854 protein-coding genes, 16 tRNA genes, 6 rRNA genes, 2 other RNA genes, 5 pseudogenes and 2 riboswitches (2 of these 885 cut by a window edge) are annotated in these 920,465 nt (G+C 60.2%); of the genes and pseudogenes, 397 read left to right on the plus strand and 486 right to left on the minus strand.

Going from position 1 to position 920,465, the window contains the following annotated elements; translation table 11 throughout:
* The 11 genes from ndk to trmJ form a co-directional block, all read right to left on the minus strand.
* Positions 1-319 carry the 5' portion of a nucleoside-diphosphate kinase gene (gene ndk, locus AB9L16_RS20760; protein WP_024014216.1) on the minus strand. The gene continues 107 nt to the left of window position 1, outside the view, so only the first 319 of its 426 coding nucleotides appear in the window; the start codon lies at positions 317-319; the stop codon falls past the left edge of the window.
* An 88-nt stretch (positions 320-407) separates the two neighbouring features.
* Positions 408-608 carry a Fe-S cluster assembly protein IscX gene (gene iscX, locus AB9L16_RS20765; protein WP_027619659.1) on the minus strand — a complete coding sequence of 67 codons (201 nt, stop codon included), beginning with the start codon at positions 606-608 and terminating at the stop codon, positions 408-410.
* Positions 609-622: 14 nt separating this feature from the next.
* A complete protein-coding gene (gene fdx, locus AB9L16_RS20770; protein ID WP_076564048.1) occupies positions 623-964 on the minus strand; it encodes an ISC system 2Fe-2S type ferredoxin in 342 nt (113 codons plus the stop codon).
* The gene (hscA, locus tag AB9L16_RS20775; protein WP_375122645.1) at positions 964-2,829 is read right to left on the minus strand and encodes a Fe-S protein assembly chaperone HscA; all 1,866 of its coding nucleotides are present in this window, start codon (positions 2,827-2,829) and stop codon (positions 964-966) included. The genes fdx and hscA overlap by 1 nt, the downstream gene beginning before the upstream one ends.
* Positions 2,830-2,879: 50 nt before the next feature.
* Positions 2,880-3,401 carry a co-chaperone HscB gene (gene hscB, locus AB9L16_RS20780; RefSeq protein ID WP_056790165.1) on the minus strand — a complete coding sequence of 174 codons (522 nt, stop codon included), beginning with the start codon at positions 3,399-3,401 and terminating at the stop codon, positions 2,880-2,882.
* 8 nt (positions 3,402-3,409) lie between these two features.
* The gene (gene iscA, locus AB9L16_RS20785) at positions 3,410-3,733 is read right to left on the minus strand and encodes an iron-sulfur cluster assembly protein IscA (protein WP_003227904.1); all 324 of its coding nucleotides are present in this window, start codon (positions 3,731-3,733) and stop codon (positions 3,410-3,412) included.
* 34 nt (positions 3,734-3,767) lie between these two features.
* A complete protein-coding gene (iscU, locus tag AB9L16_RS20790) occupies positions 3,768-4,154 on the minus strand; it encodes a Fe-S cluster assembly scaffold IscU (RefSeq protein ID WP_003227907.1) in 387 nt (128 codons plus the stop codon).
* Between the two features lie 100 nt (positions 4,155-4,254).
* Entirely contained in the window at positions 4,255-5,469 is a 1,215-nt protein-coding gene (locus tag AB9L16_RS20795; RefSeq protein WP_016773324.1) for an IscS subfamily cysteine desulfurase, read from the minus strand.
* 50 nt (positions 5,470-5,519) lie between these two features.
* Positions 5,520-6,011 (minus strand): Fe-S cluster assembly transcriptional regulator IscR, encoded by a 492-nt coding sequence (gene iscR / locus AB9L16_RS20800; protein WP_016773323.1) that lies wholly within the window; start codon positions 6,009-6,011, stop codon positions 5,520-5,522.
* A gap of 240 nt (positions 6,012-6,251) precedes the next feature.
* Positions 6,252-7,028, minus strand: a complete 777-nt coding sequence (cysE, locus tag AB9L16_RS20805) for a serine O-acetyltransferase (RefSeq protein ID WP_024014221.1) — start codon at positions 7,026-7,028, stop codon at positions 6,252-6,254.
* A gap of 3 nt (positions 7,029-7,031) precedes the next feature.
* The gene (gene trmJ, locus AB9L16_RS20810) at positions 7,032-7,802 is read right to left on the minus strand and encodes a tRNA (cytosine(32)/uridine(32)-2'-O)-methyltransferase TrmJ (protein WP_041479930.1); all 771 of its coding nucleotides are present in this window, start codon (positions 7,800-7,802) and stop codon (positions 7,032-7,034) included.
* Positions 7,803-7,947: 145 nt separating this feature from the next.
* On the opposite strand from trmJ, the gene suhB reads away from it, so the two are divergent.
* On the plus strand, positions 7,948-8,766 hold the full coding sequence (gene suhB / locus AB9L16_RS20815; RefSeq protein ID WP_016773320.1) for an inositol-phosphate phosphatase: 819 nt from the start codon (positions 7,948-7,950) through the stop codon (positions 8,764-8,766).
* Between the two features lie 249 nt (positions 8,767-9,015).
* Here the strand turns inward: suhB and AB9L16_RS20820 are convergent, their stop codons facing one another.
* From AB9L16_RS20820 to queA, 6 genes are all read right to left on the minus strand, one after another.
* A complete protein-coding gene (locus tag AB9L16_RS20820; protein WP_041479931.1) occupies positions 9,016-9,564 on the minus strand; it encodes a glycine zipper 2TM domain-containing protein in 549 nt (182 codons plus the stop codon).
* Positions 9,565-9,685: 121 nt separating this feature from the next.
* Complete coding sequence (gene secF, locus AB9L16_RS20825) at positions 9,686-10,600, minus strand: protein translocase subunit SecF (RefSeq protein ID WP_252868239.1); 915 nt, start codon at positions 10,598-10,600, stop codon at positions 9,686-9,688.
* A gap of 9 nt (positions 10,601-10,609) precedes the next feature.
* On the minus strand, positions 10,610-12,478 hold the full coding sequence (secD, locus tag AB9L16_RS20830; protein ID WP_016773318.1) for a protein translocase subunit SecD: 1,869 nt from the start codon (positions 12,476-12,478) through the stop codon (positions 10,610-10,612).
* Between the two features lie 65 nt (positions 12,479-12,543).
* Entirely contained in the window at positions 12,544-12,882 is a 339-nt protein-coding gene (gene yajC, locus AB9L16_RS20835; protein WP_016773317.1) for a preprotein translocase subunit YajC, read from the minus strand.
* Positions 12,883-12,925: 43 nt separating this feature from the next.
* Positions 12,926-14,041: a tRNA guanosine(34) transglycosylase Tgt gene (gene tgt, locus AB9L16_RS20840; protein WP_160768392.1), complete on the minus strand. Its 1,116-nt coding sequence runs from the start codon at positions 14,039-14,041 to the stop codon at positions 12,926-12,928.
* 14 nt (positions 14,042-14,055) lie between these two features.
* Complete coding sequence (queA, locus tag AB9L16_RS20845) at positions 14,056-15,120, minus strand: tRNA preQ1(34) S-adenosylmethionine ribosyltransferase-isomerase QueA (RefSeq protein WP_095181702.1); 1,065 nt, start codon at positions 15,118-15,120, stop codon at positions 14,056-14,058.
* 108 nt (positions 15,121-15,228) lie between these two features.
* Here queA and AB9L16_RS20850 point away from each other — a divergent pair.
* The 12 genes from AB9L16_RS20850 (at position 15,229) to AB9L16_RS20905 (ending at position 24,882) form a co-directional block, all read left to right on the plus strand.
* Positions 15,229-15,313, plus strand: a tRNA-Leu gene (locus AB9L16_RS20850).
* Between the two features lie 165 nt (positions 15,314-15,478).
* Positions 15,479-16,720 carry a tyrosine-type recombinase/integrase gene (locus tag AB9L16_RS20855; protein WP_375122646.1) on the plus strand — a complete coding sequence of 414 codons (1,242 nt, stop codon included), beginning with the start codon at positions 15,479-15,481 and terminating at the stop codon, positions 16,718-16,720.
* Positions 16,721-16,966: 246 nt separating this feature from the next.
* Complete coding sequence (locus AB9L16_RS20860; protein ID WP_375122647.1) at positions 16,967-17,905, plus strand: hypothetical protein; 939 nt, start codon at positions 16,967-16,969, stop codon at positions 17,903-17,905.
* Positions 17,906-17,987: 82 nt separating this feature from the next.
* Positions 17,988-18,242, plus strand: coding sequence for a helix-turn-helix transcriptional regulator (locus AB9L16_RS20865; protein WP_375122648.1), 255 nt, complete (start codon positions 17,988-17,990; stop codon positions 18,240-18,242).
* Positions 18,239-18,847: a hypothetical protein gene (locus AB9L16_RS20870; RefSeq protein WP_375122649.1), complete on the plus strand. Its 609-nt coding sequence runs from the start codon at positions 18,239-18,241 to the stop codon at positions 18,845-18,847. The genes AB9L16_RS20865 and AB9L16_RS20870 overlap by 4 nt, the downstream gene beginning before the upstream one ends.
* Positions 18,844-19,149, plus strand: coding sequence for a hypothetical protein (locus AB9L16_RS20875; RefSeq protein ID WP_375122650.1), 306 nt, complete (start codon positions 18,844-18,846; stop codon positions 19,147-19,149). The genes AB9L16_RS20870 and AB9L16_RS20875 overlap by 4 nt, the downstream gene beginning before the upstream one ends.
* 376 nt (positions 19,150-19,525) lie before the next feature.
* Positions 19,526-19,687, plus strand: coding sequence for a hypothetical protein (locus AB9L16_RS20880; RefSeq protein ID WP_172791593.1), 162 nt, complete (start codon positions 19,526-19,528; stop codon positions 19,685-19,687).
* Entirely contained in the window at positions 19,684-19,968 is a 285-nt protein-coding gene (locus AB9L16_RS20885) for a hypothetical protein (protein ID WP_083354188.1), read from the plus strand. The genes AB9L16_RS20880 and AB9L16_RS20885 overlap by 4 nt, the downstream gene beginning before the upstream one ends.
* On the plus strand, positions 19,965-20,237 hold the full coding sequence (locus AB9L16_RS20890; protein ID WP_083354187.1) for a DUF3077 domain-containing protein: 273 nt from the start codon (positions 19,965-19,967) through the stop codon (positions 20,235-20,237). Before AB9L16_RS20885 ends, AB9L16_RS20890 begins: the two co-directional genes overlap by 4 nt.
* Entirely contained in the window at positions 20,234-23,140 is a 2,907-nt protein-coding gene (locus tag AB9L16_RS20895; RefSeq protein ID WP_375122651.1) for a DUF927 domain-containing protein, read from the plus strand. Before AB9L16_RS20890 ends, AB9L16_RS20895 begins: the two co-directional genes overlap by 4 nt.
* 219 nt (positions 23,141-23,359) lie before the next feature.
* Complete coding sequence (locus AB9L16_RS20900) at positions 23,360-24,202, plus strand: chromosome segregation protein SMC (protein WP_375123780.1); 843 nt, start codon at positions 23,360-23,362, stop codon at positions 24,200-24,202.
* 314 nt (positions 24,203-24,516) lie between these two features.
* Positions 24,517-24,882: a histone-like nucleoid-structuring protein, MvaT/MvaU family gene (locus AB9L16_RS20905; RefSeq protein WP_375122652.1), complete on the plus strand. Its 366-nt coding sequence runs from the start codon at positions 24,517-24,519 to the stop codon at positions 24,880-24,882.
* Positions 24,883-25,112: 230 nt separating this feature from the next.
* Here AB9L16_RS20905 and AB9L16_RS20910 read toward each other — a convergent pair whose 3' ends face one another.
* Positions 25,113-25,898 (minus strand): HEPN domain-containing protein, encoded by a 786-nt coding sequence (locus AB9L16_RS20910; RefSeq protein WP_375122653.1) that lies wholly within the window; start codon positions 25,896-25,898, stop codon positions 25,113-25,115.
* Positions 25,898-26,986, minus strand: coding sequence for a DUF262 domain-containing protein (locus tag AB9L16_RS20915; protein WP_375122654.1), 1,089 nt, complete (start codon positions 26,984-26,986; stop codon positions 25,898-25,900). Before AB9L16_RS20915 ends, AB9L16_RS20910 begins: the two co-directional genes overlap by 1 nt.
* Positions 26,987-27,140: 154 nt before the next feature.
* Here AB9L16_RS20915 and AB9L16_RS20920 point away from each other — a divergent pair, with 154 nt between their 5' ends.
* A complete protein-coding gene (locus AB9L16_RS20920; RefSeq protein WP_375122656.1) occupies positions 27,141-30,281 on the plus strand; it encodes a hypothetical protein in 3,141 nt (1,046 codons plus the stop codon).
* Between the two features lie 759 nt (positions 30,282-31,040).
* The gene (locus tag AB9L16_RS20925) at positions 31,041-32,720 is read left to right on the plus strand and encodes an ATP-dependent endonuclease (RefSeq protein ID WP_375122657.1); all 1,680 of its coding nucleotides are present in this window, start codon (positions 31,041-31,043) and stop codon (positions 32,718-32,720) included.
* 339 nt (positions 32,721-33,059) lie between these two features.
* On the opposite strand, the gene AB9L16_RS20930 is transcribed toward AB9L16_RS20925, so the two are convergent.
* On the minus strand, positions 33,060-33,416 hold the full coding sequence (locus AB9L16_RS20930; protein ID WP_236249004.1) for a hypothetical protein: 357 nt from the start codon (positions 33,414-33,416) through the stop codon (positions 33,060-33,062).
* Positions 33,417-33,587: 171 nt separating this feature from the next.
* A complete protein-coding gene (locus AB9L16_RS20935) occupies positions 33,588-33,806 on the minus strand; it encodes a DUF6429 family protein (protein ID WP_236708192.1) in 219 nt (72 codons plus the stop codon).
* Positions 33,807-34,027: 221 nt separating this feature from the next.
* Between AB9L16_RS20935 and AB9L16_RS20940 the strand changes: the two genes are divergently transcribed.
* Positions 34,028-34,357: a hypothetical protein gene (locus AB9L16_RS20940; RefSeq protein ID WP_016773313.1), complete on the plus strand. Its 330-nt coding sequence runs from the start codon at positions 34,028-34,030 to the stop codon at positions 34,355-34,357.
* 35 nt (positions 34,358-34,392) lie between these two features.
* On the opposite strand, the gene AB9L16_RS20945 is transcribed toward AB9L16_RS20940, so the two are convergent.
* Positions 34,393-35,142, minus strand: coding sequence for a hypothetical protein (locus AB9L16_RS20945; RefSeq protein ID WP_056790170.1), 750 nt, complete (start codon positions 35,140-35,142; stop codon positions 34,393-34,395).
* A 115-nt stretch (positions 35,143-35,257) separates the two neighbouring features.
* On the opposite strand from AB9L16_RS20945, the gene AB9L16_RS20950 reads away from it, so the two are divergent.
* The 3 genes from AB9L16_RS20950 to AB9L16_RS20960 all read left to right on the plus strand — a co-directional run bounded on the left by AB9L16_RS20950 (position 35,258) and on the right by AB9L16_RS20960 (position 38,449).
* Positions 35,258-35,623, plus strand: coding sequence for a hypothetical protein (locus AB9L16_RS20950; RefSeq protein WP_016773311.1), 366 nt, complete (start codon positions 35,258-35,260; stop codon positions 35,621-35,623).
* Positions 35,624-35,723: 100 nt separating this feature from the next.
* Entirely contained in the window at positions 35,724-36,458 is a 735-nt protein-coding gene (locus AB9L16_RS20955; RefSeq protein WP_056790172.1) for a hypothetical protein, read from the plus strand.
* 71 nt (positions 36,459-36,529) lie between these two features.
* On the plus strand, positions 36,530-38,449 hold the full coding sequence (locus tag AB9L16_RS20960; protein ID WP_375122659.1) for an alkaline phosphatase D family protein: 1,920 nt from the start codon (positions 36,530-36,532) through the stop codon (positions 38,447-38,449).
* A 123-nt stretch (positions 38,450-38,572) separates the two neighbouring features.
* Here the strand turns inward: AB9L16_RS20960 and AB9L16_RS20965 are convergent, their stop codons facing one another.
* Positions 38,573-39,745: an aspartate aminotransferase family protein gene (locus tag AB9L16_RS20965; RefSeq protein WP_375122660.1), complete on the minus strand. Its 1,173-nt coding sequence runs from the start codon at positions 39,743-39,745 to the stop codon at positions 38,573-38,575.
* Between the two features lie 102 nt (positions 39,746-39,847).
* Between AB9L16_RS20965 and AB9L16_RS20970 the strand changes: the two genes are divergently transcribed.
* Together AB9L16_RS20970 and AB9L16_RS20975 are read left to right on the plus strand one after the other, a co-directional pair.
* The gene (locus AB9L16_RS20970; protein ID WP_122507822.1) at positions 39,848-40,774 is read left to right on the plus strand and encodes a LysR family transcriptional regulator; all 927 of its coding nucleotides are present in this window, start codon (positions 39,848-39,850) and stop codon (positions 40,772-40,774) included.
* A 134-nt stretch (positions 40,775-40,908) separates the two neighbouring features.
* Positions 40,909-41,610, plus strand: a complete 702-nt coding sequence (locus tag AB9L16_RS20975) for a hypothetical protein (RefSeq protein WP_016773307.1) — start codon at positions 40,909-40,911, stop codon at positions 41,608-41,610.
* Between the two features lie 263 nt (positions 41,611-41,873).
* Here the strand turns inward: AB9L16_RS20975 and AB9L16_RS20980 are convergent, their stop codons facing one another.
* From AB9L16_RS20980 to cyoA, 8 genes and pseudogenes are all read right to left on the minus strand, one after another.
* A complete protein-coding gene (locus AB9L16_RS20980; RefSeq protein WP_016773306.1) occupies positions 41,874-42,365 on the minus strand; it encodes a RidA family protein in 492 nt (163 codons plus the stop codon).
* Positions 42,366-42,552: 187 nt separating this feature from the next.
* Entirely contained in the window at positions 42,553-42,867 is a 315-nt protein-coding gene (locus tag AB9L16_RS20985; RefSeq protein ID WP_041479944.1) for a DNA-binding transcriptional regulator, read from the minus strand.
* Positions 42,864-43,208, minus strand: a pseudogene (locus tag AB9L16_RS20990) (toxin). The gene AB9L16_RS20985 and the pseudogene AB9L16_RS20990 overlap by 4 nt, the downstream one beginning before the upstream one ends.
* Before the next feature lie 115 nt (positions 43,209-43,323).
* Complete coding sequence (gene cyoE / locus AB9L16_RS20995) at positions 43,324-44,211, minus strand: heme o synthase (protein WP_016773305.1); 888 nt, start codon at positions 44,209-44,211, stop codon at positions 43,324-43,326.
* A gap of 10 nt (positions 44,212-44,221) precedes the next feature.
* On the minus strand, positions 44,222-44,557 hold the full coding sequence (gene cyoD / locus AB9L16_RS21000; protein ID WP_011335842.1) for a cytochrome o ubiquinol oxidase subunit IV: 336 nt from the start codon (positions 44,555-44,557) through the stop codon (positions 44,222-44,224).
* On the minus strand, positions 44,557-45,180 hold the full coding sequence (gene cyoC, locus AB9L16_RS21005) for a cytochrome o ubiquinol oxidase subunit III (RefSeq protein ID WP_016773303.1): 624 nt from the start codon (positions 45,178-45,180) through the stop codon (positions 44,557-44,559). Before cyoC ends, cyoD begins: the two co-directional genes overlap by 1 nt.
* A gap of 3 nt (positions 45,181-45,183) precedes the next feature.
* Complete coding sequence (cyoB, locus tag AB9L16_RS21010) at positions 45,184-47,214, minus strand: cytochrome o ubiquinol oxidase subunit I (protein WP_016773302.1); 2,031 nt, start codon at positions 47,212-47,214, stop codon at positions 45,184-45,186.
* Between the two features lie 3 nt (positions 47,215-47,217).
* Positions 47,218-48,159: a ubiquinol oxidase subunit II gene (gene cyoA / locus AB9L16_RS21015; RefSeq protein WP_024014231.1), complete on the minus strand. Its 942-nt coding sequence runs from the start codon at positions 48,157-48,159 to the stop codon at positions 47,218-47,220.
* Between the two features lie 350 nt (positions 48,160-48,509).
* Here cyoA and AB9L16_RS21020 point away from each other — a divergent pair, with 350 nt between their 5' ends.
* The gene (locus tag AB9L16_RS21020) at positions 48,510-48,845 is read left to right on the plus strand and encodes a hypothetical protein (RefSeq protein WP_156089191.1); all 336 of its coding nucleotides are present in this window, start codon (positions 48,510-48,512) and stop codon (positions 48,843-48,845) included.
* A gap of 141 nt (positions 48,846-48,986) precedes the next feature.
* Here AB9L16_RS21020 and AB9L16_RS21025 read toward each other — a convergent pair whose 3' ends face one another.
* Both AB9L16_RS21025 and hmpA read right to left on the minus strand, forming a co-directional pair.
* Positions 48,987-49,496 carry a disulfide bond formation protein B gene (locus tag AB9L16_RS21025; protein WP_041479949.1) on the minus strand — a complete coding sequence of 170 codons (510 nt, stop codon included), beginning with the start codon at positions 49,494-49,496 and terminating at the stop codon, positions 48,987-48,989.
* A gap of 223 nt (positions 49,497-49,719) precedes the next feature.
* Positions 49,720-50,901, minus strand: a complete 1,182-nt coding sequence (hmpA, locus tag AB9L16_RS21030; RefSeq protein ID WP_375122663.1) for an NO-inducible flavohemoprotein — start codon at positions 50,899-50,901, stop codon at positions 49,720-49,722.
* 163 nt (positions 50,902-51,064) lie between these two features.
* Here hmpA and norR point away from each other — a divergent pair, with 163 nt between their 5' ends.
* The 5 genes from norR to AB9L16_RS21055 all read left to right on the plus strand — a co-directional run bounded on the left by norR (position 51,065) and on the right by AB9L16_RS21055 (position 55,897).
* Entirely contained in the window at positions 51,065-52,627 is a 1,563-nt protein-coding gene (gene norR / locus AB9L16_RS21035; RefSeq protein ID WP_056790187.1) for a nitric oxide reductase transcriptional regulator NorR, read from the plus strand.
* Between the two features lie 577 nt (positions 52,628-53,204).
* Entirely contained in the window at positions 53,205-54,107 is a 903-nt protein-coding gene (locus tag AB9L16_RS21040; protein ID WP_016773296.1) for a chemotaxis protein CheV, read from the plus strand.
* 3 nt (positions 54,108-54,110) lie between these two features.
* Positions 54,111-54,593 (plus strand): GNAT family N-acetyltransferase, encoded by a 483-nt coding sequence (locus AB9L16_RS21045; RefSeq protein ID WP_236168920.1) that lies wholly within the window; start codon positions 54,111-54,113, stop codon positions 54,591-54,593.
* A 144-nt stretch (positions 54,594-54,737) separates the two neighbouring features.
* Positions 54,738-55,064 carry a hypothetical protein gene (locus AB9L16_RS21050; RefSeq protein WP_056790191.1) on the plus strand — a complete coding sequence of 109 codons (327 nt, stop codon included), beginning with the start codon at positions 54,738-54,740 and terminating at the stop codon, positions 55,062-55,064.
* Between the two features lie 83 nt (positions 55,065-55,147).
* Complete coding sequence (locus AB9L16_RS21055) at positions 55,148-55,897, plus strand: YkgJ family cysteine cluster protein (protein ID WP_252886781.1); 750 nt, start codon at positions 55,148-55,150, stop codon at positions 55,895-55,897.
* A 135-nt stretch (positions 55,898-56,032) separates the two neighbouring features.
* Here AB9L16_RS21055 and AB9L16_RS21060 read toward each other — a convergent pair whose 3' ends face one another.
* Positions 56,033-56,272 carry a hypothetical protein gene (locus AB9L16_RS21060; RefSeq protein WP_016773292.1) on the minus strand — a complete coding sequence of 80 codons (240 nt, stop codon included), beginning with the start codon at positions 56,270-56,272 and terminating at the stop codon, positions 56,033-56,035.
* A gap of 406 nt (positions 56,273-56,678) precedes the next feature.
* On the opposite strand from AB9L16_RS21060, the gene AB9L16_RS21065 reads away from it, so the two are divergent.
* The 7 genes from AB9L16_RS21065 to AB9L16_RS21095 all read left to right on the plus strand — a co-directional run bounded on the left by AB9L16_RS21065 (position 56,679) and on the right by AB9L16_RS21095 (position 66,714).
* Positions 56,679-57,839, plus strand: a complete 1,161-nt coding sequence (locus tag AB9L16_RS21065; protein ID WP_252886782.1) for an efflux RND transporter periplasmic adaptor subunit — start codon at positions 56,679-56,681, stop codon at positions 57,837-57,839.
* A complete protein-coding gene (locus AB9L16_RS21070; RefSeq protein ID WP_375122664.1) occupies positions 57,836-60,949 on the plus strand; it encodes a multidrug efflux RND transporter permease subunit in 3,114 nt (1,037 codons plus the stop codon). Before AB9L16_RS21065 ends, AB9L16_RS21070 begins: the two co-directional genes overlap by 4 nt.
* Positions 60,950-60,956: 7 nt before the next feature.
* Positions 60,957-61,634 carry a heavy metal response regulator transcription factor gene (locus AB9L16_RS21075; protein ID WP_016773287.1) on the plus strand — a complete coding sequence of 226 codons (678 nt, stop codon included), beginning with the start codon at positions 60,957-60,959 and terminating at the stop codon, positions 61,632-61,634.
* Complete coding sequence (locus AB9L16_RS21080) at positions 61,624-62,988, plus strand: heavy metal sensor histidine kinase (protein ID WP_375122665.1); 1,365 nt, start codon at positions 61,624-61,626, stop codon at positions 62,986-62,988. Before AB9L16_RS21075 ends, AB9L16_RS21080 begins: the two co-directional genes overlap by 11 nt.
* Positions 62,989-63,287: 299 nt before the next feature.
* The gene (locus AB9L16_RS21085) at positions 63,288-63,509 is read left to right on the plus strand and encodes a hypothetical protein (protein WP_016773285.1); all 222 of its coding nucleotides are present in this window, start codon (positions 63,288-63,290) and stop codon (positions 63,507-63,509) included.
* Positions 63,510-63,703: 194 nt separating this feature from the next.
* Positions 63,704-65,020 (plus strand): OprD family porin, encoded by a 1,317-nt coding sequence (locus AB9L16_RS21090; protein WP_375122666.1) that lies wholly within the window; start codon positions 63,704-63,706, stop codon positions 65,018-65,020.
* A gap of 185 nt (positions 65,021-65,205) precedes the next feature.
* Entirely contained in the window at positions 65,206-66,714 is a 1,509-nt protein-coding gene (locus tag AB9L16_RS21095) for a sensor domain-containing diguanylate cyclase (protein ID WP_375122667.1), read from the plus strand.
* 179 nt (positions 66,715-66,893) lie between these two features.
* Here AB9L16_RS21095 and lpxC read toward each other — a convergent pair whose 3' ends face one another.
* From lpxC to rsmI, 18 genes are all read right to left on the minus strand, one after another.
* Positions 66,894-67,805: a UDP-3-O-acyl-N-acetylglucosamine deacetylase gene (gene lpxC, locus AB9L16_RS21100; protein WP_007916984.1), complete on the minus strand. Its 912-nt coding sequence runs from the start codon at positions 67,803-67,805 to the stop codon at positions 66,894-66,896.
* A gap of 112 nt (positions 67,806-67,917) precedes the next feature.
* Positions 67,918-69,114, minus strand: coding sequence for a cell division protein FtsZ (ftsZ, locus tag AB9L16_RS21105; protein ID WP_016773283.1), 1,197 nt, complete (start codon positions 69,112-69,114; stop codon positions 67,918-67,920).
* Between the two features lie 68 nt (positions 69,115-69,182).
* Positions 69,183-70,442 carry a cell division protein FtsA gene (gene ftsA, locus AB9L16_RS21110; protein ID WP_016773282.1) on the minus strand — a complete coding sequence of 420 codons (1,260 nt, stop codon included), beginning with the start codon at positions 70,440-70,442 and terminating at the stop codon, positions 69,183-69,185.
* A gap of 15 nt (positions 70,443-70,457) precedes the next feature.
* Positions 70,458-71,324 carry a cell division protein FtsQ/DivIB gene (locus AB9L16_RS21115; protein WP_039761388.1) on the minus strand — a complete coding sequence of 289 codons (867 nt, stop codon included), beginning with the start codon at positions 71,322-71,324 and terminating at the stop codon, positions 70,458-70,460.
* Positions 71,325-71,328: 4 nt separating this feature from the next.
* A complete protein-coding gene (locus tag AB9L16_RS21120; protein WP_016773280.1) occupies positions 71,329-72,303 on the minus strand; it encodes a D-alanine--D-alanine ligase in 975 nt (324 codons plus the stop codon).
* Complete coding sequence (murC, locus tag AB9L16_RS21125; RefSeq protein WP_024014243.1) at positions 72,300-73,760, minus strand: UDP-N-acetylmuramate--L-alanine ligase; 1,461 nt, start codon at positions 73,758-73,760, stop codon at positions 72,300-72,302. The genes AB9L16_RS21120 and murC overlap by 4 nt, the downstream gene beginning before the upstream one ends.
* A complete protein-coding gene (gene murG / locus AB9L16_RS21130) occupies positions 73,753-74,823 on the minus strand; it encodes an undecaprenyldiphospho-muramoylpentapeptide beta-N-acetylglucosaminyltransferase (RefSeq protein ID WP_016773277.1) in 1,071 nt (356 codons plus the stop codon). Before murG ends, murC begins: the two co-directional genes overlap by 8 nt.
* Positions 74,813-76,030: a putative lipid II flippase FtsW gene (gene ftsW, locus AB9L16_RS21135; protein WP_016773276.1), complete on the minus strand. Its 1,218-nt coding sequence runs from the start codon at positions 76,028-76,030 to the stop codon at positions 74,813-74,815. The genes murG and ftsW overlap by 11 nt, the downstream gene beginning before the upstream one ends.
* On the minus strand, positions 76,027-77,373 hold the full coding sequence (gene murD / locus AB9L16_RS21140) for a UDP-N-acetylmuramoyl-L-alanine--D-glutamate ligase (RefSeq protein ID WP_375122668.1): 1,347 nt from the start codon (positions 77,371-77,373) through the stop codon (positions 76,027-76,029). The genes ftsW and murD overlap by 4 nt, the downstream gene beginning before the upstream one ends.
* A 5-nt stretch (positions 77,374-77,378) precedes the next feature.
* On the minus strand, positions 77,379-78,461 hold the full coding sequence (gene mraY / locus AB9L16_RS21145) for a phospho-N-acetylmuramoyl-pentapeptide-transferase (protein ID WP_046026697.1): 1,083 nt from the start codon (positions 78,459-78,461) through the stop codon (positions 77,379-77,381).
* Complete coding sequence (gene murF / locus AB9L16_RS21150; RefSeq protein ID WP_024014246.1) at positions 78,461-79,828, minus strand: UDP-N-acetylmuramoyl-tripeptide--D-alanyl-D-alanine ligase; 1,368 nt, start codon at positions 79,826-79,828, stop codon at positions 78,461-78,463. The genes mraY and murF overlap by 1 nt, the downstream gene beginning before the upstream one ends.
* Positions 79,821-81,284 carry a UDP-N-acetylmuramoyl-L-alanyl-D-glutamate--2,6-diaminopimelate ligase gene (locus AB9L16_RS21155; RefSeq protein ID WP_375122669.1) on the minus strand — a complete coding sequence of 488 codons (1,464 nt, stop codon included), beginning with the start codon at positions 81,282-81,284 and terminating at the stop codon, positions 79,821-79,823. Before AB9L16_RS21155 ends, murF begins: the two co-directional genes overlap by 8 nt.
* Positions 81,284-83,023 (minus strand): penicillin-binding protein 2, encoded by a 1,740-nt coding sequence (locus AB9L16_RS21160; protein WP_174823877.1) that lies wholly within the window; start codon positions 83,021-83,023, stop codon positions 81,284-81,286. The genes AB9L16_RS21155 and AB9L16_RS21160 overlap by 1 nt, the downstream gene beginning before the upstream one ends.
* Entirely contained in the window at positions 83,023-83,316 is a 294-nt protein-coding gene (gene ftsL, locus AB9L16_RS21165) for a cell division protein FtsL (protein WP_016773269.1), read from the minus strand. Before ftsL ends, AB9L16_RS21160 begins: the two co-directional genes overlap by 1 nt.
* Entirely contained in the window at positions 83,313-84,260 is a 948-nt protein-coding gene (rsmH, locus tag AB9L16_RS21170) for a 16S rRNA (cytosine(1402)-N(4))-methyltransferase RsmH (protein ID WP_024014247.1), read from the minus strand. Before rsmH ends, ftsL begins: the two co-directional genes overlap by 4 nt.
* Positions 84,257-84,712 (minus strand): division/cell wall cluster transcriptional repressor MraZ, encoded by a 456-nt coding sequence (gene mraZ, locus AB9L16_RS21175; protein ID WP_007917012.1) that lies wholly within the window; start codon positions 84,710-84,712, stop codon positions 84,257-84,259. Before mraZ ends, rsmH begins: the two co-directional genes overlap by 4 nt.
* Positions 84,713-85,114: 402 nt before the next feature.
* Positions 85,115-85,468, minus strand: an RNA gene (gene rnpB, locus AB9L16_RS21180) — RNase P RNA component class A.
* Positions 85,469-85,541: 73 nt separating this feature from the next.
* Complete coding sequence (gene rsmI / locus AB9L16_RS21185; RefSeq protein ID WP_016773267.1) at positions 85,542-86,447, minus strand: 16S rRNA (cytidine(1402)-2'-O)-methyltransferase; 906 nt, start codon at positions 86,445-86,447, stop codon at positions 85,542-85,544.
* 177 nt (positions 86,448-86,624) lie between these two features.
* Here rsmI and AB9L16_RS21190 point away from each other — a divergent pair, with 177 nt between their 5' ends.
* From AB9L16_RS21190 to AB9L16_RS21205, 4 genes are all read left to right on the plus strand, one after another.
* A complete protein-coding gene (locus AB9L16_RS21190; RefSeq protein WP_375122670.1) occupies positions 86,625-88,436 on the plus strand; it encodes a penicillin-binding protein activator in 1,812 nt (603 codons plus the stop codon).
* A complete protein-coding gene (locus AB9L16_RS21195; RefSeq protein ID WP_016773265.1) occupies positions 88,436-88,798 on the plus strand; it encodes a YraN family protein in 363 nt (120 codons plus the stop codon). Before AB9L16_RS21190 ends, AB9L16_RS21195 begins: the two co-directional genes overlap by 1 nt.
* A 101-nt stretch (positions 88,799-88,899) precedes the next feature.
* Positions 88,900-89,493, plus strand: a complete 594-nt coding sequence (locus AB9L16_RS21200; RefSeq protein ID WP_008082788.1) for a phosphoheptose isomerase — start codon at positions 88,900-88,902, stop codon at positions 89,491-89,493.
* Positions 89,490-90,068: a BON domain-containing protein gene (locus tag AB9L16_RS21205; protein ID WP_024014250.1), complete on the plus strand. Its 579-nt coding sequence runs from the start codon at positions 89,490-89,492 to the stop codon at positions 90,066-90,068. Before AB9L16_RS21200 ends, AB9L16_RS21205 begins: the two co-directional genes overlap by 4 nt.
* Before the next feature lie 153 nt (positions 90,069-90,221).
* On the opposite strand, the gene AB9L16_RS21210 is transcribed toward AB9L16_RS21205, so the two are convergent.
* The 7 genes from AB9L16_RS21210 to rplM form a co-directional block, all read right to left on the minus strand.
* Positions 90,222-90,635 carry a ClpXP protease specificity-enhancing factor gene (locus AB9L16_RS21210; RefSeq protein WP_016773263.1) on the minus strand — a complete coding sequence of 138 codons (414 nt, stop codon included), beginning with the start codon at positions 90,633-90,635 and terminating at the stop codon, positions 90,222-90,224.
* Positions 90,636-90,651: 16 nt separating this feature from the next.
* On the minus strand, positions 90,652-91,269 hold the full coding sequence (locus AB9L16_RS21215; RefSeq protein WP_007961620.1) for a glutathione S-transferase N-terminal domain-containing protein: 618 nt from the start codon (positions 91,267-91,269) through the stop codon (positions 90,652-90,654).
* Between the two features lie 146 nt (positions 91,270-91,415).
* Positions 91,416-92,198, minus strand: a complete 783-nt coding sequence (locus tag AB9L16_RS21220) for a cytochrome c1 (RefSeq protein WP_016773262.1) — start codon at positions 92,196-92,198, stop codon at positions 91,416-91,418.
* Positions 92,198-93,409 carry a cytochrome bc complex cytochrome b subunit gene (locus AB9L16_RS21225; RefSeq protein ID WP_016773261.1) on the minus strand — a complete coding sequence of 404 codons (1,212 nt, stop codon included), beginning with the start codon at positions 93,407-93,409 and terminating at the stop codon, positions 92,198-92,200. The genes AB9L16_RS21220 and AB9L16_RS21225 overlap by 1 nt, the downstream gene beginning before the upstream one ends.
* Positions 93,409-94,002, minus strand: a complete 594-nt coding sequence (gene petA / locus AB9L16_RS21230; RefSeq protein WP_041479967.1) for a ubiquinol-cytochrome c reductase iron-sulfur subunit — start codon at positions 94,000-94,002, stop codon at positions 93,409-93,411. Before petA ends, AB9L16_RS21225 begins: the two co-directional genes overlap by 1 nt.
* A gap of 273 nt (positions 94,003-94,275) precedes the next feature.
* On the minus strand, positions 94,276-94,668 hold the full coding sequence (gene rpsI / locus AB9L16_RS21235; RefSeq protein WP_003228056.1) for a 30S ribosomal protein S9: 393 nt from the start codon (positions 94,666-94,668) through the stop codon (positions 94,276-94,278).
* 14 nt (positions 94,669-94,682) lie between these two features.
* Positions 94,683-95,111, minus strand: a complete 429-nt coding sequence (gene rplM, locus AB9L16_RS21240) for a 50S ribosomal protein L13 (RefSeq protein ID WP_003228062.1) — start codon at positions 95,109-95,111, stop codon at positions 94,683-94,685.
* Positions 95,112-95,355: 244 nt separating this feature from the next.
* Here rplM and AB9L16_RS21245 point away from each other — a divergent pair, with 244 nt between their 5' ends.
* Positions 95,356-96,396, plus strand: a complete 1,041-nt coding sequence (locus AB9L16_RS21245; RefSeq protein ID WP_039761359.1) for an NADP(H)-dependent aldo-keto reductase — start codon at positions 95,356-95,358, stop codon at positions 96,394-96,396.
* Between the two features lie 156 nt (positions 96,397-96,552).
* Here the strand turns inward: AB9L16_RS21245 and AB9L16_RS21250 are convergent, their stop codons facing one another.
* On the minus strand, positions 96,553-97,689 hold the full coding sequence (locus tag AB9L16_RS21250; protein WP_056790227.1) for an acyl-CoA dehydrogenase family protein: 1,137 nt from the start codon (positions 97,687-97,689) through the stop codon (positions 96,553-96,555).
* 250 nt (positions 97,690-97,939) lie between these two features.
* On the opposite strand from AB9L16_RS21250, the gene AB9L16_RS21255 reads away from it, so the two are divergent.
* Entirely contained in the window at positions 97,940-98,836 is an 897-nt protein-coding gene (locus tag AB9L16_RS21255; RefSeq protein ID WP_163012735.1) for a GlxA family transcriptional regulator, read from the plus strand.
* A 173-nt stretch (positions 98,837-99,009) separates the two neighbouring features.
* Here AB9L16_RS21255 and zapE read toward each other — a convergent pair whose 3' ends face one another.
* From zapE to AB9L16_RS21270, 3 genes are all read right to left on the minus strand, one after another.
* Complete coding sequence (gene zapE / locus AB9L16_RS21260) at positions 99,010-100,104, minus strand: cell division protein ZapE (RefSeq protein WP_016773254.1); 1,095 nt, start codon at positions 100,102-100,104, stop codon at positions 99,010-99,012.
* Positions 100,105-100,194: 90 nt separating this feature from the next.
* Positions 100,195-101,550 (minus strand): tryptophan--tRNA ligase, encoded by a 1,356-nt coding sequence (locus AB9L16_RS21265; protein ID WP_252882668.1) that lies wholly within the window; start codon positions 101,548-101,550, stop codon positions 100,195-100,197.
* A 24-nt stretch (positions 101,551-101,574) separates the two neighbouring features.
* Positions 101,575-102,204 carry an alpha/beta hydrolase gene (locus AB9L16_RS21270; RefSeq protein ID WP_375122672.1) on the minus strand — a complete coding sequence of 210 codons (630 nt, stop codon included), beginning with the start codon at positions 102,202-102,204 and terminating at the stop codon, positions 101,575-101,577.
* A 144-nt stretch (positions 102,205-102,348) separates the two neighbouring features.
* On the opposite strand from AB9L16_RS21270, the gene AB9L16_RS21275 reads away from it, so the two are divergent.
* Entirely contained in the window at positions 102,349-102,783 is a 435-nt protein-coding gene (locus AB9L16_RS21275; RefSeq protein ID WP_042609742.1) for a YhcB family protein, read from the plus strand.
* 254 nt (positions 102,784-103,037) lie between these two features.
* On the opposite strand, the gene AB9L16_RS21280 is transcribed toward AB9L16_RS21275, so the two are convergent.
* The 7 genes from AB9L16_RS21280 to AB9L16_RS21310 form a co-directional block, all read right to left on the minus strand.
* A complete protein-coding gene (locus tag AB9L16_RS21280) occupies positions 103,038-103,772 on the minus strand; it encodes an OmpA family protein (protein WP_041479972.1) in 735 nt (244 codons plus the stop codon).
* Between the two features lie 120 nt (positions 103,773-103,892).
* Positions 103,893-104,537, minus strand: coding sequence for an MBL fold metallo-hydrolase (locus tag AB9L16_RS21285; RefSeq protein ID WP_041479973.1), 645 nt, complete (start codon positions 104,535-104,537; stop codon positions 103,893-103,895).
* A 60-nt stretch (positions 104,538-104,597) separates the two neighbouring features.
* Positions 104,598-107,333 carry a LuxR C-terminal-related transcriptional regulator gene (locus AB9L16_RS21290; protein WP_375122673.1) on the minus strand — a complete coding sequence of 912 codons (2,736 nt, stop codon included), beginning with the start codon at positions 107,331-107,333 and terminating at the stop codon, positions 104,598-104,600.
* Between the two features lie 253 nt (positions 107,334-107,586).
* Positions 107,587-108,951, minus strand: a complete 1,365-nt coding sequence (locus tag AB9L16_RS21295; protein WP_024014265.1) for a DUF1329 domain-containing protein — start codon at positions 108,949-108,951, stop codon at positions 107,587-107,589.
* A 27-nt stretch (positions 108,952-108,978) separates the two neighbouring features.
* Positions 108,979-110,868 (minus strand): DUF1302 domain-containing protein, encoded by a 1,890-nt coding sequence (locus tag AB9L16_RS21300; RefSeq protein WP_056790239.1) that lies wholly within the window; start codon positions 110,866-110,868, stop codon positions 108,979-108,981.
* Positions 110,869-111,205: 337 nt separating this feature from the next.
* On the minus strand, positions 111,206-112,888 hold the full coding sequence (locus tag AB9L16_RS21305) for a fatty acid--CoA ligase (protein WP_039761335.1): 1,683 nt from the start codon (positions 112,886-112,888) through the stop codon (positions 111,206-111,208).
* A 268-nt stretch (positions 112,889-113,156) separates the two neighbouring features.
* Entirely contained in the window at positions 113,157-113,786 is a 630-nt protein-coding gene (locus AB9L16_RS21310; protein WP_056790244.1) for a LysE family translocator, read from the minus strand.
* A 240-nt stretch (positions 113,787-114,026) separates the two neighbouring features.
* On the opposite strand from AB9L16_RS21310, the gene AB9L16_RS21315 reads away from it, so the two are divergent.
* From AB9L16_RS21315 to AB9L16_RS21325, 3 genes are all read left to right on the plus strand, one after another.
* On the plus strand, positions 114,027-114,992 hold the full coding sequence (locus AB9L16_RS21315) for a 2-hydroxyacid dehydrogenase (protein WP_375122674.1): 966 nt from the start codon (positions 114,027-114,029) through the stop codon (positions 114,990-114,992).
* 33 nt (positions 114,993-115,025) lie between these two features.
* A complete protein-coding gene (locus tag AB9L16_RS21320; protein ID WP_375122675.1) occupies positions 115,026-116,024 on the plus strand; it encodes a methyltransferase in 999 nt (332 codons plus the stop codon).
* A 40-nt stretch (positions 116,025-116,064) separates the two neighbouring features.
* Positions 116,065-116,187: riboswitch (yybP-ykoY riboswitch) on the plus strand.
* An 89-nt stretch (positions 116,188-116,276) separates the two neighbouring features.
* On the plus strand, positions 116,277-116,861 hold the full coding sequence (locus tag AB9L16_RS21325) for a TMEM165/GDT1 family protein (protein WP_041479980.1): 585 nt from the start codon (positions 116,277-116,279) through the stop codon (positions 116,859-116,861).
* A 157-nt stretch (positions 116,862-117,018) separates the two neighbouring features.
* Here the strand turns inward: AB9L16_RS21325 and AB9L16_RS21330 are convergent, their stop codons facing one another.
* Positions 117,019-117,837, minus strand: a complete 819-nt coding sequence (locus AB9L16_RS21330) for a M48 family metallopeptidase (RefSeq protein ID WP_016773242.1) — start codon at positions 117,835-117,837, stop codon at positions 117,019-117,021.
* A 1,340-nt stretch (positions 117,838-119,177) separates the two neighbouring features.
* Between AB9L16_RS21330 and AB9L16_RS21335 the strand changes: the two are divergent.
* Positions 119,178-119,375: pseudogene (locus tag AB9L16_RS21335) on the plus strand (HAMP domain-containing protein); the annotation flags it as partial.
* Positions 119,376-119,486: 111 nt separating this feature from the next.
* Entirely contained in the window at positions 119,487-120,230 is a 744-nt protein-coding gene (locus AB9L16_RS21340) for a methyl-accepting chemotaxis protein (RefSeq protein ID WP_371915155.1), read from the plus strand.
* A gap of 205 nt (positions 120,231-120,435) precedes the next feature.
* Here AB9L16_RS21340 and AB9L16_RS21345 read toward each other — a convergent pair whose 3' ends face one another.
* The 3 genes from AB9L16_RS21345 to AB9L16_RS21355 are packed head-to-tail and all read right to left on the minus strand — an operon-like array spanning position 120,436 to position 121,547.
* On the minus strand, positions 120,436-121,059 hold the full coding sequence (locus AB9L16_RS21345; protein WP_256809611.1) for an SOS response-associated peptidase: 624 nt from the start codon (positions 121,057-121,059) through the stop codon (positions 120,436-120,438).
* 35 nt (positions 121,060-121,094) lie between these two features.
* A complete protein-coding gene (locus AB9L16_RS21350; RefSeq protein ID WP_041479982.1) occupies positions 121,095-121,355 on the minus strand; it encodes a putative signal transducing protein in 261 nt (86 codons plus the stop codon).
* Between the two features lie 9 nt (positions 121,356-121,364).
* On the minus strand, positions 121,365-121,547 hold the full coding sequence (locus tag AB9L16_RS21355; protein WP_041479983.1) for a CPXCG motif-containing cysteine-rich protein: 183 nt from the start codon (positions 121,545-121,547) through the stop codon (positions 121,365-121,367).
* Positions 121,548-121,685: 138 nt separating this feature from the next.
* Here AB9L16_RS21355 and AB9L16_RS21360 point away from each other — a divergent pair, with 138 nt between their 5' ends.
* The gene (locus AB9L16_RS21360) at positions 121,686-122,852 is read left to right on the plus strand and encodes a 1-acyl-sn-glycerol-3-phosphate acyltransferase (RefSeq protein WP_041479984.1); all 1,167 of its coding nucleotides are present in this window, start codon (positions 121,686-121,688) and stop codon (positions 122,850-122,852) included.
* A gap of 132 nt (positions 122,853-122,984) precedes the next feature.
* Here AB9L16_RS21360 and AB9L16_RS21365 read toward each other — a convergent pair whose 3' ends face one another.
* A complete protein-coding gene (locus tag AB9L16_RS21365; protein WP_016770663.1) occupies positions 122,985-123,263 on the minus strand; it encodes a hypothetical protein in 279 nt (92 codons plus the stop codon).
* 193 nt (positions 123,264-123,456) lie between these two features.
* Between AB9L16_RS21365 and AB9L16_RS21370 the strand changes: the two genes are divergently transcribed.
* On the plus strand, positions 123,457-123,663 hold the full coding sequence (locus AB9L16_RS21370) for a hypothetical protein (protein WP_095181665.1): 207 nt from the start codon (positions 123,457-123,459) through the stop codon (positions 123,661-123,663).
* 349 nt (positions 123,664-124,012) lie between these two features.
* Here AB9L16_RS21370 and AB9L16_RS21375 read toward each other — a convergent pair whose 3' ends face one another.
* Positions 124,013-124,597: a YajG family lipoprotein gene (locus AB9L16_RS21375; RefSeq protein WP_039761315.1), complete on the minus strand. Its 585-nt coding sequence runs from the start codon at positions 124,595-124,597 to the stop codon at positions 124,013-124,015.
* Between the two features lie 205 nt (positions 124,598-124,802).
* On the opposite strand from AB9L16_RS21375, the gene AB9L16_RS21380 reads away from it, so the two are divergent.
* Together AB9L16_RS21380 and mqo are read left to right on the plus strand one after the other, a co-directional pair.
* Complete coding sequence (locus AB9L16_RS21380) at positions 124,803-125,036, plus strand: hypothetical protein (protein WP_039761314.1); 234 nt, start codon at positions 124,803-124,805, stop codon at positions 125,034-125,036.
* 704 nt (positions 125,037-125,740) lie between these two features.
* Positions 125,741-127,249, plus strand: a complete 1,509-nt coding sequence (gene mqo, locus AB9L16_RS21385; RefSeq protein WP_024014277.1) for a malate dehydrogenase (quinone) — start codon at positions 125,741-125,743, stop codon at positions 127,247-127,249.
* A gap of 138 nt (positions 127,250-127,387) precedes the next feature.
* Here mqo and AB9L16_RS21390 read toward each other — a convergent pair whose 3' ends face one another.
* The 3 genes from AB9L16_RS21390 to AB9L16_RS21400 all read right to left on the minus strand — a co-directional run bounded on the left by AB9L16_RS21390 (position 127,388) and on the right by AB9L16_RS21400 (position 128,956).
* Positions 127,388-127,675 carry a PA4642 family protein gene (locus AB9L16_RS21390; protein ID WP_041479985.1) on the minus strand — a complete coding sequence of 96 codons (288 nt, stop codon included), beginning with the start codon at positions 127,673-127,675 and terminating at the stop codon, positions 127,388-127,390.
* Between the two features lie 63 nt (positions 127,676-127,738).
* Positions 127,739-128,218 (minus strand): hypothetical protein, encoded by a 480-nt coding sequence (locus AB9L16_RS21395; protein ID WP_056790257.1) that lies wholly within the window; start codon positions 128,216-128,218, stop codon positions 127,739-127,741.
* Positions 128,219-128,398: 180 nt separating this feature from the next.
* Complete coding sequence (locus tag AB9L16_RS21400; RefSeq protein WP_016773231.1) at positions 128,399-128,956, minus strand: hypoxanthine-guanine phosphoribosyltransferase; 558 nt, start codon at positions 128,954-128,956, stop codon at positions 128,399-128,401.
* Positions 128,957-129,120: 164 nt separating this feature from the next.
* Here AB9L16_RS21400 and upp point away from each other — a divergent pair, with 164 nt between their 5' ends.
* The gene (gene upp, locus AB9L16_RS21405) at positions 129,121-129,759 is read left to right on the plus strand and encodes a uracil phosphoribosyltransferase (RefSeq protein WP_024014279.1); all 639 of its coding nucleotides are present in this window, start codon (positions 129,121-129,123) and stop codon (positions 129,757-129,759) included.
* A gap of 2 nt (positions 129,760-129,761) precedes the next feature.
* Positions 129,762-131,036 (plus strand): uracil-xanthine permease family protein, encoded by a 1,275-nt coding sequence (locus AB9L16_RS21410; RefSeq protein ID WP_071173568.1) that lies wholly within the window; start codon positions 129,762-129,764, stop codon positions 131,034-131,036.
* 104 nt (positions 131,037-131,140) lie between these two features.
* Here the strand turns inward: AB9L16_RS21410 and hemH are convergent, their stop codons facing one another.
* Together hemH and AB9L16_RS21420 are read right to left on the minus strand one after the other, a co-directional pair.
* A complete protein-coding gene (gene hemH / locus AB9L16_RS21415) occupies positions 131,141-132,166 on the minus strand; it encodes a ferrochelatase (protein ID WP_375122676.1) in 1,026 nt (341 codons plus the stop codon).
* Between the two features lie 13 nt (positions 132,167-132,179).
* Positions 132,180-133,082 (minus strand): TIGR01777 family oxidoreductase, encoded by a 903-nt coding sequence (locus AB9L16_RS21420; RefSeq protein ID WP_056790263.1) that lies wholly within the window; start codon positions 133,080-133,082, stop codon positions 132,180-132,182.
* A gap of 197 nt (positions 133,083-133,279) precedes the next feature.
* Between AB9L16_RS21420 and AB9L16_RS21425 the strand changes: the two genes are divergently transcribed.
* From AB9L16_RS21425 to AB9L16_RS21480, 12 genes are all read left to right on the plus strand, one after another.
* Positions 133,280-134,266 (plus strand): NAD(P)/FAD-dependent oxidoreductase, encoded by a 987-nt coding sequence (locus AB9L16_RS21425; protein ID WP_375122677.1) that lies wholly within the window; start codon positions 133,280-133,282, stop codon positions 134,264-134,266.
* Complete coding sequence (locus AB9L16_RS21430) at positions 134,263-134,478, plus strand: TIGR02450 family Trp-rich protein (RefSeq protein ID WP_076564097.1); 216 nt, start codon at positions 134,263-134,265, stop codon at positions 134,476-134,478. Before AB9L16_RS21425 ends, AB9L16_RS21430 begins: the two co-directional genes overlap by 4 nt.
* A gap of 214 nt (positions 134,479-134,692) precedes the next feature.
* Positions 134,693-135,655, plus strand: a complete 963-nt coding sequence (locus AB9L16_RS21435; RefSeq protein WP_041479992.1) for a DUF523 and DUF1722 domain-containing protein — start codon at positions 134,693-134,695, stop codon at positions 135,653-135,655.
* On the plus strand, positions 135,655-136,596 hold the full coding sequence (locus tag AB9L16_RS21440; protein ID WP_056790272.1) for a MerR family transcriptional regulator: 942 nt from the start codon (positions 135,655-135,657) through the stop codon (positions 136,594-136,596). The genes AB9L16_RS21435 and AB9L16_RS21440 overlap by 1 nt, the downstream gene beginning before the upstream one ends.
* A 16-nt stretch (positions 136,597-136,612) precedes the next feature.
* On the plus strand, positions 136,613-138,058 hold the full coding sequence (gene phrB, locus AB9L16_RS21445) for a deoxyribodipyrimidine photo-lyase (RefSeq protein WP_375122678.1): 1,446 nt from the start codon (positions 136,613-136,615) through the stop codon (positions 138,056-138,058).
* A complete protein-coding gene (locus tag AB9L16_RS21450) occupies positions 138,051-138,473 on the plus strand; it encodes a nuclear transport factor 2 family protein (protein ID WP_071173575.1) in 423 nt (140 codons plus the stop codon). Before phrB ends, AB9L16_RS21450 begins: the two co-directional genes overlap by 8 nt.
* Entirely contained in the window at positions 138,470-139,252 is a 783-nt protein-coding gene (locus AB9L16_RS21455; RefSeq protein ID WP_041479996.1) for an SDR family oxidoreductase, read from the plus strand. The genes AB9L16_RS21450 and AB9L16_RS21455 overlap by 4 nt, the downstream gene beginning before the upstream one ends.
* Positions 139,249-140,496, plus strand: a complete 1,248-nt coding sequence (locus AB9L16_RS21460) for an NAD(P)/FAD-dependent oxidoreductase (RefSeq protein ID WP_095181658.1) — start codon at positions 139,249-139,251, stop codon at positions 140,494-140,496. Before AB9L16_RS21455 ends, AB9L16_RS21460 begins: the two co-directional genes overlap by 4 nt.
* Positions 140,493-141,308: a DUF1365 domain-containing protein gene (locus AB9L16_RS21465; RefSeq protein ID WP_375122679.1), complete on the plus strand. Its 816-nt coding sequence runs from the start codon at positions 140,493-140,495 to the stop codon at positions 141,306-141,308. The genes AB9L16_RS21460 and AB9L16_RS21465 overlap by 4 nt, the downstream gene beginning before the upstream one ends.
* Complete coding sequence (locus tag AB9L16_RS21470) at positions 141,295-142,560, plus strand: cyclopropane-fatty-acyl-phospholipid synthase family protein (RefSeq protein WP_236168897.1); 1,266 nt, start codon at positions 141,295-141,297, stop codon at positions 142,558-142,560. The genes AB9L16_RS21465 and AB9L16_RS21470 overlap by 14 nt, the downstream gene beginning before the upstream one ends.
* Positions 142,553-143,044, plus strand: a complete 492-nt coding sequence (locus AB9L16_RS21475) for a DUF2878 domain-containing protein (RefSeq protein WP_151551149.1) — start codon at positions 142,553-142,555, stop codon at positions 143,042-143,044. Before AB9L16_RS21470 ends, AB9L16_RS21475 begins: the two co-directional genes overlap by 8 nt.
* A gap of 52 nt (positions 143,045-143,096) precedes the next feature.
* Positions 143,097-143,402 carry a YkgJ family cysteine cluster protein gene (locus AB9L16_RS21480; protein WP_024014290.1) on the plus strand — a complete coding sequence of 102 codons (306 nt, stop codon included), beginning with the start codon at positions 143,097-143,099 and terminating at the stop codon, positions 143,400-143,402.
* Between the two features lie 133 nt (positions 143,403-143,535).
* Here AB9L16_RS21480 and AB9L16_RS21485 read toward each other — a convergent pair whose 3' ends face one another.
* The 6 genes from AB9L16_RS21485 to hemA form a co-directional block, all read right to left on the minus strand.
* Entirely contained in the window at positions 143,536-144,054 is a 519-nt protein-coding gene (locus AB9L16_RS21485; protein ID WP_041480001.1) for an acyloxyacyl hydrolase, read from the minus strand.
* Between the two features lie 111 nt (positions 144,055-144,165).
* Positions 144,166-144,957 carry a glutamate racemase gene (gene murI, locus AB9L16_RS21490; RefSeq protein WP_375122680.1) on the minus strand — a complete coding sequence of 264 codons (792 nt, stop codon included), beginning with the start codon at positions 144,955-144,957 and terminating at the stop codon, positions 144,166-144,168.
* A complete protein-coding gene (locus AB9L16_RS21495) occupies positions 144,950-145,705 on the minus strand; it encodes a molybdopterin-synthase adenylyltransferase MoeB (RefSeq protein ID WP_375122681.1) in 756 nt (251 codons plus the stop codon). Before AB9L16_RS21495 ends, murI begins: the two co-directional genes overlap by 8 nt.
* Entirely contained in the window at positions 145,699-146,529 is an 831-nt protein-coding gene (gene prmC / locus AB9L16_RS21500; RefSeq protein WP_375122682.1) for a peptide chain release factor N(5)-glutamine methyltransferase, read from the minus strand. The genes AB9L16_RS21495 and prmC overlap by 7 nt, the downstream gene beginning before the upstream one ends.
* A complete protein-coding gene (gene prfA / locus AB9L16_RS21505) occupies positions 146,530-147,612 on the minus strand; it encodes a peptide chain release factor 1 (RefSeq protein ID WP_016773210.1) in 1,083 nt (360 codons plus the stop codon).
* Positions 147,609-148,895, minus strand: a complete 1,287-nt coding sequence (gene hemA / locus AB9L16_RS21510; protein ID WP_016773209.1) for a glutamyl-tRNA reductase — start codon at positions 148,893-148,895, stop codon at positions 147,609-147,611. Before hemA ends, prfA begins: the two co-directional genes overlap by 4 nt.
* Positions 148,896-149,077: 182 nt before the next feature.
* Between hemA and AB9L16_RS21515 the strand changes: the two genes are divergently transcribed.
* From AB9L16_RS21515 to ychF, 8 genes are all read left to right on the plus strand, one after another.
* Complete coding sequence (locus AB9L16_RS21515) at positions 149,078-150,802, plus strand: tetratricopeptide repeat protein (protein ID WP_252876892.1); 1,725 nt, start codon at positions 149,078-149,080, stop codon at positions 150,800-150,802.
* Between the two features lie 3 nt (positions 150,803-150,805).
* Positions 150,806-151,423: a lipoprotein insertase outer membrane protein LolB gene (lolB, locus tag AB9L16_RS21520; protein ID WP_016773207.1), complete on the plus strand. Its 618-nt coding sequence runs from the start codon at positions 150,806-150,808 to the stop codon at positions 151,421-151,423.
* 3 nt (positions 151,424-151,426) lie between these two features.
* Positions 151,427-152,278, plus strand: coding sequence for a 4-(cytidine 5'-diphospho)-2-C-methyl-D-erythritol kinase (gene ispE, locus AB9L16_RS21525; protein WP_136492711.1), 852 nt, complete (start codon positions 151,427-151,429; stop codon positions 152,276-152,278).
* Between the two features lie 37 nt (positions 152,279-152,315).
* Positions 152,316-152,390 (plus strand) — tRNA-Gln (locus tag AB9L16_RS21530).
* 45 nt (positions 152,391-152,435) lie between these two features.
* The gene (locus AB9L16_RS21535) at positions 152,436-153,377 is read left to right on the plus strand and encodes a ribose-phosphate pyrophosphokinase (RefSeq protein WP_003171603.1); all 942 of its coding nucleotides are present in this window, start codon (positions 152,436-152,438) and stop codon (positions 153,375-153,377) included.
* 141 nt (positions 153,378-153,518) lie between these two features.
* Positions 153,519-154,121, plus strand: a complete 603-nt coding sequence (locus AB9L16_RS21540; protein ID WP_056790308.1) for a 50S ribosomal protein L25/general stress protein Ctc — start codon at positions 153,519-153,521, stop codon at positions 154,119-154,121.
* Positions 154,122-154,292: 171 nt separating this feature from the next.
* Positions 154,293-154,877 carry an aminoacyl-tRNA hydrolase gene (gene pth, locus AB9L16_RS21545; RefSeq protein WP_016773203.1) on the plus strand — a complete coding sequence of 195 codons (585 nt, stop codon included), beginning with the start codon at positions 154,293-154,295 and terminating at the stop codon, positions 154,875-154,877.
* Positions 154,878-154,899: 22 nt separating this feature from the next.
* Positions 154,900-156,000, plus strand: coding sequence for a redox-regulated ATPase YchF (gene ychF / locus AB9L16_RS21550; protein ID WP_016773202.1), 1,101 nt, complete (start codon positions 154,900-154,902; stop codon positions 155,998-156,000).
* Between the two features lie 182 nt (positions 156,001-156,182).
* Here the strand turns inward: ychF and AB9L16_RS21555 are convergent, their stop codons facing one another.
* Positions 156,183-157,400, minus strand: coding sequence for an MFS transporter (locus AB9L16_RS21555; RefSeq protein ID WP_375122683.1), 1,218 nt, complete (start codon positions 157,398-157,400; stop codon positions 156,183-156,185).
* 432 nt (positions 157,401-157,832) lie between these two features.
* On the opposite strand from AB9L16_RS21555, the gene AB9L16_RS21560 reads away from it, so the two are divergent.
* The 9 genes from AB9L16_RS21560 to ggt all read left to right on the plus strand — a co-directional run bounded on the left by AB9L16_RS21560 (position 157,833) and on the right by ggt (position 164,816).
* Positions 157,833-159,890 (plus strand): methyl-accepting chemotaxis protein, encoded by a 2,058-nt coding sequence (locus tag AB9L16_RS21560; RefSeq protein ID WP_095181651.1) that lies wholly within the window; start codon positions 157,833-157,835, stop codon positions 159,888-159,890.
* A gap of 115 nt (positions 159,891-160,005) precedes the next feature.
* A tRNA-Met gene (locus AB9L16_RS21565) sits at positions 160,006-160,082 on the plus strand.
* Between the two features lie 226 nt (positions 160,083-160,308).
* Positions 160,309-161,364: an S-type pyocin domain-containing protein gene (locus tag AB9L16_RS21570; RefSeq protein WP_375122684.1), complete on the plus strand. Its 1,056-nt coding sequence runs from the start codon at positions 160,309-160,311 to the stop codon at positions 161,362-161,364.
* Between the two features lie 20 nt (positions 161,365-161,384).
* Complete coding sequence (locus tag AB9L16_RS21575; RefSeq protein WP_330221322.1) at positions 161,385-161,555, plus strand: hypothetical protein; 171 nt, start codon at positions 161,385-161,387, stop codon at positions 161,553-161,555.
* A 6-nt stretch (positions 161,556-161,561) separates the two neighbouring features.
* The gene (locus AB9L16_RS21580; protein ID WP_076564112.1) at positions 161,562-161,837 is read left to right on the plus strand and encodes a bacteriocin immunity protein; all 276 of its coding nucleotides are present in this window, start codon (positions 161,562-161,564) and stop codon (positions 161,835-161,837) included.
* A 97-nt stretch (positions 161,838-161,934) separates the two neighbouring features.
* Positions 161,935-162,201 (plus strand): bacteriocin immunity protein, encoded by a 267-nt coding sequence (locus tag AB9L16_RS21585; protein WP_252876894.1) that lies wholly within the window; start codon positions 161,935-161,937, stop codon positions 162,199-162,201.
* Positions 162,198-162,467, plus strand: coding sequence for a bacteriocin immunity protein (locus tag AB9L16_RS21590; RefSeq protein WP_076564114.1), 270 nt, complete (start codon positions 162,198-162,200; stop codon positions 162,465-162,467). Before AB9L16_RS21585 ends, AB9L16_RS21590 begins: the two co-directional genes overlap by 4 nt.
* A 51-nt stretch (positions 162,468-162,518) precedes the next feature.
* Positions 162,519-162,767 carry a bacteriocin immunity protein gene (locus AB9L16_RS21595; protein WP_150638764.1) on the plus strand — a complete coding sequence of 83 codons (249 nt, stop codon included), beginning with the start codon at positions 162,519-162,521 and terminating at the stop codon, positions 162,765-162,767.
* A gap of 216 nt (positions 162,768-162,983) precedes the next feature.
* Positions 162,984-164,816 (plus strand): gamma-glutamyltransferase, encoded by a 1,833-nt coding sequence (ggt, locus tag AB9L16_RS21600; protein ID WP_375122685.1) that lies wholly within the window; start codon positions 162,984-162,986, stop codon positions 164,814-164,816.
* A gap of 54 nt (positions 164,817-164,870) precedes the next feature.
* Here ggt and AB9L16_RS21605 read toward each other — a convergent pair whose 3' ends face one another.
* The 4 genes and pseudogenes from AB9L16_RS21605 to AB9L16_RS21620 form a co-directional block, all read right to left on the minus strand.
* Positions 164,871-165,470, minus strand: a complete 600-nt coding sequence (locus AB9L16_RS21605; RefSeq protein WP_375122686.1) for a flavin reductase family protein — start codon at positions 165,468-165,470, stop codon at positions 164,871-164,873.
* A gap of 217 nt (positions 165,471-165,687) precedes the next feature.
* Positions 165,688-166,248 (minus strand): methyl-accepting chemotaxis protein, encoded by a 561-nt coding sequence (locus AB9L16_RS21610; protein WP_241663599.1) that lies wholly within the window; start codon positions 166,246-166,248, stop codon positions 165,688-165,690.
* Positions 166,228-167,004, minus strand: a pseudogene (locus AB9L16_RS21615) (PAS domain-containing protein); the annotation flags it as partial. The pseudogene AB9L16_RS21615 and the gene AB9L16_RS21610, both read right to left, overlap by 21 nt.
* A 114-nt stretch (positions 167,005-167,118) precedes the next feature.
* A complete protein-coding gene (locus AB9L16_RS21620) occupies positions 167,119-168,432 on the minus strand; it encodes an MFS transporter (RefSeq protein ID WP_375122687.1) in 1,314 nt (437 codons plus the stop codon).
* Between the two features lie 342 nt (positions 168,433-168,774).
* Here AB9L16_RS21620 and AB9L16_RS21625 point away from each other — a divergent pair, with 342 nt between their 5' ends.
* Positions 168,775-170,193 carry a short-chain fatty acid transporter gene (locus tag AB9L16_RS21625; RefSeq protein WP_375122688.1) on the plus strand — a complete coding sequence of 473 codons (1,419 nt, stop codon included), beginning with the start codon at positions 168,775-168,777 and terminating at the stop codon, positions 170,191-170,193.
* A gap of 60 nt (positions 170,194-170,253) precedes the next feature.
* On the opposite strand, the gene AB9L16_RS21630 is transcribed toward AB9L16_RS21625, so the two are convergent.
* Positions 170,254-170,544, minus strand: coding sequence for a nucleotidyltransferase family protein (locus AB9L16_RS21630; protein WP_042609686.1), 291 nt, complete (start codon positions 170,542-170,544; stop codon positions 170,254-170,256).
* A 217-nt stretch (positions 170,545-170,761) separates the two neighbouring features.
* On the opposite strand from AB9L16_RS21630, the gene AB9L16_RS21635 reads away from it, so the two are divergent.
* Both AB9L16_RS21635 and AB9L16_RS21640 read left to right on the plus strand, forming a co-directional pair.
* Positions 170,762-171,934, plus strand: coding sequence for a hypothetical protein (locus AB9L16_RS21635; RefSeq protein ID WP_252886802.1), 1,173 nt, complete (start codon positions 170,762-170,764; stop codon positions 171,932-171,934).
* Positions 171,935-172,108: 174 nt separating this feature from the next.
* Positions 172,109-172,633, plus strand: a complete 525-nt coding sequence (locus AB9L16_RS21640) for a lysine methyltransferase (protein WP_375122689.1) — start codon at positions 172,109-172,111, stop codon at positions 172,631-172,633.
* 9 nt (positions 172,634-172,642) lie between these two features.
* On the opposite strand, the gene can is transcribed toward AB9L16_RS21640, so the two are convergent.
* A complete protein-coding gene (gene can, locus AB9L16_RS21645; protein WP_039761245.1) occupies positions 172,643-173,287 on the minus strand; it encodes a carbonate dehydratase in 645 nt (214 codons plus the stop codon).
* A 140-nt stretch (positions 173,288-173,427) separates the two neighbouring features.
* Between can and AB9L16_RS21650 the strand changes: the two genes are divergently transcribed.
* On the plus strand, positions 173,428-173,832 hold the full coding sequence (locus tag AB9L16_RS21650; protein ID WP_315435707.1) for a serine kinase/phosphatase: 405 nt from the start codon (positions 173,428-173,430) through the stop codon (positions 173,830-173,832).
* A 120-nt stretch (positions 173,833-173,952) separates the two neighbouring features.
* Here AB9L16_RS21650 and rimI read toward each other — a convergent pair whose 3' ends face one another.
* Both rimI and AB9L16_RS21660 read right to left on the minus strand, forming a co-directional pair.
* Positions 173,953-174,405 carry a ribosomal protein S18-alanine N-acetyltransferase gene (gene rimI / locus AB9L16_RS21655; protein ID WP_375122692.1) on the minus strand — a complete coding sequence of 151 codons (453 nt, stop codon included), beginning with the start codon at positions 174,403-174,405 and terminating at the stop codon, positions 173,953-173,955.
* The gene (locus AB9L16_RS21660) at positions 174,398-175,144 is read right to left on the minus strand and encodes an energy transducer TonB (protein ID WP_375123781.1); all 747 of its coding nucleotides are present in this window, start codon (positions 175,142-175,144) and stop codon (positions 174,398-174,400) included. Before AB9L16_RS21660 ends, rimI begins: the two co-directional genes overlap by 8 nt.
* A 242-nt stretch (positions 175,145-175,386) precedes the next feature.
* On the opposite strand from AB9L16_RS21660, the gene mksB reads away from it, so the two are divergent.
* Genes mksB through mksF form a run of 3 tightly spaced genes read left to right on the plus strand, consistent with a single transcriptional unit; the run spans position 175,387 to position 180,195 of the window.
* Complete coding sequence (mksB, locus tag AB9L16_RS21665) at positions 175,387-176,667, plus strand: Mks condensin complex protein MksB (protein ID WP_252884839.1); 1,281 nt, start codon at positions 175,387-175,389, stop codon at positions 176,665-176,667.
* Complete coding sequence (gene mksE, locus AB9L16_RS21670; protein WP_016773189.1) at positions 176,657-177,358, plus strand: Mks condensin complex protein MksE; 702 nt, start codon at positions 176,657-176,659, stop codon at positions 177,356-177,358. Before mksB ends, mksE begins: the two co-directional genes overlap by 11 nt.
* Positions 177,355-180,195, plus strand: a complete 2,841-nt coding sequence (gene mksF / locus AB9L16_RS21675; RefSeq protein WP_041480021.1) for an Mks condensin complex protein MksF — start codon at positions 177,355-177,357, stop codon at positions 180,193-180,195. The genes mksE and mksF overlap by 4 nt, the downstream gene beginning before the upstream one ends.
* A gap of 175 nt (positions 180,196-180,370) precedes the next feature.
* Here mksF and AB9L16_RS21680 read toward each other — a convergent pair whose 3' ends face one another.
* From AB9L16_RS21680 to AB9L16_RS21745, 14 genes are all read right to left on the minus strand, one after another.
* A complete protein-coding gene (locus AB9L16_RS21680) occupies positions 180,371-182,674 on the minus strand; it encodes an intermembrane transport protein PqiB (RefSeq protein WP_375122693.1) in 2,304 nt (767 codons plus the stop codon).
* Positions 182,667-183,290 (minus strand): paraquat-inducible protein A, encoded by a 624-nt coding sequence (locus AB9L16_RS21685; protein WP_056790346.1) that lies wholly within the window; start codon positions 183,288-183,290, stop codon positions 182,667-182,669. The genes AB9L16_RS21680 and AB9L16_RS21685 overlap by 8 nt, the downstream gene beginning before the upstream one ends.
* Entirely contained in the window at positions 183,277-183,936 is a 660-nt protein-coding gene (locus tag AB9L16_RS21690) for a paraquat-inducible protein A (RefSeq protein ID WP_056790348.1), read from the minus strand. The genes AB9L16_RS21685 and AB9L16_RS21690 overlap by 14 nt, the downstream gene beginning before the upstream one ends.
* Positions 183,937-184,082: 146 nt before the next feature.
* Positions 184,083-184,198: ribosomal RNA gene (gene rrf / locus AB9L16_RS21695) — 5S ribosomal RNA — on the minus strand.
* Positions 184,199-184,352: 154 nt separating this feature from the next.
* Positions 184,353-187,246, minus strand: a 23S ribosomal RNA gene (locus AB9L16_RS21700).
* 238 nt (positions 187,247-187,484) lie between these two features.
* Positions 187,485-187,560: transfer RNA gene (locus tag AB9L16_RS21705), tRNA-Ala, on the minus strand.
* Between the two features lie 10 nt (positions 187,561-187,570).
* Positions 187,571-187,647: transfer RNA gene (locus AB9L16_RS21710), tRNA-Ile, on the minus strand.
* A gap of 123 nt (positions 187,648-187,770) precedes the next feature.
* Positions 187,771-189,307, minus strand: a 16S ribosomal RNA gene (locus AB9L16_RS21715).
* The 16S, 23S and 5S rRNA genes sit together here with 2 tRNA genes alongside, the layout of an rRNA operon.
* Before the next feature lie 540 nt (positions 189,308-189,847).
* Entirely contained in the window at positions 189,848-190,471 is a 624-nt protein-coding gene (gene msrQ / locus AB9L16_RS21720) for a protein-methionine-sulfoxide reductase heme-binding subunit MsrQ (RefSeq protein ID WP_095181813.1), read from the minus strand.
* A complete protein-coding gene (msrP, locus tag AB9L16_RS21725; protein WP_056790377.1) occupies positions 190,471-191,484 on the minus strand; it encodes a protein-methionine-sulfoxide reductase catalytic subunit MsrP in 1,014 nt (337 codons plus the stop codon). Before msrP ends, msrQ begins: the two co-directional genes overlap by 1 nt.
* 63 nt (positions 191,485-191,547) lie before the next feature.
* Positions 191,548-192,405 carry a CDP-diacylglycerol--serine O-phosphatidyltransferase gene (pssA, locus tag AB9L16_RS21730; RefSeq protein ID WP_016773182.1) on the minus strand — a complete coding sequence of 286 codons (858 nt, stop codon included), beginning with the start codon at positions 192,403-192,405 and terminating at the stop codon, positions 191,548-191,550.
* A 148-nt stretch (positions 192,406-192,553) separates the two neighbouring features.
* Positions 192,554-193,570, minus strand: a complete 1,017-nt coding sequence (gene ilvC, locus AB9L16_RS21735; RefSeq protein WP_003228216.1) for a ketol-acid reductoisomerase — start codon at positions 193,568-193,570, stop codon at positions 192,554-192,556.
* 46 nt (positions 193,571-193,616) lie between these two features.
* On the minus strand, positions 193,617-194,108 hold the full coding sequence (ilvN, locus tag AB9L16_RS21740) for an acetolactate synthase small subunit (protein ID WP_003176102.1): 492 nt from the start codon (positions 194,106-194,108) through the stop codon (positions 193,617-193,619).
* A 2-nt stretch (positions 194,109-194,110) separates the two neighbouring features.
* Positions 194,111-195,835: an acetolactate synthase 3 large subunit gene (locus AB9L16_RS21745; protein ID WP_039761986.1), complete on the minus strand. Its 1,725-nt coding sequence runs from the start codon at positions 195,833-195,835 to the stop codon at positions 194,111-194,113.
* 399 nt (positions 195,836-196,234) lie between these two features.
* Between AB9L16_RS21745 and AB9L16_RS21750 the strand changes: the two genes are divergently transcribed.
* Entirely contained in the window at positions 196,235-196,651 is a 417-nt protein-coding gene (locus tag AB9L16_RS21750; protein WP_150638534.1) for a DUF4124 domain-containing protein, read from the plus strand.
* A gap of 115 nt (positions 196,652-196,766) precedes the next feature.
* Here the strand turns inward: AB9L16_RS21750 and AB9L16_RS21755 are convergent, their stop codons facing one another.
* From AB9L16_RS21755 to mrcB, 3 genes are read right to left on the minus strand one after another with little or no spacing between them, the layout of a single operon-like run.
* Positions 196,767-197,102: a YqcC family protein gene (locus tag AB9L16_RS21755; RefSeq protein ID WP_150742225.1), complete on the minus strand. Its 336-nt coding sequence runs from the start codon at positions 197,100-197,102 to the stop codon at positions 196,767-196,769.
* Complete coding sequence (locus tag AB9L16_RS21760; protein WP_041477844.1) at positions 197,102-197,851, minus strand: M48 family metallopeptidase; 750 nt, start codon at positions 197,849-197,851, stop codon at positions 197,102-197,104. Before AB9L16_RS21760 ends, AB9L16_RS21755 begins: the two co-directional genes overlap by 1 nt.
* 16 nt (positions 197,852-197,867) lie before the next feature.
* Positions 197,868-200,192 (minus strand): penicillin-binding protein 1B, encoded by a 2,325-nt coding sequence (gene mrcB / locus AB9L16_RS21765; RefSeq protein ID WP_095181816.1) that lies wholly within the window; start codon positions 200,190-200,192, stop codon positions 197,868-197,870.
* Between the two features lie 116 nt (positions 200,193-200,308).
* Between mrcB and AB9L16_RS21770 the strand changes: the two genes are divergently transcribed.
* The 4 genes from AB9L16_RS21770 to AB9L16_RS21785 all read left to right on the plus strand — a co-directional run bounded on the left by AB9L16_RS21770 (position 200,309) and on the right by AB9L16_RS21785 (position 203,673).
* Positions 200,309-201,865: an AAA family ATPase gene (locus tag AB9L16_RS21770; RefSeq protein ID WP_375122694.1), complete on the plus strand. Its 1,557-nt coding sequence runs from the start codon at positions 200,309-200,311 to the stop codon at positions 201,863-201,865.
* A 91-nt stretch (positions 201,866-201,956) separates the two neighbouring features.
* Positions 201,957-202,301 (plus strand): pentapeptide repeat-containing protein, encoded by a 345-nt coding sequence (locus AB9L16_RS21775; protein WP_375122695.1) that lies wholly within the window; start codon positions 201,957-201,959, stop codon positions 202,299-202,301.
* Positions 202,302-202,590: 289 nt separating this feature from the next.
* Entirely contained in the window at positions 202,591-202,863 is a 273-nt protein-coding gene (locus AB9L16_RS21780; RefSeq protein ID WP_016773175.1) for a TfoX/Sxy family protein, read from the plus strand.
* Between the two features lie 15 nt (positions 202,864-202,878).
* Positions 202,879-203,673, plus strand: a complete 795-nt coding sequence (locus AB9L16_RS21785; RefSeq protein ID WP_375122696.1) for a Crp/Fnr family transcriptional regulator — start codon at positions 202,879-202,881, stop codon at positions 203,671-203,673.
* Between the two features lie 232 nt (positions 203,674-203,905).
* Here the strand turns inward: AB9L16_RS21785 and AB9L16_RS21790 are convergent, their stop codons facing one another.
* Genes AB9L16_RS21790 through AB9L16_RS21805 form a run of 4 tightly spaced genes read right to left on the minus strand, consistent with a single transcriptional unit; the run spans position 203,906 to position 207,447 of the window.
* Complete coding sequence (locus tag AB9L16_RS21790; RefSeq protein WP_375122697.1) at positions 203,906-204,754, minus strand: ChaN family lipoprotein; 849 nt, start codon at positions 204,752-204,754, stop codon at positions 203,906-203,908.
* Positions 204,755-204,773: 19 nt separating this feature from the next.
* Positions 204,774-205,541, minus strand: a complete 768-nt coding sequence (locus AB9L16_RS21795; RefSeq protein ID WP_150742230.1) for a heme ABC transporter ATP-binding protein — start codon at positions 205,539-205,541, stop codon at positions 204,774-204,776.
* A complete protein-coding gene (locus AB9L16_RS21800; protein WP_375123782.1) occupies positions 205,541-206,524 on the minus strand; it encodes a FecCD family ABC transporter permease in 984 nt (327 codons plus the stop codon). The genes AB9L16_RS21795 and AB9L16_RS21800 overlap by 1 nt, the downstream gene beginning before the upstream one ends.
* Positions 206,525-206,574: 50 nt before the next feature.
* Positions 206,575-207,447, minus strand: a complete 873-nt coding sequence (locus AB9L16_RS21805; RefSeq protein WP_150742232.1) for a hemin ABC transporter substrate-binding protein — start codon at positions 207,445-207,447, stop codon at positions 206,575-206,577.
* Between the two features lie 164 nt (positions 207,448-207,611).
* Between AB9L16_RS21805 and AB9L16_RS21810 the strand changes: the two genes are divergently transcribed.
* Complete coding sequence (locus AB9L16_RS21810) at positions 207,612-207,929, plus strand: Rieske (2Fe-2S) protein (RefSeq protein WP_315435458.1); 318 nt, start codon at positions 207,612-207,614, stop codon at positions 207,927-207,929.
* Here AB9L16_RS21810 and sfsA read toward each other — a convergent pair.
* A complete protein-coding gene (gene sfsA / locus AB9L16_RS21815) occupies positions 207,926-208,639 on the minus strand; it encodes a DNA/RNA nuclease SfsA (protein WP_024014329.1) in 714 nt (237 codons plus the stop codon). The two genes, AB9L16_RS21810 and sfsA, sit on opposite strands and share 4 nt — an antisense overlap.
* A complete protein-coding gene (locus tag AB9L16_RS21820; protein ID WP_056790414.1) occupies positions 208,639-209,808 on the minus strand; it encodes a pyridoxal phosphate-dependent aminotransferase in 1,170 nt (389 codons plus the stop codon). The genes sfsA and AB9L16_RS21820 overlap by 1 nt, the downstream gene beginning before the upstream one ends.
* A 332-nt stretch (positions 209,809-210,140) precedes the next feature.
* On the opposite strand from AB9L16_RS21820, the gene dksA reads away from it, so the two are divergent.
* From dksA to AB9L16_RS21890, 14 genes are all read left to right on the plus strand, one after another.
* Positions 210,141-210,584: an RNA polymerase-binding protein DksA gene (gene dksA / locus AB9L16_RS21825; RefSeq protein ID WP_041477831.1), complete on the plus strand. Its 444-nt coding sequence runs from the start codon at positions 210,141-210,143 to the stop codon at positions 210,582-210,584.
* A 209-nt stretch (positions 210,585-210,793) separates the two neighbouring features.
* A complete protein-coding gene (gene gluQRS / locus AB9L16_RS21830) occupies positions 210,794-211,687 on the plus strand; it encodes a tRNA glutamyl-Q(34) synthetase GluQRS (RefSeq protein ID WP_375122698.1) in 894 nt (297 codons plus the stop codon).
* Positions 211,688-211,764: 77 nt separating this feature from the next.
* The gene (locus AB9L16_RS21835) at positions 211,765-211,941 is read left to right on the plus strand and encodes a hypothetical protein (RefSeq protein WP_003176118.1); all 177 of its coding nucleotides are present in this window, start codon (positions 211,765-211,767) and stop codon (positions 211,939-211,941) included.
* Positions 211,925-214,879, plus strand: coding sequence for a sensor histidine kinase (locus AB9L16_RS21840; protein WP_024014332.1), 2,955 nt, complete (start codon positions 211,925-211,927; stop codon positions 214,877-214,879). Before AB9L16_RS21835 ends, AB9L16_RS21840 begins: the two co-directional genes overlap by 17 nt.
* Positions 214,880-214,901: 22 nt before the next feature.
* Positions 214,902-216,338 (plus strand): sigma-54 dependent transcriptional regulator, encoded by a 1,437-nt coding sequence (locus AB9L16_RS21845; RefSeq protein ID WP_039761623.1) that lies wholly within the window; start codon positions 214,902-214,904, stop codon positions 216,336-216,338.
* A gap of 733 nt (positions 216,339-217,071) precedes the next feature.
* Entirely contained in the window at positions 217,072-218,472 is a 1,401-nt protein-coding gene (locus tag AB9L16_RS21850) for a polynucleotide adenylyltransferase PcnB (protein ID WP_375122699.1), read from the plus strand.
* A gap of 3 nt (positions 218,473-218,475) precedes the next feature.
* A complete protein-coding gene (gene folK / locus AB9L16_RS21855) occupies positions 218,476-218,961 on the plus strand; it encodes a 2-amino-4-hydroxy-6-hydroxymethyldihydropteridine diphosphokinase (RefSeq protein ID WP_375122700.1) in 486 nt (161 codons plus the stop codon).
* A gap of 436 nt (positions 218,962-219,397) precedes the next feature.
* Positions 219,398-220,198: a 3-methyl-2-oxobutanoate hydroxymethyltransferase gene (gene panB, locus AB9L16_RS21860; RefSeq protein WP_150638516.1), complete on the plus strand. Its 801-nt coding sequence runs from the start codon at positions 219,398-219,400 to the stop codon at positions 220,196-220,198.
* Entirely contained in the window at positions 220,195-221,055 is an 861-nt protein-coding gene (gene panC, locus AB9L16_RS21865; RefSeq protein WP_252878905.1) for a pantoate--beta-alanine ligase, read from the plus strand. Before panB ends, panC begins: the two co-directional genes overlap by 4 nt.
* Positions 221,056-221,413: 358 nt before the next feature.
* Entirely contained in the window at positions 221,414-223,078 is a 1,665-nt protein-coding gene (gene pgi / locus AB9L16_RS21870) for a glucose-6-phosphate isomerase (RefSeq protein ID WP_016773160.1), read from the plus strand.
* Positions 223,079-223,279: 201 nt separating this feature from the next.
* A complete protein-coding gene (gene acs, locus AB9L16_RS21875) occupies positions 223,280-225,217 on the plus strand; it encodes an acetate--CoA ligase (RefSeq protein WP_150638513.1) in 1,938 nt (645 codons plus the stop codon).
* A gap of 136 nt (positions 225,218-225,353) precedes the next feature.
* Positions 225,354-226,370 carry a class I SAM-dependent rRNA methyltransferase gene (locus tag AB9L16_RS21880; RefSeq protein ID WP_252868295.1) on the plus strand — a complete coding sequence of 339 codons (1,017 nt, stop codon included), beginning with the start codon at positions 225,354-225,356 and terminating at the stop codon, positions 226,368-226,370.
* 222 nt (positions 226,371-226,592) lie between these two features.
* Positions 226,593-229,544: a DUF748 domain-containing protein gene (locus AB9L16_RS21885; RefSeq protein WP_252868296.1), complete on the plus strand. Its 2,952-nt coding sequence runs from the start codon at positions 226,593-226,595 to the stop codon at positions 229,542-229,544.
* The gene (locus AB9L16_RS21890) at positions 229,541-229,840 is read left to right on the plus strand and encodes a DUF2845 domain-containing protein (RefSeq protein ID WP_095181833.1); all 300 of its coding nucleotides are present in this window, start codon (positions 229,541-229,543) and stop codon (positions 229,838-229,840) included. The genes AB9L16_RS21885 and AB9L16_RS21890 overlap by 4 nt, the downstream gene beginning before the upstream one ends.
* 264 nt (positions 229,841-230,104) lie before the next feature.
* On the opposite strand, the gene AB9L16_RS21895 is transcribed toward AB9L16_RS21890, so the two are convergent.
* Together AB9L16_RS21895 and AB9L16_RS21900 are read right to left on the minus strand one after the other, a co-directional pair.
* Positions 230,105-230,458, minus strand: coding sequence for a BON domain-containing protein (locus tag AB9L16_RS21895; protein ID WP_071173629.1), 354 nt, complete (start codon positions 230,456-230,458; stop codon positions 230,105-230,107).
* 295 nt (positions 230,459-230,753) lie between these two features.
* Complete coding sequence (locus tag AB9L16_RS21900; RefSeq protein WP_252876912.1) at positions 230,754-231,176, minus strand: pilin; 423 nt, start codon at positions 231,174-231,176, stop codon at positions 230,754-230,756.
* Positions 231,177-231,402: 226 nt separating this feature from the next.
* Here AB9L16_RS21900 and pilB point away from each other — a divergent pair, with 226 nt between their 5' ends.
* The 5 genes from pilB to yacG are packed head-to-tail and all read left to right on the plus strand — an operon-like array spanning position 231,403 to position 236,014.
* Positions 231,403-233,103: a type IV-A pilus assembly ATPase PilB gene (gene pilB / locus AB9L16_RS21905; protein ID WP_056790439.1), complete on the plus strand. Its 1,701-nt coding sequence runs from the start codon at positions 231,403-231,405 to the stop codon at positions 233,101-233,103.
* Positions 233,104-233,105: 2 nt separating this feature from the next.
* Positions 233,106-234,323 carry a type II secretion system F family protein gene (locus AB9L16_RS21910; RefSeq protein ID WP_150638505.1) on the plus strand — a complete coding sequence of 406 codons (1,218 nt, stop codon included), beginning with the start codon at positions 233,106-233,108 and terminating at the stop codon, positions 234,321-234,323.
* A gap of 1 nt (position 234,324) precedes the next feature.
* A complete protein-coding gene (locus AB9L16_RS21915; protein ID WP_252876914.1) occupies positions 234,325-235,197 on the plus strand; it encodes an A24 family peptidase in 873 nt (290 codons plus the stop codon).
* Complete coding sequence (gene coaE, locus AB9L16_RS21920) at positions 235,194-235,817, plus strand: dephospho-CoA kinase (protein ID WP_252876915.1); 624 nt, start codon at positions 235,194-235,196, stop codon at positions 235,815-235,817. The genes AB9L16_RS21915 and coaE overlap by 4 nt, the downstream gene beginning before the upstream one ends.
* Positions 235,814-236,014, plus strand: coding sequence for a DNA gyrase inhibitor YacG (gene yacG / locus AB9L16_RS21925; protein WP_016773149.1), 201 nt, complete (start codon positions 235,814-235,816; stop codon positions 236,012-236,014). Before coaE ends, yacG begins: the two co-directional genes overlap by 4 nt.
* Before the next feature lie 7 nt (positions 236,015-236,021).
* Here yacG and AB9L16_RS21930 read toward each other — a convergent pair whose 3' ends face one another.
* On the minus strand, positions 236,022-236,237 hold the full coding sequence (locus AB9L16_RS21930; RefSeq protein ID WP_016773148.1) for a hypothetical protein: 216 nt from the start codon (positions 236,235-236,237) through the stop codon (positions 236,022-236,024).
* Positions 236,238-236,302: 65 nt separating this feature from the next.
* Positions 236,303-236,992, minus strand: a complete 690-nt coding sequence (locus AB9L16_RS21935; RefSeq protein WP_041477814.1) for an energy-coupling factor ABC transporter permease — start codon at positions 236,990-236,992, stop codon at positions 236,303-236,305.
* Between the two features lie 190 nt (positions 236,993-237,182).
* On the opposite strand from AB9L16_RS21935, the gene AB9L16_RS21940 reads away from it, so the two are divergent.
* The 4 genes from AB9L16_RS21940 to AB9L16_RS21955 all read left to right on the plus strand — a co-directional run bounded on the left by AB9L16_RS21940 (position 237,183) and on the right by AB9L16_RS21955 (position 239,920).
* Positions 237,183-237,809, plus strand: coding sequence for a DUF1780 domain-containing protein (locus AB9L16_RS21940; RefSeq protein WP_007909887.1), 627 nt, complete (start codon positions 237,183-237,185; stop codon positions 237,807-237,809).
* The gene (locus AB9L16_RS21945; protein ID WP_095181837.1) at positions 237,806-238,333 is read left to right on the plus strand and encodes an MOSC domain-containing protein; all 528 of its coding nucleotides are present in this window, start codon (positions 237,806-237,808) and stop codon (positions 238,331-238,333) included. The genes AB9L16_RS21940 and AB9L16_RS21945 overlap by 4 nt, the downstream gene beginning before the upstream one ends.
* Before the next feature lie 51 nt (positions 238,334-238,384).
* Positions 238,385-238,558, plus strand: a complete 174-nt coding sequence (locus AB9L16_RS21950) for a DUF3094 domain-containing protein (RefSeq protein ID WP_007909875.1) — start codon at positions 238,385-238,387, stop codon at positions 238,556-238,558.
* Between the two features lie 63 nt (positions 238,559-238,621).
* On the plus strand, positions 238,622-239,920 hold the full coding sequence (locus tag AB9L16_RS21955; RefSeq protein ID WP_016773144.1) for an NAD(P)/FAD-dependent oxidoreductase: 1,299 nt from the start codon (positions 238,622-238,624) through the stop codon (positions 239,918-239,920).
* A 156-nt stretch (positions 239,921-240,076) separates the two neighbouring features.
* Here AB9L16_RS21955 and AB9L16_RS21960 read toward each other — a convergent pair whose 3' ends face one another.
* From AB9L16_RS21960 to rluD, 8 genes are all read right to left on the minus strand, one after another.
* Positions 240,077-241,702, minus strand: a complete 1,626-nt coding sequence (locus AB9L16_RS21960; RefSeq protein ID WP_041477812.1) for a methyl-accepting chemotaxis protein — start codon at positions 241,700-241,702, stop codon at positions 240,077-240,079.
* 161 nt (positions 241,703-241,863) lie between these two features.
* Positions 241,864-241,940 (minus strand) — tRNA-Pro (locus AB9L16_RS21965).
* Positions 241,941-242,037: 97 nt separating this feature from the next.
* Positions 242,038-242,113: transfer RNA gene (locus AB9L16_RS21970), tRNA-Lys, on the minus strand.
* 5 nt (positions 242,114-242,118) lie between these two features.
* Positions 242,119-242,195: transfer RNA gene (locus tag AB9L16_RS21975), tRNA-Pro, on the minus strand.
* Positions 242,196-242,204: 9 nt separating this feature from the next.
* Positions 242,205-242,280: transfer RNA gene (locus tag AB9L16_RS21980), tRNA-Asn, on the minus strand.
* Positions 242,281-242,577: 297 nt separating this feature from the next.
* The gene (gene clpB, locus AB9L16_RS21985; protein ID WP_056790458.1) at positions 242,578-245,142 is read right to left on the minus strand and encodes an ATP-dependent chaperone ClpB; all 2,565 of its coding nucleotides are present in this window, start codon (positions 245,140-245,142) and stop codon (positions 242,578-242,580) included.
* Positions 245,143-245,272: 130 nt separating this feature from the next.
* Entirely contained in the window at positions 245,273-245,995 is a 723-nt protein-coding gene (pgeF, locus tag AB9L16_RS21990) for a peptidoglycan editing factor PgeF (RefSeq protein WP_095181838.1), read from the minus strand.
* Positions 245,992-246,954 (minus strand): 23S rRNA pseudouridine(1911/1915/1917) synthase RluD, encoded by a 963-nt coding sequence (gene rluD, locus AB9L16_RS21995; protein WP_016773140.1) that lies wholly within the window; start codon positions 246,952-246,954, stop codon positions 245,992-245,994. Before rluD ends, pgeF begins: the two co-directional genes overlap by 4 nt.
* 151 nt (positions 246,955-247,105) lie before the next feature.
* Here rluD and AB9L16_RS22000 point away from each other — a divergent pair, with 151 nt between their 5' ends.
* From AB9L16_RS22000 to AB9L16_RS22015, 4 genes are all read left to right on the plus strand, one after another.
* Complete coding sequence (locus AB9L16_RS22000) at positions 247,106-248,122, plus strand: outer membrane protein assembly factor BamD (protein WP_375122702.1); 1,017 nt, start codon at positions 247,106-247,108, stop codon at positions 248,120-248,122.
* A 127-nt stretch (positions 248,123-248,249) separates the two neighbouring features.
* Positions 248,250-248,483 (plus strand): PP0621 family protein, encoded by a 234-nt coding sequence (locus tag AB9L16_RS22005; protein WP_056790465.1) that lies wholly within the window; start codon positions 248,250-248,252, stop codon positions 248,481-248,483.
* Positions 248,473-250,062: a PAS domain-containing sensor histidine kinase gene (locus AB9L16_RS22010; RefSeq protein WP_305381549.1), complete on the plus strand. Its 1,590-nt coding sequence runs from the start codon at positions 248,473-248,475 to the stop codon at positions 250,060-250,062. The genes AB9L16_RS22005 and AB9L16_RS22010 overlap by 11 nt, the downstream gene beginning before the upstream one ends.
* Positions 250,059-251,405, plus strand: a complete 1,347-nt coding sequence (locus AB9L16_RS22015) for a sigma-54-dependent transcriptional regulator (RefSeq protein ID WP_375122703.1) — start codon at positions 250,059-250,061, stop codon at positions 251,403-251,405. Before AB9L16_RS22010 ends, AB9L16_RS22015 begins: the two co-directional genes overlap by 4 nt.
* Before the next feature lie 92 nt (positions 251,406-251,497).
* On the opposite strand, the gene thiO is transcribed toward AB9L16_RS22015, so the two are convergent.
* The 7 genes from thiO to AB9L16_RS22050 are packed head-to-tail and all read right to left on the minus strand — an operon-like array spanning position 251,498 to position 258,268.
* Positions 251,498-252,598, minus strand: coding sequence for a glycine oxidase ThiO (gene thiO, locus AB9L16_RS22020; protein WP_252878916.1), 1,101 nt, complete (start codon positions 252,596-252,598; stop codon positions 251,498-251,500).
* A gap of 57 nt (positions 252,599-252,655) precedes the next feature.
* Entirely contained in the window at positions 252,656-253,057 is a 402-nt protein-coding gene (locus tag AB9L16_RS22025) for a type IV pilin protein (RefSeq protein WP_375122704.1), read from the minus strand.
* 15 nt (positions 253,058-253,072) lie between these two features.
* Complete coding sequence (locus tag AB9L16_RS22030) at positions 253,073-256,162, minus strand: pilus assembly protein (RefSeq protein WP_375122705.1); 3,090 nt, start codon at positions 256,160-256,162, stop codon at positions 253,073-253,075.
* Positions 256,149-256,628, minus strand: a complete 480-nt coding sequence (locus AB9L16_RS22035) for a PilX N-terminal domain-containing pilus assembly protein (RefSeq protein ID WP_095181844.1) — start codon at positions 256,626-256,628, stop codon at positions 256,149-256,151. Before AB9L16_RS22035 ends, AB9L16_RS22030 begins: the two co-directional genes overlap by 14 nt.
* Positions 256,629-256,638: 10 nt before the next feature.
* Entirely contained in the window at positions 256,639-257,352 is a 714-nt protein-coding gene (locus AB9L16_RS22040; protein WP_281120872.1) for a PilW family protein, read from the minus strand.
* Complete coding sequence (gene pilV, locus AB9L16_RS22045; protein WP_024014356.1) at positions 257,349-257,798, minus strand: type IV pilus modification protein PilV; 450 nt, start codon at positions 257,796-257,798, stop codon at positions 257,349-257,351. The genes AB9L16_RS22040 and pilV overlap by 4 nt, the downstream gene beginning before the upstream one ends.
* Positions 257,795-258,268: a GspH/FimT family pseudopilin gene (locus AB9L16_RS22050; RefSeq protein ID WP_041477800.1), complete on the minus strand. Its 474-nt coding sequence runs from the start codon at positions 258,266-258,268 to the stop codon at positions 257,795-257,797. The genes pilV and AB9L16_RS22050 overlap by 4 nt, the downstream gene beginning before the upstream one ends.
* Before the next feature lie 130 nt (positions 258,269-258,398).
* On the opposite strand from AB9L16_RS22050, the gene AB9L16_RS22055 reads away from it, so the two are divergent.
* Positions 258,399-258,968, plus strand: a complete 570-nt coding sequence (locus tag AB9L16_RS22055) for a GspH/FimT family pseudopilin (protein WP_375122706.1) — start codon at positions 258,399-258,401, stop codon at positions 258,966-258,968.
* Here the strand turns inward: AB9L16_RS22055 and ispH are convergent.
* The 6 genes from ispH to murJ all read right to left on the minus strand — a co-directional run bounded on the left by ispH (position 258,925) and on the right by murJ (position 266,478).
* The gene (gene ispH, locus AB9L16_RS22060) at positions 258,925-259,869 is read right to left on the minus strand and encodes a 4-hydroxy-3-methylbut-2-enyl diphosphate reductase (protein WP_016773129.1); all 945 of its coding nucleotides are present in this window, start codon (positions 259,867-259,869) and stop codon (positions 258,925-258,927) included. The two genes, AB9L16_RS22055 and ispH, sit on opposite strands and share 44 nt — an antisense overlap.
* A gap of 207 nt (positions 259,870-260,076) precedes the next feature.
* Entirely contained in the window at positions 260,077-260,529 is a 453-nt protein-coding gene (gene fkpB / locus AB9L16_RS22065; RefSeq protein WP_122698534.1) for an FKBP-type peptidyl-prolyl cis-trans isomerase, read from the minus strand.
* On the minus strand, positions 260,522-261,034 hold the full coding sequence (gene lspA, locus AB9L16_RS22070) for a signal peptidase II (protein ID WP_150742253.1): 513 nt from the start codon (positions 261,032-261,034) through the stop codon (positions 260,522-260,524). The genes fkpB and lspA overlap by 8 nt, the downstream gene beginning before the upstream one ends.
* Positions 261,027-263,858 (minus strand): isoleucine--tRNA ligase, encoded by a 2,832-nt coding sequence (gene ileS / locus AB9L16_RS22075; protein WP_095181847.1) that lies wholly within the window; start codon positions 263,856-263,858, stop codon positions 261,027-261,029. The genes lspA and ileS overlap by 8 nt, the downstream gene beginning before the upstream one ends.
* Before the next feature lie 13 nt (positions 263,859-263,871).
* Positions 263,872-264,810 (minus strand): bifunctional riboflavin kinase/FAD synthetase, encoded by a 939-nt coding sequence (gene ribF / locus AB9L16_RS22080; protein WP_016773125.1) that lies wholly within the window; start codon positions 264,808-264,810, stop codon positions 263,872-263,874.
* A gap of 129 nt (positions 264,811-264,939) precedes the next feature.
* Positions 264,940-266,478, minus strand: coding sequence for a murein biosynthesis integral membrane protein MurJ (murJ, locus tag AB9L16_RS22085; RefSeq protein WP_016773124.1), 1,539 nt, complete (start codon positions 266,476-266,478; stop codon positions 264,940-264,942).
* A 252-nt stretch (positions 266,479-266,730) separates the two neighbouring features.
* Between murJ and rpsT the strand changes: the two genes are divergently transcribed.
* A complete protein-coding gene (gene rpsT, locus AB9L16_RS22090; protein ID WP_003228351.1) occupies positions 266,731-267,003 on the plus strand; it encodes a 30S ribosomal protein S20 in 273 nt (90 codons plus the stop codon).
* Positions 267,004-267,188: 185 nt separating this feature from the next.
* Here the strand turns inward: rpsT and AB9L16_RS22095 are convergent, their stop codons facing one another.
* The 5 genes from AB9L16_RS22095 to rplU form a co-directional block, all read right to left on the minus strand.
* Complete coding sequence (locus tag AB9L16_RS22095) at positions 267,189-267,656, minus strand: CreA family protein (protein ID WP_041477794.1); 468 nt, start codon at positions 267,654-267,656, stop codon at positions 267,189-267,191.
* 10 nt (positions 267,657-267,666) lie between these two features.
* Entirely contained in the window at positions 267,667-268,785 is a 1,119-nt protein-coding gene (gene proB / locus AB9L16_RS22100; protein WP_039761700.1) for a glutamate 5-kinase, read from the minus strand.
* Positions 268,786-268,922: 137 nt separating this feature from the next.
* On the minus strand, positions 268,923-270,146 hold the full coding sequence (cgtA, locus tag AB9L16_RS22105; protein WP_016773122.1) for an Obg family GTPase CgtA: 1,224 nt from the start codon (positions 270,144-270,146) through the stop codon (positions 268,923-268,925).
* Between the two features lie 193 nt (positions 270,147-270,339).
* On the minus strand, positions 270,340-270,597 hold the full coding sequence (gene rpmA, locus AB9L16_RS22110) for a 50S ribosomal protein L27 (protein ID WP_016773121.1): 258 nt from the start codon (positions 270,595-270,597) through the stop codon (positions 270,340-270,342).
* 35 nt (positions 270,598-270,632) lie between these two features.
* Positions 270,633-270,944, minus strand: coding sequence for a 50S ribosomal protein L21 (rplU, locus tag AB9L16_RS22115; protein ID WP_007924746.1), 312 nt, complete (start codon positions 270,942-270,944; stop codon positions 270,633-270,635).
* A gap of 241 nt (positions 270,945-271,185) precedes the next feature.
* On the opposite strand from rplU, the gene AB9L16_RS22120 reads away from it, so the two are divergent.
* From AB9L16_RS22120 to AB9L16_RS22130, 3 genes are all read left to right on the plus strand, one after another.
* Positions 271,186-272,154 (plus strand): polyprenyl synthetase family protein, encoded by a 969-nt coding sequence (locus tag AB9L16_RS22120; RefSeq protein ID WP_016773120.1) that lies wholly within the window; start codon positions 271,186-271,188, stop codon positions 272,152-272,154.
* Positions 272,155-272,335: 181 nt separating this feature from the next.
* A complete protein-coding gene (locus AB9L16_RS22125; protein ID WP_016773119.1) occupies positions 272,336-272,677 on the plus strand; it encodes a zinc ribbon domain-containing protein YjdM in 342 nt (113 codons plus the stop codon).
* Between the two features lie 204 nt (positions 272,678-272,881).
* Complete coding sequence (locus AB9L16_RS22130; protein ID WP_016773118.1) at positions 272,882-273,139, plus strand: hypothetical protein; 258 nt, start codon at positions 272,882-272,884, stop codon at positions 273,137-273,139.
* Positions 273,140-273,278: 139 nt separating this feature from the next.
* On the opposite strand, the gene AB9L16_RS22135 is transcribed toward AB9L16_RS22130, so the two are convergent.
* The 3 genes from AB9L16_RS22135 to AB9L16_RS22145 form a co-directional block, all read right to left on the minus strand.
* Entirely contained in the window at positions 273,279-273,896 is a 618-nt protein-coding gene (locus AB9L16_RS22135; protein ID WP_016773117.1) for an FKBP-type peptidyl-prolyl cis-trans isomerase, read from the minus strand.
* Positions 273,897-274,016: 120 nt separating this feature from the next.
* Complete coding sequence (locus AB9L16_RS22140) at positions 274,017-274,322, minus strand: DUF6482 family protein (RefSeq protein ID WP_150638478.1); 306 nt, start codon at positions 274,320-274,322, stop codon at positions 274,017-274,019.
* Positions 274,323-274,453: 131 nt separating this feature from the next.
* On the minus strand, positions 274,454-274,942 hold the full coding sequence (locus AB9L16_RS22145) for a TIGR00645 family protein (protein ID WP_016773116.1): 489 nt from the start codon (positions 274,940-274,942) through the stop codon (positions 274,454-274,456).
* A 160-nt stretch (positions 274,943-275,102) separates the two neighbouring features.
* On the opposite strand from AB9L16_RS22145, the gene AB9L16_RS22150 reads away from it, so the two are divergent.
* Positions 275,103-276,932: a hypothetical protein gene (locus tag AB9L16_RS22150; protein WP_150742257.1), complete on the plus strand. Its 1,830-nt coding sequence runs from the start codon at positions 275,103-275,105 to the stop codon at positions 276,930-276,932.
* Here the strand turns inward: AB9L16_RS22150 and AB9L16_RS22155 are convergent.
* Complete coding sequence (locus tag AB9L16_RS22155; protein WP_016773114.1) at positions 276,929-277,249, minus strand: hypothetical protein; 321 nt, start codon at positions 277,247-277,249, stop codon at positions 276,929-276,931. The two genes, AB9L16_RS22150 and AB9L16_RS22155, sit on opposite strands and share 4 nt — an antisense overlap.
* Before the next feature lie 324 nt (positions 277,250-277,573).
* Positions 277,574-280,012, minus strand: a complete 2,439-nt coding sequence (locus tag AB9L16_RS22160; protein WP_056790505.1) for a Lon protease family protein — start codon at positions 280,010-280,012, stop codon at positions 277,574-277,576.
* Positions 280,013-280,314: 302 nt separating this feature from the next.
* On the opposite strand from AB9L16_RS22160, the gene AB9L16_RS22165 reads away from it, so the two are divergent.
* The 4 genes from AB9L16_RS22165 (at position 280,315) to AB9L16_RS22180 (ending at position 283,895) form a co-directional block, all read left to right on the plus strand.
* On the plus strand, positions 280,315-280,803 hold the full coding sequence (locus AB9L16_RS22165; protein ID WP_016773112.1) for a DUF3015 domain-containing protein: 489 nt from the start codon (positions 280,315-280,317) through the stop codon (positions 280,801-280,803).
* 97 nt (positions 280,804-280,900) lie between these two features.
* A complete protein-coding gene (locus tag AB9L16_RS22170; protein WP_375122708.1) occupies positions 280,901-282,754 on the plus strand; it encodes a DUF4105 domain-containing protein in 1,854 nt (617 codons plus the stop codon).
* A 219-nt stretch (positions 282,755-282,973) separates the two neighbouring features.
* On the plus strand, positions 282,974-283,330 hold the full coding sequence (locus AB9L16_RS22175) for a hypothetical protein (protein ID WP_056790510.1): 357 nt from the start codon (positions 282,974-282,976) through the stop codon (positions 283,328-283,330).
* A 70-nt stretch (positions 283,331-283,400) separates the two neighbouring features.
* Complete coding sequence (locus tag AB9L16_RS22180) at positions 283,401-283,895, plus strand: GreA/GreB family elongation factor (protein WP_110646711.1); 495 nt, start codon at positions 283,401-283,403, stop codon at positions 283,893-283,895.
* Here the strand turns inward: AB9L16_RS22180 and gdhA are convergent.
* Together gdhA and ettA are read right to left on the minus strand one after the other, a co-directional pair.
* Entirely contained in the window at positions 283,892-285,229 is a 1,338-nt protein-coding gene (gene gdhA, locus AB9L16_RS22185; protein ID WP_236168705.1) for an NADP-specific glutamate dehydrogenase, read from the minus strand. The two genes, AB9L16_RS22180 and gdhA, sit on opposite strands and share 4 nt — an antisense overlap.
* A gap of 349 nt (positions 285,230-285,578) precedes the next feature.
* The gene (gene ettA / locus AB9L16_RS22190) at positions 285,579-287,243 is read right to left on the minus strand and encodes an energy-dependent translational throttle protein EttA (RefSeq protein WP_016773108.1); all 1,665 of its coding nucleotides are present in this window, start codon (positions 287,241-287,243) and stop codon (positions 285,579-285,581) included.
* A 287-nt stretch (positions 287,244-287,530) separates the two neighbouring features.
* Here ettA and morA point away from each other — a divergent pair, with 287 nt between their 5' ends.
* From morA to AB9L16_RS22215, 5 genes are all read left to right on the plus strand, one after another.
* Positions 287,531-291,379, plus strand: coding sequence for a cyclic di-GMP receptor MorA (morA, locus tag AB9L16_RS22195; RefSeq protein ID WP_353188926.1), 3,849 nt, complete (start codon positions 287,531-287,533; stop codon positions 291,377-291,379).
* A gap of 231 nt (positions 291,380-291,610) precedes the next feature.
* Positions 291,611-292,864, plus strand: a complete 1,254-nt coding sequence (glyA, locus tag AB9L16_RS22200) for a serine hydroxymethyltransferase (RefSeq protein ID WP_375122709.1) — start codon at positions 291,611-291,613, stop codon at positions 292,862-292,864.
* 336 nt (positions 292,865-293,200) lie between these two features.
* Positions 293,201-294,514 carry a C4-dicarboxylate transporter DctA gene (locus AB9L16_RS22205; RefSeq protein ID WP_150742265.1) on the plus strand — a complete coding sequence of 438 codons (1,314 nt, stop codon included), beginning with the start codon at positions 293,201-293,203 and terminating at the stop codon, positions 294,512-294,514.
* 49 nt (positions 294,515-294,563) lie between these two features.
* Positions 294,564-295,268, plus strand: a complete 705-nt coding sequence (locus tag AB9L16_RS22210; protein WP_252868310.1) for a FadR/GntR family transcriptional regulator — start codon at positions 294,564-294,566, stop codon at positions 295,266-295,268.
* An 18-nt stretch (positions 295,269-295,286) separates the two neighbouring features.
* Positions 295,287-295,991, plus strand: a complete 705-nt coding sequence (locus AB9L16_RS22215) for a GntR family transcriptional regulator (RefSeq protein WP_375122710.1) — start codon at positions 295,287-295,289, stop codon at positions 295,989-295,991.
* Positions 295,992-296,104: 113 nt separating this feature from the next.
* On the opposite strand, the gene yjiA is transcribed toward AB9L16_RS22215, so the two are convergent.
* The 3 genes from yjiA to AB9L16_RS22230 form a co-directional block, all read right to left on the minus strand.
* Positions 296,105-297,082, minus strand: coding sequence for a GTPase (yjiA, locus tag AB9L16_RS22220; RefSeq protein WP_375122711.1), 978 nt, complete (start codon positions 297,080-297,082; stop codon positions 296,105-296,107).
* A 152-nt stretch (positions 297,083-297,234) separates the two neighbouring features.
* Positions 297,235-297,432, minus strand: coding sequence for a YbdD/YjiX family protein (locus AB9L16_RS22225; RefSeq protein WP_003228401.1), 198 nt, complete (start codon positions 297,430-297,432; stop codon positions 297,235-297,237).
* A gap of 15 nt (positions 297,433-297,447) precedes the next feature.
* Positions 297,448-299,514: a carbon starvation CstA family protein gene (locus tag AB9L16_RS22230; protein ID WP_041477781.1), complete on the minus strand. Its 2,067-nt coding sequence runs from the start codon at positions 299,512-299,514 to the stop codon at positions 297,448-297,450.
* A 159-nt stretch (positions 299,515-299,673) separates the two neighbouring features.
* Here AB9L16_RS22230 and AB9L16_RS22235 point away from each other — a divergent pair, with 159 nt between their 5' ends.
* Entirely contained in the window at positions 299,674-300,042 is a 369-nt protein-coding gene (locus AB9L16_RS22235; RefSeq protein WP_252868313.1) for a PilZ domain-containing protein, read from the plus strand.
* Between the two features lie 172 nt (positions 300,043-300,214).
* Here AB9L16_RS22235 and radA read toward each other — a convergent pair whose 3' ends face one another.
* Genes radA through katB form a run of 3 tightly spaced genes read right to left on the minus strand, consistent with a single transcriptional unit; the run spans position 300,215 to position 303,777 of the window.
* Entirely contained in the window at positions 300,215-301,582 is a 1,368-nt protein-coding gene (radA, locus tag AB9L16_RS22240) for a DNA repair protein RadA (protein WP_095181861.1), read from the minus strand.
* A gap of 47 nt (positions 301,583-301,629) precedes the next feature.
* Positions 301,630-302,175: an ankyrin repeat domain-containing protein gene (locus AB9L16_RS22245; protein ID WP_150638460.1), complete on the minus strand. Its 546-nt coding sequence runs from the start codon at positions 302,173-302,175 to the stop codon at positions 301,630-301,632.
* A gap of 60 nt (positions 302,176-302,235) precedes the next feature.
* On the minus strand, positions 302,236-303,777 hold the full coding sequence (gene katB / locus AB9L16_RS22250; protein ID WP_310220159.1) for a catalase KatB: 1,542 nt from the start codon (positions 303,775-303,777) through the stop codon (positions 302,236-302,238).
* Positions 303,778-304,062: 285 nt separating this feature from the next.
* Between katB and mscL the strand changes: the two genes are divergently transcribed.
* Positions 304,063-304,476, plus strand: coding sequence for a large-conductance mechanosensitive channel protein MscL (gene mscL, locus AB9L16_RS22255; protein ID WP_024014404.1), 414 nt, complete (start codon positions 304,063-304,065; stop codon positions 304,474-304,476).
* A gap of 45 nt (positions 304,477-304,521) precedes the next feature.
* Here mscL and AB9L16_RS22260 read toward each other — a convergent pair whose 3' ends face one another.
* Positions 304,522-305,298 carry a ferredoxin--NADP reductase gene (locus AB9L16_RS22260; protein WP_375122712.1) on the minus strand — a complete coding sequence of 259 codons (777 nt, stop codon included), beginning with the start codon at positions 305,296-305,298 and terminating at the stop codon, positions 304,522-304,524.
* A gap of 313 nt (positions 305,299-305,611) precedes the next feature.
* Here AB9L16_RS22260 and AB9L16_RS22265 point away from each other — a divergent pair, with 313 nt between their 5' ends.
* Together AB9L16_RS22265 and AB9L16_RS22270 are read left to right on the plus strand one after the other, a co-directional pair.
* Complete coding sequence (locus AB9L16_RS22265) at positions 305,612-306,322, plus strand: autoinducer binding domain-containing protein (RefSeq protein ID WP_041477771.1); 711 nt, start codon at positions 305,612-305,614, stop codon at positions 306,320-306,322.
* A 174-nt stretch (positions 306,323-306,496) separates the two neighbouring features.
* Positions 306,497-307,621, plus strand: coding sequence for a methyltransferase (locus tag AB9L16_RS22270; protein ID WP_375122713.1), 1,125 nt, complete (start codon positions 306,497-306,499; stop codon positions 307,619-307,621).
* Positions 307,622-307,693: 72 nt separating this feature from the next.
* On the opposite strand, the gene AB9L16_RS22275 is transcribed toward AB9L16_RS22270, so the two are convergent.
* From AB9L16_RS22275 to AB9L16_RS22285, 3 genes are all read right to left on the minus strand, one after another.
* Complete coding sequence (locus AB9L16_RS22275) at positions 307,694-307,861, minus strand: DUF2474 domain-containing protein (RefSeq protein ID WP_016773090.1); 168 nt, start codon at positions 307,859-307,861, stop codon at positions 307,694-307,696.
* A gap of 85 nt (positions 307,862-307,946) precedes the next feature.
* Complete coding sequence (gene cydB / locus AB9L16_RS22280; protein ID WP_016773089.1) at positions 307,947-308,954, minus strand: cytochrome d ubiquinol oxidase subunit II; 1,008 nt, start codon at positions 308,952-308,954, stop codon at positions 307,947-307,949.
* Between the two features lie 3 nt (positions 308,955-308,957).
* Positions 308,958-310,403 (minus strand): cytochrome ubiquinol oxidase subunit I, encoded by a 1,446-nt coding sequence (locus tag AB9L16_RS22285; protein WP_375122714.1) that lies wholly within the window; start codon positions 310,401-310,403, stop codon positions 308,958-308,960.
* A gap of 470 nt (positions 310,404-310,873) precedes the next feature.
* On the opposite strand from AB9L16_RS22285, the gene AB9L16_RS22290 reads away from it, so the two are divergent.
* From AB9L16_RS22290 to AB9L16_RS22300, 3 genes are all read left to right on the plus strand, one after another.
* Positions 310,874-312,109: an MFS transporter gene (locus tag AB9L16_RS22290; RefSeq protein WP_375122715.1), complete on the plus strand. Its 1,236-nt coding sequence runs from the start codon at positions 310,874-310,876 to the stop codon at positions 312,107-312,109.
* 99 nt (positions 312,110-312,208) lie between these two features.
* Positions 312,209-312,487, plus strand: coding sequence for a type II toxin-antitoxin system RelE/ParE family toxin (locus AB9L16_RS22295; protein WP_041477766.1), 279 nt, complete (start codon positions 312,209-312,211; stop codon positions 312,485-312,487).
* 14 nt (positions 312,488-312,501) lie between these two features.
* Entirely contained in the window at positions 312,502-312,789 is a 288-nt protein-coding gene (locus AB9L16_RS22300) for a HigA family addiction module antitoxin (protein ID WP_016773085.1), read from the plus strand.
* 4 nt (positions 312,790-312,793) lie between these two features.
* On the opposite strand, the gene AB9L16_RS22305 is transcribed toward AB9L16_RS22300, so the two are convergent.
* Both AB9L16_RS22305 and AB9L16_RS22310 read right to left on the minus strand, forming a co-directional pair.
* Entirely contained in the window at positions 312,794-313,345 is a 552-nt protein-coding gene (locus AB9L16_RS22305) for a DJ-1 family glyoxalase III (protein ID WP_375122716.1), read from the minus strand.
* 67 nt (positions 313,346-313,412) lie between these two features.
* Positions 313,413-313,859 carry a DUF4879 domain-containing protein gene (locus AB9L16_RS22310; protein WP_256811783.1) on the minus strand — a complete coding sequence of 149 codons (447 nt, stop codon included), beginning with the start codon at positions 313,857-313,859 and terminating at the stop codon, positions 313,413-313,415.
* A 220-nt stretch (positions 313,860-314,079) separates the two neighbouring features.
* On the opposite strand from AB9L16_RS22310, the gene AB9L16_RS22315 reads away from it, so the two are divergent.
* Complete coding sequence (locus AB9L16_RS22315; protein ID WP_016773083.1) at positions 314,080-315,375, plus strand: NCS2 family permease; 1,296 nt, start codon at positions 314,080-314,082, stop codon at positions 315,373-315,375.
* Positions 315,372-316,451 (plus strand): tRNA (uridine(54)-C5)-methyltransferase TrmA, encoded by a 1,080-nt coding sequence (gene trmA, locus AB9L16_RS22320; RefSeq protein WP_256811781.1) that lies wholly within the window; start codon positions 315,372-315,374, stop codon positions 316,449-316,451. The genes AB9L16_RS22315 and trmA overlap by 4 nt, the downstream gene beginning before the upstream one ends.
* Before the next feature lie 54 nt (positions 316,452-316,505).
* Here trmA and AB9L16_RS22325 read toward each other — a convergent pair whose 3' ends face one another.
* Together AB9L16_RS22325 and AB9L16_RS22330 are read right to left on the minus strand one after the other, a co-directional pair.
* Complete coding sequence (locus AB9L16_RS22325) at positions 316,506-316,952, minus strand: DUF2442 domain-containing protein (RefSeq protein ID WP_236168712.1); 447 nt, start codon at positions 316,950-316,952, stop codon at positions 316,506-316,508.
* Positions 316,949-317,377, minus strand: a complete 429-nt coding sequence (locus tag AB9L16_RS22330) for a DUF4160 domain-containing protein (RefSeq protein WP_375122717.1) — start codon at positions 317,375-317,377, stop codon at positions 316,949-316,951. The genes AB9L16_RS22325 and AB9L16_RS22330 overlap by 4 nt, the downstream gene beginning before the upstream one ends.
* A 326-nt stretch (positions 317,378-317,703) precedes the next feature.
* Here AB9L16_RS22330 and aroQ point away from each other — a divergent pair, with 326 nt between their 5' ends.
* Positions 317,704-318,144, plus strand: coding sequence for a type II 3-dehydroquinate dehydratase (aroQ, locus tag AB9L16_RS22335; protein ID WP_137215639.1), 441 nt, complete (start codon positions 317,704-317,706; stop codon positions 318,142-318,144).
* 5 nt (positions 318,145-318,149) lie between these two features.
* Positions 318,150-319,004 carry a shikimate dehydrogenase gene (locus AB9L16_RS22340; protein ID WP_375122718.1) on the plus strand — a complete coding sequence of 285 codons (855 nt, stop codon included), beginning with the start codon at positions 318,150-318,152 and terminating at the stop codon, positions 319,002-319,004.
* Between the two features lie 117 nt (positions 319,005-319,121).
* Here AB9L16_RS22340 and AB9L16_RS22345 read toward each other — a convergent pair whose 3' ends face one another.
* Together AB9L16_RS22345 and quiC are read right to left on the minus strand one after the other, a co-directional pair.
* Positions 319,122-319,799, minus strand: a complete 678-nt coding sequence (locus AB9L16_RS22345; protein WP_016773079.1) for a TetR/AcrR family transcriptional regulator — start codon at positions 319,797-319,799, stop codon at positions 319,122-319,124.
* Positions 319,800-319,901: 102 nt separating this feature from the next.
* Positions 319,902-321,803 (minus strand): 3-dehydroshikimate dehydratase QuiC, encoded by a 1,902-nt coding sequence (gene quiC / locus AB9L16_RS22350; RefSeq protein WP_375122719.1) that lies wholly within the window; start codon positions 321,801-321,803, stop codon positions 319,902-319,904.
* 361 nt (positions 321,804-322,164) lie between these two features.
* Between quiC and AB9L16_RS22355 the strand changes: the two genes are divergently transcribed.
* Positions 322,165-323,502 (plus strand): MFS transporter, encoded by a 1,338-nt coding sequence (locus tag AB9L16_RS22355; RefSeq protein WP_056790566.1) that lies wholly within the window; start codon positions 322,165-322,167, stop codon positions 323,500-323,502.
* A 132-nt stretch (positions 323,503-323,634) separates the two neighbouring features.
* On the opposite strand, the gene AB9L16_RS22360 is transcribed toward AB9L16_RS22355, so the two are convergent.
* Positions 323,635-324,513, minus strand: coding sequence for a DMT family transporter (locus AB9L16_RS22360; RefSeq protein WP_041477756.1), 879 nt, complete (start codon positions 324,511-324,513; stop codon positions 323,635-323,637).
* A gap of 391 nt (positions 324,514-324,904) precedes the next feature.
* Between AB9L16_RS22360 and AB9L16_RS22365 the strand changes: the two genes are divergently transcribed.
* Both AB9L16_RS22365 and AB9L16_RS22370 read left to right on the plus strand, forming a co-directional pair.
* Entirely contained in the window at positions 324,905-325,789 is an 885-nt protein-coding gene (locus AB9L16_RS22365; RefSeq protein ID WP_095181874.1) for a neutral zinc metallopeptidase, read from the plus strand.
* Complete coding sequence (locus AB9L16_RS22370; RefSeq protein ID WP_252878939.1) at positions 325,790-326,743, plus strand: alpha/beta hydrolase; 954 nt, start codon at positions 325,790-325,792, stop codon at positions 326,741-326,743. It begins immediately after the preceding gene.
* Positions 326,744-326,876: 133 nt separating this feature from the next.
* Here AB9L16_RS22370 and AB9L16_RS22375 read toward each other — a convergent pair whose 3' ends face one another.
* From AB9L16_RS22375 to AB9L16_RS22385, 3 genes are all read right to left on the minus strand, one after another.
* On the minus strand, positions 326,877-327,470 hold the full coding sequence (locus AB9L16_RS22375; RefSeq protein WP_150742282.1) for an HAD family hydrolase: 594 nt from the start codon (positions 327,468-327,470) through the stop codon (positions 326,877-326,879).
* Complete coding sequence (tesB, locus tag AB9L16_RS22380) at positions 327,467-328,336, minus strand: acyl-CoA thioesterase II (protein ID WP_056790579.1); 870 nt, start codon at positions 328,334-328,336, stop codon at positions 327,467-327,469. Before tesB ends, AB9L16_RS22375 begins: the two co-directional genes overlap by 4 nt.
* A 111-nt stretch (positions 328,337-328,447) precedes the next feature.
* Entirely contained in the window at positions 328,448-329,017 is a 570-nt protein-coding gene (locus AB9L16_RS22385; RefSeq protein ID WP_024014420.1) for a GNAT family N-acetyltransferase, read from the minus strand.
* Positions 329,018-329,099: 82 nt separating this feature from the next.
* Here AB9L16_RS22385 and AB9L16_RS22390 point away from each other — a divergent pair, with 82 nt between their 5' ends.
* Both AB9L16_RS22390 and AB9L16_RS22395 read left to right on the plus strand, forming a co-directional pair.
* Positions 329,100-330,020, plus strand: a complete 921-nt coding sequence (locus tag AB9L16_RS22390; RefSeq protein ID WP_056790583.1) for a histone deacetylase — start codon at positions 329,100-329,102, stop codon at positions 330,018-330,020.
* A gap of 293 nt (positions 330,021-330,313) precedes the next feature.
* Positions 330,314-331,558, plus strand: coding sequence for a TIGR03862 family flavoprotein (locus tag AB9L16_RS22395; protein WP_375122720.1), 1,245 nt, complete (start codon positions 330,314-330,316; stop codon positions 331,556-331,558).
* A 156-nt stretch (positions 331,559-331,714) separates the two neighbouring features.
* On the opposite strand, the gene AB9L16_RS22400 is transcribed toward AB9L16_RS22395, so the two are convergent.
* The 5 genes from AB9L16_RS22400 to AB9L16_RS22420 form a co-directional block, all read right to left on the minus strand.
* Entirely contained in the window at positions 331,715-333,055 is a 1,341-nt protein-coding gene (locus AB9L16_RS22400; protein ID WP_041477749.1) for a DEAD/DEAH box helicase, read from the minus strand.
* Positions 333,056-333,107: 52 nt separating this feature from the next.
* Positions 333,108-334,043, minus strand: coding sequence for a drug/metabolite exporter YedA (yedA, locus tag AB9L16_RS22405; RefSeq protein WP_375122721.1), 936 nt, complete (start codon positions 334,041-334,043; stop codon positions 333,108-333,110).
* A gap of 324 nt (positions 334,044-334,367) precedes the next feature.
* A complete protein-coding gene (locus tag AB9L16_RS22410; protein WP_095181881.1) occupies positions 334,368-334,973 on the minus strand; it encodes a PolC-type DNA polymerase III in 606 nt (201 codons plus the stop codon).
* A 35-nt stretch (positions 334,974-335,008) separates the two neighbouring features.
* Complete coding sequence (locus tag AB9L16_RS22415; RefSeq protein WP_095181882.1) at positions 335,009-335,488, minus strand: NYN domain-containing protein; 480 nt, start codon at positions 335,486-335,488, stop codon at positions 335,009-335,011.
* Positions 335,489-335,775: 287 nt separating this feature from the next.
* A complete protein-coding gene (locus AB9L16_RS22420; RefSeq protein WP_375122722.1) occupies positions 335,776-336,537 on the minus strand; it encodes a DUF2076 domain-containing protein in 762 nt (253 codons plus the stop codon).
* A 177-nt stretch (positions 336,538-336,714) separates the two neighbouring features.
* Here AB9L16_RS22420 and AB9L16_RS22425 point away from each other — a divergent pair, with 177 nt between their 5' ends.
* Complete coding sequence (locus tag AB9L16_RS22425; RefSeq protein WP_375122723.1) at positions 336,715-337,389, plus strand: YciC family protein; 675 nt, start codon at positions 336,715-336,717, stop codon at positions 337,387-337,389.
* 75 nt (positions 337,390-337,464) lie between these two features.
* Positions 337,465-338,544, plus strand: a complete 1,080-nt coding sequence (locus AB9L16_RS22430) for an endonuclease/exonuclease/phosphatase family protein (protein WP_375122724.1) — start codon at positions 337,465-337,467, stop codon at positions 338,542-338,544.
* A gap of 11 nt (positions 338,545-338,555) precedes the next feature.
* On the opposite strand, the gene AB9L16_RS22435 is transcribed toward AB9L16_RS22430, so the two are convergent.
* From AB9L16_RS22435 to hrpB, 3 genes are all read right to left on the minus strand, one after another.
* Positions 338,556-338,981: a hypothetical protein gene (locus AB9L16_RS22435; protein WP_095181885.1), complete on the minus strand. Its 426-nt coding sequence runs from the start codon at positions 338,979-338,981 to the stop codon at positions 338,556-338,558.
* A 13-nt stretch (positions 338,982-338,994) separates the two neighbouring features.
* Positions 338,995-339,567, minus strand: coding sequence for a hypothetical protein (locus AB9L16_RS22440; RefSeq protein WP_375122725.1), 573 nt, complete (start codon positions 339,565-339,567; stop codon positions 338,995-338,997).
* 129 nt (positions 339,568-339,696) lie between these two features.
* On the minus strand, positions 339,697-342,216 hold the full coding sequence (gene hrpB / locus AB9L16_RS22445; RefSeq protein ID WP_375122726.1) for an ATP-dependent helicase HrpB: 2,520 nt from the start codon (positions 342,214-342,216) through the stop codon (positions 339,697-339,699).
* A gap of 110 nt (positions 342,217-342,326) precedes the next feature.
* Between hrpB and AB9L16_RS22450 the strand changes: the two genes are divergently transcribed.
* A complete protein-coding gene (locus AB9L16_RS22450) occupies positions 342,327-342,746 on the plus strand; it encodes a polyribonucleotide nucleotidyltransferase (protein WP_252868336.1) in 420 nt (139 codons plus the stop codon).
* Between the two features lie 13 nt (positions 342,747-342,759).
* Positions 342,760-343,656: a cation diffusion facilitator family transporter gene (locus AB9L16_RS22455; RefSeq protein ID WP_056790613.1), complete on the plus strand. Its 897-nt coding sequence runs from the start codon at positions 342,760-342,762 to the stop codon at positions 343,654-343,656.
* On the opposite strand, the gene AB9L16_RS22460 is transcribed toward AB9L16_RS22455, so the two are convergent.
* On the minus strand, positions 343,650-344,588 hold the full coding sequence (locus AB9L16_RS22460; protein ID WP_375122727.1) for a DUF6515 family protein: 939 nt from the start codon (positions 344,586-344,588) through the stop codon (positions 343,650-343,652). The genes AB9L16_RS22455 and AB9L16_RS22460 overlap by 7 nt on opposite strands.
* Before the next feature lie 450 nt (positions 344,589-345,038).
* Between AB9L16_RS22460 and AB9L16_RS22465 the strand changes: the two genes are divergently transcribed.
* Together AB9L16_RS22465 and AB9L16_RS22470 are read left to right on the plus strand one after the other, a co-directional pair.
* The gene (locus AB9L16_RS22465; RefSeq protein ID WP_007909658.1) at positions 345,039-345,518 is read left to right on the plus strand and encodes an Lrp/AsnC family transcriptional regulator; all 480 of its coding nucleotides are present in this window, start codon (positions 345,039-345,041) and stop codon (positions 345,516-345,518) included.
* Between the two features lie 804 nt (positions 345,519-346,322).
* The gene (locus tag AB9L16_RS22470) at positions 346,323-346,532 is read left to right on the plus strand and encodes a DUF2788 domain-containing protein (RefSeq protein ID WP_016773053.1); all 210 of its coding nucleotides are present in this window, start codon (positions 346,323-346,325) and stop codon (positions 346,530-346,532) included.
* Here AB9L16_RS22470 and AB9L16_RS22475 read toward each other — a convergent pair.
* The 4 genes from AB9L16_RS22475 to AB9L16_RS22490 form a co-directional block, all read right to left on the minus strand.
* Entirely contained in the window at positions 346,527-347,162 is a 636-nt protein-coding gene (locus AB9L16_RS22475) for a pseudouridine synthase (RefSeq protein WP_305381588.1), read from the minus strand. The two genes, AB9L16_RS22470 and AB9L16_RS22475, sit on opposite strands and share 6 nt — an antisense overlap.
* 72 nt (positions 347,163-347,234) lie before the next feature.
* Positions 347,235-348,734 (minus strand): AMP nucleosidase, encoded by a 1,500-nt coding sequence (amn, locus tag AB9L16_RS22480; RefSeq protein ID WP_016773051.1) that lies wholly within the window; start codon positions 348,732-348,734, stop codon positions 347,235-347,237.
* 182 nt (positions 348,735-348,916) lie between these two features.
* Positions 348,917-350,566 carry an acyl-CoA dehydrogenase family protein gene (locus AB9L16_RS22485; RefSeq protein ID WP_375122728.1) on the minus strand — a complete coding sequence of 550 codons (1,650 nt, stop codon included), beginning with the start codon at positions 350,564-350,566 and terminating at the stop codon, positions 348,917-348,919.
* 95 nt (positions 350,567-350,661) lie between these two features.
* A complete protein-coding gene (locus AB9L16_RS22490; protein WP_375122729.1) occupies positions 350,662-353,013 on the minus strand; it encodes a 7TM diverse intracellular signaling domain-containing protein in 2,352 nt (783 codons plus the stop codon).
* A gap of 475 nt (positions 353,014-353,488) precedes the next feature.
* Here AB9L16_RS22490 and AB9L16_RS22495 point away from each other — a divergent pair, with 475 nt between their 5' ends.
* The 4 genes from AB9L16_RS22495 (at position 353,489) to AB9L16_RS22510 (ending at position 357,006) form a co-directional block, all read left to right on the plus strand.
* Entirely contained in the window at positions 353,489-354,286 is a 798-nt protein-coding gene (locus tag AB9L16_RS22495) for a hydroxymethylpyrimidine/phosphomethylpyrimidine kinase (RefSeq protein WP_007909650.1), read from the plus strand.
* 18 nt (positions 354,287-354,304) lie between these two features.
* Complete coding sequence (gene thiE / locus AB9L16_RS22500; RefSeq protein WP_056790629.1) at positions 354,305-354,928, plus strand: thiamine phosphate synthase; 624 nt, start codon at positions 354,305-354,307, stop codon at positions 354,926-354,928.
* 15 nt (positions 354,929-354,943) lie between these two features.
* Entirely contained in the window at positions 354,944-356,227 is a 1,284-nt protein-coding gene (gene hemL, locus AB9L16_RS22505) for a glutamate-1-semialdehyde 2,1-aminomutase (RefSeq protein WP_258603764.1), read from the plus strand.
* A gap of 224 nt (positions 356,228-356,451) precedes the next feature.
* The gene (locus AB9L16_RS22510; protein WP_041477733.1) at positions 356,452-357,006 is read left to right on the plus strand and encodes a tetratricopeptide repeat protein; all 555 of its coding nucleotides are present in this window, start codon (positions 356,452-356,454) and stop codon (positions 357,004-357,006) included.
* A gap of 124 nt (positions 357,007-357,130) precedes the next feature.
* On the opposite strand, the gene AB9L16_RS22515 is transcribed toward AB9L16_RS22510, so the two are convergent.
* Positions 357,131-357,460, minus strand: a complete 330-nt coding sequence (locus AB9L16_RS22515) for a DUF1820 family protein (protein ID WP_016773045.1) — start codon at positions 357,458-357,460, stop codon at positions 357,131-357,133.
* Positions 357,461-357,592: 132 nt separating this feature from the next.
* Here AB9L16_RS22515 and miaB point away from each other — a divergent pair, with 132 nt between their 5' ends.
* From miaB to lnt, 5 genes are all read left to right on the plus strand, one after another.
* On the plus strand, positions 357,593-358,921 hold the full coding sequence (miaB, locus tag AB9L16_RS22520) for a tRNA (N6-isopentenyl adenosine(37)-C2)-methylthiotransferase MiaB (RefSeq protein WP_041477732.1): 1,329 nt from the start codon (positions 357,593-357,595) through the stop codon (positions 358,919-358,921).
* A gap of 284 nt (positions 358,922-359,205) precedes the next feature.
* Positions 359,206-360,198, plus strand: coding sequence for a PhoH family protein (locus AB9L16_RS22525; protein ID WP_016773043.1), 993 nt, complete (start codon positions 359,206-359,208; stop codon positions 360,196-360,198).
* Positions 360,191-360,685 carry an rRNA maturation RNase YbeY gene (gene ybeY, locus AB9L16_RS22530; protein WP_016773042.1) on the plus strand — a complete coding sequence of 165 codons (495 nt, stop codon included), beginning with the start codon at positions 360,191-360,193 and terminating at the stop codon, positions 360,683-360,685. The genes AB9L16_RS22525 and ybeY overlap by 8 nt, the downstream gene beginning before the upstream one ends.
* 5 nt (positions 360,686-360,690) lie before the next feature.
* The gene (locus AB9L16_RS22535) at positions 360,691-361,530 is read left to right on the plus strand and encodes an HlyC/CorC family transporter (RefSeq protein WP_024014438.1); all 840 of its coding nucleotides are present in this window, start codon (positions 360,691-360,693) and stop codon (positions 361,528-361,530) included.
* Between the two features lie 14 nt (positions 361,531-361,544).
* Positions 361,545-363,068, plus strand: coding sequence for an apolipoprotein N-acyltransferase (lnt, locus tag AB9L16_RS22540; RefSeq protein WP_150742305.1), 1,524 nt, complete (start codon positions 361,545-361,547; stop codon positions 363,066-363,068).
* A 116-nt stretch (positions 363,069-363,184) separates the two neighbouring features.
* On the opposite strand, the gene AB9L16_RS22545 is transcribed toward lnt, so the two are convergent.
* Both AB9L16_RS22545 and AB9L16_RS22550 read right to left on the minus strand, forming a co-directional pair.
* Positions 363,185-363,946 (minus strand): YdcF family protein, encoded by a 762-nt coding sequence (locus AB9L16_RS22545; RefSeq protein ID WP_236168734.1) that lies wholly within the window; start codon positions 363,944-363,946, stop codon positions 363,185-363,187.
* Positions 363,947-364,050: 104 nt separating this feature from the next.
* Positions 364,051-364,374, minus strand: a complete 324-nt coding sequence (locus AB9L16_RS22550; RefSeq protein WP_024014441.1) for a hypothetical protein — start codon at positions 364,372-364,374, stop codon at positions 364,051-364,053.
* A gap of 255 nt (positions 364,375-364,629) precedes the next feature.
* On the opposite strand from AB9L16_RS22550, the gene leuS reads away from it, so the two are divergent.
* The 5 genes from leuS (at position 364,630) to AB9L16_RS22575 (ending at position 370,738) form a co-directional block, all read left to right on the plus strand.
* Complete coding sequence (leuS, locus tag AB9L16_RS22555) at positions 364,630-367,236, plus strand: leucine--tRNA ligase (RefSeq protein ID WP_256810277.1); 2,607 nt, start codon at positions 364,630-364,632, stop codon at positions 367,234-367,236.
* Positions 367,237-367,324: 88 nt separating this feature from the next.
* Positions 367,325-367,930 (plus strand): LPS assembly lipoprotein LptE, encoded by a 606-nt coding sequence (lptE, locus tag AB9L16_RS22560; RefSeq protein ID WP_073475660.1) that lies wholly within the window; start codon positions 367,325-367,327, stop codon positions 367,928-367,930.
* Positions 367,931-367,969: 39 nt separating this feature from the next.
* On the plus strand, positions 367,970-369,007 hold the full coding sequence (gene holA, locus AB9L16_RS22565; RefSeq protein ID WP_150638412.1) for a DNA polymerase III subunit delta: 1,038 nt from the start codon (positions 367,970-367,972) through the stop codon (positions 369,005-369,007).
* 182 nt (positions 369,008-369,189) lie between these two features.
* Positions 369,190-369,354: an alternative ribosome rescue factor ArfA gene (arfA, locus tag AB9L16_RS22570; protein ID WP_016773035.1), complete on the plus strand. Its 165-nt coding sequence runs from the start codon at positions 369,190-369,192 to the stop codon at positions 369,352-369,354.
* A 61-nt stretch (positions 369,355-369,415) separates the two neighbouring features.
* On the plus strand, positions 369,416-370,738 hold the full coding sequence (locus AB9L16_RS22575) for a lytic murein transglycosylase (protein ID WP_375122730.1): 1,323 nt from the start codon (positions 369,416-369,418) through the stop codon (positions 370,736-370,738).
* Between the two features lie 100 nt (positions 370,739-370,838).
* Here the strand turns inward: AB9L16_RS22575 and AB9L16_RS22580 are convergent, their stop codons facing one another.
* The 13 genes from AB9L16_RS22580 to AB9L16_RS22640 form a co-directional block, all read right to left on the minus strand.
* Complete coding sequence (locus tag AB9L16_RS22580; protein WP_375122731.1) at positions 370,839-371,804, minus strand: LD-carboxypeptidase; 966 nt, start codon at positions 371,802-371,804, stop codon at positions 370,839-370,841.
* A gap of 132 nt (positions 371,805-371,936) precedes the next feature.
* Entirely contained in the window at positions 371,937-372,935 is a 999-nt protein-coding gene (lipA, locus tag AB9L16_RS22585) for a lipoyl synthase (protein WP_160768663.1), read from the minus strand.
* 25 nt (positions 372,936-372,960) lie between these two features.
* Positions 372,961-373,608: a lipoyl(octanoyl) transferase LipB gene (gene lipB / locus AB9L16_RS22590; protein WP_076564273.1), complete on the minus strand. Its 648-nt coding sequence runs from the start codon at positions 373,606-373,608 to the stop codon at positions 372,961-372,963.
* Positions 373,608-373,883 carry a DUF493 domain-containing protein gene (locus AB9L16_RS22595; protein ID WP_024014446.1) on the minus strand — a complete coding sequence of 92 codons (276 nt, stop codon included), beginning with the start codon at positions 373,881-373,883 and terminating at the stop codon, positions 373,608-373,610. Before AB9L16_RS22595 ends, lipB begins: the two co-directional genes overlap by 1 nt.
* Positions 373,884-373,969: 86 nt before the next feature.
* Positions 373,970-375,127: a D-alanyl-D-alanine carboxypeptidase family protein gene (locus AB9L16_RS22600; RefSeq protein ID WP_016773028.1), complete on the minus strand. Its 1,158-nt coding sequence runs from the start codon at positions 375,125-375,127 to the stop codon at positions 373,970-373,972.
* Positions 375,128-375,314: 187 nt separating this feature from the next.
* Positions 375,315-376,325, minus strand: a complete 1,011-nt coding sequence (locus AB9L16_RS22605; protein WP_016773027.1) for a septal ring lytic transglycosylase RlpA family protein — start codon at positions 376,323-376,325, stop codon at positions 375,315-375,317.
* On the minus strand, positions 376,325-377,335 hold the full coding sequence (gene mltB, locus AB9L16_RS22610; RefSeq protein WP_186532367.1) for a lytic murein transglycosylase B: 1,011 nt from the start codon (positions 377,333-377,335) through the stop codon (positions 376,325-376,327). The genes AB9L16_RS22605 and mltB overlap by 1 nt, the downstream gene beginning before the upstream one ends.
* Before the next feature lie 17 nt (positions 377,336-377,352).
* On the minus strand, positions 377,353-378,456 hold the full coding sequence (gene rodA / locus AB9L16_RS22615) for a rod shape-determining protein RodA (protein WP_050977864.1): 1,104 nt from the start codon (positions 378,454-378,456) through the stop codon (positions 377,353-377,355).
* Between the two features lie 31 nt (positions 378,457-378,487).
* Positions 378,488-380,383, minus strand: a complete 1,896-nt coding sequence (mrdA, locus tag AB9L16_RS22620) for a penicillin-binding protein 2 (RefSeq protein WP_041477721.1) — start codon at positions 380,381-380,383, stop codon at positions 378,488-378,490.
* 10 nt (positions 380,384-380,393) lie between these two features.
* Entirely contained in the window at positions 380,394-380,861 is a 468-nt protein-coding gene (rlmH, locus tag AB9L16_RS22625; protein WP_011063671.1) for a 23S rRNA (pseudouridine(1915)-N(3))-methyltransferase RlmH, read from the minus strand.
* Between the two features lie 9 nt (positions 380,862-380,870).
* The gene (rsfS, locus tag AB9L16_RS22630) at positions 380,871-381,365 is read right to left on the minus strand and encodes a ribosome silencing factor (RefSeq protein WP_016773024.1); all 495 of its coding nucleotides are present in this window, start codon (positions 381,363-381,365) and stop codon (positions 380,871-380,873) included.
* A 72-nt stretch (positions 381,366-381,437) separates the two neighbouring features.
* A complete protein-coding gene (gene nadD / locus AB9L16_RS22635) occupies positions 381,438-382,160 on the minus strand; it encodes a nicotinate-nucleotide adenylyltransferase (protein ID WP_375122732.1) in 723 nt (240 codons plus the stop codon).
* Positions 382,129-383,400, minus strand: a complete 1,272-nt coding sequence (locus tag AB9L16_RS22640; protein ID WP_375122733.1) for a glutamate-5-semialdehyde dehydrogenase — start codon at positions 383,398-383,400, stop codon at positions 382,129-382,131. Before AB9L16_RS22640 ends, nadD begins: the two co-directional genes overlap by 32 nt.
* 177 nt (positions 383,401-383,577) lie before the next feature.
* Between AB9L16_RS22640 and AB9L16_RS22645 the strand changes: the two genes are divergently transcribed.
* From AB9L16_RS22645 to AB9L16_RS22660, 4 genes are all read left to right on the plus strand, one after another.
* Complete coding sequence (locus tag AB9L16_RS22645; protein WP_076564277.1) at positions 383,578-384,303, plus strand: DNA-3-methyladenine glycosylase; 726 nt, start codon at positions 383,578-383,580, stop codon at positions 384,301-384,303.
* Between the two features lie 152 nt (positions 384,304-384,455).
* Positions 384,456-385,772, plus strand: a complete 1,317-nt coding sequence (locus tag AB9L16_RS22650) for a bifunctional DedA family/phosphatase PAP2 family protein (RefSeq protein ID WP_375122734.1) — start codon at positions 384,456-384,458, stop codon at positions 385,770-385,772.
* Positions 385,773-386,174: 402 nt separating this feature from the next.
* A complete protein-coding gene (locus tag AB9L16_RS22655) occupies positions 386,175-388,046 on the plus strand; it encodes a hypothetical protein (RefSeq protein WP_375122735.1) in 1,872 nt (623 codons plus the stop codon).
* A 69-nt stretch (positions 388,047-388,115) separates the two neighbouring features.
* Entirely contained in the window at positions 388,116-391,592 is a 3,477-nt protein-coding gene (locus AB9L16_RS22660; RefSeq protein WP_375122736.1) for a calcium-binding protein, read from the plus strand.
* A gap of 87 nt (positions 391,593-391,679) precedes the next feature.
* Here AB9L16_RS22660 and AB9L16_RS22665 read toward each other — a convergent pair whose 3' ends face one another.
* The 3 genes from AB9L16_RS22665 to AB9L16_RS22675 are packed head-to-tail and all read right to left on the minus strand — an operon-like array spanning position 391,680 to position 393,359.
* A complete protein-coding gene (locus AB9L16_RS22665; protein WP_041477716.1) occupies positions 391,680-392,270 on the minus strand; it encodes an LON peptidase substrate-binding domain-containing protein in 591 nt (196 codons plus the stop codon).
* A gap of 10 nt (positions 392,271-392,280) precedes the next feature.
* Positions 392,281-392,997 (minus strand): LrgB family protein, encoded by a 717-nt coding sequence (locus AB9L16_RS22670; protein ID WP_236168742.1) that lies wholly within the window; start codon positions 392,995-392,997, stop codon positions 392,281-392,283.
* Positions 392,997-393,359: a CidA/LrgA family protein gene (locus tag AB9L16_RS22675; RefSeq protein WP_016773012.1), complete on the minus strand. Its 363-nt coding sequence runs from the start codon at positions 393,357-393,359 to the stop codon at positions 392,997-392,999. The genes AB9L16_RS22670 and AB9L16_RS22675 overlap by 1 nt, the downstream gene beginning before the upstream one ends.
* 194 nt (positions 393,360-393,553) lie before the next feature.
* Between AB9L16_RS22675 and AB9L16_RS22680 the strand changes: the two genes are divergently transcribed.
* The 3 genes from AB9L16_RS22680 (at position 393,554) to AB9L16_RS22690 (ending at position 396,508) form a co-directional block, all read left to right on the plus strand.
* Entirely contained in the window at positions 393,554-394,009 is a 456-nt protein-coding gene (locus tag AB9L16_RS22680) for a MaoC family dehydratase (protein WP_016773011.1), read from the plus strand.
* A gap of 102 nt (positions 394,010-394,111) precedes the next feature.
* A complete protein-coding gene (locus tag AB9L16_RS22685) occupies positions 394,112-395,839 on the plus strand; it encodes a C13 family peptidase (protein ID WP_375122737.1) in 1,728 nt (575 codons plus the stop codon).
* 27 nt (positions 395,840-395,866) lie between these two features.
* Entirely contained in the window at positions 395,867-396,508 is a 642-nt protein-coding gene (locus AB9L16_RS22690) for an oxidoreductase (protein ID WP_016773010.1), read from the plus strand.
* A 129-nt stretch (positions 396,509-396,637) separates the two neighbouring features.
* Here the strand turns inward: AB9L16_RS22690 and AB9L16_RS22695 are convergent, their stop codons facing one another.
* The 4 genes from AB9L16_RS22695 to AB9L16_RS22710 form a co-directional block, all read right to left on the minus strand.
* Positions 396,638-396,922 carry a YceK/YidQ family lipoprotein gene (locus AB9L16_RS22695; protein ID WP_095181909.1) on the minus strand — a complete coding sequence of 95 codons (285 nt, stop codon included), beginning with the start codon at positions 396,920-396,922 and terminating at the stop codon, positions 396,638-396,640.
* Positions 396,915-397,562, minus strand: a complete 648-nt coding sequence (gene ubiX, locus AB9L16_RS22700; RefSeq protein WP_024014462.1) for a flavin prenyltransferase UbiX — start codon at positions 397,560-397,562, stop codon at positions 396,915-396,917. The genes AB9L16_RS22695 and ubiX overlap by 8 nt, the downstream gene beginning before the upstream one ends.
* On the minus strand, positions 397,559-398,908 hold the full coding sequence (gene mpl, locus AB9L16_RS22705) for a UDP-N-acetylmuramate:L-alanyl-gamma-D-glutamyl-meso-diaminopimelate ligase (RefSeq protein ID WP_016773007.1): 1,350 nt from the start codon (positions 398,906-398,908) through the stop codon (positions 397,559-397,561). Before mpl ends, ubiX begins: the two co-directional genes overlap by 4 nt.
* Positions 398,909-399,174: 266 nt before the next feature.
* Positions 399,175-401,088, minus strand: a complete 1,914-nt coding sequence (locus AB9L16_RS22710; RefSeq protein WP_375122738.1) for a sigma-54-dependent Fis family transcriptional regulator — start codon at positions 401,086-401,088, stop codon at positions 399,175-399,177.
* Positions 401,089-401,390: 302 nt separating this feature from the next.
* On the opposite strand from AB9L16_RS22710, the gene AB9L16_RS22715 reads away from it, so the two are divergent.
* The 10 genes from AB9L16_RS22715 (at position 401,391) to AB9L16_RS22760 (ending at position 411,380) form a co-directional block, all read left to right on the plus strand.
* Positions 401,391-402,911 carry an aldehyde dehydrogenase family protein gene (locus AB9L16_RS22715; protein ID WP_024014465.1) on the plus strand — a complete coding sequence of 507 codons (1,521 nt, stop codon included), beginning with the start codon at positions 401,391-401,393 and terminating at the stop codon, positions 402,909-402,911.
* A 172-nt stretch (positions 402,912-403,083) separates the two neighbouring features.
* Complete coding sequence (gene eat / locus AB9L16_RS22720; RefSeq protein WP_150638391.1) at positions 403,084-404,535, plus strand: ethanolamine permease; 1,452 nt, start codon at positions 403,084-403,086, stop codon at positions 404,533-404,535.
* Positions 404,536-404,587: 52 nt separating this feature from the next.
* Positions 404,588-405,982: an ethanolamine ammonia-lyase subunit EutB gene (locus AB9L16_RS22725; RefSeq protein ID WP_310220029.1), complete on the plus strand. Its 1,395-nt coding sequence runs from the start codon at positions 404,588-404,590 to the stop codon at positions 405,980-405,982.
* A gap of 5 nt (positions 405,983-405,987) precedes the next feature.
* Entirely contained in the window at positions 405,988-406,812 is an 825-nt protein-coding gene (gene eutC, locus AB9L16_RS22730) for an ethanolamine ammonia-lyase subunit EutC (RefSeq protein WP_375122739.1), read from the plus strand.
* Positions 406,813-406,927: 115 nt separating this feature from the next.
* Entirely contained in the window at positions 406,928-407,389 is a 462-nt protein-coding gene (locus AB9L16_RS22735) for an N-acetyltransferase (protein WP_016773002.1), read from the plus strand.
* Positions 407,390-407,617: 228 nt separating this feature from the next.
* Positions 407,618-408,268: a DedA family protein gene (locus AB9L16_RS22740; protein ID WP_095181915.1), complete on the plus strand. Its 651-nt coding sequence runs from the start codon at positions 407,618-407,620 to the stop codon at positions 408,266-408,268.
* Positions 408,269-408,272: 4 nt separating this feature from the next.
* Complete coding sequence (locus AB9L16_RS22745; protein ID WP_095181916.1) at positions 408,273-409,085, plus strand: zinc-dependent peptidase; 813 nt, start codon at positions 408,273-408,275, stop codon at positions 409,083-409,085.
* A 112-nt stretch (positions 409,086-409,197) separates the two neighbouring features.
* The gene (gene ppa, locus AB9L16_RS22750; RefSeq protein WP_003205933.1) at positions 409,198-409,725 is read left to right on the plus strand and encodes an inorganic diphosphatase; all 528 of its coding nucleotides are present in this window, start codon (positions 409,198-409,200) and stop codon (positions 409,723-409,725) included.
* A gap of 319 nt (positions 409,726-410,044) precedes the next feature.
* Positions 410,045-410,791 carry a S24 family peptidase gene (locus tag AB9L16_RS22755; protein ID WP_041477707.1) on the plus strand — a complete coding sequence of 249 codons (747 nt, stop codon included), beginning with the start codon at positions 410,045-410,047 and terminating at the stop codon, positions 410,789-410,791.
* A 418-nt stretch (positions 410,792-411,209) separates the two neighbouring features.
* Complete coding sequence (locus AB9L16_RS22760) at positions 411,210-411,380, plus strand: hypothetical protein (RefSeq protein ID WP_016772997.1); 171 nt, start codon at positions 411,210-411,212, stop codon at positions 411,378-411,380.
* 62 nt (positions 411,381-411,442) lie between these two features.
* Here AB9L16_RS22760 and AB9L16_RS22765 read toward each other — a convergent pair whose 3' ends face one another.
* Genes AB9L16_RS22765 through AB9L16_RS22790 form a run of 6 tightly spaced genes read right to left on the minus strand, consistent with a single transcriptional unit; the run spans position 411,443 to position 421,625 of the window.
* Positions 411,443-412,255 carry a YfaP family protein gene (locus tag AB9L16_RS22765; RefSeq protein WP_375122740.1) on the minus strand — a complete coding sequence of 271 codons (813 nt, stop codon included), beginning with the start codon at positions 412,253-412,255 and terminating at the stop codon, positions 411,443-411,445.
* Between the two features lie 3 nt (positions 412,256-412,258).
* Positions 412,259-413,878 carry a DUF2300 domain-containing protein gene (locus AB9L16_RS22770; RefSeq protein ID WP_375122741.1) on the minus strand — a complete coding sequence of 540 codons (1,620 nt, stop codon included), beginning with the start codon at positions 413,876-413,878 and terminating at the stop codon, positions 412,259-412,261.
* 1 nt (position 413,879) lies between these two features.
* A complete protein-coding gene (locus AB9L16_RS22775; RefSeq protein WP_375122742.1) occupies positions 413,880-418,454 on the minus strand; it encodes an alpha-2-macroglobulin in 4,575 nt (1,524 codons plus the stop codon).
* The gene (locus AB9L16_RS22780; RefSeq protein ID WP_375123783.1) at positions 418,451-419,101 is read right to left on the minus strand and encodes a DUF1175 domain-containing protein; all 651 of its coding nucleotides are present in this window, start codon (positions 419,099-419,101) and stop codon (positions 418,451-418,453) included. Before AB9L16_RS22780 ends, AB9L16_RS22775 begins: the two co-directional genes overlap by 4 nt.
* Positions 419,086-420,798: a DUF2138 domain-containing protein gene (locus AB9L16_RS22785; RefSeq protein WP_375122743.1), complete on the minus strand. Its 1,713-nt coding sequence runs from the start codon at positions 420,796-420,798 to the stop codon at positions 419,086-419,088. The genes AB9L16_RS22780 and AB9L16_RS22785 overlap by 16 nt, the downstream gene beginning before the upstream one ends.
* Positions 420,799-420,833: 35 nt before the next feature.
* Complete coding sequence (locus AB9L16_RS22790; RefSeq protein ID WP_375122744.1) at positions 420,834-421,625, minus strand: YfaP family protein; 792 nt, start codon at positions 421,623-421,625, stop codon at positions 420,834-420,836.
* A 494-nt stretch (positions 421,626-422,119) separates the two neighbouring features.
* On the opposite strand from AB9L16_RS22790, the gene AB9L16_RS22795 reads away from it, so the two are divergent.
* From AB9L16_RS22795 to AB9L16_RS22810, 4 genes are all read left to right on the plus strand, one after another.
* The gene (locus AB9L16_RS22795) at positions 422,120-422,362 is read left to right on the plus strand and encodes an exodeoxyribonuclease VII small subunit (protein ID WP_016772991.1); all 243 of its coding nucleotides are present in this window, start codon (positions 422,120-422,122) and stop codon (positions 422,360-422,362) included.
* Positions 422,359-423,246 (plus strand): (2E,6E)-farnesyl diphosphate synthase, encoded by an 888-nt coding sequence (gene ispA, locus AB9L16_RS22800; protein WP_375122745.1) that lies wholly within the window; start codon positions 422,359-422,361, stop codon positions 423,244-423,246. Before AB9L16_RS22795 ends, ispA begins: the two co-directional genes overlap by 4 nt.
* A gap of 91 nt (positions 423,247-423,337) precedes the next feature.
* Entirely contained in the window at positions 423,338-425,236 is a 1,899-nt protein-coding gene (gene dxs / locus AB9L16_RS22805; RefSeq protein WP_375122746.1) for a 1-deoxy-D-xylulose-5-phosphate synthase, read from the plus strand.
* 140 nt (positions 425,237-425,376) lie between these two features.
* A complete protein-coding gene (locus AB9L16_RS22810) occupies positions 425,377-427,236 on the plus strand; it encodes a TonB-dependent receptor domain-containing protein (RefSeq protein WP_375122747.1) in 1,860 nt (619 codons plus the stop codon).
* A gap of 137 nt (positions 427,237-427,373) precedes the next feature.
* Here AB9L16_RS22810 and AB9L16_RS22815 read toward each other — a convergent pair whose 3' ends face one another.
* From AB9L16_RS22815 to nrdR, 12 genes are all read right to left on the minus strand, one after another.
* Complete coding sequence (locus AB9L16_RS22815; RefSeq protein WP_375122748.1) at positions 427,374-428,174, minus strand: cobalamin-binding protein; 801 nt, start codon at positions 428,172-428,174, stop codon at positions 427,374-427,376.
* Positions 428,174-428,593 (minus strand): MFS transporter, encoded by a 420-nt coding sequence (locus tag AB9L16_RS22820; RefSeq protein ID WP_073475718.1) that lies wholly within the window; start codon positions 428,591-428,593, stop codon positions 428,174-428,176. The genes AB9L16_RS22815 and AB9L16_RS22820 overlap by 1 nt, the downstream gene beginning before the upstream one ends.
* Positions 428,590-429,207: a GTP cyclohydrolase II gene (gene ribA, locus AB9L16_RS22825; protein ID WP_041477692.1), complete on the minus strand. Its 618-nt coding sequence runs from the start codon at positions 429,205-429,207 to the stop codon at positions 428,590-428,592. The genes AB9L16_RS22820 and ribA overlap by 4 nt, the downstream gene beginning before the upstream one ends.
* A 245-nt stretch (positions 429,208-429,452) precedes the next feature.
* Positions 429,453-430,190: a substrate-binding periplasmic protein gene (locus tag AB9L16_RS22830; protein ID WP_375122749.1), complete on the minus strand. Its 738-nt coding sequence runs from the start codon at positions 430,188-430,190 to the stop codon at positions 429,453-429,455.
* A 25-nt stretch (positions 430,191-430,215) separates the two neighbouring features.
* A complete protein-coding gene (locus AB9L16_RS22835) occupies positions 430,216-430,719 on the minus strand; it encodes a phosphatidylglycerophosphatase A (protein ID WP_039761886.1) in 504 nt (167 codons plus the stop codon).
* Positions 430,716-431,681, minus strand: coding sequence for a thiamine-phosphate kinase (gene thiL, locus AB9L16_RS22840; protein WP_375122750.1), 966 nt, complete (start codon positions 431,679-431,681; stop codon positions 430,716-430,718). The genes AB9L16_RS22835 and thiL overlap by 4 nt, the downstream gene beginning before the upstream one ends.
* Before the next feature lie 27 nt (positions 431,682-431,708).
* Complete coding sequence (gene nusB / locus AB9L16_RS22845; RefSeq protein ID WP_150742333.1) at positions 431,709-432,209, minus strand: transcription antitermination factor NusB; 501 nt, start codon at positions 432,207-432,209, stop codon at positions 431,709-431,711.
* A complete protein-coding gene (ribE, locus tag AB9L16_RS22850) occupies positions 432,206-432,682 on the minus strand; it encodes a 6,7-dimethyl-8-ribityllumazine synthase (RefSeq protein ID WP_003228649.1) in 477 nt (158 codons plus the stop codon). Before ribE ends, nusB begins: the two co-directional genes overlap by 4 nt.
* Positions 432,683-432,772: 90 nt before the next feature.
* Positions 432,773-433,864, minus strand: a complete 1,092-nt coding sequence (gene ribBA, locus AB9L16_RS22855; protein ID WP_039761895.1) for a bifunctional 3,4-dihydroxy-2-butanone-4-phosphate synthase/GTP cyclohydrolase II — start codon at positions 433,862-433,864, stop codon at positions 432,773-432,775.
* A 21-nt stretch (positions 433,865-433,885) separates the two neighbouring features.
* Positions 433,886-434,548 (minus strand): riboflavin synthase, encoded by a 663-nt coding sequence (locus tag AB9L16_RS22860; protein WP_016772981.1) that lies wholly within the window; start codon positions 434,546-434,548, stop codon positions 433,886-433,888.
* Between the two features lie 47 nt (positions 434,549-434,595).
* Complete coding sequence (gene ribD / locus AB9L16_RS22865; RefSeq protein WP_375122751.1) at positions 434,596-435,729, minus strand: bifunctional diaminohydroxyphosphoribosylaminopyrimidine deaminase/5-amino-6-(5-phosphoribosylamino)uracil reductase RibD; 1,134 nt, start codon at positions 435,727-435,729, stop codon at positions 434,596-434,598.
* Positions 435,726-436,190 carry a transcriptional regulator NrdR gene (nrdR, locus tag AB9L16_RS22870; RefSeq protein WP_007910946.1) on the minus strand — a complete coding sequence of 155 codons (465 nt, stop codon included), beginning with the start codon at positions 436,188-436,190 and terminating at the stop codon, positions 435,726-435,728. The genes ribD and nrdR overlap by 4 nt, the downstream gene beginning before the upstream one ends.
* Positions 436,191-436,318: 128 nt before the next feature.
* Between nrdR and AB9L16_RS22875 the strand changes: the two genes are divergently transcribed.
* The 3 genes from AB9L16_RS22875 (at position 436,319) to trxA (AB9L16_RS22885) (ending at position 438,488) form a co-directional block, all read left to right on the plus strand.
* A complete protein-coding gene (locus AB9L16_RS22875; protein ID WP_024014493.1) occupies positions 436,319-436,783 on the plus strand; it encodes a YbaY family lipoprotein in 465 nt (154 codons plus the stop codon).
* Entirely contained in the window at positions 436,780-437,433 is a 654-nt protein-coding gene (locus AB9L16_RS22880; RefSeq protein WP_252882751.1) for a methyltransferase, read from the plus strand. Before AB9L16_RS22875 ends, AB9L16_RS22880 begins: the two co-directional genes overlap by 4 nt.
* A gap of 182 nt (positions 437,434-437,615) precedes the next feature.
* Positions 437,616-438,488 carry a thioredoxin gene (trxA, locus tag AB9L16_RS22885; RefSeq protein ID WP_256810196.1) on the plus strand — a complete coding sequence of 291 codons (873 nt, stop codon included), beginning with the start codon at positions 437,616-437,618 and terminating at the stop codon, positions 438,486-438,488.
* A 4-nt stretch (positions 438,489-438,492) separates the two neighbouring features.
* Here the strand turns inward: trxA (AB9L16_RS22885) and AB9L16_RS22890 are convergent, their stop codons facing one another.
* Positions 438,493-438,852, minus strand: a complete 360-nt coding sequence (locus AB9L16_RS22890) for a hypothetical protein (RefSeq protein WP_315435963.1) — start codon at positions 438,850-438,852, stop codon at positions 438,493-438,495.
* Between the two features lie 135 nt (positions 438,853-438,987).
* On the opposite strand from AB9L16_RS22890, the gene AB9L16_RS22895 reads away from it, so the two are divergent.
* From AB9L16_RS22895 to AB9L16_RS22930, 8 genes are all read left to right on the plus strand, one after another.
* Positions 438,988-439,569, plus strand: coding sequence for a PAAR domain-containing protein (locus AB9L16_RS22895; RefSeq protein ID WP_225930982.1), 582 nt, complete (start codon positions 438,988-438,990; stop codon positions 439,567-439,569).
* Positions 439,566-440,513, plus strand: coding sequence for a CHAP domain-containing protein (locus AB9L16_RS22900; RefSeq protein WP_056790741.1), 948 nt, complete (start codon positions 439,566-439,568; stop codon positions 440,511-440,513). Before AB9L16_RS22895 ends, AB9L16_RS22900 begins: the two co-directional genes overlap by 4 nt.
* On the plus strand, positions 440,510-441,076 hold the full coding sequence (locus AB9L16_RS22905) for a hypothetical protein (RefSeq protein ID WP_024014498.1): 567 nt from the start codon (positions 440,510-440,512) through the stop codon (positions 441,074-441,076). The genes AB9L16_RS22900 and AB9L16_RS22905 overlap by 4 nt, the downstream gene beginning before the upstream one ends.
* A 155-nt stretch (positions 441,077-441,231) precedes the next feature.
* Entirely contained in the window at positions 441,232-441,825 is a 594-nt protein-coding gene (locus AB9L16_RS22910) for a DUF2796 domain-containing protein (RefSeq protein WP_056790744.1), read from the plus strand.
* 126 nt (positions 441,826-441,951) lie between these two features.
* Complete coding sequence (locus AB9L16_RS22915; protein ID WP_375122752.1) at positions 441,952-442,662, plus strand: ABC transporter ATP-binding protein; 711 nt, start codon at positions 441,952-441,954, stop codon at positions 442,660-442,662.
* A 1-nt stretch (position 442,663) separates the two neighbouring features.
* Positions 442,664-443,929 carry an ABC transporter permease gene (locus AB9L16_RS22920; RefSeq protein WP_375122753.1) on the plus strand — a complete coding sequence of 422 codons (1,266 nt, stop codon included), beginning with the start codon at positions 442,664-442,666 and terminating at the stop codon, positions 443,927-443,929.
* 11 nt (positions 443,930-443,940) lie between these two features.
* Positions 443,941-444,459 (plus strand): DUF3299 domain-containing protein, encoded by a 519-nt coding sequence (locus AB9L16_RS22925; RefSeq protein WP_056790810.1) that lies wholly within the window; start codon positions 443,941-443,943, stop codon positions 444,457-444,459.
* Between the two features lie 220 nt (positions 444,460-444,679).
* Positions 444,680-445,378 (plus strand): OmpW family protein, encoded by a 699-nt coding sequence (locus AB9L16_RS22930; RefSeq protein WP_150638354.1) that lies wholly within the window; start codon positions 444,680-444,682, stop codon positions 445,376-445,378.
* Positions 445,379-445,736: 358 nt separating this feature from the next.
* Here the strand turns inward: AB9L16_RS22930 and AB9L16_RS22935 are convergent, their stop codons facing one another.
* Positions 445,737-446,669: an NAD-dependent epimerase/dehydratase family protein gene (locus tag AB9L16_RS22935; protein WP_375122755.1), complete on the minus strand. Its 933-nt coding sequence runs from the start codon at positions 446,667-446,669 to the stop codon at positions 445,737-445,739.
* Positions 446,662-447,546, minus strand: coding sequence for a sugar nucleotide-binding protein (locus AB9L16_RS22940; protein ID WP_130902598.1), 885 nt, complete (start codon positions 447,544-447,546; stop codon positions 446,662-446,664). The genes AB9L16_RS22935 and AB9L16_RS22940 overlap by 8 nt, the downstream gene beginning before the upstream one ends.
* Before the next feature lie 302 nt (positions 447,547-447,848).
* Between AB9L16_RS22940 and AB9L16_RS22945 the strand changes: the two genes are divergently transcribed.
* Positions 447,849-452,135: a DEAD/DEAH box helicase gene (locus AB9L16_RS22945; protein ID WP_375122756.1), complete on the plus strand. Its 4,287-nt coding sequence runs from the start codon at positions 447,849-447,851 to the stop codon at positions 452,133-452,135.
* A gap of 116 nt (positions 452,136-452,251) precedes the next feature.
* On the opposite strand, the gene AB9L16_RS22950 is transcribed toward AB9L16_RS22945, so the two are convergent.
* Positions 452,252-454,354: a mechanosensitive ion channel domain-containing protein gene (locus AB9L16_RS22950; RefSeq protein ID WP_375122757.1), complete on the minus strand. Its 2,103-nt coding sequence runs from the start codon at positions 454,352-454,354 to the stop codon at positions 452,252-452,254.
* 387 nt (positions 454,355-454,741) lie between these two features.
* On the opposite strand from AB9L16_RS22950, the gene AB9L16_RS22955 reads away from it, so the two are divergent.
* Genes AB9L16_RS22955 through AB9L16_RS22970 form a run of 4 tightly spaced genes read left to right on the plus strand, consistent with a single transcriptional unit; the run spans position 454,742 to position 458,719 of the window.
* Positions 454,742-455,668: a DUF72 domain-containing protein gene (locus AB9L16_RS22955; RefSeq protein WP_375122758.1), complete on the plus strand. Its 927-nt coding sequence runs from the start codon at positions 454,742-454,744 to the stop codon at positions 455,666-455,668.
* Positions 455,665-456,462 (plus strand): endonuclease/exonuclease/phosphatase family protein, encoded by a 798-nt coding sequence (locus AB9L16_RS22960; RefSeq protein ID WP_056790768.1) that lies wholly within the window; start codon positions 455,665-455,667, stop codon positions 456,460-456,462. Before AB9L16_RS22955 ends, AB9L16_RS22960 begins: the two co-directional genes overlap by 4 nt.
* Positions 456,459-457,733 (plus strand): cardiolipin synthase ClsB, encoded by a 1,275-nt coding sequence (clsB, locus tag AB9L16_RS22965; protein ID WP_375122759.1) that lies wholly within the window; start codon positions 456,459-456,461, stop codon positions 457,731-457,733. Before AB9L16_RS22960 ends, clsB begins: the two co-directional genes overlap by 4 nt.
* Positions 457,730-458,719: a lysylphosphatidylglycerol synthase domain-containing protein gene (locus AB9L16_RS22970; protein WP_041477676.1), complete on the plus strand. Its 990-nt coding sequence runs from the start codon at positions 457,730-457,732 to the stop codon at positions 458,717-458,719. Before clsB ends, AB9L16_RS22970 begins: the two co-directional genes overlap by 4 nt.
* Positions 458,720-458,822: 103 nt before the next feature.
* On the opposite strand, the gene AB9L16_RS22975 is transcribed toward AB9L16_RS22970, so the two are convergent.
* The 3 genes from AB9L16_RS22975 to AB9L16_RS22985 all read right to left on the minus strand — a co-directional run bounded on the left by AB9L16_RS22975 (position 458,823) and on the right by AB9L16_RS22985 (position 461,961).
* On the minus strand, positions 458,823-459,581 hold the full coding sequence (locus AB9L16_RS22975; RefSeq protein ID WP_041477675.1) for a S9 family peptidase: 759 nt from the start codon (positions 459,579-459,581) through the stop codon (positions 458,823-458,825).
* Positions 459,571-460,680 carry a DUF3182 family protein gene (locus tag AB9L16_RS22980; protein WP_375122760.1) on the minus strand — a complete coding sequence of 370 codons (1,110 nt, stop codon included), beginning with the start codon at positions 460,678-460,680 and terminating at the stop codon, positions 459,571-459,573. Before AB9L16_RS22980 ends, AB9L16_RS22975 begins: the two co-directional genes overlap by 11 nt.
* Before the next feature lie 279 nt (positions 460,681-460,959).
* Entirely contained in the window at positions 460,960-461,961 is a 1,002-nt protein-coding gene (locus AB9L16_RS22985; protein WP_310219985.1) for a GlxA family transcriptional regulator, read from the minus strand.
* A gap of 101 nt (positions 461,962-462,062) precedes the next feature.
* Here AB9L16_RS22985 and AB9L16_RS22990 point away from each other — a divergent pair, with 101 nt between their 5' ends.
* The 7 genes from AB9L16_RS22990 to AB9L16_RS23020 all read left to right on the plus strand — a co-directional run bounded on the left by AB9L16_RS22990 (position 462,063) and on the right by AB9L16_RS23020 (position 467,321).
* A complete protein-coding gene (locus tag AB9L16_RS22990) occupies positions 462,063-462,617 on the plus strand; it encodes a cysteine hydrolase family protein (protein WP_375122761.1) in 555 nt (184 codons plus the stop codon).
* A gap of 230 nt (positions 462,618-462,847) precedes the next feature.
* On the plus strand, positions 462,848-463,429 hold the full coding sequence (locus AB9L16_RS22995) for a YjfI family protein (RefSeq protein ID WP_225914461.1): 582 nt from the start codon (positions 462,848-462,850) through the stop codon (positions 463,427-463,429).
* Between the two features lie 17 nt (positions 463,430-463,446).
* Positions 463,447-464,145: a PspA/IM30 family protein gene (locus AB9L16_RS23000; protein WP_016772954.1), complete on the plus strand. Its 699-nt coding sequence runs from the start codon at positions 463,447-463,449 to the stop codon at positions 464,143-464,145.
* Between the two features lie 208 nt (positions 464,146-464,353).
* Positions 464,354-465,004 (plus strand): DUF2491 family protein, encoded by a 651-nt coding sequence (locus tag AB9L16_RS23005; RefSeq protein ID WP_375122762.1) that lies wholly within the window; start codon positions 464,354-464,356, stop codon positions 465,002-465,004.
* A 15-nt stretch (positions 465,005-465,019) separates the two neighbouring features.
* Complete coding sequence (locus AB9L16_RS23010; protein ID WP_016772952.1) at positions 465,020-465,445, plus strand: DUF350 domain-containing protein; 426 nt, start codon at positions 465,020-465,022, stop codon at positions 465,443-465,445.
* Positions 465,446-465,463: 18 nt separating this feature from the next.
* The gene (locus AB9L16_RS23015) at positions 465,464-466,162 is read left to right on the plus strand and encodes a DUF1190 domain-containing protein (protein WP_375122763.1); all 699 of its coding nucleotides are present in this window, start codon (positions 465,464-465,466) and stop codon (positions 466,160-466,162) included.
* Between the two features lies 1 nt (position 466,163).
* Positions 466,164-467,321, plus strand: a complete 1,158-nt coding sequence (locus AB9L16_RS23020) for a glutathionylspermidine synthase family protein (protein WP_252876986.1) — start codon at positions 466,164-466,166, stop codon at positions 467,319-467,321.
* 194 nt (positions 467,322-467,515) lie between these two features.
* On the opposite strand, the gene AB9L16_RS23025 is transcribed toward AB9L16_RS23020, so the two are convergent.
* Complete coding sequence (locus AB9L16_RS23025) at positions 467,516-468,037, minus strand: single-stranded DNA-binding protein (protein WP_041477666.1); 522 nt, start codon at positions 468,035-468,037, stop codon at positions 467,516-467,518.
* Positions 468,038-468,046: 9 nt separating this feature from the next.
* Positions 468,047-469,444, minus strand: a complete 1,398-nt coding sequence (locus tag AB9L16_RS23030; protein WP_041477665.1) for an MFS transporter — start codon at positions 469,442-469,444, stop codon at positions 468,047-468,049.
* A 191-nt stretch (positions 469,445-469,635) separates the two neighbouring features.
* On the opposite strand from AB9L16_RS23030, the gene uvrA reads away from it, so the two are divergent.
* Positions 469,636-472,470: an excinuclease ABC subunit UvrA gene (gene uvrA, locus AB9L16_RS23035; RefSeq protein WP_039761937.1), complete on the plus strand. Its 2,835-nt coding sequence runs from the start codon at positions 469,636-469,638 to the stop codon at positions 472,468-472,470.
* 65 nt (positions 472,471-472,535) lie between these two features.
* Here the strand turns inward: uvrA and bfr are convergent, their stop codons facing one another.
* The 56 genes from bfr to tyrS form a co-directional block, all read right to left on the minus strand.
* Complete coding sequence (bfr, locus tag AB9L16_RS23040) at positions 472,536-473,003, minus strand: bacterioferritin (protein ID WP_016772947.1); 468 nt, start codon at positions 473,001-473,003, stop codon at positions 472,536-472,538.
* 149 nt (positions 473,004-473,152) lie between these two features.
* A complete protein-coding gene (locus tag AB9L16_RS23045) occupies positions 473,153-474,607 on the minus strand; it encodes a catalase (protein WP_353189028.1) in 1,455 nt (484 codons plus the stop codon).
* Between the two features lie 239 nt (positions 474,608-474,846).
* Entirely contained in the window at positions 474,847-475,233 is a 387-nt protein-coding gene (gene rplQ, locus AB9L16_RS23050; RefSeq protein ID WP_003176402.1) for a 50S ribosomal protein L17, read from the minus strand.
* A gap of 42 nt (positions 475,234-475,275) precedes the next feature.
* On the minus strand, positions 475,276-476,277 hold the full coding sequence (locus tag AB9L16_RS23055) for a DNA-directed RNA polymerase subunit alpha (RefSeq protein WP_016772946.1): 1,002 nt from the start codon (positions 476,275-476,277) through the stop codon (positions 475,276-475,278).
* Positions 476,278-476,299: 22 nt separating this feature from the next.
* The gene (rpsD, locus tag AB9L16_RS23060; RefSeq protein WP_003176404.1) at positions 476,300-476,920 is read right to left on the minus strand and encodes a 30S ribosomal protein S4; all 621 of its coding nucleotides are present in this window, start codon (positions 476,918-476,920) and stop codon (positions 476,300-476,302) included.
* Between the two features lie 18 nt (positions 476,921-476,938).
* Entirely contained in the window at positions 476,939-477,328 is a 390-nt protein-coding gene (rpsK, locus tag AB9L16_RS23065; RefSeq protein WP_002555466.1) for a 30S ribosomal protein S11, read from the minus strand.
* A 30-nt stretch (positions 477,329-477,358) separates the two neighbouring features.
* On the minus strand, positions 477,359-477,715 hold the full coding sequence (gene rpsM, locus AB9L16_RS23070) for a 30S ribosomal protein S13 (protein WP_003186020.1): 357 nt from the start codon (positions 477,713-477,715) through the stop codon (positions 477,359-477,361).
* Positions 477,716-477,845: 130 nt separating this feature from the next.
* Entirely contained in the window at positions 477,846-477,962 is a 117-nt protein-coding gene (rpmJ, locus tag AB9L16_RS23075) for a 50S ribosomal protein L36 (RefSeq protein ID WP_002555468.1), read from the minus strand.
* A gap of 27 nt (positions 477,963-477,989) precedes the next feature.
* Positions 477,990-479,318 carry a preprotein translocase subunit SecY gene (gene secY / locus AB9L16_RS23080; protein WP_016772945.1) on the minus strand — a complete coding sequence of 443 codons (1,329 nt, stop codon included), beginning with the start codon at positions 479,316-479,318 and terminating at the stop codon, positions 477,990-477,992.
* On the minus strand, positions 479,319-479,756 hold the full coding sequence (rplO, locus tag AB9L16_RS23085; RefSeq protein ID WP_003228720.1) for a 50S ribosomal protein L15: 438 nt from the start codon (positions 479,754-479,756) through the stop codon (positions 479,319-479,321).
* Positions 479,757-479,759: 3 nt separating this feature from the next.
* Positions 479,760-479,936 (minus strand): 50S ribosomal protein L30, encoded by a 177-nt coding sequence (gene rpmD / locus AB9L16_RS23090; RefSeq protein ID WP_003176408.1) that lies wholly within the window; start codon positions 479,934-479,936, stop codon positions 479,760-479,762.
* Positions 479,937-479,938: 2 nt separating this feature from the next.
* Positions 479,939-480,439, minus strand: coding sequence for a 30S ribosomal protein S5 (gene rpsE / locus AB9L16_RS23095; protein ID WP_007955637.1), 501 nt, complete (start codon positions 480,437-480,439; stop codon positions 479,939-479,941).
* Between the two features lie 3 nt (positions 480,440-480,442).
* The gene (gene rplR, locus AB9L16_RS23100) at positions 480,443-480,793 is read right to left on the minus strand and encodes a 50S ribosomal protein L18 (RefSeq protein WP_003186037.1); all 351 of its coding nucleotides are present in this window, start codon (positions 480,791-480,793) and stop codon (positions 480,443-480,445) included.
* Between the two features lie 10 nt (positions 480,794-480,803).
* Positions 480,804-481,337 carry a 50S ribosomal protein L6 gene (gene rplF, locus AB9L16_RS23105; protein WP_003228722.1) on the minus strand — a complete coding sequence of 178 codons (534 nt, stop codon included), beginning with the start codon at positions 481,335-481,337 and terminating at the stop codon, positions 480,804-480,806.
* A gap of 12 nt (positions 481,338-481,349) precedes the next feature.
* A complete protein-coding gene (rpsH, locus tag AB9L16_RS23110; RefSeq protein WP_016772944.1) occupies positions 481,350-481,742 on the minus strand; it encodes a 30S ribosomal protein S8 in 393 nt (130 codons plus the stop codon).
* A 208-nt stretch (positions 481,743-481,950) separates the two neighbouring features.
* Positions 481,951-482,256, minus strand: coding sequence for a 30S ribosomal protein S14 (gene rpsN, locus AB9L16_RS23115; RefSeq protein ID WP_003186042.1), 306 nt, complete (start codon positions 482,254-482,256; stop codon positions 481,951-481,953).
* Between the two features lie 13 nt (positions 482,257-482,269).
* Complete coding sequence (rplE, locus tag AB9L16_RS23120) at positions 482,270-482,809, minus strand: 50S ribosomal protein L5 (RefSeq protein ID WP_003210069.1); 540 nt, start codon at positions 482,807-482,809, stop codon at positions 482,270-482,272.
* A 20-nt stretch (positions 482,810-482,829) separates the two neighbouring features.
* On the minus strand, positions 482,830-483,144 hold the full coding sequence (gene rplX / locus AB9L16_RS23125) for a 50S ribosomal protein L24 (RefSeq protein WP_003186046.1): 315 nt from the start codon (positions 483,142-483,144) through the stop codon (positions 482,830-482,832).
* Positions 483,145-483,155: 11 nt separating this feature from the next.
* Complete coding sequence (rplN, locus tag AB9L16_RS23130) at positions 483,156-483,524, minus strand: 50S ribosomal protein L14 (RefSeq protein WP_002555479.1); 369 nt, start codon at positions 483,522-483,524, stop codon at positions 483,156-483,158.
* A 23-nt stretch (positions 483,525-483,547) separates the two neighbouring features.
* Positions 483,548-483,814 (minus strand): 30S ribosomal protein S17, encoded by a 267-nt coding sequence (rpsQ, locus tag AB9L16_RS23135; RefSeq protein WP_003194644.1) that lies wholly within the window; start codon positions 483,812-483,814, stop codon positions 483,548-483,550.
* 2 nt (positions 483,815-483,816) lie between these two features.
* Positions 483,817-484,008, minus strand: a complete 192-nt coding sequence (rpmC, locus tag AB9L16_RS23140; protein ID WP_002555481.1) for a 50S ribosomal protein L29 — start codon at positions 484,006-484,008, stop codon at positions 483,817-483,819.
* Complete coding sequence (gene rplP, locus AB9L16_RS23145; protein ID WP_003228729.1) at positions 484,008-484,421, minus strand: 50S ribosomal protein L16; 414 nt, start codon at positions 484,419-484,421, stop codon at positions 484,008-484,010. Before rplP ends, rpmC begins: the two co-directional genes overlap by 1 nt.
* 12 nt (positions 484,422-484,433) lie before the next feature.
* Entirely contained in the window at positions 484,434-485,120 is a 687-nt protein-coding gene (gene rpsC, locus AB9L16_RS23150) for a 30S ribosomal protein S3 (RefSeq protein ID WP_003176422.1), read from the minus strand.
* A 13-nt stretch (positions 485,121-485,133) separates the two neighbouring features.
* On the minus strand, positions 485,134-485,466 hold the full coding sequence (gene rplV, locus AB9L16_RS23155) for a 50S ribosomal protein L22 (protein ID WP_003103908.1): 333 nt from the start codon (positions 485,464-485,466) through the stop codon (positions 485,134-485,136).
* Between the two features lie 11 nt (positions 485,467-485,477).
* Complete coding sequence (gene rpsS / locus AB9L16_RS23160; RefSeq protein ID WP_011336172.1) at positions 485,478-485,753, minus strand: 30S ribosomal protein S19; 276 nt, start codon at positions 485,751-485,753, stop codon at positions 485,478-485,480.
* 16 nt (positions 485,754-485,769) lie between these two features.
* On the minus strand, positions 485,770-486,594 hold the full coding sequence (gene rplB, locus AB9L16_RS23165) for a 50S ribosomal protein L2 (protein WP_016772943.1): 825 nt from the start codon (positions 486,592-486,594) through the stop codon (positions 485,770-485,772).
* A gap of 14 nt (positions 486,595-486,608) precedes the next feature.
* Entirely contained in the window at positions 486,609-486,908 is a 300-nt protein-coding gene (gene rplW / locus AB9L16_RS23170) for a 50S ribosomal protein L23 (RefSeq protein ID WP_002555488.1), read from the minus strand.
* Complete coding sequence (rplD, locus tag AB9L16_RS23175; RefSeq protein ID WP_003228735.1) at positions 486,905-487,507, minus strand: 50S ribosomal protein L4; 603 nt, start codon at positions 487,505-487,507, stop codon at positions 486,905-486,907. The genes rplW and rplD overlap by 4 nt, the downstream gene beginning before the upstream one ends.
* Positions 487,508-487,519: 12 nt before the next feature.
* Entirely contained in the window at positions 487,520-488,155 is a 636-nt protein-coding gene (rplC, locus tag AB9L16_RS23180; protein ID WP_003228738.1) for a 50S ribosomal protein L3, read from the minus strand.
* Between the two features lie 80 nt (positions 488,156-488,235).
* Positions 488,236-488,547 (minus strand): 30S ribosomal protein S10, encoded by a 312-nt coding sequence (gene rpsJ / locus AB9L16_RS23185; RefSeq protein WP_003186070.1) that lies wholly within the window; start codon positions 488,545-488,547, stop codon positions 488,236-488,238.
* A 154-nt stretch (positions 488,548-488,701) separates the two neighbouring features.
* Positions 488,702-489,895 carry an elongation factor Tu gene (tuf, locus tag AB9L16_RS23190; RefSeq protein ID WP_064361246.1) on the minus strand — a complete coding sequence of 398 codons (1,194 nt, stop codon included), beginning with the start codon at positions 489,893-489,895 and terminating at the stop codon, positions 488,702-488,704.
* Positions 489,896-489,926: 31 nt separating this feature from the next.
* Positions 489,927-492,032: an elongation factor G gene (gene fusA / locus AB9L16_RS23195; RefSeq protein ID WP_016772942.1), complete on the minus strand. Its 2,106-nt coding sequence runs from the start codon at positions 492,030-492,032 to the stop codon at positions 489,927-489,929.
* 30 nt (positions 492,033-492,062) lie between these two features.
* On the minus strand, positions 492,063-492,536 hold the full coding sequence (rpsG, locus tag AB9L16_RS23200) for a 30S ribosomal protein S7 (protein WP_016772941.1): 474 nt from the start codon (positions 492,534-492,536) through the stop codon (positions 492,063-492,065).
* Between the two features lie 107 nt (positions 492,537-492,643).
* Positions 492,644-493,015: a 30S ribosomal protein S12 gene (gene rpsL, locus AB9L16_RS23205; RefSeq protein WP_003186084.1), complete on the minus strand. Its 372-nt coding sequence runs from the start codon at positions 493,013-493,015 to the stop codon at positions 492,644-492,646.
* 216 nt (positions 493,016-493,231) lie between these two features.
* Positions 493,232-497,431: a DNA-directed RNA polymerase subunit beta' gene (rpoC, locus tag AB9L16_RS23210; RefSeq protein WP_016772940.1), complete on the minus strand. Its 4,200-nt coding sequence runs from the start codon at positions 497,429-497,431 to the stop codon at positions 493,232-493,234.
* Positions 497,432-497,495: 64 nt separating this feature from the next.
* Entirely contained in the window at positions 497,496-501,569 is a 4,074-nt protein-coding gene (rpoB, locus tag AB9L16_RS23215; RefSeq protein WP_016772939.1) for a DNA-directed RNA polymerase subunit beta, read from the minus strand.
* A 221-nt stretch (positions 501,570-501,790) separates the two neighbouring features.
* On the minus strand, positions 501,791-502,156 hold the full coding sequence (gene rplL, locus AB9L16_RS23220) for a 50S ribosomal protein L7/L12 (RefSeq protein ID WP_007962228.1): 366 nt from the start codon (positions 502,154-502,156) through the stop codon (positions 501,791-501,793).
* Positions 502,157-502,229: 73 nt separating this feature from the next.
* Positions 502,230-502,730, minus strand: a complete 501-nt coding sequence (gene rplJ / locus AB9L16_RS23225) for a 50S ribosomal protein L10 (RefSeq protein WP_008081912.1) — start codon at positions 502,728-502,730, stop codon at positions 502,230-502,232.
* Between the two features lie 198 nt (positions 502,731-502,928).
* On the minus strand, positions 502,929-503,624 hold the full coding sequence (gene rplA / locus AB9L16_RS23230; protein ID WP_024014523.1) for a 50S ribosomal protein L1: 696 nt from the start codon (positions 503,622-503,624) through the stop codon (positions 502,929-502,931).
* Positions 503,624-504,055 carry a 50S ribosomal protein L11 gene (rplK, locus tag AB9L16_RS23235; protein WP_003176435.1) on the minus strand — a complete coding sequence of 144 codons (432 nt, stop codon included), beginning with the start codon at positions 504,053-504,055 and terminating at the stop codon, positions 503,624-503,626. Before rplK ends, rplA begins: the two co-directional genes overlap by 1 nt.
* A gap of 118 nt (positions 504,056-504,173) precedes the next feature.
* Positions 504,174-504,707, minus strand: coding sequence for a transcription termination/antitermination protein NusG (gene nusG, locus AB9L16_RS23240; RefSeq protein WP_007957598.1), 534 nt, complete (start codon positions 504,705-504,707; stop codon positions 504,174-504,176).
* A 9-nt stretch (positions 504,708-504,716) separates the two neighbouring features.
* On the minus strand, positions 504,717-505,085 hold the full coding sequence (gene secE, locus AB9L16_RS23245) for a preprotein translocase subunit SecE (RefSeq protein ID WP_016772937.1): 369 nt from the start codon (positions 505,083-505,085) through the stop codon (positions 504,717-504,719).
* A gap of 45 nt (positions 505,086-505,130) precedes the next feature.
* Positions 505,131-505,206, minus strand: a tRNA-Trp gene (locus AB9L16_RS23250).
* A gap of 53 nt (positions 505,207-505,259) precedes the next feature.
* Complete coding sequence (gene tuf, locus AB9L16_RS23255) at positions 505,260-506,453, minus strand: elongation factor Tu (RefSeq protein WP_064361246.1); 1,194 nt, start codon at positions 506,451-506,453, stop codon at positions 505,260-505,262.
* A gap of 85 nt (positions 506,454-506,538) precedes the next feature.
* Positions 506,539-506,614: transfer RNA gene (locus tag AB9L16_RS23260), tRNA-Thr, on the minus strand.
* A gap of 27 nt (positions 506,615-506,641) precedes the next feature.
* Positions 506,642-506,715: transfer RNA gene (locus AB9L16_RS23265), tRNA-Gly, on the minus strand.
* A gap of 25 nt (positions 506,716-506,740) precedes the next feature.
* Positions 506,741-506,825, minus strand: a tRNA-Tyr gene (locus tag AB9L16_RS23270).
* 142 nt (positions 506,826-506,967) lie between these two features.
* Positions 506,968-507,399, minus strand: a complete 432-nt coding sequence (locus AB9L16_RS23275) for a hypothetical protein (RefSeq protein ID WP_095181969.1) — start codon at positions 507,397-507,399, stop codon at positions 506,968-506,970.
* A 7-nt stretch (positions 507,400-507,406) separates the two neighbouring features.
* Positions 507,407-508,159, minus strand: coding sequence for a pantothenate kinase (locus tag AB9L16_RS23280; RefSeq protein ID WP_095181970.1), 753 nt, complete (start codon positions 508,157-508,159; stop codon positions 507,407-507,409).
* A complete protein-coding gene (gene birA / locus AB9L16_RS23285; RefSeq protein WP_150638814.1) occupies positions 508,149-509,102 on the minus strand; it encodes a bifunctional biotin--[acetyl-CoA-carboxylase] ligase/biotin operon repressor BirA in 954 nt (317 codons plus the stop codon). Before birA ends, AB9L16_RS23280 begins: the two co-directional genes overlap by 11 nt.
* Positions 509,103-509,234: 132 nt before the next feature.
* Positions 509,235-509,350, minus strand: a 5S ribosomal RNA gene (rrf, locus tag AB9L16_RS23290).
* A gap of 154 nt (positions 509,351-509,504) precedes the next feature.
* Positions 509,505-512,398: ribosomal RNA gene (locus AB9L16_RS23295) — 23S ribosomal RNA — on the minus strand.
* A gap of 247 nt (positions 512,399-512,645) precedes the next feature.
* A tRNA-Ala gene (locus AB9L16_RS23300) sits at positions 512,646-512,721 on the minus strand.
* A 30-nt stretch (positions 512,722-512,751) separates the two neighbouring features.
* Positions 512,752-512,828 (minus strand) — tRNA-Ile (locus tag AB9L16_RS23305).
* Between the two features lie 81 nt (positions 512,829-512,909).
* Positions 512,910-514,446: ribosomal RNA gene (locus AB9L16_RS23310) — 16S ribosomal RNA — on the minus strand.
* 552 nt (positions 514,447-514,998) lie between these two features.
* Positions 514,999-516,198 (minus strand): tyrosine--tRNA ligase, encoded by a 1,200-nt coding sequence (gene tyrS, locus AB9L16_RS23315; protein WP_016772931.1) that lies wholly within the window; start codon positions 516,196-516,198, stop codon positions 514,999-515,001.
* A gap of 212 nt (positions 516,199-516,410) precedes the next feature.
* Here tyrS and AB9L16_RS23320 point away from each other — a divergent pair, with 212 nt between their 5' ends.
* Together AB9L16_RS23320 and AB9L16_RS23325 are read left to right on the plus strand one after the other, a co-directional pair.
* Entirely contained in the window at positions 516,411-517,835 is a 1,425-nt protein-coding gene (locus AB9L16_RS23320) for a peptidoglycan DD-metalloendopeptidase family protein (protein WP_041476672.1), read from the plus strand.
* Between the two features lie 3 nt (positions 517,836-517,838).
* Positions 517,839-518,930, plus strand: a complete 1,092-nt coding sequence (locus tag AB9L16_RS23325; protein WP_252876991.1) for an anhydro-N-acetylmuramic acid kinase — start codon at positions 517,839-517,841, stop codon at positions 518,928-518,930.
* Positions 518,931-518,999: 69 nt separating this feature from the next.
* Here the strand turns inward: AB9L16_RS23325 and erpA are convergent, their stop codons facing one another.
* Positions 519,000-519,350 (minus strand): iron-sulfur cluster insertion protein ErpA, encoded by a 351-nt coding sequence (gene erpA / locus AB9L16_RS23330; RefSeq protein WP_007918905.1) that lies wholly within the window; start codon positions 519,348-519,350, stop codon positions 519,000-519,002.
* A gap of 147 nt (positions 519,351-519,497) precedes the next feature.
* On the minus strand, positions 519,498-520,532 hold the full coding sequence (argC, locus tag AB9L16_RS23335; protein ID WP_375122764.1) for an N-acetyl-gamma-glutamyl-phosphate reductase: 1,035 nt from the start codon (positions 520,530-520,532) through the stop codon (positions 519,498-519,500).
* Positions 520,533-520,666: 134 nt separating this feature from the next.
* Here argC and hemJ point away from each other — a divergent pair, with 134 nt between their 5' ends.
* The 6 genes from hemJ (at position 520,667) to coq7 (ending at position 525,214) form a co-directional block, all read left to right on the plus strand.
* Positions 520,667-521,095: a protoporphyrinogen oxidase HemJ gene (hemJ, locus tag AB9L16_RS23340; RefSeq protein WP_039757756.1), complete on the plus strand. Its 429-nt coding sequence runs from the start codon at positions 520,667-520,669 to the stop codon at positions 521,093-521,095.
* Positions 521,096-521,128: 33 nt separating this feature from the next.
* The gene (locus tag AB9L16_RS23345) at positions 521,129-522,097 is read left to right on the plus strand and encodes a nitronate monooxygenase family protein (RefSeq protein WP_056786714.1); all 969 of its coding nucleotides are present in this window, start codon (positions 521,129-521,131) and stop codon (positions 522,095-522,097) included.
* Between the two features lie 80 nt (positions 522,098-522,177).
* Positions 522,178-523,125, plus strand: coding sequence for a DUF805 domain-containing protein (locus tag AB9L16_RS23350; protein ID WP_095181422.1), 948 nt, complete (start codon positions 522,178-522,180; stop codon positions 523,123-523,125).
* 61 nt (positions 523,126-523,186) lie between these two features.
* Positions 523,187-523,975 carry an SDR family oxidoreductase gene (locus tag AB9L16_RS23355; protein WP_041476677.1) on the plus strand — a complete coding sequence of 263 codons (789 nt, stop codon included), beginning with the start codon at positions 523,187-523,189 and terminating at the stop codon, positions 523,973-523,975.
* Positions 523,976-524,031: 56 nt separating this feature from the next.
* Positions 524,032-524,370, plus strand: coding sequence for a histidine triad nucleotide-binding protein (locus AB9L16_RS23360; RefSeq protein WP_017128660.1), 339 nt, complete (start codon positions 524,032-524,034; stop codon positions 524,368-524,370).
* 196 nt (positions 524,371-524,566) lie between these two features.
* Positions 524,567-525,214, plus strand: coding sequence for a 2-polyprenyl-3-methyl-6-methoxy-1,4-benzoquinone monooxygenase (coq7, locus tag AB9L16_RS23365; RefSeq protein WP_375122765.1), 648 nt, complete (start codon positions 524,567-524,569; stop codon positions 525,212-525,214).
* A gap of 111 nt (positions 525,215-525,325) precedes the next feature.
* Here the strand turns inward: coq7 and speD are convergent, their stop codons facing one another.
* A complete protein-coding gene (gene speD / locus AB9L16_RS23370) occupies positions 525,326-526,120 on the minus strand; it encodes an adenosylmethionine decarboxylase (RefSeq protein ID WP_024014530.1) in 795 nt (264 codons plus the stop codon).
* Between the two features lie 237 nt (positions 526,121-526,357).
* Positions 526,358-526,780 (minus strand): OsmC family protein, encoded by a 423-nt coding sequence (locus AB9L16_RS23375; protein WP_016772921.1) that lies wholly within the window; start codon positions 526,778-526,780, stop codon positions 526,358-526,360.
* A 235-nt stretch (positions 526,781-527,015) separates the two neighbouring features.
* Between AB9L16_RS23375 and crp the strand changes: the two genes are divergently transcribed.
* Positions 527,016-527,660 carry a cAMP-activated global transcriptional regulator CRP gene (gene crp / locus AB9L16_RS23380; protein WP_041476679.1) on the plus strand — a complete coding sequence of 215 codons (645 nt, stop codon included), beginning with the start codon at positions 527,016-527,018 and terminating at the stop codon, positions 527,658-527,660.
* On the opposite strand, the gene AB9L16_RS23385 is transcribed toward crp, so the two are convergent.
* From AB9L16_RS23385 to AB9L16_RS23400, 4 genes are all read right to left on the minus strand, one after another.
* Positions 527,657-528,355: a biotin/lipoate A/B protein ligase family protein gene (locus tag AB9L16_RS23385; RefSeq protein WP_375122766.1), complete on the minus strand. Its 699-nt coding sequence runs from the start codon at positions 528,353-528,355 to the stop codon at positions 527,657-527,659. The genes crp and AB9L16_RS23385 overlap by 4 nt on opposite strands.
* Positions 528,356-528,482: 127 nt before the next feature.
* Positions 528,483-529,319, minus strand: a complete 837-nt coding sequence (gene trpC / locus AB9L16_RS23390) for an indole-3-glycerol phosphate synthase TrpC (protein WP_041476681.1) — start codon at positions 529,317-529,319, stop codon at positions 528,483-528,485.
* On the minus strand, positions 529,316-530,365 hold the full coding sequence (trpD, locus tag AB9L16_RS23395) for an anthranilate phosphoribosyltransferase (protein WP_041476682.1): 1,050 nt from the start codon (positions 530,363-530,365) through the stop codon (positions 529,316-529,318). Before trpD ends, trpC begins: the two co-directional genes overlap by 4 nt.
* Before the next feature lie 9 nt (positions 530,366-530,374).
* Positions 530,375-530,968, minus strand: coding sequence for an aminodeoxychorismate/anthranilate synthase component II (locus tag AB9L16_RS23400; protein ID WP_041476683.1), 594 nt, complete (start codon positions 530,966-530,968; stop codon positions 530,375-530,377).
* A 407-nt stretch (positions 530,969-531,375) separates the two neighbouring features.
* Here AB9L16_RS23400 and estP point away from each other — a divergent pair, with 407 nt between their 5' ends.
* Positions 531,376-533,283, plus strand: coding sequence for an esterase EstP (gene estP, locus AB9L16_RS23405; protein WP_375122767.1), 1,908 nt, complete (start codon positions 531,376-531,378; stop codon positions 533,281-533,283).
* Positions 533,284-533,455: 172 nt separating this feature from the next.
* Here estP and trpE read toward each other — a convergent pair whose 3' ends face one another.
* The 10 genes from trpE to AB9L16_RS23455 all read right to left on the minus strand — a co-directional run bounded on the left by trpE (position 533,456) and on the right by AB9L16_RS23455 (position 546,056).
* Positions 533,456-534,937 (minus strand): anthranilate synthase component I, encoded by a 1,482-nt coding sequence (trpE, locus tag AB9L16_RS23410; protein ID WP_024014533.1) that lies wholly within the window; start codon positions 534,935-534,937, stop codon positions 533,456-533,458.
* Between the two features lie 70 nt (positions 534,938-535,007).
* Positions 535,008-535,826: a phosphoglycolate phosphatase gene (locus AB9L16_RS23415; RefSeq protein WP_375122768.1), complete on the minus strand. Its 819-nt coding sequence runs from the start codon at positions 535,824-535,826 to the stop codon at positions 535,008-535,010.
* Positions 535,823-536,497 carry a ribulose-phosphate 3-epimerase gene (gene rpe, locus AB9L16_RS23420; RefSeq protein WP_007918813.1) on the minus strand — a complete coding sequence of 225 codons (675 nt, stop codon included), beginning with the start codon at positions 536,495-536,497 and terminating at the stop codon, positions 535,823-535,825. The genes AB9L16_RS23415 and rpe overlap by 4 nt, the downstream gene beginning before the upstream one ends.
* A 114-nt stretch (positions 536,498-536,611) precedes the next feature.
* Positions 536,612-537,760 carry an iron-containing alcohol dehydrogenase gene (locus AB9L16_RS23425; protein ID WP_375122769.1) on the minus strand — a complete coding sequence of 383 codons (1,149 nt, stop codon included), beginning with the start codon at positions 537,758-537,760 and terminating at the stop codon, positions 536,612-536,614.
* 285 nt (positions 537,761-538,045) lie between these two features.
* A complete protein-coding gene (locus AB9L16_RS23430) occupies positions 538,046-538,870 on the minus strand; it encodes an ABC transporter permease (protein WP_016772909.1) in 825 nt (274 codons plus the stop codon).
* 12 nt (positions 538,871-538,882) lie between these two features.
* Complete coding sequence (locus AB9L16_RS23435) at positions 538,883-540,130, minus strand: ABC transporter permease (protein WP_375122770.1); 1,248 nt, start codon at positions 540,128-540,130, stop codon at positions 538,883-538,885.
* A gap of 276 nt (positions 540,131-540,406) precedes the next feature.
* Positions 540,407-541,450, minus strand: coding sequence for an ABC transporter substrate-binding protein (locus AB9L16_RS23440; protein ID WP_016772907.1), 1,044 nt, complete (start codon positions 541,448-541,450; stop codon positions 540,407-540,409).
* 48 nt (positions 541,451-541,498) lie between these two features.
* Positions 541,499-542,623 carry an ABC transporter ATP-binding protein gene (locus AB9L16_RS23445; protein WP_252868383.1) on the minus strand — a complete coding sequence of 375 codons (1,125 nt, stop codon included), beginning with the start codon at positions 542,621-542,623 and terminating at the stop codon, positions 541,499-541,501.
* Positions 542,624-542,945: 322 nt separating this feature from the next.
* Positions 542,946-543,575, minus strand: coding sequence for a response regulator transcription factor (locus AB9L16_RS23450; RefSeq protein WP_003228820.1), 630 nt, complete (start codon positions 543,573-543,575; stop codon positions 542,946-542,948).
* A gap of 84 nt (positions 543,576-543,659) precedes the next feature.
* Entirely contained in the window at positions 543,660-546,056 is a 2,397-nt protein-coding gene (locus AB9L16_RS23455; protein WP_375122771.1) for a PAS domain S-box protein, read from the minus strand.
* Positions 546,057-546,130: 74 nt separating this feature from the next.
* Between AB9L16_RS23455 and AB9L16_RS23460 the strand changes: the two genes are divergently transcribed.
* The gene (locus AB9L16_RS23460) at positions 546,131-547,117 is read left to right on the plus strand and encodes an alpha/beta hydrolase family protein (RefSeq protein WP_375122772.1); all 987 of its coding nucleotides are present in this window, start codon (positions 546,131-546,133) and stop codon (positions 547,115-547,117) included.
* Between the two features lie 123 nt (positions 547,118-547,240).
* On the opposite strand, the gene AB9L16_RS23465 is transcribed toward AB9L16_RS23460, so the two are convergent.
* From AB9L16_RS23465 to AB9L16_RS23475, 3 genes are read right to left on the minus strand one after another with little or no spacing between them, the layout of a single operon-like run.
* Entirely contained in the window at positions 547,241-548,008 is a 768-nt protein-coding gene (locus AB9L16_RS23465; protein WP_056786687.1) for a TerB family tellurite resistance protein, read from the minus strand.
* Between the two features lies 1 nt (position 548,009).
* Complete coding sequence (gene murU / locus AB9L16_RS23470; protein ID WP_375122774.1) at positions 548,010-548,681, minus strand: N-acetylmuramate alpha-1-phosphate uridylyltransferase MurU; 672 nt, start codon at positions 548,679-548,681, stop codon at positions 548,010-548,012.
* On the minus strand, positions 548,678-549,697 hold the full coding sequence (locus tag AB9L16_RS23475) for an aminoglycoside phosphotransferase family protein (RefSeq protein ID WP_236167648.1): 1,020 nt from the start codon (positions 549,695-549,697) through the stop codon (positions 548,678-548,680). The genes murU and AB9L16_RS23475 overlap by 4 nt, the downstream gene beginning before the upstream one ends.
* A gap of 130 nt (positions 549,698-549,827) precedes the next feature.
* Here AB9L16_RS23475 and AB9L16_RS23480 point away from each other — a divergent pair, with 130 nt between their 5' ends.
* The 11 genes from AB9L16_RS23480 (at position 549,828) to AB9L16_RS23530 (ending at position 563,925) form a co-directional block, all read left to right on the plus strand.
* Positions 549,828-552,626, plus strand: a complete 2,799-nt coding sequence (locus AB9L16_RS23480) for an LPS-assembly protein LptD (RefSeq protein WP_375122776.1) — start codon at positions 549,828-549,830, stop codon at positions 552,624-552,626.
* Positions 552,601-553,923: a peptidylprolyl isomerase SurA gene (gene surA, locus AB9L16_RS23485; protein WP_177434216.1), complete on the plus strand. Its 1,323-nt coding sequence runs from the start codon at positions 552,601-552,603 to the stop codon at positions 553,921-553,923. The genes AB9L16_RS23480 and surA overlap by 26 nt, the downstream gene beginning before the upstream one ends.
* The gene (gene pdxA / locus AB9L16_RS23490; RefSeq protein WP_016772897.1) at positions 553,920-554,909 is read left to right on the plus strand and encodes a 4-hydroxythreonine-4-phosphate dehydrogenase PdxA; all 990 of its coding nucleotides are present in this window, start codon (positions 553,920-553,922) and stop codon (positions 554,907-554,909) included. Before surA ends, pdxA begins: the two co-directional genes overlap by 4 nt.
* Entirely contained in the window at positions 554,906-555,724 is an 819-nt protein-coding gene (gene rsmA, locus AB9L16_RS23495; protein WP_041476699.1) for a 16S rRNA (adenine(1518)-N(6)/adenine(1519)-N(6))-dimethyltransferase RsmA, read from the plus strand. Before pdxA ends, rsmA begins: the two co-directional genes overlap by 4 nt.
* Positions 555,725-555,837: 113 nt before the next feature.
* Positions 555,838-556,218, plus strand: a complete 381-nt coding sequence (apaG, locus tag AB9L16_RS23500) for a Co2+/Mg2+ efflux protein ApaG (protein WP_056786669.1) — start codon at positions 555,838-555,840, stop codon at positions 556,216-556,218.
* Positions 556,218-557,099, plus strand: coding sequence for a symmetrical bis(5'-nucleosyl)-tetraphosphatase (locus tag AB9L16_RS23505; RefSeq protein WP_056786666.1), 882 nt, complete (start codon positions 556,218-556,220; stop codon positions 557,097-557,099). Before apaG ends, AB9L16_RS23505 begins: the two co-directional genes overlap by 1 nt.
* A 34-nt stretch (positions 557,100-557,133) precedes the next feature.
* Positions 557,134-557,463: a thiosulfate sulfurtransferase GlpE gene (gene glpE / locus AB9L16_RS23510; RefSeq protein ID WP_095181409.1), complete on the plus strand. Its 330-nt coding sequence runs from the start codon at positions 557,134-557,136 to the stop codon at positions 557,461-557,463.
* 296 nt (positions 557,464-557,759) lie between these two features.
* Positions 557,760-559,682, plus strand: a complete 1,923-nt coding sequence (locus tag AB9L16_RS23515) for a PrkA family serine protein kinase (protein WP_016772892.1) — start codon at positions 557,760-557,762, stop codon at positions 559,680-559,682.
* A 119-nt stretch (positions 559,683-559,801) separates the two neighbouring features.
* Entirely contained in the window at positions 559,802-561,073 is a 1,272-nt protein-coding gene (locus AB9L16_RS23520) for a YeaH/YhbH family protein (RefSeq protein ID WP_039757709.1), read from the plus strand.
* Entirely contained in the window at positions 561,070-562,632 is a 1,563-nt protein-coding gene (locus AB9L16_RS23525) for a SpoVR family protein (protein ID WP_375122777.1), read from the plus strand. The genes AB9L16_RS23520 and AB9L16_RS23525 overlap by 4 nt, the downstream gene beginning before the upstream one ends.
* A 63-nt stretch (positions 562,633-562,695) precedes the next feature.
* The gene (locus AB9L16_RS23530) at positions 562,696-563,925 is read left to right on the plus strand and encodes a multifunctional CCA addition/repair protein (RefSeq protein ID WP_375122778.1); all 1,230 of its coding nucleotides are present in this window, start codon (positions 562,696-562,698) and stop codon (positions 563,923-563,925) included.
* A gap of 85 nt (positions 563,926-564,010) precedes the next feature.
* Here the strand turns inward: AB9L16_RS23530 and folK (AB9L16_RS23535) are convergent, their stop codons facing one another.
* Positions 564,011-564,529, minus strand: a complete 519-nt coding sequence (folK, locus tag AB9L16_RS23535) for a 2-amino-4-hydroxy-6-hydroxymethyldihydropteridine diphosphokinase (protein WP_122699657.1) — start codon at positions 564,527-564,529, stop codon at positions 564,011-564,013.
* Positions 564,520-564,876 (minus strand): dihydroneopterin aldolase, encoded by a 357-nt coding sequence (gene folB / locus AB9L16_RS23540; protein ID WP_016772885.1) that lies wholly within the window; start codon positions 564,874-564,876, stop codon positions 564,520-564,522. The genes folK (AB9L16_RS23535) and folB overlap by 10 nt, the downstream gene beginning before the upstream one ends.
* 74 nt (positions 564,877-564,950) lie before the next feature.
* Here folB and plsY point away from each other — a divergent pair, with 74 nt between their 5' ends.
* Positions 564,951-565,520, plus strand: coding sequence for a glycerol-3-phosphate 1-O-acyltransferase PlsY (plsY, locus tag AB9L16_RS23545; RefSeq protein WP_041476705.1), 570 nt, complete (start codon positions 564,951-564,953; stop codon positions 565,518-565,520).
* A gap of 23 nt (positions 565,521-565,543) precedes the next feature.
* On the opposite strand, the gene tsaD is transcribed toward plsY, so the two are convergent.
* Positions 565,544-566,569: a tRNA (adenosine(37)-N6)-threonylcarbamoyltransferase complex transferase subunit TsaD gene (gene tsaD / locus AB9L16_RS23550; protein ID WP_039757706.1), complete on the minus strand. Its 1,026-nt coding sequence runs from the start codon at positions 566,567-566,569 to the stop codon at positions 565,544-565,546.
* A gap of 199 nt (positions 566,570-566,768) precedes the next feature.
* On the opposite strand from tsaD, the gene rpsU reads away from it, so the two are divergent.
* From rpsU to AB9L16_RS23630, 16 genes are all read left to right on the plus strand, one after another.
* A complete protein-coding gene (gene rpsU, locus AB9L16_RS23555) occupies positions 566,769-566,984 on the plus strand; it encodes a 30S ribosomal protein S21 (protein ID WP_002551877.1) in 216 nt (71 codons plus the stop codon).
* Between the two features lie 486 nt (positions 566,985-567,470).
* Positions 567,471-569,435: a DNA primase gene (gene dnaG / locus AB9L16_RS23560; protein ID WP_024014549.1), complete on the plus strand. Its 1,965-nt coding sequence runs from the start codon at positions 567,471-567,473 to the stop codon at positions 569,433-569,435.
* Between the two features lie 67 nt (positions 569,436-569,502).
* Positions 569,503-571,350: an RNA polymerase sigma factor RpoD gene (gene rpoD / locus AB9L16_RS23565; protein ID WP_024014550.1), complete on the plus strand. Its 1,848-nt coding sequence runs from the start codon at positions 569,503-569,505 to the stop codon at positions 571,348-571,350.
* 125 nt (positions 571,351-571,475) lie between these two features.
* Entirely contained in the window at positions 571,476-575,222 is a 3,747-nt protein-coding gene (locus AB9L16_RS23570; protein ID WP_252886891.1) for a bifunctional diguanylate cyclase/phosphodiesterase, read from the plus strand.
* Positions 575,223-575,237: 15 nt separating this feature from the next.
* A tRNA-Ile gene (locus AB9L16_RS23575) sits at positions 575,238-575,314 on the plus strand.
* Between the two features lie 279 nt (positions 575,315-575,593).
* Positions 575,594-576,034, plus strand: coding sequence for a hypothetical protein (locus tag AB9L16_RS23580; protein WP_309475383.1), 441 nt, complete (start codon positions 575,594-575,596; stop codon positions 576,032-576,034).
* Between the two features lie 306 nt (positions 576,035-576,340).
* On the plus strand, positions 576,341-576,802 hold the full coding sequence (locus AB9L16_RS23585; RefSeq protein WP_039757699.1) for an Lrp/AsnC family transcriptional regulator: 462 nt from the start codon (positions 576,341-576,343) through the stop codon (positions 576,800-576,802).
* 223 nt (positions 576,803-577,025) lie between these two features.
* A complete protein-coding gene (locus AB9L16_RS23590; RefSeq protein ID WP_024014552.1) occupies positions 577,026-578,708 on the plus strand; it encodes an NAD(P)/FAD-dependent oxidoreductase in 1,683 nt (560 codons plus the stop codon).
* Between the two features lie 12 nt (positions 578,709-578,720).
* Positions 578,721-579,515 (plus strand): carbon-nitrogen hydrolase family protein, encoded by a 795-nt coding sequence (locus tag AB9L16_RS23595; RefSeq protein ID WP_315435776.1) that lies wholly within the window; start codon positions 578,721-578,723, stop codon positions 579,513-579,515.
* Between the two features lie 38 nt (positions 579,516-579,553).
* Positions 579,554-581,965, plus strand: a complete 2,412-nt coding sequence (gene pqqF, locus AB9L16_RS23600) for a pyrroloquinoline quinone biosynthesis protein PqqF (RefSeq protein ID WP_375122779.1) — start codon at positions 579,554-579,556, stop codon at positions 581,963-581,965.
* Between the two features lie 156 nt (positions 581,966-582,121).
* Positions 582,122-582,196: a pyrroloquinoline quinone precursor peptide PqqA gene (gene pqqA / locus AB9L16_RS23605; protein WP_003444522.1), complete on the plus strand. Its 75-nt coding sequence runs from the start codon at positions 582,122-582,124 to the stop codon at positions 582,194-582,196.
* A gap of 81 nt (positions 582,197-582,277) precedes the next feature.
* Positions 582,278-583,189 (plus strand): pyrroloquinoline quinone biosynthesis protein PqqB, encoded by a 912-nt coding sequence (pqqB, locus tag AB9L16_RS23610; protein ID WP_375122780.1) that lies wholly within the window; start codon positions 582,278-582,280, stop codon positions 583,187-583,189.
* 136 nt (positions 583,190-583,325) lie between these two features.
* Positions 583,326-584,078, plus strand: a complete 753-nt coding sequence (gene pqqC / locus AB9L16_RS23615) for a pyrroloquinoline-quinone synthase PqqC (RefSeq protein WP_039757691.1) — start codon at positions 583,326-583,328, stop codon at positions 584,076-584,078.
* Positions 584,075-584,350 carry a pyrroloquinoline quinone biosynthesis peptide chaperone PqqD gene (gene pqqD / locus AB9L16_RS23620; RefSeq protein ID WP_056786642.1) on the plus strand — a complete coding sequence of 92 codons (276 nt, stop codon included), beginning with the start codon at positions 584,075-584,077 and terminating at the stop codon, positions 584,348-584,350. Before pqqC ends, pqqD begins: the two co-directional genes overlap by 4 nt.
* Positions 584,322-585,494, plus strand: coding sequence for a pyrroloquinoline quinone biosynthesis protein PqqE (pqqE, locus tag AB9L16_RS23625; RefSeq protein WP_095181401.1), 1,173 nt, complete (start codon positions 584,322-584,324; stop codon positions 585,492-585,494). Before pqqD ends, pqqE begins: the two co-directional genes overlap by 29 nt.
* Positions 585,460-587,259 carry a prolyl oligopeptidase family serine peptidase gene (locus AB9L16_RS23630; protein ID WP_375122781.1) on the plus strand — a complete coding sequence of 600 codons (1,800 nt, stop codon included), beginning with the start codon at positions 585,460-585,462 and terminating at the stop codon, positions 587,257-587,259. The genes pqqE and AB9L16_RS23630 overlap by 35 nt, the downstream gene beginning before the upstream one ends.
* A gap of 142 nt (positions 587,260-587,401) precedes the next feature.
* On the opposite strand, the gene AB9L16_RS23635 is transcribed toward AB9L16_RS23630, so the two are convergent.
* The gene (locus AB9L16_RS23635) at positions 587,402-587,560 is read right to left on the minus strand and encodes a YqaE/Pmp3 family membrane protein (protein WP_003228885.1); all 159 of its coding nucleotides are present in this window, start codon (positions 587,558-587,560) and stop codon (positions 587,402-587,404) included.
* Between the two features lie 192 nt (positions 587,561-587,752).
* A complete protein-coding gene (locus AB9L16_RS23640; protein ID WP_095181399.1) occupies positions 587,753-588,979 on the minus strand; it encodes an aspartate aminotransferase family protein in 1,227 nt (408 codons plus the stop codon).
* 169 nt (positions 588,980-589,148) lie between these two features.
* Between AB9L16_RS23640 and AB9L16_RS23645 the strand changes: the two genes are divergently transcribed.
* Complete coding sequence (locus AB9L16_RS23645; protein ID WP_056786630.1) at positions 589,149-590,063, plus strand: LysR family transcriptional regulator; 915 nt, start codon at positions 589,149-589,151, stop codon at positions 590,061-590,063.
* A 228-nt stretch (positions 590,064-590,291) separates the two neighbouring features.
* Here AB9L16_RS23645 and AB9L16_RS23650 read toward each other — a convergent pair whose 3' ends face one another.
* The 10 genes from AB9L16_RS23650 to bioB form a co-directional block, all read right to left on the minus strand.
* Positions 590,292-592,070 carry an acyl-CoA dehydrogenase C-terminal domain-containing protein gene (locus AB9L16_RS23650; protein ID WP_041476717.1) on the minus strand — a complete coding sequence of 593 codons (1,779 nt, stop codon included), beginning with the start codon at positions 592,068-592,070 and terminating at the stop codon, positions 590,292-590,294.
* Between the two features lie 157 nt (positions 592,071-592,227).
* Positions 592,228-594,024 (minus strand): acyl-CoA dehydrogenase C-terminal domain-containing protein, encoded by a 1,797-nt coding sequence (locus tag AB9L16_RS23655; protein WP_375122782.1) that lies wholly within the window; start codon positions 594,022-594,024, stop codon positions 592,228-592,230.
* A 90-nt stretch (positions 594,025-594,114) separates the two neighbouring features.
* Positions 594,115-595,404 carry a GGDEF domain-containing protein gene (locus tag AB9L16_RS23660; protein WP_041476719.1) on the minus strand — a complete coding sequence of 430 codons (1,290 nt, stop codon included), beginning with the start codon at positions 595,402-595,404 and terminating at the stop codon, positions 594,115-594,117.
* Between the two features lie 191 nt (positions 595,405-595,595).
* Entirely contained in the window at positions 595,596-597,401 is a 1,806-nt protein-coding gene (locus AB9L16_RS23665) for a phenylacyl-CoA dehydrogenase (protein WP_024014564.1), read from the minus strand.
* Positions 597,402-597,675: 274 nt separating this feature from the next.
* Positions 597,676-597,972 (minus strand): hypothetical protein, encoded by a 297-nt coding sequence (locus tag AB9L16_RS23670; protein ID WP_016772865.1) that lies wholly within the window; start codon positions 597,970-597,972, stop codon positions 597,676-597,678.
* 108 nt (positions 597,973-598,080) lie between these two features.
* Entirely contained in the window at positions 598,081-598,761 is a 681-nt protein-coding gene (gene bioD, locus AB9L16_RS23675) for a dethiobiotin synthase (RefSeq protein WP_041476721.1), read from the minus strand.
* The gene (gene bioC / locus AB9L16_RS23680) at positions 598,758-599,567 is read right to left on the minus strand and encodes a malonyl-ACP O-methyltransferase BioC (RefSeq protein WP_375122783.1); all 810 of its coding nucleotides are present in this window, start codon (positions 599,565-599,567) and stop codon (positions 598,758-598,760) included. The genes bioD and bioC overlap by 4 nt, the downstream gene beginning before the upstream one ends.
* Positions 599,560-600,279, minus strand: coding sequence for an alpha/beta fold hydrolase (locus AB9L16_RS23685; protein ID WP_375122784.1), 720 nt, complete (start codon positions 600,277-600,279; stop codon positions 599,560-599,562). The genes bioC and AB9L16_RS23685 overlap by 8 nt, the downstream gene beginning before the upstream one ends.
* On the minus strand, positions 600,272-601,450 hold the full coding sequence (bioF, locus tag AB9L16_RS23690; RefSeq protein WP_252879002.1) for an 8-amino-7-oxononanoate synthase: 1,179 nt from the start codon (positions 601,448-601,450) through the stop codon (positions 600,272-600,274). The genes AB9L16_RS23685 and bioF overlap by 8 nt, the downstream gene beginning before the upstream one ends.
* 159 nt (positions 601,451-601,609) lie before the next feature.
* Positions 601,610-602,665, minus strand: coding sequence for a biotin synthase BioB (gene bioB / locus AB9L16_RS23695; RefSeq protein WP_056786610.1), 1,056 nt, complete (start codon positions 602,663-602,665; stop codon positions 601,610-601,612).
* A 91-nt stretch (positions 602,666-602,756) separates the two neighbouring features.
* On the opposite strand from bioB, the gene AB9L16_RS23700 reads away from it, so the two are divergent.
* The 5 genes from AB9L16_RS23700 to rarD all read left to right on the plus strand — a co-directional run bounded on the left by AB9L16_RS23700 (position 602,757) and on the right by rarD (position 608,635).
* Entirely contained in the window at positions 602,757-603,491 is a 735-nt protein-coding gene (locus AB9L16_RS23700; RefSeq protein ID WP_375122785.1) for a ComF family protein, read from the plus strand.
* 186 nt (positions 603,492-603,677) lie between these two features.
* Positions 603,678-604,442 (plus strand): TOBE domain-containing protein, encoded by a 765-nt coding sequence (locus tag AB9L16_RS23705; protein WP_375122786.1) that lies wholly within the window; start codon positions 603,678-603,680, stop codon positions 604,440-604,442.
* A 69-nt stretch (positions 604,443-604,511) separates the two neighbouring features.
* A complete protein-coding gene (locus AB9L16_RS23710; protein WP_064361248.1) occupies positions 604,512-606,413 on the plus strand; it encodes a PhoX family phosphatase in 1,902 nt (633 codons plus the stop codon).
* A gap of 165 nt (positions 606,414-606,578) precedes the next feature.
* Entirely contained in the window at positions 606,579-607,553 is a 975-nt protein-coding gene (locus tag AB9L16_RS23715) for a serine/threonine protein kinase (protein WP_375122787.1), read from the plus strand.
* 194 nt (positions 607,554-607,747) lie between these two features.
* Positions 607,748-608,635: an EamA family transporter RarD gene (rarD, locus tag AB9L16_RS23720; RefSeq protein WP_041476730.1), complete on the plus strand. Its 888-nt coding sequence runs from the start codon at positions 607,748-607,750 to the stop codon at positions 608,633-608,635.
* Between the two features lie 223 nt (positions 608,636-608,858).
* On the opposite strand, the gene AB9L16_RS23725 is transcribed toward rarD, so the two are convergent.
* Complete coding sequence (locus AB9L16_RS23725) at positions 608,859-609,377, minus strand: glycine cleavage system protein R (RefSeq protein WP_016772854.1); 519 nt, start codon at positions 609,375-609,377, stop codon at positions 608,859-608,861.
* Positions 609,378-610,017: 640 nt separating this feature from the next.
* On the opposite strand from AB9L16_RS23725, the gene AB9L16_RS23730 reads away from it, so the two are divergent.
* Complete coding sequence (locus tag AB9L16_RS23730; RefSeq protein WP_056786595.1) at positions 610,018-612,195, plus strand: malate synthase G; 2,178 nt, start codon at positions 610,018-610,020, stop codon at positions 612,193-612,195.
* A gap of 263 nt (positions 612,196-612,458) precedes the next feature.
* Here AB9L16_RS23730 and AB9L16_RS23735 read toward each other — a convergent pair whose 3' ends face one another.
* Positions 612,459-612,905 carry a response regulator gene (locus tag AB9L16_RS23735; RefSeq protein ID WP_016772851.1) on the minus strand — a complete coding sequence of 149 codons (447 nt, stop codon included), beginning with the start codon at positions 612,903-612,905 and terminating at the stop codon, positions 612,459-612,461.
* Between the two features lie 255 nt (positions 612,906-613,160).
* Here AB9L16_RS23735 and AB9L16_RS23740 point away from each other — a divergent pair, with 255 nt between their 5' ends.
* The 8 genes from AB9L16_RS23740 (at position 613,161) to AB9L16_RS23775 (ending at position 622,256) form a co-directional block, all read left to right on the plus strand.
* Positions 613,161-615,095, plus strand: coding sequence for a putative nucleotidyltransferase substrate binding domain-containing protein (locus tag AB9L16_RS23740; RefSeq protein ID WP_375122788.1), 1,935 nt, complete (start codon positions 613,161-613,163; stop codon positions 615,093-615,095).
* The gene (locus tag AB9L16_RS23745) at positions 615,092-615,799 is read left to right on the plus strand and encodes a PolC-type DNA polymerase III (RefSeq protein ID WP_375122789.1); all 708 of its coding nucleotides are present in this window, start codon (positions 615,092-615,094) and stop codon (positions 615,797-615,799) included. The genes AB9L16_RS23740 and AB9L16_RS23745 overlap by 4 nt, the downstream gene beginning before the upstream one ends.
* A gap of 204 nt (positions 615,800-616,003) precedes the next feature.
* Positions 616,004-616,480 (plus strand): RNA polymerase sigma factor, encoded by a 477-nt coding sequence (locus AB9L16_RS23750; RefSeq protein ID WP_305383150.1) that lies wholly within the window; start codon positions 616,004-616,006, stop codon positions 616,478-616,480.
* Positions 616,477-617,451 (plus strand): FecR domain-containing protein, encoded by a 975-nt coding sequence (locus tag AB9L16_RS23755; protein ID WP_305381650.1) that lies wholly within the window; start codon positions 616,477-616,479, stop codon positions 617,449-617,451. Before AB9L16_RS23750 ends, AB9L16_RS23755 begins: the two co-directional genes overlap by 4 nt.
* 204 nt (positions 617,452-617,655) lie before the next feature.
* Positions 617,656-620,082 carry a TonB-dependent siderophore receptor gene (locus tag AB9L16_RS23760; RefSeq protein ID WP_056786580.1) on the plus strand — a complete coding sequence of 809 codons (2,427 nt, stop codon included), beginning with the start codon at positions 617,656-617,658 and terminating at the stop codon, positions 620,080-620,082.
* A 74-nt stretch (positions 620,083-620,156) separates the two neighbouring features.
* Complete coding sequence (locus AB9L16_RS23765) at positions 620,157-621,287, plus strand: PepSY domain-containing protein (protein ID WP_056786577.1); 1,131 nt, start codon at positions 620,157-620,159, stop codon at positions 621,285-621,287.
* A complete protein-coding gene (locus AB9L16_RS23770; RefSeq protein WP_041476738.1) occupies positions 621,284-621,463 on the plus strand; it encodes a hypothetical protein in 180 nt (59 codons plus the stop codon). Before AB9L16_RS23765 ends, AB9L16_RS23770 begins: the two co-directional genes overlap by 4 nt.
* A 163-nt stretch (positions 621,464-621,626) precedes the next feature.
* Positions 621,627-622,256, plus strand: a complete 630-nt coding sequence (locus tag AB9L16_RS23775) for a glutathione S-transferase (RefSeq protein ID WP_305381652.1) — start codon at positions 621,627-621,629, stop codon at positions 622,254-622,256.
* Positions 622,257-622,455: 199 nt separating this feature from the next.
* On the opposite strand, the gene creD is transcribed toward AB9L16_RS23775, so the two are convergent.
* From creD to AB9L16_RS23795, 4 genes are all read right to left on the minus strand, one after another.
* Positions 622,456-623,823 (minus strand): cell envelope integrity protein CreD, encoded by a 1,368-nt coding sequence (creD, locus tag AB9L16_RS23780; RefSeq protein WP_252884935.1) that lies wholly within the window; start codon positions 623,821-623,823, stop codon positions 622,456-622,458.
* A 132-nt stretch (positions 623,824-623,955) separates the two neighbouring features.
* Entirely contained in the window at positions 623,956-625,374 is a 1,419-nt protein-coding gene (gene creC, locus AB9L16_RS23785) for a two-component system sensor histidine kinase CreC (RefSeq protein WP_375122790.1), read from the minus strand.
* The gene (gene creB, locus AB9L16_RS23790) at positions 625,374-626,054 is read right to left on the minus strand and encodes a two-component system response regulator CreB (protein WP_252877021.1); all 681 of its coding nucleotides are present in this window, start codon (positions 626,052-626,054) and stop codon (positions 625,374-625,376) included. Before creB ends, creC begins: the two co-directional genes overlap by 1 nt.
* Positions 626,055-626,123: 69 nt before the next feature.
* Positions 626,124-626,630, minus strand: a complete 507-nt coding sequence (locus AB9L16_RS23795) for an ATP-dependent zinc protease (protein WP_041476742.1) — start codon at positions 626,628-626,630, stop codon at positions 626,124-626,126.
* Between the two features lie 279 nt (positions 626,631-626,909).
* On the opposite strand from AB9L16_RS23795, the gene AB9L16_RS23800 reads away from it, so the two are divergent.
* A complete protein-coding gene (locus tag AB9L16_RS23800; RefSeq protein WP_375122791.1) occupies positions 626,910-627,797 on the plus strand; it encodes an acyltransferase in 888 nt (295 codons plus the stop codon).
* A 1-nt stretch (position 627,798) separates the two neighbouring features.
* Here the strand turns inward: AB9L16_RS23800 and AB9L16_RS23805 are convergent, their stop codons facing one another.
* On the minus strand, positions 627,799-628,356 hold the full coding sequence (locus AB9L16_RS23805) for a DUF2780 domain-containing protein (protein WP_041476745.1): 558 nt from the start codon (positions 628,354-628,356) through the stop codon (positions 627,799-627,801).
* Positions 628,357-628,638: 282 nt separating this feature from the next.
* On the opposite strand from AB9L16_RS23805, the gene AB9L16_RS23810 reads away from it, so the two are divergent.
* Complete coding sequence (locus AB9L16_RS23810) at positions 628,639-628,947, plus strand: hypothetical protein (RefSeq protein ID WP_110646294.1); 309 nt, start codon at positions 628,639-628,641, stop codon at positions 628,945-628,947.
* A gap of 62 nt (positions 628,948-629,009) precedes the next feature.
* Here AB9L16_RS23810 and fdhA read toward each other — a convergent pair whose 3' ends face one another.
* The 8 genes from fdhA to AB9L16_RS23850 all read right to left on the minus strand — a co-directional run bounded on the left by fdhA (position 629,010) and on the right by AB9L16_RS23850 (position 639,116).
* Positions 629,010-630,209, minus strand: coding sequence for a formaldehyde dehydrogenase, glutathione-independent (fdhA, locus tag AB9L16_RS23815; RefSeq protein WP_016772834.1), 1,200 nt, complete (start codon positions 630,207-630,209; stop codon positions 629,010-629,012).
* 174 nt (positions 630,210-630,383) lie between these two features.
* Positions 630,384-631,241, minus strand: a complete 858-nt coding sequence (gene purU / locus AB9L16_RS23820; protein WP_039757644.1) for a formyltetrahydrofolate deformylase — start codon at positions 631,239-631,241, stop codon at positions 630,384-630,386.
* A 232-nt stretch (positions 631,242-631,473) separates the two neighbouring features.
* Entirely contained in the window at positions 631,474-632,106 is a 633-nt protein-coding gene (locus AB9L16_RS23825; protein ID WP_016772832.1) for a sarcosine oxidase subunit gamma, read from the minus strand.
* 142 nt (positions 632,107-632,248) lie between these two features.
* Positions 632,249-635,266: a sarcosine oxidase subunit alpha gene (locus AB9L16_RS23830; RefSeq protein ID WP_041476748.1), complete on the minus strand. Its 3,018-nt coding sequence runs from the start codon at positions 635,264-635,266 to the stop codon at positions 632,249-632,251.
* On the minus strand, positions 635,263-635,592 hold the full coding sequence (locus tag AB9L16_RS23835) for a sarcosine oxidase subunit delta (protein ID WP_041476749.1): 330 nt from the start codon (positions 635,590-635,592) through the stop codon (positions 635,263-635,265). Before AB9L16_RS23835 ends, AB9L16_RS23830 begins: the two co-directional genes overlap by 4 nt.
* 14 nt (positions 635,593-635,606) lie before the next feature.
* Positions 635,607-636,857 carry a sarcosine oxidase subunit beta gene (locus AB9L16_RS23840; protein ID WP_016772829.1) on the minus strand — a complete coding sequence of 417 codons (1,251 nt, stop codon included), beginning with the start codon at positions 636,855-636,857 and terminating at the stop codon, positions 635,607-635,609.
* Between the two features lie 21 nt (positions 636,858-636,878).
* Positions 636,879-638,132 (minus strand): serine hydroxymethyltransferase, encoded by a 1,254-nt coding sequence (gene glyA, locus AB9L16_RS23845; protein ID WP_024014589.1) that lies wholly within the window; start codon positions 638,130-638,132, stop codon positions 636,879-636,881.
* 273 nt (positions 638,133-638,405) lie between these two features.
* The gene (locus tag AB9L16_RS23850; RefSeq protein WP_375122792.1) at positions 638,406-639,116 is read right to left on the minus strand and encodes a TraX family protein; all 711 of its coding nucleotides are present in this window, start codon (positions 639,114-639,116) and stop codon (positions 638,406-638,408) included.
* 126 nt (positions 639,117-639,242) lie between these two features.
* On the opposite strand from AB9L16_RS23850, the gene AB9L16_RS23855 reads away from it, so the two are divergent.
* From AB9L16_RS23855 to AB9L16_RS23865, 3 genes are all read left to right on the plus strand, one after another.
* Positions 639,243-640,283 carry a low specificity L-threonine aldolase gene (locus AB9L16_RS23855; protein WP_016772826.1) on the plus strand — a complete coding sequence of 347 codons (1,041 nt, stop codon included), beginning with the start codon at positions 639,243-639,245 and terminating at the stop codon, positions 640,281-640,283.
* Positions 640,284-640,442: 159 nt separating this feature from the next.
* Positions 640,443-640,928 carry an Hcp family type VI secretion system effector gene (locus tag AB9L16_RS23860; RefSeq protein ID WP_095181378.1) on the plus strand — a complete coding sequence of 162 codons (486 nt, stop codon included), beginning with the start codon at positions 640,443-640,445 and terminating at the stop codon, positions 640,926-640,928.
* A gap of 104 nt (positions 640,929-641,032) precedes the next feature.
* On the plus strand, positions 641,033-642,391 hold the full coding sequence (locus tag AB9L16_RS23865; protein ID WP_305381657.1) for a hypothetical protein: 1,359 nt from the start codon (positions 641,033-641,035) through the stop codon (positions 642,389-642,391).
* A 305-nt stretch (positions 642,392-642,696) separates the two neighbouring features.
* Here AB9L16_RS23865 and AB9L16_RS23870 read toward each other — a convergent pair whose 3' ends face one another.
* Positions 642,697-642,864 (minus strand): hypothetical protein, encoded by a 168-nt coding sequence (locus AB9L16_RS23870; RefSeq protein WP_163018906.1) that lies wholly within the window; start codon positions 642,862-642,864, stop codon positions 642,697-642,699.
* A gap of 147 nt (positions 642,865-643,011) precedes the next feature.
* On the opposite strand from AB9L16_RS23870, the gene AB9L16_RS23875 reads away from it, so the two are divergent.
* The gene (locus tag AB9L16_RS23875) at positions 643,012-643,776 is read left to right on the plus strand and encodes a hypothetical protein (RefSeq protein ID WP_375122793.1); all 765 of its coding nucleotides are present in this window, start codon (positions 643,012-643,014) and stop codon (positions 643,774-643,776) included.
* A 58-nt stretch (positions 643,777-643,834) separates the two neighbouring features.
* Here AB9L16_RS23875 and gbcB read toward each other — a convergent pair whose 3' ends face one another.
* A complete protein-coding gene (gene gbcB / locus AB9L16_RS23880; RefSeq protein ID WP_016772824.1) occupies positions 643,835-644,935 on the minus strand; it encodes a glycine-betaine demethylase subunit GbcB in 1,101 nt (366 codons plus the stop codon).
* Between the two features lie 296 nt (positions 644,936-645,231).
* Here gbcB and gbcA point away from each other — a divergent pair, with 296 nt between their 5' ends.
* The gene (gene gbcA / locus AB9L16_RS23885; RefSeq protein ID WP_016772823.1) at positions 645,232-646,527 is read left to right on the plus strand and encodes a glycine-betaine demethylase subunit GbcA; all 1,296 of its coding nucleotides are present in this window, start codon (positions 645,232-645,234) and stop codon (positions 646,525-646,527) included.
* Positions 646,528-647,399: 872 nt separating this feature from the next.
* On the opposite strand, the gene AB9L16_RS23890 is transcribed toward gbcA, so the two are convergent.
* From AB9L16_RS23890 to AB9L16_RS23915, 6 genes are all read right to left on the minus strand, one after another.
* Entirely contained in the window at positions 647,400-648,170 is a 771-nt protein-coding gene (locus AB9L16_RS23890; protein ID WP_150636854.1) for an electron transfer flavoprotein subunit beta, read from the minus strand.
* A 9-nt stretch (positions 648,171-648,179) separates the two neighbouring features.
* The gene (locus tag AB9L16_RS23895; protein ID WP_305381660.1) at positions 648,180-649,400 is read right to left on the minus strand and encodes an electron transfer flavoprotein subunit alpha/FixB family protein; all 1,221 of its coding nucleotides are present in this window, start codon (positions 649,398-649,400) and stop codon (positions 648,180-648,182) included.
* The gene (gene dgcB / locus AB9L16_RS23900; protein ID WP_252886911.1) at positions 649,400-651,349 is read right to left on the minus strand and encodes a dimethylglycine demethylation protein DgcB; all 1,950 of its coding nucleotides are present in this window, start codon (positions 651,347-651,349) and stop codon (positions 649,400-649,402) included. Before dgcB ends, AB9L16_RS23895 begins: the two co-directional genes overlap by 1 nt.
* A 152-nt stretch (positions 651,350-651,501) precedes the next feature.
* Positions 651,502-653,562 carry a dimethylglycine demethylation protein DgcA gene (gene dgcA / locus AB9L16_RS23905; RefSeq protein ID WP_024014595.1) on the minus strand — a complete coding sequence of 687 codons (2,061 nt, stop codon included), beginning with the start codon at positions 653,560-653,562 and terminating at the stop codon, positions 651,502-651,504.
* Between the two features lie 15 nt (positions 653,563-653,577).
* Positions 653,578-654,108, minus strand: coding sequence for a 4-vinyl reductase (locus AB9L16_RS23910; RefSeq protein ID WP_039757633.1), 531 nt, complete (start codon positions 654,106-654,108; stop codon positions 653,578-653,580).
* Between the two features lie 106 nt (positions 654,109-654,214).
* Positions 654,215-655,192, minus strand: a complete 978-nt coding sequence (locus tag AB9L16_RS23915; RefSeq protein WP_007962626.1) for a dipeptidase — start codon at positions 655,190-655,192, stop codon at positions 654,215-654,217.
* A 231-nt stretch (positions 655,193-655,423) separates the two neighbouring features.
* Here AB9L16_RS23915 and AB9L16_RS23920 point away from each other — a divergent pair, with 231 nt between their 5' ends.
* A complete protein-coding gene (locus tag AB9L16_RS23920; RefSeq protein ID WP_095181435.1) occupies positions 655,424-655,825 on the plus strand; it encodes a lysozyme inhibitor LprI family protein in 402 nt (133 codons plus the stop codon).
* 48 nt (positions 655,826-655,873) lie between these two features.
* Entirely contained in the window at positions 655,874-656,290 is a 417-nt protein-coding gene (locus tag AB9L16_RS23925; RefSeq protein ID WP_016772815.1) for a DUF3010 family protein, read from the plus strand.
* A 135-nt stretch (positions 656,291-656,425) separates the two neighbouring features.
* Here the strand turns inward: AB9L16_RS23925 and AB9L16_RS23930 are convergent, their stop codons facing one another.
* Entirely contained in the window at positions 656,426-657,370 is a 945-nt protein-coding gene (locus AB9L16_RS23930) for a GlxA family transcriptional regulator (RefSeq protein WP_041476759.1), read from the minus strand.
* 191 nt (positions 657,371-657,561) lie between these two features.
* Between AB9L16_RS23930 and AB9L16_RS23935 the strand changes: the two genes are divergently transcribed.
* The 6 genes from AB9L16_RS23935 (at position 657,562) to AB9L16_RS23960 (ending at position 663,060) form a co-directional block, all read left to right on the plus strand.
* Positions 657,562-658,506: a choline ABC transporter substrate-binding protein gene (locus AB9L16_RS23935; protein ID WP_071173857.1), complete on the plus strand. Its 945-nt coding sequence runs from the start codon at positions 657,562-657,564 to the stop codon at positions 658,504-658,506.
* Positions 658,507-658,626: 120 nt separating this feature from the next.
* Positions 658,627-659,514 carry a 3-keto-5-aminohexanoate cleavage protein gene (locus AB9L16_RS23940; protein WP_056786525.1) on the plus strand — a complete coding sequence of 296 codons (888 nt, stop codon included), beginning with the start codon at positions 658,627-658,629 and terminating at the stop codon, positions 659,512-659,514.
* A 133-nt stretch (positions 659,515-659,647) separates the two neighbouring features.
* Positions 659,648-660,613 (plus strand): L-carnitine dehydrogenase, encoded by a 966-nt coding sequence (locus tag AB9L16_RS23945; protein WP_150636865.1) that lies wholly within the window; start codon positions 659,648-659,650, stop codon positions 660,611-660,613.
* Positions 660,614-660,740: 127 nt separating this feature from the next.
* On the plus strand, positions 660,741-661,217 hold the full coding sequence (locus AB9L16_RS23950) for a thioesterase family protein (RefSeq protein WP_056786520.1): 477 nt from the start codon (positions 660,741-660,743) through the stop codon (positions 661,215-661,217).
* Between the two features lie 26 nt (positions 661,218-661,243).
* On the plus strand, positions 661,244-662,407 hold the full coding sequence (locus AB9L16_RS23955; RefSeq protein WP_375122796.1) for a gamma-butyrobetaine dioxygenase: 1,164 nt from the start codon (positions 661,244-661,246) through the stop codon (positions 662,405-662,407).
* Between the two features lie 389 nt (positions 662,408-662,796).
* Positions 662,797-663,060, plus strand: coding sequence for a hypothetical protein (locus AB9L16_RS23960; protein ID WP_008083190.1), 264 nt, complete (start codon positions 662,797-662,799; stop codon positions 663,058-663,060).
* 73 nt (positions 663,061-663,133) lie between these two features.
* Here AB9L16_RS23960 and AB9L16_RS23965 read toward each other — a convergent pair whose 3' ends face one another.
* Positions 663,134-664,237, minus strand: a complete 1,104-nt coding sequence (locus AB9L16_RS23965; protein WP_007949927.1) for a GlxA family transcriptional regulator — start codon at positions 664,235-664,237, stop codon at positions 663,134-663,136.
* A gap of 546 nt (positions 664,238-664,783) precedes the next feature.
* Complete coding sequence (locus AB9L16_RS23970; RefSeq protein WP_375122797.1) at positions 664,784-666,160, minus strand: L-serine ammonia-lyase; 1,377 nt, start codon at positions 666,158-666,160, stop codon at positions 664,784-664,786.
* 435 nt (positions 666,161-666,595) lie between these two features.
* On the opposite strand from AB9L16_RS23970, the gene AB9L16_RS23975 reads away from it, so the two are divergent.
* The 3 genes from AB9L16_RS23975 (at position 666,596) to choV (ending at position 669,641) form a co-directional block, all read left to right on the plus strand.
* Positions 666,596-667,543, plus strand: coding sequence for a choline ABC transporter substrate-binding protein (locus tag AB9L16_RS23975; protein WP_016772806.1), 948 nt, complete (start codon positions 666,596-666,598; stop codon positions 667,541-667,543).
* 77 nt (positions 667,544-667,620) lie between these two features.
* Complete coding sequence (choW, locus tag AB9L16_RS23980) at positions 667,621-668,466, plus strand: choline ABC transporter permease subunit (RefSeq protein ID WP_016772805.1); 846 nt, start codon at positions 667,621-667,623, stop codon at positions 668,464-668,466.
* Positions 668,463-669,641 (plus strand): choline ABC transporter ATP-binding protein, encoded by a 1,179-nt coding sequence (gene choV, locus AB9L16_RS23985; RefSeq protein WP_016772804.1) that lies wholly within the window; start codon positions 668,463-668,465, stop codon positions 669,639-669,641. Before choW ends, choV begins: the two co-directional genes overlap by 4 nt.
* Positions 669,642-669,910: 269 nt before the next feature.
* On the opposite strand, the gene AB9L16_RS23990 is transcribed toward choV, so the two are convergent.
* Complete coding sequence (locus AB9L16_RS23990; protein WP_223630511.1) at positions 669,911-671,851, minus strand: BCCT family transporter; 1,941 nt, start codon at positions 671,849-671,851, stop codon at positions 669,911-669,913.
* Between the two features lie 486 nt (positions 671,852-672,337).
* On the opposite strand from AB9L16_RS23990, the gene betI reads away from it, so the two are divergent.
* From betI to yccS, 9 genes are all read left to right on the plus strand, one after another.
* Positions 672,338-672,931: a transcriptional regulator BetI gene (gene betI / locus AB9L16_RS23995; RefSeq protein ID WP_008085771.1), complete on the plus strand. Its 594-nt coding sequence runs from the start codon at positions 672,338-672,340 to the stop codon at positions 672,929-672,931.
* 88 nt (positions 672,932-673,019) lie between these two features.
* Entirely contained in the window at positions 673,020-674,492 is a 1,473-nt protein-coding gene (gene betB / locus AB9L16_RS24000) for a betaine-aldehyde dehydrogenase (RefSeq protein WP_039757620.1), read from the plus strand.
* A 180-nt stretch (positions 674,493-674,672) separates the two neighbouring features.
* Positions 674,673-676,376, plus strand: a complete 1,704-nt coding sequence (gene betA, locus AB9L16_RS24005; RefSeq protein WP_375122798.1) for a choline dehydrogenase — start codon at positions 674,673-674,675, stop codon at positions 676,374-676,376.
* Between the two features lie 261 nt (positions 676,377-676,637).
* A complete protein-coding gene (locus AB9L16_RS24010) occupies positions 676,638-678,080 on the plus strand; it encodes a TldD/PmbA family protein (RefSeq protein ID WP_375122799.1) in 1,443 nt (480 codons plus the stop codon).
* Complete coding sequence (locus AB9L16_RS24015) at positions 678,080-679,417, plus strand: TldD/PmbA family protein (protein ID WP_056786510.1); 1,338 nt, start codon at positions 678,080-678,082, stop codon at positions 679,415-679,417. The genes AB9L16_RS24010 and AB9L16_RS24015 overlap by 1 nt, the downstream gene beginning before the upstream one ends.
* Before the next feature lie 139 nt (positions 679,418-679,556).
* On the plus strand, positions 679,557-680,984 hold the full coding sequence (mdtD, locus tag AB9L16_RS24020) for a multidrug transporter subunit MdtD (protein WP_041476772.1): 1,428 nt from the start codon (positions 679,557-679,559) through the stop codon (positions 680,982-680,984).
* Positions 680,985-681,265: 281 nt separating this feature from the next.
* Positions 681,266-682,651: an ATP-dependent RNA helicase DbpA gene (dbpA, locus tag AB9L16_RS24025; RefSeq protein ID WP_024014613.1), complete on the plus strand. Its 1,386-nt coding sequence runs from the start codon at positions 681,266-681,268 to the stop codon at positions 682,649-682,651.
* Positions 682,652-682,804: 153 nt separating this feature from the next.
* Positions 682,805-683,983 carry an NAD(P)/FAD-dependent oxidoreductase gene (locus AB9L16_RS24030; protein WP_353189026.1) on the plus strand — a complete coding sequence of 393 codons (1,179 nt, stop codon included), beginning with the start codon at positions 682,805-682,807 and terminating at the stop codon, positions 683,981-683,983.
* Positions 683,984-684,213: 230 nt separating this feature from the next.
* Complete coding sequence (gene yccS / locus AB9L16_RS24035; protein ID WP_095181360.1) at positions 684,214-686,406, plus strand: YccS family putative transporter; 2,193 nt, start codon at positions 684,214-684,216, stop codon at positions 686,404-686,406.
* Between the two features lie 111 nt (positions 686,407-686,517).
* On the opposite strand, the gene AB9L16_RS24040 is transcribed toward yccS, so the two are convergent.
* Positions 686,518-687,255 (minus strand): substrate-binding periplasmic protein, encoded by a 738-nt coding sequence (locus AB9L16_RS24040; RefSeq protein ID WP_375122800.1) that lies wholly within the window; start codon positions 687,253-687,255, stop codon positions 686,518-686,520.
* Between the two features lie 255 nt (positions 687,256-687,510).
* On the opposite strand from AB9L16_RS24040, the gene AB9L16_RS24045 reads away from it, so the two are divergent.
* Entirely contained in the window at positions 687,511-687,963 is a 453-nt protein-coding gene (locus tag AB9L16_RS24045) for a GNAT family N-acetyltransferase (protein ID WP_041476776.1), read from the plus strand.
* Between the two features lie 52 nt (positions 687,964-688,015).
* Here the strand turns inward: AB9L16_RS24045 and AB9L16_RS24050 are convergent, their stop codons facing one another.
* Genes AB9L16_RS24050 through AB9L16_RS24060 form a run of 3 tightly spaced genes read right to left on the minus strand, consistent with a single transcriptional unit; the run spans position 688,016 to position 690,993 of the window.
* Positions 688,016-688,312, minus strand: coding sequence for a helix-turn-helix domain-containing protein (locus AB9L16_RS24050; protein WP_016772794.1), 297 nt, complete (start codon positions 688,310-688,312; stop codon positions 688,016-688,018).
* An 18-nt stretch (positions 688,313-688,330) separates the two neighbouring features.
* Positions 688,331-688,825 carry a YgjP-like metallopeptidase domain-containing protein gene (locus AB9L16_RS24055; RefSeq protein WP_375122801.1) on the minus strand — a complete coding sequence of 165 codons (495 nt, stop codon included), beginning with the start codon at positions 688,823-688,825 and terminating at the stop codon, positions 688,331-688,333.
* A 44-nt stretch (positions 688,826-688,869) separates the two neighbouring features.
* Positions 688,870-690,993, minus strand: coding sequence for a putative bifunctional diguanylate cyclase/phosphodiesterase (locus AB9L16_RS24060; protein WP_375122802.1), 2,124 nt, complete (start codon positions 690,991-690,993; stop codon positions 688,870-688,872).
* 312 nt (positions 690,994-691,305) lie between these two features.
* On the opposite strand from AB9L16_RS24060, the gene AB9L16_RS24065 reads away from it, so the two are divergent.
* A complete protein-coding gene (locus AB9L16_RS24065) occupies positions 691,306-691,974 on the plus strand; it encodes a polysaccharide lyase family 7 protein (RefSeq protein ID WP_016772792.1) in 669 nt (222 codons plus the stop codon).
* A 217-nt stretch (positions 691,975-692,191) separates the two neighbouring features.
* Here AB9L16_RS24065 and AB9L16_RS24070 read toward each other — a convergent pair whose 3' ends face one another.
* Entirely contained in the window at positions 692,192-692,350 is a 159-nt protein-coding gene (locus tag AB9L16_RS24070) for a ubiquitin-like protein (protein WP_375122803.1), read from the minus strand.
* 285 nt (positions 692,351-692,635) lie between these two features.
* Here AB9L16_RS24070 and AB9L16_RS24075 point away from each other — a divergent pair, with 285 nt between their 5' ends.
* Complete coding sequence (locus AB9L16_RS24075) at positions 692,636-692,983, plus strand: hypothetical protein (RefSeq protein ID WP_375122804.1); 348 nt, start codon at positions 692,636-692,638, stop codon at positions 692,981-692,983.
* Positions 692,984-693,197: 214 nt separating this feature from the next.
* Here the strand turns inward: AB9L16_RS24075 and fba are convergent, their stop codons facing one another.
* The 6 genes from fba to tkt all read right to left on the minus strand — a co-directional run bounded on the left by fba (position 693,198) and on the right by tkt (position 699,552).
* Positions 693,198-694,262 (minus strand): class II fructose-bisphosphate aldolase, encoded by a 1,065-nt coding sequence (fba, locus tag AB9L16_RS24080; protein WP_008081027.1) that lies wholly within the window; start codon positions 694,260-694,262, stop codon positions 693,198-693,200.
* 251 nt (positions 694,263-694,513) lie between these two features.
* Entirely contained in the window at positions 694,514-694,846 is a 333-nt protein-coding gene (locus tag AB9L16_RS24085) for an MliC family protein (RefSeq protein WP_083353737.1), read from the minus strand.
* Between the two features lie 57 nt (positions 694,847-694,903).
* The gene (locus AB9L16_RS24090) at positions 694,904-695,125 is read right to left on the minus strand and encodes a hypothetical protein (protein ID WP_016772786.1); all 222 of its coding nucleotides are present in this window, start codon (positions 695,123-695,125) and stop codon (positions 694,904-694,906) included.
* Between the two features lie 34 nt (positions 695,126-695,159).
* Positions 695,160-696,323 carry a phosphoglycerate kinase gene (locus tag AB9L16_RS24095; protein ID WP_375122805.1) on the minus strand — a complete coding sequence of 388 codons (1,164 nt, stop codon included), beginning with the start codon at positions 696,321-696,323 and terminating at the stop codon, positions 695,160-695,162.
* Between the two features lie 12 nt (positions 696,324-696,335).
* A complete protein-coding gene (gene epd / locus AB9L16_RS24100) occupies positions 696,336-697,388 on the minus strand; it encodes an erythrose-4-phosphate dehydrogenase (RefSeq protein ID WP_042606605.1) in 1,053 nt (350 codons plus the stop codon).
* Between the two features lie 166 nt (positions 697,389-697,554).
* Positions 697,555-699,552, minus strand: a complete 1,998-nt coding sequence (gene tkt / locus AB9L16_RS24105) for a transketolase (protein WP_375122806.1) — start codon at positions 699,550-699,552, stop codon at positions 697,555-697,557.
* Between the two features lie 259 nt (positions 699,553-699,811).
* Between tkt and AB9L16_RS24110 the strand changes: the two genes are divergently transcribed.
* From AB9L16_RS24110 to AB9L16_RS24125, 4 genes are all read left to right on the plus strand, one after another.
* Positions 699,812-700,807, plus strand: coding sequence for a metalloregulator ArsR/SmtB family transcription factor (locus AB9L16_RS24110; protein ID WP_056786470.1), 996 nt, complete (start codon positions 699,812-699,814; stop codon positions 700,805-700,807).
* 18 nt (positions 700,808-700,825) lie between these two features.
* A complete protein-coding gene (gene metK, locus AB9L16_RS24115; protein WP_024014624.1) occupies positions 700,826-702,016 on the plus strand; it encodes a methionine adenosyltransferase in 1,191 nt (396 codons plus the stop codon).
* A gap of 221 nt (positions 702,017-702,237) precedes the next feature.
* Positions 702,238-703,914, plus strand: a complete 1,677-nt coding sequence (gene ligB, locus AB9L16_RS24120) for an NAD-dependent DNA ligase LigB (protein ID WP_150636888.1) — start codon at positions 702,238-702,240, stop codon at positions 703,912-703,914.
* A gap of 97 nt (positions 703,915-704,011) precedes the next feature.
* Positions 704,012-704,407 carry a DUF1090 domain-containing protein gene (locus tag AB9L16_RS24125; RefSeq protein ID WP_016772779.1) on the plus strand — a complete coding sequence of 132 codons (396 nt, stop codon included), beginning with the start codon at positions 704,012-704,014 and terminating at the stop codon, positions 704,405-704,407.
* A gap of 165 nt (positions 704,408-704,572) precedes the next feature.
* Here the strand turns inward: AB9L16_RS24125 and AB9L16_RS24130 are convergent, their stop codons facing one another.
* Positions 704,573-705,022 (minus strand): cytochrome c, encoded by a 450-nt coding sequence (locus tag AB9L16_RS24130; RefSeq protein ID WP_095181353.1) that lies wholly within the window; start codon positions 705,020-705,022, stop codon positions 704,573-704,575.
* Between the two features lie 128 nt (positions 705,023-705,150).
* Between AB9L16_RS24130 and AB9L16_RS24135 the strand changes: the two genes are divergently transcribed.
* The gene (locus AB9L16_RS24135; protein WP_375122807.1) at positions 705,151-706,323 is read left to right on the plus strand and encodes a murein transglycosylase A; all 1,173 of its coding nucleotides are present in this window, start codon (positions 705,151-705,153) and stop codon (positions 706,321-706,323) included.
* A 90-nt stretch (positions 706,324-706,413) separates the two neighbouring features.
* Here AB9L16_RS24135 and AB9L16_RS24140 read toward each other — a convergent pair whose 3' ends face one another.
* Positions 706,414-706,797 carry an MAPEG family protein gene (locus tag AB9L16_RS24140; RefSeq protein ID WP_024014628.1) on the minus strand — a complete coding sequence of 128 codons (384 nt, stop codon included), beginning with the start codon at positions 706,795-706,797 and terminating at the stop codon, positions 706,414-706,416.
* A gap of 332 nt (positions 706,798-707,129) precedes the next feature.
* On the opposite strand from AB9L16_RS24140, the gene AB9L16_RS24145 reads away from it, so the two are divergent.
* A complete protein-coding gene (locus AB9L16_RS24145; RefSeq protein ID WP_150743445.1) occupies positions 707,130-708,299 on the plus strand; it encodes an MFS transporter in 1,170 nt (389 codons plus the stop codon).
* Between the two features lie 308 nt (positions 708,300-708,607).
* On the plus strand, positions 708,608-709,873 hold the full coding sequence (locus AB9L16_RS24150; protein ID WP_024014630.1) for a sodium:proton antiporter: 1,266 nt from the start codon (positions 708,608-708,610) through the stop codon (positions 709,871-709,873).
* Here the strand turns inward: AB9L16_RS24150 and AB9L16_RS24155 are convergent, their stop codons facing one another.
* Both AB9L16_RS24155 and AB9L16_RS24160 read right to left on the minus strand, forming a co-directional pair.
* Entirely contained in the window at positions 709,874-710,761 is an 888-nt protein-coding gene (locus AB9L16_RS24155) for a formate/nitrite transporter family protein (RefSeq protein ID WP_375122808.1), read from the minus strand.
* Between the two features lie 173 nt (positions 710,762-710,934).
* Positions 710,935-711,339 (minus strand): acyl-CoA thioesterase, encoded by a 405-nt coding sequence (locus AB9L16_RS24160; RefSeq protein WP_016772772.1) that lies wholly within the window; start codon positions 711,337-711,339, stop codon positions 710,935-710,937.
* A gap of 198 nt (positions 711,340-711,537) precedes the next feature.
* A riboswitch (S-adenosyl-L-homocysteine riboswitch) is annotated at positions 711,538-711,636 on the plus strand.
* Between the two features lie 23 nt (positions 711,637-711,659).
* Between AB9L16_RS24160 and ahcY the strand changes: the two genes are divergently transcribed.
* From ahcY to AB9L16_RS24185, 5 genes are all read left to right on the plus strand, one after another.
* Entirely contained in the window at positions 711,660-713,069 is a 1,410-nt protein-coding gene (ahcY, locus tag AB9L16_RS24165) for an adenosylhomocysteinase (protein WP_041476788.1), read from the plus strand.
* 159 nt (positions 713,070-713,228) lie between these two features.
* The gene (gene metF, locus AB9L16_RS24170; protein WP_056786871.1) at positions 713,229-714,074 is read left to right on the plus strand and encodes a methylenetetrahydrofolate reductase [NAD(P)H]; all 846 of its coding nucleotides are present in this window, start codon (positions 713,229-713,231) and stop codon (positions 714,072-714,074) included.
* Positions 714,075-714,147: 73 nt separating this feature from the next.
* Entirely contained in the window at positions 714,148-715,230 is a 1,083-nt protein-coding gene (locus tag AB9L16_RS24175) for a hypothetical protein (RefSeq protein ID WP_056786451.1), read from the plus strand.
* An 87-nt stretch (positions 715,231-715,317) separates the two neighbouring features.
* Positions 715,318-716,130, plus strand: coding sequence for an ABC transporter substrate-binding protein (locus AB9L16_RS24180; RefSeq protein WP_041476791.1), 813 nt, complete (start codon positions 715,318-715,320; stop codon positions 716,128-716,130).
* A gap of 221 nt (positions 716,131-716,351) precedes the next feature.
* Positions 716,352-718,214, plus strand: a complete 1,863-nt coding sequence (locus AB9L16_RS24185; RefSeq protein WP_016772767.1) for a DEAD/DEAH box helicase — start codon at positions 716,352-716,354, stop codon at positions 718,212-718,214.
* Positions 718,215-718,462: 248 nt separating this feature from the next.
* Here the strand turns inward: AB9L16_RS24185 and AB9L16_RS24190 are convergent, their stop codons facing one another.
* Both AB9L16_RS24190 and AB9L16_RS24195 read right to left on the minus strand, forming a co-directional pair.
* Positions 718,463-719,041 (minus strand): YceI family protein, encoded by a 579-nt coding sequence (locus AB9L16_RS24190; protein WP_039757580.1) that lies wholly within the window; start codon positions 719,039-719,041, stop codon positions 718,463-718,465.
* Positions 719,042-719,072: 31 nt separating this feature from the next.
* The gene (locus AB9L16_RS24195) at positions 719,073-719,624 is read right to left on the minus strand and encodes a cytochrome b (RefSeq protein ID WP_041476792.1); all 552 of its coding nucleotides are present in this window, start codon (positions 719,622-719,624) and stop codon (positions 719,073-719,075) included.
* 300 nt (positions 719,625-719,924) lie between these two features.
* Between AB9L16_RS24195 and AB9L16_RS24200 the strand changes: the two genes are divergently transcribed.
* Entirely contained in the window at positions 719,925-720,422 is a 498-nt protein-coding gene (locus AB9L16_RS24200) for a hypothetical protein (protein ID WP_252877040.1), read from the plus strand.
* 363 nt (positions 720,423-720,785) lie between these two features.
* Here AB9L16_RS24200 and AB9L16_RS24205 read toward each other — a convergent pair whose 3' ends face one another.
* On the minus strand, positions 720,786-722,555 hold the full coding sequence (locus AB9L16_RS24205; protein ID WP_236167701.1) for a flavin monoamine oxidase family protein: 1,770 nt from the start codon (positions 722,553-722,555) through the stop codon (positions 720,786-720,788).
* A 221-nt stretch (positions 722,556-722,776) separates the two neighbouring features.
* On the opposite strand from AB9L16_RS24205, the gene AB9L16_RS24210 reads away from it, so the two are divergent.
* Together AB9L16_RS24210 and AB9L16_RS24215 are read left to right on the plus strand one after the other, a co-directional pair.
* The gene (locus tag AB9L16_RS24210; RefSeq protein WP_375122809.1) at positions 722,777-724,183 is read left to right on the plus strand and encodes an adenosylmethionine--8-amino-7-oxononanoate transaminase; all 1,407 of its coding nucleotides are present in this window, start codon (positions 722,777-722,779) and stop codon (positions 724,181-724,183) included.
* Between the two features lie 208 nt (positions 724,184-724,391).
* Complete coding sequence (locus tag AB9L16_RS24215; RefSeq protein ID WP_071172238.1) at positions 724,392-725,111, plus strand: 16S rRNA (uracil(1498)-N(3))-methyltransferase; 720 nt, start codon at positions 724,392-724,394, stop codon at positions 725,109-725,111.
* A gap of 175 nt (positions 725,112-725,286) precedes the next feature.
* Here the strand turns inward: AB9L16_RS24215 and AB9L16_RS24220 are convergent, their stop codons facing one another.
* The gene (locus AB9L16_RS24220) at positions 725,287-725,904 is read right to left on the minus strand and encodes a hemolysin III family protein (protein ID WP_039757573.1); all 618 of its coding nucleotides are present in this window, start codon (positions 725,902-725,904) and stop codon (positions 725,287-725,289) included.
* A gap of 141 nt (positions 725,905-726,045) precedes the next feature.
* Here AB9L16_RS24220 and AB9L16_RS24225 point away from each other — a divergent pair, with 141 nt between their 5' ends.
* Positions 726,046-726,966 (plus strand): LysR substrate-binding domain-containing protein, encoded by a 921-nt coding sequence (locus AB9L16_RS24225; RefSeq protein WP_056786436.1) that lies wholly within the window; start codon positions 726,046-726,048, stop codon positions 726,964-726,966.
* Positions 726,967-727,163: 197 nt separating this feature from the next.
* Here AB9L16_RS24225 and madM read toward each other — a convergent pair whose 3' ends face one another.
* The 15 genes from madM to pilG form a co-directional block, all read right to left on the minus strand.
* Complete coding sequence (gene madM, locus AB9L16_RS24230; RefSeq protein WP_024014642.1) at positions 727,164-727,928, minus strand: malonate transporter subunit MadM; 765 nt, start codon at positions 727,926-727,928, stop codon at positions 727,164-727,166.
* A gap of 5 nt (positions 727,929-727,933) precedes the next feature.
* A complete protein-coding gene (gene madL, locus AB9L16_RS24235) occupies positions 727,934-728,326 on the minus strand; it encodes a malonate transporter subunit MadL (RefSeq protein WP_016772756.1) in 393 nt (130 codons plus the stop codon).
* Between the two features lie 67 nt (positions 728,327-728,393).
* Complete coding sequence (mdcH, locus tag AB9L16_RS24240) at positions 728,394-729,314, minus strand: malonate decarboxylase subunit epsilon (protein ID WP_375122810.1); 921 nt, start codon at positions 729,312-729,314, stop codon at positions 728,394-728,396.
* A complete protein-coding gene (locus tag AB9L16_RS24245; protein WP_375122811.1) occupies positions 729,311-729,931 on the minus strand; it encodes a malonate decarboxylase holo-ACP synthase in 621 nt (206 codons plus the stop codon). Before AB9L16_RS24245 ends, mdcH begins: the two co-directional genes overlap by 4 nt.
* Positions 729,925-730,710, minus strand: coding sequence for a biotin-independent malonate decarboxylase subunit gamma (mdcE, locus tag AB9L16_RS24250; RefSeq protein WP_375122813.1), 786 nt, complete (start codon positions 730,708-730,710; stop codon positions 729,925-729,927). The genes AB9L16_RS24245 and mdcE overlap by 7 nt, the downstream gene beginning before the upstream one ends.
* Entirely contained in the window at positions 730,707-731,558 is an 852-nt protein-coding gene (locus AB9L16_RS24255) for a biotin-independent malonate decarboxylase subunit beta (protein WP_353188103.1), read from the minus strand. The genes mdcE and AB9L16_RS24255 overlap by 4 nt, the downstream gene beginning before the upstream one ends.
* Positions 731,551-731,850 carry a malonate decarboxylase subunit delta gene (locus AB9L16_RS24260; protein WP_056786420.1) on the minus strand — a complete coding sequence of 100 codons (300 nt, stop codon included), beginning with the start codon at positions 731,848-731,850 and terminating at the stop codon, positions 731,551-731,553. Before AB9L16_RS24260 ends, AB9L16_RS24255 begins: the two co-directional genes overlap by 8 nt.
* Positions 731,850-732,707 carry a triphosphoribosyl-dephospho-CoA synthase gene (locus AB9L16_RS24265; RefSeq protein ID WP_375122814.1) on the minus strand — a complete coding sequence of 286 codons (858 nt, stop codon included), beginning with the start codon at positions 732,705-732,707 and terminating at the stop codon, positions 731,850-731,852. The genes AB9L16_RS24260 and AB9L16_RS24265 overlap by 1 nt, the downstream gene beginning before the upstream one ends.
* Complete coding sequence (gene mdcA, locus AB9L16_RS24270) at positions 732,707-734,377, minus strand: malonate decarboxylase subunit alpha (protein ID WP_016772750.1); 1,671 nt, start codon at positions 734,375-734,377, stop codon at positions 732,707-732,709. Before mdcA ends, AB9L16_RS24265 begins: the two co-directional genes overlap by 1 nt.
* Positions 734,378-734,793: 416 nt before the next feature.
* Complete coding sequence (locus AB9L16_RS24275) at positions 734,794-735,264, minus strand: chemotaxis protein CheW (RefSeq protein WP_071172230.1); 471 nt, start codon at positions 735,262-735,264, stop codon at positions 734,794-734,796.
* Entirely contained in the window at positions 735,257-741,166 is a 5,910-nt protein-coding gene (locus AB9L16_RS24280; RefSeq protein ID WP_375122815.1) for an Hpt domain-containing protein, read from the minus strand. The genes AB9L16_RS24275 and AB9L16_RS24280 overlap by 8 nt, the downstream gene beginning before the upstream one ends.
* Positions 741,167-741,177: 11 nt before the next feature.
* Positions 741,178-743,226: a methyl-accepting chemotaxis protein gene (locus tag AB9L16_RS24285; RefSeq protein WP_041476807.1), complete on the minus strand. Its 2,049-nt coding sequence runs from the start codon at positions 743,224-743,226 to the stop codon at positions 741,178-741,180.
* Between the two features lie 208 nt (positions 743,227-743,434).
* Entirely contained in the window at positions 743,435-743,974 is a 540-nt protein-coding gene (locus AB9L16_RS24290; RefSeq protein WP_016772745.1) for a chemotaxis protein CheW, read from the minus strand.
* 10 nt (positions 743,975-743,984) lie between these two features.
* The gene (pilH, locus tag AB9L16_RS24295; RefSeq protein ID WP_016772744.1) at positions 743,985-744,350 is read right to left on the minus strand and encodes a twitching motility response regulator PilH; all 366 of its coding nucleotides are present in this window, start codon (positions 744,348-744,350) and stop codon (positions 743,985-743,987) included.
* A 60-nt stretch (positions 744,351-744,410) separates the two neighbouring features.
* A complete protein-coding gene (gene pilG, locus AB9L16_RS24300; RefSeq protein WP_016772743.1) occupies positions 744,411-744,815 on the minus strand; it encodes a twitching motility response regulator PilG in 405 nt (134 codons plus the stop codon).
* A gap of 225 nt (positions 744,816-745,040) precedes the next feature.
* Between pilG and gshB the strand changes: the two genes are divergently transcribed.
* The 7 genes from gshB (at position 745,041) to AB9L16_RS24335 (ending at position 751,052) form a co-directional block, all read left to right on the plus strand.
* A complete protein-coding gene (gene gshB, locus AB9L16_RS24305; RefSeq protein ID WP_056786399.1) occupies positions 745,041-746,012 on the plus strand; it encodes a glutathione synthase in 972 nt (323 codons plus the stop codon).
* Between the two features lie 107 nt (positions 746,013-746,119).
* Positions 746,120-747,019, plus strand: coding sequence for an energy transducer TonB (locus tag AB9L16_RS24310; protein WP_039757551.1), 900 nt, complete (start codon positions 746,120-746,122; stop codon positions 747,017-747,019).
* A gap of 135 nt (positions 747,020-747,154) precedes the next feature.
* Positions 747,155-747,727, plus strand: coding sequence for a YqgE/AlgH family protein (locus AB9L16_RS24315; protein ID WP_016772739.1), 573 nt, complete (start codon positions 747,155-747,157; stop codon positions 747,725-747,727).
* Complete coding sequence (gene ruvX, locus AB9L16_RS24320; protein WP_041476809.1) at positions 747,727-748,164, plus strand: Holliday junction resolvase RuvX; 438 nt, start codon at positions 747,727-747,729, stop codon at positions 748,162-748,164. Before AB9L16_RS24315 ends, ruvX begins: the two co-directional genes overlap by 1 nt.
* Positions 748,165-748,245: 81 nt before the next feature.
* Positions 748,246-748,752 carry a bifunctional pyr operon transcriptional regulator/uracil phosphoribosyltransferase PyrR gene (pyrR, locus tag AB9L16_RS24325; RefSeq protein ID WP_016772737.1) on the plus strand — a complete coding sequence of 169 codons (507 nt, stop codon included), beginning with the start codon at positions 748,246-748,248 and terminating at the stop codon, positions 748,750-748,752.
* A gap of 27 nt (positions 748,753-748,779) precedes the next feature.
* Positions 748,780-749,784: an aspartate carbamoyltransferase catalytic subunit gene (locus AB9L16_RS24330; RefSeq protein WP_016772736.1), complete on the plus strand. Its 1,005-nt coding sequence runs from the start codon at positions 748,780-748,782 to the stop codon at positions 749,782-749,784.
* Entirely contained in the window at positions 749,781-751,052 is a 1,272-nt protein-coding gene (locus AB9L16_RS24335) for a dihydroorotase (RefSeq protein ID WP_024014656.1), read from the plus strand. Before AB9L16_RS24330 ends, AB9L16_RS24335 begins: the two co-directional genes overlap by 4 nt.
* A gap of 83 nt (positions 751,053-751,135) precedes the next feature.
* On the opposite strand, the gene AB9L16_RS24340 is transcribed toward AB9L16_RS24335, so the two are convergent.
* Complete coding sequence (locus AB9L16_RS24340) at positions 751,136-751,570, minus strand: TM2 domain-containing protein (protein ID WP_016772734.1); 435 nt, start codon at positions 751,568-751,570, stop codon at positions 751,136-751,138.
* A gap of 248 nt (positions 751,571-751,818) precedes the next feature.
* Between AB9L16_RS24340 and AB9L16_RS24345 the strand changes: the two genes are divergently transcribed.
* Positions 751,819-752,436 carry a C40 family peptidase gene (locus tag AB9L16_RS24345; protein ID WP_024014657.1) on the plus strand — a complete coding sequence of 206 codons (618 nt, stop codon included), beginning with the start codon at positions 751,819-751,821 and terminating at the stop codon, positions 752,434-752,436.
* 125 nt (positions 752,437-752,561) lie between these two features.
* Here AB9L16_RS24345 and AB9L16_RS24350 read toward each other — a convergent pair whose 3' ends face one another.
* A complete protein-coding gene (locus tag AB9L16_RS24350) occupies positions 752,562-753,596 on the minus strand; it encodes a type IV pilus twitching motility protein PilT (protein ID WP_016772732.1) in 1,035 nt (344 codons plus the stop codon).
* Between the two features lie 56 nt (positions 753,597-753,652).
* Between AB9L16_RS24350 and AB9L16_RS24355 the strand changes: the two genes are divergently transcribed.
* The 10 genes from AB9L16_RS24355 to AB9L16_RS24400 all read left to right on the plus strand — a co-directional run bounded on the left by AB9L16_RS24355 (position 753,653) and on the right by AB9L16_RS24400 (position 761,045).
* A complete protein-coding gene (locus tag AB9L16_RS24355; RefSeq protein ID WP_071172225.1) occupies positions 753,653-754,339 on the plus strand; it encodes a YggS family pyridoxal phosphate-dependent enzyme in 687 nt (228 codons plus the stop codon).
* Positions 754,340-754,362: 23 nt separating this feature from the next.
* Positions 754,363-755,181 carry a pyrroline-5-carboxylate reductase gene (gene proC, locus AB9L16_RS24360; RefSeq protein WP_150743565.1) on the plus strand — a complete coding sequence of 273 codons (819 nt, stop codon included), beginning with the start codon at positions 754,363-754,365 and terminating at the stop codon, positions 755,179-755,181.
* Positions 755,182-755,192: 11 nt separating this feature from the next.
* Positions 755,193-755,783 (plus strand): YggT family protein, encoded by a 591-nt coding sequence (locus AB9L16_RS24365; protein WP_039757546.1) that lies wholly within the window; start codon positions 755,193-755,195, stop codon positions 755,781-755,783.
* A gap of 205 nt (positions 755,784-755,988) precedes the next feature.
* Positions 755,989-757,128 carry a homoserine O-acetyltransferase gene (locus tag AB9L16_RS24370; RefSeq protein WP_071172223.1) on the plus strand — a complete coding sequence of 380 codons (1,140 nt, stop codon included), beginning with the start codon at positions 755,989-755,991 and terminating at the stop codon, positions 757,126-757,128.
* A gap of 7 nt (positions 757,129-757,135) precedes the next feature.
* Positions 757,136-757,756, plus strand: coding sequence for a methionine biosynthesis protein MetW (metW, locus tag AB9L16_RS24375; RefSeq protein ID WP_056786380.1), 621 nt, complete (start codon positions 757,136-757,138; stop codon positions 757,754-757,756).
* 26 nt (positions 757,757-757,782) lie between these two features.
* Positions 757,783-758,217: a DUF4426 domain-containing protein gene (locus AB9L16_RS24380; RefSeq protein WP_110644428.1), complete on the plus strand. Its 435-nt coding sequence runs from the start codon at positions 757,783-757,785 to the stop codon at positions 758,215-758,217.
* The gene (rdgB, locus tag AB9L16_RS24385; RefSeq protein WP_110644429.1) at positions 758,214-758,810 is read left to right on the plus strand and encodes an RdgB/HAM1 family non-canonical purine NTP pyrophosphatase; all 597 of its coding nucleotides are present in this window, start codon (positions 758,214-758,216) and stop codon (positions 758,808-758,810) included. Before AB9L16_RS24380 ends, rdgB begins: the two co-directional genes overlap by 4 nt.
* A complete protein-coding gene (gene hemW, locus AB9L16_RS24390) occupies positions 758,807-760,012 on the plus strand; it encodes a radical SAM family heme chaperone HemW (protein WP_236167714.1) in 1,206 nt (401 codons plus the stop codon). The genes rdgB and hemW overlap by 4 nt, the downstream gene beginning before the upstream one ends.
* Before the next feature lie 22 nt (positions 760,013-760,034).
* The gene (locus AB9L16_RS24395) at positions 760,035-760,358 is read left to right on the plus strand and encodes a DUF3392 domain-containing protein (RefSeq protein ID WP_008083808.1); all 324 of its coding nucleotides are present in this window, start codon (positions 760,035-760,037) and stop codon (positions 760,356-760,358) included.
* A gap of 138 nt (positions 760,359-760,496) precedes the next feature.
* Complete coding sequence (locus AB9L16_RS24400; protein WP_150636923.1) at positions 760,497-761,045, plus strand: RNA 2'-phosphotransferase; 549 nt, start codon at positions 760,497-760,499, stop codon at positions 761,043-761,045.
* A 129-nt stretch (positions 761,046-761,174) separates the two neighbouring features.
* Here AB9L16_RS24400 and trmB read toward each other — a convergent pair whose 3' ends face one another.
* The 4 genes from trmB to AB9L16_RS24420 all read right to left on the minus strand — a co-directional run bounded on the left by trmB (position 761,175) and on the right by AB9L16_RS24420 (position 763,418).
* Positions 761,175-761,900, minus strand: a complete 726-nt coding sequence (trmB, locus tag AB9L16_RS24405; RefSeq protein ID WP_024014663.1) for a tRNA (guanosine(46)-N7)-methyltransferase TrmB — start codon at positions 761,898-761,900, stop codon at positions 761,175-761,177.
* A 9-nt stretch (positions 761,901-761,909) separates the two neighbouring features.
* Positions 761,910-762,704 (minus strand): thiazole synthase, encoded by a 795-nt coding sequence (locus AB9L16_RS24410; protein WP_041476820.1) that lies wholly within the window; start codon positions 762,702-762,704, stop codon positions 761,910-761,912.
* A gap of 61 nt (positions 762,705-762,765) precedes the next feature.
* Positions 762,766-762,966, minus strand: a complete 201-nt coding sequence (gene thiS / locus AB9L16_RS24415; RefSeq protein ID WP_052392133.1) for a sulfur carrier protein ThiS — start codon at positions 762,964-762,966, stop codon at positions 762,766-762,768.
* Positions 762,967-763,037: 71 nt separating this feature from the next.
* Positions 763,038-763,418: a DUF423 domain-containing protein gene (locus AB9L16_RS24420; protein WP_056786365.1), complete on the minus strand. Its 381-nt coding sequence runs from the start codon at positions 763,416-763,418 to the stop codon at positions 763,038-763,040.
* 74 nt (positions 763,419-763,492) lie between these two features.
* On the opposite strand from AB9L16_RS24420, the gene mtgA reads away from it, so the two are divergent.
* A complete protein-coding gene (mtgA, locus tag AB9L16_RS24425; RefSeq protein ID WP_095181330.1) occupies positions 763,493-764,215 on the plus strand; it encodes a monofunctional biosynthetic peptidoglycan transglycosylase in 723 nt (240 codons plus the stop codon).
* Between the two features lie 178 nt (positions 764,216-764,393).
* On the opposite strand, the gene rpoH is transcribed toward mtgA, so the two are convergent.
* The 4 genes from rpoH to ftsY form a co-directional block, all read right to left on the minus strand.
* On the minus strand, positions 764,394-765,248 hold the full coding sequence (gene rpoH, locus AB9L16_RS24430) for an RNA polymerase sigma factor RpoH (RefSeq protein WP_016772717.1): 855 nt from the start codon (positions 765,246-765,248) through the stop codon (positions 764,394-764,396).
* A 115-nt stretch (positions 765,249-765,363) separates the two neighbouring features.
* Positions 765,364-766,389 carry a permease-like cell division protein FtsX gene (ftsX, locus tag AB9L16_RS24435; protein WP_016772716.1) on the minus strand — a complete coding sequence of 342 codons (1,026 nt, stop codon included), beginning with the start codon at positions 766,387-766,389 and terminating at the stop codon, positions 765,364-765,366.
* Positions 766,386-767,057, minus strand: a complete 672-nt coding sequence (gene ftsE / locus AB9L16_RS24440; protein WP_016772715.1) for a cell division ATP-binding protein FtsE — start codon at positions 767,055-767,057, stop codon at positions 766,386-766,388. Before ftsE ends, ftsX begins: the two co-directional genes overlap by 4 nt.
* Positions 767,054-768,541: a signal recognition particle-docking protein FtsY gene (gene ftsY / locus AB9L16_RS24445; protein ID WP_041476823.1), complete on the minus strand. Its 1,488-nt coding sequence runs from the start codon at positions 768,539-768,541 to the stop codon at positions 767,054-767,056. Before ftsY ends, ftsE begins: the two co-directional genes overlap by 4 nt.
* A gap of 608 nt (positions 768,542-769,149) precedes the next feature.
* Between ftsY and AB9L16_RS24450 the strand changes: the two genes are divergently transcribed.
* The 6 genes from AB9L16_RS24450 to AB9L16_RS24475 all read left to right on the plus strand — a co-directional run bounded on the left by AB9L16_RS24450 (position 769,150) and on the right by AB9L16_RS24475 (position 776,587).
* Positions 769,150-770,505, plus strand: a complete 1,356-nt coding sequence (locus AB9L16_RS24450) for a pitrilysin family protein (protein ID WP_041476824.1) — start codon at positions 769,150-769,152, stop codon at positions 770,503-770,505.
* Positions 770,498-771,988: a M16 family metallopeptidase gene (locus AB9L16_RS24455; RefSeq protein ID WP_375122816.1), complete on the plus strand. Its 1,491-nt coding sequence runs from the start codon at positions 770,498-770,500 to the stop codon at positions 771,986-771,988. Before AB9L16_RS24450 ends, AB9L16_RS24455 begins: the two co-directional genes overlap by 8 nt.
* On the plus strand, positions 771,988-772,590 hold the full coding sequence (gene rsmD / locus AB9L16_RS24460) for a 16S rRNA (guanine(966)-N(2))-methyltransferase RsmD (protein ID WP_375122817.1): 603 nt from the start codon (positions 771,988-771,990) through the stop codon (positions 772,588-772,590). Before AB9L16_RS24455 ends, rsmD begins: the two co-directional genes overlap by 1 nt.
* 108 nt (positions 772,591-772,698) lie before the next feature.
* Positions 772,699-774,039, plus strand: a complete 1,341-nt coding sequence (locus AB9L16_RS24465; protein ID WP_375122818.1) for a M16 family metallopeptidase — start codon at positions 772,699-772,701, stop codon at positions 774,037-774,039.
* A complete protein-coding gene (locus AB9L16_RS24470) occupies positions 774,036-775,508 on the plus strand; it encodes a M16 family metallopeptidase (RefSeq protein ID WP_375122819.1) in 1,473 nt (490 codons plus the stop codon). The genes AB9L16_RS24465 and AB9L16_RS24470 overlap by 4 nt, the downstream gene beginning before the upstream one ends.
* 71 nt (positions 775,509-775,579) lie before the next feature.
* A complete protein-coding gene (locus tag AB9L16_RS24475; protein ID WP_375122820.1) occupies positions 775,580-776,587 on the plus strand; it encodes a hydrolase in 1,008 nt (335 codons plus the stop codon).
* 252 nt (positions 776,588-776,839) lie between these two features.
* On the opposite strand, the gene AB9L16_RS24480 is transcribed toward AB9L16_RS24475, so the two are convergent.
* Together AB9L16_RS24480 and AB9L16_RS24485 are read right to left on the minus strand one after the other, a co-directional pair.
* The gene (locus AB9L16_RS24480) at positions 776,840-777,694 is read right to left on the minus strand and encodes a sulfurtransferase (protein WP_375122821.1); all 855 of its coding nucleotides are present in this window, start codon (positions 777,692-777,694) and stop codon (positions 776,840-776,842) included.
* Between the two features lie 31 nt (positions 777,695-777,725).
* Positions 777,726-778,397, minus strand: a complete 672-nt coding sequence (locus AB9L16_RS24485) for a TetR/AcrR family transcriptional regulator (RefSeq protein ID WP_016772708.1) — start codon at positions 778,395-778,397, stop codon at positions 777,726-777,728.
* A gap of 147 nt (positions 778,398-778,544) precedes the next feature.
* Here AB9L16_RS24485 and AB9L16_RS24490 point away from each other — a divergent pair, with 147 nt between their 5' ends.
* The 5 genes from AB9L16_RS24490 (at position 778,545) to AB9L16_RS24510 (ending at position 783,272) form a co-directional block, all read left to right on the plus strand.
* Positions 778,545-779,975 (plus strand): coniferyl aldehyde dehydrogenase, encoded by a 1,431-nt coding sequence (locus tag AB9L16_RS24490; RefSeq protein ID WP_375122823.1) that lies wholly within the window; start codon positions 778,545-778,547, stop codon positions 779,973-779,975.
* A 29-nt stretch (positions 779,976-780,004) separates the two neighbouring features.
* Positions 780,005-780,550: a twin-arginine translocation pathway signal protein gene (locus AB9L16_RS24495; RefSeq protein WP_375122824.1), complete on the plus strand. Its 546-nt coding sequence runs from the start codon at positions 780,005-780,007 to the stop codon at positions 780,548-780,550.
* A gap of 131 nt (positions 780,551-780,681) precedes the next feature.
* Positions 780,682-782,277, plus strand: coding sequence for a GMC family oxidoreductase N-terminal domain-containing protein (locus AB9L16_RS24500; RefSeq protein WP_375122825.1), 1,596 nt, complete (start codon positions 780,682-780,684; stop codon positions 782,275-782,277).
* Positions 782,278-782,392: 115 nt separating this feature from the next.
* Positions 782,393-782,872, plus strand: coding sequence for a pantetheine-phosphate adenylyltransferase (gene coaD, locus AB9L16_RS24505; RefSeq protein WP_003229157.1), 480 nt, complete (start codon positions 782,393-782,395; stop codon positions 782,870-782,872).
* A gap of 148 nt (positions 782,873-783,020) precedes the next feature.
* The gene (locus AB9L16_RS24510) at positions 783,021-783,272 is read left to right on the plus strand and encodes a YfhL family 4Fe-4S dicluster ferredoxin (RefSeq protein ID WP_003195146.1); all 252 of its coding nucleotides are present in this window, start codon (positions 783,021-783,023) and stop codon (positions 783,270-783,272) included.
* A 125-nt stretch (positions 783,273-783,397) separates the two neighbouring features.
* On the opposite strand, the gene AB9L16_RS24515 is transcribed toward AB9L16_RS24510, so the two are convergent.
* Genes AB9L16_RS24515 through AB9L16_RS24525 form a run of 3 tightly spaced genes read right to left on the minus strand, consistent with a single transcriptional unit; the run spans position 783,398 to position 785,415 of the window.
* The gene (locus AB9L16_RS24515; protein WP_252877061.1) at positions 783,398-783,721 is read right to left on the minus strand and encodes a multidrug transporter; all 324 of its coding nucleotides are present in this window, start codon (positions 783,719-783,721) and stop codon (positions 783,398-783,400) included.
* Positions 783,722-783,777: 56 nt separating this feature from the next.
* Positions 783,778-784,590, minus strand: coding sequence for a bifunctional DNA-formamidopyrimidine glycosylase/DNA-(apurinic or apyrimidinic site) lyase (mutM, locus tag AB9L16_RS24520; protein ID WP_150743578.1), 813 nt, complete (start codon positions 784,588-784,590; stop codon positions 783,778-783,780).
* Positions 784,591-784,602: 12 nt separating this feature from the next.
* The gene (locus tag AB9L16_RS24525; RefSeq protein WP_161984078.1) at positions 784,603-785,415 is read right to left on the minus strand and encodes an HDOD domain-containing protein; all 813 of its coding nucleotides are present in this window, start codon (positions 785,413-785,415) and stop codon (positions 784,603-784,605) included.
* A 228-nt stretch (positions 785,416-785,643) separates the two neighbouring features.
* Here AB9L16_RS24525 and AB9L16_RS24530 point away from each other — a divergent pair, with 228 nt between their 5' ends.
* The 6 genes from AB9L16_RS24530 (at position 785,644) to ilvD (ending at position 793,365) form a co-directional block, all read left to right on the plus strand.
* Positions 785,644-786,183, plus strand: a complete 540-nt coding sequence (locus AB9L16_RS24530; RefSeq protein ID WP_064364734.1) for a type 1 glutamine amidotransferase domain-containing protein — start codon at positions 785,644-785,646, stop codon at positions 786,181-786,183.
* Between the two features lie 162 nt (positions 786,184-786,345).
* Positions 786,346-787,542 carry a class I SAM-dependent rRNA methyltransferase gene (locus tag AB9L16_RS24535; RefSeq protein ID WP_016772700.1) on the plus strand — a complete coding sequence of 399 codons (1,197 nt, stop codon included), beginning with the start codon at positions 786,346-786,348 and terminating at the stop codon, positions 787,540-787,542.
* A 452-nt stretch (positions 787,543-787,994) separates the two neighbouring features.
* Positions 787,995-789,068 (plus strand): SagB family peptide dehydrogenase, encoded by a 1,074-nt coding sequence (locus AB9L16_RS24540; RefSeq protein WP_375122827.1) that lies wholly within the window; start codon positions 787,995-787,997, stop codon positions 789,066-789,068.
* Positions 789,065-790,042, plus strand: coding sequence for a diiron oxygenase (locus tag AB9L16_RS24545; RefSeq protein ID WP_150636946.1), 978 nt, complete (start codon positions 789,065-789,067; stop codon positions 790,040-790,042). The genes AB9L16_RS24540 and AB9L16_RS24545 overlap by 4 nt, the downstream gene beginning before the upstream one ends.
* Positions 790,035-791,267, plus strand: a complete 1,233-nt coding sequence (locus AB9L16_RS24550; protein WP_375122828.1) for an MFS transporter — start codon at positions 790,035-790,037, stop codon at positions 791,265-791,267. The genes AB9L16_RS24545 and AB9L16_RS24550 overlap by 8 nt, the downstream gene beginning before the upstream one ends.
* A gap of 256 nt (positions 791,268-791,523) precedes the next feature.
* Positions 791,524-793,365 carry a dihydroxy-acid dehydratase gene (ilvD, locus tag AB9L16_RS24555; protein ID WP_024014684.1) on the plus strand — a complete coding sequence of 614 codons (1,842 nt, stop codon included), beginning with the start codon at positions 791,524-791,526 and terminating at the stop codon, positions 793,363-793,365.
* A gap of 200 nt (positions 793,366-793,565) precedes the next feature.
* Here ilvD and AB9L16_RS24560 read toward each other — a convergent pair whose 3' ends face one another.
* Positions 793,566-794,621, minus strand: a complete 1,056-nt coding sequence (locus AB9L16_RS24560; RefSeq protein ID WP_095181319.1) for a phosphorylcholine phosphatase — start codon at positions 794,619-794,621, stop codon at positions 793,566-793,568.
* 239 nt (positions 794,622-794,860) lie between these two features.
* Here AB9L16_RS24560 and AB9L16_RS24565 point away from each other — a divergent pair, with 239 nt between their 5' ends.
* Positions 794,861-796,252 carry an L-cystine transporter gene (locus tag AB9L16_RS24565; protein ID WP_150636952.1) on the plus strand — a complete coding sequence of 464 codons (1,392 nt, stop codon included), beginning with the start codon at positions 794,861-794,863 and terminating at the stop codon, positions 796,250-796,252.
* A gap of 93 nt (positions 796,253-796,345) precedes the next feature.
* Here the strand turns inward: AB9L16_RS24565 and AB9L16_RS24570 are convergent, their stop codons facing one another.
* Complete coding sequence (locus tag AB9L16_RS24570; protein WP_122087905.1) at positions 796,346-796,858, minus strand: dihydrofolate reductase; 513 nt, start codon at positions 796,856-796,858, stop codon at positions 796,346-796,348.
* A gap of 85 nt (positions 796,859-796,943) precedes the next feature.
* Here AB9L16_RS24570 and AB9L16_RS24575 point away from each other — a divergent pair, with 85 nt between their 5' ends.
* Entirely contained in the window at positions 796,944-798,317 is a 1,374-nt protein-coding gene (locus tag AB9L16_RS24575) for a DUF2868 domain-containing protein (protein WP_375122829.1), read from the plus strand.
* Positions 798,310-799,695 carry a GTPase/DUF3482 domain-containing protein gene (locus AB9L16_RS24580; protein WP_375122830.1) on the plus strand — a complete coding sequence of 462 codons (1,386 nt, stop codon included), beginning with the start codon at positions 798,310-798,312 and terminating at the stop codon, positions 799,693-799,695. Before AB9L16_RS24575 ends, AB9L16_RS24580 begins: the two co-directional genes overlap by 8 nt.
* A gap of 162 nt (positions 799,696-799,857) precedes the next feature.
* Here AB9L16_RS24580 and AB9L16_RS24585 read toward each other — a convergent pair whose 3' ends face one another.
* From AB9L16_RS24585 to AB9L16_RS24615, 7 genes are all read right to left on the minus strand, one after another.
* Positions 799,858-800,415: a phosphonate degradation HD-domain oxygenase gene (locus tag AB9L16_RS24585; RefSeq protein ID WP_150742968.1), complete on the minus strand. Its 558-nt coding sequence runs from the start codon at positions 800,413-800,415 to the stop codon at positions 799,858-799,860.
* A complete protein-coding gene (locus tag AB9L16_RS24590) occupies positions 800,412-801,545 on the minus strand; it encodes a TIGR03364 family FAD-dependent oxidoreductase (RefSeq protein ID WP_375122831.1) in 1,134 nt (377 codons plus the stop codon). The genes AB9L16_RS24585 and AB9L16_RS24590 overlap by 4 nt, the downstream gene beginning before the upstream one ends.
* Positions 801,546-801,663: 118 nt before the next feature.
* Positions 801,664-802,689: a putative 2-aminoethylphosphonate ABC transporter substrate-binding protein gene (locus AB9L16_RS24595; RefSeq protein ID WP_375122832.1), complete on the minus strand. Its 1,026-nt coding sequence runs from the start codon at positions 802,687-802,689 to the stop codon at positions 801,664-801,666.
* 37 nt (positions 802,690-802,726) lie between these two features.
* On the minus strand, positions 802,727-804,451 hold the full coding sequence (locus tag AB9L16_RS24600; RefSeq protein ID WP_041476848.1) for a putative 2-aminoethylphosphonate ABC transporter permease subunit: 1,725 nt from the start codon (positions 804,449-804,451) through the stop codon (positions 802,727-802,729).
* Positions 804,451-805,527 carry a putative 2-aminoethylphosphonate ABC transporter ATP-binding protein gene (locus AB9L16_RS24605; RefSeq protein WP_375122833.1) on the minus strand — a complete coding sequence of 359 codons (1,077 nt, stop codon included), beginning with the start codon at positions 805,525-805,527 and terminating at the stop codon, positions 804,451-804,453. The genes AB9L16_RS24600 and AB9L16_RS24605 overlap by 1 nt, the downstream gene beginning before the upstream one ends.
* A gap of 234 nt (positions 805,528-805,761) precedes the next feature.
* On the minus strand, positions 805,762-806,625 hold the full coding sequence (locus tag AB9L16_RS24610; RefSeq protein WP_038861192.1) for a LysR family transcriptional regulator: 864 nt from the start codon (positions 806,623-806,625) through the stop codon (positions 805,762-805,764).
* A gap of 13 nt (positions 806,626-806,638) precedes the next feature.
* A complete protein-coding gene (locus tag AB9L16_RS24615; RefSeq protein WP_375122834.1) occupies positions 806,639-808,894 on the minus strand; it encodes a heavy metal translocating P-type ATPase in 2,256 nt (751 codons plus the stop codon).
* An 84-nt stretch (positions 808,895-808,978) separates the two neighbouring features.
* Here AB9L16_RS24615 and cadR point away from each other — a divergent pair, with 84 nt between their 5' ends.
* On the plus strand, positions 808,979-809,428 hold the full coding sequence (gene cadR, locus AB9L16_RS24620; RefSeq protein ID WP_016772685.1) for a Cd(II)/Pb(II)-responsive transcriptional regulator: 450 nt from the start codon (positions 808,979-808,981) through the stop codon (positions 809,426-809,428).
* 125 nt (positions 809,429-809,553) lie between these two features.
* On the opposite strand, the gene AB9L16_RS24625 is transcribed toward cadR, so the two are convergent.
* From AB9L16_RS24625 to AB9L16_RS24635, 3 genes are all read right to left on the minus strand, one after another.
* Positions 809,554-810,525 carry a thymidylate synthase gene (locus AB9L16_RS24625; protein ID WP_056786272.1) on the minus strand — a complete coding sequence of 324 codons (972 nt, stop codon included), beginning with the start codon at positions 810,523-810,525 and terminating at the stop codon, positions 809,554-809,556.
* Between the two features lie 50 nt (positions 810,526-810,575).
* A complete protein-coding gene (lgt, locus tag AB9L16_RS24630; protein WP_016772683.1) occupies positions 810,576-811,391 on the minus strand; it encodes a prolipoprotein diacylglyceryl transferase in 816 nt (271 codons plus the stop codon).
* A gap of 79 nt (positions 811,392-811,470) precedes the next feature.
* Complete coding sequence (locus AB9L16_RS24635) at positions 811,471-812,253, minus strand: sulfite exporter TauE/SafE family protein (protein ID WP_041476853.1); 783 nt, start codon at positions 812,251-812,253, stop codon at positions 811,471-811,473.
* A 130-nt stretch (positions 812,254-812,383) separates the two neighbouring features.
* Between AB9L16_RS24635 and AB9L16_RS24640 the strand changes: the two genes are divergently transcribed.
* Positions 812,384-813,130: an NRDE family protein gene (locus tag AB9L16_RS24640; protein ID WP_375122835.1), complete on the plus strand. Its 747-nt coding sequence runs from the start codon at positions 812,384-812,386 to the stop codon at positions 813,128-813,130.
* 209 nt (positions 813,131-813,339) lie between these two features.
* Here the strand turns inward: AB9L16_RS24640 and ptsP are convergent, their stop codons facing one another.
* Both ptsP and AB9L16_RS24650 read right to left on the minus strand, forming a co-directional pair.
* The gene (gene ptsP / locus AB9L16_RS24645) at positions 813,340-815,619 is read right to left on the minus strand and encodes a phosphoenolpyruvate--protein phosphotransferase (RefSeq protein ID WP_024014698.1); all 2,280 of its coding nucleotides are present in this window, start codon (positions 815,617-815,619) and stop codon (positions 813,340-813,342) included.
* Between the two features lie 22 nt (positions 815,620-815,641).
* Entirely contained in the window at positions 815,642-816,121 is a 480-nt protein-coding gene (locus AB9L16_RS24650; protein ID WP_003229203.1) for an RNA pyrophosphohydrolase, read from the minus strand.
* A gap of 143 nt (positions 816,122-816,264) precedes the next feature.
* Between AB9L16_RS24650 and AB9L16_RS24655 the strand changes: the two genes are divergently transcribed.
* Positions 816,265-816,921, plus strand: coding sequence for an HAD family hydrolase (locus AB9L16_RS24655; protein ID WP_375122837.1), 657 nt, complete (start codon positions 816,265-816,267; stop codon positions 816,919-816,921).
* Positions 816,922-816,971: 50 nt separating this feature from the next.
* Here the strand turns inward: AB9L16_RS24655 and AB9L16_RS24660 are convergent, their stop codons facing one another.
* Complete coding sequence (locus AB9L16_RS24660) at positions 816,972-817,385, minus strand: DUF2269 family protein (protein WP_375122838.1); 414 nt, start codon at positions 817,383-817,385, stop codon at positions 816,972-816,974.
* Positions 817,386-817,426: 41 nt separating this feature from the next.
* On the minus strand, positions 817,427-818,941 hold the full coding sequence (gene ilvA, locus AB9L16_RS24665; protein ID WP_016772678.1) for a threonine ammonia-lyase, biosynthetic: 1,515 nt from the start codon (positions 818,939-818,941) through the stop codon (positions 817,427-817,429).
* Positions 818,942-819,258: 317 nt separating this feature from the next.
* On the opposite strand from ilvA, the gene rpiA reads away from it, so the two are divergent.
* On the plus strand, positions 819,259-819,933 hold the full coding sequence (rpiA, locus tag AB9L16_RS24670) for a ribose-5-phosphate isomerase RpiA (RefSeq protein WP_007913886.1): 675 nt from the start codon (positions 819,259-819,261) through the stop codon (positions 819,931-819,933).
* Positions 819,934-820,076: 143 nt separating this feature from the next.
* Here rpiA and AB9L16_RS24675 read toward each other — a convergent pair whose 3' ends face one another.
* The 4 genes from AB9L16_RS24675 to AB9L16_RS24690 form a co-directional block, all read right to left on the minus strand.
* The gene (locus AB9L16_RS24675; RefSeq protein ID WP_056786260.1) at positions 820,077-820,994 is read right to left on the minus strand and encodes an SdiA-regulated domain-containing protein; all 918 of its coding nucleotides are present in this window, start codon (positions 820,992-820,994) and stop codon (positions 820,077-820,079) included.
* A gap of 117 nt (positions 820,995-821,111) precedes the next feature.
* A complete protein-coding gene (locus AB9L16_RS24680) occupies positions 821,112-822,035 on the minus strand; it encodes an SdiA-regulated domain-containing protein (protein ID WP_375122839.1) in 924 nt (307 codons plus the stop codon).
* A 204-nt stretch (positions 822,036-822,239) separates the two neighbouring features.
* Positions 822,240-822,905 carry a fumarylacetoacetate hydrolase family protein gene (locus AB9L16_RS24685; RefSeq protein ID WP_375122840.1) on the minus strand — a complete coding sequence of 222 codons (666 nt, stop codon included), beginning with the start codon at positions 822,903-822,905 and terminating at the stop codon, positions 822,240-822,242.
* Positions 822,906-822,946: 41 nt separating this feature from the next.
* Positions 822,947-824,341 carry an FAD-binding oxidoreductase gene (locus AB9L16_RS24690; RefSeq protein WP_375122841.1) on the minus strand — a complete coding sequence of 465 codons (1,395 nt, stop codon included), beginning with the start codon at positions 824,339-824,341 and terminating at the stop codon, positions 822,947-822,949.
* A gap of 205 nt (positions 824,342-824,546) precedes the next feature.
* Here AB9L16_RS24690 and serA point away from each other — a divergent pair, with 205 nt between their 5' ends.
* Positions 824,547-825,776: a phosphoglycerate dehydrogenase gene (serA, locus tag AB9L16_RS24695; protein ID WP_024014707.1), complete on the plus strand. Its 1,230-nt coding sequence runs from the start codon at positions 824,547-824,549 to the stop codon at positions 825,774-825,776.
* Positions 825,777-825,894: 118 nt separating this feature from the next.
* On the opposite strand, the gene AB9L16_RS24700 is transcribed toward serA, so the two are convergent.
* Entirely contained in the window at positions 825,895-826,320 is a 426-nt protein-coding gene (locus tag AB9L16_RS24700; RefSeq protein WP_252882838.1) for a DUF4399 domain-containing protein, read from the minus strand.
* Between the two features lie 135 nt (positions 826,321-826,455).
* Between AB9L16_RS24700 and AB9L16_RS24705 the strand changes: the two genes are divergently transcribed.
* The gene (locus AB9L16_RS24705) at positions 826,456-827,019 is read left to right on the plus strand and encodes a transporter substrate-binding domain-containing protein (protein WP_125925409.1); all 564 of its coding nucleotides are present in this window, start codon (positions 826,456-826,458) and stop codon (positions 827,017-827,019) included.
* 224 nt (positions 827,020-827,243) lie between these two features.
* Here AB9L16_RS24705 and AB9L16_RS24710 read toward each other — a convergent pair whose 3' ends face one another.
* Entirely contained in the window at positions 827,244-827,729 is a 486-nt protein-coding gene (locus AB9L16_RS24710; RefSeq protein WP_236167736.1) for a DUF523 domain-containing protein, read from the minus strand.
* 2 nt (positions 827,730-827,731) lie between these two features.
* A complete protein-coding gene (locus AB9L16_RS24715; protein WP_375122843.1) occupies positions 827,732-828,364 on the minus strand; it encodes a 2OG-Fe(II) oxygenase in 633 nt (210 codons plus the stop codon).
* Between the two features lie 108 nt (positions 828,365-828,472).
* Between AB9L16_RS24715 and AB9L16_RS24720 the strand changes: the two genes are divergently transcribed.
* Entirely contained in the window at positions 828,473-829,204 is a 732-nt protein-coding gene (locus AB9L16_RS24720; RefSeq protein WP_024014712.1) for a DUF2059 domain-containing protein, read from the plus strand.
* 132 nt (positions 829,205-829,336) lie between these two features.
* Here the strand turns inward: AB9L16_RS24720 and AB9L16_RS24725 are convergent, their stop codons facing one another.
* On the minus strand, positions 829,337-830,284 hold the full coding sequence (locus AB9L16_RS24725; RefSeq protein ID WP_150637043.1) for an alpha/beta hydrolase: 948 nt from the start codon (positions 830,282-830,284) through the stop codon (positions 829,337-829,339).
* 99 nt (positions 830,285-830,383) lie between these two features.
* Between AB9L16_RS24725 and AB9L16_RS24730 the strand changes: the two genes are divergently transcribed.
* Positions 830,384-830,962 (plus strand): DUF6436 domain-containing protein, encoded by a 579-nt coding sequence (locus tag AB9L16_RS24730; protein WP_150637045.1) that lies wholly within the window; start codon positions 830,384-830,386, stop codon positions 830,960-830,962.
* Positions 830,963-831,064: 102 nt separating this feature from the next.
* Positions 831,065-833,476 (plus strand): penicillin acylase family protein, encoded by a 2,412-nt coding sequence (locus AB9L16_RS24735; protein ID WP_375122844.1) that lies wholly within the window; start codon positions 831,065-831,067, stop codon positions 833,474-833,476.
* A gap of 200 nt (positions 833,477-833,676) precedes the next feature.
* On the opposite strand, the gene AB9L16_RS24740 is transcribed toward AB9L16_RS24735, so the two are convergent.
* The 8 genes from AB9L16_RS24740 to AB9L16_RS24775 all read right to left on the minus strand — a co-directional run bounded on the left by AB9L16_RS24740 (position 833,677) and on the right by AB9L16_RS24775 (position 842,484).
* On the minus strand, positions 833,677-834,567 hold the full coding sequence (locus AB9L16_RS24740) for an ABC transporter permease subunit (protein WP_056786237.1): 891 nt from the start codon (positions 834,565-834,567) through the stop codon (positions 833,677-833,679).
* Entirely contained in the window at positions 834,564-835,445 is an 882-nt protein-coding gene (locus AB9L16_RS24745; protein ID WP_177327003.1) for an ABC transporter permease subunit, read from the minus strand. Before AB9L16_RS24745 ends, AB9L16_RS24740 begins: the two co-directional genes overlap by 4 nt.
* Before the next feature lie 35 nt (positions 835,446-835,480).
* Positions 835,481-836,623 carry an ABC transporter ATP-binding protein gene (locus tag AB9L16_RS24750; protein ID WP_016772662.1) on the minus strand — a complete coding sequence of 381 codons (1,143 nt, stop codon included), beginning with the start codon at positions 836,621-836,623 and terminating at the stop codon, positions 835,481-835,483.
* A 63-nt stretch (positions 836,624-836,686) separates the two neighbouring features.
* On the minus strand, positions 836,687-837,784 hold the full coding sequence (locus AB9L16_RS24755; protein WP_038860901.1) for a polyamine ABC transporter substrate-binding protein: 1,098 nt from the start codon (positions 837,782-837,784) through the stop codon (positions 836,687-836,689).
* A gap of 186 nt (positions 837,785-837,970) precedes the next feature.
* Positions 837,971-839,083 carry a polyamine ABC transporter substrate-binding protein gene (locus AB9L16_RS24760; protein WP_039757472.1) on the minus strand — a complete coding sequence of 371 codons (1,113 nt, stop codon included), beginning with the start codon at positions 839,081-839,083 and terminating at the stop codon, positions 837,971-837,973.
* 171 nt (positions 839,084-839,254) lie between these two features.
* Complete coding sequence (locus AB9L16_RS24765) at positions 839,255-840,619, minus strand: aspartate aminotransferase family protein (RefSeq protein ID WP_150637053.1); 1,365 nt, start codon at positions 840,617-840,619, stop codon at positions 839,255-839,257.
* A gap of 56 nt (positions 840,620-840,675) precedes the next feature.
* Positions 840,676-842,034, minus strand: a complete 1,359-nt coding sequence (locus tag AB9L16_RS24770; RefSeq protein WP_016772658.1) for a glutamine synthetase family protein — start codon at positions 842,032-842,034, stop codon at positions 840,676-840,678.
* Positions 842,035-842,127: 93 nt separating this feature from the next.
* A complete protein-coding gene (locus tag AB9L16_RS24775; RefSeq protein WP_252877077.1) occupies positions 842,128-842,484 on the minus strand; it encodes a glutamine amidotransferase in 357 nt (118 codons plus the stop codon).
* Positions 842,485-842,762: 278 nt separating this feature from the next.
* On the opposite strand from AB9L16_RS24775, the gene AB9L16_RS24780 reads away from it, so the two are divergent.
* Complete coding sequence (locus AB9L16_RS24780) at positions 842,763-844,139, plus strand: glutamine synthetase family protein (protein ID WP_016772657.1); 1,377 nt, start codon at positions 842,763-842,765, stop codon at positions 844,137-844,139.
* A 284-nt stretch (positions 844,140-844,423) separates the two neighbouring features.
* Positions 844,424-845,056: a TetR/AcrR family transcriptional regulator gene (locus tag AB9L16_RS24785; protein ID WP_095181294.1), complete on the plus strand. Its 633-nt coding sequence runs from the start codon at positions 844,424-844,426 to the stop codon at positions 845,054-845,056.
* A 161-nt stretch (positions 845,057-845,217) separates the two neighbouring features.
* On the opposite strand, the gene AB9L16_RS24790 is transcribed toward AB9L16_RS24785, so the two are convergent.
* The 8 genes from AB9L16_RS24790 to AB9L16_RS24825 all read right to left on the minus strand — a co-directional run bounded on the left by AB9L16_RS24790 (position 845,218) and on the right by AB9L16_RS24825 (position 852,495).
* Positions 845,218-845,433 carry a molybdopterin-binding protein gene (locus AB9L16_RS24790; RefSeq protein WP_003229256.1) on the minus strand — a complete coding sequence of 72 codons (216 nt, stop codon included), beginning with the start codon at positions 845,431-845,433 and terminating at the stop codon, positions 845,218-845,220.
* A 29-nt stretch (positions 845,434-845,462) separates the two neighbouring features.
* Positions 845,463-846,269, minus strand: coding sequence for an aliphatic sulfonates ABC transporter ATP-binding protein (gene ssuB / locus AB9L16_RS24795; RefSeq protein WP_056786228.1), 807 nt, complete (start codon positions 846,267-846,269; stop codon positions 845,463-845,465).
* Complete coding sequence (gene ssuC, locus AB9L16_RS24800) at positions 846,266-847,048, minus strand: aliphatic sulfonate ABC transporter permease SsuC (protein WP_375122846.1); 783 nt, start codon at positions 847,046-847,048, stop codon at positions 846,266-846,268. Before ssuC ends, ssuB begins: the two co-directional genes overlap by 4 nt.
* A gap of 9 nt (positions 847,049-847,057) precedes the next feature.
* The gene (ssuD, locus tag AB9L16_RS24805) at positions 847,058-848,206 is read right to left on the minus strand and encodes an FMNH2-dependent alkanesulfonate monooxygenase (RefSeq protein ID WP_016772653.1); all 1,149 of its coding nucleotides are present in this window, start codon (positions 848,204-848,206) and stop codon (positions 847,058-847,060) included.
* 25 nt (positions 848,207-848,231) lie between these two features.
* On the minus strand, positions 848,232-849,206 hold the full coding sequence (locus AB9L16_RS24810) for a sulfonate ABC transporter substrate-binding protein (RefSeq protein ID WP_252877079.1): 975 nt from the start codon (positions 849,204-849,206) through the stop codon (positions 848,232-848,234).
* Positions 849,207-849,295: 89 nt separating this feature from the next.
* Positions 849,296-849,889 (minus strand): NADPH-dependent FMN reductase, encoded by a 594-nt coding sequence (gene ssuE / locus AB9L16_RS24815; RefSeq protein WP_041476877.1) that lies wholly within the window; start codon positions 849,887-849,889, stop codon positions 849,296-849,298.
* Positions 849,890-850,204: 315 nt separating this feature from the next.
* Entirely contained in the window at positions 850,205-850,843 is a 639-nt protein-coding gene (locus AB9L16_RS24820; protein ID WP_041476878.1) for a peroxiredoxin, read from the minus strand.
* A gap of 293 nt (positions 850,844-851,136) precedes the next feature.
* Positions 851,137-852,495 (minus strand): OprD family porin, encoded by a 1,359-nt coding sequence (locus tag AB9L16_RS24825; RefSeq protein WP_095181290.1) that lies wholly within the window; start codon positions 852,493-852,495, stop codon positions 851,137-851,139.
* Positions 852,496-852,859: 364 nt separating this feature from the next.
* Here AB9L16_RS24825 and tauA point away from each other — a divergent pair, with 364 nt between their 5' ends.
* Positions 852,860-853,849 (plus strand): taurine ABC transporter substrate-binding protein, encoded by a 990-nt coding sequence (gene tauA, locus AB9L16_RS24830; RefSeq protein WP_375123784.1) that lies wholly within the window; start codon positions 852,860-852,862, stop codon positions 853,847-853,849.
* Between the two features lie 133 nt (positions 853,850-853,982).
* Here the strand turns inward: tauA and argA are convergent, their stop codons facing one another.
* Together argA and argE are read right to left on the minus strand one after the other, a co-directional pair.
* On the minus strand, positions 853,983-855,284 hold the full coding sequence (gene argA / locus AB9L16_RS24835) for an amino-acid N-acetyltransferase (RefSeq protein ID WP_016772647.1): 1,302 nt from the start codon (positions 855,282-855,284) through the stop codon (positions 853,983-853,985).
* 262 nt (positions 855,285-855,546) lie between these two features.
* Positions 855,547-856,701, minus strand: coding sequence for an acetylornithine deacetylase (gene argE / locus AB9L16_RS24840; RefSeq protein ID WP_375122847.1), 1,155 nt, complete (start codon positions 856,699-856,701; stop codon positions 855,547-855,549).
* A 156-nt stretch (positions 856,702-856,857) separates the two neighbouring features.
* On the opposite strand from argE, the gene AB9L16_RS24845 reads away from it, so the two are divergent.
* The gene (locus tag AB9L16_RS24845) at positions 856,858-858,228 is read left to right on the plus strand and encodes an inorganic triphosphatase (protein WP_041476882.1); all 1,371 of its coding nucleotides are present in this window, start codon (positions 856,858-856,860) and stop codon (positions 858,226-858,228) included.
* 106 nt (positions 858,229-858,334) lie between these two features.
* Here AB9L16_RS24845 and AB9L16_RS24850 read toward each other — a convergent pair whose 3' ends face one another.
* Entirely contained in the window at positions 858,335-858,799 is a 465-nt protein-coding gene (locus AB9L16_RS24850; protein WP_375122848.1) for an Lrp/AsnC family transcriptional regulator, read from the minus strand.
* A 125-nt stretch (positions 858,800-858,924) separates the two neighbouring features.
* Between AB9L16_RS24850 and AB9L16_RS24855 the strand changes: the two genes are divergently transcribed.
* The 3 genes from AB9L16_RS24855 (at position 858,925) to AB9L16_RS24865 (ending at position 861,525) form a co-directional block, all read left to right on the plus strand.
* Positions 858,925-859,263, plus strand: a complete 339-nt coding sequence (locus AB9L16_RS24855; RefSeq protein WP_375122849.1) for a hypothetical protein — start codon at positions 858,925-858,927, stop codon at positions 859,261-859,263.
* Between the two features lie 92 nt (positions 859,264-859,355).
* Positions 859,356-861,140 carry a GspE/PulE family protein gene (locus tag AB9L16_RS24860; RefSeq protein ID WP_024014732.1) on the plus strand — a complete coding sequence of 595 codons (1,785 nt, stop codon included), beginning with the start codon at positions 859,356-859,358 and terminating at the stop codon, positions 861,138-861,140.
* 64 nt (positions 861,141-861,204) lie between these two features.
* Entirely contained in the window at positions 861,205-861,525 is a 321-nt protein-coding gene (locus tag AB9L16_RS24865) for a DUF2388 domain-containing protein (protein ID WP_172667868.1), read from the plus strand.
* Between the two features lie 186 nt (positions 861,526-861,711).
* Here the strand turns inward: AB9L16_RS24865 and gcvP are convergent, their stop codons facing one another.
* The 10 genes from gcvP to AB9L16_RS24915 form a co-directional block, all read right to left on the minus strand.
* Positions 861,712-864,585 (minus strand): aminomethyl-transferring glycine dehydrogenase, encoded by a 2,874-nt coding sequence (gcvP, locus tag AB9L16_RS24870; RefSeq protein WP_375122850.1) that lies wholly within the window; start codon positions 864,583-864,585, stop codon positions 861,712-861,714.
* 236 nt (positions 864,586-864,821) lie between these two features.
* Positions 864,822-865,205: a glycine cleavage system protein GcvH gene (gcvH, locus tag AB9L16_RS24875; protein WP_095181284.1), complete on the minus strand. Its 384-nt coding sequence runs from the start codon at positions 865,203-865,205 to the stop codon at positions 864,822-864,824.
* Positions 865,206-865,252: 47 nt separating this feature from the next.
* The gene (gene gcvT, locus AB9L16_RS24880) at positions 865,253-866,335 is read right to left on the minus strand and encodes a glycine cleavage system aminomethyltransferase GcvT (RefSeq protein ID WP_095181283.1); all 1,083 of its coding nucleotides are present in this window, start codon (positions 866,333-866,335) and stop codon (positions 865,253-865,255) included.
* A gap of 423 nt (positions 866,336-866,758) precedes the next feature.
* Positions 866,759-868,372, minus strand: a complete 1,614-nt coding sequence (locus AB9L16_RS24885) for an ABC transporter permease (RefSeq protein ID WP_375122851.1) — start codon at positions 868,370-868,372, stop codon at positions 866,759-866,761.
* Between the two features lie 243 nt (positions 868,373-868,615).
* Complete coding sequence (locus AB9L16_RS24890) at positions 868,616-869,620, minus strand: extracellular solute-binding protein (protein ID WP_110599906.1); 1,005 nt, start codon at positions 869,618-869,620, stop codon at positions 868,616-868,618.
* Positions 869,621-869,838: 218 nt separating this feature from the next.
* Positions 869,839-871,056: a 2-octaprenyl-3-methyl-6-methoxy-1,4-benzoquinol hydroxylase gene (locus AB9L16_RS24895; RefSeq protein WP_375123785.1), complete on the minus strand. Its 1,218-nt coding sequence runs from the start codon at positions 871,054-871,056 to the stop codon at positions 869,839-869,841.
* 9 nt (positions 871,057-871,065) lie between these two features.
* Positions 871,066-871,551, minus strand: a complete 486-nt coding sequence (locus tag AB9L16_RS24900; protein ID WP_041476891.1) for a DUF4442 domain-containing protein — start codon at positions 871,549-871,551, stop codon at positions 871,066-871,068.
* Positions 871,544-872,731: a 2-octaprenyl-6-methoxyphenyl hydroxylase gene (gene ubiH / locus AB9L16_RS24905; RefSeq protein WP_150637069.1), complete on the minus strand. Its 1,188-nt coding sequence runs from the start codon at positions 872,729-872,731 to the stop codon at positions 871,544-871,546. The genes AB9L16_RS24900 and ubiH overlap by 8 nt, the downstream gene beginning before the upstream one ends.
* Complete coding sequence (gene pepP / locus AB9L16_RS24910) at positions 872,728-874,062, minus strand: Xaa-Pro aminopeptidase (RefSeq protein ID WP_041476895.1); 1,335 nt, start codon at positions 874,060-874,062, stop codon at positions 872,728-872,730. Before pepP ends, ubiH begins: the two co-directional genes overlap by 4 nt.
* Positions 874,063-874,089: 27 nt before the next feature.
* Entirely contained in the window at positions 874,090-874,650 is a 561-nt protein-coding gene (locus AB9L16_RS24915; RefSeq protein WP_375122852.1) for a YecA family protein, read from the minus strand.
* A gap of 125 nt (positions 874,651-874,775) precedes the next feature.
* On the opposite strand from AB9L16_RS24915, the gene AB9L16_RS24920 reads away from it, so the two are divergent.
* From AB9L16_RS24920 to AB9L16_RS24935, 4 genes are all read left to right on the plus strand, one after another.
* Positions 874,776-874,985, plus strand: a complete 210-nt coding sequence (locus AB9L16_RS24920) for a TIGR02449 family protein (protein ID WP_007911197.1) — start codon at positions 874,776-874,778, stop codon at positions 874,983-874,985.
* Entirely contained in the window at positions 874,982-875,299 is a 318-nt protein-coding gene (locus tag AB9L16_RS24925; protein ID WP_016772632.1) for a cell division protein ZapA, read from the plus strand. Before AB9L16_RS24920 ends, AB9L16_RS24925 begins: the two co-directional genes overlap by 4 nt.
* Before the next feature lie 30 nt (positions 875,300-875,329).
* Positions 875,330-875,508: non-coding RNA, 6S RNA (ssrS, locus tag AB9L16_RS24930), on the plus strand.
* Between the two features lie 81 nt (positions 875,509-875,589).
* Positions 875,590-876,195 (plus strand): 5-formyltetrahydrofolate cyclo-ligase, encoded by a 606-nt coding sequence (locus tag AB9L16_RS24935; RefSeq protein WP_056791700.1) that lies wholly within the window; start codon positions 875,590-875,592, stop codon positions 876,193-876,195.
* Positions 876,196-876,230: 35 nt separating this feature from the next.
* Here the strand turns inward: AB9L16_RS24935 and AB9L16_RS24940 are convergent, their stop codons facing one another.
* The gene (locus AB9L16_RS24940) at positions 876,231-876,386 is read right to left on the minus strand and encodes a hypothetical protein (protein ID WP_024014743.1); all 156 of its coding nucleotides are present in this window, start codon (positions 876,384-876,386) and stop codon (positions 876,231-876,233) included.
* A 197-nt stretch (positions 876,387-876,583) separates the two neighbouring features.
* On the opposite strand from AB9L16_RS24940, the gene AB9L16_RS24945 reads away from it, so the two are divergent.
* On the plus strand, positions 876,584-877,036 hold the full coding sequence (locus AB9L16_RS24945) for an EVE domain-containing protein (RefSeq protein ID WP_375122853.1): 453 nt from the start codon (positions 876,584-876,586) through the stop codon (positions 877,034-877,036).
* Between the two features lie 141 nt (positions 877,037-877,177).
* Here the strand turns inward: AB9L16_RS24945 and AB9L16_RS24950 are convergent, their stop codons facing one another.
* Positions 877,178-877,585, minus strand: a complete 408-nt coding sequence (locus AB9L16_RS24950; protein ID WP_056791694.1) for a flagellar basal body-associated protein FliL — start codon at positions 877,583-877,585, stop codon at positions 877,178-877,180.
* Positions 877,586-877,735: 150 nt separating this feature from the next.
* Here AB9L16_RS24950 and AB9L16_RS24955 point away from each other — a divergent pair, with 150 nt between their 5' ends.
* On the plus strand, positions 877,736-878,713 hold the full coding sequence (locus tag AB9L16_RS24955; protein ID WP_236167745.1) for an NADPH:quinone oxidoreductase family protein: 978 nt from the start codon (positions 877,736-877,738) through the stop codon (positions 878,711-878,713).
* A 257-nt stretch (positions 878,714-878,970) separates the two neighbouring features.
* A complete protein-coding gene (gene glpT / locus AB9L16_RS24960; protein ID WP_024014747.1) occupies positions 878,971-880,320 on the plus strand; it encodes a glycerol-3-phosphate transporter in 1,350 nt (449 codons plus the stop codon).
* Here the strand turns inward: glpT and AB9L16_RS24965 are convergent.
* From AB9L16_RS24965 to AB9L16_RS24990, 6 genes are all read right to left on the minus strand, one after another.
* Positions 880,296-880,964, minus strand: coding sequence for a gamma-glutamylcyclotransferase (locus AB9L16_RS24965; RefSeq protein ID WP_024014748.1), 669 nt, complete (start codon positions 880,962-880,964; stop codon positions 880,296-880,298). The two genes, glpT and AB9L16_RS24965, sit on opposite strands and share 25 nt — an antisense overlap.
* A 184-nt stretch (positions 880,965-881,148) precedes the next feature.
* Entirely contained in the window at positions 881,149-882,117 is a 969-nt protein-coding gene (locus tag AB9L16_RS24970) for a CDP-6-deoxy-delta-3,4-glucoseen reductase (RefSeq protein WP_375122854.1), read from the minus strand.
* Positions 882,117-883,583: a 4-hydroxy-3-polyprenylbenzoate decarboxylase gene (gene ubiD / locus AB9L16_RS24975; RefSeq protein WP_039757427.1), complete on the minus strand. Its 1,467-nt coding sequence runs from the start codon at positions 883,581-883,583 to the stop codon at positions 882,117-882,119. The genes AB9L16_RS24970 and ubiD overlap by 1 nt, the downstream gene beginning before the upstream one ends.
* Positions 883,584-883,822: 239 nt before the next feature.
* Entirely contained in the window at positions 883,823-885,082 is a 1,260-nt protein-coding gene (rho, locus tag AB9L16_RS24980; protein ID WP_003229334.1) for a transcription termination factor Rho, read from the minus strand.
* A 248-nt stretch (positions 885,083-885,330) separates the two neighbouring features.
* Positions 885,331-885,660 (minus strand): thioredoxin TrxA, encoded by a 330-nt coding sequence (gene trxA / locus AB9L16_RS24985; RefSeq protein ID WP_003206727.1) that lies wholly within the window; start codon positions 885,658-885,660, stop codon positions 885,331-885,333.
* A 120-nt stretch (positions 885,661-885,780) separates the two neighbouring features.
* Entirely contained in the window at positions 885,781-886,488 is a 708-nt protein-coding gene (locus AB9L16_RS24990; protein ID WP_353188463.1) for an FCD domain-containing protein, read from the minus strand.
* A gap of 256 nt (positions 886,489-886,744) precedes the next feature.
* Between AB9L16_RS24990 and AB9L16_RS24995 the strand changes: the two genes are divergently transcribed.
* The 5 genes from AB9L16_RS24995 to ppx all read left to right on the plus strand — a co-directional run bounded on the left by AB9L16_RS24995 (position 886,745) and on the right by ppx (position 891,318).
* Entirely contained in the window at positions 886,745-887,530 is a 786-nt protein-coding gene (locus AB9L16_RS24995) for a transporter substrate-binding domain-containing protein (RefSeq protein ID WP_150637076.1), read from the plus strand.
* A gap of 21 nt (positions 887,531-887,551) precedes the next feature.
* The gene (locus AB9L16_RS25000) at positions 887,552-888,220 is read left to right on the plus strand and encodes an amino acid ABC transporter permease (protein WP_024014752.1); all 669 of its coding nucleotides are present in this window, start codon (positions 887,552-887,554) and stop codon (positions 888,218-888,220) included.
* Positions 888,217-888,867, plus strand: coding sequence for an amino acid ABC transporter permease (locus AB9L16_RS25005; protein ID WP_016772621.1), 651 nt, complete (start codon positions 888,217-888,219; stop codon positions 888,865-888,867). Before AB9L16_RS25000 ends, AB9L16_RS25005 begins: the two co-directional genes overlap by 4 nt.
* On the plus strand, positions 888,854-889,591 hold the full coding sequence (locus tag AB9L16_RS25010) for an amino acid ABC transporter ATP-binding protein (RefSeq protein WP_150637078.1): 738 nt from the start codon (positions 888,854-888,856) through the stop codon (positions 889,589-889,591). The genes AB9L16_RS25005 and AB9L16_RS25010 overlap by 14 nt, the downstream gene beginning before the upstream one ends.
* Before the next feature lie 224 nt (positions 889,592-889,815).
* The gene (gene ppx / locus AB9L16_RS25015; protein ID WP_041476907.1) at positions 889,816-891,318 is read left to right on the plus strand and encodes an exopolyphosphatase; all 1,503 of its coding nucleotides are present in this window, start codon (positions 889,816-889,818) and stop codon (positions 891,316-891,318) included.
* A gap of 245 nt (positions 891,319-891,563) precedes the next feature.
* On the opposite strand, the gene ppk1 is transcribed toward ppx, so the two are convergent.
* Both ppk1 and hemB read right to left on the minus strand, forming a co-directional pair.
* A complete protein-coding gene (ppk1, locus tag AB9L16_RS25020; protein ID WP_016772619.1) occupies positions 891,564-893,789 on the minus strand; it encodes a polyphosphate kinase 1 in 2,226 nt (741 codons plus the stop codon).
* An 18-nt stretch (positions 893,790-893,807) separates the two neighbouring features.
* The gene (hemB, locus tag AB9L16_RS25025; protein WP_041476908.1) at positions 893,808-894,821 is read right to left on the minus strand and encodes a porphobilinogen synthase; all 1,014 of its coding nucleotides are present in this window, start codon (positions 894,819-894,821) and stop codon (positions 893,808-893,810) included.
* Between the two features lie 207 nt (positions 894,822-895,028).
* On the opposite strand from hemB, the gene AB9L16_RS25030 reads away from it, so the two are divergent.
* Positions 895,029-895,688 carry a DedA family protein gene (locus AB9L16_RS25030; RefSeq protein WP_095181269.1) on the plus strand — a complete coding sequence of 220 codons (660 nt, stop codon included), beginning with the start codon at positions 895,029-895,031 and terminating at the stop codon, positions 895,686-895,688.
* 167 nt (positions 895,689-895,855) lie between these two features.
* Entirely contained in the window at positions 895,856-896,524 is a 669-nt protein-coding gene (gene elbB, locus AB9L16_RS25035; protein ID WP_016772616.1) for an isoprenoid biosynthesis glyoxalase ElbB, read from the plus strand.
* Between the two features lie 104 nt (positions 896,525-896,628).
* On the opposite strand, the gene AB9L16_RS25040 is transcribed toward elbB, so the two are convergent.
* Positions 896,629-897,084: a YaiI/YqxD family protein gene (locus AB9L16_RS25040; protein ID WP_041476910.1), complete on the minus strand. Its 456-nt coding sequence runs from the start codon at positions 897,082-897,084 to the stop codon at positions 896,629-896,631.
* Positions 897,085-897,186: 102 nt separating this feature from the next.
* Entirely contained in the window at positions 897,187-899,085 is a 1,899-nt protein-coding gene (locus AB9L16_RS25045; RefSeq protein WP_041476911.1) for an FTR1 family protein, read from the minus strand.
* A 242-nt stretch (positions 899,086-899,327) separates the two neighbouring features.
* Here AB9L16_RS25045 and AB9L16_RS25050 point away from each other — a divergent pair, with 242 nt between their 5' ends.
* The 5 genes from AB9L16_RS25050 to AB9L16_RS25070 all read left to right on the plus strand — a co-directional run bounded on the left by AB9L16_RS25050 (position 899,328) and on the right by AB9L16_RS25070 (position 904,097).
* Positions 899,328-900,734 (plus strand): hypothetical protein, encoded by a 1,407-nt coding sequence (locus AB9L16_RS25050; RefSeq protein ID WP_310218800.1) that lies wholly within the window; start codon positions 899,328-899,330, stop codon positions 900,732-900,734.
* A 206-nt stretch (positions 900,735-900,940) separates the two neighbouring features.
* Positions 900,941-902,335 carry a COG3014 family protein gene (locus AB9L16_RS25055; RefSeq protein WP_056791673.1) on the plus strand — a complete coding sequence of 465 codons (1,395 nt, stop codon included), beginning with the start codon at positions 900,941-900,943 and terminating at the stop codon, positions 902,333-902,335.
* Between the two features lie 16 nt (positions 902,336-902,351).
* Positions 902,352-902,723 (plus strand): YcfL family protein, encoded by a 372-nt coding sequence (locus AB9L16_RS25060; protein WP_016772611.1) that lies wholly within the window; start codon positions 902,352-902,354, stop codon positions 902,721-902,723.
* A 36-nt stretch (positions 902,724-902,759) separates the two neighbouring features.
* Positions 902,760-903,347, plus strand: coding sequence for a penicillin-binding protein activator LpoB (gene lpoB, locus AB9L16_RS25065; RefSeq protein ID WP_016772610.1), 588 nt, complete (start codon positions 902,760-902,762; stop codon positions 903,345-903,347).
* 3 nt (positions 903,348-903,350) lie between these two features.
* Entirely contained in the window at positions 903,351-904,097 is a 747-nt protein-coding gene (locus AB9L16_RS25070) for a hypothetical protein (protein WP_016772609.1), read from the plus strand.
* 217 nt (positions 904,098-904,314) lie between these two features.
* Here AB9L16_RS25070 and AB9L16_RS25075 read toward each other — a convergent pair whose 3' ends face one another.
* From AB9L16_RS25075 to AB9L16_RS25085, 3 genes are all read right to left on the minus strand, one after another.
* Positions 904,315-904,947: a LysE family transporter gene (locus AB9L16_RS25075; RefSeq protein ID WP_076564511.1), complete on the minus strand. Its 633-nt coding sequence runs from the start codon at positions 904,945-904,947 to the stop codon at positions 904,315-904,317.
* Between the two features lie 206 nt (positions 904,948-905,153).
* The gene (locus AB9L16_RS25080; RefSeq protein ID WP_056791670.1) at positions 905,154-905,735 is read right to left on the minus strand and encodes a mechanosensitive ion channel family protein; all 582 of its coding nucleotides are present in this window, start codon (positions 905,733-905,735) and stop codon (positions 905,154-905,156) included.
* The gene (locus AB9L16_RS25085) at positions 905,735-907,645 is read right to left on the minus strand and encodes an ATP-binding cassette domain-containing protein (protein ID WP_056791667.1); all 1,911 of its coding nucleotides are present in this window, start codon (positions 907,643-907,645) and stop codon (positions 905,735-905,737) included. Before AB9L16_RS25085 ends, AB9L16_RS25080 begins: the two co-directional genes overlap by 1 nt.
* 50 nt (positions 907,646-907,695) lie before the next feature.
* On the opposite strand from AB9L16_RS25085, the gene AB9L16_RS25090 reads away from it, so the two are divergent.
* Positions 907,696-908,157, plus strand: coding sequence for a TIGR02444 family protein (locus tag AB9L16_RS25090; protein ID WP_095181264.1), 462 nt, complete (start codon positions 907,696-907,698; stop codon positions 908,155-908,157).
* On the opposite strand, the gene AB9L16_RS25095 is transcribed toward AB9L16_RS25090, so the two are convergent.
* Positions 908,154-909,305 (minus strand): AlgP family protein, encoded by a 1,152-nt coding sequence (locus AB9L16_RS25095; RefSeq protein WP_375122856.1) that lies wholly within the window; start codon positions 909,303-909,305, stop codon positions 908,154-908,156. The two genes, AB9L16_RS25090 and AB9L16_RS25095, sit on opposite strands and share 4 nt — an antisense overlap.
* Positions 909,306-909,497: 192 nt before the next feature.
* Here AB9L16_RS25095 and AB9L16_RS25100 point away from each other — a divergent pair, with 192 nt between their 5' ends.
* Complete coding sequence (locus AB9L16_RS25100) at positions 909,498-910,163, plus strand: FKBP-type peptidyl-prolyl cis-trans isomerase (protein ID WP_016772603.1); 666 nt, start codon at positions 909,498-909,500, stop codon at positions 910,161-910,163.
* A 57-nt stretch (positions 910,164-910,220) separates the two neighbouring features.
* Here AB9L16_RS25100 and rsd read toward each other — a convergent pair whose 3' ends face one another.
* The 8 genes and pseudogenes from rsd to AB9L16_RS25140 form a co-directional block, all read right to left on the minus strand.
* Positions 910,221-910,679 carry a sigma D regulator gene (gene rsd, locus AB9L16_RS25105; protein ID WP_375122857.1) on the minus strand — a complete coding sequence of 153 codons (459 nt, stop codon included), beginning with the start codon at positions 910,677-910,679 and terminating at the stop codon, positions 910,221-910,223.
* A 181-nt stretch (positions 910,680-910,860) separates the two neighbouring features.
* On the minus strand, positions 910,861-911,412 hold the full coding sequence (locus tag AB9L16_RS25110) for a disulfide bond formation protein B (protein WP_016772601.1): 552 nt from the start codon (positions 911,410-911,412) through the stop codon (positions 910,861-910,863).
* A 216-nt stretch (positions 911,413-911,628) separates the two neighbouring features.
* Positions 911,629-912,867 carry a heme biosynthesis protein HemY gene (locus tag AB9L16_RS25115; RefSeq protein ID WP_041476923.1) on the minus strand — a complete coding sequence of 413 codons (1,239 nt, stop codon included), beginning with the start codon at positions 912,865-912,867 and terminating at the stop codon, positions 911,629-911,631.
* On the minus strand, positions 912,864-914,006 hold the full coding sequence (locus AB9L16_RS25120; RefSeq protein ID WP_056791721.1) for a uroporphyrinogen-III C-methyltransferase: 1,143 nt from the start codon (positions 914,004-914,006) through the stop codon (positions 912,864-912,866). The genes AB9L16_RS25115 and AB9L16_RS25120 overlap by 4 nt, the downstream gene beginning before the upstream one ends.
* Before the next feature lie 36 nt (positions 914,007-914,042).
* Positions 914,043-914,789 (minus strand): annotated as a pseudogene (locus tag AB9L16_RS25125) (uroporphyrinogen-III synthase); the annotation flags it as partial.
* Positions 914,786-915,727: a hydroxymethylbilane synthase gene (hemC, locus tag AB9L16_RS25130; RefSeq protein ID WP_095181260.1), complete on the minus strand. Its 942-nt coding sequence runs from the start codon at positions 915,725-915,727 to the stop codon at positions 914,786-914,788. The pseudogene AB9L16_RS25125 and the gene hemC, both read right to left, overlap by 4 nt.
* Positions 915,728-915,864: 137 nt before the next feature.
* Entirely contained in the window at positions 915,865-916,611 is a 747-nt protein-coding gene (locus AB9L16_RS25135; protein WP_016772598.1) for a LytTR family DNA-binding domain-containing protein, read from the minus strand.
* Positions 916,608-916,763, minus strand: a pseudogene (locus tag AB9L16_RS25140) (sensor histidine kinase); the annotation flags it as partial. The gene AB9L16_RS25135 and the pseudogene AB9L16_RS25140, both read right to left, overlap by 4 nt.
* 317 nt (positions 916,764-917,080) lie before the next feature.
* Between AB9L16_RS25140 and argH the strand changes: the two are divergent.
* Entirely contained in the window at positions 917,081-918,475 is a 1,395-nt protein-coding gene (gene argH, locus AB9L16_RS25145) for an argininosuccinate lyase (RefSeq protein WP_039757402.1), read from the plus strand.
* A 119-nt stretch (positions 918,476-918,594) separates the two neighbouring features.
* Here the strand turns inward: argH and AB9L16_RS25150 are convergent, their stop codons facing one another.
* Both AB9L16_RS25150 and AB9L16_RS25155 read right to left on the minus strand, forming a co-directional pair.
* Positions 918,595-919,254: a glutathione S-transferase gene (locus AB9L16_RS25150; RefSeq protein WP_150742927.1), complete on the minus strand. Its 660-nt coding sequence runs from the start codon at positions 919,252-919,254 to the stop codon at positions 918,595-918,597.
* Complete coding sequence (locus AB9L16_RS25155; protein ID WP_263596261.1) at positions 919,254-919,379, minus strand: hypothetical protein; 126 nt, start codon at positions 919,377-919,379, stop codon at positions 919,254-919,256. Before AB9L16_RS25155 ends, AB9L16_RS25150 begins: the two co-directional genes overlap by 1 nt.
* On the opposite strand from AB9L16_RS25155, the gene AB9L16_RS25160 reads away from it, so the two are divergent.
* The 3 genes from AB9L16_RS25160 to AB9L16_RS25170 form a co-directional block, all read left to right on the plus strand.
* On the plus strand, positions 919,378-919,668 hold the full coding sequence (locus AB9L16_RS25160; RefSeq protein WP_095181258.1) for a hypothetical protein: 291 nt from the start codon (positions 919,378-919,380) through the stop codon (positions 919,666-919,668). The genes AB9L16_RS25155 and AB9L16_RS25160 overlap by 2 nt on opposite strands.
* 197 nt (positions 919,669-919,865) lie before the next feature.
* A complete protein-coding gene (locus AB9L16_RS25165) occupies positions 919,866-920,111 on the plus strand; it encodes a TIGR02647 family protein (RefSeq protein WP_003229392.1) in 246 nt (81 codons plus the stop codon).
* A gap of 182 nt (positions 920,112-920,293) precedes the next feature.
* On the plus strand, positions 920,294-920,465 hold the 5' portion of the coding sequence (locus AB9L16_RS25170) for a class I adenylate cyclase (protein WP_375122860.1). It continues 2,672 nt past the right edge of the window; only the first 172 of its 2,844 coding nucleotides appear in the window; its start codon is at positions 920,294-920,296; its stop codon lies off the right edge, out of view.

Genomic DNA, 920,465 nt, shown 5'->3' on the forward strand with positions numbered 1-920,465 from the left:
AGTCAGCACGGATGGTGCCGGCAGCAGCTTCTTTAGGGTTGGTAGCGCCCATCAGCTCACGGTTGCGAGCGATAGCGTTTTCGCCTTCCAGAACCTGAACGACAACCGGACCGGAAGTCATGAAAGCAACCAGGTCACCGAAGAAACCGCGCTCGCTGTGCTCAGCGTAGAAGCCTTCGGCTTCGGCTTTGGACAGTTGCTTCAGTTTCGAAGCTACAACGCGCAGGCCAGCGTCTTCGAAGCGAGTGGTGATCTTGCCGATCACGTTTTTAGCAACGGCGTCAGGCTTGATGATGGAGAAAGTACGTTGAACAGCCATGGTGTAACTCCAGAAACGGTAATTTGCGAAAAATTAAACCCGCGAATTATACGCGGGTTCTTTGGTATTGCCTAACCTGCGAGGACGATCAGTCGACTTCTTCGATCCAGAGCGCCTGAACCGCTTCCAACACCTTCTCGCCGACACGGCCGGAGGTGTTGTCGAAGTCAGGCAGTTCCATGATCCATCGCTGCAGGTCGACGAAATTGACAGAAAGCGGATCTACATCCGGCTTGGCTTCCGCCAATTCTTCTGCAATGCGTTGAACATCATTCCAACCGTAGCTCATGACAGTCTTACCAGTCAGTGCGGCGCTTCGGCCGCATGGTTAAGCGAATATTTCGGAATCTCGACGGTGAGGTCTTCCTCACCGACGATGGCCTGGCAAGCCAGACGCGATTGCGCCTCAAGGCCCCAGGCACGATCAAGGAAATCCTCTTCCAGCTCGTCAGCCTCTTCCAGCGAGTTAAAACCCTCGCGGATGATGCAGTGGCAGGTGGTGCAGGCGCAGACGCCGCCGCACGCGCTTTCCATCTCGATATGGTGTTCGTGGGCCAGTTCGAGAATCGATGTGCCGGGCGCAGCCTCGACCACCATGCCTTCAGGGCAGAACTTCTCGTGGGGCAGAAAAATGACCTGCGGCATCAGATATCCTCGATTTCATTCAGGTTGCGCCCCGACAGAGCGGCTTTCACCGTCAGATCCATGCGGCGGGCAGCAAAAGCATCGGTCACTTGCGACAGACGCTTGGTCTGCTGCTCGATGGCGTAGCCATCGGTACCTTTCATCAGTTCGGCCAGTTCCTGCATTTGCAGTTCGATGACCATGCGCTCTTCGGCGTCGAGCAATCGCTCGCCATCGGCCTCCAGCGCGCCCTGCACCGCTTCGAGCAGGCGTTGGGCATCGACTTGCTGCTCACGCAGAACACGGGCGACCTTGTCGTCATTGGCGTGCTGGAACGAATCTTTGAGCATCTTGGCGATTTCGCCATCGGTCAGACCATAGGAAGGTTTGACCTGAATGCTCGCTTCAACGCCCGAGCCCAATTCACGGGCAGACACGCTGAGCAGACCGTCGGCATCGACCTGGAAGGTCACGCGAATTTTCGCCGCACCGGCCACCATCGCCGGAATGCCGCGCAATTCGAAACGTGCCAGAGAGCGGCAGTCGCTGATCAGCTCGCGCTCGCCCTGCAACACGTGGATCGCCATGGCCGACTGGCCGTCTTTATAAGTGGTGAAGTCCTGGGCGCGCGCGACGGGGATGGTGGTGTTGCGCGGAATCACCTTCTCCATCAGCCCGCCCATGGTTTCCAGCCCCAGGGACAGCGGAATCACGTCGAGCAGCAGCAGTTCGCCGCCATCGCGCTTGTTGCCAGCCAGGGTGTCGGCCTGGATCGCGGCCCCAATGGCCACCACTTGATCCGGGTCGATTTCCGTCAATGGCTGACGACCGAAGGCTTCGGCAACGGCTTCACGCACGCGCGGCACGCGGGTCGAACCGCCGACCATGACCACGGCGTGGACGTCTTCCAGTTCGATACCGGAATCGCGAACGGCGCGGCGGCAGGCTTTCAGGCTGCGCGCGACCATCGGTTCGATCAGCGCATCGAAGGCTTCGCGGGTCAGCTGTGCTTTCCAGTCGCCGTAAGCCACTTCCACACTGGCCGCATCGGTCAGGGCTTCTTTGGCCGCGCAGGCGGTTTGCAGCAGATTGCGTTGCGCGCCCGGGTCGAGATCGGCGGACAGGCCAGCACTATCGATGATCCAGCCGGCAATCGCATGATCGAAGTCATCGCCGCCCAGCGCGCTGTCGCCGCCAGTGGCCAGAACTTCGAAAACGCCGCCAGTCAGACGCAGAATGGAAATATCGAAGGTACCGCCACCAAGGTCATAAATTGCAACCAGGCCTTCAGCATGTTGATCCAGACCATACGCCACAGCAGCAGCGGTCGGCTCATTGAGCAGACGCAACACGTTCAGACCGGCGAGTTTGGCCGCATCTTTGGTGGCCTGACGCTGCGCATCGTCGAAGTAGGCAGGAACGGTGATTACCGCGCCAACCAGTTCGCCACCCAAGGTCGCTTCAGCGCGCTGACGCAGGACCTTGAGGATATCGGCGGAGACTTCAACTGGGCTTTTCGGGCCTTGCACGGTGTCGATGAACGGCATGTGCGATTCGCCGCCGACAAAGCGGTACGGCAGTTGCTCGCCCAATTGCTTGACGTCGGACAGACCACGACCCATCAAGCGCTTGACCGAGAGCACGGTGTTAAGAGGATCGGAGGATGCCGCCAGCTTGGCGGACTCACCGACTTCGACGCGGTCGGCGTGATAACGCACGGCGGACGGCAGGATGACCTGCCCGTTGGCGTCGGCCAGCGGTTCGGAAAGACCACTGCGCAGCGCAGCGACCAGCGAATTGGTAGTACCCAAGTCGATGCCCACAGCCAGACGGCGCTGGTGCGGTTGAGGACTTTGGCCGGGTTCGGCGATCTGCAGTAGAGCCATGGTGATCAGGTCTTGTCTGTCTGTCAGCGTGCAATCAGGGCAGCACTGGGTTAATCGTCGAGGCGCTCTTCCAGCTGGCGCACTTCGTAGGTGAGCTTGTCGAGGAACTGCATGCGCCGCATCAGGCGTTCGGCCTGTTCACGTTGCGCTGCATCATCCCAACAGGCTGCGAAGCTTTCGTTGAGCTGTTCCTGAGCCGTCTTCAAACGACGCTTGAATACCGCGACACCGTCGAGGTCGGCGCTGTCCTGCAGATCTTCGAGCTCTTCGCGCCATTGCATCTGCTGCAGAAGAAACTCGGGATCGTGGACGGTGACTTCCATCGGCACTTCATGCCCGCTGATTTTCAGCAGGTAGCGTGCGCGCTGGGCCGGGCTTTTGAGCGTCTGGTAGGCGTCGTTGAGCCGCGCCGATTGCTCGAGTGCCGAGCGCTGCTCGCGCTCGGAAGCGTCGGCAAAGCGGTCAGGATGGACACCGCGCGCCAACTCACGGTAGCGCGTGGCCAACTGCTCGAGGTCCAGGCGGAAGCTCGGTTGCAGCTCGAATAAAGCGAAATGACAAGGAATACCCACGACCAGCCTCAGATGTTGAAGCTTTCGCCGCAGCCACATTCACCGCGCACGTTGGGGTTGTTGAACTTGAAGCCTTCGTTCAACCCTTCCTTGACGAAGTCGAGCTCGGTGCCGTCCAGGTAGGCCAGGCTTTTCGGGTCGATGATCACTTTTTCGCCGTGACTCTCGAACACCTGATCCTCCGCCACTACCTCGTCGACAAACTCCAGCACGTAGGCAAGGCCGGAACAGCCTGTGGTGCGAACACCCAGACGAATCCCTTCACCTTTGCCGCGCCCATCGAGGGAGCGCCGCACGTGTCGAGCAGCCGCTTCTGTCATGCTGATAGCCATCGTTGACTCCTTACTCGTCGCCGAATCTTGAAATTCAGATCAAACCTTTCTTCTGCTTGTAATCGCGGACAGCCGCTTTGATAGCGTCTTCTGCGAGCACGGAGCAGTGGATTTTCACTGGCGGCAAAGCCAGTTCTTCGGCCAGCTGAGTGTTCTTGATGGTTTCGGCTTCGTCCAGGGTCTTGCCCTTCATCCACTCGGTGGCGAGGGAGCTGGAGGCGATTGCCGAACCGCAACCGTAGGTCTTGAACTTGGCGTCTTCGATAACGCCCTGATCGTTGACCTTGATCTGCAGACGCATCACGTCGCCGCACGCCGGAGCGCCGACCATGCCGGTGCCGACATCAGGATCTTCCGCGTTCATCTTGCCGACGTTGCGCGGGTTTTCGTAGTGGTCGATGACCTTTTCGCTGTAAGCCATGATTCTCAATCCTCACTCATCAGGGCCGCTCTTGAGACCCTGCAACTGCGCTGCGTTAACGCCGCGTCGCTACAGGATCTGTATCCGGCGGCTTCTATAGTTAGTGTGCCGCCCACTCGATTTTCGAGATATCGACGCCGTCTTTGTACATGTCCCACAGCGGCGACAGAGCGCGCAGCTTGGTAACGGCCTCGCAGACTTTCTGCGCGGCGTAGTCGATTTCTTCTTCGGTGGTGAAACGGCCGAAGGTAAAGCGGATCGAGCTGTGTGCCAGTTCGTCGTTGCGGCCCAGGGCGCGCAGTACGTACGAAGGCTCCAGCGACGCCGAGGTGCAGGCCGAACCGGACGATACCGCCAGATCCTTGAGTGCCATGATCAGCGACTCGCCTTCAACGTAGTTGAAGCTCAGGTTCAGGTTGTGCGGAACGCGGGCGGTCAGGCTGCCGTTGACGTACAGCTCTTCCAGATGCTCGACCTGCTTGTAGAAACGGTCGCTCAAGGCTTTGATACGGACGTTTTCGGCAGCCATGTCTTCTTTGGCCACACGGAACGCTTCGCCCATGCCGACGATCTGGTGGGTCGCCAGAGTGCCGGAACGCATGCCACGCTCGTGACCGCCGCCGTGCATGGTCGCTTCGATGCGCACACGCGGCTTGCGGCTGACGTACAGCGCGCCGATGCCTTTAGGGCCGTAGGTTTTGTGGGCGGAGAACGACATCATGTCGACTTTCAGCTTCTGCAGATCGATTTCGACCTTGCCGGTGGACTGAGCCGCGTCGACGTGGAAGAGCACGCCTTTGGCGCGCAGCATCTCGCCGATGGCAGCAATGTCGTTGATGGTGCCGATTTCGTTGTTGACGTGCATCACCGACACCAGAATGGTGTCTTCGCGCAGTGCGGCGTCAATCATTGCCGGGGTGATCAGACCGTCTTCGGTCGGCTCGAGGTAGGTGACTTCGAAGCCTTCACGCTCCAGCTGGCGCATGGTGTCGAGGACTGCCTTGTGCTCGATCTTGCTGGTGATCAGGTGCTTGCCCTTGGAGGCGTAGAAATGTGCCGCGCCCTTGATCGCCAGGTTGTCGGATTCGGTGGCGCCGGAGGTCCAGACGATTTCGCGCGGGTCGGCATTGACCAGATCGGCCACCTGACGACGAGCGTTTTCGACGGACTCTTCAGCCTTCCAGCCGAACACGTGGGAACGGGACGCCGGGTTACCGAAGTTTCCGTCGACCAGCAGGCATTCACTCATTTTCTGCGCAACGCGCGGATCAACCGGGGTGGTTGCAGAGTAATCAAGGTAAATCGGCAATTTCATGGACTATCTCCTAAATCAGGGCTGGCGTGCCGCGGGTAGCTCTTCGGCTGTCATTCGACGGCGGACGCTTCAATCTTGTCCAGGCGTGGCGCCTTGCTGCTGCAACGGCGCTGGTCCTGACGCTGGGCCACTTCTTGTACCTCACGGCGAGTCACAAGGTCGGCCAAGCTGATACCGCTCAGAAATTCGTGAATCTGCAGGCTCAAATCGCACCACAGATGATGGGTCAGGCAGGTATCGCCGGAATGGCAATCGCCCTGGCCCTGGCACTTGGTGGCATCGACCGATTCGTTCACCGCATCGATCACCTGGGCGACCTGGATGCCCTGCATGTCGCGGGACAACTGGTAGCCACCACCCGGACCGCGAACGCTGGAAACCAGGTTGCTGCGGCGCAGCTTGGCAAACAGCTGCTCGAGGTAGGACAGGGAGATGCCTTGGCGCTCGGAGATATCGGCCAGAGACACCGGCCCGTGCTGCGCGTGCAACGCCAGGTCAAGCATGGCGGTCACGGCGTATCGGCCTTTTGTAGTCAGTCGCATGGACAGTTACCACGGAGTTCGGAATGGGCGGGAGTATGCAATTCCCGAGCATTTAAGTCAACTATAAGACCTAGTGCTTTAGTCGGGTTTACCCGCAAAAGAGCGCGCGCACTATAGCAAAGACGGGCTGCGGACAGCCAGCGGAACCGCGTGATCGTTCTTCGCGAGCAGGCTCGCTCCCACATTGGAATGCATTGCTCTTGTGGGAGCGAGCCTGCTCGCGAAAAGCAGCGCCGCGGTTCAGCCGGCTTTCGATTCGTCCTTGCCTTTGACGCAAGCGAAGTCTTCTTCACGCAGTTCAGGAAGATCTTTCGCACAGTAATTGCTGCCCAGATCCTTCAGTGCGCCGCACATGCCTTCCAGGCGCCCGTCCACTGCTTGCAGATGATCGAGCAACTGGCCGATGGCGCGAGCCACCGGGTCAGGCATGTCTTCGCTGACACCGTAGGCGTCGAAACCGATCTTTTCCGCCATGGCTTTGCGCTTGGCGTCCTGCTCTTCATCGGTCTTGACGATGATCCGCCCCGGAATCCCCACCACCGTGGCGCCCGGCGGCACTTCCTTGGTGACCACAGCATTGGAACCGACTTTGGCGCCGGCACCCACAGTGAACGGGCCAAGCACCTTGGCGCCAGCGCCGACCACCACGCCATCACCCAGCGTCGGGTGGCGCTTGCCTTTGTTCCAGCTGGTGCCGCCAAGGGTCACACCCTGATAGATAGTCACGTCGTCGCCGATCTCGGCGGTTTCACCAATGACGATGCCCATGCCGTGGTCGATGAAGAAACGCCGACCGACCTTGGCGCCCGGATGAATCTCGATCCCGGTCAGCCAGCGACCGAAGTTCGACACCAGTCGCGCCAGCCACTTCAACTCATTGCGCCAGAGCATGCCGGCCAGACGATGAATCCAGATCGCATGCATGCCGGGGTAGCAGGTCAGGACTTCAAAAGCGTTACGCGCCGCCGGGTCTCGATGGAATACGCTCTGGATATCTTCACGCAAACGCTCAAACATCATTCAATCCTTCCGCTTTAGAAGCTCGCCACGGGCCGCTTTCTGGGTCTCCGTGAGGATGCCACGCAAAATATTCATTTCCGCCCGGCTGACCGAGCTGCGTCCGTACAACCGGCGCAGGCGCGCCATCAAGTGCCGAGGCTTTTCCGGGTCGAGGAATTCGATGGCAACCAGCGTCTGTTCCAGGTGCTCATAGAATCGCTCCAGCTCATCCATGGTCGCCAGCTCGGCGCTTTTCACCGAGGCCACTTCTTCTTTCTCGACCTTGCTCGGCTGACCCTGTGCGGCCAGCCAGGCCATGCGCACTTCATAACTCAACACCTGAACCGCCGCCCCGAGGTTCAGCGAACTGAACGTCGGGTCGGAAGGGATGTGCACGTGAAAATGACATCGCTGCAGCTCTTCATTGGTCAGGCCGGAATCTTCACGGCCGAACACCAAAGCAATCTCGGCGCCCTGCCCGGCTTCCTCGACCACCTTGTTGCCGCATTCGCGCGGATCGAGCAGCGGCCAGGGAATACGCCGGTCGCGGGCGCTGGTGCCGAGCACCAGATTGCAGCCGACCAGAGCATCTTCCAAGGTGGCGACGACTTGCGCGTTTTCAAGGATGTCACCGGCACCAGAGGCGCGGGCATCGGCCTCGTGGTGCGGGAAGACCCGCGGATCGACCAGCACCAGTCGCGACAGACCCATGTTTTTCATGGCGCGCGCGGCCCCGCCGATATTGCCGGGGTGGCTGGTGTTGACCAGGACGACACGAATGTTCTGCAGCAAGGGAGGCGCTCTCGGACACAGGAAAGGGGGGGAAATCTTACAGAACAGCCTACCGTTAAGCTATGAAAGCGAACAGCGTCCTTCACCTGAAGAAAAGTTCTGATAGAATGCGCGGCTTTCTTTAACAACCTTAGGTGACACATCCATGCAGCCCATGCTGAATATCGCGCTGCGCGCCGCCCGCAGCGCCAGTGAACTGATCTTCCGCTCCATCGAGCGCCTGGATACCATCAAGGTCGACGAAAAAGACGCCAAGGATTACGTATCCGAGGTCGATCGCGCCGCTGAACAGAAAATCATCGATGCCCTGCGCAAGGCTTACCCGAATCACTCGATTCAGGGTGAAGAAACCGGCCTGCACGCTGGCACCGGCATCGAAGGCGAAGAGTACCTGTGGATCATCGATCCGCTGGACGGCACCACCAACTTTCTCCGTGGCATTCCGCACTTTGCAGTGAGCATTGCCTGCAAATATCGTGGCCGCCTGGAGCACGCAGTGGTTCTGGACCCGGTTCGCCAGGAAGAATTCACCGCCAGCCGTGGTCGCGGCGCTCAACTGAACGGTCGTCGTCTGCGCGTCAGTGGTCGCACCAGCCTCGACGGCGCCCTGCTCGGCACTGGCTTCCCGTTCCGTGACGATCAGATGGACAACCTCGACAACTACCTGGGCATGTTCCGCGCCCTGGTTGGCCAGACTGCCGGCATCCGCCGTGCCGGTTCGGCGAGCCTGGACCTGGCTTACGTGGCTGCGGGTCGTTTCGATGCGTTCTGGGAGTCGGGCCTGTCCGAGTGGGACATGGCTGCAGGCGCCCTGCTGATTCAAGAAGCCGGCGGCCTGGTGAGCGACTTCACCGGCGGCCACGACTTCCTTGAGAAAGGCCACATCGTTGCCGGCAACACCAAATGCTTCAAGGCAGTGCTGACGGCGATCCAGCCGCACCTGCCGGCTTCGCTGAAGCGCTAAGCTTTCCGCGAAACCAAAAAGCACCCTCCGGGGTGCTTTTTTTATGCCTGCAATTCAACGCCGTTCCCTGTAGGAGCTGCCGAAGGCTGCGATCTTTTGATCTTGCTTTCAAAAAACAAAGTCAAAAGATCGCAGCCTTCGGCAGCTCCTACACTAATCAGGTGAATCAACAGGAGATCGACTGGCCGAAGAAATCGCGGGTACAAAAAAAGCACCCCGCAGGGTGCTTCTTTTCACAACCGTAAATCCTTACTGAGCCGGCTCATTCTGCGACAGGATCAGCTTGCCTTCCTTGTCGACCGGAATCTGGTTGCCCGGATCGCGATCCATCCGCACCTTGCCTTCCTTGCCATCGAGCGAGTAACGCACGTCGTAGCCGACGACCTTGTCGCTGATGTCATTGACCGTGTTGCAGCGAGTTTGCGTAGTGGTGTAGGTGTCGCGGTTCTGCATACCTTCCTGCACCTTGTTACCGGCATAACCGCCGCCAACTGCACCGGCCACGGTGGCAATCTTCTTGCCGGTACCGCCGCCCACCTGATTACCCAACAAACCACCGGCTACGGCACCGATCGCCGTGCCGAGAATCTGGTGTTGATCCTTGACCGGCGCCTGCCGGGTCACGGTTACATCCTTGCATACTTCACGTGGAGTCTTGATCTGTGTCTTGACCGGCTCAACGGCTAATACTTGCGCATACTCAGGGCCGCTTTTAACCAGGCTGTAGGTGGCAACAGCACCCCCGGCTGTGACACCGACAGCACCCAATACCGCACCAACCAGCAACGACTTGTTCACATGAACCTCCTGACCATCACATGCGGGACGCGCCCGCGCTTCTCCCAGCCTTGGAGCACAAAAAAAGGCGCGAGTTCAACTCGCGCCTTTTGTTGGCTGACAGCCGGGAAATCGCTGGCCGTTATGGACGGTCGTCGACTTCCTTCTCGGTGTTGGCCGGAGGAATCAGATCCTCGGTGGTCAGGTTCAGCCAGATCAGCACCACGTTGGCGATGTAGATCGACGAGTAGGTACCCGCCAGTACACCGATGAACAGCGCGATGGAGAAGCCGAACAGGTTGTCGCCGCCGAAGAACAACAGTGCCGCGATGGCCAGCAGGGTGGAGATCGACGTCGCCATGGTGCGCAGCAGGGTCTGGGTGGTCGAGATGTTGATGTTCTCGATCAGCGTCGCCTTACGCAGCACACGGAAGTTCTCACGTACCCGGTCGAAAACCACGATGGTGTCGTTCAGCGAATAACCGATGATCGCCAGCACCGCCGCCAGCACCGTCAGATCGAAGGTGATCTGGAAGTACGAGAGGATACCCACGGTCACGATCACGTCGTGGATCAGCGACACAATGGCGCCGACCGCAAACTTCCACTGAAAGCGGAACGCCAGGTAGATCAGGATGCCGCCGAGCGCCAGCAGCATGCCGAGGCCGCCCTGGTCGCGCAGTTCTTCACCAACCTGCGGGCCGACGAACTCGACTCGCTTGACCGTCGCCGGGTTGTCGCCGCCGACCTTCTGCAATGCGTCTGCGACCTGATGGCCCAGCTGCGGGTCTTCACCCGGCATGCGCACCAGCAAGTCAGTAGTGGCGCCGAAGTTCTGCACCACAGCTTCGTGATAACCGGAAGTCGCCAGTTGCTCGCGCACCTTGGTGACATCGGCCGGACGCTCGTAGGTCAGCTCGATGAGCGTACCGCCGGTGAAGTCCAGACCCCAGTTCATGCCCTTGGTGGCGACACTGAACAAGGCAATGACGGTAAGCAACACGGTGACGCCGAACGCGAAGTTGCGAACGCCCATGAAGTTGATTGTACGTAACATGGCAGCCCCTTAAATCCACAACTTCTTGAAGTCACGCCCGCCAAAGATCAGGTTGACCATTGCGCGGGTCACCATGATGGCCGTGAACATCGAGGTAAAGATCCCGAGGGACATGGTCACTGCGAAACCCTTCACCGGGCCGGTGCCCATGGCGAAGAGAATGCCGCCGACCAGCAAGGTGGTCAGGTTGGCATCGAGAATCGCAGTAAATGCCCGGCCGAAGCCTTCGTTGATTGCCCGCTGCACAGTCATGCCGGCGGCGATCTCTTCACGAATCCGCGAGAAGATCAGTACGTTGGCGTCGACCGCCATACCCATGGTCAGGACGATACCGGCGATACCCGGCAGGGTCAGCGTGGCGCCCAACAGCGACATCAATGCCAGCAGCAGCACCATGTTCACCGCCAGCGCGACGGTGGCGATGACGCCGAAGAAGCGGTAGATGGCGATGATGAACAGCGATACGAACAGCATGCCCCACAGGGAAGCGTCGATACCTTTGGTGATGTTGTCAGCACCCAGGCTCGGACCGATTGTGCGCTCTTCAGCGAAGTACATCGGTGCAGCCAGACCACCGGCACGCAGCAGCAGCGCCAGCTCGGACGACTCGCCCTGACCGTTCAGGCCAGTGATGCGGAACTGCGCACCCAGCGGCGACTGAATGGTCGCCAGGCTGATGATCTTCTTCTCTTCCTTGAACGTCTGCACCGCAACGTCTTTCTCGACGCCATCAACCACTTGCTTGGTGTAAGTGGTGACCGGACGCTGTTCGATGAAGATCACCGCCATGCTGCGACCGACGTTGGAACGGGTCGCGCGGCTCATCAGCTCGCCACCGTGGCCATCCAGACGGATGTTCACTTCAGGCGTGCCGTGCTCGCCGAAACCGGCCTTGGCGTCGGTGACCTGGTCACCGGTGATGATCAGACCACGCTCGATCTGCGCTGGCGGACGGTTGCCTTCGCGGAATTCGAACGATTCGGAAGTGGCTTTCGAAGCGCCCGGCTCGGCGGCCAGACGGAACTCGAGGTTGGCCGTCTTGCCGAGAATACGCTTGGCTTCGGCAGTGTCCTGCACGCCCGGCAGCTCAACCACGATGCGGTTGGCGCCCTGACGCTGCACGATCGGTTCGGCAACACCCAGCTCGTTGACGCGGTTACGTACCGTGGTCAGGTTCTGCTTGATGGAGTATTCACGGATTTCCGCCAGCTTGGCCGGGGTCATCGCCAGACGCAGCACCGGTTGACCGTTGAGATCGGCCGGAACAATGTCGAAATCGTTGAAGTTCTTGCGGATCAGCGCACGGGCCTGTTCGCGAGAATCTTCATCGCTGAAGCCCAACTGAATGGCACCGCCCAGTTGCGGCAGGCTGCGATAGCGCAGCTTCTCTTTGCGCAGCAGGCTCTTGACGTCGCCTTCGTAGACTTTCAGGCGCGCATCGAGGGCTTTGTCCATGTCCACTTCGAGCAGGAAGTGCACACCACCGGACAAGTCCAGACCCAGCTTCATCGGGTGCGCACCGAGGTTGCGCAACCATTGCGGAGTGGTCTGTGCCAGGTTCAGCGCGACGACGTAGTCATCACCCAATGCCTTGCGCACAACATCCTTGGCCGGCAGCTGGTCTTCAGCCTTGCTCAGACGGATCAGACCGCCCTTGCCGCCTGCCGTCAGCGTAGCCGCCTTGACGTTGATGCCGGACTCTTTCAGCGCTGTGCTGACGCGAGCCAGATCGGCGTCATTGACCTGCAGAGCCGTGCTGGCGCCGCTGATCTGAATGGCCGGGTCATCAGGATAAAGATTGGGAGCGGAATAAATCAGACCGATCGCCAGCACCGCCAGGATCAGAATGTATTTCCACAGAGGGTATTTGTTCAGCATCACGCCGCCCGTTATGAACGCGGGGCGCCTTGCGCGCCCCGTCGATTGAGTAGAAGTTGTTGCTCTTAGATCGCTTTCAGCGTGCCTTTTGGCAGCGTGGCGGCGATGGCGCCTTTCTGGAACTTCATTTCCACGGTGTCGGAAACTTCCAGAACCACGAAGTCATCGGCAACCTTGGTGATCTTGCCGGCGATGCCGCCAGTGGTCACGACTTCGTCGCCCTTCTGCAGGCTGCTCAGCAGGTTCTTCTGCTCTTTGGCGCGCTTGGCCTGTGGACGCCAGATCATCAGGTAGAAGATGACCAGGAAGCCGACCAGGAAAATCCACTCGAAGCCGCCGCCCATTGGGCTTGCAGCAGCCGGTGCAGCTGCGTCAGCCATGGCGTTAGAGATAAAAAAGCTCATTTAGCACTCCAGTTGCAAATGTTGAATCTTGGGGTCAGAAAACTCAGTCCAAAGGCGGGACGGGAAGTCCGCGTTTGGCGTAGAAGGCATCGACAAAGGCGGCCAATGTACCCTGTTGAATAGCCTCGCGCAAACCAGCCATGAGCACCTGATAATGGCGCAAGTTATGGATGGTATTGAGCATGCTGCCGAGCATTTCGCCGCACTTGTCCAGGTGATGCAGATAAGCGCGCGAGAAGTTCTGGCAGGTGTAGCAATCGCAGGTCGGATCCAGCGGCGATTCATCATGGCGATGGAACGCGTTACGGATCTTCAGCACACCGGTATCGATGAACAGATGCCCATTGCGGGCATTACGGGTTGGCATCACGCAATCGAACATGTCCACCCCGCGGCGCACACCCTCAACCAGATCTTCCGGTTTGCCAACGCCCATAAGGTAACGAGGTTTGTCAGCGGGCATCTGGCCCGGCAGATAATCCAGCACCTTGATCATTTCGTGCTTCGGTTCGCCCACCGACAGACCGCCGATGGCGAGGCCGTCGAAGCCGATCTTGTCGAGGCCTTCGAGCGAGCGCATGCGCAGGTTTTCATGCATGCCGCCCTGAACGATGCCGAACAGCGCTGCGGTGTTGTCACCGTGGGCATTCTTCGAACGCTGGGCCCAACGCAACGACAGCTCCATCGATACCCGCGCGACGTCTTCGTCAGCCGGATACGGCGTGCATTCGTCGAAGATCATCACAATGTCGGAACCGAGATCGCGCTGCACCTGCATCGATTCTTCCGGGCCCATGAACACTTTGGCGCCGTCGACCGGAGAAGCGAAGGTCACGCCCTCCTCCTTGATCTTGCGCATCGCGCCGAGGCTGAACACCTGGAAGCCGCCGGAGTCGGTGAGGATCGGGCCTTTCCACTGCATGAAATCGTGCAGGTCGCCATGTTCCTTGATCACTTGAGTGCCGGGACGCAACCACAGGTGAAAGGTGTTGCCCAGAATGATTTCCGCGCCAGTGGCGACGATGTCGCGCGGCAGCATGCCCTTGACCGTGCCGTAGGTGCCGACCGGCATGAACGCCGGGGTCTCGACGGTGCCACGGGGGAAGGTCAGGCGACCACGACGAGCCTTGCCATCGGTGGCCAGCAGCTCAAAGGACATTCGACATTCGCGACTCATTCTGTTTCCTCTGGGCCTGTCTGTTCAGGGGCAGTTGGAGCGGGATTGCGGGTGATGAACATCGCATCCCCGTAACTGAAAAAGCGGTAGCCGTTTTCCACGGCGGCCTTGTAGGCGGCCATGGTTTCGGGATAACCGGCAAACGCGGAAACCAGCATCAACAGCGTGGATTCCGGCAAATGGAAATTGGTCACCAGGGCATCGACCACATGAAACGGCCGGCCCGGATAGATAAAGATGTCGGTGTCGCCACTGAACGGCTTGAGCACACCATCGCGCGCCGCGCTTTCCAGCGAACGCACGCTGGTGGTGCCGACCGCAATCACCCGACCGCCACGCGCCCGGCACGCAGCGACCGCATCGACCACATCCTGGCCGACTTCCAGCCACTCGCTGTGCATGTGGTGATCTTCGATCTTCTCGACGCGCACCGGCTGGAACGTCCCCGCGCCGACGTGCAACGTCACGAACGCAGTCTCGACGCCCTTGGCAGCAATCGCCTGCATCAACAGCTCATCGAAATGCAGCCCCGCCGTCGGCGCCGCCACCGCACCCAGACGCTGGGCATACACGGTCTGATAACGCTCGCGATCCGAGCCTTCATCCGGGCGGTCTATATAAGGAGGCAACGGCATGTGCCCGACGCGATCGAGCAGCGGCAAGACTTCCTCGGCAAAACCCAGCTCGAACAGCGCATCATGACGCGCGAGCATCTCGGCTTCGCCACCGCCGTCGATAAGGATCTTCGAACCCGGTTTCGGCGACTTGCTGGAGCGCACATGGGCCAGCACGCGGTGCGCATCGAGCACGCGCTCGATGAGAATTTCCAGCTTGCCGCCGGACGCTTTCTGCCCGAACAGCCGCGCCGGAATCACCCGGGTATTGTTGAACACCATCAAATCGCCCGGGCGCAAATGCTCAAGCAAATCAGTGAATTGACGGTGTGCCAGGGCGCCGCTCGGCCCATCAAGGGTCAGCAGGCGACTACCGCGACGCTCGGCCAACGGATGGCGGGCGATCAGCGAATCAGGAAGCTCGAAAGTAAAGTCAGCAACGCGCATGATGGGGTTCGTCTAGCAGGGCCGGAAAGTCTAGCGGAAATATCGAAAATTGACCATGAAACGTGATTGACCAACGGTAATCACCTCTCTATACTTCGCCGCCATTGAGCCCTGATGGCGGAATTGGTAGACGCGGCGGATTCAAAATCCGTTTTCGAAAGGAGTGGGAGTTCGAGTCTCCCTCGGGGCACCATATAGCAGTATCTGAAAGTCTCTACCAGACTCTCAGACCCAGAGAAACCGGCCACTTGAGCCGGTTTTTTTGTGTCTGGCTATCTACTCCTGTATCCCTTTATCCGTTGTATCCCTGTATCCCTGCTTGTATCCTGAGAAAATTACCGAACTTTGGGATACAAGGATGAAGCGCGCAGACATCAAGCGCCGCCCTCTCGCTGACACGACACTCGCGGGATTGGAGCCGGAATCAAAGGAATACCGGGAGCTAGACGGAAACGGCCTCTATTTCAGGGTCAAACCTGATGGTGGCAAGTCTTGGCAGCTTCGCTACAAACGTCCGGCGGGCAATTGGGCATGGATGGGGCTCGGGGGTTACCCGGAAGTAAGCGGTGCACTTGCACGAGACAAAGCGGCCGATCTACGCAAGATCGTAAGTAGCGGTGCCGATCCTCTCGAACAGAAGAGATCTGCCAAAGCAGCCATTAACGCTGCCAAGACTAGAACCTTTCGAGCGGCTGCTGAAGCTTGGCTGAAGGCCAAAGAGGAAAAGGGCCTCGCCACCTCCACCCTTAACAAAATTCGCACCTACCTCGACAAAGACATACTCCCAGCATTGGGAGATAAGCCACTCGATGAAATAACCCGTACCGACTGCGCGAATCTTCAGGCATCCCTCGAAGCCCGAAACGCACACAACGTGGCGGAAAAGTGTCGCACCTGGGTCAACCAGATTTTCGGCCGTGCTATCGGATTAGGAGTGACTGAAAACGATCCGGGCAGCCGCCTTCGTGATATTGCAGCGCAGGCCCCTAAGACTCAGCAACACCCACACTTGCTTGAACCTGAGCTGGCTGAATTTCTTCACGCACTAAAAAACACTCCGAGCAGACTGACAGCCCGCACAGCTGCATGGCTTTGTTTATGGACAGCATCGCGTCCAGGCATGGTGCGCTTGGCCGAATGGAAAGAGTTCGACCTTGAGAAAGCCATCTGGACTACGCCCGCCGCCAAGATGAAGATGCGTCGGGATTTTGTGTGCCCTTTGCCCCAGCAAGCGGTTACCGCCCTTAAGGAACTGCACTGCCTAACAGGACGGAGTCGCTGGCTTTTTCCCGGCGTAGGAGCCAAGAACCCTACCATCAGCGAAAACACAATTAACAAAGTCTTCGCGACCATCGGCTACAAAGGTCGCCTCGTTGGGCACGGTACTCGACACACAGCGAGTACATTGCTTCGAGAACATGGCTGGCCGAAGGAGCATGTTGAAGCGCAGCTAGCACACAAGGAAGAAGGTATTTCAGGGGTCTACAACAAAGCTCAATACTTAGAGCAGCGCGTAACGATGATGCAGTGGTATGCCGATCATCTTGATGGACTTGCAGCTGGCAATGTAGTGCAAGGCCAGTTTGGAAAGGCAATATGACTTCCCTACCTATCACCCAGTGCAAAACCAGTGTAACGCGTGTTACAGGTGTAACTAAAAACGGCAACCAATTGATTTCATTGGTTTTATTTCCAGTTACACGCGGCAAAACATTGGCCCTTTCTATGTGTAACGTCCCTGAATCGTGTAACAAGACTCTACCCCCCTCAGCCATGCTGGCGGCCTATCCATTTGACGTGCGCCGCTGCGATAACACGCCGATTCCGGGGCGACGGGGGAGCCAGAATGGATATTGAACTGGACACTGACTTAGGGGAGCTGGAAATTGCAGGAGTCGACGTCGAATGCCTAATTAGGGACATGGACGATATCGAAACAGCTGTTCTAGAGTTAACGCTGTACCCGCAGTTCAACGACTATTTTCGAGAAACATTCGATCTTATCAATGCCGCCACTTCATTCTGGCTTGAGGATGGGGCCTACGCGCTCTGTGCCGAGCGCGTCACAGGAACCTTGTTTCGACTCCGTGATGTCATCGACGAACATGCTAGTGCCACGGAAGCCGGCTCTTTGCCAAATGTCATTCGACAGCTCCCAGGCTTCAATCATCAAGCAACGGACTCGCAACTGGTCGCGGCCTTCGCCCTAGTGCTCGGTACCCAAGCATTGGAGGTCCTCGCGAATTGGCTGTTCGAACTTGAGCTAGCGACTTACGACATCGATGCCGACCTGATAGAGCAACTGAGAAATGAATCGCCGCGCCAGTACCTCGCCCTCATTGAGAAAGAACGATATCGACGTAGCGGACTTGAAATTCGAGCACGAGAGCAATTTGCTGTTTTTATGGGAGAGGCTAATCAGACGCTGTTGATGGCAAATTTTTATCAACAAGTGGAGCGCATGGATGTATCCAAAAATGGTTTCAACACATCAAGTCTAATGCGCCGACTACTCGACGAAGCTTTCTCAGCGAAAGCAACGAGGCGTGGCCAAGAGGCAGGTAAAGGCAACCTAGACCCCAGCTCAAAAACACAAACGGAGGCCATGGATCGACGGTCAAAAATCAAGGCTGCCGCAGAAACGATTATTGAGGGACGCAAGATTGAGAAGCGAAGCCTTAGCGATGCGGAGCTAACCAACCTTCTTTTCGATCAAACAGTACATGGCACAAAAAAAACCATCCGAGAGCATTTGACCGCGCTAGGCCTTAGACCCTTGAAATAAAAAGGGGAACAGACACAGTCCGTTCCCTCTCCCCTCCGTAGCGTATGACCTGTTGTCTCTATTCACACAGGTTTGGATCGCTATGACTACCCAACTAAAAACCATCACCCCGCACGACCCCGCTACGACGCTCATTCGCATGCCGGAGGTCATTTCAATCGTAGGGCTCGCACGCCCGACTATCTACAAGCTCATGCGCCGACCTGAGAGCGGATTCCCGCTGCCAGTGAAGCTGAGTACCAGCAACGCCCGAAGTGCTCCCGTTGCATGGGTATTGGGAGAGGTACAGGCGTGGACACGAGCGCGTATCGCCGCCCGTGACCAGGTGGCCGCATGAAGCGCAATTACTGCCCTTTCAAGGGACCATTTCTAGACTCCTACAGCATCGGATTCCGCCTCTACCAGCCCGGGGCGATCAACTGGCGCCATCGCACTATTGCGGGTGTGAGCTGGAACGGCGAAGAGCAAAAAGCGTTCTTTTTCAGCCCTGACGGCCTCGCACTTCCACTCAAAGCCAATCCTTGGGAACTGCCCGAGCTGATCCGCAAAAATGCGGTGCGCAGGGAGTTTTCGAGCGTTCACGGCTCCGGCTTTTTTGCTATGAGCGAAAGCCGCCTCGCCTCGTTGAAATCGCGCGGCATGACCGACTGGGTTACCTACTGGCTCGTCGATCAATCAGCGGGATTCGCGAACGATCCGGCGGTATGGCAACGCATCATTGATGAGGATCTTGCCGTCGAGAAGACGACAAGCGAGCGCGCTCATCAAGATATGCGCTTGACCTCCGACCTGAACGGTTATGTCGAGGAGTGTGTTGCACAACGCCGTGAGCAGATGGTCGTTGTACACCGTCGCCGCTGTGTTGAAGACAGCAAGATCCTCGCCTGGCTCAAAGGTGAAACACCGCCGCCACTGTTCGCTAATGCGCAGGAGGCAGCATGAATCGCAAGATCGCTGATAACGCCTTGATGCATCCGTTCTCCGTGCTGCGCCGGATCGGATTCTCTACTCGCCTCATGCAGCGCATTGAACGCCACCGCAGCCAACAGGAAAAGCGAGGCCGCGTGGTCAGCGTACTGAGTTGGGCCGACGGTACCTGGTGCGCCCTCTCCCTTCACTGCGAAAAAACCGGCGCAGTGATCGTCGACGAAGGCCAGCAAGCCCAAGCCTATGAAGACGCCCGCTCGATGCTCAGCGGCGGCTTCCTACCGCTCCTATCCCTGCGCTGGGAAGCCCATGCCTGAAACGAAAACGCCTCCGGGGGCGATCCGGAGGCGTTGAGGTCAATCTACATGCACGAACAATTTATGCCGCACCTGAAAAAACCGCAAGCCATCAGCGCAGTTGCACTTTCGAAAAACGGACGTTACTCTCTGGCCGTCGCTGCAAATTCAGCGATTGGGCTTGGCGGCCCAAACAGTACAAGGCGCAACAGCGCCCCCATTACGATTGCAGGCGCTTTTTTTGTGCCCGCATTCCCGTGTTATGGCGGGTTGCGTAGGAGCACCCTCGGGTGCGCCGGTCTCCTTGTACGCCGGTCCGCCAATCCTGCGCAATCCGTCACCCTAATCTGCTTGGCGGCAGACGGTGGCGGTTCCTCAGTACAAGGAGCCTTCACAAATGCAATACGCCCTCAATCCGTCCAAAATTCGCGCCGCTGCACACCGTGCAATGGCTCTCGCCGCTTTACACGCCAACTCCAGCCTCGCTACACGCCTCTCCCGTTACAACGCTCACATGGCCAAAGCCCGCGCACTCGAAACCGCAGGCGGTGCCCAATGAACAACGCTTTGAGTTTCGCCCTGCCCGAAGACCTGCTCTGCGTGAATCCGACCGCAGAAGCCGGTGTGCCCATCGACGCCATCACCTGCGCCATTGCTCGCGCCGACTCGGTGCTGACGCTGCTTGAAGAACACTTCGAAAACGACTCCTCGCGCCTTGCTAATCACGTCATCGCAGCCGTCCTCTGGGACGTGCGCGGCACACTTGGCTTGATCAAGACGCTGACCTTGCACGGCGACTCCACCTCGATGCCTGCTGCGCAGAAAGGCGGTGCGCTATGACCACCTCCACCACCCTCGGGCATGCCACGTTCACTCGCGTGAACGCCTCCGATTTGAAGTTGTTCCGGGTCAATGCCGGAGTACCGGTCGAAGACGCACTGGAGATGGTTTCCCTGCTGCAGCATCACGCCAACCAACTTAATTTCGACGCCGCCATGAGTGACAGCGGTGAGCGTTTCAGTTGGCCTGCCATGTACCTAGGCGAGATGGCTAAAGCTCTGATCGATGACATCAACGACGCATTGTTTCTGCCGAGGGCTGACGCATGAGCCAACGCCCGAGCACCTCCGCAAAGCGTCCAAGCTTTGCCGACGTGAAAGCCGCTGCACTGAAAGACATTGATCGTGTCTTGTCGCACTGGCTGCCCAATGGCAAGCGCGTCGACGGCGGCAAGGAATACACCGCTCCGAATCCGACACGCAGCGATAAGCGCGCCGGTTCGCTCAAGATCAATCTGAGCAAGGGCACATGGGCCGACTTTGCTACCGGCGACAAGGGCGGTGACCTGATTGATCTGGTGCGCTATCTGGACGGCGGCACCGACGTCGAGGCCTGCAACAAACTCGCAGACCTACTGAATGTTGCGCCCGGCACCGCCCAGGCGAAGAACGCGCCTGCCAAGACGAAAACCCCTGAGTGGATTGCCATTCAGCCGATCCCAGCAGAGGCCATGAACAAGTGCCCTGCCAAGCATCGGCAGCACGGCGCACCGTCCAAGGTGTGGATCTACCGTGACACACAAGGCAATCCGCTTATGGCGCTCTACCGCTTCGACCTCTCGCCCGATGAGGACGGCAAGCCGAAGAAGGTATTTGCACCACTTACATGGTGCGAGCGCGCCGATGGCCAAACCAAACAATGGCGCTGGCAGGGTCTGCCCGATCCACGTCCGCTGTTGCGCCTTGATGAACTGGCTGAGCGCAGTGATGCACCGGTAGTTGTGTGCGAAGGCGAGAAAGCTGCCGACGCTGCCGCCGAACTGCTGCCGAGCCACGTGGCCACCTGCTGGCCGAACGGTTCCAACTCTTGGCACAAAGCCGACCTGGCACCGCTGAAAGGCCGAGATGTACTGCTGTGGCCTGACAACGACGACAGCGGTAAAGCTTGCATGGAAGCCGTCGCCGAGAAGGTGCGTGAAATCGGCGCCGCCTCGGTTCGGTTCATCGCTCTGGACTCGTTCAAACGAAAGCCCACGCTGAAGAGTGGCCGCGCCACCTTCTTCAAAGGTGGTCAATGGGATGACGGTGATGACGCTGCCGATGCGCTCATCAAGAATTGGACAGCCGCCCATTTCGCCGAGCTGCAAAACAGCGGCGAGCTGTATGGCTTGGTCGAGGAAAAACCATCCACGGAGCAGGCTGAAGCCAAGCCGGAAGCGAGGACGAAACCCGCAACCAAGCGCCCGACAAAATCGAAAAACGATCTGATGCCCGGTGGCTTTCGATTGACGTCCGAAGGTGTGTTTTATGCCGGTGACGACGGCGAAGCGCGTCCGGTTTGCTCGCCACTGGAGATCCTTGCCCGTACTCGCGACGACAAGGGGCAGAACTGGGGTTTGTTGGTTAAATTTGACGATCCCGACGGCGCCAAGAAGCGCTGGAACATTCCGGCGCGCACCATGACGGGTGACTTCGGCAAAGACGTACTCGGCCCTCTGGTAGACATGGGCCTGCGGCTTGCAGGCAGTCGTTCAGGACGCAATGCACGCAATGACCTGCAGAGCTATCTCGGCGGTTTCGACAGCGCCCAAAGGGCACGGTTGGTCACGCGCTTGGGTTGGCATGACACCGCCTTTCTACTGCCCGAGCAGCAAGTCGGCACGCACAGCGAACACCTGCACTTCTACGAAGCGGGTGCGCAGCTTCCGCCGATCAGCGAAGCAGGCACATTGGAACAATGGCAACAGCAGATCGGCGCGCTGTGCGTCGGCAACCATCGCTTGGCGTTTGTCGTCGGCGTGGCCTTCGCGGGTCCGCTTCTGCACATGCTCGGCCATGAGTCGGGTGGCTTTCACCTCTACGGCGACAGCTCTGGCGGCAAGACCACTCACCTGCAAGTCGCCGCATCGGTGTACGGCGGACCACGCTTGGTGCGTTCGTGGCGTTCTACCGATAACGCGCTGGAATCTATCGCAGCAGCACATTCGGACGGGCTCCTGGTACTCGATGAAATCGGCATGTGCGATCCGCGCATCATCGGCGAGACGGTTTACATGCTCGGCAATGGCACCGGTAAAGCTCGCGCTAATGATCGAGGCCAAGCAGGCCGACAGGTGCAGGAGTGGCGTTTGCTATTTCTCTCCACCGGCGAGAAGACGTTGGCCCAGCACATGGCCGAAGCGAACAAGGAACTGAAAGCGGGTATGGAAGTGCGCATGCTCGCTGTCCCGGCCGATGCCAGCAAAGGCCTTGGCATGTTCGATGTGCTTAACGGTTTTGAGGATGCGGCGGCACTGTCCGACGCGCTCAAGGCACGAGTAGCGAAATATTACGGTACTCCACTCACTGCATTCCTCACGGCGCTGTGCGAACCCGGCAAACGTCACGGTTGGTCCGCCATCCTGCGCCGCACGCTGGAAGGGTTTATCGCCCAGTCGCTCCCGGCCTCGGCCAGCGGACAGGCACACCGTGCAGCCGCTCGCTTCGGCCTCGCGGCCGCAGCGGGTGAGCTGGCCACCGCAATGGGTATCACCGGTTGGCCGGATGGGACTGCCACCACAGCCGCTCGCGTGTGTTTGAACGCATGGATGAACGAGCGAGGTGGAGCCGGGAACTTCGAGGGTGATGCGATCTTGGCGCGGCTGCGCCAGGTCATCGAGCGCTTCGGTGAAAGCCGCTTCACCCGGTGGGAATCGGCGGCGGCCAAGATCGACGAACACGGCCCGCGCACCATCGACCGCCTCGGCTTTCGCAAGACACTGGAACACGGCATGGGCGACACCATGCACACAACCAATACCTATTACGTACTACCCGAAGCGTGGCGCTCCGAGATTTTCCGGGGCATGAACATCAACGCCGTGAACAAGGAGTTGTTGCAGCGCGGCGTGCTGGAACCGGCCAGCGACGGCAAGGCGTCGAGTCTAGTCCGATTGCCCGGACTTGGGCCCCAGCGCTGCTACATCGTGAAGAGGATTCCGGGAACGGATGAGAGCGAGGCTCGGGCTGCCTGAAGGCACGTCTGCTGATCGAGGTAGCGCCGGCTTATTCCTGGCCTCGCCAGCCGCTCATTCAACCCAAACCCAATTTTTGAAGGAACAAGACAGATGAACGAATTCCAAGCTTCTACCGAACAACACGAACTGCTGGCCGGCCGAGAGACCGCCGGGCTAGCACATCCGGTTTCGGACAGCACTGCCGCGACCGGTCATTGCGAAAAGAAGCAACGGTTGATCGATGAGATCAACCAACTGACCGCCCAACGTGATAAACACCTGAACGACGCTGAACAGCACTACGCCAAGATGGCGCCTTTGGAGGAGCTATTGGAAGGCGATGGGATCATCGAGGAGGACCGGCTGACCGAAATCCGCAAGGAGCACAGCAGCCTGAAACTCCCATACGACTCCAATAAGCACCATGCCTGGCTGCTCGATGCGAAGATCACTCGCCGCGAGAAGCTGCTCAATCATGAAACCCTGATGGCGGGTTACACCGAGTCGATGGCGAACTGGAAAGCCGATGAGCTAGAGCTCAACGAAAAACGCGACAGCCTCAGCACCCGCTTGGCGCAAATCCAGCAGCAAGCGGAAGAGGACATGACCAAGGCCCGGCAAGCCGAAACCGATGCCGCCACCGCTTATGCGCAGGCAGTGGCTTGGGGCGATACCGAGGGCGAAAAGAACGCCAATGCCGATGCGCAGAAGGCCGCGAAAAACCTGGCGACGGCGACCGAACACAATCGTCGCCAACACCTGATCATCACTGCGTTGGAACAGGAGCTGGCCATCGTTGACCAGCACATTGCCGAAGCGCAAAGGGAATACAGTTCGACCCTAGAAACCGCGATGTACCTTGCCCGCACTGTGCTTGAAGAACAGTGGAACGAACAAGCGCAAGCGCTGATGGAGTTGGGCGGCAAGCTGTGGGCTACCGAAGGGATGCTTGGAGGCGAACACCTCAGCCTGATGAAGCTGGTACTTCCAAAAGAAGGCGAAGACTTCCACAGCTGGAACTGGCGCGAACTGTTGGAGCTATCCCGCCAGTACAGCGTGCAAGACATCCTTTCACTGTAGCTCGCTGATCCACCGAAACAGCCTACGCAGGTAGGCTGTTCAAACCTCCACAGGCTCCAAAATGATTATTCAAATAGACCTCAGAAATCATCCCAACTGGAAAGACCTACTGAAAGCACGGATAGGCTCCTTAAAGGAAATGCTGGAATTCGTGGACAAACCTCGCATAAAAACGAAAGTCGAGAATCTCACCGTAAAATTGATCAAGGCTGAAATCCTCAGCATTCGAGAGTATCTGAAATTGTCAGAATAGCGCTGAACTTGTTAGCCGCACGAACATTCAAAAGATCATCAAATAACCATAGGAAACAATCATGTCCAAACTTGCCGAATACCGTCAGCTGGAAAAACACCTCGCCGATCAACTCCAAGCACTGGAGACGATGAAGAGCGACGGCGCGCTGAAAAAAGAGATCGAGTTCGAGACCAAGCTGCGCGAGCTACTGAATCAGTACGGTTTCAGCCTCAAGCACATCATCAACCTGCTGGATCCACAGAGCACAAAGCGCGCCCCAATGCCGGCGGCGGCACCTGGCAAGCGCAAGCCTAGAGAGCTGAAGGTTTACAAGAACCCGCACAATGGTGAGGTGGTTGAAACTAAAGGCGGTAATCACAAAACCCTAAAAGAATGGAAAACCAAGCACGGAGCCGACGAGGTTGAAAGCTGGATGAAGAAGTAAGATCGCTTCATCTGAAAAAGGGCCCTATCGGGCTCTTTTTATGAACCATATCTTATTATGATACGAGTCAATACATAAAAACATCTACGGCAAGACTTCAGCGACGTGCTTTATTCGGAGTAACCATCTAAAAATTTGACAACAAACAAAAGCATCAGAAACAATATAAATTTCGCCGACCAATCAAGAAAAAAACACTCGACTATAGGCCAACACCATACAAAAAACCACTATCCATTCAAACTCTCAATCATTATTGCGATCAAGGCATACTGGAGAAGCTCCACTATGACCCGGCGCCTTTCAAGCTCAGATATATCATCGTTATTATCAAATTCATTACCATGCGCGACCAAATGTCTTTTAGCGTTTATCTGATCAACAAACTCCTCCCATAACGTTTTCTTCGAAGTTTTCTTTTTCTCTATTCCCAGCCCTAAACCCTCTATCTTATAAGGGTAAATTTCAGACCCCGTTACAACGAGATTTTTGAGGAGAGCAGACTTCTCCCTAGCCTCAGGAACTGAAGAAGAAAAAATGACGTCCAATTCCGACTCATGCAAATAATCAAATACTTTGGTAATACCAAAATTCTCAAAAGCAGTAATCAATACAGAAGATGATGGATTCTTATTTCGAGAATAGAAAAACGGCTCATGTGAAATTTTACTGTTCAAATCATCAAATTTAGAAATAAGGGTTTCTATTTTTTTATTATAAGACTTTGAATCTCCATCTACTGGAGCCCCTATATACTTAACGCAATACGTACGCTTAACAGCGTTAGGAAGCATCACAAAACTATCACTTCTGTTTAAGTCTGCAACGACATTTTTTATCAAATCTTTCGTAAAGCCCTCTAAGTGAGCCACAATCAGAACCGTAGTAGATCTGCAAATTGCATTATAGAATGCAGCATCTTCAGTTTTAAGTTCTTTTGCCCTACTAATTAACGTATCAATCTCGGCCCACTTGGAGTCGAGACTTAAAGTAAAGTCCTGTAAAAACGTTGACATTATGATAACGCGCCCAAGGTTTTTTGAATCCGGACATGAATTTTTGAAACATCGTTTACACTCCCTTCTACCGAATCAAAAAAACTGGCATCAGAGAACAGTTTTACGAATTTTTTATGGGACCCTGGCTTTATTTCTTTAACGCGAGAAAAATAATAACTCACCGCATCAAAAACGGCTGCATTGAAAGACGACATCTCTTGAGGAATGGCCTTGCCTGCCTGCAACCTGTATTTCGCGAAGGGCTTATCTCCAAAATGCTCATCAATATTTTTCATTGACGAAACGAAATTCGCCTTCATTTTTTTTAACTCAGAAACCCCTAACTTATTAAACTCCTCCATCTTCAGCGTTAAAAACCTTTTAAACTGCCCCTTATAGTCTTTATATCCATCCTGATAACTGATTGCAAAATATCGCAACACAAGCTCTTCATCTTCCATTTTTTCCAAACGCTTAGACTTTGCCGTTAGATTTGCAGCCTTAACAAAATGCTCATTTTTTGCTAATTCTTTGATCAGATCCTTAAAAGGCCCTCTGCAGGTAGCGTTGCGCAACTCTTGCGCCTCTAACTTTACCGAACCACTGTTCAAGCGTTCAAATATATCAAACTTGACCTGAGTATCTACCGTTGAGTCGATTCGAAGACAGCGAATTGTACGCTCCTCTAACCGCCTTGTGAGAAAAGGGGGCAAATCCTTATAAGACGCTCCATTTAGTTCAGAAAGCACCTCAAGCCCCTTGAGACTGTATTTAGCTTCAAAATAGTTGTAGATTGCTGTAAGACGCTGCTGCCCATCAATTACCGAATACCTTGCAGCCTCTTCTTCCACCTCATCATCAACATCGACGTCTTGAGATATATATATTATCGGAATCGGTATATTCAGAACCAAGCTCTCAATCAACCGTGACGAGTATTCGTCCGACCACCGATGGTTTCGTTGATAGTCGGGATTCAACTTGATAATTCCCTTCTTTATTTTCTTTACCAGCGTCTCTAAATCATACTCAATTGTTTGAGTTTTAACCGTTCGCTCTTTTGCTTTTTGTTGAATAGCATCGAGACTGGCTTTAAGTAGTGACATATAACTTCCATACCAACAATTATAGTAGGCGCCTTATCCCCTCAGCAGGCAGATAAGTCGCCAGTTGAATTCACAGATCGTAGCACATACGCGGTTCGAGCGAAGATTGTCCCAGCGCTTCAAAGGAGGTAGTGTTCGAGGCAAGACGAGCAGAATGGAAGTGGCGGTACTGATGGAGTTTATCGATAAGCAGATAGCGCCGCCAAAATCATGGGAAAAATTCGAGGACCTGATACGCGCCTTATACGCCGCTGCTTGGGAAGCACCTCTAACCCAAAAAAATGGGCGAACTGGCCAGAAGCAACAGGGCGTTGACGTCTTCGGAACACCCAGTACCAAGCCAGGTGAAGTCTTTGGCGTGCAGTGCAAAGGTAAAAACGGGGCGTATGGATCGAAGGCATCAATCGAGGAATTTGAATCAGAACTTGCCAAGGCAGAAAGCTTCAAGCCTCCGCTGTCACACTGGACGTTTGCTACCACTGCCCCAAACGATGGCCCTCTTCAGGAATACGCACGCATCCTTTCTGAGCGACGTCACAAAGCTGGGCGATTTCCAGTCGTTGCAATCGGCTGGGAGACCATCCAAGCGTTGATGTCCAGTCACCCAAAAGTGATAGAAGAGTTTTACCCGGAGCATGCGAATCATTTATCGCAAATAATCGCAATGTTGCGTGCAATGCTAGGCGTGGACCAGCTGGATCAATCCCGTCGGCACATTGGTTTCGATGTAGATCAAACAGTAGCTGCCGCGAGTACGACGGTTTGGTCCGAAGTACAATTTGAAACAGCACGGGATTTAGGTCCGGCGTTGATGGGCCGATCACTCGGTCCTGCGGATGTCGTCGCTTGCCCAGAGCTGCCTGAGGTTGGGAGTCTTATCGCAGATCTTGAACGTGCTGGTTCCGCTCGACTCTCAGGGGTGCCGGGAGCAGGAAAATCGATCTGCATTCTTCAAACTGCCCGAAAACTAAGAGCGCGCGGATGGCGGGTCCTACGATTGGCTGATCCCGCGAATAGCGTGAGGCTTTTTGATGATAGTAGCTCATTACCAACCTTGTATTTAATTGATGATGCCCATTTAACCCGTCCGGCGCTGTTACGCGAACTAGAAGAGCACGCAACGGCATCCCGATGGATACTTAGCGCGCACACTGTCTCGGACGATCAAGGAGGGTCTCCCGGTGCAATTCAACTCGATACTAAACGTGCCGTACGAGTAATTGCAGAGGGGCTAAAGTCAAATCCAGAAGCGACACTTTCAGCGGTACGCCGGGCTGATGATCGAGTGGGTGATCGACCAGGAGAGGAGCCGCTTAGCCAACGCCTTGAACATGCTGCGGAACAGTCACAATTTCCTTGGCAGTTCTGCTTCATATTGGGAGGAGGCTGGAGGCGTTCTAGTTCGATAGCGAGTTCAGCCCGTGCGGCCGGCGCGGATCTAATTCTTGCAGCATTAGCTATTCAACAGTTAGCCTCCCGAGATGCCCGATGCACTCATGATATGTTAATTACCCTGCTCGGCGACGAGAGTTCCAACCAAAATACCGTTGCTGCAGTTAAATGGTTGGTTTCCCAACGGGTGTTGATTGCTCACACTGATCTCCGGTGTCCCCATCAACGTCTCGCGAGCGTACTCCTTCAGCGTATTCTCGACGGCCAGTCGGATGAAGGCCGGAAAATCATTGCCAAAATACTTGAACGGGTGCTCCGCGACGAAGGAACGTCGATGGCAGGCATCAGTGTGTTACTCAGAGAATTGGCGCACTCTGGCGAATTCCGTCAGTGGACCAAGCTAGTCAAAGCCGAGTGGCTTTTGCCCATACTTAAGCGTTGCTGGACCGCCGCCACTCCTGTTGAAATTCTCCACGCCTGTTGGGTACTTAACAGCTTAAATGGATATTTGGCGAATGATATTTTTGACATTTCTGACCACAGAGCGATTTTAGCAGGTTGGATCGAGGCGGCCCCCAAAGGCGCCTGCTATGCGCTCGGCTGGGTGATTAATGATATCTTTAACACTCAGCCGAAACTTGGTGAAGAAATAGTCGAACTTGTTAACCCGTCTAAACTAGCCCTTTTGATGAATACCGCAGATGCTATGCATGCTGGTGAAATAGCCAATCTGATTTCTATGATACGGGCTGGGAACAATCACACATGGAAAACCAAATATCTAGAAAACATTGACCAAAATGCATGCCACCGTAAAGTCTCTTGTTGGCCTCAGAACGCTTATTTATCTGTAGCGGCAGATTTTTGTGAACACTTCTGCTATTTTGCTCCTGAGTTCGGTTTCACACTCATCGAATCTCTTATTCCCGCTATATCTGATCGACTCCGCGCTAACCCCCAACAAGAATTCCATGAAATAAATGATATTGTTTGGAATTCTTTACGACTTTACGACCCCTTATGCATATACATCGGCAAGCGCGCACCAACTAGACGAATGCGACAGGTAGGCAGAAAAATTTGCTCCTGTTGGCAACCGGTAGATTTAGCAGCCAAATTATCATGCACTACTGATCGATACTTTCAGTCCGCTGCGGGATTACTCAGCTTTTTGAAAGAAGCCGCACCGAAGCGTTTTGAGCAAACCGTACTGGCTCTAGACTGGCAATCGATCGACAAAAATATTGGTGCAAACTGGGCTCATGATATTGGTGATGCAAGAATGCTTTTGGGTATCGCTTACTCCGTACCGGCAGTTCGCCCAGCACTTGAATCGATGATAGAACGCAACGGGGCCAATATTATTACCATGTCGACCCAGGTAGCCGCATTAGCTCCAGCTAGCGCCGTGCGACACTTATCGGACGGTAAGCTTATTGCGCTCTGCCCGTGGGGCCATGTCGACTGGAAGTTGGGGTCACTATTATTAGCACGACTTGAAAAAAATAGTCCGACATTACTCAAGGCGCTGTTAGAGCCAAATTATGATGGCATCGCGAAAGCCCTATCGCAAGCCAGCCCCACCTTTTATAACGATGGGCTGCTGTTATTATGCTTAATAGCCCAAATAGGGCCCAACGGCCTGGAACCAGTGTTGGACCGAATTGATATCAATACCGCAGAACGCGGTTGGCAAAGCGCGTTACGAGGAATCGCGAACAATGGTGAGCGCGGAGCGAAGGCACAGGCGAGACAGGTGGTAAGTTTACTAATCCACTATGCGCTAAAGAGGAAGGACGCAGTCGGTGCTCTTGCTCAACGTTTGCGAGAGAGCTTTCCTCGTCAATCAGTTCCGTCAATCAGAACCCTTGAGCATATAGACCTTACAATTAGTGCTGACTAAATCGATAGCATTCTTCACTGAATCGACTAATAAATTAAAATTTCTGTAACACGGAAAACGCCTGTAACACTCGGCCGTGCAGTTAATAAAAATTGTGTTACGCAAAAAAACATCAATAAAATCAACAAGTTAACGCAACCTGTAACGTCCGTAACAGCTGTAACACGCCTAAATTGAAGACCCCGCTCCCCGTGGTAAGGCCACCATCAGCGATTGGTAGATAGTCTCGCAGCGATACTGCTTTCTTAAGCAGAAAACCACGGGGGCCCCTGTAGTGTTTGCCTGCACACGGGGTCGGAAACCCGCCGGACTTTGTTAGCGGACAGATGCCCAGCTTAGTGAACAGGTGAACCGGGTGAACACTCAGTTCACCAGTGCATTTGCATAAGAGGTTTGGAGGTCGCCGGGGACCCTGGGCATTTCTGAATGACACGGGGCATAAAACCCGCGGGATCTTGGTAGGGGCTGACTTTTTTACATTGGTTGACAGGTTGACTCGGTTGACGGCTCAGGGCGTGCGGAATCAGCAACACAAAAGACCATCGTTACCGAAGCAGTAACGATGGTCATTTTTCAACCAAATGCTTTCGATTTCAATGACTGAAATTTCAGTAAGCTGGGAGAACTCCCACTAACAAGAACCCGCGGGTTTCCGACCCCGTGTATGCTGATACCCTTCAGGGTCCCCGGCGCAATCTGTCGACACCAGATAACAAGCAACACAACTCACGCCTAATCGAGCTAATAAGGACATCAAGTATGGCAACTATTCATCTCAAAGAACTCGAATTTGAAGGGAACATAACAGTAACCTTAGATAACGATAGTATTTTGGTAATTATAGGACCTAACAACACTGGAAAAAGCGCAACACTGAACTCGATTAGAAGCCGCATTCGACAGGAAATTCCGCTCCCCTCAGCGTTAAGAACCTTGAAATTAAAGAGAGCCCCTGACTTAGAAGGGCTGAAAGAGGAACTATCAGCGCACAGAGATATGAATGGAAGCTACTCTGTTCCAGGCCTCGGCTTCCATGAAAACAACCTGTCTATTTGGTGGAATGAAAATAATGAATCGGTAGGTCCTTATTTTTCACAACAAGCGATTTCGGATCTCACAACTAGATCACGACTTGCCGATTGCGATCCTCAGCCGGCATTCGACAGCAGAGTTGAGAACAGCGCGAACCACCCGTTTCAACACATGTATAGAGATCCAGACCTTGAAGCGGCAGTTTCAGAGGTGTTTCATAGAGCATTCAAGCGTGACCTTATAGTTCATCGCGCGGCGGGCAACACTATCCCAGTTTATACTGGAGAACGTCCAACGATGGCCCCAGGAGAGGATAGGATTAGTAGAAGCTATTTAGAGCGCCTAGAGAAGCTTGACAGACTTGAAACCCAAGGCGATGGTGTTCGAAGCTTCGTATCTATAGTTGCGAGAGTAATGACAGAAAAGAGGATGATTCAACTAATTGATGAACCAGAAGCGTTTCTTCACCCACCCCAGGCAAAATTACTGTCTGAGAGCATTGCGGAATTGAGCGTCAGCCGCCAAACAATAATCGCGACACACAGCAGTCTGGTGCTGCAGGGGCTGTTGAATAGACACTCAGAGAGAGTTTCTGTAATCAGGCTTGCGCGTCCTAACAACAGTCCGATCGCTTCTTACTTAGAGTCTGCTCAAGTAGTTGAACTGTGGCGCGACCCAATTCTGCGCTTCAGCAATATTCTAGACGGCCTGTTTCACGAAGGAGTAATCATCACCGAGGCTGATGCAGACTGTCGCTTTTACGAAGCGTTGATAAATGCGTCAACAGAGAAGAAGTCTCGCCCTGATATTCATTATACCTACAGTGGGGGAAAGGACAGATTACCTACCGTAATCAGCGCCCTCATAAAACTAGATGTGCCAGTAGCGACAATTGTTGACTTTGATGCGCTAAACAACATCCAGCCACTACGCCGGATAGTTGAAGCACATCTGGGTGATTGGGCGACTATTGAGTACGACTGGAAAACTGTTAAAACAGCAGTTGAAGACAAAGCGGTATTTTTAAGTGGTGACAAATACAAAGGCGAAGTCACCGCCCAGTTGAAGAGGTATGGACCTGGAGAAGTCGTACCAAAGGAAGTTCTACGAGAGATAAAAAAACTCACACGCCAGGCATCACCTTGGGATCGCGTTAAAGACTCGGGGGTAGCCGCCATTTCCGCAGGTGAGCCGACGCTAGCGATTCAACGCTTGCTGAAATCGCTTAGCTCATTAGGAATATTCGTAGCTCCCAACGGTGAAATGGAAGGTTTCTGTCGATCAGTAGGTGGTCATGGACCACGCTGGGTCGAAGCGATCCTTCAGAGAGATGTCGCGACGGATGAGGAGTTGGCATCAGCTCGTGCATTTGTAGGGCAAATCATTACGTTCCTGAAGGCCGACTGATATTCCGTCTCTTGGCAGGGGAGATCGGACTTGGCAAACTATCCTTTGCCTAGAAGCAGTGACCACTATTCTGTATCCCTATTTGTATCCCTTGTACGGAAAACTCCTTGAACACCATGTAAAATATGGGAGAAGCGAGTCTCCCTCGGGGCACCAACACAGAGAAAAAGGTCTTGCGAAAGCAGGGCCTTTTTTTTCGTCTGGCGGAAAGTGGTTGGTGCAATGCCGGCCACTAAAGCCCCGCCCGACGATTGAGCTTGAAGCGACCTGAATCACCGCATAGGTGAAACAAAAGGTGACTTTTACCATCGAGGAATACCAAACCGCATGCAACCGTCCTCATAGCCTAGAGGCTATCTCCTTCCACATGTAGTCATAGTTGTACTCCAACCAACGCACCAACAATCTGTCGTACTGCCTGCGAAACCAATTGCGCCGTCGCGCCGCGAGCCTCTCCTCTATCTCGGTTCTGAGCCAATCAGGGTCAAACCCAGTCCATACAGTGGCCAGAACTGCAGCAATGTTTGTGAAACACACTGGTGCTACTTCTGAGTAAAAAATCTTGTAGAGCACCGCTGGATCAACGCCCTTGAGCTGACGAACGACGTAGTCGTAATCAGTGGGGAAATGATTGAAAGGCTCTGATAACGCATCTCTGACCCTAGTCAGTTGTGGTTCATTCAGAAGATGTCCCAATGCAAAAATCCTCCGATTCCTTATCCAGTAACTCGCTGCCGTTTCGCCTGCAGAACTGCGTGTAACCGCACCAACGACAATCGTATGCATATCCCCATGGCGAGCCATGGCCAAAACTGACGTCATCTTGCCGAGCAACAGCTCAAGTCCAGAATCGGGCGCTTGCCCAACCTATTCCTTAGCCCCAAACATCCGCTCAGCAATCTCCCGCCCCCGCTCCATCCCTTCCTTCGTCAACCATATCGACTTGTTCCTGTTCACCGGATTACTGATCAAACCCTGTTCGTGCAAGCGGTTCATGATTTCGAAGTCATAGCCCTTCCACGCATTGCCGTCGTCGGAGCTATAGGCAGCCAGGAGAGCAAGGACGGCGTCGTCGATCAGTTTCATGTCGTATTCCATGATGGTCACTCCGCTGATGTTCAGTGTTTGTAATCAAAGCGTCGTATCAAAGTGGATGTCAATGCTGCGCGAGCTTGTAGGTTTTAGATGCCCGATTGCTGGTTGCCTCGACTGCGATCCCCGCCCGTATAATCACGCCCGCACGGCAAACCTCCTCTGGCGTTTTGCGCATTGGTTTCAAGCCTTCCACTTCACTGACAGACATCCCCATGGAAACCTCACTGGAAACCGTCGCCCTCTTCTCCCTCAAACTTGCCTACGAAGAAGAGGGCCTGAGCCCGATCCTGCGCGATGACATGGTCATGGGCGATTATCAGAAAGACGTTTTCGAGTTACTGGTGAAACGCGGCGATGTCGAGGCCATTCAGTTCAAGATGAACGAATGCCTGAACCTGGCGCTGGATGCTTTGGGTGGGGTCGAGAAGCCCTTGGGGCGGGAGTTGCGCAAGTTGTCGGCGGAGTTGGCTCAGGCGCGGTCGGTGGAGCAGCTGGGGCAGCCGCTGCTCGCACTGAAGGGGTATCTGCGCGACATTCTTTGAGTGCCGCGCTACAGCCATGCCGGTATCTCTCCTGATCAGCGACGTGCTTTAAGCACTCGAATATCTGTTGGGAAGCCGTCAGCGCCCACCAGTTTTTTCCAGCCCATGTATTGAAATTCGCCATTGGGATCAATGTAGTCGCCCTTCTCTGGCTGCCCTCCGCCAACTATCGCAACACGCTTCACTTCGCCACAGCCGCCATCCGACGGTCGCACTGTGTAGATCACATACGGCTTCACGTATTGCGTGGCGCGGAAGTATTGGCCGCAGATTTCGTCGACGGTGATGAGCATGGTTTTCAGACGGGCTTCGCCGTCAGTGTCTTCGTGCAGTTTCAGGAAGGAGATGTCGCCGACGTCGCTGTAGCCGAGGGAACGGGCGCGTTGATAGGCGGGGGAGTTCTGGTGCGCAATTCGGCCCTCCTCCACACCGCGTTGCATTTGCGCGGCGAACTCGGCTTTGCCTTGGGCCAGGGTTGCCTCGGCATGGGCCGCGACGTTTTCGCAGTGGGCATACTCGCTGGAGTCGAGGTGTTGCGGTAGCAGGTTAAGGCGGCGCTCGTTCATGGAGGCGAGGCTGTCTTGCAGGCCGGACGTTAGTGCATAGGCAGCGGAGACGCGGCCGCTCTGGACGTCGGCGATTGTCTCCTGCATCCGCTGGCAATTGGCGAGGTAGTAATCCCAGCTGGCTTGCGGGTGTTCTTTCGCGAAGCAGAAGGCTGGGGTAATGGAGACGGCAAGGGTGAGAGCGCCGAGCAGTTGCAGCAAACGGGTTGTGGAAAACATGGGTAGTCCATTACAGAGAAGGCATGGCGCGACGCTACTATTTTGCTATCGTTCCGTCCACTCTCAACAGGCGAACAAGTTGTCGCCTCTGTCTCGTGGCAAGGAAAGAAATCCGATGGATGCTGTGTTGTGTTTAGTGGTCATGGCGGCAATGTGGTTCTGGGTGGTGCGACAGCGCGGGCACTGGAATCTGTTGTTGGCAAACCTTGCCGGAGCGGGCAGCGCTGTGGTGGCGGGCATTGTCTTCACACTGCTTTATGACGGGCTGTTCGGCACCACCATGGCAGCGCCGGGACTGCATAACAGCCTGGTGGTGTTCATGACCAGCGCGGGCGTTCTGGCGGGTGTGTGGTTGTGGATCGCCAAGCGTCGACAGCCGGCGCATCCGGTTGCACGTCAACTGCTCGCGGGCGCCTGTGGCGTTGCCGCCGGCATGGTCACGTTGATTTTTCTGGCGGCGAATTATTTTCCGCAACCGTAGCCGGACGGCGCGTCTATTTTGCTATCTTGCCGCGCATCGTCGGTGCTCGCTGATCGTCTCGCGCCGCGCTTGGATTGTTGAAAGGTAAGGAAAGGATCAAATGGAGTTTTTGCGTTTTCTGGCGTTCGTCGCTGTCTGGGGTTTCATGTGGCGCTGGGTGGTGAAGAACCGCGGCAGCTGGAATATTTTCTACGGCAACATCGTTGGCGCGGCGGGTGGGTTCATTGTCGGGCTGGTGATGTTGTCGATCACCTTTTCGCTGTTTCCTTCGTCGTTCGATCACGAGGCGCAGGCGCAAAACACGCCAGTCGTCGAGTCGACCTCTGTGTTGCCTGAAGCCGAGGCAGTCACGCCCGTCACCGAGCTGAAAGATGCGCCGGTTTTTGCTGCCATCGAAGCGGACGACAAGCCTTCCCCGCCGGACTCCGCACTGTTGCCGAATAACGTCAGCCGGGCGCCGAAATCAATGGCGGTACAAACGGTGCTGAATCAAAGCGACTACGAGGGTCGCATGGCCCTCGCCGCGCTGAACAAGAAGTTGCGCGGCGACACACAGGCCGACAAGTCGATGATCGCGTATGTCATGTGCAGCCCGTTTGTCACCAGCACCCTGCGTTATCCCGCTTCGGCGCGTTTTGCTGACAGCAAAGCGCTGGTCAGTCATCGCTACAAGGATCAGGTCTACAGCTTCAGCAACAGCGTCACTGCGCGCAACATGAATGGCGACGATGTCACCTACCGTTTCGATTGCTCCGTGCAGGAATTGCCACGGGTTGATGCGACGGCTGGGGAGTGGCGTCTGCTGGCGCTGAAACTGCAAAAAGCCGACTCTTAAGGCTGATTTAAGGGATCAGGGCGCCGGCTGCGCTATCATCGCCGGCCTGTGCGCCTTGAACTTTGCCCTCAATGTTTTCAACACCTGATGACCTGATCTCGCTGCCTCCTGTACTGGCCGGTCCGTTGCTGCGGCGGCTGGAGCCGACGCGCGTGGTGCTGTGGCTGGTGGGCTCGCGTGAACTGTCGCTGACCTTGCGCCTGCAAGGTGTAGGAGATATTCCGCTCGACTCGCAGAAATGCACGGTCATTGCCGTAGGCCGTCATGCGTTCGTGCATCTGATAGACGTTCAGCTTGAAAGCGCCCTGCCCTGCGACACGTTTATCGCTTACGACCTGCTGATCGACGACGCCATTGGTATGGCTGAGTGGGCGCCTCATCTGCTTTACCCTGGTGCCAGCTGCGCGAACCTCGTAGTGCGTTCGCGGATCGACCAATTGCTCCACGGCTCCTGCCGCAAGCCGCATCATCCGGCAACCGACGGTTTGCTCTGCGTCGATCAATTGCTGGCCGACGAAGCCGATGCTCAACACCGTCCGGCGCTGCTGATGATGAGCGGTGATCAGGTGTATGCCGACGACGTTGCCGGGCCGATGCTGCGGGCGATTCATGCCCTGATCGAGCGTCTGGGTCTGTTCGATGAGCACCTTGACGGTGCCGTGGTCAGCGACAGCGCCAAGCTCTACCAACACCCGGCCAGCTACTACCACCGTGCGGATTTGTTACCGGCGCTAGAGAGCAACGAGACCTTGCGCGAGCGATTTTTCGGTGGCGCGCGTAAGCCGATTTTCACCAGCAGCAGTGCCGACAATCACCTGGTGACGTTCGCCGAAGTCATGGCCATGTACATGCTGGTGTGGTCGCCGACGCCGTGGTCGCTGATCAATCCGAACGCGCCGACGCTGACGCCGGAACGCCGCAAGCGCTACCACCTTGAGCAGACGCGCATTGATGCCTTCAAGGCGGGCCTGGGCAATGTCGCGCGGGCGCTGGCGCATCTGCCGAGCCTGATGATTTTCGATGATCACGACATCACCGATGACTGGAATCTTTCTGCGCAGTGGGAGGAAACCGCCTACGGCCATCCGTTCTCCAAACGCATCATCGGCAACGCGCTGATTGCTTATCTGTTGTGTCAGGGCTGGGGCAACAATCCTGATGCCTTCAAGGACGTGCTGGAGCAGACCGCGCAACTGAGCGCCAGCGGTGACGACGGCTATCTGGACATGCCGGTGCAGGACGATCTGATTGATCAGTTGCTGCGTTTTCAGCAGTGGCATTTTGTGTTGCCGAGCAGTCCGGCACTGGTGGTGATAGATACGCGCACCCGGCGCTGGCGCAGCGAGATGGCCCTCAAGCAACCGTCGGGCCTGCTCGACTGGGAAGCCTTGAGCGAACTGCAACAGGAACTGCTCGATCACCCTTCGGCAATCATCGTGTCGCCGGCGCCGATCTTTGGCGTGAAGCTGATTGAAACCGTGCAGAAAGTGTTCAGCTGGTGCGGTTATCCGCTGCTGGTCGACGCGGAAAACTGGATGGCCCATCGCGGCGCGGCGCAGGTGATACTGAACATTTTCCGACACTCGCGCACACCGGGGAACTACGTGGTGCTGTCCGGCGATGTGCATTATTCCTTCGTCTACGAAGTCCTGATCCGCCACCGCAAGGCCGGCCCACGGATCTGGCAGATCACCAGCAGCGGCATCAAGAACGAATTCCCGCCAACGCTGCTGGAATGGTTCGACCGCCTCAACCGCTGGCTCTACTCACCACGCTCACCGTTGAACTGGTTCACCAAACGCCGCCTGATGCGCATCGTCCCGTACACGCCGGAACATGCCGAGGCCGGGGAACGGCTGTGGAATTCGGCAGGGATCGGACAGGTGTTTTTCAATGAACAGGGGCAGCCGAGCGAGATTGTTCAGCACAACTCGAATGGGGCGGAGAAGACGAGGATGCTGGCGCCGGAGTTTGCAAATGCGCCGGACTAAAGCCATGCGCTGATCTGTGGGAGCGAGCCTGCTCGCGAAGGCGCAATTTCAGTCGACACCTACTGTGAATAGTCGACCGCTTTCGCGAGCAGGCTCGCTCCCACAGGGTTTTGCGCAGACCAATCAATGTGCGGCCAGAGCCCGCCCAACCCCTCTGACAATCATCCCCACCTCGCGCTCATCAATCGTCAGCGGCGGGAGCAACCTGATGGTCTTGCCACGAGTCACGTTGATCAACAAGCCGTGATCCCGCGCAGCGATCAGCGTCAGGTCGCGCACCGGTTGTTTCAGTTCGATACCGATCATGAGGCCCTGCCCCCGGATTGCCAGCACGTTCGGGTTGTCTGCCAATTCGGCGCGCAAGCGTTCCAGCAGCCGTGCGCCCTGCACCCGCGCATTCGCCAGCAGGCCTTGTTCTTCGATGATGTCCAGCACCGTGCAGCCGACCCGGCAGGCCAGTGGATTGCCGCCGAAAGTGCTGCCATGGCTGCCCGGGGTGAACAGGTCGGCCGCGCGGCCACGGGCCAGGCAGGCGCCGATCGGCACGCCATTGCCCAAGCCTTTGGCCAGGGTCATGACATCGGGCACGATGCCTTCGTGCTGAAAGGCGAACCACTGCCCGGTGCGGCCGATGCCGGTCTGGATTTCATCGAGCATCAGCAGCCACGCGTGGCGATTGCACAGGTCGCGCAGGGCCTTGAGATAACCCGGCGGTGCGATTTGTACGCCGCTTTCGCCCTGGATCGGTTCGACCAGAATCGCCACGATGCGCGCGCCGTGTTTGCGCTGTATTTGCTCCAGCGCCGGGAGATCGCCGAACGGCACTTTGACGAAGTCCCCTGGCAGTTCGTTGAAGCCCAGCCGCACTGCCGGGCCATCGCTGGCGGACAAGGTGCCAAGGGTGCGGCCATGAAACGCGTTGGCCATGACCACCACCAGCGGCTGCTCGATGCCTTTGCGCCAGCCGTAAAGGCGCGCCAGTTTCAGTGCCGTCTCGTTCGCTTCGGCGCCGGAGTTGTTGAAGAACGCGCGCTCCATCCCCGACAACGCCGTCAGCCGTTTGGCCAGTTGTAGTTGCCAGTCGATGCTGTATAGGTTGGAGGTGTGCAACAGCAATCCCGCTTGCTCGCTGATCGCCGCAACGATGCGCGGATGCGAGTGGCCGACATTGGTCACTGCCACACCGGCAACGGCATCCAGATATTCGCGCCCCGCCTGATCCCACAGACGCGTGCCCAGGCCCTTGGTGAAACTCAGGGCCAGTGGTTGGTAGGTGTTCATCAGGGCGGCGGTCATGACGTGAAACTCCATTGCAGGTCGGTGTTTTTGCAGTATGGTTAGCCACCTGAGCTGGATAAACTCGGAAAAACTTCAATCATTTAAAAGCCGAGCTTGATAATGGACTTGTTTCAGTCGATGGGCGTCTACGTCAAAGTGGTCGAAACCGGGAGCATGACGGCCGCCGCTGCGAAGTGCGAAATGTCGACGACGATGGTGGGCAATCATCTGCGCGCGCTGGAGCAACGGCTCGGCGTGCAACTGCTGCAACGCACCACGCGCCGCCAGCGCCTGACCGAATTCGGCAGCGTCTATTATCAGCGCTGCCTGGAAGTGCTCGGCCTGGTGGCCGACTCCGAACGCCTTGCTGAACAAGCGTCGGACGAGCCGCGCGGTTTGCTTCGTATCACCGCGCCGCTGACCTTCGGCGTTGAACGACTCACCCCGGCTCTCAGCGAATATTCCTTGCTTTATCCACAGGTGAAGCTCGACGTGGTGCTGACCAACAGCCGCCCGGATCTGCTGGAGAACGGCCTCGATGTCGCATTCCGCCTGGGCAATTTCGACCAATCCAACCTGATCGCCCGGCCCTTGATCGACTACACCCTGACGGTCTGCGCCTCCCCCGAATACATCGCGCGGCGCGGCATGCCGCACACGCCACAGGATTTGCAGCAACACGATTGCCTGTCCTTCGCCTACCCGGCTGGGGATGACTGGCAATCGGTGGAAAAACGCTGGCGTCTGAGCGGCCCGGAAGGTGAAGTCCTCGTCGACGTCAGCGGGCCGATGCTGATCAACAGCTCCGCCGGTCTGCACCAGGCGGCGCGCAACGGCATGGGCATCATGATGCTGCCCGACGCGCTGGTGGAGCAGGATCTGCGCGACGGCAAACTGGTCAGGGTAATGACGGACTACCAACCGCCAAGCAGGCCGATGCATCTGTTGTATGCGCAGGATCGCTATCGATTGCCGAAGCTGAGACGCTTTGTCGAGTTTGCGATGCGTACGTGGGGGAAACCCGCTGACGCCATGCTCGGAAAATAACGCACGCCGGGAAAAATCCCGACCACCAGACCGTTGCTCCGTGACAACGCCGCCCCGCTCCCCTAAATTAGTCGGCCTGAAAAAGACCTCGTGCTTTCTCGCCTCAACTCAAGTTAAAAAGTAGTGAAATTTCAATGTCCGATTTCAACACCGCTGAATCCGTAGTCACCCAGTCGTCCAAAGCGGAATACGAAAACTCCATCAATCTTTCACAACACCTGCCTCAAGCCAAAATCATCAGCGAGATGGTCCTGGACGCGTTCCAGTCGACCCGCGAAAGCGACCAGATCCGCGAATTGCGTGCGGCGATCCGTCAGGCGCATGACAGTTTTGATGACGACAAGGCGTACGAGCTGATGGGCGAACTCAAGCGCCTGAAAGACGCTGAGGCAGCCGATATTGCCGCGCTGGAAGACCTGAGCAGCAAGTTCTCGATCGGACGCATTCTGTCCAGCTTCAAGGACGATCCGGCATTCCAGGAAATCGTTTATGGTCTGGCGCTGAAAGTGCTGAATCAGACCCATCAGGCGATCAGCAATCCGAGCGGCGGCAAGAGCAAAGCTGCGAAGAAGAAAGAAGTGGAAATCTTCACCATCAGCAAGGACGGCGCCAGCGTGACCCTGCCAATGCGCACGCCGCGTTCGCGCCTGAATGTTGACCGTGAGGCACTGGAATTCCTCGGTTTCACTTTCGTGGGTGAAGGCGATGAAGCCGAGCTGGAAAGCGAAACCTTCGTCGATAACGCCGGTACCGAACAGGCGGTGAACCGCAAGAACATCATCACCGCGCTGCAGCAGCAGACGGCGTTTGACGGGTACAGCATCGCGGCGCAGTAATAGCGCAGCCGCTGTACGAAAAAGCCCCGCACTGAGATTCAGGCGGGGCTTTTTGTTGTCCGGCTTGTGATTCGTGAGGAGGCGAAAATCCTCGCCCCTCACCCCAGCCCTCTCCCGAGGGAGAGGGAGCCGACTTGTGTGATTTTCAAACCTGAGTTCGGCTCGGTATTTCAGGTCGGCGTATATCTTGAGAGCCCCTCAGTCAGTCCCTTCTCCCTCCGGGAGAGGGTTAGGGTGAGGGCAAACCGCTACCCCCCCCCCCCTCAAGCCGAAGGATGCAACGCCGCAATCATGTCCACTTCAATCGCCGCATTCTTCGGCAACTGATACACGCCGATGGTCGTGCGCGTATGCCGTCCGGCATCGCCCAGCACATGGCTGAACACATCCGAAGCGCCGTTGGCCACTTCGCTCAGGTCGACGAAGTCGGCGGTCGATTTCACATACACCGTGACCCGCAACAACGCACGAATCTTGTCCAGTGAACCCACCGCATCGACGATCAGCGCCAGGCAACGCATCGCGCTGATGCTTGCGGCGGCTTGCGCATCCTTGAGGTTCAATTCCAGCCCCACGCGACCGGGATAGAGGATCTTGCCATTGACCCGCGGCACCATGCCGCTGATGTAGAGCTCGTCGTGATGACGGATCAGCGGCGCGTAATTGCCACCGGCGGTGTTCTCGCCATAGATGTCGTAGTTGAGTTCTTCGGCCAGGGCGATAAAACGCTCATCGCAGGTCATCCGTTCGGTCATTGCGCCCAGCCTTTTGATCAATGCACGGGTTAGGACAGTCGAGCACCGAAGGATGGCTTGGAGCTACTACTGTCGAGGTTGGATCCAAATCTATGGCGTTTGCCTAAGTTGTGCAACCAGCGTAGATGGAACAAAAGGCCCTAAACCTTTCGGATGCCCCGGACCACAAGCTGGTCTTCAGCGGCGCTCAAACAGTGTTCAAGCGCTCAACCATATCTGGAAATTTTTCAACCAGTCGTATCAATAAGGCTGCTTGAGCATTGGGCTTCGACTTTTCCTGCTCCCAATTTCGAAGGGTGTTTGGACTTGTCCTGATTCGACTGGCAAAAACAGCTTGAGACATATGCAGTTTTTCTCGAAGAGCAACAATTTCCTGTGCGCCCACTTCAGGTACAGGCTTGTCCTCAAGCACTGTATTGCGCAGTGTGATCTTGCCCTCGCGTTGAGCCGCCATCTCATCAACGCCCTGCATTAACTCTGCAAACAGGTCGCGTTTTTTCATGGGGTACCTCGTTTTTTCAACTCTTTATCAATGGCTGTCCTGAGTGCCCTCTCTTGCTCGGCAGTCAGCTTCTAAAGCTCATCTTTGTCGTAAATGGCGAACATCCAGAACTGACCATCATTCATAAGACAATAGTAGAGAACCCGCAAGCCGCCTCGTCTTCCCTTGCCACGGCGAGAGTCAGCCCAGCGCAGCTTACGGAAGCCACCCGTTCGAGGCATTACATCGCCCGCAAGCGGATTGCTCTGAAGGTAGTTCTGCAATGTTCGATATTCGTCGTCCGTCAGATAGCGGCCAACGCTTTTGGTAAATATCGTTGTTTCAAAAAAGATTGTTCGCATAGCCAAACTATAAGCAGCTTGACTATAGACAGCCTATCAACAAATCGCTGCTCGAATAAACAAAAAACCCCGCACATCTCTCAACGTGCGGGGTTTTTCCTGAAGCTTGCAAACCTTACGGCGCGTACGTCAGCAACAGCTCTGTCGGCACCTTGAAGTCCAGGGACATCATGACGCTCAACGCAGTGATGGTGAAGATCGAGAACACGAACAGCTTGCGTGCCCAGACGGTGTCATCGACTGCCTTGTAGCCGGTCCAGGCCATGTACAGCCAGTACATGCCCATGGCGGCGGCGACGGCTAGGTAGCTCATGCCGGCGTAGCCGCTGAAGGTCAGCATCAAGGTCGCCACGAGGAACGCCAGGATGTAGAGCAGGATGTGCTTCTTCGCCACTTGAATGCCGCGTTTCACTGGCAGCACCGGAATCGATGCGGCCAGGTAATCATTGAAACGGAAAATCGCGATGGCGTAGGAATGCGGCATCTGCCACAGGCTGAACATCACCAGCAGGGTCAGTGCGGCCATGTCGAAGCTGTTGGTCACGGCAACGTAACCGATCACTGGCGGCATGGCGCCCGACAGACTGCCCACCAGCGTGCCGTGAACCGACTTGCGCTTGAGGTACAGGCTGTAGAAGCCGACGTAGATGATGAAGCCGATTACTGCGAACAAGGCAGCCAACGGGTTGGCCACCTTGTACAACAAGGCAACGCCGAGAACACCCAGAATGGTCGCGTAAACCAGGGCCAGTTTCAGGGAGATGAGGCCCTGGACCAGCACACGGTTCTTGGTGCGTTCCATCTTCAGGTCGATGTCGCGGTCGATGCAGTTGTTGAACACGCAACCGGAGGCCACGACCAGGGAAGTACCGATCATGGCGGCCAGAAACACCGCCAGATCGACATGCCCTTTCGAGGCCAGGAAGAACCCGCCTGCCACAGAAAGCACGTTACCGAAAATGATCCCCGGTTTGGTGATTTGGATAAAGTGCTTGAGCGACATCGGGTCTACCTCACTTCGCCATCATGTACGTGTGGATGCTGAACATGATCCACAGCGACAGGCCAACCAGCAGCACGATCACAATCGCCGTAAAGACGAATGCGATCACGTTGTTACGCTGTGCAATGGAACGGTCCAGGTGCAGGAAGTAATACAGGTGAACGATTACCTGGATCACTGCGAACAGCAGAACGATTGCCAGCGTCGTCGACTTCGGCAGGGTCGGGTACATCACCAGACCGAACGGAATGACGGTCAGGATTACCGACAGGATGAAGCCGATGGCGTACGACTTGACGCTGCCGTGGCCAGCATCGTGGCTGTCATGGGAGTGTGCATTAGCCATTACAGAGTCCCCATCAGGTAAACAACGGTGAAGACGCAAATCCAGACCACGTCCAGGAAGTGCCAGAACAGGCTCAGGCAGCTCAGACGGGTCTTGTTGGTCGACGTCAGGCCATGCTTGTTGACCTGATACATCATGATGCCCATCCAGATCAGACCGGCCGAAACGTGCAGACCGTGGGTGCCGACCAGGGTGAAGAACGCCGACAGGAAGCCCGAACGGCTAGGACCGAAGCCCTCGGAGATCAGCAGGTGGAACTCGTTGATCTCCATGGCGATGAAGCCCGCGCCGAGCAGGAAGGTCATGAACAACCAGCCCAGGACCGCCTGCTTCTTGCCCTTGTACAACGCCAGCATGGCGAAGCCGTAGGTGATCGAACTGAACAACAGCAGAGCGGTTTCGCCCAGCACGTAAGGCAGTTCGAAGATGTCGTGGCCCGACGGGCCACCGGCAACGTTGTTTACCAGTACTGCGTACACCGCGAAGATCGACGCAAACAGAATGCAGTCGGTCATCAGGTAGAGCCAGAAACCGTATACGGTCATCTCGCCCGAGTCGTGGTGATGGTCATCGTGCCCATGGTCACCATGGGCGTGTCCAACATTGGTCACTAAGTTCGACATGGTTTAAGCCTGTTCCAACGAGGTTTCAACACGGGTGGCATTGGCCGGGATTTTCCCTGCCGCGACCAGACGCTTGTGCTGCTCGGCTTCGATACGCTCGATCGTTTCAACCGGAACCATATAGCCCTGGTCGTCACGTGCAGCGTGGATCACGAAGTAAACGACGGTGCCCACCAAGCTTGCGATCGCCAGCCACCAGATGTGCCAGATCATCGCGAAACCGAAGACGGTCAACAGCGCGCCCATCACCACGCCAGTGGCGGTGTTGTTCGGCATGTGGATCGGCTCGTACTTGGCCGGACGCTGGTACGCAGTACCGTTTTCCTTGGCTTCGGTGAACGGGTCGATGCAGTCAGCCTTAGGCAGCACAGCGAAGTTGTAGAACGGTGGTGGCGACGAGGTCGACCATTCCAGGGTGTGTGCATTCCACGGGTCACCGTGATCGCAAACGTTCTCTGGCTTGTTGCGGTCGCGCACACTGACGTACAGCTGGATCAGTTGGCAGGCGATACCCACAGCAATCATCACCGCACCGAACATGGCAACGTACAGGTACGGTACCCACTCAGGGTTGGTGGTGGCGTTCAGACGACGGGTCATGCCCATGAAGCCCAGTGCATAGAGCGGCATGAACGCGACGAAGAAGCCCGAGATCCAGAACCAGAACGCTGCTTTACCCCAGCCTTCGTGCAGCTTGAAGCCGAACGCTTTCGGGAAGTAGAACGCGAAGCCAGCGATGTAACCGAATACCGCACCGCCGATGATCACGTTGTGGAAGTGCGCGATCACGAACAGGCTGTTGTGCAGCACGAAGTCAGCACCCGGGATGGCCAGCAGTACGCCGGTCATGCCGCCGATGGCGAAGGTCACCATGAAGCCCAGTGTCCACATTACCTGGCTGGTGAAGCGCAGACGGCCTTGGTAGATGGTGAACAGCCAGTTGAACAGCTTCACACCCGTCGGGATGGAAATCAGCATCGTCGCCAGACCGAAGAAGGCGTTGACGCTTGCACCCGAACCCATGGTGAAGAAGTGGTGCAGCCAGACCATGAAGCCCAGTACCGAGATCGCGCCCGAGGCGTAGATCATCGAGTGGTGGCCGAACAGTTTCTTGCCGGTGAAGGCCGAGATCACTTCCGAGAAGATGCCGAAGGCCGGCAGGATCAGGATGTAAACCTCAGGGTGGCCCCACGCCCAGAACAGGTTGACGTACATCATCGGATTGCCACCAAGTTCATTGGTGAAAATGTGGAAATCCATGTAACGGTCAAGGGTCAGCAGTGCCAGGGTAGCGGTCAGGATCGGGAACGAAGCCACGATCAGAACGTTTGCCCAGGTGCAGGTCCAGGTGAAGATCGGCATGTCCATCAGTTTCATGCCAGGGGTACGCATTTTCAGTACGGTCGCGAGGAAGTTGACCCCGGTTAACGTCGTACCCAATCCGGATAGCTGTAGCGCCCAGATGTAGTAATCCATACCCACGCCAGGGCTGTATTGCAGACCCGACAGCGGCGGATACGCAACCCAACCGGTCTTGGCGAATTCACCGATACCCAGCGACAGGTTGATCAGCACAACGCCGGACACCAGCAGCCAGAAGCTCAGGGAGTTCAGGAACGGGAACGCAACGTCACGCGCGCCGATCTGCAGCGGCACTGCAAGGTTCATCAGGCCGGTGAAGAATGGCATCGCCATGAAGATGATCATGATCACACCGTGAGCGGTGAAGATCTGGTCATAGTGTTCAGGTGGCAGGTAGCCAGGCGAACCCTCGGTGGCCATGGCCAGCTGGGTACGCATCATGATCGCATCGGCAAAGCCGCGCAGCAGCATGACCATGGCGACGATGATGTACATCACGCCGATTTTCTTGTGGTCGACCGAAGTCAGCCACTCGGTCCACAGGTACGTCCACTTCTTGAAGTAAGTGATCGCAGCGAACAGCGCCAGACCACCGAGGGCGATCATGGCGATGGTCACCATCACGATCGGCTCGTGGAATGGGACTGCTTCCCAACTTAATTTACCAAACATCGTTTACTCCTCTGCCCCGGCAGCTGAATGCGAACCCGCGTCAATATCCGTGGCCGCCACTTCTTTCTCTTTCTTCTCGTGCTTCAGCGGCTTGCCCGGCTTCATACCTTCGTACTTGTCGACGATGATCTGGAACTGGTTCGGCGTGACCGACGAGTAGAGTTCGACTGGGTTGTTCTGGCTCGGTTTGGCCAGGGCCGCGTATTCAGCCTGATCAAGCTGTTTAGGCGACTTCTTGACTTCACTTACCCAGGCGTCGAAATCTTCCTGAGTGGTGGAGATAGCCTTGAATTTCATACCGGTGAAACCGGCACCGCTGTAGTTGGCGGAGATACCGTCCATTTCAGCGTTGCGGTCAGCGATCAGGTGCAGCTTGGTCTGCATGCCCGCCATCGCGTAGATCTGGCCGCCCAGGCCCGGGATGAAGAACGAGTTCATCACGGCGTCGGAGGTGATCTTGAAGTTGATTGGCGTGTGCGCCGGGAACACGATCTTGTTGACCGTGGCAATGCCTTGTTCCGGGTAGATGAACAGCCACTTCCAGTCCAGCGCGACGACTTCGATGGTCACCGGCTTGACGTCAGACTCGATCGGACGATACGGGTCCAGCTCGTGAGTGGAGATGTAAGTGATGTAGCCCAGGGCGATGATGATCAGCACCGGGATGGTCCATACGGCCACTTCGATCTTGGTCGAGTGCGACCACTTCGGCGTGTAGACGGCGTTCTTGTTCGAAGCGCGGTACTTCCAGGCAAACAGGAAGGTCATGACGATGACCGGCACGACGACCAACAGCATCAGCAGCGTGGCGGTGATGATCAGGTTGCGCTGTTCCAGGCCGACCTGGCCCGTTGGATTGAGCAAGGTCATGTTGCAGCCTCCCAGCAACAACGTGCCGAGCAGCGGCACTAGGCCTAGTAATCTGGGGTACCTGTTTTTACTCATCTCACGACCTCTAAAGCAGCTTGCGCAATGCAGTTGGGTTTTGATCGCCAACACTTCACCCTGCCAAGGGTTGGCATTTTCTTTGGATTGAATAAGGGCCGCCCGTCGCGCGTCTGACGCTCGACAAAACCTTGGGACAGCGTTCAGTTCTTATTCGAATTCGTGGTCAAAGGCCTTGTTACAGACCAATTCCATTTGGTGCGGAAAATTGGAAAGGCACCGACACCAGGGTGTCTCGAAAACCTCGCGGCTCGCTCGACACCCGACCTCCTGATCAGTTCCTTGATAAAGGCTGAACAGCGTCGGGAATTCAGTGCGGGCGATTGTAGATAGGTAGCGCCCTATACACCATGTCTTATCCCGAAATAATTTTTATCACTCAGAGCAACAATCCATCGCCATTTTTGCAAAAGTTGCGCAAGTTATCGAAAGCGTTTCTCAATAAAAGCGGCAAAATCTGCCAGCGTAACCGCCTCAAATCAGACAGCTCTGCACCCGATCTACAAACGCTGGAGCGGCGCAAAGCCCGATGTTCCAAGGGCTTCGCCCATCTGCCGGTGCCTGTTAAAACTGCCTGCTCTGGTACGTTCGTGCTGAAGCCCGAAAACGCTGAAACTGGCCAATGTTTTTATGTAACAGGCGGCCAATCCGCCGCATCCCGAGTCCCTGCGACAGCTCCTGTGTGACAACATGTCGCACATTTGCCGCACGCTTCATTGCCGTTCGTCACGGTGTTTTCACAAACGCTCTGAAATGCAAAACGCCCCGATTTTCATCAGCGAAAATCGGGGCGTTTTGTTTATCGGCAGCTCTGCCGAGAAGTTGACTCAGCGCAGTGCTTTTCGATTACGCGAGGTCAGCAGAGGCACCAGAATCACCACCAGCACGAACGCCACCAGCGCCCATTGCGCCAGCGACAGACCGAGGATCGGCGGATACGGCGTCGAGCAGAAACCGTCAACCTGGAAGCCCAGCGGGAAGATCTTTGCCAGCGGCAGGTCATCGACAATCGGCTGCAGCACATCGACGCCACAGCTCACCGCCGGATAGAACTGCGTATAGACGTGATGCCCGGCCACACCGGCTCCGGCAATCGCACAGATCACCACCAGCGTCTCGAACACGGTGATGCTGCGACGGCTGCGCATGCCCGCGCCAATGAAGGCGAACACTGCAATCAGCAACAGTGCATAGCGCTGCAGAATGCACAGCGGGCAAGGTGCTTCGCCGAGCACGACCTGCATGTAAAGTGCGCCGCCGATCAATGCCAGGCAGATGATCCCCAGCAACACCAGATAGCGCCGCTCACGCCCCAACCGCATCGTTTCCTCGCTCATTGCCTTTCCTTTGTAAGTCCATGGTCCAGCCGGCCGGCGGCTGAAATTGTCGCAAGTCTACACCGGGGCAATAAACGATAGAGCGGTTAAGGAATGATTAACCAACATGGCTTTTGCGGCGCGCAGAAGATTCGCGAGCAGGCTCGCTCCCACAATGGATCTGCGTCGAGCGCAAATCCGGTGGGAACGAGCCTGCTCGCGAACGAGACAAGGCGGTCTCGGATCACTCCAGAGCAGCAGCCGGCCCGAAGAACTCGTAACGGCTCTGCTTCTCCGGCACGCCCAACGCTTTCAGGTGCCGTTTGATCGCGCCCATGAACCCTTTCGGCCCGAGGAAGTACGCATCGACATCGCGCTGTGCCGGCAGCCACTGGCCGAGCAGTTCTTCGCTGAGCAGGCCAACCTTGTCCGCCGCCGGGCTGACGCCATCTTCTTCGGCGTAGCAATAGAAGCGTTTGAGCTGCGGATGACGCGCCGCCAGCCCATCGACCCAGTCGCGGAACGCGTGGACGCTGCCGTTGCGCGCGCAGTGGATAAAGTGCACCGGACGCTCGGTTGCCAGCGCTGCTTCCAGCATCGCCAGAGTCGGAGTGATGCCGACGCCGCCACTGATCAGCACCAGCGGCTTGTCGCTGGCCGCCAGGGTGAATTCGCCCGACGGCGGGAACAGTTGGATGCTCGAGCCGACGTGCAGTTGATCATGCAGATAGTTGGACGCGCGACCGTTCGGTTCACGCTTGACGCTGATGCGGTACTGACCGTTATTGGCCAGTGCCGACAGCGAATAGTTGCGACGGATTTCTTCGCCGTCGAGCATCAGCTTCATGCCGATGTACTGACCCGGTTCGGCCGCAAGAATCGGCCCTTTGTCCGCCGGTTCGAAGTAGAACGAGGTGATTTCCGCGCTCTCTTGCACTTTAGCCGCAACGATGAATTCCCGCGCACCGCGCCAGCCGCCGACGGCGTGTTCCTTCTGGTCATAGATCGCGGCTTCCGCGCCGATCAGGATGTCGGCCAGTTGCCCGTACGCAGCGCCCCAGGCACTCATCACCTCAGGCGTGGCGATCTCTTCGCCGAGCACCTCGGAGATGGCGCGCAGCAGGCAACTGCCGACGATCGGGTAATGCTCCGGCAGGATCTGCAGGGCGACGTGTTTGTTGATGATCTTGGCTACCAGATCGCCCAACTGGTCGAGCTGATCGATGTGCCGCGCGTACATCAGCACGCCGTTGGCCAAGGCACGCGGCTGATCGCCACTGGCCTGATGCGCCTGGTTGAACAGCGGGCGCACCTGCGGGTATTCGGAGAGCATCATGCGGTAGAAATGCGTGATCAACGCCTCGCCGCCGCTTTCCAGCAGAGGCACAGTGGATTTGATGATGGCACGATCCTGGACGCTAAGCATAAGGTGACTCCTGCGCTTTCTTGAAAGATTGGCTTAGGGATATCAGCTTTCATGCCAACTAATTAATCTTTTAAATTCAATAGCTTGAAACCTTCATAGTCATTTCGACACAAATGAACGTATAGTCATCTCGACTACACCTTGTCTCTTTGACTACATAACCATGACCGCCAAATCCCTGCTTACCGCCCTGCTGCCTCTGGTCGCTGACCTGTCCCGCGAACTGCCCGAGGGCGAGCGCTATCGGCGCCTGCTCGAAGCCATGCGCGCTTTGCTGCCTTGCGATGCCGCCGCGTTGTTGCGTCTGGATGGCGAATCATTGGTGCCGCTGGCGGTGGATGGTTTGAGTACGGATACCCTCGGCCGCCGCTTCAAGGTCAGCGAGCATCCGCGTTTCGAGATTCTGCTGGCCGGCGCCGGGCCGACGCGTTTTGCCGCCGACAGCGACTTGCCCGATCCTTATGACGGTTTGGTCGATGGCCTCGACGATCATCTTGAAGTTCACGACTGCCTCGGCTGTCCTTTATTCGTCGATGAAAAACTCTGGGGCCTGATCACCCTCGACGCGCTGGACCCGGAGCGTTTCGAGCCGATCGAACTCGACGCCCTGCAAGCCTTTGCCAGCCTCGCCTCGGCCACGGTCAATGCGGCCGAACGCATCGAACGTCTGGCCACCCGCGCCGAAGACGAGCATCAGCGCGCCGAGGTCTACCGCCAGGCCAGCGGCCAGCAGCACCGCGAAATGATCGGCCAGAGCAAGGCGCACAAACGTCTGGTGGAAGAAATCAATCTGGTCGGTGGCAGCGATCTGACTGTTCTTATCACCGGCGAAACCGGGGTCGGCAAAGAGTTGGTAGCCCAAGCCATCCACGCCGCCTCCGCGCGCGCCGACAAACCGATCATCAGCCTCAACTGCGCCGCCCTGCCCGACACGCTGGTCGAAAGCGAACTGTTCGGCCACGTGCGCGGCGCCTTCACCGGCGCCACCAGCGATCGGCGTGGCAAGTTCGAACTGGCCAATGGCGGCACGCTGTTTCTTGATGAAGTCGGCGAACTGTCGCTGACAGTTCAGGCCAAGTTGCTGCGCGTATTGCAGAGCGGTCAGTTGCAGCGCCTGGGTTCGGACAAGGAGCATCAGGTCGATGTGCGTCTGATTGCAGCGACCAATCGCGATCTGGCCGAGGAAGTGCGCAGCGGTCGCTACCGCGCCGACTTCTATCACCGTCTGAGCGTGTATCCGCTGCGAGTGCCGGCGCTACGCGATCGTGGGCGTGATGTGTTGCTGCTCAGTGGCTTCTTTTTGGAACAGAACCGCTCGCGCATGGGCCTCAACAGCCTGCGCTTGAACAGTGATGCTCAGGAGGCGCTGCTGGCCTACACCTGGCCGGGGAATGTCCGGGAGCTGGAGCATTTGATCGGGCGCAGTGCGCTGAAGGCGCTGGGTAACTGCAAAGTGCGGCCGAAGATTCTGAGTCTGAGCGCGGCGGATCTGGATTTGCCCCGTGAGGTTGTGGATAACGTGGTTGCGCCTGCCAATGCAGACTTGGTCAACGTGATGCCGATGATCGGTGGTGATTTGCGCAGTGCCACCGATGAGTTTCAGCGGCGGTTGATCGGTGCAGCGCTGGAGCGTCATCAGGATAACTGGGCAAGTGCGGCGCGGGAGTTGGGGGTGGATCGGGCGAATCTGGGGCGCATGGCCAAACGACTAGGCATGAAGAGCTAAAAGCACACCCTCACCCTAGCCCTCTCCCAGAGGGAGAGGGGACTGATCGGGGGATATTGAAGAATTCCACTGACGTGAAAGATTTCTGCCGAATCCATAATCGACTCGGTCGTTCAGGTCGGTGTAAAACGCCAGACACCTCCGTCGGCCCCCTCTCCTCTGGGAGAGGGGACTGATTGGGGGATACTGAAGAACTCCACTGACGTGAAAGATTTCTTCCGAATCCATAATCGACTCGATCGTTCAGGTCGGTGTAAAACGCCAGACACCTCCGTCGGCCCCCTCTACCTCTGGGAGAGGGGACTGATTGGGGGATACTGAAGAACTCCACTGACGTGAAAGATTTCTTCCGAATCCATAATCGACTCGATCGTTCAGGTCGGTGTAAAACGCCAGACACCTCCGTCGGCCCCCTCTACCTCTGGGAGAGGGCTGGGGTGAGGGGCAGTGATAGAGAGAACAGCGATCAACTCAAGCCGACTACCCGACAACTAACCTAAAGCCCACCCCTTTAACGCCGATAACACGGCATCAAAGTTTTCTGGCGATTTCCACTCTCGCCCCACAGAAGGTTCTTATGTCCTCCACCAAAGCCCGCGCAGATTCACTTTCGCTTCTGCTGTTTACCTTGCGCAGCGGCAAGCTGATGGCGATCAACCTGCTGAAAGTCAGTGAAATCATTCCCTGCCCGCCGCTGACCAAGCTGCCGGAGTCGCACCCGCACGTCAAAGGCATCGCCTCGCTGCGCGGTGCATCGCTGTCGGTGATCGACCTCAGCCGCGCGATCGGCGAGCGGCCGCTGGAAGATCCCAACGGTGGCTGCCTGATCGTCACCGATGTCAGCCGTTCCAAGCAGGGTTTGCATGTGCAGGCGGTGAGCAAGATCGTCCATTGCCTGACCACCGACATCAAGCCGCCACCGTTCGGCTCCGGCGGCTCGCGTGCCTACATCACCGGCGTGACCTCGGTGGACGGCACGCTGGTGCAGGTGCTGGATATCGAAAAAGTCATCCACAGCATCGCCCCGGCGCAGATCGAAATGGCGCCGACCGACCTGACCATGGAAGACGCCGAAGTGCTCGGCAACGCGCGCATTCTGGTGGTCGATGACAGCCAGGTGGCCCTGCAGCAATCGGTGCACACCCTGCGCAACCTCGGCCTGCAATGCCACACCGCGCGCAGTGCCAAGGAAGCCATCGACTGCCTGCTCGACCTGCAAGGCACCGCGCAGCAGATCAATCTGATCGTCTCCGACATCGAAATGTCGGAAATGGACGGCTACGCCTTCACCCGTACCCTGCGCGAAACCCCGGATTTCGCTCACTTGTACGTCTTGCTGCATACCTCGCTCGACAGCGCGATGAACAGTGAAAAAGCTCGCCTGGCCGGTGCCAACGCGGTGCTGACCAAGTTCTCCTCGCCGGAGCTGACCCAACGCCTGATCGAAGCCGCCAAGCACGTCGCGGCCAACGGGCACTGAGTCTTGGCCGAGACGTTTTGCTTTCTGCTGCGCCGCGACTTGAGTGGACCTCTGCCGGATGCTCAGTGGCCGGACGGGATTGAGCTGTCCGTCTACCGCGAGGAACTGGCGCCGGCAGTGCATCAGCTGATGCAGCTCGGACAGCTGGAAGGTGGCGGTCGAGTGCCGTCACTGGACGATTGGCAGCGGCGCTTTGCCAGCGACCCTGAATACGATCCAGCGCTGTGTTTCGTCGCCTGCGATGCCGAGGGTGTGGTGGGCGTGGCGCAGTGCTGGACCAGTGCGTATATCAAGAATCTGGTGGTGCACCCGCGAATGCAGGGCCGGGGGCTTGGACGCGCGTTGTTGCTGCATGCCTTCAGCGTCTTTCAACAGCGGCGCGAGGGGTTTGTCGATTTGCGGGTTCTGGAGGACAACCTGCGGGCGCGGCGGTTGTATGAAAATGCCGGGATGGTTGTGGTTCGGCGCGAGCCTGTGCCCGACTGATCTACCGCTTTCGCGAGCAGGCTCGCTCCCACAGGTGGATTGCATTTCAAACTGTGGGAGCGAGCCTGCTCGCGAAGGGCAGCACTGGCAACTTCCGCTATCCGACAGACTCCAACCTTGGCCATAACCAAGGATGCCCCAACCATGAAAGCCATCACCCTGGCGCTGCTCAGCCTCATCGCCCTCGCCTCCCAGGCCCATGCCTCCAGCCCCGACGCCTGGGCTGCCTATGACAAGACCGTCCTCGCCAGCTGCACCAAGGCCAGCGGCCTGAAAAACGTCAAACCGGTCGGCACACCGGCGCAATTCGACGACCGCGTCGGTTACACCGCCGTTCTGCTGCAAGGCCAATACCCGCAAAAACACATGAAAGGCCAGCAAGGCAGCGAGCTGTGCCTGTACAACAAACAGTCGAAAACCGCGTACGTCACCGAGTGGGATTCGATTCGCCCGACCGCCAAACCTCAGTGAATGGCGCACAACTTGCTTCGACCCGGCCCTGTGCGGTGGTTTTCCGCCACCGTTTCACACCCTGATTGAAGACAGATCGCTCAATGAATACGACGTTTTCCTGCGTAGGTTGCGGCAAATGCTGCACCGATCACCATGTCCCGCTGACGCTCGCCGAAGCCCGCATGTGGGCGGCGGATGGCGGTCAGGTGATCGTGCTGGCCGAGGCTTTTCTCGGCAATGGCCTGGGGCTGCCAGCGCAACAGCGCGAACATGCCGAGCGCCGTTCGGCGGTGGTCCGCAGTGGCACTACTGATGCTCACGTGGCGATCACCTTTGCCGCCTACAACGTCGGCCCCTGCCGGAATCTTGACGACGAAAAGCGCTGCCGGATCTACGAGCGTCGCCCGCTGGTGTGCCGGATTTACCCGGCGGAAATCAATCCGCACATCCCGCTCAATCCTGCTGCCAAGGATTGCCCACCGGAGTCCTGGGAACAGGGACCGGAGCTGATTGTGGGGGGCGAGTTGGTTGATCGGGAACTGGTTGAGTTGATTCAGCGTTCGCGTCAGGCGGATCGGGATGAGATCAAACTCAAGGATGCGATCTGCGCAACCCTGGGAATTCGCACCACGGCGCTCAAGGGCGACGGGTTCACCGCGTACTTGCCGAACATGGATGCCTTTGCGGCAGTGATCGACCAAGTGAGCGCGCAACCGCTAGCGGCGCAAACCAGTGAATGGCTGTTTCATTTGTCCGGCGATGACGTGGCCGGACAGGTGCTGGCTGCGGGTGGGCTGGTGGTGACTGAACCGGCGCAGACTTATGCGTTCATTTCATTGCGCGCGGCTTGATCTGACATTTGTGCTGTAGCGGCTGTCGCATTCGCGAGCAGGCTCGCTCCCACATTGGATCTGCGCCAAACACAAAACCTGTGGGAGCGAGCCTGCTCGCGAAGAGGCCAGCACAAGCACCATCACTTTCCGATGTCAGCGCTTACCCATCGACCGACGCGTCCCCGGCGGCGCCATGCCCGGGGTTTTGGTGTGGCCATTCTTCGCGCCATTCTTGTACCACGGCTGATTCGAGCCTTTCGCCGAGGCAAGCTCGCCCGGCTTGAACGGGAACTTGAACGCCGGGATCTCGGCCTTGGTTTCGCTGGCGTCAGCCACTTCAGCCGGGACGTCGCTCACAGCGTCGTCAACCGGCGGTTGGGTCGGGGAAGTCATAAAAGCTCCGGGAACATAAAGTCGGCCCGATCAGTGAGCCGCAAAGGCGCGCAGTATACCTGTGCGCTGTGGCTCGGCATCTGAAGATTTGCACGGTGCGCTGAATGGTTTCCCCTCACCGTAACCCTCGCCCTGGGGAGGGGACAGACCGAGGTGTTTACTCGAGGTTCGCCGACATGGGATACCGAGTCGAACTCAGGTTCGAAAAGCCCACAAATCGGCTCCCTCTCCTTGGGGAGAGGGCTGGGGTGAGGGGCGAATCCAACACAAGACCATCGCCGCACACTGCTACTCCCCATCTATACAAACGAAACTGACAATCCTGACAGCCAGCCGTCACCCTGCCGACCGCCTGAGCGGTTTATAACTGGTCAATCTGCCCAAACTCCAGACTTCGGCGCCGCGCATGTCCATCCAGAAAAACAAAATCCTGCTGGCCACTCTCCTGATTCTGCTGGCAGCCGCCGGCCTGTGGTTCGCGCTGAAACCGGCGCCGGCCAAACTGGCTACACCGACCGCCATCCCGGTACGCGTCGTAACGGTCAGCGCCAAAGACGTGCCGCGCTACACCAGCGGCATCGGCTCGGTGCTTTCGCTGCACAGCGTGGTGGTGCGTTCGCAGATCGACGGCATTCTGACGAAAATTCTGGTCAAGGAAGGCCAACGGGTCAAAGCAGGCGACCTGCTCGCGACCATTGACGACCGCTCGATCCGCGCCAGCCTCGACCAGGCCCGGGCGCAGTTGGGCGAGAGTCAGGCGCAGTTGCAGGTCGCGCTGGTCAATCTCAAGCGCTACAAACTGCTCAGCGTCGACGACGGCGTATCGAAACAGACCTTCGACCAGCAACAGGCCTTGGTCAATCAGCTCAAAGCCACTGCGCAAGGCAATCAGGCCTCGATCGATGCGGCGCAGGTGCAACTGTCCTACACGCAGATTCGCTCTCCGGTTACTGGGCGCGTCGGTATTCGTACGGTCGATGAAGGCAACTTCCTGCGCATGACCGACACCCAGGGCCTGTTCACCGTCACGCAGATCGACCCGATCGCCGTCGAGTTCTCCCTGCCGCAGCAGATGCTGCCGACCCTGCAAAGCCTGATCAGCGACCCGCAACGCGCCCCGGTCAAGGCTTACATCGGCGCCGACACCGATGGCGAAACCGGCAATTTGCTCGGCGAAGGTCAGCTGACCCTGATCGACAACCAGATCAACGCCAACACCGGCACCATCCGCGCCAAGGCCGAATTCGCCAATGCCAGCCAGAAGCTCTGGCCGGGTTTGCTGGTGACGGTAAAAATTCAGACCGCTGTGGATAAAGACGCGCTGGTGGTTCCGCCCACCGTCGTACAGCGAGGCCTCGAACAACACTTCGTTTACCGCGTGAAGGACGACAAGGTCGAGGCAGTGCCGGTGCAAATGGTTTATCAGGGCAGCGGCCAGGACATCATCAAAGGCGTCAACGCCGGTGACGTACTGGTGACCGACGGGCAGTCGCGGCTCAAGCCGGGGTCGAGCGTGCAAATCATGAGCGAGCCGCCGCAAGTGGTGCAGGCGGAGCCCAAGCCATGAACTCGCATAAAGGCATCTCGACCTGGTGCATCGATCACCCGGTAGCGACGATTTTGCTGACGTTCGCTCTGGTACTGGTCGGCGTAATTGCCTTCCCGCGTTTGCCGATTGCGCCACTGCCGGAAGCGGAGTTTCCTACAATTCAAGTGTCGGCGCAGTTGCCCGGCGCCAGCCCCGACACCATGGCTTCCTCGGTGGCGACGCCGCTGGAGGTGCAATTCAGCGCCATCCCCGGCATGACCCAGATGACCTCGAGCAGCGCGCTGGGCTCAACCCTGCTGACCTTGCAGTTCACTCTCGACAAAAGCATCGACACCGCCGCCCAGGAAGTGCAGGCGGCGATCAATACCGCCGCCGGCAAGTTGCCCAAAGACATGCCGACGCTGCCCACATGGAAAAAGGTCAACCCGGCCGATAGCCCGGTGCTGATCCTCAGCGTCAGCTCGACGCAAATGCCCGGCACCGAACTCAGCGACCTGGTGGAAACCCTGCTCTCGCGTCAGATCAGTCAGATCGACGGCGTCGGCCAGATCAACATCACCGGTCAGCAACGCCCGGCGATTCGCGTACAAGCTTCGGCGGACAAACTCGCGGCGATTGGCCTGACGCTGGCCGACATTCGGCTGGCGATTCAGCAGACCAGCCTCAACCTGGCCAAAGGTGCGTTGTACGGCGAATCGAGCATCTCGACGCTGTCGACCAACGATCAGTTGTTCCACCCCGAGGACTACAGCCAACTCATCGTTTCCTACAAGGATGGCGCCCCGGTTCACCTGCGCGATGTCGCCAAAGTCGTCAACGGTGCGGAAGATGCCTACGTGCAGGCCTGGGCCGGAGATCGACCTGGTGTGAATCTGGTGATTTTCCGCCAGCCCGGCGCCAACATCGTTGAAACCGTCGACCGCATTCAAGCCGCCCTGCCCGGCCTCGAAGCGATGCTGCCGGCCTCGGTGCAGGTGAAAACCCTGATCGACCGCACGCAGACCATTCGCGCCTCGCTGCATGAAGTGGAAATCACTTTGCTGATCGCGATCCTGCTGGTGGTCGCGGTCATGGCGCTGTTCCTGCGCCAGTTATCGGCGACGCTGATTGTCTCGGCGGTGCTCGGTGTCTCGCTGATCGCCAGTTTCGCCCTGATGTACGTCCTCGGCTTCAGCCTGAACAACCTGACGCTGGTGGCGATCGTCGTCGCGGTCGGCTTCGTTGTGGACGATGCGATCGTGGTGGTGGAAAATATTCATCGCCATCTCGAGGCCGGTGACGATATGCGCGAGGCGGCGATCAAGGGAGCCGGCGAGATTAGCTTCACCGTCGTTTCGATCAGTTTCTCGCTGGTGGCGGCATTCATTCCGCTGCTGTTCATGGGCGGTGTAGTCGGGCGGCTGTTCAAGGAATTCGCCCTGACCGCGACATCGACCATCATGATTTCGGTGGTGGTGTCGCTGACGCTGGCGCCAACCCTTGCTGCGCTGTACATGCGCAAACCGGTGCATCACGCCAGCGCCAAACCGGGTTTCAGCGAGCGCTTGCTCGGCTGGTACGAAAAAGGCCTGCGCCGCGCCCTCGATCATCAGAAATTGATGATTGGTGTGTTCGGTCTTTCGCTGGCGCTGGCTGTTGCCGGTTACATTTTCATTCCCAAGGGATTTTTCCCGGTGCAGGACACCGGTTTTGTCCTCGGCACCACCGAAGCCGCTGCGGATATTTCCTACGGCGACATGGTGAAAAAACACTTGGCGATGGCCGAAATCGTTGCAGCCGATCCGGCGGTGCAGGCGTTCTCGCACTCGGTCGGGGTTTCCGGCAGCAACCAGACTATCGCCAACGGGCGCTTCTGGATCGCCCTGAAAAAACGTGGCGATCGCGATGTCAGCGCCAGCCAGTTCATCGATCGCATCCGCCCGCAACTGATGAAAGTCCCCGGCATCGTCCTGTATCTCCGCGCCGGGCAGGACATCAACCTCAGCTCCGGCCCTAGCCGTGCGCAGTACCAATACGTACTCAAGAGCAACGACGGCGCGACCCTCGCCACCTGGACCCAGCGCCTGACCGAGAAACTGCGCAGCAATCCGGCATTCCGCGACATTTCCAACGATCTGCAACTGGGCGGCAGCATCACCCACATCAGCATCGATCGCAGCGCCGCCGCGCGTTTCGGCCTGACCGCCAGCGATGTCGACGAGGCGCTGTACGATGCGTTCGGCCAACGGCAGATCAATGAATTCCAGACCCAGGTCAATCAGTACAACGTGATTCTGGAACTGGATACCAAACAACGCGGCAAGGCCGAAAGCCTCAACTATTTTTACCTGCGCTCACCACTCAGTGGGGAAATGGTGCCGCTGTCGGCGCTGGCCCGATTCGACGCGCCGACCATCGGCCCGCTGTCGATTGCCCATGACGGCATGTTCCCCGCCGCCAACATGTCATTCAACCTCGCCCCCGGCGTGGCATTGGGCGATGCGGTGATTCAGCTCAATCAGGCCAAGGCCGAGATCGGCATGCCCACCGCGATCAGCGGCAATTTCCAGGGCGCGGCGCAGGCGTTCCAGAGTTCGCTGGCCAGCCAGCCATGGCTGATTCTCGCGGCGCTGGTGGCGGTGTACATCATTCTCGGCGTGCTTTATGAAAGCTTCGTGCATCCGCTGACGATCATTTCGACCCTGCCGGCAGCAGGCCTCGGCGCGGTGATCATGCTGTGGATCTGCGGCCAGGACTTTTCGATCATGGCGTTGATCGGTCTGGTGCTGCTGATCGGCATCGTCAAAAAGAACGGCATCCTGATGATCGACTTTGCGCTCGAGGCGCAGCGCCAGCGCGGCCTGGCGCCGCAGGAGGCGATTTTCGAAGCGTGCATCACCCGGTTCCGGCCAATCATCATGACCACCCTCGCCGCCCTGCTCGGCGCATTGCCGCTGATGCTCGGTTACGGCACCGGCGCCGAACTGCGCCAGCCGTTGGGCATTGCCGTGGTCGGTGGTTTGCTGGTCAGCCAGATGCTGACGCTGTTCACCACGCCGGTCATATACTTATGGCTCGAGCGGCTGTTTCACCGGCACTCACACCCACCAGCCCCAACGCCCGCAACGGCACTGGCGACCACAGACTGAGGCGGTCATGCGCGTTCTGATTATCGAAGACGAAGAAAAAACCGCGGACTATCTGCACCGGGGCCTGACCGAACAGGGCTATACCGTGGACCTTGCCCGCGACGGCGTCGAAGGCCTGCATCTGGCGCTGGAATGCGATTACGCCGTGATCGTCCTCGACGTCATGTTGCCGGGGCTCGATGGCTTCGGCGTACTGCGCGCATTGCGTGCGCGCAAGCAGACCCCGGTGATCATGCTCACCGCCCGCGAGCGCGTCGAAGATCGGATAAAGGGCCTGCGCGACGGCGCCGACGATTATCTCGGCAAACCGTTTTCCTTTCTCGAACTGGTCGCCCGCCTGCAAGCGCTGACCCGGCGCAGCGGCGGCCACGAACCGGTGCAAGTGACCATCGCCGACCTGTGGATCGATTTGATCAGCCGCAAGGCCACCCGCGCCGGCACGCGCCTGGACCTGACGGCGAAAGAATTTTCCCTGCTCAGTGTGCTCGCCCGGCGCCAAGGCGAAATTCTCTCGAAAACCGCCATCGCGGAAATGGTCTGGGACATCAATTTCGACAGTGACGCCAACGTCGTCGAAGTCGCGATCAAACGCCTGCGCGCCAAGCTCGACGGGCCGTTCAACGAAAAACTGCTGCACACCATTCGCGGCATGGGTTATGTGCTGGAGAGCCGTGGTGTCCAGTAACTCGATTGCCTTGCGCCTGAGCGGCATGTTCACGCTGGTGGCGCTGGTGGTGTTTCTGTTAATTGGCGGCGCGCTGTATCAACAGGTCGAAAAGGGCTTGGGATTGTTGCCCGAAGCCGAGCTGGATGCGCGGTACAGCGTGCTCGAATCCACCGTCGGGCGTTACGGCACGCCGGAGCATTGGGTGAAGATCAACAACAAGCTCAAACTGCTCGGCGAGGAAGACAAGCGCATCAGTTTCTGGATCAGCAGCGGTGATCCGCGCTACGAATACGGCAATCTCACCCCGCAGATTCGTGCCGCCATCAATGGCCCGTTGGGCATGCACGATCTGCAACTGCCCGATCAACCCTACCCACTGAAAGTGCTGGTCAGTCAGTTCCCGGCCAAGGATCAGCGCCCGCCGCTGCGCTTCATGATCGGCATCGACACCGAGACGCTGCATCAGACCCAGCATCACTTGCTCATCGCCCTGATCAGTCTGGCGATTGTCGGGGTGCTGCTGGCCTCGGCATTGGGCTATTGGGTCGCAAGAATCGGTCTGAAGCCGTTGATCAAACTGTCGCAGGAAGCCCAGCGTCTGGCACCACCACTGCGCGCCGGGCGCTTGCGTCTGTCGCCGCTGCCGCCGGAACTGGAGCAGTTTGTCGAATCGTTCAACTCAACTCTGGAACGGGTTGAACTGGCCTATTCGCGGCTGGAATCGTTCAACGCCGACGTCGCCCATGAACTGCGTTCGCCGCTGACCAACCTGATCGGCCAGACCCAGGTCGCACTGACTCGCGGGCGCTCCGCCGAACACTATTTCGAAGTGCTGCAATCCAATCTCGAAGAGCTTGAGCGACTGCGCTCGATCATCAACGACATGCTGTTTCTGGCCAGCGCCGATCAGGGCAACAAGGCGACCAAACTGACCTCGACGTCACTGGCTGATGAGGTGGCGACGACACTGGACTATCTGGATTTCATTCTTGAGGACGCGCAGGTTGAAGTGCAGGTCAGCGGCGATGCGCAAGTGCAAATCGAGGTCGCGCACCTGCGCCGGGCGTTGATCAACTTGCTCAGCAACGCGGTGCAGCATACCGATCCGGGCCAGGTGATCGAGGTGCGCATCGAGGTTGAAGAACACCAGGTGAGCATTGGCGTGGCCAATCCCGGGACGCCGATTGCCAGCGAGCATCTGCCGAGATTGTTCGAACGGTTTTATCGGGTCGATGCTTCGCGCAGCAACAGCGGCAATAACCACGGGCTGGGGCTGGCGATCGTCAGGGCGATCGCGCTGATGCATGGCGGGGATGTGTTTGTGCGCAGTGATCGGGGCATGAACACCTTTGGCATCCATCTCCCGGTCTGAATGCTCAGCCAAGCCCTGTGGCGAGGGGATTTATCCCCGCTCGGCTGCGCAGCAGTCGCAAATCCTGTGCACAAGCTCTAAGAATCTTTGAGGCTGGAATTCTTGGGGCCGCTTCGCAGCCCAACGGGGATAAATCCCCTCGCCACAGGCCACCATCACGCACAGACCGGGTTGTTACCCGTGCCGATCTTTGCTTTTGCTGTAACAGTCATTTATGAAAATCGCGCTGTTTCCCAACCCTCGGCAACCTTATCTTTGCCCGCACCAAACAGCACTCGCCAAGCGAGAAGGTTTTCAAGATGTCCAACAGTATGGGTATTGCCAGCGCATTCGTTTTGTCCTCATTGATCCTGTCGCCGATGGCGATGGCTGAAGAATCGCAAGCGTTCGTGGCGCACAACGTCGCGCGCGCACAGGCATTCGATCAGCATCAGGCCGAAGTGATGGCCAAGGCTCAAGACGCGACGCAATCCCCGCAAGCCGCTACTTCCCAGGCTCAAGCGCTCGAGAAAGACAGCTGAGTCTCACCGCGAAAGGTTTCCCTCGACGCGGTTGTTTGGCTCTTCCCGTTCAACCGTCGTCACTCCAGGCCGCTGCCATTCAGCGGCCTTTTTTCGTTGTGGTCTGAAAGCCGTCTGGCGCGTCTGAAAAAACAAGAAACATCAAGCCGCTCATGAACCAGAGCGGCCCGCTGACCCAAGGAGCTCCACCGCACGTGTTTTACCCTGCCTGCCTCACCCCGCTGTTCATTGCAATTGCCGCAACGATTGCCCCCGCTGTCCACGCCGACGAGCTCGCTGAACAAGGTTTCGTCGAAGGCTCAAGCCTCAGCCTCAATGCCCGCAACTACTACATGAATCGCAACCGCTTGCAGAAAGCGGACGACAACATTGAATGGGGGCAAGGTTTTCTCGGGGTTTTCGAATCGGGTTATACCGAAGGCACGGTCGGCTTCGGCGTCGATGCTCATGCCATGCTCGGCTTGAAACTCGATGGCGGAGGCGGTACCGACGGTTCGAGCATCCTGCCGATCAGCGACGGCAACGGCAAAGCGCCGGGCTCGTTTTCAACCGCCGGCGGGACCCTGAAGCTGCGAGCATTCGATACCGAACTGAAGGCCGGTGACCTGTTCCTCACCAACCCGGTGATTGCCGGCGGCGACACGCGGATGCTGCCGCAGACCTTTCGTGGCATCAGCCTGAGTAACCGCAGCTTCGACGGCTGGCTGATCGAAGGTGGCCAGGCCAGTTTCACCAAGCCGTATAACCAGAGCGGTCATACCCGAATCGGCACGTCCTACGGCACGCTCGCCGATGGCGATGACAGCCAACACTTGAACTGGGCCGGAGTGGCCTGGAGCGGCGTTGAAGGCCTGACGAGCAGCCTTTACGCGTCCGAGCTCAAGGACATCTGGAACCAGTACTACTACGACCTCGACTACACCTGGCACTTGAACGATGTGATAAGCCTCAACCCGGGCGTGCACTTCTATCACACGCAAGACACCGGTGATGCGCTGCTCGGCGATATCGACAACAACACCTGGAGCGCGCATCTCACCGTCGGCATCGGCAGCCACAGCGTCACTGCCGCCTATCAGCGGGTCAACGGCAACACGCCGTTCGACTACATCAGCCAGGGCGACAGCGTTTACCTCGACAACTCGCAGCAGTATTCGGACTTCAACGGCCCGAACGAACGCTCCTGGAAGCTCAAGTACGCTTACGACTTCACTGGCCTCGGCATGCCCGGATTGACCTCGGCGCTGTCCTATTCACGCGGCACGGTGGATCTGACCAAAGCCGACCCGAACAGCGCAGGCTATTCCAGCTGGTACAGCGCCGACGGCCATAACGCCAAGCATTGGGAACGCGACATCGATTTGCAGTACGTCGTGCAAAGCGGCCAGGCCAAGAACCTGGCGGTGCGCCTGCAATGGGCGACCAACCGTGGCGGCAACGGCTACGGCGCGATTGATTCGGATACAGATGAATACCGCGTGATCATCGACTACCCGGTCAACGTCTTCTAAGATCGGCGCTGCGTTTTTCAGATCCTGTGATCTACCCTGTGGGAGCGAGCCTGCTCGCGAAAGCTGATTGTCAGTCAACATCTGTGTTGAATGACACACCGCTTTCGCGAGCAGGCTCGCTCCCACAGGTTCGTCCGGCGTCAGCCCAACTAAGCTTATGAAACCACTTCAACCGGCTCCCCATCATGATCACCAGCCGCACGCCTTCCATCACAGGCCTTACCGGTCGCCCCGAGCGCCTGCTGATCCTCGGCAGCCTGCTGACGGTGATTGCGATGGTGTGCATCGTCACATTTCTGCTGATCCGCGAGTACGCCAGTGCGCAGGAAGTCGCCACGCGCCGCGCCACCACGATTGCGCAATTGATCGATGCCGATGTGCTGCGCACCGTCGAGCTGTACGACCTGACGCTGCAAGGCCTGATCGCCGCCGCTCAGCGTGACGACCTGCAGAACGTCTCGCCGCAGATCCGTCATCTGGCACTGTTCGATCGCTCTGCCACCGCGCGTTTCAAGGGCGACATCCTCCTGCTCGACAAGCATGGCGAGGTTATCGCCGACTCCTCGCGCATCGAACCGAAACCGGGCAATTTCGCCGACCGCGATTATTTCCTCGCCCATGCGTTCAACCGTGACATGGGCATGTTCATCAGCCGCCCGTTCAAGACCCGTTGCGATTGCGAAGAGGCCGATCAGTGGCGGATCAGCTTCAGCCGGCGCATCTCCTCGCAGACCGGTGAATTCCTCGGCGTAGCGGTGGCGTCGCTGAAACTCGACTACTTCGACGACCTGTTCAAAAGCCTCGACATCGGCACCGACAGCACACTGAACATCATCAACAGCGATGGCGTGCTGCTCGCGCAGAAGCCCTATTTGCAAAGCGATTCGGTCGGCAAGAGTTTCGGCAACCGGCCCAACGTCGTGCGGATTCTCAACGATCGCGATGGCAGCGGCAGTTTCACCAGTACCTCGAGCATGGATAAACAACGCCGGCTCTATACCTACTCGCGGGTGGGCAATCTGCCGTTGACGGTGATGGTCGCGCTGTCCAGCGAGGAGGTGTTCGGCACTTGGCGGCGCACGGCGATCCTGATCAGCGGCGCCACCGGCGTCTTGTGCCTGGGGCTGTTGTGGCTGACCTGGCTGCTCGCTCGGGAACTGCGTTTGCGCCATCGCGCCGAACGCGAACTGGCGCAACTGGCTGCCACCGATGATCTGACCGGCGTTGCCAACCGACGCATGCTCGACCAGACCCTGCGCCACGAATGGTTCCGCGCGCAGCGCTCCGGCCAGCCGCTGTCGGTGATGATGATCGATGCTGACCACTTCAAGGCCTTCAATGACCGCCATGGCCATCAGGCTGGGGATCAGGTGTTGCGCGAACTGGCCAAGGTAATCACCGCGAACGTGCGGCGCCCGGCGGATTTGGTCGCGCGGTATGGCGGTGAAGAATTTTCGGTGATTCTCGCCGAGACCGACAGCGCCGGGGCGCAGCAGATCGCCGAGCAGATTCGCCGGGCTGTGGAAAACTTGCCATGGGTTGAAGGCGCTGAGCGGGCGATGACCGTGAGTATCGGCATGGCCACATGGACGACGGCGAGCGAGATGACCCTGGAGCAGCTGCTGTTTGCAGCAGACAAGGCGCTGTATCAGGCCAAGGAAGGCGGGCGTAATCGCGTTGTGGTGTCAGCCTGATGTTTCCAGGGTGAAGGCACCGGCGCCTTCGCGAGCAGGCTCGCTCCCACGGTTGGAATGCTTTTCAAAGGTGGGAGCGAGCCTGCTCGCGAAGAGGCCTGATCAGGCACTAGAGAAACCACAGGCATAAAAAAAGGCCATCCGAGGATGGCCTTCAAAAAACTAGAGAGGTTTTTTACTTACACCGCCGCAACCGGGCGCATGTAAGAGATCGGTGCGGTGCTGGCGTCTTCGAACGTCACCACTTCCCACGCATCTGTCTGCTCAATCAATTTGCGCAGCAGCTGGTTGTTCAGTGCATGACCGGACTTGAAGCCTTTGAACTCACCAATCAGGCTGTTGCCCAGCAGGTACAGGTCGCCAATCGCGTCTAGGATCTTGTGTTTGACGAATTCGTCTTCATAACGAAGACCGTCTTCGTTCAACACGCCATCAGCGTCGACCACGATCGCGTTTTCCACGCTGCCGCCGAGTGCGAGGTTGTGCTTGCGCAGGTACTCGATGTCACTCATGAAACCAAAGGTACGGGCGCGGCTGACTTCTTTTACGAACGAAGTGCTGGAAAAATCCACGCTTGCACTCTGGGTGCGGTCCCGGAATACCGGGTGATCGAAATCGATCTCGAAGCTCACCTTGAAGCCTTCGAAAGGGACGAAAGTGGCGCGCTTGTCGCCGTCTTCCACTGTCACTTCACGCAGGATGCGGATGAATTTCTTGGCGGCGTCCTGTTCTTCCAGGCCTGCCGATTGAATCAGGAATACGAAGGGTCCAGCGCTGCCATCCATGATCGGGACTTCGGACGCGGAGAGCTCGACGTAGGCGTTATCGATGCCCAGGCCAGCCATGGCCGAGAGCAAGTGCTCTACCGTGTCCACTTTGACGTCGCCATTGATCAGCGTCGTCGACATAGTGGTTTCACCGACGTTTTCCGCGCGGGCAGGAATCTGCACCACAGGGTCGAGGTCAGCGCGACAAAACACAATGCCAGTGTCGACAGGCGCAGGCTTGAGGGTCAGATAGACCTTCTCGCCGGAATGCAGGCCTACACCTGTGGCACGGATAATATTTTTCAGTGTGCGTTGTTTAATCATGGCTTGGGCCGCTTCAGCGCAAATTGCGAACTGGTATCAACAAAGGCTGGCGATGATAGCAGACCATGCCTTTGCTGAACACCAATCACCTTCATAGCCCTGATACATTCCATCAATCGGCCTGACGACGCAGGAATGCCGGAATGTCCAGGTAATCCAGGTCATCCTGCGGATTCATCTTCGCGGCAGCCGCAGCACCGGCCTGAGCCTGGTTGCGCATGACGGTCGGACGGTCCAGATCACGGTAGTTCACCGCTGGCTGCTCCTGACGGGCCGGAGCCGGTTGTTGCACCTGCGCCGAAGCCATGGAGGTGTGAACGGTGTTGTCGATGACCTTTACAGGCTTCTCGATTTTCGCGCCCAGACCGGTGGCAACCACAGTCACGTGCAGCTCGTCGCGCATGTCCGGATCGATAACGGTACCGACCTTGACCATCGCGTGCTCGGAAGCGAAGGCTTCGATGATCGAACCAACGTCGGAGTACTCACCCAGGGACAGGTCAGGACCGGCGGTGATGTTCACCAGAATGCCGCGCGCGCCTTGCAGGTTGACGTCTTCCAGCAGCGGGTTGCGGATTGCCGCTTCGGTGGCTTCACGTGCACGGTTCGGACCGCTGGCGCAGCCAGTGCCCATCATCGCCATGCCCATTTCGCTCATCACGGTGCGCACGTCGGCGAAGTCGACGTTGATCATGCCCGGACGCTTGATGATGTCGGAGATACCGCGAACGGCACCGGCCAGTACATCGTCAGCCTTGGCGAAAGCCGACAAGAGGCTTGCGTCTTTGCCGAGGATGGTCAGCAGTTTTTCGTTCGGAATGGTGATCAGCGAGTCGACGCTTTCGGAAAGCATGCGAATGCCTTCGTCGGCGATCTGCATACGCTTGCGGCCTTCGAACGGGAACGGACGGGTCACGACCGCAACGGTCAGGATGCCCATTTCCTTGGCCACTTCGGCGATGATCGGCGCTGCACCGGTACCGGTACCGCCGCCCATGCCGGTGGTGATGAACACCATGTTGGTGCCGGCCAGCACTTCAGCGATGCGCTCACGGTCTTCCAGAGCGGCTTGACGGCCGACTTCAGGATTGGCGCCGGCACCCAGGCCCTTGGTCACGCCGGTGCCCAGTTGCAGGATGGTCCGCGCGCCGATGTTTTTCAGCGCTTGAGCATCGGTGTTGGCGCAGATGAACTCAACGCCTTCGATGTTGCTCTTGACCATGTGATTGACAGCGTTGCCGCCGCCACCGCCGACACCGATAACTTTGATTACCGGGCTTGCGGGGATGTTGTCTACGAGTTCGAACATTTTCCCTCTCCTTACATTCTCTAGTTTTTTCGCCTACTGCTGTTTGTAGCGGTGTTGCGGTAAAGCTTTTAAAAATTGCCCTGAACCCACTTTTTCAGTCGGTCCAGCAGCGGCGCCTGAGGCTCTTCGCTGCTGTAGCTGTCGCGGCTGCCGATGCCGGAGAACGAAACTCCATCGGACTGCTTTTGCAGGCCGTACATCAACAAGCCGACGCCAGTGGAATAAATCGGGTTGCGCACCACGTCATCCAGACCTTTCACGCCATGCGGTACACCGAGGCGCACCGGCATGTGGAAGATTTCTTCGGCCAGTTCAGTGGCGCCTTCCATTTTCGAAGTACCACCGGTGAGCACGATGCCCGCCGGGATCAGGTCTTCGTAGCCGCTGCGACGCAGCTCGGCCTGGATCAGGGTGAACAGTTCGTCGTAACGCGGCTCGACCACTTCGGCCAAGGCCTGACGCGACAGCTCACGCGGTGGACGGTCGCCAACGCTCGGCACCTTGATGGTTTCACCGGCACCGGCCAGTTTGGCCAGGGCGCAGGCGTAACGGATCTTGATCTCTTCGGCGTACTGGGTCGGGGTGCGCAACGCCATGGCGATGTCGTTGGTCACTTGATCACCGGCAATCGGGATCACCGCGGTGTGACGGATCGCGCCTTCGGTGAAGATCGCGATGTCGGTGGTGCCGCCGCCGATGTCGACCAGGCACACGCCCAGTTCTTTCTCGTCGTCGGTGAGGACCGAGTAGGCCGAGGCCAGTTGCTCAAGAATGATGTCGTCGATTTCCAGACCGCAGCGGCGCACGCATTTTTCAATGTTCTGTGCAGCGTTGACGGCGCAGGTGACCACGTGAACCTTGGCTTCCAGACGCACGCCGGACATGCCCAGAGGCTCGCGCACGCCTTCCTGGTTATCGATCACGTAATCCTGCGGCAGAGTGTGCAGCACGCGCTGGTCAGCCGGGATCGCCACGGCCTGAGCGGCGTCGAGCACACGCTCAAGGTCAGCCGAGCTGACTTCGCGATCACGGATCGCGACGATGCCGTGGGAGTTCAGGCTGCGGATGTGATTGCCCGCAACGCCGACGAACGCCGAGTGAATGCGGCAGCCGGCCATCAGTTGGGCTTCTTCGATCGCGCGCTGGATCGACTGCACGGTGGATTCGATGTTGACCACCACGCCCTTCTTCAAGCCGCGGGACGGATGCGTACCGATCCCGACGATTTCCAGCTGGCCGTCGTCCGCGACCTCGCCTACCAGCGCCACCACTTTGGAGGTGCCGATATCCAGACCGACGATCATTTTGCCGCTTTGCACGTTTGCCATGGGTCCTGCCTCTTCTTAATTCTTTGCGACAGCGGGTTGGGCTGTCGTCGGCGCTACGGGTTCCCGCCAGCCAACAGCGAGGCCGTTGGCGTAGCGCAGATCGATGCGCGCAATGTTCGTAATCTGCTCTTTCAGCGTCTTGTCATAGATGGCGATAAAGCGGCGCATCTTTTCCACCAGGTTGCCGCGTCCCAGCAGCAACTCTATGCCGGGGCCGGAACTGCCGGCACCGGTGGTCAGGAACCAGCTGCCGCGTTCACGCAATTCCAGGCGTGCAATCGAAAAACCCAGCGGGCGCAACATCTGGCTCAGCACCTGATACTGCTGCATCACCTGCTGCTGAGCCCGTTGTGGGCCGAACAGCTGCGGCAGGTGTTCGTAGTTCGCCAGTTCCTTGGGCGTGAACGCCTGGCCCTGGTTGTTGAGCAACGACTCGTCGCCCCAACGCGCCACCGGCAATTGCTCTTCGAGGCGGATCACCACCTGATCCGGCCACACCCGACGCACTTCGGCGTGGGCGATCCAGGGCATCTGCTCAAGCTCGGTACGCATACCGGCGAGGTCGATGGTGAAGAAGCTCGACGCCACGAACGGCGCGATCCGCTGCTGCACCGCCTGCTGGCTGATGTAGCTGAGGTCGCCCTGCACCGCGATCTTGCTGATCGGCCGGTCGGCGTACGGCAGCAAACGCTGCGCGCCTTCGTACGTACCAAAGCCCAGCGCCACCAGCAGCACCGGCCAGAACAGACTTTTCAGAAAGCTGAAATTGGCTTTCGGCAGGCGCGCGGACATCGGCTCTTTCGCCACCATTCGGCTGGCACCCCGCGGCACCGGCTTGCGGCCGGGTGCGGGTGGCTGATGTCTGAGATGAGCGCCTTGCATGGTCTTAACCTCGCGCCTCTGTTGCGCCTGCGTCTTCAACGCTGGCGGCCAGAATGGCCAGAACCAGTTGCTGGAAATCCAGACCGGCAGCCCGCGCCGCCATCGGCACCAGGCTGTGATCGGTCATGCCCGGTGCGGTATTGACTTCGAGGAACCAGAACTGCCCGTCGGCGTCCTGCATCACGTCCGCCCGACCCCAACCGGCGATACCCAGCGCCTCACAGGCCTTGGCCGTGAGTTCCATGAGTTCCTGTTCCTTGGCCGCGTCCAGCCCGCACGGAATGCGGTACTGGGTATCGTTGGCGATGTACTTGGCGTCGTAGTCGTAAAATGTGTGCGGTGTACCCAGGGCGATTGGAGGCAACACCTGGTCACGCAGGGTGGCGATGGTGAACTCCGGACCTTGAATCCATTGCTCAACCAAGACTTGCGAATCGTAGGTACTGGCCGCTTTCCATGCGTCGATCAACTCGGACGCAGAATTCACTTTGGCCATCCCGATACTTGAACCTTCATGCGCCGGTTTGACGATCAAAGGCAGGCCCAGTTCCGTCGCTGCGGAAATACAATCGGCTTCGCTGCACAGCACGGCGTGACGCGGCGTCGGAATCCCGAGACTGTGCCAGACCTGCTTGGTGCGCAGTTTGTCCATCGCCAGTGCGGAAGCAAGAATGCCGCTGCCGGTGTACGGGATGCCGGCGCACTCGAGCAGGCCCTGCATGCTGCCGTCTTCACCGCCGCGACCGTGGAGAATGATGAACGCGCGGTCGATCTTTTCGCTGAGCAGACGCTGCAGGAAGTCTTCGCCCACATCGATGCCGAACGCATCGACGCCAGCGCTTTGCAGCGCCTCGAGCACAGCATTGCCGGATTTCAGCGAAACCTCACGCTCGGCACTCAGGCCGCCGAAGAGCACGGCGACGCGGCCGAAGTCTTTCGGCGCGATGGTGGAGAACAGCTTGGCGTAGGCAGCAGTCATTTCAACTTCCCCTCGACCGGCGCCGCCACGGCGCCGGCGAACAATTCACTTTTCAACAGCTTCGGCGCGAGACCGCCGATATCACCAGCGCCCTGGCACAGCAGAATGTCGCCGGCGCGCAGCAGCGGCTTGACCAACGGCGCCAGGTCAACGCCCCGCTCGATGTAGATCGGGTCGAGCTGACCGCGCTGGCGGATGCTGTTGCACAGCTTGCGGCTGTCGGCGCCAGGGATCGGCTCTTCGCCGGCCGGATAGACTTCCATCAGCAGCAGCACGTTGGCGTCGGCCAGTACATTGACGAAGTCGTCGTACAGATCACGGGTGCGGCTGTAGCGGTGCGGCTGGTAGACCATCACCAGACGACGCTCCGGCCAGCCACCGCGCACGGCTTTGATCACGGCAGCAACTTCGGTCGGGTGGTGACCGTAGTCGTCGACCAGCATCACGTTGCCGCCGTCCACCGGCAGCTCGCCGTAGACCTGAAAGCGTCGACCGACGCCCTGGAAGCCTGACAGGCCCTGAACGATGGCTTCATCGCTGACGCCTTCGTCGGTGGCGATGCAGATGGTCGCCAGCGAGTTGAGCACGTTGTGGTTGCCGGGCATGTTCACCGACACATCCAGCGGCTCGCGATCCGGGCGCAAGACGGTGAAGAAGGTCTGCATGCCCTGCTGACGGACATTGATCGCGCGCACATCGGCGTCTTCGCTGAAGCCGTAGGTCACGGTCGGACGCTTGACCAGCGGCAGGATTTCGCGCACCACCGGATCGTCCAGGCACATCACCGCCAAACCGTAGAACGGCAGGTTGTGCAGGAACTCGACGAAGGTTTTCTTCAGTTTGTTGAAGTCACCGTCGTAGGTCGCCATGTGGTCGGCGTCGATGTTGGTGACCACGGCCACCAGCGGCTGCAGATGCAGGAAGCTCGCATCGCTTTCGTCGGCTTCGGCAATCAGGTAACGGCTGGTGCCGAGCTGGGCATTGGTGCCCGCTGCATTGAGGCGACCACCGATCACGAATGTCGGGTCCAGACCACCGGCCGCGAACACCGAAGCGATCAGGCTGGTGGTGGTGGTTTTGCCGTGGGTACCGGCGACGGCGATGCCGTGGCGATAGCGCATCAGCTCGGCGAGCATTTCTGCACGCGGCACCACTGGAATGCGGCGCTCAAGGGCAGTCGCCACTTCCGGGTTGGACGTGTTTACCGCGCTCGACACCACCAGCACGTCGGCGGTAGCGGCGTTCTCGGCACGGTGACCGATGAAGATCTGCGCGCCGAAGGTTTCCAGGCGCTCGGTGACCGGCGAGGCTTTCAGGTCGGAACCGGAGACTTGATAGCCCAGGTTCAACAACACTTCAGCGATACCGCACATGCCCACGCCGCCGATGCCGACGAAGTGGATGCGACGGATGCGGCGCATTTCCGGTTGTGGCATGGCTTTCTGATTCTCAACCATGGGCCACCTCCAGACAGGTATCGACCACGCTACGGGTGGCATCGGGTTTGGCCAGTCGGCGGGCCGCTTGGGCCATTGCTTCAAGTCGTTGCGGTTGCATCAAGACCTCTGTCAGGCGCGCGGCAAGATCCGCGGCACCAGTCGTTCTTTGCGGCATCAGGAAGGCAGCGCCTTCGCGGGCCAAATAATCGGCGTTGCGGGTCTGGTGATCGTCGATCGCGTGGGGCAAGGGCACCAGCATCGAGGGCAGACCGGCGGCCGCCAGCTCACTGATGGTCAACGCGCCAGCGCGGCACACCACCAGGTCAGCCCAGCCATAGGCCTGGGCCATGTCTTTGATGAACGGCTGCACCTGCGCTTCCACACCCACGGCGCGGTAACGCTCGGCAGTCACTTCATCGTGGTTTTTACCGGCCTGATGAAACACTTCCGGGCGCAGGTCGGCAGCGACTTGGGCCAGGGCTTCAGGCAGCAATTTGTTCAACGGTTCTGCGCCCAGGCTGCCACCAAGGATCAGCAAACGCGCTTTGCGCCCGGCCAGCGCCGGTCGCGATGTGTCGAGGAACAGCTCGCTGCGCACCGGATTACCGGTGGTACGGCGGCTGTCCGACAGAGTAAAGGTGTCGGGGAACGCTTCACACACTCGGGCGGCGAACGGCACCAGCAACCGATTGGCGGTGCCGGCGACAGCGTTCTGCTCGTGAACGATCACCGGCACGCCAGCCAGTTTCGCGGCAAGACCACCAGGGCCGGTCACATATCCGCCAAAGCCAACCACGCACACCGGTTTCAGGCGGCGCATGATCGCCCGCGCCTGCCACACCGATTTCAGCAGCATCAGCGGCGCCTTGAGCAGCGACAGCTTGCCCTTGCCGCGCAGACCGCTGGCGTTGATCCGGTGCAGTTCAAGCCCTGCCGCCGGAACCAGTTCGTTTTCGATCCCGCGTGGCGTGCCGAGCCAGTGCACGGTGTAGCCGCGCGCCTGAAACTCGCGGGCACAGGCCAGCGCCGGGAACACGTGGCCGCCGGTACCGCCGGCCATGATCAATACGTTAGCGCCCATGAGTCGGCTCCTCGGCGAAGTCGCTCTCTTGGAATTCCATCTCTTCGCTGCCCAGGTGGGTCCGACTCTCCCACTCGATGCGCAGCAACAGGCCCAGACAGGCGCAGCAGATCACCAGCGAGCTGCCGCCGTAACTGAGGAACGGCAAGGTCAGACCCTTGGTTGGCAGCAGGCCGACGTTCACACCGATGTTGATCAGGAACTGACCAATCCACAGGAACGACAAGCCGTAAGCCACGTAAGCGGCAAAGAACTGCTTGGCCTTCTCCGCCCACAGGCCGATGTACATGCCGCGAATACACACGAACACGAACAGCGCGACGGTGCACAGCGAACCGACTGCACCGAGTTCTTCGGCGAGCACCGAGAACACGAAGTCGGTATGCGCTTCCGGCAGATAAAACTGTTTCTGCACGCTGTTGCCCAGGCCGACGCCCAGCCACTCGCCGCGACCGAAAGCGATCAAGGCCTGCGACAGCTGATAACCGGCGCCGAACTGGTCGGCCCACGGGTCGGCGAAGTTGGTCAGACGCGCCATTCGATAGGGCTGCATCTGGATCAGCAAAACCACCGCGCCAACCGCCAGCACTACCATCAGCGAGAAGCGGAACAGTCCGACCCCGCCAAGAAACAGCATCGCCGCCGCCGCGCCCATCATGACTACGGTGGCACCGAAGTCCGGTTCCATCAGCAACAGACCCGCCATCGGCAGCAGCACGATGAACGGCTTGAAGAAGCCCATCCAGCTCTCGCGCACTTCTTTCTGCCGGCGCACCAGATAACCGGCGAGGTAGATCACCACGAACACCTTGGCGATTTCCGACGGCTGCACGTTGAAGAAGCTGAAACCGATCCAGCGCATCGAACCGTTCACTTCGCGGCCGATGCCGGGGATGATCACCATCACCAACAGGCCGAACGCACCGATCAGCATCATCCAGCCGAGGCGCTGCCAAGTGGCGATCGGGATCATCATGGTGACAATGCACGCGCCCAGACCCAGCACCACATAGATAAGGTGGCGAATCATGTAATACAGCGGACTGCCCGACTGCGCCGCCGCCACTTCGGTGGACGCCGAAGCGATCATGATCAGGCCCAGGCCGAGCAGCGCCAGGCAACCGGCGAGCATCGGGAAGTCGAGGTCGATGCCACGCCCGGTGATCAGCGGCGACGGGTACGGCTTGATGATGTTTCTCAAGTTCATGCCAGTTCCTCCACAGCGCGGACGAACTGGTGACCACGGTCTTCGTAATTCTTGAACATGTCGAAACTGGCGCAGGCCGGAGACAGCAGCACCACGTCACCCGGCTGGGCAGCTGCGCGGCATTGCGCGACGGCGTCGACCAGCGAGGTCGCGCGGATCAGCGGCACGGCATCGCCAATGGCCTCGCCGATCTTGTCGGAGTCACGCCCCATCAGCACCACGGCGCGGCAGTTGGCCGCCACCGGATCGCGCAGATCGTTGAATTCGGCGCCTTTGCCGTCACCGCCGGCGATCAGAATGACCTTGCCGTCGATGTCCGCACCGAGGCCTTCGATGGCCGCCAGAGCGGCGCCAACGTTGGTGGCTTTGGAATCGTTGTAATAGGCCACGCCATCGAGATCGCGCACCCACTGGCAGCGGTGTTCGAGCCCGGCAAACGTGCGCAGCGCCGCGAGCATGGCGTCGAACGGCAGACCCACAGCGTGACCCAGTGCCAATGCGGCGAGCGCGTTGGACTGGTTATGCGCACCGCGAATCTTCAGTTCACGCACGGGCATCAGGTTCTGGAATTCGAAGGAGAGGTACTTCTCGCCGTCTTCTTCGCGAATGCCGAACGCTTTGAAATCCGGTTTGCTCAGGCCAAAGGTCCAGCATGGCTGACCTTCACCGATCAATGGACGGCTCAGGGCATCCTGACGGTTGACCACAAACTGCTTCGCGCCCCGGAAGATCCGGTGCTTGGCCAGGTGATAGGCCGGCAGACCGCTGTAGCGATCCATGTGGTCTTCGCTGATGTTCAGTACGGTGGCGACTTCGGCGTTGAGCTGGTCGGTGGTTTCCAGCTGGAAACTCGACAACTCCATGACGTACAACTCGACATCGTCGCTGAGCAGATCCAGCGCCGGCGTGCCTAGGTTGCCGCCAACGGCGACGCGCTTGCCGGCCGCAGCCGCCATCTCGCCGACCAGAGTAGTGACGGTGCTTTTCGCGTTGGAACCGGTGATCGCGACGATCGGCGCCCGCGCGTTACGCGCGAACAACTCGATGTCGCCGGACATTTTCACGCCACGGGCTGCTGCGGCTTGCAGGGCCGGGGTCGCCAGCGCCAGGCCGGGGCTCACGTAGAGCTCGTCGGCACGGCAGAGGAATTCGACGTCCAGCTCGCCACAACGCACTTCCACGTGCGGATAGTCACGCTTGAGCGTGGCCAGTTCCGGTGGATTTTCCCGCGTGTCGGCCACAGCAAACGACGTGCCCCGGTTCGCCAGGAAGCGAACCAGGGACATGCCGCTCTTGCCGAGGCCGACAACGATGCGGAAGTGGTCAGAAGCGATCAGAGACACTCGTTCTACCTCAGCTTCAGGGTGGCAAGGCCGACCAGGACGAGAATCACGGTGATGATCCAGAAACGGACGATCACGCGCGGCTCGGGCCAGCCCTTGAGTTCAAAGTGGTGGTGGATCGGCGCCATGCGGAACACGCGGCGACCGGTCAGCTTAAAGGAGGCAACCTGAATGACCACTGACAGGGTTTCCATCACGAACACGCCGCCCATGATGAACAGGACGATTTCCTGACGGACGATCACGGCGATGGTGCCCAGTGCTGCGCCGAGTGCCAGGGCACCGACGTCGCCCATGAACACTTGCGCTGGATAAGTGTTGAACCAGAGGAAACCGAGGCCGGCACCGATCAGCGCGCCGCAGAACACGATCAGCTCGCCCGCGCCCGGCACGTAAGGAATCAGCAGATATTCGGCGAATTTCACGTTGCCCGACAGGTAGCAGAAAATCCCCAGGCCGCCGCCGACCATCACGGTTGGCATGATCGCCAGGCCGTCGAGGCCGTCAGTCAGGTTGACCGCGTTGCTCGAACCGACAATCACGAAGTAGGTCAGCACGATGAAACCGGCGCCCAGCGGAATGCTGTAGTCCTTGAGCATCGGCAGGATCAAGGTCGTTTCCACCGGCGTCGCGGCAGTCATATAAAGGAAGATCGCAGCGCCGAGGCCGAACACCGACTGCCAGAAATACTTCCAGCGGCTCGGCAGGCCACGGGAGTTCTTCTCGATCACTTTGCGGTAATCGTCGACCCAGCCGATGGCGCCGAACAACAGAGTCACCAACAAAACAGTCCAGACGTAGCGGTTGCTCAGGTCAGCCCAAAGCAAGGTGCTGACGCCGATCGACGACAGAATCAGCGCGCCACCCATGGTCGGCGTGCCGGATTTGGACAGGTGCGATTGCGGGCCGTCGTTGCGCACCGATTGGCCGATCTGACGGTTCTGCAGAGTACGGATCATCCACGGGCCATAGCACAGCGACAAGACCAGCGCGGTCAGCACACCGAGAATCCCGCGCAGGGTCAGGTACTGGAAGACCGCGAAGCCTTTGTAGAACTGTTGCAGATACTCCGCTAGCAGCAGCAGCATTAATGTTTCTCCAGACTGGACCCGCACAGAGCCGCAACGATGTTTTCCATCGCTGCACTGCGCGAACCCTTGATCAAAATGGTGGTGTTTGTGTCCTGCTCGGCGGCGAGGGCCTGGATCAGCTCGGCCTGTGTGCCGAAGTGCTGCGCCTGCTCACCGAAAGCGTTTACCGCGTGGACCATGTTCGGCCCGACCGCGTAAAGCGCGGAAACCTTGCCTCGGGCGTACTCGCCCACGTCGCGGTGCCCCTGCTCCGCCCAGTCGCCCAACTCGCCGATATCCCCGAGCACCAGGACGGTGCGGCCGGAAAAGCCGGCGAGTATATCAACGGCCGCGCACATCGAGGTGGGGTTTGCGTTGTAGGTGTCATCGATCACGCGCATGCCGTTTTTCGCCAGTTGCGCGACGGTGCGCCCCTTGACCGGTTGCACCGCGCCCAGCCCGGTGGCGATGCCGAACAGCGACACGCCCAAGGCGTGGGCAGCAGCGGCGGCAGCCAGGGCATTGGCGACGTTATGGGTACCGAGCAGGTTCAGTTGCACGCGCTCGCTACCTTCAGGGGTGTGCAGGTTGAACGCCGGGCAACCGCGGGCATCAGTGGCCAGATCGCTGGCGTGGAAATTCGCCTCGCTGTTGCTCAGGGCGAAGGTCAGCACCTGACGACCGGCAGCGCGGGTCTTCCAGATACCGAAAGCCTTGTCATCGAGGTTGAGCACGGCGATGCCATCGGCGGCCAGGCCTTCGATGATTTCACCTTTGGCTTCGACGATTTTTTCCGGACCGCCGAACTCACCGACGTGAGCGGTGCCGGCGTTGTTCAGGATCGCTACGTGCGGCTTGGTCAGGCCGACGGTGTAAGCGATCTCGCCCAGACGTGAAGCGCCCAGTTCGATGACAGCCGAGGTGTGTTCCGGCGCCAGTTCGATCAGGGTCAGCGGCACGCCGAGGTCGTTGTTCAGATTGCCACGGGTCGCCAGCACCGGACCGCGCGTGCGCAGGATGCTCGCGAGCATTTCCTTGACCGTGGTCTTGCCACTGGAACCGGTCACCGCCGCCACTGGCTGGGTGAACGCAGCACGGTTCAACGCGCCGAGTTGGCCCAGCGCCTGACGGGTGTCCTTGACCAGCAATTGCGGCAACGCGCTGTCGGCGACTTCACGCTCGACCAGTGCCGCTACGGCGCCTTTGCCGGCAACGTCGTTCAGATAATCATGACCGTCGAAACGCGGGCCGGTCAGGGCGATGAACAACTGGCCGGGCTGGATCGCACGACTGTCGATGCTGACGCCGTCGAAACTCGCGTCAGCGCCGATCAAACGGGCTTCGAGGGCGTTGGTCAGTTCACTGAGTGTCAGGGCCTTAAGCATGGGCCACCTCCCACGCGGTCAGAGCATGATCAGCCTCGACCAGATCGGAAAAGGCATGGCGCACGCCGTTGATTTCCTGATAGTCCTCGTGACCTTTGCCGGCGAGAACAATCACGTCGTCAGCGGTCGCGCCGGCGATAAGTTGCGCGATGGCCTGGCCGCGACCGGCGACGAAAGTGACTTTATCCACAGCGGTGAAACCGGCGCGGATGTCGTCGAAGATCACTGCCGGATCTTCAGTGCGCGGGTTGTCGTCGGTGACCAACACTTGGTCAGCCAGACGCTCGACCACTTCGGCCATCAACGGACGTTTGCCGCGATCGCGATCACCGCCGCAGCCGAACAGGCACAGCAATTGGCCTTTTACGTGCGGGCGCAGTGCTGTGAGAACTTTTTCCAGTGCATCCGGGGTGTGGGCGTAATCGACCACCACCAACGGCTGCGTGCCACCACCCAGACGCTGCATGCGACCGGCCGGGCCTTCGAGCTTCGGCAGCACCTTGAGAATTTCGTCGAGGGCGTAATCCAGACCGAGCAAGGCGCCGACTGCGGCCAGCACGTTACTCAGGTTGAAACGACCAAGCAGCGTACTGCGCAGGTGATGCTCGCCCTGCGGCGTGACCAGCGTGGCGCGTACACCATGGTCGTCGAACTGCGCTTCGCGGCAGAACAGGTAGGCACTGCTGTCGAGCAGGCTGTAGGTGATCAAACGCGACTCGCGCTTTTCCGCCGCCAGTTGCAGGCCGAAATCGTCGTCGAGGTTGACCACGCGGCACTTCAGGTCATTCCAGGCGAACAGCCGGGCCTTGGCCTCGGCGTACGCCTGCATGGTGCCGTGATAATCCAGGTGATCGCGGGACAGGTTGGTCATCACCGCCACATCGAACGCCAGCGCGGTGACCCGGCCCTGATCCAGACCGTGGGACGACACTTCCATGGCCACGGCTTTCGCGCCGGCCTTTTTCAGATCACCCAGGGTCGCTTGCACGGCAATCGGGTTCGGCGTGGTGTGCAGGCCGCTTTCCAGCGCGCCGTAGAAACCGGAACCCAGCGTACCGACGATGCCGCAATGCTGGCCGAGCAGATCAAGTGCCTGCGCAACCAGTTGGGTCACGCTGGTCTTGCCGTTGGTGCCAGTGACGCCGATCAGGTTCAGGTGATGACTCGGCTCACCGTAAAAACGCCCGGCAATGTCCGAAAGTTGCGCCGCCAGACCTTTGACCGGAATCAGCGGCACGTCAGTGATCGGCAGCACGGTGGCGCCTTCGACTTCATAAGCCACGGCAGCCGCGCCGCGTTGCAAGGCATCGGCGATATGCGCACGGCCATCGAAACGGCCGCCGGGCACGGCGAGAAACAAGTCGCCGGCGCGCACGTTGCGGCTGTCCAGCGCCAGTTCACGGATCAACAGATCGTGGCCGGCGTGGGGGAATATCTTGTTCAGACTTAATGACATCAGCCGCGCCCTCCATTGGCTTTCAGCGGAACGACCGGGGTGGCGTTGGCCTGTTGGGTGGTCGGCAGGTTGTCCGGGGTCACGTTCATCAGGCGCAGGGTGCCGGACATCACACGGCTGAACACTGGCGCCGACACCAGACCACCGAAGTAACCGGCCTTGGTTGGCTCATCAATCACCACAACAATGGCGTAACGCGGATCGCTCATCGGGCCGAAGCCGGCGAACAGCGAACGGTAGGAATTTTCTGCGTAGCCCTTGGTGCCGACCGAGGTCTTGCGCGCGGTACCCGACTTGCCGCCGACGTGATAAGCCGGCACCTGCGCACGGAACACGCCGCGCGGCGCTTCGATTACCTGCTGCAACATGCCCTGCATGGTTTTCGCCACGGCTTCCGGCAGCACTTGGGTGGTCTGCGGCATCTTGTCGGTTTTGATCAGGGTCAGTGGCGCGAGACGACCGTTGTTGGCCAGTGCCGAGAACGCGTGCACCAACTGGATCGCGGTCACGGAAATACCGTAGCCGTAAGACAAGGTTGCAGTTTCAGCCTTGCGCCATTCGCGGTAGTTGGGCAGATTGCCGACACGCTCGCCGGGGAAGCCCAGGCCGGTGTCCTGACCGAGGCCGACTTTCTGCGCGAGACGGAAAATGGTTTCGCCGCCGATATCGAAGGCGACCTTGCTCATGCCGACGTTACTGGAATTGATCAGGATGCCGGTCAGATCGAGCACTGGCCCTTCGGTCTTCGACACGTCTTTGATGGTGTATTTGCCGATCTGCAACGAGCCCGGATACACCTCGACGGTGTCGCTCGGTTTCCAGCGACCGGTTTCGATCGCCGCGCTCATGGAAATCGCTTTCATGGTCGAACCCGGCTCGAACACGTCGATCATGGCGCGGTTGCGCATCATCGCCGGTTGCAGGTTGCGACGGTTGTTCGGGTTGTAGGTCGGCTGGTTGACCATGGCCAGGATCTCGCCGGTCTTCACGTCCATGATCACCAGACTGCCGGCCTTGGCGCCGTTCTCGATGATCGCGTTGCGCAGTTCGCGGTTGGCCAGGTATTGCAGACGCAGGTCAATCGACAACGCCAAGGGCTTGCCGGCCTTGGCGTTCTTGGTGACTTGAACATCCTTGATCAACCGGCCACGGCGATCCTTGATGACTTGTCGTTTGCCCGGCACCCCGGCCAGCCATTCGTCATAGGCCAGCTCGACGCCTTCGCGACCGTGATCGTCGATGTCGGTAAAGCCGACCATGTGCGCGGTGACTTCACCGGCCGGGTAGAAGCGGCGGAATTCTTCGATGCCATAGACGCCCGGCACTTTCAGATCGAGCACAGCCTGACCCTGCTCGGGGGTCAGCCCGCGCACCAGATAAATGAATTCTTTGTTGGCCTGGGCTTCGAGGCGTTCGCTCAGGGCTTTCGGGTTCTGGCCCAGCGCAGCGGCGAGCGCCGGCCACTTCTCTTTGGCCGACTGCATTTCCTTGGCATTGGCCCACAGCGTAGTCACCGGCGTACTGACCGCCAGAGGCTCGCCATTACGGTCGGTGATCAGGCCACGGTGCGCCGGAATCGGAATATGCCGCAGGCTGCGCGCATCGCCCTGCCCTTTGAGGAAGTCACGGTCGACCACTTGCAGGTCGATGATGCGCCAGCAGATCGCCGCGACCATCAGACCGAGCAGCGCCACCATCAGGCGGAAGCGCCATGGGAACAGCGCGCCTTCGAGTTTCATCATGGCGCCACCATCTTCACGTCAGCCGCGCCAGGTATGTGCATCTTCAGTTGTTCGGTGGCCAGCACTTCGATGCGGCTGTGCGCAGTCCAGGTGCTCTGCTCGAGAATCAAGCGGCCCCACTCGGCCTGCGCCTTGTCGCGCACGCTCAGTTCGTTATAAAGGGTGTTGAGCAACTGCCGGTTCCAGTGCGCGCTGTACGACACGGCAATGGCCGAAAACAGCACGCCGATAAACAGCAGCAGCATCAGAAAGCTGCCGCCGGGCAGTGGTTTGGCGAAAAGCTTGCTCACCGCAACTTCTCCGCGACACGCATGACGGCGCTACGGGAACGTGGGTTGGCTTTGAGTTCGGCGTCGGAGGCCGTCTGCGCTTTGCCGTGGATTTTGATTTTCGGTTCGAAGGCGACGTGGCGAACCGGCAGGTTGCGCGGCAGGTTGTCGGCTTCGCCTTTCACCAGCTTGCGCATGAACAGTTTGACGATGCGGTCTTCCAGCGAGTGGAAGCTGATCACCACCAGACGGCCGCCAACTTCCAGCGCTTCCAGCGCGGCGTCGAGACCGGCTTCCAGATCGCCGAGTTCGTTATTGACGTGAATGCGCAACCCCTGGAACGCGCGGGTGGCCGGGTTCTTGCCCTTTTCCCACGCCGGGTTGGCGACTTTCAGCACTTCGGCCAGATCGGCGGTGCGCTCGAACGGCTTGATGTCACGACGCTCGGCAACGGCACGGGCCATACGCCCGGAGAAACGTTCTTCGCCGTATTCCTTGAACACCCGGGCGATTTCTTCCACAGGCGCGGTGTTGACGAATTCGGCAGCGCTGATGCCACGGGACGGGTCCATGCGCATGTCCAGCGGCCCGTCATTGAGGAAACTGAAGCCGCGCTCGGCGTCATCGAGCTGCGGCGAAGACACACCGAGGTCGAGCAGAATGCCGCTGACCTTGCCGGTCAGGCCTTGCTCGGCAACCACCGAACCGAGCTCGGCAAAGCTGCGCTGCACAACGACAAAGCGGCCGTCTTCGGCCGCTAGCGTTTGCCCGGTGGCAATCGCTTGAGGATCCTTGTCGAATCCGATGAGTCGACCGTCCGGCCCGAGCTGGCTGAGGATCAACCGACTGTGCCCGCCGCGCCCGAACGTGCCGTCCAGATAGCAGCCATCAGGACGTACGGCGAGAGCCTCGACGGCTTCGTCAAGCAGTACGGTGATGTGGTTAAAGCCGCTATCAATAGTCACAGGATCAAATCACGCAGTTCATCAGGCATCGCGCCCGGTTGTTGAATAGCAGCAAGGTCAGCGGCAGATACCGCATTCCATGCATCCTCGTCCCACAATTGGAACTTGTTCAGTTGGCCGACCAGCATCGCGCGCTTATCGAGCTTGGCGTATTCGCGCAAACGCGGCGGAACCAGGAAACGACCACTGCCATCGAGTTCGAGGTCGACGGCATTACCAATCAATAAACGTTGCAGGCGACGATTCTCTTCGCGAAGCGAAGGGAGTGCGCGCAACTTGGTTTCAATAATTTCCCACTCATCGAGCGGATAGACACACAGGCATGGATCAACGGCATCAATGGTCACGATCAATTGGCCGGAACTGCGCGAATCGAGCTCGTCACGGTACCGGCTCGGCATGGCGAGACGGCCCTTTGCATCGAGACTGATAGCGTTAGCTCCGCGAAACACGTCAGCGTTTCTCCAATTTTTATCGTTTTGAGCTCAAAAAACCCACTTCATGCCACTTTCCGCCACTTGCGCACACTATAGGAATGCGCCCACCACACCGTCAAGGCGCGGATTAAAGGAAAAGCCTTACAGAACGGAGATTTAGCGACGTAAAAGGAGGCTCAACGAGAATCTGACGTGAAGTTTTGGTCAATAACTTGATGCAGCACTGAAAGCTGCGCTCGAAAGTTAAAGTAGTTTGTTAAGAGTAAGATTTTTTCGGTATTACAAAGGCGCTTCGGCTGTTGATTGAAGCAGGGTGGGAAAAGGCTATTACCGCGTTTGCCGCTGCCGAAGTTTCAGACCAGGCCGGCTGATATTACACAGCCACGTCTTCTTTGTTTCAAGCAGGGAAAGAAAAAGGTGGAGAGTCGATCTGTAAGCCGGGTTCTGTCTTGAACAGTCATTCGTCTACGATGGCCATCACTGGACATCTTTAGCAACCTACCCGGTCCCAGCGCGGGCCACGCCTTGGGACCCTATTTGGTCTTGCTCCAAGTGGGGTTTACCTAGCCACGAACTGTTGCCAGACGTGCGGTGCGCTCTTACCGCACCTTTTCACCCTTACCGGCGCTTGCGCGCTTAGGCGGTTATTTTCTGTGGCACTTTCCGTAGGCTCACGCCTCCCAGGCATTACCTGGCACTTCGCCCTATGGAGCCCGGACTTTCCTCCCCCCCCTAATTTTCATAGAGGGCAGCGACTGTCCGATCGACTCTCCGCCGCGAAGGTTAACGGCAGAGCGCCGGAAGAACAAGCGCTAAAACCCTCCAGACCGCCATGGGCGACGGCTTACACGCCTTTCTGTTTATCCAGCGCGACCTGATACAGCACGTTTTTGCGCTCGCCGGTGATTTGCGCTGCCAGTGCGGCGGCGCGCTTGAGCGGCATTTCCTCCAATAGCAGATCGAGGATGCGCATGGCTTCGCTGCTGACCGCGTCCTCCGACTCCGGCGCGGTCCAGCCGGCCACCAGCACTACGCACTCACCGCGCTGCTGATTGCTGTCGGACTCGACGAACGCACGCAGCTCGCTGAGCGGCAGGCCTTTAAGGGTTTCGAAGGTTTTGGTGATTTCCCGCGCCAGCAGAGCCTGACGCTCGCCGCCAAACACTGCTTCCATATCCTGCAGGCATTCGAGAATGCGATGCGGCGCTTCATAGAAAATCAATGTGCGCGGCTCTTCTTTAACCGCTTCCAGACGCGCTTTGCGTCCGACCGACTTGGCCGGCAGGAAACCTTCGAAGATAAAACGGTCGGACGGCAATCCCGCCGCCGACAGCGCCGCGATCAAAGCGCAGGCACCCGGCACCGGCACCACGTTGATGCCGGCGGCACGGGCCTGACGCACCAGGTGATAACCCGGATCGGAGATAAGCGGCGTGCCGGCATCGGAGATCAGCGCGACGTTGTCGCCCGCCAGCAATCGGGTAATAAAGCGGCTACCCTCATCCCGTTCGTTGTGTTCGTGACATGCGGCCAGCGGCGTACCGATGCCGAAGTGCTGCATCAGGCGCGCCGAATGCCGGGTGTCTTCCGCTGCAATCAGCGCCACTTCACGCAGGATTTTCAAGGCCCGGGCGCTGATGTCGTCCAGGTTGCCGATGGGCGTCGCCACCACATAAAGCGAGCCAGCAGCGGAATTCAAAGGACCTGGAGCAGTCAAAGCGCACACCTCGTGATCGGTAAAAGCGGCCATTGTAGCGCGTCATGAGGCTTGCGATGCGCTCCCGCCGAGTGCGGTTTTTCGCCCGGTTGTGCGCTGCCGCAACATTTACTCCAGCTAAATTGACCGATTCACGCCAGTAACATCGCGCCCCGGCCAGTGCTTGGGTACAATTCCACGCTAATTTGATCGAGTATCAGGAACACTTACATGATCGCTTGCCTGCGGCTGTTCACTGCCCTCTGCCTCGCTGCCTTGTTGGCCGCGTGTGCCAGCTCCCCTTCCTCCAGCCTTGGCGAACTTCCACGGACTCCGGACGCCAGCATCGAGCAACTGCTCGAACAGGCTGCCCAGGCTAAAACCCCGGAACAAGCCGCCCTGCTGCGCCTGAGCGCAGCAGACCAGGCTTATCGCCAAGGCAATGCCGGCCAGTCCGCGCAAATCCTGCAACAAGTGCCGGTGGAGCAACTCAAGCCAGGCCAGCAGATTTTCGCCAATACGCTTTCCGCCGAACTGGCCATGACGCGCAATCAGCCGAAAGCTGCGCTGACCGCCCTGAGCCATCCTAGCTTCCAGAAGCTCGGGGAAATGCCGGAAGAGCAGCAAGTGCGCACTGGCACCGTTCACGCCCGCGCCCTTGAAGCCGATGGCCAGACGCTGGCCGCTGCCCGTGAGCGTGTGTTCATTGCACCGATGCTGGAAGGCGAAGCGGCGAGCAAGAACCACGAAGCGATCTGGACCCTGATCGCTTCGCTGCCAACCGATCAATTGCAACCGAACAACACCGACGATCTCGGCGGCTGGATGGCACTGGCGCAAGCGGTGAAAACCGCAGGCACGCTGGAACAGCAACAAGCCGCGATCGACAACTGGCGTGCGCAGAATCCAAAGCACCCGGCGGCGATCAACCTGCCGCTGCCGCTGACCAAGCTCAAGGAACTGGCCAGCCAGCCACTGAGCAAAATCGCCCTGCTGCTGCCACAGGACGGCCAGTTGGCGTCGGTCGGCAAAGCGCTGCGTGAAGGCTTCATGGCCGCGCATTATCAGGCGCAACAGGCCGGCCAGAACCCACCTGCCATCGAGTTCTACGACAGCTCGAAGCTGACCTCGATGGACGAGTTCTATCGCAAGGCTCAGGCTGACGGCGTGCAACTGGTAGTCGGCCCGCTGGAAAAACCACTGGTCAAGCAACTGAGCACTCGCCCGCAACTGCCGATCACCACCCTGGCGCTGAACTACAGCGAAGGCGAACAAGGTCCGGCGCAGTTGTTCCAGTTCGGTCTCGCTGCTGAAGACGAAGCTCGCGAAGTTTCCCGTCGCGCTCATGCCGACGGCCTGCATCGCGCCGCGATCATGGTGCCGAAGGGCGAATGGGGCGATCGCGTCCTGCGTGCCTTCAGCCAGGACTGGCAAGCCAATGGCGGCAGCATCGTTGCCACCGAGCGTGTCGATCAGCCGGTGCAACTGGCCCAGCAGATCGCCGACATGTTCCAGCTGCGTCAGAGCGAAGCTCGCGCCAAGAGCCTGCAGAATGTTGCCGGCACCAATGTCGCCGCGCAGCCTTCGCGTCGTCAGGACATCGAATTCATCTTCTTGGCCGCCACGCCGCAACAGGCCCAGCAGATCAAGCCGACCCTGAATTTCCAGTACGCCGGTGACGTGCCGGTCTACGCGACCTCCCACGTCTACAGCGCCAGCGGCGACGTCAATCAGTACAACGACATGAACGGCATTCGCTTCTGCGAAACCCCATGGCTGCTGGAAACCAGCGATCCGCTGCGCCAGCAAGTAGCTGCGCAATGGCCGCAAGCCAATGGCAGCCTCGGTCGCCTGTACGCCATGGGCGCCGATGCCTATCGCCTGGCACCGCGCCTGGGTCAACTCAAGGCCCTGCCGGACAGCCGCATCGAAGGTCAGTCGGGCAGCCTCGGCATGACCCAGACCCAGCGCGTTGTGCGCCAGTTGCCGTGGGCACAGTTCGTCAGCGGTCAGGTGCAGCGTCTGCCGGACACCCCGCGCTGATGCCCGACAGGTCACGCTCGCAAAGCGGCAAGGATGCCGAGCGCCAGGCGCTCGAACATCTGCAACAACAAGGGCTGCGCCTGCTGGCGCAGAACTGGTTATGCAAACGCGGCGAGCTTGATCTGGTCATGCTTGATGGCGATACAGTAGTATTCGTTGAAGTTCGCTACAGAAAAAACACTCAATGGGGTGGCGCGCTCGCCAGTATCGACGAGCGCAAGCAGCAGAAACTGATCTTTGCAGCACAGTATTTTCTTCAGCGCGAGTCGCGTTGGGCCAATTCCCCCTGCCGCTTCGATGTGGTGGCAATCGACAGCCACCCGAATCAGCTGAACTGGTTGCAGAATGCTTTCGACAGTTGATTGCCTGCACCCAGCCCCGTTTTCGTCCGACACATTTTGCTCTTTGCTTTGCCGGCTGCACATTCACGTGCCGAACAGCCGCGCCACTTAAGGTCACACAGATGGACATGCAATCCCGAATTCGCCAGCTATTTCAGGCCAGTATCGACACCAAGCAACAGGCGATGGACGTACTTGCACCGCACATCGAGCAAGCCAGCCAGATCATGGTCAACGCCCTGCTCAACGAAGGCAAAATGCTCTCGTGCGGCAACGGTGGTTCGGCCGGCGATGCCCAGCATTTTTCTTCGGAGCTGCTCAACCGCTTCGAGCGCGAGCGTCCGAGTCTGCCGGCAATAGCACTGACCACCGACACTTCGACGATCACTTCGATCGCCAACGATTACAGCTACAACGAAGTGTTCTCCAAGCAGATCCGCGCCCTCGGCCAGCCGGGCGATGTATTGCTGGCGATTTCGACCAGCGGCAACTCGGCGAACATTATTCAAGCGATCCAGGCCGCACATGATCGCGAAATGATTGTCGTAGCTTTGACCGGACGCGATGGCGGCGGCATGGCGTCGCTGCTGTTGCCCGAGGACGTCGAGATTCGCGTACCGGCCAACGTCACTGCACGTATTCAGGAAGTCCACTTGCTGGCGATCCATTGCCTTTGCGATCTGATCGACAGCCAACTGTTCGGGAGTGAAGAATGACCCCTAATCGCCTTGGCCTTCTGGCCTTGACCCTGTGCCTCGGCATCAGCGGCTGCACCTCGGTGGTGAATGCCAGCCGTGAAGCGCCGATCGAAGACGACCGTGGCACGCGCACCTTCGGCAGCAAGATCGACGACTCGCTGATCGAAACCAAAGCGGGCGTGAACATCGCCAAGGCCGATCCGGCACTGGACAACGACTCGCACATTGTCATCACCAGCTTCAACGGCGTGGTCCTGCTCGCCGGCCAGACTCCGCGCGAAGACCTCAAGGCCAAAGCCGAACAGGCCGCCGCCAACGTCCAGCGCGTGAAGAAGGTGCACAACGAACTGCAAGTGCTGCAACCGTCCTCCCTGCTCGCGCGCCAGAACGACGCGTGGCTGACCACCAAGATCAAGACCCAGATGCTCACCGACGCCAGCATTCCTGGCTCGCGCATCAAAGTCGTGACCGAGAACGGCATCGTCTATCTGCTGGGCCTGCTGACCAAACAGGAAGCCACTCAGGCAACCAATCTGGTTCAGGGTGTGTCCGGTGTGCAGAAGATCGTGAAGCTGTTCGAATACATCGACTGACCTGATTACGCAGGAGTTGTGCAGGAGCTGACGAGTGCATCGAGGCTGCGATCTTTTGATCTTGCTTTTAAAAATCAAAAGATCGCAGCCTCCGGCAGCTCCTACACGACCAATGCAGGCACAAAAAAGGCGATCCATCCGGATCGCCTTTTTTTATTTCACAACCTTCAAGCTTGGCCGGCCACTCGGACGTGGCGGCTCGCTGCCCGGTGGCGGCGAGTCGTCATCCGGATCAATGTCTTCCTCGTCGTCCATCGGCAACTCGAGGTCAAACACCATGCCCTGGCCGTTCTCCCGGGCGTAGATGCCCAGGATCGCGCTGATCGGCACGTAGAGACTGTGCGGAACACCGCCGAAGCGGCCTTCGAACGTCACCACGTCGTTGTCCATGTGCAGATGACGCACGGCACTCGGCGAGATGTTCAGGACGATCTGGCCGTCACTGGCAAAACCCTGTGGCACCTGCACCGCCGGGTACTCGGAGTTGACCAGCATGTGCGGGGTGCAATCGTTATCCACAATCCACTCGTAGAGCGCGCGGACCAGATAAGGTCGACTGGAGTTCATAGCGGCTCCTTAAGCCTTAGCGCATATCGCGTTCGACACCAGACAGACTCGCCTGGAAAGCCTCACGCGCAAACTGACGCTCCATATAATCAAGCAGCGGCTTGGCCGGCCGCGGCAGTTCAATACCCAGAATCGGCAAACGCCAGAGTATGGGTAATAGGCAGCAATCCACCAGACTTTGTTCCTCACTGAGGAAGAACGGTTTGTCGGCAAACAGCGGCGAAACGCCGGTCAGGCTTTCGCGCAGTTCCTTGCGCGCCACGACCCGTGCAGCCTCTTTGCTCTTGGGATCCAGAATCAGATCCACCAGCCCGCACCAGTCACGCTGGATCCTGTGGATCAGCAGACGACTGTTGGCCCGCGCCACCGGATAAACCGGCATCAGCGGCGGGTGCGGGTAACGCTCATCCAGATACTCCATCACCACGGTCGACTCCCACAACGCCAGGTCACGATCGACCAGCGTCGGCAGACTGCCGTAAGGGTTCACCTCAATCAGTTTAGGCGGCTGGCGGCCCGCTTCCACGTAGATGATTTCGGCGCTGACACCCTTCTCTGCAAGCACGATGCGCACTCGGTGGGAATAGTGGTCGGCGGGGTCGGAGTAACAGGCCAACCGATTGGTCACGCCCATGGCGATCCTCCTCGCTTGTTGAATTTGTCGGAACCGGAAAAACGCGCGCGCCCAGAGAGCACCTCCCGCAGGGTCTGACTGAGCAGACCCTGCTTTAGCGGAGGCGCCCTTGGGCGCGCGCGATTAACAGCAATGCTTGAAGCGTATCAGTGCACGTCTTTCCAGTATTCACGCTTGAGCAGGTAGGCGAACACAAAGAAGAACGCCAGGTACAGCAAGACATAAGTACCGATGCGCTGATGTTGCAGCTTAACCGGGTTAGCCGAGTAAGCCAGGAAGGTTACCAGATTCTTGACCTTCTCATCGAACTGCTCTTCGTTCAGAGCACCGGACTTCGGCACGATGGTCAACTGATCACACGCTTCATGAGTCAGCGGCGTGCCGGTCAGCGGATCGTATTGCTTCTTGCCGTCCTCGACGATCTGCACCTGCTTGCAGCCGACGACCTGCCGACCTTGCAGGCCGACCAGCACGTTAGGCATGCCGACGTTCGGGAAGACCTTGTTGTTCACGCCCCATGGACGCGCCGGGTCTTCGTAGAACGACTTCAGGTAACCGTACAGCCAGTCGGTGCCGCGTACCCGCGCTACCAGAGTCAGGTCCGGCGGCGCCGCGCCGAACCAGGTCTTGGCGTCGGCCGGCTGCATGCCGATGTTCATGTGGTCGCCAATCTTGGCACCGGTGAATACCAGCTTCTCCAGCATCAACTCGTGCGGAATGCCGAGGTCATCGGCAACGCGCTCGTAACGCTGGAACTTGGCGCTGTGGCACCCCATGCAATAGTTGGCAAAGGTCCGCGCACCATCCTGCAGGGCGGCTTTGTCGGAGACGTCGATATCGACACTTTCCAGTTCCGGACCATGGCCCCCGGCAGCAAAAGCCAGGGAAGGCAGCGCAGTAAAAATCAGAGCAAGAAATAACTTTTTCATCAGCCAGTCACCCTTTCCGGAACCGGTTTGGTCTTCTCGAGCCGGGTGTAGAACGGCATCAGAATGAAGTAGGCGAAATACAGGAAGGTGCAGACCTGCGACAGCAACGTGCGCCCCGGCGTCGGCGCAAGAACGCCGAGGATGCCGAGAATCACGAAAGAAATGCAGAACACCACCAGCCAGATTTTGCTCATCCAGCCCTTGTAGCGCATCGATCTCACCGGGCTGCGATCCAGCCATGGCAGCACGAACAGCACCGCAATCGCCGCACCCATGGCGATAACGCCCATTAGCTTGTCCGGCACCGCACGCAGGATTGCGTAGAACGGTGTGAAGTACCAGACCGGAGCAATATGTTCAGGCGTCTTGAACGGGTTAGCCGGCTCGAAGTTTGGTTTTTCGAGGAAGTAGCCGCCCATTTCCGGGAAGAAGAACACAATGAAGCAGAAGATGAACAGGAACACCACGACGCCGACAATGTCCTTCACCGTGTAGTACGGGTGGAACGCGATGCCGTCCAGCGGGATGCCGTTTTCGTCTTTGTGCTTCTTGATATCGACGCCGTCAGGGTTGTTCGAGCCCACTTCGTGCAGCGCCAGAATGTGCAACACCACCAGACCGAGAATCACGATCGGCAGCGCAACAACGTGCAAGGCGAAGAAGCGGTTCAGGGTGATTCCTGAGATCAGATAGTCACCACGAATCCACTGGGTCAGGTCATCGCCGATCAGCGGAATCGCACCGAACAGCGAGATGATCACCTGGGCGCCCCAGTACGACATCTGGCCCCACGGCAGCAGGTAACCCATGAACGCTTCGGCCATCAGCGCCAGGTAGATCAGCATGCCGAACACCCAGACCAGCTCGCGCGGCTTCTGGTACGAGCCGTAGAGCAGGCCGCGGAACATGTGCAGATAGACGACGATGAAAAACGCCGAAGCGCCGGTCGAGTGCAGCAGACGCAGGATCGAACCGTACTCGACGTCGCGCATGATGTATTCGACGGAAGCAAATGCCTCTTCTGCCGACGGCGTATAGCTCATCGTCAGCCAGACGCCGGTAACGATCTGGTTGACCAGCACCAGCAGCGCCAGCGAGCCGAAGAAATAGAAGAAGTTGAAGTTTTTTGGTGCGTAATATTTGCTGAGATGGTCTTCCCACATTTTGGTCGCGGGAAAGCGCGCATCAACCCAATCCATGAACTTGCTCATCACGCTTTCTCCGTATCGACGCCAATGACAATCAGCTCATCGGTCTCATAGGAATGCGGGGGAACTGGCAGGTTCAAAGGCGCAGGTTGCGACTTGTAGACGCGGCCAGCCAGATCGTAGTGGGAACCGTGGCACGGGCAGAAATAGCCGCCTACCCAGTCCTTGCCCAGATCCGCAGGTGCCACTTCGGGACGGAAGGTCGGTGAGCAACCCAGGTGCGTACAGATCCCGATCAGCAGGAGAATCTCCGGCTTGATCGAGCGTACTTCCGGGTCGACATAAGTGGGTTGCGTGGAGTTTTTGGAGGTCGGATCGGAGAGCTGACCCTCGATCTTCTTGAGATTCCCCAGGATTTCCTCGGTACGGCGGACAATGAACACCGGCTGGCCGCGCCATTCAGCAATCATCTGCTGGCCTGGCTCGATTTTGCTGACATTCACTTTCACCGGTGCACCGGCAGCTTTCGCCTTGGCACTGGGAAACCATGACCCCACGAACGGGACCGCAGCCCCCACCGCTCCTGCAGCACCCACCACGGATGTGGCTGCCACCAGGAAGCGACGCCGGCCTGCATTCACGCCGTCATTGCTCATTCAGTCCTCTCCCATCAGCTTTTTTGGCCTGTTAAATCAGGCGTCTACTAAATAAATCAAATGTTACTTATAAAAATTTTGCCCGAATGGTAATGAAAACCCCCAATTCTGACAAGGTTAATTCCCCGGGGATCAACCCCTCAAGCCTTGGAGTATAGGGGGTCTACGGCTGTGGCAAGTTGTCACAACGCAATTCTTTGATAAATCGCACGCATAAAAAAACGCCCGCTTCCGTGAGGAGGCGGGCGTTCTTTTTTGAACGTGGAAGCGGAATTAACGCTTCGAGTACTGCGGACGCTTACGCGCTTTACGCAGACCAACTTTCTTACGTTCAACTTCACGGGCGTCGCGGGTAACGAAGCCAGCTTTGCGCAGAGCGCTACGCAGGGTTTCGTCGTAGTCCATCAGAGCGCGGGTGATGCCGTGGCGGATTGCGCCAGCCTGACCACTTACACCACCGCCGATCACGGTGACGTAGATGTCGAACTTCTCGACAGTCTCGGTCAGCTCCAGCGGCTGACGAACTACCATGCGGGCAGTTTCGCGGCCGAAGAAGTTATCCAGCGAACGGTTGTTGATGGAGATGTTACCAGTACCCGGACGCAGGAAAACGCGTGCGGTTGCGGTCTTGCGACGGCCAGTGCCGTAATTTTGAGTCGCCGACATAATGAACTATTCCGTTAAATCTTCAGTTCTTGGGGCTGCTGAGCAGTATGAGGGTGTGCAGCGCCCGCATAGACTTTCAGCTTACGGTACATGTCGCGACCCAGTGGGTTTTTAGGCAGCATGCCTTTAACCGCGGTCTCGATCACGCGCTCAGGGGCTTTGGCGATCAGCTTTTCAAAGTTGATCGACTTGATGCCGCCCGGGAAACCGGAGTGGGAGTAGTACATTTTGTCAGTGGTTTTAGCGCCGGTAACACGGATCTGCTCGGCGTTGATGACGACGATGTAGTCGCCGGTGTCAACGTGAGGAGTGTACTCAGGCTTGTGCTTGCCACGCAGACGGCTCGCGATTTCGGTGGCCAGACGACCCAGGGTCTGACCAGCAGCGTCGACGACAAACCAGTCGCGCTTTACTGTTTCCGGTTTAGCAGTAAAAGTTTTCATTCTTTATAGCCTCAGGGGCCGCCTGTAAATAAGACGGCGGATCTTACTGAATAGTGCGTACTTTGACAAGTCAAAGGCAGCCGGATACAGACGCTTTCGGGGGCTCGGGTCGGCGCGTCCGTTCAACGGCAAGATTCTTCGGCGGCGGCGCATCACTTCCACTGCAGAAAGAGGTCGGCAATTATGCAGATTGCGAAAAATTTTTCAACCTGCTTTTATGATTGTTTTGCCCAAGGAGCACCCGATGGACTATCGCCAGCTAGGCCGTACCGATCTGAACGTGAGTGCAATCTGCCTCGGCACCATGACCTGGGGCGAGCAAAACACTGAAGCTGAAGCCTTCGCCCAGATCGAAAGGGCCAAGGAAGCCGGGATCAATTTCCTCGACACTGCCGAAATGTATCCGGTGCCGCCCAAAGCCGAAACCTACGCCACCACCGAGCGCTACATCGGCAATTACTTCAAGAGTCGCGGTGACCGTGCCGACTGGATCCTCGCCAGCAAGATCGCCGGCCCCGGCAACACCATCGACTACATCCGCGACAAGAACCTGCGCCACAACCGCCAGCACATCACCGAGGCGCTGGACGGCAGTCTCAAGCGCCTGCAGACCGATTACATCGATCTGTATCAACTGCACTGGCCGGAACGCAGCACCAACTTTTTCGGACAGCTGGGCTACAAGCACAAGATCGAAGCCAACCTGACGCCGCTGGAAGACACCCTCGAAGCCCTCGACGAACAGGTGAAGGCCGGCAAGATTCGCCACATCGGTCTGTCCAACGAGACGCCGTGGGGCACCATGCGCTTTCTGGCTTTGGCCGAAGCCCGTGGCTGGCCGCGTGCAGTGTCGATCCAGAACCCGTACAACCTGCTCAACCGCAGCTTCGAAGTCGGCTTGGCCGAGATCGCCATCCGCGAACAGTGCGGCCTGCTCGCCTATTCGCCACTGGCGTTCGGCTTCCTCTCCGGCAAGTACGAAGGCGGCGCCCGACCACCGAAAGGACGCCTGAGCCTCTACAGCCGCTTCAGCCGCTATTTCAACCCGCAATCCGAAGCGGCGTGCAGCCGTTACGTTGCATTGGCCCGTGAACACGGTCTGGACCCGGCGCAAATGGCACTGGCCTTCGTGACCCAGCAACCCTTCGTCACCAGCAACATCATTGGCGCAACGACGCTTGAGCAACTGGACAGCAACATTGCCAGTTTTGATCTGAAACTGTCCGATGAAGTGCTGGCCGGGATCGAGGCGATTCACAAGGATCATCCGAATCCCGCGCCGTAACTGACCGCCAAAGGCTTCGCGAGCAGGCTCGCTCCCACAGGTACGGTGATCCCCTGTGGGAGCGAGCCTGCTCGCGAAGAGGCCAGTCGGATTACCTCAACAGCGGAACGCGGAGCGTCCCCGGCGGCATTCCCACGCAGAGCGTAGGAACGATCATCAAAGCGACCGCGCAATAATCTCTTTCATGATTTCATTGGTGCCGGCATAAATCCGCTGCACCCGCGCATCCGCCCACGCCCGGGCCACCGGGTATTCCCACATGAAGCCGTAGCCGCCATGCAGTTGCACGCATTCGTCGAGCACTTTGCATTGCAGGTCGGTGCCCCAATATTTGGCCATCGCCGCCGTCGGCACATCGAGTTTGCCTTGCAGATGCAGCTCCAGGCAGCGGTCGACAAAAACCCGACCGATCTGGATCTCTGTAGCCATTTCGGCCAGTTTGAAGCGGGTGTTCTGGAAATCGGCAATCGCCTTGCCGAACGCCTTGCGATCGCGGGTGTAATCCAGCGTCCATTGCAACGCCGCCTCAGCCGAGGCCAGGCCGCCAATCGCCACGGTCAGGCGCTCTTGCGGTAACTCCTGCATCAGATAGGCAAATCCGGCCCCCGCCTGGCCGAGAAGGTTCTCCTTCGGCACGCGCACGTCCTGGAAGAACAATTCGGAGGTGTCCTGCGCTTTCATGCCGACCTTCTCCAGGCGCTTGCCTTTCTCGAAGCCCGGCGTATTCGCCTCCACCAGGAACAGGCTGGTGCCCTTGGCCCCGGCCTTCGGGTCGGTCTTGGCCACCACGATGACCAGATCAGCCAGAAAGCCGTTGGTGATAAAGGTTTTCGAGCCGTTGATCACATATTCGTCACCGTCGAGCACCGCCGTGGTTTTCACCCCTTGCAGGTCGGAACCGGCGCCAGGCTCGGTCATGGCGATCGCCGTGACCATTTCCCCTGAGACCAGTTTCGGCAGGTACTTGTGCTTCAGCGCTTCGCTGCCGTAATGCAGGATGTACGGCGCGACGATATCCGAGTGCAGGGAAAAGCCGATGCCGGTCAGTCCCAGGCGCCCGACTTCTTCAATCACCACGGTGCTGTAGAGGAAATCCGCGCCCAGCCCGCCGTACTCTTCCGGCAGATGCGAACAGAGCATCCCCGCCTCCCCCGCCTTGTTCCACAGTGCGCGATCGATGTGCCCCTGCTTCTCCCACTGCGCGTGATACGGCACGGCCTCTTTTTCGAGGAAAGTTCGCACGCTGTCGCGGAACAATTCGTGTTCGGGGCTGAACAGGGTTCTAGGGATCATGCGGCACCTTTCTTTGTTGTTGGAGGGATTCGGCTCTCAGAGACTAAGCCCCGCTTCCGCTACGGGACACTGGACACATCCGACAAAAAATAAGACGATCCAGCCGTCTGGTGACCACTTTCCCTTATAAAAACAAAACAAAAGTTGAATTATGTCTAAGCACGTCTCCCCGCCCTTGCGGCGCGTCAGCATCCTGGCCATCGACCGGGTCTTCGCTTACACCCTCATGCAAGCCAAGGATTTTTTCCATGTGGCCAGCCTGCGTTACGGCAAACAACTGGGCCACGGCCTGACACCGGCGTTTGAAACGCGCCTGGTCAGCCCGGATGGCAAACCGGTAAAAAGCTTCAGCGACGTGGTCATGCCGGTCGACGGTGGCCTGGAAAACGCCGATGTGATCATCCTCCCGGCGTTCTGGGACGACTTCGATACCCTGTGCGGCCGTTACCCGCAAATCCTGCCGTGGCTGCGCGAACAGCATGCGCGCGGCGCGGTGTTGTGTGGCGAAGCCACCGGGGTGTTCTGGCTCGCCGAAGCCGGGCTGCTCAACGGCAAGGAAGCGACCACCTACTGGCGCTTCTTCAATGCCTTCGCCGAGCGCTTCCCCAAGGTCTATCTGAATCAGGACAAGCACCTGACCGACGCCGACAATCTCTACTGCGCCGGCGGTACTACCTCGGCATGCGATCTCTATATCTATCTGATCGAACGCTTCTGCGGCGCGAACGTGGCGCAAGCCGTGGCCCGCGACATTCTCTACGAAGTGCAGCGCAGCTATTCGCCGGGACGTATCGGTTTTGGTGGGCAGAAGCTGCATCAGGACGTGATCATCCTGCAGATCCAGCAATGGCTCGAAGAACATTTCGCCGACAAATTCCGCTTCGAAGACGTCGCCCGCGAGCACGGCATGAGCATCCGCAACTTCATGCGCCGCTTCCAGACCGCCACCGGCGACAAACCGCTGCACTACTTGCAGCGCCTGCGCATCGAGACGGCCAAGGGCTTGCTTTCGGGCACGCGCAAGAGCATCAAGACCATCAGTTATGAGGTCGGTTACGACGATGCGAGCTTCTTCGCGCGACTGTTCCGCCAGCACACCGAACTGTCGCCTAACCAGTATCGGCAACAGTTTCAGCAGGCTGCGTAACTCAACTGCGCGATCCAATGTGGGAGCGAGCCTGCTCGCGAATACGTACTTACCTGCAACATTGACGTTGCTGACACTGCGCTTTCGCGAGCAGGCTCGCTCCCACAGGGAAAAACTTCAGCGCATAAAAAAGGCCTGCAATCGCAGGCCCTTTTTTGTCGCCGAGACTCCGCTTAAGGCTTGTGCGCCCGCGACAGAAACTCGTGGGATTGCATCTCCAGCAGTCGGCTCAGCGTGCGCTGAAACTCGAAGGTCAGGCGTCCGCCGGTGTACAGATCCTTCAACTCGACTTCAGCAGAAATGATCAGCTTGACGTTGCGATCGTAGAACTCGTCGACCATGTTGATGAAGCGCCGGGCGATGTCGTCGGTGGTGACGCTCATCTGCTCGACGCCGCTAAGCAGCACGGCGTGGAAGATCTTGCCCAGTTCGATGTAGTCGTTCTGGCTGCGCGGGCCGTCGCACAGTTCGCGGAAGTCGAACCAGGCCACGTCGTCGCAGGTGCGCAGAGCGCGGATTTCGCGGTTCTCGATGATCAGCACATCGTTTTCCACCGCTGCCGTGCACTCCGGCGTCAGTGCCTTGAAGCTCTTGCGCAGGCTTTCGTGGGCGGCTTCGTCGAGCGGATAGTGGAACAGCTCGGCTTGCTCGAGGTGACGCAGACGATAGTCAACACCGCTGTCGACGTTGACGATCTCGGTGTTCTGCTTGATCAACGCGATGGCTGGCAGGAAGCGCGCGCGTTGCAGGCCATCCTTGTACAGGCCGTCCGGCACGATGTTCGACGTCGCGACCAGGGTCACGCCGTTCTTGAACAGCTCTTCCATCAGCGTGCCGAGGATCATCGCGTCGGTGATGTCGGAGACGAAGAATTCATCGAAGCAGATCACCCGCGACTCGGCCGCGAAGCGCTTGGCGATGATGGTCAGCGGGTTTTTCTCGCCGCCCAGGGTCTTCATTTCTTCGTGCACACGCTTCATGAAGCGGTGGAAGTGCGTGCGGGTCTTTTCCTTGAACGGCAGCGCTTCGAAGAAGGTGTCGACCAAGTATGTCTTGCCGCGACCGACGCCGCCCCAGAAATACAGGCCCTTGACCGGTGCCTGATCCTTTTTGCCAAACAGCTTGCCGAGCAAACCCGGCTTGTTCTGGTCAGCGGCGATCAAGTCGTCGTACAGACGCTGCAAGTGACGCACAGCAGTTTCCTGCGCGGCGTCATGGAAGAAGTCCGGGCGTTTCAGATCAGCTTGATATCGTTCTAGGGGCGTCATAATTCGTTAGCAAGGCAACAAAAACGGGCCGTCACTGTAGCGACGGCCTGTGGGAATGGCAATCGGCCCTTGGTCGGGTCGTGCCGCCGATCAGTCTTGAGCTGGAGTCAGTGCGACGCGCAACGCCTCGATGGCGGCGTCTCGCGCGGCAGCATCGGCGAAGGCCGGGCTGTCGCCCACGCACTCACCGGCCAGCCAGACGCTGAAGCTCAGGTCATCAGTACGCACATCCAGCGACTCGCCGGACTGCAACTGTTTGGTCACCTGGCCGGCAGTCTTGCCGTCGGCGAAGTTGCGCGACAGCAGCAATTGCTCGCCATCGGCCGCCAGCAGACGGAAACGGAAGCTGCCGTCGTCCTCGCGGAAGCTGACGAAACGTGCGGCTTTCGCGGCTTTCTTCTTGGTGGTCGCGGCGACCTGAACCTGATTGACGAAAGAACGCAGGCCAACGGCTTCACGCAATTCATTGAGGAACGGCGTGGCCACGGCGCGGGCCTTCTTCGCACCAATCTGCAGAATGTCTTCCAGATCCGCAGGACGCTCGATCAACTGGTGATACTTCTCGCGCGCCTCGCCCAGCTCATTGTCGAGCAACTGGAACAGGCGATTCTTCGCCTCACCCCAGCCCAAACCACCGAGCAGTTCGCTGCGGAACTCGTCAGCCTGCGCCGGAGTGGCGAAGGCCTGGAACAGAGTGAACAGGTGCGAGTTGTCCGGATCTTTCGCTTCGCCCGGGGCCTTGGAGTCGGTGACGATCCGCGAGATCGCGTCCTTCATTTCTTTCGCGCTGCTGAACAACGGAATGGTGTTGTCGTAGCTCTTCGACATCTTGCGACCGTCGAGGCCCGGCAACGTCGCCACGCTTTCTTCGATCAGCGCTTCGGGCATGGTGAAGAACTCTTTGCCCTGGCCGAACAGATGGTTGAAACGCTGACCGATATCGCGGGCCATTTCCACGTGCTGAATCTGATCGCGACCGACCGGCACCTTGTGCGCGTTGAACATCAGGATGTCCGCCGCCATCAGCACCGGATAGCTGTAGAGGCCCATGGTGATGCCGGCATCCGGGTCTTCACCCGTCTCAACGTTTTTGTCCACCGACGCCTTGTAAGCGTGCGCACGGTTGAGCAGGCCCTTGGCGGCGACGCAAGTCAGCAGCCAGGTCAGCTCGGGGATTTCCGGGATGTCGGACTGGCGGTAGAACGTCACGCGGTCGACATCGAGGCCACCGGCCAGCCAGGTCGCGGCGATTTCCAGACGCGAGCGCTGGATGCGCAGCGGGTCATCGCATTTGATCAGGGCGTGGTAGTCGGCCAGGAAATAGAACGAATCGGCCTGGCTGTCGCGGCTGGCGAGGATTGCCGGGCGAATGGCCCCAGCGTAGTTGCCCAAGTGCGGCGTGCCAGTGGTGGTGATGCCGGTGAGAATGCGGGTACGGTTGGTCATGGGTAATCGCTTGTCAGACTGCAATCAATTCGAGAGACGCGGCAGCAGCAGATCCTTGAGATCGGTCAGCTTGCCGTGAAAAAAGTGTCCGCATTCTGCCACTTTCAGCAGCTCATGGGGGCGCTGGAGTTGTTCCGACCACTGGTAGACCAGTTGCGGATCGATGACTTCATCGGTTTCCGGCTGGATCACGGTCAACCCGCCGTGCTGCGGCAGTTGATCCTGTTCACCCAGACGCATCACCGCCGGGGCAACCATGAACAGGTGCTCAAGCTGCACGCTCTGGGCTTCGAGACGGCCGCCGAGACTTGCTGCAACAAATCCGCCGAAGGAGAAACCGAACAGGGTCAGCGGCAGATCCGGGTGTTTTTCCCGCAGCCATGTGGCGGCGGCCTGGGCGTCGTCGACTTCACCGGTGCCCATGTCGTGCGTGCCCTGGCTGGCGCCGACGCCGCGATAGTTGAAACGCAAGGTGATCAGGCCTGCATCGCGCGCGGTGCGCTGCAGGGTCGAGACAACCTTGTTGAGCATGGTGCCGCCCTGCACCGGGTTCGGATGGCAGATCAGCGCGATGCCGCGCGGCTGCTCGTTATCCAGGTAAAGGCTTTCCAATTGACCCACCGGGCCGTCAATCAATACAGGGGTTTCACGCATCAGCAAGGGAGGAACTCCGTGACCTCGAATCGGGTCGACTCGTCTAGCAAATTGTCTGTGCCAATCTATTGCGAGTGAATCGCGGTATACAGCGCAGGTTCGAGCCGTTAACGTAAAGCAAAGCCGTTTATAGAGGAAGGACTCGTGGAACACTCGCTCTTAGTTTGGTTGTTACCGACTCTTGCCCTGGTTGTGGGTGTCGCCATTGGATTCCTGATCGCGCGCGTTGCGCCGAACGCCGCACCGAGCCGCACGCAGCGTCAACTGGATGATATCCAGGAGCGTTTCGACAGTTATCAGAACGAAGTGGTCACCCACTTCAACAGCACCGCGATGCTGGTCAAGAAACTGACCCAGAGCTATCAGGAAGTGCAGGACCACCTCGCCGAGGGCGCCAATCGTCTGGCCCTGGACGAGCAGACCCGCCAGCGCCTGATCGCCGCCCTGCACGCCGACGCAGCGCAAGCACCTCGCGAACGCCTGACGCCACCGCGCGATCAGGAGCCACCGCGTGACTATGCACCGAAGAATCCAAACTCGCCGGGCATGCTCGATGAGCATTATGGTCTGAAGAAGTAATCGGGTTTCGCGCCCAACAAAAAGCCTCCGGACAATGCTGTTGTCCGGGGGCTTTTTGTATCGGCTGATTTTGCGGTGACAACACTGGCCTTTTCGCGGGCAAGCCCGCTCCCACAGGGGTCAGGTGTGGAACACAGATTTTGTGGCCACCGCCAATACCTGTGGGAGCGGGCTTGCCCGCGAAGAGGCCGGCACTGCCCAGACAAAAAAATACCCGATCACAGGATCGGGCATTTCTTCATTCAGGCAATCGCTTATGGATACTGCTGCACCGTACCCGGCTGTTGCTGCTGACCACCATACTGCTGGCCCGGAATCGCCTTCAGGTTGACTTCAACGCGGCGGTTCTGCGCGCGGCCGTTGACGTCGCCGTTGCTGGCAATCGGGTTATCCGGGCCGGCGCCACGGGCCGACAGGTTGGCACCGCTGACACCTTGCGAGGTCAGGTAGGTCGCCACGCTCTGCGCACGACGCTGTGACAGGTCCATGTTGTGCTGGCGGCTGCCGGTGCTGTCGGTGTAACCGACGATTTCGATCTGGTTCTGGTTGAACTCCTTCAGCGAGTTGGCCAGGTTGTTCAACGGCTGGTAGAAACTCGGGGCAATGTTCGCCGAATCGGTGGCGAAGGTGATGTTGCCCGGCATGATCAGCTTGATCTGATCGCCCTGCCGCTGCACTTCAACGCCAGTGTTGGCCATGCTCGCGCGCAGTTTCTTTTCCTGCTGGTCGGCGTAGTAGCCGTAGCCTGCTGCGGAGGCACCGACGACAGCAGCGCCGATCAAGGCGCCCTTGCCACGGTTGTCGTGACCGATGGCGGCACCGGCGAGTGCGCCGGCCAGTGCACCAAGGCCACCGTATTTGGCGGTTTTGCTCATGCCTTGCGAGCCACCGTCGGCCTGACCCTGATTGTCATACGGATTAGGCGAGGCGCAGCCGGACAGCACGGCCACGGCAGTAGCGACAATAATCAAACGACGCGTGGTGAACATGGAGAGCTCCTGGTTTTCTGCATTCTGTGGTGCAGCGGCCACTGATCAATCAATGGACCTGCGCGGGCGTTGGATCATGACAATGCCTAAAAATTCCGCCCGCTGCCCGTGACAAAAAATTCAGGCACGCACAAACGGGTTCTCGCGCATCTCATCACCCAGACGCGTGTCCGGGCCGTGCCCGGTGACAACCGTTGCGTCCTCGTCCAGCGTATACAGCCGCTGCTTGATTGAACGCACGATGGTCGCCTGATCGCCACCCCACAAATCCGTGCGCCCTACCCCGCGACGAAACAGCGTGTCGCCGGCTATCAACAGCTTAGCCTCGGAAAACCAGAAGCTCATGGAACCGGGTGTATGTCCCGGCGTGTGCAGGGCCACGCCGCAACCGCAGGCGAGTTCTTCGTCATCGCTCAGCCAACGATCCGGCGATGGAACCGGGGTGTAAGGCACGCCGAACATCTGGCATTGCATCTCCAGATTGTCCCAAAGGAACTGGTCTTCCTTGTGCAGATGCAGGGTCGCACCGGTTTTCTCCTTCATCTGCCCTGAAGCGAGAAAGTGGTCGAGATGCGCGTGAGTGTGGATGATGCTGACGACTTTCAGGCCATGGGCATCGAGACGCGCCATGATCAGGTCGGGGTTGCCACCCGGGTCGACGACGATGGCTTTTTTTGTGAGTGGGTCGCCGATGATCGTGCAGTTGCACTGGAGCGGGCCGACGGGGAAGGTTTCGCGGATAAGCGCAGGGCTGGGCGTGGTCATGGAAAAATCCTGGACAGGGTCAACGCCGTTGGCAACGGCCGATGGCGAATTTTACCGTCGCTAGAGCAATAACCCCAACGCCTTCGCCCGCGCCACTGCCTGCGTACGCCGCTCGACCCCCAGCTTGCTGTTGATATGGCTGGCGTGGGTTTTCACCGTGTGCAGGGAAATGAACAACTGCTCGCTGATTTCCTGATTGGAACAGCCTTGGGCGATCAGGCGCAGCACCGCCAGTTCGCGGCTGCTGAGTTGTTCGGTAGCGGAGCTTTCCACAGCCGGGCGTGGCGCGGCTGTTGGAAAATGCGTGAGCAATTGCTGGCCGACCGCGTTGCAAGTGAGCGCCTGCAATTGCCCGCGCAACCAGTCGGAATGGTTTTTCAGCAGCGCATCAAAGGGTTGGTAGACGCCGCCGGCCGCTGCTTCCAGTGCCTGACTCAACACCTTGCGCGCCTCGGGCTCGCGTCCACTCGACAGCAACAGCGCCACCTTCTGCGTCAACGCCATCACACTGAGCAACTGCCGCCCGGTCCGCTGGCCGTTTTCATGCAACACGTTCAACCGCCCTTCGGCGAGCATCGGTTGCCCCTGAATCACATCGAGCAGCGCCTGTTGCAGCTCCACATGCAGTGGCAGTTGCGGATGGAATTCAGGTGGTGCCGCAGCGTGTTCGCCGGTGTAGGTCTGGCCCAATCGTGCAAGCCACGCCTCGGCAAGATCAATGCGGCCCTGGGCCAGCCACAGCTCGCATTTGACCAGGGTGATCATCGCCAGGTAGTAGATCGGCGGCACGTCCCAGATGTGCATCAGGCGTTCGGCCTCGGCGAGTTCGGCGAAGGCCTTGGCGAACTCGCCGCTGGCGCCGTCGAGGCGGGCAATCACGCAGTGGCCGATCAGCACGCTGATGTCGCGACAGGCCCGCGCTTCGCCGATGCCGGCGAGTAGGCGTACGCGTGCAGCCTGCGGCTGCAAACGCATCGCCAGCAGGAAACCTTCATACAACGTCAGCCGCGCGCGCACGGCGTACAGGCGTTGCGGCGACAGACCGCGCAGCCGCTCCAGGCCCTGATGCACTTCATCCAGCGCACGCAGAATCTCGCCCCGCGATTGCAGAACCCGCGCCCTGTCGTAATGCGCCAGTGCTTCGAATAATGGATTGCCGACCCGTTGCGCCAGCTCGAGGGATTCACGGTTCAGCCCACGGGCGCGCCACAGATCGCCGTCGGCGATCGCCAGATTGGACAAGGTCGACAGGCACATCAGCCGCTGGCCATAACGCTTGGCCGGCAGGCTCTCCAGCGCTTCACTGCAATAGCGCAGAGTCAGTTCGCGATGGCCGCGTCCGCGAGCGATGATCCCGCTCAGCGCCAGCCATTGCGCCAGCATGGATTTCTGCGCAGTGGCCGAAGGCGCCGGCAGGAAACGGCTCAAATGGCTGGCCAGCTCTTCAGCGGCGTCGAGCTGACAGGCCAGCCCCAGCGCCCAGCTGTAGAGCACGATCAGCCGTGGCGTGCTGATCAGCAGGCTGTCGGGCAAGTCCATTTTCCAGCGCAGCAGCATGCCGACGTTCTGCTCGGCGAGCAGCTGTTCTTCGGACAGGTTCTGTACCAGATTCGCCGCGACGTCGAGATGCCCGGCACGCAACGCCTGCTCCACCGCTTCGTCGAGCAGGCCTTGCGCATTGAACCAGCGGCAGGCGCGCAAATGCAGGGTAGCGTTGGGCACCATCGCCTGGGCGATCGGCCGGCTGCGCAACAAGTCAGAAAACAAATGGTGATAGCGGTACCAGTGACCGTGCTCGTCCAGCGGCACCAGAAACACCTGATGGGCGAGCAGAAAGCGCAGGATTTCCGCGCTGTCATGGGCTTCGCGGACCGCGTCGCACAGCTCGCTGCAAAAGCGTTCCTGCGGTGCGGTTTCGTAGAGAAACGATTGCACTTCGGCCGGCAAGCAATCGATGACTTCTTCGAGCAGATAGTCGCGTATCAACCCCTCGCCGCCGTTCAGTGCTTGCGGCAGCGCGGCATCGTTGCCCGCCTCGGCCACCGCCAGCAGCCAGAAGCGCAGGCCGGCGACCCAGCCTTCGCTGCGCTGGATCAGGCTTTCCAGTGCTTCGCCGCGCAGTGAGCTGCTGTGGCGATCGAGCAAGGTCAGGGCCTCGTCGTGGGTCAGGCGCAAATCCTGTTCGTGCAGCTCGAGCAACTGCCGCGACAGGCGCAGACGCGCCAGATGCCAGTCCGGGCGCTGACGGCTGGTGACCATCACCAGCAAGCCATCGGGCAGATGATTGAGGAAGAATTGCAGGCAACGATCCAGCACCGGCCCTTGGGCGAGGTGGTAGTCGTCGAGCACCAGCAGCAGCGGTGCAGCAGGATCGAGATGCAGCGCCAGCTCATCAAGCAGACCGTCGAGCCATTCTTCAAAAGCGAATGGCTGATGACGCTGACGCATTTTCAGCAGACCAAGAGCGCCAGCGCCCAACGCAGGGAAGTAGTCCTGCAGACCTTCGAGCAAGCGCTCAAGAAAACGTCCGGGATCGCTGTCACGTGGACTCAAGCCCAGCCAGAGACTTTGCCAATGCGCCGGCAGGCTCTGACAGAACTCCACCGCCAGCGAGCTTTTGCCGAACCCGGCCGGGGCGCTGACCAGCAGCAAGCGACCTCCGAGCCCGGCCTGCAGACGCTGGCAAAGGCGCGGCCGCAAGACATAGCCATCAGGCAGCGGCGGGCGGAAAAAACGCCCGTCCAGTGCTGCGACGGTGATGCTTGCGGGACCCGGAAGTGGGGACAGATCAGTCATGGCCGGCTCTTGTTCGAAGGCGATTGGCGGCGTTGCAGATGTCCGCAGCCTAGCCTTAAACGAAGAGGTAATGAAGGTCACTGCTACAAATGGCTACAAAAAGCCTACACAGCGCCGCCAAAATCCGGCATCACCGACCAATCGCGACCACGATGAATCCGTGTAGGAGCTGCGGCGTGAAACCGCACGCAAAAAAACGCCCCGAACCGGTCGGGGCGTTTTCACGAGGATGCGGCCTCGGGTTTACGCAGGTTTAGCGAACACCATCCTGACGCAGAGCGGCCGGGGTGAAGTCGCTGGTGGTGGCGGTGAAGCCGAAGTCATACGCCTGCTTCTCTTCGTTCTTCATGCCCAGTGCCAGATAACGGCCGGACTGCAGGTCGTAGAGGGTTTCGAGGGCGTACCACGGCACTTGCTTGTCGTAGTAGTTCTCGGCATGTGCCTCGGCTACACGCCACAGTTGGCCACGACCGTCGTAGTGGTCGATGACCGCTGCCTGCCAGGTGTCCTCGTCGATGTAGAAGTCACGCTTGGCGTAGATGTGGCGCTGGCCTTCCTTCAGGGTCGCGACCACGTGCCAGACGCGGCGCAGCTCGTAGCGTGCCAGGTCCTGGTTGATGTGACCGGCCTTGATGATGTCCGAGTACTTCAGTTTCGGATCGTCGAGTTTGTAGCTGTCGGAGGCGATGTACATCTCTTTCTTGCCTTCGAGCTTCCAGTCGTAACGATCCGGCGCGCCGTTGTACATGTCCAGGTTGTCCGAGGTACGCAGGCCGTCGGCGGCAGTACCCGGGCCGTCATACGACACTTGCGGTGCACGGCGCACACGACGCTGCCCGGCGTTGTAGACCCACGCCGAGCGTGGCTCTTTGACCTGGTCGAGAGTCTCGTGCACCAGCAGTACGCCACCGGCCAGACGCGCCGGCGCGGTCACTTTCTGCTTGAAGTAGAACAGGATGTTGCCCGGGTTCGCCGGATCGTAATCCTTCATCTTGTCGCGGAACACGAACTGATCCTGGAAGTACACCAGGCTGTACGAGCCGTTCGGTTGCGGCGTGGCCTGGGTCACCAGACGGGTCACGCTCCCGCCGCGATAGCGGGTGATGTGGTTCCAGATCACTTCCACACCGGTTTTCGGGATCGGGAATGGTACGGCGGTATCGAAGTTTTCCAGACCGTTGCCGCCGGACACCAGGTTGGTGCTGGTGGCGTTCTTCTTGATCGCGGCGAACACGTCATCCGGCACGGTGGCGCCGCGATGGGACGGATAGACCGGCATCTTGAAGGTTTCCGGGTAGCGCTTGAACATCGCGTACTGGCCCGGCGCAAGCTTGTCCTTGTACTTGTCGACATCCTTGGCGGTGATGGTGAACAGCGGCTGCTCACTGGCGTAAGGGTTGGACAGGAAGCCCTTGCTGTCGACGCTGCCGGCATTTTTTGGCAGCGGTTTCCAGGCCGGGATCGAACCGTCGGCATTACCGGCCATTTCCGCGCCCATCGGCGTCAGGCTCTTGCCCAGTTTATCCGCTTCGGCAGCAGGCACCGCCGCCATGACACTGGTCGCCAGCAGCGACAGGCCCAGAACACCGGCGTGGAACAGACTCTTTGTTATTTTCATAAATTCGTTCGTCCTGAAATGCAGTGCTTAGAAGTTCACGCCGAAGCTGAGCGCCACGAAGTCGCGGTCATCCACGGTGGTGTACTTGCCGTCGAAGAAATTGGTGTAAGCCAGGCTCGCGGTGTAGGTGTTCTGGTATTCGGCGTCGACGCCCAGGCTGACCGCTTTGCGACCTTCCTCGAAGTTGCCGCCAGGGCCTGGCGAGTAACCGCTGACGTCGTGGGACCAGGCCACGTTCGGCTTCAGGTTCACGCCAGCGAACACGTCGTTGTATTCCCAGATCGCCCGACCACGGTAGCCCCACGACATCGACGTGGTGAAGCCGTCGTTTTCGCAATTGCGGCTGCGGTTGTTCTGCGGCGAACCGGGACCGGCGCCGTTGATCGTGCTGTTGTTGAGGATGTTGGCGCAGGTATCGACTGTGCCAGTAGCCGGCAACTCACCCGGACCGTAGACCGGATCACGGCCGTAACGCTTGTCGGAACGGCTTTCCAGGCCACCGACGTAGGTGGCGCCGACTTCACCGACGAGGGTCAGACGGCTGGCGCCCATGACCTGATCGAAGAAGTGCGTGAAGGTCGTCTGGATCTGGGTGATTTCCTTGCGCTCATAGCCGTGCAGATCCTGACCCGGCACGCCAGTGAGCAGCGAAGCGTTGGTCAGCGCGCCGCCCAGTGGACGCACGCCGGCAAACAGGATGTCGGTGGAGTTCAGTTGTACCGGCGCGTTCGGACGGTAGCTGATCTCACCGCTCCACGCCGTACCGGTAGGCAGGGTGGTGGAGAAACTCAGGCCGTAGAGACGAATGTCTTCCGGGTATTCGATGAAGTAATTCGAATTGCCCGCGACCAGCAGCGGTGCGAGTGCGGCGAACGGCCCCGGCAGCGCGGCGGCAGTGTTGTAGACCGACTGCGGTGCGCCGGTTGCACTGAAGATCGGCGCACGGCTGTGGTAGTTCATGAAGTAGGCGCCGAACTCGGTGTCGAGTGGCTCGAACATGTATTTGAGGGACGCGCCCCACTGCCCGCTGTCGCGCGCGTCACGGTCCGGCCCACGGCGCACCAGCACGCCTTCTTGGTCGACGTTCACACCGTTGGCGGCCAACGGCCCCAAAGCGATCGCCGGAATCTGCGAACGCTTGTTCAGTACGCGCAGATTGCTGTCGCAACCGTCAGCAACGATGTCCGGCTGGGAGAAGAAGGTGCCGCAGTTGTCGACGACGGTCTGGTCCCATTCCAGTTGGTAGAACGCTTCGGCCGAGAGGTTATCGGTGAGGCTCTGCGACACGTAGAACATGTTGACCGGAATCAGGCCTTCCTTGATCTCGGCGCCCGGACGACGGAACGCGGAGACGTCGATCGGGTTGATCGAGTTGATGCCGCCGCCGATGAAGGTACTTTCACCCCAGCTCACTACCTGCTTGCCCAGACGCACGGAGCCCGGCTGATCGGCAATCGCGTAGTTGTGGTAGACGAAGGCGTCGAGGATCTGCCCGCCGGAGGACTTGGCGCCCTCTTTGCGGTTGCTGTCGCTGATGTCCTTGAATTCGCGGCTCTCGTCCTTCAGTTCGAAGTCGTACCAGTATTTGCCACGGACGAACACGCCGGTGTCGCCGTATTTCAATTCAAGGTCATGGATGCCCTTGAAGATCTTCGAAAAGGTTTCGCCGCTCTTGAAGTTGGCGTGCCCGTCATCGGAAGTCTGCGACAGGCCACGGCCGCCGTTGTTGACGCCGATAAGGTTCTTGTTCGGGCTCTGAGTAGACCAACTGGCACCGATCGACAGGGACGAGTCGAACTGGCCTTCGATTTCACCGACGTTGAAACTGACGCCGAATGCAGGCCCGGCGAGCGAGGAGGCAAGACTGACCGCCAGAGGCAGTTTCGCCCGGCGCCAGAACTGGTTTACTGAGGTCATCGACGCTACTCCATGTGCATTATTGTTATGGCAGTGAGTACTTTTAAAAACGCTGTGGAGGACTGGGCGCCAAGGCTGCCCGAAATCGCTCCAGAGTTGCTCGCCCCGATCAGTGCGTGTGCTCCGTTTCTAAAAAGTCCTTGAGCGGACTATATCCAGCGGGTGGTAGTGCTTGATCCCTCTAAAGTGTGATTTGCAGCCGCCAACCACTCTGGAACAGTCCTTTCGCCAGTCCGACACACGTCGGCAGGGCAAGGATGGCTGATTTTTTCGATTTCACAAGCCAAGCGCTTGCTTGGTGGGTCTGGCGCGCCGGTTTCGGCGCGCCAGCAGGCACTCAAAGTGTGGAAAGGAAGGTGCTGTTGTTGGCTTGCCACTCGGTGATGTCGAGGCGAATGCGCTTCTTGTCGAGCTTGCCGACGCTGGTCTTGGGAATTTCGGTAACAAGGGCGATCTGACTGGGGATCGCCCACTTGCTCAAGTGTCCCAGCTCGACGAACGGCTTGAGGTGTTCCTTCAGTTCCCGTGCACCGATCACCTGCCCTTCGCGGACCACCAGCAAGGCAAACGGGCGCTCGCCCCACTGCGGATCGGCGATGCCCACCACTGCTACTTCGCGTACCGCCGCATGCCGGCTGATGAGGTCTTCGAGGTCAAGGGAGGAGATCCACTCGCCGCCGGTCTTGATCACGTCCTTGATGCGATCACGAATATCAATCACGCCCATGCTGTCGAGCGTGGCGACGTCGCCGGTGTGCAACCAGCCACCGGCCCAGAGCTCGGCGCCCTTCTGCGGTTCATTGAAATAGCCTTCGGTCAGCCACGGCGCGCGCAGCACCAGTTCGCCCTGGGTTTCACCGTCGGCGGGAAGGAAATTGCCGTCGCCGTCGACAATCGCCGCTTCGACCAACGGCCCCGGCACGCCAGCCTTGATCCGGTAAGTGGTGCGCTCGTCTTCGCTGCCGGCCATCAGTTCGTCGTTGAGGTGCGCGCAAGACACCAGCGGCCCGGTTTCCGACATGCCGTAAGCGGCTGTCAGCTGAATGCCACGGGCCTTGGCGTTTTCATAAAGACTGCGATTGAGTGCGCTGCCGCCGATGACGATCTTCCAGCCGCCGAAGTCGGCGCCCTGCGCGGCTTTGGCGTTGAGCAGCATCTGCAGGATGGTCGGCACGCAATGGGAAAAGGTGACCTTCTCTTTGCGCCACAACTCCACCAGATACTCCGGATCGTAGCGCCCCGGATAAACCTGCTTGAGCCCGAGCATGGTCGCCACGTACGGCAAACCCCAGGCGTGGACATGGAACATCGGCGTGATCGGCATGTACACATCGTTGGTGCCGAGCAGCCGTACGCTGTCGATCGAACCCATGATCGTCGCCACGCCGATGGTGTGCAGCACCAGTTGCCGATGGGTGAAATACACGCCTTTCGGATTGCCCGTGGTGCCGGTGGTGTAGAACGTGGTGGCGACCGAGTTTTCGTCGAAGTCCTGGAAATCGTATTGCGCGCTGGCAGCGGCCAGCAGTTGCTCGTATTCGCCGACGAGGTTCGGCAGCTCTGCGGTTTTCTCCGGCAGATCGGTCAGCAGCAGGGTTTTCTCCACCGTGGTCAACTGCGGCGCAATGGCCTGATACAGCCCGACGAACTCGCTGTTGACCAGCACGAAGCGGTCCTCGGCGTGGTTCATGGTGTAGAGGATCTGTTCTGGCGACAGACGCACATTGATGGTGTGAATCACCGCGCCGATCATCGGAATGGCGAACATGCATTCCAGATAACGGTGGCTGTCCCAGTCCATCACCGCCACGGTGTCACCAGCCTTGACCCCGGCAGCCGTCAGCACGTTGGCCAGCCGCGCAACCCGCTCGATCAGGGTCGGATAGCTGTAGCGCAACTGGTCGCGGTAGATGATTTCGCGGGTTTTCTCGTAACGGGCGCCGGACATCAGCAACCGTTTGATCAGCAATGGATACTGGTAGGCCCCATCGGCCGGCGGAATGACCCGAGTCTGCAACATAAGAATCCCTTTTCTGACTGCACGGTGTTGGCGGAGAGATTCGTACTCTAGTGCGCCTGCATGACAGTCAAATCAGCCAAAGGAATGATTTGCAGAGCCGTACAAATGCTAGCTTTGCGCCAGCACCCCAGGTATCGGGAAATTGGATATGGCCCCTGTAGGAGCTGCCGAAGGCTGCGATCTTTTGATTTGCTTATGAAAAGACAAGATCAAAAGATCGCAGCCTCGTTGCACTCGTCAGCTCCTACAAGAGAACAATGCGGCCCGGTCAGTGCATCTCGGTGAACGCGATTTTCACGCCGAGAGCGATCAGCACCGCGCCCATGGTGCGGTCGAACCAATGGCCCATGCGGGCGAAGCCGGCGCGCACGCGGTGTTGGCTGAACAGCATCGCCACCAGACAGAACCAGATCGCCGTCGCCACCGCCAGGTAAACGCCGTAACCGGCCTGCACGGCCAGCGGCGTGTGCGGATTGATCACCACGGTGAACAGCGAGAGGAAAAACAGCGTGGCTTTCGGGTTCAGACCGTTGGTGACGAAGCCCGAGGTAAACGCGCCCCGCGCGGTGCGTACGCCGGTTTCCCGGTGCAAATCATCGGTGACGGTTTTCGCCGGTTGCGCGCGCAAGGCCTTGAAGCCGATGTAAAGCAGATACGCGGCGGCGGCCCACTTCAGCGCGTTGAACAGCACGATCGATTGCGACACGATCAGACCGATGCCGAGCAACGAATAGCCGACATGCAGGAAAATCGCCGAGCCCACGCCCAGCGCGGTCCAGGTGCCGGCGCGACGCCCGTGGGTCACGCTCTCGCGCACGACCACGGCAAAGTCCGGGCCGGGGCTGGCAACGGCGAGCAGATGGATCAGGGCAACGGTCAAGAACTCGGTCCAGTACATGGGGGCTCCTCAGGATTCGAATGTTCACACTGGACTCATTGCCGAATGCTTTCCCTGTGGGAGCGAGCCTGCTCGCGAAAGCGCTGGGTAAGCCAACAGAGATGTTGACTGGGCCAGAGCTTTCGCGAGCAGGCTCGCTCCCACAAGAGTTCAAGGCATCTCGGTGTCGAGTAACCAATTGTTTCATCTGGTAGGCTCGGCAGGGTACGCCCTCCGCTCACAGCACAAAAGGTACAGTTGATGACGAACACGCGCCGCGCGGTATTCCTTGATCACCCTTCGCTGGATCTCGGCGATCTGGACCTCGGTCCGTTGCGCGAATGCTTCAGCGACTTGCAGCTGTTCGCCCAGACTCTGCCGGAACAGGTCAGCGAACGCCTGCACGGCGCCAGTGTGGCGATCACCAACAAAGTCGTGATCGACGCTGCTGCCATAGCCGCCAACCCGCAACTGAAACTGATCCTGATCAGCGCCACCGGCACCAACAACGTCGACCTCACTGCCGCCCGCACCCACGGCATCACCGTGTGCAATTGCCAGGCTTACGGCACGCCGTCGGTGGCGCAACACACGATCATGCTGCTGCTCAACCTCGCCACGCGCCTGGCCGACTATCAGAAAGCTGTGAGCGCAGGCCGCTGGCAGCAGGCGAAACAGTTCTGCCTGCTCGACTACCCGATCGTCGAACTGCAAGGCAAAACCCTCGGCCTGCTCGGGCATGGCGAGCTCGGTGGCGCCGTGGCGCGATTGGCCGAAGCGTTCGGCATGCGTGTGTTGCTCGGACAGATTCCGGGGCGCCCTGCTCGACCGGATCGCCTGCCGCTGGAAGAACTGCTGCCGCAGATCGACGCCCTGACCCTGCACTGCCCGCTCAACGAGCACACCCGGCATTTCATCGGCGCCCGCGAACTGGCCTCAATGAAGCCCGGCGCATTTGTGGTCAATACCGCCCGCGGCGGCCTGATTGATGAGCAGGCGCTGGCCGACGCTTTGCGCAGCGGTCATCTCGGCGGTGCGGCCACCGATGTGTTGAGTGTCGAGCCACCGACCCTGGGCAATCCGCTGCTCGCCGCCGATATCCCGCGCCTGATCGTCACCCCGCACAACGCCTGGGGCAGCCGCGAGGCGCGCCAGCGTATCGTCGGGCAACTGAGCGAAAACGCCCAGGCGTTCTTCAGCGGTGAGGCGCTGCGGGTCGTCAGTTGATAAACTGCGGCACTTTTTTTTCAAGGAGCAGTTATGGATCCGCGCAGTGAAGTACTGCTTCGTCAGGCCGAGTTATTCCAGGGTTCGCTGCTGTTGGCCGGCCTGCCCGCCGATGATTTGCTCGGACGCCTGCCCAACGCGTTCGGCTGGTGCTGGCACGCTGGCGATCAAGCCGCACTGAACGCGCGTTTCGAGGGCCGCAGCCAGTTCGGCGTGAATGTCCCGGAGCGCGAGTTCGACAGCGCTGTGGTGTTCCTGCCCAAATCCAAGGACCTGACCGATTACATCCTCAACGCCGTGGCGTCGCGTCTGGCCGGGCGTGAGGTGTTTCTGGTCGGGGAAAAACGCAGCGGCATCGAAGGCGCATCCAAGCAGCTCAATCCGTTTGGCAAGCCGCGCAAACTCGACAGCGCCCGTCACTGCCAGCTCTGGCAAGTCACCGTGGCCAATGCGCCTGAAGCGAAATCCCTGGAAAGTCTTGCGCAGACCTACGAACTGCCCCTGGCCGAAGGGCCGTTGAAAGTCATCAGTTTGCCGGGCGTGTTCAGCCACGGTCGACTGGATCGCGGCAGCGCCCTGCTGCTGGAGCATCTGGACAAACTGCCGAGCGGCCATCTGCTCGACTTCGGTTGCGGCGCCGGCGTGCTCGGGGCTGCGGTGAAACGTCGCTATCCGCACAATCAGGTGACGTTGCTGGATGTCGACGCGTTCGCCGCCGCCAGCAGCCGTCTGACCCTGGCCGCCAACGGCCTGGAGGCGGAAGTGCTGACCGGCGACGGCATCGATGCCGCGCCGATGGGTTTGAGCGCGATTCTGAGCAATCCGCCGTTCCATGTCGGCGTGCACACCGATTATTTCGCTACGGAGAACCTGCTGCGAAAAGCGGCCAAACATCTGAAAAACGGTGGCGAACTGCGCCTTGTGGCGAACAGCTTTCTCAAGTATCAGCCGTTGATCGAGGAGCACCTGGGCGTGTGTGCGATCAAGGCTGAAGGCAACGGTTTCCGGATTTACCGGGCCAAGCGCGGTTGAAAATTTGTTCTTGCCCAATCGGATTTGCCTAGGCAGAATCCGCTCCGTCCTAGGGGAGTAGTCTCCCACGAGCGCCAAGCTCGTCCGGCATACGTCAACATACTTGATCCCCAGATCATGGCGTATGCGACCCAAGCGTCCGCACCAGACGGATCGCAGGGTTTGACAAGACCTATGACACGCACACCTTACCCGGGGCGGGAAGGCTGTACGTGTCATAGCCGTGTCGACCCGCCCCTTAGGAAATCCCTGATGCTGGACTCGTTACTCGTTCCCACCGCTATCGTTGCCTTGGCCGAAATCGGCGACAAGACGCAACTGCTCGCGCTGATTCTCGCCGCTCGCTTTCGCAAACCCTGGCCGATCATCGCCGGGATTGTCGCCGCGACTTTGGCCAACCACGCAGCAGCCGGTGCGGTAGGTGCCTGGGTCGGCAGTTTCTTCTCCGACGCCGTTCTGCACTGGATCCTCGCCGCCAGCTTCGCCGCCACGGCACTGTGGACGCTGGTCCCGGACAAGATGGATGACGACGAGGCCAGCACGGCGCGCAAGTTCGGGCCGTTCCTGACCACACTGATCGCGTTCTTCCTCGCGGAAATCGGCGACAAGACCCAGATCGCCACGGTGATGCTCGCCGCGCAATATCCGGAACTTTGGCTGGTGATCATCGGCACCACCGTGGGCATGCTGATTGCCAACGTGCCGGTGGTACTGGCGGGTAACTTTGCCGCAGAGAAACTGCCGCTGACCCTGATCCGCCGCCTCGCGGCTTCGGCGTTCATGATTCTGGCGATTGTTGCGGTTTATAAAGCGATGCAGAGCAGTGGCTGGGTTTAACCCCGTCTACTGAACTACCCAAAACCTGTGGTGAGGGGATTTGAAGGATCGTTCCCACGCTCTGCGTGGGAATGCCTCAAGGGACGCTCCGCGTTCCAATGGGACGCAGAGCGTCCCGGGCTGCATTCCCACGCAGAGCGTGGGAACGATCATTGGCTCAGGACTTCGGGGCTTTTTCGTACAACGGCATCACCTTCGGAATCGCTGCCTGCAACGCAGCAATGCGGCTGCTGGATGCCGGGTGAGTGCTCATGAATTCCGGTGGCGCGCCTTCGGAAGCCTTGCTCATCTTGTCCCACAGGGTGATCGCCGCGTTCGGGTTGTAGCCGGCGCGGGCGGCCAGTTCCAGGCCGATCAGGTCAGCCTCGTTTTCGTTGGCGCGGCTGTTGGGCAAGGTCATGCCGTAGTTGGCCACGGTGTCGGCCAGCGCAAGGCTGTCCTGACCCAGACCAAACAAGGCACCGGCGCCTTGCTTGGCCATCTCCATCCCGTATGCCTTGGACATCGCTTCACGACCGTGCTCGCGCAGGGCGTGGGCGATTTCATGGCCCATGACCGCAGCGATCTCATCGTCGGTGAGTTTCAGGCTGTCGATCAGCCCGGTGTAGAAAATGATCTTGCCGCCGGGACCGCAGTTGGCGTTGAGCTCATCGCTCTTGATCAGATTGACTTCCCATTGCCACTGCGCCGCGTCCGGGCGGAAGGTCGGCGCCTGGGCGATCAAGCGGTTGGCGATGGTCTGCACGCGTTTGGCTTCCGGGCTGGTCTTGTCCAGCACACCTTTGCTCGACGCCTCGCCGACAGTCTTCTGATACGACTGCGCGTACATCTGATCGACCTCTTGCGAGGACAGCATGCTGAACATGTACTGCTTGCGCTCCACGCCCACGGCGCCGCCGCTGGTGGTGTTGACCGACTGACAACCGGCCAGCAACAGCGCTGCGCTCAAAGCACTTACCACTAATGTCTTGTTCATTCAAAAGCTCCCTGAAAACCTGAGGCGTATCCTAGGCGGCTAATTGTATTGGCGCCAGATACAACGGACGCATTGCGCGTACATCCACCTAAGGCCGCAAGACTGGCTGGAAATTCCTCAACGCGCATTGAATCCGCCGTGCACCGATCCATCAGCGACATCGCGCGGCGATTCCGACCAGCGTCTCTCATGGCCGCGCCCACCCCGCCGATAAATCCCTCGCAGATTGTCCTCTTGCGTGCGGAGCTCCCATGAAGTTCAAGTCGATCCAGTTTTCCGTCGCCGCTCTGGCCGGCGCCATCGTTCTCAGCGTGGTCGCGGCGCTGGTGCTGTACGCGCTGTTTTCCGGCGCCCGCACTCAAGAAATGGTGCAACAGCGCACCCAGGCGCAGTTCGAGCAAGTCATCGAACAGCGCCTGACTTCGCTGGCGCAGACCCAGGTCAGCCAGATCCAGCGCGAACTCGAAGCGCCGCTGCTGATTGCCGGCGGCCTGGTGCGCGTCAACGCCCTGCTCGGTACAACCGGCGCCGACGGCCAGCCGCGCCTGAGCGTCAGCCGCGAGCAACTGATCAGCCTGATCAAGGAAAACGTCGAAAAGAACCCGAAGATTCTCGGCACCTACATCGGCTGGGAAAAAAACGCACTGGACCACAATGACGCGGCCTACATCGGCAGCGCCGTGGTCGGTATCGATCCAGCCAATGGACGTTTCCTGCCGTGGTGGTTCCGCAATACCGACGGCAGTCTGGGCGTGGACAAACTGGCCGATGTCGACGATCAGAAAACCTTGTCCACCGGGGTGCGCGCCAGCGAGTACTACCTGTGCTCGAAAGAGACGAAGAAACCCTGCGTGATCGACCCGGCACCGTACAAGGTCGGCGACAAGATCGTCATGCTCGCCTCGTTCATTGAACCGATCATGGTCAACGGCGCGTTCCAAGGCATCGTCGGCGCCGACCTCTCGGTGAACTTCATTCAGGACATGCTCCTCGCCGCCAACCATAAGCTTTACAGCGGCGCCGGTGAAATGGCCCTGGTCGGCGGCAATGGGCGGATCGTTGCCTATACCAAGGATTCGAGCAAATTCGGCGAAAAAGTCAGCGACATCCTCGACGCCGAACAGGCCAGCAATCTCGCCAACCTCAAGCGCGACGAGGTCACCTATTCGGTGAATCAGGCCAAGGGCCGCATCGAACTGTACCTGCCGTTCGGCATCGGCCAGACCGACGCACGCTGGACACTGATGCTGCAATTGCCGCTCAACGCGGTCATGGCCGATCTGCAAAACCTCCAGGCTGATCTTGATGCCCAGCGCAAATCCGACACCTTCGGCATGGCCATGGTCGGCCTGATCATCGCCGGCATCGGCCTGCTGGTGATCTGGCTGGTGGGCCACGGCATTGCGCGGCCACTCAAACAAATGGTCGCCATGCTCGATGACATCGCTCAGGGCGAAGGCGATCTGACCCGGCGCTTGAGCAGCGACCGCAGCGATGAACTGGGCTCGATTGCCAAAGGCTTCAACACCTTCCTCGGCAAGTTGCAGGCGATGATCACCCAGGTGGTGACCTCGGTGCAGAGCGTCAGCGATTCCTCGGAACACACCGCCGACATCGCCATCCGCACCAACATCGGCGTGCAGAAACAAATGGCCGAAATCGATCAAGTGGCGACAGCGGTGCAGGAAATGACCGCTACCGCCCAGGACGTGGCGCGCAACGCCACCCAGGCAGCACAAGCGGCAAGCCACGCCGATCAGGCCGCCAGCCAGGGCATGCAGATCGTCCGCGACACCTCGAATTCGATTGGCGTACTGGCGGTGGAAATCGGCAAGGCTGTCGAGGTGGTGCAGACGCTGGCCAAGGACAGCGAAAACATCAACGCCATCCTCACTGCCATTCGCGGCATCGCTGAACAGACCAATCTGCTGGCACTGAACGCGGCGATCGAAGCCGCGCGCGCCGGCGAGCAGGGTCGCGGTTTTGCCGTGGTCGCCGACGAGGTGCGCAATCTGGCGCAGAAAACCCAGAAGGCCACCGAAGAAATCCAGAGCATGATCCAGCAGTTGCAACAGGGCACCCGCGATGTGGTGCGCGTCATGGAAGACAGCCAGAACCGCACCGACGAAAGCGTGCAACACGCGGCGAAAGCGGCCGAAGCGCTGGAAACGATCACCCAGGCCGTGTCGGTGATCAACGACATGAACACGCAGATCGCCAGTGCGGCAGAAGAGCAAAGCGCAGTGGCCGACGACATCAACCGCAATGTGATCAACATAGGTCAGGTGGCGAATGAAGTGGCCGGCGGTGCGGATGAATCGAGTTCGGCGAGCGCCGGGTTGACCAAACTGGCGGAACAGCAGCGGCGGTTGATCAATCAATTCAAGGTCTGAAAGATCAAGAGCCCCTCACCCTAGCCCTCTCCCGGAGGGAGAGGGGACCGACCGCGATGTCTTGCGCTATACATCGACCTGAAAAAAACAGTCGATTATGGATTCACAACAGATCGTTCAGGTCGGTGTACCTCTGAAGTATCCCCATTCGGCTCCCTCTCCCTCCGGGAGAGGGCTGGGGTGAGGGGCTTTTGATCCACGCAAATCAAGCCGGGGTCAAACACTCCGGCCCATTCAACTTCGGATCATTCACCAGATTCGCCAACACCCGCTCACGCAGCGCCGCCGGTTCACTGGCGAGCAAACCCTGCAACACATGAAGCGGCGTTTCGGGATCAAGCCAGGCAGCCTGCCCCGCTTCATCGAGAATCAACGGTCGCCGCTGACTCGCCGCCGATTGAGTGATCACTGCCGTGCTCAGCCAGACCTGTTCCTGCACCGGATACGCTTCCCAGATCGCGGCGAAAAACAACGATGAGCCCTCCCCCGGCGTCAACCAGTACGGTCGCTTGCGCTGGGTGCCGCGCCATTCGTAGAAACCGTTGGCCGGCAGCAGGCAACGCCGCAGACGCAGCGCCTCACGAAACATCGGCTGCTCGGCCACGGTTTCGGCGCGAGCATGGGCCGGGGTCTTCGACAGATCGGTCAGCCACGGCGGTGTCAGGCCCCAGCGCGCACGGGCCAACGTGCGCTGGCCGCCTTCGTCGGCACGCAGCATCAACACCGAATCATTGGGGGAAATGTTCCACTGCGCCTGTTGATCGGCGGGAAAACCTGGCAGGGCCGCAAAGTCGCGGTTCCAGCGAAACAGGGCATAACGTCCACACATGGGGCAACATAACTCTGAATAAAACCAGCGCCAGCCTAACAGACCAGCGTCCCGGGGAAGCTCTCCGGTTCGTCGCCGTGCAGCGGCAGCGCGGCATTGTACAAGTTGATCAGCTCGCGGGCGTATTCGGCCTGATCGTTATCCACCGACAGCCCGAGCAGGCCGAAGATCGGCAGTTCACCCGTACCGCCCACCAGATCACAGCCGATCAGGTGCGCCTCGATTCCTTCGTTGGCGAGCATGCCCTTGAGCATCTCCCCTTCCATCAGGTTCGCCGGTTCGTAGATGCGCTGCATACGCGGCCCTCACTCGTTTTCGCTGAAGACTTCCAGATGCCACTCGTCTTCATGGACTTGCAGGACAAAGGTGATCGGACGACAGCACACCTGGCAATCCTCGATATACGTTTGATCGCCGCCGGACAAATCCAGCGTGGTCTCGACTTCCTCACCGCAATACGGACATTCATACCGTGCATCTTCCAGCATCGCGGTCTCCCAAGTGACTTGTGCGTATAATCGCCGGTCTATTTGCAGGGCTATTTTTGTCTGGCTACTTTTCAGACCGTGCCCCGCGGGTTTTCGATCAAACCCTTTACTTACCCTAGCCGTTTCCAACAAGAGAGCATGATGGGCGAATTCGATGCCATCCGACCTTACGACGACAGCGAAGTACCTGCGGTACTGGCAAGGCTGCTCGGCGACAAGGCGTTTCTAGATATCCTCACCCACTTCCGCTTCCCGCGTTTTGCCGGTGCCTTCGGCTGGATGCTCAAACCTCTTATAGCCCATCGGCTGCGTCGTGAGTTTGCCGACGTGAATTCCGTGGCTACCTTACAGGACAAAGTCGAGTTCTACGTCGACCACACCATCGAGCGCGCCACCGACGGCGTGACCTATACCGGTGTCGAGCAGTTCAAGTCCGGCAGCGCCTACCTGTTCATCGCCAACCACCGGGATATCGTCATGGACCCGGCCTTCGTCAACTACGCGGTGTACCACGCCGGCCTGCCGACGCCGCGCATCGCGATTGGCGACAACCTGCTGCAGAAGCCGTTTGTCAGTGACCTGATGCGCTTGAACAAGAGCTTCATCGTCCACCGTTCGATCACCGGCCGTCGCGAAAAAATGGCGGCGTATCAATTGCTGTCGGCGTACATCAATCACTCGATCCGCAACGATTGCGCCTCGATCTGGATTGCTCAGGCTGAAGGTCGGGCGAAGGACGGCGACGACCGCACCGAGTCGGCGATCCTCAAGATGTTCCACATGAGCCGCAAGGACGAGCCGTTCGGCGAAGTGATCCGCTCGCTCAACGTGACGCCGGTGTCGATCAGCTATGAGTACGACCCCTGCGACCAGGCCAAGGCCCGCGAACTCTACATCCGCGCCACCACCGGCACCTACGCCAAGGCGCCGGGCGAGGATGACGTGAGCATTGCCAAGGGCATCACCGGCTACAAGGGCCGGGTCCACGTGAACTTTGCCGCGCCGATCACTGAGGTGTTCGAGGACACCAAGCAATTGGCGATCGAGATGGACAAGCAGATTCTCGGCGGCTACCGGTTGTTCCCGGTGCATTATCTGGCGTACGCGCAGTGGGCGGATGCCGATCCGCAACTGAATGTGCCGACGGCGGCCGAGGTGTTCCCGGCTGACGAACTGGCCAAGGCGCAGGATGAGTGGCAAAGCCGACTGGATGCGTGCCCCGCTGAGCATCGTCCGTACCTGGTGCTGCAATATGCGACGCCGGTGCGCAATCAGTATCGGGTCAAGGCTGGACTGCCGCTGTAGGCAACGGCTGTGGCGAGGGGATTTATCCCCGTTGGAGTGCGCAGCGCTCCCAAGTTTTTACCTGAGAAAAACGGGGCCTGCTACGCAGTCCAGCGGGGATAAATCCCCTCGCCACAGGGTTTGCTTTTGCTTTCAGAAGCGCGTGCTGATCCAGGAGACGATCAAAGCAAGCCCCAGGCAAGCAAATCCGAAGCGATAGAAAAACCGGTTCATGCGCAACGTCGCCCAATCGAGCATCGGCTCGGCATTGGGCTGCGCCTGGCGCTGTGCCGCCAGACTGGCCTGGGCGCGTTGCTCACGGCGGCGGGTCGCGTGCAGCAGCCAGCTGCCCGGAAAGGCCAGGAGCAAGGCCAGCAGGTTGATCAACTTGGCGGGATGGGCGGTAAACAGCGTCATCAAGTGCAGCGACATCACAGACCTCGAACTTAACCGGTGTGGCAGACGCCAGACCGACGACCGCGGCGCGAATTCTACCCAAACCCTGACGCCCTGCCCCAGCCTTTGCGACAAATAACCTGACAATCGACCGATGGCTGTCCTGTGTCATGGCATCGTCACGTGGATGCTTCACCCTGCGCGCCTCGAAACCCGAATGGAATGCGACATGCTGCACGCGGAAAACCAGGATCGTCTGTACCTCATCACTCCTTACGACGACCAGCAAAGCCTGATCGGCAGCCTTGCCTTCAACGTGCAGGATCGGCACTGGCTGGTGTATTGCGCGCTGGGCGGGCATCAGCATGCGGACCTGCCCGAGACCGATTTGTTGACTGGCGTGAGCGTGCTTGATTTCTATTCCCAGGCTGCCTGAACGTCAAAAGCACCCTCACCCTAGCCCTCTCCCCGAGGGAGAGGGGACTGACTGAGGTGTTTGCGGTAGATACGCCGACATGAGATACCGCGCCGAATTCAGGTTTTGAAGCACACGCGATCGGCTCCCTCTCCTTGGGGACAGGGTACTGACCTAGGTGTTTGCGGTAGATACGCCGACATGAGATACCGCGCCGAATTCAGGTTTTGAAGCACACGCGATCGGCTCCCTCTCCCTCGGGAGAGGGCTGGGGTGAGGGGAATCGATTTCCCATACGACACAAATCTCAGATCCACAAAAAAGCCCGGAACCATCACTGGCCCCGGGCTTTTTCACATCTACGGAAAACTTACTCAGCCAGAACCTGACCCACGGTCGGGTCCTTGAACAGACGCGTCAGTGCGTCACTCAATACATCGCTGACCAGTTTGGTATTGGTCTCCTGATTCGGCGCCATGCCGAAGCGCTGGTCCAGCGACGCACCGTAACGGCCGCTGTAACGGCGGTTGGCGTTCTGCACGTCGGAGCGGAAGGTCGCGCCGATGGTGGCTTCGGTCACGTACATGCCTTCTTTCGGCGACTGGTATTTCAGCTCGGCCAGGGTCACGGTCAGCTGCGGCGCGTTAGGTGCGCTGGTGGTCGGGGTGAAGCCGAGCAGACGTACGGCAGCTTCGGCCTGGGCCTGCAGCTTCGGCAGGATCTGCTCGCGCTGCACGGTGATGGCGCTGGTTTCCGGATACAGACCGCCACGGGTACCGAGGGTCGGCGACGGACGACCGTCGACCACACGCACGATGACAGGCTGGCCGCGACCGACCGCTGGCAGTTGCGTGGTCAGCTTCGGCTCCGGATTCAGTTGTTGCGGGCTGTGGGCGCAGCCGGCGAGGGTCAAACCGGCGACAGTGATCAAACCGAACAACAGGCGTTGCAACATGCTCTTCTCTCCAGAATCAGGCACAAACAGGCCGGCAGTATAGCGGTGGGCCACTGCGCGTAACCAGCGTCGCACAGTGAATACTGAAATGTCTGACAAACCCCGCCGAAAGCGGTTCCTGTCACACATTCTTCACCGTCCATACACCGCGACGTCACGGCCCACCGGCAAGCTTCACAGCAGTCCTCCTTCAAGGAACTCTGCCATGCGTTATCTGATCTCGCTGTTCGCCCCACGCCCGCTGCATCGCAGCTTTGCCCTGCTCGACCGCAACGGTCATTGCCAGGCCTTCAAGCAGTGCAGCCTGCAACCGATGGGCGACGGCTGGGTGGAAATCGAAGAAATCCGCCTGACCTGGCTGAACCAGCCGCTGCCCGCCAGCGCCCGGGTCGTACCGCGACAAATGCGCGCACGGGGTCAGGTGCAGTTGAGCATCTGACCGGATGCCTAATAAAAGTCATTAAACACGAGCAACTGCGCGCATTTCTTCGCTACAATCTCCCCCCGATTATAAGGACGTCTCCTGATCGGGCCCCGCAACAGCGTCAATGCGCATGCATCGACATCAAAATCGCCCACAGAGAGCCGCCCACACAGATCGAGTGAAGTTGGCGCGCTTGCCTGTTCTTCCGGCAAAAACCCGCTTTTCGCGAATCTGCAGAGCTGTCATTCGCTCGGCCACCGCGTTGTTTTGCCCTAGCGGGCAGGTGCCAGGCCAAGGCAGCCCTTTTTTGAGGTTCACGTCTTCAAAAGAGCGTGAAAAAAACGGGTTTTCACAACTTCACAAGAGTGTGGCGAGCAAATGAATAGTTTTGCGTCTGAACATGCACCATTAGCGTCTGAAACAGCCCAACGACACAGGACCGGGTATACCTCGAACATCGGAGCCTGAAGCCTGTCCGCTACGGATTTGGTTGCACGAAAACGGATGACTCGACCATAAGTCGAATTGCCAGCCCTGCGCGAAAATGCGTTCATTGAACGCTTGAAACCAGGCCGCACGCATCCGTCGAAGTTGCGAAAAATTGCGAAGATTCGGACATGGCCCACCTGACCACGGATAGCCCGGGCCCACTGACCTGCCCTGGAACGCCTGGCAGCCATGCCGACAATTTGGTGCTGCAGATTTGGGAGACGCGTTAAATGGCGCATAACGAAGCAGTCGACGTAGTTCTGGTAGGGGCCGGTATCATGAGTGCCACCCTGGCCGTACTGCTCAAAGAGCTCGACCCCGCGATCAAGCTGGAAGTCGTCGAGTTGATGGATTCCGGCGCCGCCGAGAGTTCCAATCCGTGGAACAACGCCGGTACCGGTCACGCCGGCCTGTGCGAGCTGAACTACACCCCGCAGGCTGCCGATGGCAGCGTCGACATCAAGAAAGCCGTGCACATCAACACCCAGTTCGAGGTGTCGAAGCAGTTCTGGTCGTACCTGACCAAGAAGGGCACGTTCGGCTCGTGCAAATCCTTCATCAGCCCGGTACCGCACCTGAGTTTCGTTCAGGGCGAAAGCGGTGTGTCGTTCCTCAAGGAGCGCTTCAATGTCCTGAGCAAGCACCACGCGTTTGCCGACATGGAGTACACCGAAGACAAAGGCAAGATGGCCGAGTGGATGCCGCTGATGATGCCGGGCCGCTCGCCCGACGAAGTCCTCGCCGCCACCCGTGTGATGAACGGCACCGACGTCAACTTCGGCGCCCTGACCAATCAGTTGCTCAAGCACCTGAGCAGCGCCCCGGACACTCAGGTCAAATACTGCAAGCGCGTGACCGGCCTCAAGCGTAACGGCGCCGGCTGGACCGTCAGCATCAAGGACGTCAACAACGGCAACACCCGCGAAGTCGACGCAAAGTTTGTCTTCCTCGGTGCCGGTGGCGCGGCCCTGCCGTTGCTGCAGGCGTCGGGCATCGAAGAAAGCAAAGGCTTCGGCGGCTTCCCGATCAGTGGCCAGTGGCTGCGTTGCGATAACCCGGAAGTGGTCAAGCACCACCAGGCCAAGGTCTACAGCCAGGCGGCCGTGGGTTCGCCACCGATGTCGGTGCCGCACCTCGACACTCGCGTCGTCGACGGCAAGAAATCCCTGCTGTTCGGGCCATACGCCGGTTTCACCACCAAGTTCCTCAAGCATGGCTCCTTCATGGACCTGCCAATGTCGGTGCGCGCTGGCAACATCGGGCCGATGCTGGCGGTGGCGAAAAACAACATGGACCTGACCAAGTACCTGGTCAGCGAAGTGATGCAGTCAATGGAACAGCGTCTGGAATCGCTGCGCCGTTTCTACCCGCAGGCGAAAGCCGAAGACTGGCGCCTGGAAGTGGCCGGCCAACGGGTGCAGATCATCAAGAAGGACCCGAAAAAGGGCGGCATCCTGCAGTTCGGTACCGAACTGGTCGCGGCGAAGGACGGCTCCCTCGCCGCCCTGCTCGGCGCTTCGCCAGGCGCGTCGGTGACCGTTTCGATCATGCTCGAACTGATCGAGAAGTGCTTCCCGGCCAAGGCGTCCGGCGAGTGGGCAAGCAAACTGGCCGAGATCTTCCCGGCCCGTGAAAAGGTTCTGGAAACCGATGCTGCGCTGTATCGCAAGATCAACACGCAGAACAACATCGCCCTGGAACTGGTTGAAGAAAGCAGCGAGACGCCAAGCTTCGCTTGATCTTGCGGCATGAAAAAACGCCCCGATCGGGGCGTTTTTTCATGGCCTTGAAAAGCAAAAGATCGCAGCCTTCGGCAGCTCCTACACGGGATTGATTTACACCCTGTAGGAGCTGCCGCAGGCTGCGATCTTTTGATCTTAAGAGCGGGACTTTTCGATCAGCTCGATGTAGTCCGGGGCGTTGCGCTGATCGGCGATCAGGTCAACAAAGGTCTTGCCCTGCTCATCCTTGCCATCAACGTCATAACCCGCCGCAACGAAGAAGCCCAGAAAGCGCTCGAAATCATCGATGCGCAAACCGCGATAGGCCTTGATCAGTTTGTGCAGCGACGGCGAAGTGGCGTCGACCGGCTCAAAATCGAGGAACAGCTTGATCTGCTCATCGCCGATCTCGTCACCAATCACTTGTTTCTTATCTTTACGCATTGCCGACTCCAGCTCGCAGACATGACACGGGGCGGGCAGTTTACCCTTGCCCGGCCGCCCGGCTCAACGCGGACGAATCGCCCCGGTATGAAGATCGGCCCAGATATGGCCATTGGCATAACTGAGGAACTGCACATACACCGTGTCGTTGCGCAGCAGATCCATCACCACGCGGTACTGAGCGAGCGGATAGAACAGCGTCAGGGTTTTGCTTTTGTCGTCGTAGGCCGGTTTTTTCAGGCTTTTGCTTTCGCCGTCGAAACTCACCAGCACCTGGTTGATGTTCGCGCCTTTGTTCAGAGACTTGCCCTTGAGGCGGATCAACAAGGATGAGGTGACCGGAATCGGCTGCTGATTGGACTGGCGCTGCGCACCGACCACCACCGAATACTCGCTGACTTGCAGCAGTTGCTGCTGCTCGGGTTCAGCGTCGCGCAGGGTCAGATCGTCCGGCGGCAGGAACTGGCTGTGCATCGGCGCGGCGGACAGCGGCAGGCTGAGGGACAGCAACAGGGCGGCGAGACTGCGGATCAAGAGGCGCATGACAGGCTCCGGGGGGCGGGGCCGAGCACTCTAGCATGGCTGTCGCGCAAGGATCAGCACACACAAAAACAACTGTGGGAGCGAGCCTGCTCGCGAAAGCGGTGTGTCAGTTTTCAATGATGCTGACTGACACGACGCCTTCGCGAGCAGGCTCGCTCCCACAGGGGGCAATGCAGGTTCTTACATGCCTTTAACGGCGTAAATCCCGTTGGCGTTGCGCCAGTAGCCTTTGTAGTCCATGCCATAACCGAAGATGTAGCGGTCGATGCACGGCAGGCCGACGAAATCGGCTTTCAGGTCAGGACGTGCCTTGCGGTCGTGGTCCTTGTCGATCAGCACGGCGGTGTGCACTTTGCGTGCGCCGGCGTGTTTGCAGAAGTCGATGATCGCGCCCAGGGTGTGACCTTCATCGAGGATGTCGTCGATGATCAGCACGTCGCGGTCGATGAACGAGACTTCCGGCTTGGCTTTCCAGAACAGGTCGCCGCCGCTGGTTTCGTTGCGATAACGGGTCGCGTGCAGGTAGGACGCTTCCAGCGGGAATTGCAGATGCGTCAGCAGTTTGCCGGAGAAGATCAGGCCGCCGTTCATCACGCAGAACACCACCGGATTGCTGTCAGCCAGTTGTTCGTTGATTTGTGCACCGACGCGAGCGATGGCCGCCTCGACTTCAGACTCGGTGTACAGGCAGTCAGCCTCTCGCATGATTTGACGGATATGCTCGAGATCAGCGGACATGGCGCTCTCCAGGGGTTGGCGGAATTGGAAAAGCGGGCAAAGGTACGCATCCCGCGAGGTCGAATCAAGCTCTTATGGACTAACGTACAGAATGTCCTATAGGACATCACCCTCGGATAGATTAATCTAGGCCGGTTTTTTTGCCCGCCGCCGGAGCCTTTCCCATGCCCATCCTCGAGATCCGCCATCCGCTGATCCGTCATAAACTCGGCCTGATGCGCCGCGCAGACATCAGCACCAAGAATTTCCGCGAGCTCGCTCAGGAAGTCGGCGCCCTGTTGACCTATGAAGCTACAAAAGATCTGCCGCTCGAATCCTACGACATTGCCGGTTGGTGCGGCACCGTGTCGGTGGAGAAAATCGCCGGCAAGAAGATCACCGTCGTGCCGATCCTGCGTGCCGGTATCGGCATGCTCGAAGGCGTGCTCAGCCTGATCCCGGGCGCCAAGGTCTCCGCTGTGGGCGTTGCCCGCAATGAAGAAACCCTGCAAGCGCACACCTATCTGGAAAAACTGGTACCGGAAATCGACGAGCGTCTGGCGATGATCATCGACCCGATGCTCGCCACCGGCAGCTCCATGGTTGCCACCATCGACCTGCTGAAAAAGGCCGGTTGCCGCGACATCCGCGCCATGGTCCTGGTGGCCGCGCCGGAAGGCATTGCTGCGGTCGAACAGGCGCACCCGGACGTGACCATCTACACCGCGTCCATCGATGAACGTTTGAACGAGCACGGCTACATCATTCCTGGGCTTGGCGACGCCGGTGACAAGATCTTCGGCACCAAGCAGAAGGACGCGTGACCATGCAGCAAGAGTTCAACGATCCGCTCTGGCGCACGGTGCTGTCCGGCGCGCAGATGCTGTTCGTGGCCTTCGGCGCCTTGGTGCTGATGCCGCTGATCACCGGCCTGGACCCCAACGTCGCACTGTTTACCGCGGGTCTGGGGACGATCCTGTTCCAGATCGTCACCGGACGTCAGGTGCCGGTGTTCCTGGCCTCGAGCTTCGCTTTCATCACGCCGATCATTCTCGCCAAGGGCCAGTTCGGCCTCGCCGCGACCATGGGCGGGGTGATGGCGGCCGGTTTCGTCTACACCTTCCTCGGCCTCGCCGTGAAGATCAAAGGCACCGGCTTCATTGACCGTTTGCTGCCGCCGGTAGTGATCGGTCCGGTGATCATCTCCATCGGCCTGGCCATGGCGCCGATTGCCGCGAACATGGCGATGGGCAAGGCCGGCGACGGCAGCGAGCTGATTCACTATCAGACGGCGATGATGATTTCCATGCCGGCGCTGCTGACCACGTTGATCGTGGCGGTGTTCGGCAAAGGCATCTTCCGTCTGGTGCCGATCATTTCCGGCGTGCTGGTGGGTTTTGCCATGTCGTTCTATTTCGGCGTGGTCGACACGGCGAAAATTGCTGCAGCGCCATGGTTCGCTCTGCCGCACTTCACCGCGCCGGAGTTCAACTGGCAGGCGATTCTGTTCATCGTTCCAGTGGCACTGGCCCCGGCGATCGAACACATCGGCGGCGTGATTGCCGTGGGTAGCGTGACCGGTCGCGACTATCTGAAGAAGCCGGGCCTGCATCGCACCCTGCTCGGTGACGGCATCGCCACCACGGCCGCCGGCCTGTTCGGTGGCCCGCCCAACACCACTTACGCCGAAGTGACCGGCGCGGTGATGCTGACCAAAAACTACAACCCGAAAATCATGACCTGGGCGGCGATCTTCGCCATCACCCTGGCGTTCATCGGCAAGTTCGGCGCGCTGCTGCAGAGCATTCCGGTGCCGGTGATGGGGGGGATTCTGTGCTTGCTGTTCGGTTCGATCGCAGCGGTGGGCATGAACACCCTGATCCGTCACAAGATCGACCTGGGCGAAGCGCGCAACCTGGTGATTGTTTCGGTGACGCTGGTGTTCGGTATCGGCGGCGTGCTGGTCGGCACCGGCACCGGTCCTGATGACTTCGGCCTCAAAGGCATCGCGCTGTGCGCGGTGGTGGCGATTGCGCTGAACCTGATCCTGCCGGGCAATGATGGCTGGAAGCAGAAGAAGGCGGATGAGCCGCTGATCTAAGGCTTTCAGATCTTCATCGCCTGACAGATAGCATTCGCGAGCAGGCTCGCTCCCACAGGTTGGAATGTATTTCCCCTGTGGGAGCGAGCCTGCTCGCGAAGTTTTTAAAGGGCCAGCGGCGCTCTTTCGCAGAGGGTCGCCAGCGCCTTGGCCCATTGCGGGTCGTCGTTCAGGCACGGCACCAGCACCAACTCCTCGCCCCCCGCTTCGCGGAACTGTTCCTTGCCGCGATCGCCGATCTCTTCCAGCGTCTCGATGCAATCGGCGACGAACGCCGGGCACATCACCAGAATCTTTTTCGTCCCGCTTTTGGCCAGTTCATCCAGCCGCGCTTCCGTGTACGGCTCGATCCATTTCGCCCGGCCCAGGCGCGACTGAAACGACACCGACCATTTGCCGTCCGCCAGCCCCATGCTTTTGGCGAAGGCGGCGGCGGTACGGAAACACTGCGCGCGATAACAGGTTGCCAATACCGCCGGCGAGGCGGTCTGGCAGCAATCGGCGCCTTTGAGACAGTGATTGCCCGTCGGATCGAGTTTGCTCAGATGGCGCTCAGGCAAACCGTGAAAGCTCAGCAGCAGATGATCGTAATCCTGCTGCAGATGCGGACGCGCGCTGGCGGCCAGTGCCTCGATGTATTCCGGCTGATCGTAGAACGGTTGCAGGATCGACAACTGCACGTCGAGTTTCTTCTCGCGCAGCACGCGGCGGGCTTCTTCGATCACCGTGGTCGTGGTGCTGTCGGCGAACTGTGGGTACAGCGGCGCCAGAGTGATCTTCTTATGTCCCGCTTTGACCAGACGCAGCAGACAGGTTTCGATCGACGGCTCGCCATAACGCATCGCCAGATCCACCGGGCCGTGTTTCCACGTCCGGGTCATCTGCTCCTGCAAGCGGCGGCTGAGCACCACCAGCGGCGAACCCTCTTCCCACCAGATCGAGGCATAGGCGTGTGCCGATTGCTCGGGACGCTTGATCAGGATCAGCGACACCAGCAGCCGCCGCAGCGGCCATGGCAGGTCGATCACGTAGGGGTCCATCAGAAATTGATTGAGATAGCTGCGCACATCGGCCACCGAGGTGGAGGCCGGAGAGCCCAGGTTGACCAGAAGCAAAGCGTGATCGGTCATGCAACGTCCTATTTCAGAGGCGGCTGGAGAGATCATCCAGAGCCGCGCGTAAATCCGTAAAGCGGAAGCTGAACCCCGCTTCCACCAGGCGTGCCGGCGTCGCACGCTGGCCGCCGAGCAATAACAGTGACAGCTCGCCGAGCATGACTTTCAGCGCCAGGGTCGGCATCGGCATGAACGCCGGGCGGTGCAACACACTGCCCAGGGTCTTGGCAAATTCGCGGTTGCGCACAGGTTTCGGCGCGCAGGCATTATAAGGACCGCTCGCCTGATTCCGGTGCAGAAGAAAATCAATCAGGGCGATTTGATCGTCGATGTGAATCCACGGCATCCACTGCCGACCATTGCCCAAAGGCCCGCCCAGCCCGAGCTTGAACGGCAGCAACAGCCGCGACAAAAAGCCGCCCTCAGCCGACAGCACCAGACCGGTTCGCACCAGTACCACGCGGATGCCGAGGTTTTCGGCGCGCAGGGCGGTTTCTTCCCAGGCGATGCACAACTGACTGGCGAAGTCGTCGATGCCCGGCGGTGATTCTTCAGTCAACTCGCGTTCGCCACCGTCGCCGTACCAGCCGATCGCCGAGCCGGAAATCAGCAGCGACGGTTTCTGCGCGCGAGTTTCCAGCCACGCCAGCAGCGTTTCCGTCAGGGTGATGCGGCTGCTCCACAGCAACGCCTTGCGACGATGGGTCCAGGGGCGGTCGGCAATCGGCGCGCCGGCGAGATTGACGATCGCATCCAGCGGCTCTTCGCCGAGGTCCTCCAGACGCGAAATTCCGCGCACCTGCGCGCCGCAGATCTGCGCGACTTTTTCCGCGCGGCGACTCCACACCGTCAGCCGATGGCCCTGCTCCAGCCAGTGCCGGCAGAGCTGACGTCCGATCAAACCAGTACCGCCGGTCAGCAATATGTGCATGACATCTTCCTCGCGTGGCGTTTAACCCGGATCACTAGTCTATTTTTATAGGCAGGGATCTTTTCGATCGGGCAGGCTCTATGGTTTAACAATAGGCCAAGCTGTCAGAACGAGAACGCTAGAAGTTATACCAAAAAACAGAATTGTACAGGTTTCATCGACGGCGTAGTCTGTACAGAAAGGTAAACGAGGCCCCTATGACTGTACCTATCGCAATCATCGGCACCGGCATCGCCGGGCTCTCCGCCGCTCAGGCTCTGACAGAGACCGGGCATACCGTCCAACTGTTCGATAAAAGCCGCGGCAGCGGCGGGCGCATGTCGAGCAAGCGTAGCGACGCCGGCTCGCTGGACTTGGGCGCTCAATACTTCACCGCGCGCGACCGGCGCTTCGTCACCGAAGTGCAGCGCTGGCAGAGCCGGGGCTGGGCCGCTGAGTGGACGCCGCAGCTGTACACCTTCCAGGGCGGCCAACTGAACATGTCGCCGGACGAGCAGACCCGCTGGGTCGGCACGCCGCGCATGAGCGCCATCACCCGTGGCCTGCTCGATGGCCTGGACGTGCAGTTTGCCTGCCGCATCACCGAGGTCTATCGCGGCGAAGAACACTGGCATCTGCAGGACGCCGACGGCTGCACCCACGGCCCCTTCAGCCATGTGGTGATCGCCACACCGGCACCGCAAGCCACCGCGCTGCTGGCCGCCGCACCGAAACTTGCCGGCGTCGCTGCCGGGGTGAAAATGGAGCCGACCTGGGCCGTCGCCCTCGCATTTGAAACCCCGCTGGATACGCCGATCGAAGGCTGCTTCGTACAGGACAGCCCGCTCGACTGGCTGGCGCGCAACCGCAGCAAACCCGGGCGCGACAGCACTCTCGACACTTGGGTGCTGCATGCAACCAGCGCCTGGAGCCGGCAACACATCGACCTCTCCAAGGAAGCAGTAATCGAACATCTGCACGGTGCGTTCGCCGAACTGCTGCACAGCGCCATGCCTGCGCCGACCTTCAGCCTCGCCCACCGCTGGCTCTACGCCCGCCCCGCTATCGGCCACGAGTGGACCACGCTGGCCGACGCCGACCTGGGCTTGTACGCCTGCGGCGACTGGTGCCTGTCGGGCCGCGTTGAAGGCGCTTGGCTGAGCGGTCAGGAGGCTGCACGTCGCTTGCACGAACACCTGCAATGAATCGCATCAATCCGCGCAAATTGCTGCTGTCGAAGTGGACAGCAGCCCACCCGCAAAATCGCGAAAAACATTTTCTGGTCACCGAACTGATCCGCGACGAGGAAGGTACGGTGCTGGAAGTTGAATTGCAGGCGGTGCTGACCCAGCGTAGCGAGCGACTGGATTGGCAGGTGCTGAAAGACAGCGAGCACTGGTTACTGGGCTGGAAATAGATTTCCCTTGTGAGAGCGAGCCTGCTCGCGAAAGCGCTGTATCGGATACGAAATCACTGACTGACCCACCGCTTTCGCGAGCAGGCTCGCTCCCACAGATTCAGCGCTGTAGAAAAATCTTATACAAATCATTTGACTTGTACATCCATCGATCTATGCTGAGGAAAAGTTGTACAGAGATAACTCTCTGTACAGGTATAGATTCGAGGTGCTCATGTCTACTGCTTCCCTGTCCAAGCCGAAGATCGCCATCAGCGCCTGCCTGTTGGGCGAAGAAGTGCGCTACAACGGTGGGCACAAGGAATCGCGGCTGTGCAGCCGTACCCTTACCGAATATTTCGATTTCGTCCCGCTGTGCCCGGAAGTTGCTATCGGCATGGGCATTCCCCGTGAGCCGATCCGGCTGGTCGGCGACCCTGAACAACCCGAGGCAGTCGGCACCGTTGACCGGACCATCAACGTCACCAGGCCGCTGGCCGAGTACGGCGAGAAAATGGCCGCCGAGTTGCAGGACCTGTCCGGCTACATCTTCATGCAACAGTCGCCCTCCTGCGGGCTGGAACGGGTCAAGGTCTATCACGACAACGGCGCGCCAGTGAACGGTGGCGGACGCGGGATCTATGCGCAGGCATTCTGTGCACAGCATCCGGATCTGCCGGTGGAAGAAGCCGGACGCCTCAACGATCCGGTGCTGCGGGAAAACTTCATCACCCGCGTCCTGGCCTACAGCGCCTGGCAACAAGTGCTCGCCGAGGGCCTGAGCCGCCGCGCCCTTACCGAGTTCCATTCGCGCTACAAGTACCTGCTGATGGCGCACAACCCGCTGCAATACAAAAACCTCGGCAAGATGCTCGGCAACATGGCCGACAGCGATCCCGCCGAACTCGGCCCGCGCTATTTCAGCGAGCTGATGGCCGCGCTGAAGAAATGCGCCACTCGCGGCACCCATTGCAACGTGCTGCTGCACCTCAGCGGTTATTTGAAACAATCGCTGAGCGCCGAAGACAAACAGGAAATGCAGCAGATCATCGGTCAGTACCGCCAGGGCATCGTGCCGCTCGTGGTGCCGTTGACGCTGCTCAAACACCATTTTCGACTCCATCCGGACCCGTACATCGCGCAGCAGGTTTACCTGCAGCCGCATCCGGAAAACCTCAGTCTGCGAAACGCGATCTAATGAACGATAAAACCGACAGCAGCGCCCAGGAAGACCTCGGCGCCGACTTCAAGAAAGCCCTCGACGAGGGCTGGTTGCCGATTCGCGAAGTCGCGCGGCAGACGGGCGTCAACGCCATCACCCTGCGCGCGTGGGAACGTCGCTACGGCCTGGTGGTGCCCCAGCGCACGCCCAAGGGCCATCGACTGTATAGCGCTGAACATGTGCAGCGAATCATGGCCATCCTCACCTGGCTCAACCGTGGCGTTGCGGTCAGCCAGGTCAAGCCACTGCTCGATGCGCCGCAGGCCTTCACGGAAACCGTGGAAAACGATTGGCAGCGTCTGCATCAGACGTTGCTGTCGGCGGTCACCTCGCTCAATGAGCGCGCGCTGGATGACAGCGTCAATCAGGCCATCGCCTTGTATCCGCCACGGACGTTGTGCGAGCAATTGCTGATGCCGCTGCTGGCCGAGCTCGAACAGCGCTGGCAGGGCCAGTTCGGTGCGCAGATGGAACGGACGTTTTTCTTTTCCTGGTTGCGCAGCAAATTCGGCGCACGCATCTACCATAACAACCGTCAGCTGCATTCGGCGCCGCTGTTGTTGATCAATCATTCCGACCTGCCGCTGGAGCCACATCTGTGGCTGTGCGCATGGCTGATCAGCAGTGCCGATTGCCCGGTGCAAGTGTTCGACTGGCCACTGCCGGCCGGTGAACTGGCGCTGACCGTCGAGCATCTGCAAGCCCGTGGCGTGCTGCTGTATTCGAGCAAAGCCATGCAACTGGCGCAGTTGCCCAAGCTGTTGGCAAACGTCAATTGCCCGACCTTGATTGCTGGCCCCACGGTGCACATTCACCACACCGAGTTGTCCGCACGCACCGCCCAGACTGCCGACCTGTTCCTGGCTGAAGATCCGCTTGCCGCACACCAGGCGCTGCTCGAGCGCGGATTGATTTGATGATGGGTTTAATCACATGCAACTGATCTGGCTGCGCAGCGACTTGCGCCAACGTGACAACACAGCCCTCGCGGCCGCCGCAGCTCGCGGCCCGACCGTGGCGGTGTATCTGTTGAGTCCGCAGCAATGGCTGGCGCACGACGATGCGCCGTGCAAAGTGGATTTCTGGCTGCGCAATTTGCGCGAACTGAGCCAGAGCCTCGGCGCGCTGAACATCCCGTTGTTGATTCGCAGCGCACCGCACTGGGATCAGGCACCGGCGGAGCTGCTCAAACTCTGCCGGCATTTGAAGATCGAGGCGGTGCACGTCAACGAGGAATACGGCGTTCACGAAAGCCGCCGTGATGAAGCCGTGGCCGAAACGTTGCGAGCCGAAGGCATCGAATTCCACAGTTACCTGGATCAGTTGCTGTTCAAACCCGGCACAGTGCTGACCAAGACCGGCACCTACTTCCAGGTGTTCAGTCAGTTTCGCAAAGTCTGCTACGAACGCCTGCATCGCTCGATGCCGGCACTGGTCAAGGCACCCGGCAAGCAGGCCGCGCTTGATATCGCCAGCGATGCAATTCCGGAGGCGGTAAAAGGCTTCGCCACGCCGAGAGAATCCCTGCGCGCCCTGTGGCCGGCCGGCGAGCATGAGGCGCAGCGCCGCCTCGACACCTTCACCGACGCGCAGATCGACTACTACCGCAGCGAACGCGACTTCCCGGCCAAACCTGGCACCAGCCAATTGTCGGCGTATCTCGCCGCCGGCGTGATCTCGCCACGCCAGTGCCTGCACGCTGCACTGCAAAGCAATCAGGGCGAGTTCGAAAGCGGCAAGGTCGGCGCAGTGACCTGGATCAACGAGCTGCTGTGGCGCGAGTTCTATAAACACATTCTGGTCGGCTACCCACGTGTCTCGCGGCATCGCGCCTTCCGCCCGGAAACCGAGGCGCTGGCCTGGCGCGATGCGCCGGAAGAACTCAAGGCCTGGCAGGAGGCACGCACCGGGCTGCCGATCATCGACGCGGCGATGCGTCAACTGCTGGAAACCGGCTGGATGCACAATCGCCTGCGCATGGTCGTGGCGATGTTCCTGACGAAAAACCTGCTGATCGACTGGCGCGAGGGCGAACGCTTTTTCATGCGCCACCTGATCGACGGCGACCTGGCGGCCAACAACGGTGGCTGGCAATGGAGCTCATCGACCGGCACCGACTCAGCGCCGTACTTCCGTATTTTCAACCCGCTGAGCCAGTCGGAAAAATTCGATGCCGAAGGCGTGTTCATCAAGCGCTGGTTGCCGGAACTGGCCGGGCTCAACAAGAAGGAAGTGCACAATCCGGCGGCAGCCGGAGGACTGTTCGGCGTGGCCGGTTATCCGGCGCCGATCGTCAACCTCAGCACTTCACGCGAGCGTGCGCTGACGGCGTTCAAGAACCTGCCGTCGCGCCAGCCTGTGGGCGGCAGCGATGAGTGAATTCCTGCGCAGCTTCGCCCGCGAGTTTTGCGGGTTGAACAAAGACAACCTGCATCGCCTCGGCGAGCTGTACAGCGACGACATTCATTTCACCGATCCGCTGCACGAAGTTCAGGGCCTGGCACAACTGCGGGATTACTTCAGTGAGCTGTACGCCAACGTCAGCGATCTGCGTTTCGATTTTCATGGTTTCGACCAGATCCGCGAAGGTGAGGGTTACCTGCGCTGGGTCATGAGTTATCGCCATCCGCGCCTGGCCAACGGTCGGGAAATCAGGGTCGGTGGCTGCTCGCACCTGCTCTGGCGCGACAAGGTTTATCGCCATCGGGATTATTTCGATGCCGGGGCGCTGCTGTATGAACACTTGCCAATATTGGGCCGGGTGATTGCCTGGCTGAAAAGGAGAATGGGATGAGTCGTACACCTCCACGGCGGTATTGGTTGACCGGCGCCAGCAGTGGCATCGGTGCAGCCTTGTGTGAGGACATTCTGAAAAGCGGCGCACACCTGGCGGTCAGCTCGCGCTCGGCCGCGCCGCTCAAGGTCTTGTCCCAGCGTTATCCGGGCCAGGTGCTGGTGGTGCCCGGCGATCTGACCAACAGTCAGACCGTGCGCGAAATCGGTGAGCAGATCACCGAGGCCTGGGGTTCGCTGGACAGCGTGATTCTCAACGCCGGCACCTGTGAATATGTCGACGCGCGCCAGTTCGATTCGTCGATCATCGAGCACGTGGTGCGCACCAATCTGCTCGCCAGCAGCTATTGCATCGAAGCCGCCCTGCCGCTGTTGCGCAAAGGCACCGCGCCGCATCTGGTCGGCATGGCCAGCTCGGTGACTTACCTGCCGCTGCCACGGGCCGAAGCCTATGGCGCATCGAAGGCCGGGCTGCGTTACCTGTTCGAATCGCTGCGCATCGATCTGGCGGATGAAGGTATTGAAGTCACCATCATCAGCCCGGGTTTTGTCGAAACGCCGCTGACCGAGAGGAACGATTTCCCGATGCCGCTGAGCTGGCCCGCAGATAAAGCGGCGCGGCACATCTTCGCCAAACTCAAGGACCGTCCGCTGGAAATTGCCTTCCCGGGGCTGTTCATGGCCGCGCTGTGGCCGCTGTCCAAGCTGCCCGCCCGCGCGCAACTGGCGATCGGCAAACGCATGGTGCGCAAGAACCCTCCGCAGCGGGACCCGATATGAAAATCGCCGTAATTGGCAGCGGTATCGCCGGGCTCACCTGCGCCTACCTGCTGAACCGCCGCCACGACATCACCGTGTTCGAAGCGAGTGACTGGGTCGGCGGCCACACCCACACCGTACCGGTCAGCGTGGCTGGGCAATCGTTCGCCATCGACACCGGTTTCATCGTGTTTAACGACTGGACCTACCCGAACTTCATTCGCTTGCTCAACCAGCTCGGCGTGGCGTTCAAGCCGACCGAAATGAGCTTTTCGGTAACCGACCCGGACACTGGCGTGGAGTACAACGGCAACAACCTCAACAGCCTGTTCGCCCAGCGCAGCAATCTGTTGTCGCCCGGGTTCTGGGGGATGCTGCGCGACATTCTGCGCTTCAACAAAGAAGCCCAGCGCGACCTGGTGGAACTGCGCATCGCCGCCGATACCACGCTCGATGATTACCTCAAGGCCGGCGGCTACGGCGAGCGCTTCATCCTGCACTACATCGTGCCGATGGGCGCGGCGATCTGGTCGATGCCAATGGCGGAAATGCTCAATTTCCCGCTGCAATTCTTCCTGCGTTTTTTCAAGAATCATGGCCTGTTGTCGGTCAGTGATCGGCCGCAGTGGCAGGTCATCGAAGGCGGTTCCAGTGCCTACGTCGCGCCGCTGACCGCTTCGTTCAGCGACAGGATTCGCCTGACCTGCCCGGTCAGCCGCGTCGAGCGCAATCAGCATGGTGTGGTTATCCACAGCCCGGCCGGCCTCGAACATTTCGACAAGGTGGTGTTCGCCTGTCACAGCGATCAGGCCCTGAGGCTGTTGGCCAACCCGAGCGACGCCGAGCGTTCGATTCTCGGTGCCCTGCTCTACGCCGACAACGACGTCGTGCTGCACACCGACACGCGCCTGCTGCCTACGCGCAAACTGGCCTGGGCCAGCTGGAACTATCGCCTCGGCGGCGCCGGCCATACCCGCGCGGCGGTCACCTACAACATGAACATCCTGCAGGGCATCGAGAGCGACACCACGTTCTGCGTCAGCCTCAACCAGACTGCCGGCATCAGCCCCGATAAAGTGCTGGCCCGCTATACCTACGCTCACCCGCAATACACCCTCGCCGCAGCGGCCGCGCAAAACCGCTGGGGCGAACTCGACGGCGAGCAGCACACGCATTATTGCGGCGCCTACTGGGCCAACGGCTTTCATGAAGATGGCGTGGTCAGCGGGCTGCGCGTAGCCGCCGCGTTCGGTGAAACCCTGTGAACAGCGCCCTCTACAGCGGCGTCATCGGCCACCGACGTTTTGCGCCGCGCCGCCACGAATTCCGCTACCGCATCGGTTTGCTCTACCTCGACCTGAGCGAACAGGACGCCGTGCTGGCCTTGTCGCCGCTGGCGGGGCGCAGTCGTTTCGCGCCGTTCTCGTTTCGCGAAACCGATTACCTCAAAGCCTTCACCGGCAAGGGCATACGCCTGATCGACGCGGTGCGCCAGCAGGTCGGTGCAGCCATCGGTCATGAACCACAAGGCGCGGTATGCCTGCTGACCCAGCCGCGCAGTTGGGGGCTGTCGTTCAATCCGGTGAGCTTCTTCTACTGCCATGAAGCCGACGGACAACTGGCGGCGATCGTTTGTGAAGTCACCAATACGCCATGGCGCGAGCGTTTTCATTACGTGTTGCCGGCGCAGACGCCGACCAGTCTGGTGGATTTCCACCAACATTTTGCTGTAGCCAAGGCGTTTCACGTTTCACCGTTTCTGCCCCGCGACCTCGAATACCGCATGAGCTTCAGCCCGGCTGCGCAAAGCCTTGGCGTGCACATGGCCGATTGGCAGGGCAACGAGAAACTGTTCGACGCCACACTGAATCTGCGCCGCGAACCGCTCGATCGTCGCAGCCTGCATCGCTATCTGCGGCGCTTCCCGTGGATGACCGCAAAAACCGCTTTGGCGATTTATTGGCAAGCACTGCGACTGCTGCTCAAGCGCGCGCCGATCTTCCCTCACCAGGCTGCCGACGGCAGCTTTAAAACCGCCACTGTGCCTCCGAAGGAGCCGCACCATGAAATCCTCTAGCCTGCCGCTCGGTCGCTTCAGCACCAACGGTTTGACCGGCTCGCTGCTGCGCCGTGGCGTGTTGCGCCAATTGGCCCAGCTCAAACACGGACAATTGATGGTCGTCGAGGATGGCGAACAAATGCTTTTCGGCACTCCGGGCAGCGCCCTGCTCGGCGAAGTCCATGTACTCGACCCGGCCCTGTGGGGCATGGTCGCCAGTAGCGGCTCGATCGGCGCCGGCGAAGCATTCATCCACGGCTATTGGAGTTCGCCGGACCTGACTGCTGTGGTGCGCGTGTTCGTCAGCAATCTCGATGTACTCGACGCCATGGAAGGTGGCCTGGCGCGTCTGGGCCGGCCCTTCGTACAAGGGCTGCACTGGCTCAATCGCAACACGCGCAAGGGTTCGCAGAAAAACATCGCCGCGCACTACGACCTCGGCAATGAACTGTTCGAACAGTTTCTCGACCCGACCATGATGTATTCCGCCGCCCAGTTCCTTTCGCCGAGCGACACCCTGGAACAGGCGCAACTGAACAAACTCGAGCGCATCTGCCAGAAACTCGCGCTCAAACCCAGCGACCACCTGCTGGAAATCGGCACCGGTTGGGGCAGCATGGCCCTTTACGCAGCGCAGCATTACGGTTGCCGCGTGACCACTACGACGCTGTCGAAAGAGCAGTTCGCGTTCACTGCCAAGCGCATCGAACAACTGGGCTTGCAGGATCGCGTCACCCTGCTGCTCAAGGACTACCGCGACCTCAGCGGCGAGTACGACAAACTGGTGTCGATCGAGATGATCGAAGCGGTCGGCCATCGGTTCCTGCCGACCTACTTTAAACAATGCGCGCAGTTGCTCAAAAGCAACGGCCTGATGCTGCTCCAGGCGATCACCATTCGCGAACAACGCTACGAACAGGCCAAGCGCAGCGTCGACTTCATCCAGCGCTACATCTTCCCCGGCGGCGCCCTGCCCTCGGTGCACAAGATGCTCGATGTGGTCGGCCGCGAAACCGACATGAACCTGCTGCACATGGAAGATTTCGGCCTGCATTACGCCAAGACACTGCGCCTGTGGCACGAGAACTTTCGCCTCGCCCATGGTCGCCTGAGCGAGCTGGGCTACGACGATTATTTCCTGCGTTTGTGGGAGTTTTACCTGTGCTATTGCGAGGGCGGGTTCCTCGAACGCACCATCGGCACCGCGCAATTGCTGCTGGCCAAACCGGCGGCGATGACCGCGCCGCTGCTCGGACGCTTCGATGCGTGAGCGAATCGCCAATGCCGTGCTGTTTCAGCTCGGCTGGCTGGCCTGCGTGCTCGGCGGCAACAGTTTATGGCTGTTGCTGGCACTGGCGGCGCTGGTGATTCATCTGCGCTGGATCAGCAGTTGGGCGGCAGAAGGTCGTTTGATACTGTGCGTGGTGATTGTCGGCACGGCGGTGGACAGTGTTCTGCGTTACCTCGACGTGTTCCGCTTTGCAGACGCGTCACCGCTGATTCCGTTGTGGCTGATGCTGCTATGGGCACTGCTCGCCACCACGTTGCGCCACTGCCTGGCCTGGAGCGCGCGGCCATGGTGGCTGGCCAGCGCACTTGGCGCGGTGGGCGGGGCGTTGTCGTACTACGGTGGCGGACGCCTGGCCGGCGTACATTTCCCTTACGGCGAAGTGTCGACGCTGATCGTTATCGGGCTGCTCTGGGCAGGGCTGTTCCCGCTGTTGCACTTGATGGCACGGCGTCTGGCGCCGTGAGCGTCCGTCAGCGCTTTCACACCCACCGCGATCACTGCCTTACACTGCCACGATGAAAACCATCCCTCACACACAAATCGCCGAACCGGCGGTCACCTGCTCGACCTGTGCGGCGTGCTGCTGCCAGCTCGAAGTGATGCTGATCACCGACACCGGCGTGCCTGATCGCTTTATCGATACCGATGAATGGGGCGGCGAAGTGATGCTGCGTCTGGACGACGGCTGGTGCGCGGCACTGGATCGCGACAGCATGATGTGCACGATCTATGAACGACGCCCGCTGATTTGCCGCGAGTTTGAAATGGGCGCGCCGGAGTGCATCGAAGAGCGCCGGGGAATTGCTACAGCCTACCGCTGATTTCTTTGACGGCGCAGAAACAACTGTGGGAGCGAGCCTGCTCGCGAAGGCGGTGTGTCAGCCACCATTTGAATTGGCTGACACTCTGCTTTCGCGAGCAGGCTCGCTCCCACGTTGGTTCCGCGTAGGCGGATTACAGCGGCATTGTGTAATGCAGCGCGTAGCTTTCTACACCATCGTTGTCGCTGGACAGGCCGGCGTTGGAGTAGTGCGTGGCGCGGATTCCGACTTCGTGGCCGCCGTTGAAACGCAGGCCGACACCGATGCGGTCTTCAAACTGGAAGGAGCCGCCCAGGTTGTTGCTTTCGTATTCGGTGTTGGAGAAGAACGCCACGCCGATACCCGCTTCCACGTATGGCTTGACCGACTGGCCGGCAAACTCGTAAACGAATACAGGTGAGAACGACAGGCTGTTGTTGCTGGAAGTCTTGTCACCTTCCCAGTACGTGTAGGCACCGCTCCAGTAGCCGGTCAGGCGACCCACGTCGCTCTGCAGCCAGCTCTTGTCCCAGTCGAAATTCATGCCTAAGCGATACGTCATTGTCGAATCGCTGGTACCGCCGACGGCGAATTCAACGCCAGCGGCTTGTGCAGTAATGCTTTGCCCCATCAGTGCGGCCGCAATCGCGGCCAAGCAGAATAGTCGCTTCACTTTGAAACTTCCTTTTCCGGAACGATCGTTTGGTTTTTAGTTGCTGCTGTCGCTATAGAAATCCGCGCTTGGTCAGAAGTTCAGCGTTTTTTTAGTTATTTCACATTTTTTTTACAAGTCGAAGTTTTGCACATTCGACGCAGTTTGGCCCAGCAACGGTAGGATTTTTCTGAGAGATTGCGGATCGCCGCTGGTCCAGAACTTCACCGGCTGGCTCGGACGTTGCGCCAGCAGATCACGCTCGGCGAGCAAGCGTTGCAACTGCCGGGCCACGGCATCTCCGGTATCGATCAGGCTGACATCGTCGGCGATCATCGACCTGAGTAGCGGCTTTAGGAAGGGATAATGGGTACAGCCAAGAATGATCGTGTCGCAGTTTTGCGCCAGCAATGGAGCGACGTAACCTTGCAATAAAGTGCGTAATTCGGCGCTGTGCAGATCACCCGTTTCGATCAGTTCGACCAGTCCCGGACAGGGCTGGGTGATGACTTTTATGTCAGCCGCGAAGCGATCGAGCAACGCGGCAAACTTCGCGCTCTGCAACGTGCCGGTCGTGGCCAGGACGCCAACCACGCCGCTTCGTGTGGCCGCTGCGGCCGGTTTGACCGCCGGTTCCATGCCGACAATCGGCCAGTCGGGGAAATCGCGACGCAGATCGGCAACCCCCGCCACGGTCGCGGTATTGCACGCCAGCACCAAAGCTTTGGCCCCCTGCTCGCGAAAAAACCTGGCCATCACGCTGCAACGCTCGCGGATGAATTCCGGGGTTTTCTCGCCGTAAGGAATGTTCCCGCAATCGGCGACATAAAGCAGCGATTCGTTGGGCAGCAAGCGCTGGATTTCGCCGAGGACCGACAAGCCGCCGACCCCGGAATCGAACACGCCGATCGGCGCTTCACGCATGGCGGGCGCCACAGACGCTGCAGCCCGGATCGCGCTTGACGCGAAGCTCACGGAATCGCGAGCCCAAGGCGTCGATCAACAACAGTCGCCCCACCAATGGTTCACCAAAGCCGACCAGAACCTTCAACGCTTCGAGCGCCTGCAAGCTGCCGACCAGACCGACCAATGGCCCGACCACGCCGGCCTCGCTGCAGGTCAGTTCGGCTTCACTGCCGTGACCGTACAGGCAGTGATAGCAAGGGCTGTCGGCACGTCGTGGATCGAACACCGACAACTGCCCTTCTAGACGAATCGCCGCGCCACTGACCAGTGGCTTGCACGCGGCAACACAGGCGGCGTTAACCGACTCGCGGGTAGAGAAGTTGTCCGAGCAATCGAGCACCAGATCCACCGCCGCCACCGCTGCACCGAGAGAATCCTCGTCCAGCGCCTGGCGATGGGCGACCAGTTGAATTTCCGGATTGATCGCGCCCAGGCGCTTGAGCGCCGAGTCGACCTTGGACATGCCGACACTGTCGGTGTCGTGAATGATCTGCCGTTGCAGATTGGTCAGATCGACCGTGTCGAAATCCGCCAGATGCAATTCGCCGACGCCCGCCGCTGCCAGATACAACGCCACTGGCGCGCCGAGGCCGCCGAGGCCGACGATCAGCACGCGGCTGGCCTTGAGCTTCAGCTGCCCGTCGATGTCGATGTGTTGCAGCAGAATCTGCCGGCTGTAGCGCAGCAATTCCTGATCATTCAGCACGGCAGGCGCCCCAGACTGATGCGTTGATGGCCGCCCAGATCGGTGCGGCTGTGGACTTCTTCAAAGCCACGAGTGAGCAGCAGATCACGCACGGCTTCGGCCTGATCATAGCCGTGTTCGAGCATCAGCCAGCCGCCGGTTTCAAGATAATCCGGCGCCTGCGCAACAATCAGACGCAGATCATCGAGACCATCTTCACCGGCGACCAGCGCACTGGCCGGTTCGAAGCGTACATCGCCCTCGACCAGATGCGGATCGGCGGCGGCAATGTACGGCGGGTTGCTGATGATCAGTTGAAAGCGCTGGCCTGCAAGTGCGCTGAACCAATGGCTGTTCAGCACCGTAGCGTTGTTCAGGTGCAGACGCTGGCGATTGCGTTCGGCCAAGGCCACGGCTTCAAGCACACGATCCACGGCAGTGACTTTCCACGCCGGGCGTTCGCTGGCCAAGGCCAAAGCAATCGCGCCACTGCCGGTGCCCAGATCAAGAACCTTGGCCGGAGTTGCCGGCAGCAGCTCAAGGGCTGCCTCCACCAGCAATTCGGTGTCAGGACGCGGAATCAGCGTGTGCGGCGCGACTTCCAGATCCAGCTTCCAAAAGCCCTGCTGGCCGAGAATGTAGGCCACCGGTTCACCGCTACGCCGCCGTTGCAAATACTCGGCAAAGGTCAGCGCCGCTTCACTCGGCACGATGCGCTCGGGCCAGGTATGCAGGAAGCTGCGCGACTTGCCCAGTGCGGCGGCGAGAAGCAATTCAGCGTCCAGACGCGCAGTCGGCGAGTCCGGCAACTCGGCGGCGCGCAACAGGCTGGCGATGATGGTCATTTATTCACCTATCGCTGCGAGTTGGTCAGCCTGATATTCGGCCAGCAAGGGCTCGATCACGGCTTCGACGCCACCGGCGAGAATTTCATCCAGCGAATACAGGGTCAGGTTGACGCGATGGTCGGTGACCCGGCCCTGGGCATAGTTGTAGGTGCGGATACGCTCGGAACGATCACCGGAGCCGACCAGCAACTTGCGCTCACTGGCAATCGCGTTGGCCGCCGCTGCGTTTTGCTGATCGTTGAGCTTGGCCGACAGCCACGCCATCGCCCGGGCACGGTTCTTGTGCTGGGAGCGCTCTTCCTGGCATTCGACGACAGTGCCGGTCGGGATGTGGGTAATGCGGATCGCCGAATCGGTGGTGTTGACGTGCTGACCACCGGCCCCGGAGGAACGGTAAGTGTCGACGCGCAGATCCGCCGGGTTGATCTCGATCGCTTCGCGCTCGTCCGGCTCCGGCAACACTGCCACGGTGCACGCCGAGGTGTGGATCCGGCCCTGGGATTCGGTGGCGGGTACGCGCTGAACGCGGTGCGCGCCGGACTCGAATTTCAGCTTGCCGTAAACGTTGTCGCCTTCAATGCGCGCGATGACTTCTTTATAGCCACCGTGTTCGCCTTCGTTTTCCGAGAGGATCTCGACGCGCCAGCCACGCCGCTCGGCATAACGCGAGTACATGCGGAACAGGTCGCCGGAGAAGATCGCCGCCTCGTCGCCACCGGTGCCGGCGCGGATTTCGAGGAAGACGTTGCGCCCGTCATTCGGATCTTTAGGCAGCAACATGCGCTGCAGATCGGATTCCAGCGTGACCAGCAACTCCTTGGCTTCGCGAACTTCTTCCACGGCCATTTCGCGCATGTCCGGGTCGTTATCCTTGAGCAGCGCCTGCGCGCCTTCAAGATCGCTTTGTACGCCGAGCAGCTTTTTATAGGCGGCCACTACCGGTTCGAGTTCGGCGTACTCCTTGGAATAGGCGCGGAATTTGGCCTGATCGGCAATGACTTCACCGTCGCCGAGCAGCGCGGTCAGTTCCTCGAAACGGTCCTGGAGAATGTCCAGCTTGTTGAGCAGTGACGCTTTCATTGCGGTTTTTTATCCGAAAAACTATCCGGTGAGCCCTCAAGGGCAAAGAGTTCCTGGGCCATGGCCAGCGCATCGAGGCGGCCTTCGGCAGACAGCTTTTTCAATTGCACGCTGGGCGCATGCAAGAGTTTGTTGGTCAGGCCACGGGCCAGTTGCCCGAGCACGTCTTCGGCGTTGCCGCCGTTGGCCAGCAGACGCAGGGCTTTTTGCAATTCCTCGTCACGCAAGCGTTCGCTCTGTTGACGATAGGCCTTGAGCACATCGACTGCCGCCAGTTCGCGCAGGCGCACCATGAAATCGTCGGCGCCGACCGAGACCATCTCCTCCGCCGCTTGCGCAGCGCCCTGACGGCTCTTGAGGTTCTCGGCGACCACTTCGTGGAGATCGTCGACGCTGTACAGATAAACGTCGTCGAGCTCGCCGACTTCCGGTTCGATATCCCGCGGTACGGCAATGTCGACCATGAAGATCGGCTTGTGCTTGCGCAGCTTCAGCGCACTTTCCACCGCACCCTTGCCGAGGATTGGCAACTGGCTGGCGGTCGAACTGATGACGATGTCGCTGCGCACCAGTTCCGCCGGAATGTCCGAGAGCAGCACCGCGTGAGCGCCGAACTGCTCGGCCAACTGACTGGCGCGCTCCAGCGTGCGGTTGGCGACGACGATGCGCTTGACCCCCAGCTCATGCAAATGGCGCGCGACCAGCGTAATCGTCTCGCCGGCACCGATCAGCAGCGCCTGGCTGCGTTGCAGATCGCTGAAAATCTGTTTCGCCAGGCTCACTGCGGCAAACGCCACCGACACCGGGTTCTCGCCGATCGCAGTATCGGTACGCACCTGCTTGGCGGCATTGAACGTCGCCTGAAACAACCGCCCCAGCAGCGGACCGATGGTGCCGGCCTCGCGGGCCACGGCGTAGGCCGATTTCATCTGACCGAGAATCTGCGGTTCGCCCAGCACCAGCGAGTCGAGCCCGGAGGCGACGCGCATCATGTGACGAACAGCCGCATCGTCTTCATGCACATAAGCACTGGCGCGCAGCTCGTCGAGGCTCAGATGGTGATAATCGGCCAGCCAGCGCAGCACGACATCGGCCGAGAGCTGATCCTGTTCTATATAAAGCTCACTGCGATTGCAGGTGGAGAGGATCGCGGCTTCGCGGCTGTCGGTCAGTCGGCAGAGCTGCTGCAAGGCCTCCACCAGCTGCTCAGGGGTAAAGGCCACGCGCTCGCGGACGTCTACTGAAGCAGTCTTGTGGTTAATACCGAGTGCAAGGAAGGCCATTCAAGGTCGCTGGTGGTGACGTGAAGCCGGCAATTGTCCTACTTCGAAAGATTCAGAACAACTACCGCTGACTATTGTCCCAATCGTCAGCCCCTATAATGGCCACAATTGAGTCTCGGTTATGTTTGGCCGAAGGCTTGTGTCATGATGATCCGACCGCAGGTTAGTCGTCCTCTTCCTATATGAATAGATCTTCCGCGTTGCTCCTCGCTTTTGTCTTCCTCAGCGGCTGCCAGGCCATGGCGCCCGTTGCGCCGGACGGCACCCCGCCGGTCGAAGACACCACGCCCGCACCTGAAAAGCCCAAGGTTTACGGCTCGTTCAGCGAGGAAACCGTGTTCAGTCTGCTGAGCGCCGAACTCGCTGGCCAGCGCAATCGTTTCGACATTGCCCTGGACAATTACGTGACCCAGGCCATCAACACCCAGGATCCGGGCGTTTCCGAGCGTGCGTTCCGCATCGCCGAATATCTGGGCGCCGATCAACCGGCCCTCGACACCGCGCTGATCTGGGCCCGCAATGCCCCGGACGATCTCGAAGCGCAACGCGCCGCTGCCGTGCAACTGGCCCGCGCCGGGCGTTACGACGACTCCATGGTCTACATGGAGAAAGTCCTGCAGGGCAAGGGCGACACCCATTTCGATTTCCTCGCGCTGTCGGCCGCCGACACCGATCAGGAAACCCGCAACGGCCTGATGAAAAGCTTCGACCGTTTGCTCCAGCGCCACCCGAACAACAATCAGCTGATTTTCGGCAAGGCTCTGCTGTTGCAGCAGGACGGCGACAATCAAGGCGCACTGACTCTGCTCGAAGACAACCCACCGGAAGATGGCGAGATCGCACCGATCCTGCTGCGCGCGCGCCTGCTTCAATTGCTCAACCGTGGCGACGAAGCGCTGCCGCTGTTGCAGAAAAGCATCAGGAAATACCCGGAAGACAAACGCCTGCGCCTGACTTACGCGCGCATGCTGGTCGAACAGGACCGCATGGACGACGCCAAGGCCGAATTCTCCACGCTCGTTCAGCAATACCCGGAAGACGATGAACTGCGTTACTCGCTGGCACTGGTGTGCCTGGAAGCCAAGGCGTGGGATGAAGCCAAGGGCTATCTGGAAGACCTGATCGCTCGCGAAAGCCACGTCGATTCAGCGCATCTGAATCTCGGCCGGATTGCCGAAGAACGCAATGACCCGCAAGGCGCGCTCATCGAATACGCCCAGGTCGGCCCGGGCAATGACTATCTGCCGGCACAGCTGCGTCAGGCCGATATCCTGATGAGCAACGGCAAAACCGTCGAAGCGCAGAGCAAGCTGGCGGCCGAGCGTGACGAGCAACCGGATTACGCGATCCAGCTGTATCTGATCGAGTCGGAAACCCTGTCGGCCAATAAACAGGACGACAAGGCCTGGAAAGTTCTGCAACAAGCGCTGCAGAAATACCCGGACGATCTCAATCTGCTCTACACCCGCGCCATGCTCGCGGAAAAACGCAATGATCTGGCGCAAATGGAGAAAGACCTGCGCCTGATCATCAAGCGCGACCCGGACAACGCCATGGCGCTGAATGCGCTGGGCTACACCTTGTCCGATCGCACCACCCGCTACGCTGAAGCAAAAACGCTGATCGAGCAGGCGCACCAGATCAACCCGGAAGACCCGGCAGTTCTCGACAGCCTCGGCTGGGTGAACTATCGCCTGGGCAATCTGGACGACGCGGAGAAATACCTGCGCCAGGCGCTCGAGCGTTTCCCTGACCACGAAGTCGCCGCGCACCTTGGCGAGGTTCTGTGGGCCAAGGGCAATCAGCGCGAAGCCAAACAAGTGTGGGGCAAGTTCCTCAAGGATCAGCCCGACAGCACCATTCTGCGCAGCACCATCAAGCGCCTGACCGGATCCGAGAATCTTTAAACCATGCTTTTGCGCCACGTTATTGTTTTCAGCTTCATCGCCCTCCTCGCCGGCTGCTCGGGCTTCGGCACTCGCGAATCGGTCGAGGGCCACGGCAGCCCGGCCCAGTGGGCGGCGAATAAACAGCAACTGACCGGCCTCGATGGCTGGCAGATCGACGGCAAGATCGGCATCCGCGCGCCGAAGGATTCCGGCAGCGGCACGCTGTTCTGGCTGCAGCGTCAGGACTACTACGACATTCGCCTGTCCGGCCCGCTGGGTCGTGGCGCGGCGCGCCTGACCGGGCGCCCGGGCAAGGTATCGCTGGAAGTCGCCAACCAGGGCCGCTACGAATCGCAATCTCCTGAAGCCTTGCTCGAAGAGCAACTGGGCTGGAAATTGCCGGTGTCGAATCTGGCCTGGTGGGTTCGCGGCCTGCCAGCGCCGGAAAGCAAGAGTCGCTTGAACCTGGACGCCGACAGTCGCCTGGCCAGCCTTGAGCAGGACGGCTGGAAAGTCGAATACACCGCCTACACCGAACAGAATGGTTATTGGCTGCCCGAGCGCATCAAGCTGCACGGCACCGATCTCGACGTGACGCTGGTGATCAAGACCTGGCAACCGCGCAAGTTGGGGCAATAAAGCATGACCGCTGCACGCCTGACCCTGCCCTCGCCGGCCAAACTCAACTTGATGCTGCACATTCTCGGTCGCCGTGAAGACGGTTATCACGAATTGCAGACGCTGTTTCAGTTCCTCGATTATGGCGATGAAATCACTTTCGCCGTGCGCGATGACGGCGTGATTCAGCTGCACACCGAGTTCGCCGGCGTGCCCCACGACAGCAACCTGATCGTGCGCGCGGCGAAGATGTTGCAGCAACAGTCCGCCTGCGCGCTCGGTATCGACATCTGGATCGACAAGGTGCTGCCCATGGGCGGCGGCATCGGTGGCGGCAGTTCGAATGCGGCGACGACTTTGCTCGGCCTCAACCATCTCTGGCAGTTGGGCTGGGATGAAGATCGTCTGGCGGAACTGGGCCTGTCACTCGGTGCCGACGTACCAGTGTTCGTCCGTGGCCATGCGGCATTTGCCGAGGGCGTCGGCGAGAAACTGACCCCGGTCGACCCCGAAGAACCGTGGTATCTGGTGCTCGTGCCGCAAGTCGCTGTTAGTACGGCAGAAATTTTTTCCGATCCTTTGTTGACACGTAACACACCGCCCATTAAAGTGCGCCCCGTTCCCGAGGGAAACAGTCGAAATGACTGCTTGCCGGTGGTAGCAAGGCGTTATCCAGAGGTACGTAACGCATTGGATTTGTTAGGTAAATTTACCGAAGCAAAGCTCACCGGAACTGGAAGTTGTGTGTTTGGGGGCTTCCCAAGCAAAGCTGAAGCTGATAAAGTCTCGGCCCTTCTGACAGAGACCCTTACAGGGTTTGTAGCGAAAGGAAGCAACGTTTCGATGTTGCATCGCAAGCTGCAAAGTCTGCTCTAAAGGAATCAAGTGCCCGGCACTTGAAAGCAACAGATACAGGGGCGTCGCCAAGCGGTAAGGCAGCAGGTTTTGATCCTGCCATGCGTTGGTTCGAATCCAGCCGCCCCTGCCATTTTCTCTACTCATCCAGGTTACCCTCAGCCTCTAGGTACTGCGCGTGTCCAAGATGATGGTCTTTACGGGGAATGCCAACCCCGATCTGGCTCGGCGTGTCGTACGTCAGCTGCATATCCCTCTCGGTGACATCTCTGTCGGCAAGTTTTCCGACGGCGAAATCACAGCCGAGATCAATGAAAACGTTCGCGGTAAAGACGTCTTCATTATTCAGCCGACCTGCGCTCCGACCAACGATAACCTGATGGAACTGGTAGTGATGGCTGATGCCTTCCGCCGCTCCTCAGCTACTCGTATCACTGCTGTTATTCCTTATTTTGGTTATGCCCGTCAGGATCGCCGTCCGCGTTCCGCACGTGTGGCTATCAGCGCGAAAGTCGTTGCTGACATGCTTACCGTAGTCGGCATCGACCGTGTTCTCACGGTTGATCTGCATGCTGACCAGATTCAGGGCTTCTTCGATATTCCGGTAGATAACATCTACGGCTCCCCGGTTCTGGTGGATGACATCGAAGATCAGCGCTTCGAAAACCTGATGATCGTGTCCCCGGACATTGGTGGCGTCGTGCGTGCACGGGCTGTTGCCAAGTCGCTGGGCGTCGATCTCGGGATCATCGACAAACGCCGTGAGAAAGCCAATCACTCTGAAGTGATGCATATCATCGGTGATGTCGAAGGGCGTACCTGTATTCTGGTCGATGACATGGTCGATACCGCCGGCACCCTGTGCCACGCGGCCAAGGCCCTGAAAGAGCATGGCGCAGCCAAGGTCTTTGCCTACTGCACACACCCTGTGCTGTCGGGCCGGGCCATCGAGAATATCGAAAATTCCGTGCTGGACGAGCTGGTGGTCACTAACACCATCCCGCTGTCCGCTGCAGCACAAGCCTGTGCACGTATCCGTCAACTGGATATCGCACCGGTTGTTGCCGAAGCGGTTCGCCGCATCAGCAATGAAGAATCGATCAGCGCGATGTTCCGTTAAGGGCCCTGCCCTTCGCGAAATGTCTCGTTGACGAAAAGCGCCCCGCCCCGGCATTCCTGTCGGGGCGGGGCTTTTTTGCCCATACCGTGTTCGGCGCTGGTCGCAAACGCCACTCGGTCATGGCTATTTTGGAGATACAAAATGAACGATTTTACTCTGAATGCTGAAGTGCGTTCCGACCTGGGGAAAGGTGCGAGCCGCCGCCTGCGTCGTCTCGCCGCTCTGGTTCCAGCTGTTGTTTACGGTGGCGACAAAGCCCCTGAATCCATCAGCATGCTGGCCAAAGAAGTTGCCAAACTGCTCGAAAACGAAGCGGCTTACAGCCACATCATCGAGCTGAACGTTGGTGGCACCAAGCAGAACGTCATCATCAAGGCGCTGCAGCGTCACCCGGCCAAAGGCCACGTGATGCACGCTGACTTCGTACGCGTTGTTGCCGGCCAGAAACTGACCGCCATCGTGCCTGTACACTTTGTTGGCGAAGAAGCTCCAGTGAAGAAAGGCGGCGAAGTTTCGCACGTTGTTGCTGAAATCGAAGTGACCTGCCTGCCAAAAGATCTGCCTGAGTTCATCGAAGTCGATCTGTCGAAAGCAGAAATCGGCACCATCATTCACCTGTCGGACCTCAAAGCTCCTAAAGGTGTTGAGTTCGTTGCTCTGGCACACGGCGATGACAAGGCTGTTGCCAACGTCCACGCTCCACGTGTTGCTGCAGAACCTGCCGAAGAAGGCGAAGCAGAGTAATTCACTCTGTCATGCCGGAGTGAGCAAGTAACATCGCGGACTGGAACGTAGCGAGAAAGCGGGCGAGAACGCGGAGTTTACATCCATGGTAAATGAGCATTTTTCGTCCACTTTCGCCGCTTTCCCCGATCGGGGCGATGTTATCCACCACTCCAAGGAAGGGCCCCTATCGTGACTGCCATCAAACTGATCGTTGGCCTGGGAAATCCAGGCGCTGAATACGAACAGACCCGGCATAACGCAGGGGCCCTTTTTGTTGAGCGCATCGCCCACGCACAGAATGTGAATCTTGTGGCCGATCGCAAATATTTCGGCCTGACCGGGCGCTACTCGCATCAGGGTCAGGATGTTCGTCTGCTGATTCCCACCACCTACATGAACCGCAGCGGCCAGGCCGTGGCGGCACTCGCCGGTTTCTTCCGCATCAAGCCTGAAGAAATCCTCGTGGCGCATGACGAACTCGACTTGCCTCCGGGCGTTGCCAAGCTCAAGCAGGGCGGCGGCCATGGCGGTCACAACGGGTTGCGCGACATCATTGCGCAACTGGGCAATCAGAATACGTTCTACCGTCTGCGGCTTGGCATCGGCCACCCGGGCGTTGCCAGTATGGTTTCAAATTTCGTCCTGGGTCGTGCGCCACGCGCCGAACAGGAAAAACTCGATGCCAGCATCGACTTTGCCCTCGGCGTGCTGCCGGATATCCTCGCCGGGGAATGGAACCGCGCGATGAAAAACCTGCACAGCCAGAAGGCCTGACTTTTACCCGAGGGGAAACACCATGGGATTCAATTGCGGCATCGTCGGCCTGCCTAACGTCGGCAAGTCCACCCTGTTCAACGCCCTGACCAAATCCGGTATCGCGGCGGAGAACTTCCCCTTCTGCACCATCGAGCCGAACAGCGGCATCGTGCCGATGCCGGATCCGCGCCTGGAAGCGCTGGCGGCCATCGTCAATCCCAAGCGCATCCTGCCGACCACCATGGAATTCGTCGACATCGCCGGCCTCGTCGCCGGTGCCTCGAAAGGTGAAGGCCTGGGCAACAAGTTCCTGGCCAACATCCGCGAAACCGACGCTATCGCTCACGTGGTGCGCTGCTTCGAAGACGACAACGTGATCCACGTGTCCAACAGCGTCGACCCGAAACGCGACATCGAAATCATCGACCTTGAACTGATCTTCGCCGACCTCGACAGCTGCGAGAAACAACTGCAGAAAGTCGCGCGCAACGCCAAGGGCGGTGACAAGGACGCCGTGGTTCAGAAGGCTCTGCTCGAGCAACTGATCGCGCACTTCACCGAAGCCAAACCGGCACGCAGCCTGATGAAGAACATGAGCGCGGATGAGAAAGCCGTGATCAAGGGCTTCCACCTGCTGACCACCAAGCCGGTCATGTACATCGCCAACGTTGCCGAAGACGGTTTCGAGAACAACCCGCACCTGGACGTGGTCAAGGCCATCGCCGAAGAAGAAGGCGCCATGGTCGTTCCGGTGTGCAACAAGATCGAAGCGGAAATCGCCGAGCTCGATGATGGCGAAGAGAAGGACATGTTCCTCGAGGCCCTGGGCCTGGAAGAGCCTGGCCTGAACCGCGTGATCCGCGCCGGTTACGAAATGCTGCACCTGCAGACCTACTTCACCGCCGGTGTCGAAGAAGTCCGCGCCTGGACCGTCAAGGTCGGTGCCACCGCACCACAGGCCGCCGGCGTGATCCACACCGACTTCGAAAAAGGCTTCATCCGTGCCGAAGTCATCGCCTACAACGACTTCATCCAGTACAAGGGCGAAGCCGGCGCCAAAGAAGCCGGCAAGTGGCGCCTGGAAGGCAAGGATTACATCGTCAAGGACGGCGACGTGATGCACTTCCGCTTCAACGTCTAAGCAACAGCCGCACAAGAAAAAGCCGCGTTTGATACGCGGCTTTTTTGTGCCTGAAATTCAGTGACTGAGTACATTTCCCTGTGGGAGAGAGCCTGCTCGCGAATGCGGCGTGTAAGCTAAGCATTCGTCAACTGACCCACCCATTCGCGAGCAGGCTCGCTCCCACAGTTCGATTCGTCTGTTCAGGCCTTTCTGGTACGCGGTAAAAAGACCGCCAACACACCAAACAACGGCAGGAATGAGCAAAGGAAATACACGTACTCAATCCCGTGCACATCCGCCAGATGCCCGAGCAGCGCCGCGCCAATCCCGCCGAAACCGAACATCAGGCCGAAGAAAATCCCGGCAATCATCCCGACATTACCCGGCACCAGTTCCTGCGCGTACACCACGATCGCCGAGAATGCCGACGCCAGAATGAAGCCGATCACCACGCTGAGAATGCTGGTCCAGAACAGATCGACATGCGGCAGGATCAGGGTGAATGGCGCCACCCCCAGGATGGAAAACCAGATCACTGCCTTGCGCCCGATCTTGTCGCCAATCGGTCCGCCGAAGAACGTCCCCGCCGCCACTGCGCCCAAAAACAGGAACAAGTGCAATTGTGAACTCGCCACCGACAGGTCGAACTTCTCGATCAGGTAGAAGGTGAAGTAGCTGGTGAAACTGGCCATGTAGAAATATTTGGAGAACACCAGCAGCCCCAGGACCACCAAAGCACTGGTCACCCTGCCCTTCGATAAGCCGTGCGTCGCGGCTTGGCCGGCCTTGAGCTTGAACAAGTTGAGGTGATTGGCGTACCAGCGGCTGATGCGGTACAGCACGAACAGCGCAAACACCGCGAACAGACCGAACCACGCCACATTGCCCTGGCCGAAGGGAATGATGATCGCCGCCGCCAGCAATGGGCCGAACGCGGAGCCGGCATTGCCGCCGACCTGAAAGGTCGATTGCGCCAGACCAAACCGGCCGCCCGAGGCCAGCCGCGCAACACGCGAGGCTTCCGGGTGAAAGGTCGACGAGCCGATACCAATCAGCGCCGCCGCCAGCAGAATCAATGGGAAGCTGCCGACCACCGACATCATCAGAATGCCGATCAAGGTACACACCGTGCCCGCCGGTAACAGCCACGGTTTGGGGTGGCGATCAGTGTGATACCCGACCCACGGCTGCAACAGAGACGCGGTCAACTGGAAGGTCAAGGTGATCAGGCCGACCTGGGTAAAGGTCAGGCCATAGTTGGCCTTGAGCATTGGGTAGATCGACGGCAGCACCGACTGGATCAGGTCATTGATCAGATGCGCCAGCGCCACCGCGCCAATGATGCGCATCACCAAGGGGCTGCTTTGCGGAGCAGCGGTCGCCGAGGCAGCGGCGGTCTGGACGTTGCTGATAGCCATGGAAAATTCCGGACAGCAGATGGGTGCCCGCAGGCAGGTGCGTCAATGTGCCATTTTTCGGTGCGCTCGCGCTATCCCCTTAGCCAGCTAACTAACCAACATTCCTATCTCGCGTAGGAGCTGCCGAAGGCTGCGATCTTTTGATCTTGCTTCTAAGCATCAAAGTCAAAAGATCGCAGCCTTCGGCAGCTCCTACAGGGGATCGCTGGTGGCGAAGGTGATAGCTCAACGCCATGGTCTGAATCTTGCCTTGCTTCTGCCCTTGAACACGATCGCCTTACAAAGGCGCTCGACAATGGGAAGTTTCGCTACAGAGCCGGCCTACAGAGCGGGCGAGGGTGAACTTTCGAGGCCTTTTAGAGGGCACGGGTCGTGAGCCAACAGCTCGCGATGCACGCCAATGGTGCGTGGTGTCCAGAGGAGTCATGAGGCATGCAGGCTTTCCTTTCGCCGGGGATCAAATTGCTGGGGCGGTTTGGCTTCGCAGGTAAATTCCAATTGTTGTTTCTGCTGTTCATTCTGCCGCTGGCCGGCAGCCTGTTGATGATAGGCCATGACTATCGCGAGAAGCTCAATCTGATCTCGGGCGAACGTGCCGGCGTGCGTCAGCTGCTCGCGCTGGATGCGCTGGACAACCTGCTCGCCGCTCAACGCGACCGCGCCGCCCGCTGGCGCGCCACCGAGACCAATCGTCAGCCGACACCGGCCACTCTCGCCGCCATGGCCGCCTTCGACGGCGTGCAACCGGCGGTGCTGCAAGCCACCACGGAGCTGGGCAATGCCCTGAACCAGCAAGGCGCCGACGGCGCAATCCTCGAGCGCTTTCAGGCGCTGCAAACCGCACTCAATGGCCTTGATTCGAAAAGCTTGAGCAGTGTCGGCTGGTGGCCGGACGGTTATGACCGCTTCACCAATGCCTTGGGCGCGCTGCAAGCCTTGCGCGAGCAGATCGTCATGGACAATCGCCTGACCCTTGCACCGTGGCTGGAAACCTACCTGCTGACGCAGATTTCCACGCAGCACGCGCCGGACCTGATCGAGCGGGTCGGCCGTCTCGCCGCAGTCGGCCAGGCTTCGGTCGTCTCCGGCCAGTTCACCCTGCAGAGCCGCTTGCAGTTGCGCGACCTGCGCAGCCGCATCGGGGACGCCCGCGAGCAACTGGTGAAAACCGCCGGCCTGCTGGAGGCGCGTCTGCCAGCCGAGCTGCAAGCCTGGGCCGGCCAGTATCACGACAGCCTGAAACACCTCGACAGCGGCCTGAAAGTCCTCGACGACGGTGTGTTTGGCGGCAGCATCAACCTAAAGCCAGAGGACTTCGAACGCAGCCTCGACGCGCTGCTCACCGACCTCGCTTCCCTGCGCCAGCAATCCCTGGTCGCGCTGGATCAGCGGCTCGATGCGTATTACAGCTCGGCGATCCGCCAGTTCATTGTTGTCGCCGCAATCTTCGGTTGCCTGCTGTTGGCCGCGTTATACCTGTTCGTTTGCCTGCAAGCCTCGATCCGCCGTAGCGCCAGCGGCATCACCTTGCTAGCCGAAGCCTTGCGCGACGGTAACCTGAGCCTGCAAGTGCCGGTGGTGGGGCGCGATGAGCTGGCAGCGATCAGCACCGCGCTCAACGTCGCTGTGGTGCAATTGCGCAGCAGCATGCTCGGCGTCGACCACGAGACCTCGCAGTTGAGCAACGCGGTGCGCAGCCTCAACCAACACTCCAGCGGCGCCCTGAGCGAAGTCGAAGCGCAGCAATTGCAGATCAGCCAGATCGCCGCTGCCGCCACGCAATTGGCCGCCACCTCGCAAGGCGTCGCGCAGAGTTGCGAACAGGCCTCCGGCAGCGCCCAGCAAACCCGGCGCATCGCCGCCGACAGCAGCCGCGACAGCCAGCGCACCACGGCGAGCATTCAGCAGCTCAATCAGCGCCTGAACGACACCGCCGCCGCGCTTGGCCGGGTCAGCGAGCAAGGCCAGCAGATTCAACTGGTCGTGGACACCATTCGCGGCGTCGCCGAGCAGACCAACCTGCTCGCGCTCAACGCCGCCATCGAAGCCGCCCGCGCCGGCGAACAGGGTCGCGGCTTTGCCGTGGTCGCCGACGAGGTGCGCAGCCTCTCGCAGCGCACGCAATCGTCCACCGCGCAGATCGCCGGCACCGTCGACAGCCTGCGCGCCACGGTCAACGAAGCGGTAAGCCTGATGGAAGCCGCCTGTGGTCAGGCGCAATCGGATGCCGAAGCGGTCACCGGACTCGGCGAACGCCTGGGAGAAATCGCCAGCGCCGTACAGAGTGTCACCGACACCCTGGCGCAAATCGCCACAGCGGTTGAAGAACAGGCCAGCACTGCCGACGAAGTCAGCGGCAATATCCAGCAGGTCGATCAAGCGGCGGTGCGTTTGCTTGAAGGTGCACGCGCCGTAAACCTCGCGGCGGACACCTTGAGCCAGGGTAGCGAGGCCCTGAGCGCCAATACCGCCAGATTCCAACTGCGCTGACGCCCTCCCCGGCCCCGATTTTCGGGGCTGGAGGATAAGCAGTTGAAAACAGGAAGAAATATTTTCGATTTACGCTTGACGCTTTGCCATTTCAGGGGAATAATGCGCGCCACTTGGCTACATAGCTCAGTTGGTTAGAGCATAGCATTCATAATGCTGGGGTCCGGGGTTCAAGTCCCTGTGTAGCCACCAAGTACTAAAAACGGCTTACCGAAAGGTAGGCCGTTTTTTTATGCCTCGAGAAAAGTCCTTTTCCTCCCGCTCCCTGCATGCAATTCAGATGCCTCCGTAAGAAAAAAGTAGATCTCTGGTACGAAACGGATCTTTCGTAGCATCAGCCACCTGTCGCTCTCTCCCCGAATCGCTCCTATACCGACAAGCTCCCCTGGCTCGATTCAGCGCCATACAGGGAGTTGGCATGCCTCAATACAAATACCTTCTCGACGATGACTGGTTATTAAATCCGTATAGCGGTGGCAGGGCCTGGTTTACTTTGCTTCCACCGAAAGCGCCGGAGCCGGTGTACATCGAGAAGGATGAGTGGCCTGCGCCCAAGCCACGCGAAGACAGGGTCTTTGCCAAGTCCTGCACGCCGGACAACTGGTGTCGCACGGACGCTGGCACTGCCGAGGAGCCAGCCAGCAACTTCGGCAAGATCATGGTCGCCGGCGCCATGCTCATGCCCTCCGCCAGTACCGCGGTCGCGACGGCGATAGGTGCTGACCTGGCTTTGGGGCGTCTGGCCGGCGGCGGGATTTTGCAACAGCGCCTGAACTGGGCCATCCGTGGCGCCGGCGGGCCGGCCAGCGTCTTTGTGCTGGGAATGCTGCCGAGCAAAATGGCCGACGGCACGCTTCACACCGACGAAGAACTACGCCGCATGAGCCGCGCCACCACGCGCGTGCGTTTCCAGTTTCGTCGTGATGCCGAAGGTGTTCTGCGGGTCTACGGCATCCACTCCGGCGCCTCTGGCGACGACGCCGTACGCACGGTGAACGTCAAGTGGAACGCCGACAAGACCGCCATGGAGGCCAAGCTCAACGGCATCACCATTCTCTGGACGCCGCAGCGCGGGCCGTTGGGGTCGATGCCTCCGCTGGTTTATCCCGACCACGGTGAGGCACTCGACCCGATCCTCGTCCACCCGATCCCGGACAACACCGATAGCCAGATTGAGGGTCTGCCGGGCGAGGATGTAACGGCCGAGGATTGTATTCTGGTGTTCCCGGCGGACACCGGGCTGAAGTCGTTGTATGTGGTTTATTCAAGGCCGGCGAGGCAGACGCCTGGGATCGTTACGGGGGTGGGTGAGGATGTGGCGGGGATATGGCTTGCGGGGGCTGATTCGGACGTGGGGGTTCCGATTCCAACAGACGTTGCCAACTCTCTACGAGGACGAGAATTCAAAAACTTCGACTCATTCAGAGCAACCTTTTGGAAAACTGTTGCAGAGTCAACATCGGGGGGGAGTTGATTGAACAGAATGTTGGTCGCATGCGTAAGGGTAAGGCGCCACGTGTGCGTAAAGCCGATAGAGTCGGCGGTAGAAAGTCTTATGAAATTCACCATCTCGAAAAAATATCCAAGGGTGGTGGCGTATATGACCTAGATAACCTTCGAGTAAATACTCCTCGGAACCATATCGATATACACCGGCGTGAATAGGCAAATATGAAAGACACCTTATTAAAAGCCAGCATTTCTGAATACACAGAGGCCGAATTCGTCGCGCTACTACAAGAGCTCGCGAAAGAGGATGAAGAAGCTGAAAACGATGATCGTGCTGATTTACTGTTGGCGCACTTCGAGACAATCAGCGAGCATCCAGCAGGATCGGACTTGATCTACTACCCGGAGCCTGGTGCTGATAACTCCCCTGTGGGGGTAATGCAAAGTGTCAGGGACTGGCGAGAAGCACAGGGATTGCCGGGGTTCAAAGGCTCTTGATAAATCGTGTCGTTGAGGGTTCGAGCCGTCGAGTTAACTTTGGCTGTCACGATTTATTGCGTCTCAACACATCCAAGATTCGTGCATGAGATAGGCAATGGCAACGGAATTCCTTATTAAAGACGATTTGTCAGATTACACCGAGCAAGAATTCATCAACATCCTTGAGGGCATTATCGGAAATGAGGGGAGCGAAGAAGAAGAAAGCAAGCTCGTTCTTCACTTCAATTTGATTTGTGGACACCCAACAGGATCCGATTTGATTTTTTACCCTGAAGATGGCGCCGATGACTCGGCACAGGGAATCATTGAGTCATTGAAGAAATGGCGTAGTGACCATGGGCTGTCGGGCTTCAAGCAATGATAAGAAAACGCACCAAGCAAAGCATAGCTGACTACACAGAATCAGAATTCATCTGTTTCGTGAAAAATATAAGAGCAGTCAACAGAAGTGGGTCTGACAAGGAGCTTGGCAGATTGCTGGCGGAATTCAGGGCTTTGACCGGCCACCCCGCTGGAACAGACCTGATCTTCTACCCCGAGCCCGGAGCAGATACAACATCTGCCGGAATAGCTCGTACAGTCATGGCATGGCGCGAAGCGAATCGACTACCTGGGTTCAAGACATGAATCCTGCCGCCCTTTTCATTTGTAACTGTGGAACTACAACTTGGGAGTGTCATGACTAACATATCCGACTACACCGAAGCAGAATTCTTGAAATTTGTGCAATCTGTTCTTGCAGCCAACACAAGCCCAGACGAGATTCTCGATCCGCTGTTGTTTGAATTTGTACGTCTGTGTGAGCACCCAGCGGGCACTGACCTTATCTATTGGCCCGAGGATATGAAACAACAAACAGCCGAGAGCATTACCGAAATCGTGAAAAAGTGGCGCTCTACCCATGGTCTGCCGGGCTTCAAGCAATAAGTTTCTGACTCACTAACCCTGCATCACTCTCAAGAAGATCGCACCACCCGAGCTACCGCTTTCGCGAGCAGGCTCGCTCCCACAAGGGCATCGTTTTCGGCCGATCGATTGGCGCGGCCGCTGAGCGGGAGGGCTGTAATCCCCACGCAGTTTGCACCCCGCCGGCCCACTCGATAAAGTCCCCGAAGACTTCTACCCCACGGACGGAGAGCCCGCGTGTTTCCAGCCCAGCCCTTGAAGCGCTTTCACCTGCCAGCCCTGACACTGCTTGTCAGCGCTCTGACCCTCACCGCATGCAACGCCCCGCCCTCTTCTTCGTTGCCGCTGGCACCGGAAGCCGCTTCCGGTTACCGCACTGATCTGCAAACCCGTCATGCCAATAAACACATGGCCGCTGCTGCCAATCCACTCGCGGCCGAAGCCGGGCGGGAGATGTTGCGTCAGGGTGGTTCGGCGATTGATGCGGCGATTGCGATGCAGGCGGTGTTGACGCTGGTTGAGCCGCAGTCTTCCGGGATCGGTGGCGGGGCGATGATTGTGTTGTGGGATGGCAAGCAGGTGCGCACCTATGACGGCCGCGAAACGGCGCCGGCCGGGGCCACCGAGAAGCTGTTCCTGAAGGCTGACGGTAAACCGATGGCCTTTACGCAAGCGCAGATCGGCGGGCGCTCGGTCGGTACGCCCGGGGTATTGCGGGCGCTGGAGCTGGCGCATCGACAACACGGTCGCTTGCCTTGGGCGAAGCTGTTTGAGCCAGCGATCAAACTGGCCGAGCAAGGCTTTGCGATTTCCCCGCGCCTGCATTCGCTGCTGACTGCCGATCCACTGATACGCCAGTCGCCAGACATGGCCGCGTACTTCCTCAATGACGATGGCAGCGTCAAAGCTGTCGGCACACGCCTGCAAAACCCGAAATTGGCTGCCGTGTTCAAACGTATCGCCAGCGAAGGTGCCGATGCGCTGTACAAAGGTCCGATCGCCGAAGAGATCGTCGCCAGGGTTCAACAGCACGCCAACCCCGGCAGCCTGTCGCTGAACGATTTGCAGCGTTATCAGGCCAAGGAGCGCGCGCCGCTGTGTACCGACTACAAGCGTTGGCAGGTCTGCGGCATGCCGCCACCGTCGTCGGGCGGGATCGCCGTGGCGCAGATTCTCGGCACGTTGCAGGCGCTGGAGACTCGCGACCCACGCCTGTCGCTGACCCCGCTCAAACCAACGAAAACCGATAAGCCGGCCGGCATCGAACCGGTGCCGCAAGCAGTGCACCTGATCGCCGAGGCTGAACGTCTGGCCTATGCCGATCGTGCGCAATACGTGGCCGACACCGACTTCGTCCCGGTACCGGTCAAAGGTCTGCTCGATCCGGCCTACCTGGCCAGCCGCGCCAGCCTGATCGGCGAGCGCAGCATGGGCAGCGCCAAACCGGGCACACCGCCGGGCGTGCAGGTTGCCTACGCACCGGACCGCTCGCCGTTGCGCATCTCGACCTCGCAAGTGGTGGCGGTGGATGATCTCGGCGGCGCAGTATCGATGACCACCACCATCGAAGCCGCGTTCGGCTCGCACCTGATGGTTCAGGGTTTTCTGCTGAACAACCAGATGACCGACTTCTCGTTCATCCCCGAAGAGAACGGGCAGAAAGTCGCCAACCGCGTCGAACCCGGAAAACGCCCACGTTCGTCGATGGCGCCGACGCTGATCTTTGATCGCAACACTGGTGAATTTGTCGCCACGGTCGGCTCGCCCGGCGGCTCGCAAATCATCGAATACGTGGCGAAAACCACCATCGGCCTGCTCGACTGGAACCCCGATGCACAAAGTGCAATCAACCTGCCCAACTTCGGCAGCCGCAACGGTCCCACCGAACTGGAACAGGGACAGTTCAGCCCGGTGCTGATTCAGGCGTTGAAAGACAAAGGGCACACGGTCAGTGAAATCGACATGACCAGCGGCACCCAAGCGATCGTGCGGGTGAAGGATGCGCAGGGCAAAGCGACCTTGACGGGGGGTGCCGATCCTCGGCGTGAGGGAGAAGCGTTGGGGGACTGAAACACTGCATTGAAAAAAGGCCTGTCGAGCAGCAGGCCTTCTCCCAGGAATAAATCAGACCGCCAACGTCTTGCCATCCACCCCGTCCCCAATCTTCAGGAAATGCCCCCCCGCCACGTGGTGCAAGGTACGCAATCCATCCTGCCCTTCGAAATGCCAGCGCCCATCGCTGAACACACGCTCATCGGCCTGGGCGGCGATGACTTCGGCGAGGAACAGGTCGTATTGCTCGTGATTGCGCGGCTCTGGCAGCAGGCGGCATTCGAGCCAGGCAACACAGCCCTCGAGCAGCGGCGCTTCAACCTGTTCGCCGGCAAAGGTGTGCAGGCCGTACGCCTGAAATTTGTCGTGCCCCTGGTTGCGGGTGATTTCCAGGCCGGACGTATTGCCGACGGTTTGCACGATATCGGCCTGATTGACGCAAGGCACGTTCAGCACAAAGGTGCCGGAGGCTTCAAGCAACTGGCGAGTCCAGGTGGATTTGTCGAGGACGACGGCGACTTTCGGCGGTTCGAAATCCAGCGGCATGGCCCAGGCGGCGGCCATGATGTTGCGCTGGCCATCATGGGCGGCGCTAACCAGCACGGTCGGCCCGTGATTGAGCAGGCGATAGGCTTTGTTCAGGGGTACCGGACGGCGGTGGGAGTCGCTCATGGGGATCTGCTCCGGGGGAAAAGGAGCCGATTGTAGCGCTGTCACTGGCGAATCACAGAACCTGTGGGAGCGAGCAGATGCGGCGCTGCCCCTCGGTGATCGTTCCCACGCTCTGCGCGGGAATGCATCCTGTGACGCTCTGCGTCACGCCAGCGAAGGAACGCGGAGCGTCCCGGGCGGCATTCCCACGCAGAGCGTGGGAACGATCAGTGCGGTATCAGTGAGAGAGCTGATTGGCAAACTGCCCCACCGCATCCACCACTTTCTGCGCACCGTCCTGAATCTCGACAATCACCGTGCCCGCCTCCGCCGCCAGCGCCAGGCCCTGTTCGGCCTGAAGCTTGCCGTCGGTCATCAGAGCCACGGCATTGCGGGCCATTTCCTGGTTCTGCCGTACCACGCCGACGATTTCGTCCGTCGCCTGGCTGGTGCGCGAGGCCAGTTGCCGGACCTCGTCCGCGACCACGGCAAAACCACGGCCCTGCTCGCCGGCCCGGGCGGCTTCGATCGCGGCGTTGAGCGCCAGCAGGTTGGTCTGTTCGGCAATGCCGCTGATGGTTTTGACGATCGTGCCGATCACCAGCGACTGCTCGTTGAGCGCCTCGATACCTTCGCCAGCGGCTTGCATGTGCCGCGACAAATCACGCATCACGTTCACCGCTTCGGTGACGACCGTGGTGCCCCGTTGCGCGGTGCTGTCGGTTTGTTGCGAGGTGCTGTAAGCGATGCTCGCTGCGTCGGCAACCGCCTGCTCGCGGTTGACCTGATCGGTGATCACCGTGGCGAACTTCACCACTTTGTACAGTCTGTCGTTGGCATCGACCACCGGGTTGTAGGACGCTTCCAGCCACACCGTACGACCATGGCTGTCGATACGCTTGAAGCGGCCTGCGACGAATTCGCCACTGTTCAAGCGCCGCCAGAAGTTCTGGTACTCGGCGCTGTTGTACTCTTCCGGGGCGCAAAACGTGCGGTGATGTTTACCCTTGATCTGCGCCAGGCTGTAACCCATGCCGTTGAGGAAGCGATCATTGGCGCTGAGCACATTGCCGTTGAGGTCGAATTCAATCACGGCGGTGGAACGCACCAGCGCACCGATCAGGTTCTCATGCTCGCGGGAGGCTTCGATGGTGCGGGTCAGGTCGCTGGCGTAGAAGGAGATGTGTCTGATCCGGCCATCGGACGAGCGCACCGGTTGCACGATGGAACGCAGCCACGCCTCGTCGCCATTGCCGCGCAACAGGCGCACGGCGCCGGCAAAATGCTCGCCACGGCTCATCGAGTTCTTGAAGCGCTGATGGAATTCGTCGGTTTTGACGTGGGCCGGGACGATGTCTTCGATTGCCCGGCCGATCAGGTCCTGGCTCTTGTAGAACATTTCATCGAGAAAATTCTGGTTGACCGAACGAATCCGCCCGTCGGGCTCAAGGGTCAGCGCGAGCATTTCGCTTTCCAGGCTTTCCTTCACTTGTACAAGGCTGGACAGTTCTTCGCGCAGAGCGGCCAGCTCTTGCTTCAAGCGTTTATTGAACATGGGAAAGCACCGATGGCAGGGTAGTTAGCGGATACAACCTTGCCATCGGCCTTGCGCAGCTTTTCTGAAGCCAGCTCCAGACCCGTCAGTCGAAAATAATCCGGCGCTTGCGGATCAGGCAGCGCCGGCCGCCTGACACGGTCCGGTACGTGGCATGCGCGCACCGAAATACGCCGCCGTCACACCCCCCACCGCGCCCATCACTGCACAGAAGATCACGCAGATCCATGGGCTCCACGGCATCAGACCAATCAGCAACAGCGGCGTGATACTTGCCCAGGCGGCGTAGGCAATGTTGTAGGTGAAAGAAATGCCCGACACGCGAATCCGCGCCGGAAACAACCCGACCATCACCGAAGGCACCGCGCCCACTACCCCACAAGCCAGGCCGGCGACCGCATAGGCCATGCCGATCCAACGGCCGCCGATGATCAGACAGCCATACAGCACGCCAATCCCCAGCGGCAGCAACAGGCTGTAGAGCATGACCGTGCGCCAGGCGCCGATGCGATCGACCAGCAGTCCGGCGATCACGCAGCCGATATTCAGAAAAACGATGCCCAAGGCACTGAGGCCGAAGGTGTGGCTGGCGGCCATGCCGAAGGTTTTCTGCATCATCGTCGGGGTGATGACCACGAACACCACCACCGCCGAGGTCAGCACACAGGTGAGCAACATGGCCGGCAGCATGGCCAGACGATGTTCACGCAGCACCGTGCGCAGCGGCAGCTCGACCCGCGCCTCGCGCTGCGCTTCCATGGCCATGAACACCGGGGTTTCGCTGAGCCAGCGGCGCAGATAAACGCCCACCACGCCGAACACGCCGCCGAGCAGAAACGGATAGCGCCAGGCGTAATCGAGAATTTCGGCAGGCGTGAAAACCTGCGCCAGGAAGGTCGCCGTGAGTGCGCCGATCAAGTAACCGAAGGTCAGGCCGGCCTGCAGAAATCCCAAGGCGTAACCACGATGGCCGACAGGCGCATGCTCGGCGACGAACACCCAGGCACTCGGCACCTCCCCCCCCACCGCTGCGCCTTGCAGGATGCGCAGCGCCAGCAACAGCAAGGGCGCGAAATAGCCGATCTGTGCGTAGGTCGGCATGATCCCGATCAGCAGGCACGGCAGGGCCATCATCAGGATGCTCAGGCTGAACACCTTTTTGCGGCCCAGACGGTCGGCGAAATGCGCCATCAGAATCCCGCCCAACGGCCGCGCCAGATAACCGGTGACGAAGATGCCGAAGCTTTGCAGCAAACGCAGCCACTCGGGCATTTCCGGGGGGAAGAACAACTGACTCAGGGTCAGCGCGAAGAATACGAAGATGATGAAATCGTAGATTTCCAGCGCCCCGCCAAGCGCAGCAAGGCCGAGGGTCTTGTAGTCGGCACGGCTGAACGGCGCCGGTCGGGCTGGAGAATTGGCAGTCATGACAAAGAACTCAGGCATCGGCAAAAACCAAGGCGCCCATGGTCTACGCAAAAGCACGGATCGACAACCCGTCAGACCATAGTCTCGGTTTGCGAAAACCTGCTCAACAAAAGGGCGGCGCTTGATTTACTGTTAGCGCCTGTCCAAGGGACCACGCCAACACCGACCAGCCGCCCATGTGGGAGCGAGCCTGCTCGCGAAAGCGTCAGTTCAGACAACCTGATGCTGAATGTGCCGACGTCTTCGCGAGCAGGCTCGCTCCCACAGGGTTCTCTGTGGCTGTCGAGCCGGGCGACTGCTCCCACGGATCAAAATAACCATAAAAAATCCGAGGTACTTCCTGTGGCCGTTGATATCGAAGATAGCCGCTCCGCGCGCTTTGCCCTGCGCTGTTCCAGTTTTGCCGAACGCTGGTTTCCCGATTCCTGGGTATTCGCCGCGTTGGCCGTGATCATCGTTGCGCTGGCCACTCTGGCCATGGGCGCCAAACCCACCGCTGCAGCGATGGCCTTCGGCGACGGCTTCTGGAGCCTGATCCCGTTCACCATGCAGATGGCCTTCGTGGTGATCGGCGGCTACGTCGTCGCCAGCTCTCCGCCCGCAGTCAAACTGATCGACAAACTGGCACGCATCCCGAAAAACGGCCGCTCCGCCGTGGCTTGGGTGGCGTTGATCTCGATGGTCGCCTCCCTGCTCAATTGGGGTCTGTCGCTGGTATTTGGCGGGCTGCTGGTACGCGCCCTCGCCCGCCGCACCGATCTGAAGATGGATTACCGCGCCGCCGGTGCCGCTGCTTACCTGGGCCTCGGCGCGGTGTGGGCGCTGGGCTTGTCATCGTCGGCCGCACAGTTGCAGGCCAACCCGGGCAGCCTGCCGCCGTCGATCCTGTCGATCACTGGCGTAATCCCGTTCACCGAAACCATTTTTCTCTGGCAATCCGGGGTCATGCTGCTGGCGCTGATCGTGATCTCGATCATCATCGCCTACGCCACCGCGCCCGGGCCGAACTCGGCACGCGACGCCAAGGCCTGCGGCATCGACCCGGCGTTCAACCTGCCGCCGCTGCAACCGCGCACTCGCCCCGGTGAATGGCTGGAACACAGCCCGTTGCTGATCATTGTGCTGGTGCTTCTGGCGGCGGGCTGGCTATTCCACGAGTTTTCGACCAAACCGGCGATCACTGCGATTTCCGGCCTGAACACCTATAACTTCCTGTTCATCATGCTCGGCGCGCTGCTGCACTGGCGCCCGCGCAGCTTCCTCGATGCGGTGGCCCGTGCGGTGCCGACCACCACTGGCGTGTTGATCCAGTTTCCGCTGTACGGCTCGATCGCCGCGCTGATGACCACGGTCAAAGGCGCCGACGCGCAAACCCTCGCGCATCACATCTCGACTTTCTTTGTCAGCATCGCCTCCCACGACACCTATGCGCTGCTGATGGGCGTGTATTCGGCGATTCTCGGTTTCTTCATCCCGTCCGGCGGCGGTAAATGGATCATCGAAGCGCCCTACGTGATGCAAGTCGCCAATGACCTGCAATACCACCTCGGCTGGGCAGTGCAGATCTACAACGCCGCCGAAGCCCTGCCGAACCTGATCAATCCGTTCTATATGCTGCCGCTGCTGGGCGTGCTCGGGTTGAAGGCGCGGGACTTGATAGGCTTCTCGTTCGTGCAACTGCTGGTGCACACGCCGCTGGTGCTGCTGTTGTTGTGGGCGCTGGGGACGACATTGGCGTATACGTCGCCGGTGATGCCGTAAGTCGATAAAAACGCACCTGCTCAAGGGCAGGTGCTCTCAAAACTTGGTTTGATCGCTGCTTTAGACGGGTCGCGCCTGATCAAGCACCTGCTGACGAAATTTCACTGGCAGGTCGCCGGGGGTCAGCACCTCGACCGCAACACCCAGCAGGTCTTCAAGCTCAACCTGAAGTCCGCCCAGATCAAAAAGCGTCGTGCCGGGCAGCGGGTCAACCAGCAGATCGAGATCGCTACCGTCCAGATCCGTCCCCAGCAATGCTGAACCAAATACACGCGGGTTGGCCACGCGAAAGCGCCCGATCACTTCGCGGACGGCGGACCTTTGCATGTCGAGAGCAGTAGAAGGCTTCATGACTCACCCTTGGAAAATTCGATGTCGCTGCAGTCTAGCAGTGCGGACGCGCACCAGGCAGCGTGCTTGTTGGCACAGCCGTAACAATATGTGCGCTGCTTGGGTAATACCGCATTCAGGCAAGAATCCACACTCAACCGCTTTTCTGTCAAACACCACTGATCCACTATGAAGCGCCCCCAAATCGAGGGGAACCCACGCTGAAAAGGATCTGAGCATGTTCAAACTCGCAGGACTTACCCTCGTTGCACTGACGCTAAGCGCCGCCGTCCACGCCGATGTCGACGTAAAACTGGGCAGCACCGAGCGCGTCACCCGCCTCTTCGCCTACCCCAACAATTGCAGCGTGATCTGCTTTCGCAACTGGACGCTGGAGCAGACCGTTGCTCACTACCTGAGCCAGAGCGTCCAGCGCGACGGTTACGCCGATGCCAAGGTGCTGGTGAAAACCGACAACGATCAGCTCTACGCCGAGATCACCGGAGTGCCGGACGGCTATGACAAGCCGCTGTCGGCGTTGCTCGACGCCGGCGACCTGGCTTATGCCGGCGCCAGCAAGCTGAATGCCGATGGCAAGTGGGCCTACAGCTGGTATCTGTTCCTGCCGCTGGGCATGGCCCTGGAAAATCGCAAGAGCGTCGAGTTGCTGCACTTCCCGCCTGACTACTCGCTGACCCAGGCGCAGGACTATCTGCGCTCGAACACCACCGATCGCTGGGCGACGTTGCTGACCGATAACGGCATCCCCGCCGGGCAGACGCCGGCTTACCAGACCATCATCGACATCGCGCCGATCGCCGCGCCGTCCAATGCCGGCGGGGATCTGGAGGATGTCTACGACTACTTCAAGGATTACCAGACCACGCTGGTCAAGCAGTTCAGCCAGACCGCCAGCGGCGCGACGCTGCCGATGGTTGCGTTCGGGGCGCCGGTGCGCAACTGGATCAAGGAACAATACGGGCCGACCTTGGGGGTGCTGGGGCTGGCGAGCATCAGTCCGGCCGAAGGAGTGAATGTGCCGGTGCTCGGCTCGAATCATCCGAGCTATATCTGGTACGCCGCCGATCCGAAAAGCTATACCGGCGACGATGCCCAGGCGAAGGCAGACGCGGCGGGCTTGAAAGTCATGGGCCAGGATTTGAGTGCTGCCTGCTGGCAGGCGGCAATGGGCAGCAAACCGGGCAGCGATGCGCAGGCCACGCTGAACAGTTGCACGCAAACATGGCAGGTGACGCAAAAGGTCAAAACCTGCGAGTTGTTCTATACCTCGATCCGCAACCTCAGCGCTGAACAAGCGGCTGCCAAGTGCGCCACGCCACGCATCAAGACACAGCTGCAACAGCTGAAAGCGCCACTGCCTGCGGCCGCCGTGCCCGCACCAACTCTGTAATCGCTACTGGAGTCCCCCGTGTCAGCCAATGCTGACGCGGGCCAGCGGTGATCGCGCCTGTCAGGTTTGACAGTAGACCGCTACCTTCAATTGCGCGACGCTTGGATCCAATCATGCCTCGCCTGGCGGGGCATGGGCACAACCCGGAGGCAACACTCAACAACAAGGATCGTTATGAACAATCAAGCCATGGGCCGGCACCTTCCACGCGATACAGAAGGCATCTATCCGTTCGCCGGACTTCCGGTGCGACTGGGCTTCCCATCCTGCCAGGACTTTCAGATTATCCACGACGAACGTGGCATGGCCACGGCGGTGGTCGCGCGCCGCGAGTTTCTGCGCATTAGCCGAATGTGCCGGATTTCCGGGCAATTGCTGCCCTATCGCTGTCGACAGACCCGTCAGTTGCAAACCGGCATCCACGTTTACGATCCGCGCTTTTGCGGTGTGCTGGAACACGCCTGCGATCCGAATGTATTTCTCGACATGAGCGAGTTGTGGCTGTGGGCCTTGAAAGATATCCATAGCGGCGAACATCTGAGCATTGATTACGCATCGACCGAAGACAAACTGCTACGCCAGTTCGCCTGCGATTGCGGCTCGTCGCGCTGCCGTGGCTGGATCACCGGTTACGACGAACCACCCACGCCTGAAGGCCAGCGCTTTTTACAGCGCTGGCGGCATCCAGGCCGTAACTGAACGCCGCGGTTACGGCGCGCCGACCGGACGCAAACGGTATTGCGGCGGCAACTGTTCGAAACCACTGATGGTGGTATTGAGACTTTTCCAGCGGCCGTCCTTGATCCCGTAGATGCAGCCGTGGATCGACAGCGGCTGTCCGCGATGCCAAGCGTTCTGGATGATGCTGGTATGCGCGACGTTGGCCACTTGCTGGATCACGTTGAGTTCGCACATGCGATCGACCTGCTCTTCTTCGGTCGCCAGCTTGGCCAGCTCTTCGCGCTTTTCGTAATAAAGATCGCGAATCGACCGCAGCCAGCCGTCGATCAGGCCGAACTGGCGATCCTGCATCGACGCGCGCACGCCGCCGCAGCCGTAGTGGCCGGTGACGAGGATGTGTTTGACCTTGAGCACATCCACCGCGTACTGGATCACCGAGAGGCAGTTGAGGTCGGTGTGCAGCACGACGTTGGCGACGTTGCGGTGTACGAACAGATCGCCCGGCAACATGCCGACGATTTCGTTGGCCGGTACGCGTGCGTCGGAGCAGCCGATCCATAGATATTCCGGGGTCTGCTGGCGCGCCAGTTTGGCGAAGAAGTCCGGGTCTTCCTTGGTGATCGCGTCAGCCCAACGCTCGTTGTTATCAATCAGGTCTTGTAGATCGTGCATGGATAAGGCCTCAAGAAAGATGCGCAGGTTTGATAGACGACCACCCGTCGAAGTCACGCCGCCAGCGCAAAGTGTTTTCGTTGGAATTCTCGCGCGCCCGGTGAGTCCACTCAGTAAGGCCCACAGTATGAGGAATTGCCATGACTGATTCACGACGCCCTTATGATGCGGTGCAACCGGAACCCATCGACGATAACGAAGACCGCATGGGCTCGGTGCACGAGCTGGATTTCGACGACGAAGAGCCCAGCGCGAAAATCGGAGATGAGCTGCCCGAGCGTGAACGCGAAAAATTGATGCCGGCTGAGCGAGTGCGTGAGGCGGGTATGACCGGGGCTTCGGTGGATGATCATCAGCCGACCGACGACGACCTGAGCCCGGAAACGTTGATTCGCGAGGACGGCGCGCGCGATGCCGATGAACTCGGCGAGGGCAATCCGGCGGATTGGGATTTGAGCGAGGTCAGTGAAAACGACATCGGCGGCGGCGACGGGCTGGATGAGGCGGAACTGGCGGACCTGGATCCGCTGGATGGCAAGCGCTGATCCGCTAACTTGAAATTCGCCCCCTGTAGGAGCTGCCGAAGGCTGCGATCTTTTGATTTTGCTTTGGATCTTACAAAACCAGGATCATAAGATCGCAGCCTTCGGCAGCTCCTACAGAGCCTAATCCACCAAGGTACAGGCCATCACCACCGCATCTTCACGCCCACCCACCGCCGGATAATAATCGCGACGCCGGCCGATCTCGTTGAAGCCATACCGCTCATACAACTTGAGAGCAGCAGTATTGCTGTCGCGCACTTCGAGAAAACACTCGCGAGCCTCAGCCGCGTACGCTCGCGACATCAGATGCTCGAGCAACGTCAGGCCCAACCCCCGCCCCTGATTTTCCGGTTTGACCGTGATATTGAGCAGGTGCGCCTCATCAAGAATGATCTGCACCACGCCATGGCCAACCTGTTGCTGGCCTTCGAACATCAGCCAGATCTGGTATTTGCCCAGGCCATCGAGAAAAATCCCCCGGGTCCACGGATGGCTGTACGCGGCGTATTCGATCTTCAACACAGCGTCCAGATCCGCCTCGGTCATCGGGCGAAAGGTTACAGCCTCACTCATCGGATTGTTTCCAGCGCGCCATCAGCCGACGCATGGCTTGCCACACAGCGGCCTTGCGCTGTGGCTCTTCCATTAACAGTTCCAGACCGGGAATCGCCCAGGCCAGGCCCAGATCTTCGATCTGCAATTCACTATTGAACGCTTCGGCGTCCGCTTCCCCGGCAAACTTCAGCGCCGGCAGGCCGATCAGCCACAGACAGGCGCAGGGCGCCGCTTCCATCTGCACCGAGAGGAAACCCTGCACGAAGTCGCGCGCCGCTTCCGGCCCCTGATCCAGCGTACCGCGATTGAGCCACGGCCAGCGCACCGGTTCGCCGACGATCTGCGGCGCATCCGGCAGACCGGCGGCGCGCAGCATGTCCTTGAGCAGCAGGTAGGCCGGATCGCGACTCTGAAACGCTTCGCCTGTGGGTAACTCGACCAGCAGCAGGCAGCGCCCGGCGCGCAGCAGTTGCAGGGCAAAACGCGGCGGCGGCACTGGCGCAGGCTTGACCACCACCGGCGTCTCGTCGATCTCTTCCACCGGTTTGGCGCCGTTGCGGGTACTGGCCAGCGACGGACGCGGCACCTCGATTTTCGGTCGCTCGGCCTGACGCGCGGCAGGCTGCGCCGGTGCTTCGGCCTGAGGCGCCGGAACAACCGGTACCTCAAGCTCAGGCTCGGGCATCTCCAGCAGCTCGGGCCGCGACGGTGCGGCGAAAGGCAGTTCGGTGCGCGGCAGCCAGTTGACCACCTGCATGGCGTTCAAATAGGCGCGGCGGCGGGACTCGATAAGCAAAGGTCGGCCACTTGTGGATAACGGAAAGTGCGCTGATTCTACCGCCCTTCGCACAAGATCGCTCGCTGTTGATCGATACCCCGCGCTGCGCTGCGCCGCTGCCCTTTGGCCAAAGAATGCGACAGCCCGTCCCGAGAGTGAATCGCCGCGCCTGTGATGCAGTACAATCGCCGCTTTTAATCGCCAACCAGCCGGCCATTCCGATGATCGAACCCAAGCGCGTCTTGCGCGCCCTCGCTGAACACTGGGCACTTCTGGAGCCACTGTGCGAGCACTTCGACCAAGGCACCCTGAGCCTCAACGAACTGCGCACGCAACTGGCCGCCCAACAACTCGACAGCACGCCACAGGACATCACCAGCCTGCTCGACGTGTGGATTCGCCTCGATATTCTGGTTCCGGTGGCGAAAAGCCCGAACCGTTTCGAGCTCAACGCGCAGATCCACGACTTCCTCGCCTACCTGCGCCGCGAACACCGCCTCGGTCTGTGCCTGGAAATCGAAGCCTACCTGCGTCACCTTGAGCGTCTGGCCGGTTATATACAGGACGCTTTCGACGTCCGTGACGGCAACGATCTGGCGCGCCAGTTGCGTTTGCTCGACATGCGCGTGCGCGACGTACTGAAGAAACTCGACAACGATGAACAGGCCCTGGTGGCAGTCGCCGAACGGGCGAAGACCAGCGACCGGCAGATTCCGCTGCGTCAGCGTTACGCCGAGGTCCTGGCGACGTGGGACGAATACGTCGAGCCGATGATTGATCTGGTCAACGCCGACGGCGCCTTCGAACAAGGCGTGCGCAAGGTCGAAACCGTGCTGCTGAAGATGCTCAGCGAACAGCAGCGCCTCGGCCATCTGGTCGATGACGACATGCTCCTGCGCACCCACGCGCGCATCCTCGAAATGCAGACCAGCGCGCAACTGACCCTGCGTCATGCCCGCGAACTGCTGCTGCCGTTGCGTGAAGAAGCGCGTCGGCACAACGCCGTGACCCGTGGCGCCGCACTGGCGCTGGCGGCGATCCGGCGTAAGGGCATCGACGCCGTGCCGCAAGCAGCGATGCCACTGTTCACCCGCCCGCAAAGCACCTTCCTCGGCAGCGCCAGTCAGGTCGAAGCCTACGTCTACGCGCTGGCGCGTTTCGAGCCGAAACCGGCGCGCTTCCCCAAGGCGCACAAAACCCAGAAGACTGGCGACGCTCCACGTGCCCCCCGCACCGTGCGCGAGATGGTCGATCGTTGCGAAGAGTCCCTGCCGATGCCGGATCTGATGACCTGGCTGCTGGAGCAGGAACCGGACGGCGCCACCGACGAATTGCTTTACTGGTTCTCGCGCCTGTCGCGGGAAAAACGCTTCAAGCGCGAGCGTCTGGAACGCCGCGAATACCACACTCACGAGCATCAGGTCAGCCTGCGCTCCTTCGCCCTGCTCTCGGCCAGCGACAATGCCGCCGAGGATTCTGCGAGCATCCCAAATGCATCTTGATCTTTCCGAACTGTCGCAACTGGCGCCGATCTTCCGCGAGTTGTTCAAGGGTTACCACGTCAGCCGCCGTGATCCTGAGCTGTACGCACAACTGTCAAACTTCCAGGATCAGTACCGCACGCTGTTCAAGGCGCTGGGCTTTGAACTGGTCTGCGACACCCGTGGCTTCTACTATTTCGTGCCGGACATGGCCGCCGCAGCGGTGAACAAGACCGCCCAGCGTCTGGCGCTGTTCACCTTCATCCTCGTCGAGCACCTGGCCGATCAGGGCCGCGACCCGATTGCCGTGCTCGACGGCGGCAGCCTCGGCCGCGAAGAATTGCCGTCGCTGCTGGACAAGTACCGCGACCTGTTCATTCAGGCCGAAGTGCAGACTGTTGAAGAACTCGAAGAAAAAATCATGCGCCGCATGACCCAGCTCGGTTTTGCCGGCGAAGAAAACGGTGTCTACCGCTTCCTGCCGCCGATGCACCGTTTCCTCGACGTGTGCCTGTCGGTACAGCAGGACCGCGACCTGGCAGCCAGCGTCCACAGCGTTCTGCCGCTGCCGGCGCCGGTGCTGATCGACGAAGAAGCCGAAGCGAAATTCCTCGAAACCGACGATCCGCTCGATCTTTCCGAATTTGAAGAAGAAAGCGAAGAAGACGCACTGGCCCGCGCCATTGCCGAAGAACAGGAGTCCGATGCATGAGCCAGGAACGCTACGGCATCCGCCGCTTTGCCCTTTTGAACACCGCCGGTTACAGCCTCGGTCTGTTCCCGCTGGAAGAACCGTTGTCGGTTTACGGCGCGAACAACCTCGGTAAATCAGCGTCGATCAACGCCTTGCAGTTCCCGATTCTGGCGCGCATGTCGGACATGAGTTTCGGCAAGTACAGCCTCGAACAATCGCGGCGCTTCTACTTCGCCTCCGACACCAGTTACATCCTCGTTGAAGTCAACCTGCCCCACGGCCCCCACGTGATCGGCGTGGTCGGTCGCGGCCCGGGCGGCGGTTTCGGGCACCAGTTCTTCGCCTACGCCGGCAAGCTCGACCTGGCGCATTACCAGAAAAACGACACCTGCCTGCGCCAGAAAGAACTGTTCAGCAATCTCGAAAAAGAAGGCCTGAAAGCCTACGAACTCAAGCCGGATGAACTGCGCCGCTTGCTGGTTGGCGGCCACACGTCAATCCCGCTCGACCTGACCCTGATCCCGCTGCGCTCCACCAGCGAGCAAAGCCTGAAGACCTTCCGCGCGTTGTTCATCAACCTGCTGCACATGCGCGAAATCACCGCGGCCAAGCTCAAGCAACTGTTCCTCGATGCCTTCGAACACAGCCTGCGTTCGGGCAGCGTCGATTACATCGCCGCGTGCGAAGAAGCCTTCCGCGATGTGCGGCGCATGGAGCAGGACTACAACTCGCTGGTCGCTGCCGGCCCGTTGGTTGAAGCGCTGGCCAACGGCGTGAAACAGCGCGATGTGCTGCGCGGCAAACTGCATCGCCTGTCGCCGCTGCTCGATTCCTTGCTCGGCACCTGGTCGGACTACGCCACGGCGCGCAAGGAAGAGCTGACCATCCAGGCCGAGCACTACCGTCGCGAGCAGGACGATCTGCAGAACGATCAACGCGGTGGTACTCAGGAACTGATGCGTCTGGAGCGGGAAATTTCCGGCATCCAGCGCTGGCTCGGCGAGCTGTCGGTGCTGAAGAACCGCTTTGCCCTGGTCGATGACGTCAAAGTGCTCGAGCAACAATTGCTCGCCGCCAAGGATGCACACGACGAACTGGCCGGTGCCTTGGCGCAGTCGCGTCAGTTCAGCGCCGAAGATCTCGAAGAGCGTCTGCGCGATCTGGAAAAACGCCTGAAGTCGGTGAAGCAACAACTCGATCACGCTGATAACAACAGCTATGCCCGCCTGCGCGAAGAGTTCTCGCAACAGGACGTCGAGCGCCTGATGCGTCTGTTCAACAGCGCGCTGTTCAGCCTGCCGCTGGGCGAACACGGCATCACCCTCGACGAGAACGGTGAGTGGGTGAAATCCGTGGAGCTGATTCTTGATGGCTTCAAGGGCGAGCGCTTCGAAGTGCCGGGCCTGTCGATCGACATCTCGCACATTGAGCCGCCGGCCTTGCAGGCTCTGGCTGACCGCGCCGCGTTGCGCGATCAGAAAGAGCGTCTGGAAAAAGAGCTCAAGCAACTGAAAACCCAGCAGGCCGTGGCCGCCGACCGCGCCGCGAGCAAGACCCAGACCGAAGCGCTGTACCAGCAGGTGCTGGACGCGCAGAAGGCGCTGGAAGATTTCCGTCGCACCCAGACCCTGAGCGCCGAAGAAAGTGACAAGCTCGAGCAACTGGCGCAGATGGAAGCCGCGCAGGACGAACTCAAGCGCTCCAGCGATGCGTTCACCGAGCGCGTCCAGCAACTGTCGGCCAAGCTGCAACTGGTCGGCCGGCAGATCGCCGATATGGAGGCCAAGCAACGCACGCTCGACGACGCGCTACGTCGTCGTCAGTTGCTGCCAGCGGATCTGCCGTTCGGCACGCCGTTCATGGATCCGGTCGATGATTCGATGGACAACCTGCTGCCGCTGCTCAACGATTATCAGGACAGCTGGCAGGGCCTCCTGCGTGCCGATGGCCAGATCGAAGCGCTGTATGCGCAGGTGCGTCTGAAAGGTGTGGCCAAGTTCGACAGCGAAGATGATATGGAGCGGCGTCTATCGCTGCTGATCAACGCTTACGCGCACCGCACCGATGAAGCCCTGACCCTCGGCAAGGCGCGGCGCGCGGCGGTCACCGACATCGCCCGCACTCTGCGCAACATCCGCAGCGATTACGACAGCCTCGAGCATCAACTGGCGCTGTTCAACCGCGAGATCAACAAGCGGCAGGTTTCCAACCTGCAGAGCTTCCGCATCGTCCTCGCGCCAAATAAGGAAGCACTCAAGCACATCGACCAGATCATCCACAGCGCCGGGCAGTACGAAGAAGGCGAAACCCTGTCGGTGTTCGACCTCAGCCAGAGCGCCGAGCAGGACAACAAGAACGAAGAGGCCAAGGAATATCTGGCGCGGCTGGTGGCAGCGAACCACAACCAGCTCGGCCTCAAGGACTTGTTCGAACTGGCTTTCGAGATCACCAAGGTCAACGGCCAACCGGTGATCCACACCGACATCGACGGCGCGGCCTCCAACGGTACGACCATGACCATCAAGGCGCTGACCAACATGTACTTGTTGCTGCACTTGATGGATCGCGATCTGGCCGGCCGCGTGCGTTTGCCGTACTACCTCGACGAGGCGGCGGACATCGACGAGAAGAACCAAGCGGCGCTGCTGGAAACCAGTCTGCAACTAGGCTTCGTGCCGATTCTGGCGAGTGTGAAGCCGCAGGTCTGCGCCAGTGTCGCAATCGACCTGGAAGGCGGCAGCGGCCCGGCCGGGATCTACATCGATGAAGCGGACTGGAAGTACATCCGCCGCCATGATGTGGTCAAGGCCACGCTGAATGTGCAGGCGGATGAGCCGGAGCTGGATGCGGTTTGATCGGCTTTAGCTGAAGGCAAAAAGGGCCGCGATCTGCTGGGATCGCGGCCCTTTTTTATGGTCTGGATTTTGTGTTGATGTGGCTGGCCCCTTCGCGAGCAGGCTCGCTCCCACAATTGGAATGCGTTCCCCTGTGGGAGCGAGCCTGCTCGCGAAGGCTATTCAATAGGCGCCACTACTTACCCAGCTGAATCTTCGGCGCCCAGGTCAGCCATTCATCCTCGAACTTGTCGAACAACGGGAACGTCTGCTCGGCCCGCGCCGGATTGCCCATGCGCTCGCCATCCGGTGTGGCGAAGGCAATGCCACCCTGAATCAGCGTCTCCAGCGATTCGGTGCGCACCGTCACGCCTTTGAACAAGCCGTAATCGAAGCCCACGCCGCTGGTATTCCAGAAACGGCTGCCGCTGCGCACCAGAGGCGCGTACTTCGGCTCGATCAGGATGTGGACCAACACACGGTCAGCTGTCTGGCCCAATTCATAACCGGTCACCTTTCCGACGGTGATCTCACGGTAAGTCACTGGTACGCCGGGCTTCAAGGAACCGCGACGTGCGGCGCTCAACACCAGACTCAGACCCGCTTCCTGCTTGGTGACTTCCGGCGCTTCGGCCAAGGCAACGAAGTTCTTCTGCGGACCGAGATTCTTCGCCGCCGGCTGGACTTCGATGTATTTGCCCGTGACCAGCGTTTCCAGATTCTGCGTCTTGATCAGACCCAGTTCCGGCTTGACCACCCAGAATTGACTGCCGACTCGCGCAATCTTCTCCGGCACTTCGGTGATGCGTGCGGTGAGGATTACCGACTGCATGTCATCGGTCAGATCGACGCTTTCAATCTTGCCTACGTCCAGCCCCTTGAAACGCACTGGCGTACCGCTGCTCAAACCGTCGGCGCGATCGACTTTGATGGTAATGACCGCACCTTTCTTGTTCGCCTCATCGTGATCGGCGAACAGACGGAAGCGCGGGATACGTTTCTTCAACGGCGCATTGGCTTGCGGCGTTTCGAACGCGATACCGCCGGCCATCAGCGTTTGCAAAGATTCACTCTTGACCTGAATGCCGCCGGTCAAGCCACCCGTGAGGGTAATGCCGCTGACGTTCCAGAAGCGCGTCGAGGCGTTGACCAGGTTTTCGTATTCCTTCTCGATGTGCACGCCGATGACCAGCTGCTTCTTGGTTCGGGAGAACTGGTAGCTCTGCACCGAACCGACCTTGACCTGCTTGTACAGAATCGGACTGCCGACATCGATCGAGCCCAGCGAATCGGTAAACAACACCAGATGCAGGCCTGGCGAACGCAGGTCCAGCGGTGGTGCTTTCGGTCGCGCCTCGAATTCGCGTTTCGGCGCAGCGCCTTTGTCGCCCGGACGCACGGCGATGTAGTTACCTTTCACCAGCGCTTCCAGGCCGGTAATACCGGCAAGGGATATCGACGGTTTGACCACCCAGAACTGCGTGCCCTCAACCAGATAGTCTTCGGCCAACGGATCCAGAGTCAGCTCGGCTGTGGCGCTGTTCAGGTCCGGATCGACCTTTAGCGCTTTCAGGTTGCCGACCTGAATGCCTTTGTACATCACCGGCGTGCGACCGGCTTGCAGGCCCTCGAAATCGCTGAGTTTGACCTTCACGCGAATGCCGGCAGCGGCAGCGTCGAAGTCTTCATAGAGACGGAATGGCAGGCTCGGATCGGTCGCCGGACTGTCCTTGCGATTCTCCGGCGTCGCGAACGCGATACCACCGGCGACGATGCTGGCCAGGGATTCGCTGCGCACTTTCACGCCGGAAAGGTTAGCGTCGATGCTGATGCCGCTGGCGTTCCAGAAACGAGTATGTTTGCGCACCAGTTTGGCGTAGGTCGGCTCAATGAACACCTTAAGTTCAACGGTGCTCTGATCCTCGGACAGCACGTAGCTTTTGACCTGACCGACCTTGATCTGTTTGTAGAACACCGGGCTGCCGCGATTCAACGAGCCGAGGCGATCGGCCTTGATGGTCAGGTGCAGACCGGGCTTGGCGTCGGACAGCGGCGGCTCTTCGGCCAAAGCCTTAAACTTGCGAACCGGCTCGCCTTCACCGGGACTGATGGCGACATAGTTACCCGAGACCAATGTCTCCAGACCAGTGATACCGGCCAGGGTCACGCTCGGTTTGACCAGCCAGAACCGCGTGCTGGTCTTCAGGTACTGCTCAACGTCCTTGTTCATTTCGATGGTGGCGATCACCCCTTTCGAGTTGCCCTCATCGTCGAGCTTGAGCGTCTTGACCTTGCCGACCGGCATGCCTTTGTAGACCACTTCAGTCTTGTTGGCCTGGATGCCTTCGCCGCTTTCAAAGCGCACCTGAATCTCGATACCGGTCTCGGAATAAGCACGCCAGCCGAGCCAGCCGCCGATGATCAGCGCGATCAGAGGCAGCACCCAAATGGCCGACCAGTTCGAAGCCGGTCGGGTTTTCGCTACAGGCAAATCAGTCATGGTCGTCGTCCGACTCCGTGTTATCCCAAATCAGTCGGGGATCGAAAGTAACTGCGGCGAGCATCGTCAGAATCACCACAGAGGCGAAGGCGACGGCGCCCAGATTGGCTTCGACACTGGCTATCCGGCCGAAGTTGACGACCGCCACGAGAATGGCGATCACAAAAATATCGAGCATCGACCAGCGGCCGATGAACTCGATGAATCGATACATCCAGATGCGCTGACGGGCCGACAATGGCTGCCGGCGCTGCACGGAAAACAGCAACAATGCGATGCCGACCAGTTTGAACGTGGGCACCAGAATGCTGGCGATGAACACCACGGTGGCGATCGGGATCATGCCGTGCTGAACCAGTTCAATCACCCCAGACATGATAGTGCTCGGTTCACCCTGGCCCAGAGAACTGACCGTCATGATCGGCAAGACATTCGCCGGAACATAGATAATGGCTGCCGTGATCAACAGCGCCCAGGTGCGGGTCAGGCTGTTGGGGCGGCGAGCGTGAACCTGCGCGCCGCAGCGGGTACAGCTCTGCTCATCGACGTCAGCTTCCTGCTTGTTCAGTTCGTGGCATTCGGTGCACACCAGAATGCCCGCATCAATCGCCCGCATGGGCATCCTCTCCTGATAATGCCTGCCAGATCTGATGCGGTGACATCACCACCTCCAGCCAGACTTGCACCAATAACAAGCCAATGAAACATGCCAGTCCGAGGCCGACGGTGATTGCTGCCATATCCGCCAGCTTCACGATCGCGACGAGGACGCCCATGAGGTAGACCTCGAGCATGCCCCAGTCCCTAAGGTGGTGGTAAATACGATAGAGCAGCAAACCGTAGCTTCGGCCGACATCGAAACGAATCGTCAGTAACACAAACAGCTGGCACAACAACTTGAGTAACGGTATGGCCATGCTGCAAAGGAAGACGACGATCGACACACCTTGCATGTCGGTGCTGAACAGGCCGACTACGCCACTCCAGACCGTATCCTGCGAGGATTGCCCGAGGATATTGAGTTGCATGATGGGTAAAAAGTTTGCCGGCACGTAAAGTAATAACGCGGCAATCACCAGGGCGAGGCTGCGCTGCACCACGTTATGGCGATGGGCGTACAACTCATAACCACAACGCGGGCAGAGTGCTTTCTCACCATGGGCAAGTGTCGGCTTGCGCATCAGCAGGTCGCACTCGTGGCAGGCTATCAAGTCTTCCAGCGGTAAATCTGACAGCCCGGGGGCGTCAACCGATTCTGACATACAGGCTCTGGCTCCGATAAAGATGGGGCTATTCTAGTGTTCTGCTTCGAAAATAACTGTGCAATTTTGTTCGCCATAGCGCTGAAACTTTCTCGCAGGCAAAACAAAACCCCAACTGCTTTCGCAATTGGGGTTTCGGAATTTAATCTTGACGATGACCTACTCTCACATGGGGAAACCCCACACTACCATCGGCGATGCATCGTTTCACTGCTGAGTTCGGGATGGGATCAGGTGGTTCCAACGCTCTATGGTCGTCAAGAAATTCGGGTACTGACTCGGGACCGGATGGCCTCGCTTCAGCAAATTGGGTATGTGACAGCTAGGTGTTTGTGCGTTTCGAACTTTCGGTTCGTTTCGTCTTCACACACCGCAATCTGGTGCCTTTTCAGGTCAGCAAATTGCTTGGGTGTTATATGGTCAAGCCTCACGGGCAATTAGTATTGGTTAGCTCAACGCCTCACAGCGCTTACACACCCAACCTATCAACGTCGTAGTCTTCGACGGCCCTTCAGGGAACTCAAGGTTCCAGTGAGATCTCATCTTGAGGCAAGTTTCCCGCTTAGATGCTTTCAGCGGTTATCTTTCCCGAACATAGCTACCCGGCAATGCCACTGGCGTGACAACCGGAACACCAGAGGTTCGTCCACTCCGGTCCTCTCGTACTAGGAGCAGCCCCTCTCAAATCTCAAACGTCCACGGCAGATAGGGACCGAACTGTCTCACGACGTTCTAAACCCAGCTCGCGTACCACTTTAAATGGCGAACAGCCATACCCTTGGGACCGGCTTCAGCCCCAGGATGTGATGAGCCGACATCGAGGTGCCAAACACCGCCGTCGATATGAACTCTTGGGCGGTATCAGCCTGTTATCCCCGGAGTACCTTTTATCCGTTGAGCGATGGCCCTTCCATACAGAACCACCGGATCACTAAGACCTACTTTCGTACCTGCTCGACGTGTCTGTCTCGCAGTCAAGCGCGCTTTTGCCTTTATACTCTACGACCGATTTCCGACCGGTCTGAGCGCACCTTCGTACTCCTCCGTTACTCTTTAGGAGGAGACCGCCCCAGTCAAACTACCCACCATACACTGTCCTCGATCCGGATAACGGACCTGAGTTAGAACCTCAAAGTTGCCAGGGTGGTATTTCAAGGATGGCTCCACGCGAACTGGCGTCCACGCTTCAAAGCCTCCCACCTATCCTACACAAGCAAATTCAAAGTCCAGTGCAAAGCTATAGTAAAGGTTCACGGGGTCTTTCCGTCTAGCCGCGGATACACTGCATCTTCACAGCGATTTCAATTTCACTGAGTCTCGGGTGGAGACAGCGCCGCCATCGTTACGCCATTCGTGCAGGTCGGAACTTACCCGACAAGGAATTTCGCTACCTTAGGACCGTTATAGTTACGGCCGCCGTTTACCGGGGCTTCGATCAAGAGCTTCGCGTTAGCTAACCCCATCAATTAACCTTCCGGCACCGGGCAGGCGTCACACCCTATACGTCCACTTTCGTGTTTGCAGAGTGCTGTGTTTTTAATAAACAGTCGCAGCGGCCTGGTATCTTCGACCGGCATGAGCTTACGGAGCAAGTCCTTCACCCTCACCGGCGCACCTTCTCCCGAAGTTACGGTGCCATTTTGCCTAGTTCCTTCACCCGAGTTCTCTCAAGCGCCTTGGTATTCTCTACCCAACCACCTGTGTCGGTTTGGGGTACGGTTCCTGGTTACCTGAAGCTTAGAAGCTTTTCTTGGAAGCATGGCATCAACCACTTCGTCACCCAAAGGGTAACTCGTCATCAGCTCTCGGCCTTAAGATCCCGGATTTACCTAAGATCTCAGCCTACCACCTTAAACTTGGACAACCAACGCCAAGCTGGCCTAGCCTTCTCCGTCCCTCCATCGCAATAACCAGAAGTACAGGAATATTAACCTGTTTTCCATCGACTACGCTTTTCAGCCTCGCCTTAGGGACCGACTAACCCTGCGTCGATTAACGTTGCGCAGGAAACCTTGGTCTTTCGGCGTGGGTGTTTTTCACACCCATTGTCGTTACTCATGTCAGCATTCGCACTTCTGATACCTCCAGCAAGCTTCTCAACTCACCTTCACAGGCTTACAGAACGCTCCTCTACCGCATCACCCGAAGGTGATACCCGTAGCTTCGGTGTATGGTTTGAGCCCCGTTACATCTTCCGCGCAGGCCGACTCGACTAGTGAGCTATTACGCTTTCTTTAAAGGGTGGCTGCTTCTAAGCCAACCTCCTAGCTGTCTAAGCCTTCCCACATCGTTTCCCACTTAACCATAACTTTGGGACCTTAGCTGACGGTCTGGGTTGTTTCCCTTTTCACGACGGACGTTAGCACCCGCCGTGTGTCTCCCATGCTCGGCACTTGTAGGTATTCGGAGTTTGCATCGGTTTGGTAAGTCGGGATGACCCCCTAGCCGAAACAGTGCTCTACCCCCTACAGTGATACATGAGGCGCTACCTAAATAGCTTTCGAGGAGAACCAGCTATCTCCGAGCTTGATTAGCCTTTCACTCCGATCCACAGGTCATCCGCTAACTTTTCAACGGTAGTCGGTTCGGTCCTCCAGTCAGTGTTACCTAACCTTCAACCTGCCCATGGATAGATCGCCCGGTTTCGGGTCTATTCCCAGCGACTAGACGCCCTATTAAGACTCGCTTTCGCTACGCCTCCCCTATTCGGTTAAGCTCGCCACTGAAAATAAGTCGCTGACCCATTATACAAAAGGTACGCAGTCACAGAACAAAGTCTGCTCCCACTGCTTGTACGCATACGGTTTCAGGATCTATTTCACTCCCCTCTCCGGGGTTCTTTTCGCCTTTCCCTCACGGTACTAGTTCACTATCGGTCAGTCAGTAGTATTTAGCCTTGGAGGATGGTCCCCCCATATTCAGACAAAGTTTCTCGTGCTCCGTCCTACTCGATTTCATGACTAAGAGATTTTCGCGTACAGGGCTATCACCCACTATGGCCGCACTTTCCAGAGCGTTCCGCTAATCTCAAAGCCACTTAAGGGCTAGTCCCCGTTCGCTCGCCACTACTAAGGGAATCTCGGTTGATTTCTTTTCCTCAGGGTACTTAGATGTTTCAGTTCCCCTGGTTCGCCTCTTGCACCTATGTATTCAGTACAAGATAACCATCTTATGATGGCTGGGTTCCCCCATTCAGACATCTCCGGATCAAAGTCTGTTTGCCGACTCCCCGAAGCTTTTCGCAGGCTACCACGTCTTTCATCGCCTCTGACTGCCAAGGCATCCACCGTATGCGCTTCTTCACTTGACCATATAACCCCAAGCAATCTGGTTATACTGTGAAGACGACATTCGCCGAAAATTCGAATTTCTCAATTAAGAGAACTCACAAATTTTACCTTAGCCTGATCCGTTACCAGTGAAAGTAACGTTCAGTCTATCTTTCTATCACATACCCAAATTTTTAAAGAACGATCTAATCAAAAGACTAGAAATCAATATTCAGCTCGAATATTCATTTCTAAACTCTCAAACTTCGAAGCAGTTTATGGTGGAGCCAAGCGGGATCGAACCGCTGACCTCCTGCGTGCAAGGCAGGCGCTCTCCCAGCTGAGCTATGGCCCCATAACAAAATTGGTGGGTCTGGGCAGATTCGAACTGCCGACCTCACCCTTATCAGGGGTGCGCTCTAACCAACTGAGCTACAGACCCAATTTCGAGCTTGTAACTGTTAGCTCAGAGCTATCAGCTTGGAGCTTAAAGCTGCTTCTATCGTCTTCTTCAATGAATCAAGCAATTCGTGTGGGAGCTCATGCAGCAGCTGATGTCGTCGATTAAGGAGGTGATCCAGCCGCAGGTTCCCCTACGGCTACCTTGTTACGACTTCACCCCAGTCATGAATCACACCGTGGTAACCGTCCTCCCGAAGGTTAGACTAGCTACTTCTGGTGCAACCCACTCCCATGGTGTGACGGGCGGTGTGTACAAGGCCCGGGAACGTATTCACCGCGACATTCTGATTCGCGATTACTAGCGATTCCGACTTCACGCAGTCGAGTTGCAGACTGCGATCCGGACTACGATCGGTTTTATGGGATTAGCTCCACCTCGCGGCTTGGCAACCCTTTGTACCGACCATTGTAGCACGTGTGTAGCCCAGGCCGTAAGGGCCATGATGACTTGACGTCATCCCCACCTTCCTCCGGTTTGTCACCGGCAGTCTCCTTAGAGTGCCCACCATTACGTGCTGGTAACTAAGGACAAGGGTTGCGCTCGTTACGGGACTTAACCCAACATCTCACGACACGAGCTGACGACAGCCATGCAGCACCTGTCTCAATGCTCCCGAAGGCACCAATCCATCTCTGGAAAGTTCATTGGATGTCAAGGCCTGGTAAGGTTCTTCGCGTTGCTTCGAATTAAACCACATGCTCCACCGCTTGTGCGGGCCCCCGTCAATTCATTTGAGTTTTAACCTTGCGGCCGTACTCCCCAGGCGGTCAACTTAATGCGTTAGCTGCGCCACTAAGAGCTCAAGGCTCCCAACGGCTAGTTGACATCGTTTACGGCGTGGACTACCAGGGTATCTAATCCTGTTTGCTCCCCACGCTTTCGCACCTCAGTGTCAGTATCAGTCCAGGTGGTCGCCTTCGCCACTGGTGTTCCTTCCTATATCTACGCATTTCACCGCTACACAGGAAATTCCACCACCCTCTACCATACTCTAGCTTGCCAGTTTTGGATGCAGTTCCCAGGTTGAGCCCGGGGATTTCACATCCAACTTAACAAACCACCTACGCGCGCTTTACGCCCAGTAATTCCGATTAACGCTTGCACCCTCTGTATTACCGCGGCTGCTGGCACAGAGTTAGCCGGTGCTTATTCTGTCGGTAACGTCAAAATTGCAGAGTATTAATCTACAACCCTTCCTCCCAACTTAAAGTGCTTTACAATCCGAAGACCTTCTTCACACACGCGGCATGGCTGGATCAGGCTTTCGCCCATTGTCCAATATTCCCCACTGCTGCCTCCCGTAGGAGTCTGGACCGTGTCTCAGTTCCAGTGTGACTGATCATCCTCTCAGACCAGTTACGGATCGTCGCCTTGGTGAGCCATTACCTCACCAACTAGCTAATCCGACCTAGGCTCATCTGATAGCGCAAGGCCCGAAGGTCCCCTGCTTTCTCCCGTAGGACGTATGCGGTATTAGCGTTCCTTTCGAAACGTTGTCCCCCACTACCAGGCAGATTCCTAGGCATTACTCACCCGTCCGCCGCTGAATCCAGGAGCAAGCTCCTCTCATCCGCTCGACTTGCATGTGTTAGGCCTGCCGCCAGCGTTCAATCTGAGCCATGATCAAACTCTTCAGTTCAAACATCTTTGGGTTTTTAAGAAACCCTAAACTTGGCTCAGCAATCGTTGGTTACATCTTTGATTTCTCGCGGAGTAACTTGTGATGCTGATAATCTTGTTGACTATCAGTCTGACTGCACAAGCACCCACACGAATTGCTTGATTCAGTTGTTAAAGAGCGTTTGGTTAAGATCTTTCGTCTCAACCGAGGCGCGCATTCTACAGCAGCCTCATTTGCTGTCAAGTGATTATTTTCAGAAGTTTTCGAAGAATTCTTCAACAACTTCAACCACTTGCGCTTCCGATCTCTCGTTAGCGGGAGGCGAATTCTACAGCGTTAATCGCTGCTGTCAACACCTCTTTTTTTCCGCTTTCGACCGAGAAGATCGAACCGTTAAAAGAACTACACATCACTGCCCTTTCAACTCCTTCCAGGCTTCGATGACCTGAAGCAAGCCGCTGTCGAAAACCGCATAACTCTTTGAATCTAAAGGAGTTTTCCGTTTCGACTGCGCCGGAAGTGGGCGAATTATAGACCTCTGGAATCTGCCGTCAACCGTTAATTTCGCTTTTCTTGCAGATTCTGCTTTTTAGCCATTAAACGCGGGATTCGCCTCATCACCGGCGGCACACGAAGCAGCAAGAGCACAGCGCCTATAAAGGCATAAATCGCCCACTCCTCTAGATCGGCCCGCACGATCCAGAGCATATGCAGCAAACCCAGCCCAAGTATCACGTAAACCAAGCGATGCAGCTTCTTCCAGCGAGCACCCAAACGACGCTGACTATAACGATTCGACGTCACTGCCAGTATCAGCAATCCGAGAAAGCCGAGTGCACCGACAATGATGTAAGGCCGCTTACGTAGCTCAACGCCCAACTGTGACCAGTCAAACCCGAGGATAAACGCCATATAGCTGAACAGATGTAGCGCTACATAAGCAAAACACCAAAGCCCTAACTGCCGGCGCACTGCAATCCACCCCGCCCAGCCGCTCAGCTTTTGCAACGGCGTCATGCTCAACGTAATCAACAGCAACACCAGCGTGCCAAGCCCGAGACGATCAACCAGCACCTTGCCTGGATCAGGCCCGAGCAGATCGGCGAACGCCTGATAGAACCACAGCAATGGCCAGATCGCTGCCGCAATGAACACGCCCACTCGCCAGAACGGATAACGCATCAGTAGTTCTTCCGCAGATCGAGCCCTGTATATAAAGAAGCGACTTCATCCGAGTAGCCGTTGAACATCTGGGTATCGCGCACATTCGGTTTGAACAGACTGTTCGGCAGGCGCCGCTCGCGCGCCTGGGTCCAGCGCGGATGATCGACCGTAGGGTTCACGTTCGCATAAAAGCCATACTCATCGGCAGCAATGCTTTGCCAAGTGGTCTTCGGCTGCTCGCTGACCAGACTGATGCGCACAATGGATTTCACGCTTTTGAAGCCGTACTTCCACGGCACCACCAGACGCAAAGGCGCGCCGTTCTGGTTCGGCAGTTCGCGTCCATACATGCCCACCGCGAGGATCGCCAAAGGATTCATCGCCTCATCCAGACGCAAACCTTCGACGTACGGCCAGTCGATCAAGGCAAAACCGGAACGCTGGCCGGGCATGCTCTTGGGATCCTGCAGGGTTTCGAAGCGGATGTACTTGGCCTTGGAAGTCGGCTCGACCTGCTTGAGCAAGGCCGAGATGGGAAAGCCGATCCAGGGAATGACCATCGACCACGCCTCGACGCAGCGCAGACGATAAATACGTTCCTCCAGTTGATACGGTTTCATGAAGTCTTCCAGCGCATAACGCCCCGGCTTACCCACCTCCCCGTCAATCACCACGCTCCAGGGTTCGGTTTTCAGGTCGCCAGCGTTCCTCGCGGGATCGCCCTTGCCGGTACCGAATTCATAAAAGTTGTTGTAGTTCGTGGCGTCTTTATAAGGCGTGATCGCCTCGTCCTTGACGTTGACCGCACCCCATTGAGTAGAAGGAAGCTTTTCGGCAAACCAGGCCGGAGCCTTGCCGGATTCAACATCAGAGTAGCGAGGGGTATCAGCGGCATTGGCCCAGCGCGGCAGGCTGCTCACGGCAATACCGGCAGCAGTGGCGCCGAGCAATTGGCGACGGGAGAGATAAATGGCTTCAGGCGTGACATCCGACTCATGGCAGTCGGATGCTTTGGGGATCTTGATCAACATGACAACTCCGCAGCTTTGGAGGACAGGTGCACCCATAGACTGCGGAGTATGCGGGAAATTACATCATTCGGCGTTTTTGTGACGACGAAGACGCAACAGATACTGCACCGGACCGGACGCCGCATAGGCGAGAAACACCAGCAGCAGAATGCGCGGCGGATCACTGAACACGACAGCGAATACCAGCACCACCGCGAGAATCGCCACGAACGGCACGCGACCTTTCAGATCCAGCTCCTTGAAGCTGTTGTACTTGATGTTGCTGACCATCAGCATGCCGGCCGCCGCCACCATCAACGCCACCAGGAACGACATCTTCGAACCCTGAATGCCGTAATCGCTGAACGCCCAGACAATGCCGGCCACAACGCCTGCCGCCGCCGGGCTGGCCAGACCGATGAAGTAACGTTTGTCCGCCGTGCCAACCTGGGTGTTGAACCGCGCCAGACGCAACGCCGCACCCGCTACATAAATGAAAGCGACCATCCAGCCGACCTTACCCATATCGCCCAGCGCCCAGCCGAAGGCCAGCAATGCCGGCGCGACACCGAAGGCGACCATGTCCGACAGCGAGTCATACTCGGCGCCGAAAGCACTTTGCGTATTGGTCATGCGTGCCACGCGACCATCGAGACCGTCGAGCACCATCGCCACGAAAATCGCGATCGCAGCGAAGGCGAAATACTTGCTCGCATTCACCGAGTCGCCGGCGCTCAACGCGGCCTGCGCGCTCATCGAGTTGATGATGGAATAGAAGCCTGCGAACAGGTTGGCAGTGGTGAACAGGTTCGGCAGCAGATAGATACCACGATGCCGGACTTTACGACCTTCAGCGTCGTGCCCTTCTTCGATGTGTTCATCGATGGGCAGCAGGCTTTCGGCGTCGGAAGCCTTGTTCGGCTCTTCGGGACGTTCGCTCATGGACATTACCTTGCAACGGTTTGGAAAAAATTCGACAGAGGCTTGAGGACGACAGTTCGGCCACAAACGATGCAGCTTTATACCAGAAGCACCGGCCCAAACGAAAAAACGCGGCCTAGGCCGCGTTTTTCGTACAAGGGACGACGACTTAGTTTTTGGCTTTGTCGACGATCTTGTTGGCACCGATCCACGGCATCATGGAGCGCAGTTGCTCGCCGATGATTTCGATACCGTGAGCGGCGTTGTTACGACGCTTGGCGGTCATCGAAGGGTAGCCGGTTGCGCCTTCGCTGATGAACATTTTGGCGTATTCGCCGTCCTGAATACGTTTCAGGGCGTTGCGCATGGCCTGACGGGATTCGGCGTTGATCACTTCCGGGCCGGTCACGTATTCGCCGTACTCGGCGTTGTTGGAGATCGAGTAGTTCATGTTGGCGATACCGCCTTCGTACATGAGGTCAACGATCAGCTTCAGTTCGTGCAGGCACTCGAAGTAGGCCATCTCCGGCGCGTAGCCAGCTTCAACCAGGGTTTCGAAACCGGCTTTTACCAGTTCAACGGTACCGCCGCACAGAACGGCTTGTTCGCCGAACAGGTCGGTTTCGGTCTCGTCCTTGAAGGTGGTTTCGATGATGCCGGTACGACCGCCACCGACGCCAGCGGCGTAGGACAGTGCAACGTTTTTGGCGTTGCCCGAGGCGTCCTGGTAGATCGCGATCAGGTCAGGGATACCGCCGCCTTTGACGAACTCGGAACGCACGGTGTGGCCCGGGGCTTTCGGCGCGATCATGATCACGTCGAGGTCAGCACGCGGAACAACCTGGTTGTAGTGAATCGCGAAGCCGTGGGAGAAGGCCAGGGTGGCGCCTTTCTTGATGTTCGGCTCGATTTCGTTCTTGTACAGCGAGGACTGGAACTCGTCCGGGGTCAGGATCATGACCAGGTCGGCAGCGGCAACAGCGGAAGCAACGTCGGTCACTTTCAGGCCGTGAGCTTCGGCTTTGGCAACGGTGGCCGAACCTTTACGCAGACCGACGGTAACGTCGACACCGGAGTCTTTCAGGTTGCACGCTTGAGCGTGGCCCTGGGAGCCGTAACCGATGATGGCAACTTTCTTGCCCTGGATGATCGACAGGTCGCAGTCTTTATCGTAGAAAACTTTCATGAATTTCCCCTTATATCCGGCCGTTCAGGCCATGCGCTAATTTGGTTTAGATGCTGAGAACTTTGTCGCCGCGAGCAATGCCGGTCACGCCGCTACGGACGGTTTCCAGAATCGATGCGGTGCCGATGGACTGAATGAAGCTGTCGAGCTTGTCGCTGGTACCGGTCAACTGAACGGTATACACGCTGGCGCTGACATCGACGATCTGCCCACGGTAGATATCGGTAGTGCGTTTGATCTCGGCGCGCTGGGCGCCAGTGGCCTTGACCTTGACCAGCATCAGTTCACGCTCGATGTGAGCGCTTTCCGACAGGTCCACCAGCTTGACCACTTCGATCAGCTTGTTCAGGTTTTTGGTGATCTGCTCGATCACTTCATCGTGGCCCACGGTGGTCAGCGTCAGACGCGACAGGGTCGGGTCTTCGGTCGGCGCCACGGTCAGGCTTTCGATGTTGTAGTTGCGCTGCGAGAACAGGCCGACTACACGAGACAGAGCGCCGGGTTCGTTTTCCAGAAGCAGGGAAATAATGTGCCGCATGATTAAGTACGCTCCGTCTTGCTCAGCCACATATCGCGCATGGAGCCGTCTTTGATCTGCATCGGGTAGACGTGCTCGCTGGTGTCGACCGCAACATCGATGATCACCAGGCGATCCTTCATGGCGAACGCTTCGGCCATCTTCGACTTCAAATCTTTCGATTCGGTGATGCGTACGCCAACGTGGCCGTAGGCTTCAGCCAGCTTGATGAAGTCGGGCAGCGATTCCATGTAGGAGTGCGAGTGACGGCTGCCGTAGCTCATGTCCTGCCACTGGCGAACCATGCCCAGCACACCGTTGTTGAGGATGACGATCTTTACCGGCAAGCCGTATTGCAGGCAGGTCGACAGCTCCTGGATATTCATCTGGATACTGCCTTCGCCGGTGACGCAGGCAACGTCGTCGTCCGGGAAGCTCAGTTTGATGCCCATCGCGGCTGGCAGACCGAAGCCCATCGTGCCCAGACCACCGGAGTTGATCCAGCGGTTCGGCTTGTTGAACGTGTAGTACTGCGCAGCGAACATCTGGTGCTGACCCACGTCGGAGGTCACAAAGGCGTCGCCCTTGGTCACTTCGCAGAGGGTTTCGATCACGGTCTGCGGTTTGATCTTGCTGCCGTCGCCCTTTTCATAAGGGAACAGGCCGCGATCGCCACGCCATTCATCGACCTGCTTCCACCAACTGGCCACGGACTCCTTGTTCGGGGTCTCGCCGATTTCCTTGAGGATCGCGACCATTTCGGTCAGGACGCTCTCGACCGGACCCACGATTGGCACGTCAGCCTTGATGGTCTTGGAGATCGACGCCGGGTCGATGTCGATGTGGATGATCTTGGCGTTCGGGCAGAATTTCGCCGGGCCGTTGATCACCCGATCGTCGAAGCGTGCGCCGACGGCGAGGATCACATCGGCATGGTGCATCGCCAGGTTCGCGGTGTAACTGCCGTGCATGCCGAGCATGCCGATGAACTGACGGTCAGTGCCAGGGAAAGCGCCCAGGCCCATCAAGGTGTTGGTCACCGGCAGGTTGAGCATTTTCGCCAGCTCGGTCAGTTGCGCGGAGCCATTGCCGAGAATCACGCCGCCGCCGGAGTACAGCACCGGGCGCTTGGCCGCCAACAACATTTCTGCCGCCTTGCGGATCTGCCCGGAGTGACCGCGAACGGCCGGGCTGTAGGAACGCAGCTTGGCTTTCTTCGGGAAAACGTATTCGAATTTCTCGGCCGGATTGGTCATGTCTTTCGGGATGTCGACCACGACCGGGCCCGGACGACCGGACTGCGCCAGGTAGAAGGCCTTCTTCATGACTTCCGGGATTTCCGAAGCGTGCTTGATCATGAAGCTGTGCTTCACGATCGGCCGGGAGATACCGATCATGTCGGTTTCCTGGAACGCGTCGGTGCCGACCATGGTGCTTGGCACCTGACCGGAAATGATCACCATCGGAATCGAGTCCATATAGGCGGTGGCGATACCGGTGATGGCGTTTGTGGCGCCTGGACCGGATGTCACCAATACCACGCCGGCTTTACCGGTGGCACGGGCGTAGCCGTCAGCCATATGGGTCGCCGCTTGTTCGTGACGAACCAGGATGTGGGTCACTTCCGGTTCTTTGAACAGGGCATCGTAAACATGCAGGAGAGCACCACCCGGGTACCCGTAGATATATTTGACGCCTTCGTCACGCAAAAAGCGGACGAGCATCTCACCGCCAGATAAAAGCTCCACGTTGTTCACCTCTAAAACGCCAGAATACCGTCCACAAAAAAGGGGCGGGTCTTAATAGGTTTACTTCTCGGCAGAGCATGAGCGACGGTGGTCGCCGACTACGTCAGCACTGACTGAGCAAGTATTGGGATCGTCCCAAGTGTTGCGGGCCTTTCCCACCCAGCGCGAGGTAACGCGTTGCGGGTGTAACAGGTCGGCGCGGATGTGCGCCTCATGATCTACCGAGTGGGTCTGCTTCTGGCAGTCCCTCTACAGCGGACTTTGGATTCTTCTGTTTCGCCCTCTGCAAGTCAAGTCGTCTGTGGGGTTAATTGTGGGTAAGCACATGAGAACGCAAGAAAAAACCTGAAAAGCGCTACTCTGTTAGCGTCAATTGCGCATTTTTGCCAAGGAATCAGCATGCGAACGCTCCTCCTCACTTTGCTGATCGGTCTCAGCCCATGGTGCTCGGCCGCTCAAATCTACAAATGGGTCGATGCCCAAGGCGTCACACATTTCGATGCACAACCGCCGCAGGGCCAACCGGCGACGACCGTGCAAACGCCCTCCTCACCCGCGCCGAAAGCCGCGCCGCTGCCGGGCGGCGGCGTACTCGGCGATCAGAAAGCCATTGATGCCAAGGTGAAGAAACAGGTCGCCGAGCAGCAGGCGCAGCTCAAGGCCTTTTGCGAACAGGCACGCACGAACCTGGCGCAACTGCAGAACAATCCGCGCTTGCGTGAGGAGGTTGAGGGGGATTTGCGCAGGCTCGACGATACACAGCGTCAGGAACGCATCGTCGAAGCGAAGAAGCAGATTGCCGAGAATTGCTCGTAATCGCTGCGAAGGAGCTGTGTAGGAGCTGCCGAAGGCTGCGATCTTTTGACTTGTTTCAAAGCAAGATCAAAAGATCGCGGCCTCGTTGCACTCGTCAGCTCCTACACAACCGCGCTCAGCGGGAGGCAGTGATCAGCAGGTCAAACTCTTTGAGCAGCACCTGCAACTGCCGATCCTTGCCGCCAAGGTTGCGCTGGGCGAAGACCATTTCCGCCATTTCCTGAATGCCCGAGGCGTTCGGCAAGGGCAGATCCTGTTCGAGGATCATCTTCATGCGCGGCAGGAAGATCCATTGCAGCCATTGCTCGAAGTCCAGCGTGTCGACCGAGAACGGCTCGACACTGCTCAGGGCTTCGACCGACGGCTCAACCTCATCCCACCAGCCCTGGGTGCGCAGCTCGCGTTCAATCAACAACAGCTGATCGGCGATTTTCGGGAAACGCACGTCCATCACAGGGAAACCTTGGCCTTCTGACGGGCCAGCGCGGCGCCGGCGGAATCGCCTTGTTTCTCACGAGATTGAGCGATGATTTCCCACAGGCTGGCTTGCAGATCCGGACGACCGTTGGCCATGGTCAACGCGCGACGGGCAAATTGCTCGGCTTGCGGCGCATCGCCCTGGGCCATGCGCACCTGCGCCAGACGGTAAAGCACTTGTGGCTCACGGGGGGCGACACGTTGCGCCCGCTCCAGGCTGGAAGAAGCACCGTTGAGGTCGCCGCCGGCCTGTTGCTGTTGCGCGGTGGTCAGCAAGGCGAGTACCGGACCGTCCAGTTGCTCATCCGCCGACAGCCCGCCACCGCTGCTGGCCGAAGGAATGCCACTTGGCGTCGACGGCATGCTGTAGCTGCCGGAGTTGATCGGTGCCGACTCAACCGCCGATGGGTTATACGGCCCCGACGTGATACCGCCAGATGCAGGCCCCGGGACGATCGGCGAAGAACTGATCGGTGTTGACACCGCAGCACCGCCGCCCGGCACCATCACCACCACGCCGGTATCGCCTTGCGGAATCGCCTGAGTCTGGCCCTGCGCCGGGCGCTTGACCGTGGTCTGACGGAAACCGCCATTGGCGCCGATGCGTTCGCTATTGGACACGGCCGTACCCGAATCCACTACCGGAATCGAACCACGCTGTACGGTGGAGCAGCCGCTGAGCAAAGCCACGGCGGTCACCGCTGGAATCAACCACTTGTTCACTTGAAACCCTCTTTGCTTAATTCATCCAGCCCTTGACCCAGTCCATCACCGATTCCGGCGAGGCAGGTGTTTCGCTTGCACACGCGGCGCCGGGTGGCGGCTCGCTGCCGCGAATATACGGCATCTGCACCGCGCCGGGGCAGTTGGCATCGGAACCCTGGCCGGTGCGCGAATCGACCCACGCTTGCACGACGTTGTCCGGCTGCGGCATGTCCAGCGGCAGCGGATCGGCCTTGCGCATGAAACTGGTCCAGACCTGCAGCGCACCGGTGGCCCCGGTGAACGGCGTCTTGCCGTTGTCGTCGCGACCCAGCCAGACCACTGCCAGCAGATCCTGACTGAAACCGGCAAACCAGCTGTCGCGCGAATCGTTACTGGTACCGGTCTTGCCCGCCAGTGTCAGGGTCTTGGGCAGCACGTTATAAACCGAACTGCCGGTACCTTCACGCATCACCCGCTGCATGGCGTTCTGGATCAGGTAAATCGAGGCAGGGTCGAAGCGCTGTTCGATCTGGAACGGATAACGCTTGAGCGGCTCGCCCTCGGCGGTCAGCACGCTGCGAATGCCGCGCATCGGCGTATTGAAACCACCGTTGGCCAGCGTCTGGTACATGGTCGCCACTTCGATCGGCGTCATGCCGCCAGCACCGAGCAGCATCGACGGGAACGCCGGGAATTCACGGGTAACGCCCAGGCGACCTACGGTCTTGAGCACGTTCGGCACGCCGACTTCCAGGCCCAGGCGCGAGGTCGACAGGTTGTAGGAATGCGCCAGGCCCTGATAGAGGAACACCGTACCGTGGGAGCGGCGATCGTAGTTCTGCGGCTTCCACACCTGACCGTTGGCGCCTTTGACTGACAGCGGATCGTCCGACAGCCAACTGGTCAGCGTGTACTGGCTCGGTTTCTCAAGCGCGGTCAGATACACCGCCGGTTTGATCAGCGAGCCGATCGGGCGTACCGCATCGAGTGCGCGGTTGAAACCGGCGTAACTGGCCTGACGGCTGCCGATCATCGCCTGGACTTCGCCGGTTTCCGGGTTGGTCACGACCATCGCCGCTTCGACGTCATCCGAGCCCTTGCGCCCGGCCAGACGCTTGAACGTGTCGTTGACCGAGGCTTCGGCTTTCATCTGCAGAATCGGGTCGAAACTGGTGAAGATGCGCAGGCCTTCTTCGGTCAAGTCTTCGTCGCGGTAGTCTTCGCGCAACTGGCGTTTGACCAAGTCGATAAAGCCCGGGAACGAGCTGTCGGCGAGCTTGCCGCGAGTCGTCACACCGAGCGGCATTTTCTTCGCCGCTTCGACTTGTTCGGGGGTTGCCACGCCTTGCTGCGCCAGCACGTCGAGGACCAGATTGCGCCGCTCCAGCGCGCGTTCCGGGTTGCGGCGCGGGTTGTAGTAGGACGGTCCCTTGACCATGCCGACCAGCATCGCAACCTGATGCAGTTTCAGCTCGGACAATGGCTGGCCGAAGAAGAACTGACTGGCCAGACCAAAACCGTGCACCGCACGCTGGCCGTCCTGACCGACGAAGACTTCGTTGAGGTAGGCCTCAAGAATTTCCTTCTTGTCGTAATGCAGTTCCAGCAGCAACGCCATCATCGCTTCGGTGAGCTTGCGGGTCAGGCTGCGTTCGCTGGTCAGGTAGAAGTTCTTCACCAACTGCTGGGTCAGCGTACTGCCGCCCTGGGTCATCTTGCCGCCGGAGGTGTTGATCCACACGGCGCGGGCGATCGATTTCGGCGACACGCCCCAATGGCTGTAGAAGTCGCGGTCTTCGACGGCGATCAGGGTTTCGAGCAGGTACGGCGGCACCTGATCGAGTTTGATCAGGATGCGGTCTTCGAGATTTTTCGGGTAAATGCCGCCGATCATCAGCGGCTCGAGGCGCACCACCGACAGTTTCGAACCGTTGGTCGAGGACAGTTCGGCGACGTAATCGCCGGAGAAGCGCACACGCACCGGCTGCGGCTTTTCCAGACCTTCATAGAACTGGAAGCCACGAGTGTTCAGGTCAACCGTATTGCCGCTGACGGCGGCGGCGCCGGGGCCATTGCTCACGGCTTCGCGGCGATAGCCGAGGGCATCGAGTTCGGTGAGGAAATCGTCCTTGCTGAGCTTCTGTCCGACGAACAGCTCAAGCGGGCGCGCGTACACCTTGGCCGGGATGGTCCAGCGCTTGCCGGAGAACTTCTCCTGCACCACGGCATCGAGGTAAACGGCAAAGCCGGCCAGCACTACAAGGCCGACCAGGCTGAGTTTAATGGCCCAGCTCAACCATGGGCTGAGGCCCTTGGCTGGTGGTTTTTTCTTGGTACGGGGGGATCGGGATCGAGTCATGGCGGCGGATTATACGCACTTTATCGATCCTCAACAGGCACGCGCGGAGGTTTGCGTCAGGCGGGCAAGCAGCCATAATGGCCACCTCGAATTCCCCCGCCTCTGAAGGATCGCCCGTGAGCCAGTCCCTGATCGCTGCCCTGCAAAACCCGGCCCTCTACCCGCATCCCGTCGAAGGGTTTCAGGTCATCGAAACCCACATCTCGTGGGTGATTCTCACCGGGCCCTTTGCCTATAAAGTGAAGAAGCCAGTGAATTTCGGCTTCCTTGATTTCACCAGCCTCGATGCGCGCGCGCATTTCTGCGCAGAAGAGCTGCGCCTGAACCAGCGTCTGACCGCTGATTTGTATCTCGACGTGTTGCCAATCACCGGCAGCGTCGAAGCACCACAACTGGGTGGCGACGGCCCGGCTATCGAATACGTGCTGAAAATGCGCCAGTTCCCGCAGAGCGGGTTGCTCAGCACCCTGCAAGCCAATGGCGAACTGACCACTCAGCACATCGACGCGTTGGCCGAGCAGATCGCCCATTTCCATCTCAACGCCCCGAAAGTCCCGGCCGAACACGATGCTGGTACACCGGACAGCGTGATGGCGCCGGTCGCGCAAAATTTCGAGCAGATCCTGCCGTTCCTCAGCGACAAGAACGATTTGCTGCAACTTGAGGCATTGAAAGCCTGGGCGGAAAGCAGCTTCGAGCGCCTCAAGCCCCTGTTCGCCCAGCGCAAGACACAAGGTTTCACCCGTGAATGCCACGGCGACATTCACCTGGGCAACGCCACGGTCATCGACGGCAATGTGGTGATCTTCGACTGCATCGAGTTCAACGAGCCATTCCGTTTCACTGATGTCTGGGCCGACACCGGTTTCCTCGCCATGGACCTGGAAGACCGTGGCCTGAAATCGTTGGCGCGTCGCCTCATCAGCCAGTACCTGGAACTGACCGGCGACTATGAGGGCCTGGAAGTGCTGAACTTCTATAAAGCCTACCGCGCGCTGGTGCGGGCCAAGGTGGCATTGTTCAGCATGCCGGCGGACGCGACTGCGGTGCAGCGCGCCACCACCCTGCGCCAGTACCGCAACTACGCCAACCTGGCGGAAAGCTACAGCACCATTCCTTCGCGCTTCATGGCCGTTACCCACGGTGTTTCCGCCGTCGGCAAGAGCCATGTGGCCATGCGCCTGGTCGAAGCGCTGGGCGCAATTCGCCTGCGTTCCGATGTCGAGCGCAAGCGCCTGTTCGGCGAGCAGACTGTTGCCAACGATGTGCAGGCCGGCATTTACAGCGCCGATGCCAGCACCGCGACCTACGCGCGCCTGCATGAAATCGCCGAGGTGATCCTGCACGCCGGCTTCCCGGTGGTGATCGACGCGACTTACCTCAAGCGTGAACAGCGCGATAACGCGGCGAAGATTGCCGAAGCCACCGGCACGCCGTTCCTGATCCTCGACTGCAACGCCCCGCAAGCGGTAATCGAGAGCTGGCTGGCGATGCGCCAGGCCGATCAGAAGGATCCGTCCGACGCCACCCTGGCAGTGATCGAAGCGCAGCAGGCCAACCGCGAAGCGCTGACCCCGGAGGAGATTCTGCGCAGCAAACGCGTGCAGACCAATGAATCCGGCACGCTGGACACTGTGGTCGCGCAGATCCGTCAGCGCCTGCCGGGCCTGTAAAAAACTATTTCGGCCGTGAAGCCCTCGCTCGCTTCACGGCCGGCAAATAGTGGCACTATACTGGCGTCATAAAACCAACAGGTGATCTGACATGAGCCAGCCTAAACTGCTCGACACTCCGCTTTACGCCCTGCTGCACAAAGATGACGTTGCAGGCTTCAACAAAGAACGTCCACAGGATGGTCTGATCGACATGGCCGGCGGCGATTTCCGTGGCCTCGACCTGCGTGAACTGAACGCCGACGGCGTGGATTTCCGCGATGCGTATTTCCGCTCCGCCGATTTGCGTGGCATCGATTTCCGCAAGGCTTCGCTCGAAGGCGCCAGCCTGGCCCATGCACAGATTTCCGGTGCGTACTTCCCGCCGGAGCTGAGTGCCGACGAGATCCTGATGTCGATGAATTTCGGTACACGGTTGCGCTATCGCACTCGCTGAAATCTGGAAATCTTCCTGACACCACGCCTTGCCCCTATGGGAGCGAGCCTGCTCGCGACGGCGTAGTGTCAGTCGATATTGATTGTGTCTGATACGCCCTCTTCGCGAGCAGACTCGCTCCCCCATTGATAATCGTTTACCTCCCTTCCCTCTGCGTTCGCAGGTCCTTTACCCCCCTTTCTTAGAAGCTTTTGCGTCGAATCCGACCAAACAACCACGCTTTTCCTACTGATGGCTACACTGCTGAGAAGCTCGCCCACGCACCATTCGGCCGTCGCAAGGAGGCTTGATGAATGATGAACTGCAACACCTGAAAAATCTTGGCAAGACATCGGCGCAATGGCTGCATGCCGTGGGCATCCACAGCGCCTCGGACTTGCGTCGCCTCGGTGCAGTGGATGCCTACCGGGCCGTGCGTACTCGAGGCTTTCGCGCTTCAAAGGTGTTGTTGTATGCGATCGAAGGGGCGTTGATGGACGTGCACTGGAACGACATCCCTGCCGAGCGCAAGGACGCCTTGAACAAGCAGCTCGAAGCCATTTCCGCGCGCCATAAAAACTGAACAGGCGCTGACGCCATGTATTTACTGGGGGAACAATCGGCCCACGCCGACGCATTGATCAATCGCTTGCAGAGTCTTCCCGGGCAGTGGCTACAGGATTTATCGCCATGCGCGACTGTTGTCGAACTGGAGGCCACGGATGATTTGTTTGCGCAGTTGCCGGACGATCAGCTGTTTTTGCTGAGCGAGGGCGTTGTGCATGGCTGCATCGCGGGCCGCCCTCTGTTCTATTGGCAGGAAGGTGATCTGCTCGGTCTGCAACGTGGCGAGCAATGGAGCGACTGTCGCGTATGCAGCGACAGCACTGTGCGCCTGCTGCCCTATGGTCGCGCAGAGGTTTTGCAGCATTTGTATGCCGACCCTGATCGAGCCGAGCAGCTTCTGAGCTATCTGCTCGGGCAAATGGCGCTGCTCGCCCACGCTGTGGCCGAGTTGAAACCCCGGGAGTTCCGCAGCACCAACGGCTTCAAACGGGTCGAGGCCGGCGCCGTGCTGATTCAACAGGGCGATGCAGCGGACCATGTTTTCGTGATTATCGATGGGCATGCTGAGGCATTTGTTGACGGGCACAAGGTCGGTGACGTGCCGAAGGACGAGATTTTCGGCGCCATGGCGTTGTTTACCGGCGAGCCGCGCAACGCCACGGTAGTGACTTCCGAGCCGAGCACGGTGATGTTGATTCCCGGTGATCAATTTTTGAGCATGACCCGCAGCAACCCGAAGATCGCCCATGGCCTGATTGAGGGTATGGCTCGGCGCATCGGACAGTTGAATCGCCAGATCACGCAGTTGACGACGCAGCGCACCTAGCGCATAGCCCTTTATTCACAGGGCCTCACCACCACTCGCAAAACTAAATTACAGATTTGCAAAAACAGCGGTTGACGCGGTAATGAGAATCGCTATGATTATCACAACTGGTCGCGAGATCAGTCGATATTCTGAAAAGCCCTTGGTTCGGACTCTCAGATTATCTCCTCATCAGGCTAATCACGGTTATTTGACCCGGTTTTTACCGGGTCTTTTTTTGCCTGCCGAAAAGTCATTTGGCGAATTGCTGACGCATCTGCTCGCAGTAATCCGGCGTCGGCGTGGCCGGCGTGTACCAGACGTAATCGGCCATCGCCGCCGTTACCGCAGCGCCCTGCTCGGCCAGCATCAATACGGTCGGCGCCCTGGTGGCGCCCAGATCGAGCAGATGCAGCGGCACGCCGACATCCTTGCGCGCATGCCAGGCACCGGCCAGCAGGATCGAAGGCGTCGCCGCCGCCAGCATGCGTTGGGCCATTCGCCGATCGCGCTGTTGCTGAATCGCCAGCATCGCCGGCATCTGTGATTCGGGCAGCAAGCCGCAGTGAGATTCACTGACTTGTCCAAGCAACGTGTTCTGCACGGACAACGCATTACTGCGAGGACCGTTCAGCGCAGGTGGATTTCGGTAAAACGCGCGGATTTCGCTGTCATCGAGATTGGCCGCCAGCAGCGGATATGGCTGTGTCAGAGCGAAGCGCACGATCGGCCCGTAAAGATTCCAGTCCCAGCCCTCCTGCCAGGCCAATGCCGCAGGCAAATCAGCCGCAACGGAATTCGACTGGCGCAACGCATCGACTTTCGCTTGTTGATCCGGCGTGAGCATTTCCAGCAGCAGACTGCCTTGCGCCCGGCGCTTGCCCAGCGACTGCAACAGCCATAATTGCGCAGCATGATGATCGGCATTGTCGTGCTGCTCACCGATGATCAAACGCTCAGGTTCAGCGAGACGCACCAGCAGTTGCTGCGCGGTGAGCATCTCGCCGCTGCGCAGATCGCGGATATCGCCGCCCACCGGTGGAGCCACCACGTGCTGACACCCCGCGAGCAACACCAGTGCCAACAACCACAATCCACGCATGCGACACCTCGATGATTGATCAGCGGGCGATGATCAGCGGATGCCCACGCTCCGGGTGCGGTTGCACCAAAACCTCCAGGCCGAACACCGCTTTTAGCGTTTCCGGACGCAGCACCTGCTGCGGGGTATCCAGCGCAACCGGGCGCCCCTCCTCCAGCAACAGCACGCGATCACAATAGCGCGCCGCAAGATTCAGATCATGCAGGATCACCAGCACCGACGCGCCGCGATCGGCGAACTCGCGCACCGCTTGCAAGGTGGTGTGCTGATGCAGCGGATCGAGCATCGATGTCGGTTCGTCGAGCAACAAGGTTTGCCCGGCCTGACCCGGCCAGAGTTGCGCCAGCACCCGCGCCAGATGCACGCGCTGACGCTCGCCACCTGACAACGCCAGATAGCTGCGCCCACTCAGGTGCCCGGCATCGGCGGCGGCCAGCGCTGCCGCGACGATTTCGTCATCACGTACGCGCCCGGTCTGGTACGGCAAACGGCCCATGCCGACGACCTCTTCGACGGCGAAGGCAAAATCCAGCGTCGACACCTGCGGCAACACCGCCAGTCGTTGTGCCCGCTGTGTTCCGCTCCAATAGCTCAATGCCTGACCATCGAGCGAAACGTTGCCGTCACTGGCGAGCAACTCCCCGCACAAGGCGCCAAGTAACGTGCTTTTCCCGGCGCCGTTCGGCCCCAGCACCCCAAGCACCTCGCCGGGTTCGAGCCCGAGCGTAACCCCACTGAGCACCGCTTTGCGGCCACGGCGGACATGCAGATCGTGCGCGGACAACATCAGGCACGCCCTCGCAGCAGCAGATAAAGGAAGAACGGCGCGCCGATAAACGCGGTGACAATGCCGATCGGCAACTCCGCCGGCGCCAGCGACAAGCGCGCCACCAGATCGGCGAGCAATAACAGGCTCGCACCCGCCAGCACCGAGGCTGGCAATAGCACTTTGTGATCCGGGCCGGCCAGCAGGCGCACCAGATGCGGCACCACCAGCCCGACAAAACCGATCATGCCCGCAGCGGCCACCGCCGCGCCGACACCCAGCGCGGTGCAGAACACCAGTTCGCGCTTGAGCCGTTCGACATCGATGCCCAGATGACCGGCCTCGGATTCACCGAGCAACAAGGCATTCAATGCCTTGGCCCGACGCGGCAGCCACAGCGCCACGCCGATGGTGATGATCAGCAAGGGCCACAGCCGCGCGTAACTGGCGCCGTTGAGGCTGCCCAGGTTCCAGAAGGTCAGGGTGCGCAGCGTCGCGTCATCGGCCAGATAAGTGAACAGACCGACCGCCGAACTGGCCAGCGCCGTCAGCGCGATACCGGCCAGCAACATGGTCGCCACGTGGGTCTGACCGTTGCGCCGGCCCAGCCGATAGACCAGCGCCGTCACCCCGAGACCACCAAGAAACGCACACACCGACAACAGATACGGCCCGAACCACTCCGGCAGGCCGCCGAATAAAGAACCGCCGACAATCGCAATCGCCGCGCCGAGTGCCGCGCCACTGGACACCCCCACCAGTCCCGGGTCCGCCAGCGGATTACGAAACAGACCCTGCATCGCCACGCCGGACAGCGCCAGCACGCCACCGACCGCCAAGCCGAGCAAGGTTCGCGGCAGGCGGATCTGGCCGAGAATCAGCTCGGCCTGCTCCAGACCTTCCGGCGCCAGCGGCACGCCGATCAGACGCAGCGCCGCGCGCAGGGTATCGAACAACGGCAGGCTCACCGGCCCCAATGCCAGCGACAGCCAGATCGCCAGCAGACACAGCAAGGTCAGGCCGATGAACAAGCCACGGGGTTTGACCAGTGTGGTCATTGGCCGCCCTTGGCCGGGTAGAAACCGTCCGTCAGGGTTTGCAAAGCAGCCGGCAACCGTGGCCCGAGACCGCCCACCAGCAGCGTCGGGTCCAGCTCCATCACCCGCCCGCTCTTGGCCGCGCGGCTGGAATTGAGGATGGGGTTTTCCTTGAACAACGCGGCTTTTGCCGCCTCGCCGGTCAATGCTCGGTCAGCGAACACCAGCACTTCGGGATCGAGGCTGGCGAGGGATTCGACAGAAAACGGTTTGTAGCCGGTATGAGTAGCAAGGTTGTGCCCGCCGGCCTGTTGCAGCAGCCAATCGGCTGCGGTGTCCTTGCCGGCGATCAACGGCTTGCCGCCGGCGTGCCCGAGCAGCAGCAACACACCGGGGGCTTTCTGTGTGGTTTGCACTTGGGCAACTCGCACTGTCTGCGCCTGGAGCTGCTGTTGATAATTCTCCAGCAACTGCGCAGCCTTCTCTTGCGCACCGAGCAACTGGCCCAGATGAGTGACATTCTTTTCCAGCGTCGGCAGATCAGGCTGGGCTGAAAACAACTCGACCTTTACCTTGGCTGCTTTGACTTGCGCCAGAACCGGCGGCGGCCCCATTTCTTCGGTACCGATCAGAATGTCCGGACGCAGGCTCAAGATGCCTTCGGCCGACAGGCTGCGCTGATAACCAATACTCGGCAGCGCCTGCAACGATTCGGGATGCTGGCTGGTGGTATCGACCCCCACCAGCTTCGACTCGCCGCCCAGTGCGCTGACCCATTCCGACAGCGCGCCACCGGCGCTGACCCAGCGTTGCGGTAAATCCGCCGCAGCCGCCTGATGGCAGAGCAAAAGGCCGGCGCACAGCACGGCAACGCGGGTTTTCAGGCGCATACACAGCTTCCTTGAACAAGGTTTCCCGGGCATCGGCGCAGCGAGCCAAGTATCCTCGGCAACGGCCAGACTCCCTGTGGGAGAAGGTCGCCATTTGATAATTGTTTGCATTTGAACGTCAAGCTCGGACATATCCAGACACGAGCGGACATTAGAGGATAGCCATGAAGTTTCTCTGCGCCGGCAGCGATCTGGCCGAAGCTGGCAGTCGCGGTTTCGAAATCGAAGGCAAAAAGCTTTTCGCCGTGCGTCGTGGCGGGCAGGTCTATGTCTACTTCAATCGCTGCCCGCACCGGGGTGTCGGGCTGGAATGGCAGCCCGACCAGTTTCTCGATCCGAGCAACAGCCTGATCCAGTGCGCCACCCATGGCGCACTGTTTCTGATCGAGAACGGCGAATGCGTCGCCGGCCCCTGCGCCGGGCAGTCGCTCACGGCAATTGAATGCCGGGAGGATACACAAGGCGTGTGGATCGACGTTTAACCGTTGAGCCGCACGTCGAGTCGGCGGTCGATGACCATCTCTTCATGGTCCAGGCGCACGCCATACGCCAACACCTCGACACCGCAAGCAACCGCTTCACGCAGCGCCTCGGCGTAAGCCCAATCGATTTCCTCGGCCGGGCGCACGGCATCGATGCCGGTGAGGTTCACGCAGTACAACTGCACCGCCCGAATGCCGTCGCGCGCCAGATGCGCCAGCTCGCGCAGATGTTTGGCGCCGCGCTGGGTCACCGCATCGGGAAACGCCGCCACCGCCGTGCCGTCGAAGCCGAGGGTGACGCTTTTGACTTCGACATACGCCGGTCCGCTGGGGTATTCGAGGCGGAAGTCGATGCGGCTTTTTTCCTGTCCGTAGGCAACCTCACGCTTTAACGCGGTAAAGCCGTTCAACTCGGTAATCACGCCAGCCTGCAAGGCTTCTTCAACCAGCCCATTCGCCCGCCCGGTGTTGACGCAAAACAGCCGGCCCTGCGGTGTTTCGCCAATTTCCCAAGTGCCGGGCAACTTGCGTTTAGGGTCGTTGGAGCGGCTGAACCAGACCTGCCCGCCCTCGACCTGGCAATTGAGCATCGAACCGGTATTCGGGCAGTGAATGGTCAGCAACTCGCCGCTAACGGTCTCGATATCAGCGAGAAAACGCTTGTAACGACGAATCAGCCGCGCTTCTTCCAGAGCAGGATAAAAGCGCATCAGCCTTGCCAGCTCTTCAAGCCGCGCGCGATGCGCTCCACCGCTTCCTGCAAACGTGCGAGGTTTTGTGTGTAAGCGAAGCGCACGTGATGACCGGCCTGATAACGACCGAAATCCAGTCCCGGCGTAAAGGCGACGTGCTCGGTTTCGAGGAAATGCCGGCAGAACGCGAAGGCATCGCCGCCGAAACGGCTGATATCGGCGTACAGATAAAACGCACCTTCAGGCTCAACGGCAATGTTGAAACCAAGTTCACGCAGCGCCGGCAGGAGAAAATCGCGACGGCGCGCAAACTCGGCGCGGCGCTCTTCGAGAATCGCAATGGTGGCGGGCTCGAAACAGGCCAGCGCAGCGTATTGCGCCATGCTCGGCGCGCTGATGTAGAGGTTCTGCGCAAGCTTTTCCAATTCGCTGACCGCCGCGTCTGGCGCCACCAGCCAGCCCAGGCGCCAACCGGTCATGCCGAAATACTTGGAGAAACTGTTGAGGACAAAAGCGCCGTCATCGACTTCCAGCACACTGGCAGCATCAGTGCCGTAGGTCAGGCCGTGGTAGATCTCATCCACCACCAAGTGCCCGTGTCGGGCCTTGATCGCTGTGGACAGTCCGCCCAGTTCATCACGGGTCAGCAGGGTTCCGGTCGGGTTGGCCGGCGAAGCGACGAGGGCGCCGACACTGTCGTGGTCCCAGTGCCGCGCCACCAGATCCGGGGTCAGTTGATAACGCACCTCCGGCCCGACCGGCACCAATTGCGCCGCGCCTTCGACCAGCCGCAAGAAATGCCGATTGCACGGGTAGCCCGGGTCGGCGAGCAGCCAGTGTTTACCCGGATCGACCAACAGGGCACTGGCCAGCAACAACGCGCCGGAGCCGCCCGGCGTGATCAGAATCCGCCGTGGGTCGATATTCAGGCCGTAACGCGATTGGTAGAAACCGGCGATCGCCTCGCGCAGTTCGGGAATGCCACGGGCGGCGGTGTAGCGGGTCTTGCCCGCCGTCAACGCAGCTTGTCCGGCGCGAATGATCGGCTCGGCGGTGGTGAAGTCCGGCTCACCGATTTCCAGATGGATCACGTCGTGGCCTTCGGCCTGCAATTCATTGGCCCGCGCCAGCAGCGCCATCACATGGAACGGTTCGATCGCACGACTGCGCGCACTGTAGGGGGCCATTGGAATGCCTTCGACGGAAAAAAGAGACGATTCTACCTGTCTGCCGGAACGAGCGAGAACCCGTGAAGGTCACAGCCTCAAGAACGCTGGACTGTAACGATCTGAACGTACGCTCCAGGATTGACTAAAATCAGTGATTGAACAGGTCTCCCTTCCCACAGACACGGCTTGTCAGACATCTGCAAGCGCCACCCGCCGGGGGCTCGACATCCGGGAGTAGCGCAGGCTGATTTGATCTGGTAAGTTCGCCCGCTTGCAGCCGCAGGGCCGGCAGGTGTCGGTGATGGAGCAATCCTGCGCAATGGATTACAAGAGTAGAGGCGGTCCATTTCATGCCCACCCAAGCAAAGCAACAGCAGCAAACGTCGATCAGCGGCTTCGAACCTTACGTTCAGAAGGCGGGTGAAGAGTACATGGGCGCTCCGATGCGCGCGCACTTCACCAAGATCCTGAACAAGTGGAAACTGGACTTGATGCAGGAAGTCGACCGTACGGTTGACCACATGAAAGACGAAGCGGCCAACTTCCCTGACCCGGCCGACCGTGCCAGCCAGGAAGAAGAGTTCTCCCTCGAACTGCGCGCCCGCGACCGCGAGCGCAAGCTGATCAAAAAAATCGACAAGACCCTGCAGTTGATCGAAGACGAAGAGTACGGCTGGTGCGAGTCCTGCGGCATCGAGATTGGCGTCAAGCGCCTCGAAGCCCGTCCGACCGCGGATCTGTGCATCGACTGCAAGACCCTGGCGGAAATCAAGGAAAAGCAGGTCGGCAAGTAATCTCGGCCTGAACGAAAAACGGAGCGTGTGAACGCTCCGTTTTTGTTTCTGTGTTTTGCCCGCGGAACCTGCGTCTGCCTCTGTGGGAGCGAGCCTGCTCGCGAAAGCGTCCTCTCAGATAACTCTTTCATGACTGACACAGCTTTCGCGAGCAGGCTCGCTCCCACAGAGGTAACTTGCTCAAATTCTGAATAGCCTTTATCGCCTCCATGACTGCCAAATCCCCCGCCTACATCGGCCGCTTCGCCCCTACCCCCAGTGGCCACCTGCACTTCGGTTCGCTGGTCGCTGCGTTGGCGTCTTACCTCGACGCCCGCTCCGTCGGTGGGCGCTGGCTGGTGCGCATGGAAGATCTCGATCCGCCGCGCGAAGAGCCCGGTGCGCAAGCGGCGATTCTCAAGGCGCTGGAAAGCTACGGTTTCGAATGGGACGGCGAAATGGTCCGCCAGAGCGATCGGCACGCTGCCTACGCCGAAGTGCTCGACAGCCTGTTCAACCATGGCCTTGCCTACGCCTGCACCTGCTCGCGCAAACAACTGGAGCCCTATCACGGGATTTATCCGGGGTTTTGCCGCAATGCCGGGCATGATCAGCACGACGCCGCGATCCGCCTGCGCGTGCCGGAGCTGGAATACCACTTCATCGATCGCGTGCAGGGCGAATACCATCAGCACCTGGGCCGCGACGTCGGCGACTTCGTCATTCGTCGGCGCGATGGTCTCTACGCTTATCAATTGGCGGTGGTGCTCGACGACGCCTGGCAAGGCATTACCGATATTGTGCGCGGCGCCGATCTGCTCGATTCGACGCCGCGTCAGCTGTACCTGCAAGAACTGCTCGGCCTGAAACAGCCGCGCTATCTGCACCTGCCACTGATCACCCAGCCGGACGGCAACAAACTCGGCAAGTCCTATCGTTCGCCGCCGCTTGAGGCTGATCAGGCCACGCCGTTGCTACTGCGCGCCTTGCGCGCGCTGGGGCAGCATCCCGGCACCGAACTGGCTCACGCTTCGCCGCGCGAACTGCTGGCCTGGGGCAGCGCACATTGGGATGCTGCCAAGATCCCGCGCACACTGACCCTGCCCGAAGCGCAACTGCAATGACGACACTTGCAGTCGCGCGCCCATCCGTTACCATCGCCGCACGTTTTCGGGCACGCGCATAAAAAAGAGAGGCCGGGATGTACATCTATCGCTTGGTCCTGCTTCTGGTCGTCGGGATCTACCTGTTCTCCCCCGCCATCATGGATTGGTGGATCGACGCGACGGGCGCCTGGTATCGCCCTTATCTGCTCTGGCTGATCCTGATTGTCGTGACCTTCATCCTGCAGAGCCAAAAAGATGCCGATGAGCTTTAGCCTGACCCAGATGATCCTGATCAGCGCCGCGTACCTGGCGGCGCTGTTCGGCGTTGCCTGGGTCAGCGAACGGGGCATGATCCCGCGCGCGATCATTCGCCACCCGTTGACCTACACCCTGTCGCTGGGGGTTTACGCCAGTGCCTGGGCGTTCTACGGCACGGTGGGCCTGGCCTATCAATACGGTTACGGCTTTCTGTCCAGCTATCTCGGCGTGTCCGGTGCGTTTCTGCTGGCGCCGGTGCTGCTCTATCCGATCCTGAAGATCACCCGCACCTATCAACTGTCGTCGCTGGCCGATCTGTTTGCCTTCCGCTTTCGCAGCACTTGGGCCGGCGCGCTGACCACGATTTTCATGCTGATTGGCGTCTTGCCATTGCTTGCCCTGCAGATTCAGGCAGTGGCCGACTCGATCGGCATCCTCACCGGCGAACGCGTGCAGAGCCGCGTGGCGCTGGCGTTCTGTGCGCTGATCATTCTGTTCACGATTTTCTTCGGTTCCCGGCATATCGCCACGCGCGAGAAACACGAAGGGCTGGTGTTCGCGATTGCCTTCGAATCGATCATCAAACTGATCGCCCTCGGCGGCGTTGGCCTGTATGCGCTGTATGGCGTATTCGACGGCCCGCAACAGCTCGAACTGTGGCTGCTGCAAAACCAGACCGCCCTCGCCGCCCTGCACACGCCGTTGCAGGAAGGCCCGTGGCGCACACTGTTGCTGGTGTTCTTCGCCTCGGCGATCGTGATGCCGCACATGTATCACATGACCTTTACGGAAAACCTCAACCCGCGCTCGCTGGTCAGCGCCAGTTGGGGCCTGCCGCTGTTTCTGCTGTTGATGAGTCTTGCCGTACCGCTGATTCTCTGGGCCGGGCTGAAACTCGGCGCCACCACCGACCCGGAATATTTCACCCTCGGCATCGGCATCGCCGCCAACAGCAAACCGTTGGCCTTGCTTGCCTACGTCGGTGGCCTGTCCGCCGCCAGTGGCCTGATCATCGTCACCACCCTGGCCTTGTCGGGCATGGCGCTGAACCATCTGGTGCTGCCGCTCTATCAGCCGCCGGCCGAGGGCAATATCTACCGCTGGCTGAAATGGACCCGTCGAGCGCTGATCGTGGCGATCATCATGGCCGGCTTCGGCTTCTACCTGATGCTGGGCGTCGAACAGGATCTGGCCAACCTCGGCATCGTCGCTTTTGTTGCGACCCTGCAATTTCTGCCCGGGGTGCTCTCGGTGCTGTACTGGCCGACCGCCAACCGCCGCGGCTTTATTGCCGGTCTGCTGGCGGGGATCACGGTCTGGGTGGTGACCATGCTGCTGCCGCTGGTCGGCAATCTGCAGGGTTTCTATATCCCGCTGCTGAACATGATCTACGTGCTCGACGACACCAGTTGGCACATGGCGGCCATCGCCTCGCTGGCGGCCAACGTGTTGATGTTCACCCTGATCTCACTGTTCACCAATGCCAGCCCGGAAGAAGCCAGTGCCGCCGAAGCCTGTGCGGTGGATAACGTGCGCCGCCCGCAACGCCGCGAACTGCACGCCGCCTCGCCGCAGGAGTTCGCCACGCAACTGGCCAAGCCGCTGGGTGCCAAGGCTGCGCAGAAAGAAGTCGAGCAAGCGCTGCGCGACTTGTATCTGCCCTTCGATGAACGCCGGCCGTATGCCTTGCGCCGGTTGCGCGACCGCATCGAGGCCAACCTGTCCGGCCTGATGGGCCCGAGCGTTGCGCAGGATATGGTGGAAACCTTCCTGCCCTATAAGGCTGGCGGCGAAAACTACGTCACCGAAGACATTCACTTCATTGAAAGCCGTCTCGAGGATTACCACTCGCGCCTCACCGGCCTGGCCGCCGAGCTCGACGCCCTGCGCCGCTACCACCGCCAGACCTTGCAGGAACTGCCGATGGGCGTCTGCTCTCTGGCCAAGGATCAGGAGATCCTGATGTGGAACAAGGCCATGGAAGAGCTGACCGGCATCGCCGCGCAGCGAGTGGTCGGTTCGCGTCTGAGTACCATCGCCAACCCGTGGAAAGAGTTGCTGCAAGGCTTCATCAACCTGCCCGACGAGCATTTGCACAAACAGCATCTGGCGCTCGATGGTCAGACCCGCTGGCTGAATCTGCACAAAGCGGCAATCGACGAGCCGTTGGCACCGGGTAACAGTGGCCTGGTGTTACTGGTCGAGGATTTGACCGAAACGCAGATGCTCGAAGATAAACTGGTGCATTCCGAACGGCTGGCCAGCATCGGTCGACTCGCAGCGGGGGTGGCCCACGAAATCGGCAACCCGATCACCGGCATCGCCTGCCTGGCGCAGAACCTGCGCGAAGAGCGCGAAGACGACGGCGAGCTGACGGAAATCAGCGGGCAGATTCTCGAGCAGACCAAACGCGTCTCGCGCATCGTCCAGTCGCTGATGAGCTTCGCCCATGCCGGCAGTCATCAGCACAACGACGAACCGGTGTGTCTGGCCGAAGTCGCGCAGGATGCCATCGGCCTGCTGGCGCTGAACCGGCGCAATTTCGAAGTGCAGTTCTACAACCTGTGCGATCCCGATCATTGGGTCGAAGGCGACCCGCAACGGCTTGCCCAGGTGCTGATCAATCTGCTCTCCAACGCCCGCGACGCCTCGCCGCCGCACAGTGCGGTACGGGTCAAGAGCGAAGCCGGCGAACACACGGTCGATCTGATCGTCGAAGACGAAGGCAGCGGTATTCCGTCGAGCATCATGGATCGATTGTTCGAACCTTTCTTCACCACCAAGGATCCGGGTGAAGGCACCGGTCTGGGCCTTGCACTGGTCTATTCCATCGTTGAAGAGCATTATGGACAAATCACCATCGACAGCCCGGCTGATGTACAAAGCCAACGCGGCACCCGTATCCGGGTGACCTTACCGCGTCATGTCGAAGCGACGTCCGCTGTGAACTGAGACCGTCGAGAGTATCGAATCAATGCCGCACATTTTGATCGTCGAAGACGAAACCATTATCCGCTCCGCCTTGCGCCGCCTGCTGGAACGCAACCAGTACCAGGTCAGCGAAGCCGGATCAGTGCAGGAAGCACAAGAACGCTTCACCATTCCTACGTTCGATCTGATCGTCAGCGACCTGCGCCTGCCGGGCGCTCCGGGCACCGAGCTGATCAAGCTCGGGCAAGGCACACCGGTGCTGATCATGACCAGTTACGCCAGCCTGCGCTCGGCGGTCGACTCGATGAAAATGGGCGCGGTCGATTACATCGCCAAGCCGTTCGACCACGATGAAATGCTCCAGGCGGTTGCGCGGATCCTGCGTGATCGTCAGTCGGCGCCAGCTGCCGGCGAAGCCACGGCGAGCAAGCCTGCCGCTGGCAATGGCAAAGCCGCTGTGGATAACAGCAATGGCGAAATCGGCATCATCGGCTCCTGCCCGCCGATGCAGGACCTGTACAGCAAGATCCGCAAAGTCGCGCCAACCGATTCCAACGTATTGATTCAGGGTGAGTCCGGCACCGGTAAAGAGCTGGTGGCCCGCGCCCTGCACAATCTGTCGAAACGCGCCAAGGCGCCGATGATCTCGGTGAACTGCGCGGCGATTCCGGAAAGCCTGATCGAGTCCGAACTGTTCGGCCACGAGAAAGGCGCGTTCACCGGCGCCAGCGCCGGTCGCGCCGGTCTGGTCGAAGCGGCGGACGGCGGCACCCTGTTCCTCGATGAGATCGGCGAACTGCCCCTCGAAGCCCAGGCTCGCTTGCTGCGGGTTCTGCAGGAGGGCGAGATCCGCCGCGTAGGTTCGGTACAGTCGCAGAAAGTCGATGTGCGCCTGATCGCTGCAACGCACCGCGATCTGAAGAGCCTGGCGAAAATCGGCCAGTTCCGTGAAGACCTTTATTACCGTCTGCACGTGATTGCCCTGAAGCTGCCGCCGCTGCGCGAGCGTGGCGCCGACGTCAACGAAATCGCCAATGCCTTCCTCGCTCGCCAGAGCGCGCGGATCAATCGCACCGACCTGAAATTCGCTGCCGACGCTGAACAGGCGATCCGGCACTATTCGTGGCCCGGTAACGTGCGTGAGCTGGAAAACGCGGTTGAGCGCGCGGTGATTCTCAGCGAAAGCCCGGAGATTTCGGCCGACCTGCTGGGCATCGACATCGAGCTGAGCGATCTGGAAGACGACGAGTTCATCGGTCTGCCGCCGCAAACCGGCGGTAACGCCAGCAACAGCAGCCATGAGCCGACCGAGGATCTGTCGCTGGAAGACTATTTCCAGCACTTCGTCCTCGAGCATCAGGACCACATGACCGAGACCGAACTGGCACGTAAACTCGGCGTCAGCCGCAAATGCCTGTGGGAACGCCGCCAGCGTCTGGGCATTCCACGACGCAAGACCGGGGTTGCCAGCGAGAGCTGAGCGTTACCCACCGCGTGCGCGGGTAACGCATGACAATGTGAAAAAACTGTTACCGCAGTCGATTCACGTAACAGAAGCCGGGGTTATCGGTAACGAAACCCCGGCTTTTTTTCGCCCCTGCAAAACGGTTATATCGACCTAACCCCTTGTTTTACTGGGCTTGGCAAAAGTTGGCACGCACCCTGCTATATGTTTGATACAAGAACAATAACAAGCAATGCACAAGACAATAAAAATAAGACGAATCGACTCACGCACAATAAAAACAAGACGGCGAGAGGCGCAGCTAACTGATTCTTTTGGAGAGGCGTTGTATTTGGGGCTTGCCCCACGACCAGGCCGAGAACAACAAAAACTGTCCTAAGACAGAGCCTGTACTGGTTGGATCGACAGATCACTGCAATTCAGCGACCAAAGCAATCCGTTTGCTCTTGGCTCCCGATTGGGAGGGTCACGAAGGAAACACTTCGTGGCGAGGGCACTCAACAAAAACAAGAAGCCCGAATCAATAATAAAAAGAGCACGCAACTACTTCTTGGGGAGCTTCGGCTCCCCTTGTAGTTTCTCCCTTCCGTGAAATTCCCCCGTTTTCCTCGCTGGACCCTTGTAGCTTGGGGCTTGCAGCTCATATCTGCCGCGTCCTACACCATCCCCCGACTAAATGCTAGAATCTGCGCCCATCATGCGGTCATTCTTTTGGTATGGCCGAACATTCCTTCAAACAGTGCATCCCATGCTGAAGAAGCTGTTCCAGTCATTCCGAACTCCCGTGCGTCGTACGCAACACATCCGCAGCACCCCTGAAGTGCTCAACAGCGGCCAACATTCGCTGCAGAAAACGCAGTTCAGCCGCTATGCGGTGAATATCGTCGAACGCCTGCAAGGTGCCGGTTACCAGGCTTATCTGGTCGGTGGTTGCGTGCGTGACATGCTGTTGGGCATCACGCCCAAGGATTTCGACGTCGCCACCAGCGCCACCCCCGAGCAGGTCCGTGCCGAATTCCGCAATGCGCGGATCATCGGTCGCCGGTTCAAACTGGTGCACATCCATTTCGGTCGCGAAATCATTGAAGTCGCGACCTTCCGCGCCAATCACCCGATCAACGAAGACGAGGAAGACAGCAACCAGTCTTCGCGCAACGAGAGCGGGCGGATTCTGCGCGACAACGTCTACGGCACCCTGGAAGAAGACGCGCAACGCCGCGACTTCACCATCAATGCTCTGTATTACGATCCGGTCAGCGAGCGCATTCTCGATTACGCCAATGGCGTGCACGACATTCGCAATCACCTGATCCGTCTGATCGGCGACCCGAAGCAGCGTTACCAGGAAGACCCGGTGCGCATGCTGCGGGCCGTGCGTTTCGCCGCCAAGCTCAACTTCGGCATCGAGAAGCACACCGTGCAGCCGATCCGTGAGCTGGCGCCGATGCTGCGCGAGATTCCTTCGGCGCGGCTGTTCGAAGAAGTGCTCAAGTTGTTCCTCTCCGGGCACGGCGCGATCACCTTTGAAATGTTGGTTGATCTGCAACTGTTCGCCCCGCTGTTCCCGGCCAGTGCCGAGGCGCTGGAATACAACCCGGAATACACCCACACGCTGATCAGCGAAGCGCTGACCAACACCGACCTGCGCATCAAGCAGAACAAACCGGTGACCCCGGCGTTCCTCTTTGCCGCCCTGCTCTGGCCTGCGCTGCCGGCGCGAGTGTTGCGTCTGCAGGAACGTGGCATGCCGCCGATTCCGGCGATGCAGGAAGCCGCTCACGAGCTGATCGCCGAACAGTGCCAGCGCATCGCGATTCCGAAGCGCTTCACCATGCCGATCCGCGAAATCTGGGACATGCAGGAACGCCTGCCACGGCGCAGTGGCAAACGCGCCGATCTGTTGCTGGACAACCCGCGTTTCCGCGCCGGTTACGATTTCCTCCTGCTGCGTGAAAGCGCCGGTGAGGAGACCGATGGCCTCGGCGAATGGTGGACCGATTATCAGGACGCCAACGACAGCGAGCGTCGCAACATGATCCGCGACCTCAGCGGCAAGGGTGACGATGCCAGCGGCGCGCCACGCAAACGTCGCCGCAGCGGCGGTTCCAAGCGCAAGCGCGCCGGCGCCTCGAGCGCGACGGGCGAGTAAGCGATGGAACGCATCTACATTGGTCTGGGCAGCAACCTCGCTGACCCGGACGACCAGTTGCGCAGCGCCATCGCGGCACTGGGGCAATTGCCGCAGACGAGTCTTGCCGGCGTTTCAGCCTTTTATCAAAGCGATTCACTGTTGCCGGGCCAGCCGCGCTACACCAACGCCGTCGCCGCCCTCGACAGCTCGCTCGCACCGATCGAGCTGCTCGACGCCTTGCAAGCGATCGAAAACGCTCAGGGCCGCGAGCGTCTTGAGCGCTGGGGGCCACGCACGCTGGATCTGGATATTCTGCTGTTCGGCGATCGCCTGATCGATGAGCCACGGCTGAAGATCCCGCATTACCAGATTCAGGAGCGGGCGTTTGTTCTCTATCCCTTGGCTGAGCTGGCGCCGCAGGATCTGCGTCTCGCCGATGGCCGCGCCCTTCCCGACCTGCTGGCCGCCTGCCCGTTTGTCGGCCTTGAACGCATCTCCCAGCCCTGACAAAAATCTTCTGTGAAATGTGGTTATGTGGCGAGGGGATTTATCCCCGCTGGACTGCGAAGCAGGCCCAAATCTGACCAAGCCGTATACAAACATGGGGCCGCTCCGCGACCCAACGGGGATAAATCCCCTCGCCACAGGTCACCTGCCAATCTCCAGTTTTTGTCAGACAAAAATCCCCCCAATCAGGCCCGCCAAGCCGCTGAATCGCATCAGTAACGCCGGTAACACCGCCCGCGTAACAAGGCGGTAACACACGCAATTGACTTCCTGTTGGCTCATCACGACTATAGGCGTCCCGCTGCCGCCAACCCGGCATGAACGGGCGCAATCCAGGCCTTTCAAAGCACGACACAAGACCGTGCGCCTGAGTAGATGAAGAATCACGCGCGTGACTCGCAGCAGTTTCCAGAGCGCCTGAACGAGGATTTTTTACATGCCAGCCATCACCCTGACCACGCTCCAGAGCCTCAAGCAGAAAGGTGAAAAAATCACCATGCTGACCTGCTATGACGCGACCTTCGCCCATGCCTGCAATGAGGCCGGTGTCGAAGTGCTGCTGGTCGGCGACTCCCTGGGCATGGTCCTGCAGGGGCACGACAGCACCCTGCCAGTGACCACGGCGGAAATGGCCTATCACGTCGCCAGCGTCAAGCGTGGCAATGGCGATGCCCTGATCCTCGCCGACCTGCCGTTCATGGCCAACGCCACCCTCGAACAGACCATGAACAACAGCGCCATGCTGATGCAGGCCGGCGCGCACATGGTCAAGGTTGAAGGTCAGCTATGGCTGGCGGAGTCGATACGCCTGCTCGCCGAGCGCGGTGTGCCGGTGTGTGCGCACATGGGCCTGACCCCGCAAGCGGTGAACATCCTTGGTGGCTATAAGGTGCAGGGCCGCAATGAGAACCAGGCGCGGCAGATGCGTGCCGATGCGATCGCGCTGGAGCAGGCCGGTGCGGCCATGCTCTTGCTTGAGTGCGTGCCGAGCGAACTGGCGGCAGAAATCAGCCAGGCCGTGGGCATTCCGGTGATCGGTATCGGTGCCGGCAACGCCACCGACGGCCAGGTACTGGTATTGCACGACATGCTCGGCCTGTCGATCAGCGGCCGCGTCCCCAAATTCGTCAAGAACTTCATGCAAGGTCAGGACAGCATCCAGGCCGCGCTGAAGGCTTACGTCAGTGAAGTCAAAGCCACCACGTTTCCCGGCATCGAACACGGATTCTCTGCATGAACACCGTCAAAACCGTACGCGAACTGCGTGCCGCCGTCGCTCGCGCGCGCAGTGAAGGCAAGCGCATCGGCTTCGTGCCGACCATGGGCAACCTGCACAGCGGCCACGTCGCATTGATCACCAAGGCTACGCAGCGAGTCGATTTCGTCGTCGCGAGTATTTTCGTCAACCCGCTGCAGTTCGGCGCCGGCGAAGACCTCGACAAATACCCGCGCACCCTCGCCGCCGATCAGGAAAAGCTCCTCGAAGCCGGTTGCGACCTGCTGTTCGCGCCGACGGTTGAAGAGATGTACCCGGACGGCATGGCCGGGCAAACCCGGGTCAGCGTGCCGCAATTGTCCGAAGGCCTGTGTGGTGCCAGCCGTCCGGGGCACTTCGAAGGTGTGGCGACCGTAGTCAGCAAGCTGTTCAACATGGTCCAACCGGACCTGGCGATCTTCGGCCAGAAGGATTACCAGCAACTGGCGGTGATCCGCGCACTGGTGCATGACCTGAACATGCCGATCCAGATCATCGGCGAGCCAACCGTACGTGCTGCGGACGGTCTAGCGCTGTCGTCGCGCAACGGCTTCCTCAGTGAAGACCAGCGCGCCGTGGCACCGGTGGTGTATCGCGTGCTGAGCAGCATCGCCGAATCGATCAAACAAGGTGAGCGTGATTACCCGGCGCTGATCGCTGCGCAGTTGCAGGTGCTGGAAGCGGCGGGGCTGCGTCCGGATTATCTGGAAATCCGTCATGGCCTGACCTTGCGTCCGGCGACGGCGGAGGATCGCGATCTGGTGATTCTCGCGGCGGCGTTCCTCGGCACCACGCGGTTGATCGACAACCTGCACCTGAATCTCGATAGCCCGATTTAAGCAGCAACGAATTTCCCTGTGGGAGCGAGCCTGCTCGCGAAGGCGGTGTATCAGCGACTTATAAGTTGCCTGACACCACGCCTTCGCGAGCAAGCTCGCTCCCACATGTGTTTCCGGTGCATGCCGGTTGGGCGAAAGTCTTCCGGGCACCTCCGTTTGTCGGCCAGATTCCTCTGCGGATGTTAAAAAAGTACAGGGATCTGGTCAGACAAAGTCAAGACAGAACGCAGCGCGAGGTTTACTGTATTCGCCCTGTGTCCAGATCTCGTGTCGACGCAGTTGATCCCATGCGCTAAAACCCGTGGTTGATCTGTACCGTGTTCAAAAGGCCGTTCAAGTAAAAAGGAAAACCGCAGCGATGGCGTACTACCGCACTCCTCACGACGTTACCGCTCTGCCCGCCTGGCAAGCGTTGAAAGACCACCGCCAAGCCATGCAGGATTTCAGCATGCGCGAAGCCTTCAACGCCGATCCGCAGCGTTTCAATCAGTTCACCCTCAGTAGCTGCGGTCTGTTTCTCGATTATTCGAAGAATTTGATCAACGCCGAGACCCGCAACCTGCTCGTGGGCCTGGCCAATGAAGTCGATCTGAAGGGCGCGATCAAAGCGCTGTTCGACGGCGAAATCGTCAATGCCTCCGAAGGCCGCCCGGCACTGCACACCGCCCTGCGCCGCCCGGTCGGCGACAAATTGTCGGTCAACGGCGTCAACGTGATGCCGGAAGTGCACAAGGTGCTGAACCAGATCACCGATCTGGTTGGCCGAATTCATGATGGCTTGTGGCGCGGTTACACCGAGAAGCCGATCACCGACGTGGTCAACATTGGCATCGGCGGCTCGTTCCTCGGCCCTGAGCTGGTCTCCGAAGCGCTGCTGTCCTACGCGCAGAAAGGCGTACGTTGCCACTATCTGGCAAACATCGACGGCAGCGAATTCCATGAGCTGACGCAGAAACTGCGCGCCGAGACCACGCTGTTCATCGTTTCGTCGAAGTCGTTCAACACCCTCGAAACCCTGAAGAACGCGCAGGCCGCACGCGCCTGGTACCTGGCGCAGGGCGGCTCGGAAGCCGAGCTGTATCGCCACTTCATCGCCGTATCGAGCAACAACGCCGCAGCGGTGGCCTTCGGTATCCGCGAAGAAAACATCTTCCCGATGTGGGACTGGGTCGGCGGGCGTTATTCGCTGTGGTCGGCGATCGGTTTGCCGATCGCCCTGGCCATCGGCATGTCCAACTTCAAGGAATTGCTGTCCGGTGCCTACACCATGGACCAGCATTTCCAGACCGCGCCGTTCGAACAGAACATGCCGGTGCTGCTGGCCCTGCTCGGCGTGTGGTACGGCAACTTCTGGGGTGCGCAGAGCCACGCGATCCTGCCGTACGACCACTACCTGCGCAACATCACCAAGCACTTGCAACAGCTGGACATGGAGTCCAATGGCAAGAGCGTGCGTCAGGACGGCACCTCGGTGTCGACCGATACCGGCCCGGTGATCTGGGGCGGCGTCGGCTGCAACGGTCAGCACGCTTATCACCAGTTGCTGCACCAGGGCACCCAACTGATCCCGGCCGACTTCATTGTGCCGATCGTCAGCTTCAACCCGGTTTCCGATCATCACCAGTGGCTGTACGCCAACTGCCTGTCGCAGAGCCAGGCGCTGATGCTCGGCAAGACCCTGCCGGAAGCCGAAGCCGAACTGCGCGACAAAGGCATGGGCGAAGACGACGTGCGCAAACTGGCGCCGCACAAGGTGATCCCGGGCAATCGCCCGAGCAACACCTTGGTAGTCGAACGCATCAGCCCGCGTCGCCTCGGCGCCCTGGTTGCGATGTACGAGCACAAAGTGTTCGTGCAAAGCGTGGTCTGGGGCATCAACGCCTTCGACCAGTGGGGTGTGGAACTGGGCAAGGAATTGGGCAAAGGCGTCTACAACCGCCTGGTCGGCAGCGACGAGACCGTGGCTGACGATGCCTCGACTCAAGGCCTGATCAACTACTTCCGCGGGCGCCATCGCGGCTGATAAAAGCCTTCGGGCACAACGCTGTTCCCCTGTGGGAGCGAGCCTTCTCGCGAAAGCGGTTCGTCATTCAACACCTTCGTTGACTGACATTCCGCCTTCGCGAGCAGGCTCGCTCCCACAGTTGTTTTGGCACATGACTTGAACCTGTGCAGCGCTCGGCGCATCTTTATTCGTGTCGCACCACAAGAATAAGGAACCGTCATGTTCGATATCAGCACGTTCCCCAAAGCCGATGCCGTGCGCCAGGCCGCTCAGTTGAGCCAGGACGAGTATCGGCGCCTGTACCGCGAATCGATTGAACACCCCAGCGCCTTCTGGGCCGAGCAGGCCACGCGTTTCCTCGACTGGAGCACGCCGTGGCAGACCGTTCAGCGCTATGACCTGAAAACCGGAGAAGCCGCCTGGTTTGCCGGCGGCAAGCTCAACGTCAGCTACAACTGCATCGACCGTCACCTCAAGCAACGCGGCGAGCAGACCGCCCTGCTCTGGGAAGGCGACGATCCTGCCGAGTCGGCGCAGATCACTTACAACAAACTCCATCACCACGTCTGCCGTTTGGCCAACGTGCTGAAAAGCCGTGGCGTAAAGAAAGGCGACCGGGTGTGCATCTACATGCCGATGATCCCCGAAGCCGCCTACGCCATGCTCGCCTGCGCGCGAATCGGCGCGATTCATTCGGTGGTGTTCGGCGGATTTTCCCCGGATTCCCTGCGTGATCGAATTCTCGACGCCGACTGCCGTACCGTGATCACCGCCGATGAGGGCGTACGTGGCGGCCGCTTCGTGCCACTGAAAAACAACGTCGACAAAGCCCTGCAAAGCTGCCCGAACGTCAGCACCGTGGTGGTCGTCGAGCGCACTCAGGGCCAAGTCGATTGGGTCGAAGGCCGTGACCTTTGGTATCACCAGGCCGTGCGCGAGGTCAGCGATGACTGCCCGCCGGAACCGATGGACGCCGAAGATCCGCTGTTCATCCTCTACACCTCCGGCAGCACCGGCAAACCCAAAGGCGTGCTGCACACTACCGGCGGCTATCTGCTGCAAGCGGCGATGACCTTCAAATATGTGCTCGACTACCGCGACGGCGAAGTGTTCTGGTGCACCGCCGACGTCGGCTGGGTCACCGGCCACAGTTACATCGTCTACGGGCCGCTGGCCAACGGTGCGACCACACTGATGTTCGAAGGCGTGCCGAGCTACCCGAGCAGTTCGCGCTTCTGGCAGGTCATCGACAAGCACAAGGTCAACATTTTCTACACCGCGCCCACCGCCCTGCGCGCGCTGATGCGCGAAGGCGCCGGACCATTGAAGGAAACTTCGCGCGCCAGCCTCAGATTGCTCGGCAGCGTCGGTGAGCCGATCAACCCGGAAGCGTGGGAATGGTATTTCAATGCTGTCGGTGAACAGCGCTGCCCGATCGTCGACACCTGGTGGCAGACCGAAACCGGCGGCATCATGCTCAGCCCGCTGGTCAGCGCCCAACGGATCAAACCCGGCTGCGCGACGCAACCGATGTTCGGCGTGCAACCGGTATTGCTTGACGAAGCCGGCAAGGAAATCAAAGGCGCCGGCAGCGGCGTGCTGGCGATCAAATCCAGCTGGCCGGCGCAGATTCGCAGCGTCTACGGCGATCCGCAGCGGATGATCGACACCTACTTCAAGCCCTACCCCGGCTATTACTTCACCGGCGACGGCGCCCGCCGTGACGAGGACGGCGATTACTGGATTACCGGACGCATCGACGATGTGATCAACGTCTCCGGCCACCGCATCGGCACCGCCGAAGTGGAGAGCGCCCTAGTGCTGCACGACAGCATCGCCGAAGCCGCCGTGGTCGGTTATCCCCACGACGTCAAAGGCCAGGGCATCTACGCATTCGTGACGCCAATGAACGGCACCGAGGCCAACGAAGAGCTGAAGAAAGACCTGCTGGCGCATGTCAGCAAGGAGATCGGCAGCTTCGCCAAACCTGACCTGATCCAGTGGGCGCCGGCATTGCCCAAGACCCGTTCGGGCAAGATCATGCGGCGGATTCTGCGCAAGATTGCCTGCAATGAGCTCGACAGCCTTGGCGATACTTCGACCCTGGCAGATCCGAGTGTGGTGCAGGACCTCGTTGATAAACGTTTGAATCAATAGCTTCGCGAGCAGGCTCGCTGCCACAGGTGATCGCATTGCACATGTGGCAGCGAGCTCGCTCGCGAAGGGCCATCACGCGATCCCCCGGCAAACTGTTAAACTCCCGCGCCCCAATTCCCCTCAGCAAGGCGCCCGCATGTCTTCCTTGAATCAGGCGCTGCGCGCCGCCCTCGATCAACGCCAGGACCTGCTCGCTGCGCTGCACAGCCAGGGCACCGATTGCTATCGGCTGTTCCACGGCAGCCAGGAAGGCGCCGGCGGCCTGACCATCGACCGCTACGGCCCGCAACTGCTGGTGCAGAGTTTTCACCAGACGCTCGAACGTGACGACCTGCTGCAACTGCACGCCATGGTCAACCAGACCCTGGGCTTCGACAGCCTGCTGGTCTACAACGACCGCTCCCGTGGCAACTCGCGGATTGATCGCGAGGACAGCGTCTATAAAGCCGATGACGCCGCACTGGCGGATCTGGTCGGTCATGAATGGGGCCTGAACTACCGCGTGCGCGGGCGTCATGCCGGACAGGATCCGCTACTGTTCCTCGACCTGCGCAACACCCGTGGCTGGGTCAAGGATCACGCGCAAGGCAAAAGCGTGCTCAACCTGTTCGCTTACACCTGTGGTGTTGGCCTCAGTGCAGCGGCCGGCGGTGCACGTGAGGTGTGCAACCTCGATTTTGCCGAGGGCAACCTGGCGGTCGGTCGCGAGAATGGTTTGCTCAACCCGCAACTGCCGCCGATGCAATTCATTCAGTCCGATTACTTCCCGGCGATCCGCCAGCTCGCTGGCCTGCCGATCAGCGTGCGGCGCGGGCAGAAGCTGCCGAGCTATCAGCGCCTCGAACAGCGCCAATACGATCTGGTCCTGCTCGATCCGCCGGCGTGGGCCAAAAGCGCATTCGGCACCGTCGACCTGCTACGCGATTATCAGAGCCTGCTCAAACCCGCGCTGCTGGCCACCGCCGACAACGGCGTACTGATCTGCTGCAACAACCTGGCGAAAGTCAGCATGGACGACTGGCGCGAACAAGTGCTGCGCTGCGCCGAAAAGGCCGGTCGCCCGGTGCGCGAATGGAGCGTGATGACCCCGGGTGCGGACTTCCCCTCGCGGGACCAGCAGCCACCGTTGAAGACACTGATTTTGCAGCTGTGATCCCTCCGGCATGAGCGATTTCATTTCCCTGTGGGAGCGAGCCTGCTGGCGAAAGCGCAGTGTCAGTCGACTTGTTTTTCACTGAACCAGCGCATTCGCGAGCAGGCTCGCTCCCACCGGGGAGATCTATTCCTACAGAAATTTCTGAACAATCCTGTCCCACATCAAGCACTTCGGAACCAGAATCGCGTGCCATACTCCAAGGCACTCCGATTCAGACAGATGAAGCCGCACATGCCCAAAGGATTGATTCGCGCGATTGGCGCACTGCTGACAGCCCTGGCCCTCTACAGCCTGCTGGGGTTTTTGATCCTGCCGGGCATTGCCTTGCGCGTGGCCAACCAGCAACTGGCGAACTACGCGACGATGCCGGCGCATCTGCAGCGCATCGAACTCAACCCCTTCAGCCTTGAGGTCACCCTGTGGGGGCTGGTGATCGGCGAGCCGGGCAAGGAGCAGGTCGGCTTCGATCGCCTCTATGCCAACCTGCAAATCGACAGCCTGTGGACCAAAGCGCTGCATCTGTCCGACATCGAACTGGACAAACCCAAAAGCGAAATCCTCTTCGCCAAGGACGGCAAGCTCAACCTGCTCGGCCTGTTCAACGTGCCGCCGAGCGAGCCGACACCCGCCGATCCCGACGCCAAGCCATTCCCGCTGCGTATCGACAACATCAAACTGGCCGGCGGCGTGGTGCATTTCGAGGATATGCGGCCCAGCGAGCCGATCGAATTTCTTTACGACGACCTCAGTTTCGAGCTGAAAAACCTCAGTACCCTGCCCGAGGACAGCGCCGACATGACCCTCGTCGCCATCGGCCCCGCTGGCGGGCGGATCGACTGGACCGGCAATTTCAGCCTGATCCCGTTCACCTCCGAAGGCACCCTGAAAGTCACCGATGGCCAGATGAAATCCTTCTGGCCCTACGTGCGCGACGCCGTGCCGCTAGTGCTGGAAAACGGCGTGGTCAGCCTCAGCACCGAGTACAAACTCAACCTGTCGAAACAGACCGAACTGCTGCTGAACAACGTCGCGGTGAGCATTGCGCCGTTCGCCATCAAGGCTCCGGACGGACGTCCGCTGGCCAGGCTCGAACGCCTCGACGTCAGCGAAACCTCGCTGGACCTGGCCAAGCAGCAAGTGGTGGTCGGCAAGATCCGCAGCAACAAACTGGAAACCTGGGCGGCGCTGGAAGCCGACGGCCAGTTGGATTGGCAGAAGCTGTTCGCCAGCCAACCGTCGAAACCGGCTGCCAAAGCCGCTGCCGAACCGGCGGATACACCGGCCGCCGCCGACTCGCCGAAACCTGAGCCAAGCGCGCCGAGCAAGCCATGGCAGGTGCTGGTCAAGGATGTGCAACTGCGCAACTACACGGTCCATCTCGCCGACCGCTCGGCGCAACCGGCAGTAGCGCTGGACATCACCCCGCTGAACGTCGATCTGCAGGATTTCGACAGCCTCAACGGCTCGCCTTTCAAGCTCAAGCTCGACAGCGGCCTGGGCAAGCAAGGCAAGATCAGCGCCGACGGCACGGTCAATCTGGCCCCGGTCAACGCGCAGCTCAACGTGAAAACCCAGGACGTCGACCTGCGTGTCGCGCAGTCCTATATCAACCCGTTCATTCGCCTGGAACTGCGCAGCGGCATGCTCGGCAGTGACCTCAAGGTCAACCTGAAAAGCACCGAACCACTGGCCCTCAGCGTCACCGGCCGCGCGCAGATCGATCAACTGCACACCCTCGATACGCTCAAGACCCGCGATTTTCTCAAATGGCAGCAAGTAGTGGTCGACGGCATCAACTATCAGCACGGCGACAGCCTGTCGATCGACAAGGTCAACCTGTTGCAGCCCTATGTACGCTTCATGATCAACGACGATCGCACCACCAACGTCGACGACCTGCTGATCCCGCAACCGGCCGACAGCGGAGCAAAAAGCACCGCAGCCAAACCGGCAGGAAAGGACAAACCGCTGGGTATTCACATCGGCGCGATTGCGATCAACGACGGCTCGGCCAACTTCGCCGACTTCAGCCTGACGCCGAATTTCGCCACCGCCGTGCAGCAGCTCAACGGTCAGATCGGCACCATTGACAGTCGTCAGGCGAAGCCGGCCAGCGTCGATATCAAAGGCAAGGTCGACCGTTATGCGCCGGTGACCATCAAGGGTGCGGTCAATCCGTTCGACCCGATGGCCAGCCTCGACATCGCCACCAGCTTCAAGCGCGTCGAACTGACGACCCTGACGCCCTACTCCGGCAAATTCGCCGGCTACCGCATCCGCAAGGGCCGGCTCAACCTTGATCTGCACTACCTGATCACCAAAGGCCAGCTGAAAGCCGAGAACAAAGTCGTCGTCGAGCAGCTGCAACTGGGCGAGAAGGTCGACAGCCCTGATGCAGTGAGTCTGCCGCTGAAACTGGCGATCGCCCTGCTCAAGGACGTCGACGGCAAGATCTCCATCGAATTGCCGGTGACCGGCGACCTGAATAATCCACAGTTCAGCGTGATGCCGATCGTCTGGCAAACCCTGCGCAATTTGATCGTCAAAGCGGCCGCCGCACCGTTCAAAATGATCGGCGGGCTGGTCAGTGGCGGCGGCTCCGAAGACCTCGGCACGGTGTCCTTCGCGCCGGGCTCCAGCGATCTGAGCAAAGACGCCGAAGCGGCGCTGGTGAAACTGTCGCAGGCACTCAAGGAACGTCCGGCGCTGCGCCTGGAAATCGAAGGCACGGCCGCGAAGAGCAGCGATGGGCCACTGCTGGCCGAGCAACGTCTGGAACGCGAATATCAGTACAACTACTACAAGATGCTCCAGCGCCGTGGCGACAAAGTCCCGGCCCAGGCCTCGCTGTTGCAAGTGCCCGAAAGCGAGAAAGGCGCGTTGCTCGAAGGCATCTACCGCACCCGCTTGAAAACCCAGCCACCGGCAGAATGGAAAGACCTCGGCAAAGAAGAACGCACGGCGAAAATGCGCCAGGGCGTGATCGCATTCTGGAGTGGCAGCGAGGTGCTGTTGCGCCAGTTGGGCCAGGACCGCGCCAGCACCATCAAGGATTACCTGGTCGACAAGGGCAAGCTCGAGGATGACCGCGTGTACTTCATCGACGCCAACCTCGGCGAGGCCGAAAGCGATGGCCGCGTGGTCACGCAAATGCACCTGGATGCCGAATGACCGTGCGTAACTGGTTGATGGCGCTCGCTCTGACCTGCGCCGCCTGCCATGCGTCGGCTTCGGATACATTGCGCTGCGGCAGCCAATTGATCAGCCTCGGCGACCGCGCCAGCGAAGTGCTGCAAAAATGTGGTGAGCCGGTCAGTCGCGATGTGCTCGGCTACAAGCGCAGTGCCAATCGGCGCGAAGAGTTTCAGGTCGAGGAATGGACCTACGGACCAAACAACGGCATGTACCAGTACCTGCGCTTCGAAGGTAATCGCTTGCGGCAGATCAACAGCAAACGCGGTAACTAAGCCGAACGAAATTCACCCTGTGGGAGCGAGCCTGCTCGCGAATACGGTCTGTCTACTGACGAACTTGTCGGCTGACACTACGCATTCGCGAGCAGGCTCGCTCCCACATTGGTATTGCCCAAAATAGAACAGGCCCCGACACAAGTGCCGGGGCCTGTAATGGTCACATCCGTGTGACCGTTCGCATGAACTCTAAAGTTGCGGCAGACGTATTGCTCGGCCCGTCTGTCGCGTCTTCTCCCGGTTCAGGCGAGAAGTCTTGCCTTACTCGGCTTTCAGGCCGTCAGCGGAGACCGCTTTAACGCCTTTGATTTTCTTGGCGATGCCTACGGCGACTTCTTTCTGCGACTCGGTTACCGCAGTGGTCGACGACAGGGAAACTACACCCTTGTTGGTTTCGACTTTGATATCAGTGCCTGGAATGCCTTTTTCGGTGACTAGATCAGCTTTGACCTTGGTGGTGATCCAGGTATCGGAAGTCTCTTCTTTAGCCTTGGTCATTTCACCGGCAGCCAGAACCATTGGCGACTGGGTAGCCTGAGCGGACTGGGCGAAAGCGCCACCAGCCATGGTCAGGGTCAGAGCGGTAGCAGCGGCAGTGATAGCGAACTTCTTCATACGAGTAACTCCTGTTTTTACTGGAAGTCTGCTGTAACGCTTGTCAGCAGGGTTACCGGATATATTGCGAACGCTGTGCCAACTTTTTTTGCCATATAAATTCTTTTAAAAACAATGAGTTATGAAAAATGCCAATTTTCATTTTCATGCAAAATGCATGACTCGCTCAATCTTCGCATGCAAGTTGCGGTTTTTTGGAAAGTTCATAAGCTGCTGAAATTATTGGAGCTTTTGTTAAGTGGTCAGGGTATGAAAATGCCCCGCGATGCGGGGCATTCTGGGTGCAACAAATGGATCAAGTCCCACTGGCAGCGCAGCCTTTTGGCGAGTAGTCAGGAGCGACCGTAGTGCCACAACTCCAGCCGCCGGCCGCCGTACGAGTCAGCGTGATGGTTTTGCCCAATACAGGCGCTGGCGCGTTGGCCAACGTACATACAATCGTTCCAGCTCCGTCTGCAGCGGTACCTGAGGCAGTCAGAGCGCAATTGGAGGTAGTGGTGACGTTATCGCCTTTCACCGCCGCCAAGCTTGGATTTGTCCCCTGATTGATCAGGTCTTCAAACGGCACCTTCATCGCGCTGATCTCCGCCAGCCCCGCCGTCACCTTCGACCGCGCCTGATACTTCGAATACTGCGGCAGGGCGATAGTCGCCAGAATGCCGATGATCGCCACAACGATCAGCAGCTCGATCAATGTGAAACCTTGTTGTTTTTTCATAGACACGCTCCATGCATGAGTCGAAATCTCATGATCTGAACAAGGCTCAGCACAGCCCATGCCAACGCCTTTCAGGCCCCGCCTGCTGGGCGCGCGCAATCGCCTGCGCCGTTTCCTACAACCCGCAACCGCACTATCTGACACTTTTTGTCACCTGCACCGGCCGTGTTTGGCGCTGTCACTTGACTAGGCTATAAGTCATGAACGGCAAGCGTGCGGAATCCCCATGAATGACATCGCTCTGAGCGGTCTGGCCAAGCAATTGGTCCAGGCCGAACTGCTCACGGAAACAAGCGCCCGGCAATCCTGGGCGCAGGCCCAGCGCAATCGCGTGTCGCTGGTCAATTACCTGGTGCACAACAAACTGGTCAACAGCCGGCAAATTGCCGAGATCGCCTCGGAACATTTCGGCATGGCCCTGCTCGATCTGCATTGCCTCGACAAAGAGACTCAGCCCAAGGGCCTGGTCAGCGAAAAACTGGTTCGTCAGCACTGCGCCCTGCCCTTGTGGCGGCGCGGCAACAAACTGTTCGTGGGCCTTTCCGACCCAAGCAATCAGCAGGCGATCAGCGACATCCAGTTCAGCACCGGCCTGAGCACCGAAGCGATTCTGGTGGAGGACGACAAGCTCAGCGACGCCATCGACAAGTTCTTCGACAGCCATGCCTCGGGCCTGGAGGAAATGGCCGATGTCGATCTCGACGGCCTCGACGTCGAGTCCATTGATGACAACAAACAGGACGTGATCGGCGGCCTCGATGCCGACGACGCCCCGGTCGTACGTTTTGTGCACAAGATGCTGCTCGATGCGATCAAAAGCGGCTCTTCCGACCTGCATTTCGAACCCTACGAAAAAAACTATCGGGTGCGCATGCGCACCGACGGCATGCTGCGCGAGGTCGCCAAGCCGCCGATCCAGTTGGCCGGGCGCATTGCCGCGCGCTTGAAGGTAATGGCCAGTCTGGATATCTCGGAACGGCGCAAACCTCAGGACGGCCGCATCAAAATGCGCCTGTCGAAAAGCAAATCCATCGATTTTCGCGTCAACACCCTGCCGACTCTGTGGGGCGAAAAAGTGGTGATCCGGATTCTCGACCCGTCCAGTGCACAAATGGGCATCGATGCGCTGGGCTACGAGGCCGAACAAAAAGCCTTGTACCTGGCCGCGCTGAAACAGCCGCAAGGGATGATTCTGGTCACCGGCCCCACTGGCTCCGGTAAAACCGTGTCGCTGTACACCGGGCTGAACATCCTCAACACCGTCGACATCAATATTTCCACCGCCGAAGATCCGGTGGAAATCAACATGGAAGGTATCAATCAGGTCAACGTCAATCCCCGCCAAGGGCTGGACTTTGCCCAAGCGCTGCGCTCGTTTCTGCGTCAGGACCCGGACGTGATCATGGTCGGCGAGATCCGCGACCTGGAAACCGCCGAGATCGCAATCAAGGCTGCGCAGACCGGCCACCTGGTGCTGTCGACCCTGCACACCAATAGCGCAGCGGAAACCCTGACACGCCTGCACAACATGGGCATTCCCGGTTTCAACATCGCCACCTCGGTCAGCCTGATCATCGCCCAGCGTCTGGCGCGCAAGTTGTGCGCACACTGCAAGCGGCCGCTGGAGATCCCGCACGAAACCTTGCTCAAGGAAGGCTTCCCCGAGGAACGCATCGGTCATTTCACGATCTACGAGCCGGTCGGTTGCGATCACTGCAATGGCGGTTACAAAGGACGCGTGGGGATTTATGAAGTGGTAAAGAACACACCGGACCTGCAACGGTTGATCATGGCCGAGGGCAATTCGCTGGAAATCGATATTCAGATGCGCCGCGACGGTTTCGCCGATCTGCGCACTTCCGGGCTGCACAAGGCCATGCAAGGCATCACCAGCCTTGAGGAAATCAACCGGGTCACCAAGGATTGAACATGGCGGTCAAGGCAGCGAAAGTCAGCATTTACGCCTGGGAAGGCACGGACCGCAAAGGCAGTAAAGTCAGCGGCGAGTTGAGCGGACAGAACCCCGCACTGATCAAGGCGCAACTGCGCAAACAGGGGATCAACCCGGGCAAGGTGCGCAAGAAATCCGCGTCCCTGCTGACCTTCGGCAAACGCATCAAACCGCAGGACATCGCCCTGTTCACCCGGCAGATGGCAACGATGATGAAGGCCGGTGTACCGCTGTTGCAGTCCTTCGACATCATCGGCGAAGGCTTCGAAAATCCGGCCATGCGCAAACTGGTCGACGAGGTCAAACAGGAGGTCGCGGCCGGTAACAGCTTCGCTACGGCCCTGCGCAAGAAACCACAATACTTCGACGAGTTGTACTGCAATCTGGTCGACGCCGGCGAACAGTCTGGCGCCCTCGACACCTTGCTTGAACGTGTGGCGACCTATAAGGAAAAAAGCGAAGCGCTCAAGGCCAAGATCAAAAAAGCCATGACCTACCCCACCGCCGTGGTGCTGGTGGCGGCAGTGGTAACAGGCATTCTGCTGGTCAAGGTGGTGCCGCAGTTCCAGTCGGTATTCTCCGGGTTCGGCGCCGAACTGCCGGGCTTCACCCTGATGATCATCAGCCTGTCGGAATTCATGCAGCAGTGGTGGTGGGCGATTCTTTTTGCGCTGGTGGCAGCGTTTTTCGGCACTCGCCACGCGCTGAAGACATCGCAGGCCCTGCGTGACCGCCGCGATGCCTGGCTGTTGAAGCTGCCACTGGTGGGCACCTTGATGTACAAGTCCGCCGTCGCACGTTTTGCCCGCACCCTGTCGACCACATTCGCAGCCGGTGTGCCGCTGGTGGAAGCACTGGATTCGGTCGCCGGTGCCACCGGCAATGTGGTGTTCAAGCGCGCGGTGTTGCGGGTGCGGCAGGACGTCTCGACCGGCATGCAACTGAATTTCTCCATGCGCAGCACCGGTGTGTTTCCCAACATGGCGGTGCAGATGACCGCCATCGGCGAGGAATCGGGCGCGCTGGATGACATGCTCGACAAGGTCGCCGGTTTTTATGAAGCGGAAGTCGATAACATGGTCGACAACCTCACCAGCCTGATGGAGCCGTTCATCATGGTGGTGCTGGGGGTCATCGTCGGTGGACTGGTGGTGGCCATGTACCTGCCGATCTTCCAACTCGGCTCAGCGATCTGACATGCCTATCGAAGAACTGTTTGCTGTGTATCCGCGGGCCTTTGTGGTCAGCGCGCTGCTGCTCGGGCTGGTGGTCGGCAGCTTCCTCAATGTTGTGGTCTGGCGCTTGCCGAAAATGCTCGAGCGCGACTGGCGCCAGCAGGCCCATGATGTGCTCGGCCTGCCTACTGAAACGCCTGTGCCGACCTACAACCTGATGCTGCCGCACTCCGCGTGCCCGCATTGCGGACACCGGATCCGCCCTTGGGAAAACATTCCGCTGCTCAGTTATCTGCTGCTGCGCGGGCGCTGCTCGGCCTGTTCGGCGCCGATCAGTAAACGTTACCCGCTGACCGAACTGGCCTGCGGCCTGCTGTCGGCATTCATCGCCTGGCATCTGGGCTTCGGCTGGCCGGCCGGCTTGCTGATTTTGCTGACGTGGGGCTTGCTGGCGATGAGTCTGATCGACTGCGAACATCAGCTGCTGCCCGATGTGCTGGTGCTGCCGCTGCTGTGGCTGGGGCTGATCGTCAACAGCTTCGGCGTGTTCGTGGCGTTGCCCGATGCATTGTGGGGCGCAGTCGCGGGTTATCTGGCGCTGTGGTCGGTGTTCTGGCTGTTCAAACTGCTCACCGGCAAGGACGGCATCGGTCATGGCGATTTCAAGCTGTTGGCCTTGCTTGGCGCTTGGGGTGGCTGGCAGATTCTGCCGCTGACAATTCTGTTGTCATCCTTGGTGGGAGCGATTTTGGGCGTCGTCATGCTGCGTCTGCGCGCCCAGGCAACCTCGACGCCGATCCCCTTCGGACCCTTTCTGGCAATTGCCGGCTGGATTGCCTTGCTCTGGGGTGGTCAAATAACCGACTTCTATTGGCAGTCTGTCGGTTTGAAATGAATACCCCTGTGGAAAAACCCTGGATCCTCGGCCTGACCGGCGGCATCGGCAGCGGCAAAAGCGCGGCGGCGCAGCACTTCATCGACCTCGGCGTGCACGTGGTGGACGCTGATCATGCGGCGCGCTGGGTAGTCGAGCCGGGGCGTCCGGCGCTGGCGAAAATCGCCGAGCATTTCGGTTCCGGCGTGTTGCAGGCCGACGGCACACTGGACCGTGCCGCCCTGCGCAAACTGATTTTTGAAGACCCTGAACAGCGGCGTTGGCTCGAAGCGCTGCTGCATCCGTTGATCGGCGAAGAAATCGATGATCATCTGGCGCAGGCAAAATCGCCTTACGCGATTCTGGTGTCACCGTTGCTGATCGAGTCCGGGCAATACGCGATGACCCAGCGCATTCTGGTCATCGATGCGCCGCAACAACTGCAGATCGAACGCACCTTGCAACGTGACCAGACCAGCGAAGCGCAGGTGCAGGCGATCCTCAAGGCGCAATCGAGCCGTGAAGATCGCGTGAGCCGTGCCGACGACGTGATCGTCAATGACCGCGACCTCGCCTGGCTGCACAGCGAGGTCGAGCGTCTGCATCACTTTTATCTGACTTTATCCGGAGGCCAAGCATGAGCCAGATTCCAACCGTTGAATGCCCAACCTGCGGCGCCCCCGTCGAATTCACCCCGGCGAACAAATTCCGTCCGTTTTGCTCCGATCGCTGCAAACTGATCGACCTCGGCGCCTGGGCCTCGGAAGAACACAAGATTCCGGTCGCCCCGGATGCCGAGGACGAGCTGTTTTCCGGCGATTTCGATCCGCGTCACTGATCGCTGATCAGGGCCGCATAAAGCCGTAGTCCTGACTGTCGTCGAGGTTCTCCGCAAGAAAGCGCAACTCGTCGGCCAGGTCTTCGGCATTGCGCACTGCCTTGCTCTGCTGCACCACGGCGCTGAGCAGGGCGCGCAAACTCAGGCCCGGGTCAAAGCCCACTTCCTGCGCCAGCTCCAGACTCTGCCGGGTTTCCTGCCGCGCCCATTCGTACACGCCCATGCCACTGCTCCTGAAGGAATTTGCGCGAGCATGAAATCTCTGCGGCATGGCCGGTTTGATGTGGATCAAGACTTCGGATCGTCGTCCTTCCACGGCGCCGAAAGGTAACGGGTGCGGTTGAAGGTCTCCAGCCATTCCGGGCAGAACACCACCAACGCGCTGACAACCATGCCGTTGATAAAGGCCTCGGGAAACAGCAGCAACCACAGGTAGCCGACGAAATCTTCCAGCCATTCCGGCATGGCGAAGAGGCCGTCGTACCACAGCAGCGTCAGGCTGAGGATCAGGCACAACAGGCCGGACAACGCGGCGGCGAAGAAACCGGAACAGAAGATGTAAACGAATGGATTTCGTGGCTGCGCACGCTCGACCAGAATCGCCACGCATTCGGTGATCAGCACTGGCAGCAGAATCAGCAACGCGCCATTGACGCCCACCGCAGCCAGGTCCTGACGCCCCAAAAGCACCAGGCCGATCTGCGCAACCAGCCCGCCGACGATCGCCAGCGGCCAATCGAGCAGCAGCGTCACCGCCGTCATGCCGATAAAGTGGTAAGACACACCGGTGTCGAAATCCCTGCGCACCAGCCACAGCAGAAACAGCGCGAACACCGTGCCGAACAGCAAGTGCTGCCGACGACTGTCGCTGAACAGCTCGACCCATGGCGCACGCATGATCGCCCAGAGCAGCGCCGGCAGATAAATCAGCCAGCCGAGTGTCAGGCTTGCCGTTGAAAGCAGTTCGGCACCGATCATGATTCCCTCACCTGCTACTCGACACGCTTTTTTGTAGGAGCTGCCGAAGGCTGCGATCTTTTGATCTTGTTTATAAAAGCAAAAGATCGCAGCCTTCGGCAGCTCCTACAAGGGCGCAATCGCGCGACGTTTATGTCTGAGCCGATGCAAAGCTATCTGCTTGTCGCATTTGGACGCTAAGCTTGGGCTTATGGATGATTCAGATTATTTACGCCTGCTGACCATCGCGGCCGAGCAAGCCAACGCGTTCCTGTCCAATGCCCGCAAATGGGAGCGTGAGCGTTGGGTCTGCCAGCGCCTGCTGCAAGGTCTGAACATCCCCTACCGCGCCGACGAATTCGCCCCGGCCGGTGAGCCGCCGGACGTGTTGTTTCGCGATGCCAATTTCGAAGTTTTTTTCGTCCTCGATGAGGGCCGCCGTCTCAATGATGAATGGCGCGACGAATTGCAGCGTCGGCGCAGCGCGTTTTCCCTGAGCCAACTGGTGCGCCGCGAAGCCAAGCCCAAACGCATCCCGGCCAATGAATTTCTCCTGCGCCTGGCGCCAACCCTGCGCAAGAAGGCGCACAACTACAAGGAACGCGGCATGGATCTGGGTGAACTGGACATCATCGCCTTCGCCAGCCTCAAGCGCGAAGTGCTCGATCTCAACAGTCATTTCCCGCCACCGACCGAATATCTGCGTCAGGGCTGGCGCTCGCTGTCGCTGGTCGGCCCGACATTCGCCCGCGTGTTGTTCGCCCACCCCGACGCACCGGACTTTCTGCGCAGCAACCTCGGCCGCAGCATTGTGTTCGACGTGGGTATCAGCCTGTGACGCCGCTGCAGCAGTTGATCGCCGAGGTTCCGCAAACCGGTCGTGTGCGCTGGATCGGTGTGCGTCCAGAATCCCGTGGGCCGATGCTTGAGCTCGAGGCGGTCGAGGCGCGGCTGGAAGCCGGGCTCACCGGCGACCACGCCCGCCCGGGCGTTCGCAATGCGCGACAGGTGACACTGATTCAATGGGAGCACCTGGCGGTAATCAACGCATTGATGGGCCGTCCCGATGACGAGCCGGTCCGGCCTGAAGATCTGCGGCGCAATCTCGTTATAAGCGGAATCAATTTGTTTAGCCTGAAGGGGCGGCGCTTTCGCATCGGGCAAGCGATACTCGAAACCACTGGCTGGTGTCAGCCCTGCGCACGTTTGCAGAACAATCTCGGCCCGGGCACTTTTCAAGCCGTGCGCGGGCATGGCGGGATCACCGCCCGGGTGTTACAAAGCGGCATCATTCGCCTCGACGATAGCGTGTGCGTCGAACCGGTCCCGGGCAGCGGCTACGCTGCGTTCAATCCGGGCTGAAAACCGCTGTAGCCTGTGCTCATTCAGTAACGTCTACCTGACGAGGCAAATATGACCAGCCGCCTGAACCCCGAAGACCAAAAGCATGTCGAAGAGTACCTGCAATTGTCCCAACACCGTGTCGAGCGCCGGCCTTTCCGGCCTTGGATGCTCCTGGTGCTGGTGCTGGCAGTGACCATTGGTCTGGGCCTGTTGAGCCGATTTATCAGTTACCTGACGTTATGAGCTGCCTTGCGCTCCCTCGGGTAACCGCACCGATTTCCTTTAAAAACCTTGCGAGTTATCCCTATGTCCCATCGTATTGTCATTGTCGGCGGCGGCGCCGGCGGTCTGGAGTTGGCTACCCGTCTGGGTAAGACTCTGGGCAAGCGCGGCACGGCCAGCGTGATGCTGGTCGACGCGAACCTGACCCACATCTGGAAACCGCTGCTGCACGAAGTGGCCGCCGGTTCCCTGAACTCCTCCGAAGACGAACTCAACTATGTCGCCCAGGCGAAATGGAACCACTTCGAGTTCCAGCTTGGGCGCATGAGCGGGCTTGATCGTGCGCAGAAGAAAATCCAGTTGGCCGCGACCTATGACGAAAACGGCGTCGAGCTGGTACCGGCGCGTGAAGTGGCTTATGACTCGCTGGTGATCAGCGTCGGCAGCACCACCAACGATTTCGGCACCCAGGGCGCGGCGCAGCATTGTCTGTTCCTCGATACACGCAAACAGGCTGAGCGCTTCCACCAGCAATTGCTCAATCATTATCTGCGCGCCCACGCCGGGCAGACCGACGTGGTCGAGCAGATCAGCGTGGCCATCGTCGGCGCTGGCGCCACTGGCGTCGAACTGGCGGCAGAGCTGCACAACGCCGCCCATGAATTGGCCGCTTATGGTCTGGACCGGATCAAACCGGAAAACATGCACATCACGCTGATCGAAGCCGGCCCACGGGTGCTGCCTGCCCTGCCGGAGCGCATCAGCGGGCCGGTGCACAAAACCCTGGAGAAGCTCGGGGTCAATGTGATGACCAACGCAGCAGTCAGCGAAGTGACTGCCGACAGCCTGATCACCGCCGATGGCAACGAGATCAAGGCCAGCCTGAAAGTCTGGGCTGCCGGCATTCGCGCACCGGGTTTCCTCAAGGACATCGACGGTCTGGAGACCAACCGCATCAATCAGCTGCAAGTGCTGCCGACTCTGCAAACCACTCGCGACGAAAACATCTTTGCCTTCGGCGACTGCGCGGCCTGCCCGCAACCGGGCACCGATCGCAACGTGCCGCCACGGGCACAAGCGGCACACCAACAGGCGTCGCTGCTGGCCAAGTCGCTGAAATTGCGCATCGAAGGCAAGACCCTGCCGGAGTACAAGTACACCGACTACGGCTCGCTGATTTCACTGTCGCGTTTTTCTGCTGTGGGTAACTTGATGGGTAACCTGACCGGCAGCGTCATGCTCGAAGGCTGGCTGGCGCGGATGTTCTATGTGTCGCTGTACCGCATGCACCAGATGGCGCTGTACGGGCCGTTCCGCACGGCGATGTTGATGCTGGGCAGCAAGATTGGTCGTGGCACCGAACCGCGTCTGAAACTGCACTAAAGCGCCAACCTGTGGGAGCGAGCCTGCTCGCGAAAGCGGTGGGTCTGTCAACACTGTCGTTGAATGATCCGGCCCCTTCGCGAGCAGGCTCGCTCCCACATTGTTTCGTGTTGTGCGCAAATCAGCAGGCGAAGGCCTGCAATTGATCTCTGTTCATCAGAGCTGAAAGCGTCGCACCATGCCCTGCAGCGCATTGGCCAGTTGCGAAAGCTCATGGCTCGATGCGCTGGTCTGATCAGCCCCCGCAGCCGAACGCACCGACAGGTCGCGAATGTTCACCAGATTGCGATCCACTTCCCGCGCAACCTGCGCCTGCTCCTCGGCGGCGCTGGCGATCACGAGGTTGCGCTCGTGAATCTCGTGCACCGACGCCGTGATCGTCACCAACGCCTCACCTGCCCGCTCTGCGAGAACCAGCGTACTCGCCGCACGAGATGCGCTGGCCTGCATTGACTCCAGCGCCTGGCTCGAACCGCTGCGCATGCCTTGCACCATCTGTTCGATTTCCTGCGTCGATTGCTGGGTGCGATACGCCAGCGCGCGCACCTCATCGGCTACCACCGCAAAGCCGCGACCGCTTTCGCCCGCGCGTGCTGCCTCGATGGCAGCGTTGAGCGCCAGCAGATTGGTCTGCTCAGCGATTGCGCGAATCACGTCCAGAACCTTGCCGATGTCTTGCGATTGATTGGCCAGCGACTGCACCAGCTCGCCGGTGTTTTGCACATCACTGGCCAGGGCATTGATCGCGCTGGCGGTTTCGCTGACGCGCTCCTGGCCCAATTGCGCTGATTGACTGGACTGGCGCGTGGCATCGGACGTCGACACCGCGTTGCGCGCGACCTCCTCCACCGCAGCGGTCATCTCGTTGACCGCAGTGGCAGCTTGTTCAATTTCGTTGTTCTGCTCTTGCAGGCCTTGGGTGCTGTCGACAGTGACGGCGCTCAGTTCGTCAGCGGCGGTGGCCAGTTGTGTGGCTGAGCCGCTGATACCTTGCAGGGTCTCGCGCAGGTTCTGTTGCATCGTCGCCAAGGCTTTGAGCAAGCGGCTGACTTCGTCGTTGCCATGGGTTTCGATCGGCCGCGTGAGATCGCCCTTGGCGACACTTTCAGCGGCATCCACAGCGCTGCTCAGCGGGCGCACGATACTGCGCGTGAGCAACATCGCCAGCGCCACTGTGGCCAGCGCTGCCAGACCAATGAACAGGCTGACGATGGTCCGCGAGGTTTCATAATGCGCGGCGGACTTCTCGCTTTCGGCGGCGACCTGGCGGGCGAACAGATCGGCGAGATCGTTGAGTTGCTTGCCGGAGCCGTCGACCACGGTCTTCATGTCAACCAGCAACAATTTGGTCAACTCGTCACGCTTGCCTTGCTCGGCGAGGGTGAATGACTGGGCGATGCCGGTGCGATAGGCGGCGAAGGTTTTCTTGAACTGGTCATACAGCTGCTGACCTTCGGCAGTGTCGACCAGTTTGTCGTAGGCGGCGATCTTCTCGCTCAGTTCCTTGTCGCGGGTGTCCATCTGGCCGCGATAGGTGGCGATATTGGCCGGATCCTGATCGAGCGCCATGCGCAGGGAGATGGTGCGGATGCGCAGCATCAGTTCGCGGATCTCGTCGCCGCCACGGATGCTCGGCAACCAGCGGTTCTCCACCGCCACCTCGCTGTCGCGAATGCTCGACATCTGCCCCAGCGCAAACACGCCGAGCAAGGCCACCAGCACCGCGATCAGGGCAAATCCCAGGGCAGCCCGGGGAGCAATATTCAACTGACGAAGCAACATGACGAACGCCCTTATTCTTGTAATGGCCAGATCAAGGGGCGAAGCGTTGGCAGTCCCCTCGTGTTAGCGGGCTATCGGCAGGTTGTATGACGACTTGAAGGGATTCAGCTTTCGGCAGGCAAAAAAAATCCCCGTATCTTTCGATACGAGGATTTTCAATATGGTCGGGGTAAGGGGATTCGAACTCCTGACATCCTGCTCCCAAAGCAGGCGCGCTACCGGACTGCGCTATACCCCGGTAAAAAAAAGGCGACCTTTCAAAGATCGCCTTCTTCGATCAGCGCTTTTGGCCTCTGATCTTAAGATTCGATCCCAGCGCAAACTGGTTTCAAAAATGGTGGGTCGTGTGGGATTCGAACCTACGACCAATTGGTTAAAAGCCAACTGCTCTACCAACTGAGCTAACGACCCAAAAATGGTCGGGGTAAGGGGATTCGAACTCCTGACATCCTGCTCCCAAAGCAGGCGCGCTACCGGACTGCGCTATACCCCGGTTTGAAATTGGCTCCGTGACCAGGACTCGAACCTGGGACCCAATGATTAACAGTCATTTGCTCTACCGACTGAGCTATCACGGAACTACATATTTCAATTTACAACGGTGAAGCTTTGTTGCATCTCGCCACCCGTTCGCATCGCTGCGTTCGTGTGTCTGAGGCGCGCTATTCTACAACCTAGAACACCTCTGTCAACCCCCTAAATTGCTTTCAAGTTAATGATTTGCAACTTATTTCAGATTCCAACCCGGTGGGTTGAAACGCTGCCGGTGACTGACTGCGGGGCGCACTTTACAAGCCTTTTCCTTTGAGTTCAACAGCCTGGCGAAAAAAAGGCCTCGCAATGCGAGGCCTTCCCGGTTTCATTGCCGCTGAGGCTTAGCCGAAAACGATTTCGTCGTTCTCGACCTTGCCGGTGGCGGTGTCGCCCGGCATGAAATGACCCGACAGGATCAACTGTGCCAGCGGGTTTTCGATCCAGCGCTGGATCGCCCGTTTCAAAGGACGTGCGCCATACACCGGGTCGTAACCGACGGCGATCAGCTTGTCCATCGCCTCCGGGCTCAGCTCCAGCTTCAGCTCGCGCTCCGCCAGGCGGCTGCGCAGGCGGCCCAACTGGATCTCGGTAATGCCGGCGATCTGATCCCGCGCCAGCGGCTCGAAGATCACCACTTCGTCAACGCGGTTGATGAACTCAGGACGGAAGTGCGAGGTCAGCGCGTCCATCACAGCAGCACGCTGCGCCTCACGATCACCGACCAGTTCCTGGATCTGCATCGACCCGAGGTTGGACGTCATCACGATCACCGTGTTGCGGAAGTCCACCGTACGCCCGTGACTGTCGGTCAGACGGCCATCCTCAAGCACTTGCAGGAGGATGTTGAACACATCCGGGTGCGCCTTCTCGACTTCGTCCATGAGGATCACCGAATACGGCTTGCGACGCACCGCTTCGGTCAGGTAACCGCCCTCTTCATAGCCGACGTAGCCTGGTGGCGCACCGATCAGACGAGCCACGGAATGTTTCTCCATGAACTCGGACATGTCGATCCGCACCATCGCCTCTTCAGTATCGAAGAGGAACTCGGCCAAAGCCTTGCACAGCTCGGTTTTACCGACACCGGTCGGGCCGAGGAACATGAACGAGCCGCTCGGCCGATTCGGGTCGGACAGCCCGGCGCGGGAACGCCGCACGGCGTTGGCCACTGCAACGACCGCTTCTTCCTGACCGATTACCCGTTTGTGCAACAGGCTCTCCATCTTCATCAGCTTGTCGCGCTCGCCTTCGAGCATTTTCGACACCGGGATGCCGGTCCACTTCGACACGACTTCGGCAATCTCTTCCTCAGTTACCTTGCTGCGCAGCAACTGGTTTTCGCTCTTGCCGTGCTGGTCGACCATCTGCAGGCTGCGTTCCAGATCCGGGATCACCCCGTACTGCAACTCGGCCATGCGGTTCAGGTCGCCTTTGCGCCGTGCGGCTTCCAGTTCCTGGCGCGACTGTTCGATCTTCTGCTGGATCTGCGCAGAACCCTGCACCTCGGCTTTTTCCGAGTTCCAGATTTCTTCCAGATCCGAGTACTCACGTTCGTGACGCTCGATTTCTTCCTGGAGTTTTTCCAGGCGTTTCTTCGCTGCGTCGTCGCTTTCTTTCTTCAGGGCCTGGGATTCCACTTTCAACTGAATCAGGCGCCGCTCCAGACGATCGAGAACTTCCGGCTTGGAGTCGATTTCCATGCGGATACGGCTGGCGGCCTCGTCGATCAGGTCGATGGCCTTGTCCGGCAGCTGTCGATCCGTGATGTAGCGATGGCTAAGCTTGGCCGCAGCGATGATCGCGCCATCGGTGATCGCCACTTTGTGGTGGACCTCGTAACGCTCCTTGAGGCCACGCAGAATCGCGATGGTGTCTTCTTCGCTCGGCTCGTCCACCAGAACTTTCTGGAAACGCCGCTCGAGCGCCGCGTCCTTCTCTATATATTGGCGGTACTCATTGAGCGTGGTCGCGCCGACGCAGTGCAGCTCGCCGCGAGCCAGCGCAGGCTTGAGCATGTTGCCAGCGTCCATCGAGCCTTCGCCTTTACCGGCGCCGACCATGGTGTGCAGTTCGTCGATGAACAGAATGATCTGCCCTTCCTGCTTCGACAGTTCGTTGAGCAACGATTTCAGGCGCTCTTCGAACTCACCGCGATACTTGGCGCCGGCAATCAGCGCGCCCATGTCCAGCGACAGCAGGCGCTTGCCTTTAAGGCCGTCTGGCACTTCGCCGTTGATGATGCGCTGCGCCAGCCCCTCGGCGATCGCGGTTTTACCCACGCCAGGTTCACCGATCAGCACCGGGTTGTTCTTGGTGCGGCGTTGCAGAACCTGAATGGTGCGGCGGATTTCGTCGTCGCGGCCGATCACCGGATCAAGCTTGCCTTCTTCGGCGCGCTTGGTCAGATCGACGGTGTATTTATCCAGTGCCTGCCGCGACTCTTCGTGGTTGGCGTCATTTACCGCTTCGCCACCACGCAGGTTGTTGATCGCGTTTTCCAAGGCTTTCTTGCTCACGCCTTGGCCGAGCAGCAACTTGCCGAGCTTGCTGTTCTCGTCCATCGCGGCGAGCAGCACCAGTTCGCTGGAAATGAACTGGTCGCCCTTCTGCTGAGCGAGACGGTCAGCCTGATTGAGCAGACGCGCCAGATCCTGCGACATGTTGACGTCGCCGGTCGGGTTCTGGATTTTCGGTAGTTGATCGAGCTCTTTGGTCAGCTCTTTACGCAAGCTGTTGACGTCGAAGCCTACTTGCATCAGCAACGGCTTGATCGAACCGCCCTGCTGTTCAAGCATGGCCTGCATCAAGTGCGCCGGCTCGATGGCCGGATGATCGTGGCCAACCGCCAACGACTGGGCGTCGGACAGGGCCAACTGTAATTTGCTGGTTAAACGGTCAATACGCATGGGTCACCTTCCTTTTGAGCAGGCCGGACCTAAGAAACCATCCTGAATAAAGAAACCTGCCAGATACCACTGTAGATGCGGTCGATTCTGGGAGATTCAAGCGTCGGAGAGTTGATGCAGATCAGAGAGTTTAGCGGGTGAGCCAAACAAGAGAGGCGAAACGACCGGTGCGCGACGCACGGCGATAGGAGAAGAAGCGCGGATCGGTCACGGTGCAGAAACCGCCACCATAAACAGCCGTGACACCCCGTTCAGCCAGACGCAGGCGCGCCAGCAGATAGATATCAGCCATGAACTTGCCGGCATTGTTGCTCGGTACGAACGCTTCTGCTGCTTCAGGCAGTTGATTGATGAAGACTTCCCGTACTTCCGGACCGACTTCAAAGGCTTTGGGGCCAATGGCCGGGCCGAGCCAGACCAGTACCTCGTCAGCAGGAACATCGAGGCTGTCGAGAGTTGCCTCAAGCACGCCCGCCGCCAGACCACGCCAACCGGCATGAGCGGCCGCGACACGCGTGCCGGCACGATCGCAGAACAATGCCGGCAAACAGTCTGCCGTCATCGCCGCGCAGGCAATACCCGGCGTTGCCGTCCAACTGGCATCTGCAGTCGCAACGATGCCCGGATCAGCATGCGCAACGGTGATCCCGTGCACTTGCTGCAACCAGGCAGGCTGTATGGAGAAGTGTTCGGTCAAGCGGCGACGATTTTCGGCCACCGCTTGCGGGCGATCATCGACATGATCGCCCAGATTGAGGCTGTCGAACGGCGCCTCGCTGACACCACCCTCGCGGGTGGTGACACAGGCCCTGACGCTGGCCGGCGCAGGCCAGTCCGGCGTCAGCCAGTTCATCCGACGAAGGCCTCGCGATCCTGCTTGAGCAGGGTCAGCAGCCAGACGAAATCTTCCGGCAGCGGCGATTCCCAGCTCATGCGCTCACCGCTCGTCGGGTGATCGAGTTCAAGGAAGCGCGCGTGCAGCGCCTGACGCGGGAAGTGCTTGAGCGATTCCACCATGGTCGGGTTGGCCGCAGGCGGAATGCGGAAACGCCCGCCATACGCAGGATCGCCGACCAATGGGAAGTTGATGTGCGCCATGTGCACGCGGATCTGGTGGGTCCGACCGGTTTCCAGTTTCACCCGCACGTGGGTGTGCGAACGGAAACGCTCGAGCACGCGGTAATGGCTGACGGCAGGCTTGCCGCCTTCCATCACTGCCATGCGCTGGCGTTGCTGGCCGTGACGACCGATCGGCGCATTGATCTTGCCGCCGGCGGTGACCACGCCGATCACGATGCACTCGTAGATACGGCTGACGCTGCGGCTCTGCAATTGTGCGACCAGCTTGGTCTGCGCCTGAATGGTCTTGGCCACCACCATCAGACCGGTGGTGTCCTTGTCCAGACGATGCACGATACCGGCGCGCGGGACATTGATGATGTCCGGCACATGGTGCAACAAAGCGTTGAGCAGGGTGCCATCGGCGTGACCGGCGGCCGGGTGCACCACCAGGCCCGCAGGCTTGTTGATCACCAGGATGTCGTCGTCTTCATAGACGATGTCGAGCTCGATGTCCTGGGCGATCCACTCGCCCTGGGCTTCCTGCTCGGCAGTCAGCTCAAGGACGGCACCGCCATGCACAATGTCGCGCGGGCGGATCACCGCCCCGTCCACAGTCAGGCGACCTTCTTTGATCCAGGCGGAAAGGCGCGAGCGTGAGTGCTCAGCGAAGAGTTGGGCGGCGACTTGATCGAGGCGTTGGCCGCCCAATTCGGACGGCACCTCTGCGCGAAGTTCAATTTTATCGGACATGCTCGGACTGGGCGTCGGCACAGCCTTTGGTTTCGGCTGCGCGCTTGTGGTTAAATACGGCGTCTTTTGCCCCGAGGCTTTTCAACGGGGCGCTCATCATAACAGGACGGCCCCGCCCAAGACAGCGGCCGTCATAGGGACGCAAGCCGCCATGCAAGTGAAACACCTGCTGCTGATCGCCATCCTCGCATTGACCGCTGCTTGCTCATCGAAGGAAGTCGTAGACGAAAACCTCAGCGAAGCCGAGCTGTATCAGCAGGCTCAGACTGACCTGGACAACAACAGCTACACCAGCGCCACAGCCAAGCTGAAGGCTCTGGAGTCGCGTTATCCGTTCGGTCGCTACGCCGATCAGGCTCAGCTGGAGTTGATCTACGCCAACTACAAGAACGCCGAGCCGGAAGCTGCAAAGTCTGCCGCCGAGCGATTCATTCGTTTGCATCCGCAGCATCCGAACGTGGATTACGCGTACTACCTCAAGGGTCTGACTTCGTTCGACCAGGACGTCGGCCTGCTGGCGCGCTTCCTGCCGCTGGACATGACCAAGCGTGACCCGGGCGCCGCCCGCGACTCGTACAACGAGTTCGCGCAACTGACCAGCCGCTACCCGAACAGCCGCTACGCGCCGGACGCCAAGCAGCGCATGATCTATCTGCGCAACCTGCTGGCCGCCTACGAAATCCACGTCGCTGACTACTACCTGACCCGTCAGGCTTATGTAGCCGCTGCCAACCGTGGCAAGTACGTCGTAGAAAACTTCCAGGAAACCCCATCGGTCGGCGACGGCCTGGCGGTGATGACTGAAGCCTACCAGCGTCTGCACCTCGACGATCTGGCGGCCACCAGCCTGGAAACCCTGAAGCTCAACTATCCGGACCACCCGAGCCTGGAGGATGGCCAGTTCGTGCCACGCGTAGCCGAAGCTGACAACCGTTCGTTCCTGAGCAAAGCGACTTTGGGCCTGATCGAATCGCGTCCACCGCTGCCGCCGGGCGAAACCCGCGCCAACCAGGACGTGCAGAAGCAGTTCCAGGACGCGAAAGATGCGATCCCGAACGAGCTCAAGCCTAAAGACGAGAACGGCGACGTGATCGAAGAGCCAGAACCGGAATCCAGCGACACCGACCGCTCGTGGTTCAACTACATGACCTTCGGCGTGTTCGACTGATCACACCGGCTGTACGAAAAAAGGGAGATCTGCGGATCTCCCTTTTTTATTGCCGCGCTTTAATAGGCTGTGCGCTGATCGGGTCCTTGGCTAAACTGCCGGATCATCAGTCGAAAAGCCGCTCATCATGCTTCGTTTATTGTTCTGGATTGCCCTGATCTTCGCCGCCATCTGGCTCTGGCGCAAATTCAAGGCCCCCGCCTCGTCCGCCCGATCGCCGCGCGAACAGGACGCGCCGCCGATGGTGCGTTGCGCCCACTGCGGCGTGCACCTGCCGCGCGACCGCGCGCTGGGCAACCAGCAACTGTGGTATTGCAGCCAGGCTCATCTCGAGCAAGGCCCGGGCGCCAGTGGTCGCTGAGGCCGTCAACGCCGACCAGAAACAGGCGCAGCGTCTGCTGCGCCTTTATCACCTCTACCGTTTAAGTGTCGGCATCACTCTGGTGTTGCTGATCTCCAGCAACATGGACAACCGCCTGCTGACGTCGGCCAACGACGATCTGCTGCGCGGCGGCAGCTGGCTGTACCTGATCATCAATATGCTGCTGGTGGTGTTCCTCGAAAACACCCGGCGCCCGGCGCAGTTGTTCACCCTGGCCCTCGTCGACGTGCTGCTGTTGTGCGGCCTGTTCTACGCGGCCGGCGGCGTGGCCAGTGCGCTGGGCAATTTGCTGGTGGTCTCGGTGGCGATCAGCAACACCCTGCTGCGCCGACGCATCGGCCTGCTGATTGCCGCCATTGCGGCGATCGGCATTGTCGGCCTGAGTTTTCTGCTGGGACTCAGCCGCCCCTTGAGCGCCAACGCGTACCTGCAAGCCGGCACCCTCGGCGCGCTGTGCTTCGCCGCCTCACTGCTGGTGCAAGGGCTGATTCGTCGCCTCGAAGTCAGCGAGAACCTGGCCGAACAACGCGCCAGCGAAGTGGTCAGCCTAGAGGCGTTGAACGCGTTGATCCTACAACGCATGCGCACGGGGATTCTGGTGCTCGACGAACAACGCCGGGTGCAACTGGCCAATCACAGTGCGCAGAGTCTGCTCGGCCATAGTCACCTGCAAGGTCATTTGATCGACGAATATTCGCCAGCACTCGTCGAGCGCCTGCAACTGTGGCGCAACAACCCGACCTTGCGCCCGCAGAGCCTGAAAATCCCCGGCAATGGCCTTGAGCTGCAACCCAGCTTCATCGCTCTCGAGCAGAGTCCGAACCAGCAGACACTGGTGTTTCTCGAAGACCTGGCGCAAATCACCCAACAAGCCCAGCAACTCAAGCTCGCTGCGCTCGGGCGTTTGACCGCCGGCATCTCCCATGAAATTCGCAATCCACTGGGCGCGATCAGTCATGCCGCGCAGCTGTTGGCCGAGTCCGAGGAACTCGATAGCGCAGATCGACGTCTGACGCAGATTATTCAAGACCACTCCCAGCGCATGAACCGAGTCATCGAAAACGTCCTGCAACTGTCCCGCCGCCAGCAAAGCGCGCCGCAACGGCTGGACCTCAAGCCGTGGCTGGAAGACTTCGTCGGCGAAACCCGCGAGCAGGCCACCGAACGCCAGCACATTCATCTGCGAATCAATTCCGGCGATTTCACCACACTGATGGACCCCAACCAGCTGCGGCAGATTCTCGACAATCTGATCCGCAACGCCTGGCGTCACAGTGCCCAACTGCACGAGCAGGCCGACGTCTGGCTGGCACTGTTCGTCGACCCCGACAGCCAATTGGCAGTGCTCGAAGTGCAGGACAACGGCCCCGGCGTGTCGGCCGATGAACAGGCGCATCTGTTTGAGCCGTTCTTCACTACGAGCAGTCAGGGCACCGGTCTTGGCCTTTATCTGTCCCGTGAGCTGTGCGAAAGCAACCAGGCACGCCTAGACTTCAAATCACGCCAAGGCGGCGGCTGCTTTTGCATCACTTTTGCTCACGGACGGAAACAAAGTTGAATACAAGCCCACGGCAAAAAATTCTAATCGTCGACGACGAACCGGATATCCGCGAGCTCCTGGAAATCACCCTGGGACGGATGAAACTCGAGACCTTCAGCGCACGCAATCTGGGCGAGGCTCAGGCGCTGTTGCAGCGCGAGCACTTTGACCTGTGCCTGACCGACATGCGCCTGCCCGACGGCACCGGGCTGGAGCTGGTGCAACACATTCAGCAACGCGATCCAAACCTGCCAGTGGCGATGATCACTGCGTACGGAAGCCTGGAAACGGCCATCAATGCATTGAAGGCCGGGGCGTTCGATTTCCTCACCAAACCGGTGGAGCTGCCGCGCCTGCGTGAACTGGTCAGCTCGGCGCTGCGCCTGCCGACAGCGGGCGGCTTGAGCACGGCAATCGAGCGACGCTTGCTGGGCGATTCGCCGCCGATGGCCAATCTGCGCAAGCAGATCGACAAGCTCGCACGCAGTCAGGCGCCGGTGTACATCAGTGGTGAATCCGGCAGCGGCAAAGAACTGGTCGCGCGTCTGATTCACGAACAAGGCCCGCGCGCCAGCCAGCCGTTTGTGCCGGTGAACTGCGGGGCAATTCCGTCGGAACTGATGGAAAGCGAATTTTTCGGCCACCGCAAAGGCAGCTTCACCGGTGCCGTCGAAGACAAGCCGGGGCTATTCCAGGCGGCCCATGGCGGCACTCTGTTTCTCGATGAAGTCGCCGACCTGCCGCTGTCGATGCAGGTAAAACTGCTGCGGGCGATTCAGGAAAAAGCCGTGCGCAGCGTCGGCGGCCAGCAAGAAACGGTGGTCGACGTACGCATCCTTTGCGCCACGCACAAAGACCTTGAAGCCGAAGTTTCGGCCGAACGCTTCCGCCAGGATCTGTATTACCGGCTCAACGTCATCGAACTGCGCGTGCCGTCCCTGCGCGAACGCCGCGACGACATCGAGGCGCTTGCCATGCACGTACTCAAGCGCCTGGCCAAAGACACCGGACAACCCGAAGCGCGCCTGCACCCGCAAGCGCTGGAGGCGCTGAAGAACTATCGCTTTCCCGGCAACGTGCGCGAACTGGAGAATGTTCTCGAACGCGCGCACACCTTGTGTGAAAACCGCACGATCGAAGCGCAGGATCTGCGTTTGAGCGAAGGCAATTGCACGGCGGATGGCGCGATGGCCGATCTGACGCAGGTCGACAATCTTGAGGATTATCTGGAGAGCGTCGAGAGGAAGCTGATTTTGCAGGCGCTGGAGGAAACCCGCTGGAACCGCACGGCGGCGGCGCAGCGGTTGAGTCTGTCGTTCAGGTCGATGCGTTATCGGCTGAAGAAATTGGGACTGGATTGAAGGCCCCTTCGCGAGCAGGCTCGCTCCCACATTTGGAATGAGTATTCCTGTGGGAGCGAGCCTGCTCGCGAAGGCGGTCTACCAGCCTCTGACTAAATCCGGCCCTCAGGCGCATACGGCGCCGGATCAATAATCGGCGCCCGCCCCAGCATCACGTCAGCAAACAACTGACACGACGCCGGCGCCAACACCAGCCCGTTGCGGTAATGCCCGCAGTTCAGCCACAACCCCTCGAACCCCGGCACCCGGCCAATAAAGGGAACCCCTTCCGGCGACCCCGGCCGCAGCCCGGCCCAGTGCCCGACCACTTCGGCGTCCGCCAGCGCCGGCAACAATTCGATCGCCGAGGCCTTGAGGCTTTGCAGCGCTAAATCGGTCGGGGTCTTGTCGTAACCTTCGTGCTCCAGCGTGCTGCCGATCAGAATGTGACCGTCGCGACGCGGGATCGCATAACGTCCCTTGGCCAGCACCATGCTCGGCAGGAAATCAGCCGCGCACTTGTAGAGAATCATCTGGCCTTTGACCGGTTCGACCGGCAGCGTCAGGTTCAGCGTCTTGAGCAGATCGCCGCTCCACGCCCCCGCCGTCAGCACAAACTCGTCGCCGCTCATCACCCCAGTGGAGGTTTGCACGCCAACCACGCGCTCGTCCTCGCGGACGAAACCACTGACTTCGCATTGCTCGTGAATCGTCACGTTCGGCAGCGCCAGCAGCGCGGCTTTCAGCGATTTGACCAGCCGTGGATTGCGCACGTTGGCGACATCGGCCATGTAGATCGCTCGGCTGAAACCGCTGCCGAGCACCGGCACCGCGTCATGTGCCGCCGAGATATCCACAGCCCGCAGCGGCCGATTTTCCCGCGCGGCCCAGGCCATGGCTGCGGCTTCATCGTCCAGATCCAACCAATACAGACCAGTGGTGTGCACTTCAGGATCAACCCCAGTGTCAGCAAACAAGCGCTCGCCGAGCTGTGGATAAAAATCCTGCGACCAATGCGCCAGCGCGGTGACTGCCGGACTGTAGCGCCACGGGTATAACGGCGAGACGATGCCGCCGCCAGCCCAGGACGATTCCTGGCCGACATTCGAGCGATCCAGCAGCACCACGCTGCGCACTTCGGAGGCGAGATTGTAGGCAGTGAGCAGGCCAATCACCCCGCCGCCGACAATCACCACTTGCTGTTGCCTGGTCATGTTTGATCCAACCGTAAAAAAGACAGTGGGCGCAAAAGGCGCCCGAAAAAGAATGCGTCAGCGGCCCCAGCAATCCTTGGCGGTCACTCCGGTGGTCGCGCTGTTCATGCTTCGCACGCCGGTGTTGGTCAGGGTGAAATCCCCGCACTTGTCGGTGGCCATGGCCGAGCCGGTTTTACGAATCGCGGTGAGCACAAAGGTCTGGTCGGTCAGCGTCGGGGTGATGGTGTAGAAATCATTGCCCGTGCTCAGTCCGGTGACGCCGGTGTAGACATTGTTGCGGGTGTAGAAGCGTTCGAGGGTCTGCGCCTGCTCCGAGAGCAGCGAGACCACTTCGGCGCGACGGCCCTTCTTCACGTATTCGTTATAGCTGGGGATACTGATGGTGAGGATGATCCCGATAATCGCGATGACGATCATGATCTCGATCAGGGTAAAACCTCGGCTGGTTCTGCGCATGCCTCAAATTCTCGCTTACTGGATTTGTCGCCACATGATACGACGGCTGCCGCCGCCACCCTTTTCCACAATGACCGTGACCGCGCCGCTGGTGTCAGTCGTGCCCTTGCGCTCGCCGTTAGCGGAGATGAAGTTCAGGGTCGGAATGCCGCCGGTAAAAATCACGCCGCTGGATATCGTATCGTTGCTGTCGACCAAACGGTCGCCGGTGGTGTCGATCACGGCGTAGTTGAGCATCTTACCGTTGAACGCATCGAGTTCGACCAACCTGCCCGTACCAAAACTCGAACAAGGGTCGGTGGTATCGACGCTGGCAGTGGTGAAAACAACTCGCCCCAATACAATACTGGCCTGATTGATCACGCGTTCACCGGTCAGCACGTTGTTATACACCAGCGGCAGATACCAGCCTTTCTCTGCCGGATACGTCGTTTCATTCTGGCTGGTGGTCAGAAACTGCCCGGAACTGCCGGAGAACGAGCCGGTAATCGCCTGCGCTTGCAAACTGCTAACGGTGATTTGGCCGGCCCCACCCTCTGCATCCCAGATTGAATAGAACGCCTGCAGATCCTTGTTGGTCTTGTCGGCAGTCTCGTTGAACTTGCCGGTGCCAAAGAACACCTGCTTGCCGCCCTGTGGGTTGTCCGCCAGCAGCGGTTGCGCAGTGATCGGCTGCGTTGCCCCACCCGGGGCTGTAAACAAAGGCTTGCCGGCAAACGCCACGCCCCAGTTTTCTGCCCCGGGTGCGCTCAAGTCGAATTTCCACATACGCCCCTTCAGGTCACCAGCGTAGGCAGCCTGCACCACGTTCGAAGAATTGACCCTGAGTTTTACCGAAGATAGACCGTTGCTGGTTTCCGTGCTGTCGATGACGATTTTCCTGATCAGCGAACCATCCAGCGCATCCAGCACATACAACGCTGCAACCCCCGAATTGCTGCCGTAACCATTGGCGATGAATGTCGCCCAGCGACCATTGGCCAAGCGTGCGACTTCCGGACGGGCGTAGGCGTAACCCAGATCATTGAAAGCATTCGCCGTGTTGGCCGTAGCCGGCGCACTGACTTCCCACAGTGCCTTGATCACGTTGCCTGCCGAGGCATCGAACAGTTGCAGTCCGTAGAAGGTTTTACCACCGGCCCCCGTTCCGCCAATGGCCAGCGTTCTCCAGGTGGTGCCGGCCTGCGCATCGAACACGCCGACCTGACCGTCCACGAGAAACTTGTGGCTGACGCCGTTGACGTAATTGGTATCCGCAATCAGCCGCAACGAAGGCAGCACGCTGGAGGGCATGTAGGCATAACGGCGGGTGCCGTTCGTCGAATTGATCACATTGACGAAACCGTCGTTGGCGTTCACTACCAGACTGGTGTTCATGTTCGCAGCCTTGGTCGTCAGGTAGTTGGTGTAACTGCTGTCACCCGTCAGATCGGATGCGGTCTTGTCTGAAGGCGACGCGAGCACCAGCGGCGAATTGATGATGTCGCCCAGCAGCGCAGTGCGCACTTTGAGCCCGGCCTTGTTGGTCCCCTTGCTCCACTCCACCAGATCATTGCCGTTGATTCCGGCGGGCAACCCCTGATTTAGCGTAGTCTGCTGCGCCGGGGAAAAGTTGAGGAGTGCCAAGGCAATGGGCGTGTTGCTCAAGGTGTTCCATGACTGGAAATTCGGCGCTGTGGCAGAGGGCACGATGGTGGTGTCGGTCGACCATTGCGCCGCCGAGGTATTTACCGTGCCGGTCGAGGTAAAGCCGAACGACCTGATCGTGCCGCGCCAATCCTTGGGATCGTAGGTTGTCTGGTAAAAACTGCTGCCACTGGTCAACGTACTGCTGCTGGCAACACCGGCACCACCGGAGCCGGCCTTGGAAGTGATATCGCTCAATGCCGACGATAACGCCGCATTGAGCCCGGAGCTGTCGGTCGCCTGGTAATACCTGCCCTGCCCATAACTGGCGGCGTCGGACAACATGTCGTTATCCGCCGCGAAACCCACGGTGTAGGTGTTCATGTTCTGCCTGGGAAAATCCACCGCGTTCCAGCTCTTGCCTGCTGCGTCAGTACCGGTCGAACGCATGTCGATGTCGAAGGCGAATTTGGCGATGTCATCCAGATAAAGCGTGTCGCCTTCACCGTCACCGTTGAGGTTGTCGCCATCGTTATTCACGCCATCCCAGTTCGGTAGCCGGCTGCCTCCCAGCGGATCGTTGGTCGGGAAGGTACGGTCATAGGTTGGCAAGCCATCGGTAATCACCACGCCGTAGTTTTTCTGGCAGCGGTATTGAATCGGACTGGTATAGCTCGCCGGCGTGCCGTTGTAGTAAGGCGCCAACCCACGCATGTAGCGCGTGACTTCGTAATAGCTCTCGGCCAATGGCGTGTTGGCCACGGCGTTCAAGCCGTTGATCGATGAGATCAGCGCGTTGTAGTTGGTGTCTGCCTGGGCCTGGGTGACGCTGCCCGCGACGGGTGACAAATCGGTGATTGAGCGAGCGATGAAACCGCCGTTGCCCGGGTTGCTGCTGGTCGCCGGATTGAATGTCGACAGGCCCATGCGCAAAGTGCGGTTGCTGCTCACCAGTGCGGTGGAAACGTTGCGCGCCACGTTCATCCGGTAATCGTTGGGAATCGCCCCCGTAGTGAAGTCGCGGGTGCCGGTGCTGTTGGCGAGGCTGACTATGTAGGAAATGTAATCGGCGGAATACCGAGTGTTCTCGTTGCCTACCGGGTCTGGGAGCTTGAGGCACAACGGCGCCACGCTGTTGTTGTAGAACGCATAGGCGCCTCCCGAGCACCCGGAAGTCGGCAGGCTCGATAGAAACACCGTGTCGCCGGTAATCTGCGGCGCGTTGAGTGCAGAGCACAAGCCGAGGAAGGCATTGCACTGCCGGGCGGGAGTGCGGTTGACGTTCGGGTCGAATCCGGCGGCGTAGATGATGCTGTTCATACTGCCGGAGTCGTCGATCAGCAGCATCACGTTTGGCGCCACCGCAGCCGCGCTCAGCAATGGCGAATCGGAAGGCGTGAAAGCCCAGGCCGGTGCCGCCAGGTAGCAACTCAGCAGCATGCCGATCAGCAGCGACAGGCCGCGCTCAATACTTCGCATAGACACTCTCCACCACGCTACGCGAATTGCCGGCGATGCCGACCGCAGTGACTCGATACAACGTCGCCGAAGTGTTACTTGGTACGTTCACCGCCGTCAGGGTCGTGCCGATGTTCTGCACGCCATAAAAGCCATTACCGGCGGCGATCCAGGTCACCCCGGAGGTCGAATTGAAGCCGGCCGAGCTGACCACTGACGACTCCGCCGGCGGCAGACATTGGGTCGTGCCGCTGCACACCGCCAACGAGTAACTGTCCAGCTGCACCGCACTTTCGCCGATACGCAACGCCGCTTCCGCAGCCTGAAACGATTGATTGCGCAGGCTTACGCTGCCGGCCATTTTCTCTTGCAGGTTGGCGCTCTGCATCGAGGACAAACCGATCAATGTGAGCAACAGCAGAAACACCAGGCTCACCAACAGGACCATGCCGCGCTGGGCCTGACGTTGTTGCAAGGAAATCCTCATCGCCGCCCCCTCATGGCAAGCGGTTGCGCAATGCCGCAACCACGTTGAAGGTTTGATTGCGCACCCGATTGTTCGGGTCGGTGAGGGTCAGGCTCAGGCGCACGCTGCGGATGCGCGCCGGATCGCCGGGGTTGCTGCTGTACGTTGAAGCTGCGACGTCGGTCGCGGAGCTGGCCAGACCGAATGTGACGTTGAAGGCGCTGACGTTGTTCACCAGCACTTGCTGCGCCGGATTGCCGCTGCCAGTGCCCATGAGGATCTGGTTATTGCTGAAGCTGTAGATCAGGCGCCGGATCGGGAACGCGATCTGCCCCGTGGTCGGGCTGCGCAATCCGCTGTAGGCGACCGCGCTGTTGCGACAATCGGAAATCACCGTCCAGGTCGGCGTTCCCCCGCCGCTGCCGACATCGGCGGTGACCATGGTCAGCTTGAGACTGGCGTTATCCCAGTTGATCGGGATGAGTTGCGCAGTGTTGAAATCCCCTGCTGAGCTGGAGTCGACGATGGTGCCGAGGCAGCCGAACATGCCGACCATACGGATTTCCTGAATCATTTTGCTGAGGACGAAGCGCGCATCTTCCTGCATCGCTGCGGCGCTGTTCTGACTGACGTAAGTGTTTTTTGCGGCGATGAAAATCTGTACCACGCCGAGCACGACGATCAGCCCCAAAGCCAGGGCAATCAGCAACTCGATCAGGCCGAAACCACGGCTGGCACGCTTCATGGCGTGGCCACCGGATCGACCGCCGCCCGGCTGGTCAGGACGAAACTGCGCTGGGCACTGGCAGAGTTGGCCGCGCGCGCATCGCTCCAGGTAATGGTGATGGTGTAGACCCGCTGATTGAGGGTGATGCTGCCCGTCGCGGTCGGGCCGCCGAAGTTGGCGATGTTGGTGGTGAAATCGTAGAGATCCTGATCCCGCGCATTACTGAGATTGCCCGAGGTCGGTGGCGTGACGGTGTAGTTGGCGCCGGAATTGGCGCGGATGCGATCCATCATGTCATAGGCGATGAAACTGGCCTGACTGGTCATCCGCGAACTGTCGGTGTACTTCAGCGCATTGAGCTGCACCGCCGCTGCGCCCAACAGCCCGACGGTCAGAATCAGCAACGCGACCAGCACTTCGATCAGCGTCATGCCCTCCTGTGCGTTTTTGCTCCCTGCCCTCATCCGCAATTTCCACCCAGTTGAATGCGTCCGTTCAAACACACGTTCAGCGTCCTGCTTTGCGTGCCCAGCGTGTAACCGATGACCACCGCCGTCGACGGTGCCGCCAGACCGCCGAGGTTGTTGAAATCCAGTGCGGTCACTCCTGAGGGTAGCGTCAGAGTCGCGCCACTGCTCATTGCTGGAACAACCCGCAACACATTGGCCGGATTGCCAGTACTGTCGTAGACCGCCAGTTCACCGGTCCAGACACTGCCGCCAGCGGTCGGACGCAGACGCGTGGTCACGCCGCGATTGATTGCCTCGAGGCGAGCGAAATTGATTGCCCGCTGCAAGTCGCCGACTTCGGTATCCGCCTTGCTGCTCTGGATCGTACGGGTAAAGGCCGGCACCGCCAGCGTGATCAGTATCAGGAACACCGCAATGGCGACCAGCAACTCGACCAGCGTGAAACCTTTTGTACGAAGATCCATCGGTGCCCTCCGTTGCCGTCGGCTATACCTGCTTTTACACGCTAGAACATTCGCTCGGCACGCGCCGACTGATTTGCCCTGCGCGGCGCACGGATTGCGCTGCTCATACCATTCCACGGAGGGATTTTTCATGCCGCAACACGGTTTCAGCCTGATTGAACTGCTTATGGGACTGGCGATTGGCGCAATTGTTCTGCTGCTGGTCAGCCCGGTATTCGCCGCGCTCAAGCAAGCGACTCAGCGCGACCACGCAGCGCAGTCGCTGCTCGAGGGCATCCGCCACGCTCGCACCCTGGCTATGACCCACAATCAAAGTGTGGTGATCCATGGCATTGACGGCGACTGGAGTCAGGGTTGGCGAATCATTCTGGATCTTAGCGGCAAGGGGCCGGAGGACAGCAGCAATCCGCTGCTGGTTGAACGCGCCAGTGAGGCGAAGGTGGCGATTGTCGGCAACTGGTGGGTGAGCCGCTACGTGCGGTTCAGTCATCTGGGACAGCCGCTGATGCCGGGACGGCGATTTCAGGCGGGGACAATACACGTCTGCTCGCCGCGCGAGCCGGTCAGCCAGCGGCAGATCGTGCTGGCGGCAACCGGTCGCGTGCGCCTGAACAGTCAGGAAACCGAGCAGGCGCTGTGCGACAAAGGCAGAAGCGTCAGATCGAACGGACGCGCAGCTCTTTCGGCATCGAGAACGTGATGTTCTCCTCACGGCCAGCCAGCTCGTCGGCACCAGTCGCGCCCCAGGCCTGCAATTGCTGGATCACGCCCCGGACCAGCACTTCCGGTGCGGAGGCGCCAGCGGTAATACCGATGCGCTCGACGCCGTCGAACCAGCTCTGTTGCAGGTCCTCGGCACCGTCGATCAGGTAGGCCGGAGTCGCCATACGCTCAGCCAATTCGCGCAGGCGATTGGAGTTGGAGCTGTTCGGGCTGCCGACCACCAGTACCACGTCGCACTCGTCGGCCAGTTGCTTGACGGCGTCCTGGCGGTTTTGTGTGGCGTAGCAGATGTCGTCCTTGCGCGGGCCACCGATGGCCGGGAAGCGCGTGCGCAGGGCATCAATCACACGGCTGGTGTCGTCCATCGACAAGGTTGTCTGAGTCACGAAAGCGAGTCTTTCCGGATCGCGCACCTGCAATGCGGCCACGTCCTTTTCGTCTTCGACGAGGTAGATCGCGCCGCCGTTGCTGGCATCGTACTGGCCCATGGTGCCTTCAACTTCCGGGTGACCGGCGTGGCCGATCAGGATGCACTCGCGACCGTCGCGGCTGTATTTGGCGACCTCGATGTGCACCTTGGTGACCAGCGGGCAGGTTGCATCGAAGACTTTCAGGCCACGACCTGCAGCTTCGTTGCGCACGGCTTGGGAAACACCGTGGGCGCTGAAGATGACGATCACGTCATCGGGCACCTGATCGAGCTCTTCGACGAAAATCGCGCCACGGCTGCGCAGGTCTTCGACGACGAACTTGTTGTGCACCACTTCATGACGCACATAGATCGGCGGCCCGAAGACTTCCAGGGCGCGGTTGACGATTTCGATCGCCCGGTCCACACCGGCGCAGAAGCCACGGGGGTTGGCGAGTTTGATTTGCATGCTGTGCCTCGTGTCTTGCGCGCGAAAACAATGGAAAACAGACTGTGGGAGACCTGCTTGTTGTGGCGAGGGGATTCATCCCCGCTCGGCTGCTTAGCAGTCGCAGACCGTCAACGGACTTGTCTCAGAATCCGTTGACTGGTCTGGGGGCGCTTCGCACCCCAGCGGGGATAAATCCCCTCGCCACAGAAGCTCACTCCTGCATTTTTAGATCGCTTTGACGGAAATGATTTCCACGTCAAAGGTCAGCGTCTTGCCCGCCAGCGGGTGGTTGAAGTCGACGGTCACTTGCGTGTCATCGAATTCCTTCACCACACCTGGCAATTCAGTATTGGCCGCATCGTTGAAGATCACCAGCAGACCCGGTGACAACTCCATGTCGTTGAACTGCGAACGCGGGATGGTCTGCACGTTCTGCGGGTTCGGCTGACCGAAAGCGTTTTCCGGCTCGACGGTCAGGGTGCGCTTGTCGCCGGCCTTGAAGCCGAACAGTGCGGCTTCGAAGCCCGGCAGCAGGTTGCCATCGCCGACCTTGAACGTCGCCGGGGCCTTGTCGAAGGTACTGTCGACGGTGTCACCGTTTTCCAGGCGCAAGGCAAAGTGCAGGGTGACTTCGGTGTTCTGGCCGATGCGTTGCTCAGTCGATAGCGGTTCAGTCATGAGCGGCCTCTTCGGTTTTCTTCGATTTGAACATGTCCAGTGCCAGCATGATCGCGCCTACGGTGATCGCGCTGTCGGCAATGTTGAACGCCGGGAAATACCAGCGGTTCTGCCAGTGCACCAGAATGAAGTCGATCACATGGCCCAAGGCGATGCGGTCATACAGGTTGCCCAGCGCACCACCCAGCACCAGTGCCAGGGCGACGGCCAGCCAGGTGTCGTTGCGCCCCAAACGCTTGAGCCAGACCACCAGCACGGCACTGACGGCAATGGCGATCAGCGCAAACAGCCAGCGCTGCCAGCCGGAGCTGTCGGCGAGGAAGCTGAACGCAGCGCCGGTGTTGTAGGCCAGCGTCCAGCTGAACAGATCGGGAATGATCACGATCTGCTGGAACATTTCGAGCCTGGCTTCGAAGTAGAACTTGCTGGCCTGGTCAATGACCAGGACCAGCAGGCTCAACCACAGCCAGCTCAGCCGTCCGAAACGGCCAATGGCATCAGGCATAGTGACGAACCTCGCCAGCACCGCTGATGTTGTCGACGCAACGACCGCAGATTTCCGGATGCTCCGGGTTCACGCCGACGTCTTCGCGGCAATGCCAGCACCGCGCGCATTTCGGGAACGCCGATTTGACGATCTTCAGTTTCAGACCGCTGACTTCGGTGGCCACTGCATCGGCCGGAGCCTGAACGAATGGCGCGACGCTGGCAGTCGAGGTGATCAGGACAAAGCGCAGCTCGTTGCTCAGCTTGGCCAGATCGGCGCTCAGCGCCTCTTCGGCAAACAGCGTCACTTCGGCCTGCAGGTTGCCACCGACGGCTTTCGCCGCACGCTGGATTTCCATCTCTTTGTTGACCGCGACTTTCACTTCCATGATGCGATCCCAGTAGGCGCGACCCAGCTCGAAGCCTTCCGGCAGCTCGGTCAGGCCTTCGTACCAGGTGTTGAGCATGACCGACTCGTTACGCTCGCCCGGCAGGTATTGCCACAGCTCGTCGGCAGTGAAGGCGAGGATCGGCGCGATCCAGCGCACCAGCGCTTCAGAGATGTGGAACAGCGCGGTCTGGCACGAGCGCCGGGCCTTGCTGTCGGCACCGGTGGTGTACTGGCGGTCCTTGATGATGTCGAGGTAGAAACCACCCAGCTCCTGCACGCAGAAGTTGTGGATCTTCGAGTACACGTTCCAGAAACGGTATTCGCCGTAGTGCTCTTGCAACTCGCGTTGCAGCAGCAGCGTGCGATCCACCGCCCAGCGATCCAGCGCCAGCATGTCTTCAGCCGGCAGCAGGTCGGTGGCCGGATTGAAACCGGTCAGGTTGGAAAGCAGGAAGCGCGCGGTGTTACGGATACGACGATAGGCATCGGCGCTGCGGGTCAGGATCTGATCCGACACAGCGATTTCGCCAGAGTAGTCGGTCGACGCGACCCAAAGACGCATGATGTCGGCGCCCAGCGTATCGTTGATCTTCTTCGGCTCAATCACGTTTTTCAGCGACTTGGACATCTTGCGGCCGGACTCGTCCACGGTGAAGCCGTGCGTCAGCAGCTCGCGATAAGGCGCGTGGTTGTCGATGGCGCAACCGGTGAGCAAGGACGAGTGGAACCAGCCACGGTGCTGGTCGGAACCTTCCAGGTAGAGGTCGGCACGCGGGCCGCTCTCGTGGCCCATCGGGTGCGAACCGCGCAGGACGTGCCAGTGCGTGGTGCCGGAGTCGAACCAGACGTCAAGGGTGTCGCTGATCTTGTCGTATTGCGGCGCTTCATCGCCCAGCAGTTCGGCGGCGTCGAGTTTGAACCAGGCTTCGATGCCTTCGACTTCAACGCGTTTGGCGACTTCTTCCATCAGCTCGACGGTACGCGGGTGCAGCTCGCCGCTTTCCTTGTTGAGGAAGAACGGGATCGGCACGCCCCAGTTGCGCTGACGCGAGATGCACCAGTCCGGACGGTTGGCGATCATCGAGTGCAGGCGCGCCTGGCCCCAGGCCGGAACGAACTTGGTGTCTTCGATGGCTTTGAGCGAGCGCACGCGCAGGGTGTCGCCGCTGGTTGGCTCCTTGTCCATGCCGATGAACCACTGCGCAGTAGCGCGGTAGATCAGCGGGGTCTTGTGGCGCCAGCAGTGCATGTAGCTGTGTTCGATGACGGTGGTGTGCATCAGCGCACCGACTTCGGTCAGTTTTTCGACGATGGCCGGGTTGGCCTTCCAGATGAACTGGCCGCCGAAGAATTCCAGCGACGGCACGTACACGCCGTTGCTCTGTACCGGGTTGAGGATATCGTCGTTGACCATGCCGTATTTCTTGCAGGTCACGAAGTCGTCCACGCCATAGGCCGGGGCGGAGTGAACCACGCCGGTGCCTGCGCCCAGTTCGACGTAGTCAGCCAGGTACACCGGCGACAGACGATCATAGAACGGGTGACGGAAGTTGATCAGCTCCAGCTCTTTACCGGTGGTGGTGGCGACGACCGAACCTTCCACGCCATAGCGCGCCAGACAGGCTTCGACCAGCTCTTCAGCCAGCACCAGCAGCTTGTCGCCGATATCGACCAGGGCGTAGTTGAATTCCGGGTGCACGTTCAGCGCCTGGTTGGCCGGGATGGTCCACGGGGTGGTGGTCCAGATCACGATCGCAGCAGGTTTGCTCAGCGACGCCAGACCGAAGGCCGCAGCCAGTTTGGCTTCGTCGGCGATCGGGAACGCAACGTCGATGGTCGAGGACTTCTTGTTCTCGTACTCGACTTCCGCTTCAGCCAGAGCCGAACCGCAATCGAAGCACCAGTTCACCGGCTTGAGGCCCTTGAAGACAAAACCACCCTTGACGATTTCGGCGAGGGCGCGGATTTCACCGGCCTCGTTCTTGAAATCCATGGTCTTGTACGGATTGGCGAAGTCGCCCAGCACGCCGAGACGGATGAACTCGGACTTCTGCCCTTCGATCTGCTCGGTGGCGTAGGCACGGCACAGCTCGCGGGTCTTATCCGCGCCGAGGTTCTTGCCGTGGGTCACTTCCACCTTGTGCTCGATCGGCAGGCCGTGGCAGTCCCAGCCCGGGACGTACGGCGCGTCGAAACCCGACAGGGTTTTCGAGCGGATGATCATGTCCTTGAGAATCTTGTTCAGTGCGTGACCGATGTGGATCGTGCCGTTGGCGTACGGAGGGCCGTCGTGCAGGACGAACTTCGGACGATCCTTGCCAATCTCGCGCAACTTTCCGTACAGGCCAATACTGTCCCAGCGCTGCAGGATCTGCGGTTCGCGCTGTGGCAGGCCGGCCTTCATTGGGAAGGCGGTGTCCGGAAGGTTTAGCGTGGCTTTATAGTCGGTCATTTAAGGCTCTTCATTAGCGATGGGCGCTAGGTGCGGCTAGTGCACGGGCGGTGGCGACATCCGCATTGATCGCCGTTTTCAATGCCTCCAGAGAGGCGAAGCGCTGCTCTTCACGCAGCTTTTGGTGGAAAACCACCGTCAAACGCCGGTCATACAGATCGCCGGCAAAATCTAACAGATGGACCTCGAGGTGGGCTTTGCCATCTCCTTGCACCGTGGGGCGCACGCCGATATTGGCGACGCCGGGCCAGGTCTTGCCGTCGATGTCGACATTCACCAGATACACCCCGGTAAACGGCACGCGACGACGCTTGAGTTGAATGTTGGCAGTGGGCGTGCCCAGTTGCCGGGCCAGTTTCTGCCCATGCAGCACGCGACCGGCGATGCGGTACGGACGGCCGAGCAAGCGTTCGGCCAAGGCAAAATCGGCCGCAGCCAAGGCGTTGCGCACCTGCGTGCTGCTGACGCGAATGCCGTCCAGCTCGACGGTTTGCGCCGCTTCGACGGTGAAACCGTGAACCTGCCCGGCCTGCATCAGAAAATCGAAATCGCCGAGGCGGTCGCAACCGAAACGGAAATCGTCACCGACCTCCAGATGCTGCACGCCAAGGCCATCGACCAGAATGGTATCGACGAATTCACTGGCGCTGAGCTTGCTCAGCCGCTGGTTGAAAGCCAGGCACAACACCCGGTCGACGCCTTCAGCGGCCAGCAATTGCAGCTTGTCGCGCAACCGCGCCAGACGTGCCGGTGCGGTATCGGGCGCAAAGAACTCCCGTGGCTGCGGCTCGAAAATCACCACGCAGCTGGGTACGCCCAACTCGAGCGCACGCTCACGCAGCCGGGCCAGGATAGCCTGGTGACCACGGTGAACACCGTCAAAGTTGCCAATAGTGGCGACGCAGCCCCGATGCTGGGGGCGCAAGTTGTGGAGGCCTCGAACCAGCTGCATAACGCGCTTCTTGCTCATAAAGTGGTCGATTATAACCACACCCGACGGCCGACGACAGGCAACACCGTAACGCAAAGTGAACGAGCCGACAAAACCGCCGGCCCATGCCTGCTCATGAAGGCTGAAACCTCAGCTCAAGGCCTTGCGATTGAAGTCGCGCAGACGGAAACCCAACAGCAACAACATACCGAAATAGGCCACCACGCCAGCAACCACCAGCGCGCCCAGGCGCAAGAAGCGCTCAAGCATATGGCCCTCATCCCAGGCGGGCATGAAATGCATGCCGGCCAGCAAGACCGCCGACATCACGGTCACCGCAACGACCAGCTTGAAGCCGAATTTGCCCCAGCCCGGTTGCGGTTGATACATCTTTTGCTTGCGCAGTTGGTAGAACAGCAGCCCGGCGTTCAGGCAAGCACCGGCACTGATCGCCAAGGCAAGGCCGGCGTGGGCCAGCGGCCCGATCAGCGCCAGGTTGAACAACTGCGTGCAGACCAGCGTGAAAATTGCGATTTTCACCGGGGTGCGAATGTTCTGTTGCGCATAAAAGCCCGGCGCCAGCACTTTGATCACGATAATCCCGAGCAGGCCGACCGAATAGGCAATCAGTGCACGCTGGGTCATCTCGGCATCAAAGCCACTGAACTGACCGTACTGGAACAACGAAACAGTCAGCGGCTCGGCAAGAATCCCCAGTGCCAGCGCGCACGGCAACACCAGCACAAAGCACAGGCGCAGCCCCCAATCGAGGATCCGCGAGTATTCGTGGCGATCCTTGCTGGCGTAGGTCTTGGCCAGCGTTGGCAGAAGAATCGTGCCGAGCGCCACGCCCAATACGCCCGACGGCAATTCCATCAAGCGGTCGGCGTAATACATCCACGACACCGAACCTGCGACCAGAAACGAGGCGAAGATGGTGTTGATGATCAGCGAAATCTGACTGACCGACACGCCGAGAATCGCCGGCAGCATCTGCTTCATCACCCGCCACACGCCGCTGTCGCGCAGGTTCAGGCGTGGTAGCACGAGCATGCCGATCTTTTTCAGGTGCGGCAGCTGATACAGCAACTGCGCCAGACCACCTACCAGCACCGCCCAGCCAAGAGCCATGACCGGCGGATCGAAATACGGCGTGAGGAACAGCGAAAACACGATCATGCTGACGTTGAGCAGAGTCGGTACGAAGGCCGGCACCGAGAAGCGGTTCCAGGTATTCAGAATCGCGCCGGCCAGCGACGACAGCGAGATCAGCAATATATAAGGAAAGGTCACCCGCAACAGATCGGAGGTGAGCTGGAATTTTTCCGGGGTATCGGTAAAACCGGGCGCCGTGGCCCAGATCACCCAGGGGGCGGCGATCATGCCCAGTGCAGTCACAACCGCCAACACCAGCGTCAACAGGCCCGATACATAGGCAATGAAGGTGCGCGTCGCCTCTTCGCCCTGCTGGCTTTTATATTCGGCCAGGATCGGCACGAACGCCTGGGAGAAAGCCCCTTCGGCAAAGATGCGCCGCAGCAGGTTGGGCAGTTTGAAAGCAATAAAGAAGGCATCCGTGGCCATCCCGGCGCCGAATGTCCGCGCGATCAGCGTGTCACGAACAAAACCCAGAATCCGGGAAAGCATCGTGATAGAGCTGACGGCGGCCAACGATTTGAGCAGATTCATTGAGAGAGTTTGTGCCTGTCGATAAACAGCAGGCGAACAATGCGCCTACTTGTGCGATACTCCGCGCCGCAACAGCACAGAGCCAAAGCTCGCGAGTTTACAGGTCAAGCGCCGGAAATAAATATCCCGCCTCTTTATACCTACCACTTAGCGGAACGATTCAAGTGCCCTTGACAAGACAAGTCTTCATCGGCATGATTCGCGGCCTATTTTGTTTGCTATTTCCTAAAAAGTCTTTCGAGGAGCTCGACGGTGGCCAACTCACCTTCCGCCAAAAAACGTGCAAAACAGGCTGAGAAGCGTCGCAGCCACAACGCCAGCCTGCGTTCCATGGTTCGTACCTACATCAAGAATGTAGTTAAGGCCATCGACGCAAAAGACGCTGAAAAAGCTCAAGCTGCATACGTTCTGGCTGTGCCAGTTATCGACCGTATGGCCGATAAAGGCATCATCCACAAGAACAAGGCTGCTCGTCATAAGAGCCGTCTGAATGGCCACGTCAAAGCGCTGAAAGAAGCCGCTTAATCGACGTAGTCATTAAAAAACCGACCTCAGGGTCGGTTTTTTATTGCCTGTGATTTAACAAGCTACAGGCAAAAAAACTGTGGGAGCGAGCCCGCTTGCGAATGCGATCTGCCAGTTGATATTTCTATCGACCGACATGACCTCTTCGCGAGCAGGCTCGCCCCCACAGTTCGGATTGGTGGCGCTTATTGCTGGACCGGCACCCACGGCAGGATCGGGATGGCCGTGACCGCATTCTGCGGACTACCCTCGATCAAGCGATCGCTGTAGACCAGATACACCAGCGTGTTGCGCTTCTTGTCGAGGAAACGCACCACCTGCATGGTCTTGAACACCAGCGAGGTGCGCTCCTTGAACACCTCGTCGCCGTCCTTCAACTCACCCTTGAACTTGATCGGCCCGACCTGACGACAGGCAATCGAGGCTTCGGCGCGATCCTCCGCCAGACCCAGACCACCCTTCACTCCGCCGGTCTTGGCGCGAGACAGGTAGCAGGTCACGCCCTCGACTTTCGGATCGTCGAAGGCCTCGACCACGATCCGGTCATTCGGCCCGACAAACTTGAACACCGTCGACACCTGACCGATTTCCTCGGCCGAGACCAGCAATGGCATGGCCATCAGCAGGCCCAACAATCCTTTCGCTACACGCATCGAATTTTCCTTAGACCAGAATCAGGTTGTCACGGTGAACCAGTTCCGGCTCCGCCATGTAACCGAGCAAACCGACAATCGCATCCGACGACTGACCGATGATTTTTTGCGCTTCCAGAGCGCTGTAATTGGCCAGACCCCGAGCGATCTCCCGACCGTCCGGCGCCACACAGACGACCATCTCACCGCGACGGAAACTGCCCTGAACCAGTTTCACCCCCACCGGCAGCAGACTTTTGTTGCCCTTGGACAACGCCGACACCGCCCCCTCATCCAGCACCAGAGTGCCACGGGTTTGCAGATGACCGGCCAGCCACTGCTTGCGCGCCGCGAGCATGCCACGCTCCGGCGATAGCAGCGTGCCAATGCGCTCGCCCGCCTTCAGGCGATCGAGCACACGCTCAAGCCGCCCGCCGACGATGATGGTGTGCGCACCGGAACGCGCTGCCAGGCGTGCCGCACGCAACTTGGTCTGCATGCCGCCGCGCCCCAGCGCACCACCGGTACCGCCTGCAACCGCATCGAGCGTCGGATCATCGGCGCGCGCTTCATAAATCAGCTGCGCATCGGGATTGTTGCGCGGATCAGCGTCGAACATGCCGTCGCGATCAGTGAGGATCACCAGCAGATCGGCCTCGACCAGATTGGCCACCAGCGCCGCCAGCGTGTCGTTGTCGCCGAAACGGATTTCATCGGTGACCACAGTGTCGTTTTCGTTGATCACCGGAATGACTTTCAGCTCGACCAGTGCACGCAAGGTGCTTCGGGCATTGAGGTAGCGCTTGCGGTCGGACAGGTCGTCGTGGGTCAGGAGAATCTGTGCAGTGTGCCGGCCATGCTCGGCGAAGCTCGACTCCCACGCCTGCACCAACCCCATCTGACCGATTGCAGCGGCCGCCTGGAGCTCGTGCATGGCACTGGGTCGTGCGGTCCAGCCCAAGCGACTCATGCCGGCCGCTACCGCCCCGGAGGACACCAGCACCAGCTCGACGCCCGCCTCATGCAGCGCCACCATCTGCTCGACCCAGACACTCATTGCCGCGCGATCCAGCCCTTTGCCGTCAGCTGTCAGCAAAGCGCTGCCGATCTTCACGACCCAACGCTGCGCACCTGTCACCTTGCTCCGCATCATCTTCAACCTTAGCTTGAGGGCAGCGCGACCTGGCACTGCCCGTGACGTTAATCGTGGCGATTGCTGACCAACGATCGATTTCCGGATACTAAAACGCCGCTCGATTGAGCGGCGTTCAAGTTTATCGCAACGGATCAGTCACGCACGTAAATGATTTCCGGACCGTCTTCGTCATCCACATCTTCTTCGTCCCAGTCATCGTCGCCGATGTCATGGACCGACTTCACGCCACTGCGACGCAGGGCACGCTTGTCGTCCAGCGCCTGCAACTGCGCACGGGCTTCGTCTTCGATGCGCTGATCGAGATCGGCCAGCTCTTCCTTGTACGCAGGGTCTGCGGCGAGGCGATCGGCACGGTCTTCCATGTAACGCATGATGTCGTGGCACAGACGCTCGGTACCGATCTTGGCGATGGCCGAGATCACGTACACCGGACCAGTCCATTCCAGGCGATCGACGATTTCCTTGACGCGAGCATCGTGCTCTTCTTCAAGGATCTGATCGCACTTGTTCAGCACCAGCCAGCGATCACGCTCGGCCAGCGACGGGCTGAACTTGATCAGCTCGTTGACGATCACTTCAGCTGCGTCCGGAGCACTGGAATCATCCAGCGGCGCCATGTCGACGAGGTGCAGCAGCAGACGCGTACGCGCCAGGTGCTTGAGGAAGCGAATACCCAGGCCGGCACCATCGGAAGCGCCTTCGATCAAGCCCGGAATGTCGGCAATGACGAAGCTTTTCCAGCGATCGACGCTGACCACACCCAGGTTCGGCACCAGTGTGGTGAACGGGTAGTCGGCGACTTTCGGCTTGGCGGCCGAGACCGAACGGATAAAGGTACTTTTACCGGCGTTCGGCAAGCCCAGCAGACCGACGTCGGCCAGCACTTTCATTTCCAGTTTCAGGTCACGCTGCTCGCCCGGCTTGCCTGGCGTAGTCTGACGCGGCGCACGGTTGGTACTGGATTTGAAACGGGTGTTACCCAGACCGTGCCAGCCGCCCTGCACTACCATCAGTTTCTGACCAGCCTTGGTCAGGTCGCCGATGACTTCCTGGGTGGCGGAGTCGATCACGGTAGTGCCGACCGGCACGCGCAGGATCAGGTCTTCGCCCTTCTTGCCGGTGCAGTCGGTGCTGCCACCGTTGGAGCCACGCTCGGCATCGAAGTGACGGGTGTAACGGTAGTCGACCAGGGTATTGAGGTTTTCGTCGGCCATCATGTAGATGGAACCGCCGTCACCGCCATCACCGCCGTTCGGGCCGCCGTTTTCAATGAATTTTTCCCGGCGGAAACTCATGGCACCGTTGCCACCGTCACCGGCCTTTACGCGAATCGATACTTCATCAACAAACTTCATAACCAACGCCTCTCGCCGTACGGACGAGCCGAAAAACAATCAAGACATAAGACTCTTGCAAAAATGAGCGCAGCGACCCCAAGACACGACCTGCATCGCACGCCGACAGCCCATACAAACAGCTTTGCAAGAGACTCACCCCACAAACGAAAAAGCCCCGTCGCAAGACAGGGCTTCTCCAGCGATCTCGCGATTAAGCCGCGATTACGCTCACGTAACGACGACCGAAGGCGCCCTTTACTTCGAACTTGATCACGCCTTCGATTTTAGCGAAGAGAGTGTGATCCTTGCCCATGCCAACGCCGTAGCCAGCGTGGAATTGGGTGCCGCGCTGACGCACGATGATGTTGCCGGCCTTGATGACCTGGCCGCCATACATCTTCACGCCAAGGCGTTTGGCTTCTGAGTCGCGACCGTTACGGGTACTACCACCAGCTTTTTTGTGTGCCATGAGTTCAATTCTCCTAGTGAGGAATTAGGCTGTAATTAAGCCTGAATACCGGTGATTTTGATCTCGGTGAACCACTGGCGGTGGCCCATACGCTTCATGTGGTGCTTACGGCGACGGAACTTGATGATGCGGACTTTATCGTGACGACCTTGGGAGATCACTTCAGCCTTGACGGTTGCGCCAGCAACAACTGGTGCGCCGATGTTCACGTCGTCGCCGTTGGCGACCAGCAGAACGCGATCAAAAGTCACGGATTCGCCAGTAGCGATTTCCAGTTTTTCGATCTTCAGGTATTCACCTTCAGCGACCTTGTATTGCTTACCGCCGGTAACGATTACTGCGTACATGGTATTTCTCCGATAATCCTGCTCACCCAGCTCTTTATAAGAAGAGGTATTGGCTGGCATGGCTGCATGGGGCTGGAACGGCCCAAGTGCAATTGCGTAAGGCAGGTGCTGCCCAGGAAGTTCAGGGTGCGCGATTGTACGCAAGCAATCTGCCTCGCGCAAGTGGCCGTCCATCGCGCCTTGACAGGTCTGGACGGGGGTCCTAGCATGCCGCGCAACCCTTCTGGAGCGACTCTCGCTGATGCAACCCCAAGCTTTCTACCGCGCGGTGGCGGACGATTTTAGCGCCGTCGACGGCATCATCAAGAAGCAGCTGACGTCTCGAGTGCCGCTGGTATCGAAAATCGGCGATTACATCACGTCGGCCGGCGGCAAACGCCTGCGTCCTTTATTAGTGTTGCTGTGTGGCAAGGCCCTGGGTCGCGAAGGCGACGACATGCGCCTGCTGGCCGCCACCATCGAATTCCTGCACACCGCGACCTTGCTGCATGACGACGTCGTCGACATGTCCGGCATGCGCCGTGGCCGCTCGACCGCCAACGCCATGTGGGGCAATGCCCCGAGCGTGCTGGTCGGCGACTTCCTGTATTCGCGCTCGTTCGAAATGATGGTCGAACTGGGCTCGATGCCGGTGATGAAGATTCTCTCCCAGGCCACGCGCATCATCGCTGAAGGCGAAGTGTTGCAGCTGTCCAAGGTGCGTGACGCCAGCACCAGCGAAGAAACCTACATGGAAGTCATCCGCGGCAAGACCGCGATGCTCTTCGAAGCCTCGACCCACAGCGCCGCCGCCCTGGCTGGCGCGACCGCCGAGCAGAGTGAAGCCCTGCGCACGTTCGGCGATCACCTGGGTGTGGCGTTCCAGCTGGTTGATGACTTGCTCGACTATAAAGGCGACGCGGAAACCCTGGGCAAGAACGTCGGCGACGATCTGGCCGAAGGCAAGCCAACCCTGCCGCTGATCTACACCATGCGCGAAGGTACAGCCGAGCAGGCGGCACTGGTGCGTCAAGCGATCCAGAAAGGCGGGATCGAAGACCTGGAAAGCATCCGCATCGCCGTCGAAGCGTCCGGCTCGCTGGAGTACACCGCGCAACTGGCCCGCGATTACGTGGCCCGCGCGATCAAGTGCCTGGAGGCGCTGCCGGCCAGCGAATACCGCGATGCGCTGGTGGAACTGAGCGAGTTCGCGGTCGCCCGCACGCACTGATTCATCCCCTGTGGGAGCGAGCCTGCTCGCGAAAGCAATCTGCCAATCGACTCAATGTTGACTGACACAGCGGTTTCGCGAGCAGGCTCGCTCCCACAGTTGTTTCTGCGCTATGCCCTCCTCCGCGTAAAACCCTATACAATGTGCGCCCTTTATCCCTCCTGATACCCAAGGAACCTTAGTGAGCACGTTGCCACCCTGCCCGAAATGCAATTCCGAATACACCTACGAAGACGGCACCCAACTGGTCTGCCCCGAGTGCGCCCACGAGTGGTCTGCCAGCGGCGAAGCCGAAGTGGCGGCCGATGATGCCGTGAAGAAAGATTCGGTCGGCAACGTCCTGCAGGACGGCGACACCATCACCGTGATCAAGGACCTCAAGGTCAAAGGCACGTCGCTGGTGGTCAAGGTCGGCACCAAGGTCAAGAACATCCGCCTGTGCGATGGCGATCATGACATCGACTGCAAGATCGACGGCATCGGTCCGATGAAGCTCAAATCCGAGTTCGTCAGAAAAGTCTGAGCCTTGCGTCATCCATCCTGCGCCAGCCGTGGGATGGAGCTTTGCCCTCCCCGCTTCAGCTCAATGAATCCGCGCATGGCCATCAGCCAGCCATTTTGACCTGACACAACCTTTACCCGGAAAACTCCACGATCCGCCAATAGGCACTTGCTATTTGATGAATAAGAATTATTCTCATTGAAACCTTTCAAGGAGATGAGCCCCATGACTTATTTGATCGACGCCTGGCTGGATCGCCCACACCCGTACCTCAGAATCCTCCATCGGGAAACCGGCGAAGTCTGCGCAGTGCTTGAAGAAGAAGCCTTGCATGAGCTGCAGGATCAAGGCGATCTGGACGTCAGCAGCCTCAATTCCAGCGAGCCGCTGGTACTCAAGGAGCTGGTGCGCAATCTGTTCCTGTTCTGCTATGCCCGGGCGTTGCGCCCGACCAATGAGCTGCACAACAAGATCGAAATATGAGCAGCATTAAAAAAACCTGTGGGAGCGAGCTTGCTCGCGAAAGCGATAAATCAGTCAACGAATGAGTCGACTGAAAAACCGCCTTCGCGAGCGAGCTCGCTCCCACATTTTTCAGCCCGCCATCAAGGCAGGCTCGGTATTACAGAACGTCGAGCAGCTCGACGTCGAACACCAGAACGCTGTGCGGCGGGATGCTGCCCACGCCTTGTGCGCCGTAAGCCAGTTCGCTCGGCACGTACAGGCGCCATTTGCTGCCGGCATTCATCAGTTGCAGCGCTTCGGTCCAGCCAGCGATCACGCCGCCAACCGGGAATTCTGCAGGCTGGCCGCGCTCGTAGGAGCTGTCGAACACAGTGCCGTCGATCAGGGTGCCGTGGTAGTGCGTACGCACCTGGTCTTCACGGGTCGGCTTGGCGCCGTCGCCCTGAGTCAGCACTTCGAATTGCAGGCCGGAAGCCAGGGTGGTGATGCCGTCACGCTTGGCGTTTTCGGCGAGGAAGGCCAGGCCTTCGCCAGCCGCGGCTTCAGCCTTGGCCGCTGCTTCGGCTTGCATGATCTCGCGGATCACCTTGAAGCTGGCGGACATTTCTTCCTGGCCAACACGGCTTGGCTTGCCGGCGAAAGCGTCGGTCAGACCGGCCAGGATCGCGTCCAGGCTGACACCCGGTGGCGGGTTGTCGCGCAGCTGGTCGCCGAGTTGACGGCCGATACCGTAGCTGACGCGGGTTTCGTCGGTGGACAGATTTACTTCGGACATGACACTGCTCCGCTGTGCGGACGGCCACAGGACTTGCCGTGCGTGCACAGCGCGTCCCGGCGCGCCCGGAACCAAAAGGGCGAGCAGACTAGCACAGATACCCCGGACTTGGGGCCGGGGCTACAGGGCCGAGCGCCAGGCGAGCGGCACTTTCAGGCTTTCATCGAGGTCACCGACCAGGCCACACATTTCGTCGTGGACCGAGGTGTGCACAAGATTGAAGGGCAGTACCGGAAAGGCATGCAGCAGATCCCGCGCGTGCTCCACTGAGCGCAGCGTCAGCATATTGCCCTTGAGATCGCTCAACGGATACGCCGCCCCATGCATCCTCGCTTCCAACAGGTAAATGCCACCCTCCATCGAGATCAGGTTCAACTCATCGACCTTCCTGGCAACAGCAAACGCGTTCAACTCTTGCAGGTTCATGGAAGCACCTCACACCGTGGCGAATCGCACCGTTACAGGCATAGGCCGCTGCGCTTGAAAGCACAAGCCACAAACGAAACCGCCCGTCTGTTTCGCAACAGACGGGCGGTTTTTTTGCCTTGATCGGCTGATCAGTGCTTGGTGACCTTGTCCAGGTAACCCATGGCAAATGCGGATACCACAAAAGTCATGTGAATGATCACGTACCACATCAAATGCTCGGGATCGACGTTCTTGGCGTCCATGAAGATACGCAGCAAATGGATCGAGGAAATCGCCACGATCGACGCCGCGACTTTCATCTTCAGCGACGACGAGTCCATGGTGCCCAGCCAGCTGAGCTTCTCTTTGCCTTCGTCGATGTCCAGTTGCGAGACAAAGTTCTCGTAGCCGGAAATCATCACCATTACCAGCAGACCGCCCACCAGCGCCATGTCGATCAGCGACAGCAGCACCAGAATCAGATCCGATTCAGCCATGGCGAAGACGTTGGGCAGGATATGGATGATTTCCTGGAAGAACTTCAATGCCAGCGCCAGCAGACCGAGGGACAGGCCGATGTAGATCGGCGCCAGCAGCCAGCGGGTGGCGTACATTGCATTTTCGATAAAGCGTTCCATTGACTCTCACACAAGGGGCTGGAAATGGCGGCGAGTATAACAGCCCGCTGTGACAGCCAGAAACCGCCGGAAAATCCGCCACCTGCGTGTGTGTGACAAAGTTTTTCTGCTAGTGTCCAAAGCATTGACAGCCCAATGACAGTGGACAGGATGCGTGGAAATGGATGTGCGATCAGCCTTGACGACTGCCGGAATCTGCCTCGCCTTGCTCATCGGCGGTTGCTCGCCCGGCGATGAAAAGCACGTCGCCAACCTCGACGAAAAGACCGCCTCCTTCGAACAGTCACTGGACACGATCAGCGATCCGAAGCTCAAGGACGCCATCACCGAACTCGGCGGTTCGCTGCTGTTGCTCGAACGGGCCAGGCTCAAGCTTGACGACATCACCCCGCATACCGAATACGGTGCCGACGCCCTCGCCGTGCTCAAGCACTATCCTACCCCGCAGGCGCTGGTCGATACGTTCATCAACGGCCTGTTCGTGCTGCACAAGGACGCCAGCTCGGATTACCTGACCGATCTGCAACCGGTATTCCCGTTCAACCTGAACATTCCCGGCGGTTTTCTGTTCCCGCACGGCATCGAATGGCATTCGGTCACGTTGAGCAACAAACGGGTGATCGCCTGGCAGCCGGAGTGGTCGGAGACCGACCCCGGCATTCAGCTCAGCCCGTCCAGCTCCAACGTGACCAATCCCGATGACCTGACGGTGACCTACCCGTTCATCGATGGCCTCAACGTCGACAAAAAAAGCCTGCCGCAACCGGTCAGCCTGCAAGGCCAGGTCGAAGTGATCGCGCCCCGGCGGCTGTACAGCTTCGACCTGACGCAGAAAGATGTCGGCCAAACCCGCAGCAACGACAATCTCAGCGTCAAACTGCTCAAGCTGGAAAAAAACTACGCCGAGGTCGAAGTCAGCAACAGCCTGCCGCTCGCGGCAGAAGTCGCCGAAACCCGGATCAATCCGCTGATCGTCCAGGCCCGCGACGCCAGTGGCCAATACCTGGTGCGCGCCGGTTCGATCAACGAAAGCCCGGAGCAGGTCGAGTTTTACCAGAAGCAACTGACGCAGTTACAGAAGCAGAAGAGCTGGAGCGACACCCTGGAAAAACAGCTCAGCGACGACCAGCAAGCCTTCGAGAAAGACCACCCGCGCCGCTACAACAAAGTCTATTTCCACGGCCCGATCGACACACTGGAAGTCAGTGTGCTCGACTTCTCCTCGGCAACAGTGACGCGCAAATCCCTGGACCTGCCGGTGCGCACCTTCAATCCGCACACCACGGCCAAAGCCGTGCAGGCGCTGGACCTGCCAGTTGTGGTGTATGACGATCTCGCCGCCAACTGGCTCAAAGGCGCGGACCTGACGGAAGAACAATTGAAGGCCGGCGTGCGCATTCATCAATCGGTGGAAGAGCCGAGCGCGGCGCGTATCGAGTTTTCCCACCGCCGCACCTTCAATGACGAATTGCTTGGCGACCAACTCAATCCCGGCGTCAGCCCGGTGACTTTCTTCACGGAAAAGCGCGGCGGCAAACTCGACGAGCCGATCGAACTGCCGCCCGAGGCGTATCAGGTCGATCCGCTGCAAGCGACGATTACATATGATCTGAACCTGTTTCCGGAAACCCCGGCGATTGCCGTGGGCTCGATGCCTTTATTTCTGGCCACGGTGGCCAAGCAATCCTACGACGCGCAGTCATTGCCTAAAGGCCTGGCGATCAAGGACAACACGCTGGTGGTCGACCTGAAAACCTTCCCGGCCAACGAATGGCGTTTCTTCGTCAAGGACGACAGTGGCCACTACCTCAAGCAGATTCTTTCGGTCAGCCACGACGCCAGTGCAGAAGGCCCGGCGCTACTCGGCGTGCACTATTTTTACGGTCGCCCGACTCGCGTGGAAACCTATCAGCGCACCGACCTCGCCACCGTGCAATACGGTTTTGAGGTCAAGCTCGACAAGGCGCAGGTCGACCAGTCAGCACCTTAACCGTTGAGGCTGCGCCCACGGCCGCCGTTGATCTGCCGCAACTGGGCTTGCAGGTGCAGGCTCCAGATCTGCGGATCATCGGCCAGTTCGTAACCATGCAAGGTCAGGCTTTCAACGATGGTGTCGAGAATCGACTCGGCCGCGACCGGGCCGTGAAAAGGGCCTTGGGCTTTGATCGCGGAAGGTTGTTCGCCGGCCATGCCGGCCGCGAAGAGCAGCGTCCACATGCCGTTGTCGCCGGCCAGCGGCTTGACGGCGCATTCGATCCGGGTCACCAGACCCAGGCATTGACGGGTGAGACAGAGGTTGCGCGACATGGCGGCGACCCTCGGTAAAGCCGGTATTCAGCCCCCATGGGAGGACTGGCTCGATCCAGTGATACTGTCGATATCCTTGACCTGAGAATAGAAGAAAAGTGTCCCGCGCAAGCCAAATGGAACCAGAAGGCGCCGAATGGTCATTGTGTGAATATTGGCGCCAGACTCGTGACACATTCCCCGAAGATCCCCGCAGAAATCAATCTGGAAAAGCATTGTGGGAGCGAGCCTGCTCGCGAAGACGATGGATCAGCCAACTCATTCGTCGACTGAAACAGCGCTTTCGCGAGCAGGCTCGCTCCCACAGGGTTTATTGCAAGCCTGTCAGGCCGGTTTGGCTTCGGCGAGAGCCTCCTGCGCCAGCTCCTTCTCGGCCTCTTTCAAGTCCTCTTCGCTGATCATCTCGGCGATATCGCGCAGGCGCTCGACCACTCGGGCATTGATGCTGCCTTCGGGGAATTCGCCATCGGCGTTCGGCTCTCCGGCCGGCTCGCCCACCAGCAGGCTCAGCGCCTCATCGGCCTGACGCACCGCATACACGTGGAACTGGCCGGCGCGCACGGCGGCGAGGACTTTCTCATCGAGCATCAGCGTGGCGACGTTGGCCTGGGGAATGATCGCGCCCTGCTCGCCGGTCAGACCGCGTGCTTCGCAGAGGCGGAAGAAGCCTTCGATCTTCTCGTTGACCCCGCCGACCGCCTGCACTTCGCCAAACTGGTTGATCGAACCGGTGATGGCAAAACATTGCTTGAGCGGGGTTTTCGACAGTGCCGAAATCAGCGTGCACGCCTCGCCCAGCGATGCACTGTCGCCGTCGACGTAACCGTACGACTGCTCGAGCGCAATGCTTGCCGAAATCGCCAGCGGGAATTCCTGGGCGTAACGGCTGCCCAGATAACCGGTGAGGATCATCACGCCTTTGGAGTGAATCGGCTGGCCGAGGTTGACCTCACGTTCGATGTCGACGATACCGCTGCCGCCCGGATAGACCGTGGCGGAAATCCGCGCCGGCACGCCGAACGCCGAATCACCGACCTCCAGCACCGTCAGCCCGTTGCACTTGCCGACTGCTGCACCGTCAGTGTCGATGAGGATGATTCCGGCGAGCATGTCGTCGAGAATCCGCGCCGAGACCCGCCCGGTGCGGGTGGCCTTGGCTTTCAGGGCGCGTTCGATATGGCCGGCGTCGGTCATTTCATCGCCGGCCAGATGGCGAATGAAATCCGCCTCGCTGACCAGTTGGAACAGATCGCCAATGCGCGCCGACAAGCGCCCCTGATGCTCGGCCAGCCGTGCGCTGTAGGTCGCCAATCGTGCCACCGCATCGGCGGTCAACGGCGCCATGCCTTCTTCCGAAGTACGCGTCTTCAGGAGCTGGGCGAACTGCTCGAGGCTTTCGTCGACCATCGGGATGTCTTCGTCGAAGTCGACCAGAACGCGAAACATCTCCTGGAAGTCCGGATCGAGATCCTGCAGCGTGTAATACAGCTGCCGCGCACCAATGATGATGACTTTGACCTGCAGCGGGATGTGCTGCGGATTCAGGGTCATGGTGGCGAAGCGGCCCATCTCGCCCAGCGGCGACTCCATTTTCAGTTTGCGCGATTGCAGGGCGCGTTTGAGCGCATCCCACACGAACGGCTCGCTGAGCATTTTTTCCGCTTCGAGAATCAGGAAACCGCCATTGGCGCGGTGCAGCGCACCCGGACGCAACTGCCGGTAAGTGGTGTAGAGCGCACCTTGATCAGTGGTGTACTCGATGCGGCCGAACAGGTTTTCGTAGGTCGGATGTGGCTCGAATACCACCGGTGCACCGCCGCTGGCCGGATGCCCGACCACCAGGCTTGGTGCGTATTGTTCCTCCAGCAACTTGCGCGCGACGGCGTCGGTCTTGCTGTCGTCGACCAGTTGTTCGACCACGGTTTTCAGCAGGTAGACCTGCATCGCTTGCAGGTAACCGCAGACCCCGGCGTTCTCCGCGTACTTCTCCGACAGCGGCGCCAGCAACGGCTGCAAGGCCAGGGTGATGGTTTCTTCATTGAGGTGGCGCAGTTGATTGTTCGACTCGCGCTTCCACTGCGGCAGGCTGGCGAGTTCTTCGTTCAGGCGCTCTTCGAGGCCGGAAATGTCATCGTGAAAACGCTCGCGCTCGGCTTCCGGCAACTGCGCGAATTCGGCTTCGTCCAGGGCCTTGCCGTCGAGCATCGGCGTGAAGGCGATATTGCTGCTGTCGCGGTACAGGGCGACGTCTTTTTCCAGGGCCAGGCGCTCGATGATGTCCAGCGCCTTGTCGTAGCGCTGGTTGAAGGCGCGGTCGATGGCGCTTTTTTTCTGCTGGTAGGACGGGTGTTCGAAAACCGCCGGAAAAGTCGCCAGCAGGTTGTCGATCAGGCCGTTGATGTCAGCGATGAACGAGGCCGCCGTGCCCGATGGCAGCTCCAGTGCACGCGGTTCGCGCGGCTCATCGAAGTTGTTGACGTAGACCCAGTCCGCCGGGGTCTGCAGGCGCTTGCCTTCGGCTTTCAGGTAGCGTTTGACGAACGAAAAACGGCCAGTGCCGGGCTCGCCCATGACGAATACGTTGTAACCGGGGCGTGGCATCGCCACACCGAACTGCAAGGCTTCGACCGCGCGTTCCTGGCCGAGCACACCGCGAAAGGGCTCCAGATCATTGGTGCTAGTGAAGCTGAACTGTTCAGCGGAAAACGGACGAGTCAGCGCTTCGGGCGCAAGACGCAGGCTGGCAGCAACAGGATCAGGCATCGGGCTTCCTTAACAATCAGGCGGGGCAGGTAGCGGCATTCTGGCGCTGCCCGTGCCCCACTGGCAAGGCGCGCCACATGACAAAGCATAGACAAGCGCGCGGCCGGCCGACGCATCCCGATAAATCAGAGGTTTATTCCAAATATTTTGCAAAAAATCACGGAACCGCTGGAACGTGCCTAAACTCCAAACTGCGCGGCTGGAACTAATACCGGCCCACTGACACTTTCGGTTCTGTCCTCGGGCAGAGCGCGAAGGGCCAGAACCCTGTCCATTGGTATGCACATAAAGAGAACAAAGCTATGAAACGGATTCTTCTCGGTACTCTCTTCACCGCTGTATCCATCAACGCAATGGCGCAAGCCCCGGGCGGCCCGGATTGCGGTTGGGGCAACATGCTGTTCGAAGGTCAGCGTGGCACCCCGGCGCACTTCCTTGCTTCCACCACCAACGGCACTTCCGGTAACGCCACGTTCGGTATGACTTCCGGCACCAACGGTTGCTCGACCAACGCATCGCTGACCTACGGCGGCAAATCCTGGTTCGCCATGAATGGCATGATGAACGAGCTGTCCGAAGACATGGCCAAAGGCAATGGCGAAGCGCTGACCACTTATGCCGTGGTCCTGGGCGTAGCACCGGAAGATCGCGCGCACTTCGCGCAAGTGACCCACGAGCACTTCCAGCAGATCTTCAGCAAGGCTGACGTGACCGCTGAAGACGTGCATACCAACACCCTGGCGGTACTGAAATCGGACCCACGTCTGGCCAAGTACGCAACTCAGGCTTAAGCTCGACCCCGCCCGCTTCCTTCGGGAAGCGGGTTTTGTTTTTTTGGCCCGCCCCTCTTTGGGTCTTTTATTTCTTTTCCTGTTCAAGTTGCCGACTATGCTCAAACGCCTTGCCTGGCTGGCGCTCTGTGTCTGCGCCCCGCTGTCCGCCGCGCCTCACATCGATCCTCAACGTTTGCAGCAACTGGCCAACGACCGCTTCTGGATTTCCCTCGGTCATTACGAAACCGCCAAACTCGGCGGCTGGCGCAGCTATGTCAGCGACAAGAAGTTCTTTCTCGCGTCCGATGGCAACGAGCATCCGGACCGCGAACTGGCCGCCACCGTGCAGGCGCTGTACGCCCCGGCCAGTCTCGGCGAGCAACACGCACAATGCGTGTACCCGGCGCGTACACGCTGGCTGAAAGCGCAGCTCAATCTCGCCGACCTGCCAGCGCCCGAATGCGCCGAATACAAGCAATGGTTCAAGGACGTCTCGCCGCACAGCGCGGTGATGATCTTCCCGGCGGCGTATCTCAACAGCCCTTCGTCGATGTTCGGCCACACCCTGCTGCGCATCGATCAGGCGGATGTGCAGGCCGACAAGACTTCGCTGCTCAGCTACGCGATCAACTTCGGTGCCTACATCGAAGGCTCGGACAACAGCATTCTGTATGCCTGGAAAGGCTTGATGGGCGGCTACCCGGGGCTGTTTGCGCTGGTGCCGTATCAGGAAAAATTGTCGGAATACCGCAGCCTGGAAAACCGCGACCTGTGGGAATACCGCCTCAACCTGACCCAGGAAGAAACCGCACGCATGGTCGAACATGTGTGGGAGCTCAAGCAGATCCAGTTCGACTATTTCTTCTTCGACGAAAACTGCTCGTATCGCTTGCTGGAATTGCTGCAAGTGGCGCGACCGAGCCTGCGCCTGACCGAACAATTCCCGCTGACCGCAATCCCGACCGACACCGTCAAAGCGGTGAAAGAGGCCGGGCTGGTCGAACACATCGAATATCGCCCGTCCCGCGAACGTGAACTGCTCAGCCGCGCCGAACCGTTGAGCGATGAAGAACAGCAATGGGTGCTGAAAGTCAGCGCCGATCAAAAAGTCCTGCAAGAGCCAACGTTCAAAGCCCTGCCGCGCGCACGTCAGGCGTTGATCGTCGACGCCGCCTATCGTCTGGAGCGCTACCGCGCCAACGGCCAGGAGCGCGACCCGCAACGAGCGCAGCGCAGTTTCGAACTGCTGCGGGCGATCAACAAGAACCCGGCGCCGGAGCTGGAAATTCCGCAACCCGGTCTGCCCGAAGATGGCCACGAGTCCCGCACCTGGCAGGCCGGCCTCGGTACGCGAGGCGATCGCGCCTTTGGCGAATATGGCCTGCGCATGGCTTATCACGACCTCAATGACAACGCCGAAAGCTTCCCCCTCGGCGCGCAGATCGAAATTCTGCAACTGAAGCTGCGTCAGTACGAAGGCAATGACTGGCAGTTGCAGCAACTGGACCTGGCGACCATTCGTTCGCTGACACCGCGCAACGAGCTGCTGCAACCGCTGTCGTGGCAAGTCACCGGTGGCCTTGAGCGGGTGCCGGGCAAGCATGATGACGAGACGCTGGTCAGCCATGTCAACGGTGGCGGCGGCGGCACGTGGCAGTTGGGCGAAGACGTGCTCGGCTTCGCGCTGGGCACGGTGCGCGTGGAACACAACAACGACTTCGCCGAGTTCGTTTCCCCGGCTGGTGGCTTCAATACCGGCGTGCTGTGGAAAAACCCGCTGGGCAATCTGAGCCTGGAGGCCAAGGGCGACTACTTCTTCAATGGCGAAGTGCGCCGTAGCCTGAGCCTGAATCAGCAGTGGGAGCTGTCGCGCAACCTCGGTTTGCGCCTGAGCGCGCAGCGTGAATTCAGCCAGCTCGCCAGCCCGGAAACGGAAGTCATGCTTGAAGTGAAGTGGTATCACTACTGATCCCGAGCCTGTGTAAATCTCCCTGTGGGAGCGAGCCTGCTCGCGAAAGCGGTGGGTCAGTCAATAGCAGTGTTGCCTGACAAGACGCCTTCGCGAGCAGGCTCGCTCCCACAGGGGCCTTGTGGTGTGCAATGGATTTTTCACAGGCCTTCGACAGCCGCCTCATGAATCCCCTTCTAGACTTTCCTTATGAGCCGAGTATCGGCGCGGGAGAGTGCGATGTGGCGGTACGTGGGATTGTTGGGCGTTGTATTGGCGCTGGGCGGTTGCCAGACCACCCATGAAGACTTGATCGCCAAGGGTTATCCACCGGCCTTCGCCGACGGTTTCGATGACGGTTGCGTCAGCGGCCGGCAAGCGGCGGGCTCGATCAGCGGTGAGTTTCGCAAGAATGTGCCGCGCTATCTCAAGGACCAGCAATACGCCGACGGCTGGGTCGACGGCTTCCGCCAATGTCAGGCGATGCTGGAAAACAGGGATCGCGAGCAATATCGCAACGAACATTGGGATGAGCGCGAACGTGCCTGGCAGCAGCAGAAGGACCAGGACGTCGGGCGGGCTTATCGCTCGCAATAGGTCGCTTGCAGACATCCGTTGAAACCAAATGCCGGCAACCATGGCCCAAATCCTTTAACAGGAGGACTTCATGAGTCGCGCATTCGTCAACGAAGACAACGCCGCCGCGCAGGCCGATCAGCCGGTCGAACGTCAGGTCAGCACGCAGCCCAACTACGTCACCCCGCAAGGTCTGGCGCAGTTGCAGGCGAAGGTCACCGAGCTGCAAAGCCTGCACGCCGAGCAAACGGCCAAGGGCGAGCAGGCCGACAAGCAACGTCTGGCCGATCTGCAACGGGATCTGCGCTATTTCACTCAACGCCTGAGCAGCGCCCAAGTCGCAGTCGCTGCGACCTCCACCGACAAGGTCCAAATCGGTAGCTGGGTGACTTTTGCCGATGAACACGACACTGAACACCGCGTGCAACTGGTTGGCGAAGATCAGGCCGACGCCAGTCAGGGCCTGATCAACTGGGCCTCACCGCTGGGCCGGGCTTTGCTTGGCGCCCGGCTCAACGATGAAGTGCTATGGCAGCGGCCTGCCGGCGACCAACTGATCGAAGTGATTCGCATCGAACCGGCTTAAACCACGCCTTGCGCCAACATCGCATCGGCGACTTTGACGAAACCGGCGATGTTCGCGCCTTTGACGTAATTGATCTGACCGTTGTCTTCGCCGTAATGCACGCAGGCGTGGTGGATCGATTGCATGATCGCGTGCAGCTTGCTGTCCACCTCGCCCGCCGTCCACAGCAGGCGCATGGCGTTCTGCGACATTTCCAGACCGCTGACGGCAACACCGCCCGCATTCGACGCCTTGCCCGGTGCGAACAGAATACCGGCCTCGATAAAGATATCCACAGCCTCCAGCGTGGTCGGCATGTTCGCGCCTTCAGCCACACAGACGCAGCCATTGCGCAGCAGCGTGCGCGCGGCCTCGGCATCAAGTTCGTTCTGTGTCGCGCAGGGCAGCGCGATATCGCACGGCAGCGACCACGGATGTTGGCCGGCGCGGAATTCCAGACCATGGGCGTTCGCCAGTTCGCTGATGCGCCCGCGTTTGATGTTCTTCAGCTCCAGCAGCGCCAGCCACTGTGCTTCGCTCAAGCCTGCCTCGCAGTACAGCGTGCCTTCGGAGTCGGACAGGGAAATCACTTTGCCGCCCAGGTCCATCACTTTGCGCGCCGCGTACTGAGCAACGTTGCCGGAACCGGAAATCGCCACGCGCTTGCCTTCCACGCCCTGCCCGCGGCGCTTGAGCATCTCCTCGGCGAAGTACACGCAGCCGAAACCGGTGGCTTCCGGGCGAATCAGGCTGCCGCCGTAGGTCATGCCCTTGCCGGTGAGGACGCTGGTGAACTGGTTGCTCAGGCGCTTGTACTGGCCGAAGAGGAAACCGATCTCCCGCGCACCGACGCCGATGTCACCGGCCGGCACGTCAACGTCGGCGCCGATGTGGCGATACAACTCGCTCATGAACGCTTGGCAGAAACGCATGACCTCGGCGTCGCTCTTGCCCTTCGGATCGAAGTCGGAACCGCCCTTGCCGCCGCCCATGGGCAAGGAGGTCAGCGAGTTCTTGAAGGTCTGCTCGAAGGCGAGGAATTTCAGCACGCCGAGGTTCACCGATGGATGGAAGCGCAGGCCGCCCTTGTAAGGGCCGATGGCGCTGTTCATCTGGATGCGGAAACCGCGATTGACCTGGACCTTGCCCTGATCGTCGACCCACGACACGCGAAACACCACCGCGCGCTCGGGCTCGCAGATGCGCTCGAGAATGCCTGAAGTCAGGTAATGCGGATTGGCTTCAAGAAACGGCCACAGACTGCGCAGGACTTCTTCGACAGCCTGGTGGAATTCGGGTTGATCCGGGTCGCGTTTTTTCAGGCGCGCAAGGAAGGATTCGACGGATTCGATCATGGGCAAAGTCTCGGCAAATTTATTGTCGTTGGAGGAGATTGGGCCGGACTGTAACAAACGAATTGCGCACAGGAACAGAGCAAAATGTCGCAGTTATGAAATTAAATGGTGCACAGGATATAAATCCGAGGGGTATTTGATCCGTTTTTGCACCTGAGTGGGGAGCACAGATCCAAGACTTGCACCAACAGTTACACCGTATTCGCGAGCAGGCTCGCTCCCACATTTGGAATGCGTTACCCCTGTGGGAGCGAGCCTGCTCGCGAAAGCCGCAACTCGGTTTATCAGGAAAAACCCAGGGCAAAAAAAACGGAGCCCGAAGGCTCCGCTCTTGTGCAACCAACCCGAATCAGGCCAGTTTCTTGTGACGTACCCGGTGAGGCTGGGCCGCTGCTTCGCCGAGGCGTTTTTTGCGGTCGGCTTCGTACTCGGTGTAGTTGCCTTCGAAGAACACCGCTTGCGAGTCGTCTTCGTACGCCAGGATGTGCGTGGCGACACGGTCAAGGAACCACCGATCGTGGGAGATCACAATGGCGGCGCCCGGGAAGTCCAGCAGGGCTTCTTCCAGCGAACGCAGGGTTTCCACGTCGAGGTCGTTGGACGGTTCGTCGAGCAGCAGGACGTTGCCGCCCTCCTTCAGGGTCAGCGCCAGGTGCAGACGACCGCGCTCACCGCCGGACAGATCCTTGACGAACTTCTGCTGATCGCCGCCCTTGAAGTTGAAGCGGCCGACGTAAGTGCGCGACGGGATCTCGTAGTTGCCGATGCGGATCTGGTCGGAACCGTCGGAAATCTGCTGGAACACGGTCTTGCTGCCGTCGAGGTCTTCGCGGCTCTGGTCGACGCAGGCCAATTGCACGGTTTCGCCGATTTCGATGCTGCCCGAATCCGGGGTTTCCTTGCCCATCAGCATGCGGAACAGCGTCGACTTACCGGCACCGTTACCACCGATCACGCCGACAATGGCGCCTTTCGGCATGGAGAACGACAGGTTGTCGATCAGCACGCGATCGCCGTAGCCCTTGGTGACGTTCTTGAATTCGATGACCTTGTCGCCCAGGCGCGGACCGGCCGGGATGTAGATCTCGTTGGTTTCGCTGCGCTTCTGGAATTCCTGCGATTGCATTTCTTCGAAGCGTTGCAGACGTGCCTTGGATTTCGACTGGCGGGCCTTGGCGCCTTTGCGCACCCACTCCAGTTCTTCTTTCATGGCTTTTTCATGAGCCGACTGCTGCTTGGATTCCTGGGCCAGACGATCGGACTTGGCTTCGAGCCAGCCCGAATAGTTGCCCTCGTAAGGAATGCCCGCGCCGCGGTCGAGTTCCAGAATCCAGCCGGCGACGTTGTCGAGGAAGTAACGGTCGTGCGTGATCGCGACCACGGTGCCCGGGAAGTCATGGAGGAAATGCTCCAGCCACGCCACCGAATCGGCATCCAGGTGGTTGGTCGGTTCGTCGAGCAGCAGCATGTCCGGCGCGGACAGCAGCAGACGGCACAGGGCGACACGGCGCTTTTCACCACCGGACAGGTGTTCGACTTTCGCGTCCCAGGCTGGCAGACGCAGTGCATCGGCAGCGACTTCCAGCTGGCGCTCAAGGTTGTGGCCGTCGCTGGCCTGCAGGATCGCTTCGAGCTTGGCCTGTTCAGCAGCAAGCTTGTCGAAGTCGGCATCCGGGTCGGCGTAGGCCGCGTAGACCTCGTCCAGACGCGCTTGCGCATCCTTGATCACGCTGACCGCTTCCTCGACCACTTCACGTACGGTCTTGGCAGGGTCGAGCTGCGGCTCTTGCGGCAGGTAACCGATGTTCAGGTCCGGCATCGGACGGGCTTCGCCTTCGAACTCGGTGTCGACGCCAGCCATGATTTTCAGCAGCGTGGATTTACCCGAACCGTTGAGGCCGAGCACGCCGATCTTGGCGCCGGGGAAGAAGGACAGCGAAATGTTCTTGAGGATTTCCCGCTTCGGCGGAACAACTTTGCCCAGCCGATGCATGGTGAAGACGTATTGAGCCATGGAGAACCTTGGGTCAGTGACAGATGAATGATTGGAGCGCAGGCGATGCCTGGCCAGACTGTGCGCGTCGTTCACTTGATCGCAATCAATGCGTGCGCGCTGGAAAAAGTCTGATTGTAGGGGCTGGAACGCCCCCGGTCTAACCGGCAAAGCTACCTTAATGCCGGAAGGCAGTCCAGCCGAGAGGGGCTGGCACTTCGCCACAACTCAAGGCATGCTAGCCGCCCTTCGGGCGTCCGGCTTATAGTGCACGTCGCGCCAGTCCAGCCAAATCGCAGGATCACAGCTTGACCAATGTCACTCCGCCAGCCTCTGTGAGCAGCACCCCACCGGCGCCCGGCTCGCCCCTGCGCGGGACATTAAAGGGTGCGCTGGCCACCCTCGTGCTGTTATTGCTCGCGTTGCTGTTCTGGCAACTGCTCGATCAATTGCGTGAAACCCAGAAGAACCAGCGCCAGTACACCATCGATTACACCGCCGATCTCGCCGCTCAGGTCAGCCTGAACATGGCGCTGAATGCGCAAATCGCCCTCAATCTGCTACCGATCGTCGAACAACCGCAAACCGCCGACGAACAGCAGATGCTCCTGCGCAAGTTGCAACGTTCGCTGCCCGATCTGCGCAGCATGGCCCTGCTCTCGCCCTCCGGCCGCATCATCAGCGACAGCGCCACCGACAGTTCCGACGCCGATTACCTGACCGAACTGGTGCGCCGCAGCCGCGCCCAGGCGCATTACTTCAGCAATGCCGATGACGGCTCGGTGGTGCACCTGCTGTTGCATCAGGCCAGCGGCAGCAGTCGCGGTTACTGGGCCTTGCGCCTGACGCCAACCTTCTTCGACTCGCTGACCAAACAGGACGCCACCGCCCTGCGCCCGTTGTGGCTGGTGGAAAACCGCCTCAATCACCAGATCATCAGCCGCGAAGCAGGGCTGCCCTCGGTCAAGGCTGGCGGGCTGACGCCTGACGATGTCGCCAACACCGTACTGACCGTGCCGCTGAGCAGCAGCGACTGGCAACTGCGCGGGCTGTTCGACCGCCAGCGCGTACTGGAAGAATTGCTGCCGGCGTTCATCGGCAAATGCCTGCTCGGCCTGGCGTTCTCGATGTTGCCGGTGATTGCACTGCTAAACATGCGTCGGCGCCAGCGCCAGGTGCATGAAGGCCGGCGGCGTTACCAGGATATTTTCGAAGGCACCGGCGTGGCCTTGTGCGTGCTTGACCTGTCCGGCCTCAAGCAGATGTTCGACAAGGCGCAGATCCAGACCAGCGACCAGCTCAAGGCCTGGCTCGACCAACCGCAGCAGCGCCAGCAACTTCTCCAGGAAATGCGCGTCACCGAGGTCAACCAGGTCGCCCTGCAACTGCTCGATGTGCATTCCTGCGACGATGCCTGGCAACTGCTGATCGATGGCCAGCGCCATCCGCAGTGCGCGATCGGTCAGCAGATCCTCGACGCCGTCCTGCAGCAGCAGAAACAGCTGGAACTGGAAATCAAACTGCCCAACAGCAATGGTCGCGACCAGCACCTGTGGATGGTCCTGCGCCTGCCGAGCGAGCAGCACGACTATAAAGCGGTGATCCTCAGCATCAACGACATCACCAGCCGCAAGCTGATCGAGCTGTCGTTGCTGGAGCGCGAAGGCTTCTGGTCGGACGTGGTTCGCACCGTGCCGGATCATCTGTATGTGCAGGACGTGATCAGCCAGCGGATGATTTTCAGCAACCACCACCTCGGCCAGACCCTGGGGTACAACCGCACTGAACTGCATCAGATGGGCGAATACTTCTGGGAAATCCTTCTGCATCCGGAAGACGCCGACTATTACCATCGCTCGCGGCAGTTGCAGCGTCACGCCGGTTACAGCCAGTTGTTGCAATGCCAATTGCGCTTCCGCCATCGCGACGGCAAGTGGCGGCGCTTCGACATCCGTGAACAGGCGCTGGCGCGGGACAAGCATGATCAGGTCACGCGGATCATCGGCGTCGCCAAGGACATCACCGAACAGATTGAGGCGAGCGAATCGCTGCGTGACAGCGAGCAGCGCTACCGCATGCTCGCCGAAAGCATCAGCGACGTGATTTTCTCCACCGACAGCAAGCTCTCGCTGAACTACGTCAGCCCGTCGGTGCAGGCCGTGCTTGGCTACAACGCCGAATGGATCTTCCAGAACGGCTGGCAATCGATCATCGCCAATCCCGGGCAACTGAACGGCATTCATGTGCTGATGGACCGCGTCAGCAAGGCGCTGGACAAGCCCGAGCAACTGGCATTGCTGCGCAGTCAGGTGCAAACGCAACTGTTCCTCTTCGATTGCCTGCGTGCCGATGGCCGCAAGATTCCGATCGAACTGCGCCTGGTGCTGGTGTGGGACGAACACGGCGCGTTCGAAGGCGTGCTCGGCGTCGGCCGCGATATCAGCCAGCAGCGCCGTGCCGAAAAAGATTTGCGCATGGCCGCTACGGTATTCGAGCACTCGACTTCGGCAATCCTGATCACCGACCCGGCCGGTTATATCGTTCAGGCCAACGAAGCGTTCAGTCGGGTCAGCGGCTACAGCGTCGGCGAAGTGCTTGACCAGTTGCCGAACATGCTCACCGTCGACGAGCAGCAGGATGCGCACCTGCGCTACGTGCTCAAGCAGTTGCACGAGCACAGCACCTGGGAAGGCGAAGTATGGATGAAGCGCCGTAACGGCGAGCATTACCCGGCGTGGGTCGGCATCACTGCCGTGCTCGACGACGAGGGCGATCTGGCCAGCTACGTGTGTTTCTTCAGCGACATCAGCGAGCGCAAGGCCAGCGAGCAGCGCATCCACCGCCTCGCCTATTACGATGCCCTCACCCATTTGCCGAACCGCACGCTGTTCCAGGATCGTCTGCACACCGCGCTGCAAGCGGCCGAACGGCAGAAGTCGTGGGTGGTGCTGATGTTCCTCGACCTCGACCGTTTCAAACCGATCAACGACTCCCTCGGCCACGCCGCCGGCGACCGCATGCTCAAGGACATGGCCACGCGCCTGCTGGCCTGCGTCGATGACGACGACACCGTGGCGCGCATGGGCGGCGACGAATTCACCTTGCTGCTGCAGCATCGCTCCAATCGCGAACTGGCGCTGAACCGGGCGATTCATGTCGCCGAGCAGATTCTCGCCAGCTTGGTGCGGCCGTTCGTGCTCGAGGGCCGCGAGTTCTTCGTCACCGCCAGTATCGGCATCGCCCTGAGTCCGCAGGACGGCAACGAACTCAGCCAGTTGATGAAGAACGCCGACACGGCGATGTACCACGCCAAGGAACGCGGCAAGAACAACTTCCAGTTCTATCAGGCCGACATGAACGCCAGTGCGCTGGAGCGTCTGGAACTGGAAAGCGATCTGCGCCATGCGCTGGAGCAGAACGAATTCGTCCTGTATTACCAGCCGCAGTTCAGTGGCGACGGCAAGCGCCTGACCGGCGCCGAAGCGCTGCTGCGCTGGCGCCATCCACGTCGCGGGCTGGTGCCGCCGGGGGATTTCATTCCGGTGCTGGAAGAGCTCGGCCTGGTGGTGGACGTTGGCGACTGGGTCATCAGCGAGGCCTGTCGACAGCTGAAAACCTGGCACCAGCAACGGGTGCGGGTGCCGAAGGTGTCGGTGAACATTTCCGCACGGCAGTTCTCCGACGGCCAGTTGGGCACGCGAATCGCGACGATCCTGCGCGAAACCGGCCTGCCGCCGGCGTGTCTGGAGCTGGAACTGACCGAAAGCATCCTGATGCGCGAAGTCAGCGAGGCGATGCAGATTCTTGCCGGGCTGAAGAACCTCGGCCTGAGCATCGCAGTCGATGACTTCGGCACCGGTTATTCATCGCTCAACTACCTCAAGCAATTCCCGATCGACGTGCTGAAGATCGACCGTACTTTCGTCGACGGCCTGCCGTCCGGCGAACAGGACGCGCAGATCGCCCGGGCGATCATTGCCATGGCCCACAGCCTGAACCTGGCGGTGATCGCCGAGGGCGTGGAAACCCATGAGCAACTGGACTTCCTGCGTGAGCATGGTTGCGATGAGGTGCAGGGCTATCTGTTCGGCCGGCCGATGCCGGCGGGACGGTTTGAAGCGCAGTTCTGTAACGATGCGCTGTTCATGTTCGACTGAACATCTGCGGCGCGCCCTTCGCGAGCAGGCTCGCTCCCACAGGGGAATGCATTGCAGCAGGGGAATGCATCTCAAATGTGGGAGCGAGCCTGCTCGCGAAGGGGCCGGCAAAAGCACCGCACATCTGTCATGAACGCCACTTGTCTGCGACATGACGTCGTTTCATATGTCATCCAAAAGCGGTTGGGTTAGAATGCCCCCCTTTTCTGCCCCCGATCCTTGAGGACCGCCATGTTCAGCCGTGATTTGACTATTGCCAAGTACGACGCCGACCTTTTTGCCGCCATGGAGCAAGAAGCTCAGCGTCAGGAAGAACACATTGAGCTGATCGCTTCGGAAAACTACACCAGCCCAGCGGTGATGGAAGCTCAAGGCTCGGTCCTGACCAACAAGTACGCCGAAGGCTATCCGGGCAAGCGTTACTACGGTGGTTGCGAATATGTTGACGTGGTTGAGCAACTGGCCATCGACCGTGCCAAGGAACTGTTCGGCGCCGATTACGCCAACGTTCAGCCGCACGCCGGTTCCCAAGCCAACGCCGCTGTTTACCTGGCTCTGCTGCAAGGTGGCGACACCATTCTGGGCATGAGCCTGGCCCATGGCGGTCACCTGACCCACGGCGCCAGCGTTTCCTCCTCGGGCAAGCTGTACAACGCCGTTCAATACGGTATCGATGCCAACGGCCTGATCGACTACGACGAAGTCGAGCGTCTGGCGGTCGAGCACAAGCCGAAAATGATCGTTGCCGGTTTCTCGGCCTACTCGCAGATCCTCGACTTCCCGCGCTTCCGCGAGATCGCTGACAAGGTTGGCGCCTACCTGTTCGTCGACATGGCTCACGTCGCCGGTCTGGTTGCCGCTGGTGTCTACCCGAACCCGGTACCGTTCGCCGACGTCGTGACCACCACCACGCACAAGACCCTGCGCGGTCCACGTGGCGGTCTGATCCTGGCCCGTGCCAACGCCGAGATCGAGAAGAAGCTCAACTCCGCAGTATTCCCGGGCGCCCAGGGTGGCCCGCTGGAGCACGTGATCGCGGCCAAGGCGATCTGCTTCAAGGAAGCGCTGCAGCCTGAGTTCAAGGCTTACCAGCAACAAGTGGTGAAGAACGCCAAGGCCATGGCCGAAGTGTTCATCGCGCGCGGTTTCGACGTGGTTTCGGGCGGTACTGAAAACCACCTGTTCCTGCTGTCGCTGATCAAGCAGGACATCTCCGGTAAAGACGCCGACGCCGCTCTGGGCAAAGCGTTCATCACCGTGAACAAGAACTCCGTGCCGAACGATCCACGCTCGCCGTTCGTGACTTCCGGCCTGCGCTTCGGTACTCCGGCTGTGACCACTCGCGGTTTCAAAGAGGCTGAGTGCAAAGATCTGGCCGGCTGGATCTGCGACATCCTGGCTGACCTGAACAACGAAGCGGTGATCGATGCCGTTCGCGAGAAAGTCAAAGCCATCTGCAAGAAACTGCCGGTGTACGGCGCTTAATCGCGACGTTAAACCAGCAGCATGAAAAACCGGCCAAGTGATTGGCCGGTTTTTTTTCGCCTGCAATTCACCTGTAGGAGCTGCCGAAGGCTGCGATCTTTTGATCTGGATTTTAAAAACAAGATCAAAAGATCGCAGCCTTCGGCAGCTCCTATACGCGTTTGGGGCCACTGGTCAGACCGGTCATGCCAATTTCATGTTTCCCCCTTGTAATCAGGAAAAAACCAAGCCTAGACTGCGCCTGCACTGGACATACCGGTAAGACCACAATAATTAAGTCCTGCATCCGCTGCGCAACGCGTGCGGCAGCCAGGACACCGACCCAGGATTCCTCCCATGCTCAGATGGTGCTCGCGTTCAATCTTCCTTCAAGTGGTTCTCGGACTGATGCTCGGCATCGTCTGCGGGCTGACCCTTCCTGAATACTCCGCTCAGCTCAAACCGCTCGGCGATGGCTTCATCAAACTGATCAAGATGCTGATTGGCCTGATCGTGTTCTGCGTGGTGGTCAGCGGCATCAGCGGCGCGGGCGATCTGAAGAAGGTCGGGCGCATTGGCCTCAAATCGGTGATCTACTTTGAAGTGCTGACCACCATCGCTCTGGTGATCGGCCTGGTGTTCGCCTTCAGCACCGGCATTGGCAGCGGCGCGAACATTCATCTGGAGCAACTCTCCAGCGCCGACATGGGCGACCTCGCCGAGCGCAGCCAGCACATGCACACCACCACGCAATTTCTGATGGACCTGATCCCGACCTCGGTGATCGGTGCCTTCGCTGACAACAATATCTTGCAAGTGCTGTTGTTCTCGGTGCTGTTCGGCAGTGCGCTGAATCTGGTTGGCGAAGCGGCTTCCGGGATTTCGCGACTGATCAACGAACTCAGCCACGTGATTTTCCGCATCATGGGCATGATCGTCCGGCTGGCGCCGATCGGCGTGTTCGGCGCCATCGCCTTCACCACCAGCAAATACGGTCTCGACTCGCTGCAGCACCTGGGCAGTCTGGTCGGTCTGTTCTACCTGACCTGCATCGCCTTCGTCGCGCTGATCCTCGGTCTGGTGATGCGCGTCTCCGGCCTGCGCATGTGGCCGCTGCTCAAGTACCTGCGGGAAGAACTGCTGATCGTCATGGGCACCGCCTCTTCCGACGCCGTGCTGCCGCAGATCATGCGCAAGCTCGAACACCTCGGTATCGGCAGCTCGACGGTCGGTCTGGTGATCCCGACCGGGTACTCGTTCAACCTCGACGGCTTCTCGATCTACCTGACCCTGGCCATCGTGTTCATCGCCAATGCCACCGGCACACCGCTGGCGATGACCGATTTGCTGACGATTCTGCTGGTGTCGCTGATCACCTCCAAAGGCGCCCACGGCATTCCCGGTTCGGCGCTGGTGATTCTCGCGGCAACGCTGACGGCGATTCCGGCGATTCCCGTGGTCGGCCTGGTGCTGGTGTTGGCCGTGGACTGGTTCATGGGCATCGGCCGCGCGCTGACCAATCTGATCGGCAACTGCGTCGCCACCGTGGCCATCGCCCGCTGGGAAAAGGACATCGATGTACAGCGAGCGAACAAGGTGCTCAACGGCGAACAGGGCTATAACTTTCAACCGCGAAAAACCGTCGCTCCGGCGGCGGCGAAAGAATTCTGAATGAGTGCCGTGCCTGCCAATGCGCAGGCACGGCGCAGGGAGCCAATACGTGATTACAACTTCAACCGTCGTCAATTCAGTGGTGGAAAAACTCCGCGCCGCGTTGGCCCGAGGCCAGTGGCGCTCCGGCGACATGCTGCCGGGCCAGCGTGAACTGGCCGAACAGCTGGGCATCAGCCGGCCGAGCCTGCGCGAAGCGGTGATCGTGCTGGAAACACTCGGCCTGGTGCGCTCGATGCCGGGCAAAGGCGTGGTCGTCCTCGATGCGCAACTCAGCGACAGCCAGAGCCACGACAGCGCAGTCGCCGGGGCGAGCCTGGAAGATGTGCTGCAACTGCGCTACACCCTCGAGCCGTTCATTGTCGGGCTGGTTGCGCAATCGATCAGCAGCAAGGAGGTCGGCCAGTTGCGCCTGACCCTGATGGACATGCGCGAAGCCCTCGAGGCCGGTGACAGTGAGGCCGGGGTCAGAGCCTACATCGCCTTCCACGAAGAACTGTTCACGCTGACCTCGAACCCGATTTTCCAGAGCGTGGTGCAGCAGACCAGCAATGCCCTCAAGCAAAGCGCCGAAGTGTTGCGCAATTCCCCGGAACATCTGGCCGAACGTCTGGAAGAAAACGAAGCGGTGGTCCGCGCGATCCGCAGCAAGAACAGCGCTCAGGCCAGCGCCGAAATGCGTCGGCACATTCTGCGCGAAGGCCAGCGCATGGGCGTTGAGCTGAATATTCCGGACGACAACCTGCCCACCTGATTTGCCAGGAGAACGGCCATGAACAGTTTTGCTTCAGCCTCGCATGCCGATTCTACCGCCCTGCCCGTCTCTCGCCTGCGCATGCCGGTTGAGGAGTTGTATCCGCGACTGTTCGACGCGATTCTCGAGCAGCGTATCGATGAAGACAGCCGGTTCACCGAGGACAGTCTGCAAGCGATGTTCGGCGCCGGCCGCGCCGATGTACGACGGGTGCTGACGCAGTTGTCCCATGAGCAGATCGTGGTATTGCGCGCCAATCATCGACCACGAGTGGCTGCGCCTGATCGGGAGCTGATCCGGCAGACCTTGCATGCGCGACGGTTGGCTGAGAACACCTTGGTGCGATTGGCGTGTCAGCGTCCGCAGCCAGACGATTTGAATTGCTTGCGCACGTTGATAGAGCGCGAGAAGCGCGCCGTCGAGCAGGATCGGCGCGGGGCGGCGATTCGGTTATCGGGGGAGTTTCATCTGCAGTTGGCGCGGATGGCGGCTAATGTGCCGTTGGCGCATTTTCTGCACAGTCTGGTGCCGCTGACGTCGTTGGCGATTGCGCGGAGTCGGTGCCCGACGCGCAGCTGTTGCGCGTGGCAGGAGCATTTGGCGTTGGTTGAGGTTGTGGAGCGAGGTGATGCTGCTAAGGCAGAGGGGCTGATGAATCGGCATCTGGATCATCTTGAGCAGACACTGCTGGGTTCAGACCATGGGCATTGTGCTGTCGGCTAGATCGCCTTCGCGAGCAGGCTCGCTCCCACAAAAGACCGCATTCTGTCAGGAGGAATGCAATCCTCTGTGGGAGCGAGCCTGCTCGCGAAGAGGCCCTCTGAGCTGTTGAAATATCAGGCTTGTCGCGCCGCTACCCGCGCAAAACCCGCACGAATCTTCTCTTCCGGCAAGTCATCGGCAATAAACACGATCACACTCTCCCGCGCCTCGCCCTCGGCCCATTCGGTGTCCCAGTCGAAACCATAGAGTTTCAGCACACCCTGAAACACCAGGCGCCGATCTTCGCCAGCAATATTCAGCACGCCTTTGTAACGCAGCAATTGCTTGCCATGCTCTTCCAGCAACTCGTTCATGAACTCGCTGAGCTGATCGATATCCAGCGCCTGATCGGTGCGCAGCACCAGGCTGGAGATGCGATCGATCGACGGCGCCTTGCTCACCGGACGCAAGCTCAAACCGCCGCCCAGGTCAGCATTGAGGTTGAAACCACGCACATCCAGCAGTTCAGCCAGGTCGATGTTGCCATGCTCGACCACGCGGATCGGCGCGCGACGGTTGATTCGCGTAAGGCGTTCGCTCAGCGCGGTGAACGTCGACTCATCGACCAGATCGGTCTTGCTCACCAGCAAGCGATCGGCGAAACCGATCTGTGCCTGGGCGATGGTTTGGGTCAGGTGCACGTCTGCGTGGGCAGCGTCGACCAGGGTGATGATGCCGTCGAGCAGGTAACGCTCGCGCAGCTCTTCGTCGATGAAAAAGGTCTGCGCCACCGGTGCCGGATCGGCGAGACCGGTGCACTCGATCACCAGACGATCGAAGGCGATCTCGCCGCTGTCCAGGCGCTCGAGCAGCAAGTACAGCGCCTTGGTCAGATCGGTGTGAATGGTGCAGCAGACGCAGCCGTTGGCCAGGGTCATGACTTGCACCGGTTCATCACCCAACAGTTGGGTGTCGATGCCGGCGTCGCTGAATTCGTTTTCGATCACGGCGATTTTCAGACCGTGCTCGGCTTTCAATAAATGGCGCAGCAAGGTGGTCTTGCCGGCGCCGAGGAAACCGCTGAGGACCGTTACCGGAATGGGAGAAGACAAAACCCGATCTCCTGAAAAGAACACAAAAACAAATGTGGGAGCGAGCCTGGTCGCGAAAGCGGTGTGTCAGTCATATCCTTCATCAACTGACACTCCGTATTCGCGAGCAGGCTCGCTCCCACAGGGGATTACCTCAACTTGATGCTGTCAGCTCAACAGCACTTCGGCCCACCCTTGCCACCGTAACGGGCTTCCTGACGTTCGCGAAAGAACATCTCGTAGCTCATCACCGGTTTGTCCGGGTGTTTGGTTTGCATATGCTCGACGTAGGTGTCGTAGTCGGGCATGCCGACCATCAGGCGCGCGGCCTGACCGAGGTATTTACCGAGGCGACTCAGGTCATTGAACATGCTGCAATCCTCTGGTTACGCATCCGGCAGGGCCTGGAATGGCGATTCTTTATCCGTACGTTCTTTCTTGCCCCAGGCGGCGATGCCGACCTTGAGCGCATAGAACAGGATGCTGAAGACCACGAACAGGAACAGCGCGGTGAGTGTGGCGTTGGTGTAGGCGTTGAAGATCACGTGCTGCATCTGCTCGACGCTTTTCGCCGGCGCCAGCACCTGACCGTTGGCCAGCGCATCGCTGTACTTCTTGGCCAGGGACAGGAAGCCGATCGCCGGGTTGGCGTCGAACAGCTTGATGAAGCCAGCAGTGGTGGTGCAGATCAACAGCCAGGTGGCCGGCAACAGGGTGACCCAGATGTAGCGCTGGCGCTTCATCTTGATCAGGACCACGGTGCCGAGCATCAGCGCGATACCGGCGAGCATCTGGTTGGAGATGCCGAACAATGGCCACAGGGTGTTGATGCCGCCCAGTGGATCGATCACGCCCTGATACAGCAACCAGCCCCACATCGCCACACAACCGGCGGTGGCGATCAGGTTGGCGGTCCAGGATTCGGTGCGTTTCAGCGCCGGTACGAAGGAGCCGAGCAGATCCTGCAGCATGAAACGCCCGGCACGGGTACCGGCGTCCACAGCGGTGAGGATGAACAGCGCTTCGAACAGGATCGCGAAGTGGTACCAGAACGCCATGGTGTTTTCACCCGGCAGGACACTGTGCAGGATCTGCGCAATACCGACCGCCAGGGTCGGCGCACCACCGGCGCGGGCGAGAATGGTGGTTTCGCCGATATCATGGGCAACCGCTTGCAGCGCCTCCGGCGTAATCGCGAAACCCCAGCTGGTGACCATTTGCGCCACTGACGCGGCATCACTGCCGACCACGGCGGCCGGGCTGTTCATGGCGAAGTACACGCCCGGCTCGATCACCGAAGCGGCAACCATGGCCATGATCGCCACGAACGATTCCATCAGCATGCCGCCGTAACCGATGTAGCGGGCGTTGGTTTCGTTATCCAAAAGCTTCGGCGTGGTGCCCGACGAGATCAACGCGTGGAAACCGGAAACCGCACCGCAGGCGATGGTGATGAACAGGAACGGGAACAGACCGCCCTTCCACACCGGGCCGGTGCCGTCGACGAACTGGGTCAGTGCCGGCATTTTCAGCTCGGGCATGGTCACCAGAATACCGATCGCCAGGGCGACGATGGTGCCGATCTTGAGGAAGGTCGACAGATAGTCACGCGGTGCCAGAATCAGCCACACTGGCAGCGACGCGGCGACAAAACCGTAACCGACCAGCATCCAGGTAATCTGCACACCGGTGAAAGTGAAGGCTTTGGCCCATACCGGATCGGCAGCAATCTGCCCGCCCAGCCAGATCGAGCCGAGCAGCAGCAACACACCGACCACGGAGATCTCGCCGATGCGGCCCGGGCGGATGTAGCGCATGTAAATGCCCATGAACATCGCGATCGGGATGGTCGCCATCACGGTGAAGATGCCCCACGGGCTCTCGGCGAGGGCCTTGACCACGATCAGCGCCAGCACCGCGAGGATGATGATCATGATCAGGAAGCAGCCGAACAGTGCGATGGTCCCGGGAATCCGGCCCATCTCTTCACGCACCATGTCGCCCAGGGAACGGCCGTTGCGTCGGGTCGACATGAACAGGACCATGAAGTCCTGCACCGCGCCCGCCAGCACCACACCGGCAATCAGCCAGAGTGTGCCGGGCAGATACCCCATCTGCGCCGCCAGCACCGGACCGACCAGCGGCCCCGCGCCAGCGATGGCCGCGAAGTGGTGACCGAAAAGAATGTGTTTGTTGGTCGGCACGTAGTCCAGACCATCGTTGTTGAGCACGGCGGGGGTGGCCCGACGCGGATCCAGTTGCATCACGTTGTTGGCGATGAACAGACTGTAGTAACGGTACGCAACCAGATAAATGGCCACGGCAGCGACCACAATCCACAAGGCGTTGATCGCCTCGCCGCGGCGCAATGCCACTACGCCCAGGGCGCACGCTCCTACGATTGCCAGCACGAGCCAGGGTAAGTGGCGCAGCAGGCTATTATTATTTTTCATTTTATTATTCCAGCCAGGGTGGACAAGAAAGACAGCCACCCCGAGTTTAGCGCTTACGGCGCCAAAGGCCATACCCCGACATAGGTCTAGACGCTTGAGCGATTGGCTGGCGCCCGCATTCGCGGTCTATAGTCAGCGAACCTTCATGAGGATTGCGCCATGAGCGAGCACCCCGCCAATCGACGTCGTTTCAAACGTATTGCGTTCGATGCCCGAACCGAGCTGAAACAGGGCGAGTACATCTGGCCGGTCAAGTTGATCGACCTGTCGCTCAAGGGCCTGCTGATCGAGCGACCGGAGCCGTGGCTCGGGGATAAAGAGCAGGACTTCCTAGTCGACATTCATCTGAGCGAAGACGTCGATATAGAAATGGACGTGCGTCTGGCCCACGAGGAAAACGGCCACTTGGGGTTCATCTGCCGGCACATCAGCCTGGAATCGATCCAGCGCCTGCGCCGCTTGATCGAACTGAATCTGGCGGATGAGGCCGAGCTGGAGCGCGAACTGGGTGCGCTGATCGAAATCTAGCGCCACCCCCAACCCCGAATTGGAATGCCCTGTGGTGAGGGGGATCTATGTGGTGAAGGGACTTATGTGGCGAGGGGATTTATCCCCGTTGGGCTGCGCAGCAGACCCGTTTTTTTCAGGGCCGCTACGCGCCCCAACGGGGATAAATCCCCTCACCACAGAGGTTCGGCGTTCACTCAAACAGTGCGTCAAGTGCTTGTTCAAGGCGGGTCACGGCAATGATCTGCAACCCCGCCGGCGATTCCTTCGGAGCATTACCCTTCGGCACGATGGCGCGTTTGAAACCGTGCTTGGCCGCTTCTTTCAGCCGCTCCTGCCCGCTTGGCACCGGGCGCACCTCGCCGGACAGGCCGACTTCGCCGAACACCAGCAGATCATGCGGTAACGGCCGATTGCGCAAACTCGACATCACCGCCGCCATCAACGCCAGATCCGACGCTGTCTCCAGCACCTTCACGCCACCGACCACGTTGAGGAAGACGTCCTGATCGTGGGTCGGAATCCCGCCGTGGCGGTGCAACACCGCGAGTAACATAGCCAATCGGTTCTGATCCAGGCCCAGCGTCACCCGACGCGGGTTGGCCAGATGGCTGTCGTCGACCAGCGCCTGCACTTCCACCAGCATCGGTCGGGTGCCTTCCCACGTCGCCATGACCACACTGCCCGGGACTTCTTCCTGAGCGCGGGTAAGAAAAATCGCCGATGGGTTGGAGACTTCTTTCAGGCCCTTGTCGGTCATGCCGAACACGCCCAATTCGTTGACCGCGCCAAAACGGTTCTTCACCGCACGCAGCAGACGCAGACGACCATCGGATTCACCTTCGAAATACAGCACGGTATCGACCATGTGTTCCAGAACACGCGGACCGGCCAAGGCGCCCTCTTTGGTGACGTGGCCGACGAGGAAGATCGCCGTGCCGCTCTGTTTGGCGTAACGCACCAGCAGCGCCGCACTCTCGCGCACCTGCGACACGCCGCCCGGGGCCGATTGCAGTTGTTCGGTGAAGATGGTCTGGATCGAGTCGATCACCATCACCTTGGGCTTTTCCTGGCGGGCGGTGGCAATGATGGTTTCGATGCAGGTTTCGGTCATCACCCGCAGTTGATCCTGCGGCAGGCCGAGACGGCGGGCGCGCATCGCCACCTGCTGCTGGGATTCCTCACCAGTGACGTACAGCGCCGGCATGCTTTTGGCCAGATTGCACAGGGTTTGCAACAGAATGGTCGATTTGCCGATCCCCGGATCACCGCCGATCAGCACAACCGAGCCATCGACCAGACCACCGCCGAGCACGCGGTCGAGCTCACCGGAGGCGGTGGAAAAACGTGGAATCTCTTCGATGCTGACTTCGGCGAGCGTCTTGATCTGCGCCTGCTGGCCAGCCCAACCGGTGCGCCCGGTAGGTGCCGTGGCGCCGCCGCTTTCGATCATGGTTTCGGTCAGGGTGTTCCAGGCACCGCACTCGCCGCACTGCCCGGCCCACTTGGGAAAGGTTGCGCCGCACTCGGTGCAGCCGTACATGCGCTTGGCCTTGGCCATCAGAACCCCCGGAACAAAAGACGCGATGATAACGCAGCCACCGCCGATCAGCGCGGCGCAGCAGTACGGATTTCGCCGCTGGCCAGACGTGCGGCGCTGTTGCCCAGCGGATCCTCGGCATTGAGGTCGGCGCCTCTGGCTTTCAACGCATCAAGCAATTCCAGACGCTTGAACAGCCCGGCGTACATCGCCGCTGTCTGTCCGGCGCCATTACGCTGGTCGGGGCTGCAATCGCTGGCCATCAGTCGCCGGGCGATCTGTAATTCGCCTTTGAATATCGCGCCCATCAGCGCCGTGTTGCCCCGCTGGTCCTGGGCACAGGCATCCGCGCCAGCGGCGAGCAGGCGTTCAACCGCCGGCGCCTGACCGTGATAGGCCGCCAGAATCAGCGCGGTGTACCCCTTGCTATCGCGGGTATCGAGGGAATAGCCGGACTCGATAAAGGTCTCGAGCATCGGCACATCACCCCGGCGGGCGGCGTCGAAGTAGTAATCCTGCAACTGCGCCTTGATCGCCTCGGGGCTCTGCTCGACCGGTGCCGCCCACGCGGTGAAAGACAGCGACGCAGTCAACCAAAAAAGAAAAATACGCATCAGGCTCTCTCCTTCAACGCACGCGAGGCCGCACTGGCCCTCGCGTGCGCCGCATCGCTATCAGTCGGTCAGTTTCGCCGCCAATGCTTTCACGCGGTTGAGGTCGCCCTTGGCCACTTCGGTCACACCGCTGCCGTACTCAGGGTCGGCCTTGTACAGGAACGACAGGATGATGTGCTTGCTCTCGTCATCAGTGGTGGCCAGCGAGCCGCCGAAGCTGTCGATCAGGTCGCGGCGTTCCTGCTTGCTGTACGAGCGATACAGATCACCGGCCTGCTTGAAGTTCTGCTCACGCTGGATCTTCGCCTGCTGCGTGCTGCCCGACAGCGCCGACTGGCTGTAACGCGCCGCTGGCGTTTCTTCACGCGGTTGCAGGCGGCTTGGCTGGTAGTTGACGCCGGACTGGCTGGCGCCGAAATTCATCGCACCATCCTGATTGCCATTGTTCACTGCGGTTTTCGGTGCGTTGATCGGCAATTGCAAAGCGTTGGCGCCGAGGCGATACATCTGCGTATCGGCATAAGAGAACACTCGCCCCTGCAACAAGCGGTCTTCCGAAGGTTCGATACCCGGAACTACGTTGGCTGGAGCCATGGCAACTTGTTCGGTTTCCTGGAAGACATTGGCCGGATTACGGTTCAGGACCATTTGTCCAACTTTGCGCTCGGCAATACCCGGCCAGATCTTGGTTGCATCCAGTGGATCGAAATCAAACTTGGACAAATCCTGTGGCTTGAGAACCTGCACGTACAAGTCCCACTTCGGAAAGTTGCCCTTGTTGATATTACTGACCAAGTCGTTGGTCATATGACTGTAATCCTGACCCTGAACTTCGCTGACTTGTTTTGGCGTGAGATTCTTGATGCCTTGAAGACTCTTCCAGTGAAACTTCACGTAGTGAACTTCATTCTTGGCATTGATCAGCTTATAGGCATGAACACCATTGCCATCCATTTCCCGATAACTGGCCGGAGTGCCGTAGTTGGAATACAACTCGGTCAGCGTGCGGGTGGCTTCCGGTACATGGGAGAAGAAATCGAACCGGCGCGAATCGTCATCGAGGTTGGTGCGCGGATCGGGCTTGAAGGCGTGCACCATGTCCGGGAATTTGATCGCATCGCGGATGAAGAAGGTCGGGAAGTTGTTGCCGACCAGATCCCAATTGCCGTCAGCAGTGTAGAACTTGGTGGCGAAACCGCGCGGGTCACGCAGGGTTTCCGGGGAATGGTTGCCATGCACCACCGCCGAGAAACGCACGAATACCGGCGTGCTCTGGCCTGCGGCGAACACCTTGGCCTTGCTCAGGTCGCTGAGGTCATCGGTCACGGTGAAGGTGCCGTGAGCGCCGGTGCCGCGTGCGTGTACGACGCGCTCGGGGATGCGTTCACGATCGAAGCGCTGCAGCTTCTGGATCAGTTGCACATCCTGCAGCAGCACCGGGCCGTTGGCGCCGGCAGTTTGCGAGTTCTGATTGTCACCGACTGCCGAGCCGTTATCGCGGGTCAGCGGAGCGGCGTTGACCGAAAAGGTCAGCAGCCCGGCAGTCAGTACGCCGAAGGTGCGGCGGAAGGGAAAAGCCCCCAGTCCAGGAGTGGATGTCATATCAGGTTCCTCTGGTTTTATTGGGCGCATCCAGGTGCGCCACACCAAGGCTAGAGGCCTGTGCCGCAGAACATAAATAGAAAGAACGTAACACCATGATTGAAGAAATTGGCTTTCCCGTCAGCGGGTTAGCGCGTATTCCGCGCGCGATTGCTGGCAATTTGCAAACTAATCGTCAATCGATGTGTCGATAAAAACGGGCATTGTAAGAAGGTGTTTCGCGCAGGAGGCGTTTCGCTGATTTACACTGCCAACACCAAACTCATCTGTAACAAGGAAATAACTATGGGCGTGCTTAGCGAGTTCAAGGCCTTCGCGGTCAAAGGCAATGTGGTCGACATGGCCGTCGGTATCATCATCGGCGCGGCGTTTGGCAAAATCGTTTCGTCGTTTGTCGGCGACGTGATCATGCCGCCGATTGGCCTGTTGATCGGTGGGGTGGACTTCAGTGATCTGGCTGTCACGCTCAAAGCAGCCCAGGGCGATGCGCCCGCAGTGGTGCTGGCTTACGGCAAATTCCTGCAGACGGTGCTGGATTTCGTGATTGTCGCATTCGCGATTTTCATGGGTGTCAAAGCCATCAACCGCCTCAAGCGCGAAGAAGCTGTAGCACCGACCGCGCCGCCGATCCCGAGCAAGGAAGAACAACTGCTGGGCGAAATTCGCGACCTGCTCAAGGCGCAGAACGAGCGGCCCTGAGGCATTCGGTAGTCATCAAAACGGCACCCGCGGGTGCCGTTTTCGTTACCAGTAATTTTCCACCGCAACCTGCCCCGGCTTGCGCGTCAGGCTCAGGCGCATGTCGCGCTGTTTCAGCAAGGCGCGGGTGTCGTCGATCATCTGCGGGTTGCCGCACAACATCACACGCGAATGCTCTGGCGAGAGCTCAACGCCCGCCGCGCGTTCCAGTTCGCCGTTTTCAATCAGCGTAGTAATCCGGCCCTGCAGCGCGCCTGGATGCGCTTCGCGGGTCACAGTGGGGATGAATTGCAGCTTGTGGGCGTATTCGCTCAGATAGTCCCGTTGCGCCAACCCGGCGATCAACTCCTGATAAGCCAGTTCCCGCGCCTCCCGCACGCTGTAGACCAGAATGATCCGCTCGAATTTCTCCCAGACCTCGAAGTCCTGCAGGATCGACAGAAACGGTGCCACCCCGGTGCCGGTGGACAGTAACCACAGGTCTCGGCCATCGACAAAGCGATCCAGCGTCAGGTAGCCGAACGCCTGGCGTTCTACCATCAAGCTGTCGCCGACCTGGAGCCGGCTCAGCTCACTGGTGAATTCGCCGCCCGGCACGACGATGGAAAAGAACTCGAGAAACTCGTCGAACGGCGACGACACCATCGAATAGGCGCGCCAGACCGTGCTCCCATCGGCCTTGCTCACGCCCAGCCGGGCGAACTGGCCGGCACGGAAGCGAAAGCCGGGGTCGCGGCTGGTGCGCAGCGTGAACAGGTTCGGCGTCAACGGTTGCACATCGAGCAAGGTCTGGGTGGTGTACTTCTCGGTACTGGCAGTCATGAGGCGCTCCTTGAAACGATTGCCTACAGTGTCCCGCAAAACCGCGCTGCCAAACACCTGCCAACGGTAATGATATTGACAGAATCAGCGCTGCACATTCGATGTGATGTCAATGTTAGATCTAGAGTAATAACTTTAAGATGGCAGTTAAAATATAACAGCGCGTATTGCTAAGAACACTTTATAAAAAACATCAAAGTTTCAATCTCGAAAAAATGTAAGGCGTTTCGCAGGAAAGATCCTACACTTCGATTCGTGCCGGATCTTTTGGATCCATTCCGCACCCCGATATCAAGATACAGAGGCAAAGTTCATGGAAACGTGGAAGGAATCACAATTGAAACAACTGACATTTGCCAAAGGCATTGAAGCGGCGTACCCGATACTGCTGAGATTTGCCGAGAATCTGGGCTTTAACTACTGTGCAATAGCAGTGACGTCCCCTCATCGTGATGTCCACCTGAATGCCTTGCAGATCAATAACTACCCTAAAGAATGGAACATTCAGTACAACAAAGAGAACTTTCGCAATATTGATCCGGTAATAGCGCATTGCAATCACTCAATATTACCCATCGTTTGGGAAGAAAGAGTCTTCAACGATGCACCCGAGTTGTGGCAGGCGTTGAAACAGAATGGGCTGCAGCATGGCTGGTCGCAGGCCTTTCATGACGAAACCAGCGGTTTGTGCAGCATCATCAGTCTGGCTCGAACCCACTGCCCGATCAGCCCGCTCGAACTGTATGAGCATTACGGTTATCTGTTTTTTGCCAACCGACACTTCAGTGACCTGTATGCCCGCACCGTTCCCACACCGGCCAAACCCAGCAAACCGAGGCTATCGTCCCGGGAACTGGAGATCATGAAATTGTCCGCCATGGGCAAGACCGCTCACGATATTTCGAGAATCCTCAGCCTGAGCGAACGCACCGTTAACTATCACGTACAAAACGTCATCGAAAAATTCAACGTCTGCAACAAGATTTCCGCAGTGATTGCCGCCGCTCGTGCCGGGATTATCTGACTGACGAGCGATATCGCACGGTAATCCTGCGAGTATTTACGCGCAAAAAAACGTACCATTCAGGCCTTTCCGAGTGATGACGCAACCTGCTTGCATCGCAGTCCACTCGGTCGGATCCCGTCGCACCATCTGCCGGCAACGGGATATCTGCCGAATATCCTGAGTCCCCGCCCCATGCCCTTGCTCGAAACGCCTTTCGCCCAGCTCGACCTGATCCGCCAGCCTGAACAGCAGAATGAACCGCTGCAAGCGTTCGATGCGGCGGACGAATACCTGCTCAATCATCTCGCCAGCGAACAACCTCAGAGCAGCACCCGCGTGCTGGTGCTCAATGACAGCTTCGGCGCCTTGGCGATCAGCCTGCTGGGCAAGGTCGAGGTGAGCAGCAGCGGCGACTCGTTCCTCGGTTTCGTCGGGCTGGAAAAGAATCTGCTACGCAATGGCCAGGCGTTCGATGCGATTCGTCCGATTCCGGCCAGTGAGCCCTTGGTCGGGCCGTTTGACCGGGTGCTGATCCGCGTCCCTAAAACCCTGGCGCTGTTGGAAGAGCAGTTGATCCGCCTGCAAGGGCAACTCGCTCCGGGCGCGCAAGTGATCGCCGCCGCCATGGTCAAGCATCTGCCGCGCGCTGCCGGCGATCTGCTCGAGCGCTACATTGGCCCGGTGCAGGCGTCGCTGGCCGTGAAGAAAGCCCGACTGCTGATCGCCACGCCTGAAACCAAAGCGCTCGCCACATCGCCCTATCCGACTCGCTATCGCCTCGACGAACCGGCAATCGAACTGCTCAACCACGCCAATGTGTTCTGCCGCGAAGGCCTCGACATCGGCACTCGCGCTTTTCTGCCGCATCTGCCGAAGAACCTTGGCAGCGCACGGGTTGCCGATCTCGGTTGCGGCAACGGTGTTCTGGCAATCGCCAGCGCCTTGCAGAACCCGGATGCGCATTACACGCTGGTCGACGAATCGTTCATGGCGGTGCAATCGGCTGCCGAGAACTGGCGCGCGGCATTGGGCGATCGCGAAGTCATCGTGCGCGCTGGCGATGGTCTGGCCGGGCAGGCGCCGCAGTCGCTGGACGTGGTGCTGTGCAACCCACCGTTCCATCAGCAACAGGTGGTCGGCGATTTCCTCGCCTGGCGCATGTTCCAGCAGGCGCGCGAGGCGCTGGTGGTCGGCGGTGCGCTGTACATTGTCGGCAATCGGCATCTGGGCTATCACAGCAAACTGGCGCGCTTGTTTCGTGGCGTCGAGCAAGTGGCGGCCACGCCGAAATTCGTCATCCTCAAAGCGCGCAAATAAATCTGCGGCATAAAAAAACCCTCCGTGAGGAGGGTCGCAAGTCCATACCCGAAGGCGCCGGGACGGGATATTTCAGTGGGTGGTCAAACCCGCGGCATTCATGAACATGCGCATCAGGCTGGCGGCGATGAACAACACGCCGACACTGCCAACCCAGATCAGGGCCAACCAGCCGAGCCGCTGCCACAGCGGTTTTTTTTCGGCTTCTTCAATGTCGTGCAGGGAATGTTTGCCGGTCATTGCATCGATCTCCGTTAAGCCAAGGCGTCACTGCGGACGCCTTCGCGAGCAGGCTCGCTCCCACAGGGCAAGCCCAGCAATTGGATTAGTGATAACCATCTTCGTGGGTGACCTTGCCGCGGAACACGTAGTAGCTCCAGAAGGTATACCCCAGGATGAACGGGATGATGAACAACGTGCCGACCAGCATGAAGCCCTGACTTTGCGGCGGCGCGGCGGCGTCCCAGATCGAGATCGACGGCGGCACGATGTTCGGCCACAGGCTGATGCCCAAGCCACTGTAGCCGAGGAAGATCAGCACCAGGGTCAGCAGGAACGGCGTGTAGTTGGCGTTACGTGCCACCGCGCGGATCAGGCCGTACAAAGTGACCAGCACCAGAATCGGCACCGGCATGAACCAGAACAGATTCGGCATGCTGAACCAGCGTGAGGCGATTTCCGGATGCGACAGGGGTGTCCACAGGCTGACGATACCGATTACCGCCAGCAGCACGAACGCCAGCGGCCGCGCCAGGTCGTGCATCTGTTCCTGCAACTTGCCTTCGGTTTTCATGATCAGCCAGGTGCAGCCGAGCAAGGCATAGGCCACCACCAGCGCCGCGCCGCAGAACAGCGTGAACGGCGTCAGCCAATCCAGTGAACCTCCAGCGAACTGGCGATTGACCACCGGCAGACCATCGATGAACGCTCCCAGCGCCACGCCCTGAAAGAACGTCGCCGCGATCGAACCACCGATGAATGCCTTGTCCCACAGGTGACGTTTTTCATCCTTGGCCTTGAAGCGGAACTCGAAGGCCACGCCGCGAAAGATCAGGCCCATGAGCATGAAGATCAGCGGCAGGTACAGCGCCGACAACACCACCGAATAGGCCAGCGGGAAGGCGCCGAACAACGCCGCGCCACCCAGCACCAGCCAGGTTTCGTTGCCGTCCCACACAGGGGCGACGGTGTTCATCATCACGTCGCGATCGGTCTTGCCGGGCACGAACGGGAAGAGAATGCCGATGCCCAGGTCGAAGCCGTCCATGACCACGTACATCATGATGCCGAAGATGATGATCACGGCCCAGATCAGCGGAAGATCGATACCCATGAGTCAAATCTCCTTGGTCAAGCGAGTGTTGTCTTCGTGCTCGCCCTCGGCCGGATCATCGGCTGCGGACAACGGACGCGCCGGGGTGCGTTTCTTGCCTGGACCACCGTCCGGCGTTTCACTGCCTTCGCTGATCTTCGGCCCTTTGCGCACCAGGCGCATCATGTAGCCGAGCCCGGCGCCGAACAGCGCGAAATACACCACTACGAACATGATCAGGGTGATGCTCATCTGCATGAAGCTGTGGTTGGACGAAGCATCTGCGGTGCGCATCAGGCCATAGACCACCCACGGTTGACGACCGATTTCCGTGGTGAACCAGCCGGCAAGAATTGCGATCAGGCCGGACGGCCCCATCCACAACGCCAGATGCAGGAACGGCCGCGAGGTATACAGCGAGTCGCGTTTGCGCAGCCACAGACTCCACAAACCGGTGAAGATCATCAGGAAACCGAGGCCGACCATGATCCGGAACGACCAGAACACGATGGTCGAATTCGGCCGGTCTTCCGGTGGGAATTCCTTCAGCGCCGGTACTTGTTTATCCAGCGAGTGCGTGAGGATCAGGCTGCCGAGGTAGGGAATCTCCACAGCGAACTTGGTGCGCTCTTCTTTCATGTCCGGCCAGCCGAACAGGATCAGCGGCGTCGCTTCGTCGCCATGGTTTTCCCAGTGACCCTCGATCGCAGCGATTTTTGTCGGCTGATGCTTGAGCGTATTGAGGCCGTGGAAGTCGCCGATCACCGCTTGAATCGGCGCGACGATCAATGCCATCCACATGGCCATCGACAGCATGGTGCGGATCGCCGGGTTGTCTCTGCCGCGCAGCAGGTGCCACGCCGCTGACGAACCGACGAAGAAGGCAGTGGCGACGAACGCCGCCGTGGCCATGTGCATCAGCCGGTAAGGGAATGACGGGTTGAAGATGATTGCCAGCCAGTCGGTGGGGATCACCTGACCGTTGACGATTTCAAAGCCTTGCGGGGTCTGCATCCAGCTGTTGGAGGCGAGAATCCAGAAGGTCGAAATCAGCGTGCCGATCGCTACCATCACCGTCGAGAAGAAGTGCAGGCCGCGCCCGACCTTGTTCCAGCCGAACAGCATGACGCCAAGGAAACCAGCCTCAAGGAAGAACGCGGTGAGCACTTCATAGGTCAGCAACGGCCCGGTGACGGCACCGGCGAAGTCGGAAAAACGACTCCAGTTGGTGCCGAACTGATAAGCCATGACCAGCCCGGAAACCACGCCCATGCCGAAGTTGACGGCAAAAATCTTCGACCAGAAATGGTAGAGATCGCGGTAGGTGTCGTTGCGGGTCTTCAGCCACAAGCCTTCGAGCACCGCCAGGTAACTCGCCAGGCCAATGGTGATGGCCGGGAACAGAATGTGGAACGAGATGGTGAACGCGAACTGAATTCGGGCGAGATCCAGAGCCTCTAAACCGAACATATGGCTTCCTCTGTCAGGTAATACGGGTAGCTGGCCCGGAGGCCTGCACCACTGCCCCCACGGATATGGAGTGCGGCGAATTCGGATTCGTTCTTTTTTTGCAACCATCGCAACGCAGGGAGTCTGGCCAAATGGCCGCCAGATCAGTTCCGGTCGGGGTCTTGATCTGGATCAAGCAACGTTGAAAGAGTAGTCCCATTTTTACCAATGAACTGCGTGGTGGTTTGCCGCGTGACAAGTTGCCTCACTCCCCTGTGGCGAGGGGATTTATCCCCGTTGGGCTGCGCAGCAGTCGTCGCTTCCAGCTTTTGGGGCCGCTGCGCGACCCAACGGAGATAAATCCCCTCACCACAGGGTTGATTGTCAGCATGAAAGATCGATGTCTGGCTAACTGAATTGTTTCTCCTAGCAACTTCCTGTTACAGACTGGTGATAATCTCGCCGTTCACTCGCCCAAGACCTGCCTTCAGATGCCCATTCAAGAGCCCCTGCTGTTACGTCACCATCGTCCATTCATGGCCTTTTGGCTGGCGCGGATTTTCACCGCCAGCGGTTTCCAGATGCTCACCGTGGCGATCGGCTGGAATCTGTATCAACTGACCGGCAACGTGCTGGATCTGGGCCTGGTCGGGCTGGTCGAATTCGCCCCGCGCGTGCTTTTCATGCTGCACACCGGGCACGTTGCCGATCGCTATGATCGGCGCAAGGTCGCCGCGCTTTGCCAGTCGTTGCAGGCATTGATTGCCTTGGCGCTGGCCATCGGCAGCGCCACCGATCACGTCACCCGCGAGATGATTTTCATCCTCGCCTTCCTGCTCGGCGCCGCCCGTTCGTTCGAGATGCCGACGACTCAGGCCTTGCTGCCCAGCATCGTCCCCAGTGCGCTTTTCCCCCGTGCAGTTGCCGCCGCGCAATCGGCGCAGCAGTCGGCCACTATCGTCGCTCCGGCTCTTGGCGGTTTGCTCTATGCGTTCGGCAGCGTCTGGGTCTACGGCCCGACCGTGCTGCTGTACGTGATCGCCTGCGCGCTGATGCTCAACCTACCGGCACGCCAGACGCCATTGAATAAAGGCAAAGCCACGCTGGACTCGCTGTTGGCAGGGATTCGCTTCATCCGCAGCCGCCCGGACATCCTCGGAGCGATCTCGCTGGACCTGTTCGCCGTGTTGCTCGGTGGCGCCACAGCGCTGCTGCCGGTGTTCGCCAAGGACATTCTGCTGACCGGCCCGTGGGGCCTTGGCCTGTTGCGCTCGGCGCCGGCGGTGGGTGCGTTGCTGATGTCGCTGTTTCTGGCGCGATTTGCCGTGGAACGCAATGTCGGCCGGGTGATGTTCACCGCCGTCGGCGTCTTCGGCGTCGCTACCATCGCGTTCGGCCTGTCGACCTCGTTCTGGTTCTCGCTGGCGGTGCTGGTGGTGCTCGGCGCAGCGGACATGATCAGCATGGTCATCCGCGCCTCGTTCGTACAACTGGAAACCCCCGACGAAATGCGCGGCCGGGTCAGTGCGGTCAACGGCCTGTTCATCGGCGCATCGAACCAGTTGGGCGAATTCGAATCCGGCCTCACCGCCCACTGGTTCGGCACCGTGCCGGCGGTGGTCATGGGCGGGATCGGCACGCTGGTGGTGACGGGGACATGGATCAAACTGTTTCCGACGTTGGCGAGTCGGGATCGGATGCATGTGCCGGTGGAAGAGAAGGTCTGAGTTTTTTGGAAAAACTCACCTGCTTAGCACTCATTAAGCGACAACGTGCGGTACATAGTTACCGCACCGGGTGTAATGTATCGCCTTACACTCGCCGCCATGATCAAATCCTTTCAGCACAAAGGCCTTCGTGGCTTCTATGAAACAGGTACGACTCGTGGAATTCGTGCCGACCATGCAAAACGGCTTTCGCGCATGTTGCAGTTCATGGATCGAGCGACGCTTCCCGCAGACCTGGACTTGCCCGGCTGGCGCCTGCATCCGTTGAAAGGTGAGCTGAGCGAATATTGGTCGCTCAGCGTTTCAGGCAACTGGCGAGTGATCTTTCGTTTTGTCGGTTCGGATATCGAATTGGTCGATTATCTGGACTACCACTGACAGGAGGCAGGCTCATGCCCATGCACAACCCGCCACACCCCGGTGAAACCCTGCTGCTGGATGTCTTGCCCGAGCTTGGTATCAGCGTGAGCGAATTGGCCCGGCACCTTGGCTTTGCACGCCCGCATCTTTCGCGCGTACTGCACGGACACGCGCCGATCAGCCCGGATCTGGCAGTACGACTTGAGCGTGCAGGGATCGGCAAGGCGCGCGTTTGGCTAGGCGTCCAAACCGACTACGATCTTTGGCAAGCGGAGCACCGTGAGCAACCAATGATAGAACCCCTCGCAGCCCACGGCTGAACCGTCAGGCCATCAACTCCCCCGCCACCCTCGCCCGCAACGCCTTGCCACCAAGCTGCTCGACCAGGGTCAAGGCAAATTCCAGCGCCGCGCCCGAGCCTTGGGCGGTGATGCAGTTGCCGTCGACCACCACCGCTTGATCAACAAACGTACAGCCTGATAGTTGATGGCTGGCGCCGGGCAGGCAGGTCATGCGTCGCTGGCGCAGCACGCCTGATGCTTGCAGCGCGACAGCCGGGGCTTCGCCGATGGCGGCGAACAGGCGGCCGGCGCTGGCTTGGTCCTTGAGCAATTGCTGCAAGGGCTGATGCGCCGCCAGATGCCGGGAACCGACGGCACCGCCCGGCAGGACAATGAGGTCAAAAGTCTGTGCCAGTACATCGATGAGCATGCCGTCGGCAGTCAGCCGGGTGCCGCGCGCGCAGGTCAGCATGCGTCGGCCTTCGATGCTGGCGGCGACCACTTCGATGCCGGCGCGGCGCAGCACGTCGATCAGGGTCACGCTTTGCAAATCGTCGATGCCCTCGGCGAGGGCAATCAGGGCTCTGGAAGTCATGGGCGCTTTCCGCTGGATAGTCAGTCAAGCGTAGTCAGCTTTGTCCCACCCTGTTCGCAGACAGCCGTTACTTGATGTAAAGCTGGGTCGAAAGCGTGTTGCGCGGGGCGTTGATCGAGGTGTTGCTGAAGTTGAAGGTGCCTTCCTGTTTTCCGGCCAGATCGAAGGTATAAAGAGATCCGACGGTTTTGCTGCCGGGGGTGCATTCGGTGAGGTTGCCATTATCGAAGGCGCACACCGGACCTCGGGTGCCGTTGACCTCGAAGCCATCCAGAGTCACGTGTGGCTGGTTCTGGCCATAGCCGACTTCCAGCACGAAGACTTTGATATTCGGCCCGCTGTGATTGCATTGGGTTTGCGGCTGGTTATCGGCAATATCTTCCAGGCCGCAGGACGGTGACTGTACTTTGATCACCTTCACCTCGGAGAGTGGCGGCGCCGATGCCGCGAACGCCGGAGCTGTCAGCAGCAGTGCTGCAATCCATCCGAAAATCCTGATCCAACCGTTGCGCATGCCTGCCCACTCCAAAAAATCAGCGCGCAGTATGGCGCAGTTGTCGGCTGCGCAAAACTTCGCCGACGATCGACACCAACATCCGCCAAATTCCTCACGCGGCTGGTATGATGCGCGGCTTTTTCCGGCCCACGACAATTTTCCAGGCGCTTGCGACGGTCTGTGCTTTGCTGTTGAGGTCGATACATTCACGGCGCCACGCGCGCCACGGGGAGCAGACATGCTGGAAAGGCTGTTTCAACTCAAGGCACACAACACCAACGTGCGCACCGAAATTCTTGCGGGCGTCACGACTTTCCTGGCCATGGCTTACATTCTGTTCGTCAACCCGAGCATCCTCGGCGAGACCGGCATGGACAAAGGCGCGATCTTCGTCGCCACCTGTCTGGCGGCTGCAATCGGCTCGACCGTGATGGGCCTGATCGCCAACTACCCGATCGCTCTCGCTCCGGGCATGGGCCTGAACGCCTTCTTTACCTACACCGTGGTGCTGCACATGGGCCACACCTGGCAGGTGGCGCTGGGTGCGGTGTTCATTTCCGCCGTGCTGTTCTTTCTGCTGTCGATCTTCCGCATCCGTGAATGGATCATCAACGCCATTCCGCTGCCACTGCGCTCGGCGATTGCCGCCGGTATCGGCCTGTTCCTGGCGCTGATCGCCCTGCACAACGCCGGTATCGTGGTCAGCAACCCGGCGACCATGGTCGGCCTCGGCGATCTGACCAAACCGGCACCGATTCTGGCCACCGTCGGCTTTGCCGTGATCGTCGCCCTCGAAGCGCTGAAAGTGCGCGGCGCGGTGCTGATCGGCATTCTGGCAGTGACCATCGCCTCGATCGTACTGAACGTCACCGAGTTCGGCGGCATCATGTCAATGCCGCCGTCGCTGGCGCCAACCTTCCTGCAACTGGACATCAAAGGCGCACTGGACATCGGTCTGGTCAGCGTGATTTTCGCCTTCCTGTTCGTCGACCTGTTCGACAACTCCGGGACCCTGATCGGCGTCGCCAAGCGCGCCGGCCTGATGGGCAAGGACGGCCACATGCCGAAAATGGGCCGCGCGCTGATCGCCGACAGTACTGCGGCCATGGCCGGCTCGCTGCTGGGTACTTCGACCACGACCAGTTACATCGAATCCGCTGCCGGCGTCAGTGCCGGTGGCCGCACGGGCCTGACCGCCATCGTCGTGGCAATCCTGTTCCTGCTGGCGCTGTTCTTCTCGCCCCTGGCGGCCAGCGTTCCGGCGTTCGCCACTGCGCCAGCGCTGCTGTTCGTCGCCGTGCTGATGACTTCCGGCCTGGCGGAAATAGACTGGGACGACATCACCGTGGCTGCGCCGGTTGTGGTCACAGCACTGGCGATGCCGTTCACCTATTCGATCGCCAACGGTATCGCCTTCGGCTTCATCGCCTGGACTGCCATCAAGCTGCTGTCCGGCCGTGCCCGTGAGCTGAACCCGGCACTGGTGATTCTGTCGATTCTGTTTGTGATCAAGTTGGGTTGGTTCAACGCATGAGTTTCGATTCCCAAGCCTACGCCGAACAACTCGAAGCCAAGGTCACGCGTTTGCGTGATCTGCTGGCACCGTTCGATGCACCCGAGCCGACGGTGTTTGACTCGCCTCTGCAGAACTTCCGCCTGCGCGCCGAATTCCGCCTGTGGCGCGAGGGCGGCGAACGCCATTACGCGATGTTCTCCCAGGACGACAAGCGCACGCCGATCCTTATCGAAGAATTCCCGATTGCCAGCCTGCGCATCAACCAGTTGATGCCGCAGTTGAAGGCCGCGTGGCAAGCCAGTTCGGCGCTGAGCCACAAGCTGTTCCAAGTCGAATTTCTGACCACGCTGGCCGGCGACGCGATGATCACCCTGTGCTATCACCGTCCGCTGGACGAGCACTGGCATGCGGCAGCAACGAAGCTGTCGGCAGATCTCGGCGTGAGCATCATCGGCCGCTCCAAGGGCAAGCGCGAAGTGCTCGGTCAGGACTATGTCGTCGAGAAACTCGAAGTCGGCGGCCGCACCTTCAGCTATCGCCAGCCCGAAGGCGCGTTCACCCAGCCCAACGGCACGGTGAACCAGAAGATGCTCAATTGGGCTTACGAAGCGCTGGGCGATCGCAGCGACGATCTGCTCGAGTTGTACTGCGGCAACGGCAACTTCACCCTGCCGCTGGCGACGCGCGTGCGCAAAGTGCTCGCTACCGAAATCAGCAAGACTTCGGTCAACGCGGCCCTGAGCAACCTCAGCGAAAACGCTGTGGATAACGTCACGCTGGTGCGTTTGTCCGCCGAGGAGCTGACCGAAGCGCTCAACGAAGTGCGCCCGTTCCGCCGCCTGCACGGCATCGATCTGAAGAGCTACGAATTCGGCAGCGTCTTCGTCGACCCACCGCGCGCCGGCATGGACCCGGACACCTGCGAGCTGACACGACGCTTCGACAACATCCTCTACATCTCCTGCAACCCTGACACCCTGGCGGCCAACATCGCCCAGCTGCATGACACCCACCGCATTACCAAGTGCGCGATGTTTGACCAGTTCCCGTGGACCCACCACATGGAATCCGGTGTGCTGCTGACCCGGCGTTGATTGCGGGTAGCGGATACGGAAAAGCCGTCGTGATTGACGGCTTTTTTGTGGGTGCTATGGCGCGATATCAGTTTTACGTGGACGCCCGCCTTTTTTGCCATTGGCTCGCGCTGCCGCAGATTTCGCAGCGCTGCTTTGACGCCCGTTGCGCGAGGCGACGATCGACGCGGCCATGCGCATAAGTGGCGGGCTCGCTGAAATCATTCCGGCAATGGAAATATCCAGATCCTTACCCTCATGGCACAGCGCAGTGCCGGCGAAGCCGATCGTCAGGCTTGCATAATCGCCCGCTTCAAACCCCGCGAATTCGGGATACAGCTTCACCGGAAGCAAAACACCGCTGCCGTCCTCGAAACGAATGACCAAAGAGGATTCTTCGAAGCTCACTGACACGGCCTGCAAACCATTGGCCTGTCGTACTTCGCCAAGTGTGATGGCGGCATCGAGCATTTCTTCCGTCAGGGGGCGATGCACCGACGGTTTTGCCTTGATGACTTTCATAATTCGATCTCAACTCCTTCCAACTTGCCGATCAAGGACAGCAGCACCTTTTCTTCATCGGGTTCATAGCGCGCCGATCCGATCCTGTAGGTCTCGTCGGTGACTGGCTTCATCACGGGCACTTCGTTTGCTTGGCAGTCCCATATCTGATTATCGAGACAAACGGTCTTCAAGCCCGACCACCAGATCCCTCGTGCTCGACGCAGGTGCGCCGGTTGTCCAAGTGACAGACACAAGCCGTTCAGCACAGCGAGCGGTGGTCGTCGGGACAGCGGCACGACATCCCACAGATCAACTTCGTTGTGCCAGAAGCTGAACCGGAAGCGGGCATTCCAGGCACCCGCATCTACATGGGCGTGCGGTGGGCAGTGTTCGTCTCTCAACATGATGCGAATCGACATTCCTTTGTAGCTGCATACCTTCATGCTAACCCATCCGTTAGGTTAATGGATTTCCAGCGCTCGAATTTCCTTTCGAGTCCGACGACCGGTTGCCACATGCGAACCTGTCGGAGGTCATCCAAGGCTAGCGCGCATGGGGGGCGGGACCTGGGAAATGATCGGAAAAAACGTAAGAAAAGCTGTCGTTACGTCTTGAAATCAGGGCTCGCCTGAATTTGCCTGTGCGATCACCGAACATAAAACGCCAAGGTCATTTCTGTTCAATTGACCGATGTAACCATCTAGTACATTTTATCTCCACAGGCCGGAACCTCTCGGCCCATGCCAAAAACAATAAGTGGAGTACCCCCATGTCCCCTATCGTTCTGGTGCTTAACGGCCCGAACCTGAACTTGCTCGGCACCCGCGAGCCGGCGACTTATGGTCATGAAACCCTGGCGGATATTTCGGCGCTGTGTGGTCGCGCGGCTGACGAGTTCGGTCTGACCGTGGAATTTCGCCAGACCAATCATGAAGGCGAGCTGCTCGACTGGATTCACGCCGCGCGTGGTCGTTGTGCCGGGATCGTGATCAATCCGGCGGCGTGGACGCATACGTCCGTGGCGATTCGCGATGCACTGGTCGCCAGTGAATTGCCGGTGATCGAGGTGCATCTGTCCAACGTGCATGCCCGCGAGCCGTTCCGTCATCACTCGTTTGTTTCCGGCATTGCCACGGCGGTGATGTGCGGGTTCGGCAGCCATGGCTATCGCCTGGCGCTGGAGCATTTCAGTCAGCGGTTGCAGAGGTAAGAACCATGTCGCGTTCCAAGGTGATACTCGCCGGGCTGATCGGCGCCGGGATTCAGGCTTCACGTACACCGGCACTGCATGAGCACGAAGGCGATGCGCAGGGCCTGCGTTATCTGTACCAGCTCATCGACCTCGATCAATTGCACCTCGACAGCACGGCCCTGCCCGACCTGCTGCAAGCGGCGGAGCGGATGAATTACACCGGACTGAACATCACTTTCCCGTGCAAACAGGCGGTCATCCCGCTGCTCGATGAGTTATCGCCGGAAGCCCGTGGCATCGGCGCGGTCAACACCGTGGTGCTGAAGGACGGCAAGCGTGTCGGCCACAACACCGATTGCCTCGGTTTCGCCGAGGGCTTTCGCCGGGGTCTGACAGACGCTGCCCGTGAACGTGTCGTCCAGATGGGCGCCGGCGGGGCTGGCGCGGCGGTGGCCCACGCACTGCTCAGCGAAGGCGTACGGCAATTGACGATTTTTGATGTCGATCGCGAGCGCGCGGAAAGTCTGGCGAACAATCTGAATCAACATTTTGGCGCCGGTCGCGCGCAGGCGGGACGGGATTTGCCCGGGGCGCTGGCGCAGGCCGATGGCCTGGTCAACACCACGCCGATGGGCATGGCCAAGCTGCCGGGTTCACCGGTGCCGGCCGGGTTGCTACGCAAGGCAATGTGGGTCGCGGAGATTGTGTATTTCCCGCTGGAAACCGAACTGCTGCGCGACGCCCGCGCCTTGGGCTGCCGCACCCTGGATGGCGGCAACATGGCGGTGTTTCAGGCGGTGAAGGCGTTTGAATTGTTCAGCGGCGTGGTGCCGGATGCGCAGCGCATGCTTGAGCATTTTCAGAGCATGAGTGGCTGAACAACAGGGTAACTCTGTGGGAGCGAGCCTGCTCGCGAAGGCGGTGTGTCAGTCGCCCTGTTCGTTGACTGAATCGACGCCTTCGCGAGCAGGCTCGCTCCCACAGGGGGGATCGAGTCAGGCCTTCAGGTAGCGCAACACCGATTCGCAGATCATCTCGCGGTGGCGCTGCTTGATGGTTTCGTCCGGCAGGTCGATCTGGAAGATTTCTCCCAGCGTGTGGCGGTTCGACACGCGATAGAAGCAGAACGAACTGATCAGCAGGTGCACGTCCAGCGCATCGATGCCACGCCGGAACAAACCTTCGTCCGCGCCTCGTTGCAGAATCCCGCCCAAGGTGTCGAGGATCGTGTTGTTCAGCGCCTTGATCGCATCGGAACGCTTTACGTACTCGGCGTTGTGGATATTTTCGATGCTGACGATGCGCACGAAATCGACGTTGTGGTCATGGTGATCGAAAGTGAATTCCACCAGTCGACGGATCGCCAGCTCAGGCGGCAGTTCGTCCAGGTGCAGGCGGTTTTCCGTGCTGCGGATATCGCCGTAAAGCTTCTCCAGCACCTCGACGTACAACTGCTCCTTGCTGCCGAAATAGTAATAGATCATCCGCTTGGAGGTGTGGATACGCTCGGCAATCGCGTCGACGCGGGCACCGGACAAGCCCTGCTGGACGAACTCGACGATCGCCTCCTGGAGAATGTTTTCGCGGGTCTTTTCCGGGTTGTTCTTGCGACTCTTGCGCGGCACTGCGTCGGACTCGACAGCAGCGGCGGAAAGTTCTGAATTCATGGTCATCGCGGGCTCACGGCCATCACTGCACAAGCTGGCGATTATGGGCCGCGCGGGACAGTGAAGGAAGCCGCGCAGCCGGTGTTTAATCCCGCGTTTACGAATTCCCTACAACTTCGCCTGACGCACCGCACCGCTGCGGGATTTGGCCATCGCCGCCAGCCGCACCGCAACGTTGGCCGCGCCGTAGCCGGCATAGCCATTCTTGCGCTGGATGATCTCGAAGAAGAAACGCCCCTCGAACGGCTCGGTGTAGACGTGAAACAACTCGCCGCCCTGGGCGTCACGGTCGTAGAGCACGTTGTAATAGGCCAGTTCGCTGAGAAACTCATCGTCGAAATCGAAACGCGCCGCGAGGTCGTCGTAATAGTTCAGCGGGATGTCCAGCAGCGGCACACCGGCCTCCTTGGCGCGACTGACCTGGGCGAAGATGTCGTCACAATCGAAGGCGATGTGGTGCACACCGGAGCCGCGATAACTCGACAGCGCATGAGAAATGGCGGTGTTGCGGTTCTCGGAAATGTTCAGCGGCAGCCGGATCGAACTGTCGCGGCTGCGCAGTGCGCGGCTCTTCACCAGACCGTACGGATCGGGCAAGACCACTTCATCGTCGGCTTCGAAATCCAGCAGGCTTTTGTAAAACAGCACCCAACTGTCGAGGCTGTCCGCCGGCAGTGCCATGGCCATGTGATCGATACGCTTGAGGCCGCCGCCGGTCTGCGCGTCCGGCAACAGATTGAAATCGGTGCCGTACACGTCGGCGTCCTCATCGACCAGATAAATCAGGCTGCCGTCCGGTGCGCGCACCGCCGCCAGCTCCAGTTCATTCGGCCCGACCAGGCCGCGATAGGGCTGCCCCTTGTAAGCGACCGCGCGGGCCAGCGCACTGGCGCTGTCCTTGACCCGCACCGCCGTGGCGCACAGCGACGGGCCGTGGGCTTCGAAAAAGCTGTGGGCGAACGAATACGGCTCGGAGTTGAGAATCAGGTTGATATCGCCCTGACGCAGCAGGCTGACACCCTTGGAGCGATGCTGCCCGGCCTTGGCGAAACCGAGGCGTTGCAGCCAGTGACTGAGCTTAGCGCCCAGCGCTTCATCGACGGCAAATTCGAGAAATTCCACGCCGTTGTATTCGCTGGCCGGCGGCGTTTCGAAAAGAATCTCACGGTTGGCCACCGGCGCCGCTTCCTGCTCGAGACGCTGACGGGTCTTCTCTTCCAGATACAGCAGCGAGCGCAAACCGTCGGCGGCGTTGGCTCGCGGGGGCGCGGCGCGAAAGCCGTCGTTGAAGATTTCCAGCGACAGCGGCCCGCTATAGCCACTCTTGATGATCGGCGCGAGGAAACCCGGCAGATCGAATTCGCCCTGCCCCGGGAAACAACGGAAATGCCGGCTCCACTCCAGCACATCCATGGCCAGGATCGGTGCGTCGGCCATTTGCACGAAGAAGATCTTGTCGCCGGGAATGTCGGCGATCGCGCTGGGATCGCCCTTCAGCGACAGGGTATGGAAGCTGTCGAGCAGCACGCCGAGGTTGGAGTGATCAGCCTGACGGACGATGTCCCAGACCTGTTGATAAGTATTGACGTGACGGCCCCACGCCAGCGCTTCGTAACCGATGCGCAAGCCACGGGCGCCGGCGCGTTCGGCCAACAGGCGCAAATCATCGACGAGGATTTGTTGATCGCCGACACTGTCCGGCGAGGCGTTGCTGCAGACCAGCACCAGGTCGGTGCCAAGTTCCTGCATCAGATCGAACTTGCGCTCGGCACGCTCAAGGTTGCGCGCCAGGCGATCGCGGCGGCAACCTTCGAAGTCACGGAACGGCTGAAACAGGGTGATGGCGATCCCCAGATCGGCGCACATCTGTTTAATTTCCCGGGGACTGCCGTCGTAGTACAGGAGGTCGTTTTCGAAAATCTCCACGCCGTCGAACCCGGCGGCGGCAATGGCTTCGAGTTTTTCCGGCAGGGTGCCGCTCAAGGAAACGGTGGCAATGGAACGCTGCATGTTTCAACTCCCGGACTGCGCCGCTTTATCTTTACTGTAGGAGCTGCCGAAGGCTGCGATCGTTTGATCTTGATTACCAAAACAGCAAAATCAAAAGATCACAACCTTCGGCAGCTCCTACCGGGGAATGGGTTTTTATAGTGAGGGAAATTATTGGCTGCATCCCTGCGCGCAGCAATTTAAAGTGTACTACCCGGTTAGTTTTGCGTGCGATTATCGAACACTAAGGCGATTTGGCGAATTGACGATTTTTTGTTCACTGCCCAACATCGGTTGCACATCGAGTCCGGCCACTAACCACCGGGCAAGGTGTTCGACAGAAAAGAACACCAAATAACAAATCCAAAAACGGGTGGAACACATGATTCCTTCACAGACTTCCCGCATGGCTCCGGCCATGAGCACTGCCACGGGTGGCATTGGCGACAAGATCCGCGGCGCCATGGCCGTCGGCAAGACCCGCTGGGGCATGCTGGCGCTGGTGTTTTTTGCCACCACCCTCAACTACATCGACCGCGCCGCCCTCGGCGTCATGCAGCCGATCCTCGCCAAGGAAATGAGCTGGACGGCGATGGACTACGCCAACATCAACTTCTGGTTTCAGGTCGGCTACGCGATCGGGTTTGTCCTCCAGGGACGCCTGATCGACCGGGTCGGCGTCAAGCGCGTGTTCTTCTGCGCCGTACTGCTCTGGAGCCTGGCCACCGGTGCCCATGGCCTGGCGACCTCCGCAGTCGGCTTCATGGTCTGCCGCTTCATCCTCGGCCTGACGGAAGCGGCCAACTACCCGGCCTGTGTGAAAACCACGCGCCTGTGGTTCCCGGCCGGTGAACGCGCTGTCGCTACCGGCATCTTCAACGCCGGCACCAACGTCGGCGCGATGTTCACGCCGATGCTGCTGCCACTGGTCCTGCATGTGTGGGGCTGGCAAGCGGCGTTCCTGTGCATGGCGGCACTCGGCGGCATCTGGCTGTTGTTCTGGGGCTTGAAGTATTTCAATCCGGAAGATCACCCGACGGTGAAGCAGTCGGAACTCGATTACATCCAGCAGCAAGTCGAACCGGAACAGGCCCGCGTGCCGTTCAGCAAGATCCTGCGCATGCGCGGCACCTGGGCCTTCGCCCTCGCCTACTCGCTGACCGCGCCGGTGTTCTGGTTCTATCTGTACTGGCTGCCGCCGTTTCTCAATCAGCAATACAACCTCGGCATCAACGTGACGCAGATGGGTATTCCGCTGATCATCATCTACGTCACGGCTGACTTCGGCAGTGTCGGCGGCGGGATTCTGTCCTCGTTCCTGATCGGTCGCGGCATGAACTCGATCAAGGCGCGGTTGCTGTCGATGTTGCTGTTTGCCTGCTGCATCATCGGCGTGGTGATGGCCGCCGGCTCGGCGAACCTGTGGGTGGCGGTGGCGGCGATCTCGCTGGCGATCGGCGCGCATCAGGCCTGGACTGCGAACATCTGGAGCCTGGTGATGGACTACACGCCCAAGCACATGATGAGCACGGTGTTCGGCTTCGGCGGCATGTGCGCGGCGATCGGCGGGATGTTCATGACCCAGATCGTCGGCCACATCCTCACCGTCACCAACAATAACTACACAGTGCTGTTCACGCTGATCCCGGCGATGTACTTCCTCGCACTGACGTGGATGTACTTCATGGCACCGCGCAAGATTCCGACCATTACCGAATAACCTGCCTGCATACATCCCATTGTGGGAGCGAGCCTGCTCGCGAAGGCGTCAAGTCAGCCACTGAACAGGGTGACTGACACACCGCTTTCGCGAGCAGGCTCGCTCCCACAAGTTGTACCGGGATTCCGCTCTTCAGCGCCGGCTCTGCTGCCACGCCGCCGCCAATCCGCTGCAACAGATCACCGCAATACCGATCACCGTCAACCCGCTCGGTGTGTGATTGAACAGCAGCCAGCCCAACAACCCGGCAAAGACGATCTGGCAATAGCCGAACGGCGCCAGCAAGGCTGGTGCTGCGTGACGGAAGGCCTGAGTCAGGAACAGATGCGCCGTCATCCCGCAACTGCCCAGCGCCAGCATCAGCGCGGCATGAGGCAACGTCGGCACCTGCCAGAAGAACGGCACCAGCGCGCTCATCACCAGGGTATTGCACAGCCCGGCGAAGAAGTTGCTGGTGGTCGGGCTGTCCACTTCGGCGAGCTTGCGCGTCAGCAATTGGTAGAAGCAGAAGAACAGCGCCGAGCAGAACGGCAGCAGGATCGCCGGGGTGAACAGTTCGCCGCCCGGGTGGACGATGATCAGCACGCCGATGAAGCCGCAGATCACCGCGATCCACTGTCCGCGCGTCACTCGTTCCTTGAGCAGCGGCACCGATAACGCCGTCACCAGTACCGGCGCGAGAAAGTTGACCGCCGTGGCTTCCGCCAGCGGGATGTACAGCAGCGCCGTGGTGAAAAACAGGCTGGTGCCGAGCAGACACAGGGCACGGGCGAGTTGCCATAACGGCTTCTTGGTGCGCAGAACGCGCAAACCGGACTGCGGCAGGAAAATCCCCGCCATCAACAAGGTGTGCACCACATAGCGCGCCCACACCACCATCACGATCGGATAAAAACCGGAGAGGTATTTCGACAAGGCGTCGTGGCTGGAAAACAGGAACGTCGCCACGACAATCAGCAGGATCCCCTTGAAGGGCTGGTTGACACCGGAGAGCGGGGTGCTGACGGTCATTGGCAATCTCTGAAAAAAAATCCGGGCGAGCGTGCGCGCTGGCGGCAATCGTTGTGGCAATCATAGTCGGCTGAGCTTTCAGCAACCGCACAGGTTGCACTCTTCTTCGCCGGGAAACCGCCGCCAGGCAAAACCTTGAGGCAAGATTCCCGCCACTTCGGCGTCCGGCCAGTGTGCAACATCACAGACTGCCGTCGAAACAGCGGGTTCATGAATTCAACGGAAGAAATTCCACTCGGGATTGAATTCACGGCCCGCTCGACCGTCAATACCAGGCCCGCACCATGTGGGCGCGTGTGCATGGACGGACGACCGGACTGGCGCCACACTCACACAGCGGCAACACTCATCACCAGCAGATTCATCACCGGCAATAAAAGAGGATTCCCAAATGCTATGGAAAAAAGGCCGACGCAGTGACAACGTCGTCGACGCCCGGGGTGATGATGCCGGCGGTGGCGGCGGCATGCGCTTCGGTGGCGGCAAGGGCCTGAGCCTGACGGCCATCGTGCTGATCGTCGGCATCGGCTGGCTCACCGGCCAGGACCCGCTGCAGATCCTCGGCCAGTTGACCGGCCAGATGGAACAACCGGCGCCCACCTCGCAAACCCGTCAGGCACCGCCGGCCAATGATGAACAGGCTGAATTCGTCCGCTCGATCCTCGGCGACACCGAAGATACCTGGGGTCCGATCTTCCAGCAGGCCGGACGCCAATACAAAGACCCGACACTGGTGCTGTTCAGCAATCGGGTGAACTCCGCGTGCGGCATGGCCACTTCTGCCACCGGCCCGTTCTACTGCCCGGCCGACCAGAAGGTCTATCTGGACATGGCCTTCTTCCAGGAAATGTCGCAGCGCTTCAAAGCCGCCGGCGATTTCGCTCAGGCTTACGTGATTGCGCACGAAGTCGGCCACCATGTGCAGACGCTGCTGGGCGTCTCGGCGAAGATGCAGGCGGCGCGTCAGCAAGGCCGGCAGATGGAAGGCGACGGCGGCTTGCTGGTTCGCCAGGAATTGCAGGCCGACTGTCTCGCCGGCGTCTGGGCATACAACGCGCAAAAACGCCTGAACTGGCTGGAGCCCGGCGACATCGAAGAAGCCTTGAACGCCGCCAACGCCATCGGCGATGATCGCTTGCAGCAACAGGGCCAGGGCCGTGTGGTCCCGGACTCGTTTACCCACGGTACGTCAGCGCAAAGGGTGCGCTGGTTCAAAACCGGATTCGCGCAAGGCCAGGTAAGCCAGTGCGACACCTTCGCGGCGAAAACCCTGTAAATGCATAAATGGCTTGTGGCGTTACTGTTCATCGCCGGCACCGCGCAAGCGGCCGGCGTCGATGCGATCAGCCCCGGTCGCCTGCAACTCAAGGCCGGGGAAATGGCAGTGGGCATCGGCCCGGCACCTGAGAAGATCGAGCGGGTGCTGATCGTCATTCACGGTCGCCTGCGCAACGCCGAAACCTATCGCAAAAGCGCGGAAAGCGCCGCCGAACTCGCCGGGCAGACCGCGCACACGCTGGTGATCGCTCCGCAGTTTCTCAATGAAAGCGACGTCACCCTGTATTCCTTGCCGCCGACGGTGCTGCGCTGGCAGGGCAACGAGTGGATGGGCGGCGGCTTGTCCACCGGGCCGAATCCGCTGAGTTCCTACGCGGCGCTGGACGAAATCGTCGCGCGGCTCAGCGACCGCAAACAGTTTCCGGACGTGAAGCAGATCGTGATCTTCGGCCACTCCGGCGGTGGTCAGGTGGTGCAGCGTTACGCCCTGCTGGCCAAGGATCAGCCGGCGCTCAAGGCCAACGGTATTCGCTTGCGCTATGTGGTGGCCAATCCTTCTTCTTATGCGTACTTCAACGAGCAGCGGCCAGTGGCGTTCGACCACGCACAATGCCCGGGTTTCAATCGCTGGAAGTACGGGCTGGCGGACATGCCGGTGTATGCCGGAGGGCAAACGCCGTTGCAGGTCGAGAGCGCTTACGTCAAACGCGAGGTGATTTATCTGCTCGGGCAGCAGGACGTCGACCCGGAACATCCAGCGCTGGACAAGAGCTGCGCGGCCGAGGCGCAAGGGGCTTACCGCTTGATGCGCGGGAAGCTGTATTTCGGTTACTTGCTGCGTCGCCATCCTGAGGGGGTCAATCAGCGGCTGGTGGAGGTGCCTGGGGTCGGGCATGACGGGGATGGCATGCTGACGTCGGCGGAGGGGCAGAAGGCGCTGTTTGATCAGTGAGTTTTTTGCTGAATCCACCGGCCCCTTCGCGAGCAGGCTCGCTCCCACATTTGGAATAAATGCCACAGTTGGAACGCATTCCCCTGTGGGAGCGAGCCTGCTCGCGAAGGCGTCCGATCAGACAACAACGATCTCAGGCCTGCAGCATCCGCCGCAACTCAACACAATCCTTTGCATGCCAATCCGTCAACTCCGGCCACGGGTTATCCGGCAGATTCACCAACACCGTCCGCGCCCCCGCTGCTCGACCGCAATCCAGATCAAAGCGGTAATCGCCGACCATCACCATGTCACTGGCCGGCACTTGCCAGGCATCGGCCAGTTTCAGCAAACCGCCGGGATGCGGCTTCGGCGGTGCTTCGTCGCGACCCAGCACATCCTCGACCGCGAAGCAGTCGGCCAGGCCGATCGCCTCCAGCGTCACGTGCGCCAGCTCCCGCGCATTGCGCGTGAGGATGCCGAGGCGATAACCGCGCGCATGCAGGTCGCGCACCAGCTCTACCGCACCGGTGGCCGGGGTCGAGCCCAGCGCCAGATCGCGTTCATGCTCGAGCAACCAGGCATGCTTGGCCGCCGCTTCATCCGCCGGCAACGCGGCGAGGTGGGTGAGGATGTCGTCCTCCGGCGGAATCGCCAGTGCCACACGAATCGCCGCGAAATCATGCACGGCTACAGTCAACGTGCCGTCCATGTCGAATACCCAATGACGAACCTCGGTCAGGCTCATGCCCAGTCCTTGCGATGGCGGATCAGACCTTCCTGAGTCACCGAAGCGACCAGTTGCCCGGCGCGATTGAACACGCTGCCACGGGAAAAACCACGGGAGTTGCCGGCCCACGGGCTGTCCATCGCGTAGAGCAACCAGTCATCGGCGCGCAGATCGTTGTGGAACCACAGCGCGTGATCAAGGCTGGCGACCTGCATGTCCTTCTGCCAGACCGACTTGCCGTGGGGCAGCATCGACGTGGTCAGCAGACCGAAGTCCGAGGCATACGCCAGCAGGTATTTGTGCAGCGCCGGGATGTCGGCCAAGGCGCCGTCGGCGCGGAACCACACATATTTGATCGGATCGGCCGGTTGCGGGTTGTACGGATCCTTTTCGGTGACCGGGCGTACTTCGATCGGTTTCGGACACAGCAGTTTTTCACGCATGTGCTCCGGAATCAGGTGCGCACGCTGCTGGATCAGTTCCAGCTCCGAGGGCAGGTTTTCCGGGCCGACCACCACGGGCATCTGGCCCTGATGCTCGAAACCTTGTTCGTCGTACTGAAACGAAGCGCTGCACGTGAAGATCGGGTGGCCCTTCTGGATCGCCGTCACGCGGCGAGTGCTGAAGCTGCCGCCATCACGCACGCGATCAACCGAATAGACCACCGGCAACTTGGCATCGCCCGGGCGCAGGAAATAACCGTGCAGCGAGTGCACATGACGCGCTTCTTCCACCGTCTGACTGGCCGCCGACAGCGACTGGCCGAGCACCTGACCGCCGAACAACTGGCGGAACCCCAGATCCTGGCTGCGGCCACGGAACAGGTTTTCTTCGATCGGTTCCAGGGTCAGCAGATCGACCAGATCTTCCAGCACTTGGCTCATTCAGACTCTCCTCACACAAAGCAATGGCCGCGCAGTCTTGGCTGCGGCGGACGATTCAGGTTCTGGCACGGGCCAAATACGATGGCGGCCATTGTAAACGTCCGTGTCGGCTTATTCATGCAAGGTTTGCAGCCATTGTTCGCGGCTGATGCGATACAGAACATGGCGGCGCAACGGGTGATCGAGCGCAAGCTTGGGGTGATCGAAATCATCCTGCGGATCGTGATGCATGCCGATCGCCTGCATGACCTTCTCCGACTGCGCATTCTGCCCGGCGGTAAACGAGACGATTTCCTCCAGCTTCAACTGGTCGAAACCGGCGCGCAGTGCGGTCCACGCAGCTTCGCTGGCGTAACCCAGGCCCCAGTGTTCCTTGGCCAGACGCCAGCCGATTTCCACCGCCGGGGTAAACGGCGCATCGAAGCCGACCACGCCCAACCCGGTGAAACCGATGAATTCACCCGTGTCCTTGCGCTCCAGCGCCCACAGGCCAAAGCCGTGCTCGGCAAAATGTCCGCGCACGCGGCCGATCAATGCGGCACTTTCGAGCCGGGTCAACGGTGCCGGAAAGTAGCGCATCACCTGCGGATCGGCGCACATCGCGGCGAATGCCGGCAAATCCTCGTCCTGCCATTGACGCATCAACAAGCGCGCGCTTTGCAGCTCCAGTATCGGCTCCATCGTCCCCTCCATTTCCATGCCGTTGAGTCTACATCGCTGGTAGGATCGTTCATTCTTTCCCAGGTTCTGCGCGAAACAAGCCATGCCTTTGCCGTTGATCTATCACGAAGACTACAGCCCCGAGTTTCCTGCGGAGCACCGCTTCCCCATGGACAAGTTTCGTCTGTTGCGCGATCACCTGGTCGACAGCGGCCTGACCCGCGACGCCGACCTGCTGCGCCCGCAGATCTGCCCCAACGACATCCTCGCCCTCGCCCATGACCGCAGCTATATCGAACGCTACATGAGCGGCGAGTTGTCCCGCGAAGACCAACGGCGCCTCGGCCTGCCGTGGAACGAAGCGCTGGCGCGACGCACCGTGCGTGCAGTGGGCGGTTCGATCCTCGCGGCAGAGCAAGCCCTTGAGCATGGTCTGGCCTGTCATCTGGCCGGCGGCACCCATCACGCTCACTACGATTACCCTGCCGGCTTCTGCATCTTCAATGACCTGGCGATCATCAGCCAGTACCTGTTGCAGAGCGGCCGGGTCAATCGCGTACTGATCTTCGATTGCGACGTGCATCAGGGCGACGGCACCGCGCGGATTCTGCATGACACGCCGGAGGCGATTACCGTTTCCCTGCACTGCGAGAAGAATTTTCCCGCACGCAAGGCAGAAAGTGACTGGGACATTCCGCTGCCCAAAGGTATGGGCGATGCCGACTATCTGCAGGTGGTCGATGACACGCTCAATTACCTGTTGCCGCTGTATCAACCGGATCTGGTGCTCTACGACGCTGGCGTTGATGTGCACAAGGACGATGCCCTCGGTTATCTGCAGCTGACCGACGAGGGCGTAGCCGAGCGTGATGAACGGGTGATGCGCCACTGCCTGGGCCGCGACATCCCGGTGGTCGGGGTGATCGGCGGCGGCTACAGCAAGGATCGCCACGCCCTCGCCCGCCGCCACGGCATCCTCCATCACAGCGCGCAACGGGTCTGGGATTCACACGGCTGTCATTGAAACGTGCTGCGTTACCCACAATCGCTGTGGAACTGCCTGTGGATAACCTGAGTGAAAGGGACTGCAGGCCAGGCTGGGCAAGGCGCCCAGCGCACTGTTTGTTTTTTAACCAGCCTCGAAAGACACCGCAGCCCCGGTGGGAGCGAGCCTGCTCGCGACAGCTTTAGCACCCACAACATCTAATTGACTGACAGACCGCGTTCGCGAGCAGGCTCGCTCCCACATGGGGTCTCCCACAGGGTTCAGCGCTGTTAGAATGCGCGCCTTGTCCCGCCATACCGCAGCGCATAGCCATGACCCAGAACTCCGCCCCCGCCAACATCCACGTCGCTATCATCGGCGGTGGCCCCGCAGGCCTGATGGCCGCCGAAGTGCTGAGCCAGGCCGGAATCCGCGTCGACGTGTACGACGGCATGCCCTCGGTCGGGCGCAAGTTCCTGCTGGCCGGGGTCGGCGGCATGAACATCACCCACTCAGAAGCCTACCCGGCATTCCTCTCCCGCTACGCTGAACGCGCACCGCAGATCGCCCCGCTGCTACGCGGATTCGATGCCGATGCCTTGTGCCAGTGGATTCACGATCTGGGCATCGAAACCTTCATCGGCAGCTCCGGCCGCGTGTTCCCCACCGACATGAAAGCCGCCCCGCTGTTGCGCGCCTGGCTCAAGCGCCTGCGCGACGGTGGCGTGGTTATCCACACACGCCATCGCTGGCTCGGCTGGGACGCAAGCGGTGCACTGCGGATCGCCAGCCCGCAAGGCGAAATCAGCGTAAACCCCGACGCCACCCTGCTCGCCCTCGGCGGCGGCAGTTGGTCGCGCCTGGGCTCGGATGGCGCGTGGATGTTGCCGCTGGAGCAGCGCGGCGTGGATCTGGCACCGTTGCAGCCAAGCAATTGCGGCTTCGAGGTGCAGGCCTGGAGCGAGCTGATGGTGAGCAAATTCGCCGGCGCGCCGCTGAAAAACATTGCCATCGGTTTGAACGACGACATCCCGCGCTTGGGCGAATGCGTGATCACCGCGACCGGCATTGAAGGCAGCCTGATCTATGCGCTGTCGGCGCCGATTCGTGAGGAAATCAATCGCTATGGCGCAGCGGTTATCCACATCGACCTGCTGCCGGGCCGGCCTGTGGATAAATTACAGGCGGCGCTGAGCAAACCACGCGGCTCGCGCTCAATGGCCAAGCATCTGCACAGTCAGGTGGGGATTGATGGGGTTAAAGCAGCGTTGTTGCGCGAGCTGACCGATGCCGAAACCTTCGCCGATCCGGCGCTCCTGGCGCGAGCGATCAAAGCGTTGCCGCTGACACTGGTGAAAACCCGTCCGCTGGATGAAGCGATCAGCAGTGCCGGTGGCGTAAGGTTCGAAGCGATGGATGAGCGCTTGATGCTCAAGGCGCTGCCGGGGGTGTTTTGTGCGGGCGAGATGCTCGACTGGGAAGCGCCGACCGGAGGGTATTTGCTGACCGGGTGTTTTGCCAGTGGGCGGGCGGCTGGGCTGGGAATCGTGCAGTGGCTTAAGCACAAACCCCTGTAGGAGCTGACGAGTGAAACGAGGCTGCGATCTTTTGATCTTCAAAAATCAACATCAACATCAAAAGATCGCAGCGTTCCGCAGCTCCTACAGGGAAACGCATCCCCAATGTGGGAGCGAGCCTGCTCGCGAAGACGTCCTTACAAACGCTTCATCAAATCACGGCTTGCGCTTGCGCGGCCCAGTATTGAACACCGGCACTTTGCGCACCGGCTTGATCGATGGCTCCGGTGCCGAGGTCTCGCCGCTGTCGACCCACTTGCCCAGATTGCGTTTTCCACCGCCACCGCCCGATGCTTTCGGCTTCTTAGGTTTTTTCGGTTTCTTGATCACCTGACCGCTGGCATCGGTGTCCGGCACGCGGTGCTCGGGCTCGAAATCCGGCTCGTTCTGGCGCTTCAGGTTCTGCCGCGTCAGCATTTCGATGGCCGAGAGCATGTTCACTTCATCGGCACACACCAGCGAAATCGCCTCACCGGTGGCACCCGCGCGGCCAGTGCGGCCGATGCGGTGAATGTAATCCTCGGCGACGATCGGCAGATCGAAGTTGACCACCAGCGGCAGGTCTTCGATGTCCAGACCACGGGCGGCGACGTCGGTCGCGACCAGAATCTGCACTTCGCTGAGCTTGAAACGGTCCAGCGCGCGCTGGCGCGTGGCCTGCGGTTTGTCGCCATGGATGCCGTCAGCATTCACACCGAGGCCCTGAAGTTTTTCCACCAGCGCATCGACGCCGTTGCGGGTCTTGGCGAACACCAGCACCTGCTTCCACTTGTTCTTGCGCATCAGGTGCACGAACAGTTCGGCCTTGCGCTTCTTGTCCACCGTCACGATCCACTGCTTGACCGTGTTGGCAGCGACGTTGCGCGGGCTGACCTCGACGCTCAGCGGATCATTGAGCATCTGCCCGGCGAGCAGGCGGATGTCATCGGAGAAGGTCGCGGAAAACAGCAGGGTCTGGCGCTTTTTCGGCAGCATGCGGTAAATGTTCGCCAGTTCTTCGGAGAAGCCCAGGTCGAGCATACGGTCGGCTTCATCCAGCACCAGCGTTTGCAGTTGATCGAGTTTCAGCGCGTTCTGGCGGAACAGGTCGATCAAACGGCCGGGTGTGGCGACCAGCACATCGACGCCGCCGCGCAGCTTCATCATCTGCGGGTTGATGCTGACACCGCCGTACACCGCGTACGTGCGCAACGGCAGGTTTTCCGCGTACTGGCGCACGGCTTCGTGGACCTGCTCGGCCAGCTCGCGGGTCGGCACCAGAATCAGCGCACGCGCCGAATTGGCGGTGACTTTCGGCCCTTCCATGGTCAGCAACTGCAACAGCGGCAAAGCGAAACCGGCAGTTTTACCGGTGCCGGTCTGGGCCGCTGCCATCAGGTCGCGACCGGCCAGCACCGCCGGAATGGCTTGCGCCTGCACCGGCGTCGGGGTCTGGTAGCCGAGCGTCTCGAGGGAGCGCAGCAAGGGTTCGATCAGGCCAAGGGAGGCGAAAGTCATGGGAGTACCGTAGGAAAAAATGACGCGGGGATGCAATGCCGCGCAGTTTACCCTAATTCGTACGCGCTTCCGTCGGAACGGCTTTCGCCTCTTCGACCGGAAGCTGCGGCGGTCGACGCCACTGCGGCAGGCTGATCAGCAGCACAGCGCTGATGATCACCAGCATCGCCAGCGCTTCTTCGATGCCGATGGTCTCGCCGACAAACACCACACCGAGCAACACCGCCACCGCCGGGTTGACGTAGGCATAACTGGTCGCCGCCGCTGGGCGCACGTGTTTGAGCAGATACATGTAGGAATTGAAGGCGATGATCGAGCCAAAGAAGATCAGATAGGCCAGCGCCAGCCAACCCTCGAGCGGCGGCATGGCTTGCAGGTGCTCGCCACTCAGCGCACTGCCGATCAGCAAGACCACGCCGCCGACGAGCATTTCCACCGCACTGGCCATCGCCCCTGCTGGCAGCGGCAGATGCTTGCTCCATACCGAACCGAACGCCCAGCTCGCCGCCGCGAAGATCAGCAACATCGCGCCGAGCGGGCTCGATTGCAGGTTGGACCCCATGTTGAGCATGGCGATGCCAATAATCCCCAACGCCACACCGGCCCACTCCAGCCGCGTATTGCGCGCGCCCCAGAAGTAGCCGAACAACAAGGTGAACAGTGGCACCGTCGCCACCGCCAGCGCGGCAACGCCGGAAGCCACACCAGTGTGCTCGGCCACGCTGACCGCGCCATTACCAAAACTGAGCAGCAGAATGCCGACCAGCCCCGCCGCTTTCCACTGCGCCCAGGTCGGCGCAGGAGCACCGCGCCAGCGCAGCCAGGCGTACATCAAGCTGCCGGCAATGACGAAGCGCACCCCGGCCAGCAACAGCGGCGGCCAGTATTCGACGCCAATGCGAATCACCAGATAGGTCGATCCCCAAATCACGTACAACGCAAAAAACGCAGCGATCAACGGCAGGGAAAAACGGCGCAAGGCAGGCATGGGCAGCTCGACAGTCAGGCTCGGTGGATGGATTATTCTAGAAAGGCGCACGAGCAAAAATAAGTTACAAAACCTGTTTTTAGCGCCGGTACACTTTTGCATGAAAGCAACTGAGACCGACAAGGTCCTTGTGGGAGCGAGCCTGCTCGCGAAAGCGGTGTATCAGTCACAGTTGCGTTGAATGACACACCGCATGGATCGTTCCCACGCTCCGCGTGGGAGTGCCTCAACGGACGCTCTGCGTTCGGCTTTGAAAGGGACGCGGAGCGTCCCGGGCTTCATTCCCACGCAGAGCGTGGGAACGATCAGTCGGAGTACCCGGGATCAGCGATAACGCTGCAAATGCTCGCCAACTTTCGCTGCGGGGACTTTCTGCAATTTGCACAGCAGGTCGTGATTCAACTCGCGCACCCCGTGCTTGCCCCGCAACTCTTCCGCCAAATGCGCCATCAGATTGGCGGCCATCTCGGCATCGGCCATGGCCCGGTGAGCCTGGCCGGTATGCGGCAACTGCGCGAACGTGGTGAGCGTACCGAGCTTGTGATTCGGCGCCGCCGGCATCAGGCGCCGCGCCAGCAGCAGTGAACAGGCGAAATTCTGCAGGCGTGTGCGTTTGATCCGCCCCAGTTCGAAATCCCAGAACTTCTGGTCGAACGAGGCGTTGTGCGCCAGCAACGGCGTGCAGCCGACGAATTCGTTGACCTCTTCCATCACCCGCTCGGCCGGCGGCGCGGTGCGCAGCATGGCGTTGCTGATGCCGGTCAGTTGCTCGATGAACGCGGGGACGCGCACGCCGGCGTTCATCAGGCTCTGGTAACGCTCGACGATGCGGCCGTTTTCCAGCATGACCACGGCGATTTCCGTGGCGCGGCAGCTGCTGTTCGGCGACAGGCCGGTGGTTTCAAAGTCGATGACTGCAATGCGTTCCAAACCGGGGTGTACTCCGTTCAAATCTATTGTTCAGCTCAGCTCTTGAGCAGCAGCGCGCCTTCGATCGGCACGTAACGGCTGGCGGCGCGGATCAGCGAGTTGGCGGTCAGGCCGGGGACGCCGTAGGCCACCGCTTGCACGCCGTGCTTGTTGATGATGCGCTCGAGCAGCATGTCGAAATCGCCGTCACCGGAGGCCAGTACCACTTCGTCGACATGGTCGGCGGCGTCCATGATGTCCAGGGTAATGCCCACGTCCCAGTCACCCTTGGCCGAGCCGTCGCTGCGCTGGATGTAGGGCTTGAGCTTCACGATGAAGCCGAGGTTGCGCAGGATCTGCTGAAACTGCTGCTGCTTGCTGTCGCCACGGTCGATCGCGTAGGCGTAGGCCTCGACGATCTGCCCGTTCTTGCTGATGTCCGCCCACAATGCGGCGTAGTTGAAGTGGCAACCATAGGCCTGACGCACGGTGTAGTAGAGGTTCTGCACATCGGCGAACACTGCGATTTTTTTCACCGGAGTTCCTGTGGGCGCACAAGCGCACGAAGCGGGGTCAGGCGATCAGGCCTGAAAAAGGCGCTCAGTATGCCAGCCAAGAGAAAGATTCAGCGAATAATCACCGGCTGGCGCCGAGGTGTCCCTGACAAACGGTGTTGTGGTGAGGGGATTTAGCGAAACGTCGCACCGCCCCGCTGGGCCGCGCAGCAGTCCTCGCTTCAATCAGGAAAAGCGGGGCTGCTGCGCAGCCCAGCGGGGATGAATCCCCTCGCCACATGGGTCGATGTCAGCCTTGAAAGGCTATGTCAGACGAAAGAGTCGTCGTCATCGAAGAACGACGAATTGTCGCTGCTGTAATCGGCGTCGCTGAAACCGCCCTGGTCATTGCCCGAGAAGCCGTTGTCCGCCACGCGCTGATCATCGCCCCAGCCGTTGTTGCTCTGATCGGCGACCTGCGCCGGTTCTTCCTTGATGACCTCGACGATTTCTTCCGGTTGCTGATTGTGGTGGAACAGGCTGCTGATGCCCTGCGCCAGCATCACACCACCGGCCACGCCAGCGGCGGTTTTCAGCGCGCCGCCGAGGAAGCTGCTGCCCGCCGCCGGGGCTGCCTGCTGCGCATAGTTGGGCGGCGCGGCGCCGAAGTTCTGCTGCGGCGCCGGAGTCTGATAGCTCTGCTGCGGTGCCGGTTCACGCCAGCCGCCGGAGGACGACGGCGCTGCGCTCTGGCTCGGCGCCGGACGTGAATTGCCGCCACCAAAAATGCTCGACAGGAAGCCACCGCTACCGCTCGCTGCCGGTGCGCCACTCTGGGCCTTGGCCGATTGCAGCTCGGCCTGCAGGCGCTGGACTTGCTGGGTCAGTTGCTTGTTCTGCTCATCGAGGCTTTTCAGCGCGGCCTCTTGCACCAGAATCGCCTGGGTCATGAAATAACCTGCCGCCGGTTGGCGCGTCAGGTGTTCCTTGATCCGCGCCTCGGCCTGGGCGTCGCGCGGGGCTGCCTCCGTCTCGGCCTGTTGCAGTCGGGAAAACAGTCCATCGATCAGGGTTTGCTCTTCGCTGTTCATGGCGACCTCGTAGATTGCCGGTAATAACGTGCCCGCGCCCACTCTGGGCGGGGTGCTCTCCTGTAATGGAGACAGTGACAAAACGTTTCAATGACCTTTACCGAATGTTTACGTTTGTGTCGGCCCGCGTTGCATCGGTTAAAGTGAGCCACTGTTTTCGACCTGCGATACCGACTGATGAATGCCCTCGAAGTACTGCGCGACTCTTTGTATTTTTTCAAACGCCATCTGGGCAGCATCGTGCAGTTGTGCCTGCCGCTGGTGATTGTCGAAGCTTTCTTGCAGCAGGCGGTCGATCACGCTACCGGGCCGGACACCTTTGCCGGGGTCAGCATCATCGTCGGCCTGCTGGTGTATCCCCTGTACACCGCCGCGCTGATCCTGTTTCTCGATGCACGCAGCCGTGGCGAGTCGCCGCGCAACCGCGACCTGCTGGCGATGGCCGCAACCCTGTGGCCAAGCTTCGCCGTGCTGACCGCGCTCAATACCTTGCTGATTCTGCTGGGCCTGTCGCTGTACTTCCTGCCGGGCCTGATGCTGATGGTCATGCTCGCCTTCGCTGAATACCTGCTGGTGCTGCGCGGCCTCGGGCCGTTGCAGGCAATGAAGGAAAGTCTGCGCCTGACGCGCGGGCACTTCTGGCGCATCCTGCTGTGCATTCTCTGCGTGATGACTCCGTTGTGGTTGCTCAAGGGCGCGACGCTGGCGGTGTACCCCGAACCGCAGAATCCGCTGATTGCCGGGCTGATCGACAGCGCTCACAGCTTTCTGCAACTGTTCACCAGTGTGGTGCTGTTCCGCCTGTTCATGCTGATCAGCGAATTGCCTGACAAACGTAACGGCGCGGTCTGACCGCGCCGTGCTTGGGCTTCGCCGCTGCCGTCAGGTATGCTCGGGGCCACTTTCTGTAACGCTATAAGCCGAGCCATGACCCGTCTGCTGCGCTACACCCTGCTCCTCGTCATCCTTGCCGTCGTCCTGTTCGGCGTACTGCTGTTCAGCCTGACCTGGCGCCCCGATGCCCGCGAAACCCTGCCGGTCCGTTGCAGCACCACGGCGCCGACGCTGGTGCCCGGGCAAGCACTGAGAGTCATGACCTGGAACGTGCAGTTCCTCGCCGGCAAGCGCTACGTATTCTGGAATGACCTGGCTCAGGGCGACGACGAAGCGCCGACCGCCGAAGACATGGCCTTCAGCCTCGACGAAGTGGCGCGGGTGATCCGCGACGAACAACCCGATGTGGTGTTGTTGCAGGAGCTCGACGACGGCGCCAAGGCCAGCGATTACCAGAACCAGCTCAAACTGTTGCAGGAACGTGTCGCCGATCTGTACCCGTGCAGCACCAGCGCCTTCGACTGGAAAGCCGATTTCGTCCCCGAGCCCCACATCTACGGCAGCGTCGGCCGCCAGTTGGCGACGTTGAGTCGCTATCGCATCGAACACGCCGAACGCCTGCAACTGCCCGTCGCCCCGAGCAACTTCATCAGCCGCCAGTTCCAGCCCAAAGACGCTTTGCTCGCAGTCAAACTGCCGCTCAGCGATGGCGGACAACTGACCGTGTTCAACACTCATCTGCAGCGCGCCAGCCAGGCGGACGGCAACGTGCAGGCGCAAGTGGCTGCCGTGGCCAAAATCCTCGACAAGTATGAAAGCCAGGGCCTGCCCTGGCTGATCGGTGGCGATTTCAATCTGTTGCCGCTGGGCCAGTATCGACGGCTGCCCGTCGAGCGACGCACGCCCTACTCTGCCGACAGCGAACTGCATCTGCTGTGGGACAAGTACCCGATGATCCCGACCAACAATGAAGCCGGCGGCATCGACCGGGCCAAATGGCTGACCCATTACCCCAACGACCCCGGCCTCAACGGCCCGGATCGCACGGTGGATTATCTGTTCTACAGCCCGAAGCTCAAACGCCTGCAAGCCCAGGTGCGACAGGACGATACCTTGCGCATCTCCGACCACATGCCGGTGATTGCGCGGTTCCTCCTGCCCGCTGCGCCCTGAGCGCTCTGCCCTTAGAAGCCGGGCGGAATGTAACCGGGGACAAACCGGACGCCCAGGCACTTGCCATGCAGGATTCGCCCGTCCTCGATCAGGAACTGTGCAATCTTCTTCTGTTGATCGATCTTCGCCTGCAATTTGCAATCGGAACTGTGCCCAACTTGCTGATAATGCTCGGTGTACACCATGCCGTTGCCGGTATGGGTCATCGAAGTGCCAGCCGCTTCGGTGGTGGTCCAGCTCGCGGACTTGTACCAGGTCAGCACGGCCAAGGGTTCGCCATTTGGGCCGATTTCTTTTTTCATCGAATCAGGCGTGCCGAACAGGTCCAGTGCTTCCTGGAGATCGCGGCCTTCCCAGCGGCTCTGCGCGATAGTGCCACAACCGCTCAATATCAATCCTGCCACCAGGGTTGCCAGCCACAAACGTGTGTAAGTCATTGGATGCCCCGGCTTATTTCTTCAGTTCGAGCAGGCTGTCGATGTTGTCCATCATCTGGCTCTTTTGCTGAATCGGCGCGAGCTTGAAGAACATCTGCTGCAGCATCTCGATCATCTGCAGGTATTCCATCTTGCCCACGGCGGCCATGTCGTTTTTCGCGCGACTGCCAGGGGCGCAGGCAAACTTCAGCGCTTGCTGGACCCAGAACTCTTCGGGGGTCTGCCATTGATTGGCAACTTTCAGATGACGCATGGTGTAGGCGAGGCGCTCGATGGACTGGCCATTGATAAAACGCACCTTGCCCGTAGAGCATTGGGCTTCGAGGTTGTAGACGTCGATCATCGGTTTGCCCGGCTCTTCATACACCAGGGTCACTGCGACCATGGTCGCGCCTTTGGTTTTCTGCGAAGGCACGACCGAGGTGGCATCGGCGACGTACATGATGTTTTTCTGGGGCACGCCGTTGCCGTAGATAATCCACCAGTCTCCAATCGGATTGGGCTCTTCGGCCATGGCCGGATTGGAGGCGGCCAGCAGCGCAGCCGACAAGAAGATCAACTTCTTGAGCTTGAAAAAAGAGGTCATGGGCAGTTCCGTTCCTTGGGCCAAGCTGCCAGGCAACAAGGCTTGTTATTGTTCAGGCGGCGATTTTGCGAGCCTGAACAACCAAGGGCAATTAGCACGGATGGGCTAATGGCGCGCAGCCATTGCGGGTCAGGTGCCCCGGGGTTTCGCCCGCGCCGTGGCTTCAGCCACCAGCGGATCATCCGGCCAGTAATGCTTGGGGTAGCGCCCCTTCAGATCCTTCTTCACCTCGGCATAGGTGCTGCGCCAGAAGTTGGCCAGGTCCTGCGTCACCTGCACCGGCCGCCGCGCTGGCGACAGCAGATGCAGCTTGACCACTTGCCGGCCGCCGGCAATCCGTGGCGTATCGGCCAGACCAAACAGCTCCTGCAAGCGCACCGCGAGAATCGGTGGATGGTCGCTGTAATCCAGACGAATCGATGAACCCGACGGCACGCTCAAATGATGCGGCGCCAGTTCGTCGAGCTTCTGCGGCAGCGGCCACGGCAGCAGATTGCGCACGATGCTCGACAGGTCGAGGTTGGCGAAATGGCTCAGCCGCGAGACCTTGCCCAGATACGGCATCAGCCAGTCTTCCAGGGTATTGAGCAGCGCTGCATCGCTGACATCCGGCCATTGGCTGTCGTCCTGAGTGTTCAGATCGAGCTGACGCAGCAGCGCCACCCGCGCCTGCCACTGGCGCAGTTCTGGCGTCCATGGCAGCAGCTCCAGACCCTTGCGTCGCACCAGATTGACCAGCGCCTGACTGCGCGCGTTTTCATCGAGACCGGTCAACGGTTCGCGGCTGAGAATCAGCTCGCCGACCTTGCGCTGGCGCTCGGCACGCAGCACGCCTTCGCGTTCATCCCAATCGAGTTGGTCAACGCTGCGCACTTGCTCGGCGAGCACCGAGTCGAACAGCGCCGGATCGAAATCCGCCGCCAGATAGATGCGTTCTTCGCGCTGGCCCTGACGGCTGCCGAGGTCGGCGATGACAATCCACTCATGCTTCATCAAGCTGTCGGCCTCAGCGAACAGCGCGGCGCGACCGTTGGCCAAGCGGTATTCGGCCCCCCCGGCACGCCGTTGCTGGGCGACGCGATCCGGGTAGGCCAGCGCCAATAGCGCGCCGAGCCAGCGTGGATGCTCGGGATCGTTTACCGGTTCGCTCGGCTTGCCGCGCAGATAGCCGCGATATTGCCGAGCCAATTGCCGGGCACGTTGCACCCCGCCCTGCGCCCCACGACCGGCACGTTCTTCGCCGGAAAGCAGGACCAATCGGCTGTGCAGATCCGCGCCAGCGCCGCGCAGGATATCGCGCTCGCCGAGCAGCGCCGCCACATCGCAGGCCATCGCCGCCAGCCCCAATGCCTGACCGCGCAACAGCAAATGCGCAATGCGCGGATGCGCCGGCAATTCAGCCATCGCCTGGCCGTGGGCCGTCAGCGTGTCGCCGTGCAAGGCGCCGAGCCGTTGCAGCAGATCCTGCGCTTGCGCATACGCGGCCGCTGGCGGCACATCCAGCCAGACCAGTTCGCCCGGGGTCACGCCCCAGCGCCCCAGCTGCAAAGCGAGGCTGGCCAGATCCGCCGAGAGAATTTCCGCGCTGCCATAGGCCGCCAGTTGTTCGTGCTGATCCTGTGACCACAGGCGATAACACACGCCCGGCTCCAATCGCCCGGCGCGGCCGGCACGCTGGGTGGCGCTGGCCTTGGAGATGCGTTGAGTGTCGAGGCGGGTCATGCCGCTGCCCGGGTCGAAACGCGGCACCCGCGCCAGCCCGGCATCGATGACCACGCGCACGCCGTTGATGGTCAGGCTGGTCTCGGCGATGTTGGTTGCCAGCACCACTTTGCGCTGACCGGGCGGCGCCGGATCGATTGCCGCGCGTTGCGCATTGAGGTCGAGTTCACCGTGCAACGGGCACAGCAAGATGTCTTTGCGCTCGCCAATGGTGTCGGCCAATTGCTGATGCACGCGACGGATCTCCGCTTGCCCCGGCAGGAACACCAACAGGCTGCCGGTCTCGTCGTGCAGCGCTTCGAGCACGGTTTGGGTAACGCGTTGATCGATGTATTCCCCTGGTTGGAACGGCCGGCCCCAGCGCATCGTCACCGGGTACATGCGGCCTTCGCTGCGCAGGATCGGCGCGTCATCAAGCAACCCCGCCAACCGCTCGCCTTCGAGGGTCGCCGACATCAGCAGAATCTTCAGCGGCTGTTCAGCGCGAAACAGCTCGCGACCGTTCAGACTGAGCGCCAACGCCAGATCGGCGTCGAGACTGCGTTCATGAAATTCGTCGAAGATCAGCAGGCCCACACCCTCCAGCGCCGGGTCGTCCTGCAAGCGCCGGGTAAGGATGCCTTCGGTGACCACTTCGATACGGGTTTTCGGGCCGACTTTGCTGTCGAGGCGGATGCGATAGCCGACGGTTTCACCGACCTGCTCGCCGAGCTCGCTGGCCAAACGTTCCGCCGCTGCGCGCGCGGCCAGACGCCGTGGTTCGAGCATGACGATGGTCTGCCCGGCCAGCCAGGCTTCGTTGAGCAAGGCCAAGGGCACGCGGGTGGTCTTACCGGCGCCGGGCGGTGCTTCGAGCACGGCTTCGTGGCGTGACGCGAGGGCTTCACGCAGGGCGGGTAAAACATCATCGATCGGCAAAGAAATCATGCTGGCTCCCAAACAGAGCGGCGAGTATAACGACGAACTGTCTGACGTTCGTCAGGGTCTTAACTTCACAAGACGAAGCTTCGTTATTTGATGACTCAGGAGACATTTCCATGCGCTTACCCTCTCGCCTGATCGGCGGTGTTCTGGTCACCACTCTGCTCACGCAACTGTCGGCGTGCGGTTCGATTTTCTACCCGGACCGCCGTGGCCAGATCGACGGCAAGATCGACCCGGCGATTGCCGTGCTCGATGCCGTCGGCCTGCTGTTCTACATCATTCCCGGGCTGATCGCGTTTGCCGTCGACTTCGCCACCGGGGCGATCTATTTCGAACCGGGCCACACCGCGCAGATCGATCCGGCCAAGCTCAAGCAAGCCATCGGCCCTGACGGGCAGGTCGACAATCACAAGTTGCAGGCGATTCTTGAGAGCGAACTGGGTAAAGACTTTCCTCTCGACGACCCGCGCCTGATCCAGCACAAGGGCAGCACTCAGCAACTGGCGATGTTCGGCCTGCAACCCGCCGCTTGAACAAGGACGTTCAATGACCTCCAGCCCCGAACACGCCCGCCTGCTGCGGCTGGCGACCCGCGCCTCGGTGGCGGTCGCGTGCACGCTGATCGTCGCCAAAGCGATTGCCTGGTGGCTCAGCGGATCGGTGAGCATGCTCGCCGGCCTCACCGACTCGGCGCTGGATGGCGTCACCTCGATGCTCAATCTGCTGGCGGTGCATTACGCACTGCGTCCGGCGGATGACGATCACCGTTATGGCCACGGCAAAGCCGAATCGCTGGCGGGCATGGCGCAGGCGTTGTTCATTGGTGGCAGCGCGGTGTTGATCGCGTTTCAGGCCTACGAGCGCTTGCAGAAACCAGAGCCGCTTGGCGCGCCGTGGCTGAGCATCGGTGTGATCGTGTTTTCCCTGCTGCTGACGGCGGCGCTGCTGATGTTGCAGCACCGGGTGATCAAGCAGACCGGCTCCAACGCCGTGCGTGCCGACTCCCTGCATTACCGTTCGGACCTGCTGCTCAACGGCAGCATCCTGATCGCGCTGGTGTTGGCCGGGATGGGTTTTGCGCAACTGGACGCGTGGTTTGGGCTGGGGATCGCCGTGTACATTTTCTGGAGTGCGATCCAGATCGCCCGGGAAAGTTTTTCGGTGTTGATGGACGAGGAGTTGCCGACCGATGTCAGCCAGCACATGCTCGAACTGGCGTGCAGCGTGCCGGGGGTGCTCGGTGCGCATGACTTGCGCACGCGGATCTCGGGCAACCACTGGTTCGTGCAATTGCACCTGGAATTGCCGGGCGAACTGACCCTGTCAGTCGCCCATGGCATCAGCGATCAAGCGGCGGCGGCGATTCACAAGGAATATCCGAAGGCCGAGGTGCTGGTGCACGCCGACCCACAGGAAGTGGTGCTCGCCGCCCGCACTCAGTAATTGACTTGGTAACCGCGACTGCTCAGGCAGTTGCCCTGCGCCTGGCGATAGGCCTGAACCACTTCGGGCGCCGGTTGGTAGGTCGCGGTGCGCGGGTCGAAACCGCTTTGCTGCACCGCGTACTGAAAGCACTGGTAACCGTCCTGCTGCACCTGCTGCGGTGACTGGCCGTTGGCCGGGTAGGCTTCGACGTCATAGCCCTGAGCTTGCGGTTGCGGCGGTTGCTGCAGCGGCGGCTCGACCACCACGTAATCCTGCGTCGCCTCTTGATAGGCGTAATACGAGCCGGCGGCGAGGAACAGCAGCGAGCCGCCGATCCACACTTCACGGGCGTAATCCGGCAAATACTGGATGCGGATCCCGCGCGGCGGCTGCACGACGATGTAGCGCGGGCCTTGCGGGCGATACCAGTAGCCGCCGGAATAGAAGTAATCCTGACCGCGATACGGCACGCGGTAATCACGATCCGGGAAACGATCGATCACATGGCCCGGACGATATTGCGGGCCAGGCCCCCAGCCATTGCCATGACCGTTCGGCCGTCCCGGCCAGCGGTTGTCATCGGGACGTGGCCGCGTCTGCCATTGCTGATTGTGGTAACCGTTCTGCGGGCGCTCGTCGCGGTAGTAACCCTGACGCGGCTCCTGAGTCTGGTGCACGGCGTCGGGTCGCGGCTGGATCGGCAGGTTGTTGCCCGGCTGGCGAGGCGGTTCTGGACGATCATCGACACGGTTGCGGTTCTGCCATTGACCGTCATTGTTGTGCGGCTGGCCGTTGTGCTCGAACTGATGGCTGTTGTCGCCACGGATGATCCCGTCGTTCTGCGGCCCGTTGCCCGGCCCGCGATTCTGCGGCTCATCGGCCAGCGCTTGCGCACTGACCCCCACACACAGCAAACCAACACCGGCCAGACGCCAGATGCGCGAATTCATGCTTTTCCTCACTGTGGGAGCCTGTCGTTGGCAGGGCTTGTTGCTGAGACTCGAAACAGCCCCATCGGGTTCTGCAACAGGTTATCAGTCGCGCGACTTATTTATTGAGGCGCCAACATGAAATCGCAGGCAAGAAAAAAGGGAGACCCGTCGGCCTCCCTTCTGGAGAACTTCGTCCTGGCTCGACGCTTTTGACGTCGGCTCACCTCACGCCGTCTTCTGGACAGTGTGCAGCTCGGGGGCCGGCACATCCCCGGTGGGGGTGGCGGCCGCGGCGGGCCTGATTGGGCGGGCCGCGTGGACTGTGTTACCGAGCAGTGATTCTGGTGTTAAGAATAAGCCTGAGGCTGCGACAGAGGATTGCGAAAATTGCTCAATTAAACACCGCTTGCGCAATTTTTAACCCTGGATAGATAATCTGCCGCAATAGTTACGACCAAGGACAGATTGATGAGCAAACTTGACCGGTATGACCTGAGTATTTTGGCGGAATTGCAGCGCGACGCCCGTATCTCCAACCAGGAACTGGCCGAACGCATCGGTCTGTCGCCCTCGCCTTGCTCGCGCCGGGTCAAGCAGCTGGAAGACGATGGCTATATCTCGCGCCAGGTGGCGCTGCTCGATCGCAAGATGCTCGGCTTGAGCCTGACGGCGTATGTACTGATCGGCATGGACCGGCACACCCCCGAGCGCTTCGAGAATTTCGAGGCGGCAATCCGCACGTTGCCGCAAGTGCTGGAATGCAGTCTGGTGACCGGAGTGGATGCCGACTACCAGTTGAAAGTGGTGGTGCCGGATATGGATCACTATCAAAAGTTGCTGTTGGGGCATCTGACGCGGATCGAGGGGGTCACCAGCGTGCGGTCGAGTTTTGTGCTGAACCAGGTTTTGAACAGTACTGAACTGCCGCTGACTCATTTGCGTAGCTAAGCAAAAGCCCCTCACCCCAGCCCTCTCCCGGAGGGAGAGGGAGCCGACCTAGAGATGCTCTAGAAGTACGCCGACCTGAAAGTTCTGTTGTGAATCCATAATCGACTCGATATTCAGGTCGATGTAAGACGCCAGACACCTCGGTCAGTCCCCTCTCCCGGAGGGAGAGGGAGCCGACCTAGAGATGCTCTAGAAGTACGCCGACCTGAAAGTTCTGTTGTGAATCCATAAGCGACTCGATATTTCAGGTCGATGTAAAACGCCAGACACCTCGGTCAGTCCCCTCTCCCGGAGGGAGAGGGAGCCGACCTAGAGATGCTCTAGAAGTACGGCGACCTGAAAGTTCTGTTGTGAATCCATAATCGACTCGATATTTCAGGTCGATGTAAAACGCCAGACACCTCGGTCAGTCCCCTCTCCCGGAGGGAGAGGGAGCCGACCTAGCGATGCTCTAGAAGTACGCCGACCTGAAAGTTCTGTTGTGAATCCATAATCGACTCGATATTTCAGGTCGATGCAAGACGCCAGACACCTCGGTCAATCCCCTCTCCCGGAGGGAGAGGGAGCCGACCTAGAGATGCTCTAGAAGTACGCCGACCTGAAAGTTCTGTTGTGAATCCATAATCGACTCGATATTTCAGGTCGATGTAAGACGCCAGACACCTCGGTCAGTCCCCTCTCCCTCCGGGAGAGGGTTAGGGTGAGGGGAACAATTGCGGATCAGACCCAGATCAATGCCACCCCACCGACCATGGCGTATACTCGCCGCCGCCCTTTCAGCCCTGTCCGCGCCGGAGATCGCCAATGGATCCAGCACTGTTCGAAGAGTGGATGATGACCGGTCTGGTCAGCATCCTGATCATTTTCATGGGTTTCATCGTCTGGGATCTGGCGAAGAAGTCCAAGGCCGGGCGGTTCGGCTCGTTCATTCTGTTTTTCGTGCTGGGCCTGGGCGTGGCCGCGTTCATCATCAAGAGTGTGGTGATCGGCCTGATCGAATCCGGCGCCTTATAAGCGCGCCGGCACTTCCCGCCACTCGCCCTGATCCAGCCCTTCAAGGGTCCAGTCGCCAATCCTGACTCGCACCAGACGCAACGTCGGCAGCCCGACCGCCGCCGTCATGCGCCGCACCTGACGGTTGCGCCCTTCGCGAATCACCAGTTCCAGCCACGAAGTCGGTATGGTCGCGCGAAAGCGTACCGGCGGATTGCGCGGCCACAACTGCGGCTCAGCCAGTTGCCGCGCTTGGGCGGGCAGGGTCATGCCGTCATTCAGCTCGACGCCATCGCGCAGGCGCTGCAACTGCTCAGCCGTCGGCTCGCCCTCCACCTGCACCCAATAGGTCTTCGCCAGTTTGTGTTTCGGATCGGCGATGCGCGCCTGCAACTGGCCGTCGTTGGTCAGCAGCAACAAACCTTCGCTGTCACGATCCAGACGTCCGGCCGGATAAATCCCCGGCACATCGATGTAATCCTTGAGCGTCGCCCGCCCTTCACCGTCGCTGAACTGCGTCAGCACATCGAAGGGTTTGTTGAACAGGATCAGCTTCGGCTCAGCCGGCGGCGCTTTTGCGACACGGCGTGGCGAGGACGATTGCGGCTTCACACCGGGACGGCGCGAAGGTGGACGCGGGGGACGGGACATAAGAGACAGAACATTTAGCGATCAGGGCTGACAATGCTAGTGCCCCGACCGCCAAATGACCACGACTAACCGTTAACGGAATGGCGGCTCGTCGAAGCTGCGCAACTTGCGCGAGTGCAGCGAGTTGAGTTCGGTACGCAGCAGATCCACCGCTTCGATGCCGATTTTCAAATGCTGGCTGACCGCGCGTTCATAGAAGGCGTTGGCCGAGCCCGGCAGTTTGATTTCGCTGTGCAGCGGCTTGTCCGAAACGCAGAGCAACGTGCCGTACGGCACCCGCAAGCGATAACCCTGCGCTGCAATCGTGCCGCTTTCCATGTCCACCGCAACCGCGCGGGACAGGTTGATCAGCGGTCGTTCCTGAGCCCAGCGCAGTTCCCAGTTGCGGTCGTCGTAGGTCAGGACCGTGCCGGTGCGCAGGCGTTTTTTCAGGTCGTCGCCCTTCTCGCCGGTGACATTCGCCGCCGCCTGCTGCAGAGCAAGCTGCACTTCGGCCAGTGCCGGGATCGGAATATTCGGCGGCACCACGCGATCGAGAATGCCGTCGCGGCGCATGTAGGCGTGGGCCAGCACGTAATCGCCGATGGTCTGCGACTGACGCAGGCCACCGCAGTGGCCGATCATCAGCCAGCAATGTGGACGCAGCACCGCCAGGTGATCGGTGATGTTCTTGGCGTTGGACGGGCCGACGCCGATGTTCACCAGCGTGACACCGTGGCCGTCGCTGGCGATCAGGTGATAGGCCGGCATCTGGTACCGGTGCCAGACCACACCGGCGGCAATCGCCGAGGCTTCGCCGTGATCCATGCTCTTCTCGATGATCACGTTGCCCGGCAGGACCATGCGCACGAAGCGCGGGTCGCGGCGCAACTGCTCCAGACCATGAACGATGAACTGATCGACGTAGCGATGGTAGTTGGTCAGCAGAATCCACGGCTGCACATGGCGCCAGTCGCTGCCGGTGTAATGCACCAGACGGCGCAGCGAGAAGTCCACGCGCGCCGCATCAAACAGCGCCAGTGGCAGCGGATCGGTGTTTTCCCAGTCGTAGAGGCCGTCGGCAATGCCATCGGTCGCGGCGGACAGATCGGTACTCGGGAACACCCGCGCCAGCACCGCCGCGGTGACGCCGGAACCGGCCAGTTCATCGCCCTGCTCGACTACGTACGGATACGGAATGTTCTGCTGGCTGACGCCGACTTCGACGGTCACGGTGAAGTCGTGCATCAACGGCGTCAGTTGTTCGAGCAGGTATTTGCGAAACGCCGCCGGGTGGGTGACGGTGACGCTGTAAGTACCGGGCAACTGCACCTTGGCGTAAGCGCGGGTGGTCTGCGGCACTTCGCCCTGGCAGTGGTAGGTCAGACGCAGTTCGGGATAACGAAACAGGGCACGCTGTTCGGCGTCGGGTTCGACGCGGTCCTTGAGGTAACGCTTGAGGGCAGAATTCAGCGCAGTGGTGGCCCGCTCATGCAGCTCGGCCAGACGATCCACGGCTTGTTCGGCGGTTTGAACGACAATAAACGCTTCGGTCACGATCAGCTTCCTGTGTTCTGACTTGCAGAGCTTCATCTTGCCTGCATCGTGGACGCACGGGAACAGTGGCGTTGTGGCGACACTTAAATCTGCAGACCAATGATGTCCTCTGTGGGAGCGAGCCTGCTCGCGAATGCGGTGGATCATCCAATAAAGATGTCGACTGACACACCGCTTTCGCGAGCAGGCTCGCTCCCACAGGGGGGATATGACGTGGGTCAGAAAAGCTGAGGGGTCGAGCGTGCGACGATGGCTTCGACGTCCAGCCCACGCGGCAACCCGCCGTAGACGCGACCGCCACCGCTCAGGCGGCTGGCAATGAAAGCATCACTGACCGCCGAATTCCCCGCCTCCAACAGAAGCTTGGCCTGCAACCCAAGCGCAATGTCTTCAGTCAGTTGCCGCGCTCGATACTGAATTTCACTGGTGTCCTTGAATTGCGCCTGCAACTGCTGGATATGTGCGGCCAGACGCTTGTCGCCATGGCCGTCGCCCAGTTCGCTGAACAGCACATCGAGCACGCCCGGTTCTTTTGACAATGCGCGCAGCACGTCGAGACATTGCACATTCCCCGACCCTTCCCACGTCGAATTCACCGGCGCTTCGCGGTACAGGCGCGGCAGGATGCTGTCCTCGACGTATCCAGCACCGCCCATGCATTCGGCGGCCTCGTTGATCATTCCTGGCGCACGTTTGCATATCCAGTATTTGCCCACCGCCGTCACCAGCCGCGCGAATTGCGCTTCGTGGCGATCATCCAGATGATCGAGCGCCTTGCCCATGCGCAGACTCAGGGCCAGCGCGGCTTCGCTCTCCAGCGCCAGATCGGCCAGCACGTTTTGCATCAGCGGCTGCTCGCTGAGCAGTTTGCCGCCGACCTTGCGGTGCGCGCAGTGATGACTGGCCTGGGTCAGCGCCTGACGCATCAGCGAGCTGGAGCCGACCATGCAATCGAAGCGGGTCATCGCCACCATTTCGATAATGGTCGGCACGCCGCGCCCTTCTTCGCCGATCATCCACGCCAGCGCCCCACGAAACTCCACTTCGCTGGAGGCGTTGGACTGGTTGCCGAGTTTGTTTTTCAGACGCTGGATGTAGAACTGATTGCGCGTGTCGTCCGGGCGATGGCGCGGCAGCAGGAAGCAACTCAAGCCCTTGTCGGTTTGCGCCAATGTCAGGAAGGCGTCGCACATCGGCGCCGAGCAGAACCACTTGTGCCCGACCAGTTCATAAGCCTGACCCGGACCACTGGCGCCGACCGGATAAGCCTTGGTGGTGTTGGCGCGGACATCGGTGCCGCCCTGCTTCTCGGTCATCGCCATACCGATGGTCACGCCAGCCTTGTGCGCCATGCCGACGTTGCGCGGATCGTATTTGGTAGCGAGGACTTTCGGCAGCCACTGTTCGGCCAGCTCCGGCTGCAAGCGCAGGGCCGGCACGCTGGCGAAGGTCATGGTCAACGGGCAACCGCTGCCGGCCTCGGCCTGGCTGTGCAGATAGGTCATCGAAGCGCGGGCAACATGCGCACCATCCTGCGGGTGCGCCCACGGCAGCGAGGTCAGGCCATGTTCGATCGCCGTGCGCATCAGCTCGTGGTAGGCCGGGTGAAATTCGACCAGATCGATGCGATGACCATAGCGATCATGGCTGGCGAATACCGGTTTGTTCTGGTTGGCGAGAAACCCCGCTTCCATCAAAGGCCCACCCGCGAGTGCGCCATAGGCATCGATGCGCGACTCGGCCCAATCGGCGCCAAAACGCCGCGACCACTCTTGCAGCGGCAGGTCGATGCGGTACAGGTTGGTGCCGTCCAGCGACGGCGGCTGATTGGTGACTTCGTGGGTTTCGGCGAACTGATGCAGGTTCATGACGGCGCTCCGTGTTCAGCAATGGCACCAGTTAAGCACTGGTGCTTTTTTGAACAAAGTGTCATAGACGCCGTTTTTGCGGCGCTTTTACCCCATCAGCAACTGAGCACGCGGCGCTGTAATGCAGCCTGCAGATCCTCGAATTTGACCGATTTGTGCAGATAGTCGATAGGCGCGCCCGGGGCGCATTGCTCGCGATCCGCACCCAGCGCCAGCATGAATACCGGCAAGTGCGCACAGCCCGGCAATGCATGGATCTGGCAGCACAGCGATGCGCCTTCGTGGCGGGGCAACTGGCAATCGATCAGCACCGCATCGAAACTTTCCCGTTGCAGGCAGTCCAGCGCGGCGGCGCCGTTGTCAGCGCTGCGCACGCGGAAACCGAGCTTGAGCAACATGCCACGCATGACCAGTTGATTGACGCTGTTGTCATCCACCAGCAGCACCGTGCAGTCCTGCGGCGCACGAATGCACTCGCGGGTCGGCTGATCCGCAGGCGCTTCGATCACCGGCAGTTCGAATTCGACATCGAGCTGGAAGCGGCTGCCGCGTCCCGGCTCGGAACGATGGGTGAGTTTGCCGCCGAGCAATTCGACCAGTTGCCGACAGATCGCCAGACCCACCCCCAGGCCGCCGTATTCGCGAGTCATCGAGCCGTCGAGCTGGAAGAAACGCTGATACAGGGTCGCCTCGCCCAGATCAGTGAAACCGATACCGGTGTCGATCACCGCGAACGATAGCGCCATGCGCTCATCCGCCGACGGCCGCCCGGTAACGCGCAACGCCAGCCCGCCGACGCGGGTGAACTTGATCGCATTGTCCAGCAGGCATTCCAGGCACTGCGCCAGTTTCGCGCTGTCGCCGAGCAAGCGATCCGGCAGGGTCGGCAGCACCTCGACCTTGAAGTCCAGCGACTTGCTCGCTGCATTACCTTCGAACTGCACGCGCAACGCCTCGACCACTGCGCGCAGGCTGAAACTGCCCGGCGTCGCCTTGAGTTTGCCGGCCTGCAATTCAGTGAGCGTGAGGATGCCATTGACCATGCGCATCATGTCGCGAGCAGAACCGGCGGCGGTTTGTTGATATTGCTCAAGCTCGGGATTGAGGTCGACGGTCTGCATCAGCTCCAGCGAACCGATCACGCCGTTCATCGGCGTGCGCAGTTCGTGGGTCAGCGTGGCGAGGAATTCATCCTTGAGCTTGTTGCTGTGGGCCAGTTGCTGGTTGAGCACTTCGAGTTTCTGCCCGGCGTCGAACAAGGTCTGCGCCTGTTGTTCGCGCATGGCGTTGATGCGATCGGCCAGCGCCAGCGACAGCAGCGCCACCTCGATGGCTGAGCCGATCTGGCTGGCGTACATGGTCAGGAATACGTTGGGCAGCAGTCCCAGCACCATCAGCGTGTTGACGATGCCGCCGAGCAGGAACGCCGACCAGGCGATGATGAAGTAACGCGCCACCCGCAGGCCGCGCCACCAGGCAAGAATCCCGGCAGCAAAGATCACCACGGTGAAGGTCAGCGCCAGTGTGGTCGCCAGGCGCAGGGCCAGGGCGTAACTGGTCATCAGCGACAGGCCGATCACCAGCGCACTGAAGGCAATCAGGCCGATCAGCAAGCGGTCCAGCCAGGGGCTGTGGGTCTTGGTCTGCAGGAAACTGCGGGCGAACTGGCTGCCGAACAGCCCGGCGCAACCGATGAAGAACGGTGTCGCGGCGTTGGCCCACCATGGGTTGTCCGGCCAGAAATACTCGACCGCTGCGCCGTTCACCGACAGTTGATAAAGGCCGAACGAGCCGATGTAAAAGATGTAATAGAGATAACTGGTGTCGCGCACGCTCAGGTAGATGAACAGGTTGTAGACCAGCATCCCCAGCAGCACGCCATAAATGATGCCGAGTACGTACAGGCGCACCGGCTGGTCTTCGAGGTATGCGCTGCTCGACCACAAGGTCACCGGCGCCTGGATCGAGCCTTCGCTGGCCAGTCGCAGGTACAGCGTCTGCTGTTGATCCGGTTTGAAGGGAAGGTCGAACAGGTAGTTGTTCTGGCGGATCTCGCGACTGGCGAAGGGCAAGGCATCGCCGGTCTGGCGCACCAGTCGGTATTCGCCGTTAGCGCCAGGCAAGTACAGGTCGAGGTGATCAAGCGGCGGATACGCCAGTTCCAGCAACCAGGTGCGCTGGGCGGCCGGGTTGCTCGGGCGGTAATGCAGGTCGATCTTCAGCCAGAACGCCGAACGCGAGTAACCGGCGTTGAGCGTGGCTTTGTCGTGGGCTTTGAACTGGCCGGCGGCGTCTTGCGCGCGGACGTCGGCAATCGTCGCCTGACCGCTCGGGTCTTCGAACACTTGCAGCGATCGGCCCAGTGGCAGGCTTTGGGTGAATTCGTCGAATTCGACAGCGCTCGCCATGAGGGGCAAGCAGAACAGCAACATCAGCAAATAGCGCATTGAAGCCCCAGCGTGGCTCGTCCGGTTGTGTCAGGAAGCCCCCCATTCCCTTTGAGTAGACGTAAAACCGGTATTACCTGTGATTGTTTGGATCCAGCCTAGCATAGCCGTTGATGGCCATTGAGCACCATGGAAATTTTTCCTACAACGGCTCTAGAACGGGCGTTCCAGGGCAAAGCACCGAGATAGAGCTGTTGGGTTGGTCAACTCGCGACGACAGCCTCCTTGATAGATGACCAATTGTGGCGAGGGGATTTATCCCCGTTCGGCTGCGAAGCAGTCGCCAGTCCATCCAGCGAGATGTGTCAGAAAGAACCGGATTGCAGGGTTTGGGGCCGCTTCGCAGCCCAACGGGGATAAATCCCCTCGCCACAAATGTGCTCCAAATAAAGACTGCGGGGTTGTCCGACAATCTGCTCGCAAACACCGTGAGTACTGAACCCCAAAATCAGCTTTGGTGGTAAGCTCGCGCACCATGAATATCTACAGCTCCCGCCCCGTTGTCCTCTGTCTCTCCGGCCACGACCCCAGTGGTGGCGCCGGCTTGCAGGCAGATATCGAAGCCTTGCTCGCGCAGGGTTGCCATGCGGCTCCGGCCGTCACCGCCCTGACCGTGCAAGACACCGTCAACGTCACTGACTTCCGCGTCCTCGACCGTGAATGGGTACTGGCCCAGGCCAACGCCGTGCTCAACGACTCCGAAGTCGCCGCAGTGAAACTGGGCATGCTCGGTTCGCTGGAGATGGTCGACACGGTCGTCGAACTGCTCTCGGCGCACCCGCATCTGCCGGTGGTCTGCGACCCGGTGCTGCGTGCCGGCGGCGGCGGACGCCTGGGCAAGGACGAGGTCGGCTATGCGATGCGCGAGCGTCTGCTGCCGCTGTCGATCATTGCCACGCCCAATCTTCCTGAAGCGCGCATCCTCGCCGAACTGCCTGAAGGCACAGCCGACGAGTGCGCAGAAAAACTCCTGCCATTCGTCAAAAACCTGCTGATCACCGGCGGCCATGGCGACGAAACTGAAATCCACAACCGCGTGTACAGCCGCGACGGCCTGCGCGAAACCTTTATCTGCCAGCGCCTGCCGGGCAGCTATCACGGCTCCGGTTGTACGCTGGCCAGCGCCCTCGCCGGTCGCCTGGCTCAGGGCGAACACCTGGCCAGTGCCGTGCGCAGTGCGCTGGATTACACCTGGCGCACTTTGCGCGATGCCGAACAACTGGGCAAAGGCCAGTTCGTGCCGCGTCGCCTGCCGCTGGATTTCTGCTCGTAACGTCGTGAGGTCTGCCCGATGAAACTACGTGGCCTGTATGCCATTACCGACAGCCAGTTGCTGGCCGGCAAGTTTCTGTCTTACGTGGAGGCGGCGCTCGACGGCGGCGTCACCCTGCTGCAATACCGCGACAAGAGCAGCGACGAGGCCCGCCGTCTGCGCGAGGCCGAAACGCTGCGCAACTTGTGCGAACGCTACAAGACGCAGTTGATCATCAACGACGACGCCGAATTGGCAGCGCGCCTCAACGTTGGCGTGCACTTGGGCCAGACCGACGGCCCGCTGTCGCCGACCCGCGCCCTGCTCGGTTCGAAAGCGATCATCGGTTCGACCTGCCACGGGCAAATCGCTCTGGCCGAACAGGCTGCCAAAGAAGGTGCGAGTTATGTCGCCTTCGGCCGCTTCTTCAATTCCACCACCAAACCCGGTGCGCCGAGTTGCAGCCTCGACTTGCTCGACGAAGCCAAGCGCACGCTGCACTTGCCGATCTGCGCGATCGGCGGCATCACCCTCGATAACGCCGCGCCACTGGTCGAGCACGGTGTCGATCTGCTCGCCGTGATCCACGGTTTGTTCGGCGCCGAGAGCAGCGCCGAAGTGACCCGCCGCGCCCGCGCCTTCAACGAACTTCTGAAAATCTGATTTGAGAGCCCGATCATGTCTCGTTCCGAAACCCTGTTTGCCAATGCTCAGAAACACATCCCCGGCGGCGTTAACTCGCCGGTGCGCGCGTTCAAGAGCGTTGGCGGCACCCCGCTGTTCTTCAAACACGCCGAAGGCGCTTACGTCACCGACGAAGATGACAAGCGTTATGTCGATTACGTGGGTTCGTGGGGGCCGATGATCCTTGGCCACAGCCATCCGGACGTGCTCGACGCGGTGCGCAATCAGCTGCAACACGGCCTGTCCTACGGCGCACCGACGTCGATGGAAACCGAGATGGCCGATCTGGTCTGCTCGCTGGTGCCGTCGATGGAGATGGTGCGCATGGTCAGCTCCGGCACCGAAGCGACCATGAGCGCGATCCGACTGGCCCGTGGTTACACCGGTCGCGACAGCATCATCAAGTTCGAAGGCTGCTACCACGGCCACTCCGACAGCCTGCTGGTCAAGGCCGGTTCCGGCGCTCTGACCCAGGGCGTACCGAGCTCGGCCGGCGTGCCTGCAGCGTTCGCCAAACACACCCTGACCCTGCCGTTCAACGACATCGACGCGGTTGAAGCGATGCTCGCCGAAGTGGGCGAAGAGGTGGCGTGCATCATCGTCGAGCCGGTCGCCGGCAACATGAACTGCGTGCCGCCAGCGCCGGGCTTCCTCGAAGGCCTGCGTTCGCTGTGCGACAAGCACGGCGTGGTGTTGATTTTTGACGAAGTGATGACCGGTTTCCGCGTCGCCCTCGGCGGTGCCCAGGCGCACTACGGCGTGACGCCGGACCTGACCACGTTCGGCAAGATCATCGGCGGCGGCATGCCGGTGGGCTGCTTCGGCGGCAAGCGCGAGATCATGCAGCGCATCGCCCCGCTCGGCCCGGTGTATCAGGCAGGTACGTTGTCGGGTAATCCGCTGGCGATGGCTGCCGGCCTGACGACCTTGCGTCTGATCAGCCGCCCGGGTTTCCACGCCGAATTGACCGACTACACCGCGCGCATGCTCGACGGTCTGCAACAGCGTGCCGATGCTGCGGGCATCCCGTTCGTGACCACCCAGGCCGGCGGCATGTTCGGTCTGTACTTCAGCGGCGCCGATGACATCGTCACCTTCGACGACGTGATGGCCAGCGATGCAGCAATGTTCGGTCGCTTCTTCCACCTGATGCTGGAAGGTGGCGTGTACCTGGCGCCGAGCGCTTTCGAAGCCGGTTTCACCTCGATCGCCCATGGCGAAGCCGAGCTGCAACTGACGCTGGACGCTGCCGAGCGCGCCTTCGCCGCATTGAAATAATCGCCGTACCGCTGACGTTGGCTATGGCCAGCGTCAGCTTTCGCCTACATCCGCTCGATTTTTCCGACGTGCCTGCGAAAATCCTGCCCGAATCGGGCGATATATTCCCCACGCAGCAGAAAAACGAGTAAAGACTTTGTAAGGTTGGCCCTGCTTATTTCATAATGCGCGCTTATTGGATCCCTCGACGGGTCCGCGTGCCCTTCAGAGGTAAGTCGATTCCCATGAACCGCACCGGCCGCACCCTTGCATTGGGCTGCCTGTTGCTCCTTCAGCCCCTGCTCGCGCATGCACAAGCAGGCGGCAACTCGTTGTTGATCCCGGCGATGGGTCGTTGCACCCTCAATACTCAGCCGCAAGATGTCACGCAGGCACTGGCCGCCTGCCAGAAAGCGGCGGACGAAGGGGACGCGCAAGCGCAATACGAGTTGGGTGAGTTCTACTACGACGGCAAGAACGCGCCGCGCGACCTCAATCAAGCCCTGAGCTATTTCGAAAAGGCCTCGCTGCAAGGCCACGCCCAGGCGCAATACAAGCTCGGCAGCATGTTCTTCCACGGTGAAGGTGTGCAGGCCAACAATATCCAGGCCTACATCGTGCTGAAGATGGCAGCGGTCAACGGTGCCGAAGAGGCGCTGGACACGGCCGACGAAGTCTCGGAAAAGATGTCCCGCGAAGATCTCGAAACCGCCACTCAGGTGCTCGGGCAGATTTTCCGCAAATACCTGATGGAACTGCAGAACGCCGATGGGCGTACGCCGTTTTCACCTCTTCCCTGATTTTTGCGCCGACCTTTCTGGCCTCTTCGCGAGCAGGCTCGCTCCCACAGAGGATCTTCTGAACACTGGAGATCTACTGTGGGAGCGAGCCTGCTCGCGAATGGGGGCTACGCGGTCTTGAAGCTTACTTCTCAGGCATCGGCATCGGAAACGGCATGACATTGCCGACCGCGCCGCGGGCTTCGCTGATTTTCGGTGTACCCAGACGTTCGACTTCATCGATGCGCACGATCGAATGCATCGGCACAAAGCTGCGCACCACGCCTTCGAATTGCGCCTTGAGCTTTTCTTCGCTCGGATCGACGACCATTTGCGTACGCTCGCCAAAGACGAATTCTTCAACTTCCAGGAAACCCCACAGATCACTTTGATAGATCTGCTTGGCGTACATTTCGAACACCTGGCCCTGGTTGAGGAAAATCACCTTGTAGATTGGAGCTTCGCGTTTGGTCATGGCGGGCGGATAACATCGGGGTAAAAATGAGGGCGCGAACTATAGCATAGCCACCGGACGCACAGCGGTAGGAACCTGACGGCTTGTTCCCTATAATGCGCGGTTCTTTGAATCACGTGACGACCCGAATCCATGGCCAAGAAGCTTTACATCGAAACCCACGGTTGCCAGATGAACGAGTACGACAGCTCGCGCATGGTCGATCTGCTGGGCGAACATCAGGCCCTGGAAGTCACCGCTCGCGCGGAAGACGCCGACGTGATTCTGCTCAACACCTGCTCGATCCGCGAACGCGCGCAAGACCGCGTGTATTCGCAGCTCGGCCGCTGGCGCGAACTGAAGCTGGCCAACCCGGACATGGTCATCGCTGTCGGCGGTTGCGTGGCCAGTCAGGAAGGCGCGGCGATCCGCGATCGCGCTCCCTACGTTGACGTGGTGTTCGGCCCGCAGACCCTGCACCGTCTGCCGGAAATGATCGACGCCGCGCGCAGCAGCAAGCTGCCGCAGGTCGACGTCTCGTTTCCGGAAATCGAAAAATTCGACCACCTGCCCGAGCCGCGTATCGACGGCCCGAGCGCTTATGTGTCAGTGATGGAAGGTTGCAGCAAGTACTGCACCTTCTGCGTGGTGCCGTATACCCGTGGTGAAGAAGTCAGCCGGCCGTTCGACGACGTGATCGCGGAAATCATTCACCTTGCCGAACACGGCGTGCGTGAAGTGACGTTGCTCGGGCAGAACGTCAACGGCTATCGCGGCCAGACCCACGACGGTCGCCTGGCCGACCTGGCCGAACTGATCCGCGTGGTCGCCGCTGTCGATGGCATCGACCGCATCCGCTACACCACGTCGCACCCGCTGGAGTTCTCCGACAGCCTGATCCAGGCCCACGCCGAAGTGCCGGAACTGGTCAAGCACCTGCACCTGCCAGTGCAGTCGGGCTCGGACCGGATTCTCGCGGCGATGAAGCGCAACCACACGGCGCTGGAATACAAATCCAAGCTGCGCAAACTGCGCGCTGCGGTGCCAGGAATCTGCATCAGTTCGGACTTCATCGTCGGCTTCCCCGGTGAAACCGAGAAAGACTTCGAACAGACCATGAAGCTGATTGCCGATGTCGGCTTCGATTTCTCCTACTCGTTCGTCTACAGCCAGCGCCCGGGCACGCCCGCTGCCGATCTGGCAGATGACACCCCGGAAGAATTGAAGAAAGAACGCCTGAACGCGCTGCAACATCGTCTGAATCAGCAGGGCTTCGAGATCAGCCGACAAATGGTCGGCTCGATCCAGCGCATTCTGGTGACCGATTATTCGAAGAAAGACCCAGGCGAGCTCCAGGGCCGTACCGAGAATAACCGTATCGTCAACTTCCGCTGCGACAATCCCACCCTGATCGGCCAGTTCGCCGATGTGCACATCGACGCCGCGCAACCGCACTCGCTGCGTGGTTCGCTGGTTCAATAACACCATCGCATTGTGGATGGGGCTTCTGTGGTGAGGGGATTTATCCCCGATGGTTGGCGCAGCCGACCCAAAACCTGCACTCCGGGTGATCTGATACACCTCTGATAATGGTTTCAGGACCGCTTCGCGTCCCATCGGGGATAAATCCCCTCACCACCAAATGACCCCGCCAGCCACAGAGAATGGGTTCGAAAGCAGCGTCGATATTTAAGAGCTTTCGCACCCAGGCCACTGGCGTTATCCTTGATTTCATCCTAATTGCCCCAGGGCGGCTAAATACGACCTTGAACGCACCCATCGAACCACATCGTTTTCTCCTCGAGCCTTTTGAGGCTCGCCGCTTCGCCAATCTGTGCGGGCAATTCGACGAGCATTTGCGCTTGATCGAACAGCGCCTGGCCATCGAGATCCGCAATCGCGGAAACCAGTTCGAGTTGATTGGCGATCCAAAACTCACCACGTCCGCGGAAAACCTGCTGCGCCGCCTGTACCGGGAAACCAAGGGTACCGAGCTGTCGCCAGACCTGGTGCACCTGTTCATTCAGGAATCAGCAGATATCGACAACCCGGCACCTGCCGAAGCGACCGTCGCCCTGCGCACCAAGAAAGGCATGATTCGCCCGCGCGGCTTGAATCAGCAGCGCTACGTGAAGGAAATCCTCGGCAACGACATCAACTTCGGCATCGGCCCGGCCGGTACCGGCAAGACCTATCTGGCCGTGGCCTGCGCGGTGGATGCGCTGGAGCGCGAGCAGATCCGCCGCATCCTGCTGGTGCGTCCGGCAGTCGAAGCGGGAGAAAAGCTCGGCTTCCTGCCCGGCGATCTGTCGCAAAAGATCGACCCGTACCTGCGCCCGCTCTACGACGCGCTGTACGAAATGCTCGGTTTCGAATACGTCGCCAAGCTGATCGAGAAACAGGTGATCGAAGTCGCGCCGCTGGCCTACATGCGCGGTCGTACGCTGAACAACAGCTTCATCATTCTCGACGAAAGCCAGAACACCACCGTCGAGCAGATGAAGATGTTCCTCACGCGCATCGGCTTCGGCTCCACCGCCGTGATCACCGGCGACATCACCCAGGTCGACCTGCCGCGCGGCACCAAGTCCGGGCTGCACCATGTGATCGAAGTGCTCAAAGACGTGCCGGGCATCAGCTTCACCCACTTCCAGCCCAAGGACGTCGTGCGGCACCCGTTGGTGCAGCGGATTGTCGAGGCCTACGAGCGCTTCGAAACCCGTGCCGAAGCCGCGAAGGAAGCCTCGCGCGATGCTTGAGCTGGATCTGCAAATCGCCACTGAGGCCAGCGCGCCGAGTGAAGCCGAGTTCCGCCAGTGGTGCGAACTGGCCCTGCGCCAGCGCAGCGCTGATTCGGAAATGACCATTCGTCTGGTCGACGAGGAAGAAGGCCGCGAGCTCAATCACACCTGGCGCCACAAGGACTACGCGACCAACGTGTTGTCGTTCCCGGCGGAAGTGCCTGACGAGTTTCTCGATATCCCGCTGCTCGGCGATCTGGTGATCTGCGTGGCCGTGGTCGAACGCGAAGCCGCCGAGCAGGGCAAGGAACTAAAGGCGCACTGGGCACATCTGGTCATTCACGGCTGCTTGCATCTGTTGGGTTACGACCATATAGATGACGACGAAGCCGAGGAAATGGAAGCACTGGAACGCGAGTTGCTTGCTGAACTGGGCTATCCCGATCCGTACGCGGACGACGAAACCGAACACTCCCCCATCGTTACAACAAAGGATTCAGAGTAATCGCTATGAGCGAAGATCGATCGAGCAACGGGCAGAAGTCATGGCTGGGTAAACTGACCCAGGCTTTTGCCCACGAGCCGAAGAACCGTCAGGAGCTCCTCGAGCTGCTGCGTGATGCACATCAGAACAAACTGCTGGACAGCGAAGCGCTGGCCATCGTCGAAGGCGCCATCCAAGTGGCTGACCTGCAAGTGCGCGACATCATGGTGCCGCGCTCGCAGATGGTCAGCATCAAGGCGACCCAGACACCCCGCGAATTCCTCCCCGCCGTGGTCGACTCGGCCCACTCGCGCTATCCGGTCATCGGCGAAAGCCATGACGACGTGATGGGCGTGCTGCTGGCCAAGGATCTGCTGCCGCTGATCCTCAAGGAGAACGGCGACAGCTTCAACATCAAGGACCTGCTGCGCCCGGCCACCTTCGTGCCGGAGTCCAAGCGTCTGAACGTGTTGCTGCGTGAGTTTCGCGCCAACCACAACCACATGGCCATCGTCATCGACGAATACGGCGGTGTGGCCGGTCTGGTGACCATCGAGGACGTGCTTGAGCAGATCGTCGGCGACATCGAGGACGAGCACGACGTCGAAGAAGACAGCTACATCAAGCCGCTGCCCAGCGGTGATTTCCTGATCAAGGCGCTGACGCCGATCGAGAACTTCAATGAGTTCTTCGACAGCGAGTTCTCCGACGATGAATTCGACACCGTCGGCGGCCTGGTGATGAGCGCGTTCGGGCACTTGCCAAAACGCAACGAAACCACTGAAATCGGCGCTTATCGTTTCCGCATCCTGAACGCCGACAGCCGTCGGATTCACTTGCTGCGACTGACGCCTATCGCTCGTTAATTCTAAGGACTGAAATGCGCTGGACAACCCGCCCCGGCTGGCCCGGTAACCTGCTGGCCGTGGCGGCCGGTGCAATCACCACATTCGCTCTCGCACCGTTCGACATCTGGCCGCTGGCATTGCTGGCGGTTGGTCTGTTCTATGCCGGTTTGCGTGAGCTGAGCCCGCGTCAGGCGCTCGGCCGTGGCTGGTGCTTCGGCTTCGGCCTGTTCGGTGCCGGCACCAGTTGGATCTATTACAGCATTCATCATTTCGGCGGCGCTTCGGTGTTGCTCGCCGGGTTCCTGATGCTGCTGTTCACCGCGGCGATTGCCTGGTTCTTCGCCCTGCCCGCGTGGCTGTGGGCGCGCTGGTTGCGGCGTAACGAAGCACCGCTGGCGGATGCCTTGGCGTTTGCGGCGTTGTGGGTCGGCCAGGAAGCCTTTCGCGGCTGGTTCCTCACCGGTTTCCCATGGCTTTATTCCGGTTACAGCCAGCTCGACGGCCCGCTGGCCGGGCTCGCGCCGGTGGGCGGGATGTGGCTGGTCTCGTTTGTTCTGGCACTGACCGCAGCGCTGATCTACAACGCGCCGCGCTTGTTGCAGGCGCGCCGCAAGGGTTTCATCGCGGCCGGTCTGGTACTTCTGGCGGGGCCTTGGGTGGCGGGCATTGCCCTCAAGGGCCACGCGTGGACCAGCCCGTCCGGCGCACCGCTGACGGTCGCCGCGATTCAGGGCAATGTCGCGCAAAGCATGAAATGGGACCCGGCCGAACTCAACGCGCAACTGGCGCTGTACCGTGATCTGAGCTTCCGCTCCAAACCGGTCGATCTGCTGATCTGGCCGGAAACCGCCGTGCCGGTGTTGAAGGAGTCCGCCGAGGGCTACCTGACGATGATGGGCAACTTCGCCGCCGAGCGTAAATCAGCGTTGATCACCGGCGTGCCGATCCGCCAGACCGTGCATCACGAGCGGCGCTTCTTCAACGGCATCACCGTGGTCGGCGAAGGCGACGGCACTTACCTGAAGCAGAAACTGGTGCCGTTCGGCGAGTACGTGCCGTTGCAGGACGTGTTGCGCGGCTTGATCGCGTTCTTCGACCTGCCGATGTCGGACTTCGCTCGCGGCCCGTCGGATCAAGCGCTCTTGCAAGCCAAGGGTTACCAGATTGCACCGTTCATCTGCTACGAGGTGGTCTATCCGGAATTCGCCGCCGGCCTGTCGGCACGCAGCGACCTGCTGCTGACGATCAGCAACGACACCTGGTTCGGCACGTCGATCGGCCCGCTGCAGCATTTACAGATGGCGCAGATGCGCGCGCTGGAGGCCGGACGCTGGATGATCCGCGCGACCAACAACGGCGTTACTGGCCTGATCAACCCGTTCGGGCAGATCACCGAACAGATTCCGCAGTTCGAACAAGGTGTGCTGTACGGCGAAGTGGTACCGATGCACGACCTGACGCCGTATCTGCAATGGCGCTCGTGGCCGTTGATCGCGTTGTGCCTGCTGCTGTTTGGCTGGGCGCTGATGGCGAGCCGGATGTCGAAGACCCTCTGAGAAATGTGACGAGGGGATTTATCCCCGCTGGAGTGCGCAGCAGTCCCCTCTTCTGAAGGTAAGAGAGGGATCGCTACGCGCCCCGTCGGGGATAAATCCCCTCGCCACAATGATCTTCAGCGGTAAAACAACGAGTACCCCACCTGCCCCACCGCTTCATTGAGCAATTGCCCGCTCTGCCAGATCGACTTGAATTCCGGCAACCAGCCGCCAAACGGCCGGGCGTTATCCGTACCGAGGAAACCCACCGGCGCCGGCACCACCTCGAAACCCGCCTGCTCAAAGCTCCACACTGCACGCGGCATGTGCCACGCCTGCGTCACCACGACGACCCGCTTGATCCCTTGCGGCAAGAGGATATCTGCCGTCATCTTCGCGTTCTCCCATGTGGTGCGACTTTCGCCTTCCTGCCAGCGTACCGTTACGTCGAAATCATCACGCAACGAATCTGCCATCAATTTCGCTTCGGTCGGCGGCGTGCCGTAGTGCAGGCCGCCGCTGGTCAGAATCGGCAGGCCCGAGGCCTTGGCCAGGCGCGCCGCGTAACGCTGCCGCTCGAGCCCGATGCCGGTCGGCTGGTCTTCGCCCCAGGCCAGATCACCGCGCTCGCGCCCCGAGCCCAACACCACAATCGCATCGGCGCGTTGCGCCAGCGTCGTCCACTCTGACCGCGCCAGCGGCGGCTCACGTTCCAGCGCCTTGGCGCTCCACTGCACGACCACCGGCAGGCTCATCAGCAGCAGGCCACCAAAACCGACGGCAAAACACACGCCAGCCAGGCGTGGCCGCGAACGGCGCAGCCACCAGGCGACCAGCAACAGCAGCAAAAGAATGCCGGGCGGCAATAAAAGTTGTTTGATGAAATAGCGAAAGGGCATCGGGCATCTCCAAAGATGCCCGAAGCCTAAAAGTGTTGATTACGCGTTACAACCATTAGGCGGGATCCTGTTGCAAAAGATCCGTTTCCTGACCTGCCATGTGCTTACTTGGCCTGTACAGAGCGCACCTTGCCGGTGTCTCTGCGCGGCGCCTTGTCCTTGAGCCAGATGACCTTGGCCGAATGTGCTGCATCGAGTTGCTTCACTGCTTGAGACAGGCATCCCTGCGTTTCACGTTCACTGCGATCCAGATAGGCCTTGACCAGTTTGAACTCGGCGGGGCTCAAGCCACGCAATTCCAGTTCCAGGGGGCGCTCGTCGCGCAGCCGGTCAGCGGTTTTCACGGCGTCCAGCGCCATGCCCAGACGATCGATCAACCTTTCATACAACTCGGGTTTCGTTACGTTCTTTTTCCGTTGCTCCACCATCCCTCACCTCATTGAAGATAAGACTCACTCCCCAATTAGAGCTTAGCTTCGCTGCACGAACCGGCTACACGCCGCGACCAACGGCCCTCGTCGTCCAAAAGGTCGGGCAAACAGCTGTAATCAGGGTTTCCCTCGGCCAAGCGCGGTCATGTATGCTACGGCGCTTCCTGTCATTCCACTTCCAGCGCACTCGGGCGATCCCGAATGCAGCCGTCGAAGCGGATTAGGCCACCCCTATCCAGTACAAAAGTAGCCATGCACGAACAATATCAGCCACGTGAGATCGAAGCCGCCGCCCAGTCGTTCTGGGATGAGCAAAAGTCCTTTGAAGTCAGTGAACAGCCAGGCAAGGAAACCTACTACTGCCTGTCGATGTTCCCTTACCCCAGCGGCAAGCTGCACATGGGCCACGTGCGCAACTACACCATTGGCGACGTGATCTCGCGCTACCAGCGCATGCAGGGCAAGAATGTTCTGCAGCCAATGGGTTGGGATGCGTTCGGCATGCCGGCGGAAAACGCCGCAATGAAAAACAACGTAGCGCCCGCCAAGTGGACCTACGAGAACATCGCCTACATGAAGTCGCAGCTGCGCAGCCTCGGCCTCGCGGTGGACTGGTCCCGTGAAGTGACCACCTGCAAGCCGGACTACTACCGCTGGGAACAATGGCTGTTCACGCGCCTGTTCGAAAAAGGCGTGATCTACCGCAAGAACGGCACCGTGAACTGGGACCCGGTCGACCAGACCGTTCTGGCCAACGAGCAAGTCATCGACGGCCGTGGCTGGCGCTCCGGGGCGCTGATCGAAAAGCGCGAAATCCCGATGTACTACTTCAAGATCACCGCTTACGCCGACGAGCTGCTGGAAAGTCTCGACGAACTGACTGGCTGGCCTGAACAGGTCAAGACCATGCAGCGCAACTGGATCGGCAAGTCCCGTGGCATGGAAGTGCAGTTCCCGTACAACGTCGATTCGATCGGCGAAGCCGGCACCCTGAAAGTCTTCACCACCCGTCCGGACACCCTGATGGGCGCGACCTACGTCGCCGTCGCTGCCGAGCACCCGCTGGCCACCCTGGCCGCGCAGAACAATCCCGAGCTGCAAGCGTTCATCGCTGAATGCAAGGGCGGCAGCGTTGCCGAAGCAGACGTCGCCACCCAGGAAAAGAAAGGCCTGCCGACCGGCCTGTTCGTCGAGCACCCGCTGACCGGCGAAAAGCTCCCGGTATGGGTCGCCAACTACGTGCTGATGCACTACGGCGACGGCGCGGTCATGGCGGTTCCGGCGCACGACGAGCGCGATTTCGAATTCGCTCACAAATACAACCTGCCGGTGAAATCGGTGGTGCGCACCAGCTCCGGTGACACCAACCCGGCGCCGTGGCAGGACGCCTATGGCGAGCACGGCACGCTGATCAACTCCGGCGACTTTGACGGCCTCGACTTCGCCGGCGCGTTCGACGCAATGGAAGTAGCCCTGATCAAGAAACAACTGGGCGCCTCGCGCACCCAGTTCCGCCTGCGCGACTGGGGCATCAGCCGCCAGCGCTACTGGGGCTGCCCGATCCCGATCATCCATTGCGCCGCGTGCGGCGACGTGCCGGTGCCGGAAGATCAACTGCCGGTCGTGTTGCCGGAAGACGTGGTGCCGGACGGCGCCGGTTCGCCGCTGGCGCGCATGCCCGAGTTCTACGAATGCAGCTGCCCGAAATGCGGCGCGCCGGCCAAGCGCGAAACCGACACCATGGATACCTTCGTCGAGTCGTCGTGGTACTACGCCCGCTACGCCTCGCCGCACTTTGAAGGTGGCCTGGTGGAGAAATCCGCAGCCGATCACTGGCTGCCGGTGGATCAGTACATCGGTGGTATCGAACACGCCATTCTCCACCTGCTTTACGCGCGCTTTTTCCACAAGCTGATGCGTGACGAAGGTCTGGTCAGCTCCAACGAGCCGTTTAAGAACCTGCTGACCCAGGGCATGGTGATCGCCGAGACTTACTATCGTCGCGAAGCCAATGGCGCTTACACCTGGTTCAACCCGGCGGACGTGGAACTGGAGCGTGACAGCAAAGCCAAGGTGATTAGCGCCAAGCTGAAATCCGACGGCCTGCCGGTGGAAATCGGCGGTACCGAGAAGATGGCCAAGTCGAAGAACAACGGCGTCGACCCGCAGTCGATGATCGACCAGTTCGGTGCCGACACCTGCCGTCTGTTCATGATGTTCGCCTCGCCGCCTGACATGAGCGCGGAATGGTCCGATTCCGGCGTAGAAGGCTCGCACCGCTTCCTCAAGCGCGTCTGGCGTCTGGCGCAAGCCCACGTCACCCAGGGCTTGCCGGGCAAACTGGATATCGCCGCACTGAGCGACGAGCAGAAAACCGTGCGTCGTGCGATTCACCTGGCGATCAAGCAGGCCAGCCATGACGTCGGCCAGAACCACAAATTCAACACCGCCATCGCCCAGGTAATGACGCTGATGAACGTGCTGGAAAAAGCCGCCCAAGGCACCGAACAGGACCGCGCGCTGCTGCACGAAGGTCTGGAAGCGGTGACCCTGCTGCTGGCGCCGATCACCCCGCACATCAGCCATGAACTGTGGAAGCAGTTGGGTCACGCCGATGCGGTGATCGATGCAGGCTGGCCGGCCGTGGACGAAAGTGCCTTGGTGCAGGACAACCTGACCCTGGTCATTCAGGTCAACGGCAAGCTGCGCGGGCAGATCGAAATGCCGGCCAGTGCCACTCGCGAAGAGATCGAAGCCGCCGCGCGCATCAACGAGAACGTGCTGCGTTTCGTCGATGGCCTGACCATTCGCAAAGTGATCGTGGTGCCGGGCAAACTGGTCAACATCGTCGCCAGCTAAATTGGATCGGGTGCCGGGCTCGCCTGGCACCCAGTAAAACCTTTCGGGCCGCAGAGTCGGCTCACCTGGTTTCAAGGGGAGCAACACAATGATCAAACGCAATCTGCTGGTGATGGGCCTCGCCGTTCTGCTGAGCGCCTGCGGTTTCCAGTTGCGTGGTACCGGCACCAACGAACTGTCGATCAAGGAAATCGACCTGAGCGCGCGTAACGCTTATGGCGAAACCGTAAGACAGCTGCGTCAGACGCTGGAGTCCAGCGGCGTCAAGGTTTACAGCGGCGCGCCGTACAAGCTGTATCTGGCTGACGAGCAGGAAAGCCAGCGCATCCTCAGCTATGCCGGTGCCGGGCGCACAGGCGAGTATCAGGTCAACACTGTGCTGAGCTATGACATCCGCGGCGACAAAGACCTGTCCCTGCTTAGCGATAAGCTCGAAGTGCAGAAGGTGTTCATTCACGACGGCAACAACCTCGTCGGCTCCGATCAGGAAGCCAACGACGCCCGTCATGAAATCCGTCGCGAGCTGGTGCAGCGCATGATGCTGCGCCTGTCGCAGCTGACCCCGGGCCAGTTGCAGCAACTGCAGCAAACCGCCAACGACCGCGCCAAGGCTGAAGCCGATGCGCTGGAAGCGGCGCAGAAGGCTGAGGCGGAAACTCCGCGTCAGTCGCCGCTCGAAATCCCGCAGCAGTAAGACGGCCGGGGCGCTCAGGCGCCCCGCTCGCCCTTTCTTATGAAGCTCGCTCCCGCGCAACTCGGCAAACACCTGCAAGGCGCACTTGCGCCGGTCTACATCATCAGCGGCGATGATCCGTTGCTGTGTCAGGAAGCCGCCGACGCCATCCGCACCGCTGCTCGCCAGCAAGGTTTCGACGAACGTCAGGTCTTCGCCGCCGACGCCAATTTCGATTGGGGTACGTTGCTGCAGGCCGGCGCAAGCATGTCGCTGTTCGCCGAAAAACGCCTGTTGGAACTGCGCCTGCCGTCCGGTAAGCCTGGCGACAAAGGCGCCGCCGCGCTGATCGAATATTGCTCACGTCCTGCGGAAGACACGGTTCTGCTGATCAGCTTGCCGAAGCTCGATGGCAGCGCGCAGAAAACCAAGTGGGGCAAGGCACTGGTCGAAGGCCAACAGACCCAGTTCGTGCAGATTTGGCCGGTGGATGCCAATCAGCTGCCGAGCTGGATTCGTCAGCGCCTGTCCCAGGCAGGCCTGTCGGCCAGTCAGGACGCGGTCGAATTGATTGCCGCGCGTGTCGAAGGCAACCTGCTCGCCGCCGCCCAGGAAATCGAAAAGCTCAAGTTGATGGCCGAAGGTGGGCAGATCGACGTCGAAACCGTGCAGGCCGCCGTGGCCGACAGTGCCCGGTTTGACGTGTTCGGCCTGACCGACGCGGTACTCAACGGCGAACCGGCGCACGCGTTGCGCATGCTTGAAGGCCTGCGCGGTGAAGGCGTCGAGCCGCCGGTGATCCTCTGGGCATTGGCGCGGGAGTTGCGCCTGCTGGCCAACATCTCCCTGCAATACAGCCAGGGCACGCCACTGGACAAATGCTTCAGCCAGTCGAAACCGCCGGTCTGGGACAAGCGCAAGCCGCTGATGAGCAAGGCGCTGCAACGTTACTCGGCGCAACGCTGGGCACAGTTGCTGCTCGAAGCGCAGCGCATCGATGCGCAGATCAAGGGCCAGGCGGCGGGTTCACCGTGGATGAGCCTGAGTCGGTTGGCGCTGTTGATGGCTGGCCAGCGATTGTCTTTGCCTGCCGAATAAGGCAGTCGACCGCGTAGCGTCCATTCGCGAGCAGGCTCGCTCCCACAGCTGACCGCGTACCAATGTGGGAGCGAGCCAGCTCGCGAAAGCGCCAGAATATTCCTACGCATGAGCTACTGGACAGATGCGCCACATCGGCAGATTATTCCCGGCGCAAAACCCACCACGCCGAGAGACCCCTCATGAGCAAAAAGCCAGCAAAGCATGGCCCCAACAAGGCCAAATCCATCGTCGCCCAGCCCTTGTTCCGCAGCCGCCAGGAACGACCAGCCAAGGGCAAAGGCAGCTACCGCCGCGAAGCCTTCCGGTCTGACAACCGGGAGGCTTTTTACTTTCTGGCTGCCTGAAGCGCACTACCCCTCGCTCATGTTAAGGTCTGCACCTGATTCGTTTCCCCTGGAACTGTGCATGCCCACAAGTCTTTCCCGTCGTTGGCCCGTGCGCCAATTGATCGCTGCCTCCAGCTTCATCCTGCTTGTCGCCTGCGCGGAAAAACCCACCGCCGCCGATGCACAACCGCTTCAAGCCGCCCCGGTCACCACGGCCCCAGCGATCATTCCGCCGGTAGTGCCGTCCGCCGACCCGCTCGATATTCAACCGACCCAGACCTTTGCCGAATGGCAGGCGGGTTTCCGCAAGGACGCCCTCGCCGCCGGGATTCGCCCCGAGCTGTTCGATCAGGCATTTGCCAATATCAGCTTCGACGCCAGCGTGATTCGCGCCGATCGCAGTCAGCCGGAGTTTTCCCGCCCGGTGTGGGAATACCTCGACGGCGCACTGTCACCGCTGCGCGTACGCAAAGGCCAGGCGTTGATCAACCAGTACGCCGACATTCTGCAAAGCATCGAGCAGCGCTATGGCGTTGATCGCCAGACGCTGGTGTCGGTGTGGGGCATGGAAAGCAATTTCGGCCAGTTCCAGGGCAGCAAGTCGGTGATCAATTCGCTGGCCACACTCGCCTACGAGGGGCGTCGTCCGGGCTTTGCTCACGCGCAACTGATCGCCGCCCTGCAGATTCTGCAACAGGGCGATATCACCCCGGAGAAGATGCTCGGTTCCTGGGCCGGCGCGATGGGCCAGACCCAGTTCATTCCGACCACTTACAACACCCACGCCGTGGACTTTGACGGTGACGGCCGCCGCGACATCTGGGGCAGCCCGGCCGATGCGCTGGCCTCGACCGCCCATTACCTGCAAAGCTCGGGCTGGCAGCGTGGCCAGCCGTGGGGTTTCGAAGTGCAATTGCCGAGCGGCTTCAACTACACCCTGGCCGATGGCGCGATTCGCAAAAGCGTCGCCGAATGGCGGCAACTGGGTGTGAACCTGCCCAATGGTGCGCAGGTGCCAGCCGGCTCCGAACATCTGTCCGCTGCCCTGCTGCTGCCAGCCGGTTATCGCGGCCCGGCGTTCCTGATCCTCGACAACTTCCGGGCGATTCTCAAGTACAACAATTCGTCGTCGTATGCGCTGGCGGTGAGCCTGTTGTCCGAGCGTTTCGAAGGAGCGGGCCTGATCAATGGCGACTGGCCGAAAGATGATCTGCCGCTAAGCCGCACCGAACGCATCGAACTGCAGACGCTATTGAGCGCGCGTAATTACGACGCTGGCACGGCGGACGGGATTATCGGCGCCAATACGCGCAAAGCGATTCGCAGTGCCCAGCAGGCGCTGGGCTGGCCGGCGGATGGTTATCCGACGCACAAGTTGCTTGAGAGCCTGCGCGCCCAATAGAAAGACTGCCGTATGGCGGGTATCGCTTTCGCGAGCAGGCTCGCTCCCACAGTTGACCGTATTCCAATGTGGGAGCGAGCCTGCTCGCGAATACTGACTGTCAGGCAATAACCGTTTCAGCCTTGATTACCACATCCTGCTCCAGCAGCAACTCCTGCTTCCCTGCATCCAGGCGCACCAGCGCGCCCAACGGCAGTGTCAGGTTCGGGTCGCAATGGCCACTGCGCCAGCCCGACAGCACCGGAATCCGTAACGGCTCAAAGGTTTGCTTGAGCAGCCGATTCAGCGCGTCGACCTCCACCCCGGCGATATCACCGACCAGCACACCGCGAAGTCGGGCCAGCTTGCCGGCCAGACGCATCTGGGTCAGCAGCCGATCAATACGATACAGCGGCTCGTTGATGTCCTCGATGAACAGAACTGCGCCTTCGACATCAATCTCGTAGGGCGTGCCGAGGGTTGCAGCAATCATCGCCAGATTGCCGCCAAGCAACCGCCCGTGAGCGATGCCCGGTTCGACGGTTGATAACGGATAAGCCGCCGGATGGCTGAGCACACTCCCTGACTTCATTTGCCCGCGCAGCATGGCGAAGAATGAGGTGACGGTAGGCGGTTCCTTGTCGCCCAGCAGGTCGGCATTGAGCAGCGGCCCGTGAAAGGTCACAAACCCGGCGTAGCGACTGATGGCCAGGTGCAGCGCGGTGATATCGCTGTAGCCGATAAAGGGTTTGGCGTGCCGGCTGAGCAGGTCGTAATCGATTCGGTCCAGCAGGCGCGGCGTGCCGTAGCCGCCGCGCAGGCAAATGATCGCGTCGACTTCAGGATCAGCGAATGCCGCGTGCAGATCGCGCAGGCGTACGTCGTCACTGCCGGCCAGATAGCCGTCCTTCTCATAGACACCCGGAAACACCTTCAGCCCATAGCCGCGCGCGCGCATCCATTGCAGCGCTTTTTCAGTGTCGAGAGTGCCGGGGCCGGCAGGCGCGATGACGCCAATCGTCCCTTCGGATGGCAGCGCCGGTACGGCTCGGTGGGCAATAAGGGTATGGCTCGGTCGAACGGTCATCCATGGGCTCCAGCGGTAAAGTCATGCACACACAGTAGTCCGCTGAAGAGACAAACAAAAGCCCCTTGTCTCAGGCAAAAAAATGCCCGCCGAGGAACCGTCCTTGGCGGGCATTTTTACATCAGCAGTGAATCAGGAACCCAGCAGCTCGGCCTTGACCAGCTTCGCCTGCTCGTCGGCGTGGTACGAGGAACGTACCAGCGGGCCCGAAGCGACGTTCTTGAAGCCCATCTTGTAACCTTCTTCGGCGAACCAGGCGAAGGTGTCCGGGTGCACGAAACGCTGCACCGGCAAGTGACTGCGCGAAGGTTGCAGGTATTGACCCAGGGTCAGCATGTCGATGTCGTGTTCGCGCATGCGCTTCATGACTTCGATGACTTCCTCGTCAGTCTCGCCCAGACCCAGCATCAGGCCGGACTTGGTCGGGATGTGCGGCATCATCTGCTTGAAGCGTTGCAGCAGAGTCAGCGACCACTGGTAGTCCGAACCCGGACGCGCAGCCTTGTACAGGCGCGGCACGGTTTCCAGGTTGTGGTTGAACACATCCGGCGGCTCGGCGGCGGTGATTTCCAGAGCGATATCCATGCGCCCACGATAATCCGGAACCAGGGTCTCGAGCTGCACGTTCGGCGACAGTTTGCGGATTTCGCGGATGCAGTCGGCGAAGTGCTGGGCACCGCCATCACGCAAGTCGTCGCGGTCAACCGAGGTGATCACCACGTACTTGAGCTTGAGGTCGGCGATGGCGATGGCCAGGCTTTCCGGCTCGTTGACGTCCAGTGGCTTCGGACGACCGTGGCCAACGTCGCAGAACGGGCAACGACGGGTGCAGATGTCGCCCATGATCATGAAGGTTGCGGTGCCGCCGGAGAAGCATTCGCCGAGGTTCGGGCAGGAGGCTTCTTCGCAGACACTGTGCAGCTTGTGCTTGCGCAGCAGGCTCTTGATGCGATCGACTTCCGGCGAAACCGGGATGCGCACGCGGATCCAGTCGGGTTTCTTCGGCAGTTCGGTGGTCGGGATGATCTTGACCGGGATGCGTGCAACCTTCTCGGCGCCGCGCAGCTTGACGCCGGCTTCAACCTTGGGACGCGGGGCCGGGCGCTCGGTCACGTCGAGCGTCGGGATCATGGTTTGCACTGCATCAGTAGTCATATCAGTCGATTCCGCCCGTGAGGGTCGTCTGCTCAGCATAGTCGAGGTGTTTGACGAGCTGCGCGCGCAGCCGGGCACTTACCTCGGCAAATTCAATCGATCCTGCATGATCGCTCAGCTGGGTCATGGCCAGCCCGGCGTAGCCGCAGGGATTAATCCGTCGAAACGGTTCCAGGTTCATATCCACGTTCAGGGCCAGGCCATGAAAGGAACAACCGTGGCGAATGCGCAAACCCAGAGAAGCGATTTTCGCTCCATCGACGTATACGCCGGGAGCATCTGGCTTGGCGGCGGCGCTAACGCCGTAGCTGGCCAGCAGTTCGATGAGGCAGGCTTCCATGCGGCTGACCAGATCACGCACGCCGAAACCCAGCTTACGCACATCCAGTAACAGATAAGCCACCAGTTGCCCGGGGCCATGATAAGTCACTTGGCCGCCACGATCGACCTGCACCACCGGGATATCACCCGGCAGCAACAGGTGTTCGGCCTTGCCGGCCTGGCCCTGAGTGAACACCGGCGGGTGTTCGACGAGCCAGATTTCGTCGGCTGCTGCATTGCCGCGTTCGTTGGTAAAGCGCTGCATGGCATGCCAGACCGGCTCGTAAGCCATCTGGCCCAGCTCGCGAAAGCCCAGCGTGCCGTGCATCACAACACCATGTGCACGATGCCGGAAGCCCGCAGTTCGCTGTTGATGTTGTACAGCTGATCCTGGTCGGTGGCGACGATGTGCAACTGGATGGTGGTGTATTTGCCGTTGCTGCTTTGACGCTCGTCGATGCGCTCATCATTGATGGTCGCGTGTTTCAGGACGATCGCGATGATCTTGTCTTTGTTGCCAACACCCGTATCACTGATCACCTTGATCGGATAATCGGTCTGGGGAAATTCGATCTTTGGCGCCTTTACTTCGGTATCGGTCATGGCGTAACGGCCTCTATAGCGCAAGCCGTGGTAACGCACATGGCCCCGCACCGGATCGGGGCGGGGCCATGCAGGTCAACACAAAATCAGTTGAACAAGCCGTAGAAGAATAGACGGATGCTATCCCACATGCGGCGGAAGATACCACCCTCCTCGACGCCATCCAGAGCGATCAGGTCGGCACTGTGCACCACCTTGTCTTCCAGTTTGACTTCGACTTTACCGATCACGTCGCCCTTGGCGATTGGCGCAACCAGTTGCGGGTTCATGGTCATGCTGGCAGCGAGCTTCTTCAGCTGGCCTTTTGGCAGAGTCATGGTCAGGTCTTGCGCCAGACCGGCCTTGACCTGGCTGGTGGTGCCTTTCCATACCGGCGCCTGCGCCAGTTCAGTGCCCTTCTGGTAGAAGGTCTGGGTTTCGAAGAAGCGGAAACCATAGGTCAGCAACTTCTGGGTTTCAGCGGCGCGAGCCACTTCGCTGTTGGTACCGAACACCACGGCAATCAGGCGCTGGCCATCACGTACAGCCGAGGACACCATGCAGTAGCCGGCTTCATCGGTGTGGCCGGTTTTCAGACCGTCAACGGTCTTGTCGCGCCACAGCAGCAGGTTGCGGTTAGGCTGCTTGATGCCGTTCCAGAAGAACTCTTTCTGCGAGTAGATCGCATAGTGAGCCGGGTCTTCGTGGATGATCGCACGGGCCAGGATCGCCATGTCGTGCGCCGACGAGTAGTGCTCAGGGTTTGGCAGACCGGTCGGGTTCATGAAGTGGGTATTGGTCATGCCCAGTTCGGTGACGGTCTTGTTCATCAGATCGGCGAACGCGTCTTCGCTGCCGGCGATGTGCTCGGCCAGGGCGACGCTGGCGTCGTTACCGGACTGGATGATGATGCCGTGCAGCAGGTCGCTGACAGTGACCTGCGAACCGACCTTGATGAACATCCGCGAACCGCCGGTGCGCCAGGCGTTTTCGCTGACGGTCACCGGATCGTTTTCACCGATCTGACCGCGACGGATTTCCAGGGTTGCGATGTACGCGGTCATCAGCTTGGTCAGGCTGGCCGGTGGCAGACGCTGGTCGCCGTTGTTTTCGACCAGCACGTTGCCGCTGCTGGCGTCCATCAGAACGTAGGCCTTGGCGGCCAGTTGTGGTGGCGACGGCATCATCTCGGCCGCGAAGGCGGCTGGCGAGAGGAGCAGCGGGACTAGCAGACACAGGCGTTTGGCAAAGGTGGTGATGTTCATCCGTCTCTCGAAATCGCTAATGGAAACTTGCCCGAAGGCAAAACTTATTCAGACAGCCTTCTAACGGGCCATCGCGTGTTCAGTTGCTCACTCCAGTCACCCTTGCCGGGCTTTTGTTCTTCGACGAGCCAACAACCTGGTTCACCCCCCGAATACCGCAAGTGAACCGTCAATCAAGGTCTACGTGTTACTCGGTGACCACGCTGGGCGAACCCAGATTGGCCAGCCGCACACTGTTCTGCACCTGGGCGATCTCACCCGGCGAGCCGATCGGCCCCAGGCGTACCCGGTGCAGGGTCTGCTGATTGCGCACGATCGAGCTGATGAACACCGGCGCGCTCACCATCCCGCTGAGCTTCGACCTCAGCAGCTCGGCAGCGTCCGGGTTGGCGAACGCGCCCACCTGCAGATACTGGCCAGACGCTGGTGCAGAAGCGTTTTTTTTTGCATCGATCTGCACGGGCACCACGGCCGCGGCGTGTTGCTGCGGCGGCGGCGTCCATTGCTCGACGGTACCGGCCGACGCGGTGATGACCGGGGCGCTATTCTGCGCCACTTGCGGCTCATTGAGCATCAGCGGCGCCGGACGGCCCTTGGCCGCCCACCACTGCTGCGGATCGATGCCTTCGACCTTGACCCGTGCGGTGCCGGTTTCGGCATAGCCGAGCTTCTTCGCCGCAGCATAAGACAAGTCAATGATTCGATCGGAATAGAACGGCCCACGGTCGTTGACGCGCAGGATCACGGTCTTGTTGTTGTCCAGGTTGGTCACCCGAACGTAACTTGGCAGCGGCAAGGTCTTGTGCGCGGCACTCATGCCGTACAGGTCATACACTTCGCCGTTGGCGGTGTTCTGGCCATGGAACTTGGTGCCGTACCAGGACGCCGTGCCCGAAGCCACGTAGGTCTTGGATTCCTGCAACGGAAAGTAGGTCTTGCCCAGCACGGTGTACGGATTGGCCTTGTACGGGCCGGTGTGCAGGGTCGGTGTCGCATCCGGGATGCGCGAAACATCGACATCCCACCAAGGCGCGCCGTCTTTGTGCGCGCGGTTGATGTCCAGGCCCGGTTGGGCGCGGACAGCGGTGGACGGGGTTTTCTGCGTCGGCGTGCGGCTGGTCGTGCAACTGGCGACCAGGACTGCCAACGCAGCGAAAGCCACCAGCTTCAGGGGTTTATTGTTAGGCAATGCCTGCATTACTTGACGCCCCGTGCTTGTACCAGCTGTTCAGACAGTTGATGTACGGCCATGGCGTACATCACGCTGCGGTTATAACGCGTGATCGCGTAGAAATTCTGCAGGCCCATCCAGTATTCAGGGCCGTTGTCGCCTTCGAGGCGAAATGCGGTAACCGGCATATCATCGCGCAGCGCATCATGACTTGACCAGCCCAGCGCCCGCAACTCTGCGACCGTTTTCACCGGTTCGATACCAGTAGTCAGGCCTTCATCAACCTGCTCGCCGCGTACATCGGCACGGCTGACCACCGGTTCGCCGGCGACCCAGCCGTGACGCTTGAAGTAGCTGGCGACGCTGCCAATGGCATCGTCCGGGTTGTTCCAGATATTGATGTGGCCGTCACCGTCGAAATCCACCGCGTAGGCGCGAAAGCTGCTCGGCATGAACTGCGGCAGGCCCATGGCCCCGGCGTACGAGCCTTTCAGGGTCAGTGGATCGACCTGCTCTTCGCGGGCCAGCAGCAGGAACTCACGCAGTTCCTTGCGGAAAAATTCGGCACGGGGAGGATAGTCGAAGCCGAGGGTCGATAAAGCATCGATCACGCGGAAATTACCGGTATTACGTCCGAAAAAGGTCTCGACGCCGATGATCGACACGATCACTTGTGCCGGCACGCCGTATTCCTGCTCGGCACGGGCCAGGGTCGCCTCGTGCTGACGCCAGAAGTCGACACCACGGGCGATGCGCGCGTCGGTGATGAACATCGGACGATATTCGTTCCACTGCTTGACCCGTTCGGCGGGTCTGGAGATGGCGTCGAGAATCGACTGCTTGCGCTGCGCCTCGCGGAACACACCCATCAGTTGTTCACCGGCGAAACCGTAGTCGCGGGTCATTTCGCCGACGAATTCGGCCACCTGCGGCGAGCCTTCATAGTCGCCGGCCAGCGCTTCCTGCACGCTCCCCAGCAGGCCCATCAGGCCAACCAGCGGCGCGCATCGAGTCGCCCAGCCACGCATTACTTGCATTGCACTCTTCACCTTATTCAAACCTGTGCGATCCACTTGCGATGGGTATGGATCGACATCAAAACCCCAAACGCTGACAGCAGCGTCACCAGCGAAGTTCCTCCGTAGCTAATGAACGGCAACGGCACCCCCACGACCGGCAACAGGCCACTGACCATACCGATGTTGACGAAAACGTAAACAAAAAAAGTCATGGTCAACGCGCCGGCGAGCAATTTGCCGAACAGCGTTTGCGCCTGAGCGGTGATCACCAGCCCGCGACCGATCAACAACAGATAGATCAGCAGCAGCGCGCAAATCCCCACCAGACCGAACTCTTCGCCAAGCACAGCAATGATGAAGTCGGTGTGGCTTTCCGGGAGAAAGTCCAGGTGTGACTGGGTGCCGAGCAGCCAGCCTTTGCCGAATACGCCACCGGAACCGATCGCGGCTTTCGACTGGATGATGTTCCAGCCGGTGCCGAGCGGATCGCTTTCCGGGTCGAGGAAAGTCAGGACACGCTGCTTCTGATAGTCGTGCATGACGAAGAACCACATCGCCACCGACACCGGCACCGCCGCCGCCAATACGCTGAGAATCCAGCGCCAGCGCAGGCCGCCCATGAACAGCACGAAGGCGCCACCGGCGAGAATCAGCAGCGAGGTACCGAGATCCGGCTGGCGCACGATCAGAATGAACGGCACGCCGATCAGCATCAGGCTGATGCCGACGTGCTTGAGCTGCGGCGGCAAGGTGCGTTTGGACAGATACCAGGCGATGGTCGCCGGCATCAGGATCTTCATGAATTCCGAGGGCTGGAAGCGGATCACCCCGGGGATGTTGATCCAGCGCGTGGCGCCCATGGCGTTGTGGCCCATGATGTCGACGACGATCAGCAATATCACGCCGATCACGTAACCGAGCGGCACCCAGCGCGCCATGAAACGCGGCTCGAACTGGGCGATGACGATCATCGCCACCAGACCGATGCCGAACGACGTGGCCTGCTTGCCGAGCAGGTCCCAGCTCTTGCCGCTGGCCGAATACAGCACGAACAGGCTGCCGGCGGCGAGGATCAGCAACAGGATCAACAGCGGGCCATCGATATGCAGTCTTTGCAGCAACGTCGCGCGGCGACGCATCACATCCTCGCTGGAGAGCATGCGATCGAAGTTATTCATCACGGGCCGGGGCCTCCGCAGTGATAGGGCTGGCGTACTCGGCTTTCAGGTGGCCGTCCTGGTCGAGCAACCAGGCGTCCATGACCTGGCGCACCACGGGCGCGGCAACGCCGGAACCAGACTCACCGTTCTCGACCATCACCGACACGACGATTTTCGGATCATCGGCCGGGGCGAAGCCGACAAACAACGCGTGGTCGCGGTGGCGTTCCTGGACCTTGGAGCGGTCGTATTTCTCGCCCTGCTTGATCGCCACCACCTGCGCGGTACCGGACTTGCCGGCGATGCGGTATTGCGCGCCGATCGCCGCTTTGCGCGCGGTACCACGGGCACCGTGCATCACCTGCTGCATGCCATGGTTGACCTTGTTCCAGTCGGACGGGTCGCGCAGGATGATGTTCGGCATCGGGTTTTCATCCACCGGTTTGACCCCGTCGAGGGACTTGGCCAGGTGCGGACGGTTCCAGATGCCCTTGTTGGCCACCAGCGCCGTGGCCTGGGCCAGTTGCAGCGGCGTCGACTGCATGTAGCCCTGGCCGATCCCGAGAATCAGGGTTTCGCCGGGGAACCACGCCTGCTTGCGCGTCGCCCGTTTCCATTCGCGGGACGGCATCAGGCCCGGGGACTCTTCGAACATGTCCAGCGAGACCTTCTGGCCGATGCCGAACTTGTTCATATAGGTCGACAGCCGATCGATGCCGAGCTTGTGCGCCAGGTCATAGAAGTAGGTGTCGTTGGAACGCATGATCGCCGTGTCGAGGTCGACGAAGCCGTCACCAGTGCGATTCCAGTTGCGATACTTGTGGTCGTAGTTGGGCAGCATGTAATAGCCCGGGTCGAACACCCGGCTCGAAGCCGTGACTACGCCAGCGTCGAGACCGGCAATTGCCACCGCCGGTTTGATCGTCGAGCCCGGCGGGTACAGACCGCGCAGCACGCGGTTGAACAACGGCCGGTCGATGGAATCGCGCAACTCGGCGTAGGCCTTGAAGCTGATACCGGTGACGAACAGGTTGGGGTCGAAACTCGGCTGACTGACCATCGCCAGCACTTCGCCGGTTTTCGGATCGAGCGCCACCACCGCGCCACGTCGCCCGCCCAGCGCGGCCTCGGCGGCTTCCTGCAACTTGATATCGAGGCTCAGGACGATGTCCTTGCCGGGAATCGGATCGGTGCGCTTGAGCACGCGCAATACGCGGCCACGGGCGTTGGTCTCGACTTCCTCGTAACCGACCTGACCGTGCAATTCCGGCTCGTAGAAACGCTCGATGCCGGTCTTGCCGATGTGGTGGGTGCCGCTGTAGTTGACCGGATCCAGCGACTTCAGCTCTTTCTCGTTGATCCGCCCCATGTAGCCCACCGAGTGCGCAAAGTGCGCGCCCTGCGGGTAATGCCGGACCAGTTGCGCGACCACTTCCACCCCGGGCAGGCGGAACTGGTTCACCGCGATGCGGGCGATCTGCTCTTCGGTCAGCTCGAACAGGATCGGCACCGGCTCGAACGGCCGGCGCCCCTGACGCATGCGTTTCTCGAAGATCACCCGGTCCTCGGGCGTCAGCTCCAGGACCTCGACGATGACGTCGAGCACCTGCTGCCAGTCGCCGGAGCGCTCGCGGGTCATGCTCAGGCTGAAGCTCGGCCGGTTGTCGGCCACAACTACGCCGTTGCGGTCGAAAATCAGCCCGCGCGTCGGCGGAATCGGCTGCACGTGGACGCGGTTGTTTTCCGACAGGGTCGAGTGGTACTCGTACTGGATGACCTGCAGGTAATACAGACGCGCGATCAACACACAGATCAGCGCCACGATCACGATCGCACCGAACACGACACGGCTGCGCACCAGACGGGCGTCCTTTTCGTGGTCCTTGATGCGGATCGGCTGAGACATGAGGGCAGGCTTACTTGTGGTAAGGGTGGCCGGACAACACGGTCCAGGCACGGTACAACTGTTCGCCGATCAGGATCCGCACCAGCGGGTGCGGCAAGGTCAGCGGCGACAACGACCAGCGCTGGTCAGCGCGGGCACAGACTTCCGGTGCCAGCCCTTCCGGACCGCCGACCATGAAGTTGACCGTGCGCGAATCCAGGCGCCAGCGATCGAGTTCGACCGCCAGTTGCTCGGTGCTCCACGGCTTGCCGTGAACCTCCAGCGTGACGATCCGCTCGTTGTGCCCGACCTTGGCCAGCATGGCTTCGCCTTCCTGGCGGATGAAACGGGCCACGTCGGCATTCTTGCCACGGGTGTTGAGCGGAATTTCCACCAGTTCCAGCGCCAGCTCGGACGGAAGACGCTTGGCATATTCATGCCAGCCTTCTTCCACCCACTTGGGCATGCGTGAACCGACGGCGATCAGGCGCAGTCGCACAGCAATCCCTTAGAACTGGTCTTTGTTGAGCTTGGTGAAATGCTCGTGGGTGTTTTCCGGGCTGTGGTGCTTGGCATCGGCCGCACGGCTTTGCTCGGCACCGGCCCACAGGCGCTCCAGGTCGTAGAACTGACGCGCCGAGGCAGTCATCATGTGCACGATCACCAGATCGAGGTCGAGCAGTACCCAATCGCTGTCGCCCTTGCCTTCTTCGCCCAGCGGCTTGGCGCCCTGCTTTTTCACTTCCTCGCGGACCTTGTCCAGCATCGCGTTGATCTGGCGATTGGAGGTACCGGTGGCGATGATCATGTAGTCAGTGATGCTCTGCTTGTCGCGCACATCGATGATCTGGATGTCCTGGGCCTTGACGTCTTCCAGCGCAGCGACGGCAATCTTGACCAGTTCGTCGCCCTTGAGCGGCTCGTTGGTGTTGACGGCTTCCGGCAGTGGTGCGCTCTTGAACGTGCCTTTGCGCTTTACTTTCGGTAGATCTTTATCAGTCATATGTAACTCGTTTTGCTCATGTATTCGGCGGCTTGGGGATACGGTGATCCGTATCGGTGAAGCGCGCCTTGTTCAGTTCGACGCACGGTACAGACCGTGCGCATCGATGTAGGCCAGGACCGCGTCGGGCACCAGGAAACTTACCGACTTACCGCTGGCCAGCAGTTGACGGATCTGGGTGGCGGAAACCGCGAGCGGTGTCTGCCAGACGAATGCAATCTGTCCGCTCGGCCCTTTCAGGGCCAGCGGGTCGCTCACCGAACGCGCTGCCAGCAGGTTGCGCAAGGCATCCGGCGGTTCGCTGTCGGCGTCCGGGCGCTGTAGCACCAGGATGTGGCAATGCTGGAGCAACTCTTCCCAGCGGTGCCAAGTGGGCAGGCCGCAAAATGCGTCCCAGCCCAAAAGCAGAAAAACCTGGGTCTCGGCGGGCATCTCTGCGCGCAGCGACTCCAGGGTATCGATGGTCCAGGACGGTTTGTCCCGCTGCAATTCGCGGGCGTCCACCACCAGCGGCGGCAATCCGGCCACCGCGCACTCGACCATCGCCAGCCGGTCCTGCGCCGACACCTGCGGCGTCCCGCGATGTGGCGGCCGCGCGTTCGGCATCAGGCGCAACTCGTCCAGCGCCAGCGCTTCGACAACTTCCAGCGCGCCACGCAAATGGCCGATATGCACCGGGTCGAACGTACCGCCCAGCACGCCAATGCGTTGCGGGCGCGACTCGCTGCCGGTGTGCGGCGCTTTCAGGTCGAGGTCGGTCAAGTCAGACCGTCGCCTGGCCGCGCAACTGGCCATCGCCGACCACGATGTACTTCTCGCAGGTCAGCCCCTCAAGCCCGACCGGGCCGCGGGCGTGCAGCTTATCAGTAGAAATGCCGATCTCGGCACCCAATCCGTATTCAAATCCATCGGCAAAGCAGGTCGGCGTGTTGATCATCACCGAGGCCGAGTCGACTTCCGCCACGAACCGGCGGGTGTCAGCGAGGTTTTCGCTGACGATCGAGTCGGTGTGATGGGAGCCGTAATGGTTGATGTGTTCGATCGCCTGCTCCAGACCGTCGACCACGCGAATCGACAGAATCGGCGCCAGATACTCGGTGTGCCAGTCGTCTTCGCTGGCCGCGACCGCTTCGATGATCGCCCGGCTGCGCTCGCAACCACGCAGTTCGACGCCTTTGTCGCGGAACTGCGCGGCCATCGAAGGCAGGAAATCCCTGGCAACTGCCTGATCGACCAGCAGGGTTTCCATCGCGCCGCAGATGCCATAACGGTAGGTCTTGGCGTTGAAGGCGATGCTTTGGGCTTTGGCCAGATCGGCGTGTTCGCTGACATAAACGTGGCAGATGCCGTCCAGGTGCTTGATCACCGGTACGCGAGCATCACGGCTGATGCGTTCGATCAGGCCACGGCCACCACGGGGCACGATGACGTCGACGTATTCCGGCATGCTGATCAGCGCGCCGACAGCGGCACGGTCAGTGGTTTCCACCACTTGCACCACGGCGGCGGGCAGTTCGGCCTCGGCCAGACCGCGCTGAATGCACGCGGCAATCGCGCGATTGGAATGAATTGCCTCGGAGCCACCGCGCAGGATGGTCGCGTTGCCGGACTTCAGGCAGAGGCTGGCGGCATCGATGGTCACGTTCGGGCGGGATTCGTAGATGATCCCGATCACGCCCAGCGGTACGCGCATCTTGCCGACCTGAATACCCGACGGACGGAAGCTCATGTCGCGAATCGCGCCGACCGGATCCGCCAGTGCAGCAACCTGACGCAAGCCGACGATCATGCCGTCGATGCGTGCCGGGGTCAGTTCCAGACGCTCCAGCAGCGCCGGCTCCAGACCGTTGGCGCGACCGGCAGCCAGATCCAGCTCATTGGCGGCGGCCAGCTCGGCGCGCGCAGCGTCCAGAGCATTGGCGGCAGCCTGCAAGGCGCGGTTTTTCTGCGCGGTGCTGGCGCGACCGATGACCTTGGAGGCAGCGCGGGCGGCGCGACCCAATCGGGTCATGTAGTCAAGAACGGACTCAGTCATGGTCTGCTGGGGTCTTGGCAAAGAGGAAAGCGGCAGATTATAGCTGCCGCGTCCCGGGACTAACAGCGGTGACGGGCGGATGGTCGAAATGAGCTGCGTTTGGCCGGCGTTCAGACGTAATTAAGCTCAGCGTTGTTATCATCACGACCTCTTGAGCCTGGATAAACCTTGCCCATCATGACCAACGTGCCCCTTTGCCCCGAGTCCGCGCGCCTGCCCGTGGGCCTGCCGGACAGTTTTTTCGACCGCGACGCCCAGGTGCTGGCGCAGGCGCTGCTCGGCAAAGTCATCCGCCATCGCGTCGGCGATCTGTGGCTGAGTGCGCGAATCATCGAAACCGAAGCCTATTACTGCGCGGAAAAAGGCAGCCACGCCTCGCTCGGCTATACAGAAAAGCGTAAGGCTTTGTTTCTGGATGGCGGCCACATCTATATGTACTACGCACGCGGCGGTGATTCGCTGAACTTCAGTGCGCAGGGGCCGGGCAATGCGGTGCTGATCAAATCCGCCTATCCGTGGGTCGATGAAGTGAGCGGTCCGGCGAGTCTGGCGCAGATGCTGCTGAACAATCCCGATGCCCAGGGCCGACCGCGTCCGACGCAGAAGCTCTGCGCCGGACAGACCCTGCTGTGCAAGGCGCTGGGTTTGAAAGTGCCGATGTGGGACGCCAAGCGTTTCGATCATGAACTGTTGCTGGTCGAGGACCCGGGACCGCCACCCGCGCAGATCATTCAAACCACTCGGCTGGGCATCCCGCTGGGCCGTGATGAACACTTGATGTATCGCTTCGTTGACGCTGCGTATGCGCAATGGTGCACGCGGAACCCGCTGCGACGGGGTCAGGTCGAAGGCCGGGATTATTGCCTGCTTCCCGGCGCTGAAGCCGAATCCGCAAATAAATGATGTCCCCCTGTGGGAGCGAGCCTGCTCGCGAAGGGGTTGTGCCAGCCAACGCTTCTAACGCCTGACACACCGCGTTCGCGAGCAGGCTCGCTCCCACGGATCAGCAGTGAAACGCGTAACAATTACTTAAAGAATGAATGGAGTTTTTCTGTATGGGCCCATGGCTCGATAGCATCACTGGATGGCTCGGCGCCAATCCGCAATGGTTGGCCGCAGCGGTGTTCATCGTTGCGTGCGTGGAATGTCTGGCGATCGCCGGGCTGATCGTGCCGGGCACGGTGCTATTGTTCGGCGTGGCGGTACTGGCCGGCAGTGGCGCGCTGTCATTGAGCGAAACGCTGCTGCTGGGCTTTCTCGGCGGCATCCTCGGCGACTTGATCTCGTACTTCCTGGGGCGGCATTTCCATCAGAACATCCGCCGCCTGCCGGGCCTGCGCCATCACCCGGAATGGATGGCCGGCGCCGAGTCGTACTTCCAGCGCTATGGCATCGCCAGCTTGCTGGTCGGGCGTTTCATCGGCCCGCTACGACCAATGCTGCCAATGGTCGCCGGGATGTGCGACATGCCCTTCCCGCGTTTTTTCGCCGTCAGCCTGCTGGCCGCTGCTGGCTGGAGCCTGGCTTATCTGTTGCCGGGCTGGGCCACGGGCGCGGCGTTCCGCCTGCCATTGCCTGAAGGTTTCTGGCTGGAGGCCGGGATCGTGGCTGCCAGCATCGCGGTAATGGTCGGCCTGAGCGTCAACAGCAGCGTGCGCCGCCATCGTCGCGCGACGATCTGGATCGGCGGCATGAGCCTGCTGATCCTGATCGGTCTGTTCATCGGCTATCCATACCTCACCGCGCTCGACAACGGCGTGATGACCCTGGTGCAGGAGCACCGCCAGCCAGCGCTGGACGAAATCGCCGTGACGCTGACCCTGATCGGCGAATTCCGCAACATGCTGCTGTTCAGTGCCCTGCTCGTCATTCTGCTGATGCTGTGCAAGCAGTGGCGCCAGGCAATGTTCGCGGGCGCCACCATGTTGGTCACCGCAATGGCCAATACCGGAACCAAGTATTTTTTCGCCCGGGTGCGCCCGGAAGTGCTCAGCGATCCATTGACCACCTACAGCATGCCCAGCGGCCACGCTTCTGGCGCGTTCGCTCTGTTCCTGACGCTGGGCGTGCTGGCCGGGCGCGGTCAGCCGCCGCGCATGCGCCTGACCTGGCTGCTGATTGCCTGCATCCCGGCCCTCTCTATCGCCCTGTCGCGGGTGTATCTGGGCGCGCACTGGCCAACCGACATACTGGCCGGGGCGATGCTCGCCAGTTGCGTGTGTGCTGCGATGCTGTGGTTGAGCCAACGTCAGGCGTCCCTTAATGCAATGCCGTTCAAGATCTGGTGGCTGATCCTGCCATCGATGGTTGCTCTGTTCGGCTTCTTCGTACTGCGCCACTTGCCACATACATTGTTGCGTTACGCCTACTAAAACAGACAACTCACAAGCCAGATTTTTTATACGCCGCTCTTTTGGAATATTCCGACAAGAGCGGCGTTGATTACCTACGCAAACTTCCTCTCCCCCGGTTAACTTTCCTGGTTATAAAACCGACATTTCCGCATTCCCAATCGACGCCAAACTAGCGTTACATAGTCCAGCCGGAACACGGTGGCGAAGTATTTCGCGCAACAGAAAATCCGTGAGTTCAATCCGCCCGGCTGGAGCACTTGCCAACAATCAATATTTATCCGGACCCGGCATTGAAGTTCTGCCGAGGCATTTATCAATTCATTCTTTGTCGAGTTATTCATGAGTCCAAAGATACCCCGCAAGACGCCTGTTACAACGCCGCATCAAACTGATCCGCGCGCACCGGCACCACATCGCCCTTTGATCGATGCCAGCGCCGTTGAAATATCGAGAAGGACCGGTGGTCACGACCAGACGCTGCCCACAACAACTTCCGGCAGCCCCCTCGCCGATGCAAACCCTAGACTTCCGGCGATCGAAATCTTCCAGTTACCGGCACATGGCGCTTATCGTTCTGAACATTCCACTTCAATAACCGATTACTGGTTGTCAGAGGCTTTTCTGCGTGGGATGAAGCCCGCTGACCCCGATGGATTTCGCTGGGTCGTTGGCAGAAAGTTCGTCGACGTCGAATATCAGGGCGCTTTGCAAACCACTCACGTCGGCGTGGATGAAACCGGCGCATGGCGCAGCAAGTTGCTGACCGAGCGCGTGCCCTCCGGGCCGCCTCTGTATAAAAACGCAGACAGCCCCACCTGGCGCCTGACCGAACAACCCGCGCCGAAGCGAGCGCGGCTCGCCCCCGCGACAACGCCCATCAATCAAAGCCGTTACAGTCCATCGGGGCGTTCGCCGGATGCTCAGGGTTACTACGAAATGCATCCGCTTTTTGCAGCGCGCACAGACCCCCCCCTGTTCGCCTTCAGGGATTCATTTGGCAATTTCATTCCGGTAGATCCTCCGTCGGGGGGATTCGCGGCGTCGCCGACCCACCTCAAACAGTGGACCGATCATGAGATCTGGCAGCTATATGGCTTGCAGGGCCAGGACATCGCGCGCTTTCGTGTCGAAGCTCAGGCCAGCGGCATGCCGCCACAGTGGGCACATCCCACAACCACCGGAAATCCGCTGACCGATCTGCTGCGCGACTCACTGCGCTGGCTGCATCCGCAGATGAGCCGTGCAGAGCGCGAAGCCTTTCTGCAATCGTTCAATCTGCTGCCCAGGCAGTTGACCCGCTTGCAGCAGGAGATGAGCAACCATCTGGCGATTCCAGCCTGGGCACTGGCGCACAAGCGCCTGTTGAATGACATCACCCACCCGCAACGCTTTGAGCAATTGGCCAAGGATGCGGTCGAGCAGCTCAACCTCAAGCACAATGCCCGCCACGACTGGTACGACGCCGAACAAGGCCTGACCCCCGAGGTCCGCGAGGCGCTGTTGAAACAGCTCGGTTACCTGCGCAACAAACACAATTGCCTGTATCGCACGGACATCCCGGCACTGTTTCGCGGTGACGAGCGCACGCCGTTCGAGCTGGCGAATGACGGCACCATGCTGCCCCGCTACCACCACGAACCCGGCGCCACCACGCACAAGCCGATCAGCGCGACGTTCAGTCTCGAGCAGGGCCAGATGTATGCCAGCGCCCCCGATCCCGCATACCTGCGCTTCAACAGCCAGACCCACAAATATCCGGGGCGCGACGCGGGTGACAGCAGCTCAGACAGCGGCGCAAGCGACGCCGATGATTCCAGCAGTTCCTCATCCGACTGGTCTGATCCTGAGAGTCCCGTCGCCTGGGATCACGAGCGGGGTTATCGGTCCTCACGCACGCGGCAGACAGAAATGTTCATGTACGCCCTCGACACGCGCAATCTGGAAGTCGTCCCGCACGAAGAGAACATGGCGTTCAATTCCGCTGCGCGTGAGAACCCGCCGACCTGGTTTCCCTCCGACGATTTCGAGGGGCTGATTTCGGTCACCCGCAGCGGAGTTCCAGCCGAGCGTATCTGGTTGCTGAACACAGACCTGAGCAAAGGCGCCAGGGTCGCAGACATCAAGGAACAGGCCGGCGCGGACGCTGAGCGCATCGAGGCGGCGACCCATGCCGGGCACGCCAACAAATTCCAATACGACCGACTGATCGACAAAGTGGAAGCGGCAGGACTGCCAATCCTCAGGCTGTCAGGCAATAAAAACGAGTTTGCATACGACATCGCCTGGCCCTGAACCGGGCACGCCCATACAACGCCGGAGAGGAGACCGGCATCCTCATGCACACCATTAAAGGATTAATACGTGTCGAAACTCATCGTCCCTGCGACCCATATCGCCCACGTTCGCGCACTTGAAGTTACCCCCATCGACGTCTCGGCGAATCCCCATGCCCCGCCCACCCATATGCGCAATCAGACGCAGGCGCCTGACATTGATCCGTCGCTTCGCAAAACCCTCAAAGCCCTGGACAAGCATCTGGGCCTGCTACGCATCGGTGAGATCATGATCAGTCGGGTCGAATTGCAAGCGCTGGGGGCGACCATTGACGGTCAACCGGTCAGTGCGGCGAACGCCCACATGAAGAGCGTGGATCAGGCATTTCTCGACGGACTCAATTTTCAATCGGCGCAGGTGCAGTCGCGCTTGCAGGCCGTGGATTTCCCCGACAATGACATGGCGGCAATGCTGTTTTACGAAATTGCCTGCAAGCGCTCGGTGGATGCCGGCCCACTGTTCATCAGTGACACGCCGCTGGCTTCCGGCAGCGCCATGGATCGTCTCAACAAGCTGGGCAAGGCTGCGCAAAAGCTGGAAATCCACCGTGCGGACGCGTTTGAAAACGCACCGGGCTGGATCAACAAGAGCAAAAGCTATTTGATGAGCGGCGCGGGAGTCGGCATGCAAGCCTTTGGCATCTACAGCAGCTACATGGCGCTGACCGATGCGATCAAGAAAGGCGAGGCACTGGAAATGCTGTACTACGGCGGATCCATCGCTGCAGAACTCGGCTCGCTGATCATCGAGCAGGGCCTGACCAGAACAGGCCAGGCGATGCTGACTCAGGGCAGCAACGTGCTGAGGGGTTTTGCGCTGACCTCAATCGGCAAATACATGAGCCGTGGTGCGGGACTGTTCGCCAGCGCGATTACCTTGCCGTTCGACATCGTTGACGCGATCAAATCCTTCAACGCCGCCGCCGCGACATCGGGCAAACAAGCTCAGGATCATTATTTCAGCGGTGCCCTGAGTGTAGCGGGCGCGGGTATCAGCCTGGTGCTGGGCGTCGCCGCGCTGGCCGGCTTCGGCAGCGTTGCCGGCCCGCTCGGCCTTGCGGCCGCTGCGCTGCTCATCGGCGGATCGATGATTTATCAGGCCGCCAGGGTCGTCGACGATATCGACGACTACATCGAACTGACGACACTCGAGCGTCTGCGCTCGGGATGGTTCGCCTTCACCGGCAAGGAACTGGACACCGAGGTGATGGATCGCTTCAAACTGTCCAGGCTTTACAGTGACTATGGAAAACAGCTCGAACTGTCGGCGAAAGACATGCTGGCCGGTGCTTACAAGGACTCCATCGCACAGGTAGTCAATGGCGCGTTTCGCGCTGAACTGCGCCCTGTCGAACTGTGGCGTTACCAGTGGGACGAAAGCGCCGGGCAGTTGCCGTTCAGACTCGACAGCCAGGCGGTGATCGTCGGCGGCGACGATGCAGTCGACGCGAGCCTCGGATTACCCGACAACCTCAAGGGCATGGTCAGTGGCAGCCCAGGCGAAGGCAAAGGCAAAGGCGTGTTCTGGCGTCTGGGTGATGGCAACGACCGCGTGGTTGGCGTCAAGGCGCGGCCCAACCTCTTCACCTACCGCGACGGCCATAAGGCACTGACGGGCGGCGACACAAATGATGCGTTCTACCAGGAAGTCTCTGATCAGGAACTGGATCGATCGAGCAAACCACCGCACATCAATGTGCTGGATGGCGGCTCGGGCAACGACCTGGTTGCGTTCGAAGGCGTCCGCCCGATTACCGACACGCGTTACATCGGTCACGACGTCAACCTGCAAACCGGCAAGGTCTCACTTCGCGGCCCGGACTCTGCGAACGACACCCTCGAAGTCGCCCATCTGACCTCCATTGAAAACGTTGCGACCTTGCGCAAAGGCACGAGCACTATCACGGGCAATGACCAGCCCAACCAGATTTCCGCCAACGGTTACGACCGCATCAGCGCCGGCGACGGCAACGACACGATCGCAATCTCTGGTACCGAGTGCACGATAGAGGGCGGCGGCGGCGAAGATCGCTATTACATCGCCGACACCAATGCACGTACAACGATCATCGAGTGTGGCGACCATTCGAGCCTGATCGAATTCGGCTGGCCGATGGCGGTCATTCAACGCTGGCAAATCATCGGCACCTCACTGGTGGTCAATTCTTTGCGCGGCAGGGACGGCAGCGACCCCGACCATGTGCTGACCCTTGAAAACGTCTACCAGACAGTCAACGGTCAGCGTCAATTGAACAATGCTCGGTGGGTGTTCCGCACTCTCGATGGCTATGAACTGCGCGCGCAACTGCCCACTCGACCTGGTGAAGCGTTGAGTCAGGACATCGAGGTTGCCGTCACTGTCAGCGGACGGCCGGCACCCGCCCCGGCAATCGTCAACGGTGGCACGGTGGCGCTGGACGGTCAGGACGTGCAGCGCCACTTCGTCGCACGTACCGAGCACAGGGTCGAATTCGTCGCCACAGGCAACGCTACCGGCGCCCGTACGATTTACCTGGATTACCAGGACAGCGAGATCGTCGACGTGGTGGTCAGCTATGGCGTGGAATTGCGCCAGGGTGTTTCGGGCAATACGCACCTGACCTACAACAACATCAGCCTGTCGATTCTGCTGCCATCCAGAGTGCTGGCCTTCAAAGGCGTGATCCAGACGATTGCCGCCGCGACGGGCTACAGTGGCCAAAACAGCCTGAAGGTCACGACACCGCTTCTGGCCCGGGACATCGTGCTGGTCATGCAGAATAACGTTTCATACCGCGTGCAGGTGCCCGCGTTCGATTACCGGGACGACGCCAGAAATCCCGGCATCCGAGTGCTCAGCTCGCGGAGCTGGTTGAAGCGGCGCAACGGAAAATATCCATTCATCCGCCCGCTGGTCAGCGAGAAACCATCACTGGGCGCACAGAACAGCAAAGTGGTCATCGAATCGCGGTCGCACACCGGGATTTATCTGCTCGAAGGCAAAAGCGCGACTTACGACGTTTATCTCGCCAGCAACAGCATCCTGCGTCTGGCCACACCGGGCGCTGCGGCAAAAACGGCCAATGCATCGAGATGGAATCTGTTCACCCGTACCCTGACAGAAACCGTCACGCGCGCCGACATTCAGCTCCAGGACAACCGCCTGCGCATTGCCAGCGTCACGGTGGAGTTGCCGGACATCTTGGATGACACCCCGGTGGAGTCCATCTGTGTGGTGACGTCAGCCGGCAACATTTATGAAGTCTCGCTGCTGTTTGAGGTGTTGCAGCTGTATGTGATCGACGCTCGTGGCTACGCCAGTGTCGAGGCATTGCTGGCAGATATCGACAAGCACAAACAACGCCACGAACTGGCCGCACGGGTCTACGTCACCCACATCGGTTACAAACCCGACACAGCAGGCACGCTGGTTTACAACTCGGTGAGCAATCAATGGAGCCTGCTGAATGATCTGCAAGAGCGCGTCGACCGCGAAGGTCTGTTCATCCCGGTCAACATGAGCTGACGGTGCGCTGCCGGTTTCAACATCGTGCCAGGGTGGGCCTGCGCTGATCTTCGTTTGCGCGTTGAGTCATGCGTTTTCCAAGTGAAACTAGGCGAACAGTTCGCCCTGCAACTCGTCGAGTAATGCCTGGATCGCATCCAGCCGTTGCTGAGGGTCGTCGAGTTGCAGCAGATCGATCTTGTCTTCTTCGGCGAACGGCAACAGGTAGGCAAGCTGATTGGCCAGTGACTGTTGACCGGCGGCTTCAGTGCCCATGTCCAACGCTTCGACCATCGGGTGTTCGGCCAGCGCCTTGAGCAGCGCGACCAGATCGGCGTCCTCGTCCTGCAACGGTTGCTCGGGCTCATCGTCCAGCCATTCGACGTCGGCGACGATCAACTGATCGCGCTGCACTTCGGTGCGCAACACCGTGAAACGCCGCCCGCCCTGGACGCGAATGCCGAGCAGGCCGTTGTCCTGTTGCTGGAAATCGGTGATCCGCGCCTCGCAGCCAACCATTGCGAAACCTTCTGGTGCCACACCGACTTCGTTGCCCTCCAGAATGCACACCACACCGAAACCGACGCCCTGCTTCATGCAGCGGCCGATCATGTCGAGGTAGCGCGCCTCGAAGATCTGCAGATCGAGGTTGCAGCCGGGGAACAGCACCGTGTTCAGCGGAAAAAGCGGCAGACTCATAGACATTTCCTTACACCACCATCGACACCGCCAACGGCAGGAACACCGCCGTGGCCACACCCATCAGACTCATTGCCAGCGCGGCGAACGCGCCGCACTCATCGTTTTCCTGCATCGCCACCGCCGTGCCGACCGCATGAGCGGTCATGCCCAGCGCCATGCCGCGCGCTTCGGGGCTGTGCACGCCGAGGCGGGTCAGCAGCGCCGGGCCGAAGATCGCGCCGATGACCCCGGTGATCAATACAAACACCGCTGCCAGCGCCGCCACACCGCCGATCTGCTCGGCAACCAGCATGGCGATCGGCGACGTCACCGATTTAGGCGCCATGGTCATCAGGATCATGTGATCGGCACCGAACCACCAGCCCAGCGCCACGCCCATGCCCGTTGCGACCACCCCGCCTATCACCAGAGTAGTAAAAATCGGCCAGAACAATTGCCGGATGCGGCGCAGATTCAGGTAGAGCGGCACCGCCAGCGCCACCGTGGCCGGCCCCAGCAGAATGCTGAGGATTTCGGTGCTCTTGCGATACTCCGCGTAGGTCAGGCCGCAGCCGACCAGCACACCGATCACCAACAACATGGAGACCAGCACCGGTTGCAGAAAGATCCAGCGGGTTTTCTCGAATGCCGCCAGCACCAGTTGATAAGCGCCTAGCGTGATGCCAATGCCGAACAGCGGATGATGAATCACCGAGGTCCACGCGCCTTGCCAGTCGAACAGCATCAGGATTCCTCCGCCGGCGGCGCATGACGTTTGACCAGCCGTTGCATGAGCACGCCGGCAAAGGCCATCGACAGGATCAGCGAGACCACCAGCGCGCCGACGATCGCCCAGAAGTCGGCGGCAATCGCCGTGGCATACACCATCACGCCCACCGCTGGCGGCACCAGCAGCAACGGCAGATAACGCAGCAGGCTGCCCGCCGCCTGATTCAGCGGCTCGCCGACTTCACCGCGAATGATCAGGAACACCAGCAACAGCAGCAGCCCGATGATCGGCCCCGGCAATATCGGCAACAGCAAATGATTGAGCGCCGTGCCGAGCAGTTGGAACAGCACCAGCAGGGTCAGGCCACGTAACAACATCTGACATCTCCGTCTTACATTTTCAGCCAGCAGGGGCTCGGCATTATAAGCATGCCAGCGCTATGGACCGGCATTCGCCAAAAGCATGGTCGGTTGACCTGAGCAAATCGCCATGATGATCTACAGTGGTTCGCAGGCCGGTCAAATCCGCCCCCTGAAAAACTATAAAACCGATGAACCCAAGGAGAGTCTCAATGCCCTATGTTCCAGTTGCAGAGCTCAAAGATTATGTCGGCAAGGAACTTGGACGTTCCGAATGGCTCACCATCGATCAGGAGCGCATCAACCTGTTCGCCGAAGCCACTGGTGATTTTCAGTTCATTCACGTCGATCCGGTCAAGGCTGCGCAAACGCCGTTTGGCAGCACGATTGCCCATGGTTTCCTGTCGCTGTCGCTGATGCCGAAACTGATGGAAGACATCCTCGTGCTGCCCGAAGGCGTGAAGATGGTCGTCAACTATGGCCTGGACAGCGTGCGTTTCATCCAGCCGGTCAAGGTCAATTCGAAAGTCCGACTGAAGGTCGACATGGTCGAAGTGACCGAGAAAAAACCCGGTCAGTGGCTGCTCAAGGCCACCGCGACACTGGAGATAGAAGGCTCGGACAAACCGGCCTACATCGCCGAGCCGCTGTCACTCTGCTTCGTCTGATCATCCCGGATGCGAAGCAGCGCACGCTGTTTCGCGTCACGTCTGTATATATGCGACGCATAGCTGCGGCATACTCGGTCGCCTAATTGCCCGGATCCCGCTATGCGCTCAATCGCTCGACTTGCACCCCTTGCCCTGACCCTGATGCTCACCGCTTGCGGCGACGGCGAATCGCTGTTGCCGCCGGATGCGCGCCTGCCCGATGGCGGACGCTATCGCGGTGAACTGGTCGACGGCTTGCTGCAAGGTCAGGGCCGCGTCGACTACCCCAACGGCAGCTGGTACGCCGGGGAGTTCGACAAGGGTCAGTGGCACGGGCAAGGCGAATGGCATGGCAGCAACGGCGAGGTCTATCGCGGCCAGTTCCAGCAAGGTCTGTTTGATGGACAGGGCAGCCTGAGCACCAATGCCAGCAGTTATGCCGGTGGTTTCAAGCAGGGCCGGCGCGATGGCGAAGGTACGCTGAAAGAAAACGGCATGACCTATCGCGGCGAGTTCAAGGCTGACCAGTATTCCGGCCTCGGCCGCCTGGAAATGGACGACGGCAGCTCCTATCAAGGCCAGTTCGCCCACGGCAAACCCAACGGCGAAGGCCAGCGCGGCGATGCCAGCGGCAATTCGTTCACGGGTCATTTCGTCAACGGTCAACTGGAAGGCAACGGCACTTACAACAGCGCCGACGGCGATATCTACGTCGGCGGCTTCAAGAACAATCAATTGCACGGCAAAGGCCGCTACGAGAACGCAGACGGCGACGTCTGGCTCGGCCAGTTCAAGGAAGGCGCGCTGACCGGCAAGGGCGAACTGATCGGCGCTGATGGCAGCCATTACATCGGTGTATTCAATGACTGGCGCTTCACCGGCCAGGGCCGTTTGAACCTTGCCGATGGCAGCTTCTACATCGGCGGCTTCGACAACGACAGCTATTCAGGACGCGGTACTCTGGTGCTGACCGATGGCAGCGTGCTCAGCGGCACCTGGATCAACGGCCAACGCGTACGCGACGCCGACGGCAAATTACTCCCCGACACTCTCGAACTCGGTTTGCTCGCCCAGGGTCGTCTGCTCGACGAGGCACTGGCGGCGATCCCCGCTTCGACTCCGGCAGTCGAGTTGTACACCCTGACCCTCGGTGGCGACGGCAAGCAAAGCGTGTTCCTGCGTGAATCCGATTACGTCGCCAACATGCTCAGTACGCGCTTCGGCGCCTACGGCCAGATCCGCCTGGTCAATCATCGCGATCATCTCGGCGACCGGCCGATGGCCACTCGCGAAAACCTGCGCCGCGCCGCGCAAGCCCTCGCCGAACGCAGCGGGCCGGAAGATCTGCTGTTCATTTATCTGACCAGCCACGGCACCGCCGAACATGAACTGGTGCTCGACCAGCCGCGCATGGAACTCGCCGATCTGCCCGCCGATGAACTCGCCGCCGTGCTCGCGCCGCTGAAGCATCGCGACAAGGTCATCGTGATTTCTTCGTGCTATTCCGGCGGTTTCATCCCGGCGCTGAAAGACGAACGCACGCTGATCATGACTGCCTCGCGCGCCGATCGGGTGTCGTTCGGTTGCTCGGAAGAAGCCAACTTCACTTATTTCGGCGATGCGCTGTTTGCCCAGGCACTGAACCAGACCGACGACCTTGAGCAGGCATTCAAACTGGCCAAGGCCACCGTCGCCGAACGTGAGCTGGCCGACGGTTTCGAAGCCTCGGAGCCGCAGATCTGGGCGCCGAAAACCGTGCTGTCGCACTGGCAACTGCTGCGTAAACAGCAAGCGCGCAAAGCGTTGCAAAGCAGCGCATTGAACGACGCGGCGAAAAAAGGCAACTAAGCTGAACAGTATCAAGGGAGAGACACTATGTACTTGACGCCTCAGCACGTATTGCTTGCCGGAGCCACCGGACTGACCGGTGAACATCTGCTCGACCGTTTGCTCAACGAACCAACCATTACCCGTGTCCTCGCCCCTTCGCGCCGGCCGCTGGCCGAGCATCCGCATCTGGAAAACCCGGTCGGTGACCCGCAGGCGTTTCTGCCGCAGCTCAGTGGCCGGGTCGATATCGCCTACTGCTGCCTCGGCACCACTATCAAGCAGGCCGGCTCCGAAGAAGCCTTTCGCGCAGTCGATCTGGACATGGTCGTGGCGTTCGCCAAGCGCGCCCGGGAGATGGGCGCGCGGCACCTGATCGTGATCAGTGCGATTGGCGCCGATCCGAATTCCTCGGTGTTCTACAACCGGGTCAAAGGTGAAATGGAACAGGCCCTGCGCGCGCAGAACTGGCCGCAGCTGACCATTTGCCGACCTTCGCTGTTGCTTGGCGAACGCACCGAACCACGCCTGGTCGAGCAACTGGCCGGGCCATTGTCGAAGCTGATTCCGGGGAAATACCACGGCATCGAAGCGTGCCAGTTGGCGCGAGCGATGTGGCGCCTGGCGCTGGAAGAACAGGATGGGGTGCGGGTGATCGAATCGGATGAACTGCGCAAGTTAGGCAAATAATCCATCCACCCATGATGATCATTCCCACGCTCTGCGTGGGAATGCAGCCATGGACGCTCTGCGTCCTAAAAGCGTGACGCGGAGCGTCACAGGATGCGTTACCACGCAGAGCGTGGGAACGATCAGTCGCTACAATCCACCAGTCGCTTGAAAACCTACGCCAATCACGGTGAGCAACGACAACGGCAACAACAGCGTATCGAGCAACGCGCTGGCCGGCAGGTCCACTCCCGGATAGCTCGGCGCCTCGGCACCGAACCGGTCCATCGCACAACACCCGCCGTTCAACGCATACAAATCCAGCCGCGTCCCGGCATACACCACCGGCGCGCCGGGTTTGGCCGCATCCAGCGTGCGCACGGTAGCGCATCCACCCAATTGCAGCGCCAGCACAAGCACCAGCAGCTTATTCATCGCTGCTCAAGTGATGCTCGCCCCAACGCGGCAGCATGTCCTGCGGGATGCCGAGCAGATTGAGAATCCGCGCCACAACGAAGTCGATCAGATCATCGATGGTCTGCGGCTGGTGATAGAAGCCCGGCGAGGCCGGCAGAATCGTCACGCCCAGATTCGACAGCTTGAGCATGTGCTCCAGATGGATGCTCGAGTACGGCGCCTCGCGCGGCACCAGAATCAACTGGCGGCGCTCTTTCAGCGTAACGTCCGCCGCGCGTTCGATCAGGTTGTTGCAGGCGCCGGTGGCAATCGCCGACAGCGTGCCGGTCGAACACGGCACCACTACCATGGCTGCCGGCGCGCCGGAGCCCGAAGCCACCGGCGACATCCAGTCTTCCTTGCCATACACGCGAATCTGCCCGGCAGCGGCGCCGGTGTATTCGGTCAGAAACGCCTGCATCATCTGCGGCTTGTTCGGCAGGGACACGTCGGTCTCGGTGGCCATTACCAGTTGCGCAGCCTTGGAGATCAGGAAGTGCACTTCGCGATCTTCGCGCACCAGGCAATCGAGCAGGCGCAAGCCGTACTGCGCGCCCGAGGCGCCGGTCATCGCCAGGGTGATGCGTTCCGGGCCGCCGGCCTGGGAAAACGTATTCATTGCAGCGCCTCGGCAAGCTTGCCGTGCAGGCCGCCGAAGCCGCCGTTGCTCATGATCACTACGTGCGTGCCGGGCTGCGCCTGGCTCTTCACGCGCTCGATGATGCCTTCCAGGGAATCGCTGACAATCGACGGCACCGTGCACAATGCGGCGGTGGCGCCGAGATCCCAACCGAGATTGGCCGGGGCATACCAGATCACTTGATCGGCATCGACCACACTGTCCGGCAAACCGTCACGGTGGGCGCCGAGCTTCATCGAATTGGAGCGCGGCTCGATGATCGCAATCAGTGGCGCGTCGCCGATGCGTTTGCGCAGGCCGTCGAGGGTGGTAGCGATGGCGGTCGGGTGATGAGCGAAGTCGTCGTAAATGGTGATGCCGCGCACTTCGGCGACTTTCTCCATACGCCGTTTGACGTTCTTGAACGCGCTCAACCCGGCGATGCCCATCGATGGCACCACGCCAACGTGACGCGCCGCAGCCAGCGCGGCCAAGGCATTGGCGACGTTGTGTTGACCGGTCAATTCCCACTCGACGGTGCCCTGGGACACGCCTTCGAACATCACTTCGAACGCCGAGCCGTCCTCGCTCAGCAGCTTGACCTGCCACTGACCGCCGGCGCCGGTGGTTTGCACCGGGGTCCAGCAACCCATCTCGATCACGCGCTGCAACGCTGGCTCGGTAGTCGGGTGGATGACCAGCCCTTCGCTCGGAATGGTGCGCACCAAATGGTGGAACTGACGTTCGATTGCTGGCAGATCGGGAAAAATGTCGGCGTGATCGAACTCAAGATTGTTAAGGATGGCGGTGCGTGGACGGTAGTGGACGAATTTCGAGCGCTTGTCGAAGAAGGCGCTGTCGTATTCATCAGCCTCGATCACAAAGAACGGCGTACCGCCCAGGCGCGCCGACACCGAGAAATTCTGCGGCACGCCGCCGATGAGGAAACCCGGGCTCATCCCGGCATGCTCCAGCACCCAGGCGAGCATGCTGCTGGTGGTGGTTTTGCCATGCGTACCGGCCACGGCCAATACCCAGCGACCTTGCAGCACGTGGTCAGCCAGCCACTGCGGGCCGGAGACGTACGGCAGGCCTTTGTTCAACACATATTCCACCGCCGGGTTACCACGGGACATGGCATTGCCGATCACCACCAGATCCGGCGCCGGATCGAGCTGCGCCGGGTCATAACCCTGCGTCAGCTGAATGCCTTGGGCCTCAAGCTGTGTGCTCATCGGCGGATAGACGTTGGCGTCGGAGCCGGTGACGTGATGGCCCAGCTCTTTGGCCAACACCGCCATCGAGCCCATGAAAGTCCCGCAGATACCCAGAATATGAATGTGCATAGTCGACCTCGTAAAACATGGCCGCAGGTTAGCGTAGGGAGGGGGAAATGGCACTCTTTAGCTGAAGGATGGAGACGGGTTGGCGGCTACATCTGCGCACGGCTTCAGACCGCAGCCCCTCACCCCAGCCCTCTCCCGAGGGAGAGGGAGCCGATCTCGGTCGCTTTCAAATTTTTAGTTCGGCTCGATATTTCAGGTCGGCGTAAATCGCCAAAACACCTCGGTCAGTCCCCTCTCCCTCTGGGAGAGGGCTAGGGTGAGGGCTTTCAGCTGACACGCCGCTCAATTCCGTGTTTACGCAGTTTTCTATAAAGGGTGTTGCGGCTTACGCCCAGTTGCTGCGCTGTATGGGTCATGTGCCAGCGCGTCTGCTCCAGCGCATTGAGCAATGCAAGACGCTCGGCGTCGTCCAGTGGCTGGGCGGCGATCTGCGCCGCCACCACCGCCGGCCGCGCCTGCCGAATCATCACCGGCAAATCCTCAACGCCGACCCGCCCGCCATCACACAACGCCGCCAGCGTACGCAGGACATTGCGCAACTGCCGCACATTGCCCGGCCAGTTGAATGCGAGCAACGCCTGCCGCGCCGCTTCGTCGATCAGGATCGTTTCACCCCCTGCCTCCTCGGCCAGGAGAAAGTCCAGCAACTGCGATTTATCACTGCGCTCACGCAATGCCGGCAGCGCCACTTCCAAGCCGTTCAAGCGGTAATACAGGTCTTCACGGAAACTGCCGTCCTCGACCCGCTCGAGCAGATTGCGGTGCGTCGCGCTGATGATGCGCACGTCCACCGCTTGCGGCTCGCCGCCAATCGGCACCACTTGCCGATCTTCCAGCACCCGCAGCAAGCGCGTCTGCAACGCCAGTGGCATGTCGCCGATTTCGTCGAGGAACAAGGTGCCGCCATCTGCCTGTTGCAGCTTGCCGCGCATGCCGTCCTTGCGTGCGCCGGTGAAGCTGCCGCCGCGATAGCCGAACAGTTCGCTCTCGATCAGGCTTTCCGGAATGGCCGCGCAATTGAGTGCGACGAAGGCATTGCCGCAGCGCTGGCTGGCCTGGTGCACAGCCTTGGCGAACGCCTCCTTGCCCGAGCCGGTTTCGCCGTTGATCAACAGCGGCACGTCGCGCTCGAACACGCGCAGGGCTTTGCGAAATTCCGCCTGCAACGCTTCATCGCCGAGGCAGATGCCGGACAGGCGTGGCGCTGGAGTAGCGATTGGCGCTGGAACAATGGCTGTCGGCTTGCGCGATTCGCCGCGCAACACGGCAAACAGATGCCGGCCATCACGGGTGCGCAGTGGCCAACTGGCACTGGCGTTGGCGCTCGCCCGCCCGAGCAGGTCATCCAGCGAACAATCGAAAAACGCTTCCACCGGTTTACCGAGCAAACCACCGCGAATATGCCCGAGCAGGTTCAGCGCGCTCTGGTTGACTGCGCTGATCCGCCCTTCGCCGTCAAACGCCAGCAGCCCTTCGCTGAACAGGCCGACGGACTCGGCCTGCAGATGAAAGCGCAGCAACCACTGATTGTCGAAACAGCGCAGGAAGTAGCAGCTCTCAATCATCTTCGCCGACAGATTGACCAGCGCCATGGTGTGGAACTGGCTCTGCCGCGAGACGTCCGGCCGCGCCGAAGACACATCGAGTACCGCCAGCAATTCACCATGGGGATCGAACACCGGGCTCGCCGAACAGGTCAGCCCGGTGTGGCGGCCGCGAAAGTGTTCGTCCTGGTGAATGGTCAGCGCCTGACGCTCGACCAGGCAGGTGCCGATGCCGTTGGTGCCTTCGCAGGCTTCGCTCCAGTCGGCGCCGAGCCAGAGCCCGGCGCGCTCGAAAATCTTCCGTTCGGCCGGCGCGGTGACGCAATTGAGGATCACACCGCGCGCGTCAGTCAGCAGCACCGCATGGCCAGCACCGGAGAGTTGCTGATGCAGGCTGCTCATCTCGGTGCCGGCGATTTGCAGCACTTGTTGCAGACGTTCGCGACTTTCCAGCACTCGGCCATGCTCGAGCACGGTCGGCGCCATGGTCACAGAAGGATCGAGGTGGTAGTCCTCAAGGCAACGCAGCCACGAACGGGCGATCGATGGATCGGCGCCGGGGCCGTGCAGGTGCGGTTTGCCCTGGGTGACGGTGAGAACCTGGCGGGCATGGCGACTCAAATGGTTGTCGTGCATTTCTTATTGTTCTCCCCGGGGCGCGATGGCCCAAAGCATGAGGTGACGCCCAGCATCCTCCAGCGACTCCGGCAATGCAATGCTGGCAAGACCGCCCGGTCACGGGCTGTGCCGCAAGCGGTACAAACTGTCACCCGTGCTGTACCGATACCGTCACAGCACCACTCCACTCGTCCGAGACAAACCGGCCAAGCCCTTGATTTGCCTGACCTGCACGGCAGTGGCCCGAGCCTTGCTCTACGCTTATAGCAAGCGCACTTGCGCGTTTCTCTAATAAGTACAAAGCCAAGGAGAACATCATCATGCGTTACGCCCACCCCGGTACTGACGGCGCCAAAGTCTCGTTCAAGAGCAAGTACGGCAACTACATCGGCGGCGAGTTCGTCGCGCCGGTCAAAGGTCAGTACTTCACCAATACCTCGCCAGTCAATGGCCAGCCAATTGCCGAATTCCCTCGCTCCACCGCCGAAGACATCGACAAGGCGCTGGACGCTGCCCACGCCGCCGCCGATGCGTGGGGCGCCACTTCCGTGCAGGCGCGATCGCTGATCCTGCTGAAAATCGCCGATCGCATCGAAGAGAATCTCGAACTGCTGGCGATCACCGAAACCTGGGACAACGGTAAAGCCATCCGCGAAACCCTCAACGCCGACATCCCGCTCGCCGCTGACCATTTCCGTTATTTCGCCGGTTGCCTGCGCGCCCAGGAAGGCAGCGCTGCGGAAATCGACGGCAACACCGTGGCCTACCACATCCATGAACCGCTGGGCGTGGTCGGCCAGATCATCCCGTGGAACTTCCCGCTGCTGATGGCCGCGTGGAAGCTCGCGCCAGCGCTGGCCGCCGGTAACTGCGTGGTGCTCAAACCTGCCGAGCAAACCCCGCTGGGCATCTGCGTGCTGATGGAACTGATCGGCGACCTGCTGCCGCCGGGCGTGCTCAACGTCGTGCAAGGCTTCGGCAAAGAAGCCGGCGAGGCGCTGGCGACCAGCAAGCGCATCGCCAAAATTGCTTTCACCGGCTCGACTCCGGTCGGCTCGCACATCATGAAATGCGCAGCGGAAAACATCATTCCGTCGACCGTGGAACTGGGCGGCAAGTCGCCGAACATATTCTTCGAAGACATCATGCAGGCCGAGCCGAGCTTCATCGAAAAAGCCGCCGAAGGCCTGGTGCTGGCGTTCTTCAACCAGGGCGAAGTGTGCACCTGCCCTTCCCGCGCGCTGGTGCAGGAATCGATCTACGACGAATTCATGCAGGCAGTGATGAAGAAAGTCAGCCAGATCAAACGTGGCGACCCGCTGGACACCGACACCATGGTCGGCGCCCAGGCATCGGAGCAGCAATTCGACAAGATCCTCTCGTACCTGGAAATCGCCAAGGGCGAAGGTGCGGAGCTGCTGACCGGCGGCAAGGTGGAAAAACTCGAGGGCAGCCTGGCCACCGGTTATTACATCCAGCCAACCCTGCTCAAGGGCACCAACAAGATGCGCGTGTTCCAGGAAGAAATCTTCGGCCCGGTGGTGAGCATCACCACCTTCAAGGACGAAGCCGAAGCCCTGGCGATTGCCAACGACACCGAGTTCGGCCTCGGCGCCGGCCTGTGGACCCGCGACATCAACCGCGCCTACCGGATGGGCCGGGCGATCAAGGCCGGTCGCGTGTGGACCAACTGCTACCACCTGTACCCGGCGCATGCCGCGTTCGGCGGTTACAAGAAGTCCGGCGTCGGGCGTGAAACCCACAAAATGATGCTCGACCATTATCAGCAGACCAAGAACCTGCTGGTGAGCTACGACATCAATCCGTTGGGATTCTTCTGATCCTGCGATGCTGATCGTTCCCACGCTCTGCGTGGGAATCCAGCCCGGGACGCTCCGCGTTCCTTCAAAGCCGAACGCGGAGCGTCCGTTGATACATTCCTATGCTGCGCGTGGGAACGATCAGGTTCCTGGCTGTAGCCGGGCCAATAAAACAATAAAAATGGTGAACCCTATGCCAAGCGAATCCCCGGCCGGCGCTCCGGCGACCGGCTCAACCGTCGACTTCGAAAAAGTCGGCTCCGATTATTTCCAACAACGCGAACTGAAAAAAGGCGCCGCCGGCTGGGTCCTGCTGGTGGGCCTCGGCGTCGCTTATGTGATTTCCGGCGACTACGCCGGCTGGAACTTCGGCCTCGCCCAGGGTGGCTGGGGCGGCATGTTTCTCGCCACGCTGCTGATGGCGACCATGTACCTGTGCATGTGTTTTTCCCTGGCCGAATTGTCGTCGATGATTCCCACCGCTGGCGGCGGCTACGGTTTCGCCCGCAGTGCGTTCGGGCCGTGGGGCGGGTTTCTTACCGGCACCGCGATCCTCATCGAGTACGCCATCGCCCCCGCCGCCATCGCGGTGTTCATCGGCGCCTACTGCGAGTCGCTGTTCGGTATTGGCGGCTGGATGATCTATCTGGCGTTCTACATCATCTTCATCGCCATCCACATTTTCGGGGTCGGCGAAGCGCTCAAGCTGATGTTCATCATTACCGCCGTCGCCGCGCTGGCGCTGGGGGTGTTTCTGGTGGCGATGGTGCCGCACTTCGACGTTGCCAACCTGCTCGACATCCCGGTGACCACTGCGGTCGGTGCCAGCCCGTTTCTGCCGTTCGGCTACGTCGGCGTGTGGGCGGCGATTCCCTATGCGATCTGGTTTTTCCTCGCCGTCGAAGGCGTGCCATTGGCCGCAGAAGAAACCAAAAACCCCAAGCGCGATCTGCCGCGTGGCCTGATAGGGGCAATGCTGGTGCTGCTGATGTTTGCCCTGCTGATTCTGATCGTCGGCCCTGGCGGCGCTGGTGCGAATTCGCTGCTGACCTCCGGTAATCCACTGGTCGAAGCACTGAGCAAAGCCTACGGTGGCTCGACCTGGATGGGCAGCTTCGTCAACCTTGTCGGTCTGGCTGGGCTGATTGCCAGTTTCTTCTCGATCATCTACGCCTACTCGCGGCAGATCTTCGCGCTGTCGCGGGCCGGTTATCTGCCGCGCAAACTGTCGCAGACCAACAAGAGCAAGGCACCGGTGCTGGCTCTGGTGATTCCCGGCATCATCGGCTTTGGTCTGTCGCTGACCGGCCAGGGCGATTTGCTGATTCTGGTCGCGGTGTTCGGCGCGACCATTTCCTATGTGCTGATGATGGCCGCACACATCACCCTGCGTATCCGGCGCCCCAAAATGGACCGGCCGTATCGCACGCCGGGCGGCATTTTCACCTCGGGTGTGGCGCTGGTGCTGGCGTGCATCGCCGTGGTGGCGGGTTTCCTCGTCGATCCACGGGTGGTGATCGGCGCCGCGATCATCTATGGAGTGTTAATTGCTTACTTTGCTTTCTACAGTCGGCATCACTTGGTAGCAGGCACGCCGGAAGAAGAATTCGCGGCGATTCAAAAAGCTGAACAAGCCTTGCACTGATTGTCGAAAACCACGGCGCAGAGCTGTTCTGCGCCGTCACGGAGAACGCTGAATGGCCAGTTTTGCTCACACGGTCGGCGCGCAGACTTACCGCTTCGACAGCCTCAAAGACGTCATGGCCAAGGCCAGCCCCGCCCGCTCGGGGGATTTTCTCGCCGAGGTCGCCGCGCTCAACGACGGCGAACGGGTGGCCGCGCAAATGGCCCTGGCGGACATCCCGCTCACCCACTTCCTGCAGGAAGCGCTGATCCCCTACGAAGCCGACGAAGTCACCCGGCTGATCATCGACACCCACGACAAACAAGCCTTCGCCGTGGTCAGTCACCTGACCGTTGGCGGCTTTCGCGACTGGCTGCTCAGTGACGCGGCGGACGAAACCAGCCTGCGCGCCCTCGCCCCCGGCCTGACCCCGGAAATGGTCGCCGCCGTGTCGAAGATCATGCGTGTACAGGATCTGGTGCTGGTCGCGCAGAAAATCCGCGTGGTCACCCAATTTCGCGGCACCCTCGGTTTGCGCGGGCGCCTGTCGACCCGCCTGCAACCCAACCACCCGACTGACGAGCCGTCCGGCATCGCCGCGAGCATTCTCGACGGCCTGCTCTACGGCAACGGCGATGCGATGATCGGCGTCAACCCGGCCACTGACAGCATCGCTTCGATCTGCGCGATGCTGGAGATGCTCGACGCAATCATCCAGCGCTACGACATCCCGACTCAAGCCTGCGTGCTGACCCACGTCACCACCTCGATCGAGGCGATCAACCGTGGCGTGCCGCTGGATCTGGTGTTCCAGTCGATTGCCGGCACTGAGGCGGCCAACGCCAGTTTCGGCATCAACCTCAACGTGTTGCAGGAAGGCTACGACGCCGGCCTGAGTCTCAAGCGCGGCACCCTCGGGCAGAACCTGATGTATTTCGAAACCGGTCAAGGCAGCGCGCTGTCGGCCAACGCCCACCACGGCATAGATCAACAGACTTGCGAGACAAGGGCCTACGCCGTGGCGCGACATTTCAAGCCGTTCCTGGTGAACACCGTCGTAGGATTTATCGGCCCGGAATACCTCTACAACGGCAAGCAGATCATCCGCGCCGGCCTTGAAGATCACTTCTGCGGCAAGCTGCTCGGCGTGCCGATGGGCTGCGACATCTGCTACACCAACCACGCCGAAGCCGACCAGGACGACATGGATACCCTGCTGACGTTGCTCGGCGTCGCCGGGATCAACTTCATCATGGGCATCCCCGGCTCCGACGACATCATGCTCAATTACCAGACCACTTCGTTTCACGACGCTTTGTACGCCCGCCAGACCCTGGGCCTGAAACCGGCGCCGGAGTTCGAGCAATGGCTGGCCAACATGGGCATCTTCACCCAGGCGGACGGCAAGGTTCGCTTCGGCAACAACCTGCCGCCGGCCTTCCGCCAGGCCTTGGCGCACTTGGGATGAGTCTTATGGAAAAACCACCGGTCGATCCGCAAAACCCCTGGCTGGAACTGCGCCGTCTGACCCCGGCGCGGATTGCCCTGGGCCGCACCGGCACCAGCCTGCCGACGCGGGCGCAGCTGGATTTTCAGTTTGCCCACGCCCAGGCCCGCGATGCCGTGCACCTGGCCTTCGATCACTGCGAAATCCGCGCACAACTGAGCGAGCGCGGGCGGGAAACCCTGGCACTGCAAAGCGCTGCGCCGGACCGACACACCTATCTGCAACGCCCGGATCTGGGGCGCAAGCTCAGCGATGCATCGGCGCAGGTCTTACGCGATTACGCCAGCGAACACCCGGGCGGCGTCGATCTGGTGATGGTCGTCGCGGATGGCCTGTCGGCGCTGGCGGTGCATCGGCACACGCTGCCGTTCCTGACGCGCCTGGAAGAGCAGATGAGCGGCGACGGCTGGTCCGTGGCACCGGTGGTGCTGGTGGAACAGGGCCGCGTCGCCATCGGTGACGAGATCGGCCAGTTGCTAGGGGCGAAAATGGTGGTGATGCTGATCGGCGAGCGCCCGGGCTTGAGTTCACCGGACAGCCTCGGGCTGTATTTCACCTACGCGCCGAAGGTCGGCCTCACCGACGCGTATCGCAATTGCATTTCCAATGTTCGGCTTGAAGGTTTGAGCTACGGCATGGCGGCGCATCGCTTGCTGTATCTGATGCGCGAGGCCTGTCGGCGGCAGCTGTCGGGGGTCAACCTGAAGGATGAAGCTCAGCTGCACACATTGGAGGCGGACGACGCTGTCGACATGAAAGGCAATTTCCTGCTCGATCCACCGCCAGCCTGAACCGTTTCCGCATTGCCTTTCTGCGCTGCTTTCAGGCAGGATCGACGCACGGCCGCCCGGGTTTCCCATCGCCGTCAGAGCAGTTGAAGACAGCCACTTGAAGACGAGACCTATCATGCGGATTATTCAAGCGACCCTCGAACATCTGGATTTGCTGACTCCTTTGTTCGTCAAATATCGCGAGTTCTACGGCTCCCTGCCTTACCCGGATTCCTCCCGCGCGTTCCTCGAAAAGCGCTTGCGCCGCAAAGAGTCGGTAATCTATCTGGCCCTGGCCGACGATGACGACAAGAAACTCATGGGTTTCTGCCAGCTCTATCCGAGCTTCTCTTCGTTGTCGCTCAAACGCGTGTGGATTCTCAACGATATCTACGTTGCCGAAGATGCGCGCCGGCAACTGGTCGCTGACAACCTGATCCGCACCGCAAAGAAAATGGCCAAGGAAACCCAGGCCGTGCGCATGCGCGTCTCGACCAGCGCGAACAACGAAGTGGCGCAGAAAACCTACGAATCGATCGGCTTCAAGGAAGACACCGAGTTCAAGAACTACGTACTGCCGATCAGCGACGAGCTCTGACTCCAACGGCTTCGGTGATGAGGGAGTTCGCTCCCTCGCCACGGCCACCTTTTCCCTGACAATTGCTCACTTCGCGACACTCCCCGCTACAAAACCGACGCGCTTTTCATCGCTCAGACCGTATAATCCCGATCTTTCCGGCTTGTAAGAAAAACTACACCCCGCTGTAGGCTTACACGAAGTCATCCGCACAGGCCTGCCGAGTCGGGCCGTCATACAGGTGCCCCCATGGATTTCAACCCGCTCGACCTTATCCTGCATCTCGATGTGTATCTCGATTTGCTGGTGAACAACTATGGGCCATGGATCTACGCCATCCTGTTTATGGTGATCTTCTGTGAAACCGGGCTCGTGGTGATGCCGTTCCTGCCGGGTGACTCGCTGCTGTTCATCGCTGGCGCAGTGGCGGCCGGCGGCGGCATGGATCCGGTGCTGCTCGGTGGCCTGCTGATGCTGGCGGCGATCATGGGCGACAGTACCAACTACGTGATCGGACGCACGGCCGGGGAGAAGCTGTTCAGCAACCCGAACTCGAAAATCTTCCGTCGCGACTACCTGCAAAAAACCCACGATTTCTACGACAAGCACGGCGGCAAAACCGTGACCATGGCGCGTTTCCTGCCGATCATCCGCACCTTCGCGCCGTTCGTCGCGGGCGTGGCGCGGATGCCGTACCCGCGTTTCTTCGGCTTCAGCGTGCTCGGCACCATCCTCTGGGTCGGCGGTCTGGTCACTCTGGGTTACTTCTTCGGCAACGTGCCGTTCATCAAGAAAAACCTCTCGCTGCTGGTGGTGGCAATCATTCTGCTGTCGCTGGTGCCGATGATCATCGGCGTGGTGCGCAGCCGGTTCGGCGGCACCAAAGTGCAATCGCACTGATCCGATGTGGTCACTGAGCGCCTGGCGACGCCGGCGCCTCTTGGCCAGGCACCCGATTGCCGACGACCTGTGGCAACGGGTGCGCCATCAACTCTCCTTCCTCGATGGCATCAGCGCTGCTGAAGACCAGTGGTTGCGCGAAGCCTGTGTGCTGTTTCTCGACGACAAACACCTGACCGCCCTGCCCGGTGTCGAGCTGCATCAGGAGCAACGCCTGCTGCTCGCCGCCCAGGCGCAGTTGCCGTTGCTGCACCTCGGCGATCTGAACTGGTACCAGGGTTTCCACGAGATCGTGCTGTACCCGGACGACTTCCTCAGCCCGCAACGCCATCGCGATGCCAGCGGCGTCGAGCATGAGTGGGACGGCGAACACAGCGGTGAAGCCTGGCAGCAGGGGCCGGTGATTCTCGCCTGGCCCGGCGTACAGGCCAGCGGTGGCTGGGAAGGCTACAACCTGGTGATCCACGAACTGGCGCACAAGCTCGATATGCTCAACGGCGACGCCAACGGCCTGCCGCCACTGCACGCCGACATGCGCGTCAGCGACTGGGCCAAAGTGATGCAGGCCGCTTACGACGACCTCAACCGCCAACTCGACCACGATCCAGACGCCGAAACCGCCATCGATCCCTACGCCGCCGAGAACCCGGCGGAGTTCTTCGCCGTCACCAGCGAATACTTCTTCAGCGCCCCGGATCTGCTGCACGAGGCTTATCCACAGGTCTACTTGCAACTGCAGCTTTTCTACCGGCAGGATCCGTTGGGCAGACTGCGGCAACTTCAGGCCACAGACCCGGTCTATCAGGCGCACGACTGAGCTCTGCACGACTTCTGGTACGTGGCGTCGGCGTAGGAATGTGCCTATAATCGCCGCCACTTTTTGGTCAATCCGGCCAAGTGTTTTTGGTCAACTACGGGGGCAACGCCCAATGAGCTACAGCAAGATTCCGGCTGGCAAAGACCTGCCGAACGACATCTACGTCGCGATCGAGATCCCGGCCAACCACGCGCCGATCAAATACGAAATCGACAAAGACAGCGATTGCCTGTTCGTTGACCGTTTCATGGCCACCCCAATGTTCTACCCGGCCAACTACGGTTACATCCCGAACACCCTGGCTGACGACGGTGATCCCCTCGACGTGCTGGTCGTAACCCCTTACCCGGTTGCTCCAGGCTCGGTAATCCGCGCCCGTCCGGTCGGCATCCTGAACATGACCGACGACGGCGGCGGCGATGCCAAAGTCATCGCCGTGCCACACGACAAGCTGTCGCAGCTGTACGTCGATGTGAAGGAATACACCGACCTGCCACCCCTGCTGATCCAGCAGATCGAGCACTTCTTCGCGAACTACAAGGATCTCGAGAAGGGCAAGTGGGTCAAGATCGAAGGCTGGGCCGGTGCAGACGCCGCCCGCGAAGCGATCACCAAGTCGGTTGCCGCCTACAAGGGCTAAGCAATTGCGCCTTGCGTGACGCTTGAAAAAACCCCGGATTTCCGGGGTTTTTTGTTATTGGCGTCTGCATAATCGACTCGGTTGTTCAGGTCGATGTAACTCGAAATACACCTTGGTCGGCCCCCTCTCCCTCCGGGAGAGGGTTGGGGTGAGGGGCTCTTGAAAAAGCCCGACTAAACAAACCGTTTAAATTCCTACATGCAGTTTTAATCTGTTTAATTTCCCACAAGTACGTCTTACATCCCGTCGCAAAATACAGGCTTTTTTTGAACGCCCGGTTTATTCAAACCGCTCTAGTACGGCCGTAGACTCCGTGTTTATGAGAAAGAACACTAGCGGTCCACGATTCAAGGCACTCCTGGAAGCAGCGAACATCAGCACCACGGATTTCGCAAGGTTCTGGGGCACGGAAGCCCAAAACGTTCATAACTGGTACACCCGGGGCGTCCCGGCGTATCGCATGGAAGAAGTCTCACGCCTGTTGTCGGTCAATAGTGAATGGCTGAAAACCGGGGAAGGCGTCAAGGAGGTCGCGCGCCTGCACCCACCCGCCAGCAATGGCGACACGTTCGATGCCCAGGCCATCTGCGGCGTCTACACCGTCATCAACCCCAGCGACATCGACCTGGCATTTTTCAAGGAAACCCCGATCGCCAACGGCGACGGTAAAACCCACGTCATCCTCGACCCCGACCAATCCCTGCGCCTGCCCCGCGCCCACCTTGATCAACTCGACATCCAGCACGCCAACGCCATCTGCGCGCACATGATCGGCAACAGCATGGCCGATCGCATCGAAGACGGCTCCATCGTCGCCATCGACCGCGGCCTGACCCAGGTCGTCGACGGCGAAATCTACGCCGTAGAGCACGACGGCATGCTGCGCATCAAATACCTGCACCGCATGCCCGGCAACGGCCTGCGCATGCGCAGCCACAACAGCGCCGAATACCCCGACGAGGTCTTCCGGCCAGCGCAGATCGAAGAGCAGCGGATTCATATTCTTGGCTGGGTGTTCTGGTGGTCGACACTGGGCAAGCGCCGGCCGGTGGTGCCGTTTCTGTGATTGTTTGCCAGAACCTGTGGGAGCGGGCTTGCCCGCGAAAAGGCCCTGACAACCGGTACAAATCCGGAGTTTGTAGCGCTTCAGTCGCTCTAAACCGCACTTGAGACTGGGAATCCAAAGCAAAACTCAGTATCCTGCGCCCCACATTCGCGCATCGACCCGCCCAGCGGCTCGAATGACGCCCGACGCGGCAGACCAACGTCTGACCAAGTCCCACAGCCGGACGCAGATCCGGATGTACGTTTTGAAGGCTGGCGCGGTTTACCAAAAATAAACCAAGCCAGTCCCCGAGAAGCCGGCCACAAGCCGGCTTTTTAATGCCTGCAACAAACCATATCCATTGCTGAAATTGCATTCCAGCTTGTATAGCGCCCAATGCACTGGTTACCGTCCCGCCAAATATCGCAGGAAACACCAAATGCCCAAAACCTCATTCCCCATTGAGGACGCGCTGAAGCGCGCCGCCGAACGAGGCGAGCCGCCTGCCGAAGATAAGTTGGCCAGTGAAGAAGATGACGAACTTGCCGCCATCGTTCACGAGCGCCTCGCCGCTCCTCAGCGAATGCAGGTCAGTCTGGCTGATCTGTAAGCTGTTCGAGCGCCCAGCTACAGTTGCTGAATTTGTCCAACAACCCGTTGGACAAATTCCCCTCACGGATAACTGAACGACTTCACCAACGTCAACTCCCCCGCCGTCCGCATCGGCACTACAAACGTCTCCATCTTTTCGCTCGGCGTGCCTTCTTCAGTAATCACCGTCACCTGCGCCGTGGTCAGCGCCTGCACCGCTGCATCCCCACCTTCGTCATCCCCGCGATACCCGCCGCCGTAATAATTCACATACACCAGATACTGCCCCTTGATCGGCGCGGGCATGGCGGCGATTTCCGGGCCGTAGCCGGTGGTGACGTCGACGTCGAGGGCGGCGCCGTTGGCGGCGCTGCGGTTGCCGTACCAGATGTGGGCGCCGTCGGGGGTTATCAGATGGAGATCGAGGTCGGTGCCGTCGCTGTCCCAGGCCAGCAACACGCGCAGTTTGGCCGGGGTGGCGCCGCCGCGGGCGTTGAGGAATTGCGTGCGGTGGCGTTGCTGGCCGTCGGCGCTGCGGACTTCGACGCTGTTGCTGCCATTGGGGAAGGAGAACGGGCGATCGAAGCCGCCGGCGGGGTCGATTTTCAGCGGCATGCTGACGCCGTTGACGATCAGGCGCCCGGGTTCATTGTTTTTCGGCACGGCTTTGATCTGGCCGCTGATTCTCGCGGTATTGGCCTGGCCAAGCGGTGTGTTGACCGACGAGGCCGGGTAGTTGACGGTCTGGCGAAAGCTCTCGCCCTCGCCTTGCGGTGCGCCGCTGCGCCAGCCGCCCACCGGGGTGTCGAGTTTGACGCCATCGGCGGCGTGAGCCTGCGGCAGTACGTTGAGGGCACAGAGCAGCAGCAAGACCTGTGGATAACGGAGTGTCATGGTCTATTCCAGCAAAAGGTGACGGGCGAGCCCTTCGATGTAGGTTTCATCCTGGCCGTTGGGGTGTGCTTCGAAGGCCAGGTGCAGATATTCGTGGGTCAGATCGAGGCGATCCTGCAGGCTCAGCACGCCGCGCACGTATATGCGCTGGCGTTCGCGGTCGACGAAGGGCCGGCCGAAGGCGAGTTTGCATACGGCGAAAGTGCTGACTTCGTTGTAGCCGGTTTCGCTTTCGAGCTTAGGACGCCAGCCGCGTCGCTGCTTTTGCAGCCAGTCTTGCGCGGCGGGCAATGCTTCGCAGGAGGCGACCGGGTTATCCCAGCGGCTGAGGCTGGCGCGTGGATAGGCGTGCAGCAGAATCGCGTCGTAGCGCTGGCCGGCGTTCGCTTGCTCGACGGCTCGCTGCCAGGCGAGTTTGTCCGGGCCGGGCTGGTCGGAGTGATAGGTGACGGTGCTGCCGGCCAGTACCAGATCCGCCGTCCACGCCGCGATGTTGCGTGACTCGGCCGAGGCTGGACGCGGGGCGACGCGCTGGCGATTGCTGCTGTCGTCGATGCTCAGGCATTCACCGTTGCGCGTGGCGTTTTGCAGCAGATAAGTGCGGATCGCTACGGCCAGCGCCTTGGCGGCTTCGGCGGGTTGCGGTTTGGCTTCGCGCTCAAGGACACGGGCGACATATTCTTCGCGATCAAGCCTTGCAACGAGTTTGTCGTTGAGCAGAAACAATTCGCCATCGCTGTGGATGTCCAGCGTGTTGCCGTTGGCGAATTCGACGCGGTAGTCGCCGCGCAATGGCCCGGACGTGGCAACACGATCTCCGGCCAGAACTTTCGACACCGGGTATTTCGAGAACAGCCCGACTTCCACACAACGCCCCGCGTCCGCTAGCCAAGCCGTCGGTAATACGCTGGCCAGCGCCTGACCGTAATGCCGCAGAACCATTTGACTGGTACCGGGTCCACCCGCCCAGATCGGTGCGCCGTCGGCGGTCCAACCGGCGAATCCACCTTGCCGCGATAGTGCATCCTGGTCGCCGAGCCAGCTCCAGGTTTTCACCCGCAGGCGCCCGCCCAACTCGCCGACGACATTGCCGTCCGCCGCGTTCAGCACGACATCGAGCAGCACGCGGCGCGTCTGATCCTGCGCTGGCAGCAATGCCAGAACGCTCAATAACTCGGCAACCGAAACCCTTGTTGCCGGTTGCACGGCTGGCAAATCCAGCAACCACGACGGTGCCTGCCGCGACTGCCAATACGCTCGCCAATCCTTCGCTGCAATGCCCAACCGCGCGGGGTCGAAATACAGACCGCAGGATTTCACCAGTGCCTGATCCCGCTCGATCTTGCCGCCCGCCGAGCAGCAATAAACTTCTTCTTTGGACTGCCCGCGACATTCATAAGCCGGCTCCCGCGCACCGGTATCCACCAGCCAGGCGTAGACGAACAACTTCCACAGACTGCCCAGCGGCGCATCCAGCGACGCTGGCAACGGTTCGCGCTTGATCAGTTGCGTCTGACTCAACGACAACAACTCGCCCTGATAGGCCACGCGCAACGGCTCATCCTGCGCTGTCGCCAGCGCAGGCATCACACCCATCAGCAGCCACAACAGCGGCCGGCGCATGTCAGTTGACCGTGACCTGACCGAGGGCAGCTTTAGCCTCCTGGGCCTGATGCTGCGGTGCATACACTTGCTTGAAGCGTACCGGCGGCAGGTTGAACTGGCCCTTCTGCGAGAAGCGCACCAGATGGCGCAGGCGCAACTCACCGCTCAATGAATCGACCGGCACCGCGTAAGCCAACTGACCCGGTTCGAAACGCGCTTTCTCGAGCGCGGTCGGTTCGGTGCCGTCCTTGCCCTGCAATTTGATGCCCCATGTCGTGCGCTCGACATCCGCGCCCGGTGGCAGCGGCACTTCAAGCATGCCGTAGCGCAGCGGTTTCGGCGCTTTGCTGGTGAGGATCACCTCGTCCAGGTACAGGCTGTCGCTGGACAGCGGCTTGGTGCCGACCGGCTCGAGTTTGAAGGTGAACGCTTCGTCGCCCGGCACCAGCCGCGACAGACGCCGAGTGACGCTCACGGCCATCGGATCGACCTGCGGCTGTTGAGTCTGGAAGCTCAGCGCTGCACGCAACGGCCGCTCTTGCGTGCCGGACACGCTCAGTATGTTCGGCAAAGGCGTCGCGCCTTGCCATGTCCAGTACATCTCGCCGCTGGCGCCGTAGTTTTTCTTCCAGCCCTCACCCGGCATCAGCGCGATGGTCGGCGAAGCCTGAGCGATGCTGCGTTGCAGCCAAGTCAGCGCCAGCGCACGTTCCAGTGTCGACTGCTGCGGCAACAGACGTTGCAACAACGCCGTGGCGCGAGCCTGATCGAAAGGTTGCAGCGACAGGTTCAGTGCTTCAACGAAGGGCTGCGAGCTGACGGCCAGACGTTGTTGCGCTGCGCCCAGTTGCCGATTGAACGCCTCCGGCAAAGCAACTTTCGCCTGCGTGGCCAACGATGCAGTGAGTACCCGCGCCGTCGCCAGACCAAGTGCCGAATCCGGGTCGTTCATCACCAGACTGTCCTGGCCGTCGTCGAGCAAGGTTTCGGCACTGCCTTCACCTGCCTTGACCAGATCGTCGATCAGACCGCTGAGCAGCGTGTTCACTGGCAGCTGCATCTGTTTGGCGAACGACAGAATCAGCGCCCGCTGCAGCAATGGCGTATTCGGCGCTTGCTTGGCGTACACCTCGAGTACGCGCTGCCAGTGCTCCGGCGGCAGAGTCAGGTCGAGTACGCGGCTGGCATTCCAGTCAGCGTAATAGGCATAGGCGGTGAGAAATGCATCCGGCTCGCCGTCGTAGCCCCACCAGGTGAAGCTCGCCGACGGCCCGGCCATTTGCACCAGACGCAGACGGCTGTTCTGCATGATCAGGCGCAAGCGATCGCGAATCTGCGGGTTCGACGCCAGCGATGGATAAGCGATGCTCAGCGGCAGCAAGCGACTGGCGGTCTGCTCGACGCCGCCGTACGGGTAGCTGAGCAGATCATCGAGGGCGGAACGGAACAGCGCTTGCGGACTGTCATCCAGACGCAGGCGAATATCCGTGGCATCCGCCGGCAAACTCAAGGGTGTATCGCCGCTGACCACATCGAGACTTTGCGTTTGCGTGACTTGCCAGCCATCACCGGTGGCACTCAAGCGCACAGCCAGGGCATCGGCGACTTTGCCGTCCTGCACCAACTCCGCCGTCCACTCGCCAGAGGCCAAAGCGAACGCCGGTAGTGGCAGGTAATTGATGCCGCTGTTCAGAGTCACCGGCAGACGTTGTTCGGTACCGGCATAGTGAGTTACCAGTTCCGCCTTGACCGGTTTCTCCGCCTGACTGAACGCAAACACGCCCAGCCGCGGCTGATCGCCCTTGCGGAATTTGCTCGGCCCGCTCCACTTCAGGTACAGCGGTTTTTCCGAACGGACAAACTGCTTCTTCTGCCCGACCTGACCGTCATCGGCAATCGCCCGCGCGGTGATGCGCCAGCGGGTCAGCGAGTCCGGCATCTTGAAGGTGAAGCGGGTTTTGCCGTCGGCACCGGTCAACAGCTCCGGCTGCCACGCAGCCGTGTCGACGTCTTCACGGCGCGGACGCTCAAGCACCTTCACGCCGCGTTCGCTGCGATTGGCTTTACCCGGGGCGCCGGGGCTACCCGGCAATGCCACGTCGTAGCTGATGAATGACAGGCTGGCACTGGTGCGCACGTTGTTGCGCCGAGGGTGATAGAAGAACTGGTCGATGCTCGGCGCGACTTCCGGTTGCAGCGCGTAGACCATTTCGTCGACCACGCTGACCGTCAAGTGTGCCGGAACCGCTTTGCCGGCGAACTGCGTGGTCAGGTCGACCGTGACCGTATCGCCCGGCAGGTACACCGCTTTGTCGGTGCTGATCGCCACGTCGATTTGCGGCGCGACCACTTTGATCCCGGCGTTCTGAAAGCTGTACTGACCGCCCTTGGTGTAGAGCACGGAGAAGGTCAGGTTCGGCGCGAAGCTGTCTTTCACCGCAATGCGCGCGCGGTATTGGGTGTCGCTGAGTTTTTCCAGCTTCAGCCAGTCGGCGCCCTTGGCCAGCAGCGCAGTGGCCTCGACCTTGTCGCGCTCCAGCGACAGCAGTGCGTCGCTGACCGGCTCAGGGAAGGTGATCAGCGCCAGCGCTTCTTCGCCCGCCTTGTACTCGGGCTTGTCGAGGACGATTTCCACTGTGCCCGGCACCGCTTTCACACCGTCGCCGGTGACCGAGTGGCCGGTGGCGCCGAGGACGCGACCGTGTTGATCCTTCAGCGTCAGGTTGTAGGTGCCCGGACGTTCGAAGGCGAGGCTGAAGCCTTTGTCCGTTGCGGCGAGTTTGCCTTCGCCGGTGCTCTGATCTTCCAGACGCACCCAACCATACGTGCTTGGGGTCACCGCTTTGCTTTGCTCGGTGCCGCCCTCGTTGGCGTAGCTGAACGCAACCTTGTCACCGACTGCACTGAAGCGTTGCGGCGCGCTCAAGCGAAAACTTGCCGCGCCACGGTCGATGAGGATTTCCTTGGTGGTCTTGACCCGATACGCCGCGCCGTCGCTGGCAAACACGGTGAGCATGTAGCGGCTCGGTTTTTCCGCCGCTGGCAGATCCAGTGTCGCGTTGCCTTTGCTGTCGGTAGTCAGTTCGGTGCTGGTCAGCTCCACCGGAAATTGCCCGAGGTATTGCAGCTCGTTGTCGACCATCGACAGTTGCTGGGCGCGCAGGCTCAGGCTCAATTTGGCATTGGCCACCGGTTTGCCGTCGGGGTAGAGCAGCACCAGACTGCCTTTCACCGGCTCACCGGTGCGGTAATCCTGCTTGGCCAGATTCAGCGAGATTTCGAAGTGCGGCTTGATGTATTCGGCAACGCGGAAAGCACTGCTGTAGGCCTGATCCTTGTAGTTGAAACGGATCTCGTAACCACCGGCCACGGCGTTATCCGGCAACTGGAAACGGCCCTGGGTACCTGCTTTCGAATCAAGCTTCAGATTGAGGGTTTGCAGTTCGGTCCCCGTGGCATCAAGCACGCTGACACTGACATCCGCCGCGCCCGGCAGCACCGAATCACGGGCATTCTTGAACTCGCGACCGACGATTTTCAGCGACACCCAATCGCCCGGACGATACAGCGGCCGGTCGGTGAAGGCATACAGTTTGGTGTCGTAGATTTCGCTGTCGTAATAGAAGTTTTCCGAGACGAACACGCCGCCCTCTTCGTCCTCGCCAATGACGAACGAACGCTCCGGGCTGACGTGTTTCAGACGTAGCAAACCATCGGCATCGGTAGCACCGCTGCTCATTACGCCAAGGCCATCGGTCCACAGCACGTTGACCTTCGGCACCGAGCTGCCTTCGTGTTTGCGCGCGGCCCAGACCAGCAGTTCATCGCCGGCAATCTTGCTTACCGCGACGGTGTTGGAGACGAACACCATGGTGGTCGCGCGGTACTTGCCGATCAGCGCTTCGACCAGATACAGCCCAGGCTTCAGGTTGCCCAGCGGGATGTACACGTTGCCCGGTGCGACGCTGACAAAGTCGCTGGACGAGCCGGCCAGATTGACCCCGGCCGGCGGCTGAATCGGCTTGGCCTGCCACAGTGGATAACGGAACTGGCTGACCACCGGCAGACCCGGGATCAGCGCGAATTGCGGCTGCGCGTCGTACGGCGTCGGCGCGGCCATGGTCTCGCCCATTTTCAGCTCCGGCACTTCTTCGGTGACCTGCTTGCGCGACTCGTAGGAGAACGCACGCTGCATCACCCGGCGGGATTTGCGATACCAGTTGTCCCACAGATACGCGAGGGTGTTGGACAGACCTTCGCCCTTGAACTGGCCGTCACTGACGACGCGGTGCAGGTTCTTCTGGCGCTTGAGGAAATCCAGCGGCTTGTCGATGCGATACACGCGAATGTCGGCGCCGCCGTACGGTTCCATGCGAAAGCGCCGGTAGTCACGACCCGGGGCTTCGAGGCGGACCATCGCCGGCTCGTCGCTGGCAAAACTGCTGTCGGCGAGCAGGAAGAAACTCTCACCGGCCACCGGCGTGTAATTGCTCGGCTCCACCGAGTCTTCGGCGTTGACGCAGGAAAACGGCAGCAACAACGCCAACAGCAAAGAAATTCGCGAACAGATACGCAACATGCGGGCACCGGTCATTGGGAGAGAAAGTTCAGTCGATAGACGCCGATGAAGTTGGGGTTGGCTGCGTCGGGTATCCATCGGGTGTCCTTCCATGTCATGAGTTGCTGCAGGCTTGCCGAACGCATGCCGTTGTCAGTGGGGGTGGTGGTGCCGGTGTGATAGGCGATGTAGCGGCCCATCCAGATCATCAGGTGCTGATCGTCGCCCTGATCGAAAAACATCAGGTCGCCGGGCCGCGCCTGCGCCACATCGCGGCCGACCAGGTGGCTGTTGAACTGAATCAGTTTGATCGCGTTGACGTACGGCCCGACCTTGCCGCCGCCCTGCTGCCACTGTTGCGCGAGTTTGCGTTGCGCGTCGCTCAGCGCCAGCTCCGGCGGCAGATAGCGATTGGACAGACCATTGCTGCGCAGCCATTTGTCGTCGTGGACTTTCAGCGCTTCGTTGGCGGCAAAGCGCACCAGGCCGGCGCAGTCCTGCTGATACCAGCGCGGGCTTGGGCCTTGGCTCAATTGCTCTTGAGCAATACGCACAAACCAGGCGCGAAACACCTGGGATTGCGCCGGGTCGAGCGCTGGCGCTTCAACCGCACGGGCGCCTGCGCTCAGCAGCAAAGCAAGCAAGCCGAGGCTGCGGATCAGTGCGCTCACAACGCCTTCCATTCCAGCGGCAGCCATTGCCAGTGGCCGTCCGGCTCGCTGCCTTCGGGCAGGGTCAGGGCATATTTGCCGTAGCCGCCAAGGGTGCGCAGTTTCGGCATCAGGTAGGTTTGCGCGGCGTTGTAGAACACCGGCTCCATGTCCTGCGGCAGGCTGTCGAGGGTTTCGCGCTGCATCAGTTGCGCCATCGCGTCCGGGCCGAAGTAGATCGGCATCAGTACGTCTTTTGGCAAAACGTCGGCCATCGGCGGGAAGCGCTTGTCGAGGGTGCCGAGGGCTTTATCGACGAGTTTGTCGTCGAGGGAAAACAGCAGCGTCGAGCCATGACGGGCGAGGCTGACTTTCATGAACGCCTTGCCGGAAATCGCCTCCGGGTTCTCGGCGGTCTTCGCCGCGTACGGCCCGAAACTGGAACTGACCTGCCGCTGCCAGACGTGGCTCTGGCCTTCCTGCTTGTCGATCACCGGGAATACGCTTTCGGCGACGTTGGCTTCGAACGCGCCGACCATCGAGCCGAACAACTTGCCCAGATCACCATCAAGCTTGCTGCTGTCCTCGTCTTTGAGGCTGGCGACCAGCAGTGGCGTGTACAGCCGCGAATCGGCGTACCAGCACAGGCCGGCCGCGCCAGCGACGTGTTCGGTCAGCGTTTGCGCAACAGCTTCATCGGCACCGAGCTTGATCAATATCGGTTTCTGCGGCTCGGCCGCCACCGGCAGGGTCACGCAAGCGCTCGCCCCCAACGGCATCGCCTGCCAGACCGGTTTGAAATCGAAGTCCGGCTGGTTTTCCAGTTCATCCATGGCCAGATAGCTGTGCCAGCCCTTGTCGTCCATGTCGAAACGCAGCCCGGCGAAATTCGGGATGAAGCGCTGATAGCCCATCGCGAGCACGCTGGAATTGACCGACAGACGCTGCTTGGTTTCCGGGTTCTTCGCTGGCAAGCCGAACGCTTCGGGGAAGAGTTTTTCACCGTTGAGCAACGCCGCCAGCGCTTGCGCGGAAACGCGGCCCGACTCTTCCGAGACGCCGCTCTCGGGGTCGTAGTACTTGGCTGGATTGGACAACACCACCAGTTTGTCGCCGCGCGACGCGAACAGCAGTGATTTGCTGGCGTTGTAGCTGAGTTGATACAGCGGCACTTCGTCGCTGCCGACTTTGAGAGTGCCGAAGACGCTGAGCTGGGTGTCATCCAGCGCTACTTTGGACAGTGGCTCGAGCAGCTTGGCCAATCCGCCGCGATCCATCACCAGCAGGAAATCCTTCAAGCGGCCATCGGCGCCACGCCACAACGCCACATCGGCCGGTTGATCGAAAAGCTGCTCGATCAGGCTGTCCTGCAACTTCAGGTCATGCTCGTAGATAATCCGCCGCAGGCTGCCGATCAGGCCGAGGCGATCGGCGTGGGTTTCGTAATAGAAGACGAAATCCTCGGTGAGCGTGGCCTTGAGAAACGGCACCGTCAGCAGGTCCTTGGGCAACTGGCTCAGTGAACGGGTTTCGAGCAAGGCATCCGGACGGCCGAGGCCGAGCCTGTCACTGGCCAGTGCCGCCGGCGGCACTTTGGGCTTGAGCAGCAGCCAGCCGAAACCGCCCGCCACACCGGCCACCAGGCACAGGCCGAGCACGACCAGCGGCCAGCGCCGCGAAGGTTTGGCCGCCGGTGTCGCGGCAGCTGGAGTCACAGTGTTATCGCTCATGTTCACAACATCCGAGTTCATCCGTGGCGGGATGCTTAATAGTTGAAAGTCTTGACCAGCAACAGATCACCGATCGCCCGCAGGGGCACGATGAAGGTTTCGCGTTTTTCGTCGACGGTGTTTTCGTTGAGCACCAGGGTGATCTGCGAGGTGATCACCTCGTTCTGATTACTGGTTTCCTCGAAGTTATAGCCACCATCGCCGTAGTTGCCCCAATAGTTGACGTAGACCAGATACGTGCCGTGCAGCGGCGCGGTCATGGTGAACATTTCCGGGCCGGGGCCGTCGACGCCATCCGGGTCGAGACCGCCGCCATTGCTCAGCGCCGGCCGTGCCCAAAAGGCATGCTGACCGTCGGGGGTGACAATATGCAGATCCAGCTCGGCTTTCGGGTCGTCCCATCCCAAGACAAGACGAATCTGCGCCGGCGTGCGCAGATTATTTGCTTCATAAAATTGCACGCGCTTGAGCGACTGGCCCTCGGCGCTGATCACTTCGACGCTGTTGGAACCGGCGCCAAATGCGTAGGGCCGGGCAAAACGTCCCTGATCATCGGTGTACAGATTCAATGGATTGCCGTTGACGGCGAGGGTGTGCGGCGGGCGCATGTGGCCGAGGGCTTTGAGCTGGCCCTGAATCATCGTGCGATTGCGCTGAATGCCGCGATCGATCGGCGGCGTCGGGTAGGCGACCTGCGAATTTTCCGAACGATCGAGCAGGCCGTGATAACGCCAGCCGCCGACCGGCTCGGACAATTGCGCAGCCGGCGCGGCCCACAGCACAGGCGCGCAGGCGAAGCCGATCAGCAGCAAAAGAAATGAACGCATGTGACGCCTCCTGCCATGCCTTGAACGAAACCTTGCACCCGATCCTCGGTACTTCACAGCGGTGAACTGCGTTTCGTCTGAACGCCCCGCAACTGTCGGGGCCGTAGAAGCCGCGAAGATTAGCGATTCGGCAGTTTTTTAACAATCGGATACATGTGTGATTACGCTAGGAAACTCGCTTTCGAGAGGGCGTGAGCCGAATAGCGAAGTTATTCGGCTCATAAAATGAGCCGAATAAGCCTCAGCCCCGAAACACATTAACTTTGTGACGAGGGGATTTAACCCGCTCGGCTGCGCAGCAGTCGTAAAACCGGCGACTTCGATTTTCCTGAGAGTATCGGTCGTCTGGTTTTAGGGTTGCTACGCAACCCAGCGGGGATAAATCCCCTCGCCACGGGGTCATGTGCGCGGCTTTGGGTGGGGCGTCTCATTTGCCCATACCCCCCCTATCTGCTAGTGTCGCGCCGGTTTAACGTCTACCGGAAATTGCCGCCATGGCCCGCAAAAAAGCTGCACTGGATTTCGAACAATCCCTCGCCGACCTGCAAACACTGGTTGAGCGTCTGGAGAACGGTGAATTGTCGCTGGAAGACTCGCTGACCGCTTTCGAGCAGGGCATCGGCCTGACCCGTGACTGCCAGGCGGCGCTGGCCCAGGCCGAGCAGAAAGTGCAGGTGCTGCTGGAGCGCGATGGCGAGCTCGCCGAGGAACCCTTTGACGCGGATGAGCCAGAATGATCGCGGCGTATTCGGCGAGCAGTCAGGCCCGGGTCAACGCGGCGCTGGAAACGCTGTTCAACGCGCCGCTGCCGGAACTGGCGCGGCTCTACGAAGCGATGCGCTACAGCGTGATGAACGGCGGCAAGCGCGTGCGCCCGTTGCTGGCTTACGCGGCGTGCGAAGCCCTCGGCGCAATGGCTGAACAGGCCAGTGGCGCGGCCTGTGCGGTCGAGTTGATCCACGCCTACTCGCTGGTGCATGACGATTTGCCGGCGATGGACGATGACGATCTGCGTCGCGGCCAGCCGACGACCCACAAGAAATTCGACGAAGCCTGCGCGATCCTCGCCGGTGACGGCTTGCAGAGCCTGGCCTTCAGCGCCCTGCTCGACCCGCGCCTGAGCGAATGCAGCAGCGAAATCCGTCTGCAGATGGTCACAGCGCTGGCCCACGCAGCCGGTCCGGCGGGCATGGTCGGTGGCCAGGCCATTGATCTCGGTTCGGTCGGTCTCAAGCTCGATCAAACAGCCCTGGAACAGATGCACCGACACAAGACCGGCGCGCTGATTGAGGTCAGCGTCAAGCTTGGTGCCCTGGCCAGCGGCCGCGCCCAGCCTGATCAGCTGCAGGCATTGCAGACTTATGCACAGGCCATCGGCCTGGCCTTTCAGGTGCAGGACGACATCCTCGACGTGGAAAGCGATACCGCTACCCTCGGCAAACGTCAGGGCGCCGACATTGCCCGGGACAAACCGACCTACCCGGCCCTGCTCGGCCTCGACGCTGCCAAGGCCTACGCTCTGGAACTGCGCGATCAGGCCCTGCAGGCGCTGCGACCGTTTGACGCGGCTGCCGAGCCGTTGCGCGAGCTGGCGCGGTATATCGTCGAGCGGCGCAACTGACGGCGTATCGGCCAAAAAAGACCAACGCGTGGGCAGGGGCCGATGCATCAGGTAAACTGCCGCATCTTTTATACCTATAACGATTCGCCTGATGCCCACGACGTTTCATGAGATTCCCCGCAAGCGCCCGACCACGCCCCTGCTCGACCGCGCGAACACGCCGGACGGCCTGCGCCGGTTAGGCGAAGCCGAGCTGGAAACCCTGGCCGATGAGTTGCGCCTGGAATTGCTCTACACGGTCGGCCAGACCGGTGGGCATTTCGGTGCCGGCCTGGGCGTGATCGAGCTGACCATCGCGCTGCATTACGTCTTCGACACCCCGGACGACCGTCTGCTGTGGGACGTCGGGCATCAGGCGTATCCGCACAAGATCCTCACCGGTCGCCGCGAGCGCATGGCCAGCCTGCGTCAGAAGGACGGCATTGCCGCATTCCCGCGCCGCTCCGAGAGCGAGTACGACACCTTTGGCGTCGGCCACTCCAGCACTTCGATCAGCGCCGCGCTGGGCATGGCCATTGCCGCCCGCCTGCAGGATAGCGATCGCAAGGCCATCGCCGTGATCGGTGACGGCGCGCTGACCGCCGGCATGGCCTTCGAGGCGCTCAACCATGCGCCGGAAGTCAACGCCAACATGCTGGTGATTCTCAACGACAACGATATGTCGATCTCGCGCAACGTCGGCGGGCTGTCGAATTATCTGGCGAAGATCCTTTCCAGCCGCACCTACGCAAGCATGCGCGAGGGCAGCAAGAAAGTCCTTTCGCGCCTGCCCGGCGCCTGGGAAATCGCCCGTCGTACCGAAGAATATGCCAAAGGCATGCTGGTCCCCGGCACCCTGTTCGAAGAGCTGGGCTGGAACTACATCGGCCCGATCGACGGCCACGATCTGCCAACCTTGATCGCCACCCTGCGCAACATGCGCGATCTCAAAGGCCCGCAGTTCCTGCACATCGTCACCAAGAAAGGCAAAGGCTTCGCCCCGGCGGAAGTCGACCCGATCGGCTACCACGCCATCACCAAACTCGAACCTCTGGACGCCCCGGCCGCTGCGCCGAAAGCCGCCAGCGGGCCGAAGTATTCGGCGGTGTTCGGCGAGTGGCTGTGCGACATGGCGGCGGCTGATGCTCGTCTGGTCGGGATCACCCCGGCGATGAAGGAAGGCTCGGATCTGGTGGCGTTCAGCGAGCGCTTCCCCGAGCGTTATTTCGATGTGGCGATTGCCGAGCAGCACGCGGTCACTTTCGCTGCCGGCATGGCCTGCGAAGGCGCGAAACCGGTGGTGGCGATCTATTCGACATTCCTGCAACGCGGTTACGACCAACTGGTACACGACGTCGCGGTGCAGAACCTCGACGTGCTGTTCGCCATTGACCGCGCCGGTCTGGTTGGCGAAGACGGCCCGACCCACGCTGGCAGCTATGACCTGTCCTACCTGCGCTGCATCCCGGGCATGCTCATCATGACCCCGAGCGATGAAAACGAATTGCGCAAAATGCTCACCACCGGCCACCTCTACAACGGCCCGGCGGCAGTGCGTTACCCGCGTGGCAGCGGGCCGAATGCAGTCATCGAAAAAGATCTCGAAGCGATCGAAATCGGCAAGGGCATCGTCCGTCGTCAGGGGAGCACAGTCGCCATGCTGGTGTTCGGCGTGCAACTGAGCGAAGCCTTGAAAGTCGCCGAGAAGCTCGACGCCACCGTGGTCGACATGCGTTTCGTCAAACCGCTGGATGAAGCGCTGGTGCGCGAGATCGCCGGCAACCACGAGTTGCTGGTGACTATCGAAGAGAACGCAATCATGGGCGGCGCCGGTGGCGCGGTCAGCGAATTCCTCGCCCGCGAGAACATCCTCAAGTCGATGCTGCATCTGGGCTTGCCGGACATTTACGTCGAGCATGCGAAACCGGCGCAGATGCTTGCCGAGTGCGGGCTGGATGAGGCCGGGATCGAAGCGTCGGTTCGCCAGCGCCTGGCATTGCTCGCCCAATAAACGCAATACCCTTGTGGGAGCGAGCCTGCTCGCGAAAGCGGACTGTCAGTCACAGACGAACTGACTGATACACCGCCTTCGCGAGCAGGCTCGCTCCCACATTTGATTTGTGTACACCTGAAACTCCCGTTGGACTGTCCATGAACCTCTCGCGCCTCGCCCTGCCCCTCCTCCTGCTGCCAACCGCCAGCGCCCTTGCCGATACATTCGAGCGCGATCAGGCGCTGAAGCTGCCGGACACGCTGATCAGCGCCAATCGTCAGGTCGAGGCGCGCAACGACAGCAGCGCCGCCAACACCGTGTTCACCCGCGAAGACATTGATCGCCTGCTACCAAGCGACGTGCCCGATCTGCTGCGTCGCGTGCCCGGCGTGCAAGTGGCGCAGACTGGCGGGCGCGGCAGTCTGCCGGGGATCTACATTCGCGGCACGCAATCGGCGCAGAGCCTGGTGCTGGTCGATGGCCAGCGCATCGGCAATTCGACTTCCGGCGACAGCAACCTGCAACATCTGAACATCGAGCAGATCGAGCGCGTCGAAGTGCTGCGTGGTTCACGCTCGGTGATTTACGGCAGCGACGCGATTGGCGGGGTAATCCAGATCTTCACCCGACGTGGCACTGGGCAAGGCTTGCAGCCACGCCTGCACTTCGGCTTCGGCAGCCAACAGAGTTGGCAGCGCAGCCTCGGCTTGTCCGGCGGCGACGAGAAGACCCGTTTCAACCTCGGCGCCAGCCTCGACGAAACGGCCGGGATCGACCGTACCCACGAGTCGTATCCAAGCGACAGCGACCATGACGCTTACCGCAACAAATCCCTCAGCCTGAGCCTCAGCCACGCGCTGAACGAGGACATCGAAGTCGGCGCCAACCTGCTGGATAACCGTGGCAGGAGCGAATTCGACAGTCCGTTCGGATCGGTGCAACAGCAGCCCTATAGTGATTTCAATGTCAGCAGCATCACCAGTTATGTCGATGCGCGGGTCAATGAAAGCTGGAAAACCCGCGTCGAGTTTGGCCATACCGAAAACCGCGAGAAGACCCTGGATAAACTCTTCGACGAACACTATTCGTTCAACACTTATCGCGATTCGGTAAATTGGCAGAATGACCTGACGCTAAATGCCCAAAACAGTCTGATCCTCGGCGGCGACTGGTACGAGGATCGCGTCAATAGCAACGCTGCATTCGACAAAGACAGCCGCTGGAACCGCGCAGCGTTCATCCAGCATCGCTATCAGGCCGACAGCTTCTCCACCGAGATCGGCGTGCGCCACGACGACAATCAGCAGTTCGGCCGCCAGAACACCTGGAGCGGCACTTTCACCCTGCCGCTCAATCCGGATAACGACGTGCTGCTGAGCTACAGCGAAGGTTTCCGCGCGCCAACCTTCAACGACCTGTACTACCCGAGCTACAGCAACCCGGATCTGAAACCCGAAACCTCAAAGAGCTACGAACTGCAATGGCGCAGCAAGCTCGGTGAAAATAGCCGTGTAGAGGCCTCGCTTTACCAAATAGACTTGAAGGACGCGATTATCTACGCCGACGGCAGGCCTCCACAGAACGTTGCGTCAGCGCGCATCAACGGTTTTGAAGCAGCGCTGAAGCAGGAGCTGTTTGGCTGGCAGAGCAATCTCGGCGTGGCGATCATTGACCCGCGAGATCGCGATACCGGGCATACCCTGGCGCGACGGGCGCGGCGCACGGCCAGTTGGGATCTGGATCGGCAGTTCGATCGCTTGGGTGTGGGCGCCAGCTGGCAATTGGTCAGTGGCAGTTACGACGACTTGAACAACACCCAGTCGCTGGGCGGCTACGGCACGCTCGGGCTGCGCAGCAGTTGGGCGCTTACTCGTGAGATCAAGCTGGATCTGAAGGTGGATAACCTGCTGGACAAGGGTTACAGCCGGGCGAACTACAGCTATGAAGGTGCGCAGTATGGCTATCGTGAGGAAGGTCGGGCATGGATGTTCGGGGTCACCTGGACTCCTGAACTCTGAACTGACATTTGTGTTGGTTGGCAGGCCTCTTCGCGAGCAGGCTCGCTCCCACAGTAGATTGAGTGCGGCCACACATTTTGTTTTCAGCGAAAATCCAGTGTGGGAGCGAGCCTGCTCGCGAATACAGGCGATGCGGTCTACCGATCCGGCGCGATCAATTGGCAGAGTTTGGCGGTCGCACTGATCATCTGACCACTGGGCCTTTCCAGGCCTTTGTCACTGACCAGCAACAACCGCCCCTGCCTGACCGCCGCCACCTGCGGCCAGGCCTTCCACGCCCCTAGCTGCGCCTGATCACCTGCGACAATCACTTCGGGATCACGCTGCAATACCGCCTCGATACTCACCTGCGGTGCCGGCAGATTCAGCTCGGCGAAGATATTGCGCGCGCCGCACACCTCAAGCGCATCGCTGATGATCTGCCCTCCCCCGACGGTGTACAGCGGCTTGTCCCAGACCTGATAAAACACCCGCAGCGGCACATCACGACGATAACGCTGGCGCAGATCATTCAGCTGCTCGCGCAATTCGGCCGCTCGTTTCGCCCCACGTTCAGGACGCCCCAGCTGTTTGCTGATCGCTTCAATTTGCGTCGCCAGTTGCGTCAACTTGTGCGGCTCGGCGACGAAGGTCGGAATGTTCAGACGTTTGAGCTGATCACGCTGCCCGGCGCCGACGCTGCCGGGCCAGAGCAGCAGCAAATCCGGTTTCAGGCTGAGCAAGCGCTCCATGTCGAGCTGACCGTAGCGCCCCACAGACGCAACATCGGCAATTGCCGGCGGCCGCTCGCCCGCATCCAGCACGCCGACCAACAGGTCGGCAGAGTCCAGTTCAACGACGATTTCGGAAAGCGACGGCGCGAGGCTGACCACCCGCAATGCGGCCGGAACCTGACTGCTCAGGGCGAGCAGCAGAACCGCCAGCCACAGGCGACGCATCAACCGAGTTGACGCGGAATACGGTAGAGGTAGAACAGCACGGCGGTGGACAGCGCCAGCAGCATCAACGGCACGGCTTCGAGGCCGACGAACACCGCCAGTGCGCCAATCCAGGCCGGCAGGGACGCTACCAGCAACGCCGTACGCCGACGCGCCGCAAGGGCAATCCAGGCGGCGGGTTCTTCGGCGGTATCGAGGGCTTTTTGCGTGGCGATCAGGGCGTGTTTGTAGCGGGCGAAATACTTCAGGCTGACAAACATCGAGGCGACGCCGGCGATGAACAAGGGCATCGCCAGCACCGGCAGCAGGCCCTGGCCTTCACCGAACAGCGCGTTGAGCACAAACAGCGGCAACAGCGCCAGCGCCAGGTATTGCCACCAGGCCACCGACAACCGCCGCCGCACCTGGCCGCGGGTCACGCGCGGTCGGCCTCGCCCTGATGCTCGTTGCCCATCATGTGGTCGAGCTTGCTGGCCTTGGTGGCCAGGTAGAGTTTGTTGTGCGGATTGTGGCCGGTGTGCAGCGGCACGCGTTCGGCGACGACGATGCCCATGTCGGTCAGCGCTTTGACCTTGCGCGGGTTGTTGGTCATCAAGCGCAGGGATTTCACGCCCAGGTGTTCGAGCATCGGCAGGCACATGGCGTAGTCGCGCTGATCGGCGGCAAAGCCCAGACGCTCGTTGGCTTCCACGGTATCGGCGCCGCCATCCTGCAACTCGTAGGCACGGATCTTGTTCAGCAGACCGATGCCGCGCCCTTCCTGACGCAGATACAGCAGCACGCCCCGGCCTTCGCGGGCGATCGCCTGCAACGCGGCTTCCAGTTGCGAGCCGCAGTCGCAACGCTGGCTGAACAAGGCATCGCCGGTCAGGCATTCGGAATGCAGGCGACCGAGTACCGGGGCGCCATCGGCAATTTCACCGAGGCTCAGCACGACGTGCTCTCTCCCGGTGCTCTCATCGAGAAAGCCGTGCATGGTGAATTGCGCAAAAGGCGTTGGCAGCTTGGAAGCGGCGACGAAGACGACAGGCACCGATGTGCTCCTGATCTAGAAGACTGAAAATTCGCAGGCCGGCATTGTAACAGCAGGTTCCTGTAGACGCTTAGGCTGAATTATCGGGCATAAACATCAAAAAGTTTGATGACAGCTGCCGCCAGCACCGCCGCTCCCTGTAGGAGCTGTCGAGTGCAACGAGGCTGCGATCTTTTGATCTGGCTTGATATCAAGATCAAAAGATCGCAGCGTGCCGCAGCTCCTACAGGGATTTGCGTTGGGCTTCAGTTCGGGTTGAACGGATACGGCTGCTTCCACCTCTCGAAGACCGGCTTCAACTCTCCGCTCTTGACCAGTTCCACCATGCGCCGGTCATACAGCGCCATCAACGCGCGAGCCTGCGGGGTATCGGCGAAACCGAGAAACAGTGGCAAGTCAGCCAGATGCGAATAGCGAAACTGCGCGGGATCTGCAGCATCGCGCACGACCGCTTCAATTTCGGTCAGCGCATCGATGTAGTAATCCGCCCGCCCCTGCTTGAGCATCAGCAGAATGCCGGTGCGCCGTTCGATCTGGTTGAAGCGCTGAATGTTCGGCAAGTAGTTTTCGTAACGGTAGCCGCGCACCCAGGCCAAACGGTATCTGCCCAGGGTCGCCAGGGTCGGCGGCGGGCTGCTGGCCAGGCCCAGCGCGTAGATGTGATCAGAATCGAACTTCGATTGCGGGTACAGCACATGCTCGGCTTCGTCGCGGTAGGAGCCGACCAGTGCGTCGACCTCCTTCAACTGCACCAGCCCGATCGAACGGGTGTACGGCACCGTGCGAATATCCAGCTTGACCCCGGCCGGCTCGAACACTTTGCGCAACACGTCCCAGGCCAGACCGTGACCATCGGCGGCGGTGTAATCCTCCCAGTCTTCGCTGGCCAGGTGGATGACCGCAGGCACAGGCGCGGCGGCCTGCGCGTGGGCGAACGTGCCCAGCAGAGCCAGAAGCAGCAGCGCCAACCCGCGTCGCAGCATTGCGTGGTTCCTCACGTGAGTCGAATCAGGCGAATACCCATACCAGCCCTTGCATCGCCAGCCAGGCGAACACACCGGCCAGCACGTCGTCGAGCATGATGCCGACGCCGCCATGCACATGCTTGTCGATCCAGCGGATCGGCCACGGCTTGAGAATATCGAAGAAGCGGAACACCAGAAAACCCGCGAGCAACCAGTACCAGCCTTCCGGCACCAGCCACAGGGTGATCCACATGCCGACCATTTCGTCCCAGACGATGCCTTCGTGGTCGTGCACGCGCAAATCGTCAGCGACTTTCCCGCACAGCCAGAAGCCGAACAGCATGGTGATGCCGAGCATCAGCCAGTAGCCCCAGTCGGGCAGCATCTGCCACAGCGGAATGAACGGCAGCGCCACCAGCGAACCCCACGTGCCCGGGGCTTTTGGCAACGTGCCGGAGCCGAAGCCGAACGCGAGGAAATGCCACGGATTGCGCCAGACCGAAGGAGGCACGAATTCGGCAGGAACCTGTTTCGGGTGATCTGTCACGGTGTCTCCTGAAAATGTTGGTAGCCGCGAATCTGCGGAGTGATGTCGCGTCGGTCGCGGTCCAGCAGCACCACGCCCTGGCCCGGCAGCACTTGCCCGATCACATGGATCGGCCAGCCGTCGGCCAGCAGTGCCGGCAACTCGGCGGACGGCAAGGTGAAGGCCAGTACGTAATCATCACCACCGCTCAATGCCGCGCGCTCGGCACCGCGCTGGCCGAGAAACGCGACTAAAGCATCCGACAACGGTACACGCTCGCGTTCAATCTCAAGTCGCACCTTCGACGCCAGCGCGATATGCCCGCAATCGGCGAGCAGGCCGTCGGAGATGTCCAGTGCCGCCGTGGCCTTGCCGCGCAGGGCCTGACCGAGCGCCAGTTGCGGTTGTGGCGACCAGTAATGATCGAGCAGCGGCTGGGCGATATGCGCTTCGGCATCACGTTGAGCCAATACCAGCGGCAAGGCGCCGGCCGCATTGCCCAGTTCGCCGCCGACGCAGAGCAGATCACCGGCCTGCGCACCGCTGCGGGTCAAGGCCTGGCCAGCGGGTACGCGGCCGAACACGGTGACCGTCAGGCTCAACGGCCCGCGCGTGGTATCGCCGCCGACCAGGGCAACGCCGCAGCTTTGCGCCATGCGGTTCAAACCCCGGGCATAGGCTTGCAGCCAATCGGCAGTTACCGTCGGTAAGGTCAGGGCAAGGGTAAAGGCAACGGGCGCGGCGCCCATGGCGGCCAGGTCACTGACCGCGACGGCCAGCGAGCGCTGACCGAGCAGAAACGGATCGCAGGGGTCGGCGAAATGCACACCGGCCACCAGCGTATCGGTGGAAACCGCCAGCTGTTCCCCAACGGGAACTGCCAGCAAGGCGCAGTCGTCACCGATCCCCAGAGCAACGCCCTCGCCGCCCTGCGCACAAGGCGCGGCGGCGAAGAAATTGCGGATCAGCTCAAACTCGCCCATGGCCGAGAAAAAGTATTCAAGCGCCGATCAGCGCTTGAACGCCTTCACTTCAGCTTCACGCAGGCGCGGGGCCAGCTTGTCGAGCACACCGTTGACGAACTTGTGGCCGTCGGTCGAACCGAACACCTTGGCCAGTTCGATACCTTCGTTGATCACAACGCGGTACGGCACGTCGACGCGCTTGAGCAGTTCCCAGGTCGACAGGCGCAGTACCGCCAGTTCAACCGGGTCCAGCTCTTCGATCGCCAGATCCAGGCACGGCATCAGAGCAGTGTCGATTTCGGTCTTGAACTGCGGAACCCCGTGAAGGATTTCACGGAAGTAGGCACCGTCAACATCGGTGAAATCGTTATCAACGCGAAACTGCGCTTCGATCTCGTTCAGCGATTGCCGGGCCATGTGCCACTGGTACAGCGCCTGGGTCGCGAGCTGACGGGCTTCGCGACGCTTGGCGCTTTTCGACGGCTTGCCGGCGTCCGCAGGTTTCGGATCGCGCGGGTTGAAACGATCGCTTTCGTCGCTAATCACTTGGCCTCCAACTGCGCCAGCAGGCTGACCATTTCCAGAGCGGACAGGGCAGCTTCGGCACCTTTGTTACCGGCCTTGGTGCCGGAACGTTCGATGGCTTGCTCGATGGAGTCAACGGTCAGCACGCCGAACGCGACCGGTACGCCGAACTCCATGGAGACCTGGGCCAGGCCTTTGGTGCACTCGCCAGCCACGTATTCGAAGTGCGGAGTACCGCCACGAATGACCGCGCCAAGGGCGATGATCGCTGCGAACTCGCCTTTCTGGGCGACTTTCTGCGCAACCAGCGGGATTTCGAAGGCGCCCGGTGCGCGGATGATGGTGATGTCGCTTTCGCTCACGCCGTGGCGAACCAGGGCATCAACGGCACCGCTGACCAGGCTTTCAACCACGAAGCTGTTGAAGCGGCCCACTACCAGAGCGTAGCGGCCTTTGGGGGCGATGAAGGTACCTTCGATGGTCTTCAGGGTCATTCGTCAGTTCTCTTAAAGAGCCGGGACGCGTCTGCTACGCGTCCCTCAGTGATTATTTGCCGCGAATCGGAGTCCGGAAACAGCCGGTCATTATTCGGAGGGCACGTATTCTACAACTTCCAGATCGAAACCGGATATCGCATTGAACTTCATTGGTGCCGACATCAAGCGCATTTTGCGCACGCCGAGGTCACGCAGGATCTGCGAACCGGCCCCGACAATGCTGTAGGTGGTCGGTTTTTTCGGCGCTGCCTGCTCGCCGGTTTCACGGATATGCGCCAGCAGCACGTCACCATCAAGCGGGTGACCGAGCAGCAGCACCACACCGCTGCCGGCCTCGGCGACCGCAGCCATGGCGGCGCGCAGGCTCCAGCGGCCCGGTTGCTTGACCATCAGCAGATCGCGCAGCGGATCCATGTTGTGCACGCGAACCAGCGTCGGCTCCTCAGCGCAGACAGTGCCCAGCGTCAGGGCCATGTGCACGTCGCCTTCCACCGAATCACGATAGGTCACCAGGTTGAATTGGCCCAGTTCGCTATCCAGCGGCTGCTCGGCAATCCGCTGAACGGTACGTTCGTGGATCATCCGGTAGTGAATCAGGTCGGCGATGGTGCCGATCTTGATGTTGTGTTCGGCGGCGAATGCTTCGAGTTCAGCGCGACGGGACATGGTGCCGTCGTCGTTCATCACTTCGCAGATCACCCCGCTCGGCTCGAAACCGGCCATGCGCGCCAGGTCGCAAGCGGCTTCGGTGTGGCCGGCGCGAGCGAGGGTGCCGCCGGCCTGCGCCATCAGCGGGAAAATGTGGCCCGGGCTGACGATGTCTTCAGCCTTGGCGTCTTTGGCGGCTGCCGCTTGCACGGTGCGCGCGCGATCGGCGGCGGAGATGCCGGTGGTCACGCCTTCGGCGGCTTCGATCGAAACGGTGAACTTGGTGCCGAAACCGGAACCGTTGCGCGGCGCCATCAGCGGCAGCTTCAACAGTTCGCAGCGCTCGCGACTCATCGGCATGCAGATCAGGCCACGGGCGTGCTTGGCCATGAAGTTGATGTGTTCGGCCTGGCAGCATTCGGCGGCCATGATCAGGTCGCCTTCGTTCTCGCGGTCTTCGTCATCCATGAGGATGACCATCTTGCCTTGGCGGATGTCTTCAACCAGTTCTTCGATGCTATTGAGCGCCACAAGGCACCCCCTTCTTTTGAATTATTTGAGGTAGCCGTTTTGGGCCAGAAAGCTTTCGGTGATGGTGCTGCCGGCGGTCTTTTCTGCAGCCTTGTCACCCAGCAGCAGACGCTCCAGATAACGCGCCAGCAAGTCGACCTCCAGGTTCACCCGGCGGCCCGGCTTGTAAGAAGCCATGATGGTTTCGCTGAGGGTGTGCGGAATGATCGTCAGCATGAATTCGGCGCCATCGACTTCGTTCACGGTCAGGCTGGTACCGTCGACGGTGATCGAGCCTTTATGGGCGATGTACTTGGCCAGCTCTTTCGGCGCACGGATGCGAAATTCCACGGCGCGGGCGTTGTCGCTGCGCGAGACCACTTCGCCGACACCATCGACGTGACCGCTGACCAGATGCCCGCCGAGGCGAGTGGTCGGGGTCAGGGCTTTTTCCAGATTGACCGGGCTGCCGCTTTTCAGGTCATTCATGGCGGTGCAATCAAGGGTTTCGCGGCTGACGTCGGCGGCAAAGCCGTCGCCCGGCAACTCGACTGCGGTCAGGCAAACGCCGTTGACCGCGATGCTGTCGCCGAGTTTGACGTCACTCAGATCGAGCTTGCCGGTTGCGACGTGCACCCGTACATCACCGCCCTTTGGGGTCAGTGCGCGGATACTGCCGATGGATTCGATGATGCCGGTGAACATGGGGTTCTCCTTGAGAACGAGGCCAGCGCTAACGCAATGGCCGGGAATTATACGCGGGCTGAAGGGACAGGGATCGCAGTGACTCGCCAGTCATCGCCCACCGCGCGGATTTCAGTGATTTTCAGCTCTGGCGCGTCTTTCATCTGCGCCAGCGGCCAGTCGAGCAGCGGACGCGCCGTGGAGCCGAGGAACTTGCCGGCAATGAAGATCACGAATTCGTCGACCAGCCCCAGTTGCGCAAAGGCACCGGCCAGACGCGGCCCGGCCTCGACCAGCACCTCGTTGGTGCCTCGATTGGCCAGTTCGATGAGCAATTGATGCAGATCGACCTGGCCGTCGGCACCCGGCACGATCAGGCATTCCGGGCCATTGGCGTATTGCTCCTCGACCGCGACACAAGTGGCGACCAGCGCCGGCCCGGCCTTGAAGAACGGCGCATCCAGCGGCACTCGCAGGCGGCCATCGATCAATACGCGCAATGGCGGGCGGCTCATGGCCAGCGCAGTTTGCTCACTGTCCAGACCGAGTTCGTCCGCGCGCACGGTCAAGCGTGCGCCATCGGCCAGCACCGTGTCGGCGCCGGTCAGCACTACCGCCGCCTCAGCGCGCAAACGCTGCACCGCCGAACGCGCCGCCGGGCCGGTGATCCATTGGCTCTCGCCGCTTTCCATCGCCGTGCGCCCGTCGAGGCTCATGGCCAACTTGACCCGCACGAACGGCAAGCCATGTTCCATGCGTTTCAGAAAACCTTGATTGAGCTTGCGCGCCTCAGCTTCCAGCACCCCACTTTCCGTGGCGATACCGGCCTCGGCCAGGCGCTGCAAACCGCGCCCGGCGACTTGTGGATTGGGATCACGCATCGCCGCCACGACCCGGGCAACGCCAGCAGTCACCAAGGCATCGGCACACGGCGGTGTGCGGCCATGGTGGCTGCAAGGTTCGAGGGTCACATACGCCGTCGCGCCCCGGGCCTGCTCGCCGGCGGCGCGCAGGGCGTGGACTTCGGCATGGGGTTCGCCGGCGCGCTCATGCCAGCCTTCGCCGACAATCTGCCCGTCACGCACCAGCACGCAACCGACTCGTGGATTGGGATGAGTGGTGTAGTGGCCCTTGCGCGCCAGTTCCAGCGCGCGGGCCATGAAATGGGCGTCGAGGATCGCCTGCTCGGCGGCGGTGGTCATTCTTTCACCGGTTCGCGGGCGAGGCGGTCGATCTCTTCGCGGAATTCATTGAGGTCCTGGAAGCGTTTGTACACCGAAGCGAAACGGATGTAGGCGACTTCATCGAGCTTTTGCAGCTCGGCCATGACCAGTTCGCCGACCACGAGGGACTTGACCTCGCGTTCGCCGGTGGCGCGCAGCTTGTGCTTGATGTGGACCAGAGAGGATTCGAGGCGCTCGACGCTGACCGGACGTTTCTCCAGCGCGCGCTGCATGCCGGCGCGGAGTTTTTCTTCGTCGAACGGTTGGCGGCTGCCGTCGGTTTTGATCAGGCGCGGCAACACCAGTTCGGCCGTCTCGAACGTCGTGAAACGTTCGCCGCAGGCCAGGCATTCACGCCGGCGGCGCACCTGTTCGCCCTCGGCGACCAGACGCGAGTCGATGACCTTGGTGTCGTTGGCACCGCAGAAGGGACAGTGCATGGTGGCTGGCAACAAAAAATGGGAGGGCCATGGTAGCGCATCCCCGTGGCAAGACAAGCCATAGGCTTTGCGGTATACAGAACGGCATGATCGTCTGATCCATGGAATTCATTCTGCCGGAGCCTCCAATGCCGTTACGTCCGCTCGTTCTGCTCAGTCTTTTCAGCCTGCTGGTGGCCTGTGGCAGCGACGCACCCAAGCCGCAACCGCCGACCCCAGGCCCCGCGCCGCAGCAGGCGCAGAAAAAAGCCAAAGAGGCTGCCGAACTCGGCCCGCTGCCGGCGCATCAGCGCGAATTGAGCGGCAGCCTGCAAGGGGTGCCGGCCGGCGCCGAAGTCGAACTGGCGCTGCTGGTGATCGATGAAAAGGACCGCCCACAGCAACTGCTCGCCAGTTCCAGCCTGATCGGCAACAACCAGATCCTGCCGTTTCACCTGCGGTTCAACCCCGAGGCGTTTCCGGCCGGGGCACGGGTCGAGCTGCGCGGGCGCGCCAGCCAGTCCGGGCAACTGATCCTGCATCTACCGTCGCAGACCATCACCCAACCGACCACTCAGGCGTTGGGCCAGCTGCAATTCGTCAAAGCGCCATGACAGCACCGCTCGACCTGCAACAGGCCTTGGGGGAATTGCTCGGCGACGCCAGACTGAAAGCTTGTGCGTTGCCGGGCACTGATTTGCAGCTGTGGTTGATCGATGGCGACAACATGGCCCGCGAATTCAGCCAGGAAGAAACCCAGCGCATCCTGCATGAACCGCCCTATTGGAGCTTTTGCTGGGCCAGCGGCTTGGCCGTGGCGCGTTATCTGGCACAGTTTCCAGAGTGGGTGCGCGGCAAGCGCGTGCTGGATTTCGGCGCCGGCTCCGGGATTGCCGGTATCGCGGCGGTGAAGGCCGGGGCGCTGGAAGTGGTGGCCTGCGATCTCGATCCGCTGGCGATTTCCGCGTGCAAGGCGAACGCCGAGCTCAACGCTGTGCAGATGAGCTACTCGACGGATTTCTTTGCCGAGACTGATCGCTTCGATCTGATCCTGGTCGCCGACGTGTTGTACGACCGGGCGAACTTGCCGCTGCTCGACGCGTTTCTCAGTCGCGGACGCGAGGCGCTGGTGGCGGATTCACGGGTGCGGGATTTTCGGCATCCGTTGTATGAGCGAATTGAAATTCTCGAGGCGATGACCCTCCCCGATCTGGCCGAGCCCGAAGAATTCAGACATGTCAGCCTCTACCATGCACGGCGCTAGCTAAAAGCTTCGCGAGCAGGCTCGCTCCCACACTGGATCTGTGTCGTTCATAAATCCCCTGTGGGAGCGAGCCTGCTCGCGAAGGCGTCCGCCCATGCAACACACCTCTCGACCCGCCCCGCTTCCGGCCACCCCCCACCAAGCCTTATAGTTGCCCCATCCACGCTTTGACGAGATCCCCCATGAGTGAGCAAACGCCGTACATCTTCGACGCCACGACTGCCGATTTCGACCAGTCGGTGATCGAAGCCTCCTTCAACAAACCGGTGCTGGTGGATTTCTGGGCCGAATGGTGTGCGCCGTGCAAGGCGTTGATGCCGATGCTGCAAGGCATTGCCGAGAGCTATCAGGGCGAGTTGCTGCTGGCCAAGGTCAACTGCGACATCGAGCAGGACATCGTCGCCCGCTTCGGCATTCGCAGCCTGCCGACCGTGGTGCTGTTCAAGGACGGTCAGCCGGTCGATGGCTTTGCCGGCGCACAACCGGAATCCGCCGTGCGCGCCCTGCTCGAACCACATGTGCAAATGCCGCCACCGGCTGCTGCCGACCCGCTCGAACAGGCCCAAGCGATGTTCGACGAAGGTCACTTCGCCGAGGCGGAAGCGGTGCTGGTGACCATTCTCAATGAAGACAATACCAACGCCAAAGCGCTGATCCTTTACGCACGCTGCCTGACCGAACGCGGTGAGCTGGGCGAAGCGCAAACCGTGCTCGACGCGGTCAAGAGCGATGAGCACAAAGCCGCACTCGCTGGGGCCAAGGCGCAGATCCAGTTCCTCGGCCTCGCCCGCGACCTGCCGGACGCCGCCGACCTGAAAAGCCGCCTGGCGCAAAATCCGCAGGATGATGAAGCGGTGTACCAACTGGCGATCCAGCAACTGGCGCGCCAGCAATACGAAGCGGCGCTGGACGCCTTGCTCAAACTGTTCATCCGCAACCGCAGCTACGGCGAAGGCTTGCCGCACAAGACCTTGCTGCAGGTGTTCGAACTGCTGGGCAATGATCATCCGTTGGTGACGGCTTACCGTCGCAAAGTGTTTGCGGCGCTGTATTAAGGCCTTACCCGATCCAGCTATAGAGCGGCGTATCCCCGCCGCTCGCCACTTTCACATCGGCACTGTGGCGCAGACGCACGAGCAAACGCTTGCCCGCCACCGCACTGCCGGTCAGCGCCTCCAACTGATCGAGCAGATCCGGCCCGCTAAGTTGCCCGGCCTTGCGCAGCAAGTCTTTGGCCACCTGCCACAGCGCATCATCCTGATTCACCGGCTTCGCCGCCGGGGCCGACGCCACTGCCTCGGACTGCGCGACCGGCGCCTGCCCGCTCAGCGCCGAACCCAGCCTGGCCCAATCGCTGTCATCCAGCTCCACCGTCAAATCCACCGGCACCTCGCCGACCGTTCCGCGTATCCGCAACATCAAGTTCGCTCCTGCATTTTTCTGACCTGCATGCTCCCACGGGACTTGTGCAACGCCAAGTAAAGGGCGCCAAACACATCTGGTAATTCCCGGTTGATCGGCTAAATTAATCTCTTTTTGCGGGAAGGATTCCCAATGTCTTCAGGACGAAAACTGGCCTCTAAAGGAGGCCCGACCTCTACAGGTGGCGTGATACTTGAAGGAAATGAGAACCTCAATATCGAAGGAAGAATAATCGCTTCCATTGGACAACTCGCCAGTTGTCCGGTCTGTGGGCCTGGCAAAGGCCCCATCGTAGCAGTGGGTGAAAGAACGCTGATTTTACCTGCCGGACCAGCTGCGCTAGAGGGTGACTACGTCGCCTGCGGTTGTCCGCCCATGACCAATAAGCTGCTCACTCAGCAACACAGTGGTTTCGCAGGAATTGGCCGGCCCGCTCCAATTGACATGGGGCCACCGATTGCTGCCCTGACCTCTTATCGCTACTTGCAGGTCATCATCGAACGCCTTGATGACACGGAAAAGCCAGGTTTGGCTTACAAACTCAAGGACAAGGCGAAGGTTGCCGTTTTACAAGACAGCACTTGCAACCTCACAGGCGAAGGCTGCGAACACCCGGTAAAAAACGCTTCGGATTACGACACCCTGTTGGTAGGGGAAGATTCCGAATGGACTTTCTATGCCTATGAAGAGCCCCTGACACAGGATTTGTCATGAAATCGGAAATCAAACTCATCTTTAAAGACTTTCTGATGCAGCCACCGCCAGGCGTAAAGTTTCAGCTGCTTATCGACGGTCAGGTCGTAGATGACAACATCGTTCAAAACGATGACAGGCCTCGCATTTATTCATTGATATCCAAAAACGGCCAGATCGCTATAACGCTCGCGGGCAAGGAACTACCGTCGATCAAAACCCGAGACACCCACGAAGTGACGGTTCAGATTGTGGGGAACTCCGGTACAAAAAAAGGTATGCACACTGCTACGTTGAATCCAGGGAAGTCTCTTTCGATCGTAGCGATATCACCGTGGGTAAAAGTCCCGCTAACGACCAGCGGCGCTGTCTCGAACGACGCGTTCTACGAAGTCGAATATGGTGTGAAACGTACAAATGAAACCCGAACGGTGAAAGTCGTCATTCAGGACATGCCGCGCAGGATACTGATGGAGGCGCTGTCACACCGGGGATCAACACAGTGGGCAGGGAATAAAAGCAAAAAGTCGCTGCCACACCCTACTCTAAGGCAGAGCGTGGAATTTCCACCAAACACAAATAAATGCAATCTGTTCGTCTACGACGTGCTGACCGCAATTGGGGTCAACGTGGCGTTGATTGAACATGGCAAATCGAAATACCTGCCATATTTCTCCAAGGTTAGTCCTCCGCTCGCGGGTGAATGGGCGAATGGACAACGATTGCTCAACAGCTGGAAAGTCGAGCGCACGCCGTTGCCCGGGGACGTCGGCGCTTACGCAATGAATTATTCCGACGCCAGCGGCCATGTCGGCTTCGTTCTAACGAAGGGCGTATGCATTTCTGCAGGGTGGGAAAAAGTTGAAGTTAACGACGCAGGTTTTCGCCATGCGACCGGCAATGCAAATCCCAGCGACCATGACTTCACTATTTTCCGACGCTACAAACACAGCACGCCACAATGAAACGCCCTTATTCGCTCCTCCTCATAATTCCGTTTTTGCTCATCGTGGCATGGCGCATCTGGTTGCCTGCCGATCTTTCGGCTTGTCCCGCTGACGGGGAAACTGCAGGTCCACTGACCCTTGTTATTCGTGATTACTTTGAGCGCAATAGCCGAACCGACTGGCGAGACATGGATGATCGTTTCGACATACTTTCAACCCCCGAAGGCCAGAGCATAGCGAGTCAACCGAATTCACACACTTGCGAAGCATTGCGGGTACTGCAGAGTCCGGCGTTCAGTCAGAGTGAAAAAATCTTCACCATGGCACTTATGTTCAGACTGCCAATCGACCAGTACATGGCCCTGATGGATCGCAGTCATCAACTCTACACGCAGGGCAAAATGGATAAGGAGGTGCTGACTCTGGTGGTATTTCCGCGCGGAACAGCCATCAACTACTGGTGGCTTCCGGCTTGGCGACAGCGTTTCAGTCGCGATGCCCCGAGCGTGCTCGACGCAAATCTGATCAACGATGTTCTTTCGGGACACTATTGGTTCGACTATCCCGGCGCAGGCTTCTGATTCTGCAAGCATGACATCCAATCCCAGCACCGCCCGCGAACTCATCCCGGGCGGTGCTTAGCCATGTCTTGCGCAATCTCAAGCGCACGGGCACACTCTGCGCACTTTCGTTATAAGATTACATAACAAACTTTTCATTTTTCTCGGAGTCCGTCATGCGTCGTCTGTTGCTCGCTTTGCCGTTTGCCCTGTTGCCGCTGGCCGCTGCCCACGCGGTTGATGAGCACGATCACGATCATGAGCACGGCAGCCTCGGCGCTCACGAACATGGCGTGGGTCGCCTGAATGCCGCGCTCGATGGTCAGACCCTGGAGCTGGAGCTGGAAAGCCCGGCGATGAATCTGGTGGGTTTTGAACACGCCGCGACGTCGGATGCCGACAAGGCCAAAGTCGCTGCCGCTCGTGCGCAGCTGGAAAAACCATTGGCCCTGTTCAGCCTGCCCGCTGCGGCCGGCTGCAAGGTGGTCAGCCAGGAACTGGAAAGCCCGCTGTTCGGCGACAAGCCGGACGCCGACGATCACGACGAAGATGAAGCGGACAAGGACGGTCACGAGCATCACCACGACCACAGCGAAATCCATGCGCATTACCAATTCAGCTGCGCCACACCGGGCGCGCTGAGCACGCTGAACCTGACGAACATCTTCAAGACCTTCCCGGCGACGCAGAAGATTCAGGTACAACTGATCAGCGCCACCGGCCAGCAAGGTACGGAAGTGACGGCGAAATCGGCTGCGCTGAAATTCTGAAGCGAATGAAGATCCCCGGTAGGAGCTGCTGAAGGCTGAGATCTTTTGACTGTGAAAATCACGATCAAAGATCGCAGCCTTCGGCAGCTCCTACAGAGGTCCGTGTCCAACCATGAAATCGGTGCCATGACCCAAGCACTCATCGAACTTTCCGACCTTGGCTTCAACTGGCCCGGTCACCCGCCGCTGCTGGACATCCCGGCGTTTCGTCTGGAAGCCGGCGAAACCCTGTTTCTCAAAGGCCCCAGCGGCAGCGGCAAGACCACCCTGCTCGGCCTGCTTGGCGGGGTGCAGAAGCCCAATCGGGGCAGCATTCGCCTGCTCGGCCAGGAGCTGACCGAGCTTTCTGCCGGCAAGCGCGATACGTTTCGTGTCGATCACACTGGCTACATTTTCCAGCAATTCAACCTGCTGCCGTTTCTCTCGGTGCGCGAGAACGTTGAGTTGCCGTGTCATTTTTCAAAACTGCGTGCGCAACGGGCGAAACAGCGCCACGGCAGCGTCGATCAAGCCGCCGCCACGTTGCTCGCGCACTTGGGTTTGAAGGATGAAAGCCTGCTCGGTCGCCGCGCCGACTCCTTGTCCATCGGCCAGCAACAACGGGTCGCCGCCGCACGCGCATTGATCGGCCAACCGGAGCTGGTGATCGCCGACGAACCGACCTCGGCGCTGGATTACGACGCCCGCGAAAACTTCATTCGCCTGCTGTTTGCCGAGTGCCGCGAGGCCGGATCGAGTCTGTTGTTCGTCAGCCATGACCAGAGCCTGGCGCCGCTGTTCGACCGTCATCTGTCCCTGGCCGAACTCAATCGCGCCGCCACGTCCGCCGAGGTCTGAGATGTATCTGTTTCGTCTGGCCATGGCCAGCTTGGCCAACCGCCGTTTCACCGCATTGCTCACCGCCTTTGCCATTGCCCTGTCGGTGTGCCTGCTGCTCGCCGTCGAGCGCGTGCGCACCGAAGCCAAGGCCAGTTTCGCCAGCACCATCAGCGGTACTGACCTCATCGTCGGCGCTCGTTCGGGGTCGGTAAACCTGCTGCTGTATTCGGTGTTCCGCATCGGCAACGCTACCAACAACATCCGTTGGGACAGCTTTGAACACTTCGCCAACAACCCGAAAGTGAAGTGGGCAATCCCCATGTCCCTGGGCGATTCCCATCGCGGCTATCGCGTGATGGGCACCACCGAAGCCTATTTCCAGCACTACCAGTACGGGCGCCAGCAACACCTGGCGCTGGCCGACGGTCGCGCGTTTGCCACCGATCCTTTCGAAGTGGTGCTCGGTGCCGAAGTCGCCGAAGCGCTGCACTACAAGCTCGGCGACCAACTTGTACTGGCCCATGGCGTGGCGGCGATCAGCCTGGTCAAGCACGACGACAAACCGTTCACCGTGGTCGGCATCCTCCAGCGCACCGGCACCCCGGTGGACCGCACGTTGCACATCAGCCTCGGCGGCATGGAGGCGATCCACATCGACTGGCACAACGGTGTGCCGGCGCGCGGCAACGGGCGGATCAGCGCTGATCAGGCGCGCAACATGGACCTCACGCCGCAAGCGATCACCGCGTTCATGCTCGGCCTCAACAGCAAGATTTCCACCTTCGCCTTGCAGCGCGAGATCAATGAATACCGGGGCGAACCGATGCTGGCGATCCTCCCGGGCGTGGCCTTGCAGGAATTGTGGAGCCTGATGAGTACGGCCGAGAAAGCCTTGTTCGTGGTCTCGCTGTTCGTTGTGCTGACCGGGTTGATCGGCATGCTCACGGCGATTCTCACCAGCCTCAACGAACGTCGCCGCGAGATGGCGATTCTGCGTTCGGTGGGGGCGCGGCCGTGGCACATCGCAAGCCTGCTGGTGCTGGAAGCCTTTGCGTTGGCGCTGACTGGAGTCATCGCCGGACTGGCATTGCTGTACGTCGGCATCGCCGCTGCGCAAGGGTACGTGCAGGCCAATTACGGTTTATACCTGCCGCTGGCATGGCCGAGCGAGTATGAATGGACGCTGCTCGGTGGCATTCTGGCGGCCGCGCTGCTGATGGGCAGCGTGCCGGCCTGGCGCGCGTATCGCCAATCATTGGCCGATGGCCTGTCGATCCGTTTATGAGGATGTTCACCATGCCCCGCGCCCTGCTTGCGCTGCTGATGCTGGTCGCCCTGCCCGTGTGGGCGGCGGCGCCGAGAGACCTGACCTGGTCGGAAATGATCCCGCCGGACGCCGCGCCGGAAGTGCCGAACATGACCCCGCTGCACGACCTGTCGAAGATGGGCGACGCACTCTCTGCCGAGTCCGCGCCGGCGGCCAAGCAGGACATGCCCAATGCACCGGTAGTGAAGAGCCTCGACGGGCAGAACATTCGTCTGCCCGGTTACATCGTGCCGCTGGAAGTCAGCGAAGAGGGGCGCACCACGGACTTCTTGCTGGTGCCATATTTCGGCGCCTGCATCCACGTCCCGCCACCGCCGTCGAACCAGATCGTCCACGTGAAAAGCGAACTGGGCGTGAAGCTCGATGAGCTGTATCAGCCGTATTGGGTTGAGGGACCGTTGCAGGTGAAAGCCTCGAGCAGTGAGCTGGCCGATGCCGGGTATCAGATGGAGGCGGAGAAGATTTATGCGTATGAACTGCCGGAGTAATTCCCGGTAATTTTGTATTGGCTGGTCTATCGTCTTCGCGAGCAGGCTCGCTCCCACAGGTGATCACATTCCAAGGTGGGAGCGAGCCTGCTCGCGAATAGGCCCTCAAAGGTTCCACAAAACCCCGCCCCTTCACTGTTTCATTGAGCTGAGTCAAAACACCGTATCAGACGGCTTCGTACCCTAGGACATCGAATTTTTATGTCCTTTCGGAGCCCCCATGAACAAGTCCTTGCTCAGCGCCTCGCTGTTTGCCCTCGCGCTCGCAGCCCCGCTAGCCCACGCCCACGAAGCCGGTGACATCCTTGTGCGCGCCGGTGCGATCACCGTCAACCCGAAGGCCGACAGTTCCAGCGTCAAGGTCGATCAGGGTCCGCTGAGCGGCACTGATCTGGGCGGCAAGGCGACCATGAGCAGCGACACCCAACTGGGTCTGAACTTCGCCTACATGCTCACCAACAACATCGGTATCGAGCTGCTGGCAGCCACGCCGTTCGAGCATGACGTCAAGCTCAAGGGCACCGCCCTGCCCGCCGCCAACGGCAAGCTCGGCACCCTGAAACACCTGCCGCCGACCCTCAGCGTCGTCTACTACCCGCTGGATTCGAAATCGGCTTTCCAGCCGTATGTCGGCGGTGGCATCAACTACACCTGGATCTACGACGAACACGTCGGCAGCGAAGCCAGCGCCAACGGCTTCAGCAACTTCAAGGCTAAAAACTCCTGGGGCCTGGCCTGGCAGGTCGGTGCCGACTACATGATCACCGACAACATCATGCTCAACGCCCAGGTGCGCTATATCGATATCGATACCCGCGCGACCGTCGAGAACAACGCCGTCGCACCGGGCACCCGTGCACGGGTGAATGTGGATGTCGATCCGTTCATCTACATGGTCGGTTTGGGCTATAAGTTCTAAGTCGATTTTTTACTGAACGTTCACGTGGTGGTGAATGAGGCTTGGTGGCGGGCAGGCACAGACCTGACGACGACCGTACGCAGTCGATCGGGGAATAACATTCCCTCGCCACAGGAATAGCGATATTCCGGCCGTGAAAAAGGCGCCTGTTGCAGGGCGCCTTTTTCATTTGGTGCTGAGTCATGTGGGGCGTTGGAGGCCCGGGCCCCTCACCCCAGCCCTCTCCCGGGGGAGAGGGAGCCGATTTGTGTGTTGTTCAAAACCTGAGTTCGACTGGGTATCGCAAGTCGGCGTACTTCTCACAAACACCTCAGTCAGTTCCCTCTCCCCCTGGGAGAGGGCTAGGGTGAGGGGCTTCTCAGGAGCGCCCGAGCAAGCGCGCCAAGCCCACACTCATCGGCGTCTGCGGCGGCATTTCGAAGCGCTGCAGCAAGCGTCGGTTATCCGCTCGCGAATGGCGGATATCACCCGAACGCGCCGGCCCGTAACTCACGGGCGGCAGTTCACCGACCACTGATTTCAACGCTTCGAGCATCTGCTTCAGGCTCATCGCCTGATTCCAGCCAACATTGACCGCGCCCTCCTGCACTTCAGGCTTTTCCAGCGCCTGCACCAGCAAATCGACCAGATCACCGACATAAAGAAAATCGCGGGTCTGCTCGCCATCGCCAAATACGGTGATCGGCAAACCTTTCGACGCACGTTCGCTGAAGATGCTGATCACCCCGGAATACGGCGAGGACGGATCCTGGCGGGGGCCGAAGATGTTGAAGAAGCGGAAAATCGCCGGCTCCAGGCCATGCTGGCGACGGTAGAAATCGAAGTATTGCTCACCGGCCAGTTTGTCCGAGGCGTAGGGTGTCAGCGGCGCTTTTGGCGTGTCTTCATCAATCGACTCGCCCTCGCCATTGTTGCCGTACACCGCCGCGCTGGAGGCATACACCACGCGCTTGACCCCGGCCAGACGCATGGCTTCGCAGACATTCAGGGTGCCGATGAAATTGCTCTGGTGGGTTTTCACCGGATCGTCCACCGAGGCCTGCACCGAGGCCACGGCCGCCAGATGCGCGACAGCGTCGCAGCCTTGCATGGCGCGGGCGACCAAAGCGGCATCGGCGACATCGCCGACCACCAGTTCGACCTTGGAATTGTCCAGCGGCAGGTTGCTGCGCTTGCCGGTCGACAGATCGTCAAGCACGCGTACCGCATAGCCCTTGGCGAGCAAGGCATCGGTCAGGTGCGAGCCGATGAATCCGGCTCCGCCAGTGATTAGAACCGTTGCTTCAGCCATGTCGGTAGAACCTGTCCAATAGACCCGGGAGTGCAGCACGCCAGGCGCGCGGTTTGATCCCGAAAGTGTGGAGAATTTTCTTGCAGGCCAGCACTGCATGTTGCGGCTCTTCGGCGGCGTCCGGGCGCGCGGCATGTGCCTGCGCAGTCGGTGCTTCGATCGCCAGCGGATGCAGGCTGCGTGCTTCGGTGAGAATCGCCTGGCCCAGCGCCAGCGGGGTGGTCGCTTCGTGGCCGGCGTAATGGTAAGTGCCCCACAGCGGCGCGGCGCAGTCGAGTTGCTTGAGCACGGAGATGATCACTCGCGCGGCGTCATCGACCGGAGTCGGATTGCCGCGACGATCATCGGCCAGCAACAACTCTTCGGGTTGTTCCGCACGGGCGAGGAAGCGTCCGAGGGTGCCGTCCGGGCTGTCGTCGAGCAGCCAGCCGAAACGCAGCAGCACATGTTGCGGGCAGGTCGCGCGCACACTTTGCTCGATGCGCCACAAGGCCTGACCGCGCAGGCCCAGCGGCACCGGTTCGTCTTTTTCGCTGTAGGCCGTGGCCCGCGAGCCGTCGAACACGCGATAGCTCGACGGCTGCACGAGGACAATGTTGTGGTGCTGGCACAGTTCGGCCAGACGCTCGATGGCGCGTTCCTGGCCAGTCATGCGGCTTTCGCTGACGCTCTCGGCCTGGAACCAGTCGAAATAGTAGGCGAGATTGATCAACGCATCGGGACGGGTGTCGTCGAGCAATTGGGTGAGGCTCGCGGCATCCCAGCCGTTTTCGGGCGGGCGGGGGGCGAGGAAACCGATGTCTTCTTCCGCACCGAGGCGAATCAGCGCCTGCCCAAGGGCATTTCCGCCGCCCAGTAACATAAGGCGCATTCGCATAGAGTCAGCAGGCCCAGTCTGATTGGAACGATGGCTTTAGCGACGGTTCTCGTGGAACAGTCGTCGATAATTGCCGGAATCGTTGCATTTTGCGGGTTTAGTGCGCAACCGTCATCCGTAAAGTGTAGATGCGCGGATTTGTATTGAGGCAACCGGCCTCATCGCTGGCAAGCCAGCTCCCACAGTTTTGTGCCAGGCATGAATCCTGTGGGAGTTGGCTTGCCGACGATGAGGGCCTGACTGTCGCTGAAGATCCCCAGCGGTACTTGCATCTTCCCGCCCCCGCCCGCATAACTTCAGTCATGAATCTGCCCCTCCCCGCCAACAGCGCGCTGGCCGGCTTTCACCCCGCCGTCAGCGCCTGGTTCAACAAGACTTTCCCGGCGGTCACCGCCGCTCAGGCCCGTGCGTGGCCGTTGATTCGCCAGCGCCGTTCGACGCTGATCGCTGCGCCCACCGGTTCGGGCAAGACCCTGACCGCGTTCCTCGCCGTGCTCGATGAGCTTGTGCACCGAGGGCTGGAGCATCCTGACGGTCTGCCCGCCGAAACCCTGGTGGTCTATGTCTCGCCGTTGAAGGCACTGTCCAACGACATTCAGATCAACCTGCAGAACCCGCTCGCTGGCATTACCGCGCATTTGCGCGAAATGGGCCTGCCGGAGCTGACCATCACCACCGCCGTGCGCACGGGCGACACGCCACAGAAAGACCGCGCCGCCATGCGCAAGACCGCGCCGCACATTCTCGTGACCACCCCGGAATCGCTGTACGTGCTGCTTGGCTCGGAATCCGGGCGCAAGATGCTCGGCACCACGCGCACGGTGATCATTGACGAAATCCACGCCATGGCCGCGGGCAAGCGCGGCAGTCATCTGTCCTTGAGCCTTGAACGGCTGCAAGCGTTGTGCGCCGAACCGCTGACCCGCATCGGCCTGTCCGCGACGCAGAAACCGGTAGAAGCCGTGGCGCGGTTTCTGGTCGGTCACGATTGCCCCTGCGAAATCGTCGACATTGGCCACGCCCGCCCACGAGACCTGGGTATCGAAGTGCCGCCGGTGCCGTTGTCGGCAGTGATGGCCAACGATGTCTGGGAACTGGTGTACGAGCGCCTCGCAGAACTCGCTCGCGAGCACCGCACCACGCTGATTTTCGTCAACACCCGACGCCTTGCCGAGCGCCTCAGCCGGCATCTGAGCGAGCGCCTCGGCAAGCAGGCCGTGGCGGCGCACCACGGCAGCCTGGCCAAAGAGTTTCGCCTCGATGCGGAACAGCGCCTCAAATGCGGCGAGCTGCAAGTGCTGATCGCCACTGCATCACTGGAGCTGGGCATCGATATCGGTGAAGTCGATCTGGTCTGCCAGATCAGTTCACCGCGTTCGATTGCTGCGTTTCTGCAACGAGTCGGTCGCTCCGGACACCAGGTCGGCGGCACGCCCAAGGGGCGTTTGTTCGCCACCACCCGCGACGACCTGATCGAGTGCGCCGCCCTGCTCGACTGCGTGCGCCGGGGCGAGCTGGATACGCTGCACATTCCGGAAAAACCGCTGGACGTGCTGGCGCAGCAGATCATTGCCGAGGTCAGTTGCCAGGAATGGTCGGAGGACGCGTTGCTGGCGATGTTCCGCCGAGCCTGGCCCTATCGCGACCTCGACGAAAAACACTATCAGGCCCTGCTGAGCATGCTCGCCGAGGGTTACAACGGCCGTCAGGGCATCCGCAGCGCCTACCTGCACCGCGACGCCGTCAGCCGCACATTACGTGGCCGGCGTGGCGCGCAACTGACCGCCGTGACCAGTGGCGGCACCATCCCGGACAACGCCGACTACAGCGTATTGCTAGAACCCCAGGGCTTGAACATCGGCAGCGTCAACGAAGATTTCGCCGTGGAAAGTATCGCCGGCGATGTGTTCCAGCTCGGCAATACCTCGTATCGCATTCTGCGGGTAGAGAGCGGCAAGGTGCGGGTCGAGGATGCGCAGGGCATGCCGCCGACCATTCCGTTCTGGCTCGGCGAAGCGCCGGGGCGCAGTGATGAACTGTCGGCGGCCGTCGCGCGCCTGCAAGCGCAGTTGGACGAATTGCTCAGCGCCAGCCCCGGCAATCTGCAACCGGCGCTCGACTGGCTGACCGCCACACTCGGCCTCAACCTCGCCAGCGCCGAGCAACTGGTCGAATATCTGGCGCGCGCGCGGCAAACCCTCGGCGCCCTGCCCTCGCAGGACACGCTGTTGATGGAGCGGTTTTTCGACGAGTCCGGCGGCACCCAACTGATCATTCACACGCCGTTCGGCAGCCGCATCAACCGCGCCTGGGGCCTGGCCTTGCGCAAGCGTTTCTGCCGCACCTTCAACTTCGAGTTGCAGGCCGCCGCCAGCGAAGACGCGATCGTGCTGTCGCTGTCCACCAGCCACAGCTTCGAGCTCGACGAAGTCTGGCGTTACCTGCACAGCAACAGCGCTGAACACACGCTCATTCAAGCAGTGCTTGATGCGCCATTGTTCGGCGTGCGCTGGCGCTGGAATGCCGGGGTGGCGCTGGCGTTGCCGCGTTTTACCGGCGGGCGCAAAGTCGCTCCGCAACTGCAACGGATGAAAAGCGAAGACCTCATCGCCAGCGTGTTTCCCGACCAGATCGCCTGCCTGGAAAACCTCGCCGGCGAGCGCGAAGTCCCCGAACATCCGTTGGTGGAACAGACCCTCGACGATTGCCTGCACGAAGCTATGGACAGCGAAGGCTGGCTGACCCTGCTGCGGCGCATGGAGCGTGGCGAGGTGCGCCTGATCGCCCGGGATTTACCTGCGCCGTCGCCGCTGGCGGCAGAAATCCTCAGCGCCCGCCCCTACACGTTTCTCGACGACGCGCCGCTTGAGGAACGCCGCACCCAAGCGGTGATCAACCGACGCTGGAGCGATCCGCAGTCGACCGACGACCTCGGCGCGCTGGACGCCGACGCGATCACGGCGGTGCGCGAAGAAGCCTGGCCGTCGCCCAATTCCATGGATGAAATGCACGAAGCGCTGATGAGCCTCGCCTGCATCAGCGATGCCGAAGCCCGCGCCAATGTGGGTTGGCCGGACTGGCTGCAAACGCTGATGGCCAGCGGCCGCGCCTGCCTGTTGCAGATCGACGCCGAGCATCAGTTATGGCTGGCCCGCGAACGCTTGAGTTGCCTGCAAGCACTTTATCCACAGGCGACGTTGGCAAGCGCAGCAGTCGTGCTGCCCGGCTTCGACGACGCATGGGCATTCGATGAGGCGCTGGTCGAAGTGATCCGCGCCCGTCTCGGCGCCTTTGGGCCAATCCCGTTGCCGGCCATCGCCGAGCCGCTCGCCCTGCCCGCCGCGCAAGTGAGTCAGGCCCTCGCCCGACTGGAGCGTGAAGGCTACGTCTTGCGCGGCCAGTTCACGCCGAACAGCGCGATTGAAGAATGGTGCGAACGCCATCTGCTCGCGCGCATCCATCGCTACACGGTCAAGCGCCTGCGCCGGGAAATCGAACCGGTGGCATTGCAGGACTTCATGCGTTTTCTGTTCGACTGGCAGCATCTGACGCCGGCCACCCAAGGTCAGGGCAGTGCGGTGCTGCCGGCGATTGTCGGCCAGTTCGAAGGTTATCCGGCGGCAGCCTCGGCATGGGACAGCGACATCCTGCCGGCACGCCTCAAGGACTATTCGCCGAGCTGGCTGGATGAACTGTGCCGCAACGGCAAACTGGTGTGGACGCGCATCAGTGCACGGCAGAAAGTCAGCGGCTCGGCATTGCGCAGTACACCGATTGTGCTGCTGCCGCGCAGTCAGGTGGGTTTGTGGAGTGCGTTGGCTGAGCAGACGCCAGTGAGCGAGTTATCGCCGAAAACACAGAAAGTCTTTGAGGCGCTGAGTCAGCATGGCGCGCTGTTTTTCGATGAGTTGATTCATGAAGCGCGCCTGCTGCGCAGCGAACTGGAAATCGCCCTGCAGGAACTGGTCGCCGCAGGTTTGGTGAACGCCGACAGCTTCGCCGGCCTGCGCGCGCTGATCACGCCGGCAAGCAAGCGCCAGCAGCGCAGTAGCCGACGCGGGCGCGGCGCGTTTATCGGCGGCATGGACGATGCCGGGCGCTGGGCATTGCTGCGCCGGGGTTCGTCAGCAGATGCCGCCGAGACACTCGAACACGTCGCCATGACCCTGCTGCACCGCTACGGCGTGGTGTTCTGGCGCTTGCTCGAACGCGAAGCGGACTGGCTGCCGAGTTGGCGGGAATTGCTGCGCACCTTTCATCGTCTGGAGGCGCGGGGCGAGATTCGTGGCGGGCGGTTTGTCAGTGGTCTGGCTGGCGAGCAGTTTGCCTTGCCCGAAGCCATTCCCTTGCTGCGCGAAGTACGCCGACGCCCGCAGGACGGCAGCCTGGTGGCGGTGTGTGGGGTTGATCCATTGAATCTCGCCGGGACGTTGTTGCCCGGGGTGAAAGTGCCGGCGCTGGTGAGCAATCGGCTGGTGTATCGCGATGGGGTGCCGGTGGCCGCGGTGATTGCCGGCAAGCAGCAGGTTTGGGTAGAGCTGGATCCGATAGCCATGGGACAACTGCATGCCAAGCTGATCCGGCATTGAGAGTGTTCGCACCGGCGTCTTCGCGAGCAGGCTCGCTCCCACAGTCCAATCCCATTGCCCCTGTGGGAGCGAGCCTGCTCGCGAAAGCGCCGGCCCTGTCTCTACACAAACAGGCGTCAGGTCCGCGACTCCTGCGGCACCTCACCCGCAACCACCGCCCCCTCCTCCTGTCGCTTTGGCAACAGAACCTGCTGTGGATAAGTCTGCGCAAAATGCACATTGGGTGTGTTATCCACAAGCTTCTTCAAGCGCTGGTTGAACGCGCGGCTCACCGCATATTGCCCACCTGACACCGTGCGAAATTGCGCCGTCAACACCACGCCGTTCAAGTCCATTTTGTCCACGCCAAACACATCCAGCGGCCCTTGCAGGTTGTACTTGAGGAACGGGTCTTCGCGGATCGAATCACCGGCCTCGCGAATCAGCTCAATGGCTTTGTCGACATCGGTGTCGTAGGTGAACTGCACCGAGAAAAATGCGAAGGCGAACTGGCGTGATTGGTTGGTCACAGCCTTGATCTGGCCGAACGGCACCGAGTGCACAAAACCCTTGCCGTCCCGCAGGCGCAAGGTGCGGATGGTCAAACCTTCCACGGTGCCGGCGTGGCCGGAATCGAGCACCACCCAGTCGCCGATCGACAGGGTGTCTTCGATGATGATGAACAACCCGGTGATGACGTCCTGCACCAGTTGCTGCGAACCGAAACCGATCGCCAGACCGACCACGCCCGCACCGGCCAGTAGCGGCGCGACGTTGATGCCGAGGTTGGCCATGGTGGTAATCGCGCAGATCACCACGAGGATGATTTTGATCGCGTTGCGCAGCAGCGGCAGGATGGTTTTCACCCGCGTGCTCGGCTGGCGTGCCGCGCGTTTGCTCAGCGGCGGTTTCAGCGCTTCCTGAATCGCCGTGTCGAGCACCACCCACAGCAGCCACGTCACCAGGAAGATCAGGCCGATGCTGCTCAAGGCGTTGCTGATCGCTCGACCGACGGTGCTGCTCTGGGCGAAATCGAGCAACGACACGCCCCAGATCCGCCCGAGAATATCGATGAACACAATCGCCATGACGATGCGCAGCAACGCATGCAACAGGCTGAGAAAGCGTTCCTTGTAGGCACTGCTGCGCTGGATCGCTTCGGCTTTGCGCGACTTGAACAGGTGCTGCAACACCGTGCTGAGAAACACCGTGGCGATCAGCAGCACGGTGGTGAACAAGGCACAGCGCAGGGCTTTCTGATTGTCCTCGCCGATGCCGATCAGGCTGACTGCCGAGACCAGCACCATCAGCACGATCGGCCAATACCACAGCCCGGAAAATATCCGCAGCGACTCCTGCAGCGACGGTTGTTTCAAACGCTGACTGAGCGGGCGATTGCGGATCAGATGCGCCACGGGCCGGCGCAGGCGAAACACCAGCAAACCGAAAATCACCGAGGCGATCAGCCCGGTGAACACGGCGATGCTGCTGGTGATATTGCCGCCCAGTTGCCGGGCGATCTGCGGGCTGGTCAGGGCATCGCTGAGCGCGGCGAGAAAGCCGATGAGGAACAGCGGGCGCGGGCAGTATTCACGGATGATTCGCGCGGCGGCGCGCTTGTGCCCGACGTTGAACATCACCACCACGCACAACAACATCGATGTGGAGAAGATACCGCTGCTGGTGGCATAGGCCAGACACAGCGCCAGCGCACGGCCCACCGAAGCTTGCAGAAAATGGCTGACATACAGCGTCAAAGGCAGGCAGATCAGCGCCGGCACGGTGTACGGCAGCACGTAGCCGAGCAGATCCTGACTGCGCTGGCGGGTGCGCAACCAGCGCCCTTCACGCAGGCGCTTGGCCAACAGACTGCCGAGCACCGTCAATAGGGCAAAACTGCCCAGCCACACTCCCGACAACGTGAGAAAATCCCCGGCCACGCTCCAGCCCGAGCGGTTCGACGGCTGCTTGACCAGCCGATCGACCTCATCCGCCGCGCGGTCAGCGCGCAGCCGCCAGGCATCGACCAGGTGTTCGTTGAGATCGAGTTTTTCCTGCACATCGTCGATGCTCGTACTGATCGCCCCGAGCAGACCGCCCTGCACCAGCGGTTCCGGTTCGGCGGGTTTTTCCGCCGTGTCGGCGGCCGCCGGAACGCCCGGTAGCGCGACGGCTTGCGATGTGTTGACGCCCAAGCACAGCAGCGCTCCCAGCAGAATGGCGATCCTGAAATTGCGCAAAGCTCCGATCTCCCGTGGCTGACCCTGGTAAGGAACTGATCGGTAATTGCGCGGCAAGTTCAAGAGCCCCCTCACCCCAGCCCTCTCCCCCAGGAGAGGGAGCCGACCGAGTTGCATGACCAAAATCATCAACTGCACGTCTTGAGTCGAACTCAAGTCCTGAAGACCATGAAAATCTGCTCCCTTCACAGTCGTACGCGATTTCAGGAGGCATGAAGATCTGCTCCCTTCCCCCTCGCCCCCTTGGGGGAGAGGGTTGGGGTGAGGGGGTAAGCTCTTGATCTTCGCTTCACCCGCGACCGTCCGTAACACCACCGAAACTTTCCCGCCCCCGCCGCAGTCATCACAGAACATCGGCAACACGAGGACTTTCTACGGGAGGATGGGATGGCGACGATTCACATCGGTATTTCAGGCTGGCGCTACGCCCCGTGGCGCGGGGATTTCTACCCGAAGGGACTGGCGCAGAAGCGCGAATTGCAGTTCGCCTCCCGCGCGGTCAACAGCATCGAAATCAATGGATCGTTCTACGCCCTGCAACGCCCTGAACGTTACGCCCAGTGGTACGCCGAAACCCCTGATGACTTCGTGTTCAGCGTGAAGGCGCCGCGCTTCATCACCCACGTGCGCCGTTTGCGCGAAATCGAAAAACCGCTGGCGAATTTCTTTGCCTCGGGCGTGTTGGAGCTGAAGGAAAAACTCGGGCCGATCCTCTGGCAGTTTCCGCCGAACTTCAAGTTCGATGCCGAGCGTTTCGACCAGTTTCTCGCGCAACTGCCCCACGACACCCAAGCCGCAGCCGCCCTCGCCCGCCAGCACGACTCGCATCTGCCCGGCCACGCCAGCATCAAAGCCTGGCGCAAGAAGCCGCTGCGCCACGCCGTGGAAATCCGTCATGAAAGTTTCATCGATCCGGAATTCGTGCGCCTGCTCAAGCGCCATAACACTGCGCTGGTCATTGCCGACACCGCCGGCAAATGGCCGTACCGCGAAGACCTCACCAGCGACTTCGTCTATCTGCGCCTGCACGGCGCCGAAGAGCTCTACGCCAGCGGTTATTCCGAGCAAGCGCTCAAGCGCTGGGCCGAGCGCATCGACGCCTGGCATCACGGTAAACAGCCAGAGGACGCCCACCTGATAGCCCCACGCCTGAAACCCCGCGCGCGCAAATCCCGCGAAGTGTTCTGCTACTTCGACAACGACATCAAAGTCCGCGCGCCCTACGACGCACGCAACCTGTTGCAGCGCTTCGACCTCGATAAAGACCTCGCCACGACTCCCGGGCAAGTTGCCGCAGAAGGAGTTCTGTCATGAGCATTCCCGAACCGGTCGGTTTTACCGACGAAGGCTCCGTAGTTGCGCCCTCGGTGCGCACCTTCACCGTACTGACCGTCAACACCCACAAGGGCTTCACCGCACTGAACCGGCGCTTCATCCTGCCGGAGCTGCGTGAAGCGGTGCGCAGCGTCGCCGCCGACGTGGTGTTTCTGCAGGAAGTCCACGGCACGCACGAGCAGCATCCGAAACGCTACGACAACTGGCCGACGATGCCGCAATACGAATTTCTCGCCGACAGCCTCTGGCCGCAATTCGCCTACGGGCGCAACGCGGTGTATCCGGCGGGCGATCACGGCAATGCGCTGCTGTCGAAATTCCAGATCATCCGCCACGACAACCTCGATGTGTCGATCAGCGGCCATGAGAACCGCGGCCTGTTGCATTGCGTGCTGCGCCTGCCTGGCGACGGCACCGAAGTGCATGCGATCTGCGTGCATCTGGGCCTGCGCGAGAGCCACCGCAACGCGCAACTGGATCTGCTGATGCAACGTCTCGCCGAATTGCCCGCCGACGCTCCGGTGATCGTCGCTGGCGATTTCAACGACTGGCGCCAGCGTGCCGATGCGCAGCTCAAGCCCTGTGGCCTGCGCGAAGTGTTCGCCGAGCAGTACGGCAAACCCGCGCGCAGTTTTCCCGCGCGGCTGCCAGCGCTACGACTCGACCGCATCTACGTACGCAACCTCAAGGCCAGCCGGCCGAAAGTTTTGACCAACCGGCCCTGGTCCCACCTTTCCGACCACGCACCGTTATCGGTGGAGATTGAACTATGAACAGTGCGCCACTGGAAAAATCCGCCGTCGACCCGGTCCCGTTGAACCCGCCGGTGCGCGAGCCCGGCCACGTTGACGTCGAGTATCAATGGCACAGCAATAACCGCGTAGAGCTGCTGGAGAACGGCGAGGAATATTTCCCCCGCGTGTTCGAAGCGATGCGCGCAGCCAAGAGCGAAATCCTGCTGGAGACCTTCATCGTTTTCGAAGACAAGGTCGGCGCCGAGTTGCAGCAAATCCTCATCGAAGCCGCCCAGCGTGGCGTGCGCACCACGGTCAGCCTCGACGGCTTCGGCTGTGGCGAGCTGAGCACCGGCTATCTGTCGGCCTTGAGCGATGCCGGCGTGCATCTGCAAATCTTCGATCCGGCGCCCAAGCACCTCGGCATTCGCACCAACTGGTTCCGCCGCTTGCACCGCAAGATCGTGGTGGTCGACGGCTTGATCGCGTTCATCGGCGGGATCAATTTTTCCGGCGATCATCTGGCCGACTTCGGCCCTGAAGCCAAGCAAGATTATTCGGTGGAGATCCAGGGCCCGGTGGTCGCCGATATCCATCACTTCGCCCTGCTGCAAAGCGGTCGTCCCGGGCGCGCGCGGTTCTGGTGGCAGCGCCGGCGCCAGCGTCTGGAGGAAATGGCCTTCACCGACCACGACGGCCAGGTGCGCCTGGTGTTCCGCGATAACGATCAACACAACACCGATATCGAAGACGTGTATTTGCAGGTGCTGCGCAAGGCCAAGCGCCGGGTAATCATCGCCAACGCCTACTTCTTTCCCGGCTACCGTTTGCTGCGCGAAATCCGCAACGCCGCCCGCCGTGGCGTCGAGGTGCGGCTGATCCTGCAGGGCCAGCCGGACATGCTCGTGGCGAAACTGGCGGCGCGCATGACCTACGATTATCTGTTGCGTGCCGGCGTGCAGATTCACGAATACTGCCAACGCCCGCTGCACGGCAAGGTCGCGCTGGTCGACGAAGACTGGAGCACCGTGGGCTCGAGCAATCTCGACCCGCTGAGCCTGTCGCTGAATCTGGAAGCCAACGTGCTGATCCGCGACCGCGCATTCAATCAGCACCTGTACGAACGCCTCGAAGACCTCAGCCAGAACCACTGCAAGTCCATGGACGCCAAGCTGTTGCCGCGCGGGCGCATCTGGCACATGACCGTGGGCTTTCTGGTGTTCCACTTCCTGCGGCACTTCCCGGCCATGGCCGGTTGGCTGCCGGCGCATAAACCGCGTCTGAAGCCTTACCGAGGTGCGCGTCCATGAGTCATTCCGAAGTCCATTCCGATAGCCATTCGACACAAGCGGCGCCGTCGAAATGGAGCCGCTGGAAACGTCCGCTGACCATCCTGTTTTTCCTCGCGCTGATCGTCCTGTTGACGATGTTCGCTACGCGCATCGAATGGGCCGAGGTGCTGGAGACCCTCGCCGATTTCAAGGTGCGCACACTGATCATCGCCGCCAGCCTGACCCTGCTGAGTTTTCTGGTGTACGCCAGTTTCGACCTGATCGGCCGCACTTACATTCGGCAAGACCTGACCTGGAAGCAGATCCTGCCGGTGGGCATCATCAGCTACGCCTTCAATCTCAATCTCAGCGCCTGGGTCGGCGGCATCGCCATGCGCTATCGCCTGTATTCGCGGCTGGGCGTGAGCAAAGGCAACATCGCCAAGATTCTCGGCCTGAGCCTGGCAACCAACTGGTTCGGCTACATGACCATCGCTGGCGTAGTGTTCAGCAGCGGTCTGGTGACGATGCCGCCGGGCTGGAAACTCAGCAGTTCGGCCCTGCAACTGGTTGGTGTGTTACTGCTGCTGGTCAGCGCCGGCTATCTGGCGGCGTGTCAGTTTTCCAAGCGCCGCGAGTGGTCGATACGCGGCGTGGAAATCAACCTGCCGTCGCTGCGCATGGCCGTGCTGCAATTGCTCTTGGGCGCGTTGAACTGGTCGCTGATGGCGGCGGTGATCTTCACTCTGCTGCCGAGCAAACTGGATTATCCGCTGGTGCTTGGCGTGCTGTTGATCAGCGCGATTGCCGGGGTCATCACGCATATTCCGGCGGGACTGGGTGTGCTTGAGGCGGTGTTCGTGGCGTTGCTGCAGCACGAGGCGTCGCGCGGCAGTCTGGTCGCGGGATTGCTGGCGTATCGGGCGATTTATTTTCTGCTGCCGCTGTTGATCACGGTGGTGATGTATCTGGTGGTGGAGGCCAAGGCCAAGGCGCTGCGGATCGAGAAGAAACCCACACATTAGAATCAAGATCAAAAGATCGCAGCCTTCGGCAGCTCCTACATTTGAAATGCGTTCAACCTGTGGGAGCGAGCCTGCTCGCGAAGGGGCCGGTACATGCGACAGATCATCTGGATTGGATAATGCTCAACCGCTCCCCCACCACCATCTCGGTAATCCAGTCCACCAGAATCGAGGTGTACGCCTGCTGTGACACCGGATCACTCAATGCGTGATCGGCGCCATCGATGATCCGGTGGGTCAATGAGTGAGTCTGCTGACACGCGGCGCGGTAACTCATGATCGTCGCGTGGGGCACGAAGTCGTCGGTTTCCGATTCCACCAACAGCACGTCGCCAGTGAATTGCGAGCAGGCATGCAGGGCGCGATTGCTGTCGGCGCGCACCAGCGTATTGCGATAATCGCGCAGATCGGCCTTGTCCAGATCGCGTTTGGGCGTGTGCCATTGCTCGTCGCGGTACAGCGCCGGCACGCGCAGCGCCAGCCAGCGCACCGGGCGCAATGACGTCAGGATCGAGGCCAGATAACCGCCATAACTGGTGCCGACCACGGCGATCGCCGAGGTATCCAGCGCCGGGTGCGCCAGCAGGCGATCGTAGGCCGCCAGCAAGTCACGCAGATTGTCTTCACGGGTCACCCGGGTCAGCGGAATTCCTGTGCCGCCGGTGTGCCCGCGCAGGTCGAAGGTCAGGCATACGCAACCCAGGCCGGCGATGCCTTTGGCCCGCTCCAGATCACGTTCCTGACTGCCGCCCCAACCGTGAACAAACAACACCCCCGGGACTTTCGATTTGGGACTGAGAAAAGTCCCGCTCATCTGTTCGTCATCAATGTCGATTTGAATGCATTCGCTTCTAGCCGTCATAGGATTGGACCGTCACATATTTGAGAAGAAACGCGCTGTTTTCCGCCGGGCCGCGATAGACCTCGATGGCGTCCGCCGGCAGCGCCTGATCGATGTAGGTTTCCACCGACGACACACGGATGGCGCGCATCTGTGGATCGTTGACGAAGCTTTGCAGCGCCGCCACTTCAGCGCTGCTGGCACCACCCATGCGCCAGGATTGTTCGAGCACGCCGCTGCGCGGGTTGCCGCTGGCGTCGAGGCCTTGGGCGATATCGTAATTGCGCCGCGAGGCGAAGAAGCGTGGGTAGGCTTCGTTGGCGGCACTGTCGAAGACCTGCGCCTGCTCGATGGCCAGACGCACATCGTCAGGCAGATCCAGCGCGAGCAATTGGTCATAGCCGCCCTGCACCACCAGCAGATTCGAGCCGCCGTAGACCTCTTCGCCCTGACCGTCCTCAGTCAAGTATTGATCACCACAGTAGCTCAACACTTTGCCGCCGATGAACGACTGGCCGACGCTGTGGGTGACGACGTTGCGCAAATCCTGCTCCAGCACTACGCCGTCACTGAACACGCTCTCCGCTTCTGGGCGAGCGAGGATTTCATCGAACGCGTCGAGGCTCTTGATCACTTCCTGGCCGCGACCGGCGCAAGCGTGAATCGGCTTCAAGCGAATCGGCCCGGCGTACAACAGATGCTCGGCGGCGGGCCGCGCATCTTCCAGGGCGAATACGCTGAGACCGTCGAGCACAACGTTGCGCACCCGCTCCGAAAACAGCGGCGACCAGCCTTGCGGCGCGTGCGCCAGATGGCTGCGCAAGCCGTGGCTGATGGCTTTGGTGCAGATGAAATCGTATTCGACGTAACCGCCCCACAAGTCATCGGGGCCTTTGATGCCCAGCGCTTGAGCGTGGGCGGCGCCAACGATGGTTTGCGTTGGCAGCAGATACAGCTCGCGGCCCTGATGTTTGGCCGGATCGAAACTGCCGCCGAATTTGCAGCCGAGAATCTGCGCCAGCCAACGCGCCAGTGCCTTGTTGGTCTCGACTTCATGTTGCGGCGCCTCGGCACGCACCGAATGGGCCACGACGATTTTGTTGCTGGGTGTCGGGGTCATGCGTTCCCCTTTTATCAGTCGATGGGTTCTCAAAGGAAATTGCAGAGATCAGGCCAATCAGCGATCCCCACGAACCGCCCGATAATTGGGAGCTTGCCGTGACTGTGCTGGCATCACGCCTGTTTCAAACTGCACGACAGCGCGCAAAACTCCGGCAAATTGCACGATCTCTCACCCTCGCCGCGATCATTGTGGGAGCGAGCCTGCTCGCGAAAGCGTAGTGTCAGCCGACTACAATTCTGTAGATCCAGCGCCTTCGCGAGCAGGCTCGCTCCCACATTAGTTCATCGTCGTTCTGGGAGCGGGATTCACACCAAACCGCCCCCGGTACTCACTCGGCCCAAGCCCGGTAATCTTCTTGAAGATCGCACGAAACGCGCCCGGATCCTGATAGCCCACCGTCCAGGCAATGTGGTCGATCGTGCCATTGGTGAACTCGAGCATTTCCCGCGCCTTGCCGACCCGCAAGTGCTGGCAATACTCGGTCGGTTTCAAGCCTGTCGCGGCGCGGAATCGGCGCAGGAAAGTACGCTCTTCAAGTCCCGCACGCTCAGCCATCGCCGTCAGCGAAACATCCGTCGCCCCGGTGCTTTGCAGCCAGTGCTGGACCTTGAGAATCGCCGCGTCGCCATGGCTGAGGATCGGTGCGAAATTGCTTCCGCATTCACTGGCGCTGTCGCTGTGTTCCATCACCAGAAAACGCGCGGTCGCGGTGGCGATGCTCGGGCCGAGCAAGCGATCGACCAAGCGCAACCCCAATTCCGACCAGGCCATCAGCCCGGCCGTGGTGATCAGGTCGCCGTCGTCGACAATCGGCGTGTCGGCCTTCAGCTTGATCTTCGGGTAACGCTCGGCGAAAGCCTGGGCCGAGGTCCAGTGCGTGGTGGCGCTGCGACCGTCGAGCAAGCCGCTTTCGGCGAGCATCAACGAGCCCACACAAACACCACCAAGGGTTGCGCCGCGCGCATGCTGATCGCGCAGCCATTGCGCAAGACTCACGGTCATCTGCGCCGCATCGAACCCGCCGAGGGACGGCGGAATCAGCACGGCGAGCAAACCGTCCTCGTCGCCCGGATGACTGTCATAGACCCGCGTCGGCAGCTGCTCGCCCTCAACCTGCCAGTGACTGACCCGCAGCACGGGCAATTGCACAGCCTGATACTCGGCAGCGATGCGATTGGCCACGGCGAACAGATCGGTCAGACCGTGCACCGCCGCCAGTTGCGCGCCGGGGTAAATCAGCACGCCCAGTTCAGCGGTGGCGGCTCTTTGTGCAGCCATTGTCAGTTTTCCCCCGTCTATTGTCGGTGCGGCCAATCCTCGAATCCTCGGCCAGCGTCAATACTGAGGCCACACCCAATCACCGTCTCGAGGACAATCCCATGGCCAAGCAAGCGCTCATCGTAGTCGATATCCAGAACGACTACTTCCCCCAAGGCAAGTGGCCGCTGGTCGGCGCCGACGCCGCTGCCGATAACGCCGCACGGCTGATCGCAGCCTTCCGCGAAAAGGGCGATCCGGTGGTACACATTCGGCATGAATTCACCTCCGAAGACGCGCCGTTTTTCACTCCCGGCTCCGAAGGCGCGAAACTGCATCCGAAAGTGCTCAACCGCGCCGACGAACCGGTGGTGCTCAAGCACTTCGTCAACTCGTTCCGCGAAACCGAACTGAAAGCGGTGCTCGACGAACACGGCATCACCGACCTGATCGTGGTCGGCAGCATGAGCCATATGTGCGTCGATGGCATCACCCGCGCGGCGGCGGACATGGGGTATGCGGTCACGGTGATTCACGATGCCTGCGCCAGCCGTGATCTGGAATTCGATGGCCTGACGGTGCCCGCCGCTCATGTGCACGCAGCATTCATGTCGGCGCTGGGTTTTGCCTATGCCAGCGTGGTATCCACTGACGAGTTCCTGAGCAGCAACGCCTAGCAACAACTGCGCAATCTACTGGCCCGCCACGTTGCGGGCCTTTTTGCGTCTGTCATGAAAATCTCACGCGTGAGTCATTGATGGCACTTTGCATTGGTTGTAGTGTGGCCCACGCGTGAGACGCTCATAACCGGATTCCAGCCATGACAAGCCGCACTCCGACGCCTGCCGCAGCCAGCCCCAAGGGCGAGCGTGGCAAGGCGTCGGCAAAAAAACCGTCGAGCTTCTACATGAAGCAGATGCGCGCAGGCCTGGCCGCCGCCGGTTATGTGAAACACGAAACTTGGGTGCTTCCGGAAAACCGAAGCTTGCTCAAGCAAATGGAGCAACAGCTACGCCAACCGATTCTGGCTGGCTCTTTCATGTCGGAGAAATACATGAGCGCAGGCAACAACTGGACCATCGACAGCCTCTTCAATGCCCTCAAGGCGCTGGACGAGGTGGCTTCCCAAGAGATTTCGCTGTCCCTGATCCAGAGCTCCGAGCCGAGCATCAAGCTGGAAATGAACGAATTCGGCGGCCTGCCGATTCACATCGCCCTGGCCGGCCAGCAGATCATCGTCGACACCGTGCTGGTGGACATCGATTCGATCAGCAATGTCCAGGCGTTCAACGATGCCGTGCTGCGCAGCCGCGAGATGTTCCCGCTGTCTTCGATCGGGATCGAATCGATGCCGAACGGGCAGACCGTCTACAACATGTTCGGCGCCCTCAGTGCTGATTCGAGCCTGACCAACGTCGTCACCGAGGTGAAAACCCTGGTCGACAACGTGCAGCGCGCCAGCGAAGCCTTCGAACACTTCTTCAAGTAATCAACAGGGAATATCCAATGACTCAGTCCATCTGGAGCAAGTTGTTCACCGCACTGCGCGGCGGCGCCAATGAAGTCGGCGAAGCCATCGCCGACCAGCAGGCCCTGCGCATCCTCGATCAGGAAATCCGCGACGCGGACACCGCGCTGTCCAATGCCCGCCGCGAACTGGTAACGATCATGGCCAAGCACAAACTGGCCGCCGACCGCGTCAGCGAATACGACGCCAAGATCAAGGACCTCGAAGCCAAGGCTGTGGCCGCGTTGAATGCCGGCCGCGAAGACCTTGCGCTGGAAGTGGCCGAAGCGATTTCGACCCTGACCAACGACCTTGCTGCCGAGAAGAAACTCAGCGATGAATTCGGCGCCTACGCCGACAACATGCGCAAAGACATCAGCAAAGCCGAATCGCGGATCAAGAGCCTGCGCCAGCAAGTGGACATGGCCAAGGCCCGCGACAGCGTGCAGAAAGCCCAGGTCAGCGCCTCGATTGCCAGCGGCGGCGCCAACGGCAAACTGGAAACCGCGGTCGGCACCCTGAACCGCCTGCAAGCCAAGCAGCAGCAACGCGCTGCCGAACTGAACGCCGCAGACGAACTGGCCGACGCCTCCACCGGCAACGACCTGGAACGCAAACTGCGCGACGCCGGCATCACGCCGAACGAAGGCAGCGCCAATGCAATCCTTGAGCGGCTGAAGCAGAAGTCCGCGCAGTAAGGACTGAACGGTAACTTGTGGGAGCGAGCCTGCTCGCGAAAGCGTCGTGACAGTCAAATAATCGAGTGACTGACACAACCCATTCGCGAGCAGGCTCGCTCCCACATGGTTTTGCGGCGTAATTGCCCCTGCTCGTTCACCGCTTCGCCCGTTACACTACCGCCACTTTTTCACCCGAACACCTCCACCCGCTTCAAGGAACGTACCCATGGGATGGTTTAAAGACTTGCTCGGCACCAGCAATTGGCAGACCGCTGCGCCAACGACCACCGGCGCCAGCGGCCCACTGGGCATGGCTCAAGGCAAAGGCGTGCGCTTCGACACGACCCTGGCGTTGCTGCTGGAAGGCTCGACTTCGGTGCGGGTGCCATTCGATCAAGCGGTGTGGAGCGCCGGCTGGGTCGATCTCGGCCAGTCCAACAAACTGCACCGCTATTACATGAACGACGAGGATTTCTGGGTGCAGATCCACGTCACCGGCGATGATCAGGTCGAGTCGGTCACCCTGTTCAATTACCTCAGCTACGTGACGGTCAACAGTGACGCCGAACTGCAGCGTCTGGCCGGCCCCAACAGCCTGATCGGTCTGCCGACCTACAACCACGACGGTGTTGAATACGCCCGCGAATGGGGCACCGAACTGCATCAGACTGAACTGGTGCCAATGACCGAACACGTGGTCAATCCGGACGAGTCCTACACCATCAAGCACCACGCCATGCTGTATGCCCGCGACACCGGCCTGACCGATCGCCGCGAACTGCTGCTGTTCTCCGTCGAACAGGACGAAGAAGGCACCGTCAGCCTGAGCACTTCGCTGGGCATCTCGCTGTACACGACTGATTTGAGCGCCATCTAAAAAAGGAAGTTTTTCATGCTGGAAGTCTTGGCCGTTTCTCTGAACAAAACCGCGCTGGTCGGTTTCGTCGTCTACCTGATCGGCGCCGTGTTGCTGTTCATGCTGTTTCAATTCGTCTACACGCGCATCACCGCGCACAAGGAATTCGAGCTGATCCGTGCCGGCAACACTGCCGCCGCCATTGCCCTGTCCGGGGCAATCATCGGTTTCGCCATTCCGGCGAGCAACGTGATCGCCTACTCGGTCAACGTGCTCGACTTCGTCCTCTGGGCGGTCATCGCCGCCGTCGTGCAATTGCTGGCGTTTGTCGCTACCGGGCTGGTGCTCAAGGGCACTTCCCAGCGCATCGCCAACGGCGAAGTGGCGGCCGGCATCTATGTGGCTGCCGTGGCGATCAGCGTCGGCATGCTCAATGCCGCGTGCATGACCCCGTCCCACTGACCGGCAGGAAGCCTCTCGATGAAACGCAGCAAATACGTGCAATTGTCCCTCGCCGCATCGGTGGCGATGGCGATTTCCGGTGAAGCAGCGGCGCTGGATCAGCCGCGCAACTTCCAGAGCGTTGAACAGTGTGTCGACGCCGAATTGGCCGCCGATCTCTGCTCCAGCGCCTACGTCGCCGCCCTGAACGAACACCGGCGCATCGCCCCGGCCTACAACGACAAGGCCAAGTGCGACGCAGACTTTGCCGCTGGCTGGTGTCAGAAAAATTCCGATGGCCGTTTCGTGCCGAAACTCGGCGGCTTCAAAGTGCCGGGCAATGCCGAGACGCCGCAGGATCTCGATGCCATCGCCAATTCGCAAATGCCGGCGGGAGACACCACCAGCAGCAGTGCCAGCCACGGCGGCTCGCACTATTCCGGTGGCTCAGGTGGCGGCGGCAATGGCTGGCTGACCGGATGGCTGATCGGCAACGCAATGAGCAACAACGCCGAACGCACCGTTTACCGTGATCGCGAAACGCGCCAGCCGTTCAACACCTCAACGCAGTACCGCCGAGCTGACACAACCTCGCGCAGCCAGTCGGATTACGAGAGCAGCAAAAGCAAACCGGTGAACGTTGCGTCGTCGACTTCGCGCGGCGGTTTCGGCAGCCAGTCCAGCGCCCGCAGCGGTTGGGGTGGCTGGGGCAGCAGTTCCGGACGCTCGAGCAGTTGACATGAAAAAGATCCACTGCGCCGAGCGCCCCGACTGGAAACACACCGCTGAAAGCCTCGGTTTCCTGTTCCACACCATCGACGACGAACCGTACTGGGACGAAAGCGCCTACTACCAGTTCAGCCTCGCGCAGATCGAAAACGATCTGGAAGACCCGACCACCGAACTGCATGAGATGTGCATGGACCTGGTGGATCGCGTCGTCAACAGCGAGGAGTTGCTCGATCGCCTGAGTATCCCGGCGGCGTACTACGACATGATCCGCACCTCCTGGCGCGAGGGTCATCCGCATCTGTACGGTCGCATGGACTTTTCCTACAGCGGCAACGGGCCGGCGAAACTGCTGGAGCTCAACTACGACACGCCGACCAGCCTCTATGAAGCGGCAGCCTTTCAATGGGGCTGGCTGGAACAGTGCATCGAGCGTGGCACGCTGCCGCCGCATGCCGACCAGTTCAACAGCATCGACACCAAGCTGCATCAGGCCTTCGCCGAGTTGCAGTTGAAGCGGCCGTTCTACTTTGCGTCGATGAAGGATTCGGTCGAGGACAAAGGCACCACCGATTACCTGCGGCTGATCGCGGAAAAGGTCGGCATCGAATCACGCCACATCGATATCGAAGACATTGGCCTGACGGCTGAAGGTCGTTTCGTCGATCTGCAGGATCGCTGGATCCCGCACCTGTTCAAGCTGCACGCCTGGGAATTCATCTTCCACGAGCCGTTCGGCGCAGCGATCGCCGAATGCGATACGCAGTTTTTCGAACCGGCGTGGAAGGCGATTCTGTCGAACAAAGGTGCCCTGCCGCTGCTGTGGGAATTGCACAAGGGCCATCCGAATCTGCTCGCTGCGCACCTTGATCCGAATCCGCAGAGTGCGGTGCCGAAGGGCTGGGTGCGCAAGCCGTACTTTTCCCGCGAAGGCGCCAACATCGAGCTGCAAACGACGGAAGGTCTGATCGTCAAAGAGGACGGGCCTTACACCGATGCGCCGTTCATCCTGCAGGAGTTCGCACCGCTGCCGAAGTTTGGCGACAGCTACACGCTGATTGGCTCGTGGGTGATTGGCGATGAGGCAGCGGGGATTGGTGTGCGTGAAGACAATAGTCTGATCACCAAGGATTCAAGTCGATTTTTGCCGCACCTGATCCTGGATTAAGACGAAGTTACCTTGTGGGAGCGAGCCTGCTCGCGAAAGCGTCCTGTCAGTTACAGGTGCATCGACTGATCTGACGCATTCGCGAGCAGGCTCGCTCCCACAGGAGATTGTGAGTAGCCAGGAATTTCCTGAACAAAAAAGGCCCGTCGTTTAAGCGACGGGCCTTTTTCATTCAAGACGGTTACAGCGGCAAATCAGAACGGAATATCGTCATCGAAGCTGTCGAAATCCGGAGCCGGTTGCGGTGCGGCCTGCTGCGGTGCTTGCGGAGCCGAACGCTGCTGTGGAGCCGACTGCTGCGGGCGCGGTGCCTGCTGACGTGGCGCCTGCTGCTGGTAGTTGTTGCCGCCGCCTTGCTGGTCGCCCTGTTGTGGACGGCCGCCGAGCAGTTGCATGGTGCCTTGCATGTCGACCACGATTTCAGTGGTGTAACGCTTGATGCCGTCCTTTTCCCACTCGCGGGTCTGCAACTTGCCTTCGATGTAGACCTGCGAACCCTTGCGCAGGTATTCGCCAGCGATCTCGGCAACCTTGCCGAACATCGACACACGGTGCCACTCGGTTTTCTCGACCTTCTGACCGGTCTGCTTGTCGGTCCATTGTTCGCTGGTGGCCAGACTCAGGTTGGTCACGGCATTACCGTTAGGCAGGTAGCGAACTTCGGGATCCTGGCCGCAAGTGCCGACCAATATGACTTTGTTAACCCCACGGGCCATAACGTTCTCCTAAGCGTCGCACGCAGCCCCGGCCGGGTTGTTGACCAGGCGTTCGAGGGTGGTGCGATCCACTAATTCTTTGTCCAGTTTGATGTAAACAGCCGCCTCTTCGGCGACTATCACTGCATCTGTTACCCCTACCAGGGCCTTGAGGCGCTCGACCAGACCCGCTTCGCGGATCGCTTCGGGCGACAACGGCAAGCGCAGGCTCGTCACGTAGGGAGGTTCGCGCATGGTAACAGCAAAGGCCAGCCAAAGTGCAGCCAGCGCGGCGCATCCGAGGAACACAACCGACAGACCGCCATGCTGGAACAACCAGCCGCCGAGTATCCCGCCGAGTGCCGAACCGAGGAACTGGCTGGTGGAGTACACGCCCATGGCCGTGCCCTTGCCGCCTGCCGGTGAAACCTTGCTGATCAGCGACGGCAACGATGCCTCGAGCAGATTGAACGCGGTGAAAAACACCACCGTACCGATCACCAGAGCACGCAGGCTGTCGCCGAACTGCCAGAAGAATAGTTCAGTCAGCATCAATGTCATGACGGCGCCGAGCAAAACTCGTTTCATTTTGCGTTTCTTCTCGCCGTAGATAATGAACGGGATCATGGCGAAGAACGAAATCAGCAGCGCGGTGAGGTAGACCCACCAGTGCTGTTCCTTGGGCAAACCGGCTTTTTCCACCAGTGCCAGCGGCAAGGCGACGAAGCTCGACATCAACATGGCATGTAACACAAAGATGCCCAGATCCAGGCGCAGCAGGTCGGGGTGCTTGAGCGTCGGCATCAGTGCCTGCCGGGCGACGCCGGACTCACGGTGCTGCAACGGCCCGGTGGATTGCGGCACCATGAACATGATGATCAGGATGCCGACCAGCGCCATGGCGCCAGTGGCGAGGAACAGCCCGGACAGCCCGAACGCACTGGTCAGTAACGGCCCGACCACCATGGCCACGGCGAACGACAGGCCGATGGTCATGCCGATCATCGCCATGGCTTTGGTGCGATGCTGCTCGCGGGTCAGGTCGGAAAGCAGCGCCATCACCGCTGCGGAAATCGCCCCGGCGCCCTGCAGGATTCGCCCGGCGATCACGCCCCAGATCGAATCGGCCTGGGAAGCCAGAACACTGCCGAGAGCGAAGACGATCAGGCCGAGGTAGATCACCGGCCGGCGACCGATGCGGTCGGAAATGATCCCGAACGGAATCTGGAAAATTGCCTGGGTCAGACCGTAAGCGCCAATCGCCAGCCCGATCAGGGCCGGGGTCGCTCCCGCCAGATCCATGCCATAGGTCGCCAGCACCGGCAACACCATGAACATGCCAAGCATACGGAAGGCGAACACCAGGGCCAGACCGCTCGCCGCGCGGGTCTCGCTGCCACTCATGCGTTCGCTGTGGGGATCGTGCATGGAAAAACCTCGTGTGAACCGGCGGCGATTCTACCAGTCCCATCGGAAGACGGGGTATATCGCGACGCTATGACGCGTATAGATGAAACTCTCTTCATGAACGGCAAAACGCCCTTCGTTTGATAGTGTGCATCCATCCAGTATTTGCCCGTATACTCCTACGTTTTCGACGCCCGCCAAGCGAGGCCACTTTGGACAAGATCCTGATACGTGGGGCCCGTACCCACAACCTGAAGAACATCGACCTGACCCTGCCGCGGGACAAACTGATCGTCATCACCGGCCTGTCCGGATCCGGCAAGTCGTCCCTGGCGTTCGACACGCTGTATGCCGAAGGTCAGCGCCGCTATGTCGAATCGCTGTCGGCCTATGCCCGGCAGTTCCTGTCGATGATGGAAAAACCCGACGTCGACACCATCGAAGGCCTGTCGCCGGCGATCTCCATCGAACAGAAGTCGACCTCGCACAACCCGCGTTCGACGGTCGGCACCATCACCGAAATCTACGACTACTTGCGCTTGCTCTATGCCCGCGTGGGTACGCCGCGTTGCCCGGATCACGACATTCCACTGGAGGCGCAGACCGTCAGCCAGATGGTCGATCTGGTGCTGGCGCAGCCGGAAGGCAGCAAACTCATGCTGCTGGCGCCGGTGATCCGCGAGCGCAAGGGCGAACACCTGTCGGTCTTCGAGGAATTGCGTGCGCAAGGTTTCGTCCGCGCCCGGGTCAACGGACGCATTTGCGAGCTCGACGAGCTGCCGAAGCTGGATAAACAGAAGAAGCATTCGATCGATGTGATCGTTGACCGCTTCAAGGTCCGCGCCGATCTGCAGCAACGTCTGGCCGAGTCTTTCGAGACTGCGCTGAAACTCGCCGACGGCATTGCCCTGGTCGCGCCGATGGACGACGAGCCCGGCGAAGAAATGATCTTCTCCGCACGCTTCGCCTGCCCGATCTGCGGCCATGCGATCAGCGAGCTGGAACCCAAGCTGTTTTCCTTCAACAACCCGGCCGGCGCCTGCCCGACCTGCGATGGCTTGGGCGTGAAGCAGTTCTTCGACATCAAGCGTCTGGTCAATGGCGAGCTGACCCTGGCCGAGGGCGCGATCCGTGGCTGGGACCGGCGCAACGTCTATTACTTCCAGATGCTTGGCTCACTCGCCTCGCACTACAAATTCAGTCTGGACAAGCCCTTCAACGACCTGAGCGCCGAGCAGCAGAAGTTCATCCTGCACGGCAGCGGCTCGCAGAACGTCGACTTCAAATACCTGAACGACCGTGGCGACATCGTCAAACGCTCGCACCCTTTCGAGGGCATCGTGCCGAATCTTGAGCGTCGCTATCGCGAAACCGAATCGGCGAGCGTGCGTGAAGAGCTGGCCAAGTTCCTCAGCCATCAGGCCTGCCCGGATTGCCGTGGCACGCGTCTGCGCCGCGAAGCCCGGCACGTCTGGGTCGGCGAGAAAACCCTGCCGGCAGTGACCAATCTGCCGATCGGCGATGCCTGTGAATACTTCGGTGCGCTGAAGATGACAGGGCGACGCGGCGAGATCGCCGACAAAATCCTCAAGGAAATCCGCGAGCGTCTGCAATTTCTGGTCAACGTCGGCCTCGACTATCTGTCGCTGGATCGCAGTGCCGACACATTGTCCGGTGGCGAGGCGCAACGGATTCGTCTGGCAAGCCAGATTGGCGCCGGCCTGGTCGGCGTTCTGTATATCCTCGATGAACCATCCATTGGCTTGCATCAGCGCGACAACGACCGGCTGCTCGGTACGCTCAAGCATTTGCGCGATATCGGCAACACGGTGATCGTGGTCGAGCATGATGAAGACGCGATTCGTCTGGCTGACTATGTCGTCGATATCGGCCCGGGCGCCGGTGTGCACGGCGGGCAGATCGTTGCCGAGGGCACGCCGGACGAAGTCATGGCACACCCTGATTCGCTGACCGGCAAATACCTGTCCGGCCGGGTGAAGATCGAAGTGCCGGCCAAACGCACCCCACGCAACAAGAAGCTCAACCTGTCGCTCAAGGGTGCGCGCGGCAACAATCTGCGCAATGTCGATCTGGACATCCCGATCGGCCTGCTGACGTGCGTGACTGGCGTATCCGGTTCGGGTAAATCGACACTGATCAACAACACGCTGTTCCCGCTAAGCGCCACGGCGCTCAATGGCGCGACCACGCTGGAAGCGGCTGCACATGACAGCATCAAAGGTCTGGAACATCTCGACAAAGTCGTCGATATCGACCAGAGCCCGATCGGCCGTACGCCGCGCTCCAACCCCGCGACCTACACCGGGCTGTTCACGCCGATCCGCGAACTGTTTGCCGGCGTGCCCGAGTCGCGCTCCCGGGGTTACGGCCCGGGGCGTTTCTCGTTCAACGTCAAGGGCGGTCGCTGCGAAGCGTGCCAGGGTGATGGCCTGATCAAGGTGGAAATGCACTTCCTGCCGGACATCTACGTGCCCTGCGATGTGTGCAAGAGCAAGCGCTACAACCGCGAAACCCTTGAGATCAAATACAAGGGCAAGAGCATCCATGAAACCCTCGAAATGACCATCGAGGAAGCACGGGAGTTCTTCGATGCGGTGCCGGCACTGGCGCGCAAGCTGCAAACGCTGATGGATGTCGGCCTGTCCTACATCAAGCTCGGGCAGTCGGCGACGACCCTGTCCGGCGGTGAAGCACAGCGGGTCAAGTTGTCGCGCGAGCTGTCCAAACGCGATACCGGCAAGACCCTGTACATCCTCGACGAGCCAACCACCGGTTTGCACTTTGCGGATATCCAGCAGCTGCTCGACGTCCTGCATCGCCTGCGCGACCACGGCAACACTGTGGTGGTCATCGAGCACAACCTCGATGTGATCAAGACCGCTGACTGGCTGGTGGACCTCGGTCCTGAAGGCGGTTCCAAGGGCGGGCAGATCATTGCCACCGGTACGCCGGAGGAAGTCGCCGAGATGAAGCAGTCTCACACCGGCCATTACCTCAAGCCACTGCTGATCCGCGATCGGGCTTAACTGCCAGGCATGAAAAAGCCCCTGTCACCGTTGAGGTGCCAGGGGCTTTTTTGTAGCTGGTGCAATCAGGACGCGTGGGATTGCAGGTAGTTCTCGAGACCGATCAGCTTGATCAGGCCCAACTGCTTTTCCAGCCAGTAGGTGTGATCTTCTTCGGTGTCGTTGAGCTGAACCCGCAGAATTTCGCGACTGACGTAGTCCTTGTGTTGCTCGCAAAGTTCGATGCCTTTGCACAGCGCAGCGCGGACTTTGTACTCGAGGCGCAGATCAGCTTCGAGCATCGTAGGCACCGTGGTGCCGACGTCCAGATCATCCGGACGCATGCGCGGCGTGCCTTCGAGCATCAGAATCCGCCGCATCAATGCATCGGCGTGGCCGGCTTCTTCTTCCATCTCGTGGTTGATTCGCTCGTAGAGCTTGGTGAACCCCCAGTCCTCATACATCCGCGAATGAACGAAATATTGGTCACGCGCGGCCAGTTCGCCGGTCAGCAACGTATTGAGGTAATCGATTACATCTGGGTGGCCTTGCATCGCCCTACATCTCCCTTCCTGAAAGTCTGTAGTTTGAACCAACCTGACTGGAAGGTCACTCACCGCACGCAATAAAAGCGAAGATATTCTGAGAAAAGCAGGCCAAATAACGCAAAAACCGCCCAAATGAGGGCGGTTCTGCTTCTCGTTTAGACTTCGTTAAGCTGTAGGCTGAGCAGCTTTGCGATTGCTTCTCCATACGCTGGATCGGCTTTGTAGAAATGCTGCAACTGGCGATCGACGACGTCGCTGGAAACACCCGCCATCGCACCGGCAATGTTGCTGACCAGCAGCGCTTTTTGCTCTTCGCTCATCAAGCGGAACAAGGCACCGGCATGGCTGTAGTAGTCGGTGTCTTCGCGGTGATCATAGCGATCAGCGGCACCGCTCAAGGCCAGCGCTGGCTCCGCGTAATGCGGCGCTTGCTTCGGCGACTCAACGTAGCTGTTCGGTTCATAGTTCGGCGCCGCGCCGCCATTGCTGCCGAACGCCATAGAGCCGTCACGCTGATAAGTATTCACCGGGCTGCGCGGAGCGTTCACCGGCAATTGCTGGTGGTTGGTGCCCACACGGTAGCGGTGCGCGTCAGCGTAGGCGAATACGCGACCTTGCAGCATGCGGTCTGGCGACAGACCCACGCCTGGCACCATGTTGCTCGGGCCAAATGCGGCCTGCTCGACTTCAGCGAAGTAGTTAATCGGGTTGCGGTTCAACTCCAGCTCACCAACTTCGATCAACGGAAACTCTTTCTGCGACCAAGTCTTGGTCACATCAAACGGATTCTCATAATGAGCCGCCGCTTGCGCTTCGGTCATGATCTGAATGCACACGCGCCATTTCGGGAATTCACCGCGCTCGATGGCTTCGAACAGGTCACGCTGCGCATAGTCCGGGTCGGTACCCGCCAAACGGGCGGCGTCGGCCGGCGTCAGGTTCTTGATGCCTTGCTGGGTCTTGTAGTGCCACTTCACCCAGTGACGCTCGCCTTTGGCGTTGATCAGGCTGTAAGTGTGGCTGCCGAAGCCGTGCATATGGCGATAGCCGTCAGGGATGCCACGATCAGAAAACAGGATAGTGACCTGGTGCAGCGCCTCAGGCGAATGCGACCAGAAATCCCACATCATCTGCGCGCTTTTCAAGTTGCTTTGCGGCAGACGCTTTTGCGTGTGGATAAAGTCCGGAAACTTCAGCGGATCACGGATGAAGAACACTGGCGTGTTGTTGCCAACGATGTCCCAGTTGCCTTCCTCGGTGTAGAACTTCAAGGCGAAGCCGCGCGGATCGCGCTCAGTGTCGGCCGAACCACGCTCGCCACCTACGGTAGAAAAGCGCAGAAAGGTTGGCGTTTGCTTGCCTACCGATTCAAACAGCTTGGCACTGGTGTATTCCGTGATGTCACGGGTGACGGTGAACGTACCGTAAGCGCCCGAACCTTTAGCGTGGACACGGCGCTCGGGAATGTTTTCACGGTTGAAGTGCGCGAGTTTTTCGATGAGATGGAAATCGTCGAGAAGCAGCGGACCGCGTGGGCCGGCGGAACGGGAATTCTGGTTATCAGCGACTGGCGCGCCACTGGCGGTTGTAAGCGTCTTGGTCTGGCTCATGCGGTCTTCTTCCTCTGTCAGTCTTGAACTGCCGGCTAATGGGCTTGGCGGGAAGTATTGATCATCGACGTTACAGCTACAAATTCATTAACCTGCAAGCATCGATAGATAATTACTAATTATGTTTTCCCGGCACATAGTGGCAGTTCAACCATGTCAGAAACTTGTATGGACGGCGCATTTCTTACAGACACAAAAAACCGGGCACTAGGCCCGGTTTTTCGTTTCAGACTGACGTCTTACTCGGCGGATACAGCTTCGCCAGCAGTAGCACGATCAACCAACTCGACGTACGCCATAGGCGCGTTGTCGCCAGCGCGGAAACCGCACTTGAGGATGCGCAGGTAGCCACCCTCACGGGTAGCGTAACGCTTGCCCAGGTCGTTGAAGAGCTTACCAACGATAGCTTTCGAACGAGTACGGTCGAAAGCCAGACGGCGGTTAGCCAGGCTGTCTGTCTTGGCCAGAGTGATCAGCGGCTCGGCAACGCGGCGCAGTTCTTTGGCTTTTGGCAGAGTAGTTTTGATCAGCTCGTGCTCGAACAGCGACACCGCCATGTTTTGGAACATGGCCTTGCGGTGCGAGCTGGTGCGGCTCAGGTGACGACCACTTTTACGATGACGCATGGTTCATTCCTTACCAAACACTACGTTCGGTGATTACGACGATCAGGCAGTCGCCTTGTCGTCCTTCTTAAGACTTGCAGGCGGCCAGTTGTCGAGGCGCATGCCGAGGGACAGACCGCGGGAGGCCAGAACGTCCTTGATTTCAGTCAAGGATTTCTTGCCCAGGTTCGGAGTCTTCAACAGCTCTACTTCGGTACGCTGAATCAGGTCGCCGATGTAGTAGATGTTTTCCGCCTTAAGGCAGTTAGCCGAACGTACAGTCAGTTCCAGATCGTCAACCGGGCGAAGCAGGATCGGATCGATCTCGTCTTCCTGCTCGACAACCAGCGGCTCACTTTCACCTTTGAGGTCGACGAACGCAGCCAGCTGCTGTTGCAGGATGGTTGCAGCGCGACGGATAGCCTCTTCAGGATCCAGGGTACCGTTGGTTTCCAGATCAATAACCAGCTTGTCCAGGTTGGTACGCTGCTCGACACGGGCGTTTTCCACCACGTAAGCGATACGGCGAACCGGGCTGAACGAAGAGTCGAGCTGCAAGCGACCGATGCTGCGGCTTTCGTCTTCATCGCTCTGACGCGAGTCGGCTGGTTCATAACCACGACCACGAGCTACGGTGAGCTTCATGTTCAGGGCGCCGTTAGACGCCAGGTTAGCGATTACGTGATCGGGATTAACGATCTCGACATCATGATCCAGCTGAATATCGGCAGCGGTAACCACCCCCGAACCCTTCTTCGACAAGGTCAGCGTAACTTCGTCACGACCGTGCAGCTTGATGGCCAGACCTTTAAGGTTCAACAGGATTTCAATTACGTCTTCCTGTACACCTTCGATGGCGCTGTACTCGTGGAGCACACCGTCAATCTCGGCCTCGACTACTGCGCAGCCGGGCATTGAGGACAACAGGATGCGGCGCAGCGCGTTGCCCAGGGTGTGGCCAAAACCACGCTCGAGAGGCTCGAGAGTGATCTTGGCGCGGGTTGGACTGACAACCTGCACATCAATGTGGCGGGGTGTCAGGAACTCATTTACCGAAATCTGCATGGATGCACCTATTTTCTAGCCCTTACTTGGAGTAGAGCTCGACAATCAGGCTTTCGTTGATGTCGGCGGACAGATCACTGCGAGCAGGAACGTTCTTGAAAACGCCCGACTTCTTCTCAGTGTCTACTTCTACCCATTCTACGCGGCCACGTTGGGCACACAGATCGAGAGCTTGGACAATGCGAAGCTGGTTTTTTGCTTTCTCGCGAACTGCAACCACGTCACCAGCACGAACCTGATACGACGGAACGTTTACGGTCTGACCGTTAACGCTGATCGACTTGTGCGATACCAGTTGACGGGATTCGGCACGAGTCGAACCAAAGCCCATACGGTATACAACGTTGTCCAGACGGCATTCGAGCAGTTGCAGCAGGTTTTCACCGGTTGCACCTTTCTTGCCAGCAGCTTCTTTGTAGTAGCCGCTGAACTGACGCTCGAGAACGCCGTAGATACGACGGACCTTCTGCTTTTCACGCAGTTGGGTGCCGTAGTCGGACTGGCGACCGCGGCGCTGGCCGTGGATACCAGGTGCTGCTTCAATGTTGCACTTCGATTCGATCGCGCGCACGCCGCTCTTCAGGAAGAGATCGGTGCCTTCGCGACGAGCGAGTTTGCATTTTGGACCAATGTAACGAGCCATTCTTTACAATCTCCTGGATTACACGCGGCGCTTCTTCGGCGGACGGCACCCGTTGTGCGGGATTGGCGTCACGTCGGTGATGCTGGCGATCTTGTAGCCACAGCCGTTCAAAGCGCGGACTGCGGATTCACGACCTGGACCTGGACCCTTGACGTTGACGTCGAGGTTTTTCAGGCCGTATTCCAGCGCAGCTTGACCAGCACGTTCAGCAGCTACTTGAGCAGCGAACGGGGTGGACTTGCGGGAACCGCGGAAACCCGAACCACCGGAGGTAGCCCAGGAAAGAGCGTTACCTTGACGGTCGGTAATGGTCACGATGGTGTTGTTAAAAGATGCATGGATGTGGGCGATGCCATCAACCACTGTCTTTTTAACTTTTTTACGAGGACGAGCAGCAGGTTTTGCCATGATTAAATTCCTGTCGATTCGCTGGGGCGATTACTTGCGGATCGGCTTACGCGGACCTTTACGGGTACGCGCGTTGGTCTTGGTACGCTGACCGCGTACTGGCAGACCACGACGATGACGCAGACCGCGATAGCAACCGAGGTCCATCAAGCGCTTGATTTTCATGTTGATTTCGCGACGCAGGTCACCTTCAGTGGTGAACTTCGCCACTTCGCCACGCAGCTGTTCAATTTGCTCGTCGCTCAGATCTTTGATCTTTGCTGCTGGGTTTACCCCAGTCACTGCACAGATCTTCTGCGCAGTAGTGCGACCAACACCATAGATGTAGGTCAGCGAGATAACAGTATGCTTGTTATCTGGAATGTTAACGCCTGCAATACGGGCCATTCAGTGGGACTCCAATTGACAGCTACCTACGCCCCGGAAGCCAAGAAATAGGGCGCGAGATAATATCGCTGTAATAACAAATAATCAACCCGGTAGCGCACTAGCTACCGGGCTTGAAGCACAATCACACTCAGCCTTGGCGCTGTTTGTGACGCGGTTCCGCGCTGCAAATTACTCGAACAACACCTTCGCGGCGAATAATCTTGCAGTTACGGCACAGCTTTTTCACCGATGCACGAACTTTCATCACCAACTCCTCGAACCTTATGGGTACTCAGCGCAACATGCCGCTGCCGTAACCCTTCAGGTTGGCTTTCTTCATCAGGGATTCGTACTGGTGCGAAACGAGGTGCGATTGTACTTGGGACATGAAGTCCATCACAACCACGACCACGATCAGCAACGAGGTCCCGCCAAGGTAGAACGGAACGTTTGCTGCAACCACCAGGAATTGGGGCAACAGGCACACGGCCGTCATGTAAAGAGCACCGAACAGGGTCAAGCGGGTCAGAACGCCATCAATATAGCGCGCAGACTGCTCACCTGGACGAATGCCCGGAATAAAGGCACCGGACTTCTTCAGGTTTTCCGCTACGTCTTTCGGATTGAACATCAACGCCGTATAGAAGAAGCAGAAGAAAATAATCCCTGCACTAAACAGCAGAATATTCAACGGCTGACCAGGAGCGATCGACTGCGAGATGTCCTGCAACCAGCCCATACCTTCAGACTGACCGAACCAGGCACCCAACGAAGCCGGGAACAGCAAAATGCTGCTCGCGAAAATAGCCGGAATAACACCGGCCATGTTCACCTTCAGCGGCAAGTGGCTTGTCTGCGCAGCAAAAACCTTGCGGCCCTGCTGACGCTTGGCGTAATGAACAGCGATACGACGCTGACCACGCTCAATGAACACCACGAAACCGATAATCGCTACTGCCAGCAAACCGATGGCAACCAGGGCGAAGATGTTGATATCACCCTGACGCGCAGACTCGAAAGACTGCCCGATTGCTCTCGGAAGACCGGCGACGATACCCGAAAAAATCAACATCGAGATACCGTTGCCAACACCACGCTCAGTAATCTGCTCACCCAGCCACATCATGAACATCGCACCAGCCACAAATGTGGTTACCGCGACGAAATGGAAGCCAAAGTCACCAGTGAACGCGACGCCCTGCCCCGCCAGACCAATGGACATGCCAATAGCCTGGACCAGAGCGAGAGCGACGGTGAGGTAGCGGGTGTACTGGCTAATCTTGCGACGGCCAGCTTCACCTTCCTTCTTCAACTGCTCCAGCTGCGGGCTGACGGCGGTCATCAATTGCATGATGATCGATGCCGAAATGTACGGCATGATCCCCAGTGCAAAGATGCTCATCCGTTCCAGCGCGCCGCCGGAGAACATGTTGAACAAGCTAAGAATGGTCCCCTCATTCTGTCGAAACAGGTCTGCGAGTCGGTCCGGGTTGATACCTGGAACCGGGATGTGTGCGCCTATTCGGTAGACGATAATCGCCAGGAACAGAAAACGCAGACGAGCCCAGAGTTCAGACATACCGCCTTTGCCGAGCGCAGAGAGAGCACCTTGCTTAGCCATTTATTCCTCGAACTTGCCGCCAGCTGCTTCGATAGCCGCACGCGCACCTTTGGTGGCGCCGATTCCCTTGCCGATAGTGACAGCGCGAGTCACTTCACCGGACAGCATGATTTTCACACGCTGTACGTTGACGTTGATCACGTTGGCATCTTTCAGGGACTGCACAGTAACGATGTCGCCTTCCACTTTAGCCAGCTCGGACAAACGCACTTCTGCGCGATCCATGGCTTTCAGGGAAACGAAACCGAACTTAGGCAGACGACGATGCAGCGGCTGTTGACCGCCTTCAAAGCCTGGAGCGATGGTGCCACCGGAGCGGGAGGTCTGACCTTTGTGACCACGGCCACCAGTCTTGCCCAAACCACTACCGATACCACGGCCCGGACGATGCTTTTCGCGACGGGAACCCGGCGCTGGACTCAGATCATTGAGTTTCATCGATTAACCCTCGACACGCAGCATGTAGTAAGCCTTGTTGATCATCCCGCGATTCTCGGGAGTATCCTGGACTTCTACAGTGTGACCGATGCGACGCAGACCCAGACCCTTAACGCACAGTTTGTGGTTAGGGATGCGGCCGGTCATGCTTTTGATCAGCGTAACTTTAACGGTAGCCATGATTACTTGATCTCCTCAACACGCAGGCCACGCTTGGCAGCGATGGACTCAGGAGACTGCATAGCCTTCAGACCCTTGAAAGTGGCGTGAACCACGTTTACCGGGTTAGTCGAGCCGTAGCACTTGGCCAGAACGTTCTGAACGCCAGCAACTTCGAGGACAGCACGCATAGCGCCGCCAGCGATGATACCGGTACCTTCAGAAGCAGGCTGCATGTACACCTTCGAAGCGCCGTGAGCGGACTTCATCGCGTACTGCAGAGTTGTGCCGTTCAGGTCCACTTGAATCATGTTGCGGCGAGCAGCTTCCATTGCCTTCTGGATCGCAGCAGGCACTTCACGCGACTTGCCACGGCCGAAGCCAACACGCCCTTTACCATCACCAACCACGGTCAACGCGGTGAAAGTGAAGATACGGCCGCCTTTAACGGTTTTGGCTACGCGGTTAACTTGAACCAGCTTCTCGATGTAGCCTTCGTCGCGCTTTTGGTCGTTATTTGACATAACTTAGAACTCCAGCCCAGCTTCACGAGCAGCATCAGCCAGCGCTTTAACGCGGCCATGGTACTTGAAGCCAGAGCGGTCGAAAGCCACTTGCGATACGCCAGCGGCCTTAGCACGCGTAGCGACCAGCTGGCCAACCTTTGTGGCCGCGTCGATGTTGCCAGTGGCACCATCACGCAGTTCTTTATCCAAAGTCGAGGCACTTGCCAGGACTTTGTTGCCGTCGGCCGAGATGACCTGGGCGTAGATGTGCTGCGACGAGCGGAACACGCAGAGACGCACGACTTCGAGTTCGTGCATTTTCAGGCGTGCTTTGCGAGCGCGACGCAGTCGAGTAACTTTTTTGTCGGTCATTTGCTATGCCCTACTTCTTCTTGGCTTCTTTACGACGGACGACTTCGTCCGCGTAGCGCACACCTTTGCCTTTGTACGGCTCTGGTGGACGGAAGTCGCGGATCTCGGCGGCCACTTGACCTACCAGCTGCTTGTCGATGCCCTTGATCAGGATATCGGTCTGGCTAGGAGTCTCAGCGGTGATGCCTTCCGGCAGTTCGTAATCCACTGGGTGCGAGAAGCCAAGAGCCAGGTTCAGAACCTGACCTTTTGCTTGCGCTTTGTAACCAACACCGACCAGCTGGAGCTTGCGCTCGAAGCCTTGGCTTACGCCCTGGACCATGTTGTTTACCAACGCACGCGTGGTACCGGCCATTGCGCGAGTTTGTTGATCGCCATTGCGAGCAGCGAAACGCAGCTCACCAGCTTCTTCAACGATCTCAACGGACGAATGGATGTTCAGTTCAAGAGTGCCCTTGGCACCCTTCACCGAAAGCTGTTGGCCTGCGAATTTGACTTCGACACCGGCTGGCAGCTTAACGGGGTTCTTAGCGACGCGAGACATGCTTATCCCCCCTTAGAACACAGTGCAAAGAACTTCGCCGCCGACACCGGCAGCGCGCGCAGCACGATCAGTCATCACACCTTTGTTGGTGGAGACGATAGACACGCCAAGACCGCCACGAACTTTCGGCAGATCTTCAACGGACTTGTACTGACGCAGGCCTGGACGACTAACGCGCTTCACTTCTTCGATAACCGGACGGCCTTCGAAGTACTTCAGCGAGATGGACAGCGACGGCTTGGCGTCGGTGGTGATCTGAAAATCCGCGATGTAACCTTCGTCCTTCAGGACTTTTGCTACAGCAGCCTTCAACGTGGAAGACGGCATGCTTACGACAGACTTTTCAGCCATCTGGGCATTACGGATTCGAGTTAGCATGTCCGCTAACGGGTCCTGCATACTCATGGGCTAGACGCTCCTAATACAAAAAAATTAGCCTTGCGGCTACTACTTGTCGCCGAGAACTTCCGGGCAGAAAAACACGGGCTCAGGCGAGCCGGTCATTCTAGACACACCCCAGAAATGAATCAAGCCCCAAAAGGGGCTTGATTCAGATTCAAGGCCACCGATGGTCAGGTTCTTGCGAACCCGAACATCGAGACTTTGACAACAATTACCAGCTGGCTTTAACCAGACCTGGCACGTCACCACGCATTGCAGCTTGACGCAGCATGTTACGGCCGAGGCCGAACTTGCGGTACACGCCGTGCGGACGACCAGTCAGGCGGCAACGGTTACGCATGCGCGAAGCGCTTGCGTCACGTGGTTGCTTCTGCAGAGCTACGGTAGCTTCCCAACGCGCTTCTGGACTTGCGTTCAGATCGACGATGATAGCTTTCAGCGCTGCACGCTTGGTGGCGTACTTGGCAACGGTGAGCTGACGCTTCAGCTCACGGTTCTTCATGCTCTTCTTGGCCATTTTCCTACTCCAATCAGTTGCGGAACGGGAATTTGAAAGCACGCAGCAGAGCGCGGCCTTCATCATCGTTCTTGGCAGTGGTGGTCAGGGTAATGTCCAGACCGCGGAGAGCATCGATCTTGTCGTAGTCGATTTCCGGGAAGATGATCTGCTCTTTCACGCCCATGCTGTAGTTACCACGACCATCAAAGGACTTGGCATTCAGGCCGCGGAAGTCGCGAACCCGAGGCAGGGAGATCGACAGCAGACGATCCAGGAACTCGTACATACGCTCACGGCGCAGGGTCACTTTGACGCCGATCGGCCATCCTTCGCGGACTTTAAAGCCAGCAATGGATTTACGAGCGTAGGTCACAACGACTTTCTGGCCGGTGATCTTTTCCAGGTCAGCAACAGCGTGCTCGATGACTTTTTTGTCGCCGATCGCTTCGCCCAGACCCATGTTCAGGGTGATTTTGGTAACGCGCGGAACTTCCATCACGTTCGAAAGCTTAAGTTCTTCCTTAAGTTTCGGAGCGATTTCCTTCCGGTAAATCTCTTTTAGTCGTGCCATGGTCTTCTACCTAGCAGTGTTCAAGCATCAACCGCTTTTTGGGTCGACTTGAAGACACGAATTTTCTTACCGTCTTCTACTTTGAAACCAACGCGGTCAGCCTTGTTGGTTTCGCCGTTGAAGATGGCGACGTTGGAAGCGTGCAGTGGCGCTTCTTTCTCGACGATACCGCCCTGTACGCCCGACATCGGGTTAGGCTTGGTATGACGCTTGACCAGGTTCAGACCACCAACAACCAGACGGTTGTCAGCAAGAACCTTCAGCACCTTACCGCGCTTACCTTTGTCTTTGCCGGCGATCACGATGATCTCGTCGTCACGACGAATCTTTTGCATGTCGGATCTCCTTACAGCACTTCTGGGGCGAGCGAGACGATCTTCATGAACTTCTCAGTACGAAGTTCACGGGTCACTGGCCCAAAGATACGGGTGCCGATCGGCTCTTGCTTGTTGTTCAGAAGAACAGCAGCGTTGCCATCAAAGCGGATAATGGAGCCATCAGCACGACGTACGCCGTGACGAGTGCGGACTACAACAGCAGTCATCACTTGGCCTTTTTTCACTTTACCGCGAGGAATTGCTTCCTTCACGGTAACTTTGATGATGTCACCGATACCAGCGTAACGACGATGGGAGCCACCCAGCACCTTGATGCACATAACACGGCGAGCGCCGCTGTTATCGGCCACATCGAGCATGGATTGAGTCTGAATCATATAATTTCTCCGACCCCTAGCCCTTAGACTTCCACAGCGCGTTCGAGAACATCAACCAGCGCCCAAGACTTGGTCTTGGCCATCGGACGAGTTTCACGAATAGTGACTTTGTCGCCGATGTGGCACTGATTGGTTTCGTCGTGCGCGTGCAGCTTAGTCGAACGCTTAACGTATTTACCGTAGATCGGGTGCTTTACGCGACGCTCGATCAGAACGGTGATGGTTTTGTCCATCTTGTCGCTGACAACACGGCCAGTCAGCGTACGGACAGTTTTTTCGGCTTCAGCCATGATCACTTACCTGCCTGCTGGTTGAGCACAGTCTTCACGCGAGCGATGTCACGCTTAACTTGCGAGAGCAGATGAGACTGCCCCAACTGGCCAGTTGCTTTCTGCATGCGCAGATTGAACTGGTCGCGCAGCAAGCCGAGCAGTTGCTCGTTCAGCTGCTGTGCGGATTTTTCACGAAGTTCATTCGCTTTCATCACATCACCGTCCGTTTAACAAAGGAGGTGGCGAGCGGCAGCTTTGCAGCAGCCAGGGCGAAAGCCTCACGCGCCAGCTCTTCAGAAACACCCTCGATTTCATACAGGACTTTGCCTGGCTGAATCTGGGCAACCCAGTACTCCACGTTACCCTTACCTTTACCCATACGAACCTCGAGAGGCTTCTTGGAAATCGGCTTGTCCGGGAATACACGGATCCAGATCTTGCCGCCACGTTTTACGTGACGGGTCAGAGCACGACGCGCTGACTCGATCTGACGAGCGGTGAGACGACCACGAGCAACAGACTTCAGCGCGAACTCGCCGAAGCTGACTTTGCTACCGCGCAGTGCCAGACCACGGTTGTGGCCGGTCATCTGCTTGCGGAACTTCGTACGCTTTGGTTGCAACATTTGGCGTACCCCTTACTTAGCAGCTTTTTTACGAGGCGCTGGTGCTTGTGGTTTCAGTTCTTCTTGGCGACCACCAATAACTTCGCCTTTGAAGATCCAAACCTTTACACCGATCACACCGTAAGTGGTGTGAGCTTCGTAGTTGGCATAGTCGATGTCGGCACGCAGGGTGTGCAGTGGCACACGACCTTCGCGATACCATTCAGTACGTGCGATTTCAGCACCGCCGAGACGACCGCTCACTTGGATTTTGATGCCTTTGGCACCAATGCGCATGGCGTTCTGTACAGCGCGCTTCATAGCGCGACGGAACATTACACGACGCTCCAGCTGCTGAGCTACGCTCTGCGCAACCAGCATACCGTCGAGCTCCGGCTTGCGGATCTCTTCGATATTGATGTGCACAGGCACACCCATTTGCTTGGTCAGGTCCTGACGCAGTTTCTCAACATCTTCACCTTTCTTCCCGATAACGATACCTGGACGAGCGGTGTGGATGGTGATGCGTGCAGTTTGGGCCGGACGATGGATATCGATACGGCTTACGGACGCGCTTTTTAGTTTGTCTTGGAGATACTCACGCACTTTCAGATCTGCGAACAAGTAGTCCGCATAAGTCCGACCGTCTGCGTACCAGACGGAGGTGTGCTCCTTGACGATTCCCAGGCGAATGCCAATGGGATGTACTTTCTGACCCATCTCTTCGACTCCGTTACTTGTCAGCAACCTTGACAGTGATATGGCAAGACCGCTTGACGATGCGATCAGCACGGCCTTTGGCACGTGGCATGATGCGCTTCAGCGAACGCCCTTCGTTGACGAAAACGGTGCTGACCTTGAGGTCATCAACGTCTGCGCCTTCGTTATGCTCGGCGTTGGCTACGGCCGACTCCAGCACTTTCTTCATGATCTCGGCGGCTTTCTTACTGCTGAAAGCCAACAGGTTGAGCGCTTCGCCCACCTTCTTCCCGCGGATCTGGTCGGCGACCAAGCGGGCTTTCTGGGCGGAGATTCGAGCGCCCGACAACTTAGCGGCTACTTCCATTTCCTTACCCCTTAACGCTTGGCTTTCTTGTCAGCCACGTGCCCGCGATAGTTGCGGGTACCGGCGAACTCGCCCAGTTTGTGGCCGACCATGTCTTCGTTAACGAGAACTGGGACGTGCTGACGACCGTTGTGTACTGCGATGGTCAGACCGACCATTTGTGGCAGGATCATCGAACGACGCGACCAGGTTTTAATTGGTTTGCGATCGTTCTTTTCCGCCGCCACTTCGATCTTCTTCAGTAGGTGAAGATCAATAAAAGGACCTTTTTTCAGAGAACGTGGCACTGTCGTATCCCTCTATTTACTTGCGACGACGGACGATCATTTTGTCGGTACGCTTATTACCACGAGTCTTCGCGCCCTTAGTCGGGAAGCCCCATGGCGATACCGGATGACGACCACCAGAGGTACGACCTTCACCACCACCATGTGGGTGGTCAACCGGGTTCATGGCAACACCACGAACGGTTGGGCGAACGCCACGCCAGCGTTTGGCACCAGCTTTACCCAGCGAACGCAGGCTGTGCTCGGAGTTCGAGACTTCACCCAGGGTCGCACGGCATTCAGCCAGGACTTTACGCATTTCACCGGAACGCAGACGCAGGGTCACGTAGACACCTTCACGAGCGATCAGCTGAGCCGAAGCACCAGCGGAACGAGCGATCTGTGCACCTTTACCTGGCTTCAATTCGATGCCGTGTACGGTAGAACCGACTGGAATGTTGCGCAGTTGCAGAGCGTTGCCTGGCTTGATTGGAGCCAGAGCGCCTGCGATCAGCTGGTCGCCAGCACTCACGCCTTTAGGGGCGATGATGTAGCGACGCTCGCCGTCTGCGTAGCACAGCAGTGCGATGTGAGCAGTACGGTTTGGATCGTATTCGATACGCTCGACAGTGGCGACGATGCCATCTTTGTCGTTGCGACGGAAATCGACCATACGGTAATGCTGCTTATGACCACCACCGATGTGACGAGTGGTAATACGGCCATTGTTGTTACGACCACCAGACTTCGATTTTTTCTCGAGCAGCGGTGCGTGAGGAGCGCCTTTATGCAGCTCCTGGTTGACCACCTTGACCACAAAACGGCGGCCAGGGGAAGTCGGTTTGCATTTAACGATTGCCATGATGCACCCCTTCCTTACTCAGCACTGCTGCTGAAATCGAGATCTTGGCCTGGCTGAAGGGAGATAACTGCCTTCTTCCAGTCATTACGCTTGCCCAGACCGCGAGCAGTGCGCTTGCTCTTACCCAGAACGTTCAGGGTAGTGACGCGCTCTACTTTCACGCTGAACAGGCTTTCGACGGCCTTCTTGATTTCCAGCTTGGTTGCATCAGTAGCAACCTTGAAAACGAACTGGCCTTTCTTGTCTGCCAGAACCGTAGCCTTCTCGGAAACGTGCGGGCCAAGCAGAACTTTAAATACGCGTTCCTGGTTCATCCCAGCAGCTCCTCGAATTTCTTCACGGCCGACACGGTGATCAACACCTTGTCGTATGCGATCAGACTAACTGGATCGGAACCTTGCACGTCACGTACATCTACGTGCGGCAGGTTGCGAGCAGCCAGGTACAGGTTCTGATCAACAGCGTCCGACACGATCAGAACGTCGGTCAGGCTCATGTTGTTCAGTTTGCCCAGCAGATCTTTGGTTTTCGGAGTTTCAACAGCGAAATCCTGAACCACGACCAGACGATCAGTACGCACCAGCTCAGCAAGGATGGAGCGCATTGCTGCGCGATACATCTTCTTGTTCAGCTTCTGGGAGTGATCCTGTGGACGAGCTGCGAAAGTGGTACCGCCGCCACGCCAGATTGGGCTACGGATAGTACCGGCACGAGCACGGCCAGTACCTTTCTGACGCCATGGGCGCTTGCCGCCACCACGAACGTCGGAACGGGTCTTCTGCTGCTTGCTACCTTGACGGCCGCCGGCCATGTAGGCCACGACTGCTTGGTGAACCAGCGTCTCGTTGAATTCGCCGCCAAATGTCAGTTCGGAAACTTCGATCGCTTGAGCGTCATTTACATTTAATTGCATGTCAGCTTCCCCTTAACCGCGAGCCTTGGCTGCTGGACGTACAACCAGGTTGCCGCCAGTAGCGCCAGGAACAGCACCCTTGACCAACAACAGATTGCGTTCAGCGTCCACGCGCACTACTTCCAGGGACTGCACGGTCACGCGCTCAGCGCCCATATGACCGGACATTTTTTTGCCCTTGAATACACGACCAGGAGTCTGGCACTGGCCGATAGAGCCTGGGACGCGGTGGGATACGGAGTTACCGTGGGTGTTATCTTGCCCGCGGAAATTCCAACGCTTGATCGTACCCTGGAAGCCTTTACCCTTGGACTGACCGGTTACATCAACCAGTTGACCAGCGGCGAAGATTTCAGCGTTGATCAGATCGCCAGCCTGGTACTCGCCTTCTTCAAGGCGGAATTCCATGGTGGTGCGACCAGCGGCAACGTTCGCTTTAGCGAAGTGGCCAGCCTGAGCTGCTGTTACACGCGAAGCGCGACGCTCGCCGACAGTGACTTGCACTGCACGATAGCCATCGGTCTCTTCAGTTTTGAACTGGGTGACGCGATTCGGCTCGATCTCAATGACCGTGACCGGAATGGAGACACCTTCTTCGGTGAAAATACGGGTCATACCGCATTTACGACCGACTACACCAATAGTCATGTTGTAAACCTCATGAGTGTACGGGGCTTTCACCCGCTATGGCCGCCCATTTCAGAGCGTTACACGACCAAGACCGAGTCTTAGCCGAGGCTGATCTGCACTTCCACACCGGCCGCAAGATCAAGCTTCATCAGCGCGTCAACGGTTTTATCCGTTGGCTGGACGATGTCCAGAACACGCTTATGAGTGCGGATCTCGTACTGGTCACGCGCGTCTTTGTTGACGTGCGGGGAAACCAGAACGGTGAACCGCTCTTTACGGGTAGGCAGTGGAATTGGACCACGCACTTGAGCACCAGTACGTTTCGCGGTTTCCACGATTTCCTGGGTTGATTGGTCGATCAGGCGATGGTCAAAAGCCTTCAACCTGATACGGATTTGCTGATTTTGCATTGGATTTCAGACTCCGGCTGCTATTCCCACCGGGCGCAATACGCCCGTTAAAAGGAGGCGCAATTCTATAGACGCCCCCGATAGGTGTCAACCCAATAAAAAAGCCCCCGCTGAGCGGGGGCTTTTTCAACTCATCAAGCTGACTTTAAAAGTCTTACTCGATGATTTTGGCTACGACGCCAGCGCCGACGGTACGACCGCCTTCACGGATAGCGAAACGCAGACCATCTTCCATCGCGATGGTTTTGATCAGGGTAACAGTCATCTGAATGTTGTCACCTGGCATTACCATTTCAACGCCTTCTGGCAGCTCGCAGTTACCAGTCACGTCAGTAGTACGGAAGTAGAACTGTGGACGGTAGCCTTTGAAGAACGGAGTGTGACGACCGCCTTCTTCCTTGCTCAGAACGTAAACTTCTGCGGTGAACTTGGTGTGCGGCTTGACCGAACCTGGCTTGACCAGAACCTGGCCACGCTCAACGTCGTCACGCTTGGTACCACGCAGCAGAACGCCGCAGTTCTCGCCGGCACGACCTTCGTCGAGCAGCTTGCGGAACATTTCAACACCGGTGCAAGTAGTAACGGTGGTGTCACGCAGACCAACGATTTCCAGCGGATCCTGAACGCGAACGATACCGCGCTCGATACGACCAGTCACAACAGTACCGCGACCCGAGATCGAGAATACGTCTTCGATTGGCATCAGGAATGGCTTGTCGATCATACGAACTGGTTCTGGGATGTAGGCATCCAGAGTTTCAACCAGCTTCTTGACGGCAGTGGTACCCATCTCGTTGTCGTCTTTGCCTTCCAGCGCCATACGAGCCGAACCGATGATGATCGGAGTGTCGTCGCCCGGGAAGTCGTAAGTCGACAGCAGGTCACGAACTTCCATCTCAACCAGTTCCAGCAGCTCAGCGTCGTCTACCAGGTCAGCCTTGTTCAGGAAGACCACGATGTACGGAACGCCAACCTGACGAGACAGCAGGATGTGCTCACGGGTTTGCGGCATCGGACCATCAGCGGCCGAGCAAACCAGGATAGCGCCGTCCATCTGAGCAGCACCGGTGATCATGTTCTTCACGTAGTCAGCGTGACCTGGGCAGTCAACGTGAGCGTAGTGACGGATCTTCGAGTTGTACTCAACGTGCGCGGTGTTGATGGTGATACCGCGAGCTTTTTCTTCTGGTGCACTGTCGATCTTGTCGAAGTCAACGATTGCAGAACCGAAAACTTCGGAGCAAACGCGAGTCAGAGCAGCAGTCAGAGTGGTTTTACCGTGGTCAACGTGACCGATGGTGCCAACGTTGACGTGCGGTAGGGAACGATCAAATTTTTCTTTAGCCACGACAATTAACTCCTAGCCTAAAGGGGCTGAATCAGCCTTGTTTTTTGGTTACGGATTCGACGATGTGCGACGGAGCCGTATCATATTTTTTGAATTCCATAGAGTAGCTTGCGCGACCCTGGGACATGGAACGAACGTCGGTCGCATAACCGAACATCTCACCCAGTGGAACCTCGGCACGGATAACCTTGCCGGACACTGTGTCTTCCATACCCTGGATCATGCCGCGACGACGGTTAAGGTCGCCCATCACATCACCCATATAGTCTTCAGGCGTAACAACCTCTACCGCCATGATCGGCTCGAGCAACTCACCACCACCCTTCTGGGCCAGTTGCTTGGTCGCCATGGAAGCAGCCACTTTAAACGCCATCTCGTTGGAGTCGACGTCGTGGTAAGAACCATCGAACACGGTAGCCTTCAGGCCGATCAGCGGATAGCCGGCAACAACGCCGTTCTTCATCTGCTCTTCGATACCCTTCTGGATAGCCGGGATGTATTCCTTAGGAACCACACCACCTACAACTTCGTTCACGAATTGCAGACCTTCCTGACCTTCGTCAGCAGGAGCAAAACGGATCCAGCAGTGACCGAACTGGCCGCGACCACCGGACTGACGAACGAACTTGCCTTCGATTTCACAGTTCTTCGTGATGCGCTCACGATACGAAACCTGAGGCTTGCCGATGTTGGCTTCGACGTTAAACTCACGGCGCATCCGGTCAACCAGGATGTCCAGGTGCAGCTCGCCCATGCCGGAGATGATCGTCTGACCAGTCTCTTCATCAGTTTTAACGCGGAAAGACGGGTCTTCCTGAGCAAGTTTGCCCAGAGCGATACCCATTTTTTCCTGGTCATCCTTGGTCTTAGGCTCTACGGCAACCGAAATAACCGGCTCCGGGAAGTCCATGCGAACCAGGATGATTGGCTTGTCAGCGTTGCAGAGGGTTTCACCAGTGGTGACGTCCTTCATGCCGATCAGGGCCGCGATGTCACCAGCGCGTACTTCCTTGATCTCTTCACGGGCGTTTGCGTGCATTTGCACCATACGACCCACGCGCTCTTTCTTGCCTTTGACCGAGTTGATCACGCCGTCGCCGGAGTTCAACACGCCCGAGTAAACGCGGACGAAGGTCAGAGTACCCACGAATGGGTCGGTAGCGATCTTGAACGCCAGAGCCGCGAAAGGCTCGTTGTCGTCTGCATGACGCTCCATCTCTTCTTCCTCGTTATCAGGGTTGGAACCCTTGATAGCAGGAATGTCGGTCGGAGCAGGCAGGTAGTCGATAACGGCGTCGAGAACCAGGGGAACGCCCTTGTTCTTGAACGAAGAACCGCAAACGGCCAGAACGATTTCGCCGGCGATAGTACGCTGACGCAAAGCAGCCTTGATCTCTTCGATCGACAGCTCTTCGCCTTCCAGGTACTTGTTCATCAGCTCTTCGTTGGCTTCGGCGGCAGCTTCAACCATGTTGTTGCGCCACTCTTCCGCCAGCTCTTGCAGCTCGGCAGGAATGTCCTTGCGAACAGGAACCATACCTTTGTCAGAGTCGTTCCAGTAGACAGCTTGCATGTTGATCAGATCGATCTGACCCTGGAAGTTGTCTTCGGAACCGATGGCCAACTGGATCGGCACCGGAGTGTGACCCAGACGCTGCTTGATCTGACCGATCACGCGCAGGAAGTTGGCACCGGCACGGTCCATCTTGTTTACGTAAACAAGACGTGGAACGCCGTATTTGTTGGCTTGACGCCATACGGTTTCCGACTGTGGCTCAACACCCGAAGTACCGCAGAACACAACGACAGCGCCGTCGAGTACGCGCAGGGAACGCTCAACTTCAATGGTGAAGTCAACGTGGCCCGGGGTATCGATTACGTTGAAACGGTGCTCGTGAGAGTACTGCTTCTCGGAACCTTTCCAGAAGGCGGTAATGGCAGCAGAAGTAATGGTAATACCACGCTCCTGCTCCTGAACCATCCAGTCTGTGGTCGCGGCGCCATCATGCACCTCGCCCATTTTGTGACTTTTGCCGGTGTAAAACAGTACGCGCTCGGTGGTGGTGGTTTTACCAGCATCCACGTGAGCGACGATACCGATGTTACGGTAGCGGCTAATCGGAGTAGTACGAGCCATAAAGCCCTCGCAAAATTAGTGAAGCTAAAATTAGAAGCGGTAGTGCGAGAAAGCTTTGTTAGCTTCGGCCATACGGTGCACGTCTTCACGCTTCTTAACAGCAGCACCTTTACCTTCAGCAGCATCCAGCAGTTCGCCAGCCAAACGCAGAGCCATAGACTTCTCGCCGCGCTTACGGGCGAAGTCTACCAACCAGCGCATTGCCAGAGCGTTACGACGGGAAGGACGAACCTCGACCGGAACCTGGTAAGTAGCACCACCAACGCGGCGCGACTTCACTTCGACCAGCGGAGCGATGGCGTCGAGTGCTTTTTCGAAGAGTTCCAGGGGATCGGTGCCAGCCTTACGGGCCGCAACGGTTTCCAGGGCACCATAAACGATACGCTCGGCAACGGCTTTCTTGCCGCTTTCCATAACGTGGTTCATGAATTTGGCGAGGATCTGGCTTCCGTATTTCGGATCGTCCAGAATCTCACGCTTTGCTGCTACGCGACGTCTTGGCATGATAAGCCCTCAAGCGGTCTTCAGGTTAGCTCGGGACAGATCCAGAGGATGCGTGCCCGACCTTACTCTTATCGACTCAATAAAATAAAAATCTGCAAAACGGCCGATTACTTCGGACGCTTGGTACCGTACTTCGAACGACCCTGGTTACGGCCTTTAACGCCGGAAGTATCCAAGGAGCCGCGAACGGTGTGGTAACGAACACCTGGCAAGTCTTTTACACGACCGCCGCGGATCAGTACCACGCTGTGCTCTTGCAGGTTGTGGCCTTCACCACCGATGTACGAGGAAACCTCGAAACCGTTGGTCAGACGCACACGGCATACTTTACGCAGTGCCGAGTTAGGTTTTTTCGGCGTGGTGGTGTACACACGGGTGCACACGCCACGACGTTGCGGGCAGTTCTGCAGCGCAGGCACGTCGGATTTCTCGACGATACGCTTACGCGGCTGACGTACCAGCTGGTTGATAGTTGCCATCTACTAGCTCCACTGTTGTCTTGCGACGCTATTGTCTTGCAAGAAAAGCAAAATGGCAGGAACGAATTCCCGCCAAATTTAGGGGATCAAGAGTCTAAAGAGGATCTTGATTCCAGTCAAGGCAAGGCCCCGACCTCCCCGCCCATCGAACCTTGACTTAATGTCTCGATTCGACGAACGGAGCGATCAGGGCCTCACTCTCGTTTATCGCAGAACTCAGTTACCGCTCGAGTTCAGCGCTTCGGTCAGTGCAGCTTCCACTTCACTGGCGCTTACGCGCAACGGCTTGTCGGCATCACGGCGACGCTTGCGCTCGCTGTGATAGGCAAGACCGGTACCGGCCGGGATCAGACGACCCACGACTACGTTTTCTTTCAGGCCGCGCAGGTAATCGCGCTTGCCGGTGACTGCCGCTTCGGTCAGTACGCGAGTGGTTTCCTGGAAGGAAGCCGCCGAGATGAACGATTCGGTGGACAACGACGCCTTGGTGATACCCAGCAGAACGCGAGTGAACTTGGAGACAAACTTGTCTTCCGCGCTCAGACGTTCGTTCTCGACCAGAACGTGAGTCAGTTCCATCTGGTCGCCCTTGATGAAGCTGGAATCGCCGGACTCGGAGATCTCAACTTTACGCAGCATCTGACGCAGGATGGTCTCGATGTGCTTGTCGTTGATCTTCACGCCTTGCAGACGATAAACGTCCTGGATCTCGTTGACGATGTACTTGGCCAGCGCGCTCACACCCAGCAGACGCAGGATGTCGTGCGGATCGCTTGGACCGTCGGAGATAACTTCGCCGCGGTTTACCTGTTCGCCTTCGAAGACGTTCAGGTGACGCCACTTCGGAATCAGCTCTTCGTACGGATCGCTACCGTCGTTCGGGGTAATGACCAGACGGCGCTTGCCCTTGGTCTCTTTACCGAACGCGATGGTGCCGCTGACTTCAGCCAGAATCGACGCTTCTTTCGGACGACGCGCTTCAAACAGGTCGGCAACACGCGGCAGACCACCGGTGATGTCGCGGGTCTTCGAAGTTTCCTGCGGGATACGAGCGATAACATCACCGATCGCAATCTTCGCACCGTCAGCCACACCGACCAGGGCGTTGGCTGGCAGGAAGTACTGAGCGATAACGTCAGTGCCTGGCAGCAACAGATCCTTGCCGTTGTCGTCGACCATCTTCACTGCTGGACGGATTTCCTTGCCGGCAGCTGGACGATCTTTCGCGTCGAGTACTTCAATGTTGGTCATACCGGTCAATTCGTCAGTCTGACGCTTGATCGTAATGCCTTCTTCCATGCCCACGTAGGTCACGGTACCTTTCATTTCGGTAACGATCGGGTGAGTGTGCGGATCCCACTTGGCCACGATTGCGCCAGCGTCGACCTTGTCACCTTCTTTAACCGAAATCACAGCACCGTACGGCAGCTTGTAACGCTCGCGCTCACGACCGAAATCGTCCGCGATTGCCAGCTCACCGGAACGGGACACAGCAACCAGATGGCCATCCACTCGCTCAACGTGCTTCAGGTTGTGCAGACGGACGGTACCGCCATTCTTCACCTGAACGCTGTCGGCCGCGGAAGTACGGCTTGCCGCACCACCGATGTGGAACGTACGCATGGTCAGCTGGGTACCCGGCTCACCGATGGACTGGGCAGCGATAACGCCGACCGCTTCACCGATGTTCACCTGGTGACCACGAGCCAGATCACGGCCGTAGCACTTGGCGCAAATGCCATAGCGGGTTTCGCAGCTGATCGGCGAACGCACGATCACTTCGTCGATGCTGTTCAGCTCGATGAATTCGACCCACTTCTCGTCTACCAGAGTACCGGCAGGAACGATGACGTCCTCGGTGCCTGGCTTGAATACGTCACGGGCAATGACACGACCCAATACGCGCTCACCCAACGGCTCTACAACGTCACCGCCTTCAATGTGCGGAGTCATCAGCAGACCGTGTTCAGTGCCGCAATCGATCTCGGTTACAACCAGATCCTGCGCCACGTCTACCAGACGACGAGTCAGGTAACCGGAGTTCGCAGTTTTCAACGCGGTATCCGCCAGACCTTTACGAGCACCGTGAGTCGAGATGAAGTACTGAAGTACGCTCAAACCTTCACGGAAGTTCGCAGTAATCGGCGTTTCAATGATGGAACCGTCCGGCTTGGCCATCAGACCACGCATACCGGCCAGCTGACGAATCTGTGCTGCGGAACCCCGCGCACCCGAGTCGGCCATCATGTACATCGAGTTGAAAGACTCTTGATCGACTTCGTCGCCGTGACGGTCGATGACTTTCTCTTTCGAGAGGTTGGCCATCATCGCCTTGGAAACTTCGTCGTTCGCTTTCGACCAGAGGTCGATCACTTTGTTGTACTTCTCGCCCTGGGTTACCAGGCCGGAGGCGTACTGGCTCTCGATCTCTTTCACTTCGTCGGTGGCTGCACCGATGATGCGGGCTTTTTCATCCGGGATAACGAAGTCGTTAACACCGATCGAAACGCCGGAGATGGTCGAGTAAGCGAAACCGGTGTACATCAACTGGTCAGCGAAGATCACGGTCTCTTTCAGACCAACCACGCGGTAGCACTGGTTGATCAGCTTGGAGATCGCCTTTTTCTTCATCGGCAGGTTGACGACGTCGAACGACAGACCTTTCGGCACAACCTGGAACAGCAGCGCACGGCCGACAGTGGTGTCGACGATACGGGTACCGCTCACGCTGTTGCCGTCACGGTCGTTGACGGTTTCGTTGATACGAACCTTGACCTTGGCGTGCAGTGCAGCTTCGCCGGCACGGAACACACGGTCGACTTCCTGCAGATCCGCGAACACACGACCTTCGCCCTTGGCGTTGATCGCTTCACGAGTCATGTAGTACAGACCCAATACAACGTCCTGCGACGGAACGATGATTGGCTCACCGTTGGCTGGCGACAGAATGTTGTTGGTCGACATCATCAACGCACGCGCTTCGAGCTGGGCTTCCAGTGTCAGCGGTACGTGCACGGCCATTTGGTCGCCGTCGAAGTCGGCGTTGTACGCGGCGCAGACCAGCGGGTGCAGCTGGATAGCCTTACCTTCGATCAGTACCGGTTCAAACGCCTGGATACCCAGACGGTGAAGGGTCGGTGCACGGTTGAGAAGAACCGGGTGTTCGCGAATCACTTCAGCGAGAACGTCCCAAACCTCTGGCAGTTCGCGCTCGACCATTTTCTTGGCCGCTTTGATGGTGGTCGCCAGACCACGCATTTCCAGCTTGCCAAAAATGAACGGCTTGAACAGCTCGAGAGCCATCTTCTTCGGCAGACCGCACTGGTGTAGACGCAGGGTCGGGCCTACGGTAATTACCGAACGACCGGAGTAGTCAACACGCTTACCGAGCAAGTTCTGACGGAAACGACCCTGCTTACCCTTGATCATGTCAGCCAGGGATTTCAGAGGACGCTTGTTGGAACCGGTGATAGCGCGACCACGACGACCGTTGTCGAGCAATGCATCGACCGCTTCCTGCAACATGCGCTTTTCGTTGCGCACGATGATGTCCGGAGCCGACAGATCCAGCAGGCGCTTCAAACGGTTGTTACGGTTGATCACTCGACGATACAGATCGTTGAGGTCGGAGGTCGCGAAACGACCGCCATCCAGCGGGACCAGTGGACGCAGATCTGGCGGCAGAACCGGCAGAACGGTCAGCACCATCCACTCTGGCAGGTTGCCGGAACCCTGGAAGGCTTCCATCAACTTCAGACGCTTGGACAGCTTCTTGATCTTGGTTTCCGAGTTGGTTTGCGGAATCTCTTCGCGCAGACGGCCAATCTCGTGCTCCAGGTCGATAGCGTGCAGCAGTTCACGGACAGCTTCGGCACCCATGCGGGCGTCGAAATCGTCTCCGAACTCTTCAAGCGCTTCGAAGTACTGCTCGTCGTTCAGCAGCTGACCTTTTTCAAGGGTGGTCATGCCTGGATCGATAACGACATAGCTCTCGAAGTAGAGAACGCGCTCGATATCACGCAGGGTCATGTCCATCAGCAGGCCGATACGGGACGGCAGCGATTTCAGGAACCAGATGTGGGCAACCGGCGAAGCCAGTTCGATGTGCGCCATGCGCTCACGACGAACCTTGGCCAGTGCAACTTCAACGCCGCACTTCTCGCAGATCACACCACGGTGCTTCAAGCGCTTGTACTTACCGCACAGGCACTCGTAATCCTTTACCGGGCCAAAGATCTTGGCGCAGAACAGGCCGTCACGCTCAGGTTTGAACGTACGGTAGTTGATGGTTTCCGGCTTTTTAACTTCACCGAACGACCACGAACGGATCATCTCCGGCGAGGCCAATCCGATACGGATGGCGTCGAACTCTTCGACTTGACCCTGGTTTTTCAGCAAATTCAGTAGGTCTTTCAAGGCCTTTCCTCCTGGCGGAGCAGAGAGCGGGCAATCCTGCCCCGCTCTCGATTCGCGTCACGTGTTATTCGGTTTCCAGATCGATATCGATGCCGAGGGAACGAATTTCCTTGATCAACACGTTGAAGGACTCGGGCATGCCCGGCTCCATACGGTGATCGCCATCCACGATGTTCTTGTACATCTTGGTACGGCCGTTCACATCGTCCGACTTCACTGTGAGCATTTCTTGCAGAGTGTAAGCAGCACCGTATGCTTCCAGTGCCCAGACCTCCATCTCCCCGAAACGCTGACCACCGAACTGCGCCTTACCACCCAGCGGCTGCTGGGTAACCAGGCTGTAAGAACCGGTAGAACGCGCGTGCATCTTGTCGTCTACCAAGTGGTTCAGCTTCAGCATGTACATGTAGCCAACGGTAACTGGACGCTCGAACTTGTTGCCGGTACGGCCGTCGGTCAGCTGCATCTGGCCGCTTTCCGGCAGGTCTGCCAGTTTCAGCATGGCCTTGATTTCGCTTTCCTTGGCGCCGTCGAACACTGGAGTGGCCATTGGAACGCCGCCACGCAGGTTGTTCGCCAGATCGAGGATTTCCTGATCGGAGAAGCTGTCCAGATCTTCGTTACGACCGCCGATCTGGTTGTAGATCTCGTCCAGGAAAGTGCGCAGTTCAGCGACTTTACGCTGCTCTTCGACCATCCGGTTGATCTTCTCGCCCAGACCTTTGGCCGCGAGGCCCAGGTGGGTTTCGAGAATCTGACCAACGTTCATACGCGAAGGTACGCCCAGCGGGTTGAGGACTACGTCGACCGGGGTGCCATTGGCATCGTGCGGCATGTCTTCAACCGGCATGATCACGGAGACCACACCCTTGTTACCGTGACGACCGGCCATCTTGTCGCCCGGCTGGATGCGGCGACGGATTGCCAGGTAAACCTTGACGATTTTCAGCACGCCTGGAGCCAGGTCATCGCCCTGCTGCAGTTTGCGCTTCTTGTCTTCGAACTTGTCGTCCAGCAGACGGCGACGATCAACGATGTAGGCCTGAGCCTTCTCGAGCTGCTCGTTCAGCGCATCTTCAGCCATGCGCAGTTTGAACCACTGGCCGTGCTCAAGACCGTCGAGTACTTCGTCGGTGATGTCCTGACCTTTCTTCAGGCCGGCGCCGCCTTCGGCCTTGTGGCCTACCAGTGCGGAACGCAGACGTTCGAAAGTCGCGCCTTCAACGATGCGGAACTCTTCGTTCAGATCCTTGCGGATCTCGTCCAGCTGGGACTTCTCGATCGACAGTGCACGAGCATCACGCTCAACGCCGTCGCGGGTGAAGACCTGTACGTCGATGACAGTACCTTTGGTGCCGGTTGGCACGCGCAGGGAGGTGTCTTTAACGTCGCTGGCTTTTTCACCGAAGATTGCACGCAGCAGTTTTTCTTCCGGAGTCAGTTGGGTCTCGCCTTTCGGAGTGACCTTACCCACCAGAATGTCGCCTGCGCCTACTTCAGCACCTACGTAAACGATACCGGCTTCGTCCAGCTTGTTCAGTGCAGCTTCACCCACGTTCGGGATGTCCGCAGTGATTTCCTCTGGGCCAAGCTTGGTGTCACGGGCCACACAGGTCAGTTCCTGAATGTGGATCGTGGTGAAACGGTCTTCCTGAACAACACGCTCGGACAGGCAGATGGAGTCTTCGAAGTTGAAGCCGTTCCATGCCATGAACGCGATGCGCATGTTCTGACCCAGTGCCAGCTCACCCATGTCGGTGGACGGGCCGTCGGCCATGATGTCGCTACGCTGAACCCGATCACCTTTACGTACCAGCGGACGCTGGTTGATGCAGGTGTTCTGGTTCGAGCGGGTGTATTTGGTCAGGTTGTAGATGTCGACACCGGCTTCACCGGTTTCAACTTCGTCATCGGCAACACGAACCACGATACGGCTGGCGTCGACGGAGTCGATCACGCCACCACGACGAGCCACGACGCAAACGCCGGAGTCACGGGCTACGTTACGCTCCATGCCGGTACCTACCAGCGGCTTGTCAGCGCGCAGAGTCGGTACAGCCTGACGCTGCATGTTCGAACCCATCAACGCACGGTTGGCGTCGTCGTGCTCGAGGAACGGAATCAGCGACGCTGCAACCGACACAACCTGCTTCGGCGAAACGTCCATCAGGGTGACGTCTTCCGGCGCCTTGACGGTGAATTCGTTCAGGTGACGTACGGCAACCAGTTCGTCGATCAGGACTTTCTGCTCGTTCATGGTCGCCGAAGCCTGCGCGATCACGTGATCGGCTTCTTCAATAGCGGACAGGAACACGATCTCGTCGGTGACCACACCCTCTTTCACCACGCGGTACGGGCTTTCCAGGAAGCCGTACTGGTTGGTGCGAGCGTACGCAGCCAGGGAGTTGATCAGGCCGATGTTCGGACCTTCCGGCGTTTCAATCGGGCAGACACGACCGTAGTGAGTCGGGTGTACGTCACGGACTTCGAAGCCTGCGCGCTCACGAGTCAGACCGCCAGGGCCGAGTGCAGAGACACGACGCTTGTGGGTGATCTCGGACAGCGGGTTGTTCTGGTCCATGAACTGCGACAGCTGGCTGGAACCGAAGAACTCTTTCACCGCGGCAGCCACTGGCTTGGCGTTGATCAGATCTTGCGGCATCAGGCCTTCGCTTTCAGCCATCGACAGACGCTCTTTGACCGCACGCTCAACACGTACCAGGCCAACGCGGAACTGGTTCTCGGCCATTTCGCCTACGCAGCGAACACGACGGTTACCCAGGTGGTCGATGTCATCGACGATGCCTTTACCGTTGCGGATGTCGACCAGAGTCTTCAGGACCGCGACGATGTCTTCCTTGCACAGCACGCCCGAACCTTCGATCTCGGTACGACCGATACGACGGTTGAACTTCATCCGGCCGACCGCAGACAGGTCATAACGCTCAGGGCTGAAGAACAGGTTGTTGAACAGGGTCTCGGCAGCGTCTTTGGTTGGCGGCTCGCCTGGACGCATCATGCGATAGATCTCGACCAGCGCTTCCAGTTGGTTGCTGGTGGAGTCGATCTTCAGCGTGTCGGAGACGAACGGACCGCAGTCGATGTCGTTGGTGTACAGGGTCTCGATGCGAACCACCTGGGCCTTGGCGATCTTTGCCAGGACTTCAGTGTTCAGCTCGGTGTTGCATTCGGCCAGGATTTCGCCGGTAGCCGGGTGCACGATAGCCTTGGCGGTGGTGCGGCCGAGGACGTAGTCCAGTGGCACGTCCAGCGTCTTGATACCGGCTTTCTCGATCTGGTTGATGTGGCGCGCGGTAATACGGCGGCCTTGCTCAACGATGACCTTGCCCTTCTCGTCCTGGATGTCCAGAACCGCAACTTCACCACGCAGGCGCGATGGCACCAGTTCCAGGCTGAGGGTTTCGCCGCTCAGGTGGAATACGTTGGTGGTATAGAACGCGTCCAGCACCTCTTCGGTGGTGTAACCGAGTGCGCGCAGCAGTACCGAAGCCGGCAGTTTGCGACGACGGTCGATACGCACGAAGACACAGTCTTTCGGGTCGAATTCGAAGTCCAGCCACGAACCGCGGTAAGGAATGATGCGAGCCGAGTACAGCAGTTTGCCGGAGCTGTGCGTCTTGCCGCGGTCGTGGTCGAAGAACACGCCCGGGGAACGGTGCAGCTGGGAAACGATAACACGCTCGGTACCGTTGATTACGAAGGTACCGTTCTCAGTCATCAGGGGGATTTCACCCATGTAGACTTCTTGCTCTTTGATGTCCTTGATCGCTTTGTTCGACGATTCTTTGTCGAAAATGATCAGGCGCACTTTTACCCGCAAAGGTACGGCGAAAGTTACACCGCGCAATACGCATTCTTTGACATCAAATGCCGGTTCGCCCAGGCGATAACCGACGTACTCCAGCGCAGCATTGCCGGAGTAGCTGATGATCGGGAAAACGGATTTGAAGGCCGCATGCAGGCCCACGTCGCGGAACTGATCTTTAGTCGCTCCCGCTTGCAAGAATTCACGATACGAATCCAGCTGGATGGCCAGGAGGTAAGGCACATCCATGACGTCCGGCAACTTGCTAAAGTCCTTGCGGATACGTTTTTTCTCAGTATATGAGTAAGCCATCAGCGTTCCCCAGCTTGGTCACCTGCTTGTTTGGCCCCTCCCGACGGGAGCAGCCAGAAAATCGTGCAAACCCCATGGTTTGCGCCACCGCATCGGGTGGTTACAGCGCCTTTATCAGCACCGACCCAGTCGGCTGCCAATAACGGAAAAAGGCCGGTGGCAAGAGCCACCAGCCATCAGCCTGTCGCTTGACGCTCGGGCTGGAGGAGCAAAGTCGATGCTTACTTCAGCTCGACTTTAGCGCCTGCTTCTTCCAGCTTCTTCTTGGCGTCTTCAGCCGCTTCTTTCGAAACGCCTTCAGCTACAACCTGAGGAGCGCCGTCTACTTTCTCTTTGGCTTCTTTCAGGCCCAGACCGGTCAGTTCACGAACTGCCTTGATCACGTTAACCTTCTTCTCGCCAGCTTCCAGCAGAACAACGTTGAACTCGGTTTGCTCTTCAACAGCAGCAGCAGCTACAGCTGGGCCAGCCGAAGCGGCAGCAGCGGTAACACCGAAGGTTTCTTCCATCGCTTTGATCAGCTCAACGATTTCCACTACGGATTTCTGGCCGATTGCTTCGATGATTTGTTCGTTAGTCAGAGACATGACTCAATTCCTGAATTGGGGGACGGCCTACGCGACCATCGAAATAAACAAAAAACGCGAGAAGTGACGAGCCTTAGGCTGCGGCAGCTTCTTTCTGGTCGCGAATTGCCGCCAGAGTACGAGCCAATTTGCTGGTTGCGCCTTGAATCACGCTCATCAGCTGAGAAATTGCTTCGTCACGGGTCGGCAGAGTTGCCAGTACGTCGATCTGATTAGCTGCGAGGAACTTGCCCTCGAACGCAGCTGCCTTGATCTCGAACTTGTCCTGACCCTTGGCAAACTCTTTGAAGATACGGGCAGCAGCGCCCGGATGTTCGTTCGAGAATGCAATCAGGGTCGGGCCGGTGAACACGTCGTTGAGAACACTGTATTGAGTGTCAGCAACAGCGCGCTTGAGCAGGGTGTTACGTACAACACGTACGTAAACGCCAGCTTCACGAGCCTCTTTACGGAGTCCGGTCATTGCGCCTACTGTTACGCCACGTGCATCAACCACGACAGCGGACAGAGCGACTTTGGCAGCCTCGTTGACTTCAGCGACGATGGCCTTCTTGTCTTCGAGATTAATTGCCACGGGTTTAACTCCTGCTTGTTACCGTTTCATTCGATCGGAACCGAATGTCGTTTTGGTGTCTGATTCGGTAAGGAACCGGGAGCACCATCTGCGTAGGCTTGAGGTTTAAGGCTTGCGCCGCCTACGGTCTTGGATAGCCCCCGCCAGGCAGGGACCCCAATCTTTCAATTGGCGCGGCAATCCGCGCCAACCTTTGTCTTACGCGTCGAGCGAGCTCTGGTCGATAACCAGACCTGGGCCCATAGTGGTGCTCAGGGTAACGCGCTTGACGTAAATACCTTTCGAGGAAGCTGGCTTGATACGCTTCAGATCAGCGATCAGGGCTTCAACGTTTTCCTTCAGCTTGACGGCGTCGAAGCCGATCTTGCCAACGGAAGTGTGGATGATGCCGTTTTTGTCGGTGCGATAACGAACCTGACCAGCCTTGGCGTTCTTGACCGCGTTGGCTACGTCTGGAGTTACGGTGCCGACTTTAGGGTTAGGCATCAGGCCACGTGGACCGAGGATCTGACCCAACTGACCTACAACGCGCATGGCATCCGGGGATGCGATCACTACGTCATAGTTCAGGTCGCCGCCTTTCATTTCGGCAGCCAGGTCGTCCATACCTACACGATCAGCGCCGGCAGCCAGAGCGGCCTCAGCAGCTGGACCCTGGGTGAACACAGCAACGCGAACGGTCTTGCCAGTGCCGTGTGGCAGCACAGTAGCGCTACGAACAACCTGGTCGGATTTACGCGGGTCTACACCCAGGTTTACAGCAACGTCGAACGACTCGCTGAACTTGACAGTCGACAGCTCGGCCAGCAGAGCAGCGGCGTCTACAATGTTGTAGGCCTTGCCTGCTTCGATTTTGCCGGCGATAGCCTTTTGACGCTTGGTCAGCTTAGCCATTACACACCCTCCACGTTAAGGCCCATGCTACGAGCAGAACCGGCGATAGTACGCACGGCTGCATCCATATCAGCTGCAGTCAGATCCGCGTTTTTGGTTTTCGCGATTTCTTCCAGCTGAGCACGGGTAACGGTGCCAACCTTAACGGTGTTCGGACGAGCGGAACCGCTGGTCAGACCGGCCGCCTTCTTCAGCAGAACCGAAGCAGGGGTGGATTTGGTTTCGAAAGTGAAGCTACGATCGCTGTAGACAGTGATGATCACTGGAGTCGGCAGACCTGGCTCAAGACCCTGGGTACGGGCGTTGAAAGCCTTGCAGAATTCCATGATGTTCACGCCGTGCTGACCCAGAGCAGGACCAACCGGTGGACTTGGGTTAGCCTGAGCGGCCTTCACTTGCAGCTTGATGTAAGCGGTAATCTTCTTGGCCATGAGGCACTCCAATTACGGGTTCGAACGCCTCGAAAGGCTCCCCGGTTACTTGCGCGTTTATCCCAGTGACGACAAAACCCCACAGCCTAAGGCTGCGGGGTTGGGATTGCTTGTCCAGTTAGACCTTCTCGACCTGACTGAACTCGAGCTCCACCGGAGTAGAGCGACCGAAAATGAGCACAGCCACTTGGATCCGGCTCTTTTCGTAGTTAACTTCTTCCACAACGCCATTGAAATCAGCGAATGGACCGTCGTTGACACGCACCGTCTCACCTGGCTCGAACAATGTCTTCGGCTTAGGCTTGTCGCTACCATCAGCAACGCGACGCAGAATCGCTTCTGCCTCTTTATCTGTAATTGGCGCAGGCTTGTCAGCGGTACCGCCGATAAAACCCATCACCCGAGGAGTATCCTTGACCAAGTGCCAAGTACCCTCGTTCATATCCATCTGGACCAGCACATAGCCTGGAAAGAACTTCCGTTCGCTTTTGCGCTTCTGGCCGTTACGCATCTCAACCACTTCTTCAGTGGGAACCAGAATCTCGCCGAAGCCATCTTCCATGCCAGCCAGCTTTACGCGCTCGATCAGCGAGCGCATCACATGCTTCTCGTAACCCGAGTAAGCATGCACAACATACCAACGCTTAGCCACGGGACACCCTTAGCCGACAATCAAGGAAACAAGCCAGCCGAGCAGGGAATCAAGACCCCACAACAGCAACGCCATAACCAGAACAACAGCCACGACAATCAGCGTGGTCTGCGTGGTTTCTTGGCGAGTTGGCCACACGACTTTACGAATCTCGGTGCGAGCTTCCTTAACCAGTACAAAGAAAGACTTGCCCTTCGCGGTTTGCAGGCCTACAAAGGCAGCTACGGCAGCAATGGCAAGCAAAGCGAGTACACGGTACAGGATCGGCGAAGCAGCGTAATACTGATTGCCAACAACGCCAACAACCACTAAAGCGACTACTACAAGCCACTTGAGCAGATCGAAGCGAGAGCCTTGAGCTTCAGCTTTAGGAGTCATCTATGAAGATCCTGTGAAAAGAAAGCCAGATACACCGAGTGAATCTGGCAGGTCAGGAGGGAATCGAACCCCCAACCTACGGTTTTGGAGACCGTCGCTCTGCCAATTGAGCTACTGACCTAAAACAAAATCAGGCCGACCATTATGCCGGCCCGAAAAATACATTACAACCGCTTATTCGATGATTTTTGCTACGACGCCAGCGCCGACGGTACGACCGCCTTCACGGATAGCGAAACGCAGACCGTCTTCCATCGCGATGGTTTTGATCAGGGTAACAGTCATCTGAATGTTGTCACCTGGCATTACCATTTCAACGCCTTCTGGCAGCTCGCAGTTACCAGTCACGTCAGTAGTACGGAAGTAGAACTGTGGACGGTAGCCTTTGAAGAACGGAGTGTGACGACCGCCTTCTTCCTTGCTCAGAACGTAAACTTCTGCGGTGAACTTGGTGTGCGGCTTGACCGAACCTGGCTTGACCAGAACCTGGCCACGCTCAACGTCGTCACGCTTGGTACCACGCAGCAGAACGCCGCAGTTCTCGCCAGCACGACCTTCGTCGAGCAGCTTGCGGAACATTTCAACACCGGTGCAAGTAGTAACGGTGGTATCACGCAGACCAACGATTTCCAGCGGGTCCTGAACGCGAACGATACCGCGCTCGATACGACCAGTCACAACAGTACCGCGACCCGAGATCGAGAATACGTCTTCGATTGGCATCAGGAATGGCTTATCGATCATACGAACTGGCTCTGGGATGTAGGCATCCAGAGTTTCAACCAGTTTCTTGACGGCAGTGGTGCCCATCTCGTTGTCGTCTTTGCCTTCCAGCGCCATACGAGCCGAACCGATGATGATCGGAGTGTCGTCGCCCGGGAAGTCGTAAGTCGACAGCAGGTCACGAACTTCCATCTCAACCAGTTCCAGCAGCTCAGCATCGTCTACTAGGTCAGCCTTGTTCAGGAAGACCACGATGTACGGAACGCCAACCTGACGGGACAGCAGGATGTGCTCACGGGTTTGCGGCATCGGACCATCAGCGGCCGAGCAAACCAGGATAGCGCCGTCCATCTGAGCAGCACCGGTGATCATGTTCTTCACGTAGTCAGCGTGACCTGGGCAGTCAACGTGAGCGTAGTGACGGATCTTCGAGTTGTACTCAACGTGCGCGGTGTTGATGGTGATACCGCGAGCTTTTTCTTCTGGTGCGCTGTCGATCTTGTCGAAGTCAACGATTGCAGAACCGAAAACCTCGGAGCAAACGCGAGTCAGAGCAGCAGTCAGAGTGGTTTTACCGTGGTCAACGTGACCAATGGTCCCAACGTTGACGTGGGGCAGGGAACGATCAAATTTTTCCTTAGCCATCGATATCACCCTCTACAGAAGAAATTAGACAAACAATATCAACCATTAAAACAAAGGCAGATATTTTCATATCTGCCTTGTTATATGGAGCTCTTGAGCGGATTTGAACCGCTGACCTCACCCTTACCAAGGGTGTGCTCTACCAACTGAGCTACAAGAGCAAAACCCTTTTGCACAACCTGCAAACTTGGAGCGGGTAGCGGGAATCGAACCCGCATCATCAGCTTGGAAGGCTGAGGTTCTACCACTAAACTATACCCGCGGAGCCTGCAGCTCACGCTTAAATCTGGTGGAGGGAGAAGGATTCGAACCTTCGAAGTCGTAGACGTCAGATTTACAGTCTGATCCCTTTGGCCGCTCGGGAACCCCTCCTAATCAGGCCGGCATTCTATATCATGCCAAACCCCTGTCAAGCATTTTCTCATTTAAAAACCTGAGGTTAGCTGCGTTGACACGCTTCACTTCGAATCCCGTTTAAGGTGTTCGCTGTGGAGCGGGCGCCATTCTATGCAAACTATTGAGCAGGTGCAACCCCTTCGCACAGCATTATTTTATGTTTTAACTCATTGAATTCCTTGGAAAGGTTTTGCAACTGCAGATCGCCCAACAAACGCTGGCTGTCCGGCGCAGCTGCCAGCCAGTACCCGCTTCCGGCAGCATCTTTCGGCAGGGATTGCACATTGACTTTCATCGCCACCAGACGCTGTTGCAACCTGGCAATTGAATCTTCGTCAGAAAATCCACCAAGGAACAAGCACTGCTGACGCGGCGCCACCTCGCCTCTTCGACCTTCACCTGCGGTTTCGCTCAGCAGACGGATATCCTGCTGCGAACCACGATACAGATTAAGAGGCGTTACATCTTTGGCTCGCAAGGGCGCTTCCTGCTGATGCCAGACATAGTAAAAAACATTGAGTACAACCAGCAGCAGGAACAACCAACGCATATAAACCTCAAGACAAGGGACAAGCCATCGCCAAGCCGACAAAAACCAGGTCGGGCACAACCCTGGCGTCAGGCGCGACGCCTTTAACCAACTCGGCATCCCCTCCCGTAATAAAGACGGCGAATTGCTCTCCCCAGTACGCTCGAGCCAGCTCTAATTGAGTGAGAACGAAGCCCCTCAGCATCAAAGAACAACCGCGCTCCACCGCTTCAACGGTGGTCCGTCCCGGGACGTGACTGGAAAGGGCGCGCTCTGCTGCTTCATCACCATAACGAATTTTACGGGTATGGGTGCGCAACTGGTTTCGCATCAAAGGCATACCAGGACAAATGAACCCCCCGAGATGCTCACCGTCAGCCGCGACAAAATCGGCAGTGACCGCGGTACCGAAATCGAGAACCAGGCAAGCACTTCCGGCAGCCAGGTGGAAGCCGCCGAGCATCGCCAGCCAGCGATCAAGCCCCAGACGCTCATAGTCTTCATAGCCGTTTCGAACACCGGACATCTCGCGGGCGGGTTTCGCACACACGATAGGAATACCGAACGCGCGCTCAAGCATTTCGGTTAAAGCGCTGGTTTCCTCGTTAGTCCTGACGCTTACCAAACGACACTTGCGCAGCGAGAGCGGCTTTATGATCCGTAGACTCTCAAGCAAAGCCTGATTGGAATCTACAACCCCTTCCGAAACCAGCCCACTCGCCGACGCATCCAGCACGCGCCATTTGATAAAACTATTGCCGCAGTCAAGCTCAAGAATCATCACGCAACCTCAGGCTGAGCTCTCCACCACTAAAGACTTTTTCAACACCATCTACAATCAAGCGCAACCCGCCTTGGCTATCAATCCCGAGCACTATCCCATCGATATGGCTGTTACCCGCGATCAACGACACGGATCGACCCTGCCACAGATGATTTTCCGCCCATTCTGCCTGCAGACTTGCGAACCCGTTGAGCTGGTGTTTATGGGTATAAGCTTTGAGTTGATTACTCAACTCAACCACCAGAGCATTGCGATCGCAGGCTTTGCCTGACTCCAGTTTTATAGAAGTCCATTGCTGGTCGACCTCATCGGCAACCTGCATATTCACGTTGATTCCTATACCCAATACAACATGACATACATCCGCCGGATCGCCGACGAGTTCGAGCAGGATGCCGGCTATTTTCTTGTTACCCACCAAAACATCGTTGGGCCACTTCAAACCGGCATTGGGCACGCCGGCGCTTCGCAAGGTCTGCATCACGGCCAAGCCAACAACAAGGCTCAACCCCTCAAGCTGACGCATGCCGCCATCTATTCGAAGAACCAGGCTGTAATAAAGATTTTCCGCAAATGGGCTCACCCACTTGCGGCCTCGACGACCACGGCCTGCCAATTGTCGCTCCGCGAGCACCAAAAACGGCGCGGGGGCGCCCTCGCTGATGGAGCGCAGAGCTTCGGCATTTGTCGAGTCGACGGAGTCGAACACACGCACCGGCCATTCGGGCATCTTCCTGGTTATTTCAAGTGGATCCAGGAGCATCAGAGGCGCCGACAATTGATATCCGCGACCGCGAACTTTATGGATCGACAGGCCGAGTTCAGCTTCAAGCTGTTGTAGCTGCTTCCATACAGCACTTCGGCTAATTCCCAGGGCAACGCCCAAGTCCTGTCCGGAATGGAATCGTCCATCCTTCAGTAGGTTCAACAACGTCAGCATGCAGGTATCGCCTCATAATGAGGCCCGCATAATAGCCATGCCCCGGGCCGTTGCATAGAAATCAAGCGGACACATTTCTCGCAGGCAAAACAAAACCCCAACTGCTTTCGCAATTGGGGTTTCGGAATTTAATCTTGACGATGACCTACTCTCACATGGGGAAACCCCACACTACCATCGGCGATGCATCGTTTCACTGCTGAGTTCGGGATGGGATCAGGTGGTTCCAACGCTCTATGGTCGTCAAGAAATTCGGGTACTGACTCGGGACCAGATGGCCTCGCTTCAGCAAATTGGGTATGTGACAGCTAGGTGTTTGTGAGTTTCGAACTTTCGGTTCGTTTCGTCTTCACACACCGCAATCTGGTGCCTTTTCAGGTCAGCAAATTGCTTGGGTGTTATATGGTCAAGCCTCACGGGCAATTAGTATTGGTTAGCTCAACGCCTCACAGCGCTTACACACCCAACCTATCAACGTCGTAGTCTTCGACGGCCCTTCAGGGAACTCAAGGTTCCAGTGAGATCTCATCTTGAGGCAAGTTTCCCGCTTAGATGCTTTCAGCGGTTATCTTTCCCGAACATAGCTACCCGGCAATGCCACTGGCGTGACAACCGGAACACCAGAGGTTCGTCCACTCCGGTCCTCTCGTACTAGGAGCAGCCCCTCTCAAATCTCAAACGTCCACGGCAGATAGGGACCGAACTGTCTCACGACGTTCTAAACCCAGCTCGCGTACCACTTTAAATGGCGAACAGCCATACCCTTGGGACCGGCTTCAGCCCCAGGATGTGATGAGCCGACATCGAGGTGCCAAACACCGCCGTCGATATGAACTCTTGGGCGGTATCAGCCTGTTATCCCCGGAGTACCTTTTATCCGTTGAGCGATGGCCCTTCCATACAGAACCACCGGATCACTAAGACCTACTTTCGTACCTGCTCGACGTGTCTGTCTCGCAGTCAAGCGCGCTTTTGCCTTTATACTCTACGACCGATTTCCGACCGGTCTGAGCGCACCTTCGTACTCCTCCGTTACTCTTTAGGAGGAGACCGCCCCAGTCAAACTACCCACCATACACTGTCCTCGATCCGGATAACGGACCTGAGTTAGAACCTCAAAGTTGCCAGGGTGGTATTTCAAGGATGGCTCCACGCGAACTGGCGTCCACGCTTCAAAGCCTCCCACCTATCCTACACAAGCAAATTCAAAGTCCAGTGCAAAGCTATAGTAAAGGTTCACGGGGTCTTTCCGTCTAGCCGCGGATACACTGCATCTTCACAGCGATTTCAATTTCACTGAGTCTCGGGTGGAGACAGCGCCGCCATCGTTACGCCATTCGTGCAGGTCGGAACTTACCCGACAAGGAATTTCGCTACCTTAGGACCGTTATAGTTACGGCCGCCGTTTACCGGGGCTTCGATCAAGAGCTTCGCGTTAGCTAACCCCATCAATTAACCTTCCGGCACCGGGCAGGCGTCACACCCTATACGTCCACTTTCGTGTTTGCAGAGTGCTGTGTTTTTAATAAACAGTCGCAGCGGCCTGGTATCTTCGACCGGCATGAGCTTACGGAGCAAGTCCTTCACCCTCACCGGCGCACCTTCTCCCGAAGTTACGGTGCCATTTTGCCTAGTTCCTTCACCCGAGTTCTCTCAAGCGCCTTGGTATTCTCTACCCAACCACCTGTGTCGGTTTGGGGTACGGTTCCTGGTTACCTGAAGCTTAGAAGCTTTTCTTGGAAGCATGGCATCAACCACTTCGTGTTCTAAAAGAACACTCGTCATCAGCTCTCGGCCTTAAGATCCCGGATTTACCTAAGATCTCAGCCTACCACCTTAAACTTGGACAACCAACGCCAAGCTGGCCTAGCCTTCTCCGTCCCTCCATCGCAATAACCAGAAGTACAGGAATATTAACCTGTTTTCCATCGACTACGCTTTTCAGCCTCGCCTTAGGGACCGACTAACCCTGCGTCGATTAACGTTGCGCAGGAAACCTTGGTCTTTCGGCGTGGGTGTTTTTCACACCCATTGTCGTTACTCATGTCAGCATTCGCACTTCTGATACCTCCAGCAAGCTTCTCAACTCACCTTCACAGGCTTACAGAACGCTCCTCTACCGCATCACCCGAAGGTGATACCCGTAGCTTCGGTGTATGGTTTGAGCCCCGTTACATCTTCCGCGCAGGCCGACTCGACTAGTGAGCTATTACGCTTTCTTTAAAGGGTGGCTGCTTCTAAGCCAACCTCCTAGCTGTCTAAGCCTTCCCACATCGTTTCCCACTTAACCATAACTTTGGGACCTTAGCTGACGGTCTGGGTTGTTTCCCTTTTCACGACGGACGTTAGCACCCGCCGTGTGTCTCCCATGCTCGGCACTTGTAGGTATTCGGAGTTTGCATCGGTTTGGTAAGTCGGGATGACCCCCTAGCCGAAACAGTGCTCTACCCCCTACAGTGATACATGAGGCGCTACCTAAATAGCTTTCGAGGAGAACCAGCTATCTCCGAGCTTGATTAGCCTTTCACTCCGATCCACAGGTCATCCGCTAACTTTTCAACGGTAGTCGGTTCGGTCCTCCAGTCAGTGTTACCTAACCTTCAACCTGCCCATGGATAGATCGCCCGGTTTCGGGTCTATTCCCAGCGACTAGACGCCCTATTAAGACTCGCTTTCGCTACGCCTCCCCTATTCGGTTAAGCTCGCCACTGAAAATAAGTCGCTGACCCATTATACAAAAGGTACGCAGTCACAGAACAAAGTCTGCTCCCACTGCTTGTACGCATACGGTTTCAGGATCTATTTCACTCCCCTCTCCGGGGTTCTTTTCGCCTTTCCCTCACGGTACTAGTTCACTATCGGTCAGTCAGTAGTATTTAGCCTTGGAGGATGGTCCCCCCATATTCAGACAAAGTTTCTCGTGCTCCGTCCTACTCGATTTCATGACCAAGAGATTTTCGCGTACAGGGCTATCACCCACTATGGCCGCACTTTCCAGAGCGTTCCGCTAATCTCAAAGCCACTTAAGGGCTAGTCCCCGTTCGCTCGCCACTACTAAGGGAATCTCGGTTGATTTCTTTTCCTCAGGGTACTTAGATGTTTCAGTTCCCCTGGTTCGCCTCTTGCACCTATGTATTCAGTACAAGATAACCATCTTATGATGGCTGGGTTCCCCCATTCAGACATCTCCGGATCAAAGTCTGTTTGCCGACTCCCCGAAGCTTTTCGCAGGCTACCACGTCTTTCATCGCCTCTGACTGCCAAGGCATCCACCGTATGCGCTTCTTCACTTGACCATATAACCCCAAGCAATCTGGTTATACTGTGAAGACGACATTCGCCGAAAATTCGAATTTCTCAACTAAGAGAACTCACAAATTTTACCTTAGCCTGATCCGTTACCAGTGAAAGTAACGTTCAGTCTATCTTTCTATCACATACCCAAATTTTTAAAGAACGATCTAGTCAAAGACTAGAAATCAACATTCATCACCAAACCGGTGGAATGCTCATTTCTAAGCTTTCAAACTTCAGAAGCAGTAGTGGTGGAGCCAAGCGGGATCGAACCGCTGACCTCCTGCGTGCAAGGCAGGCGCTCTCCCAGCTGAGCTATGGCCCCGTATTTCTACAGGCGTTTCCCACACAAAATTGGTGGGTCTGGGCAGATTCGAACTGCCGACCTCACCCTTATCAGGGGTGCGCTCTAACCAACTGAGCTACAGACCCAATTTCGGGCTGCTTCTATCGTCTTCTTCAATGAATCAAGCAATTCGTGTGGGAGCTCATGCAGCAGCTGATGTCGTCGATTAAGGAGGTGATCCAGCCGCAGGTTCCCCTACGGCTACCTTGTTACGACTTCACCCCAGTCATGAATCACACCGTGGTAACCGTCCCCCCGAAGGTTAGACTAGCTACTTCTGGTGCAACCCACTCCCATGGTGTGACGGGCGGTGTGTACAAGGCCCGGGAACGTATTCACCGCGACATTCTGATTCGCGATTACTAGCGATTCCGACTTCACGCAGTCGAGTTGCAGACTGCGATCCGGACTACGATCGGTTTTATGGGATTAGCTCCACCTCGCGGCTTGGCAACCCTTTGTACCGACCATTGTAGCACGTGTGTAGCCCAGGCCGTAAGGGCCATGATGACTTGACGTCATCCCCACCTTCCTCCGGTTTGTCACCGGCAGTCTCCTTAGAGTGCCCACCATTACGTGCTGGTAACTAAGGACAAGGGTTGCGCTCGTTACGGGACTTAACCCAACATCTCACGACACGAGCTGACGACAGCCATGCAGCACCTGTCTCAATGTTCCCGAAGGCACCAATCCATCTCTGGAAAGTTCATTGGATGTCAAGGCCTGGTAAGGTTCTTCGCGTTGCTTCGAATTAAACCACATGCTCCACCGCTTGTGCGGGCCCCCGTCAATTCATTTGAGTTTTAACCTTGCGGCCGTACTCCCCAGGCGGTCAACTTAATGCGTTAGCTGCGCCACTAAGAGCTCAAGGCTCCCAACGGCTAGTTGACATCGTTTACGGCGTGGACTACCAGGGTATCTAATCCTGTTTGCTCCCCACGCTTTCGCACCTCAGTGTCAGTATCAGTCCAGGTGGTCGCCTTCGCCACTGGTGTTCCTTCCTATATCTACGCATTTCACCGCTACACAGGAAATTCCACCACCCTCTACCATACTCTAGCTTGCCAGTTTTGGATGCAGTTCCCAGGTTGAGCCCGGGGATTTCACATCCAACTTAACAAACCACCTACGCGCGCTTTACGCCCAGTAATTCCGATTAACGCTTGCACCCTCTGTATTACCGCGGCTGCTGGCACAGAGTTAGCCGGTGCTTATTCTGTCGGTAACGTCAAAATTGCAGAGTATTAATCTACAACCCTTCCTCCCAACTTAAAGTGCTTTACAATCCGAAGACCTTCTTCACACACGCGGCATGGCTGGATCAGGCTTTCGCCCATTGTCCAATATTCCCCACTGCTGCCTCCCGTAGGAGTCTGGACCGTGTCTCAGTTCCAGTGTGACTGATCATCCTCTCAGACCAGTTACGGATCGTCGCCTTGGTGAGCCATTACCTCACCAACTAGCTAATCCGACCTAGGCTCATCTGATAGCGCAAGGCCCGAAGGTCCCCTGCTTTCTCCCGTAGGACGTATGCGGTATTAGCGTTCCTTTCGAAACGTTGTCCCCCACTACCAGGCAGATTCCTAGGCATTACTCACCCGTCCGCCGCTGAATCCAGGAGCAAGCTCCTTTCATCCGCTCGACTTGCATGTGTTAGGCCTGCCGCCAGCGTTCAATCTGAGCCATGATCAAACTCTTCAGTTCAAACATCTTTGGGTTTTTAAGAAACCCTAAACTTGGCTCAGCAATCGTTGGTTACATCTTTGATTTCTCGCGGAGTAACTTGTGATGCTGATAATCTTGTTGACTATCAGTCTGACTGCACAAGCACCCACACGAATTGCTTGATTCAGTTGTTAAAGAGCGGTTGGTTAAGATCTTTCGTCTCAACCGAGGCGCGCATTCTACAGCAGCCTCATTTGCTGTCAAGTGATTATTTTCAGAAGTTTTCGAAGAATTCTTCAACAACTTCAACCACTTGCGCTTCCGATCTCTCGTTAGCGGGAGGCGAATTCTACAGCGTTAATCGCTGCTGTCAACACCTCTTTTTCTCCGCTTTCGACCGAGAAGATCGAACCGTTAAAAGAGCCAAACATCACTGCTCTTTCAACTCCTTCCAGGCTTCGATGATCTGAAGCAAGTCGCTGTCGAAAACCGCTTAACTCTTTGAATCTCAAGGAGTTTTCCGTTTCGACTGCGCCGGAAGTGGGGCGAATTATAGACTTCTAAAATTCGCCGTCAACCCCAATTTCAACTTTATTCAGATTTCAGCGTAATACGTGCAAAAGCCTTCTTGCCGGCCTGACAGACGTGAGTCGTGCCCAGTACATATATAAAGGAGCGATCAACCACTTCACCATCGACCCGGACTCCGCCCGCCGCCAACAGATCACGCGCCGCCGCCGAGTTCTTCACCAGGCCTGCCTTATTAAGGACGGCAGCGATCGGCATATCCTCAACCGAAGACAGCTCGATCTCAGGCAAGTCATCTGGAAGCTCGCCATCCTTCATGCGGTTGCCGGCGCCTCGGTGAGCATTCGCCGCAGCCTCTTCACCATGGAAGCGCGCAACGATCTCTTCAGCCAGCTTGATTTTGATGTCGCGTGGATTCGCTCCAGCTTCGACGTCAGCCCGGAAGGCGTTGATCTCATCCATCGAGCGAAAGCTGAGCAACTCGAAGTAACGCCACATCAGCGCATCCGGGATGGAAACCAGCTTGCTGTACATAACGCCTGGTGCTTCCTGGATACCGACATAGTTGCCCAGCGACTTGGACATCTTCTTCACGCCATCCAGACCTTCCAGCAATGGCATCGTCAGAATGCACTGTGCCTCCTGACCATACCCACGCTGCAACTCACGCCCCATCAGCAGGTTGAATTTCTGATCGGTACCGCCCAGCTCGACATCGGCGCGCAGCGCGACCGAGTCATAACCCTGAACCAGCGGATAGAGGAATTCGTGAATAGCGATTGGCTGGTTGGTGGTGTAGCGCTTGTCGAAGTCATCGCGCTCAAGCATGCGAGCGACCGTGTATTGCGAAGTCAGGCGAATGAAATCCGCCGGCCCCATCTTGTCCATCCAAGTGGAGTTGAAGGCAACTTCGGTTTTCGCCGGATCAAGGATTTTGAAAACCTGAGTCTTGTAAGTCTCAGCATTTTCCAGAACCTGTTCACGCGTCAGCGGTGGACGCGTTGCGCTTTTGCCACTTGGATCGCCGATCATCCCGGTGAAGTCACCTATAAGGAAGATGACCTGGTGCCCCAGCTCCTGGAACTGGCGCAGCTTATTAATAAGCACCGTATGACCCAGATGCAGATCCGGAGCGGTTGGATCGAAACCAGCCTTGATACGCAGCGGTTGGCCGCGCTTGAGCTTCTCGACCAGCTCGGACTCGACCAACAGTTCTTCCGCACCACGTTTAATCAGCGCTAGCTGCTCTTCAACCGACTTCATAACAGACCCGCAAGGCTCAGATTCAAAGGGAACCAACCATACAAGAACGCGCACCAATTACAAGTTTTGCCCGGCGCACGGACACCAATCCACAGACCCGAGGTCTGTAGACTTGCTTCAGCGATGATTTGGTTATATTTTATACAGTTATTTCATCTTCATCATGTCATTCATCTTTTCCAATTCATCTATTTCAAAGTCAAAAATTACCTATGACCACAGAACCGTCTAAAGCGCCCCCGCTTTACCCGAAGACCCACCTGCTCGCCGCAAGTGGAATCGCCGCCCTTCTCAGCCTGGCGCTGCTGGTATTTCCCTCCAGCGATGTTGAAGCCAAAAAGACGACTCTGAGTCTTGAACTGGAAAGTCCTGCTGAACAACTGACACAAGATCAAGACGCTGCCGATGCGGCTCAAGCCACAAACGAGCCCGCAGCTTCGCCGTTCGCCCAAATCGAAAACAGCGACGAAAACGCCGCGCAAACCGCTGAAACCGCGCCAGCACCTGTGGCGCCTGCTGAGAAACCGAAAGAGCCTGGGCACCGTGAAGTCGTGGTTTCCAAAGGCGATACGCTGTCTACCCTGTTTGAAAAAGTCGGTCTGCCTGCAGCCTCCGTGCACGAAGTACTGGCAAGCGACAAGCAAGCCAAACAGTTCAGCCAGCTCAAGCGTGGCCAGAAACTCGAGTTCGAACTGAGTCCGGAAGGCCAGTTGACCAGCCTGCACAGCAAGGTCAGCGACGTTGAAACCATCACCCTGACCAAGAATGACAAGGGTTATTCGTTCAACCGAGTGACTGCCAAGCCAACTGTTCGCACTGCCTACGTCCACGGTGTCATCAACAGCTCACTGTCGCAGTCCGCAGCCCGCGCCGGCCTTTCTCACAGCATGACCATGGACATGGCCAGTGTCTTTGGCTACGACATCGATTTCGCGCAGGACATTCGTCAGGGCGATGAATTCGATGTGATCTACGAGCAGAAAGTCATCAACGGCAAGGCCGTCGGCACCGGCCCGATCCTGTCGGCGCGCTTCACCAACCGCGGCAAGACTTACACCGCCGTTCGCTACACCAACAAACAAGGCAACAGCAGCTATTACACTGCCGATGGCAACAGCATGCGCAAGGCCTTCATCCGCACCCCTGTTGACTTCGCCCGCATCAGCTCGAAGTTTTCCATGGGCCGCAAGCACCCGATCCTCAACAAGATCCGCGCCCACAAAGGTGTCGACTACGCAGCGCCGCGAGGCACGCCGATCAAGGCTGCCGGTGACGGCAAAGTGTTGCTGGCCGGTCGTCGTGGTGGTTACGGCAACACTGTGATCATTCAGCACGGCAACACTTACCGTACGCTCTATGGCCATATGCAAGGCTTTGCCAAAGGCGTGAAAACCGGTGGCAGCGTCAAGCAAGGTCAAGTCATTGGCTATATCGGCACCACCGGACTGTCCACCGGCCCGCATTTGCACTATGAGTTCCAGGTCAACGGCGTTCACGTCGATCCGCTGGGCCAGAAGCTGCCAATGGCCGATCCGATCGCCAAGTCCGAACGCGCGCGCTTCCTCGCGCAGAGCCAGCCACTGATGGCGCGCATGGATCAAGAGAAGGCCACCATGCTGGCTTCGAGCAAGCGCTAAGCCATGGCCCTGTATATCGGTGTGATGTCCGGAACCAGTCTCGACGGGCTGGACATCGCCCTGATCGAGCAGACCTCGGCGATCAAACTGATCGCCACCCACTACCTGCCAATGCCTGACTCCCTGCGCGCCGAGCTGCTTGGCTTGTGCGCCAGCGGCCCCGACGAGATCGCCCGCTCGGCGATTGCCCAGCAACACTGGGTCGAACTTGCCGCGTCGGGCATTCACACCCTCCTCGCGCAGCAACAACTCAAGCCCGAAGCAATCCGCGCTATCGGCAGCCACGGTCAGACCATTCGCCATGAGCCGGCGCGCGGGTTTACCGTGCAGATCGGTAATCCAGCCCTGCTGACTGAGTTGACCGGTATTACCGTCGTCGGTGATTTCCGCAGCCGCGATGTCGCAGCGGGTGGCCAAGGTGCGCCTCTGGTACCAGCCTTTCACGAAGCTTTGTTTGAAGAGCGTACTGGTAACCAGGCAGTCTTGAATGTCGGCGGATTCAGCAATCTCAGCCTGATTGAGCCGAACAAACCTGTAGCCGGTTTCGACTGCGGCCCGGGAAATGTTCTGATGGACGCCTGGATTCACCGGCAACGTGGCGAGAACTATGACCGGGATGGCAAATGGGCTGCAACCGGCAAGGTTGAACCAACCCTGCTCAAGGCACTGCTAAGCGACCCGTTCTTCGTGACCAAAGGCCCGAAAAGTACGGGCCGGGAAGTCTTCAATCTGCCATGGCTGGAACAGCATCTATCGCGTCTGCCGACTTTCGCTGCCGAAGACGTTCAGGCCACGCTGCTCGAACTTACGGCGCTGACCATCGTCGAGTCGCTACAAAGCGCTCAATCGGGCACTCAGGAACTGCTGGTCTGTGGCGGCGGCGCGCACAACGCCACGCTGATGAAACGTCTGGCGGACCTGCTGCCAAATACCCAAGTCGCCAGCACCGCAACTCACGGGGTTGATCCGGATTGGGTGGAAGCCATGGCCTTCGCCTGGCTCGCCCATTGCTGCCTGGAAGGCATCGCCGCCAATCGGCCAAGCGTCACCGGCGCTCGCGGCCTGCGCGTACTCGGCGCCATCTACCCGGCATAACCTTCAGAAACAAAAACGCCGCAGAACCGAAAGGCTCTGCGGCGTTTTGTTGTGTGCTGTAAAGCGCGATCAGATCGAGAACGACGACCCGCAACCACAAGTCGTTGTCGCGTTCGGGTTCTTGATCACAAAGCGTGAACCTTCCAGACCTTCCTGGTAGTCCACCTCCGCGCCGGCCAGGTACTGGAAACTCATCGGATCAACCACCAGACTCACGCCTTCGCGCTCGACAATGGTGTCGTCATCAGCCACGTCTTCATCGAAGGTGAAACCGTATTGAAACCCTGAACAACCGCCGCCCGTAACAAATACGCGCAGCTTCAAGCGATCATTCCCCTCTTCATCGACCAGGCTCTTCACCTTGTGCGCAGCACCTTGAGTGAATTGCAAAGCCGTGGGGGTGAAGGATTCGACGCTCATGCTGACTATCTCCCGGCGTTACGCCGCCATAATGCGTGATGACGCGCATTATCCGCTTGTCCTAGAAAATTGGTCAACTATTAGAAAGGCAGCTGCAAGCTTCAAGCGGTGAGCTTCAAGCTTGCGGCGCCTGACCTGTGACGGCCGTTACGGCAGCATACCGGCGTGTGACAGACCGAAGCGCTCATCCAGTCCGAACAGAATGTTCATGTTCTGCACCGCCTGGCCCGAGGCGCCCTTGACCAGGTTGTCAATCACCGAGAGTACCACCACCAGATCGCCATCCTGTGGACGATGCACGGCGATGCGGCACACGTTGGCGCCGCGCACGCTACGGGTTTCCGGATGGCTGCCGGCTGGCATTACATCGACGAACGGTTCGTTGGCGTAGCGCTTTTCGAACAGCGCCTGCAGATCCACCGAGCGATCGACTACGGTCGCATAGAGCGTGGAGTGAATACCGCGAATCATCGGCGTCAGGTGCGGGACGAAGGTCAGGCCGACATCCTTGCCCGCCGCGCGACGCAGGCCCTGGCGAATTTCCGGCAGGTGGCGATGACCTTTTACCGCGTAGGCCTTCATGCTTTCCGACGTCTCGGAGTACAAAGAACCTACAGCCGCGCCACGCCCGGCACCACTGACACCGGATTTGCAGTCGGCGATCAAACGCGATGCGTCAGCCAGACCTGCTTCCAGCAATGGCAGGAAACCCAATTGCGTTGCGGTCGGATAGCAACCTGGTACCGCGATCAGGCGCGCTTTCTTGATCTGCTCGCGATTGACTTCCGGCAGACCATAGACCGCTTCGTCCAGCAATTCCGGTGCGCCGTGCGGCTGGCCGTACCACTTGGCCCATTCATCAGCGTCTTGCAGACGGAAGTCGGCGGACAGGTCGATGACCTTGGTGCCCGCCGCCAGCAGCTCGCCTGCCAAGGCGTGAGCCACACCGTGTGGCGTGGCGAAGAAAACCACATTGCAGGCGCCAAGGGTTTTCACGTCCGGCACGCTGAACGCCAGCCCGTCATAGTGACCGCGCAGGTTCGGGTACATGTCAGCCACGGCCAGACCGGCCTCGGATCGGGAAGTGATGACGACCACTTCTGCCTGCGGATGCTGTGCCAACAGACGCAGCAGTTCGACACCGGTGTAACCCGTGCCGCCGACGATACCGACCTTGACCATAAACCTGCCCTCAACGAACCCACTGGAAAGCCGTCGATAATAGGGGCCGCGCGCGCCTGCGACAACCGCCAAGGTGACGCGCGGACGCTCAAGCCTCTACTATCTGGCTACCGTGAATGAGGGAATACCCAAAAATGCTCTATCTATGGCTCAAAGCGTTTCACATTGTCAGCGTCGTCTGCTGGTTTGCCGGACTGTTCTACTTGCCGCGCCTGTTCGTTTACCACGCGCAAAGCGCAGACACGATCAGCCAGGAACGCTTCAGCGTCATGGAGCGCAAGCTGTATCGCGGCATCATGGGCCCGGCGATGATCGCCACGCTGATCTTCGGTGGCTGGCTGATCTACCTCAACCCTAGCCTTTTCAGCCAGGGCGGCTGGATCCACGCCAAACTGACCCTGGTCGTATTGCTGATCGGCTACCACCACATGTGCGGCGCGCAGGTCAAACGCTTTGCCCGTGGCGAAAACACCCGCAGCCATGTCTTTTATCGCTGGTTCAATGAAGTGCCGGTTCTGATATTGCTGGCTATCGTAATTCTGGTCGTGGTCAAGCCGTTCTAACTTCAATCAATAAAAATCTTCGGGGTGTTCACAATGTCGCTGCCCGCTTTGCTCGAACAACGTCTGCGTCTGCCCGTGGTGGCGGCACCGATGTTCCTGATCTCCAATCCGGAACTGGTGCTCGCCTGCTGCCGCAATGGTGTGGTCGGCAGCTTTCCGGCGCTGAACCAACGCGAAAGCAGTGGGTTCAAGGCTTGGCTGGAACAGATCGAAGCGGGCCTGGCGACGCTGGATAATCCGGCCCCTTATGCGGTGAACCTGATTGTTCACCACAGCAACCCGCGCCTTCAGGCGGATCTGGACATTTGCGTCGAGCACAAGGTGCCGATCGTTATCACCAGCCTCGGCGCGGTGAAGGAACTGGTCGACGCGGTGCACAGCTATGGCGGTCTGGTGTTTCACGACGTGACCACGCGGCGCCATGCCGAGAAAGCCGCTGAAGCCGGTGTCGACGGGCTGATTGCCGTCGCGGCCGGTGCCGGCGGGCATGCTGGTACCTGGAGCCCGTTTGCGCTGATTGCCGAGATTCGTGAGTTCTTCGACAAGACACTCTTGCTTGCAGGATGTCTGAACCACGGCCATGAGATTCTCGCCGCACAGTTGCTCGGTGCGGATTTGGCCTACTTCGGTACGCGATTTATCGGCACCACAGAAAGTCACGCGCCTGACGCATACAAAGACATGCTGCTGACAGCCAAGGCCGCCGACATCATTCATACTCCAGCAGTGTCGGGAGTGCCGGCCAGTTTCATGCGCCAGAGCCTGGAGGCGGCCGGTTTCGACATGGCGGCACTGCAAGGCAAGGGCGAGGTGAACTTCGGCGACAAGCTCAAGCCGATCAACGATGAAGCCAAAGCCTGGAAGACCGTGTGGTCGGCGGGCCAGGGTGTTGGCCAGATTGGTGACCTGCCAAGCGTGGATCAGTTGATCGCACGGCTCGACGCAGAATATCGTCAGGCTCAGGCGCGCGCCGCACAGCTGCCGGAACGCTGGCCGCGCTGAGCAATACCCCCGGCCAGTCGCTATCAGACTGGCCTTGAACTGACTACTGCAAACCTAATCGCGACAAGGATGCCTCGGCCATGAGCGACACCCGTTACAAGATCGTCTTCGACGGCGCGCTGCAGCCCGGCGTCGACCTCACCACCGCCAAACTGAATCTGGCGGATCTGTTCAAAAGCGATGTGGCCGCCATCGAGCGCCTGTTCAGTGGCCGCACCGTCGCCCTCAAACGTGATCTGTCCCACAGCGATGCCCAGACGTATCTGCAGGCATTGAACAAAACCGGGATCGATGCGCGGATCGAAGCGGAAACCACCATTGAGCTGGATCTGGCGGATGTCCACGATAACCCTGCAGCGGCGGCGGAACCGGACTCGCCTTACGCCCCACCGCGCGCCAATGTCGGTGAAGCCCTGCCGCCATTCGCCACGCTCAAGCCATTCAGCGTCGAAGGCCGGATCGGTCGCCTGCGCTTTCTCGCCTGGACCATGGTCTTGAGCCTGGTGACCCTGCCCATCGTCGGCGTGTTTGCCTTGATTGCGCTGGGCCTGGTCAGCGGCGACTCGACTACCGGCCTGATCCTCGGCGGCATTCTGGCGGTCTTCCTGTTCCTCGGCTTCATGATCGTCAGCATTCTGTTCAGCGTTCAGCGCCTGCACGATATCGGCTGGTCGGGCTGGCTGTGGCTGTTGAATCTGGTGCCGTTCGTCGGCAGTTTCTTCCCGCTGGTAATGATGGTCGTACCCGGCAATACCGGCGCCAACCGCTATGGGCCGCCGCCACCGCCGAACAGCACGGCCGTCAAAGTGCTGTGCTCGTTATGGATCGTATTCTTCGCACTGATTTTTGCCGGAGGCCTTCTTGGCGGCTTCTCGGCTGTGCAGGAAGAATATGAAAGCAATCTGGAGAGCAGCTATGACAGCGGCGCGGTGACCACCGACGAAGTTGAGGTCGTCGAACCGCCAGTGATTTCCGCCGACGAGGCAGCCGAACCGGCGCAGGCCCCTGTAGACTCTGCGCAAGAATGAACAGCGCTCCCTGCCGCGACAACCGCGTCGCCGGCGCGGAGCTGTTGCGATGGAGAACTGCATGACCCGTTACGCTCTGATCACCGGTGCTTCCAGCGGCATCGGCCTGGCCATGGCCGAAGCACTGGCCCGGCGCGGCCGCAGCCTGATTCTGGTGGCACGGCAGCGTGATCAGCTGGAAAGTATCGCCATCGAGCTGACCCAGCGCTTCGATGTCGAAGTATTGTTTCGCGCCTGCGACCTCGGCGAACCGTTGCGCCTTTCCGGTTTTTTGCTGGAGCTCGAAGAAGGTGACCGGCAGATCGATCTACTGGTCAACTGCGCCGGCATCGGCACTTGCGGGCCATTCCTCGCGCAGGACTGGATGACCGAGCAGGACCTCATCGAGGTCAACATTCTCGCCCTCACCCGCCTCTGTCATGCGGTGGGCAACAGCATGGCGCTGCTGGGTGGCGGGCAGATCCTCAATGTCGCCTCGGTGGCTGCGTACAGCCCCGGCCCATGGATGAGCACGTACTACGCCAGCAAAGCCTATGTGCTGCATTTTTCCGAAGCCCTGCGCGTGGAGCTCAAACAAAGCGGCGTGAAAGTTTCGGTGCTGTGCCCCGGCCCGACGCGCACACCGTTCTTCCGTACCGCACAGATGAGTAGCGAAAAGATCGAAAGCAGCCACTCGCTGATGAGTCCGGAAGAAGTGGCACTGCATGCCGTACGCGCACTGGATAAAAACCGCGCCATCATCATTCCGGGACGACGCAATCGCTGGCTGGCGTTCCTGCCGCGGCTGGGTTCGCGCTGGCTCAATCGCACCATCGTCGGCATGATCAACAAAGCTTACTGCCCCCGCTAGGAAGACGACTTCGAAGCGGTACACTCGATTCAGCCCAACTCAACGGAGAAACAGCAGTGGATACTCTGTTCACCAAGATCATCAACCGGGAAATCCCGGCGAAGATCATTTACGAGGACGACCAGGTTCTGGCCTTCCACGACATCGCCCCCCAGGCTCCGGTGCACTTTCTGGTAATCCCGAAAAAACCGGTGCGCACGCTCAACGACCTGACCGAAGACGACAAGGCGCTGGCCGGGCACATCCTGTTCACCGCGCAGCGTCTGGCGCTGGAACTGGGTTGCGAAGAAGGCTTCCGCGTAGTGATGAACTGCAATGAACTTGGTGGGCAGACTGTCTATCACATTCATATGCACGTGCTGGGTCAGCGCCAGATGAACTGGCCGCCGGGCTGATTGGCGACAACCAACTGTGGGAGCGAGCCTGCTCGCGAAGGCGCCGATACATTCAACACTTCAGTATCCGATAATCCGCTTTCGCGAGCAGGCTCGCTCCCACAAAAAAGCCTGACCGCGCAGCAAGTGACCCAGCGCAAACCCTCGCCGGCCGATTCGGTTAAACTGGCCGCCGAGATTCTTCCCGGAGGTCAGCATGACTACGCAACGTCACTACTCGCCCATAGACCGTCTGTTGCTGCAAGCCGATGCCGCGATGCGCACTCTGTTGCCCTTCAGTGGCCAGCCGTACCGCCCGTCGCCAGCGATTCTGCAGCCGGATACGCAGATGAGCGATGAAGACACTCGCCACGTCGCCGGCCTGATGCGCATCAACCACACCGGCGAAGTCTGCGCCCAGGCGCTGTATCAGGGGCAGGCGCTGACCGCCAAGTTGCCGCAGGTACGCGCAGCCATGGAGCACGCGGCTGAAGAAGAGATCGATCATCTGGTCTGGTGTGAGCAGCGCATCCATCAGCTGGGTAGCCACACCAGCGTGCTGAATCCACTGTTTTACGGCATGTCGTTCGGTATCGGCGCGGTGGCCGGACTGATCAGCGACAAGGTCAGCCTTGGTTTCGTTGCGGCGACCGAGCATCAGGTCTGCAAACACTTGAACGAACATCTGGAGCTATTGCCGGCCGAGGACGAGAAGTCCCGGGCGATTCTTGAGCAGATGCGCATCGATGAAGAACACCATGCGGAAAGTGCCCTGGATGCGGGCGGGTTTCGTTTTCCGGCGCCGGTCAAGTTCGGCATGAGTTTGTTGGCGAAGGTGATGACCAAGAGTACGTATCGGATCTGAGATCTGTGTCGGTGCTGATGACCTCTTCGCGAGCAGGCTCGCTCCCACAGGGGTTTTATGTGAGGCATGAAAAAGGCGACCAGGAGGTCGCCTTTTTTGTGTCCGGTAATCCTAGGTCGGCATGTTGCGCGCGTAGAAGATTTCCAGCATTTCGTGTTTCACACGGTCGGTCACCTGGGCACGCTGCTCGGGCGATAGGTTGCTGGTGGCGTCGCCGAACAGGTAGTTGTCCAGTTCGAAGTTCTTCAGCAGCATTTTGGTGTGGAACAGGTTTTCCTGGTACACGTTCACGTCGGTCATCTGGTACGCGTCGCGAGTGTCTTCGGAGAGGTAGTTCTGGATCGAGTTGATCTCGTGGTCGATGAAGTGCTTGTTGCCTTCAACGTCACGGGTGAAACCGCGCACACGGTAATCCACGGTCACGATGTCCGAATCGAACTGGTGAATGAGGAAGTTGAGCGCTTTGAGCGGTGAAATGACACCACAGGTCGACACGTCGATATCCACACGGAAGGTCGCAATACCATCGTCCGGATGGATTTCCGGATAGGTGTGCACCGTGATGTGGCTCTTGTCGAGGTGGGCCAGAATAATTTCGGGCAACGGGCCCGGCGATTCTTCGATCTGGCTGTCAGTCGGGGTTACCGGCTCTTCCGAAATCAGAATCGTGACGCTGGCGCCCTGGGGTTCATAGTCCTGACTGGCGATGTTCAGGATGTTGGCACCAATGATCTCGACAACTTCTGTGAGAATCTGCGTCAGGCGTTTCGCGTTGTACTCTTGATTGATGTACTCAACGTAAGCCTGCTGGTCTTGCGGGGTTTCCGCGTAGCAGATGTCATAGATGTTGAAGCTCAAGGTCTTTGTCAGGTTATTGAACCCGTGGAGCTTGAGTTTGCTTTTCACCGTTAAAAACTCTCTATGTATGCGGCGCGGCCGCGTGATCAAGCATGCCCGTCAAGTGCGAACAACGCACCTGCGTAGGACGGTTAACACCTCTTCGCGATGGCGATTTTGGTTATCTGTTCAGGCGGATGACCCGTCGGCTGACCGATCACTGCCCTGAAAAAAGTGGCGCATTATGCAGACGTCAGCGGGGGATCGCCAGAGTCTGCACTGCTTTTATGATAGTTGAATGTCGGTTCAGCCGAGTTCGACGATTTCATAATCGTGGGTGATTGCCACGCCAGCCGCGCCGAGCATGATCGACGCCGAGCAATACTTCTCGGCCGACAGCTCGATGGCGCGCTTGACCTGAGCTTCTTTCAAGCCCCGGCCCTTGACCACGAAGTGCATGTGGATCTTGGTAAAGACCTTGGGATCTTCAGTCGCACGCTCGGCATCGAGAAAGGCTTCACAGCTTTCAACGGCCTGGCGCGACTTCTTCAGGATGCTGACCACGTCGAAGTTGCTGCAACCGCCGACACCCAGCAAGAGCATTTCCATCGGGCGAACCCCGAGGTTACGGCCACCGGCGTCCGGCGGGCCGTCCATTACCACGACATGACCGCTGCCGGATTCGCCGAGGAACATGGCTTCGCCAGCCCATTGGATGCGTGCCTTCATCGCCCAGACTCCACTGTAAAAAAAGGGTCGCCAGCTTAGCACAGCGCTTTGTCCCGACAGGAACGACGTCCTAGGACGGATGCTTTCTGGCTGTAGGTAATTTCTCGAATTTACGACGAAGTGTCTGGTAAGCTGGCGCCAATTCGCTGGCGCCAATTCGTCAGCTCTGTAGCGACCGCCTTCAGCGCCTCATAAAAACTCAAACATCACCGTGCAGTCTTTTCGGGATACAACCATGGTTGCTATTACCCCCACACCCAAAATCAAGAACATCGACAAGCTGTTGATGCATTGCCAGCGCCGGCGTCACGCGGCCAAGAGCAATATCATCTGCGCCGGGGATCGCTCGGACACGCTGTTTTTCATCATCAAAGGCTCGGTCACCATCCTCATCGAAGACGACGATGGTCGCGAGATGATCATCGCTTACCTGAACGCCGGGGATTTCTTCGGCGAACTGGGTCTGTTCGAGCAGGCAGGTCAGGAGCAGGAGCGCAGCGCCTGGGTGCGTGCCAAGGTTGAATGTGAAACCGCAGAAATCAGTTACGCCAAGTTCCGCGAGTTATCGCAGCAGGATCCAGACATTCTTTACGCCCTCAGCGGACAAATCGCACAACGCCTGCGCAACACCACGCGCAAAGTCGGCGACCTGGCATTTTTTGACGTCACCGGCCGCGTCGCCCGCTGCCTGCTGGAGTTGTGCAAACAACCGGACGCCATGACTCACCCGGACGGCATGCAGATCAAGGTCACCCGCCAGGAGATCGGCCGGATTGTCGGTTGTTCACGGGAGATGGTCGGCCGCGTGCTCAAGGATCTGGAAGAACGCAACCTGGTCGATGTGAAAGGCAAGACCATGGTGGTCTTCGGCACGCGCTAGACGTAAATCTGCGCCAGCATCAAACGAAACAATTCATCGAGACGCGCCAATGCCTGTGGCGCGTTGAATTTCTCATGCAGGGCGATGTGGCTTTGCGCCCTCACCCGCTGATCCAGGCCGCAGGCTTCATTGAAGCGATTGACCGCAGCAACCATCGCTTCGCGCTCGTCATCCATCAGCATCGCACCATGCACCAGGCTAACCGGACGCTGGCCTCCCTGACTCTGGCGCCAGCGCTGGGCGGTGCCGACCATCTTGCGACCGTCGAGATTGACGTTGAAACGGCCGTCGCAGAATGCGCCGTCGATTTCCCCGACCGACGAGGTGCCACCCAACTCATCCAGCAACTGACAGATCGGATCGCACAGGCGGCGGTAGCCGGTTTCGATGCGGTTCAGATCGCCTTCGCTGCGAGGCGGGGCATATACCAAGGCAATGTTGACGGTCGCAGCGGATTGCGGGACGGGCTCACCGCCGGTTTCACGCAACAGCACCGGCCAGCCAGCAGCAGCGGAAACTTCGCAGGCGTGGTCGAAATGCGGGAGACGGTTGAGGCGGCGCGGCATGACCAGCGCGCGATCGGTGGGTTGCCAGAACAGCAGGCCGAATTCGGCGTCGCCGGCGCAGACCGAGGCCAGCAAGTCCTGTTCGGCTTGCAGGCCGGATTCGATGGTCAGCGGGGTTGGCAGCGACATGGTGAGCTCCGGCAGATTGAATCTCTTTAGCGGAATTTAGCGCCCCTTCGCGAGCAGGCTCGCTCCCACAGGGGGAAATGCATTCCAAATGTGGGAGCGAGCCTGCTCGCGAATGAGGTCGACTCGGTCAGTCGAGGGTCGAACCACTGATCGGCACACCACGCTCCGGAAAGAACAGGCGCTGCAATTCAATGCCCGGATTTTCCGCGCGCATGAACGCTTCGCCGACCAGGAACGAGTACACATCGCTGATTTCCATCAGCTCGACGTCGGCCCGATTGAGGATGCCGCTCTCGGTGATCACCAGGCGATCGCGCGGGATGCGCGGCAGCAGGTCGAGGGTGGTTTCCAGACTGACGTCGAATGTGTGCAGGTTGCGGTTGTTGACCCCGACCAGCGGCGTGTCGAGGGTCTTCAGCGCGCGCTCCAGCTCGTCACCGTCGTGCACCTCCACCAAGACGTCGAGACCGACGCCTTTGGCCACGGCGGCCAGCTCGGCCATTTTCACGTCGTCCAGGGCGGAGACGATCAACAACACGCAATCGGCGCCAAGCGCGCGGGCTTCAACGATCTGGTACGGATCGATCATGAAATCCTTGCGGATCACCGGCAATTTGCAGGCGGCGCGCGCCTGTTGCAGGTAGGCATCGGCGCCCTGGAAGTAGTCGATATCGGTCAGCACCGACAGACAGGTGGCCCCACCCTTTTCGTAGCTCTTGGCAATGTCTGCCGGCACGAAGTCTTCGCGGATCACGCCTTTGCTCGGCGAAGCCTTTTTGATTTCGGCAATCACGGCCGGTTGCTTCTTCTTCGCTTGCGCCAGCAAAGCCTGGGCAAAACCACGGGGTGCATCGGCCGCCTTGGCCAGACTTTCCAGCTCGCTCAGGCTGACCCGAGCGCTGCGCTCGGCGACTTCCTCAACCTTGCGCGCCAGAATGTTTTCCAGAACCGTCGGTACACTCATCCTTCATTCTCCACTTTGAATACCGCGGTAAAGGCACCCAGCTCCTCGAGCTTTTCCCGAGCGAGGCCGGTGTGCAGCGCATCGTGCGCCAGCTCCACACCTTGTTTCAGACTGCTTGCGAGGTCGGCGGCATACAGCGCCGCACCGGCATTGAGCACAATCATCTCGGCAGCTTTCTGGCCGTTTTCGGTTTTGCGCTTGCCGAGGGCATCACGGATCAGCGCCAGCGACGCTTCCGGGCCTTCAACCGACAGGCCGTGCAGGCTCTGGCTCTTCATGCCGAGGTCTTCCGGTTCGACCCAATACTCAGTGATTTCGTTGTTTTTCAATTCAGCGACAAAGGTCGGCGCGGCGAGGCTGAATTCATCCAGACCGTCCTTCGAATGCACGACCAGCACGTGTTTGCTGCCCAGTCGCTGCAAGACCTCGGCCAATGGCCGGCACAGCGCCTGAGTGAACACGCCGACTACCTGATGTTTCACACCGGCCGGATTCGTAAGCGGGCCGAGCATGTTGAACAGCGTGCGCAGGCCGAGTTCGCGGCGCGGGCCGGCGGCGTACTTCATCGCTTTGTGGTGAGTCTGGGCGAACATGAAACCGATGCCGACGTTGTCGATGCAGCGCGCGACCTGCACCGGGGTCAGGTTCAGATAAATGCCGGCAGCTTCCAGCAGATCGGCACTGCCGCTCTTGCCGGACACCGCGCGGTTGCCGTGCTTGGCGACGGTGCAACCGGCGGCTGCGACAACAAAGGAAGACGCGGTCGATACGTTGAAGATATTCGCACCGTCACCGCCGGTGCCAACCACATCGACGACGCCGTCGAGGGTTTTCAGCTCGACCTGATCGGCCAGCTCGCGCATCACCGACACGGCGCCGACGATTTCGTCAATGCTTTCGCTCTTCATGCGCATGGCCATCATGAACGCGCCGATCTGCGCTTCGGTGCACTGACCGGTCATGATTTCGCGCATCACATCGCGCATTTCATCGGTGCTGAGGTCGAGGTGTTCGACGATACGGCTCAGGGCTGTCTTGATATTCATGGGAAGTCCTTAGCGCGTGCCGCCGGTTTGTTTGAGGAAATTGGCAAACAGTTCATGACCCTGCTCGGTGAGGATCGATTCGGGGTGGAACTGCACACCCTCGATGTTCAGGGTCTTGTGACGCAGGCCCATGATCTCGTCGACCGAGCCGTCATCGTGCTGGGTCCATGCGGTCAGCTCGAGGCAATCGGGCAGGCTGTCGTGCTTGACGATCAGCGAGTGATAACGGGTAACGGTGAGCGGATGATTGAGGCCGGCAAACACGCCCTTGTCCTCGTGGAATACCGGGCTAGTCTTACCGTGCATGACTTGGCGGGCGCGGACTACATCACCGCCGAAGGCCTGGCCGATGGACTGGTGGCCGAGGCAGACGCCGAGGATCGGCAGTTTGCCGGCGAAGTGCTTGATCGCGTCGATGGAAACGCCCGCCTCGGTGGGCGTGCACGGCCCCGGGGAAACCACGATGCGCTCGGGATTCAGCGCTTCGATTTCGGCGATGGTCAGTTCGTCGTTGCGCACCACTTTGACCTCGGCACCCAGCTCGCCGAGGTATTGCACAACGTTGTAGGTAAAGGAGTCGTAGTTGTCGATCATCAGCAACATGGCGTTTCGAACCTCTTGAATTCTGACTTGATGACAGCCTTCAGATGACTTGCCCGCAGGGCGCTGCGCGATGTCGGACGCGCAGAGGGCGCCAGCACAGCGGCATTTCAAACAGACAAGGAAGGCAAAGCGATACAGATCCGGCGGAGCCGGCAGAGAAGATTCAGGCGCGCCAACGCCAGCGGGCGTGTGCCTTGATGACTTGATCCAGGAGTTTGCTGGTGATCAACACGGGGAAGGTCTCGTTCATACGTTCCGGCACAGTAACTTAGCTGGGCGGAGCGTGCAATATGGCGGGGCCTGCGGGTTATAAAACGGCAGAAGGATTCGCGACCGATGGCAAAATGCCGAAAGTTTTTGGTACTGTCGTTTCGTTCACCTACAACAATAAATAAACGGACTTGCTCATGATCAGACAGACGTTGTTTGTACCGCTGGCCAGCTGCTTGCTCGCACTCGCCTGCGCCCAGGCCAATGCAGCGCCCAATCCTTATTCCAGTTTCATCGTCTTCGGTGACAGCCTCAACGATGCCGGCACCTTCGCCGACACGGGCGGCCCGGCGGGCTCCACCGAGCGTTACACCAACCGTACCGGGCCGGTGTATCAGGATGGCAGCGGCGAAGTTTTTTCATTGAATTCCACCCAGTTGCTCGGCGGCCGCCTGGGCTTTTCGGCCGACCAGACAGCCTCTTCCAGCTCCGCGGTGCGCGCGGAAAACGGCCAGCCTGACGGCAACAACTGGGCGGTCGGTGGTTATCGCACCGACCAGATTCTCGACTCGATCACCACCCAATCTGCCACCGGCGAACGCACCCGCGCCGGTTACCTGCCGTCGAACGGCTTCCGCGCCGACCCGAATGCGCTGTATTACATTTCCGGTGGCGGCAATGATTTCCTCCAGGGCCGCATTCTCAGCCTGCCCCAGGCCAACGCCGCAGCCGATCGACTGGCCGATAGCGTGCAAACCCTGCAGACCGCCGGCGCCAAATACGTGATGGTCTGGCTGCTGCCCGACGTGGGCCTGACACCTGCTCTGAACGGCACGCCGCTGCAAGCGTTCAGCAGCACCCTCGCCAACCAGTTCAACAGTCAGTTGGTGACGCGCCTGCAAGGCATCGACGCCGAAGTCATTCCGCTGAACATTCCGGTGCTGCTCTCGGAAGTCTTCGCCGATCCCGGACGCTTTGGTCTGGCTACCGACCAGAACCTCACCGCGACCTGCTTCAGTGGCAATAGCTGCACGGAAAACGCCCGTTACGGGATCAACAGCGCCACGCCGGATCCGACCAAGCTGATCTACAACGATGGCGTACACCCGACCGAATCCGGGCAAAAACTGATCGCCGATTACGCCTATTCGCTGTTGGCTGCGCCATGGGAATTGAGCCTGCTACCTGAAATGGCCCACGGCACCGTGCGCGCGCATCAGGATGAATTGCGCAACCAATGGCAGGCGGACTGGGAGAACTGGCAAGCGGTCGGCCAATGGCGTGCGATTGTCTCGGCCGGCGGACAGCATCTGGATGTCGACAGCCAAAGCAGCGGCGCCAGCGCCGATGGCAGCGGTTACAACCTCAACGTCGGCGGCAGCTATCGCCTCAATGAGGCCTGGCGCGTGGGCGTGGCGGCCGGTTTGTACCGGCAGAATCTCGAGGCCGGGCACAACGATTCCGACTACAAACTCAACAGCTACATGGCCACCGCGTTCGCCCAGTTCCAGCAGAACCGCTGGTGGGCCGACGCGGCGCTGACCGGCGGCAAACTCGACTACGACAACCTCAAGCGCAAGTTCGACCTCGGCGCCAGCGAGGGCGCGGAGAAAGGCGATACCGACGGCAGCCTGTGGGCGTTCAGCACGCGCCTGGGCTATGACATTGCGCAACCGGGCAGCCAATGGCATCTGTCGCCGTTTGTCAGCGCCGATTACGCCAGTGTCGATGTCGACGGTTACTCGGAAAAGAGCAACCGCGCCACCGCGCTGACCTTCGATGACCAGAGCCGCGATTCGAAACGCCTGGGCCTGGGGATTCAAGGCAAGTACAACTTCACCGCGCAAACCCAGGTGTATGGCGAATACGCCCACGAGCGTGAGTACGAAGATGACGTGCAGAAGGTCAACATTGCCCTCAATACCCTGCCGGCCAATGACTTCACCCTTGAAGGCTACACACCGGCGAGTCACCTGAACCGCTTGAGCCTGGGTGTCAGTCACAAGCTGACGGCTGATCTGGCGCTGCGTGGGGGTTATACGTTCCGCAAGGATGATGACTTCAAGCAGCAGGGATTGAATGTCGGGGTTGTGCTGGATTTCTGAGTCGTAGATGCAAAAAAGCGGCGCCTGTCAGGGCGCCGCTTTTTTTATGCCTCAACACAAAACCCAATGTGGGAGCGAGCCTGCTCGCGAAAGCGCTGGGTCAGTCAGCATCAACGGTGACTGACTCACCTCTTCGCGAGCAGGCTCGCTCCCACATGGGAAATTGCGTGGATCAGGCGTCCGGGGTTTGCTCGGCCAGGGCCACGGCGCGGAACATCGCGCGGCGTTTGTTCAGGGTTTCTTCCCATTCCAGCGCCGGCACCGAGTCGGCGACGATGCCGCCGCCGGCCTGCACGTGCAATTCACCGTTCTTGATCACCGCCGTGCGAATGGCAATGGCGGTGTCCATGTTGCCGTTCCAGGCGAAGTAACCGACCGCACCGCCGTACACGCCACGCTTGACCGGCTCAAGTTCGTCGATGATTTCCATCGCGCGAATTTTCGGCGCACCCGACAACGTACCCGCCGGCAGGATCGCCCGCAGTGCGTCCATCGCGGTCAGGCCCGACTTCAACTGGCCGGTGACGTTGGAGACGATGTGCATCACATTGGAATAACGCTCGATGACCATTTTCTCGGTGAGCTTCACCGAACCGATTTCCGAAACGCGCCCGGTATCGTTGCGGCCCAGATCGATCAGCATCAAGTGCTCGGCGATCTCCTTGTCATCCGAGAGCAGGTCCTGCTCCAGCGCCACATCGGCTTCTTCGGTGGCGCCGCGTGGGCGCGTGCCGGCGATCGGGCGCACGGTGATCAGATTGTCTTCGACGCGCACCAGCACTTCCGGCGAACTGCCGACGACGTGGAAATCGCCGAAGTTGAAGAAGTACATGTACGGCGTCGGGTTGAAGCAACGCAGCGCGCGATACAGATCGATCGGCGCAGCCTTGAAGTCGATCGACATGCGCTGCGACGGCACCACCTGCATGCAGTCGCCAGCAAGGATGTATTCCTTGATGGTGTCGACGGCTTTTTCGTAATCGTCCTGAGTGAAACTCGAACGGAACACCGGATCAGCCGATTGCTGTTTGCTGAAATCCAGGCCACGACGCGGGGTGATCGGCTGACGCAGTTGCTCGAGCAGTTCCTGCAAACGCGCCTGACCTTGCTCGAAGGCATCGGTCTGCGCAGGGTCGGCGAGGACGATCGCGTGCATCTTGCCAGCCAGGTTGTCGAACACCACAACGGCGTCGGAGACCATTAGCAGAATGTCCGGCACGCCCAGCGGATCCGGGTTCGGGCATTTGCCCAGACGCTTCTCGACATAGCGCACACAGTCATAACCGAAGTAACCGACCAGACCACCGTTGAAGCGCGGCAGGCCGGCGATGGTCGGCACGTTGTAGCGCGCTTTGAAGGTTTCGACGAACGCCAGCGGGTCTTCAACCTCGTGGCTTTCGGTCTCGACGCCATCAACGCTGATGCTGACGTGATGGTCGTGCACCCGCAGCACGGTGCGGCACGGCAGGCCGATGATCGAGTAACGGCCCCATTTCTCACCGCCCTGCACCGACTCGAGCAGGTAGGAGTTGGGCTGGTCGGCCAGTTTCAGGTAGATCGACAGCGGCGTGTCGAAGTCGGCCAGGGTTTCGCAGGCCAACGGGATGCGGTTATAGCCGTCAGCGGCCAGACGCAGGAATTCTTCGCGATTCATAAGGTGCCTCGTGGGGTGAGGTGCAATCAGTCAGGTATGCAAACGCGCCGGCACGGCCGGCCAGAATCAGTCAGGCGCGCCAACGCCAACGGGCCAGGGCCTTGATGACTTTCATCCAGAGTTTGCGGGTGACCACCACGATGGCGTTTCCAGAAGGGGGTTGAACAGCGTCGGGCAACGTTATCCCACCGGCCAGATCCAGGCAACCGGGAATTAGTTTGCGCAAATCGTCGATCACCAGTGCTGGGGATTCCTCGGCAATCGGCCGGCCATGGTTGTAGCCATAACTCAGCGCCACACACTTGACCCCCGCTGCTTTCGCGGCCTGCACATCACTGCGCGAGTCGCCGACGAACAACGATTGCGAGGCCGGAATGTTGGCCATTTTCATCACGAAAAACAGCGCCGCCGGGTCAGGCTTCTTCTGCGGCAGGGTATCGCCGCCGATGATCCACTTGAAGTAGCGCCCGATCTTCATCTGATCGAGCAGCGGCGCGACGAAGCGCTCCGGCTTGTTGGTGATCAACGCCATGGCCACGCCTTGCTTGTGCAGCCACTTGAGCGTGTCGCGCACACCGGGATAGACCACGGTCAGTTCATGGCTGGCGCCGTACGCCTCCATGAAAATCTCCAGTGCACGCTCGGCTTCAGCGTCGTCCACTGCCGAGTGATCGATACCACCCGCCAAGGCCCGACGCACCAGCACCGGCGCGCCATTGCCGACCCATTCGCGCACCGCTTCGATAACTGCCGGCGGACGGCCGAGGGAGAGCAGCATGGTGTCCACCGCCGCTGCCAGGTCGGGAACCGAATCGATCAGCGTGCCATCCAGATCGAACATCACCAACCGTGGCAGCTGCCCCGGGAACAACTGCTCAAAACCGCTCATGGGCGCGCCAGCGCCAGTTCGGAACGCATCTTGTCGATGACTTCCTGATAGTTCGGCGCGTTGAAAATGGCCGAGCCGGCGACGAAGGTGTCAGCGCCAGCAGCGGCAATTTCGCGGATGTTGTTGACGTTGACGCCGCCGTCGATTTCCAGGCGGATGTCGCGCCCCGAGGCGTCGATGATCGCCCGCGCTTCGCGCAGTTTGTCGAGGGTGCCGGGAATGAACTTCTGCCCGCCGAAGCCCGGGTTGACGCTCATCAGCAGAACCATGTCGACCTTGTCGATCACGTACTTGAGCACGTCCAGCGGGGTCGCAGGGTTGAACACCAGACCGGATTTGCAGCCACCTTCGCGGATCAGTTGCAGCGAGCGATCGACGTGCAAAGTGGCTTCCGGGTGGAAGGTGATGTAGGTCGCGCCGGCTTCAATGAAGTCGCCGACGATGCGGTCCACCGGGCTGACCATCAGGTGCGCGTCGATCGGCGCGGTGACGCCGTACTTGCGCAGCGCCGCGCAGACCATCGGGCCGATCGTCAGGTTGGGCACGTAGTGGTTGTCCATGACATCGAAGTGGACGAAGTCGGCGCCGGCGGCGAGAACGTTGTCCACTTCCTCGCCGAGGCGGGCGAAGTCGGCGGAGAGGATCGACGGAGCAATTACGAAGGGCTGCATGACGCACCTGTGCTGAGCTAAATCACGATGGCGCGCATTGTATACCTCAAGTTTCCACGCGCGCACCGGGACCGCGATGATTGGGATGTGCCATGTGCCCTCAGCGCCCGCGCCTCAGTAAGCCGCGCGGTAGATCTTCTCGATGTCGCCGGCGCTGAGTTTGCGCGGGTTGTTGCGCATCAGCCGCTCGATGCCGGCGGCCTCCACGGCCATCGCTGGGATCGCTTCCTCCGGCACGCCGAAACTGCGCAGTCCGGCAGGGATTTCCACCGCCGCGCACAGGTCGGTCATGGCGTGCACGGCTTTGTCCGCGGCTTCGCTGGCGCTCAGATGCGCGGTCTTCACGCCCATGGCTTCGGCAATATCCTGCATGCGTTCGACACAGGCCATTTTGTTCCAGGTCATCACATAGGGCAGCAGCAAGGCGTTGCTGACACCGTGGGCAATGTTGAAGCGCCCGCCCAGCGGATACGCCAACGCATGCACCGCACCCACCCCGGCGTTACCGAACGCCATACCGGCCATGAGGCTGGCGGTGGCCATGTCTTCGCGCGCTTGCAGATTGGCGCCGTTGGCGTAGGCCTTGGGCAGAGCGCTGGCGATCAGCTTGATTGCGCCGATGGCGAGGGAGTCGGTGATCGGCGAGGCGTTCACCGACAGATAGGATTCGATAGCGTGCACCAGTGCATCGACGCCACTGGCAGCAGTGACGCTGCGCGGACAGGTCAGGGTCATCTGCGGGCTGACCAGCGCCACATCCGGTAGGAGATAGTCGCTGACGATGCCTTTCTTCAACTGCGCGACCTTGTCGGAGAGGATCGCCACGTTGGTGACTTCGGAACCAGTGCCGGCGGTGGTGGGGATGGCGATCAGCGGCGGGCCTTTGCGCGGGACTTGGTCGACGCCGAACAGATCCTCCAGCGCGCCGTGATATCCGGCGTAGGCGGCGACACTTTTGGCAATATCGATGGCGCTGCCACCGCCAAGGCCGATCAAACCGTCATGCCCGCCTTCGCGATAGGCGCGCATGCAGTCTTCGACGATGGCGATTTCCGGATCGGGCAGTACACGGTCGAAAATCTCGTACTCGCGCCCGCCGAGTTGCACCAGCGCCAGTTCGACAGTACCGGACTTGACCAGCGCGGCGTCGGTGACGATCAGCGGGTTATCGATGTCCAGACGGGTGAGTTCGGCGGCCAGTTGTTCGATGGCTGCGGCGCCGGTGATCAGTTTGTGGGCGATTTTGAACTGGGACAGACTCATCGTGCGCAGCCTCTTATAGATGTGGGAGCTGGGCACAAGATTAGCTGGGGATTTGGGGTTGTCTGCTATTCAGGGTGTGAATGGTTGATCGGATAGGAAGATCAAGAGCCCCTCACCCTAACCCTCTCCCGGAGGGAGAGGGGACTGACCGGGTTGTACTCTCGAAATACATCGACCTGAATTACCGAGTCGAACTCCGGCCGCGAAAGCCACGAAGATCTGCTCCCTTCCCCCTCGCCCCCTTGGGGAGAGGGCTGGGGTGAGGGGTGGCTTTTGACCTTGATCTCAGACCTGCGCAGTACGCAGTTTCTCGCTACGCCCGCGCAGCCATTCCAGGGTCAGCAGCAGAATCACCGAGAAGGCAATCAGCAACGTCGCAGCAGCCGCAATCGTCGGACTGAGGTTTTCGCGAATCCCGCTGAACATCTGCCGAGGCAATGTCGCCTGCTCAGGCCCGGCGAGAAACAGCGTCACCACCACTTCATCGAAAGAAGTCGCAAAGGCAAACAGCGCCCCGGAAATCACTCCCGGCGCAATCAGCGGCAAGGTCACCCGGCGGAACGCCGTCAGGGGTGAAGCACCCAGACTCGCCGCCGCACGCACCAGATTGTGATTAAAGCCCTGCAAAGTCGCCGACACCGTGATGATCACAAACGGCACACCCAATACCGCATGCACGACAATCAGTGAGAAGAAGCTGTTGCCCAGCCCCAGCGGCGCGAAGAACAGATAGCTGGCCACGCCAATGATCACCACCGGCACCACCATCGGCGAAATCACCAGCGCCATCACCAGCGACTTGCCGGGGAAGTCGCCACGGGTCAGGCCAATCGCCGCCAGCGTGCCGAAGATCATCGCCAGCACCGTTGCCGCCGGGGCGACGATGATGCTGTTCTTCAGCGCGCGCATCCATTCCGCCGAGGCGAAGAAGTCGTGGTACCACTGCAGCGAGAAGCCCTGCAGCGGATAGACCAGAAAACTCCCCGAGTTGAACGACAGCGGAATGATCACAAGCACCGGCAGGATCAGGAACAACAGGATCAGGCCGCAGAGAATCCGCAGGCTGTAGAACCACACCCGTTCAATGGGCGACATGTAAGGACTCAGCATCGCAAATTCCCCTTAGCTCAGGCGCAGGCGACTGGCGCCGACCAGCCAGCTGTAGATCAGATAAAGCACCACGGTCGCCAGCAACAGCAAGCCGCCGAGCGCGGTGGCCATGCCCCAGTTGATGCTGGTGTTGGTGTAGAAAGCGACGAAGTAGCTGACCATTTGGTCGTTCGGGCTGCCGAGCAGCGCCGGGGTGATGTAGTAGCCGATGGCGAGGATGAACACCAACAGGCAGCCGGCGCCAACGCCGGCGTAGGTCTGCGGGAAGTACACCCGCCAGAAACTGGCGAACGGATGACAGCCGAGGGAAATCGCCGCGCGCATGTAGGTGGGCGAGATGCCTTTCATCACGCTGTAGATCGGCAGAATCATGAACGGCAGCAGAATGTGCACCATCGAGATGTACACGCCGGTGCGGTTGAACACCAGTTCCAGCGGTTTATCAATGATGCCCATGGCCAGCAGCGCACTATTGATCAGGCCGCCGGATTGCAGCAGCACGATCCACGCGGCGACCCGCACCAGAATCGAAGTCCAGAACGGCAGCAGCACCAGAATCATCAGCAGATTGCTCTGCCGCGAAGGCAGGTTCGCCAGCAGGTAGGCCAATGGATAGGCGAGCAGCAAGCAGATCACGGTGATGACCAGGCCCATCCAGAAGGTGCGGGCGAAGATGTCGAGGTAGATCGCCTGATCCGGGGTGGCCGGGGCCAGTTCGCCGAGATCATCGATACGGTGATCGACTGCCGCCAGCAGGTAATACGGAGTGATGCTGCTGGTGTTGCGTTTCACCGCTTGCCAATAAGCCGGATCGCCCCAGCGCTCGTCGAGCGCTTCCAGCGCTTCCTTAAAAGAAGCCGGTTCGCTGGCGAACGGCAGCGCCCGGGCGGTTTTGGTCAGCAGGCTGCGGTAGCCGGCCAACTCCATGTTCAAACGCTTGGACAGATCGCCCAGCGTCTGGTTTTTGCGGGCTTCGGCGAGGTCTTCGCTGGCCGCCTTGTACACCGGCTCGGCGGGCAGACCACGGCCGTCCCAACTCGCGATGGCAGTGACAGTGCGCGGCATGCCGCCAACCACTTCCGGGTTGCCGACGCTTTTATAGAGCAGCGCCACGATCGGCACCAGAAACACCAGCAGCAGAAACAGCACCAGCGGCGCAATCAGTGCCTGGGCCTTCCAGCGGTTGACCCGCTCGGCGTGCTTGAGCTTCTGCTTCAAGGTGGGGCTGTTGCCCTCGTTCAGGGGAACGGCGATGGCCATGACGTACTCCGCAAATCTTTGATCGTTACAGAGGTGGCGAACCACCTCTGTTGCGTTGAAACACTGCTACCTGTGGGAACGAGCCTTCCTGTGGCAGCGAGCCTTTGTGGCGAGGGGATTTATCCCCGTTCGGCTGCGCAGCAGTCGTAAAACCTGAGAATGCGGTTTACCTGACCCACCGAGCGGGTATGGCTTCGGGGCTGCTTCGCAACCCGACGGGGATAAATCCCCTCGCCACAAAGCGCCCTTGCCATCTCCATACAGGTAAATAAGTGGTTATTTCGCCGCCCAGGAATTGAAACGCTGCTCCAGTTGCTCGCCGTTGTCAGCCCAGAAGCTGACGTCGATCTGCACCTGGTTGGCGATGTTTTCCGGGGTGGTCGGCATGTCTTTCAGGACATCCTTGGCCAGCAGCGGCACAGCCTGGGTATTGGCCGGGCCGTAGGCGATGTTTTCCGAGTAGGTCTTCTGCTGCTGCGGCTGCACCGAGAAGGCAATGAACTTCTTCGCCGCTTCGGCGCGTTTGGCGTCCAGACCTTTCGGGATGGCCCAGGCGTCGAAGTCGTAGATGCCGCCGTTCCATACCACTTTCAGGTTGGATTCTTTCTGCACCGCCGCAATGCGACCGTTGTACGCCGAGCTCATCACCACGTCACCGGAAGCGAGGTACTGCGGCGGTTGTGCACCGGCTTCCCACCACTGAATGCTTGGCTTGAGCTCATCGAGCTTCTTGAAGGCGCGATCCTGGCCGCCCTTGCTCGCCAGCTCTTTGTAGACGTCTTTGGGCGCCACGCCATCGGCCATCAGCGCGAATTCGAGGGTGTACTTGGCGCCTTTGCGCAGGCCGCGCTTGCCCGGGAATTTCTTGGTGTCCCAGAAATCCGCCCAACTGGTCGGTGCGGTTTTCAGCTTGTCTGCGTTGTACGCCAGTACGGTCGACCAAACGAAGAAACCTACGCCGCACGGCTGAATGGCGCCTTTGACGTAGTCTTCGGTCTTGCCGAACAGGGCCGGGTCGAGTTGCTCGAACATGTCTTCGTCGCAACCCCGGGACAGCTCTGGCGATTCAACTTCGACCAGATCCCACGACACGCTCTTGGTGTCGACCATGGCTTTGACCTTGGCCATTTCGCCGTTGTATTCGCCGGCAACGATCTTGCCGTTGCCCGCCGCTTCCCACGGTGCATAGAAGGCTTTGACTTGCGCCGCCTTGTTCGCCCCGCCAAACGACACCACGGTCAAGTCCGGGCCGGCGGCCATTGCGCCGGTCGCACCCATCAGGCCCAGAGTCAGGGCGGTGAACTTCAGGGATCTCAACATTTATTGTTCTCTCCACGTGCAGGGTTGGTGTTGGTATTGCCGGGGCGCTTAGTGCGCCTCTAAAAGCGGATCGAGCGCACGAACGTGCTCGATCTGCCAGCCAAGCGGTACCACGTCGCCGACGCTGAGCGCAGGATCGAGCTCGGCAATCGGTTGTTTCACGAAGAAGTCGGTCTTGCCGCAGACTTCCAGGCGCACCCGGACGTGGTCGCCCAGATAGATGAATTCCGCCACCCTCCCTGAGAAGCGGTTGACGCATTGATCGCTCGAACCGTTGAGGCTGACGCGCTCCGGACGGATCGACAGGGTCACCGGCTCGCCGGTCTGGCCAACGTTGACTGCCAGTGCCTCGACCTTTTCGCCACGCCCCAACTCGACCACGCAGCGCTCGCCACTCTGGCTGAGCAGGCGGCCGTTGAGGCGGTTGTTCTCGCCAATGAAGTTGGCGACGAAGGTGTTTTTCGGTTCTTCGTAAAGCGTGCGCGGTGGCGCGATCTGCTGAATCTCGCCTTGATGGAACACGGCAACGCGGTCGGACATGGTCAGTGCTTCACCCTGATCGTGGGTCACGTAGACCACGGTCACGCCAAGGCGCTGGTGCAGGTGCTTGATCTCCATCTGCATGTGTTCACGCAGTTGCTTGTCGAGGGCGCCCAGCGGTTCGTCCATCAACACCAGTTGCGGCTCGAACACCAGCGCGCGGGCCAGTGCCACACGCTGCTGCTGACCGCCGGACAACTGCGCCGGATAGCGCGAAGCGAACGCATCGAGCTGAACCATGCTGAGGACTTTCTTCACCCGCTCGCTGACATCGCTTTTGTTCAAGCCGCGCACGGTCAACGGGAAAGCAAGGTTCTCCGCGACAGTCATGTGCGGGAACAACGCGTAGTTCTGGAACACCATGCCGATATCGCGCTTGTGCGGCGGCACGTTGTTGATCGAACGCCCGGACAGGAGGATTTCACCGGCTGTCGGCGTTTCGAACCCGGCGAGCATCATCAGGCTGGTGGTCTTGCCGGAACCGGACGGCCCGAGCAGGGTAAGAAATTCGCCCTTGCGAATGTCCAGGTTGAGGTCTTTGACGATCAGGTTCTCGCCGTCGTAGCTCTTCTGCACACCACGAAAGCTGACCAGCACATCACTGGTCCCTGCGCTTGTATCGACCTGGCTCATACCCACACCTTTGTTGTTGATGACTGCTTGTTCATCAAGCCTAGTGGCTGGCGGCGGCCACGCAAATCGGGGTGCAGGAGAGAATCGCTTAAGCGCAATGGAAGGTTGGGGGTAGGGATTGCCCTACAAGGATGGCGCTAATGGATAAAGCAGTGGTGAGGGGTAAGCGGCGAGCCGCAAGTAAAGGCAAAAGCGTTTGTCGCTAACAGATATGCCAACGCGGTCTCATGTAGGAGCTGCCGAAGGCTGCGATCTTTTGACCTTGCTGTTTATAAGATCAAAAGATCGCAGCCTTCGGCAGCTCCTACAGGGGCGGGCGGGGTCAAAGGAGTTTGTGCTCCATCGCATATTTCACCAGCTCCGCCAGCGAGGTGATGTTGAGCTTCTGCATCAGCCGCGCCTTGTGCGTGCTGATGGTTTTGCTGCTCAAGGCCAGTTGCTGGGCGATGTCGTTGACGTTCGCGCCCTGAGCGAGGCGTTCGAACACCGAGAATTCGCGTTCTGACAACAGCGAATGCAGCGGCCGGGTATCGGTCAGGCCGACTTCGAAGACCATGCGGTCGGCCAGTTCCGGGTCAATGTAACGCCCGCCCGCTGCGACTTTGCGGATCGCCGTGAGCAGCAGCGCCGGATCGCTGTCCTTGGTCGCATACCCGGCCGCGCCGACCTTCAACGCGCGCGCGGCCATTTGCGCTTCGTCGTGCATCGACAGCACCAGAATTGCTGGCGGATTGTTCAGCGCCCGAATGCGCGGGATCGCTTCCAGGCCATTGACCCCGGGCATGGAGATGTCCAGCAGCACCACCTCGCAAGGTACGCTGCGCAGGGTTTCGAGCAGTTGCTCGCCATTGCTCGCCTCCCCCACCACTTGCAGATCCTTGGCCAAGCCGATCAATTGCTTGATGCCCTCGCGGACGATGGTGTGGTCTTCAGCTACCAATACACGGATCACGTTGTTCTCCAGATTTCAGGTACACACCAGTCCCTGTGGGAGCGAGCCTGCTCGCGAAGGTGTCAGCACTCACAATACAAAACTTCAGACCTCACTTACCGGCACCCACACTTGAAGACTGGTGCCCTCCCCCGGCTCACTCACAAGCTCCAGCCGCCCGCCCATGATCAGCACCCGCTCACGCATGCCGACCAGACCAAACGAGGTCGGCCGACCCTCGGCGGCGACAAATCCTACGCCATCATCGCTGACGGTCAGACACAATTCATCGCCCGCAAGCACCAGCGTCAGCTCCACCGTGTGCGCCTGAGCATGGCGCATCACGTTGGTCAGCGCTTCCTGCAGAATCCGGAACAGCCCCACCGCTTTGGCATCGCTGAGCGCCGGCAGGTTGTCCGGCACCTGCACCAGACACGGAATCTGCGTGCGCGCCTCGAACCGCCGCGCCTGCCACTCGATCGCCGAGGCAATCCCGGCATCCAGAATCGGCGGACGCAACGCGGTCGCCACATCGCGCACCAGCTGAAATAACTGTGCGATCAGGCGCTTCATGCTGTTGAGCCGCTCGTTCAGACCGGGATCGAGTTGCGCGTAGGCCAATTCGCACATCGATGTCTCCAGTTTCAGCACGGTGAGCATCTGTCCCAACTCATCATGGACTTCCCGGGCGATACGCGCCTTCTCTTCTTCGCGCACGCTCTCCAGATGCGCCGACAATTCGCGCAGTTGCTCGCGCGAGGCCGCCAGTTCCAGCTCGATGCGTTTGCTTTCGCTGATGTCCCAGACGATGCCGTCCCACACATAGGCGCCGTCCTCCAACTGGCGGGTGATTGCCTTGATCTCGGCCCAGCGCTGCTCACCCTGGCGCGTGACGATGCGGCCCTGCCACGACCAGTCGCTGTCAGTGTCCAGCGCCTGATCCTGGGTACGGTGATAACTGGCCCTGTCATCGGGGTGCACCAGGCTGCGCAAGCCCATGTCGCGATGAGCGATGGCTGCCGGCGCATAACCGACCAGACTTTCGCTGCCTTCGCTGATGTAGGCAAAGTCGATCTGCCCGGTGACCGGTGCCCGCTCCAGCCTGAACACCAGACCCGGAACGTTGGCGGCGATGCCTTGCAGGCGCGCCTCGCTTTCCTGCAAAGCGGCGAGCGCGCGGCGGCGGTCGGTGACGTCGGTGAGGTAGACCACCAGATATTCACTGTCGCGAAAACGCAGAAAGCTCAGGGAAACGTCCGCCGGCAGCACACTGCCATCGGCGCGCAGGCAGCTGGTTTCGAAGCTCAGCGGCCCTTCTTCACTGGCCCGTGCACGCTTCCACAGATTGAGCCAGCGATCCATGTGCAGGCCGGGCTCGAAATCGATCAGCGGCCGTTCGATCAGCCCGCCCGAGGGATAGCCGAGCATGTTTTCCGCCGCGCGGTTGGCGTAGCGCACATGGCTGTCCCAATTGACCCAGAGGATGCCGACGGTGCTTTGATCGATGGAAAACTGCGTCAGCCGCAGCGCCTCTTCACTGGCCGCGCGCAACGCGATGTCCTCGCGGGCGCTGAGCAAGCGTTGTTCGAGGCTGTGTTGTTGGCGCCGCTGCCAGACCACGATTGCCGCGCAACTGAGCAGCATCACCGCGAACAACAGGCTGAGGTTCTGCCAGAACCCCGGCGATTCGGTCAGCCGTGGGTACTTCGGCTGCAGCCATTGGTTGTGCAGTTGTTCCAGATCCTTGGCCGGTATTGCGCGCAAGGCGCTCTGGACGATGCCGGCCAGTTCCGGCCAATCGCGCCGCGAGGCCACGCGCAGCAACTGCGGCAGGCCGATATCGCCGACCACCACCAGTTCGGCAAACTCCGGCTCCACCGACAGACGCCCCAACTGCGCTTCGTCGACCACCGCGTAGGAGGCTTGCTGACTCAACAGCAGCTGCAAGGCCTGACGTTCCAACGGCACGCCTTGCAAATTCAAGTGCGGATAGTTGCTGCGCAGATAATCGGCGGTGCTGCTCGGCATGCGCACGGCGACGCGGGTCTGGCTGTCGAGCTTTTCCAGATCGACCGCGCCGCTGCTTTTCTGATCGCTGACCACCAGTTGCGGCACGCGCATGTAGGTGTCGGAAAACTGCCAGAGGCGCAGCGCGCTCGGGGTCTGGCTGAGGCCCGGAGCGATGTCGATCTCGCCCTCGCGCAAAGCGTTTTCCAGCGCCCCGAGATCCTGGAAGTTGCGCCAGCTCAGCTCCACGCCCAAGGTTCTGGCGAGCAGCTTCATCAACTCGACATTTGCCCCGGACAATCGCTGCAAGCGCCGATCGTAGGTCGCGTAAGGCGCCTGCAACACCAGGCCGACGCGCAATTCGTTGTGCTGCGCCAGCCATTGCTGCTGCTCTGGCGACAATTGCGCGGTATGGCCCGGCGGCGCAGGCGCCGCCCAGCCCATCAAGGGAAACCACAAACAGCCGATAACCCACAGGCAGCAAAATCGCTTCATTGAAGTCTCATACACTGACAAATTCTGACCAACCCATTAGGCTGCCGGGATACTTTTCTGGCCTGGAATAACCGATGCCCTCTGTCTACCGCCTGGCACTGCCAGCATTGTGCCTGTCGCTGATCCTGCCTTGTGCGTTTTCCGTCGAAGCCGCCGACCCGGCGCCTGCCGCCACGGATAAACCCGCCGAAGAAAAACCGGCCGAGCGCCAGCCACTGCTTGAGCGTAGCCAGGAAGAGGCCGCCGCACTGCAACGTAAACTGCCGGCGCAAGAGCAGCAACAACTGCAGGCTGGCAGCGACACTTTCCTCGCCCTGTGGAAACCGGCCAACAGCGCCGAACCCAAAGGCGCGGTGATCATCGTTCCCGGTGCCGGCGAAACCGCTGACTGGCCGCAGGCAATCGGCCCGTTGCGACGCAAATTGCCGGATGCCGAGTGGAGCAGCCTGAGTATCACCCTGCCGGATCTGCAAAGCGACGCCATTGCTCCGCGCGTAATCGAACCGGCCGCCGCGCCGAAAGCCCCGGAAACCACAAGCAAAGACGCCACCACCGCACAACCGATCGAACAGGCCGCTGGCGGTGAAGCGGAAGTCGCCGAACAGGTAGTGGCCGAGACCAGCGAAGAACAAACCAAAGCCGACGCCGAGCGCATTTTCGGACGCATCGACGCAGCGATTGCCTACGCCGAACAGCAGAGCGCGCGCAGCATTGTCGTGCTCGGTCACGGCACCGGCGCCTACTGGGCGGCGCGTTTTCTCAGTGAGAGACAAACGCCGCAGGTGGAGAAACTGGTCATGGTTGACGCGCAAGCACCGGCCAAAGCCCTGCCGCCACTCGCTGAACTGACGCCGACGCTGAAGCTGCCGACGGTGGATATTTTCTACATGGACAGAGCGCTGGATCGCAACGCGGCGCTGGAGCGCATGCAGGCGAGCAAGCGCCTGAAGACCTCGGCGTTCAGCCAGGTGGCGCTGAAGGTGTTGCCGGACAAGAAGGCTGAGCAGGAACAATTGTTTCGGCGGGTGCGGGGCTGGTTGAATCCTCAGGCTGTTGACTGACTGTCACACCGAATCGCCCTTAATTCGCGAGCAGGCTCGCTCCCACATTGGATCTATGCACAATTCAATGTGGGAGCGAGCCTGCTCGCGAAGGGGCAAGCACAAGCAACACCCATCTAACTTCTAGCGAAAATCCCGCCGCTCGCGAATCAGCGTATAGGCGCTATGCAATTCCCGCGTCCGCTCGGTCGCATCACGCACCTGCGCCGGGGTCGCGCCGCTGCCGGCGATCTTGTCCGGGTGATGGCGACTGAGCAAACGCCGGTAAGCGCGCTTGATCTGTGCCGGCTCGCTGCTCGCCGACACCCCAAGCAGCTTCATCGCCTCCTGATAACTCACCGCCGCACTGACGATCGGCCGCTTGCCCGGCTCGTAATCGCTGGCCAGCGCTTGCACCTGCTGCGACGTCCAGCCGAGCCACTTGCCCCACTGCGCCAGCAACTCGCGTTCGCTGACCCCGGCGCGACCATCAGCCCAAACCATTCGCCAACAGGCGCGCAACACACCTTCGGCCGCGTGCGGTTGCGCACTCAAACGACGCAGATAGCCGCGCAGATTGTCGCTGCCGGACTTGCCGCGATTGAACGCGGCAATCGCCCGCCGAGTCGCCGGCTCGCTCATTTCCAGCGCGCGCATTTCATTGCGCGCCTGCTGGATATGCCCGTCAGTGACGCGCCCGTCGCTCTTGGCCAGACGCCCGAGCAACACGAACAGCAGTTCATCGTTACGCAGCATCGGCCGGCCGCCGAGCTTCTCGCGTAAGTGTCCCCAGCTCTGCAAGTGCAGGCGCCGATCCAGCGCCTGCCCCAACAACGCCCCAAGCATGGCCCCCGGAATGCTGGCAATCGCGTACCCCACTCCGGCTCCAATCAGAGTCCCTGGCCACAGCATCTCAGTGACTCGCTCTTATCAAGGCTTCGGCTTCGGCCAGACGCTCGTGGGTACCGACATCCACCCAATGCCCCTTCAGGCGCTCGCCCGTCACTTCACCTTTGGCCATGGCCTTGCGCAGCAGCGGCGCGAGCTTGAATGCGCCATCGCTGCAACCATCGAACAACTGCGGATGCAGCACGGCGATGCCGCTGTAAGTCAGCGTCTGCGCATCAGGCTCGCCGTCCTGCACTTTGCCGTCGATGAGAGTGAAGTCGCCTTTCGGGTGATGCGCCGGATTATCCGCCAGCACCAGATGCGCCAGGCCATTGATCGGCTGGTGCAGCACGCTGAAGTCGTAATCGGTCCAGATGTCGCCGTTGACCACCAGAAACGCATCGTCACCTAGTAACGGCAGCGCACGGAAAATCCCGCCACCGGTTTCCAGCGGCTCGCCTTCCGGCGAGTACTGGATACTCAGGCCGAAACGCGAACCGTCACCCAGATGATCCTCGATCTGCTGACCAAGCCAGGCGTGGTTGATGACGACTTCGTTGAAACCTGCGGCCGCGAGGGCGTGCAGGTGATACTCGATCAGCGGCACGCCAGCGGCCTGCACCAGCGGTTTCGGCGTGGTCAGGGTCAGCGGGCGCATGCGCTCGCCTTTGCCCGCCGCCAGAATCATTGCCTTCATGCCGTCGCTCCAGCACGCAAGCTGCTGAACAGCGCTTGCAGCTCCGCCAGTTCAGGACGGCGGACGATCACTGCTTCTATATAAGAGAAGAAGCGCGGCACATCGGCCAGATAACGCGGCTTGCCATCGCGATGGCAGATACGCGCGAAGATGCCGATGACTTTCAGGTGACGTTGCACGCCCATCAAGTCGCTGGCGCGCAGGAAGTCTTCGAAATCAGCTTGCACAGGAATGTCCAGTGCCGAGGCTTGCTGCCAATAACTTTCCAGCCAGCCGCGTACACGTTCTTCCGGCCAGCTGAGGAAAGCGTCCTTGAACAGGCAAGTCACGTCGTAGGTCACCGGGCCGTACACCGCGTCCTGGAAGTCCAGCACGCCAGGGTTCGGCTCGCTGAGCATCAGGTTGCGCGGCATGTAGTCGCGGTGCACCAGCACTTTCGGCTGCGCCAGCGCGCTGTCGATCAAGAGCTCGCTGATGTGCTGCCACTGTTGCTGCTGGGCCGCATCGAACTCGACGCCCAGCTCATGCTTGACGTACCACTCGGGGAACAACTCAAGCTCACGACGCAACAAGGCGACGTCGTAACTGGGCAACGGCGCAACCATCGGCAACTGTTGAAAAGCCAACAGCGCTTGCAGGGCATCGTGGAATAACGCGTCGGCATTTTCGCCATCGATGACGTCGAGATAGGTCTTGTTGCCCAGGTCATTGAGCAAAAGAAAACCGCGTTCGAGGTCTTCGGCGTAAATTTTCGGCACATTAATTCCGGATTTCGCCAGCAAAAAAGCGATATCCACGAACGGTTTGCAGTTTTCCTGGGGTGGCGGCGCGTCCATCACGACGAAGCTGCGACCATCGCCCTCCCAGCGGAAGTAGCGGCGGAAACTCGCGTCGCTGCTGGCCGCGGTCAACGTGGCCGGGGGCACGGTGCCCCAGCCCTGCTCGGCAAACAACTTTGCCAACTGCTCATCGAGCCAAACTTTCAGGTGTTGCAAGCGTACATCTTGGTCAGGCATTGCAAGGGTCTCCGACGGCGCTAGCCGTCAAGCGGGTCATGCTTTATTATCCAGCATCTTTTTCAGACCATCGAGAGGCGTGCGGCCCACACCGCGGGCAGATGGCACGCAGGAAGCCCGGACTAATAAGATGGCATTGAAATCCCCCGCGTTTCGTAAAAAATTTCCATTGTTGGTAACCGGCAGTCTGCTGGCTATGCAACCTCTGGCCAGTCAATTCGTTGTTGCCGCCGAGCAGTATGACTGCTCCGTCTCGGCTACGGGGGGCTGGGACTGTGCGCCCAAGTCGCCCGCCGCGGCATTGCCGCCGCGTCCGGTGCATGACGGCAGTGCCGTCAGCGCCGCCGGCGAGCCTGCGGCCGACAAGGGTTCCGACGCCGACACTGGCGCGAAAACCGCACTGGTCACCGAGTCCAAGGGCCGTGGCCTGAAATCCCGTAGCGAAGACTACAGTCACCTCGACTGGGTTCCGCGCGAGAAGCTCACCGCCGCGCAATTGGCCGAGACCGGTCCTTACTGCTCTGGTTCCTATATCGAACCGATTCGTCCTGGCATGAATGACAAGACGAATAAAAGTGACGCGCCGACCTTCATCGGTGCCAAAGCGTCGCGTTACGAGCAGGACACCCAGGTCGCCAGCCTTGCCGGTGACGTGATCATGCGTCAGGGCAGCATGCAGGTCGAAGCCGACGAGGCCAATCTGTATCAGGCCGAGAGCCGTGGCGAACTGGCCGGCAACGTGCGCATCCGCGACAACGGCGCGCTGATCGTCGGCGACCACGCCGATGTACAGCTCGACACTGGTGAAGCCAAGGTCGACAACGCCGAATACGTGATGCACAAATCGCGCATCCGCGGTAACGCGCTGTATGCCAAGCGTGCCGAAAACGCGATCATCCGCTTGAAGGACGGCACGTACACCACGTGCGAACCGAACAGCAACGCGTGGCAGCTCAAGGGCAACAACATCACCTTGAACCCGGCGACCGGTTTCGGCACCGCGACCAACGTGACGTTGCGCGTCAAAGACATCCCGATTCTGTACACCCCGTACATCTACTTCCCGATCGACGACCGTCGCCAGTCAGGTTTCCTCCCGCCGACCATCGGTTCGGGCAGCGACACCGGCTTCATGCTGGTCACCCCGTACTACTTCAACCTGGCGCCGAACTACGACGCCACGTTGTACCCGCGCTACATGAGCAAGCGCGGCATGTTGGTGGAGGGCGAGTTCCGCTACCTGACCAAGTCGAGTGAAGGTCAGTTCGGTGCGGCGTATCTCAATGATGAGAACGACGATCGCAAGCTTCAGTCCGACTACAAAGACACCCGCTATATGTACAACTGGCAGCACAAGGGCGGTCTCGACTCCCGTGTGCTCACAGAAGTTGATTACACCAAGATCAGCGATCCGTATTACTTCCAGGATCTGCAGACCGATCAGATTGGTGTGAAGAGCGATGATTTCGTCAATCAGCAGGGTGCGGTCAGCTACCGTGGCGACAACTACACCGCACGCCTGAATGCTCAGCAATATCAGCTGGCTACCGTTTCCAACATCACACCCTATGGTCGTCTGCCGCAGATCACCTTCAATGGTCAGCTGCCGTACCATCCGGAAGGTCTGAATTTCGATTACGAGACCGAGCTGGTTCGTTTCGATCGCGATCTACGTGATGGCGACTTCATCAATGAAGATGGCATTGCCGAACGTCGTCTGGACACAAACATCACCGGTCTGGCCCGCGCCAACGGTGATCGCCTGAATCTGAAGCCGGGCGTCAGCCTGCCGATGAACTGGACCTATGGTTTCCTCAAACCATCGTTGAAGTATCAGTACACGCAGTATCAGCTTGATCTGGATAACACCGGCAAATCCCAGATTGATGCGCTGTCACCGGAAAACCAGAAGCTTTATGGCAAGTTCGACAGCAACCAGAGCCGTGGCGTCCCGATTGCCAGCATCGACAGCGGCCTGTATTTCGATCGCGATACGTCGTACTTCGGCAAGAACTACCGCCAAACTCTGGAACCGCGCCTGTTCTACCTCTATGTTCCCGAGACAGATCAGGAAGACATTCCGGTCTTCGACACTGGCGAGTCCACCTTCAATTACTCTTCGCTGTTCCGCGACAATCGCTTCTCCGGCGCCGACCGTGTAGGCGACGAGAACAAACTATCGCTGGGCGTTACCAGTCGCTGGATCGAAGAAAACGGATTTGAACGTCAGCGCATCAGCGTAGGCCAGGCGTACTACTTCAAGAATCGCGAAGTGCAATTGCCTGGTATCGATGCGAAAACTCGTGAAGACTCCAAATCCAGTGTTTCGCCGTACGCACTGGAATATGAATACCGCTGGAACCGTGACTGGCGCGCCACTGCCGATTATAACTGGGACCCGGACAGCCGCAGCCCACGCTCCGGCAGTGCGATGTTCCACTACCAGCCGGCTGACAACCCGAACAAAGTCATCAACGCTGGCTATCGCTATCGCAATGACCAGATCCGTTACGACCAGAACACCGGCCAGTGGTCGGTGGGGGGTGGCGACTATGGCACCCCGGGCCAACCTGGCTACGTGAAGGACTACTACAAGATCCAGCAGCATGACTTCTCGGTCATCTGGCCGATCGTTCCGCAGTGGAACGCCATCAGTCGCTGGCAGTACGACTACAACCGCAATCGCACGCTGGAAGCCTTCGGTGGTTTCGAATACGACAACTGCTGCTGGAAACTGCGCCTGATCAACCGTTACTGGGTCGCCTATGACGAAAACAGTCAGAACGCCCCGGAAAACGAAAAAGGCGACCATGGCATCTTCCTCCAAATTGTTCTGAAGGGACTCGGCGGCCTGACTGGCGCCAAGGTAGAGAGCTTCCTCGACAAAGGCATTCAAGGTTATCGTGAACGTGAAGACCAAGCTTTCTGATTGTCTGCGCCCGGTGCTGCTGGGCGCGCTGTTCCTGGGTACGGCGGCCAACGCCGCCGTACAGTCCATCGATAAAGTGGTGGCGATCGTCGATAACGACGTGGTCATGCAGAGCCAACTGGACCAGCGCGTTCACGAAGTTCAGCAGACCATCGCCAAGCGCGGTGGCGGTCTGCCGCCTCCGGGTGTGCTCGATCAGCAAGTGCTCGAGCGTCTGATCGTCGAAAACCTGCAACTGCAGATCGGCGAACGCTCGGGCATCCGCATCACTGACGAAGAGTTGAACCAGGCTGTCGGCACCATTGCTCAGCGCAACAACATGAGTGTCGATCAGTTTCGTGCTGCGCTCGCTCGTGACGGCCTGAACTATGACGACGCCCGTGATCAGATCAAGCGCGAGATGATCATCAGCCGTGTGCGTCAGCGTCGTGTGGCCGAGCGCATCCAGGTGTCCGAGCAGGAAGTGAAGAACTTCCTCGCCTCCGACCTCGGTAAGATGCAGCTGTCCGAAGAACTGCACTTGGCCAACATCCTGATTCCGACCCCGGAAAGCGCCAACTCTGAAGCCATTCAGAGCGCTTATCGTCAGGCGATGGATGTATACCAGCAGCTCAAGCAAGGCGCCGACTTCGGTCAGATGGCCGTGGCCAAATCCGGTAGCGACAACGCGCTGGAAGGCGGCGAGATGGGCTGGCGTAAAGCCGCACAACTGCCACCTCCGTTCGATCGTGAGCTGAGCAGCATGGCGGTTGGCGACATCACTCAGCCTGCGCGCACGCCGGGCGGCTTCATCATTCTGAAGCTGCTGGGCAAACGTGGCGGCGAAGCGCAGATGCGCGACGAAGTGCATGTCCGCCACATCCTGGTCAAGCCGAGCCCGATCCGCGACGAAGCCAAGACCAAGGCACTGGTGCAATCGTTGTATGACCGCATCACCGCCGGCGAAGACTTTGCCGAGCTGGCGAAAAACTACTCGGAAGATCCGGGTTCCGCCCTCAACGGCGGCGACCTGAACTGGATCGACCCGAACGTGCTGGTACCGGAATTCCGCGAAGTGATGGCTTCGACCCCACAAGGTCAGCTGTCCAAGCCATTCCAGACCCAATACGGCTGGCACGTGCTGGAAGTCCTTGGCCGTCGCGCCACTGACGGCACCGAACAGGCCCGTGAGCAGCAAGCAATGACTGTACTGCGTAACCGCAAATACGATGAAGAGCTGCAAACCTGGCTGCGTCAGATCCGTGACGAAGCATACGTAGAGATCAAACTCCCTGGTGCAGACCAGGCAGCGCAGTGAAACCCAAGCGTTTCGCGCTGACACCCGGCGAACCGGCCGGCATCGGTCCCGACCTGTGCCTGCTGCTCGCCTCGCAAGCCCAGCCACATCCCCTGATTGCCATCACCAGCCGCGACCTACTCCTTGAGCGGGCCGCGCAGCTGGGGCTGGCCGTCAGTCTGCTGGATGTCGCGCCGGGGCAGTGGCCAGATGTTCCAGCACCGGCCAACAGCCTGTACGTCTGGGACACGCCGCTCAGCGCACCGGTAATCGCCGGGCAACTGGACAAGGCCAACGCTGCATTCGTCCTCGAAACCCTGACCCGCGCCGGCAACGGATGCCTGAACGGTGATTTCGCAGGGATGATCACCGCGCCCGTGCACAAAGGTGTGATCAACGAGTCGGGCATCGCGTTCTCTGGACACACTGAATTTCTCGCCGACCTGACGCACACCGCGCAAGTAGTGATGATGCTGGCCACTCGCGGTTTGCGCGTGGCGCTGGTCACCACCCACCTGCCCCTGCGCGAGATTGCCGACGCGATCACCCCGGAGCGGCTGGAGCGGGTCACGCGAATCCTGCACGCCGACCTGCAAGACAAATTCGGCATCGCCCGGCCACGCATCCTGGTCTGCGGTCTCAACCCGCATGCCGGTGAAGGCGGCCACCTGGGCCATGAAGAAATCGACATCATCGAACCGACATTAGAGCGCCTGCGCGGCGAGGGCATGGACCTTCGTGGCCCGCTGCCTGCCGACACTCTGTTTACCCCCAAATATCTGGAGCACTGCGACGCAGTGCTGGCGATGTACCACGACCAGGGCTTGCCCGTGCTCAAGTACAAAGGCTTCGGCGCTGCCGTCAACGTGACGCTGGGCCTGCCGATCATCCGCACCTCGGTCGACCATGGCACCGCCCTGGATCTGGCCGGCAGCGGCAGGATCGACACCGGCAGCCTGCAAGTCGCCCTGGAAACCGCCTACCAGATGGCCGAGACCCGTTTATGAACGAGCAATATCAACACAAGGCGCGCAAACGCTTTGGTCAGAACTTCCTCCACGATGCCGGCGTTATCGACCGCATCCTGCGCTCCATCCATGCCAAGCCTGACGATCGCCTGCTGGAAATCGGCCCCGGTCAGGGTGCGCTGACGCAGGGCCTGCTCGGCTCCGGCGCGCAACTCGACGTAGTGGAACTCGACAAGGATCTGATCCCGATCCTCAATCAGCAGTTTGCCGGCATGAGTAATTTCAACCTGCATCAGGGCGATGCGCTGAAGTTCGACTTCAATACGCTGAACGCCGCACCGAACAGCCTGCGGGTGGTTGGCAACCTGCCGTACAACATCTCCACGCCGCTGATTTTTCATCTGCTGAACAACGCCGGCATCATTCGTGACATGCACTTCATGTTGCAGAAAGAAGTGGTCGAGCGCCTGGCCGCAGGCCCGGGTGGCGGTGACTGGGGTCGTCTGTCGATCATGGTCCAGTACCATTGCCGCGTGGAACATCTGTTCAACGTCGGCCCGGGCGCATTCAACCCGCCGCCGAAAGTCGACTCGGCGATCGTTCGTCTGGTGCCCCACGCGGTACTGCCGCACCCGGCCAAGGATCACAAGTTGCTGGAGCGCGTGGTACGCGAAGCCTTCAATCAGCGCCGCAAAACCTTGCGCAACACCCTCAAGCAATTGCTCAGCAATGCCGAAATCGAAGCCGCCGGCGTCGATGGCAGCCTGCGTCCCGAGCAGCTGGATCTGGCTGCATTCGTGCGCCTGGCCGACCAGCTCGCGATACAGGTCCCGGCAGCTCCCGCTGCCGACTGACCCGCGATGAACGCTATCGGGCAGCACACCACTCTGGTTTACTGCCCGATACTTGCCTAGACTGATTCCCCATCAGCTACGCCCCGCGTTCCGCTTCATTAAGGCCTTCTTGCATGTCCGATTCCCGTTATCAGGTCGATGTCAGCGTCGTCACCCGCTATCTGCCAGACCAATCGCAACCCGAACACGACCGTTTCGCCTTCGCCTACACCATCACCGTACAGAACAACGGCAAGGTTGCGGCCAAGCTTCTGTCCCGGCACTGGGTGATCACCGATGGTGACGGCCATGTCGAACACGTGCGCGGTGAAGGCGTCGTCGGCCAGCAACCGTCGATCAATGTAGGCAAGAGCCATGTCTACACCAGCGGCACAGTGATGACCACCAAGGTCGGCACCATGCAGGGCACTTATCAAATGCTCGCCGACGACGGCAAACATTTCGATGCCGTCATCAAACCGTTTCGCCTCGCCGTGCCCGGAGCCCTGCACTGATGACGACGTATGCCGTCGGTGACCTGCAAGGCTGCCTCGAACCGCTCAAGTGCCTGCTCAAACAAGTTGCCTTCGACCCGGCGCTTGACCGGCTGTGGCTGGTCGGCGATCTGGTCAACCGTGGCCCGCAGTCGTTGGAAACCCTGCGTTTTCTCTTTGGCATGCGTGAGTCGCTGGTCTGCGTGCTCGGCAATCACGACCTGCACCTGCTGGCCGCCGCGAAGAAGATCGAGCGCCTGAAGAAAAGCGACACACTGCGCGAAATCATCGAGGCTCCCGACGGCCCGCAATTGATGGAATGGCTGCGCCAGCAAAAGCTGATGCATTACGACGAAACACGCGATGTTGCGATGGTCCATGCTGGCATCCCGCCGCAATGGTCGCTGCGCCGTGCGTTGAAGTGCGCCGCCGAAGTCGAGACCGCCCTGCGTGACGACAACGTATTCCCCGCCTACCTTGACGGTATGTACGGCAATGAACCGGCGAAATGGGACAACGACCTCAAAGGCATTGATAGGCTGCGGGTGATCACCAATTACTTCACGCGCATGCGCTTTTGCACCGCTGAGGGCAAACTCGACCTCAAAAGCAAGGAAGGCCTCGACAGCGCGCCGCCCGGCTACAAGCCGTGGTTTCAGCACAAGGAGCGCAAGACCAAAGGCCTGCGCATCATCTTCGGTCACTGGGCCGCGCTCGAGGGCAATATCCACGAGCCGGGCATTTCCGCGCTGGACACCGGATGCGTATGGGGCGGCAGCCTGACGCTTATGAACGTCGACAGCGGCGAACGCCTGTCATGCAAATGCGACGAGCACGGCGGACTTGCGCCATCAGTCGCCCCACTCACCCCTAACGATTCGCCCGTCAACGCCTCGCGTTAGACTGCGCCTTCAGTAGAGCAACAGGTACTTTGTCATGACCGAATTCAAACGAATCCCCCCGGAACAGGCGCAGGCCCTGCGTGAACAGGGCGCAGTCGTAGTCGACGTACGCGATCCGGCGACCTTTGCCGCGCTGCACATCAGCGGCTCCAAACATCTCGACAACCATTCCCTGCACGCTTTCATTCAAGGCGCCGACCTCGATGCACCGACCGTCGTGGTCTGCTACCACGGCAATTCCAGCCAGGGCGCAGCCGCCTATCTGGTCAGCCAAGGCTTCTCCGACGTTTACAGCATGGACGGCGGCTTTGAGCTGTGGCGTACGACTTATCCGTCGGAAACCGCGCAAGGCACCGCCGAATAATTTTTTTGCGCAGCGCAGGCCCCGGCTGCCGTGGGCCTGCGCGCGGCAGACGAACGGTCTGCCACAACTAATTACGTATCTCGCCTTTACCTCTCGAATTCCCAACTATCCTTAAGCGCAGGCCATCCAAAACAGGGGAGAGCCGGTACACCGGCGCGCGGGTCATCGGGAGTAGCTTTCGCGGTTTGTCGACCGTGGGAGAATTCTGGGGGGTAAACAGCAGCTGCCACAGCGACTGCTGCCAGCATCGACTGAGTGATCCGGCGTCGGCTCCACGTATCGAGCGAGGTGACGTCATGAGTATCTTTAGCCACTTCCAACAACGCTTCGAATCCACACGCCAGGAAGAACTCTCTCTGCAGGAGTACCTGGAGCTGTGCAAAAACGATCGCAGCGCCTACGTTTCCGCCGCCGAACGTCTGTTGATGGCGATCGGCGAACCGGAACTGCTCGACACTTCGACCAATTCGAGGCTGTCGCGCATCTTCTCCAACAAGGTGATCCGCCGCTATCCGGCCTTTGAAGACTTCCACGGGATGGAAGAATGCATCGACCAGATCGTCTCGTATTTCCGCCACGCCGCCCAAGGCCTGGAAGAGAAGAAACAGATTCTTTATCTACTCGGCCCCGTCGGTGGCGGTAAATCGTCCCTGGCCGAGAAGCTGAAACAGCTGATGGAGAAAGTGCCCTTTTATGCCATCAAGGGCTCGCCGGTCTTCGAGTCGCCTCTGGGTCTGTTCAACGCCACCGAAGATGGCGCGATCCTCGAGGAAGATTTCGGCATTCCACGGCGCTACCTGAACACCATCATGTCGCCATGGGCGACCAAGCGCCTGGCCGAATTCGGCGGCGACATCAGCCAGTTCCGCGTGGTCAAGCTGTACCCGTCGATCCTCAATCAGATTGCCGTGGCCAAGACCGAACCCGGTGACGAGAACAACCAGGACATCTCGGCGCTGGTCGGCAAGGTCGATATCCGCAAACTCGAAGAATTCCCGCAGAACGACGCCGATGCCTACAGCTACTCCGGTGCGTTGTGCCGGGCCAACCAGGGCTTGATGGAATTCGTCGAAATGTTCAAGGCGCCGATCAAGGTGCTGCACCCATTGCTGACTGCTACCCAGGAGGGCAACTACAACAGTACCGAAGGCCTCGGCGCGATTCCGTTTACCGGCATCCTGCTGGCTCACTCCAACGAATCGGAGTGGCACACCTTCCGCAACAACAAGAACAACGAGGCGTTCATCGACCGGATCTACATCGTCAAAGTGCCGTACTGCCTGCGCGTCAGCGACGAAGTGAAGATCTACGACAAACTGCTTTTCAACAGCTCCCTGTCCAAGGCGCACTGCGCACCGGACACCCTGAAAATGCTCGCGCAGTTCACCGTGTTGTCGCGCCTCAAGGAGCCGGAAAACTCCAACATCTATTCGAAGATGCGCGTCTACGACGGCGAAAACCTCAAGGACACCGATCCGAAGGCCAAGTCGATTCAGGAGTACCGCGATTCGGCCGGTGTCGACGAAGGCATGAACGGCCTGTCGACCCGCTTCGCCTTCAAGATCCTCTCCAAGGTGTTCAACTTCGATCCGCATGAAATCGCCGCCAACCCGGTGCACCTGCTCTATGTGCTTGAACAACAGATCGAACAGGAACAGTTCCAGGCCGAAACCCGCGAACGTTACCTGCGCTATCTGAAGGAATACCTGGCGCCGCGCTACATCGAGTTTATCGGCAAGGAAATCCAGACCGCTTATCTGGAGTCCTACAGCGAATACGGCCAGAACATCTTCGATCGCTACGTGCTGTACGCGGATTTCTGGATTCAGGACCAGGAGTATCGCGACCCGGAAACCGGCGAGATCCTCAACCGCGTAGCCCTGAACGAAGAGCTGGAAAAAATCGAGAAGCCGGCCGGCATCAGCAATCCGAAGGATTTCCGCAACGAGATCGTCAACTTCGTCCTGCGCGCTCGGGCTAACAACAACGGCAAGAACCCGACCTGGCTCAGCTACGAAAAACTGCGGGTGGTCATCGAGAAGAAAATGTTCTCCAACACCGAAGACCTGCTGCCCGTCATCAGCTTCAACGCCAAGGCCAGCAAGGAGGATCAGCAGAAACACAACGACTTCGTTACGCGAATGGTTGAACGTGGCTACACCGATAAACAGGTACGCCTGCTGTCCGAATGGTACCTGCGGGTCCGCAAGTCGCAGTGAGGCAGCTGCAAGCTATAAGCCACAAGCTGCAAGAACAAAGCGTGTGAACCCTGACACACGGGCATTCGCTTCCACTTGCAGCTTGCAGCTCAAAACTTGAAGCTCCCCGGAGGGGCCTTATGAGCTATGTGATCGACCGACGCCTCAATGGCAAGAACAAGAGCACGGTAAACCGTCAGCGTTTTCTGCGGCGTTACCGTGACCACATCAAGAAGGCTGTCGAAGAGGCAGTCAGTCGCCGTTCCATCACCGATATGGAGCACGGTGAACAGATCAGCATTCCCGGTCGCGACATCGACGAACCGGTGCTTCATCACGGACGCGGCGGCAAGCAGACCGTGGTGCATCCCGGTAACAAAGAATTCACGGCCGGTGAACATATCGCTCGCCCACCAGGAGGCGGCGGTGGACGCGGTCCGGGCAAGGCGGGCAATTCCGGCGAAGGCATGGACGAGTTCGTCTTCCAGATCACTCAGGAAGAGTTCCTCGAATTCATGTTCGAAGACCTTGAATTGCCGAATCTGGTCAAACGCAACCTGACCGGCACCGACACGTTCAAAACCGTCCGCGCCGGGATCAGCAACGAAGGTAACCCTTCACGCATCAATATCATCCGCACGTTGCGCTCGGCTCATGCGCGTCGTATCGCCCTGTCCGGCAGCAGTCGCGCGAAACTGCGCGAAGCCAAGGAAGAGCTGGCGCGGCTCAAGCGCGAAGAACCGGACAACTTCGGCGATATTCAGGAACTCGAAGCTGAAATCGAGAAACTCAGCGCGCGCATTCACCGCGTGCCGTTCCTCGACACCTTCGACTTGAAATACAACCTGTTGGTCAAGCAACCCAATCCCAGTTCCAAAGCAGTGATGTTCTGCCTGATGGACGTGTCCGGTTCTATGACGCAGGCCACCAAGGACATCGCCAAGCGCTTTTTCATCCTGCTGTACCTGTTTCTCAAGCGTAACTACGACAAGATCGACGTGGTGTTCATCCGTCACCACACCAGCGCCCGGGAAGTGGACGAAGAGGAGTTTTTCTATTCTCGTGAGACCGGCGGCACCATTGTTTCCAGCGCCCTGAAGCTGATGCAGGAAATCATGGCCGAGCGCTATCCGAGCAACGAGTGGAACATCTACGCCGCTCAGGCCTCCGATGGCGACAACTGGAACGACGATTCGCCGATCTGCCGCGACATCCTGATCAACCAGATCATGCCGTTTGTGCAGTACTACACTTATGTGGAGATCACCCCGCGCGAACATCAGGCCCTGTGGTACGAATACGAACGCATCGCCGAAGCCTTCTCTGACACATTTGCCCAGCAGCAACTGGTCTCGGCCGGAGATATCTATCCGGTCTTCCGTGAACTCTTCCAGCGCAGGTTAGTGACATGACCGCCAAAGAGCAGAAGCGCCAACCCATATCCACCGGCTCCGAATGGACATTCGAGCTGATCCAGATCTACGACCGCGAAATCGCCCGGATCGCGGCCCGTTACGCGCTGGATACCTATCCCAACCAGATCGAAGTGATTACCGCCGAGCAGATGATGGACGCCTATGCCTCGGTGGGCATGCCGTTGGGTTACCACCACTGGTCCTACGGCAAACACTTCCTCAGTACCGAAAAATCCTACAGTCGCGGACAGATGGGCCTCGCCTACGAGATCGTCATCAACTCCGACCCGTGCATCGCCTATCTGATGGAAGAAAACACCATCTGCATGCAGGCGCTGGTGGTGGCTCACGCCTGCTATGGCCACAACAGTTTTTTCAAGGGCAACTACCTGTTCCGCACCTGGACCGATGCCAGTTCAATCATCGATTACCTAGTGTTCGCCAAGCAGTACATCATGCAGTGCGAGGAGCGCCATGGCATCGATGCCGTGGAAGATCTGCTCGACTCCTGCCATGCCCTGATGAATTACGGTGTCGACCGTTACAAACGCCCGTATCCGATTTCCGCCGAAGAAGAGCGCCGGCGGCAGAAGGATCGCGAAGAGCACATGCAGAAGCAGATCAATGATCTGTGGCGCACCATTCCCAAAGGCGCGGACAAATACAGCGACAAGGACAACGCCCGCTTCCCGGCCGAACCGCAGGAAAACATCCTCTATTTCATCGAGAAACACGCGCCGCTGCTGGAACCCTGGCAGCGCGAAATCGTGCGCATCGTGCGCAAGATCGCCCAGTACTTCTATCCGCAGCGCCAGACCCAAGTCATGAACGAAGGCTGGGCAACGTTCTGGCATTACACGCTGATGAATGACCTGTATGACGAAGGCCTGGTGACCGACGGTTTCATGATGGAGTTCCTCACCTCGCACACCAGCGTGGTGTTTCAGCCTGGCTTTGACAGTCCGTACTACAGCGGCATCAACCCCTATGCATTGGGTTTCGCCATGTACCGCGACATTCGGCGCATGTGCGAAGAGCCTACCGAAGAGGATCGCCGCTGGTTCCCGGACATCGCCGGTTCCGACTGGCTGTCGACCATCAAGTTCGCCATGAGCAGTTTCAAGGATGAGAGCTTCATCCTGCAGTACCTGTCGCCCAAGGTGATCCGTGATCTAAAGCTGTTCAGCATTCTCGATGACGACCAGAAAGACGACTTGCTGGTGCCGGCCATTCATGATGAGGGCGGCTACCGCATCATCCGTGAAACCCTGGCAGCGCAATACAACCTCGGCAATCGTGAGCCGAACGTGCAGATCTACAGCATCGATCGGCGCGGTGATCGCTCGCTGACCCTGCGCCATCAGCAGCACGACCGCAAACCCTTGGGCGACTCCACCGAAGAAGTCCTCAAGCACCTGCACCGGCTCTGGGGCTTCGACATTCATCTGGAAACCCTGCAAGGCGACCAGATCATGAAAACCCATCACGTGCCGCCACGCAGTGAACACAGCGAAGGCGATTACGGCCGGCTCGATCTGGCCGTGATTCATCTTTGATCCGGTTCCGGCCTCCGAAAGTCTGACGCAAGGGTTATCCTGTCGGACTGACGGAGGTTTTTTATGCAGGTTTACAAGGTTGGCGGCGCAGTACGTGATCGCCTGTTGGGGTTGCCGGTCACTGACATCGACAGAGTCGTGGTGGGCGCCACCACGGAGGAAATGCTCGCCAAGGGATACCGCCCGGTTGGCGCCGATTTTCCGGTGTTTCTGCACCCCAAAACCGGTGAGGAATATGCCCTCGCCCGTACGGAACGCAAGAGTGGCCGGGGTTACGGCGGCTTCACCTTCTACGCAAGTCCCGAAGTGACGCTTGAAGAAGACCTGATTCGCCGCGACCTGACGATCAATGCCATGGCCGAGGACGATCAGCTCAACCTTACCGATCCGTACCATGGCCAGCGCGATCTTGAAGCGCGAATCCTGCGCCATGTATCCCCGGCATTCGCCGAAGATCCGCTCCGTGTCCTGCGTGTTGCCCGTTTTGCTGCGCGCTACGCAGGATTGGGCTTTACGGTCGCCGATGAAACCATGGACTTGATGCGCCAGCTGAGTGAGTCCGGCGAATTGCAGGCGCTGACTGCCGAACGTAGCTGGAAGGAGATTTCCCGGGCACTGATGGAAGATCATCCACAGGTGTTCATCCAGGTCTTGCGCGACTGTGGCGCACTCAAAGAGCTATTGCCGGAAGTCGACGCCTTGTTCGGCGTGCCGCAGCCAGAGACCCATCACCCGGAAATTGACACAGGCCTGCACACCCTGAGCGTGCTGGAGCAATCAGCCCTGCACAAACAACCACTGACGGTGCGCTGGGCCTGCCTGCTGCATGACCTGGGCAAAGGCCTGACGCCGGAAGATGAGTGGCCCAGGCATATCGCCCATGAGCACACCGGGCTGAAGCTGATCAAAGCGGTCAACGAGCGCTTCAAGGTCCCCAAGGACTGTCAGGAACTGGCGCTGCTGGTGGGGCAGTACCACACCCATGGGCACCGGGCGCTGGAGTTGAAAGCCTCGACGCTGCTGGAGTTGCTGCAGAGCTTCGATATCTATCGCCGACCGCAGCGATTCGAAGAGTTTATCGCCGCGTGCGAGATGGATGCCCGTGGCCGCAAGGGCCTGGAGCAGCGCAGTTATCCACAGGCGGATTATTTGCGCGGAGCGGCGAAAGCTGCGCGAGCGGTGGCGGTGCAGCCGCTGCTGGAAAAGGGCTTCAAGGGGCCGGAACTGGGTGAAGCGCTGAAGCGGGAACGACTGAAGGCGTTGAAAGCCTACAAAGAGGCGGCGACAGCCTGATAAAAAACTTCGCGAGCAGGCTCGCTCCCACATGAGACCTCGATCCAATGTGGGAGCGAGCCTGCTCGCGAAAGCGCATTTGATATCACCGCAAATCCGAAGGCGTGAGCTGCTCCCCCCGCCATTCGAACGCAACCGGCGCCAACACCTGATCAATCTGCGCCTCGGCCCACAACGTCGCAAAGCTCTTGCCCACCCCCGGATGCACCCGATCCGGCGCAATCAACGACAGCGGCCACAGCACAAAGGCATTTTTCAGGATTTCAGCACGCGGCAGCATCAATCCATCGAAATTACCCACCAGATCGCCATACAGCAGCACGTCGATATCCAGCGGCAGACCTTTGCGATCCGGGGCATAACGACCGTTGTCCGCCTCGATGAATTTCAAGCGGCGGTCAAGCTCCATCAACGGCAGATCGGTGTAGGCCGAGACCACGAAATTGAAGAACGGCCCGCTCTTGATGCCCACCGGTTGGCTCTCGAACACCGCCGAACAACGGATATCCACCAGGAACGTGGCCAGCGCATCGAGACCGGCGCGCAAATGGGTTTCGCGCTCGATATTGCTACCGAGCCCGAGGTAGACCTGAGTCAGCGACATCCGCGCTCGATCTCCACACCCACACCACCCTTGGCCGCTGGAACGGCGCCCGGCTTGGTCAGTTTCAGTCGCACCCAGGTGATCTTGAATTCGGCCATGAGCACTTCAACCAGACGCTCGGCGAAGGTTTCGACCAGCTGGAACTGCGCCTGCTCGGCGAAGGCCTGAATGCGCGTGGAAACACTGGCGTAATCGAGCGCCAGGGTCAGGTCGTCACCGGCGGCGGCCGGGCGATTGTCCCAGGCGAAGCTCAGATCAAGACGCAGGCACTGACGGATGCCGCGCTCCCAGTCGTAGGCACCGATCACGGTGTCGACTTCCAGGCCCTCGATAAACACTCTGTCCAAGCACTTCTCTCCGCTGCACGACAAGGGCGCGATGCGCCGTTAGAATCAGGGCGTCCTCGCCCGGAATAGTTAGCATGTTTTGGCTACTGGCGATTCTCGCCTACCTGCTCGGCTCGCTGTCCTTTGCCATTTTGCTCAGCCGCCTGACCGGAAATCCGGATCCGCGAATGAGTGGCTCGGGTAATGCCGGCGCCACCAACATGCTGCGCCTGGCCGGTCGCAAACTGGCGATCCTGACCCTGCTCGGTGATCTGTGCAAAGGCCTGCTGCCGGTGCTGATCGCCTCGGGCGCGGGCCTTTCAGTGCAGGATCAGGCCTGGATTGGCGTATGCGCCGTGATCGGTCACCTGTTCCCTTTGTACTTTCGCTTTCGTGGCGGCAAAGGCGTTGCCACTGCCGCCGGCATGCTGCTCGGCCTGTATCCACCCGCCGCGCTGCTGGCAGTATGTGCCTGGCTACTGACGTTTTACCTGACCCGCACCAGCTCGCTGGCGGCGCTGATTGCCACGCCACTGACCCTGCCGTTGCTGGCCTGGCAGGAGCCGGAAGCCTTGCTGCCAATGAGCGCGCTGACCTTGCTGATTGTCTGGCGCCATCGCGGCAATCTACGCGACCTGTTTGCCGGGCGCGAACGGCATTTCTGACTGCCGTCCATGAGCGTCGCTCATTACAGCGCCGACAACTGCTCCATTGGCCAGCGTGCCTGCACGGTGATTGCCAGACTTTCCTGCTGACCGGCCTTCAGGCGCTGGCAACCGGCAAATGCGATCATCGCGCCATTGTCGGTGCAGAACTCCGGGCGCGCATAGAACACATCACCCTTCATATCGCCGAGCATCTTTTCCAGCGAAACCCGCAACGCCTTGTTGGCGCTGACGCCGCCGGCAATCACCAGTCGCTTCATGCCTGCCTGTTTCAGGGCGCGCTTGCACTTGATGGTCAAAGTCTCCACCACGGCCTGCTGGAACGCCAGCGCGATGTCGCAACGGGCTTGCTCGCCGTCGTCCCCGGCGCTGACGCATTGCTGCCAGGTATTGAGGGCGAAGGTTTTCAAGCCGCTGAAACTGAAGTCCAGACCCGGGCGATCACACATCGGACGCGGAAAGGTGAAACGTCCTGCGACGCCCTTCTCGGCCAGCTTGGCGATTTCCGGCCCGCCGGGGTAATTGAGGCCCATCATCTTCGCGGTTTTGTCGAAAGCTTCGCCGGCCGCATCGTCGAGCGTCTCGCCGAGCAGACTGTATTGGCCAATGCCGTCGACCTGAACCAACTGCGTATGGCCACCGGAAACCAACAAAGCGACGAACGGGAATTCCGGCGGTTTCGGTTCCAGCATCGGCGCCAGCAAGTGGCCTTCCATGTGGTGCACGCCAAGCGCCGGAATGCCCCAGGCAAACGCCAGCGCCTGCGCGCAGGATGCACCGACCAGCAGCGCGCCGACCAGGCCAGGACCTGCGGTGTAGGCGATTGCGTCGATCTCGGTCGGCACACAGTCGGCCTCGGCCAACACCTGACGGATCAAGGGCAGCATGCGTTTGACGTGGTCACGCGAGGCCAGCTCCGGCACCACACCGCCATAGACACGGTGCAGGTCTATCTGACTGAACAGCGCATCGGCCAGCAGACCGCGTTCACTGTCATACAATGCGACGCCGGTTTCGTCGCAGGAGGTTTCTAATCCCAGTACTAGCATGGGTTTGCGCCTTGTTTAGGCTGAATTCGAAGGCGCGCATAATAGTCGCCACTTGATGCCCCGACCAGCGGTTTTCGATCAGAGGCTTTGCATTCCGAGCGATGAGGGGTTAACATCCGCAACCCTTAAAAACCGACGTCTTCAAGTGCTCTTTTGCCGCGAGGATGTTGACCCCGGTAATGAATGAAGGTAGCTCTGGATGCCAGCCGTCAAAGTAAAAGAGAACGAACCCTTCGACGTAGCTCTGCGTCGTTTCAAGCGCTCCTGCGAAAAAGCCGGTGTACTGGCTGAAGTTCGTAGCCGCGAATTTTACGAGAAGCCAACTTCTGAGCGTAAGCGCAAGGCAGCAGCCGCTGTTAAGCGTCACGCCAAGAAAGTTCAGCGCGAACAGCGCCGCGCCGTTCGTCTGTACTAATACACAGACGTTCGTAGCAAGCTTCTTGCCTAAGCCCGGCCCTCAGCCGGGCTAATGGCATTTGCGTAAAACGCTTGATGCTTCACCGTCGACGCCGCCGATGCGACCGAGACAAATCTGCTTCACCGCGTCAGGCCTGGCTCTTTTGCCAGCGGTGCACGTCTTTTCTGACGAGCCTTTCAAGGCTACTGACGAGCACACCCACTGATTCCTCTTACGACGATCAGCCCAAGGCACCTGCATGCGTGCCCGCTATATTGAGCTATCCGAGGTCGACAATCGGCCGTCAGCGGATTCAGCGCAACACTTTCACATAGTCGAAGACTGATAGGTACTAACGTCAGTGGATTTTCGGCAGATACACTTCCCGACAGCGATTACGCAGACGACACCGGTCGAGCCGCACTTTTTGTGCGTTTCCAGCAATGGCCCGCGTCCGACGGCCTGTCGCAACGGATTTATTGCAGCGCAGACGACGAGAACGCCATGGCCGGGCTGATTCCCCAGAGCTTCATTGACGACCTGCTGAACCGCACCGACATCGTCGACGTGGTCAGCTCGCGCGTGCAATTGAAGAAGGCCGGCAAGAACTACACCGCCTGCTGCCCGTTCCATAAAGAGAAAACCCCGTCATTCAGCGTCAGCCCCGACAAACAGTTCTATTACTGCTTCGGTTGCGGCGCCGGCGGCAACGCCCTCGGCTTTCTCATGGATCACGACAATCTGGATTTCCCCCAGGCTGTCGAAGATCTGGCAAAAGCCGCCGGCATGGAAATCCCCCGCGAAGAAAGCGGTCGCGAGCGCAAGCCGCGCCAGCCGACCGATTCGCCGCTGTACCCGCTGCTGACCGCCGCCGCTGATTTTTACCGGCAGGCACTCAAGAGTCATCCGTCGCGCAAGGCTGCGGTGGATTACCTCAAGGGGCGCGGGCTGACGGGCGAGATCGCTCGGGATTTCGGCCTCGGTTTTGCGCCGCCGGGCTGGGACAACCTGCTCAAGCATCTGAGCAGCGACACCCTGCAACAGAAAGCCATGATCGAAGCCGGCCTGCTGATCGAGAACGCCGAAACCGGCAAGCGTTACGATCGCTTCCGCGATCGCGTGATGTTCCCGATCCGCGACACCCGCGGACGAATCATCGCCTTCGGCGGCCGCGTACTGGGCGACGACAAGCCCAAGTACCTGAACTCACCGGAAACACCGGTATTCCATAAAGGCCAGGAACTCTACGGCCTCTATGAAGCGCGCAAGAACAATCGCAACCTCGACGAAATCATCGTTGTCGAGGGCTACATGGACGTCATCGCCCTCGCCCAGCAAGGCCTGCGCAATGCCGTCGCTACGCTGGGTACCGCGACCAGCGAAGAACACCTCAAGCGCCTGTTCCGCGTCGTCCCGAACGTATTGTTCTGCTTCGACGGCGACCAGGCCGGCCGCAACGCAGCCTGGCGTGCACTGGAAGCGACCCTGCCGTGCCTGCAGGACGGTCGTCGCGCGCGGTTCCTGTTTTTGCCCGAAGGCGAAGACCCGGACACCCTGGTTCGCGCGGAAGGCACCGACGCATTCAAGGCGCGCATCAATCAGCACGCGCAGCCGCTGGCCGATTATTTTTTCCAGCAACTGACCGAAGAATCCGACCCGCGCTCTCTTGAGGGCAAGGCGCACATGGCCACCCTCGCCGCACCATTGATCGACAAGGTGCCGGGCGCAAACCTGCGTATTCTCATGCGTCAGCGCCTGACCGAAATCACTGGCCTGAGCAGCGAAACCGTCAGCCAATTGGTTCAGAGTGCGCCGCAGGAAGCACCGCCCGCCTACGATCCGGGCTTCGATTATGACGCCATGCCGGACTACAGCGACTACCATCAGCCGCAGGCGCAGGACATGTATGCGCCGCAGCAGGAATGGACGCCGAAGAAACCCGGCGCCGGCGGCAAGAAGTGGGACAAGAAACCGTGGGACAAGAACGGCAAGCGTGGTGGCGATCGCGAACAGCAGCGCCCGCGTACGCCGATTGGCGTTGAATCGCCAACCCTGACGGCACTGCGAACATTGCTCCATCATCCGCAACTGGCCAAGCGCGTCGAAGACGCCGGGCACATTGCCGATGAAAATCAGACCAACGCCCAGCTGCTTGTGGCGCTGCTCGAAGCCGTACAGAAGAATCCCAAGCTAAACTCATTTCAGCTGATCGCGCGATGGCACGGTACTGAACAGGGTCGCTTACTCAAGGCGCTGGCAGAAAAGGAATGGCTGATTGACGGAGATAACCTTGAACAACAGTTTTTCGACACCATTACTAGCTTGTCCGCCCGCCAACGCGAGCGAAATCTCGAACAGTTACTCAGGAAAGCGCGGCAAAGCGAACTGAGCGTCGAAGAGAAAAATCAACTGCGCGACCTTTTAAGTCGCAATGTTTCCGCATCAAACCCGACCTCAACTGGCGCGTGAGGTCATAGCTCAGGTATAATCCTCGGCTTGTTTTTTGCCCGCCAAGACCTTCAGTGGATAGGGTGTTATGTCCGGAAAAGCGCAACAGCAGTCTCGTATTATTGAGTTGATCAAACTGGGTCGTGAGCAGAAGTATCTGACTTACGCCGAGGTCAACGACCACTTGCCCGAGGATATTTCAGATCCGGAGCAGGTGGAAGACATCATCCGCATGATTAACGACATGGGGATCCCCGTACACGAGAGTGCTCCGGATGCGGACGCCCTTATGTTGGCCGACGCCGATACCGACGAGGCCGCTGCGGAAGAAGCAGCCGCTGCGTTGGCGGCGGTGGAGACCGATATCGGTCGCACCACTGACCCGGTGCGCATGTACATGCGTGAAATGGGTACGGTCGAGCTTCTGACCCGTGAAGGCGAAATCGAAATCGCCAAGCGGATCGAAGAAGGCATTCGTGAAGTGATGAGCGCGATTGCGCACTTCCCAGGCACGGTTGACCACATTCTCTCCGAGTACACCCGCGTCACCACCGAAGGTGGTCGCCTGTCCGACGTCCTGAGCGGTTATATCGACCCGGACGACGGCATCGCGCCGCCTGCGGCAGAAGTGCCGCCGCCGGTTGACCCGAAAGCCGTCAAGGCCGACGACGATACCGACGACGATGATGCCGAATCTTCCGACGATGAAGAAGAAGCCGAAAGCGGTCCGGATCCGGTCATCGCTGCGCAGCGCTTCGGTGCCGTCGCCGACCAGATGGAAATCACCCGCAAGGCCCTGAAAAAGCACGGTCGTCACAACAAGGCAGCCGTTGCCGAGTTGCTGGCCCTGGCCGAGCTGTTCATGCCGATCAAACTGGTGCCGAAGCAATTCGAAGCCCTGGTCGAGCGTGTACGCAGTGCCCTGGATCGCCTGCGTCAGCAAGAGCGCGCGATCATGCAGCTGTGCGTACGTGATGCACGTATGCCGCGCGCCGATTTCCTGCGTCAGTTCCCGGGCAACGAAGTCGACGAAAGCTGGTCCGACGCCCTGGCCAAAGGCAAGAGCAAGTACGCCGAAGCCATCGGTCGCGTGCAGCCGGACATCATCCGTTGCCAGCAGAAGCTGATTGCGCTGGAAACCGAGACCGGCCTGACCATCGCAGAAATCAAGGACATCAACCGTCGCATGTCGATCGGTGAGGCCAAGGCCCGCCGCGCGAAAAAAGAGATGGTTGAAGCCAACCTGCGTCTGGTGATCTCGATCGCCAAGAAGTACACCAACCGCGGCCTGCAATTCCTCGATCTGATCCAGGAAGGCAACATCGGCCTGATGAAGGCGGTGGACAAGTTCGAATACCGTCGCGGTTACAAGTTCTCGACTTATGCCACCTGGTGGATCCGTCAGGCGATCACTCGCTCGATCGCCGACCAGGCGCGCACCATCCGTATCCCGGTGCACATGATCGAGACGATCAACAAGCTCAACCGTATTTCCCGGCAGATGCTGCAGGAAATGGGTCGCGAACCGACCCCGGAAGAGCTGGGCGAACGCATGGAAATGCCTGAGGACAAGATCCGCAAGGTACTGAAGATCGCCAAAGAGCCGATCTCCATGGAAACCCCGATCGGTGATGACGAAGACTCCCATCTGGGCGACTTCATCGAAGACTCGACCATGCAGTCGCCAATCGATGTCGCCACAGTGGAAAGCCTGAAGGAAGCGACTCGCGAAGTGCTGTCCGGCCTCACTGCCCGTGAAGCCAAGGTACTACGCATGCGTTTCGGTATCGATATGAACACCGACCACACGCTCGAAGAGGTGGGCAAACAGTTTGACGTAACGCGTGAGCGGATCCGTCAGATCGAAGCCAAGGCGCTGCGCAAGCTGCGCCACCCGACGCGAAGCGAGCATCTGCGCTCCTTCCTCGACGAGTGATACCAGAACCCCCGGCCCAGGCCGGGGGTTTTGTTTTATGGCAGATTAAATTCCCCGCTCCGCCCTCCCCGTCGCGTACCCCGTCTACACTCGAAACAATCATCCCAAGCCCTGACGAGAGCGTTATGCCCAGACTGGCGCCCGTGCTTTTTCTGCTGTCATTGATGATCTGCACCGCCACGGCTGACGCGCTGACTCTCACCGATGAAGAACGCAGCTGGCTGGCGGCTCACCCTGACTTGCGCCTGGGTGTTGATGCATCGTGGCCGCCCTTCGAGTTCCGTGACGATCAGAACCGCTATCAGGGCCTGGCTGCCGACTATATCGAGGTGATCCGTGAACGTCTGGCAATCAAGCTGACGCCCATCGAGCCAGCAAGCTGGACTGTGGTGCTGGAGCAGGTGAAAAAAGGCAAAATCGATTTGCTGCCGGGAATCATGTCCACGCCGGAGCGCCAGAACTATCTGTCGTTTACCCGGCCGTACCTCGACTTCCCGATCGTCATCCTGGCCCATGTCGGCGGGGCCCAGCCGCGCAAACTCGACGACCTGTACGGTCTGAAAATCGCCGTGGTGGAAAACTACGCCCCCCACGAACTGCTGCGCACTCACCATCCCGATCTGAATCTGGTGGCCATGCCCAATGTCAGTTCGGCGCTGCAAGCCCTGGCGACTGACGAAGTGGACGCGGTGGTCGGCGATCTGGCTTCGAGCGTGTGGAGCCTGCGCCAGCTCAAACTCGACGGCCTCTACGTCAGCGGCGAAACCCCGTATCGTTATCAACTGGCAATGGCCGTGCCTCGCGATAACAAAATGTTGGTGGGCATCCTCGATAAAGTCCTGGCCGACATGACACCGGCGGAAATCAGCAGCATTCAGGAACATTGGGTCGGTAATGTGCTCGACCACCGCACGTTCTGGTCGGACCTGCTGATGTATGGCCTGCCCGGTCTGTTGTTGTTGATGACGGTGCTGGCCGTGGTGATTCGCATCAACCGTCGCCTGAGCTCGGAAATCTCCCGGCGCATCGACCTCGAACAGGAATTGCGCAGCAGCGAATATCACTACCGTGGCCTGGTGGAGAGCTTGTCGGCGATTGCCTGGGAAGCGCGGATGAGCGACTTCACCTACAGCTATGTTTCGCCCCATGCTGAAGACCTGCTCGGGTATCCACAGTCTCACTGGCTGATTCCGGGTTTCTGGCACAACATCATTCACCCCGCCGACCTGACCCGCACGCAAAACTATTGCAGGGAAGCGCTGCGTCAGGGCCGCGATCACATCGTCGACTATCGCGTGATCACCGCCGACGGCCGCTGCCTGTGGGTGCGCGACATTGTCAGCCTGATCGAGCATGGCCACGAACCGGTGATGCGCGGGTTGATGATCGATATCAGCGAAATCAAACGCACCGAAGAAGCGCTGCGGCTGTCCGAGCAGAAGTTCGCTTCGGTGTTTGAGCAATGCCCGGACATTCTGGTGATTGCGCGCCTGTCCGACGGCTGCCTGCTGGAGGTTAACGAGGCCTTCGAAGAGCAGATCGGCCTCAGGGCCGAGGAGGTGATCGGCCAGACCGCCACCAACCTCAATATCTGGGGCATCCCCGGGGTGGGGCCGGGCCTCTTGCAGCGTTTGCAGGCCGGCAGCATCCGTAATCTGGAAATGCCCTTTCGCCGCAACAACGGCCAACTGTTCACCGGGCTGATTTCCGCCGAGCCCTTCGACCTCGATACCACACCGGCGCTGGTGGTTGTAGTACGCGACATCAGCCAGCTCAAGGAAACCCAACAGCAACTGCAAACCTCTGAAGAAAAATTCGCCAAGGCTTTCCATGCGTCGCCCGACGGCCTGTTGCTGTCGCGCCAGAGCGACGGCCTGCTGCTGGAGGTTAACGAAGGTTTCAGCCGCATCACCGGTTTCAACAGCGCCATGTCGGTGGATCGGTCGACACTGGACCTGGGTATCTGGGTCAACCTCAACGAACGCAAGCAGATGCTCGATCTGCTAAAGCGCGACGGGCTTGTACGCGACTTCACTTGCCACATCCGTCGCAGCGACGGGCAGATTCGCCTGTGCGAAGTGTCCAGTCGACCGCTGCCGATCGGCGACGAGGATTGCATGCTGACCATCGCCCGCGACATCACCGAACGCCATCTCATGCAGGAAAAACTGCAGCAGGCCGCGACCGTTTTCGAGAGCACCGCCGAGGGCGTGTTGATCACCGATACTCAACAACACATCAGCGCCGTCAATCGCGCATTCACCGAAATCACCGGTTACAGCGAAAGTGAAGCGCTGGGCCACACGCCACGCTTGCTGGCGTCAGGGCTGCATGACAGCGCTTTCTACGCGGCGATGTGGCACCAATTGACTGACGAAGGCCACTGGCAAGGCGAGATTTCCAACCGGCGCAAGAACGGCGAGCTGTACCCGAGCTGGCTGACCATCAGCGCCGTGCGCAATCGCGACAAGTTCATCACTCACTTCGTCGCGGTGTTCGCCGATATTTCCAGCCTCAAGCATGCCCAGGCCAAGCTCGATTACCAGGCTCACCACGACCCCCTCACCGGTTTGCCCAACCGCACCTTGTTCGAGAGTCGCCTGCAAATGGCCCTGACCAGCCAGCAGGAAAATGGCGGCCAGGGCGCGGTGCTGTTTCTCGATCTCGACCGCTTCAAACACATCAACGACAGCCTCGGCCACCCGGTCGGCGACCTGTTGCTCAAGGGCATTGCCGTGCGCTTGAAAGAACAATTGCGCGATATCGACACGGTCGCGCGATTGGGCGGTGACGAATTCATCATCCTGTTGCCAGGCTTGCAGCAAGCCAGTGACGCCGACAACATCGCGACGAAACTGCTCAACTGCTTCGGTGCGCCGTTCCAGGCCGGCGAACACGAGTTTTTTATCAGCGCGAGCATCGGCACCAGCCTTTATCCCCGCGACGGCTGCGATGTCGCCACACTGGTGAAAAACGCCGACGCGGCGATGTACCGCTCCAAAGCCAAGGGGCGTAACCGCGTCGAAAGCTACACCCGCGACCTCACCGCCCAGGCCAGCGAGCGCGTAGCGCTGGAACACGAACTGCGCCGCGCCATCGAGCGCGATGAGCTGTTTCTCTGTTACCAACCGAAAATCAGCCTGGTCGACCACAGTCTGGTCGGTGCAGAGGCGCTGATTCGCTGGCGCCACCCAACCTTCGGCGACGTGCCGCCCGAGCATTTCATTCCGCTGGCCGAAGAGAACGGCATGATCCTGCAGATCGGTGACTGGGTGCTGGAGACCGCTTGCCGGCAAATGTTCGAGTGGAGCCGAATCTACCAACCGCTGGGGCCGCTCTCGGTGAACCTCGCTGGCGCGCAGCTGCGTCAGCCGAACCTGTTGGTGCGCATCGAGCAACTGCTCAAGGACAACCGCCTCAGGCCGGATTTACTGCAACTGGAAATTACCGAGAATTTCATCATGAGTCAGGCCGAAGAGGCGCTGGCAGTGCTGCACCAGCTCAAACACCTCGGCGTGCAACTGGCGATCGATGACTTCGGCACCGGCTACTCCTCGCTCAGCTATCTCAAACGCCTGCCGCTGGACATCCTCAAGATCGACCAGTCCTTCGTCCGCGGACTGCCTGACGACCCCCACGACGCAGCGATCGTACGCGCCATCATCGCGCTCGGTCGCAGCATGCAATTCACCGTGATTGCCGAAGGCGTGGAAACCCAGGCGCAACAACAATTCCTCGCCGCAGAAGGTTGTGAACAGATCCAGGGCTACATCGTCAGCCTGCCGCTGCCCCCGGACGAATTCGCCGCGACGTTTCTGCATGTAACCGTATCGGATTTTTCGGATAGCACAGCCGCGAAACCGTCGCTATAATCCGCGGCCTACTGAGGGCCTATAGCTCAGTTGGTTAGAGCAGAGGACTCATAATCCTTTGGTCCACGGTTCGAGTCCGTGTGGGCCCACCAAATTGAAAAGCCGCGCTTGATGCGCGGCTTTTTTGTGGGCGAGTGGTTGGGTTTCGTCTCGGCGGGCGCAATGTTCGGAAGACCTAACCAGAGCTGTAGGAAAGATCCTAAGCTGCGGTTTTGAGCGGTTAGACATCTGTTGATGATGTCTTCGCAGGGATACTCTCGAGACGTCGCTGCTTATCAGCGACCGGGCTTGGAAATCCCTATAAATCAATACGTCCGGCGACAGTAACAATGGAATGGAAAGACCTGATTATTGGCGGACGCAGATATTGCATGGCGCATCTACAGCCTTTTGAACAGACATTTGAAGTGGCGGAGCAGCAGCTTGTCGTCAGGTTTGAATTCGGGTTCCACTGTTTTACCGATGACAAAGGTCACGGTCAGCCATTAAGACACAGAGGAGAAGCTCGGTATTTCTGTGCGGACCGCCACTACTACAGCAGCCAGATCACGGACTACCTGCAAAAACGCTTTTTCAAAGGCCTGGCGGTGCCCTTCTACGTCGAAAACAGTCAGCGCTATTACTGCCTTGATTTGCATGACTACGCGGTCTTTTTTTCGATCAGCAAGCCGCAAAATACAACAAACTTTCTCAAACTCCGGATCATTTCCGCCTACGAGGTCGCTGAATGGGGACGCTCGAAGCTGCCAAAAGGAAAACCACATAACGTCCGCTACATTCTGGAAATGCGTAGCGCGGGGAAATCCGTGTGAGAGAAAGCAAAAAGCCCCGATGCTTGCGCAACGGGGCTTTCTGTAAATCTGAAATATCGGCCTGTCCTTTTACGGTTTCCCGCTTATCCCGCTCACTGGCTAGGAGTGGCTTGCGCCACCGAAATCAACACCCTTTGCTTACAAAGTTCCGGTCTGTGCTGACGTACCGATCATAGCCCTTGAACCTGACAAGAGCAACCGTCACAGCCGTTATCCCTCTCATCGAGCGATGGGTTCCAAATATGCCCCAATGCGCTTGACCCTGTACCATCGGCAATCTCATCGCCCACGCCATCGGAGCCCACCTTGCCAGACACCCGCCACCCCATCCTCGACGAAATCGACCGCCAGCTAATCGCCGCGCTGCAAATCAACGCCCGCGAAAGCGTGGCCATGCTCGCCCGTCAGCTAGGCATTGCTCGCACGACGGTAACGTCGCGTCTGGCCCGCCTGGAAAAGGCCAAAGTGATCACCGGTTATGGCGTGCGTCTTGGTCAGCGTGTGGTCGATGGTGGCTTGCAGGCGTACGTCGGGATCAAGGTGCAGCCGCGTTCCGGCAAGGACGTGTTGCGGCGTTTGAGTGCGATGGCGCAAGTGCAGCAGTTGTGTGCGGTGAGTGGCGAGTTTGATTATGTGGCGTGGTTACGCACCGATTCGCCGGAGCAGCTCGATCAGTTGCTGGATCAGATTGGCAGCGTCGATGGGGTGGAGAAGACCACGACGTCGATCATTCTGAGTAGCAAGATAGATCGGGGTCAGCCGGTTTAAGATTTTGATCGAGCTTCTCGGGTGAATTTCAGAGTCTCTTCGCGAGCAGGCTAGCTCCCACATTTTGGTCGGTATGCAGCCTGCAATCGTCAATCTGCACAATAATCAGGCAAAATGACGACACATTGCGCCTTATTAACGCGCTCCACGCTCCCTAGAATGGCTGACATCTTTTCCTATACTCAGACGCGAATCCTGCGTCGGGTCGTCAACAAGGTCAGCCATGAACAAGAACAACCGCCATCCTGCAGACGGAAAAAAACCAGTCACCATTTTCGGTCCGGACTTTCCGTTCGCGTTTGACGACTGGATCGAGCATCCCGCCGGCCTGGGGAGCATTCCCGAGCAGCACCATGGCGCTGAGGTGGCGATTGTCGGGGCGGGCATTGCCGGTCTGGTGGCTGCGTATGAACTGATGAAACTCGGTTTGAAACCGGTGGTGTACGAGGCGTCGAAACTCGGCGGTCGTCTGCGCTCGCAAGCCTTCAACGGTACCGACGCCATCGTCGCGGAGCTTGGCGGCATGCGCTTTCCAGTGTCCTCCACGGCGTTCTATCACTACGTGGACAAGCTCGGCCTCGAAACCAAGCCTTTCCCCAACCCGCTGACCGGTGCTTCGGGCAGTACCGTGATCGATCTGGAAGGCGAAACCTATTACGCCGAAAGCCTGAAGGATCTTCCTGCTTTGTTCCAGGAAGTCGCTGACGCCTGGGCAGATGCGCTGGAAGCAGGTTCGCAGTTCTCCGATATCCAGCAAGCCATTCGCGATCGCGATGTGCCGCGCCTGAAAGAGCTGTGGAACAAGCTGGTGCCGCTGTGGGACGACCGGACCTTTTATGACTTCGTCGCCACCTCGAAAGCCTTCGCCAAATTGTCGTTCCAGCATCGCGAAGTGTTCGGGCAGGTCGGTTTCGGCACCGGCGGCTGGGATTCGGACTTCCCCAATTCGATGCTGGAAATCTTCCGCGTGGTGATGACCAATTGCGACGATCACCAACATCTGGTGGTCGGTGGCGTCGAGCAGGTGCCACAGGGCATTTGGCGCCATGTGCCGGAGCGCTGCGTGCACTGGCCGGCCGGCACCAGCCTGAAATCCCTGCACCGTGGCGCGCCGCGTTCCGGCGTGAAGAAAATTGCTCACGCACCGGAGGGCCGTTTCGCCGTTACCGACAACAACGGTGACACCCGCGAATACGCCGCCGTCCTGACAACCTGCCAGAGCTGGCTGCTGACCACTCAGATCGAATGCGATGAAACCCTGTTCTCGCAGAAGATGTGGATGGCCCTCGACCGCACGCGCTACATGCAGTCGTCGAAAACCTTCGTGATGGTCGACCGGCCATTCTGGAAGGACAAGGATCCGGAGACCGGCCGCGACGTGATGAGCATGACCCTCACCGATCGCCTGACCCGTGGCACCTATCTGTTCGACAACGGCGACGACAAGCCGGGGGTGATCTGCCTGTCGTACTCGTGGATGAGCGACGCGTTGAAAATGCTCCCGCATCCGGTGGAAAAACGCGTTGAGCTGGCGTTGAACGCACTGAAAAAGATCTACCCGAAAGTCGACATCGCCGCGCGGATCATCGGCGACCCGATCACCGTGTCGTGGGAAGCCGATCCGTATTTCCTCGGTGCCTTCAAAGGCGCCCTGCCCGGCCATTACCGCTACAACCAGCGCATGTACGCGCACTTCATGCAGGACGACATGCCGGCCGAACAGCGCGGGATTTTCATCGCCGGCGACGACGTGTCGTGGACACCAGCGTGGGTCGAGGGCGCGGTGCAGACTTCGCTCAACGCGGTGTGGGGGATCATGAAACATTTCGGCGGATCCACACATAAAGAGAACCCGGGACCGGGTGATGTGTTCAAAGACATCGGCCCTATCGCCCTGCCCGAGTAAGAGGATTCCCCGATGCGCGTAGCCGTTTACCAATGTCCACCGCTGCCACTGGACCCCGCCGCCAACCTGCATCGCCTGCATCAAGTAGCGATGGAGGCCAAAGGCGCCGATCTGCTGGTGCTGCCGGAGATGTTCATGACCGGCTACAACATCGGCGCCGAAGCGGTCAGCACGCTGGCCGAGGTCTATAACGGTGAATGGGCGCAGCAGATCGGCCGGATTGCCAAGGCTGCGGGTCTGGCGATCGTCTACGGCTACCCCGAGCGCACCGCCGACGGGCAGATCTACAACGCCGTGCAACTGATCGACGCCTACGGCGAGCGCCTGTGCAATTACCGCAAGTCGCATCTGTTCGGCGACCTCGATCGGTCGATGTTCAGCCCCGGTGACTCCGACTTGCCGGTGGTTGAGCTGAACGGCTGGAAGCTCGGCTTCCTGATCTGCTATGACCTGGAGTTCCCGGAAAACGCGCGGCGCCTGGCCTTGGCCGGCGCCGAGCTGATCGTGGTGCCGACGGCCAACATGATTCCGTTCGATTTCGTTGCCGATGTCACCGTGCGTGCCCGCGCCTTCGAAAACCAGTGCTACGTGGCTTACGCCAATTACTGCGGACATGAAGGCGATATCCAGTATTGCGGGCAAAGCAGCATTGCCGCGCCGGACGGCAGCCGCATCGCTCTGGCAGGTCTGGACGAGGCGTTGATCGTCGGCGAACTGGACCGACAACTGATGAACGATTCACGCCAGGCCAATCGCTATCTCAGCGATCGCCGCCCGGAGCTTTACGGCGCGCTCAACCGCCGCTAATCCGCTAGCATGGGCACTTCACTGTTCTGGAAGTGCCCATGCCCGCGCCGACTCATCTCCGCCCCCACTCTGAAACCCTGGCCAACGGCCTGCGCGTGACCCTGCGCCACGTGCCCGGTCTCAAGCGCAGCGCTGCCGCGTTGCGCGTGGCGGCCGGCAGCCATGACGTGCCATTGGCATGGCCGGGGCTGGCGCATTTTCTTGAGCACTTACTGTTTCTCGGCACCGAGCGTTTTCCCACAGACGAAGGGCTGATGGCCTACGTGCAACGTCACGGCGGCCAAGTAAATGCCAGCACCCGTGAGCGCACCACGGATTTTTTCTTCGAGTTGCCTGTGTCGTCCTTCAGCGCGGGGCTCGAGCGTCTGTCAGACATGCTCGCCCGGCCACGGATGAATCGGGACGATCAACTGCGTGAACGGGAAGTGCTGCAGGCGGAATTTGTCGCCTGGTCGCAGGATCCGACAGCACAGCAGCAGTTTGCCCTGTATGAAGGTTTACCCGCGCAGCACCCGCTGCGTGGGTTTCATGCGGGTAATCGGGACAGCTTGCAGGTCGAATCGCCAGGGTTTCAGTCGGCGTTGCAAGACTTCCATCAGCGCTTTTATCGAACCGGGCAAATGAGCCTGAGTCTGGTCGGGCCACAAAGTATCGATGAGCTTGGGGAGCTGGCGCAGCAATTCGCAGCAGTGTTGCCGATTGGGGATAAAGTTGCCCAGGCCGCACCGCCACCGTTGGCAGTGAACAGTTATCAACAGGTCGGCGCTCACGCGAACCTGTTATTCGCTTTCGACGCGTTGCCCGAGTCATCCGCCGAGGCGATGGCTTTTCTCTGTCATTGGTTGAATAGCGCAAAACCTGGTGGATTGCTCGCATACCTGCATCAACAGAATCTGGCTGACAGCCTGAAAGCCACGCCGCTCTACCAGTTCGCCGGCCAAGCGCTGCTGCATCTTCAATTCAATGCTGGCGGCGACCGCCTGGATACCATTCGCGAACGCCTGCTGGACTGGCTGCGCTTCTTCGCCCAGCAGGACTGGACGCCGTGGCGCGAGGAATACGCGGCCCTGCTTCAGCGCCAGCAGCAAGTCAGCGGCGCGTTGCAACTGGCGCGCCTAGACATTGAGCAGCAAGCATTCGGCCTGTCCGAATCCGGCGCTGCCGCACTTGAGCACATCCTTCGCGAAATCGGCGTTGTGGATAACTTCAGCGATCATTGGCATCTGCCCGCCGCCAATCCTTTTCTGCGAGCCAGCGAGCCACTGGCAAACGCCGGGCTGATTCGCGGCCAGACCAGCGCCCACCGTGGCCTGCGCACCTTCGCCCAGGATCGCTCGCGCAGTCGTCGCGAGCGATCGCCGATGCAGTTCAGCCAGGCGCTGCCGGACAACAGCGATGAGGGCGCGATTTACCTGCGCTGGCAGGTCGAGACGGCGGCCAGCGCCGATCTGCGCGCAAGATTGCAGCGCAGTCTGCGCCAGACCCGACAGGATGCGTCCGAAGCCGGAGTGGACTTGTCTTTCAGCGCCGCAGGTAACCAATGCCTGCTGAAAATGACCGGACTACAGGAACCGATGCCCAGCATCCTCGAGCATGCGCTGAAATGTCTGACGATGATCGACGCCGATTCGCCGCGCGACGAGGTGCAGATACCGTCGATGCCGATCCGCCAACTACTCGAAGCGTTGCCAGAGAAATGCCTGCCCACGATTGAAACCAGCGATGACGCCAATCAGCTGTGGACAACTTCGCGCTGGGACGGCCTCGCTCTAGGCCTTAACCAACAAACCCAGTCAGCCTTGGGCCTGGCGCTGAGCCGCATTCCCGGCACACCGGACAATCAGCTACCGGTGACACCGATCGCCCAAGGCAAGTACCACTGGAGCCAGATCAACACGGCCTCCAGCGAACACGCCTTGCTGCTGATCTGCCCGACTGCCAGCAGCGACATCGCTGATGAAGCAGCGTGGCGCCTTCTGGCTCAGTTGTACCAGACGCCTTTCTATCAGCGCCTGCGTGTCGAATTGCAATTGGGGTACGCCGTGTTCAGCGCGCTGCGTCAATTGCACGGCAGGACCGCGATTGTGTTTGGCGTGCAATCGCCGACGACTTCGGCCGCCGAGTTGCTCGAATATATTCAAGAGTTTTTCAACGGCATTCCCGCGCTGATCGAAACGTTCGATGAAGCAAGCCTCGAGCAACAGCGTCAAAGCCTCGTCGATCAGTTCGACGACACCACACTGTCCACCAAGGATGCCGCCGAACTCCTCTGGCAAGGCAAACTTGCCGGCCATTCGTCGGATTACCGGGAGCAGTTGGTCACGGCGATCCGGCAACTCGATCGCCAGGCTTTGCTGGCCGCTGCGCAGCGCCTGATCAATGCCGAGGGCGGCTGGCATTGCCTGGCCAATGAATCGATGCCGGACGCGCCGTGGCAAGTGACAAACTGATCATTACCGAGGCTGCAAGGAGCTTTCTCAAAGATTCACGGGTCACGGCGTTGAAATTTTGAGTAACATAGCCGCCTAACTAATTGGAACATCACCGCGCTGCCGTGGACTATAACTATGGATAGCGCTATCCCAACCCTCAGAAGGAGACATCTCATGGCCTGGACCAAACCTGCTTACACCGACCTGCGTATCGGCTTCGAAGTCACCATGTACTTCGCCAGCCGCTGAGTTCTGCCTACGCAGAATCGCAGTGCAACGCCTCGGCTCGCCGAGGCGTTTTATTTTCCGCGTTGAAATGATGGAGCGTTCATGTTCGTCCAGATTCTGGGTTCGGCCGCCGGTGGCGGTTTTCCGCAGTGGAACTGCAACTGCGTCAACTGCGCAGGCTTTCTCGACGGCAGCCTGAATGCCAAGGCCCGCACCCAATCGTCCATCGCCATTTCCGATGACGGCGTGAACTGGGTGCTGTGCAATGCCTCGCCGGACATCCGCGCGCAACTGCAAAGCTTCGCCCCGATGCAACCGGGCCGGGCGCTGCGCGACACCGGCATCAGCGCGATCATCCTGATGGACAGCCAGATCGACCACACCACCGGCCTGCTCAGTCTGCGCGAAGGATGCCCGCATCAGGTCTGGTGCACGGACATGGTTCAGGAAGACCTGAGCACCGGTTTTCCCCTGTTCAAGATGCTCACCCACTGGAACGGCGGGCTGGACTGGAACCGTATCGAGCTCGACCAGAGCTTCACCGTAGCCGCCTGCCCGAATCTGCGTTTCACCCCGTTGCCGTTGCGCAGCGCCGCGCCGCCGTATTCGCCGCACCGCTTCGATCCGCATCCGGGCGACAACATCGGTTTGATCGTTGAAGACCTCAACACTGGCGGCAAGCTGTTCTACGCGCCGGGACTGGGCAAGGTCGATGCGCCGTTGCTGGAAATCATGGCGGGCAGCGATTGCCTGCTGGTCGACGGCACGCTGTGGGATGACGATGAAATGCAGCGCCGTGGCGTCGGCACCCGCACCGGTCGCGAGATGGGCCATCTGGCGCAGAACGGCCCCGGCGGTATGCTCGAAGTGCTGGAGCAGTTGCCCGAGCAGCGCAAGGTACTTATCCACATCAACAACACCAACCCGATCCTCGACGAGGATTCGCCGGAGCGTGCCGAACTGGCGCGGCGTGACGTTGAAGTAGCGTACGACGGCATGAGTATTGTGTTGTAGCGACCGGCCACTTCGCGAGCAAGCTCGCTCCCACATTGGCTCTGTGGCGTACACAAAACCTGTGGGAGCTGGCTTGCCAGCGATGACGTCCTGACAGACACCACAGAATCCAACGGTTGTTCCCCGGAGAACCGCAATGACCGACACCCCGCTGTCCCCCGCCGAATTCGAAGCGGCCCTGCGCGCCAAGGGCGCCTACTACCACATCTACCACCCTTACCACGTGGCGATGTACGAAGGCCGCGCGACCCGCGAGCAGATTCAGGGCTGGGTCGCCAACCGCTTCTACTATCAGGTGAACATTCCCCTGAAGGACGCAGCGATCCTCGCCAATTGCCCGGATCGGGAAATCCGCCGCGAGTGGATTCAGCGCTTGCTCGACCACGACGGCGCCCCCGGTGAAGATGGCGGCATCGAAGCCTGGCTGCGTCTGGGCCAGGCTGTTGGCCTCGACCCGGACCAACTGCGCTCCCAGGAACTGGTGCTGCCCGGCGTGCGTTTCGCCGTCGATGCCTACGTCAACTTCGCCCGTCGCGCCAGTTGGCAGGAGGCCGCCAGCAGCTCGCTGACCGAACTGTTCGCGCCGCAGATCCACCAGTCGCGTCTGGACAGTTGGCCGCAGCATTACCCATGGATCGACCCGGCCGGTTATGAATATTTCCGCACCCGCCTCGGTCAGGCGCGGCGTGACGTCGAACATGGGCTGGCGATCACCCTCGAGCACTACAAGACCCGCGAAGGCCAGGAGCGCATGCTGGAAATTCTCCAGTTCAAACTGGACATTCTTTGGAGCATGCTCGATGCCATGAGCATGGCCTACGAACTGAACCGTCCGCCGTATCACAGCGTGACCGAACAACGGGTCTGGCATAAAGGAATCATCTTATGAGTTTCGACCGCAGCAAAGTGCCGAGCTGGCGCCCGGGCTATCGCTTCCAATACGAGCCGGCGCAAAAGGGTCACGTGCTGCTCTACCCTGAAGGCATGATCAAACTCAACGACAGCGCCGCACTGATCGGCGGCTTGATTGATGGTGAACGCGATGTCGCGGCGATCATTGCCAAACTCGACGAGCAGTTCCCCGGCGTGCCCGAGCTCGGTGACGACATCGAGCAATTCATGGAGGTTGCCCGTGCGCAGCACTGGATCGAACTTGCCTGATTCGTCAGTGCAAGTACCGCCGAAACCTGAAGTCGGCCTGCCCCTTTGGTTGCTCGCCGAGCTGACCTACCGCTGCCCGCTGCAATGCCCGTATTGCTCGAACCCACTGGATTTCGCCGAGCAGGGCAAAGAGCTGACCACCGAGCAATGGATCAAGGTGTTCCGCGAAGCGCGGGAGATGGGCGCGGCGCAATTGGGCTTTTCCGGGGGCGAACCGCTGGTGCGTCAGGACTTGGCCGAACTGATCCATGAAGCGCGGCAGCTGGGTTTCTACACCAACCTGATCACCTCCGGCATTGGCCTGACCGAGCAGAAAATCAGCGACTTCAAAAAGGCCGGGCTCGATCACATCCAGATCAGTTTTCAGGCCAGCGACGAGCAAGTGAACAACCTGCTCGCCGGTTCGAAAAAGGCCTTTGCGCAAAAGCTGGAAATGGCTCGCGCAGTCAAGGCCCACGGTTATCCGATGGTGCTGAACTTCGTCACCCATCGGCACAACATCGACAAGATCGACCGCATTATCGAACTGTGCATTGCGCTGGAGGCCGACTTCGTCGAACTCGCCACTTGCCAGTTCTACGGCTGGGCGCAGCTCAACCGTGTTGGCCTGCTGCCGACCAAGGAGCAACTGGTGCGCGCCGAACGCATCACCAACGAATACCGGGCCAGGCTGGAAGCCGAAGGGCATCCGTGCAAGCTGATTTTCGTCACTCCGGACTATTACGAAGAACGCCCGAAAGCCTGCATGAACGGCTGGGGCAGCATCTTCCTGACCGTCACCCCGGACGGCACCGCCCTGCCCTGCCATGGTGCCCGCCAGATGCCGGTGCAGTTTCCCAACGTGCGCGATCACAGCATGCAACACATCTGGTATGACTCGTTCGGCTTCAACCGTTTTCGCGGTTACGACTGGATGCCCGAGCCGTGCCGCTCTTGCGACGAGAAAGAAAAAGACTTCGGCGGCTGCCGCTGCCAGGCGTTCATGCTCACCGGCGACGCCAGTAATGCCGACCCGGTGTGCAGCAAGTCCGAACATCACGGCGTGATCCTCAAGGCCCGCGAAGAAGCCGAGACCGCCACTCAAACCATCGAACAATTGGCCTTTCGCAATGAACGAAACTCACGCCTCATCGCCAAGGGCTGAGCCTTTCAGCGCCGCCCAGGCCGTCGCCGCCGGAACCGACTTCGCCGGACTGCAGCTCGGCGCCCATGGTGTGTTCTGGAATGAATACCGCCCCGAGGATGCCGCATGCCGGATCTGGCATTGGCGCGATGGCGCAGCGAAACGTCTGACGCCGGACGGCTTCAGCGTGCGTAGCCGCGTGTACGAATATGGCGGTGGTGCGTTTTGTCTGACGCCTGACGGGGTGGTTTTCGTCAATGAAGCGGATCAGCAGATGTATCGGCAGGCGCTGGATGGCGAGCCGGTCGCGCTGACGTCGACTGACTGCCGCTACGGCGATCTGCAATTCGCCGCTGGCCGGGTATTGGCGGTTGAAGAGCAGCAGGATCGGCATCGCCTGGTGGCAATTGATCTGGCGACCGGTACGCGACAGGTGCTGGCCGAGGGTGCGGATTTTTATGCGTCACCAACGCTCAGCCCCGATGGCCAGCGGCTGGCGTGGATCGAGTGGAGTCGCCCGCATCAGCCGTGGACCTCGACGCGCTTGATGGTCGCGCAAGGCGATTTTTCTGCGCCTCGCTGTGTTGCCGGTACGCAGATGGAGGAGTCGATCCAGCAGCCGCGATTCGACGCTGATGGGCGGCTCTATTGCCTGACGGACCGTGACGGCTACTGGCAGCCGTGGGGCGAAACGACCGATGGCCTGAAAGCGCTGGCCAGCGTCGCGGCCGATCACGCGCCCGCGCCGTGGCAGCTAGGCGGCTGCACGTGGCTGCCTGTCGGTGATCAATTTTTAGCCAGTTGGAGCGAGGATGGTTTCGGTCGCCTGGCCCTTGGAAGTGAAGATTTCAGCGGTGACTACAGCCGCTTCCGCCACTTGGCGATGGATCAACAATTCATCTATTGCATCGCTGCATCGCCGACCAGCCCGTCGGCAGTGATCGCCATTGATCGTGTCTCGCATGCCGTGAAAATCCTCGCTGGCGGCGTGGCTCCATTGCCTGCCGAACGCATCAGCCGTCCGCAGACCTTGCGTTATCCGAGCGGCTCCGGCGAGGCGCATGGTTTCTTCTACCCGGCCATGAGCGGTGAAGCGAAACCGCCGCTGGTGGTGTTTATCCACGGCGGCCCGACGTCGGCGTGCTATCCGATACTCGACCCGCGCATCCAGTACTGGACGCAGCGCGGCTTTGCTGTCGCCGACCTCAACTATCGCGGCAGCAGTGGCTATGGTCGCGAATATCGCCAAGCGCTGCATCTGCGCTGGGGCGAGGTGGATGTCGAGGATGCATGCGCGGTGGTCAGCTATCTCGCTGGCCAAGGTTTGATCGATGGTGACCGCGCGTTCATTCGCGGTGGCAGTGCAGGTGGTTACACCACGTTGTGTGCACTGGCGTTCAGGCAGGTTTTCCGCGCAGGCGCCAGCCTCTACGGCGTCAGCGATCCGGTCGCGTTGGCCCGGGCCACGCACAAGTTCGAGGGCGATTATCTGGATTGGCTGATCGGCGATCCCGAAGGAGATGCCGAACGCTATGCCTCCCGCACGCCACTGCTGCACGCAGACAACATTCGCGTGCCGGTGATTTTCTTTCAAGGTGAACTGGACGCGGTGGTCGTGCCGCAACAAACCCGCGACATGGTCGCGGCGCTGGAGCACAACGGCATCCCGGTCGAGGCGCATTACTACCCTGACGAACGCCACGGCTTCCGCCGCGCGGCCAACCAGGCGCATGCGCTGGAGCAGGAGTGGACGTTTTATCGGCGAGTGATGGGGCTAACTGACTGAGCCCTCACTTTGAGACTGCGTCGCTCCAATCGCGGGCAAGCCCGCTCCCACAGGTTATTTGGTGTACACAAAAATTGTGATCACTCATAACACTGTGGGAGCGGGCTTGCCCGCGATAGCTATTGATCAGACGCCGCTGGACTCAACGCTTGGCGATGATATACACCGCATGCACGATCCCCGGAATGTAGCCGCACAGCGTCAGCAGAATGTTCAGCCAGAACGCCCCGCCAAACCCGACCTGCAGAAACACGCCCAGTGGCGGCAACAGAATAGCGATGATGATACGAATGAAATCCATGGGGCAGCTCCTGAATGGGGGTTGGCTCACTTGAGCCATACAAGCTAATCGACCTGCGCCGTTCGTCAGGGTTCATTACGCTTGCTATTTGATCGCCAGCACCACAAAAAAACGCCCCACGCCAAAAGAATCAGGCGTGGGGCGTGCGTTATACCGCGAGACGGTTCGGGTAATCGGTTGGGGCTGCTCAGCTCACACGGCAATGCCCTTGCGACATTGCACTTGGGCGGTGCGCACTCGCGAGAAGGCGCGGCCCAGGCGCAGGAGCATTTCGTCGATGTTGGCTTTGCTGACAGTGAGGGCCGGGGTGAAGCGCAGGCAGTCAGGCTGCGCGGCGTTCAATATCAGGCCTTCGTGAAGTGCGGCATGGACGACGGCGTCGGCGCATTCGTCGGACAGCGTCAACCCGTAAAACAGGCCTTGGCCGCGCAACTCGCCGTGGCCGTAGCGGTGCGCCAGTCGCGCAAGGCCTTCGCGCAAATGCTGGCCGCTGTCGTTAACCTGCTGGAGAAAGCTGCGGTCATGGATGCTGTCGAGCACTACCAGACCGGCCGCCGTCATCAATGCGTTGCCGTGATGGGTGCCGCTCAGCTCGCCGATGGCGAAACAACAGGCCTTGCCTCGCGCCAGCAAGGCCGCCAGCGGCAAGCCGCCGCCGAGGCCTTTGCCGAGCACGACGATATCGCCGCGAATACCGTAGGACTGTTCGGCGAGCAAGCTGCCGCAGCGGCCGATACCGGTCTGCACTTCGTCGAGAATCAGCAGAATGCCCAGTTCACGGCACAGTCGCTCGACCCCTTTGAGGTAGTGCCCGGTCGCGGGAATGACCCCGGCATCGCTCTGGATCGGCTCCAGCATGATCGCCACGGTCTGCGCGTCCACCGCCGCATGCAGCGCCGGCAGGTCGTTGAATGGCACTCGATCAATCGTCGCCAGACTGCGGCCATGACAACCCTGCTCAGCCATGATGATCCGCGAGGCGCCGCCGCGATGCAGCTGCCCCCATTTGCGCGCCAGTTTGATCGCCGCCTCACAAGCCTCGCTGCCACTGTTGAGCAGATACGCCTGTTCGCTGGACGTGCTGGCGCACAGACGCTCGGCGAGGCTGAGCATGCCGCGATTGTGCAGATTGCAGCCTGGATTGATCAGCGCCTGGGCCTGATTGGCGATGGCTTTGACCAGCGCCGTGGGGCTGTGGCCAAGGCTGTTGGCGCCGCCGGCCTGGGAAAAGTCGAGGTAGGCGCGATCGTTGCTGTCCCATAGCCATGAACCCTGGCCGCGAACGAACACTTGTTGCGGCCGATCGACGCTGGGCATCAGGCGTTGGGCATTGAGATGGTCGGTCATAGCGGATGGCCCCGCCTCGAAGCAGAGGTCATCCAGACTCGGCGTCTGACGCCGCAAACTGAACAGATTCATGCGGAAAAACCTCGCTGGAGGTTTTTTGAACTGCCTATGTAATCACGAACGAAGCAAATGGAACTCGTCACGCTTTCTGGCCCTGCAAGCCTTGTGAATGCGGTTAGACTAGGCGCGCAAACGGCTTCAGGCCATTTCGATTTCTCAGCCATTTCGATAAGCGCTACTTATGGATTTCAAACAACTGCGTTATTTCGTCGCGGTCTACGAAGAAGGCCATGTCGGCCGTGCGGCTGAGCGCTTGTCGATCTCGCAACCGGCGCTGTCGCAACAGATCCGTCAGCTGGAGCAGAACCTCGACGTAACCCTGTTCGAACGCAGCAGTAAACGCCTGCTGCCGACCCTCGCTGCGCATACGCTGTACAACCACGCGTTGCCATTGCTCGATGGCTTGCAGCGGGCGCGCGAGGCGTTGGGTAGTTTCAAGGGTCAGGCACTGCGCACACTGGCGATCGGTGTGTTGCAAACGGTGCACACCAGCCTTGTGCCGCAGATGCTCGAGCGTGTGCGCAAGGCGCAGCCGCATCTGGTGGTACAAATCTATGAACTGACCGGGCTGGAAATCGAACGGCGTCTGCTCAATGGTTCCCTGGACATCGGCATCAGCTATCTGCCACCGCGCCAACCCGGTCTGCACGGTGTGTTGCTGTACGAAGATGAACTGACGCTGGTCATCCCGGCGGACCATCCCTTGCGCGAGTTCAAGAAGGTCTCGATGCGCCAGGCTGCTGAGCTGCCCATGTTGCTGCTCGGCGAAGAGTTCCAGATCCGACAGATCTGGCAGGCACAACTGACCAGCCTCGGACGACGCCCGCAGGTGCAGGCCGAGCTGAACACTATGCTGGGGATTCTCGACAGCCTGCCGCACACCAGGCTGGCAACGGTGCTACCGGGACGTTCGCAAAAGGAATACGACGATGAAGATCTGCTGTGGAAACCGCTGAGCGAGCCACGGGTGCCGTTGCAAGTTGGCCTGGTGTGCCGTGATGTACAACGCCAGCAGGCCTCGTTGGCATTGCTGCGGACATTGCTTGAAGAGGTGATCGATCGCGAAACCAAGCAGCCCCTCGATCCGCTCGCCTGAAACTTTTCTTCAGGCAAAAGAAAACCCCGCCGAAGCGGGGCTTTGCAGACTGTTTCCCTGACATCCATTTCACTCCGCCACCCTGGCAGAATCCTACGTGTCCGTGTTGTTTACTTTGCGCTTCCTGCGCGACGTCCATGAAATGTAGATTAGCCGTGGATCCAATATACGGATATGGGAGAACAGCAGCACGTCACGTAAGCAAATGCTTACATGACGTCTACAGGATCAAAACTGTGCCGCATCCAGCAGGAACAGCGACTCGCTACCGGCCTTGACCGACGCGCTCAACGAGTGGATACGCGGCAGCAGGCGGGCGAAATAGAAGCGCGCGGTGCCCAGCTTGCTCGCATAGAAATCCTCCTGCGCTTCCTTGCCCAGCGCGGCTTTGGCCATCAACGCCCACATGTAGGCGTAAGCGGTGTAGCCGAACGCTTGCAAATATTCGACCGAGGCCGCGCCGATTTCGTTCGGATTGTTTTTCGCCCGGTCCAGCAGCCACGCGGTCAACTCGTCGAGGGTGTCGACGGCATCGTTCAACGGCTTGGTGAACTCGCCCAGATCGGCGCTGGCGGTTGCGGTGAAATGGCGGATCTCGTCAGCGAACAGCTGGTAGAACGCGCCGCCACTGCCAACGATCTTGCGCCCGACCAGGTCCAGCGCCTGAATGCCGTTGGTGCCTTCGTAGATCTGGGTGATGCGCACATCACGCACCAGTTGTTCCTGGCCCCACTCGCGGATGTAGCCGTGGCCACCAAAAATCTGCTGGCCGTGGACGGTGGTTTCCAGACCCAGGTCGGTCAGGAAAGCTTTCGCTACCGGCGTCAGCAGCGCCACCAGATCTTCCGCGCGTTTGCGGGTGGTCGCGTCTTCGCTGAACTTGGCGGTGTCCAGTTGCATCGCCACATACGTGGAGAACGCACGGCCGCCTTCGTTCGAGGCTTTCATGGTCAGCAGCATGCGTCGCACGTCCGGGTGGACGATGATCGGGTCGGCGACTTTGTCCTTGTTCTGCGCACCGGTCGGCGAACGACTCTGCAGACGATCGCGCGCGTATTCAACAGCGTTCTGATAAGAGCGCTCGCCCGTGGCCAGGCCTTGAATACCAACACCCAGGCGCTCGTAGTTCATCATGGTGAACATCGCCGCCAGGCCTTTGTTCGGCTCGCCGACCAAATAACCCACGGCTTCGTCGAAGTTCATCACGCAGGTCGCCGAGGCCTGAATGCCCATCTTGTGCTCGATCGAACCGCAGTTGGCCGGGTTACGCGCACCGAGGCTGCCGTCGGCATTGACCATGAACTTCGGCACCAGGAACAGCGAAATACCTTTTGGACCGGCCGGCGCGTCAGGCAGCTTGGCCAGTACCAGGTGAATGATGTTTTCGGTGAGGTCGTGCTCGCCGCCAGTGATGAAGATCTTGGTGCCGCTGACCTTGTAGGAACCGTCGGCCTGAGGTTCGGCTTTGGTGCGAATGATCCCCAGATCGGTGCCGGCGTGCGGCTCGGTCAGGCACATGGAACCGGCCCAGATGCCGGCGTACATGTTCGGCAGGTACGCAGCTTTCAGTTCTTCACTGGCGTGGGCATTGATCGACAGGCAGGCGCCGGCGGTCAGCATCGGATACAGACCGAACGCCAGGCTTGCGGAGTTGACCATTTCTTCGACCTGCGCCGACACGGCTTTGGGCATGCCCATGCCGCCGTAGGCCGGATCGCCGCCAACACCGACCCAACCGCCTTCAGCATAAGTCTGATAGGCCTGTGGGAAACCGGCCGGCGTGGTGACGGCACCGTCCGCCCAATGGCAACCTTCCTCGTCAGCGGCACGGCTCAGTGGCGCGATGCTTTTGCTGGTGACCTTGCCGGCCTCTTCGAGAATCGCTTCAACGGTTTCGGCGTCGACGGTCTCGGCCAGCGCCGGCAGCTCGGCCCAGAGTTTGGCGACTTCGAACACTTCATTGAGGACGAAGCGCATATCGCGCAGCGGCGCTTTGTAGTCAGCCATGGCAAACCTCGCAAGATCTAAACAGGTGGTTCGTGGAATGATGTTTTCGTTGATCCGGAGTGTACCTCAACAACTTTTGCGACACATAGGGTCAACCGGTGACTGATTTGTTATTTTTGGTCACCGGAAAAAGATCGCCGCGATCTTTCGATCTGCCCTACAAAGCAAACGCCTGCGCCGGCAAATTCATCAAACAATCACTCCCCGCCTCGATCGCCGCCTGATGCGCAGCCGTACGCGGCAGCAAGCGCTTGAAGTAGAACTCGCACGTCGCCAGTTTGCCCTTGAGGAAATCAGCCTCACCCTCGCCCGCCTCCAGCTGTGCCTGGGCCACCAACGCCATGCGCAGCCACAGGTAGCCCAGGATGATGTATCCGCTGTACATCAGGTAATCCACCGATGCAGCGCCGACTTCGTCCGGGTTCTTCATGGCCGCCATGCCGACCTTCATGGTCAGGTCGCCCCACTGTTGGTTGAGCCCGTTGAGTTGCGCGACGAAGCTGCCCAATTGCGCGTGGTCGGCGTTCGCTGCGCAGAACTTGTGGACGATTTTGGTAAAGCCCCGCAGCAGCTTGCCCTGACTGCCCAGCACCTTGCGCCCAAGCAGGTCCAGCGCTTGAATGCCGTTGGTGCCCTCATAGATCGGCGCAATCCGGCAATCGCGCACCATTTGCTCCATGCCCCACTCACGAATGAAGCCGTGGCCGCCGAATACTTGCATGCCGTGATTGGTCACTTCCAGCCCGGTGTCGGTCATGAACGCCTTGCAGATCGGCGTGAGGAACGCCAACAGGTCTTCAGCCTCCTGACGCGCCTCGGCGTCGCTGCTCAGGTGCGCGACGTCGAGCATCTGCGCGGTGAAATAGGTCAGCGCGCGGTTGCCTTCGTTGAAGGCTTTCATGGTCAGCAACATGCGCCGCACATCGGGGTGGACGATGATCGGATCGGCAGGTTTTTCCGGGGCCTTGGCGCCGGTCAGCGCGCGCATCTGTAGGCGGTCGTTGGCGTACTTGATCGCACCCTGAAAACTCGCCTCGCCCAGACACAGACCCTGCATGCCAGTACCAAGCCGCGCGTGGTTCATCATGGTGAACATGCAGTTGAGGCCCTTGTTCGGCTCGCCGATCAGGTAACCCGTGGCGGCATCGAAATTCAGCACGCAGGTGGCTGAAGCCTTGATGCCCATCTTGTGCTCGATCGAGCCGCAGGAAACGCCATTGCGCTCTCCCGCTTCGCCTGCTGCATCGGGCAGGAACTTGGGCACGATAAACAGGGAAATGCCCTTGGTTCCGGCCGGTGCGTCCGGCAGCTTGGCCAGGACCAGATGGATGATGTTGTCGCTCAGGTCATGCTCGCCGGCGGAAATGAAAATCTTGCTGCCGGTGATCGCGTAGCTGCCGTCGGCCCGTGGCACCGCGCGGGTCTTGATGATGCCCAGATCGGTGCCGCAGTGGGCTTCGGTCAGGCACATGGTGCCGGTCCACTGGCCAGCGGTGAGTTTGCTCAGGTAGGTGTCTTTCTGCTCGGCGGTACCGTGAGCGTGGATCGCCGACATCGCGCCGTGGGTCAGGCCGGGGTACATGCCCCAGGACGTGTTGCTGGAGCCGACCATCTCGCTGATCACCAGCCCCAGCGAACTCGGCAACCCTTGGCCACCGTAAGCCGGATCGGCCGCCAATCCATGCCAGCCGCCCTCGACATATTGTGCGAAGGCCTGCTTGAAGCCTGTAGGCGTTGTCACCACGCCGTTGTCGAAATGGCAGCCCTCTTCGTCGCCGCTGCGATTGAGCGGGGCCAGCACGTTCTCGCAGAACTTCGCGCCTTCTTCGAGGATCGCGCTGATCATGTCCGGGCTGGCGTCATGCGCGCCGAGACTGGCGTAGCTGGAGTGGAAGTCGAAGACGTGATCGATCAGAAAGCGCATGTCGCGCAGGGGAGCTTTGTACTCGGGCATGGTGGATTCTCCGTCAGCAGATTCCTCCAACCTACTGCCGGCCACCAAGCGCGACAATCATCGTGCAGGCGCTGAATGCGCCGTCATCACTCAACCCGCAGCAGTGTCCATGCGCACCGCGCCACGGCGGTTCTGCCCGAATGCCATGACGCAGTTACGCCCGGCGCCCTTGGCGCTGTACAACGCCTGGTCGGCGGACTTGAGCACTTCTTCAGGGGTGCGTTGCTCGACACGTTCGGCGACGCCGATACTCACCGTCACCGACACCGCCGAAGCCCCGGAACCGCTACGGCGCTGGCGACCTTGCTGATCATCCTGCGGGCGGTTTTCCTGGTTGCGTAACTGAATGCTGTAGGAGGCGATCGACTCACGGATCACTTCCAGGTGCGGCATGCACTCCTCAAGGGTCTTGCCTGCGAACACCAAGGCAAATTCCTCACCGCCGTAGCGATACGCCCTACCGCCACCGCTGATTTTCGACAGTTTGCTGGCGACCAGGCGCAGCACCTGGTCACCGACATCGTGGCCATGGGTGTCGTTGAATTTCTTGAAATGATCGACGTCGCTCATCGCCAGCACATAGTTGCGCCCCAGTCGCTGCATACGTTCGTTGAGCGCACGTCGTCCCGGCAGGCCGGTGAGCTCGTCGCGGAAGGCCATTTGGTAAGCCTCATGCGCAACGGCGGCGGCGATCATCAGCATCACCTGGCTGCACATGATGTTCAGGGTGAACGGCAGAATGAAGGTCTTCGGCAGCATCCAGAACACACCGAGCAAGCCAACCAGTTGCGCCGCGTGCAACGGGCGCGGGTTGCGCCAGTATTGCCAGGCCAGAAGCAGGAAGGCCGAGATGAACACCGGATAGGACAACTGGATGAGACTCATCCATGCCCCATGCAGCGCCGGCCAGCGGATCTCCGACAACCACAGCAGCAGCGCCTGTGGGTAACTTTGCTCCAGTCCCAGCGCCACGCTGCCAAATGCCAGCAGCACGGCAAAGCGCGCGACCATGTCCTGAAACAGATGGGTACGTTCCTGCCATGCGGCGAATAATCCGAACAACAACGGCAGCAGCAGGCAGACCAGATGAAACACCACCGCAGCGTCTTCGCGGACCTTGCCGTTGTCGCGGTAGAAATCTGTCTGGGTGTCCAGCAGAAAGTAGGCGATGTACACCGTCAGCATCAGAAACAGTTCGCGCTGACGTCGATACACCGCGCAATACGCGCCACCGAGGAGCAGAACCAATGTCGGCAGGACGTTGAACAGCGATGTGAAGAATACGCTGAGGTCTTTGACGTACGCAGCCGCCAGCCCCGCAAGCAATAACAGCAGTGATGGCAGGAAATGGCTGAAACGTACAGCGGAAGAACGCGGCAAGGGTAAGCTCCGACCCGTCATAGCAAAGAGATGGCATTGTGCCTGCAAAGTGCGGCCAAGCCCATACAATGTGATCCAGATCACACACGGTCTCTGTAACGGCCGGAAGCTCGACTATCTGAGCGATCCGCAAACAAAAAAACCGCTGCCCCCTAACGGGAGCAGCGGTTTTCGTCAGACTGCGTTAAGGCTTAGTAGCCCAGCGCGAAGTCTTCTTCCTTCATGTCCATCAGGTTGCCAGCACCCGACAGCATAGTGGCCACGTGCGTACGGGTACGCGGCAGGATGCGCTGGAAGTAGAAGCGCGCGGTTTGCAGCTTGGCGGTGTAGAACGCCTCGTCGCTGGTGCCGGCAGCCAGTTTTTCCGCAGCCAGACGTGCCATGTCTGCCCAGAAGTAGGCCAGGCAGGCATAACCGGAGTACATCAGGTAATCCACGGAGGCCGCGCCGACTTCTTCGCGATCTTTCATGGCAGCCATACCGACCTTCATGGTTAGCTCGCCCCACTCTTTATTCAGTGCAGCCAGCGGCGCGACGAATTCCTGGACGGCTTCGTTGCCTTCGTTGGTCTGGCAGAACTTGTGGACGATCTTGGTGAAGCCTTTCAGAGCCTCGCCTTGAGTCATCAGCACTTTGCGGCCGAGCAGGTCGAGGGCCTGGATGCCCGTGGTGCCTTCGTACAGCATCGAAATGCGGCTGTCGCGAACGTTCTGCTCCATGCCCCACTCGGCGATGAAGCCGTGGCCGCCGTAGATCTGCACGCCGTGGTTGGCGGCTTCGAAACCGACTTCGGTCATGAACGCTTTGGCGATCGGGGTCATGAACGCCAGCAGTGCGTCGGCCTTCTTCTTCTCTTCTTCATCAACGCCGTATTTGACGATGTCGACCTGCTTCGCAGTGAAGTAGACCATCGCGCGATTGCCTTCGGCGAACGCCTTCATGGTCAACAGCATACGGCGCACGTCCGGGTGGACGATGATCGGGTCAGCGGCCTTGTCCGGTGCTTTCGGGCCAGTCAGCGAGCGCATTTGCAGGCGATCACGAGCGTATTTCAGACCGCCCTGGAAGCCGATTTCGGCGTGAGCCAGACCTTGCAGTGCGGTACCGAGGCGAGCGGTGTTCATAAAGGTGAACATGCAGTTCAGACCTTTGTTCGCCGGGCCGATCAGGTAACCGGTGGCGCCGTCGAAGTTCATCACGCAAGTGGCGTTGCCGTGGATGCCCATCTTGTGTTCCAGCGAACCGCAGCTCACTGCGTTGCGCGCGCCAATGGTGCCATCGGCGTTTGGCAGGAACTTTGGAACGATGAACAGCGAGATGCCTTTGGTGCCAGCCGGAGCATCCGGCAGACGCGCCAGTACGATGTGGACGATGTTATCGGCCATGTCGTGTTCGCCGGCCGAGATGAAGATCTTGGTGCCGGAAACTTTGTAGGAACCGTCGGCCTGAGGCTCGGCCTTGGTGCGCAGCATGCCCAGGTCGGTGCCGCAGTGCGGTTCGGTCAGGCACATGGTGCCGGTCCATTCGCCGGAGACCAGTTTGGTCAGATAGGCTTCCTGCTGCTCTGGGGTGCCGTGCTCGGAGATGGTGTTCATCGCACCGTGCGACAGACCTGGGTACATGCCCCACGACCAGTTGGCTTCGCCGACCATTTCGCTCACCGCCAGACCCAGCGACTCAGGCAGGCCCTGACCGCCGTGCTCGACGTCGTGCGCCAGGCTTGGCCAGCCGCCTTCGACGAATTGCTTGTACGCCTCTTTGAAGCCAGTCGGGGTTTTCACGCCGGACTCGCTCCAGGTGCAGCCTTCGATGTCGCCCACGCGGTTCAGCGGCGCCAGTACCTGCTCACAAAACTTGGCGCCTTCCTCGAGGATGGCGTCAACCATGTCCGGCGTGGCGTCTGCGCACGCTGGCAGGCTCTGATAGTGCGCTTCGTAGCCGAGCAGTTCGTCACGAACGAAGCGAATATCACGCAAGGGGGCCTTGTAGTCAGGCATAGCGATAAACCTCTGCTGATGTAACCGGGAATGAACGACCGTGTTGAATTGTTGTGACGGTCAAACAGTTGTTTGAAACATACGTTTACGCCGAAATCTTGTCAAGCATCGATCTTTTGCCGTTCGTCATCACGCTCTCCAAATGCCGGAGACGACAAATCGCCGCGACTTGATATAAGCCACGGGCGTTGTAAAAAGATTAGTTGAGCAAGAAGGACTTAAACGAAAAACGCCGCGACAGGGCGCGGCGTTTCGGGGTCTACAACAAATTCGATCAGGCGAAGGTATCGATGATCGTCCCGAGCACTTCGTCGGATGCCTTGGCCACCTTCACACCCAGCTCTGCCTGGATCTTGCCCTGCGACAGCTCGACGATATTGCTCGCCAGATCCGATTCTTGTGCGCGATCCACACCGCGCAGGCGATTGACCTGCACTTCGGACGACTGGCTGGTCACCGAACGTTCGATAGTGTTGTTGGCGATCTGGCTGGCAGCCTGATCGACGCGGTTCTGCCCGGACTGAATCGAGCTCAGTCCCGCATAAAAAGCTGTGTTGCCGGAGATTTCCATAGTCACTCTCATCCCTGCAAAGGATCAATGCTCGCCATTGAAGCAGACGCGCCAGCAAAACACCCGTCAAAAACACTAATGGCACAGTGCCTGTTCATAGGCAAAAGCTTAGTCGAGCAAATCCAGTTGCAAATGCTCGGCGACCGCTTCGGCGCTCAACGCCTTGAGTTTCGGCACCCGGCCCAGGCATGGCGCGGGAATGCGCTCGGCCAGGGTCGCGAGGTTTTCCTCCAGCCGCGAAGTTTTCGGATCGATGATATTCGCCACCCACCCCGCCAATTGCAGACCATCGCGGGCAATGGCCTCGGCGGTCAGCAAAGCATGACTGATGCACCCCAGCCTCACGCCCACCACCAGAATCACTGGCAGCTTCAGTGCAATCGCCAGGTCAGAGAGATTGTCCTGATCGGCCAACGGCACACGCCAGCCGCCCGCGCCTTCGATCAGGGTGAAATCGGCGTTCATCGCCAGAATCCCGCGCATCGGCGCCAGCAGCGATTGCACCGTCAGCGCTACACCTGCTTCGCGCGCCGCCAGATGCGGAGCGATCGCTGGCTCGAACGCCACCGGGTTGACCTGTTGATAAGTCAGCGGCAACGAACATTCGGCCAACAGCGCCAAGGCATCGGAATTACGCAAGCCTTTGGGCGTGACGTCGCAACCCGATGCCACCGGTTTGCCCGCCGCCGTGCTCAAGCCTGCCGACCGCGCCGCATGGAGCAATCCGGCAGCAACGGTGGTTTTGCCGACATCGGTGTCGGTACCGGTGACGAAATAGGCTGCGCTCATAGAGGTTTCTCCAACACGGCGTATACCACCTGATACGTTGCCGGCAGCCCCGACGCCTGACGGAACCGCTCGTACGCGTCGATCAGCCCGAGAATCCGCGCCCGTCCGGTCAAACCGCCCGGCCGGCCGGGATTCAGATTGTGTGCGCCCAGCGCTTTCAACTCATGAGTCAGGCTGCGCACATCCGGGTAATGCAACACGTGCGGCTGATTCTGCAGCGCCAAAATGCGCATGCCACTGCCGGCACATAACTGCTCATAGCGGGCGAAGGCGCGGAAGCGATTGACGTGCACCAGCCCGTCGATCTGCTGCCAACTCTCACGCAACTCGAACAGCGTCCCTGTACAAAGACTAGCAAACGCAAAAATCCCCCCCGGTTTAAGCACGCGCAAGGCTTCGCTGAGCACCGCCTCGAAGTCGGCGCACCACTGCACTGCAAGGCTGGAGAAAATCAGATCGACGCTCGCATCCTGCAACGGCAGCCGTTCGGCATCGCCAGCAATGAAATGCTCAGCGCCACCCAACGGCCGTGCGTGATTGAGCATGCCCTCGGCAATGTCCAGCGCGACACCGCTGCCCTGGGTGAAACGCGAGGCCAGCGCACGAGTGAAATAGCCGGTGCCGCAACCGAGATCGAGCCACCGCGACGGCATGAAACTTCCAGGCAAACGCTCAAGCAGCTGCGTGCCGACGTCACGCTGAAACTCGGCGACGCTGTCGTAACTGGCCGCAGCGCGGGAAAAAGACGCCGCCACCTGGCGCTTGTCGGGCAAGCCCCCAGGCAGCACAAGGGACAGATCAGTCATCAGCGCACTCATGTAGAAACGCCTGGATCGCGCCCGCGACTCCATGCGGGTCTTCCAGCAGAAAAGCATGGCTGGCCTGTTCGATCAGACCAATTTCGATATCCGGCAACAGCGCGAACAATGCGCCGGCCGCTTCCGCCGGGACCAGCGCGTCCTGTCCGCCGAACAGATGAAACTGCGGGCCGCGAAACCCCTGCAACGCCTGGCGTGTGTCCAGTTGCGCGAGCAGCTCCAGCCCTGCCATCAGCGCGGCCGGTGCGCCAGCGAGCAGCAAGCGCGACAAGCCACGCGGGTCTGGTGAACCTTGCGCACATAGCAGAGCGAAGCGCTTGAGCGTGGTACGCGGATCGGCCTGGCAACCGGCAAGAAACGCATCGAAGGTCTCGCCAGGCATCGCGTTCGGCCACTGCTCATGGGCGACAAACGCAGGGTTGCTCGCCAGCGTCAGCAGCCCGCAGCACGCCTCGCCGCGTCGTGCCGCCAACTCAGACGCGAGCATGCCGCCCAGAGACCAGCCACCAAGCCAGATTTCCTGCGGAATGCGCGCATCGAGTTCGTCGAGCCAGTCTTCAAGGTCAGCGGAGTCCAGCTCCGGCAGCGGTTCGATCTCGACTTGCAGATGTTCGTCGAGGCCGCGCAATGCTGCGGCCAGCGGTTCCAGCGGCGACACGCCGAGGCCCCAGCCGGGCAGCAGGATCAGACGATTACGCATGGCTTGGCTCCAACGACAATCGGGCGAAACAATCTGCCAGCCCATCCAGCAACTGTTGCACCTGCGCCTCGCTGTGGGCGGCGGTCAGCGTGACGCGCAACCGCGCGCTGCCGGCCGGCACGGTCGGTGGGCGAATTGCGGTCACCATCAAGCCGCGCTCGCGGAGCATTTGCGACAGCCGCACCGCGCGGCCGGCATCGCCGATCATGATCGGCTGGATCGGCGTGAAGCTGTCCATCAGCTCCAGCCCGATCTGCTCGGCGCCGTGGCGGAACTGGCGGACCAGTGTCTGCAAATGCTCACGGCGCCAGTGTTCGCTGCGCAACAGCTCGAGGCTTTTCAGCGTCGCGCAGGCCAGCGCCGGCGGTTGGCTGGTGGTGTAGATGTACGGGCGGGCGAACTGGATCAGGCTTTCGATCAACTCTTCGCTGCCAGCGACAAAGGCCCCGGCGGTGCCGAAGGCTTTGCCGAGGGTGCCGACCAGCACCGGCACGTCGTCCTGGCTCAGGCCGTAATGCTCGACGATGCCGCCACCGTTGGCGCCCAATGGGCCGAAGCCGTGGGCATCGTCGACCATCAGCCACGCGCCTTTGGCCTTGGCCGCGCGGGCCAGCGCCGGCAGGTCGGCGATGTCACCGTCCATGCTGAATACGCCATCGGTGACCACCAGCGTGTTGCCGGTGGCTTTCTCCAGGCGCTTGACCAGACTTTCGGCGTCGTTGTGCAGATAGCGATTGAAACGCGCGCCGGACAACAGGCCCGCGTCCAGCAACGAAGCGTGATTGAGCCGGTCTTCGAGCACCGTATCGCCCTGCCCGACCAGCGCGGTGACCGCGCCGAGGTTGGCCATGTAGCCGGTGGTGAACAGCAGTGCACGTGGGCGCCCGGTCAGATCGGCGAGCGCTTCTTCCAGCGCGTGATGCGGGCTGCTGTGGCCGATCACCAGATGCGACGCGCCACCGCCGACACCCCAACGTTCAGCGCCGGCGCGCCAGGCTTCGATCACCTGCGGATGATTGGCCAGGCCCAAATAGTCGTTGTTGCAGAAAGCGAGCAGCGGCTGGCCGTCAACCACGACTTGCGGGCCTTGCGGCGAGTCGAGCAGCGGGCGGTGGCGATAAAGGTTGTCGGCACGACGGGCAGCAAGGCGTGCGGCGAGATCGAATGACATGCAGGCCTCGATTTTCAAATGACACAGATCCCCTGTGGGAGCGAGCCTGCTCGCGAATGGGCGTCACATCCAACATGGATATTCGCGGCCAAACCGCTTTCGCGAGCAGGCTCGCTCCCACAGGGGTTTTGCATTCCTTCAGCGCAATCCGTGCAGCTTTTAGATGGCAGCGTTATAGAACTGCTCGCTGCTCTTCTGCTCCACCAGCGCCTGCTCGATCGCCGCTTGGTGCACTTCATCCGCGTGCTCTTCGCGAGCCTCCGGCTGGATACCGAGGCGTGCGAACAGCTGCATGTCCTTGTCCGCCTGCGGGTTGGCGGTGGTGAGCAATTTGTCGCCGTAGAAAATCGAGTTGGCGCCGGCGAAAAATGCCAGGGCCTGCATCTGCTCGTTCATCGCTTCGCGACCGGCGGACAGGCGCACGTGGGATTGCGGCATGAGGATGCGCGCGACGGCGAGCATGCGGATGAAGTCGAACGGGTCGATGTCTTCGGCGTTTTCCAGCGGCGTGCCGGCGACTTTCACCAGCATGTTGATCGGCACCGACTCCGGGTGCTCCGGCAGGTTGGCCAACTGGATCAGCAGATTGGCGCGATCGTCCAGCGATTCGCCCATACCAAGAATGCCGCCGGAGCAGATTTTCATTCCCGACTCGCGTACATAGGCCAGCGTCTGCAGACGTTCGCTGTAAGTACGGGTGGTGATGATGCTGCCGTAGAACTCCGGCGAGGTGTCGAGGTTGTGGTTGTAGTAATCGAGACCGGCCTTGGCCAGCGCTTCGGTCTGCTCCTGATCGAGACGGCCGAGGGTCATGCAGGTTTCCAGGCCGAGGGCTTTTACTCCTTCAACCATCTTCAACACATACGGCATGTCTTTGGCGGATGGATGTTTCCACGCTGCGCCCATGCAGAACCGCGTCGAACCAATGGCTTTCGCGCGGGCCGCCTCTTCGAGGACCTTCTGCACTTCCATCAGTTTTTCTTTTTCCAGCCCGGTGTTGTAGTGCCCGGACTGCGGGCAGTACTTGCAGTCTTCCGGGCAGGCACCGGTCTTGATCGACAGCAGTGTCGAGACCTGCACGCGGTTGGCGTTGAAATGTGCGCGGTGCACCGTTTGCGCCTGGAACAGCAAGTCGTTGAATGGCTGTACGAAGAGTGCTTTGACTTCGGCCAGAGACCAATCGTGACGCAGGGTGGCGGTGGTGCTCGCGCTCATGGGCAATTCCTTGGTTATGCTTGGCTGGCGCCGGGGGAAACGGAATACCCACAGGCGCTACACGGATGTTCGGCATATTTAAGGAAGAGCGATGCGCTGTCAACCGCAACACCAAGGACAGGTTTACATCTGTTTAAAAAACGTACAGACCTGTTTGCTGTGCGATGAGCCCGCAGAAGCACAAATGGCAATGTGCGAGGCCTGCGAAACCGAGCTGCCCTGGCTCGGCAGTCACTGCCAGACCTGCGCTTTGCCACTGGCGGTGGAGGGCCTGACTTGCGGCGAATGCCTGCTAGAGCCTCCGGCCTTCGAACAGGTCGCCGTGCCCTGGGTTTATGGCTTCCCCGTGGACAGTCTGATTACACGGTTTAAACACAACGCGAAATGGCCGTTTGGTCACCTGCTCGCCGACGTTCTCGGCCAATACCTGCAGCATCGCTTCGCCGAGGACTTGCCGCGCCCCGATGTGTTGCTACCGGTGCCGTTGGCGAATAAACGACTGCGTCGGCGAGGATTCAATCAAGCGGCGATGCTCGCGCGCTGGTTGAGTGTTTCGCTGGATTTGCCGTGCGAAGAACAGCTGCTGCGGCGAGTCATCGACACCGACGCCCAGCAGGATCTCGACGCCAAGGCGCGCAAACGCAACTTGCGCAATGCCTTTGCGCTGGCGCCTGACGCGCAGGTCAGTGGCCGCCATTGCGCGCTGGTTGACGACGTCCTGACTACTGGAGCAACCGCTCAGGCATTGGCGCGGTTGCTGATGAATGCAGGTGCGGCGCGGGTTGATGTGTATTGCCTGGCCCGTACGCCGAAGCCCGGTACCTGAAGCGAATACAGATATCGTGTGGGAGCGAGCCTGCTCGCGAATGGGCATCACATTCAACAAAGCTGTTGTTGGTCAAACCGCTTTCGCGAGCAGGCTCGCTCCCACAGGGGGCTTTGCGTCAGGCTTGACTCATGCGTTGCAAGTGGCCAACGTCCCTCTCATCGCCCGAGCCAGAAGCGTTCTGCCATGTCCCTGCCCACCCTGCTGTCCCAGCACATCGTCCGCCGCCCGCAGCGCATTGCCCTGCTGCAACACATCGCCGAGCAAGGCTCGATCACCCGTGCGGCGAAGAGCGCGGGGCTCAGTTACAAGGCGGCGTGGGATGCAATCGATGAGCTGAACAACCTGGCGCAGAAACCCTTGGTCGAGCGCGTGGTGGGCGGCAAGGGTGGCGGTGGCGCCAGATTGTCCAGCGAGGGCGAGCGAGTGCTGCGCCTGTATCAGAAATTGCAGGCGTTGCAGGCACAGGTGCTGGAAGCGGCGGAAGACGCCAGTGATCTCGACCTGCTCGGGCGGCTGATGCTCAGGACCAGTGCGCGCAATCAGCTACATGGCACGGTGGCAGCGATTCAGGCGCAGGGTCGCAATGACTTGATCCGCCTTGAACTGGCCGAAGGCATTGCTCTGGAGGCGCAGATCACCCACGACAGCACCGTGCATCTGGAATTGCAGGTCGGTACCGAAGTGATGGCGCTGATCAAGGCTGGCTGGCTTGAGTTGCTCGGCGCCGATCAGCCGGCCACGCCCGGACACAATGTCCTGCGCGGCACCATCGAAGCCATCCTCGATGCCGAGGACGGTCCCAGCGAGGTGCGCATTTCCCTGCCCAACGGCCAGACACTTTGCGCCTTGGCCGAACCGCTGCACTTGCGCAGCCACGGGCTGGACGTCGGCAATTCGGTGCAGGTGCAATGCGCGCCGTCCAACGTGCTGATCGGCACGCCGCTCTGATTTGTCTTGCCACAAAAGCGTCATCGACCCGCATTAAGGTGTTGCCCATAACCAAGCAGGGAGCCTGATGTGAGCCTATTAGAAGAAAACCAATCCACTGATCTGGAAAAAATGGTCGGCCTCAGCCGTCGCGGTTTCATCAGCGCCGGTGCCTTGTGCGGCGCGGCGATGTTCCTCGGCGGCAACTTGCTGAGCCGCAGCGTCATGGCCGCCAGTGTCAGCGCCGGCAACAGCCGCCTGCTCGGTTTCGAAAGCATCCCGGCAGCGACCACCGACGCCATCAGCCTGCCCAAGGGCTACAAGTCTTCGGTGCTGATCAGTTGGGGCCAGCCGCTGCACAAGAACGGCCCGGCCTTCGACCCGAGCGGTAACGGCACCGCTGCCGCACAGGAAGTGCAGTTCGGCGACAACAATGACGGCATGAGCCTGTTCGCCTTCCCGGACGACAAGAACCGCGCGCTGATGGCAATCAACAACGAATACACCAACTACCGCTACCTGTATCCGCATGGCGGCATGCCGCAGTCGGCTGAGGATGTGCGCAAGGCATTGGCCTGCGAAGGCGTGTCGGTGATCGAAGTACAGCGCAAGAACGGCCAGTGGCAATTCGTCCAGGGCTCGCGCTACAACCGTCGGATTCACGGTAACTCGCCGCTGCGCATCAGCGGTCCGGCCCGCGGCCACGACTTGATGAAAACCGCCGCCGACAAGCACGGCAAAAAAGTCCTCGGCACGTTCCAGAACTGCGCCAACGGCAAGACACCTTGGGGCACCTACCTGACCTGCGAAGAAAACTTCACCGACTGCTTCGGCAGCAGCAACGCCCAGCAGCAATTCGATGCCGCGCAAAAGCGCTACGGCGTTGTCGCCAGCAGCAAGGACATCAACTGGCACCCGCACGACCCGCGCTTCGACATGGCCAAGAACCCCAACGAGCTCAACCGTCACGGCTGGGTGGTCGAGATCGACCCATTCGATCCGCAATCGACTCCGGTCAAACGCACCGCGCTGGGCCGCTTCAAGCATGAAAACGCCGCACTCGCCGAGACCGACGATGGTCGCGCTGTGGTGTACATGGGCGACGACGAACGTGGCGAGTTCATCTACAAATTCGTCAGCCGCGACCGCATCAACCATCGCAATCAGAAAGCCAACCGCGACATCCTCGATCACGGCACGTTGTATGTAGCCAAATTCGATGCTGGCGACGGCAACCCTGATCACCCGAAAGGCCGGGGCCAGTGGATCGAACTGACCCACGGCAAGAACGGCATCGACGCCAGCAGCGGGTTTGCCGATCAGGCGGAAGTGCTGATCCACGCGCGCCTTGCCGCCAGTGTGGTTGGCGCAACACGCATGGACCGCCCGGAATGGATCGTCGTCAGCCCCAAGGACGGCCAGGTTTATTGCACCCTGACCAACAACGCCAAACGTGGCGAAGACGGTCAACCGGTGGGCGGGCCGAACCCGCGCGAGAAGAACGTCTATGGGCAGATTCTGCGCTGGCGCACCGACCGCGATGACCATGCCTCGAAGACATTCGCTTGGGATCTGTTTGTGGTCGCCGGCAACCCGGGCGTGCATGCCGGGACGCCGAAGGGTGGCTCATCGAACATCACCCCGCAGAACATGTTCAACAGCCCCGACGGTCTGGGGTTCGACAAGGCCGGACGCCTGTGGATTCTCACTGACGGCGATTCGAGCAACGCTGGCGACTTCGCCGGGATGGGCAACAACCAGATGCTCTGCGCCGATCCTGCGACCGGTGAGATTCGCCGTTTCATGGTCGGGCCGGTGGGTTGTGAAGTGACCGGAATCAGCTTCTCGCCGGATCAGAAAACCCTGTTTGTCGGCATCCAGCATCCGGGCGAAAACGGTGGTTCGACCTTCCCCGAGCACCTGCCCAACGGCAAGCCAAGGTCTTCGGTGATGGCGATTACTCGCGAGGATGGTGGGATCGTCGGCGCCTGATAAACCCTCATCGCTGGCAAGCCAGCTCCCACAGGTCTTGCGCAAAACCTGTGGGAGCTGGCTTGCCAGCGATGGCATCAGCAATGACACCAACCACCTCCCCCACTGCCATCTGCGCTACCATGCCGAGCCGGACGCAGCAGCCTGCTGCGCGCAGGAGTCAGCATGGCCCACCCGTTTGAAACCCTCACCCCCGATCTCGTCCTGGATGCCGTTGAAAGCATCGGTTTCCTCAGCGACGCGCGCATTCTGGCGCTCAACAGCTACGAAAACCGTGTGTATCAGGTCGGTATCGAAGACTCCGAGCCGCTGATTGCCAAGTTCTATCGTCCGCAGCGCTGGACCAACGAGGCCATCCTCGAAGAGCACCAGTTCACTTTCGAACTGGCCGACATCGACATCCCGGTAGTAGCGCCGCTGATCCACAACGGCGAAACCCTGCATGAGCACGCCGGTTTCCGCTTCACCCTGTTCCCGCGCCGTGGGGGCCGTGCGCCGGAGCCGGGCAACCTTGATCAGCTGTATCGCCTCGGCCAGTTGCTCGGGCGCATGCATGCGGTGGGCGGCACCAAGCCGTTCAAGTACCGCGAAGCCCTCGCCGTGCAGAACTTCGGCCATGCCTCGCTGAATACCCTGCTCGAAGGCAACTTCATTCCCAAGAGCCTGCTGCCGGCTTACGAGTCGGTTGCCCGCGACCTGCTCAAACGCGTCGAAGATGTCTACGCCGCCACGCCGCACCAGAACATCCGCATGCACGGTGACTGCCACCCCGGCAACATGATGTGCCGCGACGAGATGTTCCACATCGTCGACCTCGACGACTGCCGCATGGGCCCGGCGGTGCAGGACATCTGGATGATGCTCGCCGGCGATCGCCAGGAATGTCTCGGGCAGCTATCGGAATTGATGGACGGCTACAACGAATTCCATGATTTCGACCCGCGCGAACTGGCACTGATCGAACCGTTGCGCGCCCTGCGCCTGATGCACTACAGCGCCTGGCTGGCGCGGCGTTGGGACGACCCGGCGTTCCCGCACAGCTTTCCGTGGTTCGGCACGGAACGGTACTGGGGCGATCAGGTGCTGGCGTTGCGTGAGCAGCTGGCGGCACTGAATGAAGAGCCGCTGAAACTTTTCTGATTCAAACCTGAACCCTGTGGGAGCGAGCCTGCTCGCGATAGCGGACGGACATTCAACTTTGATGTTGGCTGACCCGACGCTATCGCGAGCAGGCTCACTCCTACATTTGTCCGGTGTTCACAAATTCACAACTCACTTGCAGACAAATCTCCTTACAATCCCTCCTTTGTCAGCTGCCTGAGCAAGGATTCTGCATGCAAGCCGCCAACCCGCGTCGCGGGTACATTCTGGGCCTGAGCGCCTACATCATCTGGGGCCTGTTCCCGATCTATTTCAAAGCCATCGCTGAAGTCCCGGCCGTCGAGATCATCATCCATCGGGTGCTGTGGTCGGCGCTGTTCGGTGCGTTGCTCCTGATGGTATGGAAACACCCGGGCTGGCTGCGCGAGCTGCTCGACAATCCAAAACGCCTGGCGATTCTGGCCCTGAGCGGCACGCTGATCGCGGCCAACTGGCTGACCTATGTCTGGTCGGTGAACAACGGCCGCATGCTCGAGGCGAGTCTGGGTTACTACATCAATCCGCTGGTCAACGTCCTGTTGGGCATGGTGATCCTTGGCGAACGGCTGCGGCGCATGCAGTGGGTCGCGGTCGGTCTCGCTGCCATCGGCGTGGCGCAGCAGGTGTGGCAGGTCGGCAGCTTGCCGTGGGTGTCGCTGGCGCTGGCGCTGACTTTCGGCTTCTACGGTCTGATCCGCAAGCAGGCGCCGGTCAAGGCGTTGCCGGGGCTGGTGGTGGAAACCTGGATGCTGGTGCCGATCGCGATCGCATGGTTGCTGTTCAATCAGACTGCCACGAGTGTGCAGCCGGCCTTCTGGACCACCTCTGAAGCCTGGTGGCTCGTGGCTGCCGGCCCGGTGACGCTGGTGCCATTGGTGTGTTTCAACGCCGCCACCCGCCACTTGCCCTACACCACCATCGGCTTCCTGCAATACATCGCGCCGACGCTGGTGTTGCTGCAAGCCGTGCTGCTGTTTGGCGAGCATTTGTCGTCCAGCACGCTGGTCGCGTTCATGTTTATCTGGGCCGGTCTGGCGGTCTACAGCGTTGATGCGTGGATAAGTTTGCGCCGGCGCGCCTGATCAAAAAACGCACAAACCTCCGCAGGCCACGGTTCTCGTGGCCTGCATCGTTCCTTCCCAAGCTTATCCACAGCGTGATCCCCGCCGTTTGTGCGCAAGTCACTGAATGTTGGCGGTTTTTTGATCAACGGGCGCAAAGCCACGGCCGGCGTGGCGTGGCGGTCTGTCTCTACAGGTTATCCACAGGCAGGTGCACGTTAAACCTGAATAACCCTGTGAACGTTTAAACCTCTGTGCGTAACACCAGTTCGACCATCAGATCATCGGCCAGGGTTTCCAGGCGCGCCTGCAACACATCCAGCGACAGCGTCAGTGGTACCGCGAGAATCGCCTCGGCGTGGAACAGCGGCTCGCTGCTCATCGGCGCCGGGCGCACTTCAGTTACCAGTCGCTCCAAGTTCACGCCCTGCTCGCTCAACAGGCGAGTGATATCACGAACGATACCCGGTCGGTCATTGCCGACCAGTTCCATGGCGATCGGTTTCCACGTGCAGGACTGCTCCACTCCGCTTTCGGCAATCAATACCCGAATGCCATGGGCCGACAGCGCTTGCAGGGCATCGACCAGTTCGTCGTAAGCCTCCGCCGGCACGCCCACGCGCAGAATCCCGGCGAACTGCCCGGCCATGCGTGACATGCGGCTTTCCAGCCAGTTGCCGCCGTGCTCGGCAATGCATTGGGCGATGCGCTCGACCTGCCCGGGCTTGTCCGGGGCGAAAACGGTGAGTACGAGATGGTCCATGGCGCAGCCCTCTTGTCATGACTTTTGTTATCGAAGGGCAAGTATAGGCAAGCGGCTTGATTCAGCCTGACCCAGTGCTGGCAGATGATGACCTGTGGCGAGGGGATTTATCCCCGTCCGGCTGCGCAGCAGTCGTGAGTCCTGCCAATTGGGTCTGCCAGCCGGACCGCAGGGGGCGGCTTCGCCACCCAAACGGGGATAAATCCCCTCGCCACAGATTCGCTCATCGCAAAGGGGGAGACGCCAAACTGCGCCATAGCAGCCAAACAGCAATTATGTGTACAACTTTCGATATTTAGCTGGAACAATCCAATGCTTTTTTGAGAACATCCCGTTCCGCGACGTGACCGCAATGCGTCATGAGGTCGCAGAACGACGTAATTAGTCTGATTTTCACAAGCGCAACTCATCATGTAGTATGCCGCAGCGCGCACTACATAACGCTGGATCGATGTCTGCCCAAGGCCCTTCGCAACCCTGAAAGCCCCGTCAGCAAGGCCTCCAAGCCGTTGATTGGTCCTAGCCCAGCCGCCAGCAATGGCATGTACTGGTCCGCAGGTTTGTGGTTTAAATGGCCGGAAGCTTCATTGTTAAATTGACGAGCTGAAAAGCGAAATAGCTGAGCAGAGTGAGGCAAGCAATGACTGAACACGTTCAAGTCGGTGGCCTGCAGGTCGCCAAAGTCCTGTTCGACTTCGTGAACAACGAAGCCATTCCCGGTACCGGCCTCACCGCCGAACAATTCTGGGAAGGTGCCGACAAGGTCATTCACGACCTGGCGCCGAAGAACAAAGCCCTACTCGCCAAACGCGATGACTTCCAGGCGCGCATCGATGCCTGGCATCAGCAGCATGCCGGCCAGGCGCACGATGCCGTGGCCTACAAAGCTTTCCTGCAAGAGATCGGTTATCTGCTGCCAGAAGCGGCTGATTTCCAGGCGACGACGCAAAACGTCGACGATGAAATCGCCCGCACCGCCGGCCCGCAACTGGTCGTGCCGGTGATGAATGCGCGCTTCGCGCTCAACGCCTCGAACGCCCGCTGGGGTTCGCTGTACGACGCCCTCTACGGCACCGACGCGATCAGCGAAGACGGTGGCGCGGAAAAAGGCAAAGGCTACAACAAGGTGCGTGGCGACAAAGTCATCGCCTTCGCCCGCGCCTTCCTCGACGAAGCCGCGCCACTGGCCGCCGGCTCCCACGTCGATTCGACCGGCTACAGGATCGCTGACGGCAAACTGGTCGTGACGCTCAAGGGCGGCAGCAACAGCGGCCTGCGCGATGACGCTCAGTTGATCGGTTTCCAGGGTGACGCCAACGCGCCGATCGCCGTTCTGCTCAAGCACAACGGCCTGCACTTCGAAATCCAGATCGATGCCAGCACTCCGGTCGGCCAGACCGATGCCGCCGGCGTCAAAGACATCCTCATGGAAGCGGCGCTGACCACGATCATGGACTGCGAAGACTCCGTGGCCGCCGTCGATGCCGACGACAAAGTGGTGATCTACCGCAACTGGCTCGGCCTGATGAAGGGCGACCTCGCGGAATCCGTGTCCAAGGGCGGCCAGACCTTCACCCGCACCATGAACCCGGATCGCACCTACACCGCGCCCAATGGCGGTGAAGTGACCCTGCACGGTCGTTCGCTGTTGTTCGTGCGCAACGTCGGCCATCTGATGACCATCGATGCGATCCTCGACAGCCAAGGCAACGAAGTACCGGAAGGTATCCTCGATGGTCTGGTGACCTGTCTGGCGGCAATGCACAACCTCAACGGCAACACTTCGCGGCGCAACACCCGCACCGGTTCGGTGTACATCGTCAAACCGAAAATGCACGGCCCGGAAGAAGCGGCGTTCACCAACGAGCTGTTCGGGCGTATCGAAGATGTCCTGCGCTTGCCGCGCAACACCCTGAAAGTCGGGATCATGGACGAGGAGCGCCGCACCACGGTCAACCTCAAGGCCTGTATCAAGGCGGCCAGCGAGCGCGTGGTGTTCATCAACACCGGTTTCCTCGACCGTACCGGCGACGAAATCCACACGTCCATGGAGGCCGGCCCAGTGGTGCGCAAGGCTGACATGAAGGCCGAGAAGTGGATCGGCGCCTACGAGAACTGGAACGTCGACATCGGTCTGAGCACCGGCCTGCAAGGTCGTGCGCAAATCGGTAAAGGCATGTGGGCGATGCCGGATCTGATGGCAGCGATGCTTGAGCAGAAAATCGCTCACCCACTCGCCGGCGCCAACACTGCCTGGGTGCCATCGCCGACTGCCGCTGCGCTGCACGCGCTGCACTACCACAAGGTCGATGTGTTTGCGCGTCAGGCCGAACTGGCCAAACGTGCGCGCGCCTCGGTGGACGACATCCTCACCATTCCACTGGCAGTGAACCCAAGCTGGACACCAGAGCAGATCAAGAACGAACTGGACAACAACGCCCAGGGCATTCTCGGTTACGTGGTGCGCTGGATCGACCAGGGTGTCGGTTGCTCCAAAGTGCCGGACATCAACGACGTCGGCCTGATGGAAGACCGTGCGACGCTGCGGATCTCCAGCCAGCACATCGCCAACTGGCTGCGCCACGGTATCGTCAGCCAAGAGCAAGTGATGGAAAGCCTCAAGCGCATGGCGCCAGTGGTTGACCGCCAGAACGCCAACGACCCGCTGTATCGCCCGCTGGCACCGGACTTCGACAGCAACATCGCCTTCCAGGCGGCGGTCGAACTGGTCATCGAAGGCACCAAGCAACCGAACGGCTACACCGAGCCGGTGCTGCACCGTCGTCGTCGTGAGTTCAAGGCCGCGAATGGTCTGTAATTTGCGCTGACGCTGGAAGTGAAAAAGGCCCTGATCGAGAGATCAGGGCCTTTTTGTTTGTGAGGTGGATTGGATTGTTGTGGTGGGCTTGAGATCCATCCCCCTCACCCCAGCCCTCTCCCCCAAGGGGTAGAGGGGAAAGGGAGCAGATTGGGGAAGTTTCAATTCCTGAGTTCGACTCATGAAATTCAGGTCGGTGTACCTCCAACATTCACCGCGGTCAGTCCCCTCTCCCTCTGGGAGAGGGTTAGGGTGAGGGGCTTCTAGGGCTCAATGCCCAATTCATGCTTCACCAACTCAAGCAACTTGCCCGTATCAATCGGCTTGAGCAGAAAATCCACCACGCTCAAATGCATCGCTTCGATCGCGTCTTTCACGTCGGCATCGCCGGAGACGATGATGATCGGCATCGCTGCCCGTACCGATTCACGCACCTGGCGAATCAGCTCGAGGCCGTCGACATTGCCCATGCGCAGGTCGGTAATCACCAGACCGATCGAAGGCTTTTCATCGAGCATTTTCAGCGCGGTTTCACCGCTGGCTGCGGTCATGCAGCGAATGCCGTCCAGCGCGAGTATCTCCGACAACAGCTCGCGGGCGTCCTTGTCGTCGTCGACGATCAGGACACGCTGCGGCGGCAGATCGGGTTCGAGCATGACTGCGCTGAGCGCTTCTCGCTCGGCGTCGCTCAAAATATCGTGGTCGGACATGGCGCTCTCTAAATGTTCAAACAATCCCTGGCAAGTCGTCAGACATCACCGGACAGCGCTTCAATGTGCACTTCGTCGGAATTTTTTCCAAGTGGCTAGCGCAAGCTTTTCCGAGCTTTTGCGTAGGTTATTTCCGAAAATCGGCCAATGGTGGCAAAACCTAGACTTACGTCCAATGGGCACCCTGCCCGCCGGGGCCGACCATGGTCGCAACGATCCGACAACAACAATTCGAAAAAGACTGCGGTAATGGTTATGAGCAAAGCGGACGCCTTCACCCAGGCAGGGAAAACCGCGGTGTTGCAGAACATTCAGGGCACCCTGCAATTCCTTCAGCGCTTCCCGCCCTTCAATCAGATGGAACACGCCCACCTCGCCTATCTGGTGGAGCAATGTCAGCTGCGTTTTTTTGCCCAGGGCGAGAGCATCATCAAACCGGCTGACGGCCCGGTGGAGCACTTTTATATCGTCAAACAGGGTCGGGTGGTCGGCGAACGCCAGCACATCACCAAGCCCGGCACCGAAACCACCTTCGAAATCACCACCGGCGAATGCTTTCCGCTGGCCGCGCTGCTCGGTGAGCGCGCCACGCGCACCGAACATCTGGCGGGCGAAGACACCTTCTGCCTGCAACTGAACAAGCTGGCGTTCATCAAACTGTTCGCCCTCTCCAGTGCCTTCCGCGATTTCGCCTTGCGTGGGGTGAGCAGCCTGCTCGATCAGGTCAACCAGCAAGTCCAGCAAAAAGCCGTGGAAACCCTCGGCACCCAATACTCGCTGAACACTCGTCTCGGTGAACTTGCGATGCGCCATCCGGTGACTTGCAGCGCCGATACGCCACTGCGTGAAGCGGTGAAGCTGATGCACGAGCAACAGGTCGGCAGCATCGTCGCGGTGGATGAGCACAAGGCGCCGCTGGGGATTTTCACCCTGCGCGATTTGCGCCATGTGGTCGCCGAAGGTGTCGGCGATTTCAGCGACGCCATCGAACAGCACATGACCCGTTCACCGTTTTATCTGTCGCCGGATCACAGCGCCTTCGATGCGGCAATCGCCATGACTGAGCGGCACATCGCTCACGTCTGCCTGGTCAAGGATCAACGCCTGTGCGGTGTGGTATCCGAGCGTGATCTGTTCTCCCTGCAACGGGTCGATCTGGTGCACCTGGCCCGGACCATCCGCAGCGCGCAACGGATCGAGCAACTGGTGACCTTGCGCGGCGAGATCGGCCAACTGGTCGAACGCATGCTCGCCCACGGCGCGTCATCGACGCAGATCACTCACATCATCACCCTGCTCAACGATCACACGGTGTGTCGGGTGATCGAACTGACCCTCGCCGAAAAGGGCGACCCGGGCGTGCCGTTCAGCTGGCTGTGTTTCGGCAGCGAGGGCCGGCGCGAGCAGACGCTGCACACCGACCAGGACAACGGCATTCTCTTCGACGCGCGCGATGCCGCGCACGCGGCGGAGATACGCGGCAAGCTGCTGCCGATTGCCCAGCAGATCAACCAGAGCCTGGCGCAGTGCGGCTTTACCCTGTGCAAGGGCAACATCATGGCCGGCAATCCCGAGCTGTGTCTGTCGCGGGCCGAATGGGCGCGACGCTTCGCGGCGTTCATCCGCGAAGCCACGCCAGAGAACCTGCTGGGTTCGAGCATTTATTTCGACCTGCGCGTGGTCTGGGGCGATGAGCAAGGCTGCGAGCAATTGCGCCGGGGCATCCTCGATCAGGTCGGTGACAACCGTCTGTTCCAGCGCATGCTCGCCGAAAATGCGCTGCGCAATCGCCCTCCCGTTGGGCGCTTCCGTGAATTCGTGCTGGCACGCAAGAACGGTGAGAAGGCCACGCTGGATCTGAAAATTCAGGGTCTGACGCCGTTCGTCGACGGTGCCCGGTTGCTGGCGCTGGCCAACGGCATCGACGCCAACAACACCCTCGAGCGTTTCCGCCAATTGGTCGATAAACAAGTCATCGAGCCGCTCGACGGCGCGGCGTATGAAGAGGCCTATCACTTCATTCAGCAAACGCGCATGCAGCAGCATCAGCTCCAGACCCGGGAGAACCAGCCGTACTCCAACCGCGTCGATCCCGACAGCCTCAATCACCTTGACCGGCGCATCCTGCGTGAATCCCTGCGCCAAGCGCAGCGCCTGCAAAGCAGCCTGACCTTGCGGTATCAGCTATGAGCCTGTTTTCCTGGCTGCGCCCGGCCAGCCCCGTTGTGTCGGCGGATCTACAGCAGCGGCTGGCGAATCTGCCGGCGCTTGCCGAGCTGAGCGAATGCAGCCTGCGTGAGCAGCGCTGGGTGGTGCTGGACCTGGAAACCACCGGCCTGAATATGAGCAAGGATCGGGTCCTGTCGATCGGCGCGGTGGTGATCGAGGACGGCGCGATCGATTTCAGTCAGCAGTTCGAGCGCACGCTGCAATGTCGCGAATTGAAGCTCAGCCCCAGCGTGCTGATTCATGGCTTGGGACCGAATGCGATTGCCGCAGGCAGCGACCCGGCGGAAGCGTTGCTGGAGTTGCTGGAGTTCATCGGCGACAGCCCGGTGCTGGCGTTTCATGCGCCGTTCGATCAGCACATGCTCGGGCGCGCAGTGAAAGAACACCTGGGGCATAAGCTGCAGCATGTGTTTCTGGATGTGGCAGATATCGCGCCGTTTCTGTGTCCGCAGGCGCAGATTCGCGAGGCCGGGCTGGATGAGTGGATCGAGTGGTTCCGGCTCGAAGTGTTCGAGCGGCATAACGCCAGTGCCGATGCGCTGGCCACGGCGGAGTTGGCATTGATTCTGTTCAGCCGCGCTCGGGCGCAGCAGATTTACAGTCCGTTGCAGTTGCAGCAGCGGTTGAGCCAGTGGAAGCGGCGGCAGCAGGCGCCGTCCTTCTAGCTTTTCGGCACCTCCCCAGCCGCCTTCGCGAGCAGGCTCGCTCCCACAAGGCAACGCGTTGCTTCAGATCACCTGACCAGTGGCCAATTGCTAACCATTCCCACCTCTGCCAGAATCGCGAACTATTCTCGTTAGTTAACATTTCCCAATCGGTGATGTCCGGTGTCGTCAGTGCCCAACCCCCACAGTGAGCTCGTCGGTGCGATGTATCGCGACCATCGCGGTTGGCTGCTGGCGTGGTTGCGGCGCAATGTGGCGTGTCCGCAGCGTGCCGAGGACCTGAGCCAGGACACCTTCGTGCGCCTGCTCAACCGCAACGAACTGCTGACGCCGCGCGAACCTCGGGCGTTTCTGGTGGCGATCGCCAAAGGCCTGTTGTTTGACTACTTCCGCCGCGCCGCGCTGGAACAGGCCTACCTCACCGAACTGATGCTGATCCCCGAAGACGAACAGCCGTCGGTGGAAGAACAGCAAATGATCCTCGACGACCTAAAGGCCATCGACCGGCTGCTCGGCAAGCTGTCGACCAAGGCGCGCGCGGCCTTCCTGTATAACCGCCTCGACGGCCTCAGCCACGGCGAAATCGCCGCCAGACTCGGCGTGTCAGTGCCGCGCGTGCGGCAGTATCTGGCGCAAGGTCTGCGCCAGTGCTACATCGCCCTGTACGGTGAGCCGACATGACGGCGGCCAGTTCGCGCCCGGTGCCGGCGCATGTGCTGGACGCGGCAATTGCCTGGCAATTGACCCTCGATTCGAGCACCGCGCTGGAGCGCGAGGAATTCGCCAAGTGGCATGCGGCCCATGAGGAACACGCCCGCGCGTGGCGTCAGTTGGGCATGCTCGATCAGCGCTTCAGTGTCGCCAAAGGCCCGGCCCGAAGTGCGTTGCTGCAATCGCGCGAAGGCATTCGCCGCCGCGTGCGCAAACTCGGCAGCGGGCTGGCCAGTGTCGTGGTGGTTATCGGGCTGGGGCTGTTTGTCAGTGAGCGCTACCTGCCGCTGGACTACTGGCTCGCCGATCAGCGCACCGCCACCGGTGAACAGCGCAGCGTGCGCCTGTCCGACGGCACCCTGCTCAACCTTAATACCCACAGCGCGGTCGACGTCCATTTCGATGACGAGCGCCGCTTGATCGTGTTGCAGGAAGGCGAAATCCTCGTCGAGACCGGGCATGGCGATGCGCGGCCGTTTATCGTCGAAACCCGCGAAGGCAGCATGCGCGCGCTGGGCACGCGGTTTCTGGTCAAGCGCGAGGACGATGGCACCCGCCTGAGCGTGTTGCAGTCGGCGGTCGCGGCCCATGCCCAGGCCAACCCGCAAGAACAGATTCTGCGCGAAGGCCAGCAGGTGTTGCTGCGCAGTGACGGGCTGGGCTCGATTGCCGCCCTCGCCCCCGGCGCCGATGCCTGGACGCGCGGCATGCTGGTGGTGGACAACGCACGGCTGGGCGATCTGGTGCACGAGCTGGGGCGCTATCGTCGTGGCCATCTGGGCGTGGCGCCGGAAGTGGCCGATCTGCGCATTACCGGCAGCTTTCCGTTGCACGACACCGATAAGGCCCTGAGCGCTTTGCTGCCGACTCTGCCGGTGCAGATCGAGCGGCATACGCCGTATTGGGTCACCGTGGCGAAGGCTGATATCAAGCCTGAGTAATGCGTCGGCAGGAAAACCGCCTTCGCGAGCAGGCTCGCTCCCACATTGGCATGCGATCACCTGTGGGAGCGAGCCTGCTCGCGAAGGCGCCATCAGCCGCACAACCATTTCCTGCAAAAAATAATTTCCACCGAGCCCTATCACTTTTCCAATCTCGTCCGGCACACAGGCAATTGAGAAATATTTCCATTCAGGAGCCGCCGTATGTCCCGTTCGCCAGACACCTTGTTGCGCCCCAGTCTGCTGGCTTTTGCCATCGCTTTCGGCACGCCGCTGATCAGCAGCCCGTTGCTCGCCGCTGAGCAAGCGTCCAGCGTGCGCGCCTACAACCTGCCGGCGGCGCCGCTGTCGACCACCCTGAACCAGATCGCCAGCCAGGGCGGCCTCGCTCTGTCGCTCAATCCTGCGCTGGCCGCCGGCAAGACCTCGGCCCCGGTCAACGGCCAGTACGACGCCGCCGGAGCCCTGCGCGCGGCCTTGCGCGGCACCGGTCTGCAACTGGAACAGAGCAGCGCTGGCACCTACACCCTGGTGGCCGTGCCGGAAGGCACGCTGGCCCTGCCGGAAACTTCGGTCATCGGTGTGGAAAACTTCGAAAGCGCCTGGGGCCCGGTCGAAGGCTACACTGCGACCCGCACCGCCGCCGGCACCAAGACCGACACTGCGCTGGTCGAAGCACCGCGTTCGATCTCGGTGGCGACCCGCCAGCAAATGGACGACCGCAGCGTGCACAGCCTCGATGACGCTGTGCGCTACATGCCGGGCATCACCGCCAGCAGCTACGGCAGCGACACCCGCGCCGACTGGCTGCGCGTGCGTGGTTTCGAGCCGACCCAGTTCCTCGATGGCCTGCCGCTGCCCAAAGGCGTGTACGCCAACCCGAAACAGGAAACCTGGAACCTCGACCGCCTCGCCCTGCTGCGTGGCCCGGCTTCGTCGGTGTACGGCCAGACCCCGCCGGGCGGTTTGCTCGACATGGTCAGCCGCCGCCCGAGCGCTGAAGCCAGCAGCGAAATCCAGTTGCAATACGGCAGCGACAATCACCGCCAGATCAACTTCGCCAGCACCGGCAAGATCGATGAGGCCGGGCAGTTTCTCTATGGCCTCAGCGGCGTGGTGCGCGACAGCGGCACCCAGGTCGATCACGTCGACAACAAGCGCTACAACATCGCGCCGAGCCTGACCTGGAACATCGATGACGACACCAAACTCACTCTGCTGAGCCAGTTCACCCGCGACGACACCGGCATCACCAGCCAGTTTCTGCCCATTCAGGGCACCAAAATCAAATCGCCGCTCGGTGATATTTCCCATCACAAAAATCTCGGCGATCCGGATTGGGAATACTACGACCGCACCTACTACGCGTTGGGTTATGCCTTCGAACATCGGTTGAACGATGTCTGGCAGTTCAAACAGAACCTGCGCTACACCAAGTCGGACCTGTCGTTCCAGTCGCTGACACCCGGTTCCTACCCGTTCACCACCGTGGATGCAGAGGGCAACGTCGGCCGCACCAGCACCAGCGTCGACGAAGACATCAGCCAGTTTGCCGTGGACAACAACTTCCAGGCCGACTTCGCCACGGGTGAGATTCGCCATACCTTGCTGCTGGGTCTGGATCACCAGCGCAGCAACACCAACTACACCTCGATCTTTGGCGATGGTCTGCAAACCAACGTCAACAACCCGATCTACGGCCAGCCGATCGTACGTCCAGCACGCTCCACCGCGTTTTACGACTACAACCAGAAGACCTACCAGACCGGCCTCTACGTGCAGGACCAAATGGCCCTCGATCAGTGGCGCCTGACCCTCGGCGGCCGTGAAGACTGGGTGCACACCAGCACCCAATTCATCAACCAGAGCGACACCACCAACACCCAGCGTGACAAGAAATTCAGCGGCAACGCGGCGCTCAGTTACGTCTTCGATAACGGCTTCGTGCCGTACCTGTCCTACGCCGAATCGTTCCAGCCGACCACGGGCGCCGATGCCACCTCGACCGGCTCGCTCAAGCCAACCGAAGGCAAGCAGTGGGAACTGGGCATCAAATACCAGCCGCCGGGCAGCAAGACCCTGCTGACCGCCGCCGTGTATGACCTGACCCAGAAGAACGTCGCGGTGAACACCTTCGTCAACAACGTTTCGGTGACCAGCCAGACCGGCGAAGTGAAGGTCAAAGGCTTGGAACTCGAGGCCGTGTCGGATGTGACTGACAACCTCAAAGTCATCGCCGCCTACACCCTGGCCAAGTCCGAAGTGCAGAAAGGCATCGACAAGGGCAATCGTCTGCAACTGATGCCCAACCAACAAGCCTCGCTGTGGACCGACTACACCTGGCACGCCGGCGTGCTCGACGGTTTCGGCATTGGTGCCGGCGTGCGCTACACCGGCAACACCTACGGCGACAAGGCCAACACCTGGCTGGGCAAGGCTGACGCCTACACCGTGTTCGACGCCAGCGTGCATTATGATCTCGGCCGTCTGGACAACAGCCTCAAAGGTGCGTCGCTGGCGGTGAATGCGACCAACCTGTTCGACAAGGACTACATTTCCACCTGCGACAGCTTCTACTGCTACTACGGCGACCAGCGCAGTGTCGTCGCCAGCGCCACTTACAAGTGGTAAGCCAGTGAGCTGAAACAGGCCCTGTTCCCAGGCCGTCCGTACCGGACGGCTTTGGTGTTTTTGAAGGTCATGCAATGAAAAGTAAAACCATCCGCCGCTGGTCGTTCATCCACACCTGGACCAGCCTGATCTGCACGGTGTTTCTGCTGATGCTGGCGCTGACCGGTCTGCCGCTGATTTTCAGCCACGAGATCGATCATTTGCTCGGCAACGCCCCGGAGCTGCGCGAGATGCCGGCCGACACGCCGCAACTCAACCTGCAGCAACTGGTCGAGGCGGCGCAGAAGCATCGCCCGGGCGAAGTCATGCAGTACTTCGGTTATGACGACGAAGAGCCGAACGCGGCGTTCGCGATCATGGCCAGGACGGCCGACACCGAGCCGAACTCTTCGCACACCTTCATGCTCGATGCGCGCACTGGCGAAGCGCTGGAAACCCCTTCGGCCAACGGTGGTTTGATGCTGTTCATCCTGCGTCTGCACGTCGACATGTTCGCCGGGCTGCCGGGCAAGCTGCTGCTGGCGTTCATGGGTCTGTTGTTTGTCGTGGCGATCGTGTCCGGCACGGTGCTGTACCTGCCGTTCATGCGCCGCTTGAAATTCGGAACCGTGCGCCAAGACAAATCGACAAGACTGCGCTGGCTCGACCTGCACAACCTGATCGGCGTCGTCACTTTGACCTGGTGCCTGGTGGTGGGCGTGACCGGAGTGATCAGCGCCTGCGCCGACCTGCTCATCGCTGCCTGGCGCAACGACGCGTTGACCACGCTGATCGCGCCGTATCGCGATGCGCCGCCGCTTACTCAACTGGCGCCGGCCACGCGGCTGCTCGACATCGCCGAGGAAGTCGCACCGGGGATGAAACCGGATTTCATCGCCTTCCCCGGCACACGCTTTTCCAGCGAGCACCATTACTCGGTATTCATGAAGGGCGGCACGCACCTGACCTCGCACCTGCTGACGCCGGTGCTGATCGACGCCACGACCTTGCAGGTCACCGCCGTGGCCGAACGGCCGTGGTACATGGACGCCATGGGCATGTCGCAGCCACTGCACTTTGGTGACTACGGCGGCATGCCGATGAAGATTCTCTGGGCGACGCTGGATGTGCTGACGATCATCGTGTTGGCCAGTGGGGTGTATTTGTGGGTGGTGCGGCGCAAGGCGGCCAAGCCTGTTCTGGAAACGGCGGAGGCCTCGGCATGAAGCCGCGTCAGTCGAGTTTCTGGAAGGTTTTCAGCACACCGATCGTGATCGCCTTGCTCAGTGCGGCGGGGCTGTTTGCGGCGTTGCTGGGGGATGGAATCTGGGATGCGTTGAGCTGGGTCGGGCTTGGCGTGCCGGCATTTCTGGCCATAAAAGGTTTTCTGCCGCGAAGCTGAGAATCCCTTGTGGGAGCGAGCCTGCTCGCGAAAGCGCCCGGACATTCAACATCAAAGTCGACTGTCACGACGCCTTCGCGAGCAGGCTCGCTCCCACATGGGTTCTGCGCCGGACGCGAGCAGGCTATGCTGCCCGATCATTGTCCTGATCGAGACCTTGCCCATGTCCGCCCCCAGCATGACCCTGTACCACAACACCCTGTCGCCCTTTGTCCGCAAAGTCATGGTGCTGCTGCACGAAACCGGTCAGCAGGATCGTGTCGCGCTGCAGGACTGCGTGCTCAGCCCGGTCAGCCCGAACCCGGCGCTGATTGCCGACAACCCGCTGAGCAAGATCCCTGCCCTGCGTCTGGCCGATGGCAATGTCATCCATGACAGCCGCGTCATCCTCGAATACCTCGATCAGCAGCACGTCGGCAATCCGCTGATCCCCCGTGAAGGTGCGGCGCGCTGGCGGCGCCTGACCCTGGCGTCGATGGCTGACGGGATCATGGATGCCTCGGTGATGGTGCGTTATGAAACTGTCCTGCGCCCGGTGGAAAAACACTGGGACGAATGGCTCGACGCCCAGCGCGACAAGATCCGCCGCGCCCTCGCCGTGCTCGAGAACGAAGCGATTGCCGAGCTGACCAGCCATTTCGATGTCGCGGCGATCAGCGTGGCCTGCGCACTGGGCTATCTGGATCTGCGCTTCCCGGACATGGACTGGCGTGCAGCCAATCCGCAACTGGCCAACTGGTATTTTGAAGTGAGTCAGCGACCGTCCATGGTGGCGACAATGCCCCAGCCCTGATTCTGCGGCGCCTGATCTGCCCCCATCGCTGGCAAGCCAGCTCCCACATTGAATCGGGACAGACCGCTGACCTGTGTGTCGGCATATATCCTGTGGGAGCTGGCTTGCCAGCGATGGCACCACCTCGGTTCCGGCGGCAGCGCTGCAACAATCAGCGTCAGCAGAACCGCCACTTCCCTGCGCTCAGCCCTCAACCCGCTCATTGCATCGCCTCCACATCAAATTCCAGCGGCTTGGCCGGCTTCAAACCAATCCCGTACCAGTCCAGTTTGCGCGTCAGCACCATGAACACCCCGAGCAGACCGAACAGCATCAGCGAGCCCATCAACAGCGCGTAATCCTCGGCGCTGAGCAAGCCGTACAGCAAGCCATACAGCGCCGCCAGCCCGGCCGAAAAACTCAAGCCATGCCGCGCGCTGCGCAAGACATGGCTGACATAGAAGCCGATCAGCAACACGCAGCCACTCGCCGACAACAGATACGCCAGCGCAAACCCGATGTGTTCCGACAGCGACAACAGCAGCAGGTAAAAGAACGCCAGCGCGACACCGACCAAGGCATATTGCACCGGGTGCACCGCCAGGCTCTTGAGCACTTCGAAGAGGAAGAAACCGGCGAAGGTCAGAACGATAAACAGCAGCGCGTATTTGATCGCCCGGTCGCTCTTCAGGTACTGATCCACAGGATCGATGAAGCTCACGCCGAAGCTGCGCCCGTTGAGTGCATCACAGTCACCAGCGACGCAGCGCTCCATTGCCTCTTGCAGGTTGGTGGAGAAAAACGAGGTCTGCCAGTCGGCACTGAAACCCTGATCGTTGATCTCGCGCTTGGCCGGCAGGAAGTTGCCGACGAAGCTGGGGTGCGGCCAATTGGCGGCGAGGCTGACGCTGCTGGTCTTGCCCACCGGCACCACACGCAGCGAGCCGGTGCCTTGCAGACGCAGGTCGAAACCGAAGGTCAATTGCGTGGCTTTGCTGGCGTCCAGCGCCGGCAGAGTGACGTGTACACCCTCGCCGATCCAGGCCACTTCGCTGCCTGGCACGAAGTCCAGTTGCTGGCCGCCGAGCTCGAGTTTCAGCGCGTTCTCGATGCCGCGAATATCGCTGATACCGACGGCGAGGAACGGCGCGTCGAATTGGTAATCGGCAAAATTTTCCTTGATGCCCAACTGCGCCGGCAGGGAAAAATGCCCGTCGATACGATTGTCGGCGTGGAACAGCCGCGCCTCGTAAATACCGCGTTTGCGCAGTTCGGTTTGTACTTGCCCGTCGAGCTCGAAGCGCTCCGGCAGAAAGTACAAACGCCCGCGCGCTTCGCCGATCTCCTCGTAGCGCTTGTTGGTTTTCTCGTTGGTTTTCCAGGTGCGCACCACCTTGCGATACGGCACTACCATCACCGGCCCGGTCAGCTGCTGGCTGTAACTGGAGCTGCGCGCGATGTCTTCGAGCACACCGTCGCGCAGTTGCTGACGTTCGTCGATGATGCCGTCGATCATCAACAGCGGTATCAGCAACAGCAGGATCAACAAGGCAATCGCGCCGAGCTTGATGGTCAGATTCTTGTTCATGGGACTCTCCCTGTTTGGATGGGAAGAGTCTGGGGATGCGCTGTGGTGGGAGTGTGGGGGGAATATGGAGATTGTGTGGAGAATGCATTCTCCTGTGGGAGCGAGCCTGCTCGCGAAGGCAGCAACTGGGTTTCACGGCAAGCGCAATACCACCTCAACCCCGCCCTCGACATTGCCAATGCGCATCACCCCGCCATGCAACTTGACCACTTCTTCAACGAAGTTCAGCCCCAGCCCGGTGCTCTTGCGTCCGCTGTCCGGGCGCGGCAACGAGTAGAAGCGTTCGGTCAGACGCGGCAGGGCGTAATCGGGAATCGGCGTGGTCTGGTTGAACAGGCGGAACTCGATCTGCTCGCCAACCCGCTCGGCGCTCAAGCGCAACAGCCCCTGCGCCGGTGTGAAATCCAAGGCGTTTTCCAGCAGATTGCCCAACGCTTGGCGCAGCAGAAACGGCTCGCCAATCAACAGCAGATCCTCGCCGATCGCTTGCTCGACGCGCAGTTGTTTGCCCTCGATCCGCGCGGCCTGCGCCTGGAGCAGTTCTGCGACCAACAGCGCCAGCGGTACTGCCACCCGTTCTTCCAGCCCTTGGCGCTGTTCGACCTGCGCCAGGTTGAGCAGGCGCTCGATCAACTGCTGCATCCGCGCGCTTTCGCTGTCGATGTTGCTGACAAAGCGCAAACGCTGGACGGGTGGCATATCGCTTTGCAGCAACTCCGCCGCACCCCGGATCGCCGCCAGCGGACTTTTCAATTCATGGGTCAGGGTGTGCACATAACGCTCGACGTAGGCCTTGCCTTCGAGCTGCGTGCGCATCTGCTCGACCGCAGTCGCCAGTTGCTCCAGTTCGCCGCCGCGATAATGCGGCACTTCCACGCGCCGGCCTTCGCTGACCGCTTGGGCATAACCGGTCAAACGATGTAGCGCACGGCTCAGCCACCACGACAACAGTGCACCGAACAGCAGACCGAGGCCGATCAGTCCGGCGCCGTAAAACAGCAAACGCCGCTCGGTGCGATCGACGTAGGGTTGCAACGAACTGTTGGGCTTGGCCACGGTGACCACGCCGATGATCCTGCCGTTGTCGCGGATCGGCGCACCGACGTGCATCACCGACGAGCTCGGATCGTCAGGAACACTGCGGCTGGAGCGCGCGCCGTACTCGCCACGCAGGGTCAGGTAGACGTCGTTCCAGCGCGAATAATCCTGGCCGACCGCGACGCCGCTGGAGTCGAGCACGACGATGCCCTTGGCGTCGGTGACGTAGATGCGGTGGTTGACCTGATTTTTCGGCAAGCCCCAGATGGTCGCTTGCGGTTGGCGCTCGCCATAGGCGCGGAGCAATTGCGGCCAGCGGTTCTCGCTGAGGGTGCCGGCCTTGAAATCGTCGCGCAGGATTTCTGCCATCAGGTTGGCAGTGTCCACCAGCGTCTCTTCGGTGGACTGACGCACGCCGGGGCGGATTTCTTCCATGACCGTGTTGAGGACGAAATAACCGGTCAGGCCGACAAACAGCACGTACACCAGAAAGATCCGCAGCCCCAGCGACATCAGCTGTGCCCCGGGCTGTAGCTGTAACCGAGGCCGCGATGGGTCTGGATCGGCTCGGCCTCGGCGCGCACCAGGCGCAACTTGGCGCGCAGGCTTTTGATGTGGCTGTCGATGCTGCGCTCGTAACCGGCATCGGCCGCTACGCCCAGCGCATCGAGCAATTGCTCGCGGCTGAACACCCGCTCGGGTTGTTCGAGCAAGCATTGCAACAAGCGGAATTCATGGCGGGTCAGGCTCAGCGGCTGGCCGCGATAGCTGATCTGTACGCGTTCGGCATCGATGCGAAACAGCGTTGAGCCTGCTTCCAGGGTTGCGCGCGGCGCCATGCGTTTGAGGATGGCTTTGACCCGCGCTGCCACTTCACGCGGGCTGAACGGCTTGACCACGTAATCGTCGGCACCGATCTCCAGACCCACCACGCGGTCGATCTCGGCGTCGCGGGCGCTGAGAAACAGCACCGGCACTTCCGTGAAGCGCCGCAATTGCTTGCAGGTCTCGAAGCCACTGATGTCCGGCAGACCGATATCGAGAATGATCAGGTCGGACGGGGTTTGCCGCTGATGCTCCAGCGCCGCCGCGCCGAGGTTCAGCCACGTGGTGCTGAACCCCTCGCCCTGCAAGGCAAAAATCAGTGTGTCGGCAATCGCCGCTTCGTCTTCGACAATCAGGATGTGCGGCATGGCGTCCGAGCCCGTGGCAGTTAGTGCGCGAACGGTGCCCCAAGCCCGGGGTTACGTCAATCAGACCACTTAGCAGTCAGGCTTGTCGGCGGTGTAACGCCGTGCCGGGTTGACCGCCGCGCCGAACTCACGCAAAGCCTTGGCGCCGATCAGCAGCGGATAGTTGAAGTGGCTGCGGTCGGTCAGATTGACCTCGACGGTGCGCTTGACGTTGCCCAGGCACAGTTCCAGATCGACCACCGGGCGCTTGGCGACATCGCTGCTGTCGCGCTCTTCATCGTCCTCGTCGGAACGGCTTTTGATCTTGCTGATCCGCGCGACCTTGTGCTCGAAAACCTTGTTGCTGGCGTCCTTGGTGGCGAGGCGGAAACGCACCCAGTCGTCGCCATCACGGGTGAAGGTCTCGATGTCCTTGGCCGACAGCGAGGCGGTCAGCGCGCCGGTGTCCATCTTGGCCTTGAGCACTTCGCCACCGATTTCCGGCAGCGCGATGTATTCGTAGCGACCGTACAGCGTCGGCTCGGCGGCCATGACCGGAAGCGCGACGAGGGCAAACAGAGCAAGGAGGGATTTCACGTAAGGGGCTTCCTTGGAAATTGAGGGCGGCAAACTGGGATTTTAGACACGCACCAAGTTATTCGTTCGCTTCTCGGCCCCCTTCGCGAGCAGGCTCGCTCCCACATTGAAATGCATTGCCCTGTGGGAGCGAGCCTGCTCGCGAAGAGGCCAGTGCATTCAGATCCAATCTTGAGCGAAGCATACCCGGCGAAAAGTGAAACATTCGTCAGCGCCGATTTGGCCTGTCGCGCGAAGCTGCTTATCATGGCTCGCCCCTGCCACTTCATAGAGTTGCTTATGCGCCGCCTGCTCACCGGCTGTTTCGTCACCCTGCTGCTGTTGCTCAACACCCTGGTCCTGATCGGGCCATTGATGGTGTTTGCCCTGCTCAAACTGGTCGCACCCGGGCGCTGGCGGGATTACGCATCGGGGGCGGTGATGTGGATTGCCGAGACCTGGGCCGAGATCGACAAGCTGATCTTCCGGCTGTGCATCCCGACGCAATGGGACATTCGCGGCGGCGACGATCTGCGCCGCGACACGTCCTATCTGGTGGTCAGCAACCATCAATCGTGGGTCGACATTCCAGCACTGATCCAGACCCTCAACCGACGCACGCCGTTCTTCAAGTTCTTCCTGAAGAAAGAGCTGATCTGGGTGCCGTTCCTCGGCTTGGCGTGGTGGGCGCTGGATTACCCGTTCATGAAGCGCTACACCAAAGCCTTTCTGGCAAAGAACCCCGAGCTGGCGGGCAAGGATCTGGAAATCACCAAAGCGGCGTGCGAGCTGTTCAAGCGCCAGCCGGTGACGGTGGTGAATTATCTGGAAGGCACGCGCTACACCCTGGCGAAAAGCACCCAGCAGGAATCACCGTTCAACCACTTGCTCAAACCCAAGGCCGGCGGCGTGGCGTTCGTGCTGGCGGCGATGGGTGAACAACTCGATGCGATGCTCGATGTGACGGTGGTGTATCCGCAGGAAAAAATCCCGGGCTTCTGGGACCTGATCAGCGGCAACGTGCCGCGAGTGATCATCGACATCAGGACCCGCGAACTCGACCCGACGCTGTGGCAGGGCGATTACGAGAAAGATCCGGCCTTTCGCCAACACGTCCAGAACTGGGTCAACCAGCTCTGGACCGAAAAGGATCAGCGCATCGTCGAGCTGCGCAACGAGCGCCGCTGACTCAGGTGCCCGTGCCGACACCCCAGATGCTGCCCAGGCTGCTCAACAGCGAACCGCCGACGCCCTGCTGACCGAGGTATTGCAGCAGCACCGGGGCAAACTGGCCGATCATGCCGCTGTCCATGCCCAGCGCGCTGAACGCGTTGTTCAGGTCGTTGCTGTCTTTGACATTGCCCAGCGCATTCTCAAGGCCAGCGGACTTGCCGGACGAACCGAGCAACGCGCCCAGCGCCGCCAGATTGCCGCTGCCACCGGACAACTTGTCGATGCCCGGCACTTCCTTGGCCAGTTGCGAATAGTCGGTGCTGCTCAACTGATTCTTCGCCAGCCCGAGCATCGCACTGGTACCGCCAACGGCCTGCTCCGGCGTGACGTCCAGCGCACTCAGAGCACTCAACAAACCAGCGGTCTCCGAGGTCGGCGCAGCAGCAGCCGCCTTGTCACCACCCTGCATCCCCGCTACCGCACCGGCCACGTCGTTCAAACTGAAACCGGCAAACACCGGCCCGGCGGCCAGAGTCAGGAGCGATGCCAGGGCAAAACCGCGTGAAATCTTCATTCAGACATCCTCTTGGGAAAAAGCTGCCACCGGACAACGGCGACGAAACTGCCGGTTTGACCGGGTATTGGGCGGCATGTTCCTCGCGGCGCATCCCCTTCTCTACGCACTCACCAAAATGAATTGTTCAATCGTTGAATAGCCACTTCACTATTCGACTTCACACTGAAAACCCGACTATTTATTTCGATTGGAACTAACCAACTGTCAGATCTGACAGTTGGCAGTCATAACGATGCAAGTGAATATCTCCACTCCAATTACGTAACGGAGTACGAAAAGATGAAGTTGAAAATTGTCACTGGCACCCTGCTTGGTCTGACCATGATGAGTACTGCCTATGCTGCAACCTGCCCAACGATATCAGTGACTCATGCGCAAGGCGCCGAAGATGTCACCTTCACTTCTGCCCGACTTAAAGATAAAGACACTGCCAATTCAGTTGTCATCTGCCGATACGAAGGTGAGGCAGACCTTGGCGTCTCGGCTGGCTACAGAAACGACACTCCGGTTCAAGCCACCGGTAGCAATTGGAACGGTGATGAGTGTGCAACCAAGGATGGTGACGCCCGCAAATGCGCCTTTAAATAACTGGTCGTGTTCAGAACAAAAAAGGGCAGCCCGATCGGCTGCCCTTCTTACATGGGTAGAACTTACGCCGCACTGAACAACTTATGCGGATCAATCACAAACTTCTTCGGCACACCCGCATCGAACTCGCCGTAACCTTCCGGCGCCTGATCGAGGCTGATCACTTGCACGCCGACCACTTCGGCAATGTTGATGCGGTCCCACATGATCGCCTGCATCAACTGGCGGTTGTACTTCATCACTGGAGTCTGGCCGGTGTGGAAGCTGTGGGATTTGGCCCAGCCCAGGCCGAAGCGGATGCTCAGGCTGCCCATTTTCGCGGCAGCGTCGACGGCGCCCGGATCTTCGGTGACGTACAGGCCGGGGATACCGATCTTGCCGGCAACGCGCACCACGCCCATCAGTGAGTTGAGCACCGTGGCCGGGGCTTCGGCCTTGACGCCGTCGTGGCCGTGGCCGCGTGCTTCAAAGCCAACGCAGTCCACCGCGCAATCGACTTCCGGCTCGCCCAGCAGCGCGGCGATCTGTTCGTGCAGCGGGGTGTCTTTGGACAGGTCGACGACCTCAAAGCCCTGGGCCTTGGCGTGGGCCAGGCGGATGGTGTTGACGTCGCCGACAATCACCACCGCCGCACCGAGCAAACGTGCGGAAGCGGCAGCGGCCAGGCCGACCGGACCGGCGCCGGCGATGTAAACGCTGCTGCCCGGACCGACGCCGGCAGTAACCGCGCCGTGATAGCCGGTCGGGAGGATGTCGGAGAGGCAGGTCAGGTCGCGGATTTTCTCCATGGCCTTGTCGCGATCCGGCAGTTTCAGCAGGTTGAAGTCGGCGTACGGCACTAGCACGTATTCAGCCTGGCCACCGGTCCAGTCGCCCATGTCGACGTAACCGTATGCGCCGCCGGCACGGGCCGGGTTGACGGTCAGGCAGACGCCGGTGTGTTGCTCCTTGCAGGAACGGCAGCGCCCGCAAGCTACGTTGAACGGAACAGAGACCAGATCGCCGATCTTCAGGTTTTCGACGTCGGAGCCCTTTTCGATCACCTCGCCGGTGATTTCGTGACCCAGCACCAGACCGGTCTGCGCCGTGGTCCGGCCGCGCACCATGTGCTGGTCGGAGCCGCAGATATTGGTCGAGACCACTTTGAGAATGACCCCGTGCTCGATCTTGCGACCGCGCGGGTCCTGCATTTTCGGGTAGTCGATTTTCTGTACTTCGACCTTGCCAGCGCCGAGATACACCACACCACGATTGCCAGACATGCTTTCACCTCGCTGTTGTTTTTATGGAACTGCGTTGCCCCGGTTGGGCAGCGCGTTGAGTGCTCGGGTATTGCTTGTTGGTCTTGCGTTGTTTGTTACGGCCCCTTCGCGAGCAGGCTCGCTCCCACATTGGAATGCATACCCTGTGGGAGCGAGCCTGCTCGCGAAAGCGATCTAGAGAACGACGGTTCTGTTGGCGTTCAAAAAAACTCGTCTTTCGATGTGATACCCAACCGCCCGCGCCAAGGTCAGGCCTTCGATATCCCGCCCTTTGGCAATCAGATCCTCGGGGTAATGACTGTGATCCACCGCCTCGACGCCCTGGGCGATGATCGGCCCCTCGTCGAGGTCGTTGTTGATGTAATGCGCCGTCGCGCCCACCAGTTTCACGCCCTTGTTGTAAGCCTGGTGATAAGGCTTGGCGCCCTTGAAGCCCGGCAACAGCGAGTGATGAATGTTGATCGCCTTGCCGTCGAGCTTGCGGCACAGCTCCGGCGATAGCACCTGCATGTAGCGGGCGAGGATCACCAGTTCGGCGCCGGCTTCTTCGATCACCTGCCAGACCTGACGCTCCTGCGCCGGCTTGTCATTGGGGTCGAGAGGGAAATGGTAGTAGGGAATCTGGTGCCAGTCGGCCAACGGCTTGAGATCCGGATGGTTGGACACCACCGCCGCGACGTCCATCGACAACTGGCCGATGCGCTGGCGATAGAGCAAGTCGTTGAGGCAGTGATCGGCCTTGGAGACCATGATCACCACTTTCGGCCGGTAGTTCGGTGCGGTCAGTTCGAAGAGCATGCCGAACGCCTGCCCGCGCTCGGCCAGCCCGGCGCGGAAGGATTGTTCGTCGAAGCCGTCGGGCTGACGGAATTCCACGCGAATGAAGAAACGCCCGGAGAGGCGGTCATCGAACGAATGGTGCTCGGTGACATAACAGCCCTGCTCGAACAGAAAACGCGTGACCGCGTCCACCGTGCCGAGGACGCTGGGACAGTCGGCGGTCAGAATCCATGTGTCTGGGGCGCGGCTCATGGTGCGGTGACTCCTGTTACAACAACGGTGAGCAAAGTGAACTCTGAACCAGGCTGACCTGCGCTGCACGGCTTTTGTGGTGAGGGGATTTATCACCGTTCGGCTGCGAAGCAGTCGCAAAACCTGTGAATTCGATCTACCTGATGAACCGAGGTGATTGGTTTTGGGGCGGCTTCGCCACCCAACGGGGATAAATCCCCTCACCACAAATGCAGGCACTGGCCATTCAGTGTCAGGCCTGAACGCTGAGGCCGTACTCGGCCGAAGCATCCTGCAACCACAACCACCAGTAATCCGAGAAGCTGCGACGGATCAGCAGTTCCCAGGTGTCTTCGGCGGTATGACGAATCATCAGCTGCGATTTGGCGAACACCGTGCCCACCGCTTTGCCGACCGGAAAGTTGTTCGGGTGCACGTCATAGCTGGTGGATTTCATCAGCACCTGACGCACGTTCGGGCCGCTTAATTCGAGAATCTGCTGGCCGCCGCTGACGTTGACGATGGCAATGTGCAGATCGCCCAGCGCTTCGCGCAGTTTCTGCTCGGCGGCGAACTCTTCACCGCTTGGCACGATCAGCAGCCATTCGTCCGGACCCATCCATTGCAGGCTGGTTTCGCCTTTGACGATTACGCTCAGCGCACCGGGCAATTCAATGCCAAGCGCCTTGTGCACACCGGCAGCGAATGCGGCATCGTGGCCATCGCCACGAATAGTCAGGTGGCCGAGGAGTTTCTTTTCCCGCACGATCACGCCGGCGTTCTTGCGGCCCTTGCCGACCAGGCTGGCGAGGTCGGCATGGTGCAGCGACGACTCGGCACGGGCGCCGGTGGTCGGGCGTTGCTGGTAAACATTGGCTGTGGTCATAAAGCACCTTCTGAATTCTGTTGGTTCCTGTGGTTGCTGTGCCGCCGCCTTCGCGAGCAGGCTCGCTCCCACAGGGGAACGCGATCGAATGTGGGAGCGAGCCTGCTCGCGAATAGCCGCCCGCCCACCGCTCCCGAGGTTGTCAGATGTTCTGGCGATCACCCTTCGGATCGAAGAACACCGAAGAAACAATCTCCGCCTCGATCACGCTGCCATCGGCCAGCGGTGCGAACACCCGCTCGCCCATGCGCTTGAGACCGCCCTTGACCACACCCATGGCAAACGAATAACCGAGGGAGTTGTGCGCGTAGCTGGAGGTCACGTGGCCGACCATGGTCATCGGGATCGCCTGTTTGGTGTTGAACACCAGCTGCGCACCTTCCGGCAGCCATTTGGTCGGATCGATCGGCTTGAGGCCCACCAGTTGCTTGCGCTGGTCTTTCACGCAATCTTCGCGGTTCATGCCGCGCTGGCCGATCCACGAGAACGGTTTGGTGCGACCGACACACCAGCCCATGTTCAGGTCGTCCGGGGTCATCGAGCCGTCGGTGTCCTGGCCGACGATGATGAAGCCCTTCTCGGCCCGCAGCACGTGCATGGTTTCGGTGCCGTACGGCGTCAGGTTGTACTGCTTGCCGGCCTCGACGATTTTCTCCAGCACGCCCATCGCATAATCGGCCTGCACGTTGACTTCGTACGACAGCTCACCAGTGAACGAGATACGGAACACCCGCGCCGGCACGTCGCCGACCAGACCTTCTTTCCAGGTCATGAACGGGAACGCTTCGTTGCTCAGATCGATGTCGGTCACGGCGCTGAGCAGCTTGCGGCTGTTCGGCCCGGACAGGGTCATGGTCGCCCAGTGATCGGTAACGGAGGTGAAGTACACCTTCATATCCGGCCATTCGGTCTGGTGGTACAGCTCCAGCCATTGCAGCACGCGAGCCGCGCCGCCGGTGGTGGTGGTCATGACGAAATGGTTGTCGGCCAGGCAAGCCGTCACACCGTCGTCGAAGACCATGCCGTCTTCCTTGCACATCAAACCATAGCGAGCCTTGCCCACGTCGAGCTTGGTCCAGGCGTTGGTGTACACGCGGTTGAGAAACTCGCGGGCATCCGGGCCTTGAATGTCGATCTTGCCGAGGGTCGAAGCATCGAGCAGGCCAACGCTGTCGCGCACGGCTTTGCATTCGCGCTTGACCGCCGCGTGCAGGTCTTCACCGTTTTTCGGGAAGTACCAGGGACGCTTCCACTGACCGACGTCTTCAAACTCGGCGCCGTTCTTCACATGCCAGGCATGCAGCGCGGTGTAGCGCACCGGTTCGAAGATGTGCCCGCAGTGTCGACCGGCCACGGCGCCGAAGGTCACCGGCGTGTAGTTCGGACGGAACATGGTGGTGCCCATCTGCGGGATGGTCACGTTCAGCGAACGGGCGGCAATGGCCAGACCGTTGACGTTGCCGAGCTTGCCCTGATCGGTGCCGAAGCCCAGCGCGGTGTAGCGTTTGACGTGCTCGACCGACTCGAAACCTTCACGGGTCGCCAATTCGATACCACCGGCGGTGACATCGTTCTGGAAGTCGACGAATTGCTTCGGTGCACGCGCCGAGTTCTTCTCGTGCGGCACCTGGAACAGCGCCAGGGTCGGCTCTTCGAGACGGCTCAGGGCTTTCGGCAACACGCCTTCGACGGTCTGGAAACCGGCTTCGGCAGCAGCGCGCACGCCACCTTCAAAACCGTCGGCCAGCGAATCGCCGAGCGCGTAGACGCCATTGATGCCACCGACGCACACGCGCTTCTGCGGTGCTTCGCCCGGTACGAAACCGAGAATGTCTTCGCGCCAGACCGGTTTGCCACCGAGGTGCGAAGCCAGGTGAACCACGGGGCTGTAACCGCCGGAGCTGGCCACCAGGTCGCAGTCGAGCCATTCGCCCGGACTGGTCACGGCGTGGGCCTTTACGTCAATCGCGGCGACGCGGGCAGCGGTCACACGCTTGCTGCCACGCACTTCGATGACGGCGCTGCCGGTGAGGATGCGAATGCCTTTGGCGCGCGCTTCTTCGACCAATGCACCGCGCGGATTGCTGCGGGCATCAGCGATGGCGACCACTTGCAGACTGGCATCGAGCCAATCCAGAGCGACGCGATAGGCGTGATCGTTGTTGGTCGACAGCACCAGTTTTTTGCCCGGCGCTACGCCATAACGACGCACGTAGGTCGACACCGCGCCGGCTAGCATGTTGCCCGGCACGTCGTTGTTGCCGTACACCAGCGGACGCTCGTGGGCACCGGTCGCCAACACCACGCGCTTGGCGCGGACACGGTGGATGCGCTGCCGCACCTGTCCGATCGGCGCGCGGTCACCGAGGTGATCGGTGAGGCGTTCGTGAATGGTCAGGAAGTTGTGGTCGTGGTAACCGTTGACCGTGGCGCGCGGCAACAACAGCACGTCCGGGGTGTTCTTCAATTCAGCGATGACACTGGCGACCCATTCCATCGCCGGTTTGCCGTCGAGGCTTTCGCGGGAATCAAGCAGGCTGCCACCGAACTCTTCCTGCTCATCGGCCAGAATCACGCGGGCACCACTGCGCGCAGCGGCCAGGGCAGCGGCGAGACCGGCCGGGCCAGCGCCGACGATCAGCACGTCGCAGTGCTGGTTCATGTAGTCGTAGGTGTCCGGATCGTTCTCGGTCGGCGAACGGCCGAGGCCGGCAGCCTTGCGGATGTACTTCTCGTAAGTCATCCAGAACGATTGCGGGTACATGAAGGTTTTGTAGTAGAAACCCGGCGGCATCAGCTTGCCGCCGACCTTGCCGAGAATCCCCATCATGTCGTTGTTGACGCTCGGCCAGCCATTGGTGCTGGTGGCGACCAGGCCCTGATACAACGCCTGTTGCGTGGCGCGCACGTTGGGAATCTGCGTGGCTTCGGTGGCACCGATCTGCAGCACCGCGTTCGGCTCTTCGGAACCGGCAGCGAAGATGCCGCGAGGGCGCGAATACTTGAAGCTGCGGCCGATGATGTCGACGCCGTTGGCGATCAGTGCGGCGGCCAGCGAGTCGCCTTCGTAGCCTTTGTAGGTCTGGCCGTTGAAGGTGAAGCTCAGCACTTTGTTGCGGTCGATCCGTCCACCGTTGGACAGGCGATTGGTCTGGCTCATACCTTCTCTCCCAGCGCCGTCGTGGCTGTTTTCGCAGCGCCAGCCTTGTCGGTGAATTGCGGCTTCTCGCCGATCTTGTAGCTCTCGAGAATCTCGTAGGTCACGGTATCGCGAGTGACGTTGAAGTACTGGCGGCAACCGGCAACGTGGTCCCACAACTCGTGGTGCAGACCGCGCGGGTTATCGCGGAAGAACATGTAGTCGCCCCACTCTTCATCGGTGCAGGCGTTCGGATCCAGCGGACGCGGGATGTGCGCCTGACCGGATGCGTGGAATTCCTCTTCAGAGCGCAGTTCGCCGCAGTGAGGACAGAAGATATGCAACATAGGGATTTCTCCTGTTAGTGGGCAACCGCAGCAGCGCCGTGTTCATCGATCAACGCACCGTTGTGGAAACGGTCGATGGAGAAAGGTGCAGCCAATGGGTGCATTTCACCCTTGGCCAGACTCGCGGCAAACACGTTGCCCGAGCCAGGTGTGGCTTTGAAACCGCCGGTGCCCCAACCGCAGTTGAAGAACATGTTTGGTACCGGAGTCTTGGAAATGATCGGGCAAGCGTCCGGGGTGGTGTCGACGATGCCGCCCCACTGGCGGTTCATGCGTACGCGGGACAACACCGGGAACATCTCGACGATGGCCTGAATGGTGTGTTCGATCACCGGGTACGAACCACGCTGGCCGTAGCCGTTGTAACCGTCGATACCGGCGCCGATCACCAGGTCGCCCTTGTCGGACTGGCTGATGTAACCGTGTACGGCGTTGGACATGATCACGCTGTCGATAATCGGCTTGATCGGCTCGGACACCAGCGCTTGCAGCGGGTGGGATTCGATCGGCAGGCGGAAACCGGCAAGCTTGGCCATGTGCCCGGAGTTACCGGCCGTCACCACGCCGACGCGCTTGGCGCCGATAAAACCCTTGTTGGTTTCGACGCCGATGCACACGCCGTTTTCCTTGCGGAAACCGATCACTTCGGTCTGCTGGATCAGGTCCACGCCCAAGGCATCGGCGGCACGGGCAAAGCCCCAGGCCACGGCATCGTGACGGGCGACGCCGCCGCGACGCTGCACGGTCGCGCCCATGATCGGGTAGCGGGTGTTTTTCGAGCAGTCCAGGTACGGAATCTCGTCCGCAACCTGCTTGGCGTCGAGCAATTCGCCGTCGACGCCGTTGAGGCGGTTGGCGCTGACCCGACGCTCGGAATCACGGATGTCCTGCAGGGTGTGGCACAGGTTGTAGACGCCACGCTGGGAGAACATCACGTTGTAGTTGAGATCCTGCGACAGGCCTTCCCACAATTTCATCGCGTGTTCGTAGAGGTGCGCCGACTCGTCCCACAGGTAGTTGGAGCGCACGATGGTGGTGTTGCGCGCGGTGTTACCGCCGCCCAGCCAGCCCTTCTCGACCACGGCGACATTGGTGATGCCGTGCTCCTTGGCCAGATAGTAGGCCGTCGCCAGGCCGTGCCCGCCGCCGCCGACGATGACCACGTCGTAGACTTTTTTCGGGGTGGGCGTGCGCCACATGCGCTGCCAGTTTTCGTGGTGGCTGAGCGAGTGTTTGAACAGGCCGAAGCCGGAATAGCGTTGCATAGTCATTACTCCAAAACCGACTCAGCGATAAACCGGGAAGTCTGCGCACAGGGCCGAGACCTGCTGGGCGACATTGGCCTCGACATCGGCGTCGCCGAGGTTGTCGAGGATGTCGCAGATCCAGCCGGCGAGGGTTTCGCACTGGCTGACCTTGAAGCCGCGCGTGGTCACCGCCGGGGTGCCGATGCGCAGGCCCGAGGTCACGAACGGCGACTGCGGGTCGTTCGGCACGGCGTTCTTGTTCACCGTGATGTGGGCACGGCCCAGCGCGGCATCGGCGTCCTTGCCGGTCAGGCCCTGACGGATCAGGCTGACCAGGAACAAGTGGTTGTCGGTACCGCCGGACACAACATCGTAGCCACGCTTGATGAACACGCTGGCCATCGCCTGGGCGTTGTCGATCACTTGTTGCTGATAAGCCTTGAAGCCAGGTTCCAGCGCTTCCTTGAAGCACACCGCTTTACCGGCGATGACGTGCATCAGCGGACCGCCCTGGGCGCCGGGGAAAACGGCGGCGTTGAGCTTCTTCTCGATCTCTTCGTTGGACTTGGCCAGGATCAGCCCGCCACGCGGACCGCGCAGGGTCTTGTGCGTGGTGGTGGTGACCACATCGGCGTACGGCAGCGGGTTCGGGTACAGGCCGGCAGCAACCAGACCGGCGACGTGGGCCATGTCGACGAACAGCAGCGCACCGACCTTGTCGGCGATCTGACGGAAGCGCGGGAAGTCCAGAGTCTTTGAGTAAGCGGAGAAACCGGCAACGATCATTTTCGGTTTGCACTCGACCGCCAGACGCTCGACTTCGTCGTAGTCGATCAGCCCGGTGTCGGTGTTGATGCCGTACTGCACAGCGTTGTAGAGCTTGCCCGAGGACGACACTTTCGCGCCGTGGGTCAGGTGACCGCCGTGGGCCAGGCTCATGCCGAGGATGGTGTCACCCGGCTGGATCAGCGCCAGGTACACGGCGCTGTTGGCCGAGGAGCCGGAGTGCGGCTGGACGTTGGCATAGTCGGCACCGAACAGTTGCTTGGCGCGTTCGATGGCCAGCGCTTCGACTTTATCCACATGCTCGCAGCCGCCGTAGTAGCGCTTGCCCGGATAGCCTTCGGCGTATTTGTTGGTCAGGCCGCTGCCTTGCGCCTGCATGACGCGCTTGCTGGTGTAGTTCTCCGACGCGATCAGCTCGATGTGATCTTCCTGACGTTGCTCCTCGGCATTCATCGCCGCCAGCAGTGCATCGTCGTAACCCTGGATCTGGTCTTGCTTGCTGAACATCGCGTCTCTCCCAGCGGCATCTGTGCGCCATTCGTCTCGGTAAGGCACTGGCAATGATGGCAGTGCCCTTTGATGCGATGGTATGACCGGCACAGACAGCTCAAATGCCTGCGGACGCCACGCAAAGGTGCGTTTACGACATGGCTGGAAATGACCTCTTCGAAACGCCGCAGATCCCCTGTGGGAGCGAGCCTGCTCGCGAAGAGGCCGGCACATCCGACATAGAAGTTGGCTGGCAGACCGCTTTCGCGAGCAGGCTCGCTCCCACAGGGGTCAGGCGATGATTTGGCGGATGGCAAGCAGCAGGAAGAAATGCGCGGGATACAGCGCATAGGCCCAGCGCCGCATCGGTGGTGGCTGCAGATGTCGCCCATGTCGCAACAAGAACATTCCCAGCATCGGCGCAAACAGACACGTCGCCAGACCAAGAATCGCCACGCTGTTGCCGAACCGCGCCGATTCGAGCAGCACCTGCCATTGGTTCGCCGCCAGACACACCAGCCCCGGCAACAGGCTGAAATACCAGGGTCGGCGGAACACCAGCAGCATCGCCAACGGCAACAATACGCCGAAGAAACCGAACATCAGTCGTTCTGAAAAAACCGCCGCAACCACCAGCGCGGCCAGTGCGAGCAATCGCGCCACCGAGGCTGAATCCTGCCAGCCGCGCGCCACCAGCAGGCCCAGCGCCAGCGTCGGCATCACGTTGAACGTGTCAGGGTCGGGGATATAAAAGCGATAAGGGATTTCGCTGATGGCGCTGAACAACAACAGCCAGCCCAGATAGCGCCATTCCATCTTGCGCGAACCGTCTCGTGCCAGATTCGCCGCCATCGCCAGGCAAAACCATGGAAACGCCAATCGCCCGGGCACATACAAACAATCGGCGGAGAAGCCGACATATCGCAGGTGATCAAGCAACATGCTCAGCAACGCCAGCCACTTGAGCAGATCCAGGGCGCCGTCGCGTTGGCTCAGGTGCATAATCGGCCCATAAACTGGTAATTTTCCCCACCCGACATCGCATGTGCTCCCCGGAAGATCTTCGGTAAAGTGCGCATCCTCATTGACCACGAGCCTTCACAAGAGTCTCGATTACGGAAGCCGGCCATGACCGACAAGAGCCAACAATTCGCCAGCGACAACTATTCCGGGATCTGCCCGGAAGCCTGGGCTGCCATGGAACAGGCCAACCACGGCCACCAGCGCGCTTATGGCGACGATGAATGGACCGCCCGCGCGGCCGATCATTTCCGCAAACTTTTCGAAACCGACTGCGAAGTGTTCTTCGCCTTCAACGGCACCGCCGCCAACTCGCTGGCCCTGTCGTCGCTGTGCCAGAGTTACCACAGCGTGATCTGCTCGGAAACCGCCCACGTCGAAACCGACGAATGCGGCGCTCCGGAATTCTTCTCCAACGGCTCGAAGCTGCTGATCGCCGGCACTGAAAACGGCAAGATCACCCCGCAATCGATCCGTGAAGTCGCGCTCAAGCGTCAGGACATCCATTACCCGAAACCGCGCGTGGTGACCCTGACTCAAGCCACCGAAGTCGGCAGTGTCTACACCCCGGAAGAAGTCCGCGCCATCAGCGCCACCTGCAAAGAACTGGGCCTGCACCTGCACATGGACGGCGCGCGGTTCTCCAACGCCTGCGCATTCCTCGGCTGCTCGCCCGCCGATCTGACCTGGAAAGCCGGCGTTGATGTGCTGTGCTTCGGCGGCACGAAAAACGGCATGGCGGTGGGTGAAGCGATCCTGTTCTTCAACCACAAACTGGCCGAAGACTTCGACTACCGCTGCAAGCAGGCCGGGCAACTGGCGTCGAAGATGCGCTTTCTGTCGGCACCGTGGGTCGGCATTCTGGAAAATGACGCCTGGCTCAAATACGCCCGCCACGCCAACCACTGCGCGCAACTGCTGGCAGAACTGGTCAGCGACATCCCCGGCGTCGAACTGATGTTCCCGGTGCAGGCCAATGGAGTGTTCCTGCAACTCTCGGAACCGGCCATCGCTGCGTTGACTGCAAAGAACTGGCGTTTCTATACCTTCATCGGCAAGGGCGGCGCACGTTTCATGTGCTCCTGGGACACCGAAGAAGAACGCGTGCGCGAACTGGCGCGCGATATTCGCGAGGTCATGTCGGCCTGATTCCCCTCCCTAGTTGCATTCCCATGCTCAGCACGGGAATGCAACCCAGCGGCTGCGCGTCGCAGACCTGCATTTTCAGAATAGGACTACACCAAGGCCTACAGAAAGCACGAAAATCCCGCCATAGACTGCCCGCTCCCGATTCAAGGAGCGCACGCGATGGCAATTCCCGGCTACATGACGATCATGGGCAAGACCCAAGGGCTGATTTCGGCAGGCTGCTCAACGCCTGATTCGGTCGGCAACAGATATCAGGCGGCACACACCGATCAAATCATGGTGCTGTCGTACAGCCACAACCTCGCCAACCTCGACAACTCTCACCGAGCCACCCACGCGCCGGTCATTGTCACCAAAGTCGTCGACAAATCTTCACCGCTGCTGGCCCAGGCACTGGCCAACCGTGAAGAGATCGACTGCAAGATCAACTTCTACCGAACCTCCCCTCAGGGTCAGCAGGAAAAATACTTTTCTGTCTCGATCGACGGTGCGGTGCTAACCGAACTGAACCTGGATATGCCCCACGTCATTCTGCACAACGACGCGGAACCTCAGGAGCAGGTCGCCATTCGTTATCGTGGCATCAGCTGGGTGCATCACCTCGCCGGGACCAGCGGCCATGCCTCGTGGGGCGAAGAAGGTTGAGCGATCGGCGCCATGGTCTCAGCGACGTTCGACACGTTGCCGGCAAGCTGCTCGCACAGGCACAGACAGTCGGCTCACGTCATCTGGCATTCGGCAGTGCGCGCGTGCAGTTCAATCAGGAGGTCGCGCGCTTCGCCAAGGGCATTGTCGATGATGTCGCCAGCGGCCGCCTTTCAGCGGACATGGGCCTTGACGCCTTTGCACAGGAACAGCGTCATCTTCTGAACCAATCCAGAGTTCTGGTACGCGGCACCAAAGGTGCCGTTCCTGAAGCGGTGAAAAAACGCCCGTTATCGATGCTCAGGCAGCCTGCCTCGCGCTCCGATCCAGACAGGTTGCTGCGCGCGATTCATCAGCAGAACCTCAGGGTGGCGCGCGTTAATAACAGCAGCACCGCGCGCAGCCCTCACCCCATCAACGACTTGAAGTTCTTCCCCAGCGAGCACTGGCCGCAAGATCGTCCGGCCCCATCGGAGCCGGGTTTTTACATCGTGCCGAAAAGCATTGTCGCCGAGAAGCTTGAGGCACAACTGCTCCCCTCCGCCAACCCGAATGTCATCGCCAGATTCAGAAGTTTGAATCCGACCCCGGACATGATTAAAGCCGGTTCGATGATCGTGCTGAGCGACCCTGACAATCAGCAATGCACATACGAGGAAGCATTGCTGATGCAGACCGCGCGTTTCGTCAGTGCGACGCTGGAACCGCTGACCGTGGAAGAAGCGGATTTCATGGCGCAGCACTATGGCGTGATCCAGACCGCACTCGCCTATGAATCAAAAGTGATCGGGGTCGTCACGGCCATGGCGGCCAATCATCTGGATGGCATAAAAAATGTCCTCGCGGATCTTGAGAAGCTGCATGTTCATACGCTGGACGCAAAAGGCAGCCTGAACTCGAAGCCGTTCAAAAAACAACGTGCGCAGTTGCTGGAAAAACTGGACGTCCATCTCAACCGGTTCACGCGGCAAAGCATTGGTCTCCCGGATCACCCGAGCCTCAAGACCGCTCTCGGCATCGATCATCCTCACCTTGTGCACCGCTGGAGAAAGGCTGGCGGCATCGGCCAGAACCCAGGTTATGCCACACATATTCGGGCTATCAGCCAAGCGTCACAGTACGTCAAATATGGCGGCTGGATCGGCACAGCAGTAGGCGGTGGCGCCTCGGCCTTGAAGATGCAGGATGTGTGCCTGCATGGGAATACCGAGGCGTGTGAAAAGGTGAAATTCACGGAAACCGGAAGCTTTATGGGTGGCATGGTTGGAGGAGCAATCAGCAGTCGCCTCTTGACTGCGCCACTAGCAGCGAAAATTTGTCTGGGAATAGGCGTTCCGACAGGAGGAGTTGGCACCTTGGTCTGCGGTGCAGTAGCGGTGGGCGTCGGATCTCTTGCAGCGGTAATAATAGGTGAAACATTGGGCGAAGATGCTGCTGAGATAATTTACCAAGATTCTCGATAAGTCGCCTGACCAAACATTTCCAAATATAAAACCAGCGAACACTCCAAGCAGAACCAAATAGCGTCTTTCTTTATGAAACCACGAACAAAAATATGCAAAACATGCAGTGCCAAAAATAAAAAGACGCTTTTCAAATGTCATGTTTGTGGCAGCAGGTTTGAAAAACGCCTGCCGCAGCCAAAAAAATGGTTTGCCCTTACACCGAGAAGGCGTGGACTTCTAATATGCGACCTGGCGACCCTATGCTTGTTTATCGTTGCTGCTCGCGCAATTTACAAACAGAGCATTCAGTTACCTTACAGAATTCAGAGAAAAACCCAGTGGTACGAATTCAACGGATTGGAAATAGCAGCCCCCTTGTCAGCAATGTTTATGCTTGCGGTTTTGATGACGACTTTTTCAATCATCATTGGAGACCAAGGCAAACATTTCAATTCAAAGCCATTTGATCGGATCTTAATTTTCAGCTTCATCTCAACTCCACTGCTTTATTTCAGCGCATCGTTTTTTGGACATCCCGTCCGGTAGATCTGGCACGCAGGACTCGGAAATTACGCCGGCGGGACTTTGGGCGAGAAAGGCGGCGAATGGATCGCACAGAAAGTATACGAGGCTGTTAAATGACTCTTGGTACTTCAGAGAAAATATTCTTGTTGATTGGTATCATAGACTTCGTCGGCATATTTACTTTGATAGGAGTGATGTTGTATGTCGCGAAAACAAAGACCGAAACCATATTGAACCATCTAACAAACAGTTCTATTTCGAGCAGACTGATAATGCTTTGGCACGGAGGTCCTTGGGGCAAAATCTACATGATGGGAGAAGTGTTCGACATCATGCGAAACCCTGAATTTTACATTCACACAGGAAAACTTTGCGCGAAAGACTTCGAAAACTTCCCCAAAAAACTGAAAAAGAACCTGATTATTTTATACAAACTGGTTTTCATTTTTTTTGCAATTATGATGTGCCTGGGAATAAGCTCATCCGTAGATCAAATTAACAATATCGTAAAAGATCCAATTGTGATCATGACACTGGTGAGTTTCACAGGTCTTTTAGTGGTAAATGGAATTTTACTTTATACCGCCAAGAGAAGACTGGAAACGATCCTAAATAGCCTGAAACGCAGTTCAATCACATCGTCTTTGCTCATGTTATGGCAAGCGGGCCTGGGGGGACGTATTTATATGTTGGGTGAAATTTTCGGCATCCTCAAAAAACCCGCACGGTACATTTCCCAAGGCAAAGTCAGCGCAAGAGACGTTAAGAACTTCCCGCCAAAACTCAAACGCGACCTGCTCAAACTGAATAAATACCAGCAAATATTTGGCTTTGCCTTTGTGGGCTTCGGCCTGCTCGCTTTGTTCGGGCTGATTTGAAATTGCACTTTCCCGGTCGATCTCCTCATTTAGGAGATCGACCCAAGTTCATGCCTATTTAAAACTCAATCCGCACATCCCCCTTCGGCACGCTGCAGCACGACAAGATAAACCCTTCAGCCTCGTCATCCTCGGTAATCCCGCCGTTGTGCTCCATCTCCACTTCGCCGCCCAGTTTCATCACCTTGCATGTCCCGCAAATGCCCATGCCGCAGGCTTTCGGGATCATCAGGCCGAGTTTGGCGGCGGCTGCGTGGACGGTTTCGCCCGGGCCGACGCGAATGCTTTTGCCGGAGGCGGTGAATTCGACCTGGTGCAAATCCGCGGCGTCGATTTCCGGCGCATCGGCGGCTTGTTCGGCCTGTTCCACCGCGTCGGCGCGCGCCTCGGGTGGCGTGGCGCCGAAGGATTCTTCGTGGTAGCGCGACATGTCGTAGCCGGCCGCTTCCAGCAGGCGTTTGACCGCGGTCATGTACGGCGTCGGGCCGCAGCAGAACACTTCGCGTTCGAGGAAGTCCGGGACCATCAGTTCGAGCATCTTGTGATTCAGATAACCGCGATAACCGGCCCATGGCTCACCGAGGCCGTGCTTTTCACAGATCAGGTGCAGGCTGAAGTTATCGATCCGCGAAGCCATGTGCTCGAGTTCGCGGTGGTAAATGATGTCTTTCGGCGACCGTGCGCTGTGCACGAAGGTCATGTCGACGTTGGCGTTGGTGTCGTAGAACCAGCGCGCCATCGACATGCACGGGGTGATGCCGACGCCGCCGCTCAGGTAGAGGACTTTCGGGCTCGGGAAGTCGATGGCGTTGAACAGCCCGACCGGGCCATGCACCGCCAGCTCCTGACCTTCATGCAAAGTGTCGTGCAACCAGTTGGAGACCTTGCCGCCCGGCACGCGTTTGATCGTCACCGAAAAGCTGTACGGCACCGACGGCGAGCTGGAGATGGTGTAGGAGCGCATGATCGGCTGGCCTTCGATTTCCAGCTCCAGGGTGACGAACTGCCCCGGCTTGAAGAAGAACAGGATCGGCTGGTCGGCCATAAAGCAGAAGGTGCGCACATCCCAGGTTTCCTGGATGACTTTGACGCAACGGACAATGTGTCGGCCATTGGCCCAGGTCTGGGTGGTGACCGGATTCAGGAAGCTGTTGGACATGCTGTTCTCCACGGCCGACTGTCGGCCTCTTGTCGGCGATTCTGCGTATAGCGCAGACCGTGCGTTTACCTATCCGCGACATTGACATACTTATCGCGACCAGCCCTTGAACACCGGGGCTTGCGCGTCGGGAACAGATTGCGCCATGTCGCGCATGGATAAGGTTCCCCCCAGCGCCGGCCCCACACTCGCCCCAACACAAGACGACTTCTTTACACCTTGCGTAGCAACCGTTTTGCAGCACACCTGATCAGCCACTTTCGCCGGCCACGCAGAGGGCCATGAGGATTACATCGATGGACGTCACCGCAAAAATAAGCCTGGGCGATCCGCTGGAACCCGCACGCAAGGCCACCGCACAAATGCTGCAGGAGCGCGAGCGCACCTTTTCCCTGCCGCAACCGTTCTACAGCGACGAGCGCCTGTTCGATATCGATATGCAGGAGATCTTCCAAAAGGAATGGTTGATCGCCGGCATGACCTGCGAGATCCCGGCCAAGGGCAACTACCTGACCCTGCAGGTCGGCAAGAACCCGATCATCGTCATTCGTGGCGCCGAGGGCGTTGTGCACGCGTTCCACAACGTCTGCCGCCACCGTGGCTCGCGCCTGTGCACCAGTGAAAAAGGCAAAGTCGCCAAACTGGTCTGCCATTACCACCAGTGGACTTACGAACTGGACGGTCGCCTGCTGTTCGCCGGCACCGAGATGGGCGCCGACTTCGACATGAAGCAGTACGGCCTGAAACCGGTGAACGTGAAAACCGCTGGCGGATACATCTTCATCAGCCTGGCAGAGAACCCCCCGGCCATCGATGACTTCCTGTCGACGCTCAACCATTACATGGAACCGTACGACATGGAGAACACCAAGGTGGCGATCACCACCACCTTGATGGAAAAGGCCAACTGGAAACTGGTGCTGGAAAACAACCGCGAGTGCTACCACTGCAACGCATCGCACCCGGAACTGTTGAAAACCCTGCTGGAATGGGACGACGTCACCGACCCGCGCGCCGATCAGGCGTTCAAGGATCACGTCGCCGCCTCCGCCGCTGCCTGGGAAGCGGAAAAGATCCCTTACGCTCACGCCAGTTTCGGCTTGCGCAACCGTATCGTGCGTATGCCGCTGCTCAAGGGCACCGTGTCGATGACCCTCGACGGCAAACAGGGCTGCGCGAAACTGATGGGCCGCATCAAGAACCCGGACCTGGGCTCGATGCGCATCCTGCACCTGCCGCACTCGTGGAACCACTGCATGGGCGATCACATCATCGTCTTCACCGTGTGGCCGATCAGCGCCCAGGAAACCATGGTCACCACCAAGTGGCTGGTGCACAAGGACGCGGTGGAAGGTGTCGATTACGACGTCGAGCGCATGCGCCAGGTGTGGGATGCGACCAACGATCAGGACCGGCGCCTGGCTGAGGAAAACCAGCGCGGGATCAACTCCACCGCTTACCAGCCGGGGCCTTACTCCAAAACCTATGAATTCGGCGTGGTCAACTTCGTCGACTGGTACAGCGAGCGGATGTTGAACAACCTCGGGGCTGAGCCAGCGCCTTACCTCAAAGGCGTACCGGTTCAGGGCTGATCAAGAGCAAAAGATCGCAGCCTGCGGCAGCTCCTACAGGTGGAATGCATTCCCCTGTGGGAGCGAGCCTGCTCGCGAAGACGCCCTGACCCACGCTACATCTTCCAGCTGATCAATTTTCGATCAACCACCCCCGCCCCCATACTCACCAAGCCCTCCAGCCTTCCGCAAACAAGTTATCCACATACCCGCCCACAGCAAATGGGGGTAACTGTGGATGAGTCAAAAAATATCCCGCTGATTTGCAAAGAAAAATCGTGACTTATGCTGAATCGCGGTTTCTCAAAACAATTGATCGTTTTTTGATCACACTCGTGCACAGCACGTATTCAGAGGCCTGTAGCGGGTAGCGAACATGTTATCCACAGAAGCGCCAACAGAGATCGGGGACAACTTTCAATCTCCTGTGGAAAAACACCTGTGACTGGGGAAAACCCCTTCGCGTTAACAGCTCTCGGCGCCCGGGGATCACATTTGATCAATAATTGATCAAACCCATGTAAGGCCTGCTCCATATGGCGTACAGCTGATAGCGAACATCTTATCCACAGAAGCGCCAACAGAGATTGGGGGCAACTTCTCGATTTATACCGACCGAAAAGCCCGAGAAATCCGTGAGTTACGCTGATCGTTTTTTGATCTTATGGCTGAAAGGCTTGAATGGCGTGGGGTGCGAGCAAGGGCGAACACGTTATCCACAGCTTCGCCAACAGGGATTGTGGGTAAACAGTAAAGATTGACTGTGAATGAATACCAATGTGGGAGCGAGCCTGCTCGCGAAAGCGGACTATCAGCTGATACATGTATCGACTGACCCATAGCTTTCGCGAGCAGGCTCGCTCCCACAGGGGGTATTGCCTGAAAGAGGGTGACTAGCGGACAACGCCCTCTTCAATAAGCAACTTCAGGATCGCCTCCGCCCCGGCCTGCGCGGTGACGCCTTTGAGCACCTGCCCACCGCCACCACTGGCCTTAGCTGTCGCTGCTTTCATCCGGTCGGCGCCGCTCTTGGCCTTGATCACCTTCAAGCGCTTGGGTCGTGGCTTGGCCGGTTGCAGCGTGGCGACGGCCAACAATTGGTCCTCAACAACTTCAACGTCATCGGCGGCCAATTCGCCCCGTCGTGCCGGGCCATACGCACTCTGCCGAGGCTTCGGCGCGGCGTTATCCACAGTCGCCAGAAACGGCAGTTTCACCTTCAAGCGGCGTCGCTGCCCGCGCGGTAACGCTTGCAGAACCAGCGCCGAACCGTCAGCGATCGATTCGACCTGCGCCAGGCCCACCACCAGCGGCCAGCCCAGGCCTTCGGCCAGGAGGAACGGCAACATGCCCGAACCCTCCCCGGTTTCCGCCTGGCTACCGGTCAGCACCACTTGCGCCCCGGCATCGCGCAGGTACGCGGTCAGCGCCGGCAAGGCATCGGCGCCAACGGGTTGTTCCAGCACATGCAGTTGTTCCAGGCCCATGCCCAGATAGGCACGCAGGGCCGGTTCGGCAACATCACCGGCATGCAGCACTTGCAGGTTATCCCCAGCCAATTGCAGGCCCAGTTCCACCGCGCGCGCATCCTGATCGGCGCGCCGTGGCCGACCTGAGGTCGGGTGAGCGCCGATTGAAACCAGACTGATAACGTTCGTGTTCATAGGGTTTCCTTACGCCGCATCGCGCTTGGCTTCGTTGCGGTAAGCCGCGACCGCTTCGATCAACGCTTGCAGAATCTCTGCGCTTTCGCCGATCACCGAGAGGTCGGCACGCTTGATCATGTCGCAACCCGGATCAAGGTTGATTGCCACCACCTTGTCGCAGGCGCCAATGCCTTGCAGGTGCTGGATTGCGCCAGATATACCCACAGCCACATAGACCCGCGCAGTGACCCAGGTGCCGGACGCGCCGACCTGACGATCGCGCGCCATGAAGCCGTCGTCCACCGCAACCCGCGAAGCGCCTTCGGTGGCGCCGAGGGCCGCCGCTGTTTCGTGAAACAGCTGCCAATCCTTGACGCCGTTGCCGCCGGAGAAAATGAACTCCGCTTCGGCCATCGGAATCGCTGCCGGATCCACCGCCACGGCACCAAGATCTTCGATTCGCGACAAGCTGCGCGCGACGCTTGTGGATAACTCCACTGGCAACGCTTCGTGACGAGTTTCGCTGACCGGTTCTGCGCATTCGGCAGCGGCGAGAATCAACCGCGCCACCGGACGCGCCAGATCTTGCAATCCGGCCCCGGCGCGGCCGATGCACTCCTGATCCTTGACCTGCCAGACCCGCGTGGCCGGACGCTCGCCCAGTGCAGCAGCAAAGCGCCGGCCGAGTTCGCCGCCACCGCTGCGGCTGTCCGGCAGCAACCAGTGACGCGGGTTGAATTGGTTATCCACAGCGCGCAAGCCCTGCACCCGTTGTTCCGGTGCATAACCGCTGAATTCCTCGCCTTCGAGCAGCAACAGGCGATCGACGCCAGCGGTCTCGAAAGCGCTTTCCTTATGCTCGCCGAACACCACGGCGAGCACCGCACCATCGGTGCCGGCCAGTTGGTGAGCAAGGCCGAGCAGATCGCGGTCGTGGCTGCTCAGGCGACCACCGACCATATCCGGCACCACACTGATGTAGAACGCCGGGGCCGGTACCTGATGCAGCGGCAACTGCACTTCAACAGCAGAGGAACGTTTGACCGCCCCGCCCTGCTGCGCGCCGCTGCGGTCAATGCGTTTGATGCCGTTAGGGCCGATAAAACCCATGCCGTGCAGATTCTTGCGGATGACGCCGTTAGGCCCCATCCAGCTGTGTTGCGCCGGTTGCATCGCCGCGTGCAGCGGATGCAGGCGGTTACGCGCAATCCATTCGGCGCGCGGGTCGCGGCGGATAATGTCGCTCATCAGTGCACCTCCGCAGGTTCACGTTTGGCCGGGGTGGCAGGCTTGCTTGGCGCGGCGTCTTCGAGCAACGCGTCGGCGACCAGTTCGGCGATGTCCTTGATCAGCGGACGCGGCTCGACCACGCCTTCGAGCATCGCCGTGCACTGTGGACAACCCACCGCCACCAGTTCGGCGCCGGTTTCGCGGATGTCTTCCATGCGCATGTCGGGGATGCGCTGCTTGCCCGGAATGTCAGTGATCGGCGCGCCGCCACCGCCGCCGCAGCAGCGCGAGCGGAAGCCGGACCGTTGCATCTCTTTGACTTCAATGCCGAGGGCACGCAGCACTTCGCGCGGCGCTTCGTACTCGCCGTTGTAGCGGCCCAGGTAGCACGGATCGTGATAGGTCACGCTATTGCCTTTGTGCTGCCCGAGGTTGAGCGCGCCGGCCTGAATGATCTCGGCCATGTAGGTGCTGTGGTGCTGCACCAGATAGTTGCCGTCGAAGGCGCCGTACTCGTTTTTCAGCACATGGAAACTGTGCGGATCGCAGGTGACGATGCGGTTGAAACTGTATTTGGCCAATGTCTGGATATTGCGTTTGGCGAGCTGCTGGAACGTTGCTTCGTCGCCGAGACGCCGCGCCACATCTCCGCTGTCGCGCTCCTCAAGACCGAGTACAGCGAAGTCGACTTTCGCTGCCTTCAGCACTTTGACGAAGGCACGCAGGGTGCGCTGGTTGCGCATGTCGAACGCGCCGTCGCCGACCCAGAAGAGCACGTCGGTGGATTTCTTTTCGCTGAGCAGAGTGAGGTTCAGGTCCGCTGCCCAGTTCATCCGCCCGCCCGGGGCGAAACCGCCGGGGTTGTCGGTGGCGATCAGGTTTTCGAGGACTTCGGCGCCCTTGTTCGGCGTAGCGCCTTTTTCCAGGGTCAGATGCCGGCGCATGTCGACGATCGCATCGACGTGCTCGATCATCATCGGGCATTCCTCGACGCAGGCGCGGCAGGTGGTGCACGACCACAGGGTTTCGGCGTCGACCAGACCGTTGACGATCGGTTGGTGCGGATTGCCGCCATGCTCGCCGATTGGTTTGCCCGGATACGGGCTGCCGGCGAACTTAGCGTCAGTGCCGCCGGCGAGGCCGACGACCATGTCCTGAATCAGTTTTTTCGGGTTCAGCGGCTGGCCGGCGGCGAAAGCCGGGCACGCTGCTTCGCACTTGCCGCACTGCACGCAGGCGTCGAAACCGAGCAACTGGTTCCAGGTGAAATCCTTGGGTTTTTCCACGCCCAGCGGCGCATCGGGATTGTTCAGGTCCAGCGGTTTCAAACCGGTCGAGCGCCCGCCGCCGAAACGTTCCGGGCGACGGTGCCAGGCCAGGTGCAGCGCTCCGGCAAAGGCGTGCTTCATCGGCCCGCCCCAGGTCATGCCGAAGAACAGCTCCGACACGCCCCACAGCACGCCAACACCGAGGATGGCGGCGAGCACCCAACCGCCGAAGTTTTCCGGCAGGATTCCCGCCACCGGCAGGGTCACCAGGAAAAACGACGCGGAGAAGGCCAGCAGGCTTTTCGGCAGGCGCATCCACGGGCCTTTCGACAGACGCGCAGGTGGATTGACCCGGCGCAGATACATGAAGATCGCGCCGACAAACATCACCGCCGACATCAGCAGCAAGGCGTAGCCAAGGATGCGGTTATGCAGGCCGAAACCGTGCACCAGAATGGCCAGCACAATCGACGCCACCGCACCGCCCGCCGTGGCGACGTGGGTGTTGGCAATGTATTTGTCCCGCGCGACGACGTGGTGCAGGTCGACCATGTAGCGCTTGGGCATGGCCAGCAGACCGCCGAGCAGATCGACCTTCGCCGCCCGCCCCCGGCGCCACATGTTCATCCGCCGCAACGCGCCGAGGACAGCAAGGCCCAGGGCTGCGAACAACAGGATTGGAAGAAGGGTGTTCAACATGGTGAAGCTCCCACCAGACAGCCTGGAGAAACACGATCCGCTTTACTGTGGGAGCGAGCCTGCTCGCGAAAGCGCTGGGTCAGTCGACATCAGCGTCAACTGACAGATAGCATTCGCGAGCAGGCTCGCTCCCACAGGGTTATGTGCAAGCCTTAAAAGTCTTTACACAGTCTGAGTGCGTCATAGATCGCGGCGTGGGTATTACGCTGCGCCACGCAGTCGCCGATGCGGAACAGCAAGTAGCCGTCGCCCGCTTCGCTCAGCGAAGGTTGCGGCTGGATCGCGAACAGCGCTTCGACGTCGATCTGGCCCTTGTTGCGCGAGCCGTCCTTGAGCGCGTAGTAGATTTCCTCGTCCGGGCGTACGCCGTTTTCGACGACCACCTGATCGACGACCCGCTCCTCTTTCGCGCCGGTGTATTCGTTCTCCAGCACCGCGATCAGCTTGTCGCCTTCGCGGTAGACCTTCTCCAGCATCATGTCGCCGGTCATGATCACTTCTTTCGGGTACATGCTGCGGTAGTAGGTCGGGAACGATGTGCCGCCGATGGCCACGCCCGGTTTGATGTCGTCGGTGACGATCTCGACCTGGCTGCCCTTGTCGGCGAGGAAGTCGGCCACCGACATGCCGGTGAACTCGCAAATGGTGTCGTAGACCAGCACGTTCTTGCCCGGCGCGACTTTGCCGTCGAGCACGTCCCAGCTGCTCACCACCAGCCCTTCGGCGGCGCCCCAGTGTTCGTTCTGCTCGAGATACGGATGACCACCGACCGCCAGCACCACGACATCCGGACGCAGGTCCATGATCGTATCGGCGTCCGCCGCCGTGCCGAGGCGCAGATCGACTTTCAACCGCGCCAGCTCCAATTGGAACCAGCGGGTGATGCCGGCAATCTGATCGCGCTGCGGTGCTTTCGATGCGGTGGTGATCTGCCCGCCGATGAAGTCTTTTTTCTCGAACAGTGTGACGTCGTGGCCCCGCTCGGCAGCCACGCGTGCTGCTTCCATCCCGGCCGGGCCGGCACCAACGATCACCACTTTGCGTTTCGGCCCGGTGGATTTCTCGATGATGTGCGGCACGCCCATGTATTCACGGGAGGTCGCGGCGTTCTGGATGCACAGCACGTCCAGGCCCTGATACTGGCGGTCGATGCAATAGTTGGCGCCGACGCACTGCTTGATCTGGTCGATCTGGCCCATCTTGATCTTGGCGATCAGGTGCGGGTCGGCGATGTGCGCGCGGGTCATGCCGACCATGTCGACGTAACCGCCTTCAAGGATGCGCGTGGCCTGGTTCGGGTCCTTGATGTTCTGCGCGTGCAGCACCGGCACCTTGACCACTTCCTTGATCCCGGCAGCCAGATGCAGGAACGGCTCCGGTGGATAACTCATGTTCGGAATGACGTTGGCCAGGGTGTTGTGGGTGTCGCAACCCGAGCCGACCACGCCGATGAAGTCGAGCATGCCGGTGTCGTCGTAATACTTGGCGATCTGCTTCATGTCCTCGTGGGACAAGCCGTCCGGGTGGAACTCGTCACCGCACAGGCGCATGCCCACGCAGAAATCGTCACCGACCTCGGCGCGCACGGCTTTGAGGACTTCCAGGCCGAACTTCATCCGCCCTTCGAAGGTGCCGCCCCATTCGTCGGTACGCTTGTTGACGCGCGGGCTCCAGAACTGGTCGATCATGTGCTGGTGCACTGCCGACAGTTCGACACCATCAAGGCCACCGGCCTTGGCCCGGCGCGCCGCCTGAGCGTAGTTGCCGATCACCCGCCAGATCTCTTCCGGCTCGATGGTTTTGCAAGTGGCGCGGTGCACCGGTTCACGGATGCCCGAGGGCGACATCAAGGTCGGCCAGTTGAAGCCGTCCCAGCGCGAGCGACGGCCCATGTGGGTAATCTGGATCATGATCTTGGCGCCATGCTTGTGCATGGCGTCGGCCAGATTCTGGAAGTGCGGAATGATCCGGTCGGTGGACAGATTGACCGAACTCCACCATTCCTGCGGGCTGTCGATCGCCACCACGGACGAACCGCCACAGATCGCCAGGCCGATGCCGCCCTTGGCTTTCTCTTCGTAGTATTTGACGTAGCGGTCGGTGGTCATGCCACCGTCAGTCGCGTAGACCTCGGCGTGCGCGGTGCTGAGCACGCGGTTGCGGATGGTCAGTTTGCCGATCTGGATCGGCTGGAACATTGCTTCGAAAGCCATGGCACGGTCCTCGGCTTACAACGGCTTGACGATGAACAGGCCGTCATCGTGGCCCTCTTCGGAGCCTCCGTAGACTTGTTCGGCCACAGTACGAATCTTGCTGCCACGGGCTTCGAGGATCTGATCCATGGCGCCGGCGAACCAGCCGGTGAACATGTAGTCGACCTTGCGCCCGACCTTGCCGTAGACATAGACAAACGCCGAGTGCTCGAGCTTGACGCTGGCGGTGCCCTTGTCGAGGTCGATGTCCTGGATCTTGAACAGGCCCCAGCCGCGCTGCGACAGGCGCTTCATGTAGTGCTCGAACACCGCAACGCCTTCCAGGCCGTGGCATTCGGCTTCCTTTTCACACCAGTGCCAGGCGGATTTATAGCCGGCCTTGTAGAGGATTTCTGCATAGGCTTCAGCGCCGAGCACTTCCTCGATGCCCATGTGGTTGTTGACGAAAAAGTGACGTGGCACGTAGAGCATTGGCAGGGCGTCGGAGGTCCAGACACCGGTCTCGCTGTCGACTTCGATTGGCAATTGCGGGGCGATCTTGGCCATGGAAACTTAACTCCAGAAAATTTTAGATTCAGTGTTGACCGCGGCCCTCACCCCAGCCCTCTCCCAGAGGGAGAGGGCGCAGATCGGCGGCGGTCTTGAGAAAGCGTTACTCGCCCCAGACGTCTTTGAGGACGTTGACCCAGTTCTCGCCCATGATCTTGCGCACCACGCGCTCGGAATGGCCGCGCTTGAGCAGGGTTTCGGTGAGGTTGGGGAATTCGCCGACGGTACGGATGCCCAGCGGGTTGATGATCTTGCCGAAGCTGGTCAGGCGGCGGGCGTAGCCCTTGTCGTGGGTCAGGTATTCGAAGAAATCCTGACCGTGGCCCTGAGTGAAGTCGGTGCCGATGCCGATGGCGTCTTCGCCGACGATGTTCATGGTGTATTCGATCGCTTCGGCGTAATCGTCGATGGTCGAATCAATGCCCTTGGCGAGGAACGGCGCGAACATGGTCACGCCGACGAAACCTCCGTGGTCGGCAATGAACTTCAACTCTGCATCGGATTTGTTGCGCGGGTGCTCTTTGAGACCCGACGGCAGGCAGTGCGAATAGCAGACCGGTTTTTTCGATTCGAGAATGACTTCTTCGGAGGTCTTGGAACCGACGTGGGACAGGTCGCACATGACGCCGACGCGGTTCATCTCGGCGACAATCTCGCGACCAAAACCCGACAGGCCGCCGTCACGCTCGTAGCAACCGGTGCCGACCAGATTCTGGGTGTTGTAGCACATCTGCACGATGCCAACGCCGAGCTGCTTGAACACCTCGACATAGCCGATCTGGTCTTCGAAAGCGTGGGCATTCTGGAAGCCGAAGAGGATGCCGGTCTTGCCCTGCTCCTTGGCGCGACGGATGTCGGCGGTGGTGCGCACCGGCATCACCAGGTCGCTGTTCTCGCGGATCAGTTTCTGGCTGGCAGCGATGTTGTTCACGGTCGCCTGAAAGCCTTCCCACACCGACACAGTGCAGTTGGCCGCCGTCAGACCGCCCTTGCGCATGTCTTCGAACAGCTCGCGGTTCCATTTGGCAATGATCAGACCGTCGATAACGATGCTGTCGGCGTGTAATTCGGCTGGGCTCATCAGGCGTCCCCTTATTGGCGATTCATGCGCCGAATCGTCTGCCGGCGCTTTGGGGCCAGCATATGCCTCGGTGCCGGGGCGACCGGGTGCAAAAACGACAGGGGAATTGCCGAAAGCGTCAATCCGCGACAAAGGGTCGTCGGCCGCCCTCCTCGGCTGGCTGTTCAAGCCCGCGCGCTTACGCCAGAATCTGCCGCAGCCTGCACCTACCAACGGATTAGAGCGACCCCAATGAAATCAATAATCCTCGCCCTGGCACTGATTGCGACCGGCGCCCACGCCGCCGAAGAATCCGAGAACAACCCGTGCGATGCGGTGGAAAACGACATCCAGACCCTGGAATGCTCTGCCTACAGCCGCAGCACCGCCGAGGACCTGCTCAAGGACAACTACGCCAGCCTCAACGAACGCATGCAGACCGCCTACGGCAAGAACCCGACGCAACTGGCCGACATCACCGCCAAACTGAAAACCGCCCAGCAGCAGTGGTTGAAGACGCGGGATGCGGATTGCGCGGTGGAAGCGTTCCCGTCCACGGCGGGGAGCAAGGCCTTCACCATTGCGCAGAATGACTGTGTCGCGCGGATGAGTGATGAACGGTCGGAGTTTTTGGAGTCGATTGGGCAGGAGTGAGTGTTTTGAGCTGTAAGCTGAACCTCTTAAGCCAGTCTAAGGATTCCCATGAACATCTGCGGCATTGAAATCAAAGGCAGCGAAGCGATCATCGCCGTGGCGGCGCTCGATGGTTCGACGTTGAGCCACGTCCCTCTCGCCACGAAGAAGATTGCTCTGGATGACGACGACGAGGCGGCGAACGTGCGGCGGTTCGCGGCGCAGGTGGCATCGTTTGTGCGGGAGAACTCGGTGGACCGGATTGCGATCAAGAAGCGCAGCAAAAAGGGCGAGTTTGCCGGTGGGCCGACGACGTTCAAGATCGAGGGCGTGTTTCAGTTGCTTGATGGTTGTGAGGTAACGCTGCTGTCGCCGCAGACGATCAATGCCCAGGCCAAGAAGCACAATTTCGAACTGCCCGGGACGTTGAACAAATATCAGCATGAGGCTTACAAGGCGGCGTGCTCGGCGTTGGTGAAGAAATAAGCCTCTCTCAGGCGCCGGAAATTATGTGGGAGCGAGCCTGCTCGCGAATGCAATGTGTCAGGCAACATCAGTGTTGGATGACAGACCGCTTTCGCGAGCAGGCTCGCTCCCACATTGCTTTCATGCAAGCCCCATTCACGCCTGCGCGGTACGCCGGTCTTCCCGGGGGCAGCGGGCGAAACGCGCGCGATAACTGCGGGTGAAATACGACGGCGATTCAAACCCGCAGGCAATGCTGACTTCGAGCACGCTCATGTCGGTCTGGCGCAGCAACTGCCGGGCCTTTTCCAGCCTTAACCGCAGATAGAAATTGCTCGGCGTATCGTTCAGATGCAGCCGGAACAAGCGCTCCAGTTGCCGCCGGGTCACCTTGATCGACTCCGCCAGTTGCAGCGTGGTCAGCGGTGGTTCGCTGTGCTGTTCCATCTCGCCGATCACCTGCACCAGTTTCTTGTTGCTGATGCCGTAACGCGTGGCGACTTCCATGCGCTGGTGATCCTTGCGCGGGCGTATGCGCCCGAGCACAAACTGCTCGCTGACCTGAATCGCCAGTTGCGGGCCGTGGGCCTGGGCGATCAGGTCGAGCATCAGATCAATCGAGGCCGTACCTCCCGCCGAGGTGATCCGCCGCCGGTCGATCTCGAACAGCTCCTGGGTGACGCTGAGCTGTGGATAAGATTCCTTGAAGGCATCGATCGCCTCCCAGTGCAGGGTCAGGCGATGGCCGTCGAGCAGGCCTGCTTCGGCAAGGACGAAGCTGCCGGTGTCGATCGCACCGAGGGTTACGCCGTCGTTGTCCAGCCTGCGCAACCAGTGTTCCAGCGTCGGCGTGATGAACTTCAGCGGTTCGAAGCCGGCCACCACCAGCAAGGTCGCGCCTTTCTTCAGCGGCTCCAGCGCTGCATCGGCGTTGACCGACATGCCGTTGCTCGCCAGTACCGCGCCGCCATCGGCGCTGAGCACATGCCAGCGGTACAACTCGCCGCGAAAGCGGTTGGCTACGCGCAGCGGTTCGATCGCGGAAATAAAGCCGATGGCGGAGAACCCCGGCATCAGCAAAAAGTAGAAATCCTGGGACATGGGCGCACTCGGTTGGCGGGTCGCGTGGCTCTTTGATACGCCGATTATCGGCGGTGTTCAAGCGTGCAGGTCGCTACAGTGCAAATGCCAGTCGCCGCAGTGCGCTTTCACGGGTGCATAGCTGCGTAACTTGGCCTCACCGGCGCGCAGATGCCGGGAACCACAATAATCGAACTGCCGAGGAACCCGACATGAAACGACTGATCAGCAGCTGCGTTCTTGCACTCAGCGGTACCGCTTTTTTCAGCACCGGCGTAATGGCGGCCGAACCGGCCTCCTGCAAGAACGTACGCATGGGCGTGGTCAACTGGACCGACGTGATCGCCACCAGTGCCATGACCCAGGTCCTGCTCGACGGCCTCGGCTACAGCACCAAACAGACCAGCGCCTCCCAGCAGATTATCTTTGCCGGGATTCGCGATCAGCGTCTGGACCTGTTCCTCGGCTACTGGAACCCGCTGATGACGCAGACCATCACGCCGTTCGTCGAGGCCAATCAGGTGAAAGTGCTCGAAGCACCGAGCCTGAAAGATGCCCGCGCCACTCTCGCCGTACCGACCTATCTGGCTGACAAGGGCCTGAAAACCTTCGCCGACATCGCCAAATTCGAGAAGGAATTGGGCGGCAAGATCTACGGCATCGAGCCAGGTTCGGGCGCCAACACGCAGATCAAAGCGATGATCGCCAAGAACCAGTTTGGTCTGGGCAAATTCCAGCTCGTCGAATCGAGCGAGGCCGGCATGCTCGCCGCCGTCGATCGCGCAGTGCGCCGCAAGGAAGCCGTGGTGTTCTTCGGCTGGGCGCCGCACCCGATGAACGTCAACATTCAGATGACCTATCTGACCGGCAGCGAAGACGCCCTCGGCCCGAACGAAGGCATGGCCACGGTGTGGACGGTCACCGCGCCGAAATACGCCGAGCAATGCCCGAACATCGGCCGCCTGCTGGCCAACCTGACTTTCACCGCCGAATCCGAGAGCCGGATGATGCAGCCGCTGCTCGATCACAAGGATGCCTTCGAGTCGGCGAAGCAGTGGCTCAAGGATCACCCCGAAGACAAACAGCGCTGGCTTGAAGGTGTGACGACTTTCGATGGCAAACCGGCTGCTGAAAATCTGCAACTGACCAGCAAATAACCCCTCGATTGAAGAGCCCCTCACCCTGACCCTCTCCCCAAGGGAGAGGGGAATTTGACGACGCTTCGCAGCCCCGCAACGGGCTGCGGACAGACCCATCACGCCTGAAGGAAACGCACCATGAACCACGACGTCATCATCACCTGCGCACTTACCGGTGCTGGCGACACGACCGCCAAAAGTCCACATGTGCCGATCACCCCGAAACAGATTGCCGCTGCAGCGGTGGAAGCGGCCAAGGCTGGCGCCACCGTGGTGCACTGCCATGTGCGCGATCCGCAGACCGGTAAGTTCAGCCGTGACGTGGCGCTGTACCGCGAAGTGATGGAGCGCATCCGCGAGGCGGACGTCGACATCATCGTCAACCTGACCGCCGGGATGGGCGGCGACCTGGAAATCGGACCTGGCGAGAAGCCGATGGAGTTCGGCCCGAACACCGATCTGGTCGGTCCGCTGACCCGTCTCGCCCACGTTGAACAGTTGCTGCCGGAAATCTGCACCCTCGATTGCGGCACGCTGAACTTCGGCGACGGCGACACCATTTACGTATCCACTCCGGCGCAACTGCGCGCCGGCGCCAAGCGCATCACCGAACTGGGGGTGAAGGCCGAACTGGAGATTTTCGACACCGGGCATCTGTGGTTCGCCAAGCAGATGATCAAGGAAGGCTTGCTCGACAACCCGCTGTTCCAGCTGTGCCTGGGCATCCCGTGGGGCGCACCGGCCGACACCACCACGATGAAAGCCATGGTCGACAACCTGCCCGCCGACGCGGTGTGGGCCGGCTTCGGCATCGGCCGCATGCAGATGCCGATGGCGGCGCAAGCGGTGCTGCTCGGCGGCAACGTGCGGGTCGGCCTGGAAGACAATTTGTGGCTGGACAAAGGTGTGCTGGCGACCAATGGCCAATTGGTTGAGCGCGCCACGGAGATCCTCAGCCGCCTCGGTGCCCGGGTGCTCACACCGGCAGAAGGCCGGAAGAAAATGGGACTGACCCAGCGCGGCTGATCCATCACCCATTTCACCTGTAGGAGCTGCCGAAGGCTGCGATCTTTTGACTTTGATTTTTTAGAAGCAAGATCAAAAGATCGCAGCCTTCGGCAGCTCCTACAGGGCTCTTCGAACTCTTCAGGACATCACCATGCGCTTTATCACCGAAATCAAAACCTTCGCCGCTCTCGGTAGCGGTGTCATCGGCAGTGGCTGGGTCGCCCGCGCGCTCGCCCACGGCCTCGATGTAGTGGCCTGGGATCCGGCGCCCGGCGCTGAGGCGGCATTGCGCCAACGCGTGGCCAATGCCTGGGGCGCGCTGGAGAAGAACGGCCTGGCGCCGGGTGCTTCGCAGGATCGTCTGCGTTTTGTCGCGACCATCGAGGAATGCGTGCGTGACGCCGACTTCATCCAGGAAAGCGCCCCGGAGCGGCTGGAACTGAAGCTCGATCTGCACAGCAAAATCAGCGCCGCGGCCAAGCCCGATGCGCTGATCGGCTCCAGCACTTCAGGCCTGTTGCCCAGCGAGTTCTACGAGAGTTCGACGCACCCTGAACGCTGCGTGGTAGGCCACCCGTTCAACCCGGTTTATCTGTTGCCACTGGTGGAAGTGGTCGGCGGCAAAAATACCGCGCCGGAAGCGGTGCAAGCGGCGATGCAAGTCTACGAATCCCTCGGCATGCGCCCGTTGCATGTGCGCAAGGAAGTGCCGGGTTTCATCGCCGATCGCTTGCTTGAAGCGCTGTGGCGTGAGGCGTTGCACCTGGTCAACGACGGTGTCGCGACGACCGGCGAGATCGACGATGCAATCCGTTTTGGCGCTGGTCTGCGCTGGTCGTTCATGGGCACGTTCCTGACCTACACCCTGGCCGGCGGCGATGCCGGCATGCGCCACTTCATGTCGCAATTCGGTCCGGCGTTGCAGTTGCCGTGGACGTATCTGCCGGCACCGGAGCTGACCGACAAGCTGATCGATGATGTGGTCGATGGCACCACTGATCAGCTCGGTCGGCACAGCATTTCGGCGCTGGAGCGCTATCGTGATGATTGTTTGCTGGCGGTGCTTGAAGCGGTGAAGACCACCAAAGAGAAGCACGGAATGAGTTTCAGCGAATAGACCTTGCAAAGCGCTTCCGGCCCCTTCGCGAGCAGGCTCGCTCCCACAGGTAAACGCATTTCAATGTGGGAGCGAGCCTGCTCGCGAAGACGGCAGTCCAGTCATCATCAATGTTGGAACCGAAACCATGCCCCACCTCACCACCTACCAAACCACCATCATCCCCGACTGGGTCGACTACAACGGCCACCTGCGCGACGCCTTCTACCTGCTGATCTTCAGCTACGCCACCGACGCGCTGATGGACCGCCTCGGCATGGACAGCAGCAACCGCGAGGCCAGCGGCCACTCGCTGTTCACCCTCGAACTGCACCTCAATTATCTGCACGAAGTGAAACTCGACACCGAGGTGGAAGTGCGCACGCAAATCATCGGCCATGACAGCAAGCGCCTGCACCTCTACCACAGCCTGCACAAGGTCGGCGATGAGCAAGAGTTGGCCGGCAATGAACAGATGCTTTTGCACGTCGACCTCGCCGGCCCGCGCTCGGCACCGTTCAGCCCCGATACGTTGCATCGCTTGCAGACCATCGTCGCGGATCAGACCGACCTGCCCGCTCCCGCTTACATCGGCCGCGTGATCGCGCTGCCACCCGCTCGGTAAATCCCCCCCATCGCCAAGGAGCCGCCATGAACACCGCCGTCGCTGTTGCCGATTTTCGTACTTATCCGTTGATCAGCGCGCTCGGTGGCGTGCAGGGTCTGGCGGATCGCGTTGTCATCGAATGGGCTGACGGACGTGTCAGCCCGTTTCACCACGTATGGCTGCGCGACAATTGCCCATGTGATCAATGCGTCTACAGCGTCACTCGCGAACAGGTCTTCGAGAGCGTCGATGCCGCCGAGGATTTGCAACCGCTGGCCACGCGCATCGACACCGATGGTTGCCTGCGCATCGACTGGCAGGACGGTCACCTGAGCCGCTTCGACCCGGGCTGGTTGCGCGCACATGCCTATGACGATGAATCCCGCGCCGAACGCCTGGCCGGCAGACCGCAGCCCCGTTTGTGGCACAGCGATCTGCAGTTGCCGGTGTTCGACTACACCGCGCTGATGAACGACAACGCCGCGCTGCTGCAATGGTTGCTCGCCGTGCGCGACATCGGCCTGACCCAAGTGCGCGGCGTACCCACCGAGCCGGGCTCGCTGAAGCTCATCGCGCAACGGATTTCGTTCATCCGCGAAAGCAACTTCGGCGTGCTGTTCAATGTGCAATCCAAAGCCGACGCCGACAGCAACGCCTACACCGCCTTCAACCTGCCATTGCACACGGATCTGCCGACTCGCGAGCTGCAACCGGGGCTGCAATTTCTGCATTGCCTGGTGAATGATGCCGAGGGTGGCGAGAGTATTTTCGTCGATGGTTTTGCGATCGCCGAAGCCTTGCGTCTGGAGGAGCCGCAGCTGTTTGAGGCCCTGTGTGAAATACCCGTGGAGTTCCGCAACAAGGACCGGCACAGCGACTATCGCTGCCTGGCGCCGGTCATCGCTTTGGATGCGCTGGGCCGGGTGACGGAGATTCGCATGGCCAACTTTCTGCGCGGAGCGTTCGATACGTCGGTGGCGCAGATGCCGTTGCTGTATCGCGCCTATCGGCGCTTGATTGCGATGACCCGCGAGCCGCGATTCCGGCTGATGCAGCGGCTCAAGCCGGGCGAATTGTGGTGCTTTGACAACCGCCGCACGCTGCATGCGCGCAATGCCTTTGATCCAGCGACCGGGGCGCGGCATTTTCAGGGCTGCTATGTCGACCGGGATGAGTTGTTGTCGCGGATTCTGGTGTTGCAACGTTGAACCGCGTCATCGTTCTTCGCGAGCAGGCTCGCTCCCACTATTAACCGCATTCCCCTGAATGAACGCGGTCTTCTGTGGGAGCGAGCCTGCTCGCGAAAGCGCCAGCGGGAACAACAAATCTCTGGCTGATTCACAGGCAAAAAAAACTCCGATCAAGCCGTGACAGGATCGGAGCTGAGGAGGGTACTGTTGAGGAGCTGCCAGGCGAGGGTGACCAAACCTTCGTGAAGCGAGCTGAGGCCAGTGTGCCTAGTCGACAATCCAGTTGGTTAGCCGAAAACGACCTGTTCATAGTCGTCCCGGCCACCGCGACAAAACGCCCTTGCCGCGTCCGGTCGGGGCCACCAGAATCGAGCCAAGACCTCCGTTGCCACAGAAGGATTTGCGTAATGATGTACGCCGATTTGATTGACCAGGAAGATCTGTTGGGCCAGCTCAAGGCCTTGGGTATTCAGGTGCCGAGCGGTACCACCGCCGAGCAGGCCTGTGAGTGCGCGGTGCGTGGCCTGGACAATGTTCGCGCATTCGAACTGCGCAAGATGGTCAAGGACATGTACACCAGCGGCGCCAGCATTCAGCCGGCGGTGCGTCAGGCGATCGACAAACAGTTGTTGCCGGCCCTTGCGGATTACCAGCAGTCCCACAGCGCCTGAGAAACCCCTTCGCGAGCAGGCTCGCTCCCACCTGATCGTTCCCACGCTCTGCGTGGGAACGATCAGACTCGGTCTACAGCCTTACGCTGGCAAACGTCGACTCATTGCGCGCCTGACTCAGCGCTGACATCGGCCCCGACAGCGGCGACATCACGATGGCCTGCGGCAGCGGCAGCATGGCTACCTGCTGGGTGGTGTTGGAGCCGACGCGCTCGTCACGTGGCGGAATGCCGAAGTACTCGCGATAGCACTTGGAGAAGTGCGGCGTGGAGACGAACCCACACACCGACGCCACCTCGATGATCGACATCGGCGTCTGCTTGAGCAGTTGCCGGGCGCGGATCAGGCGCAGCTTCAGGTAGTAGCGCGATGGGGAGCAGTGCAGGTATTTCTGGAACAACCGCTCCAGCTGTCGACGCGACACCGCGACATACACTGCCAGCTCATCAAGGTCGATCGGCTCTTCCAGATTGGCCTCCATCAACGCGACGATTTCCTGCAGCTTCGGCTGATTGGTGCCGAGCATGTGCTTGAGCGGCACACGCTGATGATCCTGTTCGTTGCGGATGCGCTCGTAGACGAACATTTCCGAGATCGCTGCCGACAGTTCACGCCCGTGATCGCGGCTGATCAGGTGCAGCATCATGTCCAGCGGCGCGGTACCGCCGGAACTGGTGAAGCGGTTACGGTCGAGGGTGAACAGGCGTGTGCTCATGGCCACGCGCGGGAAAGCTTCCTGCATCGCCGCCAGACATTCCCAGTGCACGCTGCAATCGAAGCCGTCGAGCAGACCCGCGCAGGCCAGCGCCCAACTGCCGGTGCACACCGCGCCAAGGCGCTTGGACTGGCGCGCCTGACTTTGCAGCCAAGAGACGTGTTCACGGGTCACGGTGCGTTGAATGCCGATGCCGCCGCAGACAATCACAGTGTCCAGAGGCGGGGCTTTGTGCATGGAGGCGTCGGGAGTGATCTGCAGACCGTCACTGGCCCAGACCTGGCCGCCATCGACGGTGAGGGTGCTCCAGCGATACAGCTCGCGACCGGACAACTGGTTGGCCATGCGCAGCGGCTCAACGGCGGACGCCAGGGAAATCAGCGTGAAATTGTCCAGCAGCAGAAAGCCGATGGATTGAGGCGCACGGTTCTGGGGTTGGGCCCCGGAGTTGAACGACGTCATCGCGGTATCTCCTCACACAAAGCGGGTGGCGGCCTCAGGCGGAGGCTCTTGTTATTGCCCGCGTCTCACAGAGAAAGCAGGCTTTGTTATGACAGAGCAATTGCCGTGCCTGAAATTGGACGGCCATTCAATAACTCCTGAAAACGACCTCGCGACGCGTCTATACGAGACCTCGGAACACGCCATTTCGAAGTGCCATCAGATGCCGCGAGAGCCCTGCCGCGCAGCCTGTGAGCAGATCGGTAGCACTTGTGGGAACTGGCCTGCAGAGGATTTGCACAGAGTGTCACCGCAAGCACGGACGACGGACGGTCGATTAACGACTGACAAGTCACGACTGACAATGACGCTTGTCTGATTGCGACGCGCCAAAAGGTAGCGTGACTGGATCGGGATGTTCTTTTGTTGAGCAGTTTTGACTGGTCTGGCGTCTTCGCGAGCAGGCTCGCTCCCACACTGGAATCTGGGGTTCACAAATATTGTGTTCCTGGAGATCTATTGTGGGAGCGAGCCTGCTCGCGAAGAATCCACCTCGGTGTGGCTGGCTCAGCACTCAACCGCACTGACCGCCAAGCCACCGCGCGAAGTTTCCTTATATTTGTCATGCATATCGGCGCCGGTATCGCGCATGGTGCGGATCACCCGGTCCAGCGAGATGAAGTGCTGCCCGTCGCCGCGCAGGGCCATTTGCGCCGCGTTGATGGCTTTCACTGCCGCGATTGCATTGCGCTCGATGCACGGCACCTGCACCAGGCCACCGACCGGATCGCAGGTCAGGCCCAGATTGTGCTCCAGGCCGATTTCCGCCGCGTTGCACAATTGCTCGGGCGTGGCGCCGAGAATCTCCGCCAGCCCTGCCGCCGCCATCGCGCAAGCCGAACCGACCTCGCCCTGGCAACCGACCTCGGCCCCAGAGATCGACGCATTCTTTTTGCAAAGAATGCCCACCGCCGCCGCGCCGAGGAAATAGTCGACGACGTTGGCGTCGGTGACCGCTTCGCTGAATTTCATGAAGTAGTGCAGCACCGCCGGGATGATCCCCGCCGCGCCGTTGGTCGGTGCAGTGACCATACGCCCGCCAGCGGCATTCTCTTCATTGACGGCCAGGGCGAACAGGTTGACCCACTCCATGGCGCTCAGGGTCGAGCCGATGACGTTCGGTTTGTTCAGCTCTTGCAGGCTGCGGTGCAACTTCGCCGCACGCCGCCGCACGTTCAAGCCGCCGGGCAGAATGCCTTCGTGCTTGAGGCCCTGCTCGACGCAATCCTGCATCGCCCGCCACAGTTTCATCAGCCCGGCGCGGATCTCTTCTTCGCTGCGCCAGACCTTTTCATTGGCCATCATCAGCTCGGCGACGCGCAGGTTGTGTTTTTTGCACAACTGCAGCAGCTCGACCGCACTGGAGAAGTCGTACGGCAATTCGGTGCGATCCAGATCGACCACACCGCTGGCCGCTTGCGCCTCATCAACGACGAAGCCGCCGCCGACTGAATAGTAGGTGTCACGATGCAGCTCACCGAATTCGCCTTCGGCAACCAGGGTCATGGCGTTGGGATGGAATGGCAGGTTTTCGTCGATCAGGCGCATGTCCCGCGCCCACACAAACGGCACAGCCAGACGGCCATCCAATAAAAGCGTATGGGTTTCGCGCAGCGCCTGAATGCGCGGGCCGATCTGCGCCGGGTCGATTGCGTCCGGCCACTCGCCCATCAGGCCCATGATCACCGCGTTGTCGCTGCCGTGGCCGATGCCGGTGGCCGATAGCGATCCGAACAACTGCACCTCGATGCGCCGCACCTGCTCCAGTTGATGCTTGCCGCGCAGCGACTCGACAAATAGTGCGGCGGCGCGCATCGGGCCGACGGTGTGGGAACTGGAAGGGCCGATGCCGATTTTGAACAGGTCGAAAACGCTGATAGCCATTGCTGCGAAGCTCCTGAGAATACCGGTCCGGGCTGCAAAAGCGCCCGCTGGCGGAGCTGCTACGCTCAAGCTGCGATCCGCCGAATGCCGGCATCATCGGGCTTTTGTCGGCGCGCACGGCGTCTGACACCGACGCAGTCATGTCCAGCAGCGTCGTCACGTTTTCGCCCCGCAAATACGCCGTTTTTATGCAGTCGAGCAGGTCATCGGGGGCGGAAAAAAGCTGTAAGCGACGTCACCGACACTGGAAGCGACCATCCCTGTACTGGATACGACCCTCCCTGTAGGCGTCAGATTTTCACTGGTACATGATCGGGATGACTCGATTGCAAGGCGCTGCGGTAGAGCTGTCTCAAAAACGCCACCAACCGCAACCCATAAGTGCGGTGGTCCACAGTCGGAACACTGCCAAAAAAAACACCAAGGAGTCCATCCATGAAAGGTTCCCCGTCGTTGTTGTTGGCCGCCCTGCTGAGTCTGCCGTTACTGGCGCAAGCCGCAGAACCGGCACAGTGCAGCCTCGTTAACTTCTCCGATGTCGGCTGGACCGACATCACCGCCACCACTGCTACCACTTCCGTTGTACTCAACGCCCTCGGCTACAAGACCAAGACCACCATGATCTCCGTGCCCGTGACCTACAAGTCGCTGGCCGACGGCAAGAACATGGACGTGTTTCTCGGTAACTGGATGCCGACCATGGAGAACGACATCAAGCCGTATCGCGATGCCGGCACCGTCGACACCGTGCGCACCAACCTCAAGGGTGCCAAATACACCCTCGCCGTGCCGCAAGCCCTGTACGACAAAGGCCTGCATGACTTCGCCGACATCGCCAAATTCAAGAAAGAACTCGACGGCAAGATCTACGGCATCGAGCCGGGCAACGACGGCAATCGGCTGATCCAGAGCATGATCGACAAGGATGCCTTCGGCCTGAAAACCGCTGGCTTCAAGATCGTCGAATCTTCCGAGGCCGGCATGCTCTCGCAAGTCGACCGGGCGCAGAAGCGCGACACCGCCGTGGTCTTCCTCGGCTGGGCACCGCACCCGATGAACAAGCGCTTCAAGATTCAATACCTGACCGGCGGCGACGACTTCTTCGGCCCCGATTTCGGCGCAGCCACCGTAGCGACCAACACCCGCAAGGGTTACGCCGAAGAATGCAGCAATGTCGGTCAGCTGTTGAAAAACCTGGAGTTCACCGTCGACATGGAAAGTGAACTGATGGGCAACATTCTCGACGACAAGATGAAGCCTGACGCGGCCGCCAAGGCCTGGCTGAAAAAGAATCCACAGGTGCTCGATACCTGGCTCGCTGGCGTGACCACCATTGACGGTAAACCAGGCCTGGAGGCCGTGAAAGCCAAGCTCGCGCCTTGATTTGAGGGGCATCGCTTATGCCGGGCAGGCGTGCCTGCCCGGGCTGTTAATTTCCTTGCATGCGGACGTTCACTACCATGCTGATTGATCAGAAAATACCTTTAGGCCAGTACATCGCGGGCTTCGTCGAATGGTTGACGCAACACGGCGCCAACACCTTCGACGCAATCGCCGTGACACTGGAAACGATGATCCACGGCGTGACGTTTGCGCTGACCTGGTTCAACCCGTTGGTGCTGATTGGCCTGATTGCCATCATTGCCCATCTGATTCAACGCAAGTGGGGCCTGACCGCGTTCGTGGTTGCCTCGTTCCTGCTGATCCTCAACCTGGGGTACTGGCAGGAAACCATGGAAACCCTCGCCCAGGTGCTGTTCGCCACCCTGGTCTGCGTGTTGATCGGCGTGCCGCTGGGCATCGTCGCCGCGCACAAACCGATGTTCTACACCATGATGCGGCCGGTGCTCGATCTGATGCAGACCGTGCCGACCTTCGTTTACCTCATTCCTACCCTGACCCTCTTCGGGCTGGGTGTGGTACCGGGCCTGATCTCCACGGTGGTCTTCGCCATCGCGGCGCCGATCCGCCTGACCTACCTGGGCATCCGTGATGTCCCGCAAGAACTGATGGACGCCGGCAAGGCCTTCGGCTGCTCGCGTCGCCAATTGCTCTCAAGGATCGAATTGCCGCACGCCATGCCGAGCATCGCGGCGGGCATCACCCAGTGCATCATGCTGTCGCTGTCGATGGTGGTGATCGCGGCACTGGTCGGCGCCGACGGACTCGGCAAACCGGTGGTCAACGCACTGAACACTGCTGATATTGCGCTGGGCTTCGAAGCAGGCCTGGCAATCGTACTGCTGGCGATCATGCTCGACCGTATCTGCAAACAACCCGACGCCAAAGTAGGGGGTGACGCATGAGCATAATTCGCTTCGAAGATGTCGACGTAATCTTCTCCAAGGACCCGCGCGAGGCACTCAAGCTGCTCGATCAGGGCATGACCCGCAACGAGATCCTGAAGAAGACCGGTCAGATCGTCGGCGTGGAAAAAGCCACGCTGGACATCAACAAAGGCGAGATCTGCGTGCTGATGGGCCTGTCCGGCTCGGGCAAATCGAGCCTGCTGCGCTGCATCAACGGCCTCAACACCGTGAGCCGCGGCAAGCTGTTCGTCGAGCATGAAAACCGCCAGATCGACATCGCCTCCTGCACGCCCGCCGAGCTGAAGATGATGCGCACCAAGCGCATTGCGATGGTGTTCCAGAAGTTCGCCCTGATGCCTTGGCTGACAGTGCGCGAGAACATCAGTTTCGGTCTGGAGATGCAGGGCCGACCGGAGAAGGAACGCAAGAAACTGGTCGATGAAAAACTCGAACTGGTCGGCCTGACCCAATGGCGCAACAAGAAGCCTGATGAGCTATCCGGCGGCATGCAGCAGCGCGTCGGCCTCGCCCGCGCGCTGGCCATGGACGCCGACATTCTGCTGATGGACGAACCGTTCTCGGCCCTCGACCCGTTGATCCGCCAGGGTCTGCAGGATGAACTGCTGGAGCTGCAACGCAAGCTGAGCAAGACCATCGTGTTTGTGAGCCACGACCTCGATGAAGCACTCAAATTGGGTAGCCGCATCGCGATCATGAAAGACGGTCGGATCATCCAGTACAGCGTGCCGGAGGAAATCGTCCTCAACCCGGCGGACGACTATGTGCGCACCTTTGTCGCCCACACCAACCCGCTCAACGTGCTCTGCGGCCGCAGCCTGATGCGCACGCTGGACAAGTGCAAACGCATCAACGGCTCGGTGTGCCTCGATCCGGGCGGCGACTCGTGGCTGGACCTGGCCGAAGGCAACACCATCAAAGGCGCGCGGCAGAACGGCTCGGTGCTGAACCTGCAGAACTGGGCACCGGGGCAAGCGGTGGAAGGCCTGGAGCGCAAACCGACGCTGGTGGACTCGAACATCGGCATGCGTGACGCGCTGCAGATCCGTTATCAGACCGGCAACAAGCTGGTGCTGCACGATAACAATCATGTGGTGGGGATTCTCGGCGACAGCGAGTTGTATCACGCGTTGTTGGGCAAGAATCTGGGGTAATGCGCCAGGTGGGATAAAAAAAGGGATCGCGGTGAGCGATCCCTTTTTGTTGGGTCAGGAATAGCCCCTCACCCTAGCCCTCTCCCAGAGGGAGAGGGGACCGATCGGGGGATGCTGCAGATCTGCACCGACCTGATCTTGCTTTACCGAATCCATAATCGACTCGATCTTTCAGGTCAATGTACAACGCCAGACACCTCAGTCGGCTCCCTCTCCCTACGGGCGGTCCGACGTTTCGGGAGGGCTGGGGTGAGGGTCAGCTTTTGACTTTAGCTATAAACCCGCCCCAACAACTGCCGATGGCTTTCAAACTGATCCAGCACATCCCGCGTAATCTGCTCCGGCGTGAAGCCCATCAAGTCATAGTCCTGACTGCCATTGTGCAGATACACCTCAGCGCGGTAATAACGCTGACGCGCTTCATCGGACTGCGCCGATTCGGTCGGGGTCGCCAGATAACCATCCAGGCTCACTTCGTAAACGAAAGGGTTGCCCTCTTCCATCTCGACCCGCACGCCCATGCAACGCTTGGCCTTGCCCAGCAGCGTCTGCACTTCAATGCCCTGATTGCGCAATTGCGCCGCTGCATCTTCCAGCGCCGGAGTGACGTGCTTGTCCATGAAGCGCTGCACCACCGATTGGCTCGGCTGCAGATCCAGTTGCGTCAGGCGCTCGCTGAAACCACGGCGTCCGCGCTCGGCCAGTTGCGCTTGCTCCTGTTCGATCTGCACGTCCTGGCGCATCGCCTTGTGCAGGCCGAACATGAAGCAGATCAGCACCACCGAAAACGGCAGGCCGGCCAGCACCACCATGGTTTGCATGGCTTCGAAGTTGCCGGCGAACAGCAGGCCGATGGTCACCAGCGTGATCACCACCGACCAGAAGATCCGCAGCCAGTGCGGCGCGTCTTCGTCGACGTTGCCGCCCTTGCAGGAAAGATTCGCCATCATCACCGCGCCGGAGTCGGCCGGGGTCAGGAACAGCACGAAGCCGACAAAGATCGACACACCAATCACGACTTTCGACGCCGGATAATGCTCAAGCAACTGATAGATCGCCATCGACGGCTGTTCCAGCGCCGTCTTGCCCAGCTCCACCGCGCCCTGATTCATCACCAGATCCAGCGCCGAGTTGCCGAAGATCGACAGCCACGCCAAGGTGAAGCCCAGCGGAATCAGCAGCACGCCAGCGACCAGTTCACGCACGCTGCGGCCACGGGAAATCCGCGCAATGAACATGCCCACGAATGGCGCCCAGGAAATCCACCACGCCCAGTAGAACAGGGTCCACAGGCCCAACCAGCGATCGGACTTGGCGCTGTCGCCTTCATAGACGTACAGGTCGAAGGTCTTCAGCACCACGCCGTTGAGATAGTCGCCAATGTTCTGCACGAAGCCGTTGAGCAGATGCAGGGTCGGGCCGAACAGCAGGACGAAAATCAGCAGGCCGCTGAACAGCACGATGTTCAGGTTGGACAGACGACGGATGCCGTTTTCCACACCGGACACAGCGGCGATGGTCGCCACGGTGCTCATGACGATGATGACGATCAGCAGGTTGGTGTTGCTGTGCTCCATGCCGAACAGGTTTTCCAGCCCGGACGACACTTGCAGCGAGCCAATCCCCAGGTTGGTCACCAGACCCAGCAGGGTCACGAACATGCCGAAGCCATCCACCGCGTGCCCGGCAGCGCCTTTGACCCAACGCTCGCCGACCAATGGATACAGCGCCGAACGCAGGGCCAGCGGCTGGTTATGCCGATAGGCGAAATACGCCACGGCCAGGCCGACCAGTGCGTAGATCGCCCAGCCGTGCAGGCCCCAGTGCAGGAAAGTCAGTTGCACCGCTTGCCGCGCCGCCATATTCGTCGCCGAGGTGCCTTCCGGCGGATTGAAGTAGTGATCCAGCGGCTCGGACGCGCCGAAGTACAGCAGCGAAATGCCGATGCCCGACGAGAACAGCATCCCCGCCCAGGCGCCGTAACTGAAATCCGGGGTGTCGTCCTTGCTGCCCAGTTTGAGTTTGCCGTACGAGGAAAACGCCAGACCGACCACGAACACCAGGTAGGCGGCGATCACCACCATGTAGTACCAGCCGAAGCTGCGCGACAACCAGGCCTGGGCCATGCCCAACATTCTGCCGGCCTCTTGCGGGGCGATGATCAGAATGGCGGTCAACAACAGAATCAGCGCGGTCGAGGTGTAGAACACCCAACCGTTGACCGTCACCTTCTCGGGCGGGGTCTTTATTAGCGAGGCAGAACTCATGGCACAAATGCTCCAGGCAGTGCGAGAGAAGAACACAAGGCATCACGGAACCCGACCAATCGGTTAGTTGGCAGCCGACCGGCGGGTGATATAAAGACACTCCGAAAAAAGCCCGAACCTGCCGAAATGGCGCTGCGTATTCGCTTTCGTGGCCAAAGGTGCCGGACGTTCATCCGAAACCTGACCCCGAGCGTCTTGCCCTTTCAACACGTCCTTCGAATCGCGAACCGCGCCATGCCCCACGCAGGTTTCGAGCCGTTTCAGGTGTCGGTTTTTATCGTCATTACACGTAGGAATTTTCTGTAGGCAGCGACGAATTGTCGCAGATCTTATTCTTTGTTGATTGAACGTTCAATCAAAACAAAATAGACTGGCCCTCAATCCGATCGGCGTCATTCGCCTCTCGGAAGGCCTAAGGAGATGTGCAAGATGCCCAAGGTCGGTATGCAACCCATCCGCCGCCAACAATTGATCGAAGCCACTTTGCAAGCGGTCGATCAGGTCGGAATGGGGGACGCCAGCATTGCGCTGATCGCCCGTTTGGCCGGTGTCTCGAATGGCATCATCAGTCATTACTTTCAGGACAAGAACGGCCTGATCGCCGCCACGATGCGGTACCTGATGACCGCCCTCAGCGAGAGCGTCACCGCGCGCCGTCAGGCGCTGGCAGATGACAGCCCACGGGCGCATCTGCAGGTGATCATCGAAGGCAACTTCGACGCCAGCCAGGTCAATGGCCCGGCAATGAAAACCTGGCTGGCCTTCTGGGCCACCAGCATGCACCAGCCGTCTTTGCACAGGTTGCAGCGGATCAACGATCACCGTCTGTATTCCAACCTGTGCTGCCAGTTCCGCCGTGTGCTGCCGCTCGAAGATGCGCGCAGCGCCGCCCGGGGTCTGGCAGCGTTGATTGACGGCTTGTGGTTGCGCGGCGCGCTGTCGGGAGACGCTTTCGACACGGCGCAGGCGCAACAGATCGCTTACGAATACATGGATTTCCAATTGGCCAAGAAGGTGAGCTAGAGCACACAGAAAATGCTCGGCCCCTGAACTCCACCGCAGCGTCATCGCGGTGGTCAACGCCAACCACCAATGCACTTGCGAGGACACTATGGCCCGTTTCGAACTGCAAAAACTCTACATCGATGGCGCGTACACCGACGCCGGCAGCGACGCCACCTTCGAAGCCATCAACCCGGCGAACGGTGAAGTCCTCGCACTGGTGCAACGTGCGACCAAAGACGACGTCGAGCGCGCCGTGGTCAGCGCCGAAAAGGGCCAGAAAATCTGGGCCGCGATGACCGCCATGGAGCGTTCGCGCATCCTGCGTCGTGCCGTTGACATCCTGCGCGAGCGCAACGATGAGCTGGCTGCGCTGGAAACCCTGGACACCGGCAAATCCTTCTCCGAAACCAAGTACGTCGACATCGTCACCGGCGCTGACGTGCTGGAATACTACGCAGGCCTGGTGCCCGCCATCGAAGGCGAGCAGATTCCTCTGCGTGACACCTCTTTCGTTTACACCCGTCGCGAGCCGCTGGGCGTGGTCGCCGGTATCGGCGCGTGGAACTACCCGATCCAGATCGCGCTGTGGAAATCCGCTCCAGCCCTGGCGGCCGGTAACGCGATGATCTTCAAGCCAAGCGAAGTCACCTCGCTGACTACTCTGAAACTGGCCGAGATCTACACCGAAGCCGGCGTACCGAACGGCGTGTTCAACGTCCTGACCGGCAGCGGCCGCGAAGTCGGCACCTGGCTGACCGAGCACCCGCGCATCGAGAAAATCTCCTTCACCGGTGGCACCGACACTGGCAAGAAAGTCATGGCCAGCGCCTCGGCTTCGTCGCTCAAGGACGTGACCATGGAACTGGGCGGCAAGTCGCCGCTGATCATCTGCGACGACGCCGACCTCGATCGCGCCGCCGACACGGCGATGATGGCCAACTTCTACAGCTCCGGTCAGGTCTGCACCAACGGCACTCGCGTATTCGTACCGGCGCATCTGAAAGCCGCGTTCGAGGCCAAGATCGTTGAGCGCGTTGCGCGCATCCGCGTCGGCAACCCGGAAGACGAAAACACCAATTTCGGCCCGCTGGTCAGCTTCGCCCACATGGAAAGCGTGCTGGCCTACATCGAAAAAGGTAAGGAACAAGGTGCCCGCGTCCTGTGCGGCGGTGGTCGCCTGACCGACGGCGAATTCGCCAAAGGCGCATTCGTTGCGCCAACCGTGTTCACCGACTGCACCGACGACATGACCATCGTCCGCGAAGAAATCTTCGGTCCGGTCATGGCGATCCTCTCCTACGAAACCGAAGAAGAAGTGATCCGCCGCGCCAACGACACCGACTTCGGCCTGGCCGCCGGTATCGTCACCAAAGACCTGAACCGCGCCCACCGCGTGATTCATCAACTGGAAGCCGGTATCTGCTGGATCAACGCCTGGGGCGAGTCCGACGCAAAAATGCCGGTCGGCGGCTACAAGCAGTCGGGTGTTGGCCGTGAGAACGGGATCAGCTCGCTGAACAACTTCACACGCATCAAATCGGTACAGGTCGAGCTGGGCGATTACGTTTCGGTGTTCTAAGACCCGAGATTTGCATTGCTCGCGAAGGCCTCTTCGCGGGCAAGCCCGCTCCCACAGGTTTGGAGTCGTCCACCCAATTTGTGGCAGCCCCCAATCCCTGAGGGAGCTGGCTTGCCAGCGATTCGAGTGCACAGCACTCGCCAAGGTCCGACCTGACCACTATCAAAGAGGGTGCATTCAATGTCCCAAGAATACGACTACATCATCATAGGCGCCGGCTCGGCAGGTAACACACTTGCGACCCGTCTGACTGAAGACGCTGGCGTCACCGTTCTGCTGCTCGAAGCAGGCGGCCCTGACTACCGCCTCGACTTCCGTACCCAGATGCCCGCCGCGCTGGCGTTCCCGCTGCAGGGGCGTCGCTACAACTGGGCTTACGAAACCGATCCAGAGCCACACATGGACGGTCGCCGTATGGAATGCGGTCGCGGCAAGGGCCTTGGCGGCTCTTCGCTGATCAACGGCATGTGCTACATCCGTGGCAACGCGATGGACTACGACGGTTGGGCGAAACTGCCGGGGCTGGAAGACTGGTCGTACCTCGATTGCCTGCCGTACTTCCGCAAAGCCGAAACCCGCGACATCGGCCCGAACGATTACCACGGTGGCGACGGCCCGGTCAGCGTGACCACGCCGAAAGCCGGCAACAACCCGCTGTTCCACGCCATGGTTGAAGCTGGCGTGCAGGCCGGTTACCCGCGTACCGAAGACCTCAACGGTTACCAGCAGGAAGGCTTCGGCCCGATGGACCGCACCGTGACGCCGAACGGCCGCCGTGCTTCCACCGCGCGTGGCTACCTCGACATCGCCAAAAAACGTTCGACCCTGACCATCGTCACCCACGCCCTGACCGACAAGATTCTCTTTGAAGGCAAGCGTGCGGTCGGCGTGCGTTACCTGATCGGCGACGCTGAAGAACGTGTTGAAGCCAAGGCGCGCAAGGAAGTCCTGCTGTGCTCCGGCGCCATCGCTTCGCCGCAGATTCTGCAGCGCTCCGGTGTCGGCCCGGCGAAACTGCTGGAAAGCCTCGACATCCCGGTGGTCCACGATCTGCCGGGCGTCGGTGAAAACCTGCAGGATCACCTCGAGCTGTACCTGCAATACGCCTGCACCCAACCGGTTTCGCTGTACCCGTCGCTGCTTTGGTACAACCAGCCGGCGATCGGTGCCGAGTGGCTGTTCAACGGCACCGGCATCGGCGCCAGCAACCAGTTCGAGGCCGGCGGTTTCATTCGTTCGCGTCCGGAATTCGAATGGCCGAACATCCAGTACCACTTCCTGCCGGTAGCGATTAACTACAACGGCAGCAACGGTGTGAAAGAACACGGTTTCCAAGCGCACATGGGTTCCATGCGCTCGCCGAGCCGTGGCCGCATCCAGGTCAAATCCAAGGATCCGCGCCAGCACCCGAGCATCCTGTTCAACTACATGGCCACCGAGCAGGACTGGCAGGAGTTCCGCGACGGTATTCGCCTGACCCGCGAGATCATGCAGCAGCCGGCCCTCGACGCCTTCCGTGGCCGCGAAATCAGCCCGGGCATCGACGTGCAAACCGATGAGCAGCTCGACAAGTTCATCCGCGAGCACGCCGAAACCGCGTTCCACCCGTCCTGCTCGTGCAAGATGGGCACCGACGAGATGGCCGTGGTCGATGGCGAAGGTCGTGTGCACGGCATGCAGAGCCTGCGCGTGGTCGATGCCTCGATCATGCCGATCATCACCACCGGCAACCTCAACGCGCCGACGATCATGATGGCCGAGAAAATCGCCGACAAGATCCGTGGCCGCAAGCCGCTGCCGCGCAGCACCGCTGCTTATTACGTCGCGAACGGCGCACCGGTCAAAGGCAAGCCGATGCGGGATATCACCCCGGTTACGCAGTAAGTCGTAGTACCGAGGCGCCGCCTTCGCGAGCAGGCTCGCTCCCACACTGGATCTGTGGCATTCACAAATCCCCTGTGGGAGCGAGCCTGCTCGCGAAGAGGCCCTCACAGCAACACACACTTCCCCGCTGCACAGTAAATCCCCCTACACCCCCTCTTCACTTGATCCTACCCCCACGCAGGCCTACTCTAGACCTCGCGCAACCGTTTCACCCCTCCCCGCTGTCGCCATGCCGCTACTCCATTACAAGGAGGTTCCCGAATGTTCGATATCCACCCCCAGCTCAAGCAGCGCTTTGCTGCCTTGCGCACGGGCGCTGAATTTTTTTCCCTGCGGTATGTGCGCGAGTCCGGGCAGTTTCTGTCGGTGCGCAAGAACGTCGCCGAACCGCCTAGCCTGAGTCGCGATGAAGGGGCGATGCTCACCGTCCGGGTCAATGGCGTCGAAGCCTATGCGGCGACCAATGACCTCTCGCAACAAGGCCTGCAAGCCGCTCTCGAGCGCGCTGAGCAACAGGCCCGCCGGCTCAAGCCGCACGCCTTGCTCGATCTGCGCGAGCAGCCGCTTTCCAGCGATCGCGCTGATTATTTTTCACCCAATCTCGAACAGCCCTTCCCGTCCCTGAGCGAATGCTTCGATCTGCTCGGCGCGGAATCCGCCTCGGTGCCCAAGGATAAGCGCCTGGTCAATTGGCAGGTAAGCATCGGCATCACCCATGTCGAGCAGATCTACCTGAGCAGCGCCGGCGCCGAATTGCGTCAGGCCCAGCGCTTTGTCTATCCGAGCCTCGACGTCACCGCCTACGACGGCAACGACAGCCAGACCCGCAGCCTCGGCCGCGAGAACTTCGGCCAACAGGGTGGCGCCGATGTCATCAGCCGCTGCGGTCTGGTCGGTGCCGGCCCGCAAGTCGCCGAACAGGCCCTGCAACTGCTGCTCGCGCCGAACACCCCGCAAGGCCGGCGCGACCTGCTGCTGATGCCTGATCAGATGATGCTGCAGATCCACGAGTCCATCGGTCATCCGCTGGAGCTCGACCGCATCCTCGGCGATGAGCGCAATTACGCCGGCACCAGTTTCGTCAAGACCAGCGATTTCGGCAGCCTGCAATACGGCTCGAATTTGCTCAACGTGACTTTCGACCCCGGCATCCCGGAAGAACTCGCCAGCTACGGCCATGACGACGACGGCACCGCGGCGAGCAAACAATTCCTGATTCGCGACGGCCTGTTGCTGCGACCACTGGGCGGAGCGCTGTCGCAATATCGCGCCGGCCTCGATGGCGTTGCCAACAGCCGCGCCTGCGGTTGGAACCGGCCGCCGATCGACCGCATGGCCAACCTCAACATCGAGCCGGGCGATCAGACGCTGGAGCAGATGATCGGCGGTATCGAGCACGGCATTCTGATGAGCACCAACCGTTCGTGGTCGATCGACGACGCGCGCAACAAATTCCAGTTCGGCTGCGAATGGGGCCAGTTGATCGAGCATGGTGAACTGAAAGGCGTGGTAAAAAACCCCAACTACCGGGCGATTTCCGCGCACTTCTGGAAGAGCCTGCGCGCCGTCGGCGATGCCAGCACCGTCAAGGTGCTGGGCACGCCGAACTGCGGCAAGGGCGAACCGAACCAGGTGATTCGCGTCGGCCATGCTTCGCCGGCCTGCGTATTCAGCAACATTGATGTGTTTGGGGGAGACGCCTGATGAGCATTTCGAAGCGTCAGTCCGACGCCTTCAAGGTCATGGTCAACTGGCTGCGCGACAGCGTGCGCGAGCCGGAACAGTTCACGCTCAGCTACGCCGCCGAAGCCTCGGCGTTCGTGCGCTTCAATCACGCCAAGGTGCGCCAGGCCGGGCAAGTGCAGCAGGCCAACGTCGGCCTGAAACTGATCAACGACGGTCGCCACGCCGACCTGCAGATCACCTTGTCCGGGGATCAGGAAGCCGATCTGCAACGCCTCGCCGAAGGCCTGCAACAATTGCGCGAAACCTTGCCGCTGCTGCCGCAGGACCCGTACTTGCTGCTCAATCACAACAGCTGGCAGAGCACGCACGTACAAGCGCATCCGCTGCCGGACACCGAAGATGTCGTCGGGCAAATCTGCGCCGCCGCTGAAGGTCTCGATCTGGTCGGTTTTTATGCTGCCGGTCCGATCAGCCGCGGTTTCGCCAGTTCCGCTGGCGCGTTCGGCTGGCATGAAGCCAACAGCTTCAATTTCGACTTCAGCCTGTTCCACGAAAACGGTGAAGCGGTGAAGGCCAGCTACGCCGGGCATGACTGGAGCGACGAAGGGTTTGCCCGGCGTTTCGCCCAGGCACGCGAACAGCTGGAGTTTCTCGGCCGACCGTTACGCACCCTGGCACCGGGGCAGTACCGCGCCTATCTGGCACCGGCGGCACTGGAAGAAATCATGGGCATGCTCAGTTGGGGCGGGTTCTCGGCGCAATCGATCGCCAGCAAGAGCAGCCCGTTACAGAAGCTCTACGTCGGCGATCAGGCATTCAGCCCGTTGCTGTCGCTGGATGAAAAAGTCAGCGAGTCCCTGAGCCCGGCGTTTTCCGCCGAGGGTTATCCGCGCAGCGATCTGCGTCTGATCATCGAGGGCAAGGCCGGCGATCAACTGGTGGGCTCGCGCAGCGCCGCCGAATATGGTCTGGCGGCGAACGGTGCGGGCGGCGGCGAGATGCCCAGTGCGTTGAACATGGCCGCCGGTGATCTGTCGCAGCAAGAGATCCTCAAGCAGTTGGGCACCGGGCTGTACATCAGCAACCTGTGGTATCTGAACTACTCGGATCAACCGGCGGCGCGCATGACCGGCATGACCCGTTTCGCGACCTTCTGGGTCGAGAACGGCGAAATCCAGGCGCCGGTCAGCACCATGCGCTTCGACGACAGCGCCTACAACCTGCTCGGTTCGCAGTTGGAAGCGTTGACCACCGAGCGTGAGCTGCTGCTCTCGGCGAGTACGTACAGCCAGCGCAATACCTCGTCATCGCTGTTGCCGGGGGCGCTGGTCAGCCGGTTGACCCTGACCCTCTGACGGCGATCGTTCCCACGCTCCGCGTGGGAATGCAGCCCGGGACGCTCCGCGTCCCAGCCAAAAGCGGACGCAAAGCGTCCGTTGAGGCATTCCCACGCAGAGCGTGGGAACGATCATCAAACAGACCACAAGAGGTTCCATGCCCAACCGCCCGCCTCTCGACGCCATCACCGCACGCTGGTTGCCGTGGGTCGTCGCCATTGCGTTCTTCATGCAGTCCCTCGACGGGACCATCCTCAATACCGCGCTGCCGGCCATGGCCAGCGATCTGGCCGAAGACCCGTTGCGCATGCAGGGCGTGATCATCGCCTACATGCTTACCGTGGCCCTGCTGATCCCGGCCTCCGGCTGGATCGCCGACCGCTTCGGCACCAAGAAAATCTTCTTCGGCGCGATTCTGCTGTTCAGCTTGGGCTCGTTGCTATGCGCGTTATCCAGCAGCCTGAGCATGCTCATCGGTGCGCGGGTGATTCAGGGCCTCGGCGGTGCGCTGATGTTGCCGGTCGGGCGGCTGGTGGTGCTGCGTGCGTACCCGCGCTCGGAACTGGTGCGAATCATGGGTTTCATCACCATTCCCGGCCTGCTCGGCCCGCTGATCGGCCCGACCATGGGCGGCTGGATGGTGGAATACGTGACGTGGCACTGGATCTTCCTGATCAATCTGCCGGTCGGGGTGATCGGTTGCTACGCGGTGTGGAAATTCATCCCCGACCTGCGCGGCACGGAGCGCACCCGCTTCGATAGCCTCGGCTTTCTGCTGTTCGGCGCAGCGATGATCCTCATCACCATCGCCATGGAAGGTCTTGGCGAACTGCACCTGCCGCACCTGCGGGTGATGCTGCTGCTGTTCGCCGGCATGGCCTGTCTCGCGGCGTACTGGCTGCGCGCCGGGCATATCGAGAATCCGCTGTTTGCGCCTTCGCTGTTCAAGACCCGCACGTTCGCCGTGGGCATTCTCGGCAACCTGTTCGCGCGACTGGGCAGCGGTGCTCTGCCATTTCTGGTTCCGCTGCTGTTGCAAGTGGCGTTGGGCTATTCGCCCTCGCAAGCCGGGATGAGCATGTTGCCGCTGGCCGCTGCGGCGATGGTCGCCAAGTGGGTCGCGCGGCCGCTGATCGAACGCCTCGGCTATCGCATCGTGCTCACCGGCAACACCCTGGCGTTGGGGATCATGCTGGCGAGCATGGGCCTGGTCAGCGAGCAGACGCCGTACTGGCTGCTGCTATGCCTGCTGGCGGTGCTGGGGGCAATCAACTCGCTGCAATTCACCGCGATGAATACGGTGACGCTGATCGACCTCGACGATGCCAGCGCCAGCAGCGGCAACAGTCTGCTGTCGGTGGTCGCGCAATTGTCGCTGAGCCTCGGCGTGGCCTGCGCCGGCGCGCTGCTCGGCGGCTTCACTGCGAAGGTCGGCAACGATGGCGTGGAAACCGTACTCGGTGCGTTCCAGCTGACCTTCGTCACGGTCGGCGTGATGGCGATGCTGGCGGCGACGATCTTCTCGCAACTGTCGAAGGAAGACGGGCGCCGGGCGAAACGTCCACAAGAACACATCGAACACTGATTCTGCTGAAGGAGTTCTTTGACTTCTGTGGCGAGGGGATTTATCCCCGCTGGGTTGCGCAGCAGCCCCAAAAAGGTTGGATGCGGTCAGCCTGATGAATCGAGGTGGCAGGTATTGGGGGTGCTGCGCACCCCATCGGGGATAAATCCCCTCGCCACAGATAAATCCCCTCGCCACAGGTAATCCCTGCCTCGGGTTCAATCGCTGTTCGTCCAGAACTGTCGAGGAAACCAGCACGGGGCTGCTACACTGCGCGACATTTTGTTTTGCAGGCCAGTCCCGTGACCACCATCGCCACCGCTTTTAATACTCTGCCGCTGTCCGCCGCCATGCTGGCTAACCTCGAATCACTCGGTTATGCCCAGATGACGCCGATCCAGGCGCAGAGCTTGCCGGTGATCCTCAAGGGGATGGACCTGATCGCCCAGGCCAAGACCGGCAGCGGCAAGACCGCCGCGTTCGGCATCGGCTTGCTCAACCCGATCAACCCGCGCTACTTCGGGTGCCAGGCGCTGGTGATCTGCCCCACCCGTGAGCTGGCCGACCAGGTGGCCAAGGAAGTCCGTCGTCTGGCCCGCGCCGAAGACAACATCAAGGTCCTGACCCTGTGCGGCGGCGTCTCGTTCGGCCCGCAGATCGCTTCGCTGGAGCACGGCGCGCACATCATCGTCGGCACCCCGGGGCGCATTCAGCAGCACTTGCGCAAGGGTTCGCTGGTGCTCGATGGCCTGAACACGCTGATCCTCGACGAAGCCGACCGCATGCTCGACATGGGCTTCTACGACGCGATCGAAGACATCATCATCAAGACCCCGGAGCGCCGGCAGACTCTGCTGTTCTCCGCGACCTACCCGGTGGGCATCAAGCAACTGGCCTCGAAATTCATGCGCGATCCGCAGACCGTCAAGGCTGAAGCCTTCCACGACGACACGCAGATCGAGCAGCGCTTCTACGAGATTTCCCCGGAAGAGCGCATGAGCGCGGTGACCAAAGTCCTGCACCACTTCCGTCCAGCGTCCTGCGTGGCGTTCTGCTTCACCAAGCAGCAAGTTCAGGAAACCGTTGATCACCTGACCGCCAAAGGCATTTCCGCCGTCGGCCTGCACGGCGATCTGGAACAGCGTGACCGCGATCAGGTGCTGGCAATGTTCGCCAACCGCAGCACCTCGGTGCTGGTTGCCACCGACGTCGCGGCCCGTGGTCTGGATATCGATGCGCTGGACATGGTGATCAACGTCGAGCTGGCGCGCGATTCGGAAATCCACATCCACCGCGTTGGCCGTACCGGTCGTGCCGGCGAGAAAGGCATCGCCATCAGTCTGGTCGCGCCGTCCGAAGCGCATCGTGCGCAAGCCATCGAACAACTGCAGAAAGCGCCGCTGAACTGGGATCAGATCGACAACCTCAAGTCCCAGGGCCTGGCGCCGCTGCAACCGCCGATGACCACCCTGTGCATCGGCGCTGGCCGCAAAGACAAAGTGCGCCCGGGCGACATTCTTGGCGCACTGACCGGCGAAGCGGGCATTCCCGGTGCGCAGGTCGGCAAGATCGCCATCTTCGATTTCCAGGCCTACGTCGCTGTCGAGCGCACCGTGGCCATGCAGGCCTTGCAGCGCCTGAACGACGGCAAGATCAAGGGCCGCTCGTTGCGCGTACGCATTCTGTAAGCGATCTTCCATCCATAGGAGATCCCCTGTGGGAGCGAGCCTGCTCGCGAATGCAATCTGTCAGTCGACATCATTGTTGAATGACACAACGCTTTCGCGAGCAGGCTCGCTCCCACAGTTTGTTTTGTAGCGACCCACCAAGAGGACACCGTTTTGCGCTCTACCGAAGTCGTGATCATTGGCGCTGGCGCCGCCGGCTTGATGTGCGCCCTGACCGCCGCCGGGCGCGGGCGTCAGGTGTTGCTGCTCGACCACGCGAACAAGGCCGGCAAGAAAATCCTCATGTCCGGCGGCGGTCGCTGCAATTTCACCAACATGTACACCGAACCGAGCAATTTCCTCTCGCAGAATCCGCATTTCTGCAAATCGGCGCTGGCGCGTTACACCCAGTGGGATTTCATCGGTCTGGTCGGCAAGCACGGCGTGCCGTACCACGAGAAGAAACTTGGCCAGCTGTTCTGCGATAACAAATCCAGCGACATCCTCGGCCTGCTGCTTGATGAATGCGATCAGGCCGGCGTCGAGCTGCACCTGGACACCTCAATCCAGACCATCGAAAAAACCGACAGCGGTTATCTGCTCGACACCACCCTCGGTCAGGTCCAGTGCCAATCGCTGGTGATCGCCACCGGCGGCCTGTCGATTCCGACCCTGGGCGCCACCGGTTTCGGTTACCAGGTCGCCAAACAGTTCGGCCATGAACTGCTGCCGACCCGCGCCGGCCTGGTGCCGTTCACCATCACCGACCAGCTCAAGGAGTTGTGCACAGAGCTGTCCGGCACCTCGGTGGATTGTCTGGTCGGCTGCAACGAGCAGAGCTTTCGCGAGAACATCCTGTTCACCCATCGTGGCCTCAGTGGCCCGGCGATCTTGCAGATCAGTTCGTTCTGGGAGCCCGGCGACACGGTGGAGATCAACCTGCTGCCGGATCACGACGCCGCGAGCTGGCTGCAACAGCAAGTCGCCGAACGCCCGAACAGCGAGTTGAAAACTTTGCTTGGCGAGATCTTCACCAAGAAGATGGCCAATCTGCTGGCGGACAACTGGTTTGTCTCCAAACCGATGAAGCAGTACACCCACGCCGAACTGGCGGAGATTGCCGAGAAGCTTGGCAGCTGGAAAGTCGTGCCGGCGGGGACTGAAGGCTATCGCACGGCTGAGGTGACCCTGGGCGGCGTCGACACCCGCGAGGTGTCGTCCAAGACCATGGAATCGCTGAAAAGCCCGGGCCTGTACTTCATTGGTGAAGTGCTCGACGTCACCGGGCATCTGGGCGGTTTCAATTTCCAGTGGGCCTGGGCCTCCGGTTACGCCGCCGCGCAGTACGCTTAACTCAAGGCCAAATACAAAACCCTGTGGGAGCGAGCCTGCTCGCGAATGCGGTGTACCAGTCGACATCAATGTTGAATGACACTCCGCTTTCGCGAGCAGGCTCGCTCCCACAATGGTTTGTGGTGTAAGTAAAAGGAACACTTTTTGCTGTCAGATGTGCTCGGCGCCATTGCGTCGGCGTCATTACTGGCTCAATTTAGCGGCATCGCCTCGGAAGGCCTTCGCACTTCATGTCCTCGACCTCGTTTCGTCAGTCTTTGCGGCGCCTGTGGGCGCTGGATAAATTCAGCTACAGCGTGCGGGTATTCATCGCCCTGACCGGCAGCATGGCGCTGTGTTGGTATCAGGATGAAATGGGCCTGCTGATCCCGTTGTTTCTCGGCATCATCGCCAGCGCCCTGGCCGAAACCGACGACAGTTGGCAGGGTCGTCTCAACGCCCTCGCGGTGACACTGGTGTGTTTCAGCATCGCCGCGCTGTCGGTGGAATTGCTGTTTCCCTACCCGATCATTTTCGCCGTGGCCCTGGCACTGGCCAGTTTCGGCCTGACCATGCTCGGTGCGCTGGGCGAGCGTTACGGCGCGATCGCTTCGGCGACGCTGATTCTGTCGGTGTACACGATGATCGGCGTTGATCAGCGCGGCGGCGCGGTCACTGATTTCTGGCACGAACCGATGCTGCTGGTCGCCGGCGCGGCGTGGTATGGCTTGCTCTCGGTGCTGTGGCAGGCACTGTTTTCCAATCAACCGGTGCAGCAAAGTCTGGCGCGGCTGTTCCGCGAACTGGGACTTTACCTGAAGCTGAAATCCTCGCTGTTCGAGCCGATCCGGCAGATGGACGTCGAAGCCCGCCGCCTCGAACTGGCGCAGCAGAATGGCCGCGTGGTCGCCGCACTGAACACGGCCAAGGAAATCATCCTGCACCGGGTCGGCAACGGTCGACCGGGCTCGAAAGTCAGCCGTTATCTGAAGCTGTATTTCCTCGCGCAGGATATTCACGAACGCGCCAGCTCTTCGCACTACCCGTATAACGCGCTGGCCGAGGCGTTCTTCCACAGCGACGTGCTGTTTCGCTGCCAGCGCCTGCTGCGCCAGCAAGGCAAGGCCTGCCGGGCCTTGGCCGAATCGATCCAGATGCGCCAGCCGTTCATCTATGACGCCAGTTTCGCCGAAGCCCTGAACGACCTGCATGCCTCCCTCGAACACTTGCGCATCCAGAGCAATCCGGCATGGCGCGGCCTGCTGCGCTCGCTACGCGCACTGGCGGCCAACCTCGGCACCCTCGATCGCTTGCTCAGTGATGCCAGCAACCCCGATGCCTTGGCGGATGCCACCGACAGCAGCCTGCTCGACCGCTCACCGCGTAATCTCAAGGACGTGTGGATTCGCCTGCGTACGCAACTGACGCCGACTTCGCTGCTGTTCCGCCATGCCCTGCGCTTGCCGCTGGCACTGAGCATCGGCTACGGCATGGTGCACCTGATCCACCCGTCGCAAGGCTACTGGATCATCCTCACCACGCTGTTCGTCTGCCAGCCGAACTACGGCGCCACCCGGCGCAAACTCGGCCAGCGGATCATCGGCACGGCCATTGGCCTGACGGTGGCGTGGGCGCTGTTCGATCTGTTCCCCAACCCGGTGGTGCAATCGTGCTTCGCCATCGCTGCCGGGGTAGTGTTCTTCACCAACCGCACCACCCGCTACACCCTGGCGACGGCGGCGATCACGATCATGGTGCTGTTCTGCTTCAATCAGGTCGGCGACGGCTACGGGCTGTTCCTGCCACGGCTGTTCGATACCCTGCTGGGCAGCCTGATCGCGGGTCTGGCGGTGTTCCTGTTCCTGCCGGACTGGCAGGGTCGGCGCCTGAACAAAGTGCTGGCCAACACCCTGACCTGCAACAGCATCTACCTGCGCCAGATCATGCAGCAATACGCAGCCGGCAAGAGCGACGACCTCGCCTATCGCCTGGCCCGACGCAACGCCCATAACGCTGACGCGGCGCTGTCGACGACACTGGCGAACATGCTCATGGAACCGGGGCATTTCCGTAAGGAGGCGGATGTCGGCTTCCGCTTCCTGGTGCTATCGCACACGTTGCTCAGCTATTTGTCAGGGCTCGGCGCGCACCGTGAAACACAGTTGCCAGCGGAGGTGCGGGAGCATCTGATCGAAGGCGCCGGGGTGAAACTGGCGACCAGCATCGACGAAATCGCCCATGGTTTGGCGAGCAAGCAGCCGATTGCGATTCAGAGTGATGACGAGGAAGCGCTGGCCAATGAGCTGGAGCAGATGCCGGATGAAATCGATGAAGGGCAGCGACTGGTGCAGACACAATTGGCGCTGATTTGCCGGCAGTTGGGGCCGCTTCGGACGTTGGCGGCGCATTTGATCAAGGACACTGCCGAAATCAGCGGCGCCTGAGACGACGCGTTCGCGAGCAGGCTCGCTCCCACAGGGTATGCATTTCAAATTGTGGGAGCGAGCCTGCTCGCGAAGAGGTCATCAGCCACAAAGAAATTGCCGGATCACCCTTCACATTCCATGCCGCCGCAATAACTTCTCATAAGTCCCGTCAGCCTTCATCGCCTCGATCGCTCGATCAAACCCGGCGACGATCTGCTCATGCTGCGGGTTCTTCAGGCTGACCAGAATATGCAGGCTGTTCTCACTCAACGGCTTGGGTAAAAACTCCACCGAATTGCGTACCTTGGCCGATTCCCGCGCCAGGTAATACTTCGCTACGTACTCATCTTCAAGCGTCAGCTTGACCCGATCCGCCGCGAGCATGCGCACGCCCATGGCGAAGTTGTGCACAGGGACTTTCTGCATCGCCGTATCGGCATCGAAAGGGGCGGAATAGGCGTACCCGCGCACCACGGCAATCGGGTAAGTGTGCAGTTGCTCGAGGTTGCTGTAGTCGATGGGTGCGTCTTTGCGCTTGAGGAAGCGGATGCGGTTGATCAGGTACTCACCGGAAAACTGACCGATCAGCGTGCGTTCGTCGTTGTACCAGGCGTTGACCAGTACGTCGTAACGCCCCTCGCCAATCCCCAGCAATGCTCGCGCCCACGGCACTTGTTCGTAACCGCTGGCATAACCGGCGCGAGCCAGTGCGGTGCTGACAATGTCGGTGGCCAGTCCACCGTTGACCAGCGCATCGTCGGTAAACGGCGGCCAATTATCGAACGCCAGCCGCAGCTTCTGCGCCGCAGCATCCTGGCCCAGCACCAGCAGTCCGATCAAAGCAACGGCTTGAAGCAATCGCAGCATGCTTGAACATCCTCAGCGGGCAACCGCCCGACGTGGTTTCACGTCAAAACCAAAGGCCCCTTACCGGCAAAACCCAAGCATTGAACATTAGCTCATGGGAACCAGTGCGCAGTGCTCTTGAGCAGATTACACAAAGTCTCGGCGGCCGCGAGAAAGGAATGGTGGCATTTTGACCTTTATCACAGACTGTTGCGCCATACAGACATATGGCGCAGCTGCGCTTAGTATCGGGCGACATGGTCAAGGAATCGAAAAATGACAATCGAGTGGATCTGCAAACATCATCGCGATTTGGGCAAAGAGCAGTTGTACGCCTCGTTGAAGCTGCGCTCTGATGTATTCGTGGTCGAACAGAAATGTGCTTATCCGGACCTCGACGGCCAGGATCTGGAGGGCGATACCCATCACCTGATGGGCTGGGAGGATGATCAGTTGATGGCTTATCTGCGCCTGCTGGATCCGGAATCCCAAGGCGGCGACGTGGTGATTGGCCGCGTGGTGACCGCGCCCGCCGGCCGTGGCAAAGGGCTGGGCCACGCGATGATGGAACAGGCGCTGAAGCAGGCCGAAAAGCACTGGCCGCAGGTGCCGATCTATTTGTCAGCGCAGGCGCATCTGCAGGGGTATTACGGCAAGTACGGGTTTGTCGTGGTGGGTGAGGAATATCTTGAGGATGACATTCCACATATCGGCATGCGTCGTTCTTGAGGGCCTCATCGCTGGCAAGCCAGCGATTGCGTCAGTTCAGGCGCCGCAGGAATCAGGGGTATTCCAGCACCGCTTTTATCTGCCGCAAATTGCGCTCGATCCATCCGCGATCAATCGCTCCCCACTCGCGAATCCGATAGCGCCCGGCATGATTGCGTGCGCCCTCTTCCTGTTCGAACTCGCAGATGATGTCCAGATCGGCCAGCGCGGCAATCGTGTCCTGCGCCGTGCGTCGCGGCATGCCAGTGACTTCGGTCAGCGTCGGCACACTCGGCGCCAGGCCGCTATCGATCAGATAAGCCACGTACAAACGGCGATAGAAACTGCTTTTGGTCTTGCTTACGTCCATCCACACCTTCCTGATTGGTCAAGCCTGCATATCCCGCCACGTCAGGTACACACGCAGATCGAACTCGATCTGGTGATACCCCGGCAGCATGTGCTCGCACAGTTTATAGAACGCCTTGTTGTGATCCGATTCCTTGAAGTGCGCCAGCTCGTGCACCACGATCATCTTCAGAAAATCCGGCGCGGCGTCCTTGAACAGCGCGGCGATGCGGATTTCCTTGTTGGCCTTGAGCTTGCCGCCCTGCACCCGTGACACCGTGGTGTGCAGACCGAGCGCGCGGTGGGTCAGGTCGAGGCGGTTGTCGAACAGCACTTTGTCGATCGCCGGCGCATTACGCATGTACTGCTGCTTGAGATCCAGCGCGTAGCTGTACAAGGCCTTGTCGCTCTGCACGTCGTGTCGCCCTGAATAGCGCTGATCCAGGTATTCACCCAGGCGCCCTTCGGCTATCAGTTGGCGCACCTGATTCTGCAATTGTGCGGGGTAGGCCTGGAGGTACTTCAACACAGTCATGGACGAGCGACGCGGTTCGAAAAAGGTCCGCCAGTGTAGCGAATTCAACCGGGCAACGCGCTCCAGTCAAACGGTTCAACGAAGCTGACCGCGTCTTCGGCGATCAACGGCCGCGCGACGAGGAAGCCCTGCACGTATTCGCAACCATGGGTTTGCAGCCACTGATATTGCTCGAGGGTTTCCACTCCTTCGGCAATCACCAGCAGACCGTATTGCTTGCACAGGTCGATGACCATGCGCACCAGCGCCGCATCCCGTGGCGAGTCCGGCAGGCGCGCGATCAAGTGGCGGTCGAGCTTCAGTGTGTCCAGTTCCAGATCGCGCAGATGTGCCAGCGAGCACGGCCCCGAACCAAAATCATCCAGCGCCACGCGCACCCCGAGATGACGCAGCAGCCGCAGTTGCTTGCGGGTTTCGTCCGGGTTTTGCATCAACGCTTCTTCGGTGACCTCGACTTCCAGTTGCCGCGGTTGCAACGCATGGCGTTCCATGACCTGTCGCAGTTCGGTGACCAGATTCGGCAGGCCGAACTGGGTATTGCTCAGGCTCACGCCGAGCACCAGATCATCGGCAAACAGCGCTTCCCAGGCTTTGCGCTGACCGGCGCCACGGTGATAGATCCAGCTGCCGAGGCGACTGATCAAGCGCGCCTCTTCCAGCAACGGCAGAAACAACCCCGGCGGCACGTCGCCGACGCTCGGATGCTGCCAGCGCAGCAACGCTTCGAACCCGCGAATCTGCCCGCTGCCGATCGCCACCTGCGGCTGATAGACCAGATTGAAATCGCGGTTCTCGATGGCCTCGCGCACGCTGTCTTCAAGCATCAGACGCGAGCGTGCGCGACCGTTCATTTCATGATCGTAGAAGCGATATTGCTGACGCCCGGCACGCTTGGCTTCGTACATGGCAATGTCCGAAGCGCGCAGCAAGCCGTCGAGGTTACGGCCACAGTCGGGATAAGTAGCGATGCCGATACTGGCGCCAAGAACGATATCCAGGTCTTCAATCTGCTGACAGACCGATACCCGTTCGATGAGTTTTTCGGCAATCTTCGCCGCTTGCTCGGGAAACTCCAGATCCAGCAGCGCGGTGAATTCATCGCCGCCCATGCGCGCGAGAATATCGAACGGTCGCAGGCACGCTTTCAATTGTTCGGAGACCCAGCGCAACACGCGGTCGCCGGCGTCATGGCCGAGGGAATCATTGACCCGTTTGAAGCCATCGAGATCGAGGTAGAGCAGCACCCAGCTGCTGTCGCTGCGTTCGCCGCGCAACAACAGGTTTTCCACGGTCTGGTAGAACCCGCGCCGGTTGAGCAGACCGGTCAGCGGATCGGTCACCGCCTGAAATTCCAGTTGCTGGTGCAAGTGACGCACCACCGACATGTCCAGCACCGTCACCACCATCGCATGCTGTTCCGAGGGCAGCGGTGCGCAGGACAAGGCCACCGGCACTTGCTGCCCAGGCGCGGTGCGCAACAACGCATCATGCAGGCGCAGGGTTTCCCCGCGTTGGTAGCCGGCGTAGAACTCGGAATCGGCCCACAGGGGAATATGTGGCTTCTGCAGGAAATCGAGAAACTCCTTGCCTTCCAGATCCTTCACCGGCGCATTGAGCAGTCGCGAAATCGCCGGGTTGGCGAAGCGGATCACGCCGTCCTCGCTCAACACCAGAATGCCTTCGGCGGCGTTGTCCAGCACCGAGGCATTGAAAGCGCGCGCCACTTCCAGGTCATGACTCAGGCGTTGCAGGGCACGGCGATTGCGCTGGTGCTCGAGTAGCGCCTGGACTTTGGGCTTGAGAATTTGCGGATCGAACGGCTTGAACAGGTAATCCACCGCGCCGCTGGCATAGCCTTTGATCACGGCGTCCTGAGATTGCTCGTTGGCGGTGAGGAAAATGATCGGCGTCAGCCGCGTGCGCTGGCTGCCGCGCATCAGCCGCGCGACCTCGAAACCGTCCATGCCGGGCATCTGCACATCGAGCAGGACCAGGTCGATGTCGTGTTCGAGCAAAAGGTTCAGTGCCTCGAAACCCGAGGCGGCGGTCATCACGTGCCAATCCTGACGCTGCAGCAACGCGCGCATGCTGATCAGATTTTCGGGGTAATCATCGACGATCAAAAGGACCGAGCTGCCTTCACCTGGCTGGGGTTGCGCGCATTCCATGCTGCTTCTCTTATCGGGACCGGTTGCCGGCAAAACCATAGACGTACTGAGCCTTCACTCTAGACGCGGATCAGTGAAAGCAGAAGCTGTCATCCCGCCATCATTTAAACAATGCTCAACCCAGCCGACTAACGGTCACCGCTACAGCCCCCGAAAACCGGGCGGGATGGCATTTCGACAGGACTTTGACGTCAAGCAATCGCCGGACGGGCATTAACAAAAATTGCCGCTACGCTTATAAAGACGCCCGAAAACGCGCGGGCTAGAGCTTCTGGCACCGGCGTTCCGGATGAATTGATTGGAAGAACCGTCATGATCGACCTCGCAACCTGGAACCTCAGCGTTCCTGTTGGCAGCCCGCCGTACACCGTTGAAACCTCGAAACTGGTGGATGGCTTCAAGGATCAGTACTTCCATTCCGACACCGGCACCCTGTTCTTCTGGTCCCCGGTGACTGGCTCGAAAACCGAAAACGCCATCTACCCGCGTACCGAACTGCGCGAAACCTACAGCAACGGCACCCTGCGCAACTGGTACTACCCGGACGCCGACAACCTGCTGCGCGCCACCCTCGCGGTGAACAAGGTGCCGAGCTCGGGCAAGATCGTCATCGGCCAGATTCACGCGTACGAAAGCCAGCGGCCGATGGTCAAGCTCGAATACCAGTACAAGGAAAAAACCCAGACCGGCAATCTGGTGATCAAAGTGCGCATGCGCCCGGACGACGCCGAAAGCCGCGTCATCACCCTCGCCACCGGCGTCAAGCTTGATCGCGAATTCAACTATCTCATCCACTTGAGCCCCGGCGGTGCGCTGGGCGTGAGTGCGGCGGGCTATCAGTGGGACTCCCAGATCAGCGCGACCTGGCGCGACAAGCCGCTGTACTTCAAGGCCGGCGTGTATGTGCAGGACAACACCGGCTATACCAGTGAGGGTGGGCAGGTGACGTTTACCAAACTGGATATTGATCACGACAAGTAGCTTACGTCCTCCTGTAAGAGCCACTGCGGGCTACGATCTTTTGATTGTTTTGGATGCTGAAAAGACAAATCGAAAGATCGCACCTCAGCGAGATCGGATTGATCTTCAAAATCCTTTCCGCATCACCGGACGTTCAATAACCGGATCTACAGCTCGGCGGTCACAAAAAACAATACAGCGGAAGCCGTGATTACCGTTCTACCATCTAAGGACCAAGTCAAGAACTGCTCCTTTTTTTCTTGTAGTCAGACAATGCTCGACCATCGTCGAGCTGTTTGCCAGCAAAAATCAGGCGTTGCTGATCGGGTGAAATACCCTCTTTATCTTGAACTTTTGCTTTTACGTTTTCTATGGTGTCCAACGGCTCAGCATGCACCAGACCTATTGAATAATGTTAAATAGCATCTATGACCTTCATCGACAAAGGGACCGATAAAGGGGACACGCCGATACATCGAACTCCTCCAGTAACCCCGCAGACTATTTCACTGGCTCATCCCACAGATCAAAAAATTAAGTTCGCACGCATCATCCATAGCTAAATATTATAAATAACTGTCATTTATATCAGGTTACCTGCAAGCCTTTCTTGCCTAATCTCATGAACGCAACAGGAGACATCCTATTTGACTTTAATACTCGAATGCAGAAGGTGAACATCATGAAAACTTACAATGGCTTCGTATTCAACGCTAGTGAGCAACATGCCGCCACACTTAAATTTGACGATCTAGGCCAGCAAAACGGCAATATAAGCAAAGGCTACATGGACTATTGCGGACTAGATTTCATCGTCACTGGCACCTATACAAAACCCACCAGGTCTTTTAATCTTCAAGCGAAATCAGATGCCACGAAAAGAGATGAGTTTAACCATGGCCCAAGCTCTCTCTCGATCAAGATGAAATCGTCTGACGGGACCGACAGCTACTTGGAAGGTACAGTTAAAGTTGAATCAGGTGGGCCGAATGTCGGCCAGACATACGGAATCAAATTCACAAGAAGCTGACTTTTTTATTACCGATAAAACTGGATAAATCAGTTAACCTCAACGTTTATCTCATTCTTCCGATGACGCGGATAGATCGCCTCCAGCGAGATCTGCTGAATCTTCGAAGCATTATAAATTGCTCTTACTTTAAATCACTTCGTCAGGCGTAATAGTTGCCCACAAAAAACCCGCCTCTCGGCGGGTTTCTTTTTAATCAGCTCAACGCTCAGGCTCAGTTGACCTTGGCGTTCAACTCACCCTTCAGATAACGCTGGTACATCGCTTCCAGCGAGATCGGTTTGATCTTCGAAGCATTACCGGCAGTACCGAACGCTTCATAACGTGCGATACATACATCGCGCATTGCGGTCACGGTGGCGCCGAAGAATTTACGTGGGTCGAATTCGCTCGGGTTGGTGGCCATCAGGCGACGCATGGCGCCAGTAGAGGCCAGGCGCAGGTCGGTGTCGATGTTGACCTTGCGCACGCCGTGCTTGATGCCTTCGACGATCTCTTCAACCGGGACGCCGTAGGTTTCTTTGATGTCGCCGCCGTACTGGTTGATGATCGCCAGCCACTCTTGTGGCACGGAGGACGAACCGTGCATCACCAAGTGGGTGTTCGGGATGCGCTTGTGGATTTCCTTGATGCGGTCGATCGCCAGCACGTCGCCGGTTGGTGGCTTGGTGAACTTGTAGGCACCGTGGCTGGTGCCGATGGCGATGGCCAGGGCATCGACCTGGGTGCGCTTGACGAAGTCAGCGGCTTCTTCCGGGTCGGTCAGCATCTGGCTGTGATCCAGAACGCCTTCAGCGCCGATGCCGTCTTCTTCACCGGCCATACCGGTTTCCAGCGAACCCAGGCAACCCAGCTCGCCCTCTACCGAAACGCCGCAGGCGTGAGCCATGGCCACGGTTTGTTGGGTAACGCGGACGTTGTAGTCGTAGTCGGTCGGGGTCTTGCCGTCTTCGCCCAGCGAGCCGTCCATCATTACCGAGCTGAAGCCCAGTTGAATCGAGCGCTGGCAAACGTCAGGGCTGGTGCCATGGTCCTGGTGCATGCACACCGGGATGTGCGGGAATTCTTCGATCGCGGCCAGGATCAAGTGACGCAGGAACGGTGCGCCGGCGTATTTGCGGGCGCCGGCCGAAGCCTGGACGATCACCGGGGAGTCAGTCTTGTCAGCGGCTTCCATGATGGCGCGCATCTGCTCAAGGTTGTTGACGTTGAAGGCTGGAACGCCGTAGCCGAACTCGGCTGCGTGGTCCAGCATCTGGCGCATGCTGATAAGTGCCATTGTGTGTGTCTCTCCCGGTTGAGGGTCGTTGATCGTGCCAGCCTGCCGAAGCGGCGGCGGCTATTCAAGTTAATGCAGATCGGGGGTTGAGGCCCGGTCTGGTGATTCGGTAAAGCAAATTCCAAGAACTACACAGATCCCCTGTGGGAGCGAGCCTGCTCGCGAAAGCAATCTTGCAGTCGCTGATGCAGTGCCTGCCAGGCCGCTTTCGCGAGCAGGCTCGCTCCCACAGTAGAACTGTGGTGTGTCAATTACTGCGCCTTGCAACCACGGCCAATCAGGTCATTGGTGGCGACCCAGTACACCAGGCCTTCGTCACCCTTGACGTGAAACGCCAGCATGCCGTCGCTGTACAGCGTGCCCGAGGCGCCCGGCTCTTCTTTCAGACGATAGACCTGATCACCGCCGCCGAGGCGAACGTCGACTTCCTTCTGTCCGGCATCGGCGTAACGCCACAACACCTTGGCCTGACTGTCGCAGGTCCAGGTCGTCCAGTTGTCTGCCGGGGCCGACGACTGAAACAGGTTCAACTGCGCGCAACCACCCAACAATGCCAACGCCGCAATGGCGATCAAGCCTTTCATCCGTGTTCCTCGACTGACGCCGCACGCCGCCAGCCCTGAGTTAAAGAGTCAGACCCGTCAAGGACAACCATGTTCCTTGACCGGGGTTTGCGTCTCGTATTTGTCCAGGCCGTCCGGGCCCGAGCGCTTGTTCAGCACCGGGTTGGTTTCGGCCTGCCAGTCGGCCTGATAACAGCCCTTCTGCGGCTCGCTCGGTGCTGGCGTCGCGTCAGCCTTCGGGGTGCTCCCGCAGGCCGCCAGCGTACCGGTCAGCAACAACAGCGCTAACGACTTGACCATGTGAACACTCCTTTGCCTGGCCAAACGGGCGGCCTCAGGCCTTGGCCCGGCTTTCCAGGACTTCAACGGCAGGCAGCACCTTGCCCTCGACGAATTCGAGGAACGCGCCACCACCGGTGGAAATGTAGGAGATCTGCTCAGCCACGCCATATTTATCGATCGCCGCCAGGGTGTCGCCACCGCCCGCGATGGAGAATGCCGAGCTTTCGGCGATAGCCTGGGCCAGCACTTTGGTGCCGTTGCCGAACTGATCGAACTCGAACACACCAACCGGGCCGTTCCACAGAATGGTTTTCGACGACTTCAGCAGCTCGGCGAAATTGGCTGCAGTTTGCGGACCGATGTCGAGAATCATGTCGTCAGCCGCCACGTCAGCGATCAGCTTGACGGTCGCTTCAGCGCTTTCGGCAAATTCCTTGGCGACCACAACGTCAACCGGCAACGGTACGCTGACTTTGGCAGCGATTTCACGCGCGGTGTCGAGCAGGTCCGGTTCGTACAGCGACTTGCCGACCGGGTGACCAGCCGCCGCGAGGAAGGTGTTGGCGATGCCGCCGCCGACGATCAGTTGATCGCAGATCTGGCTCAGGCTGTTCAGCACGTCGAGTTTGGTCGACACCTTGGAGCCGGCAACGATGGCTGCCATTGGCTTGGCCGGCGCGCCGAGGGCTTTGCCCAGTGCATCCAGCTCAGCGGCCAGCAACGGGCCGGCGGCAGCGACTTTGGCGAACTTGGCTACACCATGGGTCGAACCCTCGGCGCGGTGAGCAGTACCGAAGGCGTCCATCACGAACACGTCGCAGAGGGCCGCGTATTGCTGCGCCAGGTCGTCGGCGTTCTTCTTCTCGCCCTTGTTGAAGCGTACGTTTTCAAACAGCACGACGTCGCCAGCCTTGACCTCAACGCCACCGAGGTAGTCAGCCACCAGCGGCACTTCACGGCCAAGCGCTTTGCTCAGGTAATCGGCGACAGGTTTCAGGCTGTTTTCGGCGGAGAATTCGCCTTCGGTAGGACGGCCCAGGTGCGAGCAGACCATCACTGCCGCGCCTTTTTCCAGGGCCAGCTTGATGGTCGGCAGCGAAGCCAGGATGCGCGCGTCGCTGGTGACAACACCGTCCTTGACGGGGACGTTGAGGTCTTCGCGGATCAATACGCGCTTACCTTGCAGATCGAGGTCGGACATCTTCAACACGGTCATGGGTCGCACTTCCTACGGTTTTTTTGAAGTTGCTGTTTGCAGATAGTGGTCTGCAACGTCCAGCATTCGGTTGGCAAAACCCCATTCGTTGTCGAACCAGGCCAGGATGTTCACCAGTTTGGGGCCGGAAACTCGGGTCTGGCTGGCATCGACGATGGCCGAATGTGGGTCATGGTTGAAATCACAGCTGGCGTGCGGTAACTCGGTATAGGCCAGAAGGCCTTTGAGCGGGCCGCTGGTGGCGGCTTCGCGCAGGATCCGGTTGACCTCATTGGCGTCAGTCGCCGTGGCGGTCTGCATCGTGATGTCGAGGCAGGACACGTTGACTGTCGGCACGCGCACGGCTTTGGCCTGAATTCGCCCGGCAAGTTCCGGCAGCAGGCGCTCGATACCGCGCGCCAGACCAGTGGACACCGGGATCACCGACTGGAACGCCGAACGCGTGCGGCGCAGGTCTTCGTGGTGATAGGCGTCGATCACTGGCTGATCGTTCATCGCCGAGTGAATCGTGGTGATCGACACGTAATCGAGGCCGATCGCCTGATCGAGCAGGCGCAGCAGCGGCACGCCGCAATTTGTCGTGCAGGAGGCATTGGACACCAGCAGTTCGTCGCCGGTCAGGCAGTCCTGATTGACGCCGTAGACGATGGTGGCGTCGACATCCGCTTCGCTGGCCATCGGCTGCGAAAACAGCACGCGCGGTGCGCCGGCGTCGAGAAAACGCTGGCCATCGGCACGGGTGTGGTAAGCGCCGGAGCACTCAAGCACCAGATCGACGCCCAGCGACGCCCAATCGATGCCTTCGGGGGTGGCACTGCGCAGGACCTTCACGCAGTCGCCATTGATATGCAGACAATCGCCTTCAACCCGCACTTCGCCGGGAAAGCGGCCGTGGGTGGAGTCGAAGCGTGTCAGGTATTCGATGCTGGCCATGTCGGCCAGATCGTTGATCGCGACAATTTCAAACCCGGCCTTAGCGCCGCGCTCGAACAACGCCCGCAAGACGCAACGACCAATCCGGCCGTAGCCGTTGAGTGCAACTTTGTAGGGACGCGGTTGAGGCATGGGGTTCTCGATAGATTCGCTAACAACACAACCCCATGTAGGAGCTGACGAGTGAAACGAGGCTGCGATCTTTTGATCTTGTTTTTAAGATCAAGATCAAAAGATCGCAGCCTTCGGCAGCTCCTACAGGGGAACGCGGCGGCCAGGGCCACCGCATTCGTACTGCTTAGTCTTCCAGCAGCTCTTCAGCCTGACCGAGGATGTTTTCCAGGGTGAAGCCGAACTCTTCGAACAATGCCGAAGCCGGCGCCGACTCACCGTAGGTGGTCATGCCGATCACACGACCTTCCAGACCCACGTACTTGAACCAGAAATCGGCGTGGGCCGCTTCGATGGCGATACGCGCGCTGACCTGCAATGGCAGAACCGACTGCTTGTACTCCGCATCCTGAGCATCGAACGCGCTGGTGCAAGGCATCGAGACCACGCGAACCTTGCGGCCCTGCTCGGTCAGTTTGTCGTAGGCCTGTACGGCCAGACCGACTTCCGAACCGGTGGCGATCAGGATCAGCTCAGGCTCGCCTGCGCAGTCCTTGAGCACATAACCACCACGGCTGATGTTGGCAATCTGGCCAGCGTCGCGTTCCTGGTGCTGCAGGTTCTGCCGCGAGAAGATCAGCGCCGACGGGCCGTCCTTGCGCTCCAGCGCGTTTTTCCAGGCCACTGCCGATTCCACGGCATCGGCTGGACGCCAGGTGTCGAGGTTCGGCGTGCTGCGCAGGCTGGTCAATTGCTCGATCGGCTGGTGCGTCGGGCCGTCTTCGCCCAGACCGATAGAGTCGTGGGTGTACACGTGAATCACGCGCTTCTTCATCAAAGCAGACATACGTACGGCGTTGCGTGCGTATTCCATGAACATCAGGAAGGTCGCGCCGTAAGGCACCAGACCGCCGTGCAGGGCGACGCCGTTCATGATCGCGGTCATGCCGAACTCGCGCACGCCGTAGTACATGTAGTTGCCGCTGGCGTCTTCAGCGCTGACGCCTTTGCAGCCTTTCCACAGGGTCAGGTTGGAGCCGGCGAGGTCAGCCGAACCGCCGAGCATTTCCGGCAGCAGCGGGCCGAAAGCGTTGAGGGTGTTCTGGCTGGCTTTGCGGCTGGCGATGGTTTCGCCCTTGGCGGCGACTTCGGCGATGTAAGCCGAGGCTTTTTCCGAGAAGTCGGCCGGCAGTTCGCCGCTCAGACGACGGATCAGCTCGTTGGCTTCAGTCGGGAATGCAGCGGAGTAAGCGGCGAAACGCTGATCCCACTCGGCTTCGACCGCGCGGCCAGCTTCTTTGGCGTCCCACTCGGCATAGATCTCGGCCGGGATTTCGAACGGGCCGTAGTTCCAGTTCAATGCCTGACGGGTCAGGGCGATTTCTGCGTCACCCAATGGGGCGCCGTGGCAATCTTCCTTGCCCTGCTTGTTCGGCGAACCGAAACCGATGGTGGTCTTGCAGCAGATCAGCGTCGGTTGAGCGCTCTTGCGTGCGGTTTCGATGGCGGTCTTGATCTCTTCCGGATCGTGGCCGTCGACGTTGCGGATCACCTGCCAGTTGTAGGCTTCGAAACGCTTCGGCGTGTCATCGGTGAACCAGCCTTCGACTTCACCGTCGATGGAAATGCCGTTGTCATCGTAGAAGGCAATCAGCTTGCCCAGGCCCAGCGTGCCGGCCAGGGAGGCGACCTCGTGGGAAATGCCTTCCATCATGCAGCCATCACCGAGGAACACGTAGGTGTGGTGATCAACGATGTTGTGGCCGGGACGGTTGAACTGCGCGCCCATGACTTTTTCAGCCAGAGCGAAACCGACGGCGTTGGCCAGACCCTGACCCAGCGGGCCGGTGGTGGTTTCGACGCCCGGGGTGTAACCGAATTCCGGGTGGCCTGGAGTGCGGCTGTGCAGTTGACGGAACTGCTTGAGGTCGTCGATCGACAGGTCGTAGCCGGTCAGGTGCAGCAGCGAGTAGATCAACATCGAGCCGTGGCCGTTGGACAGCACGAAGCGGTCACGGTCGGCGAACGACGGGTTGCTCGGGTTGTGCTTGAGGTAGTCGCGCCACAGCACTTCGGCAATATCTGCCATACCCATAGGGGCACCGGGATGGCCGCTGTTGGCTTTTTGCACGGCATCCATGCTGAGGGCACGAATGGCGTTGGCACGCTCACGACGGCTAGGCATCGCTGATCTCCTGGGTGTGAATAGACTGAAACGGAAAAAAGGAGGGCATTTTCCCTCACCCATGCGCCTCGGGGCAATGACAGATAGTCATCGGCAGGCGTTTTTCCAATCGATAGCACAGGTTTCGCTTGGTGAAACCTTTCCGCTATTCGTTTGTAGAGACTGCCGTCCGCCGAGAAGTGCCATTTATCGAGCAATATCAAAACTTTTTGATATTGACCTTGCGGTGCCTTGCCCCCGTCTCTAGACTGCCAGCCCTATGAACTTACGCGTGCCTTCCATTCGCCATGACGATTGCGACGAGCTGGCGGCCCTGTGCAAGGCCGGCGGCGATCCGCTGCGGCTGAATGTATTGCGCGCGCTGGCCAACGATTCGTTTGGCGTGCTGGAGCTGGCGCAGATTTTCGGCATCGGCCAGTCGGGCATGAGCCATCACCTCAAGGTGCTGGCGCAAGCCGACCTGGTGGCGACACGCCGTGAGGGCAACGCAATTTTTTATCGTCGTGCCCTGCCCCACAGCGAATTGCTCGGCGGCAAGCTGCACGCGGCATTGCTGGAAGAAGTCGACAATCTGGATCTGCCCGATGAAGTGCAAGCACGCATCGAGCAGGTTCATGGTCAGCGTGCCGCCGCCAGCCGGGATTTTTTCGCCCGGGTCGCGGAGAAATTCCGTGCCCAGCAAGATTTGATCGCAGGCCTGCCGCAGTACCGTGACAGCGTGCTGGCCCTGCTCGACAAACTGAACTTCGATGGTGCAGCCACGGCCATTGAAGTCGGCCCCGGCGATGGTGCTTTTCTGCCGGAACTGGCCCGTCGTTTCGGCACCGTAACCGCGCTGGACAACAGCCCGGCGATGCTCGAACTGGCGCGTCAGGTGTGTGAACGTGAACAGCTGGCTAACGTCAGCCTGCAATTGGCCGATGCATTGAACGGCACAAGCCTCAAGGCCCATTGCGTAGTGTTGAACATGGTCCTGCACCATTTCGCCGCTCCGGCCGATGCGCTCAGGCACATGGCCGATCTGCTGCAACCGGGCGGTAGCCTGCTCGTGACAGAGTTATGTAGCCACAACCAGAGTTGGGCCAGGGAGGCCTGCGGTGATCTCTGGTTGGGGTTTGAACAGGACGATCTGGCCCGTTGGGCCACCGCTGCGGGACTCGTTCCCGGGGAAAGCCTCTATGTAGGCTTACGTAATGGTTTCCAGATCCAGGTTCGCCACTTTCAGCGACCGGCTGGCGACACTCACCATCGGTAAATTCAGGAAAACATCGAGATGAGCGAATACTCCCTCTTCACCTCCGAGTCCGTGTCTGAAGGACATCCGGACAAAATCGCCGACCAGATTTCCGATGCGGTGCTGGACGCCATTATTGCCCAGGACAAACACGCTCGCGTGGCCGTGGAAACCCTGGTCAAGACCGGCGTAGCCATCGTTGCCGGTGAAGTGACCACCAGCGCCTGGGTCGACCTGGAGCAGATCGTTCGTGACGTGATTTGCGACATCGGCTACACCAGCTCCGAAGTCGGCTTCGACGGCGCGACCTGCGGCGTGATGAACATCATCGGCAAGCAGTCCCCTGACATCAACCAGGGTGTTGACCGCGCCAAGCCTGAAGATCAGGGCGCCGGCGACCAGGGCCTGATGTTCGGCTACGCCAGCAACGAAACCGACGTTTTGATGCCAGCGCCGATCACCTTCTCGCACCAGCTGGTGCAGCGTCAGGCTGAAGCACGCAAGTCGGGCCTGCTGCCTTGGCTGCGTCCGGATGCCAAGTCGCAAGTGACCTGCCGGTACGAAGGCGGCAAGGTTGTCGGCATCGACGCTGTGGTTCTGTCGACCCAGCACAACCCGGAAGTGTCGTACAAAGACCTGCGCGAAGGCGTAATGGAGCTGATCGTCAAGCACGTACTGCCTGCCGAACTGCTGAGCAAGGACACCCAGTTCCACATCAACCCGACCGGCCAGTTCATCATTGGCGGCCCGGTAGGTGACTGCGGTCTGACCGGTCGCAAGATCATCGTCGACAGCTACGGCGGCATGGCCCGTCACGGCGGCGGCGCGTTCTCCGGCAAGGATCCATCGAAGGTTGACCGTTCGGCTGCCTACGCAGGCCGTTACGTGGCCAAGAACATCGTTGCGGCCGGCCTTGCCGAGCGTTGCGAGATTCAGGTGTCCTACGCGATCGGTGTGGCCCAGCCTACGTCGATCTCGTTGAACACCTTCGGCACCGGCAAGATCAGCGATGACAAGATCATCAAACTGGTGCGTGAAGTGTTCGACCTGCGTCCATACGCGATCACCACCATGCTCGACCTGCTGCACCCGATGTACCAGGAAACCGCAGCCTACGGCCACTTCGGTCGCGCGCCGCAGACCAAGACCGTTGGCGAAGACAGCTTCACCACGTTCACCTGGGAAAAAACCGACCGCGCCGACGCCCTGCGTTCCGCCGCTGGCCTGTAATACCCTGGCTGCAAGAAAGCCCCGCACGGTTCGCGCCGTGCGGGGCTTTTTCATGCCTGACAGATTTTTGAGATCCCTGCGGGAGCGAGCCTGCTCGCGAAGGCGCCCGCTCATGCAACGTCAATTCAGAATCCGGAAACACCTCGAAAAACACCCCCGGTAACGCATTTCGAATCCTCACCTACCCTTCAAATATTACCCCCGAGCAAGGACGCTCAACGATGCTCTTCACACTGCGCCTGTTGCTGGCCTTCCTGCTGGCACTCATCACCCTTGTCAGCCAAGCCAACTGTCCGAACTGGGATCGTTCCCAAGCCCAACGCGAAATCACCACCCTGCAAAACCGGATCGACCAATGGGACGACGCCTATCACCGCGAAGGCCGTTCATTGATCAGCGACGAACTCTATGACCAGTCCCGACTGCGGCTGAAAGAATGGCAAGCCTGTTTCAACCAACCCTCATCCCCGCAGCCGTTGCACACCGCGTCCGGCCCGGTCACCCACCCCATCGCCCACACCGGTCTGGACAAGCTGCACAAAGCCGAAGACGTCGCCCACTGGTTGCGTGATCGCCAGAACGTCTGGGTGCAGCCCAAGGTCGACGGCGTGGCTGTCACGCTGATCTACCGCCAGGGGATATTGCAGCAGGCGATCAGTCGCGGTGACGGGGTCAACGGCCAGGACTGGACCGCCTCCGCGCGCAGGATTGCAGCCATTCCGCAACGGTTGAGGCAGCCACGGGATCTGCTGGTACAGGGCGAACTCTATTGGCGTCTGAATGCACATGTTCAATCACAGTCCGGCAGCGTCAATGCCCGCGCCACCGTCGCCGGGCTGATGGGGCGCAAATCCCTCGATGCCGAACAGGCCGCCGGGATCGGCCTGTTTGTCTGGGACTGGCCGCAAGGTCCTGTGCGGCTGCCGGAAAGATTGTCCGAACTTCAGACATTGGGGTTCGCCACAACCGAGCCCTATACCCAGCCCGTCACCCGATTCGAAGAAGCGCAAAAATGGCGCGAGCACTGGTATCGCTCGCCACTGCCCTTTGCCAGCGACGGCGTGGTGCTGCGCCAGAGCCAACGGCCACCCGCCGAACGCTGGCAGGCTCGCGCGCCGTATTGGGCGATCGCCTGGAAATACCCGTTCGCCCAGGCATTGGCCGAAGTGCGCAAGGTCAATTTCAAGATCGGCCGCACCGGGCGGATCACGCCGGTGCTGGAACTGCTGCCGGTCAGACTCGATGCCCGCGAAATCAAACGGGTCAGCGTCAGCTCACTCAAGCGCTGGCAAACCCTCGACATCCGTCCCGGCGATCAGGTGGCAATCAGTCTGGCCGGGCTGACCATTCCGCGCCTCGACAGTGTCGTGCTGCGCACCAGCGAACGGGCGGACATCAACATCCCCGATGCTGGCGACTACCACGCCCTGAGCTGCTGGCAACCGACGCCGGGGTGTGAAAGCCAGTTTCTCGCGCGTCTGACCTGGCTCAGTGGCAAGCAGGGCCTGGCCATGCAGCATGTCGGTCGCGGCACTTGGGAGAAACTTTTGGAAACAGGCCGTCTGAAACACCTGCTGGATTGGCTGACCCTCGATGCGTCAGAGCTTGCTAACATTGCCGGCCTCGGCGAGCGCAGCAGCGCACGGCTGATCGACAGTTTTCAGGGCGCGCGGCAACAGCCGTTCGCTCGATGGTTGAAAGCGCTGGGCATGCCGCCGGCCGGACAGGCACAACTGGACGATTCGTGGCAGGCCCTGGCACAACGCGACACTGAACAATGGCAGGCAGAAGCCGGTATCGGCCCGGGACGCGCGGCGCAACTGAGCGCATTCTTTCGCGACCCGCAGGTACTGGCTTTGAGTGACACCCTGAAAGCCGCCGGAATCGACGGCTTCTGAACCTGCAATCCCCGCCCGGCGGGAACCCAACGGCCGGCCAGACGCTCCAACAGCGCAGTGCCCTCCCACCCCGATTGCCTTTGCACATGGAGCTTTTATGAAATTTCTCGCACCGCTCGCCCTGCTTACTCTTTGCGGCGTCATGGCCGCCCCGGTCATGGCCGAAGAAGACGGCCCGGGCCTGACCGGTTGCGCTGCCAAGAAGCAGGGCATCATCAATCAGATCGAACAGGCCAAGTCGCGCGGCAACATGGAGCAGCAGGCAGGCCTGGAAACCGCACTGCGCGAAGTGAACGAACACTGCACCGACGCCGGGCTGAAGAAAGAGCGTGAGAACAAGGTGCTTGAGGCCAAGCATGAGGTGAGCCAGCGTCAGGCGGATCTCGACAAGGCCATGAAGAAGGGCGATCCGGAGAAGATCAACAAACGCAAGGAAAAGCTCGCCGAGTCGCGCAAGGAACTGCAGGAAGCGCTGGACGAGATCGATAAGTAACCCAAGCCCTGTGGTGAGGGGATTTATCCCCGTCCGGCGGCGAAGCCGTCGCAAATTCGACTGGTCGGGTCCGACTGAAAAAACTCGGTTATATGGTTTTTGGGCTGCTTCGCAGCCCATCGGGGATGAATCCCCTCGCCACAAGGTACTCAGCAGCCTCAGGAATCAATGATCGCGAAACTCTTTATGGCAAGCACTGCAGGCATCCTCGACTTTCTGCACTGCCGGTCCGAGATTGCTGGCCTTGTACGGCTGAACCTGACTGGCGACCACCAGTTCACCGGTAGCCGCTTCGAGGGCGCGGGCCAGTTGCTGAAAACGCGCCTGTTTCTGCCAGACATCGTCCTTGGCGCTGGTGTGATCTTCCTCGCGCACCTGCGGAAAATGCTTCCACGGTTCATGGGCCAACGCATCAAGTCTGACCGCGCCCTCGGCAAATTTCGGTCCGTCGAAGGCAATGCGCCCACGCAACATGCCGCCGAGGTCTTCGCTGGTCTTGAGCATCTGCTTGAAGATGGCCTTGCGCTGGCCCAGCGGCGAATTCGGGTCGACGCCGCCACAGGCGGACAAGGTCAGACAGGCCAGCAATACAACAGCAATTGGTTTCAGAGTCATGATGGCTTCAGGTCGCGGAAATCGGCGGCCAGTATCCTCGGCTCACCGCCAAACACCAATAGCCCTATTAAAAATACGGGTTGGTCGAGCGCATGGAGCACTCGGCCAACCGGCACAGGAATCACTCCATGAACAGCCGCTTCACGGCCTGGCGTCACCCGCTTATCGTCACCCTCCCGATTCTGGCCATCCTTGCCGGTTGCACTGGCGGTGACAGCGCCAAACCGAAAACCCACGCACTGGCTACGTATTCCAGCGCAACTTGGGAAGCCTTGCCCGCGGTCTCCGATAGCGATCTGGTCGCAGGTTTCGGTTCCTGGCGCAGCGCGTGCACCCGACTCAAAGCCGACGCAGTCTGGGGGCCGACCTGCGCTGCGGCGGCGAATGTGCCGCAAAGCGCCGCCGAGATTCGTGCATTCCTCAAGCAGAATCTCGATGTCTACGGCCTGCGCGCCGAGAACGACAACCCCAACGGTCTGATCACCGGCTACTACGAACCGGTGTACCCCGGCAGCCTGACGCCCACCGCAACAGCAAACGTGCCGGTGTATGGCGTGCCGGAAGACATGATCATCGTCTCGCTCGACAGCATCTACCCGGAATTGAAAGGCAAGCGCCTGCGCGGCCGCCTCGAAGGACGCGTGCTCAAGCCTTACGACGACGCGGCGACCATTGAATCCAAAGGTGTGAAAGCGCCAGTGGTCGCCTATCTGACTGATCCGATGAACCTGCAATTTCTGCAGATCCAGGGCTCGGGCCGGATTCAGACCGAGGAAGGCAAACAGCTGCGCATCGCTTACGCCGATCAGAACGGCCACCCGTACCGGCCGATCGGTCGCTGGCTGGTCGAGCAAGGCGAGCTGAAGAAAGAAGACGTGACCATGACCGCGATCAGCAACTGGGCCAAGGCCAACCCCACGCGCATTCCGCAACTGCTGGCCAGCAACCCGAGCTACGTGTTCTTCACCCGCAACCCGAACAGCAACGAAGGCCCACGCGGCTCGCTGAACGTGCCATTGACCGCCGGCTACAGCGCGGCAGTGGATCGCAAGGTGATTCCGTTGGGCAGTCTGTTATGGCTGTCGACCACCAAACCGGATGGCACCCCACTGGTGCGCCCGGTCGCGGCGCAGGACACCGGCGGCGCGATTGCCGGCGAGGTGCGCGCGGATCTGTTCTGGGGCACCGGCGATGCGGCCGGGCAACTGGCCGGGGACATGAAACAGCAGGGGCAGATCTGGATGCTCTGGCCTAAAGGAAAAGAGCTGCCGCAAGTGCCGCAGGTGGCTGACAAACCCTAAAGGCAAAAGATCGCAGCCTTCGGCAGCTCCTACAGGAGTATGCATTCCTCTGTAGGAGCTGCCGCAGGCTGCGATCTTTTGAGCCTGCTTTCAGATGGACACAAAGAAAAACGAAGCAATCAGCCCCATCCCGATAAACCACACCACCGAACGCAGTGCAGCCCAGTCAGCCAGGTAGCAAATGATGTACAGCAGGCGGCTGGTGATAAACAGCACGGCCAGCACATTGACCGTCACCAGCTCCGCAGTGCCGACCAGATGCGCAACGATCACCGCAGCGGCAAACGCGGGCGTTACTTCAAAGCTGTTCAGTTGCGCGGCGTGGGCGCGACGGGCGACGCCATCGACGCTGTCGAGAAAGTCCCGTGGATCGTAATTGTCCTTGAGGCGGAAACCGCCGGTGGCCTTCGCCACGATCGTGCACACGTACGGCAGGAAAATCGCGATCAACACACACCACAGAGCCACTGTCATAACGTCGTCCTTTTTTCGATTGGAGAAATTGGCGAGCGGTCAGAACTTCATCACCAGCATGCCGATCAGCACCTGCCCACAGGCTAAGAGCAGCGCCCGGCCGAAAGGTTCTTTCAGCTGGATATAACACGGCAATTCCAGTGAGCCGTCGATTAGTCAGATTATTGATTCGCCATGTGTCAGCAGCTGTTTATACTGCAACCCACCACGCCGTACTCAGCTGCACACCAAAAAACTCCAATAAAAGCTGCCTGCTCCGCTTTCTTCGAAAACGGTCGCTGGCACGCGTATGCCTGATCAAAGCGTCAAGACTACCGACAGAGACCTTGCGCATGCCCCTCGCTTTGCTTGCACTCGCCGTTGCCGCGTTCGGCATCGGCACCACCGAATTCGTCATCATGGGCCTGCTGCCCGACGTTGCCCGCGATCTGGCGGTGAGCATTCCTCATGCCGGGCTGCTGATCACCGGTTACGCCCTGGGCGTGGTGTTCGGCGCACCGATCCTGGCGATCGGCACCGCCAATATGCCGCGCAAAGCGACACTGCTGGGCATGACGCTGATGTTCATCCTCGGCAACGTGCTCTGCGCGCTCGCGCCGAACTACGCGACGCTGATGGCGGCGCGCGTGGTCACGGCGCTGTGTCATGGCGCGTTTTTCGGCATTGGCTCGGTGGTTGCGGCCGGCCTGGTTGCGCCGAACAAACGCGCGCAAGCCATTGCCATGATGTTCACCGGCCTGACCTTGGCCAACGTGCTCGGCGTGCCACTCGGCACAGCGCTGGGCCAATACGCTGGCTGGCGCTCGACCTTCTGGGCGGTGTCGGTGATTGGCATTGTGGCGGCGTTGGCGCAATGGTTGTGGTTGCCCAAACACATCGCGATGGACAAGGCCAATCTCGCCAGCGAATTCAAAGTGCTGGGCAAGGCCAACGTCTTGTTGGCGCTGGGCATGAGCGTGCTGGCCTCGACCAGCCTGTTCAGCGTGTTCACGTATATCGCACCGATCCTGCAAGACATCACTGGCGTCAGCCCCCACGGCGTGACGGTGATGCTGCTGTTGTTCGGCGTCGGCCTGACAGCGGGCAGCATGCTCGGCGGGCGTCTGGCCGATAGCCGCTTGCTGCCGTCACTGGTCGGCGTGGCACTGGCAGTTGTGGTGATTCTGGCGGCGTTCAGCCAGACCAGCCGTGCGGTGATTCCGGCGGCGATCACTCTGGTGCTGTGGGGAATTTTCGCTTTTGCGCTGTGCCCGATTCTGCAGCTGCTGATCATCGATCAAGCGCATGAAGCGCCGAACCTCGGTTCGACGCTGAACCAGAGCGCGTTCAATCTGGGCAACGCAGCAGGTGCCTGGATTGGCGGGCTGGTGGTGGCCAGCGGCGCGGATCTGGCGGATCTGCCGTGGACCGGGGCGCTGGTTGGCGTGCTGACGGTGCTGACGGCGCTGTTGTTCATTTACCTGCAACGTCGGCAGGCGAGTGCGGTCAATGTGACTGGCTGATCGTGGTGTGTCAGATAGAGCCCTACCCTAGCCCTCTCCCGAAGGGAGAGGGGACTGATCGGGGGATGCTCGATACCCACGCCGACTTGAACGTGCATTGCTGAATCCATAATCGACCCGATCGTCCAGGTCGATGCACCTCGCCAGACACCTCGGTCAGCTCCCTCTCCCTCGGGAGAGGCCTGGGGTGAGGGGGTTGTTGAGCATGACGCGCCATTCGAATGTGCCCTCAGCCAACCCCGCCCCATCAAACCCCTGCGTCCAACCTCCGGTCGCGCTCCATTCACCCCTCATCCAAAGGACCCCGGATGCTTGAACTTGTCGCCGCTTTCATCTGCCTCACCACCCTCCTGACCTTCGTCAATTTCCGCTTTATCGGCCTGCCGCCGACCATCGGCGTGATGGTTACCGCCCTGCTGTTCTCACTGCTCCTGCAAGGCCTCAGCGTCCTCGGCTTTCCCGGCCTCGAAGACCGCGTGCAGCAACTGATCGGCCAGATCGATTTCGGCGACCTGCTGATGAACTGGATGCTCTCGTTCCTGCTGTTCGCCGGCGCCCTGCACGTCAACCTCAATGATTTGCGCAGCTACCGCTGGCCAATCGGCCTGCTGGCGACCTTCGGCGTGTTGATCGCCACCGTGGTGATCGGCAGCCTGGCCTTCTACATTTTTGCCCTGTTCGGCTGGCACGTGAGTTTCCTCTACTGCCTGTTGTTCGGCGCGCTGATCTCACCGACCGACCCGATTGCGGTACTCGGCGTGTTGCGTACCGCCAACGCTTCGAAGCCACTGAAAACCACCATCGTCGGCGAATCACTGTTCAACGACGGCACGGCGGTCGTGGTCTTCACCGTGCTGCTGGGCATCGCGCAACTGGGCGAAACCCCGACCGTCAGCGCCACGGCCATGCTCTTCGTCCATGAGGCCATTGGCGGTGTGTTGTTCGGCGGGCTGATCGGTTATCTGGTCTATCGGATGATCAAAAGCGTCGAGCAGCACCAGATCACCGTGATGCTGACCCTGGCCCTGGTGATCGGTGGCTCGGCGATGTCCACCGAGTTGCACGTCTCGGCGCCGATTGCGATGGTGGTGGCCGGTCTGATCATCGGCAACCTCGGGCGCAATCTGGCAATGAACGACATGACCCGCCGTTATCTGGACGGTTTCTGGGAGTTGCTCGATGACATGCTCAACGCGCTGCTGTTTGCGCTGATCGGCATGGAGTTGTTGCTGCTGCCGTTCAACTGGCTGCACATGGCCGCCGCAGGTCTGCTGGCGGTGGCGATTCTGTTGTCGCGCCTGCTTACCGTGGCGCCGGCGATCCTGCTGCTGCGGCGCTGGCGCTCAGTGCCGGCCGGCACGATCCGCATCCTCACTTGGGGCGGTTTGCGCGGCGGTGTTTCGGTGGCACTGGCGCTGGCCCTGCCGCTGGGCCCGGAGCGCGATCTGCTGCTGAGCATCACCTACATCGTCGTGCTGTCGTCGATCCTGCTGCAGGGCCTGACCATCGGCAAACTGGTCAAGCACGCGACGCGCAACGAGCCGGCGAGCGTGGCTGAGCCAGCTCACCATTGATCATTTCTTGATCGACTGCGGATCGGGCTTAACAGCCTGATCCGCAGATTCCTTCGGCGCACCGCTTTCGCTGCGAATCTGCGCATGGCTGATCAGCGCGAAGATAAAGCTGCCGCCGATGATATTTCCTGCCAGCGTCGGCGCGGCGAACACCGCCCAGAAATCACTCCACGGCAACTCGCCGGCAAACACCAGATAGGACACTTCCGCCGATCCGACGACGATATGGGTGAAGTCGCCCAGCGCCATGAAGTAGGTAATGAGGATGATGATCCACATCTTCGCGCTCTCCATGGACGGGATCATCCAGACCATGGTGGCGATCATCCAGCCGGAGACGATGCCCTTGGCGAACATCTGACTGGCGCTGTGTTCCATGACCTTGCGGCCGATCTCGAGGAAGGCGACGTCGGTCTTGCTGTCGAAAATCGGCAGTTCCAGCATCACGTAGGCGACCAGAATCGTCCCGCAGAGGTTGCCGACCAGTACCACTGTCCACAGACGGATCAGTCGCAGGAAGTTCTTCAGCGTCGGCTTGGTCATCACCGGCAGCACGGCGGTCAAGGTGTTTTCGGTGAACAGCTGCTGGCGGGCAAGGATCACCGCGAGGAAACCGGCGCAGTAGCCGAAGCTGGCGATCACCTTGAATTCGTCGCCGTCGGGCAGGCGCGAATTGAGCAGGCCCATGCCCATCAGGGACAGGCCCATGGTCAATCCTGCCGCCAGCGCAGACCACCACAGCGCGGCAATGCTGCGCTCCAGTTCCTGGTCGCCCTGGGTGCGGATGATTTCATGCAGAACGGCCGCGCGCGGCGGCTGGCTCTTCTCGACTTCGTGCTGCTCCTTGGGCGAGAGGTCGGGGGTCTTTTCGCTGGTGGGGGTGGTCATGGCGTGGCAACCGGTGGGGGGGGATGTAGCTACGACCGTTGCGCTTCATGGCTGTTCAGTGGGCAGGCGAATCTCCGCTGAATTGGCACCGCTTTCGCGAGCAGGCTTGCTCCCACAAGGATCACGCTGTACCTGTGGGAGCGAGCCTGCTCGCGAAGAATGCGCCGCCGATCTTATTGAACGGCTTCGTCATCCTTGAACTGGTCTTTCACATATTTGATCTCGGTACGCCCGTGCGGCGCCGGCAGGCCGTCTTCGCCGAGATTGACGAACACCATTTTCTCAACGGTCAGGATGCTCTTGCGGGTGATCTTGTTGCGCACTTCGCAGGTCAGGGTGATCGAGGTGCGGCCGAATTCGGTGGCGGTGATGCCCAGTTCGATGATGTCGCCCTGGCGCGAGGCGCTGACGAAGTTGATTTCCGAGATGTACTTGGTCACCACGCGCTGGTTGCCCAGTTGCACGATGGCGTAGATCGCCGCTTCTTCATCGATCCAGCGCAGCAGGCTGCCGCCGAACAGGGTGCCGTTGGGGTTGAGGTCTTCAGGTTTAACCCATTTGCGGGTGTGGAAATTCATGTTCACTCCTGAGCGCTTGCCGAAAGATGCGCCCATCTTGGCAGACTGCTCAGTCAGGCTCCAGGCAGCTGCGACTATGGTCGCCATTGGCGATCTTCATCTGGCCGACAGAAACCCTTTGGAAGATCAGCCCGGGCGGCTATAATCGCCCCCGTTTCAAAAAACGGTAACGTTCATTGGCTACCGTTTTCCCGCCACCTGTCCGAGGGGCGCTGCAGCAGGTTCGACCTGTCAGGCTCGGATGGGGCGTTGACCGGCTCACGCCGGACACTAAACGCACAACGGCGCCCATTCGCATACATTACGAATGGAGGCTCTTCATGAGCGCTGTCAACACGCCTGCCGATTTTACCGATTACAAAGTTGCCGACATGTCCCTGGCTGCCTGGGGCCGTCGCGAAACCATCATCGCCGAATCGGAAATGCCTGCCCTGATGGGTCTGCGCCGCAAATACGCTGCCGAACAGCCGCTCAAGGGCGCGAAAATCCTCGGCTGCATCCACATGACCATTCAGACCGCCGTGCTGATCGAAACCCTGGTTGCCCTGGGTGCCGAAGTACGCTGGTCGTCCTGCAACATTTTCTCCACTCAGGATCAGGCCGCTGCCGCTATCGCTGCCGCCGGTATCCCGGTGTTCGCCTGGAAAGGCGAGACTGAAGAAGAGTACGAGTGGTGCCTGGAGCAGACCATCCTCAAGGATGGCCAGCCATGGGACGCCAACATGATCCTCGACGACGGCGGCGACCTGACCGAGCTGCTGCACAAGAAATACCCGCAAGTGCTGGATCGCGTTCACGGCGTGACCGAAGAAACCACCACTGGCGTACACCGTCTGCTGGACATGCTGGCCAAGGGCGAGCTGAAGATCCCGGCGATCAACGTCAACGACTCGGTGACCAAGTCCAAGAACGACAACAAGTACGGCTGCCGTCACAGCCTGAACGATGCGATCAAGCGCGGCACCGACCACCTGCTGTCCGGCAAGCAAGCGCTGGTCATCGGTTACGGTGACGTGGGCAAGGGCTCGGCCCAGTCCCTGCGTCAGGAAGGCATGATCGTTAAGGTTTCCGAAGTTGACCCGATCTGCGCCATGCAGGCGTGCATGGACGGTTTTGAACTGGTTTCGCCGTTCATCGACGGTATCAACAACGGCACCGAAGCAAGCATCGACAAAGCGCTGCTGGGCAAGATCGACCTGATCGTGACCACCACCGGTAACGTCAATGTTTGCGACGCGAACATGCTCAAAGCGCTGAAGAAGCGCGCCGTGGTCTGCAACATCGGTCACTTCGACAACGAAATCGACACCGCTTTCATGCGCAAGAACTGGGCATGGGAAGAAGTGAAGCCACAGGTGCACAAGGTTCACCGCACCGGTGCCGGCAGCTTCGATCCACAGAACGACGATTACCTGATCCTGCTGGCCGAAGGCCGTCTGGTGAACCTGGGCAACGCCACCGGTCACCCGAGCCGCATCATGGACGGTTCGTTCGCCAACCAGGTTCTGGCACAGATCTTCCTGTTCGGCCAGAAGTACGCCGACCTGTCGCCAGCGCAGAAAGCCGAGCGTCTGACCGTTGAAGTGCTGCCGAAGAAACTCGACGAAGAAGTGGCCCTGGAAATGGTTCGCGGCTTCGGCGGCGTGGTCACCCAACTGACCAAGCAACAGGCTGACTACATCGGCGTCACCGTCGAAGGCCCGTTCAAGCCGCACGCCTACCGTTACTAACAGGCGCTGAATGCTCGCTCTCCCTGTGGGAGCGAGCTTGCTCGCGAAGGCGGCTTATCATTCAACATCCGTGTTGTCTGACCCAGCTCTTTCGCGAGCAGGCTCGCTCCCACACGGGATTGCAGCGTCTCGAAGGTACTTGTTTCCAAGGGTATGACCATGTCCCAAGACCGTCGCTACAGCTTCGAGTTTTTCCCGACCAAGACCGATGCCGGGCAAGAAAAGCTGCTTGCCACTGCCCGTCAGTTGGCCACCTACAATCCTGATTTCTTTTCCTGCACCTACGGCGCTGGCGGTTCGACCCGTGATCGCACGCTCAACACCGTGTTGCAACTGGAAAGCGAAGTCAAAGTACCCGCCGCACCGCACCTGTCGTGCGTCGGTGACAGCAAGGACGACCTGCGCGGCCTGCTGAACGAATACAAAGCTGCCGGCATCAAGCGCATCGTTGCCCTGCGTGGCGACCTGCCGTCCGGCATGGGCATGACCAGCGGTGAGCTGCGTCACGCCAATGAGCTGGTGGAATTCATTCGTGAAGAAACCGCCGATCATTTCCACATCGAAGTCGCGGCTTACCCGGAGATGCATCCGCAAGCACGCAACTACGAAGACGATCTCGCCAACTTCGTGCGCAAGGCAAAGGCCGGTGCCGACAGCGCGATCACCCAGTACTTCTTCAACGCCGACAGCTACTTCTACTTCGTCGACCGTTTGCAGGCGCTGGGCGTGGATCTGCCGATCGTGCCGGGGATCATGCCAATCACCAACTACAGCAAACTCGCGCGCTTCTCCGATGCCTGCGGTGCGGAAATCCCGCGCTGGATCCGCAAGCAACTGGAAGCCTACGGCGACGACACGCGAAGCATTCAAAGCTTTGGCGAACAAGTCGTCAGCGAAATGTGCGAACGCCTGCTGCAGGGCGGCGCACCGGGGCTGCACTTCTACTCGATGAACCAGGCCGAACCTAGCCTGGCGATCTGGAACAACCTCAAGCTGCCGCGCTGAAGGTTTTCCATGCGATAAAAAAGGCCCTCACCGGGCCTTTTCACTGAAAAGCACAAATGGAATATTGTCGTCGATGATCTGCGCGCAAACAAAAACACGCCCTCAACTGGTCTATCTGGTTTTCGGTGCCGAGACTTACCATCAGGAAGCTGTTTTCAGCATCGCCAGTGCTCTGGCGTGGTTGCGCGAGACACCGGATGCCCCGATCGATATCCAGGTCTTCAGCGACAATCCGCAACCCTATGCACATCTCCCCGTACGCGTTCGCCCGCTGGACGCCGAAACGCGCCAGAAATGGAGCGAGCCCCACGGTTATCATTTCCGCATCAAACATGTCGCTTTGCGCTCGGTACTTGAAGAGCATGAAACGGCGCTGTTGATCGACACTGACACGTTCTTCCACTGCTCGCCGCTCAAACTGTTCGAGCGGGTACAGCCCGGCACCCTGCTGTGCAATGACTACTACGCCCGCTATGGCGACAACAAGATGAGCCTGCTCTACCGCACGCTGTCGGCCACACTGCTGGACAAAGGTCTGACTGACGATCACATGCGCCTGCTCAACTCCGGCGTCATCGGCTTGCACCGCCAGGACGCTCACGTGCTCGACCGCTCCATCGCTTTGATCGATGAGCTGTTCCCGTCGGCACAGGGCGCCTACACCCTCGAAGAGTTCTGCCTGTCAGTGGCCGCCTACCGCACGCTGGACGTCAACAAGTGCCCTGATCTGATTCACCATTACTGGAGCCGCAAGCACCTGTTCAGGGCCAAGGTTCAGGCCTGGGTCGCCAAACATGGCGACAACCCGACCGGCGAGGCTGCACTGGACGACACCCGACGTGTATCACCGCAACTGCCTCGACCACCGCGACTGCAGCGGATGTTCTACAAGCTCGTCACGTTGCTGCTGCCGGCACATCTGCGTCAGTTCATTCGCGAAATCCTTTACGGCTGCTATGAACATCCCAACGAGTTCGATCAGGCGTGTGCAGCGGTCTGGTGGGACAAGGCGCTGGAAAACCAGCAGCAACGCATCGGCAAGCCGGTTTGCAGGCACTTGCTCAGGGACTGGTTCAGTCGCGGCCTGGTCAAGCGGATCCTTGGTTCGCGTCACGCGAAGGTCCACCAACACCTGCTGAAAACCGCAAGCAAATAAGGCCATCGCGGCCATTGCGCCCGGGGTCTGCGCGAAACATGCATGCCAGAGCTTCTCATCAGGCGTTTCGCGTACTAACCTCAGGCCATGCCCCTTATTGCCCAACTGCTGAGCGTTATTCTTCTGACTTGCCTGAGCGTCGCCGCTCGGGGGGAGAAGTTGCGTATTGTCACCGAGCCGTGGGCGCCTTACGTCTACGAACAGGGTGGTAAAAACCTCGGTCTTGACTACGAAACCACCGCCATCGTGTTCCAGCGCCTGGGCATTGAAGTGGAATGGCAGTTCCTGCCGTGGAAGCGCTGCCTGTCGATGCTCGAGACCGGTCAAGCCGACGGTGCGCTGGACATCTTTCACAGCGCCGAACGCGACGCCACTCTGCTCTACCCCAGCGAACCGCTGTCCGACGTCGAATTCGTGATGTTCTACGCCAACGAGCGGCCGCATCCATTCAACACCCTCGAACAACTCAAAGGCCTGACCATCGGCACCTCGCCGGGTTATCTGTACAGCCCTGACTTCAGCCAGTCGGACCTGTTTACCCGTGAGCCGGCGCCAACCCATGAAGCCAATTTCGGCAAACTGGTGCGCGGACGCATCGACCTGTTGATTACCGATCGCCGCGTCGGTCAGCATTTGCTCGATGAACTGGATATTCGCGATCTGATCACGGAAAACCCGACGGTTATCAGTCGCCAGAGCCAGTTTCTTGCAGTTCGGCGCAATGCCGGCATGGATTTGCTGGTGCAGCGTTTCGGTGCCGAGCTCAAGCGTTTCAAGCGCGAACCGGCCTACGCCGAGCTCAGCGCGCGCTACGGTGCCGCGCCTGTTGATAGCGCATCACTGCGCTCGGCTACGGCCAGCGGCGAAACCGTTGAGCAGCAGGAAAGCAGCGCGCAGTGATTGCTCTGTTATACTCCGGCGTTCCCGCCAGGCTCACGCCCGGACGCCCGGAACCGTAACAGGCCTCTCGACCCGCTACAGCGCAGCTTCCAGCCCGCGCGAGCGCTCCTGACGTGCCTTCGGAACCGCCGCTGGACCGGACGGGATTGCGTCCTCTTAAACGTGATTCGCGCCAGGCAAGACTCCCATTGGGCCAAGCCCTAACTAAAACAGGATTACTCATGTCCTTTGCTTCCCTCGGTCTCTCCGAGGCTTTAGTCCGTGCCATCGAAGATGCGGGCTATACCGAGCCTACTCCGGTGCAACAGCGGGCCATTCCCGCCGTGTTGCAAGGTCGCGACCTGATGGTGGCGGCTCAGACAGGTACCGGTAAAACCGGCGGCTTCGCCCTCCCGATTCTGGAGCGGTTGTTCCCCAACGGTCACCCGGACAAATCCCAGCGTCACGGCCCGCGCCAACCGCGCGTGCTGGTCCTGACCCCGACCCGCGAACTCGCGGCCCAGGTGCACGAGAGCTTCAAGATCTACGCCCGTGACCTGAAATTCGTCAGCGCCTGCATCTTCGGCGGCGTCGGCATGAACCCGCAGGTCCAGGCCATGTCCCGTGGCGTCGACGTTCTCGTCGCCTGCCCGGGTCGCTTGCTCGACCTCGCCGGCCAGGGCAGCGTCGATCTGTCCCACGTGGAAATTCTCGTTCTCGACGAAGCCGACCGCATGCTCGACATGGGTTTTGTCCACGACGTGAAGAAAGTCCTCGCGCGTCTGCCGGCCAAGCGCCAGAACCTGCTGTTTTCGGCGACCTTCTCCAAAGACATCACCGACCTCGCCGGCAAGCTGCTGCACAACCCGGAACGCATCGAAGTCACGCCGCCGAACACCACGGTCGAGCGCATCGAACAACGCGTGTTCCGCCTGCCGGCCAGCCACAAGCGTGCGCTGCTGGCGCACCTGATCACCGCCGGCGCGTGGGAACAGGTACTGGTTTTTACCCGCACCAAGCACGGCGCCAACCGTCTCGCTGAATACCTGGACAAACACGGCCTGCCGGCTGTGGCAATCCACGGTAACAAGAGCCAGAACGCGCGCACCAAAGCCCTGGCCGACTTCAAGGCCGGCGAAGTACGCATTCTGGTTGCCACCGACATCGCTGCCCGTGGCCTGGACATCGATCAGTTGCCGCATGTGGTCAACTTCGAGCTGCCGAACGTCGATGAAGACTATGTGCACCGTATCGGCCGTACCGGCCGCGCCGGTCGTTCGGGCGAGGCGATCTCGCTGGTCGCGCCGGACGAAGAAAAACTGCTGAAAAGCATCGAGCGCATGACCAAGCAGAAGATTGCCGACGGCGATCTGATGGGCTTCGACTCCAGCACCATCGAAGCCGAGAAGCCGGAAGCCCGCGAGCGTCCGGACATCCGCAACCCGCGCAATTCCCGTGGCCCGCGTGGCGACGGTCCGAATGGCGGCGGCGGTGGTGGTGGTCGCAAGGACAAAGGCAAAGACAAGGGCAAGGAAAAACCGGCCGGTGAACGTGGCGAGCGCCCTGCCCGTCAGCAGAAACCGCGCGAAGGCACCCCGAGCCGCGAACAGCGCCCGAGCCAGCCACCGCGTGCAGCAGCTGACCGTGCCCCGGACGAGTTCCTCGACGACGATATCGATAACTTCGGTAACCGCGTCGACTACGTGCCGAAAGCCGCTCCTGCCGGCGGCCGTGGCCGTCGTCCGGGTGCACCGGCGCAAGGCGCTGGCGCACCCCGTGGCGGTCAGCCCCAGGGTCGCCAGAACGGTCCGCGCAACAGCAACGGCTCGAGCACCGGCACACCACCGGCCAAACGCAGCGGCCCGCGCAATGGCGCACCGCGTGACGGTCAGGGTCGCCGCGACGAATCCGCGCCGCGCAATCGCCGCCCGGCCCGTGACGATCAGCCTCGCAGCGAACCGGCCGTGCAGAACCCGCGCAGCAACGGGCCGAAGATCATGCACAAGGAATCGAAAGCCGACCGCTTCCCGACGCCTGAGCAGCTCGATCAACTGCCAAGCCGCCCGCGTGGCGAGAAACCAGCACTGCTGACCCGCAATCGCTGAGTTTTAACCCGCCATGAAAATGCCCCGACTCGAAAGAGCCGGGGCATTTTTTTACCTCGATTATCTCTGCCATACCGCAATACCCCTGTGGGAGCGAGCCTGCTCGCGAAGGCGGCGGGTCAGCTGAATCTTTGCCGATTGACACACCGCTTTCGCGAGCAGGCTCGCTCCCACAAGGAATAGCGTGTTATGACAAAAAAAACGCCCCCGACCTTTCGACCGGGGGCGTTTTCATGTGGCGGCGAAAGTTATTTCGCTTTCACACCTTCAAACGAAACATACAGCTCGACCGCGTCGGACTTAGGACCGAGGTCTTTCTGCTTGCCGAAATCGGAGCGCTTGATGGTGGTGGTGCCTTCGAAGCCGGCACGGTAGCCGCCCCATGGATCCTTGCCTTCGCCCAGGAAGGTTGCCTTGACGACAACCGGCTTGGTCACGCCCAGCAGGGTCAGGTCGCCGGTCACGTCAGCGGTGTTGGCACCGGTGGACTTGACGCTGGTGGACACGAAGGTAGCCTTGCCGAACTTGCTGGCGTTGAGGAAGTCAGCGCTGGCGATGTGCTTGTCGCGCTCGGCGTGGTTGGTGAACACGCTGGCAGTGTTGACGTTGAACTCGATCTTGCTGTCTTCAGGCTTGGCAGCGTCGAAGCTGAACTTGCCGTCGATGTCCTTGAAGGTACCGGTGATGTAGCTGTAGCCCAGGTGGCTGATCTTGAAGTCGACGAAGGCGTGCTGGCCTTCCTTGTCTACTACATAGTCAGCAGCCATTACGTTGGCGGACAGCACGGCCGAACCGATTGCCAGAGCGGCCAGAGTCTTTTTCAACATGCTTTCTTTTCCTTTGAGTCGAGGTTGAATTTCAGGCTTTGCGACCGAGCATTCGAGTGAGGGTCGCATCACGATCGATAAAGTGGTGCTTCAATGCTGCCAACGCATGGAGACCGGAAAAAATTACCAGTGCCCACGCCAGCCACAGATGAATCACCCCAGCGGTATCTGCCTGATCCGGTAGTCCGGAGAGCAGAGCAGGGACTTCAAACAGGCCAAACACCGGGATCCCGACACCGTCTGCGGTGGAAATCAGGTAACCGGCAATCATCACAGCGAACAGCGCCAGATACAGAAACCCGTGGCCGAACTTAGCGCCGATACGGGTCATGCGGCTGTAGCTTTGCAGCGTTGGCGGCGGTGGGCTGATGAAGCGCCACAGCACCCGCAACACCATCACACCAAGCAGCACCAGACCGATGCTCTTGTGCAGATCCGGCGCGTCTTTGCGCCAAGTGCTGTAGTAATCCAGCCCAACCATCCACAGACCCAGTGCAAACAGCCCGAAGACCGCCAGCGCCACGCCCCAGTGCATGAAGATGCTGACCCAACCATAGCGCGAAGAAGAGTTACGTAGCTGCATTGCCCAAATCCTGTGAGAACTGCGAACCAAGACTAGCGAGTTATCTATCGAATTAAAGCGGAAAATTTTGCTTTGAAATATCGATAAATACGATCAAGAGTCTGCGAGCGGGGTGTTAAGGAAGGATTAAAGGCGATTCCTGCGTAGAGCGCTTGTACAAATGACGGGGGCTGCATTGACCATCGTCATCTCTGCACACGCATACGGCGAAACTCGACCCTGATAACTATGTACCGCTGATGCGCAATTCAAACCTGCTCGAATGATGCTTCTTTTCATTATTCAAACAGGCACGAAAACATGGCTCTGCGATATACGCCCTTTCAAGCAAGTGGTTCGTCTGTACTGCCGCCCAATCAAACGATGTCTGCGGGCCAATTCCTGCAATCCGAGAACGGTCGATTTCGTCTGATGCTGCAAAGCGACGGGAACCTCGTGCTCAAGGACGGTGAGGCGATCATCTGGATCGCCGACGCCAATCAACCTTACAGCGCAACTTTGCACCCGAAGAAGATGCGCGAGCCGCTGCAGTTTGTGATCAGCAACAGCGGCTTTCTTTATGACCCCTCCAGGCGACGATTATGGATCGCGGAAAGCACGCACAGCACCGACAAGTCGCTTTGGTACAACACATACATGACTGTGCAGGACGATGGAAACCTGGTGATTTACGACCAGCGCACGGGCAGTCTGCGCTGGGCGCGTTTCGGTTTCATTCCCGGGCGCCTGCGCAAACCCAAGCAAAAGTGGCTGAGGAAACTGCCGAACGGGACAGAATTCTTCAAGTGGGAGTTTTGACTGACCAGCCATTCATGGCCGATCAGTTATGGAGTACTGCCGGCGGTTGCAGGCATTCGGCACTGTAGGGGTCTATGTGGCACTTGTGCGCCAGTTCAGAACCATAGCCGCCGGGGAAAAATTGCCCGTTGCTACATCCGGAAAGTGCAATCAAAACCAGTATCGCGATAAGCGTTTTCATAGCATGCCTCCAATTTTTTCCAGCATAAAATTGGCGCGCTGGCAGCCGCTATCACCTCATTCCGAGCATCTTGTGGGAAGGCTCCGGTACGCCGGTAAGTCCCGTAACCGGATGACGAAGGACTGAAACGCAGGGCAAAAAAAAACGCGACCCGAGGGCCGCGTTTTCATGTGAACAAAGCCTTACTGCGCCTTGGTCTCGGTCGTTGCAGCAGGCTTGGCCGCTGGCTTCTTCGCCGGTTCAGCCTTCTTCGCCGCCGGTTTGGCCGCCGGCTTTTTCGTTTCGGTTTTTGCCGCCGGTTTCTTCGCCGCTGGCTTGGCCGCTGCTTTTTTCGCCGGCTCGGCTTTTACCGGGGCCGCTGGCTTCGGTGCTTCCACCGGCGCTGGCGCAGGTGCCGGGGTCGGTGCAGGCGCTGGAGCGGCCGGAGCAGGTGCTGGCTCTGGCGCTTTCACAGGCTCTGGCTTCTTCTCGTCATCCGAACCGCCGAACAGGTTGCTGAAGAAGTTGCCCTTCTTCGCCGCTACCGCACCCGCCGCGCCTGCCGCAGCTGCAGCCGGAACCACTTTGGCCGGTTCGAACGACTTGCCTGCCGCCAGATCTTCAACCTGGCTGGCCGCGCGCTGGCCGGTGCGCAGTGCGCCTTCCAGAGTGCCCGGGTACAAGGTGTCGGTGTGTTCACCGGCAAACGCTACGCGTTGCAGCGGACGTTCCCACAGGCGCCAGAACTTGCTGATCTGCCCCGGGCCGTAAGCCAGGTAGGCGCCGCCCATCGACGGATCGGTGCTGTAGCGACGGATTTCATAACCGGTGAACGAGCCACGGGCCTGTGGGTAAAACGCGTGCAGACGGATCAGCACCTGATCGACCATCTGCTTGTCGCCGAACGCCTGCATCACACGGGCGTTATCGCCGGACAGGTTGATCACCACGTTGGCGCCGCCCTTCAGTGCCGGTTCGATCCAGAGCATGCCCAGACCGGTATTGCTGTAGATCTCGCCGGACATGCGCGATTTGCTTTCCCACACTGGCGTCTTGAACTTCAGCATGATCTGGTCGCGCCAGCCGTAGTTGGTGCCTTTGATCGCCGCCAGATGCTGGGCATCCAGCGCCGGGGTCAGGGCGATCTTGTTCAGCGCGCGCAGCGGTACCGCCAGGACAACGTAGTCGGCCTGATAGCCGACGCTGCCGACTTTGACGGTCACACCGTCCTTGTCCTGGATGATGGCCGAGACCGGCGAGCTGGTCTTGATGGTCTTGATCTGTTTGACGAAGGCCTGGGCCAGGACCTGGCTGCCGCCGACCAGACGCGAGGCGCGCAGGTCGCGGTCGGAAACGCCGCGATAGACGCGGTTCTGCTGAGCGAAATACAGCAGCGACAGACGCGAAGGTTCGTCGTAGTGGGTGCGAATGTCCTGGTTGATCAACTGACGCGCGGTGGCCGGCAGGTTCTGCTTGTCGAGCCAGCTCGATACGGTGATCTGGTCCAGTGCATGCAGGGTGGCGGTCGCCGCCGGGTTCTGCGGGTCGTCGATCGAGCGCGCCAGATCGTCGAGGGTTTTCTGGTAGCGCTTGAGCGCATCGGCGGTGGCTGGCTGTTTGGTGGCCAGATCAGCGGCGGAGAAATAATCGCCGTCGATCAGATAACCCGGCGTACGGACGAATTCCGGCGCCGGCGTGGTGCCGAGCTTGAAGGTCGACACGTACTTGTTCAGCACCGGCTGAGTCTTGTCGTTGCCGATCCACTCGCTGGTGGCCATGCCCGAGCGCCCGCCCAGGCTCGGTTTGGCTTCCAGCAGGGTGACCTGCCAGCCTTTGTTCTGCAGTTCGTAAGCAGCGGTCAGACCCGACAGGCCGCCGCCGATCACGATCGCGGTTTTATCCTTGGCCAGCGCCGTAACGCTGAACAGCCCCAACATCACCAGCGCACAGGCGCGCAGCCAACCGACAGACATTCAGCGAACTCCGGAAAACACGTAGGAAAAAGCAGTTTGCGGGTCAGACGACCCAAATAACCGCGAAGAATACGTTAGCCATCAAAACGCCGCCAGCGACGTCTATCGGCTCAGACAAAGTAGCTCAATCGACACAATGGGTTGTTCCCGCGCGATGCATTGCATAGGCTTGCGCGATTGTTCGCCCGCGCCTGACGCGAGCCGCCTCGAGGAGACTGTAAATGGGCCTGAATAACCAGTGGATGCAACGCGATCTCGCGGTGTTGTGGCATCCCTGCACCCAGATGAAAGACCACGAACAGCTGCCGCTGATCCCGATCAAGCGCGGCGAAGGCGTTTGGCTCGAAGACTTCGAAGGCAAGCGCTACCTCGACGCAGTCAGTTCCTGGTGGGTCAACGTGTTCGGCCACGCCAACCCGCGCATCAACCAGCGCATCAAGGATCAGGTCGATCAACTCGAACACGTGATCCTTGCCGGTTTCAGCCATCAGCCGGTGATCGAGCTGTCCGAGCGCCTGGTGAAGATGACCCCGCAAGGCCTGAACCGGGTGTTCTACGCCGATAACGGCTCGTCCTGCATCGAAGTCGCGCTGAAGATGAGCTTTCACTACTGGCTCAATCGCGGCCAACCGAACAAGAAGCGCTTCGTCACCCTGACCAACAGCTATCACGGCGAGACCATGGCGGCGATGGCGGTCGGCGATGTGCCGCTGTTCACCGAGACCTACAAAGCGCTGCTGATGGACACCATCAAAGTGCCGAGCCCGGATTGCTACGGCCGGCCCGACGGCATGAGCTGGGAAGAACACTCACGCAATATGTTCGCGGCCATGGGACAGACGCTGGCAGAGAATCATGACAGCGTCGCGGCAGTGATCGTCGAGCCGTTGATTCAGGGCGCGGGCGGCATGCGCATGTATCACCCGGTCTACCTCAAGCTGTTGCGCGAGGCCTGCGACCGTTACGGCGTGCACCTGATCCACGACGAAATCGCCGTCGGCTTCGGCCGCACCGGAACGATGTTCGCCTGCGAACAGGCCGGCATCCGCCCGGACTTCCTCTGCCTGTCGAAAGCCCTCACCGGCGGCTACCTGCCGCTGGCCGCGTGCCTGACCACCGACGAGGTCTACAGCGCCTTCTACGACGACTACCCGACCCTGCGCGCCTTCCTCCATTCGCACAGCTACACCGGCAACCCGCTGGCCTGCGCTGCGGCATTGGCGACCCTGGACATCTTCGAGCAGGACAACGTCATAGAGAACAACCAGGCCCTCGCTCAACGCATGGCCTCGGCGACCGCGCATCTGGTGGATCATCCGAATGTGTCGGAAGTGCGCCAGACCGGCATGGTCCTGGCGATCGAGATGGTCAAGGATAAAGCCACGAAAGAGGCCTACCCTTGGCAGGAGCGTCGCGGTTTGAAGGTCTTCCAACATGCGCTTGAACGTGGCGCGTTGTTGCGGCCACTGGGCAGCGTGGTGTATTTCCTGCCGCCGTATGTGATCACCCCGGAGCAGATCGACTTTCTGGCCGAAGTGGCCAGTGAAGGTATTGATATTGCTACGCGTGACAGCGTCAGTGTTGCGGTGCCGAAAGACTTCCATCCGGGATTCCGCGACCCGGGCTGATCGATACCAAAGGTTCGAGAAGGACCCTGTGGCGAGGGGATTTATCCCCGTTCGGCTGCGCAGCAGTCGTGAAATCAGCACACGCGGTACTCCTGACTCACCGCGTGAGCAGATTTTGGGGCGGCTTCGCCACCCAACGGGGATAAATCCCCTCGCCACAAAAGCTCTTCACCACAGTGACTACGCGCCAATTTTTTAGAGACCCGAAATGAGACTGTCCCGCTTCTTTATCGACGCCCCGCTGAGCACTGGCGAACACGAACTGCCGGAGGCCCAGGCGCATTACATCAGCCGCGTGTTGCGCATGGCCGAAGGCGATGCGGTGCAGTTGTTCGACGGTTCCGGCCATGAATTTCGCGGGTCCTTGGTGGACGTCGGCAAGAAACGCGTGGTTGTACAAATCGACGAGCAATTCGCCGGACAGGTCGAATCGCCGCTGCAGATCCACCTCGGCCAGGGCCTGTCCCGGGGCGAGCGCATGGACTGGGCGATTCAGAAAGCCACCGAACTGGGCGTGACGCAAATCACGCCGATCTTCAGCGAACGCTGCGAAGTGCGGCTCAAGGACGAACGCGCCGACAAGCGCTTGCTGCACTGGCGCCAAGTGGCGATCAGTGCCTGCGAACAGTGCGGGCGTTCACGGGTGCCGGTGATTCATCCACCAGTATTGCTGGCGGACTGGCTCAAGCAGACTGAAGCCGAATTGAAACTGGTGCTGCATCCGGTCGCAGAACCGCTGGTCAGCCATGCCAAACCGGCGACGCTGGCGTTTCTGATCGGACCGGAAGGTGGGTTGACGGATGGCGAAGTCGAGCAGGCCAAAGGCAATGGCTTCCACGCCGCCCGCCTCGGCCCGCGCGTGTTGCGCACCGAGACCGCGCCGGTGGTGGCGTTGGCGGTGGCCCAGCAACTGTGGGGTGACTTCTAAGGCCCCTTCGCGAGCAGGCTCGCTCCCACATTGGATCTAGGGTGTTCACAAAACCAGAGTTCACTGAAGATTTATTGTGGGAGCGAGCCTGCTCGCGAAAGCGGTGTTTCATTCAACGAAGGTGTTGGCTGACCTGACGCCTTCGCGAGCAGGCTCGCTCCCACAGGGATTGCATTTACAGGACGTAAAACAGAATCGCGACAAAGTGCAGCAGACTCCCGGCAATCACGAACAGATGCCAGATGCCATGGGCATGCCGCAGGCGGTGATCCAGGGCAAAAAAGATAATCCCCACCGTATACAAAACCCCGCCCGACGCCAGCCAGGCAAACCCGGCCGTGCCCAGTGCGGCAATCAGCGGTTTGACCGCGACCAGCACGATCCAGCCCATCACCGCGTAAATCACGATCGACAGAATCCGCGCCTCGGAACGCGGTTTGATCTCTTGCAGGATGCCGATCAGCGCCAGCCCCCAGACAATCCCGAACAGCGTCCAGCCCCACGGCCCGCGTAACGTCACCAGACAGAACGGCGTGTAGCTGCCGGCGATCAACAGGTAGATCGAGAAATGATCGACCTTCTTCATAATCGCTTTCTTGCGCCCGCGCACGCTGTGGTACACGGTCGAGGCGCTGTAGAGCACCAGCAAGGTGAAGGCGTAAATGGCTACGCTGACGATCTTCCACGGACTGCCGTCGAGGCTGGCAATCACCAGCATCCACACGCCGCCGATAAACGCGGCGATGGCTCCGACCAGATGGGTCCAGGCGTTGAGTTTTTCCCCGTGATACATGTATTGCTCACCTCACATTCGTTACCGCAGCGCGCAAGGCTCGGGCCTTGAGCGTAAAAGCGCAATGTTTCTGTTCAACCTCGCCTGCGCGGCCCGCGGGAATTGGGCACAATCGGCGCATTAAAAAAAAGAGTCCGCGCCATGCTGATCGACGAAGAATTGACCCTGAAAAAACTCGAGGTGTTCCTCGCCTTCATGCGCACCGGCAACCTCGCCCGCGCTGCCGCTGAACTGCAGACCAGCAACGTCAGCGTGCACCGCGCCATTCACTCTTTGGAAAATGCTCTGCGCTGCCCGCTGTTCAAACACGAAGGACGCAACCTGACGCCGCTGGAAAGCGCTTATGTGCTGGAGGAACGTGCGCAGAAGCTGATCAACGACGTCGTCGACAGCGTGCGCCTGACCCGCGAAGCCGCCGGATTCTCCGCCGAGCGTTTCAAGCTCGGCTCGCTGTATTCGCTGACGGTGAAGACCGTGCCGCAGCTGATCATGGGCCTGAAAATCCGCCGCAGCGAACTCAACATCGACCTGATCCTCGGCTCGAACATCGACCTGCTCTACAAGCTGAAAAACATGGAAGTCGACGCGATTCTGGTGTCGCTGGACGACAGCATCAACGATCCGGACTGCGAACAGATTGCGCTGTTCTCCGACGACATCTTCCTCGCCACCCCGGCGGATTCAAAATTCGCTCAGCGCAGTGAAGTCGATCTGGCGGAAGTGCGCGATGAAACCTTCATCACCCTGACCCAGGGCTTCGCCACGCATCAGGACGGTGTGCGGGTATTCAAGCAAGCGGGGTTCGAGCCGAAGGTGGCGATGCAGGTCAATGACATCTTCACCCTGCTGAGCATGGTCAGCTCAGGGGTGGGGTACGCCTTGTTGCCGGGGCGGATTGCGGCGGTGTACGAGAATCGGGTGAAGCTGATTCCGTTGCAGGAGAAGTACCGGTTGCAGCAGCACATTGGCGTGGTGTTTCTCAAGGCCAAGGAGCGTGACCCGAATTTGCTGGCGTTGCTGGCAGAGTGTCGGATGTATGCCAATCGGCAGGCTGGGGTTTAGATCAAGATCAAAATCAAGAGCTACCCCCTCACCCCAGCCCTCTCCCCCAAGGGGTAGAGGGGAAAGGGAGCAGATCGGGGGCTTTTTCAGAACCTGAGTTCGACTTAGAAATTTCAGGTCGATGTATAACGCCAGAACAACTCGGTCAGTCCCCTCTCCCTCCGGGAGAGGGTTAGGGTGAGGGCAGCTTAAATTGACTAACCCATCAACCCGCGCATCGCCAGAAACAACAGCGAAGGCCCAAGCAGACACCCGAGCGCGGTGTAGAACGCCGCCGTCAGGCAACCGTACGGCACCAGCTTCGGATCGGTGGCCGCCAGGCCTCCGGCAACGCCGCTGGAGGTGCCCATCAAGCCACCGAAAATCACCGCGCTGCGCGGATTGTTCAGGCCGATCATCGGTGCCACGAACGGTGTCATCACCATCACCAGAATCGCCTTGATCAGCCCCGCCGCAATCGACAGCGCCATCACCTCGGAACTGGCACCAATCGCCGCGCCGGTCACCGGGCCGACAATGTAAGTCACGGCACCCGCGCCAATGGTGGTCAGGCTCACCGCATCGGTGTAGCCGAACGCCATCGCCACGCCGACCCCGGCGACGAACGAGGTGCCAACGCCGACAAACAGCGCCAGCACACCGACGAGTCCGGCGCGTTTGAGCTCATCGACACTCACGCCAAACGCCGTCGCCACAATCGCGAAATCCCGCAGCATCGCACCGCCGAGCAGGCCGATGCCGGACAGCAGGGGAATATCCACCACGCCTTTTTGCCCACCGGTGAGTGCGCCGCCGATATACGACAGCACCAGCCCGAGCAGAATGGCGATCGCCGAACCGTGCAGACGGCCCTTGGTGAAGGTGTTGGACATCCAGTAGGACACCCACATGGTCAGGCCGACAATCAAAAAGCCGCTGATCAGACCGTAGCCGGTGATCACTTTCATCATTGATTCGTACATGGCGATTACCCCGCAGTCTTGGCAGGAGCAATCGGTGTCTCTTGCTTGTTGCCCATGCGTGTGAGCACCGGTACCAAGGCAAAAGCGATCACTACGGCGAGGGTGCCGGCAAGAATCGCCATCGGCCCGCCCTTCAGCGCACCGTAGACATTCTGCTGCGCGGCCATGGCGACCACGATGGGAATGTAGATCGCGCTCCAGAACTCCACGCCCTGCTCGGTCTTGCCCTTGAGCCAGCCGCTCTTGTAGAGATAGCTGCCCAGGCCGATCAACAGCAGCATCGCAATACCGACACCGCCGACATTGGCCGGCACGCCGATCAGCTTGCCGAGCAGTTCACCGACCCAGATTCCGACCAGCGTGCAGAAGGCGAGAAACGCCACACCGTAAATAATCATTGTTGTAGTCCTCAAAGTGCATCGTCGAATGTTGTTTTTGTTGTTCGAAGCTTGAGTCGCGGCGGTTTTAGAGTTGGCGGCCACCCTCCTCGCGCAACAGCGCTTGCAGGGTATCGAGGCGGGCACTGTCGAAGGCAGTGACGGTACCTTGCTCGAACACCCGGCGCGCCAGCCCGGTCAGCACCGCACCGGGCGGCAGTTCGATCTGTAGACGTACGCCCCGCTCGTAGGCGCTTTGCACGGTGCCGCGCCAGTCCACCACGCGGCACATGTTGAAAGCGAGGTCATCTCGCAGCGCTTCGACTTTGCTCACAGGGCGGGCGCGGCTGCCGCTGAGATAGCCGATCCGTGGCGTTTTAAGTTCGACCCTGGCGAAGGCTTCGGCAAGCGCCTGCGCCGGTTTTTCCAGCAATGGGCAATGCGACGGCACGCTCACCGCCAGCCGCTTCGCCACTCCGGCGCCGCGACTGCGTGCCAGTTCGGCCACCGCTTGCATGGCCTTGTCGCTGCCGGCAATCACCACTTGGTTATCGGCGTTGATGTTGGCCATATACACCGGCGCATCTTCGCTGTGCACTTGCGCCAGCAGCGTTTCGACGGTGGATAACTGCAAGCCGATGATCGCGGTCATGCCGTAGCCCTGTGGATAAGCCTGTTGCATCAGCTCACCGCGCAGACTGACCAGATGCAGCGCATCGCTGAAACTCAAGACCCCCGCCACCACCGCCGCCGGATAAGCGCCGATGGACAGGCCGGCGACGTAATCCGCAGTCAGTTCATCCTGCAATAACTGCCGCGAAGCAGCGACACCGGCGATCAGCAGGCACAGCTGAACCGCTCGTGTCGTGCGCAATGCCTCGGCTGAATCCAGCAGCGCAACATCTTCGCCCAGTACATCACTGGCCTCGACCAGCGTTTCCCTTGGCAAACGCTGGAGCATGCCCGCTTGCTGCGCGCCTTGGCCGGGAAACACCAACAGGCTGCTCACGCTGCCTGCTCCTGCGGGTTCCACGGATCCGTCACCAGACAGGCCTGATAAGCATTTTTCAGCAGCACTCGGGACGAACCGCTGGCCCATTCCCGCAACGCCACAGCGCCGAACGGCGTCTGCAATTGCATGTCGACCCGGCACGCAGTTTGATCAAAAAGCGCGACCAGTTCGCGCGCCTGATCACGGCCGATCATCTGCGGCGCACGCAGAATCAGATCGAGATCACTGGCCGCATGCATTGCTCTGAAACCACTGGCCAATTCAAACCCGACACTGCCGCTGACACCCCAGACCCAACAGCAGTCATCGAGCATCGGCCGCAGTTGTTTGAGCGCCTGCATCACCGGCAGATCTCGCTCGCACTCAATATGACAAAGGGCTTCGGGACTGACCCGACAGGCAATCGAATCCAGCGCCATAAATGCCGCCAGCCGTTGTTCACGCAACACACCACGAACGCCGACCGCGACAAAACCGTCAGCACTCACCGCCCGGCGCACCACCACCGGTTGCCCGGCCGCCAGCGCCGCGATCGCCCACTGCGGCGCATCCGCCGGCAACTGCGCCGGGGTCATGCCCCAGAGCAGATCGTGGGCCAGGGGCAGGTTCACCACTGCGCCCTCAGCAGTTCGCGGACGCGGCTGGAGGCGGCACGATTGCCCGCACCAAGGCGCCCTTTCAAATCAGTGCTGGTCACATCGCTGATCGCTTGCTTCAGGCACTCGCTCACCCGCGCCAGATCTTCCGCCGTCGGTTGTTCGATCTGCTGCACCGAGAGGGTTTCCCAGAGCAGACCGAGGCTGGCGTAGCTGTCGATGTCGTAGGCCATCGGCGGCACGCTCGAGGCCAGCGCTTCCAGTTCCTCGACACTGCGCAAGGTCACCCGCGCCGCCGAGGCTTTGCCCATCGCGTGGACCATCACGCCGGGATCGCGCAGGGCGATCAGGCGATTGGCCTGATAACCGTGGGCCAGAAACGCCCCCGACATGGCCTTGCCCACCAGCAGCGCAATCACCGGATGCCCGGCCAGACGCGCACGGGCATAACTGTCCGCCGCGCCGGCCAGCGCCTGATGAATGCCGAGGGCTTCTTCGCGGCGGCCATACGCCTGGCTCGGCACATCGACGATGGCAATGATCGGGCGCTTCTGCGCGCTGTCGCGGTCGGCGCTGATCGCGTCATCCACAGCCTTGGCCAGCCCCCAGCCTTCGAGCAGACCGACCTCGCCATTGCGGGCGCGGGGAAAACGATTGTCCGGGTCGGCGACCACGGCGATAAAGCGGCCGAGCTCAGCGTCGGCGACTTTCAACGACGGCGGCAAACCTTCGACGACACTGGCGCCAGCGCTGAGCGCATTGAACCAGTGCAAACCGCGCAATGAATAACCGCTCATGAGCGCTCTCCTTGATACAGATCGCGAACCACCGACGGTTCGATTTGCTGGTCAGTGTTCAGCTTGCCGAGGCGTTGCAGGAACCACTCGGCGCGCTGACTGCGCGGCTTTGCCGGCAAGCCTTGCTGGAGCAATTCACCGACCTGCTGACGAATCTGCGCCACATCATCGCCGACATAACGGTCCACCAGCCCCGTGTTGAAACGCTGTTCGCCGCCGGTCAGGCTCCAGATGAAGGGCCGGTCGCGGGAGTCGTATTCCTCGATCCCGGCTTCCTGCTCGATCACCTGCGGGCCGTTCAGACCGAGGCGTGCTTCCTGAGTCACCAGCAAATAACTGCACAGCGCCGCAGCAATCGACATGCCGCCGAAGCAACCGACACTGCCGGCGACCACGCCGACCACCGGTTGGTATTGCTGCAGATCGACAATCGCCGCGTGAATATCGGCAATCGCCGCCAGCCCTAGATTGGCTTCCTGCAAGCGCACGCCGCCGGTTTCCAGCAGCAACACGGCGCGGGTGGGGATGCCGTTGCGGTTGTCTTCGGCGGCCAGTTCCAGCGCACCGGCAATCTTCGCCCCGCCGACTTCACCGAGGCTGCCGCCCTGAAACGCGCCCTCAATCGCCGCGATCACCATTGGCAAACCGTCGAGGCGGCCCTTGGCGATAATCACGCCGTCGTCGGCTTGCGGCACTACGCCCTGGCGCTCGAGCCACGGCGACATGACCCGTTGAAACGGATCGAGCAGTTCGCGAAAGGTCCCGGCGTCGAGCAAGGCTTGCGCCCGCTGCCGCGCGCCGAGTTCGACGAAACTGTGTTTGTTCAGCAACGCTGCGCTGTCAGTCATGGCCGATCTCCTCGAAACCCTGTTCCAGACGCAAGCGCACTACCCCCGGTGTCGCGCCGAAATCGTGGATATCGATGGCCATCGCCGGCGGCGTGGTGCCGTCGAACATCCGCGCAAACAGGTGTTGCCAGCGCTGCTGCGCGCCGTTGACCGAGGTCTGCACGTTGATCGTCAGTTTGCCGGCCAGACCCGGTTCGATCAGCACTTCCAGATCCCCCGAGCCGACACAGCCGACCAGCGCCCGCCCGCGTGGCGGCTGCCCGGCGGGGAATTCAAACGATAGGCTTTCCATCAAAACGCTCCCTGAACAATGCCGTCGCGCTCGATGCGATCGAGCAGCAGCGTGGCCGCGAGCAAGTCAGCGGCGCCACCGGGCGAGGCATTCAATGCGATGAGTTGTTGATCCAGTTCGTGCAGGCGCCGGCGACCGCTGAGGCTGGCGCTGCCGCCGGCATCGAGTACCGCTTGCGCGCCGGCCTGCATGGCGTGCAGGCCCGTTTCCCCGGCACGGTAGAGCACGCAGGTGTCGGCCAGCTGGGTCATGATCGCCAGCAACGCATCGAGCCGGGCGTTCTGCTCGCCGTGGCCGTTGGCGCGGCTTTTCTGCAGTTGCGGCAGGCCGCGTTGCAGCACGGACGGGAAGCCCAGTTGCGCTTCTTCGCGAGCACCGCGTGCGCCGTAACGCTGGGCGACTTGTGCGCCGTGGCTGAGCGGTGTCGGTGCGTAGCGGTCGTCGAGCAGTGCCAGGCGGGCGGCACACAGGGCGACGGATTTCGGTTGCAGCGCGGCGGCCGTCACCAATAATCCCAGCGCCCAGATCGCGCCGCGATGGGTGTTGACGCCGTTGGTCGTCGCGAGCATGGCTTGCTCACCTTCCCGACCGATCCGGCCAATCGCTTCGCGTAACGGTAAGCCGACTTCGCCAATGGTTTGTGCGGCCTCGGCCATTTCCTTGAATGCCGGCCACAATGCCAGCGCCGACGCGTGCATCAGGCCCAGGTGCAGATCGGTGTGTGCGCCATTGCCGCGACGGTCGACCAGCGCCGGTTTCGGCGACAGATCGGCTTCGTCGATCAGCGCGTCCACCGCCAGATCGGCCAAGCGGTCAGCCAGGGACAGCGGTTTCGCTTGCAGGTTGAATGCGTGCATTACCAGCTCCTGAATTTGGCGGGCGGGTTGTACAGGCCACCGGACCACTCGACCAGATCGGCGACGCTTTTCGCCGCGAGCAATTCGCGGGTGGCGTCGGTGCGGCGGATGCCGAGGTCTTCGGGCAAGGCGATCAGGCCTTCGCGGCGCATGCGTTCGGTGTCTTTCGGGTTGTGCCGCAGGCCGATGGCGGTAACCCCGGCAACCGCCGCGATCATCGCCTGGCGCTCTTCCAGCGAGCGCGCCTTGTACAGGTAGGCGATGCCTTCTTCGGTGAGCAGGTGGGTGACGTCGTCGCCGTAGATCATGATCGGCGCCAGCGGCATGCCGCTTTTCTTCGCCACTTCCACCGCGTCGAGCGTTTCGACAAAGGTCGGTTTGCCGCCCTCCTGGAAGGTCTCGACCATTTGCACCACGAGTTTCTTGCCGCGTTCGAGCATCGGTTGCGGCCCGTCGGCGTGGCGCATGTCCAGCCACGCCGGGGTGCCGTGACGGCGGCCGCGCGGGTCGTGGCCCATGTTTGGCGCACCACCGAAACCGGCGAGACGGCCCCGAGTCACCGTCGAGGAATGGCCGTCGCCGTCGACTTGCAACGTCGCGCCGATAAACAGATCCACCGCGTATTGCCCGGCCAGTTGGCAGACCATGCGGTTGGAACGCAGCGAGCCGTCGCGGCCAGTGAAGAACACATCCGGCCGAGCGGCAATGTAGTTTTCCATGCCCAGTTCGGTGCCGAAGCAATGCACGCTCTCGACCCAGCCGCTTTCAATCGCCGGGATCAGCGTCGGGTGCGGGTTGAGCGTCCAGTTGCGGCAGATCTTGCCTTTCAAACCGAGGGATTCGCCGTAGGTCGGCAGGATCAGTTCGATGGCGGCGGTGTTGAAACCGATGCCGTGGTTGAGTGACTGCACATTGTGTTTTTCGTAGATCCCGCGAATCGCCATCATCGCCATCAGCACGTGCACAGGCTTGATGTGGCGTGGGTCGCGGGTGAACAGCGGTTCGATGTAGAACGGCTTGTCGGCGACCACAACGAAATCGACCCACGACGCCGGGATGTCTACGCGAGGCAGCTCGCTGACGTCATCGACTAATTGGTTGACCTGGACGATAACGATACCGTCGCTGAACGCCGCCGGTTCGATCAGTGCGGGGGTGTCTTCGGTGCTCGGGCCGGTGTAGATGTTGCCAGCGCGGTCGGCCATGAAGCCGGCCGAGAGCACAACGTTGGGGATCAGGTCCACGACGAGGCGGGCGTAGAGTTCGATGTACGTGTGAATGGCGCCGACTTCGAGCAAGCCATCTTCGAGCAACTGGCTGATGCGCAGGCTCTGGGTGCCGGCGAAGGAGAAATCGAGCTTGCGGGCGATGCCGCGTTCGAACAGATCAAGGTGCTCGGAGCGGCCGACGCTGGGCATGATCATGTGCAGATCGTGGAGCTTGGCCGGGTCGGCCTTGGCCAGTGAACGCGAGAGGAAATCCGCCTGCTTCTGGTTGTTACCCTCCAGCACCACGCGGTCGCCTGGGTGGATCAGCGCTTCGAGCGCGGCGACGATCTTGTCGCTGGGCAACACCGCGCCATCGGCCAGCCCGCGCACCTTGTCGAGCCGGCGCTGCTTCTCGTCACGCCGCCGCGTCCAGCGCGAGTCGGGGGAAATTGTTGTTGTCATGCTCACTCCACGGGGTTCGCTGTCGTGGAGCCAAGTTAGGCGTGTGCGGTGAGGGCATCAATCAAGCTGGGCGGTGAATCATTACGCTGAGCGTAACGTTCAAAAGCTACCCTCACCCTAGCCCTCTCCCGGAGGGAGAGGGAACCGATTGGGGGATGCTTGGGAATGACGCTGACCTGAGCCCGTTGTAGTGAATCCATAATCGACTCGGTCATTCAGGTCGATGTAGGACGCGAGACACCTCGGTCGGCTCCCTCTCCCTTTGGGAGAGGGCTGGGGTGAGGGGCTTTTGATCGTTCCCACGCTCTGCGTGGGAATGCCTCCACGGACGCTCCGCGTTCGGCTCTTGATGGGACGCGGAGCGTCCCGGGCTGCATTCCCACGCGGAGCGTGGGAATGATCAGTCAAGCCTTGGATCAGCGGGCCAATCCCGCATCCACCAGTAACTGCTCCAACCCCAACAGATCCGGCACCTTGGCCACCTGCTCGCCCACCTGCACCGCCGCCTGCTCCAGTGCACACAACGGCACATCCACGTAACTCAACTGACTGTCCAGCTTGTATGACCGAGGGATCCCCTGCACCAGCAGGGCGATGAATCTCAGCTCGGGCAAGCCGCCCAGCGCATTCAGAATGACGATCCGCGCCCGTTCGCCGATGACGATTTTCTGCCCGCAGGCCGATTCGAAACTGATCAGCGGAATCTGCCGCTCACGCCAGGTCACCCGGCCCAGGTACCACGGCGGCGTGTCGAGATCGAAGGCGCTGGCCTGGTAGTCGATCAGCTCGGCAATGGCGACATTGGGCAGGATCAGGTTGCGATCGGCCAGCGGCAGCAACAGCCCGGTGAGCTGGCTGGTGCGCGGGTTGTGCCGGTGCTCATGCATGTTTCTTGCTCCACTGGGCGATGCTCTCCAGCAACACCGATTCCTGATACGGCTTGCCGAGGTAGTCGTTGACGCCGATGGCCATGGCGCGGTCGCGGTGTTTCTGCCCGGTGCGCGAGGTGATCATGATGATCGGCAAGTGGCACAGGCGTTCGTCGGCGCGCACCTGGGTGGCGACTTCGAAGCCGTCCATGCGCGGCATTTCGATGTCGAGCAGCATCAGGTCGGGCATATGTTCTTCAAGCAGCAGCATCGCATCGACGCCGTCCTTGGCAGTCAGCACGTTCATGCCGTGGCGCTCGAGCAAACGGCTGGTGACCTTGCGCACCGTCACCGAGTCATCGACGACCATAATCAGCAACGGCTTGTGCGGTTCGCTGTCGATCTCCGTGGGCGTCGGTTCCTGCGCCAGCCGCGCCTGCATCGCGCGGATCGGTGCGAGCAGATCCAGAATCAGCACCACCCGGCCGTCGCCGAGAATCGTCGCCCCCGACACGCCCTGCACCGCCGCGAACTGCGGGCCGAGACTCTTGACCACGATCTCGCGGGTGCCGGCCATGGAGTCGACCAGCACCGCAACATGACGGTCGTTGCAATGCACCAGCAGCACCGGCAACGGCAGGTTCTGCCCGAGCAGTTTCGGCCGTGGCGCAGTCTTCAACAGCTCGCCGAGATAGCACAGCTCATAACGCTGGCCGCCGTATTGATAACTCGGTGGATCGTGACGGAAATGCCCTTCCAGATCATTCGGCAACACACGCACGATGCCTTCGATGGTGTTCAGCGGAATCGCATACTGATCCTCGCCGCACTGCACCATCAGCGCGCGGTTGACCGACACGGTGAACGGCAGGCGAATGCGGAAATGCACGCCCTGCCCCGGCACCGAATCGATACTCATGCTGCCGCCGAGCTGACGCACCTCTTCGTGGACTACGTCCATGCCGACGCCACGCCCGGAAATCTGGGTGATCTTTTCCGCCGTGGAAAACCCCGGCTGGAGGATGAACTGCAAAACGTCGCGATCGCTGATCTCGGCGTCGGGCGCCAGCAAGCCGCGTTTGATCGCCTTGCGCCGCACGGCTTCCAGCGGCACCCCGGCGCCGTCGTCGCGGATGTCGAAAACCATGTCGCCGCCCTCGCGCGACAGATCAAGGGTGATCTGCCCTTGCGCCGGTTTGCCTGCCGCCAGCCGCACATCGGCGGGTTCGAGGCCATGGTCGACGGCGTTGCGCAGCATGTGTTCCAGCGGCGCGGCCATGCGTTCCAGCACATTGCGATCCATCTCGCCATCGGCATTGCCGACGACAAAAGCGACATCCTTGCCCAGCTCTTCGGCGACCTGACGAACGATGCGTTTCAGACGCGGCACCATGCGTTCGAACGGCACCATGCGCGTACGCATAAGGCCTTCCTGCAGCTCGGTGTTGATCCGCCCCTGTTGTTGCAACAGGTTTTCTGCGTCGTGATTGCGGCGGTCGAGGGTTTCCTTGAGGTCGAGCAGGTCCGAGGCGGATTCGAACAGCGCCCGCGACAATTGCTGCAACTGCGAATGGCGATCCATTTCCAGCGGATCGAAGTCTTCATAACCGAGGCGTTCGCCATCGACTTGCTGGCGGCTGAGAATGCGCCCCTGGGTTTCGGTGTCGAGGCGGCGCAACTGATCGCGCATACGCTCGATGGTGGTTTCCATCTCGTTGAGGGCAATCTGCGCATCGTTGACCTGCTGCTCGATCCGTCCACGAAAGATCGAGGTTTCCCCGGCCAGATTGACCAGCTCATCGAGCAGTTCGGACGAGACCTTGACCATGTCCGCGCCAGCATCGGCGCTCGGCGGCGCGGCCTCGGGCTTGATGACTGGAGCCGGCGCTGGCGGCGCTTCAACCTGCACCGGGTGACTGAAATTCTGGATCGCATTGATCAGCCGATCGGCCGGTGGGCACGGCTGCCCGGCGCGCACACCATCGAGCATTTGCGCCAGTCGGTCATGGCCGCGCTGCACCAGCGCGAACAGTTCGGCGGACGGTTGCAGCACACCGCTAGAGAGACTTTCGTAGAGAAATTCCAGCTCATGGGCGAGGTCGCCGATCGGGCCGATTTCGACCATCCGCGCACCACCCTTGAGGGTGTGCAGATCGCGCAGCAGGGTTTCGATTTCCTGACGGTTGCCCGGCTCGGCCTGCCAGCGCAACAGCGCGGCGCCGGAGCTTTCGATGATGTCGAAACCTTCTTCGAGGAAGATCTCCAGCAACTCTGGATCATGCCCGGCGTTGTCATGTTCGACCGCTGCGTGGGCAGATTCGCTGGCGGCCTGGCCCTGACGCAACTGACGGATCGCGTCGATCAGATCCTGCGCCGGGGTCAGCGCTTGATGCGCTTGCAGTTGCTCCAGCATCAGCGCCAACCGCTCATGACTGTGCTGCAACAAACCTTCGAGCACGGCGCTGTGGTTGTAGCGCCGATCGACCAGCCCTTCGTAGAGGTTTTCCAGTTCCTGGGCAAGGTCGCCGACGGCCTCGACCTCGGCCATGCGCGCGCCGCCCTTCAGCGTGTGCAAGTCGCGCTGCAATGACGACAGCGGCGCGGCGTTGTCCGGATCCTTGCGCCAGCGCTGCAAGGCTTGCCCGGCGCTGTCGAGAATGTCCACCGCCTCTTCGAGGAAGATTTCGACGATTTCGTCGTCAGGCTCAAGGGCGGCAACCGATTGCTGCAATTGCGCGGTGGCGCTGCCCAGTTCGCGAATATCCAGGGTGCGACTGCCGTCGCTGCGGATCAGGCCCATCGCCGCCGGGTCGAGACCTTCGTCAAGCAGATCCTGCAAGGCGCGAATCCGCTCCGGTTGCGCGGTGATTTCCTGGCCGGCAGCGAGCTCGTCGAGCATGTTGATCAGCGCTTCGTGGGCCAGTTGCGCCTCGTGGAAAAACCGCTCACTGACCGCCAGGCTGCTTTCTTCCACCGCGCCATACAGGTCGAGCAAAGCTTCGCAGAGGCCATCGACCGGAAGCAGATCGGCAAGTTGCGCGCCCTCGCCCAGAGTGGTCAGCTCATCGAGCAAGGCGCTGAGTTCCTGGCGCTCGCCGGGGTGTTGCTGCCAGCGCTGCAAGAGGTTTTCGGCGTCGAGGAGGATGTCCATGCCCTGGGCGAGGAAGTTGTTGATCAGTTGCGGATCGCGCTTGAGGCGCAGGCCGCTGTCAGCGCCATCGGAGCTGGCTTGCAGGCGCTCGGCGAGCAGCGCCTCGGTGCGTTTGATCAGCGACTGCGCACCGACAATCGGCGCCAGCGGATCGTGTTTGAGCTGACGCAGGCCGACGCGGAACAAGCCCTCGGCTTCGAGCAGCAATTCGACCTCGTCCAGATCCAGCGGCAACTGATGCGCCTTGAACTCGCGGGCCAGTTGATCCAGTGAAGCCGCCAGTTCGGCCATCGGCAATACGCCGGCCATCGAGGCACTGCCCTTGAGCGTGTGCAGCGCCCGTTGCAGCTCGTCGCTGGCCGGTAACGGCACCTGTTCGGCGGCCTGATCGAGGAAACGGTTGAGGCTGGCGAGGTGGGTTTCGGCTTCTTTGCGGAAGATTTCCAGCAGCAGCGGATCGAGCGCGGCGACGTCGTCGGTGTCTTCGGCAGCCAGCGGCTCATCGCCTTTGGCCAACGCGTGGGCGCGGGCGGCGAGTTGGTCGACATCGTTGCGCTGGCGCTGACGCTGGGTGGCGAATTCGTTGATCAACTCGGGCAGCAGCAACAGCGTGTCGCCGAGCAACTGGCGCAGCACTGCGCCGGGCTCGACGCTTTGTTCGAGCACGCGGTTGAGCAGATTTTCCACGGCCCAGGCCAGTTCGCCAAGGACCAAGGCACGGACCATGCGCCCGCTGCCCTTCAGGGTATGAAAGGCCCGGCGCAGTTCGGTCAGTGCGGCGCGGTCCTGCGGATTGGCGGTCCAGCGCGGCAGGTATTCGTGGAGGACCGCGAGGACTTCGTCGGTCTCTTCGAGGAATACTTCGCGCAGTTCATCGTCGACCGGTTCTTCATCGGTCGGCGGCGGCATCAGGCTGTCAGGGGTGTTGCGCGCCGGCGGGTTGAGCGCCGACACCGGGCTGGCCAGCACCTCGGCGAGCGACTGCACGACGTCAGGGTCGTCAAGGGTTTGCAGATCCTGCATGAGCTGCGCTTCGCTGGGGCTGAGCACCTCATCGAGCACCGGCACTTGCGCTTCGCCGGGCTGCTCGTTGGCAAAGAAGCCGAGGCTGGCAAGGCTGTTTTGCGCGACATCGAGCAGATGCTCGGCGGGCGCCTGCGGGTCGTCGCTCAGGCGTTCGAGGTAATACTCCAGGCTGCTGATCACATCGGCCAGATGATCGAGTTGTTCCCAGCCCGGTTCGTGGGCATCGAGCATCAAATGCTCGCGAATGAAACCGTTGCAGGCCTCGACCAGACTCGCCGCGCGGGCCAGCGGAATCATCGCCAGCGCTCCGCGCACCTGCGTCAGCAGTTCGGGCAGCGGTTGCAGATGCTGGCGGTCCCAATCGGCGTCGATGTAGTCGACGATCATGTCCTTGGCCTGTTGCAGGCAGATGCGCGCTTCCTTGATCACGATCTGATGGATCTGCGTCAGGTCGGTGGTCGGCAGGCGTGCGTCTTCGGCGCTTTGCGTCTCCACCGTGCCGACCATGCCGGCCAGCGTCGCTTCGACGTAGAGCAAGGCCCCGGCGACGTCCATGAGGATAGCGTCGTTCGGTTCGCGCTGGCCTTGGGCGAGGCTGAGCACCACTGCCAGTTGGTCGATGATGACTTTGCGCGGCTGGCCGAAACCAAGCACCGCGAGGGTGTCGGCAATCTGCCGCAGCGGCGCGAGCAGGCTGTCCAGATCCGAGGCGTGCTGGCGGTCGCTGCGCACGAACAGATCGAGGCGCTCCTTGACCCGCACCAGCTCTTCGCACAGCGCCGCCAGCACCGAGCGCATGGCATCGCGGTCGGGGCCGGCGAGGCGTGCGCGTTCTTCATCGACCATCGCGCTGTCGGGCAACGCGTCGTCCAGGGAGTAGTGATCTTTCATGGTCAGCATCTGCCCGGTGGGATGTTCGGCTTTGGCAATATAGAACAACAGGCTTTTCAGCAGCTCGGCCGGCGCCGGCTGATTGAGCCCGACGATGCCCTGCTCGAGCAGGCGCTTGAGCTCTTGGTCGGTGTCCTTGAACAGGCTGCGCAGCGCCGGACTGTTGGCGATGACGCCCTCGCGCATGCCCTCGACCAATGCCGAGGCGATTTGCCACAAAGGGCTCAACGGCGCGTCGCCGCTCAGCGCTTCGAGACGGCTGAAGACTTTGGCCAGATAGCCAAGGTGCGTCTGGTCGTCCTGTTCGCGCAGCAGACCGACCAGAGCCATTTGCAGCATCTGCCGCAGTTTGCGCAGCACGTTCGGCAGATCGGGCGGTTCCAGCGCGGCGAGTGCCTCGTCGCCGAGCGGCGCCAGCTCGGGCAGTGGCGGGCTGAACAGGCTGGTTTCCGCCAGCAGGCTTTCACCACGGGCGCTGCGCAGATCGTTGATCAGCGGCAACACCACCAGCGGCAGGTCGCGGCGGGCGCTCTGCACGCGGTCAAGGTAAAGCGGCAGTTGCCCCAAGGCTTGCAGCAGCAGGTGCAAGGCCTCGTCGCGGTGTGGCACGCGTTGATGTTGCAGGGCTTGGACTAGGTGTTCCATTTCTTCGGCGAGCAACGCTGCGCCGTAGAATTCGACCATCTGCAGACTGCCGTGGACCTGATGAATGTACGCCAGGCACTCGTCCAGACCGGGAAAGGCCTGCGGATCGTCGAGCACGGCTTCGATCGCCTGATGCGCCAGCCTCAGCGTTTCGGCAATTTCGCCCTTGACCCATTCCAGGGCCACGTAGTCGTGCCGATCACCCATAACCACTCCACTCACGCTTTATCTGTCGCCGCCGGCAAGGTGAAACCGGACACCGAACGGCGCAACTGACTGGCCATTTTCGCCAGGTTGCCGATGCTCTCGGCGGTGGCCGTGGACCCCGACGAGGTTTGCGAGGTGATCTGCTGGATCACATTCATCGTCAGCGAGATCTGCCCGGCCGAAGAGGTCTGCTGCTGCGCCGCGTTGGAAATGCTCTGGATCAGCGCCGCGAGGGTCTTGGATACGCCTTCGATTTCTTCCAGAGCCACACCGGCATCCTGCGCCAGTCGCGCGCCGCGCACCACTTCGGTGGTGGTCTGTTCCATGGAAATCACCGCTTCGTTGGTGTCGGCCTGAATCGCCCGCACCAGGGTTTCGATCTGCCGGGTCGCGGCGGACGAACGTTCGGCCAGCCGTTGCACTTCGTCGGCAACCACGGCAAAACCGCGCCCGGCGTCGCCGGCCATCGATGCCTGGATCGCCGCGTTGAGGGCGAGGATGTTGGTCTGGTCGGCGATGTCGTCGATCAGGCTGACGATGTCGCCGATTTCCTGAGAGGACTCGCCGAGGCGCTTGATGCGCTTGGCGGTGTCCTGAATCTGTTCGCGGATGTTGTCCATACCGTGGATGGTGTTGTGCACCACCTCGTTGCCCTTGTTGGCGATTTCCACGGAACGCTCGGCCACCGCCGACGATTCGGCAGCGTTGGCCGAGACCTGATCGATGGACTCGGCCATGTCGCTGATCGCTGTCGAGGCTTCGGAAATCTGCTGGGCCTGTTGCTCAGACGCTTGGGCCAGATGCATGGCGGTGGCCTGGGTTTCCTGCACAGCGGCGGCAACCTGGCCGGCGGTGAGGTTGATGGTCGCCACCAGATCGCGCAATTGGTCGACGGAATAGTTGATCGAGTCGGCGATGGTGCCGGTGAAGTCTTCGGTCACCGAAGCGGTCACGGTGAGGTCGCCATCGGCGAGGTCTTCGATTTCGTCGAGCAGGCGCATGATCGCGTTCTGGTTGCGCTCGTTCTTCTCGGCGGTCTCGCGCAATTGGCGATTGGTTTCGCGGACCATGACCAGACCGATGAGGATGATCGAGGCCAGCGCCAGCAAGCCCAGCACATAGCCGCCAATGGTGTCGGTGTTGCGCCCGCCGGCCAGATGCTCGAAACCTGTAGCAAGGTGTGAGGCTTCGTCGAGCAGGGTTTGCGACAGGGTGAAGATGTTGCTCGCCGATTCGCGCACCTTGAACAGCTCTGGCGAGGTTTCGAGGATTTCATCCACGGAGCCGGAAACGAACTGGAACAGCTCGGAAATTTCGCTCAAACGCGCACGGGCGTCGCGGTCTTCGACCTGGCTGATTTTCAGCGCCGGGTTGCCCTGCAACATGCCGTTGAGCACCAGACCGAAACGCGCGGCATCGCGGCCAAAGGCATCGGCGGCCTGCTGCGAGTTTTCGTCACCGGCGAGCACGGTGTTGACGGCACCGAGGATGCGTTCGGCAAGCAACGATTGCCGTTGCGCCATTGCCACCTGCGCCGCCGGAGCGCCGCGCTGGAGCAGGATTTCCACGACTTTTTCGTATTCGATCTGCAACTGCGGCACGGTTTCGGCCAGCGTCGCGGCGACCTGATGCAGCGACAGCACGGTCTGTTCGCTGCTGAGGATCGCATCGGTGTTTTTCAACAGGCGCTCCCAGTCCATCTGCACCGCGCGCATTTCCGGGCGCACGGCGACGGGTGCCGGCGGCAGGCCGGTGTTCGGGTCACCCTTCTTCAGGTAGCCCCAGCGCTGGGCAAAATCGTTGCGCGCATCACTGAGCAGTTTGAAGGCGGCCGCCTTGCCCGCCGCCGCTTCGGTGGCGTTCTTGGCGATGCGTTGCGAGAGCACGCGCAGTTCGCCGGCATGGCCGATGTACTGCTTGTCGTAGTTCGCCTGGGTGTTGAGGTACGCGAAGTTGGCGAACAGCAGCATGATGAACACGATCAGTGCGATAAACAGCACGATGATCTGTGCGCGACTGCGCGATGCTTCTGCCGACTTGCCTGTTTTTGCTTTTGTCATCGGTCCTCGCCTATGAAACCTGCCATGGCCCTTGTGGGAGCGAGCCTTGTGACGAGGGGATTTATCCCCGTTCGGCTGCGAAGCAGTCGCAAAAATATCGCATGCGCTGACGGTGTCAGGCATTGCAGTCTTTGGGGCCGCTGCGCGACCCAACGGGGATAAACCCCTTGCCACATGGCCCGCGTCCACGTGGGTTCTGTTGTTCGTGCTATAGAGCCACACCCATGAACACCGGAGACCTGGCCAGTGCGAACAGGCTGAACACCCGCCAGTTCTGTTCACGGCGGAAATAGCCTTTGACGAATTCGGCCTTGGAGCCCTGGCGCTTGCTGATCGACAGCGGCTCGAAACTGCCCTGTTCGAAATGCTGCAAGCCGATGACCTCATCGACCATCACCCCGGCGAACACGTCTTCATGTTCCACCACCAATACCCGCCGTTGTTTGCGCAGCGGCGACAGTTCATGGCCGAAGAACCCGCACAGGTCCATGATCGGCAGCAGCCGCCCGCGCAGATTGGCGACACCCTTGACCCACGGCTTGACCCCGGGCAACTGGGTGAAGCGCGGTTCATGCAGGACTTCGCTGACTTCGCCCATCGGCGCCACATACCAATGCTCGCCGAGGCGAAAGCCGATGCCGCTCCAGCGATCCGGGCGCGCCGCTTGCGACGGCAGGTCGGCTGCCAGCAGGCGGCAGCGCTGGTCGATCTGCCAGAGCAGTTCGAACGCGGTCAGCGATTCGTTCATGATCGCGCGATCAGCCGTTGAGGACGTTGTTCAGGGTCTTGATCAGGGTGTCTTCGTCGACCGGTTTGGTCAGGTAATCCTTGGCGCCCTGGCGGGTGCCCCAGACCTTGTCGGTTTCCTGATCCTTGGTGGTGATGATGATCACCGGGATGTGCGCCGTGTCGGCATCCTTGGTCAACTGCCGGGTCGCCTGAAAACCGTTGAGGCCCGGCATGACGATGTCCATCAGCACCGCGTCGGGTTTTTCCTGACGGGCCAGGGCCACGCCGTCGGCGCCGTTCTCGGCCTTGAGCACTTCATGGCCGTGCTTTTCGAGCATGCCGGTGAGTTTGTACATTTCAGTCGGCGAATCATCGACGATCAGGATACGTGCCATGGTCTTCCCCATTTTTCTGGTCGACTGCCGGCCCGCTGGCCGAGCGTCACTGTGCGTGTCTTACTGCGGCAAAACGGCGGCGAAGCCCGGAACATGGGCCTGGATCGCGTTGAGCAGTTCTTCTTTGCTGAACGGCTTGGTCAGAAATTGATCAGAGCCGACAATCCGCCCCTTGGCCTTGTCGAACAGACCGTCCCTGGACGACAGCATGATCACCGGCGTCGCCTTGAAGGCGCTGTTGTTCTTGATCAGGGCGCAGGTCTGATAACCGTCCAGACGCGGCATCATGATGTCGACAAAGATGATCCCGGGATGGTGGTCGGCAATCTTCGCCAGCGCATCGAAACCGTCGATGGCGGTGATCACTTCGCAACCGACATTCTTCAACAATGTTTCGGCGGTGCGGCGAATCGTTTTCGAGTCGTCGATCACCATGACCTTCAAGGCGCTGGACTGCTGTTCCATAAGAGGGTTCTACCGTCGCCTTTGCGAATCAAATTGTCCGTTTTGCTGTGAATAATGGCCTGAAACCCTTGAAACCCATGGGGCGGCGCGATCTGCCAGCCTTTTTAGCACAGTCTCCAGATGCAATCTATCGACGGGTTTTTCCTTGACCCGAAACCCGCCCGGCGCCACTCTGGAGGCACTTTTTCAATACCGATCCGGTAGCCAAATTTCGAGGAAAACCCAATGAGCGTTCGCGTCGGGATTGTCATGGACCCTATCGCCAGCATCTCCTATAAAAAGGATAGCTCGCTGGCCATGCTGCTGGCCGCGCAGAAGCGTGGCTGGGAACTGTTCTACATGGAACAGAAAGACCTGTATCAGGCCGAAGGCCAGGCGCGGGCGCGGATGAGCCCGCTGAAAGTCTTCGCCAACCCGGACAAATGGTTCGAGCTGGACGCCGAACAGGACAAGCTGCTGAGCGACCTGGACGTGATCCTGATGCGCAAGGATCCGCCGTTCGACATGGAGTTCGTCTACTCCACTTACTTGCTGGAACAGGCCGAAGCCGCCGGCGTGCTGGTGGTGAACAAGCCGCAGAGCCTGCGCGACTGCAATGAAAAGCTGTTCGCCACGCTGTTTCCGCAGTGCACGCCGCCGACCATCGTCAGCCGCCGCCCGGACGTATTGCGTGAGTTCGCCGACCATCACGGTGACGTGATCCTCAAGCCGCTGGACGGCATGGGCGGTTCGTCGATCTTCCGCCACACCGCCGGCCACCCGAACCTCTCGGTGATCCTCGAAACCCTGACCCTGCACGGCAAGCAGCAGATCATGATTCAGGGTTACCTGCCGGCGATCGTCGATGGCGACAAGCGCATCCTGATGATCGATGGCGAGCCGGTGGATTACTGCCTGGCGCGGATTCCGGCGCTGGGCGAAACCCGTGGCAACCTCGCCGCCGGTGGCCGTGGCGAAGCGCGTCCGCTGACCGAGAAGGATCGCTGGATCGCCGCCCAGGTCGGCCCGACCTTGCGCGAGAAAGGCCTGCTGTTTGTCGGCCTCGACGTGATCGGCGAGCACCTGACCGAAATCAACGTCACCAGCCCGACCTGCATCCGCGAAATCGACAATGCGTTCGGCACTGATATCGGCGGGATGCTGATGGATGCGATCGATAAAAAGCTGCAAGCGGCCGGCAAAAAGCCACAAGCTTGATGTACGTCACATGCAGCCTGTCGCTTGAAGCGTGAAGCCCAAGGCGCGAAACCAACATTGCGTTATCATGCGCAGCCTCTGAAAAACGCGATGTTGGTTTTCTTGTCATGACCCTCCCGTCCGATCTGCCCGCTGAACTCGCCCATCGTGGCGTGCGCCCGGCCGATCGCCTCGGTTTTACCCTGTTTCTCGCGGCGCTGATTCACCTGGCGCTGCTGCTCGGCGTCGGCTTCACCATGGTCGAGCCGCAGCAGATCAGCAAAACCCTGGAAATCACCCTGGCCACCTTCAAGGCCGAGAAGAAGCCGGAAAAGGCAGATTTTCTCGCTCAGGAAAACCAGGAAGGCAGCGGCACGCTCGATAAGAAGGCCCTGCCCAAGACCACTGAAGTCGCGCCTTTCCAGGACAATCAGGTCAAAAAGGTCACCCCGCCGCCCGCCGCCAAGCCAGTGGTGCAGGAAGCCGCACCGAAGGCAGCGGTGACCACCGTCGCGCCGAAACCGAAAAAGGCGCCGACCAAGAAAGAAGAAAGCAAAACCGAAGTCAAACCGACCGTCGACGCGCCGGTGTTCGACAGCTCGCAGTTGTCCAGCGACATCGCCAGCCTCGAAGCAGAGCTGGCCAAGGAACAACAGCTGTACGCCAAACGCCCGCGCATCCATCGCTTGAGCGCGGCCTCGACCATGCGCGACAAGGGCGCCTGGTACAAGGACGACTGGCGCAAGAAGGTCGAGCGCATCGGCAACCTCAACTACCCCGAAGAAGCACGGCGCAAGCAGATCTACGGCAATTTGCGCCTGATGGTCTCGATCAACCGCGACGGTTCGCTGTATGAGGTGCTGGTGCTCGAATCCTCCGGCCAGCCGCTGCTCGATCAGGCCGCGCAGCGCATCGTCCGCCTGGCCGCGCCGTTTGCACCGTTTACCGGCGATCTGTCGGACATCGACCGCCTGGAAATCATCCGCACCTGGAAATTTGCCCGGGGCGACAAGCTCTCAAGCAATTAAGAGAAAAATCAAAAGATCGCAGCCTTCGGCAGCTCCTACAGTGGGCCTGCGTACACCCTGTAGGAGCTGCCGAAGGCTGCGATCTTTTAAAGCCTCAGCTTGTCAGTTCGCCCTTGCGACGCCACACTAGCGCTCATGAAAAACGTCAGCCCCAGCTACCTCAAGCATCACTTCCTGATCGCCATGCCACACATGGCCGACCCGAACTTTGCCCACACCTTGACCTACATCGTCGAGCACACGGCCAATGGCGCGATGGGGCTGGTGGTCAACAGGCCGCAAGACTTGAACCTGGCCGACATCCTCGAACAGCTGCGCCCGGACATCGAGCCGCCGGCACGCTGCCAGGATGTGCCGATCTTCATCGGCGGGCCGGTGCAGACCGATCGCGGTTTTGTCCTGCACCCGGCGGGCCAAACGTTCCAGGCCACGGCGCAGCTGGACGGCGACCTGGCCCTGTCGACTTCGCAGGACGTGCTGTTCGCCATCGCTGACGGCGTCGGCCCCGCGCAGAGCCTGATCACCCTCGGTTACGCCGGCTGGGAAGCCGGGCAACTGGAAGCCGAACTGGCCGACAACGCCTGGCTGACCTGCCCTTTCAACGCCGACATACTGTTCAACACCCGCAGCGAATTGCGCCTGGAAGCGGCAGCGCGGCACTTGGGCATCGATCTCAATCTGCTCACCAGCCAGGCAGGTCACGCCTGATGGCCCTGCGCCTGATTCTCGGCTTCGACTACGGCACCAAACAGATCGGCGTCGCGGTCGGCCAGGTCATCACCGGCCAGGCCCGCGAGCTGTGCACTTTGAAAGCGCAGAACGGCGTGCCGAACTGGGATCAGGTCGAAGCGCTGATAAAAGAATGGAAACCCGACGCCGTGGTGGTCGGCCTGCCGCTGAACATGGACGGCACGCCGAGCGACATGTGCGTGCGCGCCGAGAAATTCGCCCGCCGCCTCAACGGCCGCTACAACCTGCCCTTCTATACCCACGACGAACGCCTGACCACTTTCGAAGCCAAGGGCGAGCGACTGGTGCGTGGCGGGCAGAAAGGCAGTTACCGCGACAACCCGGTGGACGCCATCGCCGCTGCCCTGCTGCTGCAGGGCTGGCTCGATGAAAACACTGCATTGTTTGAATCCTGACAAGCGCTTCGGCGCTTTTCTTTTGGTTATAAACCGAGCTTCGTCCAGCAGGACGCAGCGCGGAATCACGAAGGAGCAACCATGAGCCTGCCCAATCCCGCCGATCTGATCAGCCAGATGGCGACCCGCCTCAAGGCGCACCTTGCCCAGCGTGACATCAGCGAACCGCGTTACATCGGCATCCGCACCGGCGGCATCTGGGTCGCTCAGGCGCTGCTCAAGGAACTGAACAGCGATGCGCCACTGGGCACGCTGGATGTGTCCTTCTATCGCGATGACTTCAGCCAGAATGGCCTGCACCCGCAAGTGCGCCCGTCCGCCCTGCCCTTCGAGATCGAAGGCCAGCATCTGGTGCTGATCGACGACGTGCTGATGAGCGGTCGGACTATCCGCGCCGCGATGAATGAATTGTTCGATTACGGCCGCCCGGCCAGCGTCACCCTGGTCTGCCTGCTGGACCTGGACGCCGGCGAGCTGCCGATCCGCCCCAACGTGGTCGGCGCCACCCTGACCCTGGCCGGCAACCAGCGGGTCAAGTTGTCCGGCCCCGAGCCGCTGACGCTCGAACTGCAAGACGTCACCCTTTAATCCGCCCTATTGAGAGTCCCCCTCGCGATGACGCCTCTAGATACCAAGCGCCCGCTGCAGCTCAATGATCAGGGCCAGCTGCGCCACTTCCTCTCGCTCGACGGTTTGCGCCGCGAGTTGCTGACGGAAATCCTCGACACTGCCGACTCGTTCCTTGAAGTCGGTGCCCGGGCGGTGAAGAAAGTCCCGTTGCTGCGCGGCAAGACCGTGTGCAATGTGTTCTTCGAGAACTCCACGCGCACCCGCACCACGTTTGAACTGGCGGCCCAACGGTTGTCGGCAGACGTGATCACCCTGAACGTGTCGACATCGTCGGCGAGCAAGGGCGAAACGCTGCTCGATACCCTGCGCAACCTTGAGGCGATGGCCGCCGACATGTTCGTCGTGCGCCACGGCGACTCGGGCGCGGCGCACTTCATCGCCGAGCATGTCTGCCCGCAGGTGGCGATCATCAACGGCGGCGACGGCCGGCATGCGCACCCGACCCAAGGCATGCTCGACATGCTCACCATCCGTCGGCACAAGGGCGGTTTCGAAAACCTCTCGGTGGCGATCGTCGGCGACATCCTGCATTCGCGGGTGGCGCGCTCGAACATGCTCGCGCTGAAAACCCTTGGCTGCCCGGATATCCGCGTGATCGCGCCGAAAACCCTGCTGCCGATCGGCATCGAGCAATACGGCGTCAAGGTCTACACCGACATGGCTGAAGGCCTGAAAGACGTCGACGTGGTGATCATGCTGCGCCTGCAGCGTGAACGCATGACCGGTGGCCTGCTGCCCAGCGAAGGCGAGTTCTACCGCCTGTTCGGCCTGACCACCGCGCGTCTGGCCGGGGCCAAACCCGATTGCATCGTCATGCACCCGGGGCCGATCAACCGTGGCGTGGAGATCGAGTCGGCGGTGGCCGACGGCCCGCACTCGGTGATCCTCAATCAAGTGACCTACGGCATCGCGATTCGTATGGCCGTGCTGTCCATGGCCATGAGCGGGCAGACTGCGCAACGTCAATTCGAGCAGGAGAACGCCCAGTGAAGCTCAGCATTCTCGGCGCACGCGTCATCGATCCCAGCAGCGGCCTGGATCAAATCACCGACATCCACGTTGAAGCCTGCAAGATCGTCGCCCTCGGCGCCGCACCGGCCGGTTTCAGCGCAGTAGAAACCATCGATGCCCAAGGTCTGGTCGCCGCGCCTGGCCTGGTCGACCTCAACGTTGCCCTGCGCGAGCCGGGCTACAGCCGCAAAGGCTCGATCGTCAGCGAAACCCGCGCCGCCGCTGCCGGTGGCGTGACCAGCCTGTGCTGCCCGCCGAAGACCAGACCGGTGCTCGACACCTCAGCCGTCGCCGAACTGATCCTCGACCGCGCCCGCGAAGCCGGCAACACCAAGGTGTTCCCGATCGGCGCGCTGAGCAAAGGTCTCGACGGTGAGCAATTGGCCGAACTGGTGGCCTTGCGCGACGCCGGATGCGTGGCGTTCGGCAACGGTCTGGAGAGCTTTCGCAACAGCCGCACCCTGTGCCGGGCGCTGGAATATGCGGCGACTTTCGACCTGACGGTGATCTTCAACTCGCAGGATCACGATCTGGCCGAGGGCGGTCTGGCCCACGAAGGCGCGGTCGCCAGTTTCCTTGGCCTGCCGGGGATTCCGGAGACGGCGGAAACCGTGGCGCTGGCTCGCGATCTGCTGCTGGTCGAGCAAACCGGCGTACGTGCGCATTTCAGCCAGTTGACCAGTGCGCGCGGTGTGGCGCTGATTGCCCAAGCGCAGGCCCGTGGCTTGAAGGTAACGGCGGATGTTGCGTTGTATCAGCTGATCCTGACTGACGAAGCGCTGATCGACTTCAACAGCCTCTATCACGTGCAACCGCCGCTGCGCACCCGCGCCGATCGCGATGGCCTGCGTGAAGCTGTGAAGTCCGGGGTGGTCTCGGCCATTTCCAGCCATCACCAGCCCCACGAGCGCGACGCCAAACTGGCCCCGTTCGGCGCCACCGAGCCGGGCATCAGCAGTGTTGAGTTGCTGCTTCCGCTGGCGATGACGCTGGTTGAGGATGGTTTGCTCGATCTGCCGACGCTGCTGGCACGTCTCAGCGCAGGCCCGGCCGAAGCGCTGCGCCTGCCGGCGGGCAAACTGGCGGTGGGCGGTGCGGCGGATATCGTGCTGTTCGATCCGAAGTCATCCACGGTGGCCGGTGAACAATGGCTGTCGAAGGGCGAGAACTGCCCGTTCATCGGGCATAGTCTGCCGGGCGTGGTGCGCTATACGCTGGTGGATGGGCGGATTACGCACCAGGCTTGATAGCCAGTTGACCCCTTCGCGAGCAGGCTCGCTCCCACAGGTATTGCGATGATTCCTGTGGGAGCGAGCCTGCTCGCGAAAGCTTACTGAAAGGCGCCCCGATTCTGCGCGTTGCGCACCGACACCTGATCGTTCAGCGTCCAGAAGTCATACAGCACGCCAATAAAGAACAACCCGCCGGTCAGCAGATACAGCAAGCCGCTGATCCATTTGCCCTGATACATCCGGTGCACGCCGAACACACCGAGGAAGGTCAGCAGAATCCACGCGACGTTGTACTCGATCGGCCCGGCAGCAAAGCGCAAATCCGCTTCGCGATCCATCGCCGGGATCAGAAACAGGTCGATCAGCCAGCCAATCCCCAGCAAACCGAAGGTGAAGAACCAGATCGTCCCGGTCACCGGTTTGCCGTAGTAAAAGCGGTGCGCGCCAGTGAATCCGAAAATCCACAGCAGGTAGCCGATGACTTTGCTGTGAGTGTCTTTTTCTTTCACGCGGGGTAGCTGATAGCTGTTCATTAAGACCTCATTGCACTCGATAGATAAATATTCTTCATTTCTTTGTGACTTTTTTACAGGTGGCCGACGTATGGCAAATGTTACCGTTGCTAGCGCGAAACCCTTGTAGAACCTGACTTCTGTCGGACAATTGCGTACTTTTTGAGCGTTTTTGGTTCCGTGGCCGGCGGAATGAATCGATGAACGGCCTCGGAACGACAAAAAAAGCTGTTATAAAGTTGCGCGCTATCACTTATGAGCCACGCCTAATGCGACCATTTTTCAAGACATGGCTGACTATTTGCCTATTAATGCCACTGGCCGCCCACGCCACCAATCGTGAGCAACGTCTTCCCAACGTCAACGGCTTCACCCCTAAATCCCATGCTTCGGCTCCTTCGAGCAAAAGCAGCAAGAGCAAGACCACCACGCTGAGCAGCAAGAGCCGCAGCAAGCTGGTGCCACCGATGGCGAGCAAGGAAAGCAGCAATGTGCTGAGCCGTGCGGTAAACGTCCTCGGTACACCTTATCGTTGGGGCGGCAGCAGCCCAAGTAAAGGCTTCGATTGCAGCGGTCTGGTGAAATACGCGTTCAACGACGCTACTTTCGACCTGCCACGCACCTCCAACGCCATGGCCAGCGGTCACGGCGAGAAAGTCGAGCGCAAGGATCTGAAGCCGGGCGATCTGATTTTCTTCAACATCAAGAGCCGTCGGGTCAACCACGTTGCCATCTACCTGGGCAATGATCGCTTTATCCACGCCCCGCGCCGTGGCAAAGCGGTGAGCATCGACACGCTGAACAAGCCGTACTGGGAAAAGCATTACGTCGTCGCCAAACGCGTGTTGCCGAAAGAACAACAGCAACTGCGCGTAGTCCAGCGCTAACACCATACCGATCGTTCCCGCGCTCCGCGTGGGAATGACTCAATGGACGCTCCGCGTCCGCTTCGGCAGGGACGCAGAGCGTCCCGGGCTGCATTCCCACGCAGAGCGTGGGAACGATCACTCCCTCAAAAATTATCCGGCGTACGCGCTTTCTCGCGCGCATGCTCGCGGCTGATCAAGCCCTTGGTCACCAGATCCTTCAGGCACATATCGAGTGTCTGCATCCCCAACGAACCACCGGTCTGAATCGCCGAATACATCTGCGCCACCTTGTCCTCGCGGATCAGGTTACGAATCGCCGATGTCCCGAGCATGATTTCATGCGCCGCCACCCGCCCGCCGCCGATCTTCTTGATCAACGTCTGCGACACCACCGCCAGCAACGACTCTGACAGCATCGAACGCACCATCGATTTCTCGTCGCCGGGAAACACGTCGACCACGCGGTCGATGGTCTTCGCCGCTGAGGTCGTGTGCAGCGTGCCGAACACCAGATGCCCGGTCTCGGCGGCGGTCAGCGCCAGGCGAATGGTTTCCAGATCACGCATCTCGCCGACCAGAATCACGTCCGGGTCTTCACGCAAGGCCGAGCGCAGTGCGGTGGCGAAGCTGCGGGTATCGCGGTGGACTTCGCGCTGATTGATCAGGCATTTGCGCGATTCATGGACGAATTCGATAGGATCTTCGATGGTGAGAATATGGTGATGGCGATGGGTGTTGAGGTAATCGATCATTGCCGCCAGCGTGGTCGACTTGCCGGAGCCGGTCGGCCCGGTGACCAGCACCAGCCCGCGCGGCGCATCAGTGATCTTGCGGAAAACATCGCCCATGGCGAGGTCTTCCATGCTCAGCACTTTCGACGGGATGGTGCGGAACACCGCGCCGGCGCCACGGTTCTGGTTAAAGGCGTTGACCCGAAAGCGCGCCACGCCGGGCACATCGAAGGAAAAATCCGTTTCCAGATTTTTCTCGAATTCGATGCGCTGGGTGTCGTTCATGATGTCGTAGATCAGATCGTGCACTTGCTTGTGATCCAGCGCCGGCAGATTGATCCGTCGCACGTCGCCATCGACACGGATCATCGGCGGCAGGCCGGCCGACAGGTGCAGGTCGGAAGCGCCCTGTTTGGCGCTGAAGGCCAGCAGTTCAGTGATATCCATAGCGTCCCTCAATTCCAGTAGAATGCCGCGAACCTACAGACCGCCGGCGCCTCTTGATGTCCACGATAGCAGACAACATTCTTCAGGTTAGTTCGCGCATCCAGGCAGCGGCGAAAGCTGCGCACCGCGACGAAAACAGCATCCATTTGCTCGCCGTGAGCAAGACCAAACCCGCCCAGGCTCTGCGTGAAGCCTATGCCGCCGGGCTGCGCGACTTCGGCGAGAACTACTTGCAGGAAGCCTTGGGCAAACAGCTGGAGCTGGCCGACCTGCCCTTGATCTGGCACTTCATAGGCCCCATTCAATCGAACAAGACTCGCGCGATTGCCGAGCATTTCGACTGGGTGCACTCCGTGGATCGTCTGAAAATTGCCCAACGCCTGTCCGAGCAGCGCCCGGCCGAACTGCCGCCCCTGAACATCTGCATTCAGGTCAATGTCAGCGGCGAGGCGAGCAAATCCGGTTGCACCCCGGCCGATCTGCCGGCGCTGGCCGAGGCCATCAGCGCCCTGCCCCGGCTGAAATTGCGCGGACTGATGGCGATTCCCGAGCCGACCGAAGAGCGCGCTGAACAGGACGCTGCCTTCGCCGCCGTGCAGACATTGCAGGCGAGCCTCGCTCTGCCGCTCGACACACTGTCCATGGGCATGAGCCACGACCTCGAGTCGGCCATTGCCCAAGGCGCCACCTGGGTGCGGATCGGTACGGCGCTGTTTGGCGCCAGAGATTACTCCCAGTCTTGAACGTTTCCAGATAAGGACCACACATGAGCAACACACGTATTGCGTTTATCGGTGCGGGCAACATGGCGGCCAGTCTGATTGGCGGCTTGCGCGCCAAAGGTCTGGAAGCGGCGCAGATCCGCGCCAGCGATCCGGGCGAAGACACCCGTGCCAAGGTCAGCGCCGAACACGGCATCGAAACCTTCGCTGACAACGCCCAGGCCATCGACGGCGTCGATGTCATCGTGCTGGCGGTCAAGCCACAGGCGATGAAAGCCGTGTGCGAGGCGATTCGCCCAAGCCTGAAACCGAATCAACTGGTGGTGTCGATCGCCGCCGGCATTACCTGCGCAAGCATGACCGCGTGGCTCGGCGAACAGCCGATCGTGCGCTGCATGCCGAACACCCCGGCGCTGCTGCGTCAGGGTGTCAGCGGTTTGTACGCGACCAGCGAAGTAACCGCCGAGCAGCGTCAGCAAGCCGAAGAGCTGCTGTCCGCCGTCGGCATCGCCCTGTGGCTGGAAGAAGAACAGCAACTGGACGCGGTCACCGCAGTGTCCGGCTCCGGCCCGGCGTATTTTTTCCTGTTGATCGAAGCGATGACCGCCGCCGGCGTCAAACTTGGCCTGCCACAAGAGATCGCTGAGCAACTGACCGTGCAGACTGCTCTGGGCGCCGCGCACATGGCGGTATCCAGCGATGTCGACGCCGCCGAATTGCGTCGCCGCGTGACCTCGCCAAACGGCACCACGGAAGCAGCGATCAAATCATTCCAGGCTGGCGGCTTCGAAGCGCTGGTTGAAACCGCACTCGGCGCCGCCGCGCACCGCTCGGCCGAAATGGCCGAACAACTGGGCAAATAAAGGAGCCTTACATGATCGGATTGAACACCGCAGCGGTTTACGTGCTGCAAACCCTCGGCAGCCTGTACCTGCTGATCGTGCTGCTGCGCTTCGTCCTGCAACTGGTGCGGGCGAACTTCTACAACCCGCTGTGCCAGTTCGTGGTCAAGGCCACTCAGCCGCTGCTCAAGCCTTTGCGCCGGATCATCCCAAGCCTGTTCGGCCTCGACATGTCGTCGCTGGTGCTGGCGATTCTGGTGCAACTGCTGCTGATGGCGCTGACCCTGCTGCTGACCTACGGCACCACCGGCAACCCGCTGCAACTGTTGATCTGGTCGCTGATCGGCGTCACTGCACTGTTCCTGAAGATCTTCTTCTTCGCTCTGATCATCAGCGTGATTCTGTCGTGGGTTGCACCGGGCAGCCACAATCCGGGCGCTGAGCTGGTCAACCAGATCTGCGAGCCGGCGCTGGCACCGTTCCGCCGCTTCCTGCCGAACCTTGGTGGCCTGGATCTGTCGCCGATCTTCGCCTTCCTTGCGCTTAAATTGATCGACATGCTGGTGATCAACAATCTGGCGGCGATGACGATGATGCCGGAGATTCTGCGTTTGCTGATGTAAGCCAGTGCGCTCGGTCTGACTGACCGAGTCGCCTTTTTCGCGAGCAGGCTCGCTCCCACATTGGAATGCATTTCAACTGTGGGAGCGAGCCTGCTCGCGAATGGCTGCACCTTGGTCCGAAGCGAAAACGCCGGACCTGATCGTTGCTTGCCGCTAACCCCCCCGGTCTTTAGACTTACGCCTCATTTCAACGAGAGCAGGGTCGATGCCAACTGCCTTTCCCGCCGATTCTGTTGGTCTGGTAACGCCGCAAACCGCGCATTTCAGCGAACCGCTGACGCTGGCCTGTGGCCGTTCGCTGGCCGCTTATGACCTGATTTATGAAACCTACGGCACGCTGAACGCCCAGGCGAGCAACGCCGTGCTGATCTGCCACGCGCTGTCCGGTCATCATCACGCCGCTGGTTATCACAGCGTCGACGACCGCAAGCCCGGTTGGTGGGACAGCTGCATCGGCCCCGGCAAGCCGATCGACACCAACAAATTCTTCGTGGTCAGCCTGAACAACCTCGGCGGCTGCAACGGCTCCACCGGCCCGAGCAGCGTCAACCCGGAGACCGGCAAGCCGTTCGGCGCCGACTTCCCGGTGCTCACCGTGGAAGACTGGGTGCACAGCCAGGCGCGCCTGGCTGACCTGCTCGGCATCGGCCAGTGGGCGGCGGTGATCGGCGGCAGCCTCGGCGGCATGCAGGCGTTGCAATGGACCATCACCTACCCCGATCGCGTGCGGCACTGCCTGGCCATCGCCTCGGCACCAAAACTGTCGGCGCAGAACATCGCCTTCAACGAAGTCGCGCGCCAGGCGATCCTCACCGATCCGGAATTCCACGGCGGCTCGTTCCAGGAAGCAGGCGTGATCCCCAAGCGCGGGCTGATGCTGGCGCGCATGGTCGGGCACATCACCTATCTGTCCGATGATTCCATGGGTGAGAAATTCGGCCGTGGCCTGAAGAGCGAAAAGCTCAACTACGACTTCCACAGTGTCGAGTTCCAGGTCGAAAGCTACCTGCGTTATCAGGGCGAAGAGTTCTCCGGGCGCTTCGATGCCAACACTTATCTGTTGATGACCAAAGCGCTGGACTACTTCGATCCGGCGGCGAACTTCGACGATGATCTGGCGAAAACCTTCGAAAACGCCACGGCCAAGTTCTGCGTGATGTCGTTCACCACCGACTGGCGCTTCTCCCCGGCGCGCTCGCGGGAACTGGTGGATGCGCTGATGGCCGCGCGCAAGGACGTCAGCTATCTGGAAATTGACGCACCGCAAGGCCACGACGCCTTCCTGATTCCGATCCCGCGTTACTTGCAGGCGTTCGGCAATTACATGAACCGCATTTCGTTGTGAGAAAGCCATGAGAGCTGATCTGGAAATCATCCAGGAATGGATCCCCGCCGGCAGCCGCGTCCTCGACCTGGGTTGCGGTGACGGCGAGCTGCTGACCTGGCTGCGCGACAACAAGAACGTCACCGGTTATGGCCTGGAAAACGACGCCGACAACATCGCCGAGTGCGTGGCCAAGGGCATCAACGTCATCGAGCAGGATCTGGACAAAGGCCTGGGCAATTTTGCCAGCAACAGTTTCGACATCGTCGTCATGACCCAGGCCCTGCAAGCGGTGCATTACCCGGACAAGATCCTCGACGAAATGCTCCGGGTCGGTCGCCAGTGCATCATTACCTTCCCCAACTTCGGCCACTGGCGCTGCCGCTGGTATCTGGCGAGCAAGGGCCGCATGCCGGTCTCGGAATTCCTGCCTTACACCTGGTACAACACGCCGAACATTCACTTCTGCACCTTCGAGGACTTCGAAGAGTTGTGCCGCGAACGTGACGCCAAGGTCATTGATCGGCTTGCCGTGGATCAACAGCACCGCCACGGGTGGGCCAGTAAGCTATGGCCTAATCTGTTAGGTGAAATCGGTATCTACCGCGTCAGCAGTCCGCAGTTGGCGGACGCCCGAGTCGCGGTCTGAGCCAGGGCATTTGAAGGAGCACGAACATGAGCCGTCTAGCGTTGCTGTTATTCACCGCCTGCCTGAGCGCCAGCACCATGGCGGCGGACGTCATCAAAGGTGAGCGCAAGGAAACCTTCGGCGACATCACGGTGCACTACAACACCTTCAACTCGACGTTCCTGCAACCGGACATCGCCAAGGCTGCCGAGCTGATCCGCAGCAAGAACCAAGGCGTGATCAACGTCTCGGTGGTCAAGGACGGCAAACCGGTGATCGCCAGCGTCACCGGCACGATCAAGGACCTGACCAGCAACAGCGTGCCGCTGAACTTTCGCCAGGTCACCGAACAGGGCGCGATCTACTACATCGCCCAGTACCCGGTGCCGCAGCAGGAAACCCGCACCTTTGAAATCAAGGTGCAGAACGGCGACAAGATCAACACCATCAACTTCAACCAAGAACTCTTTCCCGGCGAATGATGAACATCAAGCAGCTCGTACTGGCCAGCCATAACGCCGGCAAACTCAAAGAACTTCAGGCCATGCTCGGCGACTCGGTGCAACTGCGCTCGATTGGCGAATGGAGCAAGGTCGAGCCGGAAGAAACCGGCCTGTCGTTCGTCGAGAACGCGATTCTCAAGGCCCGCAACGCCGCGCGCATTTCCGGGCTGCCGGCACTGGCCGATGATTCCGGGCTGGCGGTGGATTTCCTTGGCGGTGCGCCGGGTATCTACTCGGCGCGTTACGCCGACGGCCAGGGCGATGCGGCAAACAACGCCAAACTGCTCGATGCGCTGAAGGACGTGCCGCAAGCCGAGCGCGGCGCGCAGTTCGTCTGCGTATTGGCACTGGTGCGCCACGCCGATGATCCGCTGCCGATTCTCTGCGAAGGCCTGTGGCACGGGCGCATCCTCACCGCTGCCAGCGGCGAGCACGGCTTCGGTTATGACCCACTGTTCTGGGTGCCGGAGCGCGGCTGCTCCAGCGCCGAACTGAGCCCGGCCGACAAGAACCAGATCAGCCACCGCGCCCGTGCAATGGATCTGCTGCGCCAGCGTCTGGGCTTGAAATGACCACTGATTCTTCCGCGTCGTCGCTGATTATCGGCGGCGCCGCGTCCTCGCCTCGGGCGCCGCTGCCAACTCTGCCGCCCCTGGCGCTGTACATCCACATCCCGTGGTGTGTGCGCAAATGCCCGTATTGCGATTTCAACTCGCACACCGCCAGCCCGGTGCTGCCGGAGCAGGAATACGTCGACGCGCTGCTGGCCGATCTCGATCAGGATCTGCATGCGGTGTATGGCCGTGAGCTGACTTCGATTTTCTTCGGTGGCGGGACGCCGAGCCTGTTCAGCGCCGAAGCCCTTGGGCGCTTGTTGACGGGCGTCGAACAACGCATCCCGTTCGCTGCCGACATCGAAATCACCCTTGAGGCCAATCCGGGCACCTTCGAGCAAGAGAAGTTTGTCGCCTATCGCAAGCTGGGGATCAATCGGCTGTCGATCGGTATCCAGAGCTTTCAGCAGGAAAAGCTTGAGGCCCTTGGCCGCATCCACAACGGTGACGAAGCCGTGCGTGCGGCGGGCATGGCGCGGCAGGCCGGGTTCGATAACTTCAACCTCGACTTGATGCACGGTTTGCCCGATCAGTCGCTGGACGATGCCCTGAGCGATCTGCGCCAAGCCATTGCGCTGAAACCGACGCACATTTCCTGGTATCAACTGACGCTGGAGCCCAATACGGTGTTCTGGAATCAGCCGCCAGTGCTGCCGGAAGACGACACGCTGTGGGACATTCAGGAAGCCGGCCAGGCGCTGCTGGCCGAGCACGGTTACGCGCAGTACGAAGTGTCGGCGTATGCCCAGGCCGGTCGCCCTGCGCGGCATAACCTCAATTACTGGAGCTTCGGCGACTTCATCGGCATCGGCGCCGGCGCCCATGGCAAGTTGAGCCACCCGGACGGGCGCATCGTGCGCACATGGAAAACCCGCCTGCCGAAGGATTATCTGAACCCGGCGAAAAGCTTTCAGGCCGGCGAGAAATCCCTGAGCAATGACGAGATGCCGTTCGAGTTCCTGATGAACGCCCTGCGCCTGACTGCCGGGGTCGAATCGCGCCTGTATCCGGAACGCACCGGCCTGTCGCTGGACACCCTCGCCGAAGGCCGGCGCGAGGCCGAACAAAGCGGCCTGTTGCAGGTCGAACCGTCACGCCTGGCGGCGACCGAACGCGGCCAACTGTTCCTCAACGATTTGCTGCAACAATTTCTGAACTGACTTCAGCTCAAAGGGAAAACGCATGGATTTGATACTCGACCTGCTGGCCACCGTCTCCCGCTGGAGCCGCAGCAATCTCTCGGAAATCGCCCTGGCGCTGGTCGGTTGCCTGCTGGTGCTGTTCGGCGCTGACTTCAAAGGCTGGGTCGAGCAACGCCTGGGCAGCATCGCCGGCGCCCTGCGCGTGCCCCTGATGGCCCTGCTCTGCCTGATCGGCAGCGGCGCCGCGCTGATCTACGCCACGCCATGGGTGATCAAAGGCCTGAGCCAGTTCAACAACTACAGCCTGGCGCCGGTGCTGCTGGTGGTACTGGTGCTGATCGGCGTGGTTGCTGATCGCCGCTGATCTTTCGGCACACCCAAAACGAATGTAGGAGTGAGCCTGCTCGCGATAGTGGTCTGACATTCAACCTCTTCGGTGACTGTCAGTCCGCAATCGCGAGCAGGCTCACTCCCACAGTTGATCGCAATGAAAGGGAAGTTCATGAGTAAAAAACTACTGGATGAGACGAGCAAATTTCTTAGCTTCGTGTTGCGTCACGAGCCTCAGGCGATCGGACTGAATCTGAATTCGGAAGGCTGGGCAAATATCGAAGCACTGATCAGCGGCGCGGCGCGTGATGGCAGGCATTTAAGTCGTGAGCTGATTGAAAACGTCGTGACCAGCAGTGACAAGAAGCGTTTTACGATTTCCGCTGATGGCCACTGTATACGCGCTGTTCAAGGCCACTCGACGAAAAGCGTTGATCTGCAATTCGAGCAGAAACAGCCACCGCAAACGCTCTACCACGGAACAGCGACGCGTTTTCTCGACTCGATCCACAGACAAGGCTTGATTCCAGGACAACGCCATCAGGTGCATCTGTCCGACGAGATCGCCACCGCGTCGGCCGTGGGTCAACGCTACGGAACGCCAGTCGTTCTGAAGGTTGCCGCGAAGCAGATGGAAGAACAGGGCTTCAAGTTCTATCAGGCCGAAAATGGCGTCTGGTTGACAGAGCAGGTGCCCGCTCGATTTCTTGCCCCCCTGTAATCTCCTCATACACAAAACAATTGTGGGAGCGAGCCTGCTCGCGAAGGCGTCTTGACATCCAACATCATCGTTGAACGTCAGACCGCTTTCGCGAGCAGGCTCGCTCCCACAGTTTTTTTTGCGTGATGCTTAAGCGATCTTTTCGAACTTCAGATCCCACACGCCATGGCCAAGGCGTTCGCCACGGCGTTCGAACTTGGTGATCGGGCGTTCGGCCGGGCGTGGGACGCATTTGCCGTCTTCGGCAAGGTTGCGGTACCCCGGGGCGACGTTCATCACTTCCAGCATGTACTCGGCGTAAGGCTCCCAGTCGGTGGCCATGTGCAGAATGCCGCCAACCTTCAACTTGCTGCGCACCAGTTCAGCGAACGAGGCCTGGACGATGCGGCGCTTGTGGTGGCGGCTCTTGTGCCACGGATCCGGGAAAAACAGCATCAGGCGATCGAGGCTGTTGTCGGCGATGCAGCGATTGAGCACTTCGATCGCGTCACAATCGTAGACCCGCAGGTTGGTCAGCCCTTGGGTCAGCACGCCATTGAGCAGCGCGCCGACACCCGGACGGTGTACTTCAACACCGATGAAATCCTGCTCTGGAGCGGCCGCGGCCATTTCCAGCAGCGAGTGGCCCATGCCGAAACCGATTTCCAGCGAGCGCGGCGCCGAGCGGCCGAACACCTGGTCGTAATCGACCGGCGCATCGGCCAGCGGCAGCACATACAGCGGCGCGCCCTGATCCAGGCCGCGTTGCTGGCCTTCGGTCATGCGCCCGGCGCGCATCACGAAACTCTTGATGCGGCGGTGTTGGCGCTCGTCGCCTTCGTCCGGCTGGACAGGCGTGTCGTTCGATTCAGTCATCAATGGCTCTTACTTGATCAGACCATCCAGCGGCGAAGAGGCGCTGGCATAGAGTTTTTTCGGCATGCGACCGGCGAGGTACGCCAGGCGACCGGCAACGATGGCGTGCTGCATGGCTTGCGCCATCATGACCGGTTGCTGGGCGTGGGCGATGGCCGAGTTCATCAGTACGGCGTCGCAACCCAGTTCCATGGCGATGGTCGCGTCGGAAGCGGTACCGACACCCGCATCCACCAGCACCGGGATCCTGGCTTCTTCGAGGATGATCTGCAGGTTGTACGGATTGCAGATACCCAGACCGGAGCCGATCAGACCGGCCAGCGGCATCACGGCGATGCAGCCGATTTCCGCCAGTTGCCGGGCGATGATCGGGTCATCGCTGGTGTAGACCATCACGTCGAAGCCTTCCTTGACCAGGGTTTCGGCGGCCTTGAGGGTTTCGATCACGTTGGGGAACAGGGTTTTCTGGTCGGCCAGCACTTCCAGCTTCACCAGATTGTGGCCATCGAGCAGCTCACGCGCCAGGCGGCAGGTGCGCACGGCTTCGATGGCGTCGTAGCAACCGGCGGTGTTCGGCAGGAAGGTGTAGCGATCCGGCGACAGCACTTCGAGCAGGTTCGGCTCGCCTTCGATCTGGCCCAGGTTGGTGCGGCGCACGGCGAAGGTGACGATTTCGGCACCCGAGGCTTCGATGGCCTGGCGGGTTTCTTCCATGTCACGGTACTTGCCGGTACCGACCAGCAAACGCGACTGGTAAGTACGACCGGCCAGCACAAAAGGCTTGTCGCTACGAACGATGCTCATGGGGAATCCTCTTTAAGGGTGAGGGTCTTGCAGAATTCTGTGCCCTTGCGGGCCGGGACAATCAGCCGCCGCCGATGGCGTGGACCACTTCGACGTTGTCGCCGTCGTTCAACGTGGTGTCGGCATGCTGGCTGCGCGGGACGATGTCCAGATTGAGCTCGACCGCCACCCGACGTCCGGTCAGATCCAGACGGGTGATCAGGTCCGCAACGGTTTCACCGTCGGGCAGTTCAAAGGACTCACCGTTCAACTGAATGCGCATGCACAACGCCGCCATCATTTTTAGGGGCTGGCATTCTAGCCCGATCATGACCTAAAGGTCAGTACCAAGCGTCAAGCGGTTAGCTGCAAGCGCCAGGCGGCGAGGCCGAGGCAAACCCAACCGATGAGAAACGCGAGGCCACCAAAAGGGGTAATGATGCCGAGCTTGCTGATGCCGGTGGTGGTCAGCAGATACAGGCTGCCGGAGAACAACACAATGCCGACGGTGAAGGACACGCCGGCCCAAGTGACCAGCCGCCCTGGAATCTGCGTGGCCAGCAGCGCAACGCCGAACAGTGCGAGCGTGTGCACCAGTTGGTAGGTGACGCCAGTGTGGAAGATCGTCAGGTATTCCGGCGTCAGGCGGTTTTTCAGGCCGTGGGCGGCAAACGCGCCCAGCGCAACACCGGTGAATCCGAAAAAAGCGGCCAGCATCAAAAAGCCACGCAGCATGGGGAACTCCAGTCAGACGCCATCGGCAGGGTCTGTATAATGGCCCGCTCCACGGGTTCGGCCAAGCCATCTCTATGCTGCGTTCAATTTTCCGTCGTCTCACGAAGGCTCTGCTCTGGTTCGCCGGCGGCAGTGTCTTGCTGGTGCTGGTGTTTCGCTTCGTGCCACCGCCGGGCACGGCGCTGATGGTCGAGCGCAAGGTCGAATCCTGGGTCGACGGCGAGCCGATTGACCTGCAGCGCACCTGGAAACCGTGGAACGAGATCTCCGATGACCTGAAAGTGGCGGTAATTGCTGGCGAAGACCAGAAATTCCCCGAGCACTGGGGCTTCGATCTGCGCGCGATTCAGGCTGCTCTGGCCCACAACGAACTGGGCGGTTCGATTCGCGGTGCCAGCACCTTGAGCCAACAGGTGTCGAAAAACCTCTTTCTCTGGTCGGGCCGCAGTTATCTGCGCAAAGGCCTGGAAGCGTGGTTTACCGCGCTGATCGAGGTGTTCTGGCCCAAGCAGCGAATTCTCGAGGTGTACCTGAACAGCGTCGAGTGGGATGACGGCGTATTTGGCGCTGAAGCGGCGGCACGCCATCACTTTGGTGTGAGCGCAAAGTCATTGTCGCGTCAGCAGGCGAGTTATCTGGCTGCCGTACTGCCCAATCCACGGGTGTGGAGCGCCAGCCATCCGACCGGTTATGTATCGCGCCGGGCTGGGTGGATTCGGCAGCAGATGAGTCAGTTGGGCGGCGACAGTTACTTGCTCGGGCTGAACGATTCGCGGCGGGCGCCTTGGGCTGAATAACACCGAAATTCCAATGTGGGAGCGAGCCTGCTCGCGAAAGCGGTGTGTCAGCTTGCATTGATGGCACTGATAAACCGCTTTCGCGAGCAGGCTCGCTCCCACAGGGTTTGTGTTGAAACAGAAATGAAAACGCCCCGATCATCGCTGATCGGGGCGTTTTTTATTGCGGATTCGCCAGTTAAGCGGCGATCGACAACTTGAGCTTGTTCATCGCGCTCTTTTCGAGCTGACGGATTCGCTCGGCCGACACGTTGTACTTCTGCGCCAGATCGTGCAGCGTGGCTTTCTCTTCCGCCAGCCAGCGCTGGTAGAGGATGTCACGGCTGCGTTCGTCCAGCACTTCCAGTGCTTCGTGCAGGTTGGTGTTCGAGTTGTCGCTCCAGTCGGCATCTTCCAGTTGACGCGCCGGGTCGTACCGGTGGTCTTCCAGGTAGTTGGCCGGAGACTGGAAAGCACTGTCGTCGTCGGCTTCGGCAGCCGGGTCGAAGGCCATGTCGTGACCGGTCAGACGACTTTCCATCTCGCGCACTTCACGTGGTTCGACGCCAAGGCTTTCCGCCACACGGTGGACTTCCTCGTTATTCAGCCACGCCAGGCGCTTCTTCTGGCTGCGCAGGTTGAAGAACAGCTTGCGCTGGGCCTTGGTGGTCGCGACTTTCACAATGCGCCAGTTGCGCAGGATGAACTCGTGAATTTCCGCCTTGATCCAGTGCACGGCGAACGACACCAGACGCACACCCATTTCCGGGTTGAAACGCTTGACGGCCTTCATCAGGCCGACGTTGCCTTCCTGGATCAGGTCAGCCTGAGCCAGACCGTAGCCGGAATAGCTACGGGCAATGTGTACGACAAAACGCAGGTGGGCGAGCACCATCTGCCGAGCCGCCCCCAAATCCTGCTCATAGTAGAGACTCTCGGCCAGTTCACGCTCCTGCTCCGGCGTCAGCAATGGAATGCTGTTGACGGTGTGCACGTAGGCTTCCAGGTTCGCACCCGGAACCAACGCATACGCAGGTTGCAAAGAATTGGTCATACGAAAAAACCTCCCACTCACATACTCGTGCCTCTCGGCACTGCGAAAAATTGACCGGGAACTCAGGTACAAGTTCCCATAAAAACCGCAAGGTCAATCACGCGCAAAAAAGATTCTACTTCGGCGCCAGCTCCCTGAGATGACGTGCGACTGCAATCCATGCACCGATATAACCCAACAGCACCGCGCCAAGCAAGAGCGACAGACCGTCGGCCACTGGCACACCGGCCAGGGCGAAATCACTGCCGTACAAGCCGGCCAGTCCGACCACCGCATCGTTCAGCCAGTTCAGGCCGAACGCCAATACGCCCCAGGACAACAGCCCTGCACCGAAGCCATACAACGCGCCCATATAAAGGAAAGGGCGGCGCACATAACTGTCAGTGCCGCCGACGAGTTTAATCACTTCTATCTCGGTGCGGCGGTTTTCAATATGAAGACGAATGGTATTGCCTATCACCAAAAGTAATGCAGACACCAAAAGCACCGTCAGACCGAAGACAAAGCGGTCGCCAAGCTTGAGGATGGCGGCCAGACGCTCGACCCAGACTAGATCAAGTTGCGCCTGTTGTACCTTCGGCAGCTCGGAAAGTTTTTGTCTTAATGCTTCGAGTGTCGGCTTGTCGACTTCGTTCGGTGTCACCAGCACCACACCCGGCAAAGGGTTGTCAGGCAGCTCACGCAGGGCTTCGCCCAGGCCGGACTGCTGCTGGAATTCTTCCAGCGCCTGATCGCGGCCGACATATTCGGCATCAGCGACGCCCGGCATGCCTTTGATCTGCTCACGCAGCGCTTCGCCTTGTTCCGGGCTGGCGTCGAGTTGCAAGTACAGTGAAATCTGCGCCGCGCGCTGCCAGGAACCGCCGAGACGTTCGACGTTATTGAGCAACAGCGACAACCCCATCGGCAGACTCAACGCCACGGCCATCACCATGCAGGTGAAGAAGCTGCCGATCGGCTGTTTGCCGAGACGGCGCAGACTGTCGAGCAGGCTGGCGCGATGGCTTTCGATCCAGGCGCGAAACAGCGTGGCGAAGTCCGGGCCGTCGTCATCGTCGTGCTTTTTCTTTTTCTGCGGTTGCGGATCGGCGGCTTTCGGGGCCACGCGCTCGGAAACCTTCGGACTGCGTGTCGCACTCATACCCCGGCCTCCCCGTCGCCGATCAAGCGGCCGCGTTGCAGGGTCAGCATGCGATGACGCATGCGCGCGATCAGTGCCAGGTCGTGACTGGCGATCAGCACGCTGGTGCCCAGACGGTTGATGTCTTCGAACACGCCCATGATTTCGGCGGCCAGACGCGGGTCGAGGTTACCGGTCGGTTCGTCCGCCAGCAGCAAGGCCGGGCGGTGGACGATGGCGCGGGCAATGCCGACGCGCTGTTGCTGACCGGTGGACAGGTCGCCCGGGTACAGATCGGATTTATCCGACAGCGCCACGCGCTCCAGCGCCGAATCGACGCGCTTGGCGATCTCGACCTTGGACAGGCCGAGGATCTGCAGCGGCAAGGCGACGTTGTTGAACACCGTGCGATCGAACAACAACTGGTGATTCTGGAACACCACGCCGATCTGCCGACGCAGAAATGGAATCTGCGCATTGCTGATAGTGCTCAGGTCTTGCCCGGCGAGCAGCAATTTGCCGCTGGTCGGCCGTTCCATTGCCAGCAACAGGCGCAACAGCGTGGATTTACCGGCACCGGAGTGGCCGGTGACAAACAAGAACTCGCCACGACGGACTCGAAAGCTCAGCTCATGCAAGCCGACGTGACCGTTCGGGTAGCGTTTACCGACCTGTTCGAAACGAATCATGAACGCTCCCGCTCGGCAAACAGTGCCTGGACAAAGGGTTCGGCTTCAAAGGTACGCAAATCGTCGATGCCTTCACCGACGCCGATGTAGCGGATCGGCAGGCCGAATTGCTTGGCCAGGGCGAAAATCACCCCGCCCTTGGCAGTGCCATCGAGCTTGGTCAGGGCCAGGCCGGTCAGTTCGACGGTCTGATTGAACTGCTTGGCCTGGTTGATCGCGTTCTGGCCAGTGCCGGCGTCGAGCACCAACAGCACTTCATGCGGCGCGTCGGCATCGAGCTTGCCGATCACCCGGCGAACCTTTTTCAGCTCTTCCATCAGGTTGTCTTTGGTGTGCAGGCGACCGGCGGTGTCAGCGATCAGCACATCGATGCCACGGGCCTTGGCCGCTTGCACGGCGTCGAAGATCACCGAAGCGGAATCGGCGCCGGTGTGCTGAGCGATCACCGGAATCTTGTTGCGCTCGCCCCAGACCTGCAATTGCTCTACCGCCGCAGCACGGAAGGTGTCACCAGCGGCGAGCATGACTTTCTTGCCTTCCAGTTGCAGCTTCTTCGCCAGTTTGCCGATGGTGGTGGTTTTGCCGGCGCCGTTGACGCCTACCACCAGAATCACGAACGGCTTGTTCTGCGAGGCGATTTTCAGCGGTTGTTCGACCGGTTTGAGCATTGCGGCCAGTTCGGCCTGCAGGGATTTGTACAGGGCGTCGGCGTCTGCCAGTTCCTTGCGTGCGACCTTCTGGGTCAGGCGCTGAATGATCTGCGTGGTGGCTTCAACACCCACGTCGGCGGTGAGCAGACGGGTTTCGAGGTCGTCGAGCAGATCGTCGTCGATGGTTTTGCGCCCGAGGAACAGGCTGGCCATGCCCTCGCCGATGCTGGCGCTGGTCTTCGACAGGCCTTGCTTGAGGCGGGCGAAGAAACCGGCTTTGGTTTCTTCGGTGCGCGGGGTTTCGACTGGCGCTTCTACAGGGACTTCGACCGGCACGACCGGAGCGACCGGAGCGACAACCGGCGCAGCGGCAATCGGTGCAGGCTCCGACGGCGGGACAACCGGGGCGGCGGGTTCAGAAATGACCGGCGCAGGCTCGACAACCGGTTCAGGCACAGGCTGCGCAGGCACCTCGGCAACCGGCGCAGGAATCACTGGCGTCACATGTGGCGCCGCTTCTTCAACCAGCGCGACCGGCTCTTCTGCCACCGGCAAGGTCAGCCACGGCTCGGCGGCGGGCGTCAGCGGCAGTTCGGGAGCGGCGGGCGCTTCCGGCTCGGCTTCAGCCTCCGGTTGCAGCACCGGCTCGGCGATCGGCAGCACAATCGGCGCCGGCTCTTCTTCTATTACAGGAGCTGGCGCGGGGGCCGGTTCAGGAATCGCGGGCGGCTGTTCGACGACGGGTTCCTGCGGTTTTTTCCGCAGCCATCCGAACAGGCTTTTCTTCTCGCCAGCCGCAGCTGGGCTCTTCTTGTCGTCGTTGGAACCAAACATGGAGGACGGCTATCTCACGGTAGCGACGCGCCAACAGGGCGCCCCGGCAAATAAATATTCGATGCAGAACAGACTGTGTTTCACCCAGCTTGTTCACGCGCAACATTTTGTCGAGGCACCGAAGGCACCTCAAGGATCGTATTAACGTTGATCTAAACCGGCAAAGATCGGCGAAAACGCGGAGTTTAGTGGGGAAAACACAGCTTTTCGCCGCAAACCTATACAGCCTTATCAAACCCTGAAGCCTGATAGGCGTGGCCGCCAGTAAAACGGATCAGTATCCTAGGGCGTGTCATTGATCATTACCAGTACCGCGTGGCCGCCTGAAAACGGGCCAGACAAGGCGCAGGCCGCAGGGAATGTGCTTTCCTTGCCAAGGACTGCAACGCAGTATGGCCCGTTTTCAGGCGCCACCCGGAGGGCCGGGCCTGATAGTGTGCAGGGCTGCGTTGCTCGGAGTTTATTTGGAACAACCAAACCACACTCCTCGCGCCTTGCCCTGCACACTATCAGGCGCCGGCGCGGTACTGGTAATGATCAATGACACGCCCTACCTCTCGCCCGCCGACGCTAAGACCAAGCGGGCAGCCCAACAGGTTGAAAAACGAATGAATGCTCTAGCCCGCCGCGCTGCTGGCCTACTGCTCAGCGCAGTCTGCCTGCCCCTTTCGGCCTTGGCGGCCGACCCGCAACCGACCCATGAATTCACCCTCGACAACGGCCTCAAGGTCGTCGTGCGCGAAGACCATCGTGCGCCGGTGGTCGTTTCGCAGATCTGGTACAAGGTCGGCTCCAGCTACGAGACTCCGGGCCAGACTGGTCTGTCCCACGCGCTTGAGCACATGATGTTCAAGGGCAGCGAAAAGGTCGGCCCCGGCGAAGCTTCGCTGATCCTGCGCGACCTTGGCGCCGAAGAGAACGCGTTCACCAGCGACGACTTCACGGCTTATTACCAGGTGCTGGCCCGTGATCGTCTTGGCGTGGCCTTCGAGCTGGAAGCCGACCGCATGGCCAACCTGCGCCTGCCGGCCGACGAGTTCGCCAAGGAAATCGAAGTCATCAAGGAAGAGCGCCGCCTGCGCACCGATGACAAGCCGATGTCCAAGGCTTACGAGCGCTACAAGGCCATGGCCTACCCGGCCAGCGGTTACCACACGCCGACCATCGGCTGGATGGCTGACCTGGACCGCATGAAAGTCGAGGAACTGCGCCACTGGTACCAATCCTGGTACGCGCCGAACAACGCCACACTGGTGGTGGTCGGTGACGTCACTCCGGACGAAGTGAAAACCCTCGCCCAGCGCTACTTCGGCCCGGTCGCCAAACGCGACGTGCCACCGGCGAAAAAACCGCTGGAACTGGCCGAGCCCGGCGAACGCCAGATCACCCTGCGCGTGCAGACCCAACTGCCGAGCCTGATGCTTGGCTTCAACGTGCCGAGCATTGCTACCGCTGAAGACAAACGCTCGGTCAACGCCTTGCGCCTGATCTCCGCGCTGCTCGACGGCGGCTACAGCGGGCGCATCCCCACGCAGCTGGAGCGTGGCGAAGAGCTGGTCTCCGGCGGCTCGTCGGACTATGACGCCTACACCCGTGGCGACAGCCTGTTCACCCTGTCGGCCACGCCAAATACGCAGAAGAAAAAGACCATCGCCCAGGCCGAAGCCGGCTTGTGGAAACTGCTTGAGCAACTGAAAACAACCGCGCCGTCTGCCGAAGAGCTGGAACGCGTCCGCGCTCAAGTCATCGCCGGCCTGGTCTACGAGCGTGACTCGATCACCAGCCAGGCCACCGCGATCGGTCAACTGGAAACGGTCGGCCTGTCGTGGAAGCTGATGGACACCGAACTGGCCGATCTGGAAAGCGTGACCCCGCAAGACATCCAGAACGCCGCGAAAAAGTATTTCACCCGCGAACGTCTCAGCGTCGCCCACGTCCTGCCTTTGGAGACGACTCATGAGTGAGCGCAAAACCCCACGCCTGATGCTGCTTGGCCTGATTGCTGTCGCGGTGATCGGCTCGGCGGCCGTGTATCTGTCGCCCGGCGCTGACAGCCACGCCAGCGAAGCCCTGGATAACGCCAAAACCAGCCAGAAACTGCAATCGCTGGCCGAACTCGACGGCAAGGCCCCGGCCAGCCGCAAGCTCGATGTACAGACCTGGAACACCGCTGACGGCGCCAAAGTGCTGTTCGTCGAAGCGCATGAGCTGCCGATGTTCGATATGCGCCTGATCTTCGCCGCTGGCAGCAGCCAGGACGGCAACGCGCCCGGCCTCGCGGTGCTGACCAACGCCATGCTCAACGAAGGCATCGCCGGCAAAGACGTCGGCGCTATCGCCCAGGGCTTTGAAGGTCTCGGGGCCGACTTCGGCAACGGTGCGTTCAAGGACATGGCGCTGGCCTCGTTGCGCAGCCTGAGCGCACCTGAGCAGCGTGAACCGGCGTTGAAGCTGTTCGCCGATGTGGTCGGCAAACCGACCTTCCCCGCCGATTCCTTCGCGCGCATCAAGAACCAGCTGCTCGCCGGTTTCGAATACCAGAAACAGAACCCCGGCAAACTCGCCAGCCTGGAGCTGATGAAGCGTCTGTACGGCGATCACCCGTACGCGCATTCCAGCGATGGCACTGCCCAGAGCGTGCCGAAGATCACCCTGGCGCAATTGCGCGAGTTTCATGCCAAGGCCTACGCCGCCGGCAATGCGGTGATTGCGCTGGTTGGTGATTTGTCGCGAGCCGAAGCCGAGGCGATTGCCAATCAGGTTTCCTCGGCCCTGCCGAAAGGTCCGGCGCTGGCGAAGATCGCTGCGCCGCAGGAGCCGAAGGCCAGTGTCAACCACATCGAGTTTCCTTCGAAACAGACCAACCTGATGCTCGCGCAACTGGGCATCGATCGCGATGATCCGGATTACGCCGCGCTGTCGCTGGGCAACCAGATCCTCGGCGGCGGTGGTTTCGGTACGCGCCTGATGAGCGAAGTGCGCGAGAAGCGCGGCCTGACCTACGGCGTGTATTCGGCGTTCAGCCCGATGCAGGCCCGTGGCCCGTTCATGATCAACCTGCAGACCCGCGCCGAGATGAGCGAAGGCACCCTGAAACTGGTGCAGGACGTGCTCGCCGACTACCTGAAAACCGGGCCGACACAGAAAGAACTCGACGATGCCAAGCGCGAACTGGCCGGCAGCTTCCCGCTGTCCACCGCGAGCAACGCCGACATCGTTGGCCAGCTCGGCGCGATGGGCTTCTATAATCTGCCACTGAGCTATCTCGACGATTTCATGCGGCAGTCGCAGAGCCTGACTGTGGAGCAGGTCCGCGATGCGCTGAACAAACACCTGAGCACGGAGAAAATGGTCATCGTCACCGCTGGCCCGACCGTGCCGCAAAAGCCGTTACCGGCCCCATCTGATAAACCTGCCGAGCAACCGCTCGGGGTTCCGGAGCATTAATGGCCACTCGAGCACCGAAAAAACCCGTGCAAAACGTGCACAACGGCGTCAATCAGCTGCGCATCATTGGCGGCCAGTGGCGCAGCCGCAAGCTGAACTTCCCCGACGCACCGGGCCTGCGCCCGACCCCGGATCGCGTGCGTGAAACCCTGTTCAACTGGCTCGCGCCCTATGTCGAAGGGGCCAAAGTGCTCGACCCGTTCGCTGGCAGCGGCGCGCTGTTTCTCGAAGCGCTGTCCCGAGGCGCGGCCACGGCCCAGGCGCTGGACGCCAGCAACGTTGCAGTTTCCAGCCTGAAAGAGCACCTCGGCACCTTGCGTTGCAGCAACGGCCAGGTGCAAACCGCCGACGCGCTGCGCTACCTGGAAACCCAGGCCGCGACGCCGTTCGATCTGGTGTTCCTCGACCCGCCGTTCAACCAGAACCTGTTACCAGCGGTTTGTACTTTGCTGGAAGAGCGCCAATGGCTGGCGGCCGATTCATGGATCTACACGGAAAGCGAAACAGCGCCATCGACGCTGGGCCTGCCGGGCAACTGGCGCCTGCACCGCGAACAGAAATCCGGTCGTGTGTATTACGCGCTGTGGCAGCGCAGCGCTTGAACCATCCGCACTGCGCTGTAGCGTGCGGTAGATGGTTACCGCACCCAGTGCCTCGCAGTCCGCCACAGTGGTTACCGCAATCTGCGTTAACCACTGAGGATTTCGCGTATGGATACGCTCTGCAGCCGGATGCTGCTTTTTCTTGGCCTCGCGCCGTTCATGACGCTGGCCGCCACGCCCCCGCCGACTCATCAATTCACCCTGGAAAACGGTTTGCAGGTACTGGTGCGCGAGGATCACCGTGCGCCGCTGGTCACTTCGCATTTGTGGTTCAAGGTCGGCTCGGCAGACGAGGCGCCGGGGCAAGCCGGGCTATCGCACGTTCTTGAACACATGCTCTACAAAGGCAGCCGCAAGACCTGCGCCGGTGAGGCTTCGCGTCTTTTGGAATCCCTGGGTGCCGAAGAAAATGCCTTCACCGCCGAGGACGTCACCGGCTACTACCAGACCTTGTCGCCGCGCTATCTGGGCGTGGTTTTCGAGCTGATGGCCGACCTGATGACGACTGCTGATTTGCACGTCGACGACCTGAAAACCGAACTGGCAGTCATCCGCGAAGAGCGCCAGCTGCGCATCGACGACGATGTCGACGCCGCTGCGCTGGAACACTTCACCAGCCAGGCGCATGTCGCCAACAGCTATCGCATGCCAGTCATCGGCTGGATGCACGACCTGCAGCACGTGGACGCCAAGGAACTTCGCCATTGGTATCAAAGCCGTTATGCGCCGGGCAACGCCGTACTGGTGATCGTCGGCGATGTCACGCTCGCACACGTGCAGCCGCTGGCCGAGCGCTATTTTGGCGCGCTCGCAAATCGTCCCGTGCCGCGCCTGTTACGGCCCGTGGAGCTGAAAGTGCCGGGCGAACGCAGACTGACCTTGCAGCGCCATGTCCCAGCAGAGCGGTTGCTGATGGCTTTCAATCTGCCCGGACTGGCCACGACCAAAGACCTGCACACCGTGCACGCCCTGCGCCTGATCAACGCGATACTCGGCGGCGCACATGGCGCGCGCCTGCAAAAGAAACTGATTTTTACCGACCGCGTTCTCAATCGTGTCGACACTCACTACGACGAACGGACGCGCGGCGACAGCCTGCTGCTGTTGACTGCCGAGCTGGCCGATCCGCCGCTGACCGATCTTGAAGGTGCGCAAGCGCGGGTGTGGGAGCAGATCGAAACGTTGCGCACCACACCACCGTCGGCAGAAGAGCTCGAGCGGGCACGCACGCAACTGATCGCGCAGCAGGTGTATGCCCGCGATTCGATTCAGGAACAGGCGCGTCAGCTGGCCAGGCTCCAGGCCATCGGCTTGCCTTGGCGAATACTCGATGAAGATGCAGCTGCATTGGCGAAAGTGACGCCGCAACAGATCCGCGAAGTGGCCGCCACGTGGCTGACACCCGAGCGTCTCAGCGTTGCCCACGTGCGCAAGGTGGACGTCCGATGAGCAGGTCCTCAAGGCGCACGGGGTTGGTCCTGATGTGGCTGTCGGCTGCGGCGGCTTGCGCTGATGGTCAGCCTGAACAAGCGCGGACATCGCGCCTGCAATCGCTCAGCGAAGTCCAGGCGCTGGAAATCAAGCCGCGCGCATTGCAGATCAGGGGCTGGAAAACCCTGACCGGCACCAAGGTGCTGTTCGTGCGCACGAGCGATCTGCCGATGTTCGATATTCACGTCAGCTTCGCCGCAGGCAGCGCCCGCGACGGTAGCCTGCCGGGCCTGGCTGCCACGACCTTTTCCATGCTCAATGAAGGTATCCCCGGCAAGGATTTGTCCGCCATCGTCGAAACCTTCGACGGGCTCGGCGCGCAATGGGAAATGGACATCGATCACGACCGTGCCGTGTTCTCCCTGCGCAGCCTCAGCGATCCGGCCAAGCGCCTACCGGCGATGGATCTGTTGACGCGAATATTCAGCGAGCCATCGCTCAGCGCCCAGCGCCTGCCGCCAGTGAAAGACGAACTGCGCGCCGCGCTCATCGCAGAGCAAGGCGATGCCGCGGGTCTGGCCTCGCAGAGCATCAAGGCACTGCTTGCGCCGGACAGCCCCTACAGCCTTCCGGTCTATGGCACGCAATGGGGCCTCAATGCCGTGACCCGGGCCGCCGTGGAGGATTTCCATCGCCGCTATTACGCTGCCCGACATGCGCAAATCACCCTGGTCGGCGACCTCACTCTGGACCAGGCACAAGCGATCAGCCTGCAGATCAGCAATGCCCTGCCCAAGCCTCCTGACGCGCTGGTGTCTTCAGCAATGGCAACACCCGGAAACGTCCAGTCCAGTCACCTGGAACTGAATCAACTGCAGACCCACATTGCCTTGGCCCAAATCAGCGTGCCGCGACGACATGCCGATCACACCGCCTTGTACGCCGCCAGTCAGATTCTCGCCGGAGGCAGCAACAGTCGGTTGATGAATGAACTGCGGCACAAGCGCGGACAGGTTTATGACGTGTATGGCGCCAGCGTCAATTGGGCTGGTGGCGCCGGGTTGCTGACCGTCACCTTGCAGACCGGTAGCTCCATGAGCGACAGCACCGTCGCTTTGGTGCGCTCGATGCTCAATGATTTTCTTCGGCAAGGGCCGACCGCCCCGGAACTCGAGCACCTCAAGCGCAGGCTGGCCAACAGAAATGTGCTCACCAGCGCCAGCAACCGGCACATTCTGGCCAGACTCGTGGAGATCAACCGCTACGACTTGCCGCTCGATCTGGATTACACAATGCAACAAGTGCAGAGGCTGACGGTGGACGACATCAAACTCGCCATGAACCGTCACTTGTCTGTTGATCGCTGGGTGTCGGTTACGGTAGGCCCCAGTGTCGAGCAACAGCCACTGCCTGGACCGGAGGTTGCGCCGATCGGTCAGGCTGAAGAGGACATGTGTCGCGCCGACCCGGGCTTTGTGGCAAGTTAGGCGCTTTCGTTGAGAAGCGACAGCCCGCCCTGTGCGCCGGTCGCTTTACGCAAGACCTGTCGAGATTTGCCGTGCATTCACCGTCCCCGCTTCCCGCCTCGCGTTTCGTTCCGGCCTTCGGCCTCGGCAATCCGCATCTGCAAACCCTGTGGGGTCCGCTGTGGCGCAAGACCGTGCACATCGAGCGCGAACGCGAACGCCTGTGGCTCGAGGACGGCGACTTCCTCGACCTCGACTGGCACGGCCCGCACAGCGCCGAGGCGCCGTTGGTACTGGTGCTGCACGGTTTGACCGGCTCATCCAATTCGCCCTATGTGGCGGGCATTCAAAAGGCCTTGGCCGAGCAGGGCTGGGCCAGCGTCGCGCTGAACTGGCGCGGTTGTTCCGGCGAGCCGAATCTGTTGCCGCGCAGCTACCACTCCGGCGCCAGCGAAGACCTTGCCGAAGCCATCCAGCACCTGCGCGCGAAACGACCGTTGGCGCCGTTGTACGCGGTCGGCTATTCGCTGGGCGGTAATGTGCTGCTCAAGCATCTCGGTGAAACCGGCAGCAACAGCGGTGTGCTCGGCGCGGTGGCGGTGTCGGTACCGTTCCGCCTCGATCAATGTGCCGATCGTATCGGCCAGGGGTTTTCGCGGGTTTATCAGGCGCATTTCATGCGCGAAATGGTCGCCTACATCAAGAACAAGCAGCGCCAGTTCCAGCATGACGGGCGCGAAGACGGCCTGGCGAAACTGGCCGCGCTCGGCTCGCTGGAAAACATGCGTACGTTCTGGGATTTCGACGGCCGGGTCACCGCGCCGCTGCATGGTTTCACCGATGCCGAGGATTACTACCGCCGCGCCTCGAGCCGCTACTACCTAGGCGAGATCCGCACGCCGACGCTGATCATTCAGGCAGCGGATGATCCGTTCGTATTTCCCCACAGCCTGCCGCAAGCCGATGAGTTGTCAGCCTGCACCCAGTTCGAATTGCAAACGCGTGGCGGTCATGTCGGTTTCGTCGACGGCTCGTTTCGCCAGCCCGGGTATTACCTGGAGCGGCGCATACCACAATGGCTGGCCGCACTCGGTCAATGAACGCCGCATATCCCTTGCAGGAGTGAGCCTGCTCGCGATGGCGGTGGGTCAGTCTGGAAATTCAATGCCTGACAGGACGCCTTCGCGAGCAGGCTCGCTCCCACAGGGATTTGTGTCGGCATGAAAATGCATGGCACAACCTGATTCAATGTGGGAGCGAGCCTGCTCGCGAAAGCGGTGAGTCAGTTGGCATTTAACTCACAGACATACCGCCATCGCGAGCAGGCTCACTCCTACAGGAGATCGCTGTGTTTATTCGCCGGTGGCAATGCCGCGCGACGGTTCGTTGATCCACTCGCTCCACGATCCGGCATACAGCGCCCCCAGCGGGTAGCCAGCCAGGCACAGTGCAAACAGGTTATGACACGCCGTTACCCCGGACCCGCAGTAGGCGACCAGTTCCGACGGTGAGCGATCACCCAGCTTCGCCGCAAAGCGCTGCTTGAGCTGCTCCGCCGGCAAAAAACGTCCATCACTGCCGAGGTTGTCGGTGAACGCCGCGCACTGCGCGCCGGGAATGTGCCCGGCGACCGGATCGATCGGTTCCACTTCGCCCTTGAAGCGCGGCAAGGCGCGGGCGTCGAGCAGGGTCAGGGTTGGCTGGCCGAGGCGCTGCTGCAATTGTTCGGCGCTGAGCAACAGGCTCATGTCCGGCTGACCACTGAAGTTACCCGACGTCACGCTCGGCGGATCCAGGCTCAGCGGCAGGCCGGCCGCGTGCCAGACCTTGAGCCCGCCATCGAGAATGAATACGCCGTCGCGCTTGCCCAGCCATGCCAGCAACCACCACGCCCGCGCCGCGTATGCACCCGGGCCGTCGTCGTACAAAACCACATCGCTGTCGTTGCTGATGCCCCAGGCTTGCAGGCGCTCGATCAACACCGCCGGCTCGGGCAACGGATGACGTCCGGTCACGCCCTTCTCGACTTTACCGCTCAGATCCCGTTCCAGATCGGCGAAACTCGCCCCGGCAATATGCCCTTCGGCGTAGCTGCGCTGGCCGTAATCCGGATCTTCGAGGGCGAAACGACAATCGAGAATCACCAGCCCCGGCTGCTCTTTGCGAACGTCCAAAGCTTGTGGGCTGATCAACTGCGCAATCGACATAACGGGCTCCTGTGGAATTCGGCTGAACGGTTTATTTCACGTCTTCAAGGGCCTGCGCCAGCGGCACATAGAATTCGTCGAACAGTGCGTTGACTTCATCCCGCGCCTGATCGGTGACAAACCCTGCCTCAAGCACCAGCACCTGATACACGCCACGCTTCACGGCCTGTTCGCTGAGGTGGTTGGAGTTTTCCCGCGTGGTGCACAGAAAACGCACCCACGAGGTCAGGATGATCCACGCATTGAGGGTCAGCGATTCGATCTGCACGCGATCCATTTTCAGGATGCCGGCGGCGACAAAACCTTCGTAGATAGCGGCCCCCTGGATCACGCAGCGCTGGGAGAAGCGCCGATAACGCGCGGCCAGTTCCGCATCGCTGTCGAGCAGATGCTCAAGATCGCGATGCAGAAAACGGTAACGCCACATGGCCGAGAGCAGTTCCTTGAGATAGAAACGCTTGTCCTCGACGGTCGCCGGGCGACCCTGAGGCGGACGCAAAAAGCTGTCCACCAGGGCTTCGTACTCACTGAACAACACAGCGATGATCGCCTGCTTGTTGGGGAAGTGGTAGTACAGGTTGCCCGGAGAAATCTCCATGTGCGCGGCGATGTGGTTGGTGCTGACGCTGCGCTCGCCCTGCTGATTGAACAGCTCCAGGCTGTTCTGAACGATGCGCTCGCTGGTTTTTATTCGTGGGGCCATGGCTTGAGCTTTAATTCAGAGTGCGTAGACGGCGCATCTTACGACCTAACCGGAAATGGATAAAACCTTGCCGTGCACGGAAGTCGTTTGACTTTCTAGAGCTTAGACTCTAAAAAGTGCCCATTACAATAAAATCCGGAGCCCGCGATGACTGCCGACATTGCCTACCTGCAAACCCTGCAACAGCCTCTTGAAACCCTCGATCGGCAGTTCCAGGCGCAACGGGCTGCATATGCCGCCAACCCGATGCCGCCGGCCGCGCAACGTCAGCAATGGCTCAAGGCTTTGCGCGATCTGCTCAGCGCTGAGCGGCAGGCATTGATCGAGGCGATCAGCGCCGATTTCAGTCACCGCAGCGTCGACGAAACCCTGCTCGCCGAACTGATGCCGAGCCTGCACGGCATTCACTACGCCAGCCGTCATCTGAAGAACTGGATGAAGCCATCGCGGCGCAAGGTCGGCATGGCCTTCCAGCCTGCTTCGGCAAAGGTTGTTTACCAGCCGCTGGGCGTGGTCGGTGTGATCGTGCCGTGGAACTACCCGCTGTATCTGGCCGTAGGGCCGATGGTCGGCGCCCTGGCGGCGGGCAATCGGGTGATGCTCAAGCTCAGCGAATCGACCCCGGCCACCGGCCTGTTGCTCAAAGAGCTGCTCGCGCGGATCTTTCCCGAAGACCTGGTTTGCGTGGTGCTGGGTGAGGCAGATATCGGCGTGGCGTTCTCACGCCTGCCTTTCGATCACTTGCTGTTCACCGGTTCCACCAGCGTCGGCAAACACGTTATGCGCGCTGCAGCGGAAAACCTCACGCCGGTCACCCTGGAACTGGGCGGCAAGTCGCCGGCCATCGTCTCCACAGACGTACCGCTCAAGGACGCCGCCGAACGCATCGCCTTCGGCAAGACCCTCAACGCCGGGCAGACCTGCGTCGCGCCCGACTATGTGCTGGTGCCGGAAGACCGCGTCGGCGCCTTCGTCGAGGCCTACCGTCAGGCTGTGAAAGGCTTCTACCCGACCCTGGCCGACAACGCCGACTACACCGCGATCATCAACGAACGCCAGATGGCCCGACTGAACGGTTACGTCAGCGACGCGACCAGCAAGGGCGCGCTGCTGATCCCGTTGTTCGAACAAGGCCAGGGCCGACGCATGCCGCACAGCGTGCTGCTCAATGTCAGCGATGAGATGACGGTGATGCAGGACGAAATCTTCGGCCCGTTGCTGCCAATCGTGCCTTATCGCGATCTGGAGCAGGCATTCGCTTACATCAATCAGCGGCCTCGTCCTCTGGCTCTTTACTACTTTGGCTACGACAAACGCGAACAGCATCGCGTACTGCACGAGACCCATTCCGGCGGCGTATGCCTGAACGACACCTTGTTGCATGTCGCTCAGGACGATATGCCCTTCGGTGGCATCGGCCCCTCGGGCATGGGCCATTACCACGGCCACGAAGGTTTCCTGACCTTCAGCAAGGCCAAGGGCGTGCTGATCAAACAGCGCTTCAACGCGGCCCGGCTGATCTACCCACCCTACGGCACATCGATTCAGAAACTGATTCAGAAGCTGTTCATTCGCTAAACGTTCGTCGACGCCGGGTAATAAAAACAATGCACCCAAGCCTGACCGAAACACCTGCCCTGTCGCGCCGTGGCCTGCTGAAATTCAGCCTCGGCGCCAGCGCGTTTCTCGCCACCGCCGGCCTTGGCGCCAGCCTCACTGGCTGCTCGTCGAGCGTCAGCGCCAACGGTTTCGTCAGTTTGCGCGACGGCGATCTGCTGTTCCTGCGCGCGCTGATCCCGGTGATGCTCGACGGCGCCGTCGCCGCCGGGGAAATGCCCGCAGCGCTAGACGGCACGCTGAAGTCGCTGGACTACAGCCTCGATCACCTGTCGCCGGAAATGCTCAAGCTCACTCGGCAACTGTTCGATGTGCTCGGCATGGCCGTGACCCGTGGCCCGCTCACCGGCATCTGGGGCAGTTGGGAAAACGCCAGCCCTGAGGCGATGCGGCATTTCCTCGAACGCTGGGAGAACAGTTCACTGAGCTTGCTGCGCATGGGCCATAGCTCGTTGCAGCAGATGGTGATGATGGCCTGGTACAACCGCGCCGAGTCCTGGGCGCATTGCGGTTATCCCGGTCCGCCGAAGGTCTGAAACCAGGGCGCGGCCTTCGCGAGCAGGCTCGCTCCCACATTTGAAATGCATCCCCCTGTGGGAGCGAGCCTGCTCGCGAAGGGGCCTGCTGCATCACCTCAGCATCCAGAATAATAAAGAGAACCTGACCGATGCCCGTACCCGATCCCTTCCGCGAAGGCCTCGCCCGAGGCTGGAAAACCTACAACGGCGCGCAACTGAGCGACGACCTCACCCTCGAAGCCGACGTGGCGATCATCGGCAGTGGCGCCGGCGGCGGCACCACGGCAGAGATCCTCAGCGCGGCCGGCTACAAAGTCCTGCTGATCGAAGAAGGCCCGCTGAAGACCAGTTCGGATTTCAAGCTGCTCGAAGACGAGGCTTACAGCAGCCTCTACCAGGAAGGCATCGGGCGCATGAGCAAGGACGGCGCGATCACGATCCTGCAGGGCCGCGCGGTCGGCGGTACGACGCTGATCAACTGGACCTCGAGCTTCCGCACACCCGAGCCGACCCTCGAGCACTGGGCCAGCGAGCACAACGTCAAAGGCCATAGTCCGGCAGAGATGGCGCCGTGGTTCGAAAAAATGGAGCAGCGCCTCGGCGTCGCGCCGTGGATGGTGCCGCCCAATGCCAACAACGATGTGATCCGCAAAGGCTGCGAGCAACTCGGCTACAGCTGGCACGTGATCCCGCGCAACGTGCGCGGCTGCTGGAATCTGGGCTATTGCGGCATGGGCTGCCCGAGCAATGCCAAGCAATCGATGATGGTCACGACCATCCCGGCGACGCTGGAAAAGGGCGGCGAGCTGCTGTATCTGGCGCGGGTGGAGAAGCTGCTGATCAGCGGCGACAAGGTTACCGGGCTGCATTGCGTGGCGATGGACGAACGCTGCGTCGAGCCGACCGGGCGCAGCATCACCGTCAAGGCGCGGCATTACGTGCTGGCCGGCGGCGGCATCAACAGCCCGGCGCTGTTGCTGCGCTCCGACGCACCGGATCCGCATGAGCGCGTGGGCAAGCGTACTTTTCTGCATCCGGTGAACATGTCCGCCGCGCGTTTCGCCGAGGTGGTCAATCCGTTTTACGGCGCGCCGCAGTCGATCTATTCCGACCATTTTCAGTGGAAGGACGGCACCACCGGGCCGATGGCTTTCAAACTCGAAGTGCCGCCGCTGCACCCGGCGCTGGCGGCCACGCTGCTGGGTGGTTTCGGCCGGGAGAACGCCCGGCACATGGCCGACCTGCCGCACACCCACGCAATGCTGGCGCTGCTGCGCGATGGCTTCCACCCGGACAGCAGCGGTGGCTCGGTGGAGCTGCGCGGCGACGGCTCGCCGGTGCTCGACTATCAGGTTTCGCAGTACGCCTGGGACGGTTTGCGCCGGGCCTTTCACGTCATGGCCGAAATCCAGTTCGCCGGAGGCGCGCAATCGGTCATGCCGATGCACGCCGACGGTCGCTATGTGAAGACACTGGCTGAGGCGCGCTCGCTGATCGACGGGTTGAGCCTGGAGCTGTACCGCACGCGACTGGGCAGTGCCCACGTGATGGGTGGTTGTGCGATGGGTGAAGATCCGAAAAGCGCGGTCGCTGACAGCCTCGGCCGCCATCATCAACTGAGCAATCTGTCGATTCACGACGGCTCGCTGTTCCCCACCAGCATCGGCGCCAACCCGCAGTTGTCGGTGTATGGCCTGACCGCGCAACTGGCGACAGCCTTGGCTGATCGGCTGAAAAATCCATGAAAAAGCAGAATATTCCTATCGTCTATAGTGCTTTCTTACCCAACAGGCGACTTGGCCGACCGGGAAGGCTGCGATACCATCCGACTCCCCAACGGACTCCCGCCAGGACGACGCGATGAACCGAGTGTTGTACCCAGGTACCTTCGACCCTATTACCAAGGGCCATGGCGATCTGGTCGAACGCGCCTCGCGCCTGTTCGATCACGTGATCATTGCGGTCGCCGCCAGCCCGAAAAAGAACCCGCTGTTCCCACTGGAACAACGGGTCGAACTGGCTCGCGAGGTCACCAAACACCTGCCGAACGTGGAAGTGGTCGGTTTCTCGACGCTGCTCGCGCATTTCGCCAAAGAGCAGAACGCCAATGTGTTCCTGCGTGGTCTGCGCGCGGTCTCGGACTTCGAATACGAATTCCAGCTGGCCAACATGAACCGCCAACTGGCACCGGATGTGGAGAGCCTGTTTCTCACACCGTCGGAGCGTTATTCTTTCATTTCCTCGACGCTGGTGCGGGAGATTGCCGCGCTGGGCGGCGATATCAGCAAGTTCGTCCACCCGGCCGTGGCCGACGCGCTGACCCTGCGCTTCAAGAAGTAGGAGCTGCCGCAGGCTGCGATCCTTTCGTTTCTGGATCGCAGCCAAAGAGTGCCCTTGATCGCCCCCGCGTGCACTGCGAGCGTCAATGCGGCACAATTGCGCGCATTGATTTATAGCGCCCGGGCCTGCCGCCCCGGCTGGAGTTAGCATGTCCCTGATCATCACCGACGATTGCATCAACTGCGACGTCTGCGAACCCGAGTGCCCGAACGCCGCCATTTCCCAAGGCGAAGAGATCTACGTGATCGACCCGAACCTGTGCACCCAGTGCGTCGGCCACTACGACGAGCCGCAGTGCCAGCAGGTCTGCCCGGTGGATTGCATTCCACTGGACGAAGCCCATCCGGAAACTGAAGAACAGTTGATGGAGAAGTACCGCAAGATCACCGGCAAGGCCTGATCTCTTCAGTGCCCGTCCGGCCCTCTTCGCGAGCAGGCTCGCTCCCACATTTGCAATGCATTCTCCTGTGGGAGCGAGCCTGCTCGCGAATGGGCCATCAGCCACACCCCTGAAACCCGATCAGCTCACTCGCGCTGTTCGAACCCCTCCCCTGTACACCCCAGACACCGCACAAACGCCGCTTTCGCCGGGTCGACCACCAGCGCCTGACCGGCATCGCCAACACCGCCGCCGAGCGCGGTAAACGGCAACGACACCACAAACGCTCCCGCACCGATCACCGTGGCCACCACCAGCAAAGGTCGGGCAATCAGCAGGTCGCCAAGCATGGCGTAGGCCGGGGGATTCTGGATGGTGTATCGCGGGTCACCGCTGCCGTTTTCCGAGGCGTGAGCAGCCAGACTGGAACACAGCAGCAGCGTGACGAAGAAGACTTGCAGGAGTTTCATGGCACGATCCTTCGGGCTGAACAGTGAGACTTCCCACTATAGACCCAAGGATTTTTTCAGGTCTGGCAGCGCGGGCAAAACACGCTGGCGCGCTGACCGAGCTTCACTTCACGCAGACCGGTGCCGCAGACCTTGCAGTGCTGCCCTCCCCGGCCGTAGACAAACAGTTCCTGCTGGAAATAGCCGGGCTGACCGTCGCCGCCAATGAAATCGCGCAATGTCGTGCCGCCACGCTCGATGGCGGCGGCGAGGATGCGTTTGATCTCGATCGCCAGTTTCAAGTAACGCCCGCGGGAAATGCTTCCGGCTTCGCGGCGCGGGTCGATGCCGGCGGCGAACAGCGCTTCGGTCGCATAGATATTGCCCACCCCGACCACCACCGCGTTGTCCATGATGAACGGCTTGACCGCCATCGAGCGCCCGCGTGACAGCTTGAACAATCTTTCGCCATCGAACAGATCGGTCAGCGGCTCCGGTCCGAGGCGAATCAGCAGTTCGTGATTGAGCGGGTCGTTGCTCCACAGCATCGCGCCGAACCGTCGCGGGTCGGTGTAGCGCAGGGCCAGACCCGATTCCAGTTCGATATCGACGTGCTCGTGCTTCAACGCCGGCAACCCGGCCTCGACCAGACGCAGGTTGCCCGACATGCCTAAATGGCTGATCAGCGTGCCGATCTCGGCGTTGATCAACAGGTATTTGGCGCGCCGCTCCACCAGCACGATGCGCTGCCCGGACAGGCGCACATCGAGGTCTTCGGGTATCGGCCAGCGCAGGCGCCGGTCGCGGACGATGACGCGGCTGACCCGCTGGCCTTCCAGGTGCGGTGCGATCCCGCGACGGGTGGTTTCGACTTCCGGCAGTTCAGGCATGGTGTCCTCGGATCAATGCGCGCCGAGGTCGCGAATCGTTTGTTTGAGTGTTTCGAAGTCGTAGTCCGACAGACCGACGTAATCGAGCACCAGCGGGCCGACCGCGTTCCACTCGAAATCTTCGCTCTGGTTGCCCAGCACGCGATAAGAGGCGCAGATGTGCTCGGCCATTTTCAGAATCGCCAGCAAGTTTTTCAGCTGGCTGTTCTTCGACGATTCGTCGCTGAAAATCGCCAGCGCGTTGTGGTGGTTGGCGATGGCGGCGCTGACATGCTCCGGCAGGCGCCAGGACTTGGCCGTGTAGTAACCGACCACGGCGTGGTTGGTGTTGAACACACGGTTTTCCGTATCGACCACGCGGCATTCCGGGCTGGCGCTGGCGTAGGCCTCTTCCAGCACGGTCATGTAATTGGGGAAACGCTGCAGCATCAATGGCACGCCGCAATCGTGGAACAGGCCCAACGCATAGGCTTCGTCACCGGCCTGGGTGCCGATGCGCTTGGCCAGGGTCAGGCAGGTCATCGCCACATCCTGCGCGGTGTCCCAGAAACGGTTGAGGGTGACGATGGTGTCGTCGTTCATCTCGCCCTTGATCGACTGCGCGTTGATCAGGTTGATGATCGAGCGGCTGCCCAACAGGTTCACCGCACGCTGGATCGAGGTGATCTTGTTGCTCAGGCCGTAATACGGCGAGTTGACGATTTTCAGCAGCGCGCCGGACAGGCCGGGGTCCTGGGAGATCAGCTTGGCGATCACCTCCAGGTCCGGATCGGGCATGTACTGCTCCATTTGCAGATCCACCATGATCTGCGGTTGCGCCGGCACACTGATGCCTTGCAGCGATTGTTGAATCTGTTCGGTGGTCAGCTCTTGGGACATAAGTACACACTCCGGGGCAGGCGGCGATTCTAACCGCTGAAACGGCAGGGCGACACACCGATGGACACATCGCCGGAACTTTCATCTGCGTCCAGGCTTCGGAATCTGTAGGGCGCATCGGACCTCAACGGTTCGCTGCGAAGGCAAAATCTCCACAGACTCAGGAGCTTACCGATGGCAACTTCCCTCAATGGCAAACGCGTCGCTATTTTGGTTACCGATGGTTTCGAACAGGTCGAACTGACCGGCCCCAAGGATGCCCTGGAGCAGGCCGGCGTGCAGGTCGATATCCTTTCCGCCGAGGCTGGCACGGTCAAAGGCTGGAACCATGACAAGCCGGCGGACGACTTTCCGGTCGCCAACACCTTCCAGGCCGTGAGCATCGATCAATACGATGCCGTGCTGCTGCCGGGTGGTGTGCAAAATTCCGACACCATCCGTATCGACCAGGATGCTCAGCATCTGGTCAAGACTGCCGCTTCGGCGGGCAAGCCGATTGCCGTAATCTGCCACGGCAGCTGGTTGCTGATCTCGGCGGGACTGGTCAATGGCAAGACCATGACCAGCTACAAAACGGTCAAGGACGATCTGGTCAATGCCGGGGTCAACTGGGTCGACCAGGAAGTGGTCAAGGACGGCAACCTGATCAGCAGCCGCCAGCCGGATGATGTGCCGGCGTTCAGTCAGGCCCTGATTGACGCACTGGCTGCATAAGAGCTGAAATCGCTTTCGCGAGCAGGCTCGCTCCCACAGGTGAATGCATTGCAAGTGTGGGAGCGAGCCTGCTCGCGAAGGGGCCATCCGCTTTTCATCGCAGGCCAGACCGGAGCACGCGTCAACACGCTATACTCCCGCTCTTTTTTCCGGAGCGACGTCATGTCCCTGCCTAGCCTGCGCCTCAAAGCCAACGCCGACCGTCGCCTGCGCAACGGCCACTTGTGGGTCTACAGCAACGAAATCGACGTGGCCGCCACGCCTCTGCACGGCTTCAAGGCCGGCGATCAGGCGGTGCTCGAAGCCGCTGGCGGCAAGCCGTTGGGCATCGTCGCCATGAGCCCGAACAACCTGATCTGCGCGCGCCTGCTGTCGCGCGACATCAAACTGGCACTCGACAAGTCGTTGCTGGTGCACCGTCTGAACGTCGCGCTGTCGTTGCGCGAGCGTCTGTTCGACAAGCCGTTCTATCGTCTGGTCTACGGCGACTCCGACCTGCTGCCGGGTCTGGTGGTCGATCGTTTCGGCGACATTCTTGTGGTGCAGATCGCCTCGGCGACCATGGAAGCGCACAAGGACGACGTGATCGCCGCGTTGACCCAGGTGCTCAAGCCAAGCGGCATCCTGTTCAAGAACGACTCCGCAGCCCGCGACGCCGAAGGCCTCAACCGTTATGTCGAAACCGTGTTCGGTCTGGTGCCGGAGTGGGTAGCGCTGGAAGAAAACGGCGTGAAGTTCGAGGCACCCGTCATTCAAGGTCAGAAAACCGGCTGGTTCTACGACCACCGAATGAACCGCGCGCGCCTGGCACCCTACGCCAAAGGCAAACGCGTGCTCGACCTCTATAGCTATATCGGTGGCTGGGGCGTGCAGGCCGCCGCGTTCGGCGCCAGCGAAGTGTTCTGCGTCGACGCCTCCGCATTCGCCCTCGACGGTGTAGAGCGCAACGCTGCGCTGAACGGTTTCGCTGACAAGATGACCTGCATCGAAGGCGATGTCTTTGAAGCGCTGAAGGAACTGAAAGCCAGCGAAGAGCGTTTCGACGTGATCGTTGCCGATCCGCCAGCGTTCATCAAACGCAAGAAAGACATGAAGAATGGCGAAGGCGCCTACCGTCGTCTGAACGAGCAAGCCATGCGCCTGCTGACCAAGGACGGCATTCTGGTCAGTGCTTCGTGCTCCATGCACCTGCCGGAAGATGATCTGCAGAACATCCTGCTGACCAGTGCCCGTCACCTGGACCGCAATATCCAGATGCTCGAGCGTGGCGGTCAGGGTCCGGATCATCCGGTGCATCCGGCCATCGCTGAAACCCGTTACATCAAAAGCATCACCTGCCGTCTGCTGCCCAACAGCTGATTGCGCTTGAACACCGGGGAGCCAATGAGCTCCCCGTTTTTTTTGCGCGCCCTCCCCCCGTTTTTTCACACTCGACATGAGTGTCCTGCCCTCTTCCTACAACTTCTTTCTCGCTGCCTTGCAGGAAGTTTCGTCATGCCTGTCAATCATGGAAATTAAACCTACACAGTAAGCCTCCTGCAAAAGATCACTCCGACAAAATTACTGGAATATTCCTACTTAATATCCGCTTGCCAATATTCGATTACAAACTAATATGAAGTTGTCGCAACGAAGCGACTCAACTACCAACGAACAAGGAGTTCACATCATGAAAACCATTTATCTCGAAACAGACAAACTCGCCAACCTGGCCTTTCTGGTTGCAGCCACCGGCCGCTAAGTAAGCCTGGACGCCGGAGAGTGCCGGCACTCTGGCGTCCATCAGACTTTTTCCCGAGTGACCTGAGCCCATGTATATCAATCCTTTTCTTTTTATATTGCCGCGCCCGCCTGGACAAGTTGTCTGGAACTACAAGAACCACACTCAACACGAACTTGATCTTGAATACTCCCATCGCCTCGCCAGCCTTATACACAACCCTGATATATTTGACCCGAACAACATAATAGACACACAACTTCTGGACGCCGGCATTTTAATAACTTCAAAAATAGACAGTCCGAATTGGGGCTGGGATGAATTGTCGAAGATCTATCACATCGGCACACAAAACATACCTAGCGCACATACGCCTCGGAATATCCACGAGTGGTCCAGGCAATATCTGGCGCACTGCAGCGAAGTGCTGGCGAAGCCAGAACCTGCAGACACCCGGGCGCGGCGATCAGTGCAGCCCCTGATTACCCTGCCCGTACCGGGCGCCATTGATGATGACAGCCTGACTCAGGCCCTGATGAGGCGCAAAACCTGTCGTTCCTACACCGGTGCAGCGGTGACACTGGATGAGGTTGGCACGCTGCTGTATTTGACCATCGGCTATCTTCCCCCACGCGACAATGCCCACGACGATCCGGTCGCACCGGGTCTGGAGGCACGCCGAAGCTGCCCGTCCGGCGGCGGACTGAACGCCTGTGAGGGATTTGTCCTGGCGCAAAATGTCAGCGGACTGGAACCCGGCATCTACGCCTATCACCCTGCCGAACACGCCCTGAGTCGGATCAATGCGCTGCCGGATCCGGAGCTGGGTCAATTGCTCGGCGGCCAGCATTTCATCAACAACCTGCCACTGGGCGTGTTCATCACTGCAAGGTTTGATCGTCTCTGGTGGAAGTACGAGCACTCGCGTGCCTATCGCATGGCCTTCATCGAGGCCGGTCATCTCTCGCAAACCTTTCAACTGGTAGCGACGACGCTGGGGTTGAACACCTGGTTGACCGGCGCGTTTGCCGACGCACAGATTGAAACCCTGCTCGGCATCGCGGACAGCGCCGAGCAACCGTTGTTCTTCGTCGGTTGCGGACAAAGCGATGGCCAGGCCATGTGCCAGGAAATGCGTGATCTGCTCAGCGGAGCACAGTCATGATTCCCACGGCTATGGACGAGAGCGAAGCCCCGGTGTCATGGTCGCTCAAATTCACGCTTCCAGGCTGGGAGAACCGTGCATCGGTACGCAGCAGTGTCCATGACTATCGGTTACCGGGCGATGTCGAGCAGCAATTGCAAACCCGCTACTGGTTACCCCCGGCCTTTGTGCCCTATCTGGCGCATCCGGCCATCCAGGCCAAAGGTCGCGAAACCCTGCACCGCCTTACCGCCAATCATCTGGTGTATTTCCTCGACTACACCACCCTGCTCGAACACCGCATCGTCAACCGCGCGGTGGAAGTCATCGTGCACCGCGAACTGCCCATTTATATACCGCTACCGATGAAACATGCGGCACTGCAGCTGTATACCGACGAGGGCTACCACGCGCTGTTTTCCAACCAGATTGCCGAGCAGATCGCTGCGCTCTACGGCATCACCCGGCGACCGGTCATTCCGAAGCGGATCAGCCGCATGAACGCTTTGATCGCGCGCACGCCGGAGAAAAACCGTGCATTGGCCTGGTTCCTGCTGGGATTTGTCTCGGAAACCATCATTGCCCGCGAGTTGCTGGAGGTCTGCCGCGACACGCTGGTATCCAGTGTGAGTGACATGTTGCGTGATCACCTTGCCGACGAAGCCCGGCACAGCCGCTATTTCGCCGAAGCCTTCCATTACTTCTGGATTGCGATGAACAGTCGTCAACGCCTGTTCGCCAGCAAGACCCTCGTGGAGATCATTTCCATCTTCTTCGAAGCAGATGAAGGCTGGCTGCAACAAAGCCTGCGTTCGGCCGGTATTGCCGAGATCGACGTGATGGAGATTGTCGGCGGCACGGCAACGGTGCAGGCCAACCGCGCTCGTGCACGCGCAGGCTGCAAACCTACTGTGGAGGCCCTGCACAAGGCCGGCTTCTTTGCATTGCCCCATAACCAGACACTCTTCGCCAAAGCAGGATTGATCGATGGATAAACACAGCCGTGCAACCACCCGCCGACAACAGCGCGGAGCAATCAGCCTGCTGCTGGCGATGATCCTGCTTGGCGTGTTTCCGCTGGATGTGCTGCTGCCTTCCTTTCCGGCGTTGGCAGCACACTTTGGCCGATCGTCTAACGACATCGCGCTGTCGATCAGTCTGTTTGCCGTGGGCATCGCATTTGCCCAGTTATTGATCGGCCCGCTGTCAGATGTGATCGGGCGCAAAGGTCTGCTGCTTGCCGGCATGAGCGTGTCGCTGCTCGGCGCACTTGGCTGCGTGCTGAGCAATGACTACACGCTGTTCCTGATTTTCCGGGTGATGCAGGCGCTGGGATGCGGTTGCTTCGTGCTGTCCCAGGCACTGGTGCAGGATCTGTTCGAAGGCAACGAGCGTGATCGCCTGCGGATCCTGATGGTCACCGCAACGGGCATCTTCATTTCGGTATCACCATTGGCGGGCACGTTTCTGCAGGCCACGCTCGGCTGGCGCGGCAGCTTCTGGGTCTTCATCGCCCTGGCCGCAGCAGTTCTGATCAAGACCTGGCGATTGCTCGATAACAGCCGTCCTCCTCATGATCCCAGCCGCCTTGGCTTCATCCAGTCCTATCAGCGCGTCTTGGGCAATTTCGAATTTGTCGGCTGTTGGCTGATTTCCGCATTCGCTTTCGCTTGCCACTTTTCCTTCATCGTCATTTCCCCGCTGATCTTCATGGAGCAGCTGCAGATGGCACCTTACGATTTCGCCTTGATCCTGCTGATCTACGGCGCCGCCTATGTCTTTGGCGGCGTGCTCGCCAGCGTGCTGAACCGGCATATCAATGCGCAACAGCAGATTTTTACCGGGCTGAGTCTGATCCTGCTCTCGGGACTGGTAATGCTCTATCTGGCCGCCAACCATGATTTGTCAGCTGCGACGGTGCTGATTCCAATGCTCATCTGCACGGTGGGCACGACCATTTCCCGGCCACCGGCTACCTCCCGCGCCATGAGCCTGTTTGCCGAAAATGCCGGCGCATCGGCGTCTGCCGGCAGCACCATCATCTTTATCTGTGGCGGGCTGGTCAGCGCCTTGATCAGCCTCGGCCCGGCCAACCTGCAAGCGACGCTGGGTTACGGCTTCGTGGTGTTGAGCGGCGTATCGCTGTTGCTCAACAGCGTGATTGGCCGTCGCGTCAGCGACCTGCGCAGCAATCCGGTGATGCCGGGAGGCGACCACTGATCCTGCCAGTCGTCATCCCGCGTGCCTCTTCAGCGGGGGAACAACGCTTTGCGCCATTCCCTCGCGACGCCAGCGGTGTAGAATCGCCTCATTCATCGCCATTCATCCCCGGCGGGTTTATGAGCTCAGGCTGAGACCAGCGGCGATCCCGCAACGTCATCGGCAGCTTCCGGACACACGGCCATTTTTCGGGTGTTTCAGAGGTCAACAGAAGCTCACTCCCCTTTAGTACGTGATTAGCCGCCCGGAGTGCTCCATGCCAGATTACCGCTCGAAAACATCCACCCACGGCCGCAACATGGCCGGCGCCCGCGCACTGTGGCGCGCCACCGGCATGAAAGATGACGACTTCAAGAAGCCGATCATTGCCATCGCCAACTCGTTCACCCAGTTCGTCCCGGGGCATGTGCACCTGAAGGACCTGGGTCAGCTGGTCGCCCGCGAGATCGAACGCGCCGGTGGCGTGGCCAAGGAATTCAACACCATCGCCGTCGATGACGGCATCGCCATGGGCCACGACGGCATGCTGTATTCGCTGCCGAGTCGCGAGATCATCGCCGACTCCGTCGAGTACATGGTCAATGCCCACTGCGCCGACGCTATCGTGTGCATTTCCAACTGCGACAAGATCACCCCGGGCATGCTGATGGCCGCGCTGCGCCTGAACATTCCGGTGATCTTCGTTTCCGGTGGCCCGATGGAAGCCGGCAAGACCAAACTCGCCTCCCACGGCCTCGACCTCGTCGACGCCATGGTGATCGCCGCCGACTCCAGCGCTTCTGACGAGAAAGTCGCCGAGTACGAGCGTAGCGCCTGTCCAACCTGTGGTTCGTGCTCCGGCATGTTCACCGCCAACTCGATGAACTGTCTGACCGAAGCACTGGGTCTGGCCTTGCCGGGCAACGGTTCCACTCTGGCCACTCACAGCGACCGCGAACAGCTGTTCCTGCAGGCCGGTCGCACCATCGTCGAGCTGTGCAAGCGTTACTACGGCGAGAACGATGACTCCGTGCTGCCGCGCAACATCGCCAACTTCAAGGCGTTCGAGAACGCGATGATGCTCGACATCGCCATGGGCGGTTCGACCAACACCATCCTGCACTTGCTCGCAGCCGCCCAGGAAGCCGAGATCGATTTTGACCTGCGCGACATCGACCGTCTCTCGCGCAGCGTGCCGCAGCTGTGCAAAGTCGCACCGAACATCCAGAAGTACCACATGGAAGACGTGCACCGCGCCGGCGGCATTTTCAGCATCCTCGGTTCGCTGGCCCGTGGCGGCCTGCTGCACACCGACCTGCCGACCGTACACAGCCGCAGCATGGAAGAAGCCATCGCCAAGTGGGACATTACCCAGACCAGCGACGAAGCCGTGCATCACTTCTTCAAGGCAGGTCCTGCGGGCATTCCGACCCAGACCGCGTTCAGCCAGTCGACCCGTTGGGAAACCCTCGACGACGATCGTGAAAACGGCTGCATCCGCAGCTTCGAGCACGCCTATTCGAAAGAAGGCGGCCTCGCCGTGCTGTACGGCAACATCGCGCAGGACGGTTGCGTGGTGAAAACCGCCGGGGTCGATGAGTCGATCCACGTCTTCGAAGGCAACGCGAAAATTTTCGAAAGTCAGGACAGCGCCGTGCGCGGCATCCTCGCTGACGAAGTGAAGGAAGGCGACATCGTCATCATTCGCTACGAAGGCCCGAAAGGCGGCCCGGGCATGCAGGAAATGCTCTACCCGACGTCCTACCTGAAATCCAAAGGTCTGGGCAAAGCCTGTGCGCTGCTCACCGACGGGCGTTTCTCCGGCGGTACTTCCGGCCTGTCAATCGGTCACGCTTCGCCAGAGGCTGCGGCCGGCGGCGCGATTGGTCTGGTGCAGGATGGCGACAAGGTGCTGATCGACATTCCGAACCGCTCGATCAACCTGTTGGTCAGCGACGAAGAACTGGCGGCACGCCGCGCCGAGCAGGACAAGAAAGGCTGGAAACCGGTCGAGGTGCGTCCACGCAAAGTGACCACCGCGCTCAAGGCCTACGCCCTGCTGGCGACCAGTGCCGACAAGGGCGCGGTGCGCAACAAAGCGATGCTCGACGGGCTGTAACCGTCAAATCGCCGATGCAAAAATGCCCCGCCATGTGCGGGGCTGATCGTTCCCACGCTCTGCGTGGGAATGTCTCAAGGGACGCTCCGCGTCCAGTGACGCAGAGCGTCACGGGCTGCATTCCCACGCAGAGCGTGGGAACGATCCAAAACAAGATCAAAAGATCGCAGCCTTCGGCAGCTCCTACATGCGATCGTGGCTTACTGGATGTCTTCCGGTTTGACGATCACCCAGTTCTTGTCCGCCGTCACCGGCAAGCCTTCCTTGGCCTGCGCCGCCGCGTGCCTGGCCATCATGCCGTTGATTTGCGTCATGTACTTGTCCTTGCGGTTGATCCACAAGTGAATGCCGCCCTTGGCCACGTCGACATCATGGAACAGCATGTAACCGTCGCTCGTCGGGGTATCGCCGCCGACCAGCACCGGTTTTTTCCATTCATCGATATAGGTCAGGATCGCTGCGTGCTTGCCGGCCATCCACGTTGCCGGGGTCCACAGGTACGGCGTCAGCTCCAGGCCGAGGTTGGCCTTCTCGTCATATTTGCCGGCAGTGATCTGTTTGCGCGCAGTGGTCAGCTCGCCGGTCTTCTGATCCTTGAGCAGCAGTGAAACGCCAATGACGTTCTGCGGTTTGACGTTGTAACCGTACTTGGGATCCGCCGCGACCATACGCACCAGTTCCTCGGAGGCGGCGGTCATCACGTAGACCTCGATGCCGTTCTCCATCAGCTTGTTGTACAGCTCCTGCTGGCCAGTGAAGATCTTCGGCGGATTGACATCGAGCTTCTTCACCACATCGCCTTCGTAATACGTCGCCGGCACCGGTTTGCCCGAAGCCATCAGCTCGTCAACGTAGCCCTTGAGTTCCTTGAGGGTGAAGCCAGAGAATACCTGCGCCACCCACGGGTAGCAGACCATGTCGTCGACTTCGCAGAGCCGGTAGTAATAACTGAACAGGCTTTCCTTGTGCTCGGCGGTGTCCTTGAAGGGCATCAGTTTCAGCGAGGGGTCGAGCTTGTCGCGGGTAATAAGGCCTTTGTTTTCCATGAACGGCAGCAAGGATTCTTCGAGGTCGTAGCGGTAACTGGTGTTGTCCATGTCGAACACCGCGTAATTACCCTTGTTGGCGTTGGCGGCAATCATCGCGTCCAGCGCCTTGGCCTGATCCGCCGGCCAATGCTTGAGGTCCGTGGCCAATGCCTGGCCAGCAAGGCCAGCCGCCAGTGCCATAGCCAACAACGTGCGTGCAATTCTCATAGCGCTACTCCCCGATGCAAAGAGTTCGACGCTAACAAATCATTGTGACAAGCCTCGCCTGTCAGCGACCGCTTACGTCCCCTGCGCGTCAGTTGCATTGCCGACAGCGACACGCGCTTATTCCAAAAACGACGGTTGCCCAGCCATTTTGGTATTAAATCATTGCAAATCAAGCTGTTAGGCTTGCCGGTTCGCAGCAGCCCCGGATGGCTGTTGGCACAGTCTTTACTGGAGTTCTCATGAATCTACCGCTGATTCTCAACCTGCTGGTGTTCCTCGCCCTGCTCTTCGGTCTGGCGCAGACCCGCCACACCACCTGGAGCCTGGCGAAAAAAGTCCTGCTCGCACTGGTCCTCGGCGTGGCGTTCGGCGTCGCGCTGCACACGATTTACGGTGCCGGCAATCCGGTGCTGAAAGCCTCGATCGGCTGGTTCGATCTGGTCGGCAACGGTTACGTGCAGTTGCTGCAAATGATCGTGATCCCGCTGGTGTTCGCTTCGATCCTCAGCGCCGTCGCCCGCCTGCACAACGCCTCGTCGCTGGGCAAGATCAGTTTCCTGACCATCGGCACGCTTCTGTTCACCACCGCCATCGCGGCGTTGATCGGCATCGGCCTGACCAACCTGTTCGGCCTCAGCGCTGAAGGTCTGATCGCCGGCACTCAGGAAATGGCGCGCCTGCAAACCATTCAGAACGACTACGCCGGCAAGGTCGCCGACCTCAATGTGCCGCAACTGCTGCTGTCGTTCATTCCGCAGAACCCGTTTGCCGACCTGGCCCGGGCCAAGCCGACCTCGATCATCAGTGTGGTGATCTTCGCCGCGTTCCTCGGGGTTGCCGCGCTGCAACTGCTCAAGGACGACGTCGAGAAAGGTCAGAAAGTGATCAACGCCATCGACACCCTGCAAGCCTGGGTGATGCGTCTGGTGCGTCTGGTGATGAAGCTGACCCCGTACGGTGTGCTGGCGCTGATGACCAAAGTGGTCGCCGGTTCCAACCTGCAGGACATCATCAAGCTGGGCAGTTTCGTCGTGGTCTCGTATATCGGCCTGGGCCTGATGTTCGTCGTGCACGGCGTGCTGGTGTCGGCCGCCGGGATCAACCCGCTGCGCTTCTTCCGCAAGATCTGGCCGGTGCTGACCTTCGCCTTCACCAGCCGCTCCAGCGCGGCAACCATTCCGCTGAGCATCGAAGCGCAGACCCGTCGTCTGGGCATTCCGTCGTCAGTCGCCAGTTTCGCTGCCTCGTTCGGTGCGACCATCGGCCAGAACGGGTGTGCCGGCCTGTACCCGGCGATGTTGGCGGTGATGGTGGCACCAACGGTCGGCATCAACCCGCTGGATCCGCTGTGGATCGCGACGCTGGTAGCGATTGTCACGTTGAGTTCGGCCGGTGTCGCCGGAGTGGGTGGAGGCGCGACGTTCGCCGCACTGATCGTGCTGCCAGCGATGGGCCTGCCGGTGTCACTGGTGGCGTTGCTGATTTCGGTCGAGCCGCTGATCGATATGGGTCGCACCGCGTTGAACGTGAGTGGCTCGATTACCGCTGGGGCGATTACCAGTCAGGTCATGCAGCAGACTGATAAAGCGCTGCTGGATGCCGATGAACACGCAGAGTTGGCCCAGGCTTAAGCTTCTCAGCGACTGAGCGGGCCTCTTCGCGAGCAGGCTCGCTCCCACACTGAAATGCGTTCCCCTGTGGGAGCGAGCCTGCTCGCGAAGCTGTTAGGCTTTCTCCCAAACCTCAAAGCTATATGCAGGTTTATCGCCCTCTGCCGGATTCGGTACATCCGACACCAGCTTCCATTCGCTCAGATCAAACTCCGGAAACCACGCATCCCCTTCCGGGCTCAGCGCCACGCGGGTCAGGTACAGCCGATCGGCCTGCGCCAGTCCCTGCGCATACAACTGCGCGCCGCCAATCAGCATCAGTTCATCAACGCCCTGGGCTTTCGCCCATTCCTCGGCGCGCGCCACGGCGGCTTCCAGCGACGGATAGACCTCGGCGCCTTCGAGCTGCAGATCGGTCTGGCGGCTGACCACGATGTTCAAGCGCCCCGGCAATGGCCGACCGAGCGAATCCCAGGTCTTGCGACCCATGATGATCGGCTTGCCGAGCGTGGTCGCCTTGAAGTATTTGAAGTCCCCCGGCAGGTGCCAGGGCATGCTGTTGTCGACGCCGATCACGCGGTTTTCACCGAGGGCTGCGATCAGGCTGAGGGGCAGTGATTTAGTCATGCCGGCGAGGATACCAGAGCCGCGCTTACCCCGATAAGCGCCACAGCGGTTATGCTCAGCGCTCGATTTAGCGACGGGACGCCGCGTGACTGAACTGACTCCACTGCAAAACCTCTGGCTCACCGAAACCATCCGCCTGCGCGAAGAACACGCGGGGCCGCTGGATGACCTGGAAGCCAATCGTCTGGCCCGCGCCGCTGGTGGCGATCTGCCGAGCCGCATTGCGCGCCGGGCGCTATGGCTGGCCGAGCGTGACGGGCTGACCGCCGCCCTCAAGCACTGGCTGCAAGGCGCGCGCCTGGCGCTGGTGCTGTTGATGATTGTCGCCGTGCTCAGCGGCGCCGGCCTGGCATTCGCCGCACTTGGGCAGACGCCGGTGAATGTGTTCTGGGCGCTGGGCAGTCTGCTCGGGATCAATATGATTTTGCTGCTGAGCTGGGCGCTGGGCTTGATTTTCGCTGGCGAACACGGCGCCACCCTCGGGCGCTTGTGGCTGTGGCTCAGCGAAAAATTCGCTCGCGACACCAAAGCCGCGCAACTGGCGCCGGCCCTGCTGTTGCTGCTGCAACGCAAGAAACTCAACCGCTGGGCGCTCGGCGCGTTGGTCAATGGCCTGTGGCTGCTGGCGATGCTCAGCGCGTTGATTCTGCTGCTGACGCTGATGGCCACGCGGCGCTATGGCTTTGTCTGGGAAACCACGATCCTCGGCGCCGACACCTTTATCCATGTCACCCAGGCCCTTGGCTATCTGCCGTCGCTGCTCGGCTTCAATGTGCCGACCGAGGAAATGATCCGCGCCAGCGGCGACGGCGCACTGGATATTGAAAGCGCACGACAAGCCTGGGCAACCTGGCTGGTCGGTGTGCTGGTGGTCTACGGCGTGCTGCCGCGCCTGCTGCTCGCGCTGTTGTGCCTGTGGCGCTGGAACAGCGGCAAAGCCGCGCTGCGCCTGGATCTGAACCTGCCCGGCTACGCGCAACTGCGCGAACGGTTGATGCCGACCAGCGAGCGCCTTGGTGTCAACGACCCGGAGCCGGCGCAACTGCATCGCGTCGAAAGCAACATCGGCGAACGCGCCAGCGAAGGCGCGCTGCTGGTGGCGATCGAGTTGGACGAACAGCGTCCGTGGCCACCCGCGCTGCCGAAAAACGTCAGCAACGCGGGCATCCTCGACAGTCGCGAATCGCGGCACAAACTGCTCGAGCAACTCAGTCGCTTCCCGCCGGCGCGGCTGGCCATCGCCTGTGATCCGCGACGTTCGCCGGATCGCGGCAGCCTCGCATTGATCGCCGAACTCGCGCGCAACGCCAGCGCCACTCGCATCTGGCTGCTGCAAGCGCCACCCGGCGAAGCGCTGGACGGGCAACGTCTGGGTGACTGGCACGCGGCGCTGCAACAGCTGGAACTGCCATTCGCCGATTGCGCGCCGATGAACTGGCTGGAGAGCGGACATGACTGATGCACGCAAGGCCCCGCTGAAACTGGCAGTGGTTGGCCACACCAACGTCGGCAAGACCTCGCTGCTGCGCACGCTGACCCGTGACGTCGGCTTCGGCGAAGTCTCGCACAGGCCGAGCACCACCCGGCATGTCGAAGGCGCGCGGTTGTCGGTGGATGGCGAGCCGTTGCTCGATCTGTACGACACGCCGGGGCTGGAAGATGCGATCGCCCTGCTGGATTTTCTCGAGCGTCTGGAATGCCCCGGCGAACGCCTCGACGGCCCGGCACGACTGGCGCGGTTTCTCGACGGCAGCGAGGCGCGCCAGCGTTTCGAACAGGAAGCCAAGGTACTGCGACAACTGCTGGCCTCCGATGCCGGTCTGTATGTGATCGACGCCCGCGAACCGGTGCTGGCCAAGTACCGCGACGAGCTGGAGGTGCTCGCCAGTTGCGGCAAACCGCTGCTGCCGGTGCTGAATTTCGTCAGCAGCGCCAACCATCGCGAACCCGATTGGCGTGAAGCGCTGGCGCGGTTGGGGCTGCATGCGTTGGTACGTTTCGACAGCGTCGCGCCGCCCGAGGATGGCGAGCGGCGCTTGTACGAGAGCCTCGCCCTTCTATTGGAAAACGCCCGGCCGCAACTGGAGCGGTTGATCGCCGACCAGCAGGCGCAGCGCCTCGCCCGTCAGCAAAGCGCCGCGCGCTTGATTGCCGAATTGCTGATCGACTGCGCTGCGTGCCGACGCAGTGTGGTCAGCGAAGCCGAGCAGGAACAACAGGCGATCAGCGAACTGCGCAAAGCCGTGCGCCAGCGCGAGCAAAAGTGCGTTGAGGCGCTGCTCAAGCTCTACGCGTTTCGCCCGCAGGACGCGGCGGCCAGTGACTTGCCGTTGCTCGACGGGCGCTGGGGCGATGATCTGTTCAACCCGGAAACCCTGAAGCAACTCGGCGTGCGCGTCGGCGGCGGCATTGCTGCCGGTGCAGCGGCCGGGGCTGGGGTGGATTTGCTGGTCGGCGGGATTACCCTTGGCGCGGCGGCGTTGGCCGGTGCGATCGCCGGCGGTGCGCTGCAAACCGCGCGCAGTTATGGCAGTCGCCTGCTCGGCAAAATCAAAGGCCAGCGGGAATTGACAGTGGATGACGCCGTGCTGCGCCTGTTGGCGTTGCGCCAGCGCCAGTTGCTGCTGGCCCTGGATCAGCGCGGGCATGCGGCGATGGACAGCATTCAGGTGGCCACGCCTGTGGACAAGACCTGGCGCGAAGGCAAGTTGCCGGAAGCGCTGAACAAGGCGCGCGCGCATCCGCAGTGGTCGTCGCTCAATCCGCAGGCGAAGTTGAATCAGGCGGAAAGGCAGGAGCAGGTTGAGGCGTTGGTTGATCGGGTGCTTGAGCTTTAGATCGCTACCCCCTCACCCCAGCCCTCTCCCGGAGGGAGAGGGGGCCGACTGTGTTGCTCTTGGGTCATACACCGACCTGAGATATCCAGTCGAACTCAGGTTTGAAAAGCATGGAGATCAGCTCCCTCTCCCTCCGGGAGAGGGCTGGGGTGAGGGCTGCAATCACTCAGCCGACAACAATTTCTCAGCCTTGCGCTTTAACACACTCAGATCCACCAGCGGCACCGCAACCTCCTTCGCCAACTCATCCCAACACCGCATGCGCAGACTCAGCGCACACAACGGATCAGCCTCGAACGCATCCGCCTCAGCCGCGCTCATTACCCCGCCCTGATATTCCAGCGTCCTGCGACTCGCCTCACTCAACCGTGCGTAATAGCCCGGCTCGCGCAAGGTCAGATAGCGCTTGGCCTGAACGTGATATTCCACCAGTCGCGCCAGCCGTTCGCTGAAACCTGCCTCACGCAGATAATCGGCCCCGAGCCGTTCATGGCTGACCACGCCATAACCGCCCATGTTTTCCGCGCCCTCGGCACACAAATGGCCGATGTCATGAAAGAACGCCGCCAGCACCACTTCATCGTCACAGCCTTCAGCCATGGCCAATTCTGCGGCCTGGGACATGTGCTCGAGCTGCGACACCGGTTCGCCGATGTAATCGCTGGCGCCGAAGCGTTCATACAGGCCGAACACCCGGGCGATCACCTGTTCGTGATTCATGCCTCCTCCAGTAATTGCGCGATGTTGCGTTCGGCCAGCGCCGGGCCGACGCTCATGCCGACGCCGGTGTGCATCAGCGCCACGCTCAGGCCCGGTGCCGGGCGCAGGAAAGAAAACGGACCAGGCCCACGAGCACCATAGACGCCCTGCCAGCGTTCGACCACTTGCACCCGGCAGCCCAGCGTCTGCTCGGCGAGTTCGAGCATCCAGTTGTCGACCTGCTCGGCGTTGAACGGCGACGCATCGCTGCCGTAATGATGCGAATCGCCGATGATCAGTTCGCCATACGGTGTCGGGCTGATCAGCAAGTGAATGCCGTTGGCGTGCAGGTGCGGTTGTTCACGTAGGATCTGCGCCTGCACCGCTGCGGCTTGCGGCAAATCGGCGAAAGCGCCGTAGTGCACGCAGCTCAGGCCGGTGAGCACGGCGTGTTGCAGATCGAGATCGACCTGCGGTTTGGCCCGCAGCATTTGCAGACGACAGATCTGCGGATTGAGCGCAGCAATCGGCTCGGCCAGCAGGGTCTGATAATCGTGGCCGGAGCAGATGATGATCTGCTTGGCGGTAAAACTGCCGGCGGTGCTGTGCAGATGCCCCGGCTCGACATCGCGCACCAGTGTGGAAAAGTGAAACTCGACGCCCAGATCTCGGCGCAAATAATCGATCAGCGCCGGAATCGCTTCGCGCGAGTACAACTGCTGATCATCGATACCGTGCAGCGCGGCGCGGTGATGGCTGAACTGGCCGCCATAGAGATCACGCAACGCCGCGCCGCGCAGCAGCTCGACGTTGTAGCCATGCTCGACCGCGCGGTCGGCGCAGAAGGCTTCGAGCAAGTATTCTTCGGCCGCGCTGCGGGCGAACAGGTATGAGCCGTTGCGCTTGATCTGCAGGCCGGCAAGTTGCGCCCAGTCGCCCCAGACCTCGCGGCTGGCCTTGGCCAGTTCGAGCATGATGCCGGGCGGCTGACCGGTCACCAGCGCCTGGCCGAAGTTGCGCACCGAAGCGCCGAGGGGCGTGGCGGTGCGTTCGAATACCGCAACTTTCAGGCCGCGTTTGGCAGCAGCATAGGCGTGGGACAGACCGAGGATGCCAGCGCCGATGATGAGCAGGTCTTTGGGTTGTGTCATGAAGAGGTGCTCTGAATGAGAAACCGCTTTCGCGAGCAGGCTCGCTCCCACAGGGGACAGCATTGCAACTGTGGGAGCGAGCCTGCTCGCGAAGAGGCCTTGTCAGTCGATAAAGATCTTACTTGGCGACAACTTTCTCGGACTTGCCGTCATACCGCTTGCGCCATTCAGCCAGGATCTCGTCGCGATTCTTTGAGGCCCAGGCAAAGTCGTTCTTGATCAGGCGCTGCTCATAGTCGGCTGGCAATTCGGTTTGCGGCTTGGCAATCCCCGGCTGGGCGAGCACGGCGAAGTTCTCCTTGTAAAGATCCATCGCCTCGGCGCTGGCGGAGAAGTCGGCGAGTTTTTTCGCTGCCTCTTCATGCGGCGTGCCCTTGATCACCGCCGTCGCTTCGATCTCCCAGCCCAGACCTTCCTTCGGCAGAATGATGTCCAGTGGCGCGCCCTGGCGTTTCAACTGTACGGCTGGATATTCAAAGGAAATCCCGATCGGAAACTCCCCCGCCGCCGCCAGTTTGCACGGCTTGGAACCGGAGTGAACGTACTGGCCGATGTTCTGGTGCAAGCCGTCCATGTAGGCCCAGCCCTGTTTCTCGCCGAAGGTTTGCAGCCAGGCGCTGACGTCGAGGAAACCGGTGCCGGACGACGCCGGATTGGGCATGACGATCTTGCCCTTGTACTCAGGCTTGGTCAGGTCCTGCCAACTGACCGGTTTGCTCAGCCCCTGCTTCTCGGCTTCGACGGTGTTGAAGCAAATGGTCGCGGCCCACACATCCATGCCGACCCAGGCTGGCGGGTTGGCGGAGTCGCGGTAATTCGCGCCGATCTTGGCCAGATCCTTCGGTGCATAGCTTTGCAGCATGCCTTGCTGATCGAGAATCGCCAGGCTCGACGCGGCCAGGCCCCACACCGCGTCAGCCTGCGGACGAGCCTTTTCGGCGAGTAGTTTGGCGGTGATGATCCCGGTGGAATCGCGCACCCACTTGATCTCGACGTCCGGGTTGGCCTTTTCGAAAGCGTCCTTGTAGGACTTCAACTGTTCGGCTTCGAGTGCGGTGTACACCGTCAACTCGGTTTTTGCCGCAAAGGCATTCAGGCTGAAAGTCGCGAGCACAGCAGCGGCCAGGGCCATAGGCTTGAACATGAGCGTTTTCCTGTAGATGAGTTGAACGGAGTTGCAATCAGTGACCGGGCGCGGTTTGCCGCCAGGCCTGGGAACGGCGCAGCAAACCGCGCGAAGCCCACGCCAGCAGCAAGGACACGCCGGCCGAAGTGAACAGAATCAGGGTCGACATCGCCGCCGCGCCGCCAACGTTGCCGGCATCGTCCATGTTCAGCACCGCCACCGCCGCGAGGATGGTGTCGGGGCTGTAGAGGAAGATCGCGGCGGAAACCGTGGTCATCGCCGAGACGAACAGGTAGCGCACGATGTCCAGCAGCGCCGGCAGGCAGATCGGCACAGTCACGCGCAGGTAATGCCGGTACAGCGGCGCCTTCAGCGACAGCGCCGCAGCCTCGAACTCAGCATCGAGCTGGCGCAGCGCGGTGGTCGCGGTCATTTGTGCGGTGGTCAGGTAGTGCGCAATGGTGCAGACGATCAGCAGCGTCATCGTCCCGTAGAGCACGTGCAGCGGATTGCCGCTGAGGTTGAAGAAGAAGACGTAACCCAGGCCCAGCACCAGCCCCGGCACCGCCATCGGCACGAAGCTGAGCATACGCAAAGCCAGGTTCAGCCCGCGCTGAGTGCGGGTTTTCTCCATCAGATAGGCGCCGGTAAAAATCAGCACACTGCCAATCAGCGCCGTGCCCAGCGCCATCTTCAGACTGTTGCCGTAGGCGAGCCAGCCACCGCCGGCGGTATCGTTGAACTGATAGTGGTTGAGCGACAGCGACAGGTTGTACGGCCAGAACTTCACCAGCGACGAAAACACCGCCATGCCGAACACCAGAATCAACGCCGCGCTGATCAGCAAAACAATGGCCAGATAGCAGCCGTCGCGCAGCTTGCACGGCAGCGGTTTGAACACCTGCGCGCGTCCGCTCATGGAGTCGCCATGGCGGCGACGCAACCAGGCATCGACACCGAAACTGAACAGCGCCGGCAGCAACAGCACCATGCCGATCAACGCGCCGCGACCGAATTGCTGCTGGCCGACCACGGCTTTGTAGGCTTCCAGCGCCAACACTTGATAGTCGCCACCGACCACCACCGGCACGCCGAAATCGGTGATGGTCAGGGTGAACACCAGACAGAACGCGGCGAACACCGCCTGACGGGTCGCCGGCCAGGTGATGCTGCGAAACGCCTTCGCAGGGCTGGCGCCCATGCTCGATGCGGCATCGAAAAGCCGCGCATCGGCCAGCGACAATGCCGAGAGCAAAATCATCAGCGCATGGGGAAAGGTGTAGATCACCTCGCCCAGCACAATGCCCCAGAACCCGTAGATATTGTCCGAGAGCAACCCACGCAGCATGCCCTGATTGCCGAACAGATAGACCAGCGCAATCCCCGGCAGCATCGACGGCGCCATCAGCGGCAGCAGGGAGATCCCGCGCCAGATGCCTTTGCCCGGAATCAGCGTGCGTTGCAGCGCGTAGGCAAACAGGTAGGCCAGCGGTACGACAATGGCCGCAACGCTGAGGGACACTTTCAGGCTGTTGCCAAGCAACCAATGGAAATTGGCACTGGTCACCAACTCTTTCGCCGCGAGCCAGCCACCGCCCTGCCCGGCGTCATTGCTGAAGCCGCGCCAGAAGATCGCCAACAACGGCAGCAGCACCGCGAGGCCGAGCAACACCAGCAGAACGACTTTGCCGCCGACCACGAACAGGCGATCGCCGATCTCGGCTTTCGAAGACTGTCGCACCTGCTTGTGCGGTAGCGGCAGCGCGAGGTTGCTGTTCATCAGGCGAACACCTGCAAACTGCGCGGCGGCAAGGCGACCATGATCTGCTGGGCGCCGAGGCGCGGCATGGCTTCTGGCGCGATTTCGGCGAGCAGTGCGTGGCCCGGCAATTGATCAAGTTCGAAGCTCATCCGGCAGCGATTGCCGAGGAAAGTGATTTCGCGAACCCTGGCCGGGAACAGGTTTTCTTCGTGCACCAGCGGATTGACGTTGATCGCCTCCGGGCGGCAGAACAGTCGACCCGAAGCGCCGTGTACGCTGCCCTCGGCCAGGCGCAGATTCATCCCGCCGACCTGGGCGTGACTATCGCTGCTGCGCTGGAACGGCAGCCAGTTGCCCTGGCCGACAAACTCGGCCACGAACGGCGTGGCTGGACGGTTGTAGATTTCCTGCGGCGTGGCGTACTGCTCGACGCGGCCGTTATTCATGACCGCGATGCGATCGGCCATCAGCATCGCTTCGTCCTGATTGTGCGTGACCATCAGCGTGGTGATGCCGAGGTTGCGTTGCAGCTGACGCAGCTCAGTGCACAGATGCTCGCGCACCCGCGCGTCGAGAGCCGACATCGGTTCATCCAGCAACAGCAGCGACGGTGCCGGCGCCAATGCGCGAGCCAGCGCGACCCGCTGTTGCTGACCGCCGGACAGTTGGCCGGGGTATTTTTTCTCACTGCCAGTGAGGCCGACCAGTTCCAGCATCTGGCCGACACGCCGGCGCACTTCATCGCGACCGCTGCCGGCGAGGCCGTAGGCAATGTTCGCCTCGACCGTCAGATTCGGGAACAGCGCGTAGGACTGGAACAGAATCCCGTAATCCCGTGCTTGCGGGGCGAGGTGCGAGACATCGCGATCGCCCAGGTACAGCTCGCCACTGTCCTGCTGCTCCAGCCCGGCGATGCAGCGCAACAACGTGGTCTTGCCACAGCCCGACGGGCCGAGCAGACACACCAGTTTGCCGGCGGCGACATCAAGGGAGACGTTATCCAGCGCAGTGAACGCACCGAAACGCTTGTGCACGCCGCGCACTTTCATCGGCGCGCCGGGGTTGGTCAGGGCAGTTGCGATGGCAGGATTCATGGACAGGCCTCATCAAACGGATGAGGCCAATCCTAGAGTTGTAATGCGTCCGTCATGTGGCAACGAGGCAAAAACGGCTGATAGTGGTATTCGGGGATTTTGGTTCAGATTGTGTTTTGCCTGGGCTGACGCCTTCGCGAGCAGGCTCGCTCCCGCAGGGGATCGTGTTCACAACCCAAATCCAATGTGGGAGCGAGCCTGCTCGCGAAGAGGCCTTCTCAGACATTGAAGGTCTCATGCCGGAGACATCTCTTGTGCCAAGCCGAGGAACGCCGCCGGCAGACGCGCACCCTTGCGCTCTTTGAGGCAATACAGATACTCCGGAATCTGCGGCGCATTCTCGATGGTCAGCACGCGCAATTGCGGATCATGCGGCACTTCCTGCCGGGCAATGATGCTGATGCCGATATTGCGCAGCACCGCTTCGCGGATCGACTCACGGCTGCCGATTTCCAGCAGCGGCCCGAAGCTCACTCCGGCGCTGGCCAGCAACTCTTCGGTCAACCGCCGCGTGGTCGAACCCGGCTCGCGCATCAACAACGTATGCCCGGCCAGCGCGTTCAGCGTCACATGTTCCTGCGCGGCCAACGGATGATTGCGATGCACCGCCAGCACCAGCGGATCGGTGCCGAGTACCCGGCGAATCAACCGCGCATCGTCGAGCAGCTGTGACGACGCCGCGACATCCACGCGGTAATCCTCCAGCGCTTCCAGGACCTGCTGCGAGTTGCCGATTTCCACCGACACTTCCACCTGCGGCAAACGCTCGCGGAAGGTCTTCACCAGATCGAGGATGTAATACGGCGCCGTCGCGGCAATGCGCAGCGTGCCCTGCACCTGACCGCTGTTGCGCAGGAAAAACTCGATGTCCGCCTCTTGCTGCAACAGGGTCTTGACCATCGGCAGCAAGCGCGCGCCTTCGTCACTGACGCTTAAGCGGCGCCCGCCACGGTAGAACAGTTCCACCGAATACTGACTCTCCAGATTGCGGATCTGCGTGGTCACGGTCGGTTGGCTGAGGCCGAGTTTTTTCGCCGCCAGCGTGATGCTGCCCAGGCGGGCGACCATGTAAAACGCTTTCAGCTCGGCACTCAGCACACTCTTTCCTCATCTATTTGCGCAGCAGGCGCAAACCGTTGAACACCACCAGCAGGCTCACACCCATATCGGCAAACACCGCCATCCACATGGTGGCGAGCCCGGCAAAGGTTACCGCAAGAAAGATCGCCTTGATCACCAGCGCCAGTGCGATGTTCTGTTTCAGGATGCTCGCGGTGTTGCGCGACAGGCTGATGAACGCGGGGATCTTGCGCAGATCGTCGTCCATCAGGGCGACATCGGCGGTTTCGATCGCGGTGTCGGTGCCGGCGGCGGCCATGGCGAACCCGATCTCGGCGCGGGCCAGTGCCGGCGCGTCGTTGATGCCGTCGCCGACCATGCCGACCCGGTGGCCCTGCTTGTACAGATCTTCGATGGCTTGCAGCTTGTCGGTCGGCAGCAAATCGCCGCGTGCCTCGTCGATGCCGACCTGGGCGGCAATCGCTTGCGCGGTGTGGACGTTGTCGCCGGTCAGCATCAGGGTTTTCACCCCGAGTTCATGCAACTGACGAATCGCTTCACGGCTGGTTTCCTTGACCGTGTCGGCCACGGCGAACAGTGCCAGTGGGCCTGAGCTGTCGAGCAGCAGCACCACGGATTTGCCCTGCTTTTCCAGGGCGAACAGCTTTTCTTCCAGCTGCGGTGAGCACAGGCCGAGCTCTTCGACCAGACGATGGTTGCCCAAGTGATAAGTCTGGCCGTTGATGTCGCCTTTGACGCCCCGCCCGCCCAGCGCGGCGAAGTTATCCACAGTAAGCGCGGCGAAGTTTTTATCCACAGCGGCGTTGGCAATCGCCAGCGACACCGGGTGATCGGAGCGCCTGGCCAGCGCGGCGGCGATGGCCGGTGCGCTGGCATCGGCCGTCGGGTCGAGTGACAGGTAATCGGTCTGCACCGGTTTGCCGTGGGTGATCGTGCCGGTCTTGTCCAGCGCCAGATAATCAAGCTTGAAGCCGCCCTCCAGATACACGCCGCCCTTGACCAGAATGCCCTTGCGCGCCGCCGCCGCGAGGCCGCTGACGATGGTCACCGGGGTGGAAATCACCAGTGCGCACGGGCAGGCAACCACCAGCAACACCAGCGCGCGGTAGATCCAGTCGAACCACGCCGCGCCCATGAACAACGGCGGGATGATCGCCACGGCCAAGGCGAAGACGAACACCGCCGGGGTGTAGATTTTCGAGAATTGATCAACGAAGCGCTGCGTCGGTGCCCGCGCGCCCTGGGCCTGTTCGACGGCGTGAATGATCCGCGCCAGGGTCGAATTGTTCGCCGCAGCGGTCACCGTGTATTCCAGCGAACCGGCCTGGTTGATGGTGCCAGCGAAGACTTTGTCACCGACGGTTTTTTCCACCGGCAGGCTTTCGCCGGTGATCGGCGCCTGGTCGATGGTCGAGCTGCCGCTGACCACCGCGCCGTCCAGCGCGATGCGCTCGCCGGGTTTCACCCGCACGCGGGCGCCGAGATCGACGCTTTTTACCTCTTGTTCGCGCCAGTTGCCGTCAGCCTGCAATACCGTGGCCTGCTCCGGGGTCATCTGCATCAAGCCGCTGATCGCATTGCGTGCACGATCCAGCGAGCGCGCCTCAATCAGCTCGGCGACGGTGAACAGGAACATCACCATCGCCGCTTCCGGCCACTGGCCGATGAGGATCGCGCCCGTCACGGCGATGCTCATCAGCGCATTGATGTTGAGATTGCGGTTCTTCAGGGCGATCCAGCCCTTTTTATAAGTGCCGAGGCCGCCGCTGAGGATCGACACCAGCGCAACGACTGCCACCACCCAGTCCGGCGCGGCGCTGGTGAAATGAATGACTTCGGCGCCCAGCGCGGTCAAGCCGGACAGCGCCAATGGCCACCAGTGTTTTTTCACCGCTGCCGGTACTGGCGCGTCGACACCCGCCTCGAGCGGCTCGGCGTGCATGCCGAGGGACTTGATCGCTTCGGTGATCGGCTCGGTGCCCGGCAGATTGTGGGTCACGCCAAGTACGCGGTTGATCAGGTTGAATTCCAGTTGCTGCACCCCGGCCAGTTTGCCGAGTTTGTTCTGGATCAGCGTCTGCTCGGTCGGGCAGTCCATTGCCTCGATGCGGAAGCTGCTCAGGCGCGCGTCGGCGCTGGTCTTTTCGCTCAGTTGCACCCGCGCAGGTGCGGCGGCTTTTGACGAGCAGCAGGAATCGCCGCCATGCGCATGTTTATGCACGGGCTGCAATTTATGACTGTGATCGTGACCGTCGCCGGGCTTGTGGGTGTGCAGGGAATCGCTCATTGGTCGCGTCCATGAAGGTGCCTGTTGCCAAGTAAAGACCCTGTAGCCACTATAGGGTCAAGCACCCTTTTGGAGATGGCGGTCATGAAGATCGGCGAACTGGCGAAACTCACCGACTGTGCGGTTGAAACCATCCGCTACTACGAGCGCGAAAACCTCCTGCCGGAACCGGCGCGCAGCGACGGCAACTATCGCGTCTACACCCAGGCCCACGCCGAGCGCCTGACCTTCATCCGCAACTGCCGCACCCTCGACATGACCCTCGAAGAAATCCGCAGCCTCCTCGCCCTGCGCGACAGCCCGCAGGATCAGTGCGAGAGCGTCAATGCGCTGATCGACGAACATATTCAGCATGTGAAGGCGCGGATTGATGGCTTGCTGGCCTTGCAGACACAACTGCTCGACCTGCGCCAACGCTGTGGCGAAGGGCCGGAGGCGGATCAATGCGGGATCTTGCAGCGGCTGGAAGTCAGTGGCGGGGTTGTCGCGACCGAAGTTGAGCATTCCCACGTCGGCCGTAGCCACGGCCACTAAGCACACCGCAAAAACAAATGTGGGAGCGAGCCTGCTCGCGAAAGCGGTGTATCAGTCGACACATCTGTGACTGACACGCCCTCTTCGCGAGCAGGCTCGCTCCCACAGGGATATTGCGGTGTGGTTTAGACCGCCATCGGCGCGGTCATCGGCGGATGGTGCTCATAGCCTTCCAGCGAGAAATCGCTCGGCTCAACCAATTCCAGCCACTCCGGCTGATATACGCCAGTCTTGGCAAACTCCGGCACGCGGTCGGAGATTTTCAGTTTCGGCATGGCAAACGGCTCGCGCTTGAGCTGTTCGTTGAGCATGTCCAGGTGGTTTTCGTAGACGTGCGCATCGCCGATGAAATAGGTGAACCAGCGCGGCGTGTAACCGGTCAGGCGCCCGATCAGGCTCAGCAGTGCGGCGCCTTCGGTGAGGTTGAACGGCGTGCCCAGGCCCAGATCATTGGAGCGGATGTACAGGGTCAGCGAGATCTCTTTGGTCTCGACATTCGGGTGGAACTGGTACAGCAGATGGCATGGCGGCAGGGCCATTTCATCGAGCTGGGCGACGTTCCAGCCGTGGAACAGGATGCGGCGGCTGCCCGGATCGTTGATGATCGTGTCGACGCACTGGCGCACCTGATCGATCGCCTTGTACAGCACGACGTAGGCCTGGCCGTCTTCTTCGCCCTGGGCGATCTGCTTGTAGCCGTTGCTCAGGGTTTGTTCGATGGCGGCGGTATTGCTCAGCGGGATCTGCTTGTACGCCGGCCACTTGCGCCATTGCACGCCGTAGATTTCACCGAGGTCGTCGTCGCCCTGACGGAACGGGTTGGCCAGCCACTGCGCGTTTTCGTTGGCGTTCTGGTCCCAGACCTTGCAGCCCAGCGCGCGGAATTCAGCGGCGTTGTTCACGCCACGCAGAAAGCCGCACATCTCGCCGATGGCCGATTTGAAGGCCATTTTGCGCGTGGTGATCGCCGGGAAGCCTTCCTGCAGATCGAAACGCAGCATCGCTCCCGGGAAACTGATGGTGTTGATACCGGTGCGGTTGGCCTGTTTGGTGCCGTTCTGAATGACGTGCGAGACCAGTTCGAGATATTGCTTCATGAGGTACCTGTGTCCTTGGAGCCCCGGCGTCGCGCGCCGGGGTTCGTAGTTTAAGCCGTCGGCGCGAGCGGCGCTGCCGGGGCGCGACGATAGGCCAGCCAGATCAGCAACAGCCCGCCGACAATCATCGGCACGCAGAGCACCTGGCCCATGGTCAGCCAGTTCCACGCCAAGTAGCCGAGCTGAGCATCCGGGACGCGGACGAACTCGACGATGAAACGGAAGATGCCGTAGAACAGCGCGAACATGCCGGAGACCGCCATGGTCGGACGCGGTTTGCGCGAGAAGATCCACAGGATCAGGAACAGCGCCACGCCTTCGAGGGCGAACTGATACAGCTGCGACGGGTGGCGCGGCAACTGCGCCGGATCGCTGAACGGCGGGAACACCATCGCCCACGGCACGTCGGTGGCCTTGCCCCACAACTCGGCGTTGATGAAGTTGCCGATGCGCCCGGCGCCCAGACCGATCGGCACCATCGGCGCGACGAAGTCCATGAGCTGGAAGAACGACTTGCCATTGCGCTTGCCGAACCACAAGGCCGCGAGCATCACGCCGATGAATCCGCCGTGGAACGACATGCCGCCCTTCCACACTTCGAAAATCAGCGTCGGGTTGGCCAGGTACGCGCTCAGATCATAGAACAGCACGTAACCCAGACGGCCGCCAACGATCACGCCCATCGATAGCCAGAACACCAGATCGGAGAGTTTCTCCTTGGTCCAGGTCGGGTCGAAGCGGTTGAGCCGGCGCGACGCCAACAGCCACGCGCCGCCGATGCCGATCAGGTACATCAGACCGTACCAGTGGATTTTCAGCGGACCGATGGCCAGGGCCACCGGGTCGATCTGCGGGTAAGGCAGCATTGCGACTCCTTGTTAGAGTGGAAAGCGAAATTCCCGGGCGACGCTGCCACCTCAGGATTAAGCCAGGATTGCCACGCGGTCAGAGCAGAAAGCTCAAACCCACGCAGAACAGCAAAGCGGCGAACAGCCTTTTCAGCAAGCGCGGCGACAATCTGTGCGCCAGACGCGCGCCGAGCCGAGCGAAGACCATGCTGGTCAGGGCGATGCCCAACAATGCCGGCAAATACACAAAACCGAGACTATGGGCCGGCAACAACGGATCGTGCCACCCCAGAATCATGAAACTTAACGCGCTGGCCAAGGCAATCGGCAGGCCACAGGCCGACGAGGTCGCCACCGCCTGCTGCATCGGCACGCTGCGCCAGGTCAGAAACGGCACGGTCAGCGAGCCGCCGCCAATGCCGAAAATCGCCGAGGCCCAGCCAATCACCGTACCGGCAGCGGTCAGACCGAGTTTGCCCGGCACCGTTCGGCTGGCCTTGGGTTTGACATCCAGCGCCAGTTGCACGGCGATCACCAGAGCGAACACACCGATGATCTTTTGCAGGTTCGGTCCGGAGATCGCTTCTGCGGTCAGCGCACCGAAACCGGCGCCGAGCAGAATGCCCACGGTCATCCAGCGAAAAATCGCCCAGCGCACCGCGCCCCGGCGGTGATGCTCACGCACGGCGTTGACCGAGGTGAATATGATCGTCGCCAGCGACGTGCCCACCGCCAGGTGCGTAAGGATCGACTGATCGAAACCCTGCAGGGTGAAGCTGAACACCAGCACCGGGACGATGATGATCCCGCCGCCAACGCCAAACAGCCCGGCGAGCACGCCCGCACAGGCACCGAGCGCCAGGTAGAGCAGAAATTCCATGACCGTCTCCAGCACGCATCGGCAAAACAGGAGCGGCATGTTAACGGATGCGCAGCCTTCTGCTCCACTGGCGATGGATGCACGGACGCCGGATGCGTAGAGTGGGCAAAAAACACACAAGGACCACCTTATGTGCCTGATTGTTTTCGCCTGGCGCCCGGGCCATGCCCAGCCGCTGATCGTCGCGGCCAACCGCGACGAGTTCTACGCCCGCCCCAGCCTGCCATTGGCACCTTGGCCCGAGGCGTCACAGGTGCATGCCGGGCGCGATCTTGAAGCTGGCGGCACCTGGCTGGGGATCGGCAGCAACGGACGCTTCGCCGCGCTGACCAATATTCGCGATCCGCAACAGCCGCCGGCCACCAAATCCCGGGGCGAGCTGGTGGCGCGGTTTCTTGCGGGCGATCTGTCGATTGATGATTATTTGAGCGATGTGGTGGCTCGTGCCGCCGAATATGCCGGGTTCAATCTGCTGCTGGGCAATGCCCATGAGTTGTGGCACTTCAATGCGCGGGCGTCAGAGCCGGTGATGTTGCAGCCTGGAGTTTATGGTTTATCCAACGCGGGGCTGGATACGCCGTGGCCGAAACTGCTCAAGGCCAGGGCGGCGTTGAGCGCGGTGCTGGACGATCCGCAGCCTGAGCGCTTGCTGGCCTTGCTGAGCGATGCGCAGACCGCACCCGAGGCGGAGTTGCCGGATACCGGGGTGGGCATGGCGACGGAGTCGTTGCTGTCGAGCGTGTTTATTGCCAGCCAGAGTTATGGGACGCGGGCGAGTACAGCGTTGGTTGTGCAGGCGGACGGAACGCGGCGGATGGTGGAGCGCAGTTTTGGGCCGTATGGCGGGCATCTCGGGGAAGTTGAGGTTTGTGTCTAACAGCAGCCCCTCACCCCAGCCCTCTCCCGGAGGGAGAGGGGGCCGACCGAAGTGCCTTGCGGTATACATCGACCTGAGAGATCGAGTCGATTATGGATTCAGCAAAGCACTTACAGGTCGACGGAGTTCTGCAGCATCCCCCAATCAGTCCCCTCTCCCTCTGGGCGGTCCGACGTTTCGGGAGGGCTAGGGTGAGGGGCCTTTGATCTTTAGAGAGCCTTGGTCACCACCGGCGAATTCATCTTGGCCAACCCGAGATTCTTCAGCGCCAGTTGCAGCGAGCTGTGGATAACCTGCGGGTTATCGATCTTCATCAGTTCCGCCAGCATCTCCTGCGCCTTGCTCAAGTTCACCTGGCGCAACATCCACTTCACCTTCGGCAAGTTGGTGGCGTTCATCGACAGACTGTCGAAACCCATCGCCATCAACAGCACCGCCGCCGCCGGATCCCCGGCCATCTCGCCGCAGATGCTCACCGGTTTGCCTTCGGCGTGGGCGTCAGTGACCACCGTTTGCAGGGCTTGCAGCACCGCCGGGTGCAGATAGTCGTAGAGGTCGGCGACGCGCGGGTTGTTGCGGTCTACCGCCAGCAGGTACTGGGTCAGGTCGTTGGAGCCGACGGAGAGGAAGTCGACCATCCGCGCCAGTTCCTTGGTCTGGTACACCGCTGCCGGGATCTCGATCATCACGCCGATCGGCGGCATCGGCACGTCGGTGCCTTCGTCGCGCACTTCGCCCCAGGCACGGTGGATCAGGTGCAGGGCCTCTTCGAGTTCGTGAGTGCCGGAGATCATCGGCAGCAGAATCCGCAGGTTGTTCAGGCCTTCGCTGGCCTTGAGCATCGCGCGCGTCTGCACCAGGAAGATTTCCGGGTGGTCGAGGGTGACGCGGATACCGCGCCAGCCGAGGAACGGGTTGTCTTCCTTGATCGGGAAGTACGACAGCGATTTGTCACCGCCGATGTCGAGGCTGCGCATGGTCACCGGTTGCGGGTGGAACGCGGCGAGCTGTTCGCGGTAGATCGCCAGCTGTTCCTTCTCGCTCGGGAAGCGCTGGTTGATCATGAACGGCACTTCGGTGCGGTACAGGCCGACCCCTTCGGCGCCACGCTTCTGCGCCCGCGCCACATCGGCGAGCAGGCCGGTGTTGACCCACAGCGGCATGCGGTGGCCATCGAGGGTCACGCAAGGCAGGTCGCGCAGGGTGTCGAGGCCCAGCGCCAGTTGTTTCTCTTCCTCGACGACTTCGGCGAACTGCTTGCGCAGCACTTCGCTCGGGTTGGTGTAGACCTCGCCACGGGTGCCGTCGACGATCATTTCGATGCCGTCGACCTTGGCGTACGGCAGATCGACCAGGCCCATCACTGTCGGAATGCCCATGGCTCGGGCGAGAATCGCGACGTGAGAGTTACCCGAACCGAGTACCGAAACCAGACCGACCAGCGTGCCTTCCGGCACCTCGCCGAGCATCGCCGGCGTCAGCTCTTCGCTGACCAGAATGGTTTTTTCCGGGTAGACCAGATTCTGCTGGCGCTCTTCCTGCAGATAGGCGAGCAGACGGCGGCCAAGGTCTTTGACGTCCGAAGCACGCTCGCGCAGGTAGGCGTCGTCCATCAGTTCGAAACGGTTGACGTGCTCAGTGACCACCTGACGCAGCGCGCCCTGAGCCCACTGCCCCGTCTTGATCACGGTGGTGATTTCGCTGCCCAGCGAGGCATCGTCGAGCATCATCAGGTAGACGTCGAACAGCGCGCGTTCTTCCGGGCGCAGCTGGGTCGCGAGTTTGGCGGACAAGGCGCGCATGTCGGCGCGCACGCCTTCGATGGCGGTCTTGAACAGCGCCAGCTCAGCGTTGATGTCGGTGATGGTCTTGTCCGGCACCACGTCCAGGTCCGCCGGCGGCAGCATGACCACGGCGGTACCGACGGCAGCACCCGGCGAACCCGGTACGCCGACGAACTTGGCTTCCTGAATGCCCTTGCCCTGCCGGCCCAGACCACGGATCGAACCGGTGGCCTCGGCGTGGGCGATCACGCCGGCAAGCTGCGCGCTCATGGTCACGAGGAAGGCTTCTTCACCTTCGTCGAACTGGCGGCGTTCTTTCTGCTGGATGACCAACACGCCGACGACGCGGCGGTGGTGAATGATCGGTGCACCGAGGAACGAGGCGTAACGCTCTTCACCGGTTTCGGCGAAGTAGCGATAGCGCGGGTGAACCGAAGCGTTCTCGAGGTTCAGGGGTTCTTCACGCGTGCCGACCAGACCGACCAGACCCTCGTTGGGGGCCATGCTGACCTTGCCGATCGAGCGCTTGTTCAAGCCCTCGGTGGCCATCAGGACGAAGCGATTGGTTTCCGGATCAAGCAGGTAGACCGAGCAGACCTGGCTGCCCATGGCCTCTTTGACGCGCAACACAATAATCCCCAACGCCGCCTTGAGATCCTTGGCGGAGTTAACTTCCTGGACGATCTTGCGCAGCGTATTGAGCATGGCTCGGGGTCGAACTCCGTCGTCAGTCGCGCGCTAAAAGGCGCGGGGCAAGCTCTTTGAGAGCGCGTCGATACACCTCGCGCTTGAATGTCACCACCTGGCCCAACGGATACCAATAGCTGACCCAGCGCCAGCCATCGAACTCCGGTTTACCGGTCAGATCCATCCGCACCCGCTGCTCGTTGGAGATCAGGCGCAGGAGGAACCATTTCTGTTTCTGGCCGATGCACAGCGGTTGGCTGTGGGTACGCACCAGGCGTTGCGGCAAACGATAGCGCAACCAGCCTCGGGTACAGGCCAGTATTTCAACATCTTCACGTTCCAGGCCAACTTCTTCGTTCAGCTCGCGGTACAAGGCGTCTTCCGGCGTCTCCTCGGGGTTGATCCCCCCTTGCGGAAACTGCCAGGCGTCCTGATTGATACGGCGAGCCCATAGCACCTGGCCGGCGTCATTCGTCAGAATGATCCCGACATTGGGGCGGAAACCATCGGGGTCGATCACGGCAACAACCTCGCAAACGCATGTCGCCGCATTGTTCCACAAAGCTTGATCAGGCGGCAACGAAGGTTCCTACCTTATGTGCACTCTTGTGAAAAGACCGTATTCTTGTCGCCTTTTTACTGACTTTTCAGCGGGTAACTGCAATGCGCCTGGCTTTATTCGATTTGGACAACACCCTTCTGGGCGGCGACAGCGATCACGCTTGGGGCGATTATCTGTGCGAGCGCGGCTTCCTCGACCCGATCGCCTACAAGGCGCGTAACGACGAGTTCTATCAGGATTACCTGGCCGGCAAGCTGGACAACGCCGCCTACCTGAACTTCTGCCTGGAAATTCTCGGCCGCACGGAAATGGCCGTGCTTGAGCAATGGCACAGCGATTACATGCGCGACTGCATCGAGCCGATCGTGCTGCCCAAGGCACTGGAGCTGCTGAAGAAGCACCGCGATGCCGGCGACAAACTAGTGATCATCACCGCCACCAACCGTTTCGTGACGGCACCGATCGCCGTGCGCCTGGGCGTGGAAACCCTGATTGCCACCGAATGCGAAATGATCGACGGCCGCTACAGCGGGCGCAGCACCGACATCCCGTGCTTCCGCGAAGGCAAGGTCACGCGCCTCAATCGCTGGCTGGAAGAGACCGGCTATTCGCTCGAGGACAGCTATTTCTATAGCGATTCGATGAATGATCTGGCGCTGCTGGAGCAGGTGACGAATCCGGTGGCGGTGGACCCGGATCCGAATCTGCGGGCCGAGGCCGAGAAGCGTGGCTGGCCGGTGATTTCGTTGCGCGACTGAGATTGCTATCGCTGGCAAGCCAGCGATGGGGGTCAACTCGGCCTCAAGCCTTAAACCGGCTTGGCCCCCATCAACGCCGCTATGGCGACAAATCCGACGCTGCTTACAATCGCCAGCGCCAGATTGAATGTGCGATTGCCCACCCCGCTCGTCCACAACCGATCCAGCCGGACCAGCAGCCAGACCGCACTGAACGTGGCCACGGCGTAGATCACGCTGGATCCCAGAATCCACAATTGGCCCAACGGCCAGCCCACCAGGTGCACCAACCACCAGCCGGTGAAAGGCATGCTGAGCATGCCGATCAGCATCAGACACCAGATGAACAGCCACGGACGGCGCATCGTACTGGCCGGCCCTTCGCTGCGATTTCGCCAGGTCAGGGCGGCGAGCACCAGCCCGCTCGCGAGGATAACCACGGTCGCCGCAACGTGGAGGACTTTCAGGGTGGTCAGGGTTTCCATGTCGTTCTCATCCGTAGATCCATGCCCATCAGCGTAGCCGCTCAGCCAAGAAACAGCTGATAGGCCGGGTTGTCGCTTTCATCCCAGTATGGATAGCCGATTTCCGCCAGCGCCGCCGGCACCAGATGACGTTCGTCATGCGGCACTTGCAAGCCGGCGACCACACGCCCGTCCGCCGCGCCGTGGTTGCGGTAGTGGAACATCGAGATGTTCCAGCGCCCGCCGAGCTTGTTGAGGAAGTTGAACAGCGCGCCCGGGCGCTCCGGGAATTCGAAGCGCAGCACCACTTCATCGACCACCTGCGCGGCGCGGCCACCGACCATGTGGCGAATGTGCAGCTTGGCCAGCTCGTTGTCGGTCAGGTCGAGCACCGGAAACCCCTGCTCGGTCAGGCTCGCCAGCAAGGCGCTGCGCGGATCGTTGTCCGGGTGGGTCTGCACGCCAACAAAGATGTGCGCTTCGCTGCCGGTGTTGTAGCGGTAATTGAATTCAGTGATCTGGCGCTTGCCGATGGCTTCGCAGAACGCCTTGAAGCTGCCGGCCTTTTCCGGAATGGTCACGGCGATGATCGCTTCGCGACCTTCGCCCAGTTCGGCGCGTTCGGCGACGTGGCGCAGGCGGTCAAAATTGACGTTGGCGCCGGAGTCGATGGCGACGAAAGTCTGGCCGCTGACGCCACGCTGCTCGACGTACTTCTTGATCCCGGCCACGCCCAATGCGCCGGCAGGCTCGGTGATCGAGCGGGTATCGTCGTAGATATCCTTGATCGCCGCGCAGATCTCGTCGGTGCTGACAGTAATCACTTCATCCACGTAATCCTTGCAGATCTCGAAGGTGTACTGGCCGATCTGCGCCACCGCCACGCCGTCGGCGAAGATGCCGACAGTCGGCAGAACCACGCGCTCGCCCGCTGCCATTGCCGCTTGCAGGCAGTTGGAGTCGTCCGGTTCGACGCCAATTACCTTGATGTCCGGACGCAGGTATTTCACGTACGCCGCGATACCGGCGATCAGGCCGCCACCGCCGACCGGGACGAAAATCGCATCCAGCGGCTGCGGGTGCTGACGCAGGATTTCCATGGCCACGGTGCCCTGCCCGGCAATGGTGTGCGGATCGTCGTACGGGTGGATGTAGACGTAGCCTTTTTCATCGACCAGTTTCAGCGAATAGGCCAGCGCTTCCGGAAACGAGTCACCGTGCAGCACCACTTTGCCGCCGCGCGAACGCACGCCTTCAACTTTGATTTCCGGGGTGGTCTTGGGCATGACGATGGTGGCTTTGACGCCCAACACTTTCGCCGCCAGAGCCAGACCCTGCGCATGATTGCCCGCCGACGCGGTGACCACGCCGCGGGCGCGCTCTTCGTCGCTCAGTTGCGTCAGCTTGTTGTAGGCGCCGCGAATCTTGAACGAGAACACTGGCTGCAAGTCTTCGCGCTTGAGCCAGATGTCATTGCCCAGCCGCTCGGAGAGCTGACGGGCGTTCTGCAGCGGGGTTTCTACGGCAACGTCATAAACGCGCGAGGTGAGGATCTTTTTGACGTACTGTTCGAGCATCGGAAAGCATCACTGGCGACTGGGCGGGACCAGCGAGTCTAACCCGCCTTTTGCCGAGGCGACCACACTAAACAGGTGGTTTTAAGGTCTGGAAACCCAATCTTGAGTGAGCACCGTTGTGGTGAGGGGATTTATCCCCGCTGGAGTGCGAAGCGCTCCCCTGCTTTTTTTCAGTCACACCGCGTTCCTGGGTTTTACGACGACTGCGTCGCCGAACGGGGATAAATCCCCTCGCCACAGCTTGTTTCCCCCTGTACCACCGCGAGGCCTATAATGCCGGCCTTTCTGCCCAACCCTTGCCCGCTTCCGGAGCCCGCATGACCCAGGATCAACTCAAACAGGCCGTGGCCCAGGCCGCCGTCGACTTCATCCTGCCGAAACTCGACGACAAGAGCATCGTCGGCGTCGGCACCGGCTCCACCGCCAATTGCTTCATCGACGCCCTGGCCCAGCACAAGGGCGCGTTCGATGGCGCGGTCGCCAGCTCCGAAGCCACCGCCGCGCGCCTCAAGGGCCATGGGATTCCGGTGTATGAGCTGAATACCGTCAGCGATCTGGAGTTCTACGTCGACGGCGCCGATGAGAGCGATGCGCACCTGAACCTGATCAAGGGCGGCGGCGCGGCCCTGACCCGCGAGAAGATTGTCGCCGCCGTGGCCAAGACCTTCATCTGCATCGCCGACGCCAGCAAACTGGTGCCGGTGCTCGGCGAGTTCCCGCTGCCGGTGGAAGTCATCCCGATGGCCCGCAGCCACGTAGCCCGCCAACTGGTGAAACTGGGCGGCGACCCGGTGTACCGCGAAGGCGTGCTGACCGACAACGGCAACATCATCCTCGACGTGTTCAACCTGCAGATCACCAACCCGGTGGAGCTGGAAGCACAGATCAATGCCATCGTCGGCGTGGTCACCAACGGCCTGTTCGCCGCGCGTCCGGCGGATCTGTTGTTGCTGGGCACCAGTGAAGGCGTGAAGACGCTGAAGGCTGAGTAACAGACTGCCCACTTGCCATGGGCTGATAAATAAACCTGTGGGAGCGAGCCTGCTCGCGAAAGCGTCGGGTCAGTCAACATATTCAGAGACTGATCAACCGCCTTCGCGAGCAGGCTCGCTCCCACAGTGTTTTGTGATGTCAGTTAGTTTGGTGTGGGTTTCTTGAACACGTAAAACAGATTCGGCTCGCTCACCAGGTACAACGTGCCGTCATCATCCATTGCAATTCCCTCCGCCTGCGGCACGGTTTTCTGCAAACCCTGGCGCCCGCCGCTGATCGACATGGTGCTCAACGGGCGCCCGTCGACATCCAGTTCGATAATCAACCGCGACTCGTCCGACAGCGCCAGCAAGTGCCCGCTGCGCTCGTCGTACTGCAGACTCGACAGATCACGCACAAACATTCCGGCATCGCGCTTGGGGTTGTTGATCACGTGCACCGCGTAGGTCTTGTCCGGTTTGAAATGCGGGAAGCCGTGGACTTCGTAGATCAGCATCGGGTCGCGTTCTTTCGCCACGAACAGCCGCTTGCCCACAGAATCATAAGCAAGCCCTTCGAAACCCTTGTTGCCGGACATGTGCACGCCAAGGGTCATTTGCTCGGCATCCTCGGCATCGAGAAAAGTGGTGTCGGCCTCGAGGTGGATCTTGATCAGGCGTTGCTGACGCTCGTCGGTGATCACGTAGGTGTCGGCACTGATGTACTCGACGGCTTCCGGATCGCCAAACCCCACCAGAGCGATGCGCCGCAGAATCTTGCCTTCCAGGGACAATTCGACCAGTTCGGAATTCTTGTTGGTCACGGTGAACAGGCTTTTACGCACCGGATCGTAGGTCAGCGCCGAGACGTCATCGTCGAGCCCCTCGATCGGCCGCGCCTCGATCGTCACCCGATACTGGTCGAGCCCGATCGCCTCGCTGCTCACCGGTTGCCACAGCGTGTGCAGGTTGAACCAGGCGCGCTCGAACAGACGCAGGTATTGGCCGATCGCGATCAACGCAATCAGGACAATCATCAACAGGACGAGAATCAGCGGTTTGGGGCGGGCAAGTCGACGCATTCAGGCAGGCTCGGATTCATGACAGGCCGATGAAATATCACGCCCGTCTGAATTGAAGCTTAATGGCCACTTGCCTCGCACGACAACTGCGCAATTCCGCAATTACTGTAGGGAAAGTTACCGATGTTTTTCGAATCGGTAGAACAGGTTCGGTTCGCTGACCATGTACAGCGTGCCGTCCTCATCCATGGTCATGCCTTCGGCGCGGGGAATGGTGTCTTTCAGACCGTTGAAATTCCCAAGCAACGTCATGAAGCTGACTTGCTTGCCATCCTCGTCGAGTTCAAGCAACAGGTGTGAATCCGCCGACAGCACCAGCAGATGGCCAGTGCGCGGATCGACAGCCAGCGCCGACAGGTTGCGCAGATCCAGCTGATCGCTGGCCAGTTTTTGCTTGTCGCCCTGCAGGGTCTGGCCGCCATCGCTTTTCCACGTGAACAGCGCCGGTGGGCGTTCCTCCCCCAGAATCAATCGCTGATTGCGCGGATCCCACGTGATGGCCTCAAACGCCTTGTTCTGATCTTTCGACGGCCCGAGGTCGTATTTGGGGAAATCGGCGATGTTCAGCTCACGAGTCGCGGCATCGACCTTAATGATCGACAACGTATGCTCACGCTCATCGACAATGGCCAGCAAACCGTTTTCCATGACCGTCAAGCCTTCCGGATTGCTCCAGCCCACCAACGGCATCTTGCGCAACACGTCGCCCTCAAGCGTCAGCTCGACCAGGAAGGCATTCTTGCCCATCACCGCGAACAGGGTCTTTGTCTGCGGGTTATAGGCCAGATCCGAAGCTTCGTCCTTTTCCATACCCGGCAGCGGCTTGGCATCGATGACCACCTGATAATCCGGCAGCCACACACTCTCCTTTTGCTCGGCCTTGCTCTCGAAGCGCTCCAGCACCCACAGCACGCCGCGATCATCCCAATGCATGGCGAACGCCAGTCCATAGGCTGCGGCGATGACCAGCAACAGCCAGACATACCAGCGCAGGACGAAGCGCGAACGGGAGGGGGATTTCTGCTGAGTTCGAGATGCCATCGAGGGATGCGTTCCGTTAATTCAGGCCAAGGGTAATAGCACAAAGAGGCCGGCTGAGACGCCAGAATCGCGGGAATTATCCAGAGAGGATGTGAAAAAAACGGGAAATGGCGGGATTGGCGTGTGCGTTTGCCAGCAACACACTTGTGGTGAGGGGATTTATCCCCTCACCACAAAGCTCACCCCCTGCAAGGGGTTCTGCGGTTAGCGCACGCTGCTGCTGAAGCTGCTCGCCCCCGGCAGTTCGAGGACGATTTCATCGCCGACGTTCAGCGGGCCGACGCCCACTGGCGTGCCGGTGAGGATCACGTCGCCGGCCTGCAGCGAGAAGCAGCCGGCCATGTGCTGGATCATCGGCACGATCGGGTTGAGCATCGCGCTGCTATTGCCGTCCTGGCGCACTTCGCCGTTGATGGTCAAGCGGATGCCGATGTCGGTCAGGTCAGCGAAGGTGCTGCCGACCACGAACGGCGCGATCACTGCCGCGCCGTCGAACGACTTGGCGATTTCCCACGGCAGGCCCTTGGCTTTCAGCTCGGCCTGCTTGTCGCGCAGGGTCAGGTCCAGCGCCGGGGCGAAACCGGAGATCGCATCAAGGACTTCTTCACGGCTTGGTTTGGTCGACAGCGGCTTGCCGATCAACACGGCGATTTCCGCTTCGTAGTGCACTGAACCACGCTCGGTCGGAATGCTGAACCCGCCTTCCAGCGGCACCACGCAACTGCCCGGCTTGATGAACAGCAGCGGCTCGGTCGGCACCGGGTTATCCAGTTCCTTGGCGTGTTCGGCGTAATTGCGGCCAATGCACACGACTTTCCCGATCGGGAAGTGAATGCCCGTGCCGTCGACGTACTGGTGCTGATAGCTCATTTACCGACTCCTGCCTTTATTGATTCAACAGAGATTACCGATCAAACCGGGAAAATCTTGCCCGGGTTCATGATGCCGTTCGGGTCGAACACTGCCTTGACCGCTTTCATGTACTCGATCTCGGCCGGCGAGCGGCTGTAGGTCAGGTAATCACGCTTGGTCATGCCCACGCCGTGCTCGGCCGAGATCGAGCCGTTGTACTTCTCGACGGTTTCGAACACCCACTTGTTGACGGTGGCGCACTTGGCAAAGAACTCGTCCTTGCTCAGGTTTTCCGGCTTGAGAATGTTCAGGTGCAGATTGCCGTCGCCGATGTGGCCGAACCAGACGATTTCGAAATCCGGGTAGTGCTCGCCAACGATCGCGTCGATTTCGCGCAGGAACGCCGGTACTTTCGAGACGGTAACCGAGATGTCGTTCTTGTACGGCGTCCAGTGGGAGATGGTTTCGGAGATGTACTCGCGCAGCTTCCACAGATTGTGCAGCTGGGTTTCGCTCTGGCTCATCACACCGTCGAGTACCCAGCCTTGTTCGACACAGTGCTCGAAGGTTTCCAGCGCGCTGTTGGCCACTTCTTCGGTAGTCGCTTCGAATTCCAGCAGGGCGTAGAACGGGCACTCGGTGTCGAATGGCGCCGGCACGTCGCCACGGCCCATGACCTTGGCCAGCGCCTTGTCGGAGAAGAATTCGAACGCCGTCAGGTCGAGTTTGCCCTGGAAGGCATGCAGCACCGGCATGATCGAATCGAAATCGGCGGTACCGAGGACCATCGCCGTGAGGTTTTTCGGCGTGCGATCAAGGCGCATGGTCGCTTCGACGACGAAACCGAGGGTGCCTTCGGCGCCGATGAACAGCTGACGCAGGTCGTAACCGGTGGCGTTCTTGATCAGGTCCTTGTTCAGTTCCAGCACATCGCCCTTGCCGGTGACGACCTTCATGCCGGCCACCCAGTTGCGGGTCATGCCGTAGCGAATCACTTTGATCCCGCCGGCATTGGTGCCGATATTGCCGCCAATCTGGCTGGAACCTGCCGAGGCGAAATCGACCGGATAGTACAGGCCGTTTTCTTCGGCGACGTTCTGCAGATGCTCAGTGACCACGCCCGGCTGGCACACGGCAGTGCGATCGGTGAGGTTGACGTCGAGAATCTGGTTCATGTAATCGAACGAAACCACCACTTCACCATTGGCCGCCACCGCAGCGGCGGACAACCCGGTGCGCCCGCCGGATGGCACCAGCGCAACCTTGTGAGTGTTGGCCCAACGCACCACGGCCTGCACTTGCTCGATGGTCTTGGGAAACACGATGGCGCTCGGTGCCGGGGCGAAGTGCTTGGTCCAATCCTTGCCGTAAGTGTTCAGGGAGTCGGCGTCGGTGAGGACTTTGCCAGGCTCAACCAGGGTCTTCAGTTCATCAATCAGCGCAGGATTGGTCATCGACAGAACTCTCGAACAATTCATGGTCATCCTGAGAACGCTTCACGTCGCAGGAATGAGTGTTTAGCGGGGTGGCTATGCTAGCATACCGACCCCGCAGGACAGTGCCCAAGGCCAGATCCGCGGTGACGGCTTTGTTGCCGTGCGGGTCAGCTCCAGGCTGCTCCCTCCCTGCCATTTTTCTCCGGGATACAGGTTTACGCAGATGAGCAAGACTTCTCTCGATAAGAGCAAGATCAAGTTCCTTCTTCTCGAAGGCGTCCACCAATCGGCTGTCGACGTCCTCAAGGCGGCGGGCTACACCAGCATCGAATACCTGACTGGTTCCTTGCCGGAAGCCCAGCTCAAGGAAAAGATTGCTGACGCTCACTTCATCGGCATCCGCTCGCGCACGCAACTGACCGAAGAGATCTTCGATCACGCGAAGAAACTGGTCGCGGTCGGCTGTTTCTGCATCGGCACCAACCAGGTTGACCTCAGTGCGGCCCGCGAGCGCGGTATCGCCGTGTTCAACGCACCGTACTCCAACACCCGTTCCGTAGCCGAGCTGGTACTGGCCGAAGCGATCCTGCTGCTGCGCGGCATCCCTGAGAAAAATGCCTCCTGCCACCGTGGCGGCTGGATCAAGTCCGCTGCCAACTCGTTCGAGATCCGTGGCAAGAAACTGGGCATCGTCGGTTACGGCTCGATCGGCACGCAGCTGTCGGTGCTGGCTGAAGGTCTGGGCATGCAAGTGTTCTTCTATGACACCGTGACCAAGCTGCCGCTGGGCAACGCCACACAGGTCAACAACCTGCACGAGCTGCTGGGCATGTCCGACATCGTCACCCTGCACGTACCGGAAACCGCCGCCACTCAGTGGATGATCGGCGAGAAGGAAATCCGCGCCATCAAGAAGGGCGGCATCCTGATCAACGCTGCACGTGGCACCGTGGTCGAGCTCGACGCCCTGGCGGACGCGATCAAGGACAAGCACCTGATCGGCGCGGCCATCGACGTGTTCCCGGTGGAGCCCCGCTCCAACGACGAAGAGTTCGAAAGCCCGCTGCGTGGCCTCGACAACGTGATCCTGACCCCGCACATCGGCGGCTCGACCGCCGAAGCGCAAGCCAACATCGGTCTGGAAGTGGCGGAGAAACTGGTCAAGTACAGCGACAACGGTACTTCGGTGTCGTCGGTCAACTTCCCGGAAGTGGCCCTGCCGGCTCACCCTGGCAAGCACCGCCTGCTGCACATCCACGAGAACATCCCGGGTGTGATGAGCGAGATCAACAAGGTCTTCGCCGAAAACGGCATCAACATCTCCGGTCAGTTCCTACAGACCAACGAGAAGGTCGGTTACGTGGTGATCGACGTCGATGCCGAATACTCGGAGCTGGCGCAAGAGAAGCTGCAACACGTCAACGGTACTATCCGTAGTCGGGTGCTTTTCTAAAAGCAGCTACAAGCCGCAAGTTACAAGCGGCAAGTGAAAGCGCTTTGCCTTTACTTGCCGCTTGCAGCTAGCCACTTGAAGCTGAATAAAAAAGGGAGCCCCGAAAGGCTCCCTTTTTTTATTTCACGTTGACCGTGATTTTTTCCGAAACGATCGATGGGTCGAACGGCATGTGGCCGCTGTCGCCGAGGATCAGTTGCAAGGTGTGCTTGCCCGGGGCCAGTTTGATCGTGGCTTCGGTCTGCGCCTTGCCGAAATGCATGTGGTGAGCGTCAGTCGGAATCGGCGCGCCTTCGGCCGGCAGGTCGTCGACGTCGATCAGCAGGTGATGGTGGCCGGTGTTCTTGGTGGTGTCACCCGCCGGGGCCAGCGCGACGTTCTTGACGCCGAACTTGACCTTGAATTCCTGCGAGACGGTGGCGCCGTCCTCGGGAGAAACGATGAACACTTCAGCATCCTTCGGCGCTGGCGTCGCCGCACTGGCCAGCACCGAAACACCCATCAGCACACCGGCCAACGCTGCACGAGACATAAAGCTTTTCATTTTCTTCTCCAGTTTTTCCGTAAAATCCGCACGGTCATGACAACTTCATGACCATTCGTTGTCGAAGGCACTCGACAACCATAGCAAAGCGAGCCTGAATCAGAGCGTCGCGATAATGATTTCAAAGGAGTGACCATGCGCTTGCTGCCTGGCCTGATCTGCCTGCTACCCCTTCTGAGCCCGCTGGCTCACGCCGAACTGATTGATGACGTCAACGACCGTGGCGAGCTGCGCATAGCCCTTGAGGCTAATACACCGCCCTTCAATTACAAGGAAGGCGACACCCTCACGGGGTTCGAGGTCGAGCTTGGGCAACTTCTGGCCCAGGAGCTGGATGTACGCGCCGACTTCATCGTCACCGACGAGGGCGACCTGCTCCAGGGCGTTGAAAGCGGCAAATACGATGTCGCGCTCAACCACATAGCACTGACACCCGAACTCAAGGATCGTTTCGACTTCAGCGAGCCGTACGGCGAGGTCGACGGGCAGTTGCTGGCAAAGAAGGACGAGACGCCGCGACCGATGGTGCTGGTGCAGGCGTTGACCGAAGCGAAGCCGAAAGCGGCAGCGCCGGTCGAGTTGGCGATCCCGTTTCAGAAGGGTAATCCGGCATTTCAGGCCAGCCTCAAGAGCGCGCTGGAACGGATCAAGGCGGATGGGCGGTTGGCGGCGCTGTCCGAGAAGTGGTTGAAACCGTAAGAGCCCCTCACCCTAACCCTCTCCCGGAGGGAGAGGGAACTGATCCGGGGATGCTTTAGAGGTACGCCGACTTGGGATTGCTATAACGAATCCGAAATCGACTGATCATGGCTTTGTCGAATCTCTGGTCGCCAAGGTCTTTCAGGTCGATGGACAGCGCCAGACACCTCGGTCGGCCCCCTCTCCCCCCGGGAGAGGGCTGGGGTGAGGGCAACGATGGCGGATCAGTCCAAAGCCGCCAGAGTCACCGCCGCCTCAACCAGCTCAAGTTCACTGAAAACCCGAACCCCATGACGCTTGAGCAACGCCGCCGTCACCCCTTCGCCACTGACTTTGACCCCACTGAACGTGCCGTCATACGTCAACAGATTCCCGCAAGAGGGGCTGTTGGCCTTGAGCACCGCCACCCGAATGCCGTGCTTTTGCACCAGTTCCAGCGCTTGCCGCGCCCCCTCGAGAAATTGCGCGCTGACATCCTCGCCCTCAGTAGTGATGACTGCGGCAATGCCATCCAGCACCTCACCGCCCTGCCCGCCGGGAATCTCCGCCGCCGCCCGCGGCGTCGGCAATCCACCGGCCACCTCCGGACACAACGGCACTACCCGCCCTTCTTCGATCCACTGCTCGAGCAGATCAAACGGCCCGCTCGCGCCACCGTCATAGCGCACGCGATGGCCCAGCAGGCAGCGACTGACCAGGATCTTTTCCATGTTCAGAACGGCTCGTTGCCACGGCGACGGAACCAGCCAGTCAGCGACAGGCGCTCGCGATGGGCCGGCAACACTTCGTGGGGCACTTCGCCGGAGAGAAACACCACCAGGCAGCCGCCGGTCGGCTGCACGTCGTGCACACGTTCCTCGCCCAGGTACATGCGCAACTGGCCACCGTCCTCCGGCAACCAGGCCTCGTTGAGGTAGATGACGGCCGAGACCATGCGCCGGTCATCATCGCGAAAGCGGTCGAGGTGCTTGAGGTAGAACGCGCCGGGCGCGTACAGGGCGAAATGGCATTCGAAATCTTCAAGCCCCAGAAACAAGCCACGATTGAGCGCCTCGCGCAGACTGTCCATCAGGCTCAGGTAGCGGTCAGTGGCGTCGGCCTGACCCGGGTCGATCCACTGGATGTGATCGCCGCGAATACCCTCGCGAATCTCCGAAAACGGCCCGCGTCCGACCGCCGCCGGCGCCAGCTCACCCTCGGCTTCACGTTTACGGCACTCGGCCGCCAGCGCCCGGGTCAGATCGGCGGGCAGGAAGATGTTCTGCTGCGACCAGCCGTGTTCGGCCAGGTCGTCGACAATGCGTAACAGCAGCGGGTGTTCAGAGGATATCGGCATGGCGCGCATAGTATGCCGACGGCAACAAATCCGACAGAGCCACGCAGCGCCTTGCTACGAATTCTCGACAAGTACCGGCACCGCACGGACAATAGTCCGCTGCTGACAGGAGTCCCTATGCGCCGTTTGCTTTTTTCACTGTTGATGTTCTGCGTATTGCCCGCCTGGGCGGACGGCCACGATCAGTTGTACAAGGTCGCCGGCTGGCCAGAACAACGCGCGCATTTCAACGATGCCCTGAGCGCCGCCCAGCAGCGCTATCAGAACAGCCTGCCGCCTGCGGTATTTCAGGCGCTGGTTAACAACAGCAATCAGCGCTTCGCCGCGCAGGCCATGGATCAGCGTGCCGAAGCGCAACTGCGGCAGAAACTCGCCGACCCGAAACCGGCGCTGACCTTCTTCCAGTCACCACTGGGCAAGAAAATCGTCGCCGCCGAATTGCTCGCAACCCGTCGCGATCAACTGGCAAAAAATGCCCAGGGCCTGCCGAAGATGCAGGCCAGCGACAGTCGCTTGCTGATCATCGGCCATCTCGCCCAGGCCCTGCCGGCCCGTGAGGCTGGCGCCGAGGTCAGCCTGGCGATTGCCGGCGTGGCAGCGGACAGCTTGAGTTCGATGATTCCGGGATTGCTTGGCGGTGGACAGGCACAGGGCATGCTGAATGGTCAGCGCCAGCGGCTGATGGATCAGATCGGCGCCGATCTGAACAACACGTTGCTCTACGTCTATCGCGATTTGTCGGATGAAGAGCTGGAAGAGTTTGCGACGTTTGCCGAGTCGACCGAGGGCAAGGCTTACTACCAGGCGGCACTGGCGGCGATTCGGGCGGGGTTGGCGGTCGGCCAATAATCTTCGTTGCCTGAAAGATCGCATTCGCGAGCAGGCTCGCTCCCACATTGGATCATCAGTGGACACAAAATGTGTGAGCATCCCGAATTCCCTGTGGGAGCGAGCCTGCTCGCGAAGAGACCCGCACAGCCGCTACAGATTCCTGCCCCTGATCCGCTTGCTCAAGAATTCGAAATACTCCTCACGCATCTCCGCCGTTTCATTGGCCAGGTGATGCCGTGCCTCGGCCAACAGCAGAATCTGCGGCCGGTCGAACTTCCATTTCAACACCTGCAGATTGTGCTGCCAGTCGACAGTCATGTCCGCCTGCCCCTGAATGATCAGCGGCCGTCGCGGACTTTTTTTCGCGTGCTCGACGCGGATGATCCAGCGCGACAGCGCGCCCACCCATTTCGTCGGCAGACGTCTTGGCTGCAACGGATCGGCCAGCAGAAACGGCAGAAAATCCGGATCGTTGGAGTTCTCGCTGAAGCGTCGCGCCACACCGCGTACAAACGGCCGCAGCAGGTAATAACTCAGCTGCGACCAGCCCCACGCCCTTGGTCGCACCAACGGCGCCAGCAGAATCACCTGCCCCTGCGCCGGGCTGTTCTCGCCATGATTGAGCAGATGATCGACGACAATCGCGCCACCGGTGCTTTGCCCGCACAAATGCCAAGGCTGCGGCAGCGCGATCGAGTTCGCTTCAGCGAACAGCGCCTGCAACACGTCCTGGTATTCAGCGAAATCACGAATGCTTGCCCGTGGCCCGCTCGACAGACCATGGCCCGGCAAGTCGCAGGCGATCACGGCGAAATCCTGATCCAGCGCCCACTCGATCACATGCCGGTACAGGCCGATGTGGTCGTAATAACCGTGGAGCAGAAACAGCGTCGCCTTGACCTTCTCCGGCCACCAGCAATGGCTGACCAGCTCGTAGCCATCGACTTCGAAACGACCCATGCCGCGCCAGACATCGCGCTCGGCGAAGTCGGTCTTGTAGAAGCGCTGATAATCCTTCGCCTCATCCGATAACGGCTGCCACTCGGCCAATGGCTTGAGGCTCGCGCGTAAATGATCGGGGTCGAAAGTATCAGGCATGCGGACATTCCAAAGCGGTAAACGGACTTTATCGGCCTGCGATATTCATCTGTCGGAGCAAGCATGGCAAGCTAGCCAACCTTTTCAGATTCCGAAATCATGCGTTCGCCCTACCGCACCGCACTGTTCGCCAGCCTGCTCGCGCTGATCTGCGCCGGGGTGCTGTGGGCGGCATATGACTGGTTTCAGGGCCGCTATCTGCGCGCGTTCAGCGAACATACGGCGGTATTTTCCGGTGACCCGCTGCGCCTGCCGGACAACCTCGCCGGGCCGGGAAATATCCGCCTCGTGCACTTCTGGGACCCGGCCTGTCCGTGCAATGTCGGCAATCAACAGCACCTGAGCGAGATGGTCGAACAGTTCGGCGCGCGTGGCGTGGAGTTCTTCGCCGTGCAAAAGCCCGGCAGCCACGGCCAGTTGCCCGCCACCCTCGCCAGCCTGAAAACCATCGTCGTCCTGCCCGGCGCCGAACAGATCCCCGCCAGCCCTGCCGTGGCGATCTGGGATCGCAGCGGCAAACTCGCCTACTTCGGCCCGTACAGCGAAGGCTTGACCTGCAACTCCAGCAACAGCTTTATCGAACCGATCCTGCATGCCCTGACGGAAGATCGCCCGGTCAATGCTACCCACACCTTGGCGGTGGGTTGTTATTGCCCATGGCCGGCGGACGCGAAGTAAGGCATTCCGGACTTTTCAAGGACAGCGCTGCAGCGCACAGATGCTCTGTGATAAATGTTTGCAGCCCGATGGGCGGCCCTCCCGCCTGCACAAGGAGTCACCATGAAGCGTGCGTTGATCGTCGTTGCCTTGCTCATCGTTGTCCTGCTCGGCGCCGCCGGCGGGTATATCTACAGCAAGCAGCCGACGCGCCAGGGCCAGGTCGAGCTGCGCAACCTGCAAGGCTCGGTGACCGTGCGCTATGACGAGCGCGGTGTGCCGCATATCCGCGCCGAGAACGAAACCGACCTCTATCGCGCCCTCGGTTATGTGCACGCGCAGGATCGTCTGTTCCAGATGGAAGCCATGCGCCGCCTCGCCCGGGGCGAGCTGGCCGAAGTGCTAGGGCCGAAACTGCTCGACACCGACAAACTGTTTCGCAGCCTGCGCATTCGCGAGCGCGCGGCCAGTTACGTCGCCAGCCTCGACAAGCAGTCGCCGGCATGGAAGGGCCTGCAAGCCTATCTGGATGGCATCAACCAATATCAGGACGCCCACGCCGCGCCGATCGAGTTCGACGTGCTGGGCATCCCCAAGCGGCCGTTCACTGCCGAAGACAGCATCAGCGTCGCCGGCTACATGGCCTACAGCTTTGCTGCTGCGTTTCGCACCGAGCCGCTGCTGACCTACGTGCGCGATCAGCTCGGCGCCGATTACCTCAATGTCTTCGATCTCGACTGGCAGGCCAAAGGCGTTCTGGCCACCGATCACACCCGGCACGCACCGGCCCTCGCCGCCGGCGACTGGCAGGACCTCACCGCCCTCGCCCGCCTCAGCGAACAGGCGCTGCTCGACAACGGCCTGCCGCAGTTCGAGGGCAGCAACGCCTGGGTGATTGCCGGCAGCCGCAGTCAGAGTGGCAAGCCATTGCTGGCCGGCGATCCGCATATCCGTTTCTCGGTGCCGTCGGTATGGTACGAGGCGCAGTTGTCGGCGCCGGGTTTCGAGTTGTACGGCCATCATCAGGCACTGGTGCCGTTCGCGTTTCTGGGACACAACCTCGATTTCGGCTGGAGCCTGACCATGTTCCAGAACGACGATCTCGACCTGATCGCCGAGAAGGTCAACCCGGACAACCCCAATCAAGTCTGGTATCGCGGTCAGTGGACCGAGATGCTCGTCAGCGAACAACAGATCAAGGTAAAGGGTCAGGCGCCGGTGACGCTCACCTTGCGCCACTCCCCGCACGGGCCAATCGTCAACGATGCTCTTGGCAGCGCCGCCGGCAAGACCCCGATCGCGATGTGGTGGGCCTTCCTCGAAACACCTAACCCGATCCTCGACGGCTTCTACCAGCTCAACCGCGCCGACACCTTGGCCAAGGCCCGCGCGGCAGCGGCCAAGGTGCAGGCGCCGGGCCTGAATCTGGTGTACGCCAACGCCAAAGGCGATATCGCCTGGTGGGCCTCGGCCTTGCTGCCCAAACGTCCGGCCGGGGTGCAACCGGGCTTCATCCTCGACGGCAGCACGCCCGAAGCGGACAAGGACGGCTACTACCCGTTCAGCGCCAACCCGCAGGAAGAGAACCCGGCGCGCGGCTATATCGTCTCGGCCAACTTCCAGCCCGTGTCGCCGACCGGCATGGAGATCCCCGGTTACTACAACCTTGCCGATCGTGGTCAGCAGCTTGACCGTCAGCTCAGCGACAACCGGGTGAAGTGGAGCAACGAGGCCAACCAGCAACTGCAGCTGGGCACGACGACCGGTTACGGCCCGCGTCTGTTGGCGCCGCTGTTGCCGGTTTTGCGTGAGGTGGTGAGTGATCCGGCGCAGCTGAAACTGGTCGAGCAATTGGCGCAATGGCCCGGCGACTATCCGCTGAATTCCGTCAGCGCGACGCTGTTCAACCAATTCCTCTACGACCTTGCCGATGCGGCGATGCGCGATGAGTTGGGCAATGACTTCTTCGAAACACTGCTGTCGACGCGGGTAATCGACTCAGCGCTGCCACGCCTGGCGGCCAAGGCGGACTCACCGTGGTGGGACAATCGCAGCACGCCGGCCAAAGAAACCCGCGCCGATGTCGTGCGCACGGCGTGGGCGGCAAGCATGGCGCATCTGAAACTGACCCTCGGCGATAACGTGGCCGGTTGGCAGTGGGGCGCGGCGCACACCCTGACTCACGGCCATCCGCTGGGGCAGCAGAAGCCGCTGGATCGCCTGTTCAACGTCGGCCCGTTCGCGGCGCCGGGCAGCCACGAAGTGCCAAACAACCTCTCGGCGAAGATCGGCCCGGCGCCATGGCCGGTGACCTATGGACCGTCGACCCGACGCCTGGTGGACTTCGCCGATCCGGTCCATAGCCTGACGATCAATCCGGTCGGCCAGAGTGGCGTGCCGCTGGACCGCCACTATGACGACCAGGCCGAGGCGTATGTGGAGGGGATTTATGTGCAGGCGCATTTCAGCGAGGAAGAGGTGCTGGCGAATACGCGCAGTACGTTGAAGCTGCTGCCTGCGCGGGCTGCGCAATAGATTGATGCAATCTGCACCGGCCCTTTCGCGAGCAAGCTCGCTCCCACAGGAGATTGCATTCCAAATGTGGGAGCGAGCCTGCTCGCGAAAGCGCTGTGTCAGCCGACATCTGAGTCGACTGACACTCCGTCTTCGCGAGCAGGCTCGCTCCCACATTTACAACCAGGTTGGCCGCAGGGTTGAGGCCAACCTGATATTGCTTAGGCCGCTTCCGGCGCTGGCGCGCGGCGTGCGTCCGGTTGTTTCCACGAATCGGCGGCGCTTTCTTCGATGGCTTGCTGGATGGCTTTCTTGCGTGCTTCTTCGGCGCGGCGGCTGAAGAACCAGACGAGGAAGGTCACCAGCGACACCGCCAGCAGAATCAGACTGGCCACGGCGTTGATTTCCGGCTTCACGCCCAGGCGCACCGCCGAGAACACTTCCATCGGCAGGGTCGTCGAACCCGGGCCGGACACGAAGCTCGCCAGCACCAGGTCATCCAGCGACAGCGCGAACGACATCATGCCGCCCGCCGCCAGCGACGGCGCGATCATCGGGATGGTGATCAGGAAGAACACCTTCCACGGCCGCGCGCCCAAGTCCATCGCCGCCTCTTCGATCGACAGGTCCAGCTCACGCAAGCGCGCTGACACCACCACCGCCACATACGCGGCGCAGAACGTGGTGTGGGCGATCCAGATGGTGACGATGCCGCGCTCCTGCGGCCAGCCGATCATTTGGGCCATGGCCACGAACAGCAGCAACAGCGACAGACCGGTGATCACTTCCGGCATCACCAGTGGTGCAGTCACCAGGCCGCCAAACAGCGTGCGGCCCTTGAAGCGGGTGATGCGCGTCAGCACGAACGCTGCCAGGGTACCCAGCGCCACCGCAGCAACCGCGGTGTAGCAGGCGATTTCCAGCGAGCGCAGCACCGAGCCCATCAGTTGCGAGTTGTCGAGCAGGCCGACGTACCACTTGATCGACCAGCCGCCCCATACCGTCACCAGTTTCGAGGCGTTGAACGAGTAGATCACCAGAATCAGCATCGGCAGATAGATGAAGATCAGACCCAGTACCAGCATCAGGCTGGAGAAACGGAAGCGCTTCATTCTTTACCCTCCATTTCCTTGGCCTGACTGCGGTTGAACAGAATGATCGGCACAATCAGGATCGCCAGCATCACCACCGCCAGGGCGGACGCCACCGGCCAGTCGCGGTTGTTGAAGAATTCTTGCCACAGCACCTTACCGATCATCAGGGTTTCCGGGCCGCCGAGCAGTTCCGGGATCACGAACTCGCCGACCACGGGAATGAACACCAGCATGCAGCCGGCAATGATGCCGTTCTTGGACAGCGGAATGGTGATTTTCCAGAAGCTGTTGAAGGTGCTCGAACCCAGATCCGACGCGGCTTCCAGCAGACTCTGATCGTGCTTCACCAGGTTGGCGTACAGCGGCAGGATCATGAACGGCAGGTACGAATAGACAATCCCGATGTACACCGCCAGGTTGGTGTTGAGGATCTGCAGCGGCTCGTCGATCAGGCCCATGCTCATCAGGAAGCCGTTGAGCAGGCCGTTGTTGCTGAGGATGCCCATCCACGCGTACACGCGGATCAGGATCGCCGTCCAGGTCGGCATCATGATCAGCAGCACCAGTACCGTTTGCAGCTCCTTGCGCGCGCTGGCGATGGCGTAGGCCATCGGGTAACCGATCAGCAGGCAGAGCACGGTGCTGATAAAGGCCATTTTCAGCGAGCCGAGATAGGCGGCGATGTACAGTTCGTCGTCGCCAAGCAACGCGTAGTTGCCCAGGTTCAGCAGCAGTTGCAGCTTCTGCTCGGCGTAGGTGTAGATCTCGGTGTACGGCGGGATCGCCACGTCGGCTTCGGCGAAGCTGATCTTCAGAACGATGAAGAACGGCAGCATGAAGAACAGGAACAGCCAGATGAACGGCACCCCGATGACCAGCTGCCGGCCATTGGGGATGATTCGGTTTATACGGCGTTTGAATTTGCGCATGTTCATGAGCGAAGTACCACGCCGCTATCGTCTTCCCACCACACGTAGACCTGATCGCCCCAGGTCGGACGCGCGCCGCGACGTTCGGCGTTGGCGACGAACGACTGCACCAGTTTGCCGCTCGGCAATTCGACGTAGAACACCGAGTGCCCGCCCAGATAAGCGATGTCGTGGACCTTGCCGCTCGACCAGTTGTACTCGCAGGTCGGCATGTCGGCGGTGACCAGCAGTTTTTCCGGGCGAATCGCGTAGGTGACCGACTTGTCCTGCACCGAGGTACTGATGCCGTGGCCGACGTAGATCTGCCGGTCGAGGTCCTTGCAGGTGATGGTCGCGTGGCCTTCGGCGTCGTCGATCACTTCGCCTTCGAAGATGTTGACGTTGCCGATGAATTCGCAGACCAGACGGCTGGTCGGGGTTTCGTAGATGTCAATCGGGCTACCAATCTGCGCAATCCAGCCCAGGTGCATGATCGCGATGCGCTCGGCCATGGTCATGGCCTCTTCCTGGTCGTGGGTCACCATCACGCAGGTCACGCCGACGCGCTCGATGATTTCCACCAGTTCCAGCTGCATCTGCGAACGCAGCTTTTTGTCCAGTGCGCCCATCGGTTCGTCGAGCAGCAACAGCTTCGGCCGCTTGGCCAGCGAACGGGCCAGGGCCACGCGTTGACGCTGGCCGCCGGACAGTTGATGCGGCTTGCGCTTGGCGTACTGGCTCATCTGCACCAGCTTGAGCATCTCGGCCACGCGGGCGTCGATCTCGGCCTTGGGGATCTTGTCCTGCTGCAAGCCGAAGGCAATGTTCTGCGCCACGGTCATGTGCGGGAACAAAGCGTAGGACTGGAACATCATGTTGATCGGACGGTCGTACGGCGGCATGTCGGTGATGTCGACGCCGTCGAGGAAAATCCGCCCTTCCGTGGGCCGTTCGAAGCCTGCCAGCATCCGTAGCAAGGTGGATTTGCCCGATCCCGAACCGCCGAGCAGAGCAAAAATTTCGCCCTTCTTGATTTCCAGGGACACGTCGTCCACGGCAATCGTCTCGTCGAACTTCTTCGTGACCCGGTCGATTTTGACCAGCACCTGTTTTGGTGTCTGGTCGCCCTCGAGGGCTTTCTTGTAGGCGCCGGAGGCAACTGCCATTTACGAAACTCCCAACAGAAGCAGCAGTTCGCCCCGCAAGACGAACCCTGGATAGTTTGTGCGTTATTTGCCCGACTTGACCTTGGTCCAGCTACGGGTCATCAAACGCTGAATATTGGCTGGCAACTCGGTCGACACGTAGGTCTTGTCGAGGACTGCTTGCGGTGGGTAAACCGCTTCATCGGTGCGAATGGATTGTTCCATCAGCTTGTCCGAACCCGGATTGGGGTTGGCGTAACCGACGTAATCACTGACCTGGGCGATCACCTCAGGTTTCAGCAAATAATTGATGAAGGCGTGGGCCTCTTTGACGTTGGACGAATCCTTGGGGATCGCCAGCATGTCGAACCACAGCGCGCCGCCCTCTTTCGGAATCGAATAGGCGATGTTGACGCCCTTCTTGGCTTCCTCGGCACGGTTCTTCGCCTGGAAGATATCGCCGGAGAAACCGATGGCCACGCAGATGTCGCCGTTGGCCAGATCGCCGATGTACTTCGAGGAATGGAAATAGGTCACGTATGGACGCACCGCGAGCAACTTGGCGGTGGCCTTTTCGTAGTCCTTGGTGTTGGTGCTGTTGGCGTTCAGGCCCAGGTAATTGAGCATGGTCGGCATCATTTCGTCAGCCGAATCGAGGAACGCGACACCGCAGCTGTGCAGCTTCTTGATGTTTTCCGGCTCGAACAGCACGGCCCAGGAATCGATCTTGTCGATACCCAGCACAGCTTTGACCTTGTCGACGTTGTAGCCGATGCCGTTGGTGCCCCACAGATACGGTACGGCGTAGAGGTTGCCGGGATCGTTCTGCTCCAGGCGCTTGAGCAGCACCGGGTCGAGGTTGGAATAATTCGGCAACTGCGCCTTGTCGAGCTTCTGGAACGCGCCCGCCTTGATCTGCTTGCCAAGGAAGTGGTTCGACGGCACGACCACGTCATAACCGGTGCGCCCGGCGAGCAGCTTGCCTTCCAGGGTTTCGTTGGAGTCGAAAACGTCGTAGACCGGTTTGATCCCGGTCTCTTTCTCGAAGTCGGCCAGGGTCGATTCGCCGATGTAATCGGACCAGTTATAAATATGCACCGTACCGGCGGCCTGGGCTCCGACAGCGATTGTCAGGCCGGCAGCGGCCAGCAGGGCTTTGCGCAAAGAAGAAAATACAGGCAAGTGGAGGTCCTCTAAATTGATTGGGCCCAAGTTGCCCCGCGCTGCATGACAGCCATGGCTGCCCGACAACAAAACCGGCGCGCAACTTACCCTCGAAAAACCGATCCAGCAAAACTTTCTGTCATTTAATTATCCGCTGGCCGCCGTCGCGACGACGACGGCCAGTGGTTGTGGCGACAAACCGGCTTATTTGCCCGATTTGATCTTGGTCCAGCTGCGGGTGATCAGACGCAGCGTGGCGGCGTCCAGATCGCTGATCGCATAGAGTTGCTTCTTCACTTCAGCCGAAGGATAGATGCTCGGGTCGCTGGTGATGTCCTTGTCCACCAGAGGCGTTGCCGCCTTGTTGCCGTTCGGGAAACGCACGGCGTTGGTGATGCCGGCCATCACTTGCGGCTCCAGCAGGTAGTTCATGAACTTGTAGGCGGCTTCGACGTTTTCGGCATCCTTGGGAATGGCGACCATGTCGTAGAAAGTACCGGCGCCTTCTTTCGGAATGGTGTAGGCCAGCTTGACCTTGTCACCGGCTTCCTGAGCGCGGGTCTTGGATTGCTCCAGGTCACCCGAGTAACCGACGGCGACGCAGATGTTGCCGTTGGCCAGGTCCGAGATGTACTTGGAAGAGTGGAAGTAGGCGACCGAAGGACGGATCTTCAGGAACAGGTCTTCGGCAGCTTTCAGATCAGCCTTGTCCTTGCTGTTGGTCGGCTTGCCCAGATAGTGCAATGCCGCCGGAATCATTTCGGTCGGGGCATCGAGGAAGCTCACGCCGCAGCTTTTGAGTTTCTCGATGTTTTCCGGCTTGAACACCACGTCCCACGAATCGATCTTGTCGATACCCAGCGCAGCCTTGACCTTGGCCGGGTTGTAGCCGATGCCGATCGAGCCCCACATGTACGGGAAGGCGTGTTTGTTGCCCTGGTCGCTGGCGTCGCCAACGGCCTTGAGCAGGTCTTCGTCGAGGTTTTTCCAGTTAGGCAGCTTGGACTTGTCCAGCTCCTGGTAAACGCCGGCCTTGATCTGCTTGGCGAGGAAGTTGTTGGAAGGCACCACGATGTCGTAACCGGACTTGCCGGCCAGCAGCTTGGCTTCCAGGGTTTCGTTACTGTCGAAGACGTCGTAGACGACTTTGATCCCGGTGGCTTTTTCGAAGTTGGCCACGGTGTCCGGCGCGATATAGTCGGACCAGTTGTAGACGTGCAGCACCTTGTCGTCCGCGTGCACCGCACCCGCCATCATGCCCGCCATGGACAGCGCGAGCAGAGTCTTGCCAGCTAGCTTTTTACCTAATGCCTTCATGCGTCATGCTCCAAATTTTTCTTTTTTGAACCACTTTGTTCAGCGGCCGAACCCGGACAACTGGAACCGCGGCTAGTCTGGCAAGATCCGAGGCGGTCTTTCAACAAAAGACCAGCCTTTCTGACAGCTTTGAGCGAGTGCGCCGCAGCTCCCCCGCCCAAAGCCTAGCACCTAGGCCTGCAGCGCATTGAGGGTCAGGTCCAGACACTTGCGTGCTTTTGTAACCAGCTCATCGATTTCGGCTTTGCTGATCACCAGCGGCGGCGCGATGATCATGGTGTCGCCCACCGCGCGCATGATCAGGCCATTGTCGAAGCAGAACTGCCGGCAGATCATGCCCACGCCCTTGCCTTCGTAACGCTTGCGCGTGGCCTTGTCCTGCACCAGCTCGATCGCCCCCAGCAGACCGACGCCGCGAACTTCACCCACCAACGGGTGATCGTTCAGCTCGCGCAGACGTTTCTGCAAATACGGTGCCGTTTCGTTGTGGGCGTTCTCGATAATTTTTTCGTCGCGCAGGATGCGGATGTTTTCCAGGCCCACCGCGGCTGCCACCGGGTGCCCGGAGTAAGTGAAGCCGTGGTTGAAATCGCCGCCTTCGTTGAGCACGGCCACCACCGAGTCACGCACGATCAATCCGCCCATCGGGATGTAGCCGGAGGTCAGGCCTTTGGCGATGGTCATCATGTGCGGCTTGAGGTCGTAGAAATCGCTACCGAACCACTCACCGGTACGGCCAAAACCGCAGATCACTTCATCGGCAACGAAAAGGATGTCGTACTTGGCGAGGATTTCCTTGATGCGCGGCCAGTAGGTGTCGGGCGGAATGATCACGCCGCCGGCACCCTGGATCGGCTCGGCAATAAAGGCACCGACGTTGTCGACGCCGACTTCGAGAATCTTCTCTTCGAGCTGATTGGCCGCCCAGATGCCGAACTCTTCCGGCGACATGTCACCACCCTCGGCGAACCAATACGGCTGGGCGATGTGGACGATGCCCGGAATCGGCAGGTCGCCCTGCTCGTGCATATAAGTCATGCCGCCGAGGCTCGCGCCGGCCACGGTCGAACCGTGATAACCGTTCTTGCGGCTGATGATGACTTTCTTGTTCGGCTGGCCTTTGATCGCCCAGTAGTGACGGACCATGCGCAACATGGTGTCGTTGCCTTCAGAGCCGGAGCCGGTGAAGAACACGTGGTTCATGCCTTCTGGCGCCACGTCGGCAATCGCCTTGGCCAGTTCCAGTGCCGGCGGGTGTGCGGTCTGGAAGAACAGGTTGTAGTACGGCAGCTCGCGCATCTGTTTGGCGGCGGCATCGGCCAGTTCATCGCGACCGTAACCGATCGCCACGCACCAGAGGCCAGCCATGCCGTCGAGGATCTTGTTGCCTTCGCTGTCCCACAGATAAACGCCCTTGGCGTTGGTGATGATCCGCGGGCCCTTCTCTTTCAGTTGCTTGAAGTCGCTGAACGGGGCCAGGTGGTGATCGCTGCTCAGCGCTTGCCACTCACGGGTTTGCGGGTTGTTGCTGGTCATGCCAATTCTCCTTGTTATCGGTGAAGGCGCGACGGCTGGCCGCCGCGCCCGGCGTATCAGACGGCGAAGAGCAGGTACTCACGCTCCCAGGAACTGATCACGCGCTTGAAGTTTTCATGCTCGGCGCGCTTGACCGCGACGTAGCCGGTGATGAAGGTCTTGCCGAGATACTTCTCGATGGTCGCGCTGTTTTCCATACGCTCCAGCGCGTCTTCAATGGTCAGCGGCAGGCGCAGGTTGCGGCGCTCGTAACCACGGCCAACCACTGGCGCGCTCGGGTTCAGGCCCTCGACCATGCCGATGTAACCGCAGAGCAGGCTCGCGGCGATCGCCAGGTACGGGTTGGCGTCGGCGCCCGGCAGACGGTTTTCCACGCGCCGGTTCTGCGGGCCGGCATCCGGTACGCGTAGGCCGACGGTGCGGTTCTCTTCGCCCCACTCGACGTTTACCGGTGCCGAAGTGTCCGGAAGGAAGCGGCGGAACGAGTTGACGTTCGGCGCGAACAGCGGCAACAGCTCGGGGATCAGCTTCTGCAAGCCACCGATGTGGTGCAGGAACAACTGGCTCATGGTCCCGTCTTCGTTGGAGAAAACGTTCTTGCCGGTCTGAATGTCGATGATGCTCTGGTGCAGGTGCATGGCGCTGCCCGGCTCGCCGGTCATCGGCTTGGCCATGAATGTCGCAGCGACATCGTGCTTGAGCGCGGCCTCGCGCATGGTGCGCTTGAACACCAGAATCTGATCGGCCAGCGACAGGGCGTCACCGTGACGGAAGTTGATTTCCATCTGCGCGGTGCCGTCTTCGTGGATCAGCGTGTCGAGGTCCAGCTCCTGTAATTCGCACCAGTCGTAGACGTCTTCGAACAGCGGGTCGAATTCGTTGGCCGCTTCAATGGAGAACGACTGCCGGCCGATTTCCGGACGGCCCGAGCGGCCGATCGGCGGCTGCAACGGATAGTCGGGGTCGTCGCTGCGCTTGGTCAGGTAGAACTCCATTTCCGGCGCCACGATCGGCTGCCAGCCCTTGTCGGCATACAGCTTCAAGACTTTCTTGAGGACGTTGCGCGGCGACAGCTCGATCGGGTTGCCTTGCTTGTCGTAGGTGTCGTGGATCACCTGCGCGGTCGGCTCGATGGCCCACGGCACCAGGTACACGGCGTTCTGGTCGGGGCGGCAGATCATGTCGATGTCGGCCGGGTCGAGCAGTTCGTAATAGATGTCGTCTTCGACGTAATCGCCGGTCACGGTCTGCAGCAGCACGCTCTCCGGCAGACGCATGCCTTTCTCGGCGATGAACTTGTTGGTCGGCGAAATCTTGCCCCGGGTAATGCCGGTCAAGTCGCCGATCATGCATTCGACTTCTGTGATCTTGCGGTCTTTCAACCAATCGGTGAGCTGGTCGAGGTTGTTACTCATAAATGCCTCTGGGCTGAGTCTCCTGACGCGATGTCAGGCAATTTTGACGCTTGCGGCGTCGCGTTAAAGGGGGCTTGCTCGCGCAGTGCCGGCTTACGCCTGGCACCGCGCATAGACAATGAAAGAGGAGCTTACCTGCCCTTGACGCTGGCGTTGCATTTCCCGTGCACTTTGCAAACGTGCAGAATCAAAAGCACGGCGCCAAGTGCGGCACGGGCTTTGAGCGGGAAAGAGTTCTATAGTGGAAGGAGACGCCATAAAGCGGATGCTGTGCCCGACGTCCAGAATATCGGACGCTGCCGTTTTGCCGGATTTTGACGAGAGTCTCGTCAACAGGCTGCGCGCCTTGCTGGCTGCGCTACGGACGGATTGATCGCCACTGATGTGATGAGCATGCAGACCGGACTGTTGCGAGCAGTCGGTGATGCCGATTAACGGCAGGCGAGACATGAAGCACCCCGGTATTATTGCTGTTATGGGTTTGACCGGAGCTTAGCCTTGTTCATTTTTTTACACAACACCCCCGTAAAAAATACAACACGGCCTGCTCAAGCCCGCAGCAGACCAACGTTCAAGGTTGGAAAAAATGCCCCAAAGTGCCCCATAAATGCCCTTCAAGCGCTTTTTCGGGGCAAAAAAGGCCTCGCTTGACTTCGGCAGGCCGTTCGGGTTGACTGAAACCAGAAAAGATCAATGATTGATATTTTTAACAACAAAGGTGTTGCATCATGTCGGTACCCCCGCGTGCCGTTCAGCTTAACGAAGCGAACGCGTTCCTTAAGGAACATCCTGAGGTTCTGTACGTTGACCTTCTGATTGCGGATATGAATGGTGTGGTGCGCGGCAAGCGCATCGAACGCACCAGCCTCCACAAGGTTTACGAGAAAGGCATCAACCTGCCGGCCTCTCTATTTGCTCTGGATATCAACGGCTCCACGGTGGAAAGCACCGGTCTGGGCCTGGACATCGGCGACGCCGATCGTATCTGCTATCCGATCCCCGATACCCTGTGCAACGAGCCATGGCAGAAGCGCCCGACCGCGCAGCTGTTGATGACCATGCACGAACTCGAAGGCGATCCGTTCTTCGCCGATCCCCGCGAAGTGCTGCGCCAGGTGGTGACCAAGTTCGACGAGCTCGGCCTGACCATCTGCGCCGCCTTCGAACTCGAGTTCTACCTGATCGACCAGGAAAACGTGAACGGCCGTCCACAGCCGCCACGCTCGCCGATCTCCGGCAAACGCCCGCACTCGACTCAGGTCTACCTGATCGACGACCTCGACGAATACGTCGACTGCCTCCAGGACATTCTGGAAGGTGCCAAAGAGCAAGGCATCCCGGCCGACGCGATCGTCAAGGAAAGTGCCCCGGCGCAGTTCGAAGTGAACCTGCACCACGTCGCCGACCCGATCAAGGCCTGCGACTACGCGGTCCTGCTCAAGCGTCTGATCAAGAACATCGCCTACGACCATGAAATGGACACCACCTTCATGGCCAAGCCGTATCCGGGCCAGGCGGGCAATGGTCTGCACGTACATATTTCGATTCTGGACAAAGCCGGCAAAAACATTTTTGCCAGCGAGGATCCCGAGCAGAACGCCGCGCTGCGTCACGCGATCGGCGGTGTGCTCGAGACCCTGCCGGCGCAAATGGCTTTCCTCTGCCCGAACGTCAACTCCTACCGTCGCTTCGGCGCGCAGTTCTACGTACCGAACTCGCCGTGCTGGGGCCTGGACAACCGCACCGTGGCGATTCGCGTACCAACCGGTTCTGCCGATGCCGTACGTATCGAGCACCGCGTGGCCGGCGCCGACGCCAACCCGTACCTGCTGATGGCTTCGGTACTGGCCGGCGTGCACCACGGCCTGGTCAACAAGATCGAACCGGGCGCGCCTGTCGAAGGCAACAGCTACGAGCAGAACGAACAGAGCCTGCCGAACAACTTGCGCGATGCCCTGCGCGAGCTGGACGACAGCGAGGTGATGGCCAAGTACATCGATCCGAAGTACATCGATATCTTCGTCGCCTGCAAGGAAAGCGAGCTGGAGGAGTTCGAACACTCCATCTCCGACCTTGAGTACAACTGGTATCTGCATACCGTTTAAACGGTTTGCAGCTTCAAAAAACGCCGTTGGCTGATTCAGCCAGCGGCGTTTTTTTATGGCCGAACACAAAACCTGTGGCGAGGGGATTTATCCCCGTTGGGTTGCGAAGCAGCTCCAAATCCATCCCACTCGGTGTGTCAGGAATACCCGGCTCTCAGGGTTTACGACTGCTGCGCAGCCGAACGGGGCGGTGCGACGTTTCGCTAAATCCCCTCGCCACAGGGTACTGGCAGACAACGCACAAGCCGCCTCGTACAATGCCCGCTGCCCCGCAGGAGACTTCCATGACGCGTCCCGCCACCGTCCGCAAACCCCGTGCCCGCAGTCAGGCGCGGATCGATTCGATCCTCGATGCCGCGCGCACGTTGCTGGCGGCGGAGGGCGTGGCCAGTCTGTCGATTTACAGCGTGGCCGAGCGCGCGCAGATTCCGCCCTCCTCCGTGTATCACTTTTTCGCCAGCGTCCCGGCGCTGCTCGAAGCGCTGACCGCCGATGTCCACGCAGCCTTCCGCGCTTGCCTGCAAGCACCGATCGATCATGATGCTTTGCGCGACTGGCGAGATCTGTCGCGACTGGTCGAACAGCGCATGCTCGAGATCTACGATCAGGATGCCGCCGCACGGCAATTGATTCTGGCGCAACATGGCCTGACCGAAGTGACACAGGCCGACCGCCAGCACGACCTCGAACTGGGCGACCTGATGCACAAGCTGTTCGACCAGCATTTCGAGTTGCCGAGGCTGCCGGACGATGTCGATGTGTTTGCCCTGGCGATGGAACTGGGCGACCGGGTCTATGCACGTTCGGTGCAGCAGCACGGGCAGATCACCCCGCGCATGGCCGAGGAAGGGATGCGCGTGTTTGATGCCTATATCGGGTTGTACCTTCCGCCGTATCTACCCAAAAGAAATCTCTAGCGCATGCACCGGCCCTTTCGCGAGCAGGCTCGCTCCCACATTTGAAATGCGTTCCCCTGTGGGAGCGAGCCTGCTCGCGAAAGCCGCGCCGCCGAATCCGCGACAGGCACAAAAAACCCCGCAGGGCTCACACCCACCGGGGTTGTTTTTTGCTCACCGGCTCACAACTTGGCGATGGACACCTCGGTGGACTTCACAAAGGCGATCACCTCACTGCCGACCACCAGCTCCAGCTCTTTCACAGAGCGGGTAGTGATCACCGAAGTGACGATGCCCGAAGCGGTCTGCACGTCGATTTCCGACAGCACGTCGCCGAGGACGATTTCCTTGATCGAGCCTTTGAACTGGTTGCGCACGTTGATGGCTTTGATAGTCATGGCATTGATTCCTGTCGTTGATAAAGGTGTTATTGCGCCCAGCGCAGTTGCGTAGGCAGGGGTGAAACGGGTTCCGGCGCCGGCGGTTCGCCGGGCTGGGACAGAACACGGTTGAGCACTTCGGCTTCCAGTGCGGCGAGGCGATGCGAGCCACGCACCCTGGGGCGCGGCAGTTCGACGTGCAGGTCGAGACCGACTTCGCCGTCCTCGATCAGGATCACCCGATCGGCGATCGCCACCGCTTCACTGACGTCATGGGTCACCAGCAGCACGGTAAAACCGTGTTGCTGCCAGAGCCGTTCGATCAGTTGCTGCATCTCGATGCGGGTCAGGGCATCCAGTGCGCCGAGCGGTTCGTCGAGCAGCAGCAGACGCGGCTGGTGAATCAGCGCCCGGGCCAACGCCACGCGCTGCTTCTGGCCACCGGACAATGCTGCCGGCCACTCATTGGCGCGATCTGCCAGGCCCACTGCTTCCAGTGCATCCAGCGCTTGCTGGCGCCAGTTGCCCTTGAGGCCGAGACCGACGTTGTCGATGATCTTTTTCCACGGCAGCAGCCGCGCTTCCTGGAACATCAGCCGCGTATCGTCGCGCGCCTGGCTGAGCGGCGCGGAACCGGCCAGCAGCTCGCCGCCAGTCGGTTGATCGAGGCCGGCGAGCAGGCGCAAAAACGTGCTCTTGCCACAACCGCTGCGCCCGACCACGGCGACAAACTGCCCCGCCGGAATGTGCAGATCGATGTCGCGCAACACTTGGCGTGAGCCGAAGGTTTTCTGCAGGTTGCGCACCGCCAGCGGTATCCCGCGCAGCAGGCGTGGAGGTTGTTGAGCAGTCATGCCGCACCTCCCTTGGCAACCTGATAGGCCGGATGCCAGCGTAGCCACACGCGCTCAAGTCCCCGCGCGGCGAGGTCGGCGAGTTTGCCGAGCACCGCGTAAAGCAGGATCGCCAGCACCACCACGTCGGTCTGCAAGAACTCGCGGGCGTTCATCGCCAGATAGCCGATACCGGAGCTGGCCGAGATCGTTTCAGCGACGATCAACGTCAGCCACATGAAGCCCAGGGCGAAGCGCACGCCGACCAGAATCGACGGCAACGCACCCGGCAGAATCACCTGCCAGAACAGGCTGAAACCGCTCAGACCATAACTGCGCGCCATCTCCACCAACGCCGGGTCGACGTTGCGGATGCCGTGGTAAGTATTGAGGTAAATCGGGAACAAAGTGCCCAGCGCCACGAGGAAAATCTTCGCTGACTCGTCAATGCCGAACCACAGGATCACCAGCGGAATCAGCGCCAGGTGCGGCACGTTGCGGATCATCTGCACCGAGCTGTCGAGCAGGCGTTCGCCCCACTTCGACAGGCCGGTGATGAAACCCAGCACCAGACCGATGCTGCCGCCGATGGTGAAACCGAGTGCTGCGCGCCAGCCGCTGATCGCCAGGTGTGTCCAGATCTCGCCGCTGCGCACCAGACTGACACCGGCTTCGATCACCGCCACCGGTGCCGGCAGAATCCGCGTCGACAACCAACCGGCCGACACCGACAACTGCCACACCGCCAGCAGCAACACCGGCAACGCCCAGGGCGCGAGGTTGTGGATAAATTTGTTCATGGCCGCGCCTCAGCTCTGCGACGCGGCTTTGGGCAGGATGTCGTTGGCGACCATCTCGCCGAACGGGCTGACATAACCGGCGCTCTTCGGCAGTTCCGGGCGTTCAACGTCAAGATGCGGGAACAGCAGTTCGGCTACCCGATACGATTCTTCGAGGTGTGGATAACCGGAGAAGATGAAGGTGTCGATGCCCAGATCCGCATATTCCTTGACCCGCGCTGCCACGGTCGGGCCATCGCCGACCAGCGCCGTACCGGCACCGCCACGTACCAGACCGACACCAGCCCAGAGGTTCGGGCTGACTTCGAGGTTGTCGCGGCTGCCGCCGTGCAGCGCGGCCATGCGTTGCTGGCCGACCGAATCGAAGCGCGCCAGCGAAGCCTGGGCACGTTGGATGGTGTCGTCGTCCAGATGCGAGATCAGCCGGTCCGCTGCCTGCCAGGCTTCGGCATTGGTTTCACGGACGATCACATGCAGACGAATGCCGAAGCGCACGGTGCGGCCGAGCTTGGCGGCTTTGGCGCGCACTTGTGCGATCTTCTCGGCCACCGCGGCCGGCGGCTCGCCCCAGGTCAGAACCATCTCGACCTGCTCGGCCGCCAGATCCTGCGCCGCTTCCGAAGAGCCACCGAAATACAGCGGCGGACGCGGTTGCTGGATCGGCGGATACAGCAGCTTCGCGCCTTTGACGCTGATGTGCTCGCCGTCGTAATCGACGGTTTCGCCTTCCAGCACACGGCGCCAGATGCGGGTGAATTCCACCGAGGCCTGATAGCGTTCCTCATGGTTGAGGAACAGACCATCGCCAGCCAGTTCCTCCGGATCGCCACCGGTGACCAGATTGAACAGCGCACGCCCGCCGGACAAACGATCCAGCGTCGCTGCCTGGCGCGCCGCGACCGTCGGGGAAATGATCCCGGGGCGCAGGGCGACCAGAAACTTCAGGCGCTGGGTCACCGGAATCAGCGAGGCTGCCACCAGCCACGAGTCTTCGCAGGAACGCCCGGTCGGAATCAGCACCCCGCCAAAACCCAGACGGTCCGCCGCTTGCGCGACTTGCTGCAAATAACCGTGATCAACCGCGCGGGCGCCTTCGGCGGTGCCAAGGTAATGGCCGTCGCCGTGGGTCGGCAGGAACCAGAAGATGTTGAGGCTCATGGAGTGGTCTCCTTGTGGATTCGAATTACTGGGCTTGGGAGCTTTGGGCCACAGCGGCCGGCGGGGTCCAGATCACATCCTTGATGCTCAACGGCTTGGGAATCAGCTTGAGCTGGAAGAACGTGTCGGCGATTTTCTGTTGCGCAGCGACCACTTCCGGGGTCAGGAACAGCGCGCCGTAGCCCTGGCGTTTCACCGAGGTCAGGGTGATGTCCGCCGGCAGGCCAAGCAGTGGCGCGACCTGTTGCGTCACGTCTTCGGGATTGGATTTCGACCATTCACCCACCGCGCGCACCTCTTCGACGAGGGTCTTGATCACCTCGGGATTTTTCTGCGCGTAAGGTTTTGTGGCCAGATAGAACTGGTGGTTGTCGACGATGCCTTTGCCGTCACGCAGGGTGAGCGCTTGCAGTTGTTTCTCGGCAGCGGCCTGATACGGATCCCAGATGACCCAGGCGTCAACGCTGCCACGTTCGAACGCAGCGCGGGCATCGGCCGGCGGCAGGAACACGGTCTGAATATCGCTGTACTTGAGGCCGGCGTCTTCCAGCGCGCGCACCAGCAGGTAGTGGACGTTGGAGCCTTTGTTCAGGGCGACTTTCTTGCCTTTGAGATCGGCCACCGATTTGATCGGCGAGTCTTTCGGCACGAGGATCGCTTCGCTGTTCGGTGCTGGCGGTTCATAGGCGACGTAGAGCAGATCCGCGCCAGCGGCCTGTGCGAAAACCGGCGGGGTTTCGCCGGTCACGCCGAAATCGATCGAGCCGACGTTGAGGCCTTCGAGCAACTGCGGGCCGCCAGGGAATTCCGTCCATTGCACGTCGACGCCTTGCGCCGCCAGACGTTTTTCGAGCGTGCCTTTGGCTTTCAGCAGCACCAGCGTGCCGTACTTCTGATAACCGATCCGCAATGTCTCGGCTTGAGCTTGGGTGATGGCGCCGAAGGTGACAGCCGCAGCAAACAGAGCGACCAGACCACGACGCAAAAATACAGTGCGCATAGCGCTCTCCTTTTTGCTGTTGGGTTGTGGCTGCACCTGCTTGCCCGTTGGCGGGCGAGTAAGGCCAGTACTTCAAATTTCGATAAGGCTTAAATGCTCCAGCGAGCACTCAACAAACGTTCGTTCAGCAGGCCTGGCTCCAGCGGTTTCGGCCGGCGCGCCATGGCGCCGATGAACTGGTCCAGGGCCTCGTGTAACCGTTGCTCCAGGGCCGGCGCCAGTTGCGCGGCGGCACTGCCTTCGCCGTAAGCGATCTGGCTGTCCTCGGCGAAAATGCCCTGAAGCATCTCTTGGGCCTTGAGTGCCGACAGCACAGGCTTGAGGGCGTAATCGACCACCAGCATGTGGGCGATGCTGCCGCCCGTGGCCATCGGCAAGACAATCTTGTGGTTCAAGGCACGCTCGGGGAGCAGATCCAGCAGGGTCTTCAGCGCACCGGAAAACGAGGCCTTGTAAACCGGCGTGGCGATCAGCAGGCCATCGGCATTTGCGATCTGTTGCAGCAGGTCGAGGACCTTCGGGCTGTCGAAGCGCGCGTGGAGCAGATCCTCGGCCGGAAAGTCCCGCACCTGATAACTCACCACTTCCACGCCTTGCTGTTGCAACCAGCGTTGCGAACGCTCCAGCAGCACCCCGGAACGGGAGCGCAGGCTGGGGCTGCCACCGAGTGAGACGACCAGCATTGCAGATTCCTTTAAGCGTTACAGGCGATTCGCAGGCTGCGATCTCGCTTGAATGGCAGTGACCTTACCAGCTGATTTATATATCTATAAATCATATTTATTCATTTGGTTATGCGTTTAAGAAATATGAAGATAAGCAGAATCCAGGCGAAAAAAAAGGCCGTCGAAACGGCCGAAATTCCCCTGCGTTGTGATTCTGGATTCTCAAGTGCCTGGACTGACGCCTTCGCGAGCAGGCTCGCTCCCACAGGGGAATGCATTGCAAATGTGGGAGCGAGCCTGCTCGCGAAAGCGGCGGTGACTGCACCACAAATCTTATTTGTTCGGCTGCGGCGTCAGGCGCAGGTACGGCTTCACCGCGCGATAACCTTTGGGGAAGCGCTGCTTGATCTCGTCCTCATCCTTGAGCGACGGCACGATCACCACCTCTTCACCGTCCTGCCAGTTAGCCGGTGTGGCGACTTTGTAGTTGTCGGTGAGTTGCAGCGAGTCGATCACCCGCAGAATCTCGTGGAAATTACGCCCGGTGCTCGCCGGGTAGGTGATGGTCAGGCGAATCTTCTTGTTCGGATCGATGACGAACAGCGAACGTACGGTCAGCGTGTCATTGGCGTTCGGGTGGATCAGGTCGTAGAGATCGGAGACCTTGCGATCGGCATCGGCCAGGATCGGGAAGTTGACGATAGTGTTCTGGGTTTCGTTGATGTCCTCGATCCACTTGTGGTGCGAGTCCACCGGGTCGACCGACAGCGCGATGGCCTTGACGCCGCGTCGGCTGAATTCATCCTTGAGCTTGGCGGTGAAACCCAGCTCGGTGGTGCACACCGGAGTGAAGTCCGCCGGATGGGAAAACAGCACACCCCAGCTATCGCCCAGCCATTCGTGGAAACGAATCTTGCCGGCGCTGGAGTCCTGTTCGAAATCGGGGGCGATGTCGCCGAGTCTGAGGCTCATGGTGCTGCTCCTGATGAGGGATGGGAGACAACAACTGTAGCTCGGGATCGATCAGCGTGAAAAAGAATAAATAACTAGATATCTAGATCATTAATGAATATTAAACATCTGTTCATTGGACACCGACCCGCATCGCGACGAACATCCAACGCAAGGTTCGAGAAGGCCTTGAGTTGCAGCAAAGAGGGAAATCGAGAAGGGCTTACGGGGGTGAGCCTGACTCGAAAACGCAAAAGCCCCGTCCGGCGCGATGCCGGACGGGGCTTTTTTTTGCTTCAGTTGCTCGAGTGCTATTACAGCAGCGGGATCGAGTAGCTGAGGATCAGGCGGTTTTCGTCCTGGTCGCGTTGACCAGCGATGTCGGTGCGCCACGAAGCGTTTTTCCACATGAAGCCGACGTTCTTCAACGGGCCTTCCGGAACCACGTACGCCACGGTCAGATCGCGTTCCCACTCGGAAGCGCCATTGGAGGTTTGCACACGACTCGCGTAGGTATCGACATTGTCGCCACGCAGGTAAACCATGCCTGCGGTCAGGCCAGGCACGCCAACCTTGGCGAAGTCATAGGAGTAACGTGCTTGCCAGGTGCGCTCGCCGGCACGGTTGAACTTCTGGATCTGCATGTCGGTGATGGTGTAGTTCGACGAACCGTCGCCCTGGTTCAGCCAAGGGAAGTCGCTGCTGCCGTTGCTCACCTGATAGCCGCCACCAAAGGTGTGACCGGCAACGGTGTACAGGAACAGGCCGCTGTACAGATTGTTGTCGACCTTGCCTTTGCCGTTACCCAGCGAACTGTTGCCGTAGGCACCGTTGCTGAAATAGGCAGATTCATCGCCATTACGGCCGTCGTCGGAGCTATTGAAGTAACGGAAGTCGGACTTCAACACACCTGGACCGATCGACCAGTTATGCACCAGACCCAGGAAATGCTGCTTGTAGAAGTTTTCCAGATTGCCGTAGTAGTACTGGGCAGTCAGGTCCTTGGTGATTTTGTAATCACCACCGGCGTAGATGAACTTGTTGCTGTTCGCGGTGCGTGCGTTTGCACCACCGATCGACAGCTGTTCATTGTTGCTGGAGTTACGACCTTTCACGTGCTCGATCTGGCCACCGACCAGAGTCAGGTCCTTGATCTCGCCGGAAGTGATCTGGCCACCCTGCCAGGTTTGCGGCAGCAAACGACCGTCGTTGGTGACGATGACCGGGTTCTTCGGCTGCAGAGTACCCAGCTTCAGTTCGGTCTGGGAGATCTTCGCTTTGGCTGTCAGGCCCAGGCTGGAGAAGTTATCAACTGCCTGACCGTTGGATTCGCTTGGGAAAACAGTGCCGCCGTAAGCAGTGCCTGGGGTGCCGTTGGAGGCAACGTTACCGTTGGTGCCGCCGCCCGAATCCAGACGTACGCCCAACAGGCCGATGGCATCGATACCGAAGCCGACAGTGCCTTGGGTGTAACCGGAAATGAAACGCAGATCGAAGCCTTGGCCCCACTCTTCGTTGCGGCTTGGTTCGGCAGTGCCGTTACGGTTGTCAGTGTTGATATAGAAGTTACGCAGACCCAGAGTAGCCTTGCTGTCTTCGATGAAACCGGCGGCGCCTGCCTGCTGCGCCATAACCCCAACGGCCACAGCCAGGGCCAAGGTGGACTTGTTCATGTATCGCTCCTCTCGTTCTAATTCTTGTGTTCCTGGTTCGGGGTCGATTTGCCCTGAATCCTAAGATTCGCGATTAGCGCCAGACCGTGACTGCCAAGTCAATCGTAACCTTGTATGTCTACGACCATCGTCTAATCGCGAGTGATTTGGTCCCTGCAGCGTAAAGACTTCCTGATAATCCCAAAAAGAATTTATTCGTCCTTTTTCATGCCATTCAGGCATATGGCCCATTAATGGCCATCCGCGCCGGGAAACAGCGTATCGGCGCCTAAGCTCATTCCTAAATGGTATTTGCTGACCTTTTTTTAGATCGATTAGCTTTGCCGTACTCCCAACACGGCAAATCCCATCGAAAAGGCGACGCATCATGGCGAAACGCGCACTATCAAGTCAATTTGTTACAGTTTGTGTGTCGGCACTGTTTTCTTTTTCCGCACATGCCGCCGGTCTGACGGTCGGCTACCAGACCGGGATCGATCCGAGCAAAGTGCCGCAGGCCGATGGTGTCTATGAAAAAACCATCGGCGAGAAGATCGACTGGCGTCGTTTCAACAGCGGCCCGGAAGTCGTCACTGCCATTGCTTCTGGCGACGTACAGATAGGCAACCTTGGCTCAAGTCCCCTGGCAGCAGCTGCTTCACGCAATCTGCCGATCGTGGCGTTCATCGTTTCGGCACAGATCAATGCCGCCGAAGCATTGGTGGTGCGCAACGGCAGCGGCATCGACAAACCGCAGGACCTGATCGGTAAAACCATCGCCACACCGTTCGTGTCGACCTCGCACTACAGTCTGCTTGGAGCGCTGAAGCACTGGGGCCTGAATACTTCGCAAGTCAAAGTGGTCAACCTGCAACCGGCGGAAATCGCCGCCGCGTGGAAGCGTGGCGACATTGATGGTGCGTTTGTCTGGTCGCCGGCGCTAGGCGAGATCCGCAAGACCGGCAAGACCCTGACCGACGCCGCCCAGGTCGGCCAGTGGGGTGCGCCGACCTTCGAGGTGTGGGTCGCGCGCAAGGACTTTGCCGAGAAGCATCCCGAGGTCGTGGCGAAATTCGCCAAGGTCACCCTGGATTCGTTCGCTGATTACGCCGCGCACAAAGACAGCTGGACGGCCGACTCGGTGCCTGTGCAGAAAATCGCCAAATTGACCGGTGCCAACGCAGCAGATGTACCGGAACTGCTGGCCGGTTCGGCGTTCCCGGATGCCAAGGCGCAGCAAAGCAAGGCGCTGCTGGACGGCGGCACCGCCAAGGCCATTGCCGAAACGGCGAAATTCTTGAAGGAACAGGGCAAGGTCGAGACAGTGCTGGCGGATTATTCGCCGTACGTCAGCGCCAAATTCATCACTGACTGAATGCAGAAAGTGGCGAGGGGATTTATCCCCGTTGGGCTGCACAGCAGTCCCCCAGCGATTCCAAGTGAAAACACAGGGGGCCGCTACGCGACCCAGCGGGGATAAATCCCCTCGCCACAGACCTCGCTGTTGTTCAGAGGGTCTTTTCGAAGATCTTCGAATTACGCTGATAGTTGTACAGCGACGCCCGTGCCGCTGGCAGGCGTTCGACGCTGCTTGGCTCGAACCCGCGCTCGCGGAACCAGTGCGCAGTACGCGTGGTGAGTACGAACAGGGTTTTCAAACCCTGCGCCCGCGCGCGGGTTTCGATGCGTTCCAGCAATTCGTCGCCGCGTCCGCCGTGGCGGTATTCCGGATTCACCGCCAGACACGCCAGTTCGCCGGCATCGGAATCGGCAATCTGATACAGCGCCGCACAGGCGATGATCATGCCTTCGCGCTCGACCACGCTGAACTGCTCGATCTCGCGCTCCAGCACTTCCCGCGAGCGGCGCACCAGAATGCCTTGCTCTTCCAGCGGACTGATCAGGTCGAGCAAACCGCCGACGTCTTCAATCGCCGCTTCGCGCACCAGTTCGAACTGCTCCTGCGCCACCAGCGTACCGCCACCGTCACGGGTGAACAGCTCCGTCAGCAGCGCGCCATCTTCGGCGTAACTGACGATATGGCTGCGCGCCACGCCGCCACGGCAGGCTTCGGCGGCGGCATCGAGCAACTCCGCTTGATAGTTGCTCATGCCGAGGCGCTGCAAATGGGCCGGCACTTGTTGCGGGCGCAGTTCGCGGACCAGTTTGCCGTTCTCGTCGATCAGGCCGAGCTCGGCGCCGAACAACAGCAGCTTGTCCGCGCCCAGATCAATCGCGGCGCGGGTGGCGACGTCTTCGCAGGCAAGGTTGAAGATTTCGCCGGTCGGCGAATAGCCCAGCGGCGACAGCAATACGATCGAGCGCTCGTCGAGAAGGCGGTTGATGCCCTTGCGATCAACCCGACGCACTTCACCGGTGTGGTGATAGTCGACACCTTCCAACACACCGATCGGCCGCGCGGTGACGAGGTTGCCGCTGGCCACGCGCAGGCGCGAGCCCTGCATCGGCGACGAAGCCATGTCCATCGACAGCCGCGCTTCGATGGCGATGCGCAACTGGCCGACCGCATCGATCACACACTCCAGCGTCGCGGCATCGGTGATGCGCATGCCGTGATGGTAATGCGGGGTCAGGCCACGGGCGGCGAGGCGGGTTTCGATCTGCGGGCGCGAGCCGTGCACCAGCACCAGACGCACGCCAAGACTGTGCAGCAAGACCAGGTCGTGGACGATGTTGCCGAAATTCGGATGCTCGACGCCGTCGCCGGGCAGCATGACGACGAAGGTGCAATCGCGGTGGGCATTGATGTATGGGGACGCGTGGCGAAGCCAATTGACGTATTCGGGCATGAACCTGGGCCTGTAATAAAGAGCAGCCGAAAAAAGGGGCGAAACGAAAAACGCACAGCGGGCTGATGGTTATCGTCGGAACAGGCTTGGCGACACGCGCGCTCTCCTCATGAATACGGGTTGGGGTGCAGGCAATTTACCGGGTTGATGCAAGACATTTAACCCTGTGGGAGCGAGCCTGCTCGCGAAAGCGGTGGATCAGGTTCATCAATGGCGACTGACAAAACGCTTTCGCGAGCAGGCTCGCTCCCACACAGGGCCGTCATCGTTCGTCTGTCGTCAGGCAGTAATGTTCAATCAACTGCCGAATCAGATGCACGGTAGGCTGCAAACGTGACATTTCAAGGTACTCGCCGGGTTGATGCGCGCAGGCAATGTCGCCGGGGCCGAGGACGATGGTTTCGCAGCCGAGGCGCTGAAGATAAGGCGCTTCGGTGCCGAACGCTACTGCTTCGGCGCGATGGCCGGTGAGCTTTTCAGCGATGCGCACCAGTTCGGCATCTTCGGACTGCTCGAACGGCGGCACTTCCGGGAACAGCGGTTTGTAATCGATTTTCACCTTATGCCGCTCGGCCACCGGGTTGAGCTTGCGCAGGATTTCCGCGCGCAGCAGGCTCGGGTCCATGCCCGGCAGCGGCCGCAGGTCGAATTCCAGCGAGCACTGGCCGCAGATGCGATTGGGATTGTCGCCGCCATGAATGCAGCCGAAGTTCATCGTCGGTTGCGGCACGCTGAACTGTGGGTTGCTGAATTCACGCTGCCACAACAGACGCAGACCGCGCAGTTCGCCGATGGCATCGTGCATCGCTTCAAGGGCGCTGTGGCCCAGGCGCGGATCCGAGGAGTGGCCGCTCTGCCCGAGGATGTCGATGCGCTCCATCATGATGCCTTTGTGCATGCGAACCGGCTTGAGCCCGGTCGGCTCGCCGATCACCGCCGCGCGGCCCAGCGGCTGCCCGGCCTCGGCCAGTGCGCGGGCGCCGGACATCGAGCTTTCTTCGTCGCAGGTGGCGAGGATCAGCAGCGGTTGCTTGAACGGCTGATCGAGCAGCGGCCGCACGGCTTCGATGATCAGCGCGAAGAAGCCCTTCATGTCACAACTGCCCAGCCCGACCCAGCGACCATCGACTTCAGTGAGCTTCAGCGGATCGGTCTGCCACAACGCGTCGTCATAAGGCACGGTGTCGCTGTGCCCGGCCAGCACCAGGCCGCCGGGGCCGCTGCCGATACTGGCGAGCAGATTGAATTTGCCGGGGCTGACCTGCTGGATATCGCAGCTGAAACCCAGGTCACCGAGCCAGCCCGCCAGCAGATCAATGACGGCGCGGTTGGACTGGTCCAGGTTCGGTTGGGTGCAGCTGACCGATGGCGCGGCAATCAGCGCGGCGAACTGGTCTTGCATGGACGGCAATGGCATCACTGACTCCAGGTCCCGGATTGAGGCCCACTATAGAACCATCCGGCGCGCGGAATAAACCGCCGCAGGGCGTAGGAAGTTTGACTCCTGTACACTGCACGGCCTTGGCAGCCACACATTCCCCCGGCTGCGCTCCCGATTCTGGATGTTCCGGCCATGCAAAAAGAAACTGAAATCAAACTCCGCGTCAGCCGCGAAACCCTCGCTGCCCTGCGCGAGCACCCGCTGCTGAAGAAACGCAACAAAAGTGGCTGGGAACGCCGTGAGTTGATGAACCAGTACTTCGACACCCCCGAGCGCGACCTCGCCCAGGCCAAGGTCGCCCTGCGCCTGCGCAAGGACGGTGACGAAGTGATTCAAACTCTCAAGACCCGTGGCCAGAGCGTCGCCGGTCTGTCCGAGCGTAACGAGTACGACTGGAAACTGCCGAAAGCCAAGCTCGACGTGAAGAAACTCGACGGCGAATGCTGGCCAGAGTCGCTCGCCGAGCTGGACAAGAAAACCCTCAAGCCGATCTTCACCACCGATTTCGTCCGCGAGCGCGCCGAAATCGCCTGGGGCCGTGGCAAGACCAAAGTAGTCATTGAAGCCGCGCTGGATCTCGGTCACGTGGTGGTCGGCAAGCAGAAAGAAGAAATCTGCGAGCTGGAACTGGAATTGCGCGAAGGCGAGCCTGCTGCGTTGCTGGAACTGGCTGCCGAACTGGCCGAAACCCTGGCGCTGATGCCATGCGATATCAGCAAGGCCGAGCGTGGTTATCGCCTGCACGACGCCAACAGCTACTCGCTGAGCCTGCCAGCGCCGCAGCTGACCACCGAAACCCGTCTCGACGACGCCTTCGCCGCGCTGAGCTGGCATCTGCTCGGCAGCAGCCAGCGTCTGGCCGAACAATATCGCTTCAACGGCCACTGGCGTCTGCTGCAGGACTGGGTCGAGAACCTCGCGGAAATGCGCGCCCTGCTCAGCAGCCTCGGCCAGGCTGCGCCGCGTCAGTCGACCCACGATTTGCGCGTGGCCCTCGATGCCTTGCTGGAAGACTGGCGTCCACTGGTACAGGTCGGCATCGAAGACGAAGACGTGCGCAAGGCCGCGCCGGAGCAGTTCCTCGAAGAACTGGAAGACCCGCGCTGGGGCCAGTTCTCGCTGAACGCTTCACGCTGGCTGCTGGCCCGGACCTGGACCGCCGACCGCAACACTCGCGGTAATCGTCAGGGTGACGCGCAACTGCACAGCTGGCTGCCGCGTCTGCTCGGCGAAGAAGCCACTGCTCTGCAGCTGCAACGCTATCAGCAGCAGCCGGAAGATCTCGCTGAACAACTGCCGCGTATCGAACGCATTCAGGTCTGGTTGCACCATGCGCGCAACGTGCTGGACATCCCGGAAATGGATCGCCTGTACGGTGAGCTGAACAAACTGGCGCAACTGGCCAACGAGCCGACCATCACCGACGAACTGCTCGATGCACGCAAGCATCAGGCGATTGCGGTGTACCAGAATCGCGCCTGGAAAATCCTCCTGCGCAGCTAAACACCTTCCCACCTGATCGTTCCCACGCTCTGCGTGGGCACGATCAAGCGGGGTCTGCTGCGCAGCCCAGCGGGGATAAATCCCCTCGCCACAAAGGCCATCCGCACTAGACCGGCAGGCTGGTGGTGGACTTGATTTCAGAAAGCGCCACGATCGAATTCACTTCCTGTATCCCCGGCACCAGCGACAGCTTCTCGAAGAAGAACCGCTCGTACGCCTCGATGTCCGCCGCGACTATGCGCAACATGAAATCCACAGCGCCCATCAGCACATAACACTCCAGCACTTCCGGAAAGCCGCGAATCGCCTCGGTGAATTCAGTGAAGTTCGAACGCCCATGAGCGTTGAGTTTGATCTCGGCAAAGATCTGCGTGTTCAGGCCGATCTTCTTGCGATCCAGCAAGGTCACCTGACCGCGAATAATGCCCTCCTCCTTCATCCGCTGAATCCGCCGCCAGCACGGCGATTGCGACAAGCCGACCTGCTCGGCGATCTCCGCGCTCGACAGCGAAGCGTCTTCCTGGAGCAAGGCGAGGATCTTGCGGTCGTAGGCATCAAGTTCGCTGTGCATAAAAAATCCTCAATGATCAGCTTTCACGAATCAACTCTTTCGATAAATCCGTTCAGACGCCGATCATAGCCAAGAAATACCCCGCACCGAATGTAAAAATTTCTCCACTGATCTGGAGATTTGCCATGCCGCATCTTGAAGCCGTGAACAGCGCGCCTGCCCGCGCCGATGTCTGGAACGTCAACAACGCTCACTGCCTGGCGCAGTACCGAATCCTTGCCGAGGCCGAGCCGGATCTGCTGGTGCGGGTGCTGAATCTGTTCGCTTTGCAGTTTCTGACGCCGGAGCAGGTCAACGTCCAGCGCCAGGACGATCTGCTGTCGATCGATCTGCTCATGAGCGGCCTGAGCTGGCATCGCGCGCAAGTGATCGCGGAAAAACTGCGCAACCTGATCAGCGTCTGCGCGGTGGACCTGCACAACGCCGACGCCGCGTGGCAAGCGCCCGCCCAGGCTGCCGGCTGACAAATCCGGCAACGGCTTCGTCGGGTAGTGGCCCAACGGTCAGCAGAGCCACGACTATCCTTTTGCGCATGACGCTTAAAAAGGAAAGCCGCATGTCCGTTCAATTTGTCACTCAGGACCGCTGGCTGGACCTCAACGATGTATTACGGGAACTGGTCGCCCAAGGCTTCATCTGCCAGGACGCGGCGGAACAGGCGCTCAATGCCCGCCGTCGCCATGCTGCTCACGGGCAGATGCATCCGCTGGAATTCATCGCCAGCCAGCAACTCGACGACCTCAGCCGTCCGGGCAAACATCTGGATCTGGAAAGCCTGACCCTGTGGCTGGCGCAACAGGCCGGTCAGCCGTATTTGCGCATTGATCCGCTGAAAATCAATGTCGCGGCGATCACGCCGCTGATGTCCTATGCCTTCGCCCAGCGCCACAAGATTCTCGCCGTCGCCGTGGACCGCGATTCGGTCACCGTGGCCAGCGCTCAGCCCTACGTCAGCGGTTGGGAAGCCGACCTGACCCACGTGTTGAAGCTGCCGATCAAACGCGTTGTGGCCAACCCGGTCGACATCCAGCGCTTCAGCGTCGAATTCTTTCGTCTGGCCAAATCGGTCAGCGGCGCCAGCAATGCCGACGCCCAGGGCGGCAACCTCGGCAATTTCGAACAACTGCTCAATCTCGGCGCCAGCGACCAGGAACCGGACGCCAACGACGCGCACATCGTCAACATCGTCGACTGGCTGTTCCAGTACGCCTTCCAGCAGCGCGCCAGCGATATCCACATCGAACCGCGCCGCGAGCACGGCACCGTGCGCTTTCGCATCGACGGCGTGCTGCATAACGTCTATCAATTCCCGCCGCAGGTGACCATGGCGATCGTCAGTCGCCTGAAAAGCCTTGGTCGCATGAACGTCGCGGAAAAGCGCAAACCCCAGGATGGCCGGGTCAAGACCAAGACCCCGGACGGCGGCGAAGTGGAATTGCGTCTGTCGACCTTGCCGACAGCGTTCGGCGAAAAAATGGTCATGCGGATTTTCGACCCGGAAGTGCTGCTGAAGAATTTCGACCAGTTGGGTTTCAGCGCCGACGACCTGCGCCGCTGGCAGGACATGACCCGCCAGCCCAATGGCATCATTCTGGTCACCGGGCCGACCGGTTCGGGCAAGACCACCACTCTGTACACCACGCTGAAAAAACTGGCGACGCCGGAGGTCAACCTCTGCACCATCGAAGACCCGATCGAAATGGTCGAGCCGGCCTTCAACCAGATGCAGGTGCAGCACAACATTGAGCTGACTTTCGCCGCCGGGGTGCGCGCACTGATGCGGCAGGACCCGGACATCATCATGATCGGCGAGATCCGCGATCTGGAAACTGCGGAAATGGCGATTCAGGCCGCACTCACCGGCCACTTGGTCTTGTCCACCCTGCACACCAACGATGCACCTAGCGCCATCAGCCGTTTGCTCGAACTCGGTGTGCCGCATTACCTGATCAAAGCCACCGTGCTCGGCGTTATGGCTCAGCGTCTGGTGCGCACGTTATGCCCGCACTGCAAGGCGCCACTGACGCTCGAGGATGAAGACTGGCAAACCCTGACCCGGCCCTGGCAAGCGCCGCTGCCGAGCAATGCGCAGCGAGCGATCGGTTGCCTGGAATGCCGCGACACCGGCTATCGCGGGCGCGCCGGGGTCTACGAAATCATGCAACTGAGCGACAGCCTCAAAGCGTTGATCACCCCGGACACCGACCTCACCGCGATCAGGCGTCAGGCATTCAAGGAAGGCATGCGCAGCCTGCGCCTGTCCGGCGCGCAGAAAGTCGCGGCGGGGCTGACCACGGTGGAGGAAGTGCTGCGGGTGACACCGCAAAGTGAGTTGAAATAATTCAGCACGGAACTGGATCGGGGATCGGCTATCCAACGCCGTAGTCAATCCCAGGAGTCACCTCATCATGCGTCTCAAACTCGCTGTCGCCACCTTGGCCCTGCTGTCGCTTCCTGTTGGTTCGGCCATGGCGGACAGCTTTTGGCGTAACGTCATCTCCTCCGGCGCCACCACCGGTTCGACCTACCTGACCTTCAAGGATCACAAGCTGATCGTCGCCGCCCAGGACGACGCCGGCAGCTTCGTCGCCAGCGATGGCGGCATCCGTGGCCCGTACCTGGAAGCAGCCATGCAGAAAGTCCGCGCCGACAACCCGGGCCTGCAGGCTTCGGACATGGAACTGGCGAACGCGATTCTGGCGAAGAACGCCGTGGCTTCCGAATAAACGTTGCGCCGATGAAAATGCCGCTCGATCGAGCGGCATTTTTTTGCCCGTCTTCTGAAACCGATACAAAACCCTGTGGGAGCGAGCCTGCTCGCGAAAGCGGTGAGCCAGTCACCGAAAATGCTGGCTGGACGATTGCTTTCGCAAGCAGGCTCGCTCCCACAGGGACGGCGGTGGATTTAGAGATCAGCGGTAATCATCCACCGGGACACACGCGCAATACAGGTTGCGATCCCCGTAAACGTTATCCACCCGATTCACCGCCGGCCAATATTTGTGCAATCGAGTGTGCGCATCCGGGGTAATGCCCTGTTCGATGCTGTAGGGCCGTTCCCAGATCCCAGTGACATCGGCCAGCGTATGCGGCGCGCGTTTGAGCGGGTTGTCTTCGCCCGGCCAGTTGCCCTTCTGCACTTCATTGATCTCTGCGCGAATACTCAGCATCGCAGCGATGAAACGGTCGAGTTCTGCCTTGGATTCGCTCTCGGTCGGCTCGACCATCAATGTACCAGGCACCGGGAAGGACATGGTCGGCGCGTGGAAGCCGTAATCCATCAGCCGCTTGGCAACGTCTTCCTCGCTGATGCCGGTCTGAGCCTTCAGTGGGCGCAAATCAAGAATGCATTCATGCGCCACCCGGCCGTTGCGCCCGGCGTAAAGCACCGGGAATGCCCCGGATAGATGCTGCGCCAGATAATTTGCCGCCAGAATCGCCACCTCACTGGCGTCCGCCAGTTGCGGGCCCATCATGGCGATGTACATCCAACTGATCGGCAAAATGCTCGCACTGCCCCACGGTGCTGCGCTGACTGCGCCGTTCTGTGCCAGCGGTCCGTCAATCGGCACCACCGGATGGTTGGCGACGAACGGCGCCAGATGCGCACGAACGCCGATCGGCCCCATGCCCGGCCCGCCGCCGCCATGGGGAATGCAGAAGGTCTTGTGCAGGTTCATGTGTGAGACGTCGGCGCCAATGTCCGCTGGTCTGGCCAGGCCGACCTGGGCGTTGAGATTGGCGCCATCCATGTACACCTGGCCGCCGTGCTGGTGGATCACTGCGCAGATGTCGCTGATGCCCTCCTCGTAGACCCCGTGGGTCGACGGATAGGTCGCCATCAGGCACGACAACTTATTCCCGGCCTCGGCGGCTTTGAGCTGCAAATCATCCAGATCGACGTTGCCCGCCTCATCGCATTCGACAATGACTACACGCATTCCGGCCATCTGCGCCGAGGCCGGGTTGGTGCCATGGGCCGACGACGGAATCAGGCAGATGTCCCGCGCGCCCTCCCCTCGGCTTTCGTGATATTTACGGATCGCCAGGAGCCCGGCGTATTCGCCCTGGGCGCCGGAATTGGGCTGCATGCAGATAGCATCGAAACCGGTAATCGCGCAGAGCCAACGCTCAAGTTCTTCGATCATCAGTGTGTAACCGACAGCCTGCTCCCTCGGCACGAAGGGATGCAGATTGGCGAACTGCGGCCAGGTGATCGGGATCATTTCGCTGGTGGCGTTGAGCTTCATCGTGCAGGAACCGAGCGGAATCATCGACTGATTGAGCGCCAGATCCTTGTTTTCCAGCTGTTTGAGGTAACGCAGCATCTCGGTTTCGCTGTGGTGAGCGTTGAACACCGGATGTTGCAGGTACGGCGTGCTGCGCTGGAGTTCGTCGGGAATTCCCGAGGCGATGTCCTCCGCATCAAGCGCATCAACGCTCAGGCCGTGATCGGCGCCGAGCAGCACATCGAACAGTTTCGCCACGGTGTGTTCATCACAGGTCTCATCCAGACTCAGACCGACACGGCCGCGACCGAGAATGCGCAGGTTGATCTGCGCCGCCTGAGCGCTTTCGATGATCGCCGTTTGCGCACCGCCGACCTCCAGCGTCAGAGTGTCGAAGAACTGCCTGTTGAGCCGTTTGATGCCGTTGCGCTCGAGTCCCGCGGCGAGGAGCCAGGTCAGGCGATGCACGCGCTGGGCGATACGCTTCAAGCCTTCGGGGCCGTGATACACCGCGTAGCAACTGGCGATATTGGCCAGCAGTACCTGCGCTGTGCAGATGTTCGAATTGGCTTTCTCGCGGCGGATGTGTTGCTCGCGGGTTTGCAGGGCCATGCGCAGCGCGACGTTGCCGCGAGCATCTTTCGATACACCGATGATCCGCCCCGGAATCGCTCGTTTGTACTCCTCGCGGCTGGCGAAAAACGCCGCGTGCGGGCCGCCATAACCCATCGGCACACCGAAACGCTGGGACGAACCGAACACCACATCGGCACCCAACTCACCCGGCGGCGTCAGCACCAGCAGGCTGAGCAAATCGGTAGCGACGCAGGCCAGGGCCTGTTGTGCGTGCAGGTGGTTGATCAAGGGTTTGAGATCGCGGATTTCGCCGTGGGTGTCGGGGTATTGCAGCAGCGCGCCGAACACCTCGTGCTGCGCCAGGTTATCCACCGCGTCGACGACCAGCTCGAAGCCGAAACCTTCGGCGCGGGTCTGCACCACGGAGAGGGTTTGCGGATGGCAGTTTTCATCCACAAAAAACAGATTGCTCTTCGACTTCGCCACGCGCCTGGCCAACGCCATGGCTTCGGCCGCTGCGGTGGCCTCATCGAGCAGCGAGGCGTTGGCCAGTTCCAGGCCGGTGAGGTCGATGGTTAGCTGCTGAAAATTCAGCAGGGCTTCGAGCCGGCCCTGGGCGATCTCTGGTTGATATGGGGTGTACGCGGTGTACCAGCCGGGATTTTCCAGCACGTTACGCAGAATGACGGTCGGCGTCACGGTGCCGTGATAGCCCATGCCGATCAGGCTGGTGAACAGCTGATTCTGCTCGGCATAACCGCGCAGTTTCGCCAGCGCAGTCTGCTCGTCGAGGGCCGGCGGCAGATCCAGTGCGCGATTGAAGCGAATGCTCGGCGGCACGGTCTGCTCGATCAGCTCGGCACGACTGCCCAGGCCGAGGCTGTCGAGCATCGCCTGCTGCTCGGCGGCATCCGGGCCAAGGTGGCGGCGCAGGAAGGCTTCGGGATCGCGTAACTGGCTCAGGGACGGCGACTGGGACATGACGGGCTCTCCTGGCTGGCGCTTGGCGTCAATCGACACGGTCAAACCAGCATAGCAGGCGAATTTTCAAGATCACGCCGCCCCTGTGGGAGCGAGCCTGCTCGCGAAAGCGGTGTTTCAGAAACCTTGGCATTGACTGATATGGCGCTTTCGCGAGCAGGCTCGCTCCCACAAAGGGATATTCGTCGCCCATAAAAAAGCCCCGACGAATCGGGGCTTTGGGTGTTGCCGGCAACTTACTCGCCGATTGCAGCCTTGTACCCAGCAGCATCCAGCAGCTTGTCCAGCTCGGCCTTGTCGCTTGGCTGGAGCTTGAAGATCCACGCGCCGTACGGGTCATTATTCAGCTCTTCTGGCGAGTCGGTCAGCGCCTCGTTGATCGCGATGACTTCACCGCTGACCGGGGCGTAGATGTCGGAGGCGGCTTTCACCGACTCGACCACGCCGGATTGATCACCGGCGGCGAACACCTTGCCGACTTCGGTCAACTCGACGAACACCACGTCGCCCAGCGCTTCCTGCGCGTGATCGCTGATGCCCACGGTGACGGTGCCGTCGGTTTCCAGACGCGCCCATTCATGACTTTCGGCAAAACGCAGTTCGGCAGGGATATCGCTCATCTTCGGTTCCTCGGAAATTGGTCAGCGGTCATACCCGCCAGAAAAGGTTAGATCAAGGTTTTGCCATGGCGCACGAAGGTCGGTTTGACCACTCGCACCGGATACCACTTGCCACGGATTTCCACTTCGGCGCGGTCGGCAGTCGCCATCGGTACACGCGCCAGGGCAATCGATTTGCTCAGCGTAGGAGAGAAACTACCACTGGTGATCTCCCCTTCGCCAACATCGGCGATGCGAACCACTTGGTGAGCGCGCAAAACCCCGCGCTCTTCCAGCACCAGACCGACCAGTTTGTGCGCCACGCCGGCGGTTTTTTCCGCCTCCAGCGCCGCGCGGCCGATGAACTGCCGCGAGGCCGGCTCCCAGGCGATGCTCCAGGCCATGTTCGAGGCCAGCGGTGAAACGTCCTGATGAATGTCCTGACCGTACAGGTTCATTCCGGCCTCGACACGCAAGGTGTCGCGAGCGCCAAGGCCGATCGGCGAAATACCGGCACCGACCAGGTCGTTGAAGAAACCCGGCGCCTGATTGGCCGGCAGGCAGATTTCCAGGCCATCCTCGCCGGTGTAACCGGTACGCGCGATGAACCAGTCGCCGTCGATGGCGCCTTCGAAAGGTTTGAGTTGCTGGATCAGCGTGGCGCGGGACTGGGTCACCAGTTCGGCAATCTTGTGCCGGGCCTGCGGGCCTTGGATGGCAAGCATCGCCAGCTCGGCGCGCTCGTGCAGTTGCACGTCGTAGGCGCCGAGCTGGGCGTTCATCCAGGCCAGATCCTGATCGCGGGTCGAGGCGTTGAACACCAGCCGGTACGCGTCGTCGAGGCGATAGACGATCATGTCGTCGACGATGCCGCCGCGCTCATTGAGCATGGTGCTGTACAACGCCCGGCCGGGGCGGTGCAGACGTTCGACGTCGTTGGCCAGCAGATGCTGGAGCCAGGCCTTGGCCTGGGCGCCGGTGACATCGATCACGGTCATATGGGAAACATCGAACACCCCGCAATCGCGGCGCACTTCGTGGTGCTCCTCGACCTGCGAGCCGTAATGCAGTGGCATGTCCCAACCGCCAAAATCGACCATCTTCGCGCCGAGCGCGAGGTGCAGGTCATACAGAGGCGTACGCTGTCCCATGGGTTTCTCCTTCCGGGCGTGGCGAGGGTGCGGACCGCCGCTTTACGGCTGAAAGCCTTGATGGATAAGGCTTGCAGCCGATTCCAGCGCACGGGTCTGTCAGACGAACCGCACCGAATGCCGCGCATTGTAGCCGCATGATGTAGGACTCACTACTACGGGGGCGTTCTCAATTGGTTTCCCCACCGCGTTGTCGCCTAAAAGCGAGCCAGGCAAGGCGCAGGCCGCTGGGAATGGTATTCCCTTTTCAAGGCCTGCAACGCAGGCTGGCTCGCTTTTAGGCACAACCCGGAGGGCCGGGCCTGCTGTTGTGCAGGGCTGCGTTGCTCGAAGCTTATTTGGAACAACCAAACCACGCTTCTCGCGTCTTGCCCTGCACAACAGCAGACCCGGCGCGGTGGGGAAACCAATCGAGAACGCCCCCTAGTTTCGGTGCGCCGAACGTCGAATCAATCCGATCACCGGCAACAGCCCGACCAGCACCAGGGTCAATGCTGGCAACGAGGCGCGCGCCCATTCGCCTTCACTGGTCATTTCAAAGATGCGCACCGCCAGCGTGTCCCAGCCAAACGGGCGCATCAGGAGGGTCGCGGGCATTTCCTTGAGCACATCGACGAACACCAGCAACGCCGCACTCAAAGTGCCGGGCAGCAAGAGCGGCAGATACACTTTGAAAAACAGTCGCGGCCCACTGACACCCAGGCTACGTGCCGCTTCGGGCAAAGATGGCCGTATACGCGCCAGACTGCTTTCCAGCGGCCCGTAAGCGACAGCGATAAAGCGCACCAGATACGCCATCAGCAAAGCTGCGAGGCTGCCGAGCAGCAACGGTCTGCCCGCACCGCCGAGCCATGACGAAAGCGGAATCACCAGCTCACGATCCAGATAACTGAAGGCAAGCATGATCGACACCGCCAGCACCGAACCGGGCAAGGCGTAGCCGAGATTGGCCAGACCGACGCCGGAGTTGATGGCTGGGGTCGGCGCCAGGCGCCGGGCAAACGCCAGCAACAGCGCAACGCTGACGGTGATCAGCGCCGCCATCGCGCCCAGATAGAGCGTGTGCAGAATCAGCCCGGCGTAACGCTCATCCAGATCGAAGCGTCCACGCTGCCAGAACCAGACGATCAGTTGCAGCACCGGGATGACGAAGGCGCAGGCGAACACCAATCCACACCAGCCCGTCGCCGCGAAGGCCTTGATTCCCCGCAGGTGATACAGCGCTTTCACCCGTGGCCGCTCGTTGCTGGCCCGATTCGCCCCGCGTGCCCGGCGCTCGCCGTACAGCACCAGCATCACCACCAGCAGCAACAGACTGGCCAGTTGCGCAGCGCTGGGCAGGCTGAAAAAGCCGTACCAGGTTTTGTAGATGGCCGTGGTGAAGGTATCGAAGTTGAACACCGACACCGCGCCAAAATCGGCGAGGGTTTCCATCAGCGCCAGCGCCACGCCCGCGCCAATCGCCGGACGCGCCATCGGCAGCGCAACCCGCCAGAACGCCTGCCACGGCGACTGGCCCAGCACCCGCGCCGCTTCCATCAAACCTTTGCCCTGAGCCAGAAACGCGGTGCGCGCCAGCAGATAAACGTAGGGATAAAACACCAGCACCAGCACCACGATCACCCCGCCGGTGGACCGTACCCGAGGCAGGCGCAGGCCGCTGCCGAACCATTCGCGCAACAGGGACTGCACGGGGCCGGCGAAATCGAGCAGGCCGACGAAAACGAACGCCAGTACATACGCTGGAATGGCGAAGGGCAGCATCAGCGCCCAGTCGAGCCAGCGCCGACCGGGGAATTCACAGAGGCTGGTCAGCCATGCGAGGCTGACACCCAGCAGAATCACGCCGACACCGACGCCGAGGATCAGCGTCAGGGTATTGCCGAGCAGACGCGGCATCTGGGTTTGCCACAGGTGCGACCAGATCTGCTGATCGATGGTCTGCCACGACAGCAGCAACACGCTCAGGGGCAACAACACCAGCGCGGCGATGGCGAAGACGATGGGGTACCAGCGGCGTTGGGCGGGGTGGGCCACTTTTGGGTCTCTGGAGGGATTGGGGTGTTCTTGGATTGCGTATTTCAGGTTGGGATTGCCGCCCTCACCCTAGCCCTCTCCCGGAGGGAGAGGGAACTGACCGAGGTGCTCATGCAAACTACATCGACCTGAGATATTGAGTCGAACTCAAGTTTCGAAAGCAACAAGTTGGCTCCCTCTCCCTCCGGGAGAGGGCTGGGGTGAGGGAGCGATCTTGAAAGATCAACAGTTACACGAAACGCCTCAGTTCCACCCCGCCCGATCCATCATCCGGATCGCCTCGGCCTGACGTTTACCCGCCACCTCAACCGGCAACGTATCAGCAACAAACTTGCCCCACGCCGCCACTTCTTCCGATGGCGCCACCGCCGGGTTGGCCGGGAATTCCTGGTTCACATCAGCAAAAATCTTCTGTGCCTCAGGCGTGGTCATCCATTCGACCAGCGCCTTGGCCGCTTCCGGGTGCGGTGCATGTTTGGTCAGGCCGATGCCCGACAGGTTCACATGCACACCGCGATCGGCCTGATTCGGCCAGAACAGCTTCACCGGCAATTCAGGCTTCTGCTTGTGCAGGCGACCGTAGTAGTAGGTGTTGACGATGCCAACGTCACACTGCCCGGCGTTGATCGCTTCCAGCACTGCAACGTCATCGGAGAACACGTCAGTGGACAGGTTGTTGACCCAGCCCTTGAGGATTTTCTCGGTCTTCTCGGCGCCGTGGACTTCGATCATGGTCGCAGTCAACGACTGGTTGTAGACCTTCTTCGCCGTGCGCAGGCACAGGCGGCCTTCCCAGTTCTTGTCGGCCAGCGCTTCGTAGGTGGTCAGTTCGCCCGGCTTCACCCGCTCGGTGGAATAGGCGATGGTCCGTGCGCGCAGGCTCAGGCCGGTCCAGGCGTGGGTGGACGAGCGATATTGCTGAGGAATATTGGCGTCGATGGTTTTCGAGGTGAAAGGCTGCAGAATGCCCATCTGCTCGGCCTGCCACAGGTTACCGGCATCGACGGTGAGCAGCAGGTCGGCGGTGGCGTTTTCGCCCTCGGCCTTGATGCGCTGCATCAGCGGCGCTTCCTTGTCGGTGATGAACTTGATCTTCACCCCGGTCTTGGCGGTGTAGGCATCGAATACCGGTTTGATCAGCTCATCGATGCGCGACGAGTACACCACCACCTCATCGGCGGCCTGGGCAGTGGTGCTGCCGATCAGGGTCAAAGCCAGTGCGGTCAGAAGACGCTTGGGTGCCAACATGGGAGTGGTCTCACGGTCGGGAAAGGTGGGCCAAATGATAAGGACTCACATTTACCACCACAATCGAACACTGGGGGAAGGCGTTACCAGATGTTGCACGGCTCAAAACTGCGGTAAGTGGGCGGACGCTTTCGCGAGCAGGCTCGCTCCCACATTGGAATGCATCTCAACTGTGGGAGCGAGCCTGCTCGCGAAGGCCATCAGCCTCAATGAGGCGGTCAGGGCTTTGCCAGAGCTGGAAGATCCCCAGTCAACCCCAGCGCCTCGCGCACAAACAGCGCCTTCGCCTCGGGCATCTGCTCGACCAGTTTCAACCCGGCATTGCGCAACCAGCGCAGCGGCAGGGGGTCGGCCTGGAACAACCGCTCGAAGCCTTCCATCGCCGCCATCAGCGCCAGATTGTGCGGCATGCGCCGACGCTCGTAGCGGCTCAGCACCTTCACGTCCGCCAGTCGCTCACCGCGCTGATGCGCTTGCAGGAGCACTTCCGCCAGCACGGCGGCATCGAGGAATCCAAGGTTCACACCCTGCCCCGCCAAGGGGTGAATGGTGTGCGCCGCATCACCGATCAAGGCCAGGCCCTCAGCGACGTAGCGCTTGGCATGGCGCTGACGCAGCGGCACGCACAGATGCGGATCGGCGTTGATCACTTCACCGAGGCGCCCTTCGAAGGCTCGCTCCAGCTCAGCGCAAAACGCCGTCTCCTCGAGTGCCATCAGGCGCTCGGCTTCACCCGGCGTGGTCGACCAGACGATCGAACACCAGTCCTGCTGACCATCACGCTCCAGTGGCAAAAACGCCAGCGGCCCGTGATCGGTAAAGCGCTGCCAGGCGGTTTTGCGGTGCGGCTGGCTGCAGCGCACGCTCGTCACAATGGCGTGATGCAGATAATCCCACTCGCGGGTCGCCACGCCGGTCAGACGGCGCACAGCAGAATTGGCGCCATCGGCCGCGATCACCAGCGGCGCGCGCAAGGTGCGGCCGTCGGCCAGGGTCAGCAGCCAGTCATCGCCGGAGCGACGCATCTGCTCCAGCCGCGCATTGGCCAACATGCCGAGGTCGCAACCATGCAAACGCTCGAGCAGCGCATCCTGGACCACGCGATTTTCGACGATGTGGCCGAGCACATCGGCATGCACGCTGCTCGCCGAGAAATGAATCTGCCCGGTGCCGCTGCCGTCCCACACGTGCATGTCGGTGTACGGGCTGCTGCGCCGCTGGGCGATGCCGTCCCAGACGCCAAGGCGCTCGAGAATGCGCTGGCTCGCCGCCGACAATGCACTGACGCGCGGTTCGAACGCCGCTTCGGCAGCGAAGGGTTTGACACTCAGCGGGCTACCGTCGAGCAACAGCACTTCCAGCCCACTGTCCTGTAACGCCAGCGCCAGGGCGCTGCCGACCATTCCGGCTCCGACAATCAGCACATCTGCGCGCATTTCCATGCTTTAGGCCTGTCTCGCTTGCGGCTTGAGCCGCACGTAAAGGGTTTTACCGACCCGCGCCACAAGGTTGCCAGCGCCGTCATGAATGTCGACCTGCAACTGTGGCAGGTATTTCTCGCCGTTGGCGGTCTGCCGGCGGATCTCGTCGAGCAGGGTCTGGTCGATGTTGAACCGGGCGAACACCGGGCCTTTGCCCGGCGCAATGAAATCGATGTCGGCGGCCTTGTCCCAGACGATGTACTTCGGACCGAGGTTTTCCATGAGCATCAACATGAAGAACGGGTCGACCATCGAATACAGACTGCCGCCAAACTGGGTGCCGACATAGTTGCGGTTGTACCAGCCCAACCCCATGGACACCTGCACATCGCGAAAGTCATCGCTGATGTGCCGCACCCGCACACCCGCGCCGAGATATGGCGGGTAGCAGGTCATTACCCAGCGCATCAATCGTGCCTTGCCGAATGTGTTGCTCAGCCACTCAAGCATCCGGACGGGTTCCCAGGCCCATCGCCTGCCGGGCGAACCAGCGCTTGGCCGGTGGCAGCAGGTCGAGGCCGAGCAGGCCAAGGTTGCGCCCCAGCGACACCAGCGGCTGGGTGCTGCCGAACAGGCGCGTGACCTGATCGGAGAAGCCCACCGTCAGGTCCTGATCGAGGCGCTGCCGTTCGCGATAGGCCTGCAACGTGGCGAAGTCGCCCAGCGGCTTGTCGCTGGCCAGCAGCGCGGCAGCCAAGGCGTCGGCGTCACGCAGCGACAGGTTGAAGCCCTGGCCGGCAATCGGGTGCAGGCTGTGTGCGGCGTTGCCGAGCACGGCCAGATGCGAGCGCACCTGTTCTTCAGCTTCGATCAGCGACAGCGGATACAGATGCCGTGCGCCGACCTGTTTCAAAGTGCCGAGGCGGTAACCGAATACGCCTTGCAGCTCGCTGAGAAAATCACGCTCGCTCAACTCGGTCAGACGCTGCGCGTCCATGCCCAGCCGCGTCCACACCAGGGCGCAGCGATTATCCGGCAACGGCAGCAGGGCCATCGGCCCCTCGTCGGTGAAGCGCTCGAAGGCCATGCCGTTGTGCGCTTCGCTCGGGGTGATGTTGGCGATCAGCGCGCTCTGGTTGTAAGGGCGCTTGCGCACGTTGATGCCCAACTGTTCGCGCAAGCCGGAGCGGCCGCCATCGGCGAGCACCGCGAGATCGCATTCCAGCGTGGTTTCATCGTTGAGGGTCAGGCGATAGCCATCGGCCAACGGCTCCATGCGCGTGACTTCCGCCGGGCAGCGCCACGTGATCACGTCTTTGTCGAGGTGCTGCCACAGGCACTGGCCGAGCCAGGCGTTCTCCACCACGTAACCGAGCGCTGGCACACCCTCTTCCATCGCCGACAAGCGCGCGGTGGAGAAGCGGCCACGGTCAGAGACGTGAATCTGTTTGATCGGCTCGGCTCGGCGGGAAATTTCCTGCCACACGCCCAAGCGCTGATAAATCTGCCGCGAGCCGAACGACAGCGCCGAGGAGCGGGCGTCGTAGCTCGGCTGCCAGTTGTCGCCGGGGGCGAACGGTTCGATCAGGACGATTTTCCAGCCCTGCGCCTTGGCCCCGGCCTGCAACGCCAACGCCAGACTGGCGCCGACCAGACCGCCACCGATGATTGCCAGATTGACTCGACTCATGCTGCGTGTGTCCTTGCTTGTGCCATCAGCGCTTCGATCTCGGCGACGGTTTTCGGCACGCCGCTGGTGAGGATTTCACAACCGGATCGGGTCACGACCACGTCATCCTCGATGCGCACGCCAATGCCGCGCCATTTCTTCGCCACGTTCTGATTGTCCGCCGCGATGTAGATACCCGGCTCCACGGTCAGCGCCATGCCGACCTCCAGCACGCGCCATTCGCCGCCGACCTTGTACTCGCCGACGTCATGCACATCCATGCCCAGCCAGTGGCCGGCGCGGTGCATATAAAAAGCCTTGTAGGCTTCGCTGGCGATCAACTCGTCAACCTCGCCCTGCAACAAGCCAAGCTTGACCAGACCTGCGGTGATCACCCGCACCGTGGCTTCGTGCGCCTGGTTCCAGTGCTTGTTGGGGGCAATCTCGGCGAATGCCGCTTCCTGCGAAGCCAGCACCAACTCGTAGATCGCCTTCTGCTCCGGCGAGAACCTGCCATTGACCGGCCAGGTGCGGGTGATGTCGCTGGCGTAGCAGTCGATCTCGCAACCAGCGTCTATCAACACCAGATCGCCGTCCTTGAGCAGCGCGTCATTTTGCTGGTAATGCAGGATGCAGCTGTTGCGCCCGGCGGCGACGATCGAACCGTAGGCCGGCATCTTCGCCCCGCCCTTGCGGAATTCGTAATCCAGCTCGGCTTCGAGGCTGTATTCATACAGCCCCGGACGACTGGCCTGCATCGCGCGGATATGCGCCTGCGCCGAAATCCGCGCGGCTTCGCGCATCACCTTCACTTCTGCCGCCGATTTATACAGGCGCATGTCGTGCAGGAGGTGATCCAGGGCAACGAATTCATTCGGCGGCTGCGCGCCGAGGTGCGCCTTGGAGCGGATCACGTTGATCCAGTCCATCAAATGCCGATCGAATTCAGGGTTGCTGCCCATCGCCGAATACACCCGGTCGCGGCCTTCGATCAGGCCCGGGAGGATGTCGTCGATGTCGGTAATCGGAAAGGCGTCGTCGGCGCCGTACTCGCGGATCGCGCCTTCCTGCCCGGCGCGCAGGCCATCCCACAATTCGCGCTCGGCATTGCGTTCACGGCAGAACAGGATGTACTCGCCGTGCTCGCGGCCGGGCATCAGGACGATGACGGCCTGGGGCTCGGGAAAACCGCTGAGGTACTGGAAGTCGCTGTCCTGACGGTAGACGTGCTCGACGTCGCGGTTGCGGATGGCCACCGCGGCGGCGGGCAGGATCGCGATGCTGTTGGGTTCCATCTGCGCCATCAGGGCCTTGCGGCGACGGCTGTATTCCGCTTTGGGGATATGGGTCATGGGCAGATGGCTTTCCCTGGCACGCGATTAATGCAGCGACGGCTTGGCGGCTGGCGGCACATCGGCTTTTTTGGTTTCCGAGAACAGCAGCAGCGGCGCGACGCGCAGGTATTCCATGACTTCCATGTAGTCGGTTTCGCCGTCTTCGGATTCTTCCAGCGCATCCTGCACCTGGGAAATGGCCGCCAGATCCTGCAGCACTTCGGTGGCTTCGGTGCTGAGCATGCTGCTGTCGCGGCAGTTCAGGCCGAAACCGCTGAGGAAGCCCTGGCACCACTCGCCCAGCGCAGCAGCGCGGTCGGCCAGCGGTGCATCGTCGGTCGGCAGCAGCAGCACGACAGTGACGTCGTCGCCGGTCAGCTCGCCTTTGACCATCTCCTGCAGGCCGATCAGAGCGTTGCTGACGTTGTCCTGGATGTCGCCTTCGAGCAGTTCGGCGGCGTCGATCAGCCAGCCTTCGTGATCGAAGCCGGCCCCGGCGCAACTGCGCCCGAGCAGCACGCCGTGCAGTTCGGCAGGCGAGACGTTGTGGCCGCTGGCAGTCAGCAGGGTGGCAAAGGCTTGGTACGGGGAATTCGCAATGGTCATGGGCAGCTAGGCGCCAGACGGCGCTATGTCTAGAATGAAGGCCTTGTATCCTACATCGACAGCCCCGCCAAGACCATTAAAGGCTGTCCGCCAGTCACCACCCATCAGACGAACACGTGGACCCAATGGAAGACACCGACCTGCAAGCGCTGATGGCCAGACTCGAACTGCTGATTGGCCGAGTCGAGCAACTTAAGAGTCAAAACGCACTCTTACTAGCTCAGGAAAAAACCTGGCGCGAGGAACGCGCTCACCTCATTGAAAAAAACGAAATCGCCCGGCGTAAGGTCGAATCGATGATTTCGCGCCTCAAGGCCCTGGAGCAAGACTCATGAGTTCAAGCAATAGCGTTACCGTGCAGATCCTCGACAAAGAGTATTCGATCATCTGCCCGCCGGAAGAACGCAGCAATCTGGTCAGTGCCGCCCGCTACCTGGACGGCAAGATGCGCGAGATCCGCAGCAGCGGCAAAGTCATCGGTGCCGACCGCATTGCCGTGATGGCCGCGCTGAACATCACCCACGACCTGTTGCACAAAGAAGAGCGCCCGGACATCCAGGCCAGCGGTTCGACCCGCGAACAGGTACGCGACTTGCTCGATCGTGTCGATCTGGTCCTGGCCGACGATCAGAACACCGCCAAGGGCTGATTCGCCTGGCAGCTTGAGGTATACTCGCGGCACTCCCTGGGGTGCTTGCCAGTTGACGATGTCCCGGAGCCGATTCGCACTACCCTGGAAGTTGCACGTTGGGCTGGTGTGCATGTCCGCTAGACGGAAAGCCTTAAAGTCTACTGCTTCTTCCACCTTGAACTTTCGGGTTCAAGGGCTGAGTTGACAGCGGTTCATCCGGGGAGCCTGATTCGAAATCCGATGTCGGTGTATGCCGACATCGGATTTTTTATGCGTACGTTTTTGCATCCACCTGCCGAAGCCGAACCATGACCGAACCCGCGCTGCTGCCCCGCCCGCAACTCCGCCGCCTGCTGCGCAAGGCGCGCCGCGCACTGACGCCAGGCGAACAACGCCAGGCTGCCAAAGGCCTGTTCCGCCAATTGGCCCAGGACCCGCACTTTCGCCGGGCAAAACATATCTCTCTGTATTTGCCCACCGACGGTGAAATCGATCCGCGCCTGCTGCTGCGCGAAGCCCAGCGTCGCGGCAAGGCAACTTATCTGCCGGTACTCAGCGCGTGGCCACGAACGAAAATGGTCTTCCAGCGCATCCGCCCCGGCGAAAAGCTGATCCCCAATCGTTTCCGCATCCTCGAGCCCCGGGTCAATCTGGCTCGGCAACGCAAGGTCTGGGCGCTGGATCTGGTGCTGTTGCCGCTGGTAGGGTTTGACGATGTCGGCGGGCGCCTGGGCATGGGCGGCGGATTTTATGATCGCAGCCTCGCCTATCTGGCCCGGCGCAAGAACTGGCGCAAGCCGACGCTGCTGGGCCTGGCCCATGAGTGTCAGAAGGTCGAGCGTTTGGCGCAGGCGAGCTGGGATGTCCCGTTACAAGGCACGGTCACCGACAAGGCGTGGTATTTCGCAGAGTAGACGCCGCATGGAACAGCGGCGTCGAAGAGACAGGTTCAGCGTTTGAAAGCGGTCGACTGTTGCACCTGTTGCGCCACTTCAATCGGCGCGTCGGTCTTGTTCGCCCACAGGCTCTGCGCGTAACCGGTGGTTACCACGCCCAGGCCAAACAAAATTACCAAAGTCCATAGCAAATCCGGTTTGCGTTTCATCGATTGCCCCCCTCAAGGCACATCATCACGATGACAGCAGCGGTTTCCGTTCGTAGGCCGTGCAGCAGCGTCAAGCTTTAAAGGCCGGCATTTTGCGGCAACGTGAACCTGTGCGCAAACGCTGACGTCAACCGACTGTCGGTTTGTCATAAAATTGCCCGACAACCTGCCCAATGACCGCTTCAGGAGCACACGACATGGCCTACTGGCTGATGAAATCAGAGCCCGACGAACTCTCGATCAAGGGCCTGGAAAAGCTCGGCAAGACGCGCTGGGACGGGGTTCGCAACTATCAGGCGCGCAATTTCCTGCGGGCGATGGCGGTCGGTGACGAGTTCTTTTTCTACCATTCCAGCTGCCCGGAGCCGGGGATTGCCGGGATTGGCAAAATTATCGAAGCAGCGTATCCCGATCCGACGGCGCTGGAGCCAGACAGTCACTACTTCGATCCGAAAGCTACGCCGGAGAAAAATGCCTGGAGCGCGATCGATGTCGAGCATGTCGAGACGTTTGCGCGGGTGTTGAAGCTCGATTATCTGAAGCAGCAGACGGCGCTGGCAGAAATGCCACTGGTGCAGAAGGGCTCGCGGTTGTCGGTGATGCCGGTGACGACGGAGCAGTGGGCGGCAGTTATCGCGCTCAAACCCTGATTCATTTTTGCCTGATAAATAGCTTTCGCGAGCAGGCTCGCTCCCACAGTGGATTGGTGGTGATGCACATTTTTGCATTCACCGAATAACCCTGTGGGAGCGAGCCTGCTCGCGAAGGGGCCTGCCCGGACAGCGAATGACTTACTGAATGATCAGGTTGTTGAACAACAGATCCTCAACAACAGGCTTGCCGGTCTCGTCATTCATGACCTGCTGGGTCTGCTTCAACGCTTCCTGACGCAGCTTTTCCTTGCCCTCGATGCTGCCCATCGCCTCGGTCGACTGCTGAGTGAACAACGCCACCAGCTGATTGCGGATCAGCGGCTCGTTGGCCTTGACCAGTTTGGTCGCCTCCTCACCAGTCACACGCAATGCCACATCGGCTTTGTAGACCTTGAGCTTGGCGGTGCCGTCCAGGCCATAGTTGCCGACGAACGGCGGGCTCAGGGTGATGTAATTGACCTTCGGCGCCTCGCCTTCTTTGGCTTCTTCGGCCAGTGCTGCCACAGGCAGAGACAGGGCCAGCAATAACATGATCCACGCTTTCACAATTCGCTCCTTATCCGGTTTGCGGCCTAGCATAACGACCCGCCGCGCAAGCACAAGCTTATGGCTGACTATCAGGGCCGGGCATGCTCGTTGACCCGTTGATTCACACACCTACACTTATCGGCCATCACTCCCAAAGGAATAGCCCTGATGAAAGCCGTGCTGTGCAAAGCCTTCGGCCCTGCCGAATCGCTGGTGCTGGAAGACGTCGCCAGTCCTGTCGCGAAGAAGAATGAAATCCTGCTGGACGTGCACGCTGCCGGAGTCAATTTCCCGGACACGCTGATCATCGAGGGCAAGTACCAGTTCAAACCGCCCTTCCCGTTTTCGCCGGGCGGTGAAGCGGCGGGCGTGGTGCGTGAAGTCGGGGAAAAGGTCAGCCATCTGAAAGTCGGCGACCGGGTCATGGCCCTGACTGGCTGGGGCAGTTTTGCCGAGCAGGTGGCGGTGCCGGGCTACAACGTCCTGCCGATTCCGCCGTCGATGGATTTCAACATCGCCGCTGCATTCAGCATGACCTACGGCACCTCGATGCACGCGCTCAAGCAACGCGCCAACCTGCAACCGGGCGAAACCCTGCTGGTGCTCGGCGCGTCGGGCGGCGTCGGCCTCGCCGCCGTGGAGATCGGCAAAGCCATGGGTGCCCGCGTGATCGCCGCCGCCAGCAGCGCCGAGAAACTCGCGGTGGCCAAGGCTGCCGGCGCCGATGAGCTGATCAATTACAGCGAAGCCAGCCTCAAGGACGAGATCAAACGCCTCACCGACGGCCAGGGCGCCGACGTGATCTACGACCCGGTCGGCGGCGACCTGTTCGACCAGGCCATCCGCGCCATCGCCTGGAACGGCCGCCTGCTGGTGGTCGGCTTCGCCAGCGGACGCATCCCCGAACTGCCGGTCAACCTCGCCCTGCTCAAAGGCGCGGCGGTGCTCGGCGTATTCTGGGGTTCTTTTGCCCAACGCCAGCCCCAGGACAACGCAGCCAACTTTCAGCAGCTGTTCGCCTGGTTTGCCGAGGGCAAGCTGAAACCGCTGGTATCGCAGGTATATCCGCTGAACAATGCCGCGCAGGCAATCGATGATCTCGGCCAGCGCAAGGCTGTGGGCAAGGTTGTCGTTCAGGTTCGTTAACAACATGGAGCGATCCGGAGCAACCATCCGGATCGCTTTAGTGTTGAGGTCTGCCTCTTCCATACGTCAAACCGCAGAAACCCACCCGAGCCACCATCCCCTCAGCGCCGCCTTCTTATCTCAGAGCGACATGTTCATAAAGGAACGCTCATCTGCCCAAATTTCCGCTGTTTTGCCGACGTGAAGCGATGCTATTTTCGGTAACGAAACTGTAACATTCGCATCCGCAGTCAAAACAAGAAAACTGGAGCTCTTGAATGTTTGCTTTCTTTCGTCCTGCCGCACATCAGGCTCCATTGCCTGAAGAAAAAATAGACAGCACCTACCGCCGCCTGCGCTGGCAGATCTTCGCCGGTATCTTTATCGGCTACGCCGGTTACTACCTGCTGCGCAAGAACTTCTCCCTGGCCATGCCGTACCTGATCGATGAAGGCTACAGCCGTGGCGACCTCGGCCTGGCGATGTCGGCGATCGCCATTGCGTATGGTTTGTCGAAGTTCCTCATGGGCCTGGTGTCCGACCGTTCCAACCCGCGCTTCTTCCTGCCGTTCGGTCTGCTGGTCTCGGCCGGGGTGATGTTCATTTTCGGTTTCGCGCCGTGGGCAACGTCCAGCGTGACGATGATGTTCATCCTCCTGTTCATCAACGGCTGGGCGCAGGGCATGGGCTGGCCGCCGAGCGGGCGGACCATGGTGCACTGGTGGTCGCAGAAGGAACGCGGTGGCGTGGTGTCGGTGTGGAACGTGGCGCATAACGTCGGCGGCGGTCTGATCGGCCCGCTGTTCCTGATCGGCATGGGTCTGTTCAATGACTGGCACGCGGCGTTTTACGTCCCGGCAGCAGTCGCACTTGGCGTAGCAGTATTCGCCTTCATCACCATGCGTGACACCCCGCAATCGGTCGGCCTGCCGCCGATCGAGCAGTACAAGAACGACTACCCGGAAGGCTACGACGCCAGCCACGAAGACGAATTCAGCGCCAAGGAAATCTTCGTCAAATACGTGCTGCGCAACAAAATGCTCTGGTACATCGCTCTGGCCAACGTCTTCGTCTACTTGCTGCGCTACGGCGTGCTGGACTGGGCGCCGACGTACCTGAAGGAAGCCAAGGGCTTCACCGTGGATAAAACCTCATGGGCCTATTTCTTCTACGAGTGGGCAGGCATCCCGGGCACGCTGCTGTGCGGCTGGATGTCAGACAAGATCTTCCGTGGCAACCGTGGTCTGACCGGCATGGTGTTCATGGCCCTGGTGACTGTTGCGACCCTGGTGTACTGGCTGAATCCGGCCGGCAATCCGATGGTCGACATGATCGCCCTGCTGTCGATCGGCTTCCTGATCTACGGCCCGGTGATGCTGATCGGCCTGCAAGCGCTGGAACTGGCGCCGAAGAAAGCCGCCGGTACCGCAGCGGGCTTCACCGGTCTGTTCGGTTATCTGGGGGGTTCGGTCGCGGCCAGTGCGGCGATGGGCTACACCGTTGACCACTTCGGCTGGGATGGCGGTTTCGTGCTGCTGGTCGGCGCTTGCCTGCTGGCGATGGCCTTCCTTGCGCCAACGCTGTGGCACAAGCAAGTCGCCAGTCAGAGCCGTGAAGCGGTCGCCTGATCGCTGTGTGATTTACAGCGCTTGAGCCGCGCCTCCAGATTTCGATCCGGCATGGCGTGGCTGCGCAGGGCGTGCGCGGTCTGCTCGACATAATCGCGAGTGGTGCCGTAACGCCCGCTGGCGCTGGCGAACACCTGGCTGAGCACATGATCCGGCAAGTTGCCGGCGTAGCTCGGCAGGTGGCGCTCCAGAACGAATCCCAAAGCCTGCACCTGAGTGCCATCTTCGAGCCGGCAATTGAGCCAGTGCGGGCGATACGAGGGAAACGGCATCTCGCGTTTCCACAGCGCATACAGCGCGGTATCGAGATTGTCTTCCGGCAAGCGGTAGGCAAAGCCACTGCATGAACCGCCACGATCCAGACCGAACACCAGACCGGGCATTTCCGGTGTACCCCGATGCTCGTGGGACCACAGGTACAAGCCGCGATGATAGCCATGCACGCGACCGCGCATGCGCTCAACCGCCGTGCATTCCGGCCGCCAGATCAGCGAGCCATAGGCGAACAGCCACACCGGCCCGCCCTTGTGGCGTGCCATGGTCGATTGCATGGAAGCGAGAAGTTGTTCGTGCGTCAGCTGCGGCCCAAGATCGAGCCGCGGAGGGTAAGCCAGGTTCAGAATTGCGTTTTCAATGGCGCTCATGGCGAATAGCGTTCAGCTCCCCGCGGGTGAAGAATTACTTAATAGAACGCACCGTTGTAACAATAAGGCACATATGTTTTAAGGCAAATTAAGTGCCACTGATTAATTGCCTGATTCATATATAACCTAGCGATATTTACTGTTTAAGGTAAATACCGATCGGCTATATACCAAGTTATAAGTCTCAAGAGCGCGGCGCATAGGCGAACACATCAGCGCGCATCTGATGCGCATCCATCCCCGCCTCGACCAGCGCATCCAAGGTGCCGTAAACCATCGCTGGCGAACCGCTGGCGTAGACGTGCAGCGGCTTCAGATCGGGGAAATCCTCGCAAACCGCTTCGTGCAACATCCCGCAGCGCCCTTCCCAGCCGCACTGGTCGCTGACCACTTTGTGCAGGAACAGATTTGGCAGCTTCAGCCATTCGTCCCAGTGCTCGATCTGATAAAAATCTTCCGGGCGGCGTACGCCCCAATACAGATGCACTGGATGCTTGAAGCCTTCGGCGCGGCAATGTTCGATCAGACTGTGAATCTGGCCCATGCCGGTGCCGGCGGCGATCAACACCAGCGGACCGTCGGGCAGCTCCGCAAGATGGGTGTCGCCAAAGGGCAGCTCGACACGCACCATCGGGTTGCGTCGCAGCTGCTCGATCAGGCTCAACGCACTGGTTTCGCGCGCCAGCACATGGATTTCCAGATCACGCCCGCCGTGGGGTGCCGAAGCCATGGAGAACGCCGACTTCTCACCGTTCTCACGCTCGATCATCAAATATTGCCCGGCGTGATAGCGCGGCGGCTTGCCCGCCGGTGCCCGCAGACGCACGCGCCAGGTATCGCCGCCGACCTCGCGGCACTCGATGACCTGACACGACAGGCTGCGCACCGGCAATTCACCAAGTGCGAGCACGCCATCCCACAACAGCACGCAGTCTTCCAGCGGTGCGGCGATGCAGGTGTAGAACTCGCCATGGTCGTGGACTTTGCCGGCCTGCTCGACGCGGCCCTCCACCAGCAGCGCTGCACACACGTGGCAATTGCCGTTGCGACAGCTTTGCGGGCAGTCATAGCCCAGACGCCGCGCGCCGTCGAGAATCCGCTCACCGGGCTGTATCTCGAGCACTGCTCCGGAAGGCTGCAGGGTTACACGCATCAATCTATTCCTAACTGATTCCAGATGGCATCGATCCGTTGGGTGACGGCGTCGTCCTTGACGATCACGCGGCCCCATTCGCGGGTGGTTTCGCCCGGCCACTTGTGGGTGGCATCCAGGCCCATTTTCGAGCCCAGGCCGGAAATCGGCGAAGCGAAGTCGAGGTAGTCGATCGGCGTGTTGTCGATCATCACCGTGTCGCGCTTGGGGTCCATGCGCGTGGTGATGGCCCAGATCACGTCGTTCCAGTCGCGGGCGTTGATATCGTCGTCAGTGACGATAACGAACTTGGTGTACATGAACTGTCGCAAAAACGACCAGACGCCGAGCATCACGCGCTTGGCATGCCCCGGATACGACTTCTTCATCGTCACCACGGCCATGCGGTACGAGCAGCCTTCCGGCGGCAGGTAGAAGTCGGTGATCTCCGGGAACTGCTTCTGCAGAATCGGTACGAACACTTCGTTCAGCGCCACGCCGAGAATCGCCGGCTCATCCGGCGGCCGCCCGGTGTAGGTGCTGTGATAGATCGGCTTGATCCGGTGGGTGATGCGCTCGACGGTGAACACCGGGAAGCTGTCGACTTCGTTGTAGTAACCGGTGTGGTCGCCATACGGGCCTTCGTCGGCCATTTCGCCCGGATGAATCACGCCTTCAAGGATGATTTCGGCGGTGGCCGGCACTTGCAGATCGTTGCCACGGCACTTGACCAGTTCGGTACGGTTGCCGCGCAAGAGCCCTGCGAAAGCATATTCGGAAAGGCTGTCCGGCACTGGCGTCACGGCACCGAGAATCGTTGCCGGATCGGCGCCAAGGGCTACGGACACCGGGAACGGCTGGCCCGGGTGCTTCTCGCACCACTCGCGGAAGTCGAGAGCGCCGCCACGATGGCTGAGCCAGCGCATGATCACCTTGTTGCGGCCGATCACTTGCTGGCGGTAGATACCGAGGTTCTGGCGTTCCTTGTTCGGGCCTTTGGTGACCGTCAGGCCCCAAGTGATCAGCGGACCGACGTCGCCGGGCCAGCAGGTCTGCACCGGCAACATCGCCAGATCGACATCGTCGCCTTCGATGACCACTTCCTGGCACACCGCGTCTTTGACGACTTTCGGCGCCATCGAAATGATCTTGCGGAAGATCGGCAGTTTCGACCACGCGTCCTTCAAGCCCTTCGGCGGCTCCGGCTCCTTGAGGAAGGCCAGCAGCTTGCCGATTTCGCGCAGCTCGCTGACCGACTCGGCGCCCATGCCCATGGCCACGCGCTCGGGGGTGCCGAACAGGTTGCCGAGCACCGGAATGTCGTAACCGGTAGGCTTCTCGAACAGCAGTGCCGGGCCTTTGGCCCGCAACGTGCGATCGCACACCTCAGTCATCTCCAGCACCGGCGAGACGGGAATCTGGATGCGTTTCAACTCTCCGCGCTGCTCAAGCTGCTGCACGAAATCCCGAAGATCCTTGAATTTCATTGACGATGGCACCCTCAAAATAGGCGTACATCCTACCTGCTCTGAGGGGCAAACAGCAGCCCGTCATTGCTCGATTGTGGCCCCCGCGCTGCGGCGAAGGCGCAGGCCTCCAACTCGGGAGTGCGCTGCCGACGCCGCAAAATCGGCCCATCAACAGATATCCGTGATGGGCGCGAGATTTTTCGGGGCAAAAAAAAACGCCCCCTCGCGGGAGCGTCCTTTGTTGAAACGCCAGCGTATTACTTGCGTTTCATCGACAAGAAGAACTCGTCGTTGGTCTTGGTCGTTTTCAGCTTGTCGACCAGGAACTCGATGGCGGCGACTTCGTCCATCGGGTGCAGCAGCTTGCGCAGAATCCACATGCGCTGCAGTTCGTCGTCGGCGGTCAGCAACTCTTCGCGGCGGGTGCCGGAGCGGTTGATGTTGATGGCCGGGAACACACGCTTCTCGGCGATCTTGCGATCCAGAGGCAGTTCCATGTTGCCGGTACCCTTGAACTCTTCGTAGATCACTTCGTCCATCTTCGAGCCGGTTTCAACCAGCGCGGTGGCGATAATGGTCAGCGAGCCGCCTTCTTCGATGTTACGCGCGGCACCGAAGAAACGCTTCGGCTTCTCCAGGGCGTGGGCATCGACACCACCGGTCAATACCTTGCCGGAGCTCGGGATCACGGTGTTGTAGGCACGGGCCAGACGGGTGATGGAGTCGAGCAGGATCACCACGTCTTTCTTGTGTTCGACCAGACGCTTGGCCTTCTCGATCACCATTTCAGCAACCTGCACGTGACGGGTCGGCGGCTCGTCGAAGGTCGAGGCAACCACTTCGCCGCGCACGGTGCGCTGCATTTCGGTCACTTCTTCCGGACGCTCGTCGATCAACAGCACGATCAGGTGAACTTCAGGATTGTTACGGGCGATGTTCGCTGCGATGTTCTGCAGCATGATCGTTTTACCGGCTTTCGGCGGTGCGACGATCAGACCACGCTGGCCTTTGCCGATCGGTGCACACAGGTCGATCACGCGACCGGTGAGGTCTTCGGTGGAACCGTTGCCGGCTTCCATCTTCATGCGCACCGTCGGGAACAGCGGCGTCAGGTTCTCGAAGAGAATCTTGTTTTTCGCGTTCTCCGGACGATCGAAGTTGATCGTGTCGACCTTGAGCAGGGCGAAGTACCGCTCGCCTTCCTTCGGAGGCCGGATCTTGCCAACGATGGTGTCACCGGTGCGCAAGTTGAAGCGGCGGATCTGGCTCGGCGAGACGTAGATGTCGTCAGGGCCGGCGAGGTAGGAAGCGTCTGCGGAGCGCAGGAAGCCGAAGCCGTCCTGGAGAATCTCCAGCACGCCATCACCGGAGATTTCCTCGCCGCTTTTCGCGTGCTTTTTCAGCAGGGAGAAAATCACGTCCTGCTTGCGCGAACGGGCCATATTTTCTATGCCCATCTGTTCGGCCAATTCGAGCAGTTCGGTAATCGGCTTTTGCTTGAGTTCAGTCAGATTCATATAGGAATGACGTAATCATTTATGGAGGGGGGGAAATTAAGCTTTTGGCTTAATGAGGCCGCGCCGCGGAGAAGGCGACAGGATCGCGAACTAATTCGAAAAGGAATGCGTCGGCGACGGCTAGCAGGGGGCATTGGAGAAACCAGTGCGGGGCCGAATGTACCACCTGAGTTTCGGAGCGTCTAGCCCTGAATATGCAAAAAGCCCCGCGATTTGCGGGGCTTTTTTTCAGCGTTTTACTGCGACGCTCAGATGTTGGCGTCGAGGAAAGCCGCCAGCTGCGACTTCGACAGTGCGCCGACCTTGGTCGCTTCAACGTTGCCGTTCTTGAACAGCATCAGCGTCGGGATACCACGCACGCCATGCTTGGCCGGGGTTTCCTGGTTTTCGTCGATGTTCAGTTTGGCGACGGTCAGCTTGCCTTTGTAAGTCTCGGCAATCTCGTCCAGAACCGGTGCGATCATTTTGCAAGGGCCGCACCATTCAGCCCAGTAGTCGACCAGGACAGCGCCTTCGGCCTTGAGTACGTCGGCTTCGAAACTAGCGTCGCTAACGTGTTTGATCAGATCGCTGCTCATGGAATTCTCCAGGTTGTAAGCAAAAAAACGTGGCCCATCATAGCCGCCCTTCCCTTGTTCAGGAAGCCGCAGATGATTGAGTGTTGCTATGGCCCTTGATGAGTTTGGGTATAGCTCAAGTCACGCCGTGGCGGGAGCGATGAAGGCGATTCCAGTGCGCAGGGCGGCGTTGCGCACGTGTTCCTGCATGGCTTTCTGCGCCGCCGCCGAGGCGCGGCGCGCCAGTGCGCGGAGGATCTTGCGGTGTTCCTGCCAGGTTTCCATGGCGCGCTCGGCGCGGATGAACGGCAGTTTCTGGCTCTCGAGAAAGATCTCGGCGCTGGCGGTGAGGATGCTCAGCATCGCCTGATTGCCGCTGGCGAGAAGGATGCGCCGGTGGAATTCGAAGTCGAGTTTCGCCGCCGCCTCAAAGTCGCCGAACTTCAATTGCTCGCGCATGGCCGCAACGTTGTCTTCCAGCGCATCCAGATCGAACGTGCTCAACGTCACCGCCGCCAGCCCTGCTGCAAACCCTTCGAGCGCATAGCGCAATTGAAAGATATCCAGCGGCGATGCCTGCGCCGCAAACGACCAGCCTGGCGCGTTGTCGCCGCGCGACAATTCGACCGGCGACTGCACGAACACGCCCTTGCCCGGCTGAATGCTGACCACGCCCAGTGTACTGAGCGACGACAGCGCTTCACGCAACGATGCCCGACTGACGCCCAGTTGCAGCGCCAGATCCCGTTGCGAAGGCAACGCGTCGCCGGCACCGAAGCCCTGTTCGGTGATCAGTTTGCGGATCGCTTGCAGCGCCACTTCGGGTACGGCGCGGGAGATCGAATTCATGATGTGCGGACGCGTCAGGGCCAAGGTGCGGCTAGTTGTAAAGCTATTCGCCAAGTCCGGCAAGTCGTGCCCCAGCGGGGTTCGGCGCGAACTGCCGATGCGCCATCGCAGTGCGAAAACCGAGTTGACTGTTCAGACCAGTAAGACCGAACCAAGCCGCTGATGCCGCGGCCTGCCGGGGCGAAATCCGCCTGTTGGCACGGCCCATGCTCTGTCCGATCGCAGCAACCACTTCCCGCCGATCCGGAGATTGTCCATGACCCAGCGTTACAGCGCCCTCCTCGCTTCCCTGTTTGCCGGCCTGCTGCTGTGCCAGGCCCCCGCTCACGCCGACGGTCTGGACGACGTGGTCAAACGCGGCACGCTGAAAGTTGCCGTGCCCCAGGACTTCCCGCCGTTCGGCTCGGTCGGCCCGGACATGAAGCCGCGCGGCCTGGATATCGACACGGCGAAGCTGCTCGCTGACCAACTCAAGGTCAAACTTGAACTGACCCCGGTCAACAGCACCAACCGCATCCCGTTCCTCACCACCGGCAAAGTCGATCTGGTGATTTCCAGCCTCGGCAAAAACTCCGAGCGTGAGAAAGTCATCGACTTCTCCCGCGCCTATGCGCCGTTCTACCTCGCCGTGTTCGGTCCGCCAGACGCCGCGATCACCAGCCTCGACGACCTCAAGGGCAAGACCATCAGCGTCACCCGGGGCGCCATCGAAGACATCGAGCTGAGCAAAGTCGCCCCCGAAGGCGTGACCATCAAACGTTTCGAAGACAACAACTCGACCATCGCTGCTTATCTGGCAGGCCAGGTCGATCTGATTGCCAGCGGCAACGTGGTGATGGTGGCCATCAGCGAGAAGAACCCCAAGCGCGTGCCGGCGCTGAAGGTGAAGCTCAAGGATTCCCCGGTCTACGTGGGCGTGAACAAGAACGAAGCGGCGTTGCTGGCCAAGGTCAACGACATCCTCAACACCGCCAAGGCTGACGGCGCACTGGAAAAGAACTCGCAGACCTGGCTGAAAGAGCCGCTGCCGGCCGATCTCTGATCGACTGCGCGGGAGACGTTCATGGCTTATCAGTTCGATTTTATGCCGGTGGTGGAAAACACCGACCTGCTGCTGCGCGGCGCACTGTTCACGCTGGAGCTGACCGCCATCGGCGCGCTGCTCGGGGTCGGCGTGGGCATTGTCGGCGCGCTGGTGCGAGCGTGGCAGATCCGCCCGTTCTCAGCGATCTTCGGCGTCTACGTCGAGTTGATCCGCAACACGCCGTTTCTGGTGCAACTGTTCTTCATCTTCTTCGGCCTGCCGTCGCTCGGCGTGCAGATTTCCGAGTGGCAGGCGGCAGTGCTGGCGATGGTGATCAACCTTGGCGCCTATTCGACCGAGATCATCCGCGCCGGCATCCAGGCGATTCCGCGCGGGCAACTGGAAGCGGCTGCGGCACTGGCGATGACGCGCTTCGAAGCGTTCCGCCACGTCGTCCTGCTGCCCGCGCTGGGCAAGGTCTGGCCGGCGCTGAGCAGCCAGATCATCATCGTCATGCTCGGTTCGGCGGTGTGTTCGCAGATCGCCACGGAAGAATTGAGCTTCGCCGCCAACTTCATTCAGTCGCGCAACTTCCGCGCCTTTGAAACCTATGCGCTGACCACCCTGATCTATCTGTGCATGGCGCTGCTGATCCGCCAGTTGCTCAACTGGTTCGGGCGTCGGTTCATTGCGAGGAGCAGCCAATGAGCGATTTCACTTTCTGGGACATCCTGCGCAACCTGCTCACCGGCCTGCAATGGACCCTGGCGCTGTCACTGGTGGCGTTCATTGGCGGCGGCCTCGTCGGCCTGCTGATTCTGGTGATGCGCATCTCCAAGAACACGCTGCCAAGCAGCATCGCCCGCACCTGGATCGAGCTGTTTCAGGGCACGCCACTGTTGATGCAACTGTTTCTGGTGTTCTTCGGCGTGGCGCTGGCCGGCATCGAGATTTCGCCGTGGATGGCCGCGGCGATCGCTTTGACCTTGTTCACCAGCGCCTATCTGGCGGAGATCTGGCGCGGTTGCGTCGAGGCCATTCCCCACGGTCAGTGGGAAGCCTCGTCGAGCCTGGCGCTCAATCCGCTTGAGCAGTTGCGCTACGTGATCCTGCCGCAAGCGCTGCGCATCGCCGTGGCGCCGACCGTGGGCTTCTCGGTGCAAGTGGTCAAAGGCACAGCGGTGACCTCGATCATCGGCTTCACCGAACTGACCAAGACCGGCGGCATGCTCGCCAATGCCACGTTCGAACCGTTCATGGTCTACGGCCTCGTCGCCCTCGGCTACTTCCTGCTCTGCTACCCCTTGTCCCTCAGTGCGCGCTACCTGGAAAGGAGACTGCATGCCTCTGCTTAGAATTTCCGCCCTGCATAAATACTACGGCGATCACCACGTACTCAAAGGCATCGATCTCAGCGTCGAGGAAGGCCAGGTCGTGGCGATCATCGGCCGCAGCGGCTCGGGCAAATCGACCCTGTTGCGCACGCTCAACGGCCTGGAATCGATCAACGATGGCGTGATCGAAGTCGACGGCGAATACCTCGACGCCGCCCGCGCTGATCTGCGCAGCCTGCGACAGAAGGTCGGCATGGTCTTCCAGCAGTTCAACCTGTTCCCGCACCTGACCGTCGGCGAAAACGTCATGCTCGCGCCGCAAGTGGTGCAGAAAGTACCCAAGGCCAAGGCAGCCGAACTGGCGCGCGAAATGCTCGAGCGAGTCGGGCTCGGGGAGAAATTCGGTGCCTTCCCGGACCGTTTGTCCGGTGGTCAGCAGCAACGGGTGGCGATCGCCCGGGCTTTGGCGATGTCGCCGAAGGTGCTGCTGTGCGATGAAATCACCTCGGCGCTGGACCCTGAGCTGGTCAATGAAGTGCTCAGCGTGGTGCGGCAATTGGCCAAGGAAGGCATGACGCTGATCATGGTCACCCACGAGATGCGCTTTGCCCGAGAGGTGGGCGACAAACTGGTGTTCATGCACCATGGCAAGGTGCATGAGGTGGGCGATCCGAAGGTGTTGTTTGCCAATCCGCAGACGGTCGAGCTGGCGAACTTTATTGGCACGGTGGAAGCGACAGCCTGAAAGGCCCTCTGTCCTGTTGATCGTTCCCACGCTCCGCGTGGGAATGCAGCCAGGGACGCTCCGCGTCCCAAAAGCGGACGCAGAGCGTCCGGTGAGGCATTCCCACGCGGAGCGTGGGAACGATCAGGTTCGGGGTGCGCGCTCCGGCGGTTTGAGCCATGCGCGTTGGCGCCAGCGTTTGATCGTGGCACGATGTCGGGGTTATCGACCGAGACCCCCTGACCATGCCGCAATCCCAAGCCAAGAATCTGTCCCTGATCGCCGCAATCGACCTGGGCTCCAACAGCTTTCACATGGTCGTGGCCAAGGCCCAGAACGGCGAAATCCGCATCCTCGAGCGCCTCGGCGAGAAGGTGCAACTGGCCGCCGGCATCGACGACGCGCGCCAGCTCAACGAAGAATCGATGCAGCGCGGCCTCGATTGCCTCAAGCGCTTTGCCCAACTGATCAACGGTATGCCGCTCGGCGCCGTGCGCATCGTCGGCACCAACGCCCTGCGTGAAGCGCGCAATCGTGGCGAATTCATCCGCCGCGCCGAAGAAATCCTCGGCCACACGGTAGAAGTCATCTCCGGCCGCGAAGAAGCGCGCCTGATCTATCTCGGCGTTTCGCACACACTCGCCGACACCCCAGGCAAACGTTTGGTCGCCGACATCGGCGGCGGCAGTACTGAATTCATCATCGGCCAGCGCTTCGAGCCGTTGCTGCGCGAAAGCCTGCAAATGGGCTGCGTGAGTTTCACCCAGCGCTACTTCAAGGACGGCAAGATCACCCCGGCGCGCTACGCCCAGGCTTACACGGCGGCGCGCCTGGAGATCATGAGCATCGAGCACGCCCTGCATCGCCTGACTTGGGATGAAGCCATCGGCTCCTCCGGTACGATTCGCGCCATCGGCCTGGCCCTGAAGGCTGGCGGCCACGGCAGCGGCGAGGTCAACGCCGAAGGCCTGGCGTGGCTCAAGCGCAAACTGTTCAAGCTGGGCGACGCCGACAAGATCGATTTCGAAGGCATCAAGCCTGACCGCCGCGCGATCTTTCCGGCGGGCCTGGCGATTCTCGAAGCGATCTTCGACGCCCTCGAACTGCAACGCATGGATCATTGTGAAGGCGCGCTGCGTGAAGGTGTGCTCTACGACCTGCTCGGCCGCCATCATCACGAAGACGTGCGCGAACGCACCCTGACCTCGCTGATGGAGCGCTATCACGTCGATCTGGAACAGGCGGCGCGGGTCGAGCGCAAGGCCCTGCACGCGTTCGATCAGGTTGCCGTGGACTGGGAGCTGGATGACGGCATCTGGCGCGAACTGCTCGGCTGGGCGGCGAAAGTCCACGAAGTCGGCCTCGACATCGCTCACTATCACTACCACAAGCACGGTGCCTACCTGATCGAGCACTCCGATCTGGCCGGCTTCTCCCGCGAGGATCAGCAGATGCTCGCGCTATTGGTGCGCGGGCACCGGCGCAATATTCCCAAGGACAAGTTCGCCGAATTCGGCGATGACGGAATCAAGCTGATTCGCCTGTGCGTGCTGCTGCGGTTCGCCATTCTGTTCCATCACATTCGCGGAACCCAGGCGATGCCGCAGGTGGCGCTGCATGCCAATGGCGACCATCTCGATGTGGAATTCCCGGAGAACTGGCTGGATGAAAATCAGCTGACCCAGGCGGATTTCGGCCTGGAAGCGGATTGGCTGACGCGGGTTGGAATTGTCCTCACGGTGCACTGAGTAACTGGCTGGCACAAAAAAGGCGATCCGTTAGGATCGCCTTTTTATTGGGTTTGGCTTGAGAGCGGCGGTGTAGCTCTCCCCTCACCCCAGCCCTCTCCCGAGGGAGAGGGAGCCGATTTGTACTAGCGTTGAGGCCAGAGTTCGATCAGGTATTTCAGGTCAGTGTATGACGCAAGACACCTCGGTCAGTCCCCTCTCCCTCCGGGAGAGGGTTAGGGTGAGGGGCTTTTGACCTTCGGCACTTAACTGCTGACAGGCAATATCGGGCTGCCCAGCCGCTCCAGCAACGTCGCCTGGGCACTGCGCGGGTTCTGGTTGCCGGTGGGTGTGTTGCGGATGTAGCGGCCGTCCGACTGCAAACTCCAGCTGTGGGTGTTGTCGGTCAGGTACAGCTCCAGCTCCTTCTTGACCCGAGTCAGCAGTTTCTTGCCTTCCACCGGGAAGCAGGTCTCGACGCGCTTGTCGAGGTTGCGCTCCATCCAGTCGGCGCTGGAGAGGAACATCTGCTCGTCGCCGCCGTTGAGGAAGTAGAACACCCGCGTGTGCTCGAGGAAGCGGCCAATGATCGAGCGCACATGAATGTTGTGCGAGACCCCGGCGATGCCCGGACGCAGGCAGCACATGCCGCGCACCACCAGATCGATGCGCACGCCGGACTGGCTGGCCTTGTACAGCGCGCGGATGATCTTCGGATCGGTCAGCGAGTTGAACTTGGCGATGATGTGCGCCGGTTTGCCTTCGAGGGCAAACTGGGTTTCGCGGGCAATCATGTCGAGCATGCCCTTCTTCAGGGTGAACGGCGCATGCAGCAGCTTTTTCATGCGCAGCGTCTTGCCCATGCCGATCAACTGGCTGAACAGTTTGCCGACGTCCTCGCACAAGGCGTCGTCGGAGGTCAGCAGGCTGTAGTCGGTGTAGAGCTTGGCATTACCGGCGTGGTAGTTGCCGGTACCGAGATGCGCATAACGGACGATCTCGCCAGCCTCACGACGCAGGATCAGCATCATCTTGGCGTGGGTCTTGAAGCCGACCACGCCGTAGATCACCACTGCGCCCGCCGCTTGCAGACGGCTGGCCAGCTGCAGGTTGGATTCTTCGTCGAAGCGCGCGCGCAGCTCGATCACCGCAGTGACTTCCTTGCCGTTACGCGCGGCGTCGACCAGCGCATCGACGATCTCCGAGTTGGCGCCGGAGCGGTACAGGGTCTGGCGAACCGCGAGCACGTGCGGGTCTTTCGCGGCCTGACGCAGCAGGTCGACCACCGGCGTGAACGACTCGAACGGGTGCAGCAGGAGGATGTCCTGCTTGCTGACCACACTGAAGATGTTTTCGCTGTTCTGCAGCAGTTTCGGGATCTGCGGGGTGAACGGCGTGTATTGCAGCTCCGGATGACTATCGAGGCCAGTGATGCTGAACAGACGCGTCAGGTTGACCGGGCCGTTGACCTGATACAGCTCGGTCTCGCTCAGGTTGAACTGCTTGAGCAGGTAGTCCGAGAGGTGTTTCGGGCAAGTGTCGGCGACTTCCAGACGCACCGCGTCACCGTAGCGCCGCGAGAACAACTCGCCACGCAGAGCGCGGGCCAGGTCTTCGACGTCTTCGGAATCGAGCGCCAGGTCGGCGTTGCGGGTCAGACGGAACTGGTAGCAGCCTTTCACCTTCATGCCCTGGAACAGGTCATCGGCGTGGGCGTGGATCATCGACGACAGGAACACATAGTTGTCGCCGGCGCCGCCGACTTCTTCCGGCACCTTGATGATCCGTGGCAGCAGGCGCGGCGCCGGGATGATCGCCAGACCGGAGTCGCGCCCGAAGGCGTCGATGCCTTCGAGCTCGACGATAAAGTTCAGGCTCTTGTTCACCAGCAGCGGGAACGGGTGCGTCGGGTCGAGGCCGATCGGGGTGATGATCGGCGCGATCTCGTCGCGGAAATAGCGGCGGACCCAGGTCTTGAGCTTGGTCGTCCAGTTGCGCCGACGGATGAAGCGCACCTGATGCTTTTCCAGCTCCGGCAGGAGGATGTCGTTGAGGATCGCGTACTGGCGGTCAACGTGACCGTGAACCAGTTCGCTGATCCGCGCCAGCGCCTGATGCGGCTGCAAGCCGTCAGCGCCGGCCTGTTCGCGGGCAAAAGTGATCTGCTTTTTCAGCCCGGCGACGCGGATCTCGAAGAATTCGTCGAGGTTGCTGGAGAAGATCAGCAGGAACTTCAGCCGCTCCAGCAACGGGTAGGACTCGTCCAGCGCCTGTTCCAGCACGCGGATGTTGAACTGCAATTGCGAAAGCTCGCGGTGGATGTACAGGCTGCTGTCATCCAGGCCGGGAATGGCGATCGCCGGCACCGCCACAGCGGTTTCGGCAACCGGCGCGGGTGGCGCAGGCTCCAGTTCCGGCGGGGTTTCGGTGATTTGCTCGACCACCGGCTGAGCTTCTTTTACGGCAACTTCAGTGAGTCCTTCGGTATTCATGGAATGTTCCTGGGAGGGCTATTTCTGCTCTCGTAACAATTGAGCGGCACGAACGGCAAAGTAAGTCAGGATGCCATCTGCACCGGCACGTTTAAAGGCGGTCAGTGACTCGAGGATCACCGCTTCGCTCAACCAGCCATTCTGGATAGCGGCCATGTGCATGGCGTATTCGCCACTGACCTGATAGACGAAGGTCGGCACCTTGAAGGCATCTTTGACGCGAAAAAGAATGTCCAGGTAGGGCATGCCCGGCTTGACCATGACCATGTCCGCACCTTCGGACAAGTCGGCACCGACTTCGTGCAGCGCTTCGTCGCTGTTGGCCGGGTCCATCTGATAAGAGGCCTTGTTGGCCTTGCCGAGGTTCGACGCCGAACCCACGGCATCGCGGAACGGGCCGTAGTAGGCGCTGGCGTACTTGGCCGAGTAGGCCATGATGCGCACGTTGACGTGGCCGGCAATTTCCAGCGCCTCACGTATCGCCTGGATGCGGCCGTCCATCATGTCCGATGGCGCCACGACCTGCGCGCCGGCTTCGGCGTGGGACAACGCCTGACGCACCAGCGCATCGACGGTGATGTCGTTCTGCACGTAGCCGTCTTCGTCGAGAATGCCGTCCTGACCGTGGGTGGTGAACGGGTCCAGCGCCACGTCAGTGATCACGCCCAGCTCCGGGAACCGCTCACGCAGGGCGCGAGTGGCGCGCTGGGCGATGCCTTCGGGATTCCACGCTTCGGCAGCATCGAGGGATTTTAGTTCAGGCGGCGTGACCGGGAACAGCGCCAGCGCCGGAATGCCCAGCTCGACCCATTTCGCCGCTTCTTCAAGCAGCAGATCAATGGTCAGTCGCTCGACGCCCGGCATCGAGGCCACGGCTTCGCGGCGGTTTTCACCGTCGAGCACGAACACTGGCAGGATCAGATCATCGACCGTCAATACGTTTTCACGCACCAGCCGCCGCGAAAAATCATCACGACGATTGCGGCGCAGACGAGTGGCTGGGAACAGACGATTGGCGGGGGTAAAGCTCACGGCAGACTCCTGAGCCCGGGCAAACGGGCGAGCGTGACAGTTATAGACGGCCATTATGACTAACAGATGACAGTTATGTGTGCTCTGTGACAGGTAGCCGCAATCCATTGTCGATGTAGGAAATGTTCACGTCGAGACACATTTGGACACTTTCATGAATGTGCCCGAAGGGTTAGGCTGCGCGTTCATTTCGCCAGCACCCAGACAATGCTCCAACAATTTCTGCACGACTTTGGCTACTTTGCCTTGTTTCTCGGCACGTTCTTCGAAGGCGAAACCATTCTGGTGCTCGCAGGCTTCCTTGCGTTCCGTGGATACATGGACATCAACCTGGTGGTGGTCGTGGCGTTCTTCGGCAGTTATGCCGGTGATCAGCTGTGGTACTTCCTGGGGCGCAAGCACGGGCGCAAATTGCTTGCGCGCAAACCGCGCTGGCAGATGATGGGCGACCGCGCGCTGGAGCACATCCGCAAACATCCGGACATCTGGGTCCTGAGCTTCCGCTTCGTTTATGGCCTGCGCACTGTGATGCCGGTGGCGATCGGCCTGTCCGGTTATCCACCGGGACGTTACCTGCTGCTCAACGGTATCGGCGCGGCGATCTGGGCCACCGCACTGGCTGCGGCGGCTTACCACTTCGGCGCAGTGCTGGAAGGCATGCTCGGCAGCATCAAGAAGTACGAGCTGTGGGTGCTCGGCGCCTTGCTGATCCTCGGGCTGGGCCTGTGGCTGCGGCGCCGCTTCAAGAATGCGCAACTGGCAAAGAAAATCTATCAGGACGAGCAGCTCGCCAAGGCCGCCGAGGCAGAGCAGTTGCGCCAGGCCGAAGCGCCCCCTCCTGCCGGGCCGAAAACGCCAGCCGAATAAGCCATTCGCTGGCGTCTGCCACGCGCATTCCAGGCAAATAATGAACACCCCGCCGCCGTTGCGATCCATTGAGAGAGCGCTCTGTTCCCGCGCGCGTCAGCCATGCCCCTATGGCCACGCGCGACGATTTAAGGGACATTGAGCGCCATGAATCTGGAGAGAAGCCCATGAGCAAAAAAGTTGCAGTGATCCTGTCCGGCAGTGGCGTGTACGACGGCGCCGAAATCCAGGAAAGTGTCATCACCCTGCTGCGCCTCGACCAGCGCGGCGCACAGGTGCAGTGCTTCGCGCCAAACATCGCGCAATTGCATGTGATCAACCATCTGACCGGCGAAGAAATGCCGGAATCGCGCAACGTACTGGTGGAATCGGCGCGGATTGCCCGGGGCAACGTCAAGGATATCCGCGACGCCGATGTCGAGGATTTCGACGCACTGATCGTGCCCGGCGGTTTCGGCGCGGCAAAGAACCTGTCGAACTTCGCCATCGAAGGCGCCGGCTGCACCGTGCAACCTGAAGTGCTGGCCCTGGCCGAAGCATTTGCCGAAGCGGGCAAACCGGTCGGGCTGATCTGCATCTCACCGGCACTGGCGGCGAAAATCTATGGCCCGGGGGTGACTTGCACCATCGGCAACGACGCCGACACCGCTGCGGCCATGAACAAAATGGGCGCCACCCACGAAGAGTGCGCTGTGACCGAAATCGTCGAAGACAAGGCGCGCAAACTGGTCACCACCCCGGCTTACATGCTGGCGCAGACCATCAGTGAAGCGGCTTCGGGGATCAACAAACTGGTCGACCGCGTGCTCGAACTGACCCACGAAAACGACGCTTGAAATCAAAAAATCGCAGCCTTCGGCAGCTCCTACAGGTTTCGTGTCGCGCCGTGATATTGCGGCATACACCGCCCCTGTAGGAGCTGCCGCAGGCTGCGATCTTTTCAGGGCTTGCGGGTGAGCCGGGTGAGAATCCGATCCAGCGCATTGGCAAACGCCTGCTTCTCGCGCTCGCCAAACGGCGCCGGGCCGCCGCTCATCTGGCCCTGCTCCCTGAGATCGGTGAACAGATTCCGCACCGCCAGCCGCTCGCCCATGTTCTGCGCATCGAACTCCTTGCCGCGCGGATCCAGTGCCGCCACGCCCTTCTTGACCAGCCGATCGGCCAGCGGAATATCGCTGCAGATCACCAGCTCGCCCGGCACGGCGTGCTCGACCAGATAATCATCCGCCGCATCCGGCCCGCTCGGCACCACGATCAGTTTGACGATGGCCAGCCCCGGCTTGGTCTGCGGCTGCCCGGCTACCAGCACCACTTCGAACTGGCGCTTGAGGGCGAATTTCACTACAAGATCCTTCGCCGCCCGTGGACAGGCGTCGGCATCGATCCATACACGCATGTTCTTGCCTCCAAAAAATTCGCGAGCAGGCTCGCTCCCACAGGATACATACCGAACCTGTGGGAGCGAGCCTGCTCGCGAATATGAGCGCAGCGAATGCCTTTATGCAGCCGAAACCCGACGCTTCTCCGCCACCCAACTGCGCCCATACAGCACAGCAATCGCCACAATCGCCACCACCTGCGCGGTCAGCGAATAGGCATCGGCATGGATCCCCAGCCAGTCGAATTCAAAGAACGCGACCGGCCGTGTGCCGAAGATCCCGGCTTCCTGCAAGGCCTTGACGCCATGCCCGGCAAACACCACCGACAGCGCGCACAACAGCGCAGCGTTGATGCTAAAGAACAAGGTCAGCGGCAGTTTCGCCGAGCCGCGCAGAATCACCCAGGCCAGGCCGACCAGCAGCACCAGCGCCGTGGCACCGCCAGCCAGCACCGCGTTGTGCCCGGCAGGCCCGGCCTGCAGCCACAGGGTTTCGTAGAACAGGATCACTTCAAACAACTCGCGATAGACCGAGAAGAACGCCAGGATCGCAAAGCCGAAACGTCCACCGCCGCCGACCAGACTGCTTTTGATGTAATCCTGCCAGGCCGCCGCATGACGGCGGTCATGCATCCACACGCCGAGCCACAACACCATGACGCTGGCAAACAGCGCGGTGGCGCCTTCCAGCAACTCACGCTGCGAACCGCTGACGTCGATGACGTACGCCGCCAGTGCCCAGGTACCCAGACCTGCCAGCAGTGCCAGACCCCAGCCAACGTTGACACTGCGTACTGCCGATTGCTGACCGGTATTGCGCAGGAAGGCGAGGATCGCCGCCAGCACCAGAATCGCTTCCAGGCCTTCGCGCAGCAGAATCAGCAGGCCGGAGATGAAGCTCAGCGACCAGCTCAGACCATCGCTGCCCAGCAGGCCGGCGGATTCCTTGAGTTTGGCTTTGGCCGCGTCCAGACGCTGTTCGGCCTGCTCGACCGGCAGACCATCCTGCAATGACTGCCGATACGCCATCAGCGATTTTTCGGTGTCCTTGCGCACGTTGGCATCGACGTTATCCAGCGAGCTTTCGACCAGTTCGAAGCCTTCCAGATACGCCGCCACCGACAGGTCATAGGCCTGATCGTGTTCACCGGCGCGGTAGGCCGCGAGGCTTTTGTCCAGCGTGGCGGCGGTGTAATCGAGCAACTGCGCCGGACCGCGCTTGACCTGCGGCGGTTGCGCGCGCTGGGCACGGAACGTCGCCGCGACCTCTGCGCCCTCGGCAGCCTGCACCTCGGCCGGGGTCTGGCGGGCCAGGTCGGCGATGTTGTAGACCTTGTCGGACTTGGCGGCCGCCGCATCGGCGCTGAAGCCGGCGATGTAGGTGGCCAGATCCCAGCGCTGGCGATCATCGAGCTGATCGGCGAACGCCGGCATGTCGGTGCCTTCGACGCCCTGGCCGAGGGTGCTGTAGATCGCGTACAGACTCAGGTGATCCATCCGCGCAGCGTCGCGCAGGTTGGCTGGCGCAGGGGTCAGACCGACACCGGCCGGGCCGTCGCCAGCACCAGTGTCGCCGTGGCACACCGAGCAATTTTGCGCATACAACGGCGCACCGCGTGTCGGGTCCGGAGTGATGATCGGTGCCTGGCTGACTTCATAAGCCACCGCCAGTTTCGCCCCCAGCTGTCGGGCCTGACGGGCGACATCGGCACCGTCCTGCTTCGCACTGATGGCGGCGTGCAAAAACTCCACGCCCTGTTCCAGCGCGGCTTTTTCCGGTTTGGCCGGCAATGCAGTGATCAAGCCTTGCAGAACCTGAGTGAATTCCAGCTGCTCGCGGTATTCGCCATCGTCGATGACTTTGCCTGCCGCGACCGTTGGCGGGTAATCGGCACTGATGTAATCGAGCAGGTGCAACGCTTGCGGCGCGCCTTCCACGGTATCGGCCAGCAGCGGCAGGCTGCTCAGGGACAATAACGGGAACAGCAGCCAGGCCAGCAATCGGGACGAGGCAGTCATGAACGAATCTCAAATGGAAATGCGAAGTTACATATTGTTCACTTCGAAGACATTTCTCTCAAGCTTTGTCGGCGTTTCGCTTTGATTGGCAGGAAATACCCGGCAGACGGCAGCAGCGTTTGTCGCCGAGTATTGCCGCACTGCCCGCTGCCGATTGACGCTCGATCAAGATCGCAGCCATTCGCCACCATCCACTTTATACTGCCCGCCCCAGAGCATTTGCGCGCAAGGAATCAACCTCAATGCGGAGTCTTCCGTTCGTTTTGCTGCTTTGCGTCGCTGTTCAGTTGAGCGGTTGTGCCGCCTATCGCAACTACGATCTTGAAATGCAGCAGACCACCGAGCAAATGACCCGGGGCAATCTGACCGGGGCTCTGGCACTGGTGGAAATGAACAACCCGTGGGAAGACAAGGATCTGCTGTATTACCTGGAAAAAGGCGCGATCCTCAGCGCTGGCAGTGCCCTGCCCGACAGCCAGGACGCCTGGCGCAATGCCGACCGGATGATCTTCCAGCGCGAGGAAGCCAACCCGTCCGGCGCGATGAAATTACTGGCCCGTTTCGGTGATGAAATGGGCACGATGCTGGTCAACGACAAGCTGCGGCGCTATGAAGGCTACGATTACGAAAAGGTCATGTTGACTACGCAAATGGCCTTGAACCAGCTATCCGTCAATGACTTTGCCGGCGCCCGCGCAGACATCAGGAAAACCCACGAACGCGAAGCATTGATCGCCCGCCAGCGTGAAAAGCAATACGAAGCGGCCGAGGAACAGGCAAAAGCTCAAGGCAAAGTTCTCCATTACAAGGAACTGGAAGGCTACCCGGTCGCCTTGCTTGATGCGCCGCAGGTCGTTGAGCTGAAAAACGGCTATCAGAGTGCGTTCAGCCACTATCTGGCCGGATTCACCTATGAAGCCCTCGGCGAACGCGCCCTCGCGGCGGCCGGTTATCGTCAGGCGATCGAACTGCGGCCGGATATGCCCTTGCTGCAAAAGGCCCTGCGCAATCTCGACAAACCGCCAGCGAAAGCCGATGAAAGCGATGTGTTGCTGATTATCCAGAGTGGCCTGGCTCCGGCTCGCAGCTCAGTGCAAGTGCCGATCCCGGTTCGTCTGAACGAAACGCTGGTCATCATCGCGCCCATTTCATTCCCGGTGATGGTGCCGGACGCGGTCACGCCCAACTTCAGCCATATCACCGTAGACGGTCGCAAACAGCCGTTGGTAGTGATCAACAGCGTGACTGACATGTCCATGCGCACACTGCGCGACGACATGCCGCAAATCATCTCGCGAGCGATGTTTCGCGCCAACATGGCCGCCATCGGCCAAGCGCAGGAAAACGAGCGCAACCCGGCGAAAGCCTCGTTGATCGTCACTCAGCATGATCCGTTCGAAGAAGCCGACACCCGCACATGGCGAGCGTTGCCGGACAAGACGCTGGTCGCCCGCCTGCGCTTGAAGAAAGGCCTGCATACCTTCCGTTTTGCGCCTGCGTCCATCGACCACCCTTTTGAAATGCGCGTCGACCAGGACCGCCAGATTCTGCACCTGCGGGTATTCCGGGATCAGGTCTATACCGTCGGATCAGCCTTTGTACCGAATCAAAAACCCGCGTCGGATAAACCCGCTTCTGCGGAGAAGTGATGGCACCGCATCTGAAAATGCACCCAAAAAGCTATTACATAGCCATCACCCCACGTTTATAATGCCGCGCCCTCGCCCAGCGAGCCGGCATCAAAAGCTCCTCACGCATGAGGAATTGGCAGGAGGCCAGCGCCACCGTCGATAGGTCACACCAGCCCGACCAGCACACGCGGCTGCAAGTTTTGTTACTCAGGGAAGAAGTACCCATGGCATTCCGCGCTCCCATGCTGCTCGCGCTCAGCGCCGTCACGCTGTTGTCCGGCTGCGCAGCGTTTCGCAACTACGATTCCGAACTGGCCCAGACCAATCAGCAACTGGCATCCGGCAACGTCGACGCCGCGCTGACCCTGCTGGAAAAGAACAACACCGGCACCGACAAAGACCTGCTCTATTACTTCGAGAAAGGCGAACTGCTGCGCGCCAAGGGCGACCTGTCAGGCAGCCAGAACGCGTGGGGCAGCGCCGATCAGGTGGTCGGTCAATGGGAAGACGCGGTCAAGCTCGACTCGGCCAAGTACCTGGCGCAGTTCGGCAGCTTCATCGTCAACGACAAGGTGCGTCGCTACGAAGGCTATGACTACGAAAAAGTCATGCTGACCACGCAGATGGCTCTGAACCTGTTGGCGGTCAACGATTTCGATGGTGCCCGCACGGCGATCAAAAAGACTCACGAACGCGAAGCAGTGATCGCTGACCTGCGCGACAAGGAATACCTCAAGAGCGAAGAACAAGCCGAAAAAGAAGGCATCAAGACCCAGTACAAGGATCTGCAGGGTTATCCGGTGGCCAGCCTCGACGCGCCGGAAGTGGTCGGCCTGAAAAACAGCTACCAGAGTGCGTTCAGCCATTACCTGGCCGGTTTCGTTTACGAAGCCCTGGGCGAGAAGGATCTGGCCGCGCCGGGTTATCGCAAGGCTGCCGAATTGCGCCCGAACACGCCGCTGCTCGAGCAGGCGCTGGTCAACCTTGACAAGCCTTCCAAATCCGATGACAGCGACATTCTCATCGTCGTGCAGAGCGGTCTGGCCCCGGCCCGTGACTCGATTCGCGTACCGCTGCCGCTGCCGATTTCCAACAACGTGGTGATCACCCCGTTGTCGTTCCCGATCATCAAACCGGACACCTCCACCGCGCCTTTTGCGCAGATCGGCGTCGACGGCAAGCAGGTCGACCTGACCGCACTGAACAGCACCACCGCCATGTCCCGCCGCGCTCTGCGTGATGACATGCCGGGGATCATCGTGCGCACCACCGTGCGCGCGATCACCAAAGGCGTGGCGCAGAAGCAGATCAACGAAACCAATCCGCTGGCCGGTCTCGCTGTGGGTATTTCTTCAGCAGTGCTCGAAGGTGCCGATACCCGTACATGGCGCACCCTGCCGGACAACACCCAAGTGGTGCGTCTGCGCCTGAAAAAAGGTGAGCATCAGGTTACCCTGCCGAGCGCCGTCGGCGGCTCGGTGGTCAAGGTCACCGTCGACCAGCGTTACCAAGTGATCAGCCTGCGTGCCGTGGGCAACCAGGTATTCGCTGGCGGCATCGCTGCTCACGTAATGCCGAGCGCTGCCGCGACCAACGTCGCCAGCCTCAAACAACCTTAAGAACGGAGTCTTTGCAATGCGCTTGAAGATCATCGCCGTCGCCGCCCTCGCCTTGCTGGCAGGCTGCGCCACCCCGCCACCACCAGAGCCGGGCAGCGCCGCGAGCAAAGTCGTGGCCATGGGCCCGCAGAAACACATCGTCGTCGGCGCCATGCGCGTGGCTCGTGAAAACGGCTTCATGACCGTCAACGTGCAGTTGAGCAACACCCTTAACAGCAACAAGATTTTCTACTACCGCTTCGCCTGGCTCGGCGCCGAAGGTTTCCCGGTTGCCGAAGAAGAAGTGTGGAAAAGCCAGATGATGTACGGCGCCCAGACCAGCTTCATTCAGGCCATCGCCCCGACCCCGAAAGCCGTGGATTTCCGTCTGGAAATCAAGACGCCTTAAGCCCGCCACCCTATTTCTGATTGAGAGAGCTTTCTCATGTTTGCACGCTTTTCCTGCATCGCCGTCATCGCCCTGCTCGCCTCCGGTTGCGCCAACACCTCGCCGACCCTGGGCAGCAAGAACATCAGCTACGGCGACACCAAGGCTGTTGAAACCGTGACCAACGAATTCGGTTCGACCGACCTGCAAATGATCGCCGAGTCGATGACCCGCTCGCTGGCCCAGTCCGGCATTCTGCAGGGCCGTCCGGTGGTTCAGGTCTACGATGTGAAGAACAAGACCAGCGAGTACATCGACACCCGCGAAATCACCACCAGCATCAAGACCCAGCTGATGAAGACCGGTGTCGCGCGCTTTGCCAGCGACAACAATGCAATGCAGAGCCAGGTTGACCAGCTCAAGCTGCAAAACCAGAGCGGTCTGTACAAGAAAAGCACCGTGGCCAAGACCGGCAACATGGTTGCCGCCAAGTACCGCATCGAAGGCTCGATCAGCTCGATCGTCAAGCGCAGCAGCGACTACAAGGACGTCTTCTACAAATTCAGCCTGCAGTTGATCGACGTCGAAAGCGGTCTGGCCGAGTGGATGGACGAAAAAGAGATCCGCAAAACCACGGAGCGTTAATCGATGCGCACATGGATTGGCATGATGGCCCTGGCTTGCGCGTTCAGCGCGCAGGCGGCCCCGAAAGTGGCGGTGACGGATCTGGCGTATCAGGAGCGCGTGGAGCAATACATCCACATCGTTTCGGCGCAGAGCAATCACCGCGAGAGTTACTACAGCGCCAGCGGCTCTTCGAGCTACAACGAGATCGAAGCGACCACCAGCTATATCGAACAGGGTGAGTTGCGCAAATTCACCGGCGACATCAAGGGTGAAATCCTGCGTACCGGCATGTTCCAGCTGGTGCAGGGCACGCCGTATACCGCCTCATCCAAAGGCGACGTGTATGACGTGATCAAGCGCATCAAGGCCGGCAACTTCAAAGGCGCCGACTACGTGCTGTTCGGCACCGTGTCCGACATCGATTTCACCCAGGACATCAACGAGCTGGCGCACACCGACAGCTACTCGGCAGTGCTGGGCCTGACGCTGGTGGCGGATTTCAGCCTGATCAATACCAAGACCTACGAGATCACCTCGGCCTTCACGGCGATGGGCGAAGCGCAGGACACCAAACTGGTGAACCATCGCGACATCAAGATCTCGCTGAACCGTCCGCGGGTGGTGCGTGAGGTGTCGAAGGCCTTGGGAGAGGACGTGGCCGGGCAACTGAGCATGCAGCTCGGTGGTGGTGACGGTTATGAGCAGCCGCGTGAAGCGCCGCAGCGCAATAATCTGCCGCGTGATACGGCGCCGGTGATTTTACGCTGAGCCGATCTGAGGACTTTTGTGGCGAAGGGCTCTGTGGCGAGGGGATTTATCCCCGTTGGGTCGCGAAGCGGCCCTCGCTATTGATTCAAGACGATTGGGACTGCTGCGCAGTCCAACGGGGATAAATCCCCTCGCCACAAAAGCTCGCTTGCCCCGATGTCTCGGTAGAAATGAAAAAGGCGACCTCTTGAGGTCGCCTTTTTTCTGTCCGAGCGGTTTACGCCGCCGCTTTGCGCAACGTCGCCATGAACGCCGCCGCGCCAATGAATAACCCGGCAAAGGTGCGGTTCATGCGTTTCTGCTGCTTGGGCGTGCGCAACAGGCGCAGCACCTTCGACGCCAGTCCGGTGTAGCCGGCCATCACAATCAGATCGACGAAAACCATGGTCACGCCGATCACCACATACTGAATCAGCAGCGGCGCATGGGGATTGATGAACTGCGGCAACACCGCGAGCATGAACACCAACGCCTTGGGGTTGCTGATGTTCACCAGAAAGCCACGGAACACCAGGGCCAGCGGCTTGCCGATCGGTCGCACCGCGGCGTCATCGCTCATGTCCATGGGCAGCGCCCGCCATTGCTTGATCGCCAGGTAAACCAGATAGGCGACACCGAACCATTTGATCGCGTGGAATGCTGTGGCCGAAGCGGTGAGCACAGCGCCAACACCCGCGCCGACAATCGCGATCTGCATCGCCAGACCGATCTGCAGGCCCAGTGCGTTCCAGTAGCCGCGCCAGAATCCGTACTGCAGACCGCTGGACATCGACGCGATGGCGCCCGCGCCCGGGGACAGGCTGATCACCCAGCAGGCGGCAAAGAATGCCAGCCATGTTTGAAGCTCCATCGCACACCTCGGCTGATGCTTGTGACAAATGCCTAAGCTAATGCGGCTTCGTGTGGATGACTACCAGTTTTTTGCTAAATATTGCGGGAAGCTGAGGGCCCCTTCGCGAGCAGGCTCGCTCCCACAGGGGGAACGGATTCCAATGTGGGAGCGAGCCTGCTCCGGGCGGCGTTCCGACGAAGGCGTCGGAACAGACGACGTAGAAATTACTTCTCAAACCCGCTGGAAGGAAACACATCGGTCCCGCGCCAACGCCGCACCGAACGCTGGAAGAACAGGCTGTTCGGCACCTGCACCATGGCGCTGCCGGTGCCCAACTCTTCGGCCTCGACCAGCGTGGTGTAGAGCAGATTGATCGCGATCACCCGGCCTTTGACGCCAGGCTTGTCGGTGGTATCCACCAGCTCGACTACGTCGCCGAGGCGGAACGGCCCGACGGTGAAGATCAGAATCGCGCAGAGCAGGTTCGACAGCACGCTCCACATGGCGAAGAACGCCACCGCCGCCACCGCGACAAATCCCGACAGCGCCGTCCACAGCACCGTGGCCGAAACGCCGAGGCGCTCGAGCACGAAGAGCAGCGCGCTGCCCATGATCAGCCAGCGCAACACGCCGCGTAGCGGCATCAGCAACTGCGGCGGAAACGGATAGCGCTCACCCAGGCGAGTGAGGCCTTTGGCGACGAAACGCTGGGTCAGGTAACCGGCCAGCAGAATCAGCAGAATCTGCGCGGTGAACCACAACGGTTCGACCCACACCGCCGAGAAAGGCAGCTTGAAGGCTTCCATCAGGACAACGCCTCCAGCTCCGCCTGCATGCTTTCCAGGGTTTCCAGCGCTTCCATCCAGGCTTCTTCCAGCTCGGCTTCACGAACCTTCAATTTCGCCTGTTCGGCGAGCAGATCACGCAATTCATTCTTGCGCGCCGGCTCGTAGATATCGCTGTCACCGAGGCTGGCATCGACCTTGGCCAGTTTCTCGTGGAGCTTGCCCAGCTCGGCTTCAAGCTTGTCGGCCTCGCGCTTGTGCGGCGCCAGTTGCTGACGCAACGCTGCCGCCGCCTGGCGCTGCGCTTTCTTGTCGGTCTTGTCCGGGTTGACAGGCGTGTTGCTGACCGGCGCATTGCGCTGACGGTATTCCACCAGCCAGCGCGCGTAGTCTTCGAGATCGCCGTCGAACTCTTCGACCTTGCCGTCAGCGACCAGATAGAAGTTGTCGGTGGTGCTCTTGAGCAAGTGCCGATCGTGAGAGACCACCAGCACCGCACCGCTGAATTCCTGCAGGGCCATGGTCAGCGCCAGACGCATTTCCAGATCGAGGTGGTTGGTCGGTTCGTCGAGCAGCAGCAGGTTCGGCCGCTCCCAGGCGATCAGCGCGAGGGCCAGACGGGCCTTCTCGCCACCGGAGAAATTCAGCACCGGCTCATCGATGCGCGCCCCCCGGAAGTCGAAGCCGCCGAGGAAATCGCGCAAGGTCTGCTCGCGCTCACCCGGCGCGAGGCGCTGCAAATGCAGCAACGGGCTGGCCTTGGAGTCCAGCGAGTCGAGCTGATGCTGGGCGAAGTAGCCGACCACGGTGTTTTCGCCACGGGTCAGGCGCCCGGCCAGCGGTTCGAGCTCGCCGGCGAGGTTCTTGATCAGCGTCGATTTACCCGCGCCGTTCGGCCCAAGCAGACCGATCCGCGCACCCGGGGTCAGTTGCAGCTTGACCTTCTCGAGGATGGTCTTGTCGCCATAACCCAGGCGTGCATCGGACAGGTCGATCAGCGGACTGGAGATCTTGGTCGACTCACGGAAGACAAAGTCGAACGGTGAATCGACGTGGGCCGCCGACAGCTCTTCCATGCGCTCCAGCGCCTTGATCCGGCTCTGCGCCTGACGGGCCTTGGTCGCTTGCGCCTTGAAACGGGCGATGTAGCTTTCCATGTGCGCACGCTGCGCCTGCTGCTTCTCGTAGGCCTGTTGCTGCTGGGCCAGACGCTCGGCACGGGCGCGCTCGAACGCGGTGTAGCCGCCACGGTAGAGGGTCAGTTTGCGCTGATCGACATGGGCAACGTGATCGACCACTTCGTCGAGGAAATCCCGATCGTGGGAAATCAGCAGCAAGGTGCCCGGATAACTCTTCAGCCACTCTTCGAGCCAGATGATCGCATCGAGGTCCAAGTGGTTGGTCGGTTCGTCGAGCAGCAGCAGATCCGACGGGCACATCAGTGCCTGCGCCAGATTCAGACGCATCCGCCAGCCACCGGAGAAATCGCCTACCTGACGATCCATCTGCTCATTGGTGAACCCAAGACCGGCGAGCAGCTTGCGCGCCCGCGCATCGGCGGTGTAACCGTCGGCGCTGTCGAGTTCGGCGTGCAGGCGCGCCAGCGCGGTGCCGTCGTGGGCCTGCTCGGCGGCGGCAAGCTCGCGTTGCACCTCGCGCAGACGCAGGTCGCCATCGAGCACATAATCGACCGCCAGGCGTTCGAGGGTGTCGACCTCCTGGCGCATGTGCGCGATACGCCAGTCGGCCGGCAGCAGGCAGTCGCCCGAATCCGGGTGCAACTCGCCGCGCAGCAGGGCGAACAGGCTGGATTTGCCGGCACCGTTGGCGCCGATGAGGCCGGCTTTGTGGCCGGCGTGCAGGGTCAGCTCGGCGTCTTCTAGCAGACGTTGCGGGCCACGCTGTAAAGTCAGGTTCTGAAGTCGGATCATAATGGCGGCGGAGTCTACCAGCTTCGCTCACAACTGGCGCGAGTAGCACGATGTCCTCTGACCTGTGGAGCTTTGCCCTTGATGTCTACGCCCGCCCGGGTGTGGAAGATGCCTGCCTGCAATTGCAAACGGCGGGCGCCAATGTCTGCCTGCTGCTGTGCGGTTTGTGGCTGGAGCAGCGCGCGGTGGCCTGCGATCAGCCGCGCGTACGCTTACTCAAGGCCTTGACCGCGCCGTGGGATATCGAAGTGGTGCAGCCGCTGCGAACCCTGCGCCTGCAATGGAAAGCGCGGGCCGTCGACGATGCGGTGGTGGCCGGCATGCGGGAGCAGATCAAATCACTGGAGCTGGAAGCTGAGCGCACCTTGCTTTCACGCCTTGAAGGTGTGGCGCAAGAGTGGACGCGCAACGATGCAGGTTCGGTGACCTGGCTTGAAGACCTGGCCGGCAATGCCGCCAGCCTGAACCGCGACGCGCTGCAAGTGCTGCGCGTCGCGGCAACCGGCACTTAGGAACCGCTGGTCGGGGTGCTGCTGACGTTCGACGAAGCGGCTGGTGCTGGCGCAGTCGAAGGGGTCGAGTGGGCGGCGGACGACGGTGCCGACGCAGCTGGAGCAGCCGGGGTAGCGGCAGTGGCAGGCTTGGCCGCTGGAGCGGTGGCCGGTTTGGTCGCGGCTGGCTTGGCAGCTGCAGGCTTTTTCACCGCTGGTTTTGCGGCTGGCTTGGCGGCCGGTTTTGCAGCAGCGGTCGCAGGCTTGGCAGCAGGCTTGGCGGCCGGTTTCACAGCGGTTTTTGCCGCAGGTTTTGCTGCCGATGTTGCGGCTGGTTTGGCAGCCGGTTTTACCGCCACTTTCGCAGCAGGTTTGGCGGCGGCCGGCTTGGCCGCAGTCTTGGCAGCAGGTTTTGCTGCTGGTTTCGCTGCTGCTTTGGCAGCAGGTTTGGCGGCTGCGGTTTTCGCCGGTGCAGCTTTGCTCGCGGCCGGTTTTGCAGCGGCTTTGGCAGGGGTGGCTTTCACTGCTGGCCTGGCTGCAGCAGGTTTGGCTGCGGTGGTTTTAGCCGCCGGTTTTGCCGCGCTCGCCGCCGGCTTCTTCGCTGCAGTTTTCGCCGCTGGTTTGGCAGCCGCTTTCACTGGCGCCTTGGCCGCTGGTTTGGTGGCGGTTTTCGCAACAGCAGGTTTCGCCGCAGCGGTCTTCGCCGGGGCTTTGCTTGCAGCAGGTTTAGCAGCGACTTTCTTCGCTGGTGCTGCTGCCGGTTTGGCCGAACGCGACGACAGAACTTTTCCCACTGCTTCCTGAACGCGGCCAACACCCTGGGCCAGTTTCAGGCTTTCCTGAGCATCGCGCTTGAGTTGCAGAATGTAGCTGCGGGTTTCGGACTGACGATCTTTCAAAGCGTCCAGCAGGTCTTCGAGTTCTTTCACGGAAGACTTGGCTTTGTTCTGAGCCTTGGCTTTGCCGGCAGTGGCGGCGTCCTGCAACTTGGTGCGCGATTTGTGCAGTTTTTCCTGCGCCTTGCCACGCTGTTTTTCCAGCTTGGCGAGCAGTTTTTCAGCATCAGCCAAGGCTTGCGAGCAAGCGTTTTCCAAATGCTCGAGCAGGCTGCCCGACAATTGTTGGAGTAAGTGCAACGGAGTATTTACAGGCTTCTTGGTGGCCGACATGGTTTACCTCCTGGCTGACGTGAGTGCGGCTCATACTAGACCTCTGCTGATACCGCCGCTAGGGCATGTTGACAGTATCTGCACCGTTGCGTTGCACCGAAGCCGAAATGTTCTGTACGCGGGAAAAAGCAGTTCACCGATGCAGACGTTTGCACTGGCATAATCTCCCGCATCCCAGGTCGGAGAGTGCCCATGTCGCGCTACTTTATTTTGTCCCTCTGCGTGTTTTTTTCGACGGCGTATGCCGATGAAAAAAACACGGCGAACGATGCTCATGATCTGGCTTACAGCCTCGGTGCCAGCCTCGGCGAACGGCTGCGCCAAGAGGTGCCGCAGTTGCAGATCCAGGCGCTGATCGAAGGTCTGCAACAAGCGTATCAGGGCAAGCCGCTGGCGCTGAGTGAAGCGCGTATCGAACAGATTCTGGCCGACCACGAATCGCGCAATGCCGAGCAGGCATCACGGCAATCGAGCGACGCGGCGATGGAAAACGAGCAACGCTTTCTCAGTGCGGAAAAAGCCAAACCGGGGGTGAAGGAACTGGCCGATGGCATCCTTCTGACTGAACTGGTTCCGGGCACTGGCGCCAAGGCCGGCCCGGACGGCAAAGTGCAGGTGCTGTATGTCGGCAAGCTGCCGGATGGCACCGTGTTCGATCAGAACACCCAGCCGCAATGGTTCAACCTCGACAGCGTGATCGCCGGTTGGCGCACCGCCTTGCAGAACATGCCGGTGGGGGCGAAATGGCGGCTGGTGATTCCATCGGATCAAGCCTATGGCGCCGACGGTGCCGGCGACCTGATCGCGCCGTTCACGCCTCTGGTTTTCGAAGTGGAATTGCGTGGCGCGACGAGCTGATCAGGCATAAAAAAACGGTGCGCTTTCGGGCGCACCGTTTTTCATGAAGGACGTGGATCAGGCCTGAACCGGATCTTCTGTCTTGTGTGCCGTGTGCAGCACTTCGATCAGGCAATCTTCAAGTTCGAAGCGCTCATGCAGCAAGCCGCCCAATTCCTTGAATTTCTCCGCAACGCATTTGCCTTCATCGCACAGATCATTGAACGCGAGCAGCTTCTCGGTAATGACGTCGATGCGCGGATAGATGGTCTCGGCGAGTTCCAGACCGCGCTTGTCGTTGAACGCCTTGGCTTCGCCAGTCAGCTGTTCATAGATTTCGAAGTGCCCCGCCGATACGTAATCGACCAGCACGCCGCAGAATTCCTGCAAAGGCTTGCGGCTCTCGGACAGCGAATCAGGCTGCGCACCGAGCTTGTCGTAGGCGCCGATCAGCTCTTCACGCTCCTGCAACCAGCGGTCGATCAGCAGATGAACCCCACCCCAACGTTCCTGAGCATTCTGACAACTTTCGAGCATGGCGATCTCTCTTCCCTTGTGGGTCATGCTGCTCTACACCCGCGCCCCTGTTCTGATTTGACTGGTGGACGATCGGGCAGAGCGTCATCGAGCAACATAAATCCAATGACACGTGCCGGCCAGATTATGCCCGCACGCCTATGGCTTCAAGGTACGCAGGAGATAAAGTTCATACAAGTGTTTAATCCCTGACCAGCAGGTGGTGCGACGCTTCGTCGCTGACCGGTCGTTGCAGAGCGCTCCAGATCAGACGCAACAACTGATAAACCGCAAGGATCGACACCCCGACAAAAAACAGCAGGCTCCATTCGGGGATGCTCAGATCGAATAGCGTCCAGGAAATATCCGCACAATCAGCGCCGCCGTTGAACATCCGTTGCAAGGCGCAGATCCACGGCAGGTCGCTGAACAGTGACTCCACGGTGGGCGAGCATTTGACCAGTTGCAGCATCGAGTCACTCTGGATCAACACCTGCCGCCACGCAGCGGTGGTACCACCCAGACTTGCGCCGAGTGCAAACAGCCAGTACCACCATAAGCCAACGCGCCGGGGGCCATGCACCGCCGCCACGCCGCAGCCGATGCACAGCAATGTGAGGAACAACCGCTGCACCAGGCACAGACTGCAAGGCGTCAGTCCGACCGCGTATTCGAGGTAATAGGAAGCTCCCAGAGCAAAGGCCCCCGCAATGAAAGCCATGAAGAACAAGGAGCGTGAGCAGGCCAACGACATGGCTTTTCCGTAACAGTAGAGACAGACGGTTACGGTAGAGGAAAGCGTGTCAGCCTTTCAAGGCAAGGGCCTGGCGACAGTTCACCACAGGTGTAGGGAAAACCCGACAGGCTCGATAGGAAACGGTGAAGCGCTTTGTAGGACTTTGTCTCTCGAGCGCAAAGAAGGGGAATTTTCGGTCATCGAAGTTCACGAGGGAGCATCCTCCCTCGCTTTTCAGACCTTCGCCGGGACTGGCAGAGGCGCCGCCAGCAGGCGCTCATCAAGCAGCCCCAGACCTTCCTGGAACAACTGATTGCTGCGCTCGGTATCGCCAAGCTGTGCAAGCAGACGGGCCAACTCCGCACAGGTCTCCGGATTGCGCTGCACGCGCAGACTGCTTTCCAGATAGTCACGGGCCTTGCCCCAAAGGCTGGTTTGCAGACACAGGCGTCCAAGGGTCAGCAGCAGGCTCGGATCGGCCGGGTGCTCCTTGAGCCAGCCTTCGGCCGTCTGCAACTGACGCGCAGGATCACTGCCACGAACCAGACCATAAAGCCGCGCCAGATGGCTGTCGTATTTGCGCTTGAGCGCTGCTCGCAGGACCTCTTCGGCCTCGACCTGAGCGCCCAGCTGGCGCAATTGCTCGGCATAGGCCAGTACCAAAGGTGCTTCCTGACGCTGCGCCGAAGTCAGCTGTTCCCACGCCCGCTTGAGCGATTGCAGACCCACCGTACCGTCTTCTTCACGATGCGCTGCCAGCGAGAGGTTCTCACCCCAGGCGCGCCGTTCGAGCTCGGCCAGTTCTGCCGGCGGCAGCACTTTGTCCTTGCGCAACTCAGGCAGCAAACGAATCACCGCCGACCATTCGCCACGCTGCTGATGCAGACGTTGCAATTGACGCAACGTCTGCGCGCTGCGCGGATGCCGCTCATGCATTGCCTGCAAGGTCACCAGCGCACCGTCGGTGTCGCCACGATCGGTCTGCAGTTGGGCGTGACTGAGGGCAATTGCCAATTCGGCTTGCGGCTGACGCTCCAGCGCACGCTCGAGCAAACGATCGCTTTCTTCGTACTGGCCTTGCTCGTTCGCCGCACGTGCGGCGCCGAGGTAATAAAGCAATGGCTGGCGCTCGGCTTCCGCCGCGCGGGTCAGATGCCGTTGCGCGCTGGCCCAGCGACCTTCAGCCAGATCCAGCTGCCCGTGCTCGATCGCCACTTGCACGCGGCGGCTGCGATTGCGTCGCGACCACGGATTGACCACGCCGGTGGAGGTCATCACCAGCTCGACCAGCACCTTGATGCCCCAGAACAGCAGCCACAGCACCGCTATCACCGCCAAGGTCGCCCACAGGCTCGATTCGTAGCGGAAGCTCTTGTACGCCACCAGCACGTAACCGGAATGCTCGGCAATCGCCAGGCCCAGCGCTGCCGTCGCGGCGATGACCAGAAACACGATTACATAGAGGCGCTTCATGGGGTCGCCTCCTGCGCAGCATTGGCGGCCGGTTTGGCAAACGGTTTCACCGATTCTTCAGCATTGACGTTACGCCGCTCCAGATACCCCTGCACCGCACTCAAGGTGCCGGTCAGATCCGGCGTCTTGACGGTGACCGGTTCCTTGCTCAGCTCGGAGACCTGTTCAAGCATGACTTTGCTTTGCGGATTGTCCGGGTTGAAATTGCCCTTGAGCACATCGCGTGCCTCGGCCAGCGCCTGGGTGTACACCGCCGCCTGACCGTTGAGCGCCGCCCACTGCGCCTGCTCCAGCGCCAGGCTCAGGGCCAGGCGCACCTGGCTCAGGCTCTGTCCGGCGAGTAGCGGTTTGACATTTTTGTCAGCGTTGAAATCGATGCGGATATAGCGCGACACCTTGTCCCACCACTGCGCCCAGCGACCGGCGCCATCGCCGTCGGCGGTCAGCCCCAGCAGCGACTCGCCGCGATCCTTATACTCCGGCGCCAGCTCGGTGAGGTCGATGACCTGATCGCGCAAAGCGCCAAGGCGCAGGAACAGCCCGGTGCGATCCGGCTGTTCGGTGCTGCGCAAGGCGACCAGGGTTTTCGCCACTTGCTCGCGCGCGGCGAAGGAACCCGGATCGTTCTGTTCACGGAGGATTTCATCGGCGCCCTGCACCAGCGCCTGGGCGCTGCTGATGTCCTGCAACGCTGAAAGGCGCAGGCTGGCCAGACGCAACAAGTGTTCGGCCTCGGCCAGACGCCAGTCCTTGCGGCTGGCGCCGAGGACGGTTTCCAGACGTTGATTGAGACGCTGTTGATCGCCCTGCAGTTGCGTGACCAGACGCTGGCGCTCGGCGAGTTCGTCCGCACCGGGCAACTGCGCCAGGCGTTCGGTCAGACGCTGTTCGTTGAGCTTCAGACTCTGCGCCTGATCGTTCAACGCCTGCACCTGACTTGACTGTTGCTGCGTGTTGTTCTGCAGGTGGCGCACCTGCCAGACACCCCAGCCGCCTATGGCGACACCGGCGGCGCCGAGCAGCAGGGCGACAATTGCCAGTCCATTGCCTCGGCGCGGCTCTTTGGCCGGTGGTGGAGTTTCAACCTGGGCATCAAGCGCAGGCTGGACGTCATCTTTTGGCAAGGCTGTTTCGCTCACGTATCCATCCTTTGCATTAGAAAACGGCACGGGAAATTCCCGTAACGCCGTCAGCAAAGCCGCGGCACTCGCGCCGCGGCAATCCACAACTGTTTGAGCCCCGGCGGCACGTGCCAGCTCGGCGACCCTCGGGCTTGGAACAAACAACGGCAACTGCGCGATCTTCGGCCAGGCATCGCCGGCCATCTGCCGCAGGTGCTCGAAACCCTGTCCACTGCTGACCACCAGCCCGTTCAAGCGTTCCGCTTCGATCCGCCGTGGCAGCTCGTTTGGCGGGTAGGCTGGCAGATCGCGGCGATACAACTCCAGATACTCGACACTAGCACCAAGCGCGCACAGGCGCTCGGCGAGCAGTTCACGACCGCCCTCGCCGCGCAGGATCATCACCTGCGCGCCGGGCTGGCTCACCGCCTCGCGCAGACGCGGCAATTGCAACAAGGCTTCACTGTCATCGCCGTCAACCGGAAAGCTCACATCGAGACCGTGTTCGCGAAGAATGCCTGCGGTCGCCGCGCCGACGCTGAACCACGGCATGCTCAATGGCGGCGCGCCTTCAGACTTGAGCAAGTCCACCGCGATCCGCGCCGCCGGTTTGCTGACCACGATCACTGCGCTGCAAGCGGGCAATCGCGAAATCGCTTGGCGAATAGTGTCAGAGACCGGCAGCGGAACAATGTCCAAAAGCGGCAGACAACTGCTGAAAATCCCGTGCCCGGCCAGCTGTTCGGCCAGCGCCGCGCAGTCGTCTGCCGGGCGCGTCAGCAGCAGGCGCCAGGCTGTCACTCGTGACCCGCCTCGCCGTAGACAGCTTTGAGAATGTCGTCAGCGCCTTGCTTGAGCAAGTCTTCAGCGACCTGCACACCCAAGGTTTCCGCGTCGGCACGCGGCGCCCGGGCTTCGGCACTGAGAAGCTTGCCGCCGCTCGGCTCACCGACCAGACCGCGCAACCACAACTGCTCGCCTTCAAGCACGGCGTAGCAGGCGATCGGCACTTGGCAGCCGCCGTTCAAATGTTTGTTGAGGGCGCGTTCCGCATTCACTCGCGAAGCGGTATCGGCGTGATGCAAAGGCGCGAGCAAGGCGTGGATTTCGTGGTCGGCGCTGCGGCATTCGATGCCGACCGCGCCCTGGCCACCGGCCGGCAGGCTGTCATCGACACTGATCGCCGAAGTGATGCGATCTTCGAAACCCAGGCGGATCAGGCCGGCAGCGGCGAGGATGATCGCGTCGTACTCGCCGGCGTCGAGCTTGGCCAGACGGGTGTTGACGTTGCCACGCAGGAACCGGATCTGCAGATCCGGGCGACGCGCCAGCAATTGCGTCTGCCGACGCAGGCTCGAGGTGCCGACGATGGCACCGGCAGGCAGCGCTTCAAGACTGGCGTAGGTGTTGGAGACGAAAGCATCGCGCGGGTCTTCACGCTCGCAGATGCAAAACAGGCCCAGGCCTTGCGGGAAGTCCATCGGCACGTCTTTCATCGAATGCACGGCGATATCAGCTTCGTTTTCCAGCAGCGCGGTTTCCAGTTCCTTGACGAACAGGCCCTTGCCGCCGATCTTCGACAGTGGCGAGTCGAGCAGCTTGTCACCGCGACTGACCATGGGCACCAGCGTCACCAGCAGGCCCGGGTGGGCCGCCTCGAGACGGGCTTTGACGTATTCGGCCTGCCAGAGGGCCAGCGCACTTTTACGGGTGGCGATGCGGATTTCGCGAGGGGACATGGAACAATCCGTACTGAATAGATACGGCGGATAATAACAGCTCAGTCAATTTCACTTTGACCTGAATCAGAACCGGCGCGGCCTCCCTGGCCTGCCATGCCGGGTAAAAGAACTCGAAAGGCCCGGCGAAGACCGGGTCACAGCCCCTGCATCATCTTGCGCACACCGGCAACATGCCGCCGACTGACAATCAGCGCATCGCCATTGAGGCCTTTGAGGAACAACTGGAAATGTCCCAGTGGGGTGCGTTGCAAGCGCTCGATGCGGTCGCGAGCGACCAGCGCGTTGCGGTGGATACGCACAAAGCGTTCGCCGAATTCGTCTTCGAGGGCTTTGAGGGGTTCGTCGAGCAGCACCTCGCCGGCTTCGTGACGCAGGGTCACGTATTTGTGGTCGGCGATGAAGTAGACCACCTGATCCAGCGGAATCAGCTCGATGCCTTTACGGGTCCGTGCGCTGATGTGGCTGCGTGGGCCGTTGCCACTTTCGGCAGCGGGACGGGTCAGGGCCGAGAGTTGCGCCCGGTTGGGACGTTCAGCCCGCTTCAGGGCTTCATTCAAGTGTTCGGTTCGCACAGGTTTCACCACATAGCCCACGGCGCTGGCCTGCAGGGCTTCCACGGCAAATTCATCGGGACTGGTGCAAAACACCACGGCCGGCGGCGTCTCTCGTTCGCACAGTCGGGCAGCAACCTGCAGGCCATCGAGGCCCGGCATGCGGATATCGAGCAGCACGATATCCGGCTTGTGGCTGTCGATCAGCGCTAACGCCTCCTCGCCATTCGTGGCACTGGGCTCCAGGACTGTGTAACCCTCGAGCTCGCTCACCATACGGCTTAGGCGCTCGCGAGCCAGGGGTTCGTCATCAACGATCAGGACATTCATATTGCGCTGGATTCCTGCGTGAGTCTCGCACAAGGATAGCGTAGACAGGTGTAGTGACCTCCGTCACCGCGATCCACGCTAAGACTAGCCCGAGCGCCAAAAAGTGCCGTACGTCGGCCAGCAATATTTGCCAGCGTCCGGGTCGAACGGCTCAGAGCCCAGTGTTTCCTGCGTTGCTCGCGGTGGGTGACCGTTGTACAACTCACCCGCCCCCTCTTCTTATAGCCAGTGGCCGGACCTTTGCATGATCCGCATTCGCACCGACCCTTATGTCCACTGTAGACGTTCGTCGGAACGATATTGCTCAATCAAAAAATATCCTTTTGTAAATTCCTTGCGGACCGCGCCGGACATGCCTGACACATCCGCGAAAAAACGTATCGACCGGTGTCAGCGACAGGATTGGCAACCCTGTTATTATCCGCGCCAGCGTTTCACGCCATTTCTTCAAGCCGATACGAGCGAATTCATGAGCACTGACAAGACCAATCAGTCCTGGGGCGGCCGCTTCAGTGAACCCGTCGACGCCTTCGTCGCCCGCTTCACCGCCTCCGTCACTTTCGACCAGCGCCTGTATCGCCACGACATCATGGGCTCGATCGCCCACGCCACCATGCTGGCCAAGGTCGGCGTGCTGACCGATGCCGAGCGCGACAGCATCATCGATGGCCTGAAGACCATTCAGGGCGAAATCGAGGCCGGCCAGTTCGACTGGCGCGTCGACCTCGAAGACGTGCACATGAACATCGAAGCACGCCTGACCGACCGCATCGGCGTCACCGGTAAAAAGCTCCACACCGGGCGCAGCCGCAACGACCAGGTCGCCACCGACATCCGCCTGTGGCTGCGCGATGAAATCGACCTGATCCTCGCCGAGATCACCCGCCTGCAAAAAGGCCTGCTGGAGCAAGCCGAGCGTGAGGCCGCAAGCATCATGCCGGGCTTCACCCACTTGCAGACCGCGCAGCCGGTAACTTTCGGGCACCACATGCTGGCCTGGTTCGAAATGCTCAGCCGCGACTACGAGCGTCTGGTCGACTGCCGCAAGCGCACCAACCGCATGCCATTGGGCAGCGCCGCGCTGGCCGGCACCACCTACCCGATCGACCGCGAATACACCGCGCAACTGCTCGGCTTCGACGCCGTCGGCGGCAACTCGCTGGACAACGTTTCCGATCGCGACTTCGCCATCGAATTCTGCTCGGCCGCGAGCATCGCGATGATGCACCTGTCGCGTTTCTCCGAAGAGCTGGTGCTGTGGACCAGCGCGCAGTTCCAGTTCATCGATCTGCCGGATCGTTTCTGCACTGGCAGCTCGATCATGCCGCAGAAGAAAAACCCTGACGTGCCCGAACTGGTACGCGGCAAGACCGGCCGCGTCTTCGGCGCGCTGATGGGCCTGCTGACCCTGATGAAGGGCCAGCCGCTGGCCTACAACAAGGACAATCAGGAAGACAAGGAGCCGCTGTTCGACGCCGCCGACACCCTGCGCGATTCGCTGCGCGCGTTTGCCGACATGATCCCGGCGATCAAGCCGAAACACGCGATCATGCGTGAAGCGGCACTGCGCGGTTTCTCCACTGCGACTGACTTAGCGGATTATCTGGTGCGCCGTGGCCTGCCGTTCCGTGATTGCCATGAAATCGTTGGCCACGCGGTGAAATACGGCGTCGACACCGGCAAGGATCTGGCCGAGATGAGCCTCGAAGAACTGCGTCAGTTCAGCGATCAGATCGAGCAGGACGTGTTTGCCGTGCTGACCCTGGAAGGCTCGGTGAATGCCCGCGATCATATCGGCGGGACTGCGCCGGCGCAGGTCAAGGCTGCGGTGGCGCGCGGTCAGGCCCTAATCGCCAGCCGCTAGAAGCATAGCGGGCAAGCCCGCTCCCACAGGGTTCTTCGTGGAACACAATTTTGCGTTCGACCCATAGCCCTGTGGGAGCTGGCTTGCCAGCGATGACTGACTTCTGAGCGCTACAAAATTCACTTCTTGGCAGCAATCATCGCCAAAAACGCCGGCATGGCCGCGTCTTTATCCGCCGCAATCTTCTGCACATGCGGATTCTGCTCTAACCGCTCCAGCAGCGCTTTCGCCTGCGGCATCTCGGCCAGCAGATCAATCCCGAACAGCTTCTGCCCGACCGCACAGGCCAGCGGCACGCTGTAGAGGAAATACAAATCGGCAATGCTCAGGCTGTCACCCGCCACATACGGGGCGAACTGGCCATGACGGCCCAGCGCGGCGAAGCCCAGCAGCAGCTCGGTCCGGGTTTTCTCTTTGATCGGCTCCGGCAATGTCATACCGAAAAACGCCTCGCCATAGCAGGCACGCCCCGGCAACTCGATGTACAACTCGATCTCCTTGGCAATCGCCAATACCTGCGCGCGCTCGAACGGATCGCTGGGCAGGAGCGGCGTGCCCTTTTGTGATTGTTCGAGGTATTCGAGAATGATCGCGGTTTCGTTGATATAACCGGCGTCGACACCCAGCACCGGGACCTTGCCGCGCGGGCTGATCGCCAGTGACTCCGGGGTTTGCGCCGGGTAGAACGTCACCTCTTCGAAGGGCAGGCCTTTTTCCAGCAGCGCCAGTTTGACCATGTTGTAGTAGTTGCTGACAGCAAATCCGTAGAGCTTGAACATCACAGAGCCTCCAGGCCGTGCGGGGTGGGCAGTGCCTGTTTATAGATCGCCGCGACGTTTCCCGCCAGCAGCATCACGCCGCTGAATGCGGGTAAACTGGCGCCTTTCCCTGAGGAGCCTGCCATGAGCGAGCCGACAGATATCGTCAACGATGACGACGAAGAAGCATTCACCGAAGCGACGCTGATCGAAGCCATCGAGAACCAGATCGAAAGCGACACCCCCCCAGCGGCCAAGGCGACATTGAACAAGCTGACTCTGGTCGGTATGGAGCGCGAAGAGATCCTCAACCTCATGGCTCACGTGCTTGCCTATGAGATTGACGCGATGCTCGATGAAGACCGCGCGTTCAACACCGAATGGTATGAAGCGGCCTTGCGCGCATTGCCAGAGCTGCCACCGGAAAAGCTCTAAGATCAAAAGATCGCAGCCTTCGGCAGCTCCTGCACCAATCTCCTGTAGGAGCTGCCGAAGGCTGCGATCTTTTTTATGCGGACTACACTGGAATTCGCCTCAAGACAAAATCCCCTGATCCGAGCACTGGACATGCTGCACCAGCGGGTTCACCTTAGAGGCGCTGTCGTCCAATTCCTAGAAAGTCTGGAGTCCTTATGTCGCTTACCCCTGAGTTGGTTGCCGAACTGGAAGTCCTTGCACTCTTCAACCTGGACAGTTCCCAGGAAGGTCTGAAAATTCATCAGACCGCTGCCCCGAAACACATAGCCGCCGCCAAACGCCTCTTCGAAAAAGAACTCACCGACCAGCCCGATGGCGGTTATCTGACCAGCCTCGGCCGCGATGCCGCGCAAAACGTGCAGACCGTACTGACGATTCTGAGAGAGCAGGAAACCGCCTGACTTTTTCCGACTTTGCCCACGGAAACTCCTGCCACGGGATTTCCGCGGGCCAGCCTGATCACTGCCGATGAAAATCTGACGTCAAAAAACAAATTCAGCTTAAACCTCCTGCTGCGCAGAGGCTAAACTGCGGCCATTCCGAGACCCTCTACGTCCGAGCCTGCAAGCCGGTTTGAGCTGACATGACGCGCACCCACGAAATCCGCCCCGACCTGGACGAAGGCATCGACCGCAAGGTACTCAGCCAACTGCGCGCCCGTTTTCTCAAACTCAATGAAGGCCGCCTCGGCCGCGCCCTCGAAGGTTTGTCGACGCGCCAGCAAAGCGTGCTGACGCTGTTGCCGCTGTTCTTTC

The organism is Pseudomonas sp. LW8, from assembly GCF_041956865.1.
GTDB lineage: Bacteria > Pseudomonadota > Gammaproteobacteria > Pseudomonadales > Pseudomonadaceae > Aquipseudomonas > Aquipseudomonas siliginis.

Coding starts and splice junctions, on each gene's coding strand:
- iscX (WP_027619659.1), bottom strand. CDS start 608: ATGAGCTACGGTTGGAATGATGTTCAACGCATTGCAGAAGAATTGGCG.
- fdx (WP_076564048.1), bottom strand. CDS start 964: ATGCCGCAGGTCATTTTTCTGCCCCACGAGAAGTTCTGCCCTGAAGGC.
- hscA (WP_375122645.1), bottom strand. CDS start 2,829: ATGGCTCTACTGCAGATCGCCGAACCCGGCCAAAGTCCTCAACCGCAC.
- iscA (WP_003227904.1), bottom strand. CDS start 3,733: ATGGCTATCAGCATGACAGAAGCGGCTGCTCGACACGTGCGGCGCTCC.
- iscU (WP_003227907.1), bottom strand. CDS start 4,154: ATGGCTTACAGCGAAAAGGTCATCGACCACTACGAAAACCCGCGCAAC.
- AB9L16_RS20795 (WP_016773324.1), bottom strand. CDS start 5,469: ATGAAATTGCCGATTTACCTTGATTACTCTGCAACCACCCCGGTTGAT.
- iscR (WP_016773323.1), bottom strand. CDS start 6,011: ATGCGACTGACTACAAAAGGCCGATACGCCGTGACCGCCATGCTTGAC.
- cysE (WP_024014221.1), bottom strand. CDS start 7,028: ATGTTTGAGCGTTTGCGTGAAGATATCCAGAGCGTATTCCATCGAGAC.
- suhB (WP_016773320.1), top strand. CDS start 7,948: ATGCAGCCCATGCTGAATATCGCGCTGCGCGCCGCCCGCAGCGCCAGT.
- secF (WP_252868239.1), bottom strand. CDS start 10,600: ATGTTACGTACAATCAACTTCATGGGCGTTCGCAACTTCGCGTTCGGC.
- secD (WP_016773318.1), bottom strand. CDS start 12,478: ATGCTGAACAAATACCCTCTGTGGAAATACATTCTGATCCTGGCGGTG.
- yajC (WP_016773317.1), bottom strand. CDS start 12,882: ATGAGCTTTTTTATCTCTAACGCCATGGCTGACGCAGCTGCACCGGCT.
- tgt (WP_160768392.1), bottom strand. CDS start 14,041: ATGTCCTTTGAGCTGCTGGCCACCGATGGCAAGGCTCGTCGTGGTCGC.
- queA (WP_095181702.1), bottom strand. CDS start 15,120: ATGCGCGTTGCTGACTTTACTTTCGAGCTTCCTGATTCGCTGATCGCC.
- AB9L16_RS20855 (WP_375122646.1), top strand. CDS start 15,479: ATGAAGCGCGCAGACATCAAGCGCCGCCCTCTCGCTGACACGACACTC.
- AB9L16_RS20860 (WP_375122647.1), top strand. CDS start 16,967: ATGGATATTGAACTGGACACTGACTTAGGGGAGCTGGAAATTGCAGGA.
- AB9L16_RS20865 (WP_375122648.1), top strand. CDS start 17,988: ATGACTACCCAACTAAAAACCATCACCCCGCACGACCCCGCTACGACG.
- AB9L16_RS20870 (WP_375122649.1), top strand. CDS start 18,239: ATGAAGCGCAATTACTGCCCTTTCAAGGGACCATTTCTAGACTCCTAC.
- AB9L16_RS20875 (WP_375122650.1), top strand. CDS start 18,844: ATGAATCGCAAGATCGCTGATAACGCCTTGATGCATCCGTTCTCCGTG.
- AB9L16_RS20880 (WP_172791593.1), top strand. CDS start 19,526: ATGCAATACGCCCTCAATCCGTCCAAAATTCGCGCCGCTGCACACCGT.
- AB9L16_RS20885 (WP_083354188.1), top strand. CDS start 19,684: ATGAACAACGCTTTGAGTTTCGCCCTGCCCGAAGACCTGCTCTGCGTG.
- AB9L16_RS20890 (WP_083354187.1), top strand. CDS start 19,965: ATGACCACCTCCACCACCCTCGGGCATGCCACGTTCACTCGCGTGAAC.
- AB9L16_RS20895 (WP_375122651.1), top strand. CDS start 20,234: ATGAGCCAACGCCCGAGCACCTCCGCAAAGCGTCCAAGCTTTGCCGAC.
- AB9L16_RS20905 (WP_375122652.1), top strand. CDS start 24,517: ATGTCCAAACTTGCCGAATACCGTCAGCTGGAAAAACACCTCGCCGAT.
- AB9L16_RS20910 (WP_375122653.1), bottom strand. CDS start 25,898: ATGTCAACGTTTTTACAGGACTTTACTTTAAGTCTCGACTCCAAGTGG.
- AB9L16_RS20915 (WP_375122654.1), bottom strand. CDS start 26,986: ATGTCACTACTTAAAGCCAGTCTCGATGCTATTCAACAAAAAGCAAAA.
- AB9L16_RS20920 (WP_375122656.1), top strand. CDS start 27,141: ATGGAAGTGGCGGTACTGATGGAGTTTATCGATAAGCAGATAGCGCCG.
- AB9L16_RS20925 (WP_375122657.1), top strand. CDS start 31,041: ATGGCAACTATTCATCTCAAAGAACTCGAATTTGAAGGGAACATAACA.
- AB9L16_RS20935 (WP_236708192.1), bottom strand. CDS start 33,806: ATGAAACTGATCGACGACGCCGTCCTTGCTCTCCTGGCTGCCTATAGC.
- AB9L16_RS20940 (WP_016773313.1), top strand. CDS start 34,028: ATGGAAACCTCACTGGAAACCGTCGCCCTCTTCTCCCTCAAACTTGCC.
- AB9L16_RS20945 (WP_056790170.1), bottom strand. CDS start 35,142: ATGTTTTCCACAACCCGTTTGCTGCAACTGCTCGGCGCTCTCACCCTT.
- AB9L16_RS20950 (WP_016773311.1), top strand. CDS start 35,258: ATGGATGCTGTGTTGTGTTTAGTGGTCATGGCGGCAATGTGGTTCTGG.
- AB9L16_RS20955 (WP_056790172.1), top strand. CDS start 35,724: ATGGAGTTTTTGCGTTTTCTGGCGTTCGTCGCTGTCTGGGGTTTCATG.
- AB9L16_RS20960 (WP_375122659.1), top strand. CDS start 36,530: ATGTTTTCAACACCTGATGACCTGATCTCGCTGCCTCCTGTACTGGCC.
- AB9L16_RS20965 (WP_375122660.1), bottom strand. CDS start 39,745: ATGACCGCCGCCCTGATGAACACCTACCAACCACTGGCCCTGAGTTTC.
- AB9L16_RS20970 (WP_122507822.1), top strand. CDS start 39,848: ATGGACTTGTTTCAGTCGATGGGCGTCTACGTCAAAGTGGTCGAAACC.
- AB9L16_RS20975 (WP_016773307.1), top strand. CDS start 40,909: ATGTCCGATTTCAACACCGCTGAATCCGTAGTCACCCAGTCGTCCAAA.
- AB9L16_RS20980 (WP_016773306.1), bottom strand. CDS start 42,365: ATGACCGAACGGATGACCTGCGATGAGCGTTTTATCGCCCTGGCCGAA.
- AB9L16_RS20985 (WP_041479944.1), bottom strand. CDS start 42,867: ATGAAAAAACGCGACCTGTTTGCAGAGTTAATGCAGGGCGTTGATGAG.
- cyoE (WP_016773305.1), bottom strand. CDS start 44,211: ATGTCGCTCAAGCACTTTATCCAAATCACCAAACCGGGGATCATTTTC.
- cyoD (WP_011335842.1), bottom strand. CDS start 44,557: ATGGCTAATGCACACTCCCATGACAGCCACGATGCTGGCCACGGCAGC.
- cyoC (WP_016773303.1), bottom strand. CDS start 45,180: ATGTCGAACTTAGTGACCAATGTTGGACACGCCCATGGTGACCATGGG.
- cyoB (WP_016773302.1), bottom strand. CDS start 47,214: ATGTTTGGTAAATTAAGTTGGGAAGCAGTCCCATTCCACGAGCCGATC.
- cyoA (WP_024014231.1), bottom strand. CDS start 48,159: ATGAGTAAAAACAGGTACCCCAGATTACTAGGCCTAGTGCCGCTGCTC.
- AB9L16_RS21020 (WP_156089191.1), top strand. CDS start 48,510: ATGTCTTATCCCGAAATAATTTTTATCACTCAGAGCAACAATCCATCG.
- AB9L16_RS21025 (WP_041479949.1), bottom strand. CDS start 49,496: ATGAGCGAGGAAACGATGCGGTTGGGGCGTGAGCGGCGCTATCTGGTG.
- hmpA (WP_375122663.1), bottom strand. CDS start 50,901: ATGCTTAGCGTCCAGGATCGTGCCATCATCAAATCCACTGTGCCTCTG.
- norR (WP_056790187.1), top strand. CDS start 51,065: ATGACCGCCAAATCCCTGCTTACCGCCCTGCTGCCTCTGGTCGCTGAC.
- AB9L16_RS21040 (WP_016773296.1), top strand. CDS start 53,205: ATGTCCTCCACCAAAGCCCGCGCAGATTCACTTTCGCTTCTGCTGTTT.
- AB9L16_RS21050 (WP_056790191.1), top strand. CDS start 54,738: ATGAAAGCCATCACCCTGGCGCTGCTCAGCCTCATCGCCCTCGCCTCC.
- AB9L16_RS21055 (WP_252886781.1), top strand. CDS start 55,148: ATGAATACGACGTTTTCCTGCGTAGGTTGCGGCAAATGCTGCACCGAT.
- AB9L16_RS21060 (WP_016773292.1), bottom strand. CDS start 56,272: ATGACTTCCCCGACCCAACCGCCGGTTGACGACGCTGTGAGCGACGTC.
- AB9L16_RS21065 (WP_252886782.1), top strand. CDS start 56,679: ATGTCCATCCAGAAAAACAAAATCCTGCTGGCCACTCTCCTGATTCTG.
- AB9L16_RS21070 (WP_375122664.1), top strand. CDS start 57,836: ATGAACTCGCATAAAGGCATCTCGACCTGGTGCATCGATCACCCGGTA.
- AB9L16_RS21075 (WP_016773287.1), top strand. CDS start 60,957: ATGCGCGTTCTGATTATCGAAGACGAAGAAAAAACCGCGGACTATCTG.
- AB9L16_RS21085 (WP_016773285.1), top strand. CDS start 63,288: ATGTCCAACAGTATGGGTATTGCCAGCGCATTCGTTTTGTCCTCATTG.
- AB9L16_RS21095 (WP_375122667.1), top strand. CDS start 65,206: ATGATCACCAGCCGCACGCCTTCCATCACAGGCCTTACCGGTCGCCCC.
- lpxC (WP_007916984.1), bottom strand. CDS start 67,805: ATGATTAAACAACGCACACTGAAAAATATTATCCGTGCCACAGGTGTA.
- ftsZ (WP_016773283.1), bottom strand. CDS start 69,114: ATGTTCGAACTCGTAGACAACATCCCCGCAAGCCCGGTAATCAAAGTT.
- ftsA (WP_016773282.1), bottom strand. CDS start 70,442: ATGGCAAACGTGCAAAGCGGCAAAATGATCGTCGGTCTGGATATCGGC.
- AB9L16_RS21115 (WP_039761388.1), bottom strand. CDS start 71,324: ATGCAAGGCGCTCATCTCAGACATCAGCCACCCGCACCCGGCCGCAAG.
- AB9L16_RS21120 (WP_016773280.1), bottom strand. CDS start 72,303: ATGACTGCTGCCTACGCCAAGCTGTTCTCCACCATCGCGCCGAAAGAC.
- murC (WP_024014243.1), bottom strand. CDS start 73,760: ATGGTTGAGAATCAGAAAGCCATGCCACAACCGGAAATGCGCCGCATC.
- murG (WP_016773277.1), bottom strand. CDS start 74,823: ATGGGCGCTAACGTATTGATCATGGCCGGCGGTACCGGCGGCCACGTG.
- ftsW (WP_016773276.1), bottom strand. CDS start 76,030: ATGAACTTGAGAAACATCATCAAGCCGTACCCGTCGCCGCTGATCACC.
- mraY (WP_046026697.1), bottom strand. CDS start 78,461: ATGCTGCTGCTGCTAGCGGAGTATCTGCAACAGTTCTACAAAGGCTTC.
- murF (WP_024014246.1), bottom strand. CDS start 79,828: ATGCTTAAGGCCCTGACACTCAGTGAACTGACCAACGCCCTCGAAGCC.
- AB9L16_RS21155 (WP_375122669.1), bottom strand. CDS start 81,284: ATGTCATTAAGTCTGAACAAGATATTCCCCCACGCCGGCCACGATCTG.
- AB9L16_RS21160 (WP_174823877.1), bottom strand. CDS start 83,023: ATGAAACTCGAAGGCGCGCTGTTCCCATGGCGCTTCCGCCTGATGGTG.
- rsmI (WP_016773267.1), bottom strand. CDS start 86,447: ATGGCCGCTTTTACCGATCACGAGGTGTGCGCTTTGACTGCTCCAGGT.
- AB9L16_RS21190 (WP_375122670.1), top strand. CDS start 86,625: ATGATCGCTTGCCTGCGGCTGTTCACTGCCCTCTGCCTCGCTGCCTTG.
- AB9L16_RS21195 (WP_016773265.1), top strand. CDS start 88,436: ATGCCCGACAGGTCACGCTCGCAAAGCGGCAAGGATGCCGAGCGCCAG.
- AB9L16_RS21200 (WP_008082788.1), top strand. CDS start 88,900: ATGGACATGCAATCCCGAATTCGCCAGCTATTTCAGGCCAGTATCGAC.
- AB9L16_RS21205 (WP_024014250.1), top strand. CDS start 89,490: ATGACCCCTAATCGCCTTGGCCTTCTGGCCTTGACCCTGTGCCTCGGC.
- AB9L16_RS21210 (WP_016773263.1), bottom strand. CDS start 90,635: ATGAACTCCAGTCGACCTTATCTGGTCCGCGCGCTCTACGAGTGGATT.
- AB9L16_RS21215 (WP_007961620.1), bottom strand. CDS start 91,269: ATGGGCGTGACCAATCGGTTGGCCTGTTACTCCGACCCCGCCGACCAC.
- AB9L16_RS21220 (WP_016773262.1), bottom strand. CDS start 92,198: ATGAAAAAGTTATTTCTTGCTCTGATTTTTACTGCGCTGCCTTCCCTG.
- AB9L16_RS21225 (WP_016773261.1), bottom strand. CDS start 93,409: ATGAGCAAGTTCATGGATTGGGTTGATGCGCGCTTTCCCGCGACCAAA.
- petA (WP_041479967.1), bottom strand. CDS start 94,002: ATGAGCAATGACGGCGTGAATGCAGGCCGGCGTCGCTTCCTGGTGGCA.
- rpsI (WP_003228056.1), bottom strand. CDS start 94,668: ATGTCGGCGACTCAAAATTACGGCACTGGCCGTCGCAAGACCGCAACC.
- rplM (WP_003228062.1), bottom strand. CDS start 95,111: ATGAAAACTTTTACTGCTAAACCGGAAACAGTAAAGCGCGACTGGTTT.
- AB9L16_RS21245 (WP_039761359.1), top strand. CDS start 95,356: ATGGACTATCGCCAGCTAGGCCGTACCGATCTGAACGTGAGTGCAATC.
- AB9L16_RS21250 (WP_056790227.1), bottom strand. CDS start 97,689: ATGATCCCTAGAACCCTGTTCAGCCCCGAACACGAATTGTTCCGCGAC.
- zapE (WP_016773254.1), bottom strand. CDS start 100,104: ATGACGCCCCTAGAACGATATCAAGCTGATCTGAAACGCCCGGACTTC.
- AB9L16_RS21265 (WP_252882668.1), bottom strand. CDS start 101,550: ATGACCAACCGTACCCGCATTCTCACCGGCATCACCACCACTGGCACG.
- AB9L16_RS21270 (WP_375122672.1), bottom strand. CDS start 102,204: ATGCGTGAAACCCCTGTATTGATTGACGGCCCGGTGGGTCAATTGGAA.
- AB9L16_RS21280 (WP_041479972.1), bottom strand. CDS start 103,772: ATGTTCACCACGCGTCGTTTGATTATTGTCGCTACTGCCGTGGCCGTG.
- AB9L16_RS21285 (WP_041479973.1), bottom strand. CDS start 104,537: ATGACCACGCCCAGCCCTGCGCTTATCCGCGAAACCTTCCCCGTCGGC.
- AB9L16_RS21290 (WP_375122673.1), bottom strand. CDS start 107,333: ATGACTGATCTGTCCCCACTTCCGGGTCCCGCAAGCATCACCGTCGCA.
- AB9L16_RS21295 (WP_024014265.1), bottom strand. CDS start 108,951: ATGAAAATAACAAAGAGTCTGTTCCACGCCGGTGTTCTGGGCCTGTCG.
- AB9L16_RS21300 (WP_056790239.1), bottom strand. CDS start 110,868: ATGACCTCAGTAAACCAGTTCTGGCGCCGGGCGAAACTGCCTCTGGCG.
- AB9L16_RS21305 (WP_039761335.1), bottom strand. CDS start 112,888: ATGTTGCAGACTCGGGTCATTCCGCCGGCCGATGGGGCCTACCAGTAT.
- AB9L16_RS21310 (WP_056790244.1), bottom strand. CDS start 113,786: ATGTACTGGACCGAGTTCTTGACCGTTGCCCTGATCCATCTGCTCGCC.
- AB9L16_RS21315 (WP_375122674.1), top strand. CDS start 114,027: ATGACGAACACGCGCCGCGCGGTATTCCTTGATCACCCTTCGCTGGAT.
- AB9L16_RS21320 (WP_375122675.1), top strand. CDS start 115,026: ATGGATCCGCGCAGTGAAGTACTGCTTCGTCAGGCCGAGTTATTCCAG.
- AB9L16_RS21325 (WP_041479980.1), top strand. CDS start 116,277: ATGCTGGACTCGTTACTCGTTCCCACCGCTATCGTTGCCTTGGCCGAA.
- AB9L16_RS21330 (WP_016773242.1), bottom strand. CDS start 117,837: ATGAACAAGACATTAGTGGTAAGTGCTTTGAGCGCAGCGCTGTTGCTG.
- AB9L16_RS21340 (WP_371915155.1), top strand. CDS start 119,487: ATGGCCGAAATCGATCAAGTGGCGACAGCGGTGCAGGAAATGACCGCT.
- AB9L16_RS21345 (WP_256809611.1), bottom strand. CDS start 121,059: ATGTGTGGACGTTATGCCCTGTTTCGCTGGAACCGCGACTTTGCGGCC.
- AB9L16_RS21350 (WP_041479982.1), bottom strand. CDS start 121,355: ATGCAGCGCATCTACGAACCGGCGAACCTGATGGAAGGGGAGATGCTC.
- AB9L16_RS21355 (WP_041479983.1), bottom strand. CDS start 121,547: ATGCTGGAAGATGCACGGTATGAATGTCCGTATTGCGGTGAGGAAGTC.
- AB9L16_RS21360 (WP_041479984.1), top strand. CDS start 121,686: ATGATGGGCGAATTCGATGCCATCCGACCTTACGACGACAGCGAAGTA.
- AB9L16_RS21365 (WP_016770663.1), bottom strand. CDS start 123,263: ATGTCGCTGCACTTGATGACGCTGTTTACCGCCCATCCCGCCAAGTTG.
- AB9L16_RS21370 (WP_095181665.1), top strand. CDS start 123,457: ATGCTGCACGCGGAAAACCAGGATCGTCTGTACCTCATCACTCCTTAC.
- AB9L16_RS21375 (WP_039761315.1), bottom strand. CDS start 124,597: ATGTTGCAACGCCTGTTGTTCGGTTTGATCACTGTCGCCGGTTTGACC.
- AB9L16_RS21380 (WP_039761314.1), top strand. CDS start 124,803: ATGCGTTATCTGATCTCGCTGTTCGCCCCACGCCCGCTGCATCGCAGC.
- mqo (WP_024014277.1), top strand. CDS start 125,741: ATGGCGCATAACGAAGCAGTCGACGTAGTTCTGGTAGGGGCCGGTATC.
- AB9L16_RS21390 (WP_041479985.1), bottom strand. CDS start 127,675: ATGCGTAAAGATAAGAAACAAGTGATTGGTGACGAGATCGGCGATGAG.
- AB9L16_RS21395 (WP_056790257.1), bottom strand. CDS start 128,218: ATGCGCCTCTTGATCCGCAGTCTCGCCGCCCTGTTGCTGTCCCTCAGC.
- AB9L16_RS21400 (WP_016773231.1), bottom strand. CDS start 128,956: ATGTCCGCTGATCTCGAGCATATCCGTCAAATCATGCGAGAGGCTGAC.
- upp (WP_024014279.1), top strand. CDS start 129,121: ATGCCCATCCTCGAGATCCGCCATCCGCTGATCCGTCATAAACTCGGC.
- AB9L16_RS21410 (WP_071173568.1), top strand. CDS start 129,762: ATGCAGCAAGAGTTCAACGATCCGCTCTGGCGCACGGTGCTGTCCGGC.
- hemH (WP_375122676.1), bottom strand. CDS start 132,166: ATGACCGATCACGCTTTGCTTCTGGTCAACCTGGGCTCTCCGGCCTCC.
- AB9L16_RS21420 (WP_056790263.1), bottom strand. CDS start 133,082: ATGCACATATTGCTGACCGGCGGTACTGGTTTGATCGGACGTCAGCTC.
- AB9L16_RS21425 (WP_375122677.1), top strand. CDS start 133,280: ATGACTGTACCTATCGCAATCATCGGCACCGGCATCGCCGGGCTCTCC.
- AB9L16_RS21430 (WP_076564097.1), top strand. CDS start 134,263: ATGAATCGCATCAATCCGCGCAAATTGCTGCTGTCGAAGTGGACAGCA.
- AB9L16_RS21435 (WP_041479992.1), top strand. CDS start 134,693: ATGTCTACTGCTTCCCTGTCCAAGCCGAAGATCGCCATCAGCGCCTGC.
- AB9L16_RS21440 (WP_056790272.1), top strand. CDS start 135,655: ATGAACGATAAAACCGACAGCAGCGCCCAGGAAGACCTCGGCGCCGAC.
- phrB (WP_375122678.1), top strand. CDS start 136,613: ATGCAACTGATCTGGCTGCGCAGCGACTTGCGCCAACGTGACAACACA.
- AB9L16_RS21450 (WP_071173575.1), top strand. CDS start 138,051: ATGAGTGAATTCCTGCGCAGCTTCGCCCGCGAGTTTTGCGGGTTGAAC.
- AB9L16_RS21455 (WP_041479996.1), top strand. CDS start 138,470: ATGAGTCGTACACCTCCACGGCGGTATTGGTTGACCGGCGCCAGCAGT.
- AB9L16_RS21460 (WP_095181658.1), top strand. CDS start 139,249: ATGAAAATCGCCGTAATTGGCAGCGGTATCGCCGGGCTCACCTGCGCC.
- AB9L16_RS21470 (WP_236168897.1), top strand. CDS start 141,295: ATGAAATCCTCTAGCCTGCCGCTCGGTCGCTTCAGCACCAACGGTTTG.
- AB9L16_RS21475 (WP_151551149.1), top strand. CDS start 142,553: ATGCGTGAGCGAATCGCCAATGCCGTGCTGTTTCAGCTCGGCTGGCTG.
- AB9L16_RS21480 (WP_024014290.1), top strand. CDS start 143,097: ATGAAAACCATCCCTCACACACAAATCGCCGAACCGGCGGTCACCTGC.
- murI (WP_375122680.1), bottom strand. CDS start 144,957: ATGCGTGAAGCGCCGATCGGCGTGTTCGATTCCGGGGTCGGCGGCTTG.
- prmC (WP_375122682.1), bottom strand. CDS start 146,529: ATGACCATCATCGCCAGCCTGTTGCGCGCCGCCGAGTTGCCGGACTCG.
- prfA (WP_016773210.1), bottom strand. CDS start 147,612: ATGAAAGCGTCACTGCTCAACAAGCTGGACATTCTCCAGGACCGTTTC.
- hemA (WP_016773209.1), bottom strand. CDS start 148,895: ATGGCCTTCCTTGCACTCGGTATTAACCACAAGACTGCTTCAGTAGAC.
- AB9L16_RS21515 (WP_252876892.1), top strand. CDS start 149,078: ATGAATAGATCTTCCGCGTTGCTCCTCGCTTTTGTCTTCCTCAGCGGC.
- lolB (WP_016773207.1), top strand. CDS start 150,806: ATGCTTTTGCGCCACGTTATTGTTTTCAGCTTCATCGCCCTCCTCGCC.
- ispE (WP_136492711.1), top strand. CDS start 151,427: ATGACCGCTGCACGCCTGACCCTGCCCTCGCCGGCCAAACTCAACTTG.
- AB9L16_RS21540 (WP_056790308.1), top strand. CDS start 153,519: ATGAACGATTTTACTCTGAATGCTGAAGTGCGTTCCGACCTGGGGAAA.
- ychF (WP_016773202.1), top strand. CDS start 154,900: ATGGGATTCAATTGCGGCATCGTCGGCCTGCCTAACGTCGGCAAGTCC.
- AB9L16_RS21555 (WP_375122683.1), bottom strand. CDS start 157,400: ATGGCTATCAGCAACGTCCAGACCGCCGCTGCCTCGGCGACCGCTGCT.
- AB9L16_RS21560 (WP_095181651.1), top strand. CDS start 157,833: ATGCAGGCTTTCCTTTCGCCGGGGATCAAATTGCTGGGGCGGTTTGGC.
- AB9L16_RS21570 (WP_375122684.1), top strand. CDS start 160,309: ATGCCTCAATACAAATACCTTCTCGACGATGACTGGTTATTAAATCCG.
- AB9L16_RS21575 (WP_330221322.1), top strand. CDS start 161,385: ATGCGTAAGGGTAAGGCGCCACGTGTGCGTAAAGCCGATAGAGTCGGC.
- AB9L16_RS21580 (WP_076564112.1), top strand. CDS start 161,562: ATGAAAGACACCTTATTAAAAGCCAGCATTTCTGAATACACAGAGGCC.
- AB9L16_RS21585 (WP_252876894.1), top strand. CDS start 161,935: ATGGCAACGGAATTCCTTATTAAAGACGATTTGTCAGATTACACCGAG.
- AB9L16_RS21590 (WP_076564114.1), top strand. CDS start 162,198: ATGATAAGAAAACGCACCAAGCAAAGCATAGCTGACTACACAGAATCA.
- AB9L16_RS21595 (WP_150638764.1), top strand. CDS start 162,519: ATGACTAACATATCCGACTACACCGAAGCAGAATTCTTGAAATTTGTG.
- AB9L16_RS21605 (WP_375122686.1), bottom strand. CDS start 165,470: ATGAGCGACTCCCACCGCCGTCCGGTACCCCTGAACAAAGCCTATCGC.
- AB9L16_RS21620 (WP_375122687.1), bottom strand. CDS start 168,432: ATGACTGCCAATTCTCCAGCCCGACCGGCGCCGTTCAGCCGTGCCGAC.
- AB9L16_RS21630 (WP_042609686.1), bottom strand. CDS start 170,544: ATGAAGCCTTCTACTGCTCTCGACATGCAAAGGTCCGCCGTCCGCGAA.
- AB9L16_RS21635 (WP_252886802.1), top strand. CDS start 170,762: ATGTTCAAACTCGCAGGACTTACCCTCGTTGCACTGACGCTAAGCGCC.
- AB9L16_RS21640 (WP_375122689.1), top strand. CDS start 172,109: ATGAACAATCAAGCCATGGGCCGGCACCTTCCACGCGATACAGAAGGC.
- can (WP_039761245.1), bottom strand. CDS start 173,287: ATGCACGATCTACAAGACCTGATTGATAACAACGAGCGTTGGGCTGAC.
- AB9L16_RS21650 (WP_315435707.1), top strand. CDS start 173,428: ATGACTGATTCACGACGCCCTTATGATGCGGTGCAACCGGAACCCATC.
- rimI (WP_375122692.1), bottom strand. CDS start 174,405: ATGAGTGAGGCTGTAACCTTTCGCCCGATGACCGAGGCGGATCTGGAC.
- AB9L16_RS21660 (WP_375123781.1), bottom strand. CDS start 175,144: ATGCAGGTGGTCAACTGGCTGCCGCGCACCGAACTGCCTTTCGCCGCA.
- mksB (WP_252884839.1), top strand. CDS start 175,387: ATGATCGAACCCAAGCGCGTCTTGCGCGCCCTCGCTGAACACTGGGCA.
- mksE (WP_016773189.1), top strand. CDS start 176,657: ATGCATCTTGATCTTTCCGAACTGTCGCAACTGGCGCCGATCTTCCGC.
- mksF (WP_041480021.1), top strand. CDS start 177,355: ATGAGCCAGGAACGCTACGGCATCCGCCGCTTTGCCCTTTTGAACACC.
- AB9L16_RS21680 (WP_375122693.1), bottom strand. CDS start 182,674: ATGACTGATTTGCCTGTAGCGAAAACCCGACCGGCTTCGAACTGGTCG.
- AB9L16_RS21685 (WP_056790346.1), bottom strand. CDS start 183,290: ATGCGGGCGATTGATGCGGGCATTCTGGTGTGCACCGAATGCCACGAA.
- AB9L16_RS21690 (WP_056790348.1), bottom strand. CDS start 183,936: ATGTCAGAATCGGTTGACGCCCCCGGGCTGTCAGATTTACCGCTGGAA.
- msrQ (WP_095181813.1), bottom strand. CDS start 190,471: ATGCGTTATCCGTTCTGGCGAGTGGGCGTGTTCATTGCGGCAGCGATC.
- msrP (WP_056790377.1), bottom strand. CDS start 191,484: ATGTTGATCAAGATCCCCAAAGCATCCGACTGCCATGAGTCGGATGTC.
- pssA (WP_016773182.1), bottom strand. CDS start 192,405: ATGAGCGAACGTCCCGAAGAGCCGAACAAGGCTTCCGACGCCGAAAGC.
- ilvC (WP_003228216.1), bottom strand. CDS start 193,570: ATGAAAGTTTTCTACGATAAAGACTGCGACCTGTCGATCATCCAGGGC.
- ilvN (WP_003176102.1), bottom strand. CDS start 194,108: ATGCGGCACATTATTTCCCTGCTTCTGGAAAACGAACCCGGCGCTCTG.
- AB9L16_RS21750 (WP_150638534.1), top strand. CDS start 196,235: ATGCGAACGCTCCTCCTCACTTTGCTGATCGGTCTCAGCCCATGGTGC.
- AB9L16_RS21755 (WP_150742225.1), bottom strand. CDS start 197,102: ATGGACGTGCGTTTCCCGAAAATCGCCGATCAGCTGTTGTTGATTGAA.
- mrcB (WP_095181816.1), bottom strand. CDS start 200,192: ATGACTCGATCCCGATCCCCCCGTACCAAGAAAAAACCACCAGCCAAG.
- AB9L16_RS21775 (WP_375122695.1), top strand. CDS start 201,957: ATGAGCCAGCCTAAACTGCTCGACACTCCGCTTTACGCCCTGCTGCAC.
- AB9L16_RS21780 (WP_016773175.1), top strand. CDS start 202,591: ATGAATGATGAACTGCAACACCTGAAAAATCTTGGCAAGACATCGGCG.
- AB9L16_RS21785 (WP_375122696.1), top strand. CDS start 202,879: ATGTATTTACTGGGGGAACAATCGGCCCACGCCGACGCATTGATCAAT.
- AB9L16_RS21790 (WP_375122697.1), bottom strand. CDS start 204,754: ATGCGTGGATTGTGGTTGTTGGCACTGGTGTTGCTCGCGGGGTGTCAG.
- AB9L16_RS21795 (WP_150742230.1), bottom strand. CDS start 205,541: ATGTTGTCCGCGCACGATCTGCATGTCCGCCGTGGCCGCAAAGCGGTG.
- AB9L16_RS21805 (WP_150742232.1), bottom strand. CDS start 207,447: ATGCGCCTGAAAACCCGCGTTGCCGTGCTGTGCGCCGGCCTTTTGCTC.
- AB9L16_RS21810 (WP_315435458.1), top strand. CDS start 207,612: ATGAAGTTTCTCTGCGCCGGCAGCGATCTGGCCGAAGCTGGCAGTCGC.
- sfsA (WP_024014329.1), bottom strand. CDS start 208,639: ATGCGCTTTTATCCTGCTCTGGAAGAAGCGCGGCTGATTCGTCGTTAC.
- AB9L16_RS21820 (WP_056790414.1), bottom strand. CDS start 209,808: ATGGCCCCCTACAGTGCGCGCAGTCGTGCGATCGAACCGTTCCATGTG.
- dksA (WP_041477831.1), top strand. CDS start 210,141: ATGCCCACCCAAGCAAAGCAACAGCAGCAAACGTCGATCAGCGGCTTC.
- gluQRS (WP_375122698.1), top strand. CDS start 210,794: ATGACTGCCAAATCCCCCGCCTACATCGGCCGCTTCGCCCCTACCCCC.
- AB9L16_RS21835 (WP_003176118.1), top strand. CDS start 211,765: ATGTACATCTATCGCTTGGTCCTGCTTCTGGTCGTCGGGATCTACCTG.
- AB9L16_RS21840 (WP_024014332.1), top strand. CDS start 211,925: ATGCCGATGAGCTTTAGCCTGACCCAGATGATCCTGATCAGCGCCGCG.
- AB9L16_RS21845 (WP_039761623.1), top strand. CDS start 214,902: ATGCCGCACATTTTGATCGTCGAAGACGAAACCATTATCCGCTCCGCC.
- AB9L16_RS21850 (WP_375122699.1), top strand. CDS start 217,072: ATGCTGAAGAAGCTGTTCCAGTCATTCCGAACTCCCGTGCGTCGTACG.
- folK (WP_375122700.1), top strand. CDS start 218,476: ATGGAACGCATCTACATTGGTCTGGGCAGCAACCTCGCTGACCCGGAC.
- panB (WP_150638516.1), top strand. CDS start 219,398: ATGCCAGCCATCACCCTGACCACGCTCCAGAGCCTCAAGCAGAAAGGT.
- panC (WP_252878905.1), top strand. CDS start 220,195: ATGAACACCGTCAAAACCGTACGCGAACTGCGTGCCGCCGTCGCTCGC.
- pgi (WP_016773160.1), top strand. CDS start 221,414: ATGGCGTACTACCGCACTCCTCACGACGTTACCGCTCTGCCCGCCTGG.
- acs (WP_150638513.1), top strand. CDS start 223,280: ATGTTCGATATCAGCACGTTCCCCAAAGCCGATGCCGTGCGCCAGGCC.
- AB9L16_RS21880 (WP_252868295.1), top strand. CDS start 225,354: ATGTCTTCCTTGAATCAGGCGCTGCGCGCCGCCCTCGATCAACGCCAG.
- AB9L16_RS21885 (WP_252868296.1), top strand. CDS start 226,593: ATGAAGCCGCACATGCCCAAAGGATTGATTCGCGCGATTGGCGCACTG.
- AB9L16_RS21890 (WP_095181833.1), top strand. CDS start 229,541: ATGACCGTGCGTAACTGGTTGATGGCGCTCGCTCTGACCTGCGCCGCC.
- AB9L16_RS21895 (WP_071173629.1), bottom strand. CDS start 230,458: ATGAAGAAGTTCGCTATCACTGCCGCTGCTACCGCTCTGACCCTGACC.
- AB9L16_RS21900 (WP_252876912.1), bottom strand. CDS start 231,176: ATGAAAAAACAACAAGGTTTCACATTGATCGAGCTGCTGATCGTTGTG.
- pilB (WP_056790439.1), top strand. CDS start 231,403: ATGAATGACATCGCTCTGAGCGGTCTGGCCAAGCAATTGGTCCAGGCC.
- AB9L16_RS21910 (WP_150638505.1), top strand. CDS start 233,106: ATGGCGGTCAAGGCAGCGAAAGTCAGCATTTACGCCTGGGAAGGCACG.
- AB9L16_RS21915 (WP_252876914.1), top strand. CDS start 234,325: ATGCCTATCGAAGAACTGTTTGCTGTGTATCCGCGGGCCTTTGTGGTC.
- coaE (WP_252876915.1), top strand. CDS start 235,194: ATGAATACCCCTGTGGAAAAACCCTGGATCCTCGGCCTGACCGGCGGC.
- yacG (WP_016773149.1), top strand. CDS start 235,814: ATGAGCCAGATTCCAACCGTTGAATGCCCAACCTGCGGCGCCCCCGTC.
- AB9L16_RS21930 (WP_016773148.1), bottom strand. CDS start 236,237: ATGGGCGTGTACGAATGGGCGCGGCAGGAAACCCGGCAGAGTCTGGAG.
- AB9L16_RS21935 (WP_041477814.1), bottom strand. CDS start 236,992: ATGATCGGTGCCGAACTGCTTTCAACGGCAAGCCTGACACTCGGCTGG.
- AB9L16_RS21940 (WP_007909887.1), top strand. CDS start 237,183: ATGGATGATTCAGATTATTTACGCCTGCTGACCATCGCGGCCGAGCAA.
- AB9L16_RS21950 (WP_007909875.1), top strand. CDS start 238,385: ATGACCAGCCGCCTGAACCCCGAAGACCAAAAGCATGTCGAAGAGTAC.
- AB9L16_RS21955 (WP_016773144.1), top strand. CDS start 238,622: ATGTCCCATCGTATTGTCATTGTCGGCGGCGGCGCCGGCGGTCTGGAG.
- AB9L16_RS21960 (WP_041477812.1), bottom strand. CDS start 241,702: ATGTTGCTTCGTCAGTTGAATATTGCTCCCCGGGCTGCCCTGGGATTT.
- clpB (WP_056790458.1), bottom strand. CDS start 245,142: ATGCGTATTGACCGTTTAACCAGCAAATTACAGTTGGCCCTGTCCGAC.
- pgeF (WP_095181838.1), bottom strand. CDS start 245,995: ATGAACTGGCTGACGCCGGACTGGCCTGCGCCGGCCAGCGTCAGGGCC.
- rluD (WP_016773140.1), bottom strand. CDS start 246,954: ATGTCCGATAAAATTGAACTTCGCGCAGAGGTGCCGTCCGAATTGGGC.
- AB9L16_RS22000 (WP_375122702.1), top strand. CDS start 247,106: ATGCAAGTGAAACACCTGCTGCTGATCGCCATCCTCGCATTGACCGCT.
- AB9L16_RS22005 (WP_056790465.1), top strand. CDS start 248,250: ATGCTTCGTTTATTGTTCTGGATTGCCCTGATCTTCGCCGCCATCTGG.
- thiO (WP_252878916.1), bottom strand. CDS start 252,598: ATGACCAGGCAACAGCAAGTGGTGATTGTCGGCGGCGGGGTGATTGGC.
- AB9L16_RS22025 (WP_375122704.1), bottom strand. CDS start 253,057: ATGCGCAGAACCAGCCGAGGTTTTACCCTGATCGAGATCATGATCGTC.
- AB9L16_RS22030 (WP_375122705.1), bottom strand. CDS start 256,162: ATGCGAAGTATTGAGCGCGGCCTGTCGCTGCTGATCGGCATGCTGCTG.
- AB9L16_RS22035 (WP_095181844.1), bottom strand. CDS start 256,628: ATGAGGATTTCCTTGCAACAACGTCAGGCCCAGCGCGGCATGGTCCTG.
- AB9L16_RS22040 (WP_281120872.1), bottom strand. CDS start 257,352: ATGAAGCGTGCCAGCCGTGGTTTCGGCCTGATCGAGTTGCTGATTGCC.
- pilV (WP_024014356.1), bottom strand. CDS start 257,798: ATGAGGGCAGGGAGCAAAAACGCACAGGAGGGCATGACGCTGATCGAA.
- AB9L16_RS22050 (WP_041477800.1), bottom strand. CDS start 258,268: ATGGATCTTCGTACAAAAGGTTTCACGCTGGTCGAGTTGCTGGTCGCC.
- AB9L16_RS22055 (WP_375122706.1), top strand. CDS start 258,399: ATGCCGCAACACGGTTTCAGCCTGATTGAACTGCTTATGGGACTGGCG.
- ispH (WP_016773129.1), bottom strand. CDS start 259,869: ATGCAAATCAAACTCGCCAACCCCCGTGGCTTCTGCGCCGGTGTGGAC.
- fkpB (WP_122698534.1), bottom strand. CDS start 260,529: ATGACTGAACCGCTATCGACTGAGCAACGCATCGGCCAGAACACCGAA.
- lspA (WP_150742253.1), bottom strand. CDS start 261,034: ATGCCTGATGCCATTGGCCGTTTCGGACGGCTGAGCTGGCTGTGGTTG.
- ileS (WP_095181847.1), bottom strand. CDS start 263,858: ATGACCGACTATAAAGCCACGCTAAACCTTCCGGACACCGCCTTCCCA.
- ribF (WP_016773125.1), bottom strand. CDS start 264,810: ATGCAGCTGGTTCGAGGCCTCCACAACTTGCGCCCCCAGCATCGGGGC.
- murJ (WP_016773124.1), bottom strand. CDS start 266,478: ATGAATCTGCTCAAATCGTTGGCCGCCGTCAGCTCTATCACGATGCTT.
- AB9L16_RS22095 (WP_041477794.1), bottom strand. CDS start 267,656: ATGCGTGTAGCGAAAGGATTGTTGGGCCTGCTGATGGCCATGCCATTG.
- proB (WP_039761700.1), bottom strand. CDS start 268,785: ATGCGGAGCAAGGTGACAGGTGCGCAGCGTTGGGTCGTGAAGATCGGC.
- cgtA (WP_016773122.1), bottom strand. CDS start 270,146: ATGAAGTTTGTTGATGAAGTATCGATTCGCGTAAAGGCCGGTGACGGT.
- rpmA (WP_016773121.1), bottom strand. CDS start 270,597: ATGGCACACAAAAAAGCTGGTGGTAGTACCCGTAACGGTCGCGACTCA.
- rplU (WP_007924746.1), bottom strand. CDS start 270,944: ATGTACGCAGTAATCGTTACCGGCGGTAAGCAATACAAGGTCGCTGAA.
- AB9L16_RS22120 (WP_016773120.1), top strand. CDS start 271,186: ATGCAACCCCAAGCTTTCTACCGCGCGGTGGCGGACGATTTTAGCGCC.
- AB9L16_RS22130 (WP_016773118.1), top strand. CDS start 272,882: ATGACTTATTTGATCGACGCCTGGCTGGATCGCCCACACCCGTACCTC.
- AB9L16_RS22135 (WP_016773117.1), bottom strand. CDS start 273,896: ATGTCCGAAGTAAATCTGTCCACCGACGAAACCCGCGTCAGCTACGGT.
- AB9L16_RS22140 (WP_150638478.1), bottom strand. CDS start 274,322: ATGAACCTGCAAGAGTTGAACGCGTTTGCTGTTGCCAGGAAGGTCGAT.
- AB9L16_RS22145 (WP_016773116.1), bottom strand. CDS start 274,942: ATGGAACGCTTTATCGAAAATGCAATGTACGCCACCCGCTGGCTGCTG.
- AB9L16_RS22150 (WP_150742257.1), top strand. CDS start 275,103: ATGGATGTGCGATCAGCCTTGACGACTGCCGGAATCTGCCTCGCCTTG.
- AB9L16_RS22155 (WP_016773114.1), bottom strand. CDS start 277,249: ATGTCGCGCAACCTCTGTCTCACCCGTCAATGCCTGGGTCTGGTGACC.
- AB9L16_RS22160 (WP_056790505.1), bottom strand. CDS start 280,012: ATGCCTGATCCTGTTGCTGCCAGCCTGCGTCTTGCGCCCGAAGCGCTG.
- AB9L16_RS22165 (WP_016773112.1), top strand. CDS start 280,315: ATGAAACGGATTCTTCTCGGTACTCTCTTCACCGCTGTATCCATCAAC.
- AB9L16_RS22170 (WP_375122708.1), top strand. CDS start 280,901: ATGCTCAAACGCCTTGCCTGGCTGGCGCTCTGTGTCTGCGCCCCGCTG.
- AB9L16_RS22175 (WP_056790510.1), top strand. CDS start 282,974: ATGTGGCGGTACGTGGGATTGTTGGGCGTTGTATTGGCGCTGGGCGGT.
- AB9L16_RS22180 (WP_110646711.1), top strand. CDS start 283,401: ATGAGTCGCGCATTCGTCAACGAAGACAACGCCGCCGCGCAGGCCGAT.
- gdhA (WP_236168705.1), bottom strand. CDS start 285,229: ATGATCGAATCCGTCGAATCCTTCCTTGCGCGCCTGAAAAAACGCGAC.
- ettA (WP_016773108.1), bottom strand. CDS start 287,243: ATGGCTCAATACGTCTTCACCATGCATCGGCTGGGCAAAGTTGTTCCG.
- glyA (WP_375122709.1), top strand. CDS start 291,611: ATGTTCAGCCGTGATTTGACTATTGCCAAGTACGACGCCGACCTTTTT.
- AB9L16_RS22205 (WP_150742265.1), top strand. CDS start 293,201: ATGCTCAGATGGTGCTCGCGTTCAATCTTCCTTCAAGTGGTTCTCGGA.
- AB9L16_RS22215 (WP_375122710.1), top strand. CDS start 295,287: ATGAACAGTTTTGCTTCAGCCTCGCATGCCGATTCTACCGCCCTGCCC.
- AB9L16_RS22225 (WP_003228401.1), bottom strand. CDS start 297,432: ATGTTCAATGACCTGAGTCGCCTCGGTAAATACCTCGGTCAGGCCGCG.
- AB9L16_RS22230 (WP_041477781.1), bottom strand. CDS start 299,514: ATGAAAAATAATAATAGCCTGCTGCGCCACTTACCCTGGCTCGTGCTG.
- AB9L16_RS22235 (WP_252868313.1), top strand. CDS start 299,674: ATGAGCGAGCACCCCGCCAATCGACGTCGTTTCAAACGTATTGCGTTC.
- radA (WP_095181861.1), bottom strand. CDS start 301,582: ATGGCCAAGGCCAAGCGCATGTACGGCTGCACCGAGTGCGGCGCAACC.
- AB9L16_RS22245 (WP_150638460.1), bottom strand. CDS start 302,175: ATGCGTATTTTTCTTTTTTGGTTGACTGCGTCGCTGTCTTTCACCGCG.
- katB (WP_310220159.1), bottom strand. CDS start 303,777: ATGACATCCACTCCTGGACTGGGGGCTTTTCCCTTCCGCCGCACCTTC.
- mscL (WP_024014404.1), top strand. CDS start 304,063: ATGGGCGTGCTTAGCGAGTTCAAGGCCTTCGCGGTCAAAGGCAATGTG.
- AB9L16_RS22260 (WP_375122712.1), bottom strand. CDS start 305,298: ATGACTGCCAGTACCGAGAAGTACACCACCCAGACCTTGCTCGATGTG.
- AB9L16_RS22265 (WP_041477771.1), top strand. CDS start 305,612: ATGGAAACGTGGAAGGAATCACAATTGAAACAACTGACATTTGCCAAA.
- AB9L16_RS22270 (WP_375122713.1), top strand. CDS start 306,497: ATGCCCTTGCTCGAAACGCCTTTCGCCCAGCTCGACCTGATCCGCCAG.
- AB9L16_RS22275 (WP_016773090.1), bottom strand. CDS start 307,861: ATGACCGGCAAACATTCCCTGCACGACATTGAAGAAGCCGAAAAAAAA.
- cydB (WP_016773089.1), bottom strand. CDS start 308,954: ATGGGTATCGATCTTCCGCTGATCTGGGCCGTGATCATCATCTTCGGC.
- AB9L16_RS22285 (WP_375122714.1), bottom strand. CDS start 310,403: ATGTTCGGTTTAGAGGCTCTGGATCTCGCCCGAATTCAGTTCGCGTTC.
- AB9L16_RS22290 (WP_375122715.1), top strand. CDS start 310,874: ATGCCCATTCAAGAGCCCCTGCTGTTACGTCACCATCGTCCATTCATG.
- AB9L16_RS22295 (WP_041477766.1), top strand. CDS start 312,209: ATGATCAAATCCTTTCAGCACAAAGGCCTTCGTGGCTTCTATGAAACA.
- AB9L16_RS22300 (WP_016773085.1), top strand. CDS start 312,502: ATGCCCATGCACAACCCGCCACACCCCGGTGAAACCCTGCTGCTGGAT.
- AB9L16_RS22305 (WP_375122716.1), bottom strand. CDS start 313,345: ATGACTTCCAGAGCCCTGATTGCCCTCGCCGAGGGCATCGACGATTTG.
- AB9L16_RS22310 (WP_256811783.1), bottom strand. CDS start 313,859: ATGCGCAACGGTTGGATCAGGATTTTCGGATGGATTGCAGCACTGCTG.
- AB9L16_RS22315 (WP_016773083.1), top strand. CDS start 314,080: ATGCTGGAAAGGCTGTTTCAACTCAAGGCACACAACACCAACGTGCGC.
- trmA (WP_256811781.1), top strand. CDS start 315,372: ATGAGTTTCGATTCCCAAGCCTACGCCGAACAACTCGAAGCCAAGGTC.
- AB9L16_RS22325 (WP_236168712.1), bottom strand. CDS start 316,952: ATGAAAGTCATCAAGGCAAAACCGTCGGTGCATCGCCCCCTGACGGAA.
- AB9L16_RS22330 (WP_375122717.1), bottom strand. CDS start 317,377: ATGAAGGTATGCAGCTACAAAGGAATGTCGATTCGCATCATGTTGAGA.
- aroQ (WP_137215639.1), top strand. CDS start 317,704: ATGTCCCCTATCGTTCTGGTGCTTAACGGCCCGAACCTGAACTTGCTC.
- AB9L16_RS22340 (WP_375122718.1), top strand. CDS start 318,150: ATGTCGCGTTCCAAGGTGATACTCGCCGGGCTGATCGGCGCCGGGATT.
- AB9L16_RS22345 (WP_016773079.1), bottom strand. CDS start 319,799: ATGACCATGAATTCAGAACTTTCCGCCGCTGCTGTCGAGTCCGACGCA.
- quiC (WP_375122719.1), bottom strand. CDS start 321,803: ATGCAGCGTTCCATTGCCACCGTTTCCTTGAGCGGCACCCTGCCGGAA.
- AB9L16_RS22355 (WP_056790566.1), top strand. CDS start 322,165: ATGATTCCTTCACAGACTTCCCGCATGGCTCCGGCCATGAGCACTGCC.
- AB9L16_RS22360 (WP_041477756.1), bottom strand. CDS start 324,513: ATGACCGTCAGCACCCCGCTCTCCGGTGTCAACCAGCCCTTCAAGGGG.
- AB9L16_RS22365 (WP_095181874.1), top strand. CDS start 324,905: ATGCTATGGAAAAAAGGCCGACGCAGTGACAACGTCGTCGACGCCCGG.
- AB9L16_RS22370 (WP_252878939.1), top strand. CDS start 325,790: ATGCATAAATGGCTTGTGGCGTTACTGTTCATCGCCGGCACCGCGCAA.
- AB9L16_RS22375 (WP_150742282.1), bottom strand. CDS start 327,470: ATGAGCCTGACCGAGGTTCGTCATTGGGTATTCGACATGGACGGCACG.
- tesB (WP_056790579.1), bottom strand. CDS start 328,336: ATGAGCCAAGTGCTGGAAGATCTGGTCGATCTGCTGACCCTGGAACCG.
- AB9L16_RS22385 (WP_024014420.1), bottom strand. CDS start 329,017: ATGGAGCCGATACTGGAGCTGCAAAGCGCGCGCTTGTTGATGCGTCAA.
- AB9L16_RS22390 (WP_056790583.1), top strand. CDS start 329,100: ATGCCTTTGCCGTTGATCTATCACGAAGACTACAGCCCCGAGTTTCCT.
- AB9L16_RS22395 (WP_375122720.1), top strand. CDS start 330,314: ATGACCCAGAACTCCGCCCCCGCCAACATCCACGTCGCTATCATCGGC.
- AB9L16_RS22400 (WP_041477749.1), bottom strand. CDS start 333,055: ATGACTTTCGCCTCCCTTGGCCTGATCGAACCCTTGCTGCGCTCCCTC.
- yedA (WP_375122721.1), bottom strand. CDS start 334,043: ATGCCTGCCTTGCGCCGTTTTTCCCTGCCGTTGATCGCTGCGTTTTTT.
- AB9L16_RS22420 (WP_375122722.1), bottom strand. CDS start 336,537: ATGAACAGCGAAGAGCAAACCCTGATCGATGGACTGTTTTCCCGACTG.
- AB9L16_RS22425 (WP_375122723.1), top strand. CDS start 336,715: ATGAATGCCCTCGAAGTACTGCGCGACTCTTTGTATTTTTTCAAACGC.
- AB9L16_RS22430 (WP_375122724.1), top strand. CDS start 337,465: ATGACCCGTCTGCTGCGCTACACCCTGCTCCTCGTCATCCTTGCCGTC.
- AB9L16_RS22435 (WP_095181885.1), bottom strand. CDS start 338,981: ATGACTTACACACGTTTGTGGCTGGCAACCCTGGTGGCAGGATTGATA.
- AB9L16_RS22440 (WP_375122725.1), bottom strand. CDS start 339,567: ATGACCTCTTTTTTCAAGCTCAAGAAGTTGATCTTCTTGTCGGCTGCG.
- hrpB (WP_375122726.1), bottom strand. CDS start 342,216: ATGATTTCTTTGCCGATCGATGATGTTTTACCCGCCCTGCGTGAAGCC.
- AB9L16_RS22450 (WP_252868336.1), top strand. CDS start 342,327: ATGCGCTTACCCTCTCGCCTGATCGGCGGTGTTCTGGTCACCACTCTG.
- AB9L16_RS22455 (WP_056790613.1), top strand. CDS start 342,760: ATGACCTCCAGCCCCGAACACGCCCGCCTGCTGCGGCTGGCGACCCGC.
- AB9L16_RS22460 (WP_375122727.1), bottom strand. CDS start 344,588: ATGAATTCGCGCATCTGGCGTCTGGCCGGTGTTGGTTTGCTGTGTGTG.
- AB9L16_RS22465 (WP_007909658.1), top strand. CDS start 345,039: ATGAGCAAACTTGACCGGTATGACCTGAGTATTTTGGCGGAATTGCAG.
- AB9L16_RS22470 (WP_016773053.1), top strand. CDS start 346,323: ATGGATCCAGCACTGTTCGAAGAGTGGATGATGACCGGTCTGGTCAGC.
- AB9L16_RS22475 (WP_305381588.1), bottom strand. CDS start 347,162: ATGTCCCGTCCCCCGCGTCCACCTTCGCGCCGTCCCGGTGTGAAGCCG.
- amn (WP_016773051.1), bottom strand. CDS start 348,734: ATGAAGCTCTGCAAGTCAGAACACAGGAAGCTGATCGTGACCGAAGCG.
- AB9L16_RS22485 (WP_375122728.1), bottom strand. CDS start 350,566: ATGAACCTGCATCAGTTCGCCGAAACCCACGAAGTCACCAATCAGCCG.
- AB9L16_RS22490 (WP_375122729.1), bottom strand. CDS start 353,013: ATGCGCTATTTGCTGATGTTGCTGTTCTGCTTGCCCCTCATGGCGAGC.
- AB9L16_RS22495 (WP_007909650.1), top strand. CDS start 353,489: ATGAATATCTACAGCTCCCGCCCCGTTGTCCTCTGTCTCTCCGGCCAC.
- thiE (WP_056790629.1), top strand. CDS start 354,305: ATGAAACTACGTGGCCTGTATGCCATTACCGACAGCCAGTTGCTGGCC.
- hemL (WP_258603764.1), top strand. CDS start 354,944: ATGTCTCGTTCCGAAACCCTGTTTGCCAATGCTCAGAAACACATCCCC.
- AB9L16_RS22510 (WP_041477733.1), top strand. CDS start 356,452: ATGAACCGCACCGGCCGCACCCTTGCATTGGGCTGCCTGTTGCTCCTT.
- AB9L16_RS22515 (WP_016773045.1), bottom strand. CDS start 357,460: ATGACCAAACGCGAAGCTCCAATCTACAAGGTGATTTTCCTCAACCAG.
- miaB (WP_041477732.1), top strand. CDS start 357,593: ATGGCCAAGAAGCTTTACATCGAAACCCACGGTTGCCAGATGAACGAG.
- ybeY (WP_016773042.1), top strand. CDS start 360,191: ATGCTTGAGCTGGATCTGCAAATCGCCACTGAGGCCAGCGCGCCGAGT.
- AB9L16_RS22535 (WP_024014438.1), top strand. CDS start 360,691: ATGAGCGAAGATCGATCGAGCAACGGGCAGAAGTCATGGCTGGGTAAA.
- lnt (WP_150742305.1), top strand. CDS start 361,545: ATGCGCTGGACAACCCGCCCCGGCTGGCCCGGTAACCTGCTGGCCGTG.
- AB9L16_RS22545 (WP_236168734.1), bottom strand. CDS start 363,946: ATGCCCTTTCGCTATTTCATCAAACAACTTTTATTGCCGCCCGGCATT.
- AB9L16_RS22550 (WP_024014441.1), bottom strand. CDS start 364,374: ATGGTGGAGCAACGGAAAAAGAACGTAACGAAACCCGAGTTGTATGAA.
- leuS (WP_256810277.1), top strand. CDS start 364,630: ATGCACGAACAATATCAGCCACGTGAGATCGAAGCCGCCGCCCAGTCG.
- lptE (WP_073475660.1), top strand. CDS start 367,325: ATGATCAAACGCAATCTGCTGGTGATGGGCCTCGCCGTTCTGCTGAGC.
- holA (WP_150638412.1), top strand. CDS start 367,970: ATGAAGCTCGCTCCCGCGCAACTCGGCAAACACCTGCAAGGCGCACTT.
- arfA (WP_016773035.1), top strand. CDS start 369,190: ATGAGCAAAAAGCCAGCAAAGCATGGCCCCAACAAGGCCAAATCCATC.
- AB9L16_RS22575 (WP_375122730.1), top strand. CDS start 369,416: ATGCCCACAAGTCTTTCCCGTCGTTGGCCCGTGCGCCAATTGATCGCT.
- AB9L16_RS22580 (WP_375122731.1), bottom strand. CDS start 371,804: ATGACCGTTCGACCGAGCCATACCCTTATTGCCCACCGAGCCGTACCG.
- lipA (WP_160768663.1), bottom strand. CDS start 372,935: ATGATCCCGACGCTCGACGTGACCGAGCGCCCGGCCCCGCGTCCCAAG.
- lipB (WP_076564273.1), bottom strand. CDS start 373,608: ATGCACGGCACGCTGGGCTTTCGCGAGCTGGGCCAGATGGCTTACGAG.
- AB9L16_RS22595 (WP_024014446.1), bottom strand. CDS start 373,883: ATGACCGATACCGAAGTAAAGGCGCCAAAGATCGAATTTCCCCAGACC.
- AB9L16_RS22600 (WP_016773028.1), bottom strand. CDS start 375,127: ATGAACATCACCACCTTTGCCAAACGCCTGTGTCTGCTAGTCCCGCTG.
- AB9L16_RS22605 (WP_016773027.1), bottom strand. CDS start 376,325: ATGCAGGCATTGCCTAACAATAAACCCCTGAAGCTGGTGGCTTTCGCT.
- mltB (WP_186532367.1), bottom strand. CDS start 377,335: ATGCAAGTAATGCGTGGCTGGGCGACTCGATGCGCGCCGCTGGTTGGC.
- rodA (WP_050977864.1), bottom strand. CDS start 378,456: ATGCGTCGCCGCGCGACGTTGCTGCAAAGACTGCATATCGATGGCCCG.
- mrdA (WP_041477721.1), bottom strand. CDS start 380,383: ATGTCTCAGCCGATCCGCATCAAGGACCACGAAAAGGACGCCCGTCTG.
- rsfS (WP_016773024.1), bottom strand. CDS start 381,365: ATGACTGATAAAGATCTACCGAAAGTAAAGCGCAAAGGCACGTTCAAG.
- nadD (WP_375122732.1), bottom strand. CDS start 382,160: ATGGCCAGTTGCGCGGCCAGGCGACGGTCTGACTTGACCGACCTCGAC.
- AB9L16_RS22640 (WP_375122733.1), bottom strand. CDS start 383,400: ATGACTGAGTCCGTTCTTGACTACATGACCCGATTGGGTCGCGCCGCC.
- AB9L16_RS22645 (WP_076564277.1), top strand. CDS start 383,578: ATGACCAACGTGCCCCTTTGCCCCGAGTCCGCGCGCCTGCCCGTGGGC.
- AB9L16_RS22650 (WP_375122734.1), top strand. CDS start 384,456: ATGGGCCCATGGCTCGATAGCATCACTGGATGGCTCGGCGCCAATCCG.
- AB9L16_RS22665 (WP_041477716.1), bottom strand. CDS start 392,270: ATGAGTCTGCCGCTTTTTCCGCTGAACACGGTGCTGTTCCCCGGCTGC.
- AB9L16_RS22670 (WP_236168742.1), bottom strand. CDS start 392,997: ATGCTGTTCGACTGGCAAGGCGCGTGGACCTCGGTGATTCATCATCCG.
- AB9L16_RS22675 (WP_016773012.1), bottom strand. CDS start 393,359: ATGTTGTTACGTGGCCTGACCCTGCTGGTGCTGTTCCAACTGCTCGGC.
- AB9L16_RS22680 (WP_016773011.1), top strand. CDS start 393,554: ATGCCCTATGTTCCAGTTGCAGAGCTCAAAGATTATGTCGGCAAGGAA.
- AB9L16_RS22685 (WP_375122737.1), top strand. CDS start 394,112: ATGCGCTCAATCGCTCGACTTGCACCCCTTGCCCTGACCCTGATGCTC.
- AB9L16_RS22690 (WP_016773010.1), top strand. CDS start 395,867: ATGTACTTGACGCCTCAGCACGTATTGCTTGCCGGAGCCACCGGACTG.
- AB9L16_RS22695 (WP_095181909.1), bottom strand. CDS start 396,922: ATGAATAAGCTGCTGGTGCTTGTGCTGGCGCTGCAATTGGGTGGATGC.
- ubiX (WP_024014462.1), bottom strand. CDS start 397,562: ATGAATACGTTTTCCCAGGCCGGCGGCCCGGAACGCATCACCCTGGCG.
- mpl (WP_016773007.1), bottom strand. CDS start 398,908: ATGCACATTCATATTCTGGGTATCTGCGGGACTTTCATGGGCTCGATG.
- AB9L16_RS22710 (WP_375122738.1), bottom strand. CDS start 401,088: ATGCACGACAACCATTTGAGTCGCCATGCCCGCCAGGTTCTCACCGTC.
- AB9L16_RS22715 (WP_024014465.1), top strand. CDS start 401,391: ATGCGTTACGCCCACCCCGGTACTGACGGCGCCAAAGTCTCGTTCAAG.
- eat (WP_150638391.1), top strand. CDS start 403,084: ATGCCAAGCGAATCCCCGGCCGGCGCTCCGGCGACCGGCTCAACCGTC.
- AB9L16_RS22725 (WP_310220029.1), top strand. CDS start 404,588: ATGGCCAGTTTTGCTCACACGGTCGGCGCGCAGACTTACCGCTTCGAC.
- eutC (WP_375122739.1), top strand. CDS start 405,988: ATGGAAAAACCACCGGTCGATCCGCAAAACCCCTGGCTGGAACTGCGC.
- AB9L16_RS22735 (WP_016773002.1), top strand. CDS start 406,928: ATGCGGATTATTCAAGCGACCCTCGAACATCTGGATTTGCTGACTCCT.
- AB9L16_RS22740 (WP_095181915.1), top strand. CDS start 407,618: ATGGATTTCAACCCGCTCGACCTTATCCTGCATCTCGATGTGTATCTC.
- AB9L16_RS22745 (WP_095181916.1), top strand. CDS start 408,273: ATGTGGTCACTGAGCGCCTGGCGACGCCGGCGCCTCTTGGCCAGGCAC.
- ppa (WP_003205933.1), top strand. CDS start 409,198: ATGAGCTACAGCAAGATTCCGGCTGGCAAAGACCTGCCGAACGACATC.
- AB9L16_RS22755 (WP_041477707.1), top strand. CDS start 410,045: ATGAGAAAGAACACTAGCGGTCCACGATTCAAGGCACTCCTGGAAGCA.
- AB9L16_RS22760 (WP_016772997.1), top strand. CDS start 411,210: ATGCCCAAAACCTCATTCCCCATTGAGGACGCGCTGAAGCGCGCCGCC.
- AB9L16_RS22765 (WP_375122740.1), bottom strand. CDS start 412,255: ATGACACTCCGTTATCCACAGGTCTTGCTGCTGCTCTGTGCCCTCAAC.
- AB9L16_RS22770 (WP_375122741.1), bottom strand. CDS start 413,878: ATGCGCCGGCCGCTGTTGTGGCTGCTGATGGGTGTGATGCCTGCGCTG.
- AB9L16_RS22775 (WP_375122742.1), bottom strand. CDS start 418,454: ATGACCGGTGCCCGCATGTTGCGTATCTGTTCGCGAATTTCTTTGCTG.
- AB9L16_RS22780 (WP_375123783.1), bottom strand. CDS start 419,101: ATGGAAGGCGTTGTGAGCGCACTGATCCGCAGCCTCGGCTTGCTTGCT.
- AB9L16_RS22785 (WP_375122743.1), bottom strand. CDS start 420,798: ATGAGCGATAACACTGTGACTCCAGCTGCCGCGACACCGGCGGCCAAA.
- AB9L16_RS22790 (WP_375122744.1), bottom strand. CDS start 421,625: ATGCGTTCATTTCTTTTGCTGCTGATCGGCTTCGCCTGCGCGCCTGTG.
- AB9L16_RS22795 (WP_016772991.1), top strand. CDS start 422,120: ATGGCCCGCAAAAAAGCTGCACTGGATTTCGAACAATCCCTCGCCGAC.
- ispA (WP_375122745.1), top strand. CDS start 422,359: ATGATCGCGGCGTATTCGGCGAGCAGTCAGGCCCGGGTCAACGCGGCG.
- dxs (WP_375122746.1), top strand. CDS start 423,338: ATGCCCACGACGTTTCATGAGATTCCCCGCAAGCGCCCGACCACGCCC.
- AB9L16_RS22810 (WP_375122747.1), top strand. CDS start 425,377: ATGAACCTCTCGCGCCTCGCCCTGCCCCTCCTCCTGCTGCCAACCGCC.
- AB9L16_RS22815 (WP_375122748.1), bottom strand. CDS start 428,174: ATGCGTCGCCTGTGGCTGGCGGTTCTGCTGCTCGCCCTGAGCAGTCAG.
- AB9L16_RS22830 (WP_375122749.1), bottom strand. CDS start 430,190: ATGCTGCGACGCGGGTTGGCGCTGCTGCTTCTGGCTCTGCTGGGCACG.
- thiL (WP_375122750.1), bottom strand. CDS start 431,681: ATGGGCGAGTTTGAGCTGATCCGCAATTTCTTCGCCGCCGCGCCTTGT.
- ribE (WP_003228649.1), bottom strand. CDS start 432,682: ATGACCCTGAAGACCATCGAAGGTACCTTCATCGCCCCCAAAGGCCGC.
- AB9L16_RS22860 (WP_016772981.1), bottom strand. CDS start 434,548: ATGTTCACCGGCATCATCGAATCCATCGGCAGTATCCGCGCACTGACC.
- ribD (WP_375122751.1), bottom strand. CDS start 435,729: ATGACCACCGCCGCCGAGCAGGCGATCCTCGACGCCCATTTCATGGCC.
- nrdR (WP_007910946.1), bottom strand. CDS start 436,190: ATGCACTGTCCCTTCTGCGGTGCCAACGACACCAAGGTCATCGACTCG.
- AB9L16_RS22875 (WP_024014493.1), top strand. CDS start 436,319: ATGCCGTTACGTCCGCTCGTTCTGCTCAGTCTTTTCAGCCTGCTGGTG.
- AB9L16_RS22880 (WP_252882751.1), top strand. CDS start 436,780: ATGACAGCACCGCTCGACCTGCAACAGGCCTTGGGGGAATTGCTCGGC.
- trxA (WP_256810196.1), top strand. CDS start 437,616: ATGAGTGAGCAAACGCCGTACATCTTCGACGCCACGACTGCCGATTTC.
- AB9L16_RS22890 (WP_315435963.1), bottom strand. CDS start 438,852: ATGTTGCGGATACGCGGAACGGTCGGCGAGGTGCCGGTGGATTTGACG.
- AB9L16_RS22895 (WP_225930982.1), top strand. CDS start 438,988: ATGTCTTCAGGACGAAAACTGGCCTCTAAAGGAGGCCCGACCTCTACA.
- AB9L16_RS22900 (WP_056790741.1), top strand. CDS start 439,566: ATGAAATCGGAAATCAAACTCATCTTTAAAGACTTTCTGATGCAGCCA.
- AB9L16_RS22905 (WP_024014498.1), top strand. CDS start 440,510: ATGAAACGCCCTTATTCGCTCCTCCTCATAATTCCGTTTTTGCTCATC.
- AB9L16_RS22910 (WP_056790744.1), top strand. CDS start 441,232: ATGCGTCGTCTGTTGCTCGCTTTGCCGTTTGCCCTGTTGCCGCTGGCC.
- AB9L16_RS22915 (WP_375122752.1), top strand. CDS start 441,952: ATGACCCAAGCACTCATCGAACTTTCCGACCTTGGCTTCAACTGGCCC.
- AB9L16_RS22920 (WP_375122753.1), top strand. CDS start 442,664: ATGTATCTGTTTCGTCTGGCCATGGCCAGCTTGGCCAACCGCCGTTTC.
- AB9L16_RS22925 (WP_056790810.1), top strand. CDS start 443,941: ATGCCCCGCGCCCTGCTTGCGCTGCTGATGCTGGTCGCCCTGCCCGTG.
- AB9L16_RS22930 (WP_150638354.1), top strand. CDS start 444,680: ATGAACAAGTCCTTGCTCAGCGCCTCGCTGTTTGCCCTCGCGCTCGCA.
- AB9L16_RS22935 (WP_375122755.1), bottom strand. CDS start 446,669: ATGGCTGAAGCAACGGTTCTAATCACTGGCGGAGCCGGATTCATCGGC.
- AB9L16_RS22940 (WP_130902598.1), bottom strand. CDS start 447,546: ATGCGAATGCGCCTTATGTTACTGGGCGGCGGAAATGCCCTTGGGCAG.
- AB9L16_RS22945 (WP_375122756.1), top strand. CDS start 447,849: ATGAATCTGCCCCTCCCCGCCAACAGCGCGCTGGCCGGCTTTCACCCC.
- AB9L16_RS22955 (WP_375122758.1), top strand. CDS start 454,742: ATGGCGACGATTCACATCGGTATTTCAGGCTGGCGCTACGCCCCGTGG.
- AB9L16_RS22960 (WP_056790768.1), top strand. CDS start 455,665: ATGAGCATTCCCGAACCGGTCGGTTTTACCGACGAAGGCTCCGTAGTT.
- clsB (WP_375122759.1), top strand. CDS start 456,459: ATGAACAGTGCGCCACTGGAAAAATCCGCCGTCGACCCGGTCCCGTTG.
- AB9L16_RS22970 (WP_041477676.1), top strand. CDS start 457,730: ATGAGTCATTCCGAAGTCCATTCCGATAGCCATTCGACACAAGCGGCG.
- AB9L16_RS22975 (WP_041477675.1), bottom strand. CDS start 459,581: ATGACGGCTAGAAGCGAATGCATTCAAATCGACATTGATGACGAACAG.
- AB9L16_RS22980 (WP_375122760.1), bottom strand. CDS start 460,680: ATGACCCCGACACCCAGCAACAAAATCGTCGTGGCCCATTCGGTGCGT.
- AB9L16_RS22985 (WP_310219985.1), bottom strand. CDS start 461,961: ATGGCTGCACAAAGAGCCGCCACCGCTGAACTGGGCGTGCTGATTTAC.
- AB9L16_RS22990 (WP_375122761.1), top strand. CDS start 462,063: ATGGCCAAGCAAGCGCTCATCGTAGTCGATATCCAGAACGACTACTTC.
- AB9L16_RS22995 (WP_225914461.1), top strand. CDS start 462,848: ATGAAGCAGATGCGCGCAGGCCTGGCCGCCGCCGGTTATGTGAAACAC.
- AB9L16_RS23000 (WP_016772954.1), top strand. CDS start 463,447: ATGACTCAGTCCATCTGGAGCAAGTTGTTCACCGCACTGCGCGGCGGC.
- AB9L16_RS23005 (WP_375122762.1), top strand. CDS start 464,354: ATGGGATGGTTTAAAGACTTGCTCGGCACCAGCAATTGGCAGACCGCT.
- AB9L16_RS23010 (WP_016772952.1), top strand. CDS start 465,020: ATGCTGGAAGTCTTGGCCGTTTCTCTGAACAAAACCGCGCTGGTCGGT.
- AB9L16_RS23015 (WP_375122763.1), top strand. CDS start 465,464: ATGAAACGCAGCAAATACGTGCAATTGTCCCTCGCCGCATCGGTGGCG.
- AB9L16_RS23020 (WP_252876986.1), top strand. CDS start 466,164: ATGAAAAAGATCCACTGCGCCGAGCGCCCCGACTGGAAACACACCGCT.
- AB9L16_RS23025 (WP_041477666.1), bottom strand. CDS start 468,037: ATGGCCCGTGGGGTTAACAAAGTCATATTGGTCGGCACTTGCGGCCAG.
- AB9L16_RS23030 (WP_041477665.1), bottom strand. CDS start 469,444: ATGCACGATCCCCACAGCGAACGCATGAGTGGCAGCGAGACCCGCGCG.
- bfr (WP_016772947.1), bottom strand. CDS start 473,003: ATGCAAGGCCACCCAGATGTAATCGATTACCTCAATACGTTGCTGACC.
- AB9L16_RS23045 (WP_353189028.1), bottom strand. CDS start 474,607: ATGAGCCAGACCAAGACGCTTACAACCGCCAGTGGCGCGCCAGTCGCT.
- rplQ (WP_003176402.1), bottom strand. CDS start 475,233: ATGCGTCATCGTAAAAGTGGTCGTCACCTGAGCCGCACCAGCTCGCAC.
- AB9L16_RS23055 (WP_016772946.1), bottom strand. CDS start 476,277: ATGCAGATTTCGGTAAATGAGTTCCTGACACCCCGCCACATTGATGTG.
- rpsD (WP_003176404.1), bottom strand. CDS start 476,920: ATGGCTCGTTACATTGGTCCAAAATGCAAACTCGCTCGTCGCGAAGGC.
- rpsK (WP_002555466.1), bottom strand. CDS start 477,328: ATGGCAAAACCTGCTGCTCGTCCTCGTAAAAAAGTTAAAAAGACAGTG.
- rpsM (WP_003186020.1), bottom strand. CDS start 477,715: ATGGCCCGTATTGCAGGCGTTAACATTCCAGATAACAAGCATACTGTT.
- rpmJ (WP_002555468.1), bottom strand. CDS start 477,962: ATGAAAGTTCGTGCATCGGTGAAAAAGCTGTGCCGTAACTGCAAGATT.
- secY (WP_016772945.1), bottom strand. CDS start 479,318: ATGGCTAAGCAAGGTGCTCTCTCTGCGCTCGGCAAAGGCGGTATGTCT.
- rplO (WP_003228720.1), bottom strand. CDS start 479,756: ATGAAACTCAATGATCTGAGTCCAGCGCCGGGTTCCCGTCGCGAAAAG.
- rpmD (WP_003176408.1), bottom strand. CDS start 479,936: ATGGCTACCGTTAAAGTTACGCTGATCAAAAGCATGACCGGCCGCATC.
- rpsE (WP_007955637.1), bottom strand. CDS start 480,439: ATGTCAAATAACGACCAAAAGCGCGACGAAGGCTACATCGAGAAGCTG.
- rplR (WP_003186037.1), bottom strand. CDS start 480,793: ATGACCGACAAAAAAGTTACTCGACTGCGTCGCGCTCGCAAAGCACGC.
- rplF (WP_003228722.1), bottom strand. CDS start 481,337: ATGTCTCGCGTCGCTAAGAACCCCGTTAAGCTGCCAGCCGGTGTCGAA.
- rpsH (WP_016772944.1), bottom strand. CDS start 481,742: ATGAGTATGCAGGACCCGTTAGCGGACATGCTAACTCGAATCCGTAAT.
- rpsN (WP_003186042.1), bottom strand. CDS start 482,256: ATGGCCAAGAAGAGCATGAAGAACCGTGAGCTGAAGCGTCAGCTCACC.
- rplE (WP_003210069.1), bottom strand. CDS start 482,809: ATGGCACGACTAAAAGAGATTTACCGGAAGGAAATCGCTCCGAAACTT.
- rplX (WP_003186046.1), bottom strand. CDS start 483,144: ATGCAAAAGATTCGTCGTGACGACGAGATCATCGTGATCGCCGGCAAA.
- rplN (WP_002555479.1), bottom strand. CDS start 483,524: ATGATTCAGACTCAATCCATGCTCGATGTGGCCGATAACAGCGGCGCT.
- rpsQ (WP_003194644.1), bottom strand. CDS start 483,814: ATGGCTGAAGCCGAAAAAACTGTCCGTACGCTGACTGGCCGTGTTGTC.
- rpmC (WP_002555481.1), bottom strand. CDS start 484,008: ATGAAAGCGAATGAACTTCGTGAAAAATCCGCACAGCAGCTGAACGAG.
- rplP (WP_003228729.1), bottom strand. CDS start 484,421: ATGTTGCAACCAAAGCGTACGAAGTTCCGCAAGCAGATGACCGGCCAC.
- rpsC (WP_003176422.1), bottom strand. CDS start 485,120: ATGGGTCAGAAAGTACATCCCATTGGCATTCGCCTGGGAATCGTCAAG.
- rplV (WP_003103908.1), bottom strand. CDS start 485,466: ATGGAAGTAGCCGCTAAGTTGTCGGGCGCTCGAATCTCCGCCCAGAAA.
- rplB (WP_016772943.1), bottom strand. CDS start 486,594: ATGGCAATCGTTAAATGCAAACCGACTTCCCCTGGCCGCCGTTTTGTG.
- rplW (WP_002555488.1), bottom strand. CDS start 486,908: ATGAACCAGGAACGCGTATTTAAAGTTCTGCTTGGCCCGCACGTTTCC.
- rplD (WP_003228735.1), bottom strand. CDS start 487,507: ATGCAATTAAATGTAAATGACGCTCAAGCGATCGAAGTTTCCGAACTG.
- rplC (WP_003228738.1), bottom strand. CDS start 488,155: ATGACTATTGGTGTAGTCGGTCGTAAATGCGGTATGACCCGTATTTTC.
- rpsJ (WP_003186070.1), bottom strand. CDS start 488,547: ATGCAAAATCAGCAAATCCGTATCAGGTTGAAGGCTTTTGACCATCGC.
- fusA (WP_016772942.1), bottom strand. CDS start 492,032: ATGGCTCGTACTACTCCGATTAGCCGCTACCGTAACATCGGTATCGTC.
- rpsG (WP_016772941.1), bottom strand. CDS start 492,536: ATGCCAAGACGTCGCGTAGCAGCAAAGCGTGAGATTCTGGACGATCCG.
- rpsL (WP_003186084.1), bottom strand. CDS start 493,015: ATGGCAACTATCAACCAGCTGGTACGTCAGCCGCGTAAGCGTATCGTC.
- rpoB (WP_016772939.1), bottom strand. CDS start 501,569: ATGGCTTACTCATATACTGAGAAAAAACGTATCCGCAAGGACTTTAGC.
- rplL (WP_007962228.1), bottom strand. CDS start 502,156: ATGTCTCTGACTAACGAACAAATCATCGAAGCAATCGGCCAGAAATCC.
- rplA (WP_024014523.1), bottom strand. CDS start 503,624: ATGGCTAAGCTGACCAAGCGTCAAAAGGCTATCGCCGGCAAAATCGAA.
- rplK (WP_003176435.1), bottom strand. CDS start 504,055: ATGGCCAAGAAGATTACCGCTTACATCAAGCTGCAAGTGAAGGCCGCT.
- secE (WP_016772937.1), bottom strand. CDS start 505,085: ATGACTCCTAAAGCTGAAGCTCAAGGCTCTCGCTTCGATCTGCTCAAG.
- tuf (WP_064361246.1), bottom strand. CDS start 506,453: ATGGCTAAGGAAAAATTTGATCGTTCCCTGCCCCACGTCAACGTTGGG.
- AB9L16_RS23275 (WP_095181969.1), bottom strand. CDS start 507,399: ATGCGTTGGTTGTTCCTGCTGCTGGTTGTACTCAATGTTTTTTACTAT.
- AB9L16_RS23280 (WP_095181970.1), bottom strand. CDS start 508,159: ATGATTCTTGAGCTTGACTGCGGCAATAGTTTTATCAAATGGCGCGTG.
- birA (WP_150638814.1), bottom strand. CDS start 509,102: ATGCTGACGTTGTTGAACCTACTGAAGGATGGACGATTCCATTCCGGA.
- tyrS (WP_016772931.1), bottom strand. CDS start 516,198: ATGAAGTCGGTTGAAGAGCAGCTAGCGCTGATTAAACGTGGTGCGGAA.
- AB9L16_RS23320 (WP_041476672.1), top strand. CDS start 516,411: ATGACCACAGAACCGTCTAAAGCGCCCCCGCTTTACCCGAAGACCCAC.
- AB9L16_RS23325 (WP_252876991.1), top strand. CDS start 517,839: ATGGCCCTGTATATCGGTGTGATGTCCGGAACCAGTCTCGACGGGCTG.
- erpA (WP_007918905.1), bottom strand. CDS start 519,350: ATGAGCGTCGAATCCTTCACCCCCACGGCTTTGCAATTCACTCAAGGT.
- argC (WP_375122764.1), bottom strand. CDS start 520,532: ATGGTCAAGGTCGGTATCGTCGGCGGCACGGGTTACACCGGTGTCGAA.
- hemJ (WP_039757756.1), top strand. CDS start 520,667: ATGCTCTATCTATGGCTCAAAGCGTTTCACATTGTCAGCGTCGTCTGC.
- AB9L16_RS23345 (WP_056786714.1), top strand. CDS start 521,129: ATGTCGCTGCCCGCTTTGCTCGAACAACGTCTGCGTCTGCCCGTGGTG.
- AB9L16_RS23350 (WP_095181422.1), top strand. CDS start 522,178: ATGAGCGACACCCGTTACAAGATCGTCTTCGACGGCGCGCTGCAGCCC.
- AB9L16_RS23355 (WP_041476677.1), top strand. CDS start 523,187: ATGACCCGTTACGCTCTGATCACCGGTGCTTCCAGCGGCATCGGCCTG.
- coq7 (WP_375122765.1), top strand. CDS start 524,567: ATGACTACGCAACGTCACTACTCGCCCATAGACCGTCTGTTGCTGCAA.
- AB9L16_RS23375 (WP_016772921.1), bottom strand. CDS start 526,780: ATGAAGGCACGCATCCAATGGGCTGGCGAAGCCATGTTCCTCGGCGAA.
- crp (WP_041476679.1), top strand. CDS start 527,016: ATGGTTGCTATTACCCCCACACCCAAAATCAAGAACATCGACAAGCTG.
- AB9L16_RS23385 (WP_375122766.1), bottom strand. CDS start 528,355: ATGTCGCTGCCAACCCCGCTGACCATCGAATCCGGCCTGCAAGCCGAA.
- trpC (WP_041476681.1), bottom strand. CDS start 529,319: ATGAGTGTACCGACGGTTCTGGAAAACATTCTGGCGCGCAAGGTTGAG.
- trpD (WP_041476682.1), bottom strand. CDS start 530,365: ATGAATATCAAGACAGCCCTGAGCCGTATCGTCGAACACCTCGACCTC.
- AB9L16_RS23400 (WP_041476683.1), bottom strand. CDS start 530,968: ATGTTGCTGATGATCGACAACTACGACTCCTTTACCTACAACGTTGTG.
- estP (WP_375122767.1), top strand. CDS start 531,376: ATGATCAGACAGACGTTGTTTGTACCGCTGGCCAGCTGCTTGCTCGCA.
- trpE (WP_024014533.1), bottom strand. CDS start 534,937: ATGAATCGCGAAGAATTCCTGCGTCTGGCCGCTGACGGCTATAACCGC.
- AB9L16_RS23415 (WP_375122768.1), bottom strand. CDS start 535,826: ATGAGCGGTTTTGAGCAGTTGTTCCCGGGGCAGCTGCCACGGTTGGTG.
- rpe (WP_007918813.1), bottom strand. CDS start 536,497: ATGCAGCCCTTCGTAATTGCTCCGTCGATCCTCTCCGCCGACTTCGCC.
- AB9L16_RS23425 (WP_375122769.1), bottom strand. CDS start 537,760: ATGAGTCTGTCCCAGTTCAAAATCGCCCACAAACTGATCACCGGCGCC.
- AB9L16_RS23430 (WP_016772909.1), bottom strand. CDS start 538,870: ATGCTGAGTCCTTACATGTCGCCCATTGAACGGGTGTGGTTCTACAGC.
- AB9L16_RS23435 (WP_375122770.1), bottom strand. CDS start 540,130: ATGGCCATCGCCGTTCCCCTGAACGAGGGCAACAGCCCCACCTTGAAG.
- AB9L16_RS23440 (WP_016772907.1), bottom strand. CDS start 541,450: ATGTTGAGATCCCTGAAGTTCACCGCCCTGACTCTGGGCCTGATGGGT.
- AB9L16_RS23445 (WP_252868383.1), bottom strand. CDS start 542,623: ATGAGCCAGGTCGATACAAGCGCAGGGACCAGTGATGTGCTGGTCAGC.
- AB9L16_RS23455 (WP_375122771.1), bottom strand. CDS start 546,056: ATGAAGCGATTTTGCTGCCTGTGGGTTATCGGCTGTTTGTGGTTTCCC.
- AB9L16_RS23460 (WP_375122772.1), top strand. CDS start 546,131: ATGCCCTCTGTCTACCGCCTGGCACTGCCAGCATTGTGCCTGTCGCTG.
- AB9L16_RS23465 (WP_056786687.1), bottom strand. CDS start 548,008: ATGCTGTGGCCAGGGACTCTGATTGGAGCCGGAGTGGGGTACGCGATT.
- murU (WP_375122774.1), bottom strand. CDS start 548,681: ATGAAGGCAATGATTCTGGCGGCGGGCAAAGGCGAGCGCATGCGCCCG.
- AB9L16_RS23475 (WP_236167648.1), bottom strand. CDS start 549,697: ATGCCTGACCAAGATGTACGCTTGCAACACCTGAAAGTTTGGCTCGAT.
- AB9L16_RS23480 (WP_375122776.1), top strand. CDS start 549,828: ATGGCATTGAAATCCCCCGCGTTTCGTAAAAAATTTCCATTGTTGGTA.
- rsmA (WP_041476699.1), top strand. CDS start 554,906: ATGAACGAGCAATATCAACACAAGGCGCGCAAACGCTTTGGTCAGAAC.
- apaG (WP_056786669.1), top strand. CDS start 555,838: ATGTCCGATTCCCGTTATCAGGTCGATGTCAGCGTCGTCACCCGCTAT.
- AB9L16_RS23505 (WP_056786666.1), top strand. CDS start 556,218: ATGACGACGTATGCCGTCGGTGACCTGCAAGGCTGCCTCGAACCGCTC.
- glpE (WP_095181409.1), top strand. CDS start 557,134: ATGACCGAATTCAAACGAATCCCCCCGGAACAGGCGCAGGCCCTGCGT.
- AB9L16_RS23515 (WP_016772892.1), top strand. CDS start 557,760: ATGAGTATCTTTAGCCACTTCCAACAACGCTTCGAATCCACACGCCAG.
- AB9L16_RS23520 (WP_039757709.1), top strand. CDS start 559,802: ATGAGCTATGTGATCGACCGACGCCTCAATGGCAAGAACAAGAGCACG.
- AB9L16_RS23525 (WP_375122777.1), top strand. CDS start 561,070: ATGACCGCCAAAGAGCAGAAGCGCCAACCCATATCCACCGGCTCCGAA.
- AB9L16_RS23530 (WP_375122778.1), top strand. CDS start 562,696: ATGCAGGTTTACAAGGTTGGCGGCGCAGTACGTGATCGCCTGTTGGGG.
- folK (WP_122699657.1), bottom strand. CDS start 564,529: ATGTCGCTGACTCAGGTCTACCTCGGGCTCGGTAGCAATATCGAGCGC.
- plsY (WP_041476705.1), top strand. CDS start 564,951: ATGTTTTGGCTACTGGCGATTCTCGCCTACCTGCTCGGCTCGCTGTCC.
- tsaD (WP_039757706.1), bottom strand. CDS start 566,569: ATGCTAGTACTGGGATTAGAAACCTCCTGCGACGAAACCGGCGTCGCA.
- rpsU (WP_002551877.1), top strand. CDS start 566,769: ATGCCAGCCGTCAAAGTAAAAGAGAACGAACCCTTCGACGTAGCTCTG.
- dnaG (WP_024014549.1), top strand. CDS start 567,471: ATGGCCGGGCTGATTCCCCAGAGCTTCATTGACGACCTGCTGAACCGC.
- rpoD (WP_024014550.1), top strand. CDS start 569,503: ATGTCCGGAAAAGCGCAACAGCAGTCTCGTATTATTGAGTTGATCAAA.
- AB9L16_RS23570 (WP_252886891.1), top strand. CDS start 571,476: ATGCCCAGACTGGCGCCCGTGCTTTTTCTGCTGTCATTGATGATCTGC.
- AB9L16_RS23580 (WP_309475383.1), top strand. CDS start 575,594: ATGGCGCATCTACAGCCTTTTGAACAGACATTTGAAGTGGCGGAGCAG.
- AB9L16_RS23590 (WP_024014552.1), top strand. CDS start 577,026: ATGAACAAGAACAACCGCCATCCTGCAGACGGAAAAAAACCAGTCACC.
- AB9L16_RS23595 (WP_315435776.1), top strand. CDS start 578,721: ATGCGCGTAGCCGTTTACCAATGTCCACCGCTGCCACTGGACCCCGCC.
- pqqF (WP_375122779.1), top strand. CDS start 579,554: ATGCCCGCGCCGACTCATCTCCGCCCCCACTCTGAAACCCTGGCCAAC.
- pqqB (WP_375122780.1), top strand. CDS start 582,278: ATGTTCGTCCAGATTCTGGGTTCGGCCGCCGGTGGCGGTTTTCCGCAG.
- pqqC (WP_039757691.1), top strand. CDS start 583,326: ATGACCGACACCCCGCTGTCCCCCGCCGAATTCGAAGCGGCCCTGCGC.
- pqqD (WP_056786642.1), top strand. CDS start 584,075: ATGAGTTTCGACCGCAGCAAAGTGCCGAGCTGGCGCCCGGGCTATCGC.
- AB9L16_RS23630 (WP_375122781.1), top strand. CDS start 585,460: ATGAACGAAACTCACGCCTCATCGCCAAGGGCTGAGCCTTTCAGCGCC.
- AB9L16_RS23635 (WP_003228885.1), bottom strand. CDS start 587,560: ATGGATTTCATTCGTATCATCATCGCTATTCTGTTGCCGCCACTGGGC.
- AB9L16_RS23640 (WP_095181399.1), bottom strand. CDS start 588,979: ATGAATCTGTTCAGTTTGCGGCGTCAGACGCCGAGTCTGGATGACCTC.
- AB9L16_RS23645 (WP_056786630.1), top strand. CDS start 589,149: ATGGATTTCAAACAACTGCGTTATTTCGTCGCGGTCTACGAAGAAGGC.
- AB9L16_RS23650 (WP_041476717.1), bottom strand. CDS start 592,070: ATGGCTGACTACAAAGCGCCGCTGCGCGATATGCGCTTCGTCCTCAAT.
- AB9L16_RS23655 (WP_375122782.1), bottom strand. CDS start 594,024: ATGCCCGAGTACAAAGCTCCCCTGCGCGACATGCGCTTTCTGATCGAT.
- AB9L16_RS23665 (WP_024014564.1), bottom strand. CDS start 597,401: ATGCCTGACTACAAGGCCCCCTTGCGTGATATTCGCTTCGTTCGTGAC.
- AB9L16_RS23670 (WP_016772865.1), bottom strand. CDS start 597,972: ATGGAAATCTCCGGCAACACAGCTTTTTATGCGGGACTGAGCTCGATT.
- bioD (WP_041476721.1), bottom strand. CDS start 598,761: ATGAGCGCAGCCTATTTCGTCACCGGTACCGACACCGATGTCGGCAAA.
- bioC (WP_375122783.1), bottom strand. CDS start 599,567: ATGACTGATCTGTCCCTTGTGCTGCCTGGGGGCTTGCCCGACAAGCGC.
- AB9L16_RS23685 (WP_375122784.1), bottom strand. CDS start 600,279: ATGCGTAATCGTCTGATCCTGCTGCCCGGCTGGGGCCTCGGCGTGTCG.
- bioF (WP_252879002.1), bottom strand. CDS start 601,450: ATGTCATTCGATCTCGCCGCACGCCTTGCTGCCCGTCGTGCCGACAAC.
- bioB (WP_056786610.1), bottom strand. CDS start 602,665: ATGAGCGCGAGCACCACCGCCACCCTGCGTCACGATTGGTCTCTGGCC.
- AB9L16_RS23700 (WP_375122785.1), top strand. CDS start 602,757: ATGCGCTGTCAACCGCAACACCAAGGACAGGTTTACATCTGTTTAAAA.
- AB9L16_RS23705 (WP_375122786.1), top strand. CDS start 603,678: ATGTCCCTGCCCACCCTGCTGTCCCAGCACATCGTCCGCCGCCCGCAG.
- AB9L16_RS23715 (WP_375122787.1), top strand. CDS start 606,579: ATGGCCCACCCGTTTGAAACCCTCACCCCCGATCTCGTCCTGGATGCC.
- rarD (WP_041476730.1), top strand. CDS start 607,748: ATGCAAGCCGCCAACCCGCGTCGCGGGTACATTCTGGGCCTGAGCGCC.
- AB9L16_RS23725 (WP_016772854.1), bottom strand. CDS start 609,377: ATGGACCATCTCGTACTCACCGTTTTCGCCCCGGACAAGCCCGGGCAG.
- AB9L16_RS23730 (WP_056786595.1), top strand. CDS start 610,018: ATGACTGAACACGTTCAAGTCGGTGGCCTGCAGGTCGCCAAAGTCCTG.
- AB9L16_RS23735 (WP_016772851.1), bottom strand. CDS start 612,905: ATGTCCGACCACGATATTTTGAGCGACGCCGAGCGAGAAGCGCTCAGC.
- AB9L16_RS23740 (WP_375122788.1), top strand. CDS start 613,161: ATGAGCAAAGCGGACGCCTTCACCCAGGCAGGGAAAACCGCGGTGTTG.
- AB9L16_RS23745 (WP_375122789.1), top strand. CDS start 615,092: ATGAGCCTGTTTTCCTGGCTGCGCCCGGCCAGCCCCGTTGTGTCGGCG.
- AB9L16_RS23750 (WP_305383150.1), top strand. CDS start 616,004: ATGTATCGCGACCATCGCGGTTGGCTGCTGGCGTGGTTGCGGCGCAAT.
- AB9L16_RS23755 (WP_305381650.1), top strand. CDS start 616,477: ATGACGGCGGCCAGTTCGCGCCCGGTGCCGGCGCATGTGCTGGACGCG.
- AB9L16_RS23760 (WP_056786580.1), top strand. CDS start 617,656: ATGTCCCGTTCGCCAGACACCTTGTTGCGCCCCAGTCTGCTGGCTTTT.
- AB9L16_RS23765 (WP_056786577.1), top strand. CDS start 620,157: ATGAAAAGTAAAACCATCCGCCGCTGGTCGTTCATCCACACCTGGACC.
- AB9L16_RS23770 (WP_041476738.1), top strand. CDS start 621,284: ATGAAGCCGCGTCAGTCGAGTTTCTGGAAGGTTTTCAGCACACCGATC.
- AB9L16_RS23775 (WP_305381652.1), top strand. CDS start 621,627: ATGTCCGCCCCCAGCATGACCCTGTACCACAACACCCTGTCGCCCTTT.
- creD (WP_252884935.1), bottom strand. CDS start 623,823: ATGAACAAGAATCTGACCATCAAGCTCGGCGCGATTGCCTTGTTGATC.
- creC (WP_375122790.1), bottom strand. CDS start 625,374: ATGTCGCTGGGGCTGCGGATCTTTCTGGTGTACGTGCTGTTTGTCGGC.
- creB (WP_252877021.1), bottom strand. CDS start 626,054: ATGCCGCACATCCTGATTGTCGAAGACGAAGCGGCGATTGCCGACACA.
- AB9L16_RS23800 (WP_375122791.1), top strand. CDS start 626,910: ATGCGCCGCCTGCTCACCGGCTGTTTCGTCACCCTGCTGCTGTTGCTC.
- AB9L16_RS23805 (WP_041476745.1), bottom strand. CDS start 628,356: ATGAAGATTTCACGCGGTTTTGCCCTGGCATCGCTCCTGACTCTGGCC.
- AB9L16_RS23810 (WP_110646294.1), top strand. CDS start 628,639: ATGAAGTTGAAAATTGTCACTGGCACCCTGCTTGGTCTGACCATGATG.
- fdhA (WP_016772834.1), bottom strand. CDS start 630,209: ATGTCTGGCAATCGTGGTGTGGTGTATCTCGGCGCTGGCAAGGTCGAA.
- purU (WP_039757644.1), bottom strand. CDS start 631,241: ATGAGCCGCGCCCCAGACACATGGATTCTGACCGCCGACTGTCCCAGC.
- AB9L16_RS23825 (WP_016772832.1), bottom strand. CDS start 632,106: ATGACCACAGCCAATGTTTACCAGCAACGCCCGACCACCGGCGCCCGT.
- AB9L16_RS23830 (WP_041476748.1), bottom strand. CDS start 635,266: ATGAGCCAGACCAATCGCCTGTCCAACGGTGGACGGATCGACCGCAAC.
- AB9L16_RS23835 (WP_041476749.1), bottom strand. CDS start 635,592: ATGTTGCATATCTTCTGTCCTCACTGCGGCGAACTGCGCTCTGAAGAG.
- AB9L16_RS23840 (WP_016772829.1), bottom strand. CDS start 636,857: ATGCAACGCTATTCCGGCTTCGGCCTGTTCAAACACTCGCTCAGCCAC.
- glyA (WP_024014589.1), bottom strand. CDS start 638,132: ATGTTCAGCAAGCAAGACCAGATCCAGGGTTACGACGATGCACTGCTG.
- AB9L16_RS23850 (WP_375122792.1), bottom strand. CDS start 639,116: ATGCACCTGAGCCAACGCGACGGCGCCCTGGATCTGCTCAAGTGGCTG.
- AB9L16_RS23855 (WP_016772826.1), top strand. CDS start 639,243: ATGACCGACAAGAGCCAACAATTCGCCAGCGACAACTATTCCGGGATC.
- AB9L16_RS23860 (WP_095181378.1), top strand. CDS start 640,443: ATGGCAATTCCCGGCTACATGACGATCATGGGCAAGACCCAAGGGCTG.
- AB9L16_RS23870 (WP_163018906.1), bottom strand. CDS start 642,864: ATGAAGCTGAAAATTAAGATCCGATCAAATGGCTTTGAATTGAAATGT.
- AB9L16_RS23875 (WP_375122793.1), top strand. CDS start 643,012: ATGACTCTTGGTACTTCAGAGAAAATATTCTTGTTGATTGGTATCATA.
- gbcB (WP_016772824.1), bottom strand. CDS start 644,935: ATGTCCAACAGCTTCCTGAATCCGGTCACCACCCAGACCTGGGCCAAT.
- gbcA (WP_016772823.1), top strand. CDS start 645,232: ATGGACGTCACCGCAAAAATAAGCCTGGGCGATCCGCTGGAACCCGCA.
- AB9L16_RS23890 (WP_150636854.1), bottom strand. CDS start 648,170: ATGAACACGAACGTTATCAGTCTGGTTTCAATCGGCGCTCACCCGACC.
- AB9L16_RS23895 (WP_305381660.1), bottom strand. CDS start 649,400: ATGAGCGACATTATCCGCCGCGACCCGCGCGCCGAATGGATTGCGCGT.
- dgcB (WP_252886911.1), bottom strand. CDS start 651,349: ATGTTGAACACCCTTCTTCCAATCCTGTTGTTCGCAGCCCTGGGCCTT.
- dgcA (WP_024014595.1), bottom strand. CDS start 653,562: ATGGCTTTCGAAGCAATGTTCCAGCCGATCCAGATCGGCAAACTGACC.
- AB9L16_RS23910 (WP_039757633.1), bottom strand. CDS start 654,108: ATGGCCAAGATCGCCCCGCAATTGCCAATCGAAGTCGACAGCGAGACC.
- AB9L16_RS23915 (WP_007962626.1), bottom strand. CDS start 655,192: ATGAGCCCAGCCGAATTACACGCCGACAGCATCGTTATCGACGGTCTG.
- AB9L16_RS23920 (WP_095181435.1), top strand. CDS start 655,424: ATGAAATCAATAATCCTCGCCCTGGCACTGATTGCGACCGGCGCCCAC.
- AB9L16_RS23925 (WP_016772815.1), top strand. CDS start 655,874: ATGAACATCTGCGGCATTGAAATCAAAGGCAGCGAAGCGATCATCGCC.
- AB9L16_RS23930 (WP_041476759.1), bottom strand. CDS start 657,370: ATGTCCCAGGATTTCTACTTTTTGCTGATGCCGGGGTTCTCCGCCATC.
- AB9L16_RS23935 (WP_071173857.1), top strand. CDS start 657,562: ATGAAACGACTGATCAGCAGCTGCGTTCTTGCACTCAGCGGTACCGCT.
- AB9L16_RS23940 (WP_056786525.1), top strand. CDS start 658,627: ATGAACCACGACGTCATCATCACCTGCGCACTTACCGGTGCTGGCGAC.
- AB9L16_RS23945 (WP_150636865.1), top strand. CDS start 659,648: ATGCGCTTTATCACCGAAATCAAAACCTTCGCCGCTCTCGGTAGCGGT.
- AB9L16_RS23950 (WP_056786520.1), top strand. CDS start 660,741: ATGCCCCACCTCACCACCTACCAAACCACCATCATCCCCGACTGGGTC.
- AB9L16_RS23955 (WP_375122796.1), top strand. CDS start 661,244: ATGAACACCGCCGTCGCTGTTGCCGATTTTCGTACTTATCCGTTGATC.
- AB9L16_RS23960 (WP_008083190.1), top strand. CDS start 662,797: ATGATGTACGCCGATTTGATTGACCAGGAAGATCTGTTGGGCCAGCTC.
- AB9L16_RS23965 (WP_007949927.1), bottom strand. CDS start 664,237: ATGACGTCGTTCAACTCCGGGGCCCAACCCCAGAACCGTGCGCCTCAA.
- AB9L16_RS23970 (WP_375122797.1), bottom strand. CDS start 666,160: ATGGCTATCAGCGTTTTCGACCTGTTCAAAATCGGCATCGGCCCTTCC.
- AB9L16_RS23975 (WP_016772806.1), top strand. CDS start 666,596: ATGAAAGGTTCCCCGTCGTTGTTGTTGGCCGCCCTGCTGAGTCTGCCG.
- choW (WP_016772805.1), top strand. CDS start 667,621: ATGCTGATTGATCAGAAAATACCTTTAGGCCAGTACATCGCGGGCTTC.
- choV (WP_016772804.1), top strand. CDS start 668,463: ATGAGCATAATTCGCTTCGAAGATGTCGACGTAATCTTCTCCAAGGAC.
- betI (WP_008085771.1), top strand. CDS start 672,338: ATGCCCAAGGTCGGTATGCAACCCATCCGCCGCCAACAATTGATCGAA.
- betB (WP_039757620.1), top strand. CDS start 673,020: ATGGCCCGTTTCGAACTGCAAAAACTCTACATCGATGGCGCGTACACC.
- betA (WP_375122798.1), top strand. CDS start 674,673: ATGTCCCAAGAATACGACTACATCATCATAGGCGCCGGCTCGGCAGGT.
- AB9L16_RS24010 (WP_375122799.1), top strand. CDS start 676,638: ATGTTCGATATCCACCCCCAGCTCAAGCAGCGCTTTGCTGCCTTGCGC.
- AB9L16_RS24015 (WP_056786510.1), top strand. CDS start 678,080: ATGAGCATTTCGAAGCGTCAGTCCGACGCCTTCAAGGTCATGGTCAAC.
- mdtD (WP_041476772.1), top strand. CDS start 679,557: ATGCCCAACCGCCCGCCTCTCGACGCCATCACCGCACGCTGGTTGCCG.
- yccS (WP_095181360.1), top strand. CDS start 684,214: ATGTCCTCGACCTCGTTTCGTCAGTCTTTGCGGCGCCTGTGGGCGCTG.
- AB9L16_RS24040 (WP_375122800.1), bottom strand. CDS start 687,255: ATGCTGCGATTGCTTCAAGCCGTTGCTTTGATCGGACTGCTGGTGCTG.
- AB9L16_RS24045 (WP_041476776.1), top strand. CDS start 687,511: ATGACAATCGAGTGGATCTGCAAACATCATCGCGATTTGGGCAAAGAG.
- AB9L16_RS24050 (WP_016772794.1), bottom strand. CDS start 688,312: ATGGACGTAAGCAAGACCAAAAGCAGTTTCTATCGCCGTTTGTACGTG.
- AB9L16_RS24055 (WP_375122801.1), bottom strand. CDS start 688,825: ATGACTGTGTTGAAGTACCTCCAGGCCTACCCCGCACAATTGCAGAAT.
- AB9L16_RS24060 (WP_375122802.1), bottom strand. CDS start 690,993: ATGGAATGCGCGCAACCCCAGCCAGGTGAAGGCAGCTCGGTCCTTTTG.
- AB9L16_RS24065 (WP_016772792.1), top strand. CDS start 691,306: ATGATCGACCTCGCAACCTGGAACCTCAGCGTTCCTGTTGGCAGCCCG.
- AB9L16_RS24075 (WP_375122804.1), top strand. CDS start 692,636: ATGAAAACTTACAATGGCTTCGTATTCAACGCTAGTGAGCAACATGCC.
- fba (WP_008081027.1), bottom strand. CDS start 694,262: ATGGCACTTATCAGCATGCGCCAGATGCTGGACCACGCAGCCGAGTTC.
- AB9L16_RS24085 (WP_083353737.1), bottom strand. CDS start 694,846: ATGAAAGGCTTGATCGCCATTGCGGCGTTGGCATTGTTGGGTGGTTGC.
- AB9L16_RS24090 (WP_016772786.1), bottom strand. CDS start 695,125: ATGGTCAAGTCGTTAGCGCTGTTGTTGCTGACCGGTACGCTGGCGGCC.
- AB9L16_RS24095 (WP_375122805.1), bottom strand. CDS start 696,323: ATGACCGTGTTGAAGATGTCCGACCTCGATCTGCAAGGTAAGCGCGTA.
- epd (WP_042606605.1), bottom strand. CDS start 697,388: ATGCCTCAACCGCGTCCCTACAAAGTTGCACTCAACGGCTACGGCCGG.
- tkt (WP_375122806.1), bottom strand. CDS start 699,552: ATGCCTAGCCGTCGTGAGCGTGCCAACGCCATTCGTGCCCTCAGCATG.
- AB9L16_RS24110 (WP_056786470.1), top strand. CDS start 699,812: ATGAACTTACGCGTGCCTTCCATTCGCCATGACGATTGCGACGAGCTG.
- metK (WP_024014624.1), top strand. CDS start 700,826: ATGAGCGAATACTCCCTCTTCACCTCCGAGTCCGTGTCTGAAGGACAT.
- ligB (WP_150636888.1), top strand. CDS start 702,238: ATGCTCTTCACACTGCGCCTGTTGCTGGCCTTCCTGCTGGCACTCATC.
- AB9L16_RS24125 (WP_016772779.1), top strand. CDS start 704,012: ATGAAATTTCTCGCACCGCTCGCCCTGCTTACTCTTTGCGGCGTCATG.
- AB9L16_RS24130 (WP_095181353.1), bottom strand. CDS start 705,022: ATGACTCTGAAACCAATTGCTGTTGTATTGCTGGCCTGTCTGACCTTG.
- AB9L16_RS24135 (WP_375122807.1), top strand. CDS start 705,151: ATGAACAGCCGCTTCACGGCCTGGCGTCACCCGCTTATCGTCACCCTC.
- AB9L16_RS24140 (WP_024014628.1), bottom strand. CDS start 706,797: ATGACAGTGGCTCTGTGGTGTGTGTTGATCGCGATTTTCCTGCCGTAC.
- AB9L16_RS24145 (WP_150743445.1), top strand. CDS start 707,130: ATGCCCCTCGCTTTGCTTGCACTCGCCGTTGCCGCGTTCGGCATCGGC.
- AB9L16_RS24150 (WP_024014630.1), top strand. CDS start 708,608: ATGCTTGAACTTGTCGCCGCTTTCATCTGCCTCACCACCCTCCTGACC.
- AB9L16_RS24155 (WP_375122808.1), bottom strand. CDS start 710,761: ATGACCACCCCCACCAGCGAAAAGACCCCCGACCTCTCGCCCAAGGAG.
- AB9L16_RS24160 (WP_016772772.1), bottom strand. CDS start 711,339: ATGAATTTCCACACCCGCAAATGGGTTAAACCTGAAGACCTCAACCCC.
- ahcY (WP_041476788.1), top strand. CDS start 711,660: ATGAGCGCTGTCAACACGCCTGCCGATTTTACCGATTACAAAGTTGCC.
- metF (WP_056786871.1), top strand. CDS start 713,229: ATGTCCCAAGACCGTCGCTACAGCTTCGAGTTTTTCCCGACCAAGACC.
- AB9L16_RS24175 (WP_056786451.1), top strand. CDS start 714,148: ATGATCTGCGCGCAAACAAAAACACGCCCTCAACTGGTCTATCTGGTT.
- AB9L16_RS24180 (WP_041476791.1), top strand. CDS start 715,318: ATGCCCCTTATTGCCCAACTGCTGAGCGTTATTCTTCTGACTTGCCTG.
- AB9L16_RS24185 (WP_016772767.1), top strand. CDS start 716,352: ATGTCCTTTGCTTCCCTCGGTCTCTCCGAGGCTTTAGTCCGTGCCATC.
- AB9L16_RS24190 (WP_039757580.1), bottom strand. CDS start 719,041: ATGTTGAAAAAGACTCTGGCCGCTCTGGCAATCGGTTCGGCCGTGCTG.
- AB9L16_RS24195 (WP_041476792.1), bottom strand. CDS start 719,624: ATGCAGCTACGTAACTCTTCTTCGCGCTATGGTTGGGTCAGCATCTTC.
- AB9L16_RS24200 (WP_252877040.1), top strand. CDS start 719,925: ATGGCTCTGCGATATACGCCCTTTCAAGCAAGTGGTTCGTCTGTACTG.
- AB9L16_RS24205 (WP_236167701.1), bottom strand. CDS start 722,555: ATGTCTGTCGGTTGGCTGCGCGCCTGTGCGCTGGTGATGTTGGGGCTG.
- AB9L16_RS24210 (WP_375122809.1), top strand. CDS start 722,777: ATGGGCCTGAATAACCAGTGGATGCAACGCGATCTCGCGGTGTTGTGG.
- AB9L16_RS24215 (WP_071172238.1), top strand. CDS start 724,392: ATGAGACTGTCCCGCTTCTTTATCGACGCCCCGCTGAGCACTGGCGAA.
- AB9L16_RS24220 (WP_039757573.1), bottom strand. CDS start 725,904: ATGTATCACGGGGAAAAACTCAACGCCTGGACCCATCTGGTCGGAGCC.
- AB9L16_RS24225 (WP_056786436.1), top strand. CDS start 726,046: ATGCTGATCGACGAAGAATTGACCCTGAAAAAACTCGAGGTGTTCCTC.
- madM (WP_024014642.1), bottom strand. CDS start 727,928: ATGTACGAATCAATGATGAAAGTGATCACCGGCTACGGTCTGATCAGC.
- madL (WP_016772756.1), bottom strand. CDS start 728,326: ATGATTATTTACGGTGTGGCGTTTCTCGCCTTCTGCACGCTGGTCGGA.
- mdcE (WP_375122813.1), bottom strand. CDS start 730,710: ATGAGCGGTTATTCATTGCGCGGTTTGCACTGGTTCAATGCGCTCAGC.
- AB9L16_RS24255 (WP_353188103.1), bottom strand. CDS start 731,558: ATGACTGACAGCGCAGCGTTGCTGAACAAACACAGTTTCGTCGAACTC.
- AB9L16_RS24260 (WP_056786420.1), bottom strand. CDS start 731,850: ATGGAAAGCCTATCGTTTGAATTCCCCGCCGGGCAGCCGCCACGCGGG.
- AB9L16_RS24265 (WP_375122814.1), bottom strand. CDS start 732,707: ATGCACGCATTCAACCTGCAAGCGAAACCGCTGTCCCTGGCTGACCGC.
- mdcA (WP_016772750.1), bottom strand. CDS start 734,377: ATGACAACAACAATTTCCCCCGACTCGCGCTGGACGCGGCGGCGTGAC.
- AB9L16_RS24275 (WP_071172230.1), bottom strand. CDS start 735,264: ATGCATGAGCACCGGCACAACCCGCGCACCAGCCAGCTCACCGGGCTG.
- AB9L16_RS24280 (WP_375122815.1), bottom strand. CDS start 741,166: ATGGGTGATCGGCACGACTACGTGGCCCTGGAATGGGTCAAGGGCGAA.
- AB9L16_RS24285 (WP_041476807.1), bottom strand. CDS start 743,226: ATGACAAAAGCAAAAACAGGCAAGTCGGCAGAAGCATCGCGCAGTCGC.
- AB9L16_RS24290 (WP_016772745.1), bottom strand. CDS start 743,974: ATGAACGAATCGCTGACCGCGTTCGAACTGCTCTGGCAGATCGACCAG.
- pilH (WP_016772744.1), bottom strand. CDS start 744,350: ATGGCACGTATCCTGATCGTCGATGATTCGCCGACTGAAATGTACAAA.
- pilG (WP_016772743.1), bottom strand. CDS start 744,815: ATGGAACAGCAGTCCAGCGCCTTGAAGGTCATGGTGATCGACGACTCG.
- gshB (WP_056786399.1), top strand. CDS start 745,041: ATGAGCGTTCGCGTCGGGATTGTCATGGACCCTATCGCCAGCATCTCC.
- AB9L16_RS24310 (WP_039757551.1), top strand. CDS start 746,120: ATGACCCTCCCGTCCGATCTGCCCGCTGAACTCGCCCATCGTGGCGTG.
- AB9L16_RS24315 (WP_016772739.1), top strand. CDS start 747,155: ATGAAAAACGTCAGCCCCAGCTACCTCAAGCATCACTTCCTGATCGCC.
- ruvX (WP_041476809.1), top strand. CDS start 747,727: ATGGCCCTGCGCCTGATTCTCGGCTTCGACTACGGCACCAAACAGATC.
- pyrR (WP_016772737.1), top strand. CDS start 748,246: ATGAGCCTGCCCAATCCCGCCGATCTGATCAGCCAGATGGCGACCCGC.
- AB9L16_RS24330 (WP_016772736.1), top strand. CDS start 748,780: ATGACGCCTCTAGATACCAAGCGCCCGCTGCAGCTCAATGATCAGGGC.
- AB9L16_RS24340 (WP_016772734.1), bottom strand. CDS start 751,570: ATGAACAGCTATCAGCTACCCCGCGTGAAAGAAAAAGACACTCACAGC.
- AB9L16_RS24345 (WP_024014657.1), top strand. CDS start 751,819: ATGCGACCATTTTTCAAGACATGGCTGACTATTTGCCTATTAATGCCA.
- AB9L16_RS24350 (WP_016772732.1), bottom strand. CDS start 753,596: ATGGATATCACTGAACTGCTGGCCTTCAGCGCCAAACAGGGCGCTTCC.
- AB9L16_RS24355 (WP_071172225.1), top strand. CDS start 753,653: ATGTCCACGATAGCAGACAACATTCTTCAGGTTAGTTCGCGCATCCAG.
- proC (WP_150743565.1), top strand. CDS start 754,363: ATGAGCAACACACGTATTGCGTTTATCGGTGCGGGCAACATGGCGGCC.
- AB9L16_RS24365 (WP_039757546.1), top strand. CDS start 755,193: ATGATCGGATTGAACACCGCAGCGGTTTACGTGCTGCAAACCCTCGGC.
- AB9L16_RS24370 (WP_071172223.1), top strand. CDS start 755,989: ATGCCAACTGCCTTTCCCGCCGATTCTGTTGGTCTGGTAACGCCGCAA.
- metW (WP_056786380.1), top strand. CDS start 757,136: ATGAGAGCTGATCTGGAAATCATCCAGGAATGGATCCCCGCCGGCAGC.
- AB9L16_RS24380 (WP_110644428.1), top strand. CDS start 757,783: ATGAGCCGTCTAGCGTTGCTGTTATTCACCGCCTGCCTGAGCGCCAGC.
- rdgB (WP_110644429.1), top strand. CDS start 758,214: ATGATGAACATCAAGCAGCTCGTACTGGCCAGCCATAACGCCGGCAAA.
- hemW (WP_236167714.1), top strand. CDS start 758,807: ATGACCACTGATTCTTCCGCGTCGTCGCTGATTATCGGCGGCGCCGCG.
- AB9L16_RS24395 (WP_008083808.1), top strand. CDS start 760,035: ATGGATTTGATACTCGACCTGCTGGCCACCGTCTCCCGCTGGAGCCGC.
- AB9L16_RS24400 (WP_150636923.1), top strand. CDS start 760,497: ATGAGTAAAAAACTACTGGATGAGACGAGCAAATTTCTTAGCTTCGTG.
- trmB (WP_024014663.1), bottom strand. CDS start 761,900: ATGACTGAATCGAACGACACGCCTGTCCAGCCGGACGAAGGCGACGAG.
- AB9L16_RS24410 (WP_041476820.1), bottom strand. CDS start 762,704: ATGAGCATCGTTCGTAGCGACAAGCCTTTTGTGCTGGCCGGTCGTACT.
- thiS (WP_052392133.1), bottom strand. CDS start 762,966: ATGCGCATTCAGTTGAACGGTGAGTCCTTTGAACTGCCCGACGGTGAA.
- AB9L16_RS24420 (WP_056786365.1), bottom strand. CDS start 763,418: ATGCTGCGTGGCTTTTTGATGCTGGCCGCTTTTTTCGGATTCACCGGT.
- mtgA (WP_095181330.1), top strand. CDS start 763,493: ATGCTGCGTTCAATTTTCCGTCGTCTCACGAAGGCTCTGCTCTGGTTC.
- rpoH (WP_016772717.1), bottom strand. CDS start 765,248: ATGACCAATTCTTTGCAACCTGCGTATGCGTTGGTTCCGGGTGCGAAC.
- ftsX (WP_016772716.1), bottom strand. CDS start 766,389: ATGAGTGCGACACGCAGTCCGAAGGTTTCCGAGCGCGTGGCCCCGAAA.
- ftsE (WP_016772715.1), bottom strand. CDS start 767,057: ATGATTCGTTTCGAACAGGTCGGTAAACGCTACCCGAACGGTCACGTC.
- ftsY (WP_041476823.1), bottom strand. CDS start 768,541: ATGTTTGGTTCCAACGACGACAAGAAGAGCCCAGCTGCGGCTGGCGAG.
- AB9L16_RS24450 (WP_041476824.1), top strand. CDS start 769,150: ATGAATGCTCTAGCCCGCCGCGCTGCTGGCCTACTGCTCAGCGCAGTC.
- AB9L16_RS24455 (WP_375122816.1), top strand. CDS start 770,498: ATGAGTGAGCGCAAAACCCCACGCCTGATGCTGCTTGGCCTGATTGCT.
- rsmD (WP_375122817.1), top strand. CDS start 771,988: ATGGCCACTCGAGCACCGAAAAAACCCGTGCAAAACGTGCACAACGGC.
- AB9L16_RS24465 (WP_375122818.1), top strand. CDS start 772,699: ATGGATACGCTCTGCAGCCGGATGCTGCTTTTTCTTGGCCTCGCGCCG.
- AB9L16_RS24470 (WP_375122819.1), top strand. CDS start 774,036: ATGAGCAGGTCCTCAAGGCGCACGGGGTTGGTCCTGATGTGGCTGTCG.
- AB9L16_RS24480 (WP_375122821.1), bottom strand. CDS start 777,694: ATGTCGATTGCGCAGTTGATCAGCCCACAAGCTTTGGACGTTCGCAAA.
- AB9L16_RS24485 (WP_016772708.1), bottom strand. CDS start 778,397: ATGGCCCCACGAATAAAAACCAGCGAGCGCATCGTTCAGAACAGCCTG.
- AB9L16_RS24490 (WP_375122823.1), top strand. CDS start 778,545: ATGACTGCCGACATTGCCTACCTGCAAACCCTGCAACAGCCTCTTGAA.
- AB9L16_RS24495 (WP_375122824.1), top strand. CDS start 780,005: ATGCACCCAAGCCTGACCGAAACACCTGCCCTGTCGCGCCGTGGCCTG.
- AB9L16_RS24500 (WP_375122825.1), top strand. CDS start 780,682: ATGCCCGTACCCGATCCCTTCCGCGAAGGCCTCGCCCGAGGCTGGAAA.
- coaD (WP_003229157.1), top strand. CDS start 782,393: ATGAACCGAGTGTTGTACCCAGGTACCTTCGACCCTATTACCAAGGGC.
- AB9L16_RS24510 (WP_003195146.1), top strand. CDS start 783,021: ATGTCCCTGATCATCACCGACGATTGCATCAACTGCGACGTCTGCGAA.
- AB9L16_RS24515 (WP_252877061.1), bottom strand. CDS start 783,721: ATGAAACTCCTGCAAGTCTTCTTCGTCACGCTGCTGCTGTGTTCCAGT.
- mutM (WP_150743578.1), bottom strand. CDS start 784,590: ATGCCTGAACTGCCGGAAGTCGAAACCACCCGTCGCGGGATCGCACCG.
- AB9L16_RS24530 (WP_064364734.1), top strand. CDS start 785,644: ATGGCAACTTCCCTCAATGGCAAACGCGTCGCTATTTTGGTTACCGAT.
- AB9L16_RS24535 (WP_016772700.1), top strand. CDS start 786,346: ATGTCCCTGCCTAGCCTGCGCCTCAAAGCCAACGCCGACCGTCGCCTG.
- AB9L16_RS24540 (WP_375122827.1), top strand. CDS start 787,995: ATGTATATCAATCCTTTTCTTTTTATATTGCCGCGCCCGCCTGGACAA.
- AB9L16_RS24545 (WP_150636946.1), top strand. CDS start 789,065: ATGATTCCCACGGCTATGGACGAGAGCGAAGCCCCGGTGTCATGGTCG.
- AB9L16_RS24550 (WP_375122828.1), top strand. CDS start 790,035: ATGGATAAACACAGCCGTGCAACCACCCGCCGACAACAGCGCGGAGCA.
- ilvD (WP_024014684.1), top strand. CDS start 791,524: ATGCCAGATTACCGCTCGAAAACATCCACCCACGGCCGCAACATGGCC.
- AB9L16_RS24560 (WP_095181319.1), bottom strand. CDS start 794,621: ATGAGAATTGCACGCACGTTGTTGGCTATGGCACTGGCGGCTGGCCTT.
- AB9L16_RS24565 (WP_150636952.1), top strand. CDS start 794,861: ATGAATCTACCGCTGATTCTCAACCTGCTGGTGTTCCTCGCCCTGCTC.
- AB9L16_RS24570 (WP_122087905.1), bottom strand. CDS start 796,858: ATGACTAAATCACTGCCCCTCAGCCTGATCGCAGCCCTCGGTGAAAAC.
- AB9L16_RS24580 (WP_375122830.1), top strand. CDS start 798,310: ATGACTGATGCACGCAAGGCCCCGCTGAAACTGGCAGTGGTTGGCCAC.
- AB9L16_RS24585 (WP_150742968.1), bottom strand. CDS start 800,415: ATGAATCACGAACAGGTGATCGCCCGGGTGTTCGGCCTGTATGAACGC.
- AB9L16_RS24590 (WP_375122831.1), bottom strand. CDS start 801,545: ATGACACAACCCAAAGACCTGCTCATCATCGGCGCTGGCATCCTCGGT.
- AB9L16_RS24595 (WP_375122832.1), bottom strand. CDS start 802,689: ATGTTCAAGCCTATGGCCCTGGCCGCTGCTGTGCTCGCGACTTTCAGC.
- AB9L16_RS24600 (WP_041476848.1), bottom strand. CDS start 804,451: ATGAACAGCAACCTCGCGCTGCCGCTACCGCACAAGCAGGTGCGACAG.
- AB9L16_RS24605 (WP_375122833.1), bottom strand. CDS start 805,527: ATGAATCCTGCCATCGCAACTGCCCTGACCAACCCCGGCGCGCCGATG.
- AB9L16_RS24615 (WP_375122834.1), bottom strand. CDS start 808,894: ATGAGCGATTCCCTGCACACCCACAAGCCCGGCGACGGTCACGATCAC.
- cadR (WP_016772685.1), top strand. CDS start 808,979: ATGAAGATCGGCGAACTGGCGAAACTCACCGACTGTGCGGTTGAAACC.
- AB9L16_RS24625 (WP_056786272.1), bottom strand. CDS start 810,525: ATGAAGCAATATCTCGAACTGGTCTCGCACGTCATTCAGAACGGCACC.
- lgt (WP_016772683.1), bottom strand. CDS start 811,391: ATGCTGCCTTACCCGCAGATCGACCCGGTGGCCCTGGCCATCGGTCCG.
- AB9L16_RS24635 (WP_041476853.1), bottom strand. CDS start 812,253: ATGGAATTTCTGCTCTACCTGGCGCTCGGTGCCTGTGCGGGCGTGCTC.
- AB9L16_RS24640 (WP_375122835.1), top strand. CDS start 812,384: ATGTGCCTGATTGTTTTCGCCTGGCGCCCGGGCCATGCCCAGCCGCTG.
- ptsP (WP_024014698.1), bottom strand. CDS start 815,619: ATGCTCAATACGCTGCGCAAGATCGTCCAGGAAGTTAACTCCGCCAAG.
- AB9L16_RS24655 (WP_375122837.1), top strand. CDS start 816,265: ATGCGCCTGGCTTTATTCGATTTGGACAACACCCTTCTGGGCGGCGAC.
- AB9L16_RS24660 (WP_375122838.1), bottom strand. CDS start 817,385: ATGGAAACCCTGACCACCCTGAAAGTCCTCCACGTTGCGGCGACCGTG.
- ilvA (WP_016772678.1), bottom strand. CDS start 818,941: ATGCTCGAACAGTACGTCAAAAAGATCCTCACCTCGCGCGTTTATGAC.
- rpiA (WP_007913886.1), top strand. CDS start 819,259: ATGACCCAGGATCAACTCAAACAGGCCGTGGCCCAGGCCGCCGTCGAC.
- AB9L16_RS24675 (WP_056786260.1), bottom strand. CDS start 820,994: ATGCGTCGACTTGCCCGCCCCAAACCGCTGATTCTCGTCCTGTTGATG.
- AB9L16_RS24680 (WP_375122839.1), bottom strand. CDS start 822,035: ATGGCATCTCGAACTCAGCAGAAATCCCCCTCCCGTTCGCGCTTCGTC.
- AB9L16_RS24685 (WP_375122840.1), bottom strand. CDS start 822,905: ATGAGCTATCAGCACCAGTACGTCGACGGCACGGGCATTCACTTCCCG.
- AB9L16_RS24690 (WP_375122841.1), bottom strand. CDS start 824,341: ATGACCAATCCTGCGCTGATTGATGAACTGAAGACCCTGGTTGAGCCT.
- serA (WP_024014707.1), top strand. CDS start 824,547: ATGAGCAAGACTTCTCTCGATAAGAGCAAGATCAAGTTCCTTCTTCTC.
- AB9L16_RS24700 (WP_252882838.1), bottom strand. CDS start 826,320: ATGAAAAGCTTTATGTCTCGTGCAGCGTTGGCCGGTGTGCTGATGGGT.
- AB9L16_RS24705 (WP_125925409.1), top strand. CDS start 826,456: ATGCGCTTGCTGCCTGGCCTGATCTGCCTGCTACCCCTTCTGAGCCCG.
- AB9L16_RS24710 (WP_236167736.1), bottom strand. CDS start 827,729: ATGGAAAAGATCCTGGTCAGTCGCTGCCTGCTGGGCCATCGCGTGCGC.
- AB9L16_RS24715 (WP_375122843.1), bottom strand. CDS start 828,364: ATGCGCGCCATGCCGATATCCTCTGAACACCCGCTGCTGTTACGCATT.
- AB9L16_RS24720 (WP_024014712.1), top strand. CDS start 828,473: ATGCGCCGTTTGCTTTTTTCACTGTTGATGTTCTGCGTATTGCCCGCC.
- AB9L16_RS24725 (WP_150637043.1), bottom strand. CDS start 830,284: ATGCCTGATACTTTCGACCCCGATCATTTACGCGCGAGCCTCAAGCCA.
- AB9L16_RS24730 (WP_150637045.1), top strand. CDS start 830,384: ATGCGTTCGCCCTACCGCACCGCACTGTTCGCCAGCCTGCTCGCGCTG.
- AB9L16_RS24735 (WP_375122844.1), top strand. CDS start 831,065: ATGAAGCGTGCGTTGATCGTCGTTGCCTTGCTCATCGTTGTCCTGCTC.
- AB9L16_RS24740 (WP_056786237.1), bottom strand. CDS start 834,567: ATGAAGCGCTTCCGTTTCTCCAGCCTGATGCTGGTACTGGGTCTGATC.
- AB9L16_RS24750 (WP_016772662.1), bottom strand. CDS start 836,623: ATGGCAGTTGCCTCCGGCGCCTACAAGAAAGCCCTCGAGGGCGACCAG.
- AB9L16_RS24760 (WP_039757472.1), bottom strand. CDS start 839,083: ATGAAGGCATTAGGTAAAAAGCTAGCTGGCAAGACTCTGCTCGCGCTG.
- AB9L16_RS24765 (WP_150637053.1), bottom strand. CDS start 840,619: ATGACCAGCAACAACCCGCAAACCCGTGAGTGGCAAGCGCTGAGCAGC.
- AB9L16_RS24770 (WP_016772658.1), bottom strand. CDS start 842,034: ATGAGTAACAACCTCGACCAGCTCACCGATTGGTTGAAAGACCGCAAG.
- AB9L16_RS24775 (WP_252877077.1), bottom strand. CDS start 842,484: ATGTCTCGCCTGCCGTTAATCGGCATCACCGACTGCTCGCAACAGTCC.
- AB9L16_RS24780 (WP_016772657.1), top strand. CDS start 842,763: ATGTCGGTACCCCCGCGTGCCGTTCAGCTTAACGAAGCGAACGCGTTC.
- AB9L16_RS24785 (WP_095181294.1), top strand. CDS start 844,424: ATGACGCGTCCCGCCACCGTCCGCAAACCCCGTGCCCGCAGTCAGGCG.
- AB9L16_RS24790 (WP_003229256.1), bottom strand. CDS start 845,433: ATGACTATCAAAGCCATCAACGTGCGCAACCAGTTCAAAGGCTCGATC.
- ssuB (WP_056786228.1), bottom strand. CDS start 846,269: ATGACTGCTCAACAACCTCCACGCCTGCTGCGCGGGATACCGCTGGCG.
- ssuC (WP_375122846.1), bottom strand. CDS start 847,048: ATGAACAAATTTATCCACAACCTCGCGCCCTGGGCGTTGCCGGTGTTG.
- ssuD (WP_016772653.1), bottom strand. CDS start 848,206: ATGAGCCTCAACATCTTCTGGTTCCTGCCGACCCACGGCGACGGCCAT.
- AB9L16_RS24810 (WP_252877079.1), bottom strand. CDS start 849,206: ATGCGCACTGTATTTTTGCGTCGTGGTCTGGTCGCTCTGTTTGCTGCG.
- ssuE (WP_041476877.1), bottom strand. CDS start 849,889: ATGCTGGTCGTCTCACTCGGTGGCAGCCCCAGCCTGCGCTCCCGTTCC.
- AB9L16_RS24820 (WP_041476878.1), bottom strand. CDS start 850,843: ATGAGCCTCAGACTCGGCGACATCGCCCCCGATTTCGAACAGGACTCC.
- AB9L16_RS24825 (WP_095181290.1), bottom strand. CDS start 852,495: ATGAACAAGTCCACCTTGGCCCTGGCTGTGGCCGTTGGGGTTATGGCG.
- argA (WP_016772647.1), bottom strand. CDS start 855,284: ATGCCCGAATACGTCAATTGGCTTCGCCACGCGTCCCCATACATCAAT.
- argE (WP_375122847.1), bottom strand. CDS start 856,701: ATGCCATTGCCGTCCATGCAAGACCAGTTCGCCGCGCTGATTGCCGCG.
- AB9L16_RS24845 (WP_041476882.1), top strand. CDS start 856,858: ATGCAAAAAGAAACTGAAATCAAACTCCGCGTCAGCCGCGAAACCCTC.
- AB9L16_RS24850 (WP_375122848.1), bottom strand. CDS start 858,799: ATGCACAGCGAACTTGATGCCTACGACCGCAAGATCCTCGCCTTGCTC.
- AB9L16_RS24855 (WP_375122849.1), top strand. CDS start 858,925: ATGCCGCATCTTGAAGCCGTGAACAGCGCGCCTGCCCGCGCCGATGTC.
- AB9L16_RS24860 (WP_024014732.1), top strand. CDS start 859,356: ATGTCCGTTCAATTTGTCACTCAGGACCGCTGGCTGGACCTCAACGAT.
- gcvP (WP_375122850.1), bottom strand. CDS start 864,585: ATGTCCCAGTCGCCGTCCCTGAGCCAGTTACGCGATCCCGAAGCCTTC.
- gcvH (WP_095181284.1), bottom strand. CDS start 865,205: ATGAGCGATATCCCTGCCGAACTGCGTTTTGCCGAAAGTCATGAATGG.
- gcvT (WP_095181283.1), bottom strand. CDS start 866,335: ATGGGACAGCGTACGCCTCTGTATGACCTGCACCTCGCGCTCGGCGCG.
- AB9L16_RS24890 (WP_110599906.1), bottom strand. CDS start 869,620: ATGTTGGCACCCAAGCGTCTTCTGACCGCACTGGCTTTGACCCTGATC.
- AB9L16_RS24895 (WP_375123785.1), bottom strand. CDS start 871,056: ATGCGCGCAGATGTGCTGATTGTCGGAGCCGGAATGGTCGGCAGCGCC.
- AB9L16_RS24900 (WP_041476891.1), bottom strand. CDS start 871,551: ATGCTTGAGTGGCTGAGCAACACATTCGGCAAGGCACGATTGATGCGC.
- ubiH (WP_150637069.1), bottom strand. CDS start 872,731: ATGAGTCGAGTCAATCTGGCAATCATCGGTGGCGGTCTGGTCGGCGCC.
- pepP (WP_041476895.1), bottom strand. CDS start 874,062: ATGACCCATATCCCCAAAGCGGAATACAGCCGTCGCCGCAAGGCCCTG.
- AB9L16_RS24915 (WP_375122852.1), bottom strand. CDS start 874,650: ATGACCATTGCGAATTCCCCGTACCAAGCCTTTGCCACCCTGCTGACT.
- AB9L16_RS24920 (WP_007911197.1), top strand. CDS start 874,776: ATGGAAGACACCGACCTGCAAGCGCTGATGGCCAGACTCGAACTGCTG.
- AB9L16_RS24925 (WP_016772632.1), top strand. CDS start 874,982: ATGAGTTCAAGCAATAGCGTTACCGTGCAGATCCTCGACAAAGAGTAT.
- AB9L16_RS24935 (WP_056791700.1), top strand. CDS start 875,590: ATGACCGAACCCGCGCTGCTGCCCCGCCCGCAACTCCGCCGCCTGCTG.
- AB9L16_RS24940 (WP_024014743.1), bottom strand. CDS start 876,386: ATGAAACGCAAACCGGATTTGCTATGGACTTTGGTAATTTTGTTTGGC.
- AB9L16_RS24945 (WP_375122853.1), top strand. CDS start 876,584: ATGGCCTACTGGCTGATGAAATCAGAGCCCGACGAACTCTCGATCAAG.
- AB9L16_RS24955 (WP_236167745.1), top strand. CDS start 877,736: ATGAAAGCCGTGCTGTGCAAAGCCTTCGGCCCTGCCGAATCGCTGGTG.
- glpT (WP_024014747.1), top strand. CDS start 878,971: ATGTTTGCTTTCTTTCGTCCTGCCGCACATCAGGCTCCATTGCCTGAA.
- AB9L16_RS24965 (WP_024014748.1), bottom strand. CDS start 880,964: ATGAGCGCCATTGAAAACGCAATTCTGAACCTGGCTTACCCTCCGCGG.
- AB9L16_RS24970 (WP_375122854.1), bottom strand. CDS start 882,117: ATGCGTGTAACCCTGCAGCCTTCCGGAGCAGTGCTCGAGATACAGCCC.
- ubiD (WP_039757427.1), bottom strand. CDS start 883,583: ATGAAATTCAAGGATCTTCGGGATTTCGTGCAGCAGCTTGAGCAGCGC.
- rho (WP_003229334.1), bottom strand. CDS start 885,082: ATGAATCTGACTGAACTCAAGCAAAAGCCGATTACCGAACTGCTCGAA.
- trxA (WP_003206727.1), bottom strand. CDS start 885,660: ATGAGCAGCGATCTGATCAAACACGTTAGCGACGCTAGTTTCGAAGCC.
- AB9L16_RS24990 (WP_353188463.1), bottom strand. CDS start 886,488: ATGAATTCGATCTCCCGCGCCGTACCCGAAGTGGCGCTGCAAGCGATC.
- AB9L16_RS24995 (WP_150637076.1), top strand. CDS start 886,745: ATGACCCAGCGTTACAGCGCCCTCCTCGCTTCCCTGTTTGCCGGCCTG.
- AB9L16_RS25000 (WP_024014752.1), top strand. CDS start 887,552: ATGGCTTATCAGTTCGATTTTATGCCGGTGGTGGAAAACACCGACCTG.
- AB9L16_RS25005 (WP_016772621.1), top strand. CDS start 888,217: ATGAGCGATTTCACTTTCTGGGACATCCTGCGCAACCTGCTCACCGGC.
- AB9L16_RS25010 (WP_150637078.1), top strand. CDS start 888,854: ATGCCTCTGCTTAGAATTTCCGCCCTGCATAAATACTACGGCGATCAC.
- ppx (WP_041476907.1), top strand. CDS start 889,816: ATGCCGCAATCCCAAGCCAAGAATCTGTCCCTGATCGCCGCAATCGAC.
- ppk1 (WP_016772619.1), bottom strand. CDS start 893,789: ATGAATACCGAAGGACTCACTGAAGTTGCCGTAAAAGAAGCTCAGCCG.
- AB9L16_RS25030 (WP_095181269.1), top strand. CDS start 895,029: ATGCTCCAACAATTTCTGCACGACTTTGGCTACTTTGCCTTGTTTCTC.
- elbB (WP_016772616.1), top strand. CDS start 895,856: ATGAGCAAAAAAGTTGCAGTGATCCTGTCCGGCAGTGGCGTGTACGAC.
- AB9L16_RS25040 (WP_041476910.1), bottom strand. CDS start 897,084: ATGCGTGTATGGATCGATGCCGACGCCTGTCCACGGGCGGCGAAGGAT.
- AB9L16_RS25045 (WP_041476911.1), bottom strand. CDS start 899,085: ATGACTGCCTCGTCCCGATTGCTGGCCTGGCTGCTGTTCCCGTTATTG.
- AB9L16_RS25050 (WP_310218800.1), top strand. CDS start 899,328: ATGCGGAGTCTTCCGTTCGTTTTGCTGCTTTGCGTCGCTGTTCAGTTG.
- AB9L16_RS25055 (WP_056791673.1), top strand. CDS start 900,941: ATGGCATTCCGCGCTCCCATGCTGCTCGCGCTCAGCGCCGTCACGCTG.
- AB9L16_RS25060 (WP_016772611.1), top strand. CDS start 902,352: ATGCGCTTGAAGATCATCGCCGTCGCCGCCCTCGCCTTGCTGGCAGGC.
- lpoB (WP_016772610.1), top strand. CDS start 902,760: ATGTTTGCACGCTTTTCCTGCATCGCCGTCATCGCCCTGCTCGCCTCC.
- AB9L16_RS25070 (WP_016772609.1), top strand. CDS start 903,351: ATGCGCACATGGATTGGCATGATGGCCCTGGCTTGCGCGTTCAGCGCG.
- AB9L16_RS25075 (WP_076564511.1), bottom strand. CDS start 904,947: ATGGAGCTTCAAACATGGCTGGCATTCTTTGCCGCCTGCTGGGTGATC.
- AB9L16_RS25080 (WP_056791670.1), bottom strand. CDS start 905,735: ATGGAAGCCTTCAAGCTGCCTTTCTCGGCGGTGTGGGTCGAACCGTTG.
- AB9L16_RS25085 (WP_056791667.1), bottom strand. CDS start 907,645: ATGATCCGACTTCAGAACCTGACTTTACAGCGTGGCCCGCAACGTCTG.
- AB9L16_RS25090 (WP_095181264.1), top strand. CDS start 907,696: ATGTCCTCTGACCTGTGGAGCTTTGCCCTTGATGTCTACGCCCGCCCG.
- AB9L16_RS25095 (WP_375122856.1), bottom strand. CDS start 909,305: ATGTCGGCCACCAAGAAGCCTGTAAATACTCCGTTGCACTTACTCCAA.
- AB9L16_RS25100 (WP_016772603.1), top strand. CDS start 909,498: ATGTCGCGCTACTTTATTTTGTCCCTCTGCGTGTTTTTTTCGACGGCG.
- rsd (WP_375122857.1), bottom strand. CDS start 910,679: ATGCTCGAAAGTTGTCAGAATGCTCAGGAACGTTGGGGTGGGGTTCAT.
- AB9L16_RS25110 (WP_016772601.1), bottom strand. CDS start 911,412: ATGTCGTTGGCCTGCTCACGCTCCTTGTTCTTCATGGCTTTCATTGCG.
- AB9L16_RS25115 (WP_041476923.1), bottom strand. CDS start 912,867: ATGAAGCGCCTCTATGTAATCGTGTTTCTGGTCATCGCCGCGACGGCA.
- hemC (WP_095181260.1), bottom strand. CDS start 915,727: ATGTCCCCTCGCGAAATCCGCATCGCCACCCGTAAAAGTGCGCTGGCC.
- AB9L16_RS25135 (WP_016772598.1), bottom strand. CDS start 916,611: ATGAATGTCCTGATCGTTGATGACGAACCCCTGGCTCGCGAGCGCCTA.
- argH (WP_039757402.1), top strand. CDS start 917,081: ATGAGCACTGACAAGACCAATCAGTCCTGGGGCGGCCGCTTCAGTGAA.
- AB9L16_RS25150 (WP_150742927.1), bottom strand. CDS start 919,254: ATGTTCAAGCTCTACGGATTTGCTGTCAGCAACTACTACAACATGGTC.
- AB9L16_RS25160 (WP_095181258.1), top strand. CDS start 919,378: ATGAGCGAGCCGACAGATATCGTCAACGATGACGACGAAGAAGCATTC.
- AB9L16_RS25155 (WP_263596261.1), bottom strand. CDS start 919,379: ATGGCAGGCTCCTCAGGGAAAGGCGCCAGTTTACCCGCATTCAGCGGC.
- AB9L16_RS25165 (WP_003229392.1), top strand. CDS start 919,866: ATGTCGCTTACCCCTGAGTTGGTTGCCGAACTGGAAGTCCTTGCACTC.